The following is a 727,955-nucleotide window of genomic DNA, read 5'->3' on the forward strand; positions in this document are numbered from 1 at the left end:
TTTACCCGTGTTCTGATGGGCATGATCGCGATGAGCCGCCTGCGCTGGCCGCAGGGCCTTGCGGGCCGCGATATCGAGGCAATCGGCCGCGTGCCGCTGTGGCTGGCGGGACAGGATTTCGACCACGGGCTGGGCCACGGCGTTGGTGCCTATCTCAGCGTGCATGAAGGCCCGCAACGGCTGAGCAAGATCAGCACGGTGCCCTTGATGGCCGGGATGATCCTGAGCAACGAGCCGGGATATTACCGCGAGGGGGCCTTTGGCATCCGGATCGAGAACCTGCTGGTGGTGCGCCCTGCCCCTGATCTGCCGGGGGGCGACGCGCATCGCAAGATGCTGGATTGGGAAACCCTGAGCTTTGCGCCCATCGACCGGCGGTTGGTCCTTGTGGAGATGCTGGGGGAGGATGCCCGCGACTGGCTGAATGCCTACCACCATAACGTTGCGGAAAAAATTGGACCCCGGCTATCGCCTGATGCAAAATTGTGGTTGGATGCCGCAACGGCACCTATTTGAGCGTCGGTTATCATAAGAGTTTCAGGGAGGGCGGTCCGAAATGTCAGACCATATAAAGATTTTGAATGCCGATGGCACATGGACAGTCCGCGCAGGGGGGGCCGTTCTGGCCGAGACCAAAAATGCGCTTGAGCTGCGCGAAGGTGACATGGATGCGGTGATCTATATCCCGCGCGAAGACATCGCGATGGCATTTCTGGACAAGACCAACAAGACCACCCATTGCCCCTACAAGGGCGATGCGACCTATTACTCGGTCGTCACCAAAAGCCGGACGTTGCAGAATGTTGCCTGGTCCTATGAAAATCCCACCGAGGCTGTCGCTGGGATCAAGGGCTATCTGGCCTTTTACAATCTGCCCGAAGTCACCGTCGAGCAGATTTGAACGTTTAGACGTTAAGCAACCAGCTGGTGTCGGCGCTTAGGGCGGCGGCATCGGTGTTTTGCAAGATCACAACCACATTCCCCCCGACAACGATTTCACTATCCGTGCCGTTTGCAGCAGTGCGGATCTCGAAATTACCATCGCCGGGTGCGAATTTCGCGGGTGATGTCTGGGTTTCCTGCAAATACAGACCGTCTTCGGCCAGATTGAAATCTGTCACGATCACCGGTGCCGTGCCGACCTGATCATAGCCGATGGCGTTGATGATGTCCGATCCGGCACCGCCAGTCACGCTGTCGCCGTTATTGGCGCTGATGGTGTCATCACCATCGCCCCCGACAACCGTATCAGCCAGCGTATCGGATGCGCCTGTGACATCCGTGCCAAAGTCGAAATCATAGGCGCGAATAACGTCGTTTCCAGCACCACCATCAATGCTGTCCACCCCGGTGCCTGCCAGCAGGAAATCATTGCCTTCGTTGCCCAGCATCGTGTCATTGCCCGGCCCGCCAAAGATGGCGTCATTGCCCAACCCGCCCGAGATGACGTCGTCGCCCTTGTTGCCAGCCAGTTGGTCGGGGCCATCGCCACCGTCAAGCGTGTCATTGCCCGGACCGGCGTTGAGCGTATCAGCGCCGCTGCCCCCCGACATATTGTCGTTGCCGCCACCGCCATTCAGCAAATCGCTTTGGGTGCCGCCATCAAGCACATCATCGCCTGCGCCGCCGTTCAACGTGTCATCCGACCCGCCGCCCAGCAAGGTATCGTTGCCGGAATTGCCGTTGATCAGGTCACTGCCGCCTTCGCCGTCCAGCATGTCATCACCCGACAGACCGCTAAGCGTGTCATTGCCAACGCCGCCCAACAGGGTGTCATTGCCCGCGCCGCCGTTCAGACCATCGTTGCCTTCGTTGCCCGACAGCAGGTCATTGCCATCATTGCCCGCAAGATAGTCAAAGCCTTCGCCGCCCGACAGCGTATCGAACCCGCGACCGCCAAACAGGGTATCGGCCCCAAAGTTGCCTTGCATGTCGTCATTGCCCGAACCGCCATTCAGCAGGTCGTTGTTGGTGCCGCCGCGCAGCACGTCATTGCCCTTGCCGCCAAACAGCGTGTCGGCCAAGCCGTTGCCAAACAATGTGTCAGCGCCGTCGCCGCCATCCAGATTATCGGCACCGTTGCCGCCAACCAATGTGTCCTGGCCGCCAAAGCCCGCGATGCTGTCATCGCCAAAGTTACCCTCGAGATAGTCATCCCCTGCGCCGCCATCCAGCGTATCATTGCCGTTTTCGCCCGCCAGAATGTCATTGCCCGTGCCGCCGCGCAGCAGATCGGCACCATCACCGCCAAGCAGCAGGTCATCGTCACCGAAACCGGTCAGAACGTCGTCACCGGCACCGCCGGACATGCCGTCAGACTGCGGCCCACCGTTCAAGGTGTCATTGCCGTCGTCGCCCAGCAAAATGTTGTCTCCACCGCCGCCCGAAATGCTGTCGGCACCGGGGCCGCCCTGCAATGTATCATCATTGCCAAACCCGTTGAGTGTGTCGTCGCCCTCAAGCCCGTCCAGATCGTCCTTGGCACCAGTGCCGTTCAACAGATCGCCCTCGGAGGTGCCAGATGCGGCGATGATCTGGGGATCGACAACAGGATCGATCACATCGGGATTGGTGTCTTGGGTATCGGTGTCGTCGTCGCCACCGTCAAGAAGCCCCGCCAATCCGAAAAGAGCAATCGCAGGCAGCAAAACCAGACCAAGCATTGAAAATATCCTTATTTGAAAATGAGTTAATAAAATCTTACTCGAAATTTTGCCGCTGTTAAGTCTTAATCTTGCCACATTTCAAATGGTTGACGCCTATTGGCGGACAATAAAAAGGGCGCATTCGCATTGTGTCTTAATGTGACACAATCAGGAATGTTCTTCTGCCGCAGTCTCGGCCAGGGCGCGGTTATAGGCCTTGAGGGCGTCCACATGGAACAGCGCGCCAAGCAGTTCGGGCGGAGAATCAGGCTTGAGGGTCACAACCGGAATAAAGGCCGCACCGGACTGTTCAAATATCGGCATCGCGGCCTCCAGCGTGGCTGCCCCGTCGATATAGGTGCCCTCGGCGATCAGGTCCCAGCAGGTTTCCTCGTTCGCGGCGCGCGGGTCATCGCGGGGGCGCATGATCCGGCCCACCAAGAACATCGCCAGCAAATAAGCCTGCGGCCCCGCCGCCAGATGTACACCGCGCCGTTCCATCTGGGTCAGGAAAAAACTGCGATCGACAAGCCGCGATGCAACGGCGGTGGAAATGCTGACCGCCACCATGACCGCAAGGCCGGTCTGCCAGTCGCCTGTCAGTTCAAACACGATCAGGGTCGTCGAAATCGGCGCGCCCAGCACGGCGGCGGCCACGGCCCCCATCCCCGCCAGCGCATAAAGCGACGTGACCCCGGACACATTGGGAAACACGCTGGTGGCGATCAGCCCAAAGGCCAGCCCGGTCAGCGCGCCCAGCATCAAGGACGGTGAAAACACCCCGCCGCCCATCCGGCCCCCCAGCGTGATCGACACCGCAACGATCTTGAGAGCGGCAAAAACAATCGCTTCGTTCAGCACCATATTTCCGGCCAACGCACGGGTCGTTGTCTCGTATCCGACACCGATAATGTGCGGGAACCACAAGGCGATACACCCCAGCAAGGCCCCCGCAACCGCAGGGCGCAAATAGCGGGGCAGCCTCGTTTTGTCCTGAATGAAGTTGCCGATGTCTTCGGCCCAGAAAATACTGCGCATCAAGATGACAGCGACCAGCCCGCAGGTCAGGCCCAACAGCAAGAACGCCGGCAATTCGGCGTAAAAGGCCACGTCACCGACGGTCGGAAGGGCAAATTCGGTCAAGCCGCCAAACTCCAGCCGGTTGATCACCGTTCCGGCGGCCGAGGCAATGACGATCGGCGCAAACGCATGCACCGCGAAATGCCGCAACACCACCTCGAGCGCGAAAAGCGCGCCCGCAATCGGCGCGTTAAAGCTGGCGGACACGGCAGCTGCCACAGCACAGCCCAACAGATCGCGCCCCGTGATGCCGCTGGCGTTGATCCTGCGGCTGACAAGGGTGGAAATCACGCCGGCAAGGTGGACAACCGGCCCTTCACGCCCCGAAGACCCGCCCGTGCTAAGCGTGATCATCGACGCCAGGGCAGATGCCAGACCGGCGCGGGTTTCGACCCTGCCCTCGTGCATGGCCGCGCCCAAGATCACATCCCCGACACTGCGCACACGGGCGTCGCGGGTGAAAATATGCAAGATCAGCCCAACCACCAAACCACCCGTGGTCGGGATCAGGACAACCCAGTACCAGTCAAGGCTACCGATAAAACTATGCAGATGCTGTACGTCTTCGGTGCCGTAAAGAAACGCCTGTATCAGGTTGATTCCCTTACGGAAAAGAAGTGCGGCAAATCCGGCGGCGATGCCAACGGCCAGAGCGATGAACCAGAAAGTGACCTTGCCCGGCCCCTTTTGGCGCAACACATCCCAACCGCTGCGCGCCTTGGCGCGGGCAACATCATATTGCTGGGTCAGATAGGGGTGCGGGTTCACGGGCAAGACTGCTTTTCATCAAGGGTACATCCTGTCTAGGACACAGTTGCCCATAGGAAAACCCCTGCAACAGCAGCGCGCAGATTACTCTGCGAATTGACCGCCCAAAAGTTCGCGCGCGGCGGCCCGTGCAGCATCGGTAATCGTGTCGCCGGACAACATGCGGGCGACTTCGTCCACCCGTTCGGCATCTGACAGGGGCGTGACCGTGGACAGGGTCATGCCCTTTGAAACCGCCTTGGACACCCGCCAGTGATGCGCGCCAAGGGCGGCCACCTGGGGCGAATGGGTCACGACCAGAACCTGTTCGCCCTGCGAAAGCGCCGCAAGCCTGCGCCCGACGGCATCGGCAGTCGCCCCGCCCACGCCACGGTCGATTTCGTCAAAGATCATCGTCAGCCCGCTTTGCCCCTTGGTCAGAACCACCTTGAGCGCCAGCAGGAAGCGGCTGAGTTCACCACCTGATGCGATTTTGCCCAAGGGGCCGGCAGGCGCACCGGGGTTGGTGGCCACGGTGAATGACACGGCATCGCGCCCTTCGGGGCCAGCGGTTTCGGGGCTGATCTGGGTCTGGAACACGGCGCGTTCCATCTTGAGCGGGGCAAGTTCGCCGCCCACGGCCTTGTCGAGCTTGCCAGCGGCCTTGGAGCGGGCCGCAGACAGCGCATCTGCGGCTTTATCATAGGCCGCCTGCGCATCGCGAACGGCCTTTTCCAGCCCCGCCTGTGCCGCCTCGCCCGCATCCAGCGCATCCAGCTTGTCGCGCAATGTATCGGCAAACCCCGCCAGATCATCCGGCTGGACCTCGTGCTTGCGGGCCAGACCGCGGATCGCGAACAGACGCTCTTCGGTTTCTTCCAGCTCGATCGGGTTGAAAGACATGGTGTCGATCGCGGCAACCACACCTTCCATGGCATCGTCCAGTTCGACCATGGCGCGTGCAAGGGCCGCCATCGGGGCCTCCAGCGTGCCTTCGGCCTTGTGCGCCACACCGTCCAGCCAGCGCAATGCATCGCCCAACTGGGTCTCTGCGCCGCCCTGCCCCAGCATTTCATAGGCGTTGACCACATCAGACCGGATCTTTTCAGCGCCCTGCATCAAACGACGGCGGGCATCCAGCTGCGCCTCTTCGCCTTCCTGCGGGTTCAGCTTGTCCAGCTCGCCCACTGCATGACGCAAGAATTCTTCTTCGGCGGCAATGGCGGCGCGTTCCTGTGCGGCCTTGGTCGCGGCCTTGCGCGCGGCTGCAAGGGCCATCCACGCCTGCCGGACCTTGTCGCGCAGGCCCGATGTGCTAGCAAAATCATCCAAGATCGCACGGTGGCCTTTGGGGTCCAGCAAGCCACGGTCGTCATGCTGCCCGTGCAGTTCCACCAGCGTTTCCGACAGCGCCCGCAACACTTCGCCGGAACAGCGGCGGTCGTTGACCCAAGCGGTCTTGCGCCCATCAGACGCGTTGATACGGCGCAGGATCAATTCGGGGCCACCGGGCAATCCGGCTTCCTCCAGCACGGCATGGGCGGGATGGGTGTCGGTCAGATCGAACCAGGCCGTGACCTCGCCCTGATCGGCCCCTTGGCGGACCAGATCGGCACGACCGCGCCAGCCCAGCACAAACCCCAGACTGTCGAGCAGAATAGATTTACCGGCCCCGGTTTCGCCCGTCAGAACGTTCAAACCCGGCTGGAACGCAAGCTCCAGCCGGTCGATGATCAACATATTCGAAATATCTAGGCCGCGTAACATGGGTCAAATTCCGTATGGGACGCTTTGCTTGCGTCCGTCAGATCCACTCGCCCTTGATGGTTTGGCGGTAAATCGCGGTCAGCCAGTTGTTTCCAAACGATTTCATCTGAAGACCCTTGCCCGTCAGCAATCTATAGCTAGCCTCGTACCATTCCGTGGACTGGTAGTTGTGGCCCAAAATCGCACCGGCTGTCTGGGCTTCGTCGGTCAGACCAAGCTGGAGATAGGCCTCCACCAGACGGTGCAAGGCTTCGGCTGTGTGGGTTGTTGTCTGGAAATCCTCGACAACGACGCGGAAACGGTTGATCGCGGCAGAAGGATGGTTACGGCGCAGGTAATAGCGACCGACTTCCATTTCCTTGCCCGCAAGATGGTCAAAGGCCAGATCGAATTTCAAAACAGCCGAGCGCGCATATTCGCTGTCGGGATAGGTTTCGATCACCTGACGCAACGCCTGTAACGCCTGAAAGGTCAGGCCCTGATCGCGACCGACTTCGTCAATCTGGTCATAATAGCTGAGCGCCAAAAGATAGCTGGCATAGGCCGCATCATCATCATCGGGGAAGAAATCAATGAACCGCTGGGCCGCAGAACGGCTGTTGGGGTAGTCCTGATCTTGATGAAACGCAAAGGCTTGCATGATCAACGCGCGCTTGGCCCATTCGGAATAGGGATAGAGGCGTTCGATCTCAGAGAAATATTCAGCCGCTTCAGCAGGGCGCTTGCGGTTCAGTTCGAATTCGCCACGCTCGAAGATCTGCTCGGCTGTATATGTTTCAAGCGGGATTTCTTTGCGGTTGAAAAAACTGTTGGTAATACGACCAGTGTTCTGGTTGCCACTACATGCGCCAAGCACAGCGACCATAACCACCGCACCGACCAACCGCTTGCGCGACTTTGCAATTGTCATGCCCTACACCCTCGCTTCATTTCTTCAGCCACGTTTTTGATACGCCTTTGCATGTGACTAGCACAATAGATCGCGCAACAAAACGATGATTAATCCCGCAAGACAAAGTCTTACTGCCACCGGTTTGCTTTTCAAGGATAGGATTAACCAAGCTGGAGCGGAGTTTCAACTCCACAAGCGCGAGCCCTTAGGCAACCGCAGGAATCTCGTCCCAAACCAGACCATAGCCCGGCAAACGCTTCTCCATCGCCTCGTCACACTCCACCAGACGCACGGCACCGGGTGTTGCAAACAAGGCGCGCAACAGGGTGTTGGTCAGCGTGTGACCCGCGCGCAGGCCTGTATAATGGCCGATCAGCGGGGCACCGGCCAAGGCCAGGTCACCCAAAGCATCCAGCATTTTATGGCGCACGGGTTCATCGGCATGGCGCAAACCGCCAGGGCTCAGTACCTTGTCGCCGTCAAACACGACCGCGTTTTCACCTGAATCGCCACCCAGGGCCAAGCCGTTCGCCTGCATCGCATCCACATCGGCCTGACGACAAAAGGTGCGGCTGTCACAAAGCTCGCGGGCAAAGGACCCGTTGTTCATGACCAGAGATTTCTTTTGGTTGCCAATGGCGGCATCGACAAAATCAATCTCGAAATCGATTTTCATGGTGTCGCTGGGGGCGATGGTGGCCGAGGCGTCGCCTTCGGTCACGGTGACCGTTTTCAACACTTCAAAGGCCATCACAGGTGCCGTCAGGGCACGCACACCGCGCTGCATGATGCCGCGCACGAAGGGGGCGGCAGACCCGTCAAGGATCGGAACCTCTGGGCCATCAATCTCGATCAGGGCGTTGTGAATGCCACAACCGGCAATCGCGGCCATCAGGTGTTCGACGGTCGAAACCTGCAAACCCGATGCGTTCTCAAGCTTGGTACACAAAGGGGAGCGGTTCACCGCGTCCCAACGGGCGGGGATCAAACGATCGCCGACGTCCAGATCGCTGCGCGAAAACCAGATGCCGTGATGTGCAGCAGCCGGACGGATCGTAACAGTCGCCGGAAGGCCCGAATGCAGGCCCTTACCGATAAAACTGATCTCTGTCTTGATTGTTGTCTGCACGATGAAACCTCAGTGGTCAAAGAACGTCTGTCTAAGTTGAACAATCTCCTATCGGCGTGGTTCCTCATGCTCAACTCAATCATTGCTACGGTCTGAAACATGAATGTTACAATTGGGCGCAAAGGCGCTTACGGCCCATCAACACACTGAATTAAATTGATTTTTAACCGCTACAACCCTGCCATTACCGTCAAAAGCGTGATCTGTTTTCTGTCATAAACTCACGAAAATCGGCCAAATATTACATTGCGACCGACCGCCCGTCGCCCCGCGCCGCCCCCGGAAACCGGCCCGAAATGCAAAAAGACCACCCCGAAGGATGGCCTTTTCGATCGTTTACGAGGTGGTCTTCGTCGTCTTAGTTCGCCTGACGGCGCAGGAACGCAGGGATCTCGATGCGTTCTTGATCTTCGTCCTGGGCGTCGCGCGGCTGTGGTGCGGCCGAGGAAACGCGGGTCTGGATCGGTGGCTGCTGGCGTGTGGGGCGCTGCTGCGCCTCTGGCTCGCCGTGGCCTGTCATGCGGTTGATCAACGAATTGATGCCGAAACGCTTTTCACCATGCTCTGCCGCGGCAGGCTGTGGGCGCTGCTGTGGCTGAGGCTGAGGACGCTGCTGACCACCGGTAGGCGAGGATTTCTGTGCAGCGGCACGCAAACGGGCCAGCGCTTCGGGCGATGGTGTACCGGGTGCAGGCGCACGCGGTGCAACAAAGGTTTCCTGCTCGGGCTCGTGGGCTACTTCTTCGCGACGCGGCTGAAAGGATGCGACTTCGGGGCGGTATGCGGGCGGTGGCAGATCATCTGCTTCGCCTGCGTCTTCTGCAAAGATGTCATCCTCGCCAAAGCCGCCGTTCCCTTCGGACGCGCTTTCAAACAGCTGTGGCTGTTCGTCTTCATACTGCTCTTGTGCTACTACAGGCTCGGCTTTTTCTTCAAAGGCCGCTGGCATCGGTGCCGACACGCGTTGTGTCAAAGGCTGCGACATGGAGCGGCGCGGCACGGGCATTTCCGTGTTCACGTCAACCGCATCGATACCTGTTGCAACAACGCTTACGCGCATGATGCCACCCAGTTCGGTATCCAGTGTGGAACCGACGATGATGTTTGCATCCGGATCGACTTCTTCGCGAATGCGGTTCGCCGCTTCGTCCAGTTCGAACAGGGTCAGGTCGTGGCCACCGGTGATGTTGATCAGAACGCCCTTGGCACCGCGCAGGCTGATTTCGTCCAGCAGCGGGTTTGCGATGGCTTTTTCTGCGGCTTGGATCGCGCGATCTTCGCCCTCGGCCTCGCCTGTGCCCATCATCGCCTTGCCCATTTCGTCCATTACGGCGCGAACGTCAGCAAAGTCGAGGTTGATCAGGCCGGGACGGACCATCAGGTCGGTCACACCTTTAACACCTTGGTACAAAACGTCATCCGCCATGGAGAACGCTTCGGTGAATGTGGTTTTTTCATTCGCCAGACGGAACAGGTTCTGGTTGGGAATGATGATCAGCGTATCAACGACCTTTTGCAGGGCTTCGACACCCTCTTCGGCCTGACGCATGCGCTTGTTGCCTTCAAACTGGAACGGCTTGGTCACAACACCAACAGTCAGAACACCCAATTCACGTGCGGCCTGCGCGATGATCGGTGCGGCACCTGTCCCGGTGCCCCCGCCCATACCAGCCGTGATAAAGCACATGTGCGCACCGGCAAGGTGATCAACGATCTGCTCAATGCTTTCTTCGGCAGCGGCAGCCCCGACGCTTGCGCGCGCACCGGCACCCAGACCTTCGGTCACTTTCATGCCCAGCTGGATGCGGTTCTCGGCCTTGGCTTGCTGCAACGCTTGCGCATCGGTGTTTGCCACTACGAATTCAACACCGTCGAGGTTCTTCTCGATCATGTTGTTCACAGCGTTGCCGCCTGCACCACCCACACCGAAAACGGTAATCCGTGGTTTCAGATCGCCCTGTCCGGGCATTGAAAGATTAAGAGTCATGTGCCGTCCGCCTGTATTGCTTGCCCACTTGCGGGGCATTTTGTGGTTCAATCCCCTTCAGAGTATAGGGATTAAAGCTTTACGTCACCCGAAAAACACAATTCCAACACATTATCTGGGCGTTTTTTTGCCGATTCTTACCCGATTTCGACCAAAGCACCCTATCTTGCGTTCACCAGTTGTCTCTGAACCACTTGACAGCGCGCTTTAACGACCGCGCAGGATAGCGATCTGCCGGAATGTCAAAGTCCCACCATTCGTCTTGGGGATTTGCCGCGAACAGCGCCAGACCCACGGCAGAGGCAAAACTGGGCCCCGTCGCGGCCTGCGGCAACCCATGCACGCGCAGCGGACGGCCAAGGCGCACCTGCTGGCCCAAAATCTTGCTGGCCAATCCGTCAAGGCCCGGTATCTGGCTGCCGCCACCGGTCAGCACGATCTGCTGGCTGGGCAGGTGATCGAACCCTGCGGCATCCAGACGCGCGCGGACTTCTTCCAGAATCTCTTCGACGCGGGGGCGCATGATGCCGATCAATTCGGCGCGGCTGACCGTGCGGCGGTCATGTTCATAGTCGCCGGTGTCCCCGCCGATATCGATCATCTCGCGGTCATCCATGCCTGTCGCATGTACCCCGCCGTAAAATGTCTTGATCCGTTCGGCGTTGTTGGTGGGCACTTGCAAACCCATCGAAATATCCGAGGTAATGTGATCCCCGCCCATGCGCACACTATCTGCATAGATCATGTGTTTGCCGATAAAGATCGAAATCGACGTCGAACCGCCACCCAGATCGATACAGGCAGCACCCAGTTCCTGTTCGTCCTCGACCAGCGCCGATATCCCCGACACATAGGCCGAAGACGCGATGCCCGCCAATTCAAGGTCACAACGTTTGATGCAATGGGCCAGATGCTGCACGGCGGCGGCATTGACGGTCAACATATGCATATCGACAGAAAGGGAATTGCCAAGCTGCCCGCGCGGGTCCGACAGACCCGACCGGTTATCAATGGCAAAGTTCACGGGCTGCGCGTGCAGCACTTCGCGGTCTTCACCGTATTCAGGGACATCACAGCTGGCCAGAACCTGTGCGACATCCTGCTCGGACACCACCTGCCCTTCCAGATCAATCTGCGCATCCAGACCATAGCTGCGCGGTTCGGCCCCCGAGAAACAGGCGATCACGTGATCAACACGGATGTTGGCCATCTTTTGGGCGGCCTGAAGCGCCGTGCGCACCGCACGTTCGGTTTCTTGCATGGCGGTAATTTCGCCAAAACGCACCCCGCGCGAACGGGTTGTCGCCGCCCCGATGACGCGGAAACCGGACTGACCGGCAAGCGAGCCGATCTCGCCCTCGTCCGACATGCGGCCGGACCCGTCAAACCGCAGGACAAGGCACGCGATTTTGGAGCTGCCCACGTCCAAAATAGCCACAACGCCCCGCTGCATTGCAAGCTTGCGCATGTGGCGCATCGACCGTTGACTGTCGTAAAGATCCATAGCGTTACTGTCCCGAAATTTGCCTGATGCGCCACCATTCTTGGGTGGCCTCTTTATTCATTTGTACGGTTGGTCTTTGTGCCAACCGCATATCGACCCGTGCTACATCGCGGGTCAGAACCTCTTGGGCACCTTCCAGCGCGATGACGCGTTCCAATGCCTGTATCGCGCCCTTTTCGGGCAGCAAAATCCGCTGCTCGCGGTCCAGCACCACATCCCACCGACGCCCGCCCATGCGCACGAACCCGCGCAAACGGTCGCCCAAGGGGGACGCGACCCGCAACAGGTCCAGCGCCTCGGTGACACTTACGTTGGCCTGATCACCGGCAACAAGCGGCAGATCGGGGCGATCTGTGCGATGCTCCAGTTCACCGATAAAGGTGCCTTCGGCATCAATCAGCGCCAGACTGTCTTCGCTGCGCCAGACGGCAACAGCCACACGCGGCTGCACCTCGACATGCAAAACACCGCCCGGCTTCACCCGCAAGCTTGCCTGTTTGACGCCGGGCAATTCCATGATGGCAATACGCATCGCCGGCAGATCCAGATCAAACGAGCTGGTGGGAAAATCAACAGGAACCGCCGCGCGCACATCCGCCGCCAATTCAGCGCCGACCCCGTCGATGGCCATCAGTTTGACCATGAATTCGGGGCGTTGTTCGATGCTGTCGCGCAATTCGGCATAGGTTTCGGTCAGCTGCCCGCGCCGCGCATCATCGGCCAAGTATATTGTACCCGCGACCAGCGCCAAACTGAACGGTACACCGACGCGCAGACCGAACAGGAATGTCGGCGTCAGCATCAGACGCTGCATCCGCCACGCCCAGCGGGACGGTGCCGGATCAGACTTGAGCGTCTTGGAGGGTTTGACGCGCCGGATCAGCGATTGCATGACGCGTCCTCCACCATCCAGGCGCAAAGTTCGCCAAAGGAAATCCCGACCGCCTGCGCCTGTTCGGGCGACAGCGATGTGGGCGTCATGCCCGGTTGGGTATTGGTTTCCAGCAGGATCAGGCCGTCGGCACCGCGGGTTTCATCCCAGCGGAAATCCGTGCGGCTGACACCACGGCACCCAAGCGCGTTATGGGCGCGCAGGGCGTAATCCATGCAAAGTTCGAAAATCTCGTGCGGGATATCGGCAGGCACCACATGGGTGGAGCCGCCCTCTTTGTATTTCGCGTCGTAATCATACCAGCCGGTGGTCAGGATATCGGTCACGGTCAAGGCGCGCTGGCCCATCACAGTGGTGGTCAATTCGCGACCGGCGGCGAATTTTTCGACCATGACTTCGGCAGGCATATCGGCATCAAGCTGCGGCGGGCCGTTGTTTTCGATTTCAACCAGATAGACGCCGACGGATGACCCTTCGTTATTGGGTTTCACCACATAGGGCGGTTCCATCAAGTGCCGCGCGCGTACATCCGAAGCTGCGGCGATAATGCTTTCGACAACGGGCAACCCGGCAGAGCGGAACACTTCCTTGCTGCGTTGTTTGTCCATCGCAAGGGCAGAGGCCAGCACGCCCGAATGGCTGTAGGGGATGCGCATCCATTCAAGGATACCCTGAACGCAGCCGTCTTCGCCCCAGCGACCGTGCAAACAGTTCAACACAACGTCAGGGGATGCGGCACGCAAATCTGCGTACAGATCAGGACCCGCGTCCACTTCGGTTACGTTAAAGTTTCTGTCCCGCAAAGCAGCAGCGCATGAACGCCCACTTGAAAGCGACACTTCGCGCTCTGCGGAAGGGCCACCCATCAATACCACCACTTTCGGGTCTGTCCTGCTCGACATGCCCACTCAATGTGCCTTTTTAACTGGGTCTTATTGACCCTATTTGTTATGTAGTTTGCCGCAATGCGGCCTCGTGCCTGTGCGCCCGCGCGTTTATCTTTCGCCGATCCGCATAATTTCCCACTCTAGCGTGATACCGCTGGAATCGTAAACCTTTTTTCGCACCTCTTCGCCCAATCCTTCCAACTCTGCGGCAGTGGCCCCGCCTGTGTTGATCAGAAAGTTCGGGTGTTTGGGGCTCATCTGCGCGCCACCCAAGGTTGCGCCGCGCATCCCGGCATCATCAATGACCTTCCACGCCTTCAGATCATGGCGATCATCCGCCTGCCCCGTGCTGGAAAATCCGGCAGGATTGCGAAAGGTTGATCCTGCGCTGCGGTCTTTGGTCGGCTGGGTTTCATCGCGCTTGCGCAGCTGGTCTTCCATGCGGGTATGCAGCGTTTCGGGGTCGCCTTTTGGCGGGGCAAACGTGGCGGAAATCACCACGCAGCCTTCGTCCAGCGTGGTCTGGCGGTATTTGAAATCAAGGTCTTGCGCGGTCAGGGTGATCAGATCGCCGCTGCGTGTAATCGCCTGCGCGCTGACAAAATGATCGGCCGTATAGCTGCCGTAGCAGCCTGCGTTCATCCGCACGGCACCACCGATGCTGCCCGGGATCGTGCGCAGGAATGTCAGATCCAGACCTGCATCCGCCGCCTTGCGTGCCACATGGGCATCCAGCGCCGCCGCCCCTGCGGTAACATGGTCGCCGTCAATCTCGATCTGGTTAAAGCCGCGGCCCAGCCGGATCACCACCGCCCGCAACCCGCCATCGCGCACGATCAGGTTTGACCCCACGCCCATGGGGAAAACTGCCACATTTTCAGGCAATGCGCGCATGAACGCCGCCAGATCCTCGGCATCGGCGGGTTGGTACAGGTAATCGGCCACACCGCCGACACGCAACCATGTCAGATCGCTCAGCGGGCGTTGCGGCGTCAGTTTGCCGCGCATATCGGGGAATGAAATATCGGTCATGGCGTGGGGCCTAGCGCTGTTTTCGGATGGCGTCAAACCTGCGGTTCTTTTTCAACGCGGCTGGCCCGCCACTGGCGCATGAACCGACCGATCAGCCACCCGGTCGCCAAGGCGCAAAACGCGTACATCAGGGCCGAGATTTGCGCCATCACCACCGGAGGCTCGATCAGCTTTGCGCCAAGGCCGAATATCATCCACGCCCAGTTCAGGCCAAGCCCGATCAACAGCACCAGCAGCGCCAGCAAAAACCGTTTGGCATAGCCACACCAGCCCAAGGCAAACATCCAGACCACCAGCACAGCAATCAAAAGCGCCAGTGTCGGCGTCATTCGGCCGGGCCCTGAAAGGTCACGCGGCGCAACCAGCGCATCAGATATATCACCGGCCAGCGCAGCACCGAACATCCCGCCGCCAGCACCAGCATGGCGACCCATGGGCCATGCTGCATCGTGACATAGCCCAGAATCGGAATGCCAATCGCGATCAACCCATAGGCATTGCGCCAATGGTTATCCGAACTTGGGGTCAGCGCGATGATATTGGCGATCACGGCCCATAAACAGGCAAGCGTCAGGGAAAGGCTCATCTTGGCACCTCGGGGTTTTTGCCGCGCAGTTTTGCCAGCAGAAACAGCAAAGGGTTGCGGAACATGGACACATAGGCAGCAAGAGCAAGCACACTAAAGATAAAGCCGACCTCGAAACCGATCGCGACAATCAGAACCGGTCCGGCAACCAGCAGGATCGAGCCGGGAATATATTGCATGCGCATCGGAAGGGTGGCGACGGTGGCGGACAGGAAAACCCAGATCAGGCTCAGCCAGACCAAGGTCACGCAACGCACCTAAGGATGACGGGGCGTGCCATTCAGACGGCTTCCTTTTTCAACGCTTCAAGGGCTGCGGGCAGGCCATTGGCCCAGGCGCTGATTGTACCGGCCCCAAGGCAGACCACCATATCGCCCGGTCCGGTTTGCTCCGACACAAGGCGGGCAAGGTCTTCTTCGCTGCGCACGGCGCAGGCGTGACGGTGACCGTGACGGATCAGACCGGCCACCAGATCATCGCGGCTTGCCCCTTCGATCGGGTCTTCGCCAGCGGCATAGACTTCGGCAATGCCCACAACATCGGCATCGTTGAAACAGGCGCAGAATTCTTCGAAATGGTGATGCAAACGGCTATAACGGTGCGGCTGGTGCACCGCGATCACGCGGCCTTCGGTTGCTTGGCGCGCGGCCTTGAGAACGGCGGTGATTTCAACCGGATGATGGCCATAATCATCAATGATCGTGACGCCGTCCACTTCGCCCACTTTGGTAAAGCGGCGGTTCACCCCCCCGAAACCGGCAAGGGCGGCGCGAATTTCTTCGGCCTTCATACCAAGGTGACGCGACACGGCGACAGCGGCCAGCGCGTTCGATACGTTATGATCCCCCGGCATCGGCAGGCTGCAATCCTTGATCACAATGTTTTCGGCCTGCAACTGAATGTCGAAATGCGCAACGCCGGCTTTGTAATGCAGGTTGACCGCACGCACGTCGGCCTGCGCGTTAAAGCCATAGGTCATCACACGGCGGTCGGTGATCTTGCCGACCAGCGCCTGAACCTCGGGGTGGTCAATGCAGCAGATCGCCAAGCCGTAAAACGGAATGTTCGACACGAAATCAAGGAACCCCTGACGCAAGGTGTCAAAATCACCCCAATGCTCCATATGTTCGGGATCGATGTTGGTCACAATCGCGATGGTCGCAGGCAGGCGGTTAAAGGTGCCGTCGGATTCGTCGGCCTCGACCACCATCCATTCGCCCTGCCCCATCCGCGCGTTCGACCCGTAGGCGTGGATGATCCCGCCGTTCACGACAGTGGGGTCAATGCCGCCTTTGACCAGCAATTCGGCAACCATCGTGGTGGTCGTCGTCTTGCCGTGGGTGCCTGCAATCGCGATGTTGGATTTCAGGCGCATCAATTCGGCCAGCATTTCGGCACGGCGCACAATCGGCAAACCGGCACGGCGCGCCGCATCCAGTTCGGGATTGCCCGGCTTGATCGCCGAGGAAATCACAACGACCTCGGCCCCTTGGATGTTTTCGGCTTTTTGCCCCTCGAACACGGTCGCGCCCAGGTCGACCAGACGGTCGGTGATCTTGGTTGTCTTCAGGTCGGACCCTTGCACGCGGTAGCCGTGGTTTAGCAAAACCTCGGCAATGCCGGACATGCCGATGCCACCAATGCCGACAAAATGGATCGGGCCCACATCGGTGGGAAGCTTGGTGGCTGCGTTCATGTTGCGGGTCCTTTATTTCCCAGGTGTTCTACCATTTGTGCCAGTTCTTCCGCCGCGTCGGGCTTGCCCACAGACAAGGCCGCTTGGGACATCTGCTGCGCGCCGCGCGGATTGGACAGCACCATTTCGATTTGCGCCGTCAGGCTTTCGGGGTTGGCCATGTTTTCAGGGACCATGATCGCCGCGCCCGCATCCACCAGGCCCCGCGCATTGGCGGTCTGGTGATCCCCCGTTGCCGCAGCATAGGGGATCAGGATCGCAGGGCGGCCAATGACCGACAGATCCGCCACGCTCGACGCACCGGCGCGGCTGATCACCAGCTGTGCTTCGGACATGCGGCGCGGCACGTCGTGAAAAAACGGCTGCACATCGGCGTTGATACCGCTTTGCGCATAAAATTCGGAGACCCGCTGCGCATCTTCATCCCGCGCCTGATGGCTGACGCGGATGTTGCGCAGCATTTCCATCGGCAGATTGGCAATCGCAGGCGGGACCACCTCGCTCAGGATGCGCGCGCCCTGACTGCCGCCCATCACCAGCAGTTCCATCGGATAATCACCCGGCTCGATATAGCCTGCACCCGCGCGCTCCAGCACAGAGGACCGCACCGGATTTCCCACGTGATAGCCCTCGACGCCTTCGGGCAAGGTGGTCGGCCAGGTGCCACAGGCAACCGCATCGACGCGCTTGGCGAAAATCGTATTCACCCGCCCCAACACCCCGTTTTGTTCATGGATCATCCGCGGTTTGCGCAAGATCCATGCCGCTGCCAAGGCAGGTATCGACGGATAGCCGCCAAAGCCTACAACCACATCGGGCCTGTCGCGCAACATGCCAAACACCGCACCGATAACGCCGCCCAGAATGCGAAACGGCACCAGCGCCTTGGCCAAAATCCCGCCGCGCGCAAAGGTGGCGCTGCTGATCTGCTGAATTTCGACAGAATGCGGAAAGCCCCCCGTATAGCGCGCGCCGCGTGCATCGGTTGACAGCTTGACCCGCCAACCGCGCGCCAACATGACCTCGGCCAAAGCCTGCGCGGGGAACATATGCCCCCCGGTCCCGCCCGCTGCGATAATCAATAATGGTGCGCGTGTGGTCATCGGTTTCGCCCCCGACCTAACAAATCTGAAATCTGGCCCTGCGGCCGTGTGCGCGTAAACGCCAGCAACATGCCAACCGCAATGCCGGACGCGATCACGGACGATCCGCCATAACTGACAAAGGGCAAGGTCATCCCCTTGGCCGGCAGCAACCGCACCGCAACGCCCATGTTGATCATCGCTTGAACCCCGAACATACAGGCCAGCCCGGTGCCCGCCAGCCGGATAAACGGATCACGTTCCCGTACCAGACGCAGCAGCGATCTGACAACCACAACAGCATAAAGCGCGATCACGATCATGACCAGGATCAGGCCGTATTCCTCGGCAGCGACTGCGATGATAAAATCCGTATGTGCATCGGGCAAAGACCATTTCACCTGCCCCTCGCCCACACCAACCCCGAACAGGCCCCCCTCGCGGATGGCATCGGTGGCATAGCCAAGCTGCGTGCGCGGGTCGATATCGGGCGACAGAAACCCGTCGATCCGCCGGGCAAAATGTTCGGAATTCGAATAGGCGACAGTGCCCGCAATCACGACCATTCCGGCCATGCCCACCAGCAACACCAGCGGGGCACCGGCCACAAAATACATCACACCCCAACCGAACAACACCAGACAGGCCTGCCCGAAATCGGGCTGCAACGCCAGCATCAGCACGATCGAAATGCACAAGGCAAAGGACCATGTCTTGCCCGGCGGGCCGTTAATCTCGACCGAGGCGGCCATCATCCACGCCGAAACAACGACGAAACCGGGTTTCAAGAACTCGGACGGCTGAAACGACGCAAAACCCATCGAATACCAGCGCACCGCGCCTTTGCCAAAATCCGTCCCGAAAAACGGCAGCAGGGCCAAGGCCACAAAGGACGCCAGAAACCCCAAAACCGCCAGACGGCGCACCATGGTTGGTGTCATCATCGACGTCAGCATCATCGCAACAATGGCAAGGAAACCGAACGCGGCCTGTCGCTGAACGTAATGAAAGGACCCGAACCCGTTTTTGGCAGCCAGCGGCGGCGACGCGGCCAGCCCCAGCAAAATGCCCACGGCAAACAACATGAGGATGCAGAACATGCCCCATTTGTCGATCGTCCGCCACCATTTTGGAAGGATAGGTTCGCCATCCCGAACGGGAACTGCGCCATAGACCATTTCTGTCATGGAATCTGCCTTACACTGCCTCAAAACGCCCCTTTTCGGGGTCTGGCTTTAACTGTAACGCGAATTTTCCATCGGCGCTAGCCCGTTTTCGCGCGGCCCGCGCAAAGCTGCCCATGCCCACGCGGCCCTTGACCACCCTGCCCGCCTCAGGCAAAGCGCGGTCCATGCACTATGATACCGTCATCCTTGGCGCCGGAGCCGCCGGCATGATGTGCGCTGCCCACGCAGGCGGGCGGGTGTTGCTGGTCGATCACGCCAAAGCCCCCGGCGAAAAGATCCGCATCTCGGGCGGCGGGCGCTGCAATTTCACCAACATGCATTGCACGGCTGACGCCTTTATCTGCGCCAATCCGCATTTCCCCAAATCCGCACTGGCAAAATACACCCAGTGGGATTTCATCGAACTTGTCGATGCCCATGGCATTGCCTGGCATGAAAAGACCCTCGGGCAACTGTTCTGTGATACCTCGGCCAAGGAAATCGTCGCCATGCTGCGCGGGTTGATGGACAAGGCCCGCGTCGAGCTGCGCCTGCAAAGCAGCCTTGCCGATATCGCCAAATCCGACAACGGCTTTACCATGATGCTAACCACGCCGGATGCCAGCACGCAAATCACCGCCACCCATCTGGTCATCGCCTCGGGCGGCAAATCCATCCCCAAGATGGGGGCCACGGGCCGCGCCTACGAGATCGCCGAAAGCTTCGGCATCCCCGTGACGCCCACCCGCGCGGGCCTTGTGCCCTTCACCTTCACCGACGCGCGGTTTGCCCCGATCTCCGGCACCGCTGTGCCCGCCCGTGTCACCGCTGGCGACACGACTTTCGACGAAGCCCTCTTGTTCACCCATCGCGGCCTGTCCGGACCTGCGATCCTGCAAGCCTCCAGCTACTGGGAAGAAGGCACGGAAATCCGCCTCAACATTCTTCCAGCCAATGACCTGCTCGAAAAACTGCGCGACCAACGCCAAACCTATGGCCGCCGCAACTTCACAACGGAACTGGCCAAACACCTGCCCTCCCGTCTGGTCGACCACCTTGCCACCCAGTTCGATCTGACCGGCAACCTTGCGGATTGGTCCGATGCCCGCCTGCAAACCCTCTGCGACAGCCTGTCAAACTGGCAAATGACCCCCTCCGGTACCGAAGGCTATCGCACCGCCGAAGTCACCCTTGGCGGGATCGACACCGATGCGCTGTCCTCCAAGACGATGGAAACCAAAACCACGCCTGGCCTGTTTTTCATCGGCGAAGCGGTCGACGTCACCGGATGGCTCGGCGGGTATAACTTCCAATGGGCATGGTCCTCGGGAATGGCCGTCGCCCGCCACATTGCACAGCACAGCTAAGTTCCAAATGGACTAAAATCCCGGGGGAGCAGCCAAAGGCTGCGGGGGCAGCGCCCCCGGCCCCGCCTACAGAAACTTCTGCACCTGGGTGACAAAATCATCCCCGCGCCGCTCGAAACTGTCATATTGATCGAAACTCGCCGCCGCAGGGGCCAGCAGAACCACATCGCCCGCCTCTGCCTCCGCCACAGCCCGCGCCACAGCCACCTCCATCGTGCCGCAGACCTCGGCCTCGACCCCCAGCTTCATCGCAAACTGCGCCGCCTCGCGCCCGATCACATAGGCCTTGCGCACCGTCGGCAGGGGTTTGGTCAGATCGCCCAAGCCCCCCTCTTTCTCCAGCCCGCCACAAATCCAGCGGATGTTCTGGAAGGCCGCAACCGCCTTGACCGCGCTGTCCACATTGGTGGCCTTGCTGTCATTGACAAAGCGGATGCCGCGCAGCTCGCCCACCGTCTGGCTGCGATGCGGCAAGCCGCCAAAACTGTGAAATGCCGCCTCGATCACCTTGGGCGCAAACCCCAAAGTCCGGCAGGCCGCATAGGCCGAACAGGCATTCTGATGGTTATGCGCCCCCGGCAACCCCTCAACCTTGCGCAGATCAATCGAAGCAACCTGCTTGCCAGCGCGAAACTCGGCAAGAAACCCCTTGCGTGCAAAGACATTCCACCCAAGCCCTACCAGCTTGCGGTCCACTGACACGCGAATGACCCGATCATCCGCCGCCCCTTCGCTGAGCTGCCCCGCCAAAAACCGCCCCTCGGCCTCGTCCACACCAATAATCGCACGGTCCGGCCCGCCTTCGGCGAACAACCGGCGCTTGGCCGCGAAATAGCCGCCCATCCCCGCATGACGGTCCAGATGATCGGGGCTAAGGTTGGTAAATACCGCAATATCCGGCGTCAGATTGCGCGCCAGATCGGTCTGATAGCTCGACAGTTCCAGCACAACGACCTCGCCATCGATCGCAGGCTCGATATCCAGAACCCCGCGCCCGATATTGCCCGCCAGTTGCGTCGGCCGCCCTGCATGTTTCAAAATATGATGGATCAACGCCGAGGTGGTCGATTTCCCGTTCGATCCGGTGATCGCAATCACCTTGGGGGTCTGGTCGAAACTATCCCAATCCTGCGTGGCAAAGCTCTGAAAAAACAAACCGATGTCGTTATCAACCGCAACGCCGGCATCCTGCGCGGCAACAATCACGGGGTTGGGCGCGGGATAAAGATGCGGAATACCGGGGCTGACCACAAGGCGTGCGATATCGTCAAACGCCCCCGCCTTCACCAGATCAAGACACTCGAACCCTTCGGCCTGTGCGGTGTCGCGCGCGGCCGGATTGTCATCCCAACACACAGGCACAGCCCCCCCCGCGGCCAAGGCACGCGCCGCCGAAAGGCCAGACCGCCCCAAGCCCAAAATAGCGACCCGTGCGCCTGTCAAACCCTGAACTGGTATCATGCCCGATCTCCTGTTAGCGATGCCCCTGAAGTGACCTTCGGAGCCCATATGTCCCCTCTGCCAGATATTCTGTCCCAGCTCAACGACGACATGCGCCGCGACGATGACTGGGGCGCTGTGGCCAGCTATATCCCCGAACTTGCCCATATCGACCCTGCGCAATTCGCCATCGCCGTGACCACCGCCGACGGAGAGATGTTTACCGCAGGCGATGCCGACACACCGTTTTCGGTGCAATCAATCACCAAAGTCTATACCCTCGCCATCGCCCTTGGCCGGTCGGGCGATCAACTCTGGCGGCGTGTGGGCCGCGAACCCTCGGGCAAGGCGTTCAACTCGATTGTCCAGCTCGAACAGGAAAACGGACGCCCGCGCAATCCCTTCATCAACGCAGGTGCCATCGTCACCACCGATGAAATCCTCACCGGCCGCCTGCCCCGCGAAACGCTGGCCGAAATTCTCCAGTTCATCCGCGCGGCCGCTGGCGATGACAATATCCACATCAACGAAACCGTCGCCGCCTCCGAGAAAGCCCACGGCCACCGCAACTTCGCGCTGGCCCATTTCCTCGCTTCCTGCGGCAACCTCAACAACGCGCCGGAAAAAACCCTCGGCACCTATTTCCACCACTGCGCCATCGAAATGTCGGCCCGCCAACTCGCCATGTCCGGCCGCTTCCTGATCGACACGCCAAAACTGCCGCGCCTGATCCTGCCCCAACGCATCCGCCGCCTGAACGCGCTGATGCTGACCTGCGGGCATTACGATGGCTCGGGTGATTTTGCCTACCGCGTCGGCCTGCCCGCCAAATCCGGCGTCGGCGGCGGCATCCTCGCCATTGTGCCCGGCGTCGCCAGCGTGGCTGTCTGGTCGCCCGGCCTGAACCGCTACGGCAATTCCCAAAAAGGCACCGAAGCCATGGCCCGCCTCGCCCGTGAAATGAGCTGGTCGATCTTCTAAAGCAAATTCATTTTGCCAGATAAACTCCGGGGGGATCGGCCAACGGCCGATGGGGGCTGGCCCCCGACACCGCCCGCCGCAGGCGCATCCCCAACCGTCAGAACACCAACGACCAAGGACCCCGCAGGTCTTACCGGACTTTCAGCGTCGCCAACCCGATCATCGCCAGGATGAGCGAGATGATCCAGAACCGGATCACGATCTGCGGCTCGGCCCAGCCTTTTTTCTCATAGTGGTGGTGGATCGGGGCCATCAGAAACACCCGTTTGCCGGTGCGTTTGAAATACAGCACCTGAATGATCACCGACAGGGCCTCGACCACGAACAAACCGCCGACGATGGCCAGTACCAATTCGTGTTTGGTGGCAACCGCAATGGCCCCCAACGCGCCGCCAAGCGCCAGCGATCCGGTGTCGCCCATGAACACGGCGGCAGGCGGGGCGTTGTACCACAAAAACCCAAGGCCCCCGCCAAAAATACCCGCCGTAAAGATCAGGATTTCGCCTGTGCCCGGCACATAATGCACATCCAGATAATCGGTGAAATCGACCCGTCCGACCGCATAGGCAATCACACCCAAAGCCCCCGCAGCAATCATCACCGGCATGATCGCAAGCCCGTCCAGACCGTCCGTCAGGTTCACCGCATTGGCCGACCCGACGATCACAATGACGGAAAACGGCACAAACAGGAAACCAAGGTTGATCAGCGTGTCCTTGAACACCGGCAGCGCCAGCTGGTTTTGCAGGCCTTCAGGATGGTATTGCGCGGCCCAGAACCCCGCGATTGCGGCAATGATCAGCCCCAACAGCAGGCGCATCTTGCTGGAAACACCCGCCGTCGTCTGTTTGCTGACCTTGGCGTAATCATCGGCAAAACCGATGGCGGCAAAGCTCATTGTCACGAAAAGCACCATCCAGATAAACGGATTGTCCAGCCGCGCCCACATCAGCGTCGAGGTCAGCAAAGCCCCCACAATCAGCAAACCACCCATCGTCGGTGTGCCCGCCTTGACGAAATGCCCCTCGGGGCCATCATCGCGAATGGGTTGGCCTTTGCCCTGACGTTTGCGCAGAACTGCGATCAGCGGCTTGCCAAACAGAAAGCCGAAAATCAGCGCGGTCAGAAACGCACCACCAGCCCGAAAGGTGATGTAGCGGAAAAGGTTGAAGAAATCGCCGCCATCCGACAGCAGGGTCAACCAATAGAGCATTGTGCGCGTCCTAACTCAAAATCTTGCGGGCCTCAGCCCTGTTCTTCGTTGGTGACCGGATGGCCCATTTTGCGGATCGCGTCAACGATCAGGCCCAATTTCATCGACAAAGACCCTTTGGCCAGCACAACATCGCCGCTGTCCAGATGTCCCGACAATCCGGGCAATAGTTCTGCCGATGTCGCCGCCCATTCACCGCGCTGATGCGCCGGAATCAGATCGTAAAGCGACCGCATCAACGGGCCAACGCAATGGATCACATCCAGCTTTTTGGTCGCTTCCAGATGGGCCAGCCCTGCGTGCAAGGCGATTTCATCGGGGCCAAGTTCTTTCATGTCGCCCAGATAGGCAATGCGCCGTCCCTTGCTGACGCGGCCAATGTCATGGGTGACCTCTGCTGCCGCCAACACCTCCAGTGCGGCCGCCATTGAGGTGGGGTTGGCATTATAGCTGTCGTCGATCAGGTTGAGCGTCATGTTGATTTCAACGCGATCAAGATGGATGACCTCGCGGACGCCGCGCCCTTTGTAAGGCGTCCAGCGCCCCAGGGACGCCGCCGCGAGCGCCAGATCGGCCCCCATGGCCTGCGCCACAGCCAGCGCGCCAAGCGCGTTCATCGCGAAATGCCGCCCCGGCGTGCCGATCTTGAACAGCAAGGGCGTGCCATCGGCGTCAGCCTGCACCACGGTGGTATCACCCTGAACCTGCACGTCTTTCAGTTTGAAATGATAGGCGTTTTCCCCGAATTCGATGTCGCGCAAACGGCAGTCTACGGCTTTGGCCATCAGGATCGCGGCATGGTCGATATCGGCATTGATCACGGCCACGCCGCCCGGTTGCAGCCCGTCAAAGATAGCGGCCTTTTCAACCGCAATGCCCGCCACATCGTCAAAGGCTTCCAGATGCACAGCTGCAACGGTGGTGACCATCGCCGCATCAGGCTTGGTCAGGATCGCCAGCGGAGAGATTTCTCCGGGATGGTTCATCCCGATCTCGATCACGGCATATTGGGTATCGGCTGGCATCCGCGCCAGTGTCAGCGGCACGCCCCAGTGGTTGTTATAGCTGTCCACCGATGCATGTGCCCGCCCCTGATCCGCGAAAATCGCCAGCAGCATTTCCTTGGTCGAGGTCTTGCCGACGCTGCCCGTCACCGCGACCACCTTGGCCTTCGTGCGCGCACGCGCAGCAGCACCAAGCGCCTCAAGCCCCGTCAACACATCATCAACAATCAGCAACGGCGCATCTGCGGCCACCCCTTCGGGCACATGGCTGACCAGCGCCGCACCTGCGCCTTTTTCCAGCGCCATCGCAACGAAATCATGCCCGTCGCGCACATCCCTGAGGGCGACAAACAGATCGCCCGCCTGAATTGTGCGGGTGTCGATCGACACCCCGTCACAAGACCAATCACCGACCGCGCGGCCTCCGGTGGCTTTTGCCGCCTCTGCTGCTGTCCACAAGCTCATGTTAGCCTCCCGTCCAGTGCCGCAACCGCGAGGCTGGCCTGTTCCACATCATCAAAGGGCAAGACATCATCGCCGATGGTCTGCCCGGTTTCATGGCCCTTGCCCGCAATCAGCAGCGCATCGCCGGGGCCGATGACATCGACGCCGCGCAAGATCGCCTCGGCACGGTCGCCAACCTCGGTTGCGCCGGGGGCACCTGCCATGACCGCTGCACGGATCAGGGCCGGGTCTTCCGAGCGCGGGTTGTCGTCGGTCACAAATACCACATCGGCATGTGCCGCCGCCGCCTGCCCCATCAAGGGCCGCTTGGTCGTATCGCGGTCGCCGCCAGCGCCGATGATCGCAACCAGACGTCCCATCACATGGGGGCGCATCGCCTGAAGCGCGGTCGCGATGGCATCGGGGGTATGGGCGTAATCGACGAACACCGCCCCGCCATTGTCGCGGGTCGCGGCCAGTTGCATCCGGCCCCGCACGGTCGTCAGGTGGGGGATCGTGTCGAACACATCCGCAGAATTGGCCCCGCAGGCAATGACCAGCCCGCAGGCCAGCAAGACGTTATCGGCCTGAAACCCGCCAATCAGGTTGAGCCGTTTCTGATAGGTCTTGCCGCGCCAGTCAAAGCGCAGATCCTGCCCCGTGGCATCAAAGCGCTGGCCCGTCAGGTGCAGATCGCCGCCATCCCGGCCCACGCTGATCACCTCGCAACCGCGCGCACGGGCGATGGCGGCCATATCGATGCCTTTGGGGTCGTCGATATTGACCACAGCGGTGCCGTCTTCGGGCAGGACGCGCGCGAACAAACCCGCTTTGGCGTCGAAATACGCCTCGAAGGTCGCGTGGTAATCCAGATGATCCTGGGTGAAGTTGGTGAACCCGGCGGCCCTGAGCGTCACGCCATCAAGCCGGCGCTGGTCGAGCCCGTGAGAGGACGCCTCCATCGCGGCGTGCGTAATGCCGTTAGCCGCAGCTTCGGCCAGCGCACGGTGCAGGGTGATCGGTTCGGGCGTGGTGTGGGCCAGCGGGGCGGTCCATGCGCCCTCGACCCCTGTGGTGCCAAGGTTGACGGCCGACAGGCCCATTTCGATCCAGATCTGGCGGACAAAGGTACTGACGGATGTTTTGCCATTGGTGCCGGTCACGGCAACCATCGTGGCAGGCTGCGCGCCGAACCACAGCGCCGCAGAACGCGCCAGCGCCTCGCGGGGGGCATCGGTGACAACGACGGCAATGCCGGCATCAGCCATCAGATCACCGGCGATTTCGGCACCTTTGGCATCGGTCAGAACCGCAACCGCGCCCATACGCACCGCATATTGAATGAATTCGGCCCCGTGAACCTTGCTGCCGGGCATGGCGGCAAACAGAAAGCCGCTTTTTACCTGTCGGCTGTCAACGGCAATGCCGGTGATGTCGGGGTTGGCCTCCCCCTTTGCGGTCAGACCAAGTGAGGAAAGGGGGATGGTCTGTGTGCCCATGGGGGACGCTCTTTTATCAGTTGCTGCTGGACAGCGTTATACCAGCGACACTGTCCGGTTCAACAGTTGGTCTGAGCCCCAGCAAAGGTGCGATCCGGCGGATCATCTCGGCGGCGACGGGCACAGCCGTCCAACCCGCTGTGCGGCGCGGTTTTTCACCCGATGTTTCAACAGGTTCGTCCAAGGTCAGGATCAGCACATATTTCGGATCAGTGATCGGGAATATGCTGGCAAATGTGTTGATCACCTTGTCTTCAAGATACCCGCCACGGGGGCCGGGTTTGTCGGCAGTGCCGGTTTTGCCGCCCACATGATAGCCGGGAACCTCGCCAAAACTGGCGGTCCCTTCGGTGACGACCTTGCGCAGCATCATCCGCGCATCGGCGGCGGCGCGCTCGGACATCAGGCGTTCGCCCATTTTAGGCCCGTTCTGTTTCACCAAGGTCGGCAAAACCTTCAGACCGCCATTCGCAATCGCAGCATATCCGGCCGCAAGATGCATCGGGCTGGAGGACAAACCATGCCCGTAGGAAATCGTGACCGAGCTGAGCTCTTCCCAGCGTTTGGGCAGCAAGGGCTGGCCCCCCGACGCTTCAACGATCTCGAAGGGGGTGGGTTCAAAAAAGCCGAGGCTTTTCAGGAATGCCTGTTGCCGCTCTGACCCGATTTGCAAGGCAAGACGACCCGATCCGCGGTTCGAACTATGAACGATAATGCCCGTAACCGATTGTTTTCCGTAGTTCTTGCCGTTGAACTCTCCGATTTTGAACCCGCCGACCTTCATCGGCCCGGAGGTGTCAATCACAGTGTCCGCATTCACCAACCCCAGATCAATCGCCTGCGCTGCCGCGAAAATCTTGAAGACGGAGCCCAATTCGTACACGCCTTGAACCGACCGGTTGAACAGCGGGCTGTCTGACGCGTCGCCCTTTACGGCGACGTGCGGGCGGTCGTTGGGGTCAAATGACGGCAGCGACACCGCGCTGATCACCTCGCCTGTGTGAATATCCATCAAGACCGATGTCGCGCCCTTGGCGTTCATCAGCTTCATGCCGCCGTATAAAATCCGCTCGGAGGCGGCCTGCACCGTCATATCAAGCGACAGTTCCAGCGGCTTGTTCCCGTTGGCAGGGTCCCGCAGGTAGGTATCAAAGTATTTTTCCACGCCGGCAACGCCGATCACCTCGGCACCGTGCACGCCCTCTTTGCCAAAGCTGGCACCGCCCATGATATGCGCGGCCAGCGTGCCATTGGGGTACAGGCGCATGTCGCGCGGGGCAAACAGCAGGCCGGGTTCACCGATTTCGTGAACCGCTTGCATCTGTTCGGGGCTGATTTTCTTGCGAATCCACAGGAACTTGCGCTTGCCGGTAAAGTCGCGGATCAGCCGTTCCTCGTCCAGATCGGGGAACACCTTCATCAGCTTTTTGGCGGCGCGTTCGGGGTCGATCATGTGATGCGGCTGTGCATAGAGCGCATGGGTCTCGAAATTCGTTGCCAGCAGGTTGCCGTTGCGGTCAACGATGTCGGCACGGGTGGCCGAAATCACCGATCCGGGGGCTGCGGCGCGGGGTTCTGTCGGGTCCGTGGTGGCCATCACGCCCATGCGCGCACCCACAACGGCAAAGGCGCAGAAAAAGAACACACCCAGGACCAGCAAACGCCCTTCGGCACGCTGGCGCGAGGAATCGCGCATCTGTTCGTGCCGGATACGGGTGTTTTCACGTTCAATCGCGTCGGGGTTTTCGCCTTTTTGGCGTGCCTCAAGGATACGGGCCAGTGGACGCAGCGGGGTGCGGATCATTCTGATGCCTCCATCGTGGACACGTCGACGCCTTGGGTGATCTCGAACAGCGGGAATTCAGGCAGTGGCGGATAGCCGACCTGATCAATCGCGCCGAACTGGTCGGGGTGCAGCGGCAAAAGGCCAAGGCGGTCAAAGTTCATTTCCGCCAGATCACGCAGCCGGTCGGGGCGGTTCAGATAGGCCCATTCGGCGCGCAAAACGGCCAGACGGCTGTGCGCTTCGCGGATTTCGTGACGCAGACCGTCGGTATCGCTCAACGCCTTTTGCGTGGCATAGTTTTCGCGGTAGGCCCAAAATGCCAACCCGATGACAGACAATGTTGTGAGGACGTAAAGCACGGCTCTCATGGCAGAATTCCTTTGACGACGGGCATCCCGAGCGATTTTGCATCAACGGGTCCGGCAGGCGCATCGGTACGAATGGCAACCCGCAGCTTGGCAGAACGGCTGCGCGGGTTTTCCTCAAGCTCTTGCGCATCCGGCCCGATGGCCTTGCGCTTTTTGACGATGAATTGCGGTGCTTCGGTTTCCATTTCAGGCGCAAAGCGGTTGGCATTGCCACCGGTCCCTGCCCGCGCCGTCAAAAAGCGTTTGACCATGCGGTCTTCGACCGAATGAAAGGTGACGACGGCCAGTTGTCCGCCTGGTTTCAGCGCCCGTTCAGCGGCCATAAGCCCTTCGAACAATTCACCATATTCGTTGTTCACCGCGATGCGCAGCGCCTGAAAACTGCGGGTCGCGGGGTGCGACTGACCGGGTTTGGAGCGGGGCAAACAACCCTCGACCAACCCTGCCAGTTGCAAGGTTGTGGTAATCGGCGCTTCTTCGCGGGCCCGCACAATCGCCTTGGCAATGCGGCGGCTGGCGCGTTCTTCGCCGTATTGGAACAGGATATTGGCGATGGTTTCTTCTTCGGCCTCGTTGACGATGTCAGCGGCAGACGGGCCTTGCTGGCTCATCCGCATGTCCAAAGGCCCGTCGCGCATAAAGGAAAAACCGCGTTCGGCCAGATCAAGCTGCATCGACGATACGCCCAGATCCAGCACAACACCGTCAAGGTCCTGCGCGTATTCGTCCATCTTGGAGAAAACGCCCTGCTGCATGATAATCCGGTCGCCATAGTCAGCGGCCCAGCTTTTCGCCATCTCAAAGGCCAGCGGGTCACGGTCAACGGCGATGACCTGATCGGCACCGGCATCCAGCAAGCCGCGCGTATAGCCGCCCGCGCCGAATGTGCCGTCCAGCCAGCGGCCCGTGACAGGGGCAACCGCAGCCAGCAAGGGGCGCAACAGAACCGGTGTGTGGGGGGCTGAAGGGGTGTCAGAGGCAGCGGTCATATCGCTTAAGCCCCCGGCTTGCCGTCCAGGAAGGCCATCGGATCGAAGTCTTCTGGCAATTCATCCAGCCATTCCTCTTCGCGGGCTTTTTCCTCGGTCTCATAGGTTTCGGGCTTCCAGATCTGGAACGTGTCACCGGCAGCGATAAAGAACGCCTCGCCTTCCAGGTCGATCTTGTTGCGCAGCTTGGCAGGCAGCACCAGGCGGCCCGTTTCATCAACGGATGTTGGAAAGGACTGACCGTGGAACAGCCGTTGCAGCATCTTGCGTTCCATTGATCCGCGCGGCAGCGCGTCGATTTTATCGTCGACCTCGTCAATCGCCTGCATGGTATAGCATTCAAGATAGCTGCGGCGGCTGTCGCCATAGACGATGACCAGTTCGGGCGTGCCGCCGTTTTGCCAATTCGGATCACCGGCTTCCAACACACGACGAAAAGAGGCTGGGATAGACACCCGCCCCTTCGTATCGACCTTGTGCTGGCTTTCGCCTCTGAACCTGCGGCTCACGTGTTAGTCCCTGCCTATGACGCGTTTCGCGCCTGAAATTCATGTCCCCGGTGGTGCCCGACGTTTGATGTAAAAACGGCGGGTTGATCTGCTGCCACTGATCAACCCGCCGCGTATCCCGCCGTTGCGGGGAAGTCCGACTGCGCGCGCCACCTGGGGGGATGTCTGCTCGCTCGCGCGCCGGATCTCTTGGTCTGATGAAAGCGAGGTGCCTGTATGAACCTGCTAGAGTTTTATTTGGTCGATGGGGTCGTTTGGTGCCCCGTGTCTCGTTCTCATCCGATGCACTAGGGATGCCATGGGAAATCATGGGCGTCTACATTTTTTTTCGGGAAAAGGCACCGGATTTGGTTTTGCACAGGGGATATAAACAACATGTAGATTGGGAAATCACAGAAATATTACCGCATCATGTTTACATTCATCGCCAACACACCAGATGTAGTGCGAACGATCCTGACCCTGAATTTCCCACGGTTTCCCGGAAAAAATTCATCCTCAAACTTATCCACAAGCCATGTTCCCGCCTTGTTCCATAAATCAACGGGGTTAGACAACCGAAATCAAGAGCCGGAACCCGGATTTAAAGCTGAATCGGCACATTTCAGCCGAATCACCTCCGCGACGGGCAATCCGGACCCGCCAAAAATCCCATGAATTCCCGCGCGGGGCATCGACCTGGGATGCTGTGGGCCGAAATTCCCAGATCGGGCGCGATATTTTTATCTGCATTGACCCCTGTCGGGTCAAAACGCATTCTGCGCACAGACTATGAAAAGGCACCGCATGAAACCTACCGTCCTCCTGATCGCCGCTATACCTGTCGCGATTGCAGCATGTACCCAACCCGCCCCGCAAAACCGCGGCGCAGATCTATACGCGGCGCATTGCATCAGCTGCCACGGCAAATCCGCTCAAGGGGACGGGCCGTTGGCCGCGCAATACGGGATGCGGCCGGCAAACCTGACGTTGCTTAGCCAGAACAACGGGGGCGTTTTCCCGTCCGAGGGCGTGATGGCGCAGATCAACGGCTATCCCGGGCGTCACGACTTTGGCGGCATGCCTGAATTCGAACATGTACTGTCGGGCACGACCGTCCGGTACCAGACAGCGTCGGGTGAGGTGATCGAAACCCAGCAGGCGCTCATCGACATCGCCACCTATCTTGAGACCCTTCAGCAGTAGAAAGGCGGGGGCTTACGCCATCCCGCCCTTTATCAACCCTTCGGCAATGCGGGCATAGGCCTGCGCCATGGGACCATCGCCCGCTGCAATCGGCGTGCCACCGTCGCCGGCAAGGCGGGTATCCAGATCAATGGGCAGACTGCCCAGCAAGGGCACGCCGATCTTGTCCGCCTCGGCCGCGACACCGCCATGGCCGAATATCTGATGTTCGGACCCGCAATCGGGGCAGACAAACATCGACATGTTTTCGATCAGGCCGATAACCGGGGTTTTCAGGGTGTTGAACATGTCGATGGCCTTGCGCGCATCAATCAGCGCCACGTCTTGCGGGGTGGACACGACAATGGCCCCCGACAATTCGGACTTGGTACATAGTGTCAGCTGAACATCGCCTGTTCCGGGCGGCAGATCGACCAGCAGCACGTCAAGCTCGCCCCATTCAACCTGCCCCAACATCTGCTGCAGCGCCCCCATCAGCATCGGGCCACGCCAAACCACGGCTTTGCCTTCTTCCATCATGAAGCCGATCGACATCAGGGTTACGCCATGGGCGTGCAGGGGAATGATCGTTTTGCCATCGGGCGATGCGGGGCGTTTGTTGACCCCCATCATGCGCGGCTGGCTGGGGCCGTAAATATCAGCATCCAGCAGGCCAACCTTGCGCCCTGCCCGCGCCAGCGCCACCGCAAGGTTCGAACTGACGGTCGATTTGCCAACGCCACCCTTGCCCGACCCGATGGCCAGAATCCGCTGCACGCCTTTGGGCTTGGTGGGGCCGTCCTGCGGCTTGGGATGGCCGCCGATCTTGAGGCTGGGTGCCGGAGCCTTGGGCGCGGGGCCATGGGCGGTCAGGGCCACGGTGACGGAGCTCACACCCTCCATCGCCTTTACCACCTGTTCGGCCGCATCACGCAAAGGGGCCATTTGCGCGGCCACCTGCGCATTCGGGGCCTCGATCACGAAACGCACGACATCCCCGTCGATCGTCAAAGCACGAATCAAATCATGGGCAAGGATGGATTTCCCATCCGGCATTGTGACGCGTTCCAGTTCAGCTTCGACTTGGGCTTTTGTAACGGGCATATCGTTTTCCTTCTTATCCAGGGTTTTGACATGGCAGTTTTTGACCAAACCGCAAGAGCCTGTCGCCACACTGCCCACGCAAGCAGCAAAGCCCGAAATATCTGCCTAGAAAATAATCAAACCCCCTATGTTTCTGCTGCATAGCTGCATTGCAGAATTTATATTTGTGCAACTGCAGCAAATAGGTCAGAAAGGTTTCAGGACAGCACAAGCTGCTGACCAACAGAAAGACCAGACGCATCCATCCTCCTCCCGGATGTTTCTGTTTTAGGCGACGGCACCCTCCTCCTCCCTGGTGTCGTCGCCATTTTTTTTGTCAAAATTTTTCAGGACCTTACGTCAACTTTGCTTATGCATTTGCTGCATAGCAGCATTGACGACATGTGCATTGTGCAGACGCAGCATCTTCCTACATATGGATCACAACGAAACGCAGACGACGCAAACGCAGACGAAACAAACGAGGTGCTGAAATGGCATATGTAAACGCAACAACCGCTCCTTCCATCGCAGACCGCTTTAACGCTGTTCTGTCCATGATCGCGACGCGCCGCAAACAAGCCCGCGTATACCGCGCCACATTCGACGAGCTGAGCTCGCTCTCGAACCGTGAATTGGCAGACCTCGGCATGAGCCGTTCACAAATCCGCAGCATCGCTCTGGAAACAGGCCGCAACGCTGCCTAAATGAATTGAGATCGGACACACACATCCTCCCTGTTGTGTGTCTGTAGAAGGCCTACGGTTTCCTCCTCCTCCCTGAAACCACGGCCTTCATAAACGTCTCCTTCCTCCTTTCCTCCCGATTGGATTGGAGACGTCGAAAAAGACGGCGGTGCTTTCCTCCCAAAGCGCCGCCGTTCTTTATTTCAAAGGCACCCATTTTCAGAAATCCGGTATTTACGGGCATCAGGTGCGTGGTGGGCCAAGGTTTGCTCTGGGGGACAAAACGGATCTTCAAGATCATCTAGCGAAGCTCCGCTTTGGTCGATGAACTCTATCGTCTTTGTATCAAGCGCTGCCAGCCTCCCGGAGAGATACCGAAGTTCGCTTTGAACTGTCGCGTCATGTGGGGCTGGTCGCTGAAACCCGCTCTTAAAGCAGCGTCAACCAAAGTAGCTCCAGAAACAATGTCGCCGCGAACCTGATCTAGACGACGCAGTGTCAGGTATCGATACGGGCTGGTTCCGAACGCTTTTCTGAACTGACGCGCCAGCGCATACCGGTCCAAGCCGGTGATTTTTTCCAGTTCTTCGGAATGGACGGTCTGATCAAGATTGCCGTCAAGGTATTCTCTCGCTCGGTTTGTCGCTCTTAAGTCTATCAAGGAGCCTGTTGTGCGATGGGCAGACGTGTCGTGTGCCAGCAACCCGTCCGCCAATAAAACGGCCAGTTCATCCATAGCAACCGTTTCCAGAATTGTGGCCATATCGGAGAATGCAGCATGGATTGCGTGCATCAAGCGCGGGTCCGTAAGAACCGCGTCACGCAAAAAAGGAAGCGTGCTTGCCGACGGCCCTAAAGCCTCACGTACCAAAGATGGCTCGACATACAGCATCCGGTAGTGGAACCCGTCTTCTGTTCCGGCCTCGCCAGTGTGTACTTCGTCAGGGTGTAGAACAATTACCTGACCGGCAACACTATCCGAACGCGCACCACGATAATCAAAGCTCTGGACGCCATTGATGGTATATCCGATTGCGTAAGTGTCATGTCGATGCGGGGCGTAAGCCTCACCGGAAAAATGTGCCTCGATCCTCTGGATGCCGGCCTGCCAGGGCGCTGCTGCCACCCAATCGCGCGCGCACGATCGTTCAAGACCCGGCGTGAGGTCGTGTGATCTTGTCTCACTGGATTGTCGTTCGCTTTTAATCGGACAACTCCTGATGGCTTCGTGGCCATACCTGTAAAAACAATAAAAAGGACATCATCAATGAAATCAGTCAACCTTGAGGAAAAACTGGCACAGTTTTCAACGCATTGGGACCCACATGTGATTGCCGATTATAACGACAATGAAGTCATGGTGGTCAAATTGATCGGTGAGTATCCATTCCATAAACATGACTCCACAGATGATTTCTTCTATGTGCTGGAGGGTGAGATGCAAATGGATATTGAAGGGGAGCCGTCGCGCACGGTCAAAGCGGGCGAGCTGTTTATTGTCCCAAAGGGCGTGGTCCATCGGCCACGCGCTGACAGTGAGGTCAAGGTACTTCTGATCGAGCCGAAAGGCGAACCCAATTCAGGTGACTCAGATCGCAAAGCTGCCCCCAAGACCCGCATCTGATTAATAATAGCGGCGGGATAGGTGACGTTAATGCCCGCCGCAGCATCGGTCGCTCTGGGCTCGAAGTCGGCCTGCATCATCCTCCGAAACCGCAAGCGAACGCGGTCGCCGAACTGAAGCCTCGATCCACCATGAAGCCGCCCCGCCAAGCAGTTCTGCCTAATTCGAGCGCAGTTCCCCGCCAACTCCAATCCCGAAAACCCGCACCCGACGACAAATCTGTTGGTTTCCCCGCACAACCGTGGTTAAAATGCTGCATTACCTTGGCAATAAAGGCATTGCGCGCTGCTGCTTGGGTGAGCGGAGCCGTTCTGCTCACACTCCGGCCCCTGTTTGGCCCCTTGCGTGCAACCGGCTCCTTTCAGAATGAACAGGCGGCGCGCCGCCACAGTCGAAGGGTAAGACCATGCTACACAATGATAAACTTGAACAATGGGACCGCGAGAATTTCTTTCACGCCTCGACCCATCTGGCTGAATTCGCACGGGGCAACATCCCGCAGCGCGTGATCAAAACCGCGTCCGGCGTGCATATCGAAGACCGCGATGGCAACCGGATGCTGGACGCCTTCGCGGGTTTGTATTGCGTCAACGTCGGCTATGGCCGCCCCGAGATCGCCGAAGCCATCGCCGAGCAGGCGAAAGAGCTGGCCTATTACCATTCCTATGTCGGCCACGGCACCGAAGCGTCGATCACCCTTGCCAAGATGGTGATGGACCGCGCGCCCGATCACATGTCCAAAGTGTATTTCGGCATGTCCGGCTCCGATGCCAACGAGACCAACATCAAATTGATCTGGTATTACAACAACATACTGGGTCGCCCGAAGAAGAAAAAGATCATCTCGCGCTGGCGCGGCTATCACGGATCGGGCCTGATGACCGGATCGCTGACGGGCCTCGACCTGTTTCACAAGAAGTTCGACCTGCCCCTCGCGCAGGTGATCCACACAGAGGCACCGTTTTATTTCCAGCGCAAGAATCAGGACCAAAGCGAAAGCGAATTCGTCGCCCATTGCGTGTCCGAGCTTGAGGCGATGATCCACGCCGAAGGGGCCGACACCATCGCGGCCTTTATCGGTGAACCCGTTTTGGGCACCGGTGGCATCGTGCCGCCGCCCGCAGGCTATTGGCCCGCCATCCAAGAAGTGCTGGACCGCCACGATATTCTGCTGGTCGCAGACGAAGTCGTGACCGGTTTTGGCCGTTTGGGCACGATGTTCGGGTCCGATCACTATGGCATGCGCCCCGATCTGATCACCATCGCCAAGGGGCTGACATCGGCCTATGCGCCGCTTTCGGGGTCGATTGTGTCTGACAAAATGTGGGCCGTGCTTGAAAAAGGCACCGATGAAAACGGCCCGATCGGGCACGGCTGGACCTATTCGGCCCATCCTATCGGCGCTGCTGCGGGCGTTGCGAACCTGCAATTGATCGACAAACTGGGGCTGATGGAAAATGCAGGCACGGTTGGGGCCTATCTGAACACCCAGATGCGCGCCGCCTTGGCCGACCACCCCCATGTGGGCGACGTGCGTGGCGAAGGCATGTTGTGCGCGGTTGAATTCGTGGCCGACAAAGACAGCCGCACCTTCTATGACGCGGCCGACAAGATCGGGCCGCAGATCGCCGGCAAGCTGCTTGAGCAAAGCAACGTCATCGCGCGGGCCATGCCCCAAGGGGATATTCTGGGCTTTGCCCCGCCCTTCTGCCTTAGCAAGGAGGAGGCCGATCAGGTCGTTGCCGCAACCCATCAGGCCGTGACATCGGTTCTGGGCTAAATCCGGCTGACATACTCATGGGGCGCTGCATCTGCCGCGCCCCATGAACCAATCCCTTAAAACGGTACGTCATCCGATCCGGTCAGAAACCGCGACACGACTTTTTTGATCCCGGCTTTTTCAAACTCGATCTCAAGCTTGTCACCTTCGATCCCGATCACATTGCCATAGCCGAATTTCTGATGGAACACGCGTTCGCCCATGGTGAAGCTGCTGACTGCGGCCATATCAATGGTGACATTGCGCGATTCCCTGGGCTGGCTCATCCCGCGATCATTGCTGCGCGATTGCAGACGCCGCCAACCCGGTGAATTATAGACATTCGCCTCGGCGGCCTTTTCATGCAGATCGGATTTCGGCATCGCAGCGCCAAACCCACCCCCATAAAGGCCGGGCGGGGTCAGGACATCCACGTGATCCTGCGGCAATTCGTCGATAAACCGCGACGGCATGGCGCTTTGCCATTGGCCAAACACCCGCCGGTTCGCGGCAAATGAAATGGTGCAGATTTCCTCGGCGCGGGTGATGCCGACATAGGCCAGACGGCGCTCTTCCTCGAGGCCCTTGACCCCGCTTTCATCCATAGACCGTTGCGACGGAAACAGCCCGTCCTCCCAGCCCGGCAGGAACACGGCAGGAAATTCCAGACCTTTGGCGGCGTGCAGCGTCATGATCGACACCTTTTCGCCCTCGCCTTGCTGTTCGTTGTCCATAATCAGGCTGACATGCTCAAGGAACCCTTGCAGATTCTCGAACTGTTCCAAGGCCTTGACCAATTCCTTGAGGTTCTCAAGCCGCCCCGGTGCCTCTGGCGTTTTGTCGTTCTGCCAAAAACCGGTATAGCCGGACTCATCAAGGATGACCTGCGCCAGCTCGACATGGCTCATCTCGGGCGGGCCGTATTCATAGCGCGCAATAGGCACGCCATCGTCGATCACTGAATTATCGTCGATCTCGGTGCGAATGCGCGGCCCGCGCGCCATCTCGCCCCAGCGTTCAATGCCGTCAATCAACAGCCGCAACTGCGCCGCCCCCTTGCCGCCGATCCCGCCATTGGCCAGCAATATCCGCGCGCCTTCCACAAGGTTCACGCCGTTTTCACGCGCCGTTACCTGTATATTCTGCTGCGCCTTATCGCCCAGCCCGCGCTTGGGCGTGTTCACGATCCGCTCGAACGCCAGATCATCATCGGGCGATGTCACGACGCGGAAATAGGCCATCGCATCGCGGATTTCCAAACGCTCGTAGAAGCGCGGCCCCCCGATGACGCGGTAGGGCAGACCGATGGTCAGAAACCGGTCCTCAAAGGCGCGCATCTGGTGCGAGGCCCGCACGAGGATCGCCATATCATCCAGCGAATACTTGCGCAGATCGCGGGTCCCGCGCTGCATGGATTCGATCTCGTCCCCGATCCAGCGGGCTTCTTCCTCGCCATCCCAATGGCCGATCAACCGAACCTTTTCACCATCCCGCGCTTCGGTCCAAAGCGTCTTGCCCAACCGCCCTTCGTTGCCCGCAATCACGCCGGACGCAGCAGCCAGAATATGCGGGGTCGACCGGTAGTTCTGTTCCAGCCGCACCACATGGGCACCGGGGAAATCGCTCTCAAACTTGAGGATATTGCCCACTTCGGCCCCGCGCCAGCCATAGATCGACTGGTCGTCATCCCCCACACAACAGATGTTTTTATGCCCCGCCGCCAACAGCCGCAGCCACAGATATTGGGCGACGTTGGTGTCTTGGTATTCGTCCACAAGGATGAACTTGAACCAGCGTTGATACTGTTTCAGCAAGTCCTCGTGAGTCTGGAAAATCGTCACCATATGCAACAGCAGATCGCCGAAATCGCAGGCGTTCAGATCTTTCAGCCGCGCTTGATACTGGGCATAAAGTTCGGTGCCACGGTGGTTGTAATGACCCGCATCGGCACTTGGCACCTTTTCCGGTGTCAGGGCACGGTTCTTCCAGCCGTCAATGATCCCCGCCAGCATCCGCGCAGGCCAACGCTTGTCGTCAATACCTTCGGCCTTGATCAACTGCTTGAGCAGGCGCAACTGGTCGTCCGTATCCAGAATGGTAAAGTTCGATTTCAACCCCACCAGTTCCGCATGACGGCGCAGCAGCTTGACGCAGATCGCATGGAACGTGCCCAGCCACGGCATGCCTTCAATGCTTTGCCCCAACATGCCACCGACGCGGTTCTTCATCTCGCGCGCGGCCTTGTTGGTGAAGGTGACCGCCAAAATCTCGTTCGGGCGGGCGCGGCCCGTGTTCATCAAATGCACGATCCGCGCAGTCAACGCCTTGGTCTTGCCGGTGCCCGCCCCCGCCAGCATCAACACCGGCCCGTCCATCTGTTCAACGGCAGCCCGTTGCGCGGGGTTCAGCCCGTCGAGATAGGGTTGCGGACGCGCGGCCATGGCGCGCGCTGATAAAGATGCGCCCTCAAAGGCGTCCATTTCGTCGAAATCATTCATGGGCCATAACCTAGCGCGCCATGCGTCCAAATGAAAGACACGTTCGCAAAATGTTCTTGGCAGAAAACGGCCGTAATTGCCGCCGGTATTTCCGCCTCTGTGATGTTCAATCCGGTGCAGATGGCGGCTGGACAAACCCCGACTGTCCTGCCCAAATAAGCGCATGGATTTGCACACAAACTACCCCGAACTCTCCGACCTGCGCCGCCGCGCCAAACGGCGGATTCCGAAATTCGTCTGGGAATATCTGGACAGCGCCACCGGAGCCGAGACCACCAAACACCGCAACCGCCAGTCGCTGGACCGGATCGGCTTCATGCCATCGGTGCTGCATGGCGAATTCGACCCTGACCTGTCGACGTCATTATTCGAGGCCGATTTCCCCCTGCCCTTCGGGATCGCCCCGATTGGCATGTCCGGGCTGATCTGGCCCGATGCCGAAGGCCACCTTGCCCGCGCCGCCGCCCGCGCCGGCCTTCCCTATTGCCTGTCCACAGTCGCCACCCAAAGCCCCGAAGACCTTGCCCCCCATATCGGCAAGGACGCGTGGTTCCAGATGTACCCCCCGCGCGACCCCGACATTCGCACCGACATGTTGAACCGCGCCAGATCCGCCGGTTTCAACGGGCTGATCCTGACCGTCGATGTCCCCGTGGCCAGCCGCCGCGAACGGCAAACGCGCTCTGGCCTGACCAACCCGCCGCGCCTGACACCGCGCTTGCTGGCCCAAGTGGCGATGCGTCCGGCCTGGGCCATGGGCATTGCGCAGCGCGGGATGCCGCATATGCGGATGCTGGACAAATACAAAAGCACCAGCACCCAAGGTTTGTCATCCACCGCGCATGTCGGATACCTGCTGCGCACCTCGCCCGATTGGGACTATGTCAAATGGTTGCGCGATGCGTGGGACGGGCCTTTCATGATCAAAGGCGTGTTGCGCCCAGAAGATGCCACCACCCTCGAAACCATAGGTGCCGACGGCATTTGGGTGTCCAACCATGCGGGCCGGCAATTCGACGGGGCCCCTGCGTCAATCGACATGCTGCCCGCGATTCGCGCCGCCACTACTTTGCCGATTATTTTTGACAGCGGCGTCGAAACCGGCCTCGATATTTTGCGCGCATTGGCCCTTGGGGCGGATTTTGTGATGATGGGCCGCGCCTTCCACTATGCCCTCGCGGCATTGGGACCAATTGGCGTCGATCACCTGATTGACACCTTCAAAAAGGACCTAATCGCAAACATGGGGCAGATGGGCGCAAGATCATTGCAAGATTTGCCCGCTCCGATCGACCTCGATCAGCGCGTCTAAATTCCAAATGGTCTAAAATCCCCGCCGGAGGCATAAAAACTTCCTTGCACCCCGCGCCAAACACACGCAACAATGCTGCACTGCCGCATTAACCCCACGGGTCCGGCCCTCTCGCCGCGGCCCCGCCCAGCGTATCCTAAGCGAGGCCCGATGACAGAGTTCAAGAAAATCCTGATTGCCAACCGTGGTGAAATTGCCATCCGTATTATGCGGGCGGCCAATGAAATGGGTAAAAAGACGGTGGCCGTCTTTGCCGAAGAAGATAAACTTGGCCTGCACCGTTTCAAGGCCGACGAAGCTTACCGCATCGGTGCGGGGCTTGGTCCGGTTGCGGCATATCTTAGCATCGAAGAGATCATCCGTGTCGCCAAAGCTTCGGGCGCGGATGCGATCCATCCGGGCTACGGGTTGCTGTCGGAAAACCCCGATTTCGTGGATGCCTGCGAACAGAACGGCATTACCTTTATCGGGCCGCGCGCTGAAACCATGCGCGCCTTGGGTGACAAGGCCAGCGCGCGCCGCGTCGCGATCGAGGCAGGCGTGCCGGTCATTCCCGCCACGGACGTGCTGGGCGACGACATGGATCTGGTGCGCAAACAGGCAGCCGAGGTCGGCTACCCCTTGATGCTCAAGGCGTCCTGGGGCGGCGGCGGGCGCGGCATGCGGCCGATCAACTCTGAAAAGGAACTGCAAGAAAAGGTTCTTGAAGGCCGCCGCGAGGCCGAAGCCGCCTTTGGCAATGGCGAAGGTTATCTGGAAAAGATGATCATCAAGGCCCGCCACGTCGAGGTGCAAATTCTGGGTGACAAACACGGCGAGATTTACCACCTGTTTGAGCGCGACTGTTCCGTGCAGCGCCGCAACCAAAAGGTCGTTGAACGCGCCCCCGCCCCCTATCTGACCGAAGAACAGCGCACCGAGATCTGCGAATTGGGCCGCAAGATCTGCGCCCATGTCGGGTATGAATGCGCGGGCACTGTCGAATTCCTGATGGATATGGACGACGACAAATTCTACTTTATCGAGGTAAACCCCCGCGTTCAGGTCGAACATACCGTGACCGAAGAAGTCACCGGCATCGACATCGTGCGCGCGCAAATCCTGATTGCCGAGGGCAAGACCCTTGCAGAGGCGACGGGTAAAGCCAGCCAGGCCGATGTGCAGCTCAACGGCCATGCGCTGCAAACCCGCATCACCACCGAAGACCCGCAAAACAACTTCATCCCCGACTATGGCCGCATCACCGCCTTTCGCGAGGCAACGGGCATGGGCATCCGTCTGGACGGCGGCACCGCCTATTCCGGCGGGGTGATCACGCGCTATTACGACAGCCTTTTGGTCAAGGTCACAGCCAAGGCGCAAACCCCCGAACAGGCGATCGCCCGCATGGACCGCGCGTTGCGCGAATTCCGTATTCGTGGCGTGTCGACCAACATCGCCTTTGTGGAAAACCTGCTCAAGCACCCGACCTTCCTGGACAACACCTATCATACCAAGTTCATCGACCAGACGCCGGAACTCTTCACCTTTAAAAAGCGCCGCGACCGCGCGACCAAGGTGCTGACCTATATCGGCGACATCACTGTGAACGGGCATCCCGAAACCAAAGGCTTCGAGCGCCCTGCCGCAACCGTGCGTGCCCCGATGCCCCCCGTCGCAAAAACCGAGCCGACGATGGGCACCCGCAATCTGCTGGAACAAAAAGGCCCGCAGGCTGTCGCCGACTGGATGGCAAAGCAGCAACAACTGCTGATCACCGACACGACCATGCGTGACGGGCATCAGTCGCTGTTGGCCACGCGGATGCGCAGCCATGACATGATCAAGGTCGCCCCTGCCTATGCCGCCAACCTGCCGCAGCTTTTCTCGATGGAATGCTGGGGCGGTGCGACTTTTGACGTGGCCTACCGCTTCTTGCAGGAATGCCCGTGGCAGCGCCTGCGCGACCTGCGCGCCGCGATCCCCAACGTGATGACACAGATGTTGCTGCGCGGCTCGAACGGGGTGGGCTACACCAATTACCCTGACAACGTGGTGCAGGAATTCGTGCGCGTCGCAGCCACCGAAGGTGTGGATGTGTTCCGGGTCTTTGACAGCCTGAACTGGGTTGAAAACATGCGCGTTGCAATGGACGCGGTGATTGATAACGGCAAGGTTTGCGAAGGCACCGTTTGCTATACCGGCGATATCTTTGACCCCGACCGCGCGAAATACGACCTGAAGTATTATGTGGCGATGGGCAAAGAGCTGAAAGCCGCAGGCGCGCATGTGTTGGGTCTGAAAGACATGGCAGGTTTGCTGAAACCCAACGCCGCCAAGGTGTTGATCAAAGCGCTGAAATCCGAAGTCGGCTTGCCGATCCACTTCCACACCCATGACACCGCCGGCGTTGCCATTGCCACCATCATGGCGGCGTCAGAGGCGGGCGTGGATGCGGTCGATTGCGCGATGGATGCGCTGTCGGGCAACACGTCGCAGGCGACCCTTGGGTCGGTCGTCGAGGCGCTGAAACACACCGACCGCGACACCGGCCTGTCGATGGATGCCGTGCGCGAGATTTCGAACTATTGGGAAGAAGTCCGCGGCGAATACGCAGCTTTCGAGACCGGCATGCAGGCCCCCTCCTCCGAGGTGTATCTGCACGAAATGCCCGGTGGCCAGTTCACCAATCTCAAGGCGCAGGCCGCGTCGATGGGGCTGGACGACCGCTGGCCCGAGGTCGCCAAGACCTATGCCGACGTGAACCAGATGTTCGGCGATATCGTCAAGGTGACGCCGTCGTCAAAGGTGGTCGGGGATATGGCGCTGATGATGGTGTCCCAAGGGTTGACGCGTGCGCAGGTCGAAGACCCCAACGCGGAAATGTCCTTTCCCGACTCTGTGATCGACATGATGCGCGGCAATCTGGGCCAACCTCCGGGCGGGTTTCCTGCTGGCATCGTCAAGAAGGTGCTCAAGGGCGAACAACCCAATACAGAACGCCCCGGTGCTCATCTGCCGCCAACGGATCTTGAGGCAACCCGCAAAGAACTGGAAGCCCAATTGGAGGGTGCCACGGTCGAAGACGACGATCTGTCGGGCTATCTGATGTACCCCAAGGTTTTCCTTGATTACATGGGCCGCCACCGGACCTATGGCCCCGTGCGCGTACTGCCGACACGCACGTTCTTTTACGGCATGGAACCGGGCGAGGAAATCACCGCCGAAATCGACCCCGGCAAAACGCTGGAAATCCGCCTGCAAGCGCTGAGCGAAACCAACGAGGATGGTGAGGTCAAAGTGTTCTTTGAACTTAACGGCCAGCCCCGTGTCGTGCGTGTGCCAAACCGTCTGGTCAAAGCCACCACCGCCCAGCGTCCCAAGGCCGAAATCGGCAACCCCAACCACATCGGCGCACCGATGCCGGGGGTTGTGGCATCGGTCGGGGCGGTCGTGGGCCAGCACGTCAAAGCAGGCGATCTGCTGCTCACCATCGAAGCGATGAAGATGGAAACCGGCATTCACGCAGAACGCGACGCAGTGGTCAAAGCGGTGCATGTCAGCCCCGGCGGCCAGATCGACGCCAAGGATCTGCTGGTCGAACTGGAATAATGAAATCGGGGGCCAGACGCGATCTGTCGCATTGTCTGGCCCCTGAAACGTCCTAAATTAGCGGTTGTAACACAGGTTAATCTTAATCAACCGGACCGACCGCCCCATGCCCTATGAATGGAAAACATCCCCCACCGCCCGCACGCAGGAACTGCGCCTTTGGCCGCACCAATCCTTGCCGCCCAAGGGGTTTGCCGCATTTATCCTCACGACATTCACGCTGATCCTGATTCCGACGCTGCCGCTGTTGGGCACGCCGTTGCTGTGGGGGTTGCTGCCCTTTGTGCTGGCTGCGGTCTGGGGCATGTATTTCGCGCTGCAAGGAAACTACAAGTCCCGCCAGATCGAAGAGGTGTTCACCCTCACCGATGATACCGTGCATCTGACCCACACCACGCCCAAGGGCGATGTCAAAGAATGGGACTGCAACCGCTATTGGACCGTGGTGACCAAATACGAAAAAGACGGGCCCGTGCCGCATTACGTGACCCTGCGCGGCAAGGGCCGCGAGGTCGAGATTGGTAAATTTCTAAGCGAAGACGAGCGGATCGCGCTGTTTGACGAATTGAACCGCTCGCTGCTGCGCGGGGCTTAGCTCAGCCGGTCTTTGACTTTTGGTCCGACAGCGCCAAAATCCATCTGGCCTGTGTATTTTCCCTTGAGCAAACCAATCACCTTGCCCATGTCGCGGATCGATGTTGCACCCACTTCGGCAATCGCATCATCAACGGCTTTTGCACTTTCTTCCTCGGTCAACTGACGGGGCAGAAATTCCTCGATGATCTTGATTTCTTCGCGCTCGCGGTCGGCAAGGTCCAGACGACCGCCTTCCTCGTAAGCGCGCACCGATTCCATGCGTTGCTTGGCCATTTTGCCCAAGATCGCCAGAACTTCCGGATCGCCGACGCCATCATCCCCACCATCTGCGCGTGCAGCGATGTCTTTGTCTTTGATGGCCGCGTTGATCAAACGAAGGGTAGACAGCCGGTCAGCGGCCTTGTCTTTCATCGCCTGTTTCATCGCGTCTGTGATGCGTGTGCGCAGTTCCATTGCTATCGTCCTTCGACCAATGCGGTGTAAGCTGCGCAACATAGACAATTCCCCCAAAACAGGCAATGCCCCGCACCTTAGATAAGGCACTGTTTACAAACGATATATCATTTTTCACACGGTCTTGACCCGGCCCGCCCCCGGCTTTAGGTTGCACCCGTTTAGCCCCACCTATCTGCCTTTGGAGGCCCTCCCATGACTGCGCCAGTATCCCCCCGCCCGACCGCCTGCCTAGCACTTGCGGACGGATCGATATTTTACGGCATGGGATTTGGCGCGACAGGGCAAACCGTGGCCGAGCTGTGTTTCAACACGGCGATGACCGGCTATCAGGAAATCATGACCGATCCGTCCTATGCGGGGCAGATCGTCACCTTTACCTTCCCCCATATCGGCAACACCGGCACCACGCCCGAAGACGATGAAGCCGGCGATCCGGTTGCCGCCGGCATGGTTGTCAAATGGATGCCCACCGACCCCAGCAGCTGGCGTTCGGTCCAGCCGCTGTCCGAATGGCTGGCGGCACGGGGCCGCATCGCGATCGGCGGTATTGATACCCGCCGCCTGACCCGCGCCATCCGCCAGCAAGGGGCCCCCCATGCCGCGCTCGCCCATGATCCCGAAGGCAATTTCGACATCGAAGCACTGGTTGCAGCAGCCCGCGGGTTTGCCGGCCTGGAAGGTGCGGATCTGGCCAAAGACGTGACCTGCGCGCAATCCTACCGCTGGAACGAAATGCGGTGGGCCTGGCCCGAGGGATATGCCGCGCAAACCGACGCGAAATACAAGGTCGTTGCCGTCGATTACGGTGCCAAGCGCAACATCCTGCGCTGCCTTGCCTCGGCGGGTTGCGATGTGACCGTTCTGCCGGCATCCGCCACTTTTGACGATGTGATGTCCCATAACCCCGATGGGGTTTTCCTGTCCAATGGCCCCGGCGATCCGGCGGCAACCGGCGTTTATGCCGTGCCGATGATCAAAGACGTGATTGCCAAGACCGACCTTCCGGTTTTCGGGATTTGCCTTGGTCATCAGATGCTTGCACTGGCCCTTGGCGGTCAGACAATCAAGATGAGCCACGGCCATCACGGTGCCAACCACCCGGTGAAAGACATGGAAACCGGCAAGGTCGAGATCACCTCGATGAACCACGGCTTTGCGGTGGATGCGCAGTCGTTGCCCGACGGCGTTGTCGAAACGCACCGGTCGCTTTTTGACGGGTCCAACTGTGGTATCCGGATGGAAGGCCGCCCCGTTTGGTCCGTTCAGCACCACCCCGAAGCAAGCCCCGGCCCGCAAGACAGCTTTTACCTGTTTGAGCGTTTTGCAGCAGCAATGGCCGAACGCGAAACGCAGACCGTCTAGTTCATCACCTGTTAAGACCTGATTAAGGCAATCTGCGGCATCCTGCTCCGACCTATGAGGGGAGGGATTCGCGGGGTGAGCGATCTACGTCTGCAATTTACAACGCCCGAACCTGCGTCACTGGCGCAGGCCCACCAGCCTTTGGGCCGGATATTGGTCAATTCCGGCGCGATTGATCAGGCCGACCTCGTGCGTGCGCTGGACGACCAGCAAGCGCTTGATGTGCCGTTGGGCGAATGCCTGATTGCCAAAGGGGTGGTTTCGCCGGCGCAGGTCTGCGCGGCGCTTGCGACACAATACAATCTTCAGCATATCGACCTTAGGATCGACCCGCCAAACCCCGCCATGGCCCAACATCTCGACGCGATGGATTGCCTGAAATTTAGCGTCGTCCCGTGGCGGTCCTTGGGAAATACGATTCTGGTTGCCATCAGCCAGCCCGATCAATTTGACCAAGCGGCATCGGCATTGGCCCGCAAGGACGTCACCCTGCTGCCCGTCATCGCCGATGAAAAGCAGATATATCATTCTATTACAGCACTTTACGGGGCGGAACTGGCACAAAACGCAGCAATCCGGGTGGCCCCGATCGAAAGCTGCCGGACATGGCGGCTGGATATGAATGTCAGACGCGCATGGGCCATTTCCATTTTCGCCCTGCTGGCAATCATGCTGGTGTTGCAGCCTGCATGGGGCTTTACCATCATCATCCTATGGGCGCTTTGCACCAGTATCTTGACGGTCTGTTTGCGGACATGTTCATTTTTCGCACAACTATTCCTGTCCAAGGCACCGCCCGAACCTCCACCCCGACAGCCTGCGGATCAAACGCCCCTGCCCCGCGTTTCCGTCCTTGTTCCCCTGCTTCGGGAAAAGGAAATCGCGACGGCACTGATCGCGCGGCTGACACAGTTGACCTATCCCAAATCCCTGCTCCAGATCCTGCTGGTGCTTGAGGAAGGCGACGACATAACCCACCAGACCATTGCCCGCACCCCCTTGCCCGCGTGGTTTGACGTCATTGTGGTACCGCAAGCCAATAACTTGCGCACCAAACCGCGTGCGCTAAACTATGCCCTGAATTTCTGCAAAGGCAGCATTATCGGCGTCTGGGATGCAGAGGACGCGCCCGAAATCGATCAGATTGACCGCATCGTCCGGCATTTTGCCCACGCCCCCAAGGATGTCGCCTGCGTTCAAGGGGTTCTTGACTACTATAATGCCCGCACAAACTGGATTTCGCGCTGTTTCACCATCGAATATGCCGCGTGGTGGCGCGTGATCCTGCCCGGCATTGCGCGGTTGGGGCTGATTGTCCCCTTGGGCGGCACGACCCTGTTCTTCCGCCGTGACACGCTCGAGGAATTGCGCGGCTGGGACGCCCATAATGTGACCGAAGACGCCGATCTGGGGGTCAGGCTCGCGCGGCACGGCTATAAAACCGACCTTTTGCCCACCGTCACCTACGAAGAAGCGAATTGCCGCGCCTGGCCCTGGGTCAAGCAGCGCTCCCGCTGGCTCAAAGGCTTCCTGATCACCTGGTGCGTCCACATGCGCCATCCGCTTCACCTGATAAAACAGATCGGATTTCTGCGTTTTCTAGGGCTGCAAACGCTTTTTCTGGCCACGGTCAGTCAATTTCTATGCGCGCCCCTGTTGTGGACGCTGTGCCTGACCCTGCTGGGCGTCACCCACCCCGTCGAAATGACCCTGGGCACGGATATGTTGACCGCATTGTTCTGCTTTTTCATTTTCGCGGAAATCCTGAATATTTCCATAGCAGTGCGTGCCGTTTGGGGTAAAGAGCATCGTCATCTGATCCCTTGGGCATTCAGCTTGCCGATTTATTTTATGCTGGGCACATTTGCGGCGTATAAGGCCTTGTATGAATTCATTTTTCACCCGTTTTACTGGGACAAGACCGAACATGGCGTGACCCCAGAAATGCCCCGAAAGGCCAAAGGGGAAACACCCGTCCCTGCGGGTTAGCCTTCTTCTTCGCGCCGCGCGGCCTCTTGCTTGAGGCGGGTCATGAAGGCCACCGAAATATGCAAGCGCAGCGCTTCGTCTGCGCCATCCTCGTCGCGCTGTTCGATCATCCGCACGATCTTGTCATGTTCGGCCTGCGCAATGTGGCCCCGCCCTTCGACCGCCAGCGATGACGTCGCCATCAGGGCCATCGACCGGTGCACCAAATCAAGCTGCTGCACCAAATATCTGTTGTGCGACGCCAGATGGATTTGTTTGTGGAACCGCCGGTTTGCCCGCGCCAGAGCCACCGGATCATCGCGCAGGGCGTTGTCATTTTCGACCATCTCGCGCAGAACGCGGACCTCTTCAACCGTGGCATGACGCGCAGCAAGGCGGGCGGCCAGCCCCTCCAGCTCTCCGCGCACCACATAAAGCTCTGCTGTCTGGTTGTGATCCAACGATGCGACAATCAGACTGCGGCCATCGCGCGCAAGCAGTGATTGCGTCTCAAGCCGTTGTAATGCCTCGCGAATGGGTGTGCGCGAGACGCCAAAGCGTTCCGCCAATTCGCTTTCCACCAGACGGTCTCCGGGGCGGTAGGTGCCCAGATCAATTGCCTCGAGAATCATGGCATAAGCATCGGTTGGTCCGGGTCTTGGGGCAGTCATCGGGTCACTTTCATAAAGGTTGGGGCAGTTTATCCCCCGCGTCCATTTGTACAAGCCCGCGATCTTGCGCAAGCCTGCGACGAAGCGTAGCTAGGGCTCATGCCAAAGCACGCTTTTTCTCATGTGGATACTTGGGTCTTTGACCTTGATAACACGCTCTACCCGCCCTCGGCCCGGTTGTTTGACCAGATCGAAGTCAGGATGACCCGTTGGGTTATGGACACGCTGGGTGTGGATCATGCCCGCGCAAATTACCTGCGCAAGCATTACTGGCACACCTACGGCACAACGCTGGCGGGGTTGATGCGCGAACATTCGGTGGACCCGGCCCCCTATTTGCATGACGTTCACGATATTTCCTTTGACGTGCTCACCCCCGACCCTGTGCTGGCCGATCGCATTCGCGCCCTGCCCGGACGGCGGATTATCTATACCAACGGCACCGCCCCCTATGCCGAACGCGTCGCAGCGGCGCGCGGATTGGACGGGTTGTTTGATGCGATCTATGGCGTTGAACATGCACAGTTTTTGCCAAAGCCCGAGCGCGCCGCATTTGAGCATGTTTTCACCACCGACAAGCTGGACGCGACCAAAGCTGTGATGTTCGAGGACGACGCCCGCAATCTGGCCGCCCCCCATGCGATGGGCATGGGCACGGTGCATGTCGCCCCCGAACCGCAGACCGGCGACCACATTCATTTTCACACCGACGATCTCAGCGCTTTTCTTGGGCGGATCACGGGCTAGCTTTCGAGGATGACTATGGATTGTGATATTCTCATTTCGGGCGGCGGCATTGCCGGGCTCTGCGCAGCGGCCGCATTTGGCAGCGCAGGTTTCAAGGTAATCTGCGTCGACCCCGCCCCCCCCATTACCGACGGCGATGCCGATGGGGCCGATCTGCGGTCCACGGCGATGCTGCAACCGGCCCGCCGTGTGCTGGAGGCCGCGGGCATCTGGAACCACCTTGAAGCCCACGCCGCCCCCTTGCAAATCATGCGCATTGTCGATGCAGGCGGCGAAATCCCCGAAGCCCGCGTCACCCGTGAATTCAATGCAGCCGAAATCTCGGACCAGCCGTTTGGCTGGAATTTCCCCAACTGGCTGCTGCGCCGCGCCCTTCTGGAACGTTTGGCCGAATTGCCCAATGTCGATTTCCGTCCCGGCACCGGCACGACATCGCTGTTCACCCGCACCGCGCAAGCCCGCGTGGGCCTGAGCGACGGCAGCCGCATCACCACGCCGCTGGTCATCGCCGCAGACGGGCGCAACAGCCCGATGCGCAAGGCCGCAGGCATTGGCGTGACGAAAACCGGCTATGGCCAAAAAGCGGTGGTTTTTTCGGTCACGCACCCTGTGCCCCATGAAAATGTCTCGACCGAAATCCATCGCACCGGCGGGCCGTTCACGCTGGTGCCGCTGCCCGACCATGACGGGATGCCCTGCTCGGCCGTGGTCTGGATGGACAGCGCCGCCGAATGCACCCGCCGCATGACGCTGGATGCAGATGCGTTTTCGCACGAAGCAACGACCCGCAGTTGCCATCTGTTTGGCCCGCTGACCCTGGTCACCGCGCGCAATGTCTGGCCGATCATCACCCAGCACGCCGCGCGTCTGTCCGGCGAACGCATTGCCCTGATCGCAGAGGCCGCCCATGTGATGCCACCCATCGGCGCGCAAGGGCTGAACATGTCGCTCCAAGACGTTGCCACATTGCTGGAACTGGCCCAAGCCAACCCCGCCGATCTGGGCAGTCAAAAGATGCTGGATGCCTATCAGAAAGCGCGGTTTGGCGACATCATGCTGCGGGTACGGGGGATTGATCTGCTGAACCGTGCCAGTCAGGCAACCAGGCCCATCGCCCGCGATGCCCGTGCAACCGGGCTGAACGCGCTTTACGCGATGGCCCCGGTGCGCAAAATGTTGATGGAAATGGGGTTGGGCATGCGACAGGATTAAGACCCTGCCGCAACACCCTGAAATTACAGAACCTTGTCGACCACACGCGCCAAGCGCGCCAGCGTCGCATCGACATCATAGAGCTTGTCCAAGCCGAACAGACCCAGCCGGAACGTCTTGAAGTCTTCCGGCTCGTCGCACATCAGCGGCACCCCTGCGGCGATCTGCATCCCTTCGGCGGCAAAGGCCTTGCCGTTCTGGATGGACGGATCCGTGGTATAGCTGACCACAACGCCCGGCGCGCCAAATCCGTCCGCTGCCACCGAAACAACGCCCCGCTCTGCCAGCATTTTGCGAACGCCGTCACCCAGACGCCACTGCGCCTCTTTCAGCCGTGCAAACCCGTAGGTCTGGGTTTCCTTCATGGTATCTCGGAACGCGCGCAGTGCATCGGTGGGCATGGTCGAATGATAGGCGTGGCCGCCGTCCTCATAGGCTTTCATGATGCTGTGCCATTTGCCCAGATCGATGGAAAAGCTGTCCGACCTGGTCTCGGCCAGCCGCGCAACCGCACGCTCCGACATCATCACCAACCCGGCTGAGGGCGACGCGCTCCAGCCCTTTTGCGGGGCCGAAATCAACACATCAACGCCAAGCGCCTTCATATCCACCCAGGCACAGCCCGACGCGATGCAATCAAGCACCATCAACGCGCCGACCTCATGGGCCGCATCGGCCATCTGCTTGATATAGGCGTCCGGCAGGATCACACCGGCACTGGTTTCCACATGCGGCGCGAACACGACCTGCGGTTTTTTGCTGCGGATCGTGTCGACCACCTCCTCGATCGGGCATGGTGCGAAAGGCGCTGGCGTGCTGTTGCCCTGCATCCGCGCCTTGAGAACGGTGGTGTTTCCGGTCAGATCGCCGTTCTCGATGATCTGGCTCCAGCGGTATGAAAACCACCCGTTGCGCACCACAACAACCTCGGCATCACGGGCGAACTGGCGGGCCACGGCCTCCATCCCGAATGTCCCACCCCCGGGCACGATGGCCACGGCATCGGCATTATACACCTCTTTCAGCATGGCACTGATATCGCGCATCACGCCTTGGAATGCGGCGGACATATGGTTCAACGACCGGTCGGTGAACACGACCGAGAATTCTTCAAGCCCTTGCGGGTCAACAGTATTCAGCAAAGCTGGCATGGGAACATCCTTTATATTTGCCCCAAGGATACAGCGCTGCCCGTCAAAGTCATAGACCCAAAGGCCCCGCAAGACGTTCTTCGCTCAACAGCACATTGGCCTCCACCGCGCCGGCCCCGGGCAAGGTCATGATCCGCCGCCGCAAGACCCGTTCAAAATCGGCCAGATCCCGCGCCACGACCCGCAAACGGTAATCATAAAGCCCCAAAACATGCTCCACCGTCTGCACTTCGGGGATCGCACTGACCGCACGTTCAAAATCCTCAAGGCTGACACGCCCCTTGGTGGCCAGCTTGACGCCCAGAAATACCGTCACGCCAAAGCCCAACGCCTCGCGGTTCAGCCGCAGCCGCTTGCCGCGCAAGATGCCTGCCTCCTCCAGCCGCCGGATGCGCCGCCATGTGGCAGGTTGCGACAAGCCCAGATGCCGCCCCAAAGCACCGGCACTTTGCGTTGCATCCCGCGCCAGCGACCGGATCAAATGGTGGTCAATATCGTCCAAGGCAATCATAGCGGCAACGCCTCGTCCGACTTGATCCGCGCCACATGCATCAACGCCTCGATGTCGGCGATATGCGGCAAGGTCAGGATCTTGCCGCGATAGATCGCCTGATAATGCCCCATGTCGCGTGCAATGATCGACAGGCGCACATCCACCCGCCCCAGAAACGTCTGGATCTCGATCACTTCCGCCACCTTGCGCGCCGCGACCAGAAACGCGTCAAACGCATTGCCTTGTGTCTTGTCCAGGGTAATGCGCAACGACACCTCGACCGCATAGCCCAGGGCCGCCCAATCAACGACAGCCCCCACACCCTCGACAATGCCCGCCTCTTGCATCCGTACAATGCGTCGCGCGACCTTGCCGGAACTGATCCCGGTCCGCTCCGCCAACTCGCCCGGGCTCAGCCCCGCATCCGCCTGCCAGTGACGCAAAATACGCCGATCTTCATCATCAAGCATGATTTTTCCATATTTTTACAAATCCACGCATTACCATCTTCATTTTGCCAAATAAACTCATAATCCGACAATGGCATCACCCGAACCATCCGTTATAACCACCCCAGATTTCAACGCATACGAAAGGACGCCCCAATGCGCGTTTATTACGACCGTGACTGCGACGTTAACCTGATCAAGGATAAAAAAGTCGCCATCCTCGGCTACGGCTCCCAAGGCCACGCCCACGCCCTGAACCTGCGCGATTCCGGTGCCAAGAACCTCGTCGTCGCTCTGCGCGAAGGCTCCCCTTCGATCGCCAAAGCCGAAGGCGAAGGCCTGAAAACAATGGGCATCGCCGAAGCCGCCGCTTGGGCCGACGTCATCATGTTCACCATGCCCGACGAATTGCAGGCTGATACCTACAAAAAATACGTCCACGACAACATCCGCGAAGGCTCCGCCATCGCATTCGCCCACGGTCTGAACGTCCATTTCGGCCTGATCGAACCCAAGCCCGGCATTGATGTGATCATGATGGCCCCCAAAGGCCCAGGTCACACCGTACGCGGCGAATACACCAAAGGCGGCGGCGTGCCTTGCCTCGTGGCCGTTGACAAAGATGCCTCCGGCAAAGCGCTGGAAATCGGCCTGTCCTATTGCTCGGCCATCGGTGGCGGTCGCTCCGGCATCATCGAAACCAACTTCCGCGAAGAATGCGAAACCGACCTGTTCGGCGAACAAGCGGTTCTGTGTGGCGGTATCGTTGAACTGATCCGCATGGGTTTTGAAACACTGGTCGAAGCCGGCTACGAGCCCGAAATGGCCTATTTCGAATGCCTGCACGAAACCAAGCTGATCGTTGACCTGATCTATGAAGGCGGCATCGCCAACATGGATTACTCGATCTCCAACACTGCCGAATATGGCCAGTACGTTTCCGGCCCGCGCATCCTGCCCTACGCCGAAACCAAAGCCCGCATGAAGGACGTCCTCAGCGACATCCAGTCCGGCAAATTCGTGCGCGACTTCATGCTTGAAAACTCCGTGGGCCAGCCCACCCTCAAAGCATCGCGTCGGTCCAACGACGAACACCAGATCGAAATCGTCGGCGGCAAACTGCGCGACATGATGCCGTGGATCTCCGCAGGCAAAATGGTCGACAAAGCCAAGAACTAAACCAAGAACGGCCCGGAGGTATAAACCTCCGGGCCTTTTCCCCCTCGGCCCCTCGAGGGTCGAAACCAAAGCCACATCCTGTTGCAGCCCCCAAGGGACTGCCATAAAGCAAGGGCTTCGCTCTACAAAGGCCAGCCCATGCAAGACGCCCCCAATATCACCGCCAGCAGCTGGCTGATGATCGCCCTTCTGGCCTTCATCTGGGGCGGCACCTTTCTGGTCACCGAAATCGCCCTTACCGAAATGCCCCCGTTCTGGATCGCCGCCAGCCGGGTCAGTCTCGCGGCACTGGTCATGGTCGCCATCTGGTCCCTGCGCGGGTTCCGGCTCTTTGCGGCCCCCCCGACCCGAAAACACCTGACCGCCCTGTTTTTCATCGGCGCTGCCAGCTCCGCCGTGCCCTTCAGCCTGCTCGCCTGGGGCCAGCAATATGTCACCTCCGGCTTTGCCGGCGTTTCCATGGCCGCTGTCGCCCTGATCGTCCTGCCTCTGGCGCATTTCTTCGTTGACGGCGAACGGATGACACCCCGCAAAACCGTCGGTTTCGTCATCGGCTTCATCGGCGTAACCCTTCTGATCGGCGCTCAGGCCTTCGAGACCACAGGCTCCGCCTTCGAAACCCCGTGCCGTCTGGCCTGTATCGGGGCCGCCAGCTGCTATGCGCTCAGCTCCATCGCCATGCGCCGCCTGCCCGCCATCGACGCGATCGGCCTCGCGACCATCCTGCTGATCATCGCCAGCGCAATAACGATCCCCCTTGCCCTGCTAACCGAAGGCCTCCCGCCCATCCCTTCCGCGTATATTTTCGGTGTTCTCGCCTTCCTCGGCCTCGTGCCCACAGCGGCGGCAAATTTCCTGCGCGTGCTGGTGGTGCGCAGCGCGGGGCCTGTGTTCATGTCACTGGTCAACTATCAGGTTCCGGTCTGGTCGGTCTGCCTCGGCGCAGTGGTCCTCAGCGAACCCCTGCCGGTCTCACTGCTCTGGTCGCTGGCCCTGATCCTGACAGGCGTCGGCCTCAGCCAATACGGTGCCTTCCGCAGGCTCTTCACCAAAACCCAGGCCTAATTCCAAAGCCCGACCCGAATTCCAAATGGTAAAAAATCCTCGCCGAAGGCATCCGACAGCAAGGCTTGTCCAAAACACCTGAACCGGCACCGCACCGCAGCGCCGGTCACCCCGGAAAAAATCGAATGCGCGCAAGCGCTCCTTTAGCTTTGAACCGACTGCGTGACCGCATCGACGACCGAATTCACCGCCCGCGCCATCAGGCCCGCATCTTCATGCTCGGCCATCACACGCACCAAAGGTTCGGTGCCCGACTTGCGGATCAACAAACGCCCCTGACCGGCCAGATCGGCCTCGGCCTGCGCAATCGCTGCTTTGACCTGCGTGTCCTCCAACGGGGTCTGCCCGGCGGCAAAGCGCACGTTCTTCAGCAATTGCGGCACCGGATCAAAATTGCGCAGCAACTCCGAAGACGGCTTGCCCGACCGGATCATCTCCGCCAGAAACTGCAACCCCGCCATCAGCCCGTCACCGGTGGTGGCATGGTCGGTCATAACGATATGACCCGATTGCTCGCCGCCCAGATTGAACCCGCCTTCGCGCATCCGTTCAACCACATAGCGGTCCCCGACCGACGTGCGTTCCAACTGCACGCCCTGCCCTTGCAAGAACCGCTCAAGCCCAAGGTTGCTCATCACGGTCGCCACCAGCGCATTATTGGCCAGACGGTCTTCGGCCGCCCACCGCGACGCCATCAGTGCCATGAACTGGTCGCCATCGCCGACATTGCCCGCTTCATCAATCAAGATAACCCGGTCCGCATCGCCATCCAGACAAATCCCGACATCAGCCTTATGCTGCAAAACCGCCGCCGCCGCTTGCTCGGGGTGGGTCGATCCGCATTTGTCGTTGATGTTGAAACCATTCGGCTCAACCCCGATCCGGATTACCTCGGCACCAAGTTCCCACAAGGCTTCGGGGGCCACACGGTGCGCCGCACCATTGGCGCAATCCACCACGACCTTAAGCCCGTCCAGCCGCATGCCGCGCGGAAACGACGATTTGACCCGCTCGACATAGCGGAACCGCCCATCATCAATCCGCTTTGCCCGGCCAATCTTATCCGAGGGGGCCATTTGCACCCCGTTGGCGATCAATTCCTCGATCTCGGCCTCGACCGCATCGCTCAGCTTGAAACCGTCGGGGCCGAAAAACTTGATCCCGTTATCCGTCGCAGGGTTGTGGCTGGCCGAAATCATCACGCCCAGATCGGCGCGCATCGACCGGGTCAACAGGCCCACGGCAGGTGTCGGGACCGGCCCCAGCAAAAGCACATTCATCCCCGAAGATGTCAGCCCCGCCGTCAGCGCGTTTTCGAACATATAGCCGGACAAGCGCGTGTCCTTGCCGATCACCACCCGATGTTCGCCGCCTCTGCTGCTGCTGAAATAGCGGCCAACCGCCGCCCCGATGCGCAGCGCAACTTCTGCGGTCATGGGATATACATTCGCTTCGCCGCGAATCCCGTCTGTGCCAAATAGTTTCGTCATAAGATACTCTCCGAACTCGCGGCACACCAAAGCGCAATCGCCTGGCGTGTTTCAGCCACATCATGCACCCGTACCAATTGCACACCTTGCGCCAATCCTGCAAGGGCAACGCCGATTGACCCAGGGGCACGATCTTTTGCATCAGGGGCATTGCCAAGTGTCCCGATAAACTTTTTTCGCGACACACCCAGCAGCAAAGCCGTGCCCAGCATATGAAAGATACTGATCCTTGCAAGCAACGCCAGGTTGTGCTCAAGGTTTTTTCCGAACCCGATGCCCGGATCGGCAAGGATCGCATTGCGCGCAATTCCGCCGGTTTCCAGCTTGCTGATCTGGTCCTCAAGGGTGTCATAAACATCCAGCACCACATTTGAATAGCTGGGGTTCAAATGCATTGTCGCAGGATCGCCCTGCGTATGCATCACGCAGACCGGCAATTGATGTTTCTGGCAAAACGGTGCCAAGCCGGGATCAAAGGTAAAGCCCGACACGTCATTGACCAGATTAGCCCCCGCCCCAACAGCGGCTTCGGCCACGGCAGCCTTGCGCGTGTCGATGGATATGGGCAGGGTCAGGCCCGCCGCCCTCAGGGCGCTGATCGCGGGGGCGGTCCGTTTTATTTCGGTCTCGATGGGGACAAAGCTGGCACCGGGGCGCGTGGATTCACCGCCAATATCGATGATATCAGCACCGCTTTGCGCCATCGCCAGCCCAGCGGTCACGGCATCCGCAACATCGGCATGCTGCCCGCCATCGGAAAAACTGTCAGGCGTCGTGTTCAAAATGCCCATGATGCGGGGGCGGTCCAATGACATGCCTGCAATCGGGGCGCGCGGAGCCGTCAGCCGCGCTGCCTTGTCCGCCGGCATGTCGCCCGCAGGGATGACTTGCGCAGGCGCGTTGCGCGACAGGACTTCGACATGGGTGAACCACCCCCAGCCGCCCGCCAAGGGTACAGCCGTTTCAGGCCGTGCGGGGCCGATTTGCACAAGCGGTCTGAAATAATCGGTCATGGTTTCAAATCTGATCCTGATCCGCAGGGACCATGCGCAGGGGAACAGACGCCTGTTTGGGCAGTGCCGCACCAATCACCAGCATTTCTGTCGCGTCAAAGGTCGCGGCAAACCAGGCGGCCAATGCGACCGCATCGCGGGGCTGCGCTGATGGGGTATCCACACTGTCCAACACGATCTTTGACGGGGCCCAAACGCTGGTCTGGCCGTTCTTCATCGCCCAATCCAGTTCCGTGCGCGTCGATACAACCACACAGCGTTTGTCCTTGGAGGCCAGAACCCAGGCGTTTTGTTCGATAGCCAGCAGGTCAATGCGCCGCTGCGCCATTTTATGGGCGACCTGCGGGGCCGGTGTGTCAGACGCCCCGACACATAAGATCAGCGGACGCCCCAATTGCTCAAGCTGGTCCAGCCACCCGGCCAGATGCGGCGACCCGATCGCGTCATTGCTCAGATACACCAGTTCAGGATGCGGGACTTCGGCAGCGTCAGACCTTGCGTCCGGCGTATCATCGCGGGCGCGCGCGATTTCCACGCCCAAGGCCCCCGGCCCCCGATCCAGTTTTTCGATCCGTACAAAAACCCGCATCGCCTGACGTTCCAGCAAGATCCGGTCGGCCACACGTTCGGCAAGGGTTTCCAACAGGTTCAACCGCTCGTCCGACAGCTCGTGCGCAATCGCTTCGGTCACCCGGTCATAAGACAGGATACGGTCCACATCGTCATCCACCGGGCCGGTTAACGGTTGAACTTCGACCACCACGTTAAAGCAGATGCGCTGCGTGACACCGCGTTCGGCCTGAAATGCGCCGATCTCGACCTCGACGATATGATCGCGCAGGGAAATACGGTCCAACGGTTCCGGCCCCGCAGTGGCCGCCGCACGCTCGGAGGGATGTGCAAAGGCAAGCCTTGTATCGGTGGTCATCATGCGGGCCTTTTTGTTAACACAGTCAACACGATCCTAGACCGCTTGGCCGGATGTAACAAAGCCAGTTGCGGCTGGCCAGACCTCAAAGACGACCGGAATTGCAGCTTAGTTGGACGCGGTCCGCACCCCGTCGCGATAGAACAGGTGCACGCCGATTTGCGCCGTGCGCGTAAACACCCGCGACCAGCGCGGTTTTACAGCAGTTGTGTGGTAATAGGTGGCACCATCGGTCAACGCGGGCACCTTGCCATCCAGAACAGCGCGGGCGATTTTGCCAACCTGGTCATAGGCACGCGGTTCTGCGATCACTTCGGCATTGCCATCGCATGTATAGGTAAACTGGCACTGGTATTTCTTGCCGGTGCCCTGATGGATAACATTGCACAAGGATCCGGGAAAGCGGCTGGATTTGACCCGGTTCACAATCACCTCGGCCACAGCGAACTGGCCCTTGACCGTCTCGCCCCGCGCCTCGAAATACAGCGCCTCGGACAGGCATTTCCATTGTTCGCCACCGGATGCTTTGGGCTGCTGGGCCAACCAGCTTCGGGTGAATTCGACATCGCTGGCCGATTCAGTGGCCGCTATCATACGTTCCAGCCGCTCTGATCCGACAGCTTGCAGCCCTTTTGCCTCGATCTCGGCCAATGTCTCGGCTTGTTGAGAGTTCGCCATCACGGCGTTGGGGGACAAAAAGGACAACGCCACAGCGGCGCAGATTGGCAGAAAGGTAGAATAACGCATGCAGCGCCTCGCAGGTAATTTCAAACAAGGCGACTAGACAACATAATCCCTTACGTAAACCCTTGGATGGTCGCTTGCGCGGCAAGCCGCCCAAATTTCTAGATGTTGATTTACGGCCTTGCCTTTTACCCTATCTTGTGTGCAATCGCCAGTTGAGCCGCCGCAAGCCGGGCCACCGGAACCCGAAATGGTGAACAAGAGACATAGTCGAACCCCGCTTCGCGGCAGAATGCAATCGATTCGGGGTTGCCGCCATGTTCGCCACAGATCGACAAAGTGATGCCCGGTTGCGCCGCGCGACCGCGCGATGCCCCCAGTTGCAACAGCTCGCCCACCCCGTCCTGATCCAACATATGGAACGGATCTTCGGGGAACACACCCTGCTGCACATAGGTCGACATAAAGCGCCCCGCGTCATCGCGGCTAAGCCCGTAGGTCATCTGCGTCAGGTCGTTTGTCCCAAAGCTGAGGAACGAACAATGCGGCGCGATTTCACCCGCACGCAAGGCGGCACGCGGCGTTTCGACCATGACCCCCAACCGGTAGGTAAATGTCGCCCCGCGTTCATTGCGCACGGCGGTCGCGATCTTGTCGATGCTGGCCTTGACCAATTCGACCTCGCGCTTGGCCGACACCAGCGGGATCATGATTTCAGGCACCACAGGGTCGCCATCCCGGCTGGCCTCGATCGTGGCTTCGAAAATCGCGCGGGCCTGCATCTCATAGATTTCGGGCACGGTGACGCCCAAACGCACGCCGCGCAAACCCAGCATCGGGTTGTATTCCGACATCGCCTCGATCCGGCGGGTCACATCCGACAGCGGCAAATCCAGCGCTTCGGCCAGATCGCGCTGTCCCGACCTGCTGGTGGGCAAAAATTCGTGCAAGGGCGGGTCGAACAGACGGATGCACACGGGCTGGCCCTGCATGATCCGGAAAAGCTGGATGAAATCTTCGCGTTGCATGGGCAACAACCGGTCCAGCACGGCACGGCGTTCTTCGCTGCCATCGGCAAAGATCATCTCACGCATCACGGTCAGGCGGCTGGGGTCAAAGAACATGTGTTCGGTGCGGCACAGGCCGATGCCATGGGCGTTGAAATTGCGCGCCGTCTGCGCATCGGCAGGGGTGTCGGCATTGGCGCGAATACCGATATCAGCGGCATTTTCGGCCCATTCCATCAGCTTTTGAAAGGTCGTATCCAACAGCGCCTCAAGCATCTGCGCGGCCCCTGCCAGCACCTCGCCCTTGGTGCCATCAATCGTGATCTCGTCACCGGCCTTGAACACGCGGCCATCCGGCGCGGTGATCTGGCCTTTGACCAGATCGAATTTCATCGACGACGCGCCCACAACACAAGGCAAGCCCATGCCGCGCCCGATCACGGCGGCGTGGCTGGTGATGCCGCCCCGTTCGGTCAGCACCGCTTGGGCCGCATGCATCCCGCGAATATCTTCGGGCGATGTTTCGCGGCGCACCAGAATACACGGCTCGCCCCGTGCGGCACTGGCCTGCGCATCATTGGCGTTGAACACGATCTTGCCCGTCGCGGCACCGGGGCTGGCGGCAATACCGCGCCCGATCAGATCGCGCTTGGTGCGCGGATCGACCTGCCGGTGCAACAATTCGGTCAAGGTGCGCGGCTGCACCCGCATCAACGCTTCCTCGCGCGAGATGATGCCCTCGTCGGCCAGCGCCACGGCGATACGCACGGCAGCCCGCGAAGACCGCGACACCCGCACACCGTCCAGAATAAACAACTCTCCGTCCGAGATCACAAATTCCAGCTGCATCTCGGCGCGCAGTTTAACCCGCATCAAGGCCGCATGCTGTTTCAGCGTCTCGAATGCCTCGGGGGCGTGTTCTTCCAGCGACGGGCCGCGCGGATCGCGGGTCAGATACATCGCGTCGGCATCGTTTTGCAGCGCGTCGCGCCCCTGTGACTGGCTTAGATAGCGGCCGGTAATTTGCGGCAAACCGCTGTCGCTGTCGACCAGTTGCAACACGCCCGACCCGCAGAGCCCCGTGCCCACGCCAAAGGCCATTTCCTGCACAATCAGCCCCAGCCCCGCATCGGCCGGTGCCCCTTTTGCCTGACGCAACAGACGCGCCGACGTGCCTTCCCATGCGCGGGCCATCGAACTGAGCACCGCTGTCAACTGGGTCACGCGGTCCTGGGGGAACGCCTCTTCGGTCTCAAGCTCGTAGGCGCGCAGGGATTGTTCCAGCGCCTCGCGCCCGTCCCCGATCACCTCGTCGAACATGTCAGGGTCCAGCCGCGCCACATTGACGGCATAGGATTGCACGAACCGGGTATACAGCGCCGATGCAGGCCCCTCGCCCATGCGTTCGCAATATTCCATGAAACGGGCATCATTCATGCCGATGTTCAGAACCGCGCCCGGCCCGCCCCAATCGGGGTCCTGGCTGGACGGGCGCACACAAAGCAACGCGCCGCGGGGAAATTCATCAGCAACCGCTTGCAGATCGGGCATATCACCGCCCGCAATCTTGTGAACCACATTAAAGGGCAGCGTGACCGTGCGCGGCACCGGCAGATCAAGGCGCACCAGACGTTGCAAACATTTCGCCCGCCCGCCGTGGGTGTCCGTGGCGATGGGGGCGGTCTGGGTTACCAGCGTTGTCATGGGCGTTTTCTGCACTGCGGCACCTTTTGGTTTGTCCGCAGCATAGGCTTTCATTGGTGTCTGGCAAGACTTGATGCGCCCTGCCAGACCAAAGAAACTGCGTGTCAGCCGTCGATCTTGGTCAGGTCCGCGACAGACGAACAGATCGTGCGGATACGGCTGAGCAGGTTCAACCGGTTACGCCGCACGGTGCTGTTGTCGGAATTGACCTGAACGGCATCAAAAAACGCATCAATCGGGGCGCGCAAAGACGCCATGGCGGACATGGCATCGGTAAAGTCCTGGGCCGCCATCGCCGGATTGATCTGCGCCTCTGCCGCGTCAAGGGCGGCGAACAAGGCGCGTTCCTCGTCCGTTTCGGCAAATTTGATATCCGCACCATAGGAGTATTCGACCCCATCCGCCGCTTCTGCCTGCGACAGGATGTTATTGGCGCGCTTGAAACCCTGAATCAGGTTTTCACCGTCATCGGTCTTCAGCGTTTCCGACAGCGCCTTGGCGCGTTTGACCAGCAAGGTCAGATCGTCGTTGCCGGGCATCGCGATGCAAGCGTCGATGACATCATGCCGCACACCTTGGTCCTTGAGATAGACCTTGAGGCGGTCGTGGAGGAAGGACATCAGATCACCGCTTTTCTCAGGGACAGCCGTTTCCAGCTTGGCGATGTCGTCGTTGGGGGCTTTTTTGTCATTGCGGTGAATGAACGCATCAAATGCAGCCCCGAACACACCATGTTTGGCGATGTCATGCAGCAGGTCTTCGACGTGGTGGTCTTCCAGCCCCGGCATCACCTTGCGCTTGTTGCGCAGCAACTGGGCGGCGTGCAACTGGTCCAACCGCACATGCAGGTCGTTCTCCACCAGAATCCGGATCACACCCAGGGCAGCCCGCCGCAGCGCGAAGGGGTCTTTCGACCCTGTCGGCTTTTCATCAATCGCCCAGAACCCTGTCAACTTGTCGATCTTTTCGGCCAGTGCCACGGCAATGGAAACCGGCGCAGTTGGCACATCGTCCGACGGGCCAAGCGGCGCATAGTGGTCTTGCGCGGCGGCGGCGATGGCACCGGATTTACCAGCGGCTTTCGCGTAATAGCTGCCCATAAGCCCTTGAAGTTCGGGGAATTCATAGACCATTTCGGACGACAGATCGGCCTTGGCGAAACGTGCAGCCTGACGGGCCTCGTCTGCGTCGGCACCGACCATCGGGGCCAATTCGCCCGCCAGTGCCTCCATCCGCGAGATCAGTTCGGCCTGTGTGCCCAGCTTGTTGTGGAAGGTCACGTTCGACAAACGGTCCACCCAGACCTGCATACCCGCATCAGATTTGGCAATGCGCAGGTCGTTTTCCCAAAAGAATTTCGCATCCGACAAACGCGCGCTCAGGACTTTTTCATTGCCTGCCAAAATCGTCGCACCATCATCGGCGGTGGTGCGGTTGGCGACCGTGACAAAGCGTTCAATACGGCCCGTCTTGGGGCTGCGCACGGAAAAGAACTTTTGGTGTTCTTTCATCGAGGTCTGCAAAACCTCTGGCGGCAGATCAAGGAAATCATCCCCGATCCGGCCCATCAGCACCACGGGCCATTCGACCAGCCCTGCGACCTCGGCCAAAAGACCTGCGTCCTCGACCACTTCAAGCCCGTTGGCAAAGGCCATGTTGGTCGCGTCATGCCAGATCGCATCGCGGCGCTCTGCCGGGTCCAGCACCACAAAGGCGCGTTTCAGCTTGGCGGCGTAGTCGTCGAAATTATTGACCGTGATCATGTCTGGCGCAAGGAAACGGTGGCCGCGCGTGGTGGCCCCTGCTTCGATCCCGTCAACGTTCATCGGGACAACCTGCGCACCGTCTTCGGCAGACAGGATGCATAGAATAGAGTGCAACGGACGCACCCACCGCAAGGAACCGGTGCCCCACCGCATGGATTTGGGCCAAGGGAAATTGCGGATGGTGGTGTCGAGCACTTCGGCCACGATCTCGGCCGCGGGGCGGCCCGGCTTTTTGATCATTGCAAACAGGATGTTGCCCTTGGGCGTTTCGCGTTCTTCCAGCTGGTCGCGGGTCAGACCGGCACCGCGCAAGAACCCTTCGATGGCCTTTTCGGGCGCGTCGGCCTTGGGGCCTTTGCGTTCTTCGGTGATGGACGGGCTGGCATCCAACATGCCCTCGATGGTCAGGGTCAACCGGCGCGGCGTCGAAAACGCAGCCGCCGAGGCATAGGTCAACCCGGCCTCGACCAAGCCGTTGGTTACCAGTTTTTTCAAATCATCCGCAGCCCGTGCTTGCATACGGGCGGGAATTTCTTCTGAGAAAAGCTCAATCAGCAGGTCGGGCATGGGTGGTACCTTTCGGGGGCCGTTTATGGGGGCACGGCTTAGATTTTTTGCGCTTCGCGCGAGGATATTTAAGAGCCAGAGAAGGCCCTATCGGCTTGGCTGGTCGGGGCAGGCTTCGCCAACGACGGTGCCATCATAGGATTTTTCGCCACAATCGTTCAGCTCGTGCCAGATATAGCCGCGCCCGTCCGATGTGATCGCCACGATCCGGTCGACGCCGAAGTGGATGTTCTTCTGGCTCAGGAATGTCAGGGCTGTCCCGGCCTCGAGTTCCTCGCCGATGGCCTTGGCGTCAAAGCAGTCAAACCAGCCGGGCGCGTTGCGCGGCTCGATTTCGTCGCTGACCACATAGGTTTCGGACAGCATGGCAAGGCTGAGTGTCGTGTCAAAACACGCGCGATACCGGATCGGAGAGCTGTCCGCGTCGATGGCGCGGAAATTGTCGGTCAGGATGGGCTCGGGCATATCTGTCGACAGTGATACCAGCTCGACGCCCTGTGGCGGCGTCGGGGCCTCGCGGTAATAGCCATAGACCTGAAGATAATAAAGCGTGATGCCCGCGATGGCTGCTGCGACCAAGATGACGCCTCCTACGATTTTGCCGTTCATATTGCGCCCCTAATGCCAGAAAAGGTTGATATAGGGATGGTCGCGCGCCTCGGCCTGCGCTTGCAAGCGGTGCGCAATCGGCATGTAGCGCGCAGGGTCCATCCATTCATGGGTTTCGACAAAGATCGTGTCGATGCGGTCCAGCACAGGGTGCTCCATCAGCGCGGGCATGAGATCCCATTCGGAGCCTTCGATATCCATCTTCAAAATGCGGATATCGCGGTCTAGCCCGGCAAGGAATTCCGGCAGGTTGATCACCTCGACCGGCACCGTATTGGTGTCATCCATCGTTGCGTCATTGCGCACCAGCGAGGCCGATTGCGAAAAACGGTCCGGATCTTCGGCCATTCTGGCAGAGCGGCGCAGGTTCAGCGTATCGGCCTTGGCCCCTGCCGCCTGCTGGTACAGGGTGACGCCGGGCATCTGGCCCACGTTTTGCACAAGGCGCGCGAATGTATCGGGGTCGGGCTCAAACCCGATCACCTCGGCACCGGCGTTTGCAAGCTGTGTTGTGACCTCGCCCAGATTGGCCCCCAGATCGATGCACAGATCACCCGCGCGCAGGTCTGCGACCAGTTTCGGCCAGATGTCCTCGTTGCGCCAGCGATAGCGCCGCTTGAGCTTGCGGTAGCAGATAAACCCCGGTTTTCCCGGCAGGTTCTGTCCCGCATGCATTGCCTTTTCAAACAAGCCTTCGGGTTGCTGCGGCATCATCTTGGGTTGATAGCGATCTGTCATGCTGCATCCTCTGACCAGCCGCCGGCGCGGGTTTGCACAAAGGCATCGGCGCAGGCTTTGGCCAGCGTGCGCACGCGCCCGATATAGGCCTGACGTTCGGTAACCGAGATCACACCGCGCGCGTCGAGCAGGTTAAAGATGTGGCTGGCCTTGATGCATTGGTCATAGGCGGGATGTGCCATGATGATGCGCTTGCCGGTTTTGGGGTCAAGCGCCTCTTGCGACAGGATCGCGTTGCATTCGTTTTCGGCCTCGACAAAATGGTCCAGCAGCACGTCGGTATTGGCCACGTCAAAGTTCCAGCGTGCGAATTCTTCTTCGGTCTGTTTGAAGATGTCGCCATAGGTCAGCGGGATCGGCGCATTTGGGTCATTGAACGGCATGTCCATCACGTGATCCACGCCCAAGACATACATCGCAAGGCGTTCCAACCCGTAGGTCAATTCGCCCGACACTGGGTGGCAATCATGCCCGCCGACCTGTTGGAAATAGGTGAATTGCGACACTTCCATGCCGTCACACCAGACTTCCCAGCCCAAGCCCCATGCGCCCAGGGTGGGGCTTTCCCAGTCGTCTTCCACGAAACGGATATCGTGCAGCGCCATATCGATGCCGATCGCCTGAAGCGATCCCAGATACAGGTCCTGAAGGTTGGGCGGGCTAGGTTTGATCAAGACCTGATACTGATAGTAATGCTGCAAACGGTTCGGGTTTTCACCATAGCGCCCGTCGGTGGGGCGGCGCGAAGGTTGCACATAGGCGGCAGCCCAGGGGTTTGTCCCCAAGGACCGCAGCGTCGTCGCCGGGTGGAACGTCCCTGCGCCGACTTCCATGTCATAGGGTTGCAGGATCGCACAGCCCTGCAGCGCCCAATAGGTTTGGAGGGCAAGGATGATTTCCTGAAAGGAACGGGGGCGTTGAACCGGGTCGGACATGGGATAAAAGCCTCTACTGCTGCGCGCCTTTCCTACGGCGCGCATGGCCAAGGGTCAATTGGCAGCTTTGTGATGATTTAACGCGCATCTGCCATGGCATTTTACCCCCGTTCCTGCTTATCTGCGTTAAATTTCAATGCACGAGAGCACTTAAACCATGAAGCGATTGATTGTGGCGCTGCTTGCCACCCTGATTTTGACCCCTTTTTCCCTCAAGGCGCAATCTGCCGGTGACGTGGTCTGGTTACAGATCGAAGCCCAGCCCACCCTGTCTGGCGCAACAAGTCGGGCGCAGGCCTATAGCAACAGCATTGAAGATGTGAACGGGTTTTCGCTGGGCGGTAACTGGTATGCAATCGTGGTCGGCCCCTATCGCCGCGCGGATGCAGAGCTGCTGTTGCGCAACTACCGCCGCGAAGGTCTGGTGCCAAGCGACAGCTTTGTTCAGGTGTCAGAGCGGTTCGCGCAACAATTCTGGCCGGTCGGTGCGAATGTGTTGAACATCCCCCTGATTGCCCCGATTGCAACCGATCTGGCAGAAAACGAACCCGCCGTTACAGCAGAAGATCCCGCCGATCCGATCACCCAGACCACATTGGAACCGGCTGATGCTGGCACATCTGTTGATGCGGAACCTGCACAAACCACAATGGTCCCGGTGCTGCCCGAACCACCCGCCGATGAAACACTGGCAGAAGCGCAGCGTGGCGAACGCAACCTGACCCGCGAGGAACGCGAGCAACTGCAAATCGCGCTGAAATGGGCAGGGTTTTACGACAGTGCAATTGATGGCGCATTCGGACGCGGCACGCGCGGGTCGATGGCCCAGTGGCAAACCGCCAATGGCTATGACGCGACGGGCGTCCTGACGACACTGCAACGCGCTGCATTGAACCGGCAATACAATGCCGTGCTCGAAGGATTGGGCCTGCAAACGGTGCGCAACAGCGATGCGGGCATTGAAATGCTCATGCCCACCAAGATTGTGGCGCTCGACAAGCTTGAACCGCCCTTTGTGCAGTACAATGCCACGGGCGACATCAATGCCCGCGTCTTGCTGATCAGTCAGGCCGGCGATCAGGACACGTTGTACGGGCTCTATGATATCATGCAGACCCTTGAAATCGTCCCTCAGGACGGGCCGCGTGAACGCAAATCCAACAGCTTTGAACTGATCGGCGAGAATGGCAGCATCATCAGCCAGACCCAGGCATCGCTGGAAAATGGCCAGATCAAAGGCTTTACCCTGATATGGCCCGCCGGTGACGAAGACCGCCGCCGCCGTGTGATGTCAGAGCTCGCCAAAAGCTTTACCCGTATTCCAGGTGTTCTGGATGCCGCAGCGGGCGGGGGCGATGATCAGGCGATTGATCTGGTATCCGGCCTTCAGATCCGGCTGCCGAAACTGTCACGCTCCGGTTTTTTCATCGACGCGGCAGGCACGATCGCAACCACATCGCAAGCCGTGCAAAGCTGTGGCCGCATGACGCTGGACGACGACACCGAATTGACAGTCGTGGTGGACGATGCTGCCAGCGGGGTTGCCCTGCTCAAGCCAGGCAACCGTCTGGCCCCTGTCGAAGTGGCAAATTTCAACACCGTCCCACCCCGCCTGCAATCGGAAATTGCCGTTGCCGGTTTCCCTTACGAGGGCGTGTTGGGGGCTGCGACCGTGACATTCGGGGCGCTGGCTGATGTGCGGGGCCTGAAAGGCGAGGAAAACATCGCACGGCTGGAACTGGCGTCGCAATCCGGTGATGCGGGCGGGCCGGTTTTTGACGGCAATGGCCGCGTGTTGGGGATGCTCCTGCCCCGCGCCGATGGCGTGCAACAACTGCCCGACGATGTGAATTTCGCGGTCGAAGCGACCCTGATCGCGGATGTCGCGAAAAAGGCAGGCATCACCGTTCAGACAGCCCAGGACGCAAGCGCGCTCAAGCCCGAAGACCTGCGCGCCAAGGCAAAAGGCATGACAGTCCTGGTCAGCTGCTGGGAATAACAATCGCCAGCGGGTGCGGAATTTTTCAAAAATTCCGGCCCGTTTTCTTTGAAAGAAAACGTCTTAGCCGGTGATGGCGGGTGTCAAATAGATCAGCGTCGGGCGACCGGCGCTAAAGGCGGCTTTCAATACCGCTGGCAGGTCTTCCAAAGATTTGGGTGCTGCTGACAAGGCACCGAATGCTTCGGCCAGTTTGCAGAAATCAGGGTTATGCGCCACCACGGCATTGGGGGCGATCTGGGCGCGTGTCATGCTGTCCTCGATCTCTCCCAGCTTGCCATTGTCCCAAAGGATGATCGGCAGCGACAGGCCCAGCTCAACCGCAGCCCCCAGTTCCTGCACCGTGTAGTGGAACCCGTAGTCGCCGATAATGGCCATCGTGGGCAATCCGGGTCGACCAATCGCGCCGCCAATGGCTGCAGGGGTGGCATAGCCCAACGTGCCAAAACCATAAGGATGGTGCCAATGGCCCGGCGCGTTCATGTCCCACACCTCTTTTGCGGCATAGGCGAATTGGGTCATGTCGGAGTAGATCATAACGTCATCGGGCACCGAGGCTTGCAGCGCCTCGATGACCGGCAACAACCCCGGGCGCTCCGCCTCGATCTCCGAGCGCCAGCGCGCACGGGACGCCGCGACCTCTAGCGCGGTCCAGCCCGTGCGCGGCTGCCCCAAATCCATCTCGCTCAGCGCCGCGACAAAAGCCGCGGCATCGCCCTGAATATGAACCTGCGCCCCTTGCGCGTCGGTCAGCACGGTCGGGTCGATATCGACCCGGACCAGCGGCGCGGTGTGCCCCAGTTGCGCGCGCCAGATGTCGACCTCGGCCAGTTCGGTGCCGACTGCGATCACCAGATCGGCGCTGGCGATCACATCGGCACTGCCCGGACGGGCCAGCGTCGACCCGAAATGCAAGGGCGCATCAGGGGCCACCACGCCACGACCGGCATAGGTGGTAAAGGACGCGGCCCCGGTGCTGTGCAACATCGTGGCGACGCCCTCGGCGCGCTTTGCCCCGCCACCAAAGATGAACAGCGGCCGTTTCGATGCGGCCAGCTGGTCGCTCAGCTTTGCAACGTCTTCGGCTTTGGCCGCCAACGGGGCCATCGCGGTTCCAGCAACAGGCGGGTGGCCCTGCGCCGCCGCCTCAAGCACGCCGATGGGCACCTGAATATGTTTGGAGCGCGGGCGCTGCGATGCGAATTCGTTCAATGCGCGGTCGATCAACGTATAGGCAGCGGCGCTTGTGCGGGCTTCCTCGGACCAATCGCAGACAGTCGCGGCGGCGGCTTGCTGGTCTTTCATCTGGTGCAACTGCCCCTTGCGCGCTGCCGTTTCGTCCAGACAGGAGGACAGCACCAGCAGGGGCACAGAATCGCTATAGGCCTGGCCCATCGGGGTCATGATGTTGCACAGCCCCGGCCCCGTGATCACATAAGCTACCCCCGGCTTGCCTGTGGCGCGGGCATATCCGTCGGCCATGAAACCGGCTCCTTGTTCGTGGCGCGCCAGCACATGGGTCAGGCCCGCCTCTTCGATCCCGCGGTACATTTCCTGATTATGCACACCGGGGATGCCGAAAATCACCTCGACCCCGCGATCCTTGAGCATATGCGATATCTGCGCGCCCAAGGGGCGGGTCTGCGCTGTCTTTGAATTCGCCATTATGCTCTCCAGAATTTGAAGGTGAGAATGACGTAAACCGCCATCAGTTCCAGCCGCCCGATCAACATTGCTGCCGTGAGGATCCATTTGGCCGTGTCATTCAACGTGCTGAAATTGCCAGCCGGCCCGATGATATCGCCCAGACCCGGCCCGATATTGGCAAGGGCGGCCCCTGCCCCCGATACCGAGGTTACAAAATCCAGCCCCGTCATGCTGAGCGCCACAGCCACAAGGCCCAGCGTCAGGGTAAAGAACATGAAAAACGACATGACCGATATCATGACATCGCCGCTGATCGGGCGACCGTCATAGCGCGGGGTAAAAATGCCGTGGGGTGATCTGATCCGCTGCAATTGCGCCCGGATCGACGCAAACAGCAATTGATAGCGGAAGATCTTGATCGAACAGGCGGTGGACCCCGCACAGCCCCCGATCAGGCCGGTGAAAAAGAACAGCGCAATGGGAAACGACCCCCATTCCATATAATCAACCGACGCATAGCCGGTGCCCGAGATGATCGAGGTAATGTTGAACAGGGCCTCGCGCAGGGATTGTTCCCAATGCTGCGGAAACAGCCCCCGGATCGAGATAAAGATCACCACCACCAAGACGCTGACAACCAACAGAAAACCACGCACCTGCGGGTCACGGTGCAGGGCCATCGGGTGCCCGTTCAGCAGTTGCACATAGCGCACAAACGGCAGTGCCGCGAGGATCATAAAGAAGGACGCGGCATATTCGGCCTTGCCTGAAAACGTGCCGAAAGACGCGTCGTAATTCGAAAAACCACCCGTCGACACAGTGGTCAGCGCATGAACCGTCGCATCAAACAGGTTCATGCCAAGGGCCAGATAGGTCAGGGTACAGGCAAAGGTCAGCCAGACGTAAATCACCGAGATCTGGCTGGCGATCTGCCCCGCGCGTGGCAGAATTTTCCCAAACGTATCAAAGGCTTCGGATTTGAAAATCTGCATACCGCCGACCCGCAGTTCGGGCAGGAACACCATGGCGACAACAATAATACCGATCCCGCCCAGCCATTGCAGGATGCCGCGCCACAGCAACAGCCCCTTGGGCAGATCATCCAGCCCCGTGAACACCGTCGATCCCGTGGTGGTCAGCCCCGACATGGCCTCGAACACCGCATCCACCAGCCGCGCCTCGGTGGCACCCAGCATGAACGGCAAGGCCCCGAACAAGGGCAACATCAGCCAGACGCCAGTGGTCAACAAGAACGTCTGCTGGATGGTCAGGCCCTGTTTGACGCCATTGGCGCAGGCCAAGGCGATCATGCTGCCGCCCAGAATGGTAATCAGGCCCGATTCAACAAAGACCGGCCAATGCCCGCGCCCTTCGGCAATATCCACCAGCATCGGCACGATCATCGCAATGCCTAGCACTGCGACCAACAAGCCGATCACATATCCAACGGGTCTCATATCCAACATGGGGGCAGCGTTGGCGCGCCGCAGCGGCGGAGTCAAGGATCAGGCGGCCGGAAAACGAAAACGGCCCGCGCTGATGTCAGCGGGGCCGCATTTTCTGCACCGTCAGACCTGTTTAGATATAGTACAGGTCGCGGAATACATGGTGAACGATCTTGTCACGCGTGATGCCCATTTCAGCCAGCTCTGCGTCGGATTTTGCGTTCAGCATCTCGACTTCGCGCAAACGACCGGAATTGCCGTTGGCTGTGATCATTGCGTGACCGATCCGCGAGAAGAACGCCCCGATTGCAACGAATGGGGATTTCAGGGAGACGCCACCGGTGTGGGAGATTGTGCTGCTGTAAGCCATGATAGATCTTTCGGTTTGTTAAGGCATTTCCGCCCGTTACGCTGTGTTGACTTCAATATATACGCCACAGCCCGGATGAGAATTGCCCATTCTGCATAGCAGCATCCCGGATATGCCGCATCGCAGCACGACTAACGTTACAAAGGCGGCAGAGACAGCAAAACGCCGCCCAAAAATTGAGCGGCGTGAAAACTTAACCGGTTTTGAGGCCGTCAGATCACCCGACGTGAAACAAGGTGGTGAACAGCTTGGGGTCGATGCTTTGCGCGGAAAAGGTGTCGCCTTGGGTCAGGATGCTGATCGCATCATGGCTGTGCAGGCTTTCTTGATGGCTGGCAACCACACGGAAATCACCGATGCGCGGGTCGGCCTGCAACTGCTCGCAAAACAGCCGCGCCGCGTCTTCGACAAAGATCGGATTGGCGGCGTTCAGCTCGGCAAAGGCTTGTTCATCTTCGCGTTTGACCATCACCTGGGTCTCGGTGGGGACAGCACGGCGCGCCGCCTCGATCAGGTCTTCGAACCACAGACATTCCGCATCATAATTCACATCAACGGAAATCCGCGCCACGGACCGCTGCGAATGCGGGGTGGCCAGCTGACCGCGTGTGGCGCGGGCATGTTCGGACAGTTCCAGCGAACAGGGGCATGTGGACGAATAGACGTAATCCAGATGCATGATCTTTTTACGCAGACCGCCGATTTCCACCAGCTCCAGCGCGATGTCGTAATATTGGTATCCCGACAGTCCCGACCGCAGGCTTTGTATCTTCATCGGAAAGGAAAAACGCATCTGGATGCGCGCGTCAAAGCTCTCCAGGTCGGCCTTATAGTCATCCAGCGCGGCTTCCATCACCTCAAAGCTGAACGTCGCATCCCCGTGCTTGTAAAAGCTGCGCATGATGCGGGACATGTTGATGCCCTTTTTATCCGCCTCAAGGCTGACCGACCCTGTCACGGAGGTCTCTAAGGTCAGATCGCCGTTGTCGCGGGTGTGATACCGCAAGGGCAGTCGAAAGTTCGAGATACCGACATGCTGGATTTGCTGCTTGGCCCCGCGGATCAGGCTGGACGGCCCGTTTTGCAGGTCCGGCAAGGTGGCCTTGTAATTATCGCCTACCGCGAAATCTTCGGGGTAGACGCGGTTGAATTCGGGGTAGTCATCAACCTTGGTCAACAGCCGCGCCAAGGAGGGGTCAAGCGTGTCGATCTCCGACTGGCTTGCCGCCGCAGCCCAGGCCCGCAACGTATCAAGCGCGGTCATAGCGGCGTCGCGGTCAGGTGCGCCGGAAACAGGTGCGATGACGTTCATGATAAAGCCCCCCTTGGTAGCTGGACCATATATAGGGCAATCACCGCACCGTTTCCAACAAACTGCTCAAAATAGTGGAAATGGGTGTCAGAAAATTACGCTGATTTGTCCAAGGCCTGTTTGATGTCCGCCAGCAGGTCATCCACATCCTCAAGACCTGCCGACATGCGCACCAATCCGTCCGAGATGCCCAAAACGTCTTTTTGTTCTTGCGGCAGACGCTGGTGCGTGGTGGTCGCCGGGTGCGTGGCAATTGATTTGGCATCGGCAAAGTTGTTGGAAATGGTGATAATCTCCAACGCATTCAGGAACTTGAAACAAGCTTCCTTGCCGCCCTTCACCTCGATCGCAAAGACGGTGCCGCCCGACGGGGCCTGCGCCAGCGCCAGCGCGTGCTGCGGGTGGGACGGGTGTGTCGGATAGCGCACGGCACTCAAACGCGGGTGACCGTCCAAAGCATCGGCCAGCTTGAAGGCCGCGTCTGACTGGGCGCGGACCCGCAGGTCGATGGTTTCCAGCGACTTCAGGTGGGTCCAGGCGGTGAACGGGTTCATCGCGCCGCCTGTGTGTTTCATATAGGCCTCGATCGGGCCGCGGATCAGGTCTTTGGACCCGCAGATCGCACCGCCCAGCAGACGCCCCTGCCCGTCCACGTGTTTCGTGGTCGAAATGATCGCAATGTCGGCCCCGCAGTCGCGTGCATAGGAATAGACCGGCGTGGCCATCGCATCATCGGCCAGCACCAACGCGCCAACCGCATGAGCCTTAGCCACCACATGGCGCATGTCCACCACTTCCAATGTGGGGTTCGAGATGCTCTCGAAGAACACCATCCGCGTGTCGGGGCGGATCGCTGCATCCCATGCCGCATTGTCGGTACCATCAATCAGGGTGATCTCGACGCCGAACCGCGCAAGGATGTCTTCGAGCACGTACAGGCACGACCCGAACAACGCGCGTGCGGCAACCACGTGATCGCCCGCTTTCAGCAACGCCGTCAATGCGCCGCTGACCGCCGCCATGCCCGATGTACAGGCAAAGCAGTCTTCATAGCCCAGCATGCCTGCGATACGGTCTTCGAACATGCGCACGGTGGGGTTGCCGTAGCGTGCATAGATAAATTCGTCATCGCCCAGCGATTGAAACCGTGCCTCGGCCTGTTCGGCACTTTCATAGACAAAGCCCTGCGTCATGAACATCGCCTCGGACAGCTCGTTATACTGGCTGCGGCGGGTGCCCATGTGAATGGCCTTGGTGCGTGGTTTCCAATCGTTGCTCATCTTTATCATCCTTCTGACCCGACAGATCGGGCGTAAAAAAACCCCAGACGCGGTCAAGCGAAAGGGGGCTTTCATCCTGACCTTTTAGCGGTATTTCAGCAAGTCGCCCTGCCCGTGGCCCGCAATCCGGTAACAAATCGCCACGCGACATCTGCTACGCCTGTGCGGCCCTCACGTCAACAGGCAGCGTCATAGCAGAGTGCCCTTTCCCTTGTAGGTGCCAAAGAAACGCGCAGTATAGGCCAACCCGTGTTTCCAAAAGGTGACTTTGCATGACCGCCCCGATTGATCTGTATTACTGGCCGACGCCGAACGGCTGGAAAATATCCATCGCCCTCGAGGAAATGGGCCTGCCCTATACCACCCATCTGGTCAACATTGGCGCTGGCGAACAATTCGCACCCGAATTTCTAAAGATCGCGCCCAACAACCGTATGCCTGCCATCGTTGATCCGGACGGGCCGGACGGTGCGCCGGTGTCGATTTTTGAATCCGGTGCGATCCTGCAATATCTTGCCCGCAAAACCGGCCAGTTCGGCGGCACGACCGAACGCGAAATGATCGCCGTGCAGGAATGGCTGATGTGGCAAATGGGCGGGCTTGGGCCAATGGCAGGCCAGGCGCATCATTTTCTGAAATACGCCCCCCAGATGGATCCGCCCAACGATCTACCCTATGCCAAAGACCGCTACCGCGCTGAAACGGCACGGCTTTACGGGGTTCTGGACCGGCAACTGGCAAAACATGAATTCGTGGCAGGTGATTTTCTGTCGATTGCCGATTTCGCGATTTGGGGCTGGGCATCGCTGTGGGAAGGGCAACAGCAGACGCTGGATGACAAACCCCACATGGCCCGCTGGCTGGCAATGATGGGTGCCCGCAAAGGCGTTCAGGCGGGGCGCGCGTTATTTGCGGAAAAGCGCGCGGATTTCAGCAAAGACAGCGCGGCACAGACGACCTTGTTCAAATCAAAATAGAACGGCTGGCGCATATCACGATGTGATCCTGGCAAACGAAGGGGCCACGAACAGGCCCCTTCGGCGCATCAGGCTTTGTCTTTTTCCAGGCCGTATGTCTGAAACAATTTGCCCTGCGACATGAAGAACACGAAGACAGCAGCCGTCAGACCGAAGGTTTTGAAATAAACCCAGGTTTCGGTGCTGGCAAAACGCCAGATCAATTCATTCGCCAGCGCCAGCCCGAAAAAGCACAGCATCAGCCGCTTGGTCAGGATCATCCAGCCCGCGTCTTCCAGCGGCATCGTTTCTTCCATCACGTATTTCAGATAGGATTGCCCGCGCAGCAGCCCGATGCCCAGCAAGCCGCCAAACAGCAGGTAAATCGCCGTAGGCTTCATCTTGAAGAACCGCTCGTCGTTCAGCCAGACCGAAAGCCCGCCGAACAACGTCACCAAAATCACGGTCGCGACCTGCATCCGGCTCAGCTTGCCGGTCAAGGCCCATAGCGCCGCGGTCGAAGCGATCAGCAGCGGCACAAAGGCGGCAGTGATCAGGATAAAGCCGCTGTATTCCGTGCCCCAGACCGTGAACACGTCATCCTTGTAGCGCAGATAGGCCGCAAAAAAGATCAGCACGGGCCCGAATTCAAGGGCAGATTTCAGCAACGGGTTGATCTTGCGTTTCTCGGTCATCTTGCTCTCCATTAGCCGCCCATCTCCACTATCACAGCGCCTGCTGCGATCAATGCCATCAGCGCCACGCGGCGCGGGCCAACTGTTTCTTTCAGGACCAACCAGCCGATTATCGCCGCAAACACGGTCGAGGTTTCGCGCAGCACCGCGGCCTCGCCGACTTTGTCCAACCGTGTGGCCAGCATGACCGCCCCAAAGCTGAAAAACGCGACGATACCGCCGATGACGCCGCGCAGCATCAGCGGGCCAAGCGCGGGCGGGTTGGACATTTTCACGTAACGCCGCGCGGCAATCACGGGCATCACCAGACCGTCGATCATGAAAAACCATGCCAGAAAGGTGAACGGGTTTTCCGTCGCACGGATGCCATAGGCGTCAAAGGTGGTATAGACGGCGACACATAAACCGGTCAGCACAGCCAGCCCAAGCGCGGTGTTCAGCGTGTCACGCTCCGACACCAGATAGACCATGTTATACACCGCCAACCCAAAGATGCCGGCCATCAGCACGCCCACGCCCATCCATTGCGTCAGGGTAAAGCTTTCCTCGAAGATCAGATAGGCCCCGATCACCGTGAACAGCGGCCCCGTGCCGCGCACCACAGGATAGACCACCGTATAGGCCCCCTTGGTATAGGCCCACGCCTGAAGCACCTTATACACAATGTGGATCGCAAAAGCCCCGGCAAAGATCACCCACATATGCGGTTCGGGCCAAGGCACCACAAACAAGGCAAAGGGCGCGGCCATCAGGCAATAGGAAAAATCAATCGCGCCACGGGTCATCCACGGGTCATGCCGCCCCTTTTGCAGCGCGCCGAATACTGCGTGCAGGAAGGCTGCCAGCAATGCCAGATACAAAGCGGCCTGATGCCCTGCTGCGGTGCCCTCGATCTGGGCCAGCCATTCGGTCACGGGTGTAGCCCGTTATGCGACAGGGTCACTGCGGGTCCAGCCCCATCAGCGCATCCGCGAATTCCTGCGGATCGAACGGTTGCAGATCGTCGATCTGTTCGCCCACCCCGATCGCGTGGATCGGCAGGCCGAATTTATCCGCCAAGGCCACCAGCACACCGCCCTTGGCTGTGCCATCCAGCTTGGTCATGACCAGACCCGACACATCCGAAATCTCTTGGAATACCTTGACCTGATTAAGCGCGTTCTGGCCCGTTGTCGCGTCCAGCACCAACAGGGTGTTATGCGGGGCCGACGGGTCTTTCTTGCGGATCACCCGCACGATCTTGGCCAGTTCCTCCATCAGGTCACCCCGGTTTTGCAGGCGTCCGGCGGTGTCGATCAACAGCAGATCCGCGCCATCGCGTTCGGCCTGCCCCATTGCCTCAAAGGCAAGGCTGGCGGGGTCGGACCCTTGGGCCGCCGTCAAGACAGGCACGCCCGCACGGTCGCCCCAGACCTGCAACTGCTCAACCGCGGCGGCGCGGAAGGTATCACCGGCGGCAATCATTACATGCTTGCCCGCCGCCTTGAACTGGCTGGCCAGTTTGCCGATGGTTGTCGTTTTGCCCGACCCGTTCACGCCCACAACCAACACCACCTGTGGTGTCTTGGCATATAGCGGCAGCGGCTTGGCGATCGGGTCCATGATCCGCGCGATTTCCGCAGCCAGCAGACGTTTGATTTCTTCGACCGACAGACGTTTGCCAAAGCGGCCTTCGGCCATGTTCGCCGTCACGCGCAAGGCGGTATCAACGCCCATATCGGTCGAGATCAACAGCTCTTCGAGCTGCTCGAGCATCTCGTCATCCAACACGCGACGCACAACAGGTGCGGCGGTGCTGCGCCCCATCAAACGCCCCATCAGACCGGGCTTTGCGGGCTCGGGCTTTGCGGGCTCGGGGCTTACAGGCTCTAATTGTACGGGTTTCGGCTGCACGGGCTCGGGCTTGGCCGGTTCAACCGCCTTGGGGATGGACACGGGTTCAGGCGCATCCACCGTGTCGGCAGGCATAGGTGCCGGCTCCTCATCGACCGCTTCGGGCAATGCCTCGACTGCGGCGACGGGGGTGTCCATCACCTGATCGACGGGCAGTTCGTCAACGGTTTCGGGGGCGTCAACAACACCGCCGTCCTCAATGATCGCCTCAAGCCCTTCGTCAATCTTGGACGATGATTTGAACAGTTTGCTTTTCAGTTTCTTGAAAAAGGCCAAGCGCAGTCTCCGCAAAAGTATCAGGCGTTTGCTATGATCTATAGGCTCAACGGGTCAGAGGAAAGGGCACCAACAGGAATTGACAGCCCGCGCAGCCTGCCCCACCAAGTTATCATGCGTTGGTTTTTGATATTTGCCCTTCTGCTCTTGGGGAACGCGGGTCGCGCGGACCCCGACCAACGCTATTGTTCCAGCACCAAATGGGGCCATGCCCATTGCATCAGACCCGCGCATTTCGTCTATGACACCTGCAATGCGATCAAGGTTTTCTCGGACCGGCACGGGCTGAACCGCGACTTCTTTGCGCGGCTGATCTGGCAAGAAAGCCGCTTTGACCAAAACGCCCTGAGCCATGCAAACGCACGCGGGATCGCGCAGTTCATTCCGTCAACCGCCGCATTGCGTGGGTTGAAAGACCCCTATAATCCGGCCGACGCATTGGAACATTCCGCGCAGTACCTTGCTGAAATGGTTGGGAAATATGGTAACGAAGGCATGGCAGCGATTGGCTATAACGGTGGCGAACGCCGCGCCGAAGGGTTTTTGCAAGGCAAAGGGCTGGCCCCTGAAACGGTGAATTACGTCCCCATCATCACCGGTCTGGCCGCCGATATCTGGCGCGACACCCCCCCGAAAGCACCCGATTTTCGTTTGTCAAAAGACGCGCCATTCCTGCCTGCGTGCTACATGATGGCCGCATCGCGCCGCATTACACCGCTCAAGCTCACGCCGCCGCCACCGGTGCTGAAACCCTGGGGGGTGCAGGTCGCTTTTGGCACCAGCAAACGGGCGGCACAGTCCAAGGCGGCATCGAATATGTCGTCCTGCCGGGCCACAGTGAAGGGCCGGAAACTGGACATGCTTTATAAGAAAAACCGCGTGTCAGGGCGCAAAGGGTTCTTTTTTGCGCAATATGGCGCGGACACCCGCACAAGCGCCCAACAGCTTTGCGCGGGTTTGCGCCAGAAAAGATGTACCTGCCTCGTGGTCAAGAACTAGCCCAAAGCCGGGCCTGCGTGCCGTTTCAACCACGCAGTGTTGCGATTGCCGCAGTCAGTTCAGCTGCCCCGAAGGGCTTTTGCAGCAAGGTAATACCCGCATCCATACGGCCGTTCTGAATGATCGGATTTTCGGTGAACCCCGACATAAAGATCACGGCGGCATCAGGGAAGAACACTGCAAGCTTTTTGACCGCCTGCGTCCCGTCCATGCCCCCCGGCAAAACAATATCGCTCAGGATCAGATCAACCTTCGGCAGGTTTTCAGCCAGCGCCAGGGCCACGGGACCGTCGTCGGCTTCATGTACAACGCAGCCCATCGCCACGAGCATGAGCTTGAACATTTTCCGAAGCTCCGCGTTGTCTTCGACCAGCAGCACCACCATCCCTGCGAAATTGGCGCGAGACGGGGGCGGTCTTTCAATCTCGACCGCGTTTTCGACCTCTAGCGCGCGTGGCAGATACAGCTTGACCGACGTGCCGATCCCCTGTTCGGAATATATCTCAAGATGCCCTTTCGATTGTTTGGCAAATCCAAACGCGATCGGCAGACCAAGCCCGGTACCCTTGCCGACACCTTTGGTGGTGAAAAACGGTTCAACCGCACGCTGGAGCGTTTCATCTGACATGCCATGGCCGGTATCGTTGACGGATATGCACACATAGTCGCCTGCCTCCACCTCTGCGCGGCGCAAAACATAGTCCGGGCCGATCTTGCAGTTGCTGATCTTGATCGTCAGCCTGCCCCCGTCCGGCATGGCGTCGCAACCATTCAGCACCAGATTGAGCATCGTGGTTTTCAGCTTTTCCGGATCGGCGAAGGTTTTCCAAAGCCCGTCTTCGGTCAGGATTTCCAGATCTATCGCATCCCCCACAGACGTCCCCAGCAAGGCGTGGGATTTGTTGATCAGCACTGCGGCATCGAAATTGGTCGGCGACAAAGGCTGTTTGCGCGCGAAGGACAGCAATTGTTGGGTCAAATTCGCCCCGTTGCGCACCGCCGAAAGAGCCACCTCAAGGAAAACACGTTCGCTTTGGTTTTCCAGCGTCAAAAGCGTCAGTTCGATGTTGCCGGAAATAACCGCCAGCAAGTTGTTGAAATCATGGGCAACACCGCCCGTCAGCTTGCCAATGGCATCCAGTTTTTGCGCCTGCAAAAGCTGTTCTTCGAGGATTTTCTGGTCTGTAACGTCCAAAGACACGGCTTCGAGCATTAGATCGCCGGTCTTGGGGTGTCGCAACGGCTGGATGATCTGGCGTAAAAACCGGGATTCCCCGTCTTCCATCGTATATTTCAGGATGGTATCTACAGGCTCCCCGCTTTGGAGCCGCTCGCCGATCGATTGCAGCTTCTCAGCACTCTCGCCGCGCAACAACGTGCCGACGAAATCCTTGCGCATATCCATGTCGATGACCTGCTGCATGGTCATGTTCAGCGCCTGGGCAAAGATCGGGTCACATTCGGTAAACTTGTCTGTTGTCATATCAAACGTGGCATAGCCAAGCCGCGCCAGAGAGGCTGCATAGGCCAGCTTTTTCTCGGAACTTTCGCCGGCCGCCTGCGATGACAAAATCTGGTCGCGCATGCCGTGGATCGCATCAACCAAGGTGGTCACTTCGTCCCGAGGACGCGGGGTCGGTCCGTCATCCAGTTCGATTTTCAGCGTTTTCCAATCGTCGGGAAACTCCTTAAGCGTATCTGAAACATTCAGGATCGGCTGTAAAACCGTGCGATCCATCAGCCGCAGCACCTGCATTGCCGTAAAGAAAATAAAGACAACCGAGATGATCATCGTGACGGCCAGCCGCAGCAGGATCACCTCCCAGATCTCGCCATGCGACACCTCAAAGACCAATGTGGCGATTTGCACATCACTTGACCGGTCCGCCCCGAAAAGCGGCACCTCCAACCGGTAGGCAAGCGTGCTGTTGTCAAGAGACCCTGCAACAAGGTTGATCAATCTGCCATCCGACACCCCCGCCCCGGTGACGACGCCAAGCTCGACATAGCTGTCCAGAAGCCTTTGCGCGCTTTCCAGATCATATTGCCAGATGTCATCTTGCATCGTCGCCGCAGTGCTGGCCGCAAGGCTGTCGACACGTTCTTTCAGCCGCGCTTCGGAAATATCATAGTAGAAAACCGCCGGGACCAGACATGCGACGATCACCAGACCGGTCATCGGCCCCCAGATCGCCCGACAGATTTCCCGACGGATGCCCTCTGGGACAAATCGGCATATCATTCCGACAAACCTTGCTTGGTCGAAAGATCGGCGCGGCTCAGGATATCCATATAAGTCCCGTCAGCCCGCATGTCCCGAAGCGCTTGGGCAAGATCGGCCGCTAGATCCGCATGTTTCGGGTTAAGATGAATAAAGAGGCCGGAATAGTCGATGAATTTAGAGAATTTCAGCCCCGTGATCTTTTTCTTGTCGGCGATATATCGGGCATGAGTGAAGTACATAAAGGCCACATCAATCCGGTTCTGGGCCAGCATTTCCATCAAAAGCTCGGGAGAGTTGGCCGTATGTGTTTCTGGCACATCTTTCAGCAGTATGCCCGGCTGCTTCCATCCCTTGCCATAGCCGACACGGTATTTCTTGAAATCCGCAAGTTCGTAAATCGTGATGTCGTCGCGCAGAAAGACACCGCCGGCAATGCTGGAAAAAATCGGTTCCTCGACGCGCACCAAAGGCTTTAACATTGGCGCAGTCAATATCGGAGTTGCGAAAAAACCATCAAATTCACCCGTGAGGGTGCCATATAATCCGCGACTGACCGATGTGGGCTGATAGGCAATCGTAACGCCGACGCGCCTGAAAGTTTCCTTGACGATAAGGTCGATATCACCGTTTTGCTCAACGGTGATATGCGGCGGACTAAGCGCCACGGCGAAGTTGAGCTGTGGTTGGTCGGCCTGTACAGGCCCGGCCAAGGCGTAAATGGCAAATACACATAAACTAACAAGCGGGCGTATAGACCGTATGGCCATTGCTGCGTCTCCATTCTTGCGGTGCCTTACCCACGACTGTCATTGCGGGTAAATTAGAAATCTACCATGGCCCAAATCGCGGCAATTTGCAATTTGGAGAAGTCCGCACCAAGGTCAAGACAACCGACGATTGGAAAAAACCATCCGATACGCTGTCGCAGGTGGCCTTGGGCGCGCGGGAAATCCTGCGTTGAATACCCGCAAGCGGGTCTGGCACTCTCGCGCCAGACCACGGTGTATTCAGCATAATCGACCGGATTACGCTGCGGTCAACCCGGGGCTAGACCTCGTCTGGGAAATGTTTCATCACCAGCCGGATCGGGTTCGGCGCGGCCTGCCCCAGCCCGCATATCGACGCATCGACCATGGCTTGGGACAGTTCCTCTAGCAGCGGTTGGTCCCAGCGGTCCGCCTGCATCAGCTTGACCGCCTTTTCGCAGCCCACGCGGCAGGGCGTGCATTGGCCGCAGCTTTCGTCCTCAAAGAACCGCAGCATGTTCAGCGCTGCGGCCTTGGCACTGTCGGCCTCAGACAGCACAACAACCGCCGCCGAGCCGATGAATGACCCGTGTGCCTGCAAAACGTCAAAGTCCATCGCGATATCGGCCATCGACGCTGGCAGCAGTCCCGAAGACGGCCCCCCCGGTTGATAGGCCTTGAACACGTGGCCTTCGGCCATGCCGCCTGCGGCCTCGATGATGTCGGTGATCGTTGATCCGGCGGGCAACAGATACATGCCCGGCTTGGCCACACGTCCCGAAACCGAAAAGCTGCGCAGCCCTTTGCGACCGTTCCTGACCGTGGTGTTCAGCACCTGCGGCCCCTCGCGGCACACCCGCGTGACCCAATGCAATGTCTCGACGTTATGCACCAAGGTGGGGCGGCCAAAGATACCGACCTGCGCCACATAGGGCGGGCGGTGCCGTGGCATCCCGCGTTTGCCTTCGATGCTTTCGATCATCGCGGATTCCTCGCCGCAGATATAAGCCCCCGCCCCGCGCCGCAGATCAATGTAACCTGCTTCGACGATGCCCGCTTCTTCCAGTGCCGCGATTTCCGTGCGCAGCAACGCCAAGACCTGCGGATATTCGTCGCGCATGTACAAGAACACTTTTTCCGCCTCGACGGCCCATGCGGCGATCAGCATCCCCTCAAGGAACTGATGCGGCACGCGTTCCAGATACCAGCGGTCCTTGAAGGTGCCCGGTTCGCCCTCGTCCCCGTTCACGGCCATATAACGCGGACCGGCATTGCCACGCACAAAGCCCCATTTCTTGCCCGACGGGAAACCCGCGCCGCCCAGACCGCGCAGACCCGCCTCAAGCATCTGGTCCTGCACTGCCTCCCAATCGCCGGTGGCGCGCAGGTTTTTCAACGTCTCATAGCCGCCGTCCTTCGCATAGGCCGCGAAATCTTCGTAGTCGGGGATATGCACATGGGTGTCGCCAGCGGCAATCACCGCCTCGACCTTCTCCAATGTGGCGTGATCGACAAAGTTATGCCCGATCTCAAGCGCGGGCGCGGTATCGCAACGGCCCATGCAAGGCGCGCGCACGACACGCACCTCGGCAGCGTCCAACCCATCCTCAAGTGCGGCCTTCAACGCCTGTGCGCCCGCCATCTCGCAGGCCAGAGAATCGCAGATACGGATCGTCAGCGCGGGCGGAGGTGTCTCGCCCTCTTTGACCACATCGAAATGCGCATAAAACGTGGCGACCTCGTAAACCTCGGCCATGCTCAGGCGCATTTCCTCGGCCAGGGCGCGCAGATGGGCGGCCGACAGATGGCCGTATTCGTCCTGGATCAGGTGCAGATGTTCGATCAGCAAATCCGCGCGGCGGGGTTTGTCACCCAGCAATGCACGCACGTCGTCCCATGCGGCATCGTCCAGCTGGCGGCCCTTGGTATGGGTGCGGCCCTTGCCCTTGCCGGATTTCCAGACGCCTTTTTCAGGGCCTTTGCCGTCAGACTTTTTATGCTCATCCAATGCCATATCGGCCCCCTCGCCTGGTTGTTGCGCCCAAGCTATCAAAGTTGCACCGATGCTCACATTCGAAAAACGACCTTTCCCTCGCACTTTACGCGGAGTCTGGTACGGCTTGCGTCCTTTTCCACGCCGCATTTCGCCTATCAGAAACTTGGCATTCCCAGATGCGACCAAAACGACGTAACAAAGGCAAGGTAACAAAGACGGAGCCGCAAAGATGATCTGGTATGCCATCGCCAGCCTGACCCCCGCCGTGCTTTTGGCGCTGGCCTGCCTGTTTGGCGGGGCGTGGCCGCTCGCGGCATTGCTGTCGATCACGGTGCTGGTGTTCTTCCTTGACCGCATCGAACGGCTGATACCGCCCCGCGACGACACAGGGCGCGGCCTGAGCCTGATTTTGGCCGCCTCACATTTCGCCTTGCTGCCTTTGGCCGTATGGGCGCTGGCAGGCAACAGCGGGTCAAATTTTGCAGATAACGTGTTGATTTACCTCGGGGCGGGGCTGTTCTTCGGCCAGATCTCGAACTCCAACGCACACGAGCTGATCCACGCCAGCAGCCGTTGGCCAAGGCGCATCGGCACGGCGATCTATTGTTCACTTTTGCACGGCCATCACGTGTCGGCGCATCTGCGGGTGCACCATATTCACGCGGCAACCGATGCCGATCCCAACTCTGCCCGTCTGGGTGAAGGGTTCTATGCCTATGCGCTGCGGGCGGTGCGCGGCGAATTCATGGCGGGGCTGCGCGCCGACACCCAACAGCGCGCGCGCGCGACCGAACAGTCGGTGCTGCCCCATCCCTATGTCGGATATCTTGCGGGGGCCGCTGTGTCGCTGGGCTGTGCCGCATTGATCGGCGGAGCCTATGGCGTGTTCGCCCTGCTGGCCCTCGCGTTTTATGCGCAAATGCAATTGCTGCTGTCCGACTATGTGCAGCACTACGGGTTGCGCCGCCATATCCGCGAGGACGGGCGGATGGAGCCTGTCGGCCCGCAGCACAGCTGGAACGCCCCGGCGTGGTATTCATCTGCGATGATGCTGAACGCCCCGCGCCATTCCGACCACCACATGCGCCCCGCCCGCGCCTTTCCAGCGCTCGAGATCACGGCTGACACGATGCCGATCCTGCCGCGATCCCTACCGGTGATGGCGGCGCTTGCGCTGGTCCCGCCAATCTGGCGGCGCGTCATGGACAGGCGCGTGGCGCGGTGGCAAAATCCTGCCTGACACGTTTTCAAGATTGCTGGATCAGGCGCATCCTTTCTGGCAGGTTACGGTCATGAAACATATTTTTGCCGCCCTTGCATTGATCACCGCCGCACCTTTGGCCGCGCAAACCACCATGACGGCCAAAGAATTCGAAGCCTACACCAGCGGCAAGACGTTGTTTTACAACAGCAACGGGCAGACCTACGGCGCGGAACGCTATCTTGAAGGCCGCCGCGTTGAATGGTCGTTTCTGGATGGCGAATGCAAACCCGGCCAATGGTACGAGGACAATGGCCAGATTTGTTTCACCTATGACGACAACCCCGATGCGCAATGCTGGACGTTTCAGCTGGGCAGCAGCGGCTTGATCGCGCGGTTTGAAAACGACCCCGCCACGACCGAACTTTACGAGGCCTAAGACATCGACGAAAAGCTGCTATGCCTTGGCCCCAAGATCGGCGTCTAAAGCTGGTTTCTAAAGCTGGCGTCTAAAACAGACTGCCCTGTTCGGGGGGCTTTTTCGCAGGCTTGCGCGGCGCAGCGGCCCCGCCGATCTGCATCCTGCCATCTGCGAATTCGATCTCAAGCGATGTCGCAGCCTTGGCGGCCTTTTTGGTCGTGACCAGATTGCCGTCGCCGCGCACAACCGCATAGCCGCGCGCCAATGTCGACTTGTAGCTGAGCATTTCATGCAAGCGGTCCAGCCCCGCAACCTGTTTGCGCCACCCTTGGGTCTGGCGCTGCCCCGCATCTGAAAGACGCCGCGCAAGCGCTTGGAATGCATCGGATTTACGCTTGTGATCCTGCACCAACGCCTCGGGGCGGAACCGCGATGACAGCGCCGCCAACCGCCGCTGTTCGGATTGCAAGGCGCGGGTCAGCGTGCCGGGGCGCAAGACGCCGGACATATTCGCCAGCCGCACTTTGCGCTTTTGCACGCCTGCGGTCAGCGCCGGCCCCAGCCGCCCGCCCAGAACATCCAGCTTTTGCCGGGGACCGTCCAACAGACTTTCAGCCCGTGGCAAGGCCCGCGTCATATCGCGCAGACGTTGATCGCGCCGCGCCAGTCCCTGGCTTAGCGCCCGTGTCATCCGCGCCTCTTGCCCGTCCAGCCACGCGACCAGTTCGTGACGCACAGGCACCGCCAGTTCAGCCGCAGCCGTGGGGGTCGGTGCCCGCTTGTCCGACACATAATCTATCAGGGTCGTGTCCGTCTCGTGGCCCACAGCCGAGATCAGCGGAATCTCCGACATGGCCGCCGCACGGGCGACGATTTCCTCGTTGAACCCCCAAAGGTCTTCGACCGACCCACCACCGCGCGCGACGATCAACAGATCAGGGCGCGGGATCGCCCCGCCGGGGGTCAGCCGGTTGAAGCCTTCGATGGCACGGGCCACTTCGGGTGCGCATTTCGCACCCTGCACCGCCACGGGCCAGATCAGCACCTTGCGCGGAAAACGGTCGCGCAACCGGTGCAGAATATCGCGGATCACCGCCCCTGAAGGCGAGGTCACCACGCCGATCACATCCGGTAGATAGGGCAACGCGCGTTTGCGTTCGGGGGCGAACAGCCCTTCAGCCGCCAGCGCCGCCTTGCGTTTTTCCAGCAGCGCCATCAGCGCGCCCATACCCGCCGGTTTGATGTCTTCGATGACGATCTGGTATTTCGACTGCCCGCCAAAGGTGGTGATGCGGCCCGTGGCGATCACCTCCATCCCCTCTTCGGGCTGGGTTTCCAGACGACCGGCGACGCCCTTCCAGATCACGCCGGAAATCACCGAACTGTCATCCTTGAGGTCCAGATAGATATGCCCCGACCGCGGGCGGCTGACACGGCCCACTTCGCCGCGAATCCGCACATGGGAAAATTCGCTCTCGATCACCCGCTTGATCGCGCCGGACAGCTCGGTCACGGTGAATTCGGGGCTGTTTTCGCCCTCGCGGGGGGTGTCGATCAGGTCCATGCGGGCGTCCTTCGGGTCTGGGCTCGTGTCCGGCTTGTGTATTTCACAACCCCAGCTTAGAACGCGCAGCAACCAAGGCCAAGGGAGCGCATTCATGAATATCCTTATTTTGGGCAGCGGCGGGCGTGAACACAGCCTTGCCTGGGCCGTTTTACAAAACCCCAAATGCGACAAGCTGATCGTGGCACCGGGCAATGCTGGCATCGCCGCGATTGCCGAATGCGCGTCCTTTGACATTGACAATGGCGCGGCTGTGGTCGGGTTTGCCGACGAAAACAGCATTGATTTCGTGATCATCGGGCCAGAGGCACCGCTTGCCGCCGGCGTAGCAGATGATCTGCGCAATGCGGGTTTTCTGGTCTTTGGCCCCTCCAAAGCCGCCGCAGCGCTTGAGGCCTCAAAGGCGTTCACCAAAGAAATCTGCGATGCCGCGCAAGCGCCCACAGCCGCCTATGGCCACTTTACCGATGCCGCATCTGCGCGCGCCTATCTGGCCGACCACCCTGCCCCCATCGTGATCAAGGCCGACGGTCTCGCCGCTGGCAAAGGCGTGATCATCGCCGAGACGGATGCAGAAGCGCTCGCCGCCGTTGACACCATGTTCGACGGCACCTTTGGCGATGCCGGTGCCGAGGTCGTGATCGAGGAATTCATGGACGGCGAAGAAGCGTCGTTCTTTGTGCTGTGCGACGGCGACACCGTGCTGCCCATCGGCACGGCTCAGGACCACAAGCGCGTGGGTGACGGCGACACAGGCCCCAACACTGGCGGCATGGGGGCCTATTCCCCTGCGCCCGTGCTGACCGACGCCATCGCCGAACGCGCCCTGGCCGAGATCATCCGGCCCACGATGGCCGAGATGTCCCGACGCGGCATGCCCTATCAGGGGGTTCTCTATGCGGGCCTGATGATCAAGGACGGTGCCCCCCGGCTGGTGGAATATAACGCGCGCTTTGGCGACCCAGAATGTCAGGTGTTGATGATGCGACTGGGCGCGCAGGTTCTTGACCTGCTGCACGCTGCCGCCGAAACCCGCCTGTCCGACATGCAGGTGAACTGGGCCGAGGACCATGCGGTGACAGTGGTGATGGCCGCGTTGGGCTATCCCGGTGACTATGACAAAGGCAGCGTCATCTCCGGGCTCGACGCCTTGCCCGAAGACAGCCGCAACATGGTGTTTCACGCAGGCACCGCCGAAAAAGACGGGCAGATCGTTGCTGTGGGCGGGCGCGTGCTGAACGTCACCGCGCGGGGCGACAGTCTGGCCGAGGCGCAGGCGCGGGCCTATGCGATGGTTGACGCGGTTGATTGGCCGGGTGGTTTCTTCCGGCGCGATATCGGCTGGCGGGCGCTGACATAATCAGGGGCCGGACCGGGGGCTAGCCCCCGGACCCCCAGGATTTTTTACCATTTGGAAATCAGGCTGGGATATCAGCTTGGGTCTATCGCGCAGGTCAGCGCTTGTGCGATGTTCTGTTGTGTAAATGGTTCTTTGAACGGCGCGCGGGTGAGTGCGCCTTTCGAGAGGCTGACCGCGACCATTTTTGCATCCCCGCCTGTGCGCCACGGCATTTCTGCCAGGATCATCTGGGGGGTGCCCTGACAGTTCCGGATACCGCCTGCGATATCCGTGTCGCCAATGCGGTGATTGGTCAGGCCGTTTGTGGTGGCAATAGGTGTAAGGTGTGCGCCGTCAAATGTCAGGATCACCAGTTTTCCGGCGAGATGCGGGGTTACCACCATGGCGATCTCGGACCGGCCGTCGCCTGTGAAATCGGCAGCGCCGATAGGGGCCAGCCAGCGGTTCTTCCGCCCGATGTGATCGGTCATGGCAAGGCGGCCGCTGGGGCCGTAGACGACAAGACGCGCGCCCAAGGTCAGGCTGCTTTCGACCACGATCACTTCGGGGGAGCCGTCTGCATCCAGATCGGAAAGCCTTGGGGCAACGTCTTCGAACACCAGCGTTTCGGGCAGGATGAAGCGCCGCTGGGTGCCATCCTTTAGCGTGATCTCGAGGGTGCCCCATTCAACCGCATCGCCCAAGATCCCATGAGCGTAGCGATCTGTCGGGTCGGTGTAGCGCGCGGCCATGATGGTATCTGCCACGGTCAGACCGGGCACCAGCGCCGCCAGCCCCGCCAACCCCGCGCACAATATCAGCTGTGCGCGGCGGGCGAACCCTGTGGCAAGGCGCGCCGGAAGACGCCGCGCCCCGGCCAGCATCAGATCTGCTTTTCTGGCATCTGGACGCGCAAGCCATCAAGCGCGTCGGTCACTTTGATCTGGCAGGTCAGGCGCGAGCGTTCAGGATCGGGCTGATAGGCGAAATCAAGCATGTCTTCTTCCATGTCGTCCTTTGCCGGTACTTTGTCGATCCACGCCGGGTCCACATAGACATGGCAGGTCGAGCAGGCGCAGGCCCCGCCGCAATCGGCTTCGATTCCCGGGATGTTGTTGTCGCGTGCGCCTTCCATGACGGTCATGCCATTGGCCACATCCACCACATGTTCCGTGCCGTTGTATTCTACGTAGGTGATTTTGGCCATTGTGACCCCCTGTGCAATAAATATCGCCCTATGTGTAGCCAGCCCCGCGGCCCTTCGCCAGCCCCTTTTGCCCACCAATGACACCTCGTGATTGCCGCAGAAACGTGCCAATCAGTTAGTCCCCTATCCATTGATCTAGGCAGCGCCGGAAAAACGCGTTAGATTGCCGCAAAAGACGAGACCGACAAAGGCATGGCGTGCAGGCAATTTCACGAAAATTGGTGTTAACAGGGTGTTCCATCGCCCTTTGCCTTGCAGCGCTGTCGGGCTGCGACATGTCGGGTGCGGATTCCCCCCCGCCAGAGCCGGGCGTGATCGAGGCCACCACCCAAGGGCCCGCAGGGGCACCTCCCGGATCCTGTTGGGGCCGCACCGTGTCGCCTGCGGTGATCCAGACCGTGACCGAACAGGTGCAGGTCCAGCCCGCCCAGATCAGCACCACCGGAGAAATTCAGGCCCTGCCGATTTACCGCACCGAAACGCGGCAGCAAATTGTGACCCCGCGCAAGGACAACTGGTTCGAGACCCTGTGCGCCGATCAGCTGACACCGCAATTCATCGAAACCTTCCAGCGCGCGCTTGAGGCGCGGGGTGCATATGCCGGAGAGATTTCAGGCAATTTCGACACCGCCACCCGCAAGGCGATGCGCGCCTACCAGATCAGCACCGGCGGCCCGGACAGCCCCATTCTGGCCATGAGCACCGCGCGTGGGTTGGGCCTGATCGCGGTCGATCCGACCACGCTCGAGTAATCTGATTTCAAGGCGTTACGGCGCGAACTTCATCGGCAGCGTAAAGCTGTGAACCCCTGATTTCAGCCCCTTTGGCGCAGAAGCGATGCGGGCGGATTTCACGGCAGCCACCGCCGCGCGGTCGATTTGGGCCACGCCGGAAGATTTGCGCACCGACACGCCCGTCACCTGCCCCTTGGTATGGACCGAAATGGCCAGCGTCACCGTGCCATGCGCCCGTGTGCCCGATGGATAGCGCTTGCGCCGCTCGATGCTGGTGCGGATCTGCCCGCCCCAGGACGCCATCAGTTTTTTGCTATTGCCCGGTTTCGCTGCGGTTGCTGCCGCGTTACCCGACGTGCCCTTGGCGGTTTTGCCACCTGTCCCCGCCGCCTTTTGTGCTGCGTTGGATTGCGCAAATTTCCTGGGCTGCGGTTTTTGCGCTGTGGCTTTGGGGGTCTGCACTGACTTGGCCTTGGCCACCGGTTTCGGCGTTGGCTTTGGCTTTGCCACCGGCTCTGGCCGCAGTTTGGGGCGCTGCTCTGGCAGTTTTGGTTTGGCTGCCGGGGTTTGATCGACGTCGGGCAATGCAGGGGCGGCACCCGCAGCGGGCATAGGTGACGGGGCGCGCGAAGTGACAGCGCTTTGTGGCATCGCGGGTTCAGGGGCGGCCAATTCGGGGAGCATTTGTGCCGGTTGCACCACGTTCTGCACCACCTCGACGGGCTTTTCCCATTCGGTCACCATGTCTTGCACAGACATGTTTGCCGCCGCCAGCGTGACAGTGGCATCGCCCCCCGCGCCCGCAGCGCTTTGGGTACCCGTTGGTGCGATATAGCCCACCGTCAGGTGCAGCGCCGTGGCACCCGCAAGAAAGGCAGAGAATTCAAAGAACTGTTTCATGGCGTACGGATCACCAATTCGACATCTGCGTGGCCCATCGCGGACAGCCGCGCAAGAACCTGCGCCAACCTGCGGGCCTCGAGCGTTGCATCCGCACGGACCGTCAGCGGCGCAGGGTCGACCGCGCCAAGCAGGTCCCACGCGGCATCATCCAATGCGCCGTCATAGCCAACAGTGCCTTGCGCCGACAAATACAAGGTCTGGTCGCCGGTCACTTCGCCCTTGGCCTGCGTTTCGGGCAGGGTCAGATCAAACGGCGGGGCCTGCGTGATCGTGGCGGACATCATGAAAAATATCAGCAGCAAAAAGACGACATTGATCATTGGAACAATGGATTCAGCAGGCTGGCGGCGGCGGGGTTGGGCGAACTTCATGGCGCTACTCCACCACGACCAGATTGGCGAACCCGGCGGCTTGCAGCGCCTGTGCTACATCCAGCAACCGTTGCAGGCTGGCCCCGTCGGTGCCGCGCAGAATGACGGTGTCGGCGCGGTCCTGGGTCAGCGGGGTCAGCGCATCGGGCAGGCCCGCAATATCAACGCCCATGCCGTTCAACGTCAGAGCGTCGGGGGCGATGTCGATCAGGCGCGGCGGGCCGGAATAGGCCGCCCCCGCCCCTGCACCGGACAGGCGCACCGCCGCATCCTGACCGAATTGCGAGGCCAGCATGAAAAACACCAACAGCAAGAACACCACGTCGATCATTGGCGTTAGGCTTGGCCTGCGGCTGCGGCGTGGGGATGCAAAGGCAAACATCAGCCCGCCTGCCCCCCGGAGGTAAAGATACGTGTGGCGATGTCCTCCATGTCGCCCTGCACCCGTTCGGCGATGGCTTCGAACCAGCTAAGGGCGACTGCGGCGGGGATCGCCACGCCCATGCCTGCCGCCGTGGTCAAAAGTGCCTCCCAGATGCCGCCGGCCAGAACCGACGGGTCGGCCTGACCGCCGGTGGTTTCCAGCGCCTGAAACGCGTCAATCATGCCCAAAACGGTGCCCAGCAAGCCGATCAGCGGCGCGATGGTCACAATCAGTTCAAGCGGGCGCAAGCCGCTGCGCAGTTGCACCAGCACACGGCCCGCAAGGCGCATCACCTCTTCGCGGGCAAGGCCGTCAGGTAAACGGCGCGCGCCAATCACATCGGCAGCGAAACGGGCGCGCAGCCCTTTGGCAGGCACAGACTGGCCCGCGACAATCGCCTCGGCGCGGGCACGAGACCACGCGCCCATCAGCGACAAACGCCACAATTTCCACAAGACGATGGCCAGTACCAGCACGGATAGAACCGCAATCGCCCAAAGCGCCGGACCGCCGGTGTTCAGGAAAGCGAGCATTTCGGGTGTCATGACAGAACCTCTAGCGGTTGGAAAATGATGCCGTCGGGTGTTTCTTGCAAATAGGCGCTGATGCCAAAGGCGGCGCGGATCAGATCGGGGGTCAGCACGTCACGCGGCGGGCCATCGGCTGCAATGCCACCGCTGTGCAACATCACGATGCGGGTGCAATGGCGGGCGGCAAGACCCAGATCATGCAGGGATACCAACACAGATTGCCCCGTCCGGGCAAGGGCCGCAAAGGTTTGCATGGTCGCAATCTGGTGCGCGGGATCAAGCCCCGCCGTGGGTTCATCCGCCATCAGCAAAGGGGCCTCTTGGGCAAGGCTGCGGGCAATCAGCACGCGCGCCTGTTCGCCCCCCGACAAATGCGTCGCTGTGCGGTGGCGGTAATCCTCAAGACCCATGCGGGCGATGGCGCGTTCCACGGCGGCTGTGTCTGCCGCGCTTGGCTTTTGGCCTGCGACCAGATGGGGAATGCGGCCAAGGCGGATCAGGGTTTCCACATCCACCGGCCAGGCGATTTCACGCGCTTGCGGCATCCACGCGGCGGCGCGGCCCCGATCCCGCGATGACATGGCGGCCAGCGAACTGTGCCCCTGCGACGGGATCAAGCCAAGGCAGGCGCGCATCAGCGTCGTCTTGCCCGCGCCATTCGGGCCGATCAGCCCGACAATCTCCGATGGTCCGATCTGCAGGTTGATGCCCTGCAATATCTGTTTGTCCCGGCGTTTCACCGCGAAATCACGCAGGCTGAGCATGGTCATAGCCCGTCCCTCCGCGTGCGGTAGATCAGGTGCAGGAACAGCGGTGCCCCGACCAGTGCCGTGACCACCCCCAGCTTGAGGTCGCTTTCAGGCAGCACCACACGCACCAGTATATCTGCGGCCAGTATCATCGCCGCCCCGCCAAGCCCCGAGGCCCATAGCAAGGCACCGGGCCGTGCACCAACCCAAGGGCGCAGCAAATGCGGCACCACAAGACCGACAAACCCGATCGCCCCCGCAACCGCAGTGGACGCCCCCACAACCGCCGCCGTGCCAAAGATCAGTGACAGACGCAGGCGGGTCAGGTTCACCCCCATCGCCTCGGCCGCGTCTTCGCCCAAGGTCAGCGCATCCAGCCCGCGCGACAGGGTCGACAGCAGCAGGCTTCCTGTGATGATCAGGGGCAAGGCGATCCAGACATGGATCATCGACCGATCCGCCAGCGACCCCATCATCCAGAAAATGATTTCACTCGCCGCATAGGGGTTCGGCGACAGGTTCAACACCAGCGATGTCAGCGCCCCCGCAAAGGCGGAAATCGCGATCCCGGCAAGGATCAGGGTCAGGGACGATCCGCGGGGTCCGGCCAGCACCAAGACCAGCAAGACGCCCACCAATGCCCCCGCCAGCGCCATCATCGGCAAGGCCAGAACCATCGTCGCCGCAAGCCCGGTCTGGATCGACAAAACCGCCCCCAAAGCCGCAGAGCCCGACACGCCGATCAGCCCCGGATCAGCCAGGGGGTTGCGCAGATAGCCCTGCATCGCGGCCCCGGCCAGCCCCAAAGCACCGCCGACCAGCACCCCCAGTATGGCACGTGGCAAACGGATTTCGCGCATCACCAGCGTCATCGGGCCGTCGTCGCCAAACATCAGGGCGTTCAGACTTTGACCCACGCTCAGCTGTGCCGGGCCGATCACCAGCGCACCGATGAACAACAGCACCACAATGGTACACAAGAACAATGCAAGGCGGTTCATTCCACCGCTCCTTGGGCTTGAATGCGTATACGCAGTTCCGTCATCTTGGCGATGGCGCGCAGGACAAATGGTGTACCACAGACCCAATCGTGATCTGTCAGCCCTGCCCTTTCGCCATTCTTGCGCAGCGCGGCAACGGCGGGATGGTCCATAATTTCTTCGGCGCGTGATCCGCCCTCATAGGGCAGGCTTTGGATCACGGCATCGGGTTGCGCCATGGCCAGAACCTCAAGCGGGATGATCCCGCCACCCGCATAGCCCGCCGCAACGGCCGCATTTTCAAACCCCGCCAAGGTCAGGATCTCCCCCGCCATGGATCTATCCCCTGTGGTATAGCCATTGGCCTGATACACCGCCGCTGTGGGCCGGTTGGAGGGGTTGGCCTGAAACGCGGCAAGTGCGGTTTGATACTCGGCCACCAGTGCCGCCGCCTTGTCTTGCTGGCCCAAGATCTCGCCCATATGGGTCAGTTGGTCGGGGATGGTGGACAGACTGTTGCTGATCTCAAAGGTCTCGACCCTGATGCCAAGCCGTTCCAACATCCGCACGGTGGCGCGCGCACTATAGGGGCTGGTCAGCACCAGATCGGGCTGCATCAGATAGATTTCTTCGGCGCGTCCGTGGTTGGTGATGTACTGGTCCGCCTGCACCACCATAGCAGAGCTGCGCGGATCACTGGCAAGTTGTGAGACAGACAAGAGCTGCCCCTCGCCTGCGATCAGCATTGCCAGCTGGTCGGTGCACAGGTTCATCGACACGACCCTTTGCGGCGCGTCTGAGGACACGACCCTTTGCGGCGCGGCTTGGGCAAAGCAAACAGCGGGCGCGCAAAACAGCGCACCCGCAAGCCACATGGCGTGGATGGGTTTAGAAGTTCGCACGGACACCGATATAGGCCGCGCGGCCCCGGCTGGCATAGCCCCAGACGTCAACTGCATCATCGTCAAACAGGTTGGTAATCCGCCCTGTCAGCGTCACGCGGTCATTCAGGTCGTAATCGGCGGCCACATCAACCGTGGTATAGGACGGCAGTTTGATCGTCGGATAGGTCCCAAAGAACTGCGTGTCATAATTTGCCGACACGTGGCGCAGGTCTGCGGAAACCGACCCACGGCCGCCAAAGGTTTCAACTGTGGCACCAAGGGTGAATTCGTGACGCGGACGGCGGATTTCCACGCTGCCATTGGGGTTCTTCGCATCCAAATAGGTATAGGACATGCGCAGCGAAACGGTGTCGGTCGCCTGCATGTTACCCGAAATCTCAACACCTTCGCGGGTGCTTTCACCGGCCTGGTTCTCGTAGGTGAATGCACCACCACCAAGCGAGAGGGCAGAAATCTCGTCTGTCAGCTTTTCGTTGAAATACGTCACATCAATCGTGCCGCGCCCCTCAAACACCGGGAATTCGGCCCCGATATCAAAGCTCTTGTTTTCTTCCGGACGCAGGTTTGGGTTGCCGGTATAGCCAAATGCATTGGCAAAAAGCTCGAAATACGAGGGGTTCACAACGCCCGTACCAGCCGATGCGTGCAAACGGATGCCCGATCCAGCCAAGGTATAGCCCAGACCAACATTCCACGTCGTGGCGTTCTCGAAAACATCGTTGTCGTCGAAACGTGCACCGGCTTGCAGATCAACACCGTTGCTGAACGCACCGCGATATTCCAAGGCAATGGATTGGGCCGCGCGGTTATAGGCCGGGTTACTGTCGCTGGTATCGCTTTGACGCTCGACAAGCAGGTTCAGCAGGTGATCGGTTTCAGCAACACTGCGCCCGTCCAACCCATAGCTCAGGCGGTATTTCAGCGCTTCACTCTCGGTCTGCCCCAAAGGTGCCCCGTTAGAGCTTTGGCGGTTGCGGGTGGTTTCATAAGCCAGACGGTGCGTCAAACGCCCGCCCATCATCATGTATTCGGCATAAACCTGCGCTGTCAGTTCCTTGCGGTCGGCATATTGCGACGGATCGTCAACAACATAGCTGGCCGGATCGGTCGCCACGAAAGAGGTGGAATCAAAATCGTAGTTTTCATCGGATGTGCGCAGAACGAAGCCCAGTTTCAGATCATCCGTCACCAGATAATCGCCGCTCAGGATCGCTGTGTTACGCTCTAGCCCGTCTTTTTCGCCGCCATCACCAGACTGGTCATAGCCGGCGTCATTGGTATGCGCCAAGGACAGCGACACACCGCCCCGTTCGTTGCGGCGCGCGATAAACGCGGTGGCGATTGTCGCAGAGCCGACTTCGAGGCTGGTGGAATAGGTTTCGCCCAGATCGCCCTTGCGGGTGATGATGTTGATCACACCCGAAGACGCGTTCGACCCGTAATACACAGACTGGGGGCCGCGCAGGACTTCGATGCGTTCGATGTTGGCGGTCTCAAGCCCGCTGAACACATATTCGCCGTCGCCACCGGCAGCTTCGACACCGTCGATCAGCACCAATGTGTGGTTTGCTTCGCCGCCACGGATGCGCACTTGGGTAAAGTTGCTGCTAACACCGCTGACCTGAACACCGGGCAGGCTGCGCAGGGCGTCTGCGACATTGGTGATGCCGCGGTCTTCGATGTCTTGTGCGGTGATGACAGTTGCGGCGCGGCCATAGGCGTTGGCGGCGATGGGCGACAGGCCGCCCGACACGATGATCTCGTCCAGTGCCAGTGTTTCCTGTGCAACAGCGGCCGAGGTGCAAAGCGCGATAAGCGCGGCGGATGAAAGTAGGGATGTTCTAAACATCTTAAGTCCCTTTGGTAACGACCGGCAATCGGTCGTTTGACGTCGTGAATGTCAGTAAAGGGACTGGATTGCCCCCCGCAGACGGTGAAGCCACCACAGCGGAGAATCCGCAGCCAAAGCGCCCCTCGCGCCCTTAGCAGGGTGATCACCTTGGCAGGTCTCCTGACTTGCGGGTCAAAGCTGAACCGGACCTTCCCATCATGACAGACATGACAGTGGCCTTTGCCGGTATCGCTCGCCGCTTACAGTTGCGGGGGCAGTCGTGGAATGGGCAGGTGCCGCACCACGTTCCCTTTTAACCGAACGACAGAACCGTCCGGACCAAAGTGAGTCCGTTGCTACAACCGGTCGCACCGTTTGTGAAGACGATTCTTAACTTTTCGCTAGCCGTGGAACGCCGCAACCGTCTTGAGGGTCGAGAACCCGTAAAGCGCCTCAAAGCCCTTTTCGCGGCCATGTCCGGACAGTCCCACCCCCCCGAAAGGCAGTTCAACCCCGCCCCCCGCGCCGTAGTTATTCAGGAACACCTGACCCGCGCGCAGCTGTTTGGCCAGCCGCATCTGCCGCGCCCCGTTTTGCGACCACACGGCGGCGACCAATCCAAAGTCGGTGCCATTGGCGATTTGCACGGCCTCTTCCTCGGTATCAAAGGGGATGATGACCTGCACGGGGCCGAATATTTCCTCTTGGGCCAGCACATGATCGGGGGCGACACCGGCGAATAATGTCGGCGCGACATAGGCCCCGTTTTCAGGCGCATCCGCCACGATCAGGCCACGGCCGACGACCTCCAAACCGTCGCCCTTGGCCAGATACCCTTCGACGATGGCCTTTTGGCGCGACGAAATCAGCGGCCCGACATCCAGATCGGCCATGGCCGGGCCTACCCGAAAGACATCATACCGCGCGCCCATCTGTGCCACCACGCGGTCATAGACACCGCGCTGCACCAATATCCTGGAGGCCGCCGAACAGGTCTGGCCCGCATTCTGGATGCCCGCATTGACCAGAAACGGCAGTGCTGCATCAATATCGGCATCGTCAAACACCAGCTGCGGCGACTTGCCCCCCAGTTCAAGCGTGACAGGCACGACATTACGGGCGGTGGTTTCCTGGATCAGCTTTCCGACCCCGACAGAGCCGGTAAACGACAGATGATGCACGCCGGAATGCCGCGTCAGCGCCGCCCCCGCTTCGGCCCCCAAGCCCGGCACCACATTCAGCGCACCGGCGGGCAGGCCTGCCGCATGGGCGATCTGCGCAAAGGCAAGGGCTGTGAGACAGGCTTCCTCGGCGGGCTTGAGCACCGTGGCGTTGCCCATCGCAAGGGCCGCCCCGACAGAACGCCCGATGATCTGCATAGGATAATTCCAAGGGATGATATGCCCCGTCACCCCATGCGGTTCGCGCAAGGTATAGACGGTATAGCCGTCCAGATACGGGATCGTTTCGCCGTGCAGCTTGTCACAGGCACCGCCGTAAAACTCCATATAGCGCGCCAGCGCCAGCACATCTGCACGGGCCTGTTTCAACGGCTTGCCCACATCCAGCGCCTCGAGGCGGGTCAGTTCGTCGATATTGTCCAGAACCCCCTGCCCGATCCGCGCCAGCACCCGCCCGCGTTCGGCTGCGGTGGCGCGGCCCCAGTCGCCGCGCAACGCCGCATGGGCAGCCTGCACCGCGCGATCAATGTCTGTGTCCGATCCGCGCGCAATGTCACACAGGCGCGATCCATCCGACGGGTTCACCAGCGTCACACGCGCCGACGTGGCAGAGGGCACCCAAGCCCCCCCGATAAAGCAAAGGGACGGGTCCAGACCTAGGGGCGTGACGGGCATTTTGGTTTCTCCGTATCAGACATGCCCCCACATCAGCACAGATCCGCCCCCTTCGCGAGCGGTATTGCCGCGACATGCAACAATCGTGTGCTTGGCCGTGAACCTTTTGCCCGGTTGCGGCGTTTGATCCGTAACCCCTGACGCATTGGACATTCCTGTGGAACACATTCCCTCGATCCGGCGCTCTTTGCAAATGCTGGTGCTGATATCGCTTTTTGTCACAGCCTATTTTGCCAAAGACCTTATCTTGCCGATTTTGCTGGGCTTTTTGCTTGCCCTGACCCTAAGCCCCGTTGGCCGTGGCTTGTACCGTATTGGCGTGCCACATGTCGTTTCCGCCTTTATTCTGGTGTCGGCCACCGCGCTGCTGATCCTGTCGGTGGTGGTGCTCTCCGCCGGGACGGTTGCCCTTTGGAGCGACGAAATCCCGCAAATGGGCCGGGAAATCGAACAAAAGCTCAGCAGCCTTAGTCAAGCGGTCGAAACCATGCGCAGCGCCAGCGAGGAAGTCGACAAGATCAGCAATGGCGGCGTCGACAACAGCAACGAAGTCGTCGTGCGCCAACCCGGATTGCTGGACACGGCGCTGGATACGGTCAGCACCACAGGCGCGTCGCTTGCGGTTATCCTGATCCTCGCGCTGTTCTTGTTGTCATCAGGAGAGATGTTCTACCTCAAGCTGGTGCAGTCCATGCCCACCATGACAGGCAAGAAACGTGCATTGCAGACCGTCTATGATGTGGAAAAACGGGTGTCGCGGTATCTGCTGACCATCGCGTCGATCAACGCGGGGCTTGGTATTTGCGTCGGGCTGTATCTGACGGCACTGGGCCTGCCTTCGGCCTATATCTGGGGGATTGCCGCGTTCATGCTGAATTTCCTGCCCTATATCGGCGGGTTCGGTGGCGTTATCTTGGTCGCGGGTTTTTCAATCGTGACCTTCGACAGCCTTGGCTATGCCTTGCTGGCCCCCTTGGGCTATCTCACGCTGACCATGCTTGAGGGGCAGATCGTCACGCCATGGCTGGTCGGTCGCCGCCTTGAGATGAACACGGTCGCCGTGTTTCTGACCGTGGTGTTCTGGGGCTGGCTTTGGGGAATTGCAGGTGCCTTGGTTGCGGTGCCTTTCCTCGTTGTCTTCAAGGTCATCTGCGAGAATTTTGAGCCCCTGCATACCATCGGGAATTTCCTGTCCGCAGAACAGGTCAAACCCGAGGATAGCAGGGAACAACAACGCGCTGATCTAGCTGGCCAGTGACGGCAGCCACAGCACGATAGACGGGAAGGCCACGAGCAAGGCGATCGTGATGGCATCCGCGACAAAGAACGGGGCCACGCCTTGGAACACGTCCTGAACCGTCAGGTCGTCACGCACACCGGCAACGACAAAACAGTTCAACCCGATGGGCGGGGTGATCAGGCAGAACTCGGCCATTTTCACCACCAAGATCCCGAACCAGATCGCGCACATCGGACCTGACATGCCAAAGGAACTGTCGGCGGCGGACACAAATTCGCCCCCGTTCAACGCCATCACCGCAGGATAGACCACAGGCAAGGTCAGCAGCAGCATCCCGATGGCATCCATGAACATGCCCAACACGGCATAGGCCAGCAGGATACAGATCAGGATCAGCATCGGGGCCATTTCAAGCGACGAAATCCAGTCGGCAAAGGCACCGGGCAAATCGGCAAAGCCCAGAAAGCGCACATAGATCAACACGCCCCAGATGATGCTAAAGATCATCACCGTCAGCTTGGCGGTTTCCAGCAAGGCGTCCTTCAGCTCTGGCCAGCGCATTCCGCGCCACAGCGCCATCAGGAACACGATAAACGCCCCGATGGCACCGCCTTCTGTGGGTGTGCCCCACGCATCGCCAAACGGGTTGTAGACGAAAAAGATGATGATCACGACAACGGCCACAATCGGCAAGGCCGGTGGCAGGGATTCAAACCGTTCACGCCATGTGAAGCCGGTGATCGGGGGGCCTACCTTTTTCCAGACCAGCGCAATGCCCACGATGATGATCGTATAGACCAGCGCCGAAAACGCACCGGGGATAAAGCCCGCCAGCAACAGCTTGCCCACATCCTGTTCCACGATAATGGCATAGATCACCAGAATCGCCGATGGCGGAATAAGTGAAGCCAGTGTGCCCGCAGCCGCCACAACACCGGCGGCGAATTTTTTGTTATAGCCGTTTTCGAGCATCTCTGGGATGGCGATACGCGCGAAAACCGCCGAAGTCGCAACCGAAGCACCGGATACCGCCGCAAACCCCGCCGTGGCGAAAACAGTGGCAACCGCCAGCCCGCCCGGCACCCAGGCGATCCAGCGTTTTGCCGCCTCGAACAGGGCCTTGGTCAGACCCGCGTAATAGGCAAGATACCCGATCAGGATAAAGGTCGGGATCAGCGACAGCGCCTGGCTGGCCACCTTGGAATGCGGCACCTGCCCGGCTGTTTTCGTGGCAACGGTCATCGCCCACATGAATTGCGAGGGGTCATACCCCTTTTTGGCCCAGAACACCCAGACCAGCCCAACCAGACCCGCCATCGCGGCGGCAAAGGCCACGCGCATCCCCAAAACGACCATGACCAAAAGGCCGATGGATACGTAAATACCAATGTCGATACTGTCCATCAGAGGTCCTCCCGTCCGGTGACAGCGGCCGCTTCACGCGCCGCAATTGTTGCTGCATCTTCGACCAGCGGCACACCAACAGGTTCATCCGTGCCGCTTTTGATCGCCAAGCCGTAGGAATAAAGCTGCAACATCAGACGCAAGGCCAATACGGAAAATGCGACAGGCACGATCAGCTTGGCTGGCCAGATCGGCAGTTTGATGTCGATGCTGCTGTCACGGCTCCAGAGCGGGGCGGCAAAGTCGAAACTGCGTTGGAAATGCGCCCATGATCCCCAGATCAGCAACAAGATCAGGACCAACACCAGGAATGTCGTGATAAATTCGGCGGTCCACAGGGCACGGCCCCGAAGCCTGCCCACCAGAATGTCCATCCGGATATGCCCGCCATCGCGTTGGGTATAGCTGACCCCCATAATCGCGATCAACGGCATCGCCATTTCGATCAGATCGACATAGCCCTGCACCGGAGAGTTGAAAATGTTACGTCCCCCGACGGAATAAACCGCCAGAAGCATCAGGGCAAAAACGGCAACCCCACTGACCAGACCAAAGGCTCTTTCAAGCCGGTATAGCCCCTGATCCAGACGGCTCAGAAGACTGTCATCGGTTATTACCGCAGCACGAATGGCCATGGTGTTCCCCCCAATATCAAGATGGTTGTACGGCGATAAAAATCGCTTCGGAAATAGCAAACGGCGCGCAGCCCATACCAGGGCAGCGCGCCGTTCAAATGTCCGAGGTTACTTACCCAGTGTCGTGATCACCAGATCATAGAGTTCTTGCGCAGGCAGACCGCGTGCGTTGTTCTCTTCGATCCATTTGGCAGCAACAGGGCCGGCAGCCTTTTCGCGGAACGCGGCAAGGTTGTCTTCGTTATAGCTGACCTTTTCGATGCCTTTTTCATCCAGCAACGCCCACCACTTGGTCATGGTGTTGTTGTTGTAGTTGTCGATGTAATAGGCCAGCGACTCGTCGACCGACCCCAACAGGGCCTCACGCTCGGCGTCAGACAAGGCACCCAGCGCATCGGAGTTCACCACAACAGGGCAGTTCACGGTGCCGGGGTTGAGGTTTTCTGTCCACCATTTCGCAGCTTCCATGATCCCAAAGGACATGTGCGCATGGGGGGCAAATGCGATCGATTTAACGATGCCCGAATCCATTGCCTGACGGGCCTCGCCCGAGGTCACGGAGGTTGGCACAGCACCGATCAGCGTCAGCGCTTCGCCGATACCACCTGTCGCACGAACAGTCAGACCGTCGTAATCGGCAAGCGTTTTGGGCGCGTCGCCCACACCGGCAATGTTATACTGTGGCATCGGCGATGGCATCAGCAGCGTTGCGTTCCAACGTGCCAGATCGGCAACTGTAGCCGGGTGCGCATAGATTGCTTTGGAAGCCGCGACTTCTTCTTCGAGGGTCTGCACGCCAAGGAACGGCAGTTCCAGCACGGTGATCGACGGGTTTTTATCCGCGTGGTAGCCTGCACAGAACTGCGCCATCTCGAAGGCACCAATGGAAATACCATCAAGGTTTTCAGTGTTCTTGGAAAGACCACCGTAGCTGACGTTAATAGTGAATTCGCCGCCGGTCTTTTCGGAAACCAGTTCTGCGATTTTCTCGATGTGCTCGGTAAAGGCGCGACGCTTGCCCCAAACAGATGCGTTCCACTCGGTTGCCACAGCTTGTGATGCGAATGCGAATGTGAGGGCGCTGATTGCTGCGCCGTTTAGTAGATTCTTCATGTAGTCTCTCCCTTGATGCGGAGCTATGCGTTCCGCTTGCCAAAACACTAACTGCGGACAGCGGGTCTGCCAACCCCAGAACATGCGGTGCCGATTTTAGGCCTTTGGCTTGATCCTGAAATGGTTTGAGGCCGCAAATTTGCCCTGTAAAACCGCTTGAAAATGTTGACATGTAATCGGCGGCAAAGGCGGGAAAATTCCCAATACCCCTCGCAAAATTTACAAATCACCGCCGCTTTCGGAAAAAACTTTACAGACAAAGCGCGCCATAACAGATACTTATTCCTTTCTTTTCAGTTGCCGCTATGATCCGCCAAGGGAGGATCGACGAGCCGTCAGGCTCAGCCGGTCGATTGAATGCTATGATCCTTGAGGGAGGAACCGATGTCCAACGCTGCAAAGACCTATCCGCCATCCGCCGAAATGGCTGCAGGTGCCCATGTGAACGCTGCCAAATACGATGCCATGTACAAGGCGTCGATTGATGATGCAGACGGGTTCTGGCGCGAACAGGCGCAGCGTATTGACTGGATGACCCCCTTTACCACAGTAAAGGACGTGGATTTCACCTTTGGACAGGTCAAGATCAACTGGTTCGCCGATGGTGCGCTGAACGTCAGCGCCAACTGTATCGACCGCCACCTTGAGACACGCGGCGACCAGACCGCCATCATCTGGGAGCCCGACAGCCCCGAAGAAGGCGCGCAGCACATCACCTACAAGGAACTGCACGCCCAGACCTGCAAAATGGCAAACATCCTGCGCGATCTGGGTGTGACCAAAGGCGACCGGGTTGTCATCTATCTGCCGATGATCCCCGAAGCCGCCTATGCGATGCTGGCTTGCGCGCGGATCGGTGCCATCCACTCCATCGTTTTCGCAGGTTTCTCGCCCGATGCCTTGGCATCGCGGGTGAACGGATCAGAGGCCAAGGTCGTCATCACTGCCGACTATGCCCCGCGCGGTGGCAAGGCGACGCCGCTGAAAACCAATGCCGACCAAGCGCTGCTGCACTGCAAGGACAGCGTCAAATGCCTCGTTGTCAAGCGCACCGGCGGCCAGACAACCTGGACCGAAGGCCGCGATTTCGACTATAAAGCACTGGCAAAGGACGCCGCTGACACCTGCGCCCCCGAGGCGATGAACGCCGAAGATCCGCTGTTCATCCTCTACACCTCGGGCTCGACCGGTCAGCCCAAAGGCGTTGTGCATTCCACCGGCGGCTATCTGGTCTATGCCGCGATGACCCACGAGATCACGTTCGATTACCATGATGGCGATGTCTATTGGTGCACTGCGGATGTGGGTTGGGTCACGGGCCACAGCTATATCGTCTATGGGCCACTGGCCAATGGTGCCACCACCCTGATGTTCGAAGGCGTGCCAACCTATCCCGATGCCAGCCGGTTCTGGCAGATCTGCGAAAAGCACAAGGTGAACCAGTTCTACACCGCCCCCACCGCCATTCGTGCGCTGATGGGCAAGGGGCGCGAATTCGTGGACGGCTGTGATCTGAGCAGCCTCAAATTGCTGGGGACCGTGGGCGAACCGATCAACCCCGAAGCATGGAACTGGTACAATGACGTGGTCGGCAAGGGCAATTGCCCGATCGTCGACACATGGTGGCAGACCGAAACCGGCGGTCACTTGATGACCCCCCTGCCCGGTGCTCACGCCACCAAACCCGGTGCCGCGATGAAGCCGTTCTTTGGCATCAAACCGGTCGTGCTGGAACCCGCCTCGGGCGAGATCGTCGAGGGCAATGGCGTCGAAGGTGTGTTGTGCATCGCCGACAGCTGGCCCGGCCAGATGCGTACCGTTTGGGGCGATCACGAACGGTTCGAGCAAACCTATTTCAGCGACTACAAGGGCTATTACTTTACCGGTGACGGCTGCCGCCGCGACGAAGACGGCGATTACTGGATCACCGGGCGCGTCGATGACGTGATCAACGTATCCGGCCACCGCATGGGGACCGCCGAAGTCGAAAGCGCGCTGGTTGCCCACCCCAAGGTGGCCGAGGCCGCCGTGGTCGGTTATCCGCATGATATCAAAGGCCAAGGCATCTATTGCTATGTGTCCTTGATGGCGGGTGAGGAACCTACGGACGAGCTGCGCACCGAACTGCGCAACTGGGTACGCACCGAAATCGGCCCGATTGCATCGCCAGACCTGATCCAATGGGCCCCCGGCCTGCCAAAAACACGGTCGGGCAAGATCATGCGCCGCATCCTGCGCAAGATTGCCGAAAACGACTTTGGCGCGCTTGGCGACATCTCGACACTGGCGGAACCCGAAGTGGTGGACGAACTGATCGAAAACCGCATGAACCGCTAAGGGAAACGCACACATATTAGAAAAGGGGGCATCCAGTCGGGTGCCCCTTTTGCAGTCCGGCCCTGGGGGAAACGCCCGCCAACACCGGCCATGCCTCAGGCGGCTGGCCCTAGCCCTTATGCATAAAGACTCCGGATTTTCTGAACCCCCTCGTCATCAAGGGGTTTGAAAACATACCCTTTGATTGATCCGATTTCTGCTGCTTTTGCCATGTCTTGCGGATTGCTGGACGAGGTCAGCATCATCACGACCAAGCCTGACGGACTGTTTGCGGCTTGGGCCTTGCGCTCCATCTCGAGGATGGTTTCGAAACCCGTCAAAAGCGGCATATTCACATCCATCAAAATAAGAAACGGCGTGCCTTGAGCATCCCTGCGAAAATCGCCCCTTGTCAGCCGTTCAAGGAATTCAGTGCCGTTTGTGACCTCAAATATCTCCCCAAATCCGCCAGCTTTGGCAAGCCGCCGCCTTACGATATATCGATCCGAAACGTTGTCATCGACAACCACAACCGGAATATCAGTCATGCGTTTTTTCCTCCGATGGCAGGGTAAAGCATATCTCGGTGCCTTGCCCCACGGTGCTGTTGATCGTGATCTCCCCGCCAAGCCGTTCAACCTGTTTTTGAACCAATGACAGACCCAGCCCGTCACCACTTCGCTCGTCCAGTCTGATGAACATCTGAAATACCTTGAGCAAATTCTGCTCTGAAATTCCTATCCCGTTATCCCGGACAGATATTTTCACCCCATCTTCAACGGCATCGCTTTTGACGCAAATCACATGCTCCGGTTTCGAGCTGTCGCCATAGCGCAATGCGTTGGACAGCATGTTTTCGATGATCACTTTCAACGTCGGCAGCTCTGTCACGAGGGGGTCAGCATAATTGAACTCCAGCTCCAGCTTTGTGGTGCTTTTTCCGCCTGTGAGATCTATCCATATCTCTGCGATGATGGCATCCAGCAAGACCGGTACCTTTGGCATCCCGTCCCGTCCCGCACGTGCGATTTGCAACACACCTTCGACTTTTTTGGCGCTGCGGTGGCTGATATCAATCACCCTTGCAAGGTTCTCGCGCACCTCATCAAGGTTCCCTTCATCCAGATCCTCGATGCATAAATTCAACAGCCCGGTGATCGACGACAACGGTGCCTTCAGATCGTGGCTCGCGCTATAGGCAAAATGCGAAAGCTCGACATTCAGCGCCGCCAGCTCCGCGCTTTTCCTTGCAACCGCCTCGGCCGCCGCGACACGTTCGGATAAATCGACAATCGTGCTCATGACCAAGACCCCGCTTGGTGCATCGACAGGTGTGAGGGATATTTCCACGGGAAAGCGTGTCCCGTCACTGCGCCGGGCGAACAGATCCCTGCCCAACCCCATGAACCGTTCGGTGCTGTTGTTCATGAAACTGCCAAGATACACAGGATGCGCCCGCCGGAATTCTTCGGGAATAAGCATCTCCACCTTATGACCCAGCAGATCTTCTTCATCATAGCCAAACAACGTCGACGCGGCTTTGTTGACGAACACGATTGTCCCGCGTCCATCCACCATCACCATGGCGCTGGCAGCGGCATCCATGGCACGGTGCATCCGGTCCTCGTGGACCTTTCGATGGCTGATGTCGATGGCTGCAACAAGCGCCATTTTTTCGACGCCATCGGTGACCGGTTCAAGCCCCAGTTCAAGCGGGATCACATTGCCCGATTTTGTCACCCCATGCAGATCACGCCCCGCCCCCATGCTCCGCTTCGTTGACACCTGGTTATAGGCACTGCGCAATTCGGGGTGATATTCGCGGATTGAGGCGGGCACCAATGCCTCAACGTTCAACCCGCGGAGCTCTTCAATGGTGTATTCAAAAAGATCAAGGAAATCGTCATTGGCCAGCAACATCGAACCATCACTTGCAACCAAAAGCATCGGCACCGGAGATATATCAAACGCCAAACGGAATTTATCAATTAGCGACACATCAAGCCCTTCTTATTTATGACAGCAGCCCGACACTGAAATTCATCCTCGATCTACCTATCCAAGGGAGGTTAAGAAACCGTTCGCTGTCACAAGGTACGTAGAGCCGGGCCGTTTCAAACCCCTTTGCAACGCTTTCCCTTACGGCTTTGCCACCGCACAAAGCCCCTGCGGTTTTGCCGTCTGGACAATTCTGCCCCCCCGTGGCACCGCTGCACCATGAAAAAAAGCTTGCATCATTTCGTTCCGGCCTCTGACGACACTTCAGACCTGCGTCGCGCCTTCGGGCGCTTTGCGACCGGGGTAACGGTGGTCACCGTCCAGACGCCGCAAGGCCCGCTGGGCATGACCGCAAATTCGTTTTCATCCGTGTCGCTTGATCCGGCATTGGTGCTGTGGTCGCCCGGAAAATCGTCAAAACGCCATGACGCCTTTGTCCAGGCACCGCATTTCGCAATCCATGTTCTGGGCGCGGACCAGCAGGCATTGGCAGATCACTTTGCCGCCAATGGCGACGGGTTCGACCGTTTCGATTGGTCCAAAGGGCCGAATGGCGCGCCAACATTGGCCGGATGCCTGACGACTTTTCATTGCGATACATTCGCCGTCCATCCGGCGGGTGACCATTCACTGATCCTGGGTCAGGTCACGCAATGCGCCTATGAGCCGGACCGACACGCCCCCGCCTTGCTGTTCGAACAAAGCAGGTTCGGCGCGTTCAGCACATCCGCCAGCTAAGCCTAGTAATCTTTCTCGAAGAAAATCCCGATGCCGGTGTTACCGTCTGAATGAACCGTCCCCTTGGCGGTCAGGTTCTTGGAGATGTCCAGATTGATGGAGATATCAGCCGTCCCGTCAGACGCGGCAGTCACATCGGTATAGACGTTATCCGAGATGTATTTGCCCGCGCGCACCGCCGTTGCACCGCTGTCTGTGGTGGTCACATCCAGATCGTCCAATCCGAACCCCGTGCGCAAATTCGAAATCACACCCGCCCCGCCGCGCCCTGCCAACGTCGCGACAGCACTTGCCAGTTGCAGCGCCTGAAACGCCGAGATTTCAGAGATATTGCGCCCGAAAAGCAATTGCGCAAGGACCTCGTCCTGCGGCGATGCGGGGGTCGATTCAAATGATACTTCCGGCGCGGTTGCAGGGCCTTCGATGATGATGCGCACTTCGCCTGTTTGGGTCGCCGTGGCCGTGACAAAGCGCAGATAGGGCACCAGATCGCCCTGGAATTGCACCGCCCCTTCGTTCAGATCAAAGCGCTTGCCCAGGATATCCAGCCGCCCGCGGATCAGATCAAACCGTCCGGCCGAGATCACGCGATTGGTCGTCCCTGTCAGCAACAGACCCCCGCCCAATTCCGCGTCCAGCCCGCGCCCGCGTACAAAAATACGGTTCGGCGCGTTGATCTGGATGTTCATCCCAAAGCCTGGCCCCTTATCTGCCGCGACCCCCTCCGCGTCCGCCCGTGCGCCATCAAGCCCGGCCTTGCGTCTCGTGGCAATCACATCAGCGGGTGCCCCGATAAAATCGATCGGTGGAATGTCACCAATACTGGTCAGCCCCGTCGAGGGCACCGTGACGCTGGTTTCACCGACATCAATCCGGCCATCAATTCGCGCCCCACCTGTGAGCGGGCCTGCAAGACGCAGGTTGCCATTCAGCGACGTGCGATAAAGCGACGGGTCAATCAGCACGAGATTGTTCAATCCGATCTGCAAATCCGCCGTCATCGATCCGGCCAGCACCACAGCGCCGCCGACCTTGATCTGCCCGCCATCAACGTTTTCTGCCGACAGATCGACCTGCGCGCGATTGTTGCCAAGGTCGATGTTGGCCGCGATATTTTTCAAGGCGATCCGCAGGTTGGGCGCTGACAGCGACGCATTCGATGTGCGAATGGTGCCTGACACAGACCCAAGCTGCGCCGGCCCGTTCACGCTTAGATCAAAGGCCGCCTGCCCTTGCAGGATGCGTGGCGCGATAAAGGGCGCAGACAGACCCAGCGGTGCGTTGCCGTTGATATCAAGGTTCAGGGTGCCATCGCTGCCCACCAGCCCCGCAATGATCGCCTGCGTGCCAGCCGGACCGCTTGCATTGGTGTTCACGCGCCAGCCCGCACTTTCCTGTCGGGCTGTGCCCGTCACATTCAGCGGCCCGTTCAGCTTGGGAACCAGTGCCGCGAGATTTGGGATCGTGATGTCATAGTTCAGCGCAGGGGTGTCGCCGGTCACGACGCCCTGCACCGATGCCCGCGCCGCATAGGGGCCCGTTGCATTGGTGTCAATGGCGATGCCCGCCGGGGTCTGGCGGATCGACCCTGTGGCTGCCAGAGGCCCCGATACGCCGGGGACCAAAGGCTGCACATTGGGCACGGCTATATCAAACGAGATGTCGATCATCGGCGTCAGCGCACCTTGCACCGCGACCTGCGCGTCATAGGGACCGGATGTCTTTGCATCAATGACAAACCCGGCGTCGGTCTGTTTCAGGGTGCCTGCCGCCGTCAGCGGGCCTGTGACCTGCGGCGCAAAGGCCTGCACACGGGGGATTTGCGCCTCGAATTCGATATCCAGCGGGGTCAGCAGCCCTTTGACAGTGGCCGATACATTTTCTGGTGCGGCGGCTTTGGCATCCACCTGCCAGCCGTCGGGCGTCTGCCGCAAAATGCCATCCAGCGCGATCTTGCCTCCAACCGGCGCGTCCGGAACGAAGTCTTTGATTTCAGGAACCTGCGCGGTGAAGTTCAACGTCGCGTTCGGGCCGGTCGCCAGACCTTTGGCGGTCAGCGCGGCGTTATAGGGGCCGTCGGTCACGGCATCCACCGTCCAGCCGCGGGTGTCCTGATCGGCGGTGGCGGTGATCGTCACGGGGCCGGAATACTGCGGCAGGACAAGGTGGATATTGACCAGATTGGCCGTGAACCGCGCTTGCGAATTATCGCTGCGCAGCTCTGCGCCGCCGGTCACGGACACAGCCGCGTTCTCAAGCGTCAGATCACGCACAAAGGTGCCCGTCTCATCGCGCAAGGCCGCGACACTTAGCGTGGTTTCGCCAGCAAGCACCGCATCCGCCTGCGCGATGCCCAGCTTCAGGTCGCGGGTCAGGCCGGTGATGTTCAGATCAAACATGCCGTCCAGCGGTTTGACCTGACCGGCCAGATCGACGTTTGCAGCACCGTCCAGCTCGCGTCCGGCAAGGGCCGAAAAGCGGCTGATTTCCGTGGCTTCCAGCCGTGCCTTAAGCTGCGTCAGGAAATTCTCGGCGGGGCCATTGATCGTCATATCCCCCGTCAAACCGTAATCTGTGCCCGACAGGTCAAGCCCGCTGATCTGCACGGGCTGCCCTTCGACATAGGTGATGGTGGCGCGACCGCTAAGCGCGCTGCCCAAGGCCTCGGACAGGGCGGCGTTGGTAAAAGTCAGCCCCTTGGTCGCAAAATCCAGATCGCCGTCAAACGCACCGACGCTGCCCGCTTTTCCAGCCAGCGTACCGGTCAGGTTCAATTGTGTGCTGTCAATCGCCAGCGCATCTGTGGCCAATCCGTCAACGTCAAAGACCGCTGTAATCGTGTCGCCATCACCCGCATCATATTTCACGCCCAGATCCACGCGGCGCACATAGGTGCTGGCCCCCGCAACCGGCAGCAAAACCCGTTCGCCATCGGTTGCGGCCACGGTGCCGGTGATATCAATCAGGCTGGGCCATTTATCGCTGTTCAAGGTGATCTTGCCCTGCAATTCGGCCGCTTGCGCCTTGAGGGCGAAATCACTGACATCAAGCCCGCCATCCGCCTGCACCATGGCATCAAGCGTCAGCGCCACGTCTGTGCCGAAAAATTCGCGGTATTGCGACAGGATCAATGCCGTCACATCCCCGCGCAGATCGGCCTGAATGCGGCGGTCGGGGTCATCGGTTGCCCCTTGTTCGGCCACGATCACCTGTCCGGCCAGACGTTGTTCGCCATCGGTCGACAGCTTGATGTCGGTCTTGAAATCCGACACCGGCCCCGACCCTGCAACGGTCAGATCAACCGAAGGTTCGCCGGGGATCTTCAGGGTCCGCGAGATGATGCCCTTTTGCTCTTCCGAGAGGTTGACCAGCAGATCAAGCAGGTTGTCGCTGCGGTTCAGATCAGCCGAAATCTTGAACGCCCCTTGTTTGCCATCCGTGCGGGTGGCGTCGATATCAAGGGTCACAACTTCGTCATTCAGCTTCGCGGTGGCCTTGAGGTTCAGTTGCGCAGCTTCGCCCAGGATCGGCGCGCCCAGCACAATTTCCTCGACCTCGAAATTGGCGACATCGATGGAAACCGGCAAATCGGGAATGGCCGGAAAGGTAAACGGCTTGGCCTCGGGATCGGGCAAACTGTCTTCTTGCGTGGCGGGCAGACGCGGTACCGACAGACGCTTGGCGGTCAACGCCTGAACTTCAAGCCGGCCGCGCAACAGGGCAGACCGGTTCCAGTCCAGCTCGACCTCCTCCAATGTCAGCCACACGCCTTGGTCGTCGGAAATCGTCATTTGATCGAATGACGCCCGCGAGCTGAGCGCGCCTGCAAAGCCGTCGATGCTGACAATCCGCCCCGCCCCGCTTAGCGCGTTCTGGATGGTGCGGGTCAGAAAATCCTTGTCATCCTCCTGGGCCAACGCGCCCGAGGCCAGAAGCATCATACAAGTGAAAAGGAAGCTGCGTACAAAGTGGATCAAAACGATTGTCCAATACCGATATAGACTTGAAAATTCTCGCCCGTTTCAGGCCCCGATGTCGGCACCGCGACATCGACGCGGATCGGGCCGATGCCCGTCTCATAGCGCAGGCCAAGCCCCGCACCCGAATGCCAGACCCCCGACCCGTCATAGAATGCCTCGGCCCCGATATAGCCCGCATCGGCAAAGGCCACGATGCCGATCTTGTCCCGCACCGCAACGCGCGCTTCTGCGGACAGACCCAGAAAGCTGCGCCCGCCAACGGTATTCCCGCCACCCAAATCAACGCCAAGCGTCTGGTAGGGCTGTCCGCGGACGCTGCCGCCGCCGCCCGAATAAAACAGATAATCTGCCGGGGCCTGCGCCAAAGTTGGACCGTAAACCGACCCAAGCTGCCCGCGCAGGGCAAAGGTGACCGGACGGGTGGTGCCAAAGGTCTTGTAACCGCGCACATCAACATAGCTGCGCAACCCGCTGGACGACCCCGAAACCGCCGCGAAGGGCGTCAGGCTGGCCTTGGCGTAATAACCGTCTTTGGCGTCCAGACGGTTGTCGCGGTAATCATGTTCGGCGGTCAGTGGCAGCGTCACCAAAGTGTAGTTTTGCGTGCCGAATGCATCGCGGGTTTCGGCGGTGCGCAGCCCCATGCCCAGCGTATAGGTCCGCTCGGCGCTGGCGATCCGTTCAATCCCTGCCTCGATCTCGAACTGCCGCGAGAAGAAATTCACCTCGTCCAGCTGTTCGATCTCGGCGAAGGCGTAAAAATTGGTGTCGGCGTTAAAGGTCGCGGGCCGTTCAAAACGCGTCGACAGCCGGTAATCCGTCCCGCCCGAACTGCCACCGATGCCCGATATCTCACCCTCAACCCGCAGGTTTTCGGCACCGCCCAAAAGGTTCCGGTGCATCCAATAGGAGCTGACTGTCAGCCCCTCAAGCGACGACAGTTCGGCCCCAAAGCCAAAGCGGCGCGGTGGTGCATCCGCAATCTGCGCGGTGATCGGCAGAAGATCAGGCGCGGTGATCTGGTCGGCCTCAAGCATCGCGACAGAGCTGAAAGCCCCTGTGCGGCGCAGACGGGTGGCCGCCAGATCCAGTTGGTCCTGAGAATAGACCTGCCCCGTGGGCAAACCGGCGATCTTGACGATCCGACGCAAACGCACGGCGCTGTCGCCCTTTACCGTCAGATCACCAAACCGCAGGCGCGGACCGGGGGCCAGCCGCAAGGTCGCGCTGATTGTGCTGTCGGGAACCCGCGCGGTAAGCTGCTGATCGGCCAATGCCGCCTTGGCATGCCCCTGATCGCGCCAGCCTTTTATGCCAGCTGATACCGTGTCTTTCAACACGCCCAGACGGGCTGGCGCGCCCACAGCGAATTCTTCGGGCAATTCGGTGTCAGGCGCGACTGGCGCGATTTCCGCCTTGGCAAAGCTGAACTTTTTGCCCGGTTTGACCGTGATGACCGCCTTGTCGATCCGCGCGGGTGGTGACACGGGCGCAATCGTGGACGCATCCACCCCGTCCACGGTGATCGTGATCACGGCCGCGAAATACCCCTGATCGTAAAGCACGGCCAGCAATCTGGCATAATCGGCCTGCGCTGCCGCCAGCAACTCCTGGGTCGACGGGGTTGCGTCCTCGGCGGTTTGTTCGCGCAACAGCGATCCGCCCAGCACGGCCTCATAAAGGTCGGAGCCTTTTTCGACGCCCGTGATATCCAGCGTTGCCGCAAAGCCGACCGAACTGCCCCACAGCACCGCCGCAGCAGCGGTGGTGGCCAGCAAACCCGCTAGAAATCTGTCTTTTGTCGAACGCGACATGCGCCACCCCTTCTTTGCGAAGAACGATACCCGATGCAGATCAGATAGATCGTTCAGGCGGCTCGTCAGCAGTGAACCAATAATATTGGCTACATAACTGAAACAATCGGCTTGCAACAAATATTCTGTTGGGGAAATGCGCAATTGTGAACACAAAATCTGGTATTTGACACTAAATCAGCCCGAACAGGCGAAGATGCGCCGTTTTGCACCACATCTAAACGCAAAACACCCGCCAAGACGATGCTTGGCGGGCGTTTCAATCTTTATGTCAATAGGATCAGGCCGATTTTGCCAGATCGCGCAGAACGTAATGCAGCACGCCACCGTGTTCGATATATTCGATCTCGATCGCGGTATCGATGCGGCACTTGATCATGATCTCTTTGACCGAACCGTCAGCCATTGTGATCGTGCAAGGCACTTCTTGCAGCGGCTTGATCGTATCCAGACCCGAGATCGAAACGGTTTCCTGACCGGTCAGACCCAAGCTTTTGCGCGTGTCACCATTGGTGAATTCGAACGGGATAACGCCCATACCAACCAGGTTGGAGCGGTGAATACGCTCGAAGCTTTCGGCGATCACGGCCTTGACGCCCAGCAATGCTGTGCCCTTGGCCGCCCAGTCACGCGAAGACCCGGCACCGTATTGTTCACCACCAAAGATCACCAGCGGTGTGCCGGCATCCTGATAGGCCATGGCTGCGTCAAAGATCGACGTTTGCTTGCCATCCGGGCCGTTTGTATAGCCGCCCTCGACCCCGTCCAGCATCTCGTTCTTGATACGGATGTTGGCGAATGTGCCGCGCATCATGACTTCGTGGTTACCACGACGCGAGCCATAGGAGTTGAATTCGCGCACAGGCACCTGATGCTCCATCAGATATTGACCGGCAGGTGTGGTTTCCTTGAACGAACCGGCAGGGCTGATGTGGTCGGTTGTGATCATGTCACCCAAGACAGCCAGTACTTTGGCACCTTCGATGTTGGTGATCACGCCCGGCTCTGGCGACATGCCCTGGAAATAGGGCGGGTTCTGAACGTATGTCGACGCGGGTGGCCAGTTGTAGGTCTTGGCATCCGTCGTCTCGACCGCCTGCCACTTTTCGTCGCCCTTGAACACGTCGGCGTACTTCTCTTGGAAGGCTGCGCGCGTCACGGTCTTTTCGACCAGTTCGGCAACTTCCTGCGTGGTTGGCCAGATGTCTTTCAAATAGACGTCATTGCCGTTTTGATCCTGACCCAAAGGTGCGTGTGCAAGATCGACGTTCATGTCACCGACCAGCGCATAGGCCACAACCAGTGGCGGGGACGCCAGATAGTTGGCGCGCACGTCAGGGGAAATGCGGCCTTCAAAGTTGCGGTTACCCGACAAGACCGAGGTACCGATCAGGTCGTAGTCGTTGATTGCCTTGCTGATCGCAGGCTCCAGCGGGCCGGAGTTACCGATACAGGTCGTGCAGCCATAACCAACAAGGTTAAAGCCGATCGCGTCCAGGTCTTCTTGCAGGTTTGCGGCCTCAAGATAGGCGGAAACCACCTGAGAACCGGGGGCCAGCGATGTCTTGACCCAAGGCTTGCGGGTCAGGCCAAGCGCGCGCGCTTTGCGTGCAACCAGACCGGCACCGATCATCACGTAAGGGTTCGATGTGTTGGTACACGATGTGATCGACGCGATCACGATGGACCCGTCATGCAGCTGGTAATGGCCATCGTCGGTCATCACATAGCCGCGCTTGTGGTTGCCCTCGTCGCCGGGGATCACCTGTGGCTCCGGCTGGCCGCCCTCGCCTTCCCAACGCACTTCGGCGGCGGGTGACGCGTCTTTGCCCGCGCGGACACCTTTGACGTAATCGGAAAATGCAGTGTGCGCAGAGGTCAGCGCGATATAGTCCTGCGGACGCTTGGGGCCGGAAATCGCAGGCACGATGGTGCCCATGTCCAGCGACAGCGTGTCGGTGTAGATCGGCGCATAATCATCGCCGCGCCACATGCCGTTTTCCTTGGCATAGGCTTCGACCAGCGCAATGCGGTCTTCTTCGCGGCCGGTTGTGCGCAGGTAGCGCAGGGTTTCGCCGTCAATCGGGAAGAAACCACAGGTCGCGCCATATTCAGGTGCCATGTTGGCGATGGTCGCACGGTCTGCCAGTGGCAAGTGATCCAGACCTTCGCCGTAGAATTCGACGAATTTGGAAACCACGCCTTTTTCACGCAGCATTTCGACGACTTTCAACACAAGGTCGGTACCAGTGGTGCCTTCCATCATGCGGCCTGTCAGCTCGAAACCCACAACTTCGGGGATCAGCATCGAAATCGGCTGGCCCAGCATCGCGGCTTCGGCCTCGATCCCGCCAACGCCCCAGCCCAGAACGGCCATGCCGTTGACCATGGTGGTGTGGCTGTCTGTACCGACCAGCGTGTCAGGGTACGCAACCTCAACACCGTTCTGGTCTTTGTCGGTCCAAACGGTTTGCGCCAGATATTCAAGGTTCACCTGGTGGCAGATGCCGGTACCGGGGGGCACAACGCGGAAGTTGTTAAACGCCTTTTGGCCCCACTTGAGGAATGTGTAGCGTTCGATGTTGCGCTCGTATTCGCGGTCCACGTTCATCTGGAACGCGCGCGGGTTGCCGAATTCGTCAATCATGACCGAGTGGTCGATGACCAGATCAACAGGGTTCAACGGGTTGATCTTGTCAGCGTCGCCACCCAAAGCAACCAGACCGTCGCGCATCGCGGCCAAATCAACAACCGCCGGAACGCCGGTGAAATCCTGCATCAGAACGCGGGCCGGACGATAGGCGATCTCGCGCGGGTTCTGGCCGCCCTTGGCACCCCATTCGGCAAATGCCTTGATGTCGTCAACGGTGACGGTCTTGCCGTCCTCGAAACGCAGCATGTTTTCCAACACCACTTTCAACGCGGCGGGCAATTTCGAGAAATCACCAAGCCCGGCTTCCTGAGCGGCGGGAATCGAATAATAGGCAATAGATTGATCGCCAGACGTCAGCGTCTTGCGTGTCTTGGCGGTGTCCTGGCCAACGATGATGGTCATGGGAGCTCCCTTCGATGGGTTGAAAACAGATTGGCGGCTTGGCGCCTAGATGCCGTATTGCGCGCGCCGTTTCAACTGTAATCCATCACGGAAATCGCTTTTGTATACCATTGTGTACAGAAATTGATGTAAATTCCGGCTTTCAGGACGTAACAATGGCTCAACAAAGCTTGAGTGGTAATTGAGCGAAGCCCGGTCTACAAAAAACCTGCCTTGTGAAAGTTGTCCGATTGATGAAGATCCTGTTTTCCACCCTTCTCGCCGCGGGCGTCGCCTTGGCTGCGCCCTTGATCGCTCAGGACCGGCCTGTGGTGGTTGAACTGTTCACCTCGCAAGGGTGTTCGTCCTGCCCGCCTGCGGATGAGATTCTGGCAGAGCTGTCCAAGCGCGACGATGTGATCGCTTTGGCGCTGCACGTGGATTATTGGGATTACATCGGGTGGAAGGACCAGTTCGGCAACCCCGACCACGCCGCGCGCCAACGCGCCTATGCCGCAGCCGGCGGGCGCAAATCGGTCTACACCCCCGAGATGATCATCAATGGCAGCACCGATATCGTAGGCGCGAAACCCATGGCCGTTGCCCAGGCCATTGCCGCCCACAAAAACGACCCCCTGCGCGTCAATCTTACCCTGTCACGCAAGGGCGATAGCCTTGCGATCAATGCGGAGACAGTAAACGGGGCAAAAGGTCCGTTCACGGTGCACCTGCTGCAATATACGCCGATGGAAATGACCCATATCAAACGGGGCGAAAACGCAGGTCACGCATTTGAATATCACAACATCGCCAAGAACTGGTCGGTGTTGGGGACCTGGACAGCAGACCAACCGCTGATCCTGACCGCGCCGTTAAAAGGGGCCTCGCCCGCGGTGGTGATCATCCAGCACAGCAATGCCGGCCCCATTGTGGCAGCGGCGCGCGTCAAGTAATTCAGTCTTCGTTTGGCCGCCAGCGCCGGTGCACCCAGAACCATTGTTCGGGATGCGCCTTGACCCGTGCGGCCAGACTGTCGTTCAGGGCCTGCGTCATGGTTATCGCGTCAGAATGCGCGATCGGTGCCTCGAGCACGGCATCGAAAGACACACCATCAGACTGCCGGATCCCGTAAAACGGGATCAAAAGCGCGTCATAGCGCAAGGCAAGCTCAGCCGCTGAAAGGGCCGTGTTTGCGGGCTGCCCCAGAAAATCGAGCTTGGGTGCGCCAAAGACATGCTGGTCAAACAACAACACAAGCTGCCCGCCATTCTTGAGGTGCCGCACGAACCCTGCCGTGCCGCGCCGCCCTTGCGGAAAAACCGGCCCGCCGAACGCTTCCATGGTTTTCACATAATGCGCGTTGAAATAGGGGTTTTTCATGTCGCGGTACAATCCGCCAATGTCAAAGCCCCGCGCAACGAGGCAGGCGCGGGTCGCCTCGTAATTGCCGAAATGCCCGGTGACCAGAATGACCGCCTGCCCCTTGGCCGCGGCGGCTTGCAAGGCTTTGACACCGGGGCCCCGAGGGGTGTTTTGCGCCATGCGCGCGGGAAAATCGTCAGCAGAATAGTTTTCGATAAAGCTCCGGCCCACGTTGTTCAGGCACCCGGCAACGATTTCGTCCCTGCGCTTGCGCGTCAAATCAGGCCAGATCAACGACAGGTTTTCGGCAGCGCGACGGCGATACCCTGCTGCGGGGCCGATCACATGCTGCACGACCCACCCCACAAAGGCCAACCGCGCCCGAAACGGGATCAACAGCGCGACGCGGATCAGCCCGACAATCAAGGCATTCGTCAGGTAGTGACCTGCGCGCCGCGCAAACGGATCTTGGGGGGGACGCTTCGGATCTGTCATATACCTCTGCCAGATGGCTGCACTATCGCGCTGTTTACAGCGCGCAAACGCAGGCAACAAGCAGGATCAGGGTTCCTCCTCCTCCTCGACAATCAATTGCAAATCGCCATCCGCCTCCATATCGCGGATCACGGTGACAAAGGCGGCCATCGCGTCTTCGGCATCCGAGGGTTTGACCGTCCCCGCATCAGTGACGTCTTCGCGCAACTGATCCGCCATCCGGCCCGACATGTTTTCAAGAATAAAGTCGAATACATCTTTCATCCCGGCGGCTTCGGCACCGGCAAGGGCAATCACCAGCTGTGACTGTTCGGCGCGGCGCAATATGGCCGGAATGTCGCGCGGCGACACCCGTACGGGGATGTTTGCAAAGGTAAAGATCGCTTTGCGCACAGCGGTGGCAAAGCCACGGTCCGCCTCGTCCAGACCGGTTAACATGTCATCGCGCGTCAGCGAGGTTGAAGAATTCAGGATCGCGCCCAACCGTTCCACCGGCCCTGTATCAAATGCTTTGGGCGGCACGGTGTCCAGCTGGCTGGCAAGGGAAATACCAATGCGTTCAACCGCTTGGGGCGTGACCGTGCTGGTCAGCGATATCGCATAGGTGATCTGGCGCGCCACCGGCCCGGGAAGCAGCCCCAACAGTTCGGCTGCCAATGCGACCTTGAGTTTTGACAGCACCACAGCCGCGACTTCGATGCTTTCGTTTTTCACCATCGGCAAAAGGCTGGCCGCGTCCAACCCCCGCAGACGGTCCCACGGGTCACCCATTTCGCGCACGCCCGCTTCCTTGCGCAGGCGTTCGGCGGTTTGTTTGCTGATTTTTCCGTCCAGCGCGGAAATGGCCCCGACCATCCCGCCGGGAAAGGACAGCCCGATGCTGTCCAGTTCCTGAGCAAATTCTTCGACGACAGAGGCGAGCGTTTCGCGGTCAACCGTGCGCATCGCCCCCATTTGCTGGGTCAGGCTGGCCTGAAGCGCCTCCGGCAGATCCTCCAGCGGGATATCCGCCCCCTCGTTCAGCAGCAAACGCACCACAATCGCGGCTTTCGCCCGCCGTGACAATCTGGCCGCGCCCGGCAGCGCAGATCCCATCATCTGACCGGGTTGAATTTGCCCTAACGTTGCAAGTTCATTCATTAAATTTCATCTCTGACTGCCACTATGCCTTTCAGCGTTGTCGCAGCCAGAAATGAACAAAAAACGAACAGATTTAACCTCAGTAGTTAAAAGTCTGTCCAGTTGCGATGGCAGTGCGCAAAGACGCCTCTGCCCATGTACCCGTCCCGCCATAAGACCGGATCGCGCGCAATTGCGCCAAAGCATCGGCAATATTGCCCTGCTCCACCATGCCCTGCCCCATATAGGACCGCGCAAGAATATTGGCCGGGTTCACTTCGAGCGCGCGGGAGTAATACTCCATGCCGATATCCGCATTGCCCATTTTACGGTTTGTGAAACCCATATAGGTCAATCTGCGGTCATCATCCTGCGGCATTGCAGCAAGCACGATCTGCGCGCCCGCGTAATCGCCGGCATAGGCCAGTTGGCGCACCGTTTGATACAGATCGTCCGGTGTCAGACGGCTGTCCTGCGCAGAGGTGCATTTTTTGGTCTTTTTATCAAAAACCATGCCCTTTTCACAGGTCACCGTTGGTTTCGGCGGCGTTGATTCTTCGCCAGCGGCAAAAGCGGCGAATGGTAGAGCGGCGGCAAGAGCAGACGCCAGAAGGACGCGCATAACGGAATTCCCTAAGCCTATTCAAAGTAATTCGATCTTACTTTTACTTTACCTAGGGCAAAGTGAAACTAGTGAAATAATATTCACGTTTACTTGGGGATCAGGACGTTGCCGCCGTCACACATGTCGCCGTTTCGGCATCATACACGGTCCCTTCGGCGCAAGACATCGCATGTTCTGGCGACGAACATGTTGCAAAGCCAAAGGTTGGAAGCACCACAAGGGCCAAAGTCGACAAGGTAAATGCAAGTTTCATCAGACTACTCCTTTGAGACGCATCAAAGCGTACAACGGCTTTGTGCGTTCTCAAAGGAATATTGCAAATCAGCCTATCTGATCGGTTAATTTGCCCTGAAATCAGTCTTTAAAGACGCGGGCAAAGATCGTGTCGACATGTTTGGTGTGATAGGCAAGGTCGAATTTTTCTTCGATTTCCTCTGCACTTAGCGCGGCCAGAACCTCTGGGTCGGCCAGCAATTCCGTTTTGAAATCCTTGCCCTCTTCCCAGACTTTCATCGCATTGCGCTGCACCAGCTTATAGCTGTCTTCGCGGCTGACGCCTGCCTGTGTCAACGCCAGCAAAACCCGCTGAGACATCACCAAGCCGCTGAATTTATTCATGTTGGCCAGCATGTTGTCAGGATAGATCAGCATCTTGTCGATCACGCCGGTCAACCGGTGCAACGCGAAATCAAGGGTGATCGTGGTGTCCGGCCCGATCGCACGCTCGACCGAGGAATGCGAGATGTCACGCTCGTGCCACAGGGTGACGTTTTCCATCGCAGGGATCACGGCCATTCGAATCGTACGGGCAAGACCGGTCAGGTTTTCGGTCAGCACCGGGTTCTTTTTATGGGGCATCGCCGAGGAGCCCTTTTGACCTGCCGAGAAGAACTCGGCACCCTCGAGAACTTCGGTGCGCTGCATGTGGCGCACTTCGGTGGCGACGTTTTCGATGGAGCTGGCAACAACACCAAGGGCCGCAAAGAACGCCGCGTGACGGTCGCGCGGGATGACCTGTGTGCTGATCGGTTCGGGGACAAGACCCAACTGCTCGCAGACGTGCTCTTCTACGCGGGGGTCGATGTTGGCGAATGTGCCGACAGCGCCCGAGATCGCACCGGTGGCGATTTCTTCGCGGGCGGTTTTCAGGCGGGTCAGGTTGCGGTCCATTTCGGCATAGAAACGCGCGAAGGTCAGGCCCATCGTGGTCGGTTCGGCGTGAATGCCGTGGCTGCGGCCCACCCGCAATGTGTCTTTATGTTCAATCGCGCGGCGCTTGAGGGCGGCCAGAAGATGCCCCATATCGTCGATCAGGATATCGGCAGCGCGGGTCAGCTGGACGTTGAAACATGTGTCGAGCACATCCGAAGATGTCATGCCCTGATGCACGAAACGCGCCTCGTCGCTGCCCACATGTTCGGCCAGATGGGTCAGGAACGCGATAACGTCATGTTTGGTCACGGCTTCGATTTCGTCGATACGGGCCACGTCAAATTCAACGTCTTTGGCTTTCCAGACCGCGTCGGCATTGGCCTGCGGGATCACGCCCAGCCTGGCCATCGCGTCACAGGCATGCGCCTCGATCTCGAACCAGATGCGGAACTTGGTTTCGGGGGACCAGATTGCAACCATCTCGGGGCGGGAATAGCGGGGAATCATGCGTGATACCTTTATCTAGGGGCGTAGGGGTTCGAGCGCGGCATAGACCGCGGGGGGGTAAAGAACAAGGCTCAACGGGGGTTTGCGGGCATCCGGCGTGGCGTTTGGCCGGAATTAAGGATGCCTCCGGCAGGAGTTTAAGGGGCAAAATGAAAGGGAACGTGGCGTTCAGTGATTTACGGGCTGGCAGTTTTGCAAGGCGCGGGTTTAGGTGTAGGAGATTGAAAACAGGTCATCTTTGAGGAGTGGCGCAAACCATGTCTGATACTTCACGATTGAGCCCCGCCACCATCGCAGCACAGGCCGCCGGTGCGGTCGACCCGCAAAGCGGTGGTGTTGTGCCGCCTTTGCAAATGGCCACCACCTATTTGCGCGATGCGCAGTATCAGCCCTTGCGGCCTGACAATATTTACCTCCGCGATCAAAGCGATATCGTGCGGGTCGCGGAAACCGTGCTGGCCCAGCTTGAGGGGGCCGCCGAGGCGTTGTTGTTCCCTTCGGGCATGGCCGCGATTGCAGCGGCGTTTCGCACCGTTCCGAATGGTGGCTGCGTTTTGGTGCAGTCGCAAATCTATTGGGGGACGACCAAATGGCTGCGCGATTTCTGCACCCGTCGCGATATCGCCTTGCACGAGGTGGAAGCATCGGATGCCACCGCGTTCGAGACCGCCTGTGTTGCGCTTGAACCGTCGCTTGTGCTGATCGAGACCCCGTCGAACCCGTGGCTGCGGGTCACGGATATCGAGGCTGCCGCCAGAGCCGTTCACGCCGTTGGGGGGTTGTTGATGGTCGACAGCACCGCCGCCACCCCTGTGTTGCAAAAGCCGCTGGCCTTGGGGGCTGACATCGTGATGCATTCGGCCACCAAGGGGATCAATGGCCATTCGGATGTCTTGGCGGGTGTGTTGGCAACCAACGACGCGGACGCGCCGATCTGGACGGATATCAAGGTGGACCGCCATGATGCGGGCGCGGTCATTGGCCCCTTTGAGGCATGGTTGCTGGTGCGCGGTATGCGGACCCTACCCTTGCGGATGCGGGAAATGTCGCGCAACGCCCAAGCCCTGGCTGAGTTTCTGGACCAGCATGAGCAGGTGGAAACCGTGATGTATCCCGGATTACCGCATCATCCCGGCTTTGATGTCGCCACCCGCCAGATGAGCGGCGGCTTTGGGCCGTTGCTATCCTTTGTCGTGAAAGGCGGTGCCCCTGCCGCCTTGGCCGCTGCCGGCAAACTGGCGCTGTTTCACCGTGCGACATCCTTGGGCGGGGTCGAAAGTCTGGTCGAACATCGCCACACGATCGAGCCACATACCGGCATTCCCGAGGGTCTGTTGCGCCTGTCGGTGGGGATCGAGGATATCGAGGACCTGAAAGCGGATCTGAGCCAAGCCCTCGCGGTCTGACTTTGACCTGCAATGAAAAGCGGCGCGCCTGGTGAACGGGCGCGCCGCTTTTTTATTGCCCGTGCGGCATGTTTCTGCGGCAAATCAAATCAAACCCCGTTGACAGGCCTTCCATACTTCAAATATTCATGAAATATGGAATCAATGCTCATCGACCGCCTCTCCACCCTGAGTCATCCGCAAAGGATGGGAGTGTTCCGCTTGCTGATGCGGCGCTGTCCGGATGCGCTGCCTGCGGGTGAAATTGCCCAAGCGCTGGACCTCAAAGCCAGCACGGCATCGGTGTATCTGTCTGCCTTGACCCAAGCGGGGCTGATTTCGCAACGCCGTGACGGGACGCGGTTGCTTTATGCCGTCAATCTGGATGCCACCCGCGAGGTCGTGTCGGATCTGTTTCTGGACTGCTGCCGGGGGCGCGCCGATCTGTGTCCGCCGCAGTTTGCCGGTCTTCTTGAGGGGATCGCCCCCGCATCTGGGCCGAAATTCACCGTCTTGTTCCTGTGTACCGGCAACTCGGCCCGTTCGATCCTGGCTGAAACCATTTTGCGCGACATGGCGGGTGACCGGTTCACGGCCTATTCCGCAGGCACAGCGCACCGGTCCGAACTGAACCCCTTTGCCGTTGAAATGCTGCGGAGCAAGGGGCATGACGTGTCCCCCCTTCGGTCCAAGAACCTTGCCGAGTTTCAGGGGCCAGACGCGCCCAAGATGGATTTCGTCTTTACCGTTTGTGATCGCGCCGCGAACGAAGACTGTCCGACATGGCCCGGACACCCCGTTTCAGGCCATTGGGGCATGGCGGACCCTGTGAAAGCCGAAGGAACCGAAGCGGAAAAGCGTCTTGCCTTTCACCAGACCTATGGCGCGCTGCACAACCGGATCAGCGCTTTTACGTCGCTGTCGTTCGAAGCGTTGGATCGCGCCGCCTTGCAAAAACACGTCGACGCCATCGGCAAAGACATACCCACACAGGAATAGATCATGACAACCTATGCACTTAACGGCCTTGGCCGGATCGGTAAAATTGCCCTGCGCCCCCTGCTGGAACGCGGGGCCAAGATCGCCTTTATCAATGATGCGGTGGGCGATCCGGCGATGCACGCGCATCTGCTGGAATTTGATTCCGTTCACGGACGCTGGCCCGCCAAATTCGAGGCCGATGCAGATGCGATCAGCATCGATGGCATGCGCATTCCGGTCACCGGCACCCGCAATCTGGAAGACCTGCCCTTGGAGGGCGTTGATGTCGTGATCGACTGCACCGGCGCGTTCAAGACCGAAGCCAAGCTGGCCCCGTATTTTGCAGCTGGCGTGAAAAAGGTCATCGTATCGGCCCCGGTCAAGGACGGCCCCACGGCGAACATCGTTTATGGTGTGAATGACGAGATCTATGACGCGGACACCCACCAGATCATCACAGCGGCAAGCTGTACGACGAATTGCCTGGCACCGGTGGTCAAGGTGTTGCTGGACGGGATCGGCATCAAACACGGGTCCATCACCACGATCCATGACGTGACCAATACCCAGACGATTGTGGACCGCCCCGCCAAGGACTTGCGCCGCGCGCGGTCGGCTTTGACCAACCTGATCCCCACCACGACCGGATCGGCGACGGCGATCACATTGATCTATCCCGAACTGGCCGGAAAGCTGAACGGCCATGCGGTGCGCGTGCCGTTGCTGAACGCCTCCATCACCGATTGCGTGTTTGAAATGGCCCGCGAAACGACGGTGGAGGAAGTAAACGCCCTGTTCGAGACCGCCGCCAATGGCCCGCTTCAGGGTATCCTGGGCTATGAGACCCGGCCTTTGGTGTCATCGGATTACACGAACGATACCCGCAGCAGTATCATCGACGCGCCATCGACGATGGTGGTGAATGGCACGCAGGTGAAAATCTATGCGTGGTATGATAATGAATACGGCTATGCCTACCGGCTGGTCGATGTGGCCTTGATGGTTGGGGGCAAGCTGTGACACGCCCTGCGGGCTTTGCAGCCTATATGACGGTGACGGCGGCCTATTGGGCCTTCATGCTGACCGACGGTGCCCTGCGGATGCTGGTGCTGCTGCATTTCCACACGCTGGGCTTTTCGCCGGTGCAACTGGCCTATCTGTTTGTGCTGTACGAAATCGCAGGTGTTGTGACCAACCTGTCGGCGGGGTGGATCGCCGCGCGGTTTGGTCTGACGGCGACGCTTTATGCCGGGCTTGCCCTGCAGGTGGTCGCGTTACTGGCGCTGGCGCAGCTTGATCCGGCGTGGGGCATCACCGCGTCTGTCGTCTTTGTCATGCTGGTGCAGGGCATGTCGGGCGTTGCCAAGGATCTGGCCAAGATGAGCTCCAAAAGTGCGGTGAAAATCCTTGCCCCTACGGATGGTGGCGGGTTGTTTCGCTGGGTAGCGCTGCTGACCGGTTCAAAGAATGCCGTCAAGGGCTGCGGATTTTTGCTGGGGGCGGCGCTGTTGGCCATACTGGGGTTTGTCCCGTCGGTGCTGACGATGGCCGCGATCCTGTTTGTCATCCTTGCCGGTGTTGTCGTCGGGATGCCAACGGGCCTGCCGGTCGGGCGCAAGGATGCAAAATTCCTTGAGGTGTTTTCAAAGAACCGCAACATCAACTGGCTCAGCGCTGCGCGGCTGTTTTTGTTCGGGGCGCGGGATGTGTGGTTTGTGGTGGGCATCCCGATCTATTTCTATGCGGTGCTGTCTGACGGATCAGAGGCCGGTAACCGTGCCGCGTTCTTTATGATCGGGTCGTTCATGGCGGTGTGGACCATCCTTTACGGCGTCGTGCAGGGCTGGGCACCGCGCATTTTGCGGGCGGCATCCCGCAGTGACGCACAGATTTTGGCGCAGGCGCGGGCATGGGTCGGTGCCCTAGTGATCGTGCCGGCAGTGCTGGCCGCTTTGGTCTGGGTCGCCCCCGCGCCGTCCCCCCCGCTCACTGTGACACTCGTTCTGGGCCTGCTGGTTTTCGGAGGGATTTTTGCCGTGAATTCAGCGCTCCATTCCTTTTTGATCCTCAGCTTTACCGATGCGAAACGGGTCACGATGGATGTGGGGTTCTACTATATGTCCAACGCGGCGGGGCGGTTGGTGGGGACCGTGCTGTCGGGCCTGACCTATCAACTGGGCGGGCTTGCGCTGTGCCTGGGTACGGCGGCGGTGATGATCGCCATCAGCTTGCTTGCCACAGCGCAGCTTGATGACCGATCCCCTGACACGGCAGCGGTGTAACCCTTCTGATCTGAGCGCCGGATCGCGCTCAGGACGCAAGATCGATACGCACCGGCACCCCGTTAAAGGCGGCATTCCCCGTCAGCGGGTCAATGCGGCGGTCATCGGTCAGATCGTTGATTGAAACGGTCCCCGCACTTGCCGCCACGCTGATCGTGTCACCGCTTTGGCCCCACCCTTGCGGGATCGAAACGACACCCGGTGCCATCGTATCCGTAATCTCGACCGGCAACGTCACCGTCCCAACGCGGGACGACACCCGCACGTCCATCCCATCGCTGATCCCCAGACGATCTGCATCGGTGATATTGACCTCAACGGTGCAGCGGTTGCGCCCCTTGACCAGACGCGGGCTGTTCTGGGTCCAGCTGTTGTGACTGCGGACCTGCCGGCGTCCGATCATGGCAAAGGGATAATCGGCGTCCCGCTGATCCACAAACGCCAGCAGACGCGGCAGATCTTCCAGATAGACCGACGGCGCAAGGTGAAGCCGCTGATCGGGCGTTTCGAGCCGGTCGGTCAGACGGGCGATCAGCTCCCATTCAGGCATCACGTTTTTGGGCGGATCAAACAGCGGGCGGGCATAGGCGGCGGTATTGCGCACGGCAAAGCTGTGGAACACCATGTCATAGACGGCCTCCTCCAGCGCAACGGTTCCGGGCAGGATCAAATCGGCATGGCGCGAGGTGTCGTTGATGTGGATATCCACGCAGATCACAAACTCCAGCTTTTCGATGGCCCGCTCGATCCGCCGCCCGTTTGGCGCGGTCAGAACCGGATTGCCCGCAACGGTGACCAGCGCCTTGATCTGGCCGTCGCCTGCGGTTTCCATTTCCTCGGCCATCACCGAGACAGGAAATTCGCCGTTGTACAAAGGCTGGCCGGACACACGCGAACGCGCCTCGGGATAGCTGCGCACCTTACCCTTGCGCGATGTCATGCCCGCGTAATCGAATGCGGGCATGGTGAACATCGCACCGCCCTCGGCGTCAAAGTTTCCGGTGATGACATTAAGCGCATATGCCGCCCACAGGGACAGCCCGCCAAAGCTTTGGGTTGAGGCCCCCATGCGCGCATAACACACGGCGCGCTTGGCCCCGATGAAACTGGCCGCAAGCGCACGGATCGTGCCCGCGTCAATGCCTGTCACTTCGGCTGCCATTTCCGGCGTAAAGGGCGCGGCGGCTGCTTGCAGCGCGTCCAGACCGCTCACCACAGGCTCAAGATGCCCCAGACGCTGCTTGCCCGTGGCGAAAACCTCGTGGATCAGCGCAAGCAGCAAAACGGCATCGGTCTCGGGGCGGATAAAGTGATGCGCCGCAGCCTTTTCGGCTGTTTCGGTGCGGCGCGGGTCGATCACCACCACCTGCCCCCCCCGTGCTGCGATTTCGTCCATGCGTTTGCCAAATCCGGGCGCGGTCATCATCGACCCGTTCGACACCAGCGGATTGCCCCCCAAGATCAACATGAAATCCGTGCGATCCACATCGGGGATCGGCATCAGCATCGGGTGGCCCAGCATGTGAATTGATGCAACGTGATGGGGGATCTGATCTGCCGTCGCCGAGGAATAGCGGTTCTTGGTGCCCAATGCCCGAACCAGCCCCGGAAGGTTCAACAGATTGCCGAATTTATGCGCGTTGGGATTGCCCAGATAAACCCCGACCGCGTCTTTGCCATATGCCTCTTGCACGGCGCGCAGGCGGGTTGTGGCCACGTCCAGCGCTTCCTCCCAAGACACCTCTTTGAATGCGCCATCCACCTTGAGCAGTGGCGCGGTCACACGGTCGGGATCGGTGCGAAAATCCTGCAACGCGACGGCCTTGGGGCAGATATGCCCCCGCGACAGGGGATCGTCAGGGTCGGGTTTGACGCTGATCACCCGATCCTTGGTGTGGGTGATGATCAGGCCGCACATGGCCTCGCAAATATTGCAGGTGCGATAGTGTTTTTGTTCGGTCATGATCTGCCCTCCCCCTTGGTCGCGCTATGGTGTGATACCTGCGTCGCCATCGGTATTATTCAGGGCAACGGCAAAGCCGCTGCCGCCCAAGGCTAGACCGAGTTCCCAAAGAAGCGAAAGGGTTTCCCGCGCAACGCCGTAACGTCACAGCGGGTCAAACGCGCGCCAAAGCAAACGCGCTTGCAGCAAGGCTGGCTTTGACAACCGCTCAAAGATCGACTGGCAGCGCGCCGGACACCTTCATTTGCCGCAGGATAAAGGTAGTAGTCGTCGTCCGCACGACCTTGAGCCGCAGAAGGCTGTGCATGATGAATTGCTCAAGGCTTTCGGGGTCTTTGGCAGCAACTTTGAGAATATAGTCAAAGTCACCCGTGATCGACGAACATTCCAGCACCTGGTCGTTCTTGTCCACAAAGGCCTGGAATGTATCAATCGAGGCAACGTCATGATCCACCAGCGACACCTGAATATGGGCAAAAGCATGTAGACCCAGCTTTTTGCCATCCAGAATTGCCGCATAGCGGGTGATGTAGCCCTCTTCCTCCAACCGTTTGACCCGCCGCCAGCACGGAGAGGGCGACAGCCCCACAGCATCCGAGAGCGCTTGCGTGTTGGCGCGCCCGTCGCGTTGCAGAACCTTCAGGATGAGCTTTTCAAATGAATCGAGCAAAGATTTACCTACTTTTTGTGGATATCAGGCATAACTCACCCAGCCTGACCCAAAACAGACCAATTTAGAAGCAATTTCACGCAACACAGACAGTATCATCCCTCAAAGCCCGTCGAAGCTGTCAAATTTGAGGAAAAGGTCACGCCAATGTCCCCCCAGAACCATGTTTATCAATCCATTGCACGTGCCACCAAAGACCACGGAACCCAAAAGATGTTCGGCCTGATGGGGGATGCAAACCTGTTCATGGTCGACAGTTTTGTGCGCGATTGTGGCGGTGATTTCATCCCCGCAGCCCATGAGGGCAGCACGATCCTGATGGCGGCGGCCTATGCCCATGTTTCGGGCCATGTCGGGGTTGCAACCGTCACCCACGGGCCCGCGCTCTCCAATTGTCTGACCGCGCTGACCGAAGCCGCGCGGGGACATAGCCCGATGGTCGTTCTGGCCGGGGACACCCCCGCAGACAATCCGCGCCACCTGCAAAGCATCGACCAGCGCGAACTGGTCAAGGTCACAGGCGCAGGGTTTGTGCAGCTTCGCACGCCCGCAACCGTCTGCGAGGACGTCGCGCGGGCGTTCTACCGCGCCCGTGTCGAACGCCGCCCTATCGTGTTGAACATGCCCGCTGATTTCATGTGGCAAGAAGCGGATTACACCCTTCAGGTGCTGGATGTGTTCACCACCCCCGGCGGGGTGGCCGAAGGTGATATTCTGGATAATGCGATTGGGATGATCGCCTCGGCGCGGCGTCCTTTGATCCTTGCGGGGGGCGGGGCCATCCATGCACGCGATCAGTTGGTGCGACTGGCCGACCGGCTGGAAGCACCGCTTGCAACGACGCTTCGGGCCAAGGGTCTTTTCAACGATCACCCCTATAACATCGATATTTTTGGCACCCTGTCGACCCCCGCCGCCTATGACCTGATCGCGAAATCCGATTGTATTATCTGCTTTGGCGCAGCGCTGCATGATTTCACAACGGACCGTGGCAAGTTGATGAAAGACAAACGGATCGTGCAAATCGACAGCGACCCGACCGCGATTGGCGGCGGGCTGCACCCCGATGCGGCCCTGATCGCCGATGCGGGGCTGACCGCTGACACCATCCTGCATTGGCTGGACGAGGCCGAGATCCCCGCCAGCGGCTTTACCCGCGAACTCGATACCGCGTCGCTTACCGCCCATGTGGCAGGATCGGGCAAGGCACCGGAAGGTTTCGTGAATTATGTCTACGCGCTTGATCGGTTGGAACAGGCCCTGCCCGAAAACCGCGTCTTGGTCACGGACGGGGGGCGTTTCATGACAGAGGTCTGGTGCCGCATTTCGGTGCCCGACCCGCGCAGCTTTGTCAGTACGGTGAATTTCGGGGCCATCGGATTGGGGCTGCAAGAAGCTATCGGGGCAGCGGTTGCCGCGCCGGATCGTCCGGTCGTGCTGTTCAGTGGCGATGGCGGGTTCATGATGGGCGGAATCAATGAATTCAACACAGCCGTGCGCCTTGGGCTGGATCTGATCGTGATCATCGCGAACGATTCCGCCTATGGGGCCGAACACATCCAGTTCGTCGACCGCAAGATGGACCCAAGCCTGACACAATTCACCTGGCCGTCTTTCGCCCAGATTGCCAAATCGCTTGGCGCAGACGGGGTCGAGGTGCGCTCGAATGATGCGCTTGAACGCGCGCTTGCAGCGCTTGAGACCCGCAAGGGCCCCTTCCTGATCGACCTTCGGCTTGACCCTGATGATGTCCCCCGCATGCGCATCTGACCAATCAGGTTGAAAGTTCCCGGCCTGCCAAATACTGACGTGTAAGGTAAGGGACTGCGGAAATGCTTGGCTTCAGCGCAGTTCACCAGCATTGAGGCACCCTTTGAGAATTGACATTGCAACGGACAGCCGGGCCAACCTGATCGGCAGCATCTGGATGATCGCGTCGATGGCGGGTTTCGCCATTGAGGACGCCTTTGTAAAAGCCGTGTCCGAAACCCTGCCCGTCGGTCAAATTCTGATCCTGTTCGGCTTGGGGGGCGCATTGGTCTTTGCGCTTGTGGCGCGCGCCAACAAGCAGCCGCTGTTCGTCCAGGATGTCGTGTCGCGCCCCATGTGTATTCGCATGTTCTTTGAGATCATCGGCCGTCTGTTCTATGTGCTGGCAATTGCGCTGACCCCGTTGTCTGCGGCGACCGTTATCCTTCAGGCGACCCCGCTGGCAGTGGTCGCAGGGGCCGCTTTGGTCTTTGGCGAACGGGTCGGCTGGCGCAGATGGCTGGCCGTTTTTATCGGGCTGTTGGGAGTTGTCGTCATCCTTCAGCCCGGAACGGATAGTTTTTCGGGCCTGTCCTTTCTGGCCATTATCGGAATGATCGGCTTTGCGGGCCGCGATCTGGCCAGCCGTGCCGCACCTGCCACGCTGCACACCTCGATCCTTGGCCTATATGGTTTCCTGTCTGTCATTATCGCCGGCGTCGCCATTTCGGCTTGGCAATCCGCACCCTTCGTGCGTCCAAGCGCCGAGGTTTGGGTATTTCTGCTTGGGGCAGTCCTCGCAGGCGTTGCGGCTTATTCCTGCCTGATGAAGGCGATGCGCACCGGTGAAGTATCCGCCGTCACCCCCTTCAGATACACGCGGCTGCTGTTCGGCTTGGCATTCGGGGTTATCCTGTTTGGCGAACGGCTGAGCCTGGAAATGCTGGTCGGGTCCGGTTTGATCGTGTTTTCAGGCCTTTTTATCCTATGGAGAGGCAAACAGGCCAAAGCAGCTTTGTGATCTGACCTGCAAGGAATGCGGTGTCGCAGCCTGTGTCGCCACCGCTACCCGTCCCGACCGGGTTCAGACGGATCGCTGGAAAAGAGCGCGATCTTGTTGCCTTGGGGGTCGCGAAGGTAGCCAACATAGAAATGCGGTCCATATGACACGCGAAAACCGGGCTGGCCCTCGTCAAAGCCGCCAGCGGCAAGGGCAGCGGCGTGCAGGTCCCGAACCTGAGCTTGATTGCGCGCCTCGAATGCGATCATGGTCCCGTTCCCGGCCGAGGCAGCATTACCGTCAAAGGTCGGTTTAACGTAGAAATCCGGCAAAGGGGCAGACTGCCCCGGTTGAACCGGCAGCGCATAGCTCAGCCCCTCAGGCCCCTCTTTCAGCCCGTACCCGAGGGCTGGCAAGAACGCTGAATAAAACCGCTTCGCGCGGGCGATATCATCAGCACCAACGGTGACATAGGCAATCATGCTGCGTGTTCCTTTCGAGGCGTTCGGATATTGTGGCGCGTTTACAGGATGATGGTAGAACAACGCGCGAACCGGCTCAACAACCGCGACGCGCAGTTGGCAACGGGAGTTTTTCAATATCCGGCTCGCCCCCCGTTTCAGACCATGGTCCACACCCCCGCCCCGATCATGCCCGCACCAGCGACCTTGGAAACCACATCGCCCGCGGGAACGGCCTTTTCGATCAGAACAAAGATCGTGATCGCGATGATCCATGCAGCCTGCATCACGCCGACAACGAACAAAAGCCCCATCAGCGCTGACGTCTGACACAGCCGGAAAACGGGTTATCAAGCGTGAGGCCCTCATTGTTAAGAATGCCCAGGCACCGATCCGAGGGGACAGGACTGTGATGGGGCGTTCCCGTCAGACTCCTATAAGGTCACATCTCGCCCGTTGCCGGGGCGCTTGATGGTCGACACGTCAACGCAATGACACGCAGTCAATCGTAACATGGGTCAGGCCATCAAGCCGCAATACCATACTCACAGTCATAGCAATTTCCCTTTCCACTCATGCACTGCCCGGCAGTGCATGTTCACATGCGCGAGAGGGGACACTTTGAAGCCGTGCTGTCGCAGGATTTTCTGATAGTCGTGCGAACAATATTGCGACACGAGATCCGTGTGATGGATGCAGCCCTTTGGGCGGTGAGCGGAATGCTATCGCCATGTTTAACGCCCGGATCGCCAGGTCTCGCTTCATCCTGTTGCTCACCGCCCAACCGATCACGCGTCGGGAATGCAGGTCCAGTATTACAGCGAGATACAGCCACCCTTCGCGCGTCGAAATATAAGTGATGTCACCGGCCCATGTCTGGTTTGGCTGATCTGCTGTAAAGTTCCGGTCAAGCAGGTTCGGTGCGATGTTGAACGTATGATTGCTGTCTGTCGTCACCTTGTGTTTCCGTGTTCTGACCACAGATATGCCGTTCTGGCGCATCAAACAGCCGATACGGCGGTGACCGATATCCAATCCGATCTCTTTCAGCTCTTCGGTCATCCGTGGGCTGCCACTCTCGGGACATAGCTGCGCAATACCCTGCCGCGCAGTGGATCATCAGCAACCTGCATACGCGTTAGCCCGCTGGTCAGCGCGATGCGCACCGCATCTTGCCGGAATTCGCCCGTCCGTTTCAGTCCCATGGTCAGTCTCCTTTGTTGCAGCAAATGCGATCAAAGGAGCGGCATCAAACCGTGGAATCAGACACCTAGGGACCTCGTAACACCAATCGCGAATCATGGATAATTGGTACGGTTATCTGTCGCCATCCAGAGGGTGACCACAATGCGCCTCTTCCAAGTGCCGGGCCGGGCCTGGATGAGTGGGCGATCAAAGGTAATTTAGCTCAGAAGCCGAATTTATTGTTTCTCAATCAAGCCTATCTGCCCATCAACCCCGGCAACCATGTGCCCAGTTCGGGCAGCCAGACGATCAGGCCAAGCACAAAAAGCTTGATCAGAACGAAAGGCGTCACCGCCGCATAGATGTCGCGCATGCGGATTTCGGGTGGTGCCACGCCGCGCATCACGAACAAAAGCAATCCAAAGGGGGGCGTTAGCAGCCCAATCTCCATCGTCAGAAGATAGACCACGCCCAAAACCAACGGGTCGATCCCCATCGCATTGGCCAGCGGCACAAAGACCGGAACGGTGACCATCAGCATCGACACCTGATCAATGAAGCAGCCCAGAAATAGTAGGATCGCTATCATGCCAAGCAACACCATCAGCGGGGTCGGGTCAAAGCTGTTGATGGCGTTGATGAGGCCGTTTGTGGCTCCGGAAAAGGACAGAACCTGCGCGAAAGTCTGGCTTGCTGCGATAATGAACAGGATCATCACTGAAAGCTTGAGCGTTTCCATCAGCGCGCGGCCCAGTTTTGCCCAAGTCAGCGCGCGATAGGCTGCGCCGATGGCGACTGCGGTCAGACTGCCCAAGGCAGCGCTTTCTGTCGGCGTTGCGATCCCCAGCAGCAGTGATCCGATCACCACGGCAAACAGCACCGACAGCGGAAGCACATAGAGGACGAAGGGCGTCCACCTTTCCCTCAGGCTCATTTTTTCCTGTGTGTCAGGGGGGCGACCGAAGGGTCAAGAATGCTGCGCCCGACCACATAGGCCACGAATAAAAGCGCCAGCAGCAGTGCGGGGATGACCCCTGCGACCAGTAACCCGGCAATGGATATTCCCGCGAGCGAGCCGACCAGAACCGCCAGAGCCGAGGGCGGGATCAGCATTGCAATCGCGCCGGATGCCATGATCGGGCCCATGGCCATCGACGGGTGGTAGCCTCGCTTGAGCATGCCCGGCAACAGCGTACTGCCCAGCATTGCCGTATTTGCGATGGTGGATCCGGACAAGGCAGCAAAGATCGTACCGCCAAAGATTGTGACCACGGACATACGCCCTGGGATGCGCGTCACGACCCGTTCAATCGCGTCAATGGCCCGGTGTGCGACACCAGTCTGAAATAAGATCTCGCCCATCAGGATAAATAGCGGGATCGGGGCAAGCTGGAAGTTCGCCACCGACTGCGCCGAATTTCGCGCCAATTGCAGGATGCCACGTTCACCGCCCAGAACGAAATACGCGCCGACCGTGGTGACGGCAATGAATGCAAAGGCGACGGGCAGGCCGATAAGCAAGAGTACCGCCAGGCCCCCCAGCATCAATGTCAGAGTTAATCCCCAATCCATGATGCTAAAGCCCGCTCAGCGGGGCGTCGGGCATGCCAGGCTGCAGTACCTTGCGTAGGAAGACGGCAACACAAAGCGCCATGGACGCAGGCACGAATGCCAGCATCCACCATTCCGGGATCACAAATGATGTGCGGATCATCGACCCGCGCGCGGCTGAGGCAATTGCGGCTTGAAGCCCGTACCAACCCAGAATCCCCGCCGTGACCGCCCCGATCAGATTGGTGACACGGCCTACTGTCTGCTCTGCCCGGGGGGGCAAAGCGCTGGTGAGCAGGTCGACTTTGACGTGACCACCCTGCGCCAGGACCCAAGGTGCCCCCATGAAAGTGGCAATCATCAGTGCGTATTGTATCGCGTCCAGCGCGCCGTAGATGACCGGCAAGCCAAGGTTGCGCAATGCCACGTTGATCGCGATGGTCACGGCAATCAAACCCAGGATGCCTGCCGAACACACGGCAAGCATCCAGAGGGCCCGGTCAAAGATGTGTCCGATCATCTTTGATTACTTGACCAGGCAGGCGCGAAGTTCTTTGGCCAAGGGCGCATCGATGGCGTCGACAGCGGCCCAACCGGCGTCCCGTGCCGTGTTCAGCCATTTTTCCGCACCGGCCGCGTCAAAGGTGATCGTTTCGATCCCCGCCTCGGCCTGTTTGGCGTATTCGGCTGCATTGAGGTCGGTATTGTTGGCGTTCAACGATTCCATCCAGGCGGCCCCTTCTTCAAGCTTGGCGCGCTGTTCATCGGTCAGCCCGTTCCAGACATCAAGATTGACCAACAGGTTTACGTCGACATTGTAAAAGCTGGGATCGACGCGGTATTTTGTCTGTTCGTCCCAGCCAAGATCCAGCACGCCCTGGGAAGGCCAGCCGTAGCCGTCAATCGCGCCGCGCTCCAGCGCGCTATAGACCTCGCCCGGTGCGGTGCGCACCAGATTTGCGCCAAGCGCCGCAAACATTGCCTGATAGACCGGCGTGGTGCGAATGGTCAGACCACTCAGGTCCGGCCCTTCGACCGGCTTGGTCAGGTAAAGATGAAAGCCCATTCCGTCACCCGCACGCGCTAGATATTTGGCGTTCATCTGCTCTTGGTGGATGCGGTCGATGACATCATAGCAGCCGTTCGCGCGCTGTTCTTGCACTGTATTTTCAGCCAGGTGGATCGCGTCACCTGTCGGGACAAGATTGGGATAGAAGGCCGACGTATTGTTGGCGATGTCCACCACGCCGGATTGCACGGCATTGCCCAACTCGAAGGGGGGCACTGCTTCGGGCCCGCCGATGATCTGGATCTGGACAACACCTTTGCCGTTCTCGTTGACCCATCCGACGAAGGATTCAAATTCGCGGCTGAATGTGGTGCCGAGATTAAAGGCGGACACGCCGCGCAACGTGACTTCTTGCGCGAAGGCGGGCGAGGTTAGCGAGGTGGCAGTGACGATAGCGGCAGTAAGCATTCTCAAGGTGTTCATGTCGATCCTCCCGGTTGAAGGTGGCCCGTTGTCTATCGCTCCGGCACCACTTTATATGTATCTGCATATAATTCGTAGCGACAACCTGCCGTACAGTCAATTTCGCATATCAGTCATATCCAGAGCGGCCTTGCTGCGAGGTTTCGCATGGGGAAGGCGTTGTTGCATATCTCCGAAGAGGGCGGATTCACATTGTGAATCCATGCAGTTACAGGATCTGCACGAGCAAGCCATCACCCGCCCGCTACCGCATCACCAATTGGTCCAGCTACAATGCATCGCTCAGGAAGCCGGGATCGCTGCTGATCTGGGTCGACAAGGAGATGACGTGGCTCGCACCGCGTGACGGGCGACCGCCGGTCTTCTCTGATGCTGCGATCCAGTTCTGCCTCTCAATCAAAGTGCTGTTCAAGCTGCCTTTGCGCCAGACCGCCGGGAAGGTTGCCAGCCTGCTGCGGATGGCAGGCCCGCAAGCATGGTGTTCAGGGGCGGCGTCAATGGCGCAAGGTACCGCCGAGATCGAACGCGTGGCATAACCCCAGCGGGAAAGGGGCAGTCACGTCCTACGAGGGACTTCTGCAACAACGCCGATGTGAACCCTAAATCGCTCTGGACCCCCCGCTGGTGGGCCTTTCAAACGTATTGAGGGATAAATTGGCGGATACCAATCCAAATACAGCCGGCAAGCCGTTGAAAATATTAACTAATGTAAAATAAATTGGTGCGGTCGGAGAGACTCGAACTCTCACGGGTGTTACCCCACAGCGACCTCAACGCTGCGCGTCTACCATTCCGCCACGACCGCACGCCATGGATGGTGAGGCTCGTTTAGACAAACTTCTTCCCCTTGTGAAGAGGCAATCCTCATCATTTCGAACAAGATGATTTAACCGGCCCTTCCCAGCGTAATTCCACTGCCCCCTTGAATTAGCCCCGCGAAACCTGACTTTAGGTGCAAGCAATGAAAATAGGTGATCCAACGTGACCAATGACGCGCCCGCACAAACCGCCCCTGCCCTGCAAATCGACATCGTTTCAGATGTCATGTGCCCGTGGTGCATCGTGGGGTATCGCCAGTTGGAACAAGCGCTGGCGCAGACCGGCGTGGGGGCCTTCATCCGCTGGCACCCGTTCGAGCTGAACCCGCAGATGCCCCCCGAGGGTCAGAATACCGCGGAACATATCGCCGAGAAATATGGTGCAAGCCCTGAACAATCGGCGCAAAATCGGGCGCATCTGGTGCAGATCGGGCAAGGCTTGGGAATCGATTTTCAATTCACCCCCGACAGCCGCATCGTCAACAGCTTTGCCGCGCACCAGCTTTTGCATTGGGCGCAGGAACACAACCTACAACACCCGCTCAAGCTGGCGCTGTTTCAGGCGCATTTCACCCAAGGGCGCGATGTGTCGGATCACACGGTGCTGGTCGATGTGGCTGAAACGGTGGGTCTGGACCGCGCGAAAGCCGCCGAAGTGCTGGAAAGCGGCAGCCACGCCGATGCGGTACGCGAGTTGGAAGGCGTTTGGACCGGTCAGGGAATCAGCGGCGTGCCCGCAATGGTATTCGAGGGCAAATATCTGGTCACCGGCGCGCAGGGTTCGGATAATTACACTCAAGTCATTCAACAGATCATGGCTGAAAAAGCGGCGGGCTAGCGATCACATGTCTTTGCAAGCCTGACGCGGGACGCTAAGCAGACGGCTATGGTGGAATGGATTATCTCTGACGGCTTGACCGATTTTCGCACCGCCGAGGCGTGGATGGAAGACCGTGCAACCCGCATCGCCGACGGCACCGCCGAGGAATGCATCTGGCTGGTCGAACACCCGCCACTTTATACTGCGGGGACTTCGGCCAAAATCACCGATCTGACCGACCCTGACCGGTTTCCCGTCTATGAAACCCGCCGGGGCGGGCAGTACACCTATCACGGGCCGGGCCAACGGGTGGTTTATGTCATGCTCGACGTGGGCAAACGCGGACGCGATGTGCGCCGCTTTGTCCAGCAGCTTGAGGCATGGGTGATCGCCACCCTCGACAGTTTCAACATCAAGGGCGAAATTCGCGAAGGCCGTGTCGGCGTCTGGGTCCAGCGCCCAGACAAGCCGTTGAATATCAACGGTCAGACCCCCGAAGATAAAATCGCGGCCATCGGAATACGCTTGCGCAAATGGGTCAGCTTTCACGGCATCAGCATCAATGTCGAACCCGATCTGAGCCACTTTGGCGGGATTGTTCCCTGCGGCATCACCACCCATGGCGTGACGTCGCTGGTCGATCTTGGGCTGCCCGTAACGATGGATACGCTTGATGTCGCCTTGCAGGCGGCATTCGCGGCCATTTTCGAAGACACCCCGCAGACGGATTGATTCGCGTGGCCTGCTGCGGGATTCGTTTGCTTGGCCAGTAAAACGCTTTTTGGTGTCCACGGATATCGATCCCCTCATTATCCTGAGCACGACACCCCCAGGGCACCGGATTTTCCCCCGCTCAAGACGCGATTACGTTCTGAGAGTCACATATGTTTCACTTATCTGGTCTTGGCTCGCTGGCAATCATGTCACTATATCCAGCCGTGACATGCTCGCGCTCACAAGATGGCGTGCCAGCAACGACCCCGGATTTTTCAGAAAATACCGCACCTGCGGCAATCGTGGCCATTGCCCCTTTGGGCAAGGCGCACTAGAACAAACGATAATCCAGCGCGCGTTCCTTGTCGGGGCGTGGGTTGACCAACCAATCTCAGGAGGCACCGCATGGCCGACGCAGCCATTCACGGGCATGATCATCACGACGAGCGTGGATTTTTCACACGCTGGTTTATGTCCACGAACCACAAAGACATCGGTATTCTATATCTGATCGTCTCAGCCCTCGTTGGCTTTATCTCAGTCAGCTTTACCATCTATATGCGCCTTGAACTGATGCACCCCGGTGTTCAGTACATGTGTATGGAAGGTGCGCGTTTCATCGCCAATAGTGCAGAAACATGTACGCCAAACGGGCATCTTTGGAACGTTCTGATTACCGGCCACGGCATCTTGATGATGTTCTTTGTGGTTATTCCCGCGCTTTTCGGCGGTTTTGGTAACTATTTCATGCCGCTGCAAATCGGCGCGCCTGACATGGCGTTCCCACGCATGAACAACCTGTCCTTCTGGCTGTATGTCGGCGGCACCACGCTTGCTGTCTGTTCGGTGCTTGCACCAGGCGGTAACGGTCAGGCCGGGTCCGGCGTTGGTTGGGTTCTGTACCCGCCGCTTTCCGTACGTGAAGGCGGTATGTCGATGGATTTCGCGATCTTCGCGGTTCACGTTTCCGGCGCTTCGTCCATTCTGGGTGCGATCAACATGATCACCACCTTCCTGAACATGCGCGCCCCCGGCATGACATTGTTCAAGGTGCCATTGTTCAGCTGGTCGATCTTCGTTACAAGCTGGCTGATCCTGTTGTCCCTGCCCGTTCTGGCCGGCGCAATCACCATGCTGCTCATGGACCGCAACTTTGGTTTCGCGTTCTTTGACCCAGCAGGCGGCGGTGATCCGGTTCTGTACCAGCACATCTTGTGGTTCTTCGGTCACCCCGAAGTGTACATCATCATCCTGCCAGGCTTTGGTATCATCAGCCACGTGATTGCCACGTTCAGCCGCAAACCGATCTTTGGCTACCTGCCAATGGTTTGGGCGATCATCGCAATCGGCGCATTGGGCTTTGTTGTGTGGGCGCACCACATGTACACAGTCGGTATGTCGCTGAACCAGCAAGCCTACTTTATGCTTGCGACGATGGTTATCGCGGTGCCAACCGGTGTTAAGGTCTTCAGCTGGATTGCCACCATGTGGGGCGGTTCGATCGAATTCAAAACACCAATGCTGTGGGCTTTCGGCTTCCTGTTCCTTTTCACCGTCGGTGGTGTAACAGGTATCGTTCTGTCCCAGGCAGCCGTCGACCGCTACTACCATGACACCTACTATGTGGTTGCACACTTCCACTATGTTATGTCGCTGGGTGCCGTGTTCGCGATCTTTGCAGGTGTCTACTTCTACCTGCCCAAGATGTCGGGCCGCATGTACCCTGAATGGGCCGGCAAGCTGCACTTCTGGGCGATGTTCATCGGCGCGAACCTGACCTTCTTCCCACAGCACTTCCTGGGTCGTCAGGGCATGCCACGCCGCTACATCGACTACCCCGATGCATTTGCTTACTGGAACCTGTGGTCCTCGATCGGTGCCTTCCTCAGCTTCGCGTCGTTCCTCTTCTTCTTCGGTGTGATATTCTACACACTGACACGGGGCGCACGGAGCACGGCCGCAAACCCGTGGAACGAATATGCCGACACGCTGGAGTGGACACTGCCAAGCCCACCCCCAGAGCATACGTTCGAAATTCTTCCAAAGCAGGAAGACTGGGACAAGCAGCCAAGCCACTAAGGCAAGGTACTAAGAAACAAGGGGCTCCAACGGCGGTTGGGGCCCTTTTCCGTTGCCGGCGTTCACTTGACTGACCAGCCCCCCGTGCAGTCGGCCCAGTGCTGATCGTGTCAGGGCGCGTTGCCTTTTTCAGCCCCGTTCAACGCCCCCCACCCCAGCAAAAAGATGAATGCCGCTTTCGCCCTTTCGGAAATCACGTTTTGCCATAGGCTGCCAAATGAACGCCCCTGACCGAAAGACCCCCTATGCCCCTGCCCATTACATCCCTCTATGCTGCGCTGACCGCCTTGGTATTTCTCGCCCTCAGCTGGCGCGTCATCCGCTACCGCAGGGCCAATGTCATCTCGCTGGGTGACAGCGGCGACAAGAACCTGCTCAAACGTATGCGCGCCCAAGCCAATTGCGCGGAATATGCGCCGCTGGCGCTGATCCTGATGATGCTAAGCGAATTGAACGGGGCACCGCCCGTCGCGCTCCATACCATGGGCGCTGCATTTGTTGCCGGTCGCGTTTTGCACGCATATGGCTTCGCCTCCACACCGCAAAAGATCATCTTGCGGCAGGCTGGCATGGCCCTGACCTTGGCAATGATCGCCGCTGCCGCCTTGGGGATTCTGGCCCATGCACTGGTCTGAACGGACCTAAAATAGCCGCCCGAAAAAAATCTGAAAAAAAGTGCATTCAAAGGCAATTTCCCTCTTGCGGACACTGCGCCCTATGGGTATCTCACGCCCTACCAGAGGATGCGGGCGTAGCTCAGGGGTAGAGCATAACCTTGCCAAGGTTAGGGTCGGGCGTTCGAATCGCCTCGCCCGCTCCAACTGGTTTCTGCTTACCCAGCAGAAAAAAACAAGGCCGCCTTCGGGCGGCCTTTGTGTTTTCCGGCACCCGTTTATTCAGCCGATCCTGCCCTGTCACCATGGGCCAGCGACTGATCCGCGCCATTTGTCCAAAACGAAAAAGCCGCCCGGTTGGGGCGGCCCTGTGATTTAAATTGTCCTTCAATTTGGTCCGATCGCTCCAGCAGCTACAGCAGAGAGATTTGCGAACGCGCCGAAACCGTTTCGCGTTCCATCTGTTCAACGGCACTTATGTGCCACTCCAGACCCGATTGCCCCTGGGCCGCCGCCGCGCGCAGGTTGGCACTGGCCAAACGCGCCTGCTGCGACGACATCATCAACGCCTCAGCCAGTTCGGCCCGACTGGCCCGGATCGCATCCAGCCGCGCCTCATACTCTGCCTCAGTGAGGGTCCCTGCCCCGCGTAGCGCCGCCAACCCCTCGATGTCGGATTCTTGCCGCGCAAGGAAGCTGGGCAACTGGATCGAGATATCATCGAGCTGCGCGTTCGATGTTCGAATGCTCCGGACGATGGCATTGGCCGATACAAGTTCCATCCTGCGGGCAACGTCCTTTTTGCCTGCCATATGGCCGTTAACCGCCCCAACGACCCCGCCAGACGCGGCCGCCGCCATGCAATGCGAGGCATTGGACGTCACGATCGCCAGTCCACATCCGACAGCGGCCCCGACGGCGGCGTGTTTGATCGTCGTGTTGCGGACGATGTCTTTCATCATACGGTCCAAAGCGGCCGTTTGCTCAATCAATACCGCCCCGTCCTGGCCTGTGGCCTGAAAAGAAAATGCAGTCGGCGGATTGGAAACCGCGTGGTGCGGGACTGCACAGCCCGACAGCCCCAGCGCAATGATGATAGGTATAAGAAACAGTGGTTTGGACATCTGAAATTCCATTCGTACTACAGACAGCTTCGTGAAAACTCTAAAATTCCGCTACGGTCTATCGAAACAATGTGCCGATTTTGCGGCCTATTGGATAAATTTCATAAAAATTGCATTGTGCGGACTTGGCGCCGGAAAATTGCCAACAATACCATTAAAAAGGTCCAGAATGCAGATTGCGCGTCATATTCTTGCCCAGATTGAATCCTAGCTATACCACAACATAAAAAAACGCAGCCTATGCGAAAACACTGACTGAAACCGGAGCAAATCATGAAAATTCTAGTGGTAGATGATGACCCGTTTATCCATGAACTGTTCCCGGAAATTTTCGGTCTGGCCGACCTGACCGATGTCCACTCGGCATCCGGTGGCTTTGAAGCCCTCGATATCATAGCGGCGCAGGGCAAGCCTTTCGATTGCTTCGTGCTGGACGTCGATATGCCGAAAATGAACGGCATTGAACTGTGCCAGCGCATCCGTGCCTTGCCCGGCTATGACAAGAAACCCATTCTGATGCTGACCGCCAGAACCGACCCGATTTCAATCGAGAACGCTTTTGCTTCGGGGGCAAACGACTACATCTCAAAGCCGTTTAACCTGAAAGACATCTACAACCGTATCCGCGTCGCAGAGCGGCTGAGCGAGGCGTCAAAGACCGTGGTGAGCGTCAATGCGCTGGACGTCGGGGCAAAGGATGCAGCAGGCGTTCATGACTTCGAATTATGCGAAAAATTGCATCTCGCCCATGTGGACCGTCTGATCCTGTCCTTCTCGCTTGGCAACTACCTGACCCAGCTTGATCGCAAGGCGCTAAAGGGGTGCAAGGTTTTCTGTGTCTCGCTTGATGATGCGCAACATCTGTATCAGCACAGCGCCGCGTCCGATTTCACAACGCTTTTGACCGATCTGGGCGAAAGCATTATCAGCACTGTCGACTGCCCCCATCTGTTGATGTCCTACGAAGGCAACGGCCAGTTCATCTGCGTTAGCCGTGACACCCAGCTTGCCGATTGGGAAGTGCTCGAAGCCGGCATCCAGCTTAGCCTTGAAGACACATCCTATGGCCTGACGATGATGGGAAACACGCCGATCACGATCTCTGTCGGCACCCCGATCGCCCCCAATGCCAACCGGACACAACGTGTGAAAAACACATTCACCCGCGCGATTGGCCGCGCAGAGATGCGCCATTCCTCCAAGGCGAATGCCGCGTGATCGGATCAGTTAATCGGGAACTGGACCAGACATTTGGCCGCGTTGCGGCGGTAATCGCGCAGCGTGGCGTCAATGTCGCGACGATCGCGCATGACCGCCATTGCGGCCTTTTTCTGCGCCCGGGTACCGCTGACATGCCGTTCTAAAATCAGAACGGTGATGCCCAGCATGACCTCTTTTTCTTCCTGACCGATCATCTCTTCGCGCGCCAATGTCACGGCCGTATAGGCCAGCATATTGGCACATCGCAAAGCGGCCGCCTCTTCGCCCCCATAGGTGCGGTCAGCAAGGGCGGGCGTTGCACATAGCAATGTCGCACAAAGAGCGATGAAATTTCTCAAAACACTTTGAACGTCATTGTGGTCAACGACCGCTCAATCCCGTCGATATCCAACAGGTGATCGTTGATATAGACCCCCACGTCTTCGCCCTTGGGGATATAAAGTTTCATCAGCAGATCAAAATCGCCGGATGTCGAATACAGCTCCGAATGGATTTCACGCAAGGCGATTTCCTCCGCAACGCGGTAGGTTGTGCCGGGCCGGCAACGGATCTGGATAAAGACGCAGGTAGACATCGGGTCGCTTTCGACTGGTTGCAGTACCGCCACGCTGTCATAGCGGGGTAAGGGCCGCAATCCCCTATGATGCTCAAATCCGATTGGCTGGCCCTTGGCGTGGCCGCGCGCGCTGCTATAAGGGGATCAACAGCCGGAGAATTCCCATGCGTCAAAGCACAATCAGCCGTTCCACCGCCGAAACCGAAATCACCGTCGAGGTCAATCTTGATGGCACCGGTGCCTATGACAACAACACAGGCGTCGGTTTTTTCGATCACATGCTGGATCAACTGGCGCGTCATTCGCTGATTGATATGAAAATCACCGCCAAGGGCGATCTGCACATCGACGATCACCACACGGTCGAAGACGTGGGCATCGCCTTGGGTCAGGCACTGGCCGACGCCTTGGGCGACAAGCGTGGCATCCGGCGCTACGGCGCGTGTCTGCTGCCGATGGATGATGCGCTGGTGCGTACAGCACTTGACCTGTCTGCCCGTCCCTTTCTGATCTGGAACGTCGATCTGCCGACCTCCAAGATCGGCAATTTCGACACCGAACTGGTGCGCGAATTCTTTCAGGCGCTGTCCACACATGGCGGCATCACCCTGCACGTGGACATGCTGCACGGCATCAACAGCCACCACATCGCCGAGGCGGCGTTCAAATCCGTTGCCCGCGCCCTGCGCGAAGCAGTCGAGGTCGATACCCGCAAATCCGGCGATATCCCGTCAACCAAAGGTGCGTTGTAGCAAATGCTGACCGCGATCATTGATTACGAATCCGGCAATCTTCACTCTGCCCAAAAGGCGTTTGAACGGATGGCCCGCGAAACCGACGCGGGCGATGTTATCGTCACCGCTGACGCCGATGTTGTCGCAAGCGCTGACCGCCTGGTGCTGCCGGGCGACGGGGCGTTCCCGTCCTGCATGGCCGCCCTCAAGGGCCACAGCGGCATCTATGCCGCAATGGTCGAGGCCGTCGAAGTCAAAGGCCGCCCGTTCCTGGGCATCTGTGTCGGGATGCAATTGATGGCCTCTTGGGGCCGCGAATACGAAGACACCCAAGGTCTGGGCTGGATCGAGGGCGAAGTCACCAAAATCACCCCCGCCGATCCAGCACTGAAAGTGCCGCATATGGGGTGGAATGATTTGGTCATTGACCATCCACACCCCGTTTTCGACGGCATCAAGACCGGCGATCACACCTATTTTGTCCATAGTTATCATATGGCTGTAGCCAACCCCGCAGAGCGGCTGGCCCATGTCGACTATGCTGGCGAAGTCACCGCCGTGATTGGCCGTGACACCATGCTGGGCATGCAGTTTCACCCCGAAAAAAGCCAGGCAACAGGCCTGCGCATGATCGCCAATTTCCTGAACTGGCGGCCATAAGACCACAGCCCTTCAGACTGCGCTTGATCAGTCCGCGCCCCGTCAGCATTCCGGGCCCGCTTAACGCAAGCGGGTCCAGACCACTTCATTGCCGCTGTTCCCAGTGCATTTGACCAGATGCATGGCATTGCCATCGACCAACATCGTCGTCTGTTTGCGCGTATTGCCTGACGGCTTTATCAGCGTCCCCTCGTAAGACCCGTCGGCCTGTTGGACCATGTCCCAGAACACGCGTTTGCCGACAGCGGTTGATTTCTTGTCATAACCGCGCCGGTCTTTGGCCCGCTCGACAACACCGCACAAGGCCTGCCCGCACGGCCTGGCCCTTACATGAACAACCAATCCGTTAACATCTGGTGCAGATTTCCAGACACCTTCCGCCACATCAGAAAATACCGGCGCCGAAATCGCCATAAATAGGGCGCTCAGAAAAATGCATTTCTTTGAAATCATTTGCATCACGGCCCAAAGCAACACAGATGCCTTACACGCTTTTGGCACCGCAGCCAAAAACCAAGGCGCTGGTGTTATCATTCACCAACGCCATGATTCTCGCAAATCAGCTCAATCCCAGGGCAGATCATCCTTTGGGTTTACTGAAGGCGGCTCCAGCTTTGCTTTGAACACAGCAAACCACCGGCAACACATCCCGAAAGCTTCAGGTTGTTGCCCGAAACGCTCATCTTTCCGATGTAGATTTTATCGTTCGACGGCCGCCAGACCTTGCCCGCATAGTTGCCTTTGCCATCCGGTGCCATGCCGATCACCAGCTGTTTGCCGATGTTCTCGGATTTATATTCACCGTCACCGTTAAAGGTGCGCATGATCGTGCCGCAGACCTCGGCCCCGCAAGGGCTCATCTTCACATGCGCATAGGCACCATCATCCGGCTGGGTCTTCCAAACCCCAACCGCAGGATCCGCCGCCATTGCCGTGCCCGCCGCCATGATTCCAATGACTGCCGCCAAAATCGTTCTTTTCATGATATATCCTCCCGATATCTCCGCAGTTTGACTAAAATTCACCGATTCAAGCAAGCTTTACGTAGGGGCCGCGCCTGCTGCGTTGCACATTTCCGCCCGCCATGCGATTTGGTCGCAAACACCCGCAACCCAAGGCCTGCCCAATGATCCTGTACCCCGCAATCGACCTCAAAGACGGCCAAGCCGTGCGCCTCGTTCACGGCGACATGGAAAAATCCACCGTGTTCAATGATGACCCCGCCGCACAGGCCCGCGCCTTTGTCGATGCAGGCTGCACATGGCTGCATCTGGTGGATCTGAACGGTGCCTTCGCAGGGGCCCCCGTCAACGCCGCCCCGGTCGAAGCGATCCTGAAATCCTGCAACGTCCCCGCCCAGCTTGGCGGCGGCATCCGCGACATGGCCACAATCGAGGCATGGCTGGACAAAGGCCTCGCGCGGGTGATCCTGGGCACCGTGGCCGTCGAAAACCCCGATCTGGTGCGCGAAGCCGCCCGTGCCTTCCCGGGCAAAGTCGCCGTTGGCATTGATGCGCGCAACGGCCGCGTCGCCACCAAGGGCTGGGCCAATGAAACCGATGTGATGGTCACCGACCTCGCCAAATCCTTCGAGGACGCAGGCGTCGCCGCGATCATCTACACCGACATCCTGCGCGATGGTGCCATGGGCGGACCAAACATCGATGCCACCGCCGCCCTCGCCCGCGCCGTCAATATCCCGGTCATTGCATCAGGCGGTGTCAGCTCGCTCGACGACCTCAAGGCGCTCAAAGCCACCAACGTCATCTCCGGCGCGATTTCAGGCCGCGCCCTCTACGATGGTGCCATCGATCTGAAACAAGCTCTCAAGGCCCTTGCCTGATCTTCCAAATGGCCCCAAATCCTCGGGAGGTCTGGAGGGCAGACAGCCCTCCAGCGGCTTGCCACCCGTCCACAGCCCCTCTAAAGAATAGCTATGCTTAAAACCCGTATCATCCCCTGCCTTGATGTCGCCGATGGCCGCGTGGTCAAAGGCGTGAATTTCGTCGGCCTGCGCGATGCGGGCGATCCCGTCGATGCCGCCATCGCCTATGATGCGGCGGGCGCGGATGAACTGTGTTTCCTCGACATCCACGCCACCCATGAAAACCGCGGCACGATGTTCGATCTGGTGACCCGCACGGCTGAACATTGCTATATCCCGCTCACGGTGGGCGGTGGCGTGCGCACCGTGGCTGATGTGCGCGCCCTCCTGCTCGCGGGTGCAGACAAGGTCAGCTTCAACTCTGCCGCCGTCGCAGACCCCGATGTCATCGCCCGCGCGGCCGATCAGTTCGGCAGCCAATGCATCGTCTGTGCCATCGACGCCAAAACAGTCAGCCCCGGAAAATGGGAAATCTTCACCCATGGCGGCCGCAAATCCACCGGCATCGACGCCGTGGAATTCGCCAAACTGGTTACCGCCAAAGGGGCCGGTGAAATCCTGCTGACCTCGATGGACCGCGACGGCACCAAACAAGGCTTCAACCTGCCCCTGACCCGCGCCATTTCCGACGCCGTCAGCGTGCCGGTGATCGCCTCGGGCGGCGTTGGCAATCTTGACCACCTGGTCGAAGGCGTGACCATCGGCGGTGCCTCCGCCGTCCTCGCCGCCTCGATCTTTCACTTTGGCGAATATACCATCGCGCAGGCCAAACAACACATGGCCGCCGCCGGTATCCCCATGAGGCTGACATGACCCTGGATGATCTCTACGCCACCATCACAGCCCGTAAAAATGCGGACCCGTCCAGCAGCTGGACAGCCCAATTGCTGGCCAAAGGCCCCGAAAAATGCGCCGAGAAATTTGGCGAAGAAGCGATCGAAGCCATCATCGAAGCGGTGAAAAACGACAAACCGGCCCTCACCTCCGAGGCCGCCGACGTGCTGTACCACCTGCTTGTCATGCTCGCGTCGCGCGATGTCCCGCTCTCAGACGTGCTTGACGAACTCGCCCGCAGACAATCCAAAAGCGGCATCGCTGAAAAAGCCGCCCGCTAGGCCTTCTCTGGCTCTCAAATATCCTGGGGGGAAGCCGATCTTTCGGCTGGGGGGCAAAGCCCCCTTTCCCGCCGCCGCAGGCACTATCCTCGCGTCACAGCTTGCTCGAAATAATACCTGTCGCAAAGCCGCCCATGCGCAATTCCGAAAACAACCGCTGGTATTCGATTTTGGGGCAGCGGTTCTGTATCACCGTCACCCCGCGCGCCTCGGCCAAAGCCGCCGCCTCGGCATGCTCCACACCGATTTGCATCCAGATGGTCTGCAACTTGGGAAAGACTTCCAGCGCCTCTTCCACGATTGCGGGCACCGCCTCAGAGCGGCGGAAAATATCGACCATATCCACATCACCCTCGATGTCGGATAAGGTGGCGACCACCTTGGCCCCGAACAACATCTCGCCTGCATGGCCGGGATTGACGGGAATCACATCAAACCCCTTCAGCGACAGATAGCGCGCCACAAAATAGCTGGGCCGCACCGGGTTCATCGACACACCGACCACAGCAATCCGCTTGGTCCGGGTCAATACATCTTTCAAAAGGGCGTCTGGATATATCATCCCCCACATCTACACTGATTCTCGGATAAAAAAAGCGCCCTGCAGACAAATGTCCGAGGGCGCGAAGGTATGGAACGAGGGACAGTTAAAGACCGGCAGGAGTTCCGAACCTGCCGCCTTGCACATGAGTTAAGAACTATTTGCGCAATTCAAAGACCGTCTGACAAATGCGTGAACAAAACCTAAAGATCTAGGCAAAATATCGCCAACCCTGCGTAACATGCCTTCAGTCGAAAATATCTTCCACAATGTCGAAAACCTCGCCGGTCAGCTTTTTCAGCCAGGATTTCTTGCGCTTTTGGTATTTCTCTTTTTTCGGCTTCATCGCCGGTTTCGCGGGCTTTGACGGCGCAAACTGTCGCAAGCGCGGCGAAACCGCCGGCTTGGCCGATGCCGGGGCCGGAACAGGAATTTGCTTGAGGTCATGCAGCGGCGCGCCGCATTGCGCGCAGGCCAGCTCGTGACGCCCCGCATCCAAGGTCAACGCGGCCTTGCTGCCGCAAAAGCAGCAAGTCGCGATTTTTACTGGATAGCTCACGGCGTCTCTTCCTTTTACATGCGGGCCTTACCCATGCGGACGAGAAGCATATAGGGCGATTGCCGCCGCATTTGAGACGTTGAGCGAGCCAAATCCACCATCTGCGTCAATCCGTACCAACAGATCGACGGTTTCTTTGGTCTTTTCTCGCAGGCCCGGCCCTTCGGCCCCCAGCACCAGCGCCACCGGACGGTCGCGCTTGCCTTCAAGGGCGGCCTCCACGGTCATGTCGGCCTCGCCATCCAGACCCAGCACAAGATACCCCATGTTCTGAAGCTCCTTGATCGAATCCGCCAGATTGCGCACCCGCAGATAGGGCTGGCGTTCCAGCGCCCCGCTTGCCGATTTGGCCAGCGATCCGGTTTCGGGGGCGGCGTGATGGCGCATGCCGATCACCGCAGACGCGCCCAACACCTCGGCCGAGCGCAAGATTGCCCCAACGTTATGCGGATCAGTCACACGGTCCAGCAACAACACACGCGGTGCCTCGGCCCCGATGCACACCTCTTCCAACGATCCCCATGACAGCGGCTTGACCTCAAGCACAGCGCCCTGATGCACCGATCCTTGATCCAGCGGCGGGCGGAATTTGCGGGGGTCAACGACCTCGGGCTCGATTCCCGCCTTTGCAATCGCCTCTTCCAGCTTGATCTGCGCATTGGGCGTGACCATCAGCCTTAATTTTTCACGTTTAGGATTCTCCAGTGCGTCGCGCACCGCGTGCAAGCCGAACAACCACACGGTCTGGTTCGCCTCGACCTTTTTTTCCTGCTCTTTTTGCACGACCCACTTCGGTTTTTTCATGCCCAGACCCTCTTTCATGTGCTGCAAGGATCATTTCCCTGCCTTTCGCCTAGGTTTTCGCCTTGACGCCTATCAGGACCGCTTGTAATCACGCCTTCACAGCCGGTGCAATGCACTGGCTGAAAGTGGGCGACAGGCCGCAAGGTGTGGCAGGGGACTGTAACTCCCTCGCGGAGACGCACGCCAGGTTCGATTCCTGGGTCGCCCACCATTTCACTTCTTATCAACGGCTCAGACACGAATGTGCTTTGGTGCGCCGCCACGGTGGACCATCAACCATGCGAAGCGCATTATATCTAAGCTTAAGCAAACACGGCATATTCTACTTTAGGCGGCCTTTACCAACGGACAAGCACCGTCTCGGAAAAGCGTCCCGTGTTCGGCTCTCACGCGTCCCTATCGTCTCTGCTGTCTGACGTCAGACAGTTTGAAAAACGTGCTGAGCGCAGCGCCGGAAAAAGGGGCCTGATCATGCCCGATGCTTGCCGCGATACTCCCTTTTGCAAACAAGATGCCGCGCAAGAACGGCACCTGTCAATCAGGCGGCTATATCGGTCCGGGCTTATTTGCTACCTTTTGTGAAACAGCGTTTACCCCTATAGTCGGGCAAAAAAAGCATGAGGCATCGCGTTGACCAGTACATCCCCATCGCAAGACTTTAATATCGTCATCGTCGGCCAACATGGTCGTTTGGCATATGAGGCACTGCTTTTCGCGGCCTCTTTGCGTCACAGCAGCCCCGATTTTCGCGGCCGCCTGCTGGTGGCTGAACCGCAACCCGGCGTGTTGTGGCCAAATGATCCGCAAATCAAAAGCGCGGAAGTGCGCGCGGCGCTGGAAGATCTGGGGGCGGAAATCATTCCGTTCCAGTCAAAACACTTTGGTGCGTCTTATCCCTATGGCAACAAGATCGAGATGCTCTGCGCCCTGCCCAAGGGTGAACCCTTTGTCTTTTTTGACACCGACACCCTGATTACAGGCGATATTACCCAAGTCCCCTTCGATTTCGACCGCCCCACCGCATCAATGCGGCGCACCAACACCTGGCCCGTGCCGCAGCTTTACGGGCCGCAATACAACGGCTTGTGGAAATCGCTTTATGACAAATTCGGTCTGGATTTCGAAAGCAGCCTCGATCTGAGCCACCCGGACGAATACTGGCAACGCTATCTCTATTTCAACGCAGGCTTCTTCTTTTACCGCTGCCCCCATGAATTTGGCGCACGGTTTTTGGAATATGCGCTGGCGATCCGCGACACCCCCCCGGTAGAGCTTTGCGCACAAAGCTTTGATCCCTGGCTGGATCAGGTGGCCCTGCCGCTGGTCATCCACGCATTAGGCGGCGGGCGCGACACCCTGCCCCAAGGGCTGCTGGATGGAAGCGTCAGCTGTCACTACCGGTTCTTGCCGCTGTTATATGCGCGCGAAAGCCAGCAAGCGGTGGATGTTCTGGAAACGGTTGCGGCCCCGAACAAGCTCAAGAAAGTGCTCAAGGGCTACGAGCCCATCAAACGCATGGTCTATCAGGGGCGGGGCCAGAAAGCGCGGGCCCTGTTTGACCAAGACAACCTGCCCCGCAAGGAACAGGCCATCCGCAATCGGCTTAAATCCAACGGCTATTGGATGCGCTAACAGGGCGGCGCTGGTCGGAAAATTCAAATTTTCCGGTCCGGAATTTTTAAAAATTCCGATCGTCACCGCTGGCCGTGTGCATTCTCTTGTGTCGCATACCCCGTTCCAATATCCATAACCCAACCAATCCACGGGAGGATAACCATGACAGACGGCCCAACTTACGGCTTTGACACGCTGCAAATTCACGCAGGTGCCAAGCCCGATCCGGCAACCGGCGCGCGTCAGACGCCGATTTACCAGACCACGGCTTATGTGTTCCGCGACGCAGATCACGCCGCCGCCTTGTTCAACCTGCAAGAAGTCGGCTTTATCTATTCGCGTCTGACCAACCCCACTGTGGCCGTTCTGCAAGAACGCATTGCCACGCTTGAGGGCGGTGTCGGCGCTGTGTGCTGTTCTTCGGGTCACGCGGCCCAGCTCATGGCCTTGTTCCCGCTGATGGGGCCGGGCAAGAACATCATCGCCTCGACCCGTTTGTACGGCGGCACGGTCACCCAGTTCAGCCAGACCATCAAGCGCTTCGGCTGGGCGTGCAAATTCGTCGATTTCGATGATGTCGAAGCGGTCAAAGCTGCTGTTGACGATGACACCCGCGCGATCTTTGGCGAGGCGATTGCCAACCCCGGCGGCTATATCATGGATGTGCGTTCCATCGCGGATGTGGCCGATGCGGCCGGTATCCCGCTGATCATCGACAACACCACCGCCACCCCGTACCTGTGCCGCCCCATCGAACATGGCGCGACGCTGGTCGTGCATTCGACCACGAAATACCTGACCGGCAACGGCACCGTCACCGGCGGCTGTATCGTCGATTCCGGTAAATTCGACTGGTCCGCGAATGACAAATTTCCGTCGCTCAGCCAGCCAGAACCCGCCTATCACGGCCTCAAGTTCCACGAGACCTTTGGCCCACTTGCCTTTACCTTCCACGGCATTGCCATCGGTCTGCGCGATCTGGGCATGACCATGAACCCCCAAGCGGCCCACTACACATTGATGGGCACCGAAACCCTGTCCTTGCGGATGGAGCGTCACGTCGAGAACGCCACCAAGATCGCGCAATGGCTCGAGAATGACGACCGCGTTGATTTCGTGACCTATGCAGGTCTTGAATCATCGCCGTATTTCGACCGTGTCAAAACCGTGTGCCCCAAAGGCGCTGGCGGCTTGTTCACCTTTGCGGTCAAGGGCGGCTATGACGCCTGCGTGAAACTGGTCAATGCGCTCGAGATATTCAGCCACGTGGCCAACCTTGGCGATACACGGTCGCTGATCATCCACTCGGCCTCGACCACCCACCGCCAACTCAGCGCAGAGCAGCAAGAAGCTGCCGGTGCCGGTGCCAATGTGGTGCGCGTGTCCATCGGGACCGAAGATGCGAACGACCTGATTGCCGATCTGGATCAGGCGCTGGCCAAAGCGACCAGCTAATCCAGCCATATCAATAAAAAGCGCCCGAGAGACGATGATCTCTCGGGCGCTTTTTCGTTTCTAGCCCAGGCCCGCTGGTTATTGCGAGATCGCGAACTGCATGGTGACCTGGGCGCGAATGGCCACTTCGCCGGTTTCGATCGGGACATCCATGCTGCGCATCTGCGACGCTTTCATTTCCATCGGCCGGTAGCCCTGACTTGATTCCGACATCTGCAAGACAGCGCCCAGTTTGACCCCCGCCGCTTCGGCCAGCTGGCTTGCACGGGCCATCGCATCGGCAACGGCCCCCTTGCGCGCTGCAATCAAAGCCTCGGCATTGTCTTGCAGGCCAAATTCCAACCCGTTGAAATCATTTGCCCCTTCAGCCACGACCGCATCCAGAAGCGCGCCCAGCTTGCTCAGGTCGCGCACGGTGACGCTGACGGTATTGCCCGCCTCGTATCCGACCACCTGCGCCGGGCCATTGTCGTCGCGCGGGCGGTTGTCATAGACCGGGCGCAGATACAGACCGCTGGTCTGGCGATCCAGTCCCGCCACCTGAATACCGTCCAGCTGATCCAGAATGCCCCGCACCTTTTCAGACGTCTGGCGCATGGCATCAGATGCGGTCGCGGCACGCTCCGAGACACCCAGACGAATGGTGGCCATATCGGGGGCCAGCGAAACAACGCCCTCGCCGCTCACGGTGATTCCATTCTGGACGTTTTGGGCGATGACACCCGATACCAGCGCCATCCAAATCACAGCGGTCCATTGCAAAATTCGCATTATTTCAACCTTTGGTTTGATAAATCTAATCTGAATTATGTTTGGCGGCCCTATGCCCTTACCGCAAGCCCCGTTGCCGCTCTGCCCTTTCCATAGGCAAACTACTGCTATAATCTGAATGATATTCCGGCGCGCTGTTTTAATCCGCGGGCACGTGATAAAATTCTACCGGTACCTGCCTGATAAAAAAGCGTCGATATGAAGCCAAATTTTGCACTTTCCCTGTCCATTGATGGCATAAGTTTGCTGCACCGCACTGCGGGCGGCTGGCGCAGCATTGGCGATGTATCAATTGATGCACCGGACATGTCTGCCGAACTGGCCGTGCTGCGCAAAACCGCAGCCGCGTTGGAACCCGGCGGCGTGCGCACAAAACTGCTGATCCCCAATGACCAGATCAAGTTTATGACGCTTGAAACACCCGGTCTTTCAGATGCGGCGCGCATGTCCGAAGCCCGCCGCGCGCTTGAAGGGGCAACCCCTTATGATGTCGACGATCTGGCGTTTGATATCAGCAGCGATGGCGCACAGACCCATGTGGCAGCCGTTGCCCTTGAGACTTTGGCCGAAGCCGAAGCCTTTGCCACAGAACACCGCTTTTATCCGGTCAGCTTCGTCGCCAGACCCGACAGCCACGTTTTCAAGGGCGAGCCGTTTTTCGGCCCCACCGATGTCGCCTCAAGCTTGTTGGAGCGTGACGAAGCGATCGAACCGGATGACGATGCCGTTGTCGTACTGGGCCCCTATGTGCCCCCGGTAAAAGAGCCCCAAGCAGACGAAGCCTTGAGCGATCTGTTTCAAACCGCCCCTGCCAAAGACGGGCCGGATGCCGAAACGCCACAGGATAAAACCGCCACCCCGCGCGGCGATGATGCCACCAGCTTTGTGCGCGGTCGGGAAGATATAATCGCGGCAAAACCGGCGATCCCCCCCGCGCCTGCCTTGCCTGAAGACATGGCCGCTGCCGTGGCCACGGAGCCTGCGAAACAAGCGCAGCCCGAAGTGAAATCAGAACCCGCACAGAACGATGCACCGGAGGATTTGAAGGCCAGGGTCCGGAAAGCCATTTCCGCCGCTGCCGCTGCAACGGGTGCCGCGCCAGCAGGTGTCAAAGCGCCCCCGAAAGCTGCGGCTGCGGCCCCTGTGCCCGCACCTACAGCTTTCTCAAGCCGTCGCAGCAGTGCAGCCGCCCCCCCTGTCGGGACGGCCAAACGCGCCGATGCCGCAGCGAAAGGGTCAACGCCGGATGCACCTGTGCCAGACAGCAGGTCGTTAAGTGCTGTTCCCGCCGAAAAGCCCAAGGCGAAGATCAGGAAATGGGGTTTCCTGAGCAAAGGCAAACCGCGCAAGACGCCGCCCCCGCCCGCCGCCGCATCCTATGGCGCGGGTGTCGCAGTCAAAGACACAAGCATCACGCTGCCCAAAACCACGTCCGAAGCGGAACGGATGACCATTTTCGGGGCGCGGAAGTCGAATAACGTCGGGGGGAAACCGCGCTTTCTCGGGCTGGCACTGACTGCCGCACTGCTGGTGTTTCTTGCCGGTGTCGCCGCCTGGGCGTCGGTGTTTCTGGATGACGGGCTTTCGCTGTCGCGCTGGTTTACCAGCCGCGACACGACCGCGATTGCATCGGCCCCTGTTGAACCACGCGATCCGGCCCCCAATACCGTCCCCGCCCGCGCGGAAACATCTGTTGCACTGCCCGACACCGTCACCACTCCACAGCCCCCCACACCACAACCCGCCGAAGAACGGGTCGCGGCGCTGGACCCCAGCCTGACCGATGAAGACAGCGCCGTTCTGGATGCCTTGCGCGTGCCCGAACTGGCCCAACCGCGCACGCTGACCCAGCAAGAGATCGAGGCGAAATACGCCACGTCGGGTATTTGGGTGATGGCCCCCGAAACCCCGATTGCCCCTGCCATGGTGCCGATTGATGATCTTTATATGACCAGTATCGATCCGGTCAGCTCCGCGAACGACGCCGTGGCCCTGCCCAGATTGGCGTCTTTTGGCGGGGATACCGTGGAATTTTCGCCAGCCTCCCCCGCACCGCCCGGCACCTCATTTACGCTGGATGACAAGGGCTTGGTCGTCCCGACCCCGGATGGCGCGCTGAATGCCGACGGGATCAAGGTCATTGCGGGCCGCCCCCCTGCCGAGCCGCCCAAAACCCTGACGCGCAGCAGCACCCAAACGCCGGAAGCCGCGCCAGAGGTGCCGGAAACACAGCCCGGTCTGCTTGAGTTCCGGCCCGTCGTGCGGCCCGGTGATCTGGTGGAAAGCAACGAGCGGTCAACCCTTGGCGGGCTGACCCGCACGGAACTGGCCAGCCTGCGCCCGTCGTTGCGCCCTGCATCGGTCCAGCAGACTGCCGCAACCTCAGCGGTGCCGCAAGCCGTCGCACCCGAAGTTCAGGCGGCCTCGGCGGCGGCGGGGGCGTCGCTTGCCGCGATTGTGACTGTTGCACCGAAACCTGCCGGACCGGTTCTGAACAACGCGACCCCCTATGCGGTTCAGGCCTCCGTGCGCCCGGATACGCGGCCCCGCAACTTTGCCCGCATCGTAAAGCGGGCCGAACGGGCCACGCCCGAACCCACGCAAGTTGCAAGTACTGCCGCCGTGGCACCGCGCACCGTCGCCCCCAGCCTGCCGTCAAAAGCATCTGTGGCCACGCAAGCAACTGTCAAGAACGCTATCAAACTGCGTGATATCAACCTGATCGGGGTTTACGGAAAACCGTCAAGCCGCCGCGCCTTGATCCGGTTGAGCAACGGGCGCTATCAAAAAGTAGCGGTTGGCGACCGGTTGGATGGCGGGCGCGTGTCGGCCATCGGCGAAAACGAATTGCGCTATACGCGACGCGGGCGGGATGTTGTTTTGAAGATGCCGCGCAGCTGAGGCTGACGCTGTCGGGGGCCAGCCCCCACCGCCTGACGGCGGTTCCCCCGGGATATTTACGAGCCAGAGAAGAGACAAGGCCGCATCTGCTGACGCGACCTTTGGTATTTCTATCAGGCTGATTTCAGCTCGCCCGTGTCTATCTGTTCTTGTTCGATGCTTTCGAACAGGGCTTTGAAGTTGCCTTCGCCAAAGCCGTCGTCGCCTTTGCGCTGGATGAATTCGAAAAAGATCGGGCCGATCACGGTTTTCGAGAAAATCTGCAAAAGGATGCGGGTTTCGCCGCCATCCACGACGCCCTCGCCGTCGATCAGGATCCCGTGTTTTTTCATCCGGTCCAAGGGTTCCTGATGGTCGGTCACCCGGGTCTGGCTGAGCGCGTAATAGGCATCGGGGGGGCCGGGCATGAATTTGAGGCCATTTTCGGCAATCTGATCCGTGGCGTCATAGATGTCGCGCGCGCCAACGGCGATGTGCTGGATGCCTTCGCCTTTGTATTTTTTCAGATAGGCAACGATCTGGCCCTTTTCATCCCGATCCTGATTGATCGGAATGCGGATACGACCGCAGGGCGATGTCAACGCGCGCGAGGTCAGGCCGGTAAACTTGCCTTCGATGTCAAAGAAGCGGATTTCGCGGAAGTTGAACAGATCGCCGTAGAATTTGAACCACACATCCATGTTTCCCTTGAACACGTTATGGGTCAGGTGATCGAGATAGTAGAACCCGACCCCTGCCGGTTTCGACTGTGCGATCCAGTCGTATTCTTCGTTATAGGGGGATGTGTCGTAATACTGGTCCACGAAATAGATCAGGGATCCGCCGATGCCTTTGATGGCCGGAACATCCAGAACCTTGCCCGCACCGGTGTATTCTTCGGCCCCTTTGGACAGCGCATGGGCCAGGGCCTGCTGTGCATTCACCACGCGCCAGCCCATCGACGGGGCGCAAGGCCCGTGGTCTTGCACGAAGGCGGCGGCAAAGCTGGAGGGGTCGGCGTTCAGCACATAGGTGATGTCGCCCTGCTGCCAAAGCTCGATCGCTTGTGTCTTGTGTTTGGCCACGTGCGCATAGCCCATGCGCGTGAACAGATCACGCAGTTCTTGCGGGTCAGGGCTGGCGAATTCGACGAATTCGAACCCGTCGGTGCCGGCCGGATTTTCATCGGTTATTTTGGACTTTTCGGCATCATGTGGAAACGGACCCATGCGGATTCTCCTGTCAGTAATATATTTCGCCCAAGATATCGGCAGATCCCCGCGTTAATTGCGCAAAATTGACCTATGCTCTGGATAAATATGCGCGAACCACGCATAATTAATGGAAACCAAGCGAGAAACCCGCATGACATTGGATGAAACAGACAGCCGTCTGCTGGCCGCCTTGCAAAAGAACGCGCATCTGACCGCGCAGGAGCTGGGTGAGCAGTTGCACCTGTCCCCCTCGCAGGCGGGGCGCAGGCGTCAGCGGCTTGAGACCGAAGGCTATATCGAGGGCTACCGCGCCAAGCTGAACCCGATCCGGTTGGGTCTGGCGGTGCAGGGGTTCATCCAGGTCCATCTTGGCACCCATGGGCCCGACCATTCTGCCAGCTTTGCCCGCCTACTGGCCACCCGCCCCGAGATCGTGAGCGCCTGGACCATGACGGGGGATGCCGATTACCTGCTGCGCGTATATTGTGTGGACTTGTCCAGCCTGAACCGTTTGATCCACGATGTGTTGCTGCCCCATGGCGCTGTCGCAAAAGTGCATAGTCAGATTGTTATGGACCAGCTAAAGCATGACGGGCCCTTGCCCACCTAAACGACCCTTTGCCGGTTTCCCCGCTGGCCCAATGAAAGAAAACGTCCCATGGAAGGTTTCCTGTTCCAAGCCACAATCTATCTGGCAGCCGCAGTCATCGCGGTGCCTATTGCCTCGCGGTTGGGGTTGGGGTCGGTGCTGGGCTATCTGGCGGCGGGTATCCTTATTGGTCCCGCATTGGGCTTTGTCGGGTCAGAGACCAAGGACCTGCAGCATTTTGCGGAATTTGGCGTGGTGATGATGCTGTTCCTGATCGGTCTGGAGCTGGAACCCCGCGCATTGTGGAACATGCGGCACAGGTTGTTGGGGCTGGGGGGCTTGCAGGTTCTGATTTCAGCCGCCGCGCTGATGGGCATTGCCATGGCCTATGGCCAGCCAGTGGGTGTTGCGATTGCGGTTGGTCTGACCCTGTCGCTGTCCTCGACTGCAATCGTGCTGCAAACCCTGTCGGAAAAGGGGCTGATGCAGACCGCAGGCGGGCGATCGGTGTTTTCGGTCCTGCTGACGCAAGATATTGCCGTGATCCCGATCCTTGCCTTCCTGCCGCTGCTGGTCACCAAAATGGTAGCAGAGGCATTGCCGGACGGGTCGATAACGGTTGATCCGGATGCGCATGGCACGCCGGTCGTCGGTCATGGCAGCGAAGAGCCTTTGGGCCAGGGTGCCGAGGTGGCGCAAGCTGCGATATCGCTGATCCAGGGGTTGCCCGGCTGGGGTATTACCCTTGTCACAATTGGGGCCATCGCGGGGATCATCATCACCGGCGTGTTCTTTACCCGCCCTGTGTTCCGCTTTATCCACGCCGCCAAGCTGCGCGAGATGTACACCGCATTGGCCCTGCTGATTGTTGTCGGGATTTCATTCCTGATGATGCTGGTCGGCCTGTCCCCTGCCCTTGGCGCATTTCTGGCCGGCGTGGTTCTGGCCAGCAGTGAATTCCGCCACGAACTGGAAACCGACCTTGAGCCGTTCAAAGGCCTGTTGCTGGGCCTGTTCTTTATCACCGTCGGTGCGGGCATCAACTTTGAGCTATTGTACTCGGATACGGTGATTATCATGGGCATGGCGCTCTTGGTGATCATCGTCAAAGGGATCATCCTGTTCGGGCTTGGCACGTTGTTCCGTCTGCGGGGCCGCGACAGATGGCTGCTGGCGCTTGGGTTGGCACAGGCAGGCGAATTCGGCTTTGTGCTGGTCAGCTTTTCGGTCGCCACGGGGGTGATGCCCGGCCAGGTCGCCGAAGTGTTGCTGCTGGTGGTGGCCCTGTCGATGCTGATCACGCCGCTTTTGTTCATTCTGTATGACCAGATCAGCAAACGTTTTGACAGCAAGGCAGGCCCCATCGTCGCCGATGAAATCGACGAACAAGGCACCGTTATCATTGCGGGGGTCGGGCGCTTTGGCCAGATCGTGAACCGGCTGGTTCAGGCATCGGGCTTTCGCACCGTGGTTCTGGATCACAACCCCGAAACAATCGCCGTCATGCGCCGCTTTGGCTTCAAGGCGTTCCTGGGCGATCCGACCCGCCCCGACATCCTGCGCAAGGCCGGTTTGCGCGATGCCAAGGTGCTGGTCGTGGCGCTGGACGATCCCAAATCCGCGCTTCAGCTGATTGCCTATGCCCGCAAGGAACGCCCCGATCTGCATATCGTGACCCGCGCCCATGACCGCACGGATGTTTACCGCCAGTATCAGGCCGGTGCTGATGATATCGTGCGCGAAATGTTCGACAGTTCACTGCGTGCAGGGCGCTATGTGCTGGAAAATCTGGGCCTGTCCGATTACGAGGCCGCCGAAGCGCAGCGCATGTTCTATAGCCATGACCGGGCATCGGTCCGTGAGCTGGCCGCCCTATGGCGCCCCGACATCCCGCCGAGCGAAAACAAGGCCTATGTCGCCCGTGCGAAAGAGCTGCAAAAAGATCTGGAAACCGCGTTCATGAACCGGACCGAGTACGAAGAAAAGAAACAAGCCTGACACCAGACAGGCAAAAGCCGCGGCAAGGGAAACCTGCCGCGGCTTTTTTAATGGGTCGTAGGGTCGCTTAGGCTGCTGCGACGCGGCTTTCCAGCACATCACCGATCTGCTTGGCTGCGGCCAGTTCATCGCCACCGGCAACGGCAGACACTTCACGTGTCAAACGCTCCAGTGCCGCCTCATAAAGCTGACGCTCGGAATAGCTTTGCTCGCGCTGGTCATCAGTGCGGTGCAGGTCGCGCACGACTTCGGCAATGGCGATCAGATCACCGGAGTTGATCTTTTGCTCGTATTCTTGTGCACGACGCGACCACATGGCCCGCTTTACCTTGGCTTTACCCTTGAGGGTTTTCATCGCGTGGGTGATCGTGTCGGGGCTGCTAAGCGCACGCATCCCGATTTCAATCGCCTTATGGGTCGGCACGCGCAATGTCATCTTGTCTTTGACAAAGGCGATCACGAACAGTTCCAGCGTGATGCCCGCGACTTCCTGTTCTTCGACCGACACAATTTGTCCGACGCCATGCGCAGGATAAACGACGAACTCGTTTGGACGGAAATCTAGCTTTTTCGACTTGCTCATAAAAATGGCTCCTTGGTCACGGGGCGTTGCCCGCAGGGGTAGATGGCCTTTTCACAAAGGCAAAGGCTGCCCAGCCCAAAAGGGCGACAGCCAAGAATCATAACTTCAGAATTTCGGGTTCACCCGCAGGGATTGGGTTGAGAAGTGGCAGGTGTGTAAGTTCATCGAAGGCATAATACCATAAAAATGGGCCCTGCGAAAGCGATCGCAAGGGCCTTGTATATTAAATTATCGTATAGAGGGGCCGTTTTACCGGAAAAAACCAGTCTGGCCGCCCCGCAGCTCTGGCGATTTTCGAATCGCTTAACCGCCTTCGCCCGGTGCCTCCGAGAAGTATTTATCCAGCTTGCCCGCTTCGCCATCGCGTTCTTCCGCATCGGGAAGTGGGTCTTTCTTGGTGATGATCACAGGCCACAATTCGGAATATTTGCGATTGAATTCAACCCATTTTTCCATGTCCGGCTCGGTGTCCGGACGGATCGCATCAGCGGGGCATTCAGGTTCACACACCCCACAGTCGATGCATTCATCGGGGTGGATGACCAACATGTTTTCGCCCTCATAGAAGCAATCCACAGGGCAAACTTCGACGCAATCAGTGTATTTGCAGGCGATACAGGCGTCGTTAACAATATAGGTCATAGAGTCATCTTTTATAACGGGTTTGGCGCATTGCTAAATCAGCACAGCACATCATTCAAGATGGCGGGCCCGAGAAAGATCAAGCACACGCCGATCACGCTTGCTGGGACGCCCTTTTCCCTCAAAAGCCGGATTTTCAGGCGGTTTTTTCTCGGACTTGGGCGCAGGCGGGGACAGATCGGAATAAAGCGCCTGCGCTTCGGGGGCCGGGCCGCGCCTTGTGCCGATGCCGTCGATCTGGATCACACGAATGTCATCGCCCATCGCAAAGGTCAGCACGTCGCCCGGCACGATGATCGTAGCCCGTTTCTGCGCGATGCTCCCGTTCACGCGAACGGCGCCCGCTTGCACGCGCGCCGCCGCCAATGATCGTGTCTTAAAGAACCGCGCATGCCACAGCCATTTATCCAGCCGCAGCTTTGAAGCCGCCTCCGACAATTATTTGGTCTTGAGACCCATCAGGGCCGCAGCAAAGGGGTTGTCAGGGTCGATCGGCTTTTCCGCCTTTGGAGGGCGCGCGCTAAAGTTTTGCGACTTGTTGCCGGTTTTGTCGCCCTTGTCACCACGCTGGCCACCCTTTTTGCCACGCGGGCCAGGTTTGCCTTTGCCTTGCGGACGATCACCACCGCCGCGCCGCGCATTCTGGTTGGCACGGGCCGGACGACCCCAGGTAAAGACGTAAAACACCTCTGTCTCTGCGCCGGCGATGGATGCATCGGGGGCAGTACCTTGCGGGTTTTCCCCGGCAGCGGTGTCAGGGATGTGGTCCGATACCTCGGGCGTTTCCGCCGTTTCCGACAAGATCGGCGCAATACCTTCGTCGATGATGTCAGCCGTCTCAGGGACGACATCAGCAGGCTCAGCCGGCGCAGGGTCAGCAATGATACCGCCCGCAGATTGCTCGGCCGCGACATCCATCACTGGTGTGTCTGCATCCGCGCCCTTGTCAGCTTCCATCTTCGCGCCGTCATGCGGGATCACGGCATCAACAGCTTTGACCTTGGTGCGCTCGGATTTCTCGGCCTTGTAGCCAAGACCTTCCATCAGGGCCGCGAACTGTTCCAGCGTCATGCCGGTGATCGACAGCATATCCGGCTTTGCCTCGAACCCGCCGCGCGAATCCTCTGAGCGCAGCATGTCAGCCAGACGTTCCAGCATATCGATGCGGATCGCACGTGTGCCAGCATTACGGTAGCCCGACATGGTATCGGCACCCGCAGGCGCGCTTGCATCCACAGGGATGGTCACCAAACCCGGAGGGGGCGATTCAGGGAATTCCTGCAATCCCTTGCTGAGCGACCACAATACCAGCCGCAAACGGGTCGGCGCGGGTTTGAGCAACGCCTGCATGAAGATGGTGAACTGGCCAAAACGGATACCGTGCTTGCGCAAGGCACCACGGGCATCCTGATCCAGCGCTTTGACATCGTCAGCGATATCGGTGCGCGGCAAAATGCCGAAATTTTCAACCATGCGGAAGGCAAAACCACGGGCAAGACCGGTCAGGGCCTCGTCCTTGGACAAGGCGACCAACGGCTCGAACAGGGCCGCAATCTTGCGATCAATGAAATGCTGCAAGCGGCGCTGCACCTTTTGGGCAACCTCGGGGCCTGCGACATCATCAACGAAAACCTCGATACCGGGTCTGAGCGGATCAGGGCCCGCCACCAGCTTGCCCACAGCCGAGCTGCCCCACATCAGGCCGCCCTGCTCTGTGAAATCAATCTCGGTATCGGGTGCATTATAAAAACGGTCTGCACGCAAATGGAATTGCGGGGCCAAAGCCTGCAATGACGCGGTCTTGATCGTTTTGTCTTCTGCGACGCCAGCGCCTTTGTCTTGCCGGAAACGGAAACCGTCCAACTTGCCTACAAATTCGCCTTCAACGGTTACTTCACCGGTCTCGTTTACTTCGGCCACCATGGCTTCCTTCTGTCCTAGCCGGCGCAAAAGCACGGACGTGCGCCGATCTACAAATCTTTGGGTCAGACGCTCGTGCAGCGCGTCCGACAGTCTGTCTTCTACGACACGCGCCTCGTCTCGCCAATGACTTTCGTCAATTGTCCAACCTTTGCGTTGCGTGACGTATGTCCATGTGCGGATAAACGCCAGACGTTTCGATAACGCATCAATGTCGCCATCGGTTCGATCAATGCGTTGAATTTGTCGTGCGATCCACTCATCCGGGATAGAACCCCGCTGATGCAGATAGATAAATATCGTCTCAAGAAGGCTGGCGTGCTCTGCATGACTGATCCCGCGAAAGTCGGGAATCCGGCACACATCCCATAACAGCTTGACCGACGGCCCGTCGGTGCAGCGCGCCATGATCTCGGCATCCTGCCCCAGCGATTTGAGCACACGCAGGTCATCCGCCTCGCGGGCTTTGAACAGACGTTCGTGATCCGGCGACATCTCTAGCGTGTTGATCAGCCGGTCGATGCTGCCGAATTGCAGCGACGGGTTGCGCCAGTTGATCTTGTTTTGCGGGGTAAAGCTGTGATCCATGATCGCACGCGCAACGCCGTCTTCCAACGGGGGCGCATCGCCGGTCACACCGAAAGTCCCGCTTTTGAAGCCGCGCCCTGCCCGCCCGGCAATCTGGGCCAGCTCGTTCGGGGCCAGCGGGCGCATCCGCCGACCGTCAAATTTGGTCAGGGCAGAAAACGCCACGTGATCAACATCAAGGTTCAGCCCCATCCCGATGGCATCTGTGGCCACCAGGTAATCGACCTCGCCGTTTTGATACATTTCGACCTGCGCATTGCGCGTGCGCGGTGAAAGTGCACCCATCACGACCGCCGCACCGCCCTTTTGGCGGCGGATCAGCTCGGCTATCGCATACACATTCTCAACCGAAAAACCGACAATCGCACTGCGTGGGCGCATCCGGCTTATCTTTTTCTGACCAACATAGGTCAATTCGCTCATCCGCTCGCGTTTGATAAATTGCGCCTTGGGGACCAGCGCAGCGATGGTCCCGCGCATGGTGTCAGACCCCATAAACAACGTCTCGTGCAGACCGCGCGCCCGCAACAACCGGTCGGTAAACACATGCCCGCGCTCGGGGTCGGCACAAAGCTGGATTTCATCCACCGCGACCAGATCCGCGCCCATGCCTTCGGGCATCGCTTCGACCGTACAGACCCAATATTGCGTGCGCGGCGGTACAATCCGCTCCTCGCCCGTGACCAACGCGACAACGGACGGGCCGCGCAACGCTACGATGCGGTCATATACCTCGCGGGCAAGCAACCGCAGCGGCAGCCCGATGATGCCCGTACGATGTGCCAGCATCCGTTCAATGGCATAGGTTGTCTTGCCTGTGTTGGTCGGGCCCAAAACGGCCACGACCCTACCTTCGCCTGTCACCAGAATATTCCCGACGTCTTAAAGTGTGCGCCCGATGCCGTCGCGCCGAAGCCCGTCCAGCGCCTTTTGCGCGTTTTCATGGTGAGGGTTAATTTCTAACACCCGACGATATAGATCTGCGGCCAAGCGCAGTTTCCCAACTTCTTGCAAGATCGCACCCAACCCGAAAATAGCATTATACTGCTGAGGGTTAAGCGCCAATGTTAATTCCAGATCATCTATCGCAGGGCCATATAGATCGGCCTGAAAATAGGCCTGCGCACGGGCATGATAGCCTTCGGCAAAGGCGGGTGCGTGATCTGTCAACGCGGTGAAATGTTCAATCGCGAGCTTGATATCGCCCGCCTGCAACGCGCCCTGGCCCCGCTTCATCAGCAGATCAATCGTCGCCGAACCGGATCGCGACCATGCGGTCTGAACCTCACGCTCGAGCCGTGACGCCTCTTCGGCAGGCGCATTTCGCAACTTGTCTAATAATTCATCGGTTTGCGGCAGGGTGGACTGCGCAAAACAAGTACCTGCAAGCAACACCCATAAACCAAGTGCCGCTACGGTATGTTTGAGGTTGACGATGTGATTGACCATAACAATGTTGAATGTAACAGGCTGCCGCCACTTTTCCAGACGTGTCGGCACCAAATGCCAAAAAAGGGCCCACTATGAGCGACATTTTGAACGAAGCCGTAACTGTACTGAACGAAAAACTGGCCGGCGCGGATTTTGACGGCACAGCCAAGTTCGACATCGAAGGCGAAGGTTCTGTGATTATGGACGCAAACGGCGCACGTGCCGCAGACGAAGATGCAGACGTAACCCTGTCTGCCGACGCGGATACGTTTCAGGCGATCCTGTCGGGCGACACAAACCCCACCGGCGCGTTCATGAGCGGCAAGCTCAAGATCGACGGTGACATGGGCATGGCAATGAAGTTGGCGGCCGTGCTCGCCTGATGTCTCTGACGCCCGCGCCCCTATTTACCGACATCTATCCTGGTCCGGACACTGGTCTTGCCCATTGGATAGAGACGTCTGACGGTAAAAGGCTGCGGGTGGCACATTGGACGGTCGAGGGGGCGAAAGGCACTGTCCTTTTGTTCCCCGGCCGCACCGAATACGTTGAAAAATATGGGGTAATTGCGGCCGAATTCGCAAAACGCGGCTTGGCGGTGATGGCCATCGACTGGCGCGGTCAGGGGCTGGCGGACCGGATGTTGCCGGATCGCCGCATCGGCTATGTCGATACGTTTTCGGATTATCAAAAAGACGTTGCCGCCATGATGCGTGCGGCCCGCAACCTGCAACTGCCGCGCCCGTTCTTCCTGCTGGCCCATTCGATGGGCGGCTGCATCGGTTTGCGCGCCGTCATGGAGGGGCTTTCGGTTCAGGCAGCAGCCTTTACCGGCCCGATGTGGGGCATTCACATCGCGCCACACCTGCGCCCCTTCGCCGCCGTATTGTCGCATCTGATGCCAAAGATCGGTCAGGGGCACAGCCTGCCAATGGGAACAAAACTCGACCCCTATGTCACGGTTGAACCGTTTGAAGACAACATGCTGACCACGGATGCGTCCATGTACGATATGATGCGCGACCAGTTGGCGGCGCATCCCGACCTGTCGTTGGGCGGCCCCAGCTATGTCTGGCTGCGCGAGGCATTGTCCGAAACAAACCATCTTGCCTTGCGTGCGGCCCCCAGCCTGCCTTGCATTACCCTGCTTGGCAGTAACGAACGGATCGTCCACCTTGGCCGGATCAGGGACCGGATGGCGACCTGGACCAGCGGCCAACTGCAAATTGTCGAGGGTGCCGAACATGAAATCCTCATGGAAACGCCCAAGCTTCGCGACAGTGCGCTTGACGATATCGCCCGGTTGTTTTTGGGAAATGCAAAAAGCTAGCTTGATCGACCTGCATCAACAACGCGCCCTATCCATCTGATATAAAACGATACTATACCCGCCCCATTTCGTTTATCACCGTTCCCCCTGTTCAAATCGCGCAACACCCCTATCTGTTTCGCATGACCAAAGCACCCGTTCTTAGTTTCACCGAAAACGGCATTTATTGTGCCGCCGGGGATTTTTACATTGATCCGTGGCGTCCGGTGGACCGCGCGCTGATCACCCACGGCCATTCCGATCACGCGCGTTGGGGCATGGGGCGGTATCTGGCGACCCACGCCGCCCTGCCCGTCATGCGCCACCGTCTGGGCGACATCACCGCCGAAGGCATCGCATACGGCGAGGTCCGGCGGATCGGTGGTGCAGACGTGTCGTTTCATCCTGCCGGACATGTGCCCGGCTCGGCCCAGATAAGGGTCGAGGTCCAAGGCGAGGTCTGGGTCGCATCGGGGGATTACAAGGTGGTGAATGACGGCCTGTCCGAAGCGTTCACCCCGATAAAGTGCCATCATTTCATCACCGAAAGCACCTTTGGTCTGCCCGTGTTCCGTTGGGAGGACCAGGCAACTGTTGCAGCCCAGATCAACGGGTGGTGGGCGGGTTGTGCCGCCGAAGGAAAGACCGCTTTTCTGGGGGCCTATGCCTTGGGCAAGGCGCAACGTCTGTTGACCATGCTGGACCCTGCCATCGGCCCGATCCTGACCCATACGGCGACAGAGAACACCAATCAGGTGATGCGCGATCAGGGGATCAGCCTGCCCGATACGATCCTTGCGAAGGCGGATCTGAAACCCAAGGACCATCCCGGTGCGATCGTGCTTGCACCGCCCTCGGCATTGGGCAGCGCATGGGCCAAGAAATTCGGCCCCCAGGAAACCGCCTTTGCCAGCGGCTGGATGGCCATTCGGGGCGTCCGGCGGCGGCGCGCGGGCGATCGGGGATTTATCATCTCGGACCATGCGGATTGGGACGGGCTGCTGTCAGCGATCAAAGAGACAGAGGCCGAAAATATATATGTTACGCATGGTTACACGGATATCTTCAGCCGGTACCTGAAGATTAACGGCTGGAATGCGCAGGTCGTCCCGACCCAGTTCGAGGGCGAGACGCTGGACAAGGATGTCTCGGAATGAAGCGCTTTGCCCAGCTGTTCAGCACCATCGACCAAAGCACCAAAACCAATGCAAAGGTCGCGGCCCTTGCCGACTATTTCCAGCACGCACCCGATACCGACCGGCTGTGGACCATCGCGCTGTTTTCGGGCCGCCGGCCCAAGCGGGCGGTGACAACGACCAAGCTGCGCGAATGGGCGGCAGAGCGCGCGGCGATCCCGCTGTGGCTGTTCGAGGAAAGCTATGCCATCGTCGGCGATCTGGCCGAAACCATCGCGCTGGTCCTGCCGCCGAACACCCCCCAGGACGACCGCAGCCTGTCCGCCTGGATCGCCGCCCTGCGCGAGATTTACACCCAGGACGAAGATGCCCGAAAGACGTTCGTTCTGTCGGCCTGGGACCAGCTTGGCGGGGCCGAACGGTTCATCTTTAACAAACTGATCACCGGCGGTTTCCGCGTCGGGGTCAGCCAAAAGCTGATGACCCGCGCCCTTGCCCGCGCCACGGACAAGCCCGAGGCCGAACTGGCGCACCGGCTAATGGGCAACTGGCACCCCGATGACACCACATGGCACGCTTTGGTCGAAGCCGAAGACGCCTCTGCCGATGCGTCGCGCCCCTACCCCTTCTATCTGGCCTACGGGCTGGAGGACACGGCGCAGCATCTGGGCGACACGGCCGACTGGCGCGCCGAGTGGAAATGGGACGGCATTCGCGGTCAGCTGATTCTGCGCGATGGCCAGTATTTCGTCTGGTCCCGTGGCGAGGAACTGATGACCGACCGTTTTCCGGAACTGGCAAGGGCGGTCGATTATCTGCCGCAAGGCACCGTTCTGGACGGCGAATTGCTGGTCTGGCCGTCAGACCAACCGGTGCCGTCGTCGTTCAACGCGCTGCAATCGCGCATTGGCCGCAAGACCGTGCCGAAAAAGCTGCTGACCGAAGCCCCCGTGGTGCTGCACGCCTATGACCTGCTGGAATGGCAGGGGCAGGACATGCGCAACACCCCCTTTGCCATGCGCCGCAAGCTGCTGGAAAGCGCCTGCGCCGACCTGCCCGCCGATGCCCCCGTGCGTCTGTCGCCGCAACTGGGGTTTGACACATGGGATGATCTGGCAGCCCTGCGCAAGAGTGCCCGCAACGCCCAGGCCGAAGGGGTGATGCTGAAACGCGCCGACAGCCCCTATCTGGCCGGACGCAAGAAAGGCGACTGGTGGAAATGGAAGCTGGACCCGCTGACGATTGATGCCGTGATGATCTATGCGCAATCAGGGTCGGGCCGCCGCGCCAACCTGTTCACCGACTTTACCTTTGCCGTGTGGAACGGCAACGAACTGGTGCCTTTTACCAAAGCCTACAGCGGGTTGACCGATGCCGAATTCCGCCAGATCACCGCTTGGGTGCGCAAGAACACCGTCGAACGCTTTGGCCCCGTGCGCAAGGTAACGCCCCATCATGTCTTTGAAATCGCCTTCGAAGGCATCCAGCGCAGCCCGCGTCACAAATCCGGCGTCGCCCTGCGATTTCCCAGAATGTTGCGCTGGCGGCAGGACAAACCGCTGCAAGAAGCCAATTCACTGGCCGATCTTGAAGAGTTATTGCGCATTTACGGCTAATCCCATCCTTCCCCTGCTTGCTTTGACGCTATGGCACGCTTAGGTAACCTTAACGTCAAAAAGAGGTATACGATGTTCCAACTGCCCTACCCCGTCCGTGATGCAAATGCCGGTGCCGGCACCTCTCCTTTGGGCAACCTGCCGGAATGGAACCTTGACGATCTTTATACCGGTGAAAACGCGCCGGAACTCAAGCGCGATCTGGACTGGCTGGAAGAGGCCTGCCGCAGCTTTGCCGCGGATTACGAAGGCAAACTGGCTGATCTGGACGCGGCGGGTTTTCTGAACTGTGTGCTGCGCAACGAGAAGATCAACCAGATCGCCGGACGCATCATGTCTTTTGCGGGCTTGCGCTATTACCAGCTGACCACAGATGCCGGCCGGGCCAAGTTCCTGTCCGACATGCAGGAAAACGTCACGAATTTCACCACACCGCTGGTTTTCTTCACGCTCGAGCTGAACCGCCTTGAAGATGACCATCTGGGCAAGCTTCTGGCACAGAACGCCGACCTTGCGCGGTACAAGCCCGTGTTTGACCGCATTCGCGCGATGAAAGATTATCAGCTGAGCGACGAGCTGGAAAAGTTCCTGCACGATCTGGGCGTTGTTGGCGATGCCTGGGAACGGCTGTTTGATGAAACGATTGCGGGCCTTGAATTCGAGGTCGACGGCGAGCCGCTGAACATCGAAGGCGTGCTGAACCTTTTGACCGACCCCGCTCGCGATATCCGCGAAGCAGCCGCCCGCGAGCTGGCCGATGTGTTTCAAAGCAATATCAAAACCTTTGCGCGGGTCCACAACACCCAAGCCAAAGAAAAAGAAGTGCTCGACCGCTGGCGCGGCATGCCAACCCCGCAAACCGCCCGCCACCTGAGCAACGACGTCGAACCCGAGGTCGTGGAGGCCCTGCGCAACGCGGTCGTCAACGCATACCCCAAGCTGAGCCACCGCTATTACGAGCTGAAGCGGAAATGGCTGGGACTGGACGTCATGCAGGTCTGGGACCGCAATGCGCCGCTGCCGATGGAAGACCCCAAGATTGTCAACTGGGACCGCGCCGAGCGTATGGTGATGGATGCCTATAACGCCTTTGATCCGCGCATGGGCGAAATCGCCGCTCCGTTCTTTAAGGACGGCTGGATTGATGCGGGTGTGAAGCCGGGCAAAGCGCCGGGTGCTTTTGCCCACCCCACCGTAACCAATGTGCACCCCTATGTGATGCTGAACTATCTTGGCAAACCGCGCGATGTGATGACGCTGGCCCACGAGTTGGGCCACGGCGTGCATCAGGTTCTGGCCGCAGGTCAGGGCGAAATGCTGTCATCGACGCCGCTGACCTTGGCTGAAACGGCATCCGTGTTTGGCGAGATGCTGACGTTCCGCAAAATGCTGGACGGTGCAAAGACCAACGCAGAACGCAAGGTTCTGCTGGCGGGCAAGGTCGAGGATATGATCAACACGGTCGTGCGCCAGATCGCGTTCTATGACTTTGAATGCAAGCTGCATGACGCACGTCGTGGCGGAGAGCTGACCCCCGACGACATCAACGCGTTGTGGATGTCCGTGCAGGCCGAAAGCCTGGGACCGGCATTCGAATTCATGGACGGCTACGAGACCTTCTGGGCCTATATCCCCCATTTCGTGCATTCGCCGTTCTATGTCTATGCCTATGCCTTTGGCGACGGGTTGGTGAACGCGCTTTATGCCGTTTACGCCGAAGGCGGGCCCGGGTTCGAGGACAAGTATTTCGAAATGCTGAAAGCCGGCGGGTCCAAGCACCACAAAGAGCTGTTGGCCCCCTTCGGGTTGGACGCATCGGACCCCGCGTTCTGGGACAAGGGTCTGTCGATGATTTCCGGCTTCATCGATGAATTGGAAGCAATGGAAGACTAGGCAAACGCTGCGCCGAAGAGAAGAATGCCTTCGGCGAGGATTTTTTACCATTTGGAATTGAAGACGGGCCCTTGAGACATCAGGGGCCCGTTTTTTATTTGAGCTGGCTGTCTTTGCTGCCGCGCCGGTTGATGCCGCCGCGGGTCGCTGGCCGGTTGTCGCGTTCAGCCACACACTCAATGCAAAGCTTCACCCCCGCAAGCGCGTCGCGGCGGGCTTGGGGGATCGGCTCTTCGCATTCCGCGCAATGGGTGCGGCTTTCGCCCTGTGGCTGCTTGCGCGCCTTGAGGCGGGCGAGTTCGTCGTTGATCGAGGCCTCGATCTGTTCGCTGACGGCCCCGTCTTTTGCCCATCCTCCGGCCATGTTCGCCTACCTTTCGCTGAAAATCACCTAGCGTGCTGCATAGGCCATATCGATCATTGCTTGTGTGCCTTTGCTGAATTCGAGCGGGCACGGATAGGCAGCACCTGTTGTGACCGAGCGGCCAAAGGCTTCTACCTGTTCAATATAATGATTTGTGCCGGGGAAACGTTCCGTGGTGATCACGTTCTTTTCCGTCTCGAGATGCAATTCGGCCTGGGAATGAACGGTCGGATTGAACGGGCAGCTGAGGCGCAGCACGCCTTTTTCGCCGTGCACCACGATTTCCTGACGGGGGAACATGCGCATGGACACGGTGGCGGAATAGTCGAAACCTTCAAACCTGGCGGCCACTTGCGCAAAGACATCAACGCCGTTTTCATAGTCGATTTTGGCATAGGGGATCGACAGCGGTTCCTGTCCCGTCAGAAAGCGCACGGAGCCGAAGGTGTAGATCCCGATATCTGGCAAACCGCCGCCCCCCGCTGCGGGTTTGTTGCGGATGTTATCGGTGTCGTCGTTAAAGAACGAGAATGTCGCGCCGACGTGGCGCACGCGGCCAAGAGCACCGGAGGCAATGATCTCGCGGGCGCGGGTCATCTGGGGGTGGTGGACGATCATGAACGCCTCGGCCGCGAGTAGGCCAGACGTATCGCGCGCGGCGATCAGCCTGTCAAATTCGGCGGCCTGCATCGTCATCGGTTTCTCGCACAGCACGTGTTTTCCGGCCTTCAGCGCCTTGAGCGTCCATTCCACATGCAGGTGGTTGGGCAGCGGGATATAGACAGCGTCGATATCCGGATCAGCCAGCAGCGCATCATAGTCGGTATAGACCTTGAGGTCGGGGGCGAAGGCGCTGAAAGGAGCGGCTTTTTCTGCGCTGGATGTCGCGAGGGCTGCAAGCCGCGCACCGCGCGCCGCGTGGATCGCAGGGCCCATCTGTTCACAGGCGAATTGCGCCGCCCCCAAGATGCCCCAGTTCACTATGTCCATGTCTGCTCTCCTTTTTGGGGCAGTTTAGGCAAGATTGCGGGGCATGACGAGGGGGAGATGCAAAAAACCCCGCAAAAGCCGGGGCTTTGCGGGGGCGATTTATCAGGCTGTGAACGGGGATCAGGCGGTTGCCATCATTCCCTTTTCGCGGGCCAGTTCGCGCATACGCTGTTGCAGCTTTTCGAACGCGCGCACTTCGATCTGGCGGATACGCTCGCGGCTGACGTCATACTGGCTGCTCAAATCTTCGAGCGTGATGGTCTCGTCTGACAGGCGGCGTTGGGTCAGAATGTCCTTTTCGCGGTCATTCAGCACCTCCAGCGCCTCGGCCAGCATCTCGCGGCGGGTTTCCAGCTCGTCACGCTCGGCATAGTCGCCGGCCTGATCCGCGTCTTCATCCTCGAGCCAGTCCTGCCATTGCATGGTCCCCTCGCCTTCGGACCCGACGGTCGCGTTCAGCGAGGCATCGCCGCCCGACATACGGCGGTTCATCGAGATCACTTCGGTCTCGGTCACGCCAAGGTCGGTTGCAATACGGGCCACGTTTTCGGGGCGCATGTCGCCTTCTTCCAGCGCGCCAATGCGGTTTTTTGCCTTGCGCAGGTTAAAGAACAGCTTTTTCTGGCCCGACGTGGTGCCAAGTTTGACCAAGCTCCACGAGCGCAGGATATATTCCTGGATCGAGGCGCGAATCCACCACATGGCATAGGTCGCCAGACGAAAGCCCTTTTCAGGATCAAAGCGTTTGACCGCCTGCATCAGACCCACGTTGGCCTCCGAGATCACCTCGGCTTGCGGCAAGCCGTAGCCGCGATAGCCCATGGCGATTTTGGCCGCCAGACGCAGGTGGGATGTCACCATCCTGTGCGCGGCTTCCGTGTCTTGCTCTTCGACCCAGCGTTTCGCGAGCATGTATTCTTCTTCGGGTTCCAACAGCGGAAACTTGCGGATTTCCTGCATATAGCGGTTCAGGCCGCCTTCAGGTGTTGGTGCTGGCAGATTTGCATAATTAGCCATTTTATTGTCCCTTTCCCCAATTTCAGGGGCCCATGTTATTGGGCTTAACATAGATATGGAGAGCGCTAACACTGATTTCAAGTGCTAGGCTTGCCCTGTTTGATGAATATGATCTTAATCGCGATGAAGAAAAGCATTGCTTCACCGCATTCACGCGGTCGTGCGGTTTGTGACCGATTAGGCCTGCACCAGCCCCACGAGGTCCAGCAAATCCGTCATATCTTTGGGCAACGGGGCCTCGAACCGGACCATTTCGCCGGTCACAGGGTGTTCAAACCCCAAGACGGCGGCATGAAGCGCCTGACGCGGAAAGGCCCGTACCGCGTCGGAGGCGATTTCAGGCAGGGCGGCCTTGGGCAGCTTGCGTTTGCCACCATAGGTCGGATCGCCCACCAGCGAATGGCCGGCATGGGCCATGTGAACCCTGATCTGATGGGTGCGACCGGTTTCAAGCCAGCATTCCATCAGGGCCAGAACCGGTGGCGTGCCGAAACGGTTGATCGTGCGGGCCCGCGTCACAGCGTGACGGCCGCCCTGGAACAGGACAGCCTGACGCTGACGGTCTGTGCGGTGCCGGGCCAGTTGCGTGGTCATTTTCAGGATATTGCCGGGCTCAAAGCTCGTTCCCTTGATGCCGCGCAGACGCGGGTCGTTCGCATCGGGCACCCCGTAGACAAGCGCCTGATAATAGCGTTCAACCGTGTGTTTTTCAAATTGTTTGGCAAGCCCGTGATGGGCGGCGTCGGATTTGGCCACAACCAAGAGGCCCGATGTGTCTTTGTCGATTCGGTGTACGATGCCGGGGCGTTTCATGCCGCCAACACCCGACAGGTCATCCCCGCAATGGGCCAGCAGCGCGTTGACCAAGGTGCCGGACGGGCTGCCCGGTGCGGGATGCACCACCATGCCTGCAGGTTTGTTGATCACGATCAGATCCGAATCCTCGAAGATCACTTCCAGCGGGATGGATTCGGGCGCGATATGGCTTTCCTCGGCCTCTTCGACGTCGATGGTGATTTCCTGGCCTTCCATGACACGCGCGCGCGGATCGGTGATCACGAAATTGTCGATTTGCACGGCACCATCGGTGATCAGGCGCAACAAGCGGGTGCGCGACAGGTTCGCGTCCTCTGGCACATCGCGGGCAAGCGCCTTATCAAGGCGCGGCGGCGGTGTGTCCGCGATGACAAAGCTGATACGGCGGTGCGACATGACTGATCCTTCCGAGCCCCCAAACATTAAGTTCCTACGAAGGCTGGTGACGGTGCTAACCGCCACGATGATTTGCGGCCTTCTAGTCGTGATTGGCCTGCTTGTCATCCGGTTCTCGAGCAAAGCGCCGGATTTACCGGATGTAATTGCATTGCCAAGCGGTGAAAAGGCCACGGCATTCACCCAAGGGCCCGATTGGTATGCGATTGTGACGAAAGAAAACCAGATTCTGATTTTCGACCGGACCAGCGGTGCGCTGCGCCAAACCGTCGATATCAAATAGCGGTTTGCCCCAAAGGACGCGTTTAGTCCGCCGAGCTTATCTGGGTGATTAATCGGGGGGGGGTAATGGTACCACCTCCTGGTCTCGAACCAGGGACCTCCTGATCCACAATCAGGCGCTCTAACCAACTGAGCTAAGGCGGCACTTGCGCCGATCTAACGTCCAAGCAAAAAGATTGCAATACCCTAAGACGCGCGAATTTAATTTGTTCGCCACATTGGCATGTTTGGTGAAACTTGCCTTTCATCCGCGCCCGCGCTAACGCTGGCGACATCATTTCGGAGGGACCTATGGGTATCGACACTGAACGCGACATCGAAGCAAACCTGCAAATCGGCCCGACCGACGCAGGCATGGTCCGGCTTTTCATCGAAGCCGAAGGCGGCATTGAAATTCCGATGGATTTCACACCTGACGAAGCTGTCGAGATTGCGGAAGAGATTATGGCCGCAGCGCATCGCGCAGGCAAAAACGCGAATAAAAAGCGCAAATAAAAAGCGTTACGCTTTTTGACAGGGGGTACGGGGGCCAGCCCCCACCGCGCCAAGGCGCGGCCCCCCGGGATTTAGATCCATTTGGAAATAAAAGATCAGTCCCAATGCGGGGTCATGTGTGGATCACGCAAATAATGCAGTCTGCGGGCCGCATGGGTTGCGAATTTATGGGTGATGGCCTTGCGGCGCGCAGCGGCAAGGCGGGTTTCCCCGCCCATGCGCAAGACTTCGGCACCGTAGCCATCGGCAATGATCAGGCCTGAGTCCTCGGGCAAAAGATCGGTGTCGAAATCTGCGTCGACCGCCCAGAAAAAGCGGTCTGCCCATTCAAGATAGCCCTGCCATTTGCTGTCGGTCATGAAATCGGCGCGGCTAGATTTGCATTCGACGATCCAGATGTCGCCCTTGGGGCCAAGCGCCATCACATCGACGCGCAAGCCCCGTGTCGGGACAAGTTCTTCGACGCAGACAAAGCCGAGCGCCGACAGGTGGCGCGCCACGCCGCGGGCCAGAATTTGGCCGGGTTGCAGGGGTTTGGGGTCGTCGGGTGTCATGGTGGCACTTATGAACAATACGTGAACATGAGGCAAGCCCCGACCTGGTGGCTTGGTAATTTTGCCGCGCGGCCCTATCTTTGATGCGGTAGGGTAAGGGGCCAATCCATGACAGACGATAGAGCGCAGACCAACCAGCATCGGCGTGGCGCAAGCTATGCCCGCGAGCTTGAGGGGCATTTGAGCTGGCTTGATACATTTTCGGGCACCGCATTGGGTGTGCTGGCCGTCGCGTCTGGCATCTATACCTATCTTGGGGTGTCGTCCTTGCTGGATGACAATGGTGCGATGTCGGCCTTTGCCGCGATAGCCTATTCCATTGCCGTGTCGGTCGGTATTTTCGTGTTCTGGTCCTATATGTTGCGGCTGTTTCCGGCGGTGCGCGGCGCACGGGCGCGGACCGGATTGCTGGGGGCCATGGGGTTGGGATCACTGGCGATCATCGCCATGTCGAGCTGGCTGAACGCCGCGGCCCTTGCGGGATCGGCGGCGGTGGAACAGCATCTTGCCGTAACGGTTCAGGAATATCAGGGATCGCTGGAACGCGCCCACGAGATTGCCCTGTCCGCCCAAGGGTTGGAACGCGATGTTACCCGCGTGCGTCAAAGTTTTGAGGACCTGAGCGAACAGGAAGCCACCGGCGGCTTGTCGGGTCTTGCCGGGCGCGGTGCCGTGTTTCGGGTGCTGCGGCAGAAATCATCGGAACTGGCCGGGCTTGAGGCCCAGATCGCCACCCAGACCCCCTTGGTCGATGCGGCATTTGTGGAAGGCAACCAACTGCTGAGCCGGATGCGTGCCCTGACGGTTGAACCCGGCCCGGTCGAGGCACGGTCGGTCGAGTTTTCGGAACAGGCGGTGCGGCTTGCCGGTTTGATCACACAACTGCGCCAGCTGTCCGTCGCCTCGTTGGTGGAACGTGCGGCGCAAGATTTGTCGGCCTCGGTCGTGCTGCCCGAACTGGACGGTGGATCAGAGGAATCCCGTGGCAATCAGGCTTCAACCATTACATCGGTGCTGGCGGTGCTGGCGCAACGTGCCACAACGCTGGAACGTGCGGCCCAAGCCGTGCTGGCCATGCCGCCGCCTACTGAGACCACCTATACCCCGATCTCGAGCGCCGATGCGGTGATCAAATATGCCCGCAATTTTGTGCCCTCCTGGGCCGGTGCCATCGCGATTGATCTGCTGCCTGCGGTTTTGGTGTTCATCCTTGCGATCACCCAAACGGCGATCCGCGAAGGGCGCGAAGGCACATCGATAGAGGAAACCCTGACGCTGGCAGAGCTGCGGGCCGCCGTGAACGCCATGCGCGACGTGGAGGCGTCGATGAAGGGGACGGCAATAGATGCGGCGGCAGACATCCCGCGCGTCACGCCGTTGAAATCCACATGAGCGACACGGCGCAGACCGCCAAAAGCAACCCCATCGGCAGGGCGCTGATGTGGGTGCTGGCGTTTCAGCTGGGGTTGGCCGGCTTGCTGTTCTGGGGCGATCTGCGTGATGGCCTGCGCTTGCCCGGTTTCGGCCCACGTGCACCCGAGCTGACCGATCCGGTGCGCCCCGGCGACCAGACCCGACGGTTCCGCCCCGATCGCGCCCCACCGGGCGGCCGACCGATGCCCAGCTCTCCCCTGCCCGACCGGTTGACGCTGACCGTGGTTGAAGGCGGGCAAAGGGCGCTGCTGGAAGGCGGCATCGTGGCGGGTGATGCGGAACGGATCGAAAAACAACTGGCCGGGCTTGATCCCAAACCCCAAGGCGTGATCCTGAATTCCCCCGGCGGGTCGGTTCAGGATGCGCTGTTGCTGGGCCGGTATTTGCGGGATGCGGATTTGACAACCGCTTTGCGATCCGGCGATGTCTGCTATTCCGCCTGCCCCTATCTGCTGGCAGCCGGAACGCGCCGGACCATCCCCGATGACGCGTCTGTTGGCGTGCACCAGCATTATTTCGGGGAAAGCACCTTGCTGCCTGCCTTTGTTGCGGTCGAGGACATCCAGCGCGGTCAGGGCGAGGTGATGAGATACCTTGATGACATGGGCATCGACCCGCTGGTCATGCAGCACGCGCTGGTGACACCGCCCGATGAAATCTATGTGCTGCTGCCCCAGGAGTTGGAACGCTACCGCTTTGTAGAAAAACCTGACGGCAGCTAAGAATGCCCCTTGTCGCGGGGCCTGTCCAAGCCTACCTGTTGAGGGTGACGGTTCTGCCCTGTTTGTAAAAGTTACATTCCAGTGGCCTTAAGCAAATCCGAGGGAGCTGGCTCTGTTCGAACCCTGGTTCTTTTACCTGGCGCCCACCTGTACATACAGGTCCTCGGGAATATACAACGGTACGGCAGTGGTGGTTCCGTCACACTTGGACAAGCGCCCGACAACAGCGCCTACGCCTGAGCACGCGCCAGAAAGCTAGCGCCTGCCCCTGATTTCACGAAATGAGTTTAGAATGCTTCGGGACGGGATTCGCGGGCCATGTGGTCGAGAACCGCGTTCACGAACTTGGGCTCGTCGCTGCCTTCAAAAAACGCGCGCGCCACATCGACGTATTCGGTGATCACGACCTTTGGGGGTGTGCCGGCGTCGCGCAATTCGGCCCCAGCCGCGCGGAACAGGGCCCGCAAGGTTGGGTCGATCCGGGCAATCGGCCATTTTGCAACCAAGGCGCGGTCGGTCATCTGGTCAATTGCTGCCTGATAGTTCACAGCCGTTTCAAGCACATGGGCAAAATGGCCGATATCGCCATCAATCATTTCCTCGCCATCATAGGTCGCCCCGAAACGGTGGTTCAGGAACTCTACCTTCACGGTGTCATAGCTTTGCGATGAATGTTCCATCTGGAACAGCGCCTGCACCGCGTAAAGCCGCGAGGCTGATTTCATCTTGCGTTTTTGATTGCCCGAAAAGCCGGCCGAAGGTGTCATGCTGTTGTGGGTCCGTCATTGTCGCCCGCCATCAGAATCTCTTCTGATCGCGGCTTGAAACCGATGTCTTTGCGAATTTCGCCCCACTTACGGGCGAGCGCGATCAGATGCAAGGCCGCAGCCGCAGCGCCGCCCCCCTTGTTCTGCCCGGCAGGATCGGCACGTACCGCCGCCTGTTCATGATTTTCCACGGTCAGGATGCCGTTGCCGATGCACAGGCCCTGCAAGCCCAGCAGTTGCAGCGCGCGGCTGCTGTCGTTGCACACGGTCTCGTAATGGGTTGTTTCGCCGCGGATAACGCAGCCCAAGGCAACATAGCCGTCAAAGTTGCTTTTGCGGTCCGAAATGCCGATGGCGGTCGGGATTTCCAACGCGCCGGGCATTTCAACCACGTCCCATTCAACGCCAGCAGCTTCCAATTCGGCCTTCGCCCCTTTTAGCAACCCGTCCGCGATGTCGGAATAATAGGGCGACAGGACGATCAAAACCTTAACGGGCTTGTCGAAATGCGGCGTGACCAATGTGGTGTGATGTGTAGCAGCCATTGCGGTTACTCCGTTGTGATGGGGCGCGTGCCCACAATGCTAAGGCCGTAAGCGTCCAGACCCAGATAGCGCGTATCGGGGTTGTCCGTCAGCAAAACCAGCTCGTGCAGGCCAAGCGTCGCCATGATTTGCGAGCCAAGACCCGTGCGTTTGATGGTGCGCGGGCGCTCGTCTTCCTCGTCCTCGAACCGCAGGCGCGGATCGGGATCGCGGAACAGCAGCACGGCACCGCGCCCCTCGTCCGCGATAATCTGCATGGCGCGGGGCAATTCATCTGCGGGGCTGGGACCAAGGCCCAGAATGTCTTCGAGCGCGTTGATGGCGTGGGTGCGCACCAAAACCGGGGCATCCGTTGTCAGATCGCCCTTGGACAGCACCACATGGTCGGTGCCGCTGATCTCGTCGGTAAAGATCTGCATCTTCCAGTCGCCACCATAGGCAGAACTCACCATGCGGCTGGTGCGCTCGACCAACAGGTTGTCGTGCTTGTGACGATAGGCGATCAGATCGCTGATCGTGCCGATCTTCATGTCATGCTCTTGGCAAAAGGCCACCAGATCGGGCAGCCGCGCCATGGTGCCGTCTTCCTTCATGATCTCGCAGATCACCCCCGACGGGTGCAGCCCGGCAAGGCGCGAAATATCAACCGCTGCTTCGGTATGGCCTGCACGTACCAGCACGCCGCCATCGCGCGCCCGCAGAGGGAACACGTGACCCGGTGTGGCGATATCCGCCTGGCCCATATCTTCGTCAATCGCCACCTGAACGGTCAGCGCACGGTCGGCGGCGGAAATACCGGTCGTCACCCCTTCGCGGGCTTCGATCGACACTGTGAACGCGGTTTCATGCCGGGCCGAATTGTTGACCGCCATCATCGGCAGACCCAGCTTGGCAATCCGCTGTTCGGTCATTGGCAAACAGATCAATCCGCGCCCGTGGGTGGCCATAAAGTTGATGGCGGCCGCATCGGCAAATTGCGCAGGGATCACCAGATCGCCCTCGTTCTCGCGGTCCTCGTGATCCACCAAGACAAACATGCGCCCCTGACGGGCCTCTTCGATGATGTCTTCGATGGGGGAAATTGCCGATGCCAATTCAGCTTCAACCGGGCCGGGCGTTTCAAATTGCATAGGGCGTTCCTCTTGTATCAGGTGATCTGGCACATATCCCACCATCACCCAGTTTGCCAGAGCACGCACACCCACGCCCCTGTTTCATTTTGCCAAATAAACTCAATCCCGCAACGTCATTTGCGCGCACACGCCTGCGTTAGGCCCCTGCCCCGAAATACCGCCCCGCTTCAAGATAGCCCGCAGCCCGACTTGCAGCCGACCAATCCCGCTCCATCGCGGTATCGCCGATGATCAAGACCTGATCGCCCACCAGCTTGCGGCCCTGCACGGCACCGGCCAGATGGTCGCGCATGTCGGACCAGCTGTCGGTGAATGTCGGGGCCGCGCCGGCAAAGTCCAGAACGGGGTTTGCCGCGCCGATCACAGCAGGGTCCAACGGCCGGTGCACCAGCGCCAGTTTTTGCGCGCCTTGCACGGCATTCAGCACCTCGGCCTGACGCACGGGCATTTGCGGCGCATCTGCGCGCACCACCCGCAGGGCATTGTTTGAAAACAGCAGCGCCAGAATATCGCGGCCCGTGGCCTGCCGGATCGCGGCATAGGCCTTGTAATCCAACCCCAGCTCGCGCGCCCGTTTGACGCGCATCTTGACCACCATCAGCGGGATCGTGTTTGGCATCGCGGCCTCGCGCGCCTTTTGCCACTGGAACGTCCGCCATGTGTGACCGGGCTCCATGCTGGGGCCTTGGTTATGTCCGATACCCGCCGTCATGACATTTCCGCCAGACGCGCGACATACCGCGCCAGCGTGTCAATCTCGAGGTTGATGCGGTCGCCCACGGCCACATCGCCCCATGTGGTCACTTCCTTGGTATGGGGGATAAAGTTGATGCCGAAATCGCAGCCGTTGACCTCGTTCACGGTCAGGGATGTGCCATTCAACGCAACCGATCCTTTGGGCGCGATGAACCGCGCCAGATCACGCGGCGCGCGCAGGGTCACGCGGGTGCTGTCGCCCTCGTCGCGCATGGCGATCACCTCGGCCACGCCGTCCACATGGCCCGACACGATATGCCCGCCCAGCTCGTCCCCGACCTTGAGCGCGCGCTCGAGGTTCAGGCGTTTGCCCGGTTTCCAATCGCCAAGGTTGGTTTTCTCGACCGTTTCGGCGCTGATCTGCACTTCGTACCAGTTTGGGCCCAGATCAACCACCGTCAGGCACACCCCGTCACTGGCTATGGACGCGCCCATGTCGATCCGGCTGGTGTCATATCCGGTCTCGATCCGCGCCCGCAGGTCACCTTCTTGTGCAAGCGTTGCGATCTTTCCAATGTCTGTGATAATTCCTGTAAACATCCGCAGCCCTTTCATGTATCCCCCAACGAATTAGACCGCCGCCCCGACCATGACAAGTCCGCACCCACGCCACACTTTAGCCCGGATCGCATGATTGCTTCCGCGTTGACCAAAATGAACTGAATGCCAGACATGAATTCCGCCTCCGCTCCCCAACGGGTCTTTTTGTTTCTGCAAGGACCGCATGGCCCCTTCTTTAACAAATTGGGCAAGATGCTGCGCCGCGCCGGGGCTGATGTGTGGCGCGTGGGCTTTAACGCAGGTGATCGCGCATTCTGGTTTCATCCGTCCAGCTACATCCCCTTTCGCGGTCACGCCGACACCTGGAAAGACACATTCGTTGCACTGCTTGCTGAAAAGGGTGTCACTGATATTGTGTTGTATGGCGACACGCGCCCCATCCACGCGCAGGCCGTCACCGAGGCCAAGGCACGCGGCCTGACGGTGCATGTCTTCGAGGAAGGCTATATGCGGCCCTATTGGGTCACCTACGAGCGGGGCGGGTCGAACGGAAATTCGCGCCTGATGAACATGAGCATCGAACAGATGCAACTGGCGCTGGCCAATTCCGATATGGAGGCCCCTTTGCCGCCCGGCCATTGGGGCGACATGCGCCAGCATGTGTTCTATGGGGCGCTGTATCATTGGTTCGTCATGTTCCTGAACGGTCATTACCGCAATTTCCGCCCCCACCGCAGCATCCCGGTCACCAAGGAATTCGGCCTTTACGTCAAACGTCTGCTGCTGATGCCCGCGCTGGCACTGGACCGGTTGTTCGCCACCTTGCGCATCCGTTTGGGGGGCTTTCCCTATCATCTGGCGCTGTTGCAGCTGGAACATGACAGCTCGTTTCAGGAACATTCCCCGTTTGAGACCATGTCGGATTTCCTGCGTGTGGTGCTTGAAGGCTTTGCCAAAGGTGCGCCGCGCCATCACCATCTGGTGGTCAAGGCACACCCGTTGGAAGATGGCCGTGTTCCCGTGCGCCGCGACATCAGACGCATCGCCAAGGAACTGGGCGTATCCGACCGGGTGCATTACGTGCGCGGCGGCAAGCTGGCGCAGCTCTTGAACGATGCGCGCACGGCGGTCACAGTGAATTCCACCGCAGGCCAACAAGTGCTGTGGCGCGGCATTCCGCTCAAGGTGTTCGGCCGCGCGGTCTATGCCAAACCCGAATTCGTGTCCGACCAGCCGCTGACCGAATTCTTTGCCGCTGCCGCCCGCCCCGACAACAAGGCTTACAAGGACTATCGCCGGTATTTGCTGGAAACATCGCAACTGCCCGGCGGGTTCTATGCCGCGCGCGGGCGCACACAATTGATGCGTCAGGTGGTTGATATGATGCTGGCCGCCGAAGATCCCTATGACGCGCTCGAACAGGGCACCGCGGCACCACGGCAACAGTTGCGCGCTGTAACCTAGGCCGATCCCTTCCAAACAGTAGCTTTTCGATCAGAACTACGATAGCGTGGCGGGAATTACGTCGAAACAATCGGCGAATTCGAGGCAGAGTTTGAATAGGTCGAGGAGACCGGGCAGTGAAATCCGTACCTTTCCGGTGGGCGCGTCCCATCGCAGTTCTTGCGGCTGTGGCCGTCATTTCATCATGTGGCTTGCCACAGGTGGGGCCGAACAAACGCCAGATTTACTCGGGCTCGGTGCAGCGCGAAGGGGATGCTTTCATCGTCGAGGTCAATGACCGCGTGTCCCGTGCAACCGCCGTGACCCCCGCCTTGGGGTTCAGCCAATCCTTTATCAACGCAGGTCAGCTTGGCTCTGACACGATCAGCGCGGGCGATACCTTGGGTCTGACGATCTGGGAAAACGTCGATGACGGCCTGCTGGCCAACGAGGCAACCAACGCCACCCAACTGGAAGAAGTCCAGGTTGACGGCGCGGGCTTTATCTTTGTGCCCTATGCCGGACGCATCAGGGCCGCGGGCAATTCACCCGAAGCAATCCGCCGCATCATCACCGAACGGCTGTCCGAACAAACACCCGATCCGCAGGTGCAGGTGCGCCGCGTTGCAGGCGACGGTGCCACCGTATCGCTGATCGGGTCTGTCGGGTCCCAAGGCGTCTATGCGATCGAGCGCCCCACGCGCACCTTGTCGACGATGCTGGCCCGTGCCGGCGGTGTGTCGATCACGCCGGAAATCGCGCAGATCACTGTCTTGCGCGGCACCGAGCGTGGGTAGATCTGGTTCGAAGACCTCTATGACCACCCCGAACTGGACATCGCCCTGCGCGGCGGCGACCGTATTCTGGTCGAAGAAGACACACGGTCCTTCACCGCAATGGGTGCCACAGGGTCCCAGCAAAAAGTACCGTTTGAATCGCAAAACCTGTCCGCCCTCGAAGGCCTTGCCCAGGTTGGTGGTCTGAATGCGGGTTCAGCCGACCCCACAGGGGTTTTCGTCTTCCGCAACGAAGCACAAGAAGTCGCGGAACTGGTTCTGGGCCGCAACGATCTGCAAGGTGCTCAGCGTCTGGTCTATGTGCTGGACCTGACCAAACCCAACGGCATGTTCATGGCCCGTGATTTCGTGATCCGCGACGGCGACACATTGTACGTCACCGAAGCGCCGTTCACCCAATGGAGCAAGGTCATCTCGTCGATCACAGGCTCGGCAAGCTCGCTCAACGGACTGAGCTCTCTTGCCTCGGGCAACTGACCGCAAAAATGGCTCTAGGGCCCGAGATATACGACACCCCCGCCGCCGGCCCTGAAAAGGACCGGCGGCTTTTCGTGTATAACGGCGGTTTTCTGACGCAAAAGCGCCTGCGCCGCATCTTGCAGCTGTCGGGGCATTCCCTCCATCTTGGCCTGCCCCGTCGCGCAGGCGATGCCATCGCTGTCTGGGGCAATTCACCCACCGCCCATCGCGGTTTGACCATTGCCGCCAAACGCGACGTGCCCGTGGTGCGGATTGAGGACGCATTGCTGCGGTCGCTTTTCCCCGGCCGCGCGGGCGAGCCGCCGCTGGGGCTACTGATTGACCACAAAGCCGCGCATTTCGACCCCTCCCGCCCCTCTGATCTGGAAACCTTGCTGGCCACGCACCCACTGGACGACACCGCGCTGTTGAACCGCGCACGCGGCTGCATCGCCCGCATGATCGAGGCCGATCTGACCAAATACACAGGGTTCGAAACCGGCCAGCCCGCCCCTGCCCCCGGCTATGTGCTGGTGATCGACCAGACCCGCGGCGATGCATCGGTCACGGCCTCTGGCGCGGACCGGTCGCGGTTTCTGGAAATGCTGGTCTTTGCCCAACAGGAAAACCCCGGTGCCCGCATCCTGATCAAGACCCACCCCGAGACGGCCAAAGGCTATCGCGCCGGCCATTTCGGCCCAGAGGACACCAACGACCGGATCACCCTGCTGACCGCCCCTGTCAGCCCCTGGACGCTGTTCGAGGGGGCCGTGCGCGTTTACACCGTGTCGTCGCAAATGGGCTTCGAGGCGATTTTTGCCGGCCATAAACCCCGTGTCTTCGGGCAGCCGTTCTATGCAGGCTGGGGGCTGACCGATGATGAATTCCCCGTCCAGCGCCGCCAACGCACCCTGACCCGCGCGCAGCTTTTTGCCGCCGCGATGATCCTTTATCCCAAATGGTACGACCCGCACCGCGACCAATTATGCGATCTGGAAACCGCGATCGAGGCGCTGGCCGCCCAGACCCGCGCCTGGCGCGAGGATCACAAGGGCTGGACTGCCTCTGCCATGCGCATGTGGAAACGCCGCCCCCTGCAACGGTTTTTCGGCGCGTGGTCCCCTGTGGTGTTCCAGGACGATCCCGCCGCTGCGCGCAACGCGGGCAGGCCCTGGATGGTCTGGGCGGGCAAGGCCAATATCGGTCACGCAGATGCCATACGGGTCGAAGACGGATTCTTGCGGTCCCGCGGGCTGGGGGCTGATCTGATACCGCCCCTGTCGCTGGTCTGTGATGATCTGGGAATTTATTATGACCCGCGCCAGCCCAGCCGTCTGGAAAAATGGATCGAGGCCCGGCACAGTCTGCGACCTGATCAGCAGCGACGCGCGGAACGGCTGATCGCGGCGCTGCGCGCCAGCGGGTTAAGCAAATACAACCTTGGTGGCACGGCGGAACTGGACGGATTGCCCGAAGGGCTGCGCATTCTGGTGCCCGGTCAGGTAGAGGATGACGCGTCGATCAAGACCGGCACTGACGGCGTATCAACCAGCCTTGGCCTGCTTGCCGCCGCGCGGGCGGCAAATCCGGAGGCTGTGATCCTGTATAAGCCCCACCCCGACGTCGAGGCGGGCCTGCGCAGCGGTGCGGTGGATGCAACGGGACTGGCCGATGTTGTCTTGAGCCATACCGACCCCATCGCCGTGCTGGCCCATGTCGATGAAGTCTGGACCATGACTTCGCTTTTGGGGTTCGAGGCATTGCTACGAGGGGTCAAGGTCGTCACGCTGGGTGCGCCGTTTTATGCGGGCTGGGGTCTGACGGAGGATCGCGGCGACGTGCCCCCGCGCCGGCGCAGCGATGTCAGCATCGAAGGCTTGGTGCACGCCGCATTGATCGATTATCCGCGTTATTTTGACCCGCGCAGCGGCATCGCCTGCCCTGTCGAGGTGGTCTTGGAGCGGTTGCGCGACAGTGATTTACCGCACCCGGGCTTGGGAAATCGGCTGTTGGCCAAGCTGCAAGGCGTGTTTGCCAGTAAAGCGCATGTGTGGCGCTAATGGCAGGCGACGGACCGGGGGCCAGCCCCCGGACCCCCGGGATTTTTGGCCATTTGGAATGGGAAGGTTAGGTTCGGTTCCAGATGTGCAGGACGTCCGGGCCGATTGCTTGGGTTGAGGCCAGCGTGAAACGGGGGGCGTTTGCGAGCTGTCTGATGCCAAGCGGGCCGATGGACGCGAGCCCGTCGGAGCCGAGGGTGACGCCAGCGGTAAAGCCCACGAGCCGGTCGACCAGCCCTGCGCTGAGAAGTGTCGCGGCAAGGCCGCCGCCCCCCTCGCAGAAGATGCGGGTCAGGCCGTGGGTGCCTAGGTTTTGCAGCAGGTCATGTGGGTCGATTTGCCCCGCGCGGGTGGTGCAGGGGATCAAGGTTGCGCCGATGCCTTGCCAAGCCTTGATAAGCTGCGGGTCTGCGGTGCGGGCGTGGCAGAGCAGGAGCGGGATCTGTGCTGCCGTCTGCGCGAGTTTACCGCCCAGGGGCAGGTCCAGATGTTTGCTGATCACGATGCGCGCCGGTTGGCGGGCAATGCCGAGGTCGCGGATGTTCAGGCTGGGGTCGTCCTTGCGGGCGGTGCCGCCGCCCACCATCACGGCGTCGTGGCGCGCGCGCATGGCATGGACCAAGCGGCGGGCCGGGCCGGCCGTGATCCACTGGCTTTCGCCCGTGGCCGTTGCAATCCGCCCGTCAAAGCTGCTGGCCAGTTTCAGTGTGACCATCGGGCGGCCAAGGTCGACCTTGGAGAAAAAGCCGATGTGATCGGCGCGGGCCTCGCCTTCGGACTGGCCAACCTCGACCGTGATACCGGCGGCTTGCAACATCGCGATGCCCTGACCGCTGACGCGCGGATCGGTATCGGTGCAGGCGATCACCACCCGTGCCACCTGCGCATCAATCAGGGCCTGTGCGCAGGGCGGCGTTTTGCCGGTATGCGCACAGGGTTCAAGCGTGACATAAGCCGTCGCACCACGGGCCGCTGTGCCGGCCTGACGCAGCGCTTCGGTTTCGGCGTGGGGGCGGCCCCCCGGCTGGGTCCAGCCGCGCCCCACGATACGGTCGCCCTGGACAATGACACAGCCCACGGCGGGGTTGGGCCAGACGGCCCCCTCCCCCCGTTTGCCCAAAGACAGGGCAAGCGCCATAAAGCGGGTGTCGGCTTTGAGCGTCACTCTTCCGGCGGAACGTCTGGGCGCAATTCCTGGACGAATTTGTCGAAATCATCCGCCGCCTGAAAGTTCTTGTAGACGCTTGCGAAGCGCACATAGGCGACGGTGTCGATGCGGGCCAAAGCCTCCATCACGATTTCGCCGATCTGTTTGGAACCGATGTCGGTTTCGCCCATGCTTTCCAGACGCCGCACGATGCCCGAAATCATCTGATCGATCCGTTCGGGATCAATCGGGCGTTTCTGCATTGAAATACGGATCGAGCGTTCAAGCTTGTCGCGGTCAAAGTCTTCGCGTTTGCCAGAGGTCTTGATGACCACGAGATCGCGCAGTTGCACACGTTCATATGTCGTAAAACGGCCACCGCAGGCCGGGCAAAAACGGCGGCGGCGGATGGATACGTGATCCTCTGCCGGGCGGCTGTCTTTGACTTGGGTATCGATATTTCCGCAAAACGGGCAGCGCATGGCCGGTCCCCTTTATTATCTGATCTGCCTCAATAGTGGAGCAATTCGCTCTCTTGGCTAAAACTATAGGATACCCGCGAGGTTTTGGGTAGGGGCGAAATGCGCTGCTAGATGTTGTGTTATGAACCGTGACATGAACCCAACAGCCGCCTCGTGCGTTAAGCCCGAACAGGAACAGAAATTCAGGAGAATATCATGGCCAAGACATTATTTATCACCGGCGCATCCAGTGGCATCGGGGCGGCAACAGCCAAGGCGGCTGCGGCGGCGGGCTGGAATGTCGGGCTGTTTGCCCGCAGCGCGGACAAGTTGGGCGCCTTGGTCGACGACATCGGCGCGCAGGCGATCGCCCTGCCAGGCGATGCAACATCCTATGAGGCGCAAAAGGAGGCGCTGGATGTTCTGGCGGGTAAGTTCGGGCAGGTGGATGCCGTATTTGCCAACGCGGGCCGTGGCACCGCGCAGGGCGGCACCGAAAAGGGCGACCCCGAGGATTGGAAGGCGATGGTCGATCTGAACGTGATGGGCGCGCTATACACCGCCCATGCCGCGATGCCGCACCTGCGCAAGACGACCGGCCAATATGTTGTCACCGGATCGGCAGCAGGGCGTCGCCATATCAAAGGGTCGATCTATGGGGCGACGAAATTCTTTATCCACGGTTTTGCGGGTAATCTGGCAGATGAGATGGCCGAATGGGGCGGCCGCTGCATGGTTGTGTCCCCCGGTATGGTGAACACAGCGTTTTTCGACGAAGCCAAACCGGACAAGTTGCAGCCTGACGATGTCGCCGCAGCGGTGATGCATGCGCTAGAGGCCCCTGCCCATGCCGCCATCCGTGAAATCCACCTGATGCCTGTCGGCTAGGAGGCCGCGAAATGTGCCGCGATGCGCCTGACATGGGGCGCGTCGCGGTGTTCGAACAGATAGACGCCCTGCCAAGTGCCCAGCATCATTCGCCCGTTCTGGACCGGAATGGAAAGGCTGATCGGCAGCATTGCGGCCTTGATATGGGCTGGCATATCGTCCGGCCCCTCTGACCTATGGGCCAGATAGGACATCGACGGATGATCCCCCCGAGGGACAGCGCGACTGAAGAACGCCAACAGGTCACGTTGCACATCGGGGTCGGCGTTTTCCTGGATCAACAAGGATGCAGAAGTATGGCGCACCATCAGTGTCAGCACTCCACCCGGCTGCCCGTTCAGCCAACGGGCAACATCACGGGTAAATTCATAAAGCCCCTGGCCCTTGGTCGAAATCTCGAATTCTGTAATCATACAGCCAGATTAGGCCCGGAACCCGGGACAGACAACCGCCCCTTAACGGCTGGGCAGACGCAGGGCGGCACAAAAAGTCAAGGCGTGGTTCACAGACAGCCGTGCCCCCTTGCGGGTCAGGGAAGGACCAACAATGAAAACATCAGACGGGGTCAGCCCTGTCGGATCAAGGGTAAAGGACACCGCGTTCGACTTGCCAAAACCGCGCTGGCGCGGCTCGCTCACATAGATATCCTGATCGCCGCGGGCACCCAGTTCAGCCTGCATGTATTCAGCAGCCCCGCACCATGTTCCGCGCGCGCCATGGCCCGTTTCCCCTTCGATGCGCACACCGTTTTCAATCGGCGTAAAGCGCAACCCGCTGCCGGCAGAATAGGCCTGCGCAAAGGCTGGCCCCGATACCGCTGCGGCCAGAAGTGCCGCTACAAAAATACGTTTCATCATATGCTCCTTGAGCTGGACTACAGATCATTCAATTCGATGATGTAGTCTTTGCAAAACTGACTGGAATGGGAGACGCTCAGCCCGATGCTTTGTTGATCGACACTGACTGAATAGGATTTTCGCGGTGGCGAGGGAAGATCACTGGGGTCCAAGGTGAAAACAACGCCGATGCGTCCGACACCACTGACCGACGGGCCACGGGGGGTTTTGATATAGATACGCGATGTGCTGGCAGCACCTGCCCTGTCATAGGCAAAGCTGGCCGCAGCACACCAGATGCCGCGCGGGCCTTCGCCAAAGCCTTCGATCACCTCGAAGCTTGAACCACCGAGCGGGACGACCTGCAAACCGTTTATCGCCTGATACCCCTGGGCGCTGGCCGCAAAGGGCAATGTCGCACAAACCGCTGCAACTAGAATAGAACGCATGCCAAATACTCCTTTTGGTTGCTGAAACTCTTAGATAGGTCCCTATCGCTTATCTCACAATCACAGCTGAGTGACTGACACAGATCAGGTCGGGCAAGTTTTTCAACCTGTTCAGAATGCCTGCGCATGAAAAAAGGGGCGGAGTATTCACCCCAGCCCTTTGCATTAAATGGTGCAAGCGCGGCGAACGGCAGGTTTGAGCCCGAACTTACGGTTGCTTGCGGCGCGTAGAAGGGCGGCTTTGCTATCTTAGGCATCGCTGTCATCCAGTGGCGGATGGGTCAGCAGCAATGTAATGGCGAAAAAGTAGTGCAATGCGATAGGCAGTATCGAGAGCGTTACGACTCTCGTGCCCAAAGCCGTATCCAGAGCGATGAGTGTTTCGTTGGTCGCGATGACAAGGATAGCTACCATTGCATAGAGCTTCAACAGATGGCGCCGGAAATCGAGAGGGGCATCGGAATCCTTCGAGACTGGCGCGAAGCGATTGATGATATCACTGTCACCCCAAACACCTAGCGCCATCAATGTCGCATAAAGCGCACAGTAGATACTAACCAACCGCTGACTCAGCCACGGTTCGGACCACCAGATTTGCAATGATAAAAAACAGAGAAGAATTGCCATAGCCCGGCTTGTCGCATAGCTAGCACGACCAAATGTAAAACGATGTCGCCGGACGGTTACCGGAAGTGTGCTCCAGATTTGAGCTGCTTGGGCGAGCACACCTGCCCAAACAAACGCAATGGAATCTTGCACGTGCACTGCTTGTAACGCTGTCCAACTGCCGAGAAAAATGACCGGCATCAGCAATCGTCCCGGTGAGACCGGGGGTAGATGGCTTAGCAAAAACCACAAGAACAATGAAAAGCGACGCAGTGGGGTCATACACTTGTTATATGAAAACGCTGCTGTGGCATGACTGCGGCCGACACAAGGATTTTCCGCGACCGTGGACTTGCCGAAAAGCGATAGCAGTCATTGGCGCATCCGCAGCGAAAGCACACTAAGTCCCGCAAAACAGCCATCCGGGCAGACGACAGTCAAGGGCCGCAATCCGCCCATTTTAGCCGAGGACACGGACGGGCACACAGATGTCTGTTGCTCTGTTTCCCTGATGCCAATAAATTCAAATCTTCAGGCTGTCCTCAATCTAATCCAAAACGACTTTGAACGTATATGGCCACCATCAAATCAAAAATACCTTCGCGACGTCCGGATGGGCCCTGCCCAATGACCGGAGAGGCTGTGGATTTCTGGAAGGTACAGACGCGTATTGCCGCCAATCTTGACCCTGAAATGAACTCCAAAGTGAATTTAGGGTGTTGGCTTCGCTGACTGCGTCCTTGGCATATTCACTCGACAAGGCCGAAAACCGCGTTCGGATTTGCTCTTCTCTGTAATGCTCTGCCAGATGGCCATAAGTGTTACTTACAGCTATCGAATTGGCATGGCCCAACTGTTTAGCTATCACCTCAAGTGGGACACCCTGGCGGACGAGATCACTCGCATAAGTGTGTCTTAGCCCATGGAAAACGAATTCCTCCGGCAGTCCAGCTTTCGTGACAGCACGTCGAAACAATGGAGTATGCTGCCTCCTCCAAGGTAATTTCCTGTGAGAAAGGAAAACATAGTCTCTATCTGACTTTCCTTGGCAAAGCTTTAGAAAGAACGCCATGCCTTCGTCTGGCAAAAACACAAAACGAGCTGGTGCCCTTTTGAAAGCATCGACTCTTAACCCAAAACCTTGTCGACCGACATCTTCAACTCGAAGTGCACCTAACTCCCCAACGCGGCAGCCTGTATAAAGCGCGCCTAAAACTAACTGCTGCAATGGGAGGTCACAGGCCTCCAGAAGGTCCTTACATTCTCTTCTCGTCAAAAATAGCGTACGAGGGGTGTGGTTAACTGAAATTCTTTTGATGCAACGCCACGGTCTTTCAGATTCGATCTTTCCACTGTCCCAAGCATGCTGAAACGCCATCTTCATTATGCTCAGAAGCGAATTAAAGGTCTTCTTTCGCCTCCGAATGTCGTCGGATGAAAGATCATCTAAAGAAACTCGCGGCTTGTATGGCATGAATCCATACTTAGGAGGTGTTTCTAAAACCTGTTTAGCCAAAGAAACCAGATTGGTAGCATTGAATTCTTCGAGTGGGATATGGGCAAACTTCGGGACAATATGATAATTTATTAGTACAAGATTATTGTAGTGTCCTCCCTTTGACCGGGATAGCTTTGTCCATTCAACATAATCCCTGAGCGCGTGACCGACCGTATATATTTTGCCAATCGGGCAGATGCAAATCTCTGAAGTCCGCCCTGTCAGCACTGGCTCATTTGCTACTTCTTTTAATTCAGCCTCCTGAAACCAAAGAAACGCCCTTTCGATTGCTTCGGTGAAGGAGACTTCACCTTTTCCATTATCTAACGCTGGCCCAAGGCACTTTTGCTTGTACTTTTTTTCCTTGGTTAAAATTCGCGCGGTCCAGTTGCAAGTTTTTCCGTCTGGGCGATGAATGCCAAAATGGCGTGATACAAAAAGAGAATGCCAATACGGAGCGTCTCGAAAACCCAGATTTTCCACGCCACCGATCTCGGCGAAACGGCATTCTTGTATTGATTTTAACGCTGTCGTTGGAACGTTTTCTGTAAATTTTTGCTTGAGCACAGCAGTTGACCTTATCCCATTTCCCTAAGGTCAGCTTAGCCCATGTTTTAGGTCTTGCAGTAATTCTCCTCCTAACAATGAAAAATTACTCTTTGGCCAAGATCCAGATGGCAAGATTTTCTCCTCCCCTTGCAATGAGTTTCTCAATAACGCCAGCTTTGGATCGGGCATAAACGGGCTTTCACAGAGAGATGCAAACCGCAACTCAAGTTCTCGCTCGATACTTGAAGAAGATAAGTGGCCATAAGTTCTGCTGACAGTGTCTGTGTTCGAGTGCCCGAGCTGGCGAGCTACGACAGCTAACGGTGCTCCTGCTTGAACAAGTTGGCTTGCATAAGTGTGCCGTAGTCCGTGAAATACGAATTGTTCAGGTAAACCAGAAGATCGCACGGCCTCCTTAAACAGATGCTTGTGAAGGCCATTCCATTTTTGATTGCGCTCCGTTCTAAAGATGAAATCTTCCGGCTCTTTTCGGAGACACATGTTCAAGAAGAACTGCATGCCTTCTTCTGGTAGAATGACATGCCGCGACTTACGGCTCTTTGCTGTTGCAATAAAAAGGCCAAATACATCTTTTCCAATGTCCTTACGACGGAGTTCGGTCAATTCAGTTATCCGACATCCTGAATAAAGTGCTGCTCGAACAAGAAAACTCAGGTCTTCTCGGCAATGCTGAATGAGCTCACGGCATTCGATACGCGAGAGAAATATTTGCCTTGGAGTCTCATAGTTCGGAAGTCTTCGAATACATTGCCAAGCTCGTTCATTGTCAGTTCGACCGTTCTCCCAAGCCATTTTGAGTGCAAGCCGTAAGATACCAATAAGTGTGTTCACGGTGGACTTCCGCTTTCGCAGGGTATCTGCGTCAAGGTCGCTAATTGATACTCGGGCCTTCGCTTCTTGATTTCCCCGCGCTGCCGGAGTTTCGAGAATATCTCGACAAAAAGACGTCGCTACATTTCCGGTAAAATCTGCGAGTTGGATGTCGCCAAGGCGTGGAATAATATGATGGTTTATCAGGGATAAAAGAACCAAGAAATTTTTCTGGGTGGCCGCAATTCGCTTCCACTCCACATAGTCAATCATGGCATCCCCAACGGTGAGACCCTGTTTTGAGGGTGAATATCGCAATATCTGGTTCGTTCCGACACTATATGCCTTCGAAGCTAAGGCGGCGATTTCAGGTTCAGTGAACCTGGCCTCTACCAACTTCAATGCATCGGCATAGCTGAGGCCTTTAACTGCTTGCTGAACACAAGCTCCGACCCGGAACTGCTTGTAGCTGCCCTTCTTTGTCCGAATTCTTCCCAGCCACATCATGGGTTTGCCATGTTGCTTTTCCAAGCCGATGTGGCGTCCATACTGCAAGATATTCCAGTAAGGGGATTTGCGTTCTCCTAATTCAATTTGGGCGTTTGGGTTGGACAGGTTGGGGCTCTTCATCCTTAACACCATTCAAATAGCGCTGCATAAAATAATCCCTGGCCTCTTCGGTAAATCCGTATCTTTCGACATAATTGGTCAAAACGCGTTCCAAGGCTGAAACTTGATCGTCTACGCTCATATACTCCTCCAACGAAACGGCCGCAGTTTTTTTAGAAAACTCGACCTTAGATCTGCGGCGAGTCATGCCGCTTTATAGTGGTACAGCAATGCTATTTAGTCAACGTTAAGTTGTTCACTCGTGCATTTTCTGAGACGATTTCGAGGGCACCAAGGATAAATCATGACGTCCACCACCGTTGGAAATAAGAGCTACAGGTAGTTGGCGCTGGCTACTCTATGCTGTGGCAGCAGGCTGTCAGAGGTCTGTAACCGACCCTTAGCGGACCTTCATGCTCGGTGCAGCGAACGGCAGGTCTGAGCCCTCTTTGACCAATGCTGCATTGTGAACAAATGGCTGCTATCATCAGTGACGCAGAACCGTCCAACAGTTGCATGGGTTTTGAACTGGGCTTGTGGCAGCGTCAAACGCGGCGGTTTTTAGGTGTGCCAAAAACGAGCGTTTTAGCTCGCGTCCAAAGGTCTTTTGTGCGGATTAAGTTGTTTAGGTCCTTACCAGCAAATCATCCTTCATAACTTAACGCTGCCTTCCACTTGCAATGCCGAGAAATGTGCCCGCAACGATCAGCCCTGCACCGCAAAGCGCTGCCGGAGTGGCAGGTTCGGACAGAAGCGCCCATGCAAGTGCGAAACCGAACAACGGCTCGGTTCCCATCAGAAAACCGACACGCGTGGGGCTGGTGCGCCGCACCGCCATGTTTTGCACATAGAAAGCGCCAACGGTGCAAAACAGGGATAAAAAAGCCACCGAAGCCCAGCCATTTATATCTGCGCTGACCAAAAGCCCCTGCGGCCCAGACTGTGCCAGAAGAAGCGTCAAGATCACCCCCGCAACGGTGGCGGCCTGCACGGCAGTCAGTGCGGCGGAAGAAAGGCGGCTACCTTCCATCAGGCGTTTGGTTGATACCACCATCACCGCCCGCAAGCCTGCGGCGCAAAGAACCAGAAGATCTCCGAACCCGAGCGCGCCCATTCCACCTGACAGCACCATGACGCCAATCACCGCGACGACGCCGCCACACATAATTCCGGCAGGAGGTAGCCTGCGCTGAAGCCCGAATTCGAGAAAGGGCGTAAGGATCGTGCAGAGTGAGATGATCAGCGCCGTGTTCGTGGCTGTGGTCATCGACACACCCCATGTCTCAGCGAGGAAAATTGCGCTGAGAATGCCTCCAAGCAGCGCTCCTGCCCGAAGATCTGCAGGGCATGCCGCGCGCAGGTCGCGGAAAGCCACCGCACTCATGAGCAACGCGGTCAGAGTGAAGCGATAGAAGAGCAGTACGAGCACCGGCATATACTCCAGCGCTCCCTTGGCGACCGGGTAGCTTGCGCCCCATACCACAGCAACACCCAGCACTGCCAAATCCGCCCAAAGCGTCGTGCGCCGTGCCATGATACTTTCTGATACCGCCATCGTGGCCCCCGTATTCCGCATGAACTTACGGCGAGTTAGGCCATGCGGCGCATCGTGATATAGAATGAAAGTGCGGTGTCAGCTTTTCGCGAAAGCGGCTGGGGTGATGCCGACAATCGCCCGGAAATGGCGACCCATGTGGCTTTGGTCTGCGAAGCCCGCCTGCGCTGCGGCCTCCGCCAAGGGCATGCCCGCGCGAAGGAGGCGCTTCACGAGTAAAATTTTTCTTTGCAAATGCCAGGCATGAGGAGGCAGGCCAGTTGCTTGACGGAAAGCCGCGATGGTCTGCCTGCGGCGCAGGCCGGTAACCCGGCATAGATCTTCCAGCGAGACATCCTGTTCAACGCAGCTGTCAAGATAATCCATCGCATCTGCAATCCGCCCTCTTCCTTGCCGTTCGGGGGCGGAAAACTGAGGCATCAGTTCGCGGAAGAGCGCTCCAAGAAGTGTATCAAGCGCCACTTCGCGCGACAGCCGCTGAACCGATGCATGCAGAACCTCGTGCAGGATGGAAAATCTCCGTGTCAGGTCAGGGCGCGCGTGAAAGGCCGCGCCAAAATCAAGCGTTCCTGCGAGGGTATGCCCTGTCATGTCTTCCAAAAGCGTGACAATCCCCGCCTCGGGAATATAAAGCATTCGCTGCCGCCAGCCGATCTCACTTCCTGCGCCACCATGATGGATATCGCCCGGACGCATCGTGACCACCGTACCCAATGGCACTTGGTTCATCTCGCCACGACACCAGACAGCATGAGTGCCGCCTTCGATCACTCCGAAGATATATTCGTTATGAGCGTGGGGTTTGAACCTCTGCTTCAGATAAGATGCAGAGCTGGTTTCGATGCCATAGAAATCGGGCTGGGACCGTAGGGATACCTGTTCGCAGCTCAGTTGTAGATCTATTTTTTGCAAGCAGGGGTTCCTCAGTCGTCGGATTGACCCTTAGTGTCGAAACTATACCGCGTCAAATTAAGCAGTGTTATATTGGTCTCTAACATTGCTTTCGATATGCCGGTCCAAACCGTTCAAGGACCGCCGTTTGTTGAACGGTTCAATCCGAAAGCAGTCTTTGGGCTAGATTTAACGAACGGCGGCTAGGTCCCGCCTACCAGACATAGACAAGCTCCGAGAAACAGATCCCAATTAAGCTCACGAAAAATTCTTCGGCAGCTTCACGTCGTCTGCGTCCCTTTGTGGTATGATCGCATCACGCCCTTTGAATCATTTACTGCAAAGGGCGGAGTATTCACCCCGCCCCCTTTTCCACATTTCGTGATTTTCTTACTGGTCCAGGAAAGACCGCAGCTTGCGTGACCGGCTTGGATGCTTGAGCTTGCGCAGCGCCTTGGCTTCGATCTGGCGGATACGTTCGCGGGTAACGCTGAACTGCTGGCCGACTTCTTCCAGCGTGTGGTCGGTGTTCATGCCGATGCCGAAACGCATCCGCAAAACACGTTCCTCGCGCGGGGTAAGCGACGCCAGAACCCGCGTGGTGGTTTCCTTGAGGTTTTCCTGAATGGCGCTGTCCAGGGGCAGCACCGCATTCTTGTCCTCGATGAAATCGCCAAGCTGGCTGTCTTCTTCGTCGCCGATGGGCGTTTCCAGCGAAATAGGTTCCTTGGCGATCTTCATCACCTTGCGGACTTTTTCCAAAGGCATTTGCAGCTTTTCTGCCAATTCCTCGGGGGTTGGTTCGCGACCGATTTCATGCAGCATCTGGCGACCGGTACGGACCAGTTTGTTGATCGTTTCGATCATGTGCACCGGAATACGGATGGTGCGCGCCTGATCCGCAATCGACCGCGTGATCGCCTGACGGATCCACCACGTCGCATAGGTGCTGAATTTATAGCCGCGACGGTATTCGAACTTATCAACGGCCTTCATCAGACCGATGTTACCTTCCTGAATAAGATCAAGGAATTGCAGACCGCGGTTGGTGTATTTTTTCGCGATCGAGATAACCAGACGCAGGTTTGCTTCGACCATTTCTTTCTTGGCCTGACGGGCTTCTTTTTCGCCCTTCTGAACCTGCTGCACAATGCGGCGGAATTCAGAGATATCCAGACCAACATATTGACCGACCTGCGCCATATCGGAACGCAATTCGTCAACCTTGTCAGAGGAGCGTTCGATAAACATCTGCCAGCCGCGACCGGATTTCTCGGCCATCCGCTCCATCCAGTTCGGATCAAGCTCGTAGCCGCGATAGTTATCGACGAATTCCTTGCGGTTGATCCGCGCTTGGTCAGCGAGCTTCACCATGGCGCTGTCGATCTGCATGATGCGGCGGTTGATGCCGTAAAGCTGGTCGATCAGGGCTTCGATACGGTTGTTGTGCAGGTGCAGTTCATTCACCAGCAAGACGATCTCGGACCGCACCTTCTGGTACTCTTCCTCGTCTTTTTTCGAGAATGTCCCGTCTTCGTTCAGGGTCGCTGAAATCCGGCTGTCCTGAATTTCACTCAGCCGTACATAGTCGTTCGCAATGATATCCAACGCCTCAAGCACCTGAGGCTTGAGCGCGGCTTCCATTGCGGCCAGCGACATGTTGGCCTGTTCGTCCTCGTCATCATCATCGTCGGCATCACTGGAAATCGGGTTGCCGTCCGCGTCGACTTCGCTTTTTTCTTCGGATAGTTTGGCCTCTGATCCGGGCACGACGGGCACGACGGGCGTGGTTTCTTCCTCACCCATCTGGGTGCCAAAGGTCGCCTCGAGGTCGATCACGTCACGCAGCAGAATGTCTTCGGACAAAAGTTCGTCACGCCAGATGGTGATCGCCTGGAATGTCAGCGGGCTTTCACACAAGCCGGCGATCATGGTGTTGCGACCGGCCTCGATGCGCTTGGCGATGGCGATTTCGCCCTCGCGGCTCAGCAGCTCGACCGACCCCATTTCACGCAGGTACATGCGCACCGGATCGTCAGTGCGGTCCAGCTTTTCCGAGGTGGAAGCCGACAGCGTGATATCACGGTTGCTGTCTGTGGTGGCAACATCGGTGCCGCCCTTGGCGTCTTCTTCCTCGGCGTCTTCGTCTTCGATAATGTTTATGCCCATCTCCGACAGCATCGACATCACGTCTTCGATTTGTTCGGAGCTGACCTGCTCTGGCGGCAAAACCGTGTTCAGCTGGTCATAGGTGATATATCCCTTTTCACGGGCATCACCGATCATTTTCTTGACGGCAGCCTGGCTCATGTCCAGCGAGTGGCCGGCATCCTGATCGTCAGACTTTGCGTCTTCATTGGTATCTTTGGCGGCCATTAATACTTCCTCCAGCGAACGTAAGCGAATCACCCACGGCGATTCGCAATTTTCCGAATCATGCGGGGTTCTGGGTGATTCTTAAACCCGTTACCCTGCTTTTTATTAAACATCCCGGCGAAAAAGCCACGCAGGGGTCATTTCTCGTCGTCCACGCCCTTGCCACGGATCGCCCCGATCAACGCATCGAATGCGCTGCGCTCGTCACGGCTGATATGCGCACCGTTTTCGGCGATGTCATATTCGGCAGTATCTTCCTGCCCGCTGCGCTGCGCACGGTCGGCATTTCGCGCCGCTTCGCTCAGCCGCCAGGTCAGCCCTTCGTCGGCCACGCCGCTCAGGTCTTCCATCGCATCGGCGATCTCGGCATCCAGCCCGCGTACGGCTTCCAGTTTGCCCAGCTCCTCGGCGACGGTCATACGGGTCATTTCAACATTGCCGGGCGTTCTGATGCAGGGCGTCACAGCAACGTGGCGCTGCGAGGTCATGTTTTCAAGGGTGTGCTCCCCCAGTGCGCTGTATATCTTTTCGCGCAACGCGGCGGGGTCTTCGTGCATGTAGCGCAACATCAAATCCCTGATACGCGCGTGATCACTGTGCGCGCAGTGCATCGCCGCCAGTCCGGTCTCGAATTCCTCGATCAATGCGGGGCACCCCAGCAAGGCACACAAGATCACCGCCTCGCGAAAATGCTCTGTCGCGCCGACACCGGCAGCCGTCACCAACATCGACGACTTGGCACTGGGCGACGGCCCTTGCGGTGCGGCATTCCAACGCCCCTGCCCGTCCCTGCGCGCCCCCGGCGTAAACGCCTTTTTCGCCTGTTGCGGCCGGAACAGCTGATAGCGCAGGTCTTTGATCTCCTGACCATAGTGACTGCGGATCGACGGGTCCTTGATCAGCATGATCTTTTCACGCAGCGACTTGTCCAGCGCCGCCTTGCGTTCGGGGCTGTCGAACACGCGCCCCTCTGTCTCGCGCTGCCACAACAGCCGGACCATCGGCAGGGCCCCGTCCAGCAGCTTTTGCAAAGCAGGCGCACCCTGGGCGCGCAACAGATCATCAGGGTCCTGCCCCTCGGGCATCATCGCAAACCGCAAACTTTGCCCCGCCTCAAGCAGCGGCAAGGCCAGATCAATCAGTCGCAAGGCCGCGCGCTGGCCCGCTGTGTCCCCGTCCATCGTGATGATCGGTTCGGGCGAAATCCGCCACAACATCTGCAACTGGCTCTCGGTGATGGCTGTCCCCAAGGGGGCAACGGCCGCGCCAAACCCCGCCTGCACCAGCGCGATCACGTCCATATAGCCTTCGGCCACCAACAACGGCTGCCCCTGACCTGCCGCCGTGCGCGCCTCTTTCACGTTATAAAGGCTGCGACCCTTGTCGAATAACTCCGTCTCGGGCGAATTGAGGTATTTGGCGTTGTCATTTGGGTCCATCGCCCGCCCGCCAAAGGCAATCGCCCGCCCCCGCGCATCCCGGATCGGAAAGATAATCCGCCCGCGAAACGTATCATAAGGCCGCCCGCCCTTGGTCGACGGCTTGGCCAGACCCGCGCCAAAGATCAGCTCGTCCTCGACGCCCTTTGCCTTCAGATGATCCCACAAACCCTGCCACTGATCCGCAGCAAACCCGATCTCCCAGCGTTCCAACGCCTGCGCGTTCAACCCGCGCCGCGCCAGATAATCCCGCGCCGCACTGGCAGCCCCGGTCTGCAACTGCAACCGGAAAAACTGCACCGCCTGCTCCATCACTTCGGCCAGTTGCGTGCGCTTGTCGGATTTCTCCTGCGCGCGCGGGTCCTGCTTTGGCACCGGCATCCCGGCCTCGCGGGCCAGAATCTCGACCGCCTCCATGAAACTCACATTCTCGGTCTCGCGCACAAAGGAAATCGCATCGCCCTTGGCATGACAGCCAAAGCAATAATAGAATCCCTTGCGGTCATCGACGTGAAAACTGGCGGATTTCTCCTGATGGAACGGGCACGGTGCCCACATATCGCCCTTGCCCTGATTGGACTTGCGCGCATCCCACAAGACTTTGCGCCCCACCACCTGAGACAGGCTGGAACGGCTTCGCAATTCATCTAAAAATCCAGGGGGCAGGCTCATAACACTATATATTAGCCGCGCCCGCACAGAGTCCAGAACCCTATGCGCGAAACCACTGCTTCATTTTGCTAAATAAACTCCGGGGGGATCGCCCGTCAGGGCGATGGGGGCTGGCCCCCTCGAACGCCAGCCGCCCTGTCAGGCCTTATTGGCCCATACACATTTCTTTCCAGGCCGCACCCAGATCATTGGCCTTCACATCGGACATTTTCATCTCGTAGACCCAAGGGGCGACAAGCGGCACAACCGCGTTGTATTTTTCAGGCCAGCTTGGCGCGGTCGCTTCAACATGGGCTGCCACCTTGCGTTCCTTGACCCGTTCGATGCGCGCTTGGCGCACCGCTTCGACAACATCCGCTTGATAGGTGCAGTCGGTCTCTTTGGCTGTCTGGGCCAGAACGGGGGCCGCCGTGGCCAATAGGCCCGCGGTAATCACCAGGGTAACAATCTTCATCTCGTCTTCTCCAAATCTGTCTGCCGAAACGGCAAACGCCTCAAGTGCTGCGCGACGCAACAGCCTGCATCGCCTGTTCTAGCTCGTGGATCAAGGTAATCGCCATCGACCGGAAAACAAGGATCATAAAACTGTCCGACCCTGTGCGCGTGACCGAGGCCATCATATGCCCGACCTGCGTGCGCGCCGTATGTCCCCGCTTGAACTGCCCGCGGCGCAGGTCCACAGGCACCAGACGCGCCAGAATATCCTCTGACGCTGCCCCGCTGAGCGACACGGCACACCATGCATCGCTCTGATCGACCACAGCGGCGTGATTGCCAAGGGCGGCATCGGGTGCAACCCCGATCAGGATCGCCTGATTGCGCCCGAACCAAACGCAGCGCCCTGCGTCCTTACTGCTGCTGCGGTTGGGTTTCGGGAACGCCATCCCATGCGCCGCCTCCATCGCGGCTGACACTTCGGCCTCCTGCCCCCAAACCATGACGGATGTCACAGGCCCCAGGTCAAGTTCCTCCAGCTGTGCGGCACCCACTGTCACCGGCAGGGCGTCTTCACAGGCTGTTCTTGCTTTCAATTCAGCCACGGGCACGACCTCCCTCTGGGTCAAAGAACACAGGCGGGCAGATTTCCACCTCGACCTCCAAATCGCGCAGATGATCGACCACGCGCATTACCTCGCCGTATCGCTCGGGCCCGTTCTTGACGAAGCCCAAACCGACATAGGTGCCAACCTCGGGTGAAAAACAGACCGAGGTCACATAGCCCTGATCATTCTCGCGCACCGCTTGCGCGTCTTTTTCAAAGATATGCGCCCCCGCACTCAGCATCTTGACCGCGCCCACCGGTTTCATCCCGACCAAACGCTCGCGGTCGCCCGCAACCAAGCCGGGCCGCGCGGCCATCACCTTGCCGATGCAATCCTTCTTGGCGCTGATCATCCCCGCCATGCCCACATCGAATGCAGTGGTGCGCCCGTGGATCTCTGCATGGGTGATGAACCCCTTCTCAACGCGCAGCACATTCAGCGCCTCCATCCCATAGGCACCGCCCCCCAGCCCCTGGGCACGGGCAACCAGCTCGCGAAACAGGCTCTCGCCGTAACGTGCAGGCACCGCAATCTCATAGGCATGCTCGCCCGAGAACGATATCCGGAACAGCCGCCCCTTGACGCCCAGCACCGACATGTCGCCGCACGCCATGAACGGCCAACTGTCATTGTCGATGGGCGCATCCAGCACCCCGTTTAGCAACTCGCGCGACTTTGGCCCTGCAACGGCGAACTGCGCCCATTGTTCGGTCACCGATGTCATCGCAACACGCCATTCGGGGTGCAAACATTGCGCGACGAACTCCAGATGTTTCATCACCGCGCCCGCCGCTGCGGTCGTGGTGGTCATCACGAAATGCTGATCCCCCAAACGCGCGCAGGTGCCGTCATCCATCACCGTGCCGTCCTCGCGCAGCATCAGACCATAGCGCACACGCCCGACCTTCAGCGTCGAGAACATGTTGGTATAGACGAAATCCAGCAAGGCCGCCGCATCCGGCCCCTGAATGTCGATCTTGCCCAGCGTCGACACATCGCAAATGCCAACCGCCTTGCGCACATATCCAACCTCGCGATCACACGACTGCCGCCAGGTCTTTTCCCCCGCTTTCGGGAAATAGCTGGGGCGGTACCACAAGCCCGCCTCGATCATCGGCGCACCCGCTTCGACGCTGGCATTATGCGAGGTGGTAAACCGCTGCGGCGCAAAGCCCTTGCCCTGCGCCCCCGCCCCCATCGCCGCGATGGTCACCGGCGAATAGGGTGGCCGGAATGTCGTCGTCCCCGTTTCGGGTATCCCGCGCCCGGTGGCATCGGCCAGCACCGCCAAGGCACCGACATTCGAATTCTTGCCCTGATCCGTCGCCATCCCTTGCGTGGTATAGCGCTTCATATGCTCGACCGACCGGAAGTTCTCGACCGCCGCTTGGGCAACGTCCTTCACGCTCACGTCGTTCTGGAAATCCAGCCAGGCGCGCCCCTTGCCCGCGACGGCCCATAGCGGGGCCATCCGGTAAGGCGCATCCTCGGCCTGCGGCAGCGCCACATCCGGCACCTTCTTGCCCAGCACCTCCAGAACCTTGCCCGCAACCTGCGCCCCCTCGGCCAAACAGCCGTGGGTCGAAAACGTCCCGTTACACGCCCCCGCGACGACCATCCCCGGAATGGCCCCCTCGGTCGGCACAAAGGCCTGGATGTCAGGCCGCCACGTGGGCCGCCCGTTCATGTGACAGGTCAGATGCACCGTCGGGTTCCAACCGCCTGACATCGCCAGACAATCGGTCTGGATTTTTTCGACGCCGCTGATGGTGCGGATGGAGATGCTCTCCAGCTCCTTGCCACCGCCGGTGTTGAACACCTGCGCGCCACGATAGACGGGGAAATCCCCCTCGATATCCGCGTCGGTACGGCTGTCGATCACCGCTGCAATCCGCACACCCGCATCCGCCAGATCACGCGCCGTGCGATGCGCATCGTCATTATTGGCAAAAATCGTCAGCGCCTTGCCGGGGCTGACCCCCCAGCGGTTCAGATAGGCGCGCACCGCCCCCGCCGTCATGATACCCGGGCGGTCGTTGTTCTGAAACGCAATCGGCCGCTCCAACGCACCCGCCGTCAGGATCGAATGCCTGGCCACGATCCGCCAGAAACACTCGACCGGCGCGCCCGCGCTGCGGTCCCCATGATGTTGCCCTACCCGCTCCAACGCACCAAACGTGCCCTGATCATAGGCCCCCGTCACCGTGGTCCGCGACATCAACCGGACATTGTCCATGCCCGCCAACTCGGCCACAGCTTCCGCCGCCCAGACATGCCCGGGCTTGCCGTCGATCTGATAGGTTTCCGCATTCAGCCGCCCGCCCATTAGCGCGTCCTCATCGGCCAAGATCACATCCGCACCGCCGCGTGCCGCCGTCAAGGCGGCCATAAGCCCCGCAGGCCCGGCACCGATCACCAAGACATCACAAAACGCAAAGGCCCGCTCGTAACTGTCGGGGTTATGCGCCCCGCTCAGCCCGCCCAAACCAGCCGCGCGCCGGATCACCGGCTCATAGACCCGCTCCCAAAATTTGCGCGGCCACATGAAGGTCTTGTAGTAAAACCCCGCCCCCAAAAACGGCGAGACCAGATTGTTCACCGCCATCACATCGAAATCCAGCGACGGCCAGGCGTTCTGGCTGCGCACCCGCAACCCTTCATAGACCTCTTGCATGGTGGCGCGCACATTTGGCTCGGATGCCGCACCCGTGCCAACAGTCACCAGCGCATTGGGCTCTTCACTGCCCGCCGTCAAAACGCCCCGCGGACGGTGATATTTGAACGACCGCCCCATCAGCGTCACGTCATTTGCCAACAAAGCCGAGGCAACAGTGTCCCCCGCAAACCCGTCATAGCTGCGCCCGTCAAAGCTGAACGTGACCGTATTGGCCCGATCAATCAGACCCTTGCCCTTGATCCTCATGCCATGGCCCCCTTCACGTCAGATGCCAGCTCGACCGCCGACACCGCATGGGTCACCGTATCGCGCGTCACCACCAGCCACGCGCCACAGCCCGCTTCATGCTGCCACAAATCCCGCGTCTGGCCCGCCGGATTACCCCGCAAATGCAAGTAGCGGTCCCAAGCGACTGCACCCGCATCCACCGCAGGGCGCGCCAACATCACGGCATCCCCCTGATAATAAAACTCGCGCCGGTCACGGTTTCCACAAATCGGACAATCCAGTCTCATGCCAAGCCCCCCTGAACGGGCATCTGCCCCTTCACCCTTTTAAAAATACTCAAATCCAACCCCATCCCCAAAGCGCCATCAATGAAGATTATGCTGGGAACCGGTGCCCTCTTCATCCATTAAACCAACGCCGGTGCGGAACCGGTCCAGCCGGTATTTCGCCGCAGGCGCATGGTGGTTACCGGTTGCCATCAGATGCGCGAAACTGAACCCCGATCCGGGCACCGCCTTGAACCCGCCGTAACACCAGCCGCAATCAATGAACAAACCCTTGGTATCGGTCTTGTCGATGATCGGGCTACCGTCGGGGGTCATGTCCATGATTCCGCCCCAGCTACGCAGCACCTTGGCCTTGCCGATCATCGGCATCAGGGTCATCCCCGCCTCCATCACATGCTCGGCCATCGGCAGATTGCCCCGGCTGGCATAAGAGGCATAGAAATCCAGATCGCCGCCAAAGACCAAGCCGCCCTTGTCGGATTGCGAGATATAGAAATGCCCCATGCCGAAACTGACCACATGGTCGATACACGGCTTGAGCCCCTCGGTCACGAAGGCCTGCAAGACGTGGCTTTCGATCGGCAGGCGCATCCCTGCCATGGCCGCCACCTGACCCGACCGCCCCGCAACCACGATCCCGACCTTCTTGGCGCGGATCGGCCCGCGCGTTGTCTGTACGCCGCGCACCTGACCGTTTTCGATATCAATGCCGGTGACTTCGCATTGCTGGATCAGGTCCACCCCGCGATCCGACGCCCCGCGCGCGTAACCCCAGGCCACCGCATCATGGCGCGCCGTACCACCGCGCGGATGCAGCAAACCGCCATAGACGGGGAACCGCACATTGTCGAAATCGAGGTATGGCAGATGTTTGCGCACACCCTCGCGGTCCAGCAGCACCGCATCATCGCCCTGGTTGATCATCGCATTGCCACGCCGGGCAAAGGCGTCGCGCTGGCCGTCGGAATGGAACAGGTTGATCAACCCGCGCTGCGAATGCATGACGTTATAGTTCAGGTCTTCTTCCAACCCTTCCCACAGCTTCAGCGAATGGGAATAGAACTCGGAATTACCCTGAAGAAAGTAATTCGCTCGCACGATCGTGGTGTTGCGCCCGACATTGCCGCCGCCAAGATAGCCCTTTTCAAGAACGGCGATATTGGTCAGGCCATGTTCCTTGGCCAGATAATAAGCGGTGCTTAATCCGTGACCGCCACCGCCAATGATGATCGCATCATATTCGGCCTTGGGTTCGGCATCGCGCCAATGCGGTGCCCATCCCTTGTTTCCGGTCAATCCTTCGCGCAGCACGCGCAATCCTGAAAACCGCATCGCATCCCCCGTTTCATCCGCCCTGATGGCAGCGCCTTGGGGCTACTCAATCAAGTCCGATACAAAGGTGCAATGGCTGGCCGCAGGATGGGTGGCGTTTTGCGCCGCGGACGGGTCCGTCCGCGACAGTCTTTTATCAATCTTTAGTCAGTTCGGGCTTTTGCGCTTTTTGCGTTTAGAGCCCTTTGGCACGGTAGCTTGCCGCGACCTTGGTGATGCTGACCAGATAGGCGGCGGTGCGCAAATCGGTCACATCATCCCGGCCATGCCAGATCTCAGCCATCGACCGGTAAGCATCGACCATCGTGTCATAAAGCCCCGAGCGCACCAGTTCCAACTCGTCCGCGCCGCGCAGGTATTTTTCCTTGAAGTTCGGGCTGAGCTGCCAGCCGACACCGCTGTCGGCACTCAGACGTTCAAGCTCGTCCACCAACAACTGGTGGCGGCTTTCCTCGTTGCGGCGCTGCATCCGGCCAAAGCGGATGTGGCTCAGGTTCTTGACCCATTCGAAGTACGACACGGTCACACCGCCGGCGTTTGCGTACATGTCGGGGATGATCACCACACCCTTGGCACACAGAATTTCATCCGCACCCGCAGTGACAGGCCCGTTCGCCGCTTCGACAATCAGCGGGGCCTTGATCCGGTTGGCGTTGCTCAGGTTGATCACGCCTTCCAGCGCGGCGGGAATAAGGATATCGCATTCCCCTTCCAGCAAGGCGGCCCCGTCTTCGATCATCTTGGCATCGGGATAGCCTTTGATCGTGCCGTGTTTGACAATCCATTGATGGACAGCTTCGACATCCAGACCGGCATCGTTTTGCAACGCACCATCGCGCTCGATAATCGCAGTGATCAGGCAGCCGTCTTCCTCGCTCAGGAATTTGGCCGCGTGATAGCCCACATTCCCCAAGCCCTGAACGATCACCCGCTTGCCGCTCATCTTGCCTTCAAGACCGGCCTTGGCCAGCCCTTTGGCATCGCGGAAAAACGCGTGCAGGGCGTATTGCACACCGCGGCCTGTGGCCTCTGTCCGGCCATGGATGCCGCCCGCATTGATCGGCTTGCCCGTGACACAGGCGACGCCGTTGATGTCGGTGGTGTTCATGCGTTTATACTGGTCCGCGATCCACGCCATTTCGCGTTCGCCGGTGCCCATATCGGGGGCGGGCACGTTCTGCGCGGGGTTGATCATGTCGCGCTTGATCAGCTCATAGGCAAAACGGCGCGTGATCAGTTCCAGCTCGTGGTCATCATAATCGCGCGGATCAATGCACAACCCGCCCTTGGACCCACCAAAGGGCGCTTCGACCAGCGCACATTTATAGGTCATCAGTGCCGCCAGTGCTTCGACCTCGTCCTGGTTTACACCAAGACTGTAGCGGATGCCGCCTTTGACCGGTTCCATATGTTCGGAATGGACCGACCGGTACCCGGTGAAAGTTTGGATACGTCCCCGCAGGCGCACCCCGAAACGGACCGTGTAGGTCGCGTTGCAAACACGGATCTTTTCTTCCAGCCCTGGCGACAGGTCCATCAGGGCAACCGCCCTGTTGAACATGATGTCCACACTGTCGCGAAAGCTGGGTTCATTTGCGGGGGTCATAGAGTGCTCCTGTTTGGCAATGTGACCTAAGGTAAAGATTTTGGCGCATCGTCTGTTGAACATGGCCCGCAAGATTTGAGAACCCGTAAAAAGCAAAAAATGCATATTTTTTAAGCAGAATGAAAACTTTTTCCGGCACGATTCGCCTGATTGCGATGAAACGCCACTTCGTTTCCGACCATGCAACAATACTTTGAATAAGGAACATCTTCCCACAAAGCACACAGAATAGCCGCTGATTTTGAACGTTATTGCCGCAATTCGGCCACGAAGCTTTCTTATAAGTAACCAACAGAAGCAGTCAGCGCGGGTCCAAAGGCCCTGTGATGTTCTGGTTAATGAGGAAATAACTATGTCGCATTCTTTTATGACGATCCAACCAATGAAAGACGCAATTGCCGCCCAAACGCGGCGGTTCGCCCGCGAAGAAGACGGCATCATGACGGTATGGGTGCTTTTCGTGATTCTGATGATGGTGACGGTGGGCGGCATCCAGCTTGATTTCATGCGCCACGAACTTGAACGTTCAAGGCTTCAGGCGGTATCTGACCGCGCGGTTCTCGCCGCGGCCGATCTCGACCAGATGCAAGACCCCAAGACTGTTGTCGAAGACTATTTTACAAAGTCAGGCATGGCAAATTACCTGTCGAGCGTGACAGTCGATGACGGCCTCAACTATCGCACAGTCTCGGTCAATGCCTCAAAAGAGCTTGATACACCCTATTTGCGCAAATTCGGCGTTGATACGATGACCGTCCCCGCACATAGCACCGCCGAAGAACACGTGGCCAATGTCGAGATTTCAATGGTGTTGGATGTTTCGGGCTCGATGGCTAAGGGAACGCGGATGACCGACATGAAAGACGCCGCGGGCGTTTTTCTCGATACGGTTTTGCGCGCAGGCAACGAAGACCTGATTTCAGTTTCCTTGATCCCCTATTCCGAACAGGTGAATGCCGGTCCTTTGATCTTTGACCGCATGAGAATGAATGCCAAACACAACTATTCGCACTGTGTTGAATTCGACAATGATGAATTCAACAGCGCCGCACTGGATACCACCAAATGGCATGACCAGGCCCAGCATTTCCAATGGAACTATGACGGGCGGAACAACTACCGCAACGATACGGTCTGCCCGCGCTACACCGACGAACGTATCAAACCGTTCTCGCAAGACCGCACTGCGCTAAAGACCCAGATTGACGGTCTGCAACCCGGTGGCGGTACGTCGATCTTCCTCGGGATGAAATGGGCGGCAGCGATGCTAGACCCGTCGTTCCGCGACATTAACAATTCCCTGGTTTCCGCCGGTGCAGTCGACAACCAGTTCTATGGTCGTCCCGTCGACTACGACGACCCTGAAACGCTCAAGACTGTAATCTTGATGACCGATGGCGAAAATTCCGTCTCTAACCGGATTGCCAGCTATTACTATGACAGCGACAGTGAAGTCGTCCACTGGGATAAATACAACCTCAACTGGTATCTTTATAACTATGTGTCTTCATGGAATCGTTCGAGTTTCTACTGGCGAAAGTATGACCGTTCGCTGGGCAACTCCTTGCTGAGCAACATCTGTACGGCGGCCAAGGCAAAGCGCATCGTGATCTGGACCATCGGTTTTGAAGTCACGGATGACCCGTACAACAATAACGACGGTGCCGACGTCATGAGAAACTGCGCCTCATCGCCAAGCCACTTCTTCGATGTGGACGGTGTTGAACTCTCCGAAGCCTTCAAGGCCATCGCCCGTAAAATCAACCAACTAAGGCTGATCCAATGATATCCTGTATGCAAACTGCCCTTCGGCACTTTCGCAAAGAGGAAAGCGGATCAATCTTCCTGATTGAATTTGTGATCCTTTTCCCGCTGATCTTTGGGATATTCCTCGCCTCGATTGAAATGAGCCTTTATGCCATGCGTCAGGTCCACCTGAACCGCGGCCTGGAAGATGCGGTCCGGTATATCCGCCTGAACACACAGACGCCAATGACACACGACCAGATCAAAACGATGGTGTGTGAGAGGGCCGGGAATGTCAGCAATTGCGATGAAACACTGCGCCTCGAGATGATTACAGTTGACCCGCGCAATTTCCAAACGCTGCCGACCGATATCGATTGCATCGACAAATCGGAACCCGTCACACCGGAGCGCGGATTTACCCTGGGCCAACAGCACGACCTGATGATGCTGCGCGCTTGCCTGAAGTTCGACCCGATGCTTCCAACGTCCCGCCTTGGCTTCAAATATGCGACTGATGGGTCCGGCCAATCTGCAATGTATGCCATCTCGGCCTTCGTACAGGAGCCAGGTTAATGCTTAAACATCTCACCAAAACCCTCGGCTTGCGCCGCTTTGCCGGTCAGGAAGAAGGCAGTGTGTCCCTTGAGGCCTTGATCTTGATGCCAATGTTATTCTGGGTCTACGCGTCGATGTTCTCGATCTTTGAGACATACAAGGAATACAGCCTGAACCAGAAAGCGGCCTATACGATTGGCGACATGATTTCGCGCGAAACCTTGCCCATCGACACCGGATATCTGGACGGTGCGCAGGATTTGCTGGACTACATGACCAATTCGCCGGAACAGTCCACGCTGCGGGTGACCTCGCTCAAGTATAATCAAACCGAAGGACGGTTTTACGTACATTGGTCGCGTGCCCGTGGTGCCGGCGAGCCGGTAACCGATAATGATGTTGCGACTTGGCATAATCGCCTGCCCCTTATCCCCGATGACGAATATATCTTGGTCACTGAAACGGCGACGACATTCAGCCCGCCCTTCAATATCGGGCTTGGGCATCCAACAATTGAAAACTTTGTTTTCACCCGTGCCCGCTATGCGCCCCGTGTCTTGTTCACCGGCACCTAAAGCACAGCAATGACAGCCCATAAAAAAGGCCCCAAGGAAATTTCCATTGGGGCCTTTTTTATTTCAGGAACTCAAAGCCTTCCGGTTTCGTCCGGTTGGTTACGCACGGCAATCATCGTTGAAATGATTTCGGCCATGTATTTGGTTTGATTGCCCGGTGTCATACCGCCCACACCGATGCGCCGTCCCATCCGCCACCACAAACCCGGACGCCAGACCGTCTCGGCCCCCGTCTCCTTTTTCGTGCGCAGCAAAAAGCCGTTGGAGGGTTTGAATGCAAAAACCCCGCGGTCAATATGTTCGATATCTTCGACACGCGCGATCAATGTACCATCGCTGCTGCGCAGGACCGCCGCCGTCAGCTCGATCGTTCCGGCCGTTGAGCGGCGCATGAAATCGGCCATCCAGATCGCACCACCGCCAATCACCAGCAAGAACAGCTGCCACCCCAGACCGGGCGTTGACGTGAACGCCACATAAATCAGGAACACCCCCAGAAATCCGAGCGACACCAGGCCGATCAGCCGCCGCCCCGCAGATGCGCGCGCAGTGGCAAGAACAGTGTCGGTGTCAGGAAAATCGAGCGTCATGGCAAAGCCTCTGGTTTGGGTCGCTTTGCGTACCTTGCCCTGTCCCCGCTTGGCAAGCCAAATGGGTGTTTGCGCGCATTAGTCGTCCTGACGGCTTTTGCGCTGATCCTTCTTATGCTTGGGTCCGCGGGCCAAGACCTCTTGCAGGCGATCGGCATAGGCCGCGCGCTCTGACGCATCCATCGATGCGATCTCTGCCAGCCAGGCGTCTTGAACGGCCTGCTGGACGGTAACGCTGGCGCTGGCCTGTTGATCCAGCACCGACCGGACCCGCGTGACGTCAAACGGGTCCGCCCGAAGGGCCTGCACAACCTCCGAATACAGCGCGCGGCGCGCGGCGCGGTCCAGATGACCTGCGGGCCTGTCCTGCCGCAACCCCTTGAATATCTCGCGCCTGCGGTCTTTCTCGAGGGCGGCAATATAGGGCGTGCCAAAGTCGCGCGCGCTGCCGCCGGGTCCGCCATGCGGGCCGTCAAAGCGGTATGCAGCCCCAGCGACCAGGCCGACAACCAGCAGATTGACCCCCAGTGATAGCCCCAAGGCCCACCGCATCCACTTGCCGTTTTTTGTCAAATCCGATGCCATGGTCTATCCTTCGTCAATGTCCCAGCCAAAGGCTGTGAGGTCGGGCGTGGCCGTGTCGTCAAGCGCGGCATAGCTCGCACCGGTGATGATCTGCGTCGCAATATCGGGCAGAGTGCTGGGCGGGGCCACCCCGATCCAGAACCCAACAGCGGTCGCCGCGACCAACCCGCCAAAGGCAGGAGCGCCGCCAATGGCCTGCCAGATGCCCCGCCAACCGCGGGATCTGGCATTGGGTTGCTGCGCCAGCGCATCCGCCATAATCCGGTCCAACAACCCGTCAGGCAGTGCCGGCGGTGCCGCGCGCGCGTCTTGAAACAGGGTCTCAAGCATATCTGTGTCAGGTTTTGTCATCTTCATATCCTAATGCTTCGCGCTGTCCTGCCAATAGGGCAGTTAACGCGCGTTTGCCCCGCGCTGTCAGGCTTTCCACCGCTTCGACCCCGATCTCGAGGATCTGGGCAATTTCGGGGTTCGCCAACCCCTCGATATGACGCAACACAACCGCCTGCCTCTGGCGTTCCGGCAAAGCGTCCAATGCCGTCTGAAGCGCATCCTCGCGCGCCCCGCGCTGCAATCTGGCCTCGGCGCTCTCGGCGGGGTCTGCCGGTTCGGCGATGTCCTCAAGCGGGACGCCGCCGCGACGTTTGCGCAGCCGGTCGGTGCACAGATTTGCCACAACACGGTACAGCCAGGTTGACACCTTGGCTTCTCCGCTGCGCCACTCCGGTGCGATCTTCCAAAGCCGCATCAACGCATCCTGGGTCACATCCTCTGCTTCGGAGCGATCCCCCAAGACCCTGAAAGCATGGCCAAAAGCACGGGGCGACAACTGCACCGTCAACAAACGCGCAGCCGCCGCATCGCCCTGCGCATAGCGCGCCAAGAGCGCGGCATCAGGGTCGTCGACCACATCATCAATGGAGGCATCAAAGCTCATAATCCTAGCGCTAACGGCTGCGGGCGCACCATTCAAGCGCGCCCGTGCCCTTAGATTACTCGGACATTTCGTCGTCATGGCCGTGGCGTTTGCCATAACCGTCGTGCTTGCCGCCATGCTTGCGATCGTGCTTGCCGGCATGCTTGCGATCGTGACCGTGTTTGCCACCCTTCCGCGCCTTGGCAAATTCTTCGGCGCTTAACGTGCCATTGCCATCCGCATCCAGCTTGGCGAACATCTTTTCGGGCGAATGGCGACCTGCCATTTCTTCCCTCGACAGCTTGCCATCGTCATTGGCATCCATCCGTTCTATCATTCTTGCGGTCCGCTCGGCCCTCTTGTCCTGGCCCATCGCTTGCAACTCTTCGGCTGACAGCGATCCGTTGCCGTCCTTGTCGAGCTTTGCCAACAACTGTTCGCTGCGCGCCACACGACGTGCCGCAGCGGCGGCCTGCATTTCGGCTTCGCTCAGGAAACCGTCGCTATCTGTATCGGCGGCGGCAAAACGTGCTTCGGCGTGGGCCTTCATCTCGTCCTGCGTCAGCGCACCGTCGCTGTTGGTGTCGATCTGGACAAAGCGATCCTGCTTCGGCGTTTCTTGCGCCAACAAGGCGGTCCCGCCCAAGGCAATCAGGCCACTCAACAATGCGATTTGAAAATTTGCTCGGTTTGTCATTTGTTTATCCTTCGGTGATCTCAATCTCACACACCGTTTTGGCGTGGTGATACTGGGTCAAACGGCGTGGCCAGAAACTTCCGTCGCAGATAAACAGAAATAATTTCAGTGACCCCGATTTGCGACATCCCGCCGCAAGGGCAGCTTGTCGCCTTTCAATTGACCTCAAACGCCCGCATATGTGACCGACCTCAGGATAGAAATCATGACAGATCACAGCGCCGAAATCACCCATGCCGAAAAAGACCAGCGCCCGCTGGCCGCCTCTTTGCTGCGCGGCTGGCGGCGTAAATGCCCCAATTGCGGGGCTGGTCCTGTGCTCAAGGGATATCTCAAGGTCAATGACAGCTGTACCGTTTGCCGCGAAGAGTTCTTTCACCACCGCGCAGACGATGGCCCCGCCTATCTGACCATTCTGATCGTCGGTCACCTGATGGCCCCGATGCTGCATATCGTGTTTGTGACATGGCGCCCCGAACCTTTGACGCTGTTTACAATCTTTGCTGTTGGCTGTGTCGGCTTGTCGCTCTACCTTCTGCCCAGACTAAAGGGGGCCTTGATCGGCTTCCAATGGGCAAAAGGCATGGGCGGGTTTGGCGACACATAGTCGGCCAGACACCCCGGGCCCTGCCGATCCGCAAGAATAAGGGCCAATACATGACCATCGACAAAAGCCAGATCCGCAACGCATCCACCGTCATTGTGATCCGCGACCGCCACGAAAACCCCCACATCCTGATGGGGCAACGCGGGGCCAAGGCGGTCTTCATGCCGAATAAATTCGTGTTTCCCGGTGGTGCCATGGATGCGGGCGATGCGCATATTCCGCTGGCCCGCCCCCTGCCCGACATGTGCCATGACCGGCTGGCCGAAGATGCGGATGCGTCGCTCGCCCATGCATTGGCTGTCGCCGGCATTCGCGAATTGTGGGAGGAAACCGGGCTGATCCTTGGGGAAAAAGGCACCTGGGATGGGACCCCCCCTGACGATTGGGCAACATTTGCACAGCGCGGATACCTTCCCAACGCGGCACCCATGCAATTCGTGTTTCGCGCCCTGACGCCCCCCGGCAGACCGCGCCGCTTTGATGCGCGGTTCTTTTTGGTGGATGCCGATGATGTGGCCACCGATCTGGATGATTTCGATGCCGCCTGTGACGAACTTTCACATTTGCAGTGGATTGCCCTGTCCGATGCGCGGTCTTTCGACATGCCGTTCATCACCGAGGTCGTGCTGGCAGAAGTCGAAGCCCGCGCCAAGGAACTGGCCCCGCCTGAATCCGTCCCGTTTTTCAAGAACAACGACGAGGAAAGCCTGTTCCTGCGCCTGCGCGGCCGCCCGATGACAGACTAACTCGGGTTGGCGCAGCCGTTTTTTTCCGGAAAAAAACGGTCCGGAATTTTTGAAAAATTCCGCGCCCGCCTCAGGCGACGAGCACCAGCATCAAGATCGACCCGACCAGAACCGCCATCCCCGCCCACTCGCGGCCGGTGATTTTCTCGCGGAAAAACAGGGTGGAGGCTGCGACGCTCAGGATCAGCTCGACCTGCCCCAATGCTTTGACATAGGCCGCGTTTTGCAGGGTGAAGGCGATGAACCAGCACAGCGACCCGCCCAGCGACATCATCCCGACCCAGACCGCGACCTTGCGCGCCTGCCACACCGCGCGCATCTGAGCGGGTTCACGCCAGCGCAGCCACACCGCCATAATAGCGGCCTGCATGCAGACCACAGCGGCAAGGGTCACCCCTGCGCGCAACACCGGCATGTCTGACATCACAGACAGCGTCGCGCCGCGATAGGTCACAGCCGAGATCGCGAACAAACCACCTGACGCAATGCCCAAACCCGCAGCCCGGTTGCGCAGATCGCTTAAGTGGAACCCGACCGCGTCTTTATTGCCTGACAGCAAGAACAACCCGACCACCCCCAGACCGATTGCGGCAAAGCCCCAACCGCTGACGCCTTCGTTCAGGATGACCCAGCTGGTCAGGACGGTCAAAATCACTTCGGTTTTCTTGAACGTGATCCCAACCGCAAAATTGCGCTGTTTGAACAGCAAGACGACGCAGACCGTGGCAAGGATTTGCGCTGTGCCGCCCAGCAAGCCATAGGCCCAGAACGCAGGCGCGATCGGCGGTAATTGCGTGCCGCTGACCAACAGATAGGCTGCCAGACCGCAGACGATGAATGGCGCGGAATATAGAAACCTCGAGAATGTCGCCCCTGCGGCTGACAGGGTTGCTGTCGCCAGATATTTTTGCAGCATGAACCGCGCCGTTTGAAAAAACGCCGCGGCAAGGGTGACGAGGATCCACAGATCAGGCAATGCATGTGTCATGCTGCCTCTTATGCGCGTTTCGCAGTCCCTTGCCAGCCTTCAATCACAATTTGGGGTCGGGATTTTCCGTATGCCCGTCCACGGCGATCACCTGCCCCGACACCAGCCGCGCCCCGTCGGACCCCAAAAACACCGCCATATTCGCCACATCGCGCGCCTCGACAAAGCTGCGCATCGAGGTGCCCGACGCATAGCCCTCATAGACCTGATCGCGGGTCATGCCTTTGGCTGCGGCTTCGCGGGCCAGCACGCCTTCCATGCGCGGGCCTTCGACCGAACCGGGGCAGATCGCGTTGGCGCGGATGCCAAAGGGGCCCAGCTCCATTGCGAGGGTTTTCATCAGGCCGATCATCGCCCATTTCGCCGCCGCATAGGGCGCGCGGTTGGGGTAGCCATAGATGCCAGCCGTTGACGAGGTGATGACAATCGCACCGCTGCCCGCCGCCTTCATCAAGGGGGCCGCATGTTTGGCGGCGATAAACGCGCCTTCCAGATTGACGCTGACGCAGGCGCGGAAATCATCCAGCGCCACGTCTTCGATCCGCGCCGTTGGCCCCGCAATCCCCGCATTTGCACATAGCACGTCGATATGGCCCATCTCGGCGATGATCGATGCCATCGCCGCCTCATCCGTGGCATTGGCCAGGCGGTGATGCCATTTGGCCGGACAATGATCCAGCGCCGCGCGGTCGGTGTCAGTCACCCAGACCTCGAACCCCGCAGCGGCAAAGGCATCCCCCATCGCACGGCCAATACCTGACGCCCCCGCCGTGATCAGAACCCGTTTCATCGGGGTGCACCGACATAGCGGCCAACGCCGTCGGGCTTTGGCAGGCTGGCGTGACCTTGGGCAAAGCGCACCAGTGCAGCCTCGATTTCTGGGCTGGGGTCGGACGGTTTGCGGGTCTGCAAGCTGACGTGCAGCAGGAAATGTTCCCCCGTGGCCAGCAGGCGGTCGCCCTCGTACATCTCGTGCCACAGGTGCATCTTTTTGCCCGCCCCCATCAACACCCGTGTGCGGACCTCGATCAGCGCGCCGGCATGTGCCTCGTCCACGTGACGAATGTGCGTTTCAGCGGTAAAATAGCTGCCGCCCGAGGCGATATAGTCGGCATCACAGCCGATCAGTTCCATGAACCGGTCGGTCGCATCGGCAAAGGCTTGCAGGTATTTCGCTTCGGTCATGTGGCCGTTGTAATCGGTCCAATCCAGCGGCACGGCACGGCGCACGGTCAGCACCGGCTGGCTGGCGTCTGCAATGTCATCGGCCCGTGCGGCCAGCACAGTGCCTGCGCGCAACGTCGCCTCGTGTGCTTTCATCAACCGGCCCGCGCCCCAGTCCTGCTGCTTCAGTGCGCGCATCATCGACACCAGATTGTTGTCGCGGATGCGTTCCAGATCGCGGATGCCATATGCGCCGGATTGTTCATCGGATTGCCCCGCGATCAGATCGACCAATTCGTCATTGAACTCGGGTACGTCCATCAGCTTGGTCCACGGCCATTCCAGTGCAGGCCCGAACTGCGCCATGAAATGCTTCATTCCGGCCTCGCCGCCTGCGACACGGTAGGTCTCGAACAGACCCATCTGCGCCCAGCGGATGCCAAAGCCATAGCGGATGGCGTTGTCGATTTCCTCGGTGGTGGCGATGCCATCCTTGACCAGCCACAACGCCTCGCGCCAGACAGCTTCAAGGAAACGGTCCGCGACATGGGCGTCGATCTCTTTTTTCAGGTGCAGCGGGTACATCCCGATCGACGTCAGGGTTTCCTTGGCCTTGTCCACCATCGGCCCGTCGATGCCATTGCCCGGCACCAGTTCCACCAGCGGCAGCAGATAAACGGGGTTGAACGGATGCGCGACCATGATCTGGTTGGGGCGCGCCATGCCCTCTTGCAATTCGGAGGGCTTGAAGCCCGAGGTCGACGATCCGATCACCGCATCCGGATCACAGGCCTGCTGGATCGCGCCAAAGGTGGTGTGCTTGATCTCAAGCCGCTCTGGCACGCTTTCCTGAATCCACGACGCCCCTGCGACCGCGTCGGAAATACTGTCGTGAAAGCTGATCTTGCCCTCGTCCGGTAGGGCCACATCGGTAAGGCCGGGCATGGAACGGCGGGCGTTGGCCATGACTTCGCCGATCTTGCGTTCGGCCTGCGGATCGGGGTCAAAGACCTGCACGTTCCATCCGTTCAGCGCAAACCGTGCAGCCCAGCCGCCCCCGATCACGCCACCGCCAATAACTGCTGCAATCTTCGTCATTTCCGCATCCTTAACTGGCTGATGTCATAGCCGTTGAAATCCAATATCTCTTGTGCCGCCTTGATCCGGTCCGCCCCGCCCTTGGGCGCGCGGTCCAGTATCCAGCCGAAATCCCCCGCAGGGTTGCCGATGACCGCCGTGCGAAACCCTTCGTCGACCCAAAGCACCCACAGATCGCGGGTGCTGCCGTCAGGCCGGGTCAGGGCAAAACGGCCCTGCCCTGTGGGCGTGGCCAGCCACAGGCCTTCGCAGGTGCCCGCCTCATCACAAAGCTGAAAGGCCGGCCCGCCGGTGCTGTCGACAAAGGCGACCGTTGCCGGTGCCTCCGCCTCAAAGCTGCCGCGCATCACCCACGCGCCTTTGAACCGCCCCGCATCATAGCGGCTGGTTGATCCGATCAGCGCCGCCGGATCACGATACCCTTGGCGCACCTCGGGTACAGGTGCCGCGCAGCCTGCCAGCAAAATTAACGCCAGCAGAGCCCGTTTCACGCAGGTGCCCGTTTGGTCAGGCCCAGTTTTTCACGCACCTGTGCCGGGGTCATCAACCGTGCGCCCATGTTTTCGATAATGCTGCCTGCGCGCTCGACCAGCTGCCAGTTTTCGGCCAGCATGCCTTTGTCCAGCCACAGGTTATCCTCGAGCCCGACGCGCACATGGCCGCCCGCCAGCACGGATGCCGCGACATAAGCCATCTGGTTGCGCCCCAAGCCAAAGGCGCTGAAGGTCCAGTCATCCGGCACGTTGTTCACCATCGCCATGAATGTGTTCAGATCATCCGGCGCGCCCCATGGCACGCCCATGCACAATTGCACCAAGGCGGGGCTGTCCAGCACACCGTCTTTGACCAGTTGCTTGGCGTACCAAAGATGGCCGGTATCAAAGGCCTCGATCTCGGGCTTGACGCCCAGATGGGTCATCATCTGGCCCATGGCGGTCAACATGCCCGGCGTATTGGTCATCACGTAATCGGCTTCGGCAAAGTTCATGGTGCCGCAATCGAGCGTGCAAATCTCGGGCAGGCATTCGGCGATATGCTGGACCCGCTCGGATGCGCCGATCATGTCGGTGCCCGCGATCGGGGGCATCGGGTGTTCGGTCGGGCCAAAAATAATGTCGCCGCCCATGCCTGCCGTCAGGTTCAAGATCACATCGGTTTCAGATTCGCGGATGCGTTCGGTGACCTCGCGGTACAGATCCAGCCGGCGGCTTGGTGCGCCGGTTTCAGGGTCGCGCACGTGGCAATGCACCACCGCCGCCCCAGCCTTGGCCGCTGCAATCGCGCTGTCGGCGATCTGCGCGGGGCTGCGCGGCACATGGTGGCTGCGGTCTTGCGTTGCTCCCGATCCGGTAACGGCGCAGGTGATAAAAACGTCTTTGCTCATGGTAAGTGGCATGGGGTTGCTCCCTTAGATCGGATTAATATGGCATTGGATGCGCTTTATGCGCGGTGGCGATATCGGCCAGGACGTCTTGGCCCAGTTCCAGATCAATGGCACCCAGTGCCACCTCAAGCTGGTCCAAAGACGTCGCGCCAAAGATAATTGACGTCATAAAGGGCCGCTGCCGCGCCCAGGCCAGCGCCATTTGCGTCGGGTCCAGCCCGTGTTTCTGCGCGATGTCCAGATAGGCGGCGGTGGCGTGGAACACGCGGTCGGTCTTGCGCCCGCCCAGATCACCGTTGATCGCCATGCGCGACCCGTCGGGCAGCGCGCCGTTTTGGTATTTTCCCGTCAGCAACCCCGCCGCGAGGGGCGAGAACGACAGCAATCCGATGTCTTCGTTGTGGCAGGCTTCGGCCAGGTCGGTATCGGCCAGACGGCACAGCAGCGAATACTCATTCTGCACCGACACAGGGCGCGGCCCGCCCGTGCGTTCCGCCGCATTCGCCCATTGGGTCAGCCCCCAGGCGCTTTCGTTGCTCAGGCCAAAGCTGCGGATCGTGCCGCGTTTGACCTCGTCTTGCAGCGCGCCCATGCAGTCTTCCATATGGGCAATCACATCGGCACGGTTTTGCGAGGACGGGTCATAGTCCCAGTTCTTGCGGAACATATAGCTGCCGCGATCAGGCCAATGAAACTGGTACAAATCGACGTAATCGGTCTGCAACCGCTTCAACGACCCCTCAAGGGTCTGGCGGATCGTCTTGGACGAAATCCCCGCCCCGTCACGCGGCGCAGCCCCTGCGCCCGAATGTTTGGTGGCCAGCACGACATCCTTGCGCTTGCCTGATTTCGCGATCCACTGGCCGATGATTTCTTCGGTCAGGCCGACGGTTTCAGCCTTGATCGGGTTGACCGGATACATCTCGGCGGTGTCGATAAAGTTGATGCCAGCAGCCAGGGCGCGGTCGATTTGCGCATGGCCTTCCTCGGGGGTGTTTTGCGTGCCCCATGTCATGGAGCCAAGGCAGAAATCCGTCACTTCGATATCGGTGCGGCCGAGTTTGTTCATCTTCATCGCGTTATCCTTGTCTGAATCTTGCGCCACCCTCTCGTTTCGGCTGCGCCATCGCAAGGGGGTTTTCCGCCCTGCGCAACAAAACACCATTTGCGGCGCTTTTTCCAAAACCATGTCGTTTTGACCGTTGGTTTCCCCCCTGATTGCCGACAAAGTAAAAATCATGCGCTTGCTCATTTCATTTGCCGCCCTGTTTTTATCCGTCATCCTGCTGCAACTGTCCTCGGGCGGTGTGGGGCCGCTGGACGTGCTTTCGGGCATTCAGCTGGGTTTTTCCAATCAGGAAATCGGCCTGCTCGGTTCGGCGCATTTCGTGGGGTTCTTTATCGGTTGCTGGTGGGCCCCGCGCCTGATGGGCAGCGTCGGCCACAGCCGCGCCTTTGCCGCGTTCACGGCATCGGGCGCGATCGGGTTAATGGCGCATATGCTGGTGCTTGACCCCTATGCCTGGGCGCTGATGCGCGTGGCGTCGGGCCTGTGCGTCGCGGGCTGCTATACCGTGGTCGAGGCATGGCTGAACGCCAAGGTCACCAATGAAACGCGGGGCCGCACCATGGGGGCCTACCGTGTGGTCGACATGAGCGGATCACTGGCCGCGCAAATGATCATCGGCGTTTTGGCCCCCGCATCCTATGTGTCGTATAACCTGCTGGCGATCCTGTGCTGTGCGGCGCTGATCCCGCTGACCCTTACCACGTTGCCGCAGCCCGAAACGCCAGCCCAGCCGCGCCTGCGCCCCCGGCTGGCGCTGGACCGGTCCCCCTTGGCGGTGGCGGGCGTTGTGGTTGCCGCCCTGTCCAGCGCATCGTTTCGCATGGTCGGCCCGATCTATGGCGAAGAAGTCGGCCTGAGCGCGGGCCAGATTGCATGGTTCTTGTCGGCCTTTGTTCTGGGCGGCGCATTGGCGCAATTCCCCGTTGGCTGGCTGGCAGATAAGTTCGACCGCCGCTGGGTGCTGATCTGGATGTCTGCCGCGTCCATCGTCAGTTGCGCGGTCACGGTGATGACGGCCGGGCTTGGCACCCAGGCGGTATTTTTCGCGGCAACATTTTTCGGGCTGACCACATTTCCGATCTATTCAGTCGCCGCATCCCATGCCCATGATTTTGCCACCAGCGAGGAACGCGTCGAACTGTCTGCCGCGCTGATGTTCTGGTTTGCCGTCGGCGCGATCTTTGCGCCCTATCTGGCGTCGGTGCTGATTGACAGCTACGGCCCGGCGGCGTTGTTCACCATGATATCGGTCGGGCACGGGGTCTTGGTGATTTTCGGCCTGACACGTCTGCGCGCCCGCCCCACCCGGAAAAAGCGCACGCCTTATGTCTATGCGCCACGCACATCTTTCACCATTGGCCGCCTGATGCGCCGCCAACGGGACGCAAGCAACGACAACGCCCCCTAGCCCTTGGCCCGTCCCTGCGTTAGAGACATGCCAAAGCATTTTCGGGGCCATTACCATGACACGCCACCTTATCACCTCCGCCATTCCCTACATCAACGGGATCAAACACCTAGGTAACCTTGTGGGCAGCCAGCTGCCTGCCGATCTTTACGCCCGCTATCTGCGCGCGCGCGGTCACGAGGTGTTGTTCCTGTGTGCCACAGATGAACACGGCACCCCCGCCGAACTGGCCGCCGCCAAAGCGGGCAAACCGGTCGAGGAATATTGCGCCGAAATGCACGAGGTTCAGGCGCGGATTGCCGAAGGTTTCGGCCTGTCGTTCGATCATTTCGGTCGGTCGTCCAGCATCCAGAACCAAAAGCTGACCCAGCATTTTGCCGGTGCCTTGTACAAAGAAGGCCTGATCGAGGAAGTCGAGCAGCGCCAGATCTATTCCGAAACCGATGGCCGCTTCCTGCCCGACCGCTATGTCGAAGGCACCTGCCCCAATTGCGGGTTCGAGGATGCGCGCGGCGATCAATGCGACAATTGCACCAAGCAGCTGGACCCCGAAGATCTGATCAACCCGCGCTCCACCGTGTCGGGTGCCACCGACCTGGAAATGCGCGCGACCAAACATCTGTTCCTCAAGCAGTCCCAGATGAAAGACCGGCTGTCCGACTGGATCGATTCCAAGACCGACTGGCCTGTGTTGACCACCTCCATCGCCAAGAAATGGCTGCATGACGGCGACGGGTTGCAAGACCGTGGCATCACCCGCGACCTAAGCTGGGGCGTGCCCGTCAAACGCGGCGACGAGGACTGGCCGGGCATGGAGGGCAAGGTGTTCTATGTCTGGTTCGACGCCCCCATCGAATATATCGCCTGCGCTCAGGAATGGGTCGATGCGGGCAAAGGTTCCGATTGGGAAAGCTGGTGGCGCACCGACAAAGGTGCCGACGACGTGCGCTATACCCAGTTCATGGGCAAGGATAACGTGCCCTTCCACACGCTCAGCTTTCCCGCCACGATCATGGGCAGCAACGAGCCATGGAAGCTGGTCGACTACATAAAATCCTTCAACTACCTGACCTATGATGGCGGGCAGTTCTCGACCTCGCGCGGGCGCGGGGTGTTCATGGATCAGGCGCTGGAAATCCTGCCCGCCGACACATGGCGCTGGTGGCTGCTGAGCCATGCGCCGGAAACATCCGATGCCGAATTCACCTGGGAGAATTTCCAGGCCTCGGTGAACAAGGATTTGGCCGACGTTCTGGGCAACTTCATCAGCCGGATCACGAAATTCTGCCGCTCGAAATTCAGCGAAGACGTGCCGGCAGCGGGCGAATACGGGCCCGCCGAACATGCGCTGATCGCGGACCTGACCGAACGGGTCGCGCGGTACCAAACCGCGATGGAGGCGATGGAAGTCCGTAAATCCGCCGCTGAATTGCGGGCGATCTGGGCGGCGGGCAATGAATACCTGCAAGCCGAAGCACCCTGGACCACCTTCAAGACCGACCCGGACAAGGCTGCGGCCCAAGTGCGTCTGGCGTTGAACCTGATCCCGCTTTACGCGGTTCTGTCCGCGCCCTTCATCCCCACGGCCGCGGCCAGCATGTTGGAAAGCATGCATGTGGAAAACGCTGGCTGGCCCGATGATGTGCCCGCGGCCTTGGCCCAGCTTGCACCCGGTCACGCCTTTGACGTGCCAGAAGTGTTGTTCGCGAAAATCACCGACGAACAGCGCGACGAATGGGCCGAAAAATTCGCAGGTGTGCGGACCTGATCCACGGCGCGCTACCAGCGCTAAACCAGACTGGCGGCGCTGCAAAATATTAAACTCGCACTCCGGAAGAGCGGAAACCCGCCCTTCCGGCATAAACCTTGATGAATATATTACGCTTTGGTTCCAACGCCCTACGCCCGTTTCAGGGCTTTATTATCTATTGATAATCAGGTTTTGCGATCTTCGCATTGGACAGATCGTTCCCGCGGCTTACCTATCATGTGATTCAATGAAAGGGCGTGGGGATTTCAATGCCTACAAGATCTATTGACGAGATGGCAGCAGAACTTGTGCACCTGCAAGGCGCATTGGCAGCCAAAGAAGCGCAAGCAGCCGGACATGGTTCGGGGGCTACTTCCAACCGCCTGACTTTTCTTGAGGCGATGATGGAAACCGTGCCTGTGGGCGTGGTGATGGCCGATGACACAGGCAAGATCATCTATGGCAACAGCCATGTCGAAATGATGGTGCGCCACCCGGTGATCCATTCAGAAGACACCGAAGATTATGGCGATTGGGTGTCCTTCCACGAGGATGGTTCTCGGGTCGAAAGCCACGAATACCCGCTGTCGCGCGTGATCCGTGATGGCGAAGCCCATGCCGAGATTGACGTGCATTACCAACGAGGTGACGGCACGATGTTCTGGATGCGGATCATTGGCAGACCGGTGATCGACGCCAATGGCACGCGCATCGGCGCGTCGGTCGCCCTGATCGACATCGACGAAGAACGCCGCCTGCGCGAGGCGCAAAATATCCTGATCGCGGAACTGAACCACCGCGTGAAAAACGCCTTTAGCGTGGTAAAATCCATCGTCAGCCAGTCCCTGCGCAAGATGAGCATCCAGCGCGGATTGCGCGAAACCATTGATCAACGGCTGAATGCCTATGCCATGGCCCACTCCAAACTGGTTGGCACGAAATGGGACCGCGCCGATATCGGTGCCGTCGCCGCAGACGTTCTGGACCCGATCGGACATGGCCGCATTATTCAGAGCGGCCCTCAAATTGAAGTCCCCTCGCGTCAGGCTTTGTCCTTCTCGATGGCATTTTACGAACTTGCCACCAACGCGATGAAATACGGCGCGCTTTCGGTGCCCGATGGCTGCGTCAATTTGACGTGGGAACAATCGGACACGGCGGATGGTTCGGTTATAGAACTGCACTGGATCGAGACAGGCGGCCCCGCTGCTGAAAAGCCGGACGAAACCGGCTTTGGCAGCTTTATCACAGGTCGCGCCTTGCAGATGGAGACCGGCGGCGAGATCACTTCGGATTTCGGGCCCCAAGGATTTAATTGGCATCTGCGGATGCCCCAACACAGGGAAGACCGAGCAAGCTAATGGCCAATAAACCTCAAAATATTTTCATCGTCGAAGACGAGGTCGTTGTGGCCTTTGAAATGACCGATATCCTTGAAGACATTGGATTTAACGTCGTTGGCCCGTCCATCCACCTTGAGGATGCCAAGATCAAGGCACGCGAGGGTGACATTGATATCGCCTTTCTTGACGTGAATTTGGGGCATAACAAAACGTCGAAACCGGTTGCCGACATCTTGCGCGAACGCGGCATCCCCTTTGTGTTCATCACCGCCTATGATCGCGACCAGATCAGCTTTCTTGGGCCAGACGACCGTGTGGTAAAAAAGCCGGTGAGCAGCCAAAAGCTGATTGAAACCCTGCGCCGTGTGTACCCCAACCTCGAAACCTGAGGCGTCAGGCGGGTCCCACTGAAATGTGAGCGTAAAAAAGCGGGCTGCGGCGACTGATCGCAGCCTATTCACATGACACAGTCGAAAAAAGAACATACAGTGAACGTATGGTTAAACATACGGTAGAACAAAAGCTCGCGATTCTAAGCGACGCGGCGAAATACGACGCATCTTGTGCCTCGTCAGGCTCCACGAAACGCGACTCGCGGGATGGCAAGGGGTTGGGGTCGAACGAGGGCAGCGGTATTTGCCACGCCTACGCGCCGGACGGGCGCTGCATCAGCTTGCTGAAAATCCTGATGACCAATTTCTGCATCTACGATTGCAGCTATTGCATCAACCGCGCCTCATCGAATGTCGCCCGTGCACGGTTCAGTGTGGACGAAGTGGTGAAGCTGACCATCGAATTCTACCGCCGCAATTACATCGAAGGGTTGTTTTTATCCTCGGGCGTGATCCGGTCGCCGGATGCCACGATGTCAGATATGGTGCAAATCGCGCGGAAACTGCGTCACGAGGAAAACTTTCGCGGCTATATCCATCTGAAAACCATCCCCGATGCCGCCCCCGAACTGATCGCCGAAGCAGGGCTGCTGGCGGATCGTCTGTCGATCAACGTCGAACTGCCCACCGATGCCGCCGTCCAGCAATATGCGCCCGAGAAAAAGCCCGACCAGATCCGCAAGGCGATGGCCAATTTCCGGCTGCGCAAAGAGGTGTCAAAAGACACTTCCCACACGGGCAAGCGCCCGCCGCGGTTTGCGCCTGCGGGGCAATCGACACAGATGATCATCGGGGCCGACGGGTCGAATGATGCCACCGTGCTGGGGCAATCCACGCGGCTCTATTCCAGCTACAAGCTCAAGCGGGTGTATTATTCCGCCTTCTCGCCGATCCCTGACAGTTCCTCCAAGCTGCCGTTGATCCGGCCACCGTTGCAACGCGAACATCGGCTGTATCAGGCAGACTGGCTGCTGCGCTTCTATGATTTCCAGCTGGACGAGATTACGTCCGTGACCGCCGACGGGAACCTTGATCTTGAGGTTGATCCCAAGCTGGCCTGGGCCTTGGTCCACCGCGCGGTCTTTCCGCTGGACGTCAACCGCGCCAGTCGCGAGATGCTGTTGCGCGTGCCCGGCTTTGGCGTGAAGACCGTCAACCGCATTCTAACCACCCGCCGCCACCGCACCTTGCGTTTTGAGGATCTGCTGCGCATGGGTGCCTCGATGAAAAAGGCGCGCAGTTTCATCACCGCCGAAGGCTGGTCCCCCGGCAGCCTGACCGACAGCGCCGATTTACGCGCCCGTTTCACACCACCGCCAGAACAGTTGACCCTGTTCTGATGCACCGCGCCGTCATGCCACAGATCGGCACCGCGCAGGCGTGGCGCGATGCGGCGCGGCAGTTTCTGGCCGCCGGTATCCGCCCCGAAGACATCCTGTGGGGGGATGCCACCACCGCGCCCGACCTGTTTGGCACTGACGCGCCCCTGCGGCCAAACCGCCAGGTCACCGTGCCGCGCAGCTTTGTCAGCATGGCCAGCAGCGTGGTCTGGCACGGTGATCCCGAACGTTTTGCGCGGCTTTATGCGTTTCTCTGGCGGCTCAAGGACGCGCCGCATCTGATGACGGATCGCGGCGATGCGGACTTGTCGCAGCTGCGCAGGATGGAAAAGAACGTGCATCGCTGCCAGCACAAGATGAAAGCCTTTGTGCGTTTCCGCGAGATCGGCAGCGCAGACGCCCCGCGCCGGTCTTTTGCCGCGTGGTTCGAGCCGACCTACCACACGGTTGAGCCCACGGCCGATTTTTTCGTGCGCCGCTTCAGCGATATGGACTGGCGCATCCTGACACCCGATGTCTGTGCGATTTTCGAAAACGGCAAGCTGTCCTTTCGCGAAGGGCAGGAAAAGCCGCACCTGCCCGAAGACGCCAGCGAACAGCTTTGGATCACCTATTTCCAGAACATCTTTAACCCCGCGCGGCTGATGGTCAAAGCCATGCAATCCGAGATGCCCAAGAAATACTGGAAGAACATGCCCGAGGCGGCGTTCATCCCCCAGATGATCGCCGATGCCCCCGCCCGCGCCCGTGCAATGGCCGAAGCGGCCCCGTCGCTGCCCCCCGCCCGCATGGCGCAGGTTCAGGCGCAGCTGGCGGCACATCATTCGGCGTGGGACGGCCCCCAAGACGCGCTGCCCGCCGCGATTGCCGCCTGCACCCGTTGCCCGCTGCATTGCACCGCGACCCAAGCGGTCGTGGGCGAAGGGCCGATGGATGCCGACCTGATGATCGTCGGCGAACAGCCCGGCGACCAGGAAGACCTAAGCGGTCGCCCCTTTGTCGGTCCTGCGGGGCAGATGTTCGACCAGATCGCCGCGCAGGCGGGGCTGGACCGGACACAGGCCTATGTCACCAACGCGGTCAAACATTTCAAATTTACGCCACGCGGCAAACGGCGCATCCACCAGCAGCCCAACAGGTCCGAGATTGACCATTGCCGCTGGTGGCTCGATGCGGAAATCGCACAGGTGCAGCCCAAGCTGATCCTTGGGATGGGGGCCACCGCCGCCGAAGGGCTGACAGGCCGCCGTGACGCGATCCTTGCCCGCCGTGGCACGGTTGAGGCAACGCCAAACGGCACACCCGTTCTGCTGACCCTGCACCCGTCCTATCTGCTGCGCCTGCCCGACCCCGCCGCCAAGGCAGATGCCACTGCGCAGTTCAGGGATGATCTGGAAACAGCCCTGCGGATGTTGGCCTAAAAGCGGCTAAATCGAAATCGCCTGTTGCAATGCGGCATTCAGCATCCATATACCATCCACATGGATGGAGAAACATCATGACCAACGTCAGACAGATCCGGGACAAGATGCCGGAAAACGAAAAGATCACCATCAATCTGGGCTTTGTCGATCTGGGCCGGATTGATCTGCTGGTGCAGGAAGGCTTTTATTCGAACCGTAGCGATTTTATCCGCACGGCCATTCGCAACCAGTTGGACCACCAATCCGACACCGTGCGGCAATCGATTGACCGCCACACGATGGAACTGGGGTTGCGTGATTACTCCGTCGCCGATCTGGAAGCCGTGCGCGCCGCGAACGAAATGTTGCACGTCAAGGTCGTGGGCCTTGCCCGCATCGCCAGCGATGTCACGCCCGAACTGGCGCTTGCGACCATCGGGTCAATCACCGTGCTGGGCGCGCTTCAGGCCAGTGCCGAGGTGAAAAAGGCCCTTGGCGCGCGGATCAGCTGACCCCGATTTAATCCCTTAAAGGAACTAAGAATGACTGATGATTTCAAGTCGGCCATGCGCCGGGCCAGTGAATTCGTGCGCAAGGGTAACCCTGCTGACGCGACCAAGATGATACAGGCAGCGCTTGCCAAGGGCGGCGTGTCCGGCCCCAGCACGCCCCAAACCCCCGACGCTACAGCCTTCGGCACGGCCAAGATCGGTCGCAGCCTGCGGGAAACTCTGGCGCGGCTCGGCACCCTATCGAGATCCCGCATGCCGGCCGCCGATGTGACCGAACCGCCCCTGCCGCAGGGGGCGCGTTTTGACGGGGACACCTTTGCCTGTGCGCAAGGCAGCCGCGATTATCGCGCCTATATCCCCGATCTGAGCGGTGCGCCCGCCAAGGGCCTGATCATGATGCTGCATGGCTGCAAACAATCTCCGGTGGATTTCGCCAAGGGCACGGGCATGAACGCGCTGGCCGACCGGCACGGGCTGATCGTGGTTTACCCTGCGCAATCACGCAGGGCGAACATGCAAAGCTGCTGGAACTGGTTTGGCCCCGCCGACCAGATGCGGGACGCGGGCGAACCCGCGATCCTCGCCGGTCTGGCGCAAAAGATGCAGCGCGACCATGCAATCCCCCACGGGCGCAGCTTTGTCGCCGGTCTGTCGGCAGGGGCGGCGATGGCGGTGATCTTGGGGCAAACCTATACGGATGTGTTCAGCGGTGTCGGAGCCCATTCCGGCCTGCCCTACAAGGCTGCGCATAACGCTCGTTCAGCCTTTGCGGCGATGGGCTCCGGTGGTCCTGATGCACAAAAAGCCCGACCGATCCCGACGATCGTCTTTCACGGCGATGCCGACAGCACGGTCCACCCCGCGAATGGACACCACATTGCCGGTGCCGCCGCCACTGGCCCCCAAGTGCAAGAGGACGGCAACGCTGGCAAACGCAGCTTTACCCGCAGCAGCACCCTGTCGCCCCACGGCCATCCGGTGATGGAGCATTGGACCATCGCGGGCCTTGGCCATGCGTGGTCCGGTGGCCACAGTGCGGGGTCTTACACCGATCCCGACGGCCCCGATGCCAGCGCCGAAATGGTGCGGTTCTTCCTCGATCTCCCTATGAAAAGCGCATGACATGACCCATTCCCTGACCTTTGATGCGATCAGCGAAGCCACCCCCGGCCCCAAATGGGCCGCCCGCTGGCAACGATCCTGGCCCGCCTACGAGGCGTGGTTCGTGGCAAATGGTGGCGACACCGGCCCCGACCGCGCGGCTTGCGAGGCCGCCTTGCACGACTACATGCCCGAATTGGTCCCCGTTAACGCGCAACTCACCGCTTTGGCGGGTGGATCGGATCGCGCCGCGCGCTTTTTGTCCACATGGTGCCCGCCCAGCTATCTGGGGGGCTGCTCGCTGGCTGTGGCCACCTCACGCGACGACATCCGCCTTGTGCGCAACTATGACCTGTCGCCTGACCTGAACGAAGGGTTGCTGTTGCACAGCGCATGGACCGGGCGGCGCGTCATGGGCATGGTCGAATTCCTGTGGGGCCTGTCCGACGGGATCAACGATGCGGGGCTCAGCATCGCGCTGGCCTATGGCGGGCGGCAGGAAACGGCACGCGGGTTCGGGATCACCACGATCCTGCGCTATGTGCTCGAAACCTGCGAGACCGTCCCCCAAGCCTTGCGTGTCTTGCAACGGGTACCCTCGCACATGCCCTATAACGTGGTGGTCGCCGATGCATCCGGCGCGGCCGCAAGCGTCGAGATTTACGCAGGCGGCGGTGCAAAGGTGCAGCCGCGTCTGGTTGCCACCAACCACCAGACCAACGGGACCGCGCCGGACCGCGGTGGCTTTACCCGCACGTTCGAGCGCGCCGACCATCTGGCGGGGGTGCTTTCGGACGCGCCGACACCCTCAACCTTGGTGGGCCAATTCACCCAAGCCCCGTTGAAACAAGACCGCTTTGCCGAAGGGTTCGGCACGCTTTTTACCGCCGAATACGAACCCCTGCGCCGCCACATGACACTGCATTGGGACGGCGACACCTGGGCGCAGTCGATTGAGGCCTTCGAGGAAGGCACGCGGGAGGTGATCTATGGAGGCGGGGCTGGCGGGGCCAGTGCGCAGGCCGGTAACATCGACTGGGTCAGGATCGGCATGGACTATGCCGCCGGACGCCACCCCGACTGGCGCAGCTTTGTGCCGGACTGGGTGGATGTGGCCTGAGCAGCCAGCGCAAAACCGCAGAACCCACCGTCACACACGGGCAAACCGACCGGAAGGCGGTGGGGCCTGTGAGGTAGAAAAAGTGGTGCGGGCGGTGGGACTCGAACCCACACGGGCACAAGGCCCAACAGATTTTAAGTCTGGTATGTCTACCATTCCATCACGCCCGCAACGCCGCGCACAATAGCCAGCTTGCGGGCAGTGTAAATGGTCAGATGTCTTCTCCGACCGGGCCAAGGGGTGCGCCCTTGGCCAAAAGCGCCGCTTCCGACAGCCAGGGATTGTTTTGGACAGCAATCAGCAATTGCGCGCGGGCCTCTGGTATGCGCCCGAGCTTCATGAGGGTAAGTGCCCTGCCCGATTGCGCGGCCACGTGAAAAGGCTGTAATTTCAATGCAATATCCAGATCAATCAATGCGGCGTCATAGTTTTCGCGCAGGAAATTGATATAGGCGCGTTGATTGAACCCTTCGGCGTAGGTCGGGCAATAGCTGGCAAGCCGGTCAAATTCTGCAAGTGCGCCAATAAAATCATAAGCATCCCGTTTGCGAATGCCCCGGTCCAGCACCTCTTGGGCAGCAGCATCAGGGGCGCGAAGCCAGACCAGCCACATCTGGCTGGCAACCGACGCGCCTTCGCGGAAATCTGCGGCGGTTCTGGATTTTTCGAAAAGATCGGTCAGCTCGGCCGCCGTATCCGCAGGCGCAGGGCAATCAGCCGCAAATGCGGGGCTGCAAATCAGGGCAAGGACACAAAAGATACGCATACCCCGATGGAGCGCGGTAACCCTGTTTCAGTCAAGTCACATCTGCGAGCATGATTTCCTTGACCGCTTCCATCGCCACATAGGTCGACGTGTTCGACACATAAGGCAGCGTGGTAATCGTTTCGCCCAGGAAATTCCGGTACGCCGCCATGTCGCGGGTCCGCACCTTCAGCAAGTAATCAAAGCTGCCTGCGATCATATGGACCTGTTCAATCTCGTGCACCTTTAACACCGCCGCGTTAAATGCCTTGAGCGCGACTTCGCGCGTGTCGCTTAGCCGGACCTCGACAAAAGCGACGTGATCCAACCCCAGCCGGATCGGGTCAAGCAACGCACGGTAGCCCAGAATAACACCTGCGATTTCAAGCCGGCGCAGACGCGCCTGAGTGGGGGATTTCGAGAGCCCGATCTTTTTCGCAAGGTCGGTAATACTGATCCGCCCATCCTCGGCCAACACCGTCAGGATAGCCTGGTCAAAGCGGTCCATCTTAAAGTCGTCGTTTGTCACGTGGTGTACCCAATAATAAACCGGTTTACCTATGAAACAGGCACCAATCAGTCACTATTACTTCAAAATCGGGACTACGCTAGCCCAATTAACAAAGGAGGCCGATATGGCACGTGATTCTTCCCCGATTTTGCGTCATCAGATTGATGCAGGCACCTATACTGACCAAGATCACGTCTTGCGCGAACTCGTCCGCAATACTCAGTTGTCGCCTGAAGATCGGGTAAAGATCACCAAAGACGCAGCAGACATCGTGCGCGCCATTCGCAACCACACCGCCCCCGGCATGATGGAGGTGTTTCTGGCCGAATATGGCCTGTCCACAAACGAAGGCGTTGCCCTGATGTGTCTGGCCGAGGCGCTGTTGCGCGTCCCGGATGCCGAAACCATTGATGCGCTGATCGAAGATAAAATCGCGCCCTCCGATTGGGGCCGTCACATGGGCCACTCGACCTCGCCGTTGGTGAATGCGTCGACATGGGCATTGATGCTGACAGGCCGCGTGCTGGATGATGCACAACCCGGCCCCGTGCGCCACATCCGCGCCGCCATCAAACGTCTGGGCGAACCGGTTATCCGCACCGCCGTCAGCCGCGCGATGAAGGAAATGGGCCGCCAGTTTGTGCTGGGCGAAAACATCAACGGCGCGATGGACCGCGCCAAAGGCATGGAGAAAAAGGGATATACCTATTCCTATGACATGCTGGGCGAAGCCGCCCGCACCGAAGCCGATGCCAAACGGTATCACCTAAGCTATAGCCGTGCGATTTCGGCCATTGCGATTGCCTGCACCAACAAAGACAGCCGCAAGAACCCCGGCATCTCGGTCAAGCTGTCGGCCTTGCACCCCCGCTATGAGGTCGCGCAGGAAGCATCGGTGATGCGCGATCTGGTGCCGCGTCTGCGGGCGCTGGCGCTGCTGGCGAAATCTGCGGGCATGGGTCTGAATGTCGACGCCGAGGAAGCCGACCGTTTGGGTCTGTCCCTTGATGTGATCGAAAAGGTGCTGTCCGAACCGGCCTTGTCGGGGTGGGCCGGTTTTGGAGTGGTTGTGCAGGCCTATGGGCCGCGCGCCGGTGTCGTGATCGACGCGCTTTATGACATGGCGATCCGCCACGACCGCAAGATCATGGTCCGTCTGGTCAAAGGGGCCTACTGGGACACCGAAATCAAACGCGCGCAGGTCAAAGGTGTCGATGGCTTCCCCGTCTTCACCCAAAAAGCCGCGACCGACGTGTCCTATATCGCCAACGCGCGCAAATTGTTAAGCATGACAGACCGGATCTATCCGCAGTTTGCCACCCATAACGCCCACACCGTTGCCGCCGTGTTGCACATGGCCGAGGACAAGGAAAAATTCGAATTCCAGCGCCTGCATGGCATGGGCGAGACCCTGCACAACATCGTCATGGAAAAGCATGGCACCCATTGCCGGGTCTATGCACCTGTCGGGGCCCACAAGGATCTGCTGGCCTATCTGGTGCGCCGTCTGCTGGAAAACGGGGCGAACTCCAGCTTTGTGAACCAGATCGTCGACGAGGACGTCACCCCCGAACAAGTTGCCGCCGATCCGTTCGAGAGCCTGTCCGAGACTGTGCTCCAGATCCCGACCGGCCCGGAATTGTTCCAGCCGATGCGGGTGAACTCGATGGGGTTTGACCTGATGCACACCCCCACGCTGGATATGATCGAATCCGCGCGCGCTCCCTGGAAGGCCCATCGCTGGGCCGCAACCCCGCTGATCGCCGGAGAGGCCAAGCCGCAAAAAGCCGTCCGCCTGCAAAACCCCGCAGCCGCAGGGCGCAGCCCCGGCACCGTGTGCAATGCATCCCCGGCCGATGTGAAAACCGCATTTGACCTCGCGAAAACCTGGGACGCGCCCTTGGAAGAGCGGCAGGACATCCTGCTGAAAGCCGCTGATATGCTGGAAGCACATTACGGTGAAATCTTTGCGCTGCTGACCCGCGAAGCGGGCAAAAGCCTGCCAGACTGCGTTGGCGAACTGCGCGAAGCCGTTGATTTCCTGCGCTATTATGCATCGCAGGCAACCGATGTCCCCCCCGCTGGCATCTTTACCTGCATCTCGCCGTGGAACTTCCCCCTGGCGATTTTCTGTGGACAGGTCTGTGCCGCTCTGGCCGCTGGCAACGCCGTTCTCGCAAAACCCGCCGAACAAACGCCCCTGATTGCCTTTCTTGCGGTGTCGCTGCTGCACGAGGCGGGCGTCCCGCGCGAGGCCTTGCAACTGCTGCCCGGTGGCGGGGATGTGGGCGCGGCGCTGACCTCTGATCCGCGCGTTGGCGGTGTGGCCTTTACCGGCTCGACCGCGACGGCCCTCAAGATCCGCCAGTCCATGGCCGATCACTGCGCCCCCGGCACCCCGCTGATTGCCGAAACCGGCGGCCTGAACGCCATGATCGTGGACAGCACCGCCCTGCCCGAGCAGGCCGTTCAGGCCATCGTGGAAAGCGCGTTCCAATCTGCAGGCCAACGCTGTTCCGCCCTGCGCTGCCTTTATGTACAGGAAGACATTGCCAAAGAAGTCATCGAAATGATCGAAGGCGCGATAGAGGTGATGGTGATGGGCAACCCGTGGGATCTGTCTACCGATATTGGCCCCGTCATTGACGAAACCGCCCGCAAAGGTATCGCCGATCACATCGACAAAGCCCGCAGTGAGGGACGGGTGATTGCGGAAATGACCGCCCCCGCCCAAGGCACGTTCATTCCGCCCACGATGATCCGTATCAACAGCATCTCGGACCTCGAGCGCGAGATTTTCGGCCCGGTGCTGCATATCGCGACCTTCAAGGCGACGCAGCTGGACAAGGTGATCGATGACATCAACGCCACCGGCTACGGGCTGACCTTTGGCCTGCAATCGCGCATTGACGACCGCGTGCAGCACGTTTCCGAACGGATCGAAGCGGGCAACATCTATGTGAACCGCAACCAGATCGGGGCCATCGTCGGCTCGCAACCCTTTGGCGGCGAAGGGATGTCAGGCACCGGCCCGAAAGCGGGCGGCCCGAACTATCTGCTCCGCTTTGACGTGCCGGACATGAAATCGGTCGATGAGAAATGGGAAGGCACACAATCCGATCTGCCCGAATTGCCGGACCACATCGGCGTTGTGATTGACACGGTTACCCTGCCCGGACCAACAGGCGAGACAAACCGCCTAAGCTCTATGCCGCGCCCTGCATTGTTGTGCATGGGGCCGGGCAAGGACACCGCCACCGAACAGGCCCGCGCCGTATCGGCGCTTGGCGGTGACACGCTGGAACTGACGGGTCAGATCGACGTTGCAGCGCTGGCAGAGGGGCCCAGCTATGGCGGCATCCTGTGGTGGGGCGACGAAGAAACCGCCCGCGCCATCGAACAAGCACTCGCCAAACGCACAGGCCCGATTGTGCCGCTGATCCGGGGCTTGCCTGACATGGCCCACGTCCGCGCCGAACGCCACCTGTGCGTGGATACCACGGCCTCGGGCGGGAACGCGCAGTTGCTGGGCGCTGCGGGGTAACTGGCGCTATTGGCGGGCGATCTTGATTGCCCGCCGCACCGCCAACCTAGGTGTGGTTAACACCGGCACGCCCATATCCATCAAATACGGGGCCGCCCCCTGCATGGAGGCCTGCGCCAGAACGATACACGCCGTTTCAGGGGCACTGATCATCGCGGCCCCGACCGACTGCGCCACAGCGCGGTTGAAACCGGACATATCGCCTGCCTCGAAATGGGCCCATGCCCCGTCACACAACACGACCACGGGTTCGCGCCCCTTGGCGCAGTCCTCGAACAACGCGACAGTCGGGGCGCGGGTGCTTTCCAGACAAATCGCCAGCATAACGTTGCGATAGGATGCCGCTTGCTCCATCGCTGGCCGGTCGATCCGCACCGCCTTGCCTGTGCCCGACGCCTCGACCAGCGCGCCCAAGGTCGAGCAGGTACAGAGCACCGCATTAGCATCCGCACAGTCCGCCAGCACCGCGCCGACATCCTGCGCAACCGCATCAATCCCGTCCGATTGTGCCCGTGCCAAAAGGTCAGGACGCACGACATGTTCCAACGCGCCATCCCACCCCTGATTGGCAAACAGGGCTGTCATCCCCTCAACATGGCTTTGTGCCGTGTGCAAACATGTGATCTTCATCTGAAACCCTGCCCTTTGACGCCTATTGACCCGGCCCCGGCGATGGCTAAGGGTCACGGCATGTTTCCAATTCGCGACCATAACCCGTCGGGGCGCACGCCCTATGTGACTTACCTGCTGATGGCGGTGAACATAGGCGTGTTTCTAAGCTATGTCAGCCTGATGAATGATGACCGCGCGATCGGCATGTTCTTTTTCAACTGGGCGCTTTTGCCTGAAAGGGTCACCACAGGCGGTGGCTATACCGGTATTTTCACGTCGATGTTCCTGCATGGCGGCTGGATGCATCTGGCCGGTAACATGCTGTTTTTGTATATTTTCGGCGACAATATCGAAGACGAGATGGGCCATTTGGGCTATCTTGCCTTCTACCTTGCCTGTGGTGTCCTGTCGGCCGCGGCACATGTGATATCGGCCCCCTATTCCGGTGTGCCCACGGTGGGTGCATCAGGGGCGATTGCAGGGGTAATGGGGGGCTATCTGCTGCTCTATCCCAAAGCCAAAGTCGACATCCTGATTATCTTTATCGTGTTTTTCCGCATCCTGCCGATCCCGGCCTGGATCATGCTGGGGCTTTGGCTGGGGATGCAATTCATCGGCAGCGTCGGCACCGACCCCGAAACGGGCGGCGTGGCCTATTGGGCGCATACGGGCGGGTTTATCGTGGGGATGATCCTGACCATACCGATCTGGCTGCGCTTGGGCGGCCCGCGGTTCTGGTCACAAACTCATGGCCGGCCACCGCATCCAGATGCCACCTATCCAACGGTGCGCAGCCGCATCCCAAAGGTACGGCGCAAGTAACCATGGATAAACGCCACACGCCTGTCAGTGGCTTGCACAATACAACGTTTTAATTCCAAATGGTCTAAAATCCTCGCCGAAGGCATCCCGTCCCCGGCAAAGCACTCAACCGCGTGCGATTTTCGCAAAGCCCGAGAACAACGCCTCGTTCGCGCAGACAATCTCGCCGTCTGCCAGAATGTCGCCATTCGGGTTCATCGGTTCAACCATGCCACCCGCTTCGCGCACAATCAGCATGCCTGCCGCCAGATCCCATGAATTCAGGCGACGTTCCCAATATCCGTCATAGCGGCCCGCCGCAACATATGCCAAATCCAGCGCCGCAGAGCCCCAACGCCGCACGCCCGCACAAACCGGCAAAATGCGCCCAAGATCGCGCAGCGTGTCAGGCAAATCGGCACGGCCGGCAAAAGGCAGGCCCGTGGCAAAGATGGATTCGATCATCCGGTGACGGCCCGAAACACGCAAACGCATGTCGTTCATCCAGGCACCGGCCCCTTTTTCGGCAAAGAACATCTCGTCCTTGGCGGGGTCAAACACCACGCCGGCCACGATCTGGCCTTTGTGTTCCAACGCGATGGAAATCGCCCAATGGGGCAAACCGTGCAAGAAGTTGGTTGTGCCATCCAGCGGGTCCACGATCCAGCGGCGTGTGGGGTCCTGACCCTCGTCGCCGCCACCTTCTTCGGCCAACCAGCCATAGGTGGGGCGGGCGCCCATTAATTCTTCCTTGATGGTCTTTTCGGCCTGTATATCGGCGCGGCTGACAAAGTCGCCTGCACCTTTCATAGACACCTGAAGGTTCTCTACCTCACGGAAATCCTTGACCAGCCCGCGGCCTGCGCGCCGCGCTGCCTTGATCATGATGTTTAGATTTGCACTGCCAACCATTTTCCGCGCCCTTCATTCAATCAGCCCTCCCTTTAAGCCCGCAAGCCCCGATTGCCAAGGGCCAGATTGCCAAAGCCCGATCGGTGCAACCCGGCCTCTGACGCAACGTGTCGTCTGAACGCCGCTTGCGCGCCAATGCTTTCCAGATACGGTGCCCCCAAGGAAACAACCGGAGGACCCCGAAATGACCGATACAATGAAACATATCGTCTTGGCATCGCGCCCTGATGGCGCGCCCACAGCCGCGAACTTTCGCCTTGAGGAATCCGCCGTCCCAACGCCGGGTGACGGCGAAGTGCTGGTGCGCGTCCACTACATGTCACTTGACCCCTATATGCGCGGCCGCATGGATGATGCGAAATCCTATGCCGCCCCCGTGCCCATCGGCGGCACCATGGAAGGCGGGGCCGTAGGTGAGGTCATCGCGTCCAACAGCCCGAATTTCAAACCGGGCGATTTCGCCTTTGGCATGTTCGGCTGGGCCACCCATGGCGTGCAACCAGCCAAGATGCTGCGCAAGGTCGACCCCGCGCAGGCCCCGATCACCACGTCGCTGGGCGTATTGGGCATGCCCGGCTTTACCGGCTGGCAGGGTCTGATGGAATATGGTCGCCCCAAAGCTGGCGAAACGCTGGTCGTTGCCGCCGCCACAGGTCCGGTCGGGTCGATGGTGGGCCAGATCGCCAAGGCCCATGGCTTGCGTGTGGTCGGCATCGCGGGGGGCGCTGATAAATGCGCCACGGCCAAGGACCACTTTGGCTTTGACGAATGTCTGGACCACCGTGCCTATCCGGATGCTAAATCCCTGAGCGCCGCGTTGAAAGAAGCCTGCCCCAAAGGCATCGACATCTACTTCGAGAATGTCGGCGGCAAGGTGCTTGAAGCCGTGATCCCGTTGATGAACCCCTTTGGCCGCATCCCGATCTGCGGCATGATCGCATGGTATAACGCCGGTGGTCTGGGCGCGAATGCAGCCGAACAGGCGCTGACCGCCCCGAAACTGTGGCGCACCATTCTTGTGAACTTCCTCAGCGTGAACGGTTTTATCATTTCGAACCACTGGGCGAACTTCCCCAACTTCCTGAAAGAGGTCGCCCCCAAAGTTGCAGACGGGTCGATTGCGGTTCAGGAAGACATCACCGAAGGTCTGGAAAACGCGCCACAAGCGTTCATGGATTTGCTGACTGGCGGCAACAACGGCAAGGCCATCGTCAAGGTCATCTAAACCTTCAAGGTCGGGGGCAAATGGCCCCCGACAATTTTTGGTCTTGCCCCGTTTTAGTTCCGGTCTCTTTCGAGCAATGTTTGCTATGAAGGAGATAAGGAATGGCAAAGCGATACACAGACGAGTTTCGGCGTGATGCTGTGCGAATGGCGACGACCAGCGGCTTAACGCGCCCGCAGCTTTCATCGGATTTAGGGGTTGGCGTCTCCACGCTGAACAAGTGGGTTCAGCAACATCAGCACGACGATCTGATGTCTGGGCCGCATGAGGATGTTGAGAAGGAAAACATCCGCCTTCGCAAAGAAGTCCGGCTACTGCGCGAGGAGAGGGAAGTGCTAAAAAAGGCGGCAATCTTCTTTGCAGGCGAAAGCCGGTGAGGTTCGCCTTCATCGACGCCTGGAAGGAAGCTTGGCCCGTAGAATTTCTCTGCCGTATCATGCAGGTCACGTCTCGTGGGTTTCGTGCGTGGCGGATACGCCCAATGAGCCAACGGCAGCGAGATGATATGGTACTTCTCGCCCACATCCGTGAGCAGCATCGGCTTAGCCTGCAAAGCTACGGACGCCCACGGATGACTGAAGAACTGCAAGAACTGGGGCTGAGCGTCGGCCACGGGCGTGTGGGCCGTTTGATGCGCGAGAACGGCATCAAGGTCGTCAGGACCCAAAAATATAAGGTCACAACAGATAGCGATCACACGTTCAACATCGCGCCCAACCTGCTGGATCAGGACTTCACTGCGGATGGCCCGAACCAGAAATGGGCCGGTGATATAAGTTACATCTGGACCAGCGAAGGCTGGCTATATCTGGCTGTCATCCTCGACCTCTACTCTCGCCGCGTCATCGGCTGGGCTGTCAGCAACCGCATGAAACGGGATTTGGCGATCCGGGCGTTGGACATGGCTGTGGCGCTACGGCAACCGCCCGAAGGCTGCATTCACCATACGGATCGCGGGTCGCAATACTGTTCCAACGAGTATCAGCGCCGCCTGTCAAAGCACGGCTTCAAGGTCTCGATGAGCGGCAAGGGCAATTGTTACGACAATGCGATGGTTGAGACATTCTTCAAATCCATCAAGGCAGAGCTGATCTGGCGCAATCGTTGGGACACACGCCGCCAGGCAGAAGGCGCGATATTCCAGTATATCAATGGCTTCTATAATCCACGCCGACGTCACTCATCGCTCGGCGGGAAAAGCCCCTTGGCATTCGAACGAAAGGCCGCATAAATGAGTTGAGAGACCGGAACGTAACCGTGACAAGACCAGTCAGCCTGGTCATTCTGGCCGCTATTTTATGTGCGTTCGGAAGCTGGGTGACCTCCAGACTGTACCGGCACGCGCGACATAGATCGCATCACCATGCGATATCATGGAATTTTTTGACCGCCCTTACGGCGGGCATTTCGATATGGTGCACGCATTTTGTGGCCATGCTGGGGTTTCAACCCGACGCGCCGGTTGATTTCGACCTGACGCTCACCCTTGTCTCGTTTCTGATCGCAGTCGCGGGCAGTGCGGCGGGGATATTCCTTTCCACAACCACCCGGATCCGCTTTGCCCCAGCCATCGGCGGTGCCGTGCTGGGCCTTGCGATTGCCAGCATGCATTATGCGGGCATGATCGCATACCGCGTGCAGGGGATCGTGTTTTGGGATTACGGCTATCTGGTCGCCTCGGTTATTCTTGCGACGGTTTTCGCCTCTGCTGCTCTTGTGTTCGGACAAAGGGCAAAACAATCCGGCGAATACCTCATGGTGATCGCACTGACCTGCGCCATCATCAGCCTGCATTTCACCGGCATGACGGCATTCAATGTGGACCCGATCAATATTACCGGCGACTTCACCAATCCCGAGGCGTTCAAGATCCTTGCTTTGGCCATCACGGGCACGGCCATGATCATCGTTATGGGCGCGCTGCTGGGCTATGTGATTGAAAACCGCACCTTTACGGAAAATATCGCCGAACTGACCGAAGCCAGGAATGCAGCAGAAAGCGCCAGCCGCGCGAAATCCGAATTTTTGGGTATCCTGAGCCATGAACTCAGAACACCGCTTTCGATCATCATCGGCTATGCGGGCATCTTGGCCAAACTCAAAGAGGTGAACGCCAAGAAATCGCCATCCATCGAAACTGTGGTCTCTTTCAATGACAACCGATTGGGGGATCAAGCCGAACTTTACGGCGAAAAGATTTCAGTCGCGGCAAGCCATCTTCTCAAGATGATAAACGAGATTCTGGACTACACCAGTCTTGAGCTTGGCGATCTCAAACTGGAGAAACGATCATTCCCCATAGGGTCGCTTTTGGAAAAGGTCCGGGATCAGTTCTCGATTATGGCCGCAGAAAAATCTTTCGCCATCAAGGTCGAGTGTGACGGCGTAATCGCATTTGCAGATTACCAGCGCTGTCATCAGATACTTGTCAATCTCGTCGGGAACGCATTCAAGTTTTCAAAGGCGGATGAAATCATTCTGCGCGCCTATGTGACGGAAAACGGTTTCAATATCGAAGTCCAAGACAATGGCTGCGGCATCTCTCAAGACGCTCAGGCCCTGATTTTCGGCGCATTCCAGCAGCTCGAACCGCAAGACAACCGGCTTGAAGGCGGCACAGGCCTTGGCCTTGCCATGTGCAAAAGCCTGGCCGCCGCTCATGGGGCCGAATTGACGGTCCAAAGCAGCCCCGGCGCTGGCGCAAAATTCACCGTCGCCATGCCCCAAAGCGCGGTTGATCCCACACCGCTAAAGGCAACCGCCTGAACGACCCCGCCGCCGCAACCAGTTGCCCCGACGATCTTAGGGCAACATGGCCGCGCCTCCCCGCAACCGACAGGTCAGCTTTGCTGGAGCTTGCGCGCTTCTTGCCCCGCCAGCTTGAGCAGCTTGTCCATATAGGGCTTGCCCAGATCGTCCTGCCGCACCGCTGCATAAAGCCTGCGGGTGATCCCCTTCTCGGTCAGGGGCCGCGTGACGTAATCATTGCTGTATTTGACCTCGCGCACCACCCAGTCGGGCAGCACCGCCACCCCTCGATTGGATGCAACAAGCAGCAAGATCACCGCCGTCAATTCCACCTGCCGGATCGCCAAGGGCTCGACCTTGGCCGGTATCAGCAACTGGCTGAACACATCCAGCCGCGTCCGTTCCACCGGATAGGTGATCAAGGTCTCTGTTCTAAAATCCTTGGCCTCGATAAATTTCTTCTTGGCCAAAGGATGGCTGCTGGCTGCAACAAACACCGCCTGATAGTCGAAAAGTTCGACAAATTCAACGCCCGGCAACTCTTCGGGGTCAGACGACACCACCAGATCGACCTCTTCGCGCAACAAGGCAGGCAGGGCATCGAACGCAAGACCGGGGCGAATATCCACATCCACATCCGGCCACGATTTGCGAAACTGCTCCAACACCGGAAACAGCCATTCAAAACAGGCGTGGCATTCGATTGCGATGTGCATCCGCCCGGTGCTGCCCGCCCGCAACCCCATAAACTCGGCCTGCGCGGCCTCAAGCTGCGGCAAGACCTGCTGCGCCAGCTTCAGCAAACGCAGCCCCGCAGGCGACAATTTCAGCGGCTTGGACCGGCGCACAAACAGCTCGACCCCCGCCTGATCCTCAAGCCCCTTGACCTGATGCGACAGCGCGGATTGCGTGATGTTCATCTGCTCGGCAGCACGGGCCAACCCGCCCGCCTCGTGGATGGCCTGAATGGTACGCAGGTGACGGAACTCAATATGCATATGAGGCGCTCCTCATGTTGAAGATGAAAGTTATGAGTTTGTTTCACAACTCCATCTGTGCGACAAGAGATGAAAGCCAGAATAGGATCTTAAAAATGACCAGCCCCGCCGTCTCCTTCGAAGTGTTCCCACCCAAATCTGTCGATGCGTCTTTCCGTCTTTGGGATACAGCACAGGCGTTGGCCCCTCTGGCACCACGCTTCTTCTCGGTCACCTATGGCGCTGGCGGCACGACCCGCGATCTGACCCATGATTCCGCCCATGTGCTGCGCCGCACCTCGGGCCTGCCCGTGGCGGCCCATCTGACCTGCGTCGGGGCCAGCAAGGCCGAAACCATGGAAGTCGCCAACAGCTTTGCCGAGATCGGCGTGACCGATATTGTTGCCCTGCGCGGCGATCCCGAAAACGGTGCCAAGGTGTTCACCCCGCACCCCGAAGGTTTTGCCAACAGCGTCGAACTGATCGAGGCGCTGGCCGCCACCGGTAAATTCACCCTGCGCATCGGTGCCTATCCCGAACCGCACCCCGAAAGCGCGGATCAGGCGCAAAACATCGAATGGCTCAAGCGCAAGTTCGACGCCGGCGCAGACGAAGCGATCACCCAGTTCTTTTTTGACGCCGATACCTTCCTGCGGTTCCGCGATGACTGCGCGGCGGCTGGCATCACCAAGACGATCACCCCAGGCATCATGCCCATCACCAACTGGAAATCCGCCCGCGGCTTTGCAACGCGCTGCGGCACCTCGGTTCCCGCATGGCTGGATGACGCCTTTGAAACCGCAATCCGCGATGACCGCCACGATCTGCTCTCCACCGCCCTGTGCACCGAAATGTGCAGCAAACTGGTCGATGAAGGCATCGAGAACCTGCATTTCTACACGCTCAACCGCCCCGAACTGACCCGCAGCGTCTGCCGCGCCCTTGGCGTCACAGCACAGACCGCGCTTTCGGACGTGGCGTAAGACCAAACTCGCCTTGCCCTCGGGCGGCAAATTCAACAAGCTTCTCCGGCACGCAATTGCCGGAGATTTTTTATGCCACGTGTCGCCCAAGGCCCCCAAGACCTGCTGCCCCAAGCCGAAGCGCTAAAGCTTTCAGGCCTTGAATTCATGCAGAAAATTCTCGACGGCACCAACCCCGGCCCGCCCATCGGTCAAACCATGGGCTACGTGCTTCACGACGTCTCCGAAGGGCGCGCCGTCTTTCGCGGTGCTCCTGAATTCAACGTGACCAACCCCTTGGGCACAGTCCACGGCGGCTGGTACGGCACGCTGCTCGATTCCGCGATGGCCTGCGCTGTGCAAACAAAGGTTCCGCGCGGCTCGATCTACACAACGCTGGAATATAAAATCAACATCCTGCGCGGCATTCCCCTGGGCACCCAGATCGAATGCATCGGCACCACCGACCACGTTGGCCGATCCACAGGTGTCGCCCATGGCGAAATACGCGGTGTCGAAGACGGCCGCCTTTACGCCACAGGCTCCACCACCTGCATCGTTATGCAGATCGTGAAATAACCCGCAGCTTCTCTGGCTCGAAAATATCCCGGGGGTGGCCCGTCAGGGCCGGGGGCAGCGCCCCCTCCCCGCCTACACCCGGTCAGACCAACAGCTATTCAGCAGCAATCGCCTGATTGTTCAGCAATTCCCAGACCTTATGCGGTGTGAATGGCATATCGGCCTGACGCACCCCCTGATCCCACAGCGCGTCCTGTACCGCATTCGAAATCGCGGCCAGGGCACCAACAGTGCCGGCCTCGCCACAGCCCTTCATCCCCATCAGGTTCGCGGTCGAGGGCACCGGCTCCGAATTGAACGTGATAAACGGCACATCCGCCGCACGCGGGATCGCGTAATCCATAAAGGATGCCGTCAAAAGCTGGCCATCCTCGTCATAGACCACATGCTCCTGAATCGCCTGTCCGATGCCCTGCACAACCCCGCCATGCACCTGGCCCTCGGCCAGCATCGGGTTGATCAGATTGCCGAAATCATCCACCACCGTATAGCGGTCCACCACGACAACGCCGGTTTCAGGGTCGATCACCACCTCGGATACATGCGCGCCATTGGGATAGCTGCGCCCTGGCAAGGTCGCGCGTTCGTGATGGACCAGCAGATCGTTGCGGCCCTTTTCACGGGCCATATCAGCGACCTCCAGCATGGTGGGGGTCATGTTCGACCCTTCGGCGCGGAACCGTTCATCGTCAAAGCTGATCTCGGAGGCAGGCACCCCCATTTCATCGGCCAGAAACGCGGTAAAGGCTTCGGTCATCTTGGCCACCGTGGCCAGTGTCGCCGTGCTCTGCGTTGTCACAGACCGTGATCCGCCTGTCCCGCCACCTTGGGCGATCAGGTCGCTGTCTCCCTGGATCACGTGGATCAGATCAGCCGGAATGCCCGTCATGTCGGACAGGAACTGCGCATAGACCGTCTCGTGGCCCTGCCCGTTCGATTGTGTGCCGACATAGATAAACACGGTGCCGTCTTCGTTGAACGCGACCTTGGCCCCCTCGGACGGATCGCCCAGAATGCTCTCGATGTAATAACACAGCCCCTGCCCCCGCAGCAGCCCCTTGGCCGCATCCGCAGCCTTGCGCGCGGCAAAACCGTTGTTGTCGGCCTCAAGCGCAGCGCGGGTCAGCAGGCGGTCGAACTCACCGACGTCATACAATTCGCCCGTGGCAGAGGTATAGGGAAACTGTTCGGGTTTGATAAAGTTGATCCGGCGCAGCTCCCACGGGTCCACACCCAATTCACGCGCCGCACGGTCCATCAGGCGTTCCAGCACATAGATCGCTTCGGGACGGCCCGCACCGCGATAGGCGTCAACCTGCACCGTGTTGGTATAATAGCCCTCGACCTGCAACCACGTGGTCTGCACGTCATAAACCCCCATCAAGACCTTGCTGAACAGGGTTGCCTGAATGGGCTGGCCGAACTGGCTGTTATAGGCCCCGAGGTTGCATTTGGTGCGCACCCGATAGGCGGTGATCTTGTTGTTCTCGTCAAAGGCAAATTCGGCCAGCGAGGTCAGATCGCGCCCGCCATTATCGCTCAACATGGCTTCGGTGCGATCGGACATCCAGCGCACCGGACGCCCCAGGGCCCGCGACGCCTGCGCGACCGCGAAATATTCGGGATATGCCGCTGCCTTCATCCCGAAACCGCCGCCGGTATCGGGGTTGGTAACCTGCACATGGTCGTCATCCAGACCAAACGCACGTTTCAGGTGCCCCTTGTGCACCCAGACACCTTGGGCGTTGTTGGCCACATGCAGCTTGTCCTTCGTCCATTCGGCATAGCAGCCGCGCGGCTCCAGTGAATTGACGATGATCCGGTTGTCACCCACATCAAGGCTGATGGTCTTGGCCGCCGCATCGAACGCTTTTTGCGTTGCGGCCTCGTCGCCCATGCCCCAGTCAAACGCCAGATTATCCGGTGCCTCGGGGTGCAGCGCCTCTCCGCCCCGTTCCAGCGCCATGTGGGTGGGCAGGTCTTCGACCTCGAGCAGGATCAGTTCGGCCGCATCGCGGGCCTGTTCCAGCGTATCGGCAATCACGGCCGCCACTGGCTCGCCCACATAGCGCACGCGCCCCTTGGCCAACAACGGACGCAACGGCTTGGCCCCGTCTGTTCCGTCACGGTTTTTCAAAATCGCACCGGACATGGAAATATCCATGCCTGCCGCTTCCAGATCTTCGACGGTCAGCACTGCGTGCACGCCATCGGCCTCGCGCGCGTCAGATACATCAAGAGATGTAATCACCCCATGCCCGACAGGCGAGCGAAAGAAATAAGCGTGCAGCGAATTTTCAGGCGTGATGTCATCGACATAGCGCCCTTCGCCCGTCAAAAACCGCACATCTTCGACCCGTTTGACCGCCTGGCTTTTACCGAACTTATCCATTTGCGCGCATCCTTTGGAAATTCATCTAGTGTTGCGCCCGACATTAGCCCTGAAACCCGCGATGTCCAGACGACCACAGGCAAAACCCCGCGTCCTGTGCGCGCGCCCAAGTTTTCCACGCGCCAGCCTTCCCCTTTGCGCCTTGCTCGGCTAGATCATCCTCAAGTTTAAAGAAGGACGCTGATCATGGCACTCGACAAGAATTTTGACGCCGCCCAGGCCGAAACCCGTTTGTACAAAGCATGGGAGGCCGCAGGTGCCTTCAAAGCCGGCGCAAACGCCAGCCGCGACGAGACCTATTGCGTGATGATCCCGCCCCCCAACGTCAACGGGTCGCTGCACGTCGGTCACGCCTTCAACAACACGCTTCAGGATATTCTGGTGCGCTGGCACCGTATGCGCGGCTTTGACACGCTCTGGCAGCCCGGCCAGGATCACGCAGGCATCGCCTTGCAACTGGCCGTCGAAAACAAGCTGGCCGAAAGCGGCATCAAACGCACAGACCTGTCGCGCGAAGAATTCCTGAAACACGCTTGGGCCTACAAGGAAAGCACCGCTGACACCATCGTGGGCCAGCTCAAGCGTCTGGGGTCCTCCTGCGATTGGTCACGCAACGCCTTCACCATGTCCGGTGCCCCCGGCGACACCCGCGTGGGCCACGAGAATTCGCCAAACTTCCATGACGCCGTGATCAAAGTCTTTGTGCAAATGTACAACGAAGGCAAAATCTATCGCGGCAAACGTCTGGTCAACTGGGACCCGCGCTTTGAAACCGCGATTTCTGACCTCGAGGTCGAAAACACCGAAGTGCCCGGCCATATGTGGCACTTCAAATACCCCCTCGCGGGCGGTGCGACCTATGAATACGTCGAAAAAGACGAAGACGGCAACGAGACCCTGCGCGAAACCCGCGACTATATCGCCATCGCCACAACCCGCCCCGAAACCATGCTGGGTGACGGTGCCGTGGCTGTGCACCCCTCGGACGAACGCTATGCGCCCATCATCGGGAAACTGTGCGAAATTCCGGTTGGCCCCAAAGAACACCGCCGCCTGATCCCGATCATCACCGATGAATACCCCGACAAGAATTTCGGCTCGGGTGCGGTCAAGATCACCGGCGCGCATGATTTCAACGACTATCAGGTCGCCAAGCGCAACGGCATCCCCATGTACAACCTCATGGACACACGCGCCGCCCTGCGCACCGATGGCAAACCCTATGCCGAAGAAGCCGCAACCGCCCAAAAAATCGCGAACGGAGAACTGGAATTCGACGAGGCCATGATCGCCGCGATGAACCTTGTTCCCGACGACTATCGTGGCCTCGACCGGTTCGAGGCCCGCGACAAAGTTGTCGCCGAGATCAATGCCGAAGGCCTCGCGGTCATGCACGACGTGACGCGCACGGTGAAGGACGAAGACGGCAACAAATCCGAAGTCACCGAAACCGTCCCCTACGTCGAAAACAAACCGATCATGCAGCCCTTCGGCGACCGCTCGAAAGTGGTGATCGAACCGATGCTGACGGATCAGTGGTTCGTCGACACCGACCAGATCGTCGGCCCCGCGCTGGACGCGGTGCGCAATGGCGACGTCAAGATCATGCCCGAAAGCGGCGAGAAAGTGTACTACAACTGGCTCGACAATATCGAACCCTGGTGCATCTCGCGCCAGCTGTGGTGGGGTCACCAGATTCCGGTCTGGTTTGACGATGAAGGCAATGAATACTGCGCTGAATCCGAGGCCGACGCGCAAGCAATGGCTCCGAACAAGTCGCTGACCCGCGACCCCGATGTGCTGGACACGTGGTTCTCCTCCGGCCTCTGGCCGATCGGCACGCTTGGCTGGCCCGAAGACACGCCGGAACTGAAAAAGTACTTCCCCACCTCCGATCTGATCACGGGTCAGGACATCCTGTTCTTCTGGGTTGCCCGCATGATGATGATGCAGCTTGACGTGGTGAAACAGATCCCCTTCAACACCGTCTACCTCCACGGCCTCGTGCGCGATGCCAAGGGCAAGAAAATGTCGAAATCCGTGGGCAACGTGATCGACCCGCTTGAAATCATTGATGAATACGGGGCCGATGCCCTGCGCTTTACCAATGCGGCGATGGCGTCCTTGGGCGGCGCGCTCAAACTTGATACCGCGCGTATCGCAGGCTACCGCAACTTTGGCACCAAAATCTGGAACGCGCACCGCTTTGCCGAAATGAACGGCGTGTTCGAAGACAACGTGCCAGCGGTGAACTACACCAGCCACACCCAGGTCAGCCACACGCTGAACAAATGGATCATCGGCGAAACCGCCCGCGTGCGCGAGGAAGTCGATGCGGCGCTGGAAAACTACCGCTTCAATGATGCCGCCAACGCGCTTTATGCCTTTGTCTGGGGCAAGGTCTGCGACTGGTACGTGGAACTTTCCAAACCCCTGCTGCAAGACGATGCACCGGAAGGGGCCGAAACCCGCCAGACCCTGAAATGGGTGCTGGACCAATGCCTGACCCTGCTGCACCCGATCATGCCCTTCGTCACCGAAGATCTGTGGCAAAATACCGATGCGCGCGGCAAAATGCTGATCCACGGCGATTGGCCAACCTATACCGTGGCCGACATGCTGGACGCAGATGCCGACCGCGAATTGAACTGGGTGATCGGACTGATTGAATCGATCCGCTCGGCGCGGGCGCAAATGCACGTGCCTGCAGGCCTCAAAGTGCCCATGCTCTGCACCGCGATGGACGCCGCTGCCAAAGCGGCATGGGATGGTAACGAGGCCATGATCAAACGCCTCGCCCGCGTTGAAAGCCTTGAAAGCACAGATGACTTCCCAAAAGGCACCGTCTCCATCGGGACCCCCGGCGCGACCTTTGGCCTGCCTCTGGCCGGGTTGATCGACATCGACGCGGAAAAAGCCCGCCTGCAAAAATCACTGGACAAACTGGGCAAGGAAATCGGCGGCCTCAAGGGACGTCTGAACAACCCCAAATTCGCCGCCTCGGCCCCTGCCGATGTCGTCGCCGAAGCCCAAGGAAATCTGGATGCGCGCCAGGAAGAAGCAGACCAGCTTCAGGCCGCTTTGGATCGTCTGGCCGAATTGGGATAGGAACCGGTCTTAATTCCAAATGGACTTAAATCCTCGCCGAAGGCATTTTTCTCTTCTGGAGCCCCAAAAGAGATTTTTTGCCTTCGGCGAGGATTTTTTACCATTTGGAAACCAAGATCAGTGATCTTTGATCTGCGGTCCTAGCTGGGAAGCGAAGATCGTCCATTTGGAAGGCCCCGTCTGTTCGTTCAGGCGGGGCTGCCCGTATTTTGGTCTTTGAATGTTTTCTAGTCTTTGAAAACCGCGGGGCGTTTGCCGAATTCGGCGGCGATGACTTCCAACTGGTGTGGACGGCCCAGCAGATCTGCCTGTTCGCGGGATTCCTCCAGCAGGACCTCGTCGGCACCGTTTGTTTCGGCAAAAGCCGTCAGGCGTTTTGCCGCTTTGATGGCGCTCGGGCTTTTGCCGGCGATGGTCGCGGCCAGTTCCATTGCGGCGGCCAGCGGGTCATCGGCAAGCTGGGTGACCAGCCCCCAGCGTTCGGCTTGTGCGGCGTCAATCGGCTGTGCGGTATAGGTCATCAGCCGCAAGACATCGCCGCGCACCAGTTTGGGCAGCAGCACCATGCCGCCCATGTCGGGCACGATGCCCCATTTCATTTCCATCACTGCCATTTCGGCATCGGGGCCCGCGATGCGGATATCGGCCCCGAGGGCCAATTGCAGCCCTGCGCCGTAGACCTTGCCATGCAGCGCAGCAATCACCGGAATACCCACGCGGGTCCAGATCATCGGGACTTCTTGCCATTGGTTGGTGGTCCCGTTGCCATGGGTGCGCGGCATCATCTTTTCGGACGGATCGCCCCCGGCCAGGCCGCCCATCGCGCTGATGTCGATGCCGGCGCAAAATGCCTTGCCCTCGCCCGATAGCACAACAACCCGCGCATCAGACGCGGCGACTTCGGTTCCTGCCGCGATGATGGCGTCGATCATATCCTGATCCACGGCATTCATCTTGTCGGCGCGGGTCAGGCGCACATGGGCAATGTGGTTTTCATAAGTGACTGTTACGCGGGCCATAGGTTCCTCCGGAGGTTTTTCAGCATCTGGCCCTATATCAGCCGGCGTGCAAAGCAAAACGCTACGGCACCCAGCGTTCGACCGCGCGCATCATGCCAAGCGATTTATCGTAGACCAATGTGAGGATACGCCGTCCGCCCAGCTTGGCCCCGGCAAGGGGGACCGTCCGGATGGCACCGGCGGCCAGCGCTGTCACGACAAAACCGCGACGGGTGAGTTTGGCCATCATCCAGCCCTCCAATTCCGAATGGTGAGAAGCTAAGCGTCTCGCGCCGGTTTTTCAATGCTTGCCCAAGCGGCCAGGGATGCAGTAATCGGGTGGCATGACACATGTTCGCCTTACCCCGCTTGCCCAATCCCTGCCCTCGACCGTGCCGTTTGTGGGCCCTGAAACGCAGGAGCGTGCCCGTGGCAGTGCCTTTGTCGCGCGGCTGGGTGCCAATGAAAACGTATTCGGCCCCTCGCCCCGCGCGGTCGAGGCAATGGCCGCGGCCCAGCAATGGATGTACGGTGACCCCGAAAGCTTTGATTTGCGCCAGGCGCTGGCGGCCCATCACGCGGTGACACCCGACCATATTATCGTGGGCGAAGGCATTGACGGTTTGCTGGGCTATCTGGTGCGGTTGATGGTGGCGCAGGGCGATGCTGTGGTCACCTCGGATGGGGCATACCCGACGTTCAACTATCATGTGGCCGGATTTGGCGGCGTGCTGCACAAGGTGCCGTATCGCGGCGACCTTGAGGACCCTGCCGCGCTGTTTGCCAAAGCAGCCGAGGTCGATGCAAAGCTGGTCTATCTGGCAAACCCCGACAATCCAATGGGCAGTTGGCATTCCGGCAGCGATCTGGTCGAGGCGATGGACGCGCTGCCCGATGGCTGTCTGCTGGTGCTGGACGAAGCCTATGTGGACTGCGCGCCGGAGGGGACTGCGCCGGTGTTGGAGGCAGATGACCCGCGACTGATCCGGATGCGCACATTTTCCAAGGCATACGGGCTGGCGGGTGCAAGGGTCGGCTATGCGATTGCGGCCCCTGATCTGATCACCGCCTTTGGCAAAGTGCGCAATCACTTTGGCATGAACCGCGCGGCCCAGGCTGGCGCGCTGGCAGCCCTGGAAGATGGCGGTTGGCTGGAGCATGTGAAAGCGCAGATTGCCACATCGCGCGCCCGGATTGCCGAGATCGCGCGTGACAACGGCCTGGTGCCGCTGCCCTCTGCCGCGAATTTTGTGGCGATTGACTGCGGGCGCGACGGGGTCTTTGCCAAGGCTGTTCTTGACGGGTTGGTTGCGCGGGGCATCTTTGTGCGCATGCCCTTTGCCGCCCCGCAAAACCGCTGCATCCGCGTCAGCTGTGGCACACCTGAAAATCTGGATGCCTTTGCCGCTGCCCTGCCCCTTGCCTTGGCGGACGCGGGCAAGGCCTGAGCAGCCTGCACCCGCAGACCTGCCGGATCGCGCGGCGGCGGGGTTATGCCCCGCCGATCACCCTGGCCGCTGCATCCAGCGCGCCTGAGCCCCGCTTGATGCCAAGCGATGCCATTCCCGCCTCCATCCCGCCGAGCAGGCCCATGATCATCTGGCCATTCACATGGCCCATGTGGCCCAGCCGGAAGAACCCGTGGCTTTCCGCACTGCCCGGCGCGGCCATGCCAAGGCCGATGCCCAAGGTCAGACCGATGTTTGCCTGCACCCATTCACGCAATTGCGTGGCTTGGGGGGCCTCAAGACGCAGGGCCGTTACCGCATGGCTGCGCAGGGCCGGATCGCTGATATTCAAGGCAAGCGTGCCGTCGGTGCCCCATGCCTCGCAGGCGGCCCAGACGGCGCGGGCCAGAACGGTGTGACGGTCCCAGACCCCTTCGATCGTTTCGGCATGGATCATATCAAGTGCGGCCCGCAAGCCGTAAATGTGGTGCGTGGGGGCGGTGCCGCAGTGGTATTGATAGAACTCTTGCGGGTTCGCGCGCGGGGCCCAATCCCAGAACATGCTGACGCGTGGCATCTTGGCGCGCACCTGTGCGGCGCGGTCATTGAAAAACACAAAGCTGACGCCGGGGGGCACCATCAGCCCCTTTTGGCAGCCCGTCACCATGATATCGACACCCCATGCGTCCATTTCAAAACGGTCGCAGGCAAAGGAGGCGATGCAATCGGCCATCAAAAGCGCCGGGTGTCCGGCGGCGTCCAGGGCAGCGCGCACCCCGGCCACATCGTTCAGAACAGAGGTCGAGGTATCGACATGCACGGCCAGCACGGCCTTGATCTCGTGAGCAGTATCGGCTTTCAGGCGTTCCGCGATGCGGGCCAGATCCATCGGGGATTGCTTGCCGAAATCCATCACCTCGACATCTGCACCCAAAGCGGTGGCCATTTCCCCCCAGCCAAGGCCAAAGCGGCCCGTCGCAGGCACCAGCACCTTGTCACCGGGACTTATCACATTGGCCAGCGATGCCTCCCAAGCTGCGTGGCCATTGCCGATATACATGGCAACGTTGTGTTTCGTCTTCGCAATCGCGCGCAAATCCTGCATCATGGGCGGCATCATATCCACCAATTCACCCGCATAGATGTTCGGCGCGGGCCGGTGCATCGCGTTCAACACGGCCTCTGGCATGATCGAGGGGCCAGGAATGGCAAGATAGCCGCGCCCATGCGACAGATTGGGGTGGGATGACATCAGGAATGCGCCTTTCAGGGACTGTGTTAACTGGCAACTTATCCCTGTGCGCCGCGAGGTCAATCGGACAATCCGATCCCCAATTCAGGCCCGCACGCTTGCCCTGCGCCGCCGGGCTGCGTAAACCATACAGGACCTAGCCCAAAGGACCGTGGCCGCTTTTATGAGTGATGTAACCTATACTTCCAAAGAGCTGCTTACGTGGCTTTGGCACGACTACCTGAAAAAGCACTTGTGGCTGCTGGCTTTGGCCGTTGTTTTCATGTCGGTCGAAGGGTCGACCCTTGGGGCATTGGCCAAACTGATGCAGCCCATGTTCGATCAGGTTTTTGTCGCCGGCAATGAATCAGCGCTTCTATGGGTCGGGCTGGTGCTGGTAGGAATTTTTGTTCTACGCGCTGCGGCTGGCATTGGTCAAAAGGTGCTTTTGACGCGGATCGCCCAGACCTCGGCTGCGGATATGCGGATTGATATGCTGAACCGTATGATGATGCAGGACGGGGCCTTTCATCAGGCCCACCCGCCGGGGTTTCTGATCCAGCGGGTGCAATCGGATGTGAATGCGGTCAATGACGTGTGGCGTGCGATCATCACAGGCACGGGGCGCGACCTGATCGGGTTGTTTGTCTTGCTGGGCGTCGCGATTTCCATTGATCCGGTCTGGGCCTTGCTGGCCTGCGTCGGCGTGCCGTTGATGGTGATGCCTGCCGCCCTTGCGCAACGGTTTGTGCGCGCACGCTCGCGCGAGGCGCGCGATCTGGGGGCGCATCTGTCAACCCGTCTGGACGAGGTGTTCCACGGCATCGTGCAGATCAAACTGAACGCGCTGGAACGCTATCAATCCGACCAATACCGCGACCTGACAAAGACCTATGTGAAAACCGAAGTCCGCGCCGCCTTTGGCAACTCCGCCATTCCGGGGATGATCGACATCATGTCGGGCATCGGTTTCATGGCCGTGATCCTGTACGGCGGTTCCGAGATCATTTCCGGCGACAAGACCATCGGCCAGTTCATGACTTTCTTTACCGCGATGGGTTTCACCTTTAGCCCGTTGCGCCGCCTGGGCGGCATCAGCGGCTTGTGGCAAACGGCGGCGGCAGCCCTTGAGCGGATCAAGGAATTGATGGATGCGCCGGTTACACTGAAATCCCCGAAAAACCCGGTGGCGCTTCCTGCGGGATCGTCTGACATCGTGCTGGACGGGGTCAGCCTGTCTTATGGCGAGGCAAAGGTGCTGGACGATCTGTCCTTGACCGCTATTGCGGGCCAGACCACGGCGCTGGTGGGGGCATCGGGTGCCGGTAAATCCACGATCTTTAACCTGCTGACACGGCTGATTGATCCGCAATCGGGGACCGTTACCATTGGCGGCGTCGCCCTAAAGGACATGAACATTTCAGACCTGCGCGGCCTTTTCTCTGTCGTGACCCAAGAGGCGTTGTTGTTCGATGAAACCCTGCGCGAAAACATCGTGTTGGGCCGTGAAAACGTGTCGGAGGAAGAATTGCAATCGGTGCTTGAGGCGGCCCATGTTGCCGATTTCATTCCCAAGCTGGAACACGGGCTGGACACCCGCGTCGGCCCGCGTGGCTCCGCGCTGTCTGGCGGGCAACGTCAACGGGTCGTGATCGCCCGCGCGCTGCTGCGCAACACGCCGATCCTGCTGCTGGACGAAGCCACCAGCGCATTGGACGCCCAGTCGGAACAGGTTGTGCAACAAGCGCTGGACCGTCTGTCCCAAGGGCGCACCACAATCGTCATCGCGCACCGCCTGTCCACCATTCGCGGCGCGGACAAGATCGTGGTGATGGACCGTGGCCGCATCATGGACGAAGGCAAACACGAAGAACTGCTGGCACGCGGCGGCATCTATGCCGATCTGTACCGGCTGCAATTCGAGGATGGCAAAACCATTTCGGACCGGCGCAATTCGAATGCCTTGCGCGCGTTGGAAAAGGGGCTCAAGCCGACTGAGCCAAACCTTCTGCAACGGATTGGCCTGCGTCTGTTCGGGTAAATCGGGGCTGCGGGTAAATCGGCGCGGGTTTATTTGCTATAGGCCTTTGCCAGGTCTTGCGGGGATACCCCTGCAAAATACCGGATCAAGCTCCACAAGTTGCGCCCCCCGCGGCGCAGCCACCCCGCCTTGTGATATTTGTCGGCCGAGGTGATCGCAGCGCAGTCGATGCGCGTCAGATGCCCTTTTAGCAGGCGGGCCATGGCCACATCCTCCATCAAGGGTTGATCGGGATAGCCACCCAGCGACTGGTAGAGCGTGCGCGGCAGCAAAAGCCCCTGATCGCCGTAAGGCAGCCCCAAGCGGCTGCGCAGATTCGCCCAGCCCGCCACAAACCGCGCGGCAAATCCGGTGCTGTCAAAACGCAGTTGAAACCATCCGGCCTTGCGCCCCTTGAGATGGGAAATCACCGGGCCTGTCCATCCTTGCGCCAACTGCGTGTCGGCATGCAGGATCAACAACCACTCGCCCTTGGCCTTGGCGCAGCCGCGGCGCAACTGCCCGCCCCGCGATGCCGCCCCTTCGATGATCTGCGCCCCCCAAGCGTCGGCGACGATCCGCGTGGCATCCTCTGACCCGCCATCCGACACGATCAATTCGCAGATCAACCCCGCATCGACCCCTTCCATCAAAGCGGTCAGACAGTCCGTCAGACTGTGCTCCGCATTCAGCGTCGGAATGATCACGGTTATTGGCGCAGGCATGGTTGCCCCTTTCGGCTTTTGGTCGGCCTGATATATGTCATGCCATCAAACGCAAGGAAAAGCGATATGAACGACCGCCGCATCCTGAAACTCTCTGGCGCAGATACCCGCAGCTTTTTGCAGGGTCTGGTCACCAATGACGTGAACAAACTGGATCAAGGGCCGATCTATGCCGCGATCCTGACGCCGCAAGGCAAGTTCATCGTCGATTTCTTTTTGTCCGCGCAAGGCGATGATGTGCTTTTGGATGTCGCGGGCGACAGCGCCGATGCGCTGGTGCAACGGCTGAGCATGTACAAACTGCGCGCCGACGTGAAGATCGAGGCCAGCGGCCTGCATCTGCACCGCGGTTTGGGCGAAGCGCCCGCCGACGGCTATGCCGATCCGCGCGATGCGAATATGGGCTGGCGTGCCTACCGCGATGCGCCACAGGCCGATGACACGACAGATTGGGATGCCTTGCGCGTGGCATATATGATCCCAGAAACAGGTGCCGAACTGACCCCCGACAGCTTCATCCTAGAGATGGGATTCGAACGCCTGAATGGCGTTGATTTCCGCAAAGGCTGCTATGTGGGCCAAGAGGTCACAGCGCGGATGAAGCACAAGACAGAACTGCGCAAGGGGCTGGCCAAGGTCAGGATCAGCGCGCCGGTCGAGGCAGGCACCGAAATCTCGGCGGATGGCAAACCGGCGGGCACCGTGTTCACCCAAGCGGGGGACCATGCGCTGGCCTATCTGCGCTATGACCGGGCCACAGCGGCAATGCAGGCCGAGGGTGCCACGGTGACGATGGTAACAGACGGCTGAGGCGGGGATCAAAATTTTCCAAAAATTTTGGACCGGAATTTTTGAAAAATTCCGCCCGCGCCTCAGCCGTGCCACCACGCTGAAATCTCTGCTGCGCTGGTGTCGGCCTTTAGTCCGATCGCTACGACCCTGGTGGCTTGCGCTGTCTTGACCGGCTTGATGTTCACGCTGGGCCCGACGCAGTGCACTTCCCAGCTGCTGACCCCATCGTGACCGACGAACCCTTTGAAACGAAACACCCCTTTTGGGCGGCTTTCCAGTTTCGCCCGCAAGGTCGCATGGTCCAGCGCCAGATCACTGTGATCGCTCCACCCCACATAGGCCGCGTGCCGGGCCAGCGTTACAGCGGGGACAGAGCGTTCCGTGACCCCGAAAACAACCGGTGCCACATCATCGACCTGCGCCAGATCAACCACCAGCGCCCGCGACTGCACCCCCAGCCGCAATGCCAGCCCCGGATCGGGCGCATCCTGCTTGCTGATCAACACCAGATCGGCAGCACTGACCTGCCCCGCCACCTGCGCCCCGATCTGGTCATCGCGCAGCAAACGATCATAGCTTTGGCCGTCCACCACGGTCGCAATGCCGCCATAGACCAGTTCCGGTTCCGCCTGCGCCACTTGGGCAATCCGGGCAGGGTCCGCAATGCCGGACGCTTCGATCACCAGATGGTCGGGGCGCTGCGGGCGGTCCAGAACATCCCCGATGGCCATGAACAGATCCGCCCCCATGGTGCAGCACACGCAGCCATTGGTCAGGGTCATCGTATCGTCGCCCGCATCGGCAATCAGGGCGGCATCAATGTTGATTGCGCCGAAATCATTGACCATGACCATCAGCTTTAGCCCGTGGTCCTCGGCCAGCAAACGGTTGATCAGGGTGGTTTTACCGGCCCCCAAATAGCCCGAGATCACGGTCAGTGGCAGCCGTGATCTCATAGCAGATGCACACGCCCCCCGAACACCGTCCCAAGGACCGGCACGTCTTTCAACGCCATCGGGTCAACGGCCAAGGGATCATCACCCAAGGCGACGAAATCCGCGCGTTTGCCTGTCTCGATGCTGCCGATCTCGCTGTCCAGCTTCAACGTATAGGCCGCCCCCATGGTGATCGCGAACAGCGCTTCTTCGACGTCGATGCATTGCGCGGCCCCCAAGGTGCGCCCCGACATGGTCTGCCGGTTCACGGCACACCACGCAGTGAACAGCGGGGCCATCGGCGTTACCGGCGCATCCGAATGGATCGCGATATTTGCGCCCGCATCAATCGCGCTGCGCGAACCGTCCATGCGTTCAGCGCGGTCAGTGCCGATGGTCAAGGCGGCGTGCTGATCCCCGAAATAGTAGATGTGGTTGGCAAAGATATTGCAGCACACCCCCATATCAGCGGCCCGCGTGAACAGATCGCGGCCCATCATCTGGCAGTGCTGCAAGACATGGCGGTGGCCGGTCCACGGGTGTTTGCGCAGGGCTGCCTCGATCGCGTTCAGCGACACCTCGGCGGCCTCGTCGCCATTGACATGGATATGCATCTGGATGCCACGGCTGTGCAATTCGTCAACCAGCGCAAAGATCGTTTCGGGCGGGGTGTTCCAGATGCCATTGGGTTGGCCGCCCACATAACCGGGCGATTTCACCCGAGCCGTCCAGCCTTGGATCGACCCGTCGGTCATCAGCTTGACCGCGCCCAGTCGCAGCTTGTCGGTGCTGCGTTTGGCCAGCGCTTGCGCCTTGTCGGCAATGGCTTTCGGCCCGTCCATCGCCCCCAAGGCAGGCACCACACGCAAGGGGAAATCATCCGCCCCCGTGACCCGCAACATGGTGGCCACGTCGTCTTCCTCCATCTGGGAATACAAGTCGGTCACCGTGGTCACCCCCGCCCGGCGCGACACATCGGCATAGGCGCGAATGGATGCTTCTTTCTGGCTGAGACCGCGAAAATCGATCCCCAGACGCCGCATGACCGGGAACATCGCGGCCATTTCCTGCAACTCGCCCGTGGGCAGGCCGTCTGGGCCTTTGATCACCCCTTCGGCATTGGTGGTCTGGTCGAACCCGGCCAGTTCAAGCGCTGCCGAGTTGACGCACATCAGATGAAAATTCGAGAACATGATCGCGATGGGCCGCGTGGGGCTGATCTGGTCCAGATGCTTTTTGCTCAGCCGTTCGGAGGTCAGAAAGATCGGGTCAAACCCCCAGCCGACCAGCGGTGCGCCGTCCTCCAGCGTTTCGGCATATGCCGCAAGCCCGCCAATCACCGCGTCAATATCCGTTAACCCCGGCCACAGCTTGCCATCCGGGTCGATCCGGTCGTGAAAACCGGCATAGGCATATTCCCACATCGCGCCCGCCATCATATGCGCGTGGCCTTCGATGAAACCGGGCATCAGCACGGCACCTTTGAAGGCGTCATCATGGGTGACCACCCCCCATTGATCCGCACAGGTCGCATCACCCACGGCCAAAATCTCCCCGTCTCGAACCGCGACATGGGTCGCCTCCATCCGGTTGATGTCCATTGTGATGATCTTTTTGGCTGAAAAAACAACGATATCCGACATGATGCCCCCTATGTTCCGTTCCACAGCTATCGCAGCTTGGTTCAGCGGAAAAATAGATTTACTGTCTAGAAAAGCCCACAATTTTAGGGGAATGACCGATGCGCTTTACCTTCAAACAATTGCGCTACTTCGATGCGGCGCTGCGCTATGGCTCCATCGCGCGGGCGGCCGAGGAAATGAATATCTCGCAATCATCCATCACCGCGGCGATTGACCTGATGGAGGGCAATATCGGCACCGCCCTGTTCCGCCGTATCCCCGCCAAAGGCATCGTTGCCACAGATGCGGGGCGCGAAGTGGGCAAGCGGGTCGTCGCCTTTCTTGAGCACTGCCGCCATTTCGAAAGCGAGCTGATGAGCCTGCAAGGCAGCCCCACCGGCACCTTGCGCGTGGCCTGTTTCGAACCCTCCGCCCCCTATGTCCTGCCGCCGATCCTGAAACGGATCTCGGCGCTTTACCCGTCTATCCGCATCGACCTGAAAGAAGGCGACATGCAGGAAATTTCGCAGCTGTTGAAAGATGGCGGGGTGGATATGGCATTGACCTATAACGTCGGGCTGGCGGCGGATCAGCCGTTCCGGTCCTTGTTCTTTGCCCGGCCCTTTGCGTTGCTGCCCGCGGACTGGCCCTTGGCCGCCAAACCCGGCCTGACCCTAGACGATTTGGCCGACCTGCCCATGCTGATGCTGGATCTGCCCGCCTCGCAAAGCTATTTCAACCGGCTGTTCACCAGTCAGGGCCTGCGCCCGAAAATCGTGCATACCTCAAAATCATCTTCGGTCTTGCGCGGCATGGTGGCAGCGGGGTTGGGTTATACGTTGATGAATATTCACAACCGTGGGGATGCCGAATATCTGTCGGGCTATGTCACGAGACCTTTGTTGGGCGACCTCGAAGAACCCGACTTTGGCCTTGCCTATCGTGCCGGAAACGAGAAATCTGCCGTGCTGCAAGCGGTGCTGAAAATCTCGGACGACTTGGTGCGCGAAGGACAATTCGACAGTCTGGAGCTGCGGCCAGGCATCGCGGGTTAAGTGCCTCAGATCCACTTGGTTCTGGGCGTGCTGTTTTTCGCGGCGGCTATGGTGGTCGTGGTCAATATCATCACCGACCTGAGCGATCGTTGGGCGGAACCCAGATGAAGGGGGCGTTGAGGCCGGTATCCGGACGGGACATTGATTGGGGGGCGGTACCCAGACAAAACGGCCCTTGGGGGCCAGCCCCCAAACCCCCGGAGTTTACTTGGCAAAATGAAGGAGGACAGGCGTGAAATATCCGAATTTTGACGCCGTGGTGCCGAGCGAACAGGCGCATTATCTGAAAGGTGATCCTGCCAACTGCCGCCCCGCCCTTGATCGTCTCGGCGACCCTGACCATCGGTGTTGCGATCCTGTTCGAGGCAGGCCAGTCCTTTTTTGGGTTGGGCACCCCGCCACCAGCTTTGGATGGGCTGGTGGCCTGCCCCCGCCGGGGCGAGGCGGTGATGTATCTGGGGCAGATCGTTGAACCGGCGCAAAAGCCAGGGGTCCGCCCGCGCCATGCAGGTCAAGGGCAACCCGCCCAGCCCGATCAACCCGCTCAAGGGCAGTGCCTTTGCCACGCGCTGGCCAAAGGCGCGCGACAGGTGCCGTCAGGAAAAGCCGGCGTTGCAAAATCGCAACGATCACGGGGGCACCTGTTCTTACCTCGGCTAGGGACGCCTATCCCAGAACGCATAAAGCCCCGGTTATCCCGGGGCTCTGCGCTGCAGCAAAGGCATGACGATACGTCAATGCTGGGCCTTATGCGCGTTCGGAATATTCCATCGTTTCGGTGTTTACGATGATATCTTCGTCTGGTCCGACGAAAGGCGGCACCATCACTTTGACACCATTATCCAGGATCGCCGGCTTGAAGGAGTTGGCGGCAGTCTGGCCTTTGACGACCGGCTCTGTCTCGACGATCTTGCAGGTCACTTTTTGCGGCAAGGATGCGTTCAGCGCCTCGTCCTCGTGATACTCGACCACGACCATCATACCGTCTTGCAAGAACGGGCGGCGTTCGCCCAAAAGTTCGGCGGACAGTTGCACCTGATCATAGGTTTCGGTGTCCATCAGAACCAGCATTCCTGCGTCTTCATACAGGAATTGTTGGTCTTTTTGTACAAGACGGACCTTTTCAACCTTATCGGCGCTGCGGAAGCGTTCGTTCAGTTTTGATCCGTTGCGCAGGTTGCGCATCTCGACTTGCGCAAAGGCACCGCCCTTGCCCGGCTTCACGTGATCGACCTTGACCGCGGCCCAAAGCCCGCCGTTATGTTCCAGCACGTTTCCGGGACGAATTTCGTTTCCATTGATCTTAGGCATAGGGTGGCACCATGGCAAAATGTTGAAGATTAACTAGCGCGACCTATATCTACTACGACGTGGTCACGCAAGGCGGGCTAGCCCCTGCTGCAGCGGCAAAGAGCCATGCGTAAAATGCATAGGTGATATGCAATAAATGTGTATCCGAATCGCGCTCTTTCAGTCATAAGGAACTCCACGCCTAAATGACAAGAGCAAGAATAATAGAAAGGACGACGAGATGAAAGATTTCGTTGATGGCACTGCCTTTAACAATGAACAAGGCAACCGTGCCCGGAAACTTTTTGCCGCCGTGGTACTGGCAGCATTGGACGATGCAATTGCAGACGATAAGAAATACGGTAATGGCCCTGAACAGATTGCACGCTGGGCGCGGTCGCGCGACGGTCGTGAGGTCCTGAGCTGCGCGGGTATCGACCCGAACGAGCGCGTTGTATCCGGCCTGATGGATTTTGTTGGCAAAGGTGTCCGTACATCCGTTGCCCTGTCTCGTGAAGAGTCAGAGCGTCGCCATGCGGCACAGCAAGCCGAAGCTGCCTAAGTCAGCCCAAGGTTCCAGAATTAAATAACGCGGTCTTCGGGCCGCGTTTTTTTGTGCCGTTTCGGGATTGGGCGTTGGGGTCGGCCGGTTCCGGTTTCACTGGCCCACACGGACGGGGGGTTACCCCAGAAAAAAAAGCACCTGCCCGCGCAGATGCCTTTTCAACCGACCTTAAATCATCTGAACCGACGTTTTATTCCAGCTCTTGTGACGTGAGCGCACGGTGAATTTCACGGCGGACCAACTTGCGCACGTTGCGCGTGATCCGTTCGCCCAATGCGCCCTGCAATTCTGCGCGTACGATCTCTCCGACCAGATCACGCAGCATTTCCTCGTCGAAATACTCTTCCCCGCCCAAAGCCTTGAGATCCTCCTGAACCTCGGATGCGTCCTTGTCCTCAAAGGCATCCGCATCAGCGTAAGACGCAGTTTCAACCGGGGCTTCAACCTGTCTCAGGGGGGGCTGCTTGGGGTCTGGTTTCCTGGATGCAAGGATCGGCGCACCGGTTGCATCCCGTTCCACATCGTCCTCCCATGCCATCGCCAAAGGCTCGGGCACAGAAAATTTCGGCGTTTCGGGTTCTTCGGCGTCCCAGCCGCCGGGGATACGCCCGATGGCCGTTTCAAGCGCCGCAATCTTGGCGCTAAGCAGATCCGACCCGCCGGGCGCTGACTTGCTTTCAACCAATTCGGATGCGCCAAGGTTCAACATCCCTGCGCGCGCAGTGATGCTGCTTACGGTGTTGGGGCGATCCGTATCCCGAAGCGTTTCAGTCTGGCGGTCAACCGCGTCACGATCCGCAGAACGGTCTGACATTGCGTCGCGGATCAGGCCCTCGTCCTCCAATTCATCAAGATCGTGGAACAGCGCCTGATCGTCTTGCCCGCCATCAACCGAAGGATTGTGCATGCTGTCATCATCCGCAGCGCCAAAACCTGTATCAAGGGCATCGCCGCCGACCAGATCATCCTCCACGGCGGCCTGTTCATCGTCCCATTCTGTCGGTTTTACAGGCTCGGGCTTGCGATAGGCATCGACCAAAGGTGCGTCATTGGACACCCGCAAAGACGGTGTCAGGACCAGTTTATCCTCCGAAGGTGCATCGGCCTTGGGCCGGCTTACGGGACGTCTGTCCTCGGACACCAATCGACGGATCGAAGACAGAACATCTTCAACTTCTGCGTTGGTTACAGCGTCAGACATAATTCAACCACCACTCGTTCCTCAAACAAAACCTAGACGACACAAAAGATTCTCACAATGGTGCCGTGAAAATTGTCAGTCTTTTTGCAGTGCCCGCAACACACGGTCCAGTTTCTTGCCCTCTTTCGACAGCTTGGCCGGGCTTTCTTTTACCAGATTGTAATAGGCAGCAGGGTCATAAATCTGCACGGGCAGCTTCAGCTTACTGGCCGTCAGCTGGCCGGTTGCCTGCAACACCGAATAGGCCGCGACATAGATCTGGGTCTGCGCGTTCACGCTGGCAGATTGCGCATCCAGCAAGGATTGTTCGGCATCCAACACGTCAAGTGTCGTACGCGCGCCCAATGCCGCTTCTTCGCGGACACCCTGAAACGCGATTCTGGCGGCACGCACCTGGCGTTGCGACGCTTCGATCTGCGCACGTGCCGAGGCAAGCCCAGCATAGGCATCACTGACCGCGCGTTCGACATCTTTGACCACGACATGCAGGTTGCCGCGTTGTGCGTCGCGCTGCGCACGGTTCTTGCGCACCCCGGCAGACAAGGCACCGCCCTGATACAATGTCTGGCCGATCTGCACACCAACCGCGCCGCTGCGGGTTGAGGCTTCTGAGCGGAACGTATCGGAAATACCCACAGACCCCTGAACAGAAACCTGCGGCTGCATGGCGGCTTCGCTGCGGCGGATCAGAAGTTCGGCAGCGGCGACCTGATGCTGGACAGCCCGGATATCAGGGTGGCTGCGCACGGCCAGCGCTTTGGCTGTTTTGATAGAATTTGACACGGCGGGCAAACGCGGTGGCTTGCTCAGATTTCCCGGCTCGCGGCCGACGGCAACCTTGTAATAGGCTTTCGCCGAAATCAGGTTCCCTTGCGCTCCGGCCAGACCACTGCGGGCTTGCGCCAGTTGCGCCTCGGCCAGAGCGACGTCAGTGCGTGTCACTTCGCCCACCTCGAAACGGTCACGGGCAGCACGCAATTCCTGGATCAAAAGCCGTACGTTGTTTTCGCGCAACGCCACGATGTCGCGCGTCTGGATCACCGTCATATAGGCATCAACAGCGCGCAACAGAATTTGCTGCTCCACGCTGACAAGGCTTTCGCGGGTTGCCAGAACGGTTTCCTTGGTGGCCTCGACCGCATAGCGCGTCGCGCCGAAATCATAGACCAGAAGCGATGCAATCAGGTTCACCGTGGTAGAGAGCGAATTCGTGCTTGTGCGCGTCCCCGCAGGAACGAATGTCGATCCGGCACTGACAGAACGGTTAACGTTCTGCGACAGGCTGCCTGTCCATTGCACCACTGGCTTCAACGCCGCTTTCGCGATGCCAACATCTTCGTCAGCGGCACGCAGTACGGCGCGGTTCTGATCCAGCAAACCGGAGTTGTTATACGCCCCCACCAAAGCATCGGCCAATGTCTCGGCAGCGGAAGCGACCGGAACCAACATGGTAAAGCCCAGAACAGCGGCCACGACCGTACGGCGCAACCCTTGGGTTTGTTTTTTCAGATCCATCTAATCCACTCCGTCAAGCCGGGCCCCGTTTCACCGGAGATAAGGCTAATAAGTTTTAAAGTTGGAATGCCTTTTCGCGGGCAAACCCCTTAAGTACCGGCGCACCGGCATTGAAATCTGCGCGCCAGCTGACGCCATGGTCGTCTTTATATCCGACCCGCACTTCACCCAAGGCACCGTCCATGAAGATACACGCGATCCGGCCGCCTGTTTTCAACTGGCTCAGAATTGCCTCCGGCACCGTCTCTACGCCGCCTTGAATCAGGATCACATCATAGGGACCGTGCTGCGGGGCACCCTCGACCAACGCGCCAGCCTGAACGATCGCATTGTCGGCCCCCGAAGTCATCAGAATTTCCTGTGCTTCTTTCGCCATGGCTTCGTCTTCTTCGACAGCAACCACCGCTTCGGCGATATGGGCAATGACAGCGGACGAATATCCGTAAGCGCAGCCGATATCGAGAACCAGATCACCATTGTTGATCGCCAGCACATCCAGCATTTTCGCCAAGGTCCGCGGCTCAAGCAGGATACGTCCCTCCCCCAGGTTCAGGTTTTCGCCCAGATATGCGGCCTCGCGCTGTGCGGCGGGCACAAAATCTTCGCGGGCGACATGCAGCATCGCGTCGATAATGGGGAATTTTGTCACATCAGACGGGCGAACTTGGGTATCAACCATCATCGTGCGGCGGGCGGAAAAGTCGGACATTCGCGAAACTCTTTCGTTCAGATATTTTTCTCTGCAATGCCACACCACAAGCCTTCCAGCAACGCCAAGATGCCCGTTTACCTTGAACTGAGGCAATTTCGCCCGCGAATGATGTATTATCGCACAGTGTTTTCAATGTTGAATTTGGACACCTTAGCAGATTTTAACAGTTCAGAATTGACAGACATCAAACTGCGGTGAACACAAACACCCCACCACCCGACGCTTCCTTGTCCTCGACAAAGCCTTTGGCAGCGATGCCGTCCCTGATTTCGCGCATGCCGGGGCGGTGATAGATATGGCGGTGCAGCTCGGCGATAATGACTCTGATCCCGCTTAAATCCGCGTGACGAAAGAACTCCAGCTCGGCCCCTTCGATATCCATTAGCAACACCGTCGGTTTGATCTGTTTCTTGATTGTTGCCCATTTCACGACGGGTACGGCGACCTTTTCGGCCCGCTCGATCCCCTTTGTGATCGTCATGCCGGACCCCAGAAAGTTGCCCCGGATATAGAAATCAACCGATTTTGGCGCATCAGGATCAGAGATGACGATCTTGTTGCGCACCTCGATTTTGTTCTTGATGCCGTTATGGGCATAAAGCGCTTTGATCGGGTCTATCAGCTTGTGGTTCGCCTCGAAGGACACGATCTTGGCGGGCGCGCAGTTTTTCGCGGCAACGGCTCCTACAACCCCTGCCCCCGCGCCCATTTCGATGACAACATCGCCTTTCTTGATGAACGCCAGCGCAGACAAGACCTCGCGGCGTTCATAGCTGCCCTCGATCATATTGTTGATCATGGTCGGCCCCAGATGCGGTGCATCCAAAACCTCGACCCCGTGATAGGTCGCAACGACCTTGTTCTTCGTGTTCATGCCCTGCCCTATCCCGTATTTGCCCTGAACGGGCTTGTTTTGGTCAAATAGACCCTAACAAACTCCGTGACGCAATAAATGAATGGCGGCAATGGCAATGAGATACTGAATAGCCCCTAGCGTTGTAGACGCTTTTTTTCCTAATTTTGAGGTAAGGAGGCCGTTATGGGGAAGCCAAATTTCAGTGAAGATTCCAAGCGTGATGCTGTGCATCAGATCACGGTGCGGGGGTATGGCGTTCGTGAGGTCTCAGAGCGTTTGGGTGTCAGCACACATTCGCTGTAAAAATGGATGAAGCTGTACGCGAAGGCCACGTCACAGGCTGTGTCGGTGGATCATGAAGCCGAGAACCGACGGCTCGAACGGGAACTGGCGCGGATGACCGAGGAGCGCGATTTCTTAAGCAAGGCAGCCGCGTACTTCGCCCAAGATGCAAGATGAAGGACGCGTTTGTGGCAAAGCATCGCCCCGTCTTTTCGGTGCGTAGGATGTTCCGTTGCCTCAGCATCATAGAAGGTGTGTCCCACTTTGGGTCACACTCGAGCGTTCAGCCGCCAACCCTTTGATTTAGAATAAAATGGAGGCGAGTAGGAGAATCGAACTCCTGTACACGGATTTGCAATCCGCACGTTTTTAACTGATTTTAAACGGTTTTCTGTGCAACAAACTCGCAGAACATATCAGAAACGTATCAGGAATGTGCGGCAGAAGCATCTGGCAATGCTCAACACGTTATGTGAAGTATTATCAAGATCTCCAGAGAGTTCCGCGAAGTTGTGATTGCACTTTTCAAAAACCGTTTAGTCGTGGTGTAGCTCGAACCAGCCAAAGATGAAGTGGATTTAGCTAACGTAATTAGCTTGCCGAAAAAACGATAGCTCATTGTGTTCTGTGGAATAGCCGGTCGTATCAGCAGAGATATTATCTACATTGGTTGATAAGTTTGCGATATAGCGATAGCAAGCGCCGGTCTCTCTCACTGCCTGACGCAATCAATGCGGGGTACTCATCCCAGTAGAGATTAACATTCAAGTCAGTATTTCTTTTGACACACTTTTTACCAGAACTGCACTGAAGATAGTGATTGTAAAAGTTCTTTTTGATTTCCCCTGACAGTTCAGAAAACCTCACAGTAGTAGTGTTGATGCCATCGTTCGATTTATCGATTTCGGTCAGCAAACAGCCGTCACGTTCATTAAAATTATACGAAACCCTACTGCTCTCTGTTATTAGTGGACTACTTATGCCGCCTCGGTAAAGCTCCATAATAGCAGCCCATGTCCGACGCGCTTCTTGCCCACCAGATCTTTGAGTGCCCGCGCCACTACAAACATACTGCGCGGCAGAGGTTACCTGCCAGCCTGCTTTACAACTGGCTGAACGACCATTGATAGGAACTCCGCAAACAATACTTCCTTCGACTGTCACAGTTCCATATGAACGATCTGAACAAAATATTGAGTAAGCATCCCCCGTGGATTGCTTCTCGATGCTTGTAACACTTTGCGCAAACGCAGAACCGGCCCCAATCACTCCTAAAATAAAACAGAACCAAATACGGGTAGATACAGCAAACATATAACACTCCATATACTTATTGATGTGTAGCTTACGCTTTAAGACGATAGTCGAACTCCATTGTATCGTCGGCCTCAAGCTTAAACCTAATCCTTTGAATGAAAAGCACTAAGACTCAAGACTGCATAGGCGCTCGCCCTTCGATTTAGTCGCAGTTGAAGCTGATACCGCGTGTGTGCGGCGAAATGGGGGGCAAGTCGATGAGTTAGGAGATCTATAGATAAGGCTACCGGCAAAAACCTCTGCCATAAGCTACGTCTCGCCCTTGCCTTGTCTGTCTTTGAACGCAATTCCAGAAGCTAACATCTCGGTCAGCGTTTCTACAAAACCCACGAGCATAACTGGAATCCTTGCCCGAAGATACGACAGCACTTTGGCAAGCTTCGATAGTTCTTTGGTTTGGTTTCATTCTGCTACACTGAGCTTTCGATGTACTCAAGTCCACGTTACCGTTCGATCTGTTTAATGAAAATCTAAAATCCATTGTGCAGTTTTTTACTGACAGATCGAAGACCCATGGTCCATTAAATGGCGTACTTTTCTCTTTTAGATAGATATTTTGACCAGCATTATTTTTGCAAAGAAAGTTGAATACTATTTTGTCCACGCCGGAATATCCATCAAGACCAATTGAGCCCTTAATTCTCGCCCAACTGACCGCGGTAGGTTGATCCTGAAAATGGAAATTACAAGAATTGTGAGTAAAACTTTCCTGTGAAAAGCAAATTGCTGGGCTTATAGCCATAAAAATATATGTAAAAATTCGAATAAACATCTAGACTGTCTCTCCCGAAGATGGCGCAACGCACTCGACCAGCCTTCCTTCAAACTGCTTGTTGCGCAAGCGGTTTTTGCCCAAGCCACAAGCGTAGAATGCTGCAACTGGGCGTTTCGGCCCATGTAGCGACAGCCTGTGCTTCATGGGCCAAAACTTGGGGCACTTGGGTAATTCGGCGCTAAGGCTCAACCGGCACTGCCGTACAGCTCCGTGTAGCCCTTATCGGGGAATCGCCCTCAGTCATACCAGGACACCCGATGTAGAGAGGCTCGAGACAGAACTCAGCGTTCGGCTCGAGCCCATACGGCGCGGTGACCTGATACTGGAACGTGACCGGCTTTGAACCGACATTCTGGGTTTGCACCGGCCGATCGAGCCTCACAAACAGGCTGGCATCGTTGCGCGGGTTCCGGAACGAATACTGCGTTTCGCCAGGGACAACCTGGCAGGTTCTGCCCTGCTCGGTGCGTTCAATTTCCAGCTCGATCGCGCAGCTGCGACCACCGCCACAGGGAGGCCCGAGCACTTGCGATCGCGTGATCCGAAAAATGACATCCGGCCGCTGCAGGATCTTCACGTCCTCGACCAGGTGCGCGAGCGTTGCGGTGTTGGCATCGACCTTGTCGCCCAATCGCCAGGGGGAGAATACCAGCTCGTTGATCACAGGCACATACGCTCCGACCCACGCGGCAAATGCGCCGATGACCGTGATGCGGAAGAATTTGCCCCCGTCTTTTTTCCATTCTGACCAGTTGATCAGACCCACGCGCGGGCTTTCTTCTTCAGGCATTCAGACAGGCTCCAGAGGCAGACATTCCGTCTAAAATGGCCAAGCGCCCGGCTGGTTGCCTCTGGCGGGTTCCCTACTCCGGCCGCTCGCATTGGGCCATCGTTCGATAGCCCGCTTCCGACACTTCATGGGTCGCGGTTTTCACAATCCACTCGCCTGAAGCGGCCGAGCTGAACCCGATCGGCACGATGCGCCCCTCGGCAGCAATCGTTGGATTGCCAGGCAGCTCGAGATCGAGCGTCTCCTTTGCACGGCTGGCGCGGCGCGACTCGGCTACGGCGACGGCGCGCGCCTCCTCCTCCGACCGGAAACGCTGCCGCAACCGGCGCACCGGCTCGGCGTCCCCGATCTTCACCTCGACATCCTCGGCGTTTTCGAGATCCCGATAGGTGGCAATTATCGTGCCCGTGGCATCGCTGAGCCCCCGGCGCATGGACCAGCGGCTCACGTCTGTCTCGAGCAGCGTCACGATGGGCGTCGGCTGGCCCGATGCTTTGACGCCATCGGCCCTGCGGCCGACAAAGAGAACGCCCCCGGCCGGTTTGGCGACCAGGTCATGCAGCACCGCGATCCGCGTCAGAACCGACAGGTCGCTTTCATCCAGCTGATCGATGTGACCAGGCACGATCGAGCCCGCGGCCTCGGTCACGCCCGGTTCAAGCCCATTGTCGCCCGCGATGATCGTGACGATAGCCTTCAATGTCATCCCGGCTGGCCATGATCGCGACTTTTGCTGACTGATGGGCGCGAACCCGCTCTGCGTCTCCCCCTGCGCTTTCGCGCGGCACACGGCCGTGATCATGCGAGGGGGGGAGCTCTCCTCAACCTCATCGGCGATATACAGACCCATGCGCAGGAACGCCCCCAGGTAGCCGAGCGCGATCTCGACCTCGGCCCCAGGTTCGGGCATCGCAAACCGGGAAACTGGCGACGTGTTGACGAAGGTGATCTCGGCAGTATCCGAGATAAACCCGGCCGTGTCCGACACGCGCACCGAACTCAGCTGAGAGAACACGAACCCCGACAGCGGGATGCCGTTAATCGTGACCTGAACCAGCGGCCGGAAGTCCGTCAGCCCCATAGCTGCGCTGTTTCGGTTGGCGTTGAGGTTTCGAGATCCGGCAACAGGATCCTGACACCAGCATCCAGAACTGGTCTTGTCACGGTTACGTTCCGGTCTCTCAACTCATTTATGCGGCCTTTCGTTCGAATGCCAAGGGGCTTTTCCCGCCGAGCGATGAGTGACGTCGGCGTGGATTATAGAAGCCATTGATATACTGGAATATCGCGCCTTCTGCCTGGCGGCGTGTGTCCCAACGATTGCGCCAGATCAGCTCTGCCTTGATGGATTTGAAGAATGTCTCAACCATCGCATTGTCGTAACAATTGCCCTTGCCGCTCATCGAGACCTTGAAGCCGTGCTTTGACAGGCGGCGCTGATACTCGTTGGAACAGTATTGCGACCCGCGATCCGTATGGTGAATGCAGCCTTCGGGCGGTTGCCGTAGCGCCACAGCCATGTCCAACGCCCGGATCGCCAAATCCCGTTTCATGCGGTTGCTGACAGCCCAGCCGATGACGCGGCGAGAGTAGAGGTCGAGGATGACAGCCAGATATAGCCAGCCTTCGCTGGTCCAGATGTAACTTATATCACCGGCCCATTTCTGGTTCGGGCCATCCGCAGTGAAGTCCTGATCCAGCAGGTTGGGCGCGATGTTGAACGTGTGATCGCTATCTGTTGTGACCTTATATTTTTGGGTCCTGACGACCTTGATGCCGTTCTCGCGCATCAAACGGCCCACACGCCCGTGGCCGACGCTCAGCCCCAGTTCTTGCAGTTCTTCAGTCATCCGTGGGCGTCCGTAGCTTTGCAGGCTAAGCCGATGCTGCTCACGGATGTGGGCGAGAAGTACCATATCATCTCGCTGCCGTTGGCTCATTGGGCGTATCCGCCACGCACGAAACCCACGAGACGTGACCTGCATGATACGGCAGAGAAATTCTACGGGCCAAGCTTCCTTCCAGGCGTCGATGAAGGCGAACCTCACCGGCTTTCGCCTGCAAAGAAGATTGCCGCCTTTTTTAGCACTTCCCTCTCCTCGCGCAGTAGCCGGACTTCTTTGCGAAGGCGGATGTTTTCCTTCTCAACATCCTCATGCGGCCCAGACATCAGATCGTCGTGCTGATGTTGCTGAACCCACTTGTTCAGCGTGGAGACGCCAACCCCTAAATCCGATGAAAGCTGCGGGCGCGTTAAGCCGCTGGTCGTCGCCATTCGCACAGCATCACGCCGAAACTCGTCTGTGTATCGCTTTGCCATTCCTTATCTCCTTCATAGCAAACATTGCTCGAAAGAGACCGGAACTAAAACGGGGCAAGACCAACCCTACTTCGCAAATTATGCGATCCGCGTTCTGCGCATCCTGATGGAACACTGCGTCGATCTGGGCTGGAGAGACGACAACCCCGCCAAGGGCGTTTCGGAAATCAAAACTCAAAAAAGTGAACGTGAGCCTTGGCCGATAGAGCTTCTCGACGCTTACCGCGCCTCTTGCTCGATAGAATCCAGAGAGCGCCTTGTTATGGAGCTTTGCATCGGAACAGGGCAACGGATCGGAGACGTTCTTGAAATGCGCTGGTCTGATATTCAGGACGGCGCGGTTTATGTTCGGCAGAATAAAACCAGCAAAGAACTATGGGTTCCTATCCTGCCCGAACTTCAAATAGCCTTGAACGCGGCTAGCCGCCACTCGCTGTTTATTCTAACCAATGAACGGGGAACCAATCGTTGGTCCTATCGTGGGGCCTCTCAGGCTGTCCGCAAGGTGAGAGAACAAATTGGAGCCTTGGACTTCGACATTCACAGCTGGCGCTACAACGCCGCCTGCGAACTGCTGGAGGCGGGCTGCGATGATGATCTGATTGCCGCCGTCACAGGCCAAAGCCCCGCGATGGTCCTGCACTACACAAAGAAGGTGCGCCAGAAAATCAGAGCGCGTCAGGCGCAGCAAAAGCGAACAGAACAAAAACAGAATGTTTAGACGTTTGTTTAGACGTCAATCTGCTTGCCGCCCAAAAAACTTCTAAGTCATTGAAATTAAATGGAGGCGAGTAGGAGAATCGAACTCCTGTACACGGATTTGCAATCCGCTGCGTAACCACTCCGCCAACTCGCCTCGACCGCGTTTCCGCGGTGGTGCAGCAGGGCTAATGCCATGATGCGTGTCGGCTTATCCCGACTTTTTCGGGCTTTGTCTAGCCCAGTTTACGACAAACCCGTGACGATTTGAAAAGCCCAGGTTTGTCGCCGATCCCGAACCGGTTTCAGACAGACACAACCCGCTGATCATTCTCCTCGGGGGCATCAAGCTGCAGGTGGTGATCTTCGAGGATGAGAATGTTCTCGGACCCGATGATGTCGCTTTTCGTTTTATATCCGATCACGTCTTCAACACTCATGTCCGGATTGCGCGCCATCAGGATCGTCTCCTCGGACGAGAAATTGGTCAGACCGCGGGCGAACTCGTTGCCCTCTTCGTCATAGACATGCAGCACGTCGCCCTTGGAAAACTCGCCCTGGATCGACACAAGATCGTTGCGCGCAAGACCGCGCTCCTTGGCCGAAATCGCGGCAACGGCGGCGTTGGAAACGACCAGCGTTCCCGCCACCTGCAAACGGTTGCTTAGCCAGATCATCAGGGGCGACCCGGTCTTGTCACGGGCCAGACAGCGCGTGTGACGGCGTTCGCGGCGCAAGACCGATGACACGGGTGCCTCGATCACACCTTCGGCGATGATCGTCTCCACGCCTGCGTTTTGCGCCATGTTCGCGGCCAGCATTTTGGTCATCATGCCGCCACTGCCCAGCTCGCTCACGCTTTTGGTGGATTCCAGATGTTCGCTGACATCCTCGATCTCTTCGATGAATTGCGCGCCCGGCTCGGACGGGTCGCGGTCATAAAGCCCCTCGACACTGGTCAGGATGATCAGCTGGTCGGCTTCGATCATCTGCGCGACCTTTGCGGACAAACGGTCGTTATCGCCGACCTTCAGGTCCGTCGTCGCGATTGAATCGTTCTCGTTGATGATTGGCAGGATGTTGTTTTCAAACAACCGCAGCATCGTGTTCTTGATGTTCAGGAACCGGCGGCGTTCTTCCATGTCTTCGACGGTGACCAGCATTTGCGCCACGTCCATGCCATATTCGGACGCCACCTGACGGTAGGCGTTCATCAGCAAGGGCTGACCACAGGCAGCGGCGGCCTGTTTGTCCAGAATGCCCGCATCTTCGGGGCGTTTGCCAATCATGTTCAGACCCAACGCAACGGAGCCGGAGGAGGTCAGGATGATTTCGTACCCTTCCGACTGGAGTTCAGCGAGATCGGCCAGCAGACCGTTCATGAACGCGAAACGCAATGTTAGTTTTTCTTCGTTTGCCAGCAGGCTTGATCCGATTTTAACGACAATACGTTTTTTCTTGGCCACGGGGAGTATGCTCCGGTTGTTCAAAAGTTGGCGCAATATGCACGCGCAGCATGATTTGCCGCACAGCAGAAATTCGCGGTGATTCGAGGGGGTATAACATGTGGACAAGTACAAGATGCAACAGGGCAGCCCAGATCAGGGGCCAACACGCGCTGTTTTGCCTATCTTATTGCAGGGCTTCCAGCGCCTCGCGGGTGGCCGATGGCAAGGCCGCTGGGCGGTGGTCCTTGCGGTCGACATAGACATGCACAAAGAACCCTTCGGCGGATGCGATGTCGTCATCGTTGCGAAATAGCCCCAGTTCCATCCTGACCGAACTGCGGCCCAGATTGGCAACGCGCAACCCGGCCGTTACACGGTCGGGGAACTGCATCTCGCCGAAATAGCGGCAGCCGGTTTCAACGACCAGACCGAACACGGGGCTGGTTAATGGGTCAAGCAGCCCGCGTTCGATCAGCCAGCCGTTCACCGCCGTATCAAACAGCGCATAGTGGACGACATTGTTCATGTGCCCGTAAGCGTCATTGTCGTTCCAGCGGGTTTGCAGCGGGTAGAAATCCTTGAAATCGGCGCGGGATGGGGCGACGGGGCGATCTGACATTACCACGCCGCCGTATAGATTGTATGGGCGTCGGCCTGGGTGACGTCGCGGGGGTTATTCACCAGCAATCGCGCCTGTAGCATGGCATCCGCCGCCATCTTGCCGATCGCGTCTTTGGGGATGCCGACATCACGCAGACGGGTTTGCAAGCCGACACGCGCCGACAGGTCTGCCAGCGCGTCGATAAAGGCCGCTGTGCGGGCCTGTGTGCCGTCGACCGCAGCCAGTTCGGGAAAGGCATCAGCCGCGATCTCGGCATAAAGCGTGCTGGCGTCGGGGGCGTTGAAGCGCAGCACATGGGGCAGCACCAAGGCATTGGACAGCCCGTGCGGAATATGGAACGTGCCGCCAATCGGATAGGCCAGCGCGTGCACCGCCGCGACCGGTGAATTGGCAAAAGCCTGACCGGCCAGCATCGACCCCAGCAACATCGCACCGCGCGCCTCGAGGTTTGACCCATCCGCCACGACCCCCTCGATATTGGCCCCCAGCAGGCGCAAGGCCTCGCGGGCCAGCAGCTTGGACACCGGATTGTTATTCGCATTTTTCGACGCATAGGCCTCGATCGCGTGTACCATCGCATCGACGCCGGTTGCGGCAGTGATATGTGCGGGCAAGCCCAGCGTCAGTTCGGCATCAAGGATCGCCATGTCGGGCAAAATCACGGGCGAGGACACGCCGCGCTTTTCCTCGGCCCCGACGGTGATGATCGACACCGGTGTCACCTCTGACCCTGTGCCCGCGGTTGTGGGGATCAGCACCAGCGGCAGGCGCGGCCCCTTGGCCTGTGCGACGCCCCATGCGCTGTCCAGATCCTCGCCTGACCCCAGCAGCAGCGCCACCAGCTTGGCCACGTCCTGCGACGACCCGCCGCCAAATCCGATAACCCCGGTGGTGCCAGCCGCCCTGCCCGCCTCGACCGCCTGCATCAAGGTCTCGCGCGACGGGTCGGCTTCGACCGCATCGAATATCGTGACCGTGTGGCCCGCCGCTTGCAACGCGGCAATCGCCGGATCGCACAGGCCCAAGGCGCGCAGGCCCGGATCGGTAATCAACAGACAGTTGCGCCCCAACAGCCCGCCGGCAAGCTCTGCCAGACGCACGGCGGCCCCGTTTTCAAAAACGACGGATTTGGTGGTGTTGAACACGAATGGGGTCACGGGATATCACCTTTGCCAGAAAAAAGGGTGCCTTTGCGCATTCATGCAAAGACACCCGTCATTAAAGGCAATATTACCCGCTTCGCCTAGCCGTTTGTTCGATTAGTTCTTTCACACAGCGAAACGCGCCGCGAATTAGCGATCAGACGTTGCGTCACGCGGCCTGTTTGCCCCCAACACTGCGATCATCGCCCAGCGAATACGCTCCTTCAGGCCGTCCATCACGCTGAACAGGGATGGCACGAACAGCAGCGACAGCATGGTGGATAACAACAGCCCCCCGATCACCGCCACCGCCATTGGCGCACGAAATTCGCCGCCCGCCCCGACGGCCATCGCCGATGGCACCATCCCCGCCGTCATAGCGACTGTGGTCATGATGATGGGACGCGCGCGCTTGTGACCCGCTTGCAGCATCGCCTCTGACCGCGTGGCCCCGTCCTTCATCGCCTCGATGGCAAATTCGACCAGCATGATGGCGTTCTTGGTCACGATCCCCATCAACATCAGGAAACCGATGACAACAGACAACCCGATGGCCGACCCGTTCAGATACAGCGCAAAGATCGCCCCGCCGATGGCCAAAGGCAGCGACAACAGGATCGTGACAGGGGTGACAAAGCTGTGAAACAGCAAGACCAACACGACATAGACCAGCAAGATACCCGCCCCCATCGCAAGGCCGAACTGGGTGAACACCTCGCCCATCACCTCGGCGTCGCCCGCACTTTGGATCGACGTGCCTTCGGGCATGGCTTGCGCAATCGGCAGCGCCATCACGGCTTGGGTCGCAGGCCCCAGCAACCCGTCAGGGGCAAGGTCTGCCTCCACGCTGGTGCGGTACTGACGGTCATAACGTTCGATCTTGCTGGGCCCTGATGACAGCGCCACATCGGCCACAACGCTGATCGGCACAGGGCTGCCCGTAGAGGACGGCACCCGCAATCCTGCCAGACGGCTCAGATCATCGCGCACGTCTTTTTTCACGCGCACAAGGATCGGGATTTGCCGGTCGCCTGCGTTGAATTTTGCCACGTTACTGTCGGTATCCCCCAAGGTCGCAATCCGGATCGTGCTGGCCAGCGCCGCAGACGTCACCCCCATTTCTGCCGCCAGTTGCGGGCGCGGGGTGATCTGGATTTCAGGGCGCACCAGAGACGCGGTTGTCGCAGCGTTCACGATGTCAGGCAGATCATTCATCTGATTGGACAGTTCAATCGCCGCAGCCGAGGCCGCCGCTTCGGTATCGCCCAACACGTTCAGCTGCACATCCCGCTGACCGTTGTCTTTCAACACGTTGATCTTGACGTCGGGCAAGTCCTGCAACAGCGCTTTCATATCGTCTTCGATGACAAAAGAAGACCGGTCGCGGGTGTTTTTCTGGCCGTAGTTCACAATGACATTCGCCTTGGTATCAGACGATGTGCCGCCTTCGACAAAGACATTTGTCACTTCGGGGATCTGGCCAAGGATCGCCGACACCTCGCGCCCGCTTGCACGGGTTTGTTCAAGGGTCGAACCGGGTGGCAATTCCAGCGAAACCGCCGACCGGCCCCGGTCTGCGGCAGGCACAAATTCGGACGGCAACAGCGTGGCCGAATAGATCGATCCGGCAAAGATGCCCAAACCCAACAACAAGGTCGCTGTCCGGTTGCGCAGGGTCCACCCCAGCACCGCCATATAGCGGCGCATCAGAAAGCCGTCCTTTTCCTCTTCGGGGGCGATCCCGTCGCGCAGGAAATAGGCCGCCATCATCGGCGTGATCAACCGTGCAACCAGCAGCGAAAACAGCACCGCAACTGCGACCGTCAGGCCGAACTGCTTGAAATACTGCCCCGCGATACCCGACATAAAGCTGACCGGCGCAAACACGGCCACGATGGTAAAACTGATCGCGATAACGGTCAGACCGATCTCCGAGGCCGCTTCCTCGGAGGCCTCATAGGCCGGTTTGCCCATCTGGATATGCCGGACGATGTTTTCAATTTCGACGATTGCGTCATCGACCAGAATGCCCGTGACCAGCGTGATCCCCAGCAAACTGACAGTGTTCAGCGAAAACCCAAGGTACTGCATGACCATGAAGGTCGGAATGATCGACAACGGCAATGCGACCGCCGTGATGATCGTGGCCCGCCAGTTGCGCAAAAACAAGAACACCACGATGATCGCCAAAGCGGCCCCTTCATACAGCGTATCCATCGCGGAATGGTAGTTGCCTTCGGTATAGGTGGTGGCGTCATCAATCAGCGAGAAACTGGCGTTGGGATATTCCTCGCCCAGCTCGGCCAGCCGTTCCTTGGCATTGTCCCCTGCGGCCAGATCGCTGGCACCGGTGGACCGGAAAATCCCGAAAGCAACAACAGGCTGGCCGTCCAGCATGGCAAAGCTGCTCGCCTCGGTGGAGCCGTCAAAGACCTTGCCCAGATCGTCCAGCCGCACGGTACGCCCCGGCGACGTGGTGATCGGTGTCGCGGCCAGTTGCGCCACGGTGTCAGCACTGCCAAGCGCGCGGATCGAATATTCCTGCCCGCCCAGATCACCGGACCCGCCGCCCAGATCAATGTTGTTCTGGCGCAGCTGGTTGTTCACTTCGGACGCGGTCAGGCCCAAGGACAGCAAGCGGTCAACGTCCAGCTCAACCTCGATCGCGCGGTCACCACCGCCGATGCGGGTCACCTTGCCCACGCCATTTTCGACCTGCAATTCGCGTGCGACGATCTCATCCACAAAATAAGATAGTTCCTGAATGGATTGCGTCGGGTCAGACACCGCATAGGTCAGGATCGCCTGCCCCGTCACATCCAGACGTTTGATGACCGGCTCGGTCGAATTTTCAGGCAAATCGCCCTGCACCCCCGCAACCGCGTCCTTGATATCGGTCAGGGCCGTGGCGCTGTCGGTTTCCAGTTCGAATTCAATGGTCAAAGTCGCGGTGCCGTCAGACGCAACGGCCGTCACATGTTTGACCCCCGTGACATCAGAAACAGCGCTTTCGACAGGCTTGACGATCTGGGTCGCGATTTCAGTCGGCGCGGCCCCCGACTGCCCGATCGTCACGGTGACAATCGGAATGTCTATGTTGGGGAATTGCGTGACCGGCAGCCGGAAGAACCCAACGATACCGATCAGACACAGTACCAGAAACAGCGCCAGCGACGGCACCGGCGACCGGATCGCCCAAGTTGACATATTCATTCTGAAACAACCTTCTGCGGGATCGGGTTAACCTTGTCCCCGTCCGAAAAGAAGGCGCTGGCACGGGCCACCACAACCGCCCCGTCGTCCAGACCGGATATGACTTCGCGGACATCATTCCAGATCAGCCCCGCCGTGATAGCGCGCCGGATCAGCGTGTTGTCTTGCACCTCCAGCAGGTAATCGCCCTTGGCATCGGTCAGGATCGCCGTCGTGGGCACGGTCAAGCCTTCGTGGCGGTCCGTGATGATCCACCCGCCCGCGAATATCCCCGTGCGCAGCGCGTTGCTGCCCTCAAGCGACACGCGCACATCCCCCAGCCGGTTTGTGGCATCCACAGTCGGGGCAACAAGACGGACAGCACCCTGAACCGTACCGGCACCGGGGATATCGACCTGCGCCGGATCACCGATGCCGATCTGGGCCAGTGCCGTTTCGACGACGTCGGCCTTTACCTCGATCACGCCGTCCTGAATCATCCGAAACAACGGGTCCGCCCCACTGGTGGCAATCGCCCCCACCTGCGCATTGCGTGCCGAAACGATGCCGGCGGTGGGTGCCTTGATGGTGGCGTGATCCAGATTAAGCTGGGCAATGTCCAACTGCGCCTGCGCCTGCAACACCTGCGCCTTGGCAACCTCGAGCCCGTCTTCTGCAGATGCTGCTGCGGCATCTGCTGTCTGGCTGTTGGCGACGGCCTGATCCAGCGCGGCCTGGGTCACATTGCCGGACCGGTCAAGCTGTTGGGTACGTTCAAGAACACTGCGCGCCTGCGCTGCCGATGCCTTGGTCGATGTGATCTGGCTTTGTGCCTGGCGCACACCGGCCTGAGCCCGCACGAATTCGGCATTGGCCTGTGACAATTGTGCTTTCAGCGTGTCGGTGTTCAACTGGGCCAACGTGTCGCCCTTTGCGACCTTGGCCCCGATGTCCACCATCAATTCCTCTATCGGGTAACCGGTCACCTGCGGATAGACCAGAACCTCGCGGTAGGGTTCCAACGTGCCCGAAATCGGGATGCGGTTCACCACCTCCGTCACGGTTGCAGTGGCAACGGTGACACTTGGGACCCGTTTCAAATCAGCCTCTTGGGCCAGTACGGTCTGCGCCGTGACGGCAAGCAAAAGCGCAGCCCCCAAGTATCGTGCCAATACCAATTTCATTGCAAGCTCCGCCTTTTAGGTCGTGTACATCTGCGCCTTCCAAATCGAAATGCAATGGCGAAGCACCGGATAATCGGTGCAAAAGGGCTCAGTTCCCCTGCATCTTTGCGTCAACGAGCACTTCTTGGGCAATCATCGCCTCAAGCTGGCGGCGGAACCGAAGTTGCCCCGCATCAATGGGCAGGTCAATATGCGGGCTGGTCTTGCCGGCCATGCCCTTTTGCACCGCGTTCAACACCGCGCGATCTTCTTCAAAGGCGTGCTGCACGTCCTCGCTCATCATCTGCGACAGCGCCTCATCCTCGGGTCGGATATTGCGCAGCTGGAACCAGTAATAGCGGGTTTTGCCAGCGGTGGTCGGCGTCATGAAATTCATGCTGTCCATGATGAACGTATCGGGGTGCAGCGGCCCGTCTGGCCCGCCCGTCCCCGCAGGTGTGAACACCGCACGGATCAGCGCATGGGACGGATAGCGCACCTCGTAATGCTGAAGCCTGTCGCAGTTGCCCTTGAAACCAATAACCTTTTTATAAAACGGGGCCGGTTCCACATCCATCATCCAGCGGTGCACAATCACACCGTTATCGGTTTTCTTGACCCGCAGCGGGGTGTCCTTGGCGGCGGCCTGCCCAAAGCTGCCGCCATGCACCCACGCCACATGGGTCGGATCCAGCAGATTGTCGCACATCAACAGATAGTTGCAGTCTAGCTCCATCGCCGCACCACGGTTCATCCCCCAATCGGGATTGTCAAAATTCTCGATCTCGAAAATCTCTTCGGGGTCTGCCAGCACCGGATTGCCCATCCAGATCCAGACCAGACCGTATTTTTCATGGGTCGGATAGGCATGAACCCGTGCCTCTGACGGAATGCGCCCGCCGGGGGCCCAAACGCATTGCCCCACGCAATCAAACGTCAGCCCGTGATAGCCGCATTCGACGCTGTCCCCCTGCAAGCGCCCCATCGACAGCGGCAACTTGCGGTGCGGGCAGGCATCATCCAGCGCGACAACATCGCCGGCTTGGGTGCGAAACATGCAGATGTTTTTCTCAAGCACCGTGACCTGCGTCAGCGCATGGCTGATTTCATGATCCCAAGCGGCCACATACCAAGCGTTCTTTAAAAACATATCGCGATCCCCAGAGTGTGAGGACACCAGACCCTTTTCGACGGGCTTTCGTCAAGGCGGGCGACCGAAATCCGGCGCGATGTTGATAAACGCCCTAAATAGTTCGAAAATTGCAAGATTTAGCGGAGCAACAATGTGAGGCGAGCGCCACTTGGCCTGCTGAGTGAAATAATCCAATCCGATCACTGCATTACGCATACCCTGAACGCAAATCGAAAATCCCGAGCGTTTTCAAAACACTTGCGGCCAGACCTCATGTAAAATGCGGAAAACGGATAATCCGGCATATCCCCAGACCCTAGGGCAGCTTGCGCACTTCGGCTGTCTGGTGGCGCAGATACTCCATGACGGCTGCGCGAACGGATTGATCGCCACGGTCGCGCGCCTCGTAAATCACCGCGCGGACTTCATTCAGATTGGACCGCCGCAGCAGGTTCTTGACCGGCCCGATCGACGCTGGCCGCATCGACAGGGTCGTGATCCCGATCGCCGCAAAACAAAGCGCCTCTACGGGGCGACCTGCGTCTTCCCCGCAGAATGACAGCGGCGTGCCGGTTTCGCGACAGCGCGCCACAATGCCCTCAAGGAAGGTCAAAAAGCTGACGTTCAACGTGTCATAGCGCCGCCGGACCAATTCGTTCTCGCGGTCAGCCGCAAAGAAGAACTGCTTCAAGTCATTGCCACCGATGGACAGAAACTCGACCTCTTCGAAAAACTTCTTGGGCGCGAACGCCAGCGAAGGTGTCTCGAGCATCGCGCCTATTTCAAGGTGCGACGGCAGCTTGTGACCCAGACGCGCCTCGCGGGCCAAGGTCTTATCCATCTCGGCGCGGGCCGCACGGTATTCTTCGAATTGCGCCACAAAGGGGAACATCACCGACAAGGGCCGCCCGTTTGCCGCACGGATCAACGCCTGCAACTGCATCCGCATGATACCGGGTTTATCCAGGCCTACCCGAATGGCGCGCCAGCCCAATGCGGGGTTCGGCTCGTCGTTGGGTTTCATATAGGGCAGCACTTTGTCAGACCCGATATCAAGCGTCCGGAACACCACACGCTTGCCATTCGCCGCATCCAGGACACGGTTGTAAAGTGCTGATAACTCTGACCTTCTTGGCATCTTGCTGCGCACAAGGAATTGCAGCTCGGTCCGGAACAACCCGACACCTTCGGCACCCGACCCGTCCAGCGACGGCAGATCAGCCATCAAGCCCGCGTTCATGTGCAAACCCACAACCGTCCCGCACAGCGTTTCCGCCGGCTTGTCGCGGATCGAGGCATAGCGCTCCTGCGCCTCGGCCTGCATCGCGATTTTATCGCGGAAAGCGGATGCCACGTTTTCGTCGGGGCGCAGATGCACGATCCCCTGTTCACCGTCCACCATGATCCGGTCGCCATTCAACGCATCATTGGTGATATGCGCGGCATGCACGATCAAGGGGATCGCCAAAGCGCGGGCAACGATCGCCGCATGGCTGCCAACCGACCCGCCCTCAAGAACGATACCGCGCAGGGAACGGCCATATTCCAGCAGCTCGGCCGGGCCGATATTGCGCGCAACCAAGATCGGGTCCACAGGCATTTCCGCCCCCGTATCAGACCCTTGCCCGGTCAGAATACGCAGCAACCTGTTGCTCAGGTCATCCAGATCCGACAGGCGTTCGCGCAGATAGGCGTCGCTTGCCTGCCCCATGCGCGACCGCGCCAGGGATTGCTCTTTCTCGACGGCGGCCTCGGCTGACAGACCACGGTCGATGTCTTCTTCCATGCGCCGCATCCAGCCTTTGGAATTGGCGAACATCCGGTAGGCTTCCAGCACCTGCCGCTGGTCCTTGTCCCCGCCCGCCATCGACATCATCTGGTCCACGCTCACGCGCAGTTCATCAACTGCCTCGTTCAAGCGCTCTTTTTCGCGCACCGGATCATCTGCAACAGGGTTCGAGACCACGACGCGCGGCTCGTGCAGCCAGACATGGCCGTCAGCAACGCCCTCCTGGCCCACCGTACCGCGCAGCAAAACCGGCTGGCTGTGACGGGCCGACATTGCAGCCCCTTCGCCGACAAACGCGCCCAATTCGGTCATCTCGGCCAAAACCATGGCGACGACCTCAAGCGCATAAACCTCATCGGCGGAAAATTCGCGAGCGGCTTTGGATTGCACAACCAGCACGCCCAGCATTTCGCCAAGCCGCTGCACCGGAATACCCAAAAAGCTCGAATAAATTTCTTCGCCCGTTTCTGGCATGAACCGGAAACCGGGTGCCTGCGGGGCGTTGGGGGTATTCACGATCTGCTTGCGCTTGGCCACGCGCCCCACCAGACCTTCGCCCAGCTTCATGCGCGTTTCATGCACCGCACCGGGCTTCAAACCTTCGGTGGCACAGAGCTCAAGCGTGTCCACGTCGCGAAACAGATAGATCGAACAGACTTCGCAACCCATCGACGTCGCGATCAGATGGGTAATCCTGTCCAGCCGCGCCTGACCGGCTTCGTCGCTTGCCATCGCGTCGCGCAACCGCCCAAGCAGTTTGCGACTTTCTGTTTCAAACCCGTCGGCCATGGTAAATTTCTCCTCCGCAAGGCCAGCTTAGATCACAGGCCCCTCGAAAATGAAACGCCTGTTGTCATAAACACTTATCCGCCAGCGTTCATGCCACGAAAAGAAGCACCCTTCCAAAAGGCTGCCTCAATTGCGCTCCAGACCAACAGGTTGCACGGGATTTAGGCAGCTTTGTCCAGCTCGAACGCATCATGCAGCGCCTGAACGGCCAGTTCCATGTATTTGCGGTCGATCAGCACCGAAATCTTGATCTCGGATGTGGTGATAACCTTGATGTTGATGCCCTCGTTGGACAGCACCTGGAACATCTTGGCCGCAACGCCGGTGTGGCTGCGCATGCCGATGCCAACGACCGACACCTTGGCCACATCCGTGTCGGCGATCAATTCGTTGAAATTGATGGTGCCGGCAGCCTTGGCGTCGTCCATTGCTTTTTCAGCGCGCTTGGTCTGATCGACGGGGCAGGACCAGGTCATATCGGTGCGCCCTTCCTCCGAGATGTTCTGAACGATCATGTCCACGTTCACCCCACCCTCGCTCAGCGCGGTAAAGATCGCAGCAGCGATGCCCGGGCGGTCCGCCACAGACACAAGGGTCATCTTGGCTTCGTCACGCGAAAACGCGATTCCCGATACAACATTACTTTCCATGATTTCCTCCTCATCACAGACCAGCGTTCCAGCTTCGTCCGATTGTTCCTCAAAACTGCTCAACACCCGCAGCTTGACCTTATAGCGCATGGCCAACTCGACCGACCGCGTCTGCAAAACCTTCGCGCCAAGCGATGCAAGCTCCAGCATCTCTTCGAACGCGATCTTGTCCAGCTTGCGGGCCTTGGCGCTGACGCGCGGGTCGGTGGTGTATACCCCGTCCACATCGGTATAAATATCGCAACGCTCGGCCTCGAACGCCGCCGCAAAGGCAACAGCAGTGGTATCAGACCCGCCACGGCCCAGCGTGGTGATCCGGCCTTCGGGGCTGACCCCCTGGAAACCGGCAACCACCGCGACCTTCATGCCTTCGCCGAACTTCGCCATGATATTGGCAGGTGGAATTTCTTCGATGCGGGCCGACGAATGCGCCGAGGTCGTCTTGACCGGCACCTGCCACCCTTGCCAACTGCGCGCAGGGATATCCATCTCTTGCAAGGTCAGCGCCATCAGACCGGCAGTGACATTCTCGCCGCTCGATACAACCGCGTCATACTCGCGCGCATCATATAGTGGCGACGTCTCGTTCACCCACCCGACAAGCTCGTTCGTCTTGCCAGACATGGCCGATACGATCACAATCACATCATAGCCCTTGGAGACTTCGACCCCCACGCGCTTGGCGGCGCGGCGGATACGGTCCAATGTGGCCACGGATGTGCCACCAAATTTCATCACCAGAACAGGCATAGGTCCCCCGTTGCAAAACTCCGGCGCGGTTTACGCGCAAGCGCCAGCCTTAGCAAGCCCACGCAGACCCCTCGTTCTCTGGCTTTTAAATATCCTGGGGTCCGGGGCAACGCCCCGGCGCTCTGCCAGAAACACCAAACCGTCAAATTGGCCTAAAACGGATGCGCACGCCCGTCCCAAGTCTCGAAACAACCCGTCGTCCCGATCGACAGCGCCTCAAACCGCTGGACAAGACCGTGCACCGCCTCATCCACGGTGATCGCGGCCGAATTTCCCCCCATATCGGTCTGCACCCAACCGGGGTGGTATATCCCCACGGCGATCCCTTCGGCTTTCAGATCGGTCGCGATATTGCGGCCCAGATTCAACACAGCAGCTTTCGAGGCGCGGTAGATATAGCTGCCGCCCGGGGCCAGTTCCGAGGACGCCATCTGCGATGAAATAATCGCGATCTTGGGTGATTTGGCGCGGCGCAGATGTGGCAGCATCGCCTGAATGCTCAGGAACACCCCTGTCACATTGGTCGCAAAACTATGCGCCCAGACATCCGCACCATATCCGTCGTCAAAGCTGTCGCCCTTGTCCAGATACACCCCGGCATTGCACACCAGCAGGTCCAACGCACGGTCGCCCAGTTTTGCGGCCATGGCGCTGTGATCTTCGGGATGCGTCACATCCAGCTGGATATCGGCCATGGGCGAACGTCCGGTGCCAAACACCTCTTCGCCCTTGGCCCTGTACTGCGCGGCCAGCCCCGCGCCGATGCCGCGGCTCGCACCTGTGATCAGAATTGTCATGTCTCGGCTTCCTTTTGTCGCGCAACGCCTGCCCGGACGGGCCGGCCTATTGCGTTGATCTTTTGGGCCGGAACGGCAGCGCCATCAGTTGCACGCCTTCCTCGACCAGTTCTTTCGCCTGATCCAGCCGCGCCTCGCCATAGATCGACCGCTCTGGCTTTTCGCCCGCATGCATCGCGCGGGCTTCCTTGACGAAATCGGCCCCCACATAATCCGACGAGGCTTCGACCTTTTTGCGCAGGGCGCTGATGGCTTTTTCGATCTCGCTTTTGGGTTCGGACAACACCGGCACCGCCGGATCGCCCGTCGCTTGAGGCTCTGCCAGAGCTGCCGATTTTCCTGTGGAAACACGCGGTGCCATCATGCCTTTAGTGACCTGCGACGACCCGCAAACAGCACAGCTGATATGACCCGCCTGCGCCAGCGCATCAAAGGCGGCTGCCGATTTGAACCAGCTGTCAAAGCGGTGGTCCTGGTCACATTTCAAGGTAAATTGGATCATCTTACCCGCAGCTTGCCCTTTTCGATCAGTGTAAACAATCAACTCTTACATAAAAAATGGTGCGTCTGCCCGCAGGTTCAAGCGTCAGGCAGGCCCGGACGCGGATCAAAATCGCGGATCATCCGGCGCAGCTCGGGTTCTCTCACCATTTTCATCGCCTTTTTGCGCGACACCCATTTGCGCCGCCGCTGCCCGGCTTCGGGATACTTCTTGGCTTTTGCCTTCACCTCAACAGGATACAGCAACGCGAGCACCGGCAGGACTGAATCCTCGCCCACTTCCTTCGCATAGGAATATACCCCCAGACAGCCCCCGGTGACACGCCCGCGCACGCCCGCTTCCTCCCAGGCTTCCTGCAAGACTGCGGCCTCGGGGGTTTTGGCGTGCATCGGCCAGCCTTTGGGCATGATCCAGCGTTTTGATTTGCGCGAAGTGACCACTAATATCTGAAGCTTGCCCTGCCTGATCCGGTAGCACAGTGCGGCAAATTGCGAACGGGCTTCGCCTTTGCGGGCACCTTGCAGCGATATGGGCAGTTGTTTGATCATCTGGGTCTCGAAAAGGATACAGCCGTTAGGGAATTGTTTAGCGCCTTGCGTTGTCTAAGGCCAGTGATCCCCTTGCGTGCGATATACGCTTGTCGGATAGTGGTGACATGATTTCAAGACTGCTCATCATTCTGGCGGCTTTGCTGCCTGTCGCGGCACAGGCGCAGCCTGCGCCGGTCACGGTCTTCGCCGCCGCCAGCCTGCGCGGCGCGCTGGATCAGGTGGCCGCAGGATACGGCGCGCCGGTTGCGCTGTCTTTTGGCGGTTCGGGCACGATGGCACGCCAGATTGCCGCCGGTGCCCCTGCCGATGTGGTGATCCTTGCCAATGCCGTCTGGATGGGCTGGCTGGTTGAAAACGGCCCCGTGGCCCAAGGCGCGCCGGTTGATTTGCTGGGCAACAGTCTGGTGCTGATCGCCCCCAATGCCACCTCGTCAAACCCCGACCCGTTTCACCTTGCGGGTTTCCTCGGCGACGGGCGGTTGGCGATGGGGCAACGCGATGCCGTGCCCGCCGGAATTTACGCCGCCCAATGGTTAAAGGCCACCGGTCAATGGGATGCCTTGCAGCCCCGTCTTGCAGAAACCGACAATGTGCGCAGTGCCTTGGCGCTTGTGGCGCGGGGCGATGCGCCTTTGGGAATAGTCTATCGCACCGATGCGCTGGCCGAGCCTGATGTCCGCATGGTCTTTGATGTGCCCGCCGATCAGCACAGCCCGATCACCTATCCCGCCGCCGCCCTGACCAAGGCCGGAGCCGCCTTTCTGGCGCACCTGCAAAGCCCGGACAGCAGCGCTGTGTTCGCAAGCTTCGGTTTTGCGCCCGTGACCGCCCGATGACCCCAGACGCCGCTGCATGGGACGCGCTGCGCCTGTCGCTCTGGGTGGCTGTCTGGGCGACCGTGCTTGCCATTCCGCTGGCGCTGTGGGTGGCGTGGCTGCTGGCCCGGCGCGAGTTTTGGGGCAAATCGCTGCTGAATGCCGCCGTGCATCTGCCGCTGGTTCTGCCGCCTGTGGTCACAGGTTATCTGCTGCTGATGGCATTCGGACGCACCGCACCGCTGGGCCGCGCGCTGGACGCAATCGGCCTGCAACTGGCGTTTCACTGGTCAGGCGCGGTGCTGGCGGCGATGATCATGGGGTTTCCGTTGATGGTGCGGGCCATGCGCCTTGCGATCGAGGCCGTTGACCCCAAGCTCGAGGACGCCGCCGCCTCACTGGGGGCCTCGCGCGCATCGGTCTTTGGCCGCGTGACCCTGCCCCTGATCCTGCCGGGTATTCTGGCGGGCACCGTCATGGGCTTTGCCAAGGCGATGGGCGAATTCGGGGCCACGATCACCTTTGTTGCAAATATCCCCGGTCAGACCCAGACCCTGCCCAGCGCCATCTGGTCGGCCCTGCAAATTCCCGGCGGCGAAGGTCAGGCCGTGATCATGGTGGTGATGGCCAGCACCGTGGCCATCGCGGCGGTGCTGTTGTCCGAACTGCTTGCCCGCCGCGTTGCTGCAAGGATCGCAGGCGCATGACCCTGTCACTGTCCCTTTCGCACCGCTTTGCGGATTTCGCGCTGGATATCGCGCTTGAAGCCGGGCCGGGCATCACAGCCTTGTTCGGGCGCTCCGGCGCGGGAAAAACCACTGTGATCAACGCAGTCGGCGGCCTGCTCCGCCCCGACAGCGGCATCATTTCAGTCGATGGCGAAGTCCTTTTGGACACGGCCCGTGGCATATTCATCCCGCCCCACAAGCGCCGTCTGGGAACCGTGTTTCAGGACGCCCGCCTGTTCCCGCATCTGAACGTCGCGCAAAACCTGATGTTCGGGGCACGCTATGCGCCCAAGGGCAGCGTCGGGCCTGAATTATCCGATGTCGTGACCCTGCTCGGCCTTGAGGATCTGCAAACCCGTGCCCCCGCCACCCTGTCGGGCGGTCAAAAGCAACGGGTGGCCTTGGGGCGCGCGCTGCTCAGCCATCCGCGCATGTTGTTGATGGATGAACCGCTTGCCAGTCTTGACGCCCCCCGCAAACAAGAGATTTTGCCCTTTCTTGAACGGCTGCGCGACGGGCCGCTTGGCTTGCCCATCTTGTATGTCAGCCATGCCGTCGATGAAATCGCCCGCCTTGCCGACCGGCTGGTGCTGATCCAAAACGGCCAGATCCAGGCCCAAGGTCCGCTGTTCGAAGTGATGTCCAACCCCGCCGCCGTTCCCCTGCTGGGTGTGCGCGAGGCCGGTGCTGTCATCGAGGCCGATGTGATCGCCCACGGTGCAGATGGAATATCCACCCTGCGGATCAGCGCCGGAGAGATCGAACTGCCCGGCGTACAGGCCCCCATCGGCGCGCGGGTGCGGCTGCGGGTGTTGGCTCAGGATGTGATCTTGTCCCTGACCCGCCCAGAGGGGCTGAGTTCGGTCAATGTCCTGCCCGTACGGATCGAGGATATCCACCCCGGTGACGGCCCCGGTGCGGCCATTGCACTGCGCGCAGGAAACGACAGGCTGCTGGCCCGCGTCACCGCACGGGCGGTGGTGGAATTGGGGCTTTCACGCGGAATGCAGTGTTTTGCCATCCTCAAGGCCACGACCGTGGCCCCCGGCAGCATCGGACGCTAGGCTCTGGCGCGTTAGACTTTGGCGCGTTGCGATAACCGCTTGCGGCCAACCTTGTCGCGGAACATGCTAATCAGCTCTTCATGCGGGACATCCGCGTCGATCGCCAACTTGCGCAGACCGAAATGCACATGCGCCATGTCTTCGTAATAACTGGTATAGGCATAATTCGTCGCGGCCCCTGCAACGGCCCCCAGCACCGGCACCGCCTGCGCGGCCAGCTTTTGGCCCAGCACCACAGCCAGCTTTGGCGCGACCTTGGCAATCACGGCCTGCATGGCCCGACCGCTCAGCGCGATGCGGGCTGACAAAAAGCCCAGATCGGCCCCGTCATCATCTGATAAAGGCCCCGCAGCAGCAAAGACCTGCACGCAATCGAACTGCACATTCTCGGCCAGCGGATCAAACCCGTGGTCCACGGCAACCCCCTGGATCACCCGCAACAGCAATGTCGTGGTCACAGGCAGCTCTGCCAGGGCGGTGGGCAAACCACCTGCACCGCCAGCCGCCCCCATCGCGGCACTCACCGCCTGGTTCAGCCAGCTTTTCTGGTCCGGCACCATGGACCGCGACGAAGTGGCCGCCTTCATCGCCTGACCCAATGCCTTGATCGTGGCGGTTTCCAGATTACGCCGCACGGCACCGGGCAGTTTGTCGATCAACCCTTCGGCACTGCCGCCGATCAGGTTCAGCACATTGATGCCCACCCCCCCTGCGCCCTTATAGCGGGCCGCAAGCTGGTCAAGCCGCACCTCAACATCCACGGTCGCTGGCAGGTCGCTTTCGATTTGCATAGGGTCTCTCCGGCTGTTCGCTATAGATGTGGTGCTATTTGCGCGCCGTTTCAATCCGTCCAGCGCCTGACGTCACCCTCGATGCCGTCCCAGGCTCCCTCGACCAAGGCGCGGCCCAAGACGCGGGCGGGGTTGGTCGGCGGCGGCATCACGACATGTTCCAGCAGCGTAAAACCAAAGCGTTCGTAATAGGGCGCGTCGCCCACCAGCATCACCCGCGTCCACCCCAATGGCAAGGCTTGGGACAGGCTGCTTTCAATCAGCATACCGCCCAATCCTTCGCCCTGACGCGTCGGGTGCACGGCCACAGGCCCCAGCAACAAGGCGTCAACCGCCCCGATATGTATCGGCCAATACCGGATCGCACCGGCAAGAATGCCATCCGCATCCCGTGCGACATAGCTCAGCCCCGCAACAGGCGGAATGCCGTCACGCAAGCGGTAGGACGACAACGCCTCGCGGCCCGGGGCGAAACAAGTGTCATAAAGCGCTTCGACTTCCCAATGGTCAGCCTTGGTCTCTGGTCTCATTTGATACACGTAACGCGGCCCTGTCGGCGGTTTTGAGGTAGCAAAGCCTCTAACATGACGCTAGCCATAGGTGCAAACCTTGAGGAGAATTTGATGTTCTATCGCCCAAAAGACGGCCATTCCCTGCCCCACAATCCGTTCAATGCCATTGTCACCCCGCGCCCGATCGGGTGGATATCCACCCGCGATGCCCAAGGGCGTGACAATCTGGCCCCCTATTCGTTTTTTAATGGCGTGGCCTATGTCCCGCCGCAAGTGATGTTTGCGTCCACCGGCACCAAAGCGGATGTGGACGGGACCAAGGACAGCATGGCCAATATCCGTGAAACCGGCGTGTTTTGCGTGAACATCGTGGAATATGCGATGCGCGATGCGATGAACGCGTCTTCGGCGACACTGCCACATGGTGCAGATGAATTTGGCCATGCAGGTGTGGAAAAAGCGGAATGTGATGAAATCGCATGTGCCCGCGTTGCAAATGCCCCCGCGAGCCTCGAATGCCGCATGACCCAGATGGTCAAGATCGAAGGCGAAAGCAATTATGTGGTGTTTGGCGAAGTCATCGGCGTGCACATGCGCGACGATTGCATCAAGGACGGCCGCTTTGACGTGACCACCTATCAACCGCTTTCACGGCTGGGCTATCGCGACTACGCCCGCGTCACAGAGGTGTTCGAGATTATCCGCCCGGACGACTAACGCACGGGCGGAATTTTTCAAAATTCCGGTCCGTTTTCTTTGAAAGAAAACGGCGACCCCGGATTAGTGGCCGCCCAGGATACCTGTGCGCACCTGATAGTTGGCGGCGACTTCGTATTCGGGATCGTCGTCGCTGTCGATCATCAGGTGGCCGGCCTTTTGCAGCAGGCGGTGACAATCGCGGCTCAGGTGGCGCAGTTGAACGCGTTTTCCGGCCTCCTCGTATTTTGCGGCAATCGTTTCAATCGCCTGTAGGGCGGATTGGTCCGCCACGCGGCTGTCGGCAAAATCCACGATCACTTCGGACGGGTCCTGCTGGACGTCGAACAATTCGGCGAAGCCTTCGGATGAACCAAAGAACAGCGGGCCTTGCACCTGATAGACCTTGGCCCCTTCGGGCGTCAGATAGGTTTTTGCATGAATGCGCCGCGCGTTGGTCCAGGCATAGGCCAGTGCCGATACGATCACCCCGACCACAACCGCCACCGCAAGGTCTTTGTACACGGTCACAACTGTCACCAGCAGAATGACAAAGGCATCCATCAGCGGCACCTTGCGCAGGATGGTCAGCGAGTTCCACGCGAAGGTCCCGATCACGACCATGAACATCACGCCCACCAATGCGGCCAGCGGGATCAGTTCAATCACAGACGACCCGACCAGAATGAACAGCAACAGGAAGATCGCGGCAGCGATCCCCGCCACCCGCGTCCGGCCCCCGGATTTCACGTTGATCATCGACTGACCGATCATCGCACACCCGCCCATACCGCCGAAAAAGCCGGTCACGGTGTTTGCCACACCTTGGGCAATACATTCCTGGCTGGCACCGCCACGGGTGTTGGTCATGTCGCTGACCAGGTTCAGGGTCAGCAGCGATTCAATCAGGCCGATGGCCGCCAGAATAACGGCATAGGGCAGGATGATGTAAAACGTCTCAAGGGTGAAGGGGGCCAATGCGGTGCCATACAGCCCGATGCCTTCGCCAAAGGGCATGTGGAACATTGGAAATCCACCCTCGATCGAGGCCAGATCACCGACGCGCGGCACGTCCATGCCAAAGGCAATCACCACGGCCGCGACGATGCCAATGCCTGCAAGCGGTGCAGGAACCAGTTTGGTAATGCGCGGCATGACCCAGATGATCGCCATGGTCGCCGCCACCAGCGCCAGCATCAGCATCAAGGGCTGGCCGGACAGCCATTCGCCGCCCCCCATGCCGTGGCCTGTATCCACCATGGTGCCGGGCACCTTGAACTGGCTAAGCTGGGCAAGAAAGATGACGATCGCAAGCCCGTTCACAAAGCCCAGCATAACCGGATGCGGCACCAGCCGGATGAATTTGCCCCATCGCATCACACCGGCAAAAATCTGGATCAGGCCCATCAACACCACCGTGGCAAACAGATATTCAACCCCGTGCTGCGACACCAAGGCCACCATCACAACCGCCAAAGCCCCGGTCGCCCCAGAGATCATGCCGGGGCGGCCACCGATCAACGCAGTAATCAACCCCACCAGAAACGCCGCATAAAGCCCGACCAGCGGATGCACCCCGGCCACAAAGGCAAAAGCCACCGCTTCGGGCACCAACGCCAGCGCGACAGTCAGCCCGGACAGCAATTCAATGCGCAAACGCGAGACCGAGAGACCTTCGCCCGGCATCCAGCGCAGATCGGTCACATCAAGGTTCTTGGTGAAGCTGCGGAAAGTGGTACGCGCCATTGGGGCATCCTTCGTATTAATCGGTCTTGGAGAAGTTTTCCGCTCATTAGACCAAAGCGGCATAGATGGAAAGGCAAGCCCCGCCCAAGCGTCGGGTTTCGGGGTTTCCATCACTGCGAAGCTTGATACTCTGCCTGAAAATCAGTCCAAAGGCTTTCCCATGACCAAAACAAAAATCGCCGTGATTGGCGGATCGGGCATCTATGACATCGACGGGCTGCAAGGGGCCGAATGGCTGACCGTGCAAACCCCTTGGGGGCCCACATCGGACGCGATCCTGACCGGCACGCTCGATGGGGTCGAGATGGCGTTTCTGCCGCGTCACGGGCGCGGGCATGTGCATTCGCCCAGCACCGTCCCCTACCGCGCCAATATCGATGCGTTGAAACGGCTGGGCTGCACGGATGTGATCAGTGTTTCGGCCTGCGGGTCGTTCCGCGAGGCCATGGCACCGGGTGATTTCGTGATCGTGGACCAGTTCATTGACCGGACCTTTGCGCGGGAAAAATCGTTCTTCGGGACCGGCTGCGTCGCCCATGTCAGCGTGGCCCACCCGACCTGTCCGCGCCTTGGCGATGCCTGCGAGACCGCCGCGAGGGACGCCGGCATCAACGTGCACCGCGGCGGCACCTATCTGGCGATGGAAGGCCCGCAGTTTTCAACGCTGGCCGAATCCAACATGTACCGCAACAGCTGGGGTGCCGATGTGATCGGGATGACCAACATGCCCGAAGCCAAGCTCGCCCGCGAGGCGGAGCTTTGTTACGCATCCGTTGCGATGATCACCGATTATGACAGCTGGCACCCTGAGCACGGCGAGGTCGATGTCACCAAGATCATCGAGACCCTGATGGGCAATGCCGACAAGGGCCGCCAGATGGTCGCGCGTTTGCCAGCATTGCTGGGGGCCGCGCGCGCGCCCTGCCCGCAAGGCTGCGACCGCGCGCTGGAATACGCGATATTGACCCAGCCCGAAATGCGTGACCCCACGTTGATGGCGAAACTGGATGCGGTTGCAGGTCGGGTGATTTAAGCAGTAAACGGGCCGAGCCCGGCGGGCCGGGTCATGAGTATTTGTAAAAGGGTGAAGATGAGGGGGCTGTCCTTTGTCTGCGCCTGGTTTTTGGGAGAACCAGATGAAACAGGTTCAGGATTATATCCGCACCATCGAAAACTTTCCCCATGAGGGGATCATGTTTCGCGATGTGACAACGCTTTTTGCCGACCCGCGCGGGTTCCGGATGGCGATTGACCAGATGTTGCACCCCTATGCGGGCGTTGCGATTGACAAGGTTGTGGGCCTTGAGGCGCGCGGCTTTATCCTTGGCGGGGCGATTGCGCATCAATTGTCGGTCGGGTTTGTGCCTATCCGCAAGGCGGGCAAATTGCCCGGCAAGACCATCTCGCAGGATTATGTTCTGGAATACGGGCAAGCCACGGTCGAGATCCATGATGATGCAATCCAGCCCGGAGAGCGGATTTTGGTGGTGGATGATCTGCTGGCCACAGGCGGCACCGCCGAGGCCGGGATCAAGCTGATCGAACAACTGGGCGGCGAGGTCGTGTCTTGTGCGTTTATCATTGACCTGCCCGAGCTTGGCGGGCGCAAGCGGTTGGAAGCGATGGGCATGGATGTTCATGTGCTTTGTGCTTTTGAGGGGATGTAGCGGATTGGGGGGCGCTGCCCCCCGTCCCTGCGGGCCGTCCCCCCGGGATATTTCAGAGCCAGAGAATACGGGTTAGTTTGGTGCGGGGACAATCACACCGGGGTTCATGATACCGTTGGGATCAAGTGCGGACTTGATCGCGTGGATGGCCGAGAGTTTGGCCGGATCGCTGTAGCGTTCGAGGTCCTTGACCTTGAGACGGCCAATGCCGTGTTCAGCGCTGACAGACCCGCCCAATTCATGGGTCAGATCGTGAATCGCCGTTTTGATCAGGTCACGTTCGTTCAGATGATCCTGTCGGGATTTGCCGATCACGGGGAAGATATTGAAGTGCAGGTTGCCATCGCCCACATGGCCGAAGCAATTGATGCGGAAATCACCCAAGGCTGCGATTTTTTCACCGGCTTTTGTGATGAACTCGGGGATGGCCCCCAGCGGCACCGAGATGTCGTGGCTTGAGATCGCGCCCACCTTGCGGTTGGCGTGGGGGATCATTTCACGGATCGCCCAGAAATCATCCGACTGTTGCTGGCTTTGTGCGATAAGCCCGTCTGTGACCAGATCTGCCTCTAGCGCGCGTTCAAACAGGGTTTCAAGCGAGGTGGCCGGGTCAAGATCACCGCTGAGGCCCAGTTCGATCAACACGCACCATTCGGGTGGCGTATCGAACGGCTGGCGCAGGTCGGGCATGGTATGGGCAAGGAAATCAAAGCCCATCTTGTTCATGATCTCAAAGGCGCTGATCATTTCGCCCAGCTGATCGCGGGCCAGCGACAGCAGTTTCAGGGCCGCAGCGGGCGAATGCACCACCAGCAGCGCCGTGCCTGATCTGGCCGGACGCGCAAACAGCTTGAGCGCGGCAGCCGTGATCACGCCCAGCGTGCCTTCGGCACCGATCAGCAGATGGCGCAGGTCATAGCCGGTGTTGTTTTTGCGCAGCCGGGTCAGCCCGTTCCAGATTTGCCCGTCCGGCAAGACGGCCTCGAGGCCCAGACACAGATCGCGGGCATTGCCATAGCGCAAGACCCCTGTGCCGCCTGCATTCGTGGCAAGGTTGCCGCCAATGCGCGCCGATCCTTGGGCCGCCAGTGACAGCGGGAACAGACGGTTCACCTTTTCCGCCGCATCCTGAACATCAGACAGGATCACCCCCGCCTCGGCCACCAGCACGTTTTCATCCGGATAGACCGCGCGCAGCTTGTTCATCCGCTCCAGCGACAGGATCAGCGGGGTCGGGCCGTTTTCGGCGATTTGACCGCCCACCAGCCCGGTGCCGCCGCCATAAGGGATCACACCGACCCGCGCCGCATTGGCATGGCGGATCAGCGTCGAGACCTCTTGCACCGTGCGCGGCAGCGCGAGGATCGCAGATGTTCCGGCATAAAGCCCGCGCGGTTCTTCCAGATAGCGCGGTTCGACAGGGCGAAACACATCGGAAGGAAGATCGGCACGCAAGGCGGCCTCGAAGGCGGGATCGGCGGGGTTCAATTTCATGGTGCATTGATCGCGCCGCTGCGGAAAACTTGCAAGACGCTTAATCGTCGCTGCGCAGATATTGCGGGCGCAGCACCATGATCGTGGGGCGTGACGGCAGCCGGTCGCGCGACAATTGCAATGACGGCCCTTCGACATGGATCACGGTGAAGTCATCCGACATGGCGGTCAGGAAATCGCCCAAACCGAAATCGGAGAACCAGTGCATGGGGATCACAATCGACGATTTGAGCCGTTTGAGGATGCGGATCATGGTCGGCAGATCAAGGGTATAGCCGCCATCGACCGGGGCCATCACAACATCCAGCCGCCCGATGGCTGCATATTGTGCGGCGTCGGGTTCGTGGTGCAGATGCCCCAGATGGCCAATGCACAGGCCTGCCATCTCGAAGATGAAAATCGAATTGCCCTTTTCCTCGACCCCTGCGAATTGCGACCGGATGTCGGTGGACACATTGCGCACCAGCACCTCGCCCAGATCAAGGGAATGGTCGATCCCCTGCCCGAATTCACCCCATCCGGGCAGGATATGCGTGATTGCTGGGTCGGGGAATTGGGTGAAATGGCTTTCATGGGCGCGGTTCATGGTGACCAGATCGGGGATCATCGGCAGCGTGCCGGTGAAGCCGGTAAAATCCGTGACCATGTTCAGCCCGCCGTGGCTGCGGAGCAGAAAACTGGCGTGGGCGATGTAATGCAGGTGCACGGTTTCCGGCGCGACATCAGGCAGGCGGACAAGGGTCAGATATTCCAACCCCGGGGTCGCATCCGCCAGGGCGATGCAATGGCTTGGGGTGCGCGTTGGCGTTTGCGCATGGGCCATCGGGGCCAGCAAAGACAGGGCAAATATCAAACGAAACAACATCGGCAAACCTCCTTTGATCGCAAAAGGATACCGCAAAATCGCTGTCTGTCATTAGAATTTATGCCGCAGGGCGACGGGTGTCACCGCAAGATCGGCGGCTTGCTGGGGTCCGATCCCGGTGCCTCCATCCGGGGTGTGTTTTGCAACGGCTCCATCTGGGGCAGATCAAACCGCAGCCCGACCTTTGACAGTTTCTCGACCGTTGGGTCAGAGGGCGCAAAGAAACCGACATCCATTGCACCCGCTTCGATACCCGAAAACGTCAACGCCTCGGATGCGGCGCGCACCAGCGCGTCTTGGGCACGCGGGATTGCGCCGACAAAGCCCAGCAAGTGCCCGCGCCCGCCGCCCTGATATTCAACGCCGACCAGCCAGGCCCCCGCCGCCATGCCGGTTGCGGTGGCCAGCTTGGCATCAATCGCCGCGATCAGGGTTTCGGGCAGACCTTTAGGCGGGAGAACACGGTCGATCCGCGCTTCGACCTGACCGGGGGCGTGGGCCAGCGTGTCGCGCAGCCACGCCACGGCACTGTCCGGCAGCAAAATCGCCGAGGCCGCGACATTCATGTTCACCGCCATGCCAAGGGGTTGACCTTCAAGCATGCCCGCAATCGCGCGGCCCGACAGCGCCACATAGGGGGCAGCGCGGCCCACATAGGCGGCCAGACGTTCGATACGGTCGAACACCAAGACATAGCCCTCGTCCAGCAAAACCGGGCTGACCTGATCGGCGTCGGGCTCATCCTCGAGCAGCAGGAACAGTTCCACATCGGCCATGCGTTCATAGAACCGCAACCGCGCCGTGTCGTTGGTTTCGTCGGCCATCATCGCGGCGTGGGCCACATCAAGGGGCGTCTGGTCAGTCATGCATCACATCCTTTACGGCGGCGCGCAGCCGGGGAAGCACGTCTTCCTCGAACCACGGATTTTTCCTGAGCCAAGCGGTATTGCGCCACGACGGATGTGGCAAGGCAAAGACGCCCGGCGGATGGTCGCGCCAATCGGCAACGGCGCGGGTCACGGTGGTGAAATCCGGCAAGTGATAGCGCATCGCATGGCCGCCGATCAACACGGTCAGACGAATATCGGGCACGGCTGCCAAAGCCCCTGCCCGCCATGTCTTGGCGCAAACCGGCGGGGGCGGCAGATCGCTGCCCTTGGCGTCATAGCCCGGAAAGCAGAACGCCATCGGCACAATCGCAACGCGGGTGCGGTCATAAAACGCGTCTTCGTCCAGACCCAGCCAGGCGCGCAGACGTTTGCCCGACGCATCCCAGAACGGCGTATTTGCCTCGTGCACCCGCAACCCCGGTGCCTGTGACGCGATCAACAGGCGCGCACCGGGCTGAAACCAGACCACCGGATTGGGGCGATGGGCCGTTGCCGTTCGGGCAAAGCGGTCGGCGCAAAGCGTGCAGGCGCGCAAATCTGGTCGGATGTCTGTCATGATCCCGAGATAGCAGCGCAGGCGCAGGTTTCAATCAGGCGGGGGCGCAATCATTTCGAAACTTATCGAAATGAAACTTGACGCTGCCATTCGTTTCGATATTTCTAGAAACATGGAAATGATTTCACCACTGCCCGCAGACCTGCCCCTTGCTGCCGCGCGCTTTGCTGCGTTGGGGTCCGAACAACGTCTGCACGTTCTGCGCATCCTTGTGCGTGCAGGGCCACAGGGTCTGACGATCGGCAGCTTGGGCGAAAGATCGGCCATCACCGGATCGACCCTGACCCACCATGTAAAACTATTGGTCGCCGCCGATTTGGTGCAGCAGCAAAAACAAGGGCGCAACATCATCTGTGCCGCCGTTGCACACCAAGCTGTCCATGACATGTCGCAGTTTTTGTTGACCGAATGCTGCGCCGACGCGGATGCCCCCTGCCCTGACCATCCCCACCCATAGAAAGCACCGCATGCCCCACGCGCATCATCATCATCACGTTGACCCTGCCGCAGGCGATGGCAAGATCGCAGCGGCTGTTGCGATCAACCTTGGCCTGACCGTGGCGCAAATTATCGGCGGCGTGATCTCGGGCAGCCTGTCCCTGATTGCGGATGCGTTGCATAACTTCAGCGATGCCATCGCGTTGATCATTGCCTTTGGGGCCCGCAAAATCGCCCGCCTTCCGGCCAATGCCGACATGACCTTTGGCTATGGCCGGATCGAGCCCGTGGCCGCCCTGATCAACTATAGCACCTTGATCGTGATCGGGCTGTATCTGGTCTATGAGGCCGTGATGCGCTTTGCCACGCCTGAACCGGTTGCGGGCTGGATCATTGTTGCGGTGGCCGGATTTGCCCTGCTGGTTGATCTGGGGACTGCCGCACTGACCTATCGGGCGTCAAAAACCAGCATCAACATCCGCGCCGCGTTCTTGCACAATGTGGCCGATGCCCTTGGGTCTGTCGCCGTGATCATCGCGGGCACGCTGGTCTTGCTGTTCGGCTGGACATGGGTCGACCCGTTGGTGACGCTGATGATCGCGGGCTATATTCTGTGGCAATCGGCAACCGAGCTGCCTCATGTGACGCGCATTTTGATGTTGGGCCGCCCCTTGGGGATCAAAACCGAGGATGTAATTGCGGCGATGCGGTCAATTCCCGGCGTCGCGGATGTGCATCACGTTCACCTCTGGATGCTGCAAGAACATGGCAACGCGCTGGATGCACATGTGGTTGCAACCGCTGACACCGATGCCAGCGCCCTGCGAAGCGCCCTTAAATCACAGCTGAAAGAGGCCTTTGATCTGCATCACATCACCCTCGAGCTTGAGACAAAGGCCAATCAATGCATACAACCCGTGGTTATTGGGCACTGATTGGAAACAATCATTTCGACGCAAAATACCCCCCCGCCCTTGCCATAGCGGCCAAGACAGACGCAATTCTGTTGGGCGGCACCCCTAGTCGGTGTTGTACTTCTGTTTCAGGATCGGACATAATATGGTCTAATTCGCCAGATAGTTGGTAGCTATACCTCCAATAAAAAAGGAGGAACCGACATAGAACAGCGCAACCGGAGCAGTCATGCTGGAATTCGACAATGTATCCAAGTCCTTTTGGACGGGCACGCAACACAAGGTCATTCTTGACCATGTGTCCTTTCGTGTGGAGCTGGGGAATTCATTGGGCATCATGGCACCAAACGGCACCGGCAAATCGACGCTGATCAATATGATGGCCGGGCTGGAACTGCCCGACGAAGGCGAGATCCGGCGCAACTGCAACATCAGCTTTCCGCTGGGGTTCATGGGCGGCGTGGTCAGCAAGGTCTCGGCGATGGAAAACGCGCGCTATATTGCGCGGCTCTATGGGCTGGACCCCGACTATGTCGAAAGCTTTTGCCGCTGGCTGTGCGGGTTGGGCGAATATTTCGATCAACCCCTGGGCACATATTCAGCCGGTATGCGCGGGCGTTTTTCATTTGCGCTGTTGCTGGCACTGGATTTCGACATCTATCTGATCGACGAAGGCATGCCGACCACAACGGATGTTGAATTCAACCGCAAAGCAGGCGAAATCCTGAAAGAACGGTTGCGCACCACCACGATCATTATCGTATCGCACCAAGCCGAGACGCTTGAGCAATATGCCCGTTCCGCAGGTGTCTTGCTGGGCGGGAAGCTGCATTTATTCGACACGCTGGAAGAGGCTAAGCAGGTTTATGACTACGAAACCAAAAGCTAGAAAATTTCGCATCAAGCGTAATACACCAGTTGCAGCGCCCGTAGAAGCAAAGCAGCCGGTGACAGCCGAGGCACCTGTCGAACCGCGCAGGCCTTCGGGGCCTGAGCCTGTGCACCCCCCTGCCCGCCCGCAAGCGGTAAGAACGCAAGAAACACCCCCACCAGCCGCGGCACCGGCACGCCCGGTTGCACCCACAGCACCATCACGCGCCCCCGCAGCACCATCACGCGCACCCGCAGCCGGTCCGGCACCGGCACCCCCGCCGCGGGACGGCGAGGTTGCATCCGCGAGCGAAGTCAGCGGTGAACAGGATATGGATGCGATCCGCCGCGAAGGTCTGACGGGTCGCCAATTGCGCATGGCCCGCCGTGTGGCCCAGAAACACGGGCTTGCCCCGACATCCGACTTTGATGCCGTGCGCCTGTTGCGCGCCGAAGGGATCGACCCGTTTCAACGCTCCAACATGCTTGAACTGGTGGTTCCCCAGGGCGGCAGTGGCGCAGCCCCCAATGATGCCCCGCAAGGCCGCGTACAATTGCCGCAAACCGTGCCCGCAGGCGGCAGGAACATGCCCTCGACCGACATTAATCCGATGGAACGCCGGATGCGCGAAATCTCGGTTATTCAGGCCGACATCACCCGCCGCCGCCGCCGCAAGATGGCGCTGCTTATGGTGCGTCTGTTGTTTTTTGTCGGCTTGCCCACCATCATGGGGGGCTATTATTTCTACAACATCGCAACGCCGATGTATGCCACCGACAGCCAGTTTCTGATCATCCAGAACGAAGGCAGCGGCGGGCTTGGTCCCTTGGGCGGCTTGCTGCCCACGCAATTTGCAAACTCGGCCGACAGTATCGCCACGCAAAGCTATTTGCAGTCCAAGGATGCGATGCTGCGCCTCGACAAGGATGTCGGGTTTGTGTCGCATTTCTCACAGCCCGGTATTGACCCGATCCAGCGCATGGACCCCGATGCCTCGAACGAAGAGGCGTATAAGTTCTATAAAAAGAACGTCAAAATCGGCTATGATCCGACCGAAGGCATGATCCGTATGGAAGTGATCGCCGCCGACCCCAAAGTCGCCGCTGTATTTTCCGAACATCTGCTGGACTACGCCGAAGAGCGGGTGAACGGTCTGTCCCAGCAAAAACGCGAAGACGGGATGCGCGATGCGCGCACGGCCTATGAGCAAACCGTAAAACAGCGCCGCGACGCCCAAGAGGCGCTGATCAAGCTGCAGGTCGAAAACGGTGTCGACCCCGAAGCCGTGATCGCGTCGATCCGTGCCCAGATCAGCAATTACGAAACCCTGCTGCTGGAAAAAGAGCTCGAGCTGGCGGCGCTTTTGGACAACCCGCGCCCGAACCGTGCCAAGGTGGACGGTGTTCAGGGCGACGTGCGCCGGATCGGCGTGCAGCTTGATCGCCTGAACGAACGCATGAACAGCGCCACCGAAGGCACCAATTCACTGGCGCAACAAGCGGTCAGCCTGCAACTGGCACAGGCCGACCTTGCGGCGGCTGACATGGCGCTGCAATCGTCACAGACCCAGATGGAACAGGCCCGCACCGAAGCACAACGGCAGGTCCGGTACCTGACCATCGCCGTGCAGCCCGTTGCCTCGCAATCCGCCTCCTATCCGCGCAAGTTCGAGAACACGATTTTGACATTCCTGATCTTTGCGGGCATCTACCTGATGCTGTCGCTGACCGCGTCGATCCTTAAGGAACAGGTAACAAAATGATCCAAGTCACTGTGGGCAATGTCGTCATCGGGAATGATCGCCCGTTGACCGTAATCGCCGGCCCCTGCCAGCTGGAAAGCGAAACCCATGCGCAGATGATCGCAGGCCAGATGAAAGAAGCCTGTGATGCCGTGGGGGCGCAGTTTGTATTCAAGGCAAGCTATGACAAGGCCAACCGCACCTCGCTAGGCGGCAAACGTGGTTTGGGCATCGACGAAGGTTTGCGCGTGCTGCAATCGGTGGGCAAGGCCATTGGCGTGCCGGTTCTGACCGATGTCCACACCGAAGCCCAATGTGCCGTCGCAGCCGAAGCCGTCGATATCCTGCAAATCCCGGCTTTCCTGTGCCGCCAGACCGATATGCTGCTGGCCGCTGGCAACACCGGCAAAGTGGTGAACGTCAAGAAAGGCCAGTTTCTGGCCCCGTGGGACATGCCCAATGTGGTGTCCAAGATCGAATCCACCGGCAACAAACGCATCCTGCTGACCGAACGCGGTACGTCCTTTGGCTATAACACTTTGGTGGCCGACATGCGCAGCCTGCCACAGATGGCAGCGACAGGATACCCTGTGGTGATGGACGCGACCCATTCGGTGCAACAGCCCGGCGGCATGGGCGGTTCCAGCGGCGGGCAACGTCAATTCGCCCCCGTTATGGCCCGCGCAGCGGTTGCGATTGGTGTGGGTGCGGTGTTTATTGAAACCCACGAAGACCCCGACAACGCACCGTCAGATGGTCCCAACATGATCTATCTGGATAAAATGCCGGCGCTCATTGCATCGCTGATGCGGTTTGACGCCTTGGCCAAATCCGACCCTATCGAAATCTAGGTTTTCGCGGGCTTTTGTGCCGCCTGGCCAAAGCCCGCGATCAACTCTGCGTCCTTGATGCCCGGCGCTGATTCCACCCCCGATGACACATCAACCTGACGCGCGCCGGTCATGCGCACCGCCTCGGCCACGTTTGCGGGGGTCAGCCCACCGGCCAGCATCCACGGTTTGGACCAGCTGCGCCCGGCAATCAGACGCCAGTCAAAGGCCAGCCCGTTGCCACCGGGCAGATCGGCCCCTTTGGGGGGCTTTGCATCAACCAAGATCTGGTCCGCCACCTGCATATAGGCGTCAAGCTGCGCCAGATCATCCGCATCTGCAACGCCCACGGCCTTCATCACCGGCAGCCCATAGCGCGCCTTGACCTCGCGCACCCGCTCGGGGGTTTCATGGCCATGCAGTTGCAACATGTCGATCGGCACAGCGGCCAGCAGCGCATCCAGAAACGCATCATCGGCATCCACCGTCAGGGCGACCTTGCAAATGCCGCCCGGCACCTCAAGCGCCAGCGCTGCGGCTTCGTCAAAGCTGACGTTGCGGGGGGATTTTTTGAAAAAGACGAACCCGACATAGCGGGCATTCGCAGCCACTGCCGCTGCAATATCAGCGGCGCTGCGCAAACCGCAGACCTTTACATGTACATTCATCGACATGGGTTTCCCTCGGGTCGCAGCGACCGTCAGATCAGCCTGCTTGGTCCAGCAAGGCCAGAACTTCGTCCTGCCCTTCGTATTTTTCGCCCTTGAGGCGCGCGATTTCACGCTGAAGGCGACGCATTTCACGGGCCTGACGCGCGGCTTCGGCACGTTGATTGAATTCGCGAATCCATTCCCAGACGAAACCAACCAAAAGGCCTGCGATGATGCTGCCCAGAATGACGATGAACAACGGCACCTGCATTTCAGGGTTCACAGCGAAAAAGCCCGACACCTCAGTTGGCAGCAGCTTGAGCGACACCATAGACCGGTTGGCCAAAGCGACGGCGATCAATGCCACTGCAAAAATAGCGATACAAAGGTAGCGGACATAGCGCATCAGGAATTCCCGTTCAGACGATCACGAAGCAATTTGCCGGTCTTGAAGAACGGCACGTGTTTGTCTTCTACATGAACAGTTTCCCCTGTGCGAGGGTTTCGACCCACGCGGGCATCACGTTTTTTCACGGAAAACGCGCCAAATCCGCGCAGTTCAACACGATCACCCTGCGCCATGGCACCTGTGATTTCTTCAAAGATGGTATTCACGATTCTTTCGACATCACGCTGGTAAAGATGTGGATTGTCGTCTGCGATCTTTTGAATCAATTCCGACCGGATCATCTGAAAGTCTCCCCCGAGATTTATTTTATTATGTCCCCGACTATAACAACTCCCACGCGTTCGTGAAGACATCCATATCGCCCATTGAGACATTTCGCGGCGCGAACCTGCTGATTTAAGGTCGTTTTTTAGCCGAAATGCTTAACAGCCCGCGCCCGTCTTGCGGGCGGACGCTGTACCGCCCCCCGCAGCCTGCCCCGATTCGCATAAAAAAAGGGCCCCGCAATCTGCATTGCGAGGCCCGTTATCTAACTTGCTAAACGCCTAAGGTTCAGTCGTCGCCCTTCAGAGCGGCCCCAAGGATATCACCCAAGGATGCGCCGGAGTCAGAGGAGCCATACTGCTCGACTGCTTCTTTCTCTTCTGCGATTTCACGTGCCTTGATCGAAACGCCCAAACGGTGCGCTTTGGCATCGACGTTGGTGATGCGAACATCAACCTTGTCACCAACCGAGAAGCGCTCTGGGCGCTGTTCGGCACGGTCACGCGACAGATCGGAGCGACGGATGAAGGCTTTCATGCCTTCATATTCGACTTCGATGCCACCGTCTTCGATGGAGGTCACAGTCACAGTCACAACGGAACCGCGCTTAACGCCGCCCACTGCTTCTGCGAACTTGTCGCCGCCAACACCTTTGATCGAGAGGCTGATGCGCTCTTTCTCAACGTCGACTTCGGAGACAACGGCCTGAACCATATCGCCCTTGCGGTAGTTCTGGATGGCGTCTTCGCCACGTTCGTCCCAGGACAGGTCGGACAGGTGAACCATGCCGTCGATGTCGCCTGGCAGGCCAACAAACAGACCGAATTCGGTGATGTTTTTGACTTCGCCTTCGACTTCGGTGCCTTCAGGGTGTGTTTCTGCAAACACTTCCCATGGGTTGCGCATGGTCTGCTTGAGACCAAGGGAAACGCGGCGCTTGGCACCATCGATTTCCAGAACCATGACTTCGACTTCTTGGCTGGTGGACACGATCTTGCCGGGGTGTACGTTTTTCTTTGTCCACGACATCTCGGACACATGTACCAGACCTTCAACGCCAGGCTCGAGCTCAACAAATGCACCGTAATCGGTGATGTTGGTCACGCGACCTGTATGCGTGGATTCCAGTGGGTACTTGGCTTGCACCAGATCCCATGGATCTTCTTGCAATTGCTTCATGCCCAAGGAGATGCGGTGCGTCTCTTTGTTGATCTTGATGACTTGAACCTTGATGGTCTCGCCAATTGTCAGGATCTCGGATGGGTGGTTTACACGGCGCCATGCCATGTCTGTGACGTGCAGCAAGCCGTCAACGCCGCCCAGATCAACGAACGCACCGTATTCGGTGATGTTCTTGACCACACCGTCAACTTCCTGACCTTCGGTCAGGTTGCCGATAACTTCGGCACGCTGTTCGGCACGGGATTCTTCAAGGATCGCACGACGCGAAACAACGATGTTGCCACGACGACGGTCCATCTTCAGAACCTGGAACGGCTGCTTCAGACCCATCAACGGGCCGGCATCGCGCACGGGGCGCACGTCAACTTGCGAACCGGGAAGGAACGCAACCGCGCCGCCCAGATCAACTGTAAAGCCACCTTTAACGCGGCCAAAGATTGCGCCATCAACGCGCTCTTCTGCGGCATAGGCTTTTTCCAGACGGTCCCAGGCTTCCTCACGGCGCGCCATCTCGCGAGAGATAACAGCTTCGCCACGGGAGTTTTCGACCTGACGAAGGAAAACTTCGACTTCGTCGCCGACTGCAACGTTGGGAGCTTCGCCTGGCTCGGCGAATTCTTTAAGATCGACGCGACCTTCCATCTTGTAGCCTACGTCGATGATGGCTTGGCCCGCTTCGATCGCGATGACCTTACCTTTGACAACTGAGCCCTCTTCGGGCGTGTCCATTTCAAAGCTTTCTTCCAAAAGTGCTTCGAAGTCTTCCATTGAGTTCATAGCCATGTAGCTTGAGTATCCTTTAGCATTTGGTTTCTGGCCGCGCGGTTGTCTCCGCCGGTCTGTGATTAAAAATGTCTTTCGTGGCCGGGTCCGTTTGCAAAACAAAGAGGGCCGGATGAATCCGACCCTGCCTGATATATCGCGCCCGAAACGTGTATCCGCCCCTTAGACAGTCGCGCGTATAGGCCTGTTTCATGGAAATGGCAAGGGCGGTCAGGCGGCTTCTGGCAGCCTGATCCACCGCTCGCGAAAGATCGCCTGCTGTGCCGTAATCAGTCTTCCGGTGTTAACAAGAAGGCGGCGGCACGCCTGGCGGATATGAAAAACCCCGCCCCCGGAAAGGGAGCAGGGATTGTCACCTCGAGCCTCGGTTGATTAAGCCTCGGTCGGGCCGCCCGCGTCTTCCCAGCCGGGGAAACCGCCAATGTTGGTCACATTGGTATAGCCCATGTCGTGCAGGGTTTTGCCGGACAACGCAGCCTGGCCGCCTGCCCCACAGATCAAATAGATCTCGGCGTCTTTTTGAAAGATCGGGTTATATAGTGCCTCGACCTTTGGGTCGGCGCGAAATTCGATCATGCCGCGCGGTACACGGTGTGCGCCCTTGATCGTGCCGCTGCTGGCAATATCGGATGAATCGCGCACATCGATAAACAGGCCTTGGCCCTGCGCGTGCTTGGCGATCGCGTCTTTGGCGTCCATTGTCGGAACGACGGTATTGGCGGCTTCCAGATAGTCTTGTGCGGTTTTCATAATGGGTATCCTTGTGATCATTGCGCCAGACCGCGCGCTGTCATCGCGCAGCATTCGACACATCAACGCACCGGATCAAAGGACAGTTCCATGGTGGCGAAATATCTTGCAGCCCCGCAACAGGACGGCAAAAGGCCCTAGCGCGCCAAACGCTGGCTGATCAGCTCAATCGCGCGGGCCACCGCCGTGGCGATATCCATGGTCGAGGTGTCCATCTCGACAGCATCTGCGGCGGGCTTCAGCGGGGCCTCGGCACGGCTGCTGTCGCGTTCGTCACGCGCCTCCACATCGGCCAACACCTGTTCAAAGGTTCCGTCAAACCCCTTTGCAGCCAGTTCCGCGAACCGGCGCTGCGCACGGACCTCGGGTGTGGCTGTCACGAACAGCTTTACCTGCGCATCGGGGCAAATCACCGTTCCGATATCGCGCCCGTCCAGCACCGCCCCGCCAGCCCGCATGGCGAAACTGCGCTGGAAATCCACCAAAGCGGCCCGCACTTCCGGGATCGCAGCCGCACGGCTGGCCGCCTCGGCCACCGCATTGGTGCGCAGCTGGTCATTCTCCAGATCGCCCGCAACCAAGGTCAATGCCGCCTCTTCAGGCGACATCCCTTCAAGCACCTTTGCACCAACGGCACGGTACAAAAGCCCCGTATCCAGATGCGCAAAGCCGAAATGCTCTGCCACAGCGCGCGACACCGTGCCCTTGCCCGCAGCGGCTGGCCCGTCAATGGCGACTGTAAAGCCGTCCATCACGCCGTGCCCCGCGTCACCTTGGCACCCAGCTGCGCCATCAGCGGCTCGAATATCGGGAAGGATGTGGTGATCGGCGCACCGTCATCGACGCTGACCGGAGCATTTGCCGCCATGCCCATGATCATAAAGGACATCGCAATGCGGTGGTCCAACTGGCTGGCACAGGTGGCCCCGCCGGGCACATTGCCATGCCCCAACCCGGTGACGGCCCACCAGTCGGGGCCTTCTTCCACCTCGACCCCGTTGGCGCGCAGCCCCTTGGCCATCGCATCAATCCGGTCGCTTTCCTTGACCCGCAACTCCTTGACGCCGCGCATCATGGTCTGGCCTTGCGCAAAAGACGCCACCACAGACAGCACCGGATATTCGTCGATCATCGACGCGGCCCGCGCGGGCGGCACCTCGATCCCCTTCATATCGGGCGAAAATCTGGCACGCAGATCGGCGACAGGCTCGCCGCCCTCGGTGCGCTCGTTCTCATAGGTCAGATCGGCCCCCATCTCGCGCAGCGTGGTAAACAACCCCGCCCGCGTCGGGTTCAAACCGATACCGGGCACCAAGACATCCGACCCGGGCACGATCAACGCCGCACAGACCGGAAACGCCGCCGAAGACGGATCACGCGGCACGTCCACATGCTGGGCCTGCAACTCGGGCTGGCCCGTCAAGGTGATAACGCGGCCCTCATCGGTATCCTCGACCGCAATCTCGGCCCCGAAACCTGCCAGCATACGCTCTGTATGGTCGCGCGTGGCTTCGGCCTCGATCACCACAGTCTTGCCCGGCGCATTCAACCCCGCCAGCAATACTGCCGATTTCACCTGCGCCGACGGCACCGGCACCACATAGCGCACCGGCACAGGTTCTGCCGCACCGACGATGGTCATTGGCAACCGCCCGCCCTTGCGCCCGACAGCCTGCGTGCCAAATAACGCCAACGGGTCCGTTACCCGCGCCATGGGCCGGCCGTTCAGGCTGGCATCACCGGTAAAGGTCGCGGTGATCGGCGATGTCGCCATCGCGCCCATGATCAACCGCACACCGGTGCCGGAGTTGCCGCAATCAATCACGCCGTCAGGTTCGGCAAAACCGCCAACCCCGACCCCGTGCACAGACCAGTTGCCGCCGCCCAAATCCGTGACGTCCGCCCCGAACGCCCGCATCGCGCGGGCCGTGTCCAACACATCATCGCCTTCCAACAGACCACTGATCGTGGTCTCGCCGACACACATCGCGCCCAATATCAAAGACCGGTGCGAGATGGATTTATCCCCCGGCACCTCGGCCACACCGCTCAAGGGTCCGCAAGCAGACGAAGTCATGGGAATAGGCGTGGCGTGACTGGACATGGGACAACCCTCAATCTGAATTCTGACCGCCGTCATAAACCAGCACGCAAGTGCCGTCCATAACTGAGCGCCCTATCTTCTCTGGCTCTTAAATATCCATGGGGGTCCGGGGGCAATCAGCCCCCGTCACACGCCGTCAACGTTTGCGAAACGTCAGATAATGGGGCACGCGGCCTTCGCGCAGGGCCTTTTGCTCGTATCGGGTGGAAATCCAGTCATCCCACGGCTCTTTCCAATCGCCAGGGCGCTCGGCCAGCCATTCAAAACCGTGGCGCGGCACCTGCTCCAGCGTCTGGCGCACATAATCCTCGATATCTGTCGCCACGCGAAAGATTGCGCCGGGTTTCAGCACCCGCACCAAGGGCTCCAGATGCTCTGGTGTGACAAAGCGGCGCCGGTGATGGCGGGTCTTGGGCCAGGGGTCGGGATACAGCAGAAATGCGCGGTCGATCGACGCTTCGGGCAGGACATCAAAGATATCGCGCGCATCGCCCGGATGGATCGCCACGTTGTCGACACCGGCACGGCGGATCTTGCCCAACAGCATCGCAACACCGTTGATATACGGCTCGCAACCGATGATGCCCACATCGGGGTTTTGCGCGGCCTGATGCACCATATGCTCACCGCCACCAAAGCCGATTTCCAGCCAGACGGGTTTGCCGCCGAACAGCCCCGGCAGATCCAGCGGTGTGCGCGACGGGTTGGCCTCCCAATCAACAGGACCGGGGGAGAGCGCATCAAGGTCTTCCTCAATATAGCCCTTCTGGCTTTGCTTGAGGGATTTGCCTTTGAGGCGACCATAAAAATTTCGGCGGGGGCGTATAGGATCTGTCATGCGGATGCCTTTAGCCTGACACCTGCGCCAGCGCAACGGGTCGCTTTAATCAGACATTAAGCCGAAGATGTAAGGGTTGGGCGATCAGACGCAATTCAGGCCAGATGACCATGCTGCAAAACAAGACAAATACCGGAACGCTACCGACCAAGTCCCGTGCGTTGGTGTTGGACGACGAACGTTTTGACCGCCACCGCATTGCCCGACTGTGTTCCGGGCTCAAGACCCGCTTTGATGTGTCCGATGTCACCTCCTTGAGCGAATTGTCAGAGATACTCGAGACCGACAGCTTTGATCTGATCTTTGTCGATTACAGCCTGCCTGACGGCACCGGGCTTGAGGCGTTGGAACTGATCCGCCTTTCGCCGCGCAACTGCACCGCCGCGACGATCCTGATCACCGGCATCGCGCGCGAAGATATCGCAATTGCCGCAATGGATGCCGGATGCAGCGACTATATCCCCAAAGAAGCCCTGACCAAGGAAGCGTTCAAACGGGCAGTCTCGAACGCTTTGTACCAGTCCGGCGGGGCCTTGCCTGTTGCCGATGGCGCGCAGCACGACGCCTTGCGCCATTTTGCCCGTGACTGCGCGATGGATCTAAAACCGATGGTCAGCAGGATGATGCGCCAGATCAGGGACCTTCGTGATGGTCGCACCCCCCAACCTGCCGCCCACACCGAACCGCTGGAAATGACCTGCAATCAGATCTGGGATTACCTTGTTGCCTTGCAAGAACAGGAAGGGCACCCGACCCTGCGCGCTGCCGAATTCAAGGCCGCCTCGCTCCAGACAGACAAAATCGCAAAACCGCCCTCGCCTTTCCGGCCTCTTTCCTAGGCCGCCAAGCGGGCGGGCGGTGAACGGCCCGTTACCTGTAATTCAAACGAAAAACGGACCCCCGGCACTGCCGAAGGTCCGTCAAATTGTTTTCAATTCAGCAGCAGATCGAATGCCGCCGACGCGCTAGAAAGATTAAAGCGCCGCTTTCAATGCATCAACCAGATCGGTTTTTTCCCAGCTGAACCCACCATCAGCTTCAGGTGCCCGACCAAAGTGGCCATAGGCCGCCGTGCGCTCGTAGATCGGCTTGTTCAGTTGCAGATGCTCGCGGATGCCGCGTGGGGTCAGGTCGATGATCTTGCCGATGGCGCGTTCAATCGCTGAATCCGCCACATCCGCATCACCGCCAAAGGTGTCGCAATAGATCGACAACGGCTTGGACACACCAATCGCATAGCTCAGCTGGATCGTGCATTTTTCAGCCAGACCCGCAGCAACCACGTTCTTTGCCAGATAGCGCGCAACATAGGCCGCCGAACGGTCAACCTTTGTCGGATCTTTGCCCGAAAACGCGCCGCCGCCATGAGGGGCCGCACCGCCGTAGGTGTCGACGATGATCTTGCGCCCGGTCAGGCCCGCGTCGCCATCAGGGCCGCCGATGACGAATGTGCCTGTGGGGTTCACCCACCATTCGGTGTCGGCCGTGATCCAGCCTTCGGGCAGGACTTCGGTGATGTAGGGCTCGACGATATCGCGGATATCGGCGCTTGTCTGGCTCTCGTATGCGTGCTGTGTCGACAGCACGATCGACGACACGCCAACCGGTTTGCCGTCTTCATAGCGCACGGACAGCTGGCTTTTTGCGTCAGGGCGCAGCGTCGGCTCCGTGCCGTCTTTGCGCACTTCGGCCAGACGGCGCAGGATCGCGTGGGCATAATGGACCGGGGCCGGCATCAGCTCGGGCGTTTCGTTTGTGGCGAAACCGAACATGATGCCCTGATCGCCAGCGCCTTCTTCTTTGTCGCTGGACGCGTCAACACCCTGCGCGATATGCGCGGATTGTTCGTGCAGCAGGTTGGTGATTTCACATGTCGCGTGGTGAAATTTTTCCTGCTCGTAACCGATGTCCTTGATGCAGGCGCGGGCAATGTCTTCGATCTTGCCCATATATTCGCTAAGTTTTTCCTGATCAGACAGGCCGACCTCACCGCCAATGACAACCCGGTTGGTTGTTGCGAAGGTTTCAGCGGCAACGCGCGCTTCGGGTTCTTCAGTCAGAAATGCGTCCAAAACGGCGTCCGAAATACGGTCGCAAACTTTGTCAGGATGGCCTTCGGAAACGGATTCCGAAGTAAAGATATAGTTTTTCCGGGACATGTAGTGCTCCAATAGATTTCTTAGCCACGTCAGGAAGCCGTTGTGGCCGGTGAATAGGGCTTAACTTTGACGATACTGTGCGTCAAATGGTAACTTGCGAAAATGCCTTCTAAGTGATCCCGCCAATCCGATCAGCAGCACCAGCAAGAACGGCCATTCGCCAAAGCGGCTGTACAGGGTCGGGCTGTTGGGTTCCGGCAGACGCGCATCCAGAAACCCCGCCGTATTCAACGCAAGACTGGCATTTATCCGCCCCAAAGGGTCGATCATCGCCGACACGCCGGTGTTTGCCACACGCGCCATCGGAAGCCCCTGTTCGATGGCGCGCATACGGGCCTGGGCCAGATGCTGCAACGGCCCCTGCCCTGCCCCGAACCATGCGTCGTTTGTCAGTTGCATCAAGAATGCCGGGCGCTGCGGGCTGGCGTTCACGTCGCGGGCAAAGACCGCCTCGTAACAAATCAGTGGCAGCGCCAACCCAAGGCGGCCCAGATCCATGACGGTCGCGCCGGGGCCCGAAGAATACCCGTTGCCCAATTGCGCGGCAAAGCTGCGGATGCCGATTTTCGCCAGCACATCCCCAAAGGGGATATATTCGCCAAAAGGCACCAGATGGTGCTTGTCATAGGTCTGCGTGACCTCGCCCTGCGGGTCCAGCAACACCGCCGAGTTGTAATATTGCAATCCCTCGCGCCGCTGGACCCCCAGGACAACAGGGGTATCGCCCGCGGCAAAGCTGATCTGGCTCAGCGCGCCATCGGCCAGATCCAGCGTCCACGGGATCGCGGTTTCGGCCCATAAGATCAAATCGGGTTTGGGGTTTCCCGCCGCAGGGGCTGCGCTGGTCTGGGCCAGTTGCCGCTCAAAGAACAGCGGCATTTTGGCGATGTCCCATTTGTCTTTTTGGGCAGCGTTGGGCTGGACCAACCTGACGGTCGTGTCGCTGAGCGGCGACGGGCCTGCGCTGAATGGCACCACAAGTGCGGCCAAGACCACCAGCCTGCCGCCCCAAAGCACGATCCGGTTTTTCAAAACACCCTGCGCCGCGCGGGTGAAAAGAACCGCAGCGGCAACCAGCGCAAGGGTCATGCCGTAAGGGCCGACAAAGGCCAGACCTTGACCGGGCCAGATGTCCACCAGACCCTGACTGAACATGCCCCAGGGAAAGCCCGTGAACAGATAGCCCCGCACCATTTCGGCAGCGGGCAGGCAAAAGATCAACGGCCAGGACCGGGGCGACAGCCAACGCGCCACCCCGAAAGCCAGCCCCCAAAACAACGCCAGCCCGCAACACATCGCCACCAGCGCAAAAGGGGCCATCCAGGCATAACGCTCAGGATCGACCATGAACGGCGACAGCAACCACAACCAGCCATGCAGGAAATAGCCCGACGCGAACCCCCAGCCAATTGCAGCGGCCTGCCACGGGTGCTGGCTGCGGTCGAACAATTCAAGCGAGACAACGAACCCGAGGAACAAAAGAACAGGGATGTCATAGGGGGCCTGTCCGAATGCCGCCACAGCCCCTGCCAATATGGCCAGTGCAAAGCGCAGCCAAGCCGCCGATTTTGGAGACATTACACCGATCCGGCCACGCGCACCCTCAGGCGCTTGATGCTGCGCGGGTCGGCATCAATGACTTCGAATTCGTGGCCATCGGGATGCACGACGATTTCGCCACGCGCCGGAACACGCCCCGAGAGCATGAACACAAGCCCGCCCAGCGTATCGATTTCTTCCTCGTCGACATCATCGTGATCGGTAAGCGAATGGCCGATCTCGGCTTCGAAATCCACCAGCGGGGTCTTGGCAAGGGCGATATAGCAGCCCGGTTTTTCGAGGGTCCAGTATTTGCCCTCGTCGACGTCATGTTCGTCTTCGATCTCGCCGATGACCTGTTCGATCAGGTCTTCGATGGTGACCAGCCCGTCAACGCCGCCATATTCATCAATGACCAGCGCCATGTGACGCCGTTCAGCCTGCATCTTGGTCAGCAAAACACCGATCGTCATCGAGGGCGGTACAAACACCAGCGGACGCAACATCGACACAAGATCGAAATCCTCCGTCTTGGCGTTGAACCCATAGGTCAAAGCAAGGTCTTTGAGATGCGCCATACCGACCGGGGTATCAAGGGTGCCGTCATAGACAGGCAAACGGGTCAGGCCGCTTTCCTTGAAGACCGCAACCAGTTCATCCATGGTCGAGGTGACAGGCACCGCCGTGATTTCCGCCTTGGGGATCGCAACATCGTCAACCCGCATACGACGCAGGTTCATCATGCCCCGCGTCGACAACGGGTCGGCCTGCGGGGATACTGTCTCGTTCTCCTCGGTGACCTCTGATGCGCTGAGCGCCCCCATCACGCGGGAAAAGAAACCGCCTGATTTAGGGGTGTCTTCTTCAACGATTTCCATGCTGTCAAATTCGTCCGCAAGCCGCGCGCTCTGCGCCGCCTCAGATGATCCGTCTGTATCGCCCATCGGGTCCCGTCTTTGTTGGTTAGGCAAGCGAACCGCTTGCGTTTTCCTTATATGGGTCATCTATGCCCAATTTGCCAAGTATTTCGACTTCGATACGTTCCATAAGCGTTGCATCCGCGTCACGCTCGTGGTCGTAGCCCAAAAGATGCAGCAATCCGTGCACCATCAAATGCGAAACATGATCTGCCATTGATTTGCCTGCGGTCTCGGCTTCTGCTGCGCAGGTGTCAAAGGAAATAGCGATATCGCCCAATTCCAATACGCCGTCAAACTCAGGCTCGACCGGCAGCGGCATGCCGCCGTCGGCTTCGGCACCGCGTTCCTCGGAAGGCCAGCTGAGCACATTTGTCGGCTGCGGCTTGCCGCGGAAATCCGCGTTCAAATCGGCAATGCGTGTGTCATCACAGGCCAGAATGGATACCTCGGCCAGGTCCGGATCAAGGGAGAGATGCGTCAGGCTGGCCGTGATCGCGCGCGTGGCGAGGGCTTCGAGACCCAGATCCTGCCAGCGTGGATCTTCCATGGCGATGTCGAGCGCGTTCATGAGCAAAGGACCGGGGGCCAGCCCCCGGACCCCCGGAGTTTAATTGGCAAAATGAAATACAGGACGGGCATCAGCTGTGACCGGTATCTGCTTCGTAAGCTTCGATAATCGCAGCAACCAAGGGGTGGCGGACCACGTCTTTGGAGGTGAAATAGTTGAAGCTGATTTTGGGGATCGTTTTGAGCAGACGTTCCGCATCTTGCAAGCCCGAGGGCACGCCGCGCGGCAAGTCGATCTGTGTGCGGTCCCCGGTGATCACCATCCGCGAGCCTTCGCCCAGGCGGGTGAGGAACATCTTCATCTGCATGGAGGTCGCGTTCTGGGCTTCGTCCAGCACGACAAAGGCATTCGACAGGGTACGTCCGCGCATGAAAGCAAGCGGGGCGATTTCGATCTTTTTATCCTCGAGCAGTTTGGCCAGCTGTTTGCCCGGAAGGAAGTCGTTCAGCGCGTCATAGAGCGGCTGCATATAGGGATCGACCTTGTCCTTCATGTCGCCGGGAAGGTAGCCCAGTTTTTCACCGGCTTCGACCGCAGGCCGCGACAGGATGATCTTGTCGACATGGCCGCCGATGAACATCGACACGCCCACCGCAACGGCCAGATAGGTTTTGCCGGTGCCTGCCGGCCCGATACCAAAGGCCAGTTCATTGTCGAAAAGGGATTGAACATAGGCCTTTTGCGCGGCGGTGCGGGGTTCGACGCGTTTCTTGCGGGTCTTGATTTCGATACCGCCCAGGATTGGCATTTCGATCTGATCGCCCGCGCGCACACCGGTTCCGGCGGCGGAATCCCCCATGCGCAGCAAGCTGTCCACATCCGCCGGTTCAACCGTGCGCCCCCCTTCGAGGCGGGCATAGAGCGCATTCAGGACGGTTTCGGCGCGCGCTGCCGCATCATCGTCACCGATGATCGAAAGCTGGTTGCCACGGCGCACGATCTGCACGCCGAGCACCTTTTCGATCGATGCAAGATGCACGTCATAGGCACCGCAAAGATCAATGAGCAGCCGGTTGTCTTGGAATTCCAGCAGGCGCGCGCTGTTGGAAGGAAGGGTGTTGGTATCGCTGAGCGTCAATGCCTGATCCTATTTCGAACTGTCTGTTTTACTATATGGGGTTCCAAGACGGCTTGAGTACCCCGCCGCGAGACAAAAAAGGCCGGAGCGTAAAACGCCCCGGCCCGAGATGGTTTATCTGCAAGCCACTATCAGTTCGGATCCCGAACGTTTGACCCGCCTTTGAAGTCGCCCGCAGTATGGGTCGGTTCGGCCACGCCGGAGCAAACTGGCTTGCCATATTTATCCAGACGCTGGCTCAGGTAGCCTTCGACGCCGTCGTCGATGATCCAGTGGTCGCATCCGTTCGGATCAACCCAGATCCCGGCCTGCAACTGGCTGAGGTGCTTTTTGTCAAAGCCGCGGTCCATCGTCTTATCAGCAGTATAGCCACCACCGATACCTTCGAGATCGGCACATGCGGTCAAGCCAAAGGCGCAGGTTGTGACCAATAAGATTTTTGTTTTAAACACTGTTCTGTCCCCTTAGCGAATGCAGATGATTTCGACACGGCGGTTCTGGGCCATGCCGGCGGCCGACCCGTTTGGTGCAGCGGGCATACGTTCGCCATATCCGCGTACATCTGCGATCCGCGCGCCGGTTTGTGCGGCAACAGCAGCAACGGCATTCGCACGGTTGATCGACAGGCGCATGTTGTATTCATCAGATGCGCGGCTGTCTGTGTGGCCGCTGATGATATAGGAAATCGCACCCGTTGATTTAAAGAACTGCGCCAGACGTTGCTTGCCCTGCGCGTGGATGCGGTAGCTGTCTGTTGCAAAGAACTGGTCGGTGTTCATCACACCGCAGACGTTGCCACGGCGGCACACCGGAATGCCCTGACGGCTTACGTTAGGTGTCATATACCCTTCGGCACCATCATCCATGACCCAGTGTTCGCACCCGTCGGGGTCAACCCAGATCGTCGGAATATACTGTCCCTTGTCGCGTCCACCTTGTGATTTTGTTTGTGCATCAGCAGCAGATGCTTGGAAAACGAATGTTGCGGCAATAATTATCCCCGCAAACAGGCGCAGACCTTTGGAAATTCTGTTCAACACAGCCCTCGTCCTTTTTTTAATCCCCCGCAAAAGAAACCAGAACTGCGCAGCGCAGCAGGGTCCCCCGCAATATATAGTCAGATTAGGAGGTAAACGAGGGTCTGTGAAGCACGAAAACCGCGGTATTTACTATATTGTGGCCATACTTAGGCAATTATGGGGCGATTGCGTTACAATCTAGGCTTTGTGAATCAGATTAAACGCTGCTGCGGCAACAATCAAAGGGATTTAAAGCTCCACCGCTGTCAAAGAGTTGGTTTTGGCACCAACGATTCTAACGCGGGCCACTTCGCCGACTTTCGCGGTGGCGTTGTCAATATGGACCGAATGCAGATATTCCGATTTGCCGACCATCTGCCCCGCCTCGCGCCCGGCCTTTTCGACCAGAACCGACAGGTCGCGCCCGACCATTGCGTTTTGAATGCTGCGTTGCTGGTCGGTGATCAGCGCCTGCAACCGTTGCAGACGCGCGTCCGCCACGGCCGTATCAACCAGTTCACGTTCTGCGGCCGGCGTGCCCGGACGGGTCGAGTATTTGAACGAATAGGCGTAGCCGTATTTGACCTCGCGGACCAAATCCATCGTGGCCTCGAAATCGGCGTCCGTTTCTTCGGGGAAGCCCACGATAAAATCACCCGACATCACGATATCGGGGCGGGCATCACGGATGCGTTCAATCAGACGCAGATAGCTGTCGGCGGTGTGGCTGCGGTTCATCCGTTTTAGAATGCGGTCCGACCCCGACTGCACTGGCAAGTGCAGATAGGGCATCAGCTTGTCGACCTCGCCATGGGCGGCGATCAACGCATCGTCCATGTCATTGGGGTGGCTGGTGGTATAGCGGATGCGTTCCAGCCCGTCGATCTTGGCCAACTCGCGGATCAGGCGGGCCAGCGTGTAATCCGCCCCCTCGGAACCGGCACCGTGATAGGCGTTTACGTTCTGGCCCAGCAAGGTCACTTCGCGCACGCCGTTTTCGACCAGTTCGCGCGCCTCGGTCAGCACGCGGCTGGCGGGGCGGGATACTTCGGCACCACGGGTATAGGGCACCACGCAGAAGGCGCAGAATTTGTCGCAGCCTTCCTGAACGGTCAGAAACGCCGATGGCGCACGGGCCGCTTTGCCCCGGCCTTTCATCTTTTCGAATTTGTCTTCTTCGGGGAAATCTGTGTCCAGCGCGGTCTTGCCTTCGCGCACGCGGGCCTCCATCGCGGGCAGACGGTGATAGGATTGCGGCCCCACCACCAGATCGACCGCAGGCTGGCGGCGCATGATTTCGGCCCCTTCGGCCTGCGCGACACAGCCCGTCACACCGATTTTCAGATCAGGGTTCAACGCCTTGAGCGGCTTTAGACGCCCAAGTTCGGAATACACTTTTTCCGCGGCTTTTTCGCGGATGTGGCAGGTATTGAGCAAGATCATATCGGCGTCATCCGCCGTCTTTGTCTCGATATAGGTATCACCCAGGGCCTCGGCCATGCGTTCACTGTCATAGACGTTCATCTGGCAACCATAGGTCTTGATGAACAGCTTTTTTGGCGCGGTCATGGCGTGGTCCGTTGTTGTAATATGCAAAAACGCGGTCTAGCAGCGCCAGCGTTCTCTTGCAATGCGTGGCGATTTGGCGGATTTAGATACTGTCGCACAAACACACAGGCCCCAATGCACTATCGCAGCCTTGATCATTTTCTGACCGACGGGAACGACGCGCTGGCCAAAGGGCCCATCGCCATGATTCTGGTCGAAGACGATGTCGAAATCGACACGACATTGCGCCATCACCATCAACTGGGTTTTACCAAGGTGATCGCGTTCATGCCCAAAGAATTCGATCTTCCGCGCGATGTCGATGAATTGCTGATCCGTGTCGACTACAACTTGTTCGAACCAAACGCGATGGAGACGGTCATCAACCGCGTGATCGAGGCCGCCGAGGGGCAGTGGCTCTATTTCTGCTACAACGCGGAATACCTGTTCTATCCGTTCTGCGAGACCCGCAATGTTGTCGAAATGCTCGCCTTTCATACCGAAGAACGCCGCGATTCCATGTTGTCTTATGTGGTTGATCTCTATGCCGACGACCTGACCGAAGTCCCTGACGCCGTGTCGCTGGAAACCGCGCATCTGGACCGGTCAGGCTATTACGCGCTGGCCCGCCCCGATGGCACACCGGCAAACCACCCCAAAGAACGCCAGCTGGATTTCTTTGGCGGGTTGCGCTGGCGCTTCGAAGAACACGTGCCCGCCGCGCGCCGCAAGATCGACCGCATTTCGATCTTCCGCGCCAAACCCGGCCTGAAAATCCGCGCCGACCACACGTTCAACGACGAGGAATACAACACCTATTCCTGCCCGTGGCACCACAATATCACATCAGCCGTTTGTTCCTTTCGCACCGCCAAGGCGCTGAAAAAGAACCCTGGCAGCAAGTTCGAGATCAAAACATTCAAATGGCACAACTCCGCCCCGTTTGAATGGCATTCACGCCAGTTGCTGGATTTGGGACTGATTGAACCGGGGCAATGGTTTTAGGCGGTGATTTTTGGTGGGTGAGAGATTATGTGGGCTAAAGGTGAGAGTGCTCAATGTCCGGTTTGAGCCCAACGTGATTGATGCTGTGTGGTGCACAAAGGTCCGCTATCAAGAGCGAGTTGAAAACCTTCAGCAACTACGCAGATTTTGGTTGGAGCTGTTTATGCCTGTTCCCAAAAGGATGACTTTTGGAAAGCATTTGATCGGTAGCTGTTCGAGCCTTGCTCGTTTTTGAGTAATTTGGTCAACGAACTCAGACACATTTTTGCAGGCGCTCGGTAGCGAAGCTTAAAGTTGGCTCAATTTTTCGACCTCATCTCGCCAAGCTTTTAAATGGGGCAGGACTGATTGCAGTCTTATGTTTTCTGTTTTTTCGACAAGCGCGGCCAAAACAACCGAGCAAATGTAATCATCCCCAAACCTACCAAAATTTTTCAGACGCGCGACGTTACTCTTGGATTTACAACCTTCAGGCCATGAAATATTGACTCGGCTCATCCCATCAGAATCTGGAGCGTCAATCGCGACGGCCCCTTTCCACCATTCAGCGTCATGTTTCCAATAATTTGCAGCACACCAAACAACCCATGCGAAGGACACATTTCCGGCCAATTTCGGCCCCGCATCAAGTGCTTTCGCTTGCTCAACTTTAAAAAAACAAAACGTCTCTGTCATGTATTTTTCGACAGCGGCAAGGCCAGCACCCATGAAGTACTCGCCAGAGTCAAAATAGCCATCCCCTTCGGGATCTTTCGATTCTGCTATTTTTGCGGATATAGCCGCGATCTCCGCATCAAGAACTTCCAGATGCCTCCGCAAATAATAAATGAAAAGATCGATGTTATCCGTCACGAACAACTCCTAAATTGGTAATCTGAAAAGTTATGCCGTTTTCCCAAATTGGATCTCCTGCACGCAGGCAACGCAATCGGTCTTTTTGCACACACCTTGCAAAAAGACATTATCTTTTGAACGCTTCGCCAAACCGGATATTGATGGACGGGCGGCGAAAGCTCACTCTGTCCGCCCCCCCCTTCACCCGATCAACATCGGAAACCAATCTTCCCTCAGTTTTTGCCCCTGCACCATTTCATGCCCCGGAAAGGGCGGCGAAGTCGGACCGGGCCGTTGGGTATAGGTAGCGTCATCGCCCAGCAGCCGCAGCGAAAAGGCACGTCTGCGCGCCGTCGACCGGTTGCCGCGCGCGCCGTGCAGGATGCCATAGTTGAATGCCACCGCATCCCCCGGCTCCATCGTCCATTCGCGGATATCCATCCCTTCGGCATCGGGATCGGGCACCGGCATGTAAGGCGCGGGGTCGAAAAACGCATCGCCCTTGACCCAGCGTGTCGGCAGCACCGGTTTTTCCCACAAATGCGATCCGGCCACACAGCGCAGCGTGGCATCGGTCACCGGATCAAGCGGCGACCAAAAGCTGACGTTCTGCTGCCCTTCGACGAAATAATAGGGGCCGTCCTGATGCCAAGGGGTGGCCATCGATGTGCCCGGTTCCTTGACCAGCACGTGGTCGTGAAACAGTTGTACCGACCGGCTTTGCATCAGATCAGCCGCCACCTGTGCGGCAGCAGACCCACGAATGACCTGCGCAAATTCGGGGATACGGTCCCAATTGCAGTAATCGTCGAAAAAGCGCCCCGTCTCGCCTGGCTTGTCGTTGTTCGACGCATAAGGGCCGGGGTTTTCCATGTTGCGCGCGATGCCTGCACGCAAGGCATCCACATGATCTGCAAATAAACCTTTTACCAGCACCACGCCGTCGCGCTGGTACGTGTCAATCTGGTCTTGGGTAAGAAGGGGGTGCATAGGGGCGCTCGCTGCTGTTTGGCCCAAGCCTATGCAACGCGCCAGCACCCGTCCAGCGGTTTAGCTTTTGCGGCGCAACCGGATCACAACATCAACGGATGCGATTTCGGCCCCGTCGGGCGCGTCGGGCAATTGTGCGATCACCAACTGGTCGGACGGGGCATCGGTCAGCCGCGCTTCGTCCTCCCAATAGAAATGGGGATGGTCGTGGGTGTTGGTATCGAAATAGCTTTTCGATCCGTCAACGGTGACTTCTTGCAGCAAACCCGCATCACAAAACGCGCGCAACGTGTTGTAGACCGTGGCCAGCGATACGGCTTCGCCCTGCCCTTTGGCCGCGTCAAACAGGCTTTCTGCGGTGACATGGCGGTGCTGACCGTCGCCCACCAGCAACTGTGCCAGCGTCATGCGTTGCCGCGTCGGACGCAGGCCCGCCTTGGAAAGCCACTTGGAACTGGTGTGTTGCATCACTTGGGTCATACCATACTCATTGACTGCTCTTGGATGTATATACAGCGCAAACCGCTCTCTTTTCAAACAAAAACCCAAAATGGTGCGGGTGCCAGAACCCTTGCAGCCATAGCGGGCACAATGCTAGACCGGAACGGACTTTGACAATAGCGAGCAGGAGCCGCAAAACTATGGCCGATTACCCCACCAGTTTCGACAAAGAGGATCTCCTAAAATGCGCCCGCGGCGAACTTTTTGGCCCCGGCAATGCGCAGCTTCCTGCCCCGCCGATGCTGATGATGGACCGGATCACGGATGTTTCCGCCGATGGCGGTGCCCATGGCAAAGGTCACATTACCGCCGAATTCGACATCACACCGGACCTTTGGTTCTTTGACTGCCACTTTCCCGGCAACCCGATCATGCCCGGTTGCCTTGGCCTTGACGGCTTGTGGCAGCTGACCGGCTTTAACCTTGGCTGGCGCGGCTGGCAGGGACGCGGCTATGCCTTGGGCGTGGGCGAGGTCAAGCTGACCGGCATGGTCCGCCCCGACCGCAAGATGCTGACCTACAAGATCGACTTTACCAAGGCGATCCAGACCCGCCGCCTGACCATGGGTGTGGCGGACGGTATCGTCGAGGCAGACGGCGAAGTGATCTATATGGTCAAGGACATGAAGGTCGCGCTCAGCGAAAGCTGAACCGAGAGATGACTTGATTTGTCGCCCCGTTGGCGGCAAACGGAGGAGCAAAGCCCCCTTGCCGCAGTCTTGGCAGGGGGTGCCGAAACAGGGCAATAGGCCCAGTAAGATCAAGGGAGTGCGCCATGCGCCGCGTCGTCGTCACAGGGTTGGGTATCGTCTCATCTATCGGAAACAACGCTGAAGAAGTGCTTGCATCGCTCAAGGCAGGGACCAGCGGCATCGTCGCCAGCCCCGAAATGACCGAGCACGGGTTCCGCAGCCGCGTCGCGGGTACGCTCAAGATCGACGTGGCAGACCACATCGACAAACGCGCATTGCGCTTCATGGGGGGCGGTGCCGCCTATGCCTATATCGCGATGGCCCAAGCCATTGCCGATGCCGGCCTGACCGAAGAGCAGATCAGCAATCCGCGCACCGGCCTTGTCGCAGGGTCCGGCGGGCCGTCGACCTCGGCCCTGTTTACCGCGCATAACGTGGTGCGTGACACCGGCGCGACCAAGCGGATCGGGCCGTTCGCCGTGCCGAAATGCATGTCCTCGACCGTCAGTGCCAACCTGAGCACGGCGTTCAAGATCAAAGGCATCAACTATTCCATCACCAGCGCCTGTTCCACATCCCTGCACTGCATCGGCAACGCAGCCGAACAGATCATGATGGGCAAACAGGACGTGATGTTTGCCGGTGGCGGCGAAGAACTGGATTGGACATTGTCCTGCCTGTTCGACGCCATGGGCGCGATGAGCAGCAAATATAACGACGCCCCCGAAACCGCGAGCCGCGCCTTTGACGCGAACCGCGACGGGTTCGTCATCTCGGGCGGCGGCGGCATGCTGGTGCTTGAGGAACTGGAACACGCCAAGGCGCGCGGTGCCACGATTTATGCCGAAGTCACCGGATATGCCGCGACATCCGACGGTCACGACATGGTCGCCCCGTCGGGCGAAGGCGGCGAACGGGCCATGCGTCTGGCGCTGCAATCGCTGCCCGAGGGCCGCAAGGTCGGCTATATCAACGCGCACGGCACCTCGACCCCCGTGGGCGACGTCGGCGAAATCGAAGCCGTCCGCCGCGTCTTTGGCCAGGGCAGCACGCCGCCGGTCAGCTCAACCAAATCCATGACGGGCCACGCCCAAGGTGCCGCTGGTGCCCTTGAGGCCGTGTTCTGTTTGCTGATGCTCAAGCATGACTTTATCGCCAAATCCATCAATGTGGTCGATCTGGACCCCAAGCTGGACCCGGCTGAAATCGCGCTGGAGCGTGTCGATAACGCAGGGCTTGATTCCGTCATGACCAATTCATTCGGATTTGGCGGCACCAACGGGTCGATGATCCTTTCCAAGTTCATAGAGTAAGGACAGCACATGTCAGATCTACTTAAGGGAAAACGCGGCCTGATCATGGGTGTCGCGAACGAACGGTCCATCGCTTGGGGTATTGCAAAAGCGATGGCCGAAGCCGGTGCCGAACTGGCGTTCACCTATCAGGGCGAGGCCTTTGGCTCGCGCCTGAAACCGCTGGCCGAAAGTGTCGGGTCGGATTTCATGGTCGATGTCGATGTGACTGATGATGCATCCCTTGATGCCGCATTCGAAAAGCTTGCAGCACGCTGGCCCACGATTGATTTCGTTGTCCACGCCATTGCGTTTTCGGATAAATCCGAGCTGACGGGTCGTTTCCTGAACACCAGCCGCGCGAATTTCAAACACTCGCTGGATATCTCGGCCTATTCCTTTATCGAGATCGCCCGCCGTGCGCATCCGTTGATGGTTGATAATGGGGGCACGCTGATGACCCTGACCTATCAGGGGTCGAACCGCGTTGTGCCCAATTACAACGTCATGGGCGTGGCCAAGGCGGCGCTGGAATCTGCCACACGCTATCTGGCCAATGATCTGGGCCCCGACGGCATCCGCGTCAACGCGATCAGCCCCGGCCCGATGAAAACCCTTGCCGGTGCTGCCATCGGCGGGGCGCGCAAGACCTACAAACACACAGACCAGAACGCGCCGTTGCGGGCCAATGCGACCTTGGAAGCGGTGGGCGGCACGGCCGTGTATCTGGCGTCGGATGCGGGGGCCTGCACCACCGGCGAGATCATTCGCGTCGATGGCGGGTTTCACGTGTTGGGGATGCCGCAAGCCGAGCATCTTTGACTTTTCCGGCGGACCGGGGCGCTGCCCCGGACCCCGGGATATTTCAGAGCCGGAGAATAAGGGTCCGTTAGCGCAGCGGTGGGGTTTGGTAGAACCAGACTTTCATGCCGCCATGGGCGATTGCGGGGCCTTGGGGTTTCCAGGGCAGGCCCGTTGCTTTGGCCAGGGGCGGTTCTGAGGTGACCAGACCGACGCGCCAGCCCTTGAAACGGGTCAGCAGTGTTTGGCCCAAAGTGCCGTAGAGCGGATAGAGAAGTTTTTTATTGCCGATGCGACCGCCGTAGGGTGGGTTCACCATGACAAGGCCGGGGGGACCTTCGGGCGGGGTCAATTCGCCTGCGGCGTGGTTTTCGAAATGCACGGCGTTTGCGACCCCTGCCCGTCCGGCGTTGGCCGTGCTCATCCTGATGGCACCGGCATCGCGGTCTGAGCCGTAGAAACGAAGGTCGGTTGCCTGTGGCGGTTTGGCACGCATTTCGTCCCACAGCTGCGGATCAAAGCTGGCAAGGCTTTCAAAGGCAAAGCTGCGCGAGCGGCCGGGGTTCAGGCCCATGGCGATTTCGGCGGCCTCGATCACGAAGGTACCCGAACCGCACATGGGGTCCACGACCGTTTCGGTGCCGGTATAGCCTGCCTGCCGCAGCAGCAAGGACGCCAGCGTTTCGCGCATCGGTGCTTTGCCCACGGCTTCTTTGTGGCCGCGCTTGTGCAGGGATTCGCCCGATGTATCGAGGCTCATCGTCACCACATTGTCGTCGATGCGCACCTTGAGGACCAGCGCTGCCTCGGGCGATATCGCAGCACCGAGGCTTTCGCGCAGGGCTGTTTCGATCCGCTGGGTGGCAGCACCGGCGTGGTAAATTTTCGACGCTTTGGTGGTGACCTGAACGCGCAGGGGCACATCGGCGCGCAGCACGTCCCCCCAAGGGAATTTGCGCGCGCGTTTGTCCAGTTGCGCCAGATGGAATGCCATGAACGATCCGATCCGCGCCAATATCCGAGACGCGCCGCGCAGTTCCAGATTGGCGCGCCAGACCTCGGGCCAGCCGCCCTGTACCGTGATGCCACCCGGTGACATCGTCGGGTTCGCAAAGCCTTTTTCGACGACTTCGGCCAGAAGCATGTCTTCTAGGCCGGGCGTGGCGACAAGGAATATCTCAAAGCTGTTATCTGTGTTCATAGACGCTGCTTACTGTGCTGCGTCGCGCTATTCGAGCGGAATCTTTCGGAGAGCGGCCTTATCGGCTGGGGCCGGAATTTTCGAAAACGCCGGTCCAGATAATTCTGAATTTTCCGGTGCCAGCGCAGGGTGCCCCGCGCTGGCATGCGAAATCAGGCGATTTTCATCAGTTCGATGTCGAATTGCAGGTCTTTGCCTGCCAGCGGATGGTTGGCATCCAGCGTCACGGTTGCTTCGTCGACTTCGACGACCATGACGGGCATCGCCTGACCGTCCGGTGTTTGCATCTGCAACTGCGTGCCGACCTCAAGCGGGATATCCGCGGGAATGCCTTCGCGTGGCACGGCCTGACGCATTTCGGGGTTCAGCGGGCCATAGGCGTCTGCGCTGCCGATCTTGACGGTTTTCTTGTCGCCAACCGCCATGCCGGGCAGTGCCACATCAAGGCCGGGGATGATCTGGCCCGACCCAACAACGAATTCCAACGGTTCGCGACCTTCAGAACTGTCAAAGGTGCTGCCGTCCAGCAAGGTGCCAGTATAGTGAATAGCAACGGTATCGCCGGATTTAACCTGCGTCATAAAAATCTCCGATCTGGATGGGTATAAATACAAGAGGCCGCGTGTCTGCGCGGGTGCTCTGGGGTTCGGCGCGCAGTCTTTCAAGACTGTGCGGCGGCGTAAACCCCCTAATAGACCAGTTTTCGGCCTTTTCTGTGGCTGCTGCCCGTGGCAATCTCGCCTCCAGCACCTCAGGGGGAGGCCATCATGCCAATCACCACCTGCGTCTTTGACGCATACGGAACTTTATTCGACGTCGCCGCCGCTGCGCGCCAAGCCGCAAGTGAGCCGGATTTCATCGCCCTCAAGGACAGTTGGCCGCAGGTGGCCGAACATTGGCGTCAAAAGCAGCTGGGATATTCGTGGCTGCGCGCTGTTACGGGCGCACATGCCGATTTTTGGGAAGTCACCCAGAATGCGCTGGACTGGGCGCTTGAGAAAACCGGCCATGACGGCGACCCGGCCCTGCGCGCCCGCCTGCTGGCGCTGTATTGGGAACTGCAAGCCTTTCCCGAAGTGCCCGCCATGTTGCGCCGCCTGAAAGACGCGGGGCTGAACACGGCGATCTTGTCGAACGGATCACCGGAAATGCTGAAAGGTGCGGTAAATTCTGCCGGCATCGACGATGTGCTGGATGCGTTGTTGTCTGTGGAAAGCGTCGGCATCTTCAAACCCGATGCGCGGGTCTATGATCTGGTCGGCCAGCATTTCGGCTGCGCCAAGGACGAGGTCCTGTTCGTGTCGTCAAACGGGTGGGATGCTGCCGCAGCAACGGGATACGGCTTTACCACCGCTTGGGTCAATCGCAGCGGCGAGCCCACGGACCGTCTGCCCTGGACACCTGCGCACACGCTTAACGAGCTTACCGAAATTCCAGCACTGGCAGGTATCTGATGCCCCATTTCACCACTTCCGACGGACTGAACCTGTATTACACCGACGAAGGCGCGGGTCTGCCGATCCTGTGTCTGGCGGGCCTGACGCGGACCACCGCCGACTTTGACTATGTCACACCGCATCTGGCGGGCACCCGGCTGATCAAGATGGATTACCGCGGGCGCGGGCAATCGGATTTCGACCCGAACTGGTCGCAGTATTCGCCGCCCGTTGAATGCCGCGATGCGCTGGAACTGCTGGCGCATCTGGGGCTGGACAAGGTCGCGATCCTTGGCACTTCGCGCGGCGGACTGAACGCGATGGGGCTGGCGATGGGGGCCAAAGACCGCCTGCTGGGCGTCGCCTTTAACGATGTGGGGCCGTATATCGACCCGCAGGGGTTGGATTTCATCATGCAATACATTGGCCGCAATCCCGCCGCCAAAACCCATGCCGAAGCCGCCGCCGCCATGCCCCGCGTGTTTCCCGAATTTGACGGTGTGCCCGACAGCCGCTGGATGGAGGAAGCCGTCAAGCATTACACCCAGACCGACAGCGGCCTGCAAATCACCTATGACAAGCATCTGCGCGATGCGGTGGCCAAGGCGTTCGACGGCCCGTCGCCCGATTTATGGCCGTTCTTTGATGCGCTGGCCGGGCTGCCGGTGGCGTGTATTCGCGGGATGAATTCCAACCTGTTGAGCGAAGAAACCCTGGCCGAAATGGAAAAGCGTCGCCCCGATATGATTGTGGGCCGCGTGCCCGGTCGCGGGCATATCCCGTTTCTGGATGAACCAGAAGCCGTCGCCGCCCTGCACACCTGGATCGAGGAAATGTCATGAATATCGAAATGATACGCGCCGCTGCCGCACGGCTTGAAGGGCATGTGCGCCGCACGCCGCTGTTGAACTCACCGTTTCTGGACGAGATCGCGGGCCGCCGCATCTGGGTGAAACCCGAATGCCTGCAACACACCGGCAGCTTCAAGTTTCGCGGCGGCTGGTCGGCGCTGTCCGCGCTTGATCCCGACACCCGCGCCAAGGGCGTGATCGCCTTTTCCAGCGGCAACCATGCCCAAGGCGTGGCCTATGCCGCCAAGCTGCATGGCGTGCCGTCTGTCATCATCATGCCGTCTGACGCGCCGCGTTTGAAGATCGAAAACACCCGCGCCCTTGGGGCCGAGGTGGTTCTGTATGATCGTGCAAATGAAGACCGTGATGCCATCGGTGCGCGGCTTGCAGGTGAACGCGGGCTAACCCTGATCAAACCCTACGACGATGCGCAGGTGATTGCGGGCCAAGGCACCACAGGGCTCGAGATCGCCCAGCAGGCCGCCGAACTGGGGATCACCTCTGCCGATGTGATCGTGTGTTGCGGTGGCGGCGGGCTGACCTCGGGGATCGCGCTGGCACTCGAGGCCGACGCCCCCGGCCTGCGGGCGCGCCCTGCCGAACCGGCCGGATTTGACGATGTTGCGCGGTCGCTGGCCCAAGGCAGCATCGCGCGCAACCCCGCGCTGGCCGGGTCGATCTGCGATGCAATCGTCACGCCGCAACCCGGTGACCTGACCTTTCCGATCATGAAACGGTTGTGCGGCCCCGGTCTTGTTGCGACCGATGACGAGGCGCTAAGCGCCATGGCGCAAGCCTTTAACCGCCTGAAAGTGGTCGCTGAACCCGGTGGTGCGGTTGCCCTTGCTGCCGCCTTGTTCCGGCGCGACCAGATCCAAGGCGATGATGTGATCGTTACGATTTCCGGCGGGAATGTGGATGCCGATATGTTCATCCGCGCCCTTGCCACCCTCAATTGACCCCGAAAAGGAGCCTGCCCCATGAAGCTTTTTGATACCGGCGATGTTCGCCTGCATTACCGCGTCGATGGCCCCGATGATGGCGCGCCCGTGGTGTTCGCCAATTCGCTGGGCACCGACATGCGCCTGTGGGACCCGATCCTGCCGCTGCTGCCCCAAGGCTTGCGGATCATTCGTTTCGACAAGCGCGGGCATGGCCTGTCCACCTGTCCGCCTGCCCCCTATTCGATGGGGTCGCTGATCACGGACACCGAAAAACTGATGGACTTTCTGGGCGTTAAGGATTGCGTCTTTGTCGGCCTGTCGATTGGCGGCATGATCGCCCAAGGGCTGGCAACCAAGCGTCTGGACCTGATCCGCGCCATGGTGCTGTCCAACACCGCCGCCAAGATCGGCACGCCCGAAATGTGGGCCAGCCGGATCAAGGACGTGCAGGAAAACGGCATCGAAAGCCTTGCCGATGCCATCATGGAGCGCTGGTTCGCCGCCGATTTCCGCGCCAAGCCGGAGCTTGAGCTGTGGCGCAACATGGTCACCCGTCAGGAACGCGATGGCTATGCCGGATGTTCGGCCGCGATTTCGGGCACGGATTTCTACACGCCGACTGCGGGCCTGCGCCTGCCATGTCTGGGCATCGCAGGGGCGGAAGACGGATCAACCCCGCCCGATCTGGTGCGTGAAACCGTTGACCTGATCCCGGGGTCCAAGTTCCACATCATCCGCAAGACCGGCCACCTGCCCTGCGTCGAGAACCCCGAAGAATACGCGCAAGTTCTGACCGATTTCCTGAAAAGCGTCGGACATGTCTGATATCCTTTTGGTTCACGGGTCGTGCCACGGTGCTTGGTGCTGGCGCGATCTGATCCCGGCGCTTACCGCGCTTGGTCACAGCCCCCGCGCCATTGATCTGCCCAGCCACGGGGCGGATCAAACGCCGGTCAACGACGTCACGCTGGACAGCTACGCCGATGCGGTGCTGGCTGCGTCAACGCCTGAAACCGTTGTGCTGGGTCATTCCATGGGCGGCTTTGCCATCAGTGCTGCCGCGCAAAAAGACCCCGATGCCATGGCGCAGCTTATCTATCTATGCGCCTATGTGCCCGCCCCCGGTATGACGCTGGCCGACATGCGCAAACAGGCCCCCAGCCAGCCGTTGATGCCAGCGGTGCGCCTGCGCGAGGATGGCAAAAGCTTTACCCTTGATCCGGCGATGACCGAAGCGTTGTTCTACAACGACTGCTCCGAGGGTGTCGCCGCTTTCGCCAATCCGCAGCTTTGCGCGCAGGCCGTGGCCCCCACCACCGCCGCCTTGCCCGATACGGCCCGCGCCGACGCCAAGCGGCGCAGCTATATCCGCTGCATGGACGACCGGACCATTCCGCCCGCCTATCAGGTGACCATGACCAAGGACTGGCCAAGCGCGGATGTCTATGAGATGTCCACCGGACATTCGCCGTTCTTTGCCGACCCCAAGGGTCTGGCGCAGATTATTGATACGATTCTCAAGAGGTAACCCATGGCCGCCAGCGTCTTCGACAGCCCCCTTTATGCGCAGCTTTTCCCGACGGGGGATGCCGGACGCCTGTTTTCCGACACCGCCGCAATCCGCGCGATGCTGCTGGTCGAAGGGGCGCTGGCCAAGGTGCAAGGCGCGCTTGGGGTGATCCCTGAACTGAGCGCGGCTGCGATCCACCGCGCATCGCTGGAAATTCAGGTCGACCCCGGCGCGATTGCCAAGGCGACGGGCGAAAACGGGGTCAGCGTACCGGGGCTGCTGGCGCAGTTTCGCGCTGAAATGCAAGCGCCCGAATTTGCCCAGCACGTGCATTGGGGGGCAACAAGTCAGGATATCATCGACACCGCGCTAATGCTGCGCCTGCGTCAGGCGCTTGGGTTGGCAGAGGCCGATTTGCGCGCCATCGTCGCGTCCCTTGCAGCAGCGGCCGAGGCCAATTCGACCCTTCCCCTGCCCGCGCGCACCTATGGGCAACACGCCACGCCGACCAGTTGGGGCGCGGTACTGGCCGAATGGGGCATGCCGTTGATCGACGCACTTGAGGAGCTTGAAGCCCTGCGTGCCACATCGCTGTTTGTGTCCCTGTCAGGTGCTGCCGGGACCGGGTCTGCCCTTGGCCCCAAAGCCGACGAAACGCGAGCGGAACTGGCCAAAGCGCTTGGCCTGCATGATCCCAAACGCAGCTGGCACGTGGACCGCGCCCCGATCTTGCGCATCGCCGACTGGCAAGGCCGGGTGATGGCCGCGCTGTCGCATATGGCGCAGTCCATGGTCGGGCTGACCATGACCGGGATCGAGGAAATCGCCCTTGGCGCGTCGGGTGCATCATCCACCATGCCCCAGAAACAAAACCCCGTCGGCCCGTCCGCGATCATCGCGCTTGGCCATCAGTTCACCGGCCAACGCGCCACATTGCAAGCCGCCGCAGCCCATCAGCACCAGCGCGATGGCGGCGCGTGGTTTGCCGAATGGATGGCCGTGCCGCAACTGTCCCTGTGCCTTGCATCGGCCCTGCGCCATGCCAAAATTTTGGTGGATGGCGTGGCCCCGCATCCGGTGCGCATGCACAGCGCCTTGACCGGTGGGTTGGATCTGATCCACGCCGAAGCGTTAAGCTTTGCACTGGCGCAAACCATGTCGCGCCCCGAAGCCCAGGCCATCACCAAGAAACTGTGCCGCGAAGCGCAGGACAAACAGGTGCCCTTGGGCGATCTGGCCCGCGCGGATTATCCGCAGCTTTCAGCCGACCTGTTCGACCCCGCCCATCAAATGGGCCACGCAATCGCCGATGCAAAGGCATTTGTTGCGCGCGCGCAGGCGCTCTGACGCGGTGCGACCGGCGGTACTTTTCATCGTCGCGACGGTCATGATCGATGCCATAGGGATCGGCCTGATCATCCCCGTCATGCCCGACCTGATCGAGGAAGTCCGGTCTGCCAATCTGTCGCAAGCCGCCCTTTGGGGCGGGGTGTTGGCCACCACATTCGCGGTGATGCAATTTCTGTTCAGCCCCTTGATCGGCAGCCTGTCCGACCGGTTCGGACGCCGCCCGATCCTGCTGGTTTCGCTGACTGTGATGACATTGGATTACGTTGTCATGGCACTGGCAGGGTCGATCTGGCTGCTGTTGGTGGGCCGCGTGGTGGGCGGCATTTCAGCCGCCACAGGGGCCACCGCCAGCGCCTATATGGCCGATATATCCGCGCCCAAGGACCGCGCGGCACGGTTTGGCCTGATCGGCGCGGGCTTTGGCGCAGGCTTTGTGCTGGGCCCTGTCGCGGGCGGATTTCTGGCCGAATTCGGCACACGCGCGCCGTTTTGGGCCGCCGCCATACTGGCCGCAAGCAACGTCGCTTTCGGCTGGTTCGTGCTGAAGGAAACCGTCGACCGCAAGGCAGCACGCCCGTTTTCATGGCGACGCGCCAACCCGTTGGGGGCCGTCAAACATCTGGGTGAATTGCCCGGCATCAAGCGGCTGCTGTTGGTGTATTTCCTGTACCACCTTGCCTTTGCCGTCTACCCGTCGGTCTGGAGCTATTTCGGCAAGGCGCAATTTGACTGGTCCCCGTCGATGATCGGCGGATCACTTGCGCTGTTCGGCTGTGCCATGGCTGTGGTTCAGGCCGGGCTGATCCGCCCTGTGCTGAAACGGTTCGGAGAACGGGGCACCGTGCTGTTCGGCTATGTCTTTAGCGTGGTGACGTTTTTCCTGATCGCCACGGTGACATCTGGCCCGGCGATTTTGATCCTGACACCGATGGCCGCCCTTGCCGGCGTGATCCCTGTCGCGCTGCAAGCGATCATGTCGCACTCCGTGGCCCAGAATGCCCAAGGCGAGCTTCAGGGGGTGCTGACCTCGGCATCCGCGCTTGCGATGGTGATTGCGCCCTTGGTGATGACCAGCACATTTGCCGCCTTCACAGCGCCCGACGTGGCGGTGTATTTTCCCGGCGCACCGTTTTTGCTGTCGATGCTGCTGACCTTGATCGCGGTGTCGGTTTTCATCCGCTGGCGCGGCCCCTCTGCCGACACGACGAAAACATAAGGCCGCGGGCAGGTTCAGACTTGCGTCCCGGGCAAAGCCCCGCCACGCTTGGTTAAGGCGGGGGCCAGCCGCCGCACATAGCACCTAGCGGGGGCCATCCCCCACACACGTCAAACAGTGGGGGCCAGCCCCCACACATAATACCTAGTGGGGGCCAGCCCCCACACCCCCGGGATTTTACTCCATTTGGAAAAGAAGGCCGCGCCATGAAGCTTCAGGACCTGGATGTCATCGTCACCGCGCCCCCTGCTCCGGGATGGGGCGGGCGGTATTGGATATTGGTCAAGCTGACGACGGACACCGGCATCACCGGTTGGGGGGAATGTTATGCCTCCTCGGTCGGGCCGGAGGCGATGCGGGCGGTGATCGAAGACGTGTTCCAGCGGCACATGCAGGGGCAAAACCCCGAAGATATCGAATTGATGTACCGGCGCGTCTATTCGTCAGGCTTTACCCAGCGGCCTGACCTGACGGTGATGGGCGCGTTTTCAGGGCTTGAGATTGCCTGTTGGGACATTTTGGGTAAGGACCGTGACCGGCCCGTCTATGCGCTGATCGGGGGGCGCATGAACGACCGTGTGCGCGCCTATACCTATCTGTACCCCTTGCCCCACCATGACATTGCCGCGTTCTGGAATTCGCCCGAAATGGCCGCTGAATCGGCGCTGGATTGTGTCGCGCGGGGCTATACCGCGATCAAGTTCGACCCTGCCGGCCCCTATACCCTGCGCGGCGGGCATATGCCGGCGATGACCGATATCAGCCAGTCGGTCGCCTTTTGCAAAGCCATCCGCGAGGCCGTGGGCGACAAGGCCGATCTGCTGTTTGGCACCCACGGGCAGTTCACGACCGCCGGTGCCATCCGGCTGGGCCAGGCCATCGCGCCCTATAGCCCGCTGTGGTACGAAGAGCCGATCCCGCCAGACGCGGTTGAACAAATGGCCGTCGTGGCCCGCAGCGTTGGCATCCCCATCGCAACCGGAGAGCGCCTGACCACGAAGGCGGAATTCGCGCCTGTTTTGCGGTCAGGGGCTGCCGCGATTTTGCAGCCCGCTTTGGGCCGCGCCGGTGGTATCTGGGAGGTAAAGAAGATTGCTGCCATGGCTGAGGTTTATAACGCACAGATCGCGCCACATCTTTATGCCGGTCCGGTGGAATGGGCCGCGAACATACATCTCGCGGTTTCCATCCCCAACGTCCTGATGTGCGAATGCATCGAAACACCGTTCCATGACCAGTTGATCAAAGGCTCCATTCGCGTGAATGACGGGTTTATCGAGGCACCAACCGCCCCCGGCTTGGGGATCGAGGTGGACGAGAGCCTGGCCCGCGCGCATCCCTACAAAGGCAGCGACCTGCATTTACAGATGCAAGAAGCCCCTTGCGATTACAAGAACGGCAATGCGTTTCAGGGCGGTGCCCCCGTGGCTCAGCACGAGACATAAGCTTGGGATAGCGCAACGCTAGCGATCAAGATCGGCCCGCTGGCAGCCCGCCCTTTGCCACGAAATGATGGCTAGGGGATAGGGAAGGCCGGGCCAGACACAGTGCGCATTGTGGCCCGCCTGAGGCTCAGTCTCCCAACAACGCCAATGAGGCGGCGACGATCGCCTCGCGTGATGGAAGTGTCGCGGCATAGGCAGGGCCCGTGGCGATAAAGCTGTCTTCGGCTGTCAGCCGCGCGAAACGGGCGATGCCGCGTTCTTTCATCAACGCCATGACCGCTTCGGCCTGCCCGCCCGTGCGGCGGCATTCGTCCACGATCAAGGCCGGCCGGTCGCCGATGGCGTCGATGATCGCATCTTCGGCCAGAGGGGCAAGCCAGCGCATGTCGATGACCCGCACATCCAGCCCTTGTGCGGCAAGATCGGCCTGGGCCTGACGGCTTAGGTAATGGCCATTGCCATAGGTCACGATCGCCAAATCGCTGCCATTGCCGTGCACGCCGATGTCTTGCAACCCAAGCCGCTGACCTTGATCGGGATAAGACGTCATCCACCCCCCGTCGCCAGCATCCAGCAGATCGCGCATGGGATAAAGCGCAATGGGTTCGACAAAGACCACAACCCGCTGTTCTTCGCGCGCAAGACGATGTGCTTCGCGCAGCATCATCGCCGCATCTGCACCGGTTGACGGACAGGCAATAACGATGCCCGGGATGTCCCGCAGAACAGCAAGGGAATTGTCGTTGTGAAAATGCCCGCCGAACCCCTTTTGATATCCCAGCCCCGCGATGCGCAGCACCATCGGGTTGGTCCACTGGCCATTGCTGAAGAAGGACAAGGTCGCGGCCTCTCCGCGCAACTGGTCTTCGGCATTGTGGAGATAGGCCAGAAACTGGATTTCCGGCATCGGGACAAAGCCGTTATGGGCCGCACCGATGGCAAAGCCCAGGATGGACTGTTCGTCCAGCAAGGTATCGATCACCCGTGCAGGGCCAAAACGCGATTGCAGCTTTTGCGTGACGCCGTAAACACCGCCCTTGCGGCCGACGTCCTCGCCCATGAGCAGGGTTTCTGGATGGGCCAGCATCAGATCATGCAGCGCCCAGTTGATGATCTTGGACAGAGGCTGCGGTGTTGCCATCTGGGTCAGTTCACCGCCCATGATTTCGGCGCGTTTTTCGGCAGACGGTCCATTGGTCGGGGCACAGACCCGCTTTGGCGGGATAATGCTGGCCATCACGCCAGCAGCTGTTTTCAAATGCGGGCGGGTGATAACATCAACAACGGCTTCTGCGACGTTGTCCAGTGTGTCAGTATAGATCGCCAACGCCTCGTCCGCGCTCAACGCGCCCGCTTCGATCAACAACCGGACACTGTGCAACAGCGGGTCATTGGCCTCGTCAGCCTCGACCTCAGATTTCGGCAGGTAACTTGTCGCAATATCCGCACCGGCATGACCATAAAGCCGAACGGTGCGCAGGTGCAAAAAGGCGGGCTTGCGATGCTTTCGGACAAAATCCGCCGCCGCTTTGGCAGCCGAATAGGCCGCAAACAGATCCAATCCATTGGCCTCGAAATAGGCAAGACCCGGACGCGCGGACATAGATGCCTTGATCCAGCCTGTCGGGGTCTTGGTCGAAATGCCAATCCCGTTGTCCTCGCAGACAAACAACAAGGGCAAGGGCACACCCTGCACGGCAGTCCAACAGGCGGCATTGATGGCACCTTGGGCAGTGGAATGGTTGGCCGAGGCATCCCCGAAACTGCACATCGCAATCCCGTCATGGGCAAGCAACCGATGCTCGGGCGGATTGCGGCGCGCCAGCCCCAAGGAATGGGCCACGCCGACGGCTTTGGGTAGATGACTGGCGATGGTCGAGGTTTGCGGCGGGATCATCAGGCGACGGCTGCCCAGCACCTTGTGTCGCCCGCCACTGGTTGGATCATCCATGGAACACGCGAATGACAGCAACATGTTGCGCAACATATCCTGCCCGCCAACCTGATCGGCCCGTGCAATCTGGAACGCCGCATCACGGTAATGCAGAAAAGCGATATCATCGGGGCGCAACGCATGGGCAACGGCGGCCATGCCCTCGTGCCCGCTGGACCCGATGGTGTAAAACCCCTGCTTGTTGGCCTGCATCACACGGCTTTGCAAATCCAGCGCGCGCGACAAAACCTGCGCACGGTAGAGCCCGACAGCAGCGTCATTGTCCAAACCGGGGGTCACAGCCCTGCCAACAGGAAAATCCCGCGCCGCAACGCGCCGCAAAAAATTGTCATGAACGATCTGTACGCGGTCCATAGTCACCTTTCCGACTAAACCAAAGGCACTGCCAAAAGATGCCTCCGGCGGGGATATTTAAGAGCCAGAGAAAAGGGAACCACTTCCTTTATTCTCTGGCTCTCAAATATCCTCGGGGGAGTTTGAGGGGGCAGACAGCCCCCTCATTGTGTCTTTAGAAAAATGCCTGAAGGCCGGTTTGCGCACGGCCCAAAATCAGCGCATGGACATCATGAGTGCCCTCATAGGTGTTCACCGTCTCGAGGTTCATCATGTGGCGGATCACTTGATATTCGCCGCTGATGCCGTTCCCGCCATGCATGTCACGCGACATGCGTGCGATGTCCAGGGCCTTGCCGCAGTTGTTGCGTTTCACGATCGAGATCATCTCGGGGGCGGCATTGGCTTGGTCCATCAGGCGGCCTACCTGCAGGGACGCTTGCAGGCCAAGCGAGATTTCGGTCATCATGTCGGCCAGCTTTTTCTGGAACAGCTGGGTTTGTGCCAGTGGCTTGTTGAACTGCTTGCGGTCCAGCCCGTATTGGCGCGACGCGTGCCAGCAGAACTCGGCCGAGCCCAGAACACCCCAGCTGATGCCATAGCGGGCGCGGTTCAGACAGCCGAACGGGCCTTTCAGGCCTTCCACATGGGGCAGCAACGCATCGTCGCCGACTTCGACGTTGTCCATCACGATCTCGCCGGTGATCGAGGCGCGCAGGGACAGCTTGTTGCCGATCTTTGGTGCGGAGAGGCCCTTCATCCCCTTTTCAAGGATAAAGCCGCGGATTTTGCCGCCGTGCTCTTCGGACTTTGCCCAGACCACAAAAACATCGGCGATGGGCGCGTTCGAAATCCACATCTTGGACCCGATCAGCTTGTAGCCGTTTGCCGTTTTCACCGCGCGGGTTTTCATGCCAGCAGGGTCGGATCCGGCGTCAGGTTCGGTCAGTCCGAAACAGCCGATGAATTCACCGCTTGCCAGTTTGGGCAGGTATTTCTTGCGTTGTGCCTCAGAGCCGTAGGCATAGATCGGGTACATCACCAGGCTGGATTGCACGGACATCATCGACCGGTATCCGCTGTCCACGCGTTCGACTTCGCGCGCGACCAGGCCGTAGGACACATAGTTGCCGCCCAGCCCGCCGTATTCTTCGGGGACAGTGACGCCCAACAGGCCCATATCGCCCATTTCCTTGAAAATCGCAGGGTCCGTGCTTTCGTTTGCAAAGGCGTCGATCACGCGCGGTTGCAGTTTTTCCTGCGCATAGGCGCGCGCACTTTCCTGAATCATGCGTTCGTCTTCGGTCAGCTGGTCTGCCAGACGGAACGGGTCTGTCCAGTCAAAGCTGCTCATGTTCGGGGCGTCTTTGGCCTTGAGAATTGGGGCTTCGGCGTTCATTGGATATCCTCCCAAAAGGTCTAGATTTGGGCAGAGTATTGCAAAGCCAGCCACGAAATACTATCGCTGCTTTATCCTAGCCTTATGAGTTTAAGTCATATGATAGCGCCGCGCCGTTTTTTGCCATCCATCAATGCGTTGCTCGCTTTCGAGGCCGTGGCGCGGCTTGGCAGTGCCACCCAGGCGGCGCTTGAGCTGTCCTTGACCCAAAGCGCGATCAGCCGGCAGCTCAAGACCCTCGAGGACCAGCTTGGCGTGGCGTTAATGGACCGGCAGGGCCGGCAGCTGGTGCTGACGGAGGCCGGGAAAAGCTATGTTTTGCAGGTGCGCGAGATATTGAACCGCTTGGCGCAGGCCTCGATATCGGCGCGGACAAACCCGATGGCGGGGGCGTTGAACCTGGCCATTCTGCCCGGCTTTGGCATGCATTGGCTGGCCCCGCGCTTGCGTGATTTTGCCCAGGCCCATCCAGAGGTGACAGTAAACCTGAGCACACGGCTGAACCCGTTTTCATTCCAGAACAGCAATTTTGACGCTGCCATACATTTTGGCAAGGAAGACTGGCCCGGTGCCGCCTATCTGCGGTTGATGCCGGAAACGGTTGTCCCCGTATGTGCCCCCGACCTGCTGGAGGCCCCGCTGGACAACCCGGCCGATATCTTGCGGTTTCCGCTGCTGCATCTTGAAACGCGGCCACGGGGCTGGGCGCGCTGGCTTGAGGCGCTCGGGGTGAGCAGCACCCCGCCATCCGGCATGATCTTTGATCAGTTTTCAACGATGGCGCAGGCGGCGGTGCACGGGCTTGGGGTGGCGCTGCTGCCGACATTTTCCGCAGACCCTTATTTGCGGGCCGGCCAATTGGTGCTTGCGTCGACCCAGACCACGCAAAGCATCGGCAACTACTATCTGGTGTGGCCCGAAGACCGCGCCGAGACTGCCGCCCTTCGGTCGTTCAAGGCATGGCTGGCGACCCAGACCGATCAAATCCTCTAAGAGGCACCGGAACAACCGTTTCGCCCTATTTCCGCCGCAATGCTTCGTTAAGGAACGTAGAACTGTAACCGGGTGGGGCCGTTGTCAGGAGCATTTCTATGCCTATTTCTTTTCACAAGGGGGCCATGTCCCTTGTTGCGTTCACTTTCGCCATTTGCGGCAATTCCGCTTTGGCACAAACCCAAAACGTGATGATCCTTGATCAGGCGTTTTTTCCCGCCGTGATCTACGTCGTGCCGGGTGACGTTTTGAATTTCACCAACAGTTCCGACCACGCGCGGACGGTGAAAGCGACCGACGGCACCTGGGAATCCGAGGCGTTGAGCCCCGGCAGTTCCTTTACCTATGTGGTTGATACCGCGTCTCCGCTGGCTTTCTCCAGCACGGGTGAGGCTGCGCCAGTGGAAGGCGAAGAGCCCACAGGGCCTGTCACATACGAGGGCACGATCAGCTTTGATGAGCCACCTCTGACCGAATAGGCCTGTTTGCCACAATCTCGGGGGCGCGATCGCGTGCCTAGATCGGTTCGACCAGCCCCGCCCCCGACGCTTTGTTGGAGTTCACCTTTCGCGACACCCGATGCCACGTCAATGTATCTTCGGCCGCAGCGTTCATGAGCGTTGCGGCCCCTTTGCCGTTTTCACCCAGCCATAACGGCCAATCCGGGGCCTCGATCAAGACCGGCATACGGTGGTGGATTGCGGTCATCGCCTTGTTTGCCTGCGTTGTCAGCACGGCACAGGTGGACAGGCGGTCGCCTTCGGGGCTGGTCCAATCCTGCCAGATGGCTGCCAGTGCCAGCGGCGCGTGATCCTGTCGGGTGATATACCACGGGTCGCGACCGTCTTGGGGGTCTTTGGTCCATTCGTAAAACCCGTTCGCCACAACCAGCCCGCGCCGCCTGCGCACGGCATCGCGAAAAGCGGGCTTGTCCGTGATTGTTTCGGCCCGCGCGTTGATCAGCAAAGGGCCGTCCGTCGGTTTCTTGTACCACGTCGGAATAAATCCCCATCGCATCGCGCCAAGCTTGCGGCCTGTCTGGGGGTCACTGGTGACGATATGCACGGCGTTGGTCGGGCAGACGTTATAGTTCGGCACTTCGGGCAGGTCGTTGGCAGGCGAGGCCGCAAAAAGTTGCGCCATCGCATCCAAAGGAAGCGTCACTGCCATGCGTCCGCACATAAATCCCCCCTCAGGCCAAACAAAGCACCCCATCCCCGACATCGGGGTTGGTTTCCCCCTAAACTTAGGGTCAGGTGTTGGCCAAGTCTATCTGCGCCGTGACCGAAGATTGCCGAAAGGACCACCATGCACCGCCATATCCTTCCGATTGCAGTTTTGTTGCTGGGGTCCGCGTTTTTGCTATTCGCCGGTGGCATCAACGGGCTGATCCTGCCGGTGCGGGGGCAAGCCGAAGGGTTTTCCGCCGTATCGCTTGGCCTGCTCGGGACGGGCTGGGCGATCGGCTATGTGTCGGGGTGCATTTTCACCGCGCGGCTGGTTGCCAGTGTGGGGCATATTCGCGCCTTCGGGGCGATGGCCGCCATTGCCGCAGTCTCGATCCTGGCCAGCGCATTGCTGATTTCGCCAGCCGCCTGGATCATTCTGCGGGCGCTTTGCGGGTTTTGCTTTGCCGGGGCCGCGATGATTGTGGAAAGCTGGCTGACCGAACAAACCAACCCGACCAGCCGGGGCAAAGTCTTTGGCGTCTATACGATGGTCAACCTCGGGGCCACGACGGCGGGCCAGTTGATGTTGACCACGGGCGATCCGAACGGGTTCACCTTTTTCGCCATCGCCGCGATATTCTATTGCCTTGCCTTGGTGCCGACGGCCATCAGTTCGACCAGCACCCCTGCCCCGCTGGTGCATGTAAAACTTGACCTCAAGGCGCTGTGGCGCAATTCGCCCGTTGCGGTGATCGGGGTCCTGTTTGTCGGGGTGTCGAATTCGGCCTTTGGCACTTTGGCGGCGGTTTATGCCGACCGTGTCGGGCTGGTGCTGGCCACCATCGCGCTGTTCACGTCGATCCCCATTCTGGTGGGCGCATTGGCGCAAATCCCTGTGGGCTGGCTGTCGGACAAGATGGACCGCCGCAAGGTGCTGGTTGGCCTGACGGTTCTGGCACTGGCCGCTGACACGGCGTTTTTGGTGCTGGCCCCCGAAAGCCGCGTTTTGAACCTGGTGCTGGCGGGAATTCTGGGCGGGTCGATCTTTGCGATGTATCCGGTGATCGTCGCCCATGCCAATGACCACGCCGCCCCCGGCACCGCGATCCAGATTTCAGGCGGCTTGCTGCTGCTGTACGGGGTTGGCGGCATCATCGGGCCGCTGTTGGCGGGCTGGGCCATGGCCGGGCTTGCAGACCGCGCGCTGTTTATGGTCACGGCGGGCAGTCATGTGGTTGTCATTTTCTACACGCTCTGGCGCATTCTCCAAAGCGAGGCAGTCGCGGTCGAGGACAAGAAAGAGTTTCAGATGGCCGTGGGCGGGCGGGCAAGCACGCCGCAAACCGCCGTCTTTGCCGATGCCGACAACCAGATCGACGCAACGCCGTAAATAAAGTTGGCCCGTAAAGGGCCGGCCCCCAAAAAACCACCCCATAAGAAAAGGCGCGCCATCCTGCAATGACGCGCCTTCATATTGTTTAAGCCAGCTTATTTCAGCGTGATACGGCCATCAAGGTAGGGCGTATATGCGCCGTTTGCCGCGATGTATTCAGCCGTGACGTCAGCCACATCCGGACCGTAATCATAGGCGTTTTCAGCGGTCTTGAACATCGCGTAGCCGTCACCGCCATTGCGCACATAGTTGTTGGACACGACGCCGTACATCTTGGCCGGATCAATCGGTTCGCCCGCAACCATAACGTCGCTGACGCGGCTGCCCACGTCGGCTTTTGCATCAACCGCATAGGTCATGCCCGCGACCTGCGGGAAACGGCCTGCGACTTCCTCGATCTGGCTGACACCGTTTTCAAGTGCCTCGATGACCGTGGCCCCTGAGACCTGAAAGGTCGAAAGCGTATTCTGGAACGGCAGCACCGACAGAACCTCGCCCATGGTGACATCGCCCGCGTCGATCGACGACCGGATACCACCACTGTTCTGGATCGCGATTTGCACACCCTGATCAGCCACGCGGGCCAGCATGGCGTCGGCAATCAGGTTGCCCATCGCACATTCCATCACGCGACAAACCGCACGGTCGCCGTCGATCATCGCAGATGTTTCGGCCACCACCTTGTTGCGGATTTCGTCCAGCGGTTGGGCCAGCTCGGCGATGCGCGCCAAGGTGCCTTCGTCTTCGACAACCGCCGCGTCGATCAACACCGGCTCGCCCGAGGCTTCGGTCACATTGCCTTCGTCATCGAAGGTCACGTTCAGTTCGCCCAGATATTTACCATAAGCATAGGCCTGAACGATGGCGGTGTCCTTGATCATCGTCGGGTACGCCCCTTCGGCGCGTTCGTTGGTGTTGCTGAGCAAGGTGTTCGAATGTCCGCCCACGATCACATCTACGCCCGTCGTGTTTTCGGCGACCATCTGGTCAACCTTATAGCCGGAGTGGCTGAGCACGATGATCTTGTTCACGCCCTGCGCGGTCAGCAGATCGACCTCGCCCTGCACGGCGGTGACGGAATCAGTAAAGATCACGTTTTCACCGGGGCTGGCCAGTTCGTCGGTGTCTTCGGCTGTCAGACCGATCAGGCCGATCTTTTCGCCGCCCCGTTCGATCACCGCCGATTTCGCCAGCTTGCCCGCCAGCAACGGTTCAGCCGAGATATCGGCATTCGACATCAGGATCGGGAATTCGAGCGCGGCCATGAAACCGGCAAGCACTTCGGGGCCGTCGTCGAATTCGTGGTTGCCCACGGTCATGCCGTCATAGCCCAGCATGTTCATCATTTCGGCGGCCATCTGGCCCTTGTAATATGTATAGAACAACGACCCTTGGAATTGGTCGCCGCCATCCACCAGAATATGGTTGTTGGTCCGCGCCTTGGCATCCTTGATCGCGTTGACCAGACGGGCGGTGCCGCCAAAACATTTACCTTCGGTGTTATCCTCGGCAGAACAAGGGCCGTCATATTTGCTGATCGGCTCAAAACGGGCGTGGAAATCATTGGTGTGCAGAATGGTCAGGTTGTACTCGGCCTGCGCCATGCCTGCCGTTAGGGCCAGCGCTGCGGTGGCCGTCAGGAATCGTTTCATGGTGGTATCCCCCAGGGTTGAAATTCTGCTGTATCGTGGCCTTGGCTTTTCAATCTGTCAAAGACCATCTGCACCGATTTCCCCCTGCCGCAGGGTCACATGCCAAAACGCCCGCGCGGTTGCACAGGTCTTGACCGTTTGCCGCCGCCAAGGCATCACGGCATCCATGTTGATATACAAAATATTTCGCGCCGACGAATGGCAAGCGTTGCGCAACGCGGGGACAACCCGAGGTGCGCCCATTGATGTGGCCGATGGCTATGTCCATTTTTCAACCGCGACCCAAGCTGCCGAAACCGCCGCGAAACATTTCGCCGGCGAAACCGGTTTGTTTCTGCTTGCCGTCGAAACCGACAGGCTGGGCGATGACATCAAATGGGAAGTCTCGCGCGGCGGTGCCGAATTTCCACATCTTTACCGCGATCTCAAGCTGGACGACGTCACCTGGGCCCAACCTTTGCCGCTTGAAAACGGGGCGCATCAATTCCCCGCCGGGTTTGAAAACGAATGACCCAGTACGTCGATCCGGACCGCGCGCAGTTTGACGCCTTCAAGGGGTTGGACCGCGATACGCCTTTGCACATGCTCAACCTTGTGCGGCTGCGCGATGTTGCGGCCTATCCCGCCGGTCACGCGCTTGCGTCAGCCGGGTTGACCGGTGCCGCGGCCTATAAGAATTACGGCGTCGAAAGCGGACCGGTGCTGGCCGATGTTGGCGGCTCCATCGCGTGGCGCGGGCAGTTCGAGACGACATTGATCGGCCCCGCCCATGAGGCATGGGATATCATGTTCATCGCCCACTACCCCAATGCCCATGCGTTTTTGCAGATGATATCTGACCCCCGCTACAAGCTGGCGGTTGTGCACCGTCAGGCTGCTGTCACCACATCGCGGCTGATCCGCACCGGCACCCTGCCCCTAACGGATGAATTTGCATGAAACGTTTCGCTGAACAAATCGGCCTGCGCGCCTTGCGCAAAATCGACCCCGAGGCAGCGCATGGGCTGGCCATCGCGGCCTTGCGGATGGGGCTGGCACCAATGCCGGGCCCTGTGACCTCGCCGCGTCTGAAGACCACCTTGGCGGGGCTGGACCTGCCCAACCCCGTTGGCCTTGCCGCCGGATTTGACAAAAACGCAACGGCAATCGCGCCGCTGTCCAAGGCCGGTTTCGGCTTTATCGAGGTCGGTGCCGCCACGCCCCTGCCCCAACCCGGCAATGACAAACCCCGCCTGTTTCGCTTGACCGAAGACCGCGCCGCGATCAACCGTTTCGGCTTTAACAACGAAGGCATGGACGCGATTTGCGCAAGGCTGCGTGACCGTGCGCCCGGCATTCCGGTTGGTCTGAACCTTGGGGCCAATAAAACCAGCACAGACCGCGCCGCCGATTTCGCGCGCGTGATGGAGGCGGCCCGCGATCACGTGGATTTCGCCACGGTCAATGTATCTTCGCCCAACACCGAAAAACTGCGCGATTTGCAGGGCAAGGCGGCGTTGGCAGCGCTTTTGGCCGGTGTGATGGATGTGCGCGGGTCAACCCCCGTGTTCCTGAAAATCGCCCCCGACCTGACCGAAGCCGAAATTACCGATGTGGCAGATGTGGCCAATCAAGCGGGCGTGGCGGCGATCATCGCGACCAACACCACGTTGGATCGTGCGGGCCTGCACAGCCGGCACCGCGATGAAATGGGCGGCCTGTCGGGCGCTCCCCTGTTTGAGAAATCAACCCGCGTGCTGGCGCGGCTGTCCACCCTGACCGATATCCCGCTGGTGGGTGTCGGCGGCATCGGTTCGGCCCAGGATGCCTATGCCAAGATTTGCGCCGGGGCGTCGGCGGTTCAACTGTACACGGCGCTGGTCTATGGCGGGCTGTCGCTTGCGGGCGATATCGCGCGGGGGCTGGATCAACTGCTGGCACGCGACGGCTTTGCATCCGTGGCCGATGCGGTGGGCACCAAACGCGAGGACTGGCTGTGATCACGATCTGGCACAATCCGCGCTGTTCGAAATCACGCCAGACCTTGGCCCTGATCGAAGCCTCTGGTGCAGAGGTATCCATTCGGCGCTATCTTGAGAACCCGCCCACCCTGGCAGAGCTTGAAGCGGCACAGGCCGCGCTTGGCCTGCGCCCGATCGAGATGATGCGCAGCAGCGAGGGCCGCTTCAAGGAACTTGGGCTGAGCAAGGACAGCGATGAGACGACATTGATGCAGGCGATGGCGGCAAACCCGATCCTGATCGAACGCCCCATGGTGTTTAGAGGCGACCGAGCGATCATCGGGCGTCCACCAGAAGCGGTACACAGTTTGCTGGCGGGGTGAGCCGGAATTTTCCAAAATTCCGAACCGTTTTCTTTGAAAGAAAACGGGCTAGCCCGCGGCCCGCTCGAGCGCCGGATAGCGCAGGCCAAGGGTAATGCCGCGGGCGATAAAGCTGACCAGCAGCGAAATCCACAAACCATGATTGCCAAGCATCGGGACCAAAACCCACGCGCAGGCGCAATAGATTACAAAAGACACCGCCATCATGTTGCGCATGTCCCGCGACCGCGTTGCCCCGATAAAAATACCGTCCAGCATCCATGACGCGCATCCGATCAGCGGGGCGGCGATCATATAGGGCAGGAACACCCGCGCCTCTTCGCGCACCAACGGGGCCGTTGTCATCAGGTCGATAATCGCACCACCGCCCAATGCAAAACCGATGGTCATCAGCGCACAGGCCAGCAACCCCCATCCGCTGGTCAGCAGCGCCCCGCGCCGCAGGATATCGCGTTGCTTGCCGCCCATCGCCCGCCCGACCAGCGCCTCGGCGGCAAAGGCAAAGCCGTCCAGCGCATAGGCCGTGATCATCAGGAATTGCAGCAACACCTGATTGGCCGCCAGTTTGACATCGCCAAGCCCTGATCCAAGAAACAGAAACGAGACAAAGATCGCCTGCAGCAGCAGGGACCGGATCAGGATATCCCCGTTCACCTTCATCATATTGACCCAGCGTGGGCCATCAAACACCTGTGGCCAGTCGCGCCATGCCGGCACCCCAAAGGCCGCGCGGCAGAACCACAGCCCCAAGGCGGCCCCCGTCCATTCCGCCAGAAACGTCGCAAAGGCCACGCCTTCGACGCCCCATCCCAGCCCCAGCACGAACCACAGATCCAGCAGGATGTTCAGCCCGTTCATCCACACCTGAATGACCAGCACGGCGCGGGTGCGTTCCTGTGCGATCAGCCAGCCGGTGATCGCATAAATCGCAATCGCGGCGGGGGCCGACCAGACGCGGATTTGCATATAGGACCGCGCCAGCCCTTCAACTTCGGCGCTGGCGGGTGACACCTGAAAGGCCCCCCAGAACAGCGGAATTTGCAGCAGCACGATAACCAGCCCCGCCAACCCGCCGATCAGCAGACCGCGTGTCAGCAGTGCTGCCACCTCGGCGTCGTCGCCGTTGCCGGCGGCTTGCGCGGTCAGACCAACCGTGCCCATCCGCAAGAAACCGAAAATCCAGTAGACCGCCGACAGGATGATCGCGCCGATGCCAACAGCCCCGATCGGGGCGGCAAGGCCCATCTGCCCCACTACGCCGGTATCCACGGCCCCCAGGATCGGGACCGTTGCGTTGGAAATCACAATCGGGATGGCAATGTTCAGGACGCGGCGGTGGGTCACCACCTCGCGGGCGGACAGCCGGCCTTGGGCCACTGCACGCACTTCGCCCTGCGGGATCGGGTCAGTCACGGCTTTGCGGCATCAGGAAATGCCCGGTGGCCTGCGCAAACAGCTTGGCGCGGTTGTCTTGCCACGCCTCGACATGCACCGAGGCATAGCGCCGCCCCGAACGGTTGATCGTGGCCCGTGCATAGGCATCGCGGGGCAGGCCCGAACGCAGGTAATCGACCGTAAAATCAATCGTCTTGGGCAAGCGGGGCATGTGTTCGCCATCCATCTTTTCCACGTCCAGCACGCCCGATTCCATATCTTCCCACAGAGAGGTCCAGCTCAGGGTAATAATCGACGTCACCTCAAGAAAAGACGCGGTGACCCCACCATGGATTGCCTTGATAAGCGGATTGCCGATCAATTTCTCGGAAAACGGCAGGATCGCCGTCAGTTCGTCGCCGCGGCGTTCGAATTCGATCCCCAGAAACTTGATATAGGGCACGCCGCCGACCAATGCGTTCAGCGCACCGTCGCGCCGTTTCTTGATGACCTGAACGGCCTCCGGCTTCTGGCGACCGCTCATCTTTTACCCTCCACTACAAAACTGCCTGTGGCTGTGGCCACCGGGCTGCCGTCTTCTTCGTCCCGGGCGGTGGCGCGCACAAATGCGACCGACCGCGTGACGTGATAACATTCCGCCCGCGCCGTAATGGTCTGGCCCGGTTTGGCAGCCCGCAAATATTCAATGCGCAGGTCGATCGTGGCGGTGCCACCGGGGTTGCTGGGGTGGCTCATCACGGCCGCACCGCAACATGTGTCCATCAAGGCCGACACCGCGCCACCATGGATCACACCGGTGCGCGGGTCGCCCACAAGTTTGGAATCATACGGCATCGAGATAACCGCAACACCACCATCCAGATCCTCCAGCGACATGTTCAGTGCCTCGCTGAACGGCAAAGCCGAGATGAACTGGCGCGCGATCCGCAGTTTGTCTGACATTTGTCAGCCCCTTTTCATAAACCTTCCCCACATATCAACCATCCACGTCGCCAAGAGCAACCCCGCCTGTTGCGCTTGGACAATCTTGCGCTTAGTTTCCCGATCTGAGGAGATAGCGATGCCCGATAAACGCCTGAGCTTTAAGGAAATGTGCGCCGAGTTTGATGTAACACCGCGCACCTTGCGGTATTACGAATATATCGAATTGTTGAATCCAGAGCGCAATGGCCGCTCCCGCAGCTATGGGGCCCGCGAAATCGCGCGCATGAAATTGATCATGCGGGGGCGCAAGTTCGGCTATTCCCTCGAAGGGATCCGCCAGTGGTTGCTGATCTATGAAAAAGAGGGCACCGAAGCGCAAATGCGTGCCTGGGTCATCAGCGCGGATCGCCAGTTGCTGGAACTGGCGGAACAGCGTGCCCAGTTGAACGATGCGATGGACGAGCTTCAACGCCTGCGCGACGATACGGCTGATGCATTGAAAAACATGTAATCGACAAGGCCGCCTGCCAGTCGATGGATGCCACGGCAACAGTGCCTGCGGCATCTAAAACCCGTGCCCAAGGCGCCTGATCCCTGCCCCATGAACAGCGCCATTCCGCCGTTTTTCCGCATGCGGTTCCCCGTTTTCACGTCTTACACACAAGTTTACCTAGATTTACCGTACGTAAAGCTAAAAGTGACGTGACGTCTCACTACGTCAACACAATCATCTGTTGTAAAGCGGCGCGAAAGCCCCCAACTCGATCTCAAATACCTTCTGATGCAAGAGTGGACCCAAGAGATGAACACCACCACAATGACCATCCGCGAGATGTGCGACACATTTGATGTGACCCCGCGGACCCTGCGCTTTTACGAAGCAAAAGAACTGCTGTTCCCGGAACGTCAGGGCCAGAAACGCCTGTTCACCAAGCGCGACCGCGCGCGGTTGAAACTGATCATCCGCGGGAAACGCTTTGGCTTCAGTCTCGAAGAAATCCGCCAGTTGCTGGACCTGTATCACATGGGCGACCAGCAACAGACACAGCTTGCTCGTACCTATGAAATCGCCCGCGACCGCCTTGCCGATCTGGAAGCGCAACGCGAGGAAATGGACCAGGCGATCGACGATTTGCGCAACCAGCTGAAATGGGGGGAAAAGATGATCGCCTCCATGAACAACCCGCGCAAAGCAGCAGAATAAACACATTTTTCAACAGATACGCGACCATCCGCCCAAGGGAGACTTCACCATGCCGAGCTACACAGCCCCCATCAAAGACATGCAATTCGTTCTGCACAATGTGCTGAATGTGACCGGGTCCACCATCCCCGGCTATGACGAACTCGAGCCCGATTTCACCTCCGCCATTCTCGAGGAAGCAGGCAAGCTGACCTCCGAAGTTCTGGCCCCGCTGAACGCTGTTGGCGACAAGGAAGGCTGCCGTCTGGAAAATGGCGTTATCTATACGCCAACCGGTTTCAAGGACGCCTTCGGCAAGGTCAAAGAAGGCGGCTGGCCCGGCCTGGACATGCCCGAACAATATGGCGGCCAGAACATGCCCTATGTCATCGGCACCGCCGTGGGCGAGATGTTCTCGGCCTCCAACCAGGCGTTCACAATGTATCAGGGCCTGACCCACGGTGCTGCCTCTGCGATTTTGGCCCACGGGTCGGATGCACAAAAAGACACCTACCTGCCCAACATGGTCTCTTGCGAATGGACCGGCACCATGAACCTGACCGAACCCCATTGCGGTACCGATCTGGGCCTGATGCGCACCAAAGCGGCCCCGCAAGCAGACGGCAGCTATAAGATCACCGGTCAGAAAATCTTTATCTCGTCGGGCGACCACGACATGGCCGACAACATCATCCACCTTGTTCTGGCCAAAATCGAAGGCGGCCCCGAAGGCATCAAAGGTGTGTCGCTGTTCATCGTGCCCAAGGTCATGGTCAACGAAGACGGCTCCCTTGGCGCGCGCAACAGCCTCTCGGTCGGCTCCATCGAAGAGAAAATGGGCATCCACGGCAACTCCACCTGCGTGATGAACTATGACGGTGCCGTTGGCTATCTGCTGGGCGACGCACATAAAGGCATGCGCGCCATGTTCACCATGATGAACGAAGCCCGCGTTGGCGTTGGCATGCAGGGTCTGGCCCAAGCCGATGTGGCCTATCAAAACGCGCTGATCTACGCCAAGGACCGCCTGCAAGGGCGCGCCGTGACAGGTACCGAAAACCCCAATGGCCCGGCCGATCCGCTGATCGTACACCCCGATATCCGCCGCAGCCTGATGGACCAGAAATCCTTTATCGAAGGCGCGCGCGCATTCATCCTTTGGGGCGCAAACCTGATCGACGCCGCGCACCGCTCAAATGACAAAGACGCCGACGGCCTTGTGTCGCTGATGACGCCCGTGATCAAAGGCTTCCTGACCGATGTGGGCTATGACATGACCGTCAAGGCACAACAGGTTTACGGCGGCCACGGCTATATCGAAGAATGGGGCATGTCCCAGTTCACCCGCGATGCCCGCATTGCGATGATCTATGAAGGGGCCAACGGCGTGCAAGCGCTTGACCTCGTGGGGCGCAAACTGGCGCAAGACGGCGGCAAACACGTGATGGCGTTCTTTGACCTGCTCAAGACCTTCATCAAGGAAAACGCCGGCCAGGATGCCGAATTCGACGCCACCTACCTCGAGCCCCTCAAGGCCGCCAGCAAGGATCTGCAAGCGGCGGGCATGTATTTCATGCAAAACGGCATGAAAAACCCCAACAACGCCCTGGCTGGGTCGACCGACTTCATGCACATGTTCGGCCATGTTTGCCTGGGCTATATGTGGGCGAAAATGGGTCTGGCCGCAAAGAAAGCAATTGCAGAAGGCACAGGCGATACGGCATTCTACGAGACCAAACTGGCGACCGGACGCTATTACATGGCACGTCAATTGCCCGCCACCGCGCTGCACCTGACCCGCATCCAGACCGGCGCGGATACGGTGATGGCGCTGGACGCCGCAAACTTCTAAGCTGGCAGAGGTGGGGAGCCCCCCACCTCACGCTTCTCGAAAGGTTTCCGATGCCCAAACGCTTCCGCCTCACCCGCCGCTTCCCCGTTGCCATGACCGAAGACGGCTACAGACGGCTCAAGAAATTTTCAGCCGAGGCTGGTTTGGACGAAGGGGAAGCGCTGTCTTTTCTATTCGAAAACTTCAACAGCGTGATGAACGAAGAAAACCTGACAGCGCGCCTGCGGCTTTTCAATGCCGAAATCGATGATCGCAAAAAATAACCGGGTAAGGATGAAAGCGGCCCTTCGGGGAGAGTTTATTTGGCAAAATGAAACGGGCGGCAAGGCCCTGCCTCCCCCTTGGCCAAACCACGAAAGAGACAGGGTTTCACTTTGCACGCCGCTCAGCTCTCCAGCCTGCTGCGCATCAGTTTGATAAAAGAGAGACACTAACAAGACCTTAAAAATGAAACATTTTGATTTCATTTTGCCAGATAAACTCCACGGGGGTGTGGGGGTGTGAAACCCCCACGTCGACGAGAGAAAAAGAATAGTGACCTTAGGGAGGTTCATCACATGACCATCAAATTGCATTGCTTCGGCGAAAGCGGAAACGCCTATAAAGCAGCCCTCGCGCTGGAATTATCGGGCCTTGCCTGGGAGCCCGTCAAAGTAGACTTCTTTGGCGGCGAAACGCGCACAGCGGATTTTCGCAGCACCACAAACGTGATGGGCGAGGCCCCGGTCATGATCGACGGCGATGTTACGCTGACGCAATCCGGCGTGATCCAGGATTACATATCTGAAAAATCCGGCAAGTTCGGCGGCAAGGATTCAACGGAACGTCGCGAGATTTTGCGGTGGGTTTTGTGGGACAACCACAAGCTCAGCTCCAACGCCGGGATGACGCGATTTTTGATGAATTTTCTGCCCGAGGACAAGCAGCCAAAGGAAGTCATCGGCTTTATGCAGGGGCGTCTTGCGGCGGCTTATGCGGTGTTGAATGATCACCTGAACGGCCGCGACTGGATCGTGGGCGACGGGATCACCAACGCCGATCTGAGCTGTTGCGGCTATCTGTATTACCCCGAGCCCTTCGGTTTTAACCGCAAGGACTGGCCCCATATCGATGCGTGGCTCACGCGTCTGAGCGAAACACCGGGCTGGAAAGCCCCCTATGACCTGATGCCCGGCAGCCCAGCTGACCGTATTTGACTGTAAGGGAGCGGCACAATGTGGAAGCTGATCATTTTCGTTGTCACAGGCATGCCCACATCCGAGCTTCATGGCGTGGAAGACTTGATCTTCTTTCAGAAAGCAGAATGCGAGGCAGCAGCGTTGGAAATAGCAGCGCTCGCCCCGGAACCACAACTCAGCATCCGAACCGCCTGTATTAAAGGTTTGTTCTACACTTCGAACGGAGACTAAGCATGACCGAAGCATATATCTACGATGCCTTGCGCACCCCGCGCGGCAAGGGCCGCAAAGACGGCGCGCTGCACGAATTGACATCGTTGCGCCTGTCCGCGCTCACGCTGAACGCGCTCAAGGAACGCAACAACCTTGAGGGCCACGCGGTCGAGGATGTGATCTGGGGCAACGTGACTCAGGTTATGGAACAGGGCGGCTGCCTTGCGCGCTCTGCCGTGTTGGCGTCCGATCTGGATGAACGCATTCCGGGTCTTGCGATCAACCGTTTCTGTGCCTCGGGGATGGAGGCCGTCAATCTGGCCGCCAACCAGGTCAAAGGCGGTGCGGGCATGGCCTATATCGCGGGTGGTGTCGAGATGATGGGCCGCGTGCCCATGGGCAGCGATGGGGCCGCGATTGCCGTAGATCCGACACTGGCGATGGAAAAATACTTTGTTCCGCAGGGTATTTCGGCGGATATCATTGCCACCGAATACGGTTTTACCCGTGAAGAGGCCGACCAGCTGGCCGTCAAATCCCAGCAGCGCGCGAAAATGGCTTGGGACGAGGGCCGCTTTGCCAAATCCGTCATCGACATCAAGGACCAGAACGGTTTGTCGATCCTGAGCCATGACGAATACATGCGCCCCCAGACCGACATGCAATCGCTTGGGTCACTGAACCCGGCGTTCCAGCAGATGGGCGAAGTCATGCCCGGTTTCGACAAGGTCGCGTTGATGAAGTACCCGCATCTTGAGAAAATCAACCACATCCACCACGCGGGCAATTCATCCGGTATCGTCGACGGTGCGGCGGCTGTGCTGATTGGCAACAAGGAATTCGGCGAGAAATACGGCCTGAAACCCCGCGCCCGTATCCGTGCCACAGCCAAGATCGGCACCGATCCGACGATCATGCTGACCGGCCCTGTGCCCGTGACCGAGAAAATTCTGGCCGACAACGGCATGAAGATCGGCGACATCGACCTGTTCGAAGTCAACGAAGCTTTTGCCGCCGTGGTCATGCGTTTCATGCAGGCGTTTGATGTCGACGACAGCAAGGTCAACGTCAACGGCGGGTCCATCGCGATGGGTCACCCTTTGGGTGCGACAGGTGCCATGATCATCGGCACGTTGCTGGACGAGCTTGAGCGCTCCGACAAGGAAGTCGGCATGGCCACGCTTTGCATTGCATCCGGCATGGGTGCCGCCACAATAATCGAGCGTGTATAATGAGCGATCAACCACATCCCTTTCTTGCCATCGCCGAACTGGCCCCGAAAAAGGGCTTGAAGGATCTGAAGGTCAAAGTCGAACGGGGCGGTGCATATGTGCGCTTGTACCAAGATGAGCCGCCATTGTTCTTCAAGCACCGCAATGATCCAAGCGACAGTTTCGACCGCGAGAGTTTCAATAACTTCAAGCGGATCCTGCTGAGCGAGGAAGATTGCCAGGATGGCCCGAAAGCCACGATCGAATTGATCCGGTCGCTGCTTGAGAAATTCGCTGATTACACACCTCAGCGCTCCTAACACACTCCAATTCAGGGAGAGATAAATGACCGATTTCACAATGAAGACAGACGCCGACGGCGTCGCCATCATCACCTGGGACGTCCCCGGTAAATCCATGAACGTCATGTCGATTGAAGGGTTGTCCGAACTGGACGCCATCATCGACACCGTTTTGTCCGACGACAGCATCAAGGGTGCGGTGATCACATCCGGTAAGGACGGGTCGTTCGCGGGCGGGATGGACCTGAACCTGCTGGCCAAAATGCGCGAAGATGCGGGTGACGATCCTGCCAAGGGTCTGTTCGAGGGCACGATGCAAATGCACGCCCTGCTGCGCAAGATCGAACGCGCGGGCATGGATGCCAAGACCAACAAGGGCGGCAAGCCGATTGCCGCTGCCCTGCCCGGCACGGCGGCTGGTATCGGGCTGGAACTGCCACTGGCCACGCACCGCATTTTCGTTGCCGACAACCCCAAGGCGCGTATCGGCCTGCCCGAAATTCTGGTCGGGATTTTCCCCGGCGCTGGCGGTACGACCCGTCTGATGCGCAAGCTGGGCGCGATGGGGGCGTCGCCGTTCCTGCTTGAGGGCAAGATGGTTGCCCCGGCGGCCGCGAAATCTGCGGGCCTGATTGACGAGGTTGTCGCCGATCCGGTCGCTGCCGCGAAAGACTGGGTACTAAACGCCAAGGATGCGGATATTTTGAAGCCTTGGGATGCCAAAGGGTACAAGATGCCCGGCGGCACGCCTTACCACCCTGCCGGTTTCATGACCTTTGTCGGGGCCAATGCGATGGTCAACGGCAAGACCCAAGGGGCCTTCCCTGCCGCCAAGGCCTTGCTAAGTGCCGTGTATGAAGGGGCCTTGGTGCCGTTTGATACAGCCCTCAAGATCGAGGCGCGCTGGTTCACCAACATCCTGATGAACCCGTCGTCGTCTGCCATGATCCAGTCACTGTTCCTGAACAAGGAAGCGCTGGAAAAAGGTGCCGTGCGTCCCGAAGGCGTGCCAGACCAGCGCGTCAAAAAGCTGGGCGTTCTGGGCGCGGGCATGATGGGCGCGGGCATCACGCTGGTGTCGGTTCAGGCCGGTATCGAAGTCGTGCTGATCGACCAGACGCAAGAAGCTGCGGATAAGGGCAAAGCCTATTCCGCGACCTTCTTTGACAAGGGCATTGCACGTCGCAAATCCACCGAAGAGAAAAAGCAGGCCGCGTTGAACCTGATCACCGCGACCACCGATCTGGACGCGCTGAAAGACTGCGATCTGATCATCGAAGCGGTGTTCGAAGACCCCGCCGTCAAGGCCGAGATGACCAAGAAGGTCGAAGCGGTGATCCCTGCGGATTGCATCTTTGCCTCCAACACCTCGACCCTGCCGATCACGGGCTTGGCCAAGGCATCGTCGCGCCCCGATCAGTTCATCGGCATCCACTTCTTTTCGCCCGTCGAAAAAATGCTGTTGGTCGAGATCATCAAGGGCAAGGAAACCGGCGACCGTGCGGTTGCGAAATCGCTGGATTACGTGCGCCAGATCCGCAAGACGCCGATCGTGGTCAACGACGCGCGGTTCTTCTATGCCAACCGCTGCATCATCCCCTATGCCAACGAAGGCGCGCGGATGATCACCGAAGGCGTGGCCCCGCAACTGGTCGATCACGCCGCACAATTGCTGGGTTTCCCCGTTGGGCCTGTGCAACTGACCGACGAAACATCCATTGATCTGGGGGCCAAGATCGCCCGCGCGACCAAGGCCGCGATGGGCAATGCCTATCCTGCGTCGCAAGCGGACGATCTGATTTTCTGGATGGAGGATCTGGGTCGTCTGGGCCGCAAGGCCAATGCCGGTTTCTTTGACTATGACGAAAAAGGCAAACGTCTGGGCTATTGGAAGGGGATGCACGACAAGTTCCCGCTGGCCGAAACCCAGCCCGACCTGCGCGATGTGCAGGACCGTCTGATGTTCTCGCAGGTGCTTGAAGCTGTGCGTGCATTGGAAGAAGGCGTGCTGGAAGACATCCGCGAAGGCGATGTGGGCGCGATCCTGGGGTGGGGCTTTGCGCCTTGGTCCGGTGGCCCGTTCAGCTGGCTTGATATCATCGGCGCACCCTATGCCGCTGAACGCTGCGACCAGCTGCAAGCAAAGTTCGGCGATCGTTTCGAATGCCCTGCCCTGTTGCGTGAAATGGCCGACAAGGGACAGACGTTCTATGGCCGCTTCGGGCCGGATGCCAAAGCCGCCTGATCAGGCGTCACATCTTGCACACGCAAACGGCCAGCAGGAAACTGCTGGCCGATTTCTGTTTGACCCGTTGAATGACATGCCGGACCTGCACAGGTCGCTTTGGCGGCAGCGGGTTCTTCAAACGCAAAAAAAGGGGCTGCACCGGGCAGTCCCTTTTTCATTCCGGCCGTCGAAATCTTTCGCGTTCTGTCATGTTCCGATAGACGCGGGATTACAGGCGCGGGATCACAGCCCGTGTTGCATCTGCGGAAAGCCGTGGTCGCCCCGGTCTTCCAGTTCCATCACGAAACATTCAACCAGACGCGAGGCCTCTGTTTGGCTCAACACTTCGTAGGTTGACTGGCTGCCATCCAAAAGACGGTCCAAGGTCGTGGTATAGGACAGGCACAAGATCAACGCGCCACCCTCGGCATAGATCACCTGATCCTCGGCAAAGGATATCGCGATCAGTTCGATCCGGGTGTTTGGCGGCGCGCGGTAGATACCGCGTTCCCCGACCAGCGCATGGGCGTTAACCAGTGCAAACGGATCGCCATGGATATCAGCGGCAGCTTCGCATTCCAGCATCACGCCCTGATCTGGCAAAAGCGTCAGTTTCTCTTTGTTACCCAACGCGTTGGGCGGGATCAGAACAGGCCACAACGCCTTTTCCGTTTCCATCGCATCGAGGCAGATTGTGACGCGGCGGATATCTGTGATTGGCTGCAAGCCGTTGTCAAAGGTCAGGACCATATCGCCCTTGGCCAGCGATTCAACGCCACGCCAGCCCATCGCCGATGCAACCCTTGTGCCTGCAACCAATCCATGTGTCGCGACCTCAAGGCCGCCATTATACGCACCTGACATTTCAGAGGTGCGGTAGTTCATTCGTGGGTCTTTGATCTTCCAACCAAACATTGCTTTCCATCCCCATGGCGCGATGCCTTTATTTTCGGCATATATTTATATGAATGCATATGGCGCGTCAGCCATGTCGAGAGATGGCCAACAAAGGGGCCATTTAGGGGCATTGATGCTCATTTCGCAGCAGTGCCGACCTTGGTGCCGGATTAAGCCTCGGATGGCGGGCAATCAGGCAACTTGTGGTTAGGAACTTTGCGGTTTTTATGACGCGCGACCGAATCCGTACCCGAACCGTGAAATATCGTCCGAACAGATTCGCGCGACGATCTGCGCAAGGTCGTCGGTGTAATATTCCTCATAGGATGCGGCACGATCAGATGCGTTTTCCACGGGCAGTTCCACCCGGAATCCCAGATGGTCAAACAGCGGTTCAGCGTCTTGGGCGAAACGCTCAAGGCGGATAAAAAGATTGGCCCGATCTACCCCCGCACCGTCTTGCAGATAGCTGCCATAAGGCGCGTTCGTCAGGCTGTCTTGCAACGCAGGTGTTTCAAGGAAATCCGCGAAACCGGTTTGCTGTGCCAGCCGGACCATCGGATGATCAAAGGACTGGTCGCGCAGCCAATGATAATAGCTGACCACCCGGTCCCAGGGGTTCCGCACCAGCGCGAAACAGAACATTTGGGCAATCTCGTCGCGGGTCACCACCCCTTCGATATCGGCCAGGGTCGAATGTTTCCAAAGCCGCCCAGCTGCCGGGACGTTTTTCATGCGTTTGCGGCGTTTAACTGCCTTGGGCGTGTCGCCCAGCATGATGTCGTCCTTCATCGCCCGCGCTTCAAGCGCCAGCGCCATTGAGGTGCCTCCGGTCTTGGGGATGTGCACAAAGATATAGTTGCGACCACGGCTGATGATCATTGCCCGACCTCGCTTGCGCTTGCCCGAACGCACCCGGTCAATAGGGTCAGGGCTGGTCTGCGATCTTGCAACGGGGTCAGGGGCACATATTCTTCCTTTGGATGGCAGAGTTTCCACCTTTTAACTTTACGCTACTGGCGCAATACTCAAGCAGAAAAGTTTCGCAATCGGGAGGGTGCGCCATGGGTTGGATGACAAACGAAGACGGGCTCGACAAATGCCGCGCCAATTATGTGCCGCTTAGCCCGCTGTCGCACTTGCAACGCGCGTCGCATGTTTTCCCTGATGTCTTGGCGGTGTCATATGGGGCGCACCGTGTGAGCTATGCCCAATATCACGCACGCTGCACCCGTTTGGCATCTGCGCTGGCAGGCATGGGCGTGGCACCGGGTCAGGTCGTATCGACGCTCTTGCCCAACATCCCCGCCCAAGCCGAAGCGCATTTTGGCGTGCCCGCCTGTGGTGCCGTTTTGAACACCATCAACACGCGGCTGGATGTCGATACCGTCGCCTATATCCTGGACCACGGCGAAGCCAAGGTCGCACTGGTCGACACCCAGTTCATGGATCTGGCCGAAGCGGCCTGCGCCACGCTCGACACGCCCCCCACCCTGATCGAGGTTCCCGATGAAAGCGCCGGTTTCCCAGCGACCGGGCGGCACATGACCTATGATGAACTGCTTGCCAAAGGCGATCCGGCCTTTGAATGGGTCTTGCCGCAGGATGAATGGGAAAGCCTTGCGCTGAACTATACTTCGGGCACCACCGGCCGGCCCAAGGGCGTGGTCTATCACCACCGTGGCGCATATCTGATGACCATGGGCACGGTGGTCAGCTGGCGCATGGTCATGCGTCCGGTGTTTATGCAGATCGTGCCGCTGTTTCATTGCAACGGCTGGAACCATTCGTGGATGATGCCCCTGCTGGGCGGCACCTTGGTGTGCTGCCGCGATATCACGGCCAGTGCCATTTACAACGCCATCGCTGACGAAGGCGTCACCCATTTCGGCGGCGCGCCGATTGTGTTGAACATGATGGTCAATGCATCCGACGCCGAACGCCGCGCCTTTGACCATCAGGTCGAGGTCTTCACCGCAGGCGCGCCCCCCGCCCCTGCAACCCTGTCCAAGATCGAAGCCTTGGGCTTTAACGTGACGCAGGTTTATGGCCTGACCGAAACCTATGGCCATGTAACCGAATGTTTGTGGACCCCGGAATGGGACGCGCTTCAAGGCGCTGATCGTGCCGCCATGAAGGCCCGTCAGGGTGTCGCCATGCCGATGATGGAGGACATCACCGTGCTGGACACCGACATGCGCCAGGTCACCAAAGACGGGGCCACCCAAGGCGAGATCATGATCCGTGGCAATTCGGTGATGAAGGGGTATTACAAGAACCCGCAAGCCACCAAGGAAGCATTCGCAGGCGGCTATTTCCATTCGGGCGATTTGGCGGTCCAGCATTCAAACGGCTATATGCAGATCGCCGACCGCGCCAAAGACATCATCATCTCGGGCGGTGAAAACATCTCGTCGGTCGAGGTCGAAGGCGTGCTGATGGGCCATCCGGATGTGAACCTTGCCGCCGTTGTCGCCAAACCCGATGAAAAATGGGGCGAAGTCCCGTGCGCCTTTGTCGAACTCAAGCCCGGCGTGACGGGGGACGAGGCCGCGATGATCGCCTTTGCCCGCGAAACACTGGCAGGGTTCAAAGCCCCCAAAAAGATCGTTTTCCAAGACCTGCCAAAGACATCGACGGGCAAAATCCAGAAATTTGAACTCAGGAAACTGGCAGCGACCCTTTAGGGGCGTTTGCCCCCTTCCCATCGCAACATCAGGCCCCGACAGCGCGGTCAGACGGCGCTCTCAGCCCAAGCGCTTTTCGTAGCGCCAGACCTCGACCATCATCGGGCCTTCTTCGGTCTCGACCTCATAGGGGATCGTGCCCGCTTGCTCCCAGCCGCATTTCTCGTAAAAGCGGGCTGCGCGGTCATTGCCGACGGAACAGGCCAGCCATTTCAACCCGTGGCCCAACGATGCTTCGGCTTTGTTCAACAGTTCAGTTGCAAGACCGGTCCCCTGAAATTCTTTGGCGACGTAGAACTGGTATATCTCGTCCCGGTCGATCAAAAAGAACCCCGCCATCTTTCCATCCACCCAAGCCACCTGCGTGTGCTTCATATGCGCCTTCGCGCGGGTCGAAAACTCCTGGGATGTGCGCAGCGCGGCAAGGGCCGCAGGTGCAATCGCAGCGTGTCCTTGAATCCATCCTTCGTGCCACAGCGCTGCAATTTCGGGAATATCGGCAGCGATAGCGGGTTTTACGTCCATAAAGTGAAATCTCCTGCGGGTTTGCACCATGCTGCCCCGAGCCGCCCCATTGCTCAAGTCTTAACAGATGCTAAAGTACCGCGAAACAACTAGGCAGTATATCCCAGCTCATGACGGCCCTATCGAAATACGCGCGGATCGAAGCGACGGGCCTTTGGCGTGCCAAGCCCGAGGATCAACGCCGCGAGGTGATCGTGTCCATCGGGGATGCGACGCTGGTGATTTCCGATATGAAGGATCAGGCCATCGCGCATTGGTCGCTGGCAGCGGTTGCGCGTGCCAATCCGGGCACCCGCCCCGCCGTGTTCCATCCCGACGGCGACCCGTCGGAAACGCTCGAGATCGCCGAAACCGAAGACACGATGATTGATGCCATCGAAACCCTGCGCCGCGCCGTAGAACGCAACCGCCCCCGCCCCGGCCGTTTGCGCCTGATCGGCGTGTTGGGGTCGCTTCTTGCAGTGATCGCGCTGGCGCTGTTCTGGCTGCCGGGTGCCATGCAGGATCACACGCTCAAAGTGGTCCCCATGGTTAAACGCGCCTCGATCGGGGCGGCGTTGCTGCGCCAGATCGAACGGGTATCCGGCAACACCTGTACCAACCCGCGCGGCCGTGCCGCCCTGACCAAGCTTGGCACGCGGCTGTCTGCCGGCCCGCTTGCGGTGCTGCCCGCCATGACCCGCGACAGCATCCACCTGCCCGGCGGGTTGATCGTGCTGAACAAAACCGTCTTCGAGGATTATGAATCCCCCGATGTCGCCGCCGGCTTCATCCTGTCAGAGGTGGTCAAACGGGCGCAAAGCGACCCCCTGCGCGACATGCTGGCCGATGTGGGCATCCGCGAGAACTTCCGTTTGCTGACCACCGGCGAAGTGTCGGATGCCGCGCTCGAAAGCTATGCCGAGAACCTGATGGCCGCCCGACCCACCCCCGCACCGGTCGAGGCCTTGCTGGCCCGCTTTGGCGCGGAAAAACTGCACAGCACCCCCTATGCCGAAGCCCTTGATATCACGGGGGAAACCACATTGGCGCTGATCGAAGGCGACCCGATGGCAGGTAAGGACACGGCCCCGCTGATCAATGACGCCGACTGGCTGCGGTTGCAAAACATCTGCGGCGGGTAATCGCCGCTGATGCTGGATTTCACCCTGCGCCTTGCCCTGTCGCCCGTCCTTTTGACCCAAGCCATCGGGGTGCGTGCCCGCGCCTTACAACTGCCCGAGGCCGCAGGCCCCCGCGAAGGGACCATCGGGTCCGGCCCTGAACTGTCGCTGCTTATCCTGGGCGACTCATCTGCGGCGGGTGTCGGTGTCGACCATCAGGATCAGGCGTTGGCAGGGCAACTGGCCGCGCAGCTGTCGCAGGATTTCACCGTGAAATGGCGGCTTGTTGCAAAGACCGGTGCCACGACCGCCAGCACGCTGAAGGCCCTAAAGGATCAGGCCCATGCGCCGGTCGATGTTGTGGTCACGGCCTTGGGCGTAAATGACGTGACCCATGCTGTCCCTTTTGGCCGTTGGCAAAGCCAGCAGCAGGTGTTGCGCAAGCGGATCGACCAGCTGTTTGCGCCGCGGCTTTTGTATATGTCCGGCGTACCGCCTTTGGGTCTGTTTCCCGTCCTGCCACAGCCCTTGCGCTGGACATTGGGCCGGCAAGCCGCGCGGTTTGATCAGGCCTTGGCCAAATCCTTGCACGGCGAAACCCATCGCCACCATATCCCCTTTGATCTGCCCTTGGACCCTGCGCAGATGGCAATCGACGGCTTTCACCCCGGCCCGCAGATTTATGCGCAATGGGCAAAAGAAATGGCCAGCCGGATCATCACCGACTGGCCAGATATGTCACACCATCGCTAGGGTTTAGCGGATATAGGCATCCCGGTATCCGACGCCGCGCAATTTGCCCAGCGCATGGGGCGCAGACGACGTTGGAAACGGGCCCGCCTGAACGGACAGATATGTCTTGCCGCCGCGGGTCGATTTGCCGATCCGCGCGCCCATGCCCATGCGGGCGATACGCTGTGCGGTCTGCTGTGCATTGGCCGCATTCAGGAATGTCCCGACCTGCACATAGGTGTTGCCCCCGTTCTGGACCTGCGCGCGTTTCTCAGGTGCCGCTGCAACCGGCTTGGCGGCGGAACGGCTGGAATAGGTCGGCTCACGCAGAACCGGCGCACCACCGGGTTTACGCACGATCCGCTTGACCAGTTGCCCGTTGCGCGCAAGCAAGGTGACCTCGCCCATTTCGCGGCGCTGTTGATCAATCGACGTATAAGGATAGATCAACGGCATTTTAGCCGTCACATCCTGACCTGTGGTCTGATTGATCAGACGACGCGGGACGGTGTTGGTCCAGATCAACAGCATCTGGGTCCGGCCAGCCAGGTTCTGTTCGGCCCGTTTGGGGTTCAGCCGGTCATCTTCCCAGACGGATTTGTACCCGTTGGGAACCTGCACGTTATTATATGTATTGATGCGGTTGATTGCGACATGCTTGGGCACAATGCGGGTTGTCGGGGAAACAGCGACCGTCCCTGCCGCCGACGGGTATTGCACGGCACCGCCACGCGTTGTGGTGGCTTGCGCGCCCACGATGCGGTGGGCTTGTGGTCCGCAGCGTACAGGCAGACCCGATCCCCCCGAATAGCGCTGGCTCAGCGCCGATCGTCCGGGGCAGTTGCCACCGGAAAGGGGCGCTGCGGCAGGGACCGTTGCCACGATTGCAGGTGCCACGGCCACAGGGCGCGGGGCCGTTTGCCGCACAACCTGAGGTGCGACCGGCTGGACCCGCCGTGTCTGGGGGACAGGGCGCGGCTGCACAGCCGCAACGCGACGTGTTGATTGTGTGGACGCGTTATCCAGCGTTATCTGAACAGGTGCCGGCCCTTGCGATGCAGGGGATGCCGCCGCAGTGCCGACATTGGTGGGTATGAAGCCGCAGACGCCATCGCGCTTGCGCGACACCCGCGGCACCCATGTGACGTTGCCGTCAATGCCTGCACGGATGAACACACACCCGCTGCTGTCGACGTATTGCTTGCCCTTATAAGACGCGGGCGGGTATTCTTTGGGCTGGTCCCGGAAGGACTGGGCCTGCAAGGCACCGATGCCCACAGACCCCAAGATAACAGCAATCGCGACAATTCTTGTAAACTTCATCTGCGCCCCCAGCACGAAATATCGCTCAAACAATGCGTCATCACCCGTTCAGAGTAAAGCGCCCCTGACACATTCCCGCCACTTTTCAGCCATTATTTTGTCCCATACATCCGGTCGCCCGCATCGCCCAACCCGGGCACGATATATCCCGATTCGTTCAGCTTTTCGTCCACCGCCGCAGTGACGATCGGCACATCAGGATGGGCTTCTTGCATGCGCTTGATCCCTTCGGGTGCCGCCAGCAGGCACAAGAACCTGATATTATTCGCGCCGGTCTCTTTCAGCATGTCGATGGCCGCGACCGAAGAATTGCCGGTTGCCAGCATCGGATCCACAACAATCACCAAACGGTCATCCAATCCTTCGGGCACTTTAAAATAGTATTTGACCGGCTTGAGCGTCTTTTCATCACGGTACAGGCCCACAAAGCCGACCCGCGCCGACGGGATCAACTCAAGCACGCCGTCCAACAGCCCGTTGCCCGCCCGAAGGATCGATATCAAGGCAAGCTTCTTTCCAGCCAGGGTCGGAGCCTCCATCGACTGCATCGGTGTCTCGACACTCTTTGTGGTCATCGGCATGCCACGGGTCACCTCATAGGCCAACAACTGGCTGATTTCGCGCAACAACTGCCGGAACACCGCCGTGGGGGTTTCCTTGTCGCGCATGATGGTCAGCTTGTGCTGTACCAACGGGTGATCAACGACCGTAAGGTTTTCAGATGTATAGGACATAGCGGCACTCTCCATTTTGCTTGATCCGAGTCTTGCCTTGAAACGCCATGCCCCGCAACCACGCCACAGCAATCCCGTTTCATTTTGCAAAATAAACTCCGGGGGAATCGTGGCTTGCCACGATGGGGGCTGGCCCCCATTCACCGCTAGCCCGGAACAGCCACCCCCAGATGATGCGCCACCAAAGCGGCCACATCTGTAAAACCGATCAATCCCAAGCTGCCTTTGCCCAGACCATCGACCAACACCGGAACCCGCTCGCGGGTGTGGTCGGTCCCGATCCATGTCGGATCATTCCCGTGGTCCGCCGTCAGCACCAGAATGTCGCCATCGCGCAGCATTGATCTGATCTTGCCGATCTCGCCATCAAACCATTCCAGCGCGCGCGCATAGCCAGACACATCCCGCCTGTGGCCAAACAGGCTGTCAAACTCGACGAAATTCGCAAATATCAGGCTGCCGTCTTCCGCGTCTTCCACCAGATCAGCCAGATGCCGCATCAAGCTCTCGTCAGACCCTTTGCGCACTTCGTCAAACCCCGACATCGAAAAAATATCGCCGATCTTGCCCACCGCATAGACACGCCGGCCTGCGTCCTGCACCCAGTTGCTCAGCACCGGTTTGGGCAATTCAATCGCGAAATCACGGCGGTTTCCGGTGCGCACAAACCCGGTTTCCGCATCCCCGACAAAGGGCCGTGCAATGACGCGACCCACCTTCATCTCATGGGCAATCGGCGCGATCTTGGCACAAAGCGCCATCAACCGGTCCAGCCCGAAATGCACCTCATGCGCCGCGATCTGCAACACGCTGTCTGCTGATGTATAACAAATCGGAAAGCCGGTTTTGATATGCGCGGACCCGAATTGCTCGATGATGGCCGTGCCGGGCGCATGGCAATTACCCAAGATCCCGTCAACACCGGCAAACTCCGCCAATTGCGCGACCAACTGCGGCGGAAAGGAATTCGTCACATTTTTAAAGTAATGCCATTCCCAAGGCACCACCAGCCCGGCCAGTTCCCAATGGCCCGACGGCGTGTCCTTGCCGCGCGACACCTCGGTGGCCGCCCCCCAGGTTCCGCGCACCTCCCCCGACAGGCTGTCCGCCCGCAACCCGCTGGCAAGCGCGGTCGCAGCCCCCAGTCCCATCTCCACCAGATTGGGCAGGCGCAACGGCCCCGAACGCCCCTCTTCGGCCCGCCCCTCGGCGCAGGCCTGCGCGATATGCCCGATGGTATTCGATCCGGTGTCGGGCACGGCCCCGTTGAAAAACCCGTCGGCGTCAGGTGCCCCCCCGATGCCGGTTGAATCCATAACAACCAAAAACGCCCGCGCCATCAGCCCACCCGCTCCAGAATAAGGTCCGGTACTTTTGCGGGTTTCGGCGAAATCGTGATCGCAGCGCGCACCGCCTGCGCCGCCTTTTCCGCATCGCCTGTGCGCACCGCATGAATAACCGCCAAGGGACCGCCCTTTGAGACCTTGGCCCCAAGCCGCACAACATCCGACAACCCCACCGAGGTGTTGATCCCGTCCGTCTCCAGCACACGCCCGCCGCCAAGGGCGACAACCGCCATGCCCAAAGCCTCGCCATCAATGGCCGTGATATATCCGGTCTCGGCTGCGGGCACTTCGCCAATAATTGTCGCTTCCGGCAAAAACCGGTTCCAGTTCTCAATGAATCCTACTGGCCCACCCATCGCAGCAATCATCATCCCAAACCGCTCTGCCGCGCGTCCGCTGCGGATGGCTTTGACAATGGCATCGGCCCCTGTCTGCACATCACCGGCCAACCCCGCATTGGCCAGCAACACCCCGCCCAAAGCGGCGCAAACCGAAACAACCGGCCCCTTTGTCTGCCCCGTCAGCACCCGCATGACCTCGGCCACCTCCAAGGCATTGCCAAGGCTGGGCACCAAAGGCTGGCTCATGTCGCTGATGATCGCCGTCGTCCGGCAGCCGCTGGCATTGGCCGTCTTGGTCAAGGCCGTGGCCAATGCCTGCGCCTGCTCAAGGTCCTTCATAAAGGCACCACTGCCGACCTTGACGTCCAGCACCAGCCCTTGCAGCCCAGCAGCCAGCTTTTTCGACAGGATCGAGGCGGTGATCAAATCCATGCTATCCACGGTCGATGAAACGTCACGCACCGCATAAAGCCGCTTGTCCGCGGGCGCGATGTCCCCCGTGGCCCCAACAATGGCACATCCGACCTTGCCGACAATACGCCGCAACTGCGCCTCGTCCATTTGCGTTGATACGCCCGGGATCGCCTCCATCTTGTCCAAGGTGCCCCCCGTATGGCCCAGACCGCGCCCGGAAATCATCGGAACATAGGCCCCGCAGGCCGCCAAAGCAGGGGCAAGGATCAGGCTGACGCAATCGCCCACCCCGCCGGTGGAATGCTTGTCCAGAACCGGCCCGGGCAAATCCCATGACAAAACCTGACCGCTGTCGCGCATCGCAAGGGTCAGCGCCACCCGGCCCACATCGCTCAGACCGACCAGACACACCCCCATGGCAAACGCACCGGCCTGCGCGTCGCTCACGCGCCCGTCGGCCAGCGCTTGCGCAAACCAGACCAGCTCGTCGCGGTTGGGCGACTGCCGGTGCCGTAGCTTGGCCAGAATGGTACGTGCGTTCACAGGTCAGGTTTCCATATGGGCACGGTCAAACGCCCCCGGCAAAAGCTCGGTCAAAGTCATGGCGTCTTCCACACCTGAAAGGGTCCCCATGGTGACGCGCACATCCCCCTTGCCGAATTCCGCAAGCTTCTGCCGACACCCCCCACAAGGGCTGACCGGTATCGGACTTCCTGCAATCACATAGGCTTCGGTAAATTCCGTCTCGCCCGCGGCAACCATAGCGGCAATGGCACCGGCCTCGGCACAGGTCCCTTCGGGATAGGCAACGTTTTCGACATTGCAGCCGACATAAATCGCGCCCGACACCCCGCGCAGCGCCGCACCGACCTGAAAATTCGAATAGGGTGCATAGGCATTGGCCTGAACTGCACTGGCTTTTTCTCGTAAATCTTGTGTCATGGGGCCTCCGTTCACGAAACTATAAAAAGCTTTACTCAAAGTTGCGATGGCAAAAGAATAAAAAACCTTTGCCTTCATTTTGCCAGAAAAACTCCGGGGGATGTGCGGCTTGCCGCGCAGGGGGCTGGCCCCCAACCCGGCTGGCCTTTCGACGTTACGTCAAATGTGATGTTGGCGCGGCTGGAAATTTAGTTTAACGCTAAACCATTCGCCAAAAGGACACCAAATTATGACCGATGCGCCCAACCTGCGCCAAGCCGCGCTTGATTATCATGCCTTTCCGAAACCCGGAAAGCTGGAAATTCGTGCGACAAAACCTTTGGCCAACGGTCGCGATCTGGCCCGCGCCTACTCCCCCGGCGTCGCCGAAGCCTGCCTCGAGATCAAATCCGATCCCTCCACGGCAGCGCTCTACACCACCCGCGCCAATCTGGTGGGCGTGGTCACCAATGGCACGGCCGTTTTGGGGCTGGGCAATATCGGTGCGCTGGCCTCCAAACCGGTGATGGAGGGCAAGGCCGTCCTGTTCAAGAAATTCGCCAATATCGACTGCTTTGATATCGAATTGAACGAAAACGATCCTGAAAAGCTGGCTGATCTCGTCTGCGCAATGGAACCGACCTTTGGCGCGATCAACCTTGAGGACATCAAGGCCCCCGACTGTTTTACTGTCGAAAGAATTTGCCGCGAGCGGATGAACATCCCCGTCTTCCATGACGACCAGCACGGCACCGCCATTGTTGTGGGTGCCGCCGTCAAGAACGCGCTTTTCGTGGCGAAAAAGAACTTCGAAGACATCAAGATCGTCTCGACCGGTGGCGGGGCGGCGGGCATTGCCTGTCTGAACATGCTGCTGAAACTGGGCGTCAAACGCGAAAACGTCTGGCTGTGCGATATTCACGGTCTGGTTTACGAAGGCCGCGAGGTCGACATGAACCCGATCAAGACCGAATATGCGCAAAAATCCGATCTGCGTAATCTCGAAGATGTGATTGACGGTGCCGATCTGTTCCTAGGTCTGTCCGGCCCCGGTGTCCTGACCCCTGAAATGGTTCAGAAAATGACCCCCCGACCGATTGTTTTTGCCCTCGCGAACCCGACGCCTGAAATCATGCCCGACCTTGTGCGTTCCGTGGCACCCGATGCGATCATTGCAACGGGCCGGTCGGATTTCCCCAATCAGGTCAATAACGTGCTGTGCTTCCCCTTCATCTTTCGCGGGGCGTTGGATGTCGGTGCGACCACCATCAACGACGAGATGAAGATCGCCTGTATCGACGGTATCGCGGCCCTGGCCCGCGCCACCACATCCGCCGAAGCCGCCGCCGCCTATCAGGGCGAACAGCTGACATTCGGCGCGGATTACCTGATCCCGAAACCGTTCGACCCGCGCCTGATCGGTGTCGTGTCTTCGGCTGTGGCCAAGGCCGCGATGGAAACCGGCGTGGCGACGCGCCCGATCGAGGATATGGACGCTTATCGTCGCAAGCTGGACAGTTCGGTGTTCAAATCCGCCCTGCTGATGCGCCCCGTGTTCGAGGCCGCCCGCGCCGCCCCGCGCCGTATTGTCTTTGCCGAAGGCGAGGACGAGCGCGTGTTGCGTGCCGCCCAAGCGATGGTCGAGGAAACCAGCGAACGCCCGATCCTGATCGGCCGTCCCGAGGTGATCGAGCGGCGCATTGAAAAGGCCGGTCTGACCATCAAGCTTGGCGAAACCGTTGATCTGGTGAACCCTGAAAACGACCCGCGCTATCGCGATTACTGGGAAACCTATCACAACCTGATGGCCCGTCGCGGTGTGTCGCCGGACATCGCCCGCGCGATCATGCGCACCAACACCACCGCAATCGGTGCCGTGATGGTCTACCGCGAGGAAGCGGACAGTCTGATCTGTGGTACCTTCGGCGAATTCCGCTGGCACCTGAACTATATCGATCAGGTGTTGGGCCGCGATGGCAGACGCCCGCATGGTGCTTTGTCCTTGATGATCCTCGAAGACGGGCCATTGTTTATCGCCGACACGCAGGTGCATCTGCATCCGACCCCCGAACAAATCGCCGAAATCGCCATTGGTGCGGCCCGTCACGTCCGCCGTTTCGGGATCGAGCCGAAAATCGCCTTCTGTTCCCAAAGCCAGTTCGGCAACCAGGGCGAAGGCAGCGGCAAACGTCTGCGCGCCGCGATCCGCATGCTGGACGAGGGCAACCATGATTTCTGCTATGAGGGCGAGATGAACATCGACACCGCGCTTGATGCAGAACTGCGCAACCGTCTGCTGCCCTCCAACCGGATGGAAGGGGCGGCGAACGTGCTGGTCTTTGCCCATGCCGATGCGGCGTCCGGCGTGCGTAACATTCTGAAAATAAAGGGCGGCGGTCTTGAAGTCGGACCGATCCTGATGGGGATGGGCAACCGCGCCCATATCGTATCGTCGTCGATCACCGCACGCGGCTTGCTGAACGTGGGCGCGATTGCCGGCACCCCTGTCACCACATACGGCTAAGCCTGAAACAACAAACGCCGCCCTTTTTCGGGGCGGCGTACCTATCATCACTTTATCCGCACGGCGGTGCGGATTTGCAAAGCAGCATTACCGCGCGGATTTACCGCCCTTGGCTGCGAAAACCGGCTTGATATCAGCCGTTGCACTCATTGGCTGCTTTGCTGGCCGCGCGTCTGCTTTGGCCTTTTTCTTCTTGTTGGCGATCTTGTCACCCATTGTCCTAAACCTTTGATTAAAGACGAGGGGCCAGTGGAATACGGCCCCTGTTTCTGACTCTAGCCAAACGCTGGAACGGTGCTGGCAGATATTCGACAAAGACGTCCATTTTCGACATCACCGCTCGAAGAATTTTGTAAATACATTCAACCCCGCCCTGTCAAAACCTGTAAACTTTCTTTCAGAATGGCAGCCTAGCCCCCGCAAGAACCTTGCTCTGCCCTGCGTCTGTGCCCTAACACTTCAGCCAAGCGATCACGGGAGGGAGCCGCACATGGGTTATCACGACACGTATAAAAACTGGCAGGACAATCCGGAAGCCTATTGGCTGGAACAGTCAAAGGCGATTGACTGGGTTCAGGCACCGACCCAAGCGATGTTCGACAAAGGCAATGACCTGTATGAATGGTTTGCCGATGCCAAGGTAAACGGCTGCTATAACGCGGTGGACCGCCATGTGAAAAACGGCCGCGCCGATCAGGTGGCGATCATCCACGACAGCCCGATCACCGGCACCCAGACCAAGATCACGTTCGCCGAATTGCAGACCCGTGTGGCCTCTGTTGCCGGGGCGCTGAAAGCCAATGGCGTGACCAAAGGCGACCGCGTCATCATCTATATGCCCATGGTCCCCGAGGCGCTTGAGGCGATGCTGGCCTGTGCCCGCATCGGTGCCGTGCATTCGGTTGTCTTTGGTGGCTTTGCCGCGAACGAACTGGCCGTGCGGATCAATGACTGCACCCCCAAGGCGATCCTCGCTGCGTCCTGCGGGTTGGAACCCAACCGCATCGTCAAATACAAACCCCTGCTGGACAGCGCCATCGAACTGGCCGAACACAAGCCCGATTTCTGCATGATCCTGCAACGCGACCAGTCCCCCTGCGATCTGATCCAAGGGCGCGATCTGGACTGGAACGCCGCCCAACAAGGCGTCACACCTGCCGAATGCGTTCCCGTCGACGGCAACCACCCTGCGTATATCCTCTACACCTCGGGCACCACCGGCGCGCCCAAGGGCGTGGTCCGGCACACGGCGGGCCATTTGGTCGCCCTGAACTGGACAATGAAAAACATCTATGACGTCGATCCCGGCGATGTGTTCTGGGCCGCGTCCGATGTCGGTTGGGTCGTGGGCCACAGCTATATCTGTTACGGTCCGTTGATCCACGGCAACACGACGATCGTGTTTGAGGGCAAGCCTGTCGGCACCCCAGATGCGGGCACGTTCTGGCGCGTGATCCAAGAACATAACGTGCGCAGTTTCTTTACCGCCCCCACCGCCATCCGCGCCGTCAAACGCGAAGACCCCAAGGGCGAGGAAATCGGCAAATACGACATCTCGTGCTTGCGCGCACTCTATCTGGCCGGTGAACGCGCCGACCCGGACACGGTCGTCTGGGCGCAGGAAAAGCTGGGCGTGCCGGTCTATGACCACTGGTGGCAAACCGAAACCGGTTTCACCATCGCGGGCAACCCCGCGGGGCTTGAGGCATTGCCGGTCAAGGTCGGGTCACCCACCGTGCCGATGCCGGGCTATGACGTGCAAATTCTGGACGAAGCAGGCCATGCGCAACCCGCAGGCACGCTCGGGTCCATCGCGATCAAGCTGCCCCTGCCCCCCGGCACCCTGCCCACACTGTGGAATGCCGAAGACCGTTTCCGCAAAAGCTATCTGACCACCTATCCCGGTTTTTACGAGACCGGCGATGCGGGCATGATCGACGAAGACGGTTATCTATACATCATGGCGCGCACCGATGACGTGATCAACGTCGCCGGTCACCGCCTGTCCACCGGCGCGATGGAGGAAGTCCTTGCCGCCCACCCCGATGTCGCCGAATGCGCCGTGATCGGGGTCAGCGACGCGCTGAAGGGTCAGGCACCGATGGGTTTCGTCTGTCTGTCCAAGGGCGTGAACCGCCCCCATGCGGAAATCACCGCCGAATGCGTTCAGATGGTGCGTGACCAGATCGGCCCCGTGGCCGCCTATAAACTGACGTTGGTGGTCGACCGCCTGCCCAAAACGCGGTCAGGTAAAATCCTGCGTGCGACCATGGTCAAACTGGCGGATTCCGAGCCGTTCAAACTGCCCGCCACCATCGACGATCCTGCCATTCTGGACGAGATCAAAGTCGCACTGCAAACCATCGGATATGCGCAGGATAGATAATCCGTCCGCGAAGGAGCGACAGGCCAGTCGCCCCTTCGCCGCCCACCCCCGCTGCCTGCGCACCATAGAATTGTTGTGGGGTGCCATCTCTTGGGCTAGAGATTGAAAACCAGATCGCCGGGTCCACGGCGCTGGTTTCCAGAAAGCTTTTCTTCGAATGATACTTTTACGGCTTGCAGCTTTTGAGCAGCAGTTGAAATGGACTGCTGTCGGTTTGGGTATTTCCAGCACAATCAGTCTGGTGCAGGGGTGGCAATTGGCGGCGATGATGCTGAGCCTGCCGTTTTGCCTGATATGGGTCTATTGCGCCTGGCTGCGCACAGAACCACAGCTGAAATACCTGAACATCATGTTCTCTGCGCTGTATGTCTATGGGATTGCGCGGTATTTTCTTGTGCAATAGGCGACGGTACAACAAAAAAGGGCGGCCCCTGATGGAGCCGCCCCTTTCGTTAGATCAAGTCAGATCAGCTGTGCTTTGACACGAATTTGTCGACTTGCTTTTCCGCTTCTTCTTTGGCGATGCCATATTTGGCCTGGATCTTGCCAACCAGCTGGTCGCGTTCGCCTGCGGCCTCGGTCAGATCATCATCCGTCAGATCGCCCCATTCTTCTTTGACCTTGCCGGTCATCTGTTTCCAGTTACCTTTGATTGTATCCCAATTCATATCGGTTCTCCTTCTTGTTTCACTGCGCGTCAAAGACCGTCTAGGTCTCTGTGCGTCTCGTTAAACAAACGTGGCACCGCCGATTTGGTTCCGAAAAATTATCCTCAGGTGAATTGCTCGCTGATCAACCGCTCTTCCAGTCCGTGGCCCGGATCAAACAGGATACGATGCGATATGGTCGGGTCCGATGTGATCTCGACCGACACCACATGGCGGTGGGAAATGCCATCGGCATCGGCCATCACAGGCCGCTTTTCGGGCTCCAGCACATCAAAGCGAACGGTCGCCGTTTTCGGCAAAAGCGCCCCGCGCCAGCGTCTGGGCCTGAATGCAGCAACCGCCGTCAGCGCCAGCACATCCGCTCCGATCGGCAGGATCGGCCCGTGCGCCGAATAATTATACGCGGTTGATCCCGCAGGCGTCGCCAAAAGCGCGCCGTCACACACCAGTTCTTCCATGCGCACCCGCCCGTCGACACTGATCCGCAGCTTGGCGGCTTGCGGCCCCTCGCGCAGCAATGCCACCTCGTTCAGCGCCAGCCCCTTGGACGTGCTGCCATCCGCATGGGTCGCGACCATGACCAAAGGGTTGATCACCGCCTCCTCCGCCGCATCCAGCCGCTCGGTCAGATCGTCCTCGGCGTATTCGTTCATCAAGAACCCGATGGTGCCCCGGTTCATCCCGTAAACCGGCACGTTCAACGCCTGCGTGTCATGCAGGGTTTGCAGCATGAAACCGTCGCCCCCCAGGGCCACAATCACCTGCGCCTCGGTGGCCGGCACATTGCCATACCGCTTGCTCAGCGCATCCAGGGCGGCCTGTGCGACATCGGCGCGACTGGCGGTAAAGGCGATCTTCATGGGCACAAGTTTCCAATCGGGAATATTCAGCTCTGAAAGAACCACATTATCCACCGCTCTACCAGCTTTGCCGTTTATGTTGCCTGCTGCGGCGGAATACGACCTTCACCCCGCGGAAGGTTTCCGCTAGATAGCCCGCAACTGATACCTCTGTTCAAAGGAACACCCTATGTCCGGTTTCTTCACCAAATCCCTGTCACAAGCAGATCCTGCGATTTTCAAGTCCATCACAGACGAGCTGGGCCGCCAGCGCAACGAGATCGAATTGATCGCCTCCGAAAACATCGTTTCCGCCGCCGTGATGGAGGCGCAAGGCTCGGTGATGACCAATAAATACGCCGAAGGCTATCCGGGCCGGCGCTATTACGGTGGTTGCGAATTCGTTGATGTGGCGGAAAATCTGGCCATTGAACGCGCCTGCGAATTGTTCGGTTGCGGCTTTGCCAACGTCCAGCCGAACTCCGGCTCTCAGGCGAACCAGGGCGTGTTCACAGCCTTGCTGCAACCCGGCGACACGATCCTTGGCATGTCGCTGGACGCAGGCGGCCACCTGACCCATGGCGCGAAACCAAACCAGTCGGGCAAATGGTTCAACGCCATCCAATACGGCGTGCGCAAGGAAGACAACCTGCTGGACTATGACCAGGTCGAAGCGCTCGCCAAAGAACACCAGCCCAAGATGATCATCGCCGGTGGCTCCGCCATTCCCCGCCAGATCGACTTCAAGCGTATGCGCGAAATCGCCGATATGGTCGGTGCCTACCTGCATGTCGACATGGCCCACTTTGCGGGTCTGGTGGCGGCTGGCGAACACCCCTCGCCCTTCCCCCACGCCCATGTTGCGACCACAACAACCCATAAAACCCTGCGCGGCCCGCGCGGCGGCATGATCCTCACCAATGACGAGGCGCTGGCGAAAAAGTTCAACTCCGCCATCTTCCCCGGCATCCAGGGCGGCCCGCTGATGCATGTCATCGCAGCCAAAGCCGTCGCCTTTGGCGAAGCGCTCCAGCCTGAATTCAAAACCTACATCAAACAGGTCGTCAAAAACGCCCAGGCCCTCAGCGACCAGCTGATCAAAGGCGGGCTCGACACCGTGACCCACGGCACCGACACACATCTGCTGCTGGTCGACCTGCGCCCCAAAGGGGTCAAAGGCAACGATACCGAAAAAGCACTGGGCCGCGCCCATATCACCTGCAACAAAAACGGCGTGCCGTTCGACCCAGAAAAACCGACCGTGACCTCCGGCATCCGCCTGGGCTCCCCCGCTGCCACAACCCGCGGCTTTGGCGAGGCCGAGTTCCGCCAGATCGCAGACTGGATCATCGAAGTCGTCGACGGCCTTGCCGCAAATGGTGCCGATGGCAACTCTGCCGTCGAAACCAAGGTAAAAGCCGAAGTCGAAGCGCTCTGCGCCCGCTTCCCGATCTACCCGAACCTGTAATCCCTGACCTGCCCCCCGCTTCCAAATGGAAATAAATCCCGGGGGGCCCGCAGGGCGGGGGCAGCGCCCCCTCCACCACCAAAAAACAAAAGGCCCCGCCAGCATCCGCTGCGGGGCCTTTTTGCACATCTCGCCAAGACGCTCTGTGATCTCTCTGACGTCCCTCCTCCGGATCACCCTCAAAATCCTTCGGCTGATCTGCGCCAAAGCCGATGATCCCTTGCAATCGCCACCGCCCCACGTGATCCTGCCAGCAAGCCTTTCAAAAATCAGGACACCCAGATGGACATCAAACCCACAGGCTCCCGCCCCTCCGAGGTTGGATCGCCCGACTATTTCACCGGCACCGTGCGCCTTGATCCCGTCATGTCAGCCCCCGATCCCGCCCGCATGCGTGCGGCGACCGTCACATTTGAACCCGGCGCGCGCACCGCATGGCACACGCACCCTCTGGGGCAAACGCTTGTGGTCCTGTCAGGCGCAGGTCTGGCCCAGACCCAGGGCGGCCCGGTCAAACCCCTGCGCCCCGGGGATACTGTCTGGTTCGCACCGGGGGAAAAGCACTGGCACGGGGCCGCCCCCGATTGCGCCATGACCCATCTTGCCATCCAAGAAGCGCTGGACGGCAAGGCCGTGGACTGGCTCGAACATGTGACTGACGCACAATACGGCAGTCAGACGTAACCGCGCCACCACAGAAAAACGACAAAGCCCACGACCACAAACAGCAGGTTAAACGCAACGGCCCCCGCAACCCCCAAAAGGCGGTCCCTGCGGTCCTCGACCGCGTCAATACTCTCAAGATGCGCCATCACCCTGTCAAAGGCCGTTTCCACCGATTGCGCATCCAACCGCCGCGCCATCTTGGGATTTTGCGCGAAGAACTCGGCCCTGGCCAAAGCGTTTCCCTGTTTGCGCACATCACCCGGCAACCTGCGCCCGGCCTTGCGCAGCGCATGATCCAGATCGCGCCCCTGCACACCCAGCTTTGCCTGCATTTCGCGGCGCACCCTCTGCGCTTTTTTGTGAACGTCTTTCTGATCCAGCATATTGCATCCTAAACACTCTGGTGCATTTGCCGCAATGGGCCTAAATCTGGAACCATGCTTAGTTTCTCAGAATATGGCACCGCAACAGATGCCCCCGCCCTTTTGATTGTCCACGGCTTGTTCGGCTCCGGCCGCAACTGGGGCGTGATTGCCAAACGCCTGTCCGACACCCGCCGCGTGATCACCGTTGATATGCGCAACCACGGCGACAGCCCGCGCAGCGACACGCAAACCTACCCCGAAATGGCCGACGACCTGGCGCAGATCATTCGCCAATTCGGCGCGCCCATGGATGTTTGCGGGCATTCGATGGGCGGCAAGACGTCCATGGTGCTGGCCCTTCAACACCCCGAACTGGTCCGCCGCCTGATCGTCGCCGACATCGCCCCCGTCGCCTATGACCACAGCCAGCAAGAGTTCATCGACGCCATGCGCAGCGTTGACCTGAAAACAATTACCCGCCGCTCCGAGGCGCAGGAACAACTGGCCGCCGCCGGGGTCGAACCCGCATTGCAAAGCTTTTTCACGCAGTCATTGGACGTTGCAAACAAGACGTGGAAACTGAACCTCGACGTGCTCGAGGCCGAAATGCCCAATATCGTGGGATGGCCCGAAGACGTGACAGGCCCCTTTGACGGCCCGACCTTCTTTCTGTCCGGCGGCACGTCGCATTATGTGCAAGCCGCCCACCGCCCCAAGATCAAGGCGCTTTTCCCGAACGCCTATTTCGCCAAAATTCCGGGTGCCGGACATTGGCTGCACGCTGAAAACCCCCGCGCCTTCGAAGCATCGGTACGCGCGTTTCTGGACACCGCCTGACAAGAAAGGACCACCCCCATGTGGCGCAGTGCATTTGACCATTTCCTGAAAGGTCTTATGACACGCGACCGCCTGATCGTGCGCTTCGCCGATGGCAGCACGGCCCACTATGGCCCCGACACAGGGCAAACCGCGACCCTGCACATCAAAGACGATGCCATATTGCGTGGCCTATGCCTGAACCCCGTGCTTGCCTTGGGCGAAGGCTACATGGATGAACGCATCGGTTTTCCCGACCTCGGGCTGCTCGACACCTTGAAACTGCTGCAAGGCAACCGCAGCACCACAGGGTTTCCCGCGTGGCTGCGCGCGCTGAACCTTGCGCGCTATCACATGCGGCGTTTCATTCAACGCAACCGGCCTGACCGCGCCCGCGCAAACGTCGCCCATCACTACGACATATCCGACGCCTTCTATGCGCTGTTTCTGGACGCCGACATGCAATATTCATGCGCGTATTTCCCCGATCCCGACATGACGCTCGAGGCGGCACAAGACGCGAAAAAGGCGCATATCATCCGCAAACTCTGCCTGCGGCCGGGCGATCATGTGCTCGACATCGGGTGCGGCTGGGGCGGCATGGCACTGACCCTTGCGCGCGATCACGGCGTCCGTGTCACAGGCATCACCCTGTCCGAAAAACAGCTGCAAACCGCCCGCACCCGCGCGGCGCAGGCGGGCCTGTCGGATAAAATCTCCTTCCGCCTCGAAGATTACCGCAAGACATCGGGCAGCTTTGACAGGATCGTCAGCATCGGCATGCTCGAACATGTGGGCGTGCCGAATTACGGCACATATTTCCAGCGCATCAGCGATCTGCTGGCCCCCGATGGCGTGGCGCTGATCCACAGCATCGGGCGCTCCGCCCCGCCTGCGCGCCATGATCCGTTTCTGAACAAATACATCTTTCCGGGCGGCTATGTCCCGTCGCTCTCCGAACTTGCCGGTGCCATGGAATACGCAGGGCTGTGGCAGACCGACATCGAAATCTGGCGCCTGCACTATGCCAAAACCTTGAGACACTGGCTTGAACGCTTCAACGCCGCCCGTGACCAGATCCGTGCAATGCACGATGACCGCTTTATCCGCATGTTCGAATTCTACTTCACCATTTGCCTCATCGCATTCGAAGACCGGATGCAAGGCGTGTACCAATTCCAGCTCGCGAAAAACCGCAGCAGCGTCCCGCTGACCCGCGACTATCTCTACCCGAATTCCCACCCCCAGGGCCCCTCGTTCTCTGGCGCTTAAATATCCCGGGGTTTGGGGCAGCGCCCCAATCCGCCATCCCCGAAATCAAAACCCGACCAGATAGCGACCATCCCCCCTTGCACCTCTCCCCCCAAAGCCTATAACGCGGAGAATTTGCAAATATCCGGGGGCCTGAACCATGCCAAAAAGAACCGACATCAAATCAATTATGATCATTGGTGCGGGGCCCATCGTCATCGGTCAGGCCTGCGAATTCGATTATTCCGGCGCACAGGCCTGCAAAGCCCTGAAAGAGGAAGGCTACCGCGTCATCCTCGTCAACTCCAACCCGGCCACGATCATGACCGACCCGGGGCTGGCCGATGCCACCTATATCGAACCGATCACCCCGGAAATCGTCGCCAAGATCATCGAAAAAGAACGCCCCGACGCGCTGCTGCCCACCATGGGCGGCCAGACCGGATTGAACACGTCCCTCGCGCTCGAAGAAATGGGTGTCTTGGAAAAATACGGCGTCGAGATGATCGGTGCCAAGCGCGAAGCCATTGAAATGGCAGAAGATCGCCAGCTTTTCCGCGAAGCGATGGATCGCCTCGGGATTGAAAACCCCAAAGCCACAATCGTCACCGCCCCCAAGAATGCTGCCGGCAAAAAAGACCTCGCCGCAGGCGTGGCCATCGCGCTTGAAGCGCTTGATTATGTCGGCCTGCCCGCGATCATCCGCCCTGCCTTTACCATGGGCGGCACCGGTGGCGGTGTGGCTTATAACCGCGACGATTACGAATTCTTCTGCCGCTCTGGTATGGACGCATCCCCGATGGGTCAGATCCTGATCGACGAATCCCTGCTGGGCTGGAAAGAATTCGAGATGGAGGTCGTGCGCGACACCGCCGACAACGCCATCATCGTCTGTTCCATCGAAAACATCGATCCGATGGGCGTACACACGGGCGATTCGATCACCGTCGCACCGGCGCTGACGCTCACGGACAAAGAATACCAGATCATGCGCAACCACTCGATCGCGGTTTTGCGCGAAATCGGCGTGGAGACCGGCGGGTCGAACGTGCAATGGGCCGTGAACCCTGCCGACGGCCGGATGGTCGTGATCGAAATGAACCCCCGCGTGTCGCGCTCCTCGGCGCTGGCCTCCAAGGCGACCGGCTTCCCGATTGCCAAGATCGCCGCGAAACTGGCCGTTGGCTTCACGCTGGACGAGCTCGACAATGACATCACCGGTGTGACCCCTGCGTCCTTCGAGCCGACAATCGACTATGTCGTCACCAAGATCCCGAAATTCGCCTTCGAGAAATTCCCCGGCTCCGAACCCTACCTGACCACCGCGATGAAATCCGTGGGCGAGGCGATGGCGATTGGCCGCACGATCCACGAATCCCTGCAAAAGGCGCTGGCGTCGATGGAATCCGGCCTGACCGGCTTTGACGAAATCGACATCCCCGGTGCCCCCGAACAGGCAGCCCTGGTCAAGGCGATCAGCAAGCAAACCCCTGACCGCATGCGCACCATCGCCCAGGCCATGCGCCATGGCATGTCCGACGCGGACATCCACAGCGTGACCATGTTCGACCCGTGGTTCCTTGCCCGCATCCGCGAGATCGTCGAAGCCGAAGAAGTCGTGCGCAAGGACGGTCTGCCGCTGACCGAAGCCGGCATGCGCCAGCTCAAGATGATGGGCTTTACCGATGCCCGCCTTGGCATCCTGACCGGCCGCGACGAAGACAATGTGCGCCGCGCCCGTCTGAACCTTGGCGTCAAGGCCGTGTTCAAACGCATCGACACCTGCGCCGCAGAGTTCGAAGCGCAAACCCCCTATATGTATTCGACCTACGAATCTCCTGCATTTGGCGAAGTCGAATGCGAGGCGCGCCCGTCCGACCGCAAGAAGGTCGTTATTCTGGGCGGTGGCCCGAACCGCATCGGCCAGGGCATCGAATTCGACTATTGCTGTTGTCACGCCTGCTATGCGCTGACCGACGCGGGTTACGAGACTATCATGGTCAACTGTAACCCCGAAACCGTGTCCACCGACTATGACACCTCGGACCGTTTGTATTTCGAGCCGCTGACCTTTGAACACGTTATGGAAATCATGCGCGTCGAGCAGGAAAACGGCACGCTTCACGGTGTGATCGTCCAGTTCGGCGGCCAGACCCCGCTGAAAATCGCGCAAGCCCTGCAAGACGCGGGCATCCCGATTCTGGGCACCACGCCCGACATGATCGACCTTGCCGAAGACCGCGAACGTTTCGCCGATCTGGTCAAGAAGCTGGGCCTGAAACAGCCCCATAACGGCATCGCCCATTCCGACGCCGAGGCGCTGGAAATTGCCGCCGACATCGGCTTCCCGCTGGTGATCCGCCCGTCTTACGTTCTGGGTGGCCGCGCGATGGAAATCGTGCGCGATCAAGCCAGCCTTGAACGCTATATCCGCGAAGCGGTTGTCGTATCGGGCAAGAGCCCCGTGTTGCTGGATAACTACCTCTCCGGCGCGGTCGAGCTTGACGTCGATGCGCTGTGTGACGGCAAGAATGTCCATGTCGCGGGCATCATGCAGCACATCGAAGAGGCCGGCGTCCACTCGGGCGACAGCGCCTGTTCGCTGCCGCCCTATTCGCTGTCGCGCGAGATCATTGCCGAAGTCGAAAAACAGACCAAGGCGCTGGCCCTTGCGCTGAATGTCGTCGGCCTGATGAACATCCAGTTCGCGATCAAAGATGGCGAAATCTATCTGATCGAAGTCAACCCGCGTGCCTCGCGCACCGTGCCTTTCGTGGCGAAAGCAACCGATTCAGCTATCGCCTCCATCGCGGCGCGGATCATGGCGGGCGAACCGCTGTCGAACTTCCCGCTGCGTGCGCCCTACGATGCCGATGCCGCCTATGACGACGTGCTGCCGCTGGGTGATCCGATGACGCTGGCCGATCCGAACATGCCGTGGTTCTCGGTCAAGGAAGCCGTGCTGCCCTTCGCCCGCTTCCCCGGTGTCGATACGCTGCTGGGGCCGGAAATGCGATCAACCGGCGAAGTCATGGGCTGGGACCGCGACTTCCCGCGTGCCTTCCTCAAGGCGCAGATGGGTGCCGGCAACCCGCTGCCCCGCAACGGCTGCGCCTTCCTGTCGATCAAGGACATGGACAAAACCGACGACATGCTGACCGCCGCACGTATCCTGCTCGAGCAGGACTTCACCATCGTGGCCACCCGTGGCACGGCGGAATGGTTGACCTCGCACGACATCGCCTGCCAGATCGTCAACAAGGTCTATGAAGGCCGCCCCGACATCACCGACATGATGAAGGACGAAGCGATCCATCTGGTGATGAACACCACCGAAGGCGCGCAAGCAGTCGAAGACAGCAAATCCATCCGCTCCATCGCGCTGTATGATAAGATCCCGTATTTCACGACCGCTGCGGGGTCCTATGCCGCCGCATTGGCGATCAAGGCACAAGCCGAAGACGAGATTGGCGTGAAGTCGTTGCAGGGGTAATCCAAGGGGCATCGCCTTCCTGCGGGAAGGCGATACTCCGGTGTCTGAGGCGTGATCTCGGGCTAGGCTATTGCCCTCAGCCGCCCTGCCGCCTTCTCAACTCCGCCACCCGTTCGATCTCCTCGGGGCGCTGTGCTTCGCGTTTCACGAAGATCACCGTGCGGCGTGTTAGAAACACCGCGTCGATCCAGGATACCAGTTCAGATTCCTCCACACTCAAGGCGGGCCATTCGGTTTGGCAACCGGCCAAGGCCGCCTGAAGCCGCGAGATGAAGGTCCAGCAGGATTCAGGATGATCGGCGTAGACGTCGTATTTGATCGGCATCGGGAAGGACGTGAAGATATCCTCGATCACATAAAGGCCACCGGGAGGCAGCAGCGGGAACATGGTTTTGAACGCGGTGATCTGATGCGACCATTTGTGGCTGGCGTCATCCAGCACGATTGACGGCTGGTAGGTCTCTGACAGCTCGGTCAGGAATGCAGGGTCAGACGCGTCGCCAATGCGGATTTTGAACTCATCGCCTGAAAACTTCTCAACCCGCTTGTCATTGTCCACGCCGACGATCCGCGCTTTGGTGAAAAACTTCCGCCACGACCGCAATGATGCGGCGTTGATGCGGGGCAGACCCACGCCCAGCTCCATAAAACAGAACTCCTCGTCCTTGAACGGTTTGAACAGGAATTCGTAGAGCCGCATATAGTCATGCGTCCGCGAGGATTTGTCGGTGCCCATGTCATGGGCCAGTTTATCAAGTTCGCCGCGTGGCAGCAGGGATGGCAGGGTCATAACGTCTCCGGTCTGGGTGCCCGGGCGGGGCAGAATCTGACACACAGTGCTATAAACATCCCCGTCATTACAACCGATTATCGCTGCGCCTCCGCCGATAGCACCTGCTATAACTTGACCTTATCGCGCTTCTTTGACTTTATCGTCTGACTGAAAGAAAGGGTTTCAAATGTTCACACCCGCCATTACCGGTAGCGGCATTTTTACGCCGGATCAGGTCATCACCAACGCCGAACTGGTCGTCGCCTTTAACGCTTATGCCGATCTTTATAACGCCGAACATGCCGACGAGATCGCAGCAGGCACAGTGGCCGCCAAGGAACATTCCTCGGAAGAGTTCATCGTCAAGGCGTCGGGGATCGAGCAGCGCTATGTGATCGACAAGACCGGCCCCCTGAACCCGCACATCATGCATCCGCTGTTGCGTCAGCGGTCGGATGATGAACCCAGCCTGATGGCCGAAATGGCGCTGGACGCCGCGCAAAAGGCGCTGGCAGATGCGGGCAAGACGGCGGCCGATGTGGATGCGGTGATTTGTGCGGCATCAAACATTGAACGCGCCTATCCCGCCGTGGCGATCGAGATACAGGATCTGTTGGGAATCAACGGCTTTGCCTTTGACATGAATGTTGCCTGTTCGTCGGCCACCTTTGGTATTCAGGCGGCGGCAGATATGGTGCGGTCCGGTTCGATCCGGTCGGCGCTGGTCGTCAACCCCGAGATATGTTCGGCCCATATCGAATGGCGCGACCGCGATTGCCATTTCATCTTTGGCGACGTGGCAACGGCCGTGTTGATTGAGCGGGCCGAGAATGCAACCGGCCCCTATTTCGAAATCAAATCCACCCGCTGCGCCACGCAGTTTTCAAACAACATTCGCAACAACAACGGTTTCCTGCGCCGCTCGCGCCCGGATGGCGTCGCCGATCGTCGCGACATGCAATTCATGCAGAATGGCCGCAAGGTCTTTAAGGAAGTCTTGCCGCTGGTCGCCGACCATATCGCCGGCCATATGGCTGATGCGGGCGTCGAAGCCGCTGATCTGAAACGGCTTTGGCTGCATCAGGCCAACAAGTCGATGAATGATTTCATCGGCCGCAAGGTGTTGGGGCGCGTGCCGGAACCGGGCGAACAGCCCAATATTCTGCAAGACTATGCGAACACCTCGTCGGCGGGGTCGATCATCACGTTTTCCAAGTATTCCAAAGACTTGAAAGACGGTGATATCGGGCTGATCTGTTCCTTTGGGGCGGGGTATTCTGTGGGGTCTGTTCTGGTTCAGCGCCACGACTAAGCGGCGCGGTCGCGGGTGCATTATTGGCGGGAGCGGTGCCCAAAACCTCGCCCCTGCCCTCGCCTGCCCGCAATCAGCATCCTGATCTTGAACGCCTGCCCCGACTGCTTGTAAAGAGACCCATGGCAAAGCTTTATTTTCATTATTCGACCATGAACGCGGGCAAATCCACGGTGCTGCTGCAGGCGGCCCATAACTATGTGGAACGCGGCATGGTGCCTTATCTGATGACCGCGCAATTCGACAATCGCGCGGGCAACGGGCGCATCGCGTCGCGCATCGGCATCGGCCAGGAGGCCGACACCTTCGGTACCGGCGAAGACCTGTTCGAAAAGATAAAAAACCGTCTGGTTGCAGGCCCCTGCGCCTGTATCTTCATCGACGAGGCGCAGTTTCTAAGCAGCGATCAGGTCTGGCAACTGGCCCGCGCGGTGGATGATCTGGGCGTGCCGATAATGTGCTACGGGTTGCGTGTTGATTTCCAGGGAATGTTGTTTCCGGGGTCGGCGACCCTGCTGGCGCTGGCAGATGAAATGCGCGAAGTCCGCACCATCTGCCATTGCGGCAAGAAGGCCACGATGGTGGTCCGTCGCGATGCCGGGGGCCAGGCCATCAAAGAAGGCGCGCAGGTCCAGATCGGCGGGAACGAGACCTATGTCTCGCTCTGCCGCCGTCACTGGCGCGAGGCTGTGGGCCGCTAAACCAGCCGTTACACTGCGTTCGGAGGCGTTTTGCCTGCGACACCGGCTTTCAAATTCTCAACCGCCATCATCCACATATCCACACGAACCTCGTGGGACGACGTACCTAAATGCGGCAATAGCACCACGTTATCCAGAGCCCGCAGCGCTTCTGGCACCTTGGGTTCGAATTCGTACACATCCAGCCCCGCACCGCCAATTGAACCGGATTGCAACGCGTCGATCAGCGCGCTTTCCTGCACCACGTTGCCGCGGGCGATATTGATCAGTAATCCATGCGGCTGCATCGCGGCCAGCACATCGGCATTGATCAGATGATGCGTTTCATCCCCGCCCGGAACCGCGATCACAACAACATCAACTGCGGCGACCAAGGCCTTCAGATCGCTGAAATGTTCCGCCTCATAGGGCAGATCCTTGGCGCTACGGTTAAAGTATTTCACCGGCATCGAGAACCCGTAGTGGCAGCGCTGCGCCACGGCTTGGCCGATCCGGCCCATGCCAACGATGCCGACTGTCTTGCCCGTCAGATGCATGCCCAACAGCTGCGACGGGTGCCAACCCGTCCATGCGCCCGACCGGACCAGCCGTTCGCCTTCGCCCGCGCGGCGTGCGGTCATCAGCATCAGCGTCATGCCAATGTCGGCGGTGGCGTCTGTCACAGCGCCCGGCGTGTTCGACACCTCAACGCCACTGGCGCGCGCTGCGGCCGCATCAATATGGTTATAGCCGACCCCGAAATTGGCAAGGATCTTGCAGCGCGGGTTTCCCACCTGCGCGAAGACATCTGCGGAAAACGCATCGCCCAAGGTCGGCAGCACCCCGTCATAATCGCGCAACGCGGCCTTCATCTCATCCGCCGTCAGCGGCGTATCAATATCCCGGTAGGTCACGTCGAAACCGTCAAGTGCGGCGTGGACTTCCGCCGGTGCGGGGCGGGAAATCAGAAGTTTGGTCAATTCATGCGTCCTCCGTTAGGGACAGGCTGCGCGGGCCGCGTCAGCACGATTGCCCCGTTTTCATCAGGCACCCCCAGCACCAGAACTTCGGACATGAACGGCCCGATCTGGCGCGGTGGGAAATTCACGACACCCATCACCTGGGTGCCGACCAGATCCTCGGGCGTGTAATGCACGGTGATCTGGGCAGATGTCTTGCGTTCACCGATCTCGGGTCCGAAATCGATCCACATCTTGATTGCCGGTTTGCGGGCTTCCGGAAACGGCTCGGCGCGTGTGATCGTGCCAACCCGGATATCTACCGCCAGAAAATCGTCAAAGCCGATCTCAGTCACGGGACAGCTCTCGGGAACGGTCCGCAGCAGCGGCAACGGCGCGTTTGAGCAAGGCCGGAAAGCCGTTTTCCGCGTTCATCAACACATCCAGCGCGGCCTGCGTGGTCCCGTTCGGGCTGGTGACGTTCTTGCGCAGCTGTGTCGGGTCTTCGTCCGATGCTTTGGCCAAGGCCCCTGCCCCTGCCACGGTTGCTGTGGCCAGTTGCAGCGCCAGTTCGGGGCTCAGCCCTTGGGCAACGCCGCCTGCGGCCATGGTTTCGATCATGTGGAAGACATAGGCCGGACCGGAGCCGCTGACGCCGGTCACCGCATCAATCTGCGCTTCTTCGTCCAGACGCACCACATCGCCAACGGCGCTGAGCAGTTCTTCGGCCTCGTCCATGCCTTGGGCACCGACGTTGTCATTGCCGACAATTGCCGCAATGCCCTGGCTGATGGCCGCAGGCGTGTTGGGCATGGCGCGCACGATCGGCGTCTTTGCCCCGAGTGTCTTTTCGAAAGTGGCGATTGTGGTACCCGCAGCAACGCTGACAAATACAGTCTTGCCATTGCCCATCGCCTGCAAGGTCGGCAAGGCATCGCCCATCATCTGCGGCTTTACAGCGACCAGAACGATGGCAGGGGCGGCAGGCAAATCGACATTCAACTGGATACCCTGCGCTTTGAGCCAGTCGGATGGATGCGGGTCAATGACCCAGACGGATGATTTCGGCAAACCACGTGCCAGCCAACCGGCCAACATCGCAGATCCCATCTTGCCGCAGCCCAGCAGAACAAGGCCGTCTTTTGCAATACGTGTATCTTTCATCGCGATTTCCCCCAATTTTCATCATTGGGGGCAACACTTACGCGTGGCCGTAGGCCTCTGCAATGGCAACCTGAAGCGCCTGCTTGGGCGTTTGATCGCCCCACACAACAAGTTGAACGGCAGGGTAATAGCGTTCAGCGCTCAGCACCGCGGCACCGATCATCGTGTCGATCTGTTCAGCCGTCGCATCCTGACCGCCAGCCAGCACCAAGCCATAGCGATAGATCATCGTCTTTTGCTCGGCCCAATAGGTAAAGGCACCCGCCCAGCACTGGTCGTTCACGTCATTGAGCAAATGGTACAACGCAGGCAGCTTTTCGGCTGGCGGGTCCATTTCAAATGAACAGATCAGGCGCAAGGTCTCGTCATAGGCCGACCATGCCAGCGTGATCGAATAGGTCCGCCACTGGCCCTCGACGGCCATTGCGATTTGTTCATCCGATATTCTGTCGAAATCCCACTCGTTAAACGCTGCCAGGTTTTCGACGATATCGATGGGATGGATCTCGTCGTCAAAATACTGCTCGCTCAGGGCCATGTTACCACCTCGTATTTTCTTGGGTATCGCGATGCCGGGGCACCTCAATACTTGGGTGTGTTCACTATGGGACGCTGCTCATCGCTATCCCCATACAAGATATGGTGCGCATATGACGTCCGCGTGGCAAGCCTTTTTCTGGGGATAGCTACAAAAGATGGGGGATAACCTCAGTATATTGTGGATAAAGCCATCCAATACACCAAATTTGGGAAATCCCGCAGCATCCGAAACTGGCAAATCGCTAAATGCAATCGCCGGCCCTAAAGAAAACAACGCACCCGAATGTAAATCCGGGTGCGTATCAAACGTTAAAAATCGGAAGGGAAATCGGCGATCAGCCCTTTGCTTCGATCGCGTCCAGACGGGCCTTGAGCGCCTCGTTCTCTTCGCGGGCTTTCTGGGCCATCGCGCGGACGGCATCAAATTCGTCACGGGTCACAAAATCGCGGTCGGCCAACCAACGGTCCATCATGCCCTTCATGGCCGTCTCGGCCTCGGTTTTGGCACCTTGGGCCACGCCCATGGCGTTGGTCATCATCTGCGAGATGTCATCAAATATCTTGTTGCGGGTCTGCATTGCGGTCACTCCTGTACGACGGTTGCTCTCTATATGGTGTTCAATTCATCTTCTCGCAAGGTTGACTTCGCCGCGCGGGCAGGCTCAATCACGCCCTATGATAGCAATGCTCCCCTTTCCCGATATGTCCCCCGAGGTTTTCTCGATTACCTTGTTTGGCATGACCTTTGCGCTGCGCTGGTACGCGCTGGCCTATATTGCAGGCATCGTCATCGGATGGCGTATTGTTGTGCGCACGGTCAACCACCCCGACTACTGGAGTGGTGGAAAACCGGTCATGACCAAAGAGCGGGTCGAGGACCTGTTGTTCTGGGTCATTCTGGGTGTGATCCTTGGCGGGCGGCTTGGCTATGTGCTGTTCTACCAGCCTGCCTATTACCTTGAAAATCCCTTCCAGATCCTGCGTATCTGGGAAGGCGGGATGTCATTTCATGGTGGTGCAATCGGCGTCGTTCTGGCGTTCCTGTTCTTCACGGTGCGCCACGGCTTCAGCAAGATTTCGACAGGCGATATGGTGGCCCTTGGTCTTGCGCCGGGTTTGTTTCTTGGCCGGCTCGCAAATTTCATCAACGCCGAGCTTTGGGGGCGCCCGACCGATTTGCCTTGGGGCGTGCCCTTTCCCACGCTGGCCGCGCAAAATTGCCCCGATGTCGTCGGCATCTGCGCCCGTCACCCATCGCAACTGTACGAAGCAGCGCTTGAAGGGCTGATTCTGGGCGCGCTGCTGCTGTACATGGCGTGGCGGCGCGGCGCGTTGAAATCCGAAGGGCTGGTCGGCGGCACGTTTTTGGCAGGGTACGGCATCGCGCGTTTCATGGTGGAATTTGTCCGCCAGCCTGATGCGCAATTCATCACCCCCGGCAATCCGCTGGGCCTTGCGTGGCAAATGGGCGGCTATGGCCTGACGATGGGGCAAATCCTGTGCCTGCCAATGATCGCCATCGGGTGCTATTTCATCATCCGGTCCAGACGCGTCGCATGACCGACCTGTTGGACCATATCAAGGCGCAGATCAGCGCCAATGGCCCCATGCGCATCGACGAATACATGGCGACCTGCCTGCTGCATCCGACGCTTGGCTATTACACCACCCGCGATCCTTTGGGCGCACAGGGTGATTTTGTTACCGCGCCGGAAATCAGCCAGATGTTCGGGGAACTTATCGGGCTGTGCCTTGCCCAGACGTGGCTGTCGCAAGGATCGCCTGCCCGGTTTACCTTGGCGGAGCTGGGACCGGGGCGCGGCACGTTGATGGCTGACATCTTGCGCGCCACCCGCAACGTGCCCGGTTTTGTCGCCGCAGCCGAAATCGCGCTGGTCGAAGCATCGCCCAAGCTGCGCGATGTGCAGGCGGCGGCACTGGCGGGCCACAAAGTCACATGGTTTGACACCGCAGACACCCTGCCCGATCAGCCGCTGTATCTGGTGGCGAATGAATTCTTTGACGCCCTGCCGATCCGGCAGTTCATCCGCACAGGCGATGGCTGGAGAGAACGGCAAATCGGTCTGGCAGACGACACAAACGACACAAACGGCGCGCTGTGCTTTGGCTTGGGCCCCGTATCACCGCAACCGGCCTTGGCGCATCGCCTTGAGGATACGTCCGAAGGCGATCTGATCGAAGACTGCGCGCAGATCGCACCGACGTTGCAGGCCGTGTCAACGCGCATTGCGACACATGGCGGGGCGGCATTGATCATCGACTATGGCGACTGGCGCACTTTGGGCGACACGTTTCAGGCGCTGCGGGCCCATGAAAAGACCGATCCGCTGACAGCGCCGGGAGCCTGTGACCTGACAGCCCATGTCGATTTTGAACAACTGGCCGTTGCCGCAGCACCTGCACAATACACCCGCATCACGCCCCAAGGTGTGTTCCTTGAGCGGCTGGGCATTACGCAGCGTGCGCAAGTTTTGGCCAAGACACTGACCGGCCCGGCCCTTGAGACGCATATCGCCGCACATCGGCGCTTGACGCACCCGTCAGATATGGGAAACCTGTTCAAGGTGATGGGGCTTTATCCACCGATGCAACCCCCACCGCCGGGATTGGAACCATGACGCTTGAGATTTTGACATCCGACAGTCTGGGTGCCGTGCGGCACGGCTTTTTCACGCGCCGTGGCGGGGCATCGTCTGGTGTATTTACGGGGCTGAATTGCGGCAGCGGCAGTTCCGATCAACGCGAAATCGTCGAGATAAACCGCGGGCGTGTCGCCGATGCCATGGGGGTGCCCGGCTCGCATCTGGTCGGGGTGCATCAGATCCATTCCGCGACCGCCGTGACTGTCGATGGCCCGCTTGCCGACAAACCCCGCGCCGATGCGCTGGTCACCGCGACACCCGGTCTGGCGCTGTCCGTGCTCACGGCCGATTGCCAGCCGGTACTGTTTGCCGATCTGAACGCTGGCGTGATTGGTGCGGCCCATGCGGGCTGGCGCGGTGCGCTGGATGGCGTGTTGCTGTCCACAGTCGAGGCAATGGAGGCCCTGGGCGCGCAGCGGGCCAACATACGCGCCGTCATTGGCCCCTGCATCAGCCAGCGCGCCTATGAGGTCGGGCCGGAATTCATCGACAGCTTTCTTGCGGAAGACCCCGATTACGCCCGCTATTTTGCCAATGGCAAGGACGACCGGATGCAATTCGATCTGCCCGGCTTTGGGTTGAACCGTTTGCGCGCGACCGGGGTCGGACATGCCGAATGGACCCATCACTGCACCTATAGTGATCCGAACCGCTTCTATTCCTATCGGCGCACGACCCACGCCAAAGAAGCGGATTACGGTCGCCTGATTGCAGCGATCACGCTTTGAGGTGATCAGATCGGGGCGAAGTTGGGCAAAAATGCGTCCGGCCTTTGCCATCTTCTTGCCAAAAACTGTATCCTCCCCTTTCACATGATCACGGAATTTAGCCCGTAATCGGCGGGGATTTAGGCCATAAACATCAATAAAACATAGGAAATATGGTGATTGGGGCGAAACCGTCATAAATCCGTCCGTAAAATTTTCACTTTCCTGAAAAGAACAGTCCCATCGCCCTATCGTCGCCCAAAAGGCTCTGCATATTGATCCTTAACGAAAGAGCAGACACGAAAAATAACAAAGGGTCACGATCATGAAAATCAAAACACGCTTCATCAAATCCATTGTTGAAACCGCAGCCAAGGATGACACCGTAATGCCATGGGCACGTGGCGCGCGTCGCGCAGCGTTCATCGCAAAGCGCTCGACATCTCAGTCGGTTCGCAAGTCCGCTTAAGCACCATACCCTGCGGCACGCAAAAGACGATTAATGAGTGCGCGGCGCAGGATTGCACGTTGCTGTGTCCCGACCTCACAGCGACGTAAAATTGAAATCAAGAAACGGCGCAAAGTAGATCGCCAATAACGTACCCCAAGACGTTTGCATCACTTCATGCACATGTCTCATCATGCGGCTAAGTGGGGGCTTGGGCTATGTGATGCAATTCTGAAAGCAACACCATGACATCGAATGTTGTCCCTTCGATTGAATCCAAACGCATTTACCCCTCTAATGCCCCCAAAGCGCACAGACTTTATGGCGCATCGCTTTCGCGAGGGCCCAAAATGCAAGCTGAACAACCGACCCGAAGCTATGAGATCGTCGCAAAACGCGCCGACGGATCCGTGTTTATCGGTCAGAACCGCGCGCCCGCCCTTCCGGTTTTTGAAGATGCTTTTTCAGCGTTTGCCCACGGCTCGCCCGTGTTGACAGATCATGGTGATGTGGCCGTCGAAGACCTGCATCCCGGTGACATGATCATAAAAGGGGATGGCAAGGCCGCCCCTCTATTGTGGGTCGGAACTAGCTTATTCATACCCGCCGATTCCGGCAAGCGGACCCCGTTGGTTCGCATTATGGCAGACAGTCTTGGTGCCGGACGCCCCTCCGGATTTCTGACGTTCGGGCCATCCGCGCGCATGTTGCACACCCCGCTGCACCTGCGCGGGAACGGAACGCAAAGGGAATTTCTGACGTTGCTGCGCGATCTGGTCGACGGGGTGAATATCATCGAGATTTCACCGCCGACCCCTGTGCGTTTGTACCATCTGTGCCTCGCGCGCCATGCAACGATCACCGTTGGCGGGCTACCAGTCGAGACATTCCACCCGGGGCCTGATGTCTTGCGGACTCTATCGATCCGGCACCGTGACCAGTTTTTGGGTATGTTTCCACATATTCAAAGCGACAAGGATTTTGGCCCGCTGTGCCATCTCCGCGTGGCAGGAACTTCGGACATGCTGCTTTAGGGCAGTCGCCCGATCAGGCGCTGGTGCTTAATCTATCTTCCAACACATCAAACGGCACGCCGGGTTCATCCTTGGCAGGGCGGATAACGAGGCTGGTTTTGACGCTCGCGACATTGGGCGTGGTCAGCAACTGCCCTGTCAGAAAGCTTTGAAAGCTCGACAAATCAGGCGCGACACATTTCAGGATAAAGTCCACTTCGCCGTTCAGCATGTGGCACTCGCGTACCAGCGGCCAGCTGCGGCACTTTCCCTCGAATGCGGTCAGGTCTGATTCGGCCTGGCTGGCCAGCCCGACCATTGCGAATACCTGTACCTCGAACCCTAGGTCACGCGCATTCACGTCCGCATGATACCCCCGGATATAGCCGCTTTCTTCGAGCGTGCGCACGCGACGCAAACAAGGAGGCGCAGAAATACCGACACGTTTTGCAAGCTCGACATTCGTCATGCGGCCGTCAGCCTGCAATTCGGCTAAAATTTTCCGATCAATCGGATCAAGCCGCGTTCCCGCCATAAAACCCCCAGTTTATTTCCGATTGTTATAGCACCCGCGCAGTCAGACGCAATATTCTTTCGCCGCCGCGCAATATTCTAAATCTACGATGGTTGGTGCTTTTGTCGCCTTCGATCAGAAATGGCAAACAGTTACCACCCGTTATTAATTCATGGGTTTAAGGTGCCCTGTGCCATGGCTATATTGGGCTAAGAAATTTTCACTTCATCCGAGGGGCTTATCATGGCCGATACACGCAAAACCAAGCTTTTGATCATTGGCTCAGGCCCTGCGGGTTATACCGCCGGTATCTATGGCAGCCGCGCAATGCTGAATCCGATCCTTGTTCAGGGGATCGAGCCCGGTGGCCAGCTGACCACCACAACCGAGGTCGAAAACTGGCCCGGCGACAGCGAGGTCCAAGGCCCCGATCTGATGATCCGCATGCAAGAACACGCCGCCGCAATGGGCACCGAAATCATCGGCGACATTATCAACGACCTTGATCTGTCCAGCCGGCCCTTTCGTGCAACAGGCGACAGTGGCACGACCTATATCGCCGATGCCGTGATCCTTGCGACGGGGGCACGCGCCAAATGGCTGGGCCTCGAGACCGAGGAAAAATTCAAGGGCTTCGGCGTATCGGCCTGCGCCACCTGCGACGGTTTCTTTTATCGCAATCAAGAGATTGTGGTCATCGGCGGCGGCAACACTGCCGTTGAAGAGGCGTTGTTCCTGACGAACTTTGCTTCAAAAGTAACGCTGATCCACCGCCGCGACGAATTGCGCGCCGAAAAGATCCTGATTGACCGCCTTGAGAAGAACCCCAAAATCGTCCCCATGTGGTTTCACGAACTTGACGAAGTATACGGCACCGATGCCCCGCTTGGGGTTGAGGGTGTTAAGGTTAAAAACGTCAAGACCGGCGAAATCACCGATATTCCGGCCAAGGGCGTGTTTGTTGCAATCGGCCACGCGCCCGCGAATGAACTGGTCAAGGACGTGCTGGAAACCCATATGGGCGGCTATGTTGTCACCAAACCCGACAGCACCGAAACATCCATTCCGGGTGTGTTTGCGGCGGGCGATCTGACCGACCACAAATACCGGCAGGCTGTGACCAGTGCAGGCATGGGCTGTATGGCCGCCCTCGAGGCAGAACGGTTCTTGGCCGAAGTTGGCGATGACGATGGCAAAGACACGTCTTTGCCCTTGGGCCACGGGGCCGAAGTCAAGGCAGACGCATAACATTCGGGCTAGACCGCTTTTGCTGGGATAGCGTTGCCGAATTCGGACAAAATTCACGCCTTTGTCCGTAAATTGCCGTAAACAGGCCGCAAGGCTTGATTAGCGACGGCGGGCGGGTTTATGACCCGCCTCAACCGTTCGTTGACCCTAATTAAGTGCGAGAAACCCATGCAAACGCCGAATCTAGCCCCGATCCCCGAACTTTATGTTTCATACGATTCGGCGCAAAAGCTGAAAATCGAGGCCGGCGAATTGATCAGCCACGATCTGACCCCGCGCCAGATTTGCGACCTTGAACTGCTGATGAACGGCGGGTTCAACCCGCTTAAGGGTTTCTTGACCGAAGAAGACTATAACGGCGTTGTCGAAAACATGCGTCTGGCAGATGGGTCACTGTGGCCGATGCCGATCAACCTGGATGTGTCCGAAAAATTCGCCGAAGGGCTCGAAATCGGTCAGGATATCGCCCTGCGTGACCAGGAAGGCGTGATCCTTGCGATCATGACCGTCACCGACCGCTGGACCCCCAACAAATCGGTCGAGGCGGAAAAAGTATTCGGTGCCGATGACACCGCCCACCCTGCCGTGAACTATCTGCATAACACAGCTGGCAACGTCTATCTGGGCGGTCCCGTTACAGGCATCCAGCAGCCTGTGCACTATGATTTCAAGGCGCGTCGCGACACGCCAAACGAATTGCGCGCCTATTTCCGCAAGATGGGCTGGCGCAAGGTTGTCGCGTTTCAAACCCGCAACCCGCTGCACCGCGCGCATCAGGAACTGACCTTCCGCGCCGCCCGCGAAGCGCAGGCAAACCTGTTGATCCACCCCGTTGTTGGCCTGACCAAACCGGGCGACGTTGATCACTTTACCCGCGTGCGCTGCTACGAGGCGGTGTTGAACAAATACCCCGCCGCGACCACGTCGATGAGCCTGCTGAACCTTGCCATGCGCATGGCCGGCCCGCGCGAGGCAGTCTGGCACGGTCTGATCCGCAAAAACCACGGCTGTACGCATTTCATCGTTGGCCGCGATCACGCCGGCCCCGGCAACAACTCCCAAGGCGAAGATTTCTATGGCCCCTATGACGCGCAGGACCTGTTCCGCGCGCATCAGGAAGAAATGGGCATCGAAATGGTCGATTTCAAACACATGGTATGGGTCGCCGAGCGCGCCCAATACGAGGCCATCGACGAAATCAAAGACAAAGACGACGTCACGATCCTGAACATTTCCGGCACCGAACTGCGCCGCCGCCTGCAAGAGGGTCTCGAGATCCCCGAATGGTTCTCCTTCCCCGAAGTGGTGACCGAACTGCGCCGCACCCGTCCGCCACGGAACAAGCAGGGCTTTACCGTGTTTTTCACCGGTTTCTCGGGCTCGGGCAAATCCACCATCGCCAATGCTTTGATGGTCAAGCTGATGGAAATGGGCGGACGTCCGGTAACGCTGCTGGATGGTGACATCGTGCGCAAAAACCTGTCGTCGGAACTGGGCTTTAGCAAGGAACACCGCGATCTGAACATCCGCCGCATCGGCTATGTCGCAAGCGAGATCACCAAAAACGGCGGCATCGCGATCTGTGCGCCCATCGCACCCTATGCCACCACCCGCCGCGCGGTCCGCGAAGACGTCGAAGAATTCGGTGCCTTCGTTGAAATCCACGTCGCCACATCGATCGAGGAATGCGAACGCCGTGACCGCAAAGGCCTGTACAAGCTGGCCCGCGAAGGAAAGATCAAAGAATTCACAGGTATTTCAGACCCTTACGATGTGCCTGAGAACCCGGAGCTTAGCGTTGAGACTGAAAATGTCGACGTGGACAACTGCGCACATCAAGTGCTGCTAAAGCTGGAGAGCATGGGGTTGATCAAGGGGTAACACCCTCGTTCCCCTTCTGCGAAAACCTGGAAAGCCAGCCGTTACAGGCTGGCTTTTAACGTTTCAGCGGCACGTAATTCGAGGTTGGCAAAGGCAGCGGCCTGCTCTTTCGCCTTGCGCAAACCAATCGCGAGCCCATCATATTGCGCATCCGATGCGTCAAGCATGGCGCGCTTCACATCGTCTTCGGTCTCGCAAATGATCATACCCGATGTATCCATAAAATCTGCGATATTCGGGCAGCCCCAATAGATCGGCACAGACTCGCACAGCACCGCGTCTACCAGTTTCTCGGTAAAATAGTTCTTTTCCCGGACGTTTTCGATCACGACAGAATACCGATACGGGGCCAGCCCGTCGCTTTTGCGCTCGAACGGGGCATAGCCGCGCCCCAATACCGTGACATCCAAGCCTGTTTTTTGCACATGTTCGACCAATCGGTGCCGCAGCAGATGGCCGGCATGGTCGCGCTTGCCCGAGGCGATCAGCGACATATGTCCGGTCTTGGTCAGATCAAGGTCTTTATACTCCGGCACCCAGGTCGTTCCGAATGGCAGAAACAACCCGTTCGCAATGCCATCCAGCAAGGTCTGGTGATAGGTCATAACCCGGAAGAACCGCCGGTGCGTCACGCGCAGCCAACGCAAATGCCTGCCGTGAATGACCGCAGGTTCGACCACCATCACCGTCACATTGGCCTGTGTGCCAAGGTTTGGAAGAAAATGCATGTTGGTTTTCGGATAAATGATCAGATGATCCGCCGGGGTCAGATCAGCGACCGTCCCCGAACGCAACCGCGCCGGGCGGCCCAAGGGCCAGTTCAGATCGTCCAGCTTTACCGCTGCCAAACGCCGCCCCAGCTTGTTGCCATAGGGAAGAACGGCAATTGCCGGATCAGACATGCGCAGGAACCTTCTAATATTTCATGAAGGGTTTATCGGTCACAGCACAAATAGAAAAGGCCGCAACGATGTGCGGCCTTGTCCCTTGGTGAAAATCACCCGTCGTTAATGTACCATCACCGGCGCGTAATCGTGATCCCGTGCCAGGCTGAAGGCCAGTTTGCGGTCCCCCACCAGCGCCAGTTGCTGACCTTTTGCATCATGAACCGCATAAAGCTGCTTTAGCCCTTCGGCCTGCTCGCGCACTTCAAGGGGCAGGTCCGAGACGGCAATCGTTTTCACGTATACGGTCCGGTCCTTAAGATGCGTTTCTGTATTGTGCATGTTACTCCCCTTTTCTGATTTTGATCGTCTGAACGACTTTTTCCGGCTTGGAACGGCTTAGATCCACATGAAGCAGACCGTTTTCCATCAGTGCCTCGCCGATTTCGACCCCGTCGGCCAAAACAAACGACCGCTGGAATTGCCGCGCAGCGATACCGCGATGCAGGAATATCCGGTTATCGGGGCCGTCGGCCTGACGCCCGCGGATCACCAATTGCCGGTCTTCGACGGTGATCGCCAAATCTTCCTCTGCAAACCCTGCAACGGCAAGGGTGATGCGGTAACTATAATCTGATGTCTGTTCGATGTTGAAAGGCGGATAGCCCTCGTTCCCTGCCTTGGCAGTTCGCTCCAACACACGTTCCAGTTGCTCAAAACCCAGCATGTGCGGGTAAGAAGCCAGCGTTAATTTCGTCATAAGACACGTCCTTTAACTAAGCGACAGTCAGTCGTTCGGCCCCTGTATCGGCGACCTACGTGGTAAATATGGGGAGGTGATGTGGCATAAGCAAGGGCTATGCCAATGATTGGCTAACGCTTATGTTATAAGACCTAAGCAAAAGAAGAATCACCCAGCCTTATGAATGCCCCAACTGACCTGTCGATGAAAAACGACGACGTCTTGCGCGTCGAACTTGCTGTTTTCCGCCGAGAACACCGCGATCTTGACGATGCAATCCACGCGCTTGTTGAAAAGGGCACCGCAGATCCGCTGACGCTGCAACGGCTGAAAAAGCGCAAGCTGCGCCTGAAAGACCTGATCGCCCAGATCGAAGACCGGCTAACCCCCGATATTACGGCCTGACCCGATTGCCACCCCTTTTTTGATGGCTATAGTACGCGCTTCTTAGGCGATCTTATAAAGGCGTATCCTGCATGAAAAATCCCCCCGTCGGTATCATCATGGGCTCTCAATCTGATTGGAGCACGATGCGCGAAGCAGCCACCCTGCTGGATGAATTGGGCATCGCCTATGAGGCCAAGATCGTCTCGGCCCACCGTACCCCAGACCGTTTGTGGGATTATGGCAAAACTGCGGTTGACCGTGGATTGCAGGTGATCATCGCCGGTGCGGGCGGTGCGGCACATCTGCCCGGTATGATGGCGTCAAAAACCCGCGTGCCGGTGATCGGCGTGCCGGTGCAGACCAAGGCATTGTCGGGTGTCGATTCACTCTATTCCATTTTGCAAATGCCACGTGGTTTCCCCGTTGCCACCATGGCGATCGGGGCTGCGGGTGCCGCCAATGCGGCGTTGATGGCCGCTGGCATTCTGGCGCTTCAAGATGATGCCCTTGCCAAACGGCTTGATGACTGGCGCACGGCGCTCAGCGCCTCTATCCCACAGGAGCCTGTCGATGACTGATCCATTGCCAACCGGTGCCACCATCGGCATTTTGGGCGGCGGCCAGCTGGGCCGTATGTTGTCTGTTGCTGCCGCACGGCTTGGGTTTCGCACGCATATCTTTGAACCCGGTGCGAACCCGCCGGCCGCCGATGTCGCCCACCGCGTGACCACGGCTGGCTATGATGATGTTGACGCGCTCAGGGCCTTTGCCAATGCCGTTGATATCGTCACCTATGAATTCGAAAATATTCCGACCGAAGCGCTGGACGTGATCGAGACCATCCGCACGATCCACCCAAACCGCGAGGCTTTGCGCACCAGTCAGGATCGCCTGACCGAAAAGACATTCCTTGAAGGGCTGGGCCTGCGTGTCGCCCCCTTTGCCGACATCGCCAGCGCCGCAGATCTTGACGCGGCCCTTGAAACCATCGGAACCCCGTCGATCCTGAAAACGCGCCGCTTTGGCTATGACGGCAAGGGTCAGTCGCGCTTGCGCAGCGCCGATGACGCGCAGACAGCACTGGATGATATGGCCGGCAGCCCCGCTGTTCTGGAAGGCTTCGTGAGCTTCACCTCCGAAGTATCCGTGATCGCGGCGCGCAGCCCCTCGGGCGAGGTTTCCTGTTTCGATCCCGGCGAAAATGTCCACCGCGATGGCATCCTGCACACGACGACCGTACCTGCAAATATCTCGGCCTCGCTGCGAATGGATGCCGTTTTGATGGCCGCCAAGATACTGAACGCGCTGGATTATGTCGGTGTTCTGGGGGTCGAGCTTTTCGTGACGCCCCACGGGTTTATCGTCAATGAAATCGCCCCGCGCGTGCATAATTCAGGCCATTGGACGCAAAATGGCTGCACCATTGACCAGTTCGAACAGCACATTCGCGCCATTGCGGGCTGGCCCCTGGGCGACGGCAGCCGATATGCGGATGTGGTGATGGAAAACCTGATTGGTGACGACATGAACCGCGTGCCGGAGCTGGCAAAACAGCGCGACACGGCCTTGCACCTTTATGGCAAAACGGATGTCAAAGCGGGCCGCAAAATGGGCCACGTCAACACGATCAAGCGGTAAAACGCATCGCGATATCGCCCGACATATAGCTGACGCGCCCGCCCGCCATCGTCATCGCGACGCGGCGGGTTTTCGCGTCAAGCACCACCAGATCGGCACGTTTGCCAAGGCTCAGATCGCCACGATCTGTGAGCCCCAAAACACCTGCCGGCCCCGCCGATACCAGCCGCCACGCATCGTGCAACGGCATGACGCCGCTGTCGGCCAACATGAACGCCGCACGGCGTGGCGAGGGATAGTGATAGTCCGACGCCAATGCCGCACCGACGCCCATCATGATCAGGTCGACCGCCGACACATTGCCATTATGCGACCCGCCGCGCACCACATTGGGCGACCCCAGCACCACCAGATCCCCGGCAGCGGCGGCGGCCTCGGCGGCCTCCAGCGTTTCGGGGAACTCGGCCACCTGAACACCACGCTTGCGCCACGCGGCACGGCCCTGCGCCGTGGTGTCATCATGGCTGCCCATTTGAATGCCTTGAGCAGCAAGCGTTCGGCAAAGATCGTCCAGCGCAGCAGGCACCGCATCGCGGTTTGCATGTAATTCCTGCATCAGTTTCAGATGCGCGTCCGGGTTCCGCCCCGCCTTGAGCGCTTGGGCAACCATACGTTTTGGCACGCGGTCCTGGGAAAGACGGTCATGCGGCAGATGGTCGTTGAACACGATATAGGACAATCCCCAATCGGCCATCCGCTGGGGGATTTCATCATATAGATCAAGCATATGCGTCTCGAAGCGCAACTGTCCGCGCAGGTCCGTGACCAATCCGGGCGCGGTGCTGCGCATCGCTTCAAACACCTGTTCGGCGAATTCAGGGCCGCGCAGCCCGCCTTCCCAGCTGACGAATTGCGCCAGCACGGCAGTGGTGATCCCGTTTGCGGCCAACTCGGCCTCGGCAGCGACCAATCCTTCCGAGAGCGTCTTCATCGCGCCCCGTCGCGGGGCAAGGTGACGCTCGAAGCCGTCGCCATGCACATCGACGATACCGGGCAAAACCATATAGCCGCTCAGGTCGATCGACCGCGCTTGCGGCGCGTCAACAACCAGCCCGCCTGCAATCGACAGAACGCGCTGGTCCAGCCCGCCCTCGCGCAGAATTTGCCCGCCTGTCAGATCAAGGTTTAGCATTTTCATCCTCCGCGCCGGGCAGGCAATCCCCTTCGGGGCAACCAATGGAATCAAGGACCGCATCAACAAAGCTGAGCGAGCGGTCGAATTTTCCGGTGTTCAGATAGGCCATCGTCTGCGCGATCACCGTGGGGTTCATCATGATAAAGGTGTGGGTCACCGGCAGCATCAGAAAATCCCTCATGCCGTCTACTCTGGTGGATTTCACCGATACCTTGCCGTCATCACGCCCCGGCAAAAGCGACGAAAAATAGGGGTTCAGCGATTGTGTTCCTGCAATCACCCCCAGATCGAAGGTCACCGGCGGCAATCGCAGAGGCAATGAATTTTCACCGGTCCCCATCTGTGCGCCCGCAGGCCCGTTCATCCAGTCAAACGCGGCGATATCGCCCAAGGCATCGACGACCTCGCTGCCGTGGTTGGGCGGGGCCAGCATCACCACGCGGCCCACCCGTTCGTCGCCGACTTCAGACACCCATTGCCGCAGCAAAATACCGCCCATTGAATGGGTGACGAAATCGACTTTTTCCGTGCCACAGGCCGCAACCGCATCGGGCAACGTGCGCCGTGTCAGTTCTTCGACCGGGGCCTCGGTCGAGGGATATCCGGGGCGGACGATCTTGTAGCCTTCGGTCTCCAGCGCGGCTTCCATGACGGCAAAGGATGTTTCTGTGCGCGCCAGACCGTGCAAAAGCACCACGCAGCGGCCAACACCGGCCTGCGCCAGATCCGACTGGGCGACGGCTGCGCTGCTCAGGGCGAAAAATAAAATAAACGGCGCGGTGATGATTTTCATGTGTGACCAGATAGACTGAAATTCCAGCATGTGAAATGCTTTGACAGCACCGATCATTGAAAGAGCATCAAATGGCGAAAAATAGCCCGCGACTGGCGGTACGCGCTGTCTTGCTTCACCAAGGCAGGCTGTTGCTGGTCAACGCATATCCCGACGGCAAAAGCGATCTGATGTGCGCCCCCGGCGGCGGGGTCGAAGTCGGGGCATCCCTTCCCGACAATCTGGCCCGCGAGGTATTTGAGGAAACGGGCCTGCGGATTGATGTGGGGGCACCCTGTCTGGTGAATGAATTTCACGATCCGGCAGCCGGCTTTCATCAGGTCGATTTCTATTTCCGCTGCACGGTTATCGGGTCAGCCGAGCTTGCCCCCGCGTGGCAGGATGTTGAGAATATCGTGACAGACCGGCGGTGGGTGACCCAAGACCAGATGGCGCAGCTGCGGGTCAAACCCGACAGCTTGATCAAGATTGCGTTCGACGAAGCCCCGATCAGCTATGACCCGCTTGAGCTGATCGTGCGCTGACCGCCAACCCGATGCCCCCAAGGACAAGAACGGTCGCCAAGATGACCTTGAGGCCCAGCGGTTCGGCCAGAACAGCAGCCCCCGCCACAATCGCGATCACGGGCACAGACAGTTGCACGACAGCCGCGGTGGATTGCATCAGCTTCGGCAAGACCGCGTACCATAACGCATATCCCAGCCCCGATGTCACAGCACCGCACAGCATGCCGACCATCAGCCCCGTGGGGGTGTAAAACGACGGCTGCACAAGCATCAACAACGCAACAACGGGCGCGCAGATCAAGAAGTTGCCAGCGGTATTGGCCAGCGGATCATCCGACCCTTTGCCGATAATCGTATAGGCGGCCCAGCCCAGACCGGCAGCAATCATCAGCGCCGCACCGATGGGATCAACCTGTACCCCGGCACCGGGCCACAACACCAGCACCAACCCGCCAAAGGCCACGGCCGCGCCGATCATCTTGCGCGGTGTCGGCGTGACCCCGAACGCGGCCCCGTGGGCAAACATCGCAATCTGCACCACACCAAACAGGATCAAGGCCCCCAGCCCCGCATCCAGCGTCAGATAGGCCAGTGAAAACCCGATGATATAAACCGCCAGCGTCAGCGCGCCAAAGGCACGTTCCCGGCTGAAAACCTGCAAACACCTGCCGCGCAGCCACAAGAACAGACACAGCATCGCAGCACCCGACACGACCCGCACCACGGCGAATCCGGTGGGGTCGATATGCCCGCCCGCAATGGCAAAGCGGGTCAAAACGGAATTCGCAGCAAAGGCGATCATCACAAGGGCGGTCAAAAGGAAAATACGCATGTCGACTGCTTAGGCCAGCCGCGTGGGGCGTGCCAACGAAAAAGGGGCACACCAAAAGATGCACCCCTTAATTCTGTCAGCGAAGGGTTCTAGAACCCTACGGCGTGATTTACATCATGCCGCCCATGCCGCCCATGCCACCCATATCGGGCATGCCGCCGCCGCCGTCTTTCGACGGACGATCAGCAACCATGGCTTCGGTGGTGATCAGCAGACCGGCGATGGATGCCGCGTCCTGCAGAGCAGTACGAACAACTTTCGCAGGGTCGATCACGCCGAATTTGAACATGTCGCCATATTCTTCGGTTTGAGCGTTGAAGCCGAACTTCAGGTCGTCGCTTTCGCGGATTTTGCCCGCAACAACGGAACCGTCAACACCAGCGTTTTCAGCGATCTGACGCAGCGGTGCTTCCAGTGCTTTGCGCACGATGGAAATACCAACGTTTTGATCGTTGTTGTCGCCTGTCAAACCTTCAAGTTTCTTGCCGGCTTGAACCAGTGCAACACCACCGCCAACAACGATACCTTCTTGAACAGCGGCACGTGTCGCGTTCAATGCATCGTCAACGCGGTCTTTGCGCTCTTTTACTTCGATCTCTGTCATGCCGCCAACGCGGATCACAGCAACACCGCCGGCCAGTTTGGCAACGCGCTCTTGCAGCTTTTCACGGTCGTAATCGGAAGTGGTTTCTTCGATCTGGTTACGGATCTGGGCAACACGTGCTTCGATCTCGGCCTTTTCGCCAGCGCCATCAACGATTGTTGTTTCGTCTTTGGTGATGGTTACTTTCTTGGCGGAACCCAGCATGTCCATTGTAACGGACTCAAGCTTCATGCCCAGATCTTCGGAGATCACTTGACCGCCGGTCAGGATTGCAAGGTCTTGCAGCATGGCTTTGCGGCGATCGCCGAAACCAGGTGCTTTGACCGCTGCGATTTTCAGACCGCCGCGCAGTTTGTTCACAACCAGAGTTGCAAGCGCTTCGCCTTCAACATCTTCCGAGATGATCAACAGTGGCTTTTGCGACTGGATGACCTGCTCGAGCAGAGGAACCATTGGCTGCAGCGACGAAAGTTTCTTTTCGTGCAACAGGATGATCACGTCTTCCAGTTCAACAGTCATTTTGTCGGAGTTGGTGACAAAATATGGCGACAGGTAGCCGCGGTCGAACTGCATGCCTTCAACAACATCGGTTTCTGTTTCCAGACCTTTGTTCTCTTCAACAGTGATAACGCCTTCGTTGCCGACTTTCTGCATCGCGTCAGCAATTTGACGACCGATTTCAGCTTCGCCGTTGGCAGAGATCGTACCGACTTGAGCAACTTCGTCGCTGTCGGATACGGGGCGTGCCGCTGCGCGGATAGCTTCGACAACACGTGCTGTTGCCATGTCGATGCCGCGCTTCAGGTCCATCGGGTTCATGCCAGCGGCAACTGATTTCATGCCTTCTTTAACGATGGCTTGGGCCAGAACAGTCGCGGTTGTTGTACCGTCGCCTGCTTCGTCATTGGTCCGGGAAGCAACTTCCTTGACCATCTGTGCGCCCATGTTTTCGAACTTGTCTTCCAGTTCGATTTCTTTGGCTACGGATACACCGTCTTTGGTGATGCGCGGTGCGCCAAAGGATTTGTCCAGAACCACGTTACGGCCTTTTGGGCCCAGCGTGACTTTGACCGCGTCGGCAAGGATGTTTACACCCTTGAGCATACGGTTACGGGCGTCGGTCCCGAATTTTACGTCTTTAGCAGACATAGTGTCTTCTCCTAAATTCTTGTTTTGATGTCAGCGTATCTTGGGTGGGGCGCTAGGCCCCCGGCTGTCCTGAAATCAGGACAGGATCCCCATGATGTCGCTTTCTTTCATCATCAGAAGCTCTTCGCCGTCGAGCGTGACTTCGGTGCCGGACCATTTGCCGAACAGAACTTTGTCACCGGCTTTTACAGCCATCTCGATCAGCTCACCGCTGTCTTTGCGTGCGCCTTCGCCACAAGCAACGATTTCGCCTTCAGCTGGCTTTTCTTTTGCGGAATCAGGGATGATCAAGCCACCCTTGGTTTTTTCTTCGCTTTCGGTGCGACGCACCAACACGCGGTCGTGAAGCGGTTTTAATGCCATCTTTCAGCTCCTTAAGGCTCAAAGTTATTCTCCCAAGCCACGTTCCCCCGTGCGGGGAAGCGGCCATTAGCACTCAGTACCCTCGAGTGCTAACGACGTTTAGCTAAGGATGTCCCCTGCCCTAGTCAACCATTGTATCGCGAAAAATTTAAACAGTCAGAACCACAGGCCAAAATCAGCCGGTCCCCAGGACCCGTGCGCTGGTTTCCACGGCCTGGGCCCCTTCGGCCGTGATGCCATATATGCCTTTTTCGATTTTTTCGAACCAGCCATAGTGATTGTCGCGCATCATTGCGGTTGCGCGCACCACTTCGGTCTCGCGGGCCACATCCGCGCCTTTGCTGGCACCGGCCTCGAACAGGTAAACCGCCAGCTTCAGCGCGTCCTGGCGATAGGTTGTGATCAACCCCGCCCGCGTTTGCCCGCCATCGTTGGGGTCGCCCTGACGGCGCGCGAATTCACGCAACAAAGACGCCTTGCGTTTCACGTTCTTGCGCGGCGCATAGGGCCCCGGATCGCAATGCACCGACACCAGCCCGTCCGAAAGCCGCACCGTCATCAGCCCCAGCCCCAACCGCCGCGCCAGCACGGTGTTCGCCTTGACCGCTTTGTAAAACGGCTTGCCCGGCTTATGCACCACGGCCAGATAGACGTCATCGCTGACCTTCAACCGTTCAACACATTGATGAAACAACGCCAGCGAAAACCCCAGCTTCAGTTCCACCACCACCGGCGGTTCTTCGCCGCGGATCGCCACCACATCCGCGGCCCCGACTTCGGCTTTCACCACATATCCCTGATCCTCGAGAAAGGATTTCACAGGCGGGTACAGATCGGTTTCGCGTGGGCTGTTCATAGCCATTAGCTAACAGCAATGCCCCCGTCCTGAGAACCCCCAAGACACCCGCGATGTTCAAGGTGGTGACAAGTGCCGCACTGCCCCCTATAAGGCGCGAAAATCCAACCCTCCCCTTTGCAGGAAACCGCATATGACAACGCTTGTTTTTGGCCATAAATCCCCCGACACCGACAGCACCGGCAGCCCGATCATCTGGGCCTGGTACCTGAACCAGATCGCAGGTGTCGATGCCGCCCCCGCCCTGCTGGGTGAACCCAACACCGAAGCGCTGTTCATGCTAGACCACTGGAAGCTGGACAAACCGCAGATCATTTCGAGCGTCGAAGCCGACCAGCCCGTCGTGATCGTCGACACCAACAACCCTGCCGAACTGCCCGACAACATCAATGACGCGGACATCAAGGCGATCATCGACCACCACAAACTGGTCGGCGGCCTGGAAACCAAAGGCCCGATCCACATCGTGATGGAGCCGTTGGCCTGTACCGCCACGATCATGTACAAACTGATCGGCGATGACATGGCGCAGATGCCCACCAACATCAAAGGCGCGATGCTGACCTGTATCCTGTCCGACACGCTGGAATTCCGCAGCCCGACCACAACCCCAGAAGACACCGCAATCGCCCATGCACTGGCCAAAGATCTGGGCATCGACATTGCCGATTACGCCGCACAAATGTTCGCTGCAAAATCCGACGTGTCGTCGTTCTCCGAAGCGGAACTGCTGCGCATGGACAGCAAGGAATACGAAGTCGGCGGCAAGCAATTCCGCGTTTCGGTTCTGGAAACCACATCGCCCAAGACCGTGCTGGACCGCAAAGACGCGCTGATGGCCGCCATGCCCGGCGTGGCAACCGAGGACGGTGCCGATCAGGTGCTGCTGTTCGTGGTCGATATCCTGAACGAAGAAGCCACAATGCTGATCCCCAACGATCTGACAAAATCCGTGGCCGAGAAAAGCTTTGGCGCGACAGTTACCGGCGACACGGTCGTGCTGCCCGGCATCATGAGCCGCAAAAAGCAGATCATTCCAAACCTGAAAGTCTGATCCAGCCAAGCTTCGGCATGGTAGGAAACGCAAAAGGCCCCCTTTCGATAAAGGGGGCCTTTTTTCATTTCGACGCACTGCAAGGGTGCTGCGCTCAGACCTTCAACGGTGTATCGCTGCGGTCCCAGGCAAGGGGTTTGAACACCTCGTCGACGGGTGTTTGTGCGACGTGGTTCACGTAGTTGGACATGGTTTTCTGAGCCATCCCCAAGATCACATCCAGCACAGCGCGGTGGCCGTAACCTGCACCAAAGAACGCCTGCATTTGTGCGTCAGTCACGTTGCCGCGGTCGCGGACCATCTGCACGGTAAAGCACCGCAGCGCTTCCAGCTTGGGCGTGGGCAGCGGGGTTTCATTGCGCAACGCCTCGGAGATTTCCTCGGATACTTTCATCATTTTCGCGATGCCGGTGTGGGCAGGAACGCAATAGTGACATTCGTTTTCGACGTTAATCGCCTGCCAGACCACGGTCAGTTCCTCGGCGTCGAAATCCGTCTCGGTGAACAGCTTGTGCAGCACCTGATAGCCCTCATAGGCCTGCGGGCTTTCGGCCAGAACCTTGTGCAAACCGGGCAAACGGCCAAACGCCTTTTGCGATTTTTCCAGCAGCGGCTTGGACGCTTCGGGCGCGGAATCAAGATCGTGGGACGGGAAGGTCATCTGGGCATCCTTTAATTTATGTCTGTACCCTCCATTTAGGCTTTATTGAGCGATCGCTCAAGTATATATTTGAGTGACCGTTCAAGATCAGGTGATCCAATGCCCCGCAAACCCAACTATGACCGCAACGATCTAATCAACCGCGCCCGCGATCTGTTTTGGCAGCGCGGGTGGGCGGGCACGTCGCTAAAGGATCTTGAGGCGTCCCTGAAAATGAAACCCGGCAGTTTCTATGCCGCCTTCGGGTCGAAAGACGCGTTGTTCGAACTGGCGCTTGAAAGATACGCTACAGACGGGGCCGAACGCTTGAGGGCGCTGGCCCGCGAGTTCGGCCCCCTGAACGCGCTGCAACGCTTTCCGAAAATGGCCATCGGCAATGATAATGCCCCCGCCAAAGCATGTATGCTATCGAAAACCCTGCTTGAACTTCAGGCGCACAGGCACCCCTTGGCGCAAAAGGCCAACGAACATCTTTTGAAGATGGAGCAGCTTTTTGCGGAGCTGTTCGCGCAAGCACAGGCCGCAGGTGACATCGGCGCGGCGCACGATCCGCACAGCCTGGCCCGCAGGTATCAATCCGATGTGCTGGGGCTGCGCGTGTCGGCCGAACGCGAAGGCGTGGATGCCGGTGCCATCGCGGTTGAGATCGCTGAAAATCTGGCCAAGCTCTAGCCGCTGACCCCGCGCAGGTTGTTGCCCCGCCTTGGGATGTATGCTTTCTGCGGGGGAAACCCATTGCAGATCGGACCGCCGCCCATGACCCAAATTATCAACAACCTTTTCGAAATCTCGGACCGGTACGAAGCGTTGTTTGTCGATCTTTGGGGCTGCGTCCATGACGGGGTCAAGGCCCTGCCCGATGCGGTCACTGCCCTGCAAGCCTATCGCAAGACCGGCGGCAAGGTGATCCTGGTCACCAACTCCCCCCGCCCCCGCGCGGGCGTGAAAAAGCAGCTGACCCATTTCGGCGTGCCGGAAGACGCATGGGACGACATCGCGACCTCGGGCGATTCTGCGCGGTCGGCGATGTATCGCGGCACAGTGGGCAGCGATGTCTGGCATCTTGGCCCGCCCAGCGACAAAAACTTCTTTGACCCCATCGCCATCATCGAAGACCCGATTGAAATTACCAAGGTCGATCTGAACGATGCCGAAGGAATCGTTTGCACCGGACCGTTTGATCCGATGGACGACCCAAGCGTGTTGCGCCCGCAGCTGCTGCTGGCCAAGCAAAAAGGTCTGAAACTGCTGTGCGCGAACCCCGATATCGTGGTCGATCGGGGCGGCGTGCGTGAATGGTGCGCGGGGGCGGTTGCGGCACTTTATACGGAAATGGGTGGCGAAAGCCTGTATTTCGGCAAACCGCATCCCCCCATCTATGATCTGGCGCGGCGGCGGCTTTTTGCTGTGGCCGGTGACATCGCCGACAGCGATATTCTGGCCATCGGCGACGGAGCCCAAACCGACGTCAAGGGCGCGATGGGCGAGGATATCGATTCGCTCTTTATCTCGGGCGGGCTGGCCGCGGACGAGACCAAAACAACGACACAGCCCGAGCCTGAAGCGCTAAATCATTACCTCGAACAAGAAATGTCGTCGCCAACCTATACCATAGGACACCTGCGCTGACCCATTTTTCGCTTGCTTTTCTGCGCCTGCAAAGTAATTAAGTGTCTCAAACGCCTTCGGGCACGTCACTTTATTACTTGAAGGGTGTAGCATGTTGGATAACCTTCCGCGCGGAACGATCTGTATCGAAGATATCGAAATGGGCATGTCCCGCTATCTGCAAAAGGTCGTGACAGACGAAGACATCGAAATGTTCGCACAGATTTCAACTGACCGGAATCCGGTACATCTGGATGACGACTATGCCCGCGACACGATTTTCGAAGGGCGCATCGCCCATGGCATGCTGACCGCCGGCCTGATCTCGGCCGTGATCGGAGAGCAGCTGCCCGGTCATGGCACGGTCTATATGGGCCAGTCGCTCAAGTTTCTGGCCCCCGTGCGCCCCGGCGACATGGTCTATGCCGAGGTCAAGGTGATCGACATTGATTTTGCAAAGCGCCGCGTGCGGCTGGAATGCCATTGCGCTGTCGAGGGTAAGAAAGTGCTGATCGGTGAAGCCACGGTTCTGGCACCTTCGCGCAAATTCGACTGAAGCCCCCACACACAGCACCAAGTGGGGGCCAGCCCCCACGCCCCCGGGATATTTTTGAGCCAGAGAAGGTGGGGCGCTGCTTGTCAGTCGGGTCAGACGGGGCTACGACCTAGCCCATGGACATCATTCGAGATTATCAGTTTGTAAATGCGTCCGATCGCGGGGCCTCGGTTGCCATCGGAAACTTTGACGGGGTGCATTTGGGGCATCGGTCGGTTATCGATCTGGCGCGCAGTGCCCAGCCGGACGCGCCTTTGGGTATTGTTACCTTTGAGCCGCATCCGCGCGAGTTTTTTGCGCCCACCGCACCGCCTTTTCGGCTGATGGGGGCCGAAGCACGGGCGCATCAGCTGGAAAAGCTGCGCGTTCAGAAATTATACGAATTGCAGTTTGATGCCGCGCTGTCGGGCCTGAGCCCGCGCGGGTTTGCCAAAGACGTGTTGGTTGACGGATTGGGCCTGCGTCACGTGGTGATTGGTGCCGATTTCTGCTTTGGCAAAAAGCGGGCCGGCACGGCTGAGATGTTGGCCGGTTTCGGGGCTGAAATGGGGTTTGGCGTCACCATCGCCCCCTTGATGGCCAAGGGCGAAAGCACCGTGTCGTCGACAGCGATCCGCGCCGCGCTATCGCAAGGAAAACCGCGCGACGCCGCCGGGATGCTGGGCCATTGGCACCGTGTCGAGGGGCCGATCCTGCACGGTGAGAAACGCGGCCGCGAATTGGGGTATCCCACGGCGAATATGTCGATTGACGGCCTGCATCCGCCCGCTTTCGGGGTCTATGCCGTGCTGGTCGATGTGCTGGAAGGCCCCCAGGCCGGGCGCTATCACGGGGTGGCCAGCCTTGGGGTCCGACCGATGTTTGGTGAGAACAAAGCCAACCTTGAGACGTTTATCTTTGATTTCAAAGGCGATCTTTATGGCAAGCATCTTTCGGTCGCACTGGTTGACTATCTGCGCGGCGAGGAAAAATTTGACGGGTTGGATGCGTTGATTGCGCAGATGGATGCCGACAGTGCGCAGGCGCGTGCACTTCTGGCCGCGCTATGACCGATCCGATTGCACCAAAGGGATTGGCGAAACGGTTCTGGGAGAAAAAGCCGCTTGCCCAGATGTCCCCCGCCGAATGGGAAGCGCTGTGTGATGGCTGTGGCAAATGCTGCCTGAACAAGCTTGAGGATGAGGACACGCAGGAGGTCGCCTTGACCCGCGTGGCTTGCCGGTTGCTGGATGATTCGACCTGTCGCTGCACCCATTACGAAAACCGGCATCAGTTTGTCCCTGATTGCATCGTGCTCAAGCCGGAAAATCTGGATACACATGCCTATTGGATGCCGCTGACCTGCGCCTACCGGCTGCTGTGGGAGGGCAAGCCCTTGCATGACTGGCATCCGCTGATCTCCGGTGACCCCGACACTGTGCACACTGCCGGGATTTCTGTGCAATACAATACCGTATCCGAGTTCGACACCCCGTTCGAGGAATGGGAAGATCACATTATTGAGGAGCCGACCTGATGTTTTTTGCCTCTGACAATGCAGGCCCAGTTCATCCGCAGATCATGACGCGGCTGGTACAGGCCAACGAGGGGCACGCGATGCCCTATGGCAAGGATGCGATCATGGACGAGGTGCGCGATGCGATCCGCGCGGCGTTCGAGGCCCCTGAGGCGGCGGTTTATCTGGTGGCGACGGGCACGGCGGCCAATGCCCTGGCACTGGCCTGCTATACCCAGCCGTGGCAGACGATCTTCTGTTCGACGACATCCCACATCAATGAAGACGAATGCAATGCGCCCGAGTTCTATGCCGGTGCGGCCAAGCTGACGGTGATCGAGACCGACGACAAGATGACGCCGGAGGCCTTGCGCCGCGCCATTGAAAAGCACCCTGACGGCAATGTGCATGCAGCGCAGCGCGGGCCGGTGTCGATCACCCAAGTGACCGAGCGCGGGTCGGTACATACGCTGGACGAGATCCGCGCCCTGACGGCTGTGGCCAAGGACTATGATCTGCCCGTGCATCTGGATGGTGCGCGCTTTGCCAATGCGATGGTGGCGTTGGGCTGTACGCCGGCGGAAATGACATGGAAAGCCGGCGTTGATGTGGTCAGTTTTGGCGGCACCAAGAATGGCTGCATGGGGGTCGAGGCCGTGGTGTTCTTTGACCCCGCCAAAGCCTGGGAGTTCGAATTGCGCCGCAAGCGTGGGGCGCATCTATTTTCAAAGCATCGTTTCCTGTCCGCGCAAATGGCGGGATACATGCAGGACGACCTGTGGATGACGATGGCACAGCAGGCCAATGACAACGCCGCGCATCTTGTTGACGGGTTGCGCGCGGCGGGGGCTACGTTTCTGCACCAGCCCGATGCCAACATGGTTTTCGCCAGCTGGCCGCGCCGCATTCACCAAAAGCTGCATGACGCGGGTGCCAAATATTACATCTGGAACGGGTCGCTTGACGGCGACGATCCCGAGGAATTCATCGGCGCGCGGCTGGTGTGCGACTGGTCGATCGGCAAGCCTGCAATCGACCAGTTTCTTTCACATTTCTAGGCGTTAGGTTTCTGCCAGAAACGACCTAATTTCATCCGCGACGGCTGCGGGGTGGGTTAGCGGTGCCATGTGCCCTGCCCCCGCAACCGTTCGGCAGGTGACATTTGGCAGCCGTCTGGCCAGGGATTCGTTGATCGCAAAGGCCATATCGCCCGACGTCGCGCCATCCATCAGCAGCACCGGCATTGTCGCCCGTTCGAACATTCCCGGCTTCAGCAGTCCGGCGCTGTCATCACGCAAAAACGGCTGGCTGGCTGGTACATAGTGGATGCGGTCAGCCATATACTGGCGCAGCTTTTCGGGCGTCTGTTCCCATCCGCTGCCATCGCCCCAGCCGGTGTTGAACACGCGGGCGGCCTCCATCATGTCACCGCTTTGATAGGCCGCGTTGAAGGCGGCGCTGTTGCGGTCAGCGGCGGCAACGCGGTCAGGGTCATCCACCACGGCGGCGGCGAAATAGACCGGTTCGAACATGGTCAGGCTGCGCACCAGTTCAGGGCTTTCGATTGCCAGACGCAGGCCCACGGTCGCACCAAAGGAATGGCCGATGATATCCATCGGTTCGGTCAACAACGCCCGCGCCATATCGGTGGCCACGTCATGCACGTTGCCCTGCCCGTCCCAGTCACCGGATTTCCCGTGGGAAGGCAGGTCATAGGCCAGCAGGGTCATATCATCGGACAAGGCCTCGGCCACGCCGCGCCATGCGACCGAATGGGCCAGGGTACAGTGAATGGCCAAGGCCTTGCGCGGACCGCGACCAAAGCTGCGCGTAAAGGTGTCGAGGGTCACAGACGACCGTCCAGATGCATTTCAAGGTCTTCGAGACGGTCCTGGCCCCAGAACTTCTGGCCATCATCAAGGATATAGAACGGCGCACCGAACACGCCTTTTTCGACCGCTTCCTCCAGATTGCGGGCATAGGTATCCGCCCCTTTCAGCAACCCTTTGTCAGCGATGGCGGGGTCAAATCCGGCCTTGGCAAGACAATCGCGGACCACATCGTCTTGGGCGATATCGCGGTCCTCGACCCAGACGGCATGCATGATCAGCTGGCACAGCTTGCCGACATCGCCGCCTTCGTCCTGGGCTGCAATGATCGCATAGGATGACGGTGCGCCGTTGGTGGGCCAGAACGCCGGTTGCAGCTTGAAGGGCATCCCCAGTTTCTTGGCCTGGCGCGGCAATTCCATCGCGCGATATGCCTGCCGACTGGGATGGCGGTCTTTTGGCGGCTGGCCCCCGGTGCGGCCAAATGCCGTAATCAGATCGAAGGGTTTATAGGTGATCGTCGCATTATGCTTTGACGCGATTTCCTCAAGCCGATTACCCGCTAAGTAGGCATATGGCGAAAGTGTTGCAAAAAAATAGTCGATATGGGGCATTAAGGTCTCCGATCCCGTCCTGTGCAGCTTTGCCAGACGGTAAGGTCATGTTAAGCGGTGTCAACGTCACGATTCTGTAACATGTTATGCAACCGGGGACCCTTTGCACATGGCTCAAACATCTGAACCGAAACTGATCTCGGGTAATGCAAACATGCCACTGGCAAAAGCGATTGCACGGCGCATGTCGCTGCACCGCGGTGTCAACGTCGGACTGGTCAATGCACGGGTGGAACGTTTCAACGACAGCGAGATTTTTGTCGAAGTGTTCGAGAACGTGCGCGGCGAGGATATGTTCATCATCCAGCCAACATCTAACCCCGCAAACGATAACCTGATGGAACTGCTGGTCATGGCCGATGCGCTGCGCCGGTCATCCGCTGCGCGTGTCACAGCCGTGTTGCCCTATTTCGGCTATGCCCGCCAGGACCGCCGCACCAAGGCGCGTACCCCCATCACAGCCAAGCTGGTCGCCAATATGATGGTCGGCACAGGCATTGAGCGTATTCTGACAATGGATTTGCACGCCGCGCAGATTCAGGGCTTTTTCGATATTCCGGTCGACAACCTTTATGCGTCGCCTGTTTTCGCGCTTGATATCAAGAACGAGTTCAAGGACCGCATGGACGAGCTGATGGTGATTTCGCCTGATGTTGGCGGTGTTGCACGGGCCCGCGAACTGGCCAAGCGCATCAACTCCCCCCTTGCGATCGTGGACAAGCGCCGCGAAAAAGCGGGCGAAGTATCTGAAATGACCGTGATTGGTGATGTGACTGGCAAAGTCTGCCTGATCGTGGACGACATCTGCGATACGGCTGGTACGCTGTGCAAGGCGGCAGAGGTTCTGTTGGAAGCCGGTGCCAAGGAAGTGCATTCCTACATCAGCCACGGCGTCATGTCTGGCCCAGCGGTTCAGCGCATCAAGGATTCGGTGATGAAGTCACTGGTCATCACCGACAGCATCCAGCCGACCGAAGCGGTCAAGCAGGCTGAAAACATCCGGATCGTGCCAACCGCGCCGATCTTTGCACAGGCGATTTTGAACATCTGGAACGGCACATCCGTGTCCTCCCTGTTTGACGCAGAATCCCTGGAGCCGATCTATGACGGCATGTACAATCCAAGCTAAGCCAAGTTTCAGGGGCGTCTAATAGACGTCCCAGTCTTCCTCTTGGGGAAGCGGGCCAATCGCGAACCACGCGATCCTGACACGTGCCACACGCGTGTCGCCCCATGTTCTGAACACCAGATCAAAACCGTCTTCGGCAATATTCTCGGACCGCAGATCGGCCCGCATCACCGTGGCATTATCCACGTCCCACAGCGCCAAGGAGGCCTGAACCGTCGGGATATCCTTGAACGGGGTGGAAAAGATAATACGCTGACGGCGTTCGCGCTGACCTTTGCCAGTCCACATTTCGCCGCCATCTTCAAAGTCCGAGAAAAGCACGGTTTCCCCGCTTTCAACGCCTACGGTATTTCCATTCATCCGGTTCATTGAGCGACACTTTTCCGTAACTCGTTATTCGTGCAGATTTAATGATCTTAGTGACGGTATCCAAAACAGAAAAGGCCCCGCAGTGCGAGGCCTTTTAATCACTATATCGACTTGGTGGTCAAAGGTTTGCTTGTTTACTGGTCAAACCGATGTGATCCCCAAGAGCAACCATATCAGACAGCAGCTTGGCTGCGTCATCTACGGGGCCCGGCTCGTTGACAAAGTTGTCTTTGGCCGTCGCGTACATTGTTTTGGCTTCTTCCATCATCTCGTCCAGATGCGCTTGGGTCATGTCACCCTTGGGCACGGCACGTTCGGCAAGAACCGACACACCATTGGCTGAGATTTCGGCAAAGCCGCCTGTAACAACGTATTCCGTAGCACCTTCCGGGCCTTCAACACGCAGCACACCGGGGCGCAACGTGGTGATCGTGGGGGCATGATCAGCCATAGCTGTCATGTCCCCATCAGACCCTGGAATCTGAACGGCCGTCACCTGCATCGAGGCCAGCCGCCGCTCTGGCGAAACGAGGTCGAATTGCATTGTGTCTGCCATTGTCAGCGCTCCTTAAGCGGCGTCAGCCGCCATTTTCTCGGCTTTCGCCTTCACTTCTTCGATGCCACCAACCATGTAGAAGGCACCTTCGGGCAGGTGGTCGTATTCACCCGCAACAACAGCCTTGAACGACTGGATTGTTTCTTCCAAAGGAACCTGCTTGCCGTCGGCGCCGGTAAATACCTTGGCAACGTCGAAAGGCTGGCTGAGGAAACGTTCGATCTTGCGTGCACGGGCCACGGCCAGTTTGTCGTCTTCTGACAATTCGTCCATGCCGAGGATCGCGATGATATCCTGAAGCGACTTGTAGCGCTGCAAAACACCCTGAACGTCACGGGCAACGTTATAGTGCTCTTCGCCAACGATGGACGGGTCCATCAAGCGCGAAGTCGAACCAAGCGGATCAACGGCAGGGTAGATACCCTTTTCCGAGATCGAACGGTCCAGAACGGTTGTCGCGTCAAGGTGCGCAAACGATGTCGCAGGCGCAGGGTCGGTAAGGTCATCCGCAGGAACGTAAACGGCTTGCACCGATGTAATCGAACCGGATTTGGTCGATGTAATACGCTCTTGCATCGCACCCATGTCGGTCGCCAGTGTTGGCTGGTAGCCAACCGCCGAAGGAATACGGCCAAGCAGAGCCGAAACTTCGGAGCCCGCTTGGGTAAAGCGGAAGATGTTGTCGACGAAGAACAGAACGTCTGTACCGGACTGGTCGCGGAACTGTTCGGCCAATGTCAGACCTGTCAAAGCAACACGCATACGCGCACCTGGAGGCTCGTTCATCTGGCCGTACACCAGCGCCACTTGCGATTTTTCCAGGTCATCAGGGTTGATAACGTTGGATTCGATCATCTCGTGGTAAAGGTCGTTACCTTCACGTGTACGCTCGCCCACACCCGCGAAAACGGAGTAGCCGGAGTGCACTTTGGCGATGTTGTTGATCAGTTCCATAATCAGAACGGTTTTGCCAACGCCGGCACCACCGAACAGACCAATTTTACCACCTTTGGCGTAGGGTGCCAAAAGGTCGATAACCTTGATGCCTGTTTCCAGAACTTCGGATGTTGTGGACTGCTCGGAGAACTCGGGCGCGTCCGCGTGGATCGAGCGACGCTCGGTCGATGCGATTTCGCCTTTTTCGTCGATGGGCTCGCCCACAACGTTCATGATGCGACCCAATGTGGCGTTACCCACGGGGATCGAGATCGGCGCGCCTGTGTCTTCAACCTTCTGGCCACGAACAAGACCTTCGGTCGCGTCCATCGCGATGGTGCGCACTGTGTTTTCGCCAAGGTGCTGAGCCACTTCGAGGATCAGCTTTCTGCCGTGGTTGTCTGTTACTACAGCGTTAAGGATCTCTGGCAGGTGATCCTCGAACTGCACATCGACGACGGCGCCGATGACTTGTGTAATTTTACCGACTGCTTGTGCCATGTCGTTTTTCTCCAATACCTTACAGCGCTTCCGCGCCGGAAATGATTTCGATCAGCTCGTTGGTGATGACGGCCTGACGGGAACGGTTATATTCGATGGTCAGATCTTCGATCATCTCACCGGCGTTACGTGTCGCGTTGTCCATTGCAGACATCCGCGCGCCCTGTTCAGAAGCCGCGTTTTCCAGCAGAGCCGAGAAGATCGCTGTTGCGACGCCGCGCGGCAGCAGGTCAGCCAGGATGGCCTCTTCGCTGGGCTCGTAATCGAACAATGTTGTCGCCTCGCCCGCGCCTTCTTCGGTTTCGAAGGAGGCAGGGATGATCTGCTGTGCCGTTGGGGTCTGGCTGACGACGTTCACGAACTTTGCGTAAAAGATCGTTGCGACATCAAATTCACCCGCGTCAAAGCGACCAAGCACATCTTTCGCGATGCCTTGCGCGTCGGCATAGCCCACGCGCTTGACTTCGGTCAGGTCAACGTGACCCACGATGTTCTTGGCAAACTCGCGACGAATGCTGTCGCGGCCTTTTTTACCAACAGTCAAGATTTTGACTTCCTTGCCCTCGCCGATCAGGCGGCGGGCGTGGATTTTGGCAAGCTTTGCGATGTTGGCGTTGAAACCACCGCACAAACCGCGTTCCGCGGTCATGACCACCAGCAGGTGTACCTTATTCTCGCCTGTACCGCTTAGCAGTTTGGGCGCGGAATCCGATCCACCTACCGACGCGGCCAGCCGCGACATCACAGCGTTAAAACGCTCTGTGTAGGGGCGTGACTGCTCGGCAGCGTCCTGCGCGCGGCGAAGTTTCGCCGCGGCAACCATTTGCATGGCTTTCGTGATCTTGCGGGTGTTTTTCACCGACGCGATCCGGTTTTTTAGGTCCTTGAGGTTTGGCATCTGCCTTCCCTCCCTTAAGCGAAGTCAGCGGCGAAAGATTCGATGGCAGCTTTGATCTTGTCTTCCAACTCATCCTTCACCTTGCGATCGTTTTCGGTGATGTCTTTCATCAGATCAGCGTGCTTGCTGCGCAGGTGCGCCAGCAGGCCAGCTTCAAAGCGACCGACTTGCTTGACGTCGATCTTGTCAAGGAAGCCTTTTGTACCCGCATAGATGACGCAGACGATTTCTGCGTTGGTCAGTGGGGAGTACTGTGGCTGCTTCATCAGTTCTGTCAGACGTGCACCACGGGCCAGCAACTGCTGTGTGGACGCATCAAGGTCGGAACCGAACTGAGCAAAGGCCGCCATTTCGCGGTACTGAGCCAAGGACAGCTTAACCGGACCAGCAACAGAAGACATTGCTTTGGTTTGAGCCGAGGAGCCAACGCGCGAAACCGACAGACCGGTGTTCACAGCAGGGCGGATGCCTTGGTAGAACAGTTCGGTTTCAAGGAAGATCTGACCGTCGGTGATCGAAATCACGTTTGTCGGAATAAACGCCGAAACGTCGCCGCCTTGGGTTTCGATGATCGGCAGAGCAGTCAACGAGCCGTTACCAGCCGCATCGCCCAGCTTGGCGGAACGCTCAAGCAACCGGGAGTGAAGATAGAAAACGTCACCTGGGTAAGCTTCGCGGCCGGGTGGACGACGCAGCAACAGGGACATCTGACGGTAAGAAACAGCCTGCTTGGACAAGTCATCATAGATGATCAAAGCGTGGCGGCCGTTGTCGCGGAAGAATTCCGCCATGGCTGTCGCAGAGTAAGGCGCGAGGTACTGCATTGGTGCAGGCTCGGACGCTGTTGCGGCAACAACGATGGAATATTCAATCGCGCCGGTTTCTTCGAGCTTTTTAACAAGCTGGGCAACTGTCGAACGCTTTTGACCGATCGCAACGTACACGCAGTACATTTTCTTGCTCTCGTCGTCGCCAGCGGCGGCGTTGACTTGCTGTTGGTTCAGGATCGCGTCAAGTGCGACAGCTGTTTTACCAGTCTGACGGTCACCAATGATCAATTCGCGCTGGCCACGGCCAACGGGGATCATCGCGTCAACGGACTTGAGGCCCGTCGCCATTGGTTCGTGAACCGATTTACGTGGGATAATGCCGGGGGCTTTAACATCTGCAAGGCCACGCTCTGTGGATGCGATGGGGCCTTTGCCGTCAATGGGGTTACCCAGACCGTCAACAACACGACCCAGCAGGCCGTTGCCGATTGGCACGTCCACGATGGAGTTGGTGCGCTTGACTGTGTCGCCTTCTTTGATGTCCCGGTCGGAACCAAAGATAACAACACCGACGTTGTCGGTTTCAAGGTTCAGGGCCATGCCCATGATGCCACCGGGGAATTCGACCATCTCGCCGGCTTGGACGTTGTCCAGACCGTATACACGAGCGATACCATCGCCGACGGACAGAACCCGGCCAACTTCGGCTACTTCTGCTTCTTGACCAAAGTTCTTGATCTGGTCCTTAAGGATCGCAGAAATTTCTGCAGCTTGGATACCCATTTATCCGACCTCTTTCATTACATTCTGGAGGGAATTGAGCTTTGCGCGGATCGACGTGTCGATCATCTTGGAGCCCACTTTGACGATAAGACCACCGATGAGGGATTCATCAACGGTCGCATTCAACGTTACTTTTTTGCCGGTTGTCGCGGCAAGCGACTTGGACAATTTATCAGATTGCGCCTTGGTAAGCGCCTTGGCCGAAACCACATCAGCTGTGACTTCACCCTTTTCCACCGCGATGATTTCGCGCAGGTTCTGGATCAGCTGGGGCAGAACAAACAAGCGACGCTTGTTTGCCATCAATTCCAGCGTTTTAGACATTGTATCAGACAGACCCATCTTTTTGGCGATGGCGCTGATAGAGGAAGCCTGCTGTTCGCGCGTGTAGATCGGCGAATGGATCAGGTCCCGGAAATCTTCGCTGTCAGCCAAAGAGGCTTGCAGCGCATCAAGATCGGTTTCAATCTGTGGAAGGGTTTTGGCCTCAGAGGCCAGTTCATACACGGCAGTCGCATAACGATTTGCGATACCTGTAGAGATTGATGCTGTTTCGGACACGTCCATCCTCTCGTACGTCAGTGCCGGATATGCGAATAACTCGCGTCACCGGGGTGTTGGCGCGGCTTGAATTAACCCAAGACGTCTAAATCAGGGCCGATGTAGCAGACAGGTTTGCGTCCCGCAACACAGTATAGTGAGGTTCTGACCTGAAACCGCCCCTTATTCTTATTGCCCCTTTAAACTGCGACGCTTTGACCCGTTTTATCCGGCAGATCACAGGGCGTGTACTGTCGTTTACCACTTAGTAACGATTCTTCCCAACCCTTTAAGGCATCAAACGGGCTTCACCGTTGGTGCCCCCACCCCTTCCAGCATCCGGATCGACCGGCGCACGCCTTTGCGCTCCACCTTGCCCTTGGGCGGATAGACCAGTTTTGTCACTTCGACCATGAATGCGCCGCCGGCCATCATGGTGGGAACATGACGGCCGACTTTCTCGAACAGCTTTCCAGACCGCATCCAGACCCGGCGCGTGGACGGCATCTGGTACAGCGCGCCCAGTTGCCGTTCGGGCAAAAACTGGTGCTTACGCAATTGCGCCTCAAGCTGGCTCAGCGAATAGGGCCGCCCATAGCCAAAGGGCGTGATGTCGCGCCGCGCCCACAGCCCCGCCCGGTTGGGCACGATAAACAACGCCCTGCCCCCCGGCCCCAACACGCGCCAGCATTCCTCAAGCAGATCCCCCTGCCTGTCCGACGTCTCGAGCCCGTGCAGCAAGACCAGCTTGTCCACATGCCCGGTTTCAATCGGCCACAGCGTTTCTTCGGTCAGCACCGATGTGTTTGCCATACCGGCAGGCCAGGGCATTACCCCCTGCGGGCCGGGCATCAGGGTCATCACCCTGCGTGCATCCGCCAGATAGGGCCGCAGCAACGGCGCGGCAAAGCCAAAGCCGACAACGGTCTGGCCTTTCGCTTCTGGCCACAGCTCAAGCATACGGCTGCGCAGCGAAAATTGCGCCGCCCGGCCAAGCGCACTGCGATAATAGAAGTTGCGCAAATCTTGTACGTCAAGATGCATGAGATCGGCCTTTTCTCGGAACGGATGCCTCGACCTTAGCGCGAACCGATCATTTGCAAAAGCCACATGCAGACCCCTGCCTGTTTTAGCGTCGGGCGCAATCTTGCCGGTCGATCGGGTGTTATGGCCTTGCCCCCCGGTGTGTGGCCATTACTATCTATCCAAACACCACGACAGGAGCCCCACCATGCCATTCGATCTAGTCACCATTCCCTGCCTGTCGGACAACTATGCCTTTTTGCTGCGCGATCAGCAAAGCGGTGCCGTCGCCCTGATCGACGTGCCCGAAGCGGCCCCCATCTCGGCCAAGTTAAAAGAACTCGGCTGGACGCTGTCTGAGATCTGGCTGACCCATCACCACCCCGACCACATCCAAGGGGTGCCCGATCTGACCGCCGAACATCCCGCACGCATTCTGGGGGCCAAGGCCGACGCCCACCGCCTGCCCGCGCTGGATCACGCCCTGACCGATGGCGAGGCCTTTCAATTTGCGGGCCACGATGTGCAGGTGATGGATGTATCGGGACATACCGTGGGCCATATCGCGCTCTATGTAGCGGATGCGAAATGCGTCTTTACCGCCGACAGCCTGATGGCGCTTGGCTGTGGTCGCCTGTTTGAGGGCACGCCTGCGCAGATGTGGGCCAGCATGCAAAAGCTGATGAAGCTGCCCCAGGACACGACAGTTTGTTCGGGCCATGAATACACCCAATCCAATGCAAAATTCGCCCTGACGGTTGATCCTGAAAATCCGGCTCTTATATCTCGTTCAAGAGAAATCGATCAGGCGCGCAAGGATGGCGTGCCGACGGTGCCCTCGACGCTATCGACGGAACTTCAAACCAACCCGTTTCTGCGCCCCGCCGATCCTGGCATCCGCGCGCAGCTGGGAATGGAAAACGCCACCGACACAGATGTGTTTGCCGAAATCCGCGCGCGCAAAGATCGCTTCTGAACGCCGCACTCATGGTCGAAAAATGTCGTTCACGATAAATGTGACGATATAATTGCAAAAAAGCCTTGAAGCTTTGCCATGATCAACCAAACTCTAATACTATGAGGCCATGTTCGGCTGAGGCGCGCCCCATCCCGGGTCACCGAACCGACACAGATCGAAAAGGAGCACGCCCGTGCCTTCATTCTCGTCTACTTTAGAACAAGCCATTCACTCTGCTTTGGCGCTCGCAAACGCGCGCAAGCACGAGTTTGCAACGCTTGAACATTTGCTGCTGGCCCTGATCGATGAACCCGATGCGGTTCAGGTGATGCAAGCCTGTTCGGTCAACATGACCGAATTGCGCGAAACCCTCGTTGAATTCATCGACGAGGACCTGAACAATCTGGTCACCGATGTTGATGGATCCGAAGCCGTGCCAACGGCCGCTTTCCAGCGCGTGATCCAACGCGCCGCCATTCACGTGCAATCGTCCGGTCGCACCGAAGTGACCGGTGCGAACGTGCTTGTCGCGATCTTTGCCGAACGCGAAAGCAACGCCGCCTATTTCCTGCAAGAACAGGACATGACGCGCTATGATGCGGTGAATTTCATTGCGCATGGCGTTGCCAAAGACCCAGCATTCGGTGAACCACGGTCCGTCTCCGGCGCGCCCGAGCACGAGGAAGAAACCCAAGGCGTCACCGACGGTGACAAAAAGGAAACCGCGCTCGAGAAATACTGCGTTGATCTGAACGCCAAATCCCGCGAGGGCGACATCGACCCGCTAATCGGTCGCGATGCCGAAGTGGAACGCTGCATTCAGGTGCTGTGCCGCCGCCGCAAGAACAACCCGCTTTTGGTGGGCGATCCCGGCGTTGGTAAAACAGCCATCGCCGAAGGTCTGGCCCGCAAGATCGTTGCAGGCGAAACACCAGAGGTGCTTGCCGACACCACCATTTATTCGCTCGACATGGGCGCATTGCTGGCCGGTACACGCTATCGCGGTGATTTCGAGGAACGCCTGAAAGCCGTCGTGACCGAATTGGAAGCGCATAAAGACGCCGTTCTTTTCATCGACGAAATTCACACCGTCATCGGTGCCGGTGCGACATCCGGCGGCGCGATGGATGCGTCCAATCTGCTGAAACCTGCCCTGGCAGGCGGAAAGCTGCGCACCATGGGGTCCACCACCTACAAGGAATTCCGTCAGCACTTTGAAAAAGACCGTGCTTTGGCCCGTCGTTTCCAAAAGATCGACGTGAACGAGCCGTCTGTCGAAGATGCCGTGAAAATTCTGCGGGGGCTCAAGCCTTACTTCGAGGATCACCACTCGGTCAAATATACGGCCGATGCGATCCGCACCTCTGTTGAACTGGCGCACCGCTATATCAACGACCGTAAACTGCCGGACTCTGCCATCGACGTGATCGACGAAGCAGGGGCCGCCCAGCATCTTGTCGCGGCGTCAAAGCGGCGCAAGACCATTGGCACAAAAGAGGTCGAAGCCGTGGTTGCCAAAATCGCGCGCATTCCGCCAAAGAACGTGTCGAAGGACGATGTCGTTGTGCTCAAGGATCTTGAGGCATCACTGAAGCGTGTTGTGTTTGGGCAGGACAAGGCGATTGATGCGCTGGCATCCGCGATCAAGCTGGCCCGTGCAGGTCTGCGCGAACCGGAAAAGCCCATCGGGAACTACCTGTTCGCAGGTCCGACCGGTGTGGGTAAAACCGAGGTCGCCAAACAACTGGCCGACACGCTTGGTGTGGAACTGCTGCGTTTCGACATGTCTGAATACATGGAAAAACACGCCGTTTCACGGTTGATTGGTGCCCCTCCCGGTTATGTCGGGTTTGATCAGGGTGGCATGTTGACTGATGGCGTTGACCAGCATCCGCATTGTGTGCTGCTGCTGGACGAGATGGAAAAGGCCCATCCGGACGTCTACAACATTCTGTTGCAGGTGATGGATCACGGCAAGCTGACCGACCACAATGGCCGGACAGTGGATTTCCGCAATGTCGTGCTGATCATGACCTCGAACGCAGGTGCGTCCGAGCAGGCCAAAGAGGCGATCGGCTTTGGCCGTGATCGCCGCACCGGAGAGGACACCGCAGCGATTGAACGCACGTTCACGCCCGAGTTCCGCAACCGTCTGGACGCCGTGATCAGCTTTGCGCCGCTGCCCAAAGAAGTCATCATGCGTGTGGTCGAAAAGTTTGTTCTTCAGCTTGAAGCGCAATTGATGGACCGCAATGTCACGATTGAACTGTCCACCAAAGCCGCTGAATGGCTTGCCGACAAGGGCTATGATGCAAAAATGGGCGCACGGCCTTTGGGCCGCGTGATCCAGGAATACATCAAAAAGCCGTTGGCCGAAGAATTGCTGTTCGGCAAGCTGGCCAAAGGCGGTGTCGTCAAGGTTGGCGTCAAGAAAGGCGAATTGGACCTGACAGTTCTGGGGGCCGAGAACCCCAAGCTGACCGGGAACAAACCACCGCTTTTGACGGCCGAATGAAGCTAAACGGCGCGGTATTCATCCTCGCCCTGCCCTTTGCCAGCCCCGCGCTGGCAGAGGGTTTTTTACTTTCCTCCCCCATCGACTGCGATCTGACATCCGATTGCTACATCCAGCAATATGTCGACAGCAACCCGTCGCCCGCAGCATCGGATTTCACCTGCTCCACCCTCAGCTATGATGGTCACAAAGGCACCGATTTCGCCCTGCCCAACCGCAGTGAAATCGCCCGCAATGTCCGTGTTCTGGCCAGCGCTGCCGGTCGGGTCAAAGGCGTGCGTGACGGGATGGCAGACGTCAGTTATTCGGATGAAACCGCTGATAAAGTCGCGGGCCGTGAATGCGGCAACGGGGTTGTCATTGATCACGGCGACGGTTGGGAAACCCAATATTGCCACCTGAAAAACGGCTCGGTCGTGGTCAAGCCCGGCCAAGACGTCTGGCAGGGTCAGGAACTTGGCTTTGTCGGGCAGTCCGGCAAAGCGGCTTTTCCCCATGTTCACCTGTCCGTGCGCAAAGACGGCAAAACCGTTGACCCCTTTGACCCCGATGGCACGACAACCTGCGCCACCCCCGGGGATAGCAGCCTGTGGCAAACCCGCCCCGCCTATCGCGCGGGCGGCCTGATCGGCGCGGGATTTTCCCAAGGCGTCCCCGATTTCGACGCGATCAAAGCGGGCACAGCCGATGCCAAAACCCTTTCGCCGGACGCGCCCGCGTTGGTGATTTGGGGGTATCTGTTTGGCAGCCAGCCGGACGATGTTGTAAACCTGTCCATTACCGGCCCTGACGGCATGGTGATTGCCGATGATGTCACATTAACCAAGGCGCAGGCGCAGTCCTTTCGTGCCATCGGCAAAAAACGTCGGGGCAAGGGCTGGGCGACGGGCACTTATACCGGCACGGTCACCCTGATCCGGGGGCCGCAAATCCTGAGCCAGAAAACCGTCGAAATCGACATCCGCTAGGGTTATTTTTCCGTAAATTTCAATTCGATCCGGCGGTTCTGGGCACGCGCTTCTTCGCTATTTCCGCTGGCCACGGGCTGGTATTGGCCAAAGCCGTTTGCGGCCAGACGGTCAGGCGCGATTCCCAGAAAATTGATCATATATTTGACCACCGACAAGGCGCGTGCCTGGCTCAGCTCCCAGTTATCCTCGAACTGCCCTTGGCCCGACAAAGGCTGGTTATCCGTATGCCCGTCCACCCGGATAACCCAGTCGATTTCCGGCGGTATTTCAGTGGCAACGTTACGCAAGATGCTGGCAACCTTGGCAATTTCGCCACGCCCGTCTTCCGATAAAGTCGCGGCACCGGGGGGGAACAAGACCTCGGACGAAAAGACGAAACGGTCGCCTTCGATCCTGACGCCCGGCTGATTGCCTAACAAATCGCGCAACCGGCCAAAGAACTCAGACCGGTATTGCTCAAGATTTTTCGTTTCAGCCTCAAGACGTTTGCGCTCTGCCGCTTCCAACTCGGCGCGGCGGCGTTCCTCGGCAGCGACGCGGGCCAGCGCCGTGTTCAGATCAGACCCGAGCGATTGCAATTGCACTTGCGTCGCGGCATCGCGCGCTACAGCGTCGTCCAGCAATGACTGCAATTCGCCCAATTGCCCGCGCAGGGATGCGACTTGCTGGTTCAGCAACTCGGTCTGGCGTTGTGCTTCGGCGCTGATTTTCTCTTCTCCGGCCAAGGCAGATTGCGCCATCGCCAAAAGCGCTGCCTGCTTTTCCGCATCGGTCATCTGTTTGTCTGCCTGCGCCAACGCGGCTAACCGCGCCGCTTCGGATGCACCCAGTTTGGCGTCCAGCTCTGCTTGGGCTGCGCGCGCGGCGGCCAACAGGGTTAATGTGTCTTCGGCATCTTTGCGCTGCGCCTCAAGCGCGAGGGTCATTGCGGTCAGTTCCGCATCGGCATCCTGCAACCTTGCGCGCAGCAATTCGGCTGCTGCGGCTTCGGCAAGACGGTCTGCCTCGGCCTGTGTCAGCGCGGCAGCCTTGGCCAACCGGTCCGCTTCGACCTGCGATAACGTCGCTTCATTCGCCAGACGGTCCGCTTCGGCTTGGGATCGCGCTGTTTCAGCGGCAAGCTGTGCGGCGGTCAGTTGGGACTGTGCATCGGCGTTTCGTGCGCGTAGATCGGCGACCAGCGCATCCAAGGCATCCCGCCGCGCGGCCGCAAGCCGTGCCGCTTCGGCCTGTGCATCCGTCTCTGATCTGGCCTGCGCCAAGGCCAGATTTAGCGCCTCCTGCGCCGTCAGCAAATCGGCCTGCTCCCCCTCAAGCGACGTGATCCGCGCTTGGGCGTCTTCGCGCTGCGACAACAAGGTCGCGACTTGCGCTTCGAAATCCGTGATCGTTGCCTTCGCGTTCTCAAGTTGCTCGGCCTGCGCTGCGCTTACCGAAGTGAGCGATGCAATGAGCGCCGCTTGCTCCGCCGCCTGATCGCGCGCCGAGGTGAGAGATACATTCAATGCCCCGACCTGCGCCTCAAGTTCAGCGCTGGTTTGCCGTTCCATCCCAAGGGCTTGCGCCAAGGCCGCGACCTCGCCCGACAGGGAATTCAGTTCGTCTTCCTGCCCGCTGATTTGCTGGGTTTGGACAGCTTGCAGGACCATAAAAATGGTCAAAACAAACATCAGCACCAACAAAAGCCCGGTCATCGCATCGACAAAACCGGGCCAGATGGAAGATTGAAACCGTGATCCTGAGCGTCGGGAAAGCGCCATGACTAGTGGCCCTCGGGCTCTGGCTTGTCAGGGCTGCGCATCCGTCGTGGCTCTGATGAACGCGGTGCCGATAATGCCTTGGCCAACAATGAAATATCCTTGCGCAATTCGGCCATGGTCTCTTGGCGGCCCGCCGAGATTTCTTCCAAAATCCGCAGCATCTGCACATCAATGGACCGCAGACGCATCCGGCTTTCGGCATCGACGTGGTCGTCGGTTTCCTGGCCTTCAAGCACCGCGATCATGCGTTCCTGGCCTTTTGCGATCCGGTCCAGACTGTCGTTTGACGCATCCCCCTGCGCGCTGCGTTCGGTCAAAGCCTCGATCGCAGTGGCAAGTGTTCCAAGCCGCGTATTCAAGGCGGTCTGGCTTTCCGTGGAGTCGCCGATCAACTGCCTGAAGCTGTCCATTTGTTCGGTGATGTGATCCAGCACGCCCGCCACGGCACTGTGATCCGGTGTGCCTTCTTCTCCGGCGGAAAATCCGATGCGGGTGATCGAACTCAGCCAGTCTTCGAGTTCCTGGTAAAAGCGGTTTTGACCATGGCCCGCGAAAAGTTCCAACAGGCCCACGACCAGCGATCCGGCCAGGCCAAGCAAGGATGATCCAAACGCCACGCCCATCCCGCCAAGCTGGGATTCAAGGCCCGTCATCAGCCGTGCAAACATGTCGGTGCTGCCGTCGCCTTCTTGTGGGGCAAGGCTGCGAATGGTTTCGACCACCGCGGGTACGGTTGTCGCCAACCCATAGAACGTCCCCAAAAGTCCAAGGAATATCAACATGTTAACGATATATCGCGTAATTTCCCGCGCCTCGTCGATGCGTGTGGCGACCGAATCCAGAATGGACCGGGTTGATGATGCATTCACCTGCATCCGCGCGCCGCGTGTCCGCAGCAGTGATGCCAGCGGGGCCAGTAATTGCGGGGCAACGGTTTCGGGATCAGGCGCATCTGACGCAAAGTTTTCGATCCAGCGCACCGACCCGATCAATTGCAGCACCTGATAGAAACAGGCGATCACACCGATAAAGAAAACGGCGATGATCACGCCGTTCAGATAGGGGTTCGCCGCAAAAATCGGCAAAACGCTGGGCAGCGCCAAAAAGGCACCAATACCGGTCAGCCCAAGGGCGATCAGCATCAAGGTAATCTGCCGTACCGGCTGGGAAAACTGGGGTTTAGATGAGCGGTCTGACTGCGCCATGCCTCGTCGATCCTGACACTTTTGTGCTTCTATCGTGGCACCTTACACTCAAGTCCCGCATTTATGCCAAGGATTTATGCGCAAAGCATCTTTACCCGGTCGTGCAGCCATTCAAGCGCAGGGTCATGCAGCCCGATTTGGGTCAGATGGCTGGCGGTGTTAAACAGATATTCAGTATTCGGCCCCATACCACCGACAGCATTTGCAATAATTTGCGCCTGCTCTTCCAGGGCCAGGCCACCGCAATACTGATCATGATCCGCATCAATCACATAGACCAACGCCGTGATCACGCGCCCGTCTGTCAGTTGAACGTCCAGATTTCGCTCCACATAAGCCGAGGAAATCAGTTCGCGCTCGCGCAGATATTCAAGGGTCTGTTCTTCTTGGCCAGGCACCACACGCAAGGCCATTCCGTCACAGGCTGTCCCGGTCACCGCATCCAGCGCCAGCACCAGCCCCGGCTGGTCGACCGTCCCGCGATGATGGATCGACCGCATACAAAACGAACGGGCATAGCCCGGCAAGCGCCCAACGACGCTTTCCGCCACGTCAAATCCCGGTTTCCACAGCAAACTGCCATAGCCGAATACCCACATTTCCATCACTCTGGTCCTTTGTCTCCCGCAGCGTTAAAGCGGGCCTGTCTGTCATGTTAATAAGGTTTTTGTCGCCATGGGCAAGCTGATCGGAATTGTCGTTTTTTTTGCCATTATCTGGTGTGGATGGTGGGCCGTGGCGTCAACCGGCATGCAGCGCGGGATTGCACGCTGGCTTGATGTCCGCCGCAATCTGGGCTGGCAGGCCGATGTGAGCAGCATGGAAAAAATGGGCTTTCCAATGCGTTTGCACACCCGGATGAAGGATATCGCAGTTGCGGACCCGACCACCGGCGTTGCTGTCGGCATGGATCAGATGGATATTTCGGTGCCGACCTATTGGCCCGGTTATGTGACCGTCGCACTGCCCCAAACACCGATCACCCTGGCCAGCCCCAATCTGCGCGCCAGCGTGACCGCGACCGCCGCCGTTGCTGACTTGCGCCTGCGCCCGGGCAGATCATTGCAGCTGCAAAGCCTTGGCCTAAAGGGCGGGGACTGGTCCGTGGATACGGCAGCCGGCAGCCTTGTCGGGGCTAACGGGATCGACCTGAACATGGCGCAGCAGGCCGCGGACATTCCCGTTTATGACATGAGAGTGAACGCCGTCGATCTGGTACCCGGTCAGCTGCCCCGCAGTTTTCTGGGGCTTTCCGACGACTGGCCCGTGGCATTCGATACGTTCACCGCCGATATGACGGTGACATTTGACCGCCTCTGGGATCGCCGCGCGTTAGAACGCAGCCGTCCCCAACCCCGGGTCATCGACATCAAGCTTGCGCAATTCATCTGGGGCGAGATTGAGTTGCGGGGCACCGGCAATCTGACCGTAGACGAAGAAGGACTGGCCAGCGGGACCGTGACGGTGAAGGCTGAAAACTGGCCTACCATCTTGGATATGGTTGGAAATGCGGGATATTTGCCCGCGAACATGCGTCCTCAGGCGGAACAGATGCTAAAAGGGTTGGCGCAAATGAACGGCCAGACGACGGGGCTGGACCTGACAATCACCCTTCAGGCCGGCCGTATGTCGATGGGGTTTTTGCCCCTGGGCCGCGCGCCCCGCATCATCTTGCGGTAACGCGCAGCGTCAAAATGCAAACGGTTTTGGTGAAAACCACGCGCGTTCGGGCCGGATTACTTCTTGGCTGGTTGACGCCCAAAGTTCGGGGCATCCGTATCCTGACCGGCCTGAATAATGCTGCGCCGGATCGCGCGGGTCCGCGTGAAATACGCATGTAGATGGTCACCGTCCCCCGTGCGAATGGCGCGTTGAAGGGCAAACAGCTCTTCGGTGAAGCGGCCCAAAATCTCGAGCGTCGCGTCCTTGTTGGTCAGGAACACATCGCGCCACATGGTCGGGTCCGACGCGGCAATCCGCGTGAAATCCCGAAATCCGGCGGCCGAATATTTGATGACTTCGCTATCCGTCACACGGCGCAAATCGTCGGCAACGCCCACCATGGTATATGCAATCAAATGCGGCGCATGGCTGGTCACGGCGAGGACAAGGTCATGATGCTCTGCGTCCATTTCCTCGACATTTGCGCCCAGCCCTTCCCACAGATTTCGCAAGCGGGCGATTGCATTTACGTTCGTGTCGGGGACCGGAACCAGCAGGCACCAGCGGTTGTCAAAAAGTTCGGCAAAGCCGCTACGCGGGCCGGAATGTTCGGTCCCGGCAAGGGGATGGGCCGGAATGAAATGCACGTTGTCGGGCAATAGCGGACCGACTTGGGCGATCACATCGGCCTTGACGGACCCCACATCCGTGACCGTGCAGCCCGGTTTCAGAAAACCTGCCATCTCCGCCGCGACCGACCCCATGACCCCCACCGGCACACAAAGCACCACCAGATCTGCGTCTTTGACAGCCTTGGCAATGGAATCGCAAACCTCGTCACACAGGCCGATTTCGCGCGCGGTATCGCGGGTTTCGGCACTGCGCGCAAAGCCCGATACCGTCCCGGCAAGCCCCGCGCGTTTCATCCCCCAAAACATCGACGACGCGATCAGACCCAGCCCGATCAGGGCGACTTTCTCGTAAATGACCGGCATATCAATCGCCCTTAAATTGACGGATGGCGTGAACCACACGGCGGCACGCGCTTTCGTCGCCAACGGTAATCCGCAAACATGCAGGCAGCTTGTACCCTGCCACGCGACGCACAATCAGCCCTTGGGTTTTCAGGTATTCATCGCAGGCCTCGGCCTCGGTCTGTGACTTGAAGCGCGCCAGAATAAAATTCGCACAAGACACGTCAGACGGCACCCCGATTTCAGCCAGGGCATCCGCCATCCAGCTTCTCCAACGCGCGTTTTCAACACGGCAATGTTCGGCATAGGCGACATCTTTAATGGCAGCTTCGGCGGCGTTCAGCCCTGCCTGCGACAGGTTAAATGGCCCCCGCACGCGGTTAAGAACCTCGATAATATGGGCAGGCCCATAGCCCCAGCCGACCCGCAAGCCGCCCAAGCCATATAGCTTGGAAAACGTCCGCGTCATGATGATGTTGTCATGCGCATCAACCAATGCGGCACCACCATCATACCCTTCGACATACTCGGCATAGGCCCCGTCAAGAACCAGAATGGCCTCCTTGGGAATCCCATTCGCCAGCCGCTCGATCTCGCTTAGGCCGATCATGGTGCCGGTCGGGTTGTTGGGGTTGGCAATGAAAACCAGCCGCGTCTTGTCGGTGCAGCCGGCCAGCAGCGCGTCAACATCGGTGACACGTTCGTTTTCCTTGACCTCAACCGGTGTGGCACCGTTTGCCAATGCGGAGATGCGGTACATGCCAAAGCCGTGTTCGGTGTGCAGCACCTCTGTGCCCTCGCCCGAATAGGCCTGGCACAAAAACGCGATAATCTCGTCCGACCCGGCACCGCAGATAATGCGATCCGCATCCAGCCCGTGCACATCTGCGATGGCATGGCGCAGCTTGCCGTGATCGGATGACGGGTAACGGTGCAAATCGTAAGACGCATCGCGAAACGCCTTGATTGCAGCGTCGGACGGCCCCAACGGATTCTCGTTCGAGCTAAGCTTGATCACATTCTCAAGCCCCTCAACATGGGATGCCCCACCTTGGTAAAGGTCGATATCCATGATGCCGGGTTGCGGGCGAATTGCGGTAGTCATCAATAAAATCTCCTGTCGGGCGGACCATAGACCCGTGCCGTAATCAGCGCCACCTGTGATCTTGGCCCTGCGTCACTTGGCATATGCCCCACGCAAGCCCCCTGATCAAACGGAAAAGGGCCGCGCCGGTATTCTCCAGCGCGGCCCCTTGGCAATAGATATGCGAGGAACCTTAGTTCTTCGCGTAGAATTCGACCACGAGGTTCGGTTCCATAACGACAGGGTATGGCACGTCGCCCAATGTTGGGGTGCGCACGAATGTCGCTGTCATTTTGGAGTGATCGACTTCCATGTAGTCAGGAACGTCACGCTCGGCCAGTTGAGTGGCTTCCAGCAATGCAACCATCTGCTTGGAACGGTCACGTACTTCGATCACGTCGCCTTCTTTTACGCGGTAGGAAGGAATGTTAACCTTCTTGCCGTTCACTTTGACGTGGCCGTGGTTCACGAACTGGCGCGCAGCGAAAACGGTCGCAACGAATTTGGCACGGTACACAACCGCGTCCAAGCGACGCTCGAGCAGACCGATCAGGTTTTCACCTGTGTCGCCTTTTACACGCTCGGCTTCACCGTAAATGCGGCGGAACTGCTTTTCGGTCAGGTCGCCGTAGTAGCCCTTGAGCTTCTGCTTGGCGCGCAGCTGGATACCGAAGTCGGAAATTTTGCCCTTGCGGCGCTGACCGTGCTGGCCGGGGCCATATTCGCGACGGTTTACCGGGGATTTTGGACGGCCCCAGATGTTTTCGCCCATGCGGCGGTCAATTTTGTGCTTGGCAGCGGTGCGTTTGGTCACGGCTGTTCTCCTTCATATGGCCCTTGCGGGCGGTAAAGGGCGTTGTCCTCTGGCATAAAGCCCGACAGGGATCCCTTTGCAGGGTCCACCAACACCAATGAAGCCGCGCTTATACGAGGGTTCACCGCGGAGTCAATGCGAGAAGTCCTAATATCAGGTGAAGAACCAACCGCGGTGCAATTTAAAGCTTGGTTGGCGGTTTAGAGGGTATGTGTTCAACTTCGGGCCGCCGCCGCCGCGCCAACGTCAGCCATTGCACCAAAACAAGAAAAATGGGCAGAAAATGGAGGGAGTGCGCAGATATTTTGGCCTTGTTAATTTTATTGTAGCTATTTTGTCATCACAGTAACCGTCATAAATCGGTCAGGTTCCTGTTAACTACTTCCGGCTGAACGGTTTTCTCACTTGGGCAAAAAACAGAGGATGCAATCATTGCCTGGTTAATTTTTTTTGCGTTGTTTAAACGGCGCATTCGTTTATCAAGGCCACGGGTAAAAACTAGAAAAGCAGGCACATGAACGATACTTCCAAGGTCTTTGGGCCAACTACGGGCTCAATACCAGCGCGCGACTGGATTAAAGTGCTGTCAAATTACCGCGATCCCAATGCATTGCGAAGCACGTTTGAGCTCGCCGTTACGGTGGTGCCGTTCATTGCGTTGTGGTCGCTTGCATGGGCTTCATTGTCCATCAATCCTTGGCTCACCCTTGTAATTTCGGTCTGTAACGCCGCATTTTTGCTGCGTTTGTTTGCCATTCAGCATGACTGTGGACACTATGCGTTCTATTCCAACCGCGCGCTGAGTGACTGGATCGGCCGGGTGCTTGGCGTCCTGACATTGACCCCTTATGATGTCTGGAAGCGGTCACATGCGATGCACCATAGCACATCGGGCAATTTGTCGCGCCGCGGCATAGGCGATATCGACACCCTGACAGTGGCCGAATACCGCGCCCTGACCCCCAAAAAACGCCTGCTGTACCGCCTTTATCGGCATCCGCTTGTTCTGTTCGGTCTGGCACCGCTTTACTTGTTCTTTATCCAGCAGCGGGTTCCCATGGGGTTAACCAAACAAGCCCGCTATTGGGTCAGTGCCATGTGCACGAATGCCGCAATCCTGATCGCGCTGTCCGTTGTATTTTACTTTGGCGGGCTCAAGCCGATCCTGCTGATCTTCCTACCCACAACACTTTTGGCCGCAACCGCCGGGGTGTGGTTGTTCTATGTTCAACACCAGTTTGAAACGACCCTTTGGGACGTGGACCCCACTTGGGACATTCACGAGGCAGCCCTGAACGGCAGCTCGCACTATAAACTTCCTGCACCTTTACAATGGCTTAGCGCAAATATCGGAATCCATCACGTGCATCATTTGTACAGCCGCATTCCGTTTTACCGTCTTCCCGAAGTCTTGCGTGATCATACCGCTTTGGCACAGATCAACACCCTCACCATTCGGGAAAGCTTTGCAAACGCGCGCCTTCACCTGTGGGACGAGAGCAGCAAAAAACTCTTGTCATTTGCACAGGCCACAAAGGCGAAGTAACGCGCTTTTACTCATTTGTTACCCTTTGGTCATCGATGCGACAACATCGTGTCGGTGGCAGGTGACAAGGTGGTCGTTAACCATGCCGACCGCCTCCATAAATGCATAAACGATGGTGGGCCCACAAAATTTGAAGCCCTCTTTCTTCAGGTCTTTGGATATTTGCGTTGATAACGCGGTCGAAGGCGGCACCTGAGCTTGGCTGGCAAAGCGGTTCTGCAAGGGTGCCCCGCCGACATAGTTCCACAAATACGCGTCAAACCCTTCACGCGCCTCGATTTTTTGCCAGACACGCGCGTTGGTAATCGTCGCTTCAATTTTGCCGCGGTGGCGGATGATACCAGGGTTTTGCAGCAGTTTTTCAACATCGGCAGCCCCCCAATCGGCGATCACGTCGGGGTCAAACCCCGCAAAGGCCTCGCGAAAGTTCTCTCGCTTTTTAAGGATCGTGATCCAGCTTAGCCCCGCCTGAAACCCGTCGAGCACCAGCTTTTCCCACAACGCCCGGCTATCGTATTCCGGCACACCCCAGTCAGTATCATGATAATCAAGGTAAATTTGTTCCGGGCCTGCCCAATCACAACGTTGCATCGTCACTCCTTTATTCCCGTTACAATGAACGTGCCGTTTATAATGACAAATCTATATTCATTCGACATTTAACCTGCCCTTATCAAAACACCATGCATGAACGCAGCATAGTCCGGGAAAAAAGGAATCTGCCACGTGCATCAGCGGTCCAAACATTGTTTCGCCGACCTTCCCGACGGGGGTGGCAGTCCTCTCGACTATGCCGTGACACAGCGTGACCAATCGACCATTGCAATGGTCCAAGACGCCGTCGATCACAAACAAACATTAATGGCATATCAACCAATTTTGCGTGATGTGGCCAGCCATAAGATCGCCTTTCATGAGGGGCTTATTCGTGTTTTGGACCCAACTGGCCGGGTGATACCTGCGCGGGATTTTATGCCCGTCGTTGAAAACACCCAACTGGGCCGCCAGATTGACGTGCTATCCTTGGACGCAGGCATGATCACCTTGCAGGCCCACCCGGAATTGCGGATTTCGATCAACATGTCCGCCAGATCAATCGGCTTCAGGGCGTGGACAACCATGTTGAACAGGTGGCTGTCACGGGAACCAACGATCGGGGAGCGTTTGATCCTCGAAATCAGTGAACAATCGGCCATGCTGATGCCCGAACTGGTGTCAGATTTCATGAAGCGCATGCAAGACAAAGGGGTTTGTTTTGCACTGGATAATTTCGGGTCTGGCTATGCCGCCATCCGATTTTTCAAGGACCTCTACTTCGATATTCTGAAAATTGACGGGCAGTTCACACGTGACATTGCACAGAACTCTGAAAACCGCGCGCTTGTCACTGTCATGGTATCTATTGCCGAAAACTTCGACATGGTGACTGTCGCGGAACAGGTTGAAAACATGGATGATTGTGCAGTTCTGGCCCAGCTGGGCGTCGACTGCCAGCAAGGGTATCTATTCAGTGCGCCAACCACCCGGCCCTATTGGGCCATCAAGCCCGAAAACCGCAAAACAGGATAAGCCTTACGTCGAGATTGCCGCGTCTGCTGCAATGCGGTATATCCGGCTTTCAGAAGGCTAGGGGATCGCAAGGAAGTTGCGATGGGAACCCCATCGGTCAATAACCTGAGGAAATACACATGACGAATGTTGTCATCGCATCCGCAGCACGCACAGCCGTGGGTAGCTTTAACGGATCTTTTGCAAATACACCTGCCCACGATTTGGGTGCCGCTGTTCTGAAAGAGATTGTCGCGCGCGCAGGGATTGATGCATCAGAGGTTTCTGAAACCATTCTTGGTCAAGTTTTGACAGCTGCACAGGGACAAAACCCCGCACGTCAGGCCCATGTAAATGCTGGATTGCCGATTGAATCCGCGGCCTGGTCGATCAACCAAGTTTGCGGATCCGGCTTGCGCGCCGTCGCACTGGCCGCACAGCACATCCAACTGGGCGATGCCGATATTGTGGCTGCAGGCGGCCAGGAAAACATGTCGTTGAGCCCCCACGCACAAAACCTGCGCCCCGGCCAGAAAATGGGCGACCTTCAGTTCATTGACACAATGATCAAAGACGGTCTTTGGGATGCATTCAACGGCTACCATATGGGTCAAACAGCTGAAAACGTTGCGGAAAAGTGGCAGATTAGCCGCGACGCGCAAGATGAATTCGCGGTGCGCTCCCAGAACAAGGCTGAGGCCGCGCAAAAAGCGGGCAAGTTCGCCGACGAGATTGTTGCCTACACAATCAAGACCCGCAAAGGCGAGACTGTCGTCGACAGTGACGAGTACATTCGCCATGGCGCGTCCATGGAAGCGATGCAAAAGCTGCGCCCTGCCTTTACAAAAGACGGCTCAGTCACTGCAGCGAATGCTTCGGGCCTGAACGACGGTGCGGCTGGCGCATTGCTGATGTCGGCGGACAACGCCGAGAAACGCGGCATCACGCCACTGGCACGTATCGCATCCTACGCAACAGTTGGCCTTGACCCGACCATCATGGGTGCCGGGCCAATCTACGCCTCCCGCAAGGCGTTGGAAAAAGCCGGCTGGAAGCCCGAAGACCTCGACCTTGTAGAGGCCAACGAAGCATTTGCGGCACAGGCTTGCGCCGTTAACAAAGAGATGGGCTGGGACCCGGAAATCGTGAACGTCAATGGCGGTGCGATCGCTATCGGTCACCCGATCGGTGCCTCGGGCGCGCGAATCCTGAACACCCTTCTGTTCGAAATGCAGCGCCGTGGCGCGAAAAAGGGTCTTGCGACCTTGTGCATCGGCGGCGGCATGGGCGTCGCAATGTGCCTTGAGCGCCCCTAACTCGACCCCGCACGGCGCAGATTGATGCGCCGTGCACTTCTCTTAGAAAACATTTGCAAAAAGCTTGGCCAAAACGGTTGCAAAGCCTGCACATGATGTTTTATCAATCTTTGACGTAATAAAATTGCGCAGCCGTTATCAAAAATGAAATAACGTTGCCGTTAGGGGAGAGGATCACCATGTCACGTGTCGCACTTGTGACCGGAGGTAGCCGCGGAATCGGTGCCGCCATTTCAACAGCACTCAAGGACGCCGGTTACACCGTCGCCGCCACCTATGCTGGCAACGACGAAGCCGCAGCAAAATTTACCGAAAGCACCGGCATCAAGACATATAAATGGAATGTCGCCGATTACGACGACTCCAAAGCGGGCATCGCAAAAGTCGAAGCCGATCTTGGCCCTGTAGAAGTTATCGTCGCCAACGCAGGCATCACGCGTGACGCACCTTTTCATAAAATGACGCCAGATCAATGGCATGAGGTGGTCAACACCAACCTGACCGGCGTGTTCAACACCATCCACCCGATTTGGCCAGGCATGCGTGAACGCAAATTTGGCCGGATTGTCGTGATCAGCTCGATCAATGGTCAAAAGGGGCAATTCGCGCAGGTGAACTATGCCGCGACCAAGGCCGGTGATCTGGGCATCATAAAATCCCTCGCCCAAGAAGGCGCACGCGCAAACATCACAGCCAACGCAATCTGTCCGGGCTATATCGCCACTGACATGGTCATGGCCGTCCCTGAAAAAGTACGCGAGTCGATTATTGCGCAGATCCCGGCCGGTCGTTTGGGCGAACCAGAAGAAATCGCCCGCGCGGTTCTGTTTCTGGTCGCGGATGACGCAGGATTTATCAACGGGTCCACGATTACGGCGAACGGCGCTCAGCACCTCGTCTGACGTCACGCACAGTTTGAGCTTTGAAAGGCCAGCGCAGGGATGCGCTGGCCTTTTGACATTACCGCGCGCGTGAATGGTTCTTATCCGACACCCCGAACAGCCAGCCCCAAAATGCCAAGGTTACCCGGGCCCGCTCCCGATGCGCCTGCTCCATCGCGTTTCGTGCGGCGCGGTTTGTTGTTGCTTCAATCATCTTCAAATCCAATCTATCAAGCAATTCTGTTCTGTGCTTAAGATTGCCCAAAGGTATCCGCTTAACAAACGAGACTTTCTGCGCTTCACATAAGAAATACTTAACTGATATGACAGATCGCCTGCCCCCACTCACTGCATTGCGCGCCTTCGAAGCCGCGGCACGGCACCTGTCTTTCGCAGCAGCCGCAGCCGAGCTCAACGTGACGCCAGCAGCCCTAAGCTTTCAGATCAAGTCGCTAGAGGCCCATTTCGGTGCGCCACTTTTCCGCCGCCTGAACCGTGCCGTCGAATTGACCGAGGCAGGCATCGCCCTTGCCCCCGGTGCAACAGACGGGTTTCAGACACTGGCCAGCGCCTGGCGCAGTGCACAGCGCACACAGGATCACCACTCTTTGACCGTGACAGCGGGGCCCGCTTTTACAGCCAAGTGGCTGGCACCAAGGCTATTCGAATTCGCCCAAGCGCACCCGGAAATTGAACTTCGGTTTTCGGCTTCATTGCGAAAGATGGATTTTGCGCGCGACAATATTGATGTCGCGATCCGGTTCGGATCATCTGTGGATCCCGGCCTTTATGCGCTCCCCCTTGCGGAGGAATGGGTGACGCCGGTCATGACGCCTGAACTGGCCGCCCGATACCCCACGCCCGCCAGCCTGCAACACGCGCCGCTGATCATCGACGAATCAATCGCGTTTTTGGACCCGCCGATGGATTGGAACAGTTGGTTTGCCGCTATGGGCCTGCCTGCCCTAGCGGTTCAGGGGCCCCGCTTTTCCCAGGCAGACCACGCCACAGACGCGGCATTGGCGGGTGTGGGTGTTGTCCTTGGCAGACGCGCATTGGTGATCAAGGATCTGGCCGAAGGGCGGCTGGTTGCACCTTATAATGCCGCACTTGCCACAGGGGCGCGATTCTGGTTTCTCTGCCCGAAGACGGCGCAGGACCGGCCGCAAATCATAGCTTTCAGGGAATGGATCATGCGCGAGATCAACAAGACTTCGGCCCTTGCCGACGCCATCCAGATCATCCCAAGGCCCACGGCATGACGCGGCCCCAAGCAACGCTGATCGGTTTTACTGCGGTTTTGCTGTGGTCGCTGCTGGCGCTTTTCACCGTCGGCACCGCACCGACCCCGCCGCTTTTGCTGAACACACTGTGTTTTTCGATCGGGGGCGTGCTGGGGCTGATCTGGTGCTTGGCCACTGGTACCCTTGGCACGTTGAAGACCGTGCCGCTGCGGGTGTATCTGTTCGGCATTGCAGGGCTTTTCGGGTATCACGCGCTGTATTTTTCCGCCCTGCGACTGGCCCCCGCCGCAGAGGCCGGGTTGATCGCGTATTTATGGCCTTTGCTGATCGTTGTATTTTCCGGCCTCCTGCCCGGAGAGATTTTGCGCAAGGGGCATGTTTTTGGCGCCGTATTAGGATTCGCCGGGGCGGCGTTGATCATCTCGAACGGATCAGGCAGCTTTCAGGCGCAGTATCTGCCGGGCTATCTGCTGGCCATCTGTTGCGCCCTGACCTGGTCGGCCTATTCGCTGCTGTCGCGGCGCATCGGCACGGCCCCCACGGCCAGCGTTGTTGTCTTCTGCCTTGGCACAGCGGCCTTGTCCCTGCCCTTGCATCTGCTGTTCGAAGAGACCGTCCTGCCCACGACAGGCTTGGGATGGGCCAGCATTGTGGGCTTGGGCCTTGGCCCTGTCGGTTTGGCATTCTATGTCTGGGATATCGGGGTGAAACGCGGAGACATCCAATTGCTTGGTACCAGTTCTTATCTAGCCCCCTTGCTGTCGACGATTATTCTGGTGGTTTCTGGTGTCACGCCCGCCGAACCCATTCTGTTTTGGGCGGCTGCGTTGATCACTGGCGGCGCTTTATGTGCAGCGCGCGCCAGTTACGTTAAGTCTGGTTAAATGGTTAATCCGACAGTCTGGTAATCTCTTCCTTCAGTCGAAGCTTTTCCTTCTTCATCGTTGCAACTTTCAGATCGTCGATACCCGGGGCTCGCTGTGCCTCTTCTACAGCATCGCTCACCGCCATATGTTTCCGTTTCAAAGCTTCAAGATGCGCGTCAAATGCCACTTAACTCTCCTATTTTGAATGTTGCGTAGCATGAGTGAAGCACGAAAGATTCAACCTGTCACGCGGCATCGCAGCAAAACTTCAGACAAGTTGAACAATCGGCTGGTTGATGCCTAAAACGGAAGCGCGGCACCGTCACGCAACACCGCACGGATCGCGGCCACATAACTGTCGCCATCCGTCACATGCGCATCGCCTTCGTGCATGATCATCGGCGCACAAAGGCGAAACGCCCCACGCCCGCTTTTGCGCGCCCGCAAGATGATCAACTCTGCCATGCGGCCCGTGCGGGGGGCAATCGGCAAGACCTCGATGCTGCCCATGTCATGGGGCAAGGCGCGGATCAGATCCGGCAGCCGTTCTGCACGGTGAATGAAATGCGCCTGCCCTTTCGGGGCCAGACGTTTGGCGGCGATTTCGACCCATTTCGCCAATGGGGTCTGTTCCCCCAAGGCCGTTTCGCGGGCATTATCCAGCGAGGCAACCGAAGCGCCACGGTCAAAATACGGGGGGTTGGCCAGCACATGGTCAAATTGACGTTGACGTAGCGTCACTGGCATCTCTGCAAGGTCGGCCTCGACAACCTCGAACCCGCAATGGTTGCGCCGGGCCAGCTCGGCATAGGCGGGCTGAAGCTCTACTCCGGTCAGGGTCAATCCGGGCACCCGCGCGCCCAGACACAAGGATGCAGCCCCAACGCCGCAACCCAGTTCCAACACCCGCTGCCCCGCCTGCGCAGGCACGGACGCGGCCAATAAAACAGGGTCAACACCCGCCCGATACCCCTTGCGCGGCTGCCACAAATGCAGCTTGCCCCCCAGAAAGGCGTCATGGGTCAGGTCATCTGGAGCAAAGCTGTTCACGGGGTCAGTCTGGCAGTCCGGTTGGAATGTCATTGTCGCGTAACACCCGCAGGGCGGCGCTGTGCTTGTCTTCGTGCACCATCAACCGACGGGGGAAAATACCGATCCCACCTTCGAGCACGCTCATATTTACGTCCAATGGAAAGCAGTCTATATCCTCGCCCTGAAGAAGGGCGCTGGCAAAAGCGATGATCGTCGGGTCAGTCGTGCGCAAAAGTTCCTTCATAACAGAGATGTAAGTGCAATCGGACCAGATTGTCGAGCCTTTCAGATGGGGTCATGCAGATGAAGATGGACGTAAGTCAAAAACCACATGACCGTATGGCCAGATATCTGGCCGCTGACATGACGGCAGTGAATGACCTGATCCGTGACCGCATGGCATCCGAACACGCCCCCCGCATCCCCGAGGTGACCGCCCATCTGGTCGAGGCAGGCGGCAAGCGTTTGCGCCCGATGCTGACCCTGGCTGCCGCCCATATTTGTGGCTACGACGGCCCCTATCACATCCACCTTGCCGCGACGGTCGAATTTATTCACACCGCCACTTTGCTGCATGATGATGTTGTTGACGAAAGCGGCCAGCGGCGCGGGCGCCCCACGGCGAACCTGCTGTGGGACAATAAATCATCGGTGCTGGTGGGCGACTATCTGTTCGCGCGCAGTTTCCAGTTGATGACCGAAACCAACAACATGCGCGTGCTGGCGATCCTGTCCAACGCATCGGCAACTATTGCCGAGGGCGAAGTTTTGCAGCTGACCGCAGCGCAGAACCTTGCCACTGACGAATCTGTCTATCTCAAGGTCGTGCGCGGCAAGACGGCTGCCTTGTTTTCAGCCGCGACCGAAGTTGGCGGCGTGATCGCCGGTGCCCCTGCCGAACAGATCAAGGCGCTTTATGACTATGGGGATGCCTTGGGCATTGCGTTCCAGATCGTCGATGATCTGCTGGACTATCAGGGGGATACAAGCGCTACGGGCAAAAACATCGGTGACGATTTCCGCGAAAGAAAACTAACGCTGCCGGTGATTAAAGCCATCGCAAAAGCAGATGCCGAAGAACACGGCTTTTGGAAACGGACCATCGAAAAGGGGCGTCAGGAAGACGGCGATCTGGACCATGCCCTGACCCTTTTGAACAAGCATGACACGCTGAATGCGACAAGGTCCGATGCCTTGGAATGGGCCGGTCAGGCAAAAGCCGCCTTGCATGCCCTGCCCGATCACGAGTTGCGTGAAATGCTGCACAACCTTGCCGATTACGTGGTGGCACGGATCAGCTAAGAACCTCTGCGGCGGTGACCCACCAGCCGGGATGGGCGTGGTCAATCCGTGCCGCGGCATGGTTCGCGGCCTCTTCGCTGTCGTAAAGGCCAAAGCACGTTGCCCCCGACCCCGACATGCGCGCCAGCAGCGCATCGTCCAGCGCCGCAAGGCAATCCGCGATTTCGGGAACGACTTGCAGCGCCGGTGCCTCAAGGTCATTGCGCTGCACCGCCAGCCACGCCACAAAATCCTGCAGCGTTTTGAAATCCGGTATGGCCTGTGGCATCGGCGCGTTCTGTTTCGATGCCAACCGGTTGAACACCTCTGGCGTTGAAACCGACTTGTTGGGGTTTACCAGCACCAGCCAGCAGGGCGGCAAGGGCCCGGCTGGCGACAGGTCTTCGCCGACGCCCCGCATCCGTTGCGGGCCATTGTGCATGCAAACGGGCACGTCAGCGCCCAGGCGCGCCACATCCTCGGGCATAGGCACCCCCCAATGACCGCTCAACAGCTTGAGCGCCGTTGCGGCATCAGCCGATCCACCACCGATCCCGGCGGCGGCAGGCAGCACCTTGGTCAAAAGCAACCGCGCCCCGCGTGTGCCTTCGGCATCCAGCAGCCGCGCTGCCCGGATAACAAGGTTACGGTCATCCAGCGGCGCGGCATCCGCATAGGGGCCGTCAATGAAAAGCTCCAACTCGGCTGACGGCGTAACGCTCAGCAGATCGCCAACCGCCGCGCGCACCACCAGACTGTCCAGCAGGTGATAGCCGTCGGCGCGTTGCCCCGTGACGTGCAATGTCAGGTTAATCTTGGCCCATGCCGGCTCTGAATACTCAAGGCCAAGGGCCGCGCGGTTCGTGCGCATCAATCCGCCATTACCTTGGTCAGCGGATCGGCCCCTTCTTCCTCGAGGACGACATCCAGACCGACTTCCAGCTTGCGGCGCATCCGGTCCGGTTCGGCTTCGCTGTCGGCATCTTCGGGGTCAACAAAAGACAAGGCCCGCCGCCACTGGAATTCGGCCTCACGCTTTCGGCCAACCGCCCAATACACGTCACCCAGATGATCATTCACCACCGGATCAACAGCAACCAGTTCCACCGCGCGTTCCATCTGTGACACCGCTTCTTCGTAGCGGCCAAGACGGTAGAGCACCCAACCGAGGGAATCGACGATATAGCCCGAACCGGGGCTTGCCGCTACGGCACGTTCGATCATGTTCAACGCTTCGTCCAGATTGCGCCCCTGTTCGACCAGCGAATATCCCAGATAATTCAACACCTGTGGCTGGTCGGGATTGATCGCCAGCGCTGCGCGAAAATCGGCCTCGGCCTCGTCCAGATCGCCGCCGCGTTCTTCGGAAATGCCACGGGCATAGAAAAGCACCCAGCGTTGCGGGTTTGTTTCGGCCGTCAGTTCGATCGCACGGTCATAGGACTCAATCGCCGCCTTGAATTTGTCTTCTGCTCGCAGCGCATCGCCAAGCGCGGAATGCACTGATGGCAATTCACCATGGCTGCGCGTCAATTGCTGCAAAACCTCGATCGCCTGTTCGGGTCGGCCAGACCTGCGCAAAGCCGCAGCGCGGCCCAATTCGGCAGCATGATAGGCCGGATCATTGGCAGGAACATTTGCCAGCTCGGTAATCGCAAGATCATATTGCGCAAGGCCCTCAAGCAGATCAGCCGTAAGCAGCAGCGCGTCAATGTGGTTCGGGTTCAGATACCGCGCGATCCGCGAATACAGCAGCACATAATAATCGCCCGCAGATTCACTCCGCAACACAGCCGCAAAGGTGAAAAACACCTCGGCAATTCCGGCTTTGGCATCGGCGATCTGGGTGAATTTGATCGGCTCGTCGTTGGTCAGCGCCAGAACAAGCGCTTCGAGTTCGGGGTCGGTACTGTCACCGAAACTGGCCTTGAGCAGGGCAAGCGCCTGATCCTTGCGATCCAGTTGGCCCAGAATTTCGGCCCGCGCAATCACACCACGCCGGGTCTGTCCTGCCGCACCCGCCTTGTTGGAGGCAAAGATGTCCTCCGCCCCTTCGAAATCGCCCACAGATGCCAGCGCCAGCGCCTTGTGATACATCACAAACCCCTGCATCCCGGCTTCCTGGCTCAGCTTGTCAAACTCGGTGATTGCCTGCGTCATGTCGCCCTTGCCGACATAGGACCACGCCTTGACCAACCCGTCGACCCAAGGGCCGATGCCCGCCTCGTCGCCTTTTTGCGCCAGCAGCCCGTCAAAGTCGCCCTTTTGTGTCAAATCGGCGGTGGAGACCAGATAGGCAACCTGTGAGCTTTGGTTTTTCGCGGCCAGAACCTTGGCCAGGGGCGCGGCCTTTGCGATATCGCCCAAGGACAGATAGGCAAGGATCGTGCTTTCCAACAGTTCGCTATTCATGCTGTCGCGCGCCAGGGCCTGTGCATAGTAATCAGCGGCTTCTGCAAAATCACTGCGCGCGGCAGCGTGTCGTCCGGCAAGATAGGCACCCGATACGGACTGCGCTGAAACGGGCAGTGCCCCGGTCACAGCCAAGGCCATGACACTGGCAGAAAACAACAGGTTACGGATCATATGTGCAGGCCTTATCTTGTTTCGATCAACGCTATCAGGTTCACCCCCAAGCGCAATGGCACCCCGCCGCCCAAGCACGCAGTCGTGAGCAGTAATTTGCCCGTCTAATACGAAAAAAGGCGCGCCGCAGCACGCCTTTTGATGGTTTCGCAAGCGACCCTATTACATGTTCGGATAGTTCGGGCCGTCCCCACCCTGCGGCGTTGTCCAGACGATGTTCTGCGACGGGTCTTTGATGTCGCAGGTTTTGCAATGCACGCAGTTCTGGAAGTTGATGACAAAACGCGGGTCTTTGCCCTCTTCCTCAACGAATTCGTACACACCGGCGGGGCAATAGCGCGCCGACGGGCCCGCGTATTCCTTGAGGTTCACATTTACCGGCACGGACGGGTCTTTCAACGTCAGATGCGCAGGCTGGTTTTCATCGTGGTTTGTAAAGGAAAACGCGACGTTGGTCAGACGGTCAAAGCTCAGCTTTCCATCGGGCTTGGGATAGTCGATCTTTTTGTGCTTGCTGGCTTTTTCCGTCGCCTCGGCATCGGATTTCCCGTGGCCAAGCGTACCCAGAAGCGAAAAGCCCAAGGTGTTGGTCCACATGTCGAACCCACCCACGGCAAGCGATGTCATCAGACCGTATTTGCTCCACAACGGTTTGACGTTGCGCACTTTTTTCAGGTCTTTACCGATCTCGCCGCCGCGCACGTCTTGCTCATAGGCGGTCAGCTCGTCACCGGAACGGCCAGCCTGGATCGCGTCAAATGCGGCCTCTGCGGCGGCTTTGCCCGACAGCATGGCGTTGTGATTGCCCTTGATGCGCGGCACGTTGACCATGCCCACCGAACAGCCCAGCAGCGCCACACCGGGTGCAACCATCTTGGGCATCGACTGATAGCCACCTTCGGTGATGGCACGCGCACCATAGGCGACGCGCTTGCCGCCTTTCAGCAGCTCGGCGACCATCGGGTGATGTTTAAAGCGCTGGAATTCCATGTAGGGGAACACATGCGGGTTTTTATAGCCCAAATGCACAACAAAACCGACATATACCTGATTGTTTTCAATGTGGTAGATGAACGATCCGCCACCGGCATTGCTGTTCAGAGGCCAGCCCATCGTGTGGGTCACGGTGCCTTCTTTGTGCTTGGCGGGGTCGATTTCCCAGATCTCTTTCATGCCAAGCCCGTATTTCTGCGGTTCCTTGCCAGCATCCAGATCATATTTCGCGATCACCTGCTTTGACAGGCTGCCGCGCACGCCCTCGGACAGGAACACGTATTTGCCGTGCAGTTCCATACCGGGCTCATAGTTGTCGCCCTTGGTGCCATCCGGGTTGATCCCGAATTCACCGGCAACCACGCCTTTGATCTCGCCATTTTCGCCGTACACCAGTTCCGAACAGGACATGCCGGGGAAAATCTCGACACCCAGCTCTTCGGCTTGCTCGGCCATCCAGCGACAGACATTCGCCATCGACACGATATAGTTGCCGTGGTTGTTCATCAGCGGTGGCATGGGGAAGTTGGGCACGCGCAGCTTGCCCGCCTCGCCCAGCATGTAAAAGTTGTCTTCGATCACCTTGGTCTTGATCGGCGCGCCTTTTTCTTTCCAATCAGGCATCAACGCGTCCAGACCGATCGGGTCCAGCACGGCACCCGACAGGATATGCGCGCCCACTTCGGACCCTTTTTCCAGCACGACGACGTTGCAGTCGGCATCAAGCTGTTTCAGACGGATCGCGGCAGACAGGCCCGCAGGACCAGCGCCAACAATAACGACGTCATATTCCATTGTTTCGCGTTCAACTTCGGCCATTTGGGGCTCCTCTTCGGGCAGAAAATGGGTTTGGATTTGGCTAAACCAGCAGGGCTTGCTTTGCAATCGGAACACAACGTTAAAATGCAGGCCCGCGACAGTTTCGTACCTATTTAACGCCCGTCCCGTCATTATGTTTCGCCATGCGAGATAATCTGGCCCGATGCGGTGCAACAAATTTAATCAAATCCCCGCAGGCGGAGTTTGGCAGGGCCGCAACACTCCGCTCTTGCAATCATCCGCTACTTTGGGTCAGGTAAGGACCAATTCAAATCGGTTGCACCCTCAGGCTTGGCTTGGGGCTGTGACCCTCATTGCGTGGACGACCACAATGGAAAAAATCCCGATGACCCGCGCCGGTCATACTGCTTTGGAAACCGAACTAAAACACCTCAAGACGGTAGAACGTCCTGCAATCATCAAGGCGATTGCCGAAGCGCGCGAGCATGGTGACCTGTCCGAAAACGCCGAATACCATTCCGCCAAGGAAAAACAGTCCTTTATCGAAGGCCGCGTGAAAGAGCTGGAAGGCGCGATTTCGCTGGCCGACGTGATTGACCCGTCCAAAATGTCCGGCTCCATCAAGTTTGGTGCCAAGGTCACCTTGGTGGACGAAGACACCGACGAAGAAAAAACCTATCAGATTGTTGGTGAATACGAGGCCAACATTGAAAAAGGGCTTTTGAACATCAAATCCCCCATTGCACGTGCGTTGATCGGCAAAGAAGAAGGCGATAGCGTTGCAGTGCGAACTCCGGGGGGTGAAAAATCGTATGAGGTTCTCAAGATCATTTACGCTTGATCTGGGGTTTTCAGCATGACCGAAAATGTGCCTGCCAAACCGTCAAGGCCGAACCCGCCGCGCCAGTCGGCGCGCTCTACGCCGTTCGGCGTCTATTCACGCCCGAATGACAAAAGCATTTCCAATATCGAAATTATCGCCATTGCACTAAGCGTGCTTTGGCTGCTGGGCTCTGCCATCTTTTTTCTGGTGCAACCTGCCAACCCCAACCCCGACGCCGGGGATAGCGGCCTTCGGTTCTTGATGACGATGCTGGCGATTTTCATGCCCGTCGCTATGATCTGGGTTGCCGCCACGGCAGCACGGGCCAGCCGCGTGATGCGCGAGGAAAGCCAGCGTTTGCAATCTGCAATCGACGCCATCCGGCAGGCCTATATCGCGCAGCAGCAAGGCAAACCCTTTGATGGCGATGCCTCGGTCAATCGTAAACTTGACGAAATCGCCGCCGCCGCCCGCAAAACCGAAACCGCGCTGGCGACGTTTCAAACCCGCCGTGATGCGGCACCCCGCGCCGCAGTCCCCGTGCCTGTCGTTGCGCTGTCTGACGATCAGCCCACATTGGCCCTTGGCACCCAAGCCAGCGATATGGCCCCCGCGCTGTCGCATGACGATTTCATTCGGGCGCTGAACTTCCCCGAAACGGCGGACGACACCGAAGGCTTTAACGCCCTGCGCAAAGCCCTGAAAGACCGCAACGCATCCCAATTGGTGCAGGCATCCCAAGACGTGCTGACCCTGCTGAGCCATGATGGCATCTACATGGATGACCTGCGCCCTGACCGTGCCCGCCCCGAAGTCTGGCGCGAATTTGCACAAGGGGCCCGTGGCCGGACGATTGCGGCCCTTGGCGGTGTGCGGGACCGGTCATCGCTTGCGTTAACCAATGCACGCATGAAGCAGGACCCGATTTTTCGGGATGCAGCACATCATTTCTTGCGGCGCTTTGACCGTGTTTTCGCCAGCTTTGAGGCGCAGGCATCGGATGCTGAAATCTCGGCTCTGGCTGAAACACGCACCGCGCGGGCGTTCATGTTGCTGGGCCGTGTGGCGGGCACCTTCGACTAGGGCGCGGGTGCCTTGAGGCCCTAAATCCCGAAGGATCCGTAGGGGATGAACCGCACCGGATCGCCGGGGCGCACATGGACCGCGCCGTCCGGCAGTTCCACCAGACCCTCCGCCCAGCTTAGCCCGCTGATCCGGCCCGATCCTTCGGAGGCGAACACCTCGACATGACCGTCGCGCATGCGGGCGCGCAGATATTCGCGACGTCCCGGTTTTTTGCGTTTCTCAAATGCCGCCGGCACGTTGAACCCTTGCGGTGTGGTCCATTCCTGCCCGGCCATCACGGCCAAAGCGGGGCGCGCAAAAATCAAGGTGCACACCATTGCCGCGACAGGATTGCCCGGCAGACCAAAAACCGGCATCCCCTGCCACATCCCCAAAGCCAAAGGCCGTCCCGGCTTGACCGCGATCCGCCAAAGCGACAAGGCACCGGCTTCCTCCAGCAGCGCCGACACGTGATCTTCGTCCCCCGCCGACGCGCCGCCACTGGTCAAGATCGCATCCACGCGGCCCGTGGCACCGTCCAGCCGCGCACGCAAAGCCGCGCGGTCATCGCCCACATGGCCCAGATCAACGGCGTGATAGCCGAACTGGGCGATCAGCGCCAAAAGCATCGGCCGGTTCGCGTCGTAAATCTGGCCATCCGCGGCGGTATCGCCCGGTTGCACGATCTCGTCCCCGGTCGAAATCACGCCAACCCGCAAGGGCCGGTACACGTCCAGCGCGGCATTTCCGGTGGCGGCCATCAGCGCCAGATCGGCAGCCGTCACGCGACGCCCCGCACCTGTGGTCACCTCGCCTTGCGTTATGTCCTCGCCCGCCTTGCGGGTGTTTGACCCCGCCTTGATCGGGCCGTTGAAATGCACGGCACCCGCATCAATGCGGACGTCTTCCTGCAACACCACCGTATCAACCCCTTGGGGCAATGCCGCCCCGGTGAGGATACGGATTGCCTGCCCATCAGGCACAACCCCCGGCGCATCACCCGCAGCAGCGCGGCCAGCGGCCAAAGGCAACCGATGCGGCCCCGCGCCCCGCCCGCCTGCAAAACCATAGCCGTCAACAGCAGTATTCGGCAGCGGCGGGTTTGCGCGTTTTGCAATCACGTCCCGTGCCACGACACGCCCCAAGGCATCGCCCAGCCCGACCGTTTCGACCGCAACGACCCGCGACAATCTTGCGCGCAACAGCTTCAGCGCTTCGTCTACCGGCGTCCAATGCACGCCGGGTGGCAGGGCAAAGCAATCATTGCGCAACGGTGCGGCAGACCGCAGACGGTCCTCGAAACCAAGCCCGAAAATCCAGCCTTCTTCGGGGGCCGAGACGTCAAGCATTTCTGCCAATGCAGTGCCCGACAGGCCGCTGATCTGGCGCGCGGCTTCCTGCACCTGCCACGCGTCCTTGATCACCCCCTGCGGGGCGGCACCCACCGTAAGCGAGGGCCAGATTTCAACAAACGCCACCTGCGACGTCAGGGGCTCAAAGGGCCAAACGCTGACCTTTTCGCGAAACCTGCTGCGCAACCGCGACAGAACCGGCAAGCCCATGAAAACCTGCGATCCGACCGCCCCCGCACCGGCCATTTGCCAACAGGTGAACGCGCCCTTGGCTTGGGCTTCCGACTGGCGCTTGTCCGCGAAAGGGTTCGAATAATCGGCCTTTGTGCGCGGCAAGCCGGGAATGTCACGCTTGGGCAGGCCGTTGGCCCAGAACGGGCCGCGCCCGTCGCCAAGCGCAAGGTTCAACTCTCCGGCCAGATCAAAACGGTTGTTGGCATCGCCCGTGTCCTTGATCCGCGCCTCGAACCAGTCCCAAAGTGCCAGCGGGTCGGGCGCGCCGGTCAAAGCCTCGGCAAAACCGGCGGGATAGCCAAAGGGGAAATCAAAACCGATCATGACGCGGCGATCAGTGCCCAGTTCGGTTTCTATCAGATCAGCGATCCACGCCTCTGCCGCGATCCGGTTGCGCAGATAAACCGGGTCTTGGGGTTGCCCCCCACGGCTGACGCCCGCCCAGATCGCATCCTTGCGCGGGCGCGCGCCGGTATCATTGCCGCCCGACCAGTCGATCATCACAATTGTATCGAAACCCGTCAAAGCCCGACCTCGGCCAGAATGAAATCGGCAATCGCAGCGGTGTCATCCAGATCGAACACGGGGCGGTCCAGCGTCAGAGGCGTGTCGCTTGCGACGGCCCGAATGGTCGGATCATCCGGCGCGATCAGCGGGTTTCCCGGCTCGGTCCGATAGGCCTCTACCTTGGGGTGGACGTCGCGCTTGTAGCCTTCGATCAACACCAGATCGACCGGGCTTAGCCGTGTCAGCAATGTCTCGAGCGTGGGTTCGTCCTCGTCGCGCAATTCATGCATCAAGGCGACCCGATTGCGCGAGGCCAGCAGAACTTCGCGGGCACCGGCGATGCGGTGGCGGTGACTGTCCTTGCCCGGGTGATCGACCTCGAACGTGTGGTGGGCGTGTTTGACCGTCGATACGCTAAAGCCACGGCCCGTGATCTCGGCCACCAGCCGTTCCATCAAGCCGGTCTTGCCCGCGTTCTTCCACCCAGTGACGCCGTAAATCCTCATAGCATGCCCTTTGCAATTTCCAGATCTTCCGGCGTGTTCACATTGAAAAACGCGGCCTCGTGAGGGAACAGCGCTTCGCGGCCCTGATGCTGCTGGGTCCACATGACCACCTTGCGCAAGCCCCCCTGCAAGGCGGCACGCAGATCATCGCGCAAGGCAACGGGCCACAGCCCGAATGTCGGGTGGCGCGCAGTGCCGCGGGTCGCATCAGGCGTTGCGGCCAGAACCAGCGGATGGGTCATGCCTTCGCTGGCAAGCAGCAGACGGGGCACCAGATCGCCGGGAAAAAACGGTGTGTCCGCAGCGGCAGTCACAATCGTATCCGCCCCGCGCGCGGCGGCCCAATCCATCCCGGCAAGCACCCCTGCCAAGGGCCCAACGAAACCGTCGATACTGTCAGGCAGAACCGGCAAATTCAGGCCGTCAAACCGCGCCGCATCGCCATTGGCATTCAAGGCCAGCTCAGCGACCTGCGGCGACAGGCGTTCGATGACATGGGACAGCAATGTCTTGCCACCAAGGGTCAGCAACCCCTTGTCGCCGCCCCCCATGCGCGTCGCCTGACCGCCAGCCAGAATAACCCCAAGTGGTTGTTTCATTCCGACCCCTTTCGGCCTGCCCGTTTCGGTTCATCCACGATCAAATCGGGGTCGGCGTCGCGCACAAGACGGTCCTCGCCAGCAAGGCAGACAAAGCGTTTGCCTTTCATCCGGCCAATCAAGGTCAACCCGACCTGATTGGCGATTTCGACACCCCATGCGGTGAACCCGGAGCGGGACGCCAGCACAGGTATGCCCATCATCGCGGTCTTGATCACCATCTCCGAGGTCAGACGCCCTGTGGTATAAAGAATCTTGTCATCGGCGCGCACTTTTTCAGAAAGCATCCAGCCTGCGATTTTATCGACGGCGTTGTGACGCCCGACATCTTCCATATAAACCAACGGCTTGTCGCCTTGGCACAGGATGGTGCCGTGAATTGCACCTGCCTCAAGATACAGGCTGGGTGTGCGGTTGATCTGCGCGCTCAGACGGTAGAGCCACGAGGTATGCACGGGCGTTGCGGGCAGGCTGACGCCCTCGAGCCCTTCCATCATGTCACCGAACACCGTGCCGACAGCGCAGCCACTGGTGCGGGTTTTCTTGCGCATCTTGTCTTCGTAATCGGTTTTCCGGGCGGTGCGCACCACAACGACCTCAAGGTCTTCGTCATAGTCTACGCGGGTGATTTCGTCATTGTCGCGCAACATGCCCTGATTGCGCAAAAACCCAAGCGCGAGGTATTCGGGATAGTCCCCGATGGTCATGGCCGTCACGATTTCCTGTGAATTCAGAAAAATCGTCAGGGGCCGTTCTTCAACCACATTGATGGTCAATTCAGCGCCCGTGTGATCGCGCCCCTTTACAGCACGGGTCAGGCGCGCGGCCCCCGGTTGCGGAGCGATCAGATAGGCGTCGGTGTCAGTGTCTGCAGACAATTGCATCCCCCTCGGACGGCGGCTAAGGATATGAAGGTAATCTAGGGGTAAACCATGGCCATCACCACCACGAAATCGGCCTTCCGCAAGGGGCTGGCCGATGCGGCACCCTTTGTCCTGGTCATCATCCCTTTCTCGTCCCTGTTCGGCATTCTTGCCACCGAAGCAGGGCTGAGCGTGTTTGAAACGCTGGCGTTTTCGGTTGTCGTGATCGCAGGTGCCGCTCAATTCACCGCCCTACAGCTGATGCAGGAACACGCACCGACAGCGATTGTGCTGGCGTCGGCCCTTGCGGTGAACCTGCGCATGGCGATGTATTCGGCGTCCCTGACCCCCTATATCGGTGCCGCCCCGCTTTGGCAGCGCGCGCTGGCGGCCTATCTGACGGTTGACCAATCCTATGTCTGCTCGATGGCGCAATATGAGAAAGAGCCGGACATGACGATCCCGCAGCGGATGTCGTATTTCTTTGGCTGCGTGACGCCGATCGTGCCGCTTTGGTATCTGTTCACGCTGGTCGGCGCATTGCTGGGCACACAAATCCCCGACAGCTGGGCGTTGGACTTTGCCCTGCCCATCACGTTTCTGGCAATGATCGCACCGATGTTTCGCACGCCTGCACATGTGGTTGCAGCGCTCGTTGCATCGATTGCAGCCCTTGCAACCGCAAGCGTGCCCTATTCGCTGGGCCTGATTCTGGCGGGGATGGCAGGCATGATCGCGGGGGCCCAGACCGAAGTCTGGCTGGTTCGCCGCGCAGAGAGGACCGCAGGATGATCGACAAAAGCACATTATGGATCGTGATCATCTGCCTTGGCATCGGCAGCTTTGGCTTGCGCTTTGTTTTTACCGGATTGGTGGGCGACCGCGAGATGCCCGCATGGCTGCTGCGCCATCTGCGCTATACCGCCGTTGCCATCCTGCCCGCATTGGTGGCCCCGCAGGTCATTGCCCCTGCTGCGACGGGGGGCCAATTTGACCCCGCGCGTTTCGCAGCAGCGGCTGTTGCCCTAGCCGTTGGCGTTCTTACCAAGAACGTTTTGCTGGCGATTATTAGCGGGGCCGGGACCTTGTACAGTCTCTTGTGGCTGCTGGGATAACTGGCCAGCGCGCACCGCATCAATCACATCACCATCGTCGTTTTCGTAATATTTGTCGGTGCTGACATTTGGCAGACTGCCAAATTGCTCGGACAGGCTGACCGGATAGAATGTCTTGCTGATCCCCTCAAAACCGGGAATCTGAGACAGCAATGCCGAGGTTGAATTGGCGCAATAGGCACCGGGCACCTGACCATTCGCCATCACCAGCTTTAGCACCTGTTCGGCTTGGGCGTCGGAGACTGGAACAGTCTGGCTGATCACGTGGAATGTGCTGCGGGCATGGGCTGATTTATAGGCTTGTATCCATTTCGGAGACATCCCGTATAAAACATCGCCCCGCTCGACCACGCGGGGGTCGCGGAAGGACCCTGCCGGATCAAAGATCACCTGCTGGGATCCGTTGACAACCAACGCCGTATGCCCGCCGTTGCCAGACCGGTTGTTCACCATGGTCATCAGGGTCAGGGATTTGGGCCCCGGCGCGGAGTAGGCCGCAGATGCGACCTCGGCAAGGGAATTGTCGGTGCCGGTATCGTTGGCACAAGCCGAAAGCGTGGCTACGCAGGCCAATGCCATCCAAATGCGCATGTGAATGTGAATGTCCTGCAAAATAGGGTCGATACGTCTTAGCGGGCGAAGATCGCCATAAAGACAAGAATACCGATGATCACGATGGAGGACCATTTGACCCAGTTCATGAAGCTGTCAAAGGTCTTTTCCTGCGACGTGGTATCCATGGAGCCGTGTTCATGCTTGGCCATATTCGTAATCCTTTGACTTGGTGTTCGTTCCAATTTGAAAACGTGGTTACTGCATTCGGACAGCCATGTCACGATGTCAACGCGCACGATCTTATGAGTTTTTTGTCTGCGTCTTGGCTGCATCAGCCTCGATATCCGCGATCAGCCGGAATCCGATGCGATTCGCGGGCTTTTCGCTTTCGGTCTTGGGCAAGGCACGCAGGGCGACGTTCAACTGGCTGACATGCTGCACCAGTTGCATCCGGCCCCCACCCCCGTCCTGACCGTAAAAGGTAACGATGTCGGGGTCGAAATATCCCATGCCTTCGATGCGCAAAACACCGGCGTCACCCCCCGCAAACCCCATGGCGACCTCGTGATCCCCATCCAGCTGTTCCTCAAAATTCTTGAGGTACAGCACAACCCGTTCATAGGCCCATTGCGCCGGAGATTTCCGCGCTGCGGGCGTATCGGTCATGCCGCTTGGCACCGCTTGTTCGCTTGCATTGCGCTGCGCGGGGTCGGTGTGAACCTCGTGCAGGCGGGGCAAAACATCGGCTTCCGCAGCCTCTGCTGCGGTTCTGATCATATCATCCATGCGCTTGATCCGTTGCCTGATATACCCATGCGCCATCTTCGGCCCGCAAGTCACGTGTGGCAAGCCCGGTTTGGTACAGATGACTTAGATGTGCGACAGACTCGACCAACGCCAGCCCGTATTCCTCTTCGCCGATTTTGCGTTTGAACAAGGTCGGAAAGCATTCGGATGCGGATTTCGGCGTATCGATATATTTGACCAACCGCTTCAGCGCGCCGTGGTGGTTGTCGATCAACTGGCGCATCCGCGTGGGCAACCCCGTGAAGGGCAGTTTATGCCCGCCCAGCACCAGATGATCCTCGCGGCCCATCGGGGCCAGCCGTTCGCAAGCCTCAAGCCATTCGCCAATCGGGTCGGCCATGGGTTCGGTCGCATAGACACCGACATTGGGGCTGATCGACGGCAAAATCTGATCGCCCGCAATGACCAGATTGTCATCCCTGCTCCAGAATGTTGCGTGTTCGGGGGCGTGACCATTGCCCATGTGCACGTCAAACACCCGACCGCCAATGGTGATCTGATCATCCTGCTTGATACGGGTGAACCCCAAAGGCAGCGGATCGACGATATCGGCAAAGTTGAAGGGCCGCTCCGTCGCGCGTTTTGCGTACAGGTCAGGGTCCATGCCCGACATCTTGTAAAACGCCAGTGTTTCCGCAGCCGGGGTCTTTTGGGCATCCAGCGTCAACATGCGCGCCGTCAGCCAGGCCGTGCGCGTTGTAACCAGTTCGGCCCCGTGTTCGGTCTGGAACCAGCCCGCCAGCCCGATGTGATCGGGGTGGTGATGTGTCACGATCACCCGCGAAACCGGCTTGCCGCCAAGCGGGCCTGCCATCAGATCGGACCAAGTTGCCTTGGCCTTCTTGGACGAAAATCCGGTGTCGATGATCGTCCAGCTGTCGCCTTCGTCAAAGGCATAGACGTTCACATGGTCCAGCTTCATCGGCAACGGCAAGCGCATCCACAGAACACCGGGGGCGACCTCGACCGCCTCGTTACCGGCAGGCGGCGTATCCCAAGGATAACGCAGGCCCACGTGCTTTTTAACGGTCATCAAGCGGTCAGTTCGTCAATGGACAGCGCAAAGAGGTCATCTGCGCCCGACTGCGCATGCACCAACAGCCCCGCATGTTCGGGCAACAACCGCAGAATATAGAACCGCGCCAGTTTTTCACGCGCACCACCCTTGTCGGCCAGCGCCGCCTTGAGGTGCAAATGCCCGCCCAAGACCCGTGCAAAAGCCCGCAGATACGGCACGGCACCGGCAAAACGCGTGTCCATGTTGTCTTGGGCAACCAGCCATTCGGTGGCCTCGCGCAGGGTTTCTGTCGCCTGCCAGACCGCGTCAGCCATGTTCGGGAACGCCTCGCGCGCGGCTTCGGCATGGGCTTCGATTTCGTCCATGAGACGGTTTGCCGCCTCGCCGCCATCCATCATCTTGCGCGCCACAAGGTCCATCGCCTGAATGCCGTTCGTGCCCTCGTAAATCGCCGTCACGCGGACATCGCGGCAGAATTGCGCAGCGCCGGTTTCTTCGATCACGCCCATGCCGCCATGCACCTGCACCCCCATTTGCGACACCTCGATCCCGACATCGGTGCCGAACGCCTTGGTGATCGGGGTCAGGAAGGCCGCGCGCGATTTCCACTCGGCCTCTCCGGTGGCATTGGTCATGTCGATGGCCACGGCACAGCTGGCCGCGATGGCCCGCGCCGCAAAGGTTTCGGCCTTCATCGTCATCAGCATCCGGCGCACATCGGCGTGGTCAACGATGGTGCCAGACCCGTCGGGTTTGATATTCTTGCCCTGCTTGCGGTCCAGCGCATAGGACAGCGCATGTTGATAGGCCGCCTCGGCAACACCGATACCTTGCTCGCCAACCCCAAGTCGCGCGTTGTTCATCATGGTGAACATCGCAGCCATACCGCCTTGTTCGGGGCCAACCAGCCAACCGATAGCCTTGTCATATTGCATCACACATGTTGGCGATCCGTGCAGGCCCATCTTATGCTCGAGGCTGACAACCTGCAGCGTGTTTCTGGCCCCCAGACTGCCATCTTCGTTTGGCAGGAACTTGGGCACCAGAAACAGGCTGATCCCTTTTGTGCCCGCAGGCGCACCGGGCAGACGCGCAAGCACCAGATGGCAGACGTTGTCGGCGAAATCATTGTCGCCCCAGCTGATATAGATTTTCTGACCCGAGATGCTGAACGTCCCGTCGCCGTTGTCTTCGGCCTTTGAGGAAAGCGCGCCCACGTCCGACCCGGCCTGCGGTTCGGTCAGGTTCATCGTGCCGGTCCATTCGCCGCTGATCAGCTTGGGCAGATACAGTTCCTTGATCGCGTCGCTGGCGTGGTGTTCCAGCGCTTCGATCTGGCCCTGGCTCATCAACGGGGCCAGTTGCAGCGACAGACACGCGCCGCTCATCATTTCGTTCACGGCGCTGGCCATGGTCAGGGGCAGGCCCATCCCGCCATATTCCGGGTCCGCACTGATCCCGATCCAACCGCCCTCTGCGATGGCTTTGAACCCGTCAGCATAACCGGGCGACGTGCGCACAACACCGTTTTCCAGTCTGGCCGGTTGAAGGTCACCGGGGCGCTGCAAGGGGGCCATGATATCGTTGCACAATTTGCCCGCTTCTTCCAGAATCGCCCGGCTCACATCATCTGTGGCATCTGCGAACTTGTCCGTGGCACGCACGTCATCAAACCCGACAATATGGTTGAACAGAAAATTATAATCCTCAACGGGGGCGCGGTATGGCATCGTAATTCCTCCTTGGGCCTGCGCGTCTGCTTGGCAAACAGAGCAACGACCTGATAAGCCCATAAACATGAAACGGGGGCAGTTTTCCAAGGATGCTGCGACTGGCCCGCCACCGCAACCCGAAACACAGCGTCACAAAGGCTTTGACCGACCCTATGACCGAGATCTTGCAGCCTGACGCCCGGGGCATCGCCCGCGCCGCCGCCGTTTTGACCGCAGGCGGATTGGTCGCACTGCCCACCGAAACGGTGTACGGGCTGGCCGCAGACGCCCGCAATGGCACCGCTGTGGCCCGCATTTACGAGGCCAAGGGCCGGCCAAGTTTCAATCCGCTGATTGTGCATCTGGCCGATGCCGAACACGCGCGGCGCTATGGCGTCTGGTCTGACAATGCCGAAATCCTTGCTGCTGCATTCTGGCCCGGCCCGCTTACGCTGGTTTTGCCCTTGGCGGATAATCACGGCCTGTCATCGCTTGTGACGGCGGGGCTGGACAGTGTCGCCCTGCGCGTGCCCGCCCACCCCACCGCACGGGCGATCTTGCAGGCGTTTGACGGCCCCATTGCGGCACCTTCTGCCAATCCGTCCGGCCGTATCAGCGCCACGACGGCCGCCCATGTGCTGGCCGGGCTGGACGGGCGCATCGACGCGGTTGTGGATGATGGACCTTGCGCCGTCGGCGTGGAAAGCACCATCATCGGGCTGAACCACGCGACCCCCACATTGCTGCGCGCAGGGGGCCTGCCCGTCGAGGCGATTGAGGCGGCCCTTGGCATGCAGATCGACGTGGCTGACGGGGCGGAAATCATCGCGCCGGGGCAAATGGCGTCACATTACGCCCCCGCCGCCCAGGTTCGTCTGGATGCAAAAACCGCGCTGGACGGTGAAGTCATGCTGGGGTTCGGAGCGGTGGACGGCGACCTTAACCTGTCCCCCTCCGGTGATCTGAGCGAAGCCGCCGCCAACCTGTTTGATTGTCTACATGCCTTGGATGCACTGGCCAAACCGATCGCCGTTGCCCCGATTCCCGATCACGGGCTTGGCAGGGCGATCAACGACCGTTTGCGCCGGGCGGCAGCCCCGCGCTGATCACGCGTGCCCTGCTGTCCCGCTGAGCCCCAGCGGATCAATTCCAAGCGATGCCAGCGCCGCAGCCCATTTTTCGGCATCGGGCAGATCAAACACGATCTGGGGCGTCGGATCACAGGTCAGCCAGCCGTTTTGGCCGATCTCGGTCTCAAGCTGGTTTGCGCCCCAACCGGCATAGCCCAACATCAGCAACGCCTGTTTGGGGCCCTTGCCGCGGGCGATGTCTTCCAGAATATCAAGGGTGGCCGTCATCGCGAACCCGTCAGCAACATCAAGCGTGTGCAGCACAGACCGGTATTCAGCACTGTGCAAAACAAACCCGCGCGATGTTTCGACCGGCCCGCCAAAATGCACACCCAGCCCCGATGTATCGCTGAAATCCATATCGCCAAGCTTATCCAGAACATCCGTGAGCTTTAGGTCGACGGCAGGTTTGTTGACAATCAACCCCATCGCGCCCTCGGCGGAATGGGTGCAGATAAAAATAACGGAATGGTCAAACCGCGGGTCTCCCATGCCGGGCATCGCCACAAGCAGTTGACCTGTAAGATCCATTTCCATCCTCTTTCGTCCTCAATACCATGTCAGATCAGCATGACGCGCCGGCCCTTTCGTTTCAACCCCACCGTTCTGTAACGTTTCATAATACAATAGTGACTTGGCAGGCTTCCGCCTTTGGCCCATGAAAGACCCATGAAAAGTAAACTTGTTCCGTTGATTGTCGCAGCTCTGCTTGCCCCCCTGCCCGCATCCGCAATGGATGTGATCAAGGGCGAAATCCTGCAAGGTTGGGTGCTGCCCGATGGCAACCGCGTTGCCGCGATCCGTATGACGATGGCCCCGGGGTGGAAAACCTATTGGCGCGCCCCCGGCGATATGGGCATCCCGCCGCAGTTTGACTGGAACGGGTCACAAAACCTGTCGGGGGTCGCGGTCGAATGGCCGGCCCCCACCGTGTTTCGCGAAAAGAACCTGACAACGATCGGCTACAAAGATCAGGTGGTTCTCCCCCTGGTCATCAGCGTCCCGAAAAAGGGCGCGGCCGTTCATCTGAAAACCACCATCGATATGGGCGTGTGCAGTGACATTTGCGTGCCCGCGCAACTGCATCTGGACGGTATCATCGACACCAATGCGACCCGCGCGGTGCCTGCGATTGCGGCCTCGCTTGCCCAGCGCCCCTTTTCCGCGAAGGAAGGCGGCGTTTCCAAAGCCACCTGCATGATCAGCTTTAACAATGGCGATCTTGAGCTTGAGACGGTGATCACCCTGCCCGATGCGGGCGGTCAGGAACTGGTCGTGATCGAAACCGGACAACCTGATTTATGGGTAAGCGAAGCCGATACGTTGCGCAAAGGCAAAACCCTGACCTCCAAGGTGGATGTGGCTCATTCCACAGGCGGGCCGATTGCCCTGAACCGGTCACAAATTCGCATGACGGTTCTGGGCGACAAACATGCGGTCGATATTCTGGGCTGCACGCCCGATTGATTACGCAGCAGGTTTGCGCTGCGCCCGCGTGAACACCACAGCACCGATGACATAACCTGCCAGCGACAACACAGCCGCCCCTGCGACAAACAAAAGCAGGGCCGCCGTCAGTGGTGACATCGCCGACAATCCGGAGAAAAGCGCCAGCACCACAGGGTGCAACGCGCCGTGCCAACCAGCCCAGCCCAGCGTCAGCGCGGCCCACCCGATCACAAGTACCCAAAGCGCCATCAGCCCGAAACGCAAGCCGTTTGCCCGCGCCCCAAGGCCACGGCGCATGGCGCGCACCTGCCGCGATATGTCATGCTGTGCGGCGACCAATGCAGGCACCACAAGCAGCACCAGAAACATGCCAAAGCCCAGACCGTAGACCAATGTGATGACCGTCGGCTTCAAAAACTGCGCCTGTTGGCTTTGCTCGTAAAGCAGTGGGGCCATACCCAGAACGGTGGTCAGTGTGGTCAGCATCACGGGCCGCAGCCGGTCGGACGCGCCATCAATGATCGAAGGGATCACCCCGCGCGTTTCGCCGTATTCGTCAATCGTGCCGATCAGGACGATGGAATCGTTGATGATAATCCCCGTCATCCCTAACAGGCCGACCACCGTGAACATACTGAGCGGAACATCCCAGACCGCGTGGCCATAGATGGTGCCGACCAACCCGAACGGGATCACCGACATGACCACCAAAGGGCGTGTCCAGCTGCCAAAGACCCAACACAACACCAGATAAATGCCCGTGAGCACCAAGATCAGACCTGTCAGCGCCTCTGACAGGAAGGTGTTTTCCTGCTCGCTTAACCCGCTGATGCGGAATTCCACCTGCCGCTCTGATGCGATGGTGGGCAGGATCTCTTCTTGCAGCGCTGTAGTGATTTCGGTCGCGCGGGCGGGATCGTCTTCGGAGATATCGCCCGTCACCGAAATCAGCCTGATCCCGTTTTCACGACGTACCGTGCTAAAGCCCGTGCGCCGCTCGACACTGACAATATCGGCAAGCGGCACATAGTGGCCATCAGGCGTGCGCATCTGGGTGCGGTCCAGAAAATCCGCCGTCAGCTCGCCCTCGGGCAGTTCAACCCGGATCGTGGCAGACCGCGGCCCGTCGGGATAGGTCGCGGCCTCGATCCCGCCAAGGCGGTTGCGCAGCGCGCGGCCAAGCGTGTCGATGGTAAAGCCCAGCGATTGCCCCTGCGGCGTCAGATCAAGGATCAGCTCTTCTTTGTCATAGGCCAGATTATCCTGCACGGCGCTGACTTCGGGATAGCGGCGCAGGGCGTTTTGCAAATCTTCGGATGCGGCTTTCAAGACATCGGTGTCGGCACCGTAAAACTGCACATCCAATGCATCACCACCGGGGCCAGAGCGCCAGCCGCGAAAGCTGACGGTTTCCACCAACGGATGATTTACAACCGCATCTTGCAGGTCGGCCACAAAGGCAAAGCTGGAATAGGGCCGCAGATCGGCGTCGATCAGTTCGATCGAAATGCCCCCCAACAGATCGGCGTCTTTGCTATCGGCACCATCAAGCCCGCGCCCTGCGTTGCCACCGACTTGCGCGATGACATAATCAATCGGATTGGTGCCATGGCGCTCGGCGTATTCGGCCCCCAAGGCCTCGGTCGCGCGCTGCATTTCGCGCATCATGTCCAGCGTATCTTCACGGGTGGCCCCTTCGGCCATGGCAAAGTTGCCGGTGACGGAGCCGCGCTCGGGCGCGTTAAAGAACCGCCACTGCACATCACCCTGAATGAACAGAGCCACCTGCGAGGCCAGCACCGCAACAACCCCCGCCAACACGACATAACGGCCGATGATCACGCCTGCGATAAAGGGGCGAAACAGCTTTTCGCGGGCCCATAAGAACCCTTTGTTCACCACACGGCTGGGCAGGTCATACCAATGCTCTTTGGCCCCCGCTGCCATTGCATGGGCCATGTGGTTCGGCAGGATCAAAAAGCATTCCACCAGCGATGCGGCCAGCACGGCAATCACCGTCAGGGGGATGTCGCCAATCAGACTGCCAAACCGCCCCCCGACAGCCAGCAGCCCGAAAAACGCGATGATCGTTGTCAACGTGGCGGCAAACACCGGCATCGCCATGCGGCGGGCAGCGTTTTCAGCAGCGACCATGGGGCTTTCGCCCAGTTCCTTGTGACGGTAATCGGCGTGTTCACCCACAACAATCGCGTCATCAACGACAATGCCCAAGGTAATGATCAACCCGAACAGCGAGATCATGTTGATCGTGATCCCGCCCACATACATCAGCGCAATTGCCGCAGCCATCGACGCAGGGATACCAGCCGCAACCCAGAACGCCGTGCGGGCGTTGAGGAATAAAAACAGCAGACTGACCACCAGAACCAAACCCATCAACCCGTTGTCGATCAACAGATCAAGCCGCCCGGTGATCGCTTCGGCACGGGTGCGGATCAGCTCGATTGTGACCCCCTGAGGCAGCATGACAGCCATCTCGGCTGCGACCTTTTCAACGCTGTGCTGAATGCCAATAGCGTCGCCCCCGTCAGACCGGTCCACCCGAACCGAAATCGCCGGGTCCTGCCCCACGAAATACCCGACCTCGCGGTCTGATCCCTTTTCGATCACGCGGGCCACATCGCCCACGGTCAGCGAAGACCCGTCCGCGTTTGTGCGCAACACGACACCGGAAATCGCCTCGGCTGTGCGTTTGGCGGTGCCGGTGCGAACCCGCGCATTCGCGCCCGTCACATCCCCCGCAGGGTCGGCATCAACCTCGGCCGCGATAACGCTGGCGATTTCCGCCATTGAGATGTCATAGCTGATCAACTTGTTCGACGGCACCTCAATCAGGGTTTGCGGCGATGCCACACCCTGGATCGTGCTGCGCGTCACCCCCGCCGCGAACAGGCGTGTGACAAATTCATCGGCGAAACGCCCCAGTTGTTCGGGGCTGATCGGGCCGGTGATCACAACATCGGTCACCCGGTCCCGCCAGATGCCACGGCGCACAACGGGGTCTTCGGCGTCTTCGGGCAAGGTCGTGATCGCATCAACAGCCGTCTGCACATCGGCGGCGGCGCGCGCCATGTCCCAACCGGGTTCGAAATCCAGCGTGATCGTCCCGCCCCCCTCGCGCGACGCCGCAGCAGAGCTTTCGACCCCTTCGACCGTCAGCAGCGCGGGTTCCAGCACCTGAACGATGGCGCTGTCCACATCCTCGGCACCTGCCCCGCTCCAGACGGTGGACACGGTGACATTGTCGATGATCACATCGGGAAAGAACTGCGCCCGCATGTTCGGCGCGGCAACGGCACCGCACACCAAAAGCACAACCAGCAAAAGATTGGCTGCGGTTTTGTGACGAACGAAATAGGACAGGATGCCCCCGGTGGTACGCGACACGCTGCGGGCCATCGTCTATCCCCCTATCCGGCTTTCAAGACGCTCGATCATTTGCGCGGGCACTTGCGGTTCTGCCAGTTGCGCCAGCACCCGTGCCTTGGCGGCCTCGGGCATACGTGTATTGGCCTCGACAAAGGCCACCAGCTTGGCGCGGCGTTCTTCGGTCAGCTCGATCATCGCGGGTTCTTCGGGGGCCGCGCCGGGGCGCAAGGGTTTCACGGCAATGCCAGCCCCCAGCAAGGGCGAACGGGCTTCGACAACCTCGCGGCCTGCGATTTCACCGCGCACCAGAACTTCGTCGCCGACACGGCGCATGACCTCGACGTTCACGGCCTCAAGCCGGTTCTCGCCGTCCAGCACCAAGACGCGCGCCTGCGCATCCAGGGCCGAACTGGGCAAGCGGATGACGTTTTGCAGTTCAGGCTCACGGATACGCACGGTCACAAAATCCCCCGGCTTGAACCCCGGTGCCTGCGTCAAGGATGCAAAGATCAACCGCCCGCTCGCACCTTCGCCCGCTGCCGCACTGGCGCGGGTGATCTTGCCCGTCACCTCAAGGTCTAGGCCCGCCACATCCAACGTCGCCGTGACATCCGCCTTGATCAGTTGCCCTTCCGCATCAATCAGCCGGACATATTGCGCCGTCGACACGCGAAACGACACCTCAAGATCGTTGGGGTCGATCAGCTCTGCCAGACGTTCATTGGCCGACACCAACCGCCCCTCAACAACCGAAACGCTGCTTAACGTGCCCGAAAACGGCGCGGCAATCGTTGTTTCATCCAGCCGCCGCTGTGCATCCTCCAGCGCAATCTGGCTGCGCGACAATAGGCTGGCGGCCTGATCTATCCGCGCCTCGGTCTGCGTGACCACCTGACGGCGTGCCAACACGGCCTGCCGCGCACTTGACGCCGCAAGCTCTGCCGTTTCCGTCGCTGTCGCCGTCCCGACACCGCGGTCGGCCAGATCGCTTTGACGTTGAAAAGCACGGGTTCGCAAGGCCGCCTGTTCCTCGGCAGCCGATTGTTCGTCGCGGGCCAGAACCAATGCGCGGGCGGCATCGCGCCCCTCTGCCTCGGCATCCAGAACCGCGCTTTTGGCGCGCGCCACTTCGGCCAATGCATCCGCGCGGTCCAGCCGGACCAAGACCTGCCCCGCCTCAACCGCGCCGCCATCCTCGAAGCCCGGGGCCAATTCGACCACGCGACCGCCAACCGCCGCACGCAATTCAAGCGTCCGCCGACTTTGGATCGCCCCGAAGCTTTCCAAAACCGGTGTTTCGGTGCCTGGGCTGGCCTCGACGACGTTGACAGAAAAAATCCGCTCGCGCGGGGCCTGCGGGGGCGGCGCATCAGCCATCCGCTTTTGCACGGCACCGCCGATCATATCAGCCGCAAATACCAAAAGACCCAAGGCCGTGGCTGCCAGAAACAGCCCAATCATACTTTGTCTTAGAAAACGCATCTTTGTCCGATCTTAAACCGTTTGGGCCAAAGGTAACCCGGCCTTTGGAAAAACCAAATCACAGTTATGATACGCACGCACTACGCCTTTCCGTCGCAATATTGTCGGAAAAACGCATATTTCGCTATTTGCGCCGCAGATGTTCATCCAGACGCGGCATGATTTCGACGAAATTGCAGGGCTTGTGGCGGTAATCCAACTGTTTGAGCAGGATTTCATCCCACGCATCCTTGCATGCACCGGGCGATCCGGGCAGCGCAAAAAGATAGGTACCTTGGGCCACACCGGCCGTCGCGCGACTTTGCACAGCCGAGGTGCCGATCTTTTGCATCGACACAATGGTAAAGACCGTCCCGAAGGCGTCGATTTCCTTTTCATAGACATCGCGGTGCGCCTCAACCGTGACATCGCGGCCCGTTAATCCTGTGCCGCCGGTGCTGATGATCACATCAACGGCATCGTCCGCACACCATGCACGCAGCTGGTCCGCGATCTGGGCGCGCTCGTCACGGATGATTACACGATGCGCCAAATGATGCCCGGCTTCGGCAATCCGCGCCACCAACACATCGCCCGACCGGTCATCCGCCAGGGCGCGGGTGTCCGAAACCGTCAGCACGGCGATGCGCACGGGGATAAATTCTTTGGTCTCGTCAATACGGCTCATGCCCGCTCCAATACTGCAAGTCGCGCCGCAAGGGCCACGAAAATTCCACTGCTGATCCAGCGCAAGGCCTGACCGCCCCCGGCCAGTTTACGCCCCAACCCACCGGCAAAAATGCCAACCAAGGCGTTGATGACGAAACCACCCAAGGACAAAACCGCGCCAAAGATCAGGAACTGTATCAAAACCGGGCCAGCCTCGGGCACCACGAACTGCGGCACAAAGGCCAGCACGAACAAGATCACCTTGGGGTTGGTCAGGCTCACGATCAGCGCCCCGCGAAACGCCGATGGCGGCACCGCGCCGGTTTGTTGTTTTGTGCCGCCCCGAAAGGTCTGCGCGGCCAGCCACAGCAAATAGGCAACACCAACCCAGCGGATCACATCAAAGGCCCAGGGCACGGCAGCCACCAGCGCCCCCAAACCCAGACCCGCAAGCGTGACATGCACCATGCCGCCCAGCGAAATCCCCGCACTTGCCGCCACCGATGCCTTGGGGCCAAAGCGCATGCCCTGCCCCAGACAAAACATCATATCGGCCCCCGGCGTCAGGTTCAGCGCCAAAGCAGCCGGTACAAAAGCCAAGAGCGTGAGCGGGTCAACCATCTTTCAACTTTGCCTTCAGCGCCAGCAAATCCGCCCATGCCTCGCGTTTGAACGCAGGGCTGCGCAGCAGATAGGCGGGGTGGAACATCGGCAAGGCGGGCAAACCTTGGGCTTGCGTCCACTGCCCGCGCAACCGAGTTATGCCGCGTTTGCCCAGCAGCGCCTGCGCCGACCAATTGCCCACAATCACCAAGACCTCGGGCTTGGCCAATGCAATATGCCGCGCCAGAAACGGCTTCATCATCGCGATTTCGTCGGGCTTGGGGTCGCGGTTCTGCGGCGGGCGCCACGGCAAGACGTTGGTGATGTAAACTGGCGCTGTCTCATGGGTGCGCCCCATGTCGATTGCCGCCAGCATCTTGTCCAGCAACTGCCCCGCGCGCCCGACAAAGGGCTTGCCTTCGCGGTCCTCGTCACGGCCCGGTGCCTCGCCCACAATCATCACCCGCGCGCCCGGCGTGCCATCGCTGAACACCATGTTGCGCGCACCCCGCTTGAGCTCGCAATGCTCGAAGGCCTCCATCGCAGCGCGCAATTCTTCCAGCGTTCCGGCCCCGGCGGCGGCACGTTCGGCTTCGGACACCGCATCAACACCTGCGACCATCGGCACAATGCGCGGCGCGCCCGGTTTGGGGGCCTTCGGCTTTTCGACGGCGGCGGGGACCTCGTAGCGGTTGACCGGCGCATCACAGATCGCCTCGGTCGCGCCAAGTTCGATCTGCCAATGCAAAAGTGCCAGCGCCTGATGATATTCGACTGATTCCATGATCCCAACTTACGCGCTGCCGCCCGCAATAAAAATCCCAACTTCCAAATGGCCTTAAATCCAATCCGCTCTCACGACCGGATGCCCCGGCCTGCGGGTTTCCCCCCGACTTGCCCAGTGGCTTTCCCAGTGACTTGCCCAGCCCCGCCCCGCCGCCTATAACGCCACAAATAGCGTGGGGTCGCCTTATGAGTTTCGCACACCGACATCTTCTTGGCATCGAACCGCTGTCGCAAGATGACATTACAACCTTGCTGGATCTGGCCGATACCTATGCCGATCTGAACCGACAGCCCCACAAGCACAGTGATGCGCTCAAGGGCCTGACGCAGATCAACATGTTCTTTGAGAACTCGACCCGCACACAGGCGAGCTTCGAGATCGCGGGCAAGCGTCTTGGTGCCGATGTGATGAACATGGCGATGCAGGCGTCCTCGATCAAAAAGGGTGAAACCCTGATCGACACGGCGATGACGCTAAACGCGATGCACCCCGATTTGCTGGTTGTGCGCCATCCGCAATCCGGTGCCGTCGATCTGCTAGCCCAAAAGGTGAATTGCGCCGTGCTGAATGCGGGCGACGGGCGGCATGAACACCCGACACAGGCCTTGCTGGATGCCTTGACGATCCGCCGTGCCAAGGGCCGCCTGCACCGCCTGTCCATCGCCATTTGCGGTGACATCGCCCACAGCCGCGTCGCGCGGTCCAACATCATGCTGCTTGGCAAGATGGAGAACCGTATCCGCCTGATCGGCCCGCCAACGCTGATGCCCGCCCAGATCGGTGAATTTGGCGTCGAAGTCTTCGATGATATGGAAGAAGGCCTGAAAGACGTCGACGTGGTGATGATGCTCCGCTTGCAAAAAGAACGCATGGATGGCGGATTTATCCCCAGCGAACGCGAGTATTATCACAGATTTGGTCTGGATGCCGAAAAACTGTCCCATGCCAAGCCGGACGCGATTGTCATGCACCCCGGTCCGATGAACCGCGGCGTAGAGATCGACGGCACCCTTGCCGACGACATCAACCGCAGCGTTATTCAGGATCAGGTCGAAATGGGTGTGGCCGTGCGCATGGCCGCGATGGACCTTCTGGCGCAAAACCTTGCCAACAGCCGCAAGGCCACCGCATGACGGTCCCGCCCTCCGAAGAACGCGACCTGCTAAGCTGGCGTATTTCACGGCGGGCATTTCTTGCGCGGACGTTTGTGTTGATGCTGCTGACGATGCTCGTCTGCTCTCCGATCCTGCCCTATTTCAATGTTCTGACATGGACATTAGCATCGGCCCTGACCGCGTTGTTTTACATGTGGATATTCGAAGAATTCCAGATCTGGTACAGCAACCGCAAGACCGTTTGGCGTCTGACAAACCGCGCGCTTTATATCAATGAACCCGACGCGATCGAACCGCTGGAACTGGCGCTGACGGACATCGCCGCAATTGGCAAGCTGTCGGTGTGGTCGATCACCTTGCGTTTACCCAACCGGCAAAGCATCACCCTACCGCTGGTGCCAAACATACGCGCCACCAAAGCGCGGATCGCCGCCGCACGCGAGGCCGCATTATGACCGAGGATTTTTGGCAAAACCTGCTTGAGGACGGCGAAGAACTGTTATGGACAGGCCGCCCCAAGCCGCGCATTTCAATCCGGAACTTCCAATTGCTGGGCCCGTTTGTCGGGGCAGCGGGGACCGTGATCGCGGGGGGGCTGTTGCTGACCTATAACAGCCTGCCGGTGTCGCAATCCGTGGTGCTGGCCGTTGTGATCGCGCTGGTTGTCCTGTCGCTGGTCAAAGGGCTGAACCGCTGGGCCGAATTGACACGCACGCGCTATGCGCTGACCACCCATCGCGCGTTGTTCTTTCGTCTGCAAAAGGGCGAGACCCGCGTCAAAGCGTTTTCGCGCAGCGCCGAAACCAAACCCGATGTCAAACCGACCAGCCCGCCTTCAGTGTTTTTCATCCGTCAGGAACGCGGTGACAATCCTGCCATCGCGGGACATCTTGGGTTTGAATATATCGAGGGTAGCGACAGTTTATGCACTCTGATGGCCACCGCATATAAAGGGGCGAAACAATGACCACGCTTACCATCCCCAAAGGCGAATACGGACAGATCAGGGTATTTGCCGTCAACCGCCCGGTTGATGCCATGGGTGCCGCCGTACAAAGCGACGGCAAAGCGGCGGTGATCCGTGATCTTGTGGGCTTTGACGTGCCGGACGGGTCTGCCGAATTGTTTGCGGTATCCGATCTGACCGGCGTCGGGCTGCCGCGCTATTTGTCGGACGGGTACACCGTGACGCAGGCGCAGATCAGCGCCGACCGCGCCCGGCTTGAGGCCTTGGACGGCTATGTTCTGATGCTGTTTTCCTCCGCCTTTGATGGGGCTGAAACCACGCTTGATATCGGCCCTGACCTGACGTTGATCGGCACCTATGGCGAAGAACAACCGGCAATGGCCGCACCGCCCCTGACGGCTGAGGCTGCACAACCCTATACTGGCGTGCCCAATACGACGCCCAGAAACCCGCCAAGCGGCCGCGCGGGCGGGGCGATGATCGCCCTTGCCTTGATCGTGGCTGTTGGCCTTATCCTATGGTGGCTGCTGTGAAAGAACCCAAACCTGATCCGAAAATGTCCGGTCGCGTCGCCACCGTCGCCCTGCTCGTCGCCTTTGGTGTCGTGGCAATGATGGTATGGATCGGCGGTTAAGCCTTTTGTGAAAGATAACAACGTCATGCTGCATTTTGTGAACGCGAAACTGATTGACCCCGAAGCAGGGACCGTGACCCGTGGCACCTTGCGGGTCGAAGGCAGCCAGATCACGGCGATCCTCCCCGATGATGCGCCCATTCCCGCAGACAGTGCGATTGTCGATTGTCGCGGCAAATATCTGGCCCCCGGCATCGTCGATCTGGGCGTCAAGGTTTGCGAGCCGGGCGAACGTCACAAGGAAAGCTTTCGCTCCGCCGGGTTGGCGGCCGCGGCAGGCGGTGTCACCACGATGGTCACCCGCCCCGACACCAATCCGACCATCGACAGCCCCGAAGTGCTGGAATTCGTCACCCGCCGCGCCAACGAGGCAGCGCCGGTCAATGTTGTGCCCATGGCCGCCCTGACCAAGGGCCGCGAAGGCCGCGAGATGACCGAGATAGGCTTTCTCATGGATGCAGGGGCAATCGCCTTTACCGATTGCGACCGCGTGATCAGCGACACCAAAGTATTCTCGCGCGCGCTGACCTATGCGCGCAGTCTGGGCGCGCTGGTCATCGCCCACCCCCAGGAACCGATCCTGAGCAAGGGTGCCGCTGCAACTTCCGGCAAATTTGCATCCCTGCGCGGACTGCCCGCGGTATCGCCCATGGCCGAACGCATGGGGCTGGACCGCGACATCGCCTTGGTTGAAATGACCGGTGCCCGCTATCACGCAGACCAGATCACCACCGCCCGCGCCCTGCCCGCGCTAGAGCGCGCGAAAAAGAACGGGCTGGATATTACCGCAGGTGTGGGCATCCACCACCTGACTTTGAACGCGCTTGATGTGGCCGACTACCGGACGTTCTTCAAGCTCAAGCCCCCGCTGCGCGACGAAGACGACCGCATCGCCGTGGTCGAAGCCGTGGCATCGGGCCTGATTGACATCATCTGTTCCATGCACACCCCGCAAGACGAGGAATCCAAACGCCTGCCCTTCGAGGAAGCCGCATCCGGTGCCGTCGGCCTTGAGACTTTGCTGCCTGCCGCCTTGCGCTTGGTGCATTCCGAAATGATGGACATCGCCACCCTGTGGCGTGCGCTGTCCTTTAATCCTGCCCAACGTCTTGGCCTGCCCGGTGGCCGGCTGACCGCAGGTGCCCCCGCTGATCTGGTGTTGTTCGACGATGGAGCCCCCTTTGTCATGGACCGCGAAACGTTGCGGTCGAAATCGCGCAACACCCCCTTTGACGGGATGCGCATGCAAGGTAAGGTCCTGGAAACCTATGTTTCCGGACAGTGTATTTATAAGGCCTCTTAATCATGCCCATCTTTGACAGTTCGCTCAACGTGCTCGCCCTTTGGGCCGTAATTGGCTATCTTATCGGATCAATCGCCTTTGGATTGCTGCTGGCGCGCGCCATGAACCTTGGCGATTTGCGGTCGATCGGGTCGGGCAATATCGGGGCGACGAATGTCTTGCGCACCGGCAACAAAACCGCCGCCGCGCTGACCTTGCTGCTGGACGGGGCCAAAGGGGCGGTTGCCGTTCTGCTGGCCCGCGGTTTTGCCGGCGAAGACGCGGCACAGATTGCCGCGCTTGCTGCGATGTTGGGGCATTGCTATCCGGTATGGCTGAAATTCAAAGGCGGCAAGGGCGTGGCAACATTTCTTGGCGTGCTTTTGGCGCTGGCATGGCCCGCCGGGCTGGCCTGCTGCCTGGCCTGGCTGATTGGTGCGTTTGCCACCCGCATTTCTTCCATGGGTGCCATTGCCGCCGCGTCCACCTCGACCTTCTTTCTGGTCGTTCTGGGCTACGGCAACGCGTTCTTCCTTGGCATCTTTTTGACCCTGATTATCTTTTGGCGCCACCGCGAGAACATCAAACGGATCAAAGCCGGAACAGAACCCAAGATCGGCGCAAAAAAGGCCTAAGCCGCAATGCAGCAGTTTTTAACGGCCTTTCATGCGCTGCCCCCGGGCACACATAAAGGGTCGTTTCAGGGCAGGCTTTATGTCTTTTCCAAAAGCAGCTTCGCACATGGCAAAAGCTGGAAACTGGTCGCCGAGGAACTGGGCGGCACCGATTATATCAGCTTGAACCTTTATGATCTGGCCAGCGGCCCGCGCCTGTACCCGTGCGAAATGCCCGCAGAAAAAGTGGTAAACTTCGTCTGCGGGCTGAAACAGGTCGGCTGATCGTTAGTAAGAATAGTCGGCGTAGATGCGGCTTAGATCGCCGTGCCACTTGCCGTTGTAATCCTCAAGCAACTCATCGGCCGGAACCTTGCCGGTCTCGATGCTTTCCTTCAGCGCATTCAGGAAATGCGTCTCGTCAGGGACCATGCCACCGGCCCCCGTCCGCGCACGCGCTTTCAAACCATGCTCGGACAGTGCCACGGCTTCGCGCGCCAGATCATGCATTTTTACGCCGTTGAACTCCGCCTGAAGCCCGTCAACCGAGGCCGCGACCCGCAACCCTTCGCGCGTCTCGGCATCCCAGCCCTTGACCAGATCCCACGCGCCATCCAGTGCTGTCTGGTCATACATCAGCCCGACCCAAAACGCGGGCAAGGCACATAGACGCCGCCAAGGGCCGCCATCCGCGCCGCGCATTTCGATGAACTTTTTGATCCGCGCCTCGGGGAATGCGGTTGTCAGATGATCCGCCCAATCGCTTAACGTCGGCTTTTCGCCGGGCAATGCAGGCAGCTTGCCCTTCAGGAAATCACGGAAAGACTGGCCAAGCGCGTCAATATACTGCCCGTCGCGGTAGACAAAATACATCGGCACATCCAACGCATATTCAACCCAACGCTCGAACCCCATGCCGTCTTCGAAGGCCCAAGGCAACATGCCGGTGCGTGCAGGGTCCAGATCCCGCCACACCCGGCTGCGCCAGCTTTTATGGCCGTTCGGCTTGCCCTCAAAGAACGGGGAATTTGCGAATAATGCGGTGGCAACCGGCTGCAACGCGAGTGCGACCCGCAGCTTTTGCACCATGTCCGCCTCTGATCCGAAATCAAGGTTCACCTGAACGGTGCAGGTCCGGCGCATCATGACCCGGCCCATCGTGCCGACCTTGGTCATATATTCGTTCATCAACTTGTAACGCCCCTTGGGCATCAGATCCATCTGCTCGTGGGTCCATACCGGTGCTGCACCCAGCCCGATAAAACCCGCGCCGATCCGGTCTGCCACATCGCGCACTTCGCGCAAATGCGCGTTCACCTCGTCGCATGTCTCGTGGATGGTCTCGACCGGTGCGCCCGACAGCTCAAGCTGCCCGCCCGGCTCAAGCGACACATTGGCACCGTCCTTGACCAGACCAATCAGCTTGCCGCCTTCCTCGACGGGGGCCCAGCCATGGCCATCGCGCAAGCCTTCAAGCATCGCCAGGATAGAACAGTCGCCCTCATAGGGCAGCGGCAACAGCGTTTCCTTGTTATAGCCGAACTTCTCGTGCTCGGTCCCGATGCGCCAGTCTTCTTTGGGCTTGCAGCCGTCAGCCAGATATTCTGCCAACTGCGCGTGATTTTCGATCGGGCCACCGCCGGATTGAGGGATAGACATAAGGGGAGGCTCCGGGATTGTTTCACTAAATGTCGGTGCGAAAATGATTTCGCTCAATTAGTAGGGATGGTGCGAATTCGTGGGGGTGTCAATGCAACAGGGCACGCGCAGGGCGCATGGATTGCCGCTCCCAGATCACAACCGAAAGCGTCTTGTCATCGGCAAGCTCCGCCAGCATGCGCTCGGTTTTCAACCCCGGAAGCGCTGCAAAGGCATCAAACAACGCGTCAGATCCGGCCGCATCCACCGGTATCATCACGGCATTTTGTCCGGGCTGTTCCAGCTTCCAATGAGCAGGATAGGCCCCGCGCTCCAAACTCAGCCGCTCCATCTCGCGCAGAGCCACAACCCCGCCCGTCAGCGGACCGAAATAGGCGATCTGTCCCTCGTCCACCTGAACGGCCCCCGCGCCAAGCCCGGATTTGCGAAACCGCCCGCGCTGCACACCCAACCAGACAAAGGCAATACCCGCGGCGATCAGCGCATATCCCGGCACAGCCAACAACAGACCCGGCCCCATGACCAGCCACAGCCCGAACAAGGCAACCGCCGCGCCGCCCAAAACCTCGCGCCAACGCCACAACTCGGCTTTCGCCTCAGGCCGTAAAAAACTCATACCCCAACCCCGTTTTCATTTTGCCAGATAAACTCCACGGGGGTGTGGGGGTGTGAAACCCCCACCTGCACAACAAAAACCCCAAGCGCGGCGCTCACGACCAATCTCCCAACGCCTGCTGCCAGACCGTCATCGCCGCGACAGCAGCAGTATCCGCCCTCAGGATCCGCGGCCCCAAGGGAACCGCCTGCGAAAATGTCAGCCCACGCAATCGCGCCCGCTCGCGGTCCGAAAAGCCGCCCTCAGGCCCGATCAGAATGCCCCAGGGTCCGGCTTTCGTCAGCCCCGGCCCGGCCTCTTCCCCCACCAGCGCCTCGTCGCAAAACATCAAGGACCGATCAGGCTCCCACTGGTCCAACAGCCGGTCCAGTTTTACCATCTCGGCCACTTCGGGCACGAATGTCCCGCCGCATTGCTCTGCCGCTTCGACGGCATGGGCTTGCAGGCGGTCGCGCTGGACCCGCCCCGAATTGGTAAAATCGGTCTGCACCGGCACGATGCGCCGCGCGCCCATCTCGGTGGCTTTTTCGACGATGAAATCTGTCCGCGCCTTTTTGATCGGCGCAAAGATCAGCCACAGGTCGGGCGGCATCTGCACAGGCTTCGTCGCCTCCACACAGCTTAGAATGCCGCCACGTTTGCCCGCTTGGGCAACCTGCGCCAGCCATTCGCCATCGCTGCCGTTGAACAGCAACACATGCGCGCCCTCGGTTTGCCGCATCACCCCGAAAAGGTAATGCGCTTGCGCTTTGTCCAAAGGAACGGATTGCCCCGGCCCCAAGGGATGCTCTACATAAAGTCTGATTTTCGCGTTCATAGGCAATGATATATGCAAGACGGCTCCCCTGTACCAGATGGCACTGACAATGATCGCGTGGCGGATGCGGCATCTGACAATTGGGTTGACCGTTTTGCCCCTGCCTTTACGCGCCCCTATCTGCGTCTGAGCCGGGCAGACCGCCCGATTGGCACCTGGCTTTTGTTGCTGCCATGCTGGTGGGGGTTGGCGCTTGCGATGCTGTCTGACCAGCAACCGCGCCTGTTCGATCTGTGGATCTTCATCGGCTGCGGCCTGGGGGCATGGCTGATGCGCGGTGCGGGATGCACCTGGAACGACATCACCGATCGCGATTTCGATGCGCAGGTTGCCCGCACACGGTCGCGTCCGATCCCTTCGGGTCAGGTCAGTGTGAAAGGTGCCGTTGCGTGGATGGTCGCACAGGCCCTGATCGCATTCTGCATCTTGCTCAGCTTCAACTACGCCGCCATTTCGCTGGGCATTCTGGCCTTGCTGCCGGTTGCGATCTACCCCTTTGCCAAGCGGATTACATGGTGGCCACAGGTCTTTTTGGGCATCGCGTTCAACTGGGGGGCCCTGCTGGCATGGACAGCCCATACCGGATCACTGGGCGCGCCTGCGGTGGTCTTGTATCTGGCGGGCATCGCCTGGACGTTGTTTTACGACACGATTTATGCCCACCAGGACACCGAAGACGACGCCTTGATCGGGGTCAAATCCACGGCCCGCCTGTTTGGCGACAACACCTCGCAATGGTTGCGCCGTTTTCTGATGGCGACGGTCGGGCTGATGGGGCTGGCCGTCATTTTCGCCCTGCGCGAGAATGCATCCTTTCTGGCGATGGTCCTGGCCATCGGCGGGCCTTGGGCGATGGGGTGGCACATGGCGTGGCAATTGCGCGGTCTGGACATCAACAATAACGACAAGCTGTTGCAACTGTTTCGCGTTAACCGCGATACCGGCATAATTCCGCTGTTATTTTTCGCAGCGGCACTGCTGGCCTGATTGCACAGCCCTGCCCCGACGCGTATCAACTAGTTTATCGTTAACGATCCCAGAAATGAGCTTATGCGTCTGTCTGCCCTTCTGATCATCGCGCTGACCTTTTCAGCGGCGGCAATGTTATCCCTCGTTGCTGCAAATTTCTCGGTCAAGCTGATCGAGGAAAACTCTGAAATCGGCGTGCGCGATGCGTTGGATGAAAAAGGCATGACATGGGCAGAAGTCGAAGCAGACGGCCTTCAGGTTGCCCTCTCGGGAACCGCCCCGAACGAGGTGATCCGCTTTAATGCGCTCAGCACAGCAGGCTCCGTCGTCGATGCGGCCCGTGTGATTGATCTGATGGCGGTCGAATCGCAAGCGGCGATCGCGGCCCCTCGGTTTTCGGCCGAGATATTGCGCAATGATTCCGGCGTGTCCATCAGCGGGTTGATCCCGACAACGACAGACCGGGACGCCGCCATGGATCGCTTTTATGCGATGGCAGGTCAGGAAAACGTCGCGGATTTTCTGGAATCCGCAAACTATCCGTCCCCCGACGGGTGGGAAGACGCGTTCGGCTTTGCCATTGCAGCGATGGAAAAACTGCCCCGCGCCAAAGTTTCCGTTGCCGCAGGGCGCGTCACCATTACCGCGATCTCTGACAGCTCAGAGGCCAAAGCCCGCCTCGAAGCCCAACTGCGCCGCGCGACGCCTCCGGGCTTGATCGTCACCATGGATATTTCCGCCCCGCGCCCCGTGATCACCCCCTTTACCCTGCGCTTCCAGATCAGCGACGAGGCAACGGATTTTGACGGGTGCAGCGCCGATACCGAAGCTGCCCGTGATCAGATCCTCAAGGCTGCGGTCAAGGCCGGCGCATCCGAAGGCCAGCGCTGTACCATCGGGATGGGTGTGCCAACCCCCCGTTGGGCCGATGCCGTTCAAACAGCAATCGCCGCGCTGGACAAAATCGGCGGTGGATCCGTCAGTTTTGTGGATGCCGACATTCATCTGACAGCAAAGGAAGGCACCGATCAGGCCCTGTTCGACCGTGTGATCGGGGAACTTGAAAACGCATTGCCGGATGTCTTTGCCCTGTCAGCGAAACTGCCCGTGACATCGGACCCGAATGCCGGCCCGCCGGAATTCGTCGCGACCCTGTCCCCCCAAGGCGATGTGCAACTGCGCGGCCGGCTCAGCAACGACGATTTACGCGAACTGGCCGACAGCTATGCCAAGGCCAGCTTCGGCTCGGACAAGGTCTATACTGCGGCCCGCATCGTAGATGATCTGCCCAGTGACTGGCCAACCCGCGTGCTGTCCGGTCTGGACGCCCTGTCAAAGCTTTCGAATGGCACGGTGATTGTCAGCCCCGACACGATCAGCGTCACCGGCAACACCGGCAACCCTGATGCCGGATCGGAAATCGCGACCTTGCTGGCCGGCAAGCTGGGCGAAGGCCAAGACTACGACGTCAAGGTGGTCTATCAAAAGCAGCTTGATCCGGTGCTGGGTCTTCCGACCCCCGAAGAATGCGAAAAACAGATCGGCGCTGTCGTAGCCGAAGGCAAGATCAACTTTGAGCCGGGCAGCGCCACCATCGATTCGTCTGCCCTTGGCACGATGGACAAGATCGCCGAGATTTTGAAAGACTGCGGCGATATCGCGCTCGAGGTTCAGGGCTATACCGACAGTCAGGGCCGCGAGGAAATGAACCTTGCCCTCAGCCAATCGCGTGCCCAATCGGTCTTGAACGAACTGCGTGCCCGTCGTGTGCTGACCGCGTCCTTTGTCGCAAAAGGCTTTGGCGAAGCAGAGCCTGTCGCCTCGAACGATACCGAAGAAGGTCGCGAAGCCAACCGCCGGATCGAGTTCCGGCTAATCCGGCCGGAAACGGACGAAACAGCGCTGGAAAACACCGAAGATACAGGCGATACAGAAGCTGGCGCATCTACGACCACGCAGGAAGGCAACTAACACATGAGCAGAACCGAGTTTATTATCGCTACTGCGATTATCCTGTTCGTCGCCTTTTGCATGGGCTGGTTTGCCAATTGGCTTTTGCACCGCTTTACGCGCGTCGCAGCCGATGATGTGGCCCAGCTGGACCGGATGAGCCAGGAACTGCACGAAGCCGAAGAAACCCGAGATCAGGCGATCACCTATCTGCAACAACGCGAGGCAGAGCTGACCAACCAGCTGAGCCAGACCGAAGCGGAATTGCGCGCGGCGATGGACGGGTTGCGCGATGCACGCCACGAAGCCGAAGAAATGCGCGCCTATATCGAACGCCAACAGGCCGGGTAATTACCAGCGGGCCAACGCGTCCTCGTCCTCATCCTTTGATTCAACCCACCCTGCGCCGGTCTTTGTGATTTCACGTTTCCAGAACGGCGCACGGGATTTCAGATAATCCATCAGAAACTCTGCCGCTTGAAACGCATCCTTGCGGTGACGGGCCGCAGTCGCGACCATCATGATCATTTCGCCCGGTACCAATCGGCCATAGCGGTGAATAACCAGCGCATCCCCCAAGGAAAACCGCACCATCGCCTGCTCGGCCATACCGCGCAACGCCTTTTCCGTCATGCCGGGATAATGCTCGATCTCCATCGCCTCCAGCGGATCATCCGGCAGATCCCGCACAACGCCGGTAAAGGTGACAATCGCGCCCATATCCTTGTGCCCGCCTGCGAAATCCGCTGACACAGCGCCCAGATCAAACGCCTCCTGCTGCACCGAGATATGCATGTCAGCCTCCCGTCATCGGCGGAAAAAACGCAACCTCGCGCACACCGGCCAGGGGCGCATCAAAATCGACAAGCTCTTGGTCCACCGCCACCCGAAGACTGGAAAGATCGGAAAACGCGATATCATAGCGTTCCTCGCGGGCGCGCAATTCTGCGACCAAATCCGCCACTGTCGCCGCGGCTGTGTCGATCTGTTCACGCGGCACGCCAATGCGTTCGCGGACCCAGGCAAAATAAAGAATGTCCATCAATTCGGCTCCGTCAAATGCGGCAAGGCCTTGCGCAGATAATCCGCGCCGGTAATGGCGGTCAAAGCGGCGGCGATCCACAACAAGACAAGCCCCACAAAACCGGCCCAGATTTCCAGATCCATATCGACGCCGGTCAGCTCATGCTCAAGCCCGATGCCTGTCACCTCGCCCGTGACCACATCCACACCCACAACGGATATCCCGAAATAATGTTCGAACACGCCCTGGCTGAACAGCACCGCAATCGCGACCATCTGCGCCGTGGTCTTCCACTTGGCAAGGTTTGTGACCTTCAGCGTCCCCGACACATCCCCCAGATACTCACGCAGGCCCGATACGAAAACCTCGCGGAACAAGATCACGGTGGCTGGCAAAACAAGCCACGGCGACCAGCTGGAAAACGCGACAATCACCATCAGGGCGATCACAACCATCGCCTTGTCGGCAATCGGGTCCAACATCGCACCAAGCTTGGTTTCCTGCTTCCACGCCCGCGCCAGATAGCCGTCAAACCAGTCCGTCACCGCCGCCGCAATGAATAAAAGCATTGCAAACCCGTCGGCATAAGGCCGCGACAGAAACAAAAACAGCATCGCGATACCAGGGGCCGCAATCAGACGGATCAGCGTCAGCGTATTCGGAATATTCCACTTCATTTCGACACTCTACAGCGTGATCCGGCAAGGGGAAAGCACCAACATATCGTCTTCATTTTGCAAAATAAACTCCCCGCGGAGCGTCCGCCCCCGATACCGAAAACAGCGCCTTGCGTTCAATCAGCCGCGCTCGTGAAAAAAACCGTAAATCCGTTCAGCCAATGCACGTGATACGCCCTCGACCGCCAGCAAATCGCTCAGGTTCGCGCGCCCCACGGCCTTGGCCGATCCGAAATGCGCCAGCAAGGCCCGTTTGCGCGCGGCCCCGACGCCCGGCACCTCGTCCAGCGGCGTGGCCCCCACGGCCTTGGCGCGTTTCGCCCGGTGCGTCCCGATGGCAAAGCGGTGCGCCTCGTCGCGCAAACGCTGGATGAAATACAGCACCGGATCATTGTGACGCAGGGCCATCGGGCGCTTGCCGACACGGTGGAATTCTTCCTTTCCCGCATCGCGGTCGATGCCCTTGGCAACGCCAACCATGGGGATGTCCTCGACCCCGTATTCGCGCATGATCGACGCAACCGCACTGACCTGCCCTGCCCCGCCATCAATCAGCAGCAGCTCGGGCCACATCCCCAGCTTGCGATCGGGGTCTTCTTTCAGCAGCCGTTTGAACCGCCGGGTCAGCACCTCTTTCATCATGCCAAAGTCGTCGCCCGGCGTCAGGTCTTCGCCGCGGATGTTGAATTTGCGGTACTGGTTTTTCATCATCCCGTCAGGGCCCGCAACAATCATGCCGCCCACCGCATTGGTCCCCTGGATATGCGAGTTGTCATAGACCTCGATGCGCTGCGGTGGCGCGTCCAGTTCAAAGGCATCGGCCAGCCCCCGCAGCAGGTTCGACTGTGTGGCGGTTTCGGCCATCTTGCGCGCAAGGGATTCGCGCGCATTGCGCAGGGCACCATCCACCAGCTCGGCCTTTTCGCCCCGTTGCGGTACCAGCAGTTCAACCTTGCGCCCCAGCTTGCCCGACAGCGCATCCGCCATCAGATCCATGTTCTCGATCTCGTTTGACAGGATCAACTGGCGCGGCGGTTCGCGGGTGTCATAGAACTGGCCGATAAAGGCCTCAAGAACCTCGGCGGCGTCCACATCGGGGCCAACGCGGGGGTAATAGTCGCGGTTCCCCCAGTTCTGGTTCGCCCGGATAAAGAACACCTGAACGCAGGCCTGTCCCTGCGCCATGTGCAGCGCAATGATATCCGCCTCCGAGACGCCTTGCGGGTTGATCCCTTGCGCCGTCTGCACCTGCGTCAGCGCCTTGATCCGGTCACGCAGGGCCGCGGCGCGCTCGAACTCCATATCCTCGGAGGCTTGGGCCATTTCGGCCGCCAACCGGCCCTGGATGTCCGTTGATTTGCCGTTCAGGAACTTCTGCGCATCCTGAACGGTCCTTTGATATTCTTCCGGGCTGATTTTACCCACGCAAGGGGCCGAGCAGCGTTTGATCTGGTGTTGCAGGCACGGGCGGGTCCGGCTTTCGAACATCGCATTCGAACAGTCGCGCAGCAGGAATACCCGCTGCAACTGGTTCAAGGTCCGGTTCACCGCACCTGCACTGGCAAAGGGGCCATAATAGTTGCCCTTTTCCTTTTTCGCGCCACGGTGTTTTTTGATCTGGGGATAGTCCTGATCGGCAGTCACCAGAATATTGGGAAAGCTTTTGTCGTCGCGCAGCAGCACGTTGAACTTGGGCTTGAGCTGCTTGATCAGGTTCTGTTCAAGCAGCAGCGCCTCGGTTTCGGTCTTGGTCGTCAGGAACATCATCGAGGTTGTGTTGGAAATCATCCGCGCAATGCGCCCCGAATGCCCCGATGGCCGCGCATAATTGCTGACGCGCGCGCGCAGATTACGGGCCTTGCCGACATACAAAACCCGGCTTTCGGAATCGAGCATACGGTACACCCCCGGCGACCCGTCGATGGTCTTCAGGTATCCTTGGATGACCTCATAGCCGGTCTTTGGTGTGTCTGATGTGTCAGTCATTGATTCGCGGTTCTCTGGGTGATTTGCTGCAATGGTTGGCTCTCAAGAACAAGAGCAAACATACCCCCGACTCCTGTGGATAACCCTGCATATAACTTTCTCCGAGGTTTCATTTTCCCTTGTTTTCAGCAGACTTCCGCCAAATGCTCATTTTTTAGGCAATTTCTTAACTTGCTGAATACAAAAGATATTTTTATCAACCTCCTACAAACCCCTGAAAACATGACGTAATTTGTAACGGATTTGTTAACTTATCAGGAAAAGTGCAAAACTTTTTGGTTGATGTTTACTCGAGCCCCAGCACATCCGGCGTTTTCCATCCCAGATGTTGCCCGCCATCCGTGCATAGCAACTGCCCCGTGACCGATGGCGCGTCCAGAAAATAGCCGAGCGCCGCCGTGATATCGTCGGGATTCGCGCCACGTTCCAGAATCACCCGCGCACGCTGTTTTTCAAAATGCTCGGCGGTTTGCTTGGCCCCTTGCAAGGTCGGGCCGGGGCCAATCGCATTCACACGGATCGCCGGAGCCAAAGCCTGCGCAGTGGTCTGCGTCATCGCCCACAGCCCCATCTTGGCGATGGTATAGGTCATGAACTCGGGGGTCAGTTTGCGCATCCGTTGATCGAGCATATTCACCACAAGGCCAGCGGCCATCGATTCGCCGTTATGGTCGGCAACGGGCTTGAGCCCCTGCCTTGCCATCGCTTGGGTCAAGATGAACGGCGCACGCAGATTGCTGCCGATATGGCGGTCCCAGCTTTCGGCGGTGGCCGTGGTGATCGTGTCATATTCAAAGATGGATGCGTTGTTGATTAGGCATGTGATCGGCCCGCCCAATGCCTCTGCCGCGCGGGAAAACAGGCTTTGCGTCTCGTCCTCGTTCAGCAGGTCGGCCTGAACGGCAACGCCACGCTGACCGGCGGCGTTAAGCGCGGCCACGACGTCATCGGCACCCTTGGAGGATGTATTGTAATGAACGGCCACATCATAGCCACGGGCCCCAAGATACAGTGCCATCGCACGGCCCAGCCGCGCACCGGCCCCCGTTACCAATGCAGTCTTCATGATACGGCCTTTCTCAGATCAAAATAACAAGCAGGTACAGTGCATATAGTCCGCAAAGGACGATACCCCAGACCCGCGTGATATCCTGACGCAAATAGACAAAGGGGATCAGCAGCAAAGACGCCCCCAACATCACCCAGAAGTCAAAGCGCATGAATTGCGGATCAACCTCGATCGGGCCAACCAGGCTTGCCACGCCAATGATGCCGAGTAGGTTGAACATGTTCGACCCGATCACGTTGCCCAATGCCACATCGGCCTGACGGCGCAACGCCGCCATCACTGTTGTCGCCAGTTCCGGCAAAGACGTACCAATCGCAACAAGGGTCAGCCCAATCACCGTATCGCTGATGCCATAGGCCCGCGCGATGATGGACGCATTATCGACCAGCAGGCTTGCGCCCAAAGGCAAACCAATCAGCCCCAGGATCAGGAAAACCGCAATGCGCCAGCCCGGCATATCGGGGTCCGCCCCTTCGGGTTCTTCCATCTCGTCGGGGGCAAGGCCCCTGCATTCCTGCCGGTGTTTTTGGGTGTCGCGAAAGGCATCGAATAGCACGAAGGCCAGACAGACCAGCAAGACGCCACCGGCCCAAAGATCGTACACACCGCGCAATGCCAAAAGGATAAAGATCACCGAAGCCGCGATCATCATGTTGAATGTCTTGCGGGTGGAGCATTCAGAGGTGTGCATCGTCGCCATCAAGGCGGGCACCCCCAGAACCAACAGTATATTCGCCGTGTTCGACCCGACGACATTGCCAAGCGCAATCCCCGATGCATTATCCAGCACCGCCTTGATCGAAATCAGCAATTCCGGGGCCGAGGTGCCAAAGGCCACAATCGTCAAGCTGACAATCAACGCCGGCACGCCAAGACGCAAGGACAGGTTTACCGCCCCCTTAACCAGCGCATCCCCTGCCAAAAGCAGGATAACCAGCCCCAAGAAACTGTAAAGCCATGGCATGATCATCCGCGTTTCCCCCCACAGCCACAGGGGCCTTTGCCTATGCGATAGCGGCCGCAGGACCTGCACTTTGCCTGACTGAAACGTTTGCCGCCCAGCCAATGCATCTTGCCGAACCACGCAAGGACGCCCATGGCGACAAGGAATAACAAGACGACCTTAAGAACCATGCCTAGAGGCCAAACTTTGCATAGGCCGCGCGTTCTTCGATGCCATCAACGGCGTCACCGAAAATCTGGGCCCCGAAGCGCGACAAAAACGGCTTTTTGCTGCCGTAACGTGCGAAGATGACCTTGTCACCGAACCGCTCCTTCAGCATCGGGGTCAGATGGCCGATGCCGTCAATCAACCCCAATTCGGCTGCGCGCTTTGCCAGCCAGATTTCGCCCGTGAACAGATCGGTTTCAGTGTTCAGCTTGTCGCCGCGCCGGTCTTTGACGTGCTCGATGAAATTGGTGTGAATGTCGCCCAGCAATGTCTTCAGCCGCGCGACGTCTTCGGCCTTTTCCGGGCGGAAAGGGTCCAGCATGGATTTCGACTGGCCCGCCGTATAGACGCGCCGTTCGATGCCATAGCGGTTGATCAGTTCGTTCACCCCGAAGGATGATGAAATCACCCCGATAGACCCGACAACCGAATTGGGGTCGGCATAGATTTCATCGGCTGCCGCTGCCAGCCAATACCCACCCGAGGCCGCCACATCTTCGACGAAGGCGATGACGGGTATGTTCTTTTCCTGCGCCAAGCGTCTGATCCGCGCGCCGATCAGCGACGACTGCACCGGGCTCCCCCCGGGGGAGCTGATCTCGAGCGCGACAGCAGCAGGTTTGCCCCGCCGGAACGCTTTTTCAATGACCGGCCCGATGGTTTCGTCACTAAGACCGACACGGCCGCGGCCGCCGATCACACCAGACAAACGAACAACCGCAACGATCGGATGCGACGACAGGAAAGGAATGTATTTTCTCATAGTTTGCATGTAGAGCGCCCATCGTTCTCAAACAAGGCAGTTGCCAAGATACTTATTGCCGAATGCGCCAGCCGGTCCGGAAAATCCACCAGATCACGGCCAAACATAGCGCAGTGAACCCTGCAATCGCGAAAAGGCTGGTCAAAATCGGCACATCGGCAGCGCCAAAAAACGACCACCGGAACCCCGAGATCAGGTAAACCACAGGGTTAAAGTGCGAAATCACCTGCCACACGGGCGGCAACATCGAGATCGAATAAAACGACCCGCCAAGGAAAACGAGGGGGGTGATGATCAACAGCGGCACCAGTTGCAGCTGTTCGAAACTGCCTGCCCAAATCCCGATGATGAAGCCGAACAGGGAAAAGCTGATACAGGTCAGCACCAGAAACAGCACCATCCAGACCGGATGCTGAATGGTGATATCAACGAAAAAGAACGCGGTGGCCAGGATGATGACCCCGATAAACAGCGCCTTGGTCGCGGCAGCACCGACATAGCCCAGCACGATCTCGATAAAGTTCACCGGCGCGGAGAGCAGTTCGAAAACCGTGCCGATGAATTTGGGGAAATAGATGCCAAAGGACGCGTTCGAAATCGACTGGGTGATGACGCTCAGCATGATCAGGCCCGGCACGATGAACGCGCCATAGCTGATCCCCTCGACCTCTTGGATGCGGCTGCCGATGGCCGCGCCAAAGACGACGAAATACAACGAGGTCGACAATACCGGCGACACAAAGCTTTGCGTGATCGTGCGGAAAAAGCGGGCCATCTCGAATTTATAGATGGATGAAACAGCGATCCAGTTCATGCTGCATCCTCCTTTACCAGATCCACGAAAATGTCTTCCAGACTGCTTTGCGATGTCTCGATATCGGTCAGGACCAGACCCGCAGCGGCCACATCGGACAGCAGTTTGGTGATGCCCGTCCGTTCGGCGCGCGTGTCATAGGTATAGATCAGACTGTCCCCGCCCGGCGACAGAACCAGCGCATCGGATGTCAGGCTGGCGGGCAACGCGTCAATCGGCTTGGACAGTTGCACGGTAAGTTGCTTCTTGCCCATGCGCGCCATCAGCTTGTCTTTGTCTTCGACCAGCAGCAATTCACCCTTGGCAATCACACCGATCCGGTCTGCAATCGCTTCGGCCTCTTCGATGTAGTGGGTGGTCAGGATAATGGTCACCCCATCCGCCTTGAGATTTGCCACGATCTCCCACATGTCGCGGCGCAATTCGACGTCAACGCCGGCGGTCGGCTCGTCCAGAAACAGCACCCGCGGTTCATGAGACAGCGCCTTGGCGATCAGAACGCGCCGTTTCATCCCCCCGGACAAGGCCCGTATCTGGGTGTCTTTCTTATCCCAAAGCGACAGCTGCCTGAGGATCTTTTCCAACGCAGCGTTATTTTTGGGTTTGCCAAACAGGCCGCGCGAAAAGCGGACGGTGTTCATCACGGTCTCGAACGGTTCAAGGTTGATTTCCTGGGGAACCAGACCGATCATTGACCGTGCTGCGCGGTAATCGGTAATCGTGTCATGCCCGCCCACTTTGACCGACCCGCCGGTCGCAGTGGTGATACCGCAAACGGTTGAGATCAATGTGGTTTTGCCAGCGCCATTGGGGCCAAGCAGGGCCAGAATCTCGCCCTGCCTGATGTTCAGACTGACCCCTTTGAGGGCCTCGAACCCGTCGCCATATGCTTTGCGCAGGTCTTGGATTTCAACAATATCTGGCATCAAGGCCTCCGGTTTATTTTGCCGGAAACTAGACTGAATGAGGCCAAGTTAACAGGGGGTCGGTTCAGGACTTTTCCCGCCCGAACCAGCCCTTCTTTTTGGGCGCATCGGCGGCAGCTTCGTCACCCGTCGCGGCCTCGGCATCGGCTGGCCCCTCAAGGGTTTCTTGCAGGTTGTTGAAAAACTGATCCGCCATTTTCTTGGCAAAGCCGTCGATGATGCGGCTGCCAAGCTGCGCCAGTTTTCCACCGATCTTGGCCTCGACGTCATAGCTCAGTTCGGTGCCGCCATCCTTGGCCACCAGCCTGACATCCGCCCCGCCCTTGGCAAAGCCCGCAGCCCCGCCCTTGCCTTCGCCGCTGATCTTGATGGATTGCCCCGGCACCATGTCCGACATGGTCACCTGCCCTTTGAATGTGGCCTTCACCGGCCCGACCTTTTGCACCACCGTCGCCTCATAGCCGGCTTCGGGTGATCCGGTGACTTCGGTGGCACCCGGCACACATTTGATCAGCATGTCGGGGTCTAGCAGGGCTGCGTAAACCTCTTCGGGGGTGGCAGCGATCTGGCGGGTGTCTGACATTTGCATCGGGGTGTCCTCCTGAGGGGCGATATTTCTGCAAGCCTAACGCAGGTAATATGCCCGCGCCAAGGTGGAAACACGCTGGACAGGATGCGGATAGCTGATAGGTCATGCAATATGAATGCAAATGCACATAACAAATCCGGCGCAGCCATCGCCTTTATCTTTGCAGGCGTGTTTGCGATTTCGATCAACGACATGCTGATCAAGCAATTGTCGGGCGGCTATCCCCTGCACGAGATCGTCTTTGCGCGCGCCTTTATCGGTATTCTTTTCGGCCTCGGCCTGGTCCAGCTCGAAGGGGGATGGCGCATTCTAAAAACCTCGCAGTGGCATTGGCATTTGCTGCGCGGGTTGCTGGTGGTGATCGCCAATATGACGTTTTTTCTGGCGCTGGCCGCCCTGCCCCTGGCGGACGCGACCGCCCTGTTCTTTGTCGCCCCGCTGTTCATCACGCTGCTGTCGATCCCGATTCTGGGGGAAAAGGTCGGCATCATGCGCTTGGGGGCTGTGGCCGTCGGCTTTGCCGGTGTGGTGATCATGCAGCGCCCTTGGGCATCGGTAGAAAGCCTGCAAGCCTCGCGGCTTGTGCTGTTGCTGCCCGTCGTGTCGGCGCTCACCTATGCGCTGAACCAGTTGATGACCCGCAAGCTGGGTGTGCGCAGCAAGGCATCGGCCTTGGCGATTTATATCCAAGGCACGTTCCTGATCGTGTCGATCGGGTTTTTCCTGATCGCAGGCGATGGCCGTTTTACAAATGACGCCAGCGCGCCATCGATGCAGTTTCTGCTGCGGGCTTGGGTTTGGCCAGCAAGGGGGGACATCTGGGTGTTTCTGGGCCTTGGCCTGAATGCTGCCGTTATCGGCTATTGCCTAAGCCAGGCCTACCGCATCGCAGATGCGGCCACAGTCGCGCCGTTTGAATATATCGGCCTGCCGCTGGCCGTGTTCTGGGGGCTGGTGATCTTTGGTGACCTGCCGGTCTGGGAGGTCTGGGTCGGCATCGGATTGATCCTGGGGTCGGGCCTGTTCGTGTTCCTGCGCGAGCGTCAAAAGGCCCGCGCATCCCTGCGCAACCAACCGATGCGCGGCGGTTAATCCGAAACGCGCACCACGACCTTGCCGGTTGCCTTGCGGCTGCGCAGCAGTTCCAACGCCTCGTTCGCCTGCTCTAGCGGCAGGACATGACTGACATGGGGTTTCAGCTTGCCCGCAACATACCAGTCGATCAGCGCCCGAAAGCTGTCGGTCAGCACTTTGGGTTTGAACTTTTTGTAGCCGCCCCAGAACAGCCCCAAGACATTCAGGTTCTTGACCATCACGATATTGGCAGGGATCTGCGGCACCTCGCCTGATGCAAACCCCAACGGCAGCAACCGCGCTTCAGGGTTGCATGCACGCATCGCAGCTTTGAACAGGTCGCCGCCAATCGGGTCATACACCACATCGGCCCCGCCCAGCGCTTTGACGATCTCGCGGATATCATCAACCTCGGAATCGATCAGGTGGTCGGCCCCTGCCGCGCGGCAGATATCCAGCTTGGCCTGGCCACGGGCACAGGCGATCACCTCGGCTCCCATCAGCTTGCCCAGCTCGACCGCCGTCAGACCCACCCCACCCGATGCGCCCAGCACCAGCAGCCGTTCGCCGGGTTGCAAACGCGCCTTATAGTCCAACGCCACATGGCTGGTGCCATAGGCAATCAGAAAGGCAGCGGCATCAACCGCGTTCATCTCGTCTGGAATGGCAACGCAGATATCGGCAGGCACCACGGCATAGTCCGCCAGCCCGTGAAACCCGCTGTACGCCGCGATGCGCTGCCCGGTTTCCAACCCATCGACGCCCGCGCCCAAGGCAGTCACAGTACCCGCCAGTTCCATCCCGAGGGTAAAGGGCAAAGCCGGCTTTTCCTGATAGGTCCCCTTGATCAGCAACAGATCCCCAAAGTTCAGACCGCAGGTTTCAACCTTGACCAAGACCTCGCCGGGGCCGGGCACCGGTATCTCCAGTTCTTGCAATTGAAGCGGCTGGTCATAGGCGGTGACTTGCATGGCGCGCATGGGGGTATTCCTTGGCTGGGTCGAACGACAGGTTTGACCGCAAAAGGGCCAGAGGTTTTGCGGTTTTGCAACCCCCACATCTGGCCCATTTCGGTTCAGCGCCGTTACCTTGCGTTACGGCACAATCTCCGGCCGGATCGCATGGGCGGCAATGCCAAGCGCCAGAACGCTCAGCACACAGATCGCAAAGAGCCACCCGGTTCGGGATGCCGAACAGGATCAGCGGGGGGCTGTCAAAGTGGCTTTCCATTGCCATGACTTTTGCGGGCTGGTGTTCAAGGATGTTGATGCCCCCACTGCCCCCACCACAAGCCCTGTGGTCAGATAGGCCGCAAGCACCATGTGCAGCAAACGGGTGGCGAAGGACGGGGTAAAGACGATCTTCCACCAATCCAGCCGGATAAACTGGCCCCGCAGCGAAATATGGGTCGTGTCACAGCATCAAATAGCCGCAGGACTATGTATTTGGAATTCGATCCTGACCCTGAGCCCCGGCGCGTTGTCGAGCAATGACAGATGACCGCCGTGCAGTTTCACCACCCCTTCCACCAGACTAAGCCCTAGGCCATTGCCGGGGGTATTTCTGCTGCGGTCCAGACGGTAAAGCCGGCGCACCACCTTTTCGCGCTCGGCTGCCGGGATGCCGGGGCCGTTATCGGCGATTTCCACAATCGCGCGGCCCGCGTTTTGCGCAAGCGTTACGGTAATCTTGCTGCCTTCGGGGGTATGGCGCATGGCGTTTTCAACCAGATTTGCCAGCACTTGCCCAAGAAGGTTCTTGTCGCCCACCACCTGTACCATCTTATCAGGCACCGCACAGACAAGCGACTGCCCCTTGGCGGCGGCGGCGGGTTCATAGACCTCGGTCATCGTCTCGCAAAGCTGGTTCAGATTGACGGGTTTGAAATGCGCCTTGGGTGAACCGGATTCGACCGATGCAATCTGCAACAACGATTGAAACACCGATGCAATCCCCGCGACCTCGTCCTGTGCCTTGCCCAGCAACGCGCCTTCGTCCGATGCAGAGGGAACGGTGCGGGCCATATCATCCAGATACACGGCAACCCGCTGGATCGGCGTTTTCAGATCGTGGGCAATATCCGACGACACCTGCCGCAACATCTGGGTCTGTGCCTCTTGGGCACCGGCCATCTGGTTTACCTTGTCGCCAATCCGCACCAGATCATCCGCCCAGCGGGGCCCCATGGTCACCCGTGCAGTCAGATCGCCGTTGGTCAGATCATCCAATGTGCCGCCAATCACCTCGACGTGGCGTTTGCTGCGCCGCGCCAGATACAGCCCACCCGACAAGGCGATCAGGATCGTCGGCAACAGGCTCAGCAACAGGATGTTAAAGAACACGACCCGCAAGGCCTCGATCTGGGCAAGGCTGCGTGCAACGGTCAACTGCCCGCCATAAAGCCGGATTGTCAGGGACAGATAATCGCCGTCATATTCTGTCCGGCTCTTGGCGAGCGACACGATATGATAACCTTCGTCGTCCCGCGCGATGGCCCCGTTGCCAAAGATCTGCCCGTTCGGGGTGATATAGCTCAGGATCACGCGGCCCGGATCGGTGCCGCGCGATTCAGCATCCACCAACAAGGCCACAGCCCGCGAATTGGGCGCGGCCCGAAACCCTGCGATGTCTTGTTCCAGATCGGCGCGGATCGCGGTTTCAAACGAATTGCGGGTCACCGCATAGCTGGCCAGAAGACTGATCAGGCTCACGGTGGAAAACAGCAGCACCAGTAACAGTGCCAACCGAACCGGCATCGACCGCCAAAGCTGCCGGATGCGCCCCCTCATGCATCCATCCTGTAGCCCGCGCCGCGCACGGTCTGGATCAGTTCGCGGTCAAAGGGTTTATCCACCTTGGCCCGCAGCCGGCTGATGTGGGTTTCGACCACATTGGTCATGGGATCGAAACTGATGTCCCAGACGGCCTCAAGCAGCATGGTGCGGGTCTGGACCCTGCCCTTGCGGCGCAGCAGGTGTTCCAGCAGGGCAAATTCGCGCGGCAGCAGATCAATTTCCTGACCGCCCCGCGTGACCTTGCGGGTGATCAGATGCATTTCAAGGTCCCCAGCCCGCAGAACGGTTTCCTGTTCGATCGCTTGGGGCCGACGCGCCAGCGCCGCGACCCGCGCAGATAATTCGCCAAAGGCAAAGGGCTTGACCAGATAATCATCGCCGCCCGCATTTAACCCGCTGATCCGGTCATCGACGTTGCCCATCGCCGTCAAAAACAACACCGGCGTGGTATTGCCCGCGCCGCGCAAGGTCTTGACAAGCGTCAGCCCGTCCACCTCTGGCAGCATCCGGTCGATGATGAGCACGTCATAGCTGCCCGATGTCGCCTGAAACAGGCCTTCGCGCCCGTCCGTCACCAGATCAACACTGTGCCCCTCTTCGCGCAGGCCGCGGGCGATATAGGTGCCGGTGGTGGCATCGTCTTCTACTACAAGCAGTTTCATTTCATCCGTTCCGTATGAACCATGACACGGCGATAGCCTAAAATCAGGCGTCTGGCAGCCCTGCACAGCAATCTTACAGATTTGTATATGGGGCAAAAACGCCCTGTAACAACGGGCTGCCATTTGGGTGTCATACCGATGATGCAAGGAAGCAAACATGACATCTATTATGAAATCCCCCCGCCGCGCGATGCCATTTGTATTGGCCGCTGCCTTGGCGTCGACCTCTTTGGTGGCGATTGCCCCGACATCTGCACTGGCCGTTCCGGCGGGTGGCTATGCCGATCTGGTTGAAACGATATCCCCTTCGGTGGTGTTTATCGAAGTCTCTGGCACAACCGCGAAATCCCCCGTCCAGATGGAAATGCCCCAAGGTATGCCCGAAGAATTGCGCAAGCGGTTTGAACAGATGATGCCCGGCCAAGGTGCCGAGGCGCAGCCTGTTCAGGGTCTTGGCTCGGGCTTTATCATTTCGACCGACGGGCAGATCGTGACAAATAACCACGTGGTCGAAGGTGCGGACAAGGTCACCGTAAAACTGTCGGACGGGCGCAGCTTTGAGGCAAAAGTCGTCGGCAGCGATCCGATGACCGACATTGCCCTGCTGAAAATCGAAGCCGATGTTGATCTGCCTGCCGTCAAATTCGGATCGTCTGAAAACATGCGCGTGGGCGATGAAGTCGTGGCGATGGGCAACCCCTTTGGTCTGGGGGGCACCGTGACCACTGGCATAGTGTCGGCCAAATCGCGCAATATCAACGCGGGCCCCTATGATGATTTCATCCAGACCGATGCGGCGATCAACCGTGGCAATTCGGGGGGGCCGCTGTTCAACAACGCTGGCGAAGTGATTGGCGTCAATACTGCGATCCTGTCGCCGGGTGGCGGGTCGGTCGGCATCGGGTTTTCCGTGCCCTCCGATCTGGTGCAAAACATCGTCGCCGATCTGGCCGATGACGGCACCATCACACGCGGCTGGCTCGGGGTGCAAATCCGCCCGATGACACAAGAAGTCGCACAGGTCTTGGGCTATGACGTTCCCAAAGGTGCGGTGATCGAAGCGGTGAGCGACGAAAGCCCGGCCAAGAAAGCCGGCCTTGAAAAGGGGGATATCATCTTGTCCTTCAACGGCACCGCGATCGACGAATTGCGCGATCTGACCCGCGCCGTGGCGGACACGGACCCCGATCAAACGGCGGATGTGGTGATCTTGCACAAAGGCAAGGAAGTAACCCGCGCCGTCAAGATCGGCACTTTGGCGGCCAAAGACGCCTAAGCACATCTGCCAGCGGGCTTACCTCGTCCAGGGCTGGCAATGACACTCCGGCCCACATGCCCCGATAGAGACATCTATCGGGGCATGTGTGGTTTCAGACCCGCTTAGATGGTCGCCTCGAACAGCTTGCGCAGGTTTTCCGTGGTCAAGGTGACGGGGTTGCCGCCGCAAGACGGGTCTTCCAGTGCCATGGCGACCAGATCATCCATGCGATCAGCGGTCACGCCCATTTCAGACAGTTTGCGCGGAATGGCAAAGCTGTCGTTGAAATCCTGAACAAAGCTGCGGAACCCGTCATAGCCGCCGTCAATACGCAGGTATCCAGCCGCACGGTCGAACCGTTCGCGGATCATCGGTTCGTTCAGGTCCAGCACCGCAGGCATGCACACCGCGTTGGTGGTCCCGTGGTGGGTGTTGAAGACCGCGCCGACGGGATGGCTCATCGCATGGATCGCGCCGAGACCCTTTTGAAATGCCGTTGCCCCCATCGCGGCGGCTGACATCATCTGCGCGCGCGCCTCGATATCGGTGCCATCCGCATAGGCGCGGGGCAGATAGTCAATGACCAGACGCATGCCTTCTAGCGCGATACCCTGGCTCATCGGGTGGTAAAACGGGCTGCTAAATGCCTCGACACAATGGGCAAAGGCATCAAGACCTGTGCCTGCGGTGATGTGTTTGGGCATCCCGACCGTCAGTTCGGGGTCGCAGATCACGACCGTTGGCAGAACCTTGGGGTGGAAGATGATCTTTTTCACATGGGTTTCAGAATTGGTCAGCACCGATGCGCGGCCGACTTCCGATCCGGTGCCAGCCGTGGTCGGCACGGCGATGATCGGCGCGATGGCATCTGCATCGGCGCGGGTCCACCAGTCGCCGACATCCTCGTAATCCCAAACGGGGCGTGTCTGGCCCGCCATGAATGCAACCATCTTGCCCAGATCAAGGCCCGACCCGCCGCCAAAGGCGATTACGCCGTCATGACCGCCGTCACGGTACACCTGAAGCCCCGCGGCAAGGTTGATTTCGGTCGGGTTCGCATCCACTTCGGAGAACATGGCCCGGCCAAAGCCAGCAGCCTCGAGCAGATCGAGCGTCTTGGTGGTGATGGCCATCGATGCCAGCCCCTTGTCGGTGACAAGCAGCGGTTTCTTGATGCCGGCGGCCTCGCAGGCCTTGCCGATCTCAGAAATACGGCCCGCACCAAAACGCATCGCGGTGGGGTAGGACCAGTTGTTTTTCAGCTCCATAGGATCAAGCCTTTTTAAGGTGGTAAGATTTGGGACGCGTCAGCGCCTGAAAGCCCAGCACGGACAATCCTGTGCCCTGGCCGGTGTCTTTGCAGCCCGTCCAGCACAGCGCCGGATCAAGGTAATCACAGCGGTTCATGAAGACCGTGCCGGTTTCCAACTGCGCACCGATGGCGTCAGCGGCATCTGCATCCTTGGTGAAAATCGCAGCCGTCAGACCGAACTGGCAATCGTTCATCAACGCAATCGCCTCGGCGTCATCCTTGACCGGCATGATGCCAACCACGGGACCGAAACTTTCGTCGCGCATGACGCGCATGTTGTGGGTTACGTTCGTCAGGATTTGCGGCGTCAGATAGGCGGCACCGTCATCTTCGGCAAAGGGTTCGATCAGTGCAGTTGCGCCATCGGCCACAGCTTCGGCGATCTGGGCGCGCACTTCGGCGGCAAAGCGCACGTTGGCCATCGGCCCGATGGTGGTTTCCTGTTCCAGCGGGTTGCCAAGCTTCAGGGCATTCACCCAAGCCACAGCTTTTTCGACAAAGGCATCATACAGGCTTTCGTGTACATAAATCCGTTCAATCCCGCAGCAGCATTGCCCCGCGTTGAACATCGCGCCGTCCATCAACCCGTCAACCGCCGCATCCACATTGGCATCGGCACGCACGTAACCGGGGTCTTTGCCGCCCAGTTCGGTCGCGACAGGTGTGAATGTGCCGGCTGCTGCAATTTCCATCGCCTTGCCGCCCCCGACCGAGCCGGTGAAGTTGACGAAACCGAACTGGCGTTCAGCGATCAGCGCCGATGTGGTGTCGTGATCCAGAAACACGTTCTGGAATACATCCTCCGGAATGCCCGCCGCATGAAACGCTTCGGCCAGACGTTCGCCCACCTGCAAGGTTTGCGTGGCGTGTTTCAGCACAACCGTATTGCCCGCGATCAAGGCAGGGGCAACGGTGTTGATCGCCGTCATGTAAGGATAGTTCCACGGGGCCACGACCAGCACAACGCCGCGCGGCTCACGGGTGATCTTGCGGGTGGCTTTTTCGCTGTCTTCGATAATCATCGGAGCCAGCGCCTGCTCCGCGATGTCGGCCATATAGCTGGCGCGTTCGTTGAACCCGCCGAATTCCCCGCCATAGCGCACTGGGCGGCCCATCTGATGGGCCAGTTCAACCGCCATGCGGTCGGTCGTTTTGCCCACTTCGGCGACGGCGGCGCGCACCAGATCAACGCGTTCAGCCAGCGGGCGTGCCGCCCACAAGGTCTGCGCCGATTTCGCCTGTGCACATACGTCACGGGCAGCCTCCAGCGACAGGACAGGGCGTTCCAGATAAACCGATCCGTCAATCGGTGAGATACATTTCAGGGTCTTTGTCATTGCTTATGCTCGCTCAAATCCGCGGTTGATTTCCCAGTCGGTTACGACCTTGTCGTATTCCTCCTGCTCCCATTCGGCTGCGCGGGTGTAATGGTCAACCACATCGTCGCCAAGGGCCTCGCGCAGCATGGCAGAGTTGCGCAAGGTTTCGGTTGCAGCCCGCAAGGTGCGCGGAATTTCGGTCACGCTTGCGTCTTCATAGGCATCCCCCATTGTGGGCTCTTGCAGGGGCAGCTTTTCCTCGATCCCCTTCAGGCCCGCCGCCAGCAAAACCGCCTGCGCCAGATAGGGGTTCAGGTCCGACCCGCCGATGCGACATTCAACGCGAATGCCCTTGGTGCCATCGCCACACAGCCGGAAACCGGCGGTGCGGTTATCAACGGACCACACCGTTTTCGTGGGCGCAAATGTGCCTTTGGCAAAGCGTTTGTAGCTGTTGATATAGGGGGCCAGAAAATAGGTGATGTCGGGCGCGTATTTGATCAGCCCAGCCATGAAATGCCCCATCAGCCCGGACATGCCCAGCTTGGCATCCTTGTCGAAAAACGCAGGTGTGCCGTCTTTCCACAGCGACATATGCACGTGGCTGGAGGACCCGACCTTATCCGCCGCCCATTTCGGTAGGAACGACGCCGAAAAGCCCTGCTGAAAGGCGATTTCCTTGATCGCCTGTTTCGAAATCGTGTGGTTATCGGCGCAATCAAGGGCATCGGCATAGCGGATGTTCAACTCTTGCTGGCCGGTTTCGGCCTCGCCTTTGGTGCATTCAATCGGCACGCCCGCAGCCACCAGATGGTTGCGCAAGGGTTGCAGGAAAGCTTCTTCCTTGGTGGTCTGGAACAGGCAGTAATCTTCGTTATGACCATTCAACGGCACAAGGTTTGCGTATTTTTCTTTCTGGAGGGTGCGGTAATCGCCCTCGAACAAAAAGAATTCAAGCTCGGTCGCCATCATCGCGTCAAAGCCCAAGGCATCAAGCCGCGCAATCTGCTTTTTCAGCATCGAACGCGGGGAATGGGGCACAGGTTCGTGGGTGTGGTGATCAAGTACATCGCCCAGCACCAGAACGGTTTTATCCAGCCACGGCACCTGGCGCATCGTCGACATATCGGGGCGCAAGACATAGTCGCCATAGCCGGTTTGCCAACTGGTAGATGCAAAGCCTTCGGGCGTGGACATCACCAGATCGGTGGCCAGCAAATAGTTGCAGCAATGGGTTTCCGTGTGGGAATGGTCGATGAAATTGGTCACGTGAAAACGCTTGCCCATCAGGCGGCCCTGCATATCGACAAGGGCCACCAAGACGGTGTCGACCTCGCCGTTATCGGCCATTTCCCTGAGCGTATCGAATGTTAAGTTGCCCATGTGCAGACGTTCCTTTTGCATGTGTGAGGGCGGCACAAACGCGCCGCCCCTTTTGATCTGTGTCGGACCAGCGATCAGCCGAAGGTATAGGGCGGACCCGCTTTCGACGTCACATTATTATAGTCACGGAAAATCTGAACGATTTTCGCAGCTGTTTCGCCTTCTTCAGCCATCTCGTCCCAGAACTTAACCGCCGCTTCTTCAACGGTTTTCCATTCTTCCTGCGGAACGGATGTCAGTTCCAGCTTTTCGCCAGACGCGCGCAGACGCGCTTCGCCGCCCCAATACCACTGGTTGCGGTAGGTGTGGCTTGCCTCGATCGCCGAAGACACGATCTGTTTCAGGTGATCCGGCAGTTCTGCCCATTTTTCGGCGTTCACAAAGAACGACCCGATCCATGCACCCGAAATGTTGTTGGTGCAGAAATAGTTGGTCACATCGGCCCAACCCACGGTGTAGTCTTCGGTGATGCCCGACCACGCCATACCGTCCAGTTCGCCTGTTTGAACGGCAACTTCGGCGTCCTCGTAGGGGATGTTCACCGGAACAACGCCAAACTGAGACAGGAACCGACCCGCCGTCGGGAAGGTATAGAGTTTCAGCCCGTCCATATCGGCCAGCGATCTGATCGGCTTGACCGTGTTGAAGTTGCACGGATCTTGACCCGCAGCAGACAGCCAATGCACGCCGACCTTGGCGTATTCTTCGCGCCAGATGTCAGCCAGACCGTATTGGTTGAACAGCACAGGCACATCCAACGCGTGTTTGGTCGCCAACGGGAAATACCCGCCAAAGGACCGCACAGGTGTCGGGGAGGCCATCGAATCGTCGTCCGAATGCACACCGTCGATGGTGCCGCGCTGAAGCGCCTGGAACAATTCGCCCGTTGGAACGATCTGGTCGGCATAGAACAGTTCGATCTCAAGTTGGCCCTGGCAGGCCGCGTTGATCGCATCGATGGCGGGTTTTGTTACTTCTTCACCAAGGGCCGCACCGGCATAGGTCTGAAAGCGCCAGCGGATCGTTTCCTGCGCGTGCAGGATCGACGGGGTGGCAAGGGCTGCGGGACCAGCGATTGCGGCCCCCTTGAGAAACTTACGTCTGGTTGTCATCTGACATACTCCTTGTTGGGTTTCGGGTTTGAAGGGCCGGTTCATCCGGCCACGTGGTGGTTATTTCGGTTAATTGCCGTAGACATAGTTGGGCAGCCAAAGTGCGATCTGCGGGAACAGCATCACAACAGCCAAGGCCAGCACCATCACGCCCACGAATGGAATGATCGACCGGTAGATATCCGTGATCGTGATCTCGGGCGGGGCCATCGCGCGCATCAAGAACAGGTTATAGCCGAACGGCGGGGTCATATAGGCGATCTGGCAGGTGATCGTATAAAGCACACCATACCACACCAGATCGAACCCCAACGCACCGACCAGCGGCACATAAAGCGGGGCCACGATAACCAGCATCGCCGTATCATCCAGAAACGTGCCCATGACCAAGAAGGACAGTTGCATCAGGATCAGGATCACCCAAGGGTTCAGGCCCCATTGTTCGGTGAACAGGCTCTCGATCGCCTTGACCGCGCCCAGCCCGTCAAACACGGCACCAAAGGCCAGCGCCGCAAGGATGATCCACATGAACATGCAGGTGATCGCAAGGGTCTGTCGCACGGATGTCTCGAACACCTGACGTGTCATCCGGCCTTTCAGCACAGCCGCCAGAAACGCCGCGATTGCCCCGATGGCCGAACTTTCCACCAGCGAGGTCCAGCCGTTCACGAACGGCACCATCATCACGGCAAAGATCACCACAGGCAGCAGCCCGGCACGCAACAGGCGCAGCTTTTCCGGCCAGCCGACATCGCGTTCTTCTGCGGACAAGGCAGGCCCAAGCTCAGGGTTCAACCGGCAGCGGATGGCGATGTAGATGATGAACATCGTCGCCATCATCAGGCCCGGAATGGCACCGGCCAGCCACAACTGCCCGACCGGTTGCCGCGCGATCATTGCGTAAAGCACCAGCACCACCGACGGCGGCACAAGGATGCCCAAACTGGACCCGGCCTGAATGACACCGGTCACCATCAGCTTGTCATAATTCCGTTTCAGCAATTCGGGCAGCGCAATCGTGGCCCCGATCGCCATGCCTGCAACAGACAGACCGTTCATCGCGGAAATCAGCACCATCAGGCCGATCGTCCCGATCGCCAGACCACCGCGCAGGCCACCCATCCAGACGTGGAACATCTTGTACAGATCATCCGCGATTTTGGATTCGGACAGCACATAGCCCATGAAGATAAACATCGGCAGCGTCAGCAACGGATACCAGCGCATCAGCTTGATCGCGGCGGAAAACCCGATGTCATAGCCACCCCGGTCGCCCCACAAAAACAGCGCAGCCATCACCGCGACAAAGCCGATGGCACCGAACACCCGCTGCCCCGTCAGCAGCATCAGCATCATCGTCGAAAACATCAATATGGCGATCAGTTCATAGGGCATCACGTGTGTCCTCACCGGATTTGAGGAAAAGGATGTCTTTGAACAATTCAGAGACAGCTTGGAGCAGCATCAGGAAAATACCGATGCACATGGTCACCTTGACCGGCCACATATAGGGACGCCACGCCGTCGGGCTGCGTTCACCCCCATATTTAAAGGAATACAGCGTGGATTCGATGCCGCCCCACAGCAGGATCACCAGATAGACCAGCAAAAACATAACGGTAATGGTGTCCGTCCAGGCTTTCTTGCGCGGGGTAAGTTCGGCATAGAACAGATCCATCCGCACATTCGACCCCATTTGCAGCGCATAGGGACCACCCAGAATGTAATAGCCCACCATCACAAACTGCGCCATTTCCAGCGTCCACAGTTGCGGTGATGCAAAGGTTTTATTGTAGGAGGACCACAGCAAAATGCCCATCAGGACGAAAATGCCGTACATCGCGATCCGGCCCAACCCATAGTTAAAGCCATCCACCAGCGAGATATATTTACGCATCGCCTTCATTCCGATGCCTCTTGAAAAAGGGTGGGAAACGCGGCGCGCAACACTTCATTCAGATGTTGCGCCATGGCATGGGCCGTATCGCCCGTGTCGATCAGGTCGTTTCGAATTTCGATCATCACCGCAGGTATCCCATGCGCTTCGCCATGTTTCTGGAGCGAATAGGTCACGCCATCCGTGGCGGCATAAGGTTCGTTCAACGCGGCCCGGTAGGTGCCGTTGAGCTGCTCTTGGGTCAGCAATGCTTGTGCTGTGGTCGGGTCGCTGTGAAACAGGAAACCCAATTCAACGTCACGCTTGGTCCCGTTGTAAATCGGGGTAAAGCTGTGAATGGTCACGACCAACTGCGGCGCTGCCTGTCTGCGCAATTCGTCCACCGCATCGTGAAACGGCGTGTGCACGCGGTCAAAGCGGCTTTGCTTTTCCTGATCCGACAGGTTTGCGTTCCCCGGAATGTCAAAAACTTCGCTGCGGGCCGGAATGCAATCGGGCGCGGTCAAAGGTCGGTTGCAATCATAGACCAACCGCGAAATTCCGCCTGCCACCAATGGAGCGTCCAGCATCCCCGACAGCGCAACCGCCACATCAAGCGCTCCGATATCCCACGCCGCATGGGAGGCCTGCGCAGCCGGGCTAAGCCCCAGATCAAAGTCTTGGGGGATGAAATCGGACGCATGTTCGCAGATCAGCAATACAGGCCCCCGCCCGCTGCCGTTTGTCACCTGCACTGCCGTCCAATCGCTGTTCAAACCGAAAATACCCCCTTGGCTTGCCACCATCACTACAGATTTTTCTAGCAAGTCAAGAATTTTTCTGTAACCTTTGCTTCACAAACTGAAACTCTGTACCGAAAGGAACAGCCTTTGCACAAAAAAGCACTGGTCCGCGATTTGCTCAAAGAAAAGCAGACAGAGTTAACCGCTGCGGAGCGGAAGCTGTCGGCCGTTCTGCTTGACGATTCATTGCTGACCGGGCTGCAATCCATCAACCGTTTGGCCGAATGTGCCGAGGTGTCGTCGCCAACGATTATCCGATTGGCGCGCAAGCTGGGCTTTGACGGGTTCTCGGATATGCAAGACGCCATCCGCGAGGAAATCGGCGCGCGGATGAAGCAACCGCTTGCCAAGCTTGACGCAGCCCCCCCGTCCGACAGCCGCGATCATATCGTGTCGCGTTTTATCGAAGCGGTGTCCGACAACATCAACCGCACCCTTGACCGTCTGGACCTGACCGAATTCGACCAGGTGGCCGAACTGCTGTCCGACCCTGCGCATCGCCTGTATTTGTTGGGCGGGCGCATCACGCGGTCCAACGCGCATTACTTTTTCAACCACCTGCAAATCATCCGCCCCCAAGTGACATTGCTGGATTCGTCGCCAAGCGTCTGGCCGCAGTCCTTGCTGGATATGGATGCAGGTGCGGTCTTGGTGATCTTTGACATTCGCCGCTACGAGAAAGAGCTGGAAAAGCTGGCCAATCTTGCCGTCAAACAGGGGGCCAGCATTGTCCTTTTCACAGACGCATGGGGGTCGCCGATCGAAAAATACGCGCGGTTCTGTTTCCGCGCGATGGTCGAGGTCCCCTCAAGCTGGGATTCGACCCTTGCGATCAATTTCCTGATCGAAGCCTTGGTTGCCGAGGTGCAATCGCGCAGTTCCGATCAAAGCGCCGAACGTATCGCCGCGCTTGAGCAAATGATCGGCGAATCAAAGATCTTTCGCAGCAATTAGGGTGGGGCAGGCTTTGGATGCCCCACCCCCACCTGTCAGTTTCAAAGCTGCGCCAGCCATAGATAGACGGGCAACCCGATTGTGATGTTGAACGGAAAGGTCACGCCCAGCGACAGGGTCAGGTAAATCCCCGCCTCTGCCTTGGGCAGGGCGATCCGCATGGCAGCAGGCACCGCGATATAGGATGCCGATGCCGACAGCACCATAAGCAGGAACAAGCTGCCTTGTTGCAAACCAACCGCCGCGCCCAGCGCCCAAGCGAGGATGGCACCGATCAGCGGCATCAGCATGCCAAAAGCGAACAGGCCCGTGGTCAGAAGATGCCGGTTGGCGATCACACTGCGCCCGGCATTCAGACCCATATCCAGCAGAAACAGACACAAGATGCCGGTGAACGGTGTGACCACAAAGGGGGCGATCATCGTCATCCCCTGATCGCCGGTCAGCGCACCGATGGCAAAGGCACCGACCAGCAGCACGATTGACCCGTTCGCCAACAGCTCGCGGTAAAGACCGGGGCCCGCCTTGCCCTCGCCCGAGAACTTGTTGGCGATCCAGAGTGCGGACAAGATGGCCGGCACCTCCATCGCGGCGGCCACGGCGATCATGTAGCCATCGAATGCCACGCCCGTCAGCTCTAGCAAACTACTTGCCGCCACAAAGGTCACGATCGAGATCGACCCGTAATGCCCCGCAACCGCTGCTGCATTCATCGTATCCAGCCGCGTCATTGAGCGCAGCAGGCCAAAGGCGATGAAAGGTATCACGAATGACAGCGCGACCCCGATCCCGATGGTCACAAACATATCTGCATGCAGCCCGTAGGTGGCCAGACTGCTCCCGCCTTTGAACCCAATCGCCAAAAGCAGATACAGCGACATGAATTTGGCCGCACCTGCCGGAATTGACAGATCGCTTCGTGCAAAGGCTGCAATCAGACCCAGAACGAAAAACAGGATGGTCGGGACCAAAAGGTTGCCCAAGAGTGTATCGAAGATGCTGTGCATGTGTCTGCTCCAATCAGAATGTCATGGGGCTTTCGCAGACAGCGATAGGTAATAAAAATACTTGCTAACAAAGTATTTCATAGTATCAAACTATGCTATGCGCCCAACACTTCGCCAGCTTGAATATATTGTGACGGTCCAACGTCTGGGCAGGTTCGGGCTGGCCGCTGATCTTTTGAATGTCAGCCAGCCCAGCCTGTCGGCCCAGATCGCGGCGGTCGAGGACGAATTGGGCATCCGTCTGTTTGAGCGCAGCCGTGGCGGTGTGCAGATCACCAGCAAGGGCGAGGAATTTGTCGCACGCGCCCAAAAGATTCTGGCCGAGGTTCAGGACCTGCGTCAGGCGATGACAAGCGACGCGCCGTTTTCGGGGCGTTTGCGCCTTGGCGTCTTGCCGTCCATCGGCCCCTATCTATTACCGCAAGTGGTCAAGGAAATTCACCACCAGCAACCCGACCTGCGCATTGTCGTGCGCGAAGAAAACACCCGCGATCTGGAACAAGGCCTGCGCAGCGGCCGGTTTGATGCAATCATCTCCACCCCCGAAGATCACCCCAACACCCATCAGGAGCGCCTGTTCAACGAAAGCCTTTGGGTCGCTGTGGCGGTCGATGATCCGCTGGCCAGCCAGGACGCCGCAACAGCCGAGACCCTTGCAGGACGGTTGCTGCTGACTTTGGACAACAGTCACAGATTGTCGCGCATCGTCTATGCGCTGGCGGCAGATATCGGCGGTGTGGTTTCCGATGACTACGAAGGGACCAGCCTTGATTCGATTTTGCTGATGGCGGCCACAGGCACCGGTGTGGCGGTGATCCCCGAACTTTTCGCCCGCCGCCAGGCAATCTACCGCGAAGAGGTGGTGATCAAGCCGCTAGATCTGCCCTTTGCCAACCGTGACATCGCGCTGCTGTTTCGTGCAGGCCAGAAAACAGGTGTCGGGCCAGCGCTGCTTGCTGCGGCGCTTAGGTCTGCTGCCAAACGGCTGGACCTGCGCGGCTATGACAAACAAGACACCCCGGCCGCATAACGCGCGCAAAACGGCAATATGCCGTGCTGGATAAGACAAAATTCACGCTTGGAGGAGTATGGTGCACCCGAGAGGATTCGAACCTCTGACCCCCTGATTCGTAGTCAGGTACTCTATCCAGCTGAGCTACGGGTGCACTACGGCGCGGTTTAGTTCTGGGCGCAGAGCTTTGCAACCCCTTGTTTGGCAAGAAATGAAATTTCCTGTATTTGGCTCAAAAAGTACCGTCGCCTTTGGGCAGACATATCCGGAAAACCGTCCCCGTGGCACCGGTTTCCGTCAACTCTAGCGTCCCACCGTGGCCGCGCACCAATTCGGCGGCAATCGCAAGTCCAAGACCGGAGCCGCCCTTGCGCGCCCCGCCCCGGAATGCGGTGAACAGATGCTCTTGCGCCTTGGCAGGCAGGCCGGGTCCGTTATCCTGCACCTCGATCACCCAGCTTTTGGGGTGGTCGCTGGCCATCACGCGGATCTCTCCGCCATGCCCTGTGGCAACAATGGCTTGGCGTGCATTGCGAACCAGATTGGCCAGCACGCGGAACATTTGTTCGGGGTCGGCCCGTATTTGCAGGTCTTTGGGGACATTCAGCACAAATTCGATCCCCGCCCCGTCCACGGCAAGGCTTTCGCTGTCCACGACGTCTTGGACGATGTGATCCAGTGCCACGACCGTCAATGTCGGGCTGGGCTCCTCGGCTTTGCCAAAGGCCAGCGTCGATTCGCATAGATGCACGGCCCGCGTGATCGAACTGACCAGCTTGGGGGCCATCCGCTTTACGCTCGGGTCCTCCGACATCTCTATCCGGTCAGTGAACAGTTGCGCGGTGGTCAGGATATTACGCAAATCATGGCTGATCTTGCTGACCGCCTGCCCCAGTTGCGCCAGCCGTTCCTTTTGACGCAAGGCTTGGGTCAGCTCTGTCTCAAGCTTCATCAACGCCTCTTCGGCCTCGCGGACTTCGGTCACATCGGCCGATGGCGCAATAATGCGCCGCGCGTCTTCGGGGGCCAGCGCATAGTTCTGCATATGGCCCACCACGCTTTTGATCGGTTTCAGCAACAAATCCCGCAACGCGATGAACAGCAAAGTCGCGGTGATGATCGAAATCACGGCAGACAGCAGCAAGATCCGAAAGCCGTAATCGACCATGGCATCGCGCAGGGGCACCGTTTGCATGGTAATTTCGATCAGTGACCCGGCATCCTGAACCGGCGCGCCAATCACGCGGATCACCCCGTCTTGCGTGTCGGCCAGCTGCATGAACGCATCCTTGATCAGCGTCAGCGCAGAGGCGTCACGCAGATCATAGGTCTTGAGAATGGATTGCGGCATGGGGGAGGACAGCACCAGTTGCCGCACCTCGTCCCGCCGCAACACCACGTTGAAAACCTCGGCCGTTCTAAGCAATTCAGCCTCGAGCGCGGGATCGATCATGTCATTCGCCAGCAAGGTCAACGATGCGATCTGCGCCCGTTCAAGACGGTTCATCAGATATTCTTCGCGAAACCGCGCGATGGTCGGCACAAAAATCAGAACTTCGGCCAGCATCACAAAGATGGTGGTCAGGATAAGCAGCCGGCCTGAAAAGGATTTCAACATTCTGGACGTGCTCTAGGGAATGAAACGCTGCACAAAGCGCACAACAGTCTTGACCATATCGCTTTCAAACAAGCGCGGCGAGAAATAGGCACCCGCTGCGCGTTTGTTGACTTCGCCAATCGTGGGATACGGTGCAACCATGCCGGCAATCTGGCTCATTTTCATGTTATTTGCCAGCGCCAATGCCCATAGATTGATCAGCTCGCCCGCCTGATAGCCGACAATGCTGACACCCACGGGACGGCCCTTGAGGACCATGACCTTGATCAGCCCCTTGGTTTTGCGTTCAGCGATGGCACGGTCGTTGTGATTATAGTGAAAACGCACGACCTCGACCTTGTCGCCATGTGCGTCCTTGGCTTGCGCCTCGGTCAGGCCGACCTGCGACAATTCAGGGTCCGTATAGGTTGCCCAGGGAATATGCGCCGTCTTGGCCTTGGACGGAATCGCAAACATCAGCGATCTGATCACCACACCGGCGTGATAACCGGCAACATGGGTAAATTGCAGCCCGCCCGCCACATCCCCGATGGCATAGACCTTGCGGTTGGTCGTGCGCAGGGATGCGTCGACCTTGATGCCGTTCCGGATCGGTTCAATGCCCGCCTTTTCAAGGTCCAGCTTGTCGGTGTTGGCCTTGCGCCCCACCGCGACCAACAGATGCGAGCCTTTGAAGATGCGCCCGTCCTTGGCCTCAACCTCGATCGCACCGACATCGCCGCGAATCTCGGCGGCCAATGCGCCTTCCGCGATCTCCACGCCTTCGTCCTTGAGCGATTGCAACACGACCGCGGCCATCTCGGGGTCGTCCTTGGCCAGCGCCTTGTCCCCTTCAATGACCGTCACCTTGCAGCCCATGCGAATATGCGCCTGCGCCATCTCCATACCGATGGGACCGCCCCCGATGATCAACAGATGCGCGGGCTTTTCGCGCAGATCAAACAGCGTTTCATTCGTTTCATGCGGGGTTGTGTCCAGCCCCGGAATGGGCGGCACCAGGGGCGATGACCCCGTCGCGATCACGATACGCCGCGCCTTGATGATCGTATCGCCCGCCTGAACCTCGTCCTCCGAGATAAAGCGCCCGAATTCGCGGATCACCTTGATCCCGAAGCCTTCGAACCGTTCCTGGCTGTCGACGGGCGCAATCTGCGCGATCACATCGGCCACGTGGTCTTTGGCAGCGGCGTAATCCACCTCTCCGGCGGCGTCGGCCACACCGAATTGCGCCGAATGGCGCTGGCCATAAGCCGCTTTTCCGGTTGCAATCAGCGCCTTGGACGGGACACAGCCATAGTTAAGGCAGTCACCGCCCATTTTATGCCCCTCAAGCAGCACGACATCCGCCCCCATTTGCGATGCCCCCGCAGCGATAGACAGCCCGCCAGAGCCAGCGCCAATGATCAACAGGTCGGTTTTGATGCGGTTCATTTCAGCAGTCCCTTTTTGCCGGTAACGGCTTTGATCATGACGGGAAGAAGCGACAAGGCGCACAGGCCAAGGAGGGGGAACAATATATAGGGTTCGAAGATGATTCCGAAATTCGGCGTCTCACCACGAGCAAACACTGTCCCCAGCCCTGCGCCGACTGACGTATAGACCAGCGATCCGGGGATGATCCCCAAAAAGGTAGAGATCACAAAACGGTACAGCATCACGCCCAGAAACGCAGGAATCAGGTTGGCCACGAAAAACGGCACCGCAGGCACCAGACGGATAAAGAACAACATCGACCATTGGTTATTGTCGATTCCCTCTTTGATCTTGCGCACCATCCCATCCGACGCCTCCATCCGCGCCTTGAGGTTTTCCCCAAATCCCAGCCGCGCCGCCAGAAAGATCATCACAGCACCGATTGTGGCCCCTGTCACACTAAAGATCACCCCGAACAGGGTGCCAAACAAGAACCCACCGGTGATGGTCGCGATCCCCGCGCCGGGCAGCGAAAACCCCACGATCAAGATATAAGCGGCAATAAATCCAATCACAGTCAGCAGATAATTCGCATCCCGAAACGCGATCAGCGCCTCACGGTTGTCGCGCAGAGTTTCAAAGCTCAGATAATCGCGCAATGTGAAAAACCCCGCAACCGCGACCAGCACGATGGCGATCATAGGCAGATATCTGAGCCATACAGGCCTGTTTTGGTTCTGATCTGCCATTAATCTTTATGCTTTCCATATTCGGGCGATAGTCCGGTGGCCCTTGCTCTCTTATAGATGGGCCATTGTGCCGCGGGCAGATAGGGGCATCACGGGTGCTTGATCGCAGCCCCCCTGTATGTTGCAGAAAACCAGGGATATGGCACTGAATTGAAACACTCGGCCGCGATATTTACTGTTTTTATTGCAGCATAGCCAAATTAGCGGCCTCAAGGGTTTGACTTGCGAGCCTAGCAGCTTTAGAGGCAGGTCTTGAATTGACAGTGATGCGCCGAATCTGGTGCAAACCTATGTATTAAAGTGGAGTCGGAGCGATGAAACGCACCTTTCAACCTTCAAACCTTGTGCGCAAGCGGCGCCACGGTTTTCGTGCACGTATGGCAACAAAAGCGGGCCGTAAGATCATCAACTCGCGCCGCGCACAAGGCCGGGCCAAACTGAGCGCGTAATTCGCGCTTTCGGTTCTTGCAAGATATGACACCGTCGGAGGCACCCATGGATGGCACAGAAGCCACCCCAAGGGAAACGCATCCGGCGGTTTCTTTGCGTTTGACTACGCTTAAAAACAGACCGGATTTCCAGCGGGCCACCAGATCGCCGCGCGTGGCGATGCCTGGCTTCATCCTTCAGATGCGCAAACGCCCCGAGGGCGAGGCCGAAGGAATACGCGTTGGCTTTACCTGCTCTAAAAAGGTCGGAAACGCCGTTGCCCGCAACCGCGCCAAGCGCCGCCTGCGCGAAATCGCGCGTCTGATCTTGCCCGAACAGGGGCGCGACGGCATGGATTATGTCTTGGTCGGGCGGCAAGGGGCCACAGCCACCCTGCCCTTTTCCCAATTACAGGCCGACCTGACCAAAGCCCTGAACATCCTGCACGGCAAAACGAAATGACTGTTCTCGCACGCATTCTTGCTGTTCCGGTACGGGCATACCGTTTGATTTTCAGCCCGTGGCTGGGTCAGAACTGCCGGTTTCAGCCGACATGCAGCGCCTATGCGCTCGAGGCATTGAACAAACATGGCGGCATCAAAGGCGGCTGGCTGGCGATCCGCCGCATTGCGCGCTGCCATCCCTGGGGCAGCAGCGGCATCGACAACGTTCCGGATTAAACGGCTCGTGCCCCCCCTGCCAATCGGCCCCGCCACACCCGCAGGGCGGATCGGCGCGCCACAAAGCCGGAAATTACGCTAAAACTCAATAAGGCATCCCCGCTGGTGAAACCGCCGCTTGATCGGCGCATTCAGTTGAACTAAGCCAAAGCCATGCTGGATCAACCTGACGATATTCACCCGCTTTTTTACGGTGCGCCCCAAAGCACCGAGTTTCGCAAACTGCGCAAGCGGCTTGTGCGGTATACCCGCGAGGCCATTGAACAATATGGCATGATTGAACCGGGGGCCAAATGGCTGGTTTGCATGTCAGGCGGCAAGGACAGCTATACCTTGCTTGCGATTCTGCACGAGCTAAAATGGCGCGGATTGCTGCCTGTCGAACTGCTTGCCTGCAATCTGGATCAGGGTCAGCCCAATTTTCCGGCAACCGTTTTGCCCGCATTTCTAGAGAAAATGGGCGTCGAACATCGGATTGAATACCAAGACACCTATTCGGTTGTGATGGATAAAATCCCTGCCGGCCGGACATTTTGCGCGCTGTGCAGCCGGTTGCGCCGTGGTCACTTGTACCGCATCGCACGCGAAGAAGGGTGCAGCGCAGTCGTGTTGGGCCATCACCGTGATGACATTCTAGAGACATTTTTCATGAATTTGTTTCACGGCGGTCGCCTTGCAACAATGCCGCCAAAGCTGCTGAACGAAGAAGGTGATGTATTTGTGTATCGCCCCCTCGCGCATGTCGCCGAAGCCGACTGCGAAAAATTCTCCAACGCGATGAATTACCCCATTATTCCTTGCGATCTTTGCGGGTCGCAAGACGGGTTGCAGCGCCAACAGGTCAAGGCGATTCTTGACGGTTGGGAGGCAAACAGCCCTGGCCGTCGGCAAGTCATGTTCAGGGCGCTTATGAACGCACGCCCCTCGCATCTGCTGGACCCGAAGCTGTTCGATTTCGCCGCTTTGACTAGAAACAAATAGCGGAATTTCTGCTAATCTTCTTTAAATAGGCCGGAAGAAAACAGGAACATTAACCTGTTTGATACGTCAAAGCCCTTAGGCATATCCCCAAAGGCGCGGATCCTGCGTCAGATGGGGGTTAGACGATGGCGCGCAGTTTGCAGACAAAGCTTCTTCACTTGGGGCGCAATATTTCAAACGTCATGACTGGCCCGCCCGCCTTGGCGTTTGTGCCCGCGCTTTGCCTCTCTACCTATTGGTTCGGCGGCGAAGGGGCCTTACTGATTTGCGCGATCGCCATTCCCATCGCGTATCTTTGCCTGGGCGGATTTTACGGCACAACGAACCAGCTTTTGCTCGCCCGCGAAGGGGTGACTGGCCTGTTGCAGACCAATGCTTTCAACGACTTGGCAACCCAGGTACTTCAGAAAACGTCCGAATTCGGCTGGAAATCAGCGGTCTTTCTATTCGAGATTGAGGATTTTGCAGAATTGCAGGACCGCTTTGGAAAATCTGCGGCCGATCAGGTTCAAACGGAAATTTCAGAACGGCTGATCGCGGCCCTGCGGGACAAGGACAGCGTGGGGAAAATCGATGACGTGACCTTTGGTGTCTGCCTTGACCCCGTACGGCACCTTGACCTCGAACTGTGCATCCAGATGGCCGCCCGGTTGCAGCGGGTCTCTGAAGAACCAATTTCGATTGATGGAACAGTCATCTACGCCTCTGTTTCCGTCGGATTTTGCCAACATACACGTTCACCTGCACCAAGCGGCGAAGGCTGGCTTGCTGCCGCCGCCACGGCATTGAAAGAAGCGACGCGCCACGGACCATCGGGCATTCGCGCCTTTACTGACCGAATGGTGACCCCAACTGCCGATTTTGCAGCATTGATTGATGAGGTCGCAAGCGCATTGGAAAACGGCCAGATCATGCCGTGGTTCCAACCCCAAATATCGACGGAGACCGGCCAGATCAGTGGTTTCGAAGCCTTGGCGAGATGGTCCCACCCGACCCGCGGCACGCTGCTGCCATCGGATTTCCTGCCCGCGCTGGAACAGGCCGACCTCCTTGAACGGCTGGCGGACGTTATGATGTTTCACGCATTTTCAGCCGTTCAGTCTTGGGATGATGCAGGGCTGCACGTACCCCAAATCGGCGTGAACTTCGCCGGTTCCGAACTGAGCAATCCACTGCTGATCAAGAAAATCTGCTGGGAACTGGATCGTTTTGACCTGACCCCTGCCAGACTGGCGATCGAGGTTCTGGAGACAGTCGTGGCAAGCGCACCTGACGATATGATCACTCGCAACATAAATGCGCTTGGCGAATTGGGCTGCCGCATTGATCTGGACGATTTTGGCACAGGCCATGCCTCTATCACCTCTATCCGGCGCTTTGGCGTTAATCGCATCAAGATCGACCGCTCCTTTGTGATGAAAGCCGACCGGGATCCAGAACAGCAACGCATGATCAGCGCCATTCTTACGATGGCTGAACGCCTTGGGGTCGAAACATTGGCCGAGGGTGTCGAAACCGTCGGAGAACATGTAATCCTTGCCCAACTTGGCTGCGATCATGTTCAGGGATACGGCATCGCACATCCGATGCCCGCCGATCAAACGGTTGATTGGATCAAATCCCACAATGCCAAACTGCGCGATGTCCCGAGGATCATGAGCGGGAAAGCCTAACGTTAAAGCCGCGAACCGGGATCATTACAACAGAAGAAAGGCCGAATCCGCTTGACCTTTGGTGCTGCACTCTGTTGAACCCACGCTGATATTATTGACATCAGGTGGCGGTCATATGGACGATCAGAACAAGAATCTCATCCTAGCGACGGTCCTAAGTTTCATAGTGATCCTTGGGTGGTTTGTGTTGTTTCCGCCTCCTGAAACAGGCACCCCCGTCGACGGGGTCACAACCGAAACAGCGGCGCAAACTCCGACGGGCGCGACTGCGCCCACGGCGACTGTTCCCATCGGGACCGACACGGCGACCGTCGGCACTTCTACCGAAACCCGCGCAGACGCGCTTGAACAGGCACCACGCATTCCCGTTGAAACGGCCCGTTTGACCGGTTCGATTTCGCTTTTGGGCGGCCGGGTCGATGACCTGATGCTCAAGGACTATAAGACAACGATCGACGACGATGCGCCCATCGTGACGCTTTTGTCGCCCGCCGGGACCGAAGATGCCTATTATGCGCTTTACGGTTGGGCGGCGGGTGCCGGTATCGCCCCCGAGCAGGTTCCAGGCCCGAACACCCTTTGGTCTTTGGTCGAGGGTGAAACTCTGGCCGTCGGCAGCCCTGTGACAATGGCCTGGGACAACGGTGCCGGACAGGTCTTCTCGCGCGTGATCTCGATCGATGAAAACTATATGTTCAACATCGAACAATCCGTTGAAAACACGGCAGAAAATTCTGTCACGATGGCCCCTTACGGGATCATCGCGCGGCACGGCATTCCGACGGACGCACAGAACTTCTTTATCCTGCACGAAGGTATGGTTGCCATGAACAATGGCGAACTTCTGGAGACAGGTTGGGAGGATATCCCCGATCTTGATCCCGTGAATGGCGTCCCTTCGGAGCGTATTGACGGTGTCACGAACGGCTGGATCGGCTTTACCGGTCACTACTTCATGACCAACCTTATTCCCGATCCTGCACAGGCCTCCCGTCTGACCGTAAAATACCTGCCCAATACAGATATTTTCCAGACCGAAGCGGTCCTGCCGACACAAACGATTGCATCAGGTGCCACTGCGACGGTAACGACACAGCTGTTTGCCGGGGCGAAAGAATGGGAAATCCTGCGCGAGTACGAGGCAAAAGGCGTCTATAAATTCATCGACTCCATTGATTGGGGCTGGTTCTTTTTCCTGACAAAACCGATTTTCTGGGTATTGCATCACCTGAACCTTCTGATCGGCAACATGGGCATCGCGATTATCGGCCTGACCTTGTTGATCAAAGCCTTGTTGTTCCCGCTTGCCTATAAATCCTATGTTTCGATGGCAAAGATGAAAGAGCTTCAGCCGCAGATGGAAAAACTGAAGAAAGATGCCGGCGACGACCGTCAGAAGCTTCAGCAAAACATGATGGAACTGTACAAGCGGGAAAAAGTGAACCCCGCTGCGGGCTGCTTGCCGATTGTCATGCAAATCCCGATTTTCTTCTCGCTGTACAAGGTGATCTTTGTCACGCTCGAACTGCGCCATGCGCCTTTCTTTGGTCCCTTCCAGGATCTCAGCGCGCCTGATCCCACGTCGATCTTCAACTTCTATGGCCTGCTGCCTTGGGCATCCCCCGATGCGGGTTCGGTCATGGCGTTGGTGTTCATCGGTATCTTGCCATTGCTCTTGGGCATCTCGATGTTCTTGCAGCAAAAGCTGAACCCTGCCCCCACCGATCCAACCCAGCAGATGATCTTTGCCTGGATGCCTTGGGTGTTCATGTTCATGCTTGGTGGTTTTGCGTCGGGTCTGGTCGTCTACTGGATTGCGAACAACACCATCACCTTTACCCAGCAATATCTGATCATGCGCAGTCAGGGATATAAACCAGACATTCTGGGCAACATCACCGGCGGGCTGAAACGCAAAAAAAAGACGGCTGCCAACGATACCAAGGCACCGTCCAAAGGCAAAAAGTAATGCAAGTCTGCGCCCTTTACCGGCATCCAATAAAAAGCCACGGGCGCGAGGCAATTGAACTGGTGCACCTGATCCAAGGGCAAACGATGCCCTGGGATCGGGTGTGGGCAGTGACCCACGAGGCCGCAAAGTTTGACGCGGACAACCCCGAATGGGCGAGCTGCCATAACTTCATGATCGGGTCCCGCACGCCCGGTCTTGTCGGCATCTGGGCCAAGCTGGATACGGTCAACCGCCGTGTAACCTTGACCCACCAAGATCTTGAACCGCTGACTTTCGCCCCCGATGACGCGACGGATGCCGCGCGCTTTCTTGACTGGGTCGCCCCGCTTTGCCCCGCAGATCGGGCTGCACCTACGGCGATTGTCGCGGCCCCGGATCGTGGCATGACCGACAGCCCCTACCCGTCGGTATCCATCATGAATGCAGCGTCGCATCGTGCGGTCGCCGATGCATTGGGCGTTAAGATCACCAAAGAACGCTGGCGCGGGAATATCTGGCTGGATGATGCCGCTGCCTGGGCCGAATTCGGCTGGATCGGGCGCGACATCAAGCTGGGATCGGCTGTTTTGCGGATTCGCGAACCTATCGAGCGGTGCGCCGTCACCAATACCAACCCGATCACCGGCCAGCGCGACACGGCAACTCTTGATATCCTGAACAGCGCATTTGGCCATCAGGATTTTGGCGTATATGCTGAGATCATTCAATCAGGCGACATCGCGCTTGGTGACAAAGCAGAGGTAATCTGATGCAAATTCAATTCAAAATCGCGGATGAGCCGGACGCGTTTACCGCTGAAAAGGGTCGCATGCTGTTCGCAGGCGAGACCCTGTTCGTAAAAGGCGTTGTTGCCATGGACGGCTTGCCGCCGGCTGACCGGATGGAAGTCTGCTTTGCCGGGCGGTCGAATGTTGGCAAATCGAGCCTGATCAATGCGCTGACCGGCATGAAAGCACTGGCGCGTGCGTCCAACACCCCCGGGCGCACCCAGGAAATCAACTATTTCACGGCGGGTGAAGACCATTATCTGGTCGATTTGCCCGGCTATGGCTATGCCAACGCCCCGCTGCCCGTGGTTGAGAAATGGCAACGCCTGCTCAAGCAGTATTTGTCGGGTCGGCAGACCCTGCGCCGTGCCTTTGTTCTGATCGATGCCCGCCACGGCGTCAAAAAGGTCGACGACGAAATCATGTCGTTGCTTGATAGCTCTGCGGTCACGTTTCAATGCGTTTTGACCAAAGCAGATAAGGTAAAAGAGGCGGAGCGCGCCAAGATACTGGACCAAGTGCGCGCGGCCCTGGCAAAACACCCCGCCGCCTACCCCGAGATCGTCGTTACGTCCTCGGAAAAGGGTTGGGGAATTCCTACATTGCGTGCGATCATTAGCACATTGGAATAATGTGCGTTGGTGGAAGCCTTAGGTATAGAATGAGAAAACAAGACATGAACCGCGATTGGATCGCCACGGCGCAAACCCTAAGCCAGGCTTTGCCCTATCTTCAACGTTATGCAGACGCGACTGTCGTCATCAAGCTGGGCGGCCACGCCATGGGCAGCGACGAAGCGATGGAAGAATTCGCGCGCGATGTCGCCTTGATGCGTCAGGTCGGGGTCAACCCTGTGATCATCCATGGCGGTGGCCCGATGATCAACGACATGCTCAAGCGGCTGAATATCAAGTCAGAGTTTATTAACGGCAAGCGCGTTACAGATGCCGCGACCATGGAAGTGGTCGAAATGGTTTTGTCCGGGCTTGTGAATGCGCGCATCGTGCAAGCCATCACAGCCCAAGGCGGGCGCTGTGTGGGCGTCTCTGGCAAGGACAGCGGCCTGATCATCTGCGACCAGGAAGACCCCGAATTGGGCCTTGTAGGGGCCCCTACAGAGGTTAACCCGCGTCTTTTGCGTGACCTGGCGGACAAGGGCATCATTCCGGTGATTGCGCCCCTTGGTATGGGCCGCAACGGCGAGACGTTTAACATTAACGGCGACACCGCAGCCGGCGCGATTGCGGCCGCGCTCAAGGCGGATCGCTTGTTGCTGCTGACCGATGTCGCTGGTGTGAAAAACGCGGCCGGCGAGGTTGTGACCGAACTGACCGCCGCGCAAATCCGCGAGATGATCGCGGACGGCACGATTGCGGGCGGTATGATCCCGAAAACCGAAACCGCGCTTCAAGCGATTGAAGGCGGCGTTCGCGCTGCGGTCATCCTTGACGGTCGTGCGCCCAATGCCTGCTTGCTGGAATTGTTTACCGAACATGGTGCCGGCAGTATTATCCGCCAGGGTTAAGATGAAACGTCTCATCCTCATGCGCCATGCGAAATCGGATTGGTCCGCAGGACTGTCATCCGACCATGACCGCCCCCTAAATGCCCGTGGGCACCAAAATGCGATTTTGCTGGGGGTGTGGCTCAAGGAAAAGGGGCTTCGTCCCGATACGGTCTTGTGTTCCACGGCGACCAGAGCCGTGGAAACGCTGAAGAACCTTGGGCTTGATAGCACCGTTGATGTGAAATTCATCCGCGATCTGTACCTTGCTGCCCCGGAACAGATCATGGCGCAGGTGCAGCAGGCCACTGGTGAAACGGTTCTGCTGATCGGGCATAACCCCGGCATCGCAGCCATGGCTGAAATGATCGTCAAGACGCCGCCAAACAGGGATGGCATCAGCCATTACCCGACGGGCGCAACCCTTGCTGTCACTTTTGATGTGGATGATTGGTCTGACATTGATTGGCGCATGGGCAAGATGAGCCAGATCGTCGTTCCGCGCGATTTATCTGCGCCGGAATAAAATAAGGCGGGGTCACCCCCGCCCTACTTCATGATTTAGTGACCCAAAATCTGGCTCAGGAACAGCTTGGTCCGTGGGCTTTGCGGGTTGTTAAAGAACTCTTCCGGTTCGTTCTGCTCAACGATCTGACCTTCATCCATAAAGATCACGCGGTTGGCGACCTGACGGGCAAAGCCCATCTCGTGGGTCACGCAGAGCATGGTCATGCCTTCTTCGGCAAGTTCGACCATGGTATCCAGAACTTCCTTGATCATTTCAGGGTCAAGCGCGGATGTGGGTTCATCGAACAGCATGATGCGCGGACGCATGCACAGGCTGCGCGCGATGGCCACACGCTGCTGCTGACCACCGGACAACTGACCGGGATACTTGTCAGCCTGATCAGGGATCTTAACCTTTTCAAGGAAATGCATCGCGATTTCTTCGGCTTCTTTCTTGGGTGTCTTGCGAACCCAGATCGGTGCCAGCGTGCAGTTCTCAAGGATGGTCAGATGCGGGAATAGGTTAAAGTGCTGAAAGCACATGCCAACCTCTGACCGGATCTTGTCGATGTTTTTCACATCCGAAGACAACACCGTACCGTCCACTTCGATGCGGCCTTTCTGGTGCTCTTCCAATGCGTTGATGCAACGGATCAGCGTCGATTTACCCGAACCGGACGGGCCCGCAATAACGATACGTTCACCACGATATACGGTCAGATCAATATCGCGCAGCACGTGGAAAGTGCCATACCATTTGTTCATCTTCTCGATGCTGATTGCGACCTCGTCAGAGACCTTCAATGCTTTTGCTTGTTCAGCCATGATTACAGCCTTTCCTTAATGGTGGTCGGTCTGGAGTTGACGTTCCAGCCATTGTGAATATTGCGAGATGCCGTAGCAGACGACGAAGAACAACAAGGCGGCAAAGCCCCAGAGTTCCCAATAGACGCCGTTCCAATCGGTCGAAGCGAGGATCGGTCCACGGATCATCCCAACCAGATCGAACATCGAGATGATCGAGACCAGTGTGGTATCCTTGAACAGGCCCACAGCAACGTTAACGATACCCGGGATCGAGATTTTCAGCGCTTGCGGCAGGATGATCAGACGCATGGACTGCGCATAATCAAGGCCAAGGCTTTCGGCCCCTTCGTATTGGCCACGCGGCAATGCGGCCAACCCGCCCCGGATCACTTCGGCGATATAGGCCGAGGCGAACATGGTGATCATGATAATCACGCGCAGGATAAGGTCAAAGTTGGTACCCGGTGGCAGGAAGTACGCCAGAACCACGTTTGCAACAAACAGCAGGGTGATCAACGGGACGCCACGAATGAATTCGATGAAGACCACGCAGATCATCTTGATGATGGGCAGGCGGGACTGACGGCCAAGGGCCAACAAAATACCCAACGGCAAGGACAACGAGACGCAGATCACCCCGAGGATCATGTTCAGCATGAAGCCACCCATGTTCCGCGACACCACTTCCTCGAGCGCGAGGAAACCTGACAGGCTCGGGGTGATGAACCCTAAAATCGTCCAGATCACCGCAGCGGCAACGATGCCACCGGCCAGACCCGCAGCAAAGCTGGTTTTCACAAGCTTGCTATAGACGGTATAACCAACGCCGACGCTGACAAGCGCGGCCAAAGGCACAAGCAGGGACCCGCCCCAGATCAGCCAGAAGGCAACAAACGGATAGACCGCAGTAACGACCAGCAGCTTGCGTGGTGCCGACGAGAACAAGACCGGCGCGATTGCGACAAACAACAGCACAAAGGCCAGTGTCGGGCGCCAGTACCCGTCTTGCGGATATGCGATACCGAACAACAACTGGTTCCAGCGCTCGGAGAGGACCGAGAAACAGCCCCCCGCAGCGCCATCCAATACGTCACGGCATTCGCGGATGTTCGACGTGTTCCAAACACCCCCCAGCAACCAGGGCAGGAAGCCCGCCAAAACGACGTAGATCACGTAAAGCGATGCAAGTGTCAGGATCGTGTAGGGGATCGACGAAAACAGGCTTTCGCGAAGCCATTTGACCGGGCCCTGTGCCGTGGATGGCGGTGCCGACTGGGGCAGCATCGTCTCGCGGACATAGGTAACGGTGTGGGCATGTGTATCTGACATATTACCGCTCCTTCAGGCTGACGTTGTTGTTGTAGACGTTCATGATCGCAGAAATCGACAACGAGATCGTGAGATAGAACAGCATCAGCAACAGCACGCATTCAATCGCGCGGCCCGTCTGGTTCAAGGTGATCCCGCCCAGCGTCGCCGTGATGTCGGCATAGCCAACTGCGATCGCGAGGGACGAGTTTTTGGTGATGTTCAGGTATTGCGAGATCAGCGGCGGAATGATGACGCGCAGCGCTTGCGGCAACACGACAAGGTTCATAACGCGCTTGGGACGCAGACCCAGCGACGACGCGGCCTCGGTCTGGCCTTTGGAAATCGCCTGGATACCCGCGCGCACGTTTTCAGCGATGAAAGCGCCGGTATAGACCGACAAGGCCAGCCACAGCGCGATCAACGGCGCACCGATCTGGATACCGCCCTTAAAGTTAAAGCCTTTGAGCTCGGGCATCTCCAATCCGATGGGGCTGCCCATGATAAAGAACATCAACAGGGTCGGTACGATCAGGATCGCCAAGGTCGGCCAGCCTGTCGGCAGCAGCCTGCCCGTTTCAAACAGCAGTTTGACGGCATAGCGGCGATAAAAGAAAATTGCGGCAATCGACAGGATGAAGGTCGCGACGACCAACATCGACCCCGGACCCCAAACAGGCGCAGGGATATAAACGCCACGGTTGGTAAAGGCGAAGGCGTCAAACACCATGCTGGACGTGGCATTATCACCGCGGAATGCGTTTGGTGCCGGCAGCACCGCAGTCATCAACGTGTAGATCATCAAGATCCAGATCAGCACAGGAATGTTGCGGAAGATCTCGACATAGACAGACATCAGCTTGGACACGAGCCAGTTCTTGGACAGGCGCGCAACACCGGCGATGACACCGATCACTGTGGCAGTCAGACAGGCAAGGAACGCAACAAGCAGGGTGTTGATGATCCCCACCACAGCAGCGCGCAGGTTCGACGACTGGCTGTTGTAATCAATAAGTGTCTGGTTGATATCGTAACCTGCGGGAACCCCCAGGAAATCATACGATATGTTCAGACCGGCTTCGGCTAGGTTGCGCACAAGGTTGATGCCCAAAAAGGCCATCAGCGCAATCAAAAGCAGCAAAGCGATAAATTGGAAGGTGTAGGATCTATAGCGGGTGTCGTTTAGCAACATCGACAGCCGGAACGAGCCCCGTTGAGGGTCGGACATTGTCGTCATCAGATTATCCCTGTGTTCCGGACCCATTTCTTGCGCATCATTCGATGTCTCTGGCCGGGTTTGTTAGTTGGTCTTGAAAAGCGCAAAGGGCGCGGAGAAAACTCCACGCCCTTTGGCAAGGTTCTTAGCGGAAAGGAGGCGCGTACATCAGGCCGCCGTCTGTCCACTGAGCGTTCAGGCCACGAGCCAGACCGATTGGAGTTTCTTCGCCGATGTTCTTGGCAAAGATTTCACCGTAGTTGCCCTGAGACGCGATTGCGTTCTTGGCCCATGCGGCGTCCAGACCCAGCATTTCACCCAACGTACCTTCGGTACCCAACAGGCGGGCAACTTCAGGGTTTGTTGTGCTTGCAGCCATCTCTTCGACGTTTGCGGATGTCACACCCAGCTCTTCAGCAGCGATCAGAGCGTACAGCGTCCAGCGCGTGATATCGCCCCATTCGTTGTCGCCGTGGCGTACGAGTGGGCCCAAAGGCTCTTTCGAGATGATTTCTGGCAGAATGATGTGATCGCCAGGAGCCTCGAATGTGGCACGTGTCGCGGCCAGACCGGATGCGTCAGTTGTGTATGTGTCGCATGCACCGGCAAGGTACTGCTGCTGGCCTTCGGCGTTTGTCTCGATTGGCACGGGCTCGTACGAGATGTTGTTGGAGCGGAAGAAGTCAGCGAGGTTCAGTTCGGTTGTTGTACCGGTCTGAATGCAGACAGTCGCGCCGTCCAGATCCTTGGCGGAAGAAACGCCCAGGGATTTTGGAACCATAAAGCCTTGGCCATCGTAGTAGTTCACACCGATGAAGTCGAACTTCAGGTCAACATCACGGGAGAATGTCCATGTGGTGTTGCGTGCAAGAAAGTCGATTTCGCCCGAAGCAAGCGCGGTAAAGCGTGTCTTGCCGGTTGTCGGGATGAATTCAACGGCAGCCGGATCGCCAAGAACGGCGGCAGCAACAGCGCGGCATACCGCGACGTCAAAGCCTTCCCATTCGCCGCTGGCGTTTGGTGCAGCAAAGCCGGCCAGACCGGTTGTCACACCACAGTTCAGCTTGCCGCGCGCTTTTACGTCGTCAAGTGTTGCTGCAGCAGACGCACCGGCGATAAGGCCAGCCACTGTCATCGCACCAAAAAATACGGATTTATTCATAGTTACCTCTTCCTGATTTCCGCCACGTTAATGGGCGGTTAAACCGACACCTTTTGGGTCGGAGGTTATCTTAATGGATTGATCCCATTAGTGCGACGAAGTTTGGGCGATTTAGCGCCAGAACGTCAAGGCTTTAACCCCAAAAAACAGACTGAGCCCCCTGCCCGAGCCTACATTTGCAATAATCTTCCATTACTCAGGTCAAACGCCCACTTGGCATGCAAGAAACTGTCCTTTTTGACTGCTGCCAATGCCTCGGCATCATCGTCTTTGCCCCATAATTCGGCCTGCCAGATCTCATCCAGGCGCGACATGTCCCAAAGCGAATCCATATCGCGGGCTGACATCGCGGCGGCAAACCCCAAAATAAGCGATCCTGACAGGCTGACCAGATCGTGAAACGCAGCCAGTTCAAAGGGGTCCAGTGCATGGGTGCGGCGGGTCAGATCGGCGACCACATCAGGGTCTTGGGGGACATGCATAATGCCAACGCGGGTCTGCAACCGGACGCCCAGCATTTGGTCTGCCCAGTCCAGCATCGGATCCCAGATAGCAGCCTGCCGGTCAACCAGTTCCTGCGGGCTGTCCGCGCGGTAGCACAGCAGATCACAATCGCCATACGCCGCCAGCATGTCGGCGACCTCGGCATGTTGGACAGCGACCTTGTCAATCGCGGCATTGGCAGTTTTGGTGCAGGGCATGGTTTGCGGATTGATCACGCCGTCCTGCGCCTGCCATTCTGCGGCAATCGCTTCGGCCATCTTGGCTGTCGGCAACACCAGCAATTGCTTGGCCGGCGTTTTTATCGGGCGACCGTCAAGTTCAACCGTGTAACCCCGATCAGCTTCGACAACCTGCGCGTCTTTCCAAAACCGTTTCGCTTTCCAATCACTCATTCTCAAACGCTCCAAATTTTTCTCAAGACCGCAGGTAGCTCATCGAAACGGTCAATGATGTGCCGCGCCGCAGTCAGCGCATCGCGGGTATGATAGCCCCAGCTGACGCCAATGCCCGCCACACCCGCTGCTGCGGCCATATCCATGTCATAGCTGGTATCCCCGACCATCACAGTTTGCGACGGCCCGACGCCCGTGTCAGCCATGGCCTGCAAGATCATCGACGGATGCGGTTTGGACGGGTGAAAATCCGCCACCTGTCGGGTCACGAACATGCCCTCAAGGCCATGCGCTTCGATCAGCTTGTCCAGGCCGCGTTTCGACTTGCCGGTCGCCACCCCCAACAGCATTTCGGGAATGGCCTTCAAAAGGGTCAGCCCTTCGTGCACGCCGGGGTAAAAGGGCGATGACTGCTGCGCGGGTGTCGATGCGCGCAAGGTGACATAGGCGTCTTTATAGGCCTCGACCATCGCAGCGCCGTCCGCATCGCAGATGTCCGGCACAAGCCGCGCGATCGCAACATCCAGCGACAGCCCGACGATCGACATGATCTGCGCCGGCGCAGGCAAGGTCCGCCCCGCATGGGCAAACGCCTGCGCAAAAGCGGCCAGTATATCCGATTGACTGTCAACGAGCGTCCCGTCGACATCAAAGATCACCAGCCGCAGGTCTGAGCTCACGCCCAGTCCTCCTCGAACGGGTCGGCAGGCACATCGGAGGGCGACCACTGGAACGTATCCCATGTCCGCGCCATGTGATCCGGCATTGGCGCGATCAGGTTCAGCGTAGCCTTGGTCACGGGGTGTTCAAGCGTCAGGGACCGCGCATGCAGGTGCAGCTTTTTCGAGATGTCGCCGCCCAGTTGTGCGCCCCAACCGTCGCCCATGTTTTCCTGACCGGAGCCACCGTATTTGCCGTCACCGACAATGGGGTGCCCGATCTCGGCCATGTGGGCGCGCAGCTGGTGCGTGCGGCCCGTCACCGGGATCAGCGCGACCCAACAGGTGCGCGTGCCGGCTTGCGCCAGTGTCGCATAGTCGGTCGTGGCACGTTTGGCCCCTTCGGTGGTGTCCATATCCTTGGGGTGGACACAGTACATCTTTTCGCCCTCGCCCCGCGCCCCGTGACCGAACGCCTTGACCAAGCCGAACTTGATCGTCCCGTTCTTGGGATGCGGCACGCCTGCGACGGCTGCCCAGTAGATCTTGCGGGTCTGGCGGTGTCGGAACGACGACGTCAGATCAGCCGCAATCGACCGCGTGCGCGCCATGATCAAGACACCGGAGGTATCTTTATCAAGACGGTGCACAAGCCGCGGCTTTTCATCCAGATCGAACATCAGCGCATCAGCCAAGGCATCGACATGGCGATCCGACTGGCCCGACCCGCCTTGAACGGGCAACCCCGGAGGCTTGTTCAGCGCGATGATATAATCGTCGCGGTAAATCACACACGACCGGATGAACTTGGCATCCGCGTCCGAAATCCGCGTGCGCTTTGGCGGCGGCGGGGCTTCGGTATCGGGGAGCGGCGGAATGCGAATTTCCTGCCCCACCTCCAGCCGTGTTGACGCTTTGACACGCCCGCCATTAACGCGAATGTCACCCTTGCGGCACATCTTTTCGATGCGCCCCTGACTGATCAGCGGGAACATACGTTTGAACCAGCGGTCCAACCGCTGATCCCCGTCACCCTGCTCAATGATCAGGTTTTGAACCCGGCTCATGCAAATACTCCTCTGGCCACATACAGGCCCAGCATTAATCCTAGCACCGACAGTCCGACTGACAGTGCCACATATATCCCCGCCGATGCGATCTGGCCGCGCTCGATCAATGTTACCGTTTCCAGCGAGAACGCCGAAAACGTCGTAAACCCGCCAAGAACGCCCGTCATCACAAACGGGCTGTACTGTGTCAGCCCCTTTTGCGCTGCAACGACGACGAACAGCCCCATCAGGAACGACCCCAGAATGTTCACGCCCAGCACCGCAACGGGGAAATCCTGCGGGCCGAAAGCGCGCAACACAGCGACGCCCGACAAAAATCGCAAGGACGCACCGATAGCGCCACCAATAGCCACAAGGAACAGGGATGAAATCATCTGCGGTCTCTCACGCTTTGTGCGCGGATTGTCAAGTTTTGCGCGCGCTGCGCAGCTTTTCAAAGTAATCGAGCCGCTTTTTCAAGTCGCGCTCGAACCCGCGTTCCACCGGTTGATAGAGTTGCGGCCGGTCCATCCCGTCGGGAAAATAGTTCTGCCCCGAGAACCCGTCCTCTGCATCATGATCATAGGCATAACCCGCGCCATAGCCCTGGTCTTTCATCATGCTGGTTGGCGCATTCATGATATGTTTGGGTGGCGGGGCCGACCCTGTCTGTTTTGCAGCACGGCGCGCGGATTTATAGGCCACATAAGCGGCGTTCGATTTCGGGGCCAGGGCCAGATAGGTCACAGCCTGCGCCAGCGCCAATTCGCCCTCGGGCGATCCCAACCGTTCATAGGTTTCCCATGATTGCAGGCAGATTGCCTGCGCCTGAGGATCGGCCAGCCCGATGTCTTCGACAGCCATGCGCGTGATCCGCCGCATCAGATAACGCGGGTCTTCGCCGCCCTCTAGCATCCGCGCCAGCCAATACAGCGACGCATCGGGATCAGACCCGCGCACCGATTTATGCAACGCAGAGATAAGGTTGTAATGCGCGTCGCCCCCCTTGTCGTACTGGGCGGCACGGCGCATCAAACGGCCCGACAACGCCTTGCCATCCAGCACGCCATCAACCTTCCACGCCGCAACCTGTTCGATCAGGTTCAGCAAGGCGCGCCCGTCACCATCCGCCATCTCAAGCAGGTTTTCGCGTGCAGCACTGTCCAGCGGCAAACCACGGCCCAATTCCGCCTCGGCCCGCCGGGCCAAACTCTCCAGATCGGCAAGCGGCAAGCGTTCAAGCACCAACACCTGAGAGCGGCTCAACACCGCGGCGTTCAGCTCGAAAGACGGGTTCTCCGTGGTCGCGCCCACCAACAGAATGGTGCCGTCTTCCATATGCGGCAAAAACCCGTCTTGCTGCGCCTTGTTGAAACGGTGGATCTCGTCCACGAACAGCAATGTCCCCTGACCGTTCTGCCGCCTGATCTTGGCCGCCTCGAATACTTTGCGAAATTCGGGCACGCCGCTGAAAATGGCGCTGATCTGGACAAAATGCAGATCGGTCTCATCGGCCAACAGCCGCGCAATCGTCGTCTTGCCAACGCCCGGCGGCCCCCAAAAGATCAACGATCCCAAGGACCCCGACTCCAGCATCACAGTCAACGGTGCCTCTGGCCCAAGGACCTGACCTTGCCCGATCACTTCGGCCAATGTTTTCGGGCGCAACCGGTCCGCAAGCGGGCGATGCCCCCCCTCGGTTACCGTCTCAATGCTGCCAAATAAATCGCTCAAGGATCAGATCCGAAACCGCAGCGACAACCGCTGCCCGCCGCGCTGCACAACCAGTTCGGCCTGCCGCCGCCCCTTGAATGCCTCGCGCACCTGATCGGGGGATTCGACCTCTTGACCATTCACACCCAGAATAACATCGCCGGGGCGCAAACCGACCCGCATGCCAAAGGGCCCCACGCCCATTACCGCGACCCCGGATATTTCCAGTGACAAATTCAGCTCGGCCAGTACCGCAGGATTGATCCGCGCCAGTTCCAGCCCTGGCAGCAGTTCGCGATCGCCCAAAACAAGTGTGTCGCGCGAAGGCTCTTCCGGCGCTTCGATCAGGGACACCACCAGATCGGTCTGCGCCCCATCACGCAGGCGCGTGATCACAGCCTGCTTGCCCAGCCCCGCCACGCTCATCCGGTAGATCATCTCGGCGGGGGAATGCACATCCTCACCGTCGACCGCGATAATCACATCGCCCACCCGAAACCCTGCGGCCAGAAACGGGCTGACCGGATGTAACCCCGACAGAATAATGCCGCCCGGCCGGTCCAACCCCAAGGGGGCAGCCATATCCGCATCAACGGCCTGCCCGCTCAGCCCCGCCCAAGGGCGTGCAAAACGCGTCGCACCTCTGCGCGCCTGCCCCATAAACTCTGCAACCAGATTGGCCGGAATGGCAAAACCGATGCCGTTGGACCCGCCGGAACTGGTCAGGATTGACGTGTTGATGCCGATCAGGTCCCCCTGCATATCAATCAATGCCCCGCCTGAATTACCCGGATTGATCGGCGCGTCGGTCTGGATGAAATACCCCTGCCCACCGCCGTTCATGCCCCCGGACCGCGCAAGGCCAGATACGATGCCGCTGCTGACAGTCTGCCCCACGCCGAACGGGTTCCCGATGGCCAAAGCCAGTTCGCCGACCTCGACCCCGTCACTGTCGCGTAAGGACAGAAACGGCAGGTCGGCCACATCGTCAATCTTGAGGATGGCAAGGTCGCTATCGGCATCGCTCAACATCACGCGGGCGGAAAATTCGCGCCGGTCGGCAAGGACAATACGAATGTCCGTCGCCATCCCCACCACGTGATAATTCGACACGACAATCCCGTCCTCTGACAAGATCACCCCCGACCCGAGCGAATTTTGCACCCGTGGGCGACCCGCGTCAGGGCTTTGGAAAAAGCGTTCAAAAAACGGGTCGGATTGCAGCGGCGTGCGACTGCTTTGCACAATCGTGCGCGCATAGATGTTCACGACGGCTGGCGTGGCCTCTTTCACCAAGGGCGCAAAGCTAAGCTGCATTTGCACCGCAGAGCTCGGAACAGTCTGCGCATGGACGGGCAAGGAAATCAGGGCGAGCAGGATCAGGATATATTTCATACACCAGATATGCGCAGCCATAGGTGCTTTCGCAACACCCATATTCCAAATGGTCCAAAATCCTCGCCGAAGGCATAAAAGCAAAAAGCCCCTGCGCAGGCAGGGGCTTTAAAATCATCTGCAAGGCAGATGGCTTTAGTCTTCGGCAACTTCGTATGCTGCAACGCGGGCTTTGTCGCCTGCGCCTTTCGCGTCGCGGTCGCGGTCTACGAATTCGATGATCGCCATCGGTGCCATGTCGCCATAACGGAAGCCCGCTTTCAGCACGCGCACATAGCCGCCCTGACGGTCTTTGTAGCGGGGTCCAAGGATGTCGAACAATTTCGCGACATACTGGTCCTGCTTCAGCTTGCTTGCTGCCTGACGGCGCGCGTGCAGATCGCCGCGCTTGGCAAGCGTGATCATTTTTTCAATGATCGGCTTCAATTCTTTTGCTTTTGGCAAGGTTGTTTTGATTTGCTCATGTTCGATGAGCGAGCCTGCCATGTTCGAGAACAACGCCTTGCGGTGTTCATGAGTACGGTTCAGGCGGCGGTAACCACGTGCGTGACGCATTTTCTAGTCTCCAACGATATGCCCTCTACGGGCGGTTTTGCTTTGTCCGGCTGGCGTGCGTAGCGCCAACTCTCCTTGGGGCCCTCGTGGCCCAGTCTTGCATGTGGTGGGGATCGCTCCCCACCGCATGAATTCTTAGAACGAATCCTCGAACTTCTTGGCGAGGTCTTCGATGTTGTCCGGTGGCCAGTCCTCGACGTCCATACCAAGGTGCAGACCCATACCCGACAGCACTTCCTTGATCTCGTTCAAGGACTTGCGGCCAAAGTTCGGCGTGCGCAGCATTTCGGCTTCGGTCTTCTGGATCAGATCGCCAATATACACGATATTGTCGTTCTTCAGGCAGTTTGCGGAACGCACGGACAGTTCCAACTCGTCTACTTTCTTGAGCAGCAGCGGGTTGAATTCCAGGCCGTCATCATCATCCTGACGCGACGCAGATTCAGGCTCGTCGAAGTTGACGAAGATGCACAGCTGATCTTGCAGAATGCGCGCAGCAAATGCGACTGCATCGTCTGGCGTGATCGAACCGTCGGTTTCGACTTTCATCGTCAGCTTGTCATAATCCAGCACCTGACCTTCGCGGGTCGGCTGCACGTCATAAGACACTTTTTTCACTGGCGAATAGATCGCATCGATCGGGATCAACCCGATTGGCGCGTCTTCCGGTCTGTTTTTGTCCGCTGCAACATAGCCCTTGCCCGTGTTTACGGTCAGTTCCATGTAGACATCGGCACCGTCATCCAGGTGGCAGATCACGTGATCGCGGTTCAGGATCTCGATCCCGGCGCTCTCAGAGATGTCACCAGCTGTCACAACGCCAGGGCCTTTTGCAGAAATCGACAGGCGCTTTGGCCCTTCGACTTCCATACGCAAGGAAACACCCTTGAGGTTCAGAACGATGTCGGTCACGTCTTCACGTACACCAGCAACGCTGGAGAATTCGTGCAAAACGTTGTCAATCTGTACGGATGTGATGGCAGCGCCTTGCAGCGAAGACATCAGAACGCGGCGCAGCGCGTTGCCCATCGTCAAACCAAAACCACGCTCAAGCGGTTCTGCGATCACAGTCGCCTGACGTGCCGGGTCATTGCCCACCTTCACGTCCAGCTGCTGTGGTTTAATCAATTCAGCCCAATTTTTGTGGATCATACGTCCCTCCATTCTTGTCTCTTGCCCCATGTCCAAACGGCGAAGAAACTCCCGAGGTTTCAGAAAAGCAGTACGGGGCCGCACCCAACGGCACGACCCCATAAATAATATATGTCGTTAGACGCGGCGACGCTTTGGTGGGCGGCAGCCGTTGTGCGCCATTGGCGTCACGTCACGGATCGATGTGATGTTGAAACCCGCAGCGGCCAAAGCACGCAATGCGCTTTCGCGACCCGAACCCGGGCCTTGCACTTCGACTTCCAGCGTTTTCACGCCGTGATCCTGAGCTTTCTTGCCCACATCTTCTGCTGCCATCTGGGCTGCGTAAGGTGTCGATTTACGCGACCCTTTGAAACCCATTGTGCCTGCCGAAGACCATGCAATCGCATTGCCCTGAACGTCAGAGATCAGAATTTTTGTGTTGTTGAAGGAGCTGTTAACATGCGCCACACCTGCGGCGATGTTCTTGCTGACCTTACGCTTTGTTTTTGTCTTTTCGCGTGCCATTGATCAGACCCCCTTATTTCTTCTTACCAGCAATGGCCTTTGCAGGGCCTTTGCGAGTGCGAGCGTTGGTGTGGGTGCGTTGACCACGAACCGGCAGGTTACGACGGTGACGCAGGCCACGGTAGCAACCAAGGTCCATCAGACGCTTGATGTTCATCTGTGTCTCGCGACGCAGGTCGCCTTCAACAGAGAAGTTTTCGTCGATGTATTCACGGATCTTCAGGATTTCTGCATCCGAAAGTTCGTTGATACGACGGGTGATGTCGATGCCAACAGCTTCGCAGATTTGCGCAGCCGAAGAGTTACCGATACCAGTGATATATGTGAGGGCGATTGGAACCCGCTTTGCAGTCGGGATGTTTACGCCGGCAATACGTGCCACGTGTGCTATTCCTTTTTCGTTGCGGGTCCGTGATACCAGACCCTTTTTTCACAACGTGAAGCCCGAGGCGTTTCTTGCCATCGGGCTGCAGCTGATCAGGTGTTCTTGCGCAGAGCGTGATCGGTGCCCTTTTGCAATTCGATTCTCATACGAGATACGGCTGGTTATTGCCATTTCCAACAAGCGTCAACCCACGATTGGACATGTGACCCGCATTGAAGCGGTTGTTCGTCAATCGCGCCTGAAAAATGTTGTTAAACAAATAGAAAACGGCACCCGTGCGATGCAGGGGTGCCGTTTTCCGAATGCTGGTAGAACGTGCCGATCAGGCGTCCAGAATGGCCGCGATGCTGGCCTGAACCACGTTGATATCGGCCAGACCATCGACCCGCTTGAGCAGATCATGGGCGTAGTAATAGCCCAACAGCGGCGATGTCTTTTTGTAGTATTCCATCAAACGGTTGCGCAGGCTTTCTTCGTTATCGTCAGCCCGGCGTTTGAAATCAGTTGAACCGCATTTGACGCATTTGCCGTCAGCAGGCTGTGGCTTTGTCTCGTCGTGATAGACTTCGCCGCAATTACCGCAGGTCGACCGGCCGGAAATACGTTTGACCAGCGCCTCGTCGTTCACCCGCAATTCGATCACATGATCAAGCGGCTTGCCCGTTGCTTTCAACAGCTCGCCCAATGCGGTGGCCTGGGCCAGCGTCCGTGGGAAACCGTCAAAGATAAAGCCGCCGTGTTCGGACGTGTCTTCCAGCTTTTCCCGGATCAGACCGATCACGATCTCGTCGGTGACCAGATCGCCGCGCGCCATAACCTCGGCAACCATCTTGCCCATCTCGGTGCCGCTGTCTTTCGCTTCACGCAGCATGTCGCCGGTGGAAAGTTGCACCATATTGCGGGTCTCAACCAAGTGACGCGCCTGTGTTCCTTTGCCCGCTCCGGGCGGTCCAAGCAGAATAATGTTCATTTACGTGCCGGGCTCCGTTTTTTGCGGGATTTGCCTGTTTTGCCACGCAACTGCGAGCGCTCAAGCAACCCCTCGTATTGATGTGCAAGCAGGTGGCTTTGCACTTGTTGAATTGTATCCATGGTCACCGACACAACAATCAAAACCGAAGTACCACCAAAGTAGAAAGGAATGGCGAACTGACCCCGAAGAATTTCAGGAAGAATACAGACCGCTGCCAAATACGCAGCCCCGAGCACCAGAATACGGTTTACAACGTACTCAAGATATTCGGCTGTTTTCTTGCCTGGACGGATACCCGGGACAAAACCGTTCTGATTTTTCAGGTTATCGGCAACTTCGTCAGGCTTGAAGCTGACGTTGAAGGTATAGAAATACGCAAAGAACACGATCATCGCGACAAAGAACAGCAGGTAAAGCGGCTGCCCTGGCCCGAAGTTTGCCAGCAAGACCGACATGATCGGCCCTGTGGAATTCCCCGAGAACGTGCTGATCGTCACCGGCAGCAACAAAAGCGAGCTGGCGAAGATCGCAGGGATAACACCAGCTGGGTTAACCTTAACTGGCAGGTGCGAGGACCCGCCGTCATACATCTTTTGGCCAACTTGGCGGCGCGGGTACTGGATATGGATCTTGCGCAGGGCGCGCTCCATGAAGACCACGAACATGATCGTCACAATGACCATCACCAACACCGCAACGATCACCGCAGGGCTGATCGCGCCGGAACGACCCGACGAGAAGAACTGAGCAATGGCTGCAGGAACTTCGGCGATGATGCCCACAAAGATGATCAGCGAAATGCCGTTACCGATGCCGCGTGCGGTGATTTGCTCGCCCAGCCACATCAGGAACATGGTGCCGCCCACCAACGTAATCATACAAGCGAGACGGAAATACATGCCCGGATCGGCGGCAATGTCGCCTGCCTCAAGCGACACAGCCAGCCCGTAGGCCTGCAAGGTCGCCAAAGCCACAGTACCGAACCGTGTATATTGGTTGATCTTCTTGCGCCCCTGCTCGCCCTCTTTCTTGAGCTGCTCAAGCGCGGGAACCATCGAGGTCATCAACTGAACGATGATCGATGCCGAGATGTAAGGCATGATACCGAGGGCGAAAATGCCCATACGGCCAAGCGCACCACCGGTGAACATCGAAACCATACCGCCAATGCCTTGACCTGCGCTTTCCATGAACTGGCGCAGGGCGCTGCCGTCAATGCCGGGAACCGGAATAAACGTGCCAAGGCGATAAACGATCAGCAAACCGAGGGTGAATAGAATCCGGTTGCGAAGGTCTGTCGCCTTGCCCAACGCAGACCAACTGGTGTTGGCGGCCATGCTTTCGACGGCTGATACCATGATTAGGGCTCTTTCTTTGCAAAAACGCCGCCCGAGCCGTTTTCCGGCGGGCGGCATTTGGGAAAACTCGATTGTCTATGTAAGCGGGACGCAGCCCGCTCACAAGGCAAAAGGGTTTGGTTACGCGTCTGCGTTCGCCGCGGCAGGTGCTGTGACGGTCAATTTGCCGCCCGCTTTCTCTACTGCTTCGATTGCGGACTTGGACGCACCAGTGACTTGCAGGTCAACTTTGGTAGTCAAGTCGCCCTTTGCCAGAACGCGGATACCGTCCAGCTTGCGACGTACCAGACCCGAAGAAATCAGCGCGTCTTCGGTGATCGCAGCAGCGCCGTCGATCTTTTTCGCGTCGATGAATTTCTGGATCAGACCAAGGTTCACAACAGCGTAGTATTTGCGGTTCGGCTTGGTAAAGCCGCGCTTTGGCAGACGCTGGTACAATGGCATCTGACCGCCTTCGTACCCGTTGATCGCTACACCCGAACGGGATTTCTGACCTTTGATACCACGGCCACCCATTTTACCGGTGCCGGAACCAGGACCACGGCCAACGCGCTTGCGTGGTTTCGTTGCACCTGGGTTGTCTGAAAGTTCATGCAGTTTCATGTCGCTTCTCCTTTTGCCGGATGTGGCCCCCAGCGACGGGAGCGGCCAAACGCGGCGTTTCATGATTCTTGTGGCGGATTGGTGGCCACTGGGGGCGTATAGACGTGGAGACCGTCAGGATCAAGGGGTGTGCGAGCCGACAAAAGGTATTAGATTAAGGTGATCCAAGCCACAGGTAGCTGCAATGCCAAACATAGAAAAAACATTGTTATGGATGGACCATACCCTTGAAACTTTAGTCCTAACGCAACCCATTCCTAAAAAAAATTATATTCGAGACGGCTTAAGGTACCACTATGAGGAGAGATCGCTAGCTCAAGCAGTCTTGCAGAAATTGGCCAGAATAGCTTCTGGCTTGCGCTCTGCACAGATACTCTTGGAGCATGGCTTACTTCAAGAGCAAGCCGCTTTATGTCGAATGATTGATGAATTCCAAGAAGATGTCTGCTTTTTGTCTTTTGGGATACTGGACGGAGATTTGAGTGATCGCCACCAACAGTACCTGGACGCATTCTATGACGGCACAGATAATGAAAATCATAGTCCGCAGAGTTTTCTTGAGAAAAAGAACGAAGTACCTCGGAAAAAAATTCGGTCTTATATAGCCAATCACAAACTCTCCCCACTTAATCCCAGTGGGGCGATTTCCGCGTCACTGCAGATAAGCAACGTGTTTTCTGGATATGTGCATGGTGCATCACTCAATATCATGGAGATGTATCATCCCACACCCCCCAAATTTCTAACCAGGGGAATGTCGGGAAGCCGCCTACAGGAAGATCACAGAGTGGATTTTCATAACTTTGTCTACCGGGGTATAATGGCATTCTGCTTTGCCACGCGCGCGATCGGAGACAGTGACTTGAATCAGCGTGCGTATGAATTCCTTGTCGAATGGGAAAATAGCTAGCTGTCTTGCAAGTGCAGAGAAAGCCCGCCCAATAAGAACGCCCCACAGTTTCCTGCGAGGCGCTTTAATCTTGGGGCCGGATTTTTTGAATACTCCGGACCGTTTGCTCTAAAAGAAAGCGATCAGCCCTTTTCTTCGAGGATCTCTACCATGTGAGAGATCTTGCGGATCATGCCGCGTACGGAAGGTGTGTCTTCCAGTTCGCGTACACGGTGCATTTTGTTCAGACCCAGACCGATCAACGTAGCGCGCTGGTCGGCGGGGCGGCGGATTGGCGAACCAACCTGCTTGATTACAATAGTCTTAGCCATGCTTATGCCTCCTCAGCCACTTGTGCGGACGATTCAACATGGTCCTCACGCTTGGGCAGAATATCCGCAACTTTCTTGCCGCGACGCTGTGCAACAGAGCGAGGCGAAGATTCTTTACGCAGACCGTCCATCGTGGCGCGGATCATGTTGTAAGGGTTCTGCGAACCGATGGACTTGGACACAACGTCCTTGATGCCCAGCATTTCGAAAACGGCACGCATTGGACCACCGGCGATGATACCGGTACCTTCTGGTGCTGTACGCATAACCACTTTACCGGCGCCGTGACGGCCTTCCATGTCGTGGTGCAATGTACGGCCTTCGCGCAGCTGAACGCGGATCATTTGGCGCTTCGCTTGCTCGGTGGCTTTGCGAATGGCTTCAGGAACCTCTTTCGCTTTACCTTTACCAAAGCCTACGCGGCCTTTTTGGTCACCAACAACGACAAGTGCGGCGAAGCCAAAACGCTTACCACCCTTAACGGTCTTGGAAACACGGTTGATCGCCACTAGGCGGTCGGCGAATTCTGGAGTCTCTTCGCGCTGGTTGCGGCGATTGCCACCCCGGTTGTCATCTCTTGCCATGCGGCATCATCCTTTTGGTACGGCGCAAGCGCCTTTCTTGGTCAATCCTGGTGGGTCTGAACGACCCCCGGATCATCGAGGCGGCACATCGCGTGCCGCCTGCGCTGTCTTAGATTTTCAGACCGCCTTCGCGGGCTGCATCGGCCAAAGCTTTGACTTTGCCGTGGAACAGGAAACCACCACGGTCAAAATAGGCTTCGGTTACACCAGCTTTGATGGCGCGGTCGGCAATTGCCGTCCCGACCTTCGTCGCTGCTTCGATGTTGTTCTTGCCAACAACACCCAAATCTTTTTCGAGCGTCGAAGCGGAAGCCAATGTGACCCCGTTTACGTCGTCGATCAGCTGGGCGCTGATGTTTTTGTTCGAACGGTGAACCGAAAGGCGAAGACGCCCTGCGTTGACCCGACGAAGTTTGTTCCGAACGCGCAGGCGGCGTTTCAGAAACAGTTGTCTTTTGCTGTTTGCCATCTGAGCTATCCTTACTTCTTCTTGCCTTCTTTGCGGAAGACGAACTCACCTTTATAGCGGATACCTTTGCCCTTATAGGGCTCGGGCTTGCGCCATTGGCGGATGTTCGCGGCGACTTGACCAACAAGCTGTTCGTCAATGCCTTCTACCACAATCTCGGTCTGTTTCGGTACCGTGACGGTCACACCGGCTGGCGGTATGTAGTCTACGTCGTGCGACAGGCCCAGGTTCAGTTTCAACGAGTTGCCAGTCATGGCAGCACGATAACCAACACCTTGGATCTCAAGCTCTTTCTTGAAACCTTCGGTGACACCTGTAACCAAGTTGCCAACCATAGTGCGGCTCATGCCCCACTGCTGGCGTGCGCGCTTGGACTTGCCACGTGGTGTAATTGTTACCACGTTGTCTTCGACAGTCATTGTAACGTCGTCAGTTGCTTTAAAGGTACGTGTACCCTTTGGGCCTTTGACTTCGATGGTCTGACCGCTGACCGATGCAGAAACACCGTTGGGCAGGTCGACCGGTTTTTTACCAATACGAGACATTTTGCTCTCCTTAGAATACGGTGCAGAGCACTTCGCCGCCAACATTGTGGCTGCGTGCATTCTGATCCGACATCACACCCTTGGGGGTGGAGACAATCGACACACCGAGGCCCTGACGGACAACGGGAATGTCATTGACGCCCATGTAGACGCGACGACCGGGTTTGGAAACCCGCTTCAATTCGCGAATAACAGGTTCGCCCTCGTAATACTTGAGGCTGATTTCGATGGCAGGGTGGCCGTCGGCGCCTGTCATCTTTTCGTAGCCGCGGATGTAACCTTCGTCTGCGAGTACGTCCAATACCCATGCACGCAGCTTGGAAGCTGGGGTCATGACTGTGGATTTACCGCGCATCGAGGAGTTACGGATGCGTGTCAGCATATCTGCGATAGGATCGTTCATCTGATGCGCTCCTTACCAGCTCGACTTGACCATGCCGGGGATTTGGCCGCTTGAGCCAAGATCCCGCAACGCGATCCGCGAAATTTTCAGTTTACGATAGTAAGCGTGCGGACGGCCTGTCAGCTGGCAGCGGTTGTGCAGACGCACAGCGCTGGAGTTGCGAGGCAGTTTCGCCAAAGCCAGGGACGCGCGGAAACGCTCTTCCATTGGCTTTTCTTGATCGCTTACGATCTCTTTCAAGGCAGCGCGCTTTGCAGCGAACTTCTTGACCAGTGCTTCACGCTTCATTTCGCGTGCGATCATGGATTTCTTAGCCATATCTAAATCCTCCCCGCGCTTATGAGTTGAAGGGCATGTTGAACGCTTTCAACAGTGCCTTCGCTTCAGCGTCGGTTTTCGCCGTGGTGGCGATCACGATGTCCATTCCCCAAGTCTCATCAACTTTATCAAAGTCGATTTCAGGGAACACGATGTGCTCTTTCAAGCCCATGGCATAGTTGCCACGACCGTCAAAGCTTTTGCCGCTGATGCCGCGGAAGTCGCGGATACGAGGCATTGCGATCGTGATCAGACGATCCAGGAATTCATACATCCGCTCGCCACGCAGGGTAACTTTCGCACCCAAAGGCATGTCTTCACGAACGCGGAAACCAGCGATGGATTTCTTGGCAATGGTTGTCAGCGCTTTTTGGCCGGCAATCGTTGTCAGATCTTCCTGAGCGGATTTTGCTTTCTTGCTGTCACGGACAGCTTCAGCGCCACAGCCGATGTTCAGAACGATTTTATCCAAGCGAGGGATCATCATGTCGTTCTTGTAACCGAACTCTTCCTTCAGGGCAGGACGGATCGTGTCGTTATAGACGCCCTTCAGGCGGGGTGTGTATGTTGCAGTATCAAGCATCGATTACGTCCCCCGTGGTTTTTGCAAAGCGCACTTTCTTGTCGCCTTCGATCTTAAAGCCAACGCGCGTTGCCTTGCCGTTGGCATCAACCAGCGACAGGTTGCTCAGATCGATTGGCATCGCTTTGGGAATACGGCCGCCTTGCGACGTCTGGGACTGACGCGTGGCGCGGATTGCCATGTTGATACCGTCTACGATTGCTTTGTTGGCCTTTGGGTCAACAGACGAGATGGAACCCGTCTTGCCCTTGTCCTTGCCAGCAAGCACGATGACCTTGTCACCTTTGCGAAGTTTAGCAGCCATTACAGCACCTCCGGCGCAAGCGAGATGATCTTCATGAAGTTTTTTGCGCGCAATTCACGAACAACTGGTCCAAAGATACGTGTACCTACGGGCTCGTTTGCGTTGTTCAGGATAACTGCTGCGTTGCGATCGAAACGGATGGCTGTGCCATCGTCACGACGAACTTCTTTGGCAGTGCGAACGACGACGGCTTTACGCACGTCACCCTTTTTCACACGACCGCGAGGGATGGCTTCCTTGACCGACACGACAATGATGTCGCCGACGGATGCGTATTTACGCTTGGAACCACCCAATACCTTAATGCACTGAACACGGCGAGCGCCGCTGTTGTCAGCAACATCCAGGTTGGTCTGCATCTGGATCATTTGGTTTCTCCCGACCTTCTGGGGGGCGATGCGTGCCCGTTCCCCAGGGTTTCGATTAAATTGGTCTGCCCATAACGGGCTTCTCGCTCGTGCGTGTGACCCCTGCCTCCCTCAGAGTCAAGGGAAACAAGGGGTCCACACCCGAACAAGCCGTTCTTTAGGCCTCAGCGGCTTCCAGAACTTCCCAACGTTTGGTTTTCGATCTTGGTGCACATTCGATGATGCGAACGCTGTCGCCCACTTTGAATGTGTTGTTCTCATCGTGAGCCCGGTATTTCTTGGACTTACGGATGGTCTTTTTCAGAACCGGGTGGGTAAAGCGACGCTCTACCGATACAGTTACTGTTTGCTCGTTGGCATCGCTTGTCACGGTGCCTGTCAGGATACGTTTGGGCATACTCTCAGGCTCCTATTATTCAGCAGAAGCCGCGGTTGCGGCTTTCTGGTTGAGAACGGTTTTGACACGTGCGACGTCACGCTTGACGGTCTTCAAACGTGCGGGGTTTTCCAGCTGGCCAGTGGCTTGCTGAAAACGCAGGTTGAAAGCTTCTTTTTTCAGGTTAACAAGTTCATCCCGAAGCTGGTCGGGTGTCTTGTCGTGCAGTTCCTTGGCGTTCATCGCCTGTTCCTTTCGACATCACCAGTAGGCCCCTGAGGGGTGACCATGATTCTGGTGGAGTTCATGTGAAAGGTTCCTCTATAGCCGTTACACGCAGTTGGCAAGCAGCCTTTGCGCAAAACCTATCGCCACCCTGCCCCACCTCATGTAGAAGATGCCTCATGTCACAAATAGAATCCCTTTTCGTCACCCGCCTCTACCGCGCCGCTTTGTCCGAGCACGGCAAACCCGTCGACCCGTCCGAGCTTGAGGCCGCGTGCCTGAGCATCGCCGAAGATGACGAGGCCGGCCAGCAATGGTGCGATGAAAACGACTTTCCCGGATACACCAGCTATGCGTCGCTGACCGACCTGCCCTGGAGATTTCCGATCTTCAAGACCGTGAAGAAAGCGCTGGATAAACACGTCAAAGCCTTCGCCAAGGATCTGGCCTTTGATCTGGACGGTCGCAAATTGAAGCTGGAAGACCTCTGGATCAACATCCTGCCCGAAGGCGGCATTCATACCGCGCATATCCACCCGCATTCGGTGATCTCGGGCACGACCTATGTGGCGATGCCCGAAGGCACGAGCGCGCTCAAGCTCGAAGACCCGCGCCTGCCGATGATGATGGCCGCCCCCGGCCGCCTGAAGGACGCCCCGCAGGAATTGCGCCAGTTCGTCTATGCCAAGCCGGTTGTCGGTGATGTTCTGCTATGGGAAAGCTGGCTGCGCCACGAAGTGCCGATGAACATGGCCGAAGAAGACCGCATCTCGGTGTCGTTCAACTACGCCTGGGCGTAAGGTTGCCGCACCCCACGGGGTGCTGGCATTCAGATAACGGCGCGGCGGGTTTCACCCACCCTACGGCTTCTTGCGCGCCGCTTCCTGCTCCTTGACCGCGGCTTTCTCTTCCTTGGTCAACTTATTGCCCCACTGATTGTTAGACAGGCCAAGATCATCCGGCATCGGCTTGGTCTTGCCCTTCTTAATCGTGCCGCCTTTGTTGAGGAACTCTTTGATGAGGTCTTCGTCAGTGGTGGGCTTGGGGACTTGTTTCATGAGGCGTGACCTTTGTCTGGGGGTGGTCTTTTCACCACCTTAGCCCCGAGGGGCAGCATTGGCCAGTGAACGCGGGGGCCAGATTGATGGTGCCGATTGAATAGCTATCGCCATTAAATGAGAGCCAGACAAAAAAGCCCCCGCTGATCACTCAGCGGGGGCTTTTCTAATTCACCGGGGCGGAACGGGCATTTCTGGGAAATACCCTGCCGCCGCCGCGACAGCTCCGGCTTGCGCCGGAGCGTCTTTTACCAGTCCTCGCGGACCACAACGCGTGTTTTGATCGGCAGCTTCATCGCAGCAAGGCGCAGGGCCTCGTGAGCGATGTCTTCGTTAACGCCATCGATTTCAAACATTACGCGGCCAGGCTTGACGCGGCATGCCCAGTAATCAACGGAACCTTTACCTTTACCCATACGGACTTCGGTAGGCTTCGATGTGACTGGCAGATCCGGGAAAATCCGGATCCAGACACGGCCTTGACGCTTCATGTGACGCGTCATGGCACGACGGGCAGCTTCGATCTGACGCGCTGTTACGCGCTCAGGCTCCAGAGCCTTCAGGCCAAAGGTACCAAAGTTCAGGTCAGACCCGCCCTTTGCAAGACCCTTGATTTTGCCTTTGTGCTGCTTGCGGAATTTCGTACGCTTTGGTTGTAGCATCTTTCATTCCCCCTTAGCGACGACCGCCGGCACCGCGAGGTGCTGGGCCGTCTTGCATTTCTTGTGCCTTACGGTCACGCGCTGCCGGGTCATGTTCCATGATCTCGCCTTTGAAGATCCAGGTCTTGATCCCGATGATGCCATAGGCAGTCATCGCTTCGACATGTGCGTAATCGATGTCAGCACGCAGTGTGTGGAGCGGCACGCGGCCTTCACGGTACCATTCGGTACGCGCAATTTCTGCACCACCCAGACGACCAGCAACGTTAACGCGGATACCAAGGGCACCCATACGCATGGCGTTCTGTACGGCACGCTTCATGGCGCGACGGAAAGATACCCGGCGTTCCAGTTGCTGTGCGATGGATTCACCAACAAGTGCGGCGTCCAGCTCTGGCTTGCGAACTTCAACGATGTTGAGGTGCAGGTCAGACTTGGTGATCTTGGCGATTTTCTGACGCAGACCTTCGATGTCCGCACCTTTTTTACCAATGATCACACCTGGGCGTGCTGTGTGGATCGTAACGCGGCACTTCTTGTGTGGGCGCTCAATGATCACACGGGCGATACCGGCCTGTGCACATTCTTTTTTGATGAACTTGCGGATTGCAAGGTCTTCAAGAAGAAGATCACCGTAATCCTTGGTGTCGGCGTACCAGCGGCTGTCCCAGGTGCGGTTGACCTGAAGACGCATGCCGATCGGGTTTACTTTATTACCCATTATGCTTGCTCCTCAACTTGACGCACGACAATCGTGATTTCCGAAAACGGCTTGATGATCTTGCCGAAACGGCCACGTGCACGTGGACGACCACGCTTCATGATCAGGTTCTTACCGACATATGCTTCGGCAACGACCAGTTCATCCACGTCAAGGTTGTGGTTGTTTTCACCGTTCGCAATTGCAGACTGAAGACATTTCTTCACATCTGCGGCGATCCGCTTTTTGGAGAAGGTCAGGTCCGTAAGGGCCTTGTCTACCTTCTTGCCGCGGATCATTGCGGCGACGAGGTTCAGTTTCTGCGGGCTTGTGCGAAGCATGCGCAGTTTTGCACGGGCTTCGTTGTCGGCCACGCGGCGGGGATTTTTATCCTTGCTCATGGCTTATTTCCGCTTCGCTTTTTTGTCGGCTGCGTGACCATAATAGGTGCGAGTTGGCGAATATTCACCAAACTTCTGACCGATCATCTCTTCGCTGACGTTTACAGGGATGTGCTTGTGACCATTGTACACACCGAACGTCAGGCCAACAAACTGTGGCAGGATCGTTGAACGGCGCGACCAAATCTTGATCACTTCGCTGCGACCGCTTTCGCGGGAGGCTTCGGCCTTTTTGAGGACATAAGAGTCAACAAAAGGACCTTTCCATACTGAACGAGACATCTATTAACGCCCCTTCTTCTTGGCGTGACGCGAGCGTAGGATAAGCTTGCTGGACGCTTTGTTCTTGTTGCGGGTTTTTGCACCCTTGGTTGGCTTGCCCCAAGGCGTAACAGGGTGACGACCACCCGATGTCCGGCCTTCACCACCACCATGTGGGTGGTCGATCGGGTTCATAACAACACCACGCACAGATGGGCGGATGCCCTTGTGACGCATGCGGCCCGCTTTACCGTAGTTCTGGTTGGAGTTGTCAGGGTTCGATACGGCACCAACGGTGGCCATACATTCCTGACGCACCAGACGCAGTTCGCCCGAGGACAAACGGATCTGAGCATATCCACCATCACGGCCTACGAACTGGGCGTAGGTACCGGCTGCACGAGCGATCTGACCGCCCTTGCCTGGCTTCATTTCGATGTTGTGAATGATCGTACCGATAGGCATGCCCGAGAATGGCATAGCGTTACCAGGCTTGATGTCGGCCTTGGCCGATGCAATCACCTTGTCGCCAACAGCAAGACGCTGCGGTGCCAGGATGTAAGCCTGTTCGCCATCTTCGTACTGGATCAGTGCGATGAATGCGGTCCGGTTAGGGTCATATTCGATACGTGCGACAACCGCGGACATGTCCAGCTTGTTGCGCTTGAAATCGACGATGCGGTAGAGGCGCTTTGCACCACCACCCTTGCGACGCATTGTGATCCGTCCGGTGTTGTTCCGTCCGCCGTGCTTGCTAAGACCCTCTGTGAGGGCTTTAACCGGGCGACCTTTCCAAAGCTCCGAACGGTCGATCAGTACCAGCCCACGCTGGCCTGGCGTCGTCGGTTTATACGACTTTAGTGCCATGTTTTCTGTCTTCCGTTTTGCTTGTGCCCGACTTCAACAAGTTGAAGCCGAGATGGTTATAGGGCCCCGAAGGTCCCCAATTTGAATGTCTGGCAAAGAACCCCTTTGCCGGACCGGCGTAGGGTGGGTGAAACCCACCAACGCACAAAACGACACAGCCCCGGACGAATCCGGGGCGCTGCCGATGGGGTCGTTTAGGTTAGGATGGCAGGAGGGTCAAGGGAGAAGGTTCGAGCCATGCATTAAGCCTGCGCGGATATCACATGCGTCCTGCTTGCATCGCCCCAAGTCACCCCCCTGATCGGTCGCAAGGCGGATCATGATCCGCTTGTCTTTTCTGCCCCACGCACTCGCTTCATCGCTCAACACGCGGCCCAAAAAAGCCGATCCAGATCACCTTTGACTTAGGTCAATATGGCCCGCAACGCCGCTGCTAGGAATGCTCTGATAGGGTACCGCCCCATAGCGACGCCCCCTATCCATAACCCCTAAGAGGACATTCAACATGAAACGCATTCCCGCTTTGTTACTTTGCTCCGCACTCTCCTGGTCAGGGGCGGCATACGCCCAGTCCGGCGTGATCGGAACCGCCTGCGCTGATGACATCGAACGGTACTGCTCCGGCATATCGCATATCGGTGGGGCCGTTCAGCTTTGCCTGGGCGAGCATATCTCGGAGGTATCGACGCAATGCCGCACAGCAATGGAGGCCGCCGGGCCAGCCAATGGCAGATTTGGCTGGGGCGGCAAGTTCAACCGGCCACATTACATGGGTCTGCGCCAGATCGTCGCGACGGTACAGGCGCTTGGCTATACCGATATCCGCGACATCGATTTCGAAGGGGGCCACTACGAAGTCGAGGCCACGAATTCGGAAGGCGTCAAGATGGAGCTTTATGTCGATTCAGTGACCGGCAAAATCCTGCGGGAATCGCGCGAGGACGATTAAGCGGTACGGACACCAAAGCGCTGGCTTGCTTTGGTGTCCGGTTGCCTGTGCCTTCAGCTAGGGCTGTAACACACCTTTGAAACAAAAAGGGCGCAGCCTCGCGGCCACGCCCTTTCCAAAACTCTCAAACATCAGCCCCCGCAGGGACCGACCGGCTTACGCCAGTTTGATGTTTGTTGCTGATTCACGACCGTCACGGCCGGATTCGATGTCGAAAGTGATCTTTTGATCATCGGACAGACCGGTCAGGCCTGCTTGCTCAACTGCGGAGATGTGGACGAATACGTCCTTTGCGCCACCCTCGGGTGCTACAAAACCAAAACCTTTTGTGGTGTTGAACCATTTTACTGTGCCAGAAGCCATTATCGTATTCCTTATAAATCTGCCCGCGGAATGCGGCAGGGCGGCTAAGTCAATAATAGATCGAAAGACTGAGCCGTAAGGAGCAGTGATGACGATAGACGTAACGTTGCCCCCTACCCCTCTGCCCTTATTGACCAGAACACAAGCGTTTAAACAAGAATGGGCAAAACAAGCGGATAGATGCCGCCGAAACGGGACATGCGCATGCAAAAGGCCCCCCGCCTTGCAGCGAGGGGCCTTTCGTTAGCGTCAACCGGGCTGATTACAGGCCGGTGGATACGTCGATGGCGTTACCCTCTTCGAGCGTAACATAAGCCTTTTTGACGTCCTTGCGGCGGCCCATCTGGCCACGGAAACGCTTGGACTTGCCTTTGGTGATGGTCGTGTTCACGGCCTTCACCTTGACACCAAAGAGAGCTTCAACAGCTTCTTTGATCATTGGCTTGTTGCTACCGATTGCCACTTCGAAAACCACGGCGTTGTTCTCAGACGCCATTGTTGCTTTCTCGGTGATGATCGGCTTGCGGATCACATCATAGTGCTGGTGCTTGGTGCTCATTTCAAACGGGCCTCCAGTGCTTCGATCCCCGCTTTGGTGATCACGAGTGTGTCACGCTTGAGGATGTCATAGACGTTTGCACCCATCGTTGGCAGGATATCCAGACCTTCGATGTTGCGCGCGGCTTGCAAGAAGTTTTCGTTCACAGACACGCCATCGATGATCAACGCGCGTTTCCAGCCGAGGTTCTTAACCTGCTTGGCCAGTGCTGCGGTTTTCCCATCGGATGCGGCATCGTCGATGATAACCAGGTTGCCGTTCTTTGCCATCGAAGACAAAGCGTGGCGAAGACCCAGCTTGCGGAACTTCTTGGTCAGTTCATGGCCGTGGCTACGAGGGGTTGGACCCTTGTAGATACCACCCGAACGGAAGATCGGTGCAGAACGTGCGCCGTGGCGTGCGCCGCCGGTGCCTTTCTGACGATAGATCTTCTTGGTCGAATAGCTAACCTCGGACCGTGTCTTGACCTTGTGCGTACCTTGCTGCGCGTTGTTACGCTGCCAGCGGACGACGCGGTGCAGGATGTCAGCGCGTGGCTCAAGACCGAACAGGGCCTCGTCCAGGTCGATCGATCCGGCAGAACCGCCGTCTAGTTTGATGACATCAAGTTTCATGCGTCACCTTCTTTCTGTTCTGCATCTGGCGCGGCTGCGTCAGTGCTTTCTGCGGCTTCCATTGCGGCCTGCTCGGCTGCTGCGGCTTCTGCTGCGGCGGCTTCTGCTTCGGCTGCGGCGGCTGCGGCGGCTTCTTCAGCGGCTTTCGATGCTTCTTCTGCGGCGGAGCGCAGAGCAGCTGGCAGAATGGCGTTGTCAGGGAATGGTTTCTTAACCGCATCCTTAACAGTCACCCAACCACCTTTGGAGCCGGGAACAGCGCCTTTGACCATGATCAGGCCACGAACGGTGTCAGTTTTGACAACTTCGAGGTTCTGAGTGGTGACACGGGCGGAACCCATGTGACCGGCCATTTTCTTGCCTTTGAAAACTTTGCCCGGATCTTGACACTGACCGGTGGAGCCATGCGAACGGTGAGACACGGAAACACCGTGTGTCGCACGCAGGCCGCCAAAGTTGTGGCGCTTCATCGCACCGGCAAAACCTTTACCGATGGATGTGCCTGCAACGTCAACATACTGACCAGCAAAGTAATGATCGGCGATGATTTCTTCGCCAACATTCAACATAGCTTCTGGATCAACGCGGAATTCCGCAACCTTACGCTTTGGTTCAACCTTTGCCGCAGCAAAGTGACCACGCATGGGTGCCGATGTCCGTTTAACCTTGGCTGTACCTGCGCCGAGCTGAACAGCTGTGTAGCCGTCCCGTTCGGTGGTACGCTGTGCAACAACCTGAAGTTTGTCGAGCTGAAGAACGGTAACAGGGATCTGCTTACCATCTTCCATGAACAAACGGGTCATGCCCATCTTTTTTGCAATAACGCCTGAGCGCAACATAATATTACCCTCCTACGCTTATGACTGCAGCTTGATCTCGACGTCCACACCAGCGGCCAGGTCGAGCTTCATCAGCGCGTCCACGGTCTGGGGGGTCGGATCAACGATATCCAGCAAACGCTTGTGCGTGCGGATTTCGAACTGGTCACGGGATTTCTTGTCAACGTGGGGGCCACGCAAAACTGTGAATTTCTCGATCTTGTTCGGCAGCGGAATTGGGCCGCGAACAGATGCACCGGTACGTTTGGCGGTGTTTACGATTTCCTGTGTGGACGCATCCAACACGCGGTAATCAAACGCCTTCAAACGGATGCGGATGTTTTGGCTTTGTGCCATATGTCATCATCCCTCATTGGGAGGTGAAACGAAGAGGAAGAGACGCCTCATCACGGCCCTTCATTGCGTTTTGTCGTAAGTCAAACGGGGCGCGTAAAAACGCACCCCGCTGAGACTTGCGCTCTATAGGTCGAGTCGCATCTTGTGGCAAGGGGCAATTGGCCGTTCAGACCTGTACACGTCGTGATGTCGCAAGAATCTGCCGCAACCGGGGGCGAAACCGGTTAAATGACGGACCAAAGCTGTTTGCCCGCCAGCAAGGCAAAGGATGCGACGGTCATATAGAGCGCCGCGATGAACCTCATGCGTTTTTGCTCGCGCAGCTTTGAAACCTTCAAAACCTCATAGGCCAGTTCGGCGTGCCAATCCGCCCTTGCTGCTGCCGCTTGCAGGTCGGCGACGGTGCGGTGTCGGGCAGTCTGGATGTACAATGCCCGTTCGACCCCCTTTTCACTGTCATCGTTCACCTTGGGGGCCGATCGTCTGGAGGGGTAAAGCACATAGCCGAAAAAGAACAACGGGGCCATGACCACCGCCCAGAACAGAACGACAAAAACCGCGCCCTCATCGCCGGCCCCGGGCAAGCCGCCGATTACATTTGCAACGATGTTCAAGGCGAAGGTGTAGCCGATTCCCACGATCTGCGCTTTGGTATCATAGGCCCGGACCGTGGCCTGCGCCTCTTCCAGGGACACCAACAGGTACTGACGCTGCATCGCAAGATCAGGTTGGGGAACAGTCGACATGATACAACATCCGCTGGGGTATTAGGGCAATCAGACCCGTCAAAAATCGGCAGTCCCGTCAGTTTGCCCGCTTCAAAAGCGTTTTGATCGTCTTGAGGGGCTTACCATCACGGACCAAAAGGAATTCCAGTTCCAGCCCCTGATCGACCAAGGTCCGATGGTATTCCTGCATTTCGTATTCCCCGGTCTCGTCAATGAAAAGCGAAAAGACAGATAAAGTATCGCCAATCAGCCGTGCCCACACAAAGGGGTCACCCTTCAGCGGATCAAGGGGAATTGCCTTGCCAAACACATTGGTTCGCATGGCAGAGCCGTAGATATTGGGCCGGACACTTGGCGCGAACTTGATCTTATAGGTCTTGGCCTTGGCGCGCCCATCATCCTTGCGGCTGACCGATGTCCAGGTCAGCACGAACCCGTCCTTGGTTGGCTCGATCGTGGTACTCATGTCCCGGTACCTGATTTCACCGTCGAACGAGAATTCTGCCGCACCCGTGAAAGTTCCGGCGAAACGGTCGAAATCACCGGCGAATGCGAATGCAGGCAACAGGCATAACACCAGCGCAAAAAGACGGGAAACTGGAATTGAAAATTTTCTCATGGATCAAGGTTATCCTATTTCACAGACTTGACCAGTAACGATCCTGAAAAAATACCCCCGGAACGTTGCCGAAACGGCCTTTCACGCTGCGCGTATTCTATCCCCCTGCCTCCGCAAAAGAAAAGGCCGCCCCGGTGTGGGACGGCCTTGTTTGATGTGACGTGCGTGGGGGCGTGCCCCCAGACAGCAGCTTACTCGTTGATCTTGGACACAACGCCCGCGCCTACAGTGCGGCCGCCTTCGCGGATCGCAAAGCGCAGACCGTCTTCCATCGCGATGGGTGCGATCAGTTCAACGTCGAACTGCAGGTTGTCGCCTGGCATAACCATTTCAGTGCCTTCTGGCAGCTGAACTGTACCGGTGACGTCTGTGGTCCGGAAGTAGAACTGTGGACGGTAGTTCGCGAAGAATGGCGTGTGACGGCCACCCTCTTCCTTGGTCAGGATATACGCTTCGGCTGTGAACTTGGTGTGTGGATTCACCGACTTTGGCTTACACAGAACCTGACCACGCTCAACGCCCTCACGCTCGATACCGCGCAGCAGAACGCCAACGTTATCGCCAGCCTCCCCACGATCCAGCAACTTGCGGAACATCTCAACACCGGTACATGTGGTGGTCTTGGTGTCACGAATGCCAACGATTTCAATGCTGTCGCCAACGTTGATCACGCCACGCTCGATACGGCCTGTCACAACGGTACCACGACCGGAGATCGAGAACACGTCTTCCACAGGCATCAGGAACGGCTGGTCAACAGCGCGTGCAGGTGTCGGGATGTACTCGTCGACGGCTTTCATCAAAGCGCGGATGGATTCCTCGCCGATTTCTGGACGCGTGCCGTTCATTGCGTGCAATGCCGACCCAGGAATGACGGGCATGTCGTCGCCGGGGTAGTCGTAGGAAGACAGCAATTCGCGGATTTCCATCTCGACCAGCTCAAGCAGCTCGTCGTCGTCAACCTGGTCAACTTTGTTCATGTAAACAACCATGGTCGGGATACCAACTTGGCGGCCCAGCAGGATGTGCTCGCGGGTTTGTGGCATTGGGCCGTCAGCCGCGTTCACAACCAGGATCGCGCCGTCCATCTGTGCCGCACCGGTGATCATGTTCTTTACATAGTCAGCGTGGCCTGGGCAGTCGACGTGTGCATAGTGACGTGCTTCGGTTTCGTACTCAACGTGAGCGGTCGAAATGGTGATGCCGCGTGCTTTTTCTTCGGGCGCGCCGTCAATCTGGTCATACGCTTTGAAATCGCCAAAATACTTGGTGATCGCAGCTGTCAACGTCGTTTTGCCGTGGTCAACGTGACCGATCGTGCCGATGTTAACGTGTGGTTTATTACGTTCAAACTTTGCCTTAGCCATGGTGGCCTCCTTGATTTTCAATTTGGATGGTGGGGGTAAAACCCACCCTACGGTTTGGGTAGGGCGGGGTTTTCCCCGCCATCCCAGTTATTGCTATTGCTCGCTTACGCGAATTTGGCCTGGATCTCGTCCGAGATGTTCTGTGGCACAGGTTCGTAGTGCGAGAACTGCATGCTGAAGTTCGCACGACCCGAAGACATCGACCGCAGAGTGTTGATGTAGCCGAACATGTTGGCCAATGGCACCTGCGCTTCGATCGCGATGGCGTTGCCACGTGTGTCTTGACCCTGAACCTGACCGCGACGCGATGTAAGATCGCCGATGATGCCGCCTGTGTAATCTTCAGGTGTGACAACTTCGACTTTCATGATCGGCTCGAGCAGTTTCGCGCCAGCTTTCTTCATACCTTCGCGCATACCCATACGGGCAGCGATTTCGAATGCCAGAACGCTGGAGTCAACGTCGTGGTATTTACCTTCGATCAGCGCAACCTTGAAGTCGATGACCGGGAAGCCAGCCAAAGGACCGGAGTCCATGACCGATTTAATACCCTTTTCAACGCCCGGGATGTATTCCTTAGGCACCGAACCACCAACAACGCGGCTTTCGAACGAGTAACCCTCGCCTGGCTCTGTTGGCATCAAGATCATTTTAACTTCAGCGAACTGACCCGAACCACCCGACTGCTTCTTGTGGGTATAAACCACTTCGGCTTCACGAGAGATCGTTTCACGGTAAGCAACCTGCGGTGCACCGATGTTCGCCTCAACCTTGAATTCGCGCTTCAGGCGGTCAACCAGGATGTCGAGGTGAAGTTCGCCCATGCCCTTCATGATCGTCTGACCGGATTCGATGTCAGTTTCAACACGGAAGGATGGATCTTCGGCAGCAAGACGGGCCAGACCGGCGGACATTTTTTCCTGGTCCGCTTTTGTCTTTGGCTCGACCGCGATTTCGATAACCGGATCAGGGAAGGTCATTGTTTCGAGGACCACAGGATCGGCAACAGAACACAATGTGTCACCTGTTGTGGTGTCCTTGAGACCCGCCAAAGCAATAATGTCGCCCGCGAACGCTTCTTGAATTTCTTCACGATCGTTCGAGTGCATCATCATCATACGACCAACGCGCTCTTTCTTGCCTTTGGTCGAGTTCAAGAGCGTGTCGCCCTTGTTCAACTTACCGGAGTAGATGCGTGTAAATGTCAGCGTACCAACAAAAGGGTCGTTCATGATTTTGAACGCAAGGCCAGAGAACGCCATATCATCGTCCGCACGGCGCGGGATGTTACGTGTTTCTGTGTCATCGCCTGGCTTAAAGCCCATGTAGTCAACAACGTCCATCGGGGATGGAAGATAGTCGATAACAGCGTTCAACAGCGGCTGAACACCCTTGTTCTTAAAGGCGGAACCACACAGAACAGGGATAAACTTGATGGCCAGCGTACCCTTGCGGATCAGCTTGCGCAGCGTATCAACGTCAGGCTCTGCGCCGTCCATCAGATAGTTTTCCATGGCTTCGTCATCCATCTCGACCGCAGTCTCGATCAGATGTGCACGCCATTCGTCTGCCAGGTCTTTAAGCTCGGCGCGGATTTCGCGCTGTTCCCAGCTTGCACCCAGATCTTCGCCGGCCCAGACCCATTCTTTCATGGTGACCAGATCGATCATGCCTTCCAATTCGGTTTCGGCACCGATTGGAATTTGGATCGGCGCAGGTGTCGCACCGGTACGGTCTTTGATCATCTTCACACAGTTGAAGAAGTCAGCGCCGATTTTATCCATTTTGTTAACGAAAACGATGCGCGGGACCTTGTAACGGTCGGCCTGACGCCAAACTGTTTCGGTCTGCGGCTCAACACCGGCGTTGGCGTCAAGAACGGCAACCGCGCCATCCAAAACAGCCAAGGAACGCTCAACTTCGATGGTGAAGTCAACGTGGCCAGGGGTGTCGATGATGTTCATCCGGTACTTTGTGTCGGATGTCGCATCGGCTGTCGGCTCTTCCTGGCGCTGCCAGAATGTGGTGGTCGCAGCGGAGGTAATAGTAATACCACGCTCCTGCTCCTGCTCCATCCAGTCCATTGTCGCTGCACCATCGTGCACCTCGCCAATGTTGTGGGATTTGCCGGTGTAAAACAGGATACGTTCGGAACAGGTCGTTTTACCTGCATCGATGTGGGCCATAATGCCGAAGTTACGGTAGCGTGTGAGCGGATAGTCGCGTGCCATGGGGCTGCTTCCTCGAATATATCTGAAACGGATAAATCGCGCCCCAGCGTGGGGCGCGACGAAGGCGGGTTATGCCGCCCGAATTACCAGCGGTAGTGGCTGAATGCTTTGTTCGCATCGGCCATTTTATGCGTATCTTCGCGTTTCTTAACAGCAGTGCCGCGCGACTGAACAGCATCCATCAGCTCGCCCGCAAGGCGCTCTTCCATGGTGTTCTCGTTGCGCGAACGCGATGCTTTGATCAACCAACGGATCGCCAATGCTTCGCGACGCTCGGGGCGTACCTCGACAGGCACCTGATAGGTTGCACCACCAACGCGGCGCGAACGCACTTCGACGGATGGTTTGATGTTGTCCAAAGCTTCGTGGAAAACCTCAATGGGGGCGCGTTTGATCTTGTCTTCAACGCGGCTCATTGCGTTGTAAACAATACGCTCAGCGACCGATTTTTTACCATCGATCATGAGGTTGTTCATGAATTTTGTTAGGACCAGATCACCGTATTTGGCATCTGGCAGAACTTCGCGTTTTTCAGCGGCGTGACGACGTGACATTTAAGGCTCCTAATGTTCTTGCGCCAAGGTTGGATCTGGCCGGTGTATCCGTTGCCCTGCGGCATGGATTTCGGCGTGCGTCTCAACCCCAGCTCACCCCTAAAGGGAAAGTATGCTGGACGGTCCTGGGCGATTAGATAACGCCCAAGACCCACCCAAATTATTTTGGCTTCTTTGCACCATACTTGGAGCGACGCTGCTTACGGTCTTTAACGCCCTGAGTATCCAGAACACCGCGCAGGATGTGGTAACGCACACCGGGAAGGTCTTTTACACGACCGCCGCGGATCAGAACAACAGAGTGTTCCTGGAGGTTGTGCGATTCACCTGGAATATAGCTGATGACTTCAAAACCGTTTGTCAGGCGCACTTTGGCAACCTTACGCATGGCCGAGTTCGGCTTTTTGGGTGTTGTTGTATAAACACGTGTACAAACGCCGCGCTTTTGCGGGCATTCCTGCAGGTGCATGGATTTCGAACGTTTGATTTTAGGCTGGCGCGGTTTGCGGATCAGCTGCTGGATCGTTGGCATTCCGGTTTTATCCCCGTTTAGCTCACATATGTGGTGCAGCGGGGCGGACCCCAGTGCGGTTTAAGTTTCGGTCCCCTCGCGCGTCCGCGAAGCTGTCTTTACCAGGCGCAAGTGGCGCAAAGCAAAATCACCGCAGCGTTTCCGTACCGAGGAAAACGAGGCGGTGGGGTAACAGAGGATCGGGTCAGCATTAGACCGGATCGTGACCACAGGTGGTATGATTTCGGCACTGCAGGGCGACCCCCACATCCGAGATATGGCGCGTATATGCAGAGTCGCCCCCACTGTCAACACCAGCGGTGCCGATGGGCCGCGTTACGCGTAAAAGTCGAATTGCTGCTTGCAATAACACGCCTGACCCCGCCATATTTGAACCGTTCTCGTGGTTGGTCAAGGGCCCCTATTCGATGCAGATCATTGGTCTTTGCCGGTTTTCCTATCCTGCCCTTGGCGGATTTCAGGTCGGGCACGACACGGTCGAGGACCGCATCGCCTATCTTTACCACGAGGGGCGGCTTGAAGAGCGGTTTCAACTGTTCGAAACCGTCGCCCTGCCCTGCCTGAAAGCGCAGACCGACCCCGATTTCGAACTGATCATCGTGATCGGTGATATGATGCCCGGGCATCATGTGGACCGTCTGCGCGACATCACCGCCGATCTGCCGCAGGCCCGTCTCCACGCTGAACCGCCCCGCAAGCACCGCGAGGTGATGAAAGAGATCCTCAACAACGCGCGCAACCCCGATCTGCCCTGTTTGCAGTTCCGCTTTGACGACGATGACGCCGTCGCTGTGGACTTTATTGATCGGCTGCGCACCGCGTCGGACGATTGTTTCGGCCTGACGCAGGCGCATAGGACCGTCGCCTTTGACTGGAATCGCGGGCTGATCGCGGAGTACGGCGCCGATGGCATCGCCGCGACCGAGGTGTTTCGCCCCTTTGATGTAGCCGCACTGGCCATGTACGTCCGGCCACGGTGCCCGCTGACCATCATGAACTACGCGCATAACAAGATTAACCGCTTTATGCCGTCAGTCTCATTCGACACCCAACATATGTTCGTGCGGGGGCACAACGCATCAAACGACAGCCGCCAAAAGGGCGAAGCGCCCGCCGATGTCGTGCCCCTGACAGCCGAGGGCGAAAAGATGTTCCGCAAACGCTTTGCCATTGATGCGAACGCCGTCCGTGCCATTTTCAGCAAAGGTCAGCCGGCATGAGAACCGTTGGCCTTTGCCGTTTCTCCTATGCCGGTGAAGGCGGGTTCAAAGTGGGGCATCCCGATTTTGCCGCGCTCGAGACCTTTCTGTACGGCAAGGACCGGATGGAAGAACGCTTTCGTCTGTTCGAGACGATCACCCTGCCCAGTGTCGCAGGCCAGACAGACCCCGATTTTACGTTCCTGATCGTCACGGGTACCGGCTTTCCAACGCCCTATCTTGAACGGCTGCTGGACCTGACCAAAGACATCCCGCAATGCGTGGTCAAACAATACCTGCCCCGCCCCCATCGCCGCATCATGAGCAAGGCGATCAAGGACTGGCGCGGCGGGACGGATGAACCCTGCCTGCAATTCCGGCTTGATGACGACGACGCCATGGCGCTCAGCTTTGTCGAAAAGTTCAAGCAGACGGCGGATGACATCGCGCCAATCTGTGCCCGACATTCTTCGGTCGCGGTGGATTTCAATCAGGGGTACATCTATACGGCCGGGGCCAAGGGGCTAAAGCTTTGGGCCTATCACTATCCCTATTCCGCCGTGGCGCTTGGCATGGTGGTGCAAGCCGGATCAGACGACACCATCATGAGCCACGGCCACCAGAACCTGTGGAAGACGATGCCGACCATGACCTTTACCGGCGAAGACATGATGATGCGCGGGCATAATGATTTCAACGACAGCCGCCTGAAGGGCAAAAAGAACGTCTTTGATTATCAGGTGATGTCACCCGAACAGGCCCGCCACATCCGCCAGACCTTTGGCATTGATGACGACCATGTGCGCAGCGTTTTCCTAGCGCGATGACAGCTTGCGTTCGCGGTACAGGGTGAACAGGCCCGTGGCCGCCACGATCGCGGCCCCAACAAGGGTCGATGGCAGCGGCCAGTCACCAAAGACAAACCACCCCAGGATCAACGCCCAGATCAGCCCCGTGTACCGGAAGGGCGCGATAAACGACACGTCGCCCGTTCTCATGGTCTGAACGCTGAAATAGTACCCGATCAAGACGAAAACAGCAGCGGCCCCGATCGCGGTCCAATGGGCATTCGACACATCAGCCCAAGGTGTCGCCAGTTGCGCAAAGCCCGAAAATATCGTGACCGAAAGAACCGCGGCCAGCGTGACGGTCATCGACGGCACATCCCGTGACAGCCGCCGGGTACTCAGATCGCGCACCGTGACAAACACCACCGCGACCAGCGCATAGACCGACCAGATGTTGAACCCGTCGGTACCGGGTTTGACGATCAGCATCACCCCCATGAAGCCGACCAGAATGGCCGACATCCGTTTCCAGCCAACAGCCTCGCGGTAAAACAGCGCGGCCCCCAGGGTCACCGTCAACGGCAGGGATTGCAAAATCGCGCTCAGGTTTGCCAGCGGCATATTGAACAACGCGGTCACAAAGAAATAACTGGCCCCGACTTCGGACGCGGACCTTATGCCCACTAGCTTCCAGTCGCGACGGCTAAGCCGCAGATGCATCGGGCCAAGACGCCCCCACAAGACCAGCAAAAGCGAGATCGAGATCAGCCCGCGCAAGAACAACAGTTGAAACAACGGGACTTCGCCGCCGGTTGTTTTCGTCATCGTGTCGTTCAGCGTAAACGCCGCCATTGAGCCCATCATGAAAAGGGCTCCGATCAGATTTGGCGACATGGGCGGGCTTTCGGTTGACTATCTATGTCGCGATCATTGCCCGATAGATCGCGAAAGTACCAGCCCGTTCCCGGCAGGTGGCAGGGGCTGGCAATGCAAGTCTATTGGAAATCATGTTTCAAAAGAAAAAGGCCCCCGCTGATGTCTCCGCGGGGGCCTTTCATTTTCTAGCTCAGATCAAAGATCAGTTGCGGCTTTCGTCATCGCTTGGGACAGTGTTGAACACATCCCCACCGACCACATCATTGGCAGCAGCCGCTGGCGCAGCCAGACGTGCCGCTGTTTCAGCTTCTTCGCGACGGGCTTCGATCACCACATTGTCACGATCCACTGCAACTTTGCGCATCTGCTGGGTCGCACCACCGGTACCGGCTGGGATCAGACGGCCAACGATGACGTTTTCCTTCAGACCGACCAGCTTGTCGCGCTTGCCCTGAACCGATGCTTCGGTCAGCACGCGTGTGGTTTCCTGGAACGATGCCGCCGAGATAAAGCTGCGGGTTTGCAGGCTTGCCTTGGTGATACCCAGAAGGATCGGTTCGCCCGTTGCCGGACGGCCACCCTTGGAAATCGCCTTTTCACAAGCTTGGTCAAACTCTTGCTTGTCGACGTGTTCGCCTTTCAGCAGCGTGGTGTCGCCGCTGTCCTGAACTTCCCACTTCTGAAGCATCTGACGTACGATAACTTCGATGTGCTTATCGTTGATCTTAACGCCTTGCAGACGGTAAACATCCTGCACCTCGTCGATCATGTAGTCGGCCAAGGCCTCTACACCCATGATCGCAAGAATGTCGTGCGGTGCCGGGTTGCCATCCATGATGTAATCGCCCTTTTGGACAAAGTCACCTTCCGCAACCGGAATGTGCTTACCCTTAGGCACCATGTATTCAACTTTGTGATCCGGATCCTCGGACGATTCAATCGAGATACGACGCTTGTTCTTGTAGTCTTTGCCGTAGCGCACATAGCCGTCGATTTCCGCGATGATGGCGTGGTCCTTGGGGCGACGTGCCTCAAAGAGTTCGGCCACACGTGGCAGACCACCGGTAATGTCCTTGGTCTTGGCACCTTCGCGCGGGATACGCGCAACGATGTCACCGGCCTTGATTTCGGTCTGGTCCTCAACGGACAGAACGGCATCAACGGACATTGGGTAGGTCACCGGGTTGCCCGCATCGTTACGGACCGGCTCGCCATCGGCATCCAGGATCATGACTTCAGGCTTCAACTCGTTGCCTTTGGGGGCAGCGCGCCAGTCGATCACGATTTTCTGGGTCATGCCTGTCGCATCATCCGTTTCATCCTTGACCGCGATCCCCGACACAAGGTCGACGAACTTGGTCATACCGGATTTCTCGGCGATGATTGGCAGCGTGTACGGATCCCATTCAAACAGCTTGTCGCCGCGCAAGACCGACTGGCCTTCCTTGACGAACAGCTTGGTACCGTAACCGACCTTGTGGTTGGCACGCTCATCGCCGTTTTCATCCACGATCGAGAGTTTCATGTTCCGGCCCATCACCATGATCTCGCCAGCGGCGTTCTCAAGGGTCATGGCGCTTTCGAACACGATCTTACCGGGCTGGGATGCCTCGAGGAAGGACTGCTGGCCACCTTGTGCAACACCACCAATGTGGAATGTACGCATGGTCAGCTGGGTGCCGGGTTCACCGATCGACTGTGCGGCGATAATGCCGACAGCTTCACCTTGGTTCACCAAAGTACCACGTGCAAGGTCACGACCATAACACATGGCGCAGACGCCCTCTTCGGCCTCACAGGTCAGCGGGCTGCGGATGCGTGCGGACAATACAGCCGCCTCATCCACGATATCCGCCAGACGTTCGTCAATGATTGTCTGCGCAGGGACCAACACTTCGTCAGTGCCCGGACGCAGGATATCATCAGCCGTAACGCGACCCAGCAGACGCTCTGCCAACGACGACACAACTTCACCATCGTTAACCGCGGCTTCGGCAGTGATTGCTGTTTCGGTGCCACAGTCATGCAAACGAACGATACAATCTTGTGCCACGTCCACCAGACGACGGGTCAGGTAACCCGAGTTCGCTGTTTTCAAAGCGGTATCCGACAGACCCTTACGGGCACCGTGGGTGGAGTTGAAGTACTCCAGAACGGTCAGACCTTCTTTAAAGTTCGAGATAATCGGGGTCTCGATGATGTCGCCGTTCGGCTTCGCCATCAGACCGCGCATCCCGCCCAGCTGTTTCATCTGAGTAACCGAACCACGCGCACCGGAGTGCGCCATCATGTAAACCGAGTTCGGTTCGTTTTCAGAGCCGTTTTCGCCGTAGGTCGTGGCGGAAATCGCACCCATCATCGCGTCGGTGACTTTGTCGTTACACTTTGACCATGCATCGACGACTTTGTTGTACTTTTCACCCTGAGTGATCAGGCCGTCCATGTACTGCTGTTCAAAGTCTTTCACCTGATCGCGGGTTTCTTCAACCAGTGGCCATTTGCTGTCAGGGATCAACATGTCGTCCTTACCGAACGAAATGCCTGCCTTGAAAGCTTCGCGGAAGCCCATTGTCATGATCTGGTCACAGAAGATGACGGATTCCTTTTGGCCACAATAACGGTAGACCGTATCGATGACCTGCTGCACTTCTTTCTTGCGCAGCAAACGGTTCACCAGATCAAACGGCGCTTTTGCGTTCAGCGGCAGCAACGCCCCCAGACGGACACGGCCAGGGGTCGTATCAAAACGCTTCATGATCTCGTTGCCTTCGGCATCGATCTGTTTGATCCGTGCCTTGACCTTGGAGTGCAAGTGGATCGCACCCGCGTCCAAAGCGTGCTCGACCTCTTCGACCGAACCGAACACCATGTCCTGACCGACCATGCCTTCACGCTCGAGAGTCGTATAGTACAGACCCAAGATCATGTCCTGCGACGGAACAATGATCGGTGCGCCGTTTGCAGGCGACAGAACGTTGTTCGTGGACATCATCAAGACGCGTGCTTCCAGCTGGGCTTCCAGGGAAAGCGGCACGTGAACAGCCATTTGGTCGCCGTCAAAGTCAGCGTTAAACGCGGAACAGACCAGCGGGTGCAGCTGGATGGCCTTACCTTCGATCAGAACCGGTTCGAACGCCTGAATGCCAAGACGGTGCAAGGTAGGTGCACGGTTCAGCATGACGGGGTGTTCGCGGATGACTTCATCCAGGATATCCCAAACCTCGGGACGCTCTTTTTCGACCAGCTTCTTGGCTTGCTTCACAGTGGAAGACAGACCTTTGGCCTCAAGACGCGAATAGATGAACGGCTTGAACAGTTCGAGCGCCATCTTTTTCGGCAAACCACACTGGTGCAGTTTAAGCTCAGGACCAGTCACAATAACCGAACGACCCGAGAAGTCGACGCGCTTACCCAAAAGGTTCTGACGGAAGCGACCCTGCTTACCCTTCAGCATGTCGGACAGCGATTTCAACGGACGCTTGTTGGCACCCGTGATCACGCGGCCACGACGGCCGTTATCGAACAGCGCATCGACAGATTCCTGCAACATACGCTTTTCGTTGCGCACGATGATGTCGGGCGCGCGCAGTTCGATCAGACGCTTGAGACGGTTGTTCCGGTTGATCACGCGGCGATACAGGTCGTTCAGGTCAGACGTCGCAAAACGGCCACCATCCAGCGGCACCAGCGGGCGCAGTTCTGGCGGGATAACCGGAATGACGGTCATGACCATCCACTCGGGCCGGTTGCCAGACTCGAGGAAGGATTCAACAACCTTCAAACGCTTGATGATCTTCTTTGGCTTCAATTCGCCAGTCGCTTCTTTCAGATCCGCACGCAGCGTGTCTGCTTCAGCTTCCAGATCGATCGCGGCCAGCATTTCGCGGATCGCTTCGGCACCGATGTTGGCGGTAAACGCGTCCATGCCATAGATGTCTTGCGCTTCCATGAACTCTTCTTCGGTCATCATCTGACCATAGGTGAGTTCAGTCAGACCGGGTTCGATCACGACGTAGTTTTCGAAATACAAAACACGTTCCAGATCGCGCAATGTCATGTCCAGCATCAGGCCGATCCGCGATGGAAGCGACTTGAGGAACCAGATGTGCGCAACAGGAGACGCCAGTTCGATGTGGCCCATCCGCTCGCGGCGGACCTTTTGCAACGTGACTTCAACGCCACATTTTTCGCAGACAACGCCGCGATATTTCATGCGCTTGTATTTGCCACACAGACATTCGTAGTCTTTGATCGGTCCAAAGATACGCGCGCAGAACAGGCCGTCACGCTCTGGCTTGAACGTACGGTAGTTAATGGTTTCGGGTTTCTTGATCTCACCGAACGACCACGACAGGATACGCTCTGGCGATGCCAAAGATACCTTGATCTCGTCGAACGTCTTCATCGGTGCGACGGGGTTGAACGGGTTGTTTGTCAGTTCCTGGTTCATCTTAAATCCTTAGATTAATCTCGAAAGCGAAAGGAGGGGGCCCGATTTCTTCGAAGAAATCGGGCCGGAATTTTCGAAAATTCCGGCGCTGCCCTTACTCGTCTTCCTCCGCATCCAGGAGTTCCATATTCAGGCCAAGGCCACGGACTTCTTTGACAAGAACGTTGAACGATTCCGGAATACCGGCTTCGAAGTTGTCCTCGCCTTTGACGATGCTTTCATAGACCTTTGTGCGGCCTGCAACGTCATCCGATTTCACAGTCAGCATTTCCTGCAGGGTGTATGCAGCGCCGTAAGCTTCCAGAGCCCAGACCTCCATCTCACCAAAGCGCTGACCACCGAACTGCGCTTTACCGCCCAATGGCTGCTGGGTGACCAGCGAGTATGGACCGGTGGAACGCGCGTGGATCTTGTCATCCACAAGGTGGTGCAGTTTCAGCAGGTATTTGACGCCAACGGTCACAGGGCGGGCAAACTGCTCGCCTGTGCGGCCGTCAAACAGCACCGACTGACCCGAGGTGTCGAACCCGGCCCGTGTCAAACTGTCGTTCACGTCTGCTTCCTTGGCACCGTCAAAGACGGGCGTCGCGATTGGCACACCGCGGGTCACATTGCCCGCCGCCTCCAAGAGCGTTGCTTCGTCCATGCCGGCGATGCCTTCTTCGTAAACGTCCGCGCCGTAAGCGTGGCTCATCGCATCGCGTACAGGTGTCAAATCGCCGGAGCGCTTATATTCCTGCAATGCTTCGTCGATGTTGATGCCCAGGCCGCGTGCAGCCCAACCCATGTGGGTTTCAAGGATCTGACCGACGTTCATACGCGAAGGAACGCCCAACGGGTTCAAACAGAAGTCGACTGGCGTACCATCCGCAAGGAATGGCATGTCTTCCATCGGTACAACCTTGGAAATAACACCCTTGTTGCCGTGACGACCGGCCATTTTATCGCCCGGTTGCAGCTTGCGCTTCACCGCCACGAATACTTTGACCATTTTCATCACGCCTGGGGGCAAATCATCGCCACGGCGTACTTTTTCGACTTTGTCCTCAAAGCGGTTGTTCAACGTACGCTTCTGGATTTCGTACTGTTCGTTCAGCGCTTCGACGATTTTCGCATCGTCTTCGTCCGCCAAAGCCAACTGCCACCACTGACCGCGGGACAATTGATCATCCAGCAGCTCTTCGGTGATCTGGCTGTTCGACTTGACGCCTTTCGGACCTTTGACAGCAACTTTGCCAAGGATCATCTGACGCAGACGCGCATAGATGTTGCGATCGAGGATACCAAGTTCATCGTCACGGTCGCGGGCAAGGCGTTCAACCTCTTCGCGCTCGATCTGCAAGGCACGTTCGTCTTTTTCAACACCGTGACGGTTAAAGACGCGGACTTCGACAACTGTACCGAAATCGCCCGGCTTCACGCGCAACGATGTGTCACGCACGTCAGACGCTTTTTCACCAAAGATGGCGCGCAGCAGTTTTTCTTCTGGCGTCATCGGGCTTTCGCCCTTTGGTGTGATCTTGCCGACCAGAATGTCACCCGGTTCAACATCCGCGCCGATGTACACGATGCCCGCCTCGTCGAGGTTGCGCAGCGCTTCTTCACCAACGTTTGGAATATCGCGTGTGATTTCCTCTGGCCCGAGCTTTGTATCGCGTGCAGCCACTTCGAATTCTTCGATGTGGATCGACGTGAACACGTCATCGCGCGAAACCCGCTCGGAGATCAGGATGGAGTCTTCGTAGTTGTAGCCGTTCCAAGGCATAAACGCGACGATCACGTTTTTACCAAGGGCCAGTTCACCCATGTCGGTCGATGGACCGTCAGCGATAACCTGACCTTTAACAACCGTGTCGCCCACTTTCACCAGCGGACGCTGGTTAATACAGGTGTTCTGGTTGGAACGCTGGAACTTGCGCATGCGGTAGATGTCTACCCCTGCATCGCCCAGCTCAAGGTCTTCGGTCGCACGCAAAACGATACGCGATGCATCGACCTGGTCGATGATACCGCCACGTTTGGCCATATAGGCCGCACCGGAGTCCCGTGCCACGACTTCTTCGATACCGGTCCCGACAAGCGGGGCTTCGGCCTGAAGCAATGGAACAGCCTGACGTTGCATGTTCGAGCCCATCAAGGCCCTGTTCGCATCGTCGTTTTCCAGGAACGGGATCAGCGATGCCGCAACGGACACCAACTGCTTTGGCGAAACGTCGATCAGGTCAACGCTTTCGGAAGGCGACAGCGTGTAGTCACCCGATTTGCGTGTCGAAACCAGATCGTTGACGAACTTCATGTTCTCATCAAGGTTCGCGTTGGCCTGCGCCACAGTGTGACGCATTTCTTCGGTCGCGGACATATATTGAACTTCGTCGGAAACAACACCGTTCGATACCTTGCGGTAAGGTGTTTCGATAAAGCCGTACTTGTTCACACGGGCGAATGTCGCCAGCGAGTTGATCAGACCAATGTTCGGGCCTTCGGGCGTTTCAATCGGACACATCCGGCCATAGTGGGTCGGGTGAACGTCACGTACTTCAAAGCCGGCGCGTTCGCGTGTCAGACCACCTGGTCCAAGCGCTGAAAGGCGACGCTTGTGCGTAACCTCGGACAGCGGGTTGGTTTGGTCCATAAACTGCGACAGCTGCGAAGAGCCGAAGAATTCACGCACCGCAGCGGCTGCTGGCTTGGCGTTGATCAGGTCTTGCGGCATCACTGTGTCGATTTCGACCGAGGACATACGCTCTTTGATTGCGCGTTCCATACGCAGCAAACCAACGCGATACTGATTTTCCATCAATTCGCCAACGGAACGAACACGACGGTTACCAAGGTGGTCAATATCGTCGATATCGCCACGGCCATCGCGCAGGTCAACCAGCGCCTTGATGCACGATACGATATCATCGCGATCCAGCGTGCGCTGAGTGTCTTCCTTGTCGAGCGCCAGACGCATGTTCATCTTTACGCGACCAACAGCAGACAGGTCATAGCGTTCGCTGTCAAAGAACAACGTGTCGAACAGGTTCGACGCGGCCTCGACTGTGGGCGGCTCACCCGGGCGCATGACGCGATAGATATCCATGAGCGCGGTGTCGCGGTTCATGTTCTTGTCGTTCGCCATGGTGTTGCGCATGTAGGGGCCGACATTGATGTTGTCGATGTCCAAGAGTGGGATCTCGGTAATGCCAGCATCAACAAGTTCTTTGGCGGTGCCGCCGATAAGCGTACCGTCTTTGTCGTACTCAAGCGTCATCTCGTCGCCGGCTTCGACATAAATCGCGCCGGTTTCTTCGTTGATGATGTCACGTGCAACAAATTTGCCTTCGATGTGACCGAACGGCAAAAGCAACTCGCTTACTTTACCTTCGTCAACCAACTGCTTAACGGCACGAGGCGTGATCTTCTTGCCTTTTTCAAACAGGACTTCACCTGTCGCGGCATCAACCAGATCATAGGTCGGACGTGTGCCCCGCACACGGTCCGGATAGAACGGCGCAACCCAGCCTTCACCGGCTTTCAGCGTGAAGTTCACTGTGTTGTAATAAGCGTCCATGATCGCTTCTTGGTCAAGACCAAGCGCATAGAGCAACGTTGTCACAGGCAATTTGCGACGACGGTCGATCCGCGCGAACACGATGTCTTTTGCGTCGAATTCAAAATCCAGCCAGGACCCGCGGTAAGGAATGATCCGGCAGGCAAACAACAGCTTGCCCGAAGAGTGGGTTTTACCCTTGTCGTGGTCAAAGAAAACGCCAGGCGAACGGTGCATCTGCGAAACGATAACACGCTCGGTGCCGTTCACAACGAAGGTCCCGTTCGGGGTCATCAAAGGCATATCGCCCATGAACACGTCTTGTTCTTTAATGTCTTTTACCGACTTCGCGCCGGTGTCTTCGTCCACATCAAATACGATCAGACGCAACGTCACCTTCAAAGGCGCGCTGTAGGTCATGTCACGCTGCTGACATTCCTCAACATCGTATTTGGGTTTCTCAAGCTCGTACTTGACGTACTCAAGCACCGAAGTCTCGTTGAAATCTTTGATCGGGAATACCGACTGGAAGACGCCCTGAATGCCGTCGCCATCTGTCGGTGTGTCCGCATCGCCGGAGCGCAGGAACAGATCATAAGAGGATTTTTGAACCTCGATCAGGTTCGGCATCTCCAGAACTTCACGGATTTTGCCATAGTATTTACGTAGACGTTTCTGGCCAAGGAAGGATTGCGCCATGTGTCATGTCACCTTTCGTGTCTCTTGCCGAGCACGCCATCACCGGGGCCGTGATGCGCGCCCATAAGAGCGGTAAATCCTGGTCAATTCTTGAAGCACGTCCCACCGTACCTCTTCCGACCCTTAGGACCTATCCAGAGAAGTATTTCGCGCGAAATACTTGTCAAAACAGGTTAGGCTGGACAGGGAAATATCCCCATCCAGCCTTGTCATTTGCGGGCTGCCCCGGAATTTGTCAAAAATTCCGGTCCGTTTTCTTTGAAAGAAAACGGCACCCAGATCAAATGGCTTACGCCAGTTCGACCTCTGCGCCAGCTGCAACCAGCTTGGCCATTACTTCTTCGGCTTCGGCCTTGTCGACGCCTTCTTTGATCTTGCCGCCAGCTTCGACCAAGTCTTTGGCTTCTTTCAGGCCCAGACCGGTGATGCCGCGAACTTCTTTGATCACGTTGATTTTGGATGCGCCGGCGTTCTTCAGAACGACGTCGAATTCAGTTTTCTCTTCAGCAGCAGCACCTGCATCGGCAGGGCCAGCCATCATCACAGCGCCACCAGCGGCGGGCTCGATGCCATACTCGTCTTTGAGGATGGTTTTCAGTTCTTGTGCTTCAAGCAGTGTCAGACCAACGATGTCTTCTGCCAGTTTTTTCAGATCAGCCATGTTCAGCTCTTTCCGTTAACGATATGTGTGTTCCAACGCGAGTGTTCAACCCTGCGCCAGCTTGACGATATTGCTTTACGCAGCCGCCTTGTCCTCGATCGTGGACAAGATGGATGCGATATTGCTTGCAGGTGCGCCAATGGCCCCAGCGATGTTGGAAGCAGGTGCGCCCAGCATGCCCGCGATGGTGGAGATAAGCTCCTCCCGCGAAGGCATCTTGGACACGGCTTCAACACCGGCGGCGTCCAGTGCGTTCTCGCCCATTGCACCACCGAGAATCACAAACTTTTGATTCTCTTTGGCGAAGTCCTGAGCAACCTTAGCGGCGGCTACGGGATCTTCGGAATAGGTCAGAACGGTCATACCCGTCAGGAGTTCCGCAATGCTTTCGCATGGCTTTCCATCAAGGGCAATTTTGGCGAGCCTGTTTTTGGCAACACGCACGGCCCCACCTGCAGCGCGAGCGCGTGCACGAAGGTCCTGCATTTCAGCAACTGTCAGGCCGACGTAGTGGCTTACCACAACGACGCCAGAGCTTTCAAAGATTTGGCCGAGCTCGTCGACCAACTGTTCTTTCTGGGCTCTATCCACAGTTTCACTCCAAATCTGGGGGTTACCCCCCGGCTCAATTAAGTTTGCTTTCGCAAACAGTCTTGGTCCATTTTACGGGAATAAGCCAAAATGCCCTCACGCTTGCGCGCTTGGTAATTCTAACGTCTCCCATCTCGGAAAGGAAATTAAGGCTCATCGCCACCCTTCGTCTCGGACAGAAGACTCACCCGAAGAAACTTCAGGTGAATCGAGGGCCTCTATATAAAGAGTTTTCAGGGATGCCAAGGGGCAATAAAGCTATTTCAGCCACAGCAGTGCCGCCGTTGCAAAGGTGTTCATATTCGACTGCATATTTCCTGACGACCGGAGCGATGAAACGGGCGCATACTGGGAAAGCATGGACCAACCATCAGCGATGACGGCGTCAGGATAGTGCCCGTCTCAACCTGATACCTGTGTTCGTAACAAGTCGCGGAGAAGAAAACGATCTTCGGCCATGGGCTGCAACTGTCCGCTTGCCACCGCCCGCTCAAGCGCAACGGCAAACCGCGCCGGCTGATCCGGCTGAAGGGGAATGAGGTCAGACACTGCATACCGCCACCATTCCAGCTGCAGGAATGCAGACGATAGATGAGGATCAAAGCGATGTCGGATGACACGTGCCGGCACGCCGCCAACAACTGAAAAAGGAGCCACGTCCTGTGTGACCAAAGCATCGACAGCAATGATTGCACCGTCACCGATGCTGACCCCTTCCCTGATGCGCACAGTCTCTCCGATCCAGACGTCATTGCCAATCCGGACCTTGGCCGAAGGCGCGTCGAACGGGACCATTAAATCGCTCTGTTCCATATCCCCCCCCCATTCACGAAATTTGCGCCGCTGGTAAAAAACCGGGCTGGTCGAGGATCGGTCAATAGGATGCGTATTGGTAAAGGTCTGAAGACCAGCCCCAATCGAACAGTAGCGACCAACGTATTCGACATGCCGCGCAAAGGAATGCGAATAGCTGTAGGCTCCAAGCGGCATGACGCCATCTGCCGAATGCGTGGAATGCGCCTCAAGACCATGAGCCGGCTCGGGAATTCGCAGGGGATCGGGACCAGCTGGCGCGTTGATACGTACGCCTTTCTTGGCGAGCCACCGCAATTGATCTTTTGTGAGATTGAGGCTCAAGAAAAAACTTCTCTCTATGCGGGCTGCTACCTGGTCTGCGTTCGGGCCAGTTTGCGCTTTGTCTGCGCCTTCGACAACCCCTTCGAGATCCCGAAACGGCCACGGGCAAAAGCGACACATGAAAAAGCCCTCCGCACGGGGTACGGAGGGCCAAATCAAGATAACGTCAATTTAAGAAACGCGTTACTCGGTAACAGCGTTGTCCACTTCAACAGATACGCCTGGGCCCATTGTGGAGCTGAGGACGATCTTCTTCATGTAGGTACCCTTGGAACCCGTAGGCTTCGCCTTGGAGACGGCACCAACGAAAGAGCGGATGTTTTCAACCAGCTTGGCTTCGTCGAAGGACAGTTTGCCGATGCCAGCATGCACAACGCCGCCTTTTTCAGCTTTGAACTGAACCTGACCGCCTTTGGCAGCTTCAACAGCTTCTTTGATGTCCATTGTAACTGTGCCAACTTTTGGGTTTGGCATCAGGTTGCGTGGACCAAGAACCTTACCAAGACGACCAACGATTGGCATCATGTCAGGTGTCGCGATGCAACGGTCAAAGTCGATCTTGCCGCCTTGTACCGCTTCCATCAGGTCTTCTGCGCCAACGATATCGGCACCAGCTGCTGTTGCTTCGTCTGCTTTTGCGCCACGTGCAAATACCGCAACACGTACGGTTTTGCCTGTGCCGTTTGGCAGGCCAACAACACCGCGAACCATTTGGTCAGCGTGACGTGGGTCAACACCAAGGTTCATGGCGATTTCGATGGTCTCATCAAACTTCGCGTTTGCGTTTGCCTTGATCAGCGTTACCGCTTCTTCAACAGACAGGTTGTCTTTGCCGGCGAATGCTTCGCGTGCGGCGCGGGTGCGTTTTCCGAATTTTGCCATCTTACTTCACCTCAATGCCCATGGAACGGGCGGAGCCCAGAATGATCTTCATCGCGGCTTCAACATCCACGGCGCTCAGATCGGCCATCTTTGCTTCTGCGATTTCGCGCAGTTGCTTGGTGGTCACTGTACCAACAGTTTCACGGCTCGGTGTTTTCGCACCAGAGTTAATCTTGGCAGCTTTTTTCAGGTAATAGGACGCAGGAGGCGTCTTGATGTCCATGGTAAAGGACTTGTCCTGGTAATAGCTGATCACGGTCGGGCAAGGGGCACCTGGCTCCAGGTCCGCTGTCTTGGCGTTGAACGCCTTACAGAATTCCATGATGTTAATCCCGCGCTGACCCAATGCAGGACCAACAGGTGGGGATGGGTTCGCTTGACCCGCTTTAACTTGCAACTTCATCTTACCGACGAGCTTCTTGGCCATTGGCCTTCTCCTTTTTATGTCGGTGGGTTTGCACCCACCCTACACAACCACAACGCGTTGTGATCGCTTGCTAGCGTGGTCCGGCGTGGCTGCGCGCAGCTTTGCCTCCCACAAACGAACGGTGTCGCCACCGCATGGCGGGTTGCCCCGCCGACCCGCTCAGATCTGTTTGTTGACCTGAGTGAATTCCAATTCGACCGGTGTTTCACGGCCAAAGATCGACACAGACACCTTGAGGCGCTGGTTCTCTTCGTCGACTTCCTCGATCATACCGTCAAAGTCTTCGAACGGACCATCAGCAACCTTGACGCGCTCGCCCACTTCAAAGTGGATCAATGTGCGTGGTGCTTCCTCGCCTTCCTGGACACGGCCCAGGATCGCGGTCACTTCTGCATCGCGCATCGGCATCGGGCGCCCTTGTGGACCCAAGAAACCTGTAACGCGGTTGATCGAGTTGATCAGGTGATAGCCACGGTCGGACATTTCCATGTGCACCAGCACATAGCCGGGCATAAAGCGCCGCTCTGTCGTGACTTTTTTGCCGCGCCGAACTTCGATCACCTCTTCGGTGGGAACCAGCACTTCGTCGATCTGGTCCTCAAGCTCTTGCTCGGCGACCGTTGTGCGGATCTGTTCGGCGATCTTTTTCTCGAAATTCGACAAAACACTGACCGAATACCATCTTTTCGCCATCTGAACTCTGGTCCCTGTCTTGCGATGCGCATGTTTGCAGCATCAAATTCTCAATAAAGCGACAGGCACTTGCCTGCCTTTCCTGAACAAAAAATCGGCGCGCAACTCGAATCGCCGCACGCCCTTTGTCAGGTTAGGATTGCGGGATAGCCCGCATATCCAAATGTTTCAAGGGGGTGAGCAAGGTTTTGCACATCCCCGTCGCGATCATCCGAAGTAGGAAAGCACGTACTGCAAGCCGCCACGGATCAAGATATCAACGATTGCGAAAAACACCGCTGTCAGTGCCGCAAGGATGAAAACCATCACGGTTGTCAGCATCACCTCGCGGCGGGTCGGCCATACGACCTTGGACACTTCCGAGCGCACTTGCTGAATGAACTGGAGTGGATTGACTGTGGCCATGACGCGTTTCCTGTTTTTCAAAGGTTTCTGCGATGTAGCCGCCAATGCGACCGAATTCAAGACGTCAATCGTATCAGCCCGTCGGCCTAGGCATTCCGCGCATGGGCCAGGTCATCCATCCGCAATTCAAACTTTTCCGAATCCTGCTGCGCAAAAGCGGCAATATCGCTGACATCAGGCAAATAAAGCGCCGCGACCCAGCCTTCGGGGAAACGGTCCAGGATCGCATCCCAACGCATCGCGACCCGGTCTATCTCTGCATGGATTGCAGCTGCTTTTTCAGGGTGTCGTGCAACATACCAGCGCAAGGGTTTGAGCATCATCTGCCAGAACCCGTCATAGCCATAGGCCACATAGAGCGCCGAAACGACCGCCGCCAGAAACAGGGTCAGAACCACGAACAGGACCGGATGAAATATCGCGGCTGAGACCACCGCAAACCCGCAGACAAATCCGGCGGCCGTTGCACGCAGCGATACAGGTGCCTGTTGCGCAGCGATTTCCTCGGCCGGCATTTCGGCGGGCTGTCCGCCGCGCGCAAGCTTGGTTTGCACCGCGCCCGTGATCCTGCCGACAATGCGTTTGATGCCCCCTGCCTCGGGGGTCTCGGGGACGGAGGGGCGCACAAGGCCCGGCTGCGCGGCTGGATGCGGCGCGTTCTGATGACCTGAATCATCATAACGGGGCATATCTGTGAAATGGTCCAAATCGGCAGGCTTGTTTTTGCGCAACATATAAAGGCATCCACCTTTTAAAAAACGAGATGGAAAGTGTCGCGCCATGCTGCGGCAATTCAGCGGCCATATTATGACCACTCAAAGGCATATCGCAAAAGATCAATGTCAGGAAAATTGGCAGGGGCTGAGGGACTCGAACCCACGACCCTCGGTTTTGGAGACCGATGCTCTACCAACTGAGCTAAACCCCTATGCCGAGTGGTGAGGTAGTCTGGAATCGCGAGGGGATCAAGAGCATATGCACCAAAGGGCGGGAAAATCCTTCTAGCTGTCGCCCGAGCGTCGATACTCCTGCTCTTTCACGACCGTTCCCCAGACATCGCCTTCTTGCTCTGCGTGCAACACAAAGCCGAAACTGCGGTAAAGATGCAAGGCTGGTTCCAGCCCGGCAAAGGTGTGCAGCCACATTCTGCCTTGGCTGTGCTGCTCGGCATGGGCCACGGCCATGCTTAACAGCTTGCGCCCGATCCCCGAGCCCCGACAGCGGTCCGCACAGATGAACCACCTCAGATGCGCGCCACGCGCCTGCGATTCCGGATCATGAAGGTTCAGGATCAACGAAGCCGCGACCCCCTGATCATCACGGGCAAGCAGCACCAGATCTGGGTCCTTCCTGCCATGGGCGAACTCGGCAAGCTGGTGCGCCACCTTGGCCTCGAAGTAGCTGGTGAAGCCCCAATGCTTTGCATAGTGGGTTCCGTGCAGCTGAATGATCTGCCCGATCGCGCCCGGAAAGAAATCGTGGGTAATGTCCATGCTGTGGCCTTTCACGCTGCGCGTATTCTATCCCCCTGCCCCCGCAAAAGAAAAGGCCGCCCCGGTATGGGACGGCCTTGTTTGATGTGACGTGTGTGGGGGCGTGCCCCCAGACAGCAGCTTACTCGTTGATCTTGGACACAACGCCCGCGCCAACAGTGCGGCCGCCTTCGCGGATCGCAAAGCGCAGACCGTCTTCCATCGCGATGGGTGCGATCAGTTCAACGTCGAACTGCAGGTTGTCGCCTGGCATAACCATTTCAGTGCCTTCTGGCAGCTGAACTGTACCGGTGACGTCTGTGGTCCGGAAGTAGAACTGTGGACGGTAGTTCGCGAAGAATGGCGTGTGACGGCCACCCTCTTCCTTGGTCAGAATATACGCTTCGGCTGTGAACTTGGTGTGTGGCTTAACCGAACCTGGCTTACACAGAACCTGACCACGCTCAACGCCTTCACGGTCAACGCCGCGCAGCAGGGCACCGATGTTGTCGCCAGCTTCACCGCGGTCCAGCAGTTTGCGGAACATTTCAACGCCGGTACAGGTGGTTTTCTTGGTGTCGCGGATACCAACGATTTCGATTTCGTCGCCAACGTTGATCACGCCACGCTCGATACGGCCTGTCACAACGGTACCACGACCGGAGATCGAGAACACGTCTTCCACTGGCATCAGGAACGGCTGGTCAACAGCGCGTGCAGGTGTCGGGATGAATTCGTCAACGGCTTTCATCAGCGCGCGGATCGAGTTTTCACCGATCTCTGGGTCGCGGCCTTCCATGGCTGCCAGAGCGGAACCAGGAACAACCGGCATGTCGTCGCCAGGGTAGTCGTAGGAAGACAGCAATTCGCGGATTTCCATTTCCACCAATTCCAGCAGTTCCGCATCGTCAACCTGGTCAACTTTGTTCATGTAAACAACCATGGTCGGGATACCAACTTGGCGGCCCAGCAGGATGTGCTCGCGGGTTTGTGGCATTGGGCCGTCAGCCGCGTTCACAACCAGGATCGCGCCGTCCATCTGTGCCGCACCGGTGATCATGTTCTTTACATAGTCAGCGTGGCCTGGGCAGTCGACGTGTGCATAGTGACGTGCTTCGGTTTCGTACTCAACGTGAGCGGTCGAAATGGTGATGCCGCGTGCTTTTTCTTCGGGCGCGCCGTCAATCTGGTCATACGCTTTGAAATCGCCAAAATACTTGGTGATCGCAGCTGTCAACGTCGTTTTGCCGTGGTCAACGTGACCGATCGTGCCGATGTTAACGTGTGGTTTATTACGTTCAAACTTTGCCTTAGCCATGGAGCAGCCCTTTATATTAATGAGGGCCCTACGTCAGACCCAAACCTATCTGGCGGGCGATGTATTGGGTCTGACGCATAAAATCAAGCGCCTGTTCGCGCTTGATACCGGCATCGGCAAAGTAATTTGCGCTTATTCGGTCTTGGCGGCGGGGGCATTCGTGGTCTTGGCCCGTACAATCACCGCATCAGCGGGCCGGTTGAACCACCCTTCGGCAGCGTTTTGCTTGACCAGATAGGTCTCAATCGACTTGGCCGCATTCTGGCTCAGGTTCTTCAACTGCTCTTGGGCGGTCTTGGTATAACCGGACCCGATGATAGGGCCCTGATCGAATGATTCGAAAACTGTAATCTGATGCGGCTTGTCGGTCAGTTTGACGCCAGCGGCATCATCCCAGACAGTCAGGTTGATAATCATGATTGATTTTGGGGCCAGAACCAGCGGAATGCCCGGAGGGGCCAGAACATAGCCTTCGACGCTGACGCCAAAGTGATAATTGCGCGCCCCATCATAACGGTCGAACCGCTCTGCAATCGCATCCTTTACGGCTGTGGTCAGGACTTCTTCGGTGACCACGCGGCTGATCGGCAGCTTTTGGACTTTGGGGGCCACCACGATATTGTGGTACAGGTTGAAGTCACCCAGCGGCACTGGCGGCTTGTTCAGATCGGCTGCGCCATTGCAGGCGGCCAAAAAGGTAACGGTCATCAAAATGGCAAAAACACGAAACATTCAAAGCCTCCATCGGCGAAAAGTTACTCAAGGCGATACCGCAAGCCCCTCTTGGGTGCAATCTTTTGCCGCGTTTGTAACCGGCAGCAGCCATCCTATCTGTGATATGTCTCTGAAAGGCACCCATCATGAGCCAACCGCCCCTTCCTGTCCGCGTTCCTCTTGTGACCAAACCTTTGGGCATTCTGAAAAGCCTGCAAATGGCGCGGCGCAATATCCTGAGCATCATCCCCGCCATCGCGACCAAACAGCCGATGGTGTCGGGCAAAACCGGTAAACGCTGGCATATGGTCGTGGACCCCGCCGCCATCCGCGAGATGCTGCTGGACCGCCTGGATGATTACCCCAAATCCCTCGTGACCAAGAACCTGCTGAAACCCGCCATCGGGGAATCGCTGTTCATTGCCGAAGGCGCGCATTGGCGCTGGCAGCGCCGCGCGGCTGCCCCGGTCTTTTCCCCCCGCAATATGTTGAACCTGGCCCCCATCATGACCGCTGCCGCAGAGCGGTCTTGTGACCGCATCGCCGCCGCTGGCCCCCGCGCCATCAACATGCTGGACGAAATGGTCACGACCACCTTTGACGTGATTTCCGATGTGACGTTTTCGGGCGGCGATACTTTTGACCGCGACGCGGTGCACCATGCGATCGACGATTACATCGCGCAGGCGGGCAAGATCAGCCTTTTCGACGTGCTGGGCCTTCCCGACTGGGTGCCGCGCCCCGACCGGATTTTGTCGGGCAAAGCCCTGAAGGAAATGAAACAAATTGCAGATACCGCTATCGAGGCGCGGGCCAAGCGCGGCCATGACGGCACGCCCGATCTGCTGGACCTGCTGCTTGAAGGGGTCGATCCCAAGACCAAACGGCAGATGAACACCGCCGAACTGCGCGACAACCTGTTGACGTTTATCGTCGCGGGACACGAGACGACGGCCCTGACCCTGTCATGGTCGCTTTATCTGATGGGGTTCGACCAAGACGCCCAGGACAAGGCCCGCGCCGAGGCGCAATCGGTGTTGCAGGGCCGCGCGGCCACCGGCGATGATGTCGAAAACCTGCCCTATATCCGCCAGATCATCGACGAGGCGCTGCGCCTTTACCCCCCTGCGGGGATGATTTCGCGAACAGCACAGAAACCGGACACTTTGGGCGGGCGGGAAATCAGACCGGGCGATACGGTGATCATCCCGATCTACGCCCTGGGCCGCCACGAACAGCTTTGGGATGATCCCGATGCCTTCAAGCCCGAACGGTTCGAGGACCGCAAATCGATTGACCGCTATGCCTATCTGCCCTTTGGCGATGGCCCGCGCATCTGCATCGGGGCCAGCTTTGCCCTGCAAGAGGCGGTTATCATCCTTGCGACCCTGCTATCACGGTTCAAATTCACCGCCGTCAAAGGGAAAGACCCCGAACCCGTGATGATCCTGACCTTGCGCCCGGATGGCGGTGTTTGGCTGACGGCAGAACCGGTCTAATCGCAGATCGCTTGCAGATCGGCCCAAGCGGCATCGTCCAGAATGGCGGCGTAGTCGCGGGTTGCGTCGGCAGCGGCGCGGGCGTTTTCAATGCGGTCCCCAAGGCTGGGGTGGCTTAGAAAATGGTTTAGCAATTCGTTGCCCTCGCCATGTTCGTCGCGCAGCCGTTCAAACATGGTCCCAAGGGCTGCGGGCGAGACATTTGCCGCCTCAAGTCTGGCATAGCCGAAGGTGTCGGCATCGGTTTCGGCCTTCTGGCTGTAGGTCGCACTGATCAGCCGCTCGGTCAGAAACAAGACCGCAGCACCGCCAGCAAAATCCCCGAACAGCAGGCCCAGTATGCCGATTGACCCGGCCGACCGTAATGCATGCCGTGTGGGGTCACGGCTGACCACATGGCCGATCTCGTGGGCCAGTACGGCGGCAACTTCGTCAGGGGTTTTCGCCTGATCAATCAGCCCCTTGAAGATCACGACGAACCCGCCCGGCAGCGCAAAGGCATTGATCATTTCGTGGTCCAGCACCGTGACGCTCAGGCCCTCCAGTGCCCCCTCGCCCGCGTTCAATGCGGCGGTCATCTGCGCCAGTGCCCTGACGCCTGCGGGGTTTTCGCACATGGCCAACGGTGCCATGCCGGTTTCGTCCAACGCGTTGCGGATCTGTTCAAACGTCGCCTCGCCCAAGGCGCGTTCGCCGGCGGGCGGGATGAAAACGGCAAGGCGATCCGCCAGCAACGGCACAAGAACCGTGACCTGAAGCGCCACTGCCGCAACCGCAGCAACGGCCCAGGCGGCCAGTCTACCACGCCCCTTGGGCGGGGCACGCCGCGTGGCATTCGGCAAATATCCAAGCAGGGTTTTGTCGGTGACAAACAGGCGCGCCAAAGGGTCGGTGATCAGCCGCAAACTATAGCTGTTTTTGTCGGCCCCGTCTTGCAGCACACGGATGTCCTTGACGGGCCAGAACAGCGTGCTGCCATCGTCCAGCCCGATTTGCAGGTTCTGGTTGGCAATGTGCAGGCTGACTTCTTCGCTGATCGGGCGATCACCGTCGAAATAGGCAGACCCGAAACCGTTGAACCCTGCGCTCATATCGCAGCCCCCAGGTCCAGCGCTTCGGCAAAGCCTTCGGCCTCGGTGAATTCATCACGGTCGCGCTGGCTGATGACCTGCAAACCATAGCGCTGTGGCAGCGACAGCGTCTTGGTCATGTGACGCATTAAGGGAAAGGTCACGAAAGTGCTGTAAAGCACGTTCCACATCAGGAAAACCGACAGGTAAAACACCGCGACCAATGCCAGCGCCATACCGCGAGGGATATCAACATCTGCACCAAAATCGCCAAATGCGCCGTCCATCATCGCGCTTGGCCCCAGCGTTACAAACGCGAAAATCACCAGCCCGACGATCCCGACCAGCAGCGCCAGATAGGCAATAAAGCTGCCCAGAACATAAATGCTGGCCACGCGCGGGCCGCTTAGCCTTGACTGCAAACTAATCCCTTCGGAGGTTTTATGGTTCGCCATCAGCCGTTTGGAGGCGAAGCGGTAATGGATCGCGCCGTAAAGCAACCCCATGATCCCCAATGGAAAAATTGCCAAACGCTCAGCGCCGACAACCGGAAATGCGGGTACGCCGCCATCCATTATTTCCTCGAATGACCGGGCCACCCCTTCGGCCGTGATGTCTGCCGATACCACGATTGGGTCCCACCATAACAGCCAGCCCGCGCCCGCAGCCAAGATCAGAAGCGACACGAAAATCGGAATCGCCGCGCGGTACAGCATTGTCCAACGCCCGTCCTGATGCAGTCGGGCAGAGCCGAAATAGGTGCGGTCAGTGACATATTTTTCAAGCGCAAAGGTCATGCGCGGCCACAGCAGGCCAAGCGTCAGGATGGTCACCGCCCAATGCATCAAAGCGCGCCACGCATAGCCCCAAGCGCCCTTTTCAAGGCCAAACCGCACACCGCGCCAACGGGTGCGGGCCAGAACATAGCGCCGCGCGCGGTACCTTGCATAGAACCAGATCGGGATCACCCCGATCGCGCTTGCCAGATAGCCGACAGATGCGCTGGCAAAAACAGAAAAGCTGACGAACATGACCATCAGATTAACGACGCCGATGTAAAAGGTCAGGACCACTACCGCGATGAAAAACCCCAGCAGTTTTTCCCAAGGGTCGCCCACATATTCCATCGGATGTCCGCCGGGCCGGATCGCGGACCAGAACCAGCGCCGTAACCTTGTCTTCATCCAGAAGCGGTAAAACCCCAGCGTGATGACTGTCAGAAATCCGGTTTTCAACGCCAACCAGAACAGGGCACTGCGTTTACCAACAAACTGAACAGGAAGGCCCTCAGGCCCTGACGCTGGATATGTCAGTGTGGCGTCGGTCATCGGGCAACCCGATTAGCCAAAACGATTGTCCCGCGGGAAACCACGAGGGGCCATGCGCCCCGCGCTGGCACGCTTGCCGGTCCACTCGGTCAGGTCGGCTTCGGTGCGTGTGCGCCCTGCCGGATCATGCCAGCTTAGCCCGTCGGCGCGCATGAAAGTCGTCGCATCAGACATGCCGCCGTCTTTGTATTTTTGCAGCCGCACACCTTTGCCGCGCGCCATTTCGGGCAGTTCGTCCAGACCGAACACAAGCACTTTGCGGTTCTCGCCTACCACGGCAACAGTATCGCCTGCGATGGGGGCGCAGATCATTGCTTTGACATCGCCGCGCACATTCAGAACCTGTTTACCACTGCGGGTCTGCGCCAGAACTTCGTCCTCTGGCACCACGAAGCCATCGCCAGCGGATGACGCCACAAGCAGTTTGCGACCGGCCTTGTGAATGAAAATATCAACAATTTGCACGTCATTGGGCAAATCAACCATCAAACGCAGCGGTTCACCCATGCCACGCCCGCCCGGCAGGGTCGCGGCAGACAAGGTATAAAAACGCCCGTTTGACCCGAACACCAACAAACGGTCGGTCGTTTCGGCGTGAAAGATAAAACGCGGTCCATCGCCGTCTTTGAATTTCAGCTCGCGGTTCAGGTCGATATGGCCGGTCATCGCCCGGATCCAGCCCATTTCGGAACAGACGACAGTGATCGGTTCACGGTCGATCATCGCCTCAAGAGGCACCTCTTCGATTTCGCCCGCTTCGGCAAAGGTCGTGCGGCGCTTGCCGATATTCTTGCCGTCCAGCGTCCAGTCTTTGCCGAACTGCTTTTTGGTGGCGCGCAGCTGGTCAATGATGCTGTCCCATTGCAAGGCATCATTGTCCAACAAGTCCTCAAGACCGGCGCGTTCTTCCATCAATTCGGATTGTTCGCGCAGCAGCTCCATCTCTTCGAGACGGCGCAGCGACCGCAGACGCATGTTCAAAATCGCGTCGGCCTGAACCTCGGACAGGGAATTTTCAGTCGTCGGCGCAGGCGGCACGTAATCGGCTTCGTCCATCGCGCGAACGTGTTTCTTACCCCAATCCTCGGCCATCAAGGCGGCTTTGGGGTCCTCGTCATAGCGGATGATATCAATAACACGGTCAAGGTTCAGGAAGGCGACGATAAAGCCTTCCAACACCTCAAGCCGGTGGTCGATCTTTTCCATCCGGTGGGCCGAACGACGCTGCAATACTTCGCGGCGGTGATCCAGGAAAGCGCGCAGCACTTCCTTCATCGAGCAGACTTTCGGCGTCAGCCCGTCGATCAACACGTTCATGTTCAGCGAAAACCGCACCTCAAGGTCAGAGCTGCGGTACAGCATCCCCATCAACACCTCCGGGTCCACGTTTTTCGAGCGCGGCTCAAGGATCAGGCGGATATCTTCGGCCGATTCGTCGCGGACATCCGCAAGGATCGGTATTTTCTTGAGCTGGATCAGTTCGGCGATCTTTTCGATCAGCTTGGATTTCTGGACCTGATAGGGGATTTCGGTGACGACAATCTGCCATACACCACGCCCCAGATCTTCGACCTCGTAGCGGCAGCGCAAACGAAAGCCGCCCTTGCCCGTGCGATAGGCGTTGGCGATATTTTCCGCCGGCTCGACGATAATCCCGCCGGTGGGGAAATCGGGGCCAGGTACGAAATCAAGCAACTTGTCATCGCCGGCATTCGGGAATTTGATCAGGTGAATACACGCATCCACCAGTTCCGTGATGTTATGCGGCGGAATGTTGGTCGCCATGCCCACGGCAATACCGGACGATCCATTCGCCAGCAGGTTCGGGAATTGTGCAGGCAACACGACCGGTTCGGTCAGCGTGCCGTCATAGTTCTCGCGAAAATCAACGGCGTTTTCGTTCAGCCCTTCCAGCATCGCCTCGGCGACGGCGGTCATGCGGGCTTCGGTATAGCGGCTTGCGGCGGGGTTATCGCCGTCAATGTTGCCAAAGTTACCCTGCCCGTCGACCAGCGGGTAGCGCACGTTGAAATCTTGCGCCAAACGCGCCATCGCATCGTAAATCGCCGCATCGCCATGGGGGTGATAGTTGCCCATCACGTCGCCGGAAATTTTGGCCGATTTGCGGAAGCCGCCTGTCGAACTCAGCCGCAGCTCGCGCATGGCATAAAGGATTCGGCGGTGAACCGGCTTTAACCCGTCGCGGGCATCCGGCAATGCGCGGTGCATAATCGTCGACAATGCATAGGTCAGATAGCGGTCACCCAGCGCAATGCGCAGTGGCTCGGACACATTCCGAGGATCAAGCTGTGGCGGGTCGGTAACATCTGACATGAATGCTGTTTAGCCAAGCGTGCGTGACGCGGCAAGCGGCTGTTTGCATGAAACGGGTGTTGGACGCTATCCAACTGTCACCGTCCTGCAACGTTCTCAAGTTTCTGGGAACCGATAGGCGCAATCCGTGTTAAACTTGATAAAAGAGTATTTTGGAGGATGCCAGCTGCATGGCGTCCGGACCGCTGCTACACTGGGAACGCGACAATGAAACGGTTTATACTGTTGACCTTCGGCTTTTTGGGCTGGGCTTTTTATGAAATGAGCGGCGGCGCTGATTTCGAACCTGCCAGTGCCCAACGCGCTGCAGCTTCGCCTGCTCCGCAAAGCATTGAAACGGCCGAACCAACCCCAAAGGTTGCCTCCCTAGCCCCTCAGGCTGTTGAACAGAAACTTGCCAAAATCGTGCCGGTCGACACAACACCACCCGGGTTTGAGGGTGCCGAAACAATTGCTGTCGCCAAAACGGAAGAGGTAAGCCGGGTATCGGTCAGTCTGACCACCGTGGAGAATGCGGTTATACAGGCCGAGGCCCCGTTGGTGAACGACGTGAGCCTTGTCCCCGTAAATGCAGGCAGCCTGATATCCAGCCAGGACACACCCGCAATCATTCCCAGCCTGATCACGCCCGATGACACGGGCGCTGCGACCATCAACGCCAGCGGATCGGGCGATTTGCGGTCGGTCGCAGGCAACAGTGTAAATGTGCGCGGCGGGCCGGGCACGGAATACGGCATTGTCTCTCGCCTGACGCGTGGTGAAACGGTCGAAATCATCAGCGATGACGGAAGCGGCTGGGTTCAGATGCGCCCCCTGAACGGTGGCCCCGAGGGCTGGATGGCTGATTTTCTGCTCACCGACAGCTAAGGCGCGTTGCTATCAACACCACAACACGCAATGAAAGGCCTCCAGCATGGGGGCCTTTTTTATGACCGCGAAAACCGTTTTGATGACCGGATGTTCGTCCGGGATCGGATATGCCGCTGCACATGGCATGCGTGCGCGGGGGTGGCGTGTCTTTGCTGCCTGCCGCCAGCAAGCAGACTGTGACCGGCTTGCCGCCGAAGGCTTTGACAGCCCGTTGCTCGATTACACAGACACGGCAAGCATCCACGCGGCATTGAACCATGTGCTGGTCGAGACAGGCGGCACACTGGATGCGCTGTATAACAACGGCGCTCATGGCACACCCGGTGCCGTCGAAGACCTGCCGACAGACGCGCTGCGCGAGATTTTTGAGAGCAATTTTTTCGGCTGGCATGAACTGACCCGCGCTGTCTTGCCGGTCATGCGGGCCCAAGGGCACGGACGGATCGTGCAATGTTCATCGGTGTTGGGTTTTGTCACAATGCCGTGGCGCGGGGCTTATAACTCTACGAAATTCGCGCTCGAAGGGCTGACGGATACGCTCAGAATCGAGATGCGCGACACACCGATCCACATCGTTTTGATCGAACCGGGCCCTGTGACGTCGAAAATCCGCGTGAATTCGATCCCGCATTTCGAACGCTGGATCAACTGGGAGGCATCCCCGCGCAGGGATCAGTATGAAAGCAAGCTCAGAAAACGCCTCTACGAAAGCAGCGGGCCGGACACATTTGAACTGCCCCCCGAAGCCGTCGTGAAAAAGCTGGTTCATGCGTTAGAGGCTCCCAAGCCCCGCCCGCGATATTATGTCACGACCCCGACCTATATTTCGGGCATTTTACGGCGGATATTGCCCACGCGGGCGCTCGACTGGGTCCTGGCGCGGTAAATTCGGGTTGCGCTACGCGTTTGCCCCGCTACATCTGGGCGTAATATAAAGGAAACCCCATGCCTTCAGATCCTCTTTTCATCCTTGTCGTCATCGCGGTGCTGGCCGTTGTGATCATCCTGATCATGGGGCTGGGCGGTTTTGCTGGCGGCGGTGCCTTTAACAAGCGCAATTCGAACAAACTGATGCGCATGCGGATTATCGCCCAGTTTATCGCAGTCGTTTTGATCCTAATTTATGTATATTTCCGTAAGGATGCTGGCTGATGGTCGTTTTGAACAAAATCTACACCCGTACCGGCGACAAAGGCGACACGGCCCTTGGCAATGGATCGCGCGTTCCCAAACATAACGCGCGGGTCGAGGCATATGGCACCGCTGACGAATTGAACTGTTTTGTCGGTGTGGCGCGTCTGGCGGCGACAGGTGAAACGGACATTGCACTGTCGCGCATCCAGAACGATCTGTTTGATGTTGGCGCAGATTTATGCCGCCCCGACATGAGCGCCGATGCCAAAGCTGAATACCAGCCCCTGCGCATCGCCCCCGAACAGGTGGACCGGCTGGAACGTGAAATCGACGTGATGAACAAAGAGCTTCAGGCCTTGCGCAGCTTTATCCTGCCCGGCGGTAGCGAACTGGCCGCGCATCTGCATGTCTGTCGCACAGTGGCGCGGCGTGCTGAACGTCTGACCGTTCTGCTGGCGGAACAAGAAGACGTAAACGAGGCCGTCGTGCGCTATCTGAACCGCCTAAGCGACTGGTTTTTTGTGGCCGCCCGTATGGCGAATAACAGTGGCAAGGACGATGTCCTGTGGGTGCCAGGGGCAAATAGATAACAAAAGCAGCTTGAAACGCCGCGTCCAAAGGACGTGAAACGCCGTTTTTTTGCTGTTTTGATCCGAAATGCTTCGTTACACACACGAAGAGTTCAAATGACTTGGGCCAAACTTCCGAGTCGTAAACTGAGGAGAGATAACGCCCATGAAGGTATTGGTACCTGTAAAGCGCGTGATCGACTACAACGTAAAAGTGCGCGTAAAAGCGGACGGCACGGGTGTTGATCTTGCCAACGTAAAAATGTCTATGAACCCGTTCGACGAGATTTCCGTCGAGCAGGCGATCCGCCTGAAAGAGGCCGGTCAGGTTGATGAAATCGTCGTTGTATCCATCGGCGTAAAGCAATCGCAAGAAACACTGCGGACCGCCTTGGCTATGGGCGCTGACCGGGCAATTCTGGTTGTCGCAACCGACGATGTTCACAATGACATCGAACCGCTGGCCGTTGCCAAAATTCTCAAGGCGATTGTGGACGAAGAACAGCCCGGGCTGGTTCTGTGTGGCAAACAAGCGATCGACAACGACATGAACGCAACAGGCCAGATGCTGTCTGCCCTTCTGGGCTGGTCGCAGGCAACCTTTGCTTCCAAAGTCGAAATCGAAGGCGACAACGCCGTTGTCACCCGTGAAGTTGACGGTGGTTTGCAAACGATCAAGGTGTCGATGCCGACAGTTGTGACTGTTGATTTGCGCCTGAACGAACCGCGCTATGCGTCTTTGCCAAACATCATGAAGGCCAAGAAAAAGCCGATGGATGAAAAGACCCCTGCCGATTACGGCGTCGAGGTCGGCAACCGTCTGGAAATCCTGAAAACTGTCGAGCCAGCAGAACGTGCCGCCGGTATCAAAGTTGATAGCGTCGATGCGCTTGTGGCGAAACTCAAAGAAGCGGGGGCTGTGTAATGGCTGTTCTACTCCTTGCAGAAGTAACCGATGGCGAACTGGCGATGGATGCGACCGCAAAAGCGGTCACAGCAGCCAAGCAAATCGGCGACGTAACCGTATTGTGCGCCGGCAGCTCTGCTGCGGCAGCGGGCGAAGCGGCAGCCAAGATCGATGGCGTGTCCAAGGTTATCGTTGCTGAAGACGCATCTTTGGGTCACCGCCTGGCCGAATCGACAGCGGCACTGATCGTGTCGATGGCCGGCGATTACGACCACATCGTTGCTCCCGCCACGACCGACGCAAAAAACGTGATGCCACGCGTTGCGGCGCTGCTGGATGTGATGATCATCTCTGACGCTTCCGGCGTCGTGGATGCAGACACATTCGAGCGTCCGATCTATGCCGGCAACGCTGTTCAGACGGTTAAATCCTCTGATGCGAAAAAGGTTATCACCTTCCGTACATCGACCTTCGACGCGGCCGGAACCGGTGGTTCTGCCTCGATCGAGACGATTTCGGCAGTTGCTGACCCTGGTCTGTCCTCCTGGTTGGAAGATCACGTCGCAGCCAGCGACCGCCCCGAGCTGACGTCGGCTGGTGTGGTTGTTTCCGGTGGCCGTGGTGTCGGCTCAGAGGAAGACTTTGCCCTGATCGAGAAGCTGGCGGACAAACTGGGTGCCGCCGTTGGCGCGTCACGTGCTGCGGTCGATTCGGGCTATGCCCCGAACGATTGGCAAGTGGGCCAAACCGGCAAGGTCGTTGCGCCACAGCTTTATGTCGCCGTCGGTATTTCCGGCGCAATCCAGCATCTGGCCGGCATGAAAGACAGCAAAATCATCGTCGCAATCAACAAAGACGAAGAAGCGCCGATTTTTCAGGTTGCCGACTTCGGGTTGGTCGCCGACCTGTTCGAAGCCGTGCCTGAGCTGATCGAAAAGCTGTAAGCCACTTTAGACGCTATTCGCAAAAGGCCCGTCAGAAATGGCGGGCCTTTTCGCATTTGCGCGGTTAGCCAAGCGCCGCAATGGCCTGCGCCACTGCAGCGGCCGCTTCCTCGTGAGCACACACATTGGGGAGCCCCTGCGCGATATGTGCCTCAAGAGGGGTGAAAACCATGCCTTCGGTTCCCTCTTCGCGGGCCGCTTTGGAGGGGACAACGACCACGACACTGGTCACGTAAGGTGATATTTCGTCGATCATTGCGCGTGTCACAAACAACGGGTCCTCCCCAAGTCCATCACAGGGAAGTACGCCCTCGCTCGGGGGGTGATCGGCAAACCATAGCAATATGACCTTGCCTCGCATCTGCCCCACCAGCAGCCGCATTCGGGCAACCCACGCAGATTGCAGTTCTTTATGGATCGTTTCAAACCGGTCCGGGGACACTTTTTTCAGGGTCGTCAGCATGTGCTTGTTAAAGTGAAATTCCGAGAAATCAATTTCCCGATAAATGGTCTTGAGCAAATCAGACGGGGCCACGAACCGGTCATTGCGGCGGGGATGAACCGAATAGAACCGGTTGGTCATGTTTTGCGCGCCCATCACCTGAACCACCGTAATCATCGCCCCGGCCGTCGCCATGGGAATGTAAGGATCACGGGAAAACACATCGATGCCAGCGTTCATGCAGCCAAAGTTGACGCACCGCTGGCCGGTTTCATCCTCTACCAACTTGGAAAACGGCTTTTCGATGAAACGGCCATAGGTTTCGGTCCCGCCAACGAAGGCAATATACGGGCGGTCAAGCTTGCGCCTTGGCCCCCTGAACAGTAATTTTGACGTGCCATATCTGCACGGCAGATAGTCAAGGGCACCCGGCCCCATCGCAATATAGGTCATTACACCCACCTTTATAAACTCACCCAGAAGCGAAGATGGCCGCAAAGGTTTGCGAAGTGCTTAAAGATTGGATTTGCAAGAACTTGTCATGAATTCGGCCCCTTGCAGGCCCTACCTTGTGCGCCCTATGCTGCGCCCAAACAACAAAGGACAGCGCATGGATATCCAGACAATCGGCATCGTTGGAGCGGGCCAAATGGGCAACGGTATTGCGCATGTTATGGCACTTGCAGGGTACGATGTCTTGTTGACCGACGTCAGCGCAGACGCCTTGCAGGCGGCCATTGACACCATCACCGGCAACCTTGACCGCCAGGTCGGCAGGGGCAAAGTCGCCGAGGCCGATCGCGATGCGGCACTCGCACGTATCAAAACCACCCAAACCCTAAGCGATTTGGGTCAAAGCGATTTGGTGATCGAAGCAGCAACAGAACGCGAAACGGTCAAACAGGCGATTTTCGAGGACCTGATCCCGCATCTAAAACCCACAACGATCCTGACATCCAACACATCGTCGATCTCCATCACGCGGCTTGCCAGCAGGACGGACCGGCCTGAAAAGTTCATGGGGTTCCACTTCATGAACCCCGTGCCTGTGATGCAACTGGTCGAGCTGATCCGCGGCATTGCCACGGACAAGGAAACATTCGCCGCCTGTCAGGCTGTGGTCGACAAGCTGGGCAAAACCGCCGCTTCAGCCGAAGACTTTCCTGCCTTCATCGTTAACCGGATCTTGATGCCGATGATCAACGAAGCCGTCTACACCCTGTACGAAGGCGTCGGATCGGTGAAATCCATCGATAGCTCGCTCAAGCTCGGTGCGAATCACCCGATGGGGCCGCTTGAACTGGCTGATTTTATCGGGCTGGACACCTGCCTGGCCATTATGAACGTACTGCATGATGGATTGGCCGATACAAAATATCGTCCCTGCCCCTTACTTACCAAATACGTCGAAGCGGGCTGGCTTGGGCGCAAAACCCAGCGGGGGTTTTATGACTACCGCGGGGAAGTTCCCGTTCCTACACGGTGATCAAAACACACGCGTCTGGGGGCCAGCCCCCAGACCCCCGGGATTTAGACCCATTTGGAATGAGATCAGTCTTTTAGATTGAGTGTATGGTTGCGCAACCAGGCCATGAAGCCGCGCGGGTCATCTTTGAACGCATCGAGTTGCGCATCGGTCAAAGGGTCACCGACGATCGGGCCCTGAGGTTTATTGCAGGCGTGAACGATTTCATGCAGCAAAAGCCCCTGGCGCAGCATGGGCGAAATTTTGTTTGCGATCTGATAGGCGCGGCTGTTGGACCCCGGAAATTTCATCGGGACAACCTGCGCACCTGAACGGCGGATCATTTTCGCTGTAAACACGTTCCACTCGGCTTCGATTGCCGGCCCGAAATAGGTGCCTGATGAGGCAACAACACCGGACGGGAAGAGTGCGACGACCCCCCCTTCCTTGAGGAAGGACATCGCGTTTGCGCGCATTTCCACCCCCTTGCGTTGGGCATCGGGATCATGTGGGAACGGGACGGGGATCATGTAACTGCCAGCGACTTCGTCAATTGAAGTGAGCAGTGAGCGGGTCAAAATCCGGTAATCCGGGCGTACGCGGCCAATCAGATCCGCAAAGATCATGCCATCCACCATGCCGTGCGGATGGTTCGCGACCACGATAACGGGCCCTGATTTCGGGATCCGGTCCAATTCGTGTTGCGGCGTCGTCAGATCGATGCCCATCGTATCAAGGGCCGCCCGCCAAAAGCCCTGCCCGACGGGTGCGCCGTTTTTCTCGAACTTGCGGATCATACGTAAAATAGCAAACTTGCCGGTGAAAAGCTCGATCAGGCTGATGACACGTGACTTGACCGGATGATCAAAGGTCGACGCATAAGACAGGCTGCGGCGATCATATTTGGTGAAAGAGACGGTATCCACATCCCTTTCGCCCACTTGCCGCGCTTGGATGGAGTGCGTTTCATCGATCAAATCGAAGGGCCCCTGACGCTAATCTGTTCATCCGCATATCCTCGAGACCCTAGTGGCCTTCGCCGAATTTGTCGGCCACCAGGACTGTCAATGCCTCGGCAAGTGCATCCTGATCGGGGCCAGAGGTCTGCACATCAATGGTTGTCCCCTTGGAGGCTGCCAGCATGAGCAATCCCATGATACTGTCCCCGGAGGCGGACATGCCGTCCTTGCTGACCTCTGCACGGGCGTCGAACGCTTCGACGACCTCGACCAGCTTGGCAGACGCGCGGGCATGCAGCCCTTTTTCGTTGACGATCTTCAGTGAAACTTGGGTCATCTCGGGGCCTTGCTATCCTGCACTGACATTTTGGCTGTCAATATATTTTCGACCCGCAGCAAGCGCTGCGCGCACCGCTTCGGGAACATCGAGGTCGCGTGATTTGGCCAGCTTAATCAGCATCGGCAAATTGGCACCATAGATAATGCGCCGGTCATCCGGGCGACAGGCCATCAAACTGAGGTTGGAGGGGGACCCGCCGAACAGATCCGTCACGACCACAACCCCGTCGCCTGTGTCGACCGCGTTTGCGGCTTCGCAGATTTCCTGCTCTTTCGCTGCCCGGTCATGATCTGCGGCAATCGAGATCGCGCGGACACCATTTTGGGACCCAACGACATGTTCGATCGCGGCCAAGTATTCTTTGGCCAGCCCCCCATGTGCTACGATTACAATCCCTATCAACGCGCCGTCTCTTCCCGCTTTTTCTGATCCAGTTCGCGGTGCCTAATTGACACCTGCCAGCCCGCTTCCGCAAGACTGAAAGCGTGGGCTTCGGCCAAAGTCACCGAACGATGTTGCCCGCCCGTACACCCAAACGCGATTGACATGTGGGATTTCCCTTCTGACTTGCAAGCGGGCAAAATCAAAAGGCTTAGGTCGAGGACCTGTTTCGCGAAAGTCTGATACAGCGGGTCTTGCTTGACGTAGGCCTGAACAGCCTCGTCCGTGCCATTCAAGCCCCTCAGTCTCGGCTCCCAAAAGGGGTTTCGCAGAAACCGGCAATCAAAGACCATATCGACGCTGCGCGGCAGGCCCCGTTTGTAAGAAAAGGATTGAACGGAAACACTCAGGTGGTGGGACCCGCCAGCCGCGAACCAATGTTCGACTTCTTCGCGAAGCTGGTGAATGTTGAGATCGCTTGTATTGATCAGGATATCGGCCTGGGCACGTACCGCCGCAAGGAGCTCTTTTTCAATCCTGATCCCTTCAGAGGGTGCATCCGACAGGGCTAACGGATGACGCCTTCGGGTTTCCGAGAAGCGTTGCAGCAACACATGTGTCGCGCAATCCAGATACAGCAGTTCCACCTGTATCTCTGGGCGCGCACGCATCTTGGCGATGACGTCGTTTACCGTATCGGTCGAGAAATCGCGATTTCTGGGATCAATTCCCAAAGCCATCGGTCGTATTTGGTCGGGCGCATCAAGCAAGGCCAACAACATCCGCAAAGGAATGTTATCAATCACCTCAAAACCTGCGTCCTCAAGAACGTTAAGGGTAGAGGAACGGCCGGCACCCGCAGGTCCGGTCACCAAAACAACGCGTCTGATTTTTTTGATGGGATCACTCATTGCGCTGTGGTTGCATATTCTTGAGGAAGAGTAAAAGGGCCGCTGCGAACTGTGGCCCATCAATTTTGTGTAAACACGGCAAGCTATGCCCGATCAGCTCTATCCGGTGAGGCTCGGGGAGCCGCTCTTGTTCATTGCGCCCCATATCAACAGCCAGACAGATTGGGACGTCACGGTCAAAAGGCACGGTCAGAATTCCCACACCCCTTGCTTCAATCATGCCAGCAATCGTGGGCGGGCAATTCGCGATCAAACCTTGCGGCGTCAGTGTCAGCCTTGTTTGGTCATCAGAGACCAAGACAGCGCCCAGTGCCAAAAGTTGCAACGCCAGCGCGGATTTCCCGGAACCGGAAGGCCCCAAAATGATAAGCCCACGGCCATCAAGGCTCACCGTTGTCGCGTGAATAGTCTGTTCATCTGTGGGCAGGTCAGCCACGTCTTAGATGGGCAAGCCTACGACAAAGCGCGCGCCAAGCGGCTCTGACGTGATATCTGCCTCGGTTGGACGAATGTTTTCAGCCCAGATAACACCGCCATGTGCCTCGACGATCTGTTTTGAGATAGCCAGGCCAAGGCCCGAGTTATTGCCGAAATGTTCGTCGGGCCGCTGGGAATAAAACCGTTTGAAGATCTTGGACAGGGCCTGATCGGGGATACCGGGACCTGTGTCTTCGACAACGACAAGGACACGGTTTTCACGCTTGCGCGCCCAAACACGGATCGCGTCACCATCCTCGCAAAAGGATGCAGCGTTGGTAATCAGGTTAACGAACACCTGGGCCAGCCGAGCCTCCAGCCCATGGACGATGATCGGCTCACTGGGCAGATCCGTGATGAAATCGATGCCTTTCTTTCGAGCATCCTCGCCCAGATATTGCGCCAGATTACCAATCATCGAGAGGAGATCGAACGGTTCTTCCTCTTCTTTGACCAATTCACTGTCCAAACGCGACGCGTTTGAAATGTCGCTGACCAACCGGTCAAGCCGCCGCACGTCGTGGTCGATAACATCCAGAAGCTTGTCGCGCTGGTCTTCGCGCTTGATCAATCGCAGCGTCCCAACAGCAGAACGCAAGGACGCGAGCGGATTTTTAATTTCATGCGCCACATCAGCCGCAAACTGTTCGTTGCCGTCAATTCGGTTATAAAGCGCCGATACCATCCCGCGCAATGCGCCAGAGAGCCTGCCGATTTCATCAGGGCGGGCGGTCAGATCGGGAATGCGGATGCGGCCGGGGTTCATTTTCCGCGCATCTTTGTCACGACCCAGTTCGGCCGCCGCAGCCAGATCGGCCAGCGGATTGGCAATCGTCGAGGCCAACACAAGGCTGAGACCGATAGAAACGAGAGTCGCGATCACGAACATTTGCAGCACGCGTTCGCGTTCGCCGTGGACAAGCTTGTCGATTTCACCGGCAGCAGAGGTGACAGCAACGACGCCAATTGGCACGCCGTTTTGCGAAATCGGCGTGGTCACGGTAAACAAAGTGCCGCCCACTGCATCAATATTGTTATGAATTTGTGTTCCGCTGCCAAGCGATCCTGCGACCATCGCCTTCAACTGATCCTCAATCAACAAGACGTCGGCAGGTGCGCTCTCACCAAACGGATGAGATACCTTTGACCAAAGCCAGCTCAGCCCGTCCGTCAAAAGCGTTTTTCTGGGCTGGCCGCCTGCCGCCTTGGGCGAACGCCCTTCAGACCGCGCCAAAAGGCTGCCGTCAGGGGCATAAACGAATACTTCGATGCCACTGCGCAGGTCCAGCCGCTCAAGGCTCGCGGCCGTATCAACGGGGGCATTCGTCGCCAGATCGACAATCCCATCTGCCGGCAACTGCGCCTCGAAGATATCCGCGATCAGTTCCGCTTCGGATACCAGGGACGCGCCCCGTTGGACCGCAAGGCTGTCGCGAGAGGAGTTGAGGTACAAGATACCCGCAACCAGAACATTCAACGCAATGAGGTTAAATGTAATGATTTTGCGCGTAAGCGGCGACCCCCGTAAAGAAAACAGCCCCCGACGTGCACGGTGACTACGCAATTCATCGGTCGCGGTTTTGTCCGGGGCGACCCAATCGTCGCCCAGCACAACATCGCCGTCCCGAACATTGGTGGCCGTGTCTCGCACAAAATTCCTCTCGGCAATCGCCATGCTTCAGATCAATCCTCGTTATATCTGTAGCCGATACCGTAAAGCGTCTCAATCGCCGAGAACGAGTCGTCGGCGGTGCGCATCTTCTTGCGCAGGCGTTTGATGTGGCTATCGATGGTGCGGTCGTCGACGTTAACCTGATCGTCATAGGCCACATCCATCAACTGATCGCGCGATTTCACAAATCCCGGACGCTGCGCCAAGGCCTGCAACAGCAGGAATTCGGTAACCGTTAAGGAAACGTCGTTACCCTTCCAGCTGACCGCATGGCGAAGCGGGTCCATCCGCAGATCGCCACGGTCGATAACCTTGGTCTCTTCGGTATCGCCGACTTCATTCGTCTCAACGGCTTCCTGGCGACGCAGAAGCGCGCGGATGCGTTCAACTAACAGTCTTTGGCTAAAGGGTTTTTTGACATAGTCGTCGGCCCCCATGCGCAGACCAAGCACCTCGTCGATCTCGTCATCTTTGGATGTCAGGAAAATCACCGGCATTGCCGTCTTCTGGCGCAACCGCTGCAACAAATCCATGCCATCCATCCGGGGCATCTTGATATCCAGTACCGCCATGTCCGGAAGCTTCTTGTTGAAAGCGTCCAGCGCGGCCTGACCATCGTTATAGGTTTCTACCTCGAAACCTTCGGCTTCTAGAGTCATCGAAACTGACGTCAGGATATTCCTGTCGTCATCCACCAATGCAATTCTGGACATCGCCTGTTTCCTTATACTGCTCAATTATCATTTTTTCTTTTACTGATCATCAATTTGCAGCGCCGAATCAATCCCAAACTGCGAATCACCCCAGCTTCCGGCCCTAATTCCGCCATAATTTAGTTAGGAATGACTAAATTGCCGCACTTGATGTGTCATAAATGCAAAACATGCCTTTGCGTAAACCCGCTCGTTTTGGCGGCCGGCTCACAAAGAAGGGGATGATGGCGCTAACTGCGTCAAAGCCGCCTGTTCATATTGTAAATTGACGTGCTAAGAGGCCCCTACGGTCGATCAGACCAAGCATTTTGTGCACTAACTGGCGTCAAATCCCGACGCAGCTACAGGAGACATCACATGACATTAGGCCGCGTAAATCCGCAATTCCGCCTCGAAGACCAAGGCATGAGCGGGCTAGGTAATGTCTATTACAACATGATCGAACCTGCGCTGGTGGAAGCCGCGCTCAAGCGCGACGAGGGGACATTGGGCAAAGGTGGCGCGTTTCTGGTCACAACCGGAAAGTTCACAGGCCGGTCCCCCAAGGATAAACATGTCGTAAAAACCGACAGCGTTGCCGATACGATCTGGTGGGAAAACAACGCCGCAATGTCAACCGAAGGGTTTGACGCGTTGCACAAAGACATGCTGGCCCACATGCAGGGCCGCGATTACTTTGTGCAGGATCTGGTAGGCGGCGCTGACCCGAAACACGCAATCAACGTGCGGATGGTAACCGAGCTGGCCTGGCACGGCCTGTTTATCCGCCACATGCTGCGCCGCCCCGAGCGGGAGGCGCTGAACGACTTCATCGCTGACTTTACTGTCATCAACTGCCCCAGTTTCTCGGCCGATCCCGCCAAGCATGACTGCCGGTCCGAAACCGTGATCGCGATGAACTTTGACAAAAAGCTGATCCTGATCGGCGGCACTGAATACGCGGGCGAAAACAAAAAATCCGTCTTTACCCTGCTGAACTATCTGTTGCCGGAAAAAGGCATCATGCCAATGCACTGCTCGGCCAACCACGCCACAGGCAACCCGGTCGATACGGCTGTGTTCTTTGGTTTGTCGGGAACGGGCAAAACCACCCTTTCCGCCGACCCGGGCCGCACCCTGATCGGCGACGACGAACACGGCTGGTCAAACAACGGCACGTTCAACTTTGAAGGGGGATGTTACGCCAAGACCATCAACCTGAGCCGTGAAGCAGAGCCCGAGATTTACGCCACGACCGAAAAATTCGCCACCGTGATCGAAAACATGATCTTTGACGAAGAGACCAAAGAGCTCGACTTTGACGATGATTCACTGACCGCAAACATGCGCTGCGCCTATCCGCTGCACTATATCTCCAATGCATCGGCCAAGGCGACGGGCGGTCATCCCAAGAATATCATCATGCTGACCTGCGATGCATTCGGCGTCCTGCCCCCCATCGCACGGCTGACACCTGCACAGGCGATGTACCACTTCTTGTCCGGGTTCACCTCCAAAGTCGCGGGCACCGAGCGCGGCGTAACCGAGCCCGAGCCAACATTCTCCACCTGCTTTGGCGCACCGTTCATGCCCCGCCGCCCCGAGGTATATGGCAACCTGCTGCGCGAAAAAATCGCAACCCATGGCGCGACATGCTGGCTGGTGAACACCGGCTGGACCGGCGGCGCTTATGGCACGGGCAGCCGTATGCCAATCAAGGCGACACGCGCGCTTTTGACAGCGGCCCTTGAGGGCGCGATGGCAGATGTAGAGTACCGCAAAGACGCGAATTTCGGCTTTCAGGTCCCCGTATCGGTGAACGGCGTTGCCGACATCTTGCTGGACCCACGTCGCACATGGGACAACCCTGAGTCGTACGATCGCCAGGCCGCGAAGCTGGTCAAAATGTTCTCGGAGAACTTTGAACAATATATGCCTTACATCGACGAAGACGTGAAAGCCGCCGCAATCGGTTGATCGTCAGGCGATGAGAAACAAAAAAGAGCCGCAGATTTCTGCGGCTCTTTTTGTTTGATCAGGCGGCCAGTGCCTCGATTTCCTGCAACGGCATTTCTAACAAGAAGCGAATGTCTTCGTTGCTAAGATAACTGAGGAATCCTTCGAGCGGGGTATCATTTCCTTTACGATACCAGCGTAAACTTCCAGGCTCGTTATGCATATAGCCCATGCGCTCAGCAAAGCCCTTATACGCCACCGCCTTTGCCATGAAGCCAAATAGATAGTCCGGCTGCCAGCGATCCATTGCGACCATCATTCCATAGCGCGCCAAAACGGTAGAGAGGCCCGTACCACGATATCTATTCGCATCGCCGCCCATCCAGACTTCACCATGGTAGACGACCGTACCACGAATGCGGTGCGCCCCAGGGCCAGCACGATAACGCGACCGATCCAAGTCAAGGTCGGGTATTGCTGGTGGAAATTCACGAAAGCCCTGCAACATGTATTGGCTTAGCGCCCGCCCCTTCATTCTCAATGTCTTTGCGGCCTGCGTATGCATGAGGGTGCCAGTTTCGTCCCGGGCGACCAGCCAGAACGCATTGCCCTCGTTCAAGTTGTGCAAAGTTGGATCAAAAGGTGCGCCAATCACCTGCTGGGGGCGCTCTTCCTCGAGGATTTTTGAATAGGCCTTAAAATCAGTTCCTACAGATACAGAAATACGGTTTTGAAGCAAAATGTCTTGGCTTGAGGCGAGAAAATGCGCGCCCTCATTCATCATTTGGATCGACATAGCTGGTTCCTTTGCAGACTCATCTCTGCCAAGGTTAGCGCAATTTTATTTCTTCTGCTCGTATTTTGCTAAATTTGTGGAAAATGTCGAATTCACCTCCTGAGGGAAGTCATCCAAATCAATATTTTCGATACCGGATATATTCACGTTTCGATCGGGCTGAACGACAGCGATCAATGCAAATGATCCGTCAGGAAATCTACCTGCCATCATAAGCCGTTTATAACTAATGGGAATTAATTCCCCATCTTCCTCTCTAGGAACAACGGTTGATATGTGGTCCAATCGAACACTGCGCGTATGCAGCACCTCTGTGTAAGGCTGCTCTATCAGCGATGCAAAGTCCTCCCCTCCGGGCATTTTTCCGATTGACCGACCAATGCTGCTCCGCGCCTTGGTCAAACCAAACCATTTTACGTAGAATGATTCTTCGCCAAACTCCACGGAAATCCAGCCCGCTTGCGTCGGTCGGTACACGATGAAATATGGTCGCACATGCGCCATTGCTTCGTGTTCAAGATACCCGCCTGCTAAGGTCCAACCTCTCAAGGATTCTCGCAGAAGGGGCGCTTTGGAGTCGAAAATATCGCTAAGCGGATTTTGCTGCTGGTGGAAATACCATTCTTGTCCGACATTTTTTGAAACGCGCTGAAGGTGGCCGATTTGGGTTGTGCTTCCCTCCAGCCAGTTTCTTGATCTGGCAATCAAATCGCGAGCGTCTTCAAGCATTTCATTGCCTTTCATTGCCTTCAGAGGTAATTTCGTACCTTCGGTCATTGACAATGAACAATTGACGACCCGTCAATTCCTCCAAAAGACTGATGTGCCGCCTGACTGTTTGGCGGGTACTTTCCAGCTGTAAAACCGCCTGACTGAGGTTGAGCGTATCAGCCAAGGTGACGAAGGACCGGATCATTTCGTACAGCAAGGCAGGCGCTTTCACGCGCTGGCTTTCCGGAGCTGCGATTGTTGATTCTTTATTCATGATGGCTCTATGGTAAATTAATAATACGTTAATGTCTTATAGATAACACATACAGGGTGAATTGATAACCACAAATTGAACGAAACTACCCAATTGATCGGAATACGAGTTCTAGCGATGAATAAGTAACGACAACCAGAGGTATTAGTGAATATGTCCCATCCCGTAGATGTCCACGTAGGAAAAAAGCTGAAGCAAATCCGCACCCTACGTCGCCTATCTCAGACAGATGTTGCCAAGCAGCTTAATCTGTCTTTCCAGCAAATCCAAAAATATGAAATCGGATCAAACCGCGTTGCTGCCAGCCGTCTTTTTGAACTGTCTCTTATTTTAGACGTTGCACCATCGTACTTTTTCGAAGGTCTGCACGATAACACAAATGATGCGCCCAAAAGCGATCCGAGCGTTGAAATCGTAAGCGCATTGGCATCGATCAAGGATGACGCCGTCAAATCGCGTATCGTGACATTCATCGAAGACGTTTCCGGCGTCACCGTTGCGCGCCAAGGCTAGCGCGTCAGCCCATCAGGCCCCGGCGTACCAAGTTCACGCCGGCAATTAAAAGAATGACAAGCGTCGCTTTGCGAAACGACGCCTGATCGATTCGATCCATGATCTGGCTGCCGAGCCACATTCCGGCAAGTGCAGGCACGATCATGGCGATTGAAAACGGGACGGTCTCGGACCGCAAGACGCCTGATCCGAAATGCGCAAACAACAGTGCAACCGCGCCAAGCCCGTAAATAACCCCCTGAACCCGCATCTGATCTTGCTTTGCTGTGCCAAGCGCCGTCAGATATGCGACCGTTGGTGGCCCCCATACACCCGACACACCGCCCACAGCACCGGCAAAACCGCCGACAAGCACCTCAACCTTGGTTGATCGCTGCGCAAGCGTGAATGACCGCCCGCTGAGCTGCCAAAGGGCAAACAGCGTAATCGGCACCCCGATCACCAGTACCATCACCTGCGTTGGCAAAAAACGTACCATTTGTGCAGATAACACCAGCATTATTCCCCCGGATATCAGGAACACCTTAAACATCCGTGTAGATGCCCAGGCCGCCTGCACCCCCTGCCGCAATGCCTGAAACAGGTTTGTGGCCACGGTCGGGAATATCAGCCCTGCCAACGCCAGCTCTGGCGGCAAAAAGAGGGTAAGACCGGAAATCAGGACCAAAGGCATCGCGAATCCCACGACCCCCTTAATAAACCCCGCCACAAGCGCGATACCAAAGGCAAATACCATCTGCTGCGGTGTCAGAAATGCAAAAAATATATCCATAATGCTCTCATATCAGCTGTATTAGCGAACGCACGAAAAATTCATCGCGCAATTTTCAACCAAATTGACGCATTGAAACGTATCTTTATTGTGCTGCACCTGCGAAAGGAGTATCCCCCTCGCAAGCTGGAAAAGGACTCTATGAAATGGCGCATGATGGACAAGACTTGATGATGGGCTCGCAGATCATACTCGATGACCTTCTTGAACTGACAGGCCAGGCATTGGCCCCCGTTGATGAAATTCTTGAACAAGCCAAAGCGTCCGTGCGCAAAATGGTATCCGTTGATGGACGTGTTTCAAACGCACTGGTCGAGGCGAACCAGACCGCTGCGCATGGCCTGGCATGGCTCGCGACATATGCGCAATCCCTGAACCAGATGCATCTCTGGGCAAAAAAACTGTCTGCTGACGGGCACTTCGGCGAAACCGAACAGTTGATCCACCAGATCGCGTTCGGTGAATACCTGTGGCAGATCTTTGGCGGCATCCAGATGAACCAGGGCGAGATTCTGCGCCTTCAGGATATGGGCCTGGGCCAGGATGCACAGCGCGGCCTGATGAACCCGGCAATCCAGAAACTCACGCAAAACGGCAACACCCAAGCCGCCCGCACCCGCTTGGTCGATCTGATGCAGGAACACTCGGCGAATATCATGGTCGGCCGCTCCGGCCTGGACGAAGAGCTCGAGATGATTCGCGAGCAGTTCCGCCGCTATGCCGTCGACAAAGTTGAACCCTTTGCCCATGAATGGCACCTCAAGGACGAACTGATCCCCATCGAAATCATCAACGAACTGGCCGAGATGGGCGTGTTCGGCCTCACCATTCCCGAAGAATACGGCGGTTTCGGCCTGTCCAAAGCATCCATGTGTGTCGTGTCAGAAGAACTTTCGCGTGGCTATATCGGTGTCGGATCGCTCGCCACCCGCTCTGAAATCGCGGCTGAGCTGATCATCGCTGGCGGTACGGACGAACAAAAAGCCAAATGGCTGCCACGGATTTCCAGCGCTGAAACCCTGCCCACTGCCGTGTTCACCGAACCCAACACCGGCTCGGATCTTGGCTCCCTGCGGACCCGTGCCGTGAAAGATGGTGAAAACTATACCATCACTGGAAACAAGACCTGGATCACCCACGCTGCGCGGACCCATGTGATGACGCTGCTGGCGCGCACTGACCCCGACACGACAGATTACAAAGGCCTGTCGATGTTTCTGGCCGAAAAAACGCCCGGCGACGATGCCAACCCCTTCCCTACCGATGGCATGACCGGCGGCGAGATCGAAGTCTTGGGCTATCGCGGCATGAAAGAATATGAACTGGCATTCGACGGCTTTCAGGTAAAAGGCGAAAACCTGTTGGGCGGCGAGGAAGGCAAAGGCTTTAAACAGCTGATGGAAACCTTTGAATCGGCGCGCATCCAAACCGCTGCCCGTGCGATCGGCGTTGCCCAATCTGCGCTGGATATTGCCATGCAATACGCGATCGACCGCAAGCAGTTTGGCAAATCCCTGATCAACTTCCCTCGCGTTTCGTCGAAGCTGGCGATGATGGCGGTGGAAATCATGATCGCCCGTCAGCTGACCTATTTCTCGGCATTCGAAAAAGACGAAGGCCGCCGCTGTGACGTAGAAGCCGGCATGGCGAAACTGCTGGGCGCACGGGTTGCATGGGCCGCAGCCGATAACGGCTTGCAGATTCATGGCGGCAACGGTTTTGCCCTGGAATACAAGATCAGCCGCGTTCTATGTGATGCGCGTATCCTGAATATCTTTGAAGGTGCTGCAGAAATTCAGGCGCAGGTCATCGCGCGTCGCCTGCTTGGTTAACCAATGGCTGCCCGATAGACTGTCGTATCGGGCAGCCACCCAACCGCGAATAGCCATGTTTCGTACCGCAGCACTCGGCCTACCCTTTGCACTCCTCAGCGCCTGCGAGGGCGATGAAACCCTGCGCAGCTACGGGGCGGCTGACAAGACATGGCAGTTGGTCGAACTGAACGGCGCGGCCTTTCCAGACACCGCAACCCTCACATTTCCCGACAGAAACAAAATCGCGGGCCAAGGCCCCTGCAATCATTTCGCCGCGACCCTGAATATTCCATATCCCTGGTTCGAGGTCACGGAACTGATCTCGACCAAAATGACCTGCCCCGCCTTGGACCAGGAAACGCTGTTCTTTGACAGCCTGTCGGCGGCATCCCTGTCCGAAGTCCTTGCCAACACCCTGATCCTGTCAAACCCTGATGGGTTAACCATGGTCTTCAACGCTGCCGACTGAACGCGTCGATAAAACGCCCGCGCGCCTCCGGCAGGGGTTTGCCGCCCAGGTCGCGGGCAAGACGATGCTCCAGAAAATACCCTGTCGTCTTGAACCCCAACGCGATCTCGTCGTCTGTGGCCTCCCCCTCCCCCCGCAAAACCGGCGGCAGGGGCAACATCTTATCCGCCCATTCCCCTGCGCCTTCCTGCGTCACGGCCCTGCCCGACTTGGGCGACACAAACACCAGCCCCTCGGTCGCACCTGTTACGGCACAGGTCGCCAGATCCAGCCCGTAACCCAGATCCTCAAGCAGGCTCAACTCCCATTGCAGATAGGCGAGCGGCCAGAGTTCCCCCTGATCCAGCAGATCCAGCAATGCTTGCGTGCGGTGATACAAAGGCGGGTGTGGCTCGCGTTCCGGCAGGCAGAATGCCAACAATGCAGTGACGGTGTTCAGCCCCGCAAGGCTCAACCGGTCTTGCATGGCCGACACCGCGCGGCTGCGCACAGGCTCAACCGTAAATGCACCGATATGGTCTTCTAGCCGCGCGCGCCAGGCGACATCCAACTGGGCACCGGGCTGCAAGATCGGTGCAATCTTACGACTGGTCCCGCCCCGCACAATCCCTGCATGACGTCCTTGGGTCGGGGTGAAAACCTCGATGATCGCCGAGGTTTCCCCATGTCGCCGCGCGCTCAGCAATATCCCCTGATCGCGCCACTCCATCAGCTCAGCCCCTCGTCAAATAACAAATGCCGCCCTTGCCGGTCCTCAACTTCAATCACCCAAAGATCTGGGTCAAAACCGCGCTGCCTTCCAATTGACGCATCAACCTCGGCCTCAGCGCCGTGGGCCATCTCAACCCAGGCACGTTCGCCGGTCATCAGATCAAAGCTTCTGTGAAACAGCACAGCCTTGCCATCAAGCGTGGCAAGCTTCACCAAAACGGCACCGCCCGTGTCATCGCCATGTGCCACAACAAACGCCGGAATATCATAGACCCGAAGCCGCGCCAAATAGGCGTCGACCCAGAAACGCGCCGTCAGCCGCGCCATGCGCCAGCCCCAATTCCAAATGGAAAAAAATCCGCCCCGCAGGGCCGTTTAGCCCGGCAATCAGACATTGCCGTCCTTAAACTCCAGCCCCATCTCGGTATAGCGTTCTGCATCATCCAGCCAGTTCGGCCGCACTTTAACCTGCAAGAACAGATGCACCTTGCGGCCCAGAAACTCTTCCAGCTCCGCGCGGGCTGCCTTGCTGACGGATTTGATCGTCTCGCCCTTGGCACCCAGAACGATGCCTTTGTGGCCGTCCCGGACAACATAGATCAGCTGGTCAATCCGCGCGCTACCGTCTTTGCGTTCTTCCCAATTCTCGGTTTCGACCGTGATCTGATACGGCAATTCCTGATGCAAACGCAGCGTCAGTTTTTCGCGGGTCATTTCAGCGGCGATCATCCGCATGGGCAGATCGGCAATCTGGTCTTCCGGGTACAGCCATGGCCCCTCGGGCAGTTCGCCCGCCAGCCATTCGCGCAGCGTATCGATGCCATGACCGCGCTCAGCCGAAATCATAAAGGTTTCAACAAATGGAAACCGTTCGTTCATCTCTTTGCTGAGGCCCAGCAGAACCGGTGCATCGACTCGGTCAATCTTGTTGATCGCCAAGGCGACTTTACGGCCTTCTGCAATACCCTCCAGCCCTTCAAGAATGCGCTCGACGCCTTCGGTCAGACCGCGGTTTGCCTCGATCAGCAGCACAACGATATCGGCATCCGCGGCACCGCCCCAGGCGGCTGCGACCATTGCGCGGTCCAAACGGCGGCGCGGCTGGAACAGGCCGGGGGTGTCGACGAACACCAACTGGCTGTCCCCTTCCATCGCAACACCCCGGATGCGGGCACGGGTGGTCTGCACCTTATGGGTCACGATTGACACTTTCGCGCCAACCATCCGGTTCAGCAGCGTTGATTTGCCCGCATTGGGCTCACCGATCAGGGCGACAAAGCCAGCGCGGGTGGTCATGAGTTCTTCTCCAGTTTCGTCAAAAGCAATTTGGCAGCGGCCTGTTCAGCCTGACGTTTCGAGGGCGCAGTCGCTTGTGCGCTGGCCCCATTTTCAACTTGTGCAGATATCGTAAAGACGGGCGCGTGATCTGGCCCCTGACGGTCAATCTGCACATAGGATGGCGGCGGGTATCCGCGGGCTTGGGCCCATTCCTGCAACGCCGTTTTCGCATCGCGGGCATCCTGCTTTACGGTCTGGACCCGATCGCCCCATAACCGCAGAATCAGCTTTTTCGCCGGTTCAAACCCGCCATCCATATAGACAGCCGCGATTATCGCCTCAATTGCATCGCCCAGCAAGGCTTGCTTGCGACGCCCTCCCGACAGCATTTCGGACCGCCCCAGCTTGAGCACCGCCCCCATGTCGATTTCGCGCGCAACATCGGCACAAGTTTCCTTGCGCACCAATGCGTTAAACCGGGGCGCAAGCTGCCCTTCGGTCGCACCGGGGTCCAGTTCAAGCAAGGCTTCGGCCATGACCAGCCCCAGCACACGGTCGCCCAAAAACTCGAGCCGTTGGTTGTCATCGCGGTTGGCCGACGACATAGACGCATGCGTGACCGCGCGATTCAGCAACTCGGGCTTGGCGAACTTATGCCCGATGCGGCCCTCAAAGGCCTTCAGATCCGCACTTAACTTCACTTGATCGCTTTGAAAAAACGGTCGCTGCGCCATGTCCAGAAGAACAGCATGGACCGTCCGCCCGAGCTGAACATAATCCGGTCGGCGCGCCCGATCAGGTTTTCGAACGGGACAAAACCAACACCGCCCGCTTGTTGCGCCAAACGGCTATCGGCCGAGTTGTCGCGGTTGTCACCCATAAAGAAATAGTGCCCTTCGGGGACGGTATAGATGCCTGTGTTATCGGATGCTTGATTGCCGATATTCAAAATGGGGTGGGACACACCGTTGGGCAGCGTTTCGATCTGACGCGATTTGACACAAATCCCGCCCTCACCCACAGCGCCGTTTTCACAACGCGGCCGCATACCCTGCGGGCCCTGGCGTGTCATGACTTCCTCAAACCCGCCGTCATCGCGCAGCTCGACCGCGGTGCCGTTGATGCTGATCACACCGTTTGTAATCTGAACCTTTTCACCCGGAAGACCGATCAAGCGTTTGATATAGTCGCGCCCGGATACGGGGTGGCGGAACACGACCACATCGCCCCGCTCCGGCTCGGATGCGAACAGCCGCGTGTTGTCGCCGTCAAAGACACCGCAAATGTCTTTTGCATCGACCTGGATGCCGAAACGGGGCACGATAATGCTGGGGCAGGAGGCATAGGAATAGCCATAGGCCATCTTGTTCACGAACAGAAAATCACCGATCAAAAGCGTCTCTTTCATCGACCCGGACGGAATCCAGAAAGGCTGGAAAAACAGCGTGCGAAACACCCCTGCAATCAGCAGCGCATAGACGATTGTTTTGATGGTTTCGACAAAGGCGTTGCCGGTATTTTCCTTAGCAGCCATGCTGGCGCTCCTGATGATCCGTTTCGGGTTACATGCGGGCAGGACAGCGCCAAGTCAAGCGATGGCACCCGCCATGAGCCCCTGTTCGGCCCGTAAATACAGGTTATCCAGCCGTTAACGCGACCGGACGTGCTTCAATCACCACAAAGGCCTGCGCCCAGGGGTGATCGTCGGTTAAAGTTACATGAATGATCGCCTCGTGACCGGCGGGGGTCATTTCCGCCAGACGCTCTGCCGCCCAACCTGTAACCTCCATCACCGGTTGCCCGGTGCGCAGGTTACTGACGGCCATGTCTTTCCACGCGATCCCCATGCGTAACCCGGTACCAAGCGCCTTTGAACAGGCTTCCTTTGCCGCCCAACGCTTGGCATAGGTCCCCGCAACATCGCGCCGCCGCTCTGCCTTTTGCTGTTCGACAGGCGTGAACACACGGTCGCGAAACCGGTCGCCGAAACGGTCCAGCGTCCCTTGGATGCGTTCTATGTTTGCCAGATCAGTGCCGATACCAAGGATCATGCCTCAGGCTTACCCGTCACGCGCGTCGTCCATCAGCCGGCGCATTTCCACGATGGCCGGACCAATCCCAAGAAAGATCGCCTCGCCGATCAGGAAGTGACCGATGTTCAGTTCTTGCACCTCGGGGAATGCGGCAACGGGTGACACGGTATCGTAGGTCAGACCGTGTCCGGCATGAATTTCCAGCCCCAGATCATGCCCGAACTTGGCCATTTCCTCCAGCTTTTGCAGTTCCTTTTGCGCCTCGGCCCAACGCCCTTCGGCGAAGGCGTCGCAATAGGCTCCGGTGTGCAGTTCGATCACTTCGGCACCGATGCGGTTTGCGGCTTCGATCTGGCGCTGGTCGGCGGCAATAAAGATGCTGACGCGGCAACCTGCCTCGCGCAGCGGAGCGATGAAATGCGCCAGCCTGTTCTCTTCGCGCGCAACTTCCAGCCCGCCTTCGGTTGTGCGTTCTTCCCGCTTTTCGGGCACAATGCACACCGCATGTGGCTTGTGACGCAGCGCGATTGCCTGCATTTCATCCGTGGCGGCCATCTCGAAATTCAGCGGGACGGTCAGAACATCCAGCAACCCTTCGATATCGGCGTCGGTGATGTGGCGTCGGTCTTCGCGCAGATGTGCGGTAATGCCATCTGCACCGGCTTCCTGCGCGGCGCGGGCAGCGCGCAACGGATCGGGATATGCCCCGCCGCGCGCGTTTCTTACCGTGGCGACATGGTCGATGTTGACCCCAAGTCTCAGCTTACCTTGCGCTGCCATGATCTTTCCCCTTCTGAGCCGTCTGCTCTGCAATTCGTTTCGCCTCGGCCTTGGCCGCAGCTTTTTTCTTGAGCGCCTCGAACTTGGCCTTGATCACGCCTTTGCGGCGTTTTTGATAGGCGCGCAGCAAGGGCACTGACAAATAATACGCAATCGTCGCACAGATGATACCGGGCAAAATGCCACCGATCAGGTAGGGATAGAACACCTGATGCCAGAACACCGTCAGCCCCGACCAATCCATCTCGCGACCGGTGAAAAACGCCACGAAGTTGGCGAATAGATCATGGCCTGCATCAATGAATTTGCCCCCGAACGACCGGTGCTCCCCCCGGACCATCGGTGACCCCAAGATCCAGTGCCCCATCGACAATGACGACAACCCAATCGGCACATAGGTCAACGGGTTGCCAAAGAATGTCCCCATCAAGGCTGCCAGAATGTTGCCCCGCATCACGCGCGCCACCAGTGCGGCCACGATAAAATGCATTCCGTAAAACGGCGTGAAGGTCGTAAAAACACCGGCCCAGATGCCCCGTGCGATACGTTCCGGCGTGTCGGGCAACCGCCGCATCCGATGCTTGACGTAATGAAACGCGCGCGTCCAACCACCACGCGGCCACATGAACTCAGCCATGGCGCGTAATGCGGGTTTTGGATCGCGACGTTTAAAAATCAACTCATCGTCCTTGGGTCTGGCAAACTGCGTGCGCTCAAGCGTCTTTCTCGTTAGCCTTCAAAGCTTTCATGTTTCTGTGCCTGCTGATCTCGGCAACTTCGCTTTCAGCTTCTAGGGTCGGCATCAACGAATGCAAATGCGCAATGTCTCGCAGTTCTACGTAGATCAGCAACCGGTAAAAGTCGGGTTTGCGATCCAAAAATTCTAGATTAGAGATATTGGCCCCCGACTGACCGATCAAGGTGCAGATCCGCCCCAAAACGCCTGCGCCATTGCCGATGGTCAAATCAAGGGTCGCGCCGTAGGCCGCAGGGTGCGGGCCCTCGTGCCACCGCAGATCCAGCCAGCGTTCCGGCTGATCCTCGTAAGCCGACAGACGTTCGCAATCAATCGAGTGGATCGTGACACCTTTGCCACGATAGGTGATGCCGACGATCCGTTCCCCCGGCAGCGGCTGACAGCACGAGGCCCGGTCATAGGATTGCCCCGGTTGCAGACCCACAACCGCGCGTTTCTGGTCGACCTGCTCGCCGGGCTTTGGCTGCAAATGCGGGTAAACAGCCTGCACGACTTCGCTGCCCGTCAAATGCGCCGACCCCAGCTGGGCCAGCAATTCTTCGGGGCTGGACAGCCGCAGGTTACGCGCCGCAGTGCGCAGCACCTTGTCAGTGGCACGTTTGGAAATCTGCTCGAAGGCAGAGCGCGCCAATTCGCCGCCAAGGCTGACAAACCGCGCGCGGTCTACCTCGCGCAGGGACCGGCGGATCGCGGTCTTTGCCTTGCCAGTGGTTGCGATATCCAGCCATGTGACCTGCGGGGTTTGACCTTGGGCCGTAATGATTTCAATGGATTGACCGTTTTTCACCCGCGTCCACAACGGTACCCGCATCCCGTCAATCTTGGCCCCGACACAGGCAGACCCGATCCGCGTGTGGATCGCATAGGCAAAATCAATCGGCGTCGCGCCACGGGGCAGTTTGACCACTTCGCCCTTGGGCGTGAAACAGAACACCTGATCCGCGTACATCTCAAGCTTGACCGCCTCGAGGAAATCTTCGTGATCTTCCTCGGAATCCAGTTGCTCGGTCAGTTGGGCGACCCATTTCACCGGATCAACGGCAAAGGGGTTCCGCGAGCGGACACCATCCCGATACGACCAATGCGCGGCCACGCCGGTTTCGGCCACGTCATGCATCTGGCGCGTTCTGATCTGGACTTCGACCCGTTTGCCGTCACGCCCGGAAACCGTGGCATGGATCGACCGGTAGCCGTTGGTTTTGGGCTGGCTGATGTAATCCTTGAACCGGCCCGGCACCGCCCGCCAGCGTCGATGGATGACACCAAGTGCCCGATAGCATTCATCATCAGATGTGGTGATCACGCGAAACCCATAGATGTCGGACAGCCGCGAAAACGACTGGTCTTTCTCCTGCATCTTGCGCCAGATCGAATACGGCTTTTTGGCGCGACCAAAGACCTCGGCCTCGATCCCCGCCTTCTCAAGCTCCTGGCGCATGTCGCCGGTAATCCGCTGGATCACATCACCTGTTTCGCGCTGCAACGTAATAAAGCGGCGGATGATCGACTGCCGCCCCTCGGGGTTCAAGACGCGAAAGGCCAGATCCTCCAGCTCTTCGCGCATCCATTGCATACCCATGCGGCCCGCTAGCGGCGCATAAATATCCATGGTTTCGCGGGCCTTTTGAAGCTGTTTGTCAGGGCGCATCGATTTGATCGTGCGCATGTTGTGCAAACGGTCCGCCAGCTTGACCAAGATCACCCGAAGGTCTTTGGACATCGCCATAAACAGCTTGCGGAAATTCTCGGCCTGCTTGGTTTCGGTCGAATTAAGCTGCAGGTTTGTCAGCTTGGTAACGCCATCCACCAGTTCGGCCACGTCACGCCCAAAGATTTTTTCCACCTCGGCATAAGATGCCTTGGTGTCTTCGATGGTGTCATGCAGCAATGCGGTGATGATCGTGGCATCGTCCAGCTGCTGTTCCGTCAAAATGGCGGCAACAGACACGGGATGCGTGAAATAGGGCTCGCCTGAATGACGGAACTGCCCCTGGTGCATCTTCTCGCCATAGTCATAGGCGAGACGAATATGCTTTTCGTTGGATTTAGGGTTATAGGCGCGGACAAGCGCAACAAGATCGTCAGCCGTAATGTCGGCGGTGTTCATGCCTGTTCTGCCTCATTGCCCCGAAGGGCGCGGGTCTTAGCCCTGCCCTTGTGCTGCCATCAACTGCCGCAGCAGCATTTCTTCTGACATGCTGTCTTCTTCCGGCTTGTCTTGCTCGGCACCCATCAACAACGCCATTGCGTCTTCTTCGGGCTCGTCGACTTCGATCTGGTTCTGGTTGCTTTCGATCAGACGCTCGCGCAGATCGTCGGCAGACTGCGTTTCATCAGCGATTTCGCGCAAGGAAACGACAGGGTTTTTATCATTGTCACGGTCAACTGTAACAGGCGAACCTGCTGCAATTTCACGGGCACGGTGCGCAGCAAGCATAACAAGCTCGAACCGGTTTGGAACTTTGTCCACACAATCTTCAACGGTGACGCGGGCCATAGGATGCTCCAATCATGAATGCTGCAAGAAGCCGACTATTTAGAAGCCCTTTGCGAGATTTACAAGGGCTTATTCAGTCGGTCTGACTTCATCCCTATCTTGTTGTGGCAGGTCATTCAACATCTGCAAAACAGTCTTTTTTAGTGTCGGATGCAGCCAGTCCGGCGTGATTTCGGCCATAGGAACCAGTACAAAAGCCCTGTCTTGGAGGCGGGGATGCGGAAGTATCAACTGCTCGGGGGCTTGGCGCATCTGATCGGGAAGCGGCAGGGCACGCCAGTGATTCTGCATCTGCACATCCGGCAAGACCAGCGCCTCGACCGCCAGAAGGTCCAGATCAACAGTACGTGACCCCCACCGGACATCCCGTTCGCGCCCCAACTCGGCCTCGATCTCATGCAAAATCTCAAGAATTTCGTCGCAAGCCAGATTTGTGGAAATTGCAACCACTGCGTTAGTATACTCCGGTCCCGATCCGGCCGGAAAAGCAGGGTTTACATACATCCGGCTTGCTGCCTGGATTTTAAACCCTTTACATTCCATAATTTGAATAGCCCTCAAGATCGTCTCTGCCGGACCACCCTCAACCGATGATTGATTGCTTCCCAAGGCAACCAAAGCAGTTTTCAGATTCTGCGCGGTGTTTTGGCTTGTTTCATGGTTGTTTCCCACTTGCTGCCTCCTCAAAAATTGTTAGGGGTGCTTTTAGGGTAATATTGTTTTCAGGCAAAAAACCCGTAGTTTATGGTATCTTGTTTTGAGGATATTTCTTCTCAAGTTTATTTCTAAGGACATTTGATGTTTTATAAAGACGAGCGACTAGCATTATTCATTGATGGTTCAAATCTTTATGCGGCCGCAAAAAGCCTTGGCTTCGATATCGACTACAAACTGCTACGGACTGAATTTATGCGCCGCGGCAAGCTGTTGCGCGCGTTTTATTATACAGCCTTGCTTGAAAACGAAGAATATTCCCCGATCCGTCCCTTGGTCGATTGGCTGAATTACAACGGCTTCACCATGGTGACCAAGCCCGCGAAAGAATACACAGACAGCATGGGCCGCCGCAAAGTCAAAGGCAACATGGACATCGAACTGGCTGTAGACGCGATGGAACTTGCGCCACATCTGGACCACATCGTTATCTTCTCGGGTGATGGCGACTTCCGTCCACTGGTTGAAAGCTTGCAGCGCCAAGGTGTGCGCGTGTCTGTTGTCAGCACCATCCGCAGCCAGCCGCCGATGATCTCGGACGATTTGCGCCGCCAGGTGGACAACTTTATCGAATTGGAAGACCTGCGTGACGTGATCGGCCGCCCACCGCGCGAGGCCAACGACGAGTAATCGGTCGAAAAAGCCCGCAACACCTGCATAACAGGCGGCGCGGGCACCCATTCTGAAATGTTTTGACGCAGCTAAAAATGAACACTGCGCATGGAACTTACCATATTTTCTGATTCGTCTGATCCCCTTTTTTGGGGGATGCCTTTGCCGTACAAAGCCGCGCTTGTGCGAAGTGGCCTATCGCGCAGGATCACTGTTGGTTTTTTACCAGTGCCGCGATTGCGGCGCGGCCCCGTCCCCTCGCGGTCTGGACGAAGATGCCCTCAACACTTATCTAACGTGCGAACCAAGGAGCTGGACATGTCAAAAGCACCGCTGACCCTTTATCTGGCAGCCCCGCGCGGGTTTTGCGCAGGCGTGGACCGCGCCATCAAGATTGTTGAGATGGCGATCGAAAAATGGGGCGCGCCTGTCTATGTCCGCCATGAAATCGTTCATAACAAATTTGTCGTCGACGGTTTGCGCGACAAGGGGGCGGTTTTCGTCGAGGAACTGTCCGAATGCCCCGACGACCGTCCGGTGATCTTTTCGGCGCACGGCGTGCCAAAATCGGTCCCCAATGCCGCACAAGCCCGCAACATGGTCTTTGTCGACGCCACCTGCCCCTTGGTCAGCAAGGTCCACATCGAAGCGCAACGTCATTCGGATGCGGGGCTTCAGATGATCATGATCGGTCACGAGGGGCATCCCGAAACCGTTGGAACGATGGGCCAGTTGCCCGAAGGCGAGGTGCTGCTGGTCGAAACCCCGCAAGACGTCGCCAAGGTTCAGGTCCGCGATCCGCTGAAACTGGCCTATGTCACACAGACAACCCTGAGCGTCGACGACACCGCCGATATCGTGGCAGCGCTGAACGCGCGTTTCCCTGCCATCGTCGGCCCGCACAAAGAAGACATCTGCTATGCCACGACCAACCGCCAGGAAGCGGTAAAGGCGATGGCACCCAAATGCGATGCGATGCTGGTGGTTGGGGCCCCGAACTCCAGCAACTCCAAACGCTTGGTCGAAGTCGGCGCGCGCGCCGGCTGTTCCTATGCCCAGCTTGTGCAACGGGCCGATGACATCGACTGGCGGGCGCTGGACGGGATCAAAAGCATCGGGATCACTGCCGGTGCTTCGGCCCCCGAAGTGTTGATCAACGAGGTCATCGACGCCTTTAAGTCGCGCTATGCCGTCACCGAAGAACTGATTGAGACCGCGATCGAGAATGTCGAATTCAAAGTCCCCCGCGTGCTTCGGGTGCCCGCATGATGACCATTCCCCGCGCCCCGCTGATCCTGGGCCTTGCCGGGCTGACCCCCTTCATCTGGGGTGCGCTGACCGTGGTGAACGAACCGCTTGCCACATGGGCCGCCGATAATCTGGGCGGTCGATTTGTTGGCCCCTATATCCAGCTTTTCTATGGCGCTGTGATCCTGTCTTTCATGTCTGGCGTGTTGTGGGGTTTTGCAACCAAAGCCGATGGCGCGCAGGCGGCGACAGGTTACACCCTTGCCGTCATTCCGGCACTCTGGGCGTTTTTCATGACCGGTGGCGGCCCTGTGGGCGCGGGCATGAACCTGATGTTCGGCTTCGCGGGATTGCTGGTGCTGGATTTCGCATTCTGGCGGTGGGGGCTTGCCCCTGAATGGTGGATGAAACTGCGCGTGTTGCTGACGGCAATCGTCCTGATCTGCCTCGCCACTGGCGTATTTCTGTGAGCGATCCTGAGACCCTTGGCGTTTATGCGGCCAAAGCGCTGGAATATGCCGAAGTCACCCGGAATCTTGCCCGCGATCCGCAACTGCGCGCGTTTATTGACGCCGTAAAACCCGGTGGCGCTGTTCTGGATCTGGGCTGCGGTCCGGGGATTGCAGCAGAACAAATGGCCCTTGCTGGCCTTACGGTCACCGCGACGGATCCGGTACCGGAAATGGTCGAACTTGCGGCACAAAAGACCGGCGTTACCGCCAGGGTTGCCAGCTTTGATGATCTGACAGGCACCGGTCTTTATGACGGGATATGGGCCAACTTCAGCTTGCTCCATGCACCGCGCAGCGAGATGCCGCGCCATCTGTCAAACATCGCAAAGGCCCTGCGCCCCAACGGTGTTTTTCATATCGCCGTGAAAACCGGCACCGGGTCCGGTCGGGACGCGCTTGGCAGGCTATACACCTATTTCACCCAAGACGAATTGACAGGGCTGATCGCCGATGCGGGGCTGATTGTGAAAGACCATGCAAAAGGATGCGATAAGGGGCTGGACGGCACCGATGCAGACTGGCTATGCCTGCGCGCATGGCGAAACTGATTGCATACACCGATGGGGCCTGTTCAGGTAATCCCGGCCCCGGCGGCTGGGGCGTCTTGATGCGCGCAATCGAAGACGGAAAAATCATCAAGGAACGCGAGCTTAAGGGCGGCGAAGCCAACACCACCAACAACCGGATGGAATTGATGGCCGCGATCAGCGCGCTTGAGGCACTGGCGCGTTCCACGGAAATCACCATCGTGACCGACAGCAACTATGTCAAAAATGGCATCACCGGCTGGATCTACGGCTGGAAGAAAAACGGCTGGAAGAACGCTGCTAAAAAGCCCGTCAAAAACGCCGAGCTGTGGCAACGTCTGGATGCGGCCAACGCAAGCCACAAGGTGACGTGGGAATGGGTCAAGGGCCACGCGGGCCATCCTGAAAACGAACGTGCCGATGAACTGGCAAGGGCGGGCATGGCCCCGTTCAAAGGCAAATGAGCCTGATCAGCCTTCTTGATTACGCGTCGGTTCTGGTCTTTGCGATCACCGGTGCCTTGGTCGCCAGCCGCGCCCAGCTTGATCTGGTGGGATTTGCGTTTATCGCATGTCTGACCGCTTTGGGTGGCGGCACGCTGCGCGACCTGTTGCTGGACCGCAACCCGATCTTCTGGATCGACAACCCGACCTATCTGGGGGTTGCCGCCTTTGCCTCAATGGTCGTCTTCTTTACCGCGCATCTGCTTGAAAGCCGCTATCGCACCTTGATCTGGCTGGACAGTTTCGCGCTGGCGGTCGCCGTTGCAGCGGGGGCCGGTGTGGCTTTGTCGCTGGATCAATCGCCAACGATCGTGGTGCTGATGGGCATGATCACCGGCTGCATGGGCGGCCTCATGCGTGATGTGGTGGTAGGCGAAGTGCCACTGGTTCTGACCCAAGGTGAGCTTTATGTCACGGCAGCCTTTGCAGGGTCTGCCACGGCTGTCGTCACTCGCAGCTTTGTTGGCGACGATGCCATAGCGCTTTTTGCAGGGGCCTGTGTGACATGGGTCTTGCGCGCAGGGTCACTGTATTTCGGGTGGAACCTGCCCGTCTACAAAAGCCGTCCGCCCCGCGTCTAAACCTATTTGCGACGCCAGTGAAAAGGCACAATGATCAATGCGCCGATGGACGACACAATCGCATTCACCCCGGGAGAATTGAACCCAAAGCCGAACATCAGGCGCACAAAGTAGAACAAGAACGCCCCGCCCACACAAATGATGATCGACGCCAGAATGCCGTTGCGGGTAAAACCCGACTTTTCCGCCAGATAGCCGACGATCCCGGCGATCACGACAGTACCGATCATGGATGGAAACATCTGGCTATCCTTTGCCCAAAATCGTGCCCGGCGCGATTTGCGCACCTTGCTGGAATACATCGATATCTTGCGCTGCTTTGCCCGCGCGTTGCAAGCGTGTCAGTTGCACAGCGCCCTCGCCGCAGGCAATCCGCAGGGTACGGTCCAGTACCTCGCCCGCGGCACCGCTGCCCTGGGCAAGCGACGACCCCAATACTTTGATGCGCGTGCCCTCCAGATCGAACCACGCCCCCGGAAAGGGTGACAAGCCACGGATCAGCCGGTCGACCTCAATCGCTGGCTTGGTCCAGTCGATATGCGCCTCTGATTTGTCGATCTTGGCGGCATAGGTCACGCCGTCTTCGGGCTGTTTTTCCGGCGCAAGATCAGGCAGCCGAGCCAAAGCATCGACGATCAACCGCGCGCCCATTTCGCTCAGCCGGTCATGCAACTGGATCGTTGTTTCCGTTGTCCGGATCGGGGTCGCTTCGCGCAAGATGACGGGGCCTGTGTCCAGACCGGCCTCCATCTGCATGATGCAAACGCCGGTTTCGGCATCGCCCGCCATGATCGCACGGTGAATGGGTGCCGCCCCCCGCCAGCGCGGCAAAAGGCTGGCATGAATGTTCAGACAGCCCTGCGCCGGCGCATCAAGGATCGCCTGCGGCAGGATCAGTCCATAGGCAACCACCACGGCAACATCCGCGTTCAACGCAGCAAATTCCGCCTGTGCTTCGGGCGTTTTCAGCGAAACGGGATGGCGCACGGGTAGGCCCAAAACCTCGGCCCGGCTTTGCACGGGGCTGGGGCGATCTTTCTTGCCACGTCCCGCAGGGCGCGGCGGCTGGCAGTAAACGCAAACGACCTCGTGACCCGCCAATACCAATGCATCCAGAACCGGCACTGAAAATTCAGGCGTCCCCATAAAGATCACGCGCATGTGGCTATCCTTTGAATTTCCGCGCCTTGCGCAGCACCATATCCCGGCGGGTTTTGCTTAGATTATCGAAATACATCTTGCCGGCCAGATGGTCGATCTGGTGCTGCACGCTGGTCGCCTCGAGGCCCACAAAATCGCGGCGTGTCACAACGCCGTTTTCATCAAGATAGCGCACCGTCACGCCACGCGGGCGTTTCACCTTGGCCGATACACCGGGCAGATTCGGACTGGCCTCGTCATGTTCGTTCATGATGGCAGAGGCATCCAGCACCTCGGGGTTAGCCAGCCTGATCCGCTTGTTGCGCCCCTGCGATGCATCGACCACAGCAACGCGCAACATCACCCCGATCTGCGTCGCCGCAAGACCGACACCGGGCATGGCATCCATCGTATCAATCATATCATCCCAAAGACTGCGGATTTCATCCGTAATCTCGGTGACGTCAGCCGCAGCTGTGCGCAGGCAGACATTGGGCCATGGCACGATCTTGCGAACCGTCATCGGGCGGCATCCTTTTCAACACGGTCATAGATCACGATGCCATCCAGATGGTCGTATTCATGCTGGATGATCACGGCCTCGGCTCCGGTAAAGCTGCGCTCGTGGGTGCCCTCAAGGTCGGTCCACCGCAGGGTAACTTGGGCCGCACGCGCGATGTCCATCGGGACACCGGGGATAGACAGGCACCCTTCCTCTCCGGTCAGACGATCCTCGGACAGGGCGATAATTTCAGGGTTCACACATGCGATCGGCGTCGGCGTGCCGTCTTTCCAATTCGCATCAAACACGAAAATACGTTCGGTCCGGCCCACCTGCGGGGCCGCCAAGCCACGCCCGGGCGCGTCATACATCGTGTCGAACATGTCAGCCATCAACCGCTCAATTTCGGGCGTGATCGCGTCGACCGGCTGACAAATCTGCGTCAACCGCGCATCCGGCCAGATGACGATGTCCAGCACGCTCATCCGCGGGCCAGTTCGCGTTTGAGCTTGGTCATCTTGCGGGTGATCATCTGACGCTTCAACGGCTTGAGGTAATCGATGAACAGCTTGCCATCCAGGTGATCAATCTCGTGCTGCACACAGGTCGCCCAAAGCTTGCTGAATGTCTCGGTATGTTCCTTGCCGTCGCGGTCGATCCAGCGCACGTCAACCTCGGCTGGCCGGGTCACATCCGCGTATTGATCGGGGATCGACAAACACCCTTCCTCATAGGTGTTCAGATCATCCGAGGCCGCGATGACTTCGGGGTTGAACATGATCAACGGGCGTGAGGGCTCGCCTTCTTCCTTGACGCAATCCATCACGATCAAGCGGTCCAGCACACCCACTTGGGGTGCAGCAAGGCCGATGCCCGGTGCATCATACATGGTTGCCAGCATATCATCAGCCAAGCTGCGCAATTCGTCTGTCATATCAGTGACAGGCGCGCAGAGTTTTTTCAGACGAGGATCGGGGTGAAGAAGGATATTGCGTTTCATGAAGTTGATTTAGGGTAACCCGTGGCCCGCTGCAACCTCAGGGCTTGCGGTCAGGCAGATTACGTTTAGCGTATCGCCAAAATATATCAGGAGCGACCCATGGATTTTGACGAAATCATCGACCGCCGCGGGACCCATTGCGCGAAATGGGACAAGATGGAGCCGATCTATGGCGTGCCCGCAGACACAGGTATTGCCATGTGGGTCGCTGATATGGATTTCCGCCCGCCTGCGGTCGTGCAAAACGCCCTGCAAGGGATGCTGGATCATGGTGTTTACGGCTATTTCGGGGATGACAGCAAATATCTGGCCGCGATCCAGTGGTGGATGGAAAACCGTCACGGCTGGAAAGTCGATCAAGACTGGATTTTCACAACACATGGGTTGGTGAACGGTACATCCATGTGCGTCGATGCCTTTACCAAGCCCGGCGACGGGGTGGTGCTTTTCACGCCGGTTTATCACGCTTTTGCGCGGGTTATCTCGGCTGCGGGTCGCAAGGTTGTCGAATGCGAACTGGTCAACAACAAAGGCCGCTACACGCTGGATTTCGATGCCTATGACGCGCAAATGGCCGGCAACGAAACCATGCTGGTGTTCTGCTCGCCGCATAACCCCGGTGGCCGCGTCTGGACAAAGGACGAACTGGCGCAGGTCGCAGCCTTTGCCAAGCGTCACGATCTGGTGCTGGTTTCAGACGAAATCCATCACGATCTGGTTTTCCCCGGCACGAAACATACTCCGATGGCACTGATCGACGATGTGCAGGATCGTCTGGTGATGATGACCGCGACAACAAAAACCTTCAACATCGCGGGCAGCCATTCGGGCAATGTGATCATCCCCGACCCCGCGCTACGCGCGACCTTTGCAGCACGTATGAACGCAATGGGGGTGTCGCCAAATTCATTCGGTCTGGTGATGGCGACTGCGGCCTATTCGCCTGAAGGGGCCGCATGGGTCGATGAACTGGTCGCCTATCTGGATGACAACCGCAGAATTTTCGACGCGACGGTCAATTCCATTCCCGGCTTGCAGTCGATGCCGCTGGAATCAACCTATCTGGCTTGGGTTGATTTCGAAGGGACAGGCATGGACCCGTCAGAATTCACCAAAAGGGTCGAACAAAACGCCGAAATCGCCGCCAACCACGGCCCGACCTTTGGCAAAGGCGGCGAGACGTTCATGCGCTTCAACATCGCCACCCCGCGCGCACGGGTGGAGGAAGCCTGCACCCGACTGCGCGAGGCGTTCAGCGACCTTCAGTAACCTAAACCGGTGCGTCCATGGCAATCAAAGCCACGGGCGCGTCGGATGCCCGTTCAAAATCAAGCGCCGCTTTCTCGGATACTTTGGTGGCGCGTTTGAATTCGAACTGCATCTCGCCGCTTTCCTCTTGGGTGGCGACAACCAGGCATTGAAGCAAGTGGATCGACCCATCATAGAGATCAACCAGACCGCGCAATTTTGGGGCGGTTTTGGCGTCCATCGAGAAACCGGTGCTCCAATGGCGCAGCACCTGATGCCGGGTTCCATCCACATCGATTCGCAATCTGGACGCCTTGCGCAGGCTTTGCAGACGCGCAGCATCAAGGCCGGCTTGAATATCCTTTGATAGTGAAATTTCCATCTTACCCCCCGTTTTTAAACAGAATGACGTGATACAGGATGAAATCAACCGATGTGCCCAAAAAGATTAATGTGGTGCATCTTTGCAGGGCTGATGTGCATTCATACCGGTGTTCTTATTCCCAGTGACCGTTAGTTTAGCCTCTCAAGGTAAAGGAGTGATCAATGGGACTTTTGGTAGATGGCGTCTGGAAAGACCAATGGTACGATACGAGCGCAACCGGCGGGAAATTCGAACGCTCGGCTGCAAAGTTTCGCAATTGGGTGACGTCGGACGGCAGTGCCGGCCCCAGCGGCGACAGCGGGTTCAAAGCCGAAAGCGGGCGCTACCATCTTTATGTCAGCTATGCCTGTCCCTGGGCGCACCGCGCGCTGATTTTCCGCGCTCTCAAAGGGCTCGAGGACCATATATCCATTTCTGCCGTACATCCTGAAATGCTGGGTGAAGGCTGGACCTTTGACACCGGTTTTCCCGGTGCCACAGGTGACGCCTTGTATGACCTGCCCTATGCCCGCGACATCTATACCCGCGCGGACCGCAAGTTCAGCGGCCGCGTGACGGTTCCGATCTTGTGGGACAAAATCAACGAAACCATCGTTTCCAACGAATCCTCCGAAATCATCCGTATGCTCAACAGTGCTTTTGACGGGATCACCGGTAACACCGCCGATTTCTGGCCTGAACACCTGCGCAGCCGGATCGAGACGGTCAACGACCGTGTGTATGACACGGTGAACAACGGCGTCTACAAATGCGGCTTTGCCACGACACAAGACGCCTATGACGATGCGGTCCATCCTCTTTTCGAAAGCCTCGACTGGATCGAAGACATTCTTGCCACCCAAAAATATCTCGCCGGTGACACGCTGACAGAAGCCGACTGGCGGCTATTCACCACCTTGGTGCGCTTCGACAATGTCTACCATCTGCATTTCAAATGTAATCGCAGACGGATCGTCGACTACCCGCACCTTTGGGCCTACACCCGCGAATTGTATCAAACGCCCGGCGTCGCTGACACCGTCAAGATGGACCACATCGTGCGCCATTATCACTATAGCCACGATACGATTAACCCCAACCGGATCATCCCGATCAATCCGGCACTGGATTTCACTGCACCACACGGGCGGGGCTAGTTCGAAAACACCATGCCAGCACGATGCATGCTTGTCGTGCTGCGCATACCTTTGCCCATACCCGGCCCCCGATTGACCCGCTTAGCCCCTATACGGGTCAAAGTTTTGACGTCTTCGTTTTCGATACTACTTTCAGCAGGATTGCGAAGTGCTGAAAAGGAAACGGTTATGCGCGAATTACTTTGGGGGGCCTGTATGACCCTCGCTGCGGCAACAGCCCAATCAGAAACACCCTGCGGCGGTGATTTCAACGCGTTTATCCAAGGCCTGAAGGCCGACGCCGTCGTCGAAGGGATTTCAAGCGCCCAAGCCGATGCGTTTTTCCAAACCGTACGCCACGACCCTGAAGTGTTGCGGGCGGATGGCGCGCAAGGGGTTTTTCAAAAACCCTTTATCGACTTTTCCCGCGCGCTTATCTCGACGGATCGCCTGAACCGGGGCATTTCAAACGGGCAAAAACATGATGCCATTTTCACCCGCGTCGAAACCGAATTTGGCGTCGATCGCGGCGTGCTGCTGGCGTTTTGGGCGTTCGAAACCGATTACGGCACTTTTCAGGGCGACAACAACACCGCAAATGCGCTTGTTACCTTGGCCCACGACTGCCGCCGCCCCGAACTTTTCCGCCCCCAGGTCATTGCCGCAATCAAGCTTTTTGCACGCGGTGCGTTTGATCCCGCCACCACAACGGGCGCTTGGGCAGGCGAGATCGGGATGGTCCAGATGCTGCCAAAAGACATCCTTGAAAACGGGATCGACGGGGATGGGGATGGCCAGGTATCCCTGAAAACGTCAGTGGCGGATGCGCTGATGTCTGGCGGCAAAATGCTGCAAAGCCTTGGCTGGACGGCTGGCCAACCCTGGCTTGAAGAAGTCGTTGTACCAGCCGGTTTCGACTGGTCGCTCAGCGGGCTTGAGACGACATTGAAGGGGGCGGAATGGGCTGCACTGGGTCTGACGGCGCGCGATGGTGGGCTGGCGGAAAACCTGCAAGCGTCGCTTCTTTCGCCGCAAGGGCACAAGGGGCCGACTTTTTTGGCCTATCCCAATTTCAACGTCTATTTTGAATGGAACCAAAGCTTTACCTACGTTCTGACCGCTGCCTATTTCGCAAACCGCCTGAAGGGTGCCCCGATTTACGAGGCCGGAAATCCGGATCAGGGTTTATCAAGCGATCAGATGAAACAGCTCCAGACCCAGCTGCGTGCCAAAGGATATGATGTTGGTGCCATTGACGGGATATTGGGGGCCGGAACCCGTAGCGCGGTGCGTGCAGAACAAAAGCGCCTTGGCATGCCCGCCGACGGCTGGCCCACAATCACGCTTTTGACGGGGCTTTAGGGCCTCACGGCTTGACCGGGAAACGGTCGCCCTGCGCGGTCAAAAGCGTCATCCGCCCGCCGCTCGATACGAACCTGTCGCAGCGGCTGCGCCCGTTCTCGAATGTCACACAAACACGGCCATCGTCTTTGACCGTGAACCGACCCTCAGCCGTATCGCCATTGGCGTAAGTATATCTGTACCCGCCATCCGCACGGTAACTGGACTGCCCGTCATCATAGAACCCAAGCACCTTGCCTGATATCAGATCGGTAATCTCATCCATAGATAAGACCACATCACCCTGACGTTCCGCCCAATTCTGGGCCACGGCAGAGGTTGAAAAGACGATGAAAAACGAAAGGATCAAAAGACGCATTCCAGCACCCTAGGGCAGCCAGCGCCAAATAACTAGGCGACCAGTTTTTCGGCCTTTTTCAAATCAACCGATACCAGCTGACTGACGCCTTGTTCGGCCATGGTGACACCAAACAGGCGGTCCATCCGTGCCATCGTGACCGCGTGATGGGTGATAATCAAAAACCGCGTATTCGTCTGACGACACATTTCATCCAGCAAATCGCAAAACCGCGTCACGTTCGCATCGTCCAGCGGGGCGTCGACTTCGTCCAGCACACAGATCGGTGCGGGGTTGGCCAGGAATACCGCAAAGATCAGCGCCATCGCCGTCAGGGTTTGCTCTCCGCCAGACAGCAAGCTCAAGGTGCTCAGCTTTTTGCCCGGTGGCTGGCACATGATCTCCAGGCCTGCCTCAAGCGGGTCCTCTGATTCGACCATGACCAAATTCGCCTCGCCACCGTTGAACAGGTGCCGGAACAACATCGTGAAATTGCTGTTCACCTGCTCGAAGGCCGTCAAAAGCCGCTCGCGCCCCTCTCGGTTCAGGCTCGAAATGCCACTGCGCAACGTCTTGATCGCTTCGGTCAGGTCGTCTTTTTCTTTTGTCAGATTGTCGTGCTCTTCCTGAACCTCGCGGGCGTCTTCTTCGGCGCGCAGGTTCACCGCCCCCAATGCCTCCCGCTGACGCTTGAGCCGGTTCACGTCGGTTTCCAAAGCCTCAGATGCCGGCATCTGGTCAGGATCAACGTCCAGAGATGTCAACAATTGGTTCGGCGTCATTTGCTGGTCTTCGGCAATCCGCTCTGCGGCATAGGCCACGGTTTCCTTGGCCGCATCCGCCCGCGCCTCGGACCGCGCGCGGGCCTCCCGCGCCTCCGAGGCCAGGCGCTCTGCATCGCGCTCTGCTATCGTCGCCTCGCGCAACGTCCCCTCCGCGACCGACAAACGATCTGCGGCTTCAGCCTTGCGGGCATCTGCGATTGTGATCGCCTCCGTCAACTCATCCCGCTTGGCGGCAATCTCGGCTGGTGCCGCGTTCGCTTCTTTCAGCTCGGCCTCGGACCCGGTTTTGCGGTCCACCAGCTCCGCGCTGCGCTTTTCCGCAGTCTCAAGGCGATGCCGCCAACCGCTCAGCTCCTTGGTGACTTCTTGCGACCGCTTCAGGCGGGCATCGCCTTCGCGGCGCAACTCGTCATGGGCAGACCGGCGCGACATCATCGCAATCCGTGCCCCCTCAACGCTCATGCGCAATGTCTCGACGCCTTCGCGGGCCTCTGCCACATCGTCCAGATCGGCCAGCGCGCGCTCTGCCTCCATCACCTGCTGGCGGCCGGCCATGGCCTCTTCCTCGTGGCGCGATACGGCCAGATCCAGACTTTCCAACCGCCCCTGAGCAAGATTGCGGTCGGCTTCAGCCCTGCTCAGGGCGCGGCCTGCATCCGCAACTGCGCGGTCGGCATCGCGCCGCGCCTCACGGGCCTGTTTGTCCGCAAGCGTTTGCGCGGCCAAGGTGCGCTGCAACGCATCATGGGCATCACGCGCGCCGTCGGCCCGTTGGCTTGCTTGCTCCAGCGATTGTTTCAATACTTCCAAGCGGTTGATTTGCTGCAACCTTAGCGCGGCAGCCGAAGGCGCATCCTCGGCCCAGGCCCTGAACCCGTCCCACCGCCACAAATCCCCTTCGGGCGATACCAGCCGTTGCCCCGGCTTCAATGCAGCTTGCAAACGCGGGCCATCATCGGCTTCGACCAGTCCGATCTGGCTCATCCGGCGGGCCAGAACATCGGGCAATGACACATGCGCCGTCAATGCTGTCACCCCATCAGGCAAGGGCTGCACCACGTCATAGGCAGGCAAGACCGCCCAGCCCGAGGGGCCATCCGCGTCGACTTGGGGGGCGCGCAGATCATCCGCCAAGGCAGCACCAAGCGCTTTTTCAAACCCGTGTTCGACCTGCAAACGGTCCAGAATTTGGCCGCCCTCTGCCGTGTCCCGTTCCACCAGCTTGGCCAGCGCACCCGCTTCCGCCCGCAAGGCGTTCATCTCGCCTTCGGCTTCCGATCGCTCCGCGCGCGCGTCAGCTTCGCGGCTTTGGGTCTGGGCGCGGGCTTCCTCCGCTGCATTCAACGCCTGTTCGGCATCGGTCGCCTGCTGTGTCGCGGCCGCCTCAGCTTGAGTGGCAAGATCAAAATCAGCGGCGGCTTTGACCAGCGCAGCCTTGCTTTGTGCCACAGCGTCGCGCGCTTTCTCGGCCTCGGCCTCCGACTTGGCCAGGGTTTTCCGGTTATCGCCCAGCAATCGTTCCGCAGATCCGTGACGGGCCGCAAGCCGGGCCACATCCTCGGTCATCTCCGACAATCCCGCTTCTTGCGCTTGCAGAACCGACGCCGCCTCGCTTGCAACTTCGGCGGCGGCTTCCAACGCAGCGCCATGGCCAGCGCCCGCTTTTGCAAGTTCCCGCGCCTCCCACTCAAGCCGCTCGATTGTTTCACCGGCATCGCGGTTCAACCCTGCTTCGCGTTCTATGTCGCGGGCAAGCTGTGCAATCCGCTTGGTCAGCGCGTCAATGGTTTCCTGCGCACGGGCTTCCTGATCGGCAAGCGTATCACGCTGCACCCCGAGCCGCTGAAGCACCGCTGCGGCAATCGCATCTTCCTCGCGCAACGGCGGCAAGGCATCTTCGGCGATCTGGCGTGCTTTGGCTGCTTGGCGGACCGTGCCTTCAGCCTGCGCCGCCGCTGTCACGCGGGCACGCAGTTCATCCGCCGCAGTGGCGCGCGCATCATCGGCTTCGCGCCAGCGGCGGTACAACAACATGCCTTCGGATTTCCGCAGGTCATTGCCGATTTCACGATAGCGGGCGGCCTGCCGTGCTTGACGGGCCAGTTGCGCCAGTTGCGCCGCAAGCTGTTCAATCACATCATCGACACGGGCCAGATTTGTCTCTGCACCGTTCAGTTTCAATTCGGCCTCGTGACGCCGGGCATAAAGGCCGGATATCCCTGCCGCCTCTTCCAGAATGCGGCGGCGGTTTTTCGGCTTTGCGTTGATCAGTTCCGAAATCTGGCCCTGCCGTACCAAAGCGGGGGAATGTGCCCCGGTCGAAGCATCTGCGAACAACATCTGAACATCGCGGGCCCGTACATCCTTGCCTGCCGCTTTATAGGCGCTGCCGACATCGCGCGTGATCCGCCTGATGATTTCGATCTGGTCGGTGTCGTTGAACCCCGCAGGGGCCAGGCGTTCGGTGTTATCAATATGCAACGCGACTTCGGCAAAATTGCGGGCCGGACGGGTCGAAGCACCGGCAAAGATGACGTCTTCCATCCCGCCGCCCCGCATCGCTGTGGGCCGGTTTTCACCCATCACCCAACGCAAGGCTTCAAGAAGGTTGGATTTTCCACAGCCGTTGGGGCCGACCACACCTGTCAGACCATCGGCGATGATCAGATCGGTTGGATCAACAAAGCTTTTAAACCCCGTCAGTCTGAGTTTTGAAAACCGCAAACGTCCCTCGTGTGGCTGATTCCTAGAATGTCCGCCAGTTGGCGCGATCCGCCGCGCCCTGTCAATCCAAACACTCTAGGGAAGGCCGTCTACCGCCGCTTATCCACAAGATATTGCGTTAAGCAGGGGCCATGCAGGACAGTTTTCGGACCGGCGGGTCATGATTTTTGGTCAGTCGTGGTGCCCCCTCCACACAGGTTGGCGGGGTCGTTTGCCGTGACTTTAGCCCATTCCCGCGACAATCCAGAACGCCGGTGGCCAATGCCTGATCGCCCAAGACGTCCCTGACCTCGCAGCCGCTGACCGCAAACATCGCCAGCGCCGCACGGTTTCTGATTGGCCCGAAACGGGGGGCGTATTCCGGATTAACGCGCATCGCTTCGGCCATTTCACCCCGAATGCGCACGTCGAATAGCGATCCGTCCACTTCGATCCGTGTGGCAGTCAGGCCCCTGAAATGCGGCCCAGGGGTGTTGCAAGCCGCAAGGCCGAACAAGATGGCGATGAACAAAAATGCAGGTTTCATGCCAAATGGCTAACCCACGGTACTTAACAATCTGTGAACCTTTGACAAAGACATTGCCGCCACCTGCTCGTGGTCATATATTTTGACCAATTCAAGAGGGACCCCATGCCATTTAAACCCGTATCATCTGAAAAGCTGTCACATGCTGTGGTCCGGCAGGTAGAGCAACTGATCTTGCGCGGGATCCTGCGCCCGGGGGAACGCCTGCCTGCCGAACGCGAATTGGCCAAGCGCCTTGACGTGTCGCGCCCCTCGTTGCGCGATGCGATTGCGCAGCTTGAACAGTCGGGGCTTTTGACCGCCAAGCCTGGCGCGGGGGTCTATGTGGCCGATGTGCTGGGCGGGGCCTTTTCGCCGCCCCTGATCGAACTGTTTGCCCGTCATGACGAGGCCGTGTTCGACTATCTGTCATTCCGCCGCGATATGGAAGGGCTGGCGGCAGAGCGCGCAGCGCGTTTGGCATCAGACACCGACCTGAAAGTTGTAGATACGATTTTCAGCAAGATGGAGGCGGCCCAAGACAAGCGGGCGAACGAGGACGAGGCGCAACTGGATGCGCAGTTCCACATGGCGATTATCGAGGCGAGCCATAATGTCGTGATGCTGCATATGATGCGGTCGATGTACGACCTGTTGCAGGGCGGCGTATTTTACAACCGCCAGGTGATGTTCAAACAGCGGACCACACGTTCGGCCCTGCTGGACCAGCACCGCAGCATCAATGACGCCCTGCAAGCACGCGATCCGGCAGGCGCGCGGATGGCCGTGGAGGCGCATTTGAACTATGTCGAAAACGCCCTGCGGGACCAGCAACGCGCCGAGCGCAACGAAGTCGTCGCACACCAACGCCTGCAGCACGAAACGCAGCAAGACTGATTAAGAACGAGACGTCCGGAAACGAAAAAAGGCCCCGGAGAAACTCCGAGGCCTTTTCGTCAGGATTGAAAAGATTAGTGCAGCTTTGCATCTACATCCGCGATGGCGCTGTCGATCAGGGCATTGCCTTCTGCGGCAGTCATCTTCTTGGCGATGACATCCTTGGCAGCGGCGATTGCGATCACGATGGCTTGGTCGCGTACTTCTTTCACGGCAGCAGCCTGAGCAGATTCAATCTGTTCTTCGGCAGCAGCCAACCGGCGTACGATGGATTTCTCCAGGTCAGCGCGGGCTTGTGCGGCAGCTTCGGTTGCTTCTGCTTTGGCAGCCGTCACGATCCGGTCGGCCTGATCTTTTACTTCTTGTTGCTTGCGCTCGTAGCTGGCAAGAAGCGTCTGCGCTTCTTCGCGAAGGGCACGTGCCTCCTCCAGTTCCGACTTGATCCCGTCAGCCCGCTTGTCGAGCATGCCCGACAGCAAGGATGGCACTTTGAAATAGAACAAAACGCCGATGAACAGGATGAAGGCCAACAACACGATAAAATCTGTGTTTTTCAGCGAAAAGAAAACGTCGCCCGCTGCAAAAGCCGGTGATGCCACCAAACCTGCAATCAAAGCTGAGAAAGTCAAACGCATGGCTTATCCTTTCATCCGGGCTTCGACGGCCGCGGAAACAGTTTTCGCATCTGCGGAACCACCCAAGGCTGCAACAATCGCCTGAGCGGTGTCTTTCGCCACCTCTTCGACGTTCTGCATCGCACCTGCGCGAATTTCGGAGATCGCTTTTTCGGATTCATCAGCTTTCGCGGCAATCTCTGCGTCTGCTGTCACAATCGCTTTGTCGAGATCGGCTTGAATGTCTGCTTTGGCGGCTGAGATGATACGCTGCGCTTCTGCGCGGGCATCGATCAGGGCCTTGTCATAAGCTGCTTCTGCCTCTGTTGCCTTGACCTTGAGGTCTTCGGCAGCAGCGATGTCATTGGTGATCGTGCCCTGGCGTTCAGCCAGAACAGAACCGATGCGTGGCAAAGCAATGCGGGACAGAATGAAGTAAATCGCAACAAGTGCTACGACCAGCCAGAAGATCTGGTTGCCGAACCATTCGCCGCAAAGTTGGGGCATGCCAATGGCACCGCCGAATTCGCTAACGCATGTGCCAGCGACTTCCATATCAAGTGGTTCAGTTGCCATTATGGCCTCCTGTCAAAACGTTCAAATCCCTTGGGCAGCGCGCCGTAACGCGCTGCCCGAAGCGTAAGGAAGTGTCAGTCTGACGCTTAAACGGCGAACATCAACAGCAGAGCAACGAGGAACGAGAAGATCCCCAGGGCTTCTGCAAACGCGATGCCGATGAACAGTGTTGCAGTCTGACCAGCAGCTGCCGAAGGGTTGCGAAGTGCGCCGGCAAGGTAGTTGCCTGCGACGTTGCCCACACCGACTGCCGCGCCGCCCATGCCCATGCATGCCAGACCCGCGCCAATGTATGCGCCCATTTGTACGATATCGCCTTCCATGAGAATTCTCCTTACGATGGAATTGAGGTGATGAAGTGGGGCAGGTCAGAATGACCCACGCCCGTTGTTAGTGATGCGGATGAAGCGCGTCTTTCAGATAGACACACGTCAAGATGGTGAACACGTAGGCCTGGATAAAGGACACCAGGATTTCGAGACCATACATCGCGGTGATCGCGACGATGGAAAACGGTGCGATGGCAGCGATCGCGGCAAAGCCGGCGAAAACCTTGATCACAGCGTGACCGGCCATCATGTTACCCGCCAAACGAATGGAGTGGCTGACGGGGCGCACGAAATACGAGATGATTTCGATCAGTGCCAGAATGGGGCGCAACGCGAGCGGTGCGCTGGAGACCCAGAACAGGCTCAGGAACGAAGCGCCGTTCTTGACGAAACCAAGGATGGTGACACCAAAGAATACTGCAAAGGCCATGACCGCGGTAACTGCGATATGCGACGTTGGCGTGAAGGCCATTGGCAGCAGGCCAAGGAAGTTGGAAAAGACGATGAACATGAACAAGGTCATGATGTAGGGGAAATATTTGACCCCGTCTTTGCCACAGATGTCTTCGACCATCTTGTAGATAAAGCCGTAAGCAAGTTCGCCTACCGACTGCATCCGCGTTGGAACAACCGACCGCTTGGAGGTGCCCAGAACCAGCAAGGCAAACACTGCAAGAACGGCCAGTGCCATCCAGACGGTTGCGTTGGTGATTGTGTACCAAGAAACAGCGCCGTCGCCGAAGAACGGCTTAACGATGAACTGATCCATCGGGTGGAAAACCAAGCCGCCCGCTTCTTCGCCGTGTGCTTCTGCCGCCATGTCAGGGCCCTTTATCTTCTTCGACCGTTTCGGCCATCTTCTTTTCCTGGATTTCCTGCGCAGAGCGGAGCATCGTCTTTACCCCGGCCGCAAGGCCCAGCATCACAAACAGCACCATAAACAACGGGAGCGTTCCAAAGAACCAGTCCAACGTGTATCCGATGCCAAAACCGATCCCAAGACCGGCGCAAAGCTCAATCACCATCCGCCAGGCAAGCGATGCCTGAGAATAATGTTCATCTACTCGGGGCTTCGGCTCTTGAGCCTTCTTTGCCGCTGCAATCTTTGCCTCAAGCTGCTCTAGTCGCTGCTGTTGGTCCGGATCGGTCACGCCAAATATCCCTTTGGATGTGTTGGTGCTTAGCTACTTTCACTGCCCATCCGAGTCAACAGGTTACCAAATCGAATTAACCCGTTGATTTTGAACGATTTGGCATTTCGAAAGCTGCGACAAATCGTCAATCACGGTATCCAGAACCCCTGCAAACGCGCCCGTTTATTATTCAACCTTTTGGTTGAGGATACGATCCGCTATGGATAGCCAACACCATTCCCGCCCCTGAACAGAAGTACCCAAATCAGATGTCCGCCCTGTTAGACGCAATCTTTGCCGCCCTGGCCGACCCGACCCGTCGGGCGATCCTATCCATGCTTCTTGAGGACGACATGGCGGTAACGGACGTAGCCGAACCATTCGACATGTCGTTGGCCGCGATTTCGAAACACCTGATCGTGCTGGAACGGGCGGGCCTGATCGCACAGGAAAAACGCGGGCGTCTGAAGTGGTGCAAACTTGAACCCTCGGCGCTAAAGCTGCCATCGGTGTGGATGCAAGGGTTCGGTCAGTTTGACCCGATAAATCTGGATGATTTTGAGAAATTCTTGGCAGCGGAGATCAAAACGGGATCGTCAGACGCTAGCGGGGAAGAGCCGGAGTAGTTTAACTGGCTCTTCCATGACGAGGTATTACACGGAAGAGCCAGGCGTGATGTAGTTAGATGATGCCGAACGCAAAGCGCAAAATGGCAAGAACAACTACAACCAAACCAACTAGATAAATAATGCTACGCATTTAACCATTCCTTTATGAACTTTCTGTGATCCAAACTCGGGAATGCGCACAATGGTTCCAGCGATTGTGCGTTTATTAATCACTTTTGCCGATAACCTCATCATTTCGCAGCAAAAGATATAGCGCAAGAATGGTAAGCGAAACGCCCCCGAACACGATCGGTGTCGGCGCACCGTTCCCCAATGCGATCTCCCACAGGATCACCCAGCTTGGCGTCAGATAGGTATAGGCCATCACCTTGGCCGAGGGCAGCCTGAGCGACGCAAACTGAAGCAAAACAAAGGTGGCAGAGGACGCGGCCACAGCCACGTAAAAGATCGTGATCCAGACGATAAGCGGCAGCGCCAGCCAGTCGGTTCCCAACACGTCCCGCCAACCATAGATGAACAATAACGCCCCACCACCGATCAAGGTGCCCAGCGTGAACACCACCGCCGGTTCGCCCCTGTTCAGCTTGCGCACCATCGGCGTATAAAGCGCGTGACTGACGCAGCCCACGAAATACACCGCCTCGCCGCGCCCGACTTCGAACCCTTGCAGGGCCGCAAGGTCGGCGCGAAAGATCACCCAAAGCGCCCCGACTGCTCCGATCGCCAGCGCCATAGCCATCCGCAGCGTGGTCTTTTGCCGTAACAACAGCCAGCCGAAACCGGCGGCAATGATCGGCGTCAGGGTAAACACCGCTGCCGCACTGACCGGACGGGCGGTCTTTAGCCCCTCAAACATCAGCACGAAATAGACAGCGAACAAACCGCCCAAAATCACATAGCGCCACGGCGCACGGCCTGCCTCGCGGGTGATCCCCGTTGTTGCGGCAACCGCGACTGCAATCACAACCCCCGCAATCACGAACCGTGCCGCATTCAACGCAGCAGGCGATATCATGTTCGCCGACATCGACCCCAATGAAAACGACCCCGCAACAAGGGCCGAAAACGTCAGCATCGCCAAATGCCCCTGAAGATCAGACCTCATTAAGCGGCACCCTTCGCACTGTCTTTCAGGAACTTCAAAATCGCCTGCACCTTGGGGGTTCGGTGCAAATCCACATGGCTCACCAGCCAAAGCGGCGAATCCCATTCAGACAACTGCGGATGTATCTCGACAAGGTCAGGGTTTTTCAGACCGTCCTCGTAGCCCATGAACCCGATCCCGGCACCGTTCAAAATGGCTTCGGTCAGGGCATTGGTATCCAGACAGCGAAAGGTCATCGCACTTTTCGGAACAACCGCCTGCATCCACTTAAAGAACGGTGCCCGCATCTGCATGTCATCGTGGCTGACAAACCGGTGGTTGCCATACTCCTCGACCCCGGACGGCTTGCCGAACTTCTCGATATAGCTGCGGTGCGCAAACAGCCCGACCTTTAGCGTCTTGAAGGGCTGCACAACATTGTCCGGCTGCTCTGGCACATTGCCCGCACGGATCGCGACATGGGCCTCGCCGTATTCAAGGCGGAACAAGCGTTCGCCGGTCAGAAAACGAATGGAGATATCCGGGTTCTTCTTTTGAAAGGCAACCAGCAAGGGCGTCACCCAACCCACAATCTCAAGCAGGGATGTGATCACCAACTCACCCGATACGTTCTCGCCCCGCCCTTTGATCCGGCTGGCAAGCTGGCTGAACTGGTCATTGGTCGCCTCTGCTACGCGCAACAGGTCTTCGCCTGCCTCGGTCGCTTTGTACCCGCGGGCATGGCGCTGGAACAACTTGACCGCCAGCCGCGATTCCAACGCATCAATATGACGGATCACCGTCGCATGATGCACGCCCAGAACCTCGGCAGCCCCACTGACAGTGCCCATGCGCGCCACCTGATAGGCGGTCTTGATCTCGTCCCAGTTATCCATCACGCCACCCCGTTCAATCCGGATTTATGTGCAAATTCGAACACTTCACCCGCATTTTCGCAAGTTGTGTTCGCCCGTGCAAGGCGCATTTAACAGGTGTCAATCAACTTCCTAATAAAGGACCTCCTCCCATGTCTATCTTGCGTATCGATTCATCTGCCAACACCACCGATTCCGTGACCCGCGCCCTGACGGACCGTATTGTCGCCAAACTGGGCGATAGTGATGTGACCGTCCGCGACCTTGCCCATGAACCGCTGCCACAAATCACCCAGACCTGGGCAGTCGCGCGTGTCACCCCCGAGGCCGACCGCTCCGCCGAACAGATCGAGGCGCTGGCCGAATCCGACAAACTGGTGGCCGAACTGCTGGCCGCAGATACCATCGTCATCGGTGCCCCCCTCTATAACTTCAGCGTGCCTGCATCCCTGAAAGCCTGGATTGATCTGGTCGCACGTGTGGGCGTTACATTCCGCTACACCGAAACCGGCCCCGAAGGTCTGGTCAAAGGCAAACGCGTGATCATCGCCATGGCATCGGGTGGCGTTCCCGCCGGCTCCGAGGCGGATTTCAACACCGGCTACCTGAAGGCTGTGCTTGGCTTTATGGGGATGACCGACGTTACAATCGTATCCGCCGACGCATTGGCCAAAGACCCCGAAGGCACGATCGAGCGCGCCAATAACGCCATCGACGGGCTGGCTCCGGTCGCCAAAGCAGCCTGACCAGCCAAAACGACGGGCGGGTTGACTCAAACCCGCCCCTCACTTAAACGACCCACAAATCCCGGAAGCACTATGCCTTCCGGTCTCTGGCGCGGCCAGAGATCGCCCCCCACCAGCGTGTTACGCCCGTGGGGGCATTTGTGTATTTAACGCGGGCTTCCTAGATTAGGATCATCCGCAACCGACCGAAGGGGGCCATGGCCCATGTTTGAGAACCTATCCGAACGCCTTTCCGGCGTCTTTGACCGCCTCACCAAACAAGGTGCGCTGTCCGAAGAAGACGTCAAAACCGCCCTGCGCGAAGTCCGCGTCGCCCTGCTTGAGGCAGACGTTTCCCTGCCCGTCGCCCGTGATTTCGTCAAAGCCGTCCAGGACAAGGCCACAGGTCAGGCGGTCACCAAATCGATCACCCCCGGCCAGCAGGTCGTCAAAATCGTCCATGACACCCTGATCGATGTGCTGCGCGGCGAAGGCGAACCCGGTGCGCTGAAAATCGACAATGCCCCCGCCCCGATCCTGATGGTCGGCCTGCAAGGCTCCGGTAAAACCACCACGACCGCGAAACTGGCGAAACGTCTCAAGGACCGCGACGGCAAGCGCGTGCTGATGGCATCGCTTGACGTCAACCGCCCCGCCGCGATGGAACAGCTTGCGATCCTCGGCGTGCAAATCGGCGTCGACACCCTGCCCATCGTCAAGGGCGAAAACCCCGTCCAGATCGCCAAACGCGCCAAGACCCAGGCTGCCATGGGCGGCTACGACGTCTACATGCTCGACACCGCAGGCCGCCTGTCCATCGACGAAGAACTGATGCAACAGGTCGAAGCCGTCCGTGACGTTGCAAACCCGCGCGAAACCCTGCTGGTGGTCGATGGCCTGACCGGCCAGGACGCTGTGCAAACGGCTGAAAACTTCAACGACCGCATCGGCATTTCCGGCGTCGTGCTGACGCGTATGGACGGTGACGGTCGCGGCGGTGCAGCCCTGTCCATGCGCGCGGTCACCGGCAAGCCGATCAAATTCGTCGGCCTTGGCGAAAAGATGGACGCGCTCGAAACCTTTGAACCCGAACGCATCGCGGGCCGCATCCTTGGCATGGGTGACATCGTCGCCCTCGTCGAAAAGGCGCAGGAAACCATCGAGGCCGAACAAGCCGAAAAGATGATGCGCCGCATGGCCAAGGGTCAGTTCAATATGAACGACCTGAAAATGCAGCTCGAACAGATGCTCAAGATGGGCGGCATGCAAGGCATGATGGGCATGATGCCCGGCATGGGTAAAATGGCCAAACAGGTCGAAGAAGCCGGCTTTGACGACAAGGTCCTCAAACACCAGATCGCCCTGATCCAGTCGATGACCAAAAAGGAACGCGCCAACCCCGCGCTGCTGCAAGCCAGCCGCAAGAAACGGATCGCCAAAGGTGCCGGCCTCGAAGTCTCCGAACTGAACAAACTGATGAAGATGCAGCGCCAGATGGGCGACATGATGAAAAAGATGGGCAAGATGGGCAAAGGCGGCATGCTCAAACAGGCCATGAAAGGCATGATGGGCGGCAAGGGCGGCATGGACCCGGCCGCAATGGCCCAGGGCATGGACCCAAAAGCCCTCGAAGCCGCAGCCAGACAAATGGGCGGCAAACTGCCCGGCATGGGCGGCGGCATGGGCCTGCCCGGCGGGCTGTCCGGCTTCGGGAAAAAGAAATGACCCCGATTTCGTTTTGCCAAATAAACTCCCGCCGGAGGCATCCCGCCCTCGCAACACCCACACCGCCGCGCGGGCTGGCTCACCTTGCCCCCTGCGCCAAGAATGTCGTCGCGCGCCAGCGCGCCCGCATCCTAACGAAAAAGGCCACCGTATGACCGACGCCGTGACCCGCGCTGCGGAAATCCTCAAAGGCCACCGCGCCAGCATCGACCGGCTTGATGCCATCCTCGTCTATACCTTGGGCGAGCGGTTCAAACACACCCAGGCTGTGGGGAAACTCAAAGCCGAACACGACCTTCCCCCGTCCGATCCGGATCGCGAAGCGAACCAGATTGCCCGGCTCGAAGATTTGGCGAAAGAGGCTGACCTCGATCCCGAATTTGCCAAGAAGTTTCTGAACTTCATCATCGCTGAAGTCATTCAGCACCACAAAAGCCACCAATCGTAGGGTGGGGTTCACCCCACCACGCCTAACCCTAAAGGAAACACATCATGTCCATGAAAATTCGTCTCGCCCGTGGCGGTTCCAAAAAGCGCCCTTTCTACCGCATCGTTGCTGCCGACAGCCGCATGCCACGTGATGGCCGCTTCATTGAAAAGCTGGGCACATACAACCCGTTGCTGGCCAAAGACAGCGAAGATCGCGTGACAATGAACGTCGAGCGCGTTCAGTACTGGATGAGCAAGGGCGCACAGCCAACAGACCGTGTTGCACGCATGTTGGAAGCCGCTGGCGTTACCCCAAAGACAGAGCGCAGCAACCCCAAGAAGGGTGCACCGGGCAAGAAAGCCACAGCGCGCGTCGAAGAGAAAGCCGCCAAGGCAGCCGCCGCAGCAGAAGCCGCAGCAGCACCGGCCGAAGCACCTGCCGCAGACGAAGCAGCAGCAGAATAATCAAACGGTTTCCCGGCGCGGTTTTCGCTGCGCCGGGATCCAACAGGTATATTTGACAGTCAGCATTCCTTTGCCAATCCTGCCGGTCCGATGTACTTTACCATCATTCCATTACCGACCGCGTCCTGACGTTGTCCCCGACCCGAAAGCCGATCATGTTCCGATTGCTGCGTCTCGTTCTTGTTCTTGGCATAGGTATCGCCATTGGCATCTGGTTTGAACGCATGTTGATGAAAAGCGAATGCACGGCCGGCGAAGGCCAATGGACCGGCACAATCTGTCTGGATTCGGAGTTACTGCAATGAGCGAAAAAGTATCAGTCGGTGCGATTGCCGGATCTTACGGTGTACGCGGCGAATTGCGCATCAAAAGCTATTGCGCGGTTCCCGAAGACATCGAAAACTACAGCCCCCTGACATCCGAAGACGGCAAACGCAGCTTTGCAATCGCCCTCGTGCGCCCGATCAAGAACGGCTTTGTTGCCCGCATCACCGATGTCACCTCCAAGGAGGAAGCGGACGCCTTGCGCGGCACCGTGCTTTATGCGGACCGCGACCAGCTGCCCTCGTTGCCCGATGATGAATTCTATCACGCCGATCTGATCGGGCTTGAGGTGTTCGACACCGGCGGCACCTTGATCGGCAAGGTCAAAACCGTCCAGAACCACGGCGCGGATGATCTGCTGGAAACGCAGCTCGCGGGTACTTCGGCCACTGTGTTCCTGCCGTTCACCAAGGCGGCGGTGCCGACGGTCGATCTCGCCTCCGGTCGGATCATCGCCGATCCCCCCGACGGGATACTCCCCGATGCCAAGGCTGACTAACCGTTCTGAATGTTTCTGCCCGATACGGGCCTATCGCGCGTGACGCAGGTCATCATACATCCGGGGTTTCACAAAACCGGCACCTCCACCTTGCAAGCCTCCCTCAGGGCGAACCGCGACACCCTTGCCCCGGATATCCGGATTTTTCTGGATCAGGATATTCCCGGCCTGTCGGGTGCCGCCAAGGGCTATTCCGCCAGCCGCACTGACCTTGATCTGGGCCTGGTCCTCTACGAGGCCGCCTTGATCGCCGAACAGATCAATCCGGCCCCCCGCACACTCATCCTCAGCTCGGAAAGCCTGTGTGGCTATATCCCCGGCCGCAATGGCGTGCAGGATTACCGCGCAGCCCCCGATCTGCTGACAGCAATTTGCACCGCATTTGCGCAAACGCGCCCCGACGCAAAACTGACCTTCCTCTTTTCGACGCGCAGCCCTGAAGATTGGCTGGAAAGTTGTTATGCCCAACATCTGCGCGCCTCTCGTATGAAGCTGGACAAACAGGATTATGTCGAAACGTTCAGACCCTCTTCAAACCTGACCCAAGTGGTCACGGACTGCACTGCCGCGCTGCCTTTGGCGTGTATTGCCAGCATCCGGCTTGAGGACTGCGCAAAAACCAGACTGGGTATGCTGGACAGCCTGCTGGATCTGGCAGACTATCCCGACAGCAAACGCAGCGCCTTGTCGCCAGCACCCGTCACAAACAGGGCACCCTCGCCCGCGCAACTTTCGGCGTTGCTTGACATCAACCGCTCGGGCCTGAGCGATCAGGACGCCTGCGCCGCACGTCTGAAACTGAACAGGGAAATCGTCTGATGCCGCGCCGGATTATCCTGCACACCGGATTTCACAAAACCGGCACGACCAGCCTGACCTCAACCTTGCGCGCCAACCGTGCGGCGCTCAAGCGGCATGTTGCCCTGCGCCTGCCCCCTCAAATGCGCGAGCTGATCAGCGCCACGCGCGGTTATTCGACATGGCGCGACCCGCTGACCCTGATCAAGGCCGAAACCCGGTTTCACGCCTTGCTGGAGGATTTACCCGCAATGCCCCGCCGCAGCTTGATCATTACGTCCGAAGAACTGGGCGGCCACCTGCCCGGCCGTGGCGATCTGATGGATTACAGTGCCATGCCGATCATCCTGTACAGTTTCTGGACCATCGCAAAAGCCAAGTTTCCCGCAGCGGACATCCAGATTTACCTGTCCACCCGCAAGCCCGCAGACTGGCTGGTCTCGGCCTATTGGCAGCATGTGAAATCATCCTCCATGACGCTGGACCTTGAGGCGTTTGTCGAAAAGTACCACGCTGCCGGCGATCTGGACTTCATGGTTAATGAAATCGCCAGCCGCGTCCCCTGCCCGACCCATCACTGCGCCATCGAAGACAGCAAGCACCGTCCGCTTGGCCCCGCCGACCCGCTGCTTGATCTGTGCGACATCCCCCAAGACCTGCGCGACAGCCTGCAGCCCGCGCCTGCCCAGAATATCCGGCCCGACATGGAAACCTTGTTGGCCTTGCTCGACGTCAACAGAACTGTCAAAGACCCCGAAAACCGCATGGCCACCAAAAAGGCCATTCTGGAAAAGGCCAATGTGACATGACAACACCGCCGGACAAGACGACCGACCCCGATCGCCCCAGGCAGGCCCGTTCCCACGGTCGCCAATCGGTACGCCCGACACTGAAACCACGCGAATTGATGCAGGACACGCCCGACTATGCCGGCGTCTGGCGGGCTGAAATCGTGACCTTGTTTCCCGAACTCTTTCCCGGTGTGCTGGGGGCCAGCCTGACGGGCCGCGCCCTGCAAGAAGGCAAATGGCAGCTGCGCACCCACGATCTGCGCGACTATGGCATCGGCAAACACCGCAATGTCGATGATACGCCCGCAGGCGGCGGTGCCGGCATGGTCATGCGCGCCGATGTGGTTGGCCCCGCAATCGAAGCGGCGATGGCCGGGGCCGCAGGGCGTTGGCCGATCCTGTACATGTCGCCGCGCGGACGGCGTTTTGATCAGGCGATGGCCGCCGATCTTGCCACCTGTTCAGGCGTGACCATGCTGTGCGGCCGGTTCGAGGGCGTCGACGAACGTGTGATCGAACATTACGGCATTACCGAAGTGTCCTTGGGTGATTTTGTGATGACCGGTGGTGAACTCGCCGCGCAGGCGATGATCGACGCCACCGTGCGCCTGCTGCCCGGCGTGCTGGGAAATGCCGATAGCACGGTCGAGGAAAGCCACTCCTCCGGCCTGCTGGAACACCCGCAATACACCCGCCCCGCCGAATGGAAGGGCCGCGAGATACCGCCCGTCCTGATGTCGGGCAACCACGGCGAAATCGCCAAATGGCGGCTTGCCCAAGGCGAGCTGCTGACACAGCAGCGCCGCCCTGATATGTGGGCAAAATACACGCCAAAACCAAAAGGCAAATCATGACAGACCTGACCCGCACCCTTGACCACGCCCGCATTGACGAACTTCCGAACCCCTATTTCGGCAAGGTGCGTGATTGCTATGATCTGCCAGACGGTCGCCGCATCCTGATTTCCTCCGACCGGATATCGGCATTCGACCGCATCCTGACGGCGATCCCGTTCAAGGGTCAGGTTCTGACCCAAACCGCACGGTTCTGGTTTGATCGCACCGCCGACATCTGCCCCAACCATGTGTTGGAATATCCCGACCCCAACGTGGTGATCGGCAAACGCCTGACCATCCTGCCGGTCGAAATTGTCGTGCGTGGCTATCTTGCGGGTTCCACCGGCACATCCGTTCTGACGCTCTACAAAAAGGGCGAACGCCAGATGTACGGCCACAGCTTCCCCGATGGTCTGCGCGACAACCAGGCGCTGCCCCACCCGATCATCACCCCCACCTCCAAAGAATTCGACGGCGGCCATGACGCCCCGCTGACCGAGACCGAAATCGTTGAACAGGGCCTGCTGACCCAGGCGCAATGGGACCAGATCAGCGATATCGCGCTGCGCCTGTTTGCCCGCGGTCAGGAAATGGCAGCCAAGAATGGTCTGATCCTGGTCGATACCAAATATGAATTCGGCACCGATGCAGACGGGAATATCCTGCTGGCCGATGAGATTCACACCCCCGACAGCTCGCGGTTCTGGTTGGCGGACGGCTATCAGGCGGCACTGGAAAACGGCACCCGCCCCCCGTCTTTTGACAAGGACGTGATCCGGTCCTGGGTCGATGCCCGCTGCGATCCCTACAAGGATGACATTCCCGAAATTCCGGCAGAACTGATCGCGGCGACGTCTCAGGTTTATATCGACGCCTATGAGGCGATCACCGGCCAGAAGTTTGTGCCCAACATGGATGGCGACACCGTATTGGACCGCGTACGCAGCAATCTGGCCCCGTATTTCACCACCTGAAAGGCGACGACGTTAGGCGGTGATACCCTCTTGATCCAGCGGGGCATCCGACCTATACGACGCCTAAGTCTGGAATCGCTTTCGCGGCTCCAGCCTTTTCTGCTTTCGCAGAAATCCAACGCAAAGATGATGCTATCTTCGATGGGCTGCCACGGCAGGCCCGCCAGACAGACCGAAGCTATGGGATCGCGCAAAACTTCGTGGACTAACCGCGAGCATTCATAGGAGACGATCAGATGAACCTGATTGCACAGATCGAGGCGGAACAAATCGCCGAACTGGGTAAAGTGATCCCAGATTTCCGCGCCGGAGACACCATCCGCGTGGGCTTTAAAGTGACCGAAGGTACACGTACCCGCGTTCAGAACTACGAAGGCGTCTGCATTGCACGCAACAACGGCCACGGCATTGCCGGTTCGTTCACCGTGCGCAAGATTTCCTTTGGTGAAGGCGTAGAGCGCGTATTCCCGCTGCACTCCACCAACATCGACAGCATCGAAGTCGTCCGTCGTGGTCGCGTTCGTCGCGCCAAGCTGTACTACTTGCGCAGCCGTCGTGGTAAATCGGCACGGATCGTCGAGAACGCCCATTACAAGCCAAAATCTGGCGCGAACGCGTAAGGAGAGCTGTCATGAAAGCCGATACACACCCCGAATACCACACGATCAACGTCAAAATGACCGACGGTACGATCTTGGAAATGAAATCGACCTACGGCAAAGAAGGCGACCAGCTTTCGTTGGATATTGACCCCTCCGTGCACCCTGCATGGAACGGCGGCACATCCCGTTTGATGGACACCGGCGGCCGCGTGTCCAAGTTCAAGAACAAATATGCAGGTCTGGGCTTCTAAACCCTTCTGCTTTTGTCGAACAAATGATGGCGTGTCCTTTTCGGGCGCGCCATTTTTCATTTCTCCGCCCCTATTTTAAGATGTCATTTTCCGGTCAGCGACACCGCCCAAGGCGGTAAATTCCGCCCGCCCCCGCAACGCTCAAATATTTCAGGAACCATTCGATATCTGTTTAGGTTTTGGAAAGACATTCGCGTCACCTTTGCTTTTGTCTTCCTCAGAAAGGTTCCCTGATGACCACGTCTTGCCTCTCCCTTCGCGCTGATCCGGTGGGCACCCCGGCCCCGCGACACGCCCAAACCCCGCGCGGCCCGTCTGGGGAATTGAACCGGCCCGATGCGGATCAAAACAGCCTGTGGTCGCAAGACCTGACAGCGGCCCGAAACCTGCTGAACCAACGCCAATACGCGCAAGCGCTGGTTCTGGCCGGGGCCTTGCAACGGCTTCATGGCGACAGGAATGAACTCTGCGATGTGATCTCGGCCTGCCGCAGCCAACTTGAACTACAGGACTGACGGCTCTCGCATCGTGCCAAAGGGAAACAGGCGGGAACGCCAGCAGTCGGATTGCAAATCGCAACACGTGGAAAAAATGCGTGCAACACCCTGATACAATAACCACAATCTGGACGCGCAAGTGCTTCCAAATGCGCCATATCTACCATATGGTTTACGGCAATGTGGCCCCGGCAAAGTCGGGGAGTAAAAGGGACAGCTTGCAATGGCGCATATTATCGTCGTCGGAAATGAAAAAGGCGGAGCGGGCAAATCGACCGTTTCAATGCATGTCGCGACCGCCCTTGCGCGGATGGGCCACAAGACCAGCGTCTTGGACCTGGACCTGCGCCAGCGCACCTTCGGGCGCTTCGTTGATAACCGCAAATCCTTTCTTGCGTCGGCTGAACTTGATCTGCCTTCCCCCGTCATGCACGAGCTGCCCGAAGTCGAAGCAGACGCCCTCAAGCCCGGTGAAAACATTTACGATCACCGCCTGAGCGCCGCGATTGCCGAACTTGAACCAGTGAGCGATTTCATCCTGATCGACTGCCCCGGCTCGCACACACGGCTGAGCCAAGTTGCACATTCGCTGGCCGATACGCTGATCACGCCGCTGAACGACAGCTTTATCGACTTTGACCTGCTGGCCCATACCGACGCCAGCGGCGACAAGATCACCGGCCCGTCGGTCTATTCCGAAATGGTCTGGAACGCGCGGCAACTGCGTGCCCAAGCCGGGCTTGACCCGATTGACTGGATCGTCGTGCGCAACCGCATGGGCGCGCAGCGCATGGTCAACAAAGACAAGATGGAACGCGCCATCCTCAACCTGAGCAAACGCATCGGATTCCGCATCGCGCCCGGCTTTAACGAGCGTGTGATTTTCCGTGAATTGTTCCCGCGCGGGCTGACCCTGCTGGACCTCAAGGACATTGGCGTCAAACAGTTGAACATCTCGAACGTGGCAGCCCGTCAGGAACTGCGCGACCTGATGAAGGCGCTGAAATTGCCGGGCGTTGAAATCAACTTCTGATCCGTTTCCGGCGGGTCAGGGCGATCATGTTCGACGCGAATAGCGCCGCAATGACCACTGACCCGCCGACCAGCGCATAGCGGCCCGGGTCTTCGCCCACCACAGCCCAGACCAGCAGCGGTGCAAGCACCGATTCCAGCAACACCAGCAACCCGACCTCGGCCGAGGTGATGTAGCGCGGACCAAGCGCAAGAAACATCGAGCTGAACATGATGAACACACCGTGGGTTAGCACCAGCGGTGCCTGATCAACCGGCATAGCCAGTGGATGCGCAAAAGGCGCGATCAACGCGGCACCGATCAGATAGGCCAACCCCACCCCCGGCACCATCGAAATGGCCTTTGCGTGGCGCGCCGCTGTCAGACCCGCCGCAAACAAGGCGGACACCGCCAGCGCAAGCAAATCCCCGACAAGGCTCGCATGGGCCGTTTCCCCCGATCCGTAGGCAATGATCGCGATGCCGACCATGACAACAGCAATGGTGATCAACATGCGCCGGCTGATCGGTTCGGCCAGAAATATCCGGCTATAGACCGTGGCGAAGATAGGTAACGACGCAAGAATAAACACCACATTGGCAACCGACGTCAGACTGACCGCCAGCACAAACAAGACCCCGCTTGCCCCGGTGCCGACCATATATACCAAACCGTAACGGCCAGTTTTCAGCACCGCCCGAAACGGCCCCGTTCCTTTGGTCAGCAAAATCCAACAGCAAATCAAACCGCCCGCCAGTGCCAGCCGCCAAAAGGCGATCGTCAACGGGGCCGCATCGATCAGCCGCACAAACAGCGAATCCGGCACCACACACAGGATGCCGATCAGGGTAATCAAAAGGCCGCGGGCTTGATCATTCATCCGCTATCGGTGACGCCAAGCACGGCTCAAGTAAAGCCCGCAGGACGTTTGCCCGACAGTTTCACCAACATCTTTTTCAGCGCTGCCCGTTCCGCCTCGTTCAAATCTGCGGTCAAATCCCAGTCATACCGCTGGGCAACCTGATGCAGATCGTCATAAGCCGCCTGCCCCTGTGCCGTCAGAGCCAGATGTTCGACCCTGCGGTCGGCATCATCGCGCGCGCGCGTCACAAACCGGCGCTCGGTCAGTTTTTGCACCGCGCGGCTGATCTTGGTCTTGTGCATATTGGCACGCGCGCCGATCTCGCTTGCGGTCATGCGCCCGTACAACCCCAGATGGAACAGCACCCGCCATTCAGTCCTCAGCATCCCGTAGCGGTCTTTATAGATTTGCTGGAACTCCAGACTGCTTGCCTCGGCTGCCTGGTTCAACAGATAGGGCAGGAACTGATTTAACTGGAAATTGTCGTCAGGCATGTAAACGGACCGCTTGTTAGTTACAAAAACAACTATTACAAACGCAACATATTTTGCAAGGGAGGCTTTCGTGAACCGCCAAGTAACCCCATCAGACCTGACATCCGCCACCAGCCCGATGGGAACAACCATCGGCTACATGCCCGGTTTCGGTAATGATTTTGAGACCGAAGCCCTGCCCGGTGCCCTGCCCCAAGGCATGAACAGCCCGCAAAAATGCAATTACGGTCTGTATGGCGAACAACTGTCAGGCACCGCGTTCACCGCCCCCAGCCACCAGAACGAACGCACATGGTGCTACCGCATCCGGCCTTCGGTAAAGCATTCACACCGTTACGAAAAAATCGACCTACCCTATTGGAAATCCGCGCCGCATATCCCGCAGGATGTGACCAGCCTTGGCCAGTATCGCTGGGATCCGGTGCCGCATTCGACCGAGAAACTTACATGGCTGACCGGCATGCGCACCATGACCACCGCAGGTGATGTGAACACCCAGGTCGGCATGGCCAGCCACATCTATCTGGTCACCGACAGCATGGTCGACGCGTATTTTTACTCCGCTGACAGTGAATTGCTGATTGTCCCGCAGGAAGGCCGTTTGCGCTTTTGCACCGAACTGGGCGTGATCGACCTTGAACCAAAGGAAATCGCGATCATCCCGCGCGGTCTGGTCTACCGCGTCGAAGTGATCGAAGGCCCGGCGCGCGGCTTTGTCTGCGAAAACTACGGTCAGAAATTCGAACTGCCCGGTCGCGGCCCCATCGGTGCGAATTGCATGGCCAACCGCCGGGATTTCAAGACCCCCGTCGCCGCTTTCGAAGACCGCGACGCACCCTCAACCGTCACCATCAAATGGTGCGGCCAGTTCCACGAAACCAAGATCGGCCATTCACCTTTGGACGTCGTCGCGTGGCATGGCAATTACGCACCCGTGAAATACGACCTGCGCACCTATTGTCCCGTCGGCGCGGTGCTGTTCGACCATCCCGACCCGTCGATCTTTACCGTGCTGACCGCAGCGTCCGGCGTCGAAGGCACCGCAAACATCGACTTTGTCCTGTTTCGCGAACGCTGGATGGTCGCCGAAGACACTTTCCGCCCCCCATGGTACCATAAAAACGTGATGTCCGAAATGATGGGCAACATCTATGGCCAATACGATGCCAAACCCAAAGGGTTCATCCCCGGCGGCCTGTCCCTGCACAACATGATGCTGCCCCACGGCCCCGACAAAAATGCCTTCGAAGGTGCGTCCAACGCGGACCTGAAAGCGGAAAAGCTCGACAACACCATGTCTTTCATGTTCGAAACGCGGTTCCCGCAACACCTGACCGAATTCGCAGCGAAAGAGGCCCCTTTGCAGGATGACTACATCGACTGCTGGGACAACCTCGAGAAAAAGTTCGACGGCACACCGGGCAAGAAATAATCGCTGACGCACAGACTGCGCAGGCACAAGAATTCAAGGACTGACCATGACCCTACTCACTTCATGGGTGGAAAGCGCGAACAGCGCCGACACCGATTTCCCTCTCAACAACCTGCCCTACGGCGTGTTCTCGACCGACAGCCTTGAGCCACGTTGCGGAGTGGCCATTGGTGACATGGTGCTGGATATGGCAGCCCTCGAGGCCGAAGATCTGGTTTTGCTGCATTTCGATCCGGTCTTTGACGTCCCCTACTGGAACGACGTGATGGACCTTGGCCCTAAAGCATGGGCGACCCTGCGCGCGCGCTTGATCGAACTGCTGTCCTCCGGCAGCGCAGATCAGGCCAAAGTCGCACCGCATCTTGTGCCGATGTCCGACATCCGCCTGCACATGCCGCTGGTGGTCTCGGAATACACCGATTTCTACGCAGGCCGCCACCACGCCACCAATGTAGGCACCATGTTTCGCGGTGCCGAAAACGCGTTGCCACCGAACTGGCTGCACATTCCCATCGGCTATAACGGCCGCGCCTCGACCGTGGTTGTTTCGGGCACCGATATCCGCCGCCCCAACGGGCAGCTAAAGGCCCCTGACGCCGATGCGCCGAGCTTTGGTCCCTGCAAGCGCCTTGATATCGAACTCGAGATGGGGGCCATCGTCGGCACCTCTACCGAAATGGGCGATACCATCAGCGTCGCGGAAGCCGATGAAATGATCTTTGGCTATGTCCTGCTCAACGATTGGTCCGCGCGCGACATTCAAGCGTGGGAATACCAGCCGCTCGGCCCGTTCCAGGCCAAAGCGTTTGCCACCTCCATCTCTCCCTGGATCGTGACAACCGCAGCGCTTGAACCCTTCCGCACCTCGACGCCCGAGCGGGAAAAGGAACTCCTCCCCTATCTGCAAGAACCAAAACCGATGCTCTATGACATCGACCTGTCGGTGCTGATCCAGCCCCAGGGTGGCACGCAGGAAGTCCTCGCGTGGACCAATTACAATACGATGTATTACTCTGCTCCCCAGCAACTGGCCCACCACGCATCTTCGGGCTGTTCGATGAACGCGGGCGATCTGCTCGGCTCCGGCACCATCTCCGGCCCCGAGAAAAACGAACGCGGCAGCCTGCTGGAACTCAGCTGGGGCGGCAAGGAACCGATCACCCTGTCCGATGGCACCACCCGCAGCTTTGTCGAGGACGGCGACACCATGATCCTCACCGGCCACGCCCAGGGTGACGGCTACCGCATCGGGTTCGGGGCCTGCTCCGGCACGATCCTCCCCGCGAAAACCCTCTCCTGACCCCGCTTCATTTTGCCAGATAAACTCCCGCCGGAGGCATCCCAGATCGCCCCGCGCACCGACGTTCAAAAAGGAACACCAATGTCCAAGAAATTCGCCTCCCAAGGGGATATGACCGAAAAGAAAATCTCCTTCACCGAAGTGGGCCAAGACCTCTGGGCCTTCACCGCCGAAGGCGACCCGAACTCCGGCGTGATCATCGGCGATGACAGCGTCATGATCATCGAGGCCCAAGCTACCCCACGCCTTGCCAACAAGGTCATCGAAAAAGTCCGCGAAGTCACCGACAAGCCCATCAGCCATGTCGTGCTGACCCACTACCACGCCGTGCGCGTCCTCGGGGCCTCGGCTTTCAACGCAGACCAGATCATCATGTCCGAAATGGCACGTGGCATGGTCAATGAACGCGGGCAGGAAGACTGGGACAGCGAATTCCAACGCTTCCCCCGCCTGTTCGAGGGCCATGAATCCATCCCCGGCCTGACCTACCCCACCACCACCTTCAACGACCGCATGACCGTCTACCTTGGCAACCGCCGCGTTGACCTGATGCACTTGGGTCGCGCCCACACCGCTGGCGATATCGTGGTTCATGTCCCCGATGAAAACGTCATGTTTACCGGTGACATCGTCGAATATCACTCTGCCTGCTACTGCGGCGACGGCTATTTCGCCGATTGGGGCAATACGCTGGACGCGATCAAAGCCTATGATGTCTCGGCCATCGCGCCGGGTCGTGGTGACGCGCTGGTCGGTGCCGACATGGTCAACGCCGCCATCGAAAACACCCGCGACTTTGTCGAAAGCACCTACCGCCCCGCCGCCCGCGTCGCAGCGCGCAACGGCACGCTAAAAGACGCATGGGATGCCGTACGCGCCGAATGTGACCCGAAATTCGCCGATTACGCGATCTACGAACATTGCCTGCCCTTCAACGTCGCCCGCGCCTATGACGAAGCCCGCGGCATCAGCCACCCCCGCATCTGGACCGACAAGCGCGACATCGAAATGTGGGAACAACTGCAAAGCTGATCGGAACAGACAATGGCCTACGACTACGCCCCTTTCCCCTACACGCCACCCCCCGGCCTGACACAGCCCGAACCACGGCACCGCGTCGTCATCGTGGGCGCAGGCCCCATTGGGCTGGCCATGGCGATCGATCTGGCACAACAGGGAATCGCCTCCGTTGTGCTGGACGATAACAATGTGGTGTCGGTGGGGTCGCGCGCGATCTGCTGGGCGAAACGGACGCTCGAAATCTTTGACCGTCTTGGCGTTGGCGAACGGATGCTGGCCAAAGGCGTGACATGGAAAGTGGGCCGCAATTTCCACCACAACGAACAAGTCTACGCCTTTGATCTGCTGCCCGAACCGGGCCATAAATACCCCGCCTTCATCAACTTGCAGCAATATTATGTCGAACAATACCTCGCCGAACGCGCGCAAGACTTCCCCGACCTGATCGACCTGCGTTTCCTCAACAAGGTCACAGACCACGCCGATCACGGCGACCACGTCACCCTCGACATCACCACCCCCGACGGCAACTACACGCTCGAGGCTGACTACTACCTCGCCTGCGACGGCGCAGGATCGGCAACACGCACCCGCATGGACCTGCCGTTCAAGGGCCAAACCTTCGAGGAACATTTCCTGATCGTTGACGTGGAAATGGAAACCTCGCCCTTCGGCAACCACGACACGCCCGAACGGTGGTTCTGGTTCAATCCGCCTTTCCACAACGGCCAATCCGCGCTGTTGCACAAACAGCCCGACAATATCTACCGCATCGACCTGCAACTCGGCCCCGACACCGACCCGCAGATAGAAGCGACCGAAGCCAAAGTCATCCCCCGCATCAAGGCCATCGTTGGCGACACCCCCTTCCGCCTCGACTGGATGAGCGTCTATAAATTCCGCTGCGCCAAACTGGACCGCTTCGTGCATAACCGCGTGATCTTTGTCGGCGACAGCGCCCATGTGGTCAGCCCCTTTGGCGCGCGTGGCGGCAACGGTGGCATTCAGGATCTGGACAATCTGGGCTGGAAACTCGCCGCTGTATTGCAAGGCAAGGCCGCGCAATCGCTGCTCGAGACCTATAACACCGAACGGGTGCACGGCTCTGCCGAAAACATCCTGAACTCGTCGCGCGCGACGAATTTCATGACCCCCAAATCCCCGATCGAAGCCCTCTTTCGCGATCAGGTGCTCGACCTCGCCGCCGATCACCCCTTTGCCCGCAAACTGATCAACTCCGGCAGGCTGTCCCAACCCTGTACCCTTGCCGAATCCCCGCTGCAAACCCCGGGGGATGCCCCGGTTCCACCCGGCACACCGCTGCTCGACGCCCCGATCCTGGACGCGCAGGGCCCGGCCTGGCTGTTGTCCAAAGCACAGGGCAGCTTCACCCTTTTGACCGCTGGCCCGGCATATCTTCCCGATATTGCAGGCATCGCACGGATCGGCATCAACCAATCCAACGACTACCCCTGCTACCGCTCCGAAGACGGGCATGTCGAAACCCGCTATGGCACAGATAAAATCTACCTTCTGCGCCCCGACGGCCATGTCTGCGCGGTGTTCGACACCCCAGACCCAACCGCAATCATCGCGGCCCGCGACCGCGCTCTGGGAGCAACATTATGATCCTCGATGACAAGCTCGGCCGCGATGCAGACGCCTTCTACAACGCGCTCATGGATACCCATGAAGGCCTCGATGAAACCGAAAGCCACGCGCTGAACGCGCGACTGGTGCTGATTTTCGCGAATGAAATCGGTGATCTGGACAGGCTCAAAACCCTGTTGACCACAGCACGGCAAAACACGACATCCTGACTTCTCTGGCTCTCAAATATCCCCGCCGGAGGCACGCATCTGCCTCTGGCAGATGCAAAATATCGTGCAGCGCGCCAGCGCTTCCTTAGGCTTCCCCACAACGTCACCGATGAAACCCCCGAAACCCCGGCTTTGCCCATCGCGGTGCTGATTTCGGGTCATCCACGCCCGCTTTCCGTAACGTCAACCGAAATTACCACGGCCTCTCCCCCTATTTCCAAAGGTTCGCCCGGTTTTGGGCCCGCTCCAGCCTTGACGCATGGAACCTCAAAGTTGACACTCGACCGGCCAAGCTTAGTTTCTATCAAGCAACGAGCGCAGATCAACTGCATCACCATCCTTTGGGCTTCGACCTTTTGGGTATCGAAAGTGGCGAACGGCAAAAGACGTGGCCACATCAACAGAGAGGAAGATCATGAGTTTTTTGACCCGTACTGGTAAACCCCTGCCACAAGCCATTCTGAACTCTGCCGAGGCAGCCAAGACAGACCCGGTAAACCGCCGCGAATTTCTGGCGCTGGCAAGCGCGTTTGGAGCAACCACTGCCACCGCCTATGCGATGATTGGCCTGCCCACACTGGCAAGCGCTGCCGCCCACAAGGAAGGTGGTACCGTGCGGATGCAAATGGAAGTGCGCGCCCTCAAAGACCCCCGCACCTATGACTGGTCCCAGATCGCGAACTTCTCGCGCGGCTGGCTGGAATATCTCGCCATCTGGGAAAACGACGGTACATTCACCCCCGCCCTGCTGGAAAGCTGGGAAATCAACGATGATGCCACTGAATATACACTGCATGTCCGCAAGGGTGTGACGTGGAACAATGGCACCGCCTTTACGTCTGCCGACGTTGTGCGCAACATCGAAGGATGGTGTGACAAATCCGTCGAAGGCAACTCGATGGCCGGCCGGTTTGCGACACTGGTAGACGAGGCCACAGGCAAAGCAATCGAAGGTGCGATCGTTGCGGTGGACGATCACACGGTCAAGCTGATGCTGCCACGTCCCGACATCACCTTGATCCCGGGTATGGCCGACTATCCTGCCGCAATCGTCCCCGAAGGGTTCGACGCGGAAACGATGCTGGATAATCCCGTTGGCACAGGTGCCTACCTGCCTGAATCCCTCGAGGTCGGGGTCAAAAGTGTCTTGGTCAAGAACGCCGACCACACATGGTGGGGCACCGAAGTCTATGGCGGCCCCTACATCGACCGGTTGGAATACGTCGATTACGGCACAGACCCTTCCGCCTTTGTTGCGGCGGCCGAGGCCGACGAGATCGACGCGACCTATTCGATCGAGGGTGAATTCATCGACGTGTTCAGCACGCTGGACGGCTGGAACGAAAACGAAATCGCCACGGCTGCGACCATCGTCGTGCGTCCCAACCAGCTGGCCGAAGTTGACGGCAAAATGCCTTATGCCGACAAACGTGTGCGTCAGGCGATTGCGATGGCCGTTGATAACGCTGTCCTGCTCGAACTTGGCTATGCCGGGCGCGGTCTGGTTGCGGAAAACCACCATGTCGGCCCCATGCACCCTGAATACGCAGAACTTCCCCCACGCAAGGTCGATCCTGCCGCCGCCAAGGCGCTGATGGACGAGGCAGGCATGGCCGATTTCGAACACGAGCTGTTTTCGATCGACGATGCGTGGCGCAAGGACACCACCGATGCGGTTGCCGCACAGCTGCGCGATGCAGGGATCAAGGTAAAGCGGACGATCCTGCCCGGTTCCACCTTCTGGAACGACTGGACGAAATACCCGTTCTCCTCGACCAACTGGAATGCGCGGCCCTTGGGTGTGCAAATCTGGGCGCTGGCCTATCGTTCGGGTGAAGCATGGAATGAATTCGGTTGGTCCAACCCCGAATTCGACGCCTTGCTGACCAAAGCTTTGTCCGTGGCCGACGTCGAAGAACGCCGCAAGCTGATGGCCGAAGGCGAAGCGATGATCCAGAGCGAAGGCGTGACGATCCAGCCGTATTGGCGTTCGCTGTACAACCACACCAAAGACGGTCTGGTTGGCGCAGGTCACCACATCGGGTTTGAATACCACCCGGCACGTATGGCGTGGACCATGTAAACCGACCGACATAATTTTGGGAAAGGGGCCGCGATTTCGTGGCCCTTTTTTGGTGTCGGGCTTCCTGTCAGGCCGCGAAAATCCGGGGCAGACAAGGGGACGCGCCCCATAGGCCTATGTCGATACGCTCCAGCGCCTTTAGCCTTTGCACAAGCGCGGTGTATCCAATCGCGCGCGCGCGCGCCGTGATCTGCGGCAGGCCCAGTTTGTAAAACGCCAACTGGTCCAGTTCTTCCAGCGACACGCCTTCCTGTAGCAATGAACTTGCCGCATTGATAACGCCGAGTATCAGCGCCCCGGCGGCGTCTTGAGGGGAAATATCAAGCTCCGCGATCCGGGCAAAGCGGGCTTCCTCGACGATCATGTCTTCCATCAGCGGGTCGATTACGGCCCCGCCCCCGCCCGGGTAGCGATACCACCCCACGCCGATCGACCGCCCCAAGCGGCCCTCGCGGACCATGCGGTCGGCCACCAACAGATCGGTGCCTGCCATCCTGCGACGGGCAAAGGCGACTTCAAGGCCGATATGATCCTGCGCCTTTAAAAGCCCCTCGGTAAAGCCCGCGTCCTCCAACGCTTCGTCCAGCTCCCACGGGGTTACCCCGACAAGCAACAGCCGATCCACCAAAGCAAGTGCGGCGTCCTGCAACACCGTTCCGGCGAAGGCATGCCCGGTGCTTTGCAGGACTGGAACACCCAGCAGCTTGGCAAAGGCAACAGCTTCGGCTTGCCGGTCGGCAGAGGCGCTTCCCAAATCGATTTCGACCAGTCGCGGGTCAAATAGGTCCATCGCAACGCTACGGGTTTGATCTGGAACGGCAGCCAATTCATGGGGCCCGTCAAGCACCACAACCAACGCCCCCTTTGGCGCTTTGGATGCATCAACCGACCGGCACAAAAACACGCTGCATGACGGGTCCACGATTGTTGTCACGGGAACTGTCGCGTCAGCAAGCCGCCGGCCCAAAATCTCGCGCACACGGGTCGCATCGTCGGGGTCTTGTTCAACCACCGTTGTCTTGACCCCCGCCTTGCACAACGCCTGAATCAAATCCGCGCTGGCGCTGCCAAGGCCGTACAAAACCACATGGCTTTCAGACGATGCCGTCACCCGTCGTGCACGTCCAGAAAATGGCGCTTTTCGATGATACGCAGCAGGTCTTTCAACGAGGTTTTGACCGGACGGTTGGATGTATTGATCTGCGCATCCGCGCGCTCGTACAGCGGGGTGCGCGTGTCCAACAAGTTCTTGAGCTGGGTCATCGCGATCGGGTTGCCTTCCATCGGGCGCACATCCCCTTGTGCACGTACCCGCTGCATATATTCCGCCGGGCTGGTGTGGACCCAGATGGTATGAAACCGCTGCAAAAGCCGGGCATAGGTCGCGCTTTCGGCGACGATCCCGCCTGCGACCGCAAGGATCATCCGGTCATGCTTGGCACCCACGCGGTCCAGCGCCTCGGCTTCCAGCTCGCGATATCCTTCCTGCCCGTACAGCGCCATCACTTCGGCGATGGGCATGTCGGACGCGGATTCGATTTCCTTGTTCAACTCGACGAACGGCAGGCCAAGCGCCTCGCCTGCCTGCTTTCCAAGCGTTGATTTTCCAGCGCCACGCAGACCGATCAGACAAATCCGCCCTGCCCGCAAGGCGGCGGGGCTTTGGGTCGACAGCAGCGCACGGACCTGTTGCTGCACATCGGCGCTGGCTTTGCTGAACAATTGCGCGACCCGCTCGACGTCACGATCAAGCGGAACAGTCTCGGCCAGCAATGTCTCGACCTTGAGGTCCAGCGCCGCTGCAACCCGCTGCAACAGAATGACGGATATATTGCCTTCGCCCGCCTCAAGCTGGGCAAGATAGCGCGGCGACACGCCTGACATCTCGGACAGAACGCGCCTTGGCAATCCTCTGGATTTACGCGCATCACGCACCCGCGCCGCAAGCCGCTGAATTAATGCGTCACCGGGGTTTGCCGGAAGAACCGTGTCGGACATAGGCATCCCTTAATGAACAATAATGCAAGATTAGACCGTCAACCCAACGGATCAACCAAAATCTGCAAAAAAGTGCATCAGGCGTCGCGGATCAACGGCTCAACCACTTTGCGAATACGGTCGGGGGCGGGCATGCTTTTAAACACATCTGCTTGGGTGAACACGCAGGTGAAACTGCCCGTGAAACACAGCACCTCGTGTTGATAGGCTTTCATCCCGAAGGTGATCGACTTTTCGCCCAGCCGCGTCGGATAGGTCTCGCACATCAAACGGTGGCGCGGGGTGACGGGGCTGCGGAAATCCATCGACAGGTTCACGAAGGGCGTGCCCATGTTGCGGTCGATTTCCATCTGGAACCAACCTTCACCGTCGAAATGTTCCTCCCACCACGCATTGATGGCATCCAGCGCGAACCACGGCAAACGCGCGGTATAGGCGATTTGCGCAGGGTCGCAATCGCCCCAGGTTACGCGGATTTCATGCACAAAGGGGGTATCGGTCATTCAGTAGGTTTCCACATGATAGCGGCCGTCTTCACGCATGGCATCGCGCAATGCGGTCCATTGCTGCCCCATGCTTTCGGCGATTGAAGTCATCGCCTTTTCAACACCTTCTTCCATGCCCCGCAACCCGCAGATATAGATATAGGTCCGGTCATCCGCCAAAAGTTCGGCCACGGCATCCTGTTCGGAAATGATGCGATCCTGAACGTATTCCTTGTCCTTGCCAGCCTCGCGGCTGAACACCAGATGCTGCTTCATCAAGCTTTCGGGCACCTTCTTGAGCGGGCCGAAATAGGGCAGGCTTTTGGGCGTGCGCGCGCCAAAGAACATGGTCATGCCGCCTGTCGCGCCGCTGCGTTGACGCTGCATGGTAAAGGCACGCATGGGCGCAGACCCGGTGCCGGTACAGATCAACAACAGATGCGCTTGCGGATCGCTGGGCATCAGGAAGGTCGCACCAAAGGGGCCTGTCACCTCGACCTCGGCACCGGTTTCAAGGTCGCACAGGAAATTCGACGCAAGCCCCTTGGCCTCGCGTTTCACGGTCAGTGAAATGTTGTGATAGCCGGGGCGTTCGCCGTCACGCGGGCTGGATATGGAATATAGCCGTGGCAGATGCGCCTTGCCCTCGGCATCGGTGCCGGGGGGAATGATGCCGACGGATTGCCCTTCGAGCACCGGAAACGGCAACGCACCGGGATCAAGGATGATGTGGCGCACGTCATGGTCCGGATCGTCGGTCAGACGATAATTGCCCTGCACCTTCATCTTGGCGGGCTTGCCAAGGTTGTACATGTTCACGGCAGGCTTGCTGGCGGTTGCGGGGGCCTTGGCCTTGCCGCCAGCCCCTTTATGCGCCTCGGCCAGCAGCGCCGCAATGGGGTCAGCCTCGTCGCCCGACGGGGTCGCGACCTGAATGTCTTCCTGATCGGGCAGCTCGTCCATCTCGTACTGCTGTTCCAGAGAATAGGGCACATCAACCACGCGCCATTCATCAATCGACCCCGTGGGGCAGACCGGAATGCAATCCATGCAGAAATTGCAGGTATCGAAATTGACCACGACATTGTTGTCGTCATGTTCGATGGCCCCCACGGGACATGTCATCTCGCAGGTATAGCACCGGATGCAAATTTCGGGATCAATGAGGTGCTGTTTGACGGGCTGGTTCATGGCGACGGCTCCTGCGGCTTTATGTGCGGATGGGCGGACCAAAGCCCACCCACCTGTGTTGTCTTCGTAGGGTGGGTGTACCCCACCGCGCCCTTTAGGCCATGTGCAACTTTACATACTCAAAGTCGCCGGGCTTGTTGTCGATCCCGACCTTGGGTGGCGCAATCCAGCTGGCGTATTTGCCCTGCTCGTAGCACGGTACCATCAACGACTGGATAAAGTCGCCATCCGCCTTGGTCGGCAGCCACTCGTCCTTGCGCTTGTGCCATTCGTCAGACGACATGATGTTGCCATCGGGGTCAACAGCCACGGCGCTGAACACGCCGATCTGACGGTGGAACCCTTCGTGCGGCATCTTGAATTCGAAATCAACGCCGGCCTTGGCGATCTGCTTGTTCCAGCGGCCAACACCACCGGCGGCATCACGCACATAGTCGTCACGCAGACGCATGTTGATCGCGGTCAGCGCAGGCACGTCTTCGGTGATGATCTTACCATCCTTGACCGAGGTCACCGAATAGGTGTCGTTTTGCAGCTTGTGATCGTCGTCGATCCGCTGCTCCATATAGCGACCCTTGATCCCGTAGTTGAAGGCGTTCGCTGCGTTGGTGGACACCTCTTGGCCGAACAGGTCCAGCGACAAGGTATAGTGCAGGTTCAGCTTTTTCTGGATCGTGGGCAGGTCAATGACGCCCAGATCGCGGATCTTGTTGATGTCATAGGGGTCGGTGATGCCCGCCTTGTTCATCGCCTCGAGCGTTGCCTGAATGGTGCGGCCCACACCGGTTTCACCGACAAACATGTGGTGTGCTTCTTCGGTCAGCATGAAACGGCAGGTGCGGGACAGCGGATCGAAACCGGACTGAGCCAGAGATTCCAGCTGCATCTTGCCGTCGCGGTCGGTGAAATAGGTGAACATGAAGAAGGACAACCAATCCGGCGTCTCTTCGTTAAAGGCACCCAACATGCGCGGGCTGTCTTCGGACCCCGAGGACCGGACCAGCAGATCATTCGCTTCTTCGCGGCCATCGCGACCGAAATACTTTTGCAGCAGATAAACCATCGCCCAAAGGTGGCGGCCTTCCTCGACGTTGACCTGAAACAGGTTGCGCATGTCATAAAGCGACGGCGCGGTCAGACCAAGGAAGCGTTGCTGCTCAACAGACCCCGGCTCGGTATCGCCCTGAATGACGATCAAGCGCTTGAGCATGTTGCGGTATTCGCCCGGCACTTCCTGCCATGCGGGTTCGCCGTAATGTTCACCCATCGGGATCTTGCGATCTTCGACGGCGGGGGCCAGCAGAACACCCCAACGGTATTCGGGCATCTTCACATAGTCGAATTTCGCCCAGCCTTTGGGGTCTACCGACACGGCTGTGCGCAGATACACCATCGATTCCTGAAAGTTCTGCGGGATCAGGTCGTTCCACCAGTTGATGTATCCGGGGTGCCATTTCTCAAGGGCCTTCAGCACCTTCTTGTCCTGGCTCAGGTTCACGTTATTGGGGATCTGGGTGTCGTAGCTTACGTTGATCAGGTCGAGCATTCGTTTTCTCCTCGGTGGGGCAAAATCTTTCAAAGATTTTGGGACGGATTTTTTGAAAAATCCGGGCCCGTTACACACGTTCCATATTATATTCGCCACGCACGCCTGTGCCGTAGCGTTGCAGCGCACCATTTGGCCCTACCGCGTTCGGGCGCTGGAAAATCCAGTTCTGCCAAGCGGTCAGGCGGCCGAAAATGCGGGTCTCCATGGTTTCAGGGCCGGCAAAGCGCAGGTTCGCTTCCATTCCCGTCATTGCATCGGGGCTAAAGCTGGCGCGCTCTTCCATGAACAGGCGCACCTCGTCCTCCCAATCGATGTCGTCATAGACATAAGTGACCAAACCGGCCTCGTCGGCGGACTCGGCCTCAAGTGGTTCACCTTTCAGCGCTTCCAGCTTGGCGATGTCTTCGGGCGTACCCAGGAAACGTGTTTCAAGACGGGTCAGGTCATTGCCCATTTTATAGGTGCCAAAGTTGCCGTCGGTCAGGGTCACTGTCGCCAAGGGGCGGTTATCGCCGTCAAACTCCTCAAGCATCATATAGCTGCGATCGACTGACCAGAGCAGTTCGGCCAGAGGCCCGGCAAAGCACGATCCGTGTTCGACAATCGCGACCAAGCTGCGCGACGTCATGTCGACACGTTTCAGCAGGCGCTTCCAGTATTGCAGGATTTCATTGGCCAGCCAGTGGTCCTTGTTGGCCAGCAACAGCGCCTCATGCGCGACCAGCAGTTCAGGGTCGCCTTGGGTCTGGAATTCGATCAGGCCCAGTTCTTTTTCATTGTTGCGCAGGTGCAGGATGGCATCGTCCAGCTCTCGGGCGCAGCGCAAAATCCATGCATTCGCACCTTGTGCTGCCAGCGCATCCATATCCGCAGGGGCTGCCGCATCTGGGCCTTTGATCGTCACCGTCGCACGTTTCGCATCGCGGTTCAGAACGACTTCGACAGTGGAATAGCTGATGCCATCTGCCGCGAATGTCCGCGTGATCGGTGTCAGTTCAATCCCCTGCGCCACATCGGCCTTTGTGGACTTTGCAGCCATTTCCTTGGCCCGCTCGACCACGGTTTCGTTGAACTTGGAATTCGGGATAACCTCATCCACCAGACGCCAATCCTTGGCGCGCTTGCCTTTGATGCCTTCCTCGATCGAGCAGAACACATCGGCGCGGTCACGGCGCACCATGCGTTTATCTGTGACGCGGGTCAGACCGCCTGTGCCCGGCAGAACCGCCAACAAAGGTACCTCGGGCAGGGACACCGACGATGTGCTGTCATCGGTCAGCATGATATAGTTGCACGCCAGCGCCAGTTCATAACCACCACCCGCGCAAGCCCCTTTGACAGCGCAGATGTAGTTCTGGCCACTGTCAGCCAGGGCGGCCTCGAATGTGTTGCGGGTCTCGTTGGTGAACTTACAAAAGTTAACCTTGTGGCTATGCGCGGCACCGCCCAACATCCGGATGTTTGCACCGGCGCAAAACACTTTGTCCTTGGCCGACTGCATGACCACGACTTTGACTTCGGGGTGTTCGAACCGCATCCGCTGCACGATATCGGCCAGCTCGATATCAACGCCCAGATCGTAGGAATTCAGCTTCAGCTCATAGCCTTCGAACAGCCCGCCTTTTTCATCGACATCCATGTAAAGATTCGCGATCGGACCGTCATATTCAATCTTCCAATGGCGGTATTTCGAGGGGTCGGTTTGGAAATCAATAATCTTGGTCAAGTGCAGTCTCCCTAAGCGGGGCCCACCCGATACATCGCATATCAGGCCCGGCCAATTTCTAGATCAATCCCAATTATGGCATCATATTGCCACAAAAATCTGCAAACTGGTCGATATCTCCACAGTTTTATGCATCATATCGCATCTAAATCATTTTGCGTGTCTCAGCCATCCAGCTTGCCACATCCCTGACCTCAATCCCCAGAATCGTCTTGGCCCCTGCGCATTGCGCCAGCAGATCATCGACAATGCCGCACAACCTTTGCGTTGCATTCGGTCGGTCCATCCGCAACTTCAGCCGCGCGTTGGCCAGTTGAATGACCGCCTGTGTCATGGCTCTTTCGGGCGACGGATCGTCTGTGCGCATCCAGACGGCCTCAAGCACCTCGTGACATTCCCAGAAATACCCGGCGTGGAAATAATAGAGCCCGGCCTTCCACGCCTCCGTCTGGTCCAGTGTGTCCACCGAAACACCGCTGGACACGCTGGCCTTTATCACATCGAACCAATCGTCCGGATGCCGCGCGGTTTGACCCGGCACATAGGCGTGCGAGGGGACCACGGCGCGAAACATCTAGGCGATCTGCACGACTTCACGCTCGATCCGGTCAAGGCGGGCGCAGAATTCGCGGATTGCATCCAGTGTCGCATGTGGTTGATCCAGATGCGGAGCATGGCCGCAGTTGTCCAAAATCGATGTCTCGACGGGTGAGTAAATCCGCGTCTCGATCTCGCTGATCTGGGCAAGTGTGCCATAGGGGTCATCGCGCCCCTGAATGGCCAGAACCGGAATGCGCAGATGGTCAATGCTGTCGCCGACATTCCACGCCTCGAACTTGGGGTCGGTCCACGCGCCATGCCACCCGTTGAATGCGACATCGACATTTGTGTGATATTTGGCCAGCTTTTCCTTTAGCCCGCCACTCGCATAGGCATCGCCCGCCGCCTTGATCGCGGCCAAACCCATCGGTTCGGTAAAGTAATGCGGGGCCATCAGGATCAGCGACCGAACACGCATGTCAGACACCGAACCGCCATAGATCGTGGCGATTGTTGCGCCGTCGGAATGACCCAACAGAACCGCGTGTTCGATCCCTGCGGCGTCCAGCACGTCGCCTACCGAATGCAGGGCCTCTTGGGTCATATAATCCAACGGGCGTGGCAGATCGACGGGATCGGACGCGCCATAGCCGGCCCTTGAATAGGCCAGCACGCCAAACCCCGTGGCATCAACCAAAGCCTGCGGGAAATCACGCCACAGCGCCACACTGCCCAAGCCTTCGTGCAGCAAAACCAATGTTGGTGCGTCAGCGGGCTTGGGGCCCCATGCCGCATATTCCAGTGATTTTCCGCCCGCCGTCAGATGCAAGCCCGCCTCGTTTGACCAAGTCACACCCATCACTTCTCCTCCCGCAGTTTGAACCGCTGAATTTTGCCCGTCGCCGTTTTGGGCAGGTCTTGCACCACCTCGATCCAGCGCGGATATTTCCATTTACCGATCTTGTCTTTGACGTGATTTTTCAGCTCAAGCAGTAAGGCCTCGTCCGCCTCGCCGTCTTTCAACACCACGAATGCCTTGGGTTTTTCCAGACCATCGGCGTCTTCGACGGCCACCACGGCGGCCTCAAGGATACGCGGATGACTGACCAGCGCACCCTCCACTTCGAAGGGTGACAGCCAGATGCCGGACACCTTGAACATGTCGTCCGTGCGCCCGCAATAGGTCAGCCTGCCGTCTTCGCCCAACTCGTATTTGTCGCCCGTGCGGGTCCAGACACCTTCGAATGTGCTGCGGGATTTTTCGCGCTGGTTCCAATATGAATTGGCAGACGAGGCCCCGTTGACCAGCAATTCGCCGACCCCGCCGGGCAGCACTTCCTCGCCCGTTTCATCCACCAGACGCAGCGCATATCCGGGCACCGCAACACCCGAGGTGCCATAGACCAGATCATCCTTCCGGTTGCTCAGAAAGATGTGCAGCATTTCGGTCGATCCAACGCCGTCAAGGATGCTGGTGCCGACATGTTTTTCCCACCGCAGGCCGACCTCTTCGGGCAACGCTTCGCCAGCCGAGATACAGGTGCGCAACGGTGCCGTCAGGCCACCTGATTTATCCATATGCGCAACCATCGCCGCATATAGCGTTGGCACACCGCAAAACACCGTCGGATTTTCAGCGTTCAACAAGGCGACCACACCATCCGGTGTCGGACGCCCCGCCAGCAACAGGGCCGTGGCACCGACCGACAGCGGGAAGGTCATCGCGTTGCCCAGCCCGTAGGCGAAAAAGAGCTTGGCGACCGAAAAAACCACATCATCTTCGGCAATCTCGAGCACCTGTTTGCCGTAAGTGTCCGATGTCGCGCGCAAGGCCGAATGCACATGTGCCACGCCTTTCGGCTGCCCCGTAGACCCCGAGGAGTAGAGCCAGAATGCCACCTCGTCGGGACTGACAGCCATGGTTTCGCGGGCCTCAGCCCCCGCCTTGAAATCCTCAAAACTGGTTGTGCCGGCAGGGGCATCCCCGATCACGACCACATGACGCAGATAGGGGTTGCCCGCGACCGCGCCCTTGGCAACGTCCCACAGTTCAGCCGAGACAAATAGAATAGCAGCGCGAGAATCGCGCAGGATCGTGTCATAGACCGACGTCGCCAGCAGCGTGTTCAACGGCACCGGAATAACGCCACCTTTTATCGCGCCCCAAAAGATTTGCGGAAATTCGATCTGATCCAGCACCAGCATCGCGGCGCGTTCTTCGGGGCGGATATCAGCGCGTGCCAAGGCACCAGCAATCTGCCCCGCACCCACAGCCATATCGCCGTAGGTCAGCGCCCTGCCGCTGCCAATTTCGCGAAAGGCAATCTTGTCCCCGCGCCCTTCTTCGGGGTGGCGGTCGACAAAATAGGTAACAGCATTCGCATGCGCGGTGACGACGGTCATCTTAGTCCTCCCAAACGTAGATGCTTTATTGTGCACTTATGACAAAATGTCGCAAGTAAACCTGCGACATTGGGCATTTTATTGCATCAAACCGCCGATATGCGCGCGGGATCAGCCCTGTCATAGATACGGTTAACCAGATCGGCGCGGCGCATCAGGATTTTCGGGAAATTCAGGTTGCCTTTGGCGGTCACTTCCCCGTCGCCCATGGACGGAATATCGGCCATGATCACGGCCCCCGTCACCCGCGCCGCGCTGCCGGTTGTCTTTGCCGCCAGCTCTTTCATCACGGCACCGATCTTGTCCATCAGCGGCGCGCAAACCAGTGCCCCGCCATCGTCGGACACATCCCAGCCTTGCGCGGCAATCGTCGCGCGGTTGGGGATCAGCAACATGCCCACTTCCTCGCGGCCCTGCCCCGTCAGCACCAGATCAGACACGTAAGGGGCCAAGGCGGCCAGCAGATCCAGCCGCAACTGCGCCGCGCGCACCCAGGTGCCGGTCATCAGTTTGAAGTCTTCGGACATGCGCCCGTCAAACATCAGCCCCCGCGCAGGGTCGGTCGGATCAATCAACCGCATCGCGTCGCCGGTGACAAAGAACCCTTCTTCGTCAAATGCCTCGGCTGTTTTTGCGGGGTTGTCGTGGTAGCCCTTGGTGATTGTCGGCCCCGCCACGCGCACATCGCAGCGCCCGTCGGCATCGGGGATCAGTTTCACCTTCACACCGGGCAACGGCACGCCCACGATACCAGCGCCTTTTGCGGGTTCATGCTGCAAAAGCGCGGCAGGCGCGGTTTCGGTCAACCCCCAAGACGAATTGATCAGCGGCAACTTCCCGCGGGTTTCCATGGCCAGCCGTTCCAGTTCGGCCCATGTCGCCTGCGGCAGGGACGCACCGGCGTAAAAAATCATATCCAGCTCGGCGAAATAGCGGTCGCGCAATTGTTTGTCGTCGTTCAGCGCGCTGACAAGCTGGGCAAATCCAACCGGCACGTTAAAGCTGATCGTGCCGGAAATCTCGCGCAGATTGGCAAGGGTCTTGTCAAACATCCCCGGCGCGGGCTTGCCCTCGTCGATATACAGGCTGCCACCGTTTGCCAGCATCAGGTTAAAGTTATGCGACCCGCCAAACACGTGGTTCCACGGCAGCCAGTCCACCAGTTGCGGGGGCCGTGCCGTCACAAAAGGCAAGGCCTGCGCCAGTTGCGCCTGGTTCGTGGTCATCATCTTTTGGCTGGTCAAAACCCCCTTTGGGTCCGACGTGGACCCCGAGGTCATCAGGATTTTCGCCAAGGTGTCCGGTGTGATCTTGGCAAAGGCCGCATCCACATCCGCGTCGCTTGGGGTCAGCAGGCTGGTGAAATCAGTCGCCCCCGTGGCACCGGGCAAGGACGACAGCTTTTCAGCACTGCTCAGGCTCTCCAGCCCGAAGGCACCTGCGTATTGGGTGGCATCAGACGCATAGACCATGCCGGGCTTTACCAGCTTGGCCACATAATCCAGACGCGGCAGGGCGGCGGGGATCAACGAATATTGCTCGGCCACGGGGACGGTCGGCACGCCGACATATTGCGCCGCCAGCGACAGCAGCCCGTGATCAATGCTGTTGCCCGACACAATCAGAATGGGCTTTTCCGGCCCCAGATCGCGCGACAACAGATGCCCCGCAATGCTGCGTACCATTTCAAGCGCCTGAGAATAGCTGACCGTGCGCCAGCCACTGCCCGACCGCTCCGCCAGGAACACCCTGTCGGGGGCCGATGCCGCCCATTCATGCAACCAGTCGCCTGTGCAGCGGGCAACGGGGCCCAGATCGTAACCTGACTCCAACAAAATGGATCCGTCAGGCCGATCGGTTCGAATGACCTTATGCGGTATAAGATTGGAACTATTGGTCATGAATCCTCCTTGGCCGCGCCGGACAAGGCGGACCTGATAAACGTTAGCGCCCCGCGCCGAAGCGCGGGGAAAGGGCCAGATCTAGCCGGGTAACAGGAACAAGGTGATCGCGGGGAACATCACCAGAATGATCACGCGCACGATGTCGGACCCGACGAAATACATCACCGCCTTGTAGGTTTCGGTCATCGGGGTTTCGCGGTCCATCGAGTTGATGATGAACAGGTTCATCCCCACCGGCGGCGTGATAAGCCCCACCTCGACCACAATCAGCACCAGAATACCGAACCAGATCGCCAGATGTTCTGTGCTCATCCCGAAATCCATCGCCGAGATGACGGGAAAGAAGATCGGAACCGTCAGCAGGATCATCGACAAGCTGTCCATCAGGCAGCCGAAGATCAGGTAGAACACCAGAATGATCGTCAGCACGAACCACGGGCTATAGCCCTGATTGACAACCCAGTCGGCCATGAACTGCGGCACACCCGAAAGCGCAAGGAACCCGTTATAGAACCCCGCCCCCAGCACGATAAAGAAGATCATGCCGGTGGTTTTCGCCGTGCCCAGCAGGCTTTCGCGCAGCACCGACCAGTTCAGACTGCCCGCCAGCAACGCCGCCAGACCCGTACCCGCCGCACCGATGGCAGAGCCTTCGGTCGGGGTGAACCACCCCAGATAGATACCACCGACAACGATGAAAAAGATCACCAGAACCGGCCATGTGTTTGCCAAGGCCTTGAACCGCTCTGCCATCGGCACCGCAGGGCGCGTACCGGCAGAGTTCGGGTTCAGCCGCACATAGATGGAGATCGTGACGATATAGCCAAGGGCCGCCAGAATACCGGGGATGAACGCCGCCAGGAAAAGCTTGGCAATGTTCTGTTCGGTCAGGATCGCGTAAATCACCAGGATCACCGATGGCGGGATCAAGATGCCCAAGGTGCCGCCCGCTGCCAGTGTCGCGGTGGAAAACCCACCCGAATACCCATAGCGGCGCAGTTCCGGCAGGGCGACCTTGGACATGGTTGCCGCTGTCGCCAGCGAACTGCCACAGATGGCACCAAAGCCCGCACAGGCCCCCACAGCGGCCATCGCAACACCGCCGCGACGATGCCCAAGGAAGCTTTCTGCCGCTTTGAACAAGGCGGTGGACATGCCGGACAGGGTCGCGAATTGCCCCATCAGCAGGAACATCGGAATGATCGACAAGGAATAGCTCGAGAATGTCGTGTATGTCTCTGATTTCAGCTTGGCCAACAGCGGGGTCGGATTACCGCCCATCGCGAAAAACCAGCCGCCAAAGCCGCACAGCAGCATGGCAAGGCCGATCGGCGCGCGCAAAAAGATCATCAACAACAGCACAGGGAAGGACCAAAAGCCCATTTCTAGATTGGTCACGTCAGTGTGCCCCTTGTTCGCTAGGAAGAAAATTTTCGTCTCTGAGAGCTTCGATCACCCGGATCACAGCACAATAGACCGCCACGATGCACGAGATAATCCCGGCAACAAAGCTGGCGGCATAGGCCCACCAGACAGGGAATTGCAGAAACAACGTCGTCTCGCCATTGCCGATGTAGCGTTGCATCCCCTCGAACAGGCGCCAGATGATCAGGATGATCACCACGGCCATAACGACTTCCCAAAAGGCCGCAATCCAACGGTTCACCTTGCGTGACAGGAACGAGGTGAAAACATCCACGCTCGCATGGGATCCGTTAAACTGGCAAATCGGCAGGAACGAGAAGATCGCAAAGGCGATGCCGGCCTCGAGCAGTTCGTAATTGCCGTTGATTTCGCCGACGCCCAGATCAAGCAAGGCTTGCGACAGACCACTGAGTTGGGTTTGAAAGAATTCATTGTGCAGCACTTTGTTGATTGCGCGCCCAATGATCGAAAACGTTGTCATCAGGATCAACGCCGTCAGAACGATCCCCCCGATAACAGCGGTAAACCGGGCAAGAAACTGGATCAGCCGATGCATGTGACATCTCTTATGTTTGGAAATCTTTAAGGCGAAAGACCTGCGGCGTTTGTCGCGCCACAGGTCTGTTTTTATCGTCGGCAGCTTATTTGCCGTAAGCGTCCATCAGTGACTTGGCCTCGTCGATCAGCGCCTGGCCGTCGATGCCTTTGCTGTTCATGTCGGCAACCCAGCTGTCATAGATCGGCTGCGCTGTTTCGCGCCAAACCTGGGTTTCCTCATCGGACAAGGTCACGATGTTGTTGCCCAGATCAACGGCGATCTGACGCGCGGGGCCATCGGCATCCGCTTGCGTACCACCAGCAAAGACCGAGAATTCCAGGCCCGAATTGTCATCAACGACTTTTTTCAGATCGTCTGGCAGGCTGTCATACTTGTCTTTGTTCATCGCCAGCACGAATGTCAGCGTGTACAAGGCAGACCCCGCGAATTCGGTGTGGTTCTTGACCAGCTCTGGCACTTTCAGGGCTGTGGTGACTTCCCACGGGATGGTTGTCCCGTCGATCACACCTTTGGACAGGCCTTCGGGAATCGCCGGAACGGGCATACCAACAGGCGTTGCACCGGTGGTTTCCAAAAGCTGGTTCACCAGACGCGAACCGCCACGGATCTTCATGCCCTGCATATCGGCAGGTGTACGCACTTCCTTGTTGGTGTGCAGCAAGCCGGGGCCGTGAACCCATGTGCCCAAGATGTGCACGTCTTTGAATTCGGTGTCTTTCATGTGCTTTTCAAACATCTGCCAATAAGCAGAGCTGGCAGCGCGCGCGTCGCCCACCATGAAGGGCAGTTCAAACACTTCGGTCGACGGATAACGGCCCGGTGTATACCCGACAACGGTCCATACGATATCGGCCACGCCATCAATCGCCTGGTCCATCAACTCCGGTGGCTTACCGCCAAGCTGCATGGAGGGGTAACGCTCGATCTTGATGCGGTCGCCGCTGTCTGCCTGAACCTTGTCGGCCCACACGTCCAGAACCTGCTTTGGCACATTGGCTTGTGGCGGCAGGAACTGGTGCAGGCGCAAAGTGACGTCTTGCGCGAAAGCACCTGTTGCGCTCATCCCGACGGCAAGCGCGGCTGCTGCGACACCCATCATAGTTCTTCTCATCATCATTTGATCTCTCCCGTTATTGTTGGTCGTTACGGTTCCCGCTCGACGGCGGGCTTTCCGATTGGATCGCATTAGTTGGGGGAAAAAGATCAGATGCACAACCATCGCACATAAGCACTGTACGAGAATCCATCAGCTCAACCTCCCCTGAACAGCATGTCCCTGAATTGGATCAGGTGACCTAGCGTTTCTTTCGCAATATTGTTAGGCCATCTAACAATCTTTGTCATTATCTTTTCGATGCTACTTTTTGCGCTCTGCGTCTCCAACGTTTCTTGAAAAGTGCAATTCTGCACTTTCATGCAAATTAACTGCCGGGATTTTGTAACCGTCAAACGAAATGACGCAAAAATGCAGAATAATTCACATATTTTGCGGTGACACAGTCACAAAGGCAAATCTGAGCGGAGGGGGTGATGGTGGCGTTACCTGGATTTGAACCAGGGACCTAACGATTATGAGTCGTTCGCTCTAACCAACTGAGCTATAACGCCATCGGCGCTTCGAATATGACGGGCCTTGGCCCCCGTCAAGGGCCAAAACCAATCTAATGTCATCAACCTGCTTCGCGAACCGTATCAATCATCAACTGAACGTTGTCCGGATCGGCGTCCGGCGTGATGCCATGACCTAGATTAAAGATATGCGGGCCCTTGGAAAACGCCTTCACAATCGCCCGTGTCTCGTCGATCAGATCCTGCCCGCCGGTGACCATATGGCGTGACGCAAGGTTACCCTGCACACAGCCGTCAACCTGCACATTCGCAGCAGCCCATTCAGCAGAGACGGAGTTATCCAAGGCCACACAATCCACACCGGTGGCTTTGTGGAAACCGATGTACTGGTCGCCCGCCTCGCGCGGGAAACCGATGATCGGAATACCGGGGTGACGTTTCTTCAGCTCCTGCGTGATCTCGCGGGCTGGCTCCAACGCATATTTCTGGAAGGCCTCGCCCGACAGCGACCCCGCCCAGCTGTCGAAAATCTTCATGACTTCGGCACCGGCCTCGATCTGGGCCGACATATATTCGATCGTCGCCTTGGTGATCAGGTTCAGCAGCGATTCGAACAACGGGTTGTCATTGATCCGCAACTGATGCGCCGGCCCTTGGTCCTTGGTGCCCTGCCCCGCGATCATATAGGTCGCCACAGTCCATGGCGCGCCCGCAAAGCCGATCAACGTGGTTTCCGGCGGCAAGGCCCCCGCAAGGTTGCGCACGGTCTGATAGATGGGGTTCAGCGTCTCGTGAATCACATCGACAGGTTTCAGCTTGTCGAAATCGGCCTGGGTTGTAACCGTCGACAACCGCGGCCCTTCGCCCGTGACAAACCACAGATCAGCGCCCAAGGCTTGGGGCACCAGCAAAATATCGGCAAACAGGATCGCGGCATCAAATCCGTACCGCCGGATCGGTTGCAAGGTCACCTCGGTCGCAAGGTCGGGATTATAGCACAGCGACAGGAAATCCCCTGCCTCGGCACGGGTGGCTTTGTACTCGGGCAAATAGCGGCCCGCCTGACGCATCATCCAGATCGGTGGTGTCGGCAGCGTTTCACCCGCCAAGGCGCGCAAAATGGTTTTGGTTGGGGCTGTTGTCTGCGCCATGTGTCGGCTCCTCAGGAAAACTTTTGCCTTTGGTCAAGATGTGAGGGCTGGAAGTCAAGGCGCGGGTGCCCCATTGTCGCACAAAATTGACTTGCCCAAAGAGAACTTCATGACCTTGACCCTGCCCACCCCTCAGAACCCCCTGCGCATCGGCACCCGTGGCTCCCCTCTTGCGATGGCTCAAGCGGTCGAAACCCGCGCGCGCCTGTCCACCGCCTTCGACCTGCCGCTGACCGCGTTCGAGATTGTGGTGATCAAGGTCACCGGCGACCTTATTCAGGATCGCCCCCTCAAGGAAATCGGCGGCAAGGGCCTGTTCACCCGCGAGATCGAAGAAGACCTGCTGGCCGGCAAGATCGACATCGCCGTCCATTCGATGAAAGACATGCCGACGATCCAGCCCGGCGGCCTGCTGCTGGATACGTTCCTGCCGCGCGAAGACCCGCGCGACGCCTTTGTCGCCCCGCTGCTCTCTGCGCTGGATCAACTGGCCGACGGCGCGGTCGTCGGCACCTCAAGCCTGCGCCGCCGGGCGCAATTGCTGCACAAACGCCCAGATTTGCAGGTCGTCGAATTCCGCGGCAACGTTCAAACCCGTCTGCGCAAGCTGGCTGACGGTGTGGCCGAATGCACCTTCCTTGCCATGGCGGGCCTGAACCGACTGGGCATGGAAAACGTCCCCGCCACCCCGATCGACGACACCGACATGCTGCCCGCGGTCGCCCAGGGGGCCATCGGCATCGAACGCCGCGCAGGTGACGTGGACACCCAAGCCTTGCTTGCCGCGATCCATGACGCGCCCACAGGCCAGCGCCTGATCGCCGAACGCGCCTTCCTGCTGACGCTTGACGGGTCTTGCGAAACGCCTATCGCCGGGCTGGCCACGCTCGACGGTGACACACTGTACCTGCGCGGCGAGGTGCTGCGCCCCGATGGCTCCGAAGTGATCGCAGGCAGCCGCAGCGGCCCCATATCCGACGGCGGGCAAATGGGCGTCGATCTGGCCCAGGAACTGCTGTCCCAGGCAGGCCCACATTTCTTTGACTGGCATGGGCCAAAATAATTTTTCAAAATATTATCAATCTCCTGAAACTCTCTGTCTGCCCTGCCCGTGAATAGGACATGACCGATCAACGGTCGGCACATAGAAACTCAGGAGCATACCATGACTTTCACGAAAAAAATGATGACCGCCACAGCAGCTTTGGCCCTCACCGCCGGCGCTGCATTCGCAGATGCACATGCCATGAACCCGATGGTCGGCGGCGCAGAAATGTCCGTTGAAAAAAACATCGTTGAAAACGCTGTTAACTCCGCAGACCACACCACATTGGTCGCAGCGGTCCAGGCTGCCGGCTTGGTCGAAACTCTGTCCGGCGAAGGCCCGTTCACCGTGTTCGCCCCAACCAACGCCGCCTTTGACCGCCTTGAAGCAGGCACAGTCGAAATGCTGCTCAAGCCGGAAAACAAAGACACCCTGGCAAAAATTCTGACCTGCCACGTGGTCGGCAAAGCCGTGATGGCCGAAGCCCTGCAAGGCATGATCAATGATGACGGCGGCGAACACCCCGTTCCGACACTGGGCGGCTGCGTATTGCAAGCCTCCTATGCCGACGACAAAATGAAACTGGTCGATGAAAACGGCAACGCTGCCTTCGTCACAATCGCGGATGTAAAACAATCCAACGGCGTGATCCATGTCATCGACGGCGTGATGCTGCCCAAACAATAAAGCGCAACGGCTCTATTAAACGTCCAAGGGCCTCCCCGTTACACAAACGCGGGAGGCCCTTTCTACATCTTCCAAATGGTCAAAAATCCCGGGGGAGTCCGCAAGGACGGGGGCTGGCCCCCATCGACCCTAGCGGCAGGTCACACCCATTTCGCCAAAGGCGGCAGGCTCATCAACACGGCATTGGCATCATGCCCCGTCTCAAGCCCGAATTTCGTCCCGCGGTCATAGACCAGATTATATTCCGCATAGAGCCCGCGATGCACAAGCTGCGCATCCTTGTCGGCCTCGGTCCAATCCTGCACGCGCCGCTTTTCCACCAAGGGCAGATAGGCGGGCAGGAAGGCGCGGCCGATGTCCTGGGTCAGCTTGAAATCCGCGCCCCAATCGCCCGTGCAATGATCATCCATAAAGATACCGCCCACACCCCGGGCGCGGTTGCGGTGCGGGATATAGAAATATTCATCCGCCCATGCCTTCAGCTTGGGGTACAGCTCCGCGCCATGCGGATCCAGATGCACCCTTTGCTGCTCATGAAAATGCGCAGTGTCTTCGGCATATTCGATGCAAGGGTTCAAATCCGATCCGCCCCCGAACCACCACGCATGGGGCGTCCAGAACATGCGGGTGTTCATGTGAACCGCGGGCGCATGGGGGTTTTGCATATGCGCGACCAGACTGATGCCGGATGCCCAGAACCGCGGGTCGTCCTTCATCCCCGGAATGCCCTTGCGCGCCGCCATCGCATTCTGCGCGCGTTCGCCCAAAGTGCCATAGACCGTCGATATATTGACCCCGACCTTTTCGAACACGCGGCCGCCCCGCATGACGCTCATCAACCCGCCGCCAGCATCCGACCCGTCTTCACTGCTGCGGGTCGTCTGGGTGACCTCGAACCTGCCGGGGGCCGCATCGGCCAAAGGCCCAGCATCATGGCTGTTTTCCAGCCCTTCAAACGCATCCACAATCTGGTTGCGCAATTCGTGAAACCAGGCCGCCGCGCGTGATTTCTCTGTGTCGAAACTGTCTGTCATATCTCGTACCTTATCTGTGCTCACGCTGCGCAATGCCTGCGAAAGGGAACGAACCGCTAATGCGCAGGCGCATCCGCCGCATCCAGAAGCGAACGGCCCCCGTCCACCACGATCACTCCGCCCGTCATAAAGCTCGAGCTGTCCGCCGCCAGATATTGAATGGTGTCGGTCAGTTCTGACGGCGATGCAATGCGACCTAGTGGCGTATGGCTGCGGATATCATCGCGCCATTCACGGTTTTCTGCCACCGATGCCTTTAGTGATCCGCTCATCACCGACCCGAAAGCCACGGCATTCACGCGGATACGGTGCGGGGCCAATGCCAACGCCATCGACCGTGTCATCTGTTCAAGCGCGGCGGCGGCCATTGAATAGGCCATCAATTCCGGCCGCGTGTGCCGCGACGCGATCGAGCTGAGGTTGATAATGCTGCCCACCGGGCCATCCGGGCGGTCTTCGGATTGCTTGATCATCCGTTTCGACACTTGCTGCGTCAGTTGCAGCGCGGTCATCACGTTTTCCTGCCACAGCGTTTCAACGCTGGTGTCCTCGCCGTTCAACGCCTCGGTCGGCAAGAACTGCCGCGATGCGTTGACCAGCACATCCACCTCGTCAAAGGCGTCGATTGTCGCTGAAACCAGATTGGCAATGGTCAGGCGCTGGCGCAGATCGCCGGCAAAGAAACGGATGTTGCCCTCGTCCTTTGCATCGCCCAGCTCTTCGGCCAACGCCTTTTCATCGGTGTCCGCGCACATCACATTGGCACCCTTGTCAGCAAACTGCCGCGCAATAGCGAGGCCAATCCCGTTTGCCGCGCCTGTCACGATGACGTTTTTGCCTTTTATCGAAAATGACATGAAACTCGTTCCTTATGACGCCAACCGGCGCTTAGCGACGTTTACGCAAAGGGCGCGCGGCGTGAAACAGCTTGAACCGCGCGTCCCCGCCGATTTCCTCGACATGGGCAAAGCGAGTTTTCAGCTCGGCCTCATAGGGCAGGTGACGGTTCGCGACCATCCACAGCTTGCCCTGACCTGACAGCATACGCGCTGCGGCTGCAACAAATGCCTGCCCGATCTGGGGTTCGGCGGCGCGTCCGGTGTGAAACGGCGGGTTCATCACAACAGCGTCCAGCTGGTGTGGCGGCTTCCAGGTGGTCGCGTCTTCCCACAGGAATTCGGCGCGGTCGTCACTGACATTCCGGCGGGCGCATTCCAACGCCATATGTCCGGCTTCGACCACGTACAGCTTTTTGATGCTTTCGCGGGTCAGCAGATGGGCAGAAAGAAAACCCCAGCCAGCCCCCAGATCGGCGACCTCGGCCCCCAGTTTTTCCGGTAGTGCATCCACCAAAAGCGCCGAAGCCAGATCGACGCCATCCGCTGAGAAAACACCCGGCGCGGTCCAGAACCCGCCCTCGGTCATTTCGGGCCCTTGCTTCCAATCCACAAAAAAATCGGCGGCGGGCTCGCTGATCCAGAACATCTTGCCGTGGGCCTTCGAGATCGGACCCTGGATCGTGACGCGGGCGCGCATCTCGCGCAGGATACTGTCGGCACCGTCGGTCTTTTGACCGTCCACAACGACAATACCGTCGCACGCCTCGCAGGCGTCAGCGATCATCTTGCGCGCTTCGGCCTTGGCGCGGGGCAGACAGACGATACAGGCCGCATAACGGCCCGCGATGCTGTGCACCACATCATAGCCACGAGCGACCCATGCGTCGTAATCGGGTTTAAAATCCTGGATAATCTGAACGCGATCTTTGGCCAAACCGGGCAGATCGCTGTCTCGGGGCGGCTGGAAGACGGCAATCGTCCCCTCTGCCGGTAAATCAAGGCCGCCGCCGTCAAGCGCCAGCTCCAAACGTGCATCAATCAAGCGCTACTCTTCTTTTTCCATGGTGCATTGCAGCGGATGCTGATGCCGCCGGGCGAAATCCATGACCTGGGCCACTTTGGTTTCCGCGATTTCGTGGCTGAATACGCCAACAACAGCCAACCCTTTTTTATGAACCGTTAGCATGATCTCGAAGGCTTGGGCATGGTTCAGGCCAAAGAAACGTTCAAGAACGTGCACAACAAATTCCATCGGCGTGAAATCGTCGTTCAGCAGCATCACCTTGTAAAGCGGCGGCCGTTTCGTCTTGGGTTTGACTTTGGTCAACAGATCGACGTCTTCGTCGTCGCGATCCTTGCCAGCCATCAATATGTCATCAAGGCGCATTGCTGCTCCTGTTACAAGGGAGGTTCAAGTGAGTCGTGTGTGGGTCTATATAGACTGTAACGGTAATTAGAAAAGAGGGTCTTGAGAAGATGGCCGAACGGGTAACCATGATCGGGTTCGATGCCGACGACACTCTTTGGCACAACGAGCATTATTTTGTCCTGACCCAGGATCATTTCGCCGACCTGCTCCACGACCACACCGACCCATCCACGTTGATGGACCGGCTTCTTGTTGCGGAACGGCGAAACATTCCGCACTACGGCGTTGGCATCAAGGGTTTCACCTTGTCGATGATTGAAACCGCGATCGAGGTCACCAACGGCAAGGTCCCCGCCCCCGTCATCGCCGAAATCCTGAATGCCGGGCGCGAAATGCTGTCCCACCCCGTTGACCTGCTGCCCTACGCCCGGGAAACCCTCGAGGCACTTCAGGGGCGCTATAAACTGGTGCTCATTACCAAGGGCGACTTGCTGGATCAGGAACGCAAACTCGCGCTCTCGGGTTTGCGCGGCATGTTCGACGGGATAGAGATCGTGTCCGACAAAAATCCCGCGACATATACGCGTATTTTCAACCAATACGGTGACGGGGCGACGCGGGGCATGATGGTTGGCAATTCGGTGAAATCCGACGTTGTTCCGATGGTCGATGCCGGCGGATGGGGCGTGCATGTCCCGCACGGTCAAACCTGGGCGCTTGAGCATGCCGAAACACCCGATGATTCCCCGCGCTTTCGCCAAATCGCGGATCTGTCAAAATTGGAACAAGTTTTAGCCTAAAATTTGCGCAGCCCGACCGGCGTAAGATTCGCATTATTTCCGCCCAATTCCTGCCACATTCCCGCCACAATCGCCCCAGTAGTGGTGTCGCGCTGCCCCGCCGCTAAATATGCCTCACACAAAATTCACCTTTTGATGCAATCCTTGTTTCCAAAGGGTTTATCGAAAAAACGACATGTGGTATGCTTACCTTAATAATTAGTGGCCAGTCGAAAAATCGGCGGTCCGAGGCAGAGCAAAGGCAGTTATCATGAGAGCGCGGCGCGTGCAGCCGGCCCGGTATGGGCTATTCATTCTTGCGGCTATTTGGATTCTGGTGGTGCTTCCGCTCAGCGCCATGGCAGCCCCCTATGCCGCCTATGTCATCGATGCACGGACGGGCGAGGTTCTACACGCTCGCAACGCCGACACCCGACTGCACCCTGCCTCGCTGACAAAAATGATGACACTTTACATCGCTTTCGACGCCATCAAACGCGGTGAAATTTCGCTCGATACACAAGTTAAGATCAGCCAGCACGCTGCATCGGAACCGCCCAGCAAACTTGGCATGCGGCCGGGGCAAACTATCGCCCTGCGCTATCTGATCCGCGGCGCTGCGGTAAAATCGGCCAACGACGCCGCCACCGCCATCGGCGAAGCGATTTCCGGATCAGAGGCGAAATTCGCCCGCCGGATGAACCGCACCGCCAAAGCGCTTGGCATGACCAATACCACTTTCAAGAACGCCCACGGCCTGACTGAATCGGGGCATATGTCGACCGCCCGCGACATGACCACCATGGGCCGTCATCTGCTTTATGACTTCCCCGAATATTATAACCTGTTTTCCCGCATCACCGCAGATGCCGGTGTGCGCAAGGTCAGCCACACCAACCGCCGTTTTCTGGCCTCCTACAAAGGTGCCGACGGGATCAAAACCGGATATACACGCGCCGCGGGCTTTAACCTGACCGCCTCGGCAGAACGTGGAAGCGAACGGGTGATCGTGACTGTTTTCGGCGGCACCTCGACCACAGCGCGCAATGCCAAGGTCGCGGAACTGATGGATATGGGCTTCCGCCGCGCCCCGTCGAAAGCGCCGCTGATCAAGCCCACGAAACCTGTCTTTGCCGATGTCGAAGACACACCTGTCGCCCATAATTCCGCCAGCACACCGGGCGGCGCAGGCAAGACCATCCGTCTGGTTGGCGCAGTCACCACATCAAAACGCCCACATTTGCGCCCAACCACCGAAAGTGCCGTGGTCGTGGCCACCGCCCAAGCCCCAGAGGCGACATCACCCCTGCTTGCCCAAGACATCAACGCCGCGATCAAACAAGCGGTTGCCACCGCGCCTGTACAAACGGCAGAGGTCGTTCAATCAGCAGAAGTCGTGCAAACTGCAAGCCTCGCGACGGTATCGCCCCGACCCGCATCGCGGCCCAAAGGCCTGATTGCATCGATCAATCCCGCCAAAACCTTGAAAAGACCGCAACAACAAGAAGTGGTTAGCCGCGTTTCCACATCGGGCGGGCGTCACTGGGGGGTCAACGTCGGTCGTTTCCCAAGCCGCTATGCCGCCGAAACAGTCTTGGTGAAAACCGCCCTTTCCGAGATTTCCACGCTTGATGGCACCTTGCGCAAGGTCGTCCAGCGGCCCCAAGGCTTTGATGCAAATTTTCTGGGCATGACACGCGAAACTGCTGACCTTGCCTGCCGCAGACTGGCCGCCCGAAACGTCAGCTGCTTTATGATCGGGCCCGGCTGAACCGCCTTCTCGCGCGCCGCCACAAACGGCGCGCATACCCCCTGATAATCAAGCCTAACACCCTGTTTCCAGACGTTTTCAAGGCAGACCAAAGCTTAGGTCGCGGCCTGCAACAATTCGCGTGTGTATGGCGATGTCGGGTTATCGTACAGCACATCGACATCGCCGTATTCCACAACGTCACCACGTTTCATGACCAGCACCTTATGTGACATTGCACGCACGACTTTCAGGTCGTGGCTGATGAACAAATAGGCCAGCCCGTATTTGCGCTGAAGATTGCGCAGCAGGTCGACGATTTGCACCTGCACCGTCATATCCAACGCCGAGGTCGGTTCGTCCAACACCAACAAACGCGGGCGCAGCACCATGGCGCGCGCAATCGCGATCCGCTGGCGTTGCCCGCCGGAAAATTCATGGGGATAGCGGTCCATCGTTGCAGGGTCCAACCCCACCTCGACCATCACATCGCGCACCAGTTCGCGCTGGTTGCGGTCGGGGTCCACGTTATGAACGGTCAGGCCTTCTGCAATAATCTGCATACAGGTCATGCGCGGGGACAGGCTGCCAAACGGGTCCTGAAACACGATTTGCATGTCCTTGCGCAGCCGCCGCAATTCCTGGGTCGACCAGTCGCGCACGTTTTGCCCCATATAGGTGATCCCACCCTCTGACGCGATCAGCCGCATGATACCCAGGGCCATTGTCGTTTTTCCAGACCCGGATTCACCAACGATCCCAATGGTTTCTCCAGCACGAACCGTCAGGCTTGCGTCATTCACGGCCTTTACATAATCGACCGTCTTGCGCAGAAATCCCTGCTTGATCGGGAACCAGACCTTCAGATGATCCGTGCTTGCAATGACCTCGGCATCCTCGGCCACAGGGTCAGGACGGCCCGATGGCTCTGCGCCCAGGAGTGTTTGGGTATAGGGATGCTGGGGATTGTCGAAGATTTCAGCCGTCGGGCCCTGCTCTACGATCTCGCCTTTTTGCATCACGCAAACGCGGTCGGCGATCCGGCGCACAATACCCAGATCGTGGGTAATGAACAAAAGGCCCATGCCTTCGCTGTCTTTCAGCTCTTTCAGCAGGTCCAGAATTTGCGCCTGAATGGTCACATCCAACGCCGTCGTAGGTTCATCCGCGATCAGCACGTCAGGTTTGTTTGCCAGCGCCATGGCGATCATCACGCGCTGGCGTTGCCCGCCTGACAGCTCGTGCGGATAGGCCCCCAAACGGCTTTCGGCGTCGTTGATCCCAACCTTTGCCAACAGCTCGAGGATACGCCCCCGCGCGGCAGCACCAACAACCCCCTGATGCAGCGCCAGTGATTCACCCAACTGCTTTTCAATCGTATGCAGCGGGTTCAGCGATGTCATCGGTTCCTGGAAAATAAAGCTGATGTCGTTGCCGCGCACCTTGCGCAACAGCTTGTCCCCTGCCCCGATCATCTGCTGCCCGTCATACAGAACGGAGCCGGACACCTCCGCGCTGTCGCCCAGCAAGGACACGGTGCTCAGCGCTGATACCGATTTACCGGACCCGGATTCCCCCACCAAGGCAACGGTTTCACCACGGTTCAGCGTGAAATTCACACCCCTGACCGCATGGGTTAACGCCCCCTCCTGACGGAAGGATACATTCAGGTCTTTGACTTCAAGCAAGGCGGAGGTTGGCTGGTTCATGGCACAAACTGTGTCACGGCATAGACACCCCACGCCGCCATCGGGGCACAGATCAGCCGAAGCCAGACTGGTGGCAATTTCATCAAGGCAACGCTCCAACATCCAAGAAGAAGAACAAGGGTACTGGGAAAGAACTGTGTTTCAAGAACCCTGAACAAGAAACCCACCGTGTCCCCCGGTGCCATAAAAATCGCGCGGCTTAACCACAGGGTAACGCCAACGGCGACAATCACCGAAATCGCGTAGATGATCGTGGCAAGGATATCGGGCGCAGAGCGGTGCGTTTCGGCACTCATGAAAACGTCTTTCTTGGGTCAAACGCATCGCGGATTCCTTCGAAGATGAAGATCAGCAATGACAACATGATAGCAAAGGTAAAGAACGCCGTAAAAGCCAGCCAGGGCGCTTGCAGGTTCTGTTTGGCCTGAAGGGTCAGCTCGCCCAGTGACGGGGCCGAGGACGGCAACCCAAAGCCCAGAAAATCGAGGATCGCCAGCGTGCTGATGGTGCCCGTGATGATAAACGGCAGCATTGTCAGTAGGGCCACCATTGCGTTGGGCAGCATATGGCGGAACATGATCGTCACGTTCCCCACCCCAAGCGCACGGGCGGCCCGCACATATTCAAGGTTGCGCGCGCGCAGGAATTCGGCACGCACCACGCCCACCAGTGATGTCCAACTGAACAGCACCAGCAGAAACACCAGCAGCCAGAAACTGCGCCCCAGAATGGCGAACATGATGATAATCACATAAAGCGACGGGGTTGAGGACCAGATTTCAATGACGCGCTGAAAGATCAGATCCGTCCAGCCCCCGAAAAACCCCTGAACCGCGCCGGCCATAATGCCGATCAGCGATGCAGCGCCGGTCACGATCAGGGTAAAGATGATCGACAGCCGGAAACCGTGGATCACCCGTGCCAGAACGTCACGTTTCGTCCCGTCGGTGCCCAGCAGGTTTTGCCGGTTGGGGGGCAAGGGTGCCGCACCGGGGCGGTCAACGGCAGTGTTGAACGAATAGGGAATCAGCGGCCAAACCGACCAGCCTTTTTCAATCGCGGCACCGTCAATCTGACCGTCTTGCGCGTCCTCGATCATGAGTTCCGGATCGTCGAAACAGGCGTCCATACCGCCTGTGGCGATCAGGCATTTCACCTCGGGGTCGCGGTACACGGCCTCGGTCTGGAAATCCCCGCCAAAGGCCGTTTCGGGATAGAACTTGAAAATCGGCATGAAATATTCGCCGCGATAGTTCACCAGGATCGGTTTGTCATTCGCCACAAATTCCGCAAACAGCGAGATGCCGAACAGGATCGCAAAAATCCAAAGGCTCCAGTACGCGCGGCGGTTGCGGGTAAAGTTGTGCCAACGGCGTTGGTTCAGGGGGGACAAGGCCATCAGATCAACCCTCGCGCCGTTCAAAGTCGATACGCGGATCGACCAGTACATACATCAAATCCGACAGAATGCCGACAACCAGACCGATCAGGCCAAAGATGAACAGCGTGCCAAACACGATCGGATAATCGCGCGCCACGGCGGCCTCGAACCCCAGTCGCCCCAGCCCATCAAGGCTGAATATCGTCTCGATAATCAGTGATCCGCCAAAGAACACACCGATGAACACCGCCGGAAAACCGGCGATCACAATCAGCATCGCGTTGCGGAAAACATGGCCGTAGAGCACCTTGCGTTCCGACAACCCCTTGGCCCGCGCCGTCATCACATATTGTTTTTTGATCTCGTCGAGAAAGCTGTTTTTGGTCAGCAGGGTCAGCGTCGCAAAAGCACTGATGGTCGAGGCCAGAACAGGCAAGGCAATGTGCCAGAAGTAATCGCCAACCTTGGCCAACGGGCTAAGCTGATCGAAATTATCCGACGTCAGTCCGCGCAGCGGAAAGACCTGCCAGTAAGAACCACCCGCAAACAACACCAGCAGCAAAATCGCGAACAGAAATCCGGGGATCGCATAAGCCGCGATAATCGCGCCGGATGTCCATGTATCAAAGGCCGTGCCGTCCTTGACCGCTTTGCGGATGCCCAGCGGGATCGACACCAGATAGGCAATCACCGTCGACCAAAGCCCCAGCGTGATCGACACCGGCAGCTTTTCCTTGATCAACTCGATCACACTGATCGACCGGAAATAGCTCTCTCCGAAATCAAAGCGCATGTAGTTCCACATCATGTTCAGGAACCGCTCGACCGGGGGCTTGTCGAAACCGAATTCTTTCTCAAGCTCTGCGATAAATTCGGGCGGCAGACCACGCGCCCCGACATAGTTTTCATTGGCTGTGGCCGCATCGGCATTGCCCGCATCATTGCCACTGCCCGAAAACCCTTCGAACACGTCACCGCCGCCTTGAATACGCGCGATCGCTTGTTCAACCGGGCCGCCGGGCACGAACTGCACCAGCGCAAAGTTGATCAACATGATCCCGATCAACGTCGGTATAATCAGCAAAAGCCGTCGAAGAATATAAGCGCCCATATGCGGCGTTTACCTCAGCGCACCGGCGGCACGCAAGGCCGCCGCTTTGTCGGCATTGTACCACCAGAAATCGAGGTATCCCAAGGCATAGGCGGGCTGGGTTTCGGGGTGTTCATACTGGTTGTAATAGGCGGTCCAGAAGCTGTCGTTGTACCAGGTCGGGATCATGATGAATTCGTGCCGCAAGGCGCGGTCCAACGCCATCATGCTGGCGTCTTCCTCTTCCTTGGTTTGTGCGGCCAATGACGCTTCGATGATCGCGTCAACCATCGGGCTGGCCAGACCGGCGGGGTTAAACAGGGAATAGCTGGCTGCCTCTGACCCGTAAAGCTGCGCCAATCCGGTGCCCGTGCCCAGGAACGGACGGTAGCCATCGAACACAAGATCATAGTCGCGATCGCGTTCGCGGGCCGTATATTGCGAACTGTCGACTTTCTCCAGAACCGCGTCGATGCCCATATTCGTCAGGTTCGACATAAAGTTTTCGATAACCGCAGACAGCGTGGCCGACCCCGACGAATTCAGCAAAAACGTCAGGCGCAGCGGCTTGCCGGTTGCGTCATAGCGTTTGCCATCGGTGCCCACGGCCCAACCGGCCTCGTCCAGCAGCTTCATCGCGCGGCGCAGATTGCGGCGGTCGAGCAGGCGGGACGGGTCCGACACATGCGGCACAACCGCGTCTTGGGTCAGCATTTCAGGCGCGATCACATCGCCAAGCCGCTCTAGCAGCGCCAGTTCCATGCCTTGGGGTTTGCCGGTGGCCATCAAGGGCGTGTCCTGGGTGAATGACGCGCGTGGCTTGAACAACCCGTATTGCAGGGATTCGTTGGTCCATTCAAAGTTGAAGCCCAATGCAACGGCCTCGCGGATACGCTTGTCTTTCAACACCTCGCGGCCAAGGTTGAAAATGATCCCCGAAGGCGTCGGGGGCGACCCGTCGGGGATGTCTTCCTTGACCACATATCCCGCATCGACCTTGGGGAAATCATAGGCAGACGCCCATTGTTTGGAATTTCCTTCGGTGCGGAACGTGTATTCACCGGCTTTAAACGCCTCGAAGGCAGAGTTTTCATCGCCGAAATACTCAATGCGAATCGTATCAAAGTTATTGCGGCCCACGTTGAACGGCAGATCGGCCCCCCAATAGTCGGGGTTGCGCTTGTAGACGATGCGCCGGTTCACATCGACCGTGTCGATCACATAAGGGCCGGACCCCGGCGATGTCATCAAACGGGATTCGTCCAGCCGCGCGCCGGATTCCTCGTACCATTTCTTGGACCACGCAGGCACGCCGCCCACCTGATCAATCAGGCTGCGGCGCGAAATGCCGGGGGTGAAATAGAATTTAACGGTATGGTCGTCGATCACCTCGACCTTGGGAATGCGCTGGCGCACAGCATCCGCATAGGATTTCAGCCCCTGATCCAGCAACAGGTTGTGGCTGAATGCGATGTCATGCGCCGTCACAGGGTCGCCAGTCGAAAACTTGGCATCCTTGCGCATGTGGAAAATCACCCAATCCTTGGTGTCGGGATATTCGAGGCTTTCACACAGCAGGCAATAGGCCTCTCCATAGACATCCGCAGGTGCGGCCTCGTTGCCCGTCCCCTCGCCCAGCAGGCTTTCAAACATGATGGTGCTTAACGCGCCGCCACGGCCCTTGCGGGAATAGGGGTTCATCGAATCAAACGTGCCCAATGTGGAAATCGAAATCTCGCCACCCTTGGGGGCATCGGGGTTCACATAATCGAAATGCGGATAATCCGCCGGATATTTCAGATCGCCGTAAAACGAATAGCCGTGACTGCGGATCATCTTGCCCTCTTGGGCATAGGCTGAAACGCCGACCAGCATCGCCCCCAAAGCCAGAAATGCCACCCAAAAGGCTTGCGAATATGTCTTGCGGGCGCGGGCAGACGCGATCATGCGGGCGCGGGCAATTGTCCGGGGCATCAGATTTTCCTTTGCAAAATTCTCGGGGTGGGCGGTTTAGACCCTTTTTCCAAGCTAACGGCCCAGAACGCCCGAATACAAGTTGCGAATATGTTATCTGGTTGAAATCTGACCCCCAAACGCAAAAGGCCGCCCAACAAGGGGCGGCCTTTGTGAAATCTGTGAGACGGCTTAGTTGTCCAGGCTGTCCAGATACGCAATCACGTTCGCGCGGTCTTCGATCTTGGTCAGACCGGCAAAGCCCATTGTTGTACCGGGCGCAAATGCCGCCGGCTTTGTCAGGAACGCGTTCAGGTTCTCTGGGGTCCAGACATCGGCCGCTTTTTCAAGGTTGCCGGAATAGGCTGAAAATCCTTCGGCGCTATCGACCGCGCGGCCAACAACATCGTACAGGTAGGGGCCCACGGCGTTTTCGCCTTTGCCCACTTTGTGACATGCGCCACATTTGCGGAAAACTTTTTCACCCGCGCCAACATCGGCAGAGGCCAGCACCGCCGAGAAATCAACGGCGTCGTCGGCCGGGGCATCGCCGCCATCCGAGGCAACTTCAACAACGTATCCAGCCTCACCGTGTACTTCGTTGTGGTAAACCTCTTCGCTGGCAAACTTGCCAAGCAAAAGAACAAGCCAAGCGCCAAAAAGGCCGGCAGCTACTTTAGTGATCGTCATTGTATCGAACATGCGTGTAGGTCCATCGTTGGTATTCGGGCATTGCGTTGTCCGCGTATCTATTGCTTTCCCTCCCTCGGGGCAAGGTGTAGTTAGCGCGACGAAACGCCCACATTGGTAAAGGTCTTATAAAGGACGCGCAAAATGAGCCAAAAAAATGCACCTCGCATCGCTTTTCAGGGCGCTTTGGGCGCTTACAGCCACGAGGCATGCCTTCAATCGCGCCCTGACATGATTCCCGTGCCCTGCCTGACATTCGAAGATGTTTTTCACGCCGTGCGCGACGGTCGGGCCGATTTGGCCATGTTGCCTGTCGAAAACACGACCTACGGGCGGGTGGCCGATATTCACCGCTTGCTGCCCAAAAGCGGCCTGCACATCATCGATGAGGCTTTTGTACGGGTTCGCATCAGTCTGATGGCACGGCCCGGTGTCGCGCTCGAAGACATCAAACATGTGCGCGCGCATATGGTCTTGATCCCGCAGGCCCGCCGCTGGCTGGATGCCCATGGTATCGGATCGGAATCTGCAACTGACAGCGCAGGGGCCGCCCAGGAACTGGCCGCGTCAGGCGAACGTGACGTCGGCGTGCTGGCCAGCGAAGTCGCCGCAGATATTCACGGCCTCACTGTTCTGGCCCGCGACATCGAAGATCTGGACCATAACACCACCCGGTTCTTGTTGATGGCCCCTGAAATCGACACCACACGCCGCGCCGAGAAAATGCTGACGACATTCGTCTTCGAGGTCCGCAACATTCCTGCGGCGTTGTACAAGGCCATGGGCGGGTTTGCGACAAACGGTGTGAACATGACCAAGCTGGAAAGCTATATGGTCGGTGGATCTTTTACCGCGACGCAGTTTTATTCCGACATCGAAGGGCATCCCGAGGATCCGGCCGTACAGCGCGCTTTGGAAGAATTGGGCTATTTCACCAACATGCTGGAAATTCTGGGCGTCTATCCTGCCGATCCCGACAGACAGAGCTAACGACCCGGCAGAGCTAGCGAACGGCAGTATCAGCGGGCCTTATCTGGCCTGCTGATAGCGTTCTTCCATATCCTTGGCATATTCATTGACCCGCTCTTTGTACTTCTTGGTCAAAGACGTCTTGGCCAGCTTCAAGGATTGCACCAGCAGGCGCGCAGACAGGGTTTTCGGCTTGATCTCGAGCGTCGACACAATGCGCGTCCGGCTTCGCGACAGGGCCAGCAATTCGAAATACATGTCGCCCAGCAATCCGGGCGACTTTGATTCAAGACGCATTTCGGTAGGCTGCTCGAAGGTCACCATCTCGACCTCGATTTCGCGCCGTTTGCCGCGCATGTCAAAAGCCGCTTCCCACTTCATCCCGTTTCCGGGGGCGGTCATTTTGTCCACACGATGCACCTCGGCACCGCGCCGCATGGCCGCGCGTTCGAACGTGTCGAACTCGCACAACATGCCGAACACGGCATCAATGGGTGCCTCAATATCCTCTTTTGTCGAAAACTTCATGCTACCGCCCGATCATTTTGTGAATCATCGCCTCAATCCAGCGTATCTGCAAGCCAGTTTTCCACCAAGAAGTGGGCAATCGCCCCTTTCCGTAAGGGCAAGATCGTCCTGTGTCGCCCTGCAAATATGTCCATCATCTCTTCTCTGCTGACCCAAAGCGCGTCTTCGATTTCTTTCGGATCAATTTTAATTTCCCGACTTGTTGCATCACCGGCACAGCCAAACATAAGCGATGCGGGAAACGGCCAGGGCTGGCTCGCCAAATAGGTGACTTCGCCGACAGTCACACCGGATTCTTCGAACACCTCACGGCGCACAGCCGCTTCCAACGTCTCACCCGGTTCGACAAAACCGGCCAACAGCGAATACATCCCCGCGGGCCAGCCCGGCGACCGCCCCATCAGGACAGAATTGCCATGGGTAATCAGCATGATCACCACCGGATCGGTGCGCGGGAAATGCGCCCCGCGACATGCCGGGCAATTGCGCTGCCAGCCCGCATCATTGATCACGGTTTCAAACCCGCAGCGGGCGCAAAACCCGTGGCTGTCATGCCAGGATAGGATCGCCTTGCCCGTCGCGGCCAGCTCCGCATCGCGGGGGGCCAACCACGTCATCACCCGCCGCAATTCGACAAAAACATAGTCTTGCGGTAACATTGGATGGTGTTGCTCGCTTGGGTCCATAAACTGGCCCAGCTGTCGCGGATCAACGTCGTCGGGCATCCATTGCGAAAGATCATAGGCGAACCGCGCCGCGCCGTCTTCCCGACCCAGCAGGATCGGCGTCCCGCTTGCGTCCTCAAGCGCGGGGTGATCCAGCGGCAAACGCACAAGCGACGCCGGGCGCGTCGGATCAATCATGACCTTGCCCCGCCAAAACAGGATCGCACGTGCAGCATCATCCGCCTTCAGCGCCGCAACTGCGTCTTTGTCGCCCCGCACCTCGCCTGCGCGGTCCAGCGATGAACCCCCAAATGTAACCGTTTCCGCGTGCTTCATGTCGTTTCCCATTCCCTGTTTACCCACTGAGTAGTCAGCATCAGAGTCAAAGCCAAGCCTAGGCAAAATACATCAGGGTTAAAATTTCAATTAGCGCTGGAATGATATCTGGCTACTCTACCCTAACGAATCTCGGAGGCACCTTGGTACCTAGCGGACATCAGACGTTTGGAACGGATCGTTGTGCCCAGTTTGGCAGTGGGCACCATTCATGATGCGCATCACTGCAAAACTGCGCCTTCTTGCGACAACGGATCTGCATATGAACCTGCTCGGATTCGATTATGCCACTGACAGCCAAGCCCTTACCAACGGCATTGCGGGGATCAGCACGCTTGTCGCCAAGGCCCGCGCGATGGCCCAAGCAGGTGGGCGGGCTGTTGTTCTGCTGGACAATGGCGATTTTCTGCAAGGCACCGCGCTGGCCGACTGGCACAGCACGCGCCCGCCAACAAAGGACCACCCGATTATTCGCGCTTTTAACGCCATGCAATATGACGCAGTCGGCCTGGGCAACCATGATCTGGATTACGGCACCACCTATCTGGCCGAGGCGATCAAGGGTCTGGATTCCCCGGCAATTTCAACGAACCTCGCGTGCGACGCGCTTGCCGGCGTCAGAAAACACATCATGATCGCGCGGCAGGTCCGTACAACCCAAGGCACATCCGAAGGCACCGCAACCTTGAACATTGGCGTTGTGTCGGCACTGCCGATCGAGACGGCGATCTGGAACAAGCTTGAACTGCCCGATGACGCCACCATCCAGGATCCGTTAGACTCCATCGCCGATGCCGCCGCGCTGTTGCGCGCGCGCGGGGCGGATCTGGTCATTGCCCTTGCACATATGGGGATCGGCCCGTCGAAAACCGCTAACACCTGCGGAAACTCGGGCGCGGCGGTCTTGGCGCAATTGCCAGATATCGACGTGGTCATCGCAGGCCACACCCATCAGCGCCATCCGCAGGGTGATGCGGGCGAAACGGTCATCGGCACCGCCTGCCCGATCGTCATGCCCGGATATGCAGGGGCCGATCTGGGGGTTATCGACCTTGATCTGGAACGCGGTGCCGATGGCAAATGGCGGATCGCGCAACAGAGAACTGCCCTCTGGCCGAACACGAATACGGTCGCGGCAGATCGTACCATCACCAAGATCAGCGCCCCGGCCCACCACGCAACACGGGATTATCTGTCCGAAACCATCGCGGAGATTTCCCATGACCTGCACAGCTATTTCGGCATGGTCTGCCCCAGCGACGCCCATGCCCTTTCGGCGCGCGCCAAAGCGATCGAGGTCAGACAGGCGTTGGCGACCACCCCGTTTGGGCAGCTTCCCCTGCTGGCCACAGCGACCGCCCGTGCCGCCGGAGGACCAAACGGGCCGACGAATTACATTCACATCCCCAAAGGCCCGGTGTTGCGCAGACATCTGGCAAATTTCGCCCCCTCCACCAACCGGACCTGCGCCATGCTGGTGACCGGCGACACCCTTCGAAACTGGCTGGAGCACTCCGCATCTGTGTACCGCCAGATATCAACCGACGCGCCGGAACAACCCTTGCTGGATCACACCAACCCCAGCTTCATTTTCGATACGATCTATGGGCTGGACTACCGGATCGACCCGTCACGCCCGGTCGGGCAGCGGATCACGACCCTGCATCACGACAGCAAAGCGGTCACGCCGGACCAACGCTTTGTTCTTGCGACGAACCATTTCAGGGCCGCAGGCGGTGGCGGATATAGCGACCTGAACCTGCCCGCGCCGCTGTTTCAAAGTGACCTATCCCCGGTTCAGGGATTCGTGCAGGCGTTGCAGAGCGATGATCTGGCCGAATGGACGCACACCGCCCCGTGGCGACTGAACTGTTCGGGCCGGTGCAAGGCCGTGTTCGAATGCAGCCCGCTGGCCCTGCGCTATTTTGATCAGATCCGCACGCTTTCCCCCGAAATACTGGGCCACACCGAAACCGGATTCGACCGCGTCCAGATCACCTTGTGAACCTTGCACTTTGAAAAACACCGTACTATATGGACCTCGAGAGGTTGGTGCGGGCAGGTGCCTCGCCAACCCGGTCAGATCCGGAAGGAAGCAGCCGTAACGAGCCCCACTTGGGTCGTTATCAGCCTCTCACCTTAGCGTATTTTGCAAAGCAAAATGCGCGTCGCCCCGGCAGGGTCATCCAAAGGATGGCACGAGAGGGGCAATAGCCCCAAAAATTCCACGGCCCCCGTGATGCTAATGCGATGCTTTCGCCCTTTTCGGCCATCCGCAATTTCACGAGCGTACAGACGCCGGTTAAGTTACCCAAAGACAACTTAACCATCCATTTATAAACGCAACTCTTACCTTACAGCAAAGACCACAAGGGCGCGCTCACAGCCGTTCAGCCGCAAAGGTGTCGCATTGCCCGACCTGACCGCTGTCAAACCCGCGCTGGAACCACGACGATCTTTGCGCCGATGTGCCATGGGTAAAGGTATGCGGCTGCGGTGCGCGCCCGGCCTGCTTTTGCAGGTAATCATCGCCGATCTTGCGCGCCGCATTCAAGGCCTCGTCCAGATCGCCACGCTCCATCAAGCCTTTGACGTTTTTCGCCCAGATGCCCGAAAGACAATCGGCCATCAGCTCCAACCGGACGGTCAGGGCATTCGCCTCAGCTGTTGAGGATTGCCGACGCAGCGCATCGACTTGCGGCAGGATACCCAACTGGTTTTGCACGTGATGTGCCACTTCATGGGCAATCACATAAGCCGCAGCGAAATCGCCGCCCGCCCCCATGCGCTGCGCCAGCATGTTGAAAAACTGCGTGTCCAGATACGCTTTTTCATCGGCAGGGCAGTAAAACGGCCCCGACGCGCCCGACGCACCCCCACACGCGCTTTGCGTTACGTTCGAGAAGACCACCAGTTTCGGCGGCACATAGTCGCGCCCCAGCTGATCGGGAAAGATATTGCCCCAGACGTCTTCGGTGGTTGCCAGAACCTGCGCCGAAAACTGCGTCGCCTGCGCATCTGCCTCAGTGACCTGTGTTCCCTGCTGGGTCTGTCCGCCGCCATTGAGCAAGGGCGACACGTCAATGCCGGTGAAATACCCGATCGCCAGAACCGCCAGCACGCCGACCAGCCCCAGACCACCCTTGCCACCGCCGCCGCCACCTCGACCGCCGCGCAGTTCAACATTCTTGCTTCGCCGTATCCCTCGCAGTCGCATCGCGTGCCCCCAGTCTAATATCCATTCAGTTGAGGTATGTTTAACCTTTAGCAGCCCCCCCGTTCAACGCCTAACACTGCCATGCCCAACAGCGGTGGACGCTGCCCTGCCCGCGCCCTATCTTGGGCCACAAACCGAATCCCCGAAGGATCCTCATGTCAGCACCCTCTGCCTACCGCGTTCTTGCCCGCAAATACCGGCCCGAGACCTTTACCGATCTCGTCGGTCAGGATGCCATGGTGCGGACCCTGAAAAATGCTTTTGCCGCAGACCGCATTGCGCAGGCGTTTATCATGACCGGAATCAGGGGCACCGGCAAAACCACCACCGCGCGGATCATCGCCAAGGGAATGAACTGTATCGGGCCGGATGGTCAGGGCGGCCCGACCACCGAACCCTGCGGGGAATGCGAACATTGCGTGGCCATCATGGAAGGCCGCCATGTCGACGTGATGGAGATGGACGCCGCATCAAACACCGGTGTCGGCAATATCCGCGAGATTATCGATTCCGTGCATTACCGTGCGGCCTCGGCCCGGTACAAAGTCTACATCATCGATGAGGTGCACATGCTGTCGACAGGTGCGTTCAACGCCCTGCTGAAGACGCTTGAGGAACCGCCCGAACATGTGAAGTTCATCTTTGCGACCACGGAAATCCGCAAGGTGCCGGTCACGGTGCTATCGCGCTGCCAGCGCTTTGATTTGCGCCGGATCGAACCCGAGGTGATGATCGCCCTGATGCGAAAAATCGCAACCTCCGAAGGCGCGGAAATTGCTGATGACGCGCTGGCGCTGATCACCCGCGCCGCCGAAGGATCGGCCCGCGATGCGACCTCCCTGCTCGATCAGGCGATCAGCCACGGCGCAGGCGAAACCACCGCCGTTCAGGTGCGCGCGATGCTGGGGCTGGCCGACCGTGGCCGGGTCCTGGACCTGTTTGACATGATCCTGCGCGGCGATGCGGCGGGTGCGTTGAACGAACTCAGCAGCCAGTATTCGGACGGGGCCGACCCGATGGCGGTGCTGCGCGATCTGGCCGAGATCACCCATTGGGTGTCAGTCGTGAAAATCACCCCCGACGCCGCCGAAGACCCGACCGTGTCGCCCGAAGAACGCAACCGTGGCCTGACCATGGCCGACACCCTGCCGATGCGCGTGCTCACGCGGCTGTGGCAGATGCTGCTCAAGGCGCTGGACGAGGTCGCAAGCGCGCCCAACGCAATGATGGCGGCTGAAATGGCGGTGATCCGCCTGACCCATGTGGCCGACCTGCCCAGCCCCGAAGAACTGGTGCGCAAGCTTGGCAATGCAACACCGCCCCCCGCGGCCCCGCACGCACCCGCGCCAAACGGTGGCGGTGCTGGTGGTGGCGGCAGCGGTGGGACCGCGTCGGCGATGGCCGGGCAGCATGTGCAATCCGGCGGGTCCACCGGCGTCACCATGACCGCAACCGCCCCGGCGATCGATCAGGCGCTCGCGCGGTTTCCCAGCTTTGAACATGTGGTCGAACTGATCCGCACCTACCGTGATGTGAAACTGCTGGTCGAAGTCGAAAACACCGTGCGACTGGCCGCCTACCAACCCGGCCGCATCGAATTTGCACCCACCGATGATGCCCCACGCGATCTGGCGCAACGTCTGGGCACGCGCCTGCAACAATGGACGGGCAACCGCTGGGCGGTCATCATCGTCGGCAACAGTGATGCGAAAACCATCGCTGAAATCCGCGATGCCAAGGAAAACGCGCTGAAATCGCAGGCTGAAAACCATCCCTTGATGCAGGCCGTGATGGCGACCTTTCCAGGGGCGAAAATCCTGTCGATCCGCACCCCCGAAGACATCGCAGCCGCCGCCGTGTCCGAAGCCTTGCCCGAGGTCGAAGACGAATGGGATCCTTTCGAGGACGATTAGGCCCGACACCAAAGGGGCAGACAAGCCGCCCCTTGTCCCACGCCCCCGCAATTCGCATATAAGCTAAGACACGAAATTCAGGAGACGTCACAATGTTAAAAGGTTTGGGTGCCATGGGTGACATGGCCAAGATGATGAAAGCCGCGCAGGAAATGCAGGGCAAAATGGCGCAGATGCAAGAAGACATGCACAATATCATCGTCGAAGGTGAATCCGGTGCCGGCCTTGTCAAAGCGACCTGCACCGCCAAGGGCGAATTGAAATCGCTCGACATTGATCCGTCGATCTTTAACGGCGACGAAAAAGAAGTCGTCGAAGACCTGATCCTTGCCGCCATCAAGGATGCGCAAGCCAAAGCCACCGATCGCGCCCAGTCAGAGATGAGCAAACTCACCCAAGGGATGGGCCTGCCCGCCGACATGAAGCTGCCCTTCTGATCCTTCCAAATGGTTCTAAATCCTCGCCGAAGGCATAAAATCTCTTTTTGAAACCCACGCGAGGCCCACCCCCTTGAGCAGCACACGCGATATCGACGCCCTTATTGATCTGATGTCGAGGCTTCCGGGCCTCGGCCCCAGATCGGCGCGGCGCGCGGTGCTGCATCTGATCCGAAAACGCGCCCTGCTGCTGACCCCGCTGGCCGATATGATGCAGACCGTCGCCGTGACGGCACGTGAATGTCTGAATTGCGGCAATGTCGGCACCAGCGATGTCTGCGATATCTGCACCTCTGAAAAACGTGCAAATGGCGAACTTTGCGTCGTCGAAGACGTGGCCGATCTTTGGGCGATGGAACGGTCGGGCGTGTTCAAGGGGCGCTATCACGTGTTGGGCGGCACCTTGTCGGCGCTTGATGCCATCGGCCCGCAGGAACTGCGCATTCCCCGTCTGATCGACCGCGTGGCGACGGAAAACATCACCGAGGTCATTCTTGCCCTGAACGCCACAATCGACGGGCAGACCACCGCCCATTACATCGCCGACCAGCTTGACGGGCAGGTACGTCTGACATCGCTGGCCCAAGGTGTGCCGATTGGTGGCGAACTGGATTATCTGGATGACGGCACGATCACCGCAGCGATGCGCGCGCGCAAAGCAATCTAGATCAGATCAGATCAATCCGGTTTCTGACGCAGCTTTGCCAAGGCTATCAGTGCCGCGTCCCGTTCTGCTTCCAGTTCGGCAATGCTGCGCCCTGCGGCCTCGGCCGTAACGCCCTGCACCAGTTTATCGCGCACTTCAGGGGTCAGGCTGGGGGTGCCCAAACTTGCCCAGCGTTTTTCCTGACTGGCCCCGAGGTGGTCCAGATAGCCTGCCATGCCCCCCGCACCGCCGCCCAGATGATAGGCCATATGCGCGCCCAGCACGGACCAGCGCAGACCGGGGCCGTTTACCAGCGCTTTGTCCACGGCTTCGACATCGGCAATCCCTTCGGCAACGATATGCACCGCTTCGCGCCACAACGCCGATGCAAGGCGGTTGGCGATATGACCGACGGCTTCTTTTTTCAACCTGACCGGCACCGATCCCAAGCCGGTGTAAAATGCCTCGGCCCATGCGACGATGGTGTCATCGGTGCCAAAGACTTCGACCAGTGGCACCAGATGCGGCGGGTTGAACGGGTGCGCGGTGATCAGGCGGTCGGGGTGTTTCATGCCCACAGACAGATGCGACCACGGATGCGCCGAGGTGCTTGAGGCGATAATCACATCCCGCGCAACAAGCGCTTCGATCCGGGCATAGAGGTCTTGTTTGAGCGGTACATTTTCGGGGGCGTTTTCCTGGATCAGGCGCACGTCCTGAACCGCTGCGTCCAGATCAGTGCAAAGGTGCAAGCTGCCTTGGGGGCCAGTCGCCCCGCCGATTTCATCCAGTTGCGCCAAGGGCACGGACACCCTTTCGCGAAATCCGGCAAGCACCTGCGGGTCCGGGTCCCAAGCGCGCACATCATGGCCCGCGCGTAAAAACAACGCCGTCCAACTGGCCCCGATCAGACCACACCCCAAAACAGCGACAGTGGTTTTTTCAGGCATCAAGGGTCTCTTTCCGAAAATAATGCGCCGCCGTTAAACAACTTCGTCCAGCTCGAGCACGGTCTCGACCCCGTTTTCCAGCACATAGACGCAGCCCTGACGGTTTGTCAGTTGTCCCAGTTCAGCGCGGCTTAGCCCGCATAATTCGCCGCGCAGCAATTGACCGCTTAGGCCATGGGCAACAATCACGGTGGGCTGTGTCAGCGTCGCCACGAAATCCCGCACACGGGCTTGGAATGTATCAAACCCTTCGCCACCGGGGGCGGCTGCGTAGAATTCGATATGGGGGCTTTGGGGCGTGATGCCCTCGGGCAGGTTCTTGAAGATATCGGCGCGCAAATGGCCTTCCCAATCGCCAGCAAAGACCTCCTTGAGGCGGTCATCCATGTCATAATCACGCCCGCCCAGCGCGATATCAGCTGTCTGGCGCGTGCGTTTGAGCGGCGACACGATGCAGGGCGGATTGTGCGCGAGGATGGGGGCCATCAGTCGCGCTTGCTGATGGGCGTGCTGGACCCCGCGTGGCGACAGCACCGATTCGGTTTGGCCCTGCACACGCCCTTCGGCGTTCCATTCGGTCTCACCGTGACGCAAGAACCAGACTTTGGGATAGGATTTCATCGTCACGTGCCTTTTTGAAACTGCTATTCACGCGCAGTCTGACCCATGGCCGCGCAAAGGCCAAGCCGATGATTGCGCCGCGCCACCCGTTGGCGGCGCAGCGGCGCGGGGTTCTTAGCTGTCGTAGCCCGGATTGGTCCGCTTGAGTTTGCGCATCAAACCCGGCCAGACCAGATTATCGCCTGATCCGGGTGTAAAGGCACCTGCCGCTTGGCTCGCCACCAGATCGGCCATGTCTTGGGTTTCTTCGTGCAGGTGTTCCTCACCCCCCGCCGCTTGGGCGAAAATCTGGGTTTTGCAGGCGTTTTCAAGGAAATACATCCGCAAGAAAGCCAGCGCACAGTTCGGCCCCACGGTCAGCGTGCCGTGATTGCGCAGCATCAGCAGGCTTTTGTCGCCCATGTCGTTCACGATGCGGTCGCGTTCATCAAGGTTCAGCGCGATGCCTTCGTAGTCGTGATAGGCCAGATCATTATTCACGATCATCGAGAATTGCGTATAGCGCCGCAGCCCGCCTTTTTGCACCGACACGGCCACACCGTAAGGTGTGTGCACGTGGATCACACAGCCCGCATCATGACGCGCGGCATGGATGGCAGAGTGGATGGTGAACCCCGCCGGATTGATGAAATACGGCGTTTCCTGACAGATATTGCCATCAAGATCGATTTTCACCAGCGATGAGGCAGTCATTTCGTCGAACATCAGGCCGTAGGGATTGATCAGGAACCGTTCCTGCCCGTCTTCGTCCGGCAGCCGCGCCGAGATATGGGTGAAGACCAGATCGGTCCAGCCGTGCATCGCGCAAAGCCGGTAGGTCGCGGCCAGTTCGCAGCGCAATTTCCATTCAGTCTCAGATACTTTGCCCTTCAAGCTGGGCAGATCAGCCGGATCGGGGATGTCGAAACCCGTCCCCCTTTGCATCGCTGATTGATCATTCATCGCTCACTCCTCCCTTAAAGTTGGGGCAACTATAGCGCGGCGCAGGGTGCAGTAAGCAAGCGTCATTCCCGGAATTCCAGCTGTCGCCTCCCTAAATTAACGGTATATCTTGCGCAGTTGAGGTGGATATTTCTGCTTTAGTGTACTATCGCATACCAAACTTCCTGAAAGGCTTGAAACCATGGCTGATACGAACACACCTGACATCATTTATACCAAGGTCGACGAGGCACCAGAACTGGCGACCTATTCCTTGCTGCCGATCATTCGCAGCTTTGCCGATGCGGCGGGCGTGTCCGTTGGCACACGCGACATTTCGCTGGCAGGTCGTATTCTGGCCGCCTTCCCCGACGCGCTGACAGCCGATCAAAGACAGTCGGACGATCTGGCTTTTCTGGGCGAACTGGTAAAAACACCTGATGCCAACGTGATCAAGCTGCCGAACATTTCCGCATCGGTGCCGCAATTGGTGGCCGCCGTTAAGGAACTGCAATCCCAAGGCTACGCCCTGCCCGATTACCCCGAGGCCCCCAGCACCGACGCCGAGAAAAAAGCCCGCGCTGCCTATGACGCGATCAAAGGGTCGGCTGTGAACCCGGTTCTGCGCGAAGGCAACTCTGACCGCCGTGCGGCGATTGCGGTCAAAAAATACGCGATGGCAAACCCGCATTCGATGGGCACATGGTCCAAGGACAGCAAAACCAAGGTTTCCGCGATGTCGGGCGGTGATTTCTTCTCGAACGAGAAATCCCTGACGTTGACGGACGCCCAGGCAGGTGCCGCCAAAATCGTGCACGTGGCCGCTGACGGGTCCGAGACCGTGCTGAAAGACGGCGTGACCTTCCCTGCCGGTACTGTTGTTGACACGACATTCATGTCCGCCAAGGCACTGGACAAGTTTCTGGCCGAGCAGATCGAAGAAACCAAAAAAGACGGCACATTGTTCTCGCTCCACATGAAAGCGACGATGATGAAGGTGTCGGACCCGATCATTTTCGGCCATGCTGTGCGTGAATTCCTCAAGCCCGTTTTCGACAAATACGGTGATGAGTTGAAAGCCGCGGGCGTGAACCCCAACGCCGGTATCGGCGACATGATGGCCCGTATTGAGGGCAACGCCGAGATTGTTGCTGCAGTCGAAGCCGCCATGGCCGCGCAGCCGCCAATGTATATGGTCAACTCGGACAAGGGCATCACCAACCTGCACGTGCCGTCTGACGTGATTATCGACGCGTCGATGCCCGCGCTGATCCGCGCCGGTGGCAAGGGCTGGGGCCCGGACAACAAGGAACACGACACCAACTGTGTGATCCCTGACAATTCCTATGCCCCCGTCTATGACGAAAGCATCAAGTATTTCAAAGAAACCGGCGCGCTGGACCCGACAACTTCGGGCACTGTGCAGAACGTCGGTTTGATGGCCCAAAAGGCCGAGGAATACGGCTCCCACCCCACCACGTTTGAAATTCCTGCCGATGGTACGGTCAAGATGATCGCGGCCAATGGCGATGTGATTTCCGAACACAGCGTTGAAGCGGGCGACATCTGGCGCGCCGCATCGGCCCGCAAGGCACCGATCGAAGATTGGGTGCAACTGGCCATCGACCGTCAAAAGGCCGAAGGCTGCGAAGCCATCTTCTGGCTGGATGCAGACCGCGCCCATGACGCCGAACTGATCGCCTATGTAAAGCCGATCCTCGAAGCCAAAGGCGTGGCTGACAGGTTCCAGATCCTGTCGTCCGCCAAGGCCACGCGTCAAACGCTGGAAACGATCCGCACAGGTGCGAACTCCATCGCGATCACCGGCAACGTGCTGCGCGACTATCTGACCGATTTGTTCCCGATCCTCGAACTGGGCACCTCGGCCAAGATGCTGTCGATCGTGAAGCTGATGCAGGGCGGTGGTTTGTTTGAAACCGGTGCTGGCGGGTCTGCCCCCAAGCACGTTCAGCAGTTGGTCGACGAAAACCATCTGCGTTGGGATTCCTTGGGTGAATTCTGCGCCTTGGGTGAAAGCCTCAAGTTCCTGGCCGATCAAAAGAACAACGAAAAGGCACGGATTTTGGGCAAGGCGGTTGATGATGCCACGCAAGGCATCCTCGACAACAACAAATCGCCGTCGCGGAAAGTCGGCCAGCCCGACAACCGCGCCAGCCACTATTATTTCGCGATGTATTGGGCGCAGGCCTTGGCCGCACAGACCGGTGATGCCGATCTGGCCAAGCATTTCGCCCCTATCGCGGAAAAGCTGGCCGCGAACGAAGACAAGATCATGGCCGAACTGGCCGAGGTCCAAGGCAAAGCCGTTGATCTGGGGGGGTACTTCCATTCGGACCCGGCCAAAACCGAAGCGGTCATGCGCCCCTCGGCCACGCTGAACGCCATCATCGGCTAAACGATCCAGCCCCGCCCCTTAGCTTAGGGGGCGGGGTTTTTCTTTGATTATTCCCTTAGCCAAGGCTTGCCCATGACCCGCTTTTCCCTTGCCGTGCATGGTGGTGCTGGCACGATCCTGAAATCCTCCATGACGCCAGAGCTTGAGGCCGCTTATCACGCCGGTCTGCGCCGCGCGCTGGATGCGGGCCATGCTGTTCTGGCCGATCAAGGCAGCGCGCTGGATGCTGTTACCGCCGCCGTTTGCGCGCTTGAGGACGAACCGTTGTTCAATTCCGGGCGCGGGGCGGTATTCACCAGTGACGGCCAACAAGAAATGGACGCCGCCATTATGGAAGGTGAATTTCGCCGGGCCGGTGCCGTTGCCGGCATTTTCGGCCCGCGCAACCCGATCCGCGCGGCCCGTGCGGTGATGGAACGGACCGACCATGTGCTGCTGATCGGGCCGAACGCGCTGAAAACGGCCCGCGACGCAGGCCTGCCGTTCGAGGACGCCCCCTATTTCTTTACCCAGCCCCGCTGGGACGCGCTGCAAGCCACGCTCAAGATGCGCAGCGACGGCACGCTTGATGACGACCCTGCCCGCCGTCACGGCACGGTTGGCGCTGTCGCCTGCGATGTGCATGGCACGCTGGCCGCCGCCACATCCACGGGCGGGATGACTGCCAAGGCCCCCGGTCGCGTGGGCGATACGCCGCTGATCGGCGCGGGTACTTTCGCCGACAATGCCACCTGCGCGGTATCTGGCACCGGCCATGGCGAGGTGTTCATCCGCTTTACCGCCGCCTCCGAGATTGCCGCCAGAATGCGCCACGCCGGCCAGTCGCTGGCCGATGCGGCGGACCATGTGGTGAACGTCGATCTGGCGCAAAACGACGGGTCGGGCGGCGTGATTGCCGTTGATGCACAGGGCAATATCGCGATGCCGTTCAATTGCGAGGGCATGTATCGCGGGTCGGTCACCCATGAAAATCGTTTCGAGACGCTTATATACCGGTGACACGGTATCTGTGCGCAGGTGCAGGGTCGTCCGGTTTGCCAAATAGATTGCGCGAATCCACACCATAGGTTTGCCACCACAGCGGTATCCTGTTTAAAACAACCTACTGTTCGGCCAATGTCGGGTTGAACGAAATGTAATTGACTGCACCGGAGCCTCCATGACCAAACGCGCACTTATCACCGGAATTACAGGACAGGACGGGTCCTATCTGGCGGAATTTTTGCTGGAAAAGGGATATGAGGTGCACGGGATCAAGCGCCGGGCGTCATCGTTGAACACCCAGCGGATCGACCATATTTTCCAAGACCCGCACGAGGAAAACCCCAAGCTGCACCTGCATTACGGCGATCTGACCGACAGTTCTAACCTGACGCGGATCATCAGCGAAGTGCAGCCCGACGAGGTCTATAACCTTGGCGCGCAAAGCCATGTGGCAGTCAGTTTTGAGTCGCCCGAATATACCGCAGATGTGGATGCCACCGGTGCCTTGCGTCTGCTGGAGGCGATCCGGTTTCTGGGGCTGGAGAAAAAGACGCGCTTTTACCAAGCGTCAACCTCCGAACTTTACGGTTTGGTGCAGGAAACCCCGCAGACAGAAACCACGCCTTTCCATCCGCGCAGCCCTTATGCGGTGGCCAAGATGTATGCCTATTGGATCACGGTGAACTACCGCGAGGCCTATGGCATGTATGCCTGCAATGGGATCCTCTTTAACCACGAATCCCCGCGCCGTGGCGAGACGTTCGTGACCCGCAAGATCACCCGTGGCATGGCCAATATCGCGCAAGGGTTGGAGCAGTGCCTGTACATGGGCAACATCGACGCGTTGCGCGATTGGGGCCACGCCAAGGATTACGTGCGCATGCAATGGATGATGTTGCAGCAGGACGCACCCGAAGATTTCGTGATCGCGACCGGTGTGCAATATTCGGTGCGCCAGTTCATCACATGGTCCGCCGCCGAGCTGGGGATCACCCTGCGCTTTGAGGGGACCGGCATCAATGAACGCGCCATCGTGGACAGCATCAAGGGCGACGATGCCCCCGGCGTGAAACCCGGTGATGTGGTGCTGAAAATCGACCCGAAATATTTCCGCCCCGCCGAGGTGGAAACGCTGCTCGGCTCGCCCGCCAAAGCCAAGGCCAAACTGGGGTGGGAGCCGCAGATCACCACGCAGGAAATGTGTGCCGAGATGGTGAAAAGCGATCTGAAAATTGCCAAACGTGCGCGCCTGCTGGTCGATCACGGTTTTGATGCGTTCATCGCGCGCGAGGATTAATCCATGGCAGGAAAACTTTTCCTTACCGGCGGGGCCGGTATGGTGGGCCGGAATGTTCAGGATCACGCAGCCGCCGCAAACTGGCAGATCATTGCCCCGTCCAGCAGCGCGCTTGATCTGATGAACAGCGCCGCTGTGGCGGATTTCATCAAGGCAGAGCAGCCCGATCTGATTGTGCATTCCGCCGGCAAGGTCGGTGGCATCAGTGCCAATATGGCACAACCTGTCGCCTTTCTGGATCGTAACATCACCATTGGCCGCAATGTGATCATGGGGGCCTATGAGGCTGGCGTGAAACAGCTGATCAATCTGGGCTCCACCTGCATTTATCCGCGTGCCGCCGCCAATCCCCTAAGCGAGGATTTGCTGCTGACCGGAGAGCTTGAGCCCACCAACGAGGGCTATGCCATCGCCAAGATTTTTGCGCTGCGGTTGTGCCAGTATATCCGCCGCGAAGATCCGACATTTCAATACAAGACGTTGATCCCCTGCAATCTGTTCGGGCCCTATGACAAGTTTGACCCCGAAGTGTCGCATTTGCTGCCGGCGATCATTCAAAAGGTGCATGATGCCAAACTGGCGGGCGATCCGACGGTCGAAATCTGGGGCGACGGGATGGCGCGGCGCGAATTCATGTATTCTGCCGATCTGGCCGATGCGGTGTTCCGGGCGGCGGATGACATCGAAAACATCCCCGATCTGATGAACATCGGCGTCGGCCATGACCACAGCATCAACGACTTTTACGCGACCGTGGCGCGGGTGATCGGATGGCAGGGCAGCTTTTCCCATGATCTGAGCAAACCCACAGGCATGGCCCGCAAGCTATCCGATACATCGCGCCAAACCGCATGGGGATGGCAGCCGCAAACCTCGCTCGAGGATGGCATTACCAAGACCTATCAATACTATCTGGAGACATCAAAATCATGAGCCCGCGCTTTCCTCTTGCCACCTCGTCTTGGGATCAGGCCGAGCAAGATGCCCTGCAACGGGTGATCAAGTCAGACATGTATTCAATGGGCCCCGAGGTCCGCAGCTTTGAGGAACAGTTCGCCGCGTTTTTCGGGGCGAAATACGCTGTTATGGTGAACTCCGGTTCCTCTGCGAACCTGCTGATGACGGGCGCGTTATTCTATTCCAAGAACGAGGATTTGCGCCTGAAAGCCGGAGACGAGATCATCGTCCCTGCGGTAAGCTGGTCGACCACATATTATCCGCTGGCCCAATATGGTCTGGTGCAGAAATTCGTCGATATCGACCGCGGCACGTTGAACTATGATCTGGATGCACTGGCAGAGGCGGTGACCGACAAAACCCGCGCGATCATGATTGTGAACCTGCTGGGCAACCCCAATGATTTCGACCGGATCAAGGCAATCATCGGCGACCGCAAAATCGTGCTGCTCGAAGACAATTGCGAATCTATGGGGGCGACTTTCGGCGGCAAGCAGACCGGAACATTCGCCCATGTGGGCAGTTTCTCCAGCTTTTTCTCGCATCATATTTCCACGATGGAAGGTGGGCTTGTCACCACCGACGACGAAGAACTGTACCACATCATGCTGTCGATGCGGTCACATGGCTGGACGCGGCACCTGCCCAAAGAAAACCGCGTGACAGGCACCAAAAGCGATGATCCCTTCGAGGAAAGCTTTAACTTTGTGCTGCCCGGCTACAACCTGCGTCCGCTGGAAATGTCGGGTGCCTTGGGCCAAGAGCAGTTGAAGAAATTGCCCGATCTGATCAAGGGACGGCGCGACAATGCCAAGCTGTTCGTCGAGGGGCTGTCGAACCATCCGCTGTTTACCCTGCAAGAAGAAATCGGGGAAAGCAGCTGGTTCGGGTTTTCGCTGTTGTTGCGCCCTGATGTCGGCATCACGCGCAGTGAGCTGGTGACCAAGCTGGGCAGCCTTGGGTTTGAATGTCGCCCCATCGTGGCCGGCAATTTCACCAAGAACCCGGTGATGGAGCATATCCCCCATGTGATCCACGGGACCCTGCCGAATGCGCAGTATATTGACGTGAACGGGCTGTTTGTCGGCAACCATCATTATCCGATCCCCGAAGCCGTCGACGCGCTGGCCGATCTGCGGGTCTGATGCTCTCAACCGTATCCCGCCCCTGCCGATGCGGCGGGCGGGATGCCGCAGGGGCGACCGGATCTATTTTTATTAATGTCTCGTTAGATTAATCGCTGTTAAGGTTTGCATCATGATCCATCCTATCCTTCTTTGTGGCGGTTCTGGTACGCGCCTGTGGCCACTGTCGCGCAAATCATACCCCAAGCAGTTCGCAAAGCTGATGGGGGACGAAAGCCTGTTTCAGGCCTCGGCCCGGCGTCTGTCCGGCCCGGAATATGCAGCCCCGGTGATTGTCACCGGTGACCCGTTCCGCTTTATCGTGACCGAGCAACTGGCGCAGGTCGAACAGGCTGCGATGGGTATCTTGATCGAACCCGATGGCCGCAATACAGCGCCTGCGATCCTTGCCGCTGCGCTGTGGATCGCCAAGACCGACCCCGCCGCGCTGATGCTGGTGGCCCCCTCGGATCACGTCATTCCCGACACCGCCGCCTTTGCCGCCACGGTGCAGGCTGCCGTGCCGCGGGCGCAGTCGGGCGATCTGGTGACCTTTGGCATCACGCCCACACGCCCCGAAACCGGATACGGCTATCTTGAGCTGGCGGCGGGTGCGGATGCCGGGGCAGACATACCGCAGACGTTGGCGCGCTTTGTTGAAAAACCGGATGCAGACCGCGCGACCAGAATGCTGGCGGCAGGCAATTTCCTGTGGAATGCCGGTATTTTCCTATTCACCGCCGATGCCATCATCGCCGCCTATGAAACACACGCGCCCGCCTTGCTGACCGCTGTCACCCATGCCTTGACACAGGCCGATCCCGATCTTGGCTTTACCCGTCTGGACCCTAACGAATGGGCCAAGGCCGACGATATCTCGATCGATTATGCGATCATGGAAAAGGCCGATAATCTGGCGGTCATGCCCTTTGGGGCGGGATGGTCCGATCTGGGGGGCTGGGATGCCGTCTGGATGGAATCCGGCCCCGATGCCCAGGGCAACGTCTGTTCCGCCAATGCCACCGCGATTGATTGTACCGATACGCTGCTGCGGTCTGAGACCGACGGCTTGCAACTGGTCGGCATCGGGCTGGACAATATCGTCGCCATTGCCATGGGGGATGCGGTGCTGGTCGCTGACAAATCCAAAGCGCAACGGGTGAAAGAAGCCGTTGATGCGCTCAAGGCCAAGGGGTCGGGTCAGGCCGTGCAACTGCCCCGCGATTACCGGCCTTGGGGCTGGTACGAGAGCCTTGTGATCGGGGGCCGCTTTCAGGTGAAACGCATCGTGGTGAACCCCGGTGCATCGCTGAGCCTGCAAAGCCATCACCACCGGTCCGAACACTGGATCGTCGTGGAAGGCACGGCACGGGTCACCGTTGATGACAGCGTAAAGCTGATCAGCGAAAACCAGTCGGTTTATATCCCGCTGGGGGCCGTTCACCGCATGGAAAACCCCGGCAAGGTGCCGATGGTGTTGATCGAAGTCCAGACCGGGAGCTATCTGGGGGAAGACGATATTATCCGCTATGAGGATGTCTATGCCCGCAGTTGACCAAGGCACGCCCCGCGACGGTGCGCGTGCAGATGCACAGGCATATTTTGACAGCGGGCGGCTGAAATCAGACCTCGCTGCGCTTGTTGCGTTTCAGACGGAAAGCCAGACGCCCGACCAAAAGCCGCAACTGGCGCGGTATCTGCACGAGGCGATTGAACCGCGGCTGGGCGCGATGGGCTTTGCCTGCCAGATCCATGACAACCCCGACCCGTCCGGCGGGCCGCTTTTGGTGGGCTTGCGGATCGAAGAGCCATCCCTGCCCACTGTTTTGACCTATGGCCATGGCGACGTGACCCGCGCGCAAACCGACCAATGGCGCGAAGGGTTAACCCCGTTCGAGCTGACCGAGGACGGCGACCGTCTGTATGGCCGTGGTGCGGCGGATAACAAGGTTCAGCATCTGATCAACTTCAAGGCGCTGGAAACCGTATTGGCCGCGCGCGGCAGCCTTGGGTTCAACGTCAAAGTCATCTTCGAGATGAGCGAAGAAATCGGATCACCGGGGTTGGCGGGCTTTATCAGCGCCAACAAAGACCTGCTGGCGGCGGATGTGTTGATTGCCTCGGACGGGCCGCGTTTACGACCGGATCGGGCGACGATGTTCATGGGCGCACGCGGCGGTGCAAGTTTTGATCTCGTCGTAGACCTGCGCGAAGGCGCGCATCATTCTGGCAATTGGGGCGGCTTGCTGGCCGATCCGGCGATCTTGTTGTGTCATGCCATCGCGTCGATCACCGATGCACGCGGGCAGTTGCGCATTCCGCAGTGGCGGCCCGACAGCCTGACCCAGACCATCCGCGATGCGCTGGACGGCTTGCCCATTGTCGAAGGCAGCTTTCCCCCCGTTGACGAGGATTGGGGCGAGGAAACCCTGACCCCGGCAGAGCGGGCCTATGGCTGGAATTCCTTTGCAGTGCTGGCCATGACCAGCGGCGTGCCGGATGCGCCGGTGAATGCCATTTCGGGCAAGGCGCGGGCGACCTGCCAGCTGCGCTATGTGGTGGGTACCGACCCCGAAGCGTTGCTGCCTGCCCTGCGCGACCATCTGGATGCACAGGGTTTGCAAAAGGTGCAGATCGTCCCCCACGCCGAGATTTTTCCCGCCACGCGGTTGGACCCGACCCATCCTTGGGTCACCTATGTCAAAACGTCGATCACGCAGACGACCGGCATGGCACCGCATGTGCTGCCAAACCTTGCCGGTTCACTGCCGAATGAATGTTTTGCGGATATTCTGGGGCTGCCCACGGTCTGGATTCCCCACAGCTATCTAGGCTGCAACCAGCACGCCCCGAACGAACATGCGCTGCAATCCGTCTGTCAAAGCGGGCTGCAAATCATGACAGGGCTGTTCTGGGACATAGGCGAAAGCGCCCCGTAATCAGGGCGCTTTCACAGTGTTTCAGGCGCGCGACAACACGCTTGCAGGGCGTGCCTTGAACAGGGCGGCGGTGATCAGACCGGCCAATACCGCCTTGATGATGTCACCGGGGATAAAGACCGTGACCAGTGCAGCGGCTTCCAGCACGGATTTGTCCAGCGCGATGGCAAGCCCGGCAATACCAAAGATATACAGCACAACGATGCCGCCAATAACCGATGCAACGCCAGCAACGATCGCCAGCGACGGGCCCTGCCATTTTTCAACGATCAGGCCGGTTACGAAGGCAGCAAAAGGAAAGCCGATCAAAAAGCCCGACGAGGGCAGCATGAACGAGCCAAGACCGCCACGACCACCGGCCAGCAAGGGCAGGCCCATCGCGACAAGCAGCATGAACAACAAAACCGCAAGGGCACCGCGTTTGGACCCCAGAACGGTTCCGCACAGCATGATACCAAGGCTTTGCGCCGTGATCGGCACACCAAAGGCCAGGGTGAATTGAGGGATCAGCGCAAGTGCAGCGATAAGCGCGGCAAACAAGGCAACGAGGGTCAGATTACGTTCCAATTATTTAGTCTCCAGTTTCAGTTGCAGGTGTATTCCCTCGAATAAACCAAGATGCAAGCATTCTATTGGTCCGGTTTCAGACCAATCCGGCACAATCCAAAAGCGCTGCAACATCCAGATGTTGCTCCATATGTTCGGCAAGCTGGTCCAGCGTATCCTCGACCGTTTGGCTATAGGATACCGGTGCCGCGACCAGCCCGAACTGCGCCAGCCACGCCGCCCTGAACCCGTCGTTGGAAAACAACCCGTGCAGATAGGTGCCCGCGATTTTGCCATCTCGTGAAACGGCCCCATCCGGCACCCCGTCCTGTGCCGTGCCGATCCGGCTGAACGGGCGCTGGCAGTCGGGCCCTGTTGTTTGACCGATATGGATTTCATAGCCGTCGATCTGCGCCGCCGTGGCGCAATGCAGCGCGGCAACACGGGTCAGGGTTTTATCCGCTGCCATGCGGGTTTCGACATCGAGCAGACCCAGCCCCGCGTCTTGCCCCGCCGGCCCTTCCAGCCCGGCCGGATCACCCACAACCTTGCCGAGCATCTGATACCCGCCGCAAATCCCCAAGACATGCCCGCCGCGCCTGACATGGGCCAGCAGGTCGATATCCCAGCCTTGCGACCGCAAAAATGCCAGATCGCCTCGGGTGGATTTGGTGCCCGGCAAGATCACCAGATCGGCATCAGCGGGCAGCGGGGTGCCCGGCGGGATCATGGTCAACCGCACCGACGGCTCTGCCGCCAAGGGGTCGAGATCATCAAAGTTGGAGATGCGCGACAGCATCGGGCAGACGATGTGAAACGCCCCATCCGACCGCGCGCGGGCCAGATCGACGGCATCTTCTGCGGGCAGCAGATGCGCCCCGTAAAACCACGGCAGCACACCAAAGCCGGCCCAGCCGGTGCGCTGGATGATATCGTCGTATCCGTCATCGAACAGGCGCACGTCGCCGCGGAATTTGTTGATCAGGAAACCCGCGATCATGGCGGCGTCATCGGGGTCTATCACCGATTTGGTGCCAACGATCTGGGCGATCACTCCGCCCCGATCAATGTCGCCCGCCAGGATCACCGGCACATTGGCCGCACGGGCAAAGCCCATATTCGCGATGTCGCCCTTGCGCAGGTTTGTCTCGGCCGGGCTGCCCGCCCCTTCGACGATGATCAGGTCAGCGGTTTTCGCAAGGATGCCAAAGCTTTCCATCACCGGTTTCAGCAACACGCCACGGGCACCGCCGAAATCGCGCGCCTCAAGCCGGCTTTGGGCACGGCCCTGAATGACCACTTGCGATCCGGTGTCGGTTTCCGGCTTGAGCAAGACCGGGTTCATATGCACCGACAGCTCGCGCCCCGACGCCATGGCCTGCAAAGCCTGGGCGCGGCCAATTTCCCCGCCATCAGCAGTGACGGCGGCGTTGTTCGACATGTTTTGCGGCTTGAATGGGGCCACCGATATGCCGCGCCGGAAAGCCGCGCGACACAGCCCCGCGACCAGCATTGATTTACCCACGTTAGAGCCTGTGCCCTGTATCATGATGGCGCGTGTGGGCATGACGGGTCCTTGACATATGGCTGCGCCGATGTCGTGTCAGCCGCCAGCCCCGGCGTCAAGCCTGCGGGTTATTGCGGGGCCAGTTCGGCGATCAATGACTGCCACCGTGCATTGAAAACGGATTCAAGGTGATCGCAAGACGACGCGGGCTTGGGCAGTGTCGCGAGATCAAGCCGGGTCAATGTCTGTATTTCCATCTGCCAGCCTTCTACAGTGGGGGTTTCAGCAATATGCGCCCCGTATGCGACGTGATCGGACAGTCCGTCGATCCCGCTGACCACCAATTGCCTCCCCGCTGCCAATGCTTCGATTGCAACGAGGCCGTAGGATTCCCAGAGGGAGGGCATGACAACCGCATCGACCGATGCGATGGCGTGTACCGGATTTTTCGCCCATCCCATGAATTTGATCCGCTCATCCGTCCCTGCAAGTTCACGCAGGGCGGGTTCTTCCGGCCCTTCGCCATAGATATACAGGCTCAAGCCGGGGTTAATCGTCTGGCGAAACGCACGAATAAAGGTGTCGAAGCCCTTTTGACAGTCCAGCCGTCCGATCACACCAATGACCCGCACCCGGTTGCGCGGTGGAGAAATCTTGCGAAACGCCGACAGATCGACACAAGACTGGATCACAACCAACTTGCGCTTGGGCACTGCTCTGGTGTGGACCAACCATGCACCTTGCGCGTGACTGACGACAACAAGCTTGTTGAACAACTGGTACGAGACCCGCAACAATGCCGAAAACCGCCGCGGGTGGTTGACGTTATGCTTGCCAAAACCGCAAGTATAGCTGTGTTCAACATGAACCAGAGCCGTGGTTGGATGGCTTAACCGCAAAGCCGTCAACATCGGCAGCGCGCGCCAGCTGATCGCCAGATGCGACACGATGATATCGGCCTTGATCTGGCCGATCCACCGACTGTCGCGTGACACGCAGCGCAGTTCATGGGTCGCATTCCGGGACAGTGCAGGTGCGGATTTGATGTGCGCCAGTACGCGCATCACGCCACCGGCTGTCGTGTCGTCGATAAGATGGACGATCTTGGTTTGCTTCACAGAATCGCCCCCCGCGCCACCGAAATATCGATGTTGCGTGGACCAGCAAGACCGCAGTTCGCCTGACGCAGCACGCAGACGTGCCCACGCGCGGCCTGACCGAGCAATGCTGAAACATTGAAAGCAGGAACAGCAGTCGAAGCACGTATCATCGGAGAAACCTTTCAGGCAGATCAGGATTAAGAGAATTGGCGCAGGGCCGCGAACCGGATGCCCAAGTGGGCGGAGGTTCTAATCGCCTGGGTGCGGCCAGACAGGATCGCACCAAGATCGGTCGAGAGAGTACCGATGTTGGTGCGATGCCACGTCTGGAGGGACGCCAAACCGGTCAACCGTGTGCCTTTGACGACGACACGGATCAACCAATCAAAATTTTCGTAGCGGACCAGACCACGGTCACAGCCGCCAGGCGCAACAAACGCCGTATTGCGGATGGGCATGTTCGACATGGCGCACAGCGGTTGCACCAGCAGGCGCGATGCCTTGGCTGTAACCTTTAAGACGCCAGGGGCGAAAAGGTTTTGCGCAATCCTTGAAGCTGTGTGTGCTTCTGCCAACATGTGTAGGGTCCAATCAAATCTGTTAGACCCGTTTTAACCAACGCCCTGACGCATTTAACGGACGCCACAGGACAGGTCGCCAACACAATCGACTAGCGTTCTATCCGTTGGGATAGGGGGACTGATACATAGGTAGGTTGGACCGTCAAAAATTGGCTCACCGATCCGGCGTTAAACCCTATCGCTCAGGACGGTTTTGCAATGTTGTCAGACACCTAAAGCCGCTTTCACGCATGGCAAAGCTGGTCGCATGTTCGGGAAAATTGCACTGTGAAAATTAGCGCCCCGCCACATCCCTGGGCGTGTCACGCCGGTCAGCGCGCAGCATGGGTTGGGTATTGGCCCAGACAGCTGCAAGCCGCGCGATCATTTTGCGCAGACGCGCCGGATCGTTTGCTTTCGCAGCGTTTTCGATCTCGACGAGCGCCGCCCGCATTTCCACCGCGCCCAAAGCCGCCGAGGATCCGGCCAAGCGGTGCGCCAGCTGCGCTGTCTCATCGAGGGTCCCGACCGTTGGACCCGACAAAGCAGCAATCGCATCTGCGATCTCGGTTTCATAACGGTCAAGCACGGACGCCATCCGTTCAAGGCCCAGTGTCTCGCGCAAATCAGCCAGATTCTGCGTCGCGACAGCCGACGTTGCGGCCTCGACTGACTGGGGTTTTATGTCGTCACCTTGGAAATGACGGGTGACCAGATGCAACAGGTGTTCGCGGACCAGAGGTTTGGTAAGGATATCGTTCATCCCGTCGGACAGGAATGCCTCTTGTTCTTCGGCCATGGCGTTTGCGGTCAGTGCCACAATGGCGGTCTTGGCATTCACGCCGCCCCCGCTCCTGATTGCACGGGTCGCACCGCGCCCGTCCAGGACCGGCATACTGATATCCATCAAGATCAGATCAAAGCGCGTGTCCTGGGCCGCTTCAAAAGCTTCCTGACCATTATGCGCCTCGGTCACATCGTGGCCTGCGGCTGCCAACAGTTCACGCGCGACAAGGCGGTTAATCTCGTTATCTTCCACCAGCAAAATCTTGCGGCCATTGGCCAACTGCAAATCGCGGCGCTTTTTGGCGTGGTCATCAGTGGCTTCGATCGGAACGATGGGAAAGCGGATACTGAAAGAACTGCCTTCACCAAAGGTGCTCGCCACGTCGATATCGCCGCCCAACGCCTGAACAAACCGCTGCGCGATCCCCAGACCCAGCCCCGTGCCCCCCACATCGCGATCATAAGAGCTGTCGCCGGTCGTAAAGTCATTGAATATTTCGGCCTGCAGCTCTTCGGTCATGCCGATGCCCGTGTCTGACACAACGATCTGCAATTCCGGCGTGTTGTTCAAGTTGCCAATCACTTCGGCGTGGATAACGACCCGCCCGTCGCGGGTGAATTTGACTGCGTTGCCGATCACATTCATCAAGATAAGCTGGATGCGGTCGCGATCTGCGCAAATCCAATTTGCGGGTGCCCCCACCCAGTCCCATTCCAATGTGGTGCCATTCGCCAAGGCAGCACCGCTTTGATTATCCACGATATCTTGTAACAACATGCTGATGTTCATCGCCACAGGGCGCAATCGCAGCTTGCCCGCGTCATATTTCGTAATGTCCAGAACATCCGAAATATGGCTCATCAGAAGTTTGCCGGAGGTGTTCATATTCTTGATATAGCGGGCCTGTTTCGCGCTGAGCTTGGTGTCGCTCAGCAAGGTCAGATTGCCCATCAACCCGTTCAAGGGCGTGCGGATTTCATGGCTCATCGTGGCCAGAAAATCGGTCTTGGCTTTTTCACCGGCCATCGCCATGTCACGCGCCCTGACCAGTTCGCGCTCGGCCTCCACCTGAGTCGAGATATCGCGCAAGAAGGCGATGAATATCTCGCCCTCTTTGGTCGTCGCCGACTGGATTGCCAGTTCAACGGGGAACACATCGCCCGACGAGCGTTTGGCCTCGAGCTGGACACGGCCCTGGCCGACAACGCGTTTCTCACCGTACTTGCGCATGCGTTTCATACCCAGTTCATGCGCTTCGCGAAGATGATCTGGAACAATCAATGGGCCCAGTCCCTGACCGATCGCTTCTGTTGCGGGATACCCGAAAATCTGTTCGGCGGCTGCGTTGAAATCGAGAATTTTGCCTTGGGTGTCCACCACAATCACGGCGTCCAGCGCAGTGCTGGTTACGACATTCATACGCTCGCTTGCCTCGATCGCCTCGGCCCGGCGGCGAATATTGACGCGGTTCAGGAAATTCAGATACAGCGACAAAAGCAGCAAAGCGACCAGCAGAGCCGTAACACCAAAGGCCATCTGGCTTAGGGTGACCGCGACACTCCTGCGCCGCTCGTCTGAATCGCGCGCAAAGAAATCCAAGGCCGAATTCGACAGCCGGCGGACGCTCTGCCTGATGCCAGTGGCGCGTTCGCTTAGTTCCGGCAGGCGCGCGACCAGTTCCGCGTCATCTGCGTCGATGATCTCGACCGTTTGATCCAGAAAACGCTGAACAAGGGACAGATTGTTCGAGAAATCGAATTGCTTGCGCAGGTTGGCGTAGATCGACGACTGCTTGAGGGTTCGGATGCGGCTGTAAAAGATGTCGTATTCACGTCGAAGCGTTCTGATGTCAGCGGCGTCTTCCAAATTGATCGTCGCCAGATGCAGCTGGAATTCAATGAACTCCACCTCGGCTTGTGCCAACGTCCACTGGACATTGTCCGAACTGTCAGAGCTCAAAAGCTTCAGGTCGCGCGTGACATTTGTGGAAAGATAGACAACCGATGCAACGCCGATCAGTCCCAGCAGCACGAAAAACGCTACTTTAAACCGCAAAGAAATCTTCGCAAAGCGTGACATTGGCGAGGCTCCCGGCATCGGTTGCACCATACCGAGGTGCTCTCTCCTATATCCTTAGTCCAACGCTTCGATACGGTCGAGCTGCCAGATGCTGCGCGAATAGATCACTTCGCTGCGATATTCCTGATCCAGATCGTAAGGGTACACAATCCAAAGCGGGCCTTTGTCGCGGACGGACATAAGATCACCATTCAGTCTGTAGGCAATAATCGGGCCACCCGCGACCGCATCAGAGGTAGGTATTTCAACGGCATAGTCATTGATCGCGGCGGCCCGCAGGTTTTCACCCTTGATGCCCAAGTGGTCGATCAGGACATTCAGCGGAACGCCCTGAAAAGATTGGGTGCCATCGGTCCAGATGGTCGACGTATCGATCACTGTATTGCCAAGCGCCTCCAGCATAGCCAGATCAAACTGGGCCACGCCGTCAGCATTTGTCACTTCGATGGCACCCGACACAGTCAACAAGACTTCACCCTGCGCTGCGCCAAGATCGTCTGCCCATACCGGCACATTGAAAATCGTTATAAAAAACAGGGCTTTCAAGAACGACGGCAGCATTAAAAGGATCCTCTTCCTGACCATGCGCGTTATCGCACGGCTTCACCACCCGCGCGAATGGGCAGAGGGATACGAACCTATCCTTTCGGATAGGTTCGTCCTTCAGGCAACCTGACGCAGGGGCGCGGTGCAGTTGCGCAGGAATTCGATCCGCTCTGCTTCCAACTCCGGGCGGTCCAGTGTGAAAGTTGGCGCGTGTCATCAGGGAAATCCCTGAGGGGCTCAGTTGTCCTCAGCCCGATGGATCGCTCTCATACGCTCAACTGAGCGGCGGCACAGCACGATGACGCTTTGGTTAACAGAACCCCACTAGGGGGCTGGGTTCTACCCGAAGGACGACAGACCTAACCGAAAGAGGTGTTGGGCCTGCCACGAATGCGCCCTAGTTTTAGCGTGCAACAGTCGCAATCACCGTTTACGTGTATTATTAACCAAGGAGACCGGAATGCGCGTACTTATCGCTGACGACCATGACCTGCTTCGAGATACATTGGCGATGTTTCTTGAAGCGAAAGGGGACATCGTCGTCAGTCAGGCCGCTAATCTGAGCCAGGCGCACCAGCTTATCGAGACACAGGACCCATATGATCTGATTTTGCTGGATTTGAATATGCCAGGCATGAACGGTCTGGACGGTCTGCGCACCACAATTGCCATGAACGGTGGCCAGCGGGTCGCCCTGTTATCTGGCGAAGCCACCCGTGAAATCGCTGAACAAGCGCTAGAAGCAGGAGCCGCCGGATTTGTGCCCAAGACGCTTCCTGCCAAATCCATGATCAATGCGGTCAAGTTTATGGCCATGGGGGAACAATACGCGCCGATCGATTTCATGACCGCAATCGAAGATACCCCAGACCACCCGCTGGCTGAAAAACTGTCGCCGCGCGAGTTGCAGGTGCTAAAAGGGCTGACGGAGGCGAAATCGAACAAGGAAATCGCCCGCGATCTTGATATTACAGAGCCCACCGTCAAGCTGCATATGAAGACACTGTACCGCAAGGTCGGTGCCGCCAACCGCACCCAGGCCGCATTGATCGCACGCGAATCGGGTTTGTTCTGAGACAGCCTATCCGAACGGATAGGGTCGCCGTCCAAATATCCATAGCGCCCCCCCTGCGCGAAGTGGCCGAGGATCAGACAGCGCCGGAAAACCCTTTACCGCAGCCGGCTCAGGCGTGACAGTCAGGTTCACACGCGCAACAAAAGGCCCCGATAATGAACGATCATTCCCTGCCTGCCACCCCTGACACCGTCCATTGGGGGCGGTTCTGGTCAGATCATCCGCCGATTCTGACCATCGCAGACGGGGACCGGGTCACCATTCAGACGTTTTCGGGGCGCGCTGTCGTTTTGCCGCCCGAAGGGTCCGGCATGACGGTTGCACCGGAACATCGCGCGATACTGGCGGCAGATATCCAAGGGCAGGCGCATTTGCTGACCGGCCCTGTCGCGATTGACGGGGCCCTGCCCGGTGACGTGTTGAAAATCACCATCGAAAAGATAGCACTTGGGGCCGATTGGGGTTTTAACGTTGTGCGCCCCACGGCGGGCACCCTGCCCGGCGAATTTCCGGTCTCGACCGAAACGATCACGCATATTCCGATTGATCGGGCCAACAAAACAGCGCGCCTGCCTTGGGGGGCGGTCTTGCCGCTGAACCCGTTCTTTGGCGTGATGGGCGTGGCACCACCCCCCGAATGGGGCGAGGTCACGTCGATCCAGCCACGTCTGCATGGCGGTAATATGGATTTGAAACTGCTGACCGAAGGGGCCACGCTCTATTTGCCCGTCCACGCCAAAGGCGCGTTGTTTTCGTGCGGCGACGGCCATGGCTGCCAGGGCGACGGAGAGGTCTGTATTACCGCATTAGAGACTGCTTTGACCGGCACATTCCGCTTTGAGGTGATGAAAGGGGCCGGTGCGCAGATGACCCTGCCACGGGCGGAAACCGCGGAGGAGATTATCTCGATGGGGTTTCACGCCAGTCTGGATACGGCGCTGCAAATTGCCCTGCGTGAAATGATCGCGATGATCTGCGAACGCACCCGCATCAGCGAAACACAAGCCTATCAGCTGTGTTCACTGGCTGCGGATTTTGCCGTGACCCAGTCGGTGAACCAGGAAAAGGGCGTACACGGACGCCTGCGCAAGTCGCTGCTGCAATTTCCCTAAGATCAGATCGCGCTGCTATGGGCCACTTGGGGGGATTGGAACGCATCCAGTTGCCCCGCCAGAATACGCACCAAAGGTTCGAACCCCGGCCTTACCTTCATCTGCTGGCCATCCAGATCAACACCCAACGGAAAGGTGGTCGCAAGCTGCGCGAATGTCGTCGAGATCACGGGCGCATAGGCTGGGAAATCAGCCTGCAATTTTGCGATATCAACCTGAAATCCGCACATCATCTGTTCGATGGCCAAGGCAATCCAGCGGTCCGCGTCAGACAGGGCATGACCGCGTGCACCAGCGAGGGTTTGCGCCTCGATTGCGGCGACATATTTTGCCGTTGCGGGTTGGTTCTGGCTGTAGCCTTGGGGGAATTTGGAAATCGCCGATGCACCAAGCCCGATCAGGACCTCGGCAGTATCATCGGTGTAACCCTGGAAATTCCGCCGCAGATGACCGTTTTCTTTGGCAATGGAAAGCCCGTCGCCGGGGCGGGCAAAGTGATCGAAACCGATCTGCTCAAAGCCGTCCGAGGTCAGCAAGACCCGCGCCAGTTCAGAGAGTTCAAATCGTGTTTCGGGATCAGGCAAGGCGGATTCATCAATCAAAACCTGCCGTTTCGACATCCATGGCACATGCGCATACCCGTAAAGCGCCAGACGATCCGGCTGCAAAGACATCACTTCTTGCAGCGACATGCTGAGGCTTTCGTGGGTTTGGAAGGGCAGACCATAAAGCAGGTCCATGTTCAGGCTGTCCAGATTGCCCGACTTGAGGTGGTGGACCACATCTGACGTTTGCTGAAACGACTGCAACCGGCCGATTGCCTTTTGCACGCGCGGGTCAAAATCCTGCACGCCGATGCTGGCACGGTTCATGCCATATTCCAGCAAGGTGTCCAGCAACGCGGGGGATGCTTCGGTCGGGTCGATCTCGACCGAGAATTCAGAACCATCACCGAAGTCGAAATGTTCGAATATCTTATCCAGCAACCGCGCCATCAGATCGGGGGTTAAAATCGTTGGCGTGCCGCCCCCGAGGTGCAGACGTGACAATGATACCCGACCGGGCAGACGCGCCCGCACCAGATCAATTTCCTGCAAAAGCGTTCCGACATATGCCTCGACCGGGCGGAGCGTTGTCGTGCCTTGGGTCCGGCAGGCGCAGAACCAGCACAGGCGTTTGCAAAACGGGACGTGAACGTACAGCGATACACTGGCACCATCGGGCACCGCGCGCAGCCATTCGGACTGGTCGTCTTGCCCGACCTGAGCGCCAAAATGATTGGCGGGCGGGTAACTGGTATAGCGTGGCACTTTTGCATCAAAGATGCCGTAGCGGCGGAGTTGCTTAAGTTGTGTCATACGGGTAACTTGCAAAGATGCAGACAATATTCCTTGATTTAGATCAACTATGACAATCGATTTACTCTCGCGCACGAAATGCAGCGAATGCCCGATCCGGCATCGCGCGGTTTGTGCCCATTGCAGCGGCGACGAGCTGGATGTTCTGGAGCAGTTGAAAAGCTATAAGACCTTTAAGGCGGGCGATCCCATTTTGTGGCGTGGCGATACGCTGACCTTTGTCGCGTCGCTGGTTCAAGGTGTGGCGACTTTGGGCAAAACGATGGAAGACGGCCGCACACAAATGGTCGGCTTGCTGTTGCCATCCGACTTTATCGGTCGCCCCGGCCGGTCCCAGATTGATTTTGACGTGGTTGCCGTCACCGATGTGACGCTGTGCTGTTTCCAGCGCAAACCCTTTGAGGCGCTGATTGCGTCGACCCCGCATGTCGCCCAACGTCTTGTTGAAATGGCATTGGACGAACTGGATGTCGCCCGCGAATGGATGCTGTTGCTGGGCCGCAAAACCGCCCGCGAAAAAATTGCGACGTTTATTCATATGCTTGTGCAACGCCAGCATCTGGGCGGCGCAGAGATTGCCCAACAGGCATTGGTTTTGCCCCTGACACAGGAACAGATCGCCAATTACCTTGGCCTGACGCTGGAAACTGTCAGCCGGCAACTGGGCGCGATGAAAAAAGAAGGCATTTTGCAGTTTTCGGACCGGCGCCGTTTCGAGGTCGTCGATTTCCCCGCGCTGCATCTGGCAACGGGCGACGATTCAGACGGCGGTATGCTGGTCTAGCGGGCACATTGCCTGACATTGGCCGACTTGATCTGCATCAAAGCTATAGGTACATCAAAGTGATTATCTCCTCTGAACCCAAGAGGAGATAATCTGATGTATTCCAATATCCTGATTCCCGTTATTCTGAATAACCCCGAGAAAACTGACATCGCATTTGAGGCCGCCCGCACGCTTGCTGATGAAGGGGCGCATTTCACCTTGCTGCACGTGATCGAATCGATCCCGGTCTATGTCTCCGACTACATCCCTACGGATTTCATGACCGAGGCCCGCGATACCGTCAAAACCAAGCTGAAAGATCTGGCCAAAACGCTTCCCAATTGTCACGCGGCCACCACCGAAGGCCGTCCCGGATCGGAAATTCTGAGCTGGGCCGAAAAAAACAATTCCGATTGCATCGTTATCGCATCCCATCAACCGGTGTTCTCCGACATTTTGTTGGGATCGGTCGCGCATCATGTCGTGCGCCATGCGAAATGTGCGGTACACGTGATACGCTGATTTGTTGATTCGACAAACTTGATACAGATCAAGGAAGGCCGTCTGACCAGCGGCTACCCGATGATTGCGAACAGGTGTGCGCAACCCGGACAGGGCTGCGCCAATAAGAAGGTGCATTATGAATTACGTTAAACTCATTATATTAGGGCTCATCGCCGTATTTGCCGCTATGGGCATGAACTGGGGCCATGATCTGGCCTATCAATTCCACGCTTTTGTGATCATGGCTGTGGCCGCTGGCATGTTTGTCTGGGTCCTGCGGGGCATTGACGAACCCGTGCCTGCCGCCGAAACGGGATACGCCGATGGCGTGATCCGCGCCGGTGTCATCGCGACCGCCTTTTGGGGCGTCACAGGGTTTCTGGTCGGCACCTTCATCGCCTTTCAGCTGGCTTTTCCCGAACTGAACTTTGACTGGGGCCAGCCCTTTACCAACTTTGGCCGGTTGCGCCCGCTGCACACCTCTGCGGTGATCTTTGCCTTTGGGGGCAACGCGCTGATCTGTACATCGTTTTATGTCGTGCAACGCACCAGTTCTGTGCGTCTGTTCGGCGGCAACCTGTCGTGGTTCGTGTTCTGGGGGTACCAGCTGTTCATCGTTCTGGCCGCAACCGGATATCTGCTGGGTTCAACCCAGTCGAAAGAATACGCAGAACCCGAATGGTACGTCGACATCTGGCTGACCATTGTCTGGGTCGCCTATCTGGTGGTGTTCCTTGGCACGATCTTCAAACGCCGCGAACGTCACATCTATGTGGCCAACTGGTTCTACCTCAGCTTTATCATCACCGTTGCGATGCTGCATATCGTCAACAACCTGTCGATCCCGGTCAGCTTCTGGGGTTCAAAATCCGTTCAGGTGTTCTCAGGTGTCCAAGACGCCATGACGCAGTGGTGGTACGGCCATAACGCCGTGGGCTTCTTCCTGACCGCCGGCTTCCTGGGAATGATGTATTACTTCGTTCCGAAACAGGCCAACCGTCCCGTCTATTCCTATAAACTCAGCATCATCCACTTCTGGTCCCTGATCTTTTTGTACATCTGGGCCGGTCCACACCACCTGCATTATACCGCCCTGCCCGATTGGGCTGCGACCCTTGGCATGGTGTTCTCGATCGTTCTGTGGATGCCCAGCTGGGGTGGCATGATCAACGGCCTGATGACCCTGCAAGGGGCATGGGACAAACTACGCACCGACCCGATCTTGCGGATGTTCGTGATCTCGCTCGGCTTCTACGGCATGTCCACCTTCGAGGGTCCGATGATGTCGATCCGCGCGGTCAACTCCTTGTCGCATTACACCGACTGGACCATCGGGCACGTGCATTCCGGTGCGCTTGGCTGGAACGGCATGATCACCTTTGGCGCGCTGTACTTCCTGACGCCGAAACTGTGGGGACGTGACAAGATGTATTCGATGTCTGCGATCAACTGGCATTTCTGGTTGGCCACGATCGGTATCGTTTTGTACGCCTCGTCGATGTGGGTCACCGGCATCATGGAAGGTCTGATGTGGCGCGAAGTCGATGATCAGGGTTTCTTGGTCAACTCCTTTGCCGACACTGTTGCCGCCAAGTTCCCGATGTATGTGGTGCGCGGTTTGGGTGGGGTTCTCTACCTCTCTGGCGGACTGATCATGGTGTGGAACATGTGGATGACCATTCGCGGTGCGAAACCGGTCACCACAGCCCTGCCCTCAAACGCAACCCCTGCAGAATAAGGAGCTGAAACAATGGCCTTTATCGACAAACACGCCATCCTTGAGAAAAGCCCTACCTTGCTGCTGGTTGCATCGCTGCTGGTCGTTACCGTGGGGGGCATCGTGGAAATTGCCCCCCTGTTCTGGCTGGAAAACACCATCGAGGAAGTCGAAGGCGTGCGGCCCTATTCGCCGCTCGAACTGACCGGGCGCGACATCTATGTGCGCGAAGGCTGCTATGTCTGCCACAGCCAGATGATCCGCCCCATGCGCGACGAGGTGGAACGCTATGGCCACTATTCGCTGGCGGCTGAATCGATGTACGACCATCCGTTCCAATGGGGGTCCAAACGGACCGGCCCCGATGTGGCACGTGTGGGCGGGCGCTATTCCGACGCCTGGCATGTGGATCACCTAAGCGATCCGCAATCCGTGGTGCCGGAATCGATCATGCCGAAATATGCGTTCCTCAAGGAAACCCCGATCGAACCGACCCATATCGAGGCGCTGCTAAAGACCCATCGCTTTGTCGGTGTTCCGTATTCGGATGAACAGATCGAAGAAGCCCGCGCGGATTTCCGTGCCCAGGCCGACCCCGAAGCTGATTATGACGGCATGCTGGAACGCTATCCCGGTGCGGCGGTGGCCAACTTTGATGGCCAACCGGAACTGACCGAGATGGACGCGCTGATCGCGTATCTGCAGATTCTTGGCACCATGGTTGATTTCTCGACCTTCACCCCAGATGCCAGCCGTTAAGGAGGCCTGAAATGCAAACCTATTCTTTCCTCCGCGAACTTGCCGACAGTTGGATCCTGTTGGTGATGTTCCTGTTCTTTGCCGGCGTCATCGTCTGGGCCTTCCGCCCCGGCAGCGAAGAAATATACACCGATGTGGCCAAGATACCCTTGGGCGACGACACCCAACCCAAACACGCGAAACAAAAAGGGGATGACAATGTCTAAGGGCAAAACTGACGACGTCACAGGCACCGAGACCACCGGCCACAGCTGGGACGGCATCGAAGAGTTGAACACACCGCTGCCCCGCTGGTGGCTATGGACACTGTACCTCTGCATCATTTGGGGCGTCATCTATACCATCGCCTATCCCGCCTGGCCGATGGTGTCCGGTGCGACCAAGGGCGTTTTGGGCTGGTCGACCCGCGCAAATGTGGCGGCTGAAATTACCGCGCACGAAAGCAAGAACGCCGATCTGGCGACCGCGCTTTTGGCGACAGATATGGATGTTTTGCCAGCCAGTGCCGATCTGAACCGCTATGCTGTTGCGCGTGGCGGTGCGGTGTTCCGCGCCAATTGTTCGCAATGTCACGGGTCGGGTGCGGCAGGGGCCAAAGGCTATCCCAACCTGCTGGATGATGAATGGCTTTGGGGCGGTGCGATGGCAGACATCGAATACACCGTGCGCCACGGCATCCGAAACGAACAGGACGCTGACGCGCGGTATTCGCAGATGCCAGCCTTTGGCGAACTCCTTGAAAAGGACGAAATCACCGCCGTGGTCGAACATGTCGTGTCCTTGTCTAACGCCGAATTTGACGCCACGCTTGCTGAAGCCGGGGCCACTGTTTTTGCTGACAATTGTTCGGCATGTCATGGTGAAACCGGTCTCGGGGACCGCGCACAAGGGGCCCCCAATCTGGCGGATGCGATCTGGCTTTATGGTGGCGACCGCAATGCCCTGACCGAAACCGTGAAAAACGCCCGCTTTGGTGTGATGCCCGCCTGGGGTCCACGCCTGACCGAGGCCGATGTTCGCGCCGTTTCCGCCTACGTGCACTCTTTGGGAGGCGGAGAGTAACGCGAAAGCAACCAGTTACCTGATAACTGGCTCACATCCCCGAAAGCGCACCTGTTCGCAAAATGCGTCGCTTCGGGGATGTTGTTGATCAAGATCAAGGTTTATCGTTCTGAGGACAGCTAGGTCGGGAGGGCAAACAGGAATAAACATATGACTGATCAAACGACTCCACCCTCTTTATACGCAGCGCGCGAACCGATCTTCCCACGGCGTGTCACCGGATTTTTTCGCCGTTTCAAATGGGCGATATTGATCGTCACCCTTGGCATTTACTATATCACCCCGTGGATTCGCTGGGACCGTGGCCCCAGCCTGCCGGATCAGGCCGTTCTGGTTGATCTTGCCAGCCGCCGTTTCTATTTCTTCTGGATCGAAATCTGGCCCCATGAATTCTATTTCGTGGCGGGCCTTTTGATCATGGCGGGGCTTGGCCTGTTTCTGTTCACATCGGCGCTTGGGCGCGTGTGGTGCGGATATACCTGCCCCCAAACCGTCTGGACCGATCTTTTCATTCTTGTCGAACGCTGGATCGAAGGCGACCGCAACGCCCGTGTCCGGCTTCACAAAGCCAGCTGGAACCTGCGCAAATGGCGGCTGCGCCTGACCAAATGGGCAGTTTGGCTGGCCATTTCTGTTGCGACAGGCGGGGCTTGGGTGTTCTATTTCACCGATGCGCCGACACTGGCCGTTGATCTGGTTCGCCTGACCGCACATCCGGCGGCCTATATCACCATCGCAATTCTGACCGCGACGACCTTTATCTTTGGCGGGTTCCTGCGGGAACAGGTCTGCATTTACATGTGCCCGTGGCCGCGCATTCAGGCCGCGATGATGGACCCTGATACCATTACCGTCGCCTATCGCGACTGGCGCGGCGAACCCCGCGGCAAAAGCAACAACCGCCGCCGCAGCAAAGCCGAAGCCATCCAGATCGAGGCGGATGCACAAGCAGCTGGCCCCGGCGAGGCGCGCTATCCCGGCACGCCGTATCGTCAGGCGGCAAAACCGGTAGCCCCCGTCATTCAACCTGTTGCCGAAACCGGCGACTGCATCGATTGCATGGCCTGCGTCAACGTGTGCCCCATGGGCATCGACATCCGCAACGGCCAGCAGATGGAGTGTATCACCTGTGCGCTGTGCATTGATGCCTGTGACGATGTCATGGACAAGATCGGCAAGCCGCGCGGTTTGATCGACTATCTGGCCCTGTCAGACGAAACTGCCGAACGTGCTGGCGAACCCGTAAAACCGTTGTGGAGGCATATCCTGCGGCCCCGCACGATCCTGTACACAGTCGTCTGGCTGCTGATCGGCCTTGGGCTTGTCTATGCGTTGTTCATCAGATCCGAAATCGAACTGACGGTCAGCCCTGTGCGCAACCCGACCTATGTGACCCTTTCAGATGGCACGATCCGCAACATCTATGATGTACGTCTGCGCAATAAATCCGGCGAGGCCCGCGATTTCAGGCTAAAACTAACCAGCGACGAAATCTTGCGGATAGAACTTGAGGGGACAGAGGACCTGACTTTGAGCATCCCCGCAGATACAACCGTTTTGCAGCGTGTCTATGTCACGGCCCGCCCGGAAGATCCGGCAGCCAAGTCTGCGGCAACCGACCTGCGGCTTTGGGTGGAAGACACCTCGGCACAGACACGCGCCTCAAAGGCGACAACTTTCAACGGACAGGGGAATTAAATGCAACGCGAACTTAAAGGATGGCATGTTTTCACCGGCTTCGCGATGGCCTTTGGTGTGATCATCGCCGTCAACCTGACATTGGCTTTCAACGCCGTACGGACCTTCCCGGGCCTCGAGGTCAAAAACTCCTATGTTGCCTCGCAAAGCTTTGATGTTGACCGCGCAACACAGCTGGCGCTGGACTGGGATGTCGCGGCAACCCTGAACGGCGATCATCTGGTGCTGACCATCCTCAAGGGCGATGCCCCGGTTTCCCCCGTGATCGAAGAAGCCATCTTTGGCCGTGCGACCAGTGTCGCCGCAGACCAGACCCCCGATTTCAGGTTCAACGGCCAGGCTTTTGTCGCCGATGTCAAAGCCGGTGCGGGAAACTGGAATCTGCGCCTGAAAATGAGGGCGATTGACGGGACGCTGTTTCAGCAGCGGGTGATTGTTAAGGTGCAAAAATGACAATGGTCGCGGCATGTCCGGGCTGTGCAGCGGCCCCGATGGCGTTGAAACACGCCGAAAACCATGCTGCACCTGCGCTGGTCTTGTCACTGCCGACGATCCATTGCGCCGCCTGTATCGGCAAGGTCGAACGCAAGCTGAATGCCCTGCCCCAAGTTGACACCGCGCGGGTCAACCTGTCGCTTAAACAGCTGTCGGTGCATGGCGCGGATGTTGATGCCGACACCATCGTCGCCGAACTGAAATCGATTGGATACGAGGCCTATCCGCTTGATGCCACGCTGCTGGAGACCCGTCAGGATACTGTCGGGCGCAACCTTATGGTGCGGCTGGCCGTTGCCGGCTTTGCCATGATGAACGTGATGCTTTTCTCTGTCGCGATCTGGTCCGGTGCATCTGATACCACCCGCGAATTATTCCATCTGATATCGGCCACGATCTCGCTACCGGCGGTGCTGTATTGCGGGCAACCGTTCTTTGCCAGCGCATGGTCTGCATTGCGGGTGCGCGGGCTGAATATGGATGTACCGATCTCGCTCGCTATTCTGCTGGCCACTGGGATGTCACTGTTCGAAGTCATGAACGGCGGGGCCCATGCCTATTTCGACGCGGCCCTGTCGCTGACCTTCTTCTTGCTGATCGGTCGCTATCTGGATCATCACACCCGCAGTTCCGTGCGTTCTGCCGCCAAAGAACTGGCAGCGCTGGAAGTGCGCACAGCACAACGGATCGAAAACGGCGAAGCGGTCAAGACCCCGGTATCGGAGCTTGCCGTCGGGGATCGGCTGCTTATTCCGTCGGGCGTGCGCGTTCCTGTTGATGGAACACTCGACAGTACCCAAGCCATATCGGACCGCTCGTTTCTGACCGGTGAATCCGCCGCCATCACCCTTGCCCAAGGCCAACAGGTTCAGGCCGGGGAAATCAATCTGGGTGCCCCGTTCGAAATGACAGCCACAGCCGTTGGGGATGATACCACCCTGCGGCGCGTGGCCACATTGGTCGAGATGGCCGAAAACAGCCGCAACAGCTATACCAACCTGGCCGACCGTGCGGCACGCATCTATGCGCCCGCCGTGCATCTGCTGGCCTTCATATCATTTCTGGCATGGGTCTGGATCAACGGCGATGTCCGCCATGCCCTGAATATTGCGGTGGCCGTGCTGATCATCACCTGCCCCTGCGCCCTCGGGCTGGCCGTCCCTGCGGTCGCCACAGCGGCGATCGGGCGGCTGTATTCAATGGGTTTTCTGGTGAAATCCGGCACCGCGCTTGAACGCCTGGCCGAAGTCGACATTGCGATCTTTGACAAAACCGGAACGCTGACACTGGCGGGGGCCAATGCCCGGCTTGACAGCCTGACCTCCCAGCAAGCCGCCATCGTTAAGGGCTTGGCACAGGCCTCCGACCATCCGGTTTCTCGCGCTTTGGTCGCTGCCCTGCCAACTGCCGTTGCCGCACCGCTGACCGACATTGCAGAGGTCGGCGGAAGCGGGATGCAGGCGTTGTATAAAGGGCAAACCGTCCAGCTTGGCCGTGGCGATTGGATCGGCGCTTCCTTCAACGGACTTGGCCTCAAAGTCGGGGATGACCCTGCCATCGCCCTGCCCCTGCGGGAAACCCCGCGCGAAGGCGTCGAGGCCGCGTTGAACGGCCTTCGTGACCTGGGGGTCCCCTCCCAGATCTTGAGCGGTGACAAGCAGGACGCGGTCAGTGCCTTGGCGCTTCAGCTTGGCGTGAAAGACATCCAGGCCGAGATCAGTGCAACGGACAAGCACGCCTACCTCAGCAAGCTCCAGCACGAGGGCCACCATGTCGTGATGGTCGGGGACGGGTTGAATGACACCGCAGCGCTGGCCGCCGCCCATGCGTCCGTCGCCCCGTCATCCGCGCTGGACGCATCGCGCAACGCGGCGGATGTGGTGATGCTGCGCGAAAGCCTTGACGGCTTCCCGCTGCTGATCCGGATCGCCCGCAGCACGTCGCAATTGTCAAAACAGAACTTTGCGATTGCCGCCGGTTACAATGCCATCGCAATTCCCGTCGCGCTTCTGGGCTATGCCACCCCCCTGCTCGCCGCAATCGCGATGTCAGCCTCCTCCATCACCGTAATCGCCAATGCAATGCGGGTTAGGTTCATCAAATGAATGTTCTTATTATCCTGATCCCTGTTTCGATCATTCTGGGTGCCTTGGGCCTTTGCGGCTTCTTGTGGACCCTGCGCAGCGGTCAATACGACGACGCCGCAGGAAGCGCAGCACGCCTGTTGCTGGACGACGAAGAGCCGTGCGACGAATAACAGCAGTTTTTTTGATACGGTCCAGCAATTTTCCGCTTCCCAGCGAATGTCGGTTTTCGACCAACGGTTGGGGAATAAAGCTGGCCAAGAAAAATTATCGAGCCAAAGAAGCAGGCCTGACCCCAACAAGTGGAGACTGTGCCATCCAATCCTGCGCTGTACTTATTAGATGCCTTGGCCCGTCCAAATAGATGGTTTTGTCACCCACTGCCGATTGCAGATCCACATCCCCCAACCAAAGCGCAATCAGATTTGCGAGCGTCGCCGTCAAATAGACATCAACCTCATGCCCCGGGTCGTCGACGCAAAGGTCGGTCGCATCGCCATTTGCAATCACCCACCAAGAATTGAGATCAGTGCGGTCGGAAATTTGCACGAGGATCACGGTTTCCCCGTCGGGCAAGCCTGCGGTATTCACCGTTCGGTGGAAATCCCACATGAACCCGCCAACATCACAATCTTGCGCCGCGATACTGCGTTTGCGCCACCGCATTCCCCAGACGGCCATGTTTTCGACAATGGGCCCAAGTTCTCTGCCAGAGCGCGTTAGTTTATATTCAGTCGCCTGACCAGATGGCGCAGCCTTTCGAATGATAATATCAGCGGCTTCAAGCGTCTTGAGCCGCTTGCTCAAGATCGAAGGTGACATCCTAGGGATGGCCTTTTGAAATCGTCCGAACCGCGTCGTTCCTAGGAACATCTCGCGGAGCAATAATAGGGTCCATTTGTCCCCCAAGATGTCTGCGGATGCCATTGCCGGGCATAGGCTGCCAGATATGTTCTTCGATTTTTCATCCATCTACGAAGCGTACAGTGCTCATGGGCGACTTGGCTACTACGGATCATGTAGTGGTTTGATACAGAATGCGAAGTATCTCCCACCTATTTAAGCGCGCATCATTGAGGCAAGCCCGATTTCACGGGTGGTTTCGCACTGAAAGGAGTTTTCCATGGGCCGTTCAATTACATTCATCTATGGCGTCGCTGCCTACGCCATTTTTCTGGTAACGTTCCTGTATTCTATTGGTTTTGTTGGCAACATTCTGGTGCCAAAATCCATTGATTCCGGCACACAGGGGCCGGTCGCAAATTCACTCATGATCAATCTGGCGCTGCTTTCCGTCTTCGCGCTTCAGCATAGCATCATGGCGCGTCCCGCTTTCAAACGTATCTGGACAAGAATCATACCCAAAGCCGCTGAACGCAGCACCTACATCTTGATGACATGCGTTGCCCTGATCCTGATCTTTATGTTCTGGCAACCGCTAACGACACCAATATGGGACGTCAGCAATACGATTGTCGGCACGGCATTGACCGCGCTGTTCTGGGTTGGCTGGCTGGTCGTTCTGACCTCGACTTTCATGATCGATCACTTTGATCTGCTCGGCCTGAAGCAGATCTATGCGAACCTGAAAGATCGTGACGCAGCACAACCGGGGTTCATCAAAGTTGGTCTGTATCGATTGGTGCGTCATCCCATTATGACCGGGTTTCTGATTGCCTTTTGGGCGGCACCAACCATGTCAGTCGGGCATCTTTTGTTCACATTGGTGACCACGGGATACATTGTCATCGCTGTGCTTCATCTTGAAGAAAAGGACCTGATCGCCGAGATTGGCGAGGACTACCGCGCATATCAGCGTGAGGTGCCTGCGTTTGTTCCCGGACTTGGAAGGGGGCGGTAAAATGACACTGGACCCCAATCACCTGAACCACATTCATGCTTTCGCAGAAGGAAAGCCGACCAACATTTTCGACCGGCAATTGCCATTGCGCGAGCAATATCATGTCACGCCGGATTCCGCGTGGGTATATGATCATGCAAAGTCGGTTGATACTCAGGTTCCCGCCAATCACCCGATCCATGGCCATGTCGTTTGCGGCGAAGGAATACCGTTGGATATCCCCGTTTCCGTCCACAAAGCGGTCGGAGGCGAAAGCGATTTTCCGTGTCCCGGCGAACTCCTCGCCGCTGCTTTGACTAGTTGCCTCGATACGGCGATCCGCATGATTGCTAACCTCAAGGAGATAAAGCTGAACCACCTTGAAGTGCAGGTCAGTCTTGGTGCAGACGTCCGTGGGGCGCTCATGACAGGTGACAGTGTGCCTGTTGGGTTTCAGAATGCGCACATGAGGGTCGATCTGAGGACGGAATGTGATTTGTCAGAGCCTCATCTGAACGCGCTGATCGACGCCGCAGAACGGAGTTGCGTCATTCTGCAAACGCTACGCGCGCCGCCAAACGTGAACATTGAGCGGTGTCTGAGTGATTCCGTTCAGCTAGGAACCGGTCAGAGCCGTGGTTTGTAATTTCCCAAAGCGGGCCTTCAGATTCATTCGGCGAAAGCTCACTTAGTCCGCTCTGCCGGCCTTAGTGCATTTTGGAGCGAACGTCCGGTTTGCGCCCAGCCTGTTGGGTCAGTGGACGCAAGAGTGGAGTACGGGTGGTCCCTGCTTCTGCCAGCATGCGTTAGAAAAGCGCCCTTTAAACAGCAAAACGCCCGTTGTGTAATGAACACATCGGGCGTTTTGTATATTGTATCGTAAGAGAGATAATCATTTATTGAACTTATTAGGTTTGGCGGTGACCTACTCTCCCACGTCTTAAGACGCAGTACCATTGGCGCAGTAGCACTTAACTGCCGAGTTCGGGATGGGATCGGGTGTTTTGCTTACGCTATGACCACCAAACCGAATAAATTCAATAAATGTCCAAGTCAGTACAGTTATGTATGTGTGTATGCTTTTGAATGATTAGTATAATGCACTACCGCTTTGCTACTTGAGCGCTGCTAAGTCTTGCTTCTACTGGATCAAATCAAGCCTATCGAGCCATTAGTACCAGTCAACTGAACGTATTACTACGCTTACATCTCTGGCCTATCGACGAGGTGGTCTACCTCGGCTCTCAGGGATACCTTGTTTTGAGGGGGGCTTCCCGCTTAGATGCCTTCAGCGGTTATCCTGTCCGATCATAGCTACCCAGCACTGCTATTGGCATAACAACTGGTCCACCAGTGGATCGTTCACCCCGGTCCTCTCGTACTAGGGGCAACTCCTCTCAAGTATCCTACACCCACGGAAGATAGGGACCGAACTGTCTCACGACGTTCTAAACCCAGCTCACGTACCTCTTTAAACGGCGAACAGCCGTACCCTTGGGACCTGCTCCAGCCCCAGGATGAGATGAGCCGACATCGAGGTGCCAAACACTGCCGTCGATATGGACTCTTGGGCAGTATCAGCCTGTTATCCCCGGCGTACCTTTTATCCGTTGAGCGATGGCCCTCCCACTTGGGACCACCGGATCACTATGGCCGTCTTTCGACTCTGCTCGACTTGTCAGTCTCGCAGTCAGGCTGGCTTCTGCCATTGCACTCAACGAGCGATTTCCGACCGCTCTGAGCCAACCTTCGCGCGCCTCCGTTACGATTTAGGAGGCGACCGCCCCAGTCAAACTACCCACCACACAGGGTCCCGGATCCGGATAACGGACCGCGGTTAGACATCAAGCAGAACAAGGGTGGTATCTCAAGGGAGGCTCCACGCAAACTGGCGTTCACGCTTCAAAGCCCACCACCTATCCTGCACATGTTCGGCCTAATGCCAGTGTGAAGTTGTAGTAAAGGTGCACGGGGTCTTTCCGTCTAACCGCGGGTAACCGGCATCTTGACCGGTAATTCAATTTCGCTGAGTCTATGTTGGAGACAGCGGGGAAGTCGTTACGCCATTCGTGCAGGTCGGAACTTACCCGACAAGGAATTTCGCTACCTTAGGACCGTTATAGTTACGGCCGCCGTTTACCTGGGCTTCAATTCAGAGCTCTCACCCCTCCTTTTAACCTTCAGGCACCGGGCAGGCGTCAGACCCTATACGTCGTCTTACGACTTCGCAGAGCCCTGTGTTTTTAATAAACAGTCGCCACCCCCTGGTTTGTGCCCCCAGCCCATACTTGCGTACAGACCGGGCCTCCTTCTCGCGAACTTACGGAGGTATTTTGCCGAGTTCCTTCAACATAGTTCTCTCAAGCGCCTTGGTATTCTCTACCTATCCACCTGTGTCGGTTTAGGGTACGATCTAACGATGGAGCTATTTCCAGGGACCTCTAAGCAGCCCATTCAATCCGATAAGGATGAACTACCCTCGAGATCCGTCACTTCCATCTGGCCCAGGAATATTAACCTGGTTCCCATCGACTACGCCTTTCGGCCTCGCCTTAGGGGTCGGCTTACCCTGCTCAGATTAGCTTTAAGCAGGAACCCTTGGATTTTCGGCGAGAGTGTCTCTCACACTCTTTGTCGCTACTCATGTCATCATTCTCACTAGTGATCTCTCCACGGGATCCCTCACAGGCCCGCTTCACAGAAAACTCCGCGTCTCCAATCCCACCGAAGTGGTTAAGGAGACATGGAATTATGTCACACTACGCTCTGCTACCATGCAATAAATGCATCCTAAGCTTCGGCTCATGGCTTGAGCCCCGTTACATCTTCGCCGCAAGACAACTTATTTAGACCAGTGAGCTGTTACGCTATCTTTAAAGGATGGCTGCTTCTAAGCCAACCTCCTGGTTGTTTTGGTCGTCTCACCTGCTTTCCCACTTAGCCATGAATTAGGGGCCTTAGCTGTAGGTCAGGGTTGTTTCCCTCTTCACGACGGACGTTAGCATTCGCCGTGTGTCTGCCATCTAGTACTCCTCGGTATTCGGAGTTTGGTTAGGATCAGTAAGCCTGTGGGGCCCCATTACCCATCCAGTGCTCTACCCCCGAGGGTATTCGGATGACGCTCTACCTAAATAGATTTCGCAGAGAACCAGCTATCTCCGAGTTTGATTGGCCTTTCACCCCTAGGCACAGCTCATCCCGATCCTTTTCAACGGATGTGGGTTCGGTCCTCCAGTAAGTGTTACCTTACCTTCAACCTGGCCATGCCTAGATCACTCGGTTTCGGGTCTGATCCCACAAACTCAACGCCCTATTAAGACTCGCTTTCGCTGCGCCTACACCTAACGGCTTAAGCTTGCTTGTGAGACCAAGTCGATGACCCATTATACAAAAGGTACGCTGTCAGGGCGCATAGGCCCCTCCAACTGATTGTAGGCGTTCGGTTTCAGGTACTGTTTCACTCCCCTCGTCGGGGTGCTTTTCACCTTTCCCTCACGGTACTGGTTCACTATCGGTCAGTAAGGAGTACTTAGCCTTCGAAGGTGGTCCTCCGATCTTCAGACAGAATTTCACGTGTTCCGCCCTACTTAATACGTCCTCTCATGCTTCTTATACGGGACTATCACCCACTTTGGTTGCGCATTCCAACGCATTCTAACCACAATTGAGGCTCGGCTGGTCCCCGTTCGCTCGCCGCTACTAGGGGAGTATCAATTGATTTCCTTTCCTCCGGGTACTTAGATGTTTCAGTTCCCCGGGTTTGCTTTTATAAACCTATGTATTCAGTCTATAAATACCTGGTTTACCCTCCTATTTTGCCCTACCGCCTATTCGGCTACTTGAGGGCGAACCCGCAAACAGCATCTTAGGAGTAGTATAAATAGCAGAATATCAGGTGGGTTGCCCCATTCAGAAATCCATGGATCAAAGCTTATTCTCAGCTCCCCATGGCTTATCGCAGAGTATCACGTCTTTCATCGCCTCTTACTGCCAAGGCATTCACCAAACGCCCTTTTCGCGCTTGATTTGATCCAGAAAAAGCAAGACTACCCATGATGCCCTACCGCTTCGCTACTTGAGGGCTATTTACACCATCAACCAACGTCGCTGCATAAGGCAGGCAATCTGCGCGGAAGACAGAAGCTGGTAAGAAACTGTCTTTCCTTATTCCAGATCAAAAGCATACTTTTTTACCCGCCCAACCACTAT

At 58.6% G+C, this 727,955-nt stretch carries 724 protein-coding genes, 9 tRNA genes, 2 rRNA genes, 2 other RNA genes, 5 pseudogenes and 2 riboswitches (1 of these 744 only partly in view); of the genes and pseudogenes, 287 read left to right on the top strand and 455 right to left on the bottom strand.

Annotated elements, in window-relative coordinates:
- A protein-coding gene (locus ACSQ13_RS08980) for an aminopeptidase P family protein (RefSeq protein WP_295510729.1) crosses the window boundary here: on the top strand, positions 1–516 show its end. Its footprint begins 1,275 nt before the window's first position; only the last 516 of its 1,791 coding nucleotides appear in the window; its start codon lies off the left edge, out of view; it ends in the stop codon at positions 514–516.
- A gap of 40 nt (positions 517–556) precedes the next feature.
- Complete coding sequence (locus ACSQ13_RS08985; protein ID WP_295510725.1) at positions 557–901, top strand: DUF427 domain-containing protein; 345 nt, start codon at positions 557–559, stop codon at positions 899–901.
- Between the two features lie 4 nt (positions 902–905).
- Here ACSQ13_RS08985 and ACSQ13_RS08990 read toward each other — a convergent pair whose 3' ends face one another.
- From ACSQ13_RS08990 to ACSQ13_RS09065, 16 genes are all read right to left on the bottom strand, one after another.
- Positions 906–2,663: a calcium-binding protein gene (locus tag ACSQ13_RS08990; RefSeq protein WP_295510721.1), complete on the bottom strand. Its 1,758-nt coding sequence runs from the start codon at positions 2,661–2,663 to the stop codon at positions 906–908.
- A gap of 150 nt (positions 2,664–2,813) precedes the next feature.
- Positions 2,814–4,499 (bottom strand): chloride channel protein, encoded by a 1,686-nt coding sequence (locus ACSQ13_RS08995; protein WP_176249430.1) that lies wholly within the window; start codon positions 4,497–4,499, stop codon positions 2,814–2,816.
- Between the two features lie 78 nt (positions 4,500–4,577).
- Positions 4,578–6,239, bottom strand: a complete 1,662-nt coding sequence (recN, locus tag ACSQ13_RS09000) for a DNA repair protein RecN (protein ID WP_176249431.1) — start codon at positions 6,237–6,239, stop codon at positions 4,578–4,580.
- Between the two features lie 37 nt (positions 6,240–6,276).
- Positions 6,277–7,149, bottom strand: a complete 873-nt coding sequence (locus tag ACSQ13_RS09005) for an outer membrane protein assembly factor BamD (RefSeq protein ID WP_176249432.1) — start codon at positions 7,147–7,149, stop codon at positions 6,277–6,279.
- Between the two features lie 187 nt (positions 7,150–7,336).
- Complete coding sequence (lpxC, locus tag ACSQ13_RS09010) at positions 7,337–8,260, bottom strand: UDP-3-O-acyl-N-acetylglucosamine deacetylase (RefSeq protein ID WP_295510716.1); 924 nt, start codon at positions 8,258–8,260, stop codon at positions 7,337–7,339.
- A 358-nt stretch (positions 8,261–8,618) separates the two neighbouring features.
- Positions 8,619–10,247, bottom strand: coding sequence for a cell division protein FtsZ (gene ftsZ, locus ACSQ13_RS09015; protein ID WP_176249434.1), 1,629 nt, complete (start codon positions 10,245–10,247; stop codon positions 8,619–8,621).
- Between the two features lie 172 nt (positions 10,248–10,419).
- A complete protein-coding gene (ftsA, locus tag ACSQ13_RS09020; RefSeq protein WP_176249737.1) occupies positions 10,420–11,724 on the bottom strand; it encodes a cell division protein FtsA in 1,305 nt (434 codons plus the stop codon).
- A 31-nt stretch (positions 11,725–11,755) separates the two neighbouring features.
- Positions 11,756–12,643, bottom strand: a complete 888-nt coding sequence (locus ACSQ13_RS09025) for a cell division protein FtsQ/DivIB (protein WP_295510713.1) — start codon at positions 12,641–12,643, stop codon at positions 11,756–11,758.
- Complete coding sequence (locus ACSQ13_RS09030) at positions 12,631–13,509, bottom strand: D-alanine--D-alanine ligase (protein ID WP_373029477.1); 879 nt, start codon at positions 13,507–13,509, stop codon at positions 12,631–12,633. The genes ACSQ13_RS09025 and ACSQ13_RS09030 overlap by 13 nt, the downstream gene beginning before the upstream one ends.
- A 129-nt stretch (positions 13,510–13,638) precedes the next feature.
- The gene (gene murB, locus ACSQ13_RS09035; RefSeq protein ID WP_176249437.1) at positions 13,639–14,562 is read right to left on the bottom strand and encodes a UDP-N-acetylmuramate dehydrogenase; all 924 of its coding nucleotides are present in this window, start codon (positions 14,560–14,562) and stop codon (positions 13,639–13,641) included.
- A gap of 32 nt (positions 14,563–14,594) precedes the next feature.
- Entirely contained in the window at positions 14,595–14,891 is a 297-nt protein-coding gene (locus ACSQ13_RS09040) for a hypothetical protein (protein ID WP_176249438.1), read from the bottom strand.
- On the bottom strand, positions 14,888–15,148 hold the full coding sequence (locus tag ACSQ13_RS09045; RefSeq protein WP_176249439.1) for a DUF2484 family protein: 261 nt from the start codon (positions 15,146–15,148) through the stop codon (positions 14,888–14,890). The genes ACSQ13_RS09040 and ACSQ13_RS09045 overlap by 4 nt, the downstream gene beginning before the upstream one ends.
- The gene (locus tag ACSQ13_RS09050; RefSeq protein WP_176249440.1) at positions 15,145–15,396 is read right to left on the bottom strand and encodes a DUF2484 family protein; all 252 of its coding nucleotides are present in this window, start codon (positions 15,394–15,396) and stop codon (positions 15,145–15,147) included. Before ACSQ13_RS09050 ends, ACSQ13_RS09045 begins: the two co-directional genes overlap by 4 nt.
- Before the next feature lie 32 nt (positions 15,397–15,428).
- Positions 15,429–16,844, bottom strand: coding sequence for a UDP-N-acetylmuramate--L-alanine ligase (gene murC, locus ACSQ13_RS09055; protein ID WP_176249441.1), 1,416 nt, complete (start codon positions 16,842–16,844; stop codon positions 15,429–15,431).
- Complete coding sequence (gene murG, locus ACSQ13_RS09060) at positions 16,841–17,947, bottom strand: undecaprenyldiphospho-muramoylpentapeptide beta-N-acetylglucosaminyltransferase (protein ID WP_176249442.1); 1,107 nt, start codon at positions 17,945–17,947, stop codon at positions 16,841–16,843. The genes murC and murG overlap by 4 nt, the downstream gene beginning before the upstream one ends.
- Positions 17,944–19,113: a peptidoglycan glycosyltransferase FtsW gene (locus ACSQ13_RS09065; protein ID WP_176249443.1), complete on the bottom strand. Its 1,170-nt coding sequence runs from the start codon at positions 19,111–19,113 to the stop codon at positions 17,944–17,946. The genes murG and ACSQ13_RS09065 overlap by 4 nt, the downstream gene beginning before the upstream one ends.
- A 164-nt stretch (positions 19,114–19,277) precedes the next feature.
- Here ACSQ13_RS09065 and ACSQ13_RS09070 point away from each other — a divergent pair, with 164 nt between their 5' ends.
- The gene (locus ACSQ13_RS09070; RefSeq protein WP_176249444.1) at positions 19,278–20,459 is read left to right on the top strand and encodes an NAD(P)/FAD-dependent oxidoreductase; all 1,182 of its coding nucleotides are present in this window, start codon (positions 19,278–19,280) and stop codon (positions 20,457–20,459) included.
- Positions 20,460–20,525: 66 nt separating this feature from the next.
- Here ACSQ13_RS09070 and murD read toward each other — a convergent pair whose 3' ends face one another.
- Positions 20,526–21,920, bottom strand: coding sequence for a UDP-N-acetylmuramoyl-L-alanine--D-glutamate ligase (gene murD, locus ACSQ13_RS09075; protein WP_295510707.1), 1,395 nt, complete (start codon positions 21,918–21,920; stop codon positions 20,526–20,528).
- 48 nt (positions 21,921–21,968) lie between these two features.
- Between murD and ACSQ13_RS09080 the strand changes: the two genes are divergently transcribed.
- Positions 21,969–22,880, top strand: coding sequence for a glutaminase (locus ACSQ13_RS09080; RefSeq protein ID WP_295510705.1), 912 nt, complete (start codon positions 21,969–21,971; stop codon positions 22,878–22,880).
- A gap of 130 nt (positions 22,881–23,010) precedes the next feature.
- On the opposite strand, the gene mraY is transcribed toward ACSQ13_RS09080, so the two are convergent.
- From mraY to mraZ, 7 genes are read right to left on the bottom strand one after another with little or no spacing between them, the layout of a single operon-like run.
- On the bottom strand, positions 23,011–24,093 hold the full coding sequence (gene mraY, locus ACSQ13_RS09085) for a phospho-N-acetylmuramoyl-pentapeptide-transferase (protein WP_295510703.1): 1,083 nt from the start codon (positions 24,091–24,093) through the stop codon (positions 23,011–23,013).
- Between the two features lie 32 nt (positions 24,094–24,125).
- On the bottom strand, positions 24,126–25,562 hold the full coding sequence (locus ACSQ13_RS09090; protein ID WP_295510700.1) for a UDP-N-acetylmuramoyl-tripeptide--D-alanyl-D-alanine ligase: 1,437 nt from the start codon (positions 25,560–25,562) through the stop codon (positions 24,126–24,128).
- Positions 25,559–27,040, bottom strand: coding sequence for a UDP-N-acetylmuramoyl-L-alanyl-D-glutamate--2,6-diaminopimelate ligase (locus ACSQ13_RS09095; protein ID WP_295510698.1), 1,482 nt, complete (start codon positions 27,038–27,040; stop codon positions 25,559–25,561). The genes ACSQ13_RS09090 and ACSQ13_RS09095 overlap by 4 nt, the downstream gene beginning before the upstream one ends.
- 16 nt (positions 27,041–27,056) lie before the next feature.
- On the bottom strand, positions 27,057–28,844 hold the full coding sequence (locus tag ACSQ13_RS09100; protein ID WP_176249450.1) for a peptidoglycan D,D-transpeptidase FtsI family protein: 1,788 nt from the start codon (positions 28,842–28,844) through the stop codon (positions 27,057–27,059).
- Positions 28,841–29,194: a cell division protein FtsL gene (gene ftsL, locus ACSQ13_RS09105; protein ID WP_176249451.1), complete on the bottom strand. Its 354-nt coding sequence runs from the start codon at positions 29,192–29,194 to the stop codon at positions 28,841–28,843. The genes ACSQ13_RS09100 and ftsL overlap by 4 nt, the downstream gene beginning before the upstream one ends.
- Positions 29,191–30,183, bottom strand: a complete 993-nt coding sequence (gene rsmH, locus ACSQ13_RS09110; protein WP_176249452.1) for a 16S rRNA (cytosine(1402)-N(4))-methyltransferase RsmH — start codon at positions 30,181–30,183, stop codon at positions 29,191–29,193. Before rsmH ends, ftsL begins: the two co-directional genes overlap by 4 nt.
- Before the next feature lie 5 nt (positions 30,184–30,188).
- Complete coding sequence (gene mraZ, locus ACSQ13_RS09115; RefSeq protein WP_176249453.1) at positions 30,189–30,692, bottom strand: division/cell wall cluster transcriptional repressor MraZ; 504 nt, start codon at positions 30,690–30,692, stop codon at positions 30,189–30,191.
- Positions 30,693–31,478: 786 nt separating this feature from the next.
- Between mraZ and ACSQ13_RS09120 the strand changes: the two genes are divergently transcribed.
- Positions 31,479–31,877, top strand: coding sequence for a c-type cytochrome (locus ACSQ13_RS09120; protein ID WP_176249454.1), 399 nt, complete (start codon positions 31,479–31,481; stop codon positions 31,875–31,877).
- A 12-nt stretch (positions 31,878–31,889) separates the two neighbouring features.
- On the opposite strand, the gene ACSQ13_RS09125 is transcribed toward ACSQ13_RS09120, so the two are convergent.
- On the bottom strand, positions 31,890–32,960 hold the full coding sequence (locus ACSQ13_RS09125) for an Mrp/NBP35 family ATP-binding protein (protein ID WP_176249455.1): 1,071 nt from the start codon (positions 32,958–32,960) through the stop codon (positions 31,890–31,892).
- A 473-nt stretch (positions 32,961–33,433) separates the two neighbouring features.
- Between ACSQ13_RS09125 and ACSQ13_RS09130 the strand changes: the two genes are divergently transcribed.
- On the top strand, positions 33,434–33,646 hold the full coding sequence (locus tag ACSQ13_RS09130) for a DUF1127 domain-containing protein (RefSeq protein ID WP_176249456.1): 213 nt from the start codon (positions 33,434–33,436) through the stop codon (positions 33,644–33,646).
- A gap of 310 nt (positions 33,647–33,956) precedes the next feature.
- On the opposite strand, the gene ACSQ13_RS09135 is transcribed toward ACSQ13_RS09130, so the two are convergent.
- Entirely contained in the window at positions 33,957–34,751 is a 795-nt protein-coding gene (locus tag ACSQ13_RS09135) for an AraC family transcriptional regulator (protein WP_176249457.1), read from the bottom strand.
- 141 nt (positions 34,752–34,892) lie between these two features.
- Between ACSQ13_RS09135 and ACSQ13_RS09140 the strand changes: the two genes are divergently transcribed.
- Both ACSQ13_RS09140 and ACSQ13_RS09145 read left to right on the top strand, forming a co-directional pair.
- Positions 34,893–35,249, top strand: coding sequence for a cupin domain-containing protein (locus tag ACSQ13_RS09140; protein ID WP_176249458.1), 357 nt, complete (start codon positions 34,893–34,895; stop codon positions 35,247–35,249).
- Positions 35,250–35,655: 406 nt separating this feature from the next.
- A complete protein-coding gene (locus tag ACSQ13_RS09145; RefSeq protein ID WP_176249459.1) occupies positions 35,656–37,029 on the top strand; it encodes an aspartate aminotransferase family protein in 1,374 nt (457 codons plus the stop codon).
- 56 nt (positions 37,030–37,085) lie between these two features.
- Here the strand turns inward: ACSQ13_RS09145 and ACSQ13_RS09150 are convergent, their stop codons facing one another.
- A complete protein-coding gene (locus tag ACSQ13_RS09150; protein WP_295510688.1) occupies positions 37,086–39,506 on the bottom strand; it encodes an ATP-dependent helicase in 2,421 nt (806 codons plus the stop codon).
- A 163-nt stretch (positions 39,507–39,669) separates the two neighbouring features.
- On the opposite strand from ACSQ13_RS09150, the gene ACSQ13_RS09155 reads away from it, so the two are divergent.
- The 3 genes from ACSQ13_RS09155 to ACSQ13_RS09165 all read left to right on the top strand — a co-directional run bounded on the left by ACSQ13_RS09155 (position 39,670) and on the right by ACSQ13_RS09165 (position 45,004).
- On the top strand, positions 39,670–40,818 hold the full coding sequence (locus tag ACSQ13_RS09155) for an alpha-hydroxy acid oxidase (protein WP_295510686.1): 1,149 nt from the start codon (positions 39,670–39,672) through the stop codon (positions 40,816–40,818).
- A 150-nt stretch (positions 40,819–40,968) separates the two neighbouring features.
- Positions 40,969–44,409 (top strand): pyruvate carboxylase, encoded by a 3,441-nt coding sequence (locus tag ACSQ13_RS09160; RefSeq protein WP_176249462.1) that lies wholly within the window; start codon positions 40,969–40,971, stop codon positions 44,407–44,409.
- A 106-nt stretch (positions 44,410–44,515) separates the two neighbouring features.
- Entirely contained in the window at positions 44,516–45,004 is a 489-nt protein-coding gene (locus tag ACSQ13_RS09165; protein ID WP_176249463.1) for a DUF2244 domain-containing protein, read from the top strand.
- Here ACSQ13_RS09165 and ACSQ13_RS09170 read toward each other — a convergent pair.
- Positions 45,001–45,459, bottom strand: a complete 459-nt coding sequence (locus ACSQ13_RS09170; RefSeq protein WP_176249464.1) for a GatB/YqeY domain-containing protein — start codon at positions 45,457–45,459, stop codon at positions 45,001–45,003. The two genes, ACSQ13_RS09165 and ACSQ13_RS09170, sit on opposite strands and share 4 nt — an antisense overlap.
- Before the next feature lie 195 nt (positions 45,460–45,654).
- Here ACSQ13_RS09170 and carA point away from each other — a divergent pair, with 195 nt between their 5' ends.
- Positions 45,655–46,824 carry a glutamine-hydrolyzing carbamoyl-phosphate synthase small subunit gene (gene carA, locus ACSQ13_RS09175; RefSeq protein WP_176249465.1) on the top strand — a complete coding sequence of 390 codons (1,170 nt, stop codon included), beginning with the start codon at positions 45,655–45,657 and terminating at the stop codon, positions 46,822–46,824.
- A gap of 75 nt (positions 46,825–46,899) precedes the next feature.
- Entirely contained in the window at positions 46,900–48,813 is a 1,914-nt protein-coding gene (locus ACSQ13_RS09180; RefSeq protein WP_295509272.1) for a glycosyltransferase family 2 protein, read from the top strand.
- Here the strand turns inward: ACSQ13_RS09180 and ACSQ13_RS09185 are convergent.
- Positions 48,810–49,463, bottom strand: a complete 654-nt coding sequence (locus tag ACSQ13_RS09185; RefSeq protein WP_176249467.1) for a GntR family transcriptional regulator — start codon at positions 49,461–49,463, stop codon at positions 48,810–48,812. The genes ACSQ13_RS09180 and ACSQ13_RS09185 overlap by 4 nt on opposite strands.
- A gap of 99 nt (positions 49,464–49,562) precedes the next feature.
- On the opposite strand from ACSQ13_RS09185, the gene ACSQ13_RS09190 reads away from it, so the two are divergent.
- Together ACSQ13_RS09190 and ACSQ13_RS09195 are read left to right on the top strand one after the other, a co-directional pair.
- Complete coding sequence (locus ACSQ13_RS09190) at positions 49,563–50,210, top strand: pyrimidine 5'-nucleotidase (protein WP_176249468.1); 648 nt, start codon at positions 49,563–49,565, stop codon at positions 50,208–50,210.
- Between the two features lie 9 nt (positions 50,211–50,219).
- Complete coding sequence (locus ACSQ13_RS09195) at positions 50,220–51,422, top strand: UbiH/UbiF family hydroxylase (RefSeq protein ID WP_295509277.1); 1,203 nt, start codon at positions 50,220–50,222, stop codon at positions 51,420–51,422.
- Between the two features lie 23 nt (positions 51,423–51,445).
- Here the strand turns inward: ACSQ13_RS09195 and ACSQ13_RS09200 are convergent, their stop codons facing one another.
- Genes ACSQ13_RS09200 through ACSQ13_RS09210 form a run of 3 tightly spaced genes read right to left on the bottom strand, consistent with a single transcriptional unit; the run spans position 51,446 to position 53,536 of the window.
- Entirely contained in the window at positions 51,446–52,573 is a 1,128-nt protein-coding gene (locus ACSQ13_RS09200) for an aminotransferase class V-fold PLP-dependent enzyme (protein WP_176249470.1), read from the bottom strand.
- A gap of 49 nt (positions 52,574–52,622) precedes the next feature.
- On the bottom strand, positions 52,623–53,084 hold the full coding sequence (locus tag ACSQ13_RS09205; protein ID WP_176249471.1) for an Lrp/AsnC family transcriptional regulator: 462 nt from the start codon (positions 53,082–53,084) through the stop codon (positions 52,623–52,625).
- Positions 53,081–53,536, bottom strand: a complete 456-nt coding sequence (locus ACSQ13_RS09210) for an Lrp/AsnC family transcriptional regulator (protein ID WP_176249472.1) — start codon at positions 53,534–53,536, stop codon at positions 53,081–53,083. Before ACSQ13_RS09210 ends, ACSQ13_RS09205 begins: the two co-directional genes overlap by 4 nt.
- Positions 53,537–53,671: 135 nt before the next feature.
- Between ACSQ13_RS09210 and ilvC the strand changes: the two genes are divergently transcribed.
- Together ilvC and ACSQ13_RS09220 are read left to right on the top strand one after the other, a co-directional pair.
- The gene (ilvC, locus tag ACSQ13_RS09215) at positions 53,672–54,694 is read left to right on the top strand and encodes a ketol-acid reductoisomerase (protein WP_176249473.1); all 1,023 of its coding nucleotides are present in this window, start codon (positions 53,672–53,674) and stop codon (positions 54,692–54,694) included.
- Between the two features lie 138 nt (positions 54,695–54,832).
- Positions 54,833–55,759 carry a DMT family transporter gene (locus tag ACSQ13_RS09220; RefSeq protein ID WP_295509281.1) on the top strand — a complete coding sequence of 309 codons (927 nt, stop codon included), beginning with the start codon at positions 54,833–54,835 and terminating at the stop codon, positions 55,757–55,759.
- A 143-nt stretch (positions 55,760–55,902) separates the two neighbouring features.
- On the opposite strand, the gene glmM is transcribed toward ACSQ13_RS09220, so the two are convergent.
- The 9 genes from glmM to ACSQ13_RS09265 all read right to left on the bottom strand — a co-directional run bounded on the left by glmM (position 55,903) and on the right by ACSQ13_RS09265 (position 67,200).
- Complete coding sequence (glmM, locus tag ACSQ13_RS09225) at positions 55,903–57,249, bottom strand: phosphoglucosamine mutase (RefSeq protein ID WP_295509283.1); 1,347 nt, start codon at positions 57,247–57,249, stop codon at positions 55,903–55,905.
- Positions 57,246–58,262: a dihydropteroate synthase gene (folP, locus tag ACSQ13_RS09230; protein WP_176249476.1), complete on the bottom strand. Its 1,017-nt coding sequence runs from the start codon at positions 58,260–58,262 to the stop codon at positions 57,246–57,248. The genes glmM and folP overlap by 4 nt, the downstream gene beginning before the upstream one ends.
- A 4-nt stretch (positions 58,263–58,266) precedes the next feature.
- Positions 58,267–59,190, bottom strand: a complete 924-nt coding sequence (locus ACSQ13_RS09235; RefSeq protein WP_176249477.1) for a dihydroneopterin aldolase — start codon at positions 59,188–59,190, stop codon at positions 58,267–58,269.
- 108 nt (positions 59,191–59,298) lie between these two features.
- Positions 59,299–59,937 carry a cell wall hydrolase gene (locus ACSQ13_RS09240; RefSeq protein WP_295509286.1) on the bottom strand — a complete coding sequence of 213 codons (639 nt, stop codon included), beginning with the start codon at positions 59,935–59,937 and terminating at the stop codon, positions 59,299–59,301.
- A 125-nt stretch (positions 59,938–60,062) separates the two neighbouring features.
- Positions 60,063–62,585, bottom strand: coding sequence for a putative PEP-binding protein (locus tag ACSQ13_RS09245; protein ID WP_255200141.1), 2,523 nt, complete (start codon positions 62,583–62,585; stop codon positions 60,063–60,065).
- 104 nt (positions 62,586–62,689) lie between these two features.
- Positions 62,690–64,918, bottom strand: coding sequence for a glycine--tRNA ligase subunit beta (glyS, locus tag ACSQ13_RS09250; protein ID WP_295509288.1), 2,229 nt, complete (start codon positions 64,916–64,918; stop codon positions 62,690–62,692).
- A gap of 87 nt (positions 64,919–65,005) precedes the next feature.
- Positions 65,006–65,527 (bottom strand): DUF6446 family protein, encoded by a 522-nt coding sequence (locus ACSQ13_RS09255; RefSeq protein ID WP_176249480.1) that lies wholly within the window; start codon positions 65,525–65,527, stop codon positions 65,006–65,008.
- A 9-nt stretch (positions 65,528–65,536) separates the two neighbouring features.
- The gene (locus tag ACSQ13_RS09260) at positions 65,537–66,265 is read right to left on the bottom strand and encodes an FkbM family methyltransferase (RefSeq protein ID WP_176249481.1); all 729 of its coding nucleotides are present in this window, start codon (positions 66,263–66,265) and stop codon (positions 65,537–65,539) included.
- Positions 66,262–67,200 carry a glycine--tRNA ligase subunit alpha gene (locus ACSQ13_RS09265; protein ID WP_295509291.1) on the bottom strand — a complete coding sequence of 313 codons (939 nt, stop codon included), beginning with the start codon at positions 67,198–67,200 and terminating at the stop codon, positions 66,262–66,264. The genes ACSQ13_RS09260 and ACSQ13_RS09265 overlap by 4 nt, the downstream gene beginning before the upstream one ends.
- A 157-nt stretch (positions 67,201–67,357) precedes the next feature.
- Here ACSQ13_RS09265 and ACSQ13_RS09270 point away from each other — a divergent pair, with 157 nt between their 5' ends.
- Complete coding sequence (locus ACSQ13_RS09270) at positions 67,358–69,199, top strand: serine protease (RefSeq protein WP_176249483.1); 1,842 nt, start codon at positions 67,358–67,360, stop codon at positions 69,197–69,199.
- A gap of 63 nt (positions 69,200–69,262) precedes the next feature.
- Here ACSQ13_RS09270 and ACSQ13_RS09275 read toward each other — a convergent pair whose 3' ends face one another.
- The 5 genes from ACSQ13_RS09275 to ACSQ13_RS09295 form a co-directional block, all read right to left on the bottom strand.
- The gene (locus ACSQ13_RS09275) at positions 69,263–70,810 is read right to left on the bottom strand and encodes a thiamine pyrophosphate-binding protein (protein WP_435988248.1); all 1,548 of its coding nucleotides are present in this window, start codon (positions 70,808–70,810) and stop codon (positions 69,263–69,265) included.
- A 53-nt stretch (positions 70,811–70,863) separates the two neighbouring features.
- Entirely contained in the window at positions 70,864–72,312 is a 1,449-nt protein-coding gene (locus ACSQ13_RS09280; protein WP_176249485.1) for a TrkH family potassium uptake protein, read from the bottom strand.
- A gap of 112 nt (positions 72,313–72,424) precedes the next feature.
- A complete protein-coding gene (locus tag ACSQ13_RS09285) occupies positions 72,425–72,661 on the bottom strand; it encodes a hypothetical protein (protein WP_176249486.1) in 237 nt (78 codons plus the stop codon).
- Positions 72,662–72,878: 217 nt separating this feature from the next.
- Complete coding sequence (folE2, locus tag ACSQ13_RS09290; RefSeq protein ID WP_176249487.1) at positions 72,879–73,973, bottom strand: GTP cyclohydrolase FolE2; 1,095 nt, start codon at positions 73,971–73,973, stop codon at positions 72,879–72,881.
- A gap of 95 nt (positions 73,974–74,068) precedes the next feature.
- Entirely contained in the window at positions 74,069–75,253 is a 1,185-nt protein-coding gene (locus ACSQ13_RS09295; RefSeq protein WP_176249488.1) for an aminotransferase class V-fold PLP-dependent enzyme, read from the bottom strand.
- Between the two features lie 272 nt (positions 75,254–75,525).
- Here ACSQ13_RS09295 and ACSQ13_RS09300 point away from each other — a divergent pair, with 272 nt between their 5' ends.
- Positions 75,526–76,230 (top strand): glutathione S-transferase N-terminal domain-containing protein, encoded by a 705-nt coding sequence (locus ACSQ13_RS09300; protein WP_176249489.1) that lies wholly within the window; start codon positions 75,526–75,528, stop codon positions 76,228–76,230.
- A gap of 68 nt (positions 76,231–76,298) precedes the next feature.
- On the opposite strand, the gene ACSQ13_RS09305 is transcribed toward ACSQ13_RS09300, so the two are convergent.
- Genes ACSQ13_RS09305 through ftsY form a run of 3 tightly spaced genes read right to left on the bottom strand, consistent with a single transcriptional unit; the run spans position 76,299 to position 79,073 of the window.
- Positions 76,299–76,904: an inner membrane-spanning protein YciB gene (locus ACSQ13_RS09305; RefSeq protein WP_176249490.1), complete on the bottom strand. Its 606-nt coding sequence runs from the start codon at positions 76,902–76,904 to the stop codon at positions 76,299–76,301.
- Between the two features lie 11 nt (positions 76,905–76,915).
- A complete protein-coding gene (locus tag ACSQ13_RS09310; RefSeq protein ID WP_176249491.1) occupies positions 76,916–77,818 on the bottom strand; it encodes a DMT family transporter in 903 nt (300 codons plus the stop codon).
- 25 nt (positions 77,819–77,843) lie between these two features.
- Complete coding sequence (ftsY, locus tag ACSQ13_RS09315; RefSeq protein ID WP_295509301.1) at positions 77,844–79,073, bottom strand: signal recognition particle-docking protein FtsY; 1,230 nt, start codon at positions 79,071–79,073, stop codon at positions 77,844–77,846.
- Between the two features lie 33 nt (positions 79,074–79,106).
- On the opposite strand from ftsY, the gene ACSQ13_RS09320 reads away from it, so the two are divergent.
- A complete protein-coding gene (locus tag ACSQ13_RS09320; protein WP_255200142.1) occupies positions 79,107–80,072 on the top strand; it encodes a lytic transglycosylase domain-containing protein in 966 nt (321 codons plus the stop codon).
- Between the two features lie 25 nt (positions 80,073–80,097).
- Here ACSQ13_RS09320 and ACSQ13_RS09325 read toward each other — a convergent pair whose 3' ends face one another.
- From ACSQ13_RS09325 to ACSQ13_RS09335, 3 genes are all read right to left on the bottom strand, one after another.
- On the bottom strand, positions 80,098–82,314 hold the full coding sequence (locus ACSQ13_RS09325; RefSeq protein ID WP_295509305.1) for an ATP-binding protein: 2,217 nt from the start codon (positions 82,312–82,314) through the stop codon (positions 80,098–80,100).
- Positions 82,311–83,063, bottom strand: coding sequence for a substrate-binding periplasmic protein (locus tag ACSQ13_RS09330; RefSeq protein ID WP_295509307.1), 753 nt, complete (start codon positions 83,061–83,063; stop codon positions 82,311–82,313). The genes ACSQ13_RS09325 and ACSQ13_RS09330 overlap by 4 nt, the downstream gene beginning before the upstream one ends.
- A gap of 280 nt (positions 83,064–83,343) precedes the next feature.
- On the bottom strand, positions 83,344–85,056 hold the full coding sequence (locus ACSQ13_RS09335; RefSeq protein WP_295509310.1) for an NAD(P)H-dependent oxidoreductase subunit E: 1,713 nt from the start codon (positions 85,054–85,056) through the stop codon (positions 83,344–83,346).
- A 211-nt stretch (positions 85,057–85,267) separates the two neighbouring features.
- Between ACSQ13_RS09335 and ACSQ13_RS09340 the strand changes: the two genes are divergently transcribed.
- Together ACSQ13_RS09340 and ACSQ13_RS09345 are read left to right on the top strand one after the other, a co-directional pair.
- Complete coding sequence (locus ACSQ13_RS09340; protein ID WP_295509313.1) at positions 85,268–86,278, top strand: alkane 1-monooxygenase; 1,011 nt, start codon at positions 85,268–85,270, stop codon at positions 86,276–86,278.
- A gap of 52 nt (positions 86,279–86,330) precedes the next feature.
- Positions 86,331–86,678 carry a hypothetical protein gene (locus tag ACSQ13_RS09345; protein WP_295509316.1) on the top strand — a complete coding sequence of 116 codons (348 nt, stop codon included), beginning with the start codon at positions 86,331–86,333 and terminating at the stop codon, positions 86,676–86,678.
- 70 nt (positions 86,679–86,748) lie between these two features.
- On the opposite strand, the gene xseA is transcribed toward ACSQ13_RS09345, so the two are convergent.
- Positions 86,749–88,224 (bottom strand): exodeoxyribonuclease VII large subunit, encoded by a 1,476-nt coding sequence (gene xseA, locus ACSQ13_RS09350; protein ID WP_176249498.1) that lies wholly within the window; start codon positions 88,222–88,224, stop codon positions 86,749–86,751.
- 94 nt (positions 88,225–88,318) lie between these two features.
- On the opposite strand from xseA, the gene purD reads away from it, so the two are divergent.
- Entirely contained in the window at positions 88,319–89,584 is a 1,266-nt protein-coding gene (purD, locus tag ACSQ13_RS09355) for a phosphoribosylamine--glycine ligase (protein ID WP_295509319.1), read from the top strand.
- A gap of 71 nt (positions 89,585–89,655) precedes the next feature.
- Here the strand turns inward: purD and ACSQ13_RS09360 are convergent, their stop codons facing one another.
- Positions 89,656–90,447, bottom strand: a complete 792-nt coding sequence (locus tag ACSQ13_RS09360) for an FG-GAP repeat domain-containing protein (RefSeq protein ID WP_295509321.1) — start codon at positions 90,445–90,447, stop codon at positions 89,656–89,658.
- Positions 90,447–90,770 (bottom strand): 2Fe-2S iron-sulfur cluster-binding protein, encoded by a 324-nt coding sequence (locus ACSQ13_RS09365; protein WP_295509323.1) that lies wholly within the window; start codon positions 90,768–90,770, stop codon positions 90,447–90,449. Before ACSQ13_RS09365 ends, ACSQ13_RS09360 begins: the two co-directional genes overlap by 1 nt.
- 197 nt (positions 90,771–90,967) lie before the next feature.
- On the opposite strand from ACSQ13_RS09365, the gene ACSQ13_RS09370 reads away from it, so the two are divergent.
- A complete protein-coding gene (locus ACSQ13_RS09370; RefSeq protein WP_255200143.1) occupies positions 90,968–91,522 on the top strand; it encodes a peptidoglycan-binding domain-containing protein in 555 nt (184 codons plus the stop codon).
- A 15-nt stretch (positions 91,523–91,537) separates the two neighbouring features.
- On the opposite strand, the gene ACSQ13_RS09375 is transcribed toward ACSQ13_RS09370, so the two are convergent.
- The 9 genes from ACSQ13_RS09375 to ACSQ13_RS09415 form a co-directional block, all read right to left on the bottom strand.
- Positions 91,538–92,404, bottom strand: a complete 867-nt coding sequence (locus ACSQ13_RS09375; RefSeq protein ID WP_295509329.1) for an energy transducer TonB — start codon at positions 92,402–92,404, stop codon at positions 91,538–91,540.
- Positions 92,401–92,778 (bottom strand): ExbD/TolR family protein, encoded by a 378-nt coding sequence (locus ACSQ13_RS09380; protein ID WP_176249503.1) that lies wholly within the window; start codon positions 92,776–92,778, stop codon positions 92,401–92,403. The genes ACSQ13_RS09375 and ACSQ13_RS09380 overlap by 4 nt, the downstream gene beginning before the upstream one ends.
- Positions 92,779–92,782: 4 nt before the next feature.
- On the bottom strand, positions 92,783–93,160 hold the full coding sequence (locus ACSQ13_RS09385) for an ExbD/TolR family protein (protein ID WP_176249504.1): 378 nt from the start codon (positions 93,158–93,160) through the stop codon (positions 92,783–92,785).
- A complete protein-coding gene (locus ACSQ13_RS09390; protein WP_176249505.1) occupies positions 93,160–93,747 on the bottom strand; it encodes a MotA/TolQ/ExbB proton channel family protein in 588 nt (195 codons plus the stop codon). Before ACSQ13_RS09390 ends, ACSQ13_RS09385 begins: the two co-directional genes overlap by 1 nt.
- Positions 93,744–94,502 (bottom strand): ABC transporter ATP-binding protein, encoded by a 759-nt coding sequence (locus ACSQ13_RS09395; protein WP_295509331.1) that lies wholly within the window; start codon positions 94,500–94,502, stop codon positions 93,744–93,746. Before ACSQ13_RS09395 ends, ACSQ13_RS09390 begins: the two co-directional genes overlap by 4 nt.
- The gene (locus ACSQ13_RS09400) at positions 94,499–95,482 is read right to left on the bottom strand and encodes a FecCD family ABC transporter permease (RefSeq protein ID WP_176249507.1); all 984 of its coding nucleotides are present in this window, start codon (positions 95,480–95,482) and stop codon (positions 94,499–94,501) included. The genes ACSQ13_RS09395 and ACSQ13_RS09400 overlap by 4 nt, the downstream gene beginning before the upstream one ends.
- The gene (locus ACSQ13_RS09405; RefSeq protein WP_295509336.1) at positions 95,479–96,234 is read right to left on the bottom strand and encodes an ABC transporter substrate-binding protein; all 756 of its coding nucleotides are present in this window, start codon (positions 96,232–96,234) and stop codon (positions 95,479–95,481) included. Before ACSQ13_RS09405 ends, ACSQ13_RS09400 begins: the two co-directional genes overlap by 4 nt.
- A 115-nt stretch (positions 96,235–96,349) precedes the next feature.
- Positions 96,350–98,215, bottom strand: a complete 1,866-nt coding sequence (locus ACSQ13_RS09410) for a TonB-dependent receptor plug domain-containing protein (RefSeq protein ID WP_295509339.1) — start codon at positions 98,213–98,215, stop codon at positions 96,350–96,352.
- A 135-nt stretch (positions 98,216–98,350) separates the two neighbouring features.
- A riboswitch (cobalamin riboswitch) is annotated at positions 98,351–98,556 on the bottom strand.
- 42 nt (positions 98,557–98,598) lie between these two features.
- The gene (locus ACSQ13_RS09415) at positions 98,599–100,053 is read right to left on the bottom strand and encodes an aldehyde dehydrogenase family protein (protein ID WP_176249510.1); all 1,455 of its coding nucleotides are present in this window, start codon (positions 100,051–100,053) and stop codon (positions 98,599–98,601) included.
- Positions 100,054–100,210: 157 nt separating this feature from the next.
- Between ACSQ13_RS09415 and ACSQ13_RS09420 the strand changes: the two genes are divergently transcribed.
- A complete protein-coding gene (locus ACSQ13_RS09420) occupies positions 100,211–101,311 on the top strand; it encodes an AI-2E family transporter (RefSeq protein WP_255200145.1) in 1,101 nt (366 codons plus the stop codon).
- Here the strand turns inward: ACSQ13_RS09420 and ACSQ13_RS09425 are convergent.
- From ACSQ13_RS09425 to ACSQ13_RS09435, 3 genes are all read right to left on the bottom strand, one after another.
- The gene (locus tag ACSQ13_RS09425; RefSeq protein WP_176249511.1) at positions 101,297–102,697 is read right to left on the bottom strand and encodes a TRAP transporter large permease; all 1,401 of its coding nucleotides are present in this window, start codon (positions 102,695–102,697) and stop codon (positions 101,297–101,299) included. The genes ACSQ13_RS09420 and ACSQ13_RS09425 overlap by 15 nt on opposite strands.
- Complete coding sequence (locus tag ACSQ13_RS09430; protein ID WP_176249512.1) at positions 102,697–103,332, bottom strand: TRAP transporter small permease subunit; 636 nt, start codon at positions 103,330–103,332, stop codon at positions 102,697–102,699. Before ACSQ13_RS09430 ends, ACSQ13_RS09425 begins: the two co-directional genes overlap by 1 nt.
- A 108-nt stretch (positions 103,333–103,440) precedes the next feature.
- Positions 103,441–104,445, bottom strand: coding sequence for a C4-dicarboxylate ABC transporter substrate-binding protein (locus ACSQ13_RS09435; RefSeq protein WP_176249513.1), 1,005 nt, complete (start codon positions 104,443–104,445; stop codon positions 103,441–103,443).
- Positions 104,446–104,829: 384 nt separating this feature from the next.
- Between ACSQ13_RS09435 and acs the strand changes: the two genes are divergently transcribed.
- Positions 104,830–106,782: an acetate--CoA ligase gene (gene acs, locus ACSQ13_RS09440; protein WP_176249514.1), complete on the top strand. Its 1,953-nt coding sequence runs from the start codon at positions 104,830–104,832 to the stop codon at positions 106,780–106,782.
- Positions 106,783–106,898: 116 nt separating this feature from the next.
- On the opposite strand, the gene ACSQ13_RS09445 is transcribed toward acs, so the two are convergent.
- Positions 106,899–107,309 carry a response regulator gene (locus ACSQ13_RS09445; RefSeq protein ID WP_295509345.1) on the bottom strand — a complete coding sequence of 137 codons (411 nt, stop codon included), beginning with the start codon at positions 107,307–107,309 and terminating at the stop codon, positions 106,899–106,901.
- Positions 107,302–108,759 carry a sensor histidine kinase gene (locus tag ACSQ13_RS09450; RefSeq protein WP_176249516.1) on the bottom strand — a complete coding sequence of 486 codons (1,458 nt, stop codon included), beginning with the start codon at positions 108,757–108,759 and terminating at the stop codon, positions 107,302–107,304. Before ACSQ13_RS09450 ends, ACSQ13_RS09445 begins: the two co-directional genes overlap by 8 nt.
- A 219-nt stretch (positions 108,760–108,978) precedes the next feature.
- Here ACSQ13_RS09450 and ACSQ13_RS09455 point away from each other — a divergent pair, with 219 nt between their 5' ends.
- Positions 108,979–109,497, top strand: a complete 519-nt coding sequence (locus ACSQ13_RS09455; RefSeq protein WP_176249517.1) for a flavin reductase family protein — start codon at positions 108,979–108,981, stop codon at positions 109,495–109,497.
- 2 nt (positions 109,498–109,499) lie between these two features.
- Here the strand turns inward: ACSQ13_RS09455 and ACSQ13_RS09460 are convergent, their stop codons facing one another.
- The 3 genes from ACSQ13_RS09460 to acnA all read right to left on the bottom strand — a co-directional run bounded on the left by ACSQ13_RS09460 (position 109,500) and on the right by acnA (position 118,346).
- Entirely contained in the window at positions 109,500–113,474 is a 3,975-nt protein-coding gene (locus ACSQ13_RS09460; protein ID WP_295509350.1) for a translocation/assembly module TamB domain-containing protein, read from the bottom strand.
- Positions 113,471–115,291, bottom strand: a complete 1,821-nt coding sequence (locus ACSQ13_RS09465; RefSeq protein ID WP_295509353.1) for an autotransporter assembly complex protein TamA — start codon at positions 115,289–115,291, stop codon at positions 113,471–113,473. Before ACSQ13_RS09465 ends, ACSQ13_RS09460 begins: the two co-directional genes overlap by 4 nt.
- Positions 115,292–115,571: 280 nt before the next feature.
- Entirely contained in the window at positions 115,572–118,346 is a 2,775-nt protein-coding gene (gene acnA, locus ACSQ13_RS09470; protein ID WP_176249520.1) for an aconitate hydratase AcnA, read from the bottom strand.
- Between the two features lie 233 nt (positions 118,347–118,579).
- Here acnA and ACSQ13_RS09475 point away from each other — a divergent pair, with 233 nt between their 5' ends.
- Positions 118,580–119,278 carry a DUF1223 domain-containing protein gene (locus ACSQ13_RS09475; protein ID WP_295509357.1) on the top strand — a complete coding sequence of 233 codons (699 nt, stop codon included), beginning with the start codon at positions 118,580–118,582 and terminating at the stop codon, positions 119,276–119,278.
- Between the two features lies 1 nt (position 119,279).
- Here ACSQ13_RS09475 and ACSQ13_RS09480 read toward each other — a convergent pair whose 3' ends face one another.
- From ACSQ13_RS09480 to purB, 5 genes are all read right to left on the bottom strand, one after another.
- A complete protein-coding gene (locus ACSQ13_RS09480; RefSeq protein ID WP_176249522.1) occupies positions 119,280–120,182 on the bottom strand; it encodes a lysophospholipid acyltransferase family protein in 903 nt (300 codons plus the stop codon).
- Positions 120,183–120,248: 66 nt separating this feature from the next.
- Positions 120,249–121,322: a flagellar motor switch protein FliG gene (locus tag ACSQ13_RS09485; RefSeq protein WP_176249523.1), complete on the bottom strand. Its 1,074-nt coding sequence runs from the start codon at positions 121,320–121,322 to the stop codon at positions 120,249–120,251.
- A gap of 79 nt (positions 121,323–121,401) precedes the next feature.
- Positions 121,402–121,923 (bottom strand): tetratricopeptide repeat protein, encoded by a 522-nt coding sequence (locus ACSQ13_RS09490; RefSeq protein ID WP_176249524.1) that lies wholly within the window; start codon positions 121,921–121,923, stop codon positions 121,402–121,404.
- Positions 121,924–122,023: 100 nt separating this feature from the next.
- Entirely contained in the window at positions 122,024–122,179 is a 156-nt protein-coding gene (locus ACSQ13_RS09495; protein ID WP_295509361.1) for a hypothetical protein, read from the bottom strand.
- A gap of 101 nt (positions 122,180–122,280) precedes the next feature.
- A complete protein-coding gene (purB, locus tag ACSQ13_RS09500; RefSeq protein WP_176249525.1) occupies positions 122,281–123,585 on the bottom strand; it encodes an adenylosuccinate lyase in 1,305 nt (434 codons plus the stop codon).
- Positions 123,586–123,842: 257 nt separating this feature from the next.
- On the opposite strand from purB, the gene ACSQ13_RS09505 reads away from it, so the two are divergent.
- From ACSQ13_RS09505 to arsJ, 4 genes are all read left to right on the top strand, one after another.
- Positions 123,843–124,991 (top strand): trans-sulfuration enzyme family protein, encoded by a 1,149-nt coding sequence (locus ACSQ13_RS09505; RefSeq protein ID WP_295509364.1) that lies wholly within the window; start codon positions 123,843–123,845, stop codon positions 124,989–124,991.
- Positions 124,992–125,126: 135 nt separating this feature from the next.
- Complete coding sequence (locus tag ACSQ13_RS09510) at positions 125,127–125,969, top strand: helix-turn-helix domain-containing protein (RefSeq protein WP_295509367.1); 843 nt, start codon at positions 125,127–125,129, stop codon at positions 125,967–125,969.
- Positions 125,970–125,972: 3 nt separating this feature from the next.
- Positions 125,973–126,971, top strand: a complete 999-nt coding sequence (locus tag ACSQ13_RS09515) for an ArsJ-associated glyceraldehyde-3-phosphate dehydrogenase (protein WP_176249528.1) — start codon at positions 125,973–125,975, stop codon at positions 126,969–126,971.
- Positions 126,972–126,997: 26 nt separating this feature from the next.
- A complete protein-coding gene (arsJ, locus tag ACSQ13_RS09520; RefSeq protein ID WP_435988249.1) occupies positions 126,998–128,233 on the top strand; it encodes an organoarsenical effux MFS transporter ArsJ in 1,236 nt (411 codons plus the stop codon).
- A gap of 28 nt (positions 128,234–128,261) precedes the next feature.
- On the opposite strand, the gene ACSQ13_RS09525 is transcribed toward arsJ, so the two are convergent.
- Entirely contained in the window at positions 128,262–130,196 is a 1,935-nt protein-coding gene (locus tag ACSQ13_RS09525; protein ID WP_435988239.1) for a molybdopterin oxidoreductase family protein, read from the bottom strand.
- Positions 130,197–130,404: 208 nt separating this feature from the next.
- Positions 130,405–130,866 carry an Lrp/AsnC family transcriptional regulator gene (locus ACSQ13_RS09530; RefSeq protein ID WP_295509376.1) on the bottom strand — a complete coding sequence of 154 codons (462 nt, stop codon included), beginning with the start codon at positions 130,864–130,866 and terminating at the stop codon, positions 130,405–130,407.
- 147 nt (positions 130,867–131,013) lie between these two features.
- Here ACSQ13_RS09530 and ACSQ13_RS09535 point away from each other — a divergent pair, with 147 nt between their 5' ends.
- Positions 131,014–132,636 carry a thiamine pyrophosphate-binding protein gene (locus ACSQ13_RS09535; protein WP_295509378.1) on the top strand — a complete coding sequence of 541 codons (1,623 nt, stop codon included), beginning with the start codon at positions 131,014–131,016 and terminating at the stop codon, positions 132,634–132,636.
- Between the two features lie 103 nt (positions 132,637–132,739).
- The gene (locus ACSQ13_RS09540; protein ID WP_295509380.1) at positions 132,740–133,636 is read left to right on the top strand and encodes a DMT family transporter; all 897 of its coding nucleotides are present in this window, start codon (positions 132,740–132,742) and stop codon (positions 133,634–133,636) included.
- Positions 133,637–133,680: 44 nt separating this feature from the next.
- On the opposite strand, the gene ACSQ13_RS09545 is transcribed toward ACSQ13_RS09540, so the two are convergent.
- The 8 genes and pseudogenes from ACSQ13_RS09545 to dctP all read right to left on the bottom strand — a co-directional run bounded on the left by ACSQ13_RS09545 (position 133,681) and on the right by dctP (position 138,304).
- Positions 133,681–134,097, bottom strand: coding sequence for a VOC family protein (locus ACSQ13_RS09545; protein ID WP_176249532.1), 417 nt, complete (start codon positions 134,095–134,097; stop codon positions 133,681–133,683).
- A gap of 137 nt (positions 134,098–134,234) precedes the next feature.
- Positions 134,235–134,390, bottom strand: a complete 156-nt coding sequence (locus ACSQ13_RS09550) for a DUF2182 domain-containing protein (protein ID WP_176249533.1) — start codon at positions 134,388–134,390, stop codon at positions 134,235–134,237.
- 236 nt (positions 134,391–134,626) lie between these two features.
- Positions 134,627–135,150 (bottom strand): annotated as a pseudogene (locus ACSQ13_RS09555) (IS3 family transposase); the annotation flags it as partial.
- Positions 135,135–135,281 (bottom strand): hypothetical protein, encoded by a 147-nt coding sequence (locus ACSQ13_RS09560; RefSeq protein WP_375708108.1) that lies wholly within the window; start codon positions 135,279–135,281, stop codon positions 135,135–135,137. The pseudogene ACSQ13_RS09555 and the gene ACSQ13_RS09560, both read right to left, overlap by 16 nt.
- Before the next feature lie 236 nt (positions 135,282–135,517).
- Positions 135,518–136,195, bottom strand: a complete 678-nt coding sequence (locus tag ACSQ13_RS09565; protein WP_295509384.1) for a TRAP transporter large permease subunit — start codon at positions 136,193–136,195, stop codon at positions 135,518–135,520.
- Positions 136,192–136,833, bottom strand: coding sequence for a TRAP transporter large permease subunit (locus ACSQ13_RS09570; RefSeq protein WP_295509386.1), 642 nt, complete (start codon positions 136,831–136,833; stop codon positions 136,192–136,194). Before ACSQ13_RS09570 ends, ACSQ13_RS09565 begins: the two co-directional genes overlap by 4 nt.
- Positions 136,834–136,837: 4 nt before the next feature.
- Positions 136,838–137,332, bottom strand: a complete 495-nt coding sequence (locus ACSQ13_RS09575) for a TRAP transporter small permease (RefSeq protein WP_176249535.1) — start codon at positions 137,330–137,332, stop codon at positions 136,838–136,840.
- A 6-nt stretch (positions 137,333–137,338) separates the two neighbouring features.
- The gene (gene dctP / locus ACSQ13_RS09580; RefSeq protein WP_255200148.1) at positions 137,339–138,304 is read right to left on the bottom strand and encodes a TRAP transporter substrate-binding protein DctP; all 966 of its coding nucleotides are present in this window, start codon (positions 138,302–138,304) and stop codon (positions 137,339–137,341) included.
- Between the two features lie 215 nt (positions 138,305–138,519).
- On the opposite strand from dctP, the pseudogene ACSQ13_RS09585 reads away from it, so the two are divergent.
- A pseudogene (locus ACSQ13_RS09585) lies at positions 138,520–138,814 on the top strand (transposase); the annotation flags it as partial.
- A 209-nt stretch (positions 138,815–139,023) separates the two neighbouring features.
- Here ACSQ13_RS09585 and ACSQ13_RS09590 read toward each other — a convergent pair.
- Positions 139,024–139,109: transfer RNA gene (locus tag ACSQ13_RS09590), tRNA-Leu, on the bottom strand.
- Between the two features lie 176 nt (positions 139,110–139,285).
- Here ACSQ13_RS09590 and ACSQ13_RS09595 point away from each other — a divergent pair.
- Both ACSQ13_RS09595 and lipB read left to right on the top strand, forming a co-directional pair.
- A complete protein-coding gene (locus tag ACSQ13_RS09595) occupies positions 139,286–139,960 on the top strand; it encodes a DsbA family oxidoreductase (protein ID WP_176249536.1) in 675 nt (224 codons plus the stop codon).
- A 21-nt stretch (positions 139,961–139,981) separates the two neighbouring features.
- Complete coding sequence (lipB, locus tag ACSQ13_RS09600) at positions 139,982–140,674, top strand: lipoyl(octanoyl) transferase LipB (RefSeq protein WP_295509463.1); 693 nt, start codon at positions 139,982–139,984, stop codon at positions 140,672–140,674.
- Between the two features lie 157 nt (positions 140,675–140,831).
- Here lipB and ACSQ13_RS09605 read toward each other — a convergent pair whose 3' ends face one another.
- Complete coding sequence (locus ACSQ13_RS09605; protein WP_373029543.1) at positions 140,832–140,966, bottom strand: hypothetical protein; 135 nt, start codon at positions 140,964–140,966, stop codon at positions 140,832–140,834.
- 95 nt (positions 140,967–141,061) lie between these two features.
- On the opposite strand from ACSQ13_RS09605, the gene ctaD reads away from it, so the two are divergent.
- The 3 genes from ctaD (at position 141,062) to ACSQ13_RS09620 (ending at position 143,555) form a co-directional block, all read left to right on the top strand.
- The gene (gene ctaD / locus ACSQ13_RS09610; protein WP_176249538.1) at positions 141,062–142,735 is read left to right on the top strand and encodes a cytochrome c oxidase subunit I; all 1,674 of its coding nucleotides are present in this window, start codon (positions 141,062–141,064) and stop codon (positions 142,733–142,735) included.
- A gap of 245 nt (positions 142,736–142,980) precedes the next feature.
- Complete coding sequence (locus tag ACSQ13_RS09615; protein ID WP_295509392.1) at positions 142,981–143,370, top strand: MAPEG family protein; 390 nt, start codon at positions 142,981–142,983, stop codon at positions 143,368–143,370.
- 110 nt (positions 143,371–143,480) lie between these two features.
- Positions 143,481–143,555 (top strand) — tRNA-Gly (locus ACSQ13_RS09620).
- Positions 143,556–143,762: 207 nt separating this feature from the next.
- Here the strand turns inward: ACSQ13_RS09620 and ACSQ13_RS09625 are convergent.
- A complete protein-coding gene (locus tag ACSQ13_RS09625; RefSeq protein ID WP_295509395.1) occupies positions 143,763–144,473 on the bottom strand; it encodes a hypothetical protein in 711 nt (236 codons plus the stop codon).
- A gap of 273 nt (positions 144,474–144,746) precedes the next feature.
- Between ACSQ13_RS09625 and ACSQ13_RS09630 the strand changes: the two genes are divergently transcribed.
- Positions 144,747–145,691, top strand: a complete 945-nt coding sequence (locus tag ACSQ13_RS09630) for a response regulator (RefSeq protein WP_295509398.1) — start codon at positions 144,747–144,749, stop codon at positions 145,689–145,691.
- Positions 145,692–145,696: 5 nt separating this feature from the next.
- Here ACSQ13_RS09630 and ACSQ13_RS09635 read toward each other — a convergent pair whose 3' ends face one another.
- Both ACSQ13_RS09635 and ACSQ13_RS09640 read right to left on the bottom strand, forming a co-directional pair.
- Entirely contained in the window at positions 145,697–146,032 is a 336-nt protein-coding gene (locus ACSQ13_RS09635; protein ID WP_255200149.1) for a hypothetical protein, read from the bottom strand.
- On the bottom strand, positions 146,029–146,268 hold the full coding sequence (locus ACSQ13_RS09640) for an Lrp/AsnC ligand binding domain-containing protein (protein ID WP_176249542.1): 240 nt from the start codon (positions 146,266–146,268) through the stop codon (positions 146,029–146,031). The genes ACSQ13_RS09635 and ACSQ13_RS09640 overlap by 4 nt, the downstream gene beginning before the upstream one ends.
- Positions 146,269–146,414: 146 nt before the next feature.
- On the opposite strand from ACSQ13_RS09640, the gene hisB reads away from it, so the two are divergent.
- Both hisB and hisH read left to right on the top strand, forming a co-directional pair.
- Positions 146,415–147,002 carry an imidazoleglycerol-phosphate dehydratase HisB gene (hisB, locus tag ACSQ13_RS09645; protein ID WP_176249543.1) on the top strand — a complete coding sequence of 196 codons (588 nt, stop codon included), beginning with the start codon at positions 146,415–146,417 and terminating at the stop codon, positions 147,000–147,002.
- Positions 147,003–147,005: 3 nt separating this feature from the next.
- Positions 147,006–147,644 carry an imidazole glycerol phosphate synthase subunit HisH gene (gene hisH / locus ACSQ13_RS09650; protein WP_176249544.1) on the top strand — a complete coding sequence of 213 codons (639 nt, stop codon included), beginning with the start codon at positions 147,006–147,008 and terminating at the stop codon, positions 147,642–147,644.
- A 60-nt stretch (positions 147,645–147,704) separates the two neighbouring features.
- On the opposite strand, the gene ACSQ13_RS09655 is transcribed toward hisH, so the two are convergent.
- Together ACSQ13_RS09655 and ACSQ13_RS09660 are read right to left on the bottom strand one after the other, a co-directional pair.
- Complete coding sequence (locus tag ACSQ13_RS09655) at positions 147,705–148,058, bottom strand: DUF2147 domain-containing protein (protein WP_255200150.1); 354 nt, start codon at positions 148,056–148,058, stop codon at positions 147,705–147,707.
- A 179-nt stretch (positions 148,059–148,237) separates the two neighbouring features.
- Complete coding sequence (locus ACSQ13_RS09660) at positions 148,238–148,627, bottom strand: DUF2147 domain-containing protein (RefSeq protein WP_176249545.1); 390 nt, start codon at positions 148,625–148,627, stop codon at positions 148,238–148,240.
- Positions 148,628–148,770: 143 nt separating this feature from the next.
- Between ACSQ13_RS09660 and hisA the strand changes: the two genes are divergently transcribed.
- From hisA to ACSQ13_RS09675, 3 genes are all read left to right on the top strand, one after another.
- The gene (hisA, locus tag ACSQ13_RS09665; RefSeq protein WP_176249546.1) at positions 148,771–149,487 is read left to right on the top strand and encodes a 1-(5-phosphoribosyl)-5-[(5-phosphoribosylamino)methylideneamino]imidazole-4-carboxamide isomerase; all 717 of its coding nucleotides are present in this window, start codon (positions 148,771–148,773) and stop codon (positions 149,485–149,487) included.
- A gap of 93 nt (positions 149,488–149,580) precedes the next feature.
- Positions 149,581–150,342, top strand: a complete 762-nt coding sequence (hisF, locus tag ACSQ13_RS09670; protein WP_176249547.1) for an imidazole glycerol phosphate synthase subunit HisF — start codon at positions 149,581–149,583, stop codon at positions 150,340–150,342.
- A complete protein-coding gene (locus ACSQ13_RS09675; protein WP_176249548.1) occupies positions 150,339–150,644 on the top strand; it encodes a phosphoribosyl-ATP diphosphatase in 306 nt (101 codons plus the stop codon). The genes hisF and ACSQ13_RS09675 overlap by 4 nt, the downstream gene beginning before the upstream one ends.
- Before the next feature lie 94 nt (positions 150,645–150,738).
- Here the strand turns inward: ACSQ13_RS09675 and ACSQ13_RS09680 are convergent, their stop codons facing one another.
- The 3 genes from ACSQ13_RS09680 to rlmB form a co-directional block, all read right to left on the bottom strand.
- Complete coding sequence (locus ACSQ13_RS09680) at positions 150,739–151,206, bottom strand: CoA-binding protein (protein ID WP_295509407.1); 468 nt, start codon at positions 151,204–151,206, stop codon at positions 150,739–150,741.
- A gap of 226 nt (positions 151,207–151,432) precedes the next feature.
- Entirely contained in the window at positions 151,433–151,744 is a 312-nt protein-coding gene (locus ACSQ13_RS09685) for a hypothetical protein (RefSeq protein WP_176249550.1), read from the bottom strand.
- 27 nt (positions 151,745–151,771) lie between these two features.
- A complete protein-coding gene (gene rlmB, locus ACSQ13_RS09690; protein ID WP_176249551.1) occupies positions 151,772–152,548 on the bottom strand; it encodes a 23S rRNA (guanosine(2251)-2'-O)-methyltransferase RlmB in 777 nt (258 codons plus the stop codon).
- 127 nt (positions 152,549–152,675) lie between these two features.
- On the opposite strand from rlmB, the gene ACSQ13_RS09695 reads away from it, so the two are divergent.
- From ACSQ13_RS09695 to ACSQ13_RS09705, 3 genes are all read left to right on the top strand, one after another.
- Positions 152,676–152,759, top strand: a tRNA-Tyr gene (locus ACSQ13_RS09695).
- Between the two features lie 419 nt (positions 152,760–153,178).
- Positions 153,179–154,180 (top strand): hypothetical protein, encoded by a 1,002-nt coding sequence (locus ACSQ13_RS09700; RefSeq protein ID WP_176249552.1) that lies wholly within the window; start codon positions 153,179–153,181, stop codon positions 154,178–154,180.
- Between the two features lie 144 nt (positions 154,181–154,324).
- The gene (locus ACSQ13_RS09705; protein ID WP_295509410.1) at positions 154,325–155,617 is read left to right on the top strand and encodes an O-acetylhomoserine aminocarboxypropyltransferase/cysteine synthase family protein; all 1,293 of its coding nucleotides are present in this window, start codon (positions 154,325–154,327) and stop codon (positions 155,615–155,617) included.
- 78 nt (positions 155,618–155,695) lie between these two features.
- Here ACSQ13_RS09705 and ACSQ13_RS09710 read toward each other — a convergent pair whose 3' ends face one another.
- On the bottom strand, positions 155,696–156,388 hold the full coding sequence (locus tag ACSQ13_RS09710; RefSeq protein WP_176249554.1) for an SIMPL domain-containing protein: 693 nt from the start codon (positions 156,386–156,388) through the stop codon (positions 155,696–155,698).
- A 198-nt stretch (positions 156,389–156,586) separates the two neighbouring features.
- Between ACSQ13_RS09710 and ACSQ13_RS09715 the strand changes: the two genes are divergently transcribed.
- Entirely contained in the window at positions 156,587–159,289 is a 2,703-nt protein-coding gene (locus ACSQ13_RS09715; protein ID WP_295509415.1) for a hypothetical protein, read from the top strand.
- Positions 159,290–159,402: 113 nt separating this feature from the next.
- Here ACSQ13_RS09715 and hppD read toward each other — a convergent pair whose 3' ends face one another.
- Complete coding sequence (gene hppD, locus ACSQ13_RS09720; RefSeq protein ID WP_295509418.1) at positions 159,403–160,497, bottom strand: 4-hydroxyphenylpyruvate dioxygenase; 1,095 nt, start codon at positions 160,495–160,497, stop codon at positions 159,403–159,405.
- Between the two features lie 136 nt (positions 160,498–160,633).
- On the opposite strand from hppD, the gene ACSQ13_RS09725 reads away from it, so the two are divergent.
- The gene (locus ACSQ13_RS09725; RefSeq protein WP_176249557.1) at positions 160,634–161,092 is read left to right on the top strand and encodes an Lrp/AsnC family transcriptional regulator; all 459 of its coding nucleotides are present in this window, start codon (positions 160,634–160,636) and stop codon (positions 161,090–161,092) included.
- 48 nt (positions 161,093–161,140) lie between these two features.
- On the top strand, positions 161,141–163,069 hold the full coding sequence (locus ACSQ13_RS09730) for a cation:proton antiporter domain-containing protein (protein WP_176249558.1): 1,929 nt from the start codon (positions 161,141–161,143) through the stop codon (positions 163,067–163,069).
- Between the two features lie 67 nt (positions 163,070–163,136).
- On the opposite strand, the gene ACSQ13_RS09735 is transcribed toward ACSQ13_RS09730, so the two are convergent.
- The 5 genes from ACSQ13_RS09735 to ACSQ13_RS09755 form a co-directional block, all read right to left on the bottom strand.
- Positions 163,137–163,652: a CarD family transcriptional regulator gene (locus ACSQ13_RS09735; protein ID WP_176249559.1), complete on the bottom strand. Its 516-nt coding sequence runs from the start codon at positions 163,650–163,652 to the stop codon at positions 163,137–163,139.
- Positions 163,653–163,955: 303 nt separating this feature from the next.
- Entirely contained in the window at positions 163,956–164,294 is a 339-nt protein-coding gene (gene fdxA, locus ACSQ13_RS09740) for a ferredoxin FdxA (protein ID WP_176249560.1), read from the bottom strand.
- A gap of 51 nt (positions 164,295–164,345) precedes the next feature.
- The gene (locus ACSQ13_RS09745; RefSeq protein ID WP_176249561.1) at positions 164,346–164,732 is read right to left on the bottom strand and encodes an RNA-binding S4 domain-containing protein; all 387 of its coding nucleotides are present in this window, start codon (positions 164,730–164,732) and stop codon (positions 164,346–164,348) included.
- A complete protein-coding gene (locus tag ACSQ13_RS09750) occupies positions 164,733–167,666 on the bottom strand; it encodes a helicase-related protein (RefSeq protein WP_176249562.1) in 2,934 nt (977 codons plus the stop codon).
- Between the two features lie 18 nt (positions 167,667–167,684).
- Positions 167,685–168,251: a hypothetical protein gene (locus ACSQ13_RS09755; protein WP_176249563.1), complete on the bottom strand. Its 567-nt coding sequence runs from the start codon at positions 168,249–168,251 to the stop codon at positions 167,685–167,687.
- A 74-nt stretch (positions 168,252–168,325) separates the two neighbouring features.
- Here ACSQ13_RS09755 and ACSQ13_RS09760 point away from each other — a divergent pair, with 74 nt between their 5' ends.
- The 5 genes from ACSQ13_RS09760 (at position 168,326) to ACSQ13_RS09780 (ending at position 174,187) form a co-directional block, all read left to right on the top strand.
- A complete protein-coding gene (locus ACSQ13_RS09760) occupies positions 168,326–168,616 on the top strand; it encodes an SCP2 sterol-binding domain-containing protein (RefSeq protein ID WP_176249564.1) in 291 nt (96 codons plus the stop codon).
- Positions 168,616–169,563, top strand: a complete 948-nt coding sequence (locus tag ACSQ13_RS09765; RefSeq protein WP_295509425.1) for an alpha/beta fold hydrolase — start codon at positions 168,616–168,618, stop codon at positions 169,561–169,563. The genes ACSQ13_RS09760 and ACSQ13_RS09765 overlap by 1 nt, the downstream gene beginning before the upstream one ends.
- A gap of 122 nt (positions 169,564–169,685) precedes the next feature.
- The gene (locus ACSQ13_RS09770) at positions 169,686–170,699 is read left to right on the top strand and encodes a ligase-associated DNA damage response exonuclease (RefSeq protein ID WP_176249566.1); all 1,014 of its coding nucleotides are present in this window, start codon (positions 169,686–169,688) and stop codon (positions 170,697–170,699) included.
- Complete coding sequence (locus ACSQ13_RS09775; RefSeq protein ID WP_176249567.1) at positions 170,696–172,294, top strand: ATP-dependent DNA ligase; 1,599 nt, start codon at positions 170,696–170,698, stop codon at positions 172,292–172,294. The genes ACSQ13_RS09770 and ACSQ13_RS09775 overlap by 4 nt, the downstream gene beginning before the upstream one ends.
- A 72-nt stretch (positions 172,295–172,366) precedes the next feature.
- The gene (locus tag ACSQ13_RS09780; protein WP_295509428.1) at positions 172,367–174,187 is read left to right on the top strand and encodes a M3 family oligoendopeptidase; all 1,821 of its coding nucleotides are present in this window, start codon (positions 172,367–172,369) and stop codon (positions 174,185–174,187) included.
- Positions 174,188–174,281: 94 nt separating this feature from the next.
- Here ACSQ13_RS09780 and ACSQ13_RS09785 read toward each other — a convergent pair whose 3' ends face one another.
- From ACSQ13_RS09785 to ACSQ13_RS09800, 4 genes are all read right to left on the bottom strand, one after another.
- Positions 174,282–174,551, bottom strand: coding sequence for a DksA/TraR family C4-type zinc finger protein (locus ACSQ13_RS09785; protein ID WP_295509430.1), 270 nt, complete (start codon positions 174,549–174,551; stop codon positions 174,282–174,284).
- A 27-nt stretch (positions 174,552–174,578) separates the two neighbouring features.
- A complete protein-coding gene (locus tag ACSQ13_RS09790) occupies positions 174,579–175,541 on the bottom strand; it encodes a Gfo/Idh/MocA family protein (protein WP_176249570.1) in 963 nt (320 codons plus the stop codon).
- Positions 175,542–175,661: 120 nt separating this feature from the next.
- On the bottom strand, positions 175,662–176,558 hold the full coding sequence (gene rpoH / locus ACSQ13_RS09795) for an RNA polymerase sigma factor RpoH (protein ID WP_176249571.1): 897 nt from the start codon (positions 176,556–176,558) through the stop codon (positions 175,662–175,664).
- A gap of 177 nt (positions 176,559–176,735) precedes the next feature.
- A complete protein-coding gene (locus tag ACSQ13_RS09800; RefSeq protein ID WP_176249572.1) occupies positions 176,736–177,770 on the bottom strand; it encodes an RluA family pseudouridine synthase in 1,035 nt (344 codons plus the stop codon).
- Here ACSQ13_RS09800 and ACSQ13_RS09805 point away from each other — a divergent pair.
- Positions 177,769–178,053 (top strand): DUF6476 family protein, encoded by a 285-nt coding sequence (locus tag ACSQ13_RS09805; protein WP_176249573.1) that lies wholly within the window; start codon positions 177,769–177,771, stop codon positions 178,051–178,053. The genes ACSQ13_RS09800 and ACSQ13_RS09805 overlap by 2 nt on opposite strands.
- A 66-nt stretch (positions 178,054–178,119) precedes the next feature.
- Here ACSQ13_RS09805 and ACSQ13_RS09810 read toward each other — a convergent pair.
- Positions 178,120–178,196 (bottom strand) — tRNA-His (locus tag ACSQ13_RS09810).
- Between the two features lie 147 nt (positions 178,197–178,343).
- Here ACSQ13_RS09810 and ACSQ13_RS09815 point away from each other — a divergent pair.
- Positions 178,344–178,547, top strand: a complete 204-nt coding sequence (locus ACSQ13_RS09815) for a DUF6324 family protein (protein WP_176249574.1) — start codon at positions 178,344–178,346, stop codon at positions 178,545–178,547.
- 95 nt (positions 178,548–178,642) lie between these two features.
- Here the strand turns inward: ACSQ13_RS09815 and ACSQ13_RS09820 are convergent, their stop codons facing one another.
- Complete coding sequence (locus ACSQ13_RS09820; RefSeq protein ID WP_176249575.1) at positions 178,643–179,101, bottom strand: MmcB family DNA repair protein; 459 nt, start codon at positions 179,099–179,101, stop codon at positions 178,643–178,645.
- Positions 179,102–179,209: 108 nt separating this feature from the next.
- Between ACSQ13_RS09820 and ACSQ13_RS09825 the strand changes: the two genes are divergently transcribed.
- The 3 genes from ACSQ13_RS09825 (at position 179,210) to ssrS (ending at position 181,458) form a co-directional block, all read left to right on the top strand.
- Positions 179,210–180,493, top strand: a complete 1,284-nt coding sequence (locus ACSQ13_RS09825; protein ID WP_295509436.1) for a hypothetical protein — start codon at positions 179,210–179,212, stop codon at positions 180,491–180,493.
- The gene (locus ACSQ13_RS09830; RefSeq protein WP_176249577.1) at positions 180,490–181,257 is read left to right on the top strand and encodes a hypothetical protein; all 768 of its coding nucleotides are present in this window, start codon (positions 180,490–180,492) and stop codon (positions 181,255–181,257) included. Before ACSQ13_RS09825 ends, ACSQ13_RS09830 begins: the two co-directional genes overlap by 4 nt.
- Before the next feature lie 47 nt (positions 181,258–181,304).
- Positions 181,305–181,458: non-coding RNA, 6S RNA (gene ssrS, locus ACSQ13_RS09835), on the top strand.
- 86 nt (positions 181,459–181,544) lie between these two features.
- On the opposite strand, the gene nusB is transcribed toward ssrS, so the two are convergent.
- The 5 genes from nusB to ACSQ13_RS09860 all read right to left on the bottom strand — a co-directional run bounded on the left by nusB (position 181,545) and on the right by ACSQ13_RS09860 (position 184,998).
- Entirely contained in the window at positions 181,545–182,024 is a 480-nt protein-coding gene (nusB, locus tag ACSQ13_RS09840; protein WP_435988240.1) for a transcription antitermination factor NusB, read from the bottom strand.
- Entirely contained in the window at positions 182,021–182,569 is a 549-nt protein-coding gene (locus ACSQ13_RS09845; protein WP_176249579.1) for a 6,7-dimethyl-8-ribityllumazine synthase, read from the bottom strand. The genes nusB and ACSQ13_RS09845 overlap by 4 nt, the downstream gene beginning before the upstream one ends.
- 5 nt (positions 182,570–182,574) lie before the next feature.
- Positions 182,575–183,699 (bottom strand): 3,4-dihydroxy-2-butanone-4-phosphate synthase, encoded by a 1,125-nt coding sequence (gene ribB, locus ACSQ13_RS09850; protein WP_176249580.1) that lies wholly within the window; start codon positions 183,697–183,699, stop codon positions 182,575–182,577.
- A 139-nt stretch (positions 183,700–183,838) separates the two neighbouring features.
- On the bottom strand, positions 183,839–184,414 hold the full coding sequence (locus ACSQ13_RS09855; protein WP_176249581.1) for a hypothetical protein: 576 nt from the start codon (positions 184,412–184,414) through the stop codon (positions 183,839–183,841).
- The gene (locus tag ACSQ13_RS09860) at positions 184,411–184,998 is read right to left on the bottom strand and encodes a riboflavin synthase (protein ID WP_176249582.1); all 588 of its coding nucleotides are present in this window, start codon (positions 184,996–184,998) and stop codon (positions 184,411–184,413) included. The genes ACSQ13_RS09855 and ACSQ13_RS09860 overlap by 4 nt, the downstream gene beginning before the upstream one ends.
- 132 nt (positions 184,999–185,130) lie before the next feature.
- On the opposite strand from ACSQ13_RS09860, the gene ACSQ13_RS09865 reads away from it, so the two are divergent.
- The 3 genes and pseudogenes from ACSQ13_RS09865 (at position 185,131) to ACSQ13_RS09875 (ending at position 189,718) form a co-directional block, all read left to right on the top strand.
- Complete coding sequence (locus tag ACSQ13_RS09865) at positions 185,131–186,423, top strand: capsule biosynthesis protein (protein WP_295509443.1); 1,293 nt, start codon at positions 185,131–185,133, stop codon at positions 186,421–186,423.
- A 116-nt stretch (positions 186,424–186,539) separates the two neighbouring features.
- Positions 186,540–187,676 (top strand): annotated as a pseudogene (locus ACSQ13_RS09870) (polysaccharide biosynthesis/export family protein).
- Positions 187,677–187,684: 8 nt separating this feature from the next.
- Positions 187,685–189,718 (top strand): capsular polysaccharide biosynthesis protein, encoded by a 2,034-nt coding sequence (locus ACSQ13_RS09875; RefSeq protein WP_295509445.1) that lies wholly within the window; start codon positions 187,685–187,687, stop codon positions 189,716–189,718.
- 67 nt (positions 189,719–189,785) lie between these two features.
- Here the strand turns inward: ACSQ13_RS09875 and ribD are convergent, their stop codons facing one another.
- Positions 189,786–190,883, bottom strand: a complete 1,098-nt coding sequence (gene ribD / locus ACSQ13_RS09880; RefSeq protein WP_255200151.1) for a bifunctional diaminohydroxyphosphoribosylaminopyrimidine deaminase/5-amino-6-(5-phosphoribosylamino)uracil reductase RibD — start codon at positions 190,881–190,883, stop codon at positions 189,786–189,788.
- Positions 190,880–191,347 carry a transcriptional regulator NrdR gene (gene nrdR / locus ACSQ13_RS09885; protein ID WP_176249586.1) on the bottom strand — a complete coding sequence of 156 codons (468 nt, stop codon included), beginning with the start codon at positions 191,345–191,347 and terminating at the stop codon, positions 190,880–190,882. The genes ribD and nrdR overlap by 4 nt, the downstream gene beginning before the upstream one ends.
- 195 nt (positions 191,348–191,542) lie before the next feature.
- Between nrdR and ACSQ13_RS09890 the strand changes: the two genes are divergently transcribed.
- The gene (locus ACSQ13_RS09890; protein WP_295509448.1) at positions 191,543–192,214 is read left to right on the top strand and encodes an SDR family oxidoreductase; all 672 of its coding nucleotides are present in this window, start codon (positions 191,543–191,545) and stop codon (positions 192,212–192,214) included.
- Here the strand turns inward: ACSQ13_RS09890 and ACSQ13_RS09895 are convergent.
- The 17 genes from ACSQ13_RS09895 to ACSQ13_RS09975 form a co-directional block, all read right to left on the bottom strand.
- Positions 192,211–192,627 (bottom strand): secondary thiamine-phosphate synthase enzyme YjbQ, encoded by a 417-nt coding sequence (locus ACSQ13_RS09895; RefSeq protein WP_176249588.1) that lies wholly within the window; start codon positions 192,625–192,627, stop codon positions 192,211–192,213. The two genes, ACSQ13_RS09890 and ACSQ13_RS09895, sit on opposite strands and share 4 nt — an antisense overlap.
- Before the next feature lie 42 nt (positions 192,628–192,669).
- A complete protein-coding gene (locus tag ACSQ13_RS09900; RefSeq protein ID WP_176249589.1) occupies positions 192,670–193,068 on the bottom strand; it encodes a hypothetical protein in 399 nt (132 codons plus the stop codon).
- A 20-nt stretch (positions 193,069–193,088) separates the two neighbouring features.
- Positions 193,089–193,499 (bottom strand): hypothetical protein, encoded by a 411-nt coding sequence (locus tag ACSQ13_RS09905; RefSeq protein WP_176249590.1) that lies wholly within the window; start codon positions 193,497–193,499, stop codon positions 193,089–193,091.
- 249 nt (positions 193,500–193,748) lie between these two features.
- On the bottom strand, positions 193,749–194,306 hold the full coding sequence (locus ACSQ13_RS09910) for a hypothetical protein (protein ID WP_146173138.1): 558 nt from the start codon (positions 194,304–194,306) through the stop codon (positions 193,749–193,751).
- Positions 194,307–194,688: 382 nt separating this feature from the next.
- On the bottom strand, positions 194,689–196,170 hold the full coding sequence (locus tag ACSQ13_RS09915; RefSeq protein ID WP_295509455.1) for a tyrosine-type recombinase/integrase: 1,482 nt from the start codon (positions 196,168–196,170) through the stop codon (positions 194,689–194,691).
- 30 nt (positions 196,171–196,200) lie between these two features.
- Positions 196,201–197,613 (bottom strand): tyrosine-type recombinase/integrase, encoded by a 1,413-nt coding sequence (locus ACSQ13_RS09920; RefSeq protein ID WP_295509457.1) that lies wholly within the window; start codon positions 197,611–197,613, stop codon positions 196,201–196,203.
- On the bottom strand, positions 197,573–197,734 hold the full coding sequence (locus tag ACSQ13_RS09925; RefSeq protein ID WP_295509460.1) for a hypothetical protein: 162 nt from the start codon (positions 197,732–197,734) through the stop codon (positions 197,573–197,575). Before ACSQ13_RS09925 ends, ACSQ13_RS09920 begins: the two co-directional genes overlap by 41 nt.
- 516 nt (positions 197,735–198,250) lie before the next feature.
- Positions 198,251–199,168, bottom strand: a complete 918-nt coding sequence (locus tag ACSQ13_RS09930; protein ID WP_435988113.1) for a DMT family transporter — start codon at positions 199,166–199,168, stop codon at positions 198,251–198,253.
- A gap of 57 nt (positions 199,169–199,225) precedes the next feature.
- Positions 199,226–200,059, bottom strand: a complete 834-nt coding sequence (locus tag ACSQ13_RS09935; protein WP_435988114.1) for an AraC family ligand binding domain-containing protein — start codon at positions 200,057–200,059, stop codon at positions 199,226–199,228.
- A 369-nt stretch (positions 200,060–200,428) separates the two neighbouring features.
- Positions 200,429–202,414 carry an RNA polymerase sigma factor RpoD gene (rpoD, locus tag ACSQ13_RS09940; protein ID WP_176249592.1) on the bottom strand — a complete coding sequence of 662 codons (1,986 nt, stop codon included), beginning with the start codon at positions 202,412–202,414 and terminating at the stop codon, positions 200,429–200,431.
- A 137-nt stretch (positions 202,415–202,551) separates the two neighbouring features.
- Complete coding sequence (gene dnaG, locus ACSQ13_RS09945; protein ID WP_176249593.1) at positions 202,552–204,525, bottom strand: DNA primase; 1,974 nt, start codon at positions 204,523–204,525, stop codon at positions 202,552–202,554.
- 145 nt (positions 204,526–204,670) lie between these two features.
- The gene (locus ACSQ13_RS09950; protein WP_176249594.1) at positions 204,671–204,979 is read right to left on the bottom strand and encodes a hypothetical protein; all 309 of its coding nucleotides are present in this window, start codon (positions 204,977–204,979) and stop codon (positions 204,671–204,673) included.
- Between the two features lie 40 nt (positions 204,980–205,019).
- Complete coding sequence (locus ACSQ13_RS09955; RefSeq protein ID WP_295511718.1) at positions 205,020–205,565, bottom strand: sarcosine oxidase subunit gamma; 546 nt, start codon at positions 205,563–205,565, stop codon at positions 205,020–205,022.
- Positions 205,558–208,491, bottom strand: coding sequence for a sarcosine oxidase subunit alpha family protein (locus ACSQ13_RS09960; protein ID WP_295511716.1), 2,934 nt, complete (start codon positions 208,489–208,491; stop codon positions 205,558–205,560). The genes ACSQ13_RS09955 and ACSQ13_RS09960 overlap by 8 nt, the downstream gene beginning before the upstream one ends.
- Positions 208,488–208,760, bottom strand: a complete 273-nt coding sequence (locus tag ACSQ13_RS09965) for a sarcosine oxidase subunit delta (RefSeq protein WP_176249597.1) — start codon at positions 208,758–208,760, stop codon at positions 208,488–208,490. Before ACSQ13_RS09965 ends, ACSQ13_RS09960 begins: the two co-directional genes overlap by 4 nt.
- A gap of 78 nt (positions 208,761–208,838) precedes the next feature.
- The gene (locus tag ACSQ13_RS09970) at positions 208,839–210,092 is read right to left on the bottom strand and encodes a sarcosine oxidase subunit beta family protein (RefSeq protein WP_176249598.1); all 1,254 of its coding nucleotides are present in this window, start codon (positions 210,090–210,092) and stop codon (positions 208,839–208,841) included.
- Positions 210,093–210,267: 175 nt separating this feature from the next.
- Positions 210,268–211,698 (bottom strand): Glu/Leu/Phe/Val family dehydrogenase, encoded by a 1,431-nt coding sequence (locus ACSQ13_RS09975; protein WP_176249599.1) that lies wholly within the window; start codon positions 211,696–211,698, stop codon positions 210,268–210,270.
- A 352-nt stretch (positions 211,699–212,050) separates the two neighbouring features.
- On the opposite strand from ACSQ13_RS09975, the gene ACSQ13_RS09980 reads away from it, so the two are divergent.
- From ACSQ13_RS09980 to ACSQ13_RS09990, 3 genes are read left to right on the top strand one after another with little or no spacing between them, the layout of a single operon-like run.
- The gene (locus ACSQ13_RS09980; RefSeq protein ID WP_295511715.1) at positions 212,051–213,484 is read left to right on the top strand and encodes a pilus assembly protein TadG-related protein; all 1,434 of its coding nucleotides are present in this window, start codon (positions 212,051–212,053) and stop codon (positions 213,482–213,484) included.
- An 8-nt stretch (positions 213,485–213,492) separates the two neighbouring features.
- Positions 213,493–214,020: a TadE/TadG family type IV pilus assembly protein gene (locus ACSQ13_RS09985; protein ID WP_255200152.1), complete on the top strand. Its 528-nt coding sequence runs from the start codon at positions 213,493–213,495 to the stop codon at positions 214,018–214,020.
- Complete coding sequence (locus ACSQ13_RS09990; protein ID WP_295511714.1) at positions 214,020–214,577, top strand: TadE/TadG family type IV pilus assembly protein; 558 nt, start codon at positions 214,020–214,022, stop codon at positions 214,575–214,577. The genes ACSQ13_RS09985 and ACSQ13_RS09990 overlap by 1 nt, the downstream gene beginning before the upstream one ends.
- Before the next feature lie 71 nt (positions 214,578–214,648).
- Here the strand turns inward: ACSQ13_RS09990 and ACSQ13_RS09995 are convergent, their stop codons facing one another.
- From ACSQ13_RS09995 to ACSQ13_RS10015, 5 genes are all read right to left on the bottom strand, one after another.
- Complete coding sequence (locus ACSQ13_RS09995) at positions 214,649–215,167, bottom strand: hypothetical protein (protein ID WP_176249603.1); 519 nt, start codon at positions 215,165–215,167, stop codon at positions 214,649–214,651.
- A 78-nt stretch (positions 215,168–215,245) separates the two neighbouring features.
- Complete coding sequence (locus ACSQ13_RS10000) at positions 215,246–215,752, bottom strand: periplasmic heavy metal sensor (RefSeq protein WP_176249604.1); 507 nt, start codon at positions 215,750–215,752, stop codon at positions 215,246–215,248.
- Positions 215,753–215,755: 3 nt separating this feature from the next.
- The gene (locus ACSQ13_RS10005) at positions 215,756–216,103 is read right to left on the bottom strand and encodes a hypothetical protein (protein WP_295511712.1); all 348 of its coding nucleotides are present in this window, start codon (positions 216,101–216,103) and stop codon (positions 215,756–215,758) included.
- A complete protein-coding gene (locus tag ACSQ13_RS10010) occupies positions 216,090–216,689 on the bottom strand; it encodes an RNA polymerase sigma factor (RefSeq protein ID WP_295511710.1) in 600 nt (199 codons plus the stop codon). Before ACSQ13_RS10010 ends, ACSQ13_RS10005 begins: the two co-directional genes overlap by 14 nt.
- Positions 216,690–216,744: 55 nt before the next feature.
- Positions 216,745–217,365, bottom strand: a complete 621-nt coding sequence (locus tag ACSQ13_RS10015) for an EF-hand domain-containing protein (RefSeq protein WP_295511708.1) — start codon at positions 217,363–217,365, stop codon at positions 216,745–216,747.
- A gap of 205 nt (positions 217,366–217,570) precedes the next feature.
- Here ACSQ13_RS10015 and ACSQ13_RS10020 point away from each other — a divergent pair, with 205 nt between their 5' ends.
- Complete coding sequence (locus tag ACSQ13_RS10020; RefSeq protein WP_176249606.1) at positions 217,571–217,972, top strand: DUF983 domain-containing protein; 402 nt, start codon at positions 217,571–217,573, stop codon at positions 217,970–217,972.
- Between the two features lie 50 nt (positions 217,973–218,022).
- Positions 218,023–218,718 (top strand): NUDIX hydrolase, encoded by a 696-nt coding sequence (locus ACSQ13_RS10025; protein WP_176249607.1) that lies wholly within the window; start codon positions 218,023–218,025, stop codon positions 218,716–218,718.
- A 70-nt stretch (positions 218,719–218,788) separates the two neighbouring features.
- Here the strand turns inward: ACSQ13_RS10025 and ACSQ13_RS10030 are convergent, their stop codons facing one another.
- From ACSQ13_RS10030 to ACSQ13_RS10055, 6 genes are read right to left on the bottom strand one after another with little or no spacing between them, the layout of a single operon-like run.
- Positions 218,789–219,706 (bottom strand): DMT family transporter, encoded by a 918-nt coding sequence (locus ACSQ13_RS10030; RefSeq protein WP_176249608.1) that lies wholly within the window; start codon positions 219,704–219,706, stop codon positions 218,789–218,791.
- 43 nt (positions 219,707–219,749) lie between these two features.
- Positions 219,750–220,496, bottom strand: coding sequence for an SDR family oxidoreductase (locus tag ACSQ13_RS10035; RefSeq protein ID WP_176249609.1), 747 nt, complete (start codon positions 220,494–220,496; stop codon positions 219,750–219,752).
- Complete coding sequence (locus ACSQ13_RS10040; protein WP_176249610.1) at positions 220,493–221,968, bottom strand: carnitine 3-dehydrogenase; 1,476 nt, start codon at positions 221,966–221,968, stop codon at positions 220,493–220,495. The genes ACSQ13_RS10035 and ACSQ13_RS10040 overlap by 4 nt, the downstream gene beginning before the upstream one ends.
- Positions 221,965–222,459: a lipocalin family protein gene (locus ACSQ13_RS10045; protein ID WP_176249611.1), complete on the bottom strand. Its 495-nt coding sequence runs from the start codon at positions 222,457–222,459 to the stop codon at positions 221,965–221,967. Before ACSQ13_RS10045 ends, ACSQ13_RS10040 begins: the two co-directional genes overlap by 4 nt.
- On the bottom strand, positions 222,456–223,364 hold the full coding sequence (locus tag ACSQ13_RS10050) for a 3-keto-5-aminohexanoate cleavage protein (RefSeq protein WP_176249612.1): 909 nt from the start codon (positions 223,362–223,364) through the stop codon (positions 222,456–222,458). Before ACSQ13_RS10050 ends, ACSQ13_RS10045 begins: the two co-directional genes overlap by 4 nt.
- 22 nt (positions 223,365–223,386) lie before the next feature.
- The gene (locus ACSQ13_RS10055) at positions 223,387–224,427 is read right to left on the bottom strand and encodes an aldo/keto reductase (RefSeq protein ID WP_176249613.1); all 1,041 of its coding nucleotides are present in this window, start codon (positions 224,425–224,427) and stop codon (positions 223,387–223,389) included.
- Between the two features lie 163 nt (positions 224,428–224,590).
- Here ACSQ13_RS10055 and ACSQ13_RS10060 point away from each other — a divergent pair, with 163 nt between their 5' ends.
- From ACSQ13_RS10060 to ACSQ13_RS10100, 9 genes are all read left to right on the top strand, one after another.
- Entirely contained in the window at positions 224,591–225,829 is a 1,239-nt protein-coding gene (locus tag ACSQ13_RS10060; protein WP_176249614.1) for an MFS transporter, read from the top strand.
- 55 nt (positions 225,830–225,884) lie between these two features.
- Positions 225,885–227,597: a methionine--tRNA ligase gene (metG, locus tag ACSQ13_RS10065; RefSeq protein WP_176249615.1), complete on the top strand. Its 1,713-nt coding sequence runs from the start codon at positions 225,885–225,887 to the stop codon at positions 227,595–227,597.
- A gap of 251 nt (positions 227,598–227,848) precedes the next feature.
- Positions 227,849–228,940, top strand: coding sequence for an HWE histidine kinase domain-containing protein (locus ACSQ13_RS10070; protein ID WP_176249616.1), 1,092 nt, complete (start codon positions 227,849–227,851; stop codon positions 228,938–228,940).
- Positions 228,940–229,311: a response regulator gene (locus tag ACSQ13_RS10075; RefSeq protein ID WP_176249617.1), complete on the top strand. Its 372-nt coding sequence runs from the start codon at positions 228,940–228,942 to the stop codon at positions 229,309–229,311. Before ACSQ13_RS10070 ends, ACSQ13_RS10075 begins: the two co-directional genes overlap by 1 nt.
- A 107-nt stretch (positions 229,312–229,418) precedes the next feature.
- A complete protein-coding gene (locus tag ACSQ13_RS10080; protein WP_295509126.1) occupies positions 229,419–230,654 on the top strand; it encodes a putative DNA modification/repair radical SAM protein in 1,236 nt (411 codons plus the stop codon).
- The gene (locus tag ACSQ13_RS10085; protein WP_295509129.1) at positions 230,654–232,075 is read left to right on the top strand and encodes a UdgX family uracil-DNA binding protein; all 1,422 of its coding nucleotides are present in this window, start codon (positions 230,654–230,656) and stop codon (positions 232,073–232,075) included. The genes ACSQ13_RS10080 and ACSQ13_RS10085 overlap by 1 nt, the downstream gene beginning before the upstream one ends.
- A gap of 77 nt (positions 232,076–232,152) precedes the next feature.
- The gene (locus ACSQ13_RS10090) at positions 232,153–232,569 is read left to right on the top strand and encodes a CopG family transcriptional regulator (RefSeq protein WP_295509131.1); all 417 of its coding nucleotides are present in this window, start codon (positions 232,153–232,155) and stop codon (positions 232,567–232,569) included.
- Positions 232,570–232,599: 30 nt separating this feature from the next.
- A complete protein-coding gene (locus ACSQ13_RS10095; protein WP_295509133.1) occupies positions 232,600–233,691 on the top strand; it encodes an extracellular catalytic domain type 1 short-chain-length polyhydroxyalkanoate depolymerase in 1,092 nt (363 codons plus the stop codon).
- A 1-nt stretch (position 233,692) separates the two neighbouring features.
- Complete coding sequence (locus ACSQ13_RS10100; RefSeq protein WP_295509135.1) at positions 233,693–234,790, top strand: C45 family autoproteolytic acyltransferase/hydolase; 1,098 nt, start codon at positions 233,693–233,695, stop codon at positions 234,788–234,790.
- Between the two features lie 83 nt (positions 234,791–234,873).
- Here the strand turns inward: ACSQ13_RS10100 and ACSQ13_RS10105 are convergent.
- From ACSQ13_RS10105 to ACSQ13_RS10115, 3 genes are all read right to left on the bottom strand, one after another.
- Positions 234,874–234,960, bottom strand: a tRNA-Leu gene (locus ACSQ13_RS10105).
- A gap of 41 nt (positions 234,961–235,001) precedes the next feature.
- Positions 235,002–235,556 (bottom strand): tetratricopeptide repeat protein, encoded by a 555-nt coding sequence (locus ACSQ13_RS10110; RefSeq protein ID WP_176249623.1) that lies wholly within the window; start codon positions 235,554–235,556, stop codon positions 235,002–235,004.
- A gap of 31 nt (positions 235,557–235,587) precedes the next feature.
- Complete coding sequence (locus ACSQ13_RS10115; protein WP_176249750.1) at positions 235,588–236,043, bottom strand: Lrp/AsnC ligand binding domain-containing protein; 456 nt, start codon at positions 236,041–236,043, stop codon at positions 235,588–235,590.
- Between the two features lie 127 nt (positions 236,044–236,170).
- Here ACSQ13_RS10115 and putA point away from each other — a divergent pair, with 127 nt between their 5' ends.
- On the top strand, positions 236,171–239,590 hold the full coding sequence (gene putA / locus ACSQ13_RS10120) for a bifunctional proline dehydrogenase/L-glutamate gamma-semialdehyde dehydrogenase PutA (protein WP_176249624.1): 3,420 nt from the start codon (positions 236,171–236,173) through the stop codon (positions 239,588–239,590).
- Between the two features lie 6 nt (positions 239,591–239,596).
- Here the strand turns inward: putA and ACSQ13_RS10125 are convergent, their stop codons facing one another.
- Positions 239,597–240,220 carry a hypothetical protein gene (locus tag ACSQ13_RS10125; RefSeq protein ID WP_295509138.1) on the bottom strand — a complete coding sequence of 208 codons (624 nt, stop codon included), beginning with the start codon at positions 240,218–240,220 and terminating at the stop codon, positions 239,597–239,599.
- Between the two features lie 60 nt (positions 240,221–240,280).
- Here ACSQ13_RS10125 and ACSQ13_RS10130 point away from each other — a divergent pair, with 60 nt between their 5' ends.
- A complete protein-coding gene (locus ACSQ13_RS10130) occupies positions 240,281–241,024 on the top strand; it encodes a rhomboid family intramembrane serine protease (protein WP_295509141.1) in 744 nt (247 codons plus the stop codon).
- A gap of 105 nt (positions 241,025–241,129) precedes the next feature.
- Here ACSQ13_RS10130 and ACSQ13_RS10135 read toward each other — a convergent pair whose 3' ends face one another.
- A complete protein-coding gene (locus ACSQ13_RS10135; RefSeq protein ID WP_176249626.1) occupies positions 241,130–241,915 on the bottom strand; it encodes an inositol monophosphatase family protein in 786 nt (261 codons plus the stop codon).
- A gap of 184 nt (positions 241,916–242,099) precedes the next feature.
- Between ACSQ13_RS10135 and ACSQ13_RS10140 the strand changes: the two genes are divergently transcribed.
- The 3 genes from ACSQ13_RS10140 (at position 242,100) to ACSQ13_RS10150 (ending at position 245,906) form a co-directional block, all read left to right on the top strand.
- Positions 242,100–243,140: an NADP-dependent oxidoreductase gene (locus tag ACSQ13_RS10140; protein WP_295509144.1), complete on the top strand. Its 1,041-nt coding sequence runs from the start codon at positions 242,100–242,102 to the stop codon at positions 243,138–243,140.
- Between the two features lie 101 nt (positions 243,141–243,241).
- A protein-coding gene (locus ACSQ13_RS10145; protein ID WP_295513100.1) for an IS3 family transposase occupies positions 243,242–244,371 on the top strand; the annotation gives its coding sequence in 2 pieces (ribosomal slippage) (positions 243,242–243,488 and positions 243,488–244,371; 1,131 coding nt in all).
- Positions 244,372–244,523: 152 nt separating this feature from the next.
- A complete protein-coding gene (locus ACSQ13_RS10150) occupies positions 244,524–245,906 on the top strand; it encodes a sensor histidine kinase (RefSeq protein WP_295512560.1) in 1,383 nt (460 codons plus the stop codon).
- A gap of 74 nt (positions 245,907–245,980) precedes the next feature.
- Here the strand turns inward: ACSQ13_RS10150 and ACSQ13_RS10155 are convergent, their stop codons facing one another.
- A complete protein-coding gene (locus ACSQ13_RS10155; RefSeq protein ID WP_176249628.1) occupies positions 245,981–246,886 on the bottom strand; it encodes a LysR family transcriptional regulator in 906 nt (301 codons plus the stop codon).
- A gap of 95 nt (positions 246,887–246,981) precedes the next feature.
- Between ACSQ13_RS10155 and metF the strand changes: the two genes are divergently transcribed.
- Both metF and ACSQ13_RS10165 read left to right on the top strand, forming a co-directional pair.
- Positions 246,982–247,848 carry a methylenetetrahydrofolate reductase [NAD(P)H] gene (gene metF / locus ACSQ13_RS10160; protein WP_295512561.1) on the top strand — a complete coding sequence of 289 codons (867 nt, stop codon included), beginning with the start codon at positions 246,982–246,984 and terminating at the stop codon, positions 247,846–247,848.
- Between the two features lie 72 nt (positions 247,849–247,920).
- Positions 247,921–248,406 carry a PaaI family thioesterase gene (locus ACSQ13_RS10165; RefSeq protein WP_176249630.1) on the top strand — a complete coding sequence of 162 codons (486 nt, stop codon included), beginning with the start codon at positions 247,921–247,923 and terminating at the stop codon, positions 248,404–248,406.
- A 94-nt stretch (positions 248,407–248,500) separates the two neighbouring features.
- Here the strand turns inward: ACSQ13_RS10165 and ACSQ13_RS10170 are convergent, their stop codons facing one another.
- Positions 248,501–250,798: a xanthine dehydrogenase family protein molybdopterin-binding subunit gene (locus tag ACSQ13_RS10170; RefSeq protein WP_295512564.1), complete on the bottom strand. Its 2,298-nt coding sequence runs from the start codon at positions 250,796–250,798 to the stop codon at positions 248,501–248,503.
- Positions 250,799–250,984: 186 nt separating this feature from the next.
- Between ACSQ13_RS10170 and ACSQ13_RS10175 the strand changes: the two genes are divergently transcribed.
- Positions 250,985–253,906: a valine--tRNA ligase gene (locus tag ACSQ13_RS10175; protein ID WP_295512565.1), complete on the top strand. Its 2,922-nt coding sequence runs from the start codon at positions 250,985–250,987 to the stop codon at positions 253,904–253,906.
- A 227-nt stretch (positions 253,907–254,133) separates the two neighbouring features.
- Here the strand turns inward: ACSQ13_RS10175 and ACSQ13_RS10180 are convergent, their stop codons facing one another.
- On the bottom strand, positions 254,134–254,925 hold the full coding sequence (locus ACSQ13_RS10180) for a crotonase/enoyl-CoA hydratase family protein (RefSeq protein ID WP_295512566.1): 792 nt from the start codon (positions 254,923–254,925) through the stop codon (positions 254,134–254,136).
- A gap of 61 nt (positions 254,926–254,986) precedes the next feature.
- Complete coding sequence (locus ACSQ13_RS10185) at positions 254,987–255,154, bottom strand: Tat pathway signal protein (RefSeq protein ID WP_255200157.1); 168 nt, start codon at positions 255,152–255,154, stop codon at positions 254,987–254,989.
- 94 nt (positions 255,155–255,248) lie between these two features.
- Between ACSQ13_RS10185 and ACSQ13_RS10190 the strand changes: the two genes are divergently transcribed.
- Positions 255,249–256,352 carry a pyridoxal phosphate-dependent aminotransferase gene (locus ACSQ13_RS10190; protein WP_176249634.1) on the top strand — a complete coding sequence of 368 codons (1,104 nt, stop codon included), beginning with the start codon at positions 255,249–255,251 and terminating at the stop codon, positions 256,350–256,352.
- A gap of 43 nt (positions 256,353–256,395) precedes the next feature.
- On the opposite strand, the gene ACSQ13_RS10195 is transcribed toward ACSQ13_RS10190, so the two are convergent.
- Positions 256,396–257,604, bottom strand: a complete 1,209-nt coding sequence (locus ACSQ13_RS10195) for a pyridoxal-phosphate-dependent aminotransferase family protein (protein WP_295512568.1) — start codon at positions 257,602–257,604, stop codon at positions 256,396–256,398.
- A 163-nt stretch (positions 257,605–257,767) separates the two neighbouring features.
- Between ACSQ13_RS10195 and ACSQ13_RS10200 the strand changes: the two genes are divergently transcribed.
- On the top strand, positions 257,768–259,624 hold the full coding sequence (locus tag ACSQ13_RS10200; protein ID WP_295512570.1) for an ABC transporter ATP-binding protein: 1,857 nt from the start codon (positions 257,768–257,770) through the stop codon (positions 259,622–259,624).
- Positions 259,625–259,653: 29 nt separating this feature from the next.
- On the opposite strand, the gene ACSQ13_RS10205 is transcribed toward ACSQ13_RS10200, so the two are convergent.
- A complete protein-coding gene (locus ACSQ13_RS10205) occupies positions 259,654–260,328 on the bottom strand; it encodes a TIGR04283 family arsenosugar biosynthesis glycosyltransferase (RefSeq protein ID WP_295512571.1) in 675 nt (224 codons plus the stop codon).
- A 66-nt stretch (positions 260,329–260,394) separates the two neighbouring features.
- On the opposite strand from ACSQ13_RS10205, the gene ygfZ reads away from it, so the two are divergent.
- Complete coding sequence (gene ygfZ / locus ACSQ13_RS10210; RefSeq protein WP_295512572.1) at positions 260,395–261,138, top strand: CAF17-like 4Fe-4S cluster assembly/insertion protein YgfZ; 744 nt, start codon at positions 260,395–260,397, stop codon at positions 261,136–261,138.
- Positions 261,139–261,200: 62 nt separating this feature from the next.
- Here the strand turns inward: ygfZ and ACSQ13_RS10215 are convergent, their stop codons facing one another.
- On the bottom strand, positions 261,201–262,076 hold the full coding sequence (locus ACSQ13_RS10215) for a CobW family GTP-binding protein (protein WP_295512573.1): 876 nt from the start codon (positions 262,074–262,076) through the stop codon (positions 261,201–261,203).
- Positions 262,073–263,698 carry an amidohydrolase gene (locus ACSQ13_RS10220; RefSeq protein ID WP_176249640.1) on the bottom strand — a complete coding sequence of 542 codons (1,626 nt, stop codon included), beginning with the start codon at positions 263,696–263,698 and terminating at the stop codon, positions 262,073–262,075. The genes ACSQ13_RS10215 and ACSQ13_RS10220 overlap by 4 nt, the downstream gene beginning before the upstream one ends.
- Positions 263,699–263,796: 98 nt before the next feature.
- On the opposite strand from ACSQ13_RS10220, the gene ACSQ13_RS10225 reads away from it, so the two are divergent.
- Together ACSQ13_RS10225 and ACSQ13_RS10230 are read left to right on the top strand one after the other, a co-directional pair.
- Entirely contained in the window at positions 263,797–264,732 is a 936-nt protein-coding gene (locus tag ACSQ13_RS10225) for a LysR family transcriptional regulator (protein ID WP_176249641.1), read from the top strand.
- Between the two features lie 468 nt (positions 264,733–265,200).
- Positions 265,201–265,392, top strand: a complete 192-nt coding sequence (locus ACSQ13_RS10230; RefSeq protein WP_295512574.1) for a hypothetical protein — start codon at positions 265,201–265,203, stop codon at positions 265,390–265,392.
- Positions 265,393–265,479: 87 nt separating this feature from the next.
- Here the strand turns inward: ACSQ13_RS10230 and efp are convergent, their stop codons facing one another.
- Positions 265,480–266,043 (bottom strand): elongation factor P, encoded by a 564-nt coding sequence (gene efp, locus ACSQ13_RS10235; RefSeq protein WP_176249642.1) that lies wholly within the window; start codon positions 266,041–266,043, stop codon positions 265,480–265,482.
- A gap of 220 nt (positions 266,044–266,263) precedes the next feature.
- On the opposite strand from efp, the gene ACSQ13_RS10240 reads away from it, so the two are divergent.
- Positions 266,264–266,584 (top strand): DUF6280 family protein, encoded by a 321-nt coding sequence (locus ACSQ13_RS10240; RefSeq protein WP_093915679.1) that lies wholly within the window; start codon positions 266,264–266,266, stop codon positions 266,582–266,584.
- 193 nt (positions 266,585–266,777) lie between these two features.
- Here ACSQ13_RS10240 and ACSQ13_RS10245 read toward each other — a convergent pair whose 3' ends face one another.
- From ACSQ13_RS10245 to ACSQ13_RS10260, 4 genes are all read right to left on the bottom strand, one after another.
- Entirely contained in the window at positions 266,778–267,788 is a 1,011-nt protein-coding gene (locus ACSQ13_RS10245; protein WP_295512577.1) for a hypothetical protein, read from the bottom strand.
- Between the two features lie 75 nt (positions 267,789–267,863).
- Positions 267,864–269,303, bottom strand: a complete 1,440-nt coding sequence (locus ACSQ13_RS10250) for a TolC family outer membrane protein (RefSeq protein ID WP_176249644.1) — start codon at positions 269,301–269,303, stop codon at positions 267,864–267,866.
- 55 nt (positions 269,304–269,358) lie between these two features.
- Positions 269,359–270,012 carry a protein-L-isoaspartate O-methyltransferase family protein gene (locus ACSQ13_RS10255; protein WP_176249645.1) on the bottom strand — a complete coding sequence of 218 codons (654 nt, stop codon included), beginning with the start codon at positions 270,010–270,012 and terminating at the stop codon, positions 269,359–269,361.
- A 187-nt stretch (positions 270,013–270,199) separates the two neighbouring features.
- Positions 270,200–270,889: an FkbM family methyltransferase gene (locus tag ACSQ13_RS10260; RefSeq protein ID WP_176249646.1), complete on the bottom strand. Its 690-nt coding sequence runs from the start codon at positions 270,887–270,889 to the stop codon at positions 270,200–270,202.
- Between the two features lie 165 nt (positions 270,890–271,054).
- On the opposite strand from ACSQ13_RS10260, the pseudogene ACSQ13_RS10265 reads away from it, so the two are divergent.
- Positions 271,055–271,398: pseudogene (locus ACSQ13_RS10265) on the top strand (transposase); the annotation flags it as partial.
- A gap of 412 nt (positions 271,399–271,810) precedes the next feature.
- On the opposite strand, the gene ACSQ13_RS10270 reads toward ACSQ13_RS10265, so the two are convergent.
- The 4 genes from ACSQ13_RS10270 to ACSQ13_RS10285 form a co-directional block, all read right to left on the bottom strand.
- Positions 271,811–272,467, bottom strand: a complete 657-nt coding sequence (locus ACSQ13_RS10270; protein WP_295512579.1) for a hypothetical protein — start codon at positions 272,465–272,467, stop codon at positions 271,811–271,813.
- A 956-nt stretch (positions 272,468–273,423) separates the two neighbouring features.
- Entirely contained in the window at positions 273,424–274,035 is a 612-nt protein-coding gene (locus ACSQ13_RS10275) for a hypothetical protein (protein WP_295512582.1), read from the bottom strand.
- A gap of 73 nt (positions 274,036–274,108) precedes the next feature.
- Positions 274,109–275,116 carry a phage late control D family protein gene (locus tag ACSQ13_RS10280; RefSeq protein WP_295512584.1) on the bottom strand — a complete coding sequence of 336 codons (1,008 nt, stop codon included), beginning with the start codon at positions 275,114–275,116 and terminating at the stop codon, positions 274,109–274,111.
- Positions 275,117–275,225: 109 nt separating this feature from the next.
- A protein-coding gene (locus ACSQ13_RS10285) for an IS3 family transposase (protein WP_295513100.1) occupies positions 275,226–276,355 on the bottom strand; the annotation gives its coding sequence in 2 pieces (ribosomal slippage) (positions 275,226–276,109 and positions 276,109–276,355; 1,131 coding nt in all).
- On the opposite strand from ACSQ13_RS10285, the gene ACSQ13_RS10290 reads away from it, so the two are divergent.
- A complete protein-coding gene (locus tag ACSQ13_RS10290) occupies positions 276,339–277,076 on the top strand; it encodes a tyrosine-type recombinase/integrase (protein WP_435988241.1) in 738 nt (245 codons plus the stop codon). The two genes, ACSQ13_RS10285 and ACSQ13_RS10290, sit on opposite strands and share 17 nt — an antisense overlap.
- A 61-nt stretch (positions 277,077–277,137) precedes the next feature.
- Here the strand turns inward: ACSQ13_RS10290 and ACSQ13_RS10295 are convergent.
- From ACSQ13_RS10295 to ACSQ13_RS10350, 12 genes are all read right to left on the bottom strand, one after another.
- A tRNA-Cys gene (locus ACSQ13_RS10295) sits at positions 277,138–277,211 on the bottom strand.
- A gap of 148 nt (positions 277,212–277,359) precedes the next feature.
- Positions 277,360–278,520, bottom strand: a complete 1,161-nt coding sequence (proB, locus tag ACSQ13_RS10300; protein ID WP_176249651.1) for a glutamate 5-kinase — start codon at positions 278,518–278,520, stop codon at positions 277,360–277,362.
- Positions 278,521–278,686: 166 nt separating this feature from the next.
- Entirely contained in the window at positions 278,687–279,121 is a 435-nt protein-coding gene (locus tag ACSQ13_RS10305) for an acyl-CoA thioesterase (protein ID WP_176249652.1), read from the bottom strand.
- A complete protein-coding gene (locus ACSQ13_RS10310) occupies positions 279,121–280,281 on the bottom strand; it encodes an iron-containing alcohol dehydrogenase (protein ID WP_176249653.1) in 1,161 nt (386 codons plus the stop codon). The genes ACSQ13_RS10305 and ACSQ13_RS10310 overlap by 1 nt, the downstream gene beginning before the upstream one ends.
- Before the next feature lie 135 nt (positions 280,282–280,416).
- Positions 280,417–283,479: an efflux RND transporter permease subunit gene (locus tag ACSQ13_RS10315; RefSeq protein WP_295511354.1), complete on the bottom strand. Its 3,063-nt coding sequence runs from the start codon at positions 283,477–283,479 to the stop codon at positions 280,417–280,419.
- The gene (locus ACSQ13_RS10320) at positions 283,476–284,642 is read right to left on the bottom strand and encodes an efflux RND transporter periplasmic adaptor subunit (protein ID WP_295511357.1); all 1,167 of its coding nucleotides are present in this window, start codon (positions 284,640–284,642) and stop codon (positions 283,476–283,478) included. The genes ACSQ13_RS10315 and ACSQ13_RS10320 overlap by 4 nt, the downstream gene beginning before the upstream one ends.
- 88 nt (positions 284,643–284,730) lie before the next feature.
- Entirely contained in the window at positions 284,731–285,771 is a 1,041-nt protein-coding gene (locus ACSQ13_RS10325) for an aromatic ring-hydroxylating dioxygenase subunit alpha (RefSeq protein WP_295511360.1), read from the bottom strand.
- A 298-nt stretch (positions 285,772–286,069) separates the two neighbouring features.
- Positions 286,070–288,331 (bottom strand): phosphoenolpyruvate--protein phosphotransferase, encoded by a 2,262-nt coding sequence (ptsP, locus tag ACSQ13_RS10330; RefSeq protein ID WP_176249657.1) that lies wholly within the window; start codon positions 288,329–288,331, stop codon positions 286,070–286,072.
- A gap of 161 nt (positions 288,332–288,492) precedes the next feature.
- Positions 288,493–289,731 carry an aspartate kinase gene (locus tag ACSQ13_RS10335; protein WP_176249658.1) on the bottom strand — a complete coding sequence of 413 codons (1,239 nt, stop codon included), beginning with the start codon at positions 289,729–289,731 and terminating at the stop codon, positions 288,493–288,495.
- 152 nt (positions 289,732–289,883) lie between these two features.
- Positions 289,884–290,528 carry an SDR family oxidoreductase gene (locus ACSQ13_RS10340; RefSeq protein WP_295511364.1) on the bottom strand — a complete coding sequence of 215 codons (645 nt, stop codon included), beginning with the start codon at positions 290,526–290,528 and terminating at the stop codon, positions 289,884–289,886.
- Between the two features lie 46 nt (positions 290,529–290,574).
- The gene (locus tag ACSQ13_RS10345) at positions 290,575–291,030 is read right to left on the bottom strand and encodes a DUF1178 family protein (RefSeq protein ID WP_176249660.1); all 456 of its coding nucleotides are present in this window, start codon (positions 291,028–291,030) and stop codon (positions 290,575–290,577) included.
- Between the two features lie 77 nt (positions 291,031–291,107).
- Positions 291,108–291,578: an NUDIX hydrolase gene (locus ACSQ13_RS10350; protein ID WP_176249661.1), complete on the bottom strand. Its 471-nt coding sequence runs from the start codon at positions 291,576–291,578 to the stop codon at positions 291,108–291,110.
- Positions 291,579–291,685: 107 nt separating this feature from the next.
- Between ACSQ13_RS10350 and modA the strand changes: the two genes are divergently transcribed.
- Genes modA through modC form a run of 3 tightly spaced genes read left to right on the top strand, consistent with a single transcriptional unit; the run spans position 291,686 to position 294,188 of the window.
- Positions 291,686–292,417 (top strand): molybdate ABC transporter substrate-binding protein, encoded by a 732-nt coding sequence (modA, locus tag ACSQ13_RS10355; protein WP_295511369.1) that lies wholly within the window; start codon positions 291,686–291,688, stop codon positions 292,415–292,417.
- Positions 292,414–293,103, top strand: a complete 690-nt coding sequence (modB, locus tag ACSQ13_RS10360; RefSeq protein WP_176249663.1) for a molybdate ABC transporter permease subunit — start codon at positions 292,414–292,416, stop codon at positions 293,101–293,103. Before modA ends, modB begins: the two co-directional genes overlap by 4 nt.
- On the top strand, positions 293,100–294,188 hold the full coding sequence (gene modC, locus ACSQ13_RS10365) for a molybdenum ABC transporter ATP-binding protein (RefSeq protein WP_176249664.1): 1,089 nt from the start codon (positions 293,100–293,102) through the stop codon (positions 294,186–294,188). The genes modB and modC overlap by 4 nt, the downstream gene beginning before the upstream one ends.
- A gap of 11 nt (positions 294,189–294,199) precedes the next feature.
- Here modC and ACSQ13_RS10370 read toward each other — a convergent pair whose 3' ends face one another.
- Positions 294,200–294,979 (bottom strand): EcsC family protein, encoded by a 780-nt coding sequence (locus tag ACSQ13_RS10370; RefSeq protein ID WP_176249665.1) that lies wholly within the window; start codon positions 294,977–294,979, stop codon positions 294,200–294,202.
- A 50-nt stretch (positions 294,980–295,029) separates the two neighbouring features.
- Positions 295,030–295,509, bottom strand: a complete 480-nt coding sequence (locus tag ACSQ13_RS10375) for a GNAT family N-acetyltransferase (protein WP_176249754.1) — start codon at positions 295,507–295,509, stop codon at positions 295,030–295,032.
- Positions 295,510–295,602: 93 nt separating this feature from the next.
- Here ACSQ13_RS10375 and ACSQ13_RS10380 point away from each other — a divergent pair, with 93 nt between their 5' ends.
- On the top strand, positions 295,603–296,208 hold the full coding sequence (locus tag ACSQ13_RS10380) for a flavin reductase family protein (protein WP_176249666.1): 606 nt from the start codon (positions 295,603–295,605) through the stop codon (positions 296,206–296,208).
- A 63-nt stretch (positions 296,209–296,271) separates the two neighbouring features.
- On the opposite strand, the gene ACSQ13_RS10385 is transcribed toward ACSQ13_RS10380, so the two are convergent.
- Positions 296,272–297,933, bottom strand: coding sequence for a SulP family inorganic anion transporter (locus ACSQ13_RS10385; RefSeq protein WP_176249667.1), 1,662 nt, complete (start codon positions 297,931–297,933; stop codon positions 296,272–296,274).
- Positions 297,934–298,093: 160 nt separating this feature from the next.
- Here ACSQ13_RS10385 and ACSQ13_RS10390 point away from each other — a divergent pair, with 160 nt between their 5' ends.
- Both ACSQ13_RS10390 and ACSQ13_RS10395 read left to right on the top strand, forming a co-directional pair.
- Complete coding sequence (locus ACSQ13_RS10390) at positions 298,094–298,966, top strand: S-methyl-5'-thioadenosine phosphorylase (RefSeq protein WP_176249668.1); 873 nt, start codon at positions 298,094–298,096, stop codon at positions 298,964–298,966.
- 103 nt (positions 298,967–299,069) lie between these two features.
- The gene (locus ACSQ13_RS10395; protein ID WP_176249669.1) at positions 299,070–299,600 is read left to right on the top strand and encodes an adenine phosphoribosyltransferase; all 531 of its coding nucleotides are present in this window, start codon (positions 299,070–299,072) and stop codon (positions 299,598–299,600) included.
- Positions 299,601–299,672: 72 nt separating this feature from the next.
- Here ACSQ13_RS10395 and ACSQ13_RS10400 read toward each other — a convergent pair whose 3' ends face one another.
- The 4 genes from ACSQ13_RS10400 to ACSQ13_RS10415 all read right to left on the bottom strand — a co-directional run bounded on the left by ACSQ13_RS10400 (position 299,673) and on the right by ACSQ13_RS10415 (position 303,405).
- Positions 299,673–301,094 carry an FAD-binding oxidoreductase gene (locus ACSQ13_RS10400; RefSeq protein ID WP_176249670.1) on the bottom strand — a complete coding sequence of 474 codons (1,422 nt, stop codon included), beginning with the start codon at positions 301,092–301,094 and terminating at the stop codon, positions 299,673–299,675.
- Between the two features lie 40 nt (positions 301,095–301,134).
- Positions 301,135–301,959: an MBL fold metallo-hydrolase gene (locus ACSQ13_RS10405; protein ID WP_176249671.1), complete on the bottom strand. Its 825-nt coding sequence runs from the start codon at positions 301,957–301,959 to the stop codon at positions 301,135–301,137.
- Positions 301,960–302,039: 80 nt separating this feature from the next.
- A complete protein-coding gene (locus ACSQ13_RS10410) occupies positions 302,040–302,825 on the bottom strand; it encodes an SseB family protein (RefSeq protein ID WP_176249672.1) in 786 nt (261 codons plus the stop codon).
- Positions 302,818–303,405 (bottom strand): uracil-DNA glycosylase family protein, encoded by a 588-nt coding sequence (locus tag ACSQ13_RS10415; protein WP_176249673.1) that lies wholly within the window; start codon positions 303,403–303,405, stop codon positions 302,818–302,820. The genes ACSQ13_RS10410 and ACSQ13_RS10415 overlap by 8 nt, the downstream gene beginning before the upstream one ends.
- Positions 303,406–303,517: 112 nt before the next feature.
- On the opposite strand from ACSQ13_RS10415, the gene ACSQ13_RS10420 reads away from it, so the two are divergent.
- The 5 genes from ACSQ13_RS10420 (at position 303,518) to kdsA (ending at position 308,220) form a co-directional block, all read left to right on the top strand.
- Entirely contained in the window at positions 303,518–303,862 is a 345-nt protein-coding gene (locus tag ACSQ13_RS10420; RefSeq protein WP_176249755.1) for an ArsR/SmtB family transcription factor, read from the top strand.
- Between the two features lie 10 nt (positions 303,863–303,872).
- Complete coding sequence (locus ACSQ13_RS10425; protein WP_295511382.1) at positions 303,873–304,778, top strand: cation diffusion facilitator family transporter; 906 nt, start codon at positions 303,873–303,875, stop codon at positions 304,776–304,778.
- A gap of 208 nt (positions 304,779–304,986) precedes the next feature.
- Entirely contained in the window at positions 304,987–305,646 is a 660-nt protein-coding gene (locus ACSQ13_RS10430; protein ID WP_176249675.1) for an ABC transporter ATP-binding protein, read from the top strand.
- Positions 305,624–307,390 carry a capsule biosynthesis protein gene (locus ACSQ13_RS10435; RefSeq protein ID WP_176249676.1) on the top strand — a complete coding sequence of 589 codons (1,767 nt, stop codon included), beginning with the start codon at positions 305,624–305,626 and terminating at the stop codon, positions 307,388–307,390. The genes ACSQ13_RS10430 and ACSQ13_RS10435 overlap by 23 nt, the downstream gene beginning before the upstream one ends.
- Positions 307,387–308,220: a 3-deoxy-8-phosphooctulonate synthase gene (gene kdsA, locus ACSQ13_RS10440; protein WP_176249677.1), complete on the top strand. Its 834-nt coding sequence runs from the start codon at positions 307,387–307,389 to the stop codon at positions 308,218–308,220. The genes ACSQ13_RS10435 and kdsA overlap by 4 nt, the downstream gene beginning before the upstream one ends.
- Here the strand turns inward: kdsA and ACSQ13_RS10445 are convergent.
- From ACSQ13_RS10445 to trmB, 8 genes are all read right to left on the bottom strand, one after another.
- Positions 308,217–308,873 (bottom strand): phosphoribosylanthranilate isomerase, encoded by a 657-nt coding sequence (locus tag ACSQ13_RS10445; protein ID WP_176249678.1) that lies wholly within the window; start codon positions 308,871–308,873, stop codon positions 308,217–308,219. The two genes, kdsA and ACSQ13_RS10445, sit on opposite strands and share 4 nt — an antisense overlap.
- 31 nt (positions 308,874–308,904) lie before the next feature.
- Positions 308,905–309,255, bottom strand: coding sequence for a LapA family protein (locus ACSQ13_RS10450; RefSeq protein ID WP_176249679.1), 351 nt, complete (start codon positions 309,253–309,255; stop codon positions 308,905–308,907).
- Positions 309,255–309,539 (bottom strand): integration host factor subunit beta, encoded by a 285-nt coding sequence (gene ihfB / locus ACSQ13_RS10455; protein WP_176249680.1) that lies wholly within the window; start codon positions 309,537–309,539, stop codon positions 309,255–309,257. The genes ACSQ13_RS10450 and ihfB overlap by 1 nt, the downstream gene beginning before the upstream one ends.
- A gap of 271 nt (positions 309,540–309,810) precedes the next feature.
- A complete protein-coding gene (gene rpsA / locus ACSQ13_RS10460; protein WP_176249756.1) occupies positions 309,811–311,472 on the bottom strand; it encodes a 30S ribosomal protein S1 in 1,662 nt (553 codons plus the stop codon).
- Positions 311,473–311,859: 387 nt separating this feature from the next.
- On the bottom strand, positions 311,860–312,237 hold the full coding sequence (locus ACSQ13_RS10465; RefSeq protein ID WP_176249681.1) for a rhodanese-like domain-containing protein: 378 nt from the start codon (positions 312,235–312,237) through the stop codon (positions 311,860–311,862).
- A gap of 137 nt (positions 312,238–312,374) precedes the next feature.
- The gene (cmk, locus tag ACSQ13_RS10470; RefSeq protein WP_295511390.1) at positions 312,375–312,989 is read right to left on the bottom strand and encodes a (d)CMP kinase; all 615 of its coding nucleotides are present in this window, start codon (positions 312,987–312,989) and stop codon (positions 312,375–312,377) included.
- Positions 312,989–314,341 carry a 3-phosphoshikimate 1-carboxyvinyltransferase gene (gene aroA / locus ACSQ13_RS10475; protein WP_176249683.1) on the bottom strand — a complete coding sequence of 451 codons (1,353 nt, stop codon included), beginning with the start codon at positions 314,339–314,341 and terminating at the stop codon, positions 312,989–312,991. Before aroA ends, cmk begins: the two co-directional genes overlap by 1 nt.
- Positions 314,342–314,477: 136 nt before the next feature.
- Positions 314,478–315,179 carry a tRNA (guanosine(46)-N7)-methyltransferase TrmB gene (gene trmB / locus ACSQ13_RS10480; RefSeq protein ID WP_176249684.1) on the bottom strand — a complete coding sequence of 234 codons (702 nt, stop codon included), beginning with the start codon at positions 315,177–315,179 and terminating at the stop codon, positions 314,478–314,480.
- Between the two features lie 104 nt (positions 315,180–315,283).
- Between trmB and ACSQ13_RS10485 the strand changes: the two genes are divergently transcribed.
- A complete protein-coding gene (locus tag ACSQ13_RS10485; RefSeq protein ID WP_176249685.1) occupies positions 315,284–316,018 on the top strand; it encodes a response regulator in 735 nt (244 codons plus the stop codon).
- Positions 316,019–316,153: 135 nt separating this feature from the next.
- Here the strand turns inward: ACSQ13_RS10485 and metK are convergent, their stop codons facing one another.
- The 8 genes from metK to miaB all read right to left on the bottom strand — a co-directional run bounded on the left by metK (position 316,154) and on the right by miaB (position 324,031).
- Complete coding sequence (metK, locus tag ACSQ13_RS10490; RefSeq protein WP_373028610.1) at positions 316,154–317,338, bottom strand: methionine adenosyltransferase; 1,185 nt, start codon at positions 317,336–317,338, stop codon at positions 316,154–316,156.
- A 4-nt stretch (positions 317,339–317,342) separates the two neighbouring features.
- Positions 317,343–317,390: riboswitch (SAM-SAH riboswitch) on the bottom strand.
- Between the two features lie 8 nt (positions 317,391–317,398).
- Positions 317,399–318,916, bottom strand: a complete 1,518-nt coding sequence (gene lnt, locus ACSQ13_RS10495) for an apolipoprotein N-acyltransferase (RefSeq protein WP_176249687.1) — start codon at positions 318,914–318,916, stop codon at positions 317,399–317,401.
- Positions 318,916–319,821 (bottom strand): CBS domain-containing protein, encoded by a 906-nt coding sequence (locus ACSQ13_RS10500; RefSeq protein WP_176249688.1) that lies wholly within the window; start codon positions 319,819–319,821, stop codon positions 318,916–318,918. Before ACSQ13_RS10500 ends, lnt begins: the two co-directional genes overlap by 1 nt.
- A 19-nt stretch (positions 319,822–319,840) precedes the next feature.
- Complete coding sequence (ybeY, locus tag ACSQ13_RS10505) at positions 319,841–320,365, bottom strand: rRNA maturation RNase YbeY (protein WP_176249689.1); 525 nt, start codon at positions 320,363–320,365, stop codon at positions 319,841–319,843.
- Positions 320,366–320,435: 70 nt separating this feature from the next.
- Complete coding sequence (locus tag ACSQ13_RS10510; protein ID WP_176249690.1) at positions 320,436–321,443, bottom strand: PhoH family protein; 1,008 nt, start codon at positions 321,441–321,443, stop codon at positions 320,436–320,438.
- 131 nt (positions 321,444–321,574) lie between these two features.
- On the bottom strand, positions 321,575–321,895 hold the full coding sequence (locus ACSQ13_RS10515) for a hypothetical protein (protein WP_295509154.1): 321 nt from the start codon (positions 321,893–321,895) through the stop codon (positions 321,575–321,577).
- A gap of 12 nt (positions 321,896–321,907) precedes the next feature.
- On the bottom strand, positions 321,908–322,483 hold the full coding sequence (locus ACSQ13_RS10520; protein WP_176249692.1) for an OmpA family protein: 576 nt from the start codon (positions 322,481–322,483) through the stop codon (positions 321,908–321,910).
- Positions 322,484–322,711: 228 nt separating this feature from the next.
- Entirely contained in the window at positions 322,712–324,031 is a 1,320-nt protein-coding gene (gene miaB, locus ACSQ13_RS10525; protein ID WP_295509158.1) for a tRNA (N6-isopentenyl adenosine(37)-C2)-methylthiotransferase MiaB, read from the bottom strand.
- Between the two features lie 114 nt (positions 324,032–324,145).
- Between miaB and ACSQ13_RS10530 the strand changes: the two genes are divergently transcribed.
- Positions 324,146–325,015, top strand: a complete 870-nt coding sequence (locus ACSQ13_RS10530; RefSeq protein ID WP_295509160.1) for a hypothetical protein — start codon at positions 324,146–324,148, stop codon at positions 325,013–325,015.
- 288 nt (positions 325,016–325,303) lie between these two features.
- Here the strand turns inward: ACSQ13_RS10530 and ACSQ13_RS10535 are convergent, their stop codons facing one another.
- From ACSQ13_RS10535 to irrA, 3 genes are all read right to left on the bottom strand, one after another.
- Positions 325,304–325,867: a hypothetical protein gene (locus tag ACSQ13_RS10535; RefSeq protein WP_295509163.1), complete on the bottom strand. Its 564-nt coding sequence runs from the start codon at positions 325,865–325,867 to the stop codon at positions 325,304–325,306.
- Between the two features lie 183 nt (positions 325,868–326,050).
- Positions 326,051–326,839 carry a phytanoyl-CoA dioxygenase family protein gene (locus tag ACSQ13_RS10540; protein WP_295509165.1) on the bottom strand — a complete coding sequence of 263 codons (789 nt, stop codon included), beginning with the start codon at positions 326,837–326,839 and terminating at the stop codon, positions 326,051–326,053.
- A 60-nt stretch (positions 326,840–326,899) separates the two neighbouring features.
- Positions 326,900–327,319, bottom strand: coding sequence for an iron response transcriptional regulator IrrA (gene irrA, locus ACSQ13_RS10545; RefSeq protein WP_176249697.1), 420 nt, complete (start codon positions 327,317–327,319; stop codon positions 326,900–326,902).
- Between the two features lie 161 nt (positions 327,320–327,480).
- On the opposite strand from irrA, the gene fabA reads away from it, so the two are divergent.
- The 3 genes from fabA (at position 327,481) to ACSQ13_RS10560 (ending at position 330,146) form a co-directional block, all read left to right on the top strand.
- Entirely contained in the window at positions 327,481–327,990 is a 510-nt protein-coding gene (fabA, locus tag ACSQ13_RS10550) for a bifunctional 3-hydroxydecanoyl-ACP dehydratase/trans-2-decenoyl-ACP isomerase (protein ID WP_176249698.1), read from the top strand.
- A 125-nt stretch (positions 327,991–328,115) separates the two neighbouring features.
- On the top strand, positions 328,116–329,345 hold the full coding sequence (gene fabB, locus ACSQ13_RS10555; protein WP_176249699.1) for a beta-ketoacyl-ACP synthase I: 1,230 nt from the start codon (positions 328,116–328,118) through the stop codon (positions 329,343–329,345).
- A 9-nt stretch (positions 329,346–329,354) separates the two neighbouring features.
- Positions 329,355–330,146, top strand: a complete 792-nt coding sequence (locus tag ACSQ13_RS10560; protein WP_176249700.1) for an enoyl-ACP reductase FabI — start codon at positions 329,355–329,357, stop codon at positions 330,144–330,146.
- A gap of 67 nt (positions 330,147–330,213) precedes the next feature.
- Here the strand turns inward: ACSQ13_RS10560 and ACSQ13_RS10565 are convergent, their stop codons facing one another.
- Positions 330,214–331,326: a THUMP domain-containing class I SAM-dependent RNA methyltransferase gene (locus ACSQ13_RS10565; protein ID WP_295509170.1), complete on the bottom strand. Its 1,113-nt coding sequence runs from the start codon at positions 331,324–331,326 to the stop codon at positions 330,214–330,216.
- Between the two features lie 152 nt (positions 331,327–331,478).
- Positions 331,479–331,907 carry an FKBP-type peptidyl-prolyl cis-trans isomerase gene (locus ACSQ13_RS10570; protein ID WP_176249702.1) on the bottom strand — a complete coding sequence of 143 codons (429 nt, stop codon included), beginning with the start codon at positions 331,905–331,907 and terminating at the stop codon, positions 331,479–331,481.
- Positions 331,908–332,093: 186 nt separating this feature from the next.
- Here ACSQ13_RS10570 and ACSQ13_RS10575 point away from each other — a divergent pair, with 186 nt between their 5' ends.
- The 8 genes from ACSQ13_RS10575 (at position 332,094) to ACSQ13_RS10610 (ending at position 340,078) form a co-directional block, all read left to right on the top strand.
- Positions 332,094–332,780: a haloacid dehalogenase type II gene (locus ACSQ13_RS10575; RefSeq protein ID WP_295509172.1), complete on the top strand. Its 687-nt coding sequence runs from the start codon at positions 332,094–332,096 to the stop codon at positions 332,778–332,780.
- Complete coding sequence (locus ACSQ13_RS10580; RefSeq protein ID WP_176249704.1) at positions 332,780–333,604, top strand: alpha/beta fold hydrolase; 825 nt, start codon at positions 332,780–332,782, stop codon at positions 333,602–333,604. The genes ACSQ13_RS10575 and ACSQ13_RS10580 overlap by 1 nt, the downstream gene beginning before the upstream one ends.
- A complete protein-coding gene (locus ACSQ13_RS10585) occupies positions 333,601–334,572 on the top strand; it encodes a threonine ammonia-lyase (protein ID WP_295509176.1) in 972 nt (323 codons plus the stop codon). The genes ACSQ13_RS10580 and ACSQ13_RS10585 overlap by 4 nt, the downstream gene beginning before the upstream one ends.
- 21 nt (positions 334,573–334,593) lie before the next feature.
- Positions 334,594–335,382 (top strand): 3-oxoadipate enol-lactonase, encoded by a 789-nt coding sequence (gene pcaD / locus ACSQ13_RS10590; RefSeq protein ID WP_176249706.1) that lies wholly within the window; start codon positions 334,594–334,596, stop codon positions 335,380–335,382.
- Positions 335,375–336,085, top strand: coding sequence for an alpha/beta fold hydrolase (locus ACSQ13_RS10595; protein WP_295509179.1), 711 nt, complete (start codon positions 335,375–335,377; stop codon positions 336,083–336,085). The genes pcaD and ACSQ13_RS10595 overlap by 8 nt, the downstream gene beginning before the upstream one ends.
- A gap of 3 nt (positions 336,086–336,088) precedes the next feature.
- A complete protein-coding gene (locus tag ACSQ13_RS10600) occupies positions 336,089–337,414 on the top strand; it encodes a lyase family protein (RefSeq protein ID WP_295509182.1) in 1,326 nt (441 codons plus the stop codon).
- A 4-nt stretch (positions 337,415–337,418) separates the two neighbouring features.
- A complete protein-coding gene (locus ACSQ13_RS10605; protein WP_295509184.1) occupies positions 337,419–338,633 on the top strand; it encodes a TCR/Tet family MFS transporter in 1,215 nt (404 codons plus the stop codon).
- Between the two features lie 206 nt (positions 338,634–338,839).
- Positions 338,840–340,078 carry a mandelate racemase/muconate lactonizing enzyme family protein gene (locus ACSQ13_RS10610; RefSeq protein ID WP_295509187.1) on the top strand — a complete coding sequence of 413 codons (1,239 nt, stop codon included), beginning with the start codon at positions 338,840–338,842 and terminating at the stop codon, positions 340,076–340,078.
- Between the two features lie 127 nt (positions 340,079–340,205).
- Here ACSQ13_RS10610 and ACSQ13_RS10615 read toward each other — a convergent pair whose 3' ends face one another.
- Positions 340,206–342,386: a thiamine pyrophosphate-dependent enzyme gene (locus ACSQ13_RS10615; protein ID WP_295509189.1), complete on the bottom strand. Its 2,181-nt coding sequence runs from the start codon at positions 342,384–342,386 to the stop codon at positions 340,206–340,208.
- A 154-nt stretch (positions 342,387–342,540) separates the two neighbouring features.
- Positions 342,541–343,764 carry an acyl-CoA dehydrogenase gene (locus ACSQ13_RS10620; RefSeq protein WP_176249711.1) on the bottom strand — a complete coding sequence of 408 codons (1,224 nt, stop codon included), beginning with the start codon at positions 343,762–343,764 and terminating at the stop codon, positions 342,541–342,543.
- Between the two features lie 99 nt (positions 343,765–343,863).
- Here ACSQ13_RS10620 and ACSQ13_RS10625 point away from each other — a divergent pair, with 99 nt between their 5' ends.
- Both ACSQ13_RS10625 and ACSQ13_RS10630 read left to right on the top strand, forming a co-directional pair.
- Positions 343,864–344,757 carry a LysR substrate-binding domain-containing protein gene (locus ACSQ13_RS10625; protein WP_176249712.1) on the top strand — a complete coding sequence of 298 codons (894 nt, stop codon included), beginning with the start codon at positions 343,864–343,866 and terminating at the stop codon, positions 344,755–344,757.
- A 98-nt stretch (positions 344,758–344,855) separates the two neighbouring features.
- Positions 344,856–345,236 (top strand): cupredoxin domain-containing protein, encoded by a 381-nt coding sequence (locus tag ACSQ13_RS10630; RefSeq protein ID WP_295509193.1) that lies wholly within the window; start codon positions 344,856–344,858, stop codon positions 345,234–345,236.
- 37 nt (positions 345,237–345,273) lie between these two features.
- Here ACSQ13_RS10630 and ACSQ13_RS10635 read toward each other — a convergent pair whose 3' ends face one another.
- The gene (locus ACSQ13_RS10635) at positions 345,274–345,939 is read right to left on the bottom strand and encodes an SOS response-associated peptidase (RefSeq protein ID WP_176250454.1); all 666 of its coding nucleotides are present in this window, start codon (positions 345,937–345,939) and stop codon (positions 345,274–345,276) included.
- Positions 345,940–346,065: 126 nt separating this feature from the next.
- Between ACSQ13_RS10635 and ACSQ13_RS10640 the strand changes: the two genes are divergently transcribed.
- Complete coding sequence (locus ACSQ13_RS10640; RefSeq protein WP_176250455.1) at positions 346,066–347,316, top strand: MFS transporter; 1,251 nt, start codon at positions 346,066–346,068, stop codon at positions 347,314–347,316.
- 98 nt (positions 347,317–347,414) lie between these two features.
- Here ACSQ13_RS10640 and ACSQ13_RS10645 read toward each other — a convergent pair whose 3' ends face one another.
- Positions 347,415–348,971: a bifunctional metallophosphatase/5'-nucleotidase gene (locus tag ACSQ13_RS10645; RefSeq protein ID WP_176250456.1), complete on the bottom strand. Its 1,557-nt coding sequence runs from the start codon at positions 348,969–348,971 to the stop codon at positions 347,415–347,417.
- A gap of 166 nt (positions 348,972–349,137) precedes the next feature.
- Here ACSQ13_RS10645 and ACSQ13_RS10650 point away from each other — a divergent pair, with 166 nt between their 5' ends.
- The 4 genes from ACSQ13_RS10650 to arsC are packed head-to-tail and all read left to right on the top strand — an operon-like array spanning position 349,138 to position 351,294.
- Positions 349,138–349,482 carry a DUF952 domain-containing protein gene (locus tag ACSQ13_RS10650; protein ID WP_295509199.1) on the top strand — a complete coding sequence of 115 codons (345 nt, stop codon included), beginning with the start codon at positions 349,138–349,140 and terminating at the stop codon, positions 349,480–349,482.
- A complete protein-coding gene (locus ACSQ13_RS10655) occupies positions 349,479–349,910 on the top strand; it encodes a DUF1330 domain-containing protein (RefSeq protein ID WP_176250458.1) in 432 nt (143 codons plus the stop codon). The genes ACSQ13_RS10650 and ACSQ13_RS10655 overlap by 4 nt, the downstream gene beginning before the upstream one ends.
- Positions 349,907–350,950 carry a quinone-dependent dihydroorotate dehydrogenase gene (locus ACSQ13_RS10660; protein WP_295509203.1) on the top strand — a complete coding sequence of 348 codons (1,044 nt, stop codon included), beginning with the start codon at positions 349,907–349,909 and terminating at the stop codon, positions 350,948–350,950. Before ACSQ13_RS10655 ends, ACSQ13_RS10660 begins: the two co-directional genes overlap by 4 nt.
- On the top strand, positions 350,947–351,294 hold the full coding sequence (arsC, locus tag ACSQ13_RS10665) for an arsenate reductase (glutaredoxin) (RefSeq protein ID WP_295509205.1): 348 nt from the start codon (positions 350,947–350,949) through the stop codon (positions 351,292–351,294). The genes ACSQ13_RS10660 and arsC overlap by 4 nt, the downstream gene beginning before the upstream one ends.
- A gap of 48 nt (positions 351,295–351,342) precedes the next feature.
- Here the strand turns inward: arsC and ACSQ13_RS10670 are convergent, their stop codons facing one another.
- The 3 genes from ACSQ13_RS10670 to ACSQ13_RS10680 are packed head-to-tail and all read right to left on the bottom strand — an operon-like array spanning position 351,343 to position 353,631.
- Positions 351,343–352,707, bottom strand: a complete 1,365-nt coding sequence (locus ACSQ13_RS10670; protein WP_295509206.1) for an MATE family efflux transporter — start codon at positions 352,705–352,707, stop codon at positions 351,343–351,345.
- A complete protein-coding gene (locus ACSQ13_RS10675; protein ID WP_176250462.1) occupies positions 352,700–353,212 on the bottom strand; it encodes a PaaI family thioesterase in 513 nt (170 codons plus the stop codon). The genes ACSQ13_RS10670 and ACSQ13_RS10675 overlap by 8 nt, the downstream gene beginning before the upstream one ends.
- A complete protein-coding gene (locus ACSQ13_RS10680) occupies positions 353,209–353,631 on the bottom strand; it encodes a PaaI family thioesterase (RefSeq protein ID WP_176250463.1) in 423 nt (140 codons plus the stop codon). Before ACSQ13_RS10680 ends, ACSQ13_RS10675 begins: the two co-directional genes overlap by 4 nt.
- 118 nt (positions 353,632–353,749) lie before the next feature.
- Between ACSQ13_RS10680 and ACSQ13_RS10685 the strand changes: the two genes are divergently transcribed.
- From ACSQ13_RS10685 to ACSQ13_RS10725, 9 genes are all read left to right on the top strand, one after another.
- Entirely contained in the window at positions 353,750–354,124 is a 375-nt protein-coding gene (locus ACSQ13_RS10685; protein WP_176250464.1) for a MerR family transcriptional regulator, read from the top strand.
- A 291-nt stretch (positions 354,125–354,415) separates the two neighbouring features.
- The gene (locus ACSQ13_RS10690) at positions 354,416–354,817 is read left to right on the top strand and encodes a MerR family transcriptional regulator (protein WP_176250465.1); all 402 of its coding nucleotides are present in this window, start codon (positions 354,416–354,418) and stop codon (positions 354,815–354,817) included.
- A gap of 49 nt (positions 354,818–354,866) precedes the next feature.
- Entirely contained in the window at positions 354,867–356,648 is a 1,782-nt protein-coding gene (locus ACSQ13_RS10695) for an acyl-CoA dehydrogenase C-terminal domain-containing protein (RefSeq protein ID WP_176250466.1), read from the top strand.
- Positions 356,649–356,698: 50 nt separating this feature from the next.
- Positions 356,699–356,911 carry a hypothetical protein gene (locus tag ACSQ13_RS10700; RefSeq protein WP_176250467.1) on the top strand — a complete coding sequence of 71 codons (213 nt, stop codon included), beginning with the start codon at positions 356,699–356,701 and terminating at the stop codon, positions 356,909–356,911.
- Between the two features lie 294 nt (positions 356,912–357,205).
- Positions 357,206–357,844 (top strand): glutathione S-transferase family protein, encoded by a 639-nt coding sequence (locus ACSQ13_RS10705; protein ID WP_176250468.1) that lies wholly within the window; start codon positions 357,206–357,208, stop codon positions 357,842–357,844.
- A gap of 18 nt (positions 357,845–357,862) precedes the next feature.
- Positions 357,863–358,057 carry a hypothetical protein gene (locus ACSQ13_RS10710; RefSeq protein WP_176250469.1) on the top strand — a complete coding sequence of 65 codons (195 nt, stop codon included), beginning with the start codon at positions 357,863–357,865 and terminating at the stop codon, positions 358,055–358,057.
- 2 nt (positions 358,058–358,059) lie between these two features.
- Positions 358,060–359,271, top strand: coding sequence for an acetyl-CoA C-acetyltransferase (locus ACSQ13_RS10715; protein WP_176250470.1), 1,212 nt, complete (start codon positions 358,060–358,062; stop codon positions 359,269–359,271).
- Positions 359,271–359,570, top strand: a complete 300-nt coding sequence (locus ACSQ13_RS10720; protein WP_176250471.1) for an acetyl-CoA acetyltransferase — start codon at positions 359,271–359,273, stop codon at positions 359,568–359,570. Before ACSQ13_RS10715 ends, ACSQ13_RS10720 begins: the two co-directional genes overlap by 1 nt.
- A gap of 25 nt (positions 359,571–359,595) precedes the next feature.
- The gene (locus ACSQ13_RS10725; protein WP_295509214.1) at positions 359,596–361,797 is read left to right on the top strand and encodes a 3-hydroxyacyl-CoA dehydrogenase NAD-binding domain-containing protein; all 2,202 of its coding nucleotides are present in this window, start codon (positions 359,596–359,598) and stop codon (positions 361,795–361,797) included.
- Positions 361,798–362,022: 225 nt separating this feature from the next.
- Here the strand turns inward: ACSQ13_RS10725 and ACSQ13_RS10730 are convergent, their stop codons facing one another.
- Positions 362,023–362,664, bottom strand: coding sequence for a Hint domain-containing protein (locus tag ACSQ13_RS10730; protein WP_176250473.1), 642 nt, complete (start codon positions 362,662–362,664; stop codon positions 362,023–362,025).
- A gap of 237 nt (positions 362,665–362,901) precedes the next feature.
- Complete coding sequence (locus tag ACSQ13_RS10735; RefSeq protein WP_295509216.1) at positions 362,902–363,558, bottom strand: sulfotransferase family 2 domain-containing protein; 657 nt, start codon at positions 363,556–363,558, stop codon at positions 362,902–362,904.
- A gap of 182 nt (positions 363,559–363,740) precedes the next feature.
- Here ACSQ13_RS10735 and ACSQ13_RS10740 point away from each other — a divergent pair, with 182 nt between their 5' ends.
- Complete coding sequence (locus ACSQ13_RS10740) at positions 363,741–365,363, top strand: AMP-binding protein (RefSeq protein WP_176250475.1); 1,623 nt, start codon at positions 363,741–363,743, stop codon at positions 365,361–365,363.
- A gap of 60 nt (positions 365,364–365,423) precedes the next feature.
- Here ACSQ13_RS10740 and ACSQ13_RS10745 read toward each other — a convergent pair whose 3' ends face one another.
- Positions 365,424–365,888: a GNAT family N-acetyltransferase gene (locus ACSQ13_RS10745; protein ID WP_295509220.1), complete on the bottom strand. Its 465-nt coding sequence runs from the start codon at positions 365,886–365,888 to the stop codon at positions 365,424–365,426.
- Positions 365,889–365,998: 110 nt separating this feature from the next.
- Here ACSQ13_RS10745 and ACSQ13_RS10750 point away from each other — a divergent pair, with 110 nt between their 5' ends.
- Entirely contained in the window at positions 365,999–367,012 is a 1,014-nt protein-coding gene (locus tag ACSQ13_RS10750) for a hypothetical protein (RefSeq protein WP_176250477.1), read from the top strand.
- A gap of 9 nt (positions 367,013–367,021) precedes the next feature.
- Positions 367,022–367,744, top strand: a complete 723-nt coding sequence (locus ACSQ13_RS10755) for an SGNH/GDSL hydrolase family protein (protein ID WP_295509223.1) — start codon at positions 367,022–367,024, stop codon at positions 367,742–367,744.
- A gap of 3 nt (positions 367,745–367,747) precedes the next feature.
- Here the strand turns inward: ACSQ13_RS10755 and ACSQ13_RS10760 are convergent, their stop codons facing one another.
- The 5 genes from ACSQ13_RS10760 to ACSQ13_RS10780 form a co-directional block, all read right to left on the bottom strand.
- Positions 367,748–369,046, bottom strand: a complete 1,299-nt coding sequence (locus ACSQ13_RS10760; RefSeq protein ID WP_295509226.1) for an SPOR domain-containing protein — start codon at positions 369,044–369,046, stop codon at positions 367,748–367,750.
- A 92-nt stretch (positions 369,047–369,138) separates the two neighbouring features.
- Positions 369,139–369,780 carry a uracil phosphoribosyltransferase gene (upp, locus tag ACSQ13_RS10765; RefSeq protein ID WP_255200206.1) on the bottom strand — a complete coding sequence of 214 codons (642 nt, stop codon included), beginning with the start codon at positions 369,778–369,780 and terminating at the stop codon, positions 369,139–369,141.
- 146 nt (positions 369,781–369,926) lie between these two features.
- On the bottom strand, positions 369,927–371,120 hold the full coding sequence (locus ACSQ13_RS10770; protein WP_295509230.1) for a phosphopentomutase: 1,194 nt from the start codon (positions 371,118–371,120) through the stop codon (positions 369,927–369,929).
- A complete protein-coding gene (locus ACSQ13_RS10775) occupies positions 371,120–372,424 on the bottom strand; it encodes a thymidine phosphorylase (RefSeq protein ID WP_176250482.1) in 1,305 nt (434 codons plus the stop codon). The genes ACSQ13_RS10770 and ACSQ13_RS10775 overlap by 1 nt, the downstream gene beginning before the upstream one ends.
- Positions 372,425–372,427: 3 nt before the next feature.
- Positions 372,428–372,823 carry a cytidine deaminase gene (locus ACSQ13_RS10780; protein ID WP_176250483.1) on the bottom strand — a complete coding sequence of 132 codons (396 nt, stop codon included), beginning with the start codon at positions 372,821–372,823 and terminating at the stop codon, positions 372,428–372,430.
- Between the two features lie 229 nt (positions 372,824–373,052).
- Between ACSQ13_RS10780 and ACSQ13_RS10785 the strand changes: the two genes are divergently transcribed.
- Entirely contained in the window at positions 373,053–375,326 is a 2,274-nt protein-coding gene (locus tag ACSQ13_RS10785; RefSeq protein ID WP_176250484.1) for an NADP-dependent malic enzyme, read from the top strand.
- Positions 375,327–375,413: 87 nt separating this feature from the next.
- Here ACSQ13_RS10785 and ACSQ13_RS10790 read toward each other — a convergent pair whose 3' ends face one another.
- Positions 375,414–375,542, bottom strand: coding sequence for a malic enzyme (locus tag ACSQ13_RS10790; protein WP_176250485.1), 129 nt, complete (start codon positions 375,540–375,542; stop codon positions 375,414–375,416).
- Positions 375,543–375,816: 274 nt separating this feature from the next.
- On the opposite strand from ACSQ13_RS10790, the gene ACSQ13_RS10795 reads away from it, so the two are divergent.
- Complete coding sequence (locus ACSQ13_RS10795) at positions 375,817–377,712, top strand: propionyl-CoA synthetase (RefSeq protein WP_295509235.1); 1,896 nt, start codon at positions 375,817–375,819, stop codon at positions 377,710–377,712.
- A gap of 157 nt (positions 377,713–377,869) precedes the next feature.
- Positions 377,870–378,115 (top strand): peptidase, encoded by a 246-nt coding sequence (locus ACSQ13_RS10800; protein WP_176250487.1) that lies wholly within the window; start codon positions 377,870–377,872, stop codon positions 378,113–378,115.
- Positions 378,116–378,179: 64 nt separating this feature from the next.
- On the opposite strand, the gene ACSQ13_RS10805 is transcribed toward ACSQ13_RS10800, so the two are convergent.
- Positions 378,180–378,380: a CsbD family protein gene (locus ACSQ13_RS10805; RefSeq protein ID WP_176250488.1), complete on the bottom strand. Its 201-nt coding sequence runs from the start codon at positions 378,378–378,380 to the stop codon at positions 378,180–378,182.
- A 104-nt stretch (positions 378,381–378,484) separates the two neighbouring features.
- Positions 378,485–379,240 (bottom strand): NAD kinase, encoded by a 756-nt coding sequence (locus ACSQ13_RS10810; protein WP_176250818.1) that lies wholly within the window; start codon positions 379,238–379,240, stop codon positions 378,485–378,487.
- 169 nt (positions 379,241–379,409) lie between these two features.
- Between ACSQ13_RS10810 and glyA the strand changes: the two genes are divergently transcribed.
- Together glyA and ACSQ13_RS10820 are read left to right on the top strand one after the other, a co-directional pair.
- Positions 379,410–380,687 carry a serine hydroxymethyltransferase gene (gene glyA, locus ACSQ13_RS10815; protein WP_176250489.1) on the top strand — a complete coding sequence of 426 codons (1,278 nt, stop codon included), beginning with the start codon at positions 379,410–379,412 and terminating at the stop codon, positions 380,685–380,687.
- A gap of 282 nt (positions 380,688–380,969) precedes the next feature.
- A complete protein-coding gene (locus tag ACSQ13_RS10820) occupies positions 380,970–381,371 on the top strand; it encodes a (R)-mandelonitrile lyase (RefSeq protein ID WP_176250490.1) in 402 nt (133 codons plus the stop codon).
- Here the strand turns inward: ACSQ13_RS10820 and ACSQ13_RS10825 are convergent.
- Entirely contained in the window at positions 381,362–381,736 is a 375-nt protein-coding gene (locus ACSQ13_RS10825; protein WP_176250491.1) for a hypothetical protein, read from the bottom strand. The two genes, ACSQ13_RS10820 and ACSQ13_RS10825, sit on opposite strands and share 10 nt — an antisense overlap.
- Positions 381,737–381,790: 54 nt before the next feature.
- Here ACSQ13_RS10825 and ACSQ13_RS10830 point away from each other — a divergent pair, with 54 nt between their 5' ends.
- From ACSQ13_RS10830 to carB, 3 genes are all read left to right on the top strand, one after another.
- Complete coding sequence (locus ACSQ13_RS10830) at positions 381,791–382,555, top strand: alpha/beta fold hydrolase (protein ID WP_176250492.1); 765 nt, start codon at positions 381,791–381,793, stop codon at positions 382,553–382,555.
- Between the two features lie 18 nt (positions 382,556–382,573).
- The gene (locus ACSQ13_RS10835) at positions 382,574–383,806 is read left to right on the top strand and encodes an SAM-dependent methyltransferase (RefSeq protein ID WP_295509242.1); all 1,233 of its coding nucleotides are present in this window, start codon (positions 382,574–382,576) and stop codon (positions 383,804–383,806) included.
- A 139-nt stretch (positions 383,807–383,945) separates the two neighbouring features.
- Entirely contained in the window at positions 383,946–387,278 is a 3,333-nt protein-coding gene (carB, locus tag ACSQ13_RS10840; RefSeq protein WP_295509245.1) for a carbamoyl-phosphate synthase large subunit, read from the top strand.
- Positions 387,279–387,354: 76 nt separating this feature from the next.
- Here carB and ACSQ13_RS10845 read toward each other — a convergent pair whose 3' ends face one another.
- Positions 387,355–388,068, bottom strand: a complete 714-nt coding sequence (locus ACSQ13_RS10845; protein ID WP_176250495.1) for a hypothetical protein — start codon at positions 388,066–388,068, stop codon at positions 387,355–387,357.
- A 169-nt stretch (positions 388,069–388,237) separates the two neighbouring features.
- Here ACSQ13_RS10845 and ACSQ13_RS10850 point away from each other — a divergent pair, with 169 nt between their 5' ends.
- Positions 388,238–389,362, top strand: a complete 1,125-nt coding sequence (locus ACSQ13_RS10850) for a beta-ketoacyl-ACP synthase III (RefSeq protein WP_176250496.1) — start codon at positions 388,238–388,240, stop codon at positions 389,360–389,362.
- A 122-nt stretch (positions 389,363–389,484) separates the two neighbouring features.
- On the top strand, positions 389,485–390,063 hold the full coding sequence (locus ACSQ13_RS10855; RefSeq protein ID WP_176250497.1) for a thymidine kinase: 579 nt from the start codon (positions 389,485–389,487) through the stop codon (positions 390,061–390,063).
- An 8-nt stretch (positions 390,064–390,071) separates the two neighbouring features.
- Here the strand turns inward: ACSQ13_RS10855 and ACSQ13_RS10860 are convergent, their stop codons facing one another.
- From ACSQ13_RS10860 to ACSQ13_RS10880, 5 genes are all read right to left on the bottom strand, one after another.
- Entirely contained in the window at positions 390,072–391,022 is a 951-nt protein-coding gene (locus ACSQ13_RS10860) for a 2-hydroxyacid dehydrogenase (RefSeq protein ID WP_295509246.1), read from the bottom strand.
- Entirely contained in the window at positions 391,019–391,357 is a 339-nt protein-coding gene (locus ACSQ13_RS10865; RefSeq protein WP_176250499.1) for a tRNA-binding protein, read from the bottom strand. The genes ACSQ13_RS10860 and ACSQ13_RS10865 overlap by 4 nt, the downstream gene beginning before the upstream one ends.
- Positions 391,350–392,165, bottom strand: a complete 816-nt coding sequence (proC, locus tag ACSQ13_RS10870; RefSeq protein ID WP_295509249.1) for a pyrroline-5-carboxylate reductase — start codon at positions 392,163–392,165, stop codon at positions 391,350–391,352. Before proC ends, ACSQ13_RS10865 begins: the two co-directional genes overlap by 8 nt.
- 37 nt (positions 392,166–392,202) lie before the next feature.
- Positions 392,203–392,703: a YbjN domain-containing protein gene (locus tag ACSQ13_RS10875; RefSeq protein ID WP_176250501.1), complete on the bottom strand. Its 501-nt coding sequence runs from the start codon at positions 392,701–392,703 to the stop codon at positions 392,203–392,205.
- 337 nt (positions 392,704–393,040) lie between these two features.
- The gene (locus tag ACSQ13_RS10880; protein ID WP_176250502.1) at positions 393,041–393,283 is read right to left on the bottom strand and encodes an accessory factor UbiK family protein; all 243 of its coding nucleotides are present in this window, start codon (positions 393,281–393,283) and stop codon (positions 393,041–393,043) included.
- A 97-nt stretch (positions 393,284–393,380) separates the two neighbouring features.
- Here ACSQ13_RS10880 and lgt point away from each other — a divergent pair, with 97 nt between their 5' ends.
- The 5 genes from lgt to ACSQ13_RS10905 all read left to right on the top strand — a co-directional run bounded on the left by lgt (position 393,381) and on the right by ACSQ13_RS10905 (position 397,557).
- Positions 393,381–394,265, top strand: coding sequence for a prolipoprotein diacylglyceryl transferase (lgt, locus tag ACSQ13_RS10885; protein ID WP_295509254.1), 885 nt, complete (start codon positions 393,381–393,383; stop codon positions 394,263–394,265).
- Positions 394,262–395,344: a class I SAM-dependent methyltransferase gene (locus ACSQ13_RS10890; RefSeq protein WP_295509257.1), complete on the top strand. Its 1,083-nt coding sequence runs from the start codon at positions 394,262–394,264 to the stop codon at positions 395,342–395,344. Before lgt ends, ACSQ13_RS10890 begins: the two co-directional genes overlap by 4 nt.
- Positions 395,341–396,096, top strand: coding sequence for a peptidoglycan editing factor PgeF (gene pgeF, locus ACSQ13_RS10895; RefSeq protein ID WP_176250505.1), 756 nt, complete (start codon positions 395,341–395,343; stop codon positions 396,094–396,096). Before ACSQ13_RS10890 ends, pgeF begins: the two co-directional genes overlap by 4 nt.
- Before the next feature lie 304 nt (positions 396,097–396,400).
- On the top strand, positions 396,401–396,544 hold the full coding sequence (locus ACSQ13_RS10900) for a hypothetical protein (protein WP_176250506.1): 144 nt from the start codon (positions 396,401–396,403) through the stop codon (positions 396,542–396,544).
- A gap of 329 nt (positions 396,545–396,873) precedes the next feature.
- Complete coding sequence (locus tag ACSQ13_RS10905; protein WP_295509262.1) at positions 396,874–397,557, top strand: Hint domain-containing protein; 684 nt, start codon at positions 396,874–396,876, stop codon at positions 397,555–397,557.
- 13 nt (positions 397,558–397,570) lie between these two features.
- Here the strand turns inward: ACSQ13_RS10905 and ACSQ13_RS10910 are convergent, their stop codons facing one another.
- On the bottom strand, positions 397,571–398,071 hold the full coding sequence (locus ACSQ13_RS10910) for an Lrp/AsnC family transcriptional regulator (protein ID WP_176250508.1): 501 nt from the start codon (positions 398,069–398,071) through the stop codon (positions 397,571–397,573).
- A gap of 222 nt (positions 398,072–398,293) precedes the next feature.
- Between ACSQ13_RS10910 and trxB the strand changes: the two genes are divergently transcribed.
- A complete protein-coding gene (gene trxB, locus ACSQ13_RS10915) occupies positions 398,294–399,298 on the top strand; it encodes a thioredoxin-disulfide reductase (RefSeq protein WP_176250509.1) in 1,005 nt (334 codons plus the stop codon).
- A 168-nt stretch (positions 399,299–399,466) separates the two neighbouring features.
- On the top strand, positions 399,467–401,179 hold the full coding sequence (locus ACSQ13_RS10920; protein WP_176250510.1) for a bifunctional sulfate adenylyltransferase/adenylylsulfate kinase: 1,713 nt from the start codon (positions 399,467–399,469) through the stop codon (positions 401,177–401,179).
- A 41-nt stretch (positions 401,180–401,220) separates the two neighbouring features.
- Here the strand turns inward: ACSQ13_RS10920 and ACSQ13_RS10925 are convergent, their stop codons facing one another.
- The 3 genes from ACSQ13_RS10925 to ACSQ13_RS10935 form a co-directional block, all read right to left on the bottom strand.
- Positions 401,221–402,081 carry a glycosyltransferase family 10 domain-containing protein gene (locus tag ACSQ13_RS10925; protein WP_295509725.1) on the bottom strand — a complete coding sequence of 287 codons (861 nt, stop codon included), beginning with the start codon at positions 402,079–402,081 and terminating at the stop codon, positions 401,221–401,223.
- Between the two features lie 105 nt (positions 402,082–402,186).
- A complete protein-coding gene (locus ACSQ13_RS10930) occupies positions 402,187–402,405 on the bottom strand; it encodes a DUF1150 family protein (RefSeq protein WP_176250512.1) in 219 nt (72 codons plus the stop codon).
- Between the two features lies 1 nt (position 402,406).
- Entirely contained in the window at positions 402,407–402,823 is a 417-nt protein-coding gene (locus ACSQ13_RS10935; RefSeq protein ID WP_176250513.1) for an Hsp20 family protein, read from the bottom strand.
- A 162-nt stretch (positions 402,824–402,985) separates the two neighbouring features.
- Between ACSQ13_RS10935 and ACSQ13_RS10940 the strand changes: the two genes are divergently transcribed.
- The 3 genes from ACSQ13_RS10940 to ACSQ13_RS10950 all read left to right on the top strand — a co-directional run bounded on the left by ACSQ13_RS10940 (position 402,986) and on the right by ACSQ13_RS10950 (position 404,830).
- Entirely contained in the window at positions 402,986–403,210 is a 225-nt protein-coding gene (locus ACSQ13_RS10940) for a YdcH family protein (RefSeq protein WP_176250514.1), read from the top strand.
- Positions 403,211–403,281: 71 nt separating this feature from the next.
- Positions 403,282–403,770 carry a 5-(carboxyamino)imidazole ribonucleotide mutase gene (gene purE / locus ACSQ13_RS10945; protein WP_176250515.1) on the top strand — a complete coding sequence of 163 codons (489 nt, stop codon included), beginning with the start codon at positions 403,282–403,284 and terminating at the stop codon, positions 403,768–403,770.
- Positions 403,763–404,830 (top strand): 5-(carboxyamino)imidazole ribonucleotide synthase, encoded by a 1,068-nt coding sequence (locus tag ACSQ13_RS10950; protein WP_176250516.1) that lies wholly within the window; start codon positions 403,763–403,765, stop codon positions 404,828–404,830. The genes purE and ACSQ13_RS10950 overlap by 8 nt, the downstream gene beginning before the upstream one ends.
- On the opposite strand, the gene ACSQ13_RS10955 is transcribed toward ACSQ13_RS10950, so the two are convergent.
- Entirely contained in the window at positions 404,820–405,962 is a 1,143-nt protein-coding gene (locus tag ACSQ13_RS10955) for an alpha-D-ribose 1-methylphosphonate 5-triphosphate diphosphatase (protein WP_295509980.1), read from the bottom strand. The two genes, ACSQ13_RS10950 and ACSQ13_RS10955, sit on opposite strands and share 11 nt — an antisense overlap.
- On the bottom strand, positions 405,949–406,758 hold the full coding sequence (locus ACSQ13_RS10960) for an esterase/lipase family protein (RefSeq protein ID WP_295509982.1): 810 nt from the start codon (positions 406,756–406,758) through the stop codon (positions 405,949–405,951). Before ACSQ13_RS10960 ends, ACSQ13_RS10955 begins: the two co-directional genes overlap by 14 nt.
- Positions 406,759–406,829: 71 nt before the next feature.
- Here ACSQ13_RS10960 and ACSQ13_RS10965 point away from each other — a divergent pair, with 71 nt between their 5' ends.
- Positions 406,830–407,282, top strand: a complete 453-nt coding sequence (locus ACSQ13_RS10965; RefSeq protein WP_295509731.1) for an NUDIX domain-containing protein — start codon at positions 406,830–406,832, stop codon at positions 407,280–407,282.
- Here ACSQ13_RS10965 and ACSQ13_RS10970 read toward each other — a convergent pair.
- The 4 genes from ACSQ13_RS10970 to ACSQ13_RS10985 form a co-directional block, all read right to left on the bottom strand.
- Positions 407,248–408,096 carry a DMT family transporter gene (locus ACSQ13_RS10970; RefSeq protein ID WP_176250519.1) on the bottom strand — a complete coding sequence of 283 codons (849 nt, stop codon included), beginning with the start codon at positions 408,094–408,096 and terminating at the stop codon, positions 407,248–407,250. The two genes, ACSQ13_RS10965 and ACSQ13_RS10970, sit on opposite strands and share 35 nt — an antisense overlap.
- A gap of 109 nt (positions 408,097–408,205) precedes the next feature.
- Positions 408,206–409,849 carry a chaperonin GroEL gene (gene groL / locus ACSQ13_RS10975; protein ID WP_176250520.1) on the bottom strand — a complete coding sequence of 548 codons (1,644 nt, stop codon included), beginning with the start codon at positions 409,847–409,849 and terminating at the stop codon, positions 408,206–408,208.
- A gap of 75 nt (positions 409,850–409,924) precedes the next feature.
- Entirely contained in the window at positions 409,925–410,212 is a 288-nt protein-coding gene (locus ACSQ13_RS10980; protein WP_093915555.1) for a co-chaperone GroES, read from the bottom strand.
- Positions 410,213–410,387: 175 nt separating this feature from the next.
- Positions 410,388–411,068 carry a DUF2161 domain-containing phosphodiesterase gene (locus tag ACSQ13_RS10985; RefSeq protein WP_176250521.1) on the bottom strand — a complete coding sequence of 227 codons (681 nt, stop codon included), beginning with the start codon at positions 411,066–411,068 and terminating at the stop codon, positions 410,388–410,390.
- 133 nt (positions 411,069–411,201) lie between these two features.
- Between ACSQ13_RS10985 and ACSQ13_RS10990 the strand changes: the two genes are divergently transcribed.
- Entirely contained in the window at positions 411,202–412,122 is a 921-nt protein-coding gene (locus ACSQ13_RS10990) for a manganese-dependent inorganic pyrophosphatase (RefSeq protein ID WP_176250522.1), read from the top strand.
- A gap of 94 nt (positions 412,123–412,216) precedes the next feature.
- Here ACSQ13_RS10990 and ACSQ13_RS10995 read toward each other — a convergent pair whose 3' ends face one another.
- Positions 412,217–412,783 carry a carboxymuconolactone decarboxylase family protein gene (locus ACSQ13_RS10995; RefSeq protein WP_295509740.1) on the bottom strand — a complete coding sequence of 189 codons (567 nt, stop codon included), beginning with the start codon at positions 412,781–412,783 and terminating at the stop codon, positions 412,217–412,219.
- Positions 412,784–412,882: 99 nt separating this feature from the next.
- On the opposite strand from ACSQ13_RS10995, the gene ACSQ13_RS11000 reads away from it, so the two are divergent.
- The 6 genes from ACSQ13_RS11000 (at position 412,883) to ACSQ13_RS11025 (ending at position 417,500) form a co-directional block, all read left to right on the top strand.
- Positions 412,883–413,455 carry a TetR/AcrR family transcriptional regulator gene (locus ACSQ13_RS11000; protein ID WP_295509743.1) on the top strand — a complete coding sequence of 191 codons (573 nt, stop codon included), beginning with the start codon at positions 412,883–412,885 and terminating at the stop codon, positions 413,453–413,455.
- 84 nt (positions 413,456–413,539) lie between these two features.
- Positions 413,540–414,412: a TIGR01459 family HAD-type hydrolase gene (locus ACSQ13_RS11005; RefSeq protein ID WP_295509746.1), complete on the top strand. Its 873-nt coding sequence runs from the start codon at positions 413,540–413,542 to the stop codon at positions 414,410–414,412.
- Between the two features lie 91 nt (positions 414,413–414,503).
- Positions 414,504–414,947, top strand: a complete 444-nt coding sequence (locus ACSQ13_RS11010) for a MaoC family dehydratase (protein ID WP_176250526.1) — start codon at positions 414,504–414,506, stop codon at positions 414,945–414,947.
- A 116-nt stretch (positions 414,948–415,063) separates the two neighbouring features.
- On the top strand, positions 415,064–415,996 hold the full coding sequence (locus tag ACSQ13_RS11015; RefSeq protein ID WP_295509749.1) for a bifunctional riboflavin kinase/FAD synthetase: 933 nt from the start codon (positions 415,064–415,066) through the stop codon (positions 415,994–415,996).
- The gene (locus tag ACSQ13_RS11020; protein WP_176250528.1) at positions 415,993–416,463 is read left to right on the top strand and encodes a YcgN family cysteine cluster protein; all 471 of its coding nucleotides are present in this window, start codon (positions 415,993–415,995) and stop codon (positions 416,461–416,463) included. The genes ACSQ13_RS11015 and ACSQ13_RS11020 overlap by 4 nt, the downstream gene beginning before the upstream one ends.
- Positions 416,463–417,500, top strand: a complete 1,038-nt coding sequence (locus tag ACSQ13_RS11025; RefSeq protein WP_295509752.1) for a threonine aldolase family protein — start codon at positions 416,463–416,465, stop codon at positions 417,498–417,500. The genes ACSQ13_RS11020 and ACSQ13_RS11025 overlap by 1 nt, the downstream gene beginning before the upstream one ends.
- Positions 417,501–417,503: 3 nt before the next feature.
- Here the strand turns inward: ACSQ13_RS11025 and ACSQ13_RS11030 are convergent, their stop codons facing one another.
- The gene (locus tag ACSQ13_RS11030) at positions 417,504–418,292 is read right to left on the bottom strand and encodes an alpha/beta fold hydrolase (protein ID WP_295509754.1); all 789 of its coding nucleotides are present in this window, start codon (positions 418,290–418,292) and stop codon (positions 417,504–417,506) included.
- A complete protein-coding gene (locus ACSQ13_RS11035) occupies positions 418,289–418,885 on the bottom strand; it encodes a 2-hydroxychromene-2-carboxylate isomerase (protein WP_295509755.1) in 597 nt (198 codons plus the stop codon). Before ACSQ13_RS11035 ends, ACSQ13_RS11030 begins: the two co-directional genes overlap by 4 nt.
- A gap of 109 nt (positions 418,886–418,994) precedes the next feature.
- Here ACSQ13_RS11035 and ACSQ13_RS11040 point away from each other — a divergent pair, with 109 nt between their 5' ends.
- Positions 418,995–420,014: a ribose-phosphate pyrophosphokinase gene (locus ACSQ13_RS11040; protein WP_176250532.1), complete on the top strand. Its 1,020-nt coding sequence runs from the start codon at positions 418,995–418,997 to the stop codon at positions 420,012–420,014.
- 18 nt (positions 420,015–420,032) lie between these two features.
- On the opposite strand, the gene ACSQ13_RS11045 is transcribed toward ACSQ13_RS11040, so the two are convergent.
- The 7 genes from ACSQ13_RS11045 to ACSQ13_RS11075 all read right to left on the bottom strand — a co-directional run bounded on the left by ACSQ13_RS11045 (position 420,033) and on the right by ACSQ13_RS11075 (position 426,411).
- Positions 420,033–420,374, bottom strand: coding sequence for an H-type lectin domain-containing protein (locus tag ACSQ13_RS11045; protein ID WP_295509985.1), 342 nt, complete (start codon positions 420,372–420,374; stop codon positions 420,033–420,035).
- 127 nt (positions 420,375–420,501) lie between these two features.
- Positions 420,502–420,939 carry a F0F1 ATP synthase subunit epsilon gene (locus ACSQ13_RS11050; protein ID WP_176250533.1) on the bottom strand — a complete coding sequence of 146 codons (438 nt, stop codon included), beginning with the start codon at positions 420,937–420,939 and terminating at the stop codon, positions 420,502–420,504.
- 12 nt (positions 420,940–420,951) lie between these two features.
- Positions 420,952–422,376 (bottom strand): F0F1 ATP synthase subunit beta, encoded by a 1,425-nt coding sequence (gene atpD, locus ACSQ13_RS11055; RefSeq protein WP_176250534.1) that lies wholly within the window; start codon positions 422,374–422,376, stop codon positions 420,952–420,954.
- Positions 422,377–422,395: 19 nt separating this feature from the next.
- Positions 422,396–423,274, bottom strand: a complete 879-nt coding sequence (locus tag ACSQ13_RS11060) for a F0F1 ATP synthase subunit gamma (protein WP_176250535.1) — start codon at positions 423,272–423,274, stop codon at positions 422,396–422,398.
- Positions 423,275–423,288: 14 nt separating this feature from the next.
- Positions 423,289–424,827, bottom strand: a complete 1,539-nt coding sequence (atpA, locus tag ACSQ13_RS11065) for a F0F1 ATP synthase subunit alpha (protein ID WP_176250536.1) — start codon at positions 424,825–424,827, stop codon at positions 423,289–423,291.
- The gene (locus tag ACSQ13_RS11070; RefSeq protein ID WP_176250537.1) at positions 424,828–425,388 is read right to left on the bottom strand and encodes a F0F1 ATP synthase subunit delta; all 561 of its coding nucleotides are present in this window, start codon (positions 425,386–425,388) and stop codon (positions 424,828–424,830) included.
- A 276-nt stretch (positions 425,389–425,664) separates the two neighbouring features.
- Entirely contained in the window at positions 425,665–426,411 is a 747-nt protein-coding gene (locus ACSQ13_RS11075; protein WP_176250538.1) for a hypothetical protein, read from the bottom strand.
- A gap of 187 nt (positions 426,412–426,598) precedes the next feature.
- On the opposite strand from ACSQ13_RS11075, the gene gloB reads away from it, so the two are divergent.
- From gloB to ACSQ13_RS11090, 3 genes are all read left to right on the top strand, one after another.
- Positions 426,599–427,366, top strand: a complete 768-nt coding sequence (gene gloB / locus ACSQ13_RS11080; RefSeq protein ID WP_295509763.1) for a hydroxyacylglutathione hydrolase — start codon at positions 426,599–426,601, stop codon at positions 427,364–427,366.
- Between the two features lie 175 nt (positions 427,367–427,541).
- Positions 427,542–429,863: an ATP-dependent Clp protease ATP-binding subunit ClpA gene (clpA, locus tag ACSQ13_RS11085; RefSeq protein WP_176250540.1), complete on the top strand. Its 2,322-nt coding sequence runs from the start codon at positions 427,542–427,544 to the stop codon at positions 429,861–429,863.
- Entirely contained in the window at positions 429,860–430,831 is a 972-nt protein-coding gene (locus tag ACSQ13_RS11090) for a M23 family metallopeptidase (RefSeq protein WP_176250541.1), read from the top strand. Before clpA ends, ACSQ13_RS11090 begins: the two co-directional genes overlap by 4 nt.
- 2 nt (positions 430,832–430,833) lie before the next feature.
- Here the strand turns inward: ACSQ13_RS11090 and ACSQ13_RS11095 are convergent, their stop codons facing one another.
- From ACSQ13_RS11095 to ACSQ13_RS11105, 3 genes are all read right to left on the bottom strand, one after another.
- A complete protein-coding gene (locus tag ACSQ13_RS11095) occupies positions 430,834–432,594 on the bottom strand; it encodes a peptidoglycan -binding protein (RefSeq protein WP_295509768.1) in 1,761 nt (586 codons plus the stop codon).
- Positions 432,595–432,596: 2 nt separating this feature from the next.
- The gene (locus ACSQ13_RS11100) at positions 432,597–433,799 is read right to left on the bottom strand and encodes a biopolymer transporter ExbB (protein ID WP_295509770.1); all 1,203 of its coding nucleotides are present in this window, start codon (positions 433,797–433,799) and stop codon (positions 432,597–432,599) included.
- A gap of 74 nt (positions 433,800–433,873) precedes the next feature.
- Entirely contained in the window at positions 433,874–434,404 is a 531-nt protein-coding gene (locus ACSQ13_RS11105; RefSeq protein ID WP_176250544.1) for a gamma-glutamylcyclotransferase, read from the bottom strand.
- Between the two features lie 70 nt (positions 434,405–434,474).
- On the opposite strand from ACSQ13_RS11105, the gene ACSQ13_RS11110 reads away from it, so the two are divergent.
- Positions 434,475–435,479, top strand: coding sequence for a DUF2125 domain-containing protein (locus ACSQ13_RS11110; protein WP_176250545.1), 1,005 nt, complete (start codon positions 434,475–434,477; stop codon positions 435,477–435,479).
- A gap of 56 nt (positions 435,480–435,535) precedes the next feature.
- Here the strand turns inward: ACSQ13_RS11110 and ACSQ13_RS11115 are convergent, their stop codons facing one another.
- The 3 genes from ACSQ13_RS11115 to rpsD form a co-directional block, all read right to left on the bottom strand.
- Positions 435,536–436,456 carry a prephenate/arogenate dehydrogenase family protein gene (locus tag ACSQ13_RS11115; protein WP_176250546.1) on the bottom strand — a complete coding sequence of 307 codons (921 nt, stop codon included), beginning with the start codon at positions 436,454–436,456 and terminating at the stop codon, positions 435,536–435,538.
- Between the two features lies 1 nt (position 436,457).
- Positions 436,458–437,540: a histidinol-phosphate transaminase gene (hisC, locus tag ACSQ13_RS11120; protein ID WP_176250547.1), complete on the bottom strand. Its 1,083-nt coding sequence runs from the start codon at positions 437,538–437,540 to the stop codon at positions 436,458–436,460.
- Between the two features lie 172 nt (positions 437,541–437,712).
- Positions 437,713–438,333: a 30S ribosomal protein S4 gene (gene rpsD / locus ACSQ13_RS11125; RefSeq protein WP_176250548.1), complete on the bottom strand. Its 621-nt coding sequence runs from the start codon at positions 438,331–438,333 to the stop codon at positions 437,713–437,715.
- A gap of 514 nt (positions 438,334–438,847) precedes the next feature.
- Between rpsD and ACSQ13_RS11130 the strand changes: the two genes are divergently transcribed.
- On the top strand, positions 438,848–439,879 hold the full coding sequence (locus ACSQ13_RS11130) for a fatty acid desaturase (RefSeq protein WP_176250549.1): 1,032 nt from the start codon (positions 438,848–438,850) through the stop codon (positions 439,877–439,879).
- Positions 439,880–439,897: 18 nt separating this feature from the next.
- Here the strand turns inward: ACSQ13_RS11130 and ACSQ13_RS11135 are convergent, their stop codons facing one another.
- Positions 439,898–440,470 carry a DNA-3-methyladenine glycosylase I gene (locus ACSQ13_RS11135; RefSeq protein WP_176250550.1) on the bottom strand — a complete coding sequence of 191 codons (573 nt, stop codon included), beginning with the start codon at positions 440,468–440,470 and terminating at the stop codon, positions 439,898–439,900.
- Positions 440,471–440,605: 135 nt separating this feature from the next.
- Between ACSQ13_RS11135 and ACSQ13_RS11140 the strand changes: the two genes are divergently transcribed.
- The 3 genes from ACSQ13_RS11140 (at position 440,606) to phbB (ending at position 443,645) form a co-directional block, all read left to right on the top strand.
- Positions 440,606–441,448 carry an EAL domain-containing protein gene (locus ACSQ13_RS11140; RefSeq protein ID WP_255200207.1) on the top strand — a complete coding sequence of 281 codons (843 nt, stop codon included), beginning with the start codon at positions 440,606–440,608 and terminating at the stop codon, positions 441,446–441,448.
- Positions 441,449–441,567: 119 nt separating this feature from the next.
- Positions 441,568–442,743, top strand: a complete 1,176-nt coding sequence (locus ACSQ13_RS11145) for an acetyl-CoA C-acetyltransferase (protein ID WP_176250551.1) — start codon at positions 441,568–441,570, stop codon at positions 442,741–442,743.
- A gap of 179 nt (positions 442,744–442,922) precedes the next feature.
- Positions 442,923–443,645 (top strand): acetoacetyl-CoA reductase, encoded by a 723-nt coding sequence (gene phbB, locus ACSQ13_RS11150; RefSeq protein ID WP_176250552.1) that lies wholly within the window; start codon positions 442,923–442,925, stop codon positions 443,643–443,645.
- A 58-nt stretch (positions 443,646–443,703) separates the two neighbouring features.
- Here the strand turns inward: phbB and ACSQ13_RS11155 are convergent, their stop codons facing one another.
- Complete coding sequence (locus tag ACSQ13_RS11155) at positions 443,704–443,838, bottom strand: hypothetical protein (RefSeq protein ID WP_255200208.1); 135 nt, start codon at positions 443,836–443,838, stop codon at positions 443,704–443,706.
- Positions 443,839–443,947: 109 nt separating this feature from the next.
- Between ACSQ13_RS11155 and ACSQ13_RS11160 the strand changes: the two genes are divergently transcribed.
- A complete protein-coding gene (locus tag ACSQ13_RS11160; RefSeq protein ID WP_176250553.1) occupies positions 443,948–444,886 on the top strand; it encodes a transcriptional regulator GcvA in 939 nt (312 codons plus the stop codon).
- Positions 444,883–445,752, top strand: coding sequence for an aromatic amino acid exporter YddG (gene yddG / locus ACSQ13_RS11165; RefSeq protein WP_295509781.1), 870 nt, complete (start codon positions 444,883–444,885; stop codon positions 445,750–445,752). Before ACSQ13_RS11160 ends, yddG begins: the two co-directional genes overlap by 4 nt.
- Positions 445,753–445,756: 4 nt before the next feature.
- Here yddG and ACSQ13_RS11170 read toward each other — a convergent pair whose 3' ends face one another.
- The 3 genes from ACSQ13_RS11170 to ACSQ13_RS11180 all read right to left on the bottom strand — a co-directional run bounded on the left by ACSQ13_RS11170 (position 445,757) and on the right by ACSQ13_RS11180 (position 447,010).
- Positions 445,757–445,921 (bottom strand): YdcH family protein, encoded by a 165-nt coding sequence (locus ACSQ13_RS11170; protein WP_176250555.1) that lies wholly within the window; start codon positions 445,919–445,921, stop codon positions 445,757–445,759.
- A 113-nt stretch (positions 445,922–446,034) separates the two neighbouring features.
- Positions 446,035–446,784 (bottom strand): tRNA1(Val) (adenine(37)-N6)-methyltransferase, encoded by a 750-nt coding sequence (locus ACSQ13_RS11175; protein WP_176250822.1) that lies wholly within the window; start codon positions 446,782–446,784, stop codon positions 446,035–446,037.
- Between the two features lie 4 nt (positions 446,785–446,788).
- On the bottom strand, positions 446,789–447,010 hold the full coding sequence (locus tag ACSQ13_RS11180) for a putative signal transducing protein (RefSeq protein WP_093916049.1): 222 nt from the start codon (positions 447,008–447,010) through the stop codon (positions 446,789–446,791).
- Between the two features lie 59 nt (positions 447,011–447,069).
- Between ACSQ13_RS11180 and ACSQ13_RS11185 the strand changes: the two genes are divergently transcribed.
- Positions 447,070–448,068 (top strand): polyprenyl synthetase family protein, encoded by a 999-nt coding sequence (locus ACSQ13_RS11185; protein ID WP_295509785.1) that lies wholly within the window; start codon positions 447,070–447,072, stop codon positions 448,066–448,068.
- On the opposite strand, the gene ACSQ13_RS11190 is transcribed toward ACSQ13_RS11185, so the two are convergent.
- The 3 genes from ACSQ13_RS11190 to ACSQ13_RS11200 all read right to left on the bottom strand — a co-directional run bounded on the left by ACSQ13_RS11190 (position 448,061) and on the right by ACSQ13_RS11200 (position 452,445).
- Positions 448,061–448,918 carry a 4-(cytidine 5'-diphospho)-2-C-methyl-D-erythritol kinase gene (locus tag ACSQ13_RS11190; protein WP_295509787.1) on the bottom strand — a complete coding sequence of 286 codons (858 nt, stop codon included), beginning with the start codon at positions 448,916–448,918 and terminating at the stop codon, positions 448,061–448,063. The genes ACSQ13_RS11185 and ACSQ13_RS11190 overlap by 8 nt on opposite strands.
- Positions 448,918–450,633, bottom strand: coding sequence for a tetratricopeptide repeat protein (locus ACSQ13_RS11195; RefSeq protein ID WP_295509790.1), 1,716 nt, complete (start codon positions 450,631–450,633; stop codon positions 448,918–448,920). Before ACSQ13_RS11195 ends, ACSQ13_RS11190 begins: the two co-directional genes overlap by 1 nt.
- Before the next feature lie 162 nt (positions 450,634–450,795).
- Positions 450,796–452,445 (bottom strand): electron transfer flavoprotein-ubiquinone oxidoreductase, encoded by a 1,650-nt coding sequence (locus ACSQ13_RS11200; RefSeq protein WP_176250559.1) that lies wholly within the window; start codon positions 452,443–452,445, stop codon positions 450,796–450,798.
- A 331-nt stretch (positions 452,446–452,776) separates the two neighbouring features.
- Here ACSQ13_RS11200 and greA point away from each other — a divergent pair, with 331 nt between their 5' ends.
- Both greA and ACSQ13_RS11210 read left to right on the top strand, forming a co-directional pair.
- Positions 452,777–453,247: a transcription elongation factor GreA gene (gene greA / locus ACSQ13_RS11205; RefSeq protein ID WP_176250560.1), complete on the top strand. Its 471-nt coding sequence runs from the start codon at positions 452,777–452,779 to the stop codon at positions 453,245–453,247.
- Positions 453,248–453,262: 15 nt separating this feature from the next.
- The gene (locus tag ACSQ13_RS11210) at positions 453,263–454,312 is read left to right on the top strand and encodes a hypothetical protein (RefSeq protein ID WP_176250561.1); all 1,050 of its coding nucleotides are present in this window, start codon (positions 453,263–453,265) and stop codon (positions 454,310–454,312) included.
- A gap of 20 nt (positions 454,313–454,332) precedes the next feature.
- On the opposite strand, the gene ACSQ13_RS11215 is transcribed toward ACSQ13_RS11210, so the two are convergent.
- The 4 genes from ACSQ13_RS11215 to ACSQ13_RS11230 are packed head-to-tail and all read right to left on the bottom strand — an operon-like array spanning position 454,333 to position 458,376.
- On the bottom strand, positions 454,333–456,381 hold the full coding sequence (locus tag ACSQ13_RS11215; protein ID WP_295509988.1) for a molybdopterin-binding protein: 2,049 nt from the start codon (positions 456,379–456,381) through the stop codon (positions 454,333–454,335).
- Positions 456,382–456,401: 20 nt separating this feature from the next.
- Complete coding sequence (gene mobB, locus ACSQ13_RS11220) at positions 456,402–456,893, bottom strand: molybdopterin-guanine dinucleotide biosynthesis protein B (RefSeq protein ID WP_176250562.1); 492 nt, start codon at positions 456,891–456,893, stop codon at positions 456,402–456,404.
- Positions 456,890–457,492 carry a molybdenum cofactor guanylyltransferase MobA gene (gene mobA / locus ACSQ13_RS11225; RefSeq protein WP_176250563.1) on the bottom strand — a complete coding sequence of 201 codons (603 nt, stop codon included), beginning with the start codon at positions 457,490–457,492 and terminating at the stop codon, positions 456,890–456,892. Before mobA ends, mobB begins: the two co-directional genes overlap by 4 nt.
- Positions 457,489–458,376, bottom strand: coding sequence for a formate dehydrogenase accessory sulfurtransferase FdhD (locus ACSQ13_RS11230; RefSeq protein WP_176250564.1), 888 nt, complete (start codon positions 458,374–458,376; stop codon positions 457,489–457,491). The genes mobA and ACSQ13_RS11230 overlap by 4 nt, the downstream gene beginning before the upstream one ends.
- Before the next feature lie 48 nt (positions 458,377–458,424).
- Here ACSQ13_RS11230 and ACSQ13_RS11235 point away from each other — a divergent pair, with 48 nt between their 5' ends.
- Together ACSQ13_RS11235 and ACSQ13_RS11240 are read left to right on the top strand one after the other, a co-directional pair.
- Complete coding sequence (locus ACSQ13_RS11235; RefSeq protein ID WP_176250565.1) at positions 458,425–459,147, top strand: AzlC family ABC transporter permease; 723 nt, start codon at positions 458,425–458,427, stop codon at positions 459,145–459,147.
- Positions 459,144–459,470, top strand: a complete 327-nt coding sequence (locus ACSQ13_RS11240; RefSeq protein WP_295509798.1) for an AzlD domain-containing protein — start codon at positions 459,144–459,146, stop codon at positions 459,468–459,470. Before ACSQ13_RS11235 ends, ACSQ13_RS11240 begins: the two co-directional genes overlap by 4 nt.
- Here the strand turns inward: ACSQ13_RS11240 and ACSQ13_RS11245 are convergent.
- The 5 genes from ACSQ13_RS11245 to ACSQ13_RS11265 all read right to left on the bottom strand — a co-directional run bounded on the left by ACSQ13_RS11245 (position 459,381) and on the right by ACSQ13_RS11265 (position 463,580).
- The gene (locus tag ACSQ13_RS11245; protein WP_255200209.1) at positions 459,381–460,061 is read right to left on the bottom strand and encodes a hypothetical protein; all 681 of its coding nucleotides are present in this window, start codon (positions 460,059–460,061) and stop codon (positions 459,381–459,383) included. The genes ACSQ13_RS11240 and ACSQ13_RS11245 overlap by 90 nt on opposite strands.
- Positions 460,062–460,099: 38 nt before the next feature.
- The gene (locus ACSQ13_RS11250; protein WP_176250567.1) at positions 460,100–460,234 is read right to left on the bottom strand and encodes an aa3-type cytochrome c oxidase subunit IV; all 135 of its coding nucleotides are present in this window, start codon (positions 460,232–460,234) and stop codon (positions 460,100–460,102) included.
- A gap of 91 nt (positions 460,235–460,325) precedes the next feature.
- The gene (locus tag ACSQ13_RS11255) at positions 460,326–460,811 is read right to left on the bottom strand and encodes a DUF6173 family protein (RefSeq protein WP_176250568.1); all 486 of its coding nucleotides are present in this window, start codon (positions 460,809–460,811) and stop codon (positions 460,326–460,328) included.
- The gene (locus ACSQ13_RS11260) at positions 460,804–461,865 is read right to left on the bottom strand and encodes an MBL fold metallo-hydrolase (protein ID WP_295509801.1); all 1,062 of its coding nucleotides are present in this window, start codon (positions 461,863–461,865) and stop codon (positions 460,804–460,806) included. The genes ACSQ13_RS11255 and ACSQ13_RS11260 overlap by 8 nt, the downstream gene beginning before the upstream one ends.
- Positions 461,865–463,580 (bottom strand): acyl-CoA dehydrogenase, encoded by a 1,716-nt coding sequence (locus ACSQ13_RS11265; RefSeq protein ID WP_176250570.1) that lies wholly within the window; start codon positions 463,578–463,580, stop codon positions 461,865–461,867. The genes ACSQ13_RS11260 and ACSQ13_RS11265 overlap by 1 nt, the downstream gene beginning before the upstream one ends.
- Positions 463,581–463,735: 155 nt before the next feature.
- Between ACSQ13_RS11265 and ACSQ13_RS11270 the strand changes: the two genes are divergently transcribed.
- Positions 463,736–464,668, top strand: coding sequence for an L-threonylcarbamoyladenylate synthase (locus ACSQ13_RS11270; protein ID WP_176250571.1), 933 nt, complete (start codon positions 463,736–463,738; stop codon positions 464,666–464,668).
- Here the strand turns inward: ACSQ13_RS11270 and ACSQ13_RS11275 are convergent, their stop codons facing one another.
- The gene (locus ACSQ13_RS11275) at positions 464,669–465,223 is read right to left on the bottom strand and encodes a YqgE/AlgH family protein (protein WP_295509806.1); all 555 of its coding nucleotides are present in this window, start codon (positions 465,221–465,223) and stop codon (positions 464,669–464,671) included.
- Between the two features lie 138 nt (positions 465,224–465,361).
- Here ACSQ13_RS11275 and ACSQ13_RS11280 point away from each other — a divergent pair, with 138 nt between their 5' ends.
- On the top strand, positions 465,362–466,159 hold the full coding sequence (locus ACSQ13_RS11280) for a protein-disulfide reductase DsbD domain-containing protein (RefSeq protein ID WP_295509808.1): 798 nt from the start codon (positions 465,362–465,364) through the stop codon (positions 466,157–466,159).
- Here the strand turns inward: ACSQ13_RS11280 and ACSQ13_RS11285 are convergent, their stop codons facing one another.
- From ACSQ13_RS11285 to ACSQ13_RS11305, 5 genes are all read right to left on the bottom strand, one after another.
- Positions 466,160–469,561 carry an efflux RND transporter permease subunit gene (locus ACSQ13_RS11285; protein WP_295509810.1) on the bottom strand — a complete coding sequence of 1,134 codons (3,402 nt, stop codon included), beginning with the start codon at positions 469,559–469,561 and terminating at the stop codon, positions 466,160–466,162. It lies immediately after the preceding gene.
- A 3-nt stretch (positions 469,562–469,564) separates the two neighbouring features.
- Entirely contained in the window at positions 469,565–471,013 is a 1,449-nt protein-coding gene (locus ACSQ13_RS11290) for an efflux RND transporter periplasmic adaptor subunit (protein WP_295509813.1), read from the bottom strand.
- 124 nt (positions 471,014–471,137) lie between these two features.
- Complete coding sequence (gene moaB / locus ACSQ13_RS11295; RefSeq protein ID WP_176250576.1) at positions 471,138–471,680, bottom strand: molybdenum cofactor biosynthesis protein B; 543 nt, start codon at positions 471,678–471,680, stop codon at positions 471,138–471,140.
- Positions 471,677–472,282: a LysE family translocator gene (locus ACSQ13_RS11300; protein WP_295509836.1), complete on the bottom strand. Its 606-nt coding sequence runs from the start codon at positions 472,280–472,282 to the stop codon at positions 471,677–471,679. The genes moaB and ACSQ13_RS11300 overlap by 4 nt, the downstream gene beginning before the upstream one ends.
- Entirely contained in the window at positions 472,275–473,048 is a 774-nt protein-coding gene (locus tag ACSQ13_RS11305) for a uracil-DNA glycosylase (RefSeq protein WP_295509839.1), read from the bottom strand. The genes ACSQ13_RS11300 and ACSQ13_RS11305 overlap by 8 nt, the downstream gene beginning before the upstream one ends.
- 188 nt (positions 473,049–473,236) lie before the next feature.
- Here ACSQ13_RS11305 and ACSQ13_RS11310 point away from each other — a divergent pair, with 188 nt between their 5' ends.
- The 7 genes from ACSQ13_RS11310 (at position 473,237) to ACSQ13_RS11340 (ending at position 477,948) form a co-directional block, all read left to right on the top strand.
- Positions 473,237–474,184 (top strand): aspartate carbamoyltransferase catalytic subunit, encoded by a 948-nt coding sequence (locus ACSQ13_RS11310; protein ID WP_295509841.1) that lies wholly within the window; start codon positions 473,237–473,239, stop codon positions 474,182–474,184.
- Positions 474,181–474,621 (top strand): hypothetical protein, encoded by a 441-nt coding sequence (locus tag ACSQ13_RS11315; protein ID WP_295509844.1) that lies wholly within the window; start codon positions 474,181–474,183, stop codon positions 474,619–474,621. The genes ACSQ13_RS11310 and ACSQ13_RS11315 overlap by 4 nt, the downstream gene beginning before the upstream one ends.
- Positions 474,618–475,133 (top strand): hypothetical protein, encoded by a 516-nt coding sequence (locus ACSQ13_RS11320; RefSeq protein WP_176250581.1) that lies wholly within the window; start codon positions 474,618–474,620, stop codon positions 475,131–475,133. The genes ACSQ13_RS11315 and ACSQ13_RS11320 overlap by 4 nt, the downstream gene beginning before the upstream one ends.
- Entirely contained in the window at positions 475,130–475,666 is a 537-nt protein-coding gene (locus ACSQ13_RS11325; RefSeq protein ID WP_176250582.1) for a hypothetical protein, read from the top strand. Before ACSQ13_RS11320 ends, ACSQ13_RS11325 begins: the two co-directional genes overlap by 4 nt.
- 126 nt (positions 475,667–475,792) lie before the next feature.
- Positions 475,793–477,070, top strand: coding sequence for a dihydroorotase (gene pyrC / locus ACSQ13_RS11330; RefSeq protein ID WP_176250583.1), 1,278 nt, complete (start codon positions 475,793–475,795; stop codon positions 477,068–477,070).
- A gap of 2 nt (positions 477,071–477,072) precedes the next feature.
- Positions 477,073–477,684 carry a glycerol-3-phosphate 1-O-acyltransferase PlsY gene (plsY, locus tag ACSQ13_RS11335; protein ID WP_176250584.1) on the top strand — a complete coding sequence of 204 codons (612 nt, stop codon included), beginning with the start codon at positions 477,073–477,075 and terminating at the stop codon, positions 477,682–477,684.
- Between the two features lie 6 nt (positions 477,685–477,690).
- Complete coding sequence (locus ACSQ13_RS11340) at positions 477,691–477,948, top strand: hypothetical protein (protein ID WP_176250585.1); 258 nt, start codon at positions 477,691–477,693, stop codon at positions 477,946–477,948.
- 3 nt (positions 477,949–477,951) lie between these two features.
- Here the strand turns inward: ACSQ13_RS11340 and ACSQ13_RS11345 are convergent, their stop codons facing one another.
- The 3 genes from ACSQ13_RS11345 to ACSQ13_RS11355 form a co-directional block, all read right to left on the bottom strand.
- On the bottom strand, positions 477,952–479,322 hold the full coding sequence (locus ACSQ13_RS11345; RefSeq protein ID WP_176250586.1) for a glutamate--cysteine ligase: 1,371 nt from the start codon (positions 479,320–479,322) through the stop codon (positions 477,952–477,954).
- Between the two features lie 88 nt (positions 479,323–479,410).
- The gene (locus ACSQ13_RS11350; protein ID WP_176250587.1) at positions 479,411–479,938 is read right to left on the bottom strand and encodes a hypothetical protein; all 528 of its coding nucleotides are present in this window, start codon (positions 479,936–479,938) and stop codon (positions 479,411–479,413) included.
- Between the two features lie 94 nt (positions 479,939–480,032).
- On the bottom strand, positions 480,033–480,755 hold the full coding sequence (locus tag ACSQ13_RS11355) for a 16S rRNA (uracil(1498)-N(3))-methyltransferase (protein WP_295509852.1): 723 nt from the start codon (positions 480,753–480,755) through the stop codon (positions 480,033–480,035).
- A 12-nt stretch (positions 480,756–480,767) separates the two neighbouring features.
- On the opposite strand from ACSQ13_RS11355, the gene ubiA reads away from it, so the two are divergent.
- From ubiA to ACSQ13_RS11370, 3 genes are all read left to right on the top strand, one after another.
- Positions 480,768–481,742 carry a 4-hydroxybenzoate octaprenyltransferase gene (gene ubiA / locus ACSQ13_RS11360; RefSeq protein ID WP_176250588.1) on the top strand — a complete coding sequence of 325 codons (975 nt, stop codon included), beginning with the start codon at positions 480,768–480,770 and terminating at the stop codon, positions 481,740–481,742.
- A 63-nt stretch (positions 481,743–481,805) separates the two neighbouring features.
- Complete coding sequence (locus ACSQ13_RS11365; protein ID WP_176250589.1) at positions 481,806–483,695, top strand: OmpA family protein; 1,890 nt, start codon at positions 481,806–481,808, stop codon at positions 483,693–483,695.
- Between the two features lie 3 nt (positions 483,696–483,698).
- On the top strand, positions 483,699–484,025 hold the full coding sequence (locus ACSQ13_RS11370) for a hypothetical protein (RefSeq protein WP_176250590.1): 327 nt from the start codon (positions 483,699–483,701) through the stop codon (positions 484,023–484,025).
- Here ACSQ13_RS11370 and ACSQ13_RS11375 read toward each other — a convergent pair whose 3' ends face one another.
- The 10 genes from ACSQ13_RS11375 to ACSQ13_RS11420 all read right to left on the bottom strand — a co-directional run bounded on the left by ACSQ13_RS11375 (position 484,026) and on the right by ACSQ13_RS11420 (position 492,693).
- Positions 484,026–484,469 (bottom strand): molybdenum cofactor biosynthesis protein MoaE, encoded by a 444-nt coding sequence (locus tag ACSQ13_RS11375; protein ID WP_295509854.1) that lies wholly within the window; start codon positions 484,467–484,469, stop codon positions 484,026–484,028.
- Position 484,470: 1 nt separating this feature from the next.
- Complete coding sequence (gene moaD, locus ACSQ13_RS11380; protein WP_176250592.1) at positions 484,471–484,716, bottom strand: molybdopterin converting factor subunit 1; 246 nt, start codon at positions 484,714–484,716, stop codon at positions 484,471–484,473.
- Positions 484,716–485,375 carry a CDP-diacylglycerol--glycerol-3-phosphate 3-phosphatidyltransferase gene (pgsA, locus tag ACSQ13_RS11385; RefSeq protein ID WP_176250593.1) on the bottom strand — a complete coding sequence of 220 codons (660 nt, stop codon included), beginning with the start codon at positions 485,373–485,375 and terminating at the stop codon, positions 484,716–484,718. Before pgsA ends, moaD begins: the two co-directional genes overlap by 1 nt.
- Before the next feature lie 120 nt (positions 485,376–485,495).
- Positions 485,496–487,361: an excinuclease ABC subunit UvrC gene (uvrC, locus tag ACSQ13_RS11390; RefSeq protein WP_176250594.1), complete on the bottom strand. Its 1,866-nt coding sequence runs from the start codon at positions 487,359–487,361 to the stop codon at positions 485,496–485,498.
- 286 nt (positions 487,362–487,647) lie between these two features.
- Positions 487,648–488,427: an SDR family oxidoreductase gene (locus ACSQ13_RS11395; RefSeq protein ID WP_176250595.1), complete on the bottom strand. Its 780-nt coding sequence runs from the start codon at positions 488,425–488,427 to the stop codon at positions 487,648–487,650.
- A gap of 13 nt (positions 488,428–488,440) precedes the next feature.
- Complete coding sequence (locus tag ACSQ13_RS11400) at positions 488,441–489,394, bottom strand: calcium/sodium antiporter (RefSeq protein WP_295509990.1); 954 nt, start codon at positions 489,392–489,394, stop codon at positions 488,441–488,443.
- 172 nt (positions 489,395–489,566) lie between these two features.
- Positions 489,567–490,364, bottom strand: a complete 798-nt coding sequence (locus tag ACSQ13_RS11405; RefSeq protein WP_176250825.1) for a S49 family peptidase — start codon at positions 490,362–490,364, stop codon at positions 489,567–489,569.
- A gap of 52 nt (positions 490,365–490,416) precedes the next feature.
- A complete protein-coding gene (locus tag ACSQ13_RS11410) occupies positions 490,417–491,178 on the bottom strand; it encodes an ABC transporter permease (protein WP_176250597.1) in 762 nt (253 codons plus the stop codon).
- Positions 491,175–492,104: an ABC transporter ATP-binding protein gene (locus ACSQ13_RS11415; RefSeq protein WP_295509860.1), complete on the bottom strand. Its 930-nt coding sequence runs from the start codon at positions 492,102–492,104 to the stop codon at positions 491,175–491,177. The genes ACSQ13_RS11410 and ACSQ13_RS11415 overlap by 4 nt, the downstream gene beginning before the upstream one ends.
- Before the next feature lie 64 nt (positions 492,105–492,168).
- A complete protein-coding gene (locus ACSQ13_RS11420; RefSeq protein WP_176250599.1) occupies positions 492,169–492,693 on the bottom strand; it encodes a CoxG family protein in 525 nt (174 codons plus the stop codon).
- Positions 492,694–492,804: 111 nt separating this feature from the next.
- Here ACSQ13_RS11420 and ACSQ13_RS11425 point away from each other — a divergent pair, with 111 nt between their 5' ends.
- A complete protein-coding gene (locus ACSQ13_RS11425; protein ID WP_176250600.1) occupies positions 492,805–493,785 on the top strand; it encodes a DMT family transporter in 981 nt (326 codons plus the stop codon).
- Here the strand turns inward: ACSQ13_RS11425 and ACSQ13_RS11430 are convergent.
- The 4 genes and pseudogenes from ACSQ13_RS11430 to ACSQ13_RS11445 form a co-directional block, all read right to left on the bottom strand.
- Positions 493,782–494,747, bottom strand: coding sequence for an NADPH:quinone oxidoreductase family protein (locus ACSQ13_RS11430; protein ID WP_295509866.1), 966 nt, complete (start codon positions 494,745–494,747; stop codon positions 493,782–493,784). The genes ACSQ13_RS11425 and ACSQ13_RS11430 overlap by 4 nt on opposite strands.
- A 196-nt stretch (positions 494,748–494,943) precedes the next feature.
- Positions 494,944–495,158: pseudogene (locus ACSQ13_RS11435) on the bottom strand (cytochrome ubiquinol oxidase subunit I); the annotation flags it as partial.
- 30 nt (positions 495,159–495,188) lie between these two features.
- On the bottom strand, positions 495,189–496,556 hold the full coding sequence (locus tag ACSQ13_RS11440; RefSeq protein ID WP_295509868.1) for a sensor histidine kinase: 1,368 nt from the start codon (positions 496,554–496,556) through the stop codon (positions 495,189–495,191).
- The gene (locus ACSQ13_RS11445) at positions 496,553–497,224 is read right to left on the bottom strand and encodes a winged helix-turn-helix domain-containing protein (RefSeq protein ID WP_176250603.1); all 672 of its coding nucleotides are present in this window, start codon (positions 497,222–497,224) and stop codon (positions 496,553–496,555) included. The genes ACSQ13_RS11440 and ACSQ13_RS11445 overlap by 4 nt, the downstream gene beginning before the upstream one ends.
- Before the next feature lie 157 nt (positions 497,225–497,381).
- Here ACSQ13_RS11445 and ACSQ13_RS11450 point away from each other — a divergent pair, with 157 nt between their 5' ends.
- On the top strand, positions 497,382–498,500 hold the full coding sequence (locus ACSQ13_RS11450) for a Do family serine endopeptidase (protein WP_176250604.1): 1,119 nt from the start codon (positions 497,382–497,384) through the stop codon (positions 498,498–498,500).
- 104 nt (positions 498,501–498,604) lie between these two features.
- Here ACSQ13_RS11450 and ACSQ13_RS11455 read toward each other — a convergent pair whose 3' ends face one another.
- The 7 genes from ACSQ13_RS11455 to ACSQ13_RS11485 form a co-directional block, all read right to left on the bottom strand.
- Positions 498,605–499,750 carry an iron-containing alcohol dehydrogenase gene (locus ACSQ13_RS11455; protein ID WP_176250605.1) on the bottom strand — a complete coding sequence of 382 codons (1,146 nt, stop codon included), beginning with the start codon at positions 499,748–499,750 and terminating at the stop codon, positions 498,605–498,607.
- Between the two features lie 4 nt (positions 499,751–499,754).
- Positions 499,755–501,131, bottom strand: a complete 1,377-nt coding sequence (locus ACSQ13_RS11460) for an aldehyde dehydrogenase family protein (RefSeq protein ID WP_295509873.1) — start codon at positions 501,129–501,131, stop codon at positions 499,755–499,757.
- Between the two features lie 3 nt (positions 501,132–501,134).
- On the bottom strand, positions 501,135–502,496 hold the full coding sequence (locus ACSQ13_RS11465; protein ID WP_176250607.1) for a glutamine synthetase family protein: 1,362 nt from the start codon (positions 502,494–502,496) through the stop codon (positions 501,135–501,137).
- A gap of 74 nt (positions 502,497–502,570) precedes the next feature.
- Positions 502,571–503,608 carry a TRAP transporter substrate-binding protein gene (locus ACSQ13_RS11470; RefSeq protein ID WP_176250608.1) on the bottom strand — a complete coding sequence of 346 codons (1,038 nt, stop codon included), beginning with the start codon at positions 503,606–503,608 and terminating at the stop codon, positions 502,571–502,573.
- Between the two features lie 69 nt (positions 503,609–503,677).
- Positions 503,678–505,003 (bottom strand): TRAP transporter large permease, encoded by a 1,326-nt coding sequence (locus ACSQ13_RS11475; protein WP_176250609.1) that lies wholly within the window; start codon positions 505,001–505,003, stop codon positions 503,678–503,680.
- Positions 504,993–505,514, bottom strand: a complete 522-nt coding sequence (locus ACSQ13_RS11480; RefSeq protein WP_295509877.1) for a TRAP transporter small permease subunit — start codon at positions 505,512–505,514, stop codon at positions 504,993–504,995. The genes ACSQ13_RS11475 and ACSQ13_RS11480 overlap by 11 nt, the downstream gene beginning before the upstream one ends.
- Complete coding sequence (locus tag ACSQ13_RS11485; protein WP_295509879.1) at positions 505,511–506,260, bottom strand: N-formylglutamate amidohydrolase; 750 nt, start codon at positions 506,258–506,260, stop codon at positions 505,511–505,513. Before ACSQ13_RS11485 ends, ACSQ13_RS11480 begins: the two co-directional genes overlap by 4 nt.
- A gap of 114 nt (positions 506,261–506,374) precedes the next feature.
- Here ACSQ13_RS11485 and ACSQ13_RS11490 point away from each other — a divergent pair, with 114 nt between their 5' ends.
- The gene (locus ACSQ13_RS11490; protein ID WP_176250611.1) at positions 506,375–507,241 is read left to right on the top strand and encodes a MurR/RpiR family transcriptional regulator; all 867 of its coding nucleotides are present in this window, start codon (positions 506,375–506,377) and stop codon (positions 507,239–507,241) included.
- Positions 507,242–507,282: 41 nt separating this feature from the next.
- Here ACSQ13_RS11490 and ACSQ13_RS11495 read toward each other — a convergent pair whose 3' ends face one another.
- Positions 507,283–508,248 carry a sodium-dependent bicarbonate transport family permease gene (locus ACSQ13_RS11495; RefSeq protein WP_176250612.1) on the bottom strand — a complete coding sequence of 322 codons (966 nt, stop codon included), beginning with the start codon at positions 508,246–508,248 and terminating at the stop codon, positions 507,283–507,285.
- Positions 508,249–508,345: 97 nt separating this feature from the next.
- Between ACSQ13_RS11495 and ACSQ13_RS11500 the strand changes: the two genes are divergently transcribed.
- Complete coding sequence (locus ACSQ13_RS11500; RefSeq protein WP_176250613.1) at positions 508,346–509,278, top strand: hydrogen peroxide-inducible genes activator; 933 nt, start codon at positions 508,346–508,348, stop codon at positions 509,276–509,278.
- 59 nt (positions 509,279–509,337) lie between these two features.
- Here ACSQ13_RS11500 and ACSQ13_RS11505 read toward each other — a convergent pair.
- From ACSQ13_RS11505 to ACSQ13_RS11520, 4 genes are all read right to left on the bottom strand, one after another.
- Positions 509,338–509,414: transfer RNA gene (locus tag ACSQ13_RS11505), tRNA-Arg, on the bottom strand.
- Positions 509,415–509,492: 78 nt separating this feature from the next.
- The gene (locus ACSQ13_RS11510; RefSeq protein ID WP_176250614.1) at positions 509,493–510,878 is read right to left on the bottom strand and encodes a sensor histidine kinase; all 1,386 of its coding nucleotides are present in this window, start codon (positions 510,876–510,878) and stop codon (positions 509,493–509,495) included.
- A gap of 12 nt (positions 510,879–510,890) precedes the next feature.
- Positions 510,891–512,309: a dihydrolipoyl dehydrogenase family protein gene (locus ACSQ13_RS11515; RefSeq protein WP_295509885.1), complete on the bottom strand. Its 1,419-nt coding sequence runs from the start codon at positions 512,307–512,309 to the stop codon at positions 510,891–510,893.
- Positions 512,306–513,040: a TVP38/TMEM64 family protein gene (locus tag ACSQ13_RS11520; protein WP_176250616.1), complete on the bottom strand. Its 735-nt coding sequence runs from the start codon at positions 513,038–513,040 to the stop codon at positions 512,306–512,308. The genes ACSQ13_RS11515 and ACSQ13_RS11520 overlap by 4 nt, the downstream gene beginning before the upstream one ends.
- A gap of 314 nt (positions 513,041–513,354) precedes the next feature.
- Between ACSQ13_RS11520 and rpmH the strand changes: the two genes are divergently transcribed.
- The 10 genes from rpmH to ACSQ13_RS11570 all read left to right on the top strand — a co-directional run bounded on the left by rpmH (position 513,355) and on the right by ACSQ13_RS11570 (position 521,572).
- Entirely contained in the window at positions 513,355–513,489 is a 135-nt protein-coding gene (gene rpmH, locus ACSQ13_RS11525; RefSeq protein WP_008228036.1) for a 50S ribosomal protein L34, read from the top strand.
- A gap of 46 nt (positions 513,490–513,535) precedes the next feature.
- Positions 513,536–513,931 carry a ribonuclease P protein component gene (rnpA, locus tag ACSQ13_RS11530; RefSeq protein WP_176250617.1) on the top strand — a complete coding sequence of 132 codons (396 nt, stop codon included), beginning with the start codon at positions 513,536–513,538 and terminating at the stop codon, positions 513,929–513,931.
- Entirely contained in the window at positions 513,928–514,149 is a 222-nt protein-coding gene (gene yidD, locus ACSQ13_RS11535; RefSeq protein WP_176250618.1) for a membrane protein insertion efficiency factor YidD, read from the top strand. The genes rnpA and yidD overlap by 4 nt, the downstream gene beginning before the upstream one ends.
- Before the next feature lie 153 nt (positions 514,150–514,302).
- Positions 514,303–515,130, top strand: coding sequence for a tRNA 2-thiocytidine(32) synthetase TtcA (gene ttcA, locus ACSQ13_RS11540; RefSeq protein ID WP_176250619.1), 828 nt, complete (start codon positions 514,303–514,305; stop codon positions 515,128–515,130).
- Between the two features lie 125 nt (positions 515,131–515,255).
- Entirely contained in the window at positions 515,256–516,803 is a 1,548-nt protein-coding gene (locus ACSQ13_RS11545) for a putative bifunctional diguanylate cyclase/phosphodiesterase (RefSeq protein ID WP_295509895.1), read from the top strand.
- A 115-nt stretch (positions 516,804–516,918) separates the two neighbouring features.
- Positions 516,919–518,772, top strand: a complete 1,854-nt coding sequence (gene yidC, locus ACSQ13_RS11550) for a membrane protein insertase YidC (RefSeq protein WP_176250621.1) — start codon at positions 516,919–516,921, stop codon at positions 518,770–518,772.
- Positions 518,772–519,524: an MOSC domain-containing protein gene (locus ACSQ13_RS11555; RefSeq protein WP_176250622.1), complete on the top strand. Its 753-nt coding sequence runs from the start codon at positions 518,772–518,774 to the stop codon at positions 519,522–519,524. Before yidC ends, ACSQ13_RS11555 begins: the two co-directional genes overlap by 1 nt.
- Positions 519,524–520,174: a ribosome biogenesis GTP-binding protein YihA/YsxC gene (gene yihA / locus ACSQ13_RS11560; RefSeq protein WP_176250623.1), complete on the top strand. Its 651-nt coding sequence runs from the start codon at positions 519,524–519,526 to the stop codon at positions 520,172–520,174. The genes ACSQ13_RS11555 and yihA overlap by 1 nt, the downstream gene beginning before the upstream one ends.
- Positions 520,175–520,203: 29 nt before the next feature.
- Complete coding sequence (gene argB / locus ACSQ13_RS11565; protein WP_176250624.1) at positions 520,204–521,067, top strand: acetylglutamate kinase; 864 nt, start codon at positions 520,204–520,206, stop codon at positions 521,065–521,067.
- A gap of 1 nt (position 521,068) precedes the next feature.
- Positions 521,069–521,572 (top strand): SixA phosphatase family protein, encoded by a 504-nt coding sequence (locus ACSQ13_RS11570; RefSeq protein ID WP_176250625.1) that lies wholly within the window; start codon positions 521,069–521,071, stop codon positions 521,570–521,572.
- Between the two features lie 35 nt (positions 521,573–521,607).
- Here the strand turns inward: ACSQ13_RS11570 and ACSQ13_RS11575 are convergent, their stop codons facing one another.
- The 17 genes from ACSQ13_RS11575 to rplO form a co-directional block, all read right to left on the bottom strand.
- The gene (locus ACSQ13_RS11575; RefSeq protein ID WP_176250626.1) at positions 521,608–522,378 is read right to left on the bottom strand and encodes an amino acid ABC transporter ATP-binding protein; all 771 of its coding nucleotides are present in this window, start codon (positions 522,376–522,378) and stop codon (positions 521,608–521,610) included.
- A gap of 15 nt (positions 522,379–522,393) precedes the next feature.
- The gene (locus ACSQ13_RS11580; RefSeq protein WP_295509906.1) at positions 522,394–523,689 is read right to left on the bottom strand and encodes an amino acid ABC transporter permease; all 1,296 of its coding nucleotides are present in this window, start codon (positions 523,687–523,689) and stop codon (positions 522,394–522,396) included.
- A 1-nt stretch (position 523,690) separates the two neighbouring features.
- Positions 523,691–524,905 carry an amino acid ABC transporter permease gene (locus ACSQ13_RS11585; protein ID WP_176250628.1) on the bottom strand — a complete coding sequence of 405 codons (1,215 nt, stop codon included), beginning with the start codon at positions 524,903–524,905 and terminating at the stop codon, positions 523,691–523,693.
- A 124-nt stretch (positions 524,906–525,029) separates the two neighbouring features.
- Positions 525,030–526,046 (bottom strand): amino acid ABC transporter substrate-binding protein, encoded by a 1,017-nt coding sequence (locus ACSQ13_RS11590; protein ID WP_176250629.1) that lies wholly within the window; start codon positions 526,044–526,046, stop codon positions 525,030–525,032.
- Between the two features lie 170 nt (positions 526,047–526,216).
- Positions 526,217–526,942 (bottom strand): ATP12 family chaperone protein, encoded by a 726-nt coding sequence (locus ACSQ13_RS11595; RefSeq protein WP_176250630.1) that lies wholly within the window; start codon positions 526,940–526,942, stop codon positions 526,217–526,219.
- Between the two features lie 2 nt (positions 526,943–526,944).
- A complete protein-coding gene (locus ACSQ13_RS11600) occupies positions 526,945–527,622 on the bottom strand; it encodes an HAD-IA family hydrolase (protein WP_176250631.1) in 678 nt (225 codons plus the stop codon).
- The gene (locus tag ACSQ13_RS11605) at positions 527,619–528,668 is read right to left on the bottom strand and encodes an RluA family pseudouridine synthase (protein WP_176250632.1); all 1,050 of its coding nucleotides are present in this window, start codon (positions 528,666–528,668) and stop codon (positions 527,619–527,621) included. Before ACSQ13_RS11605 ends, ACSQ13_RS11600 begins: the two co-directional genes overlap by 4 nt.
- Positions 528,665–529,045 carry a fluoride efflux transporter CrcB gene (crcB, locus tag ACSQ13_RS11610; protein ID WP_176250633.1) on the bottom strand — a complete coding sequence of 127 codons (381 nt, stop codon included), beginning with the start codon at positions 529,043–529,045 and terminating at the stop codon, positions 528,665–528,667. Before crcB ends, ACSQ13_RS11605 begins: the two co-directional genes overlap by 4 nt.
- A 31-nt stretch (positions 529,046–529,076) precedes the next feature.
- Positions 529,077–530,384 carry a replication-associated recombination protein A gene (locus ACSQ13_RS11615; protein ID WP_295509919.1) on the bottom strand — a complete coding sequence of 436 codons (1,308 nt, stop codon included), beginning with the start codon at positions 530,382–530,384 and terminating at the stop codon, positions 529,077–529,079.
- Between the two features lie 3 nt (positions 530,385–530,387).
- Positions 530,388–531,758, bottom strand: coding sequence for a trypsin-like peptidase domain-containing protein (locus ACSQ13_RS11620; protein WP_295509993.1), 1,371 nt, complete (start codon positions 531,756–531,758; stop codon positions 530,388–530,390).
- A 135-nt stretch (positions 531,759–531,893) separates the two neighbouring features.
- Positions 531,894–532,313, bottom strand: a complete 420-nt coding sequence (rplQ, locus tag ACSQ13_RS11625) for a 50S ribosomal protein L17 (RefSeq protein ID WP_176250635.1) — start codon at positions 532,311–532,313, stop codon at positions 531,894–531,896.
- A gap of 135 nt (positions 532,314–532,448) precedes the next feature.
- Positions 532,449–533,465 carry a DNA-directed RNA polymerase subunit alpha gene (locus tag ACSQ13_RS11630; protein ID WP_295509922.1) on the bottom strand — a complete coding sequence of 339 codons (1,017 nt, stop codon included), beginning with the start codon at positions 533,463–533,465 and terminating at the stop codon, positions 532,449–532,451.
- Between the two features lie 117 nt (positions 533,466–533,582).
- On the bottom strand, positions 533,583–533,972 hold the full coding sequence (rpsK, locus tag ACSQ13_RS11635; protein WP_008226467.1) for a 30S ribosomal protein S11: 390 nt from the start codon (positions 533,970–533,972) through the stop codon (positions 533,583–533,585).
- A 13-nt stretch (positions 533,973–533,985) separates the two neighbouring features.
- The gene (gene rpsM / locus ACSQ13_RS11640) at positions 533,986–534,354 is read right to left on the bottom strand and encodes a 30S ribosomal protein S13 (protein ID WP_176250637.1); all 369 of its coding nucleotides are present in this window, start codon (positions 534,352–534,354) and stop codon (positions 533,986–533,988) included.
- 325 nt (positions 534,355–534,679) lie between these two features.
- Positions 534,680–535,327 (bottom strand): adenylate kinase, encoded by a 648-nt coding sequence (locus ACSQ13_RS11645; RefSeq protein WP_176250638.1) that lies wholly within the window; start codon positions 535,325–535,327, stop codon positions 534,680–534,682.
- Complete coding sequence (gene secY / locus ACSQ13_RS11650) at positions 535,324–536,688, bottom strand: preprotein translocase subunit SecY (protein ID WP_176250639.1); 1,365 nt, start codon at positions 536,686–536,688, stop codon at positions 535,324–535,326. Before secY ends, ACSQ13_RS11645 begins: the two co-directional genes overlap by 4 nt.
- A gap of 120 nt (positions 536,689–536,808) precedes the next feature.
- Entirely contained in the window at positions 536,809–537,291 is a 483-nt protein-coding gene (gene rplO / locus ACSQ13_RS11655) for a 50S ribosomal protein L15 (RefSeq protein WP_295509931.1), read from the bottom strand.
- Positions 537,292–537,505: 214 nt separating this feature from the next.
- Here rplO and ACSQ13_RS11660 point away from each other — a divergent pair, with 214 nt between their 5' ends.
- On the top strand, positions 537,506–538,201 hold the full coding sequence (locus ACSQ13_RS11660; protein ID WP_295509934.1) for a hypothetical protein: 696 nt from the start codon (positions 537,506–537,508) through the stop codon (positions 538,199–538,201).
- A gap of 122 nt (positions 538,202–538,323) precedes the next feature.
- Here ACSQ13_RS11660 and rpmD read toward each other — a convergent pair whose 3' ends face one another.
- From rpmD to rpmC, 11 genes are all read right to left on the bottom strand, one after another.
- Complete coding sequence (rpmD, locus tag ACSQ13_RS11665; protein WP_093917651.1) at positions 538,324–538,512, bottom strand: 50S ribosomal protein L30; 189 nt, start codon at positions 538,510–538,512, stop codon at positions 538,324–538,326.
- Positions 538,513–538,514: 2 nt separating this feature from the next.
- Positions 538,515–539,096 carry a 30S ribosomal protein S5 gene (gene rpsE, locus ACSQ13_RS11670; RefSeq protein ID WP_176250641.1) on the bottom strand — a complete coding sequence of 194 codons (582 nt, stop codon included), beginning with the start codon at positions 539,094–539,096 and terminating at the stop codon, positions 538,515–538,517.
- A gap of 109 nt (positions 539,097–539,205) precedes the next feature.
- Positions 539,206–539,565, bottom strand: a complete 360-nt coding sequence (rplR, locus tag ACSQ13_RS11675; protein WP_176250642.1) for a 50S ribosomal protein L18 — start codon at positions 539,563–539,565, stop codon at positions 539,206–539,208.
- A gap of 11 nt (positions 539,566–539,576) precedes the next feature.
- Entirely contained in the window at positions 539,577–540,110 is a 534-nt protein-coding gene (gene rplF / locus ACSQ13_RS11680; protein WP_176250643.1) for a 50S ribosomal protein L6, read from the bottom strand.
- A 10-nt stretch (positions 540,111–540,120) separates the two neighbouring features.
- Positions 540,121–540,513: a 30S ribosomal protein S8 gene (rpsH, locus tag ACSQ13_RS11685; protein ID WP_008225584.1), complete on the bottom strand. Its 393-nt coding sequence runs from the start codon at positions 540,511–540,513 to the stop codon at positions 540,121–540,123.
- A gap of 12 nt (positions 540,514–540,525) precedes the next feature.
- Entirely contained in the window at positions 540,526–540,831 is a 306-nt protein-coding gene (gene rpsN, locus ACSQ13_RS11690; RefSeq protein WP_176250644.1) for a 30S ribosomal protein S14, read from the bottom strand.
- A 19-nt stretch (positions 540,832–540,850) separates the two neighbouring features.
- Positions 540,851–541,414, bottom strand: coding sequence for a 50S ribosomal protein L5 (rplE, locus tag ACSQ13_RS11695; RefSeq protein WP_176250645.1), 564 nt, complete (start codon positions 541,412–541,414; stop codon positions 540,851–540,853).
- A complete protein-coding gene (gene rplX / locus ACSQ13_RS11700) occupies positions 541,407–541,718 on the bottom strand; it encodes a 50S ribosomal protein L24 (RefSeq protein ID WP_093731778.1) in 312 nt (103 codons plus the stop codon). The genes rplE and rplX overlap by 8 nt, the downstream gene beginning before the upstream one ends.
- Positions 541,718–542,086, bottom strand: coding sequence for a 50S ribosomal protein L14 (gene rplN, locus ACSQ13_RS11705; protein WP_176250646.1), 369 nt, complete (start codon positions 542,084–542,086; stop codon positions 541,718–541,720). The genes rplX and rplN overlap by 1 nt, the downstream gene beginning before the upstream one ends.
- Before the next feature lie 157 nt (positions 542,087–542,243).
- Complete coding sequence (rpsQ, locus tag ACSQ13_RS11710) at positions 542,244–542,483, bottom strand: 30S ribosomal protein S17 (RefSeq protein ID WP_176250647.1); 240 nt, start codon at positions 542,481–542,483, stop codon at positions 542,244–542,246.
- Between the two features lie 15 nt (positions 542,484–542,498).
- Entirely contained in the window at positions 542,499–542,705 is a 207-nt protein-coding gene (gene rpmC / locus ACSQ13_RS11715; RefSeq protein WP_093917642.1) for a 50S ribosomal protein L29, read from the bottom strand.
- A gap of 161 nt (positions 542,706–542,866) precedes the next feature.
- Here rpmC and ACSQ13_RS11720 point away from each other — a divergent pair, with 161 nt between their 5' ends.
- Positions 542,867–543,487 (top strand): TIGR02466 family protein, encoded by a 621-nt coding sequence (locus ACSQ13_RS11720; protein ID WP_176250648.1) that lies wholly within the window; start codon positions 542,867–542,869, stop codon positions 543,485–543,487.
- Positions 543,488–543,547: 60 nt separating this feature from the next.
- Here ACSQ13_RS11720 and ACSQ13_RS11725 read toward each other — a convergent pair whose 3' ends face one another.
- From ACSQ13_RS11725 to rplB, 6 genes are all read right to left on the bottom strand, one after another.
- Positions 543,548–543,745: a hypothetical protein gene (locus ACSQ13_RS11725; protein ID WP_176250649.1), complete on the bottom strand. Its 198-nt coding sequence runs from the start codon at positions 543,743–543,745 to the stop codon at positions 543,548–543,550.
- A 248-nt stretch (positions 543,746–543,993) separates the two neighbouring features.
- Positions 543,994–544,407, bottom strand: a complete 414-nt coding sequence (gene rplP, locus ACSQ13_RS11730) for a 50S ribosomal protein L16 (RefSeq protein ID WP_008226768.1) — start codon at positions 544,405–544,407, stop codon at positions 543,994–543,996.
- A 13-nt stretch (positions 544,408–544,420) separates the two neighbouring features.
- Complete coding sequence (gene rpsC / locus ACSQ13_RS11735; RefSeq protein ID WP_176250650.1) at positions 544,421–545,128, bottom strand: 30S ribosomal protein S3; 708 nt, start codon at positions 545,126–545,128, stop codon at positions 544,421–544,423.
- Complete coding sequence (gene rplV / locus ACSQ13_RS11740) at positions 545,128–545,508, bottom strand: 50S ribosomal protein L22 (RefSeq protein ID WP_008228597.1); 381 nt, start codon at positions 545,506–545,508, stop codon at positions 545,128–545,130. The genes rpsC and rplV overlap by 1 nt, the downstream gene beginning before the upstream one ends.
- Positions 545,509–545,511: 3 nt before the next feature.
- Positions 545,512–545,790, bottom strand: coding sequence for a 30S ribosomal protein S19 (gene rpsS, locus ACSQ13_RS11745; protein ID WP_005849833.1), 279 nt, complete (start codon positions 545,788–545,790; stop codon positions 545,512–545,514).
- Positions 545,791–545,793: 3 nt separating this feature from the next.
- Complete coding sequence (gene rplB, locus ACSQ13_RS11750; RefSeq protein WP_295509968.1) at positions 545,794–546,636, bottom strand: 50S ribosomal protein L2; 843 nt, start codon at positions 546,634–546,636, stop codon at positions 545,794–545,796.
- Positions 546,637–547,141: 505 nt separating this feature from the next.
- Between rplB and ACSQ13_RS11755 the strand changes: the two genes are divergently transcribed.
- Positions 547,142–547,585, top strand: a complete 444-nt coding sequence (locus tag ACSQ13_RS11755; protein WP_176250652.1) for a PepSY domain-containing protein — start codon at positions 547,142–547,144, stop codon at positions 547,583–547,585.
- A gap of 156 nt (positions 547,586–547,741) precedes the next feature.
- Here the strand turns inward: ACSQ13_RS11755 and ACSQ13_RS11760 are convergent, their stop codons facing one another.
- From ACSQ13_RS11760 to rpsL, 11 genes are all read right to left on the bottom strand, one after another.
- A complete protein-coding gene (locus ACSQ13_RS11760) occupies positions 547,742–547,948 on the bottom strand; it encodes a cold-shock protein (protein ID WP_176250653.1) in 207 nt (68 codons plus the stop codon).
- Positions 547,949–548,210: 262 nt separating this feature from the next.
- Entirely contained in the window at positions 548,211–548,507 is a 297-nt protein-coding gene (locus tag ACSQ13_RS11765; RefSeq protein ID WP_176250654.1) for a 50S ribosomal protein L23, read from the bottom strand.
- Entirely contained in the window at positions 548,504–549,121 is a 618-nt protein-coding gene (gene rplD, locus ACSQ13_RS11770) for a 50S ribosomal protein L4 (RefSeq protein WP_176250655.1), read from the bottom strand. The genes ACSQ13_RS11765 and rplD overlap by 4 nt, the downstream gene beginning before the upstream one ends.
- Entirely contained in the window at positions 549,118–549,960 is an 843-nt protein-coding gene (gene rplC, locus ACSQ13_RS11775; protein ID WP_176250656.1) for a 50S ribosomal protein L3, read from the bottom strand. The genes rplD and rplC overlap by 4 nt, the downstream gene beginning before the upstream one ends.
- Positions 549,961–549,978: 18 nt before the next feature.
- A complete protein-coding gene (gene rpsJ / locus ACSQ13_RS11780; RefSeq protein WP_005849850.1) occupies positions 549,979–550,296 on the bottom strand; it encodes a 30S ribosomal protein S10 in 318 nt (105 codons plus the stop codon).
- Positions 550,297–550,520: 224 nt separating this feature from the next.
- Positions 550,521–551,042, bottom strand: a complete 522-nt coding sequence (locus ACSQ13_RS11785; protein WP_176250657.1) for a hypothetical protein — start codon at positions 551,040–551,042, stop codon at positions 550,521–550,523.
- Positions 551,043–551,100: 58 nt separating this feature from the next.
- Complete coding sequence (locus tag ACSQ13_RS11790; protein ID WP_295509978.1) at positions 551,101–551,643, bottom strand: hypothetical protein; 543 nt, start codon at positions 551,641–551,643, stop codon at positions 551,101–551,103.
- A 191-nt stretch (positions 551,644–551,834) separates the two neighbouring features.
- Positions 551,835–553,010 carry an elongation factor Tu gene (tuf, locus tag ACSQ13_RS11795; RefSeq protein WP_176250658.1) on the bottom strand — a complete coding sequence of 392 codons (1,176 nt, stop codon included), beginning with the start codon at positions 553,008–553,010 and terminating at the stop codon, positions 551,835–551,837.
- Between the two features lie 104 nt (positions 553,011–553,114).
- Entirely contained in the window at positions 553,115–555,241 is a 2,127-nt protein-coding gene (gene fusA, locus ACSQ13_RS11800) for an elongation factor G (RefSeq protein WP_176250659.1), read from the bottom strand.
- Between the two features lie 83 nt (positions 555,242–555,324).
- Positions 555,325–555,795 (bottom strand): 30S ribosomal protein S7, encoded by a 471-nt coding sequence (rpsG, locus tag ACSQ13_RS11805; RefSeq protein WP_176250660.1) that lies wholly within the window; start codon positions 555,793–555,795, stop codon positions 555,325–555,327.
- Between the two features lie 160 nt (positions 555,796–555,955).
- Positions 555,956–556,327, bottom strand: a complete 372-nt coding sequence (gene rpsL, locus ACSQ13_RS11810) for a 30S ribosomal protein S12 (protein ID WP_005849863.1) — start codon at positions 556,325–556,327, stop codon at positions 555,956–555,958.
- Between the two features lie 407 nt (positions 556,328–556,734).
- Here rpsL and ACSQ13_RS11815 point away from each other — a divergent pair, with 407 nt between their 5' ends.
- The gene (locus ACSQ13_RS11815; RefSeq protein ID WP_295513213.1) at positions 556,735–557,547 is read left to right on the top strand and encodes a putative rhamnosyl transferase; all 813 of its coding nucleotides are present in this window, start codon (positions 556,735–556,737) and stop codon (positions 557,545–557,547) included.
- Positions 557,544–558,353 (top strand): putative rhamnosyl transferase, encoded by an 810-nt coding sequence (locus ACSQ13_RS11820; protein ID WP_176250662.1) that lies wholly within the window; start codon positions 557,544–557,546, stop codon positions 558,351–558,353. Before ACSQ13_RS11815 ends, ACSQ13_RS11820 begins: the two co-directional genes overlap by 4 nt.
- Here ACSQ13_RS11820 and ACSQ13_RS11825 read toward each other — a convergent pair.
- From ACSQ13_RS11825 to ACSQ13_RS11895, 15 genes are all read right to left on the bottom strand, one after another.
- Positions 558,342–559,208: a DMT family transporter gene (locus ACSQ13_RS11825; RefSeq protein WP_176250663.1), complete on the bottom strand. Its 867-nt coding sequence runs from the start codon at positions 559,206–559,208 to the stop codon at positions 558,342–558,344. The two genes, ACSQ13_RS11820 and ACSQ13_RS11825, sit on opposite strands and share 12 nt — an antisense overlap.
- A 184-nt stretch (positions 559,209–559,392) precedes the next feature.
- The gene (rpoC, locus tag ACSQ13_RS11830) at positions 559,393–563,640 is read right to left on the bottom strand and encodes a DNA-directed RNA polymerase subunit beta' (RefSeq protein WP_176250664.1); all 4,248 of its coding nucleotides are present in this window, start codon (positions 563,638–563,640) and stop codon (positions 559,393–559,395) included.
- Positions 563,641–563,734: 94 nt separating this feature from the next.
- Positions 563,735–567,874: a DNA-directed RNA polymerase subunit beta gene (gene rpoB / locus ACSQ13_RS11835; RefSeq protein ID WP_295513215.1), complete on the bottom strand. Its 4,140-nt coding sequence runs from the start codon at positions 567,872–567,874 to the stop codon at positions 563,735–563,737.
- A 289-nt stretch (positions 567,875–568,163) separates the two neighbouring features.
- The gene (gene rplL / locus ACSQ13_RS11840; protein WP_176250666.1) at positions 568,164–568,535 is read right to left on the bottom strand and encodes a 50S ribosomal protein L7/L12; all 372 of its coding nucleotides are present in this window, start codon (positions 568,533–568,535) and stop codon (positions 568,164–568,166) included.
- Positions 568,536–568,610: 75 nt separating this feature from the next.
- Entirely contained in the window at positions 568,611–569,126 is a 516-nt protein-coding gene (gene rplJ / locus ACSQ13_RS11845; RefSeq protein ID WP_176250667.1) for a 50S ribosomal protein L10, read from the bottom strand.
- Positions 569,127–569,528: 402 nt separating this feature from the next.
- Positions 569,529–570,263 (bottom strand): CatB-related O-acetyltransferase, encoded by a 735-nt coding sequence (locus ACSQ13_RS11850; RefSeq protein ID WP_295513217.1) that lies wholly within the window; start codon positions 570,261–570,263, stop codon positions 569,529–569,531.
- Positions 570,264–570,446: 183 nt separating this feature from the next.
- Positions 570,447–571,145: a 50S ribosomal protein L1 gene (gene rplA / locus ACSQ13_RS11855; RefSeq protein ID WP_176250669.1), complete on the bottom strand. Its 699-nt coding sequence runs from the start codon at positions 571,143–571,145 to the stop codon at positions 570,447–570,449.
- A 1-nt stretch (position 571,146) separates the two neighbouring features.
- Positions 571,147–571,572, bottom strand: coding sequence for a 50S ribosomal protein L11 (gene rplK, locus ACSQ13_RS11860; protein WP_176250670.1), 426 nt, complete (start codon positions 571,570–571,572; stop codon positions 571,147–571,149).
- Between the two features lie 159 nt (positions 571,573–571,731).
- The gene (gene nusG, locus ACSQ13_RS11865; protein ID WP_176250671.1) at positions 571,732–572,265 is read right to left on the bottom strand and encodes a transcription termination/antitermination protein NusG; all 534 of its coding nucleotides are present in this window, start codon (positions 572,263–572,265) and stop codon (positions 571,732–571,734) included.
- A 207-nt stretch (positions 572,266–572,472) separates the two neighbouring features.
- Positions 572,473–572,670 carry a preprotein translocase subunit SecE gene (gene secE / locus ACSQ13_RS11870; RefSeq protein ID WP_176250672.1) on the bottom strand — a complete coding sequence of 66 codons (198 nt, stop codon included), beginning with the start codon at positions 572,668–572,670 and terminating at the stop codon, positions 572,473–572,475.
- A gap of 86 nt (positions 572,671–572,756) precedes the next feature.
- Entirely contained in the window at positions 572,757–573,404 is a 648-nt protein-coding gene (locus ACSQ13_RS11875) for a hypothetical protein (protein ID WP_295513219.1), read from the bottom strand.
- A gap of 118 nt (positions 573,405–573,522) precedes the next feature.
- A tRNA-Trp gene (locus tag ACSQ13_RS11880) sits at positions 573,523–573,598 on the bottom strand.
- Between the two features lie 73 nt (positions 573,599–573,671).
- On the bottom strand, positions 573,672–574,163 hold the full coding sequence (locus ACSQ13_RS11885; RefSeq protein ID WP_176250674.1) for a GNAT family N-acetyltransferase: 492 nt from the start codon (positions 574,161–574,163) through the stop codon (positions 573,672–573,674).
- Between the two features lie 121 nt (positions 574,164–574,284).
- Positions 574,285–575,460: an elongation factor Tu gene (tuf, locus tag ACSQ13_RS11890; RefSeq protein WP_176250675.1), complete on the bottom strand. Its 1,176-nt coding sequence runs from the start codon at positions 575,458–575,460 to the stop codon at positions 574,285–574,287.
- A 132-nt stretch (positions 575,461–575,592) separates the two neighbouring features.
- Complete coding sequence (locus ACSQ13_RS11895; protein WP_255200213.1) at positions 575,593–576,192, bottom strand: hypothetical protein; 600 nt, start codon at positions 576,190–576,192, stop codon at positions 575,593–575,595.
- A 128-nt stretch (positions 576,193–576,320) separates the two neighbouring features.
- Here ACSQ13_RS11895 and ACSQ13_RS11900 point away from each other — a divergent pair, with 128 nt between their 5' ends.
- A complete protein-coding gene (locus ACSQ13_RS11900; RefSeq protein WP_176250676.1) occupies positions 576,321–577,673 on the top strand; it encodes a cytochrome P450 in 1,353 nt (450 codons plus the stop codon).
- Here ACSQ13_RS11900 and ACSQ13_RS11905 read toward each other — a convergent pair.
- Genes ACSQ13_RS11905 through parC form a run of 3 tightly spaced genes read right to left on the bottom strand, consistent with a single transcriptional unit; the run spans position 577,670 to position 582,405 of the window.
- On the bottom strand, positions 577,670–578,764 hold the full coding sequence (locus ACSQ13_RS11905; RefSeq protein WP_295512837.1) for a M48 family metallopeptidase: 1,095 nt from the start codon (positions 578,762–578,764) through the stop codon (positions 577,670–577,672). The two genes, ACSQ13_RS11900 and ACSQ13_RS11905, sit on opposite strands and share 4 nt — an antisense overlap.
- A complete protein-coding gene (locus tag ACSQ13_RS11910; protein WP_295512836.1) occupies positions 578,761–580,071 on the bottom strand; it encodes a DUF898 family protein in 1,311 nt (436 codons plus the stop codon). The genes ACSQ13_RS11905 and ACSQ13_RS11910 overlap by 4 nt, the downstream gene beginning before the upstream one ends.
- A gap of 12 nt (positions 580,072–580,083) precedes the next feature.
- Positions 580,084–582,405 (bottom strand): DNA topoisomerase IV subunit A, encoded by a 2,322-nt coding sequence (gene parC, locus ACSQ13_RS11915; protein WP_176250679.1) that lies wholly within the window; start codon positions 582,403–582,405, stop codon positions 580,084–580,086.
- Between the two features lie 207 nt (positions 582,406–582,612).
- Here parC and ACSQ13_RS11920 point away from each other — a divergent pair, with 207 nt between their 5' ends.
- The 6 genes from ACSQ13_RS11920 (at position 582,613) to ACSQ13_RS11945 (ending at position 586,829) form a co-directional block, all read left to right on the top strand.
- Positions 582,613–583,272: an SH3 domain-containing protein gene (locus ACSQ13_RS11920; protein WP_295512835.1), complete on the top strand. Its 660-nt coding sequence runs from the start codon at positions 582,613–582,615 to the stop codon at positions 583,270–583,272.
- 61 nt (positions 583,273–583,333) lie between these two features.
- On the top strand, positions 583,334–584,161 hold the full coding sequence (locus ACSQ13_RS11925) for an SDR family NAD(P)-dependent oxidoreductase (protein ID WP_176250681.1): 828 nt from the start codon (positions 583,334–583,336) through the stop codon (positions 584,159–584,161).
- Positions 584,162–584,220: 59 nt separating this feature from the next.
- Positions 584,221–584,427: a twin transmembrane helix small protein gene (locus tag ACSQ13_RS11930; protein ID WP_176250682.1), complete on the top strand. Its 207-nt coding sequence runs from the start codon at positions 584,221–584,223 to the stop codon at positions 584,425–584,427.
- Positions 584,427–584,999 (top strand): cob(I)yrinic acid a,c-diamide adenosyltransferase, encoded by a 573-nt coding sequence (locus ACSQ13_RS11935; protein WP_176250683.1) that lies wholly within the window; start codon positions 584,427–584,429, stop codon positions 584,997–584,999. Before ACSQ13_RS11930 ends, ACSQ13_RS11935 begins: the two co-directional genes overlap by 1 nt.
- Before the next feature lie 145 nt (positions 585,000–585,144).
- Positions 585,145–585,903: an electron transfer flavoprotein subunit beta/FixA family protein gene (locus tag ACSQ13_RS11940; protein ID WP_176250684.1), complete on the top strand. Its 759-nt coding sequence runs from the start codon at positions 585,145–585,147 to the stop codon at positions 585,901–585,903.
- Entirely contained in the window at positions 585,903–586,829 is a 927-nt protein-coding gene (locus ACSQ13_RS11945) for an electron transfer flavoprotein subunit alpha/FixB family protein (RefSeq protein ID WP_176250685.1), read from the top strand. The genes ACSQ13_RS11940 and ACSQ13_RS11945 overlap by 1 nt, the downstream gene beginning before the upstream one ends.
- Before the next feature lie 64 nt (positions 586,830–586,893).
- Here the strand turns inward: ACSQ13_RS11945 and ACSQ13_RS11950 are convergent, their stop codons facing one another.
- Positions 586,894–587,724, bottom strand: coding sequence for a DUF6473 family protein (locus tag ACSQ13_RS11950; RefSeq protein WP_176250686.1), 831 nt, complete (start codon positions 587,722–587,724; stop codon positions 586,894–586,896).
- Between the two features lie 157 nt (positions 587,725–587,881).
- Between ACSQ13_RS11950 and ACSQ13_RS11955 the strand changes: the two genes are divergently transcribed.
- Positions 587,882–588,757 (top strand): 3-hydroxybutyryl-CoA dehydrogenase, encoded by an 876-nt coding sequence (locus ACSQ13_RS11955; RefSeq protein ID WP_176250687.1) that lies wholly within the window; start codon positions 587,882–587,884, stop codon positions 588,755–588,757.
- 65 nt (positions 588,758–588,822) lie between these two features.
- Here ACSQ13_RS11955 and ACSQ13_RS11960 read toward each other — a convergent pair whose 3' ends face one another.
- The 7 genes from ACSQ13_RS11960 to ACSQ13_RS11990 are packed head-to-tail and all read right to left on the bottom strand — an operon-like array spanning position 588,823 to position 594,189.
- Positions 588,823–589,713 (bottom strand): lysophospholipid acyltransferase family protein, encoded by an 891-nt coding sequence (locus ACSQ13_RS11960; protein WP_435988105.1) that lies wholly within the window; start codon positions 589,711–589,713, stop codon positions 588,823–588,825.
- Between the two features lie 49 nt (positions 589,714–589,762).
- Positions 589,763–590,032 carry an HPr family phosphocarrier protein gene (locus ACSQ13_RS11965; RefSeq protein WP_176250688.1) on the bottom strand — a complete coding sequence of 90 codons (270 nt, stop codon included), beginning with the start codon at positions 590,030–590,032 and terminating at the stop codon, positions 589,763–589,765.
- A gap of 12 nt (positions 590,033–590,044) precedes the next feature.
- Positions 590,045–590,437, bottom strand: a complete 393-nt coding sequence (locus tag ACSQ13_RS11970; protein ID WP_176250689.1) for a PTS sugar transporter subunit IIA — start codon at positions 590,435–590,437, stop codon at positions 590,045–590,047.
- On the bottom strand, positions 590,434–591,327 hold the full coding sequence (gene rapZ, locus ACSQ13_RS11975) for an RNase adapter RapZ (protein WP_176250690.1): 894 nt from the start codon (positions 591,325–591,327) through the stop codon (positions 590,434–590,436). Before rapZ ends, ACSQ13_RS11970 begins: the two co-directional genes overlap by 4 nt.
- Entirely contained in the window at positions 591,320–591,763 is a 444-nt protein-coding gene (locus tag ACSQ13_RS11980) for an HPr kinase/phosphorylase (protein ID WP_255200214.1), read from the bottom strand. Before ACSQ13_RS11980 ends, rapZ begins: the two co-directional genes overlap by 8 nt.
- 3 nt (positions 591,764–591,766) lie before the next feature.
- On the bottom strand, positions 591,767–593,479 hold the full coding sequence (locus ACSQ13_RS11985) for a sensor histidine kinase (protein WP_176250691.1): 1,713 nt from the start codon (positions 593,477–593,479) through the stop codon (positions 591,767–591,769).
- An 8-nt stretch (positions 593,480–593,487) separates the two neighbouring features.
- Positions 593,488–594,189, bottom strand: coding sequence for a response regulator transcription factor (locus tag ACSQ13_RS11990; RefSeq protein ID WP_295512833.1), 702 nt, complete (start codon positions 594,187–594,189; stop codon positions 593,488–593,490).
- A gap of 357 nt (positions 594,190–594,546) precedes the next feature.
- Here ACSQ13_RS11990 and ACSQ13_RS11995 point away from each other — a divergent pair, with 357 nt between their 5' ends.
- The gene (locus ACSQ13_RS11995; protein ID WP_295512832.1) at positions 594,547–596,145 is read left to right on the top strand and encodes a phosphoenolpyruvate carboxykinase; all 1,599 of its coding nucleotides are present in this window, start codon (positions 594,547–594,549) and stop codon (positions 596,143–596,145) included.
- 58 nt (positions 596,146–596,203) lie between these two features.
- Here the strand turns inward: ACSQ13_RS11995 and ACSQ13_RS12000 are convergent, their stop codons facing one another.
- From ACSQ13_RS12000 to ACSQ13_RS12010, 3 genes are read right to left on the bottom strand one after another with little or no spacing between them, the layout of a single operon-like run.
- On the bottom strand, positions 596,204–596,920 hold the full coding sequence (locus tag ACSQ13_RS12000) for a hypothetical protein (RefSeq protein WP_295512831.1): 717 nt from the start codon (positions 596,918–596,920) through the stop codon (positions 596,204–596,206).
- A 45-nt stretch (positions 596,921–596,965) separates the two neighbouring features.
- The gene (locus ACSQ13_RS12005; RefSeq protein ID WP_295512830.1) at positions 596,966–597,697 is read right to left on the bottom strand and encodes a LysR family transcriptional regulator; all 732 of its coding nucleotides are present in this window, start codon (positions 597,695–597,697) and stop codon (positions 596,966–596,968) included.
- A complete protein-coding gene (locus ACSQ13_RS12010; protein ID WP_295512829.1) occupies positions 597,651–597,905 on the bottom strand; it encodes a helix-turn-helix domain-containing protein in 255 nt (84 codons plus the stop codon). The genes ACSQ13_RS12005 and ACSQ13_RS12010 overlap by 47 nt, the downstream gene beginning before the upstream one ends.
- Positions 597,906–598,058: 153 nt before the next feature.
- On the opposite strand from ACSQ13_RS12010, the gene ACSQ13_RS12015 reads away from it, so the two are divergent.
- Positions 598,059–598,418, top strand: a complete 360-nt coding sequence (locus tag ACSQ13_RS12015) for a helix-turn-helix domain-containing protein (protein WP_176250695.1) — start codon at positions 598,059–598,061, stop codon at positions 598,416–598,418.
- Positions 598,419–598,422: 4 nt separating this feature from the next.
- Here ACSQ13_RS12015 and ACSQ13_RS12020 read toward each other — a convergent pair whose 3' ends face one another.
- Positions 598,423–599,190, bottom strand: a complete 768-nt coding sequence (locus ACSQ13_RS12020) for a sulfite exporter TauE/SafE family protein (protein ID WP_176250696.1) — start codon at positions 599,188–599,190, stop codon at positions 598,423–598,425.
- A 146-nt stretch (positions 599,191–599,336) separates the two neighbouring features.
- Between ACSQ13_RS12020 and ACSQ13_RS12025 the strand changes: the two genes are divergently transcribed.
- Complete coding sequence (locus tag ACSQ13_RS12025) at positions 599,337–601,022, top strand: acyl-CoA dehydrogenase family protein (RefSeq protein ID WP_176250697.1); 1,686 nt, start codon at positions 599,337–599,339, stop codon at positions 601,020–601,022.
- 55 nt (positions 601,023–601,077) lie between these two features.
- Positions 601,078–601,473 (top strand): META domain-containing protein, encoded by a 396-nt coding sequence (locus ACSQ13_RS12030; RefSeq protein ID WP_295512828.1) that lies wholly within the window; start codon positions 601,078–601,080, stop codon positions 601,471–601,473.
- Here ACSQ13_RS12030 and recO read toward each other — a convergent pair.
- From recO to folK, 11 genes are all read right to left on the bottom strand, one after another.
- A complete protein-coding gene (gene recO, locus ACSQ13_RS12035) occupies positions 601,457–602,182 on the bottom strand; it encodes a DNA repair protein RecO (protein WP_295512827.1) in 726 nt (241 codons plus the stop codon). The genes ACSQ13_RS12030 and recO overlap by 17 nt on opposite strands.
- On the bottom strand, positions 602,182–602,511 hold the full coding sequence (locus ACSQ13_RS12040; RefSeq protein ID WP_176250700.1) for a DUF1491 family protein: 330 nt from the start codon (positions 602,509–602,511) through the stop codon (positions 602,182–602,184). The genes recO and ACSQ13_RS12040 overlap by 1 nt, the downstream gene beginning before the upstream one ends.
- 60 nt (positions 602,512–602,571) lie before the next feature.
- The gene (gene era, locus ACSQ13_RS12045) at positions 602,572–603,480 is read right to left on the bottom strand and encodes a GTPase Era (RefSeq protein ID WP_176250701.1); all 909 of its coding nucleotides are present in this window, start codon (positions 603,478–603,480) and stop codon (positions 602,572–602,574) included.
- Positions 603,477–604,163, bottom strand: coding sequence for a ribonuclease III (rnc, locus tag ACSQ13_RS12050; protein WP_176250702.1), 687 nt, complete (start codon positions 604,161–604,163; stop codon positions 603,477–603,479). Before rnc ends, era begins: the two co-directional genes overlap by 4 nt.
- On the bottom strand, positions 604,160–604,996 hold the full coding sequence (gene lepB, locus ACSQ13_RS12055; protein ID WP_176250703.1) for a signal peptidase I: 837 nt from the start codon (positions 604,994–604,996) through the stop codon (positions 604,160–604,162). The genes rnc and lepB overlap by 4 nt, the downstream gene beginning before the upstream one ends.
- A 103-nt stretch (positions 604,997–605,099) precedes the next feature.
- On the bottom strand, positions 605,100–605,513 hold the full coding sequence (gene acpS / locus ACSQ13_RS12060; RefSeq protein WP_176250704.1) for a holo-ACP synthase: 414 nt from the start codon (positions 605,511–605,513) through the stop codon (positions 605,100–605,102).
- 9 nt (positions 605,514–605,522) lie between these two features.
- Positions 605,523–606,275: a pyridoxine 5'-phosphate synthase gene (locus ACSQ13_RS12065; protein ID WP_295512826.1), complete on the bottom strand. Its 753-nt coding sequence runs from the start codon at positions 606,273–606,275 to the stop codon at positions 605,523–605,525.
- Positions 606,259–606,954 carry a DUF2062 domain-containing protein gene (locus ACSQ13_RS12070; RefSeq protein WP_176250706.1) on the bottom strand — a complete coding sequence of 232 codons (696 nt, stop codon included), beginning with the start codon at positions 606,952–606,954 and terminating at the stop codon, positions 606,259–606,261. The genes ACSQ13_RS12065 and ACSQ13_RS12070 overlap by 17 nt, the downstream gene beginning before the upstream one ends.
- Before the next feature lie 34 nt (positions 606,955–606,988).
- Positions 606,989–609,139, bottom strand: coding sequence for a RelA/SpoT family protein (locus tag ACSQ13_RS12075; protein WP_176250707.1), 2,151 nt, complete (start codon positions 609,137–609,139; stop codon positions 606,989–606,991).
- A 36-nt stretch (positions 609,140–609,175) separates the two neighbouring features.
- A complete protein-coding gene (gene rpoZ, locus ACSQ13_RS12080) occupies positions 609,176–609,529 on the bottom strand; it encodes a DNA-directed RNA polymerase subunit omega (RefSeq protein WP_093731733.1) in 354 nt (117 codons plus the stop codon).
- Positions 609,530–609,598: 69 nt separating this feature from the next.
- Positions 609,599–610,201: a 2-amino-4-hydroxy-6-hydroxymethyldihydropteridine diphosphokinase gene (gene folK / locus ACSQ13_RS12085; RefSeq protein WP_255200216.1), complete on the bottom strand. Its 603-nt coding sequence runs from the start codon at positions 610,199–610,201 to the stop codon at positions 609,599–609,601.
- Positions 610,202–610,327: 126 nt separating this feature from the next.
- Here folK and ACSQ13_RS12090 point away from each other — a divergent pair, with 126 nt between their 5' ends.
- The 6 genes from ACSQ13_RS12090 (at position 610,328) to ACSQ13_RS12115 (ending at position 614,226) form a co-directional block, all read left to right on the top strand.
- The gene (locus ACSQ13_RS12090) at positions 610,328–610,873 is read left to right on the top strand and encodes a LabA-like NYN domain-containing protein (protein WP_176250708.1); all 546 of its coding nucleotides are present in this window, start codon (positions 610,328–610,330) and stop codon (positions 610,871–610,873) included.
- 300 nt (positions 610,874–611,173) lie between these two features.
- Positions 611,174–612,124 (top strand): 4-hydroxy-3-methylbut-2-enyl diphosphate reductase, encoded by a 951-nt coding sequence (gene ispH / locus ACSQ13_RS12095; RefSeq protein WP_176250709.1) that lies wholly within the window; start codon positions 611,174–611,176, stop codon positions 612,122–612,124.
- The gene (locus ACSQ13_RS12100) at positions 612,121–612,573 is read left to right on the top strand and encodes a DUF3429 domain-containing protein (RefSeq protein WP_176250710.1); all 453 of its coding nucleotides are present in this window, start codon (positions 612,121–612,123) and stop codon (positions 612,571–612,573) included. The genes ispH and ACSQ13_RS12100 overlap by 4 nt, the downstream gene beginning before the upstream one ends.
- Positions 612,570–613,163: a class I SAM-dependent methyltransferase gene (locus ACSQ13_RS12105; RefSeq protein WP_176250711.1), complete on the top strand. Its 594-nt coding sequence runs from the start codon at positions 612,570–612,572 to the stop codon at positions 613,161–613,163. Before ACSQ13_RS12100 ends, ACSQ13_RS12105 begins: the two co-directional genes overlap by 4 nt.
- Positions 613,151–613,606: a ribonuclease HI gene (rnhA, locus tag ACSQ13_RS12110; protein WP_176250835.1), complete on the top strand. Its 456-nt coding sequence runs from the start codon at positions 613,151–613,153 to the stop codon at positions 613,604–613,606. The genes ACSQ13_RS12105 and rnhA overlap by 13 nt, the downstream gene beginning before the upstream one ends.
- A complete protein-coding gene (locus ACSQ13_RS12115) occupies positions 613,603–614,226 on the top strand; it encodes a trimeric intracellular cation channel family protein (protein ID WP_176250712.1) in 624 nt (207 codons plus the stop codon). Before rnhA ends, ACSQ13_RS12115 begins: the two co-directional genes overlap by 4 nt.
- A 2-nt stretch (positions 614,227–614,228) precedes the next feature.
- On the opposite strand, the gene ACSQ13_RS12120 is transcribed toward ACSQ13_RS12115, so the two are convergent.
- Genes ACSQ13_RS12120 through def (ACSQ13_RS12140) form a run of 5 tightly spaced genes read right to left on the bottom strand, consistent with a single transcriptional unit; the run spans position 614,229 to position 616,868 of the window.
- On the bottom strand, positions 614,229–614,468 hold the full coding sequence (locus ACSQ13_RS12120; protein ID WP_176250713.1) for a hypothetical protein: 240 nt from the start codon (positions 614,466–614,468) through the stop codon (positions 614,229–614,231).
- Positions 614,469–614,472: 4 nt separating this feature from the next.
- On the bottom strand, positions 614,473–615,387 hold the full coding sequence (gene fmt / locus ACSQ13_RS12125; protein WP_176250714.1) for a methionyl-tRNA formyltransferase: 915 nt from the start codon (positions 615,385–615,387) through the stop codon (positions 614,473–614,475).
- Positions 615,388–615,391: 4 nt separating this feature from the next.
- Positions 615,392–615,889, bottom strand: coding sequence for a peptide deformylase (def, locus tag ACSQ13_RS12130; RefSeq protein ID WP_176250715.1), 498 nt, complete (start codon positions 615,887–615,889; stop codon positions 615,392–615,394).
- A complete protein-coding gene (gene def, locus ACSQ13_RS12135; RefSeq protein WP_176250716.1) occupies positions 615,886–616,353 on the bottom strand; it encodes a peptide deformylase in 468 nt (155 codons plus the stop codon). The genes def (ACSQ13_RS12130) and def (ACSQ13_RS12135) overlap by 4 nt, the downstream gene beginning before the upstream one ends.
- A complete protein-coding gene (gene def, locus ACSQ13_RS12140; protein WP_176250717.1) occupies positions 616,350–616,868 on the bottom strand; it encodes a peptide deformylase in 519 nt (172 codons plus the stop codon). The genes def (ACSQ13_RS12135) and def (ACSQ13_RS12140) overlap by 4 nt, the downstream gene beginning before the upstream one ends.
- A 99-nt stretch (positions 616,869–616,967) precedes the next feature.
- Between def (ACSQ13_RS12140) and ACSQ13_RS12145 the strand changes: the two genes are divergently transcribed.
- Positions 616,968–618,137 carry a MalY/PatB family protein gene (locus ACSQ13_RS12145; protein ID WP_295512825.1) on the top strand — a complete coding sequence of 390 codons (1,170 nt, stop codon included), beginning with the start codon at positions 616,968–616,970 and terminating at the stop codon, positions 618,135–618,137.
- 1 nt (position 618,138) lies between these two features.
- On the opposite strand, the gene ACSQ13_RS12150 is transcribed toward ACSQ13_RS12145, so the two are convergent.
- Positions 618,139–618,498, bottom strand: a complete 360-nt coding sequence (locus tag ACSQ13_RS12150) for a hypothetical protein (protein ID WP_176250719.1) — start codon at positions 618,496–618,498, stop codon at positions 618,139–618,141.
- A gap of 164 nt (positions 618,499–618,662) precedes the next feature.
- Here ACSQ13_RS12150 and ACSQ13_RS12155 point away from each other — a divergent pair, with 164 nt between their 5' ends.
- On the top strand, positions 618,663–619,637 hold the full coding sequence (locus ACSQ13_RS12155; protein WP_295512824.1) for a glutathione S-transferase family protein: 975 nt from the start codon (positions 618,663–618,665) through the stop codon (positions 619,635–619,637).
- A 168-nt stretch (positions 619,638–619,805) separates the two neighbouring features.
- The gene (locus tag ACSQ13_RS12160) at positions 619,806–620,978 is read left to right on the top strand and encodes a lytic murein transglycosylase (RefSeq protein WP_435988106.1); all 1,173 of its coding nucleotides are present in this window, start codon (positions 619,806–619,808) and stop codon (positions 620,976–620,978) included.
- Between the two features lie 4 nt (positions 620,979–620,982).
- Here the strand turns inward: ACSQ13_RS12160 and ACSQ13_RS12165 are convergent, their stop codons facing one another.
- The 3 genes from ACSQ13_RS12165 to ACSQ13_RS12175 all read right to left on the bottom strand — a co-directional run bounded on the left by ACSQ13_RS12165 (position 620,983) and on the right by ACSQ13_RS12175 (position 625,350).
- Positions 620,983–621,336 (bottom strand): hypothetical protein, encoded by a 354-nt coding sequence (locus tag ACSQ13_RS12165; protein WP_176250722.1) that lies wholly within the window; start codon positions 621,334–621,336, stop codon positions 620,983–620,985.
- A gap of 32 nt (positions 621,337–621,368) precedes the next feature.
- Positions 621,369–624,824, bottom strand: a complete 3,456-nt coding sequence (gene smc / locus ACSQ13_RS12170; RefSeq protein WP_295512823.1) for a chromosome segregation protein SMC — start codon at positions 624,822–624,824, stop codon at positions 621,369–621,371.
- 118 nt (positions 624,825–624,942) lie between these two features.
- Positions 624,943–625,350, bottom strand: coding sequence for a hypothetical protein (locus ACSQ13_RS12175; protein ID WP_255200217.1), 408 nt, complete (start codon positions 625,348–625,350; stop codon positions 624,943–624,945).
- A 105-nt stretch (positions 625,351–625,455) separates the two neighbouring features.
- On the opposite strand from ACSQ13_RS12175, the gene ACSQ13_RS12180 reads away from it, so the two are divergent.
- Positions 625,456–626,226, top strand: a complete 771-nt coding sequence (locus ACSQ13_RS12180; RefSeq protein WP_176250724.1) for an FCD domain-containing protein — start codon at positions 625,456–625,458, stop codon at positions 626,224–626,226.
- A gap of 74 nt (positions 626,227–626,300) precedes the next feature.
- Here ACSQ13_RS12180 and ACSQ13_RS12185 read toward each other — a convergent pair whose 3' ends face one another.
- The 5 genes from ACSQ13_RS12185 to ACSQ13_RS12205 all read right to left on the bottom strand — a co-directional run bounded on the left by ACSQ13_RS12185 (position 626,301) and on the right by ACSQ13_RS12205 (position 628,896).
- Positions 626,301–626,861, bottom strand: coding sequence for a F0F1 ATP synthase subunit B (locus tag ACSQ13_RS12185; protein ID WP_176250725.1), 561 nt, complete (start codon positions 626,859–626,861; stop codon positions 626,301–626,303).
- Positions 626,862–626,864: 3 nt separating this feature from the next.
- Positions 626,865–627,416, bottom strand: a complete 552-nt coding sequence (locus tag ACSQ13_RS12190; protein ID WP_295512822.1) for a F0F1 ATP synthase subunit B' — start codon at positions 627,414–627,416, stop codon at positions 626,865–626,867.
- 86 nt (positions 627,417–627,502) lie between these two features.
- Positions 627,503–627,739 carry a F0F1 ATP synthase subunit C gene (locus ACSQ13_RS12195; RefSeq protein WP_008227326.1) on the bottom strand — a complete coding sequence of 79 codons (237 nt, stop codon included), beginning with the start codon at positions 627,737–627,739 and terminating at the stop codon, positions 627,503–627,505.
- Between the two features lie 67 nt (positions 627,740–627,806).
- Positions 627,807–628,565: a F0F1 ATP synthase subunit A gene (locus ACSQ13_RS12200; protein WP_176250727.1), complete on the bottom strand. Its 759-nt coding sequence runs from the start codon at positions 628,563–628,565 to the stop codon at positions 627,807–627,809.
- A 1-nt stretch (position 628,566) separates the two neighbouring features.
- On the bottom strand, positions 628,567–628,896 hold the full coding sequence (locus tag ACSQ13_RS12205) for an AtpZ/AtpI family protein (protein WP_176250728.1): 330 nt from the start codon (positions 628,894–628,896) through the stop codon (positions 628,567–628,569).
- Between the two features lie 251 nt (positions 628,897–629,147).
- Here ACSQ13_RS12205 and ACSQ13_RS12210 point away from each other — a divergent pair, with 251 nt between their 5' ends.
- Positions 629,148–629,504, top strand: a complete 357-nt coding sequence (locus ACSQ13_RS12210; RefSeq protein ID WP_176250729.1) for an ArsR/SmtB family transcription factor — start codon at positions 629,148–629,150, stop codon at positions 629,502–629,504.
- Between the two features lie 208 nt (positions 629,505–629,712).
- On the opposite strand, the gene ACSQ13_RS12215 is transcribed toward ACSQ13_RS12210, so the two are convergent.
- Both ACSQ13_RS12215 and ACSQ13_RS12220 read right to left on the bottom strand, forming a co-directional pair.
- The gene (locus ACSQ13_RS12215; protein ID WP_176250730.1) at positions 629,713–630,612 is read right to left on the bottom strand and encodes a DMT family transporter; all 900 of its coding nucleotides are present in this window, start codon (positions 630,610–630,612) and stop codon (positions 629,713–629,715) included.
- On the bottom strand, positions 630,612–631,487 hold the full coding sequence (locus tag ACSQ13_RS12220) for a LysR family transcriptional regulator (RefSeq protein WP_176250731.1): 876 nt from the start codon (positions 631,485–631,487) through the stop codon (positions 630,612–630,614). The genes ACSQ13_RS12215 and ACSQ13_RS12220 overlap by 1 nt, the downstream gene beginning before the upstream one ends.
- Positions 631,488–631,618: 131 nt before the next feature.
- Here ACSQ13_RS12220 and ACSQ13_RS12225 point away from each other — a divergent pair, with 131 nt between their 5' ends.
- The 13 genes from ACSQ13_RS12225 (at position 631,619) to ACSQ13_RS12285 (ending at position 641,415) form a co-directional block, all read left to right on the top strand.
- Positions 631,619–632,212 (top strand): FMN-dependent NADH-azoreductase, encoded by a 594-nt coding sequence (locus tag ACSQ13_RS12225; RefSeq protein WP_176250732.1) that lies wholly within the window; start codon positions 631,619–631,621, stop codon positions 632,210–632,212.
- A 204-nt stretch (positions 632,213–632,416) separates the two neighbouring features.
- Positions 632,417–633,916 carry a signal recognition particle protein gene (ffh, locus tag ACSQ13_RS12230; RefSeq protein ID WP_176250733.1) on the top strand — a complete coding sequence of 500 codons (1,500 nt, stop codon included), beginning with the start codon at positions 632,417–632,419 and terminating at the stop codon, positions 633,914–633,916.
- Between the two features lie 151 nt (positions 633,917–634,067).
- A complete protein-coding gene (locus tag ACSQ13_RS12235; RefSeq protein ID WP_176250734.1) occupies positions 634,068–634,364 on the top strand; it encodes a chorismate mutase in 297 nt (98 codons plus the stop codon).
- Positions 634,365–634,408: 44 nt separating this feature from the next.
- Entirely contained in the window at positions 634,409–634,810 is a 402-nt protein-coding gene (gene rpsP, locus ACSQ13_RS12240) for a 30S ribosomal protein S16 (protein WP_176250735.1), read from the top strand.
- 301 nt (positions 634,811–635,111) lie between these two features.
- On the top strand, positions 635,112–635,633 hold the full coding sequence (gene rimM, locus ACSQ13_RS12245; RefSeq protein ID WP_176250736.1) for a ribosome maturation factor RimM: 522 nt from the start codon (positions 635,112–635,114) through the stop codon (positions 635,631–635,633).
- A gap of 9 nt (positions 635,634–635,642) precedes the next feature.
- A complete protein-coding gene (locus ACSQ13_RS12250; protein WP_295511794.1) occupies positions 635,643–636,452 on the top strand; it encodes a hypothetical protein in 810 nt (269 codons plus the stop codon).
- Positions 636,452–637,240 (top strand): hypothetical protein, encoded by a 789-nt coding sequence (locus tag ACSQ13_RS12255; protein ID WP_176250738.1) that lies wholly within the window; start codon positions 636,452–636,454, stop codon positions 637,238–637,240. Before ACSQ13_RS12250 ends, ACSQ13_RS12255 begins: the two co-directional genes overlap by 1 nt.
- Positions 637,237–638,076: a tRNA (guanosine(37)-N1)-methyltransferase TrmD gene (trmD, locus tag ACSQ13_RS12260; RefSeq protein WP_176250739.1), complete on the top strand. Its 840-nt coding sequence runs from the start codon at positions 637,237–637,239 to the stop codon at positions 638,074–638,076. The genes ACSQ13_RS12255 and trmD overlap by 4 nt, the downstream gene beginning before the upstream one ends.
- Entirely contained in the window at positions 638,073–639,032 is a 960-nt protein-coding gene (locus tag ACSQ13_RS12265; RefSeq protein WP_176250740.1) for a phosphoribosylaminoimidazolesuccinocarboxamide synthase, read from the top strand. The genes trmD and ACSQ13_RS12265 overlap by 4 nt, the downstream gene beginning before the upstream one ends.
- Before the next feature lie 236 nt (positions 639,033–639,268).
- Positions 639,269–639,652, top strand: a complete 384-nt coding sequence (rplS, locus tag ACSQ13_RS12270; protein ID WP_176250741.1) for a 50S ribosomal protein L19 — start codon at positions 639,269–639,271, stop codon at positions 639,650–639,652.
- Positions 639,653–639,663: 11 nt separating this feature from the next.
- Positions 639,664–639,885: a 50S ribosomal protein L31 gene (rpmE, locus tag ACSQ13_RS12275; RefSeq protein ID WP_093731702.1), complete on the top strand. Its 222-nt coding sequence runs from the start codon at positions 639,664–639,666 to the stop codon at positions 639,883–639,885.
- Between the two features lie 233 nt (positions 639,886–640,118).
- On the top strand, positions 640,119–640,400 hold the full coding sequence (locus ACSQ13_RS12280) for a hypothetical protein (RefSeq protein ID WP_176250742.1): 282 nt from the start codon (positions 640,119–640,121) through the stop codon (positions 640,398–640,400).
- A 205-nt stretch (positions 640,401–640,605) separates the two neighbouring features.
- The gene (locus tag ACSQ13_RS12285) at positions 640,606–641,415 is read left to right on the top strand and encodes a division plane positioning ATPase MipZ (protein ID WP_176250743.1); all 810 of its coding nucleotides are present in this window, start codon (positions 640,606–640,608) and stop codon (positions 641,413–641,415) included.
- Here the strand turns inward: ACSQ13_RS12285 and ACSQ13_RS12290 are convergent.
- Both ACSQ13_RS12290 and ACSQ13_RS12295 read right to left on the bottom strand, forming a co-directional pair.
- The gene (locus ACSQ13_RS12290) at positions 641,405–642,274 is read right to left on the bottom strand and encodes a DMT family transporter (RefSeq protein WP_176250744.1); all 870 of its coding nucleotides are present in this window, start codon (positions 642,272–642,274) and stop codon (positions 641,405–641,407) included. The genes ACSQ13_RS12285 and ACSQ13_RS12290 overlap by 11 nt on opposite strands.
- Before the next feature lie 26 nt (positions 642,275–642,300).
- A complete protein-coding gene (locus ACSQ13_RS12295; protein ID WP_176250745.1) occupies positions 642,301–642,750 on the bottom strand; it encodes a MarR family winged helix-turn-helix transcriptional regulator in 450 nt (149 codons plus the stop codon).
- 118 nt (positions 642,751–642,868) lie between these two features.
- Here ACSQ13_RS12295 and hmgA point away from each other — a divergent pair, with 118 nt between their 5' ends.
- The 6 genes from hmgA to ACSQ13_RS12325 all read left to right on the top strand — a co-directional run bounded on the left by hmgA (position 642,869) and on the right by ACSQ13_RS12325 (position 650,405).
- On the top strand, positions 642,869–644,182 hold the full coding sequence (hmgA, locus tag ACSQ13_RS12300) for a homogentisate 1,2-dioxygenase (protein WP_217902988.1): 1,314 nt from the start codon (positions 642,869–642,871) through the stop codon (positions 644,180–644,182).
- Positions 644,183–644,228: 46 nt separating this feature from the next.
- Positions 644,229–645,482 carry a fumarylacetoacetase gene (fahA, locus tag ACSQ13_RS12305; RefSeq protein WP_295511788.1) on the top strand — a complete coding sequence of 418 codons (1,254 nt, stop codon included), beginning with the start codon at positions 644,229–644,231 and terminating at the stop codon, positions 645,480–645,482.
- 81 nt (positions 645,483–645,563) lie between these two features.
- On the top strand, positions 645,564–646,514 hold the full coding sequence (locus ACSQ13_RS12310) for an MBL fold metallo-hydrolase (protein ID WP_176250748.1): 951 nt from the start codon (positions 645,564–645,566) through the stop codon (positions 646,512–646,514).
- A gap of 12 nt (positions 646,515–646,526) precedes the next feature.
- The gene (locus ACSQ13_RS12315; RefSeq protein WP_295511784.1) at positions 646,527–648,131 is read left to right on the top strand and encodes an FAD-dependent oxidoreductase; all 1,605 of its coding nucleotides are present in this window, start codon (positions 646,527–646,529) and stop codon (positions 648,129–648,131) included.
- Positions 648,128–648,322 carry a DUF2783 domain-containing protein gene (locus tag ACSQ13_RS12320; protein ID WP_295511782.1) on the top strand — a complete coding sequence of 65 codons (195 nt, stop codon included), beginning with the start codon at positions 648,128–648,130 and terminating at the stop codon, positions 648,320–648,322. The genes ACSQ13_RS12315 and ACSQ13_RS12320 overlap by 4 nt, the downstream gene beginning before the upstream one ends.
- A 415-nt stretch (positions 648,323–648,737) precedes the next feature.
- Positions 648,738–650,405, top strand: coding sequence for an ABC transporter substrate-binding protein (locus ACSQ13_RS12325; protein WP_295511780.1), 1,668 nt, complete (start codon positions 648,738–648,740; stop codon positions 650,403–650,405).
- A gap of 67 nt (positions 650,406–650,472) precedes the next feature.
- Here ACSQ13_RS12325 and ACSQ13_RS12330 read toward each other — a convergent pair whose 3' ends face one another.
- The 15 genes from ACSQ13_RS12330 to hemE form a co-directional block, all read right to left on the bottom strand.
- Positions 650,473–651,516: a 3-hydroxyacyl-CoA dehydrogenase family protein gene (locus tag ACSQ13_RS12330; protein WP_295511778.1), complete on the bottom strand. Its 1,044-nt coding sequence runs from the start codon at positions 651,514–651,516 to the stop codon at positions 650,473–650,475.
- On the bottom strand, positions 651,513–652,403 hold the full coding sequence (locus ACSQ13_RS12335) for a helix-turn-helix transcriptional regulator (protein WP_176250753.1): 891 nt from the start codon (positions 652,401–652,403) through the stop codon (positions 651,513–651,515). The genes ACSQ13_RS12330 and ACSQ13_RS12335 overlap by 4 nt, the downstream gene beginning before the upstream one ends.
- Positions 652,404–652,480: 77 nt before the next feature.
- Positions 652,481–652,906, bottom strand: a complete 426-nt coding sequence (locus ACSQ13_RS12340; RefSeq protein ID WP_295511775.1) for an acyl-CoA thioesterase — start codon at positions 652,904–652,906, stop codon at positions 652,481–652,483.
- Positions 652,907–654,079 (bottom strand): benzoyl-CoA 2,3-epoxidase subunit BoxA, encoded by a 1,173-nt coding sequence (boxA, locus tag ACSQ13_RS12345; protein ID WP_176250755.1) that lies wholly within the window; start codon positions 654,077–654,079, stop codon positions 652,907–652,909.
- 94 nt (positions 654,080–654,173) lie between these two features.
- Positions 654,174–655,625: a benzoyl-CoA 2,3-epoxidase subunit BoxB gene (boxB, locus tag ACSQ13_RS12350; RefSeq protein ID WP_176250756.1), complete on the bottom strand. Its 1,452-nt coding sequence runs from the start codon at positions 655,623–655,625 to the stop codon at positions 654,174–654,176.
- 70 nt (positions 655,626–655,695) lie between these two features.
- Complete coding sequence (gene boxC, locus ACSQ13_RS12355) at positions 655,696–657,354, bottom strand: 2,3-epoxybenzoyl-CoA dihydrolase (RefSeq protein ID WP_176250757.1); 1,659 nt, start codon at positions 657,352–657,354, stop codon at positions 655,696–655,698.
- A gap of 145 nt (positions 657,355–657,499) precedes the next feature.
- A complete protein-coding gene (locus ACSQ13_RS12360; RefSeq protein ID WP_295511772.1) occupies positions 657,500–657,928 on the bottom strand; it encodes a DUF309 domain-containing protein in 429 nt (142 codons plus the stop codon).
- Complete coding sequence (locus tag ACSQ13_RS12365; protein ID WP_295511770.1) at positions 657,929–658,753, bottom strand: alpha/beta fold hydrolase; 825 nt, start codon at positions 658,751–658,753, stop codon at positions 657,929–657,931. It lies immediately after the preceding gene.
- Positions 658,753–660,297: a benzoate-CoA ligase family protein gene (locus ACSQ13_RS12370; protein ID WP_176250760.1), complete on the bottom strand. Its 1,545-nt coding sequence runs from the start codon at positions 660,295–660,297 to the stop codon at positions 658,753–658,755. Before ACSQ13_RS12370 ends, ACSQ13_RS12365 begins: the two co-directional genes overlap by 1 nt.
- A gap of 86 nt (positions 660,298–660,383) precedes the next feature.
- Positions 660,384–662,198 carry a feruloyl-CoA synthase gene (locus tag ACSQ13_RS12375; RefSeq protein WP_176250761.1) on the bottom strand — a complete coding sequence of 605 codons (1,815 nt, stop codon included), beginning with the start codon at positions 662,196–662,198 and terminating at the stop codon, positions 660,384–660,386.
- Positions 662,199–662,279: 81 nt separating this feature from the next.
- Positions 662,280–663,599 (bottom strand): TRAP transporter large permease, encoded by a 1,320-nt coding sequence (locus ACSQ13_RS12380; protein WP_176250762.1) that lies wholly within the window; start codon positions 663,597–663,599, stop codon positions 662,280–662,282.
- A gap of 1 nt (position 663,600) precedes the next feature.
- Positions 663,601–664,182: a TRAP transporter small permease gene (locus ACSQ13_RS12385; protein WP_176250763.1), complete on the bottom strand. Its 582-nt coding sequence runs from the start codon at positions 664,180–664,182 to the stop codon at positions 663,601–663,603.
- An 85-nt stretch (positions 664,183–664,267) separates the two neighbouring features.
- Positions 664,268–665,281 (bottom strand): TRAP transporter substrate-binding protein, encoded by a 1,014-nt coding sequence (locus ACSQ13_RS12390; RefSeq protein ID WP_435988250.1) that lies wholly within the window; start codon positions 665,279–665,281, stop codon positions 664,268–664,270.
- Between the two features lie 435 nt (positions 665,282–665,716).
- A tRNA-Met gene (locus ACSQ13_RS12395) sits at positions 665,717–665,793 on the bottom strand.
- Between the two features lie 62 nt (positions 665,794–665,855).
- On the bottom strand, positions 665,856–666,905 hold the full coding sequence (gene hemE, locus ACSQ13_RS12400; protein WP_295511768.1) for a uroporphyrinogen decarboxylase: 1,050 nt from the start codon (positions 666,903–666,905) through the stop codon (positions 665,856–665,858).
- 109 nt (positions 666,906–667,014) lie between these two features.
- Here hemE and hemC point away from each other — a divergent pair, with 109 nt between their 5' ends.
- Both hemC and ACSQ13_RS12410 read left to right on the top strand, forming a co-directional pair.
- Complete coding sequence (gene hemC / locus ACSQ13_RS12405) at positions 667,015–667,968, top strand: hydroxymethylbilane synthase (protein WP_295511766.1); 954 nt, start codon at positions 667,015–667,017, stop codon at positions 667,966–667,968.
- Positions 667,969–668,070: 102 nt separating this feature from the next.
- Positions 668,071–668,637, top strand: a complete 567-nt coding sequence (locus ACSQ13_RS12410; protein WP_176250767.1) for a fasciclin domain-containing protein — start codon at positions 668,071–668,073, stop codon at positions 668,635–668,637.
- A gap of 140 nt (positions 668,638–668,777) precedes the next feature.
- On the opposite strand, the gene hemF is transcribed toward ACSQ13_RS12410, so the two are convergent.
- The 4 genes from hemF to clpS are packed head-to-tail and all read right to left on the bottom strand — an operon-like array spanning position 668,778 to position 671,897.
- Positions 668,778–669,671 (bottom strand): oxygen-dependent coproporphyrinogen oxidase, encoded by an 894-nt coding sequence (gene hemF / locus ACSQ13_RS12415; protein ID WP_176250768.1) that lies wholly within the window; start codon positions 669,669–669,671, stop codon positions 668,778–668,780.
- Between the two features lie 56 nt (positions 669,672–669,727).
- Positions 669,728–670,528 carry an SDR family NAD(P)-dependent oxidoreductase gene (locus tag ACSQ13_RS12420; protein WP_176250769.1) on the bottom strand — a complete coding sequence of 267 codons (801 nt, stop codon included), beginning with the start codon at positions 670,526–670,528 and terminating at the stop codon, positions 669,728–669,730.
- 31 nt (positions 670,529–670,559) lie between these two features.
- On the bottom strand, positions 670,560–671,552 hold the full coding sequence (locus ACSQ13_RS12425; RefSeq protein ID WP_176250770.1) for a class I SAM-dependent methyltransferase: 993 nt from the start codon (positions 671,550–671,552) through the stop codon (positions 670,560–670,562).
- A gap of 3 nt (positions 671,553–671,555) precedes the next feature.
- On the bottom strand, positions 671,556–671,897 hold the full coding sequence (gene clpS, locus ACSQ13_RS12430) for an ATP-dependent Clp protease adapter ClpS (protein ID WP_176250771.1): 342 nt from the start codon (positions 671,895–671,897) through the stop codon (positions 671,556–671,558).
- 89 nt (positions 671,898–671,986) lie between these two features.
- Between clpS and ACSQ13_RS12435 the strand changes: the two genes are divergently transcribed.
- Positions 671,987–672,679: an HAD family hydrolase gene (locus tag ACSQ13_RS12435; RefSeq protein WP_295511764.1), complete on the top strand. Its 693-nt coding sequence runs from the start codon at positions 671,987–671,989 to the stop codon at positions 672,677–672,679.
- 250 nt (positions 672,680–672,929) lie between these two features.
- On the top strand, positions 672,930–674,429 hold the full coding sequence (locus ACSQ13_RS12440; protein ID WP_176250773.1) for a D-alanyl-D-alanine carboxypeptidase family protein: 1,500 nt from the start codon (positions 672,930–672,932) through the stop codon (positions 674,427–674,429).
- A gap of 95 nt (positions 674,430–674,524) precedes the next feature.
- Here ACSQ13_RS12440 and ACSQ13_RS12445 read toward each other — a convergent pair whose 3' ends face one another.
- From ACSQ13_RS12445 to ACSQ13_RS12470, 6 genes are all read right to left on the bottom strand, one after another.
- Entirely contained in the window at positions 674,525–676,117 is a 1,593-nt protein-coding gene (locus tag ACSQ13_RS12445; protein ID WP_176250774.1) for an ABC transporter ATP-binding protein, read from the bottom strand.
- Positions 676,114–676,413 (bottom strand): hypothetical protein, encoded by a 300-nt coding sequence (locus ACSQ13_RS12450; RefSeq protein WP_176250775.1) that lies wholly within the window; start codon positions 676,411–676,413, stop codon positions 676,114–676,116. The genes ACSQ13_RS12445 and ACSQ13_RS12450 overlap by 4 nt, the downstream gene beginning before the upstream one ends.
- Positions 676,410–677,516 (bottom strand): ABC transporter permease, encoded by a 1,107-nt coding sequence (locus tag ACSQ13_RS12455; RefSeq protein WP_176250776.1) that lies wholly within the window; start codon positions 677,514–677,516, stop codon positions 676,410–676,412. Before ACSQ13_RS12455 ends, ACSQ13_RS12450 begins: the two co-directional genes overlap by 4 nt.
- Positions 677,517–677,520: 4 nt before the next feature.
- The gene (locus tag ACSQ13_RS12460; protein WP_176250777.1) at positions 677,521–678,609 is read right to left on the bottom strand and encodes a microcin C ABC transporter permease YejB; all 1,089 of its coding nucleotides are present in this window, start codon (positions 678,607–678,609) and stop codon (positions 677,521–677,523) included.
- A gap of 9 nt (positions 678,610–678,618) precedes the next feature.
- Positions 678,619–680,463, bottom strand: coding sequence for an extracellular solute-binding protein (locus ACSQ13_RS12465; RefSeq protein ID WP_295511803.1), 1,845 nt, complete (start codon positions 680,461–680,463; stop codon positions 678,619–678,621).
- Between the two features lie 270 nt (positions 680,464–680,733).
- Positions 680,734–681,243, bottom strand: coding sequence for a c-type cytochrome (locus ACSQ13_RS12470; RefSeq protein WP_295511760.1), 510 nt, complete (start codon positions 681,241–681,243; stop codon positions 680,734–680,736).
- 132 nt (positions 681,244–681,375) lie between these two features.
- Here ACSQ13_RS12470 and ACSQ13_RS12475 point away from each other — a divergent pair, with 132 nt between their 5' ends.
- Positions 681,376–682,221 (top strand): prephenate dehydratase, encoded by an 846-nt coding sequence (locus ACSQ13_RS12475; RefSeq protein ID WP_176250779.1) that lies wholly within the window; start codon positions 681,376–681,378, stop codon positions 682,219–682,221.
- Positions 682,222–682,260: 39 nt separating this feature from the next.
- On the opposite strand, the gene ACSQ13_RS12480 is transcribed toward ACSQ13_RS12475, so the two are convergent.
- Together ACSQ13_RS12480 and nudC are read right to left on the bottom strand one after the other, a co-directional pair.
- Positions 682,261–682,728 (bottom strand): SRPBCC family protein, encoded by a 468-nt coding sequence (locus tag ACSQ13_RS12480; protein WP_295511759.1) that lies wholly within the window; start codon positions 682,726–682,728, stop codon positions 682,261–682,263.
- 32 nt (positions 682,729–682,760) lie between these two features.
- Positions 682,761–683,729 (bottom strand): NAD(+) diphosphatase, encoded by a 969-nt coding sequence (gene nudC / locus ACSQ13_RS12485; RefSeq protein WP_176250781.1) that lies wholly within the window; start codon positions 683,727–683,729, stop codon positions 682,761–682,763.
- A 211-nt stretch (positions 683,730–683,940) separates the two neighbouring features.
- Here nudC and ACSQ13_RS12490 point away from each other — a divergent pair, with 211 nt between their 5' ends.
- A complete protein-coding gene (locus ACSQ13_RS12490; RefSeq protein WP_295511756.1) occupies positions 683,941–685,734 on the top strand; it encodes a bifunctional metallophosphatase/5'-nucleotidase in 1,794 nt (597 codons plus the stop codon).
- Between the two features lie 37 nt (positions 685,735–685,771).
- Positions 685,772–685,869, top strand: an RNA gene (gene ffs, locus ACSQ13_RS12495) — signal recognition particle sRNA small type.
- A gap of 240 nt (positions 685,870–686,109) precedes the next feature.
- On the opposite strand, the gene ypfJ is transcribed toward ffs, so the two are convergent.
- Positions 686,110–686,946, bottom strand: a complete 837-nt coding sequence (gene ypfJ / locus ACSQ13_RS12500) for a KPN_02809 family neutral zinc metallopeptidase (protein WP_295511755.1) — start codon at positions 686,944–686,946, stop codon at positions 686,110–686,112.
- Between the two features lie 155 nt (positions 686,947–687,101).
- Between ypfJ and ACSQ13_RS12505 the strand changes: the two genes are divergently transcribed.
- The 3 genes from ACSQ13_RS12505 (at position 687,102) to recR (ending at position 689,963) form a co-directional block, all read left to right on the top strand.
- Positions 687,102–688,859: a DNA polymerase III subunit gamma/tau gene (locus ACSQ13_RS12505; RefSeq protein ID WP_295511753.1), complete on the top strand. Its 1,758-nt coding sequence runs from the start codon at positions 687,102–687,104 to the stop codon at positions 688,857–688,859.
- A gap of 92 nt (positions 688,860–688,951) precedes the next feature.
- Positions 688,952–689,296 carry a YbaB/EbfC family nucleoid-associated protein gene (locus ACSQ13_RS12510; protein WP_176250785.1) on the top strand — a complete coding sequence of 115 codons (345 nt, stop codon included), beginning with the start codon at positions 688,952–688,954 and terminating at the stop codon, positions 689,294–689,296.
- Positions 689,297–689,369: 73 nt separating this feature from the next.
- Complete coding sequence (gene recR / locus ACSQ13_RS12515; protein ID WP_176250786.1) at positions 689,370–689,963, top strand: recombination mediator RecR; 594 nt, start codon at positions 689,370–689,372, stop codon at positions 689,961–689,963.
- Positions 689,964–689,974: 11 nt separating this feature from the next.
- On the opposite strand, the gene ACSQ13_RS12520 is transcribed toward recR, so the two are convergent.
- From ACSQ13_RS12520 to ACSQ13_RS12530, 3 genes are all read right to left on the bottom strand, one after another.
- The gene (locus tag ACSQ13_RS12520; RefSeq protein WP_176250787.1) at positions 689,975–690,892 is read right to left on the bottom strand and encodes a 3-hydroxyacyl-CoA dehydrogenase NAD-binding domain-containing protein; all 918 of its coding nucleotides are present in this window, start codon (positions 690,890–690,892) and stop codon (positions 689,975–689,977) included.
- A 33-nt stretch (positions 690,893–690,925) separates the two neighbouring features.
- The gene (locus ACSQ13_RS12525) at positions 690,926–691,513 is read right to left on the bottom strand and encodes a histidine phosphatase family protein (RefSeq protein ID WP_176250788.1); all 588 of its coding nucleotides are present in this window, start codon (positions 691,511–691,513) and stop codon (positions 690,926–690,928) included.
- Positions 691,514–691,627: 114 nt separating this feature from the next.
- Positions 691,628–692,455 carry a class II aldolase/adducin family protein gene (locus ACSQ13_RS12530; RefSeq protein WP_295511752.1) on the bottom strand — a complete coding sequence of 276 codons (828 nt, stop codon included), beginning with the start codon at positions 692,453–692,455 and terminating at the stop codon, positions 691,628–691,630.
- Between the two features lie 181 nt (positions 692,456–692,636).
- Between ACSQ13_RS12530 and ACSQ13_RS12535 the strand changes: the two genes are divergently transcribed.
- The 7 genes from ACSQ13_RS12535 to ACSQ13_RS12565 all read left to right on the top strand — a co-directional run bounded on the left by ACSQ13_RS12535 (position 692,637) and on the right by ACSQ13_RS12565 (position 702,151).
- Positions 692,637–694,850 (top strand): NADP-dependent isocitrate dehydrogenase, encoded by a 2,214-nt coding sequence (locus ACSQ13_RS12535; RefSeq protein ID WP_295511750.1) that lies wholly within the window; start codon positions 692,637–692,639, stop codon positions 694,848–694,850.
- 72 nt (positions 694,851–694,922) lie between these two features.
- On the top strand, positions 694,923–695,849 hold the full coding sequence (locus ACSQ13_RS12540; RefSeq protein WP_295511748.1) for an isoaspartyl peptidase/L-asparaginase family protein: 927 nt from the start codon (positions 694,923–694,925) through the stop codon (positions 695,847–695,849).
- 160 nt (positions 695,850–696,009) lie between these two features.
- On the top strand, positions 696,010–697,131 hold the full coding sequence (gene gmd, locus ACSQ13_RS12545) for a GDP-mannose 4,6-dehydratase (protein ID WP_176250792.1): 1,122 nt from the start codon (positions 696,010–696,012) through the stop codon (positions 697,129–697,131).
- A gap of 3 nt (positions 697,132–697,134) precedes the next feature.
- On the top strand, positions 697,135–698,064 hold the full coding sequence (locus tag ACSQ13_RS12550; RefSeq protein WP_176250793.1) for a GDP-L-fucose synthase family protein: 930 nt from the start codon (positions 697,135–697,137) through the stop codon (positions 698,062–698,064).
- The gene (locus tag ACSQ13_RS12555; protein WP_295511746.1) at positions 698,061–699,233 is read left to right on the top strand and encodes a DegT/DnrJ/EryC1/StrS family aminotransferase; all 1,173 of its coding nucleotides are present in this window, start codon (positions 698,061–698,063) and stop codon (positions 699,231–699,233) included. The genes ACSQ13_RS12550 and ACSQ13_RS12555 overlap by 4 nt, the downstream gene beginning before the upstream one ends.
- A gap of 112 nt (positions 699,234–699,345) precedes the next feature.
- Positions 699,346–700,767, top strand: a complete 1,422-nt coding sequence (locus tag ACSQ13_RS12560) for a mannose-1-phosphate guanylyltransferase/mannose-6-phosphate isomerase (RefSeq protein WP_176250795.1) — start codon at positions 699,346–699,348, stop codon at positions 700,765–700,767.
- Positions 700,754–702,151 (top strand): M20 family metallopeptidase, encoded by a 1,398-nt coding sequence (locus ACSQ13_RS12565; RefSeq protein ID WP_295511745.1) that lies wholly within the window; start codon positions 700,754–700,756, stop codon positions 702,149–702,151. The genes ACSQ13_RS12560 and ACSQ13_RS12565 overlap by 14 nt, the downstream gene beginning before the upstream one ends.
- A 21-nt stretch (positions 702,152–702,172) precedes the next feature.
- On the opposite strand, the gene ACSQ13_RS12570 is transcribed toward ACSQ13_RS12565, so the two are convergent.
- The 6 genes from ACSQ13_RS12570 to ACSQ13_RS12595 all read right to left on the bottom strand — a co-directional run bounded on the left by ACSQ13_RS12570 (position 702,173) and on the right by ACSQ13_RS12595 (position 709,291).
- Entirely contained in the window at positions 702,173–702,718 is a 546-nt protein-coding gene (locus ACSQ13_RS12570; protein WP_176250797.1) for a biotin transporter BioY, read from the bottom strand.
- Positions 702,719–702,794: 76 nt separating this feature from the next.
- Positions 702,795–704,264 (bottom strand): cobyric acid synthase, encoded by a 1,470-nt coding sequence (locus tag ACSQ13_RS12575; protein WP_295511743.1) that lies wholly within the window; start codon positions 704,262–704,264, stop codon positions 702,795–702,797.
- Positions 704,265–704,332: 68 nt separating this feature from the next.
- Positions 704,333–705,322: a glycosyltransferase gene (locus ACSQ13_RS12580; protein ID WP_295511741.1), complete on the bottom strand. Its 990-nt coding sequence runs from the start codon at positions 705,320–705,322 to the stop codon at positions 704,333–704,335.
- Between the two features lie 179 nt (positions 705,323–705,501).
- Positions 705,502–705,882: a hypothetical protein gene (locus tag ACSQ13_RS12585; RefSeq protein WP_176250800.1), complete on the bottom strand. Its 381-nt coding sequence runs from the start codon at positions 705,880–705,882 to the stop codon at positions 705,502–705,504.
- A 277-nt stretch (positions 705,883–706,159) separates the two neighbouring features.
- Entirely contained in the window at positions 706,160–708,730 is a 2,571-nt protein-coding gene (locus ACSQ13_RS12590; protein ID WP_295511740.1) for a hybrid sensor histidine kinase/response regulator, read from the bottom strand.
- Between the two features lie 54 nt (positions 708,731–708,784).
- Positions 708,785–709,291: an oxidoreductase gene (locus ACSQ13_RS12595; RefSeq protein WP_295511738.1), complete on the bottom strand. Its 507-nt coding sequence runs from the start codon at positions 709,289–709,291 to the stop codon at positions 708,785–708,787.
- Between the two features lie 445 nt (positions 709,292–709,736).
- Between ACSQ13_RS12595 and ACSQ13_RS12600 the strand changes: the two genes are divergently transcribed.
- Positions 709,737–710,351 (top strand): response regulator, encoded by a 615-nt coding sequence (locus ACSQ13_RS12600; RefSeq protein ID WP_295511736.1) that lies wholly within the window; start codon positions 709,737–709,739, stop codon positions 710,349–710,351.
- 155 nt (positions 710,352–710,506) lie between these two features.
- Positions 710,507–711,463, top strand: a complete 957-nt coding sequence (locus tag ACSQ13_RS12605) for an acetamidase/formamidase family protein (protein WP_295511734.1) — start codon at positions 710,507–710,509, stop codon at positions 711,461–711,463.
- Positions 711,464–711,465: 2 nt separating this feature from the next.
- Here the strand turns inward: ACSQ13_RS12605 and hemN are convergent, their stop codons facing one another.
- Positions 711,466–712,821 carry an oxygen-independent coproporphyrinogen III oxidase gene (hemN, locus tag ACSQ13_RS12610; protein WP_176250805.1) on the bottom strand — a complete coding sequence of 452 codons (1,356 nt, stop codon included), beginning with the start codon at positions 712,819–712,821 and terminating at the stop codon, positions 711,466–711,468.
- 49 nt (positions 712,822–712,870) lie between these two features.
- On the opposite strand from hemN, the gene fnrL reads away from it, so the two are divergent.
- From fnrL to ccoS, 10 genes are all read left to right on the top strand, one after another.
- The gene (gene fnrL, locus ACSQ13_RS12615) at positions 712,871–713,605 is read left to right on the top strand and encodes a transcriptional regulator FnrL (RefSeq protein WP_176250806.1); all 735 of its coding nucleotides are present in this window, start codon (positions 712,871–712,873) and stop codon (positions 713,603–713,605) included.
- 96 nt (positions 713,606–713,701) lie between these two features.
- Positions 713,702–714,109, top strand: coding sequence for a universal stress protein (locus tag ACSQ13_RS12620; RefSeq protein ID WP_176250807.1), 408 nt, complete (start codon positions 713,702–713,704; stop codon positions 714,107–714,109).
- 118 nt (positions 714,110–714,227) lie between these two features.
- Entirely contained in the window at positions 714,228–715,829 is a 1,602-nt protein-coding gene (gene ccoN, locus ACSQ13_RS12625) for a cytochrome-c oxidase, cbb3-type subunit I (protein WP_373029788.1), read from the top strand.
- Positions 715,830–715,841: 12 nt separating this feature from the next.
- The gene (gene ccoO, locus ACSQ13_RS12630) at positions 715,842–716,567 is read left to right on the top strand and encodes a cytochrome-c oxidase, cbb3-type subunit II (RefSeq protein WP_176250808.1); all 726 of its coding nucleotides are present in this window, start codon (positions 715,842–715,844) and stop codon (positions 716,565–716,567) included.
- An 11-nt stretch (positions 716,568–716,578) separates the two neighbouring features.
- Positions 716,579–716,773, top strand: coding sequence for a cbb3-type cytochrome c oxidase subunit 3 (locus tag ACSQ13_RS12635; RefSeq protein WP_176250809.1), 195 nt, complete (start codon positions 716,579–716,581; stop codon positions 716,771–716,773).
- Positions 716,766–717,629 carry a cytochrome-c oxidase, cbb3-type subunit III gene (gene ccoP, locus ACSQ13_RS12640; RefSeq protein WP_295511729.1) on the top strand — a complete coding sequence of 288 codons (864 nt, stop codon included), beginning with the start codon at positions 716,766–716,768 and terminating at the stop codon, positions 717,627–717,629. Before ACSQ13_RS12635 ends, ccoP begins: the two co-directional genes overlap by 8 nt.
- A gap of 150 nt (positions 717,630–717,779) precedes the next feature.
- A complete protein-coding gene (ccoG, locus tag ACSQ13_RS12645; RefSeq protein ID WP_295511727.1) occupies positions 717,780–719,327 on the top strand; it encodes a cytochrome c oxidase accessory protein CcoG in 1,548 nt (515 codons plus the stop codon).
- Positions 719,328–719,780 carry a FixH family protein gene (locus tag ACSQ13_RS12650; protein WP_176250812.1) on the top strand — a complete coding sequence of 151 codons (453 nt, stop codon included), beginning with the start codon at positions 719,328–719,330 and terminating at the stop codon, positions 719,778–719,780. It abuts the gene before it with no gap.
- On the top strand, positions 719,777–721,927 hold the full coding sequence (locus ACSQ13_RS12655; protein WP_295511725.1) for a heavy metal translocating P-type ATPase: 2,151 nt from the start codon (positions 719,777–719,779) through the stop codon (positions 721,925–721,927). The genes ACSQ13_RS12650 and ACSQ13_RS12655 overlap by 4 nt, the downstream gene beginning before the upstream one ends.
- A complete protein-coding gene (gene ccoS / locus ACSQ13_RS12660; protein WP_295511723.1) occupies positions 721,924–722,079 on the top strand; it encodes a cbb3-type cytochrome oxidase assembly protein CcoS in 156 nt (51 codons plus the stop codon). Before ACSQ13_RS12655 ends, ccoS begins: the two co-directional genes overlap by 4 nt.
- A 94-nt stretch (positions 722,080–722,173) precedes the next feature.
- Here the strand turns inward: ccoS and ACSQ13_RS12665 are convergent, their stop codons facing one another.
- Positions 722,174–722,878, bottom strand: a complete 705-nt coding sequence (locus ACSQ13_RS12665; RefSeq protein ID WP_435988107.1) for a winged helix-turn-helix transcriptional regulator — start codon at positions 722,876–722,878, stop codon at positions 722,174–722,176.
- A gap of 151 nt (positions 722,879–723,029) precedes the next feature.
- Here ACSQ13_RS12665 and mddA point away from each other — a divergent pair, with 151 nt between their 5' ends.
- Both mddA and ACSQ13_RS12675 read left to right on the top strand, forming a co-directional pair.
- Positions 723,030–723,767, top strand: coding sequence for a methanethiol S-methyltransferase (mddA, locus tag ACSQ13_RS12670; RefSeq protein ID WP_295511722.1), 738 nt, complete (start codon positions 723,030–723,032; stop codon positions 723,765–723,767).
- Position 723,768: 1 nt separating this feature from the next.
- Positions 723,769–724,392, top strand: coding sequence for an OsmC family protein (locus tag ACSQ13_RS12675; protein WP_295511720.1), 624 nt, complete (start codon positions 723,769–723,771; stop codon positions 724,390–724,392).
- A 266-nt stretch (positions 724,393–724,658) separates the two neighbouring features.
- Here the strand turns inward: ACSQ13_RS12675 and rrf are convergent.
- Together rrf and ACSQ13_RS12685 are read right to left on the bottom strand one after the other, a co-directional pair.
- Positions 724,659–724,773 (bottom strand): 5S ribosomal RNA (gene rrf / locus ACSQ13_RS12680).
- A gap of 123 nt (positions 724,774–724,896) precedes the next feature.
- A 23S ribosomal RNA gene (locus tag ACSQ13_RS12685) occupies positions 724,897–727,773 on the bottom strand.
- Between the last annotated feature and the right edge of the window lie 182 nt (positions 727,774–727,955).

Source organism: Sulfitobacter sp. SH22 (genome assembly GCF_965641905.1).
Classification (GTDB): domain Bacteria; phylum Pseudomonadota; class Alphaproteobacteria; order Rhodobacterales; family Rhodobacteraceae; genus Sulfitobacter.

Coding starts and splice junctions, on each gene's coding strand:
- ACSQ13_RS11930 (WP_176250682.1), top strand. CDS start 584,221: ATGCCTTCAGATCCTCTTTTCATCCTTGTCGTCATCGCGGTGCTGGCC.
- lepB (WP_176250703.1), bottom strand. CDS start 604,996: ATGGCTGCTAAGGAAAATACCGGCAACGCCTTTGTCGAAACCATCAAA.
- ACSQ13_RS10580 (WP_176249704.1), top strand. CDS start 332,780: ATGCCCCATTTCACCACTTCCGACGGACTGAACCTGTATTACACCGAC.
- ACSQ13_RS09785 (WP_295509430.1), bottom strand. CDS start 174,551: ATGGCCGGAGGATGGGCAAAAGACGGGGCCGTCAGCGAACAGATCGAG.
- ACSQ13_RS11255 (WP_176250568.1), bottom strand. CDS start 460,811: ATGGATGATATGATCAGAACCGCAGCAGAGGCTGCGGAAGCCGATGTT.
- ACSQ13_RS11260 (WP_295509801.1), bottom strand. CDS start 461,865: ATGACCGTTAAAAAGCACGTGGGCCTGCGTTATCCTTGGGATACGCCG.
- rplO (WP_295509931.1), bottom strand. CDS start 537,291: ATGAAACTGCATGAACTTTCAGACAACCCAGGTGCAACGAAACCACGC.
- boxB (WP_176250756.1), bottom strand. CDS start 655,625: ATGCTCGACCTGATCAACGTAAGCTACGACACCCAGATCCCCAATAAC.
- ACSQ13_RS10195 (WP_295512568.1), bottom strand. CDS start 257,604: ATGTCATCCCACCCCAATCTGTCGCATGGGCGCGGCTATCTTGCCATT.
- irrA (WP_176249697.1), bottom strand. CDS start 327,319: ATGACCCAAGTGATGCAACACACCAGTTCCAAGTGGCTTTCCAAGGCG.
- ACSQ13_RS11605 (WP_176250632.1), bottom strand. CDS start 528,668: ATGAGCCGGGTTCAAAACCTGATCATTGAGCAGGGTGACGGGGATCAG.
- ACSQ13_RS09510 (WP_295509367.1), top strand. CDS start 125,127: ATGGAATCAATGCTCATCGACCGCCTCTCCACCCTGAGTCATCCGCAA.
- ACSQ13_RS12450 (WP_176250775.1), bottom strand. CDS start 676,413: ATGAGTGCCGAAACGCACCGCTCTGCGCCCGATATCCTTGCCACGATC.
- ACSQ13_RS10425 (WP_295511382.1), top strand. CDS start 303,873: ATGCCCCACGCGCATCATCATCATCACGTTGACCCTGCCGCAGGCGAT.
- ACSQ13_RS11585 (WP_176250628.1), bottom strand. CDS start 524,905: ATGACGACAATGTCCGACCCTCAACGGGGCTCGTTCCGGCTGTCGATG.
- ACSQ13_RS11320 (WP_176250581.1), top strand. CDS start 474,618: ATGACCGAGGATTTTTGGCAAAACCTGCTTGAGGACGGCGAAGAACTG.
- folE2 (WP_176249487.1), bottom strand. CDS start 73,973: ATGAACGTCATCGCACCTGTTTCCGGCGCACCTGACCGCGACGCCGCT.
- purD (WP_295509319.1), top strand. CDS start 88,319: ATGAATATCCTTATTTTGGGCAGCGGCGGGCGTGAACACAGCCTTGCC.
- rpsS (WP_005849833.1), bottom strand. CDS start 545,790: ATGTCTCGTTCAGTATGGAAAGGTCCTTTTGTTGACTCTTATGTCCTC.
- ACSQ13_RS09535 (WP_295509378.1), top strand. CDS start 131,014: ATGTCCCCCCAGAACCATGTTTATCAATCCATTGCACGTGCCACCAAA.
- ACSQ13_RS10280 (WP_295512584.1), bottom strand. CDS start 275,116: ATGGGGCTGACGGACTTCCGGCCGCTGGTTCAGGTCACGATTAACGGC.
- ACSQ13_RS10450 (WP_176249679.1), bottom strand. CDS start 309,255: ATGCGCTATGTCCGCTACCTTTGTATCGCTATTTTTGCAGTGGCATTG.
- ACSQ13_RS10635 (WP_176250454.1), bottom strand. CDS start 345,939: ATGTGCGGACGCATGGCAGTGACGCTTCCTTTGGATGCGATGGCGCAA.
- ACSQ13_RS10785 (WP_176250484.1), top strand. CDS start 373,053: ATGACCGATGCGCCCAACCTGCGCCAAGCCGCGCTTGATTATCATGCC.
- ACSQ13_RS09095 (WP_295510698.1), bottom strand. CDS start 27,040: ATGGGCACACAGACCATCCCCCTTTCCTCACTTGGTCTGACCGCAAAG.
- ACSQ13_RS12470 (WP_295511760.1), bottom strand. CDS start 681,243: ATGTTCGATACAATGACGATCACTAAAGTAGCTGCCGGCCTTTTTGGC.
- ACSQ13_RS10850 (WP_176250496.1), top strand. CDS start 388,238: ATGTTCACACCCGCCATTACCGGTAGCGGCATTTTTACGCCGGATCAG.
- ACSQ13_RS09380 (WP_176249503.1), bottom strand. CDS start 92,778: ATGAAGTTCGCCCAACCCCGCCGCCGCCAGCCTGCTGAATCCATTGTT.
- murC (WP_176249441.1), bottom strand. CDS start 16,844: ATGAACGCAGCCACCAAGCTTCCCACCGATGTGGGCCCGATCCATTTT.
- ACSQ13_RS09820 (WP_176249575.1), bottom strand. CDS start 179,101: ATGACACCCGACGACCCCAAACCCCTGCAACCCGGCCAAATTCTGGCC.
- ACSQ13_RS09760 (WP_176249564.1), top strand. CDS start 168,326: ATGAGCGACATTTTGAACGAAGCCGTAACTGTACTGAACGAAAAACTG.
- ACSQ13_RS09275 (WP_435988248.1), bottom strand. CDS start 70,810: ATGCTCAAGGATCGCGGGGTCGAGGTGATTTTCGGCATCCCCGGTGTG.
- ACSQ13_RS10645 (WP_176250456.1), bottom strand. CDS start 348,971: ATGAAACGATTCCTGACGGCCACCGCAGCGCTGGCCCTAACGGCAGGC.
- atpD (WP_176250534.1), bottom strand. CDS start 422,376: ATGGCACAAGCAGTCGGTAAAATTACACAAGTCATCGGCGCCGTCGTC.
- ACSQ13_RS10685 (WP_176250464.1), top strand. CDS start 353,750: ATGCCCGATAAACGCCTGAGCTTTAAGGAAATGTGCGCCGAGTTTGAT.
- ACSQ13_RS10990 (WP_176250522.1), top strand. CDS start 411,202: ATGACAACGCTTGTTTTTGGCCATAAATCCCCCGACACCGACAGCACC.
- gmd (WP_176250792.1), top strand. CDS start 696,010: ATGACCAAACGCGCACTTATCACCGGAATTACAGGACAGGACGGGTCC.
- hisH (WP_176249544.1), top strand. CDS start 147,006: ATGCTGACCGCGATCATTGATTACGAATCCGGCAATCTTCACTCTGCC.
- ACSQ13_RS11515 (WP_295509885.1), bottom strand. CDS start 512,309: ATGAACCGCATCAAAACCGACCTGTTGATCATTGGCGCTGGCTCTGGC.
- ACSQ13_RS09905 (WP_176249590.1), bottom strand. CDS start 193,499: ATGCGTTCTATTCTAGTTGCAGCGGTTTGTGCGACATTGCCCTTTGCG.
- proC (WP_295509249.1), bottom strand. CDS start 392,165: ATGAAAGATACACGTATTGCAAAAGACGGCCTTGTTCTGCTGGGCTGC.
- ACSQ13_RS09005 (WP_176249432.1), bottom strand. CDS start 7,149: ATGACAATTGCAAAGTCGCGCAAGCGGTTGGTCGGTGCGGTGGTTATG.
- metF (WP_295512561.1), top strand. CDS start 246,982: ATGACCAGCCCCGCCGTCTCCTTCGAAGTGTTCCCACCCAAATCTGTC.
- ACSQ13_RS11570 (WP_176250625.1), top strand. CDS start 521,069: ATGAAACGTCTCATCCTCATGCGCCATGCGAAATCGGATTGGTCCGCA.
- ACSQ13_RS11285 (WP_295509810.1), bottom strand. CDS start 469,561: ATGGCCCGCAGCGTGTCGCGTACCACCGGGGGCATCCTGTCCTATTTC.
- hmgA (WP_217902988.1), top strand. CDS start 642,869: ATGGGAACAACCATCGGCTACATGCCCGGTTTCGGTAATGATTTTGAG.
- ypfJ (WP_295511755.1), bottom strand. CDS start 686,946: ATGCGACTGCGAGGGATACGGCGAAGCAAGAATGTTGAACTGCGCGGC.
- ACSQ13_RS11905 (WP_295512837.1), bottom strand. CDS start 578,764: ATGAGCGCAGGGTTCAACGGTTTCGGGTCTGCCTATTTCGACGGTGAT.
- ACSQ13_RS10085 (WP_295509129.1), top strand. CDS start 230,654: ATGCACCGCGCCGTCATGCCACAGATCGGCACCGCGCAGGCGTGGCGC.
- rpsC (WP_176250650.1), bottom strand. CDS start 545,128: ATGGGTAATAAAGTAAACCCGATCGGCATGCGTCTTCAGGTCAACCGC.
- ACSQ13_RS11105 (WP_176250544.1), bottom strand. CDS start 434,404: ATGGAAATGTGGGTATTCGGCTATGGCAGTTTGCTGTGGAAACCGGGA.
- ACSQ13_RS10015 (WP_295511708.1), bottom strand. CDS start 217,365: ATGACAAACCGAGCAAATTTTCAAATCGCATTGTTGAGTGGCCTGATT.
- ACSQ13_RS09455 (WP_176249517.1), top strand. CDS start 108,979: ATGAAAAAAAGCTTGCATCATTTCGTTCCGGCCTCTGACGACACTTCA.
- ACSQ13_RS09980 (WP_295511715.1), top strand. CDS start 212,051: ATGTCGCATTCTTTTATGACGATCCAACCAATGAAAGACGCAATTGCC.
- ACSQ13_RS12365 (WP_295511770.1), bottom strand. CDS start 658,753: ATGGGTGTGACTTGGTCAAACGAGGCGGGCTTGCATCTGACGGCGGGC.
- ACSQ13_RS11410 (WP_176250597.1), bottom strand. CDS start 491,178: ATGAACTGGATCGCTGTTTCATCCATCTATAAATTCGAGATGGCCCGC.
- ACSQ13_RS11950 (WP_176250686.1), bottom strand. CDS start 587,724: ATGACCTATATTGCGATGGGGCCGGGTGCCCTTGACTATCTGCCGTGC.
- ftsZ (WP_176249434.1), bottom strand. CDS start 10,247: ATGACTCTTAATCTTTCAATGCCCGGACAGGGCGATCTGAAACCACGG.
- ACSQ13_RS10630 (WP_295509193.1), top strand. CDS start 344,856: ATGCCTATTTCTTTTCACAAGGGGGCCATGTCCCTTGTTGCGTTCACT.
- hemC (WP_295511766.1), top strand. CDS start 667,015: ATGACCTTGACCCTGCCCACCCCTCAGAACCCCCTGCGCATCGGCACC.
- ACSQ13_RS11010 (WP_176250526.1), top strand. CDS start 414,504: ATGTTGGATAACCTTCCGCGCGGAACGATCTGTATCGAAGATATCGAA.
- yidD (WP_176250618.1), top strand. CDS start 513,928: ATGACTGTTCTCGCACGCATTCTTGCTGTTCCGGTACGGGCATACCGT.
- ACSQ13_RS09340 (WP_295509313.1), top strand. CDS start 85,268: ATGATCTGGTATGCCATCGCCAGCCTGACCCCCGCCGTGCTTTTGGCG.
- ACSQ13_RS12635 (WP_176250809.1), top strand. CDS start 716,579: ATGCAAACCTATTCTTTCCTCCGCGAACTTGCCGACAGTTGGATCCTG.
- ACSQ13_RS10170 (WP_295512564.1), bottom strand. CDS start 250,798: ATGGATAAGTTCGGTAAAAGCCAGGCGGTCAAACGGGTCGAAGATGTG.
- ACSQ13_RS10935 (WP_176250513.1), bottom strand. CDS start 402,823: ATGACGAAATTAACGCTGGCTTCTTACCCGCACATGCTGGGTTTTGAG.
- acpS (WP_176250704.1), bottom strand. CDS start 605,513: ATGATCCTTGGTATCGGCACTGATCTGGCAAACATAGAACGCATCCAA.
- ACSQ13_RS09205 (WP_176249471.1), bottom strand. CDS start 53,084: ATGATTGCCTTGGACGATATTGACCACCATTTGATCCGGTCGCTGGCG.
- ACSQ13_RS09805 (WP_176249573.1), top strand. CDS start 177,769: ATGACTGATCCTTCCGAGCCCCCAAACATTAAGTTCCTACGAAGGCTG.
- ACSQ13_RS10610 (WP_295509187.1), top strand. CDS start 338,840: ATGAAGCTTCAGGACCTGGATGTCATCGTCACCGCGCCCCCTGCTCCG.
- ACSQ13_RS11230 (WP_176250564.1), bottom strand. CDS start 458,376: ATGCAATTGTCTGCAGACACTGACACCGACGCCTATCTGATCGCTCCG.
- ACSQ13_RS10340 (WP_295511364.1), bottom strand. CDS start 290,528: ATGACAATTCTGATCACAGGTGCGAGCCGCGGCATCGGCGCGGGGCTG.
- ACSQ13_RS10390 (WP_176249668.1), top strand. CDS start 298,094: ATGACCAAAACAAAAATCGCCGTGATTGGCGGATCGGGCATCTATGAC.
- trmD (WP_176250739.1), top strand. CDS start 637,237: ATGACAACACCGCCGGACAAGACGACCGACCCCGATCGCCCCAGGCAG.
- ACSQ13_RS09865 (WP_295509443.1), top strand. CDS start 185,131: ATGAATTCCGCCTCCGCTCCCCAACGGGTCTTTTTGTTTCTGCAAGGA.
- ACSQ13_RS11720 (WP_176250648.1), top strand. CDS start 542,867: ATGTCACAAATAGAATCCCTTTTCGTCACCCGCCTCTACCGCGCCGCT.
- hisC (WP_176250547.1), bottom strand. CDS start 437,540: ATGACTACCGCAATTCGCCCGCAACCCGGCATCATGGATATCGACCTT.
- ACSQ13_RS10750 (WP_176250477.1), top strand. CDS start 365,999: ATGACGGCCCTATCGAAATACGCGCGGATCGAAGCGACGGGCCTTTGG.
- rpsP (WP_176250735.1), top strand. CDS start 634,409: ATGTCCATGAAAATTCGTCTCGCCCGTGGCGGTTCCAAAAAGCGCCCT.
- ACSQ13_RS09345 (WP_295509316.1), top strand. CDS start 86,331: ATGAAACATATTTTTGCCGCCCTTGCATTGATCACCGCCGCACCTTTG.
- ACSQ13_RS12065 (WP_295512826.1), bottom strand. CDS start 606,275: ATGGCAGCGCAAGGTAAGCTGAGACTTGGGGTCAACATCGACCATGTC.
- ACSQ13_RS10620 (WP_176249711.1), bottom strand. CDS start 343,764: ATGAACGCCGAAGCCCCAATTCTCAAGGCCAAAGACGCCCCGAACATG.
- ACSQ13_RS10565 (WP_295509170.1), bottom strand. CDS start 331,326: ATGAACACAGATAACAGCTTTGAGATATTCCTTGTCGCCACGCCCGGC.
- rpoD (WP_176249592.1), bottom strand. CDS start 202,414: ATGGCCGCCAAAGATACCAATGAAGACGCAAAGTCTGACGATCAGGAT.
- ACSQ13_RS11765 (WP_176250654.1), bottom strand. CDS start 548,507: ATGAGCACCAAGCACCAGCACTATGATGTGATCCGCAAGCCGATCATC.
- ACSQ13_RS09505 (WP_295509364.1), top strand. CDS start 123,843: ATGTCTGATACTTCACGATTGAGCCCCGCCACCATCGCAGCACAGGCC.
- ACSQ13_RS11005 (WP_295509746.1), top strand. CDS start 413,540: ATGACCCAAATTATCAACAACCTTTTCGAAATCTCGGACCGGTACGAA.
- ccoP (WP_295511729.1), top strand. CDS start 716,766: ATGTCTAAGGGCAAAACTGACGACGTCACAGGCACCGAGACCACCGGC.
- ACSQ13_RS10985 (WP_176250521.1), bottom strand. CDS start 411,068: ATGAACAGCCCACGCGAAACCGATCTGTACCCGCCTGTGAAATCCTTT.
- ACSQ13_RS09150 (WP_295510688.1), bottom strand. CDS start 39,506: ATGAATGATTTCGACGAAATGGACGCCTTTGAGGGCGCATCTTTATCA.
- ACSQ13_RS11110 (WP_176250545.1), top strand. CDS start 434,475: ATGGGCAAGCTGATCGGAATTGTCGTTTTTTTTGCCATTATCTGGTGT.
- ACSQ13_RS10730 (WP_176250473.1), bottom strand. CDS start 362,664: ATGAACTACCGCACCTCTGAAATGTCAGGTGCGTATAATGGCGGCCTT.
- rpoC (WP_176250664.1), bottom strand. CDS start 563,640: ATGAACCAGGAACTGACAAACAACCCGTTCAACCCCGTCGCACCGATG.
- ACSQ13_RS12465 (WP_295511803.1), bottom strand. CDS start 680,463: ATGCTGGTCGGCGTTTCAGCCTATGCCCAAGAGGGCAAGATGATCCGC.
- ACSQ13_RS10025 (WP_176249607.1), top strand. CDS start 218,023: ATGACCATCGACAAAAGCCAGATCCGCAACGCATCCACCGTCATTGTG.
- ACSQ13_RS10185 (WP_255200157.1), bottom strand. CDS start 255,154: ATGATGGCCAAACTCACCCGTCGCGGTTTTGTCGTGACAGCGCTGGCC.
- secY (WP_176250639.1), bottom strand. CDS start 536,688: ATGGTATCAGCCGTCGAAAGCATGGCCGCCAACACCAGTTGGTCTGCG.
- ACSQ13_RS10420 (WP_176249755.1), top strand. CDS start 303,518: ATGGAAATGATTTCACCACTGCCCGCAGACCTGCCCCTTGCTGCCGCG.
- ACSQ13_RS09365 (WP_295509323.1), bottom strand. CDS start 90,770: ATGGCCAAAATCACCTACGTAGAATACAACGGCACGGAACATGTGGTG.
- ACSQ13_RS09490 (WP_176249524.1), bottom strand. CDS start 121,923: ATGCGCGTCCTTCTGGCGTCTGCTCTTGCCGCCGCTCTACCATTCGCC.
- rplD (WP_176250655.1), bottom strand. CDS start 549,121: ATGAAACTTGATGTCATCAAACTAGACGGCGGTTCTGCCGGATCGATC.
- ACSQ13_RS11100 (WP_295509770.1), bottom strand. CDS start 433,799: ATGGCGCAGTCAGACCGCTCATCTAAACCCCAGTTTTCCCAGCCGGTA.
- ACSQ13_RS09630 (WP_295509398.1), top strand. CDS start 144,747: ATGAAAATTCTAGTGGTAGATGATGACCCGTTTATCCATGAACTGTTC.
- ACSQ13_RS09280 (WP_176249485.1), bottom strand. CDS start 72,312: ATGTTGGATATGAGACCCGTTGGATATGTGATCGGCTTGTTGGTCGCA.
- ACSQ13_RS11060 (WP_176250535.1), bottom strand. CDS start 423,274: ATGCCAAACCTCAAGGACCTAAAAAACCGGATCGCGTCGGTGAAAAAC.
- nudC (WP_176250781.1), bottom strand. CDS start 683,729: ATGAAGCACGCGGAAACGGTTACATTTGGGGGTTCATCGCTGGACCGC.
- mddA (WP_295511722.1), top strand. CDS start 723,030: ATGGGCCGTTCAATTACATTCATCTATGGCGTCGCTGCCTACGCCATT.
- atpA (WP_176250536.1), bottom strand. CDS start 424,827: ATGGGTATCCAAGCTGCAGAAATTTCTGCGATCCTTAAGGACCAGATC.
- ACSQ13_RS12310 (WP_176250748.1), top strand. CDS start 645,564: ATGTCCAAGAAATTCGCCTCCCAAGGGGATATGACCGAAAAGAAAATC.
- ACSQ13_RS10790 (WP_176250485.1), bottom strand. CDS start 375,542: ATGGGTGACAAGATCGCCAACAAGAAGAAAAAGGCCAAAGCAGACGCG.
- ACSQ13_RS12290 (WP_176250744.1), bottom strand. CDS start 642,274: ATGAATGATCAAGCCCGCGGCCTTTTGATTACCCTGATCGGCATCCTG.
- ACSQ13_RS10650 (WP_295509199.1), top strand. CDS start 349,138: ATGTTGATATACAAAATATTTCGCGCCGACGAATGGCAAGCGTTGCGC.
- ACSQ13_RS10405 (WP_176249671.1), bottom strand. CDS start 301,959: ATGTTGTTTCGTTTGATATTTGCCCTGTCTTTGCTGGCCCCGATGGCC.
- ACSQ13_RS11995 (WP_295512832.1), top strand. CDS start 594,547: ATGACATTAGGCCGCGTAAATCCGCAATTCCGCCTCGAAGACCAAGGC.
- ACSQ13_RS10155 (WP_176249628.1), bottom strand. CDS start 246,886: ATGCATATTGAGTTCCGTCACCTGCGTACCATTCAGGCCATCCACGAG.
- rpmH (WP_008228036.1), top strand. CDS start 513,355: ATGAAACGCACCTTTCAACCTTCAAACCTTGTGCGCAAGCGGCGCCAC.
- ACSQ13_RS09040 (WP_176249438.1), bottom strand. CDS start 14,891: ATGACGCCGACACTGGCGCTTTTGATTGCTGTGCTGGTGGTCTGGATG.
- ACSQ13_RS11420 (WP_176250599.1), bottom strand. CDS start 492,693: ATGCAAATGTCAGACACCCGCCAGATCGCTGCCACCCCCGAAGAGGTT.
- ACSQ13_RS10835 (WP_295509242.1), top strand. CDS start 382,574: ATGTGGCGCAGTGCATTTGACCATTTCCTGAAAGGTCTTATGACACGC.
- ACSQ13_RS11620 (WP_295509993.1), bottom strand. CDS start 531,758: ATGAAATATATCCTGATCCTGCTCGCCCTGATTTCCTTGCCCGTCCAT.
- ACSQ13_RS12530 (WP_295511752.1), bottom strand. CDS start 692,455: ATGAATGATCAATCAGCGATGCAAAGGGGGACGGGTTTCGACATCCCC.
- def (WP_176250716.1), bottom strand. CDS start 616,353: ATGAGCGTGCTGGACATCGTCATCTGGCCGGATGCGCGGTTGACGCAG.
- ACSQ13_RS10715 (WP_176250470.1), top strand. CDS start 358,060: ATGACCGAAGCATATATCTACGATGCCTTGCGCACCCCGCGCGGCAAG.
- ACSQ13_RS10430 (WP_176249675.1), top strand. CDS start 304,987: ATGCTGGAATTCGACAATGTATCCAAGTCCTTTTGGACGGGCACGCAA.
- ACSQ13_RS11590 (WP_176250629.1), bottom strand. CDS start 526,046: ATGAATAAATCCGTATTTTTTGGTGCGATGACAGTGGCTGGCCTTATC.
- ACSQ13_RS12440 (WP_176250773.1), top strand. CDS start 672,930: ATGAGAGCGCGGCGCGTGCAGCCGGCCCGGTATGGGCTATTCATTCTT.
- efp (WP_176249642.1), bottom strand. CDS start 266,043: ATGCCTAAGATCAATGGAAACGAAATTCGTCCCGGAAACGTGCTGGAA.
- ACSQ13_RS12025 (WP_176250697.1), top strand. CDS start 599,337: ATGGCGCATGATGGACAAGACTTGATGATGGGCTCGCAGATCATACTC.
- murG (WP_176249442.1), bottom strand. CDS start 17,947: ATGACCACACGCGCACCATTATTGATTATCGCAGCGGGCGGGACCGGG.
- ACSQ13_RS09710 (WP_176249554.1), bottom strand. CDS start 156,388: ATGCGAATTTTGCAATGGACCGCTGTGATTTGGATGGCGCTGGTATCG.
- fahA (WP_295511788.1), top strand. CDS start 644,229: ATGACCCTACTCACTTCATGGGTGGAAAGCGCGAACAGCGCCGACACC.
- modB (WP_176249663.1), top strand. CDS start 292,414: ATGACCCCAGACGCCGCTGCATGGGACGCGCTGCGCCTGTCGCTCTGG.
- ACSQ13_RS12040 (WP_176250700.1), bottom strand. CDS start 602,511: ATGGCGCGGCTGACGGCGCGTTTCTGGGTCGACGCCTATTTGGCGCGG.
- ACSQ13_RS11305 (WP_295509839.1), bottom strand. CDS start 473,048: ATGGAATCAGTCGAATATCATCAGGCGCTGGCACTTTTGCATTGGCAG.
- ACSQ13_RS09195 (WP_295509277.1), top strand. CDS start 50,220: ATGACTATGGATTGTGATATTCTCATTTCGGGCGGCGGCATTGCCGGG.
- ACSQ13_RS10255 (WP_176249645.1), bottom strand. CDS start 270,012: ATGTCCGACTTTTCCGCCCGCCGCACGATGATGGTTGATACCCAAGTT.
- ACSQ13_RS09550 (WP_176249533.1), bottom strand. CDS start 134,390: ATGGGGCTTTTGTTCGTTGTCGGCGTGATGCAGGCTGCATGGATCATC.
- ACSQ13_RS12030 (WP_295512828.1), top strand. CDS start 601,078: ATGTTTCGTACCGCAGCACTCGGCCTACCCTTTGCACTCCTCAGCGCC.
- ACSQ13_RS11195 (WP_295509790.1), bottom strand. CDS start 450,633: ATGATCCGTAACCTGTTGTTTTCTGCCAGTGTCATGGCCTTGGCTGTG.
- ACSQ13_RS09385 (WP_176249504.1), bottom strand. CDS start 93,160: ATGTTTGCCTTTGCATCCCCACGCCGCAGCCGCAGGCCAAGCCTAACG.
- acnA (WP_176249520.1), bottom strand. CDS start 118,346: ATGACCATCATCGTTGGCCAGGACACCGCCAAGACACGCAAGACGCTG.
- ACSQ13_RS10445 (WP_176249678.1), bottom strand. CDS start 308,873: ATGTCGATGAATGTACATGTAAAGGTCTGCGGTTTGCGCAGCGCCGCT.
- ACSQ13_RS10680 (WP_176250463.1), bottom strand. CDS start 353,631: ATGTCAGACAAACTGCGGATCGCGCGCCAGTTCATCTCGGCTTTGCCG.
- ACSQ13_RS11340 (WP_176250585.1), top strand. CDS start 477,691: ATGCAGCAGTTTTTAACGGCCTTTCATGCGCTGCCCCCGGGCACACAT.
- ACSQ13_RS12165 (WP_176250722.1), bottom strand. CDS start 621,336: ATGCGTCTTTTGATCCTTTCGTTTTTCATCGTCTTTTCAACCTCTGCC.
- ACSQ13_RS09125 (WP_176249455.1), bottom strand. CDS start 32,960: ATGCCCGTTACAAAAGCCCAAGTCGAAGCTGAACTGGAACGCGTCACA.
- ACSQ13_RS10070 (WP_176249616.1), top strand. CDS start 227,849: ATGCCTACAAGATCTATTGACGAGATGGCAGCAGAACTTGTGCACCTG.
- ACSQ13_RS11910 (WP_295512836.1), bottom strand. CDS start 580,071: ATGACCGACGCCACACTGACATATCCAGCGTCAGGGCCTGAGGGCCTT.
- ACSQ13_RS11990 (WP_295512833.1), bottom strand. CDS start 594,189: ATGTCCAGAATTGCATTGGTGGATGACGACAGGAATATCCTGACGTCA.
- ACSQ13_RS11495 (WP_176250612.1), bottom strand. CDS start 508,248: ATGCACAGCATCTTCGATACACTCTTGGGCAACCTTTTGGTCCCGACC.
- ACSQ13_RS12410 (WP_176250767.1), top strand. CDS start 668,071: ATGACTTTCACGAAAAAAATGATGACCGCCACAGCAGCTTTGGCCCTC.
- rpsH (WP_008225584.1), bottom strand. CDS start 540,513: ATGAACGATCCTATCGCAGATATGCTGACACGCATCCGTAACTCCTCG.
- rpsL (WP_005849863.1), bottom strand. CDS start 556,327: ATGCCAACGATCCAGCAGCTGATCCGCAAACCGCGCCAGCCTAAAATC.
- ubiA (WP_176250588.1), top strand. CDS start 480,768: ATGCAAGACGGCTCCCCTGTACCAGATGGCACTGACAATGATCGCGTG.
- ACSQ13_RS12335 (WP_176250753.1), bottom strand. CDS start 652,403: ATGTCCGACACGGTTCTTCCGGCAAACCCCGGTGACGCATTAATTCAG.
- ACSQ13_RS09845 (WP_176249579.1), bottom strand. CDS start 182,569: ATGGCTGCTACACATCACACCACATTGGTCACGCCGCATTTCGACAAG.
- ACSQ13_RS12175 (WP_255200217.1), bottom strand. CDS start 625,350: ATGAAACCTGCATTTTTGTTCATCGCCATCTTGTTCGGCCTTGCGGCT.
- ACSQ13_RS09875 (WP_295509445.1), top strand. CDS start 187,685: ATGGCTCTAGGGCCCGAGATATACGACACCCCCGCCGCCGGCCCTGAA.
- ACSQ13_RS10190 (WP_176249634.1), top strand. CDS start 255,249: ATGACACATGTTCGCCTTACCCCGCTTGCCCAATCCCTGCCCTCGACC.
- ihfB (WP_176249680.1), bottom strand. CDS start 309,539: ATGATCCGGTCGGAATTGATTCAAAAGATCGCAGACGACAATCCACAT.
- ACSQ13_RS10225 (WP_176249641.1), top strand. CDS start 263,797: ATGCGCTTTACCTTCAAACAATTGCGCTACTTCGATGCGGCGCTGCGC.
- ccoG (WP_295511727.1), top strand. CDS start 717,780: ATGACTGATCAAACGACTCCACCCTCTTTATACGCAGCGCGCGAACCG.
- ACSQ13_RS10695 (WP_176250466.1), top strand. CDS start 354,867: ATGCCGAGCTACACAGCCCCCATCAAAGACATGCAATTCGTTCTGCAC.
- ACSQ13_RS12375 (WP_176250761.1), bottom strand. CDS start 662,198: ATGACCAATAGTTCCAATCTTATACCGCATAAGGTCATTCGAACCGAT.
- ACSQ13_RS10345 (WP_176249660.1), bottom strand. CDS start 291,030: ATGATCCAATTTACCTTGAAATGTGACCAGGACCACCGCTTTGACAGC.
- ACSQ13_RS11115 (WP_176250546.1), bottom strand. CDS start 436,456: ATGCCGGTCATTTACGAGAAAGTCGCCCTGATCGGGCTGGGTCTGATC.
- mobA (WP_176250563.1), bottom strand. CDS start 457,492: ATGAAACAACCACTTGGGGTTATTCTGGCTGGCGGTCAGGCGACGCGC.
- ACSQ13_RS12000 (WP_295512831.1), bottom strand. CDS start 596,920: ATGTCGATCCAAATGATGAATGAGGGCGCGCATTTTCTCGCCTCAAGC.
- ACSQ13_RS09240 (WP_295509286.1), bottom strand. CDS start 59,937: ATGCGTTATTCTACCTTTCTGCCAATCTGCGCCGCTGTGGCGTTGTCC.
- murD (WP_295510707.1), bottom strand. CDS start 21,920: ATGATACCAGTTCAGGGTTTGACAGGCGCACGGGTCGCTATTTTGGGC.
- ACSQ13_RS09155 (WP_295510686.1), top strand. CDS start 39,670: ATGGATTTGCACACAAACTACCCCGAACTCTCCGACCTGCGCCGCCGC.
- ACSQ13_RS09425 (WP_176249511.1), bottom strand. CDS start 102,697: ATGGACAGTATCGACATTGGTATTTACGTATCCATCGGCCTTTTGGTC.
- yihA (WP_176250623.1), top strand. CDS start 519,524: ATGCAAATTCAATTCAAAATCGCGGATGAGCCGGACGCGTTTACCGCT.
- ACSQ13_RS11235 (WP_176250565.1), top strand. CDS start 458,425: ATGGCCATCACCACCACGAAATCGGCCTTCCGCAAGGGGCTGGCCGAT.
- ACSQ13_RS10215 (WP_295512573.1), bottom strand. CDS start 262,076: ATGAGATCACGGCTGCCACTGACCGTGATCTCGGGCTATTTGGGGGCC.
- ACSQ13_RS10660 (WP_295509203.1), top strand. CDS start 349,907: ATGAAACGTTTCGCTGAACAAATCGGCCTGCGCGCCTTGCGCAAAATC.
- ACSQ13_RS11245 (WP_255200209.1), bottom strand. CDS start 460,061: ATGCGCATTTGGATGGCATTGGCCTGCGTAGCCACGCTTTCGGCTTGT.
- ACSQ13_RS11885 (WP_176250674.1), bottom strand. CDS start 574,163: ATGGACATTACCCACGATTTCTTTCCGGGCGCGATCGGGCAGATCATT.
- ACSQ13_RS12460 (WP_176250777.1), bottom strand. CDS start 678,609: ATGGGCGCTTATATTCTTCGACGGCTTTTGCTGATTATACCGACGTTG.
- parC (WP_176250679.1), bottom strand. CDS start 582,405: ATGTCAGATGTTACCGACCCGCCACAGCTTGATCCTCGGAATGTGTCC.
- ACSQ13_RS10030 (WP_176249608.1), bottom strand. CDS start 219,706: ATGACACATGCATTGCCTGATCTGTGGATCCTCGTCACCCTTGCCGCG.
- ACSQ13_RS10625 (WP_176249712.1), top strand. CDS start 343,864: ATGATAGCGCCGCGCCGTTTTTTGCCATCCATCAATGCGTTGCTCGCT.
- ACSQ13_RS11725 (WP_176250649.1), bottom strand. CDS start 543,745: ATGAAACAAGTCCCCAAGCCCACCACTGACGAAGACCTCATCAAAGAG.
- ACSQ13_RS09190 (WP_176249468.1), top strand. CDS start 49,563: ATGCCAAAGCACGCTTTTTCTCATGTGGATACTTGGGTCTTTGACCTT.
- ACSQ13_RS11130 (WP_176250549.1), top strand. CDS start 438,848: ATGAACGATACTTCCAAGGTCTTTGGGCCAACTACGGGCTCAATACCA.
- greA (WP_176250560.1), top strand. CDS start 452,777: ATGGAAAAAATCCCGATGACCCGCGCCGGTCATACTGCTTTGGAAACC.
- ygfZ (WP_295512572.1), top strand. CDS start 260,395: ATGAACGACCGCCGCATCCTGAAACTCTCTGGCGCAGATACCCGCAGC.
- metK (WP_373028610.1), bottom strand. CDS start 317,338: ATGTCCCGGAAAAACTATATCTTTACTTCGGAATCCGTTTCCGAAGGC.
- ACSQ13_RS09655 (WP_255200150.1), bottom strand. CDS start 148,058: ATGGCGATTTCGGCGCCGGTATTTTCTGATGTGGCGGAAGGTGTCTGG.
- ACSQ13_RS10395 (WP_176249669.1), top strand. CDS start 299,070: ATGAAACAGGTTCAGGATTATATCCGCACCATCGAAAACTTTCCCCAT.
- ACSQ13_RS09475 (WP_295509357.1), top strand. CDS start 118,580: ATGAAGATCCTGTTTTCCACCCTTCTCGCCGCGGGCGTCGCCTTGGCT.
- ACSQ13_RS10125 (WP_295509138.1), bottom strand. CDS start 240,220: ATGAAGATCACATGTTTGCACACGGCACAAAGCCATGTTGAGGGGATG.
- hemF (WP_176250768.1), bottom strand. CDS start 669,671: ATGACAGACAGTTTCGACACAGAGAAATCACGCGCGGCGGCCTGGTTT.
- ACSQ13_RS12225 (WP_176250732.1), top strand. CDS start 631,619: ATGTCTATCTTGCGTATCGATTCATCTGCCAACACCACCGATTCCGTG.
- ACSQ13_RS10305 (WP_176249652.1), bottom strand. CDS start 279,121: ATGTCAGATCGCCCCGTCGCCCCATCCCGCGCCGATTTCAAGGATTTC.
- ACSQ13_RS09390 (WP_176249505.1), bottom strand. CDS start 93,747: ATGACACCCGAAATGCTCGCTTTCCTGAACACCGGCGGTCCGGCGCTT.
- glmM (WP_295509283.1), bottom strand. CDS start 57,249: ATGACGAAACTATTTGGCACAGACGGGATTCGCGGCGAAGCGAATGTA.
- ACSQ13_RS09705 (WP_295509410.1), top strand. CDS start 154,325: ATGACAGACGGCCCAACTTACGGCTTTGACACGCTGCAAATTCACGCA.
- ACSQ13_RS09335 (WP_295509310.1), bottom strand. CDS start 85,056: ATGGCATTGGATGAGCATAAAAAGTCTGACGGCAAAGGCCCTGAAAAA.
- rpmD (WP_093917651.1), bottom strand. CDS start 538,512: ATGGCTAAGACTATTGTAATCAAGCAGGTTGGTTCGCCAATCCGCCGC.
- ACSQ13_RS12120 (WP_176250713.1), bottom strand. CDS start 614,468: ATGTTTCCATCCATGATCGGTACTGTCGTGATCGCCGGGATCGTCGGC.
- ACSQ13_RS09780 (WP_295509428.1), top strand. CDS start 172,367: ATGTTCCAACTGCCCTACCCCGTCCGTGATGCAAATGCCGGTGCCGGC.
- ACSQ13_RS10800 (WP_176250487.1), top strand. CDS start 377,870: ATGATACTTTTACGGCTTGCAGCTTTTGAGCAGCAGTTGAAATGGACT.
- ACSQ13_RS10960 (WP_295509982.1), bottom strand. CDS start 406,758: ATGAAAATCATCACCGCGCCGTTTATTTTATTTTTCGCCCTGAGCAGC.
- ACSQ13_RS09735 (WP_176249559.1), bottom strand. CDS start 163,652: ATGAGCAAGTCGAAAAAGCTAGATTTCCGTCCAAACGAGTTCGTCGTT.
- ACSQ13_RS09375 (WP_295509329.1), bottom strand. CDS start 92,404: ATGAAACAGTTCTTTGAATTCTCTGCCTTTCTTGCGGGTGCCACGGCG.
- ACSQ13_RS10000 (WP_176249604.1), bottom strand. CDS start 215,752: ATGGCATCGGATTTGACAAAAAACGGCAAGTGGATGCGGTGGGCCTTG.
- ACSQ13_RS09465 (WP_295509353.1), bottom strand. CDS start 115,291: ATGTCGCGTTCGACAAAAGACAGATTTCTAGCGGGTTTGCTGGCCACC.
- ACSQ13_RS09790 (WP_176249570.1), bottom strand. CDS start 175,541: ATGGACATAGTGAACTGGGGCATCTTGGGGGCGGCGCAATTCGCCTGT.
- ACSQ13_RS11430 (WP_295509866.1), bottom strand. CDS start 494,747: ATGCGCGCCATGCAAGTCACCGCCTATGACCAGCCGCTTCAATTGCAA.
- def (WP_176250715.1), bottom strand. CDS start 615,889: ATGACGGTTCGCAAGATCGTGCCATGGCCCAATGTCTGCCTGCGCACA.
- ACSQ13_RS12340 (WP_295511775.1), bottom strand. CDS start 652,906: ATGACCGATACCCCCTTTGTGCATGAAATCCGCGTAACCTGGGGCGAT.
- ACSQ13_RS10130 (WP_295509141.1), top strand. CDS start 240,281: ATGTTTCCAATTCGCGACCATAACCCGTCGGGGCGCACGCCCTATGTG.
- ACSQ13_RS11180 (WP_093916049.1), bottom strand. CDS start 447,010: ATGAAGGAACTTTTGCGCACGACTGACCCGACGATCATCGCTTTTGCC.
- ACSQ13_RS10240 (WP_093915679.1), top strand. CDS start 266,264: ATGAAAGATTTCGTTGATGGCACTGCCTTTAACAATGAACAAGGCAAC.
- ACSQ13_RS11945 (WP_176250685.1), top strand. CDS start 585,903: ATGGCTGTTCTACTCCTTGCAGAAGTAACCGATGGCGAACTGGCGATG.
- ACSQ13_RS11045 (WP_295509985.1), bottom strand. CDS start 420,374: ATGAATGGAAATACCGTAGGCGTTGAAAGCGGGGAAACCGTGCTTTTC.
- ACSQ13_RS09560 (WP_375708108.1), bottom strand. CDS start 135,281: ATGGGACTGAAACGGACGGGCGAATTCCGGCAAGATGCGGTGCGCATC.
- uvrC (WP_176250594.1), bottom strand. CDS start 487,361: ATGACTGACACATCAGACACACCAAAGACCGGCTATGAGGTCATCCAA.
- ACSQ13_RS11160 (WP_176250553.1), top strand. CDS start 443,948: ATGACAGATCGCCTGCCCCCACTCACTGCATTGCGCGCCTTCGAAGCC.
- ACSQ13_RS09895 (WP_176249588.1), bottom strand. CDS start 192,627: ATGATTACAGAATTCGAGATTTCGACCAAGGGCCAGGGGCTTTATGAA.
- ACSQ13_RS10075 (WP_176249617.1), top strand. CDS start 228,940: ATGGCCAATAAACCTCAAAATATTTTCATCGTCGAAGACGAGGTCGTT.
- ACSQ13_RS11820 (WP_176250662.1), top strand. CDS start 557,544: ATGAGAACCGTTGGCCTTTGCCGTTTCTCCTATGCCGGTGAAGGCGGG.
- ACSQ13_RS10485 (WP_176249685.1), top strand. CDS start 315,284: ATGACCATGCTGCAAAACAAGACAAATACCGGAACGCTACCGACCAAG.
- ACSQ13_RS11465 (WP_176250607.1), bottom strand. CDS start 502,496: ATGGGCAACTTAACATTCGATACGCTCAGGGAAATGGCCGATAACGGC.
- ACSQ13_RS10705 (WP_176250468.1), top strand. CDS start 357,206: ATGACCATCAAATTGCATTGCTTCGGCGAAAGCGGAAACGCCTATAAA.
- ACSQ13_RS11940 (WP_176250684.1), top strand. CDS start 585,145: ATGAAGGTATTGGTACCTGTAAAGCGCGTGATCGACTACAACGTAAAA.
- rplX (WP_093731778.1), bottom strand. CDS start 541,718: ATGGCTGCTAAACTTCGCAAAGGTGACAAGGTCATCGTGCTTGCTGGC.
- ACSQ13_RS12475 (WP_176250779.1), top strand. CDS start 681,376: ATGAGCCAAAAAAATGCACCTCGCATCGCTTTTCAGGGCGCTTTGGGC.
- ACSQ13_RS11790 (WP_295509978.1), bottom strand. CDS start 551,643: ATGAGAAAATTTTCAATTCCAGTTTCCCGTCTTTTTGCGCTGGTGTTA.
- ACSQ13_RS09130 (WP_176249456.1), top strand. CDS start 33,434: ATGGCATATGTAAACGCAACAACCGCTCCTTCCATCGCAGACCGCTTT.
- ACSQ13_RS12195 (WP_008227326.1), bottom strand. CDS start 627,739: ATGGAAGGCGATATCGTACAAATGGGCGCATACATTGGCGCGGGTCTG.
- ACSQ13_RS11310 (WP_295509841.1), top strand. CDS start 473,237: ATGAGTTTCGCACACCGACATCTTCTTGGCATCGAACCGCTGTCGCAA.
- ACSQ13_RS12185 (WP_176250725.1), bottom strand. CDS start 626,861: ATGCGTTTGACTTTCTCAGCTTTGATTGCAGGTTTGGTGGCATCACCG.
- ACSQ13_RS12200 (WP_176250727.1), bottom strand. CDS start 628,565: ATGGCGGCAGAAGCACACGGCGAAGAAGCGGGCGGCTTGGTTTTCCAC.
- ACSQ13_RS11350 (WP_176250587.1), bottom strand. CDS start 479,938: ATGAGTTTTTTACGGCCTGAGGCGAAAGCCGAGTTGTGGCGTTGGCGC.
- ACSQ13_RS10435 (WP_176249676.1), top strand. CDS start 305,624: ATGACTACGAAACCAAAAGCTAGAAAATTTCGCATCAAGCGTAATACA.
- ACSQ13_RS09140 (WP_176249458.1), top strand. CDS start 34,893: ATGAAATCAGTCAACCTTGAGGAAAAACTGGCACAGTTTTCAACGCAT.
- ACSQ13_RS10350 (WP_176249661.1), bottom strand. CDS start 291,578: ATGATCAAACAACTGCCCATATCGCTGCAAGGTGCCCGCAAAGGCGAA.
- ACSQ13_RS11000 (WP_295509743.1), top strand. CDS start 412,883: ATGCCCCGCAAACCCAACTATGACCGCAACGATCTAATCAACCGCGCC.
- recO (WP_295512827.1), bottom strand. CDS start 602,182: ATGGAGTGGCGCGATCAGGGGATATTGCTGAGCGCGCGGCGACATGGG.
- ACSQ13_RS10530 (WP_295509160.1), top strand. CDS start 324,146: ATGCACTATCGCAGCCTTGATCATTTTCTGACCGACGGGAACGACGCG.
- ACSQ13_RS09755 (WP_176249563.1), bottom strand. CDS start 168,251: ATGGTCAATCACATCGTCAACCTCAAACATACCGTAGCGGCACTTGGT.
- ACSQ13_RS10965 (WP_295509731.1), top strand. CDS start 406,830: ATGGCGAAAAATAGCCCGCGACTGGCGGTACGCGCTGTCTTGCTTCAC.
- ACSQ13_RS10950 (WP_176250516.1), top strand. CDS start 403,763: ATGACTGATCCATTGCCAACCGGTGCCACCATCGGCATTTTGGGCGGC.
- ACSQ13_RS12540 (WP_295511748.1), top strand. CDS start 694,923: ATGACCCGCTTTTCCCTTGCCGTGCATGGTGGTGCTGGCACGATCCTG.
- ACSQ13_RS11955 (WP_176250687.1), top strand. CDS start 587,882: ATGGATATCCAGACAATCGGCATCGTTGGAGCGGGCCAAATGGGCAAC.
- ACSQ13_RS12590 (WP_295511740.1), bottom strand. CDS start 708,730: ATGTCACGCTTTGCGAAGATTTCTTTGCGGTTTAAAGTAGCGTTTTTC.
- ACSQ13_RS12265 (WP_176250740.1), top strand. CDS start 638,073: ATGACAGACCTGACCCGCACCCTTGACCACGCCCGCATTGACGAACTT.
- ACSQ13_RS09145 (WP_176249459.1), top strand. CDS start 35,656: ATGCTACACAATGATAAACTTGAACAATGGGACCGCGAGAATTTCTTT.
- ybeY (WP_176249689.1), bottom strand. CDS start 320,365: ATGAACGCGCTCGACATCGCCATGGAAGATCCACGCTGGCAGGATCTG.
- ACSQ13_RS10845 (WP_176250495.1), bottom strand. CDS start 388,068: ATGACCCTGCCATCCCTGCTGCCACGCGGCGAACTTGATAAACTGGCC.
- ACSQ13_RS12420 (WP_176250769.1), bottom strand. CDS start 670,528: ATGTCATTTTCGATAAAAGGCAAAAACGTCATCGTGACAGGCGCGGCA.
- ACSQ13_RS11825 (WP_176250663.1), bottom strand. CDS start 559,208: ATGTCGCCAAATCTGATCGGAGCCCTTTTCATGATGGGCTCAATGGCG.
- ACSQ13_RS10410 (WP_176249672.1), bottom strand. CDS start 302,825: ATGACTGACCAGACGCCCCTTGATGTGGCCCACGCCGCGATGATGGCC.
- clpS (WP_176250771.1), bottom strand. CDS start 671,897: ATGCGCCTTGATGACATATTGATGGCTGGCAAGGATCGCGACGACGAA.
- yidC (WP_176250621.1), top strand. CDS start 516,919: ATGGACGATCAGAACAAGAATCTCATCCTAGCGACGGTCCTAAGTTTC.
- pgeF (WP_176250505.1), top strand. CDS start 395,341: ATGACGCTTGAGATTTTGACATCCGACAGTCTGGGTGCCGTGCGGCAC.
- ACSQ13_RS11785 (WP_176250657.1), bottom strand. CDS start 551,042: ATGTCGACTGTTCCCCAACCTGATCTTGCGATGCAGCGTCAGTACCTG.
- ACSQ13_RS10905 (WP_295509262.1), top strand. CDS start 396,874: ATGCAAGCTGAACAACCGACCCGAAGCTATGAGATCGTCGCAAAACGC.
- ACSQ13_RS09660 (WP_176249545.1), bottom strand. CDS start 148,627: ATGAAAAGAACGATTTTGGCGGCAGTCATTGGAATCATGGCGGCGGGC.
- ACSQ13_RS10260 (WP_176249646.1), bottom strand. CDS start 270,889: ATGAACACGAAGAACAAGGTCGTTGCGACCTATCACGGGGTCGAGGTT.
- ACSQ13_RS11190 (WP_295509787.1), bottom strand. CDS start 448,918: ATGCGCACGAACCGCGCGGCCCTTGGCCTTGAGTATTCAGAGCCGGCA.
- ACSQ13_RS09330 (WP_295509307.1), bottom strand. CDS start 83,063: ATGGCCATACGGTCTATACGCCCGCTTGTTAGTTTATGTGTATTTGCC.
- ACSQ13_RS09725 (WP_176249557.1), top strand. CDS start 160,634: ATGACATTGGATGAAACAGACAGCCGTCTGCTGGCCGCCTTGCAAAAG.
- ACSQ13_RS12020 (WP_176250696.1), bottom strand. CDS start 599,190: ATGGATATATTTTTTGCATTTCTGACACCGCAGCAGATGGTATTTGCC.
- ccoO (WP_176250808.1), top strand. CDS start 715,842: ATGGCCTTTATCGACAAACACGCCATCCTTGAGAAAAGCCCTACCTTG.
- rplS (WP_176250741.1), top strand. CDS start 639,269: ATGAACCTGATTGCACAGATCGAGGCGGAACAAATCGCCGAACTGGGT.
- hemN (WP_176250805.1), bottom strand. CDS start 712,821: ATGACACAACTTAAGCAACTCCGCCGCTACGGCATCTTTGATGCAAAA.
- ACSQ13_RS11270 (WP_176250571.1), top strand. CDS start 463,736: ATGACCGAGATCTTGCAGCCTGACGCCCGGGGCATCGCCCGCGCCGCC.
- putA (WP_176249624.1), top strand. CDS start 236,171: ATGGCACGTGATTCTTCCCCGATTTTGCGTCATCAGATTGATGCAGGC.
- tuf (WP_176250675.1), bottom strand. CDS start 575,460: ATGGCTAAGGCAAAGTTTGAACGTAATAAACCACACGTTAACATCGGC.
- groL (WP_176250520.1), bottom strand. CDS start 409,849: ATGTCTGCTAAAGACGTAAAATTCGGGACCGACGCCCGTAACCGTATG.
- ACSQ13_RS12090 (WP_176250708.1), top strand. CDS start 610,328: ATGTTTTATAAAGACGAGCGACTAGCATTATTCATTGATGGTTCAAAT.
- ACSQ13_RS12385 (WP_176250763.1), bottom strand. CDS start 664,182: ATGCATCGGCTGATCCAGTTTCTTGCCCGGTTTACCGCTGTTATCGGG.
- ACSQ13_RS10940 (WP_176250514.1), top strand. CDS start 402,986: ATGAATGCCCCAACTGACCTGTCGATGAAAAACGACGACGTCTTGCGC.
- ACSQ13_RS09435 (WP_176249513.1), bottom strand. CDS start 104,445: ATGAAGAATCTACTAAACGGCGCAGCAATCAGCGCCCTCACATTCGCA.
- ACSQ13_RS10110 (WP_176249623.1), bottom strand. CDS start 235,556: ATGCGTATCTTTTGTGTCCTTGCCCTGATTTGCAGCCCCGCATTTGCG.
- ACSQ13_RS11210 (WP_176250561.1), top strand. CDS start 453,263: ATGACCGAAAATGTGCCTGCCAAACCGTCAAGGCCGAACCCGCCGCGC.
- ptsP (WP_176249657.1), bottom strand. CDS start 288,331: ATGGCCGACGGGTTTGAAACAGAAAGTCGCAAACTGCTTGGGCGGTTG.
- ACSQ13_RS10760 (WP_295509226.1), bottom strand. CDS start 369,046: ATGAAGTTTACAAGAATTGTCGCGATTGCTGTTATCTTGGGGTCTGTG.
- ACSQ13_RS11440 (WP_295509868.1), bottom strand. CDS start 496,556: ATGAGGGGGCGCATCCGGCAGCTTTGGCGGTCGATGCCGGTTCGGTTG.
- ACSQ13_RS09900 (WP_176249589.1), bottom strand. CDS start 193,068: ATGAAACGTATTTTTGTAGCGGCACTTCTGGCCGCAGCGGTATCGGGG.
- ACSQ13_RS10720 (WP_176250471.1), top strand. CDS start 359,271: ATGAGCGATCAACCACATCCCTTTCTTGCCATCGCCGAACTGGCCCCG.
- purE (WP_176250515.1), top strand. CDS start 403,282: ATGAAAAATCCCCCCGTCGGTATCATCATGGGCTCTCAATCTGATTGG.
- hisB (WP_176249543.1), top strand. CDS start 146,415: ATGCGTCAAAGCACAATCAGCCGTTCCACCGCCGAAACCGAAATCACC.
- rpoB (WP_295513215.1), bottom strand. CDS start 567,874: ATGGCGCAATCCTTCCTTGGCCAGAAACGTCTACGTAAATACTATGGC.
- recN (WP_176249431.1), bottom strand. CDS start 6,239: ATGTTACGCGGCCTAGATATTTCGAATATGTTGATCATCGACCGGCTG.
- ACSQ13_RS09265 (WP_295509291.1), bottom strand. CDS start 67,200: ATGTCCGACCCGGTTCAACGCCCCCGTTCCTTTCAGGAAATCATCCTT.
- ACSQ13_RS10560 (WP_176249700.1), top strand. CDS start 329,355: ATGTCAGATCTACTTAAGGGAAAACGCGGCCTGATCATGGGTGTCGCG.
- ffh (WP_176250733.1), top strand. CDS start 632,417: ATGTTTGAGAACCTATCCGAACGCCTTTCCGGCGTCTTTGACCGCCTC.
- ACSQ13_RS11035 (WP_295509755.1), bottom strand. CDS start 418,885: ATGCCCCATATCGACTATTTTTTTGCAACACTTTCGCCATATGCCTAC.
- plsY (WP_176250584.1), top strand. CDS start 477,073: ATGCCCATCTTTGACAGTTCGCTCAACGTGCTCGCCCTTTGGGCCGTA.
- ACSQ13_RS12325 (WP_295511780.1), top strand. CDS start 648,738: ATGAGTTTTTTGACCCGTACTGGTAAACCCCTGCCACAAGCCATTCTG.
- rplC (WP_176250656.1), bottom strand. CDS start 549,960: ATGTTGCGCTCAGGCGTTATTGCAAAAAAGATGGGCATGACCCGTTTG.
- ACSQ13_RS09825 (WP_295509436.1), top strand. CDS start 179,210: ATGACAGACGATAGAGCGCAGACCAACCAGCATCGGCGTGGCGCAAGC.
- phbB (WP_176250552.1), top strand. CDS start 442,923: ATGTCACGTGTCGCACTTGTGACCGGAGGTAGCCGCGGAATCGGTGCC.
- ACSQ13_RS09120 (WP_176249454.1), top strand. CDS start 31,479: ATGAAACCTACCGTCCTCCTGATCGCCGCTATACCTGTCGCGATTGCA.
- ACSQ13_RS11315 (WP_295509844.1), top strand. CDS start 474,181: ATGACGGTCCCGCCCTCCGAAGAACGCGACCTGCTAAGCTGGCGTATT.
- hisA (WP_176249546.1), top strand. CDS start 148,771: ATGATCCTGTACCCCGCAATCGACCTCAAAGACGGCCAAGCCGTGCGC.
- metG (WP_176249615.1), top strand. CDS start 225,885: ATGACACGCCACCTTATCACCTCCGCCATTCCCTACATCAACGGGATC.
- ACSQ13_RS11450 (WP_176250604.1), top strand. CDS start 497,382: ATGACATCTATTATGAAATCCCCCCGCCGCGCGATGCCATTTGTATTG.
- fmt (WP_176250714.1), bottom strand. CDS start 615,387: ATGCGCGTGATCTTTATGGGGACGCCTGAATTTTCAGTGCCGGTTCTG.
- mraY (WP_295510703.1), bottom strand. CDS start 24,093: ATGCTCTATTGGTTGACCCTGCTGTCGGATGGCGGCGATTTCTTCAAC.
- ACSQ13_RS11265 (WP_176250570.1), bottom strand. CDS start 463,580: ATGCCATACCGCGCCCCCGTTGAGGATTATAATTTTCTGTTCAACCAT.
- ACSQ13_RS11425 (WP_176250600.1), top strand. CDS start 492,805: ATGAATGCAAATGCACATAACAAATCCGGCGCAGCCATCGCCTTTATC.
- ACSQ13_RS11500 (WP_176250613.1), top strand. CDS start 508,346: ATGCGCCCAACACTTCGCCAGCTTGAATATATTGTGACGGTCCAACGT.
- ACSQ13_RS10005 (WP_295511712.1), bottom strand. CDS start 216,103: ATGACAAAACCTGACACAGATATGCTTGAGACCCTGTTTCAAGACGCG.
- ACSQ13_RS10755 (WP_295509223.1), top strand. CDS start 367,022: ATGCTGGATTTCACCCTGCGCCTTGCCCTGTCGCCCGTCCTTTTGACC.
- cmk (WP_295511390.1), bottom strand. CDS start 312,989: ATGGACGGCTTTACAGTCGCCATTGACGGGCCAGCCGCTGCGGGCAAG.
- ACSQ13_RS09360 (WP_295509321.1), bottom strand. CDS start 90,447: ATGCTGGCCGGGGCGCGGCGTCTTCCGGCGCGCCTTGCCACAGGGTTC.
- ACSQ13_RS10200 (WP_295512570.1), top strand. CDS start 257,768: ATGAGTGATGTAACCTATACTTCCAAAGAGCTGCTTACGTGGCTTTGG.
- fabA (WP_176249698.1), top strand. CDS start 327,481: ATGGCCGATTACCCCACCAGTTTCGACAAAGAGGATCTCCTAAAATGC.
- ACSQ13_RS11290 (WP_295509813.1), bottom strand. CDS start 471,013: ATGCGTTTTCTAAGACAAAGTATGATTGGGCTGTTTCTGGCAGCCACG.
- ACSQ13_RS12390 (WP_435988250.1), bottom strand. CDS start 665,281: ATGGGTGTCGCAGCAGCCGCGCTTGCCGTCGGGATGAGCGCAACAGGT.
- ACSQ13_RS10890 (WP_295509257.1), top strand. CDS start 394,262: ATGACCGACCTGTTGGACCATATCAAGGCGCAGATCAGCGCCAATGGC.
- ACSQ13_RS09890 (WP_295509448.1), top strand. CDS start 191,543: ATGGCCAAGACATTATTTATCACCGGCGCATCCAGTGGCATCGGGGCG.
- ACSQ13_RS11920 (WP_295512835.1), top strand. CDS start 582,613: ATGAAACGGTTTATACTGTTGACCTTCGGCTTTTTGGGCTGGGCTTTT.
- rimM (WP_176250736.1), top strand. CDS start 635,112: ATGAGCGAAAAAGTATCAGTCGGTGCGATTGCCGGATCTTACGGTGTA.
- moaB (WP_176250576.1), bottom strand. CDS start 471,680: ATGAGCCGTATTGACGAGACCAAAGAATTTATCCCCGTGCGCATCGCC.
- ACSQ13_RS09300 (WP_176249489.1), top strand. CDS start 75,526: ATGACCGCCCCGATTGATCTGTATTACTGGCCGACGCCGAACGGCTGG.
- ACSQ13_RS11250 (WP_176250567.1), bottom strand. CDS start 460,234: ATGGCCAAGCATGAACACGGCTCCATGGATACCACGTCGCAGGAAAAG.
- ACSQ13_RS10080 (WP_295509126.1), top strand. CDS start 229,419: ATGGTTAAACATACGGTAGAACAAAAGCTCGCGATTCTAAGCGACGCG.
- ACSQ13_RS11345 (WP_176250586.1), bottom strand. CDS start 479,322: ATGTCTATCCCTCAATCCGGCGGTGGCCCGATCGAAAATCACGCGCAG.
- ACSQ13_RS09430 (WP_176249512.1), bottom strand. CDS start 103,332: ATGGCCATTCGTGCTGCGGTAATAACCGATGACAGTCTTCTGAGCCGT.
- rpoH (WP_176249571.1), bottom strand. CDS start 176,558: ATGGCTAATTATGCAAATCTGCCAGCACCAACACCTGAAGGCGGCCTG.
- ACSQ13_RS12360 (WP_295511772.1), bottom strand. CDS start 657,928: ATGTTTCGCGCCGTGGTCCCCTCGCACGCCTATGTGCCGGGTCAAACC.
- ACSQ13_RS12665 (WP_435988107.1), bottom strand. CDS start 722,878: ATGGATGAAAAATCGAAGAACATATCTGGCAGCCTATGCCCGGCAATG.
- ACSQ13_RS10135 (WP_176249626.1), bottom strand. CDS start 241,915: ATGGTTGGCAGTGCAAATCTAAACATCATGATCAAGGCAGCGCGGCGC.
- ACSQ13_RS11275 (WP_295509806.1), bottom strand. CDS start 465,223: ATGGATCTTACAGGTCAACTGCTTGTGGCGATGCCCGGCATGGGAGAC.
- ACSQ13_RS11325 (WP_176250582.1), top strand. CDS start 475,130: ATGACCACGCTTACCATCCCCAAAGGCGAATACGGACAGATCAGGGTA.
- rpmC (WP_093917642.1), bottom strand. CDS start 542,705: ATGAACGCCAAGGAACTGCACGACAAGACACCCGACCAGCTTCGGGAT.
- ACSQ13_RS11040 (WP_176250532.1), top strand. CDS start 418,995: ATGGCTCAAACATCTGAACCGAAACTGATCTCGGGTAATGCAAACATG.
- ACSQ13_RS11185 (WP_295509785.1), top strand. CDS start 447,070: ATGAAGATGGACGTAAGTCAAAAACCACATGACCGTATGGCCAGATAT.
- ACSQ13_RS10585 (WP_295509176.1), top strand. CDS start 333,601: ATGAATATCGAAATGATACGCGCCGCTGCCGCACGGCTTGAAGGGCAT.
- ACSQ13_RS09200 (WP_176249470.1), bottom strand. CDS start 52,573: ATGCCAGCTTTGCTGAATACTGTTGACCCGCAAGGGCTTGAAGAATTC.
- ACSQ13_RS12190 (WP_295512822.1), bottom strand. CDS start 627,416: ATGGCAACTGAACCACTTGATATGGAAGTCGCTGGCACATGCGTTAGC.
- ACSQ13_RS10780 (WP_176250483.1), bottom strand. CDS start 372,823: ATGACACAAGATTTACGAGAAAAAGCCAGTGCAGTTCAGGCCAATGCC.
- yddG (WP_295509781.1), top strand. CDS start 444,883: ATGACGCGGCCCCAAGCAACGCTGATCGGTTTTACTGCGGTTTTGCTG.
- ACSQ13_RS11095 (WP_295509768.1), bottom strand. CDS start 432,594: ATGGCGCTTTCCCGACGCTCAGGATCACGGTTTCAATCTTCCATCTGG.
- ACSQ13_RS12145 (WP_295512825.1), top strand. CDS start 616,968: ATGGATTTTGACGAAATCATCGACCGCCGCGGGACCCATTGCGCGAAA.
- ACSQ13_RS10745 (WP_295509220.1), bottom strand. CDS start 365,888: ATGGACGTAAAACCCGCTATCGCTGCCGATATTCCCGAAATTGCAGCG.
- ACSQ13_RS10020 (WP_176249606.1), top strand. CDS start 217,571: ATGACAGATCACAGCGCCGAAATCACCCATGCCGAAAAAGACCAGCGC.
- ACSQ13_RS12160 (WP_435988106.1), top strand. CDS start 619,806: ATGCGCGAATTACTTTGGGGGGCCTGTATGACCCTCGCTGCGGCAACA.
- fabB (WP_176249699.1), top strand. CDS start 328,116: ATGCGCCGCGTCGTCGTCACAGGGTTGGGTATCGTCTCATCTATCGGA.
- ACSQ13_RS10735 (WP_295509216.1), bottom strand. CDS start 363,558: ATGATCATCAGCCGTGGTCGCAACTATATCTTTGTGCACATCCCCAAG.
- fnrL (WP_176250806.1), top strand. CDS start 712,871: ATGACAATCGATTTACTCTCGCGCACGAAATGCAGCGAATGCCCGATC.
- rpsG (WP_176250660.1), bottom strand. CDS start 555,795: ATGTCACGTCGTCACGCCGCTGAAAAACGCGAAGTTCTGCCAGATGCC.
- ACSQ13_RS10540 (WP_295509165.1), bottom strand. CDS start 326,839: ATGCACCCCCTTCTTACCCAAGACCAGATTGACACGTACCAGCGCGAC.
- rplB (WP_295509968.1), bottom strand. CDS start 546,636: ATGGCACTAAAGTCGTATAAACCGACGACGCCAGGCCAGCGTGGGCTG.
- ACSQ13_RS10615 (WP_295509189.1), bottom strand. CDS start 342,386: ATGGACCGCGTACAGATCGTTCATGACAATTTTTTGCGGCGCGTTGCG.
- ACSQ13_RS10740 (WP_176250475.1), top strand. CDS start 363,741: ATGGGTTGGATGACAAACGAAGACGGGCTCGACAAATGCCGCGCCAAT.
- ACSQ13_RS12505 (WP_295511753.1), top strand. CDS start 687,102: ATGTCAGCACCCTCTGCCTACCGCGTTCTTGCCCGCAAATACCGGCCC.
- ACSQ13_RS09860 (WP_176249582.1), bottom strand. CDS start 184,998: ATGTTTACAGGAATTATCACAGACATTGGAAAGATCGCAACGCTTGCA.
- ACSQ13_RS12150 (WP_176250719.1), bottom strand. CDS start 618,498: ATGGAAATTTCACTATCAAAGGATATTCAAGCCGGCCTTGATGCTGCG.
- pgsA (WP_176250593.1), bottom strand. CDS start 485,375: ATGAAGTGGAATATTCCGAATACGCTGACGCTGATCCGTCTGATTGCG.
- ACSQ13_RS11050 (WP_176250533.1), bottom strand. CDS start 420,939: ATGGCAGACACAATGCAATTCGACCTCGTTTCGCCAGAGCGGCGGCTG.
- ACSQ13_RS11575 (WP_176250626.1), bottom strand. CDS start 522,378: ATGGCTGAACAAGCAAAAGCATTGAAGGTCTCTGACGAGGTCGCAATC.
- ACSQ13_RS09680 (WP_295509407.1), bottom strand. CDS start 151,206: ATGATATATCCAGACGCCCTTTTGAAAGATGTATTGACCCGGACCAAG.
- ACSQ13_RS10710 (WP_176250469.1), top strand. CDS start 357,863: ATGTGGAAGCTGATCATTTTCGTTGTCACAGGCATGCCCACATCCGAG.
- ACSQ13_RS11895 (WP_255200213.1), bottom strand. CDS start 576,192: ATGTTTCGTGTTTTTGCCATTTTGATGACCGTTACCTTTTTGGCCGCC.
- ACSQ13_RS12605 (WP_295511734.1), top strand. CDS start 710,507: ATGAACGATCATTCCCTGCCTGCCACCCCTGACACCGTCCATTGGGGG.
- ACSQ13_RS09995 (WP_176249603.1), bottom strand. CDS start 215,167: ATGACGCTCGATTTTCCTGACACCGACACTGTTCTTGCCACTGCGCGC.
- ACSQ13_RS09985 (WP_255200152.1), top strand. CDS start 213,493: ATGCAAACTGCCCTTCGGCACTTTCGCAAAGAGGAAAGCGGATCAATC.
- ACSQ13_RS12435 (WP_295511764.1), top strand. CDS start 671,987: ATGGCCGAACGGGTAACCATGATCGGGTTCGATGCCGACGACACTCTT.
- ACSQ13_RS09965 (WP_176249597.1), bottom strand. CDS start 208,760: ATGAGACTGGATTGTCCGATTTGTGGAAACCGTGACCGGCGCGAGTTT.
- ACSQ13_RS10980 (WP_093915555.1), bottom strand. CDS start 410,212: ATGGCATTAAAACCGCTTCACGACCGCGTGTTGGTGCGTCGCACCGAA.
- ACSQ13_RS09400 (WP_176249507.1), bottom strand. CDS start 95,482: ATGAACCGCCTTGCATTGTTCTTGTGTACCATTGTGGTGCTGTTGTTC.
- ACSQ13_RS11760 (WP_176250653.1), bottom strand. CDS start 547,948: ATGGCTTCTGGCACAGTAAAATGGTTCAACACCACAAAAGGTTTTGGT.
- ACSQ13_RS09030 (WP_373029477.1), bottom strand. CDS start 13,509: ATGGGTGGCCCTTCCGCAGAGCGCGAAGTGTCGCTTTCAAGTGGGCGT.
- ctaD (WP_176249538.1), top strand. CDS start 141,062: ATGGCCGACGCAGCCATTCACGGGCATGATCATCACGACGAGCGTGGA.
- ACSQ13_RS12620 (WP_176250807.1), top strand. CDS start 713,702: ATGTATTCCAATATCCTGATTCCCGTTATTCTGAATAACCCCGAGAAA.
- ACSQ13_RS09570 (WP_295509386.1), bottom strand. CDS start 136,833: ATGGATTGGGGATTAACTCTGACATTGATGCTGGGGGGCCTGGCGGTA.
- tuf (WP_176250658.1), bottom strand. CDS start 553,010: ATGGCTAAGGCAAAGTTTGAACGTAATAAACCACACGTTAACATCGGC.
- ACSQ13_RS10095 (WP_295509133.1), top strand. CDS start 232,600: ATGACTGATGATTTCAAGTCGGCCATGCGCCGGGCCAGTGAATTCGTG.
- rplP (WP_008226768.1), bottom strand. CDS start 544,407: ATGCTACAACCAAAGCGTACGAAATTCCGCAAGCAGCACAAAGGCAAA.
- ACSQ13_RS11405 (WP_176250825.1), bottom strand. CDS start 490,364: ATGAGAAAATACATTCCTTTCCTGTCGTCGCATCCGATCGTTGCGGTT.
- ACSQ13_RS10115 (WP_176249750.1), bottom strand. CDS start 236,043: ATGGACCGCTTTGACCAGGCTATCCTGACGGTGTTGGCCGAGGATGGG.
- ACSQ13_RS09730 (WP_176249558.1), top strand. CDS start 161,141: ATGGAAGGTTTCCTGTTCCAAGCCACAATCTATCTGGCAGCCGCAGTC.
- dnaG (WP_176249593.1), bottom strand. CDS start 204,525: ATGAGCCTGCCCCCTGGATTTTTAGATGAATTGCGAAGCCGTTCCAGC.
- ACSQ13_RS11645 (WP_176250638.1), bottom strand. CDS start 535,327: ATGAACATTATTCTGCTTGGACCGCCCGGAGCGGGCAAAGGAACACAG.
- ACSQ13_RS09715 (WP_295509415.1), top strand. CDS start 156,587: ATGAAGCCAAATTTTGCACTTTCCCTGTCCATTGATGGCATAAGTTTG.
- trxB (WP_176250509.1), top strand. CDS start 398,294: ATGGCCGATACACGCAAAACCAAGCTTTTGATCATTGGCTCAGGCCCT.
- ACSQ13_RS12010 (WP_295512829.1), bottom strand. CDS start 597,905: ATGAATAAAGAATCAACAATCGCAGCTCCGGAAAGCCAGCGCGTGAAA.
- ACSQ13_RS09545 (WP_176249532.1), bottom strand. CDS start 134,097: ATGATTGCCTATGTCACCGTTGGTGCTGATGATATCGCCCGCGCGAAG.
- ACSQ13_RS09160 (WP_176249462.1), top strand. CDS start 40,969: ATGACAGAGTTCAAGAAAATCCTGATTGCCAACCGTGGTGAAATTGCC.
- ACSQ13_RS12560 (WP_176250795.1), top strand. CDS start 699,346: ATGATCCATCCTATCCTTCTTTGTGGCGGTTCTGGTACGCGCCTGTGG.
- ACSQ13_RS10055 (WP_176249613.1), bottom strand. CDS start 224,427: ATGAAGATGAACAAACTCGGCCGCACCGATATCGAAGTGACGGATTTC.
- ACSQ13_RS10575 (WP_295509172.1), top strand. CDS start 332,094: ATGCCAATCACCACCTGCGTCTTTGACGCATACGGAACTTTATTCGAC.
- rpsN (WP_176250644.1), bottom strand. CDS start 540,831: ATGGCTAAGAAATCCATGATCGCACGCGAAATGAAGCGTGAAGCACTG.
- ACSQ13_RS10995 (WP_295509740.1), bottom strand. CDS start 412,783: ATGACCTTCCCGTCCCACGATCTTGATTCCGCGCCCGAAGCGTCCAAG.
- carB (WP_295509245.1), top strand. CDS start 383,946: ATGCCAAAAAGAACCGACATCAAATCAATTATGATCATTGGTGCGGGG.
- ACSQ13_RS09800 (WP_176249572.1), bottom strand. CDS start 177,770: ATGTCGCACCGCCGTATCAGCTTTGTCATCGCGGACACACCGCCGCCG.
- ACSQ13_RS11595 (WP_176250630.1), bottom strand. CDS start 526,942: ATGAGTGATTGGAAAGCGAAACGGTTTTGGAAAGACGCGCAGGTTGTC.
- ACSQ13_RS09495 (WP_295509361.1), bottom strand. CDS start 122,179: ATGAAACTTGCATTTACCTTGTCGACTTTGGCCCTTGTGGTGCTTCCA.
- moaD (WP_176250592.1), bottom strand. CDS start 484,716: ATGGACATTCTTTATTTTGCCTGGGTCCGCGAACGCATTGGCGTGCCG.
- ACSQ13_RS09925 (WP_295509460.1), bottom strand. CDS start 197,734: ATGAGCGTAGACGATCAAGTTTCAGCCTTGGAACGCGTTTTGACCAAT.
- ACSQ13_RS12215 (WP_176250730.1), bottom strand. CDS start 630,612: ATGAGGTCTGATCTTCAGGGGCATTTGGCGATGCTGACGTTTTCGGCC.
- ttcA (WP_176250619.1), top strand. CDS start 514,303: ATGCTGGATCAACCTGACGATATTCACCCGCTTTTTTACGGTGCGCCC.
- ACSQ13_RS12115 (WP_176250712.1), top strand. CDS start 613,603: ATGAGCCTGATCAGCCTTCTTGATTACGCGTCGGTTCTGGTCTTTGCG.
- ACSQ13_RS10245 (WP_295512577.1), bottom strand. CDS start 267,788: ATGTCTGACGCTGTAACCAACGCAGAAGTTGAAGATGTTCTGTCTTCG.
- nusG (WP_176250671.1), bottom strand. CDS start 572,265: ATGGCGAAAAGATGGTATTCGGTCAGTGTTTTGTCGAATTTCGAGAAA.
- ACSQ13_RS12445 (WP_176250774.1), bottom strand. CDS start 676,117: ATGAACCAGCCAACCTCCGCCTTGCTTGAAGTCAAAGACCTGAATGTA.
- ACSQ13_RS12075 (WP_176250707.1), bottom strand. CDS start 609,139: ATGAACACCGCCGACATTACGGCTGACGATCTTGTTGCGCTTGTCCGC.
- ACSQ13_RS10970 (WP_176250519.1), bottom strand. CDS start 408,096: ATGCGTATTTTCCTTTTGACCGCCCTTGTGATGATCGCCTTTGCTGCG.
- ACSQ13_RS10415 (WP_176249673.1), bottom strand. CDS start 303,405: ATGACAGACATCCGACCAGATTTGCGCGCCTGCACGCTTTGCGCCGAC.
- ACSQ13_RS09920 (WP_295509457.1), bottom strand. CDS start 197,613: ATGAAGAGCCCCAACCTGTCCAACCCAAACGCCCAAATTGAATTAGGA.
- ACSQ13_RS10595 (WP_295509179.1), top strand. CDS start 335,375: ATGTCTGATATCCTTTTGGTTCACGGGTCGTGCCACGGTGCTTGGTGC.
- ACSQ13_RS12280 (WP_176250742.1), top strand. CDS start 640,119: ATGACCACGTCTTGCCTCTCCCTTCGCGCTGATCCGGTGGGCACCCCG.
- ACSQ13_RS09245 (WP_255200141.1), bottom strand. CDS start 62,585: ATGACAACGCTGGTAACCCAGACCGCCCCCATCGCCACGGACACCCAC.
- ACSQ13_RS11215 (WP_295509988.1), bottom strand. CDS start 456,381: ATGATCGACTGGTCGGGCGGCAATGATACCGGCGCGCGCCCGCGCAAG.
- ACSQ13_RS09830 (WP_176249577.1), top strand. CDS start 180,490: ATGAGCGACACGGCGCAGACCGCCAAAAGCAACCCCATCGGCAGGGCG.
- ACSQ13_RS12180 (WP_176250724.1), top strand. CDS start 625,456: ATGCCATTTAAACCCGTATCATCTGAAAAGCTGTCACATGCTGTGGTC.
- ACSQ13_RS10325 (WP_295511360.1), bottom strand. CDS start 285,771: ATGTTTTTAAAGAACGCTTGGTATGTGGCCGCTTGGGATCATGAAATC.
- ACSQ13_RS09990 (WP_295511714.1), top strand. CDS start 214,020: ATGCTTAAACATCTCACCAAAACCCTCGGCTTGCGCCGCTTTGCCGGT.
- ACSQ13_RS12235 (WP_176250734.1), top strand. CDS start 634,068: ATGACCGACGCCGTGACCCGCGCTGCGGAAATCCTCAAAGGCCACCGC.
- ACSQ13_RS11375 (WP_295509854.1), bottom strand. CDS start 484,469: ATGCATATCTCGGTGCAGCAGGAGGCGTTTGATCTGGGCGCTGTGTCA.
- ACSQ13_RS09565 (WP_295509384.1), bottom strand. CDS start 136,195: ATGAGCCTGAGGGAAAGGTGGACGCCCTTCGTCCTCTATGTGCTTCCG.
- ACSQ13_RS12285 (WP_176250743.1), top strand. CDS start 640,606: ATGGCGCATATTATCGTCGTCGGAAATGAAAAAGGCGGAGCGGGCAAA.
- ACSQ13_RS09100 (WP_176249450.1), bottom strand. CDS start 28,844: ATGATCCGCACCCCGCTGCGTCCACTGGCCCGTATCCTTGAGGCACGC.
- rpsA (WP_176249756.1), bottom strand. CDS start 311,472: ATGGAAGACTTCGAAGCACTTTTGGAAGAAAGCTTTGAAATGGACACG.
- ACSQ13_RS09395 (WP_295509331.1), bottom strand. CDS start 94,502: ATGACCATGCTCAGCCTGCGTGATTTCGCGGTGAAACGCCGGGACAAA.
- ACSQ13_RS10830 (WP_176250492.1), top strand. CDS start 381,791: ATGCTTAGTTTCTCAGAATATGGCACCGCAACAGATGCCCCCGCCCTT.
- ACSQ13_RS09445 (WP_295509345.1), bottom strand. CDS start 107,309: ATGACTGATATTCCGGTTGTGGTTGTCGATGACAACGTTTCGGATCGA.
- ACSQ13_RS10385 (WP_176249667.1), bottom strand. CDS start 297,933: ATGGCGCGTACCACTTTCCGCAGCTTCACCAAGAACCTTGATGTGACC.
- ccoN (WP_373029788.1), top strand. CDS start 714,228: ATGAATTACGTTAAACTCATTATATTAGGGCTCATCGCCGTATTTGCC.
- ACSQ13_RS12320 (WP_295511782.1), top strand. CDS start 648,128: ATGATCCTCGATGACAAGCTCGGCCGCGATGCAGACGCCTTCTACAAC.
- ACSQ13_RS10825 (WP_176250491.1), bottom strand. CDS start 381,736: ATGCTGGATCAGAAAGACGTTCACAAAAAAGCGCAGAGGGTGCGCCGC.
- ACSQ13_RS12565 (WP_295511745.1), top strand. CDS start 700,754: ATGCCCGCAGTTGACCAAGGCACGCCCCGCGACGGTGCGCGTGCAGAT.
- ACSQ13_RS08985 (WP_295510725.1), top strand. CDS start 557: ATGTCAGACCATATAAAGATTTTGAATGCCGATGGCACATGGACAGTC.
- ACSQ13_RS10875 (WP_176250501.1), bottom strand. CDS start 392,703: ATGGCCCTGAGCGAGCAGTATTTTGACGACGAGATCCATCCCATCGAT.
- ACSQ13_RS11815 (WP_295513213.1), top strand. CDS start 556,735: ATGCAGATCATTGGTCTTTGCCGGTTTTCCTATCCTGCCCTTGGCGGA.
- pcaD (WP_176249706.1), top strand. CDS start 334,594: ATGAAGCTTTTTGATACCGGCGATGTTCGCCTGCATTACCGCGTCGAT.
- rpoZ (WP_093731733.1), bottom strand. CDS start 609,529: ATGGCCCGCGTCACCGTTGAAGATTGTGTGGACAAAGTTCCAAACCGG.
- rplR (WP_176250642.1), bottom strand. CDS start 539,565: ATGGCAAACAGCAAAAGACAACTGTTTCTGAAACGCCGCCTGCGCGTT.
- ACSQ13_RS10370 (WP_176249665.1), bottom strand. CDS start 294,979: ATGCAAATCGAAAGCGACCTGCCAGCGACCGTGGATGTTGAGGTGCGG.
- ftsL (WP_176249451.1), bottom strand. CDS start 29,194: ATGAGAGCCGTGCTTTACGTCCTCACAACATTGTCTGTCATCGGGTTG.
- rsmH (WP_176249452.1), bottom strand. CDS start 30,183: ATGACCGCTGCCTCTGACACCCCTTCAGCCCCCCACACACCGGTTCTG.
- purB (WP_176249525.1), bottom strand. CDS start 123,585: ATGATTCCCCGCTATTCCCGCCCCGAGATGGTTGCAATCTGGTCCCCC.
- secE (WP_176250672.1), bottom strand. CDS start 572,670: ATGGCCACAGTCAATCCACTCCAGTTCATTCAGCAAGTGCGCTCGGAA.
- rplV (WP_008228597.1), bottom strand. CDS start 545,508: ATGAGCAAGGATAAAAATCCCCGCCGCGTGGCCGACAACGAAGCCCGT.
- ACSQ13_RS10275 (WP_295512582.1), bottom strand. CDS start 274,035: ATGCCTGAAGAAGAAAGCCCGCGCGTGGGTCTGATCAACTGGTCAGAA.
- ACSQ13_RS09045 (WP_176249439.1), bottom strand. CDS start 15,148: ATGAGCCTTTCCCTGACGCTTGCCTGTTTATGGGCCGTGATCGCCAAT.
- ACSQ13_RS11545 (WP_295509895.1), top strand. CDS start 515,256: ATGGCGCGCAGTTTGCAGACAAAGCTTCTTCACTTGGGGCGCAATATT.
- ACSQ13_RS10315 (WP_295511354.1), bottom strand. CDS start 283,479: ATGAATATGTCAACTTGGGCGATCCGGTCGCCGGTGCCGTCGCTGGCG.
- ACSQ13_RS09210 (WP_176249472.1), bottom strand. CDS start 53,536: ATGCTTGATGATGAAGATCGGCGTATTTTGCGTCACTGGCAGGCGGAT.
- era (WP_176250701.1), bottom strand. CDS start 603,480: ATGACCACCCGCGCTGGCTTTGTCGCCCTGATCGGTGAGCCCAATGCG.
- ACSQ13_RS09605 (WP_373029543.1), bottom strand. CDS start 140,966: ATGGCCACGATTGCCGCAGGTGCGGTATTTTCTGAAAAATCCGGGGTC.
- acs (WP_176249514.1), top strand. CDS start 104,830: ATGTCCAACGCTGCAAAGACCTATCCGCCATCCGCCGAAATGGCTGCA.
- ACSQ13_RS11395 (WP_176250595.1), bottom strand. CDS start 488,427: ATGAAGACTGCATTGGTAACGGGGGCCGGTGCGCGGCTGGGCCGTGCG.
- ACSQ13_RS10250 (WP_176249644.1), bottom strand. CDS start 269,303: ATGGATCTGAAAAAACAAACCCAAGGGTTGCGCCGTACGGTCGTGGCC.
- ACSQ13_RS11580 (WP_295509906.1), bottom strand. CDS start 523,689: ATGTCAGATACACATGCCCACACCGTTACCTATGTCCGCGAGACGATG.
- ACSQ13_RS11965 (WP_176250688.1), bottom strand. CDS start 590,032: ATGACCCAAGTTTCACTGAAGATCGTCAACGAAAAAGGGCTGCATGCC.
- ACSQ13_RS09855 (WP_176249581.1), bottom strand. CDS start 184,414: ATGACGGCGGGTATCGGACATAACCAAGGCCCCAGCATGGAGCCCGGT.
- crcB (WP_176250633.1), bottom strand. CDS start 529,045: ATGATTTCATCCCTGTTCCTTGTGGCTATTGGTGGCGCTATCGGTGCG.
- ACSQ13_RS10060 (WP_176249614.1), top strand. CDS start 224,591: ATGCGCTTGCTCATTTCATTTGCCGCCCTGTTTTTATCCGTCATCCTG.
- ACSQ13_RS10380 (WP_176249666.1), top strand. CDS start 295,603: ATGTTCTATCGCCCAAAAGACGGCCATTCCCTGCCCCACAATCCGTTC.
- ACSQ13_RS11300 (WP_295509836.1), bottom strand. CDS start 472,282: ATGGTTGACCCGCTCACGCTCTTGGCTTTTGTACCGGCTGCTTTGGCG.
- ACSQ13_RS09765 (WP_295509425.1), top strand. CDS start 168,616: ATGTCTCTGACGCCCGCGCCCCTATTTACCGACATCTATCCTGGTCCG.
- ACSQ13_RS11875 (WP_295513219.1), bottom strand. CDS start 573,404: ATGTTGCGCAAAAACAAGCCTGCCGATTTGGACCATTTCACAGATATG.
- ACSQ13_RS10090 (WP_295509131.1), top strand. CDS start 232,153: ATGACCAACGTCAGACAGATCCGGGACAAGATGCCGGAAAACGAAAAG.
- ACSQ13_RS11155 (WP_255200208.1), bottom strand. CDS start 443,838: ATGATTGAAGCAACAACAAACCGCGCCGCACGAAACGCGATGGAGCAG.
- ACSQ13_RS10700 (WP_176250467.1), top strand. CDS start 356,699: ATGCCCAAACGCTTCCGCCTCACCCGCCGCTTCCCCGTTGCCATGACC.
- rlmB (WP_176249551.1), bottom strand. CDS start 152,548: ATGAAAAAACCGAAGTGGGTCGTGCAAAAAGAGCAGGAAAAAAAGGTC.
- ACSQ13_RS09065 (WP_176249443.1), bottom strand. CDS start 19,113: ATGACAGAAATGGTCTATGGCGCAGTTCCCGTTCGGGATGGCGAACCT.
- trmB (WP_176249684.1), bottom strand. CDS start 315,179: ATGACAGATCCTATACGCCCCCGCCGAAATTTTTATGGTCGCCTCAAA.
- ACSQ13_RS09285 (WP_176249486.1), bottom strand. CDS start 72,661: ATGGCTTACAGCAGCACAATCTCCCACACCGGTGGCGTCTCCCTGAAA.
- ACSQ13_RS10040 (WP_176249610.1), bottom strand. CDS start 221,968: ATGACGAAGATTGCAGCAGTTATTGGCGGTGGCGTGATCGGGGGCGGC.
- ACSQ13_RS11925 (WP_176250681.1), top strand. CDS start 583,334: ATGACCGCGAAAACCGTTTTGATGACCGGATGTTCGTCCGGGATCGGA.
- ACSQ13_RS09970 (WP_176249598.1), bottom strand. CDS start 210,092: ATGCGGTTTTCAGGATTGCGCGTGCTGCGCGAAGGATTGACCGGAAAC.
- nusB (WP_435988240.1), bottom strand. CDS start 182,024: ATGACACCTTCGGCCGGCTTTTCGGGCAATCAAAAACGCAAGATGAAA.
- ACSQ13_RS12480 (WP_295511759.1), bottom strand. CDS start 682,728: ATGAAGTTTTCGACAAAAGAGGATATTGAGGCACCCATTGATGCCGTG.
- ACSQ13_RS10270 (WP_295512579.1), bottom strand. CDS start 272,467: ATGTTTGCTGTATCTACCCGTATTTGGTTCTGTTTTATTTTAGGAGTG.
- ACSQ13_RS10010 (WP_295511710.1), bottom strand. CDS start 216,689: ATGAGCTTTGATGCCTCCATTGATGATGTGGTCGACGACCCTGATGCC.
- rnpA (WP_176250617.1), top strand. CDS start 513,536: ATGGATGGCACAGAAGCCACCCCAAGGGAAACGCATCCGGCGGTTTCT.
- rplF (WP_176250643.1), bottom strand. CDS start 540,110: ATGTCTCGTATTGGTAAAAAACCGGTCGACCTGCCCAACGGTGTTTCT.
- ACSQ13_RS11660 (WP_295509934.1), top strand. CDS start 537,506: ATGGACCATACCCTTGAAACTTTAGTCCTAACGCAACCCATTCCTAAA.
- ftsA (WP_176249737.1), bottom strand. CDS start 11,724: ATGCGCCACATGCGCAAGCTTGCAATGCAGCGGGGCGTTGTGGCTATT.
- ACSQ13_RS10050 (WP_176249612.1), bottom strand. CDS start 223,364: ATGCCACTTACCATGAGCAAAGACGTTTTTATCACCTGCGCCGTTACC.
- ACSQ13_RS09950 (WP_176249594.1), bottom strand. CDS start 204,979: ATGAAGATTGTTACCCTGGTGATTACCGCGGGCCTATTGGCCACGGCG.
- ACSQ13_RS11135 (WP_176250550.1), bottom strand. CDS start 440,470: ATGCAACGTTGTGATTGGGCAGGCCCGGAACAAATTTACCTTGATTAT.
- ACSQ13_RS10910 (WP_176250508.1), bottom strand. CDS start 398,071: ATGGCGGGAACGCGGCTTGATCCGATTGATCGGAAAATTTTAGCCGAA.
- ACSQ13_RS12575 (WP_295511743.1), bottom strand. CDS start 704,264: ATGCCCACACGCGCCATCATGATACAGGGCACAGGCTCTAACGTGGGT.
- rpsQ (WP_176250647.1), bottom strand. CDS start 542,483: ATGCCCAAACGTATCCTGACAGGCACCGTGACAAGCGATGCCAACGAG.
- ACSQ13_RS09910 (WP_146173138.1), bottom strand. CDS start 194,306: ATGCCGGTCATTTTTCTCGGCAGTTGGACAGCGTTACAAGCAGTGCAC.
- rpmE (WP_093731702.1), top strand. CDS start 639,664: ATGAAAGCCGATACACACCCCGAATACCACACGATCAACGTCAAAATG.
- ACSQ13_RS09410 (WP_295509339.1), bottom strand. CDS start 98,215: ATGTTTAGAACATCCCTACTTTCATCCGCCGCGCTTATCGCGCTTTGC.
- ACSQ13_RS09295 (WP_176249488.1), bottom strand. CDS start 75,253: ATGAGCAACGATTGGAAACCACGCACCAAGGCCATTCACATGGGCACC.
- ACSQ13_RS10180 (WP_295512566.1), bottom strand. CDS start 254,925: ATGGCCCGCGTAACAGTCACTTATGAAAACCACATTGCCCATGTGCGC.
- ACSQ13_RS10690 (WP_176250465.1), top strand. CDS start 354,416: ATGAACACCACCACAATGACCATCCGCGAGATGTGCGACACATTTGAT.
- rpsE (WP_176250641.1), bottom strand. CDS start 539,096: ATGGCAAGAGATGACAACCGGGGTGGCAATCGCCGCAACCAGCGCGAA.
- modA (WP_295511369.1), top strand. CDS start 291,686: ATGATTTCAAGACTGCTCATCATTCTGGCGGCTTTGCTGCCTGTCGCG.
- ACSQ13_RS12520 (WP_176250787.1), bottom strand. CDS start 690,892: ATGCCTGAAAAAACCACTGTCGCTGTTTTGGGGTGTGGTCTGATCGGG.
- ACSQ13_RS11460 (WP_295509873.1), bottom strand. CDS start 501,131: ATGACAAAGACCCTGAAATGTATCTCACCGATTGACGGATCGGTTTAT.
- ACSQ13_RS09255 (WP_176249480.1), bottom strand. CDS start 65,527: ATGAACGGCAAAATCGTAGGAGGCGTCATCTTGGTCGCAGCAGCCATC.
- ACSQ13_RS12255 (WP_176250738.1), top strand. CDS start 636,452: ATGCCGCGCCGGATTATCCTGCACACCGGATTTCACAAAACCGGCACG.
- ACSQ13_RS10375 (WP_176249754.1), bottom strand. CDS start 295,509: ATGAGACCAGAGACCAAGGCTGACCATTGGGAAGTCGAAGCGCTTTAT.
- ACSQ13_RS09615 (WP_295509392.1), top strand. CDS start 142,981: ATGCCCCTGCCCATTACATCCCTCTATGCTGCGCTGACCGCCTTGGTA.
- ACSQ13_RS11090 (WP_176250541.1), top strand. CDS start 429,860: ATGAAGCTAAACGGCGCGGTATTCATCCTCGCCCTGCCCTTTGCCAGC.
- ccoS (WP_295511723.1), top strand. CDS start 721,924: ATGAATGTTCTTATTATCCTGATCCCTGTTTCGATCATTCTGGGTGCC.
- ACSQ13_RS12550 (WP_176250793.1), top strand. CDS start 697,135: ATGGCAGGAAAACTTTTCCTTACCGGCGGGGCCGGTATGGTGGGCCGG.
- ACSQ13_RS09815 (WP_176249574.1), top strand. CDS start 178,344: ATGGGTATCGACACTGAACGCGACATCGAAGCAAACCTGCAAATCGGC.
- fusA (WP_176250659.1), bottom strand. CDS start 555,241: ATGGCACGCGACTATCCGCTCACACGCTACCGTAACTTCGGCATTATG.
- ACSQ13_RS11455 (WP_176250605.1), bottom strand. CDS start 499,750: ATGGAGCTGAAAAACAACTGGTCCTACCCCACCGCGATGCGTTTTGGT.
- ACSQ13_RS09325 (WP_295509305.1), bottom strand. CDS start 82,314: ATGATATGCCGATTTGTCCCAGAGGGCATCCGTCGGGAAATCTGTCGG.
- ACSQ13_RS12655 (WP_295511725.1), top strand. CDS start 719,777: ATGACAATGGTCGCGGCATGTCCGGGCTGTGCAGCGGCCCCGATGGCG.
- ACSQ13_RS12675 (WP_295511720.1), top strand. CDS start 723,769: ATGACACTGGACCCCAATCACCTGAACCACATTCATGCTTTCGCAGAA.
- argB (WP_176250624.1), top strand. CDS start 520,204: ATGAGAAAACAAGACATGAACCGCGATTGGATCGCCACGGCGCAAACC.
- lgt (WP_295509254.1), top strand. CDS start 393,381: ATGATAGCAATGCTCCCCTTTCCCGATATGTCCCCCGAGGTTTTCTCG.
- ribB (WP_176249580.1), bottom strand. CDS start 183,699: ATGCAATTTGAAACGCCCGGCCCGGTTGAAGCTGAATTGGCATCGGCA.
- ACSQ13_RS09480 (WP_176249522.1), bottom strand. CDS start 120,182: ATGACAGATCCGAAGCGTCCCCCCCAAGATCCGTTTGCGCGGCGCGCA.
- ACSQ13_RS10140 (WP_295509144.1), top strand. CDS start 242,100: ATGACCGATACAATGAAACATATCGTCTTGGCATCGCGCCCTGATGGC.
- aroA (WP_176249683.1), bottom strand. CDS start 314,341: ATGTCCAGTCACGCCACGCCTATTCCCATGACTTCGTCTGCTTGCGGA.
- rpsJ (WP_005849850.1), bottom strand. CDS start 550,296: ATGGCACAAAGCCAAAACATCCGCATCCGTTTGAAGGCGTTTGATTAC.
- ACSQ13_RS09080 (WP_295510705.1), top strand. CDS start 21,969: ATGTCCCCTCTGCCAGATATTCTGTCCCAGCTCAACGACGACATGCGC.
- ACSQ13_RS08990 (WP_295510721.1), bottom strand. CDS start 2,663: ATGCTTGGTCTGGTTTTGCTGCCTGCGATTGCTCTTTTCGGATTGGCG.
- ACSQ13_RS09930 (WP_435988113.1), bottom strand. CDS start 199,168: ATGCGGAATACGGGGGCCACGATGGCGGTATCAGAAAGTATCATGGCA.
- ACSQ13_RS09770 (WP_176249566.1), top strand. CDS start 169,686: ATGACCAAAGCACCCGTTCTTAGTTTCACCGAAAACGGCATTTATTGT.
- ACSQ13_RS10770 (WP_295509230.1), bottom strand. CDS start 371,120: ATGGCGCGGGCGTTTTTGGTTGTTATGGATTCAACCGGCATCGGGGGG.
- ACSQ13_RS10400 (WP_176249670.1), bottom strand. CDS start 301,094: ATGAAATTGAACCCCGCCGATCCCGCCTTCGAGGCCGCCTTGCGTGCC.
- ACSQ13_RS09235 (WP_176249477.1), bottom strand. CDS start 59,190: ATGACCACCGATACAAGGCTTGCCTTTGCACATCCCTCCGAGCGTGCG.
- ACSQ13_RS10925 (WP_295509725.1), bottom strand. CDS start 402,081: ATGTCTGATCCGGCAATTGCCGTTCTTCCCTATGGCAACAAGCTGGGG.
- ACSQ13_RS10320 (WP_295511357.1), bottom strand. CDS start 284,642: ATGAAATTGGTATTGGCACGATACTTGGGGGCTGCGCTTTTGCTTGCC.
- ACSQ13_RS09090 (WP_295510700.1), bottom strand. CDS start 25,562: ATGAGCTTGTGGACAGCAGCAGAGGCGGCAAAAGCCACCGGAGGCCGC.
- ACSQ13_RS09640 (WP_176249542.1), bottom strand. CDS start 146,268: ATGTCTACCTGCGTCTTTATCCAGATCCGTTGCCGGCCCGGCACAACC.
- ACSQ13_RS09775 (WP_176249567.1), top strand. CDS start 170,696: ATGAAGCGCTTTGCCCAGCTGTTCAGCACCATCGACCAAAGCACCAAA.
- ACSQ13_RS10335 (WP_176249658.1), bottom strand. CDS start 289,731: ATGCCTGTTCTGGTGATGAAATTTGGTGGCACATCCGTGGCCACATTG.
- xseA (WP_176249498.1), bottom strand. CDS start 88,224: ATGGACCTGATCGACACCCCCCGCGAGGGCGAAAACAGCCCCGAATTC.
- hppD (WP_295509418.1), bottom strand. CDS start 160,497: ATGGGTCCGTTTCCACATGATGCCGAAAAGTCCAAAATAACCGATGAA.
- rplL (WP_176250666.1), bottom strand. CDS start 568,535: ATGGCTGATCTGAAAAAACTGGCAGAAGACATCGTTGGTCTGACACTG.
- ACSQ13_RS10165 (WP_176249630.1), top strand. CDS start 247,921: ATGCCACGTGTCGCCCAAGGCCCCCAAGACCTGCTGCCCCAAGCCGAA.
- ACSQ13_RS10220 (WP_176249640.1), bottom strand. CDS start 263,698: ATGTCGGATATCGTTGTTTTTTCAGCCAAAAAGATCATCACAATGGAC.
- rnhA (WP_176250835.1), top strand. CDS start 613,151: ATGGCGAAACTGATTGCATACACCGATGGGGCCTGTTCAGGTAATCCC.
- def (WP_176250717.1), bottom strand. CDS start 616,868: ATGAAACGCAATATCCTTCTTCACCCCGATCCTCGTCTGAAAAAACTC.
- ACSQ13_RS10810 (WP_176250818.1), bottom strand. CDS start 379,240: ATGAAGATCGCCTTTACCGCCAGTCGCGCCGATGTCGCACAGGCCGCC.
- ACSQ13_RS10600 (WP_295509182.1), top strand. CDS start 336,089: ATGGCCGCCAGCGTCTTCGACAGCCCCCTTTATGCGCAGCTTTTCCCG.
- nrdR (WP_176249586.1), bottom strand. CDS start 191,347: ATGCGCTGCCCGTTTTGCGGAAATATCGATACCCAAGTCAAAGACAGC.
- mobB (WP_176250562.1), bottom strand. CDS start 456,893: ATGAGGATTTACGGCGTCACTGGGTGGAAGAACGCGGGCAAGACCGGC.
- ACSQ13_RS12100 (WP_176250710.1), top strand. CDS start 612,121: ATGATGACCATTCCCCGCGCCCCGCTGATCCTGGGCCTTGCCGGGCTG.
- ACSQ13_RS10675 (WP_176250462.1), bottom strand. CDS start 353,212: ATGAGCGGTCGCCAGAAGCCGGAGGCCGTTCAGGTCATCAAGAAACGG.
- ACSQ13_RS09485 (WP_176249523.1), bottom strand. CDS start 121,322: ATGAATGAACTTGCAACGTTAGGGCAAATTCAACCCGGTCAGATGATG.
- ACSQ13_RS11415 (WP_295509860.1), bottom strand. CDS start 492,104: ATGCCAGATATTGTTGAAATCCAAGACCTGCGCAAAGCATATGGCGAC.
- ACSQ13_RS12455 (WP_176250776.1), bottom strand. CDS start 677,516: ATGGCCTTGTCCCCCCTGAACCAACGCCGTTGGCACAACTTTACCCGC.
- ispH (WP_176250709.1), top strand. CDS start 611,174: ATGTCAAAAGCACCGCTGACCCTTTATCTGGCAGCCCCGCGCGGGTTT.
- upp (WP_255200206.1), bottom strand. CDS start 369,780: ATGTCCTATACATCTGAAAACCTTACGGTCGTTGATCACCCGTTGGTA.
- gloB (WP_295509763.1), top strand. CDS start 426,599: ATGCCATTCGATCTAGTCACCATTCCCTGCCTGTCGGACAACTATGCC.
- ACSQ13_RS10725 (WP_295509214.1), top strand. CDS start 359,596: ATGACCGATTTCACAATGAAGACAGACGCCGACGGCGTCGCCATCATC.
- pyrC (WP_176250583.1), top strand. CDS start 475,793: ATGCTGCATTTTGTGAACGCGAAACTGATTGACCCCGAAGCAGGGACC.
- kdsA (WP_176249677.1), top strand. CDS start 307,387: ATGATCCAAGTCACTGTGGGCAATGTCGTCATCGGGAATGATCGCCCG.
- ACSQ13_RS10205 (WP_295512571.1), bottom strand. CDS start 260,328: ATGCCTGCGCCAATAACCGTGATCATTCCGACGCTGAATGCGGAGCAC.
- ACSQ13_RS11365 (WP_176250589.1), top strand. CDS start 481,806: ATGCGTCTGTCTGCCCTTCTGATCATCGCGCTGACCTTTTCAGCGGCG.
- ACSQ13_RS09515 (WP_176249528.1), top strand. CDS start 125,973: ATGACAACCTATGCACTTAACGGCCTTGGCCGGATCGGTAAAATTGCC.
- ACSQ13_RS09170 (WP_176249464.1), bottom strand. CDS start 45,459: ATGGAACTGCGCACACGCATCACAGACGCGATGAAACAGGCGATGAAA.
- ACSQ13_RS11445 (WP_176250603.1), bottom strand. CDS start 497,224: ATGAAACTGCTTGTAGTAGAAGACGATGCCACCACCGGCACCTATATC.
- ACSQ13_RS11025 (WP_295509752.1), top strand. CDS start 416,463: ATGTTTTTTGCCTCTGACAATGCAGGCCCAGTTCATCCGCAGATCATG.
- ACSQ13_RS11200 (WP_176250559.1), bottom strand. CDS start 452,445: ATGGCCGAAGTTGAACGCGAAACAATGGAATATGACGTCGTTATTGTT.
- ACSQ13_RS09270 (WP_176249483.1), top strand. CDS start 67,358: ATGAAGCGATTGATTGTGGCGCTGCTTGCCACCCTGATTTTGACCCCT.
- ACSQ13_RS12155 (WP_295512824.1), top strand. CDS start 618,663: ATGGGACTTTTGGTAGATGGCGTCTGGAAAGACCAATGGTACGATACG.
- ACSQ13_RS10465 (WP_176249681.1), bottom strand. CDS start 312,237: ATGAAAACCGCACAAGACTATCTGGAAGCCGCCAATACCGTCGTTCCG.
- ACSQ13_RS09525 (WP_435988239.1), bottom strand. CDS start 130,196: ATGACCGAACAAAAACACTATCGCACCTGCAATATTTGCGAGGCCATG.
- ACSQ13_RS10570 (WP_176249702.1), bottom strand. CDS start 331,907: ATGACGCAGGTTAAATCCGGCGATACCGTTGCTATTCACTATACTGGC.
- ACSQ13_RS12535 (WP_295511750.1), top strand. CDS start 692,637: ATGGCTGATACGAACACACCTGACATCATTTATACCAAGGTCGACGAG.
- ACSQ13_RS11480 (WP_295509877.1), bottom strand. CDS start 505,514: ATGAAGGCGATGCGTAAATATATCTCGCTGGTGGATGGCTTTAACTAT.
- ACSQ13_RS11470 (WP_176250608.1), bottom strand. CDS start 503,608: ATGACAACCAGACGTAAGTTTCTCAAGGGGGCCGCAATCGCTGGTCCC.
- rplQ (WP_176250635.1), bottom strand. CDS start 532,313: ATGCGTCACGCACGTGGTTACCGCCGCCTGAACCGTACTCATGAACAC.
- ACSQ13_RS12490 (WP_295511756.1), top strand. CDS start 683,941: ATGATGCGCATCACTGCAAAACTGCGCCTTCTTGCGACAACGGATCTG.
- ACSQ13_RS11370 (WP_176250590.1), top strand. CDS start 483,699: ATGAGCAGAACCGAGTTTATTATCGCTACTGCGATTATCCTGTTCGTC.
- ilvC (WP_176249473.1), top strand. CDS start 53,672: ATGCGCGTTTATTACGACCGTGACTGCGACGTTAACCTGATCAAGGAT.
- ACSQ13_RS12220 (WP_176250731.1), bottom strand. CDS start 631,487: ATGGATAACTGGGACGAGATCAAGACCGCCTATCAGGTGGCGCGCATG.
- arsJ (WP_435988249.1), top strand. CDS start 126,998: ATGACGGTGACGGCGGCCTATTGGGCCTTCATGCTGACCGACGGTGCC.
- ACSQ13_RS09320 (WP_255200142.1), top strand. CDS start 79,107: ATGATCTATAGGCTCAACGGGTCAGAGGAAAGGGCACCAACAGGAATT.
- carA (WP_176249465.1), top strand. CDS start 45,655: ATGACTGCGCCAGTATCCCCCCGCCCGACCGCCTGCCTAGCACTTGCG.
- dctP (WP_255200148.1), bottom strand. CDS start 138,304: ATGAACACCTTGAGAATGCTTACTGCCGCTATCGTCACTGCCACCTCG.
- ACSQ13_RS09415 (WP_176249510.1), bottom strand. CDS start 100,053: ATGCCCGTCACGCCCCTAGGTCTGGACCCGTCCCTTTGCTTTATCGGG.
- ACSQ13_RS09305 (WP_176249490.1), bottom strand. CDS start 76,904: ATGACCGAGAAACGCAAGATCAACCCGTTGCTGAAATCTGCCCTTGAA.
- ACSQ13_RS11280 (WP_295509808.1), top strand. CDS start 465,362: ATGAAAAGTAAACTTGTTCCGTTGATTGTCGCAGCTCTGCTTGCCCCC.
- ACSQ13_RS09220 (WP_295509281.1), top strand. CDS start 54,833: ATGCAAGACGCCCCCAATATCACCGCCAGCAGCTGGCTGATGATCGCC.
- miaB (WP_295509158.1), bottom strand. CDS start 324,031: ATGACCGCGCCAAAAAAGCTGTTCATCAAGACCTATGGTTGCCAGATG.
- hisF (WP_176249547.1), top strand. CDS start 149,581: ATGCTTAAAACCCGTATCATCCCCTGCCTTGATGTCGCCGATGGCCGC.
- ACSQ13_RS10855 (WP_176250497.1), top strand. CDS start 389,485: ATGGCAAAGCTTTATTTTCATTATTCGACCATGAACGCGGGCAAATCC.
- lnt (WP_176249687.1), bottom strand. CDS start 318,916: ATGTCTCCAAAATCGGCGGCTTGGCTGCGCTTTGCACTGGCCATATTG.
- ACSQ13_RS09070 (WP_176249444.1), top strand. CDS start 19,278: ATGCACTATGATACCGTCATCCTTGGCGCCGGAGCCGCCGGCATGATG.
- ACSQ13_RS10795 (WP_295509235.1), top strand. CDS start 375,817: ATGGGTTATCACGACACGTATAAAAACTGGCAGGACAATCCGGAAGCC.
- ACSQ13_RS11355 (WP_295509852.1), bottom strand. CDS start 480,755: ATGAACGCGAAAATCAGACTTTATGTAGAGCATCCCTTGGGGCCGGGG.
- fdxA (WP_176249560.1), bottom strand. CDS start 164,294: ATGACCTATATTGTTAACGACGCCTGTATCGCCTGCAAATACACTGAT.
- murB (WP_176249437.1), bottom strand. CDS start 14,562: ATGACCGATATTTCATTCCCCGATATGCGCGGCAAACTGACGCCGCAA.
- rplK (WP_176250670.1), bottom strand. CDS start 571,572: ATGGCCAAGAAGCTCGTCGGTAAGATGAAGTTGCAAGTTAAAGCGGGT.
- ACSQ13_RS11020 (WP_176250528.1), top strand. CDS start 415,993: ATGACCGATCCGATTGCACCAAAGGGATTGGCGAAACGGTTCTGGGAG.
- ACSQ13_RS12525 (WP_176250788.1), bottom strand. CDS start 691,513: ATGAAATCCTATCCCAAAGTCTGGTTCTTGCGTCACGGTGAGACCGAA.
- ACSQ13_RS09165 (WP_176249463.1), top strand. CDS start 44,516: ATGCCCTATGAATGGAAAACATCCCCCACCGCCCGCACGCAGGAACTG.
- ACSQ13_RS12600 (WP_295511736.1), top strand. CDS start 709,737: ATGCGCGTACTTATCGCTGACGACCATGACCTGCTTCGAGATACATTG.
- rapZ (WP_176250690.1), bottom strand. CDS start 591,327: ATGAGTGATCCCATCAAAAAAATCAGACGCGTTGTTTTGGTGACCGGA.
- ACSQ13_RS10900 (WP_176250506.1), top strand. CDS start 396,401: ATGAAAATCAAAACACGCTTCATCAAATCCATTGTTGAAACCGCAGCC.
- ACSQ13_RS11015 (WP_295509749.1), top strand. CDS start 415,064: ATGGACATCATTCGAGATTATCAGTTTGTAAATGCGTCCGATCGCGGG.
- ACSQ13_RS10035 (WP_176249609.1), bottom strand. CDS start 220,496: ATGAAACGGGTTCTGATCACGGCGGGGGCGTCAGGTATTGGCCGTGCG.
- ACSQ13_RS11240 (WP_295509798.1), top strand. CDS start 459,144: ATGATCGACAAAAGCACATTATGGATCGTGATCATCTGCCTTGGCATC.
- glyA (WP_176250489.1), top strand. CDS start 379,410: ATGTCCGGTTTCTTCACCAAATCCCTGTCACAAGCAGATCCTGCGATT.
- ACSQ13_RS11900 (WP_176250676.1), top strand. CDS start 576,321: ATGAGCCAACCGCCCCTTCCTGTCCGCGTTCCTCTTGTGACCAAACCT.
- ACSQ13_RS09625 (WP_295509395.1), bottom strand. CDS start 144,473: ATGTCCAAACCACTGTTTCTTATACCTATCATCATTGCGCTGGGGCTG.
- ACSQ13_RS10820 (WP_176250490.1), top strand. CDS start 380,970: ATGGACATCAAACCCACAGGCTCCCGCCCCTCCGAGGTTGGATCGCCC.
- rpsK (WP_008226467.1), bottom strand. CDS start 533,972: ATGGCACGCGAAAAGACAAAAACAAAGCGTAAGGTCAGCAAGAACATC.
- folP (WP_176249476.1), bottom strand. CDS start 58,262: ATGACCGATTATTTCAGACCGCTTGTGCAAATCGGCCCCGCACGGCCT.
- ACSQ13_RS11555 (WP_176250622.1), top strand. CDS start 518,772: ATGCAAGTCTGCGCCCTTTACCGGCATCCAATAAAAAGCCACGGGCGC.
- ACSQ13_RS10805 (WP_176250488.1), bottom strand. CDS start 378,380: ATGAATTGGGATACAATCAAAGGTAACTGGAAACAGATGACCGGCAAG.
- ACSQ13_RS11510 (WP_176250614.1), bottom strand. CDS start 510,878: ATGTTGAAATCCTTTTCAGGCCGGCTGCTTATCCTGACCACCATCTTT.
- ACSQ13_RS10880 (WP_176250502.1), bottom strand. CDS start 393,283: ATGCAGACCCGCAACAAGATATTTGATGACATCTCGCAGATGATGACC.
- ACSQ13_RS09405 (WP_295509336.1), bottom strand. CDS start 96,234: ATGAACCTGTGCACCGACCAGCTGGCAATGCTGATCGCAGGCGAGGGG.
- modC (WP_176249664.1), top strand. CDS start 293,100: ATGACCCTGTCACTGTCCCTTTCGCACCGCTTTGCGGATTTCGCGCTG.
- ACSQ13_RS09575 (WP_176249535.1), bottom strand. CDS start 137,332: ATGATCGGACACATCTTTGACCGGGCCCTCTGGATGCTTGCCGTGTGT.
- boxA (WP_176250755.1), bottom strand. CDS start 654,079: ATGAACCAGCCCGTCAAACAGCACCTCATTGATCCCGAAATTTGCATC.
- ACSQ13_RS10175 (WP_295512565.1), top strand. CDS start 250,985: ATGGCACTCGACAAGAATTTTGACGCCGCCCAGGCCGAAACCCGTTTG.
- ACSQ13_RS12370 (WP_176250760.1), bottom strand. CDS start 660,297: ATGACCGTCGTCACCGCGCATGCGAATGCTGTTACCTATTTTGTCGAC.
- ACSQ13_RS10655 (WP_176250458.1), top strand. CDS start 349,479: ATGACCCAGTACGTCGATCCGGACCGCGCGCAGTTTGACGCCTTCAAG.
- ACSQ13_RS09960 (WP_295511716.1), bottom strand. CDS start 208,491: ATGAGGATCAAGGGCAAGGGTCTGATTGATCGGGCCAATACGGTCACG.
- ACSQ13_RS09185 (WP_176249467.1), bottom strand. CDS start 49,463: ATGACTGCCCCAAGACCCGGACCAACCGATGCTTATGCCATGATTCTC.
- ACSQ13_RS12015 (WP_176250695.1), top strand. CDS start 598,059: ATGTCCCATCCCGTAGATGTCCACGTAGGAAAAAAGCTGAAGCAAATC.
- ACSQ13_RS10500 (WP_176249688.1), bottom strand. CDS start 319,821: ATGGGCGATACAGACGGATCATCTGAGGCGGCGCAGAGCGCGCGGCTT.
- ACSQ13_RS11075 (WP_176250538.1), bottom strand. CDS start 426,411: ATGCATCTTGACGTACAAGATTTGCGCAACTTCTATTATCGCAGTGCG.
- ACSQ13_RS09025 (WP_295510713.1), bottom strand. CDS start 12,643: ATGCAATCGCTGATCCGGCGCGTCAAACCCTCCAAGACGCTCAAGTCT.
- ACSQ13_RS12555 (WP_295511746.1), top strand. CDS start 698,061: ATGAGCCCGCGCTTTCCTCTTGCCACCTCGTCTTGGGATCAGGCCGAG.
- ACSQ13_RS11400 (WP_295509990.1), bottom strand. CDS start 489,394: ATGCCATGGCTTTACAGTTTCTTGGGGCTGGTTATCCTGCTTTTGGCA.
- ACSQ13_RS10930 (WP_176250512.1), bottom strand. CDS start 402,405: ATGCACAATACAGAAACGCATCTTAAGGACCGGACCGTATACGTGAAA.
- ACSQ13_RS11630 (WP_295509922.1), bottom strand. CDS start 533,465: ATGATCCACAAAAATTGGGCTGAATTGATTAAACCACAGCAGCTGGAC.
- ACSQ13_RS12510 (WP_176250785.1), top strand. CDS start 688,952: ATGTTAAAAGGTTTGGGTGCCATGGGTGACATGGCCAAGATGATGAAA.
- rplN (WP_176250646.1), bottom strand. CDS start 542,086: ATGATCCAGATGCAGACCAACCTGGATGTTGCTGACAACAGCGGCGCT.
- ACSQ13_RS09675 (WP_176249548.1), top strand. CDS start 150,339: ATGACCCTGGATGATCTCTACGCCACCATCACAGCCCGTAAAAATGCG.
- rplE (WP_176250645.1), bottom strand. CDS start 541,414: ATGCTTGATACTGCAACATACACACCCCGCCTGAAGGGCGTCTATAAC.
- ACSQ13_RS11755 (WP_176250652.1), top strand. CDS start 547,142: ATGAAACGCATTCCCGCTTTGTTACTTTGCTCCGCACTCTCCTGGTCA.
- ACSQ13_RS12210 (WP_176250729.1), top strand. CDS start 629,148: ATGTCCGCCCTGTTAGACGCAATCTTTGCCGCCCTGGCCGACCCGACC.
- ACSQ13_RS11475 (WP_176250609.1), bottom strand. CDS start 505,003: ATGCCCTATGAACTGATCGCCATATTGATGTTTTCGACGATGATGCTG.
- ACSQ13_RS10100 (WP_295509135.1), top strand. CDS start 233,693: ATGACCCATTCCCTGACCTTTGATGCGATCAGCGAAGCCACCCCCGGC.
- ACSQ13_RS11145 (WP_176250551.1), top strand. CDS start 441,568: ATGACGAATGTTGTCATCGCATCCGCAGCACGCACAGCCGTGGGTAGC.
- ACSQ13_RS10640 (WP_176250455.1), top strand. CDS start 346,066: ATGCACCGCCATATCCTTCCGATTGCAGTTTTGTTGCTGGGGTCCGCG.
- ACSQ13_RS09260 (WP_176249481.1), bottom strand. CDS start 66,265: ATGACAGATCGCTATCAACCCAAGATGATGCCGCAGCAACCCGAAGGC.
- ACSQ13_RS12295 (WP_176250745.1), bottom strand. CDS start 642,750: ATGCCTGACGACAATTTCCAGTTAAATCAGTTCCTGCCCTATCTGTTG.
- ACSQ13_RS12250 (WP_295511794.1), top strand. CDS start 635,643: ATGTTTCTGCCCGATACGGGCCTATCGCGCGTGACGCAGGTCATCATA.
- ACSQ13_RS12005 (WP_295512830.1), bottom strand. CDS start 597,697: ATGACCGAAGGTACGAAATTACCTCTGAAGGCAATGAAAGGCAATGAA.
- ACSQ13_RS11935 (WP_176250683.1), top strand. CDS start 584,427: ATGGTCGTTTTGAACAAAATCTACACCCGTACCGGCGACAAAGGCGAC.
- ACSQ13_RS11520 (WP_176250616.1), bottom strand. CDS start 513,040: ATGGCAGATCAGAACCAAAACAGGCCTGTATGGCTCAGATATCTGCCT.
- ACSQ13_RS12315 (WP_295511784.1), top strand. CDS start 646,527: ATGGCCTACGACTACGCCCCTTTCCCCTACACGCCACCCCCCGGCCTG.
- ACSQ13_RS11985 (WP_176250691.1), bottom strand. CDS start 593,479: ATGGCGATTGCCGAGAGGAATTTTGTGCGAGACACGGCCACCAATGTT.
- ACSQ13_RS10955 (WP_295509980.1), bottom strand. CDS start 405,962: ATGCTAAACCTTGATCTGACAGGCGGGCAAATTCTGCGCGAGGGCGGG.
- ACSQ13_RS12585 (WP_176250800.1), bottom strand. CDS start 705,882: ATGTTGGCAGAAGCACACACAGCTTCAAGGATTGCGCAAAACCTTTTC.
- rplA (WP_176250669.1), bottom strand. CDS start 571,145: ATGGCAAAATTCGGAAAACGCACCCGCGCCGCACGCGAAGCATTCGCC.
- glyS (WP_295509288.1), bottom strand. CDS start 64,918: ATGCCCGACCTGCTGATTGAGCTTTTCTCAGAAGAAATTCCCGCCCGT.
- ACSQ13_RS10920 (WP_176250510.1), top strand. CDS start 399,467: ATGCAAACGCCGAATCTAGCCCCGATCCCCGAACTTTATGTTTCATAC.
- ACSQ13_RS12595 (WP_295511738.1), bottom strand. CDS start 709,291: ATGCTGCCGTCGTTCTTGAAAGCCCTGTTTTTTATAACGATTTTCAAT.
- ACSQ13_RS12650 (WP_176250812.1), top strand. CDS start 719,328: ATGCAACGCGAACTTAAAGGATGGCATGTTTTCACCGGCTTCGCGATG.
- ACSQ13_RS09975 (WP_176249599.1), bottom strand. CDS start 211,698: ATGACCCCCGCAAATGAACCCAGCTTTCGCGACAGTGTGGACATCATG.
- hemE (WP_295511768.1), bottom strand. CDS start 666,905: ATGGCGCAGACAACAGCCCCAACCAAAACCATTTTGCGCGCCTTGGCG.